Source organism: Methanogenium organophilum, from assembly GCF_026684035.1.
Classification (GTDB): Archaea; Halobacteriota; Methanomicrobia; order Methanomicrobiales; family Methanomicrobiaceae; genus Methanogenium; species Methanogenium organophilum.
Map to the genome: position 1 here is coordinate 1497189 of NZ_CP113361.1, position 922746 is coordinate 2419934.

Annotated in this window: 855 protein-coding genes, 12 tRNA genes, 1 other RNA gene and 6 pseudogenes (2 of these 874 running past the window's edge); 422 read left to right on the forward strand and 452 right to left on the reverse strand. The window is 48.7% G+C overall.

What is annotated here, in order from left to right:
- From OU421_RS07465 to dinB, 5 genes are all read right to left on the reverse strand, one after another.
- Positions 1–462, reverse strand: partial view of an ABC transporter permease gene (locus tag OU421_RS07465; protein ID WP_268185445.1) — the 5' portion only. 756 nt of this gene lie to the left of the window's left edge; only the first 462 of its 1218 coding nucleotides appear in the window; the start codon lies at positions 460–462; its stop codon lies beyond the left edge, outside the window.
- On the reverse strand, positions 462–1130 hold the full coding sequence (locus OU421_RS07470; RefSeq protein WP_268185446.1) for an ABC transporter ATP-binding protein: 669 nt from the start codon (positions 1128–1130) through the stop codon (positions 462–464). Before OU421_RS07470 ends, OU421_RS07465 begins: the two co-directional genes overlap by 1 nt.
- Positions 1130–2080 carry a DUF3344 domain-containing protein gene (locus OU421_RS07475; protein ID WP_268185447.1) on the reverse strand — a complete coding sequence of 317 codons (951 nt, stop codon included), beginning with the start codon at positions 2078–2080 and terminating at the stop codon, positions 1130–1132. The genes OU421_RS07470 and OU421_RS07475 overlap by 1 nt, the downstream gene beginning before the upstream one ends.
- Before the next feature lie 16 nt (positions 2081–2096).
- The gene (locus OU421_RS07480) at positions 2097–3896 is read right to left on the reverse strand and encodes a DUF3344 domain-containing protein (RefSeq protein ID WP_268185448.1); all 1800 of its coding nucleotides are present in this window, start codon (positions 3894–3896) and stop codon (positions 2097–2099) included.
- Between the two features lie 196 nt (positions 3897–4092).
- Positions 4093–5196 (reverse strand): DNA polymerase IV, encoded by a 1104-nt coding sequence (gene dinB / locus OU421_RS07485; protein ID WP_268185449.1) that lies wholly within the window; start codon positions 5194–5196, stop codon positions 4093–4095.
- A 201-nt stretch (positions 5197–5397) separates the two neighbouring features.
- Here dinB and OU421_RS07490 point away from each other — a divergent pair, with 201 nt between their 5' ends.
- Both OU421_RS07490 and OU421_RS07495 read left to right on the forward strand, forming a co-directional pair.
- The gene (locus OU421_RS07490) at positions 5398–7125 is read left to right on the forward strand and encodes an AAA family ATPase (RefSeq protein WP_268185450.1); all 1728 of its coding nucleotides are present in this window, start codon (positions 5398–5400) and stop codon (positions 7123–7125) included.
- Entirely contained in the window at positions 7115–8140 is a 1026-nt protein-coding gene (locus OU421_RS07495) for a DUF4435 domain-containing protein (protein WP_268185451.1), read from the forward strand. The genes OU421_RS07490 and OU421_RS07495 overlap by 11 nt, the downstream gene beginning before the upstream one ends.
- Before the next feature lie 11 nt (positions 8141–8151).
- Here OU421_RS07495 and hxlB (OU421_RS07500) read toward each other — a convergent pair whose 3' ends face one another.
- The 5 genes from hxlB (OU421_RS07500) to OU421_RS07520 all read right to left on the reverse strand — a co-directional run bounded on the left by hxlB (OU421_RS07500) (position 8152) and on the right by OU421_RS07520 (position 13438).
- Positions 8152–8772 (reverse strand): 6-phospho-3-hexuloisomerase, encoded by a 621-nt coding sequence (gene hxlB, locus OU421_RS07500; RefSeq protein ID WP_268185452.1) that lies wholly within the window; start codon positions 8770–8772, stop codon positions 8152–8154.
- A 79-nt stretch (positions 8773–8851) separates the two neighbouring features.
- Positions 8852–10030 (reverse strand): aminotransferase-like domain-containing protein, encoded by a 1179-nt coding sequence (locus OU421_RS07505; protein WP_268185453.1) that lies wholly within the window; start codon positions 10028–10030, stop codon positions 8852–8854.
- A 106-nt stretch (positions 10031–10136) separates the two neighbouring features.
- The gene (locus OU421_RS07510) at positions 10137–12332 is read right to left on the reverse strand and encodes an elongation factor EF-2 (protein ID WP_268185454.1); all 2196 of its coding nucleotides are present in this window, start codon (positions 12330–12332) and stop codon (positions 10137–10139) included.
- 27 nt (positions 12333–12359) lie between these two features.
- Positions 12360–13007 (reverse strand): 30S ribosomal protein S7, encoded by a 648-nt coding sequence (locus OU421_RS07515; protein ID WP_268187882.1) that lies wholly within the window; start codon positions 13005–13007, stop codon positions 12360–12362.
- 2 nt (positions 13008–13009) lie between these two features.
- Complete coding sequence (locus tag OU421_RS07520; RefSeq protein ID WP_268185455.1) at positions 13010–13438, reverse strand: 30S ribosomal protein S12; 429 nt, start codon at positions 13436–13438, stop codon at positions 13010–13012.
- A gap of 372 nt (positions 13439–13810) precedes the next feature.
- Between OU421_RS07520 and OU421_RS07525 the strand changes: the two genes are divergently transcribed.
- Genes OU421_RS07525 through sepS form a run of 9 tightly spaced genes read left to right on the forward strand, consistent with a single transcriptional unit; the run spans position 13811 to position 22351 of the window.
- The gene (locus OU421_RS07525) at positions 13811–14224 is read left to right on the forward strand and encodes a 6-pyruvoyl trahydropterin synthase family protein (protein ID WP_268185456.1); all 414 of its coding nucleotides are present in this window, start codon (positions 13811–13813) and stop codon (positions 14222–14224) included.
- Positions 14221–14829 carry a 7-carboxy-7-deazaguanine synthase QueE gene (locus OU421_RS07530; protein WP_268185457.1) on the forward strand — a complete coding sequence of 203 codons (609 nt, stop codon included), beginning with the start codon at positions 14221–14223 and terminating at the stop codon, positions 14827–14829. The genes OU421_RS07525 and OU421_RS07530 overlap by 4 nt, the downstream gene beginning before the upstream one ends.
- A gap of 1 nt (position 14830) precedes the next feature.
- Entirely contained in the window at positions 14831–15502 is a 672-nt protein-coding gene (gene queC / locus OU421_RS07535; RefSeq protein WP_268185458.1) for a 7-cyano-7-deazaguanine synthase QueC, read from the forward strand.
- Positions 15499–16017, forward strand: a complete 519-nt coding sequence (locus tag OU421_RS07540) for an NUDIX hydrolase (RefSeq protein WP_268185459.1) — start codon at positions 15499–15501, stop codon at positions 16015–16017. The genes queC and OU421_RS07540 overlap by 4 nt, the downstream gene beginning before the upstream one ends.
- Positions 16014–16892, forward strand: a complete 879-nt coding sequence (locus OU421_RS07545) for an alpha/beta hydrolase family protein (RefSeq protein WP_268185460.1) — start codon at positions 16014–16016, stop codon at positions 16890–16892. The genes OU421_RS07540 and OU421_RS07545 overlap by 4 nt, the downstream gene beginning before the upstream one ends.
- A gap of 54 nt (positions 16893–16946) precedes the next feature.
- A complete protein-coding gene (gene prf1, locus OU421_RS07550; protein WP_268185461.1) occupies positions 16947–18218 on the forward strand; it encodes a peptide chain release factor aRF-1 in 1272 nt (423 codons plus the stop codon).
- On the forward strand, positions 18219–19883 hold the full coding sequence (gene argS, locus OU421_RS07555) for an arginine--tRNA ligase (RefSeq protein WP_268185462.1): 1665 nt from the start codon (positions 18219–18221) through the stop codon (positions 19881–19883).
- Entirely contained in the window at positions 19864–20763 is a 900-nt protein-coding gene (twy1, locus tag OU421_RS07560) for a 4-demethylwyosine synthase TYW1 (RefSeq protein ID WP_268185463.1), read from the forward strand. The genes argS and twy1 overlap by 20 nt, the downstream gene beginning before the upstream one ends.
- A 1-nt stretch (position 20764) precedes the next feature.
- Entirely contained in the window at positions 20765–22351 is a 1587-nt protein-coding gene (sepS, locus tag OU421_RS07565; RefSeq protein ID WP_268185464.1) for an O-phosphoserine--tRNA ligase, read from the forward strand.
- Positions 22352–22383: 32 nt separating this feature from the next.
- On the opposite strand, the gene OU421_RS07570 is transcribed toward sepS, so the two are convergent.
- On the reverse strand, positions 22384–23274 hold the full coding sequence (locus OU421_RS07570) for a metal-dependent hydrolase (protein ID WP_268185465.1): 891 nt from the start codon (positions 23272–23274) through the stop codon (positions 22384–22386).
- A gap of 232 nt (positions 23275–23506) precedes the next feature.
- Between OU421_RS07570 and OU421_RS07575 the strand changes: the two genes are divergently transcribed.
- On the forward strand, positions 23507–24145 hold the full coding sequence (locus tag OU421_RS07575) for a TMEM175 family protein (RefSeq protein WP_268185466.1): 639 nt from the start codon (positions 23507–23509) through the stop codon (positions 24143–24145).
- Between the two features lie 213 nt (positions 24146–24358).
- Positions 24359–25663, forward strand: coding sequence for an MFS transporter (locus tag OU421_RS07580; RefSeq protein ID WP_268185467.1), 1305 nt, complete (start codon positions 24359–24361; stop codon positions 25661–25663).
- A gap of 136 nt (positions 25664–25799) precedes the next feature.
- On the opposite strand, the gene OU421_RS07585 is transcribed toward OU421_RS07580, so the two are convergent.
- Entirely contained in the window at positions 25800–25988 is a 189-nt protein-coding gene (locus OU421_RS07585; RefSeq protein ID WP_268185468.1) for a hypothetical protein, read from the reverse strand.
- A gap of 16 nt (positions 25989–26004) precedes the next feature.
- On the reverse strand, positions 26005–26190 hold the full coding sequence (locus tag OU421_RS07590) for a hypothetical protein (RefSeq protein WP_268185469.1): 186 nt from the start codon (positions 26188–26190) through the stop codon (positions 26005–26007).
- 117 nt (positions 26191–26307) lie between these two features.
- On the opposite strand from OU421_RS07590, the gene OU421_RS07595 reads away from it, so the two are divergent.
- Positions 26308–28062 carry a DUF2070 family protein gene (locus OU421_RS07595; protein WP_268185470.1) on the forward strand — a complete coding sequence of 585 codons (1755 nt, stop codon included), beginning with the start codon at positions 26308–26310 and terminating at the stop codon, positions 28060–28062.
- A 128-nt stretch (positions 28063–28190) separates the two neighbouring features.
- Here the strand turns inward: OU421_RS07595 and OU421_RS07600 are convergent, their stop codons facing one another.
- Positions 28191–28541, reverse strand: coding sequence for a hypothetical protein (locus OU421_RS07600; RefSeq protein ID WP_268185471.1), 351 nt, complete (start codon positions 28539–28541; stop codon positions 28191–28193).
- A gap of 206 nt (positions 28542–28747) precedes the next feature.
- Here OU421_RS07600 and OU421_RS07605 point away from each other — a divergent pair, with 206 nt between their 5' ends.
- Positions 28748–29731 (forward strand): phosphoribulokinase, encoded by a 984-nt coding sequence (locus tag OU421_RS07605; protein ID WP_268185472.1) that lies wholly within the window; start codon positions 28748–28750, stop codon positions 29729–29731.
- Positions 29732–29748: 17 nt separating this feature from the next.
- Here the strand turns inward: OU421_RS07605 and OU421_RS07610 are convergent, their stop codons facing one another.
- Together OU421_RS07610 and OU421_RS07615 are read right to left on the reverse strand one after the other, a co-directional pair.
- A complete protein-coding gene (locus OU421_RS07610) occupies positions 29749–32004 on the reverse strand; it encodes a DEAD/DEAH box helicase (protein WP_268185473.1) in 2256 nt (751 codons plus the stop codon).
- Positions 31995–33062, reverse strand: a complete 1068-nt coding sequence (locus OU421_RS07615) for a ribonuclease H-like domain-containing protein (protein ID WP_268185474.1) — start codon at positions 33060–33062, stop codon at positions 31995–31997. The genes OU421_RS07610 and OU421_RS07615 overlap by 10 nt, the downstream gene beginning before the upstream one ends.
- Before the next feature lie 139 nt (positions 33063–33201).
- Here OU421_RS07615 and OU421_RS07620 point away from each other — a divergent pair, with 139 nt between their 5' ends.
- The 9 genes from OU421_RS07620 (at position 33202) to glmS (ending at position 43192) form a co-directional block, all read left to right on the forward strand.
- A complete protein-coding gene (locus OU421_RS07620) occupies positions 33202–34332 on the forward strand; it encodes a hypothetical protein (protein ID WP_268185475.1) in 1131 nt (376 codons plus the stop codon).
- A 377-nt stretch (positions 34333–34709) separates the two neighbouring features.
- Entirely contained in the window at positions 34710–35441 is a 732-nt protein-coding gene (locus OU421_RS07625) for an ABC transporter ATP-binding protein (protein ID WP_268187883.1), read from the forward strand.
- Positions 35426–36535: a SufB/SufD family protein gene (locus OU421_RS07630; protein ID WP_268185476.1), complete on the forward strand. Its 1110-nt coding sequence runs from the start codon at positions 35426–35428 to the stop codon at positions 36533–36535. Before OU421_RS07625 ends, OU421_RS07630 begins: the two co-directional genes overlap by 16 nt.
- A gap of 5 nt (positions 36536–36540) precedes the next feature.
- Positions 36541–37146, forward strand: a complete 606-nt coding sequence (locus OU421_RS07635; RefSeq protein WP_268185477.1) for a cyclase family protein — start codon at positions 36541–36543, stop codon at positions 37144–37146.
- Positions 37143–37748: a hypothetical protein gene (locus OU421_RS07640; RefSeq protein ID WP_268185478.1), complete on the forward strand. Its 606-nt coding sequence runs from the start codon at positions 37143–37145 to the stop codon at positions 37746–37748. The genes OU421_RS07635 and OU421_RS07640 overlap by 4 nt, the downstream gene beginning before the upstream one ends.
- A 49-nt stretch (positions 37749–37797) precedes the next feature.
- Positions 37798–39051, forward strand: a complete 1254-nt coding sequence (locus OU421_RS07645; protein ID WP_268185479.1) for a phosphopentomutase/phosphoglucosamine mutase — start codon at positions 37798–37800, stop codon at positions 39049–39051.
- Between the two features lie 27 nt (positions 39052–39078).
- The gene (gene glmU, locus OU421_RS07650; RefSeq protein ID WP_268185480.1) at positions 39079–40284 is read left to right on the forward strand and encodes a bifunctional sugar-1-phosphate nucleotidylyltransferase/acetyltransferase; all 1206 of its coding nucleotides are present in this window, start codon (positions 39079–39081) and stop codon (positions 40282–40284) included.
- 4 nt (positions 40285–40288) lie between these two features.
- Positions 40289–41449 (forward strand): sugar phosphate nucleotidyltransferase, encoded by a 1161-nt coding sequence (locus OU421_RS07655; RefSeq protein WP_268185481.1) that lies wholly within the window; start codon positions 40289–40291, stop codon positions 41447–41449.
- A complete protein-coding gene (gene glmS, locus OU421_RS07660; protein ID WP_268185482.1) occupies positions 41450–43192 on the forward strand; it encodes a glutamine--fructose-6-phosphate transaminase (isomerizing) in 1743 nt (580 codons plus the stop codon).
- A gap of 38 nt (positions 43193–43230) precedes the next feature.
- Here the strand turns inward: glmS and OU421_RS07665 are convergent, their stop codons facing one another.
- Positions 43231–44577 carry a nucleotide sugar dehydrogenase gene (locus OU421_RS07665; RefSeq protein WP_268185483.1) on the reverse strand — a complete coding sequence of 449 codons (1347 nt, stop codon included), beginning with the start codon at positions 44575–44577 and terminating at the stop codon, positions 43231–43233.
- Positions 44578–44689: 112 nt separating this feature from the next.
- Between OU421_RS07665 and OU421_RS07670 the strand changes: the two genes are divergently transcribed.
- Both OU421_RS07670 and OU421_RS07675 read left to right on the forward strand, forming a co-directional pair.
- Positions 44690–45814 carry a glycosyltransferase gene (locus OU421_RS07670; protein WP_268185484.1) on the forward strand — a complete coding sequence of 375 codons (1125 nt, stop codon included), beginning with the start codon at positions 44690–44692 and terminating at the stop codon, positions 45812–45814.
- Between the two features lie 133 nt (positions 45815–45947).
- Entirely contained in the window at positions 45948–48416 is a 2469-nt protein-coding gene (locus OU421_RS07675) for an oligosaccharyl transferase, archaeosortase A system-associated (RefSeq protein WP_268185485.1), read from the forward strand.
- Positions 48417–48449: 33 nt separating this feature from the next.
- Here the strand turns inward: OU421_RS07675 and OU421_RS07680 are convergent, their stop codons facing one another.
- The gene (locus OU421_RS07680; RefSeq protein ID WP_268185486.1) at positions 48450–49631 is read right to left on the reverse strand and encodes a YcaO-like family protein; all 1182 of its coding nucleotides are present in this window, start codon (positions 49629–49631) and stop codon (positions 48450–48452) included.
- Between the two features lie 57 nt (positions 49632–49688).
- On the opposite strand from OU421_RS07680, the gene OU421_RS07685 reads away from it, so the two are divergent.
- Positions 49689–49979: a DUF2098 domain-containing protein gene (locus OU421_RS07685; protein ID WP_268185487.1), complete on the forward strand. Its 291-nt coding sequence runs from the start codon at positions 49689–49691 to the stop codon at positions 49977–49979.
- Positions 49980–50011: 32 nt separating this feature from the next.
- On the opposite strand, the gene nikR is transcribed toward OU421_RS07685, so the two are convergent.
- Positions 50012–50434 (reverse strand): nickel-responsive transcriptional regulator NikR, encoded by a 423-nt coding sequence (gene nikR, locus OU421_RS07690; protein ID WP_268185488.1) that lies wholly within the window; start codon positions 50432–50434, stop codon positions 50012–50014.
- A 227-nt stretch (positions 50435–50661) separates the two neighbouring features.
- Between nikR and OU421_RS07695 the strand changes: the two genes are divergently transcribed.
- The 10 genes from OU421_RS07695 (at position 50662) to OU421_RS07740 (ending at position 56453) form a co-directional block, all read left to right on the forward strand.
- Positions 50662–51891 (forward strand): translation initiation factor IF-2 subunit gamma, encoded by a 1230-nt coding sequence (locus tag OU421_RS07695; RefSeq protein WP_268185489.1) that lies wholly within the window; start codon positions 50662–50664, stop codon positions 51889–51891.
- Positions 51892–52272 (forward strand): type II toxin-antitoxin system VapC family toxin, encoded by a 381-nt coding sequence (locus OU421_RS07700; protein ID WP_268185490.1) that lies wholly within the window; start codon positions 51892–51894, stop codon positions 52270–52272.
- Positions 52273–52284: 12 nt separating this feature from the next.
- On the forward strand, positions 52285–52896 hold the full coding sequence (locus OU421_RS07705; protein WP_268185491.1) for a DNA-directed RNA polymerase: 612 nt from the start codon (positions 52285–52287) through the stop codon (positions 52894–52896).
- Complete coding sequence (gene spt4, locus OU421_RS07710; protein ID WP_268185492.1) at positions 52886–53083, forward strand: transcription elongation factor subunit Spt4; 198 nt, start codon at positions 52886–52888, stop codon at positions 53081–53083. Before OU421_RS07705 ends, spt4 begins: the two co-directional genes overlap by 11 nt.
- A complete protein-coding gene (locus OU421_RS07715; protein WP_268185493.1) occupies positions 53083–53571 on the forward strand; it encodes a GTP-dependent dephospho-CoA kinase family protein in 489 nt (162 codons plus the stop codon). The genes spt4 and OU421_RS07715 overlap by 1 nt, the downstream gene beginning before the upstream one ends.
- A gap of 63 nt (positions 53572–53634) precedes the next feature.
- Complete coding sequence (locus tag OU421_RS07720) at positions 53635–53940, forward strand: 30S ribosomal protein S24e (RefSeq protein WP_268185494.1); 306 nt, start codon at positions 53635–53637, stop codon at positions 53938–53940.
- Between the two features lies 1 nt (position 53941).
- A complete protein-coding gene (locus OU421_RS07725) occupies positions 53942–54097 on the forward strand; it encodes a 30S ribosomal protein S27ae (protein WP_268185495.1) in 156 nt (51 codons plus the stop codon).
- Between the two features lie 3 nt (positions 54098–54100).
- The gene (locus tag OU421_RS07730) at positions 54101–55681 is read left to right on the forward strand and encodes a bifunctional N(6)-L-threonylcarbamoyladenine synthase/serine/threonine protein kinase (protein ID WP_268185496.1); all 1581 of its coding nucleotides are present in this window, start codon (positions 54101–54103) and stop codon (positions 55679–55681) included.
- Entirely contained in the window at positions 55678–56253 is a 576-nt protein-coding gene (rdgB, locus tag OU421_RS07735) for an RdgB/HAM1 family non-canonical purine NTP pyrophosphatase (protein WP_268185497.1), read from the forward strand. The genes OU421_RS07730 and rdgB overlap by 4 nt, the downstream gene beginning before the upstream one ends.
- Positions 56254–56306: 53 nt before the next feature.
- Complete coding sequence (locus OU421_RS07740; RefSeq protein WP_268185498.1) at positions 56307–56453, forward strand: 50S ribosomal protein L40e; 147 nt, start codon at positions 56307–56309, stop codon at positions 56451–56453.
- 45 nt (positions 56454–56498) lie between these two features.
- On the opposite strand, the gene OU421_RS07745 is transcribed toward OU421_RS07740, so the two are convergent.
- Together OU421_RS07745 and OU421_RS07750 are read right to left on the reverse strand one after the other, a co-directional pair.
- A complete protein-coding gene (locus tag OU421_RS07745) occupies positions 56499–57146 on the reverse strand; it encodes a putative phosphothreonine lyase domain-containing protein (RefSeq protein WP_268185499.1) in 648 nt (215 codons plus the stop codon).
- A gap of 61 nt (positions 57147–57207) precedes the next feature.
- Positions 57208–57978, reverse strand: a complete 771-nt coding sequence (locus OU421_RS07750) for a sulfide-dependent adenosine diphosphate thiazole synthase (protein ID WP_268185500.1) — start codon at positions 57976–57978, stop codon at positions 57208–57210.
- 111 nt (positions 57979–58089) lie between these two features.
- On the opposite strand from OU421_RS07750, the gene htpX reads away from it, so the two are divergent.
- From htpX to OU421_RS07770, 4 genes are all read left to right on the forward strand, one after another.
- On the forward strand, positions 58090–58974 hold the full coding sequence (gene htpX, locus OU421_RS07755; RefSeq protein ID WP_268185501.1) for a zinc metalloprotease HtpX: 885 nt from the start codon (positions 58090–58092) through the stop codon (positions 58972–58974).
- 74 nt (positions 58975–59048) lie between these two features.
- Positions 59049–59119, forward strand: a tRNA-Gly gene (locus OU421_RS07760).
- Positions 59120–59239: 120 nt separating this feature from the next.
- Positions 59240–60205: a cache domain-containing protein gene (locus tag OU421_RS07765; RefSeq protein WP_268185502.1), complete on the forward strand. Its 966-nt coding sequence runs from the start codon at positions 59240–59242 to the stop codon at positions 60203–60205.
- Positions 60206–60318: 113 nt separating this feature from the next.
- Positions 60319–60392 (forward strand) — tRNA-Val (locus OU421_RS07770).
- 668 nt (positions 60393–61060) lie between these two features.
- Here the strand turns inward: OU421_RS07770 and OU421_RS07775 are convergent.
- Complete coding sequence (locus OU421_RS07775) at positions 61061–61903, reverse strand: class I SAM-dependent methyltransferase (protein ID WP_268185503.1); 843 nt, start codon at positions 61901–61903, stop codon at positions 61061–61063.
- Between the two features lie 359 nt (positions 61904–62262).
- Positions 62263–62736 (reverse strand): ester cyclase, encoded by a 474-nt coding sequence (locus tag OU421_RS07780; protein ID WP_268185504.1) that lies wholly within the window; start codon positions 62734–62736, stop codon positions 62263–62265.
- Positions 62737–62907: 171 nt separating this feature from the next.
- On the opposite strand from OU421_RS07780, the gene OU421_RS07785 reads away from it, so the two are divergent.
- From OU421_RS07785 to OU421_RS07815, 7 genes are all read left to right on the forward strand, one after another.
- Positions 62908–64317: an MDR family MFS transporter gene (locus tag OU421_RS07785; protein WP_268185505.1), complete on the forward strand. Its 1410-nt coding sequence runs from the start codon at positions 62908–62910 to the stop codon at positions 64315–64317.
- A gap of 143 nt (positions 64318–64460) precedes the next feature.
- Complete coding sequence (locus OU421_RS07790; RefSeq protein ID WP_268185506.1) at positions 64461–64733, forward strand: GYD domain-containing protein; 273 nt, start codon at positions 64461–64463, stop codon at positions 64731–64733.
- Positions 64734–64981: 248 nt separating this feature from the next.
- Positions 64982–65398, forward strand: a complete 417-nt coding sequence (locus OU421_RS07795) for a formylmethanofuran dehydrogenase subunit E family protein (RefSeq protein ID WP_268185507.1) — start codon at positions 64982–64984, stop codon at positions 65396–65398.
- A gap of 2 nt (positions 65399–65400) precedes the next feature.
- The gene (locus tag OU421_RS07800; RefSeq protein WP_268185508.1) at positions 65401–66147 is read left to right on the forward strand and encodes a metal ABC transporter ATP-binding protein; all 747 of its coding nucleotides are present in this window, start codon (positions 65401–65403) and stop codon (positions 66145–66147) included.
- Positions 66147–66977, forward strand: coding sequence for a metal ABC transporter permease (locus OU421_RS07805; protein ID WP_268185509.1), 831 nt, complete (start codon positions 66147–66149; stop codon positions 66975–66977). The genes OU421_RS07800 and OU421_RS07805 overlap by 1 nt, the downstream gene beginning before the upstream one ends.
- A gap of 25 nt (positions 66978–67002) precedes the next feature.
- Positions 67003–67983: a metal ABC transporter substrate-binding protein gene (locus OU421_RS07810; protein WP_268185510.1), complete on the forward strand. Its 981-nt coding sequence runs from the start codon at positions 67003–67005 to the stop codon at positions 67981–67983.
- A gap of 39 nt (positions 67984–68022) precedes the next feature.
- Entirely contained in the window at positions 68023–68727 is a 705-nt protein-coding gene (locus OU421_RS07815; protein WP_268185511.1) for a class I SAM-dependent methyltransferase, read from the forward strand.
- Positions 68728–69115: 388 nt separating this feature from the next.
- Here OU421_RS07815 and OU421_RS07820 read toward each other — a convergent pair whose 3' ends face one another.
- Positions 69116–70762, reverse strand: a complete 1647-nt coding sequence (locus tag OU421_RS07820) for an IPT/TIG domain-containing protein (RefSeq protein ID WP_268185512.1) — start codon at positions 70760–70762, stop codon at positions 69116–69118.
- A 596-nt stretch (positions 70763–71358) separates the two neighbouring features.
- Between OU421_RS07820 and OU421_RS07825 the strand changes: the two genes are divergently transcribed.
- Positions 71359–71643 (forward strand): hypothetical protein, encoded by a 285-nt coding sequence (locus tag OU421_RS07825; RefSeq protein WP_268185513.1) that lies wholly within the window; start codon positions 71359–71361, stop codon positions 71641–71643.
- Positions 71644–71675: 32 nt separating this feature from the next.
- On the opposite strand, the gene OU421_RS07830 is transcribed toward OU421_RS07825, so the two are convergent.
- Positions 71676–71885, reverse strand: a complete 210-nt coding sequence (locus OU421_RS07830; RefSeq protein WP_268185514.1) for a TOBE domain-containing protein — start codon at positions 71883–71885, stop codon at positions 71676–71678.
- A 242-nt stretch (positions 71886–72127) separates the two neighbouring features.
- Positions 72128–74176, reverse strand: coding sequence for a serine hydrolase domain-containing protein (locus OU421_RS07835; RefSeq protein ID WP_268185515.1), 2049 nt, complete (start codon positions 74174–74176; stop codon positions 72128–72130).
- A 153-nt stretch (positions 74177–74329) separates the two neighbouring features.
- Here OU421_RS07835 and OU421_RS07840 point away from each other — a divergent pair, with 153 nt between their 5' ends.
- The 4 genes from OU421_RS07840 to OU421_RS07855 all read left to right on the forward strand — a co-directional run bounded on the left by OU421_RS07840 (position 74330) and on the right by OU421_RS07855 (position 80868).
- On the forward strand, positions 74330–75880 hold the full coding sequence (locus tag OU421_RS07840; protein WP_268185516.1) for a transglutaminase-like domain-containing protein: 1551 nt from the start codon (positions 74330–74332) through the stop codon (positions 75878–75880).
- A gap of 264 nt (positions 75881–76144) precedes the next feature.
- Entirely contained in the window at positions 76145–77452 is a 1308-nt protein-coding gene (locus OU421_RS07845; protein WP_268185517.1) for an APC family permease, read from the forward strand.
- Positions 77453–77650: 198 nt separating this feature from the next.
- Positions 77651–80047 carry a Lon protease family protein gene (locus OU421_RS07850; protein ID WP_268185518.1) on the forward strand — a complete coding sequence of 799 codons (2397 nt, stop codon included), beginning with the start codon at positions 77651–77653 and terminating at the stop codon, positions 80045–80047.
- Positions 80048–80157: 110 nt separating this feature from the next.
- On the forward strand, positions 80158–80868 hold the full coding sequence (locus OU421_RS07855) for a DUF1003 domain-containing protein (RefSeq protein WP_268185519.1): 711 nt from the start codon (positions 80158–80160) through the stop codon (positions 80866–80868).
- A 56-nt stretch (positions 80869–80924) separates the two neighbouring features.
- Here the strand turns inward: OU421_RS07855 and OU421_RS07860 are convergent, their stop codons facing one another.
- Positions 80925–81566: a class I SAM-dependent methyltransferase gene (locus tag OU421_RS07860; RefSeq protein WP_268185521.1), complete on the reverse strand. Its 642-nt coding sequence runs from the start codon at positions 81564–81566 to the stop codon at positions 80925–80927.
- 197 nt (positions 81567–81763) lie between these two features.
- On the reverse strand, positions 81764–82426 hold the full coding sequence (locus tag OU421_RS07865) for a GNAT family N-acetyltransferase (protein WP_268185523.1): 663 nt from the start codon (positions 82424–82426) through the stop codon (positions 81764–81766).
- 340 nt (positions 82427–82766) lie between these two features.
- Between OU421_RS07865 and OU421_RS07870 the strand changes: the two genes are divergently transcribed.
- Positions 82767–89750 (forward strand): hypothetical protein, encoded by a 6984-nt coding sequence (locus OU421_RS07870; protein WP_268185524.1) that lies wholly within the window; start codon positions 82767–82769, stop codon positions 89748–89750.
- A gap of 175 nt (positions 89751–89925) precedes the next feature.
- Here the strand turns inward: OU421_RS07870 and OU421_RS07875 are convergent, their stop codons facing one another.
- Positions 89926–90603 carry a hypothetical protein gene (locus OU421_RS07875; RefSeq protein WP_268185526.1) on the reverse strand — a complete coding sequence of 226 codons (678 nt, stop codon included), beginning with the start codon at positions 90601–90603 and terminating at the stop codon, positions 89926–89928.
- A gap of 101 nt (positions 90604–90704) precedes the next feature.
- Between OU421_RS07875 and OU421_RS07880 the strand changes: the two genes are divergently transcribed.
- The 3 genes from OU421_RS07880 (at position 90705) to OU421_RS07890 (ending at position 93207) form a co-directional block, all read left to right on the forward strand.
- Complete coding sequence (locus tag OU421_RS07880) at positions 90705–91187, forward strand: cation:proton antiporter regulatory subunit (RefSeq protein ID WP_268185528.1); 483 nt, start codon at positions 90705–90707, stop codon at positions 91185–91187.
- A gap of 5 nt (positions 91188–91192) precedes the next feature.
- Entirely contained in the window at positions 91193–92305 is a 1113-nt protein-coding gene (locus OU421_RS07885) for a cation:proton antiporter (protein ID WP_268185529.1), read from the forward strand.
- A gap of 263 nt (positions 92306–92568) precedes the next feature.
- Positions 92569–93207, forward strand: a complete 639-nt coding sequence (locus OU421_RS07890; protein WP_268185531.1) for a helix-turn-helix domain-containing protein — start codon at positions 92569–92571, stop codon at positions 93205–93207.
- Between the two features lie 4 nt (positions 93208–93211).
- Here OU421_RS07890 and OU421_RS07895 read toward each other — a convergent pair whose 3' ends face one another.
- From OU421_RS07895 to OU421_RS07905, 3 genes are read right to left on the reverse strand one after another with little or no spacing between them, the layout of a single operon-like run.
- On the reverse strand, positions 93212–93736 hold the full coding sequence (locus OU421_RS07895) for a hypothetical protein (protein WP_268185532.1): 525 nt from the start codon (positions 93734–93736) through the stop codon (positions 93212–93214).
- A 14-nt stretch (positions 93737–93750) separates the two neighbouring features.
- Complete coding sequence (locus OU421_RS07900; RefSeq protein ID WP_268185534.1) at positions 93751–94347, reverse strand: nucleic acid-binding protein; 597 nt, start codon at positions 94345–94347, stop codon at positions 93751–93753.
- Positions 94344–96308 carry a hypothetical protein gene (locus OU421_RS07905; RefSeq protein WP_268185536.1) on the reverse strand — a complete coding sequence of 655 codons (1965 nt, stop codon included), beginning with the start codon at positions 96306–96308 and terminating at the stop codon, positions 94344–94346. Before OU421_RS07905 ends, OU421_RS07900 begins: the two co-directional genes overlap by 4 nt.
- Positions 96309–96489: 181 nt before the next feature.
- Here OU421_RS07905 and OU421_RS07910 point away from each other — a divergent pair, with 181 nt between their 5' ends.
- On the forward strand, positions 96490–96681 hold the full coding sequence (locus tag OU421_RS07910; RefSeq protein ID WP_268185537.1) for a DUF1858 domain-containing protein: 192 nt from the start codon (positions 96490–96492) through the stop codon (positions 96679–96681).
- Positions 96682–96687: 6 nt separating this feature from the next.
- Here the strand turns inward: OU421_RS07910 and OU421_RS07915 are convergent, their stop codons facing one another.
- The 4 genes from OU421_RS07915 to OU421_RS07930 form a co-directional block, all read right to left on the reverse strand.
- Entirely contained in the window at positions 96688–97497 is an 810-nt protein-coding gene (locus OU421_RS07915; protein ID WP_268185539.1) for a cysteine-rich small domain-containing protein, read from the reverse strand.
- 155 nt (positions 97498–97652) lie between these two features.
- A complete protein-coding gene (gene nrdD, locus OU421_RS07920) occupies positions 97653–98015 on the reverse strand; it encodes an anaerobic ribonucleoside-triphosphate reductase (protein WP_268185540.1) in 363 nt (120 codons plus the stop codon).
- Positions 98016–98276: 261 nt separating this feature from the next.
- The gene (gene pyrF, locus OU421_RS07925) at positions 98277–98912 is read right to left on the reverse strand and encodes an orotidine-5'-phosphate decarboxylase (protein WP_268185542.1); all 636 of its coding nucleotides are present in this window, start codon (positions 98910–98912) and stop codon (positions 98277–98279) included.
- Complete coding sequence (locus tag OU421_RS07930; protein ID WP_268185543.1) at positions 98905–99858, reverse strand: deoxyhypusine synthase; 954 nt, start codon at positions 99856–99858, stop codon at positions 98905–98907. The genes pyrF and OU421_RS07930 overlap by 8 nt, the downstream gene beginning before the upstream one ends.
- A gap of 629 nt (positions 99859–100487) precedes the next feature.
- Between OU421_RS07930 and nuoE the strand changes: the two genes are divergently transcribed.
- The 5 genes from nuoE (at position 100488) to OU421_RS07955 (ending at position 106039) form a co-directional block, all read left to right on the forward strand.
- On the forward strand, positions 100488–100928 hold the full coding sequence (nuoE, locus tag OU421_RS07935) for an NADH-quinone oxidoreductase subunit NuoE (protein WP_268187884.1): 441 nt from the start codon (positions 100488–100490) through the stop codon (positions 100926–100928).
- Complete coding sequence (locus tag OU421_RS07940; protein ID WP_268185545.1) at positions 100915–102786, forward strand: NADH-ubiquinone oxidoreductase-F iron-sulfur binding region domain-containing protein; 1872 nt, start codon at positions 100915–100917, stop codon at positions 102784–102786. Before nuoE ends, OU421_RS07940 begins: the two co-directional genes overlap by 14 nt.
- Complete coding sequence (locus OU421_RS07945; protein WP_268185546.1) at positions 102779–103522, forward strand: 2Fe-2S iron-sulfur cluster-binding protein; 744 nt, start codon at positions 102779–102781, stop codon at positions 103520–103522. The genes OU421_RS07940 and OU421_RS07945 overlap by 8 nt, the downstream gene beginning before the upstream one ends.
- A gap of 217 nt (positions 103523–103739) precedes the next feature.
- Positions 103740–104228 (forward strand): 4Fe-4S dicluster domain-containing protein, encoded by a 489-nt coding sequence (locus OU421_RS07950; RefSeq protein ID WP_268185547.1) that lies wholly within the window; start codon positions 103740–103742, stop codon positions 104226–104228.
- Positions 104228–106039, forward strand: a complete 1812-nt coding sequence (locus OU421_RS07955) for an aldehyde ferredoxin oxidoreductase family protein (RefSeq protein WP_268185549.1) — start codon at positions 104228–104230, stop codon at positions 106037–106039. Before OU421_RS07950 ends, OU421_RS07955 begins: the two co-directional genes overlap by 1 nt.
- Before the next feature lie 96 nt (positions 106040–106135).
- On the opposite strand, the gene OU421_RS07960 is transcribed toward OU421_RS07955, so the two are convergent.
- Complete coding sequence (locus tag OU421_RS07960) at positions 106136–107356, reverse strand: tRNA(Ile)(2)-agmatinylcytidine synthase (protein ID WP_268185551.1); 1221 nt, start codon at positions 107354–107356, stop codon at positions 106136–106138.
- A gap of 49 nt (positions 107357–107405) precedes the next feature.
- Here OU421_RS07960 and OU421_RS07965 point away from each other — a divergent pair, with 49 nt between their 5' ends.
- The 3 genes from OU421_RS07965 to OU421_RS07975 all read left to right on the forward strand — a co-directional run bounded on the left by OU421_RS07965 (position 107406) and on the right by OU421_RS07975 (position 110945).
- On the forward strand, positions 107406–108317 hold the full coding sequence (locus OU421_RS07965; protein WP_268185553.1) for a transcriptional regulator: 912 nt from the start codon (positions 107406–107408) through the stop codon (positions 108315–108317).
- A gap of 53 nt (positions 108318–108370) precedes the next feature.
- Positions 108371–110026, forward strand: a complete 1656-nt coding sequence (thsA, locus tag OU421_RS07970) for a thermosome subunit alpha (RefSeq protein ID WP_268185554.1) — start codon at positions 108371–108373, stop codon at positions 110024–110026.
- Positions 110027–110573: 547 nt separating this feature from the next.
- The gene (locus OU421_RS07975) at positions 110574–110945 is read left to right on the forward strand and encodes a hypothetical protein (RefSeq protein ID WP_268185556.1); all 372 of its coding nucleotides are present in this window, start codon (positions 110574–110576) and stop codon (positions 110943–110945) included.
- A 2-nt stretch (positions 110946–110947) separates the two neighbouring features.
- Here OU421_RS07975 and OU421_RS07980 read toward each other — a convergent pair whose 3' ends face one another.
- The 10 genes from OU421_RS07980 to OU421_RS08025 form a co-directional block, all read right to left on the reverse strand.
- Positions 110948–111934 carry a PEGA domain-containing protein gene (locus tag OU421_RS07980; RefSeq protein WP_268185558.1) on the reverse strand — a complete coding sequence of 329 codons (987 nt, stop codon included), beginning with the start codon at positions 111932–111934 and terminating at the stop codon, positions 110948–110950.
- Between the two features lie 332 nt (positions 111935–112266).
- Positions 112267–113640, reverse strand: a complete 1374-nt coding sequence (locus OU421_RS07985; RefSeq protein WP_268185560.1) for a PEGA domain-containing protein — start codon at positions 113638–113640, stop codon at positions 112267–112269.
- A gap of 108 nt (positions 113641–113748) precedes the next feature.
- The gene (locus OU421_RS07990; RefSeq protein WP_268185561.1) at positions 113749–113994 is read right to left on the reverse strand and encodes a 4Fe-4S binding protein; all 246 of its coding nucleotides are present in this window, start codon (positions 113992–113994) and stop codon (positions 113749–113751) included.
- Positions 113991–114518 (reverse strand): 2-oxoacid:acceptor oxidoreductase family protein, encoded by a 528-nt coding sequence (locus tag OU421_RS07995; RefSeq protein ID WP_268185563.1) that lies wholly within the window; start codon positions 114516–114518, stop codon positions 113991–113993. The genes OU421_RS07990 and OU421_RS07995 overlap by 4 nt, the downstream gene beginning before the upstream one ends.
- Entirely contained in the window at positions 114518–115624 is a 1107-nt protein-coding gene (locus OU421_RS08000; protein WP_268185565.1) for a transketolase C-terminal domain-containing protein, read from the reverse strand. Before OU421_RS08000 ends, OU421_RS07995 begins: the two co-directional genes overlap by 1 nt.
- Positions 115618–116496, reverse strand: a complete 879-nt coding sequence (locus OU421_RS08005; protein WP_268185567.1) for a thiamine pyrophosphate-dependent enzyme — start codon at positions 116494–116496, stop codon at positions 115618–115620. Before OU421_RS08005 ends, OU421_RS08000 begins: the two co-directional genes overlap by 7 nt.
- A gap of 88 nt (positions 116497–116584) precedes the next feature.
- The gene (locus OU421_RS08010; protein ID WP_268185569.1) at positions 116585–117148 is read right to left on the reverse strand and encodes a DUF7504 family protein; all 564 of its coding nucleotides are present in this window, start codon (positions 117146–117148) and stop codon (positions 116585–116587) included.
- Entirely contained in the window at positions 117145–117876 is a 732-nt protein-coding gene (locus OU421_RS08015; protein ID WP_268185571.1) for a PAS domain-containing protein, read from the reverse strand. Before OU421_RS08015 ends, OU421_RS08010 begins: the two co-directional genes overlap by 4 nt.
- Entirely contained in the window at positions 117873–118481 is a 609-nt protein-coding gene (locus OU421_RS08020) for a chemotaxis protein CheC (RefSeq protein WP_268185572.1), read from the reverse strand. The genes OU421_RS08015 and OU421_RS08020 overlap by 4 nt, the downstream gene beginning before the upstream one ends.
- Positions 118482–118487: 6 nt before the next feature.
- Positions 118488–118859 carry a response regulator gene (locus OU421_RS08025; protein ID WP_268185573.1) on the reverse strand — a complete coding sequence of 124 codons (372 nt, stop codon included), beginning with the start codon at positions 118857–118859 and terminating at the stop codon, positions 118488–118490.
- Between the two features lie 132 nt (positions 118860–118991).
- Here OU421_RS08025 and OU421_RS08030 point away from each other — a divergent pair, with 132 nt between their 5' ends.
- Both OU421_RS08030 and OU421_RS08035 read left to right on the forward strand, forming a co-directional pair.
- On the forward strand, positions 118992–119858 hold the full coding sequence (locus OU421_RS08030; RefSeq protein WP_268185574.1) for a hypothetical protein: 867 nt from the start codon (positions 118992–118994) through the stop codon (positions 119856–119858).
- Positions 119859–119953: 95 nt separating this feature from the next.
- A complete protein-coding gene (locus OU421_RS08035) occupies positions 119954–120646 on the forward strand; it encodes a hypothetical protein (protein WP_268185576.1) in 693 nt (230 codons plus the stop codon).
- Here the strand turns inward: OU421_RS08035 and truA are convergent.
- Both truA and OU421_RS08045 read right to left on the reverse strand, forming a co-directional pair.
- The gene (gene truA, locus OU421_RS08040; protein WP_268185577.1) at positions 120643–121431 is read right to left on the reverse strand and encodes a tRNA pseudouridine(38-40) synthase TruA; all 789 of its coding nucleotides are present in this window, start codon (positions 121429–121431) and stop codon (positions 120643–120645) included. The genes OU421_RS08035 and truA overlap by 4 nt on opposite strands.
- The gene (locus OU421_RS08045; RefSeq protein WP_407659718.1) at positions 121428–122114 is read right to left on the reverse strand and encodes a CehA/McbA family metallohydrolase; all 687 of its coding nucleotides are present in this window, start codon (positions 122112–122114) and stop codon (positions 121428–121430) included. The genes truA and OU421_RS08045 overlap by 4 nt, the downstream gene beginning before the upstream one ends.
- Positions 122115–122145: 31 nt before the next feature.
- On the opposite strand from OU421_RS08045, the gene OU421_RS08050 reads away from it, so the two are divergent.
- Positions 122146–123558: a DUF4346 domain-containing protein gene (locus OU421_RS08050; protein ID WP_268187886.1), complete on the forward strand. Its 1413-nt coding sequence runs from the start codon at positions 122146–122148 to the stop codon at positions 123556–123558.
- Between the two features lie 15 nt (positions 123559–123573).
- Here OU421_RS08050 and OU421_RS08055 read toward each other — a convergent pair whose 3' ends face one another.
- Positions 123574–124038 carry a universal stress protein gene (locus OU421_RS08055; protein WP_268185578.1) on the reverse strand — a complete coding sequence of 155 codons (465 nt, stop codon included), beginning with the start codon at positions 124036–124038 and terminating at the stop codon, positions 123574–123576.
- Positions 124039–124160: 122 nt separating this feature from the next.
- Here OU421_RS08055 and OU421_RS08060 point away from each other — a divergent pair, with 122 nt between their 5' ends.
- Genes OU421_RS08060 through OU421_RS08070 form a run of 3 tightly spaced genes read left to right on the forward strand, consistent with a single transcriptional unit; the run spans position 124161 to position 125218 of the window.
- Positions 124161–124532 (forward strand): Mov34/MPN/PAD-1 family protein, encoded by a 372-nt coding sequence (locus OU421_RS08060; protein WP_268185579.1) that lies wholly within the window; start codon positions 124161–124163, stop codon positions 124530–124532.
- Positions 124529–124981 carry an FAD synthase gene (locus tag OU421_RS08065; RefSeq protein WP_268185581.1) on the forward strand — a complete coding sequence of 151 codons (453 nt, stop codon included), beginning with the start codon at positions 124529–124531 and terminating at the stop codon, positions 124979–124981. The genes OU421_RS08060 and OU421_RS08065 overlap by 4 nt, the downstream gene beginning before the upstream one ends.
- Before the next feature lie 15 nt (positions 124982–124996).
- The gene (locus OU421_RS08070; RefSeq protein ID WP_268185582.1) at positions 124997–125218 is read left to right on the forward strand and encodes a hypothetical protein; all 222 of its coding nucleotides are present in this window, start codon (positions 124997–124999) and stop codon (positions 125216–125218) included.
- A gap of 182 nt (positions 125219–125400) precedes the next feature.
- Here the strand turns inward: OU421_RS08070 and OU421_RS08075 are convergent, their stop codons facing one another.
- The 3 genes from OU421_RS08075 to OU421_RS08085 all read right to left on the reverse strand — a co-directional run bounded on the left by OU421_RS08075 (position 125401) and on the right by OU421_RS08085 (position 127796).
- The gene (locus OU421_RS08075; protein ID WP_268185583.1) at positions 125401–126114 is read right to left on the reverse strand and encodes a small multi-drug export protein; all 714 of its coding nucleotides are present in this window, start codon (positions 126112–126114) and stop codon (positions 125401–125403) included.
- Positions 126115–126128: 14 nt separating this feature from the next.
- Positions 126129–126800: a M48 family metallopeptidase gene (locus OU421_RS08080; RefSeq protein ID WP_268185585.1), complete on the reverse strand. Its 672-nt coding sequence runs from the start codon at positions 126798–126800 to the stop codon at positions 126129–126131.
- Positions 126801–127292: 492 nt separating this feature from the next.
- Entirely contained in the window at positions 127293–127796 is a 504-nt protein-coding gene (locus OU421_RS08085) for a hypothetical protein (protein WP_268185587.1), read from the reverse strand.
- A gap of 381 nt (positions 127797–128177) precedes the next feature.
- On the opposite strand from OU421_RS08085, the gene OU421_RS08090 reads away from it, so the two are divergent.
- Positions 128178–128450 carry a hypothetical protein gene (locus OU421_RS08090; protein WP_268185589.1) on the forward strand — a complete coding sequence of 91 codons (273 nt, stop codon included), beginning with the start codon at positions 128178–128180 and terminating at the stop codon, positions 128448–128450.
- 65 nt (positions 128451–128515) lie between these two features.
- Here OU421_RS08090 and OU421_RS08095 read toward each other — a convergent pair whose 3' ends face one another.
- Positions 128516–129322 (reverse strand): transglutaminase domain-containing protein, encoded by an 807-nt coding sequence (locus tag OU421_RS08095; RefSeq protein ID WP_268185590.1) that lies wholly within the window; start codon positions 129320–129322, stop codon positions 128516–128518.
- Between the two features lie 81 nt (positions 129323–129403).
- Here OU421_RS08095 and OU421_RS08100 point away from each other — a divergent pair, with 81 nt between their 5' ends.
- Positions 129404–130621 carry an ORC1-type DNA replication protein gene (locus OU421_RS08100; protein WP_268185591.1) on the forward strand — a complete coding sequence of 406 codons (1218 nt, stop codon included), beginning with the start codon at positions 129404–129406 and terminating at the stop codon, positions 130619–130621.
- A gap of 37 nt (positions 130622–130658) precedes the next feature.
- Here the strand turns inward: OU421_RS08100 and OU421_RS08105 are convergent, their stop codons facing one another.
- The 3 genes from OU421_RS08105 to OU421_RS08115 form a co-directional block, all read right to left on the reverse strand.
- Positions 130659–131021, reverse strand: a complete 363-nt coding sequence (locus OU421_RS08105) for a HEPN domain-containing protein (RefSeq protein ID WP_268185592.1) — start codon at positions 131019–131021, stop codon at positions 130659–130661.
- A 2-nt stretch (positions 131022–131023) separates the two neighbouring features.
- The gene (locus tag OU421_RS08110) at positions 131024–131437 is read right to left on the reverse strand and encodes a hypothetical protein (RefSeq protein WP_268185593.1); all 414 of its coding nucleotides are present in this window, start codon (positions 131435–131437) and stop codon (positions 131024–131026) included.
- Between the two features lie 170 nt (positions 131438–131607).
- The gene (locus OU421_RS08115) at positions 131608–132348 is read right to left on the reverse strand and encodes a TIGR04255 family protein (RefSeq protein ID WP_268185594.1); all 741 of its coding nucleotides are present in this window, start codon (positions 132346–132348) and stop codon (positions 131608–131610) included.
- A 547-nt stretch (positions 132349–132895) separates the two neighbouring features.
- On the opposite strand from OU421_RS08115, the gene OU421_RS08120 reads away from it, so the two are divergent.
- Positions 132896–133423 carry a DUF3800 domain-containing protein gene (locus OU421_RS08120; RefSeq protein ID WP_407659799.1) on the forward strand — a complete coding sequence of 176 codons (528 nt, stop codon included), beginning with the start codon at positions 132896–132898 and terminating at the stop codon, positions 133421–133423.
- A 266-nt stretch (positions 133424–133689) separates the two neighbouring features.
- On the opposite strand, the gene OU421_RS08125 is transcribed toward OU421_RS08120, so the two are convergent.
- From OU421_RS08125 to OU421_RS08175, 11 genes are all read right to left on the reverse strand, one after another.
- On the reverse strand, positions 133690–136626 hold the full coding sequence (locus OU421_RS08125) for a hypothetical protein (RefSeq protein ID WP_268185595.1): 2937 nt from the start codon (positions 136624–136626) through the stop codon (positions 133690–133692).
- Entirely contained in the window at positions 136623–136979 is a 357-nt protein-coding gene (locus tag OU421_RS08130) for a hypothetical protein (RefSeq protein WP_268185596.1), read from the reverse strand. The genes OU421_RS08125 and OU421_RS08130 overlap by 4 nt, the downstream gene beginning before the upstream one ends.
- Entirely contained in the window at positions 136969–137394 is a 426-nt protein-coding gene (locus OU421_RS08135; RefSeq protein WP_268185597.1) for a hypothetical protein, read from the reverse strand. The genes OU421_RS08130 and OU421_RS08135 overlap by 11 nt, the downstream gene beginning before the upstream one ends.
- Complete coding sequence (locus tag OU421_RS08140; protein ID WP_268185598.1) at positions 137367–137624, reverse strand: hypothetical protein; 258 nt, start codon at positions 137622–137624, stop codon at positions 137367–137369. The genes OU421_RS08135 and OU421_RS08140 overlap by 28 nt, the downstream gene beginning before the upstream one ends.
- A gap of 424 nt (positions 137625–138048) precedes the next feature.
- Positions 138049–138759: a hypothetical protein gene (locus OU421_RS08145; RefSeq protein WP_268185599.1), complete on the reverse strand. Its 711-nt coding sequence runs from the start codon at positions 138757–138759 to the stop codon at positions 138049–138051.
- Positions 138746–139213 carry a hypothetical protein gene (locus tag OU421_RS08150; RefSeq protein ID WP_268185600.1) on the reverse strand — a complete coding sequence of 156 codons (468 nt, stop codon included), beginning with the start codon at positions 139211–139213 and terminating at the stop codon, positions 138746–138748. Before OU421_RS08150 ends, OU421_RS08145 begins: the two co-directional genes overlap by 14 nt.
- 236 nt (positions 139214–139449) lie before the next feature.
- Complete coding sequence (locus tag OU421_RS08155; protein ID WP_268185601.1) at positions 139450–140217, reverse strand: hypothetical protein; 768 nt, start codon at positions 140215–140217, stop codon at positions 139450–139452.
- Positions 140218–140318: 101 nt separating this feature from the next.
- Entirely contained in the window at positions 140319–140441 is a 123-nt protein-coding gene (locus OU421_RS08160) for a hypothetical protein (RefSeq protein WP_268185602.1), read from the reverse strand.
- A 58-nt stretch (positions 140442–140499) separates the two neighbouring features.
- A complete protein-coding gene (locus tag OU421_RS08165; protein WP_268185603.1) occupies positions 140500–141492 on the reverse strand; it encodes a hypothetical protein in 993 nt (330 codons plus the stop codon).
- 165 nt (positions 141493–141657) lie between these two features.
- Positions 141658–142332, reverse strand: a complete 675-nt coding sequence (gene ribB / locus OU421_RS08170) for a 3,4-dihydroxy-2-butanone-4-phosphate synthase (protein WP_268185604.1) — start codon at positions 142330–142332, stop codon at positions 141658–141660.
- On the reverse strand, positions 142332–142997 hold the full coding sequence (locus tag OU421_RS08175) for a DUF120 domain-containing protein (protein ID WP_268185605.1): 666 nt from the start codon (positions 142995–142997) through the stop codon (positions 142332–142334). The genes ribB and OU421_RS08175 overlap by 1 nt, the downstream gene beginning before the upstream one ends.
- A 506-nt stretch (positions 142998–143503) precedes the next feature.
- Between OU421_RS08175 and OU421_RS08180 the strand changes: the two genes are divergently transcribed.
- The 5 genes from OU421_RS08180 (at position 143504) to OU421_RS08200 (ending at position 148687) form a co-directional block, all read left to right on the forward strand.
- Positions 143504–144214: a transcriptional regulator gene (locus OU421_RS08180; protein WP_268185606.1), complete on the forward strand. Its 711-nt coding sequence runs from the start codon at positions 143504–143506 to the stop codon at positions 144212–144214.
- Positions 144208–145257, forward strand: a complete 1050-nt coding sequence (locus OU421_RS08185; RefSeq protein ID WP_268185607.1) for a hydroxymethylglutaryl-CoA synthase — start codon at positions 144208–144210, stop codon at positions 145255–145257. Before OU421_RS08180 ends, OU421_RS08185 begins: the two co-directional genes overlap by 7 nt.
- Positions 145257–146417: a thiolase domain-containing protein gene (locus OU421_RS08190; RefSeq protein ID WP_268185608.1), complete on the forward strand. Its 1161-nt coding sequence runs from the start codon at positions 145257–145259 to the stop codon at positions 146415–146417. Before OU421_RS08185 ends, OU421_RS08190 begins: the two co-directional genes overlap by 1 nt.
- Positions 146418–146419: 2 nt before the next feature.
- The gene (locus tag OU421_RS08195) at positions 146420–146809 is read left to right on the forward strand and encodes a Zn-ribbon domain-containing OB-fold protein (RefSeq protein ID WP_268185609.1); all 390 of its coding nucleotides are present in this window, start codon (positions 146420–146422) and stop codon (positions 146807–146809) included.
- Positions 146810–146890: 81 nt separating this feature from the next.
- Positions 146891–148687: a sensor histidine kinase gene (locus OU421_RS08200; RefSeq protein WP_268185610.1), complete on the forward strand. Its 1797-nt coding sequence runs from the start codon at positions 146891–146893 to the stop codon at positions 148685–148687.
- A gap of 56 nt (positions 148688–148743) precedes the next feature.
- On the opposite strand, the gene OU421_RS08205 is transcribed toward OU421_RS08200, so the two are convergent.
- The gene (locus OU421_RS08205; RefSeq protein ID WP_268185611.1) at positions 148744–149661 is read right to left on the reverse strand and encodes a class I SAM-dependent methyltransferase; all 918 of its coding nucleotides are present in this window, start codon (positions 149659–149661) and stop codon (positions 148744–148746) included.
- A gap of 43 nt (positions 149662–149704) precedes the next feature.
- Here OU421_RS08205 and hmgA point away from each other — a divergent pair, with 43 nt between their 5' ends.
- Positions 149705–150913 carry a hydroxymethylglutaryl-CoA reductase (NADPH) gene (gene hmgA / locus OU421_RS08210; protein WP_268185612.1) on the forward strand — a complete coding sequence of 403 codons (1209 nt, stop codon included), beginning with the start codon at positions 149705–149707 and terminating at the stop codon, positions 150911–150913.
- Positions 150914–151002: 89 nt separating this feature from the next.
- Here the strand turns inward: hmgA and rimI are convergent, their stop codons facing one another.
- Positions 151003–151464, reverse strand: coding sequence for a ribosomal protein S18-alanine N-acetyltransferase (rimI, locus tag OU421_RS08215; protein WP_268185613.1), 462 nt, complete (start codon positions 151462–151464; stop codon positions 151003–151005).
- An 88-nt stretch (positions 151465–151552) separates the two neighbouring features.
- Between rimI and OU421_RS08220 the strand changes: the two genes are divergently transcribed.
- The 7 genes from OU421_RS08220 to OU421_RS08250 all read left to right on the forward strand — a co-directional run bounded on the left by OU421_RS08220 (position 151553) and on the right by OU421_RS08250 (position 156848).
- On the forward strand, positions 151553–152812 hold the full coding sequence (locus tag OU421_RS08220) for a DUF1015 domain-containing protein (protein ID WP_268185614.1): 1260 nt from the start codon (positions 151553–151555) through the stop codon (positions 152810–152812).
- Between the two features lie 281 nt (positions 152813–153093).
- The gene (locus tag OU421_RS08225) at positions 153094–153519 is read left to right on the forward strand and encodes a hypothetical protein (protein WP_268185615.1); all 426 of its coding nucleotides are present in this window, start codon (positions 153094–153096) and stop codon (positions 153517–153519) included.
- Positions 153510–154607, forward strand: a complete 1098-nt coding sequence (locus OU421_RS08230) for a DUF7287 family protein (RefSeq protein WP_268185616.1) — start codon at positions 153510–153512, stop codon at positions 154605–154607. Before OU421_RS08225 ends, OU421_RS08230 begins: the two co-directional genes overlap by 10 nt.
- A complete protein-coding gene (locus OU421_RS08235) occupies positions 154601–155170 on the forward strand; it encodes a DUF7288 family protein (RefSeq protein WP_268185617.1) in 570 nt (189 codons plus the stop codon). Before OU421_RS08230 ends, OU421_RS08235 begins: the two co-directional genes overlap by 7 nt.
- Positions 155158–155592, forward strand: coding sequence for a hypothetical protein (locus OU421_RS08240; RefSeq protein WP_268185618.1), 435 nt, complete (start codon positions 155158–155160; stop codon positions 155590–155592). The genes OU421_RS08235 and OU421_RS08240 overlap by 13 nt, the downstream gene beginning before the upstream one ends.
- Positions 155593–155598: 6 nt before the next feature.
- Entirely contained in the window at positions 155599–156042 is a 444-nt protein-coding gene (locus tag OU421_RS08245; protein ID WP_268185619.1) for a hypothetical protein, read from the forward strand.
- A gap of 5 nt (positions 156043–156047) precedes the next feature.
- Positions 156048–156848 (forward strand): DUF7289 family protein, encoded by an 801-nt coding sequence (locus OU421_RS08250; RefSeq protein WP_268185620.1) that lies wholly within the window; start codon positions 156048–156050, stop codon positions 156846–156848.
- 166 nt (positions 156849–157014) lie between these two features.
- Here OU421_RS08250 and eif1A read toward each other — a convergent pair whose 3' ends face one another.
- From eif1A to OU421_RS08265, 4 genes and pseudogenes are all read right to left on the reverse strand, one after another.
- Entirely contained in the window at positions 157015–157386 is a 372-nt protein-coding gene (gene eif1A, locus OU421_RS08255) for a translation initiation factor eIF-1A (protein WP_268185621.1), read from the reverse strand.
- Positions 157387–157527: 141 nt separating this feature from the next.
- Positions 157528–158184, reverse strand: coding sequence for a protein-L-isoaspartate(D-aspartate) O-methyltransferase (locus OU421_RS08260; RefSeq protein ID WP_268185622.1), 657 nt, complete (start codon positions 158182–158184; stop codon positions 157528–157530).
- Positions 158185–158306: 122 nt separating this feature from the next.
- Positions 158307–158390 (reverse strand): annotated as a pseudogene (locus OU421_RS13075) (hypothetical protein); the annotation flags it as partial.
- A 180-nt stretch (positions 158391–158570) separates the two neighbouring features.
- Positions 158571–158984 (reverse strand): pyridoxamine 5'-phosphate oxidase family protein, encoded by a 414-nt coding sequence (locus tag OU421_RS08265; protein ID WP_268185623.1) that lies wholly within the window; start codon positions 158982–158984, stop codon positions 158571–158573.
- A gap of 399 nt (positions 158985–159383) precedes the next feature.
- Here OU421_RS08265 and OU421_RS08270 point away from each other — a divergent pair, with 399 nt between their 5' ends.
- Entirely contained in the window at positions 159384–161006 is a 1623-nt protein-coding gene (locus OU421_RS08270; RefSeq protein ID WP_268185624.1) for a DEAD/DEAH box helicase, read from the forward strand.
- Between the two features lie 162 nt (positions 161007–161168).
- Here OU421_RS08270 and OU421_RS08275 read toward each other — a convergent pair whose 3' ends face one another.
- On the reverse strand, positions 161169–162815 hold the full coding sequence (locus OU421_RS08275) for a hypothetical protein (protein ID WP_268185625.1): 1647 nt from the start codon (positions 162813–162815) through the stop codon (positions 161169–161171).
- A gap of 230 nt (positions 162816–163045) precedes the next feature.
- Here OU421_RS08275 and OU421_RS08280 point away from each other — a divergent pair, with 230 nt between their 5' ends.
- Complete coding sequence (locus tag OU421_RS08280; RefSeq protein ID WP_268185626.1) at positions 163046–163945, forward strand: 4Fe-4S binding protein; 900 nt, start codon at positions 163046–163048, stop codon at positions 163943–163945.
- 120 nt (positions 163946–164065) lie between these two features.
- On the opposite strand, the gene OU421_RS08285 is transcribed toward OU421_RS08280, so the two are convergent.
- From OU421_RS08285 to OU421_RS08295, 3 genes are all read right to left on the reverse strand, one after another.
- Positions 164066–165370: a BaiN/RdsA family NAD(P)/FAD-dependent oxidoreductase gene (locus tag OU421_RS08285; RefSeq protein WP_268185627.1), complete on the reverse strand. Its 1305-nt coding sequence runs from the start codon at positions 165368–165370 to the stop codon at positions 164066–164068.
- Positions 165371–165428: 58 nt separating this feature from the next.
- Positions 165429–166244, reverse strand: a complete 816-nt coding sequence (locus tag OU421_RS08290) for a pyrroline-5-carboxylate reductase family protein (protein WP_268185628.1) — start codon at positions 166242–166244, stop codon at positions 165429–165431.
- 834 nt (positions 166245–167078) lie between these two features.
- Positions 167079–167972 (reverse strand): hypothetical protein, encoded by an 894-nt coding sequence (locus OU421_RS08295; RefSeq protein ID WP_268185629.1) that lies wholly within the window; start codon positions 167970–167972, stop codon positions 167079–167081.
- A 106-nt stretch (positions 167973–168078) separates the two neighbouring features.
- On the opposite strand from OU421_RS08295, the gene OU421_RS08300 reads away from it, so the two are divergent.
- The gene (locus OU421_RS08300; protein ID WP_268185630.1) at positions 168079–168288 is read left to right on the forward strand and encodes a DUF5683 domain-containing protein; all 210 of its coding nucleotides are present in this window, start codon (positions 168079–168081) and stop codon (positions 168286–168288) included.
- Positions 168289–168376: 88 nt separating this feature from the next.
- On the opposite strand, the gene OU421_RS08305 is transcribed toward OU421_RS08300, so the two are convergent.
- Both OU421_RS08305 and OU421_RS08310 read right to left on the reverse strand, forming a co-directional pair.
- On the reverse strand, positions 168377–168907 hold the full coding sequence (locus OU421_RS08305; RefSeq protein WP_268185631.1) for a hypothetical protein: 531 nt from the start codon (positions 168905–168907) through the stop codon (positions 168377–168379).
- A gap of 224 nt (positions 168908–169131) precedes the next feature.
- A complete protein-coding gene (locus tag OU421_RS08310) occupies positions 169132–169614 on the reverse strand; it encodes a peroxiredoxin (RefSeq protein ID WP_268185632.1) in 483 nt (160 codons plus the stop codon).
- A 351-nt stretch (positions 169615–169965) separates the two neighbouring features.
- Here OU421_RS08310 and OU421_RS08315 point away from each other — a divergent pair, with 351 nt between their 5' ends.
- From OU421_RS08315 to OU421_RS08360, 10 genes are all read left to right on the forward strand, one after another.
- Positions 169966–171915, forward strand: a complete 1950-nt coding sequence (locus OU421_RS08315; protein WP_268185633.1) for an ATP-binding response regulator — start codon at positions 169966–169968, stop codon at positions 171913–171915.
- Positions 171884–172252, forward strand: a complete 369-nt coding sequence (locus tag OU421_RS08320) for a response regulator (protein WP_268185634.1) — start codon at positions 171884–171886, stop codon at positions 172250–172252. Before OU421_RS08315 ends, OU421_RS08320 begins: the two co-directional genes overlap by 32 nt.
- Before the next feature lie 10 nt (positions 172253–172262).
- A complete protein-coding gene (locus OU421_RS08325) occupies positions 172263–173417 on the forward strand; it encodes an ATP-binding response regulator (protein WP_268185635.1) in 1155 nt (384 codons plus the stop codon).
- 322 nt (positions 173418–173739) lie between these two features.
- The gene (locus OU421_RS08330; protein WP_268185636.1) at positions 173740–174879 is read left to right on the forward strand and encodes an iron ABC transporter substrate-binding protein; all 1140 of its coding nucleotides are present in this window, start codon (positions 173740–173742) and stop codon (positions 174877–174879) included.
- A gap of 87 nt (positions 174880–174966) precedes the next feature.
- Complete coding sequence (locus OU421_RS08335; protein WP_268185637.1) at positions 174967–176034, forward strand: FecCD family ABC transporter permease; 1068 nt, start codon at positions 174967–174969, stop codon at positions 176032–176034.
- Positions 176034–176840, forward strand: coding sequence for an ABC transporter ATP-binding protein (locus OU421_RS08340; RefSeq protein ID WP_268185638.1), 807 nt, complete (start codon positions 176034–176036; stop codon positions 176838–176840). The genes OU421_RS08335 and OU421_RS08340 overlap by 1 nt, the downstream gene beginning before the upstream one ends.
- 74 nt (positions 176841–176914) lie before the next feature.
- Complete coding sequence (locus OU421_RS08345; protein WP_268185639.1) at positions 176915–177631, forward strand: TIGR00266 family protein; 717 nt, start codon at positions 176915–176917, stop codon at positions 177629–177631.
- A gap of 7 nt (positions 177632–177638) precedes the next feature.
- Positions 177639–177926 carry a hypothetical protein gene (locus OU421_RS08350; RefSeq protein ID WP_268185640.1) on the forward strand — a complete coding sequence of 96 codons (288 nt, stop codon included), beginning with the start codon at positions 177639–177641 and terminating at the stop codon, positions 177924–177926.
- Positions 177927–177978: 52 nt separating this feature from the next.
- Entirely contained in the window at positions 177979–178767 is a 789-nt protein-coding gene (locus OU421_RS08355; RefSeq protein WP_268185641.1) for an esterase/lipase family protein, read from the forward strand.
- A 285-nt stretch (positions 178768–179052) separates the two neighbouring features.
- Positions 179053–179193 (forward strand): hypothetical protein, encoded by a 141-nt coding sequence (locus OU421_RS08360; protein ID WP_268185642.1) that lies wholly within the window; start codon positions 179053–179055, stop codon positions 179191–179193.
- Positions 179194–179269: 76 nt separating this feature from the next.
- Here the strand turns inward: OU421_RS08360 and OU421_RS08365 are convergent, their stop codons facing one another.
- Positions 179270–180130: a class I SAM-dependent methyltransferase gene (locus OU421_RS08365; protein WP_268185643.1), complete on the reverse strand. Its 861-nt coding sequence runs from the start codon at positions 180128–180130 to the stop codon at positions 179270–179272.
- Positions 180131–180388: 258 nt separating this feature from the next.
- Between OU421_RS08365 and OU421_RS08370 the strand changes: the two genes are divergently transcribed.
- Complete coding sequence (locus OU421_RS08370) at positions 180389–181558, forward strand: ATP-grasp domain-containing protein (protein WP_268185644.1); 1170 nt, start codon at positions 180389–180391, stop codon at positions 181556–181558.
- Here OU421_RS08370 and OU421_RS08375 read toward each other — a convergent pair.
- The 3 genes from OU421_RS08375 to OU421_RS08385 all read right to left on the reverse strand — a co-directional run bounded on the left by OU421_RS08375 (position 181542) and on the right by OU421_RS08385 (position 183165).
- Complete coding sequence (locus OU421_RS08375; protein WP_268185645.1) at positions 181542–182150, reverse strand: hypothetical protein; 609 nt, start codon at positions 182148–182150, stop codon at positions 181542–181544. The genes OU421_RS08370 and OU421_RS08375 overlap by 17 nt on opposite strands.
- Complete coding sequence (locus OU421_RS08380; protein ID WP_268185646.1) at positions 182150–182578, reverse strand: hypothetical protein; 429 nt, start codon at positions 182576–182578, stop codon at positions 182150–182152. The genes OU421_RS08375 and OU421_RS08380 overlap by 1 nt, the downstream gene beginning before the upstream one ends.
- 131 nt (positions 182579–182709) lie before the next feature.
- Positions 182710–183165 carry a ferritin-like domain-containing protein gene (locus OU421_RS08385; RefSeq protein WP_268185647.1) on the reverse strand — a complete coding sequence of 152 codons (456 nt, stop codon included), beginning with the start codon at positions 183163–183165 and terminating at the stop codon, positions 182710–182712.
- 111 nt (positions 183166–183276) lie between these two features.
- Here OU421_RS08385 and OU421_RS08390 point away from each other — a divergent pair, with 111 nt between their 5' ends.
- From OU421_RS08390 to OU421_RS08400, 3 genes are all read left to right on the forward strand, one after another.
- Complete coding sequence (locus OU421_RS08390; RefSeq protein ID WP_268185648.1) at positions 183277–183507, forward strand: hypothetical protein; 231 nt, start codon at positions 183277–183279, stop codon at positions 183505–183507.
- 129 nt (positions 183508–183636) lie between these two features.
- Positions 183637–184587, forward strand: a complete 951-nt coding sequence (locus tag OU421_RS08395; protein ID WP_268185649.1) for a magnesium transporter CorA family protein — start codon at positions 183637–183639, stop codon at positions 184585–184587.
- Between the two features lie 201 nt (positions 184588–184788).
- Entirely contained in the window at positions 184789–185139 is a 351-nt protein-coding gene (locus OU421_RS08400; protein WP_268185650.1) for an ATP-binding protein, read from the forward strand.
- Between the two features lie 301 nt (positions 185140–185440).
- Here OU421_RS08400 and OU421_RS08405 read toward each other — a convergent pair whose 3' ends face one another.
- From OU421_RS08405 to OU421_RS08440, 8 genes and pseudogenes are all read right to left on the reverse strand, one after another.
- Complete coding sequence (locus OU421_RS08405) at positions 185441–185947, reverse strand: hypothetical protein (RefSeq protein ID WP_268185651.1); 507 nt, start codon at positions 185945–185947, stop codon at positions 185441–185443.
- Between the two features lie 477 nt (positions 185948–186424).
- Positions 186425–187096: a potassium channel family protein gene (locus OU421_RS08410; protein ID WP_268185652.1), complete on the reverse strand. Its 672-nt coding sequence runs from the start codon at positions 187094–187096 to the stop codon at positions 186425–186427.
- Between the two features lie 89 nt (positions 187097–187185).
- Positions 187186–187536 carry a DUF1622 domain-containing protein gene (locus tag OU421_RS08415; RefSeq protein WP_268185653.1) on the reverse strand — a complete coding sequence of 117 codons (351 nt, stop codon included), beginning with the start codon at positions 187534–187536 and terminating at the stop codon, positions 187186–187188.
- A 46-nt stretch (positions 187537–187582) separates the two neighbouring features.
- Positions 187583–188140, reverse strand: coding sequence for a YeeE/YedE thiosulfate transporter family protein (locus OU421_RS08420; protein ID WP_268185654.1), 558 nt, complete (start codon positions 188138–188140; stop codon positions 187583–187585).
- 12 nt (positions 188141–188152) lie between these two features.
- Positions 188153–188662 (reverse strand): annotated as a pseudogene (locus OU421_RS08425) (YeeE/YedE thiosulfate transporter family protein); the annotation flags it as partial.
- A gap of 22 nt (positions 188663–188684) precedes the next feature.
- Complete coding sequence (locus OU421_RS08430) at positions 188685–189497, reverse strand: rhodanese-like domain-containing protein (RefSeq protein ID WP_268187887.1); 813 nt, start codon at positions 189495–189497, stop codon at positions 188685–188687.
- Between the two features lie 87 nt (positions 189498–189584).
- A pseudogene (locus OU421_RS08435) lies at positions 189585–190073 on the reverse strand (MBL fold metallo-hydrolase); the annotation flags it as partial.
- 19 nt (positions 190074–190092) lie between these two features.
- On the reverse strand, positions 190093–191829 hold the full coding sequence (locus OU421_RS08440) for an SLC13 family permease (RefSeq protein ID WP_268185655.1): 1737 nt from the start codon (positions 191827–191829) through the stop codon (positions 190093–190095).
- 319 nt (positions 191830–192148) lie between these two features.
- Here OU421_RS08440 and OU421_RS08445 point away from each other — a divergent pair.
- A pseudogene (locus OU421_RS08445) lies at positions 192149–193087 on the forward strand (IS5 family transposase).
- 471 nt (positions 193088–193558) lie between these two features.
- Here the strand turns inward: OU421_RS08445 and OU421_RS08450 are convergent.
- Positions 193559–194809: a hypothetical protein gene (locus tag OU421_RS08450; RefSeq protein ID WP_268185656.1), complete on the reverse strand. Its 1251-nt coding sequence runs from the start codon at positions 194807–194809 to the stop codon at positions 193559–193561.
- A 177-nt stretch (positions 194810–194986) separates the two neighbouring features.
- Between OU421_RS08450 and OU421_RS08455 the strand changes: the two genes are divergently transcribed.
- Positions 194987–195562, forward strand: a complete 576-nt coding sequence (locus OU421_RS08455; RefSeq protein ID WP_268185657.1) for a hypothetical protein — start codon at positions 194987–194989, stop codon at positions 195560–195562.
- Between the two features lie 127 nt (positions 195563–195689).
- Here OU421_RS08455 and OU421_RS08460 read toward each other — a convergent pair whose 3' ends face one another.
- On the reverse strand, positions 195690–196916 hold the full coding sequence (locus OU421_RS08460) for a TolB-like translocation protein (RefSeq protein WP_268185658.1): 1227 nt from the start codon (positions 196914–196916) through the stop codon (positions 195690–195692).
- A 351-nt stretch (positions 196917–197267) separates the two neighbouring features.
- Between OU421_RS08460 and OU421_RS08465 the strand changes: the two genes are divergently transcribed.
- Both OU421_RS08465 and OU421_RS08470 read left to right on the forward strand, forming a co-directional pair.
- Positions 197268–197723, forward strand: coding sequence for a hypothetical protein (locus OU421_RS08465; protein ID WP_268185659.1), 456 nt, complete (start codon positions 197268–197270; stop codon positions 197721–197723).
- Positions 197698–198441, forward strand: coding sequence for a winged helix-turn-helix transcriptional regulator (locus OU421_RS08470; RefSeq protein ID WP_268185660.1), 744 nt, complete (start codon positions 197698–197700; stop codon positions 198439–198441). The genes OU421_RS08465 and OU421_RS08470 overlap by 26 nt, the downstream gene beginning before the upstream one ends.
- Positions 198442–199102: 661 nt before the next feature.
- Here OU421_RS08470 and OU421_RS08475 read toward each other — a convergent pair.
- Complete coding sequence (locus OU421_RS08475) at positions 199103–200419, reverse strand: ATP-binding protein (RefSeq protein WP_268185661.1); 1317 nt, start codon at positions 200417–200419, stop codon at positions 199103–199105.
- A gap of 264 nt (positions 200420–200683) precedes the next feature.
- Between OU421_RS08475 and OU421_RS08480 the strand changes: the two genes are divergently transcribed.
- Both OU421_RS08480 and OU421_RS08485 read left to right on the forward strand, forming a co-directional pair.
- Entirely contained in the window at positions 200684–201007 is a 324-nt protein-coding gene (locus tag OU421_RS08480; RefSeq protein WP_268185662.1) for a hypothetical protein, read from the forward strand.
- 265 nt (positions 201008–201272) lie between these two features.
- Positions 201273–201662: a hypothetical protein gene (locus OU421_RS08485; RefSeq protein ID WP_268185663.1), complete on the forward strand. Its 390-nt coding sequence runs from the start codon at positions 201273–201275 to the stop codon at positions 201660–201662.
- Positions 201663–201968: 306 nt separating this feature from the next.
- Here the strand turns inward: OU421_RS08485 and OU421_RS08490 are convergent, their stop codons facing one another.
- Positions 201969–202511 (reverse strand): fasciclin domain-containing protein, encoded by a 543-nt coding sequence (locus OU421_RS08490; protein WP_268185664.1) that lies wholly within the window; start codon positions 202509–202511, stop codon positions 201969–201971.
- A gap of 230 nt (positions 202512–202741) precedes the next feature.
- Entirely contained in the window at positions 202742–204208 is a 1467-nt protein-coding gene (locus OU421_RS08495) for a TrkH family potassium uptake protein (RefSeq protein ID WP_268185665.1), read from the reverse strand.
- Between the two features lie 198 nt (positions 204209–204406).
- Between OU421_RS08495 and OU421_RS08500 the strand changes: the two genes are divergently transcribed.
- Positions 204407–204745, forward strand: a complete 339-nt coding sequence (locus OU421_RS08500) for a sodium:solute symporter family transporter (RefSeq protein WP_268185666.1) — start codon at positions 204407–204409, stop codon at positions 204743–204745.
- Positions 204746–204786: 41 nt separating this feature from the next.
- Positions 204787–205161, forward strand: coding sequence for a sodium:solute symporter family transporter (locus tag OU421_RS08505; protein WP_268185667.1), 375 nt, complete (start codon positions 204787–204789; stop codon positions 205159–205161).
- A 218-nt stretch (positions 205162–205379) separates the two neighbouring features.
- Here the strand turns inward: OU421_RS08505 and OU421_RS08510 are convergent, their stop codons facing one another.
- Together OU421_RS08510 and OU421_RS08515 are read right to left on the reverse strand one after the other, a co-directional pair.
- The gene (locus OU421_RS08510; protein WP_268185668.1) at positions 205380–206204 is read right to left on the reverse strand and encodes a nitroreductase family protein; all 825 of its coding nucleotides are present in this window, start codon (positions 206202–206204) and stop codon (positions 205380–205382) included.
- A gap of 166 nt (positions 206205–206370) precedes the next feature.
- Entirely contained in the window at positions 206371–208311 is a 1941-nt protein-coding gene (locus tag OU421_RS08515; RefSeq protein ID WP_268185669.1) for a hybrid sensor histidine kinase/response regulator, read from the reverse strand.
- 314 nt (positions 208312–208625) lie between these two features.
- Here OU421_RS08515 and OU421_RS08520 point away from each other — a divergent pair, with 314 nt between their 5' ends.
- Positions 208626–209819, forward strand: coding sequence for a cation:proton antiporter (locus OU421_RS08520; protein ID WP_268185670.1), 1194 nt, complete (start codon positions 208626–208628; stop codon positions 209817–209819).
- 294 nt (positions 209820–210113) lie between these two features.
- Here OU421_RS08520 and OU421_RS08525 read toward each other — a convergent pair whose 3' ends face one another.
- The gene (locus OU421_RS08525; RefSeq protein WP_268185671.1) at positions 210114–211388 is read right to left on the reverse strand and encodes a hypothetical protein; all 1275 of its coding nucleotides are present in this window, start codon (positions 211386–211388) and stop codon (positions 210114–210116) included.
- A gap of 225 nt (positions 211389–211613) precedes the next feature.
- On the opposite strand from OU421_RS08525, the gene OU421_RS08530 reads away from it, so the two are divergent.
- Together OU421_RS08530 and OU421_RS08535 are read left to right on the forward strand one after the other, a co-directional pair.
- Positions 211614–212408: an acetoacetate decarboxylase family protein gene (locus OU421_RS08530; protein WP_268185672.1), complete on the forward strand. Its 795-nt coding sequence runs from the start codon at positions 211614–211616 to the stop codon at positions 212406–212408.
- A 33-nt stretch (positions 212409–212441) separates the two neighbouring features.
- Positions 212442–213278, forward strand: coding sequence for an SDR family NAD(P)-dependent oxidoreductase (locus OU421_RS08535; protein ID WP_268185673.1), 837 nt, complete (start codon positions 212442–212444; stop codon positions 213276–213278).
- A 178-nt stretch (positions 213279–213456) separates the two neighbouring features.
- Here the strand turns inward: OU421_RS08535 and OU421_RS08540 are convergent, their stop codons facing one another.
- Entirely contained in the window at positions 213457–214914 is a 1458-nt protein-coding gene (locus OU421_RS08540) for a type I restriction-modification system subunit M (RefSeq protein WP_268185674.1), read from the reverse strand.
- Positions 214915–215065: 151 nt separating this feature from the next.
- Between OU421_RS08540 and OU421_RS08545 the strand changes: the two genes are divergently transcribed.
- The 3 genes from OU421_RS08545 to OU421_RS08555 all read left to right on the forward strand — a co-directional run bounded on the left by OU421_RS08545 (position 215066) and on the right by OU421_RS08555 (position 216652).
- Positions 215066–215617 carry a nucleotidyltransferase domain-containing protein gene (locus OU421_RS08545; protein ID WP_268185675.1) on the forward strand — a complete coding sequence of 184 codons (552 nt, stop codon included), beginning with the start codon at positions 215066–215068 and terminating at the stop codon, positions 215615–215617.
- 524 nt (positions 215618–216141) lie between these two features.
- Entirely contained in the window at positions 216142–216378 is a 237-nt protein-coding gene (locus OU421_RS08550) for a DUF7557 family protein (RefSeq protein ID WP_268185676.1), read from the forward strand.
- Position 216379: 1 nt separating this feature from the next.
- The gene (locus OU421_RS08555; RefSeq protein ID WP_268185677.1) at positions 216380–216652 is read left to right on the forward strand and encodes a type II toxin-antitoxin system RelE family toxin; all 273 of its coding nucleotides are present in this window, start codon (positions 216380–216382) and stop codon (positions 216650–216652) included.
- Positions 216653–216671: 19 nt separating this feature from the next.
- Here the strand turns inward: OU421_RS08555 and OU421_RS08560 are convergent, their stop codons facing one another.
- From OU421_RS08560 to OU421_RS08585, 6 genes are all read right to left on the reverse strand, one after another.
- On the reverse strand, positions 216672–218186 hold the full coding sequence (locus OU421_RS08560; RefSeq protein WP_268185678.1) for a restriction endonuclease subunit S: 1515 nt from the start codon (positions 218184–218186) through the stop codon (positions 216672–216674).
- A 31-nt stretch (positions 218187–218217) separates the two neighbouring features.
- On the reverse strand, positions 218218–219444 hold the full coding sequence (locus OU421_RS08565) for a hypothetical protein (protein WP_268185679.1): 1227 nt from the start codon (positions 219442–219444) through the stop codon (positions 218218–218220).
- On the reverse strand, positions 219437–219928 hold the full coding sequence (locus OU421_RS08570) for a hypothetical protein (RefSeq protein ID WP_268185680.1): 492 nt from the start codon (positions 219926–219928) through the stop codon (positions 219437–219439). Before OU421_RS08570 ends, OU421_RS08565 begins: the two co-directional genes overlap by 8 nt.
- A 61-nt stretch (positions 219929–219989) precedes the next feature.
- Positions 219990–220529, reverse strand: a complete 540-nt coding sequence (locus tag OU421_RS08575) for a hypothetical protein (protein ID WP_268185681.1) — start codon at positions 220527–220529, stop codon at positions 219990–219992.
- Positions 220530–220586: 57 nt separating this feature from the next.
- Complete coding sequence (locus tag OU421_RS08580; protein ID WP_268185682.1) at positions 220587–223337, reverse strand: type I restriction endonuclease subunit R; 2751 nt, start codon at positions 223335–223337, stop codon at positions 220587–220589.
- A gap of 174 nt (positions 223338–223511) precedes the next feature.
- Positions 223512–225320, reverse strand: a complete 1809-nt coding sequence (locus OU421_RS08585) for a bifunctional metallophosphatase/5'-nucleotidase (protein ID WP_268185683.1) — start codon at positions 225318–225320, stop codon at positions 223512–223514.
- Positions 225321–225596: 276 nt separating this feature from the next.
- Here OU421_RS08585 and OU421_RS08590 point away from each other — a divergent pair, with 276 nt between their 5' ends.
- Positions 225597–226925: an acetyl ornithine aminotransferase family protein gene (locus OU421_RS08590; RefSeq protein ID WP_268185684.1), complete on the forward strand. Its 1329-nt coding sequence runs from the start codon at positions 225597–225599 to the stop codon at positions 226923–226925.
- A gap of 151 nt (positions 226926–227076) precedes the next feature.
- Here the strand turns inward: OU421_RS08590 and OU421_RS08595 are convergent, their stop codons facing one another.
- From OU421_RS08595 to OU421_RS08620, 6 genes are all read right to left on the reverse strand, one after another.
- Positions 227077–227829, reverse strand: a complete 753-nt coding sequence (locus tag OU421_RS08595; RefSeq protein WP_268185685.1) for an ABC transporter permease — start codon at positions 227827–227829, stop codon at positions 227077–227079.
- Entirely contained in the window at positions 227829–228812 is a 984-nt protein-coding gene (locus tag OU421_RS08600) for an ATP-binding cassette domain-containing protein (RefSeq protein ID WP_268185686.1), read from the reverse strand. The genes OU421_RS08595 and OU421_RS08600 overlap by 1 nt, the downstream gene beginning before the upstream one ends.
- Positions 228809–229327 (reverse strand): PadR family transcriptional regulator, encoded by a 519-nt coding sequence (locus tag OU421_RS08605; protein WP_268185687.1) that lies wholly within the window; start codon positions 229325–229327, stop codon positions 228809–228811. The genes OU421_RS08600 and OU421_RS08605 overlap by 4 nt, the downstream gene beginning before the upstream one ends.
- A 304-nt stretch (positions 229328–229631) precedes the next feature.
- Positions 229632–230432: a glycosyltransferase gene (locus OU421_RS08610; protein WP_268185688.1), complete on the reverse strand. Its 801-nt coding sequence runs from the start codon at positions 230430–230432 to the stop codon at positions 229632–229634.
- Between the two features lie 5 nt (positions 230433–230437).
- Entirely contained in the window at positions 230438–231277 is an 840-nt protein-coding gene (locus OU421_RS08615) for a UbiA prenyltransferase family protein (RefSeq protein WP_268185689.1), read from the reverse strand.
- A gap of 162 nt (positions 231278–231439) precedes the next feature.
- Positions 231440–232024 (reverse strand): TetR/AcrR family transcriptional regulator, encoded by a 585-nt coding sequence (locus OU421_RS08620; protein ID WP_268185690.1) that lies wholly within the window; start codon positions 232022–232024, stop codon positions 231440–231442.
- A gap of 404 nt (positions 232025–232428) precedes the next feature.
- On the opposite strand from OU421_RS08620, the gene OU421_RS08625 reads away from it, so the two are divergent.
- The gene (locus OU421_RS08625; protein ID WP_268185691.1) at positions 232429–233577 is read left to right on the forward strand and encodes an iron-containing alcohol dehydrogenase; all 1149 of its coding nucleotides are present in this window, start codon (positions 232429–232431) and stop codon (positions 233575–233577) included.
- Positions 233578–233760: 183 nt separating this feature from the next.
- On the opposite strand, the gene OU421_RS08630 is transcribed toward OU421_RS08625, so the two are convergent.
- The gene (locus OU421_RS08630) at positions 233761–235251 is read right to left on the reverse strand and encodes an RNB domain-containing ribonuclease (protein ID WP_268185692.1); all 1491 of its coding nucleotides are present in this window, start codon (positions 235249–235251) and stop codon (positions 233761–233763) included.
- A 168-nt stretch (positions 235252–235419) separates the two neighbouring features.
- On the opposite strand from OU421_RS08630, the gene OU421_RS08635 reads away from it, so the two are divergent.
- A complete protein-coding gene (locus tag OU421_RS08635) occupies positions 235420–235929 on the forward strand; it encodes a hypothetical protein (RefSeq protein WP_268185693.1) in 510 nt (169 codons plus the stop codon).
- A 39-nt stretch (positions 235930–235968) separates the two neighbouring features.
- Here the strand turns inward: OU421_RS08635 and OU421_RS08640 are convergent, their stop codons facing one another.
- Both OU421_RS08640 and OU421_RS08645 read right to left on the reverse strand, forming a co-directional pair.
- A complete protein-coding gene (locus tag OU421_RS08640) occupies positions 235969–236799 on the reverse strand; it encodes a mechanosensitive ion channel family protein (protein WP_268185694.1) in 831 nt (276 codons plus the stop codon).
- A gap of 203 nt (positions 236800–237002) precedes the next feature.
- Positions 237003–237257 (reverse strand): RNA recognition motif domain-containing protein, encoded by a 255-nt coding sequence (locus OU421_RS08645; protein ID WP_268185695.1) that lies wholly within the window; start codon positions 237255–237257, stop codon positions 237003–237005.
- A 237-nt stretch (positions 237258–237494) separates the two neighbouring features.
- Here OU421_RS08645 and OU421_RS08650 point away from each other — a divergent pair, with 237 nt between their 5' ends.
- Entirely contained in the window at positions 237495–238355 is an 861-nt protein-coding gene (locus OU421_RS08650; protein WP_407659723.1) for an ABC transporter ATP-binding protein, read from the forward strand.
- 83 nt (positions 238356–238438) lie between these two features.
- Here OU421_RS08650 and OU421_RS08655 read toward each other — a convergent pair whose 3' ends face one another.
- On the reverse strand, positions 238439–238882 hold the full coding sequence (locus OU421_RS08655; protein WP_268185696.1) for a DUF504 domain-containing protein: 444 nt from the start codon (positions 238880–238882) through the stop codon (positions 238439–238441).
- On the opposite strand from OU421_RS08655, the gene OU421_RS08660 reads away from it, so the two are divergent.
- Complete coding sequence (locus OU421_RS08660) at positions 238873–239019, forward strand: hypothetical protein (protein ID WP_268185697.1); 147 nt, start codon at positions 238873–238875, stop codon at positions 239017–239019. The two genes, OU421_RS08655 and OU421_RS08660, sit on opposite strands and share 10 nt — an antisense overlap.
- 79 nt (positions 239020–239098) lie before the next feature.
- Positions 239099–240367 (forward strand): serpin family protein, encoded by a 1269-nt coding sequence (locus tag OU421_RS08665; protein ID WP_268185698.1) that lies wholly within the window; start codon positions 239099–239101, stop codon positions 240365–240367.
- A gap of 139 nt (positions 240368–240506) precedes the next feature.
- Here the strand turns inward: OU421_RS08665 and dnaJ (OU421_RS08670) are convergent, their stop codons facing one another.
- From dnaJ (OU421_RS08670) to OU421_RS08690, 5 genes are all read right to left on the reverse strand, one after another.
- Positions 240507–241577, reverse strand: a complete 1071-nt coding sequence (dnaJ, locus tag OU421_RS08670) for a molecular chaperone DnaJ (protein ID WP_268185699.1) — start codon at positions 241575–241577, stop codon at positions 240507–240509.
- A gap of 16 nt (positions 241578–241593) precedes the next feature.
- Positions 241594–243468, reverse strand: a complete 1875-nt coding sequence (gene dnaK / locus OU421_RS08675) for a molecular chaperone DnaK (RefSeq protein WP_268185700.1) — start codon at positions 243466–243468, stop codon at positions 241594–241596.
- Entirely contained in the window at positions 243440–243988 is a 549-nt protein-coding gene (locus tag OU421_RS08680; RefSeq protein WP_268185701.1) for a nucleotide exchange factor GrpE, read from the reverse strand. Before OU421_RS08680 ends, dnaK (OU421_RS08675) begins: the two co-directional genes overlap by 29 nt.
- A gap of 314 nt (positions 243989–244302) precedes the next feature.
- Positions 244303–245502 (reverse strand): DUF4367 domain-containing protein, encoded by a 1200-nt coding sequence (locus OU421_RS08685; RefSeq protein WP_268185702.1) that lies wholly within the window; start codon positions 245500–245502, stop codon positions 244303–244305.
- Between the two features lie 181 nt (positions 245503–245683).
- Positions 245684–245851 (reverse strand): hypothetical protein, encoded by a 168-nt coding sequence (locus tag OU421_RS08690; RefSeq protein WP_268185703.1) that lies wholly within the window; start codon positions 245849–245851, stop codon positions 245684–245686.
- Positions 245852–245908: 57 nt separating this feature from the next.
- Here OU421_RS08690 and OU421_RS08695 point away from each other — a divergent pair, with 57 nt between their 5' ends.
- Positions 245909–246799: a 4Fe-4S binding protein gene (locus OU421_RS08695; protein WP_268185704.1), complete on the forward strand. Its 891-nt coding sequence runs from the start codon at positions 245909–245911 to the stop codon at positions 246797–246799.
- An 89-nt stretch (positions 246800–246888) separates the two neighbouring features.
- Here OU421_RS08695 and OU421_RS08700 read toward each other — a convergent pair whose 3' ends face one another.
- Entirely contained in the window at positions 246889–247638 is a 750-nt protein-coding gene (locus OU421_RS08700) for a SagB/ThcOx family dehydrogenase (RefSeq protein ID WP_268185705.1), read from the reverse strand.
- A 460-nt stretch (positions 247639–248098) separates the two neighbouring features.
- On the opposite strand from OU421_RS08700, the gene OU421_RS08705 reads away from it, so the two are divergent.
- From OU421_RS08705 to OU421_RS08715, 3 genes are read left to right on the forward strand one after another with little or no spacing between them, the layout of a single operon-like run.
- The gene (locus OU421_RS08705) at positions 248099–250822 is read left to right on the forward strand and encodes a UPF0182 family membrane protein (RefSeq protein WP_268185706.1); all 2724 of its coding nucleotides are present in this window, start codon (positions 248099–248101) and stop codon (positions 250820–250822) included.
- A gap of 19 nt (positions 250823–250841) precedes the next feature.
- The gene (locus OU421_RS08710) at positions 250842–251498 is read left to right on the forward strand and encodes a uracil-DNA glycosylase (protein WP_268185707.1); all 657 of its coding nucleotides are present in this window, start codon (positions 250842–250844) and stop codon (positions 251496–251498) included.
- Positions 251495–252082 (forward strand): flavodoxin family protein, encoded by a 588-nt coding sequence (locus OU421_RS08715; RefSeq protein ID WP_268185708.1) that lies wholly within the window; start codon positions 251495–251497, stop codon positions 252080–252082. The genes OU421_RS08710 and OU421_RS08715 overlap by 4 nt, the downstream gene beginning before the upstream one ends.
- Before the next feature lie 109 nt (positions 252083–252191).
- On the opposite strand, the gene OU421_RS08720 is transcribed toward OU421_RS08715, so the two are convergent.
- From OU421_RS08720 to OU421_RS08735, 4 genes are read right to left on the reverse strand one after another with little or no spacing between them, the layout of a single operon-like run.
- On the reverse strand, positions 252192–253688 hold the full coding sequence (locus OU421_RS08720) for a hypothetical protein (protein ID WP_268185709.1): 1497 nt from the start codon (positions 253686–253688) through the stop codon (positions 252192–252194).
- Positions 253685–254662 carry a vWA domain-containing protein gene (locus tag OU421_RS08725; protein WP_268185710.1) on the reverse strand — a complete coding sequence of 326 codons (978 nt, stop codon included), beginning with the start codon at positions 254660–254662 and terminating at the stop codon, positions 253685–253687. Before OU421_RS08725 ends, OU421_RS08720 begins: the two co-directional genes overlap by 4 nt.
- A 3-nt stretch (positions 254663–254665) precedes the next feature.
- On the reverse strand, positions 254666–255580 hold the full coding sequence (locus OU421_RS08730; RefSeq protein ID WP_268185711.1) for a DUF58 domain-containing protein: 915 nt from the start codon (positions 255578–255580) through the stop codon (positions 254666–254668).
- On the reverse strand, positions 255577–256623 hold the full coding sequence (locus OU421_RS08735; protein ID WP_268185712.1) for an AAA family ATPase: 1047 nt from the start codon (positions 256621–256623) through the stop codon (positions 255577–255579). The genes OU421_RS08730 and OU421_RS08735 overlap by 4 nt, the downstream gene beginning before the upstream one ends.
- Positions 256624–257032: 409 nt before the next feature.
- Between OU421_RS08735 and OU421_RS08740 the strand changes: the two genes are divergently transcribed.
- The 10 genes from OU421_RS08740 to OU421_RS08785 all read left to right on the forward strand — a co-directional run bounded on the left by OU421_RS08740 (position 257033) and on the right by OU421_RS08785 (position 282377).
- Entirely contained in the window at positions 257033–257737 is a 705-nt protein-coding gene (locus OU421_RS08740) for an ABC transporter substrate-binding protein (protein WP_268185713.1), read from the forward strand.
- The gene (locus OU421_RS08745) at positions 257734–258543 is read left to right on the forward strand and encodes a hypothetical protein (protein ID WP_268185714.1); all 810 of its coding nucleotides are present in this window, start codon (positions 257734–257736) and stop codon (positions 258541–258543) included. Before OU421_RS08740 ends, OU421_RS08745 begins: the two co-directional genes overlap by 4 nt.
- Before the next feature lie 2 nt (positions 258544–258545).
- Positions 258546–259088: an ECF transporter S component gene (locus OU421_RS08750; protein ID WP_268185715.1), complete on the forward strand. Its 543-nt coding sequence runs from the start codon at positions 258546–258548 to the stop codon at positions 259086–259088.
- A complete protein-coding gene (locus tag OU421_RS08755) occupies positions 259081–260550 on the forward strand; it encodes an ABC transporter ATP-binding protein (protein WP_268185716.1) in 1470 nt (489 codons plus the stop codon). Before OU421_RS08750 ends, OU421_RS08755 begins: the two co-directional genes overlap by 8 nt.
- A gap of 412 nt (positions 260551–260962) precedes the next feature.
- Positions 260963–261535: a hypothetical protein gene (locus tag OU421_RS08760; RefSeq protein WP_268185717.1), complete on the forward strand. Its 573-nt coding sequence runs from the start codon at positions 260963–260965 to the stop codon at positions 261533–261535.
- A 483-nt stretch (positions 261536–262018) separates the two neighbouring features.
- Complete coding sequence (locus OU421_RS08765; protein WP_268185719.1) at positions 262019–269983, forward strand: NosD domain-containing protein; 7965 nt, start codon at positions 262019–262021, stop codon at positions 269981–269983.
- 555 nt (positions 269984–270538) lie between these two features.
- Positions 270539–278110 (forward strand): NosD domain-containing protein, encoded by a 7572-nt coding sequence (locus tag OU421_RS08770; protein ID WP_268185720.1) that lies wholly within the window; start codon positions 270539–270541, stop codon positions 278108–278110.
- A gap of 132 nt (positions 278111–278242) precedes the next feature.
- Complete coding sequence (locus tag OU421_RS08775; protein ID WP_268185722.1) at positions 278243–279109, forward strand: energy-coupling factor transporter transmembrane component T family protein; 867 nt, start codon at positions 278243–278245, stop codon at positions 279107–279109.
- 8 nt (positions 279110–279117) lie between these two features.
- Positions 279118–281727 (forward strand): PEGA domain-containing protein, encoded by a 2610-nt coding sequence (locus OU421_RS08780; protein WP_268185723.1) that lies wholly within the window; start codon positions 279118–279120, stop codon positions 281725–281727.
- 332 nt (positions 281728–282059) lie between these two features.
- On the forward strand, positions 282060–282377 hold the full coding sequence (locus OU421_RS08785) for a DUF2769 domain-containing protein (RefSeq protein ID WP_268185724.1): 318 nt from the start codon (positions 282060–282062) through the stop codon (positions 282375–282377).
- Between the two features lie 297 nt (positions 282378–282674).
- Here OU421_RS08785 and OU421_RS08790 read toward each other — a convergent pair whose 3' ends face one another.
- The gene (locus OU421_RS08790) at positions 282675–282854 is read right to left on the reverse strand and encodes a hypothetical protein (RefSeq protein ID WP_268185725.1); all 180 of its coding nucleotides are present in this window, start codon (positions 282852–282854) and stop codon (positions 282675–282677) included.
- Between the two features lie 255 nt (positions 282855–283109).
- Between OU421_RS08790 and OU421_RS08795 the strand changes: the two genes are divergently transcribed.
- The 3 genes from OU421_RS08795 to OU421_RS08805 all read left to right on the forward strand — a co-directional run bounded on the left by OU421_RS08795 (position 283110) and on the right by OU421_RS08805 (position 283943).
- Positions 283110–283331 (forward strand): hypothetical protein, encoded by a 222-nt coding sequence (locus OU421_RS08795; RefSeq protein ID WP_268185726.1) that lies wholly within the window; start codon positions 283110–283112, stop codon positions 283329–283331.
- A gap of 106 nt (positions 283332–283437) precedes the next feature.
- Complete coding sequence (locus OU421_RS08800) at positions 283438–283617, forward strand: hypothetical protein (RefSeq protein WP_268185727.1); 180 nt, start codon at positions 283438–283440, stop codon at positions 283615–283617.
- 11 nt (positions 283618–283628) lie between these two features.
- Positions 283629–283943 carry a heavy metal-binding domain-containing protein gene (locus tag OU421_RS08805; protein WP_268185728.1) on the forward strand — a complete coding sequence of 105 codons (315 nt, stop codon included), beginning with the start codon at positions 283629–283631 and terminating at the stop codon, positions 283941–283943.
- A 117-nt stretch (positions 283944–284060) separates the two neighbouring features.
- On the opposite strand, the gene OU421_RS08810 is transcribed toward OU421_RS08805, so the two are convergent.
- Positions 284061–284411: a hypothetical protein gene (locus tag OU421_RS08810; RefSeq protein WP_268185729.1), complete on the reverse strand. Its 351-nt coding sequence runs from the start codon at positions 284409–284411 to the stop codon at positions 284061–284063.
- A gap of 384 nt (positions 284412–284795) precedes the next feature.
- On the opposite strand from OU421_RS08810, the gene OU421_RS08815 reads away from it, so the two are divergent.
- The 5 genes from OU421_RS08815 (at position 284796) to OU421_RS08835 (ending at position 292515) form a co-directional block, all read left to right on the forward strand.
- A complete protein-coding gene (locus OU421_RS08815; protein WP_268185730.1) occupies positions 284796–285608 on the forward strand; it encodes a DUF3658 domain-containing protein in 813 nt (270 codons plus the stop codon).
- 166 nt (positions 285609–285774) lie between these two features.
- On the forward strand, positions 285775–286365 hold the full coding sequence (locus OU421_RS08820) for a class I SAM-dependent methyltransferase (protein WP_268185732.1): 591 nt from the start codon (positions 285775–285777) through the stop codon (positions 286363–286365).
- Positions 286366–286537: 172 nt separating this feature from the next.
- Positions 286538–287845 carry a metallophosphoesterase family protein gene (locus OU421_RS08825; RefSeq protein ID WP_268185733.1) on the forward strand — a complete coding sequence of 436 codons (1308 nt, stop codon included), beginning with the start codon at positions 286538–286540 and terminating at the stop codon, positions 287843–287845.
- Positions 287842–291003, forward strand: coding sequence for an AAA family ATPase (locus OU421_RS08830; protein ID WP_268185734.1), 3162 nt, complete (start codon positions 287842–287844; stop codon positions 291001–291003). The genes OU421_RS08825 and OU421_RS08830 overlap by 4 nt, the downstream gene beginning before the upstream one ends.
- A gap of 189 nt (positions 291004–291192) precedes the next feature.
- On the forward strand, positions 291193–292515 hold the full coding sequence (locus OU421_RS08835) for a Fic family protein (RefSeq protein WP_268185735.1): 1323 nt from the start codon (positions 291193–291195) through the stop codon (positions 292513–292515).
- 126 nt (positions 292516–292641) lie between these two features.
- On the opposite strand, the gene OU421_RS08840 is transcribed toward OU421_RS08835, so the two are convergent.
- Positions 292642–292875 carry a hypothetical protein gene (locus tag OU421_RS08840; RefSeq protein ID WP_268185736.1) on the reverse strand — a complete coding sequence of 78 codons (234 nt, stop codon included), beginning with the start codon at positions 292873–292875 and terminating at the stop codon, positions 292642–292644.
- 401 nt (positions 292876–293276) lie between these two features.
- Between OU421_RS08840 and OU421_RS08845 the strand changes: the two genes are divergently transcribed.
- The 3 genes from OU421_RS08845 to OU421_RS08855 all read left to right on the forward strand — a co-directional run bounded on the left by OU421_RS08845 (position 293277) and on the right by OU421_RS08855 (position 295132).
- Positions 293277–293972 (forward strand): aspartate/glutamate racemase family protein, encoded by a 696-nt coding sequence (locus OU421_RS08845; protein ID WP_268185737.1) that lies wholly within the window; start codon positions 293277–293279, stop codon positions 293970–293972.
- 66 nt (positions 293973–294038) lie between these two features.
- Positions 294039–294233: a hypothetical protein gene (locus OU421_RS08850; protein WP_268185738.1), complete on the forward strand. Its 195-nt coding sequence runs from the start codon at positions 294039–294041 to the stop codon at positions 294231–294233.
- 203 nt (positions 294234–294436) lie between these two features.
- Complete coding sequence (locus tag OU421_RS08855; protein WP_268185739.1) at positions 294437–295132, forward strand: aspartate/glutamate racemase family protein; 696 nt, start codon at positions 294437–294439, stop codon at positions 295130–295132.
- Positions 295133–295297: 165 nt separating this feature from the next.
- Here the strand turns inward: OU421_RS08855 and OU421_RS08860 are convergent, their stop codons facing one another.
- Complete coding sequence (locus tag OU421_RS08860) at positions 295298–296785, reverse strand: pyridoxal phosphate-dependent decarboxylase family protein (protein ID WP_268185740.1); 1488 nt, start codon at positions 296783–296785, stop codon at positions 295298–295300.
- 254 nt (positions 296786–297039) lie between these two features.
- Between OU421_RS08860 and OU421_RS08865 the strand changes: the two genes are divergently transcribed.
- Both OU421_RS08865 and OU421_RS08870 read left to right on the forward strand, forming a co-directional pair.
- Positions 297040–298971 carry a transporter substrate-binding domain-containing protein gene (locus OU421_RS08865; RefSeq protein ID WP_268185741.1) on the forward strand — a complete coding sequence of 644 codons (1932 nt, stop codon included), beginning with the start codon at positions 297040–297042 and terminating at the stop codon, positions 298969–298971.
- Between the two features lie 393 nt (positions 298972–299364).
- Positions 299365–300624 (forward strand): transporter substrate-binding domain-containing protein, encoded by a 1260-nt coding sequence (locus OU421_RS08870; protein ID WP_268185742.1) that lies wholly within the window; start codon positions 299365–299367, stop codon positions 300622–300624.
- Between the two features lie 73 nt (positions 300625–300697).
- Here the strand turns inward: OU421_RS08870 and OU421_RS08875 are convergent, their stop codons facing one another.
- From OU421_RS08875 to OU421_RS08900, 6 genes are all read right to left on the reverse strand, one after another.
- The gene (locus OU421_RS08875) at positions 300698–301096 is read right to left on the reverse strand and encodes a cupin domain-containing protein (RefSeq protein ID WP_268185743.1); all 399 of its coding nucleotides are present in this window, start codon (positions 301094–301096) and stop codon (positions 300698–300700) included.
- A gap of 292 nt (positions 301097–301388) precedes the next feature.
- Entirely contained in the window at positions 301389–301931 is a 543-nt protein-coding gene (locus OU421_RS08880) for a nucleoside deaminase (RefSeq protein WP_268185744.1), read from the reverse strand.
- A 20-nt stretch (positions 301932–301951) separates the two neighbouring features.
- Positions 301952–302584 (reverse strand): hemerythrin domain-containing protein, encoded by a 633-nt coding sequence (locus tag OU421_RS08885; protein ID WP_268185745.1) that lies wholly within the window; start codon positions 302582–302584, stop codon positions 301952–301954.
- A gap of 102 nt (positions 302585–302686) precedes the next feature.
- On the reverse strand, positions 302687–303745 hold the full coding sequence (locus OU421_RS08890; protein WP_268185746.1) for an NAD(P)/FAD-dependent oxidoreductase: 1059 nt from the start codon (positions 303743–303745) through the stop codon (positions 302687–302689).
- Positions 303742–304752 carry a prenyltransferase gene (locus OU421_RS08895; RefSeq protein WP_268185747.1) on the reverse strand — a complete coding sequence of 337 codons (1011 nt, stop codon included), beginning with the start codon at positions 304750–304752 and terminating at the stop codon, positions 303742–303744. Before OU421_RS08895 ends, OU421_RS08890 begins: the two co-directional genes overlap by 4 nt.
- Before the next feature lie 59 nt (positions 304753–304811).
- Positions 304812–305168, reverse strand: coding sequence for a Rieske (2Fe-2S) protein (locus OU421_RS08900; RefSeq protein ID WP_268185748.1), 357 nt, complete (start codon positions 305166–305168; stop codon positions 304812–304814).
- Positions 305169–305727: 559 nt separating this feature from the next.
- Here OU421_RS08900 and OU421_RS08905 point away from each other — a divergent pair.
- Positions 305728–305952 (forward strand): hypothetical protein, encoded by a 225-nt coding sequence (locus OU421_RS08905; protein WP_268185749.1) that lies wholly within the window; start codon positions 305728–305730, stop codon positions 305950–305952.
- Between the two features lie 114 nt (positions 305953–306066).
- Here the strand turns inward: OU421_RS08905 and OU421_RS08910 are convergent, their stop codons facing one another.
- The 3 genes from OU421_RS08910 to OU421_RS08920 form a co-directional block, all read right to left on the reverse strand.
- Positions 306067–307188, reverse strand: coding sequence for a hypothetical protein (locus OU421_RS08910; RefSeq protein WP_268185750.1), 1122 nt, complete (start codon positions 307186–307188; stop codon positions 306067–306069).
- Positions 307185–307487: a hypothetical protein gene (locus OU421_RS08915; RefSeq protein WP_268185751.1), complete on the reverse strand. Its 303-nt coding sequence runs from the start codon at positions 307485–307487 to the stop codon at positions 307185–307187. The genes OU421_RS08910 and OU421_RS08915 overlap by 4 nt, the downstream gene beginning before the upstream one ends.
- Positions 307488–307703: 216 nt before the next feature.
- The gene (locus tag OU421_RS08920) at positions 307704–308159 is read right to left on the reverse strand and encodes a Cdc6/Cdc18 family protein (RefSeq protein WP_268185752.1); all 456 of its coding nucleotides are present in this window, start codon (positions 308157–308159) and stop codon (positions 307704–307706) included.
- Between the two features lie 155 nt (positions 308160–308314).
- On the opposite strand from OU421_RS08920, the gene OU421_RS08925 reads away from it, so the two are divergent.
- Entirely contained in the window at positions 308315–308728 is a 414-nt protein-coding gene (locus tag OU421_RS08925) for a hypothetical protein (RefSeq protein ID WP_326493490.1), read from the forward strand.
- Between the two features lie 410 nt (positions 308729–309138).
- Here OU421_RS08925 and OU421_RS08930 read toward each other — a convergent pair whose 3' ends face one another.
- Positions 309139–309363 (reverse strand): hypothetical protein, encoded by a 225-nt coding sequence (locus OU421_RS08930; protein ID WP_268185753.1) that lies wholly within the window; start codon positions 309361–309363, stop codon positions 309139–309141.
- A 223-nt stretch (positions 309364–309586) separates the two neighbouring features.
- Here OU421_RS08930 and OU421_RS08935 point away from each other — a divergent pair, with 223 nt between their 5' ends.
- A complete protein-coding gene (locus OU421_RS08935) occupies positions 309587–310108 on the forward strand; it encodes a TBP family protein (protein ID WP_268185754.1) in 522 nt (173 codons plus the stop codon).
- Positions 310109–310232: 124 nt separating this feature from the next.
- Here the strand turns inward: OU421_RS08935 and OU421_RS08940 are convergent, their stop codons facing one another.
- From OU421_RS08940 to OU421_RS08950, 3 genes are all read right to left on the reverse strand, one after another.
- Entirely contained in the window at positions 310233–310964 is a 732-nt protein-coding gene (locus OU421_RS08940; RefSeq protein WP_268185755.1) for a DUF2290 domain-containing protein, read from the reverse strand.
- Complete coding sequence (locus OU421_RS08945) at positions 310961–313132, reverse strand: DEAD/DEAH box helicase (RefSeq protein ID WP_268185756.1); 2172 nt, start codon at positions 313130–313132, stop codon at positions 310961–310963. The genes OU421_RS08940 and OU421_RS08945 overlap by 4 nt, the downstream gene beginning before the upstream one ends.
- Positions 313133–313447: 315 nt before the next feature.
- The gene (locus OU421_RS08950; protein WP_268185757.1) at positions 313448–314425 is read right to left on the reverse strand and encodes a GIY-YIG nuclease family protein; all 978 of its coding nucleotides are present in this window, start codon (positions 314423–314425) and stop codon (positions 313448–313450) included.
- Between the two features lie 268 nt (positions 314426–314693).
- Between OU421_RS08950 and OU421_RS08955 the strand changes: the two genes are divergently transcribed.
- Entirely contained in the window at positions 314694–316100 is a 1407-nt protein-coding gene (locus OU421_RS08955) for a HEPN domain-containing protein (protein ID WP_268185758.1), read from the forward strand.
- Between the two features lie 33 nt (positions 316101–316133).
- Here the strand turns inward: OU421_RS08955 and OU421_RS08960 are convergent.
- A tRNA-Leu gene (locus OU421_RS08960) sits at positions 316134–316216 on the reverse strand.
- Between the two features lie 727 nt (positions 316217–316943).
- On the opposite strand from OU421_RS08960, the gene OU421_RS08965 reads away from it, so the two are divergent.
- The 4 genes from OU421_RS08965 to OU421_RS08980 all read left to right on the forward strand — a co-directional run bounded on the left by OU421_RS08965 (position 316944) and on the right by OU421_RS08980 (position 321034).
- The gene (locus tag OU421_RS08965; protein ID WP_268185759.1) at positions 316944–318038 is read left to right on the forward strand and encodes an inorganic phosphate transporter; all 1095 of its coding nucleotides are present in this window, start codon (positions 316944–316946) and stop codon (positions 318036–318038) included.
- Between the two features lie 13 nt (positions 318039–318051).
- Positions 318052–318708: a DUF47 domain-containing protein gene (locus OU421_RS08970; RefSeq protein WP_268185760.1), complete on the forward strand. Its 657-nt coding sequence runs from the start codon at positions 318052–318054 to the stop codon at positions 318706–318708.
- Positions 318709–318893: 185 nt separating this feature from the next.
- Positions 318894–319787: an apurinic/apyrimidinic endonuclease family protein gene (locus tag OU421_RS08975; RefSeq protein ID WP_268185761.1), complete on the forward strand. Its 894-nt coding sequence runs from the start codon at positions 318894–318896 to the stop codon at positions 319785–319787.
- 50 nt (positions 319788–319837) lie between these two features.
- Positions 319838–321034, forward strand: a complete 1197-nt coding sequence (locus OU421_RS08980; protein ID WP_268185762.1) for a hypothetical protein — start codon at positions 319838–319840, stop codon at positions 321032–321034.
- 112 nt (positions 321035–321146) lie between these two features.
- Here the strand turns inward: OU421_RS08980 and OU421_RS08985 are convergent, their stop codons facing one another.
- Positions 321147–322448 (reverse strand): APC family permease, encoded by a 1302-nt coding sequence (locus OU421_RS08985; RefSeq protein ID WP_268185763.1) that lies wholly within the window; start codon positions 322446–322448, stop codon positions 321147–321149.
- Positions 322449–322878: 430 nt separating this feature from the next.
- Between OU421_RS08985 and OU421_RS08990 the strand changes: the two genes are divergently transcribed.
- Together OU421_RS08990 and OU421_RS08995 are read left to right on the forward strand one after the other, a co-directional pair.
- Positions 322879–323055 carry a hypothetical protein gene (locus OU421_RS08990; RefSeq protein WP_268185764.1) on the forward strand — a complete coding sequence of 59 codons (177 nt, stop codon included), beginning with the start codon at positions 322879–322881 and terminating at the stop codon, positions 323053–323055.
- Between the two features lie 401 nt (positions 323056–323456).
- Positions 323457–323594, forward strand: coding sequence for a hypothetical protein (locus tag OU421_RS08995; RefSeq protein ID WP_268185765.1), 138 nt, complete (start codon positions 323457–323459; stop codon positions 323592–323594).
- A 113-nt stretch (positions 323595–323707) separates the two neighbouring features.
- On the opposite strand, the gene OU421_RS09000 is transcribed toward OU421_RS08995, so the two are convergent.
- A complete protein-coding gene (locus tag OU421_RS09000; protein WP_268185766.1) occupies positions 323708–327574 on the reverse strand; it encodes a DNA-directed DNA polymerase II large subunit in 3867 nt (1288 codons plus the stop codon).
- A gap of 158 nt (positions 327575–327732) precedes the next feature.
- On the opposite strand from OU421_RS09000, the gene OU421_RS09005 reads away from it, so the two are divergent.
- Positions 327733–328461, forward strand: a complete 729-nt coding sequence (locus OU421_RS09005) for a thymidylate synthase (protein WP_268185767.1) — start codon at positions 327733–327735, stop codon at positions 328459–328461.
- A gap of 2 nt (positions 328462–328463) precedes the next feature.
- Here OU421_RS09005 and OU421_RS09010 read toward each other — a convergent pair whose 3' ends face one another.
- A complete protein-coding gene (locus tag OU421_RS09010; protein WP_268185768.1) occupies positions 328464–328964 on the reverse strand; it encodes a HEAT repeat domain-containing protein in 501 nt (166 codons plus the stop codon).
- Positions 328965–329080: 116 nt separating this feature from the next.
- Between OU421_RS09010 and OU421_RS09015 the strand changes: the two genes are divergently transcribed.
- Positions 329081–329380, forward strand: a complete 300-nt coding sequence (locus OU421_RS09015) for an acylphosphatase (RefSeq protein WP_268185769.1) — start codon at positions 329081–329083, stop codon at positions 329378–329380.
- Positions 329381–329576: 196 nt separating this feature from the next.
- On the opposite strand, the gene cas1 is transcribed toward OU421_RS09015, so the two are convergent.
- The gene (gene cas1, locus OU421_RS09020; RefSeq protein WP_268185770.1) at positions 329577–330509 is read right to left on the reverse strand and encodes a CRISPR-associated endonuclease Cas1; all 933 of its coding nucleotides are present in this window, start codon (positions 330507–330509) and stop codon (positions 329577–329579) included.
- 214 nt (positions 330510–330723) lie between these two features.
- On the opposite strand from cas1, the gene OU421_RS09025 reads away from it, so the two are divergent.
- From OU421_RS09025 to OU421_RS09040, 4 genes are all read left to right on the forward strand, one after another.
- The gene (locus OU421_RS09025; RefSeq protein WP_268185771.1) at positions 330724–331317 is read left to right on the forward strand and encodes a DUF308 domain-containing protein; all 594 of its coding nucleotides are present in this window, start codon (positions 330724–330726) and stop codon (positions 331315–331317) included.
- A 190-nt stretch (positions 331318–331507) separates the two neighbouring features.
- On the forward strand, positions 331508–332803 hold the full coding sequence (locus OU421_RS09030) for a phenylacetate--CoA ligase family protein (protein ID WP_268187890.1): 1296 nt from the start codon (positions 331508–331510) through the stop codon (positions 332801–332803).
- On the forward strand, positions 332800–334101 hold the full coding sequence (locus OU421_RS09035) for a phenylacetate--CoA ligase family protein (RefSeq protein WP_268185772.1): 1302 nt from the start codon (positions 332800–332802) through the stop codon (positions 334099–334101). The genes OU421_RS09030 and OU421_RS09035 overlap by 4 nt, the downstream gene beginning before the upstream one ends.
- A complete protein-coding gene (locus tag OU421_RS09040; RefSeq protein ID WP_268185773.1) occupies positions 334101–334532 on the forward strand; it encodes an ACT domain-containing protein in 432 nt (143 codons plus the stop codon). Before OU421_RS09035 ends, OU421_RS09040 begins: the two co-directional genes overlap by 1 nt.
- 786 nt (positions 334533–335318) lie before the next feature.
- Here OU421_RS09040 and OU421_RS09045 read toward each other — a convergent pair.
- The 8 genes from OU421_RS09045 to cobT all read right to left on the reverse strand — a co-directional run bounded on the left by OU421_RS09045 (position 335319) and on the right by cobT (position 342256).
- Positions 335319–335861 (reverse strand): manganese efflux pump MntP, encoded by a 543-nt coding sequence (locus OU421_RS09045; RefSeq protein ID WP_268185775.1) that lies wholly within the window; start codon positions 335859–335861, stop codon positions 335319–335321.
- 140 nt (positions 335862–336001) lie between these two features.
- On the reverse strand, positions 336002–337288 hold the full coding sequence (locus tag OU421_RS09050) for an orotidine 5'-phosphate decarboxylase / HUMPS family protein (RefSeq protein WP_268185776.1): 1287 nt from the start codon (positions 337286–337288) through the stop codon (positions 336002–336004).
- A gap of 66 nt (positions 337289–337354) precedes the next feature.
- Positions 337355–337867: a nitroreductase family protein gene (locus OU421_RS09055; protein ID WP_268185777.1), complete on the reverse strand. Its 513-nt coding sequence runs from the start codon at positions 337865–337867 to the stop codon at positions 337355–337357.
- A 48-nt stretch (positions 337868–337915) separates the two neighbouring features.
- Positions 337916–339124, reverse strand: a complete 1209-nt coding sequence (locus OU421_RS09060; RefSeq protein ID WP_268185778.1) for a TraB/GumN family protein — start codon at positions 339122–339124, stop codon at positions 337916–337918.
- Positions 339112–339660: a YkgJ family cysteine cluster protein gene (locus tag OU421_RS09065; RefSeq protein ID WP_268185779.1), complete on the reverse strand. Its 549-nt coding sequence runs from the start codon at positions 339658–339660 to the stop codon at positions 339112–339114. Before OU421_RS09065 ends, OU421_RS09060 begins: the two co-directional genes overlap by 13 nt.
- A 5-nt stretch (positions 339661–339665) precedes the next feature.
- Positions 339666–340226, reverse strand: a complete 561-nt coding sequence (locus OU421_RS09070) for a GMP synthase subunit A (protein ID WP_268185780.1) — start codon at positions 340224–340226, stop codon at positions 339666–339668.
- A 60-nt stretch (positions 340227–340286) separates the two neighbouring features.
- Positions 340287–341234, reverse strand: coding sequence for a nicotinate-nucleotide--dimethylbenzimidazole phosphoribosyltransferase family protein (locus OU421_RS09075; protein ID WP_268185781.1), 948 nt, complete (start codon positions 341232–341234; stop codon positions 340287–340289).
- Between the two features lie 8 nt (positions 341235–341242).
- A complete protein-coding gene (cobT, locus tag OU421_RS09080; protein WP_326493491.1) occupies positions 341243–342256 on the reverse strand; it encodes a nicotinate mononucleotide-dependent phosphoribosyltransferase CobT in 1014 nt (337 codons plus the stop codon).
- Between the two features lie 145 nt (positions 342257–342401).
- On the opposite strand from cobT, the gene cobS reads away from it, so the two are divergent.
- Entirely contained in the window at positions 342402–343127 is a 726-nt protein-coding gene (gene cobS / locus OU421_RS09085; protein WP_268185782.1) for an adenosylcobinamide-GDP ribazoletransferase, read from the forward strand.
- 90 nt (positions 343128–343217) lie between these two features.
- Here cobS and OU421_RS09090 read toward each other — a convergent pair whose 3' ends face one another.
- On the reverse strand, positions 343218–343523 hold the full coding sequence (locus OU421_RS09090) for a hypothetical protein (RefSeq protein WP_268185783.1): 306 nt from the start codon (positions 343521–343523) through the stop codon (positions 343218–343220).
- Positions 343524–343713: 190 nt separating this feature from the next.
- Between OU421_RS09090 and tuf the strand changes: the two genes are divergently transcribed.
- Genes tuf through OU421_RS09105 form a run of 3 tightly spaced genes read left to right on the forward strand, consistent with a single transcriptional unit; the run spans position 343714 to position 347230 of the window.
- Positions 343714–344991, forward strand: a complete 1278-nt coding sequence (gene tuf, locus OU421_RS09095) for a translation elongation factor EF-1 subunit alpha (RefSeq protein ID WP_268185784.1) — start codon at positions 343714–343716, stop codon at positions 344989–344991.
- 31 nt (positions 344992–345022) lie between these two features.
- Entirely contained in the window at positions 345023–345331 is a 309-nt protein-coding gene (gene rpsJ / locus OU421_RS09100) for a 30S ribosomal protein S10 (RefSeq protein ID WP_268185785.1), read from the forward strand.
- A gap of 9 nt (positions 345332–345340) precedes the next feature.
- Entirely contained in the window at positions 345341–347230 is a 1890-nt protein-coding gene (locus OU421_RS09105; RefSeq protein ID WP_268185786.1) for a flippase activity-associated protein Agl23, read from the forward strand.
- A gap of 566 nt (positions 347231–347796) precedes the next feature.
- Here the strand turns inward: OU421_RS09105 and OU421_RS09110 are convergent.
- Together OU421_RS09110 and OU421_RS09115 are read right to left on the reverse strand one after the other, a co-directional pair.
- On the reverse strand, positions 347797–348912 hold the full coding sequence (locus OU421_RS09110; protein WP_268185787.1) for a hypothetical protein: 1116 nt from the start codon (positions 348910–348912) through the stop codon (positions 347797–347799).
- Positions 348913–348931: 19 nt separating this feature from the next.
- Entirely contained in the window at positions 348932–350110 is a 1179-nt protein-coding gene (locus OU421_RS09115) for a tubulin/FtsZ family protein (protein WP_268185788.1), read from the reverse strand.
- A 114-nt stretch (positions 350111–350224) separates the two neighbouring features.
- Between OU421_RS09115 and OU421_RS09120 the strand changes: the two genes are divergently transcribed.
- The 13 genes from OU421_RS09120 (at position 350225) to OU421_RS09180 (ending at position 361055) form a co-directional block, all read left to right on the forward strand.
- Positions 350225–351463 carry an NAD(P)/FAD-dependent oxidoreductase gene (locus tag OU421_RS09120; protein ID WP_268185789.1) on the forward strand — a complete coding sequence of 413 codons (1239 nt, stop codon included), beginning with the start codon at positions 350225–350227 and terminating at the stop codon, positions 351461–351463.
- Positions 351456–352163 carry a glycosyltransferase gene (locus OU421_RS09125; RefSeq protein WP_268185790.1) on the forward strand — a complete coding sequence of 236 codons (708 nt, stop codon included), beginning with the start codon at positions 351456–351458 and terminating at the stop codon, positions 352161–352163. The genes OU421_RS09120 and OU421_RS09125 overlap by 8 nt, the downstream gene beginning before the upstream one ends.
- Positions 352156–353121, forward strand: coding sequence for a lysylphosphatidylglycerol synthase transmembrane domain-containing protein (locus tag OU421_RS09130; protein ID WP_268185791.1), 966 nt, complete (start codon positions 352156–352158; stop codon positions 353119–353121). The genes OU421_RS09125 and OU421_RS09130 overlap by 8 nt, the downstream gene beginning before the upstream one ends.
- On the forward strand, positions 353118–355136 hold the full coding sequence (locus tag OU421_RS09135; RefSeq protein WP_268185792.1) for a DUF2298 domain-containing protein: 2019 nt from the start codon (positions 353118–353120) through the stop codon (positions 355134–355136). Before OU421_RS09130 ends, OU421_RS09135 begins: the two co-directional genes overlap by 4 nt.
- 175 nt (positions 355137–355311) lie before the next feature.
- Entirely contained in the window at positions 355312–355680 is a 369-nt protein-coding gene (gene rpl7ae / locus OU421_RS09140; RefSeq protein WP_268185793.1) for a 50S ribosomal protein L7Ae, read from the forward strand.
- An 8-nt stretch (positions 355681–355688) separates the two neighbouring features.
- On the forward strand, positions 355689–355895 hold the full coding sequence (locus OU421_RS09145) for a 30S ribosomal protein S28e (protein WP_268185794.1): 207 nt from the start codon (positions 355689–355691) through the stop codon (positions 355893–355895).
- Between the two features lie 5 nt (positions 355896–355900).
- The gene (locus tag OU421_RS09150) at positions 355901–356092 is read left to right on the forward strand and encodes a 50S ribosomal protein L24e (protein ID WP_268185795.1); all 192 of its coding nucleotides are present in this window, start codon (positions 355901–355903) and stop codon (positions 356090–356092) included.
- Positions 356093–356097: 5 nt separating this feature from the next.
- The gene (gene ndk, locus OU421_RS09155) at positions 356098–356547 is read left to right on the forward strand and encodes a nucleoside-diphosphate kinase (RefSeq protein ID WP_268185796.1); all 450 of its coding nucleotides are present in this window, start codon (positions 356098–356100) and stop codon (positions 356545–356547) included.
- Between the two features lie 216 nt (positions 356548–356763).
- A complete protein-coding gene (locus OU421_RS09160; protein WP_268185798.1) occupies positions 356764–356964 on the forward strand; it encodes a hypothetical protein in 201 nt (66 codons plus the stop codon).
- Positions 356961–357758 carry a nitrilase-related carbon-nitrogen hydrolase gene (locus OU421_RS09165; protein WP_268185799.1) on the forward strand — a complete coding sequence of 266 codons (798 nt, stop codon included), beginning with the start codon at positions 356961–356963 and terminating at the stop codon, positions 357756–357758. Before OU421_RS09160 ends, OU421_RS09165 begins: the two co-directional genes overlap by 4 nt.
- Positions 357759–357810: 52 nt before the next feature.
- Positions 357811–359013: a threonine synthase gene (thrC, locus tag OU421_RS09170; RefSeq protein WP_268185800.1), complete on the forward strand. Its 1203-nt coding sequence runs from the start codon at positions 357811–357813 to the stop codon at positions 359011–359013.
- On the forward strand, positions 358953–359564 hold the full coding sequence (locus OU421_RS09175; protein ID WP_268185801.1) for a DUF5803 family protein: 612 nt from the start codon (positions 358953–358955) through the stop codon (positions 359562–359564). Before thrC ends, OU421_RS09175 begins: the two co-directional genes overlap by 61 nt.
- A 69-nt stretch (positions 359565–359633) precedes the next feature.
- On the forward strand, positions 359634–361055 hold the full coding sequence (locus tag OU421_RS09180) for a DUF3821 domain-containing protein (protein ID WP_268185802.1): 1422 nt from the start codon (positions 359634–359636) through the stop codon (positions 361053–361055).
- Between the two features lie 59 nt (positions 361056–361114).
- On the opposite strand, the gene OU421_RS09185 is transcribed toward OU421_RS09180, so the two are convergent.
- Genes OU421_RS09185 through OU421_RS09200 form a run of 4 tightly spaced genes read right to left on the reverse strand, consistent with a single transcriptional unit; the run spans position 361115 to position 363971 of the window.
- Positions 361115–362008: a thiamine pyrophosphate-dependent enzyme gene (locus tag OU421_RS09185; RefSeq protein WP_268185803.1), complete on the reverse strand. Its 894-nt coding sequence runs from the start codon at positions 362006–362008 to the stop codon at positions 361115–361117.
- On the reverse strand, positions 362009–363169 hold the full coding sequence (locus OU421_RS09190) for a transketolase C-terminal domain-containing protein (protein WP_268185804.1): 1161 nt from the start codon (positions 363167–363169) through the stop codon (positions 362009–362011).
- Entirely contained in the window at positions 363170–363427 is a 258-nt protein-coding gene (locus OU421_RS09195) for a 4Fe-4S dicluster domain-containing protein (RefSeq protein ID WP_268185805.1), read from the reverse strand.
- Position 363428: 1 nt separating this feature from the next.
- Positions 363429–363971 (reverse strand): pyruvate ferredoxin oxidoreductase subunit gamma, encoded by a 543-nt coding sequence (locus OU421_RS09200; protein ID WP_268185806.1) that lies wholly within the window; start codon positions 363969–363971, stop codon positions 363429–363431.
- A gap of 134 nt (positions 363972–364105) precedes the next feature.
- On the opposite strand from OU421_RS09200, the gene OU421_RS09205 reads away from it, so the two are divergent.
- Positions 364106–364318: a hypothetical protein gene (locus tag OU421_RS09205; RefSeq protein ID WP_268185807.1), complete on the forward strand. Its 213-nt coding sequence runs from the start codon at positions 364106–364108 to the stop codon at positions 364316–364318.
- Positions 364319–364491: 173 nt separating this feature from the next.
- Here the strand turns inward: OU421_RS09205 and OU421_RS09210 are convergent, their stop codons facing one another.
- The 7 genes from OU421_RS09210 to OU421_RS09240 form a co-directional block, all read right to left on the reverse strand.
- Positions 364492–365367, reverse strand: a complete 876-nt coding sequence (locus OU421_RS09210) for a methanogenesis marker 12 protein (protein WP_268185808.1) — start codon at positions 365365–365367, stop codon at positions 364492–364494.
- A 143-nt stretch (positions 365368–365510) separates the two neighbouring features.
- Positions 365511–366059: a DUF7504 family protein gene (locus OU421_RS09215; RefSeq protein ID WP_268185809.1), complete on the reverse strand. Its 549-nt coding sequence runs from the start codon at positions 366057–366059 to the stop codon at positions 365511–365513.
- Positions 366060–366068: 9 nt separating this feature from the next.
- Positions 366069–367133, reverse strand: a complete 1065-nt coding sequence (locus OU421_RS09220; protein ID WP_268185810.1) for a PAS domain-containing protein — start codon at positions 367131–367133, stop codon at positions 366069–366071.
- A gap of 199 nt (positions 367134–367332) precedes the next feature.
- The gene (gene upp / locus OU421_RS09225) at positions 367333–367824 is read right to left on the reverse strand and encodes a uracil phosphoribosyltransferase (protein WP_268187892.1); all 492 of its coding nucleotides are present in this window, start codon (positions 367822–367824) and stop codon (positions 367333–367335) included.
- Positions 367825–367836: 12 nt separating this feature from the next.
- Positions 367837–367962, reverse strand: a complete 126-nt coding sequence (locus OU421_RS13105; protein ID WP_268185811.1) for a uracil phosphoribosyltransferase — start codon at positions 367960–367962, stop codon at positions 367837–367839.
- A gap of 1 nt (position 367963) precedes the next feature.
- On the reverse strand, positions 367964–368470 hold the full coding sequence (locus OU421_RS09235) for a solute carrier family 23 protein (protein WP_268187893.1): 507 nt from the start codon (positions 368468–368470) through the stop codon (positions 367964–367966).
- Positions 368471–368488: 18 nt separating this feature from the next.
- Positions 368489–369364: a DUF368 domain-containing protein gene (locus OU421_RS09240; protein ID WP_268185812.1), complete on the reverse strand. Its 876-nt coding sequence runs from the start codon at positions 369362–369364 to the stop codon at positions 368489–368491.
- A gap of 57 nt (positions 369365–369421) precedes the next feature.
- On the opposite strand from OU421_RS09240, the gene OU421_RS09245 reads away from it, so the two are divergent.
- From OU421_RS09245 to mch, 5 genes are all read left to right on the forward strand, one after another.
- Positions 369422–370360: an NAD-dependent epimerase/dehydratase family protein gene (locus OU421_RS09245; protein WP_268185813.1), complete on the forward strand. Its 939-nt coding sequence runs from the start codon at positions 369422–369424 to the stop codon at positions 370358–370360.
- A 112-nt stretch (positions 370361–370472) separates the two neighbouring features.
- Positions 370473–371633 (forward strand): cofactor-independent phosphoglycerate mutase, encoded by a 1161-nt coding sequence (locus OU421_RS09250; RefSeq protein WP_268185814.1) that lies wholly within the window; start codon positions 370473–370475, stop codon positions 371631–371633.
- 260 nt (positions 371634–371893) lie between these two features.
- Positions 371894–372406, forward strand: coding sequence for a hypothetical protein (locus OU421_RS09255; RefSeq protein ID WP_268185815.1), 513 nt, complete (start codon positions 371894–371896; stop codon positions 372404–372406).
- A gap of 63 nt (positions 372407–372469) precedes the next feature.
- A complete protein-coding gene (locus tag OU421_RS09260) occupies positions 372470–373603 on the forward strand; it encodes an ORC1-type DNA replication protein (RefSeq protein ID WP_268185816.1) in 1134 nt (377 codons plus the stop codon).
- A gap of 64 nt (positions 373604–373667) precedes the next feature.
- A complete protein-coding gene (gene mch, locus OU421_RS09265) occupies positions 373668–374615 on the forward strand; it encodes a methenyltetrahydromethanopterin cyclohydrolase (protein WP_268185817.1) in 948 nt (315 codons plus the stop codon).
- A gap of 660 nt (positions 374616–375275) precedes the next feature.
- Here mch and OU421_RS09270 read toward each other — a convergent pair.
- On the reverse strand, positions 375276–375554 hold the full coding sequence (locus OU421_RS09270) for a DUF1294 domain-containing protein (RefSeq protein ID WP_268185818.1): 279 nt from the start codon (positions 375552–375554) through the stop codon (positions 375276–375278).
- 265 nt (positions 375555–375819) lie between these two features.
- Here OU421_RS09270 and OU421_RS09275 point away from each other — a divergent pair.
- Positions 375820–375893: transfer RNA gene (locus tag OU421_RS09275), tRNA-Val, on the forward strand.
- Positions 375894–376040: 147 nt separating this feature from the next.
- Here the strand turns inward: OU421_RS09275 and OU421_RS09280 are convergent.
- From OU421_RS09280 to OU421_RS09320, 9 genes are all read right to left on the reverse strand, one after another.
- Positions 376041–376526, reverse strand: coding sequence for a GyrI-like domain-containing protein (locus OU421_RS09280; protein ID WP_268185819.1), 486 nt, complete (start codon positions 376524–376526; stop codon positions 376041–376043).
- 169 nt (positions 376527–376695) lie between these two features.
- Entirely contained in the window at positions 376696–377460 is a 765-nt protein-coding gene (locus tag OU421_RS09285) for a protease inhibitor I42 family protein (protein WP_268185820.1), read from the reverse strand.
- 114 nt (positions 377461–377574) lie between these two features.
- Entirely contained in the window at positions 377575–378807 is a 1233-nt protein-coding gene (locus OU421_RS09290; protein ID WP_268185821.1) for a right-handed parallel beta-helix repeat-containing protein, read from the reverse strand.
- A complete protein-coding gene (locus OU421_RS09295; protein ID WP_268185822.1) occupies positions 378804–380837 on the reverse strand; it encodes a hypothetical protein in 2034 nt (677 codons plus the stop codon). The genes OU421_RS09290 and OU421_RS09295 overlap by 4 nt, the downstream gene beginning before the upstream one ends.
- Positions 380834–385165: a NosD domain-containing protein gene (locus OU421_RS09300; protein WP_268185823.1), complete on the reverse strand. Its 4332-nt coding sequence runs from the start codon at positions 385163–385165 to the stop codon at positions 380834–380836. The genes OU421_RS09295 and OU421_RS09300 overlap by 4 nt, the downstream gene beginning before the upstream one ends.
- A gap of 133 nt (positions 385166–385298) precedes the next feature.
- On the reverse strand, positions 385299–385730 hold the full coding sequence (locus OU421_RS09305; RefSeq protein WP_268185824.1) for an HNH endonuclease: 432 nt from the start codon (positions 385728–385730) through the stop codon (positions 385299–385301).
- A 61-nt stretch (positions 385731–385791) separates the two neighbouring features.
- Positions 385792–386469, reverse strand: a complete 678-nt coding sequence (locus OU421_RS09310; RefSeq protein ID WP_268187894.1) for an ABC transporter ATP-binding protein — start codon at positions 386467–386469, stop codon at positions 385792–385794.
- Positions 386470–386506: 37 nt separating this feature from the next.
- On the reverse strand, positions 386507–387715 hold the full coding sequence (locus OU421_RS09315) for an ABC transporter permease (protein WP_268185825.1): 1209 nt from the start codon (positions 387713–387715) through the stop codon (positions 386507–386509).
- Between the two features lie 3 nt (positions 387716–387718).
- The gene (locus tag OU421_RS09320; protein ID WP_268185826.1) at positions 387719–388933 is read right to left on the reverse strand and encodes a COG1361 S-layer family protein; all 1215 of its coding nucleotides are present in this window, start codon (positions 388931–388933) and stop codon (positions 387719–387721) included.
- 398 nt (positions 388934–389331) lie between these two features.
- Between OU421_RS09320 and OU421_RS09325 the strand changes: the two genes are divergently transcribed.
- Positions 389332–390432 carry a hypothetical protein gene (locus OU421_RS09325; protein WP_268185827.1) on the forward strand — a complete coding sequence of 367 codons (1101 nt, stop codon included), beginning with the start codon at positions 389332–389334 and terminating at the stop codon, positions 390430–390432.
- A gap of 9 nt (positions 390433–390441) precedes the next feature.
- Here the strand turns inward: OU421_RS09325 and OU421_RS09330 are convergent, their stop codons facing one another.
- Entirely contained in the window at positions 390442–390975 is a 534-nt protein-coding gene (locus tag OU421_RS09330; RefSeq protein ID WP_268185828.1) for a hypothetical protein, read from the reverse strand.
- 104 nt (positions 390976–391079) lie between these two features.
- Between OU421_RS09330 and nifB the strand changes: the two genes are divergently transcribed.
- The 3 genes from nifB (at position 391080) to OU421_RS09345 (ending at position 393282) form a co-directional block, all read left to right on the forward strand.
- Entirely contained in the window at positions 391080–391985 is a 906-nt protein-coding gene (gene nifB, locus OU421_RS09335) for a nitrogenase cofactor biosynthesis protein NifB (protein WP_268187895.1), read from the forward strand.
- A 170-nt stretch (positions 391986–392155) separates the two neighbouring features.
- Positions 392156–392665, forward strand: coding sequence for a hypothetical protein (locus OU421_RS09340; protein ID WP_268185829.1), 510 nt, complete (start codon positions 392156–392158; stop codon positions 392663–392665).
- A gap of 140 nt (positions 392666–392805) precedes the next feature.
- Positions 392806–393282, forward strand: a complete 477-nt coding sequence (locus OU421_RS09345; protein WP_268185830.1) for a hypothetical protein — start codon at positions 392806–392808, stop codon at positions 393280–393282.
- Positions 393283–393305: 23 nt separating this feature from the next.
- Here the strand turns inward: OU421_RS09345 and OU421_RS09350 are convergent, their stop codons facing one another.
- The 13 genes from OU421_RS09350 to OU421_RS09410 form a co-directional block, all read right to left on the reverse strand.
- Positions 393306–394385 carry a threonine aldolase family protein gene (locus OU421_RS09350; protein WP_268185831.1) on the reverse strand — a complete coding sequence of 360 codons (1080 nt, stop codon included), beginning with the start codon at positions 394383–394385 and terminating at the stop codon, positions 393306–393308.
- Positions 394386–394575: 190 nt separating this feature from the next.
- The gene (locus OU421_RS09355) at positions 394576–396408 is read right to left on the reverse strand and encodes a threonine--tRNA ligase (RefSeq protein ID WP_268185832.1); all 1833 of its coding nucleotides are present in this window, start codon (positions 396406–396408) and stop codon (positions 394576–394578) included.
- 84 nt (positions 396409–396492) lie between these two features.
- Positions 396493–397044 (reverse strand): dCTP deaminase, encoded by a 552-nt coding sequence (dcd, locus tag OU421_RS09360; RefSeq protein WP_268185833.1) that lies wholly within the window; start codon positions 397042–397044, stop codon positions 396493–396495.
- 64 nt (positions 397045–397108) lie between these two features.
- Entirely contained in the window at positions 397109–397867 is a 759-nt protein-coding gene (locus tag OU421_RS09365; protein WP_268185834.1) for an RNA methyltransferase, read from the reverse strand.
- 15 nt (positions 397868–397882) lie between these two features.
- On the reverse strand, positions 397883–398569 hold the full coding sequence (locus OU421_RS09370; RefSeq protein WP_268185835.1) for a phosphoglycerol geranylgeranyltransferase: 687 nt from the start codon (positions 398567–398569) through the stop codon (positions 397883–397885).
- Between the two features lie 14 nt (positions 398570–398583).
- Positions 398584–401409 carry a DNA topoisomerase I gene (locus tag OU421_RS09375; RefSeq protein WP_268185836.1) on the reverse strand — a complete coding sequence of 942 codons (2826 nt, stop codon included), beginning with the start codon at positions 401407–401409 and terminating at the stop codon, positions 398584–398586.
- A 6-nt stretch (positions 401410–401415) separates the two neighbouring features.
- Positions 401416–402852, reverse strand: a complete 1437-nt coding sequence (gene gatB / locus OU421_RS09380) for an Asp-tRNA(Asn)/Glu-tRNA(Gln) amidotransferase subunit GatB (RefSeq protein WP_268185837.1) — start codon at positions 402850–402852, stop codon at positions 401416–401418.
- Positions 402853–404157, reverse strand: coding sequence for an Asp-tRNA(Asn)/Glu-tRNA(Gln) amidotransferase subunit GatA (gene gatA / locus OU421_RS09385; RefSeq protein ID WP_268185838.1), 1305 nt, complete (start codon positions 404155–404157; stop codon positions 402853–402855).
- Positions 404158–404159: 2 nt separating this feature from the next.
- A complete protein-coding gene (gatC, locus tag OU421_RS09390) occupies positions 404160–404429 on the reverse strand; it encodes an Asp-tRNA(Asn)/Glu-tRNA(Gln) amidotransferase subunit GatC (RefSeq protein WP_268185839.1) in 270 nt (89 codons plus the stop codon).
- Between the two features lie 14 nt (positions 404430–404443).
- Complete coding sequence (locus OU421_RS09395) at positions 404444–405430, reverse strand: asparagine synthase C-terminal domain-containing protein (protein WP_268185840.1); 987 nt, start codon at positions 405428–405430, stop codon at positions 404444–404446.
- A 205-nt stretch (positions 405431–405635) separates the two neighbouring features.
- Positions 405636–405806, reverse strand: coding sequence for a hypothetical protein (locus tag OU421_RS09400; protein ID WP_268185841.1), 171 nt, complete (start codon positions 405804–405806; stop codon positions 405636–405638).
- A 179-nt stretch (positions 405807–405985) separates the two neighbouring features.
- Positions 405986–407326 carry an adenylosuccinate lyase gene (gene purB, locus OU421_RS09405; RefSeq protein ID WP_268185842.1) on the reverse strand — a complete coding sequence of 447 codons (1341 nt, stop codon included), beginning with the start codon at positions 407324–407326 and terminating at the stop codon, positions 405986–405988.
- A 68-nt stretch (positions 407327–407394) separates the two neighbouring features.
- A complete protein-coding gene (locus OU421_RS09410; protein ID WP_268185844.1) occupies positions 407395–407631 on the reverse strand; it encodes a PspC domain-containing protein in 237 nt (78 codons plus the stop codon).
- A 105-nt stretch (positions 407632–407736) separates the two neighbouring features.
- Between OU421_RS09410 and OU421_RS09415 the strand changes: the two genes are divergently transcribed.
- The 5 genes from OU421_RS09415 to rlmH all read left to right on the forward strand — a co-directional run bounded on the left by OU421_RS09415 (position 407737) and on the right by rlmH (position 412451).
- Entirely contained in the window at positions 407737–409743 is a 2007-nt protein-coding gene (locus OU421_RS09415) for an ATP-dependent DNA helicase (RefSeq protein WP_326493492.1), read from the forward strand.
- Positions 409734–410165 carry a methylated-DNA--[protein]-cysteine S-methyltransferase gene (locus OU421_RS09420; RefSeq protein WP_268185845.1) on the forward strand — a complete coding sequence of 144 codons (432 nt, stop codon included), beginning with the start codon at positions 409734–409736 and terminating at the stop codon, positions 410163–410165. The genes OU421_RS09415 and OU421_RS09420 overlap by 10 nt, the downstream gene beginning before the upstream one ends.
- A 277-nt stretch (positions 410166–410442) precedes the next feature.
- Positions 410443–411357, forward strand: a complete 915-nt coding sequence (locus OU421_RS09425; protein ID WP_268185846.1) for a ketopantoate reductase family protein — start codon at positions 410443–410445, stop codon at positions 411355–411357.
- Complete coding sequence (gene mobA / locus OU421_RS09430; protein ID WP_268185847.1) at positions 411354–411965, forward strand: molybdenum cofactor guanylyltransferase; 612 nt, start codon at positions 411354–411356, stop codon at positions 411963–411965. The genes OU421_RS09425 and mobA overlap by 4 nt, the downstream gene beginning before the upstream one ends.
- Positions 411966–411968: 3 nt before the next feature.
- Positions 411969–412451, forward strand: coding sequence for a 23S rRNA (pseudouridine(1915)-N(3))-methyltransferase RlmH (gene rlmH, locus OU421_RS09435; protein ID WP_268185848.1), 483 nt, complete (start codon positions 411969–411971; stop codon positions 412449–412451).
- 12 nt (positions 412452–412463) lie between these two features.
- Here rlmH and OU421_RS09440 read toward each other — a convergent pair whose 3' ends face one another.
- The 3 genes from OU421_RS09440 to OU421_RS09450 form a co-directional block, all read right to left on the reverse strand.
- Entirely contained in the window at positions 412464–412736 is a 273-nt protein-coding gene (locus OU421_RS09440) for a 2TM domain-containing protein (RefSeq protein WP_268185849.1), read from the reverse strand.
- Between the two features lie 73 nt (positions 412737–412809).
- Positions 412810–413574 (reverse strand): dihydroorotate dehydrogenase electron transfer subunit, encoded by a 765-nt coding sequence (locus tag OU421_RS09445; protein WP_268185850.1) that lies wholly within the window; start codon positions 413572–413574, stop codon positions 412810–412812.
- Positions 413567–414457 carry a dihydroorotate dehydrogenase gene (locus OU421_RS09450; protein WP_268185851.1) on the reverse strand — a complete coding sequence of 297 codons (891 nt, stop codon included), beginning with the start codon at positions 414455–414457 and terminating at the stop codon, positions 413567–413569. Before OU421_RS09450 ends, OU421_RS09445 begins: the two co-directional genes overlap by 8 nt.
- A gap of 49 nt (positions 414458–414506) precedes the next feature.
- On the opposite strand from OU421_RS09450, the gene OU421_RS09455 reads away from it, so the two are divergent.
- Both OU421_RS09455 and OU421_RS09460 read left to right on the forward strand, forming a co-directional pair.
- The gene (locus OU421_RS09455; protein WP_268185852.1) at positions 414507–415373 is read left to right on the forward strand and encodes a malate dehydrogenase; all 867 of its coding nucleotides are present in this window, start codon (positions 414507–414509) and stop codon (positions 415371–415373) included.
- Positions 415374–415375: 2 nt separating this feature from the next.
- Positions 415376–417784: a DNA-directed DNA polymerase gene (locus tag OU421_RS09460; RefSeq protein WP_268185853.1), complete on the forward strand. Its 2409-nt coding sequence runs from the start codon at positions 415376–415378 to the stop codon at positions 417782–417784.
- Positions 417785–418425: 641 nt separating this feature from the next.
- Here the strand turns inward: OU421_RS09460 and OU421_RS09465 are convergent.
- On the reverse strand, positions 418426–418935 hold the full coding sequence (locus OU421_RS09465) for a flavodoxin domain-containing protein (RefSeq protein WP_268185854.1): 510 nt from the start codon (positions 418933–418935) through the stop codon (positions 418426–418428).
- A gap of 108 nt (positions 418936–419043) precedes the next feature.
- Entirely contained in the window at positions 419044–419565 is a 522-nt protein-coding gene (locus OU421_RS09470) for a flavodoxin domain-containing protein (protein ID WP_268185855.1), read from the reverse strand.
- Between the two features lie 102 nt (positions 419566–419667).
- On the opposite strand from OU421_RS09470, the gene OU421_RS09475 reads away from it, so the two are divergent.
- Complete coding sequence (locus OU421_RS09475; RefSeq protein WP_268185856.1) at positions 419668–420366, forward strand: hypothetical protein; 699 nt, start codon at positions 419668–419670, stop codon at positions 420364–420366.
- Between the two features lie 16 nt (positions 420367–420382).
- Here OU421_RS09475 and OU421_RS09480 read toward each other — a convergent pair whose 3' ends face one another.
- From OU421_RS09480 to OU421_RS09520, 9 genes are all read right to left on the reverse strand, one after another.
- On the reverse strand, positions 420383–420844 hold the full coding sequence (locus OU421_RS09480; protein ID WP_268185857.1) for a carboxymuconolactone decarboxylase family protein: 462 nt from the start codon (positions 420842–420844) through the stop codon (positions 420383–420385).
- A 49-nt stretch (positions 420845–420893) separates the two neighbouring features.
- A complete protein-coding gene (locus tag OU421_RS09485; protein ID WP_268185858.1) occupies positions 420894–421838 on the reverse strand; it encodes a methanogenesis marker 7 protein in 945 nt (314 codons plus the stop codon).
- The gene (locus tag OU421_RS09490; protein ID WP_268185859.1) at positions 421835–422419 is read right to left on the reverse strand and encodes a methanogenesis marker 17 protein; all 585 of its coding nucleotides are present in this window, start codon (positions 422417–422419) and stop codon (positions 421835–421837) included. Before OU421_RS09490 ends, OU421_RS09485 begins: the two co-directional genes overlap by 4 nt.
- 5 nt (positions 422420–422424) lie before the next feature.
- Positions 422425–423666, reverse strand: a complete 1242-nt coding sequence (locus OU421_RS09495; RefSeq protein ID WP_268185860.1) for a methanogenesis marker 15 protein — start codon at positions 423664–423666, stop codon at positions 422425–422427.
- Positions 423659–424114, reverse strand: coding sequence for a methanogenesis marker 5 protein (locus OU421_RS09500; RefSeq protein WP_268185861.1), 456 nt, complete (start codon positions 424112–424114; stop codon positions 423659–423661). The genes OU421_RS09495 and OU421_RS09500 overlap by 8 nt, the downstream gene beginning before the upstream one ends.
- Before the next feature lie 4 nt (positions 424115–424118).
- Positions 424119–424586 (reverse strand): methanogenesis marker 6 protein, encoded by a 468-nt coding sequence (locus OU421_RS09505; RefSeq protein ID WP_268185862.1) that lies wholly within the window; start codon positions 424584–424586, stop codon positions 424119–424121.
- Positions 424583–426136: a methyl-coenzyme M reductase-associated protein Mmp3 gene (gene mmp3 / locus OU421_RS09510; RefSeq protein ID WP_268185863.1), complete on the reverse strand. Its 1554-nt coding sequence runs from the start codon at positions 426134–426136 to the stop codon at positions 424583–424585. Before mmp3 ends, OU421_RS09505 begins: the two co-directional genes overlap by 4 nt.
- Positions 426137–426149: 13 nt before the next feature.
- Positions 426150–427754 carry a methyl coenzyme M reductase system, component A2 gene (atwA, locus tag OU421_RS09515; protein WP_268185864.1) on the reverse strand — a complete coding sequence of 535 codons (1605 nt, stop codon included), beginning with the start codon at positions 427752–427754 and terminating at the stop codon, positions 426150–426152.
- A 78-nt stretch (positions 427755–427832) separates the two neighbouring features.
- Positions 427833–428639 (reverse strand): HAD family hydrolase, encoded by an 807-nt coding sequence (locus tag OU421_RS09520; protein WP_268185865.1) that lies wholly within the window; start codon positions 428637–428639, stop codon positions 427833–427835.
- 53 nt (positions 428640–428692) lie between these two features.
- Here OU421_RS09520 and OU421_RS09525 point away from each other — a divergent pair, with 53 nt between their 5' ends.
- From OU421_RS09525 to dapF, 3 genes are all read left to right on the forward strand, one after another.
- Positions 428693–429661 (forward strand): ribose 1,5-bisphosphate isomerase, encoded by a 969-nt coding sequence (locus OU421_RS09525; protein WP_326493493.1) that lies wholly within the window; start codon positions 428693–428695, stop codon positions 429659–429661.
- 5 nt (positions 429662–429666) lie between these two features.
- Positions 429667–430866: a RuBisCO large subunit C-terminal-like domain-containing protein gene (locus OU421_RS09530; RefSeq protein ID WP_268185866.1), complete on the forward strand. Its 1200-nt coding sequence runs from the start codon at positions 429667–429669 to the stop codon at positions 430864–430866.
- Between the two features lie 152 nt (positions 430867–431018).
- Complete coding sequence (gene dapF / locus OU421_RS09535; RefSeq protein WP_268185867.1) at positions 431019–431840, forward strand: diaminopimelate epimerase; 822 nt, start codon at positions 431019–431021, stop codon at positions 431838–431840.
- Here the strand turns inward: dapF and radB are convergent.
- Both radB and larC read right to left on the reverse strand, forming a co-directional pair.
- A complete protein-coding gene (gene radB, locus OU421_RS09540; RefSeq protein ID WP_268185868.1) occupies positions 431827–432501 on the reverse strand; it encodes a DNA repair and recombination protein RadB in 675 nt (224 codons plus the stop codon). The genes dapF and radB overlap by 14 nt on opposite strands.
- A gap of 2 nt (positions 432502–432503) precedes the next feature.
- Positions 432504–433691, reverse strand: coding sequence for a nickel pincer cofactor biosynthesis protein LarC (gene larC / locus OU421_RS09545; RefSeq protein WP_268185869.1), 1188 nt, complete (start codon positions 433689–433691; stop codon positions 432504–432506).
- A gap of 47 nt (positions 433692–433738) precedes the next feature.
- Here larC and OU421_RS09550 point away from each other — a divergent pair, with 47 nt between their 5' ends.
- The 3 genes from OU421_RS09550 to OU421_RS09560 all read left to right on the forward strand — a co-directional run bounded on the left by OU421_RS09550 (position 433739) and on the right by OU421_RS09560 (position 438678).
- On the forward strand, positions 433739–436291 hold the full coding sequence (locus tag OU421_RS09550; RefSeq protein WP_407659729.1) for a CDC48 family AAA ATPase: 2553 nt from the start codon (positions 433739–433741) through the stop codon (positions 436289–436291).
- A gap of 154 nt (positions 436292–436445) precedes the next feature.
- Positions 436446–437969, forward strand: a complete 1524-nt coding sequence (locus tag OU421_RS09555) for a class I adenylate-forming enzyme family protein (RefSeq protein WP_268185871.1) — start codon at positions 436446–436448, stop codon at positions 437967–437969.
- Between the two features lie 82 nt (positions 437970–438051).
- On the forward strand, positions 438052–438678 hold the full coding sequence (locus OU421_RS09560; RefSeq protein WP_268185872.1) for an RAD55 family ATPase: 627 nt from the start codon (positions 438052–438054) through the stop codon (positions 438676–438678).
- A 9-nt stretch (positions 438679–438687) separates the two neighbouring features.
- Here OU421_RS09560 and OU421_RS09565 read toward each other — a convergent pair whose 3' ends face one another.
- Together OU421_RS09565 and aspS are read right to left on the reverse strand one after the other, a co-directional pair.
- On the reverse strand, positions 438688–439584 hold the full coding sequence (locus tag OU421_RS09565; protein ID WP_268185873.1) for a methionine synthase: 897 nt from the start codon (positions 439582–439584) through the stop codon (positions 438688–438690).
- Positions 439581–440870 (reverse strand): aspartate--tRNA(Asn) ligase, encoded by a 1290-nt coding sequence (gene aspS / locus OU421_RS09570; protein ID WP_268185874.1) that lies wholly within the window; start codon positions 440868–440870, stop codon positions 439581–439583. Before aspS ends, OU421_RS09565 begins: the two co-directional genes overlap by 4 nt.
- A 113-nt stretch (positions 440871–440983) precedes the next feature.
- Here aspS and OU421_RS09575 point away from each other — a divergent pair, with 113 nt between their 5' ends.
- The 3 genes from OU421_RS09575 to OU421_RS09585 are packed head-to-tail and all read left to right on the forward strand — an operon-like array spanning position 440984 to position 446815.
- A complete protein-coding gene (locus tag OU421_RS09575) occupies positions 440984–441448 on the forward strand; it encodes a universal stress protein (RefSeq protein WP_268185875.1) in 465 nt (154 codons plus the stop codon).
- 14 nt (positions 441449–441462) lie between these two features.
- A complete protein-coding gene (locus OU421_RS09580; RefSeq protein ID WP_268185876.1) occupies positions 441463–445563 on the forward strand; it encodes a HEAT repeat domain-containing protein in 4101 nt (1366 codons plus the stop codon).
- A 7-nt stretch (positions 445564–445570) separates the two neighbouring features.
- The gene (locus OU421_RS09585) at positions 445571–446815 is read left to right on the forward strand and encodes a hypothetical protein (protein ID WP_268185877.1); all 1245 of its coding nucleotides are present in this window, start codon (positions 445571–445573) and stop codon (positions 446813–446815) included.
- Here OU421_RS09585 and OU421_RS09590 read toward each other — a convergent pair.
- Genes OU421_RS09590 through cofD form a run of 3 tightly spaced genes read right to left on the reverse strand, consistent with a single transcriptional unit; the run spans position 446812 to position 449629 of the window.
- Complete coding sequence (locus OU421_RS09590) at positions 446812–447711, reverse strand: 2-phospho-L-lactate transferase CofD family protein (RefSeq protein WP_268185878.1); 900 nt, start codon at positions 447709–447711, stop codon at positions 446812–446814. The two genes, OU421_RS09585 and OU421_RS09590, sit on opposite strands and share 4 nt — an antisense overlap.
- Positions 447708–448712 carry a DUF7544 domain-containing protein gene (locus tag OU421_RS09595; RefSeq protein ID WP_268185879.1) on the reverse strand — a complete coding sequence of 335 codons (1005 nt, stop codon included), beginning with the start codon at positions 448710–448712 and terminating at the stop codon, positions 447708–447710. The genes OU421_RS09590 and OU421_RS09595 overlap by 4 nt, the downstream gene beginning before the upstream one ends.
- Positions 448709–449629 (reverse strand): 2-phospho-L-lactate transferase, encoded by a 921-nt coding sequence (cofD, locus tag OU421_RS09600; protein WP_268185880.1) that lies wholly within the window; start codon positions 449627–449629, stop codon positions 448709–448711. Before cofD ends, OU421_RS09595 begins: the two co-directional genes overlap by 4 nt.
- Before the next feature lie 54 nt (positions 449630–449683).
- Here cofD and OU421_RS09605 point away from each other — a divergent pair, with 54 nt between their 5' ends.
- Genes OU421_RS09605 through OU421_RS09620 form a run of 4 tightly spaced genes read left to right on the forward strand, consistent with a single transcriptional unit; the run spans position 449684 to position 453877 of the window.
- A complete protein-coding gene (locus OU421_RS09605) occupies positions 449684–450889 on the forward strand; it encodes an HD domain-containing protein (RefSeq protein ID WP_268185881.1) in 1206 nt (401 codons plus the stop codon).
- Between the two features lie 16 nt (positions 450890–450905).
- The gene (locus OU421_RS09610; RefSeq protein WP_268185882.1) at positions 450906–451457 is read left to right on the forward strand and encodes a UbiX family flavin prenyltransferase; all 552 of its coding nucleotides are present in this window, start codon (positions 450906–450908) and stop codon (positions 451455–451457) included.
- The gene (locus OU421_RS09615; protein ID WP_268185883.1) at positions 451457–452698 is read left to right on the forward strand and encodes a UbiD family decarboxylase; all 1242 of its coding nucleotides are present in this window, start codon (positions 451457–451459) and stop codon (positions 452696–452698) included. The genes OU421_RS09610 and OU421_RS09615 overlap by 1 nt, the downstream gene beginning before the upstream one ends.
- Before the next feature lie 6 nt (positions 452699–452704).
- Positions 452705–453877 (forward strand): aconitase X catalytic domain-containing protein, encoded by a 1173-nt coding sequence (locus OU421_RS09620; RefSeq protein ID WP_268185884.1) that lies wholly within the window; start codon positions 452705–452707, stop codon positions 453875–453877.
- Between the two features lie 719 nt (positions 453878–454596).
- Here the strand turns inward: OU421_RS09620 and OU421_RS09625 are convergent.
- Entirely contained in the window at positions 454597–456033 is a 1437-nt protein-coding gene (locus tag OU421_RS09625) for a SulP family inorganic anion transporter (protein ID WP_268185885.1), read from the reverse strand.
- 546 nt (positions 456034–456579) lie between these two features.
- On the opposite strand from OU421_RS09625, the gene OU421_RS09630 reads away from it, so the two are divergent.
- Positions 456580–457002, forward strand: coding sequence for a universal stress protein (locus tag OU421_RS09630; protein WP_268185886.1), 423 nt, complete (start codon positions 456580–456582; stop codon positions 457000–457002).
- Positions 457003–457194: 192 nt separating this feature from the next.
- Here the strand turns inward: OU421_RS09630 and OU421_RS09635 are convergent, their stop codons facing one another.
- Positions 457195–457818 (reverse strand): HEAT repeat domain-containing protein, encoded by a 624-nt coding sequence (locus OU421_RS09635; protein WP_268185887.1) that lies wholly within the window; start codon positions 457816–457818, stop codon positions 457195–457197.
- Positions 457819–458131: 313 nt separating this feature from the next.
- Here OU421_RS09635 and OU421_RS09640 point away from each other — a divergent pair, with 313 nt between their 5' ends.
- Positions 458132–458728: a phosphoribosylanthranilate isomerase gene (locus OU421_RS09640; protein ID WP_268185888.1), complete on the forward strand. Its 597-nt coding sequence runs from the start codon at positions 458132–458134 to the stop codon at positions 458726–458728.
- A gap of 19 nt (positions 458729–458747) precedes the next feature.
- Here the strand turns inward: OU421_RS09640 and glmM are convergent, their stop codons facing one another.
- From glmM to OU421_RS09660, 4 genes are all read right to left on the reverse strand, one after another.
- Positions 458748–460097: a phosphoglucosamine mutase gene (gene glmM / locus OU421_RS09645; protein WP_268185889.1), complete on the reverse strand. Its 1350-nt coding sequence runs from the start codon at positions 460095–460097 to the stop codon at positions 458748–458750.
- A complete protein-coding gene (gene mobB / locus OU421_RS09650; protein ID WP_268185890.1) occupies positions 460084–460875 on the reverse strand; it encodes a molybdopterin-guanine dinucleotide biosynthesis protein B in 792 nt (263 codons plus the stop codon). Before mobB ends, glmM begins: the two co-directional genes overlap by 14 nt.
- Positions 460872–461786, reverse strand: coding sequence for a DUF5806 family protein (locus tag OU421_RS09655; RefSeq protein ID WP_268185891.1), 915 nt, complete (start codon positions 461784–461786; stop codon positions 460872–460874). The genes mobB and OU421_RS09655 overlap by 4 nt, the downstream gene beginning before the upstream one ends.
- A gap of 132 nt (positions 461787–461918) precedes the next feature.
- Entirely contained in the window at positions 461919–462158 is a 240-nt protein-coding gene (locus OU421_RS09660; protein ID WP_268185892.1) for a hypothetical protein, read from the reverse strand.
- A 2039-nt stretch (positions 462159–464197) separates the two neighbouring features.
- Between OU421_RS09660 and xerA the strand changes: the two genes are divergently transcribed.
- Positions 464198–465115, forward strand: a complete 918-nt coding sequence (xerA, locus tag OU421_RS09665; RefSeq protein ID WP_268185893.1) for a site-specific tyrosine recombinase/integron integrase — start codon at positions 464198–464200, stop codon at positions 465113–465115.
- Between the two features lie 1103 nt (positions 465116–466218).
- On the opposite strand, the gene OU421_RS09670 is transcribed toward xerA, so the two are convergent.
- The gene (locus OU421_RS09670) at positions 466219–467466 is read right to left on the reverse strand and encodes a hypothetical protein (RefSeq protein ID WP_268185894.1); all 1248 of its coding nucleotides are present in this window, start codon (positions 467464–467466) and stop codon (positions 466219–466221) included.
- Positions 467467–468039: 573 nt separating this feature from the next.
- Here OU421_RS09670 and OU421_RS09675 point away from each other — a divergent pair.
- From OU421_RS09675 to OU421_RS09700, 6 genes are all read left to right on the forward strand, one after another.
- Positions 468040–473337: a S8 family serine peptidase gene (locus OU421_RS09675; RefSeq protein ID WP_268185895.1), complete on the forward strand. Its 5298-nt coding sequence runs from the start codon at positions 468040–468042 to the stop codon at positions 473335–473337.
- A 26-nt stretch (positions 473338–473363) separates the two neighbouring features.
- Positions 473364–477173, forward strand: coding sequence for a hypothetical protein (locus OU421_RS09680; RefSeq protein WP_268185896.1), 3810 nt, complete (start codon positions 473364–473366; stop codon positions 477171–477173).
- A gap of 6 nt (positions 477174–477179) precedes the next feature.
- A complete protein-coding gene (locus OU421_RS09685) occupies positions 477180–477896 on the forward strand; it encodes a hypothetical protein (RefSeq protein WP_268185897.1) in 717 nt (238 codons plus the stop codon).
- A gap of 87 nt (positions 477897–477983) precedes the next feature.
- A complete protein-coding gene (locus OU421_RS09690; protein WP_268185898.1) occupies positions 477984–481355 on the forward strand; it encodes a hypothetical protein in 3372 nt (1123 codons plus the stop codon).
- 185 nt (positions 481356–481540) lie between these two features.
- Positions 481541–481801 (forward strand): hypothetical protein, encoded by a 261-nt coding sequence (locus OU421_RS09695; protein ID WP_268185899.1) that lies wholly within the window; start codon positions 481541–481543, stop codon positions 481799–481801.
- Positions 481802–481844: 43 nt separating this feature from the next.
- Positions 481845–482831 carry a DUF1616 domain-containing protein gene (locus OU421_RS09700; protein WP_268185900.1) on the forward strand — a complete coding sequence of 329 codons (987 nt, stop codon included), beginning with the start codon at positions 481845–481847 and terminating at the stop codon, positions 482829–482831.
- Here the strand turns inward: OU421_RS09700 and OU421_RS09705 are convergent.
- The 7 genes from OU421_RS09705 to OU421_RS09735 are packed head-to-tail and all read right to left on the reverse strand — an operon-like array spanning position 482773 to position 489182.
- Positions 482773–483576 (reverse strand): hypothetical protein, encoded by an 804-nt coding sequence (locus OU421_RS09705; RefSeq protein ID WP_268185901.1) that lies wholly within the window; start codon positions 483574–483576, stop codon positions 482773–482775. The genes OU421_RS09700 and OU421_RS09705 overlap by 59 nt on opposite strands.
- Complete coding sequence (locus tag OU421_RS09710; RefSeq protein WP_268185902.1) at positions 483569–484015, reverse strand: hypothetical protein; 447 nt, start codon at positions 484013–484015, stop codon at positions 483569–483571. Before OU421_RS09710 ends, OU421_RS09705 begins: the two co-directional genes overlap by 8 nt.
- Positions 484012–485241, reverse strand: coding sequence for a DUF58 domain-containing protein (locus OU421_RS09715; protein WP_268185903.1), 1230 nt, complete (start codon positions 485239–485241; stop codon positions 484012–484014). Before OU421_RS09715 ends, OU421_RS09710 begins: the two co-directional genes overlap by 4 nt.
- A 54-nt stretch (positions 485242–485295) precedes the next feature.
- Positions 485296–486270 (reverse strand): AAA family ATPase, encoded by a 975-nt coding sequence (locus OU421_RS09720; RefSeq protein WP_268185904.1) that lies wholly within the window; start codon positions 486268–486270, stop codon positions 485296–485298.
- A 19-nt stretch (positions 486271–486289) separates the two neighbouring features.
- Positions 486290–487144: a DUF4350 domain-containing protein gene (locus OU421_RS09725; RefSeq protein ID WP_268185905.1), complete on the reverse strand. Its 855-nt coding sequence runs from the start codon at positions 487142–487144 to the stop codon at positions 486290–486292.
- 20 nt (positions 487145–487164) lie between these two features.
- A complete protein-coding gene (locus OU421_RS09730; RefSeq protein WP_268185906.1) occupies positions 487165–488919 on the reverse strand; it encodes a DUF4129 domain-containing protein in 1755 nt (584 codons plus the stop codon).
- Positions 488916–489182 (reverse strand): hypothetical protein, encoded by a 267-nt coding sequence (locus OU421_RS09735; protein WP_268185907.1) that lies wholly within the window; start codon positions 489180–489182, stop codon positions 488916–488918. Before OU421_RS09735 ends, OU421_RS09730 begins: the two co-directional genes overlap by 4 nt.
- Positions 489183–489287: 105 nt before the next feature.
- Here OU421_RS09735 and OU421_RS09740 point away from each other — a divergent pair, with 105 nt between their 5' ends.
- The 3 genes from OU421_RS09740 to mutL all read left to right on the forward strand — a co-directional run bounded on the left by OU421_RS09740 (position 489288) and on the right by mutL (position 494316).
- Entirely contained in the window at positions 489288–489791 is a 504-nt protein-coding gene (locus OU421_RS09740) for a hypothetical protein (RefSeq protein WP_268185908.1), read from the forward strand.
- Between the two features lie 74 nt (positions 489792–489865).
- A complete protein-coding gene (gene mutS / locus OU421_RS09745) occupies positions 489866–492487 on the forward strand; it encodes a DNA mismatch repair protein MutS (protein WP_268185909.1) in 2622 nt (873 codons plus the stop codon).
- Positions 492488–492501: 14 nt separating this feature from the next.
- A complete protein-coding gene (mutL, locus tag OU421_RS09750) occupies positions 492502–494316 on the forward strand; it encodes a DNA mismatch repair endonuclease MutL (protein ID WP_268185910.1) in 1815 nt (604 codons plus the stop codon).
- A 15-nt stretch (positions 494317–494331) separates the two neighbouring features.
- Here the strand turns inward: mutL and OU421_RS09755 are convergent, their stop codons facing one another.
- On the reverse strand, positions 494332–494961 hold the full coding sequence (locus OU421_RS09755; protein WP_268185911.1) for a HemK2/MTQ2 family protein methyltransferase: 630 nt from the start codon (positions 494959–494961) through the stop codon (positions 494332–494334).
- 68 nt (positions 494962–495029) lie between these two features.
- On the opposite strand from OU421_RS09755, the gene OU421_RS09760 reads away from it, so the two are divergent.
- On the forward strand, positions 495030–496835 hold the full coding sequence (locus OU421_RS09760; protein ID WP_268185912.1) for an ATP-binding protein: 1806 nt from the start codon (positions 495030–495032) through the stop codon (positions 496833–496835).
- A 547-nt stretch (positions 496836–497382) separates the two neighbouring features.
- On the opposite strand, the gene rsmA is transcribed toward OU421_RS09760, so the two are convergent.
- The 21 genes from rsmA to OU421_RS09860 all read right to left on the reverse strand — a co-directional run bounded on the left by rsmA (position 497383) and on the right by OU421_RS09860 (position 510317).
- Positions 497383–498153 (reverse strand): 16S rRNA (adenine(1518)-N(6)/adenine(1519)-N(6))-dimethyltransferase RsmA, encoded by a 771-nt coding sequence (rsmA, locus tag OU421_RS09765; RefSeq protein WP_268185913.1) that lies wholly within the window; start codon positions 498151–498153, stop codon positions 497383–497385.
- Positions 498150–498713 carry a DUF655 domain-containing protein gene (locus OU421_RS09770; RefSeq protein ID WP_268185914.1) on the reverse strand — a complete coding sequence of 188 codons (564 nt, stop codon included), beginning with the start codon at positions 498711–498713 and terminating at the stop codon, positions 498150–498152. The genes rsmA and OU421_RS09770 overlap by 4 nt, the downstream gene beginning before the upstream one ends.
- Positions 498714–498724: 11 nt before the next feature.
- On the reverse strand, positions 498725–499075 hold the full coding sequence (locus OU421_RS09775; protein WP_268185915.1) for an RNA polymerase Rpb4 family protein: 351 nt from the start codon (positions 499073–499075) through the stop codon (positions 498725–498727).
- A 22-nt stretch (positions 499076–499097) separates the two neighbouring features.
- On the reverse strand, positions 499098–499391 hold the full coding sequence (locus tag OU421_RS09780) for a 50S ribosomal protein L21e (protein ID WP_268185916.1): 294 nt from the start codon (positions 499389–499391) through the stop codon (positions 499098–499100).
- 4 nt (positions 499392–499395) lie between these two features.
- Positions 499396–500649, reverse strand: coding sequence for a tRNA pseudouridine(54/55) synthase Pus10 (locus tag OU421_RS09785; protein ID WP_268187898.1), 1254 nt, complete (start codon positions 500647–500649; stop codon positions 499396–499398).
- Positions 500640–501218 carry a tRNA (pseudouridine(54)-N(1))-methyltransferase TrmY gene (trmY, locus tag OU421_RS09790; RefSeq protein WP_268185917.1) on the reverse strand — a complete coding sequence of 193 codons (579 nt, stop codon included), beginning with the start codon at positions 501216–501218 and terminating at the stop codon, positions 500640–500642. The genes OU421_RS09785 and trmY overlap by 10 nt, the downstream gene beginning before the upstream one ends.
- 5 nt (positions 501219–501223) lie before the next feature.
- A complete protein-coding gene (locus OU421_RS09795) occupies positions 501224–502543 on the reverse strand; it encodes a signal recognition particle protein Srp54 (RefSeq protein ID WP_268185918.1) in 1320 nt (439 codons plus the stop codon).
- A gap of 2 nt (positions 502544–502545) precedes the next feature.
- Positions 502546–503655 (reverse strand): signal recognition particle-docking protein FtsY, encoded by a 1110-nt coding sequence (ftsY, locus tag OU421_RS09800; RefSeq protein WP_268185919.1) that lies wholly within the window; start codon positions 503653–503655, stop codon positions 502546–502548.
- 6 nt (positions 503656–503661) lie between these two features.
- The gene (gene pfdA, locus OU421_RS09805) at positions 503662–504108 is read right to left on the reverse strand and encodes a prefoldin subunit alpha (RefSeq protein ID WP_268185920.1); all 447 of its coding nucleotides are present in this window, start codon (positions 504106–504108) and stop codon (positions 503662–503664) included.
- Between the two features lies 1 nt (position 504109).
- Positions 504110–504301 (reverse strand): 50S ribosomal protein L18Ae, encoded by a 192-nt coding sequence (rpl18a, locus tag OU421_RS09810; protein ID WP_268185921.1) that lies wholly within the window; start codon positions 504299–504301, stop codon positions 504110–504112.
- 5 nt (positions 504302–504306) lie between these two features.
- Positions 504307–504969 (reverse strand): translation initiation factor IF-6, encoded by a 663-nt coding sequence (locus OU421_RS09815; RefSeq protein ID WP_268185922.1) that lies wholly within the window; start codon positions 504967–504969, stop codon positions 504307–504309.
- Between the two features lie 2 nt (positions 504970–504971).
- Positions 504972–505235: a 50S ribosomal protein L31e gene (locus OU421_RS09820; protein ID WP_268185923.1), complete on the reverse strand. Its 264-nt coding sequence runs from the start codon at positions 505233–505235 to the stop codon at positions 504972–504974.
- A 4-nt stretch (positions 505236–505239) separates the two neighbouring features.
- Positions 505240–505392 (reverse strand): 50S ribosomal protein L39e, encoded by a 153-nt coding sequence (locus OU421_RS09825; RefSeq protein ID WP_268185924.1) that lies wholly within the window; start codon positions 505390–505392, stop codon positions 505240–505242.
- Positions 505385–505999 carry a DUF7411 family protein gene (locus OU421_RS09830; RefSeq protein ID WP_268185925.1) on the reverse strand — a complete coding sequence of 205 codons (615 nt, stop codon included), beginning with the start codon at positions 505997–505999 and terminating at the stop codon, positions 505385–505387. The genes OU421_RS09825 and OU421_RS09830 overlap by 8 nt, the downstream gene beginning before the upstream one ends.
- On the reverse strand, positions 505996–506337 hold the full coding sequence (locus OU421_RS09835; protein ID WP_268185926.1) for a DNA-binding protein: 342 nt from the start codon (positions 506335–506337) through the stop codon (positions 505996–505998). Before OU421_RS09835 ends, OU421_RS09830 begins: the two co-directional genes overlap by 4 nt.
- Positions 506338–506350: 13 nt before the next feature.
- Complete coding sequence (locus tag OU421_RS09840; RefSeq protein WP_268185927.1) at positions 506351–506800, reverse strand: 30S ribosomal protein S19e; 450 nt, start codon at positions 506798–506800, stop codon at positions 506351–506353.
- Positions 506801–506894: 94 nt separating this feature from the next.
- On the reverse strand, positions 506895–507125 hold the full coding sequence (locus tag OU421_RS09845) for a YhbY family RNA-binding protein (RefSeq protein WP_326493535.1): 231 nt from the start codon (positions 507123–507125) through the stop codon (positions 506895–506897).
- Entirely contained in the window at positions 507115–507438 is a 324-nt protein-coding gene (locus tag OU421_RS13080; protein ID WP_407659732.1) for a ribonuclease P protein component 4, read from the reverse strand. Before OU421_RS13080 ends, OU421_RS09845 begins: the two co-directional genes overlap by 11 nt.
- A 36-nt stretch (positions 507439–507474) precedes the next feature.
- Positions 507475–508092 (reverse strand): phosphoribosylglycinamide formyltransferase, encoded by a 618-nt coding sequence (gene purN / locus OU421_RS09850; protein ID WP_268187901.1) that lies wholly within the window; start codon positions 508090–508092, stop codon positions 507475–507477.
- A gap of 25 nt (positions 508093–508117) precedes the next feature.
- The gene (locus OU421_RS09855) at positions 508118–509386 is read right to left on the reverse strand and encodes a hemolysin family protein (protein ID WP_268185928.1); all 1269 of its coding nucleotides are present in this window, start codon (positions 509384–509386) and stop codon (positions 508118–508120) included.
- Between the two features lie 94 nt (positions 509387–509480).
- The gene (locus OU421_RS09860; RefSeq protein WP_268185929.1) at positions 509481–510317 is read right to left on the reverse strand and encodes a sugar phosphate isomerase/epimerase family protein; all 837 of its coding nucleotides are present in this window, start codon (positions 510315–510317) and stop codon (positions 509481–509483) included.
- Between the two features lie 82 nt (positions 510318–510399).
- Here OU421_RS09860 and xseA point away from each other — a divergent pair, with 82 nt between their 5' ends.
- Both xseA and xseB read left to right on the forward strand, forming a co-directional pair.
- Positions 510400–511641, forward strand: a complete 1242-nt coding sequence (xseA, locus tag OU421_RS09865) for an exodeoxyribonuclease VII large subunit (RefSeq protein ID WP_268185930.1) — start codon at positions 510400–510402, stop codon at positions 511639–511641.
- Entirely contained in the window at positions 511625–511807 is a 183-nt protein-coding gene (xseB, locus tag OU421_RS09870; protein ID WP_268185931.1) for an exodeoxyribonuclease VII small subunit, read from the forward strand. The genes xseA and xseB overlap by 17 nt, the downstream gene beginning before the upstream one ends.
- Here xseB and OU421_RS09875 read toward each other — a convergent pair.
- On the reverse strand, positions 511740–512228 hold the full coding sequence (locus OU421_RS09875) for a DUF371 domain-containing protein (protein WP_268185932.1): 489 nt from the start codon (positions 512226–512228) through the stop codon (positions 511740–511742). The genes xseB and OU421_RS09875 overlap by 68 nt on opposite strands.
- Before the next feature lie 89 nt (positions 512229–512317).
- On the opposite strand from OU421_RS09875, the gene OU421_RS09880 reads away from it, so the two are divergent.
- On the forward strand, positions 512318–512893 hold the full coding sequence (locus OU421_RS09880; RefSeq protein ID WP_268185933.1) for an HVO_0476 family zinc finger protein: 576 nt from the start codon (positions 512318–512320) through the stop codon (positions 512891–512893).
- Here the strand turns inward: OU421_RS09880 and OU421_RS09885 are convergent.
- Together OU421_RS09885 and OU421_RS09890 are read right to left on the reverse strand one after the other, a co-directional pair.
- Positions 512888–513154 (reverse strand): thioredoxin domain-containing protein, encoded by a 267-nt coding sequence (locus OU421_RS09885; RefSeq protein WP_268185934.1) that lies wholly within the window; start codon positions 513152–513154, stop codon positions 512888–512890. The genes OU421_RS09880 and OU421_RS09885 overlap by 6 nt on opposite strands.
- Positions 513155–513194: 40 nt before the next feature.
- The gene (locus OU421_RS09890) at positions 513195–513872 is read right to left on the reverse strand and encodes a hypothetical protein (protein WP_268185935.1); all 678 of its coding nucleotides are present in this window, start codon (positions 513870–513872) and stop codon (positions 513195–513197) included.
- A 165-nt stretch (positions 513873–514037) separates the two neighbouring features.
- Between OU421_RS09890 and OU421_RS09895 the strand changes: the two genes are divergently transcribed.
- Both OU421_RS09895 and OU421_RS09900 read left to right on the forward strand, forming a co-directional pair.
- Positions 514038–514508: an Hsp20/alpha crystallin family protein gene (locus tag OU421_RS09895; RefSeq protein WP_268185936.1), complete on the forward strand. Its 471-nt coding sequence runs from the start codon at positions 514038–514040 to the stop codon at positions 514506–514508.
- Between the two features lie 67 nt (positions 514509–514575).
- On the forward strand, positions 514576–515361 hold the full coding sequence (locus OU421_RS09900; protein ID WP_268187902.1) for a CBS domain-containing ParB/RepB/Spo0J family partition protein: 786 nt from the start codon (positions 514576–514578) through the stop codon (positions 515359–515361).
- Here the strand turns inward: OU421_RS09900 and OU421_RS09905 are convergent.
- On the reverse strand, positions 515358–516539 hold the full coding sequence (locus tag OU421_RS09905) for an NDP-sugar synthase (protein ID WP_268185937.1): 1182 nt from the start codon (positions 516537–516539) through the stop codon (positions 515358–515360). The genes OU421_RS09900 and OU421_RS09905 overlap by 4 nt on opposite strands.
- Positions 516540–516640: 101 nt before the next feature.
- On the opposite strand from OU421_RS09905, the gene OU421_RS09910 reads away from it, so the two are divergent.
- Together OU421_RS09910 and OU421_RS09915 are read left to right on the forward strand one after the other, a co-directional pair.
- Positions 516641–517123, forward strand: coding sequence for a YkgJ family cysteine cluster protein (locus tag OU421_RS09910; protein ID WP_268185938.1), 483 nt, complete (start codon positions 516641–516643; stop codon positions 517121–517123).
- The gene (locus tag OU421_RS09915; RefSeq protein WP_268185939.1) at positions 517116–517382 is read left to right on the forward strand and encodes a hypothetical protein; all 267 of its coding nucleotides are present in this window, start codon (positions 517116–517118) and stop codon (positions 517380–517382) included. The genes OU421_RS09910 and OU421_RS09915 overlap by 8 nt, the downstream gene beginning before the upstream one ends.
- Here the strand turns inward: OU421_RS09915 and OU421_RS09920 are convergent.
- Positions 517365–518861: a cobyric acid synthase gene (locus tag OU421_RS09920; protein ID WP_268185940.1), complete on the reverse strand. Its 1497-nt coding sequence runs from the start codon at positions 518859–518861 to the stop codon at positions 517365–517367. The two genes, OU421_RS09915 and OU421_RS09920, sit on opposite strands and share 18 nt — an antisense overlap.
- A 155-nt stretch (positions 518862–519016) precedes the next feature.
- Between OU421_RS09920 and yciH the strand changes: the two genes are divergently transcribed.
- Positions 519017–519322: a stress response translation initiation inhibitor YciH gene (yciH, locus tag OU421_RS09925; RefSeq protein ID WP_268185941.1), complete on the forward strand. Its 306-nt coding sequence runs from the start codon at positions 519017–519019 to the stop codon at positions 519320–519322.
- Positions 519323–519473: 151 nt separating this feature from the next.
- Here the strand turns inward: yciH and OU421_RS09930 are convergent, their stop codons facing one another.
- Genes OU421_RS09930 through OU421_RS09975 form a run of 10 tightly spaced genes read right to left on the reverse strand, consistent with a single transcriptional unit; the run spans position 519474 to position 529198 of the window.
- The gene (locus OU421_RS09930; RefSeq protein ID WP_268185942.1) at positions 519474–520484 is read right to left on the reverse strand and encodes a type II secretion system F family protein; all 1011 of its coding nucleotides are present in this window, start codon (positions 520482–520484) and stop codon (positions 519474–519476) included.
- Position 520485: 1 nt separating this feature from the next.
- Positions 520486–521364 carry a type II secretion system F family protein gene (locus OU421_RS09935; RefSeq protein ID WP_326493494.1) on the reverse strand — a complete coding sequence of 293 codons (879 nt, stop codon included), beginning with the start codon at positions 521362–521364 and terminating at the stop codon, positions 520486–520488.
- Positions 521365–521401: 37 nt separating this feature from the next.
- On the reverse strand, positions 521402–524380 hold the full coding sequence (locus OU421_RS09940) for a type II/IV secretion system ATPase subunit (protein WP_326493495.1): 2979 nt from the start codon (positions 524378–524380) through the stop codon (positions 521402–521404).
- A gap of 10 nt (positions 524381–524390) precedes the next feature.
- Positions 524391–525002 carry a hypothetical protein gene (locus OU421_RS09945; protein WP_268185944.1) on the reverse strand — a complete coding sequence of 204 codons (612 nt, stop codon included), beginning with the start codon at positions 525000–525002 and terminating at the stop codon, positions 524391–524393.
- A 37-nt stretch (positions 525003–525039) separates the two neighbouring features.
- A complete protein-coding gene (locus OU421_RS09950) occupies positions 525040–525693 on the reverse strand; it encodes a roadblock/LC7 domain-containing protein (RefSeq protein ID WP_268185945.1) in 654 nt (217 codons plus the stop codon).
- A 5-nt stretch (positions 525694–525698) separates the two neighbouring features.
- Complete coding sequence (locus OU421_RS09955) at positions 525699–526046, reverse strand: roadblock/LC7 domain-containing protein (RefSeq protein ID WP_326493496.1); 348 nt, start codon at positions 526044–526046, stop codon at positions 525699–525701.
- A gap of 19 nt (positions 526047–526065) precedes the next feature.
- A complete protein-coding gene (locus OU421_RS09960) occupies positions 526066–527457 on the reverse strand; it encodes a Ni/Fe hydrogenase subunit alpha (protein ID WP_268185947.1) in 1392 nt (463 codons plus the stop codon).
- A complete protein-coding gene (locus OU421_RS09965) occupies positions 527454–528374 on the reverse strand; it encodes an NADH-quinone oxidoreductase subunit B family protein (protein ID WP_268185948.1) in 921 nt (306 codons plus the stop codon). Before OU421_RS09965 ends, OU421_RS09960 begins: the two co-directional genes overlap by 4 nt.
- A gap of 12 nt (positions 528375–528386) precedes the next feature.
- A complete protein-coding gene (locus OU421_RS09970; protein WP_268185949.1) occupies positions 528387–528950 on the reverse strand; it encodes a hydrocarbon binding protein (contains V4R domain) in 564 nt (187 codons plus the stop codon).
- A gap of 2 nt (positions 528951–528952) precedes the next feature.
- Entirely contained in the window at positions 528953–529198 is a 246-nt protein-coding gene (locus tag OU421_RS09975) for a 4Fe-4S dicluster domain-containing protein (RefSeq protein WP_268185950.1), read from the reverse strand.
- A gap of 296 nt (positions 529199–529494) precedes the next feature.
- On the opposite strand from OU421_RS09975, the gene OU421_RS09980 reads away from it, so the two are divergent.
- The 4 genes from OU421_RS09980 to leuS are packed head-to-tail and all read left to right on the forward strand — an operon-like array spanning position 529495 to position 535486.
- Positions 529495–530292: an A24 family peptidase C-terminal domain-containing protein gene (locus OU421_RS09980; protein WP_268185951.1), complete on the forward strand. Its 798-nt coding sequence runs from the start codon at positions 529495–529497 to the stop codon at positions 530290–530292.
- A gap of 3 nt (positions 530293–530295) precedes the next feature.
- Complete coding sequence (gene hisI / locus OU421_RS09985; RefSeq protein ID WP_268185952.1) at positions 530296–530664, forward strand: phosphoribosyl-AMP cyclohydrolase; 369 nt, start codon at positions 530296–530298, stop codon at positions 530662–530664.
- 26 nt (positions 530665–530690) lie between these two features.
- The gene (locus OU421_RS09990) at positions 530691–532649 is read left to right on the forward strand and encodes a PINc/VapC family ATPase (RefSeq protein WP_268185953.1); all 1959 of its coding nucleotides are present in this window, start codon (positions 530691–530693) and stop codon (positions 532647–532649) included.
- A 59-nt stretch (positions 532650–532708) separates the two neighbouring features.
- The gene (leuS, locus tag OU421_RS09995) at positions 532709–535486 is read left to right on the forward strand and encodes a leucine--tRNA ligase (protein ID WP_268185954.1); all 2778 of its coding nucleotides are present in this window, start codon (positions 532709–532711) and stop codon (positions 535484–535486) included.
- Positions 535487–535492: 6 nt separating this feature from the next.
- On the opposite strand, the gene OU421_RS10000 is transcribed toward leuS, so the two are convergent.
- On the reverse strand, positions 535493–535840 hold the full coding sequence (locus OU421_RS10000) for a DUF5611 family protein (RefSeq protein WP_268185955.1): 348 nt from the start codon (positions 535838–535840) through the stop codon (positions 535493–535495).
- A gap of 145 nt (positions 535841–535985) precedes the next feature.
- On the opposite strand from OU421_RS10000, the gene OU421_RS10005 reads away from it, so the two are divergent.
- From OU421_RS10005 to OU421_RS10015, 3 genes are all read left to right on the forward strand, one after another.
- On the forward strand, positions 535986–536702 hold the full coding sequence (locus OU421_RS10005; protein WP_268185956.1) for a proteasome assembly chaperone family protein: 717 nt from the start codon (positions 535986–535988) through the stop codon (positions 536700–536702).
- A 2-nt stretch (positions 536703–536704) separates the two neighbouring features.
- Positions 536705–537112, forward strand: coding sequence for a DUF473 domain-containing protein (locus OU421_RS10010; protein WP_268185957.1), 408 nt, complete (start codon positions 536705–536707; stop codon positions 537110–537112).
- Between the two features lie 57 nt (positions 537113–537169).
- Positions 537170–537244, forward strand: a tRNA-Arg gene (locus tag OU421_RS10015).
- Between the two features lie 612 nt (positions 537245–537856).
- On the opposite strand, the gene metG is transcribed toward OU421_RS10015, so the two are convergent.
- Positions 537857–539872, reverse strand: a complete 2016-nt coding sequence (gene metG, locus OU421_RS10020) for a methionine--tRNA ligase (protein WP_268185958.1) — start codon at positions 539870–539872, stop codon at positions 537857–537859.
- A gap of 42 nt (positions 539873–539914) precedes the next feature.
- Here metG and OU421_RS10025 point away from each other — a divergent pair, with 42 nt between their 5' ends.
- Complete coding sequence (locus OU421_RS10025) at positions 539915–540700, forward strand: hypothetical protein (protein WP_268185959.1); 786 nt, start codon at positions 539915–539917, stop codon at positions 540698–540700.
- A gap of 12 nt (positions 540701–540712) precedes the next feature.
- On the opposite strand, the gene OU421_RS10030 is transcribed toward OU421_RS10025, so the two are convergent.
- The 5 genes from OU421_RS10030 to OU421_RS10050 all read right to left on the reverse strand — a co-directional run bounded on the left by OU421_RS10030 (position 540713) and on the right by OU421_RS10050 (position 544829).
- Positions 540713–541405, reverse strand: a complete 693-nt coding sequence (locus OU421_RS10030) for an amino acid ABC transporter permease (RefSeq protein ID WP_268185960.1) — start codon at positions 541403–541405, stop codon at positions 540713–540715.
- Positions 541406–541409: 4 nt separating this feature from the next.
- Positions 541410–542165, reverse strand: coding sequence for an amino acid ABC transporter ATP-binding protein (locus tag OU421_RS10035; RefSeq protein WP_268185961.1), 756 nt, complete (start codon positions 542163–542165; stop codon positions 541410–541412).
- 1 nt (position 542166) lies between these two features.
- The gene (locus tag OU421_RS10040; RefSeq protein WP_268185962.1) at positions 542167–542841 is read right to left on the reverse strand and encodes an amino acid ABC transporter permease; all 675 of its coding nucleotides are present in this window, start codon (positions 542839–542841) and stop codon (positions 542167–542169) included.
- 139 nt (positions 542842–542980) lie between these two features.
- Positions 542981–543781, reverse strand: a complete 801-nt coding sequence (locus OU421_RS10045) for a basic amino acid ABC transporter substrate-binding protein (RefSeq protein ID WP_268185963.1) — start codon at positions 543779–543781, stop codon at positions 542981–542983.
- Between the two features lie 73 nt (positions 543782–543854).
- Complete coding sequence (locus OU421_RS10050; protein ID WP_268185964.1) at positions 543855–544829, reverse strand: phosphoesterase; 975 nt, start codon at positions 544827–544829, stop codon at positions 543855–543857.
- 105 nt (positions 544830–544934) lie between these two features.
- On the opposite strand from OU421_RS10050, the gene OU421_RS10055 reads away from it, so the two are divergent.
- The 3 genes from OU421_RS10055 to OU421_RS10065 all read left to right on the forward strand — a co-directional run bounded on the left by OU421_RS10055 (position 544935) and on the right by OU421_RS10065 (position 546333).
- Positions 544935–545008 (forward strand) — tRNA-Phe (locus OU421_RS10055).
- Positions 545009–545183: 175 nt separating this feature from the next.
- Positions 545184–545630, forward strand: a complete 447-nt coding sequence (gene msrB / locus OU421_RS10060; RefSeq protein WP_268187905.1) for a peptide-methionine (R)-S-oxide reductase MsrB — start codon at positions 545184–545186, stop codon at positions 545628–545630.
- Between the two features lie 10 nt (positions 545631–545640).
- Positions 545641–546333, forward strand: coding sequence for a 2,5-diamino-6-(ribosylamino)-4(3H)-pyrimidinone 5'-phosphate reductase (locus OU421_RS10065; RefSeq protein ID WP_268185965.1), 693 nt, complete (start codon positions 545641–545643; stop codon positions 546331–546333).
- Between the two features lie 7 nt (positions 546334–546340).
- Here OU421_RS10065 and OU421_RS10070 read toward each other — a convergent pair whose 3' ends face one another.
- The gene (locus OU421_RS10070) at positions 546341–546826 is read right to left on the reverse strand and encodes a hypothetical protein (RefSeq protein WP_268185966.1); all 486 of its coding nucleotides are present in this window, start codon (positions 546824–546826) and stop codon (positions 546341–546343) included.
- A 96-nt stretch (positions 546827–546922) separates the two neighbouring features.
- On the opposite strand from OU421_RS10070, the gene OU421_RS10075 reads away from it, so the two are divergent.
- The 5 genes from OU421_RS10075 (at position 546923) to OU421_RS10095 (ending at position 551484) form a co-directional block, all read left to right on the forward strand.
- Positions 546923–547666, forward strand: a complete 744-nt coding sequence (locus OU421_RS10075; protein WP_268185967.1) for a hypothetical protein — start codon at positions 546923–546925, stop codon at positions 547664–547666.
- Positions 547667–547732: 66 nt separating this feature from the next.
- Positions 547733–549400, forward strand: a complete 1668-nt coding sequence (locus OU421_RS10080) for a 2-oxoacid:acceptor oxidoreductase subunit alpha (RefSeq protein ID WP_268185968.1) — start codon at positions 547733–547735, stop codon at positions 549398–549400.
- Positions 549397–550245 (forward strand): thiamine pyrophosphate-dependent enzyme, encoded by an 849-nt coding sequence (locus OU421_RS10085; protein ID WP_268185969.1) that lies wholly within the window; start codon positions 549397–549399, stop codon positions 550243–550245. The genes OU421_RS10080 and OU421_RS10085 overlap by 4 nt, the downstream gene beginning before the upstream one ends.
- Before the next feature lie 44 nt (positions 550246–550289).
- Complete coding sequence (locus OU421_RS10090) at positions 550290–550844, forward strand: ferritin (RefSeq protein ID WP_268185970.1); 555 nt, start codon at positions 550290–550292, stop codon at positions 550842–550844.
- A 136-nt stretch (positions 550845–550980) separates the two neighbouring features.
- Positions 550981–551484, forward strand: a complete 504-nt coding sequence (locus OU421_RS10095; RefSeq protein WP_268185971.1) for a pyruvoyl-dependent arginine decarboxylase — start codon at positions 550981–550983, stop codon at positions 551482–551484.
- A 793-nt stretch (positions 551485–552277) separates the two neighbouring features.
- Here OU421_RS10095 and proS read toward each other — a convergent pair.
- The 3 genes from proS to OU421_RS10110 are packed head-to-tail and all read right to left on the reverse strand — an operon-like array spanning position 552278 to position 555127.
- Positions 552278–553711 (reverse strand): proline--tRNA ligase, encoded by a 1434-nt coding sequence (proS, locus tag OU421_RS10100; RefSeq protein ID WP_268185972.1) that lies wholly within the window; start codon positions 553709–553711, stop codon positions 552278–552280.
- 11 nt (positions 553712–553722) lie between these two features.
- The gene (locus OU421_RS10105; protein WP_268185973.1) at positions 553723–554289 is read right to left on the reverse strand and encodes a stage II sporulation protein M; all 567 of its coding nucleotides are present in this window, start codon (positions 554287–554289) and stop codon (positions 553723–553725) included.
- Positions 554282–555127, reverse strand: a complete 846-nt coding sequence (locus OU421_RS10110) for a DUF63 family protein (protein ID WP_268185974.1) — start codon at positions 555125–555127, stop codon at positions 554282–554284. Before OU421_RS10110 ends, OU421_RS10105 begins: the two co-directional genes overlap by 8 nt.
- A gap of 13 nt (positions 555128–555140) precedes the next feature.
- On the opposite strand from OU421_RS10110, the gene OU421_RS10115 reads away from it, so the two are divergent.
- Positions 555141–556220 (forward strand): NAD(P)-dependent glycerol-1-phosphate dehydrogenase, encoded by a 1080-nt coding sequence (locus tag OU421_RS10115; RefSeq protein WP_268185975.1) that lies wholly within the window; start codon positions 555141–555143, stop codon positions 556218–556220.
- Between the two features lie 2 nt (positions 556221–556222).
- Entirely contained in the window at positions 556223–556678 is a 456-nt protein-coding gene (locus tag OU421_RS10120; RefSeq protein ID WP_268185976.1) for a UPF0179 family protein, read from the forward strand.
- Here the strand turns inward: OU421_RS10120 and OU421_RS10125 are convergent, their stop codons facing one another.
- Positions 556679–557563 carry an ADP-ribosylglycohydrolase family protein gene (locus OU421_RS10125; RefSeq protein WP_268185977.1) on the reverse strand — a complete coding sequence of 295 codons (885 nt, stop codon included), beginning with the start codon at positions 557561–557563 and terminating at the stop codon, positions 556679–556681.
- Between the two features lie 53 nt (positions 557564–557616).
- Here OU421_RS10125 and OU421_RS10130 point away from each other — a divergent pair, with 53 nt between their 5' ends.
- The 11 genes from OU421_RS10130 to OU421_RS10180 all read left to right on the forward strand — a co-directional run bounded on the left by OU421_RS10130 (position 557617) and on the right by OU421_RS10180 (position 566168).
- Entirely contained in the window at positions 557617–557883 is a 267-nt protein-coding gene (locus OU421_RS10130; protein WP_268185978.1) for a UPF0058 family protein, read from the forward strand.
- A 5-nt stretch (positions 557884–557888) separates the two neighbouring features.
- Positions 557889–559466, forward strand: coding sequence for a tRNA uridine(34) 5-carboxymethylaminomethyl modification radical SAM/GNAT enzyme Elp3 (locus tag OU421_RS10135; RefSeq protein ID WP_268185979.1), 1578 nt, complete (start codon positions 557889–557891; stop codon positions 559464–559466).
- The gene (gene priS, locus OU421_RS10140) at positions 559466–560617 is read left to right on the forward strand and encodes a DNA primase catalytic subunit PriS (RefSeq protein ID WP_268185980.1); all 1152 of its coding nucleotides are present in this window, start codon (positions 559466–559468) and stop codon (positions 560615–560617) included. The genes OU421_RS10135 and priS overlap by 1 nt, the downstream gene beginning before the upstream one ends.
- 24 nt (positions 560618–560641) lie before the next feature.
- Entirely contained in the window at positions 560642–561301 is a 660-nt protein-coding gene (locus OU421_RS10145; RefSeq protein ID WP_268185981.1) for a hypothetical protein, read from the forward strand.
- A 37-nt stretch (positions 561302–561338) separates the two neighbouring features.
- Positions 561339–561617: a 50S ribosomal protein L44e gene (locus OU421_RS10150; protein WP_268185982.1), complete on the forward strand. Its 279-nt coding sequence runs from the start codon at positions 561339–561341 to the stop codon at positions 561615–561617.
- A gap of 5 nt (positions 561618–561622) precedes the next feature.
- Positions 561623–561814 carry a 30S ribosomal protein S27e gene (locus OU421_RS10155; protein WP_268185983.1) on the forward strand — a complete coding sequence of 64 codons (192 nt, stop codon included), beginning with the start codon at positions 561623–561625 and terminating at the stop codon, positions 561812–561814.
- A 4-nt stretch (positions 561815–561818) separates the two neighbouring features.
- Entirely contained in the window at positions 561819–562604 is a 786-nt protein-coding gene (locus OU421_RS10160; RefSeq protein ID WP_268185984.1) for a translation initiation factor IF-2 subunit alpha, read from the forward strand.
- Positions 562604–562759, forward strand: coding sequence for an RNA-protein complex protein Nop10 (locus OU421_RS10165; protein WP_268185985.1), 156 nt, complete (start codon positions 562604–562606; stop codon positions 562757–562759). Before OU421_RS10160 ends, OU421_RS10165 begins: the two co-directional genes overlap by 1 nt.
- Positions 562752–563498 carry a proteasome assembly chaperone family protein gene (locus OU421_RS10170; RefSeq protein WP_268185986.1) on the forward strand — a complete coding sequence of 249 codons (747 nt, stop codon included), beginning with the start codon at positions 562752–562754 and terminating at the stop codon, positions 563496–563498. Before OU421_RS10165 ends, OU421_RS10170 begins: the two co-directional genes overlap by 8 nt.
- A 1307-nt stretch (positions 563499–564805) precedes the next feature.
- Positions 564806–564985 carry a 4Fe-4S binding protein gene (locus OU421_RS10175; protein WP_268185987.1) on the forward strand — a complete coding sequence of 60 codons (180 nt, stop codon included), beginning with the start codon at positions 564806–564808 and terminating at the stop codon, positions 564983–564985.
- Complete coding sequence (locus OU421_RS10180; RefSeq protein ID WP_268185988.1) at positions 564975–566168, forward strand: NAD(P)/FAD-dependent oxidoreductase; 1194 nt, start codon at positions 564975–564977, stop codon at positions 566166–566168. The genes OU421_RS10175 and OU421_RS10180 overlap by 11 nt, the downstream gene beginning before the upstream one ends.
- On the opposite strand, the gene OU421_RS10185 is transcribed toward OU421_RS10180, so the two are convergent.
- The gene (locus tag OU421_RS10185) at positions 566160–566825 is read right to left on the reverse strand and encodes a potassium channel family protein (RefSeq protein ID WP_268185989.1); all 666 of its coding nucleotides are present in this window, start codon (positions 566823–566825) and stop codon (positions 566160–566162) included. The two genes, OU421_RS10180 and OU421_RS10185, sit on opposite strands and share 9 nt — an antisense overlap.
- Before the next feature lie 50 nt (positions 566826–566875).
- On the opposite strand from OU421_RS10185, the gene rnhB reads away from it, so the two are divergent.
- The 3 genes from rnhB to OU421_RS10200 all read left to right on the forward strand — a co-directional run bounded on the left by rnhB (position 566876) and on the right by OU421_RS10200 (position 570419).
- The gene (rnhB, locus tag OU421_RS10190) at positions 566876–567520 is read left to right on the forward strand and encodes a ribonuclease HII (protein WP_326493497.1); all 645 of its coding nucleotides are present in this window, start codon (positions 566876–566878) and stop codon (positions 567518–567520) included.
- A 733-nt stretch (positions 567521–568253) separates the two neighbouring features.
- On the forward strand, positions 568254–569552 hold the full coding sequence (locus tag OU421_RS10195; protein WP_268185990.1) for a site-2 protease family protein: 1299 nt from the start codon (positions 568254–568256) through the stop codon (positions 569550–569552).
- A gap of 135 nt (positions 569553–569687) precedes the next feature.
- Complete coding sequence (locus OU421_RS10200; protein ID WP_268185991.1) at positions 569688–570419, forward strand: tetratricopeptide repeat protein; 732 nt, start codon at positions 569688–569690, stop codon at positions 570417–570419.
- Between the two features lie 5 nt (positions 570420–570424).
- On the opposite strand, the gene OU421_RS10205 is transcribed toward OU421_RS10200, so the two are convergent.
- From OU421_RS10205 to OU421_RS10230, 6 genes are all read right to left on the reverse strand, one after another.
- Entirely contained in the window at positions 570425–571285 is an 861-nt protein-coding gene (locus OU421_RS10205) for a damage-control phosphatase ARMT1 family protein (RefSeq protein WP_268185992.1), read from the reverse strand.
- 18 nt (positions 571286–571303) lie between these two features.
- Positions 571304–571378, reverse strand: a tRNA-Pro gene (locus OU421_RS10210).
- 48 nt (positions 571379–571426) lie between these two features.
- Positions 571427–571633, reverse strand: coding sequence for a hypothetical protein (locus tag OU421_RS10215; RefSeq protein ID WP_268185993.1), 207 nt, complete (start codon positions 571631–571633; stop codon positions 571427–571429).
- Entirely contained in the window at positions 571630–572421 is a 792-nt protein-coding gene (minD, locus tag OU421_RS10220) for a cell division ATPase MinD (protein ID WP_268185994.1), read from the reverse strand. Before minD ends, OU421_RS10215 begins: the two co-directional genes overlap by 4 nt.
- 168 nt (positions 572422–572589) lie before the next feature.
- A complete protein-coding gene (locus tag OU421_RS10225; RefSeq protein ID WP_268185995.1) occupies positions 572590–573114 on the reverse strand; it encodes a hypothetical protein in 525 nt (174 codons plus the stop codon).
- Between the two features lie 4 nt (positions 573115–573118).
- Positions 573119–574300, reverse strand: a complete 1182-nt coding sequence (locus tag OU421_RS10230) for a hypothetical protein (RefSeq protein ID WP_268185996.1) — start codon at positions 574298–574300, stop codon at positions 573119–573121.
- 175 nt (positions 574301–574475) lie between these two features.
- On the opposite strand from OU421_RS10230, the gene OU421_RS10235 reads away from it, so the two are divergent.
- Both OU421_RS10235 and OU421_RS10240 read left to right on the forward strand, forming a co-directional pair.
- Positions 574476–574847: a roadblock/LC7 domain-containing protein gene (locus OU421_RS10235; protein ID WP_268185997.1), complete on the forward strand. Its 372-nt coding sequence runs from the start codon at positions 574476–574478 to the stop codon at positions 574845–574847.
- A gap of 2 nt (positions 574848–574849) precedes the next feature.
- Positions 574850–575479: a response regulator gene (locus OU421_RS10240; RefSeq protein WP_268185998.1), complete on the forward strand. Its 630-nt coding sequence runs from the start codon at positions 574850–574852 to the stop codon at positions 575477–575479.
- Positions 575480–575488: 9 nt separating this feature from the next.
- Here the strand turns inward: OU421_RS10240 and OU421_RS10245 are convergent, their stop codons facing one another.
- A complete protein-coding gene (locus OU421_RS10245; protein WP_268185999.1) occupies positions 575489–575917 on the reverse strand; it encodes a phosphate-starvation-inducible PsiE family protein in 429 nt (142 codons plus the stop codon).
- Positions 575918–576084: 167 nt separating this feature from the next.
- Here OU421_RS10245 and OU421_RS10250 point away from each other — a divergent pair.
- From OU421_RS10250 to OU421_RS10285, 8 genes are all read left to right on the forward strand, one after another.
- Positions 576085–576158: transfer RNA gene (locus tag OU421_RS10250), tRNA-Lys, on the forward strand.
- Positions 576159–576243: 85 nt separating this feature from the next.
- Complete coding sequence (locus OU421_RS10255) at positions 576244–576498, forward strand: DNA-directed RNA polymerase subunit H (RefSeq protein WP_268186000.1); 255 nt, start codon at positions 576244–576246, stop codon at positions 576496–576498.
- A 12-nt stretch (positions 576499–576510) separates the two neighbouring features.
- A complete protein-coding gene (locus tag OU421_RS10260) occupies positions 576511–578079 on the forward strand; it encodes a DNA-directed RNA polymerase subunit B'' (protein WP_407659737.1) in 1569 nt (522 codons plus the stop codon).
- Positions 578076–579902: a DNA-directed RNA polymerase subunit B gene (rpoB, locus tag OU421_RS10265; protein WP_268186001.1), complete on the forward strand. Its 1827-nt coding sequence runs from the start codon at positions 578076–578078 to the stop codon at positions 579900–579902. The genes OU421_RS10260 and rpoB overlap by 4 nt, the downstream gene beginning before the upstream one ends.
- A gap of 12 nt (positions 579903–579914) precedes the next feature.
- Positions 579915–582557 carry a DNA-directed RNA polymerase subunit A' gene (locus OU421_RS10270; RefSeq protein ID WP_268186002.1) on the forward strand — a complete coding sequence of 881 codons (2643 nt, stop codon included), beginning with the start codon at positions 579915–579917 and terminating at the stop codon, positions 582555–582557.
- Between the two features lie 11 nt (positions 582558–582568).
- Entirely contained in the window at positions 582569–583720 is a 1152-nt protein-coding gene (gene rpoA2, locus OU421_RS10275) for a DNA-directed RNA polymerase subunit A'' (protein WP_268187909.1), read from the forward strand.
- A 10-nt stretch (positions 583721–583730) separates the two neighbouring features.
- Positions 583731–584021 (forward strand): 50S ribosomal protein L30e, encoded by a 291-nt coding sequence (locus OU421_RS10280; protein ID WP_268186003.1) that lies wholly within the window; start codon positions 583731–583733, stop codon positions 584019–584021.
- A gap of 1 nt (position 584022) precedes the next feature.
- Positions 584023–584472, forward strand: a complete 450-nt coding sequence (locus OU421_RS10285; protein ID WP_268186004.1) for a NusA-like transcription termination signal-binding factor — start codon at positions 584023–584025, stop codon at positions 584470–584472.
- Positions 584473–585138: 666 nt separating this feature from the next.
- On the opposite strand, the gene OU421_RS10290 is transcribed toward OU421_RS10285, so the two are convergent.
- From OU421_RS10290 to OU421_RS10300, 3 genes are read right to left on the reverse strand one after another with little or no spacing between them, the layout of a single operon-like run.
- On the reverse strand, positions 585139–586170 hold the full coding sequence (locus OU421_RS10290; protein ID WP_268186005.1) for a DUF1786 domain-containing protein: 1032 nt from the start codon (positions 586168–586170) through the stop codon (positions 585139–585141).
- Between the two features lie 28 nt (positions 586171–586198).
- Positions 586199–588400, reverse strand: a complete 2202-nt coding sequence (gene nrdD / locus OU421_RS10295; RefSeq protein ID WP_268186006.1) for an anaerobic ribonucleoside-triphosphate reductase — start codon at positions 588398–588400, stop codon at positions 586199–586201.
- A 1-nt stretch (position 588401) separates the two neighbouring features.
- Positions 588402–588671 (reverse strand): glutaredoxin family protein, encoded by a 270-nt coding sequence (locus tag OU421_RS10300; protein WP_268186007.1) that lies wholly within the window; start codon positions 588669–588671, stop codon positions 588402–588404.
- A gap of 126 nt (positions 588672–588797) precedes the next feature.
- On the opposite strand from OU421_RS10300, the gene thpR reads away from it, so the two are divergent.
- From thpR to OU421_RS10315, 3 genes are all read left to right on the forward strand, one after another.
- Positions 588798–589337 carry an RNA 2',3'-cyclic phosphodiesterase gene (gene thpR / locus OU421_RS10305; RefSeq protein WP_268186008.1) on the forward strand — a complete coding sequence of 180 codons (540 nt, stop codon included), beginning with the start codon at positions 588798–588800 and terminating at the stop codon, positions 589335–589337.
- Positions 589334–590704: a CCA tRNA nucleotidyltransferase gene (gene cca / locus OU421_RS10310; RefSeq protein WP_268186009.1), complete on the forward strand. Its 1371-nt coding sequence runs from the start codon at positions 589334–589336 to the stop codon at positions 590702–590704. The genes thpR and cca overlap by 4 nt, the downstream gene beginning before the upstream one ends.
- Positions 590705–591082: 378 nt before the next feature.
- Positions 591083–592675 carry an FMN-binding glutamate synthase family protein gene (locus OU421_RS10315; protein WP_268186010.1) on the forward strand — a complete coding sequence of 531 codons (1593 nt, stop codon included), beginning with the start codon at positions 591083–591085 and terminating at the stop codon, positions 592673–592675.
- 241 nt (positions 592676–592916) lie between these two features.
- Here OU421_RS10315 and OU421_RS10320 read toward each other — a convergent pair whose 3' ends face one another.
- From OU421_RS10320 to OU421_RS10340, 5 genes are all read right to left on the reverse strand, one after another.
- Positions 592917–593699: a TIGR01458 family HAD-type hydrolase gene (locus tag OU421_RS10320; protein ID WP_268186011.1), complete on the reverse strand. Its 783-nt coding sequence runs from the start codon at positions 593697–593699 to the stop codon at positions 592917–592919.
- A 225-nt stretch (positions 593700–593924) separates the two neighbouring features.
- The gene (locus tag OU421_RS10325; protein WP_268186012.1) at positions 593925–594245 is read right to left on the reverse strand and encodes a P-II family nitrogen regulator; all 321 of its coding nucleotides are present in this window, start codon (positions 594243–594245) and stop codon (positions 593925–593927) included.
- Between the two features lie 12 nt (positions 594246–594257).
- Positions 594258–595454 (reverse strand): ammonium transporter, encoded by a 1197-nt coding sequence (locus OU421_RS10330; RefSeq protein ID WP_326493498.1) that lies wholly within the window; start codon positions 595452–595454, stop codon positions 594258–594260.
- A 117-nt stretch (positions 595455–595571) separates the two neighbouring features.
- Entirely contained in the window at positions 595572–596906 is a 1335-nt protein-coding gene (glnA, locus tag OU421_RS10335; protein ID WP_268186013.1) for a type I glutamate--ammonia ligase, read from the reverse strand.
- A 163-nt stretch (positions 596907–597069) separates the two neighbouring features.
- Positions 597070–598077 (reverse strand): phosphate uptake regulator PhoU, encoded by a 1008-nt coding sequence (locus OU421_RS10340; RefSeq protein WP_268186014.1) that lies wholly within the window; start codon positions 598075–598077, stop codon positions 597070–597072.
- 349 nt (positions 598078–598426) lie between these two features.
- Between OU421_RS10340 and OU421_RS10345 the strand changes: the two genes are divergently transcribed.
- Complete coding sequence (locus tag OU421_RS10345; RefSeq protein WP_268186015.1) at positions 598427–599386, forward strand: DUF128 domain-containing protein; 960 nt, start codon at positions 598427–598429, stop codon at positions 599384–599386.
- Between the two features lie 39 nt (positions 599387–599425).
- Here OU421_RS10345 and OU421_RS10350 read toward each other — a convergent pair whose 3' ends face one another.
- The 7 genes from OU421_RS10350 to OU421_RS10380 all read right to left on the reverse strand — a co-directional run bounded on the left by OU421_RS10350 (position 599426) and on the right by OU421_RS10380 (position 608371).
- Positions 599426–600172 (reverse strand): DUF128 domain-containing protein, encoded by a 747-nt coding sequence (locus tag OU421_RS10350; protein ID WP_268186016.1) that lies wholly within the window; start codon positions 600170–600172, stop codon positions 599426–599428.
- A gap of 109 nt (positions 600173–600281) precedes the next feature.
- On the reverse strand, positions 600282–601319 hold the full coding sequence (locus tag OU421_RS10355) for a Coenzyme F420 hydrogenase/dehydrogenase, beta subunit C-terminal domain (protein WP_268186017.1): 1038 nt from the start codon (positions 601317–601319) through the stop codon (positions 600282–600284).
- A gap of 5 nt (positions 601320–601324) precedes the next feature.
- Positions 601325–602074: a GltB/FmdC/FwdC-like GXGXG domain-containing protein gene (locus tag OU421_RS10360; protein WP_268187911.1), complete on the reverse strand. Its 750-nt coding sequence runs from the start codon at positions 602072–602074 to the stop codon at positions 601325–601327.
- Positions 602074–603591: a glutamate synthase-related protein gene (locus OU421_RS10365; protein ID WP_268186018.1), complete on the reverse strand. Its 1518-nt coding sequence runs from the start codon at positions 603589–603591 to the stop codon at positions 602074–602076. The genes OU421_RS10360 and OU421_RS10365 overlap by 1 nt, the downstream gene beginning before the upstream one ends.
- On the reverse strand, positions 603591–604637 hold the full coding sequence (locus tag OU421_RS10370) for a class II glutamine amidotransferase (protein WP_268186019.1): 1047 nt from the start codon (positions 604635–604637) through the stop codon (positions 603591–603593). The genes OU421_RS10365 and OU421_RS10370 overlap by 1 nt, the downstream gene beginning before the upstream one ends.
- Positions 604638–605043: 406 nt before the next feature.
- Positions 605044–606864, reverse strand: a complete 1821-nt coding sequence (locus OU421_RS10375) for a YgiQ family radical SAM protein (protein ID WP_268186020.1) — start codon at positions 606862–606864, stop codon at positions 605044–605046.
- Between the two features lie 229 nt (positions 606865–607093).
- Positions 607094–608371: a Glu/Leu/Phe/Val family dehydrogenase gene (locus tag OU421_RS10380; RefSeq protein WP_268186021.1), complete on the reverse strand. Its 1278-nt coding sequence runs from the start codon at positions 608369–608371 to the stop codon at positions 607094–607096.
- Between the two features lie 560 nt (positions 608372–608931).
- Between OU421_RS10380 and npdG the strand changes: the two genes are divergently transcribed.
- Entirely contained in the window at positions 608932–609579 is a 648-nt protein-coding gene (gene npdG, locus OU421_RS10385) for an NADPH-dependent F420 reductase (protein WP_268186022.1), read from the forward strand.
- 198 nt (positions 609580–609777) lie between these two features.
- Here npdG and OU421_RS10390 read toward each other — a convergent pair whose 3' ends face one another.
- The 7 genes from OU421_RS10390 to OU421_RS10425 all read right to left on the reverse strand — a co-directional run bounded on the left by OU421_RS10390 (position 609778) and on the right by OU421_RS10425 (position 616260).
- On the reverse strand, positions 609778–610887 hold the full coding sequence (locus tag OU421_RS10390) for a KamA family radical SAM protein (protein WP_268186023.1): 1110 nt from the start codon (positions 610885–610887) through the stop codon (positions 609778–609780).
- Positions 610888–611207: 320 nt separating this feature from the next.
- Positions 611208–612965 carry a thiamine pyrophosphate-dependent enzyme gene (locus OU421_RS10395; RefSeq protein ID WP_268186024.1) on the reverse strand — a complete coding sequence of 586 codons (1758 nt, stop codon included), beginning with the start codon at positions 612963–612965 and terminating at the stop codon, positions 611208–611210.
- An 88-nt stretch (positions 612966–613053) separates the two neighbouring features.
- Positions 613054–613362, reverse strand: a complete 309-nt coding sequence (locus OU421_RS10400) for a hypothetical protein (RefSeq protein WP_268186025.1) — start codon at positions 613360–613362, stop codon at positions 613054–613056.
- A 94-nt stretch (positions 613363–613456) separates the two neighbouring features.
- The gene (locus OU421_RS10405) at positions 613457–614353 is read right to left on the reverse strand and encodes an Mrp/NBP35 family ATP-binding protein (RefSeq protein ID WP_268186026.1); all 897 of its coding nucleotides are present in this window, start codon (positions 614351–614353) and stop codon (positions 613457–613459) included.
- Positions 614354–614552: 199 nt separating this feature from the next.
- Positions 614553–615431: a tRNA (N6-threonylcarbamoyladenosine(37)-N6)-methyltransferase TrmO gene (gene tsaA / locus OU421_RS13015; RefSeq protein ID WP_326493499.1), complete on the reverse strand. Its 879-nt coding sequence runs from the start codon at positions 615429–615431 to the stop codon at positions 614553–614555.
- Between the two features lie 251 nt (positions 615432–615682).
- Positions 615683–615997, reverse strand: a complete 315-nt coding sequence (locus OU421_RS10420; RefSeq protein WP_268186027.1) for a transcriptional regulator — start codon at positions 615995–615997, stop codon at positions 615683–615685.
- A complete protein-coding gene (locus tag OU421_RS10425) occupies positions 615994–616260 on the reverse strand; it encodes a winged helix-turn-helix domain-containing protein (RefSeq protein ID WP_268186028.1) in 267 nt (88 codons plus the stop codon). Before OU421_RS10425 ends, OU421_RS10420 begins: the two co-directional genes overlap by 4 nt.
- Before the next feature lie 397 nt (positions 616261–616657).
- Here OU421_RS10425 and OU421_RS10430 point away from each other — a divergent pair, with 397 nt between their 5' ends.
- The gene (locus OU421_RS10430; protein WP_268186029.1) at positions 616658–618010 is read left to right on the forward strand and encodes a mannose-1-phosphate guanylyltransferase/mannose-6-phosphate isomerase; all 1353 of its coding nucleotides are present in this window, start codon (positions 616658–616660) and stop codon (positions 618008–618010) included.
- A gap of 97 nt (positions 618011–618107) precedes the next feature.
- Here the strand turns inward: OU421_RS10430 and ruvB are convergent, their stop codons facing one another.
- From ruvB to OU421_RS10450, 4 genes are all read right to left on the reverse strand, one after another.
- The gene (ruvB, locus tag OU421_RS10435; RefSeq protein ID WP_268186030.1) at positions 618108–619130 is read right to left on the reverse strand and encodes a Holliday junction branch migration DNA helicase RuvB; all 1023 of its coding nucleotides are present in this window, start codon (positions 619128–619130) and stop codon (positions 618108–618110) included.
- A 20-nt stretch (positions 619131–619150) separates the two neighbouring features.
- The gene (ruvA, locus tag OU421_RS10440) at positions 619151–619735 is read right to left on the reverse strand and encodes a Holliday junction branch migration protein RuvA (RefSeq protein WP_268186031.1); all 585 of its coding nucleotides are present in this window, start codon (positions 619733–619735) and stop codon (positions 619151–619153) included.
- A gap of 1 nt (position 619736) precedes the next feature.
- Positions 619737–620207, reverse strand: coding sequence for a crossover junction endodeoxyribonuclease RuvC (gene ruvC, locus OU421_RS10445; protein WP_268186032.1), 471 nt, complete (start codon positions 620205–620207; stop codon positions 619737–619739).
- A 224-nt stretch (positions 620208–620431) separates the two neighbouring features.
- On the reverse strand, positions 620432–621907 hold the full coding sequence (locus tag OU421_RS10450) for a flippase (protein WP_268186033.1): 1476 nt from the start codon (positions 621905–621907) through the stop codon (positions 620432–620434).
- Between the two features lie 388 nt (positions 621908–622295).
- On the opposite strand from OU421_RS10450, the gene OU421_RS10455 reads away from it, so the two are divergent.
- The 14 genes from OU421_RS10455 (at position 622296) to OU421_RS10520 (ending at position 634383) form a co-directional block, all read left to right on the forward strand.
- A complete protein-coding gene (locus OU421_RS10455) occupies positions 622296–623201 on the forward strand; it encodes a glycosyltransferase (RefSeq protein WP_268186034.1) in 906 nt (301 codons plus the stop codon).
- 20 nt (positions 623202–623221) lie between these two features.
- Positions 623222–624238 (forward strand): glycosyltransferase family 2 protein, encoded by a 1017-nt coding sequence (locus OU421_RS10460; RefSeq protein WP_268186035.1) that lies wholly within the window; start codon positions 623222–623224, stop codon positions 624236–624238.
- Positions 624239–624449: 211 nt separating this feature from the next.
- A complete protein-coding gene (locus tag OU421_RS10465; RefSeq protein ID WP_268186036.1) occupies positions 624450–624662 on the forward strand; it encodes a hypothetical protein in 213 nt (70 codons plus the stop codon).
- On the forward strand, positions 624662–624898 hold the full coding sequence (locus OU421_RS10470; protein WP_268186037.1) for a hypothetical protein: 237 nt from the start codon (positions 624662–624664) through the stop codon (positions 624896–624898). The genes OU421_RS10465 and OU421_RS10470 overlap by 1 nt, the downstream gene beginning before the upstream one ends.
- A gap of 677 nt (positions 624899–625575) precedes the next feature.
- The gene (locus tag OU421_RS10475) at positions 625576–626289 is read left to right on the forward strand and encodes a glucose-6-phosphate isomerase family protein (protein WP_268186038.1); all 714 of its coding nucleotides are present in this window, start codon (positions 625576–625578) and stop codon (positions 626287–626289) included.
- A 109-nt stretch (positions 626290–626398) separates the two neighbouring features.
- Positions 626399–626875 carry a dTDP-4-dehydrorhamnose 3,5-epimerase family protein gene (locus tag OU421_RS10480; RefSeq protein WP_268186039.1) on the forward strand — a complete coding sequence of 159 codons (477 nt, stop codon included), beginning with the start codon at positions 626399–626401 and terminating at the stop codon, positions 626873–626875.
- 22 nt (positions 626876–626897) lie between these two features.
- Positions 626898–627869 (forward strand): dTDP-glucose 4,6-dehydratase, encoded by a 972-nt coding sequence (gene rfbB, locus OU421_RS10485; RefSeq protein WP_268186040.1) that lies wholly within the window; start codon positions 626898–626900, stop codon positions 627867–627869.
- On the forward strand, positions 627869–628687 hold the full coding sequence (gene rfbD / locus OU421_RS10490) for a dTDP-4-dehydrorhamnose reductase (protein WP_268186041.1): 819 nt from the start codon (positions 627869–627871) through the stop codon (positions 628685–628687). The genes rfbB and rfbD overlap by 1 nt, the downstream gene beginning before the upstream one ends.
- On the forward strand, positions 628684–629394 hold the full coding sequence (locus OU421_RS10495; RefSeq protein ID WP_268186042.1) for a sugar phosphate nucleotidyltransferase: 711 nt from the start codon (positions 628684–628686) through the stop codon (positions 629392–629394). The genes rfbD and OU421_RS10495 overlap by 4 nt, the downstream gene beginning before the upstream one ends.
- A gap of 177 nt (positions 629395–629571) precedes the next feature.
- The gene (locus OU421_RS10500) at positions 629572–630132 is read left to right on the forward strand and encodes a DUF2284 domain-containing protein (protein WP_268186043.1); all 561 of its coding nucleotides are present in this window, start codon (positions 629572–629574) and stop codon (positions 630130–630132) included.
- A gap of 6 nt (positions 630133–630138) precedes the next feature.
- Positions 630139–630768 (forward strand): SDR family oxidoreductase, encoded by a 630-nt coding sequence (locus OU421_RS10505; RefSeq protein ID WP_268186044.1) that lies wholly within the window; start codon positions 630139–630141, stop codon positions 630766–630768.
- Positions 630765–631466 carry a phosphocholine cytidylyltransferase family protein gene (locus OU421_RS10510; RefSeq protein ID WP_268186045.1) on the forward strand — a complete coding sequence of 234 codons (702 nt, stop codon included), beginning with the start codon at positions 630765–630767 and terminating at the stop codon, positions 631464–631466. Before OU421_RS10505 ends, OU421_RS10510 begins: the two co-directional genes overlap by 4 nt.
- Before the next feature lie 89 nt (positions 631467–631555).
- Entirely contained in the window at positions 631556–632836 is a 1281-nt protein-coding gene (locus OU421_RS10515; RefSeq protein ID WP_268186046.1) for a CDP-glycerol glycerophosphotransferase family protein, read from the forward strand.
- A 143-nt stretch (positions 632837–632979) separates the two neighbouring features.
- The gene (locus OU421_RS10520) at positions 632980–634383 is read left to right on the forward strand and encodes a lipopolysaccharide biosynthesis protein (RefSeq protein ID WP_268186047.1); all 1404 of its coding nucleotides are present in this window, start codon (positions 632980–632982) and stop codon (positions 634381–634383) included.
- 293 nt (positions 634384–634676) lie between these two features.
- Here OU421_RS10520 and OU421_RS10525 read toward each other — a convergent pair.
- The 11 genes and pseudogenes from OU421_RS10525 to OU421_RS10575 form a co-directional block, all read right to left on the reverse strand.
- A pseudogene (locus OU421_RS10525) lies at positions 634677–636101 on the reverse strand (IS1634 family transposase).
- 217 nt (positions 636102–636318) lie between these two features.
- Positions 636319–638160: a hypothetical protein gene (locus OU421_RS10530; RefSeq protein ID WP_268186048.1), complete on the reverse strand. Its 1842-nt coding sequence runs from the start codon at positions 638158–638160 to the stop codon at positions 636319–636321.
- A 108-nt stretch (positions 638161–638268) separates the two neighbouring features.
- Positions 638269–639282, reverse strand: coding sequence for a glycosyltransferase family 2 protein (locus tag OU421_RS10535; protein ID WP_268186049.1), 1014 nt, complete (start codon positions 639280–639282; stop codon positions 638269–638271).
- Entirely contained in the window at positions 639251–640714 is a 1464-nt protein-coding gene (locus OU421_RS10540) for an alkaline phosphatase family protein (RefSeq protein ID WP_268186050.1), read from the reverse strand. The genes OU421_RS10535 and OU421_RS10540 overlap by 32 nt, the downstream gene beginning before the upstream one ends.
- On the reverse strand, positions 640705–641373 hold the full coding sequence (locus OU421_RS10545; protein WP_268186051.1) for a nucleoside/nucleotide kinase family protein: 669 nt from the start codon (positions 641371–641373) through the stop codon (positions 640705–640707). Before OU421_RS10545 ends, OU421_RS10540 begins: the two co-directional genes overlap by 10 nt.
- Positions 641370–642389, reverse strand: coding sequence for a glycosyltransferase (locus tag OU421_RS10550; protein WP_268186052.1), 1020 nt, complete (start codon positions 642387–642389; stop codon positions 641370–641372). Before OU421_RS10550 ends, OU421_RS10545 begins: the two co-directional genes overlap by 4 nt.
- Positions 642386–643570: a glycosyltransferase family 4 protein gene (locus OU421_RS10555; protein ID WP_268186053.1), complete on the reverse strand. Its 1185-nt coding sequence runs from the start codon at positions 643568–643570 to the stop codon at positions 642386–642388. The genes OU421_RS10550 and OU421_RS10555 overlap by 4 nt, the downstream gene beginning before the upstream one ends.
- A 4-nt stretch (positions 643571–643574) precedes the next feature.
- On the reverse strand, positions 643575–645023 hold the full coding sequence (locus OU421_RS10560; protein ID WP_268186054.1) for a B12-binding domain-containing radical SAM protein: 1449 nt from the start codon (positions 645021–645023) through the stop codon (positions 643575–643577).
- Positions 645020–645955, reverse strand: coding sequence for a glycosyltransferase (locus tag OU421_RS10565; RefSeq protein ID WP_268186055.1), 936 nt, complete (start codon positions 645953–645955; stop codon positions 645020–645022). The genes OU421_RS10560 and OU421_RS10565 overlap by 4 nt, the downstream gene beginning before the upstream one ends.
- 25 nt (positions 645956–645980) lie before the next feature.
- The gene (locus OU421_RS10570; RefSeq protein ID WP_268186056.1) at positions 645981–646877 is read right to left on the reverse strand and encodes a glycosyltransferase family 2 protein; all 897 of its coding nucleotides are present in this window, start codon (positions 646875–646877) and stop codon (positions 645981–645983) included.
- 1020 nt (positions 646878–647897) lie between these two features.
- Positions 647898–649346 (reverse strand): lipopolysaccharide biosynthesis protein, encoded by a 1449-nt coding sequence (locus tag OU421_RS10575; protein WP_268186057.1) that lies wholly within the window; start codon positions 649344–649346, stop codon positions 647898–647900.
- A gap of 339 nt (positions 649347–649685) precedes the next feature.
- Here OU421_RS10575 and OU421_RS10580 point away from each other — a divergent pair, with 339 nt between their 5' ends.
- From OU421_RS10580 to OU421_RS10590, 3 genes are all read left to right on the forward strand, one after another.
- Complete coding sequence (locus tag OU421_RS10580; protein WP_268186058.1) at positions 649686–649922, forward strand: hypothetical protein; 237 nt, start codon at positions 649686–649688, stop codon at positions 649920–649922.
- A gap of 147 nt (positions 649923–650069) precedes the next feature.
- Positions 650070–651974: a glycosyltransferase family protein gene (locus OU421_RS10585; RefSeq protein ID WP_268186059.1), complete on the forward strand. Its 1905-nt coding sequence runs from the start codon at positions 650070–650072 to the stop codon at positions 651972–651974.
- Positions 651975–652595: 621 nt separating this feature from the next.
- The gene (locus OU421_RS10590) at positions 652596–653750 is read left to right on the forward strand and encodes a glycosyltransferase family 4 protein (RefSeq protein ID WP_268186060.1); all 1155 of its coding nucleotides are present in this window, start codon (positions 652596–652598) and stop codon (positions 653748–653750) included.
- A gap of 21 nt (positions 653751–653771) precedes the next feature.
- Here the strand turns inward: OU421_RS10590 and OU421_RS10595 are convergent, their stop codons facing one another.
- The 7 genes from OU421_RS10595 to OU421_RS10625 all read right to left on the reverse strand — a co-directional run bounded on the left by OU421_RS10595 (position 653772) and on the right by OU421_RS10625 (position 660798).
- A complete protein-coding gene (locus OU421_RS10595) occupies positions 653772–654950 on the reverse strand; it encodes a glycosyltransferase family 4 protein (RefSeq protein ID WP_268186061.1) in 1179 nt (392 codons plus the stop codon).
- Positions 654940–656244 (reverse strand): phenylacetate--CoA ligase family protein, encoded by a 1305-nt coding sequence (locus OU421_RS10600; RefSeq protein WP_268186062.1) that lies wholly within the window; start codon positions 656242–656244, stop codon positions 654940–654942. Before OU421_RS10600 ends, OU421_RS10595 begins: the two co-directional genes overlap by 11 nt.
- Before the next feature lie 25 nt (positions 656245–656269).
- Positions 656270–656806 carry a hypothetical protein gene (locus OU421_RS10605; RefSeq protein ID WP_268186063.1) on the reverse strand — a complete coding sequence of 179 codons (537 nt, stop codon included), beginning with the start codon at positions 656804–656806 and terminating at the stop codon, positions 656270–656272.
- Complete coding sequence (locus OU421_RS10610) at positions 656803–657888, reverse strand: DUF354 domain-containing protein (protein ID WP_268186064.1); 1086 nt, start codon at positions 657886–657888, stop codon at positions 656803–656805. The genes OU421_RS10605 and OU421_RS10610 overlap by 4 nt, the downstream gene beginning before the upstream one ends.
- A gap of 30 nt (positions 657889–657918) precedes the next feature.
- Positions 657919–658875, reverse strand: a complete 957-nt coding sequence (locus OU421_RS10615; protein ID WP_268186065.1) for a glycosyltransferase family 2 protein — start codon at positions 658873–658875, stop codon at positions 657919–657921.
- A gap of 707 nt (positions 658876–659582) precedes the next feature.
- Positions 659583–659654: transfer RNA gene (locus OU421_RS10620), tRNA-Arg, on the reverse strand.
- 490 nt (positions 659655–660144) lie between these two features.
- Positions 660145–660798: a hypothetical protein gene (locus tag OU421_RS10625; protein WP_268186066.1), complete on the reverse strand. Its 654-nt coding sequence runs from the start codon at positions 660796–660798 to the stop codon at positions 660145–660147.
- A gap of 698 nt (positions 660799–661496) precedes the next feature.
- On the opposite strand from OU421_RS10625, the gene OU421_RS10630 reads away from it, so the two are divergent.
- Together OU421_RS10630 and OU421_RS10635 are read left to right on the forward strand one after the other, a co-directional pair.
- A complete protein-coding gene (locus tag OU421_RS10630; RefSeq protein WP_268186067.1) occupies positions 661497–661682 on the forward strand; it encodes a hypothetical protein in 186 nt (61 codons plus the stop codon).
- The gene (locus OU421_RS10635) at positions 661679–661984 is read left to right on the forward strand and encodes a type II toxin-antitoxin system RelE family toxin (RefSeq protein ID WP_268186068.1); all 306 of its coding nucleotides are present in this window, start codon (positions 661679–661681) and stop codon (positions 661982–661984) included. Before OU421_RS10630 ends, OU421_RS10635 begins: the two co-directional genes overlap by 4 nt.
- 405 nt (positions 661985–662389) lie before the next feature.
- Here the strand turns inward: OU421_RS10635 and OU421_RS10640 are convergent, their stop codons facing one another.
- The 6 genes from OU421_RS10640 to OU421_RS10665 form a co-directional block, all read right to left on the reverse strand.
- Entirely contained in the window at positions 662390–663574 is a 1185-nt protein-coding gene (locus OU421_RS10640) for a M20/M25/M40 family metallo-hydrolase (RefSeq protein ID WP_268186069.1), read from the reverse strand.
- A 285-nt stretch (positions 663575–663859) separates the two neighbouring features.
- A complete protein-coding gene (locus tag OU421_RS10645; protein WP_268186070.1) occupies positions 663860–664081 on the reverse strand; it encodes a type II toxin-antitoxin system HicA family toxin in 222 nt (73 codons plus the stop codon).
- On the reverse strand, positions 664078–664299 hold the full coding sequence (locus OU421_RS10650) for a type II toxin-antitoxin system HicB family antitoxin (protein WP_268186071.1): 222 nt from the start codon (positions 664297–664299) through the stop codon (positions 664078–664080). The genes OU421_RS10645 and OU421_RS10650 overlap by 4 nt, the downstream gene beginning before the upstream one ends.
- 201 nt (positions 664300–664500) lie before the next feature.
- Positions 664501–665001, reverse strand: a complete 501-nt coding sequence (locus OU421_RS10655; protein ID WP_268186072.1) for a hypothetical protein — start codon at positions 664999–665001, stop codon at positions 664501–664503.
- A 75-nt stretch (positions 665002–665076) separates the two neighbouring features.
- On the reverse strand, positions 665077–665958 hold the full coding sequence (gene moaA, locus OU421_RS10660) for a GTP 3',8-cyclase MoaA (RefSeq protein ID WP_268186073.1): 882 nt from the start codon (positions 665956–665958) through the stop codon (positions 665077–665079).
- The gene (locus OU421_RS10665; protein WP_268186074.1) at positions 665942–666544 is read right to left on the reverse strand and encodes an RlmE family RNA methyltransferase; all 603 of its coding nucleotides are present in this window, start codon (positions 666542–666544) and stop codon (positions 665942–665944) included. Before OU421_RS10665 ends, moaA begins: the two co-directional genes overlap by 17 nt.
- A gap of 101 nt (positions 666545–666645) precedes the next feature.
- Between OU421_RS10665 and OU421_RS10670 the strand changes: the two genes are divergently transcribed.
- Both OU421_RS10670 and OU421_RS10675 read left to right on the forward strand, forming a co-directional pair.
- The gene (locus tag OU421_RS10670) at positions 666646–667389 is read left to right on the forward strand and encodes a DNA polymerase sliding clamp (RefSeq protein WP_268187914.1); all 744 of its coding nucleotides are present in this window, start codon (positions 666646–666648) and stop codon (positions 667387–667389) included.
- Positions 667389–668393, forward strand: coding sequence for a DNA primase large subunit PriL (locus OU421_RS10675; RefSeq protein WP_268186075.1), 1005 nt, complete (start codon positions 667389–667391; stop codon positions 668391–668393). Before OU421_RS10670 ends, OU421_RS10675 begins: the two co-directional genes overlap by 1 nt.
- Here OU421_RS10675 and OU421_RS10680 read toward each other — a convergent pair.
- On the reverse strand, positions 668390–668566 hold the full coding sequence (locus OU421_RS10680; RefSeq protein ID WP_268186076.1) for a hypothetical protein: 177 nt from the start codon (positions 668564–668566) through the stop codon (positions 668390–668392). The two genes, OU421_RS10675 and OU421_RS10680, sit on opposite strands and share 4 nt — an antisense overlap.
- 232 nt (positions 668567–668798) lie before the next feature.
- On the opposite strand from OU421_RS10680, the gene OU421_RS10685 reads away from it, so the two are divergent.
- The 8 genes from OU421_RS10685 (at position 668799) to OU421_RS10720 (ending at position 673250) form a co-directional block, all read left to right on the forward strand.
- Positions 668799–669314 carry a thiamine-phosphate synthase family protein gene (locus OU421_RS10685; RefSeq protein ID WP_268186077.1) on the forward strand — a complete coding sequence of 172 codons (516 nt, stop codon included), beginning with the start codon at positions 668799–668801 and terminating at the stop codon, positions 669312–669314.
- Positions 669315–669326: 12 nt separating this feature from the next.
- Entirely contained in the window at positions 669327–669518 is a 192-nt protein-coding gene (locus tag OU421_RS10690) for a 30S ribosomal protein S17e (RefSeq protein WP_268186078.1), read from the forward strand.
- A gap of 7 nt (positions 669519–669525) precedes the next feature.
- Positions 669526–670401, forward strand: coding sequence for a 4-hydroxy-tetrahydrodipicolinate synthase (gene dapA, locus OU421_RS10695; protein ID WP_268186079.1), 876 nt, complete (start codon positions 669526–669528; stop codon positions 670399–670401).
- Positions 670394–671152, forward strand: a complete 759-nt coding sequence (gene dapB / locus OU421_RS10700) for a 4-hydroxy-tetrahydrodipicolinate reductase (protein WP_268186080.1) — start codon at positions 670394–670396, stop codon at positions 671150–671152. Before dapA ends, dapB begins: the two co-directional genes overlap by 8 nt.
- 66 nt (positions 671153–671218) lie before the next feature.
- Positions 671219–671392 (forward strand): indolepyruvate ferredoxin oxidoreductase subunit alpha, encoded by a 174-nt coding sequence (locus tag OU421_RS10705; RefSeq protein ID WP_268186081.1) that lies wholly within the window; start codon positions 671219–671221, stop codon positions 671390–671392.
- Between the two features lie 43 nt (positions 671393–671435).
- Positions 671436–672452: an aspartate-semialdehyde dehydrogenase gene (gene asd, locus OU421_RS10710; protein ID WP_268186082.1), complete on the forward strand. Its 1017-nt coding sequence runs from the start codon at positions 671436–671438 to the stop codon at positions 672450–672452.
- Between the two features lie 12 nt (positions 672453–672464).
- Positions 672465–672737: a DNA-binding protein Alba gene (gene albA / locus OU421_RS10715; protein WP_268186083.1), complete on the forward strand. Its 273-nt coding sequence runs from the start codon at positions 672465–672467 to the stop codon at positions 672735–672737.
- A 63-nt stretch (positions 672738–672800) separates the two neighbouring features.
- On the forward strand, positions 672801–673250 hold the full coding sequence (locus tag OU421_RS10720; protein ID WP_268186084.1) for a hypothetical protein: 450 nt from the start codon (positions 672801–672803) through the stop codon (positions 673248–673250).
- A 404-nt stretch (positions 673251–673654) separates the two neighbouring features.
- On the opposite strand, the gene OU421_RS10725 is transcribed toward OU421_RS10720, so the two are convergent.
- From OU421_RS10725 to OU421_RS10740, 4 genes are all read right to left on the reverse strand, one after another.
- Positions 673655–674797: a DUF373 family protein gene (locus OU421_RS10725; RefSeq protein ID WP_268186085.1), complete on the reverse strand. Its 1143-nt coding sequence runs from the start codon at positions 674795–674797 to the stop codon at positions 673655–673657.
- A gap of 61 nt (positions 674798–674858) precedes the next feature.
- On the reverse strand, positions 674859–675722 hold the full coding sequence (locus OU421_RS10730) for a coiled-coil protein (protein ID WP_268186086.1): 864 nt from the start codon (positions 675720–675722) through the stop codon (positions 674859–674861).
- Between the two features lie 433 nt (positions 675723–676155).
- On the reverse strand, positions 676156–677319 hold the full coding sequence (gene ftsZ, locus OU421_RS10735; protein ID WP_268186087.1) for a cell division protein FtsZ: 1164 nt from the start codon (positions 677317–677319) through the stop codon (positions 676156–676158).
- A 170-nt stretch (positions 677320–677489) separates the two neighbouring features.
- Positions 677490–677669, reverse strand: coding sequence for a ribbon-helix-helix domain-containing protein (locus OU421_RS10740; RefSeq protein ID WP_268186088.1), 180 nt, complete (start codon positions 677667–677669; stop codon positions 677490–677492).
- Between the two features lie 196 nt (positions 677670–677865).
- Here OU421_RS10740 and OU421_RS10745 point away from each other — a divergent pair, with 196 nt between their 5' ends.
- The 3 genes from OU421_RS10745 (at position 677866) to OU421_RS10755 (ending at position 680734) form a co-directional block, all read left to right on the forward strand.
- On the forward strand, positions 677866–678864 hold the full coding sequence (locus OU421_RS10745) for a pyridoxal phosphate-dependent aminotransferase (protein WP_268186089.1): 999 nt from the start codon (positions 677866–677868) through the stop codon (positions 678862–678864).
- A complete protein-coding gene (locus OU421_RS10750; RefSeq protein ID WP_268186090.1) occupies positions 678852–679451 on the forward strand; it encodes an NTP transferase domain-containing protein in 600 nt (199 codons plus the stop codon). The genes OU421_RS10745 and OU421_RS10750 overlap by 13 nt, the downstream gene beginning before the upstream one ends.
- A gap of 65 nt (positions 679452–679516) precedes the next feature.
- A complete protein-coding gene (locus OU421_RS10755) occupies positions 679517–680734 on the forward strand; it encodes an ornithine cyclodeaminase, nickel-pincer nucleotide-dependent (RefSeq protein WP_268186091.1) in 1218 nt (405 codons plus the stop codon).
- A gap of 188 nt (positions 680735–680922) precedes the next feature.
- Here the strand turns inward: OU421_RS10755 and OU421_RS10760 are convergent, their stop codons facing one another.
- Positions 680923–681906, reverse strand: coding sequence for an archaeosine biosynthesis radical SAM protein RaSEA (locus OU421_RS10760; RefSeq protein ID WP_268186092.1), 984 nt, complete (start codon positions 681904–681906; stop codon positions 680923–680925).
- 27 nt (positions 681907–681933) lie between these two features.
- Between OU421_RS10760 and OU421_RS10765 the strand changes: the two genes are divergently transcribed.
- The 11 genes from OU421_RS10765 to OU421_RS10815 all read left to right on the forward strand — a co-directional run bounded on the left by OU421_RS10765 (position 681934) and on the right by OU421_RS10815 (position 690458).
- Entirely contained in the window at positions 681934–683055 is a 1122-nt protein-coding gene (locus OU421_RS10765; protein WP_268186093.1) for a hypothetical protein, read from the forward strand.
- A 38-nt stretch (positions 683056–683093) separates the two neighbouring features.
- A tRNA-Ser gene (locus tag OU421_RS10770) sits at positions 683094–683177 on the forward strand.
- 50 nt (positions 683178–683227) lie between these two features.
- Positions 683228–683452 carry a HypC/HybG/HupF family hydrogenase formation chaperone gene (locus OU421_RS10775; protein ID WP_268186094.1) on the forward strand — a complete coding sequence of 75 codons (225 nt, stop codon included), beginning with the start codon at positions 683228–683230 and terminating at the stop codon, positions 683450–683452.
- Positions 683452–683793 (forward strand): hydrogenase maturation nickel metallochaperone HypA/HybF, encoded by a 342-nt coding sequence (locus OU421_RS10780; protein WP_268186095.1) that lies wholly within the window; start codon positions 683452–683454, stop codon positions 683791–683793. Before OU421_RS10775 ends, OU421_RS10780 begins: the two co-directional genes overlap by 1 nt.
- Positions 683790–684788 (forward strand): hydrogenase expression/formation protein HypE, encoded by a 999-nt coding sequence (gene hypE / locus OU421_RS10785; protein WP_268186096.1) that lies wholly within the window; start codon positions 683790–683792, stop codon positions 684786–684788. The genes OU421_RS10780 and hypE overlap by 4 nt, the downstream gene beginning before the upstream one ends.
- Before the next feature lie 205 nt (positions 684789–684993).
- Positions 684994–685425 carry a GNAT family N-acetyltransferase gene (locus OU421_RS10790; protein WP_268186097.1) on the forward strand — a complete coding sequence of 144 codons (432 nt, stop codon included), beginning with the start codon at positions 684994–684996 and terminating at the stop codon, positions 685423–685425.
- Positions 685422–686348, forward strand: a complete 927-nt coding sequence (locus OU421_RS10795) for a DUF2156 domain-containing protein (RefSeq protein ID WP_268186098.1) — start codon at positions 685422–685424, stop codon at positions 686346–686348. The genes OU421_RS10790 and OU421_RS10795 overlap by 4 nt, the downstream gene beginning before the upstream one ends.
- Before the next feature lie 341 nt (positions 686349–686689).
- Positions 686690–687976 carry an amidohydrolase family protein gene (locus tag OU421_RS10800; protein WP_268186099.1) on the forward strand — a complete coding sequence of 429 codons (1287 nt, stop codon included), beginning with the start codon at positions 686690–686692 and terminating at the stop codon, positions 687974–687976.
- Between the two features lie 197 nt (positions 687977–688173).
- Positions 688174–688497, forward strand: coding sequence for a DUF167 domain-containing protein (locus tag OU421_RS10805; RefSeq protein ID WP_268186100.1), 324 nt, complete (start codon positions 688174–688176; stop codon positions 688495–688497).
- Between the two features lie 289 nt (positions 688498–688786).
- The gene (gene dnaG / locus OU421_RS10810; RefSeq protein ID WP_268186101.1) at positions 688787–689992 is read left to right on the forward strand and encodes a DNA primase DnaG; all 1206 of its coding nucleotides are present in this window, start codon (positions 688787–688789) and stop codon (positions 689990–689992) included.
- A gap of 169 nt (positions 689993–690161) precedes the next feature.
- Complete coding sequence (locus OU421_RS10815) at positions 690162–690458, forward strand: UPF0058 family protein (protein ID WP_326493500.1); 297 nt, start codon at positions 690162–690164, stop codon at positions 690456–690458.
- 4 nt (positions 690459–690462) lie between these two features.
- Here the strand turns inward: OU421_RS10815 and OU421_RS10820 are convergent, their stop codons facing one another.
- Both OU421_RS10820 and tes read right to left on the reverse strand, forming a co-directional pair.
- A complete protein-coding gene (locus tag OU421_RS10820; RefSeq protein WP_268186102.1) occupies positions 690463–691254 on the reverse strand; it encodes an ATP-grasp domain-containing protein in 792 nt (263 codons plus the stop codon).
- 57 nt (positions 691255–691311) lie between these two features.
- Positions 691312–692811 carry a tetraether lipid synthase Tes gene (gene tes, locus OU421_RS10825; RefSeq protein WP_268186103.1) on the reverse strand — a complete coding sequence of 500 codons (1500 nt, stop codon included), beginning with the start codon at positions 692809–692811 and terminating at the stop codon, positions 691312–691314.
- A 214-nt stretch (positions 692812–693025) separates the two neighbouring features.
- On the opposite strand from tes, the gene OU421_RS10830 reads away from it, so the two are divergent.
- From OU421_RS10830 to argF, 4 genes are read left to right on the forward strand one after another with little or no spacing between them, the layout of a single operon-like run.
- On the forward strand, positions 693026–693517 hold the full coding sequence (locus OU421_RS10830; RefSeq protein ID WP_268186104.1) for a CDP-2,3-bis-(O-geranylgeranyl)-sn-glycerol synthase: 492 nt from the start codon (positions 693026–693028) through the stop codon (positions 693515–693517).
- Positions 693511–694038 carry an orotate phosphoribosyltransferase gene (pyrE, locus tag OU421_RS10835; RefSeq protein ID WP_268186105.1) on the forward strand — a complete coding sequence of 176 codons (528 nt, stop codon included), beginning with the start codon at positions 693511–693513 and terminating at the stop codon, positions 694036–694038. Before OU421_RS10830 ends, pyrE begins: the two co-directional genes overlap by 7 nt.
- A 28-nt stretch (positions 694039–694066) precedes the next feature.
- Positions 694067–695359 (forward strand): phosphoribosylamine--glycine ligase, encoded by a 1293-nt coding sequence (gene purD / locus OU421_RS10840; RefSeq protein ID WP_268186106.1) that lies wholly within the window; start codon positions 694067–694069, stop codon positions 695357–695359.
- Complete coding sequence (argF, locus tag OU421_RS10845) at positions 695356–696264, forward strand: ornithine carbamoyltransferase (RefSeq protein WP_268186107.1); 909 nt, start codon at positions 695356–695358, stop codon at positions 696262–696264. The genes purD and argF overlap by 4 nt, the downstream gene beginning before the upstream one ends.
- Before the next feature lie 573 nt (positions 696265–696837).
- Here argF and OU421_RS10850 read toward each other — a convergent pair.
- The 5 genes from OU421_RS10850 to OU421_RS10870 all read right to left on the reverse strand — a co-directional run bounded on the left by OU421_RS10850 (position 696838) and on the right by OU421_RS10870 (position 701043).
- Positions 696838–697119 carry a hypothetical protein gene (locus tag OU421_RS10850; protein ID WP_268186108.1) on the reverse strand — a complete coding sequence of 94 codons (282 nt, stop codon included), beginning with the start codon at positions 697117–697119 and terminating at the stop codon, positions 696838–696840.
- Between the two features lie 62 nt (positions 697120–697181).
- Positions 697182–697415 carry a hypothetical protein gene (locus tag OU421_RS10855; protein WP_268186109.1) on the reverse strand — a complete coding sequence of 78 codons (234 nt, stop codon included), beginning with the start codon at positions 697413–697415 and terminating at the stop codon, positions 697182–697184.
- 10 nt (positions 697416–697425) lie between these two features.
- Positions 697426–698919, reverse strand: a complete 1494-nt coding sequence (locus OU421_RS10860; RefSeq protein WP_268186110.1) for a methanogenesis marker 14 protein — start codon at positions 698917–698919, stop codon at positions 697426–697428.
- An 87-nt stretch (positions 698920–699006) separates the two neighbouring features.
- The gene (locus tag OU421_RS10865) at positions 699007–700191 is read right to left on the reverse strand and encodes an argininosuccinate synthase (protein ID WP_268186111.1); all 1185 of its coding nucleotides are present in this window, start codon (positions 700189–700191) and stop codon (positions 699007–699009) included.
- A 264-nt stretch (positions 700192–700455) separates the two neighbouring features.
- Positions 700456–701043 carry a flavin reductase family protein gene (locus tag OU421_RS10870; RefSeq protein WP_268186112.1) on the reverse strand — a complete coding sequence of 196 codons (588 nt, stop codon included), beginning with the start codon at positions 701041–701043 and terminating at the stop codon, positions 700456–700458.
- A gap of 84 nt (positions 701044–701127) precedes the next feature.
- On the opposite strand from OU421_RS10870, the gene OU421_RS10875 reads away from it, so the two are divergent.
- The 3 genes from OU421_RS10875 (at position 701128) to OU421_RS10885 (ending at position 704104) form a co-directional block, all read left to right on the forward strand.
- A complete protein-coding gene (locus tag OU421_RS10875; RefSeq protein ID WP_268186113.1) occupies positions 701128–701676 on the forward strand; it encodes a HEAT repeat domain-containing protein in 549 nt (182 codons plus the stop codon).
- A gap of 75 nt (positions 701677–701751) precedes the next feature.
- Positions 701752–701937 carry a YegP family protein gene (locus OU421_RS10880; RefSeq protein WP_268186114.1) on the forward strand — a complete coding sequence of 62 codons (186 nt, stop codon included), beginning with the start codon at positions 701752–701754 and terminating at the stop codon, positions 701935–701937.
- A 178-nt stretch (positions 701938–702115) separates the two neighbouring features.
- Positions 702116–704104, forward strand: a complete 1989-nt coding sequence (locus tag OU421_RS10885) for a beta-propeller domain-containing protein (protein WP_268186115.1) — start codon at positions 702116–702118, stop codon at positions 704102–704104.
- A gap of 62 nt (positions 704105–704166) precedes the next feature.
- Here the strand turns inward: OU421_RS10885 and OU421_RS10890 are convergent, their stop codons facing one another.
- The 5 genes from OU421_RS10890 to hxlB (OU421_RS10910) all read right to left on the reverse strand — a co-directional run bounded on the left by OU421_RS10890 (position 704167) and on the right by hxlB (OU421_RS10910) (position 709931).
- Positions 704167–706152, reverse strand: a complete 1986-nt coding sequence (locus OU421_RS10890; protein ID WP_268186116.1) for a type B DNA-directed DNA polymerase — start codon at positions 706150–706152, stop codon at positions 704167–704169.
- Positions 706143–706718, reverse strand: a complete 576-nt coding sequence (locus OU421_RS10895; protein ID WP_268186117.1) for a hypothetical protein — start codon at positions 706716–706718, stop codon at positions 706143–706145. The genes OU421_RS10890 and OU421_RS10895 overlap by 10 nt, the downstream gene beginning before the upstream one ends.
- Before the next feature lie 428 nt (positions 706719–707146).
- Positions 707147–708187: a M42 family metallopeptidase gene (locus OU421_RS10900; protein WP_268186118.1), complete on the reverse strand. Its 1041-nt coding sequence runs from the start codon at positions 708185–708187 to the stop codon at positions 707147–707149.
- 6 nt (positions 708188–708193) lie between these two features.
- Entirely contained in the window at positions 708194–709309 is a 1116-nt protein-coding gene (locus tag OU421_RS10905) for a pyridoxal phosphate-dependent aminotransferase (protein WP_268186119.1), read from the reverse strand.
- A 13-nt stretch (positions 709310–709322) separates the two neighbouring features.
- Positions 709323–709931, reverse strand: a complete 609-nt coding sequence (gene hxlB, locus OU421_RS10910; RefSeq protein WP_268186120.1) for a 6-phospho-3-hexuloisomerase — start codon at positions 709929–709931, stop codon at positions 709323–709325.
- 143 nt (positions 709932–710074) lie between these two features.
- Here hxlB (OU421_RS10910) and OU421_RS10915 point away from each other — a divergent pair, with 143 nt between their 5' ends.
- On the forward strand, positions 710075–710884 hold the full coding sequence (locus tag OU421_RS10915; protein ID WP_268186121.1) for a DNA-methyltransferase: 810 nt from the start codon (positions 710075–710077) through the stop codon (positions 710882–710884).
- 11 nt (positions 710885–710895) lie between these two features.
- On the opposite strand, the gene OU421_RS10920 is transcribed toward OU421_RS10915, so the two are convergent.
- Positions 710896–711198, reverse strand: a complete 303-nt coding sequence (locus tag OU421_RS10920) for a ferritin family protein (RefSeq protein ID WP_165076538.1) — start codon at positions 711196–711198, stop codon at positions 710896–710898.
- Between the two features lie 125 nt (positions 711199–711323).
- Here OU421_RS10920 and OU421_RS10925 point away from each other — a divergent pair, with 125 nt between their 5' ends.
- From OU421_RS10925 to xth, 3 genes are all read left to right on the forward strand, one after another.
- Positions 711324–711758 (forward strand): hypothetical protein, encoded by a 435-nt coding sequence (locus OU421_RS10925; RefSeq protein ID WP_268186122.1) that lies wholly within the window; start codon positions 711324–711326, stop codon positions 711756–711758.
- Positions 711759–711828: 70 nt separating this feature from the next.
- A complete protein-coding gene (locus OU421_RS10930; protein WP_268186123.1) occupies positions 711829–713253 on the forward strand; it encodes an aldehyde dehydrogenase family protein in 1425 nt (474 codons plus the stop codon).
- Positions 713254–713326: 73 nt separating this feature from the next.
- A complete protein-coding gene (gene xth / locus OU421_RS10935) occupies positions 713327–714091 on the forward strand; it encodes an exodeoxyribonuclease III (RefSeq protein ID WP_268186124.1) in 765 nt (254 codons plus the stop codon).
- An 848-nt stretch (positions 714092–714939) separates the two neighbouring features.
- Here the strand turns inward: xth and OU421_RS10940 are convergent.
- Positions 714940–715863, reverse strand: coding sequence for a beta/alpha barrel domain-containing protein (locus tag OU421_RS10940; RefSeq protein ID WP_268186125.1), 924 nt, complete (start codon positions 715861–715863; stop codon positions 714940–714942).
- An 83-nt stretch (positions 715864–715946) separates the two neighbouring features.
- A complete protein-coding gene (locus OU421_RS10945) occupies positions 715947–718784 on the reverse strand; it encodes a M1 family metallopeptidase (RefSeq protein WP_268186126.1) in 2838 nt (945 codons plus the stop codon).
- Positions 718785–718895: 111 nt separating this feature from the next.
- On the opposite strand from OU421_RS10945, the gene OU421_RS10950 reads away from it, so the two are divergent.
- A complete protein-coding gene (locus tag OU421_RS10950) occupies positions 718896–719504 on the forward strand; it encodes a hypothetical protein (RefSeq protein WP_268186127.1) in 609 nt (202 codons plus the stop codon).
- A gap of 19 nt (positions 719505–719523) precedes the next feature.
- On the opposite strand, the gene ftsA is transcribed toward OU421_RS10950, so the two are convergent.
- A complete protein-coding gene (ftsA, locus tag OU421_RS10955) occupies positions 719524–720870 on the reverse strand; it encodes a coenzyme F390 synthetase (protein ID WP_268186128.1) in 1347 nt (448 codons plus the stop codon).
- Positions 720871–720972: 102 nt separating this feature from the next.
- Here ftsA and OU421_RS10960 point away from each other — a divergent pair, with 102 nt between their 5' ends.
- From OU421_RS10960 to OU421_RS10985, 6 genes are all read left to right on the forward strand, one after another.
- Complete coding sequence (locus tag OU421_RS10960; RefSeq protein WP_268186130.1) at positions 720973–721308, forward strand: HEAT repeat domain-containing protein; 336 nt, start codon at positions 720973–720975, stop codon at positions 721306–721308.
- A gap of 64 nt (positions 721309–721372) precedes the next feature.
- Complete coding sequence (locus OU421_RS10965; RefSeq protein WP_268186131.1) at positions 721373–721930, forward strand: LemA family protein; 558 nt, start codon at positions 721373–721375, stop codon at positions 721928–721930.
- Between the two features lie 16 nt (positions 721931–721946).
- On the forward strand, positions 721947–723734 hold the full coding sequence (locus OU421_RS10970; RefSeq protein WP_268186133.1) for a DUF2207 family protein: 1788 nt from the start codon (positions 721947–721949) through the stop codon (positions 723732–723734).
- 87 nt (positions 723735–723821) lie between these two features.
- On the forward strand, positions 723822–724112 hold the full coding sequence (locus OU421_RS10975) for a glutaredoxin family protein (protein ID WP_268186134.1): 291 nt from the start codon (positions 723822–723824) through the stop codon (positions 724110–724112).
- Positions 724109–724630 (forward strand): ferredoxin-thioredoxin reductase catalytic domain-containing protein, encoded by a 522-nt coding sequence (locus tag OU421_RS10980; protein WP_268186135.1) that lies wholly within the window; start codon positions 724109–724111, stop codon positions 724628–724630. The genes OU421_RS10975 and OU421_RS10980 overlap by 4 nt, the downstream gene beginning before the upstream one ends.
- A 10-nt stretch (positions 724631–724640) precedes the next feature.
- Positions 724641–725303: a hypothetical protein gene (locus OU421_RS10985; RefSeq protein ID WP_268186136.1), complete on the forward strand. Its 663-nt coding sequence runs from the start codon at positions 724641–724643 to the stop codon at positions 725301–725303.
- Here OU421_RS10985 and OU421_RS10990 read toward each other — a convergent pair.
- The 7 genes from OU421_RS10990 to hypD form a co-directional block, all read right to left on the reverse strand.
- Positions 725262–727346 carry a thioredoxin domain-containing protein gene (locus OU421_RS10990; RefSeq protein WP_268186137.1) on the reverse strand — a complete coding sequence of 695 codons (2085 nt, stop codon included), beginning with the start codon at positions 727344–727346 and terminating at the stop codon, positions 725262–725264. The two genes, OU421_RS10985 and OU421_RS10990, sit on opposite strands and share 42 nt — an antisense overlap.
- 744 nt (positions 727347–728090) lie before the next feature.
- Entirely contained in the window at positions 728091–738230 is a 10140-nt protein-coding gene (locus OU421_RS10995) for a Tc toxin subunit A-related protein (RefSeq protein WP_268186138.1), read from the reverse strand.
- Positions 738230–739018, reverse strand: coding sequence for a peptidoglycan-binding domain-containing protein (locus OU421_RS11000; RefSeq protein WP_268186139.1), 789 nt, complete (start codon positions 739016–739018; stop codon positions 738230–738232). The genes OU421_RS10995 and OU421_RS11000 overlap by 1 nt, the downstream gene beginning before the upstream one ends.
- Positions 739019–739062: 44 nt before the next feature.
- A complete protein-coding gene (locus OU421_RS11005; protein WP_268186140.1) occupies positions 739063–739767 on the reverse strand; it encodes a hypothetical protein in 705 nt (234 codons plus the stop codon).
- Positions 739768–740148: 381 nt separating this feature from the next.
- The gene (locus OU421_RS11010; protein WP_268186141.1) at positions 740149–748233 is read right to left on the reverse strand and encodes a SpvB/TcaC N-terminal domain-containing protein; all 8085 of its coding nucleotides are present in this window, start codon (positions 748231–748233) and stop codon (positions 740149–740151) included.
- Between the two features lie 578 nt (positions 748234–748811).
- Positions 748812–748883 (reverse strand) — tRNA-Arg (locus tag OU421_RS11015).
- 127 nt (positions 748884–749010) lie between these two features.
- The gene (hypD, locus tag OU421_RS11020) at positions 749011–750039 is read right to left on the reverse strand and encodes a hydrogenase formation protein HypD (RefSeq protein WP_268186142.1); all 1029 of its coding nucleotides are present in this window, start codon (positions 750037–750039) and stop codon (positions 749011–749013) included.
- A 44-nt stretch (positions 750040–750083) separates the two neighbouring features.
- On the opposite strand from hypD, the gene OU421_RS11025 reads away from it, so the two are divergent.
- Positions 750084–751109 (forward strand): mechanosensitive ion channel family protein, encoded by a 1026-nt coding sequence (locus OU421_RS11025; protein ID WP_268186143.1) that lies wholly within the window; start codon positions 750084–750086, stop codon positions 751107–751109.
- A 3-nt stretch (positions 751110–751112) separates the two neighbouring features.
- Here the strand turns inward: OU421_RS11025 and OU421_RS11030 are convergent, their stop codons facing one another.
- Entirely contained in the window at positions 751113–751529 is a 417-nt protein-coding gene (locus tag OU421_RS11030; protein ID WP_268186144.1) for a DUF7504 family protein, read from the reverse strand.
- Between the two features lie 138 nt (positions 751530–751667).
- The gene (locus OU421_RS11035) at positions 751668–752711 is read right to left on the reverse strand and encodes a PAS domain-containing protein (protein ID WP_268186145.1); all 1044 of its coding nucleotides are present in this window, start codon (positions 752709–752711) and stop codon (positions 751668–751670) included.
- Between the two features lie 193 nt (positions 752712–752904).
- On the opposite strand from OU421_RS11035, the gene OU421_RS11040 reads away from it, so the two are divergent.
- The 4 genes from OU421_RS11040 to OU421_RS11055 all read left to right on the forward strand — a co-directional run bounded on the left by OU421_RS11040 (position 752905) and on the right by OU421_RS11055 (position 756293).
- Positions 752905–753621 (forward strand): sugar phosphate isomerase/epimerase family protein, encoded by a 717-nt coding sequence (locus OU421_RS11040; RefSeq protein ID WP_268186146.1) that lies wholly within the window; start codon positions 752905–752907, stop codon positions 753619–753621.
- A 147-nt stretch (positions 753622–753768) separates the two neighbouring features.
- A tRNA-Thr gene (locus OU421_RS11045) sits at positions 753769–753840 on the forward strand.
- A 939-nt stretch (positions 753841–754779) separates the two neighbouring features.
- Positions 754780–755310, forward strand: a complete 531-nt coding sequence (locus OU421_RS11050; RefSeq protein ID WP_268186147.1) for an SLATT domain-containing protein — start codon at positions 754780–754782, stop codon at positions 755308–755310.
- Positions 755307–756293, forward strand: a complete 987-nt coding sequence (locus OU421_RS11055) for a hypothetical protein (RefSeq protein ID WP_268186148.1) — start codon at positions 755307–755309, stop codon at positions 756291–756293. The genes OU421_RS11050 and OU421_RS11055 overlap by 4 nt, the downstream gene beginning before the upstream one ends.
- Positions 756294–756411: 118 nt before the next feature.
- On the opposite strand, the gene OU421_RS11060 is transcribed toward OU421_RS11055, so the two are convergent.
- The 6 genes from OU421_RS11060 to OU421_RS11085 all read right to left on the reverse strand — a co-directional run bounded on the left by OU421_RS11060 (position 756412) and on the right by OU421_RS11085 (position 765750).
- Positions 756412–756987 (reverse strand): site-specific integrase, encoded by a 576-nt coding sequence (locus OU421_RS11060; RefSeq protein ID WP_268186149.1) that lies wholly within the window; start codon positions 756985–756987, stop codon positions 756412–756414.
- 300 nt (positions 756988–757287) lie between these two features.
- The gene (locus tag OU421_RS11065; protein ID WP_268186150.1) at positions 757288–757965 is read right to left on the reverse strand and encodes a RipA family octameric membrane protein; all 678 of its coding nucleotides are present in this window, start codon (positions 757963–757965) and stop codon (positions 757288–757290) included.
- Positions 757966–758004: 39 nt separating this feature from the next.
- Positions 758005–759069 (reverse strand): inositol-3-phosphate synthase, encoded by a 1065-nt coding sequence (locus OU421_RS11070; protein ID WP_268186151.1) that lies wholly within the window; start codon positions 759067–759069, stop codon positions 758005–758007.
- A gap of 228 nt (positions 759070–759297) precedes the next feature.
- Positions 759298–764667, reverse strand: a complete 5370-nt coding sequence (locus tag OU421_RS11075; RefSeq protein ID WP_268186152.1) for a DEAD/DEAH box helicase — start codon at positions 764665–764667, stop codon at positions 759298–759300.
- Positions 764668–764741: 74 nt separating this feature from the next.
- The gene (locus tag OU421_RS11080) at positions 764742–764891 is read right to left on the reverse strand and encodes a hypothetical protein (RefSeq protein ID WP_268186153.1); all 150 of its coding nucleotides are present in this window, start codon (positions 764889–764891) and stop codon (positions 764742–764744) included.
- Between the two features lie 61 nt (positions 764892–764952).
- A complete protein-coding gene (locus tag OU421_RS11085) occupies positions 764953–765750 on the reverse strand; it encodes a hypothetical protein (protein ID WP_268186154.1) in 798 nt (265 codons plus the stop codon).
- Between the two features lie 99 nt (positions 765751–765849).
- Between OU421_RS11085 and OU421_RS11090 the strand changes: the two genes are divergently transcribed.
- From OU421_RS11090 to OU421_RS11100, 3 genes are all read left to right on the forward strand, one after another.
- The gene (locus OU421_RS11090) at positions 765850–766683 is read left to right on the forward strand and encodes a viperin family antiviral radical SAM protein (protein WP_268186155.1); all 834 of its coding nucleotides are present in this window, start codon (positions 765850–765852) and stop codon (positions 766681–766683) included.
- A 102-nt stretch (positions 766684–766785) separates the two neighbouring features.
- On the forward strand, positions 766786–769740 hold the full coding sequence (locus OU421_RS11095; RefSeq protein WP_268186156.1) for a tetratricopeptide repeat protein: 2955 nt from the start codon (positions 766786–766788) through the stop codon (positions 769738–769740).
- A gap of 294 nt (positions 769741–770034) precedes the next feature.
- A complete protein-coding gene (locus OU421_RS11100; RefSeq protein WP_268186157.1) occupies positions 770035–773010 on the forward strand; it encodes a tetratricopeptide repeat protein in 2976 nt (991 codons plus the stop codon).
- A 160-nt stretch (positions 773011–773170) separates the two neighbouring features.
- Here the strand turns inward: OU421_RS11100 and OU421_RS11105 are convergent, their stop codons facing one another.
- From OU421_RS11105 to OU421_RS11135, 7 genes are all read right to left on the reverse strand, one after another.
- Positions 773171–774199, reverse strand: a complete 1029-nt coding sequence (locus OU421_RS11105) for a hypothetical protein (RefSeq protein ID WP_268186158.1) — start codon at positions 774197–774199, stop codon at positions 773171–773173.
- 19 nt (positions 774200–774218) lie between these two features.
- Positions 774219–778877 carry an AlbA family DNA-binding domain-containing protein gene (locus tag OU421_RS11110; RefSeq protein ID WP_268186159.1) on the reverse strand — a complete coding sequence of 1553 codons (4659 nt, stop codon included), beginning with the start codon at positions 778875–778877 and terminating at the stop codon, positions 774219–774221.
- Positions 778874–781780 (reverse strand): helicase-related protein, encoded by a 2907-nt coding sequence (locus OU421_RS11115; RefSeq protein ID WP_268186160.1) that lies wholly within the window; start codon positions 781778–781780, stop codon positions 778874–778876. The genes OU421_RS11110 and OU421_RS11115 overlap by 4 nt, the downstream gene beginning before the upstream one ends.
- A 351-nt stretch (positions 781781–782131) precedes the next feature.
- Positions 782132–782470, reverse strand: coding sequence for a hypothetical protein (locus tag OU421_RS11120; RefSeq protein ID WP_268186162.1), 339 nt, complete (start codon positions 782468–782470; stop codon positions 782132–782134).
- Between the two features lie 464 nt (positions 782471–782934).
- Positions 782935–783894 (reverse strand): helix-turn-helix transcriptional regulator, encoded by a 960-nt coding sequence (locus OU421_RS11125; protein WP_268186163.1) that lies wholly within the window; start codon positions 783892–783894, stop codon positions 782935–782937.
- A complete protein-coding gene (locus OU421_RS11130) occupies positions 783891–784175 on the reverse strand; it encodes a hypothetical protein (RefSeq protein WP_268186164.1) in 285 nt (94 codons plus the stop codon). Before OU421_RS11130 ends, OU421_RS11125 begins: the two co-directional genes overlap by 4 nt.
- Positions 784176–784318: 143 nt before the next feature.
- A complete protein-coding gene (locus OU421_RS11135) occupies positions 784319–784609 on the reverse strand; it encodes a helix-turn-helix domain-containing protein (protein WP_268186165.1) in 291 nt (96 codons plus the stop codon).
- Positions 784610–785164: 555 nt separating this feature from the next.
- Between OU421_RS11135 and OU421_RS11140 the strand changes: the two genes are divergently transcribed.
- Positions 785165–785731 (forward strand): hypothetical protein, encoded by a 567-nt coding sequence (locus OU421_RS11140; protein ID WP_268186166.1) that lies wholly within the window; start codon positions 785165–785167, stop codon positions 785729–785731.
- Between the two features lie 28 nt (positions 785732–785759).
- Here the strand turns inward: OU421_RS11140 and OU421_RS11145 are convergent, their stop codons facing one another.
- The 4 genes from OU421_RS11145 to OU421_RS11160 all read right to left on the reverse strand — a co-directional run bounded on the left by OU421_RS11145 (position 785760) and on the right by OU421_RS11160 (position 791163).
- Positions 785760–786983 (reverse strand): site-specific integrase, encoded by a 1224-nt coding sequence (locus tag OU421_RS11145; protein ID WP_268186167.1) that lies wholly within the window; start codon positions 786981–786983, stop codon positions 785760–785762.
- Complete coding sequence (locus OU421_RS11150) at positions 786943–787173, reverse strand: hypothetical protein (protein WP_268186168.1); 231 nt, start codon at positions 787171–787173, stop codon at positions 786943–786945. The genes OU421_RS11145 and OU421_RS11150 overlap by 41 nt, the downstream gene beginning before the upstream one ends.
- Positions 787174–787741: 568 nt before the next feature.
- Positions 787742–788587 (reverse strand): PAS domain-containing protein, encoded by an 846-nt coding sequence (locus tag OU421_RS11155; protein ID WP_268186169.1) that lies wholly within the window; start codon positions 788585–788587, stop codon positions 787742–787744.
- A gap of 827 nt (positions 788588–789414) precedes the next feature.
- Positions 789415–791163 carry a PAS domain-containing protein gene (locus OU421_RS11160; RefSeq protein WP_268186170.1) on the reverse strand — a complete coding sequence of 583 codons (1749 nt, stop codon included), beginning with the start codon at positions 791161–791163 and terminating at the stop codon, positions 789415–789417.
- A 639-nt stretch (positions 791164–791802) separates the two neighbouring features.
- Here OU421_RS11160 and OU421_RS11165 point away from each other — a divergent pair.
- The 3 genes from OU421_RS11165 to OU421_RS11175 are packed head-to-tail and all read left to right on the forward strand — an operon-like array spanning position 791803 to position 793515.
- Positions 791803–792483: a diphthine--ammonia ligase gene (locus OU421_RS11165; protein ID WP_268186171.1), complete on the forward strand. Its 681-nt coding sequence runs from the start codon at positions 791803–791805 to the stop codon at positions 792481–792483.
- The gene (locus tag OU421_RS11170) at positions 792480–793055 is read left to right on the forward strand and encodes a type 1 glutamine amidotransferase (protein ID WP_268186172.1); all 576 of its coding nucleotides are present in this window, start codon (positions 792480–792482) and stop codon (positions 793053–793055) included. The genes OU421_RS11165 and OU421_RS11170 overlap by 4 nt, the downstream gene beginning before the upstream one ends.
- Entirely contained in the window at positions 793039–793515 is a 477-nt protein-coding gene (locus OU421_RS11175) for a DUF134 domain-containing protein (protein ID WP_268186173.1), read from the forward strand. Before OU421_RS11170 ends, OU421_RS11175 begins: the two co-directional genes overlap by 17 nt.
- 16 nt (positions 793516–793531) lie before the next feature.
- Here the strand turns inward: OU421_RS11175 and OU421_RS11180 are convergent, their stop codons facing one another.
- The 6 genes from OU421_RS11180 to OU421_RS11205 all read right to left on the reverse strand — a co-directional run bounded on the left by OU421_RS11180 (position 793532) and on the right by OU421_RS11205 (position 801059).
- Positions 793532–794677 carry a hypothetical protein gene (locus OU421_RS11180; RefSeq protein WP_268186174.1) on the reverse strand — a complete coding sequence of 382 codons (1146 nt, stop codon included), beginning with the start codon at positions 794675–794677 and terminating at the stop codon, positions 793532–793534.
- Positions 794678–794907: 230 nt separating this feature from the next.
- A complete protein-coding gene (locus tag OU421_RS11185) occupies positions 794908–795861 on the reverse strand; it encodes a methyltransferase domain-containing protein (protein WP_268186175.1) in 954 nt (317 codons plus the stop codon).
- A 120-nt stretch (positions 795862–795981) separates the two neighbouring features.
- Positions 795982–797112 carry a molecular chaperone DnaJ gene (gene dnaJ / locus OU421_RS11190; RefSeq protein ID WP_268186176.1) on the reverse strand — a complete coding sequence of 377 codons (1131 nt, stop codon included), beginning with the start codon at positions 797110–797112 and terminating at the stop codon, positions 795982–795984.
- 5 nt (positions 797113–797117) lie between these two features.
- Positions 797118–798965, reverse strand: a complete 1848-nt coding sequence (gene dnaK / locus OU421_RS11195; protein WP_268186177.1) for a molecular chaperone DnaK — start codon at positions 798963–798965, stop codon at positions 797118–797120.
- A gap of 4 nt (positions 798966–798969) precedes the next feature.
- Positions 798970–799521: a nucleotide exchange factor GrpE gene (locus OU421_RS11200; RefSeq protein ID WP_268186178.1), complete on the reverse strand. Its 552-nt coding sequence runs from the start codon at positions 799519–799521 to the stop codon at positions 798970–798972.
- 131 nt (positions 799522–799652) lie between these two features.
- Positions 799653–801059, reverse strand: coding sequence for a phosphoadenosine phosphosulfate reductase domain-containing protein (locus OU421_RS11205; RefSeq protein ID WP_268186179.1), 1407 nt, complete (start codon positions 801057–801059; stop codon positions 799653–799655).
- Positions 801060–801157: 98 nt separating this feature from the next.
- Between OU421_RS11205 and purH the strand changes: the two genes are divergently transcribed.
- The 10 genes from purH to OU421_RS11255 all read left to right on the forward strand — a co-directional run bounded on the left by purH (position 801158) and on the right by OU421_RS11255 (position 812363).
- Positions 801158–802645, forward strand: coding sequence for a bifunctional phosphoribosylaminoimidazolecarboxamide formyltransferase/IMP cyclohydrolase (gene purH, locus OU421_RS11210; protein ID WP_268186180.1), 1488 nt, complete (start codon positions 801158–801160; stop codon positions 802643–802645).
- 73 nt (positions 802646–802718) lie between these two features.
- Positions 802719–804209, forward strand: coding sequence for a 2-isopropylmalate synthase (locus OU421_RS11215; protein ID WP_268186181.1), 1491 nt, complete (start codon positions 802719–802721; stop codon positions 804207–804209).
- Entirely contained in the window at positions 804206–805885 is a 1680-nt protein-coding gene (gene ilvB, locus OU421_RS11220) for a biosynthetic-type acetolactate synthase large subunit (protein ID WP_268186182.1), read from the forward strand. The genes OU421_RS11215 and ilvB overlap by 4 nt, the downstream gene beginning before the upstream one ends.
- The gene (ilvN, locus tag OU421_RS11225; protein WP_268186183.1) at positions 805882–806385 is read left to right on the forward strand and encodes an acetolactate synthase small subunit; all 504 of its coding nucleotides are present in this window, start codon (positions 805882–805884) and stop codon (positions 806383–806385) included. The genes ilvB and ilvN overlap by 4 nt, the downstream gene beginning before the upstream one ends.
- A gap of 197 nt (positions 806386–806582) precedes the next feature.
- Complete coding sequence (locus OU421_RS11230) at positions 806583–808100, forward strand: sodium:solute symporter family protein (protein WP_268186184.1); 1518 nt, start codon at positions 806583–806585, stop codon at positions 808098–808100.
- Between the two features lie 44 nt (positions 808101–808144).
- On the forward strand, positions 808145–809464 hold the full coding sequence (locus tag OU421_RS11235; protein ID WP_268186185.1) for a protoporphyrinogen/coproporphyrinogen oxidase: 1320 nt from the start codon (positions 808145–808147) through the stop codon (positions 809462–809464).
- 53 nt (positions 809465–809517) lie between these two features.
- Positions 809518–810441, forward strand: coding sequence for an ABC transporter ATP-binding protein (locus tag OU421_RS11240; RefSeq protein WP_268186186.1), 924 nt, complete (start codon positions 809518–809520; stop codon positions 810439–810441).
- Positions 810442–810444: 3 nt separating this feature from the next.
- Complete coding sequence (locus OU421_RS11245; protein ID WP_268186187.1) at positions 810445–811164, forward strand: ABC transporter permease; 720 nt, start codon at positions 810445–810447, stop codon at positions 811162–811164.
- A 105-nt stretch (positions 811165–811269) separates the two neighbouring features.
- On the forward strand, positions 811270–812139 hold the full coding sequence (locus tag OU421_RS11250; RefSeq protein WP_268186188.1) for an alpha/beta fold hydrolase: 870 nt from the start codon (positions 811270–811272) through the stop codon (positions 812137–812139).
- Positions 812140–812144: 5 nt separating this feature from the next.
- The gene (locus tag OU421_RS11255; protein WP_268186189.1) at positions 812145–812363 is read left to right on the forward strand and encodes a hypothetical protein; all 219 of its coding nucleotides are present in this window, start codon (positions 812145–812147) and stop codon (positions 812361–812363) included.
- 388 nt (positions 812364–812751) lie between these two features.
- On the opposite strand, the gene OU421_RS11260 is transcribed toward OU421_RS11255, so the two are convergent.
- The 3 genes from OU421_RS11260 to OU421_RS11270 all read right to left on the reverse strand — a co-directional run bounded on the left by OU421_RS11260 (position 812752) and on the right by OU421_RS11270 (position 814625).
- Entirely contained in the window at positions 812752–812883 is a 132-nt protein-coding gene (locus tag OU421_RS11260) for a hypothetical protein (RefSeq protein ID WP_268186190.1), read from the reverse strand.
- 315 nt (positions 812884–813198) lie between these two features.
- Positions 813199–813990: an ABC transporter permease gene (locus tag OU421_RS11265; RefSeq protein ID WP_268186191.1), complete on the reverse strand. Its 792-nt coding sequence runs from the start codon at positions 813988–813990 to the stop codon at positions 813199–813201.
- Between the two features lie 2 nt (positions 813991–813992).
- Positions 813993–814625: an ABC transporter ATP-binding protein gene (locus OU421_RS11270; protein WP_268186192.1), complete on the reverse strand. Its 633-nt coding sequence runs from the start codon at positions 814623–814625 to the stop codon at positions 813993–813995.
- Positions 814626–814851: 226 nt separating this feature from the next.
- Here OU421_RS11270 and OU421_RS11275 point away from each other — a divergent pair, with 226 nt between their 5' ends.
- Positions 814852–815037, forward strand: a complete 186-nt coding sequence (locus OU421_RS11275; RefSeq protein ID WP_268186193.1) for a hypothetical protein — start codon at positions 814852–814854, stop codon at positions 815035–815037.
- Between the two features lie 496 nt (positions 815038–815533).
- On the opposite strand, the gene OU421_RS11280 is transcribed toward OU421_RS11275, so the two are convergent.
- Both OU421_RS11280 and OU421_RS11285 read right to left on the reverse strand, forming a co-directional pair.
- Entirely contained in the window at positions 815534–816274 is a 741-nt protein-coding gene (locus OU421_RS11280; protein WP_268186194.1) for a winged helix-turn-helix transcriptional regulator, read from the reverse strand.
- A 40-nt stretch (positions 816275–816314) separates the two neighbouring features.
- Positions 816315–816752: a hypothetical protein gene (locus tag OU421_RS11285; RefSeq protein WP_268186195.1), complete on the reverse strand. Its 438-nt coding sequence runs from the start codon at positions 816750–816752 to the stop codon at positions 816315–816317.
- Positions 816753–816965: 213 nt separating this feature from the next.
- On the opposite strand from OU421_RS11285, the gene OU421_RS11290 reads away from it, so the two are divergent.
- The 4 genes and pseudogenes from OU421_RS11290 (at position 816966) to OU421_RS11305 (ending at position 819760) form a co-directional block, all read left to right on the forward strand.
- A complete protein-coding gene (locus OU421_RS11290; protein WP_268186196.1) occupies positions 816966–817664 on the forward strand; it encodes a hypothetical protein in 699 nt (232 codons plus the stop codon).
- A 109-nt stretch (positions 817665–817773) separates the two neighbouring features.
- A pseudogene (locus tag OU421_RS11295) lies at positions 817774–817881 on the forward strand (hypothetical protein); the annotation flags it as partial.
- 120 nt (positions 817882–818001) lie between these two features.
- Positions 818002–818406 carry a tetratricopeptide repeat protein gene (locus OU421_RS11300; RefSeq protein WP_268186197.1) on the forward strand — a complete coding sequence of 135 codons (405 nt, stop codon included), beginning with the start codon at positions 818002–818004 and terminating at the stop codon, positions 818404–818406.
- A 400-nt stretch (positions 818407–818806) separates the two neighbouring features.
- Entirely contained in the window at positions 818807–819760 is a 954-nt protein-coding gene (locus OU421_RS11305; RefSeq protein WP_268186199.1) for a hypothetical protein, read from the forward strand.
- Positions 819761–820096: 336 nt separating this feature from the next.
- On the opposite strand, the gene OU421_RS11310 is transcribed toward OU421_RS11305, so the two are convergent.
- Positions 820097–820306: a hypothetical protein gene (locus OU421_RS11310; RefSeq protein ID WP_268186200.1), complete on the reverse strand. Its 210-nt coding sequence runs from the start codon at positions 820304–820306 to the stop codon at positions 820097–820099.
- Between the two features lie 213 nt (positions 820307–820519).
- Here OU421_RS11310 and OU421_RS11315 point away from each other — a divergent pair, with 213 nt between their 5' ends.
- From OU421_RS11315 to OU421_RS11350, 8 genes are all read left to right on the forward strand, one after another.
- A complete protein-coding gene (locus OU421_RS11315) occupies positions 820520–821404 on the forward strand; it encodes a hypothetical protein (protein WP_268186201.1) in 885 nt (294 codons plus the stop codon).
- 781 nt (positions 821405–822185) lie between these two features.
- A complete protein-coding gene (locus OU421_RS11320; RefSeq protein ID WP_268186202.1) occupies positions 822186–823295 on the forward strand; it encodes a hypothetical protein in 1110 nt (369 codons plus the stop codon).
- Positions 823296–823335: 40 nt separating this feature from the next.
- Entirely contained in the window at positions 823336–823737 is a 402-nt protein-coding gene (locus OU421_RS11325) for a hypothetical protein (protein WP_268186203.1), read from the forward strand.
- Between the two features lie 417 nt (positions 823738–824154).
- Entirely contained in the window at positions 824155–825090 is a 936-nt protein-coding gene (locus OU421_RS11330) for a hypothetical protein (protein ID WP_268186204.1), read from the forward strand.
- Between the two features lie 366 nt (positions 825091–825456).
- Positions 825457–826017 carry a hypothetical protein gene (locus tag OU421_RS11335; RefSeq protein ID WP_268186205.1) on the forward strand — a complete coding sequence of 187 codons (561 nt, stop codon included), beginning with the start codon at positions 825457–825459 and terminating at the stop codon, positions 826015–826017.
- 221 nt (positions 826018–826238) lie between these two features.
- Positions 826239–827345, forward strand: coding sequence for a hypothetical protein (locus OU421_RS11340; protein WP_268186206.1), 1107 nt, complete (start codon positions 826239–826241; stop codon positions 827343–827345).
- A 1-nt stretch (position 827346) separates the two neighbouring features.
- A complete protein-coding gene (locus OU421_RS11345) occupies positions 827347–827808 on the forward strand; it encodes a hypothetical protein (protein ID WP_268186207.1) in 462 nt (153 codons plus the stop codon).
- Between the two features lie 77 nt (positions 827809–827885).
- Complete coding sequence (locus OU421_RS11350) at positions 827886–828698, forward strand: hypothetical protein (protein WP_268186208.1); 813 nt, start codon at positions 827886–827888, stop codon at positions 828696–828698.
- A gap of 176 nt (positions 828699–828874) precedes the next feature.
- Here OU421_RS11350 and OU421_RS11355 read toward each other — a convergent pair whose 3' ends face one another.
- Positions 828875–829612: a winged helix-turn-helix transcriptional regulator gene (locus OU421_RS11355; RefSeq protein ID WP_268186209.1), complete on the reverse strand. Its 738-nt coding sequence runs from the start codon at positions 829610–829612 to the stop codon at positions 828875–828877.
- Positions 829613–830105: 493 nt separating this feature from the next.
- Between OU421_RS11355 and OU421_RS11360 the strand changes: the two genes are divergently transcribed.
- From OU421_RS11360 to OU421_RS11395, 8 genes are all read left to right on the forward strand, one after another.
- A complete protein-coding gene (locus OU421_RS11360; protein WP_268186210.1) occupies positions 830106–830474 on the forward strand; it encodes a hypothetical protein in 369 nt (122 codons plus the stop codon).
- 212 nt (positions 830475–830686) lie between these two features.
- Positions 830687–831220 carry a tetratricopeptide repeat protein gene (locus OU421_RS11365; RefSeq protein WP_268186211.1) on the forward strand — a complete coding sequence of 178 codons (534 nt, stop codon included), beginning with the start codon at positions 830687–830689 and terminating at the stop codon, positions 831218–831220.
- Between the two features lie 124 nt (positions 831221–831344).
- A complete protein-coding gene (locus tag OU421_RS11370; protein WP_268186212.1) occupies positions 831345–832232 on the forward strand; it encodes a hypothetical protein in 888 nt (295 codons plus the stop codon).
- 462 nt (positions 832233–832694) lie between these two features.
- Entirely contained in the window at positions 832695–833228 is a 534-nt protein-coding gene (locus tag OU421_RS11375; RefSeq protein WP_268186213.1) for a hypothetical protein, read from the forward strand.
- Between the two features lie 320 nt (positions 833229–833548).
- A complete protein-coding gene (locus tag OU421_RS11380; RefSeq protein ID WP_268186214.1) occupies positions 833549–834253 on the forward strand; it encodes a glycosyltransferase in 705 nt (234 codons plus the stop codon).
- 241 nt (positions 834254–834494) lie between these two features.
- A complete protein-coding gene (locus OU421_RS11385; protein WP_268186215.1) occupies positions 834495–834629 on the forward strand; it encodes a hypothetical protein in 135 nt (44 codons plus the stop codon).
- Between the two features lie 324 nt (positions 834630–834953).
- Complete coding sequence (locus tag OU421_RS11390; protein ID WP_268186216.1) at positions 834954–835502, forward strand: ferredoxin domain-containing protein; 549 nt, start codon at positions 834954–834956, stop codon at positions 835500–835502.
- A 5-nt stretch (positions 835503–835507) separates the two neighbouring features.
- Positions 835508–836575 (forward strand): GHMP family kinase ATP-binding protein, encoded by a 1068-nt coding sequence (locus OU421_RS11395; RefSeq protein WP_268186217.1) that lies wholly within the window; start codon positions 835508–835510, stop codon positions 836573–836575.
- Between the two features lie 480 nt (positions 836576–837055).
- Here OU421_RS11395 and gltA read toward each other — a convergent pair whose 3' ends face one another.
- From gltA to OU421_RS11420, 5 genes are read right to left on the reverse strand one after another with little or no spacing between them, the layout of a single operon-like run.
- Positions 837056–838405: an NADPH-dependent glutamate synthase gene (gltA, locus tag OU421_RS11400; protein ID WP_268186218.1), complete on the reverse strand. Its 1350-nt coding sequence runs from the start codon at positions 838403–838405 to the stop codon at positions 837056–837058.
- Positions 838405–839241, reverse strand: coding sequence for a sulfide/dihydroorotate dehydrogenase-like FAD/NAD-binding protein (locus tag OU421_RS11405; RefSeq protein WP_268186219.1), 837 nt, complete (start codon positions 839239–839241; stop codon positions 838405–838407). Before OU421_RS11405 ends, gltA begins: the two co-directional genes overlap by 1 nt.
- A 44-nt stretch (positions 839242–839285) precedes the next feature.
- Positions 839286–840920 (reverse strand): archaeosine synthase subunit alpha, encoded by a 1635-nt coding sequence (arcS, locus tag OU421_RS11410; RefSeq protein ID WP_268186220.1) that lies wholly within the window; start codon positions 840918–840920, stop codon positions 839286–839288.
- Complete coding sequence (tgtA, locus tag OU421_RS11415; protein WP_268186221.1) at positions 840907–842355, reverse strand: tRNA guanosine(15) transglycosylase TgtA; 1449 nt, start codon at positions 842353–842355, stop codon at positions 840907–840909. The genes arcS and tgtA overlap by 14 nt, the downstream gene beginning before the upstream one ends.
- The gene (locus tag OU421_RS11420; protein WP_268186222.1) at positions 842352–842921 is read right to left on the reverse strand and encodes a TIGR00296 family protein; all 570 of its coding nucleotides are present in this window, start codon (positions 842919–842921) and stop codon (positions 842352–842354) included. The genes tgtA and OU421_RS11420 overlap by 4 nt, the downstream gene beginning before the upstream one ends.
- 33 nt (positions 842922–842954) lie before the next feature.
- Here OU421_RS11420 and rnpB point away from each other — a divergent pair.
- From rnpB to OU421_RS11435, 3 genes are all read left to right on the forward strand, one after another.
- Positions 842955–843306: RNase P RNA component (gene rnpB, locus OU421_RS11425), an RNA gene on the forward strand.
- A 65-nt stretch (positions 843307–843371) separates the two neighbouring features.
- Positions 843372–843908, forward strand: a complete 537-nt coding sequence (locus OU421_RS11430) for a hypothetical protein (RefSeq protein WP_268186223.1) — start codon at positions 843372–843374, stop codon at positions 843906–843908.
- 76 nt (positions 843909–843984) lie between these two features.
- Entirely contained in the window at positions 843985–844539 is a 555-nt protein-coding gene (locus tag OU421_RS11435; protein WP_268186224.1) for a CBS domain-containing protein, read from the forward strand.
- Here OU421_RS11435 and tpiA read toward each other — a convergent pair.
- The gene (gene tpiA / locus OU421_RS11440) at positions 844536–845204 is read right to left on the reverse strand and encodes a triose-phosphate isomerase (protein ID WP_268186225.1); all 669 of its coding nucleotides are present in this window, start codon (positions 845202–845204) and stop codon (positions 844536–844538) included. The genes OU421_RS11435 and tpiA overlap by 4 nt on opposite strands.
- 22 nt (positions 845205–845226) lie before the next feature.
- Positions 845227–845718 carry a multiprotein bridging factor aMBF1 gene (locus tag OU421_RS11445; protein WP_268186226.1) on the reverse strand — a complete coding sequence of 164 codons (492 nt, stop codon included), beginning with the start codon at positions 845716–845718 and terminating at the stop codon, positions 845227–845229.
- Positions 845719–845776: 58 nt separating this feature from the next.
- On the opposite strand from OU421_RS11445, the gene OU421_RS11450 reads away from it, so the two are divergent.
- Positions 845777–847015: a proteasome-activating nucleotidase gene (locus tag OU421_RS11450; protein ID WP_268186228.1), complete on the forward strand. Its 1239-nt coding sequence runs from the start codon at positions 845777–845779 to the stop codon at positions 847013–847015.
- Here OU421_RS11450 and OU421_RS11455 read toward each other — a convergent pair whose 3' ends face one another.
- A complete protein-coding gene (locus tag OU421_RS11455) occupies positions 847016–847462 on the reverse strand; it encodes a DUF5804 family protein (protein WP_268186229.1) in 447 nt (148 codons plus the stop codon).
- A 4-nt stretch (positions 847463–847466) separates the two neighbouring features.
- Positions 847467–848645 carry a proteasome-activating nucleotidase gene (locus OU421_RS11460; RefSeq protein WP_268186230.1) on the reverse strand — a complete coding sequence of 393 codons (1179 nt, stop codon included), beginning with the start codon at positions 848643–848645 and terminating at the stop codon, positions 847467–847469.
- A 37-nt stretch (positions 848646–848682) separates the two neighbouring features.
- Here OU421_RS11460 and OU421_RS11465 point away from each other — a divergent pair, with 37 nt between their 5' ends.
- From OU421_RS11465 to OU421_RS11480, 4 genes are read left to right on the forward strand one after another with little or no spacing between them, the layout of a single operon-like run.
- Complete coding sequence (locus OU421_RS11465; protein WP_268186231.1) at positions 848683–849090, forward strand: DUF126 domain-containing protein; 408 nt, start codon at positions 848683–848685, stop codon at positions 849088–849090.
- A 14-nt stretch (positions 849091–849104) separates the two neighbouring features.
- On the forward strand, positions 849105–850226 hold the full coding sequence (locus OU421_RS11470; RefSeq protein WP_268186232.1) for a TIGR04084 family radical SAM/SPASM domain-containing protein: 1122 nt from the start codon (positions 849105–849107) through the stop codon (positions 850224–850226).
- Between the two features lie 12 nt (positions 850227–850238).
- A complete protein-coding gene (locus OU421_RS11475; RefSeq protein WP_268186234.1) occupies positions 850239–851360 on the forward strand; it encodes a TIGR04013 family B12-binding domain/radical SAM domain-containing protein in 1122 nt (373 codons plus the stop codon).
- A complete protein-coding gene (locus tag OU421_RS11480) occupies positions 851357–852001 on the forward strand; it encodes a metallophosphoesterase family protein (RefSeq protein WP_268186235.1) in 645 nt (214 codons plus the stop codon). Before OU421_RS11475 ends, OU421_RS11480 begins: the two co-directional genes overlap by 4 nt.
- Here the strand turns inward: OU421_RS11480 and cyaB are convergent.
- Positions 851988–852524 carry a class IV adenylate cyclase gene (cyaB, locus tag OU421_RS11485; RefSeq protein ID WP_268186236.1) on the reverse strand — a complete coding sequence of 179 codons (537 nt, stop codon included), beginning with the start codon at positions 852522–852524 and terminating at the stop codon, positions 851988–851990. The genes OU421_RS11480 and cyaB overlap by 14 nt on opposite strands.
- 44 nt (positions 852525–852568) lie before the next feature.
- On the opposite strand from cyaB, the gene OU421_RS11490 reads away from it, so the two are divergent.
- The gene (locus OU421_RS11490) at positions 852569–853318 is read left to right on the forward strand and encodes an FKBP-type peptidyl-prolyl cis-trans isomerase (RefSeq protein WP_268186237.1); all 750 of its coding nucleotides are present in this window, start codon (positions 852569–852571) and stop codon (positions 853316–853318) included.
- Between the two features lie 5 nt (positions 853319–853323).
- On the opposite strand, the gene OU421_RS11495 is transcribed toward OU421_RS11490, so the two are convergent.
- Positions 853324–854349, reverse strand: a complete 1026-nt coding sequence (locus tag OU421_RS11495) for an mRNA surveillance protein pelota (RefSeq protein WP_268186239.1) — start codon at positions 854347–854349, stop codon at positions 853324–853326.
- Positions 854346–856211: a ribosome rescue protein RqcH gene (gene rqcH / locus OU421_RS11500; protein ID WP_268186240.1), complete on the reverse strand. Its 1866-nt coding sequence runs from the start codon at positions 856209–856211 to the stop codon at positions 854346–854348. Before rqcH ends, OU421_RS11495 begins: the two co-directional genes overlap by 4 nt.
- A 71-nt stretch (positions 856212–856282) precedes the next feature.
- Here rqcH and OU421_RS11505 point away from each other — a divergent pair, with 71 nt between their 5' ends.
- Genes OU421_RS11505 through OU421_RS11515 form a run of 3 tightly spaced genes read left to right on the forward strand, consistent with a single transcriptional unit; the run spans position 856283 to position 859647 of the window.
- A complete protein-coding gene (locus tag OU421_RS11505; protein ID WP_268186241.1) occupies positions 856283–856621 on the forward strand; it encodes an EMC6-like membrane protein in 339 nt (112 codons plus the stop codon).
- Positions 856622–856635: 14 nt separating this feature from the next.
- Positions 856636–858411, forward strand: a complete 1776-nt coding sequence (locus OU421_RS11510; RefSeq protein ID WP_268186242.1) for a ribosome biogenesis/translation initiation ATPase RLI — start codon at positions 856636–856638, stop codon at positions 858409–858411.
- Positions 858412–858456: 45 nt separating this feature from the next.
- A complete protein-coding gene (locus tag OU421_RS11515; protein ID WP_268186243.1) occupies positions 858457–859647 on the forward strand; it encodes a hypothetical protein in 1191 nt (396 codons plus the stop codon).
- Position 859648: 1 nt separating this feature from the next.
- Here OU421_RS11515 and OU421_RS11520 read toward each other — a convergent pair whose 3' ends face one another.
- The 16 genes from OU421_RS11520 to OU421_RS11595 form a co-directional block, all read right to left on the reverse strand.
- Complete coding sequence (locus OU421_RS11520) at positions 859649–860731, reverse strand: ligand-binding sensor domain-containing protein (RefSeq protein WP_268186244.1); 1083 nt, start codon at positions 860729–860731, stop codon at positions 859649–859651.
- A complete protein-coding gene (locus OU421_RS11525) occupies positions 860716–861207 on the reverse strand; it encodes a chemotaxis protein CheD (RefSeq protein WP_268186245.1) in 492 nt (163 codons plus the stop codon). Before OU421_RS11525 ends, OU421_RS11520 begins: the two co-directional genes overlap by 16 nt.
- Positions 861208–861222: 15 nt before the next feature.
- A complete protein-coding gene (locus tag OU421_RS11530) occupies positions 861223–861837 on the reverse strand; it encodes a chemotaxis protein CheC (protein WP_268186246.1) in 615 nt (204 codons plus the stop codon).
- An 11-nt stretch (positions 861838–861848) separates the two neighbouring features.
- Positions 861849–864116 (reverse strand): chemotaxis protein CheA, encoded by a 2268-nt coding sequence (locus OU421_RS11535; RefSeq protein ID WP_268186247.1) that lies wholly within the window; start codon positions 864114–864116, stop codon positions 861849–861851.
- A gap of 3 nt (positions 864117–864119) precedes the next feature.
- Positions 864120–865142 carry a chemotaxis-specific protein-glutamate methyltransferase CheB gene (gene cheB, locus OU421_RS11540; RefSeq protein WP_268186248.1) on the reverse strand — a complete coding sequence of 341 codons (1023 nt, stop codon included), beginning with the start codon at positions 865140–865142 and terminating at the stop codon, positions 864120–864122.
- A 9-nt stretch (positions 865143–865151) separates the two neighbouring features.
- On the reverse strand, positions 865152–865514 hold the full coding sequence (locus tag OU421_RS11545) for a response regulator (RefSeq protein ID WP_268186249.1): 363 nt from the start codon (positions 865512–865514) through the stop codon (positions 865152–865154).
- Positions 865515–865628: 114 nt separating this feature from the next.
- Entirely contained in the window at positions 865629–866426 is a 798-nt protein-coding gene (locus OU421_RS11550) for a CheF family chemotaxis protein (protein WP_268186250.1), read from the reverse strand.
- Positions 866423–867871 (reverse strand): hypothetical protein, encoded by a 1449-nt coding sequence (locus OU421_RS11555; RefSeq protein ID WP_268186251.1) that lies wholly within the window; start codon positions 867869–867871, stop codon positions 866423–866425. The genes OU421_RS11550 and OU421_RS11555 overlap by 4 nt, the downstream gene beginning before the upstream one ends.
- Complete coding sequence (gene flaJ, locus OU421_RS11560; RefSeq protein ID WP_268186253.1) at positions 867871–869469, reverse strand: archaellar assembly protein FlaJ; 1599 nt, start codon at positions 869467–869469, stop codon at positions 867871–867873. Before flaJ ends, OU421_RS11555 begins: the two co-directional genes overlap by 1 nt.
- A gap of 3 nt (positions 869470–869472) precedes the next feature.
- Positions 869473–871335, reverse strand: a complete 1863-nt coding sequence (locus tag OU421_RS11565) for a type II/IV secretion system ATPase subunit (RefSeq protein WP_268186254.1) — start codon at positions 871333–871335, stop codon at positions 869473–869475.
- Between the two features lie 3 nt (positions 871336–871338).
- Positions 871339–872079 carry an ATPase domain-containing protein gene (locus OU421_RS11570; protein WP_268186255.1) on the reverse strand — a complete coding sequence of 247 codons (741 nt, stop codon included), beginning with the start codon at positions 872077–872079 and terminating at the stop codon, positions 871339–871341.
- A gap of 19 nt (positions 872080–872098) precedes the next feature.
- Positions 872099–872590, reverse strand: coding sequence for a flagellar protein FlaF (locus OU421_RS11575; protein WP_268186256.1), 492 nt, complete (start codon positions 872588–872590; stop codon positions 872099–872101).
- A 9-nt stretch (positions 872591–872599) separates the two neighbouring features.
- Positions 872600–873106: a flagellin gene (locus OU421_RS11580; RefSeq protein WP_268186257.1), complete on the reverse strand. Its 507-nt coding sequence runs from the start codon at positions 873104–873106 to the stop codon at positions 872600–872602.
- 3 nt (positions 873107–873109) lie between these two features.
- Complete coding sequence (locus OU421_RS11585) at positions 873110–873973, reverse strand: FlaD/FlaE family flagellar protein (RefSeq protein WP_268186259.1); 864 nt, start codon at positions 873971–873973, stop codon at positions 873110–873112.
- 827 nt (positions 873974–874800) lie between these two features.
- Positions 874801–875373: an archaellin/type IV pilin N-terminal domain-containing protein gene (locus OU421_RS11590; RefSeq protein ID WP_268186260.1), complete on the reverse strand. Its 573-nt coding sequence runs from the start codon at positions 875371–875373 to the stop codon at positions 874801–874803.
- 82 nt (positions 875374–875455) lie between these two features.
- Complete coding sequence (locus OU421_RS11595) at positions 875456–876034, reverse strand: flagellin (protein ID WP_268186261.1); 579 nt, start codon at positions 876032–876034, stop codon at positions 875456–875458.
- A 271-nt stretch (positions 876035–876305) separates the two neighbouring features.
- Between OU421_RS11595 and OU421_RS11600 the strand changes: the two genes are divergently transcribed.
- Positions 876306–876968 (forward strand): hypothetical protein, encoded by a 663-nt coding sequence (locus OU421_RS11600; protein WP_268186263.1) that lies wholly within the window; start codon positions 876306–876308, stop codon positions 876966–876968.
- Between the two features lie 8 nt (positions 876969–876976).
- Here the strand turns inward: OU421_RS11600 and speB are convergent, their stop codons facing one another.
- Positions 876977–877831 carry an agmatinase gene (gene speB, locus OU421_RS11605; protein ID WP_268186264.1) on the reverse strand — a complete coding sequence of 285 codons (855 nt, stop codon included), beginning with the start codon at positions 877829–877831 and terminating at the stop codon, positions 876977–876979.
- A 2-nt stretch (positions 877832–877833) separates the two neighbouring features.
- Positions 877834–878217 carry a translation initiation factor IF-5A gene (locus OU421_RS11610; protein ID WP_268186265.1) on the reverse strand — a complete coding sequence of 128 codons (384 nt, stop codon included), beginning with the start codon at positions 878215–878217 and terminating at the stop codon, positions 877834–877836.
- A gap of 79 nt (positions 878218–878296) precedes the next feature.
- Between OU421_RS11610 and OU421_RS11615 the strand changes: the two genes are divergently transcribed.
- The 3 genes from OU421_RS11615 (at position 878297) to OU421_RS11625 (ending at position 880710) form a co-directional block, all read left to right on the forward strand.
- Positions 878297–879082, forward strand: coding sequence for a bifunctional fructose-bisphosphatase/inositol-phosphate phosphatase (locus OU421_RS11615; RefSeq protein WP_268186266.1), 786 nt, complete (start codon positions 878297–878299; stop codon positions 879080–879082).
- Positions 879079–879894, forward strand: a complete 816-nt coding sequence (locus OU421_RS11620) for an NAD(+)/NADH kinase (protein ID WP_268186267.1) — start codon at positions 879079–879081, stop codon at positions 879892–879894. Before OU421_RS11615 ends, OU421_RS11620 begins: the two co-directional genes overlap by 4 nt.
- Positions 879895–879981: 87 nt before the next feature.
- Positions 879982–880710, forward strand: coding sequence for a DUF169 domain-containing protein (locus OU421_RS11625; protein WP_268186268.1), 729 nt, complete (start codon positions 879982–879984; stop codon positions 880708–880710).
- On the opposite strand, the gene OU421_RS11630 is transcribed toward OU421_RS11625, so the two are convergent.
- Positions 880711–881163: a hydrogenase maturation protease gene (locus tag OU421_RS11630; protein WP_268186269.1), complete on the reverse strand. Its 453-nt coding sequence runs from the start codon at positions 881161–881163 to the stop codon at positions 880711–880713.
- Positions 881164–881308: 145 nt separating this feature from the next.
- On the opposite strand from OU421_RS11630, the gene OU421_RS11635 reads away from it, so the two are divergent.
- The 6 genes from OU421_RS11635 to OU421_RS11660 all read left to right on the forward strand — a co-directional run bounded on the left by OU421_RS11635 (position 881309) and on the right by OU421_RS11660 (position 886479).
- The gene (locus OU421_RS11635; protein ID WP_326493501.1) at positions 881309–881785 is read left to right on the forward strand and encodes an amino acid-binding protein; all 477 of its coding nucleotides are present in this window, start codon (positions 881309–881311) and stop codon (positions 881783–881785) included.
- A complete protein-coding gene (locus OU421_RS11640) occupies positions 881785–882771 on the forward strand; it encodes a homoserine dehydrogenase (protein WP_268186271.1) in 987 nt (328 codons plus the stop codon). The genes OU421_RS11635 and OU421_RS11640 overlap by 1 nt, the downstream gene beginning before the upstream one ends.
- Complete coding sequence (locus OU421_RS11645; protein ID WP_268186272.1) at positions 882755–883870, forward strand: sugar-specific transcriptional regulator TrmB; 1116 nt, start codon at positions 882755–882757, stop codon at positions 883868–883870. The genes OU421_RS11640 and OU421_RS11645 overlap by 17 nt, the downstream gene beginning before the upstream one ends.
- Before the next feature lie 63 nt (positions 883871–883933).
- Positions 883934–884467, forward strand: a complete 534-nt coding sequence (locus OU421_RS11650) for an FKBP-type peptidyl-prolyl cis-trans isomerase (RefSeq protein ID WP_268186273.1) — start codon at positions 883934–883936, stop codon at positions 884465–884467.
- Positions 884467–884937: an FKBP-type peptidyl-prolyl cis-trans isomerase gene (locus OU421_RS11655; RefSeq protein ID WP_268186274.1), complete on the forward strand. Its 471-nt coding sequence runs from the start codon at positions 884467–884469 to the stop codon at positions 884935–884937. Before OU421_RS11650 ends, OU421_RS11655 begins: the two co-directional genes overlap by 1 nt.
- 504 nt (positions 884938–885441) lie before the next feature.
- The gene (locus tag OU421_RS11660) at positions 885442–886479 is read left to right on the forward strand and encodes a DUF3089 domain-containing protein (RefSeq protein WP_268186275.1); all 1038 of its coding nucleotides are present in this window, start codon (positions 885442–885444) and stop codon (positions 886477–886479) included.
- Positions 886480–886699: 220 nt separating this feature from the next.
- Here the strand turns inward: OU421_RS11660 and feoB are convergent, their stop codons facing one another.
- A complete protein-coding gene (gene feoB, locus OU421_RS11665) occupies positions 886700–888556 on the reverse strand; it encodes a ferrous iron transport protein B (RefSeq protein ID WP_268186276.1) in 1857 nt (618 codons plus the stop codon).
- Positions 888553–889194, reverse strand: coding sequence for a metal-dependent transcriptional regulator (locus tag OU421_RS11670; protein ID WP_268186277.1), 642 nt, complete (start codon positions 889192–889194; stop codon positions 888553–888555). The genes feoB and OU421_RS11670 overlap by 4 nt, the downstream gene beginning before the upstream one ends.
- Positions 889195–889259: 65 nt before the next feature.
- On the opposite strand from OU421_RS11670, the gene OU421_RS11675 reads away from it, so the two are divergent.
- Positions 889260–889913, forward strand: a complete 654-nt coding sequence (locus tag OU421_RS11675) for a DUF5591 domain-containing protein (RefSeq protein ID WP_407659753.1) — start codon at positions 889260–889262, stop codon at positions 889911–889913.
- A gap of 6 nt (positions 889914–889919) precedes the next feature.
- Here OU421_RS11675 and uvrB read toward each other — a convergent pair whose 3' ends face one another.
- From uvrB to uvrA, 3 genes are read right to left on the reverse strand one after another with little or no spacing between them, the layout of a single operon-like run.
- The gene (gene uvrB / locus OU421_RS11680) at positions 889920–891854 is read right to left on the reverse strand and encodes an excinuclease ABC subunit UvrB (RefSeq protein ID WP_268186278.1); all 1935 of its coding nucleotides are present in this window, start codon (positions 891852–891854) and stop codon (positions 889920–889922) included.
- A complete protein-coding gene (uvrC, locus tag OU421_RS11685) occupies positions 891841–893400 on the reverse strand; it encodes an excinuclease ABC subunit UvrC (RefSeq protein ID WP_268186279.1) in 1560 nt (519 codons plus the stop codon). The genes uvrB and uvrC overlap by 14 nt, the downstream gene beginning before the upstream one ends.
- Positions 893397–896204, reverse strand: coding sequence for an excinuclease ABC subunit UvrA (gene uvrA, locus OU421_RS11690; protein WP_268186280.1), 2808 nt, complete (start codon positions 896202–896204; stop codon positions 893397–893399). Before uvrA ends, uvrC begins: the two co-directional genes overlap by 4 nt.
- A gap of 59 nt (positions 896205–896263) precedes the next feature.
- Here uvrA and OU421_RS11695 point away from each other — a divergent pair, with 59 nt between their 5' ends.
- The 3 genes from OU421_RS11695 to OU421_RS11705 all read left to right on the forward strand — a co-directional run bounded on the left by OU421_RS11695 (position 896264) and on the right by OU421_RS11705 (position 897369).
- Positions 896264–896467 (forward strand): hypothetical protein, encoded by a 204-nt coding sequence (locus OU421_RS11695; RefSeq protein WP_268186281.1) that lies wholly within the window; start codon positions 896264–896266, stop codon positions 896465–896467.
- A gap of 169 nt (positions 896468–896636) precedes the next feature.
- Positions 896637–896819: a hypothetical protein gene (locus OU421_RS11700; protein ID WP_268186282.1), complete on the forward strand. Its 183-nt coding sequence runs from the start codon at positions 896637–896639 to the stop codon at positions 896817–896819.
- Positions 896809–897369 (forward strand): DNA-deoxyinosine glycosylase, encoded by a 561-nt coding sequence (locus OU421_RS11705; protein ID WP_268186283.1) that lies wholly within the window; start codon positions 896809–896811, stop codon positions 897367–897369. The genes OU421_RS11700 and OU421_RS11705 overlap by 11 nt, the downstream gene beginning before the upstream one ends.
- Positions 897370–897809: 440 nt before the next feature.
- On the opposite strand, the gene OU421_RS11710 is transcribed toward OU421_RS11705, so the two are convergent.
- The 14 genes from OU421_RS11710 to OU421_RS11775 all read right to left on the reverse strand — a co-directional run bounded on the left by OU421_RS11710 (position 897810) and on the right by OU421_RS11775 (position 912588).
- Positions 897810–898391: a hypothetical protein gene (locus OU421_RS11710; protein ID WP_268186284.1), complete on the reverse strand. Its 582-nt coding sequence runs from the start codon at positions 898389–898391 to the stop codon at positions 897810–897812.
- A gap of 260 nt (positions 898392–898651) precedes the next feature.
- Positions 898652–900289, reverse strand: a complete 1638-nt coding sequence (locus OU421_RS11715; protein WP_268186285.1) for a hypothetical protein — start codon at positions 900287–900289, stop codon at positions 898652–898654.
- 566 nt (positions 900290–900855) lie between these two features.
- Positions 900856–901509: a hypothetical protein gene (locus OU421_RS11720; protein ID WP_268186286.1), complete on the reverse strand. Its 654-nt coding sequence runs from the start codon at positions 901507–901509 to the stop codon at positions 900856–900858.
- Between the two features lie 972 nt (positions 901510–902481).
- On the reverse strand, positions 902482–902763 hold the full coding sequence (locus OU421_RS11725) for a UbiA prenyltransferase family protein (RefSeq protein ID WP_268186287.1): 282 nt from the start codon (positions 902761–902763) through the stop codon (positions 902482–902484).
- 6 nt (positions 902764–902769) lie between these two features.
- Positions 902770–903774 (reverse strand): urease accessory protein UreH domain-containing protein, encoded by a 1005-nt coding sequence (locus OU421_RS11730; RefSeq protein WP_268186288.1) that lies wholly within the window; start codon positions 903772–903774, stop codon positions 902770–902772.
- Between the two features lie 77 nt (positions 903775–903851).
- Positions 903852–904475, reverse strand: a complete 624-nt coding sequence (locus OU421_RS11735; protein ID WP_268186289.1) for a hypothetical protein — start codon at positions 904473–904475, stop codon at positions 903852–903854.
- On the reverse strand, positions 904472–905071 hold the full coding sequence (locus OU421_RS11740; RefSeq protein WP_268186290.1) for a LolA family protein: 600 nt from the start codon (positions 905069–905071) through the stop codon (positions 904472–904474). Before OU421_RS11740 ends, OU421_RS11735 begins: the two co-directional genes overlap by 4 nt.
- A 104-nt stretch (positions 905072–905175) precedes the next feature.
- The gene (locus OU421_RS11745; RefSeq protein WP_268186291.1) at positions 905176–905937 is read right to left on the reverse strand and encodes a hypothetical protein; all 762 of its coding nucleotides are present in this window, start codon (positions 905935–905937) and stop codon (positions 905176–905178) included.
- A gap of 299 nt (positions 905938–906236) precedes the next feature.
- The gene (locus tag OU421_RS11750; RefSeq protein ID WP_268186292.1) at positions 906237–907136 is read right to left on the reverse strand and encodes a UbiA family prenyltransferase; all 900 of its coding nucleotides are present in this window, start codon (positions 907134–907136) and stop codon (positions 906237–906239) included.
- 455 nt (positions 907137–907591) lie between these two features.
- Positions 907592–908728, reverse strand: coding sequence for a hypothetical protein (locus OU421_RS11755; RefSeq protein ID WP_268186293.1), 1137 nt, complete (start codon positions 908726–908728; stop codon positions 907592–907594).
- Between the two features lie 630 nt (positions 908729–909358).
- Positions 909359–909682 carry a hypothetical protein gene (locus tag OU421_RS11760; RefSeq protein ID WP_268186294.1) on the reverse strand — a complete coding sequence of 108 codons (324 nt, stop codon included), beginning with the start codon at positions 909680–909682 and terminating at the stop codon, positions 909359–909361.
- A 50-nt stretch (positions 909683–909732) separates the two neighbouring features.
- Positions 909733–910668, reverse strand: coding sequence for a hypothetical protein (locus OU421_RS11765; RefSeq protein ID WP_268186295.1), 936 nt, complete (start codon positions 910666–910668; stop codon positions 909733–909735).
- 273 nt (positions 910669–910941) lie between these two features.
- Positions 910942–911757 (reverse strand): helix-turn-helix transcriptional regulator, encoded by an 816-nt coding sequence (locus OU421_RS11770; RefSeq protein WP_268186296.1) that lies wholly within the window; start codon positions 911755–911757, stop codon positions 910942–910944.
- 288 nt (positions 911758–912045) lie between these two features.
- On the reverse strand, positions 912046–912588 hold the full coding sequence (locus OU421_RS11775; RefSeq protein ID WP_268186297.1) for a hypothetical protein: 543 nt from the start codon (positions 912586–912588) through the stop codon (positions 912046–912048).
- Positions 912589–912724: 136 nt separating this feature from the next.
- On the opposite strand from OU421_RS11775, the gene OU421_RS11780 reads away from it, so the two are divergent.
- On the forward strand, positions 912725–913186 hold the full coding sequence (locus OU421_RS11780) for a tetratricopeptide repeat protein (protein ID WP_268186298.1): 462 nt from the start codon (positions 912725–912727) through the stop codon (positions 913184–913186).
- Between the two features lie 22 nt (positions 913187–913208).
- On the opposite strand, the gene OU421_RS11785 is transcribed toward OU421_RS11780, so the two are convergent.
- Positions 913209–913646 carry a YkgJ family cysteine cluster protein gene (locus OU421_RS11785; protein WP_268186299.1) on the reverse strand — a complete coding sequence of 146 codons (438 nt, stop codon included), beginning with the start codon at positions 913644–913646 and terminating at the stop codon, positions 913209–913211.
- 377 nt (positions 913647–914023) lie between these two features.
- On the opposite strand from OU421_RS11785, the gene OU421_RS11790 reads away from it, so the two are divergent.
- A complete protein-coding gene (locus tag OU421_RS11790) occupies positions 914024–914662 on the forward strand; it encodes a hypothetical protein (RefSeq protein ID WP_268186300.1) in 639 nt (212 codons plus the stop codon).
- A gap of 69 nt (positions 914663–914731) precedes the next feature.
- Here OU421_RS11790 and OU421_RS11795 read toward each other — a convergent pair whose 3' ends face one another.
- Together OU421_RS11795 and OU421_RS11800 are read right to left on the reverse strand one after the other, a co-directional pair.
- The gene (locus tag OU421_RS11795) at positions 914732–915421 is read right to left on the reverse strand and encodes a class I SAM-dependent methyltransferase (RefSeq protein WP_268186301.1); all 690 of its coding nucleotides are present in this window, start codon (positions 915419–915421) and stop codon (positions 914732–914734) included.
- A 566-nt stretch (positions 915422–915987) separates the two neighbouring features.
- Positions 915988–916560, reverse strand: a complete 573-nt coding sequence (locus OU421_RS11800) for a pentapeptide repeat-containing protein (protein WP_268186302.1) — start codon at positions 916558–916560, stop codon at positions 915988–915990.
- A gap of 150 nt (positions 916561–916710) precedes the next feature.
- Here OU421_RS11800 and OU421_RS11805 point away from each other — a divergent pair, with 150 nt between their 5' ends.
- Positions 916711–917457: a class I SAM-dependent methyltransferase gene (locus OU421_RS11805; RefSeq protein ID WP_268186303.1), complete on the forward strand. Its 747-nt coding sequence runs from the start codon at positions 916711–916713 to the stop codon at positions 917455–917457.
- 349 nt (positions 917458–917806) lie between these two features.
- Positions 917807–919192, forward strand: coding sequence for an alpha/beta hydrolase (locus tag OU421_RS11810; protein WP_268186304.1), 1386 nt, complete (start codon positions 917807–917809; stop codon positions 919190–919192).
- 155 nt (positions 919193–919347) lie between these two features.
- Here OU421_RS11810 and OU421_RS11815 read toward each other — a convergent pair whose 3' ends face one another.
- Positions 919348–920100 (reverse strand): TrmB family transcriptional regulator, encoded by a 753-nt coding sequence (locus OU421_RS11815; protein WP_268186305.1) that lies wholly within the window; start codon positions 920098–920100, stop codon positions 919348–919350.
- Positions 920101–920694: 594 nt separating this feature from the next.
- Between OU421_RS11815 and OU421_RS11820 the strand changes: the two genes are divergently transcribed.
- Together OU421_RS11820 and OU421_RS11825 are read left to right on the forward strand one after the other, a co-directional pair.
- Complete coding sequence (locus OU421_RS11820) at positions 920695–921126, forward strand: hypothetical protein (protein WP_268186306.1); 432 nt, start codon at positions 920695–920697, stop codon at positions 921124–921126.
- 38 nt (positions 921127–921164) lie between these two features.
- Positions 921165–922746, forward strand: the 5' portion of a protein-coding gene (locus OU421_RS11825) for an efflux RND transporter permease subunit (RefSeq protein WP_268186307.1). 758 nt of this gene lie beyond the right edge of the window; the window shows 1582 of its 2340 coding nt (coding positions 1–1582); the start codon lies at positions 921165–921167; its stop codon lies beyond the right edge, outside the window.

The following is a 922746-nucleotide window of genomic DNA, read 5'->3' on the forward strand; positions in this document are numbered from 1 at the left end:
GTATTTCCGCAATGATTCTGCAATTTCGCTTCCCAGGATTGCGCTGTCGGTCGTCTCATCGTAGCCCGTGCCTTTGCTGAATTCCGGCCCGAACACCGCGGAAAAATCCTCCCACGCAATCCCCGCGGCCCCCACATAAGTCTGATGGGGCGTTGCAAGGTCCGCTGTTATCACCGGTGCCGTCCCGTTCACATGCGCAATGTTCCTGAGGGCGGACGCCTTTGCGGCCGTTAGCGGGATGATCGCTCCGTCGCGCACGTCACCCGTTACGGTAATGAGAGTAAGATCCGACTGTTCGCTGATCATTTCGATGGAATGCGCACGGATTCCCTCCCCCAGGGAGACGATGGCCACGACGGCCGCGACACCCACGGCGATGCCGAGGATCGTGAGGATGAGGCGGGTGCGTCTCCGGAGGATCTGACGGCCGGAGATGCGGGCGAAATCGATGCCCTGCCCCATCAGTCCACCACCCTGCCGTCGTGAATGGTGATCATCCGGTCGGCCCGCTTCCCAAGATCCGCGTCATGCGTGACGATCAGAAAGGTTGTTCCCTCCGTCCGGTTGATCTCGTAGATTAGATCGAGGATGTCGTCGCTCGTACGTGAGTCGAGGTTGCCGGTGGGTTCGTCTGCAAGGACCACCGCGGGCCCGTTGATGAGTGACCGGGCGATGGCAACCCGTTGCTGCTCTCCTCCCGAGAGTTCGCCGGGATAGTGGCTGCCCCGGTGCTCAAGCCCGACACGGGCAAGGAGTGCAGCAGCACTTTCCTGCCGCTCCTTCTCCGGGCGGTAGGAGAAGAGCAGAGGATACTCGACATTCTCCTGTGCGCTCAGGTGGGGAATGAGGTTGAACTGCTGGAATACGAACCCGATTTCGTTGCGCCGCAGGTCGATGAGCCGGGCGGTATCCGTGTAATCCACCGGGATGCCGCGGATGCGAACTTCCCCGGATGTCGGGGCGTCAAGGCAGCCGATAATATTCATAAGTGTACTTTTACCGCTCCCGCTCTTTCCGACGATGGCGGTGCATTCGCCTTTCGGTACCCGGATGGAGACGCCATTCAGTGCCTGCACCCCGCCTCCATAGGTCCGGACAAGCCGGATTGTTTCCAGTATCGTTTCTCCCATCAGTCTGCCGTCCTTTCAATCCATAGAATGCCGTTCGTGAGCAGCAGGTAATCTCCGTTGTCCAGTACGGCGACGGTGTTGTCTTCCGCCTGCAGGTACGGGGTGATATCCCGGACATCTTCTCCTACCTGGTGTACCTCGTCGGAGGAGAATCCGTCCGACCACTCCCATCCGTTATATCCGGGGAAGAGCATGGAGAGAATTCTATCAAAGAATTCGGGCATGGTGCTTTTCGCCGGGCGGTTCACCATGATGGCATTTTTGTCCGGGGTGTTGGCGCTGGTGTACCCCGCTGACGGTGCGACGAGATGCAGGGTGGCGGATGCCGTCGTCCCCTTCTCCACCTCACCGGGGAAGATGATGGTGGCGGTGGCCATCTCCGGCGTAACGCCATAGCTGCTATAGAGCATATCGCACCCTTCGTTCACCCATATTGTACCGCTCGTACCGCTCCCCGCCTCATAGACGCAGAGGATGCCCGCCCCCTGCAGCACCACGGTGGCATTCGCCGGGTGGGTGTTCGTGACGGTGAGTGTCAGGGGATTATCCCCTCCTGTGAGGCCGGTGACGGTGTATGCGTCCATGCCGGAGAAGAAGTCGTTTCTGCTGACAAATCCCTTGGTATCGGTGTAGCGGGTGAGAGAATCGCCCAGGATGTCCGCTCCCGTCAGTGCGGGAGTAAGGTTCGGGTACGTGGCAACCTGCCCGTCTTTGCTCCATGCCCAGTACAGGAAGAGCCGGGTATATACCGGGGCGGCGTCTTTGGGGAGGGTGACGTCCATCTCCGCTGGCCATCTCTCTCCCGGGGCGAGTGTGCCGCTGTACGTGCTGTTTCCGGTAGTATAGATGTAGCCGCCGGTTATGTCCTCATGAAAGACATTCTCCAGCGGGCGGTCACCCGCATAGGTAGCCGTGGCCGGTGCAGTGAGGAGCACGGCCATGAGAATCATTATTGTCAGGTTCCGCCTATGGGAAGGCAAACGAATCCTCCTTGCGGTTGTTTGTATAGGAAGACTCTTTAATAGTCTGGTCTTCGTTGACCATGACAGTCACCTGGTGGGTGCCCGGTGTGGTGAAGAGCGGAATCCAGGTGGTGCGGCTTCCGTGTGCAGGAACGCCTTCATCCAGCAGGCGCACTGCCGCCTTCTCCCCGTCCAGGTATACGGTTATCATGCACTCCTGGACATCGCTCCCCCCGCCGTTGGTGACGGTCACCGGCAGGGTGTATTCGGCAAATGCAGCGGCAGATGCAGGGGTGGCAAGAATCTCTCCTGCAGGGATCATGAGGAGACAGGCAATACAGAGGACGACGGCAATCGTGTTTTTGGTCCTGCCCCTGAGAAGGGCGGCCCCTGCACATCCGATTCCCAGGAGGGCAGACAGCAGAGGGGCGGGGGACGTGGTCGCTTCCGGCGCCGTCCCGGAAGCATCTGCCCGCACCGGTTGTGCTGCCTGCACCGAGAGGTCGGGGAGGGTGCCGATGGTGAGCGTCTTCACCGGGGATGTGACAACAGATCCGCCTCCCTCCACGGTGGCCGAGAGGGCATAGGTTCCGGAGGACGCAGTCCAGGAGACCGATGCCTCGCCGATCCCGTCCGGCCCGATTGCTATCTCTTCTTCTCCGACGGGCGTACCGTCAAGGAGCACGGTGACCTGCACCGGGTCTGCAGAGAAGAACCCATAGTTTCTGACGGTTACCCGTGCCATGGCCTCTTCCCCGTCATAGGCATTCTCTGCAACCGGCTCTTCTGCGACAAAGACCGGCCCCCCGGCCGTACCGTCCCGCTCCGCCGTGAGGATGGCACAGACCGGATGAATGTAGTCCTCCGCCTCGATTACGTCACCGGTGGTATCCATGGCACCGTCTCCGGTGAGGTCCCGTCCCCGCTCGAAGGTCACGGTGTTTGTTGTACCGAATGCGCCTGTGACATCGAATACCTCGCAGTCTACATAGCGTGATGGTGTGCCGTCGCCGCCGGTCGCGTCGAAGGAGATCTCGTTGCTGACGTCATACGGGGACGGACCGTCACCGCCGGATGACAGCGGGCTGCCCAGGTCTGCTCCGTTGAAGGAGATATAGTCCGGCTGCCCCTCGTTGGATGCGAGCATCAGGGTGGTCAGGGATGCCTCCGTTACGCCGCCGGTGCGGGCGTCGGTGAACGAACAGGAGGCACTGTCCTTCCGGGTCGGGTTCGTTCCGGCCCACCCTTCGCCGTGCAGGTTCTCATTCCCCTCGGCAACCCAGTACTGCGTGACATGGCCGTCCACCGTCGGAACCGCGGCCACCACCATGACGGCATATACCCGTCCGTCGAGGGAATTCCCTTCTTCTCCCCTGCTGGTCGTCACCCGGACGGTATTCTTCCCGGAATGGAGGAGATCGCTCGCGTCGGTGGCGATGAAATAGGTGCCGTGACTGGAGGAATAGACATTCTCCTGGATATCATCTTCGCCGTACAGGGTGAATTTGGTCTGTTTGATATTGTTTATCGTGATCGCTGTCCACCCGGAGTACTGCTCCGTTCCGCCCCAGACGGCGGTGTACACCCGGGCCCACGTGGGGTCCGCGGGGAGGGTGAAGGTCACATCGACGGGTGGTTCGGAGAGCCCGTAGGTGCCGAAGGTCAGAATGTCGCCTTCCACTTCTCCCTGTGCGGTCACGGTGAGCGGAATTCCTTCAAACGTATAGAGTGCGGATACCGCTGGTATGGTGCAGGCAAGGCATCCGATGATGAGAAGAACGAACATTGTCCGGGAAGGCTGCATACGTATAGTTGAATTTTTCATCAATATTAGGATTTTTATCATCGGTTATTGTACTAACCCCCAAAGATGGACATACCATATTCATACTGGCATATTTGTATGAATTATTGTCCGGAATTGGATTGAATGGGGCGTTGTCGTTAGAATGGAGATATTGTCGTAATTTTCCACTGATATGTGGGATTGTCCCTGGCATTCAGATCCGGTTGGAACCACCGGAGAACATATCCAGTGTCATCTGCCCGGAACACGTGCGCTCAAGTCCGGAGACCGACACCCCGATTAGGCGGACCGGTGTCTTGGTGAGAAACGGAAGAAGAAGTGATTCTGCTGTATGGAGAATGGCATCCTCGCAATTGGTTGCATGAGCAAATGAGAACGCCTTCGTCCGGGTGGTAAAACCCCGGTAGCGGATTTTCACCGTGACGGTGCGGCACCGTCCTCCCTCCTTACGAAGGCGTCTGCAGACCTCTGCAGAGAGTATGGCAAGATTCCTGCAGAGTAGTTCCCTGTCTGTCACATCCTCAGGAAAGGTGTATTCCTTCCCGATGGATTTGCGCTCTCCCCTGCCGGAGACAGGAGTATTGTCGATACCATTTGCTTTCGCATGCATGACACCCCCCCATTTCCCGAGAACGTCTTTGAGGCGGAGGGGGTCTGCTTTTGCAAGTTCTCCTGCTGTGGCGATGCCCAGGGATGCAAGTCGTTCTTCCGCTTTTTTTCCTATACCGGGGATCTTTCTCACCGGAAGAGGTGCAAGGAATGCTGCGGCATCATCCGGGTGGACGATGGTCATCCCGTCCGGTTTGTTGAAATCGGATGCAATCTTTGCGATGGTCTTATTCGGGCCGATGCCAACCGAACAGGTGATCCCCTGTCGCTCTTTGACAAGATGGCGGATCTCTGTTCCGATCTCTTCGGCAGCGGCATATGTGCCGCATGATGAGATGTCACAGTAGGCCTCATCGACACTCACCTGAGCAAAGGCATCCGCAAAAGGTCTGATGGCATCCATGATGTCCCCGGAGACTTCCCGGTAGAGGTCATGGCTGACCGGCAGGTAGACCGCCTCCGGGCACCGGACGTATGCCTCACTGATGGGCATCGCACTCCGGATGCCGTAGCGACGCGCTTCATATGAACAGGTGCAGACCACGCCACGCCCCGTCCCCCCTTTTGGGTCGGCACCGACGACGACCGGCAGACCTTTGAGAGCAGGATTTTCCCGGACTTCCACGGACGCAAAGAAACTGTCCATGTCCACATGGAGGATAATTCGTCGGGTCTCTGTTCTGCGCATATCTGTTTTCCTCTCCCCGGGTGCTGGTATAGGTGTTTTCATAACGGGGTATTTGAACTATTGCGGTGCGGTGTGAAAATAAAACACGTGGGAGAAAGGAGGTGGTGCCGGTTGATGGGAAAAACGGTTTTGAGTTTGGTCTGTTTTTCTCCACTCTCAGGCACAGCATAATATCTCCTCAGGTCAAATATCGGGGTACCTATGTCACTCAAGACCCTCCTCGTAACACCTGCAGGAAAGGAGAAAGTCTGGGATGTACCCGGCAGAAATCCCCCTGATGCCGTACGGGCGCGTGATGCCTTTACCGGTCGGTTTGCCCGCCGGTGTGCACAGTACGCCCGTACCCACTATCCAAAGGACTGGGCGATTCTCTCACCGAACTTTGGCTATCTCATGCCGGATGATGAAGTTCGCAATTATCATAATGATGAATTTGGGGAATACAGCCTTGAATTTGATACCATCAGGGAAAACGCCGAGTATGATGGTCTTCTGGGATATGATTCCGTAATATTCCTTGGTAACCGTGAGGATTATGGTGGATATATCGATGCGGTCAGGCAGACATTTACCGGCAGCTGGGTAGAGGTGCCTCTGGAACATACGCCGTCAGGCGGTGAGATGCTGGGCCATATTGTCGATTCTCTCACACGGGGGACACCCTTACGCAGCAATATTATTCATCTCTCACGAATACGTGTCGAAGGCCTCTTTGGTGAACTGACCCACGATATCTCTTTATTCCCAAAAGATTCTCTCTCGATAATCACAGCGCCGAATGGGTATGGGAAGACGACTATCCTTCGGATACTCCGTGCTATCTTCATGGGCAATGTCGATGAACTCAGGATTCTGCCCTTTGGGTCAGTCGAACTTGAATTTATCCGGGATGACTGCACGATTCCTGATATCCATGACACCCTTCATGTTGAAAAACAACAACGTTCACAGTTTCCGTTGAGAATAGACATATCGTTCACCTATACACAGGGTGTGGACGGAAAAGGACGGCACTTTGTGCTCAGGGATGGTGACTACGACAGCGAGACGGTATCTGCAGAACTTGCAGGAATAATCCCCCCTGTGCCGGTGAAATATATCTCTGCTCAGCGTCTCTGGCATGATCCAAACCATAGGAAAGGTATATGTGGTGATTTACTGGCCAGTTATGATCGCAACCACGAGGGTGCATATGAACTTACCATTCTTGCGTATACGGATGATATCATACGGCGTATTCAGGCACTTCTCGCAGATTATGCCTCAATTGCGCAGGAACTTGATGCCACCTACCCCGCCCGATATCTGCAGGCACTGGGGGACGGCGAGTTAATTCCTTCGGCAGCAGAGATTGAGACCGATCTTCTCTCTCTACAGAAAGAGCGGGAATCATTTGAGACACTCGGGTTTCTGCCATATACCCGGCTTGATGACGGGGATGTGATGATCACGCCCGGAAGAATTCCGGATGATCCTGGTATAAAAACAGCAATATATTTGTATATCGCAGATTCCCGCGAAAAATACCAGATATTCGGAGGGTTAAAACAAAAGATTGACCTGTTAGAGGAGATCATCAACACGCTCTTTTTAAATATCGACTTCACGGTTGACATCGAGAGTGGGTTCCTCCTGAAGTTCATGGGGCGCGACCCGGTCCCTCCGGAAGCGCTCTCTTCCGGTGAACAAAATCAGCTGGTCATGTATTACGACCTTATATTCAAGACTGACCCCGGCACGCTGGTGCTTATTGATGAACCGGAGATCTCTCTGCATGTGGTATGGCAGCGGCAGTTTCTGGACACCATCCTGGGTATCATAGGCATCACTGGTTCGGATTTCATCCTTGCCACTCATTCGCCGCAGCTGATTCATACGCACTGGGACAATACCGTAGACCTATCAGGGAACTATCCGGATGAAGGGTAAAAACCGCCGGTTCGCCGGTTATCGTCTTGAAGATATCTGGGCTGACCCCGAAGAGATCCGGGGCTCGATTGAGACGATGGAGATGACGTATCCCGGAATGGGAGGGAAGGTATTTGTGATAACCGAAGGGCCCTATGATCTGGAGGTGTATGACCGGTGCTTTAACAGTGATGCCTGTATTCTGCGGATTGCAAACTCAAAGGAGAATGTCTGCGAGGTTGTAAAAGGGGTCTGTATGGGTGATACACAGCCCGTTGCAGACGAAACGGGAGATGATGGAGGCGGGGGAGAACGACGTATCATTGGTATCATAGACAGCGATTATTCTCTCTTCGACCGTTCATCGGAGGTGAGAGAGAACATCTTTCGGACGGACACCCATGATCTGGAAACGATGCTCGTTGCATCCGGTGCGCTTGAGAACGTTATTGAACACATTGAGACAGTCGCATTGCCGCAGACCTTTGCCCAAAAGGCCTATGGATCACTGCGCCAGGGAGACCTCCGGGCGGCACTGACACGGGCAGCCCGCTATCTGGGACTTGCGGTCTTTGTGAATAACGAGGCCGGTCTCAATATCACGTTTAAGCATATCAACTGCAAGAAACGCGATACCTTTTCCCGGTTTGTCAATGCTGAAACGCTTGAATGTGATATTGAAGCGATGAAACAGGTGATTCTTGAGAAAAATGCAGACCGGGGAGAAGAATTCATAGACATTTTTGAGGGTCTGGTACGTAATTCCGGAGGGTATTACTTTGAGTATCCGTGGCATATCTGCCGCGGTCATGACCTGATCTGTGTCCTTCTGCGCGATATCAACATGCGCTATTCGCTGCGCGATGGTGAGCAGATCAAAGGCCGTGATCTGGAACGCCTTCTGAGGCGACATTATCAGGCGGTGTACTTTGCAGATACAGACCTCTGCCGGCAGATCCGTCACTGGGAAGAAGAGATCTTTGGCAACGAGGTGTCCCGTATTTTTTCCCCTCAGATTTATCGTGCGTTGCTGTGAAAAAATGGATATTACTGGATATTTGAGTAGTTTTCCTCAACCTCATTCTTCGCGGTGTGACGCAGATCCATAAGTTCCAGTATGACAGCATCTGAGAAGATCATCGCCGCAGTCTCGAAGAGTGAACCTGTGGGAGCCTTTGGGTTGTATGCTGCACCGGACCGGTGTTCGCCGGTTATCTGCCGGATGGCGAAGTCAGAGGAGAGTCCTTTGTCATCATACTGTCGGCTGTCAAGAACCACGGTCAGGTCTGCTGTCTTTGCCATGGACGACTCCCCGCGTGATGTGACAAGGGCCAGAGTGCCGCCAACTGCCTTGGCGGTTTTACAGATGTCAGTGATGGAATGGGTCTCGCCCGACCCGGAGAAGGTTACAAGCAGGTCACCCTTCTCCATTGCAGGAGTTATTGTCTCACCAACCACATAGCTCTCCATCCCAAGATGCATCAGCCGCATGGCAAATGCCTTGGCAATAAGTCCTGAGCGTCCGGCTCCCGCAACATAGATTCGGTCGGAGGTCAGAAGTGCCTGCATAAACCGCTGTCCTTCCCTGTCAGACACTGTGTCTGCGATTGAACCCGCAGCAGTGGCGATCATTCGCATCAATTCCTGAATACTGTAGCACGTGGCCATGTTCCTATAAAAATATGAGGCAGAGTAGATGAAATATTCTTTGTATGATAACTCCTGTTGTAAAAATTAATGCAGGGTTTTATCTGTTGCTGTTACGGTATGCACGTGCCAGACGGGTCATTCCCACTCTGATTTCTTCTTCCGTAGCAGTGGAGAAATTCAGGCGGAATGTAGTGTGACCGCCGCCTTCCGCATAAAACGGCACACCCGGGAGCACTGCCACCTTCTCAGCAAGACAGGCATGGAAAAGGGCCATCGAGTCCTTTCCTTCCGGCATGGTGGCAAGCATGAACATACCGCCCTCCGGTGTTGTGTGGGTGATGTCCGTCAGGAGGTCATCTAAGAGATCGCACATCTGCCGGCAGTTTGTTTCATAGACCCGCCGCACCTGTCTGAGATGGCCATCATAGTCATGGGTGGTGAGGTAGCGATGCATTACTGCCTGTGAAAGTGCATTCGGGTGGAGGTCCGCTGCCTGTCGGACGGCATCGAATCTTTCAATGACGGGGCCCGGCGCATAGACCCAGCCGATACGCATCCCCGGTGAGACAGTCTTGGAAAATGATCCGCTCATCACCCCACATTCCGGGGCGTACTTCTTTACCGGCATCCGGGGGCGCCCGTCAAACGCAAGTTCACCGAAGGCATCGTCTTCGTAGAAGATGGTCTCTGTTTCCTGGCATATTTCCGCGCATGTTCTCCGGGCGGCATCGCTGTATGCGGTCCCGGACGGGTTCTGGAAGTTTGGTATGCCATAGAAGAAAACGGGTTTTTCTTCCCTGCAGAGGGTGGAAAAAGCCTTCATATCAGGACTCTCTTCGGTGACCTGCACTGTCTTTATGCGGGGCTGGTAGTAACTAAAGGCCTCAATTGCCCCAAGATAGCCGGGTTGTTCCATCCCGACCACGGTGGAGGGGTCAACAAATATCTTTGCAATCAGATCCAGACACTGCTGGGAGCCGTTTGTGATACGTATCTCACCTGCGGTGGCGGGAAGCCCCAGGCGTGAACGGTAACGTCCGGCGATATATTCCCGCAGGGGGAGGTAGCCGTCGGTGGTCGTATACTGGAGGGCCGCCTCCCCTTCATCTGCAAAGACGGCCGCTGCGGCATCGCGGATGCCTGCCACATCTATGAGGGAGGTCATCGGGAGGCCTCCTGCAAAGGAGATGATTTCCGGGTCCCGTGATACCGCAAAGAGCCGGTCAAGGAATGACTCCGGTGCAGCGTCAAGCCTGCGTGCAAACTGATAGTTCATAGATATCTCTCTATACATTCTTGGCGGGAGATATCAAAATCAATACGATCCTCGCCGATGGAAACAGATCCATTCCGATGTTACGGGGTACTATCAGAAAAAAAGATTATGCGAGGTAGTCTGCAGGTTCAGGAATCTGCTCTTTAAGGCCTTTGCGCTTCCTGATCTCCTTTACTACTTCCTTGAGCATGCCAGCGGGCACAGTCTCGAATCCGGCGAATTCTGTAGACCACATAGCACGTCCTTCTGTTGCGGATCGTACGTCGCCTGCGAACCCGAAGAGTTCGGCGACCGGTGCCTTTCCGACAACAGTGATCGTGTCACCCTCGGACTTCATGTCAAAGACCTGACCACGACGTCCCTGGATCTGTGCGGTTGCTGCGCCCATGTGGTCCTGTGGGACGGTGATCTGGATGATCTGCATGGGCTCGAGGAGTGAATCGCCGGCCATCAGAAGACCGCCTTTCACTGCACCACGAACAGCAGGGATGACCTGTGCCGGGCCACGGTGGATGGCGTCCTCGTGGAGCTTGACATCCACAAGGCGGATCTTCACGTTCTGGACCTGCTCATCTGCAAGAGGGCCGCCTGCAAGAGCTTCGCGCCATCCTTCGAGGACGAGTTCCATGGTCTCGTTCAGGTACTGGATACCCTTGGTCATGTCGAAGAACATGTTGGTTGCTTCAATTGCGACAAGGCTCTTTGCCTCGTCCTTGTCAAAGCCTGCCTCAAGCAGTGCGTCACGGCGTTCCAGTGCCGGGAGATTCATGGAGATATCTCCGTCTTTGATCTTCTGTACGACATCGTCGGGCAGAGGTTCAAATTCAAGATAGAACCGGTTGTGGCGGTTTGGTGACTTTCCTTCGACAGGACCTGCGGTGCTGGTGATCGTCTCACGGTATACCACAATTGGCGGGGTTGTCACAATCTCAACACCCTTGTCACGGTGGATACGGTGGGTGATGATCTCAAGGTGCAGTTCTCCCATACCGGAAATCAGGTGTTCTCCGGTCTCCTCGTTGATGTTCACGAGAACGGTCGGGTCTTCCTTTCCGACCTGGCGAAGCACGGTCACAAGCTTTGGGAGGTCCTTCATGTTCTTTGCTTCAACAGCAACGGTCATGACAGGCTCTGAGTAGTGCTTGAGATCCTCAAAGGTCTGCATCTCCATCATGGTTGAGACGGTGGAACCGACAATTGCGTCTTTGAGGCCGGTGACAGCGGCGATATTTCCGGCATTGAGTGATTCGACCTCAATTCGCTCTGCACCCATGAAGATACCTACCTGGGTGAGGCGGTTGACACGCTTTGCGGTACCCATGACATACAACTCGGATCCGCGTCTCAGGGTGCCGGAGAAGAGACGTCCGGTTGCGACTTCACCTGCGTGCGGGTCAAAGGAGATGTCTGTTACCATCAGGCAGGCAGGACCCTCAGGGTCACAGTTGAGCATTGACTGACCTTCTGTGGTTGACTGGTCTCCGTGCTGCCAGATGATCGGCACACGACGCTTCTGGGCATCGAGTGGGTCAGGCAGATGGTTTACCACCATATCAAGAACGACCTGACACAGTGGGCTTGACTTCGCGAGTGTCTTCATATCTCCTGCCTTACAGCAGTCGTATACGTCTTTGAATGAGACACCGCTTTTCTTCATGTACGGGATGGAGATTGCCCAGTTGTAGAGAGCGGAACCAAATGCGACAGTACCCTCTGCTGCATCGAGTTTCCAGCCATTCTTGTAGGCCTCTTCGTTCATGCCCTTGATGAGCTTGTTGACTTTGTCGATGACTTTTCCGAGACGGATCTGCATCTCCATTTCGTCAACCTGCAATTCGTTTATAAGGCGGTCTACTTTGTTGACAAAGAGAACAGGTCTGACACCTTCTTTCAGGGCCTGGCGCAGGACAGTCTCTGTCTGGGGCATCGTGCCCTCAACAGCGTCCACAAGCACTACGGCGCCGTCAACCGCACGCATTGCACGGGTGACGTCACCGCCGAAGTCAACGTGGCCTGGGGTATCAATCATGTTGATGAGGAATTCCTCTCCACCATACTCGTGGACCATCGAGACGTTTGAGGAATCGATGGTGATACCGCGTGCCTGCTCCTCCTCATCGGAGTCCATCCAGCATGCTTTTCCGGCAATCTCTTCGCTGATCATTCCTGCCCCGGCAAGGAGATTGTCGGAGAGAGTTGTTTTACCGTGGTCAATGTGTGCGACAATACCGATGTTGCGGATATGCTCCGGCTGGCTCATCAGTGTTGTGACCCGCTCGACCATTTTTCGCCTTCGCGTCATAATGATTCTCTAAAATAGTATTGGGTTTTAGCGTGCAGACTTTGCCACACGTTCGCGTTCTTCTTTCTTTCCGACAGAGAAGCATCGGACATCGCCACCTGCTGCTGCAATGAGTTCGTCTGCAAGGACATTTGCGACCGGCTTCTTCTTCTTATGAGATGCCTGGCGCACACCACGTGCAATGAACATCAGTGCGGTGTCAACACGGCGCTGGGGAGCGGTATCGACCGACTTCGGGACGTTGATACCACCGTACTTCAGACGGACGGTCTCTTCACGGGGACCGGCATTTGCAATGGCATCAATGAGAACTTCCACAGGGTTCTTCTTTGTCTTCTGGTTGATGATGTCAAATGCATCCTTAACAATGCGGGTGGTGAGTTCCTTCTTGCCGGTGTTGTTCTCTGTCTGCATGAGCTTGTTAATCAGGCGTTCGACAATGAGCATGTGGCTCTTTGCAAACTGGGTGCCTGCAAGCTTTCCGCAGGAGTGCGGTACAATCATGGACTGGGTGCTGATATAGCGGACCAGGCCGGGGTCGTTGATCTGGACTTCTGAGAGGTCCCACTTGTTGAAGAGGAGGTGTCCGGGAATGACCGGTTTCTCTTCAGCCGGTGTGTCAACGACCGGTTCTTCGACAGCGACATCTGCCTGAATTTCTTCCTCTGCCATCATGATCACCTGCGTGGCTTCTCCTTCTTGCCAATGACCATTTCACGGAGACAGACATTGTTTACTTCAATGACCTGGTAGCGGACACCGGGGATATCTCCCTTTGAACGGCCGAGACGTCCACCAATGCCCTCAATGGTGACTTCATCGTGTTCATCGATGAAGTTGATGGCACCATCGCCGACTGCAAATGCAGTAACCTGACGACCGTTTTTGATCAGCTGAACACGGACACATTTCCGGATAGCTGAGTTTGGCTGTTTTGCTTCCACTCCGACCTTCTCAAGAACGATGCCCCTGCCCTGGGGTGCACCTTCAAGAGGGTCTGACTTAATGTCGAGACCGAGCTGGCGGCGTGCATAGTTAGTGTCGCGCCACCTGTTCTCCTTGGCAGTGCGCTTACATTTCCGCGCTGCAAATTTTCCATTTCCCATTAGGTTTCCTCGCATTTCAGCATGAACGACAGGCTCACCTGAGGATTCATGCCCGGTTTCGAAATTGATATTCTATTGTGACTGAGACGAATAGGATAAATCAATGGCAAAATTCCACCGAATTGTTGATTCACGTGTGTATTTGATTGATTCCCTATCCGTCTCCGCCGCTGTCACCTGACATACCAGATTTCTGCCTATATATTTACACAGGGTGAGTAATAAATACTGTCGTGCGTAGGCATATCATTTTGACCCCCGTGATGCGCGCCATATGGTGCGGGCGCATTCTGGTGTTGGACACTCTGCCATGTGGGGAGTCCCTCTAAGACAGCCATAAAATAGTATCCTCCCCCATTATGTTTCATAGTTATGAGTATGACAATATACAAAGAAACCTATTTTGAGGCAAGTCACCGCCTTCTTAATTATACCGGCAAGTGCTACCGCCTGCATGGGCACCAGTGGCGTGTTGAGGTATGGATAACGGGGGATGTTGAACCTGAGTCGCAGATCCTTGTGGATTACAACTGTATCAAACAGGTGGTGAATCGGTTTGATCATCAGGTCATCCTCAATCTCAAAGATCCGATGGTTGAGTGTCTCTCCACATTTCAGGAAGTTATCACAACCGAGGGTGACCCGACGTCGGAGAACCTTGCCCGTATCATTGCAGGTATGATCGATGAATCCTGCACCGCTGATGGAATACCTGCCTCGGTCACAAAGATTCGTGTATGGGAATCTACATCCTGCTATGCCCAGCTTACCTTTGATGTTATATGAAAATAATCGAGATTTTCTCTTCCATATCCGGTGAGGGCCTCAGACAGGGTCTTCCGGCTACCTTTATCCGGTGTGCCGGTTGTAATCTTAACTGTGTCTGGTGTGATACCCCGGAGTCACACGGGGAGGGAACAGATATGACGATACGGGAGATTGTCTCAGCAGTTTCTACAGGGATGCCCCGCTATGTCATTATAACCGGCGGGGAACCCCTGCTCCAGGAAGAGGAATTAAAAGAACTGCTGGTGGCACTCCGGGATGCCGGGTATCGCATAGAAATAGAGACAAACGGGACACTCAGTTTTACGGAAGTGCAGGAATATGCCACCATAAGCATGGACATCAAGTGTCCGTCATCAGGAGAGGTGTCAGACCCAACATTACTCGCTGACATCCGGGAGGAGGATGCCGTGAAGTTTGTTGTCATGGACCGCACCGACTGCCTGTATGCACAGGGAGTAATTGAGTCCCATGATATTGCGGGCACGGTATTTATTTCGCCGGTATGGGGGGGTAATTACCGGGAGATTGCAGATTTTATTCTGGATGAGGGAATTGCAGCACGCTTTCAGCTGCAGCTGCACAAATCAATTGGGATGAAGTGATATGAAAGCAGTATGCCTTCTTTCCGGTGGGATGGATTCATCTACGCTTGCCTATGTGGCGAGAGACATGGGCTATCGCATCATCGCCCTGCACCTCCGCTATGGCCAGCCGACCGAAGATACCGAATACGATTGTGCCCGGAAAATTGCCACATCCCTGGATGCTGAGGAATTCTTTACGGTGAATATGGACTATCTCCGTCGTATCGGGGGGTCCAGCCTGACCGATGATTCACTGACCATAGGAGACCATACCGGGGGCGAGGATGGTATCCCGAATACCTATGTGCCATTCCGGAATGCGAATCTCATTGCAATTGCGACCTCACTTGCGGAGGCCCGTGGGGCTGAGGCAATCTTCATCGGTGTACAGGCTTCGGATTATGCCGGGTATCCGGACTGCCGCCCGGAGTTCATCGAGGCATTTCAGCGGGTGATCGATACGGGAACTGCCGACTCCACGCACATCAGGTTGATGACACCGTTTGTGAATATGTCCAAGACAGAGATCCTGAAACAGGGATTTGCCCTCGGGGTGCCGTATGAGGACACCTGGTCGTGTTATCGTTCTGGCGCACCGGCCTGTGGCACCTGTGATTCCTGTTATTATCGCCTCGCAGCCTTCCGTGAGGTGGGCAGGGAAGATCCGATTCCCTATGAGGTGCGGAAATGACCGGGAAACCGGTTCCCGGAAAAAAGAAGATCACGCTGGATACTATCACCGTAACTCTGCCGTCAGGCGTAGTGAAGGAGCGGCGTGTCGTCCGTCCCGGTCATGCGGTCGCAATGCTCCCCATTGAAGGAGACTGCTGTTATTTGGAACGGCAGTACCGCTTCGCCGTCGGTGAATGGATCTATGAGGCTCCCGCAGGTACGATTGACCCCGGTGAAACACCGGAAGAGACTGCCTTCCGGGAACTGATAGAAGAGACCGGGATGGCAGCAGACACGCTCATCTCCCGGGGGAAGATATACCCCGCACCGGGATACACCGATGAGGTTATTTATCTTTTTGAGGCCCGCGGCCTCTCTCCATCTGGTGCGTACGGGATGGACGAGGACGAGCAGATTGAAGTGGTCAAGGTCCCCCTCCGTGAGATGGAGGAGATGATTCTGGATGGCCGTATTATCGATGCGAAGACCATCTGTCTTGCCTATCATTACTTCAGGGGGCAGACCGGCCAATGAAGCGGATGGCGCTTGTTCTTTTTTTCTGCATGACTGCAGCGGTCATGGGGGCGGGATGCACCACCTCTGACACTGTGGCGGCAGCACCTGCCTACTCCCTTGATGAGGAAGGAGCCCTCGTGATCATCGGCATCACGCCGGTATATACTGAGGCTGCCACCGTGGTCTCCGGGATCAATGATAGTATCGGGCTCTCGGACCTGACATTCTCCGGAAACAATGGTGATGTCCATGCACTCCTCGTCGCTCCCCCGGACCCGGTGGCGGCAGCGGTGCTGGTACCCGGTGCCGGTGTCGCAGCAGCAGCACATGAGGAGCGTGCGGTCTCCTATGCAGAGGAAGGAATTGCAACTCTCGTCCTTGATGTGCGAGGGAATGGCGGAGAAACGGCCGGGCATACCGGTGGCCTTGCAGAGGATCTTCGCTGGTTCGTCTCCGGTAAAACCCCGCAGTGGTATCTGACAATAGGAGACATCGTGGCCGCGAGAATGATGCTCACAGAACGGTTTGATGTGCCCGTGTACATCATCGGATCATCGAACGGTGGCATGACCGGTGCAGTTGCAGCAGCCATCGACTCCGGTGTTGCCGGATACTTCGGTGTATCAACTTCAGAGATCTCTGTTGGGGATGATACCGACTCAGATGTTCGCGCATTCGTTCGCTCCGTTGACCCCGGTGCATATGTGGCGGAGATATCGCCTGCACCTGTGTGGCTGTTTCACTCGCCCACGGATGCGGTGATTCCGTTCGAAAACGGGCTTTCTCTCTTCAACGCAGCGAAAGAACCAAAGAATTTTGAGGCGTTCAATGGCACTCACGGGATCAACCCTGAGGTTGATTCCATGATCACCGGTGCTATACTCACCTTTTAATGTTCCTGAGAGAGAATTATAATACCAATTTGCCACCCGGAGGCAAAATCAAGCATGGCAGACGAAGTGGAGATGGACAGCGCCCGAAAGCGCTATGAGTTTAAAAAGACCCTCGAACGGCTGAAGCAGAAAGAGGGCAGCGGCACCGAACTGATAACAATATACATACCGCCCGACAAGCAGATACATGATGTCACCGCCCAGCTGCGTGACGAATTCGGGCAGTGTTCCAATATTAAGAGCAAACAGACACGCACGAATGTTCAGAGTGCCATCTCCTCGATTCTTTCGCGTCTGAAATACTACAACAAGCCGCCAGAACATGGTCTTGCCATCTTCTGCGGGGCGATCAAGATCGGCGGCGACCGCACGAATATGGACTGCACCATCATCGAACCTCCTGATGTTGTGCCGCTCTATATGTACCGGTGCTCCTCGCGCTTTGAACTCGAACCGATGGAGCAGATGCTCGTTGAAAAGGAGGTGTACGGGCTTCTGGTCATCGACCGTCGTGAGTCATTCCTTGGATTCCTGCGCGGAAACCGCATTGAGCCAGCCTCCGGTGTGACATCTACGGTTCCCGGAAAACAGCGAAAAGGTGGTCAGTCAGCCATGCGTTTCCAGCGTCTCCGCCTGATTGCTATTAATGAATATTACAAAAAGGTCGCAGACCGCGCAACTGATGTCTTCATGGCAGAACCGGATTTCTACAATCGCTTCAAGGGTGTGTTGATCGGTGGCCCCACGCCCACAAAGGAAGAATTTGCAGACGGTGGATACCTCCACCACGAACTCCAGAAACGCCTCATTGGTCTTTTTGACGTATCATACACCAATGAATCCGGTCTTGCAGAATTGGTCGACAATGCACAGGATGCCCTTCGTGGTGTTGAGGTGATGAAGGAGAAGACTGTCATGGACCGGTTCTTAAAAGAACTGATCAAAGATGACAGCGCCTCTGCATATGGAGAGGAATCGGTGCGTAAGAACCTCGAAATAGGTGCAGTGGATACGCTGCTCCTCTCTGCGACTCTGCGCAAAGAACGACTCCATGTCAGGTGCCAGAGTTGTGATTATGCAAAGGATGAAACTGTGCAGGTAGAGCCGGGCAAGTCTGCAAATGATATCGACCTTGGAAACTGCCCGAAGTGCACGGCACCGCTCTATATTGAAGAAGAGACAGACATCATCGATGAACTGACAGAACTCGCGGACGCAAGCGCAACGCGTGTGATGATCATATCTGACGATTTTGAAGAAGGAGCAATCCTTTACAATGCATTTGGCGGAATTGCTGCTATACTGCGATACAGGACAGGATACTAAATGTACCAGGATACATACCAGGCTGTGGAGACAGCCCTGAAAGATGCGACAGGAGCAGACGATGTGCTTCTTGGCGATGGCGGGGATCATGCGGACCTTGCATCGACTATAGCTTTTGCGCTCGCAAAAAAAGAGAAGAAGAATCCTGCAGTGATTGCAGGAGAGATTACTGCAGCTATCGAGGAGACGCTCGCAGAAGCGGGCATTACGGTTGCAACCATCGGGCCGTACATCAACTTTGTCTTCGGCCCTTCATATGTCGCAGGTGTGGTTAAAGAGGCTATTCAGCCGGGCTATGGGCGTCTGCCCGATGTGCCGGGGCGGGTATGTCTTGAACACACATCGGCAAATCCCAACGGCCCCCTGCATGTGGGGCATATCAGAAATTCGGTCATCGGTGACACCCTTGCACGGGTATTCCGGAAGGCCGGGTATGACATCGATGTTCAGTACTACCTGAACGATATGGGCCGTCAGATTGCAATCGTATCATGGGGATTTGATTATCTTGATATTCCGCAGAATGAAGGCGAAAAAGACGATCATTACATTGCTCGTGTCTATGTGGCGGCAAACCGTGCGATTGAGTCAGATCCTGCAATAAAAGAAGAGATCGACCGGCGCATGGGTCTCATTGAACAGGGAGATCCTGAGATGGTGGAGAAGTTCCGCCGGGCGGTATCTCTCTGTGCAGAAGGGATTAAGGCCACCTTACATCTGCTCCATGCTACCCATGACCGGTTTGTCTGGGAGTCCGGATTTGTACAGGATGGTTCGATGGTTCGGATCCTCGATCGGGTGGAGGCCCTGCCCGAAGCATCCCATGATGACATCCTTGCAGTAGATCTTACTGAAGCCGGGTTCGAGAAGGAGTATGTACTGCGCCGTTCAGACGGGACGAGTGTGTATGCCGCCCGTGATCTTGCCTACCACGCGTGGAAGGGCGAGAACTTTGACCGCCTGATTGATGTGCTGGGAGCAGATCACAAGCTTATCGGTGCACAACTGCAGGCGACGATGAAACTTCTGGGGGAGACGGCACCGGAGATCGTCTTCTTTGAGTTTGTGAGCCTTCCGGAAGGGTCCATGAGCACCCGTGCCGGGAAGTTTATCTCCGCTGATGAACTCATCGATGAGGTGACAAAGAAGGCATTTGATGAAGTAACTGTTCGCCGTCCCGAGCTGCCTGAGGAGGAACGCCGGGCCATTGCTGCATCGGTAGCCATCGGTGCAGTCCGCTATGATATTGTCCGTGTTTCGCAGGAGAAGAGCACGGTCTTTGACTGGCGGCAGGCGCTGGACTTTGAACGCCAGAGTGCCCCATATATCCAGTATTCGCATGCACGTGCCTGTTCCATCCTTGCAAAGGCAGGGGAGTTCACCCCGGCATATGAGTTCACAACCGATGCCGAGATTGCACTCGCAAAGCACATCGGGCTCTTCCCGGTGGTGCTGCAGACGGTGGTGGATGAACTCCGCCCGCATCATCTTGCAATCTATGCCCGTGACCTTGCGGATCTCTTCAATGCGTTTTACCACACCGACCCGGTCCTCAAGGCTGAGGCGGAGGTGCGGGATGCCCGGCTGACCCTCGTCCGAGCGGCACAGAATACCCTGAGCGAAGTGCTCGAAACCCTTGGTATCGATGCAGTCAGAAGCATGTAAGGCCCTCTTGAAACAGGGCTATCAGTTTTTTTCTCCCCGATCGTCTGCGGCCCTTAAGCCATGTATGTGGAATAAACGCACCCTCCGCGGCGGGGATATGTGTTATAAGGCACAGTTCTATGGCATTGAGAGCCACCGCTGTGTCCAGATGACCCCGACTTTGAAGTGCAACCAGCGTTGCCTCTTCTGCTGGCGGTCAATGGAGTATGAGGTGGTGGAAGAGGAGGAGTGCCCGCCGGAGGTCATCATGGAGCGTCTGCATCCTCTCCAGAAGAAGGCGCTTGCCGGTTACAATCCGGTTGCAAACAGTGTGGTCGACCGGAAACTCTGGGAAGAGGCACTTGCGCCGAATATGGCCGCCGTCTCCCTCTCCGGAGAGCCCACCCTCTACTCACAACTGCCTCGTCTTTTTGATCTCCTGAACGACGCCGGATTTACGACATTCCTTGTCACCAACGGCACCCGGCCGGATATGGTCCGGAAATGCAGTCCGTACCAGACCTATGTCTCTCTGGATGGCCCTGACGAGGAGACCTACCAGCGTGTCTGCCGCCCGATGGAGGACTCGTGGGAGCAGGTAACAGAGAGTCTCTCCCTTCTGGGAAGCAGGCGTTCAGCGATACGCATTACGGTTGTCAAGGGGCTCAATGATATCAGTCCGGAGGGGTACGCCCGCCTCATTCAGGATGCGGGCCCCCTTTATGTCGAGGTGAAGGGATACATGTATCTTGGCTACTCGCGTAACAGGCTTACCCGTGCGCATATGCCGACCCATGAGTATGTAGCGGCATTTGCAAACGAAATTACGAAATACTGTGATTACGAAGTCTACGATGAAAGCCCGGTGTCCCGGGTGGTCTGTCTCACACGCGGTGAATAATATGAAATTTAGTCCAGATGAATACCGGGAATTAGCACGCAGTGACTTTGAACATGCCTGGAATAAAGGGCCGGAGATTATTGATCCGGTTGGGGCGGGTGAAAAATACCCCCGATTCCAGTATAAATCCGCCCGCCGGCATCCAATCGCAGAGACCACTGCACGGCTGCGGGAAGTCTATCTGTCTATCGGGTTTGACGAGGCACGGGTGCCGCTCTTTATCGATGAAAGTGATGTATACCGCCAGTTTGGGCCCGAGGCATCCGCGGTCCTTGATCGTGTCTTCTATCTTGGCGGCCTGCCGCGCCCGAACGTGGGAATCGGCAAGGAGCGAATTCTCCGCATTGAGGAGATTCTCGGGAAAAGTCTCGGTGAAGAGGGAGAAGCACATCTCCGTGAAACCCTCCATGCATACAAGAAGGCAGAGGTGGACGGTGATGAGCTCACCTATGAACTCTCAAAGGTGCTGGTATGTGACGATGCTCTTGTCGTACGCATCATGGATGAGGTATTTCCGGAATTTCGTGCACTGACACCGGAGTCATCCCGTACGACCCTGCGCTCCCATATGACCTCCGGGTGGTTCCTTTCCCTTGGTGCGATGTGGGACCGTCTGCCCCTTCCCATCCGGCAGTTCTCCATCGACCGGTGTTTCCGCCGCGAACAGGAAGAGGGCCCGACCCGCCTGATGACTTATCACTCCGCCTCCTGTATCGTTGCAGGGGAGCATGTGACGGTGGAAGACGGCAAGGCGGTTGCAGCTGCCCTCCTGAAGGCATTCGGATTCGAGGACTTTGAGTTCCGACCGGATGAGAAGCGCTCGAAATATTATATTCCTGACACCCAGACCGAAGTGTACGCCCGCCACCCGGTGCATGGCTGGGTGGAGGTCGCGACCTTTGGCATGTACTCGCCCTCTGCTCTGGCAGAATACGGGGTAGGTGTCCCGGTGATGAATCTGGGCCTCGGCGTGGAGCGCCTCGCTATGATCGAGTATCAGGCTGAAGATGTTCGCCAGCTCACCCATCCACAGTTCTTCCCACCGGTCTTTACGGATGCAGAGCTTGCCGGAGGCATCGATCTGCGGGAAGCCCCGCAGACACGGGAAGGCATCCTCATGGCAGAAGCAATTCAGAAGGTTGCAACCGCTCATGCCTCAGAAGAAAGTCCCTGTTCGTTTGAGGCATGGGACGGGGAGTGCTGTGGAACGCGTCTTCGTGTCTTTGTCGAGGAAGAAGAGGAAAATTCCCGTCTCTGTGGCCCGGCGGTCTTCAATGATGTCTATGTCGAAAACGGGAAGATTCTTGGGGTGCCGGACACGAAAAAGTTCGCAAAGGTGAGGGCCAACGGTGCGTCCGCGGGGATCTCATATCTGGAAGCAGTGGCGAACCTCGCCGCCGCACGCATAGAGGAGGCCGCCTGTGCCGGTGAAGGCACCCGTGTGCAGGTCAAGATGGCAAAAATTCCCTCCGATGTGAATCTGAAAATTGAGAACTATGTGATGCGCACCATCACGGACAACAATAAAAAAATTGATCTACGCGGCCCGGTCTTTGTCACGGTCCGTAGTGTGCTGGACGAAGAATAACACATCTTTTTTGGGGCATGTGCCTCCCTTCTTCAGGAGCGGATTTCCGGCACTGGTATCAGAAGGGATGAATGATCCAGTGGATAGCGGAATATTTTCTCCTCCCTAAGGGGATCGTGGAGCAGAATCTGATCGCCCCGTCGTTCAGCTGTGACGATGTATGAGTGGTAGTAAAGCCGTTTCACCTCTGGCAGCATCGCAATTCCTGCCAGTTCGTCGGGAGTGATATTCAGGTATTTTTGGTACACGGTTTCCCTGCCTGTTCCGTCCGGAATGGAGTATGGCCGGACAATAAAGGACTCGTCTGTTTCAACAATTGTGATCCAGCGTGTGGGATGTATGGTGGGAATGGCCTCCCCGTTGGTCTCTATATTGGCATATGCAGCAATTCCTCCATATACGAGTATGATTGCCAAAAATATCGCCAGGTATGCTGTGTAGTGCCGTTCTCCCGCTCGTCCGGTCAGGACGAGAACGAAAAGGGTCAGACTCAGAAACAGAATGGGAAGGGACGGACCCGGGAAAATACCCACTGTGAATTTCTCTGTTGAAAATGGCCAGAGAAGGGGGATGCCGGGATAGGCGAGGTAGTCGAGGAATATGTGCAACATAGCACCTGCAAATATTGCAGCACCAGCCATTAGGGTGACTTCTTGAGGAAAGAATTGCCCGAACCAGGAAATGCCGGAGAGGAAGTATAGAGCGCAGAATATCACCAGGGAGAGGAGTGTCGCACCAACAATGCTGTGGGTAACACCGCCATGGGTGAAGATATACTGCGAGGGTTCGTCATCCGGGATGATAAAGAATGTTGCGTCAATATCCGGGATTACCGCACCAATAATGGCAAAGGGGACGAGGGCTGCGTTACCTGCAAGAAGCAGTGGGATTGCTATTGCAAATGCATGCGTGAATGAATCCACAATGCGCTGTTTTGCTATTATGATACTAAATGGTATCCGATGCAGCAGATAAGCAGGAATCGCACTTTTGGCTGAGTATCCGGAATATGTCCCGGCCCGGTGTATTTCTCTCTCTTCAGGATACATTATGGATGAGGGGCAGGCGTCCTGATACTAAATCGTCACGTTTCTTATTCTGGAGAATGAAATAAACAAATAACATATGGGGACTGGAAGCGTCCGGGGTATCAATATGCAAAATATCAGCAAATTCACCAATATTCTTGAGAAAAATCGGATTGAAGCTCTGACGGATGGTATATACGCAATTGTACTCACTCTTTCAGTTCTGATGATTGGAACAGGCCTCTATTCGGGTTCGGTTGACAGCAGCACATTTTATTCATCCCTGCATGAAGCTGTCCCCCAAATATTCAATTACGCTCTCTCATTTGTCCTGTTGTCCATATTCTGGGTTGTCCACCACCGGCAGATGAACAGCATTGTCCATGTTGATAGTCTCTATATCTGGCTCAATATGGGGAGCCTTTTTTTCATCACCCTTATCCCGTTCACCACAAACCTGAACTCTGACTTTTCAGAATATCCTCTGGCAGTCGCGATTTATGCGGCAAATATTATGGTGATCAGCCTGTCCTATACCCTCAGCTGGTTTTATGCAGCGAGAGGCAGGCGTCTGGTTGCGGATGACCTGTCGGATTCAACCATACAAAACGGGATTTGGCGGGGACTGCTGACAGCGGGAGTGTCAGTGATTGTAATCGTCGCCGCTTATTTCATTCATTCGGAATGGGCAACAATATTCTTTCTGCTGATCTTTGTCGGAGGGTTCTTTATCAAAAATCCGAAACCAACAAACGATCCCACATGATTCCTTTATCCGGGTATCGGACGACTGTCACATGTACCGGTGGGGCATGCAACAGACCCTTCATCCGTTTTATCTGTCGTTCCACCTGCGGAAGATGCAGATTCAGGTAAATCCCTGTATGTATGGTTCTGCTCTGATGGAATGCATTGGAGAATACGGCTATCATGCGTGACAACGATAGATTGAATCACATTTCGTACCTGAGAGATTTCCGTGAATAACCCTGCTCAACCCACGCCGTGTCCGGTAACCCCGCACACCAAAACCCGTATCCTTGTGGTGATATCGCTTTCCGTCTTTATTTCTCTCGTGGGTATTGGTATGGTTGTACCAATCCTCTCGGTCTATGCCGATACCCTCGGTGCATCATCGTTCTGGATTGGTGTAGTATTTGCGGCATTCTCATTCTCACGCACTGTATGTATGCCCATCTTTGGCCGGTTGTCTGATCGGTATGAAAAAAAGCACCTGATGGCGGGCGGACTCTTTTTTTATGCGATAATCTCTCTCGGGTATATCATCGCCCCCACGGTTCTTCTGCTCACTATTGTCAGATTTATCCACGGGATAGCCTCAGCGATGGTTGCACCGGTTGCAATGGCGTATCTGGCCGGGATTGCGGGCAAAGGGGAGGAAGCCCGCATCATGTCGCGGTTTCAGGCCTCGATGCTCTTCGGATTTGGGGCCGGACCCCTGATGGGTGGCGTCATCTATGACCTCTTTGGATTCTCCGCGGCCTTCTATGCATTGATGGCATTCTCCGCCCTTTCCTGTCTGATCGTTGTCCTCTTTCTCCCTGAAGAACGGATATTTTTGTCCGCCGTGGGAAGCGTCAGAGATGCAGAGAATTGGGGCGGTGATGGTGAAGATCATGGGAACTGTAGACCTGAACCGAAACGTCGGGGGGGTCGGGAAACCCTTCGCGGGCTTCTCCTCCATCCGCTCTATGGCGGCACCATGATGCTGTCGTTTGCGAGTGAATTCGGCATGATAGGTATCCTTGTCTTCATCCCGTTATTTGTACCATTTTTTGGAATCACGCCCGCAGGCGCAGGAATTATCATATCACTGAATGTGTTTGTGGCGGGTATTCTTCAGATGGTATTCGGTCGTATTGGCGACCGTGCCAACCGGTGTGTGCTCATCATTCCGGGAGCCCTGATCTTTGCCGCGACCGTTGCAGTATTTCCGTTCTGCACCACACTCACCAGTTTCCTACTGGTGTCATTTGTGAATGCTGTGGGGGCTCTCTTCTTCTTCCCTGCGGTGAGTGCCACGATGGTGGAGGCCGGCCGGGAATTTGGCATGGGATCAACCATGGGTATCTACAACTCCGTTCGTGGTGCAAGCGGTATAATTGCCCCTCTTGCAGGAGGCCTTGTTGCCGATGCCTTTGGACTGGAGGCAGTCTTCTTCCTCATCGGAGTGTTCATTGCCGCCTGTGTCGGTATATTCTTCCTGCTTGCAGCCTCGTCTGTCTACGGATATCGACAATCCGGAAAAAAAGAGAATATGTGAAAATGTGCTGAATTTTAACGTTTCAGGTATTGACGAATGGATAAATACCGGAGTGGACGCTCTGTCCGTATTTTCATCCGGAATCTTTGACCGGGCATGCGGTTGTATGCCTCTTTTGGGGGTGGTGAGTGGCAGCTTACTTTTTTTCAGCACGTTCCTCTTCTGCTGCCACAAGTACTGGTGCAATCGTCTTTGAATAGATACTTCTTTTTGCGAGTGTTGTAAGCCGCCGGGAGTAATGTATATGCGCAATCTGAATGCCTGCAAGGAGGCCGAAACAGAGCGATACGATTCCGAGGAGCCCCGCACTTAATAGTTCAACCATTTATCCCTCCTTTCATTCAACTCTGCCGTTCCAGTTCATCGATGAGCGGTTCAATAGAATCAACATCCCTGCATTCATCCGCCACGGCGAGAAACCGTTTTTTAAAGTGAAGTGAGAAACCATAGTATCCTCCTGCACAGCCGATTGCAATGCATACGACCGCTATTCCCAAATATATCCAGAGATCCTCCATTGAGATCATGCAAATCTTACGGTTGACGACGCTTAATGGTATCCATGCATTCTTTAACCCTTGTTCCTTTGGTAAACTCTGGTTCGAAAGCTATTTGGTGATGTATGTGCCACGTTCGCATACTTTATGGTTGCTGACTCGTCGTCTCAGCTGGAAGGCCTCTCTGCATTGATCATGCAGGCCCCTTCCTGGCGCCGTTCTGTCCTTCTCATCCTTCTTCTTGGCGGGGCTATTGAGCTGATGCTGGTCCTCGCCGGTACCAGACACTCGGAGATCGTTGCCTATGCGGGCATTCTGCTCTTTACGGTACCAGCCCTTGTGGCCACATGTGTGACACCCCCTCTTGTGCGAAGGGGTGGAAATGACATCACGCCTGACTGGTCGGCCCTCATTGCGCTGGGCAGCTGTATTGTGACAATTCTCATCACTCTCTCTCCGGTGCTGCTTCTTGCAACAGACTTTGTCATTCTCTTCTTTGCCGCATCACAGGGGATTGTCTTTTTCCTTAGAATCCTTATTCTCGCAGCAATTGTTGATCATCATTTCCGACAGATCCTGATCCCTGCGCTGACACAAACAGCCGTTGCCTCTTTCTTTGGATGGCTTCTGTTGGGAGATTTATTTGCTCTCTTTGTCATTCCGCTGCACATCTTCTTCTGCCTCGCGACATGGGCTTTCATCTGGATCCTGGAACGGCCGATGAAACAGGCGCTTGGCCTCTCCCCCCTTGGGTTTGCCAATGCATTTATGGCCCATATGATTGAGGGTTCAACCGCATTGGAGGATTTCTTCAGGCAGATGGGAGACTCTGTGACAGTCGTCTTCGGAACGCTTCTCTTCCGTCGAAATGGGCGTGAAGCGATGACAGTGACCGCCCCTAATCTGCATCCGGGGCCGCTCGGGGAAATTGGTGGTTCTGCACTGCCCCGCATCCTGACAGAAAGTATGAACGGTCGGGCGCTGGTATTCCATGGGATGGCCACCCATGACTTTAACCCGGTCTCTGCATCTGAAGTGGAGACGATTGCGGAATCCATCCGGGATGCACAGAAGGAGCCGCTGGACTGGTGTGCAACTGCTACCCATGCACAGCGGTATGAAGCCGGTTCTGTCTCTGTCCTTGCTCAGGCGTTTGGCGACACGATCTTCATTGCTGCTACACGGTCACCCAATATCACCGATGATGTGGAGTATGCAGTCGGTCTTGCGATTATCGAGGAGGGTAAACGCTGGTTCCGGCATGTCGTCCTTGCAGATGCCCATAACAGCTTCATCGACCTCCCCCCACCTGTACTCCTGGGAAGCCGTATCGCAGAAGATTACCGGGAGGCGGCGGCGACGGCCTGTAAGGCGCTTGTGGGGGAGCCCCAGTACCCCTATTCCATCGGATTTTCGCAATTGGATGTGCCGTTTACTCATGAGGAGGGATTTGGTGACCTGGGAGTGATGGCAATGGTGACAGTGGTTGAGGGAAAAGAGACTATCTGGCTTGTCTTTGACGGAAACAATCTTCATTTCGGTATCCGTGAGGAACTTCGGGATCTGTTCATTCAGGAATCTGATGAATGCGAAATAAGCACCAGTGACACCCATGTGGTTAATATGGCGTCCGGAAAAAATCCGGTCGGGTGGAAAGTCCCGCTTGCGCTTTTTCTGCCGTTTGTGCGTGAAGCGGTGGACTGTGCCCGGGAGGATTTGGCCCCTGCAGAGAGTGCCGGCGGGACTGCCTGCTGTGCGGATATCGTGGTCTTTGGATCCCAACGTATTACGCAGCTTGCAGGGATTGTCACCGGGAGTGTTGGCATTGTATGGCCGGTGGCCCTTATTATCACAATTATGGCGTTTGTCTCAACCGGTGTGGTCTATTTTCTTTTAACGTGAACAGCGGGGGGATGTCATACCAAACATCAGGATCTGTTCTTTTTAGATATAGGGGGCCTTATAGGTCCCTTGGGTGCCGGTGGTCAAAGACCCTGTCGACGGTTGAATAACATGGAAGGTTTGGTGCGTTATTCATAACTGCGATCGTGATCCCCTTCTGATTCTTTTACCAATGCCTCAGTGTCTGCAAAGTCTATCTTCAGTCCACCGAATATTCCTGCCGCAAGGTTGTAGATGACGGCGACAATGGCACCTGTGATAAACCCGATAATGGCATAGACGACTGTCAGGACAAGGATCGCAACAATCGCCCAGACAAGGGTCGCCTCTCCTACGGGCAATGGATAGAACGGAGCAGCAGCAACACCAAATATTGCGACCAGCACTGCCAGCACAGCCGCAATAAACCCAAGCACAAGGGATACTGCGGCAAAGATCTTTGCACATGAAAAAACGTTGATACTTCTGATTTCAGCCATAATTCCTCTCAATATTGTTTTGCTTGTCTTTGATACGTAAAAAGATGATGGTTTCCTACGATGCGACCGGTGAATACTATCATTCTCACATGAATACTATTGTCGTTTGCCTGCCCGGATCGAATTATGGATGATGTGTTTTTCTCAGTTGCCGCTCATAATCTGTACCAGAGCCCTTTTTATCATCGGATGAAAAGGTAACATGGATGGAAACCGGGAATTTCAGGGAGGGAATACGCACGTCTGCGTGTATCTACACCATCGGTGTTGCAGGGGATTCAGGGTCGGGAAAAACCACCTTTACCCAGGCCTTTCGTGCAATCTTCGGGCCTGATCTGGTCTGTTCGTTTTCGATGGATGATTACCATCTGCTCGACAGGGATGGCCGTGCAGAATGTGGCATCACACCACTCCACCCGGATGCAAATAATCTGTCTCTTTTTGAGGAGCATCTCGGCCTCCTGAAGGGGGGGCAGACGATAATGAAGCCTTCGTACAACCATACGACCGGCACCTTTGATCCACCTGCCCCGTTTACTCCCAAAAAAATTGTCATTGTGGAAGGTCTCCATCCGTTTTCTACCGAAAATATGCGGAGATATTTTGATTTTACCTGTTATGTTGACCCGGATGATGCAGTGAAGTATGCGTGGAAGATTGCCCGCGATGTAGGGGACCGTGGCTATTCCCCGGAACAGGTGTCAGCGGAGATTAACGCACGTAAACCAGATTATGAGGCATATGTGGCGCCGCAGAAACAGTATGCCGATGCAATCCTAAGGATCACGCCGTCGGTCTTTGACCCGTCCGGGGAACGGGGGATATATGCGGTCAGTCTCCTGCAGGAACGGTTTGAAAAGACGGTTAAAAACATTGTCATTCCTCTGGATCTCTTTGCGATGACATCACTTGCAGAGCGGGATTTCCTCATCGCGTTTCAGTCTGAAGAGCTGTATGGAAGAGAGATGGGCGCTGTCCACTTTGATGGTGATTTCCGCATTGAGGTGATCCGGCGTCTGGAGGAGGCGGTGGAGGAAGAGACAGGTGTGGGTCAGGTCTCTCTTTATGCCGGACGGGAGTATGTGAGTGCCACAGAAGCAATGGAGCTGATTCTTGCATGGCGCATCATCAACCGGCGTATCTTTATGGAGTACCGGATGCAGGATGGTGTCTGCATGCCGGTGCAGTGATGGGAGGGCATCCCGTCTCATCGTGAGAGGGTGTTTTGCCCATCTCTATTGCACATATTCTGGAGGAGCATTGCAGCACCGGCCTTGTCAAGCGGTTGGTTCATTGACCCGCATTTGGGTGAAAAGATGCATGAAGGGCATCCATCCTCACAGGGACACTCAGATATCAGGTCCCGTGTCATCCGGATCATCTCTGCAAACCGGGTGTACCCGGTGGCGGTCAGGCCTGCTCCGCCTTCATATCCGTCATAGACCATGATAGTGGGTAACCCTGTCTTCGGGGCGCAGAGAGTGGAAAACCCTCCCAAATCCTGTCGGTCGCAGAGGACTGCGGCAGGCATCATTGCGATGAGTGCATGTTCGATAGCATGCAGTGCACCCGCGGGGTCATGACCTGCGGTTTCAAGGGTTGTCATATCTTCCGGGGTGAAGGTGAACCAGAAAGCCTCGGTTGCAAATGTAAGAGAGGGCAAAGAGAGTGGTTCAGTAGATACCGGTCTGCCATACCGGGTCACCCGGTAAAAGGGATGGCTTTCGGTGATCATTACATGCCCAAATGAGAGCTTGCATCCCATCGTACGGGTAACGGTTTCTTCCTGTGCAGATTCAGGATATCCCGATGTGTGGACATTTGTCCGGTAATCAATATCTGCACGTTTTGCCTGTATGACACCTGCATCCGTGTCAAGAGAGGTGATAAGGTAGGTCTCTCCTGCATGCAAAAAGACCGCACCCGGGTGTGCCTCCCGAAAGGCCTGTCCGGTTTCAATCGTTTCAAGCAGTTTTCCGTTTGAAACGATCTTTAGTTGATTTCCACCGGTTCCTGAGAGATGCACGATCTCTGTGGGACGTGCTGATCCACTGTATACCGCACCAAGGGGGGTGCGAGTGAGCACCCCTTCCCGGGTGAGTTCATCAGTAATTTCTGATGCAGATAGGCCGAACCATACAGCGCACTCATCTGGGGTAAGTGGTAGTTCTGCTGCTGCGCAGAGTAGGTGACCAGCAAGGATGTAGGGATTTTCCGGACAGATTGCAACGTTCTCCGCCGCCTTGTCAAAGAATGCGTCCGGGTTGTGCATATAATACTGGTCAAGAGGATTTTCCGATGCGACAAGGATTGAGAGTGCGTGCCGGGTTGTTCGTCCTGCTCTCCCGGAACGTTGCCAGGCAGCATTCCGGGTGCCGGGAAATCCTGCCATGATGACTGCATCGAGACTGCCGATGTCAATGCCGACTTCAAGGGCATCGGTTGAGACAATTCCCCGGAAATTTCCCTCCTTCAGGCCTTGTTCCAGTTTACGACGGTCATGAGGGAGATATCCCGCACGATATGTGGGTATTCTCTCCCTTTGATGCCGCTCTGTCATAGTGGCGAGTGTCTCGGCCCCTTTCCGGGAATTGGTAAATGTGAGCGTCTGCATGCCGTGTCCGACACAATATTTCATCAAAGACGCAGCAGCCTGATAGGTGGTATCCTTTCTCTCCGATATGAAATGGGGGTTGTAAAATAGGAAACTCCGGGGCCCTTCCGGTGCACCTGAGGCGTGTATCACAGAGACATCCCTTCCCGTGAGAGTGCGTGCAAAAGGGCCCGGGTTTCCGATAGTGGCACTGGCAAGGATGACTCGTGGGTGGCTTCCGTAATTGGCGGCCACCCTGAGCATTCGCCGGAAGAGGAGAGCAGCGTGTGACCCGGCCACACCACGATACCGATGTGCTTCATCGATGACAATATAGTGAAGATTTCCCCAGAATCGTTGCCAGAGAGAATGCCAGGAGAGGATATGGTGCAGCTCATGCAGATTTGAGAGGATGATCCGGGACGAATTGCGGATATCTTTTCTTCTGCTTTTTGGGGTGTCCCCATCATATACTGCAGGTCCTGCCGTCGGAACGATTTCCTCAGCGATGGTGGAGGCCGTTTTGAGCTGATCACGGGTCAGTGCCTTTGTCGGAAAGAGCAGAAGGGCACAAGCATTGGGGTCTCTGCTCAACCCTTCGAGGATTGGTATCAGGTAGCTGAGTGTTTTTCCGGATGCTGTTGGGGTCGTGAGCATCACATCTCTGCCTTCGTGAAGAGCACTGCGTGCAGCAACCTGGTGTGCGTAGAGGCGCAGGTTTCTCTGTTTTATATAATGTTGGACAGTATCTGCAAGGGGGGGGTTGGGTTCAGCATATTGTGCTGCCGCACCGGAAGATTCCTGCCGGTGCGTAATATGATCTCGATATTTTGGATCAGTGCAGATGGTGTCGGTCAGTGTTACGGGCACAGGCATCCCTCCAGAAGACGTTCGTATATTCGGGGAAGATTCGCGATATCAATACGGTTATGTTCAGTAATCGGAACCAGTGGTCCGGGATTTCCTAAACGCTTGTACGTCTGGTAATACCATGGCACCATACTTCCGGGCAGATCATCTTCCCGATACCGGCCCAGTATTTCCCCTTCCACCGTTCCGAGTCTGCAGTCGGGGAGTCGCCATTTCCACTGCCGGCGTACGTGATGGAGAAGATCGGTATGTGTTGGTTCGGCAGGTGCACGAATTCCATAATATCCTGCACGATCTCTGAGAAACGGGTAATCAAAGGCCCTTCCGTTATAGGTGACAAGACGCGTGGTTTCGGTGATTTCTCCCAGAATCGCAGAGATGGCGCTGGGTTCTTCCCCGATATCCCGAAGCAGGTACTGGGTGATTATCATCTCTTTTCCATGTATTCTACCGGTTCCGAGGAGTATCGCAGGCCGGGAAAAGAGTCCCAAAGTTTCGATATCAAAGAAGAGGAGTTCATGGATTGGGGTGGTGAGAGAGAAAAGCAGAAAGAGATTATCTGAGGATGATCGTCGTCTGCAGCAGTATGATTCAAGATATGCCCAGTCCTCTGCTGCCACCGCATCTGAAATGATATGTGCGTCAGCACTAAACCTGCTATGAGATTTAAGCTCTGAGATGCTCCTGATACCTTTTCTGCGCAGTTTATCTGCTGTAATCTCACCGATGCCTGGAATGAGACAGAGATCCTGCATGATGGTGTCTGCAAGGGTGGTTATCTCAGGCCGGCTAATACTAATTTCCTCAGAACTTTCGATAGCATAGCAGGTTCCCTGTAAGGTATGGACTTCATGCCCGCCAAAGAGATCCTCTACCGTGCACCCTTCATATTCTGCCAGAAGACTACGTTGCATCAGGTGGGGGTTTATTGATGATGAGATGCCTGGAAACCATCCGGTCTGTTCTGGTAGGGGTGTGCATGATGCTACGTCATATGTAGCAGCTGTTTCACCAGCCCATCTCTCTGCAACACCGGTTATCAGTCTCCCGTCATACATCGTCTGTATGGGTTTTCAGAGTGTACATAGTAAAATGCATGCCGGGGAGGGCGAAAGTGAACCGGAGCGATAGATGATTCTGAACCGGCGGTAAACAGGATGGTGAACCTTTTCTGTATCCCTGACAGAATCGATACTAATGAAACAGGTCCATTGGCGATATCTTCTTGTGGCGGGAATCCTTGTCGTCTGTGCTGCTACATGTGGGTGTACCACATCGTTTTTCAATCCCGGGCCGGCGGCAGAGTATCCGGTGATTGGTCCCTATGAGGATGATGGAAGAATTGCTACCTCATCGATGGAATTTCCCTTTCAGGAGAGGACCGTATCCATATCCGTGAATGTGTCAAAGAGTCTGTATGATGCGGCATCAGGAGCTGACAAAAATGCGGTTCTTCTGGGTGAATGGAAAGAAGATGATGACTGGACAACCGGATACTATCTTTCTTTTACGAATTCTCCAGAGATGGAGCAAGTCTATTCTGTGACTGCAAAAACCCTGAAGGAGGAAGCATCAACCGTTGCTGAAGACAGTGATCAATATCTGGAATACCTGACGGTCTATGTGCAGTCACTGGCATATGATGTGAGTCCGGATGCTGCCGGGCCAAAATTTCCAGTTGAGACGGTAATCGATACGGCGGGTGACTGCGATGACAAAAGCATTCTTCTGGCCGGTCTTCTTGCAAGAGAAGGGTTTAACGTTTCGCTCTTTTATTTCCCCGGTGATTCGCATATGGCAGTGGGGGTGGCTGCAGATGAACCTGGATACCGTGATAGTGGATATCTCTTTATTGAAACTACTAATCTGAGTCTGATTGGCATACCCACCAAGAACTTTGAGAACGGTGCCACACTCACAGCAGACCTCTTTGTGATCCCTGTCGGAAATGGCACAAAAGAATACGGAAGTGCAGATGAAACACGGAGGATTGACCGTGCAGCGGGCGTTGCACGGGCTCGTGCAGAAGAAGAGGAAGCAGCCCTGATCTTGATGGAAGAGGATCTTGATGCGATGAAACGTGCACTGGACAAAGAGAATTCCGCCCTTTTACAACTGAAGGATTCCGGTGATATCAGCGGATATAATGCTGCGGTTGCAGATTACAACCTGCATGCGACCGAATACAATCGCGCTCTGGATGATTACCGTACCTGTTATGATGACTATCTCTCAGATGTGGAGTTTTTCAATTATGTCGCCACTCATCTCTACGATCGTCCCGGACTCTCGGAGAAAGTAGCTGACTGGGAACGTGGACGAGCCTGACACTATCTGTTGTAATCTCCCTTCTCTTTTTTCCGGTGTTCCTCAGGCGAAGATAATGGGGTAGGATGTCCGGGGGGTTAGTGCGTAGGTGTATGTATTCCTCCTTTCACCTGTTGTCCTGCTGGAGAAAAACGCCTGTTTGGACATCTGACTTTTTCGGGTGATCTGCGGATATTCTTTTGCCCGGGTTGCAATGAACTGAAATGTTTCTGACATACTGGAGAATTTCGTCATTACCTATAAGAGAGTGAGCTGTGCGGGGGGTGAAAGTGAATTTGCATTTCTGGTGTGGATGACCCATGTCCCCTATCATTTTTTGAGAGTAATGACGACACCCCTATATCCAATCCGGTCAGATATAGATGATAGATGGTGCTATGTTAAAGATTGAAAATCTCCACGTTGAAGTGGGCGGAAAAGAGGTGATTCATGGGATTGATCTGCAGATTCCTGAGGGAGAAACCCACGTCCTGATGGGACCAAACGGATCCGGAAAGACAACCCTTCTGCGTTCAATCATGGGTTTTAGTAATTATACTGTAACGGAAGGACGCATCCTCTTTCGTGGGCATGATGTCACCGAACTCCCATTGCATGAGCGGGCACGCTATGGCATGGGCATGATGTTTCAGCGTCCGCCTACGATAGCGGGACTTAAACTTGGCAAATTGCTCGATGTCATGTCAGGCGGCACCCCTGCAAAGGCATACGAATATGCAGAGACAATGAACATGAGCACATTTCTCGAACGTGACCTCAATGCCAATTTTTCAGGCGGGGAAATCAAACGCAGTGAAGTGCTTCAGCTGCTCGTGCAGCAGCCCGATTTTGTCATGCTGGATGAACCGGAGAGCGGTGTGGACCTTGAAAATATTGCTCTCATCGGGAAGGCCATCGCCCGGCTTGTCGATAAGGACCGCCATATTGTAAACCGCCAGAAATCCGGTCTGATTATTACCCACACCGGATTTATTATGGATTATCTGGAGGCAGATGCCGGGCATATGCTCTGTGACGGTATGATCCGGTGCCATGGCAATCCGCGTGAGATACTGAAGGTAATTCAGGAAAGAGGATATCAGGAGTGTATTGAATGCGCAAAGGTGTAAATGGGTTTGCCGACCTCTCCCCTGAGGACCGGGAGCGGGTGGAACAGTCAGGAATTATGCTGACCTCAGAAAATCGGTGTGGAAGTTTCTTCCTGGAAGATCAGGAGGTCCGTCAGACGTCCTGTACCTATGAAGGGATTGAGATGCTTCCGACAGCAGAGGCATTAAAAAAATATGACTGGCTCAAGGATTATTACTGGAATCTTGTTGATAAGGACAAGGATGAATATACGCAGTATGTTGCAGGCCAGGAACCCCGTGGGTACACTATCATAGCCAAAAAAGGAAGCAAGAATATCTTTCCCCTTCAGACCTGCCTGTTTATGGCAACGGATGATATCCAGACCGTACACAATATTATCATTGCTGAGGAAGGGGCTGAGCTGCACCTCATCACCGGGTGTGTTTCAAGCCACTCTGTGGGTCACGGTTCGCACTATGGAATCACTGAATTTTATGTTGGCAAAGATGCCCTCATCAGTACAACGATGATCCATACCTGGGGTGAAGATGTAACGGTTATCCCGCGGAGTGCCGCAAAACTGGAGGAAAACAGCACATTCCTCTCAAATTATATCAGTATGAAACCGGTGAAGCGTGTCCAGATGTATCCTGAGGCCCGGTTAACCGGGAAAAATTCAGTGGCCCGGTTCAGTTCAGTAATCCTCGCACCGGAGGGTTCGGATCTTGACCTTGGTCAGCGTGCCATTCTGGAAGCGAAGGGCACAAGTGCTGAACTCCTCTCCCGTGTGATCACCCGTGGGGGAAATGTGATGGCAAGAGCTCACATCATTGGCGGAGCAGAAGAGACTCGTGGCCATATCGAATGCAAAGGTCTCATTCTGGAAGATGGGATCATTCATGCGATTCCGGAAATTGAAGGAAGGCTGACAAATACTGAACTCTCGCATGAAGCGGCCGTGGGAAAGATCGCCCGTGATGAGATTGAATACCTGATGGCCCGTGGTCTTGACGAGGATGAGGCAACGGCGACGATCATCCGTGGGTTCCTTGATGTGAAGATACAGGGTCTCCCGGATTCACTCCAGCGGCAGATTGATGCTGCGATTGACGCCGCTGAAGACGGGTTCTGAGGCCCATGGCCTATATAGACCTCACCCGTTCCTTTCCGGAGCCCGCCTGCACGTATACCGGGGATTGTGTCCCGGAATGCCGCAGGACAGAGCGGGATGGGTATCGGGTATCTGTTCTCGTTGCAAGCAGCCACAGTGGGACCCATATTGACCCGCCTGCTCATTATATCGAAGACGGGCTGACAATTGACAGAATCTCCCCGGAGACCTTTATCGGCCCGGTGACAATCATTGACCTGGGTCAGCGGTGTTCTGCTATCCGTCCGGAGGATATCCGGCCCTGGATGAAATCAGAGCGGCTCATCATCAAAACCGGATATTCAGAAAAAAGTGAATTTGACCCGGATTATGCATATCTCAGTCAGGATGCAGCAGCGCTTGTTGCCGCGTCAGGTATCCGTGTCATCGGCATTGACACACCGTCTATTGAGGAGTATATGGGAACGGGCGACGTGCACCGAAAAATTCTCGGGGCAGGTATCCCGGTGATTGAATATCTGGATCTCAGTGCGGTTAGTGCGGGAGACTATTATATGATTGCCCTGCCACTGAAGATTAGAGACGGTGACGGGGCGCCGGCCCGTGTCATTGTGCGAACGGAGGACATATGAGTATTGTAACCGAGGCAGTTGCCCAAATGGAGAAGGTAACCCATGGTACCGGGTGCCAGGACTGTAATGTAAAGATTGAACGCCAGCCGGATGCACCCTCATGCCAATATGTGCGCGGCGTTAATCTGAGAATTGGATTTGGTGGTACGGCATCAGATGTGGTCACACGGTATCCGGTAGAGACAGTCACCCGGATTCCCTTTATGTTCGGCGCATCACTTGAATCGCCGGAACAGCGAACCGCTGCGTGCGGAATCATGAGTGTTGTGGCACGGTTCCTCTGTCTCTGCCGGAAAGCACAGGCATGTGCCCACGAAGACCATGCACGGTGCTTTGAAAATTTCCATTCGGTCTATGAGGGTGAAAAAATATTTGTGAACGGGGATATGCCTGATCTTGTTCGTCTTCTGGGGAAGAGTGTGGTCTCCTCTCCCGAAGAGGCGGATGTAATTGTGGTCGGGGGTGACGGTCTCTTCTCGGCCGACTCTCTTGCAGTAACCGACGAGTACCGGGGGAAAAAACAGATGGTATTTATCGGGCCTTCCACCGCCGGGGTTGCTGCTTTCCTGAATGAAGAACACTGGTGCCCCTTTGCCCGATAACCCGCAGCAAACAGATAGATTCAATACTCCTCTTTTTCATGGTACCTGTATGCTCTTTGGTTCTTCAGGAATACGCCGTCCCTTCGGCCCTGAACTGATAAAAACAGCGCTTCAGGTCGGCGCCTGTGTCGGCGCCTCCTGCGGCTCGATCGTCACCGGTCGTGACGCACGCACAACAGGCCCTCTGCTGGAAGCAGCGTTTACTGCAGGTGCTGCCGGGGCAGGATGTCGCGTGGTATCCGGCGGCGTTGCACCCACCCCTACCGTTGCATATGCTGCACAGCAGTACGATGCCGGCTGTATGATCACCGCTTCCCATAACCCGGAAGAATATAACGGGCTGAAACTGGTGAACCCTGGTGGGTCTGCCTTCTCTCTGGCACATCAGCAGGAAATTGAGGACACGTATACATTGCCCCATATCGCTGACTGGAAAAATCAGGGAGAGACGGGTGAAGCTGATATCATCCGTCCGTACCTGGATGCAATACTCGATGCTGTTGCCCTTCCTGAGGGTCTGCATATGGTGCTTGATTGCGGAAACGGGGCGGCATCACGGGTAACGCCCGCTCTTCTCCGCCGTGCCGGAATACGATATACGGGCATAAACTGCACGGTGCAGGGGTTCTTTGCACGCCCCTCTGAACCCCTCAATGAGCACCTCCCATACATTCCTGCGATGGTGAGACAGACTGGTGCCGCAGGCGCTCTGATTCATGACGGAGACGCTGACCGGTTCATGGCATTTGATAATCAGGGGAATTATATCAGTGGTGACCATCTTCTCATGCTTTTTGCGGAATGGACGGGTGCAAAGAGCGTGGTAACAACAGTAGATGCATCAATGGCCATTGAAGAAGTGGCGTCTGTTGCGAGAACACCGGTTGGAGATTCGTTTGTCTCTGAAGCGCTGGTATCCGGTGGTGATTTTGGCGGAGAACCGTCCGGAAGCTGGATCTTCCCTGCACACTCCCTCTGCCCGGACGGGCCGTATGCTGCGACCCTCTATTGTGCAATGGCAGCAGAGTGGGATGTCGCAGAGAAAGTTGCCGCCTATCCCCAGTATCCCATCATCCGCCGTTCTTTCCTGCGTGAAGACGCTCATACGCTGGTTCGTGCTCTGGGTGTAGATAATCCAACCGATGGCATTCGTATCGAAGAGGAGGATGGCTGGTGTCTGATCCGGGCAAGCGGCACGGAACCAAAGGTTCGCATCACTGCAGAAGGACGCGATGCGGATAGTGCGGAAAGGATGGCAGTGAAGGGCGAAAAAATCCTCTTTTCAGGACAACCTATACATTAATTAAGATCAAATATGCTTTGATTGACTATGCTCTGTGTCCTGCTTGCAGCGGGAGAGGGGAAACGGATGGCTCCCCTCACCGCAACCCGCCCAAAAGTGATGCTTCCTGTCGCAAATCGTCCGATGATCGAACACCTGATCTGTGCGGTACGCGATGCGGGTATCGATACGTTTATATTGGTTGTCGGATATCGTGAGAAGAAGATCCGCGACTATTTTGGCAATGGAGAGAAGTGGGGTGTATCGATACGCTATACTGTCCAGCGGTCCCAGGCCGGTACCGGTGACGCTCTCCGGGCAGCAAAGGGACTGGTAAAGGGACAGTTCCTGCTCATGAACGGTGATATGATCGTGACAGCTGATGATATCAGACGTATCTGTGCCTCCCCTGCACCGGCAGTTGGTGTCTTTGAGAGTAAGACCCCAGAACAGTATGGTGTGATCACAGAGACTGACGGAAAGGTTACCGGCATCTATGAGAAATCACAAAATCCCCCGGGAAATATGATAAATGCGGGAATTTACCTCTTTGATGATGATATCTTTGCAGAAGCAGACCGTCTTGTTCCCTCACCCCGGGGGGAGTATGAACTGACTGATGCACTGGTGCCTGCCATATCCCGTGGTAATCTGCATGCGGTGCCGCTTCTCTCATGGTGTGATATCGGTGCGCCGTGGAATCTCCTAGAGGCAAATGAAAACGCTCTCGCTGATCTTACGTCAGATATTCGTGGGGATGTGGAAGAGGGTGTCATCCTGAAAGGTGCAGTGGTTCTGGCAGAAGGCAGTGTCCTCCGGTCAGGGACCTATATTGAAGGTCCCTGTGTGATCGGAAGCGGGTGTACTATCGGCCCGCATGTCTATATCAGGGGGCACACGGTCATTGGAAACGACTGCCACATCGGGCATGCAAGTGAGCTGAAGAATTCCGTGATTTTTCCCCGGACAAAGATACCACACTTCACGTATATTGGTGACAGTGTAGTGGGGTCAGACTGTAATTTTGGGGCAGGCACAAAGGTGGCAAACCTTCGCCATGACAAAAAGCATGTGAAAGTTGGTGGCGTCTCCACCGGCCGGAAAAAGTTTGGGGCTGTCATCGGTGACAACGTCCTTTTTGGCATCAACTGCTCAGTGAATGTGGGGGCGTCTGTCGGGAGAGATGTCCGTGTCGGCCCGCATACCGTGGTCAGCGGGACGATTGCCGATGAATCTGTAATCGGGAGGAACTGATACCATGCAGGCAGTAGTTCTTGCAGGCGGAGAAGGGTCACGGCTCCGGCCGTTGACGCGTAACCGTCCGAAGGCACTGATACCGGTGGCAAACCGGCCAACTATAGAGTACGTTATCGAAGCACTGACTGAGGCAGGAGTGTGGGATATTACTGTTGTTGTTGGCTACCGCAAAGAACAGGTTATTCATTACCTTGCAAATCTTCCCGTGCAGGTGAATGTTGTAGTTCAGGAAAAACAACTTGGGGTGGCAGATGCCCTCAAAACGGCAGAAGAACATGTATCCGATAGGTTCCTTCTTCTCCCGGGTGATAATATCATCACGGCGTCAGCTCTCCGGCCGCTCTGTGAAGACGGGCCGGGTCTTATTACCACAACCCATTCATGGCCGACGGACTTCGGTGTTGTGGATGTTCAGGAGGGTTTGGTCAAAGAAATAATTGAAAAACCTGATGTTTCAGAATCGTTTATGGTTTCAACCGGGGTATTCTCACTGGACTCTTCGGTGTTTGACTATTATAAGGGCGGACTTGAACTTCCTGGCATTATTAACCGGATGATTGATGCAGGCACGAAGGTTCGGGCACACCATATTTCCGGAGGTTGGTCTGATGCGGTCTTTGCGTGGGACCTTCTCGGCCTGAACCGGTCACTTCTGAAGAAGACTGTATCCTCCTCTGCAGGAATGATTTCGCGCCATGCGACAATTGAAGGGCGTGTCTCCATTGGCAGGGGGACAGAGATTCTCCCCGGCACGGTAATTACCGGACCTGCAGTAATCGGTACAAACTGTACCATTGGTCCGAATGCCTGTATTTCTGCCGGAACGTCAATAGGAAACTGTGTGACGGTAGGTCCCTTCTCACATGTTTCACGGAGTATTCTGATGGATGATGTGACCGTTGGATCACATGTTAGTATCCGGGATAGTGTGTTTGGGGAGGGGTGCAGACTTGCAGACCACACCGCAGCTGTCTGCGGAGAGTTTACCACAAATGTAAGGGGGCGGCATGTCTCGGGAATATTTGGGACAATTATGGGAGACCGGGTGGATACAGCACCCTTTACCGTTCTGAAAGGTGCTGTTGTCGGTAATAATGCGGTTATTGAAACAAGCGGACGGACAATTGGCGGTACAATTCCCGATCACACGGTGGTGATGTAGGTGTGCGGCATTGTCGGGTACATCGGCTGGCGTGACGCAGCACCGGTGATTGTCGAGGGTCTGAAAAATCTGGAGTACCGGGGATATGATTCATTCGGGGTTGCGACCGGCACGGATTCCATCACTGTGGCCAAAAGAAAGGGACGAATCTCGGAACAGGCGGAATGTGTGGCCGGGTGTTCCGGGACCCGCGGTATTGGACATACCCGCTGGGCGACGCATGGACTTCCCGATGATATCAATGCGCATCCGCACACAGACTGCACCGGCCAGTTTGCCATAGTTCATAATGGGATTATTGAAAATTATGCCGAACTCAGACGTGAACTTGAAGGCCGTGGACATCGCTTTTCCTCTCAGACCGACAGTGAAGTGATTGCCCATCTCATTGAGGAGTCATGGCAGGGTGATTTTTCTGCGGCTGTTCGTTCTATACTCCCTCAACTAGAGGGCTCCTACGCGATTCTTGCACTCTGTGCCGGTTCTGATGAAATCATTGCCGCACGGGAGCGAAGCCCCCTTGTGATTGGTCTTGGTGATGATGAATTCTTTGCATCGTCTGATGCCACACCCATTGTGTCGTATACCCGGGATATTCTGATCCTTGAAGATGGGGATATGGCCGTGATACGGCGGGGATCTCTTGAAGTGGAGAATGGGGGAGTGGCAACAGTCCGCCAGACCACATATGTCGATTATGATATTGAAGCGGCCAGAAAAGGCGGGTTTGAGCACTTTATGCTCAAGGAGATCTTTGAACAGCCCGACGTCTTCCAGCAGTCATTCCGATTGGCAAACGGCCATAACAGCACCAGCATGCTTCTCAGGCGTGCACGCGGTATTTCAGTGATCGCCTGCGGTACATCATATAATGCTTCTCTCCTCTTTCGCTATTTTGCCGAAAAGGAATGTGGTGTACCCGTCCGGGTGGATCTGGCCTCTGAGTACCGGTATCTTTCCACGCCGGAAGATGAGGTTGTGATTGCAGTCTCCCAGTCGGGAGAGACTGCCGATACTCTTTCAGCACTGAAAAAGGCAAAGGATTCAAACTGTCAGACCATTGCTATTACGAACGTTCAGGGGAGTTCTATCACCCGTATCGCGGATCACACGATATACACCGGTGCCGGGCCTGAAATGAGCGTAGCCGCAACAAAATCTTACATTGCACAGGTTGCGGCATTTTCCGGTCTGCTTGCAGGAATGAGCTGTTCAGATACGTCTTCTGTGGAGTGCTCCGTCCGGCAGGCTATTGAGGAGTCCCTCTTGACAGATGTGAGTGAGGCTGTTAGTCTCTGTTCAAAGGTATCAACGCTCTTCTACGTCGGCAGAGGTATTTTTTATCCGGTTGCCCTGGAAGGGGCTCTCAAGATGAAGGAAATATCATATATTCACGCAGAGGGGTATGCAGCAGGTGAGATTAAGCACGGCCCATTTGCACTTCTGTCAAAAGAAACACCGGCTGTTGCGGTCTGCCTGCCCGGTGATGGATATCAGTCGATGTTGGCCAATCTCCGGGAGATGAAGGCACGGGGCACCCCACTCATCGGTATTGGGTATGGGGATGACATTGACCTTAAGGAAGTGGCCGATGTCTGCATCCCCGTTCCTAAAGGAGATGCATATGCACAGGTAGCTGCAGTAACGGTTGTCATGCAGCGGATTGCATATTATACTGCACTTGCCCTTGGCAGGGATATTGATAAACCAAGAAATCTCGCGAAAAGTGTGACGGTTGAATGAATAAATATTTATTTTGAATTTTTCGCATAATCTGCTGTTTATTCCACACGGTGGGGTTTGCCGATTCCCAGATACACCTTGCCGGATGGTACTTTTGGGAATATGTTTCTGCAATCGACGATTACCTGAACTGATGAGGATTCGAGATCTCTGAAGGTCTCGGGTGTTTTGAACTCTTCATGATCTGTCAGAAAAACGGCGCATTCAGAACTATTTAAAGCAGTAGCAATGTCTATCTCTGAATTGATTTTTTGTCCATCTGCATATATTGCGGGTACGTGTGGATCATAGAGTTTTAATACCGCCCCTCTCCGAAGGAGCTCTTCAATTATTGGAATTGCAGGAGATTCACGTGTGTCATCAATATTTTTTTTGTACGCGAGGCCAAAAACGCAAATCGAGGCGTCGCTCATAGTGATTCCTGCTTTTTTCAACCCTTCATCAATGAGATTGACGACATGCATCAGCATAAAAGTGTTAATTTCTCCTGATGTTTCAATGAAACGGGGAATAAACCCATATCTCTTTGCCTGATATGAAAGATAGTATGGATCAAGGGGTATACAATGACCTCCAATTCCTGGTCCCGGGTAAAATGGCATGAACCCGTATGGCTTGGTCGCTGCAGCATCGATTGCCTGCCATGCATCAACCCCCATGTGTTCAAAGATAAGGGCAAGTTCGTTTGCAAGTGCAATGTTGACATTCCGGTAGATATTTTCGATCATCTTTACTGCCTCTGCGGTGCGTGTATCGATAACCGAAACTGTATCTTCAATAATGATATTGTATAGTGAAACAGCAGCCTTTGTATTTTCCGGTGTAAGACCTCCTATTACTTTTGGGATATCTGAAACTGTGTACTGTTTATTTCCGGGATCTATCCTTTCCGGAGAATAGGCAACCCCAAAATCAATACCTGCAGATAATCCGGACTTTTCAAGAATCGGGACGACTATTTCTTCGGTTGTACCCGGGTATGTAGTGCTTTCAAGAATTACCAGTTGCCCCTTTTTGAGGTTGGAACTGACATTCACACAGGCATCCTTCACATATGAAAGGTCTGGTATTTTGTTCGCAGTAAGGGGGGTAGGTACACAGATGATAATTACGTCACATCTTTCCATGTTGTGTGAATCACTGGTTACTGTAAACATTCCGGATGATATTCGTTCATGAATTGCCGCGTCAGAGACATCAAGAATATGTGAATGCCCGCTGTTTAGCGTATGAATTGTGTCATCATTTGTGTCAAACCCAATCACGTGTACTCTGTTGGCAAAGGCAATCGCAAGAGGAAGACCTACATATCCTAAACCAATAATTCCAACTGTTATAGTTCCTGATTGAATTTTTTGCAGGAGTACTTCTGTTTTATTTTTCATGTCTGATATTAGATATAACATCAGTAAACTCCAAATTCTTTTCTAATGAAATTTCAGGCAGGACATGATTAAAAGGAGTATATATTATGATATTTAGATCAATATCTGAGCAATGTTACTATTTGTGGGGTGTATTTTCCTTGCTGTTTCAGCATTTCCATATCTTGTATATGGATTTGGTATAATTTTTGGTAAAAAAACAGGGGTCCCTCCAACACTGAATAGACTTCCATTCGTCTCAATTATCATTTCTGCGTACAATGAAGCAAATGTAATCCAACGACGAGTGGATAATATCGCTTTGTCATCCTATCCGAAAGAGAAGTATGAGGTAATTTTCATTGATGACTGTTCCGATGATGATTCCTTTTCCATCGCGGAAAAGGCCTTTTCTGACGCACATATGTCCTTTAAATTACTAAGAAATGAAAGACGGTGCGGCACAAACCGTTCATATAATCGTGGACTAAAGAGCGCGTCATATGATATTATTGTCACGACTGATGCTGATGTATTCTTTGAAAAGAATGCCTTAAAGTATCTTGTTTCCCGTCTTGTTTCTGACGATGCCATTGCTGCTGTCTGTTCCGACATGTTTCCTCTTCCTTCATCAGAGATTCACCGTACCGGGAAATATGAACAGAAGTATCGTTCAGTATATGGGGGGATGTGCGGATGGGAAAGTGCCCATGATTCTACGTACAACTTCAACGGTGGTCTTGTTGCGTTCAAGAAAGATATATTTTCAGAGATTCGTGAAGGAAAAGGTGCTGATGATGCGAATACTGCTTTTGAAGCGATTCGAAGGGGTTTTCGGGCATATTATGAAACATCTGCGGTTGTTTTTGAAGAGATCCCTGAAAATCTTAAAGGCCAGTCACGGCAAAAAATACGACGTGCAACACGTTTGATTGAAGCAACACTGGGGAATCTTGACGTTCTTAGGATTTCCCGCCCCTTTTCCCGGATATTTTTTCCTTTGCGAATACTGATGTTCACTGTCTCGCCTCTCCTGTTCTTCCTGGGGATAGGAATATCGGTTGTTGGACTTCTCATCTCCTCTGTTTCTATCATCTATGTTGGGATTGGCATTGGTCTTATCCTTGGTATTCTTGGTCTCAGCAGGTTTGCCCAGAGCTTTGTTGTAAATCAATATTATCTTCTTCGGGGACTTTTGCGCCTTGGTTCTGATGTAAGTGTGTGGGAGAGTACATCAAAAAAAGGAGACAACATCTGAATAATCTTCCCCGCGACCAGAATTTAAATAATAAAGTATTTTCTTTTAACGAATTAAGTTCCATTTGTTGGAATGACAGGACTTTTCTGAAAGGTATTTAATGACAAGTGTAACATTGTTTTATTGAGGTACTATGGATACTGTGACTATTTCAAAATATAAACCATATGTTATTATTGGTATTCTTCTTCTCCTCGCAATCCTTGCTCTCTGGCTCCGTATGCTGCCTGCTGCAGGACTTGTGACGGACGAGGGAGTGGATCTCCTGGGAAATGATCCCTGGTATAACCTGCGTCAGGTAGAGTCGATGGTGGAAAATTTCCCGTCCTATCTCTGGTTTGACACGATGACAGAATACCCGACAGGTAATGTGAACCATTGGGGGCCACTTTTCATTCAGGTTATTTCGGGACTCTGTATCCTGCTGGGGGCTGCAACCCGTCCTGAGATCATGTATGTCGCTTCATGGGTGCCGCCACTGATGGGGATGTTGACAGTTCCGGTTCTTTATCTCACAGGAGAGAGAATAGGTGACTGGAAATGCGGTCTTTTTGCCGCTATTTTTGGTGCGGTTGTGTCAGGACAGTTCTTTTACCGGTCGCTCTTTGGGTTTGTGGACCATCATATCGCAGAAAGTCTTTTTGGGCTGCTCTTTTGTCTCTGCTATATCATCACGTTAATGGAAATCCGAAAGAATCCTGTTCATTTCTCTGATATTGAAACCGTTAAGCGTCCGGCGTTATTTGCCCTTGGGACAGGAATCACTTTCATACTGGGTTTAGGGGTGATGCCGACAATGATTCTCTTTGGAATGATTGTAGCAGTGTACACTCTCTTCCAGTATCTCTATGATTTTTGGAGAGAGTATGAGAATGACGGACTGCTGCTGGTAAATGGCATCGTCTTTTTCTCTGCGATAGCAGGCATCCTTATAATCGGGTTTAATACAGCGTCCCTTTCACTGGCACGGTATTCACCGGCGCAGGTGATTGCCTACCTTGCCCTGATCATTGCAACGGCTGCCCTCTGGTATATCTCCCGTGCGCTGAAGGGGAAACCCTGGTATTACTATCCGGGAGTTCTTGCAGGGATTGGTGTCGCGATATCCGCTCTCCTGTATATCATTGCACCTGATTTTTATCAGATGCTGATTGGCAATTTCTTTGCCTTCTTTGGGCAGTCAGCAACAGTAATGACTGTCCTGGAAGCCCGGCCGTGGGAGGCCGCAAATGCATGGAGGTCATTTGGCTTTGGCCTCATTCTGATGTTTGGTGGGTTTGTGGCACTTATCTGGAATTTTATCCGGCAAGGACGTGCCGAACACCTTTTCGTGGTGGTCTGGTCTGCTGTGATTCTCTTATCAACCATTCAGCACGTGCGCTATGAATACTATATTGCAGTAAATATTGCGCTTCTCGCAGGATACTTCCTGTACTGGACATTTACAGCGGTAGAGGGCCGTTTTTTACAGATGGCCGGCATCCGCAGTGACGAAGCAGTAGTGGAAGAAGTTTCGTCTCCGTCTGAAAAGGCGAAGAAAGGAAAACAGCACGGTACAAAGAAAGCATCAAAAGAGGTAAAACATACAAATCATGATGGATCGTCATCGGCTGCTACTATCCCGTTTGCAGTTGGTGTGATCTTCTCCCTCCTCTTTATCGCTTCCTCTCTTGCGGTCGATATGGATATCGGAAACGGAATGGCATATGGGGGCATGCAGCCGGACTGGTATTCGTCTCTTGAATGGTTTGGCGAGAACTCTCCTGACCCGGGGGTTGACTATTATGAAATCTATGACCAGGAGACCTTCACCTACCCTCCTGAGTCATATGGCGTAATGTCGTGGTGGGACTATGGTCACTACATCACATTTGTCTCCAAACGGATTCCCAATGCAAATCCATTCCAACATGGTGTCGCAGGACCGGACGGTGCGGCTGCGTTCTTTTTGCAGGACACAGAAGAGAATGCAAATACAATACTGGATAATGTTGGGACACAGTATGTCATTACGGATATTGAGATGGATACCGGTAAATTCCCGGCAATGTCTACATGGTATAACCCTGATGTAGGAAGTACTCCGTATATGGGTGGATACAGCGACCAGAACGGAAATCAGGGGTACATTTACAGTGAAAAATATTTCCAGACCATGGTTTCGCGTCTGCATAATTTCGACGGGTCAATGGCTGAGCCGGATGAGAATTATCTTCTGGTGAATAATGGGGAGACTTATAGTTATCTCGTTACTTCCCCGGTGAAACCGGTACCGGCCCTGCAGCATTATCGACTGGTCCATGAATCAGATACTAATGTCTTCAGCAATGCAGCGGTGGGTGACCTGAAGTATGTCAAGATATTTGAGTATGTCCCCGGTGCCGTAATCAAAGGGAACGGCGTCATTGAGCTGCCACTGAAGACCAATACCGGCCGTGAGTTTACCTACCGGCAGGAAAGTGTAAATGGCTCATTTGTGGTGCCGTATCCAACGGATGGTTCTGTGCCTGGTATTACAACCCTTGGGCCATATACCATCGCAGGGACCGGGCAGACCTTCACGGTCACCGAATCTGACATACAGTCCGGAAATCAACTATAGAAACCCGATACAAAAATGATGGCGTCCTGTTCTTCAGGACAGTCTTCTCTTTTTTACCCGTGACGGGTCAATATACGATACCTCAAATCCGGGAATAACAACCCGCCAGACAGGCAGGGCCGTCCGTGTGAGGTCTGCAATACAGATACGGTCGGTGTGCGGGGCAACGGCCGCAATCGCTGCGGTTAATTCTTCATCAGTCGCCTCGTGGTTAGTTGTCGGAATTTCTTCGCATGAGATTTCTGGTGCATCTGCAAACCAGAGACGGTTTATCCGTTTGTATCGCTCATAGCCTGCCTTTTCGACCATCGCTGAGCGTCCGGCATGGATGCCAATCTCTTTTGTGAAGATCTGCAATGCACGGTTTCGCGCCAGTTTTAGCAGTGTGCATGCGGCTGCCACGTCAGGATTGGGATGGGTAGATGCGGCCATCATGATCATGAAGGGATCCCGTGTTATGGTGTCATCTGCAACAGCTGCGACAGTAGGAATGCCATAGAGATCATCCAGAATCCACATGGTGACGTCGATGTTTTCTGCTGCAAAGGTTTCCATGAGCTTATCTGCAGGAGTTCCCGATTCAGGGACAAGGCGTCTTCCCAGAGACTGGTTTTTTTCCGCTCGGCTGAGTGCGTCCCGTTCAATTACTTCGTAGATGCCATGGATGATAGCTTCTTCCGGGGTGCTGCCTGCCCCCAGACCATTTGGATCACTTCGGAAGAGCTGATTTGCCATTCCCAGTGGATCATAGGGGTGATATATCGCATTTGCCGGGATGTACACCCGTTCGTCGTGCAGAATATCCTGTCCCGGAACCCAGTGAAGTTTCTCACCAATCTCCGGTTTTCGGGGAAGTATCAGTTCTTCAGGATCAACTGCCCGTGTCAGTCCCACTTCTTCATACGATGCAATATCCATGGAACCCCCGCAGTATGTTGCACTGAAGCGTTCTACGGTTCCCATCATGGCGGCGCACCGGGCGTCTAATGCTGTTGTTCCTGCACCGGCAGTTACTTTTCCCAGTTTCTCTCGTGGTCGGATGGTACACCAGACAGGAATACCGAGACGATCTTTTCCGGTAATTTCCAAAAAATCTGCAATCGCCATTTCTCCTGCAAGTGCCCCCGCAGTTTCGTATGTCTCTTCAGCGGTACGGGTGCGTGGGACACCGGATGTGGTGCTATATTCGTGGCGACTGAGTTTGAACTGGTTCATTATACCTATCATTTACGATCCAGTTTTTTTATATCTTGGCTCATCCTTTCTTTCTGTATGGAAGATGTGGCCATACGTCCTGGGATGCGTGTCCGCTATCCGCGTACCGGGACCGCAGGCACGGTTGTGCGGATTGAGGAGATAGATGGCAACGAATTTGCTGAAGTTGATACAACGGAGCTCCTCTACCGGACTGATCAGCTGGTTCCCATTGAGGGCGAAATAGAAGAGCCGAAAAAAGTGCGGAAATCTTCCGATATATCAGATTATGAGCGTCTCAAAGAGATTGAATCATCAGAGGATATGCAGGAAAAATATGATCAGGTATCGGGTGTTGGTGCCGGATAACCTGAATGTATACGAACCGAAACTGCCTGATACTACTCTTCAATCGGGATGGTTGTCAGTTTCACTGATTCAACCCCTTTCTGTGACATCAGCCGTTCGGCGATATTCTTAAGTTTTTCCCCATCTCCACGGAGAAGAATCACCTCTACACATTTATCATGGCTGACATGGGAATGGAGCGATGACTGAATGACGTCCAGATATTCGTGCTGGATTTCAGTAAGGACCTGCAGCAGACCGCGATGTTCATGATCATAGACCATGGTAATCACTCCCTGCCGTTCGCCAGTAACATCTGACATCCATTTGTAATAGGTGATATAATTGCGAATAGCATCGCGTATTCCTTCTGAGCGTGATGAATACCCGCGGTATTCAAGTATTTCATCAAATCTGTCCAGAAGATTTTTTGGAAGGGAGATTCCGATTCGTGAAAGGTCTGATTCGTGTGACATATCTGCTCCTCAAAAATTGTCAAGTGTCCTATGTTGTACTTATTAGTGACATTGCTTATGTTTTTTCTTACTCTGTGTTAATTATTACTGTTATTTTTTGGAACCGCTTCTGATGTCTGAGACTTAACCCGTTCTATCCTCCTGTTGGGGTGTCAGCAATGATGAATCGGCACACCGAGTAGGTATAAGTAGAGCGGTTGTATATTAATAAGGAGGTTTGAAGTTCATTGAGTGATCCATTGATTCCCAGTGTCAACATCGGCGTAGTCGGGCATGTTGACCATGGCAAGACTACGCTTGTGTCTGCACTTACCGGCTTATGGACGGACCGGCATAGTGAGGAGATCAAACGAGGGATCTCCATCAGGCTTGGATATGCGGACGTTACCTTTTACCAGTGTCCGTCGTGCGAAGGTCCGGAGGCATTTTCCACGTCTAATAAATGCGAATGTGGAGAAAACGGGGAGCCTGTGCGTACCATATCCTTTGTGGACGCGCCTGGCCACGAGACGCTGATGGCAACCATGCTCTCAGGGTCTGCACTGATGGACGGCGCCATGCTCGTTATTGCAGCAAATGAGCGCTGTCCACAGCCGCAGACGAAAGAACATCTGATGGCACTGGAGCTTGTGGGTATTAAAAACATCGTGATTGTCCAGAACAAGATTGATGTCGTCTCTCAGGCTGATGCAATGGAGAATTACCAGCAGATCCGTGAGTTTGTGAAGGGAACAATTGCAGAAAACGCGCCGGTGATCCCGGTATCTGCACAGAAAAAGATCAATTTCGGGGCACTTGTCCAGGCACTCAATGAGTATATACCTGAACCGGATCGTGACCCGGATGACGAACCCCTTCTTCTGATTGCCCGTTCCTTTGATATCAATAAACCCGGATGCAGCTGGCGTGAGGTAAAGGGAGGCGTGATCGGAGGATCCCTGACGCAGGGGCTTCTTCATGATGGCGATGAACTTGAGATTCGCCCCGGGCTGAAGGTCCAGGTGGAAAATCAAACCATTTGGGAACCCATTCAGACAAAAGTGACGACAATCAACGCTGGTTCCAAACGGGTGCCCGAGGCAACGCCTGGAGGTCTTTTAGGGGTTGGCACAAAACTTGATCCGGCACTGACGAAAAGTGACGCACTCTCCGGTCAGGTGGCAGGGCACATAGGGCACCTGCCTCCGGTGTGGAACAAACTTGCATTCAACGTTAAGCTGATGGAACGGGTTGTCGGTTCTGACGATGAGTTCACCATTGATCCGCTCCGCCACAAAGAACCTCTGATGCTTTCGGTTGGTACTGCAGTGACGGTCGGGGTAGTCGTAAATACCAAAAAAGACGTCGTTGAAGTCGTTCTGAAACGACCAGTATGTGCAGCTGTTGGATCACAGATTGCGATATCGCGGCAGGTCGGCGGACGCTGGCGTCTGATCGGTATGGGGACACTGGTCTGAGTGCAGGTCCTCTTCGATGCAAATGCACTGATGATTCCGGTCCAGTTCGGTGTGGATGTCTTCACCGGGGTGGAGGAGCTCGTCGGTGCGTTTGAACCGGTGACGCTCGTGGGCGTGAATGATGAACTTGTTGGGCTTTCTCATGGGCAGGGCCGCAATGCGGCTGCAGCCCGGGTGGGGGCCACACTTGCTTCACGGTGTAGTGTGGTGAGAAGTCCGTATCAGACACTGCCGGTGGATGACCGGATTGTACGGTATGCAGAAGAAAATGGCTGCATAGTGGTGACAAACGACAGACACCTTCGTGAAGAACTGCTTCGCCGGCATATAGATGTGATATATCTGCGTGAGAAAAAGAGGCTCGATATTATTCGGGGATAGACGGGTGATGACATGTATTATAAGATGACACTTAAAGACAAGGTGCGGGTACCTCCCAGCCGTCTTTGGGATAAAGAGATAACAAACGAACAGGACAATGAAGATTATCTTGAACATATCAGGGTCGTTGTTCTGGACGTGCTGCAGGAGCAGCTTGAGGGGAGCATCGACAAGGCGATTGGTATTTTCATCGCCGTAACGAAGATCTGTGAAATTGGTGAGGGCGATATTATCCCCAGTGATGGTGGTGTATATTACTCCGTAACATTCGAAGCGCTTGTCCTGCGCCTGGCCCATCAGGAGGTCATTGAGGGTGTTGTGGTGGAGACCACCAGTTTCGGTGCGTTTGTCTCCCTGGGGCCAATAGATGCCATGTTGCATGTGAGTCAGATATCTGATGATTACATCAATTATGATGAGAAGAACAGCATGCTCATCTGCCAGGAGACAAAGCGCCAGATCCGCACTGGCGATGGACTGCGGGGACGTATTGTAGCACTTTCCCTCTCCGAGCGTGAACCACGCGAGTCAAAGATTGGCCTTACCATGCGCCAGTCGGGCCTGGGAACAACAACCTGGCTTGATGAAGAATTTGAAGCGGAGCAGGCTGAAAATGGCGCCTAAAAAGCAACCCTATGTTTGTCGCGGCTGCCACCGGGTGGTGGACGGGGAGTCATGTGTGATGTGTGGCTCTTCGAATCTTACACAGGACTGGGCTGGATATTTGGTTATTATTGATCCAAAGCATTCCGATATTGCAAAAAAGATGAATGTGGACACTCCCGGACGGGTAGCACTGAAGGTCCGGTAATGGATTATACCCTTCCCGATGAATACCGGAAGTATTTCCGGGAACCATTTGGGCCTCTTTTTCAGGATATAATTGCCGCAAAGGACGAATTTGCGGACTGTATGATTATTGCAGTCGGTGATGTCGTTACACATAATCTTGTAGAGGCGGGTATTCTACCTGATTTGGCGGTGATAGATGGCAGCACGATGCGTGAACCCTGCAACCGGGAGGTGGATCTTTCTATTCCGGAGGTAGGAGTATCAAATCCGGCGGGAATGATCACTGGGGCACTCATCAGGGCGATAGGGGATGCAATGCACGCAGGGCCGCGTCTTGTTCGTGTTGACGGTGAGGAAGACCTCGCAGTGATTCCGGCTATACGCGCCGCACCTGATGGCGCCTGTGTGCTTTACGGGCAGCCGGGAGAGGGTGTGGTTGTGATAACGGTGGATGCCGATGCCCGGGATAAGGCTGATAAGCTCTTTCGCCTCTTTGTGGCGGTCTGAACCGGTTATCGTTTTTGATCACGACTTTTAAGTAAGTATATTTACAATATTGTAGGGATATCGATGGATTTTGAATTTGCACGTGATGAATACAACGGGCTGTTAAAGAGGAGAGAACTTGAATTCCTCCTCACATTTGAGGGGGCAACTCCCTCAAGACGGCAGATTCTCGGAAAACTTTGCGCTCTGCAAAATGTTCCTGAGGACCGTGTGGTGCTTGACTCAATTAAGACAAGCTTTGGAAAGCAGGAACTGAACGGATACGCACGTATTTACGAAGATGTTGAGACTCTGAAGGCAACCGAGCCCGGGTATCTCGTTGAGCGCAGCAGCGCTCCTGAGACTGGTGAAGGTGCAGAGGAGGCATAATATGGCTGTAAAACGCAGTGAATACTATACCATTGAAGGGAGCACCGCTGTTCCTCAGCGTAAGGCATGTCCGCGCTGTGGTCCGGGTGTCTTTATGGCAGAGCACAAGGACCGTGTTTCGTGCGGCAAGTGCGGATATACAGAATTCAAGCAATAGACAATGCCTGAAACGGGGCATATTCTTGGTATTGAGGGGACTGCATGGAACCTCAGTGCCGCTGTTTTTGGCGGTGATCGCATCATCGCACTTCATTCATCTCCATACAGGCCACCCTCCGGTGGAATTCATCCACGCGAAGCGGCGCAGCATCATGCAGGTGAGATGAAGGCTGTCATTTCAGAGGTGCTGAAAGATCCATCGTCGATTGAAGCTGTTGCATTTTCGCAGGGTCCGGGTCTGGGCCCCTGTCTCCGAACGGTGGCAACTGCAGCGCGTGCAATTGCGTTCTCTCTGGGGGTGCCCCTGATCGGTGTGAACCATTGTGTGGCGCATGTGGAGATTGGCCGCTGGGCATGTGGGTGTGATGACCCGATTGTGCTCTATGCAAGCGGTGCCAATACGCAGGTGCTTGGGTACCTGGGTTCCCGTTACCGTATTTTTGGCGAGACGCTGGATATCGGTCTGGGTAACGGGCTTGACAAGTTTGCCCGGTCAAAGGGGATGACCCATCCCGGCGGGCCTCATATTGAGGCACTTGCACAGAAGGGTGAACCCATCCATCTGCCCTATACGGTCAAAGGTATGGATCTTGCCTTCTCCGGGCTTGTGAGTGCCGCTCAGGAGTCGCAGGCACCTCTTGAGGATGTCTGCGCGGGATTACAGGAAACGGCATTTTCGATGTGTGTGGAGGTGACTGAGCGTGCTCTCGCCCACTCCGGCAAGGATGAGGTACTCCTTGTGGGTGGTGTCGGTGCAAACGGTCGCCTGCAGGAGATGCTTACAACGATGTGTGGGGAACGCGGTGCTTCGTTTTATGTCCCTGAGCGACGGGTTATCGGCGACAATGGTGCCATGATCGCGTACACCGGGTCATTGATGCTTGCAGCGGGCCAGACGCTCACCCCTGAAGAATCGGCGGTTAATCCCGGATACCGGTCTGACGAAGTGGTGGTGGGTTGGCGGGATGCCGGAGCTGATGCTGCCTATGCCCGTGCGGATGTGATGGGCGGCGGGGGTGCACGCGGTGCCGAGGCAGCAGTGACACCGGCGGGTGATGATGTCATAAAGCGGCGCCTCCCGAAGGGCTACCGAACCCCGCCGCTGGACCATCGTCTGATCTCTGAGCGTACCCGTGCCGAAGCCCGAATGATTGCTGCTGCCCGTGCGGCAGGAGTCCGGACGCCTGTAATCCGTGATGTGACACCGGATGCCATCCGAATGGAGCGCATTGAAGGGACGCTTCTGAAGCATCTGCTCACACCGGAGCATGTTTATGATGCAGGAGCCTGTGTGGGGCGTCTGCATGGGGCAGGAATTGTCCACGGGGACCTTACCACCAGCAATATTATCATCTCGGAAGGGGTGCCGGTATTCATCGACTTTGGGCTTTCCTACCGGTCTGATGAGACTGAATCACAGGGTGTTGATATCCATGTCCTCTTTCAGACACTGGAGAGCACGTCACGCAATGCAGAGTGCCTGAAAGAGGAATTTGTACGGGGATATGCCACAACCTTCTCCGGAGCGACGGATGTCATTCTCCGGGTGGATGAAATCCGCCAGCGTGGGAGATATTTATGAAATTCACTGTTGTAACAAGCAATGAAAATAAGGCACGAGAAGTGGCGGCCTTCTTTACAGGTGTGGCTGAAGTTGCTCACACATTTCTTGAGATTCCCGAATTCCGGGATAACGATGTGGGAGTAATTGCAGAGGAGAAGGCAAGATATGCATGGGATGCTCTTCACTGCCCCCTGATCGTTGATGATACTGGTTTTTTTGTGACGGCACTGAATGGATTTCCCGGTCCCTATGCTGCGTATGTACTGGATACTATCGGCATGGAGGGAATTCTTCGCCTTTTGGAAGGGGCAGACGATCGGTCTGCCTACTTTGAGACGGCGATTGCTTATGCAGATGATAGTGGCATCATTCGTGTCTTCCGCGGTGTGGTGGAGGGTACAATCGTTTCACCTCGCGGAGAGGGGGGATTTGGATATGATCCCATTTTCTCGGTGGATGGCAGGACGTTTGCCGAACGGACGCTTGCAGAGAAGGCTTCAATGTCCCACCGCGGGCGTGCACTCGCGGCGCTCCGGCAGTTTATGGCATCGGATGGGTCCTCTGATGGTGCGAAAGAACCAAACTGTTAATAGTCTACAATGCAACGTATAAAGAACTGAACAGTACGAGGGTTAGAGCAATTATGGCACGTTTTCCTGAAGCAGAGGCACGCCTCCTTGATAAAAAAATTTGTATGCACTGCAACGCACGCAATGCACCGCGGGCAACAATTTGCCGCAAGTGTGGATATAAGAATCTCCGTCCGAAATCAAAGGAACGGAAAGGATAATATTTTTCGGGGAATTTTGCCTGCAAAACCCCGTTTATGGTCTGGTCACGCCGTATAATAAGTGACCTTTTTTCCTTTTTCGCTGTATTCTCCCTGGAATGTTTCGATGTTACGTTTGTAGCCTATTCTGTCTGTGACGCCGAGGTTCCTGAGCATCTCACGAATACGCATGACGTCCTCTTCGTCTTCCCAGTCACTGGTGAATACATAGATAACCATCCGTTCGTCCCTGGAATCCGGATTCTGTTTTGCTGTAGAAACTTTCGCTGATATGCCGAGTTCTCCTGCTGCGGTGGCATCACGGATCTTTTTCCATAACTCATCTGTCTGATCGGGTTCCAGAAATATGAGCCATTTGCCTGCTTTCTCTGCATCTGCACATCCGGGATCATAGCCCGGTGCATCGAGAAGAATCCAGAATATCTTTGTTGTCTTTGTGGGAATGACGCCTTCTCCTTCGGAAAAGAGGTTGTATATTGCATTTTCTGATCCATATTCATCAATCAGTGCATCACCCAGAAAGGGATAGTCAATAGAAAAAGATGCAAAGATGTCGGTAAATTCTGCAAAAAATTCAGTATTGGTTTCAACAAGTTCGAAAAGTGAGTGTCCCTGTTTGCGAAGTTCCTTGTTCAGGAAAACCTCAAAGAGTCCGTAGGCAACGTCAGCCAGTGCCTCCCCCTCGCTATCCATGATATTCGGTTTTAACGCGGTATCATTTATACCACTCGATTTAATTGTGGGAAAAATAAGGTCATTGAAGGTTATTTTTTACAATTTCTGCCGCACGCCTTCCGGATAGGAGCATGCCACCAAAGATTGGTCCCATGCGTGTCTCTCCTGCAACAGCATTTGCTGCCATTCCGGCGACGATAAGGCCTGGGAAGACTTCTTTTGTGTGTCCGAAAATATTTGCCTCGGCACGGTCTGCCCACATGAACCCTTCTCCTGCGATGGGGAGGTCTCCTCCTTTGTTTTTTACCTGGTGGGCAACGGTTGCATCGTGGCCGGTGGCATCAATGGTGTATTTTGTCCTGAGGGTCAGCGGGTCGATATGGAGATGTGCCATCTCGACTGCAGTCCAGTTGATGACAAGGCCGGATACCCGTCCGTCGCTTTTGATGACAACATCTTCTACCATGGTTACATTGAAAAATTCCGCTCCTGCATCACATGCTGCTGCGGTCAGGTGGGATACTGCCTCAACAGACGATGCGACATAGTAGTTCTCCTGGTACTCTTTGTAAGTGATGTCGAATTTATCGAGTATGGGGCGTGCCTCTTCCTGGACAACAATGCGCGGGAACATCATCCCACCGCCCCACATGCCGCCACCAATGGAGAGTTTCTTCTCAATAACTCCGGTTTTAATGCCTGCTTCCGCAAGATATGCGGCTGCGGTCAGCCCGGCGGGACCGGCCCCGACGACTGCGCATTCGAGGTCAAGGTAGTCCATCATAACTGAATTCTGTTCTGCGAGAATTGCGCGGCTGATTACCACTTCGTCAAGTTCCTTTTGGCTCATGTGTGGGATGAATGTTTGACGTTTGGATATATTAAGAGAGAGATCGTGTGAGTTTGTCGGAGATGTCACACTAAATATCTATATCTGATCGGCGATGAAACATTAGAGGTTATGAAATGGAAGAGAGACTGGGGACTGACCGGTCGTGTCTTTATGACCTGGGCATTGCTCCTGCTGTTGTACCTGTTCTTCCTTGGGTTCCTGAATTTGGTTCTTCCCAATGCATTCGGGATGCTGCTGGCGTTTGTTGTTGTATTTGGATTGATCCAGTATTTCTTCTCAGCAAAGCTGGTCTTAATGAGCACCCATGCTCGGGTGGTGGGAGAAGATGAATATCCTGAACTTCATCAGATGATAGGAAAGCTCTGTCAGGAGGCGGACCTTCCGATGCCAAAGATAGCAGTGATGCCGTCGCCGGTACCGAACGCCTTTGCAACGGGACGAAACCCTAAAAATGCAGTAGTTGCGGTTACTGACTCCATTATGCGGACACTGAACAGAGAGGAACTTGAGGCAGTGCTTGCCCATGAACTCTCGCATGTGAAGAATCGCGATATACTCACTATGACAGTAGCGTCCTTCGTTGCAATGCTTGCGTCGCTCATCATGCAGAATGCGATATTCTATTCAATATTTGACAACCGGGAAGGTGGGGGTGCATGGATTATTGCATGGATTGTCTCCATTGTTGTCTGGCTGGTTGCGACGATTCTTATGATGAGCCTCTCGCGCTACCGTGAGTATGCTGCTGACCGTGGCAGTGCATATATCACCGGAAATCCGGCGGCACTCCGGTCTGCCCTCACGAAGATCAGCGGCAGGATGGACCAGGTGCCTGCGAAGAAGAAGCAGGAAATGTCCGGGGCTAATATGTTCTATATTCTGCCTGCATTATCCGGGAAGAGTTTTATGGAACTTTTTTCCACTCACCCGCCGTTTGAAAAGCGACTCGCGGCATTGGAGGAGATTGAACGGGAGATGAAGGGTTACTCCTGAATTTTTCCTCTTTAGATAATATATCTTTAATACGAATCAGATACAACGTTATCGGGCACAAGGGTTGCCTGTGCGCACCGATGGTCTAGTGGCATGACTTTGGCCTTCCAAGCCAATAGCCCGGGTTCAATTCCCGGTCGGTGCATCGTTTTTTCTATCGCCATTCTTTGATACTTCTTTGTGTCCCGTTGCATTCCTCTCTATTCCATATTATCATCCGGTGATTTCGGTGTCTTTTTCTTTTTAGAGATGAAATTCAGATTTCATGCAGAAGCAGGTGTGTATTGGTATTGTCTGCCTGTGTGTGCTCGGTGCAGTCGCGTTTGCCGGGTGCACGTCACAGCAGGGAACAGAGGTATATGATCAGTCGTCGATGACGGATCTCTCAGAATATGTGCAGGATGCGGCGGGATATGTCCAGACGGCCGGAAAAGAAACCGCTCTTGCGACGTTTGACGCACCGGACAGCCGGTTCATCCTGGGTGACTGGTACATCTACGCCTATGATAACGAAGGGATTTTGCAGGCCCATCCCTATGAACGGGATGCCGTCGGGACCTATCGCGGGAACTGGACGGACGTCCGTGGACTGCCGATGATTGCAATCGCCCAGGAGACGGCGGCAAACGGCGGCGGATACATCGCATATCTCTATCCGGCTCCGAAGGACGGTGTCATCAATGAGTCGGCCACAGAGACCTATGAACCGAAGGTCGGCTACGTCTACCCGGCCGGCGATGACCTCTGGCTGGGGTCGGGGATGTACTTTGGTGATACCGCAGTAGCGGGCGAAGGCCAGTATCCGCCTGCCATAGCCGAGATGATCGCCCTTGTCGAGTCTGGTGCTCTGTATGCAGAGACCGAAGGAACAGAGGCAGCGCTTGCCGCAATTGGCAATGTCTCCGGGCCGTTCGTGGATGCAGAGGGGCATTACCTGTACGCCTATGACTACAACGGCACCCTGGTGGCCCATCCGTACCTCGGTGACCGCGTGGGCGAGAACCTGATGGAGAAGGAAGGTCCCTTCGGGATGAAGATGATCCGTGCCCTTTCGGAGACTGCGGCCGACGGCGGCGGATTTGTTGTCTTTGTCTGGCCCAACCCCGATAATGGCAACCTCGAGGAGCTCAAGATTGGGTATGTGCTGCCGGTGAATGACGAATGGTGGGTGGGTTCAGGGACCTACCTGAGCGAGATCACGGGCGCCCATTCCGCCCTCGATGTCCGGTGATGCACCGGACACCAATTCTTTTTCGCGGGTGCGCATGCCCACAGCAGCATCCGGGACGCATTCACTGTTTCAAAACCCTTATCCATCTGAACGAACAACCTATACTGGCTAGAGGGCTCGTGGTCTAGCTGGTTATGACATCGCCTTCACACGGCGGGGATCCTGAGTTCGAATCTCAGCGGGCCCACTTTAACTCTGTATTTTTGCAAATTAAGATCAATTCTGCCGTTGTTTTTCTTTAGGGTTCATAAATTGTGTTATCGAGCAATTTACCGCGGCCTGATAGTTTTCCGGGGATACGAGGCGTTCACCGTATTGATGGCGGCGTCGAAGGTTCCGGACGAATCGGGAGAGAATGAATCGTTTCGCGTGCTATCCGGTTCTCAAGGGTTTCGTACGTGGATCGGGAAATGGATTGTCTTCTCTCCCTTTCAGGACAATGGTGTTGGCATACTCCACAGAGGTCCTCTCTCCGGGCGCAGGTCACACCGTGACGGGATGCCCGACGCTGGTGATACCTACCCCCTCGGTGATGTAGTGGATGGACGCGCTCATTTCGTGTCGGAACTCCTCCGCATGGCCCGATTCTGTCTCTTGGTACACGACCCCGGCCGCGGGCCCCTCCGCCACCGCGACGCCCGGACCACAATTTCGCCCTTTCGCCCGAGCCGGCAGATCTGCACCGTCTGGCAACCCGCCAAAAATCGCGATATTCTCTGGGCAGACGCGGGTTTTGCTGCTTCATGGAAGATCGCGTTATCCCGGCAGGCTATTTCCGGGCGGCGGGGGGCGGTACCGCCCCCTATCCGAGCGCCGTTTTGTACAAGAAATGAGAGGGCCTTCCGATCCCGGCCCTCACCCTCTTCTCGCTAAAACGAACGTGATCATCTCGTTCGCTCCGTCGCCATCGTCCGGCAACGGACTTTCGTAAAAAGCGACCTCTGAAAAGCCCTGTTCCTCAAGGATGGATGTAAGCGTTTCCGGATCGTAGTAATGTGTCCAGAACCGGTAAACGGCCTTTGTGTCCGGTTCCGAGCAGACGACATGCTGCTGAAGAATCACGTTCGCCTCTGCGTAATGGAACGTCTCCGAGAGGGCCAGGTACGGTTCGTCCTTCCAGAACCCGCATTCGGCGGTCTCCCAGGACCTGCTAGGGACCTCCATCGTCTCCGGTGCTTTCGTGTTGAGGGTGTCGAAGATAAACAGCCCTCCCGGCTTGAGAGAACGGTAGACGTTCTGCAAGAGTCGGTTCCGATCCTCGGGGATCAGCACGTCGAAGTCGCAGTAGATCATCATCGCGAGATCGAACCGGTCTTTGAAGGGAAGGTGCAGATAATTCTCGTGGAGGTACTCGATATCGAGATCCTTCAGGGCGGCCTCCTGCCGTGCATAGGCAATCGTTCGCTGCGAAAAATCCACTCCGGTCACCCGGTGGCCGGCTTTTGCCAGCATTTCGCAGTACAGCCCCGGACCGCACCCGAGGTCGAGAATGTGCGTCTGTCCCTCGTGTAGGTGCGAAGTAATCCATTGTACGGTCTTCCGGATTGCAGATATCTTTCTGCTTGCGGCATCGATCTCCGGGTTGAGGTGCATCTCCAGGAGATGCCCGGATATGTGGTCGTCCTCCCACATACTTGCCGTGCCTTTTTCATAGAGCCGGGGAGCTTTCGTCATCTCCGGCAGTTTTGCTATTTGCATGCAATGCTCCTTTTAGTATGGTTGTTTTCGAAAATCGATCTGTTTTAGGGTCCCGAATGTCATGGTGTATGACCTTTTTTCGGGTATTGGTATGTCAGGCGGCTGTGATATTTTCAGAAAAAGCCTTTCCGGTTTATTTTGCGTTCAATGGCTACACATTGTCTTACAGAAATGATAAATCCTTCGTGTCTCCGGGTCCGGAACCGTGATACGAATGTTTTCCGGGTTGCTGGCGGTCTCGAGTGTCAACCTCCGGGGCCGGAACTACCTGCACGTCGGCTTGCAATCCCACAACTTGCGGGAAGACTTCGATCTTCTTGTCCGGGAGGTGATATGAATCGCCAATGCACGCCTGCCGTTCACCCCTCCGGAAAGATCTTCTCCCCTTTCTCTGTATATTCAAGAACACCAATGGTTTTCAGGAAATCCACTTCGCTGTCGACTTCCCACCCCTCGACAAGTTTTCCGTTTGCTATGCGCCAGATGAAGACCATCATCATCGCCACCTTCTTCCCGGTGGGCGGGAGCGATACGCCAAAGAGATTCCATTCGCCGGTATGGGTCCCCGTGGCCTTCACGCATACCCACACCTTATCCCCCTCGGCAATCATGTCCGTGATATCTTCATGCCAGTCGGGGAAGCCCTCGAATGCGAGTTCAAAGAGCGTTTTGAAGGATTCTCGACCTTCCTGTTGATGGGTGTGGTCAAGATAGCCGGGTGCCACCAGTTCATCGAATAGCTCCAGATTTCGTGTATTGTAGGCATCAATAAACCGACGGACAAGGGCTTTGTTATCTTCAGTGACATTCAGCATCACTCTTCGATGCATCATGGTACTATTTAGGCGTTATTGGCGCTGGTATGGAAGGGTATTCCGGATCGCAGTACAGGCATGATTCCTGTCAGGGGTCAGTTTTTTACCATTTTAATTCGAATACCAAGAGGAATTTTGTCTTTGCCCGTCTCTCATTGATTCGCATCCACAAAACCAGGATTTTACACTATGTCGCTATTCAGGGATGCACAACTGACCCGCAAACAGACCATAATGACAATTGTGCTGGTAGCAGGGGCCTTCATCTCAGTATTAAACCAGACAATTGTTTCCCCGGCACTGCCGGGCATCATGTCCGAGCTTGGTGTTGACGTGTCAACGGCCCAGTGGCTTATAACCATATTCACGCTCGTTATGGCAATCATGATCCCGGTAACCGCATATCTGCTTGACCGGTTTTCCATACGAACGCTCTATATATTCGCGATGGCGCTGTTTGCGATAGGCAGTCTTCTTCTGGCCTGGGGCCCGGTATTCTCGGTTCTCATTTTGGGAAGAGTTCTGCAGGCAATAAGTTCAGGCATGCTTTCGCCGATGATCATGTCAATTCTCATGTGGATCTTCCCCCTGGGGTTCCGTGGTCGTGCGATGGGTCTGTATTCTCTCGTGGTGGCATTTGCGCCCGCTATCGGACCGACCTATTCCGGAGTAATGGTCGATCTGGTTTCATGGCATTTCGTGTTCCTCTCCATTGCCCCCCTTGCTGTCATTGCGGCAGTCATAGCATTCTTTACGATTGAAGACTTTGGAGAACGAAGGTCTGTTACCCTCGACAAGCTGTCCCTCATCCTCTCGACATTCGGACTGGCCTCTCTCCTGTACGGATGCAGTATCATAGGCTCTGCAGGAGGGCTCTCCACCGAATCAGTCGGTGCAATTGCAGCAGGACTTCTTATCCTTGTGTTGTTTGGATTACGCCAGCTCAGTCTCGAAAAACCGATGCTTGAGCTAAGAGTCCTGAAGAACCGGAAATTTCTCTCTGCAGCATCCATCATTATGCTGTTTCAGGCAGCCATCCTGGTGTTGAGTGTCATACTCCCGATTTATATCCAGACGGTTCTGGGATATTCCGCGACAATGACCGGTCTTGTCTTCCTCCCGGGAGCAGTATTTATGGCAGGTATGAGCATGGTCTCAGGAAGACTGTTCGACCGGCACGGTCCAAGGAAGCCTGTCCTTATGGGGGCGGCCGCATTGGTGATTTCGTTTCTGGGACTTGTCATTCTCGACGCAGGCAGTTCAGTCTGGCTCGTGTTCATCTGTTATGCCATAAGTGGTGGTGGGATTGCGCTACTGAACACCCCCCTCTCCACGTGGGCACTTAACTCACTTGATGACAAAGAGGTGCATCACGGGAGTGCTGTGCTAAACACCCTCCGCCAGGCGGCAGGTGCCATAGGAACGGCACTACTGGTGACGGTCATGTCGATTGCAATGTCTGCGTATCCCGATCCTGACTCGATAGCCGCAAACATGGCCGGATTCAATGCCACATCAGTCTGCATGGCAGCAATAATGATAGTATTATTTATGCTGGCTTTCTTCCTGGTCCATGATACGAAATTGGCAGGAAACTGATCATTCCCTACGAAAGTTCCCCGGAGAAATCGGCTCCCGGAAAATATCTCACTTTTTTCCCTCCTGAATAGTCCCTGTCGCATATATCGCATTTATATGGTTCTCATTCATATGGTGAAATATCCTGAAAAGGAAAGGAATGTATGATGCTTTTTATTGCAATGGCAAAATTCAAACAGAACCTGAGCGAGGAAATTGTCGCTCAGAATATGAAAGATATCGAGACAGACACAGAAGGAGGGGTTCAGTACCGCGAAATCTACTGGACGCTCGGCAAGTACGATACCGTCGTGATCTTTGAAGCCCCGAACGAAAAAGTGGCGATGGAAATGATCTTGTGCCGGGCAGACCGGATGGATATCGAGACGCTTGTTGCGCTTCCGGCCGATCCCGAGCATCCGTTTGGACCGGCCTGATTCGGCTGTGAAACCAATCCGCTGGGAAGCAGACAGCCGGAGATAACAACCGGAAGAAGCAGGGAACCGGTTTAACTCCTTGCTGATTTTCGGTTCCTGATTCTCCGTCACCCACAGGAATCCATGCAGGAGGCTGGGTGTGTGAAAGTATTCTTTTTGTTATAAGCATCACACTTTCACAAAAAATCCTTGTTAAATATCATAAGAATTCAAATAATTGTATGAAATGGCATCCGCACTGCAAATATATGGAACTCTCAAAAGAGTACTCTCTTGAGGAGCTTGCTAAATTTCACGGGCATCTCGGCCCGAATATTGTGCTCGGATATATGATGGGGAAATATGCCTGCGAGAACCTGACAAATGATCCGTTCAGCCTGAAGGCAACCGTCTACTGCCCGAAAAAGACCCCTGAGAGCTGTATCGTCGATGGCGTACAGCTGGGGTCCGGCTGCACGCTCGGCAAGGGGAATATCGAGATCATCGAGGATTCGAACATACACTGCGAGTTCCGGACCGAATCCGCCTCCCTCACCCTCACACCCATTGCAATGCCGCCGCTTCCCGAACGCGACGACGACTATGAGCTTACAATCGAGCGATATGCCGAAGATCTCTATATGATGGACCCGGCATCTCTCTTTGCAATTACGCGGTCAGAATAAGAATGGTGGCAGACATTCCGCATCCACAGATTGAGCTCTCTGGTATCTATACGGCATATATGGGCGCTGAACTGCCGGTGATACGGGATCTCTCCCTTAATATCGGGAAGGGGGAGTTCGTCATGGTCGGTGGGCCGAACGGTGCCGGGAAGACGACGCTTCTTGAGACCATCAATGGCATGCTGTATATCACGCACGGGTCCGCACGGGTCTGTGGACTGGATGTCACGAAGCAGGGCGTCGAGGTAAGAAAGCGCACCGGCTACGTCATCCAGAGTTTTGCCTTCGACCCCCTGACTCCCTTCACCGTCGAACATGTGGTGATGATGGGCCGGTACGGGATTCTCGGCTGTTTCCGCAACCCGTCCGAGCCGGATTATCGTGCGGCAGAAGAGGCGATGCGGATGCTGGACCTCGAAGACCTCGCGGAGAAGCCCATTGGCACCCTGAGCGGCGGACAGCAGCAGAAGGTGCTTATTGCCCAGAATCTTGCCAAAAAACCTGATATCATGCTCCTCGACGAACCGTTCAGCAACCTGGACCTCTGCACCCGTGAATTTGTATCCGGGGTGCTGGAGGATATCTCGTCCCAGGGGTGCACGGTATGCATGGTATCGCATGCATTCGACGCCCTCCCTGATAAGGATCTACGCATTGTGGTGATGGATGAGGGGTGCATCCGCCTCAACACCATCTGCCATTCATCGGAGGTCGAGGATACCATCAGACGGATGACGGTGGTTTCCTGATGCTGGAATGTATCATCTCCAATAATATCGTCTGCCACGCGGTCGAGGCAATGTTCTTTGCGTCCGTTGCCTGTGCGGTTCTGGGCGTCATCATCACCCAGCTCAAGATCTCGTCCATCGGCTTTACGATGGCGCATGCCGCCTTTGCAGGGGCCGCCTGTGGAATGTTTTTTGGGTTTGATCCCATCATCTCGGCAATTGCGGTCAGCATCATGATCGCACTCCTGATTGGTCCCCTTGCGGAACGGGCCAAAATGCCGGAAGATACCATTCTGGGCGTTTTATTCGGCATCCTGATGGCCATTGCAATCTTCTTCATCGCGTACATGCAGTATGTCGGAAAGGGATTCAACGCAACCTCACTCCTCTTCGGGGATGTGATCTCGCTCTATCGTGGAGAGGTGTATGCCCTTGCCCTTATCTCCCTCGTGGCGGTCATCTTTGTTATTGCCTTCTACAAGGAGATATCCGCGATCATCTTCGATAAAAAAATCGCTGAGGCGGCCGGAATAAAAGTAAAGCCGATATACTATGCCCTGTTGTTCATGATCGCGTTCACGGTGGCACTCAGCCTGAACATCGTCGGAGGACTCCTCTTATATGTCTGGCTCATCACACCTGCTGCCATCGCATACCAGTTCATGTTCGATGTAAAAGGACTCTTTGTCATGGCACCGGTCATTGCCGCAGTCATCAGTGTGTCGGGTGCGCTCACCGGGCTGGAATACTGTCTCCCGGTCGGTCCGCTCACAGCGGTCATCTTCAGTGTAATATTTGTAATTTCCGTGTTATTTTCTCGAAAAAGAAAAATATCTCATCGTAAAATTTAATACTTTTTTAAATGAAGTTCATAATATGGAAGCAAAGGTATGGTTCTTTTCCGTGTTTGCAGCACTGCTGGTTGTTGCAGCGCCGTCCGCCGCACTGGATGTTGTGTCGACGACGAGTGTGTTGTGGGACCCGGTGCAGAGCATCGGCGGCGAGTATGTGGAAGCGATTTATATTGCAGACCCTGCGGTCTGTCCACACATGCAGGGAGACATTATCCCGAACAGAATTCAGATCGAGCAGGAATTTATCCGCTCCGCGGATCTCTTTGTCGCTCACAACGGGTCTGTTGATAAACAGTACGTGATGCCCTATGTTGATGATTTCATGGAGGCAAATGATTACGGGACCGTTGAATGGGTGACCCTGAAGAACCCGGCGATGACCTGGAACACTCCTGAGAAAGCAACCGCGCTCGCAGAAGAAGTCCGGGACTGGCTCATCGCAGCAGATCCCGAACATTCGGTATACTACACCCAGAAGTGTGGCGAATATATTGAAGAGATCAACGCCGCCGGTCAGCTGTCCGCAGAAGAAGAGGCGATCATCCCCGGCCAGCAGGTGGTCGTGATGGTATGGCAGCAGGAGGCCGCAGAGAACTGGCTTGGTCTGGACGTAGCGGACATATACGCCCCGGACTTCTATATGAATGGCGGATATACGGCAGTAAAACTCGTCGACCGGATCAACGAGAACCCTGACACGTATGCGGATGTGGTCTATGTGATTGAGAATATGCAGTCCGGGGAACTTGGAAAGGGCGTGGAAGAGGCCCTGAATGACAAGGGATATGGCGTCAAACGCGTCATCTTCACCAACTTCCCGAAGTCCGTCGACGGCGTGGACTCAATCCCTGATGTCCTTGCGTATAACAAGGGTCTTGTCACGCCGGTCGCTGACGATTCTACAGACGGGCAGCCTGAACCGACCCCATCTCCCGGGTTTGGCGTACTGGCGGGCATTTTAGGTGTCGGCCTTGTCTTCTGTGCACGGAAGGGTGTGGCATAACCTCCCCCCTGATGTTCCTATTTTTCCAGGAGAGTGTGAATGGACCCTAATGAAAACGGATGTTCCTGTGCTGAAAAGGACAAAGGAAGGGAGCACTTTGACGGAATCGAAAATGAATACGAGAGAATGATCGTTCAGATTGTCCCCTCCCCCCGGGACTTCTTCGGTTCGGTACTCTCGCTCATCCCCGACGGTCCCGTCCGGGTACTGGAACTGGGAAGCGGCACGGGTTTTGTCACCGCGATGCTCTGTGCACGGAACCCTGAAGCGGAGATCACGGGAATCGATCTCTCGCCCGGCATGCTGGAGGTGGCGAAGGCCAAACCGGAGCTCTCAGATGTAACATTCATCACCGGAGACTTCCGGGAGGTCTGGGGAACGGGGACATTCGATGTCATCTTTACGACCCTCTGCCTCCACCATCTGCCGGACGCGGACCGGGCCGCCCTGCTGAAGACGATCCACGATTCTCTCAGGGAAGGGGGCGTCTTTGTGAACGGCGATGTCTTTGCGGCGGAATGTGACCGGGAAGAGGCATTGAATATGGCGTGGTGGCGCGATGCGATGCAGAAAAATGGCCTCTCTGCGGGTGAGGCAGAGGAAATGATTCAAAAGCGAAGAGATAACACGGCATATCTCGACACCATCAGCGGGTACCGGCAAAAGATGGAAGCCGCGGGATTCGGGACCACCGTTCATCTGTATAAAAACCGGATCTACAGTACATTCGCCGGATTCCGGTGAATCCTTCTATTTTTCCTGAATCGGGGGATGCACATAAGGTGAGGGCTCCGTTTTTGTGGCAGCGGTTGCAGAAGGGAAAATTATCCGTCGCTTTTATTCAGGCACGTGCCGGGAATGCTCTCTCAGGTTCTCCCCTGTGGAATATGTCTCTCCGATCATCTGAAGATGGGGATCCATTCCGGAAATTGCTGATACCATAAATGTACTACCGGACGATTTCTGCGTCGGCCGGGCGGGACAAATGCCATTTCAGGGCTTTTAGTTTTGTCTGTTCGTCAGTTTCTACAATTTCAAAATACGAAACTTGCGGGATGGGAGTCGGCCCTATCCCGCCGGTCATCGCAGGAAAAAAGGGAGATCCCTTTTATCCGTAATCTCCCTCTCCCTCTCAGGGACCAAGGTCGGCCACTTTAAACTTCCACCAGGGACCGTCATTCGTATCATCACTATACCAGGCAGTCAGTTCGAACCCGTAGAAGAGGTAGAAGTTATCGTTATACATTGCCCCATTGGGCTGCCATTGGAATGTATATGTCCCCTGAGCGGTTCCGAGATCGGGTAAAGCATAGAGCTGGTACCCGTCGCTCCAAACGCCTGTCGTTTTATTGAACTTCTTGATGTATGGAAGGAACCAATCGCCGTTTATAACAGCATTCGGTGAGTGGTTCTCTCCGTACACCAGCGCGATGGTGCCATCGCCAATGTCCGTCAGGAACGGCCGCCCCATATTTTCCACATTTCCGGTATCCAGGATTTCCGAACTGAACACTGAACTCATCGCAATGTGACAGAGCCGTATCTGCTGAGATGTGTCCTGTACCGCCAGGAGTACATCTGTTGACGGGATATCAGGAGGAACGTAGAAGACGGCGCCGGGCGACGACGTCACTACAGGAGAATCGTACACTTTTCCACCATAATGCCAGTCGTATCCAAAATTATCGCTGTAAACAAAGTAGAGGTAATCTTTGTAATCCTTGGCGTAGTAGACATATATCCGGTTGGTTATCGGGTTGAATACCGGAGCAACCTCCCATCCTTCTGCTTTTGTTGTTGGAGTTACGCCTGTGAAAGTGTCCTGTATCTTCAGCCAGTCGCCGTCCTCCCAGACATTACCATTCAATCTCGTGAAGTAGAGATTTCCATTGCGTCCTGTAACAAACACAAACAACTTCTCCGGGCCACCTGGGTATTGAACTACCAACGGTGCGGGTTCGGCATAGGATGTGCCATCCCACAACTGGGAGGCGCCGGAGAGCACACCATCCTTGAACGTCCTGACCTCGATGCGATAGAAATTATCTGAGAATACATTTGTACTCGAGTACCAGAGGGAGAAGACGTAGAGTTGGTCGTTGTAATAGACCCCTCTGGCGTTATCTGTGGATTCGTATTGTCCCCACCCGTCCGGCCAGACCATGCCCACCAGCGGTGCACTGCCGTCAAGATCCAAGAGGGCATAATCCGTTCCAATAACGGTATCGACTGCCAGAATAAACCGTCCGATCAGCCCTTCAGGTACCCTGAAGGTGATGGAGTCCATGCTCCAGTCCACGATCTTTCCCTTCTCTATTTCAATTTCCATCCCTTCTGCGACATCAACATACGCGAGGCGGATTACTCCCTGCTTATCGCCGAAGAAGTCTCCTTCAACTGTGACAATCTCACCGTCCAGTGTCAGTCTATCTACTGAGATCTCCGGCTTTTTGATGGTGAATGAGGAATAGGTCATCGGATCGGCGGCTTTTTTGTCCCCCTGCACCAGGACCGTGATGGTGTACTCCCCGGCGGGATGAACTTTAAACACCTTACAGGTGATCTCTGTGTCGCTCCAGTCCAGCACCTGGAGTTTATCATCACCCAGCAGGACCTCCCCTCTCTTATCGCCGAAGCCGGAGCCGGTGATTGTCAGCTCGGATCCCACGGTCCCCTCTGAGCGACTCACGTCGGATATCCCGGCTGCAGCCACACCCGCGACACCCGTCAGGGTGAGCAGAATAACGGCAAGAGCCAGAATTAAAAATTTCTTTGTCATTGTTCCATCTCCTGGCCGCGTTTTCTCTTTTGGAGCCGGGCCGGCGGCCACGTTCATCGCCCGGAACACAAGGCTGTGGCAGAGCGATATCGCTCCTGCTCAGCTCACCCCCCCGGTTCTGCGGTAGAAAAGCACCTCTGGCGTTGAACGTGGGCATCGGGCCGCAGACATGAGGTACGCAACGATGGACATTCTTATTGATAAATATTTCTCACGGATCTATACTGAAAAACGAATATACGGTGCCTATTTCAAGATATACTTGGAATAAAGGATTTTTATGGTTTGGTGTCACATTAATTCGCAAAAGGTAATTATATTCATTATACAGGAAAATTTCGGTTCAATCTGTTCTGTATTCCTGAAGCTGCGGGGCAGCAGAACCACCGCTCGCTGTTACCGTATCTCCCCCTGTTGCGCATCCTCCCTTTCCGAAAATGACGCCAGCTGCATCCCGATCGTACATTATCCGTAGGGGCCCTGGTGTTGTGGGCGTTCGCGGTGGCGATAACAGGTAATTCATATGACTGGCATGAATCGCCCCGTGCCTTCCTTTTTGGGATATATTATCAGCCCCTGCCGGAAAACCTATAATAATGGCATCGGTTTTTCAGGATCCTGTTCCGCCCTTCCCCGGCTGGGAGCGTCGCATCTTTCATGTATTTCGCCCGGTAACTGACAGCGATATTCAGGAGTTGTTGGGGGATGAGGATCTCTATGTGCGTGATACAGCGGCTGGTCGGGTGAATATCATCCATAAATACGGTCTTGCAGAACTCCACTGCATCGTTGGTGAGGCAGATATTGAAGTATGGTATGATCCTGAGAACGGAGCCTATATTATGGAATATCTTGATGCAATACTCTCGGTCCGGTTTTAACAAATGACACAGATGAAAAGAAAAGAGATTAATTAATCCGTCCCTACCATCACGCCGGTCGCCTTCATGATGGCATAGACTTTTGATCCTTCCTTCAGGTTCATCTGTTCAGCCGAATAGGTGGTGATGGATGAGACAATTTCAATGCCATCTCCAACACTAATGGTCACTTCTGTCGTCACAGGTCCTTTCCGGATCATTTTGATGGTGCCTGGAATCTGATTTCGTGCGCTGACTTTCATAGTATTCACCAGGATCCCGTATTTCTGTAATATTTTTTAAGGTATTGCCGGGATATTCTATATTCTCAATATTTCTATTGTCCCTGAGCTTCTTCTTTCGTATTGTTCCTGATACTATCATGAAAGCTGTATATCAGCAGAAAAAGGGAAGATTTTCGGAAATGGCTGCAAAAGGAGGATGCTGTTCATTCATGCCGGAACATTCAGGTTATGGACGAAAATGAATAATATTGTCTGTTTTCTTACATCCTGAAGATAAACAGATTCCAGTAGTTCACCCACCATACCAGCATGAAGAGCCCGATGGTAATAAGCGTGTAATGCACCCGGTGCCACAGGGTCCAGTATGCCTTTCTCCAGACAAAAACCGCACTGGCGGCAGTTGCTATCGACAGGATAGTTGCAATGACAGGAACACTCAGGACCACCCCAAGGTCGAGGGGAGCGGTTCTTTCGAGCATATATGCCTGAATAAGCGCCGTATCACCCGTTACCGCCGGAAGCAGAAAGAGTACAAATAATATGAAGAGCACGGAAGCCGTCCCTGCAAGTAGTCGTGCATAGAACGGGAACGGTATGTCTGAATTATCCTGTTCGTCATTCCTCTTCTCACTTTCCTCCTTCTGAGGTCCGTAGACATATTTTCCAATTGCCATAAGCGGCCACAGGAACACCGAGAGAAGAATTATAATACCAAGATTTCTCACTGAAGCCATGGCTGCATTCGTCCCGTACCACGGCACCCGTTCGAAGGCCATGATCGGGACGTTTTCAAGGCAGAGGAACGTCACGTCACCGTCTGTATCCTCCCGGAAGACCACGTTCCCCGCATAGGTCTCGGTCCCGTCCGCCTGTACAAAGACGCCCGGTTCGACCTCTGTGTACGCAACGGGGGGCCTTCCGCCACGGCTCATCAGGATTGTTCCCTCTCCCTCTCCTGCTTCTACCTGCATCTGCTGTGGGGGCGTAAGCCAGAATTCAAACGTCCGGTAGTTGTGGCGGGTCGACTGGTAGGTGCCGGCATATGTATCGGCAGATGTAGTGGTTTCAGCCGTAACTTCCGGTTCTGTTGTTTCAGGGACAGGATAGAAATGGTCCACAAACGCCATCAGGAGATCATTTCTCGCTGAGTTCCCGCCGGCGCTGTTGTAGGAGACGAAATATCCTGCCTTTCTCTCCGGGATGATGACCAAGAGGGAATGGAAGGTATCGGTGTCGCCGCCATGGGTGATGATTCGCTCATCACTGATGTGGTTCTCGTAGAACCCGAGGCACATGCTGCTCACACGTGGGTCGTTTGCAAACGCCGGTGCGTGCATCAGGAGGGCGGTGTCCGCTGCGAGGATCTGAGCGCCGTTTACGGTGCCATTCTCCATATGCATCGCGACGAATTTCGCCATGTCGGTTGCGGGAGCGCTGATCGTACCTGCGGGACCGATCACAAAGACCGTGTCGGGTACCGCGACGTTCGTTCCACCGACAGAGTGATACCCGGAAGCGGTAATTGCATCGGCTTCCGGGGCCTCGGGATAGGAGACGATGGTGTCCGTCATACCGATGGGGGTGAGGATGTTCTCCTGCACATACTCGTCGTACGGGACGCCGGTCACGTCCTCGAGAATCACCGCTGCAAGGGTGGTGCCGTAGTTGGAGTAGGAGGAGACGGTCCCTGGCGGATACACGATGGCAGGAATGTTCTCCTCGCAGTAGATCCGGTATGAGTAGAGGTCGGCCGGTTCAGCAACCGCGAAGTGGATCTCCTCCTCCTCGAATCCCGCGGAGTGTGTCATCAGGTGACGCATGGTCACCGGCTGGCCTGGATAGGTCTCCGGGATAGAGAAGTCCTTCAGGTAGGTGTTGACATCGGCATCAAGGTCTATTGTCCCCTTCTCCACCTGCTTCATCACGCAGGTCCAGGTGAAGAGTTTGGTGATGGAGCCCACGTGAAAGAGCGTTGCCTCCGGGTCGACCGGCGCCTGTGTTTCAATATCTGCATATCCATATCCATTCGCATAGACGAGTTCCCCGTCAGCGACGACGGCGACCACCGCACCGGGGATGTTGTATTGTGCCATTCCCGCCGGAACCGCCGCGTCAAAGAATGCCTGCACGTCAGCAGGGTTTGAGATCTCCGGCAGATCACCCGTTCCGTCGGCGGGCAAAATGGTGGCAGAGGCGGCCAGGACCGCAGGGCATGTGAGGAGAATGAAGATGATGACGGTACAAAGGAGAGAAGCAGAGGGCATCCTGCATGGTATCGATTCCAGTGGTCGGGGGCGGAAGGGTGACATTACTAAATGAATCCTTGCTTTGGTGACTATTTAACGGGTTGGATTGGCTGGGATGAGATAATTCAGAATATATATGAATTGATGGAGAATATGGGAGGAAAACGAGATGTACGCAACGAAGTGCTATAAACCAGATGGGAGATACTATCACACATGAGCCCTGTTATTCCCGGACGGTTCGCTGGTTTTGTCCTTCTCGTCATTCTGTTTGTCGCTGCTGCCGGATGCCTGTCGACCTCCGATGATGAGATGACGGAGAGCAGCATTCCGGCCACCAATACGGCAGATGATATTGCCCTTCAGGCAGATGCGGCAATGGCGAACACCGAATACCAGACGGCGGCAGCACTCTATGAAGAGGCATATGAGTTGTTCACGGTCTCCGGCGACACCGCAAATGCCCTCCTCGCCCGAAACGGCATGTTCCGTGCAAAGCGGGCGGTTATTGAATACCCGTACAACCGAACAGCCGCTGAGGCAGCGATGCAGGAGAGGATTCCCATGCTCACGGAGGCCGACATGAATGCCTGGCTCGATGAGCGTGCCCAGACGATTGAATCGGACGGGGAAGTGTTCTACTTCGAAAATGTTGCGGCCGATTTCCTCTATGCACACTTCGACTACATCCGACCGATGACAGGCAAGATGATGAACTTCGGATATGTAAGCCGGTATGCGGTTCCCGGGGAGTCGTCATCTGCCGCTGCGGATGGGGCGCTCCCGTACGTGAATCCTGTCCGGTATGGCGGCACCGAAGAGCTTGTGCTCCCCGCAGATACCCTGCCGGAGACGGGGACGCTCTCCATATGGTATCCCCTCCCGCTGGAGACCGAGTCGCAACAGGACGTTGTTGTCACAAACCTCTCCTATGCAGAGTATATTGTCAAAGGGCCGGTGACCGATGGGCAGATCGCCTATGTATACTACGAGATACCTGCGGATGCCATCGAGGGTGATCTCGTCATCACGGCCGATATCGCCTTCACGTCCTATGAACAGCTCTTCGCGGTCGACCCTGCGCTGGTCGAACCGTACGATCCGACGGACCCCGAGTATCTCCTCTACACCTCTTCGTCCCGGAACATTGATATCTCGGACGACGTCCGTGCTCTCGCGAAGGAGATCGTTGGTGGCGAGACAAACCCGTACCTTCAGGCACAGGCAATCTATCGGTACATCATTGATACCTACCCGTACAGCACTGTTCCCCATGTGTCTATTGATACTGTCGAGCCAAAAGTCGCAGAATCGGATTACATGCTCTCCACCGGTCATGGCGACTGCGGGACCCAGAGCATGCTCTTTACGGCGTTGTGCCGGTCGCTGGGGATTCCCGCACGGGCAACGGGCGGCTACCAGATGCTCCTGACCGGGAATGCGGGCAGCCACTTCTGGGCGGAGTATTATATCGAAGGGTACGGATGGATTCCCTGTGACAAGACCGTGGCAGAGATTGCCGACTGGGTGGAGATTGGAGAAGATGAGCGGGAAGCCTTCAAGACGTACTATGCCAATAACCTTGACCCGGCACGGTTCGTAATCCAGAAAGACGTCGATGTCATAATGGACCCTGCCTTCCCTAAGGATGCAGTCGTCTTCCGGCTGGTCCGGCAGGCCCCGGCCGTCGTATGCGATTCGGCGGACGTGGATTTTGGTACGTACATAGGGACGAATTTTAGCATCCATATTGAGGCAGAGGAATAATCTTCAGATCTCCTATTTTTTGAGCCATTCAGCTCTCATTTGCGGGAATATGTCGGAAATTGAGATATGTTTAGGATCACATCAGGGATGCCATTTTATCTGAATATCATACGGTGTGTGCTGCCTCCGGAAAGATTGCCGTGGTTGGTATGGACGATGATCGGGATGAAGGTACCGGGGAATTGAATGGTGACCCGTGTCATCCGTTCTTGTTTGCGGTAGGGCAAAGGCTCATATTACAGCAGGGATATTAAACCCCTGTCCATGACCGAACTGAAGCGCACCCTCGGGATATGGCCTGCCGCAGCGGTCAGTATCGGAGCCATCATCGGGGCGGGAATATTTGTACTGGTGGGTGTTGCATCTGGTATTGCCGGGCCATCGGTCATTCTTTCCTTTATCATTGCCGGTTTTGTCGCCCTCTTCACGGCGCTGAGCGCTGCAGAACTCTCGTCCTTTATCACCGAATCCGGAGGATCCTTCATCTTCACCCATCGTGCCTTCGGGAAGTTCTGGGGATTCGTGGTGGGCTGGATGCAGTCGGCGGATTATATCATCGGTGCGAGTGCCGTCTCCATAGGGTTTGCCGGGTACTTCCTGTACTTCATCGGGTTTTCGTCCACCCAGGTTGCTCTCATCGTCGTCGGGTGCCTCCTTCCGATTATCCTCGCCCTCCTGAACCTCTACGGCATGCAGGAGGCGGCCGGAGCAAACAGCATCCTCGTCCTTTTAAAGATCATCGCGCTGGTTCTCTTCGTCGTCATCGGGGGCACCTTCATCCTCTCGAACGGCCCGACCGGGACCTACCAGCCTTTCTTCCCATATGGAATGTCGGGAACCATTCACGGCGCGGCGGTTATATTCTTCGCATTCGTCGGGTTCAATACCGTCACCGTCATCGCAGAGGAGGTGAAGGATCCGGAAAGAACCGTCCCGAGGGCGCTCCTGATCGCGTTTCTGGTCAGTACGGCCATATACATCAGCGTTTCCGTCGTCGCCATCGGCCTTCTTGACTGGAATATCCTTGCGACCTCCACCGCACCGCTTGAAACGGCCCTGATGCAGGCGACGTCGAATATCGTCATCCTGAAGTATGTCTCGATTGCCGCACTCTTTGCCACCGCCTCCGTCGTCATATCCAGCATCTTCGGGGGCTCGCGGGCGATATTTGCGATGTCCCGCCAGGGGATTCTTCCAAAGAGACTTTCGGTCATCTCCAAGAAGGGAGTGCCGCTTTATTCCGTCCTTCTGGTTGGATTCGTTGCAGCGGCGATCATTCTGGCGGCACGAGGGAATCTCGACGCCCTTGCGCAGATATTCAATTTTGGCACTCTGACCACGTTCTTCTTCATCAACCTGAGCCTCATTAAGCTCCGGTGGGATGAGCCGAACCTCCAGAGAGGGTTTACGGTCCCGCTCTATCCCCTGACTCCGCTTCTGGGGATTGTCTCGTGCAGTCTGCTTCTCATCTTCCTTAGCAAGTATGCGATGCTCTTCGGCATCGTCTGGCTTGCCATTGGGGTTTTTGCCTTCGAGCTGCATACAAAGACGCTTCCGGAACAGACGGGATGAACGGTTGAGGTTCACTGCATTCTCTCCTTTTCTCCGTGGCCCATCATATCGGTGGTGATGCCGGCGCAGGCCGATGCAAAACGTTCTCACCGGGAGGGTCACTTGTTTTCGGGGCACTTCACCGGGCACTTCTCCCGAACCACCCGCATAAGACTGATATGGTATTGAAACCATTGCACGCATACGGAGCTGACCAAAATGATCACACCACTGCCGCCGGATCAGTACCGGCACCGGTTCGACACGACGCTCGTAGACTGCATGAGCACCCGCGACCTCAAACCGCTCGAGGAGATCGTCGGGCAGAAGCGTGCCCTTGGAGCGCTCACCCTGGGCTTAAACATCGGGGAGAAGGGATTCAACATCTATGTCTCCGGCCTCCACGGGACGGGGCGAAAGACCGCGGTTAAAAAGTTCCTTGCCGAGTTTGCAAAGACCCGGCCGCAGGGTCATGACTGGATCTACGTAAACAACTTCACGAATCCCTACGAGCCAAACGCCATTCTCCTTCCGCCGGGGATGGGAAAGGAGTTCAGGGACGACATGGCGGCCTTCATCGAGGAGGCAAAACGCTTCATCCCGAAGGTATTTGAGAGCGAGGACTATTTCAATCGCCGTGATGCCGCCATTCGGGAGATCGAGGAGGAGAAGGCCCGGCTGCTCTCCCATATCGACGAAGTGGCAAAAGAAAAGGGATTCGTCATCCAGTCCGGTCCTCAGGGTCTGCTTACCACCCCCCTGAAAGAGAACGGCGAGCCATACCTGCAGGAAGAGTTTGTGGTACTCCCGCCCGAGGTCCGGGCAGAGTACGAGAAACGCAAGGATGAGCTCATGGCCGAGCTCAGGAACACTTTCCGTCAGGTGCGCGACCAGGACCAGAAAGGCGGTGAGGTCATCGGGCAGCTGAATCAGGAGGTCGTCCTCGCCGCGATCGGGCACCGAGTGGCAGCGCTCAAGGACAAGTATGAGGGGATCGACGAGATCCACACGTATATCGACGCTGTCCAGAAGGATATCGTCGAGAACCTGATCCAGTTCATGCCCGAGGCGGCCCAGCAGCAGCTCCCGCCCCAATTCCAGAACCCCTTGTTCCGCGAACTTGCCCTGCGTAAGTACGAGGTGAACGTCATCGTGGACAACACGGCAAACGGCGGTGCCCCGGTCGTCTTCGAGCAGAACCCGTCCTACCAGAATCTCTTCGGTAAGATTGAAAAGGAGGTACAGTACGGGGTTGTCGCGACCGACTTCACGATGATCCGTCCGGGTTCGATTCACAAGGCGAACGGCGGTTTTCTGGTGATGCTCGTCGAGGATCTCTTCAGGAACCAGTTCTCCTGGGATGGACTGAAGACTGCGCTGAAAACCGGTGAGGTCGTCGTCGAAGAGCCTGGAGAGCGAATGGGTTTCATCTCCACGAAGGGGATCAAGCCGGAGCCGATTCCCCTCTCTCTGAAGGTGGTCCTCATCGGCACGCCGGAAATTTACCAGATCCTCACCACCGGAGACCCGGACTTCTCAGGATTCTTCAAGGTCCGGGCAGACTTCGACACCGTGATGGATCGCACGGAGGAGAATGTCCGCAACTACGCCTCCTTCATCTGCGGTCTCTGCGAGGAGTACGACCTCCGGCACCTCGACCCGTCGGGAGTGGCCCGTGTGATCGAGTACGGCTCGCGTCTCGCGGACGACCAGAACAAGCTGACGACCCGCTTCTCCCGGGTGGCCGACATCATCCGTGAGGCAAGCTACTATGCCGGAGTGGACGGGGAAGAATACACCAGCGACCGGCACATCATGAAGGCGATTGAAGAGAAGATCTACCGTTCGAACCTCATACAGGAGAAGGTGCAGGAGTACATCACAAAGGGGATCTTTCTTATAGACACCGAAGGGGAGACGGTCGGGCAGGTGAACGGCCTCTCCGTGATGGGATTCGGCGACATCGCCTTTGGCCGCCCGTCACGGGTTACGGCCTCCATCGGGATCGGCCGGGGCGGGATCATCGACATCGAACGGGAGGCGGCCATGGGCGGGCCGACGCACACGAAGGGCGTCCTCATCCTCTCGGGATATCTGAATGCGACGTATGCGCAGGATAAGCCCCTTTCCCTCTCGGCCCGGCTCGTATTCGAGCAAAGCTACGGGGGCGTCGACGGCGACAGCGCCTCGAGCACCGAGCTCTACTCAATTATCTCGGCTCTCTCGGGGCTCCCCATTAACCAGGCGATCGCGGTCACCGGGTCGGTTAACCAAAAGGGGGAGGTGCAGGCCATAGGAGGCGTGAACGAGAAGCTCGAGGGCTACTACGAGGTCTGCAAGGCGAAGGGGTTCACGGGAAAGCAGGGGGCGATGATTCCTGCGAGCAATGTCCAGAACCTGATGCTGAAAGATGAGATCATCGAGGCCGCAAAGGAGGGGATGTTCACCCTCTATCCGGTCGCGACGATCAACGAGGGCATCGAGGTCCTCACGGGCGTGAAGGCAGGAGAGCGGCGGCCCGACGGTACGTTCGAGGAGGGGACGGTGAATTATCTGGTGGACAGGCGGCTCCGGGAGATGGCGGAGACAATGAAGGAGTACCGGGTGGCCGATTGATGCACCGGGATTGTGTCCCGGCAGAATGCTCTTTGCCACCTGCCGTTCCTCAGGCGGTATCATAATAGATGGAACCGGGTGGCACCCGCGAAAGGGAAACATGATGAGAGATGGATGAGATGGAGGGACGTCCCACCGTCCCCTGCCAGATTTGCGGCAGGGAGATGACCCACGGCGAGGTTGTTCCGGCAGGTTCGGTTGGCAGTGCCGTGGCGGACATCATCCGGAGAGACCATCCCGACTGGTCGGATGAAGGGTATATCTGCCGCCCGGATCTCAATCATTACCGGGCGCGATATGTCGAGGAGCTTCTGGAGAAGGAGAAGGGGGAGGTAAGCAGTCTTGAGGAGAAGGTTATCTTTGCCATGAAGGAGCGTTCCGTCCTCTCCGAGGATACCAGCGCGGCATTCGATCGGCAACTGACCCTCGGGGAGCGGGCTGCCGACCGGTTTGCGAATTTCGCGGGCAGCTGGACGTTTATCATCCTCTTTTTTGCCGTCCTGATCGTCTGGATTGCCGTCAATTCGGTGCTTCTCCTTTTCCGGCCGTTCGATCCCTATCCCTTCATCCTGCTTAATCTCGTCCTCTCCTGTCTTGCGGCAGTCCAGGCTCCCGTCATCATCATGAGCCAGAACCGCCAGGAAGACCGGGACCGGCTCCAGGCCCGGCACGATTACCAGGTGGACCTGAAGGCGGAACTGGAGATCCGGAACCTGAATGAAAAGATCGATTACCTCCTGGTAACACAAGGGGAACGACTCCTCGAGATTCAGAAAATTCAGGTCGAGCTGATGGAGGAGATCGCCCGCCAGAAGTCATGAAGAGTGCCTTCGGTGTCTGCATGAATGGATCTCTCTCGTGAGGGTGACGGACGGCGTTACGGCCGCCGGAACCGCACGGTATAATTCCAGAGGCCGCCCGCCGTCTCCTCCGCAACGAACCCCGCGGCCTCTCCCAGCAGGCGTGTGGTGGATGAGAGCGGGTAGTCCGGGTCGATGAAGAGTTCGGTGACACCGAGGACGCCGCCGGGCCGGAGCACCCGGAAGACTTCTGCGAGCGCCCGGTGGTTTTCCGGGATCTCCTGGAGGACGGTGACCATGCAGACGGCATCGAAGGTCCCGTCGCAGAAGGGAAGTGCCGTCGCATCACCCCGGATTATCGTGATCGGCGGGATGTCTGCGTGTTTTTGACGGGCGAGTTTTCTCTGCAGCTGCCGGAGCATATTTTCCTGGATGTCGAAGGCGACGACCCTCCCTTCCGGCCCCACCATCCGGGCGATGTCCGTCGTGAAAGCACCACTCCCGCAGCCGAGGTCGAGAACCTGCATGGAGGGGCGGATACCGCTTCGTTCGATGACGAAGGAGGGGGGCTGGATATGTCTGCGGTAGTCACTGTCGAGGAGTCCGCCGATCCACGCCGGGGCGGGGAAATGCCAGAACCTGCGGATGATTCGTGCGACGACGAGTACCCAGAGGAGAAGGGTCAGGACGATGATGAAGAGGATGGTGAGGAATGACATGGGCGGACGGTTCCTGATGCAATGTGTGTCGCTGGAACGATAGGTTTTCCTGTGGGATGCGGGTATCCGGCCCCTTCATTGAATGGTGGCGGAAGAAAACCGCCGGAAGGAAAGCGGTGCGGGTGATAACGCCGGATGAGCCCGAGTGTATGGATTGACCCCCATCCTCAGGCGAATGACGGGAAGACGGTATCTGCCTACTCGTCCACCGGTTCATCTTCGAATATCCGCTCTTCTTCGACCACCGGCTTTCGGATCATCCCGGTGTGCACGATTCCGGACCCCGGCAGGGTGACCTGCTCAACTACCCGGAACCCGAAGTGCTCGTAGAGCCCGATATTCTCCTCGTTCTGGGTATTCAGGTAGCAGGCCATCCTATTATTGTCCAGCCATTCGAGCATCGGCCGTATCAGCCTCCCTCCGTACCCCTGCCCCTGATGACGGGGGTCGACACCGATGAAAAAGAGGTAGCAGTGGGGGCCGGGAAGGTGCTTCTTATGATAGATATCGACCTTTTCGGAAAATGTCATGAGCCGATCCATCGTTTCCTTCCCAAGTCCTCTTTGCAGCGCCATGCCCCCACAGAAAATCGCCCGCCAGAAGGTGATCGCCGCCTTTTCGGAGGGGATCCAGGTGGCAACGCCTTCGAGGTTGGGCGAGGTGGCATATACCTGGCCGTACCGCAGGCCATAGCGGAGTTCGAACGCGAAGAGGTGCCTTCCTTTCTCGGTCCGGGAGTCCCCGTCGGGGAGGATGTACGTCAGCTTTGGATCATCGAAGAATGAGCGGACGAGCATCTCGCTTGCCGCTACGATCCGGTCCTTCGGGAGACGGATGAGATCTGAATCGGTGGTTTCCATATCACCTTCACTGAAGGATGATACCCTGCGGCAATATATATTGGTCTTTCGGTCCCGGAGGGGCAGAGAATAATCGGACTGTCTCTGGTGGTATAGGTTTCTCGTGAAACGGTTTTTGGAGTTCTGATGGTATATCCTGCATCTGTAAGGATTTTCCCTGAATGATGTCATCAGGAATGTAAAACCACATTTTTGCAATTGGTCTGATAATGATGCAATATCGGTGTTAACTAAAACACATTGTCAAAATAAGTATTGACAATCTATTTATTAGTCCGGTGCGGAGACTATTGCACCTGATAATGTGTGGTATACTTCAGGGGAAATGATTTATATGAGTATGGTTGACTTGGTTAACAAAAAGGGTCTGCCCTTCCTTTTTGCACTTCTTCTTGTGTTAGTAGTATGTGCCGTACCGGTAACTGCTGCTGCCTCAACCGAGGTGACGGTGCAGAAAATAGCGGCAGACGGCACGACCGTCCTTGATGAGAGGACGATCAGTGCCACAGAGATGGAAGCGACTCTCCCCATCATGGGAGACGGAACAACGCACTACTATGGGCATGGCCCTACTTTTAATCCTGACAATCTCTGGGATGAAGCTGAGGAGATTAACTGGGAAGATAAGGACTCCGGTGCTGTCAGGGGTACTGACATTAAAGACCTCTGCGATCTGGTTGGTGGTGCCAATGCCGGTGAGACCATTCAGATTGGAGAATGGATGGGCACGTACATGGGATATTCAAAGACGTTTCCATACGAAAATGTGTATTCACCTGATGCCCGTCAGGGTCAGATTGTGCTTACCTGGGAGACGAACGGCGATTCTGTGAATGACGGGTCATATAGTGATGGGATGCGTACGGTATTCTTCGCCGACACTTCATCAAATCCGCAGGGAAAACATGTCTATGGTACATGGGATATGCATGAGACACTATCTGAGGAGTATTGGCACTTTTTCAGTTCCGATGGAGTAGATTATCCCGCGACAACAGGACTGTACGTAAAGTGGGTCAATATGATCCGGATTTATTCAGATGATCCTGCTCCTGTTAATGTTTACGATGGCAGTGTCACGCTTCCGGATGGGACCTTCTCCTGGACGGATTCCAAGGGAGACTCCTATGACATCAGCTGTCAGACACCTCTTGGCGCCCTTGATGCTGCTGCAGAGAGTGGTGAATTTACCTATGAAGGGACGTGGAAAACGAACATTAATGGCGCTGTTTTGGATAATGTTCTTTCAAACGGTGACTGGTATAACTATACCGAGACGCACGGATGGAATTATCAGCTGAATGGTGAGTACATCAATTACTGGTCCGCCACTGATGGCATCTCTGCAAAAGCGCTTTCAGATGGCGATACACTGGTATTCTACTATGGTCCGCAGGACGACACCACGACCGAGAATGCAACGGCTCTCATCACGATTGATGTAAATATTGGTGGTGCAGGTCCGGTACAGGTCTATGACGGTAGTGTCACGCTTCCGGATGGGACCTTCTCCTGGACGGATTCCAAGGGAGACTCCTATGACATCAGCTGTCAGACACCTCTTGGCGCCCTTGATGCTGCTGCAGAGAGTGGTGAATTTACCTATGAAGGGACGTGGAAAACGAATATTAATGGCGCTGTTTTGGATAATGTTCTTTCAAACGGTGACTGGTATAACTATACCGAGACGCACGGATGGAATTATCAGCTGAATGGTGAGTACATCAATTACTGGTCCTCCACTGATGGCATCTCTGCAAAAGCGCTTTCAGATGGTGATACACTGGTATTCTACTATGGCCCGCAGGATGACACCACAATCGTCAATGCAACAGCTCTCATCACGATTGATGTAAATATTGGTGGTGTAGGGCCGGTACAAGTCTATGACGGTAGTGTCACGCTTGCAGATGGTAGCTTCTCCTGGACGGATTCCAATGGAGACTCATATGATATCACCTGTCAGACACCTCTTGGCGCCCTTGATGCTGCTGCAGAGAGTGGTGAATTTACCTATGAAGGGACGTGGAAAACGAACATTAATGGCGCTGTTTTGGATAATGTTCTTTCAGATAGCACCTGGTTCAACTATAGCGATGACGATGTTGGATGGAATTATCAGCTGAATGGTGAGTACATCAATTACTGGTCCCCCACTGATGGCATCTCTGCAAAAGCGCTTTCAGATGGCGATACACTGGTATTCTACTATGGTCCGCAGGACGACACCACGACCGAGAATGCAACCGCTCTCATCACAATTGATGTTTCGATTCCGGGCAACACGCCTACCGGCGCGGTAGACGTCCTTTATGAGGGTTCAGTCGAGCTCTCAGATGGTACGTTCACCTGGGATGGCCATGATATCGCAGAGATGACCCCGCATGGTGCGCTTGAAGGAGCATCAGACATTGCCGGGTTTGAGTATGTCGGCTTCTGGAGTGGTGATAAGAATACTGCAGCAGTTGATAACATCGGAAGTGGAGATACCTGGTATAATTATACAGAAATTGATGGAGTTCAGTATGCCTGGAACTACCAGATCAACGGTGTCTACCAGTACTACTGGTCTGACACAACCGGCATCTCAAACAATGTGATTGAAGACGGTGACTACGTAGAATTCTACTATGGACCAAAGGAAAGCGAGACACTTGAGGATGCTGAAGCAGTTATCCGCATCTGGGTGAACCCGGAAGAACCAATTGGTCCTGTTGATGTCATATACGAAGGTTCCGTCCAACTTGGCGATGGCACGTTCACCTGGGACGGCCATGATATCTCAGAGATGACCCCACATGGTGCGCTTGAAGCAGCATCAGACATTGCCGGGTTTGAGTATGTCGGCTTCTGGAGTGGTGATAAGAATACTGCAGCAGTTGATAACATCGGAAGTGGAGATACCTGGTATAACTATACAGAAATCGATGGAGTTCAGTATGCATGGAACTACCAGCTCAACGGTGTCTACCAGTACTACTGGTCTGACACAACCGGTATCTCCAACAACGTCATTGAGAACGGGGACTATGTAGAGTTCTACTATGGCCCAAAGTCAGATGAAACAACGGATAATGCAACTGCTGTCATCCGGATGCGTGTGTCTGATGGTAGCGGCCCCACACCGGGTGAGGACTGGGAGATCACCGTCATCAACGGTGATTGCACGTTCACCGTAGACAAGGCGTACTTTGAATCAGGCGTGGCATGTGGTCACGTAGCATCGTACACGGACGACGATGGCACATGGGCCGGTATGCCGCTCTACTTCCTCGTGGGTCTTGTAGATGACGATGTTGAACATGGGCCCGGGGCCTTCAACCGCGAACTGGCGGCGGCGGGCTATTCGGTTGAGGTGACTGCATCCGACGGCTACTCCATCAACTTCGAATCCACGGATATCGCGGACAATGACAACATCTTTGCCGCAAACACGCTCAATGGTGCTGAACTCCCTGCGACCATCGGCGATAACAAAACCTGCTGGCCGCTCCGGATGTCCGGGTCAGAAGTGGTTGCAGGAAAACTCGTCGGCGGTATCGCCACCATTGAACTCATTGGCGTCCCCGAGCCGTCCGCCGGCTGGGAGCTTGGCGTCAACGGTATCATATCTGACAAGGTGACCGAAGCAGAGTTCAATGACTTCTGCATGCACGCCGTCACCTGGACCGACGGCAACGGCGATGTCTGGGAAGGTGTCCCGCTCTGGGTCATTGCCGCTGTTTCAGACAACTATGAATCGACCACGCACTGGACCTTCGATGACGCGGCGGCAGCTGAAGGCTACACTGTCCGCATCACTGCAGGCGATGGATTCAATAAAACATTTGCCAGTGCCGACATGGCACGATCAGACGACTACATCCTTGCAAGCGTCTGCAACGACGAACCTCTCTCCCGTGAGGGCAACCCCTCTCCGTATCCCCTGCGGCTCGTGGGACCAGCGGTCTGGAACAATGACAGTGGGTCATTCACCGGCTCAGCTATCTCGAACATTACCACCATCGACCTCGTCGAACTGATCCCCCCCGAACCGGCAGAGGGTTCCTGGAACCTCCTGACGAAAGGTATCATAACGAGTGTCATCACCGAGGAATTCTTCGAACAGGCACTTGTCTGCCACCACACGCAGACCTGGATGAATGAAGAGACCGGTGAACTATGGAGTGGTATTCCGCTCTGGATCCTTGCCGGATGGGTCGACGACCGCACTCCGCATGGCTCAGACGGGTTCAACGACGCCGTCGCCCTTGCAGGCTACACGGTCATCGTCACCGCAGAGGACGGATACTCCAAGAGTCTCCCGAGTTCCCTTATAGCACGGAATAATAATCTCATCGTTGCAAACACCCTGAACGGATCGCCGCTCGAAGACAGCTTCCCGCTGCGTCTTGTCGGCCCTGACCTGCCGGAGGCAAGCTTCGGCGTCGGCAACATTGCAAAGATCGAGCTGACCGACTTCTGCGAACCGGAAGGATCAATTCCGCTAACCATCGTCAAGTACGCAGATGACGGTGTCACCGAACTTGCGAACGTTACCGTCACCTGGGACTGGATGGCGGATAACATGCCGGTATATGGCGACGGAGTTACCGAATACAAATTCGAGGGTCTCTGCTTCCCGCCGAATGATCCGTGGGACATGAACGAGACCTATCCGGGTGGCTTCAAGATCAGCGAGAAGATAAAAGGCACCTCTATCCGTGAGCTCTGTGAGCTTGCAGGTGGGATGGACTCCGGTACGGAGATCAAGTTCGTTGCAACAGACGGGTGGACCAGCAAACTCTCGTACGATGTCATCTATGAACCGGCCGATTGTGTCGGCGAACCTGTCCTTGCATGGTATAGCACCGACTGGGGCGGCCCGATGCCCGCCTACAGTGACGGGTTCCGTATCTTCTTTATAACAGACGATGCCATCTTCGGCCAGCGGGATATGTATGAGGGCATTCCCTTCCAGTACTGGCACTACAACTCCGGTCTTCCGTCCTGTGCGGGCCTCTCCGCAAAACTGGTGACCCGCATCGAGCTGACGACCTATGCAGATCCGATGTGGAACCTTACGGCACTTGGTGCTATCCCTGCGGAACTCTCGAAGGGATTCTTCGAGGGTGCAATGGGCTGTACGATGTCCGGCAACCACAAGGCGACTTACACCGACACCTCCGGCAATACCTGGGAAGGTATGCCGCTCTGGTTGATCTGCGGATATGTTGATGACGACAATCCGCATGTCGGTAAGTCATACAACGAGACACTCGCTGAAGAGGGCTATGATATCCATATCATCGCCGAAGATGGTTTCGAGACGGTCATTGACAGCCGGAATACCATCAAAAACAACAACTACATCATTGCAAACACCCTGAACGGCCAACTGATGCGGCCGGATGACGGAAACGGCTGGCCGCTGCGCCTGGTCGGTCCGAATGTCACCGCCCATTATGACGGAGTGAAGGGTGTCAGGAACATCGTAAAGATCATCCTGGATCTCCCCTATGCGCCGGATATGTACTCCGGCACAGTAACGGCAGAATGGGGCGACATCGCGGCAGGTGCCCCGGTGCAGGCATTCATCGGCAGCATTGCAGCCGGAACCGGTGTGATGGCTGACACCAATGTGTATGCAACCGAAGGTGTCCCCTTTGCGGTCACCGGTACTCAGTACCTGGTAGGTGAACCGATCACCTTCATCGTGGACGGTGTGGAGGCGCTTGAGCACCCGACATTTATGGGCGCTCAGACAGTCGCCCTCGACCTGACCTTCCCAATCGGCAGCCTGCCTGTTGGCGAAGAGGACTGTGACGGTGTGCCACCCTGTGTGGAGGTCGTCGATGAGAATGTCACTGTTGACCTTACCGGTGGCAATGTAGATGTCGATGGATCCAACATCGCAATATTCCCCGCCGGCAATGGCTGGGAGAGCATGCTCATTGAGACAAGCGGTGTAACAGAAAATGCGACCGCTGCAACCGGTGGCGTTACCGGTGTTGTTGCAACAGGTATTCCGGTATCAGGCATAATTCCTGAAGTTGGAAATGTAACTGCTGGATTTATGGTCAACCTGACTGGAATGCCAGGAAATAACGCATCTATCACCTCAATGATATCAAAGGAGCCCTCATCTGAGATGCTTTCGTACTTCCAGATTGCTGCATCAGAAGAGGGTGTAGGTATCACAGATGTGGCCTACACGCTTAACATCCAGAAATCCGGAATTACCAATGGTGGCGACATCACCAGTGCGGTCATCCGGATGGCAGTGACGCCTGAGTGGGTCAATGCCCACGGTGGAATGAATGCAATCCGGATCATCCGCCATGGTGAGGAAGGACTCACTGAAGTGCTCGAGACGGTCTTTGCCGGCTATGATGTAGACGGTCTGATGATATTTGCTGCTGATTCACCCAATGGCCTCTCGCTCTTTGGTATGGCAGCAGTCGCAACAGCATCCTATGGTGACAGTGATGACTCCGGATGGGTGCCGACTACCACCCCGACACCTGAAATCACCAAACCGGGAACGGTTCCTGAGTATGCGATCATCTCCTCAGCGGTGACCTTCAGCACGGCTGATGGAACAAAGACGTTCTCCATCGACCGCCGCGTTGCAGAAGCAAACGATGCATCTGTTGTCATCGTCGGTAAGGATGTGCAGATCCGCATGCCGAACGGAACGCTTCACATTGAGGCCACCGGTATTTCCGAAGATGGCAATCTCATCTCCGGTGACGTCACCCGTGTATTCTATGAGGCGAATCCTGTGACTGCCACACTGAATGGCATTGGTGGTATCACAGGTGGCATCACGCTTGACCTCCTTGTTGTGCCCACCGCAGATGACGAGATGCGCATCTATCTTTCCGGAGACGTGCCTGCATCGGTCAAAAACGGTCTGAAACAGGCAGCAATATCTACCGGAAAGATTGCGGGTGACGTGGCGTTTATCATGCCGCTCTCCTTCTCAACTCCTATAGCAGGCAGTGCAACCGTGACCCTCACGGCCCCCTCACTCTGGGTTGAGAGCAGCGGCGGGGCTGGTAATGTGATGGTTGCCGGCTACCGGTCCGACGGTACAGCAGTCCTGCTTCCGACGACAGGCACAAGTGAAGGTGTATTCACTGCAGAATCTCCTGTACTCTATGATGGCTACGGTCTTGTTGCAGTCAGTGCGGCAGAGACCGAAGACGTGGTGACGACACCTGCACCAACTGCTACCCCGGATGAAGCAACGCCGACTGCATCAGGCAGCATCTTCACCACCCTTGCACTCATTTGTGCAGTCTTCGGCATTGCCGGATATGCGGCAATGAAGAAGAGATAATCTTCTTTTTTCCGTCCGTTTTTTGTTCAGCGGGTTTACCGCTGCACACTGCTCAGGAACGGATGATTTTCCCGAATCGATATCGAATTTTGGGTGTGAAAAAAGGGGTATGCCGCCAAAAAGAAAATATAGTATCCCGATAGCCGGTTTATCGTGATATTTCCGGAGAGAAGAATTATTTCTGCTGTCTTCGTTTCCACCAGGACAGTCTGAGCCACGCAAGTTCATCCCTGACATATTCTGTCCAGGTGTGGGTCTCTTCTGCGAGCCGGGTGATCCGTGTGTCATTTTGGTCCAGCTGGCTGTCAACATGTGTGATCCAGGTGTCCACTGCTTCCATCTGTTCCTGGATGGCGGCGACCTGTCGTTCAAGCCGGTCGATACGTTCTCCGAATTCTTCCCGGTCTCTGACCATTTTCTCTTCCAGGGAGGTGATACGGTCGGCAAACCGGGAAAACTGCTGCCCCTGCATTGCAACCGTCTGAATGAGATGATTGGGAACACTACCGTGACCTGCCGTTATTTTTTGTTTCTGCACGGTATTCTCATCTTCACGTGTTTTGGAAATGGAACTGAGACGGGACGCAGGCGCGGGTTTCCCTTTGTGTTTTCTGAGCTCTTCTGAATGTCTTGTTTGCGCGGTTTTTTGTCCTGCCTGCTTCTTTTGTTCTTCATCAGCGATTGCCGTAAATACATCTGCTGCCCGTTCGTCGTATACCTGAATTCTTCCTACCTGCCGGGAAGATATCCGGTTGCCATGGCGGTGTGCGATATCATGTACCTGTTCTTCAGAGAGCCCTGTCATCTCTGCAATATCTGCTGCCTTCAGCTTTTTTCCGGGTATCTGTTTCATTGATTGTCTCCTCGGGTGCATTGCACACAAAACGGCCCTGCTAACACGTTGAGTACTTCTGTACCGGTATACATTAATGCTCTCGTCCCGTATTCTGAGGTATGGGGTTCTTTCACCAGGTGCTTCCCGGCATCGGGACGAAATATGAACTGGAGACAGATAGCGGAGACATTATTTCTGTCATCTTCATGGCAAACGGCAGGGTTCAGCTGTACACCCAGCCGGCACGATGTCCGGAATGTTATGCCGCAGATCTAAATCCAATGGAGACACGCCGATTGGGGAATGTCCTTACCGGCGCCATTATGGAGGCGGAGGAGGAAGGGGTGGAGATTGCATTCTCCGCTCTGGCAGATCTCAGGATTGTGGTACACACCTATATCATCGGTGCGAAACTCGCCGGAAAGGCAATCAGTGATCTCGATATCCGTTCCCGCACCGGAGTGACCGTCCTCGCGGTTTCACGTGATGGGAAAAATACGGTGAATCCGCGTCCGGATTTCAGATTTATTTCGGGAGATGCTGTTGTCGTTATCGGAGAATCCGACCAGATCCGTGCATTTGAGCAGGAGTTTATGGAGTAAACCGGATGGAAGGAATTGCCGTTGCACTGGCAGTATGTGTAGGAGTGGCACTCATTTGCCGCCGATATGCTATTCCGCCCATTCCCTTTTATATCATCACTGGTCTGCTCTTAGGGACTGCGGGCCTTGGTGTTGTGCATTCGTCTGAGGTTTCTGAATGGATCGCCCACATGGGTCTCTTGTTCCTGCTCTTCACGATGGGTCTTCATCTTCACCCGGGTGAGGTTGCGAAGCGGCGCAGCTCGTTTCTGAAGGCAGGAATTATTGATCTCTGCATTAATTTTTCTGCTGGGTTTGCGGTCGCATTTATCATTGGGTTGCCACTCTATGATGCGGTGGTGCTCGCAGGTGCATTTTATATTTCAAGTTCCGCAATCGCGCTCTCATCGCTTATTGATAACCGTAAACTTGGGTTTCGGGAATCTGATACGGTTATCTGGCTGATGGTCTTTGAGGATATTATACTCGTTGCACTGCTGATTATGTTAGCCTCACAGGACGTGTCCCCCCTTCGCACAATAGGAATTATCCTCTGTGTGGCAGTGGCTGCCTTTACCTTTGCATGGAAATTCAGGGGTCATCTCCACCAGTTCTTTGCACGGGAAGATGAACTTCCAATACTGGTAGTTTTTCTCAGTGTTGTGCTCGCCGTCGCCATCGCTGGTGTGACCGGTGTACCTGACAGCCTGCTTGTCATCATTCTTGGTTCAGCCATATCACTTGTCGCATCAGAACGTGCAGAAGCGGTCGCCCGCCCGTTCAGAGAGGTGTTCCTGGTTGTATTTTTTGTCTTTTTTGGGATATCTGTCAGTTTTTCCGGTGCACCATCGCTGATTCTCCTCGCATCTGTGATTATTCTTGCAATTGTCACCAAGTTCTGTTCAGGGGTTTTAATCGGGAAAGTTATTCATGGAAGAGCTCTCTCCGGAATTGATATATGGGCAGATACGACATCACGGGGAGAATTTTCTATTCTTCTGGCACTGTTATACGGGTCATCTGCTGTCGTCCCTGTCGTTGCTGCCCTCGTGGTTGTAACATCATGTGTTGGTTCATTCACCGGAAAATATAGCATACGTATCCGGCGGTGGTTTGGGGGTATCACTGCCGGAAAATAATCCCGGTTACCTGCAATTTTTATTTTTATTGCAGTAGGTATCCCAGGATTAATGGGGTTTCTTTCCTGTTCGTTGTGAATAGCATGATGAGAGGGTATCAAAATATGGGGAATATCTTGCTGAATGTCTTCTTTGGGAGTGAATCTGTTACTGTTGTATGCATTTGCCTGAAATAGCGATGGCTTGTTTTGCCATTTAAATCCTACAAAATTTATTTATATGGTTATTGAAGAATATACCATATCCTCCTATGATGTGATAATATGAAACAACAGTCAGTGGTGTATCTGAACAGTCGTAAACCCGCTGATTTTGAGAAACAAAAAGTTGATATTGAAAATTTTTGCAAATATCGGTTTGAGATTGAGCGGATATTTCATGATAATCAGTCTCCTTTCATTCCTGCGTCAAATCGTTCCGAATTCATTGAAATGGTTAATTACTGTGCGGAAAAAGGCATTTCGAATATCATTTTTTATGATCTGGATACAACGCTGAAGATCCCTGATGTTTTCATTAGTGAGCTTTCCATCGTTTTAGAAAGGGGGTATATCCCATACTGGGCCCGCGGCGATTTTATTTCAGGAAGGTATGATTCTGATGAACGGAGGGAAGCTGTAAATGCATTTTCCCGGTATCTTGAACAGTTTGCCGCCCAGAATGGTCTTGAAAATCGGATAAAAAAACGATCCGGTGTTTCCACCCGCAGGCCCGGTCGTCCGGCAGCCCTGGATGAGAAGGGGATATCTGATCTTCTGGCAGCACGGCGGTCAGGAAAGACAATTGGTGAAGTGTGCCGTATCTTTGGTGTTTCCCGTAGCACGGTGAGCAAGATCCTTCGTGATTATCCGGAACTGAAAGGAGAATGGAAGGGCCCTGTTTCTCCGGGAAAACGGAACTGATTAATTAAAACAGACGATATATGCAGAAATTCTTATAGCGGTGTTCACGCTGGTCATAATCTGCGAGAATGTTTGGCCGGTTTCCCAGTTCAAGCATTCGTGAAGTAAGTGTCTCCATTCCGCAGGTACGATTAATAATTGCACGCAGCTCATCATTGACATGAAAGAGCGGCTCTTTCCCGATAGCTTCTATTGCATCTGATGGATATGCATCAATACCAAAATATTCAAAGATTGATTCCAGCGCGATAACCCATACACGTTCGGAGATTGCTTTTTGTGCTGCCTGTTCCGCTTCCTCTTCGCTGAGGACCAGGTATGCCTGTATTCCATCGCAGTAATATGCGTGGTAGCCATAGAGTCTGCCCGTCGATTGTGTGATGCGACCCGCTGATACACCAAGGAAACTCGCCAGTATCTCCGTTTGTGATTGGGGCTCTTTTGGGTTCAGTAAATCATCACCTGGGGGGGTTGGATTGAATGCTACAGATCTGCCTGGATGTGGTCTTATAGTATCAATATGACACACAGGAAAAAAAGGTTTTAGAATGTAATCCGCTGGAGTGCATGGAGTGCCATCTGGCGGTAGGTTTCCGGGTCGTTTGCATAGAATTCCCGTGCTTTTTTGCTGTCTTCGGTCTCCCCAAAGGCATCCGCACGGTCAAGTGTCTGGGCTGCCGTTTCATCCACCCATTTCCGGTAGGTGTCCTCGTCAATCTCTGCAACCGTTTCTGCCCGAATAGAGACAAAGGTTGCACCGTCAGGAGTATTGCGTGCCTGTGCCTTTCCAACGACCGCCACCCAGGCACTCTCATCAATTCGTGAGATCTGTTGTTTTGCCTCAGGCTGGTAACTGCCGGCGTTCACAAAGAATATCCCGGTCGGGTCCTGCACACGCACCGAGTAAAATGCATTTTCGTCTCCTTTCAGCTCTTTACGTATCATCTGTCCGCAGAAAAAGAGACGGTTGGAGCGGATTCCGCTGGGAAGCATCACATAGACCGGACTTTTCTCATCTTCCCCGTCTTTAAAGGTGAGGCGGATTTCCCGGACTTCCGCTGCAAATGCTCTGCGTGCGGGTTCACGGATATAGCGGCGTTGTGTGTTTGCAGGTGTTGTTGTTTGTGTTGGTGTACTCATGAGTGATCCCCTCCTGTCTGACCTTCGGCCCGGTTGATGAGCATCGCATGTTCTCCCTGGTCGTAGGTTACCAGGGCGACAGTATCGGAGTCACGGACAAGGACGGTTCCGTCAATATTCGGACCATTGCAAGAGATGTATCGTCCCATCAGACGTTCCTGGAACTGCATGAAGACATCATCCGGCCCAAGTGGTGAATTTTCTGCAATTTCAATTGCTTTTTCAAGGGTTAGGCCTGTTACCTTTTCGACAGCTTCTCGTTGCATGATGATATTTGTTGCAGTGATACCGTCATCAACAACACCGGTAATCCTGAGGTCATAGCGGAAATCCTGCTGCATTTCATGAACCGGGCAGAAATTCTGACGCGAAAGTGCACGGTTGCATCCTTCAACCCTGCAGCGTTTGATCAGGCCTGACCCCGTACTCATGTGAACAACCGCACCGACAATTGTTTCATTGCGTCCGTCACTTCCGATTTCAATGTCCGCTCCTTCTTCCTCAAGAATGGTTGCCCCGGAAAGATTGAGAGAATATCGTTCGTTGTATTCCTCAACACCTGCATAATAGATGCTGTAGACGCGGTCTTCCTCAAGTGTGATCTCCTCTGCACTCTCGTCCCTGTTCTTCCAGATGATAAATTTCATCCGGTCGGTTTCATCACCGACAAGACCGGTCTGGAGCATCCGGTCCGTTCGCACTTCCCAGTTGGTGAGCATTTTTACGCGGACGCAGGCGACCCCTGGAGTGAGGTCTGCGAGGGGGGTGACAACTGGCATCAGAGCACGGTCCTCTGCAATTGGGGTGATGGTTGTGCCGGAGTGAATCTTCATATTGGGGGCACCCCGGAATTCGTCGATGGTTGCGTTCTCCAGTCTGTACCACTTGTGTTCTTCAAGCGGTTCTGCACCTGCTTTTTCCCAGATGACAAATTCCATTGCACCGCTTGGGTCTGCGATAATACCCTTCTGTGCAATGGCAGGGCTGGGGGATGGCTGAAGGGCTACAATTTTTCCTTCGACAGTCACCCAGTCGTTTGGCTTTGCGGATCCAATCTCGCCGACGGTATCCGGACTGCCTGATGTGGTATTCAGTGATTCCGCCATTTCATCCGCTGCTGATGCCACCGTATTCCCGGTATCAGTGATTGGAGTTACTTTAGTACCTGAATGGAGCTTGAGATTCATCTTTTCTTTAAAGCTATCAGCAACAGCCGACTCAATTCTGTACCATTTTTCTTCTTCCAGTGGTGGAAGTTCTGATTTACTCCAGATGACAAATTCAATCGCATCAGTTGCATCTGCAATAATTCCCCGTTGTGAAATCGCAGGATTTCCCCCTTCTGATGTTTTCGTCACCTTTCCTTCAATAGTGACCCACTCATCAGGATTGAGTGATGCGATGGTTCTCAGTTCAGACGAATCTGCAGACGTACCGGTCATCCTTTCGGCAATTTTGTGCCAGTCCTGGCTGACAATCCTGCTCATCCCAGGCACCGGGACAACATTTGTACCGGAGTGTAGTTTGACATTGAGATTATCCCTGAATTCATCTGTAACACAGGATTCAATTCTATACCATGCATTTTCTTCAAGAGCTGGTATCTGTGCCTTCTCCCAGATAACAAATTCAATGGCACCGCTTTCGTCTGCAATAATTCCCCGCTGAGCGATTGCAGGATTTCCTCCGGCAGTGACCATCACAACTTTTCCTTCAATGGTGGCCCAGTCGTTTGCCTGAAGTTCTGCGATCTGCTTTTTATCTTCTGCTTCACGTTTCGGGGTGATCTGCTGTTCACGCATCACTTCATTTGTGACCTGGCGTTCGGCGTCTTCTGCCGGGATAAGAAACTCATTGATAAGAAGGCGAAGTTTTGCCGCAATCTTTTCTGTTTCCGGCGTGCCCCCCCGTTCTTCAATTGTTCTGGAGATTCTTTCTGCTGTTTGGGTAATTTGATCCATTTTCCATCTCCGTGGTTTTTTTAATTATCTAAGTGTTCATCATGCGATACATAATACCTGATTGGTTTGAACATTTTGTATCCATACCTAATGATTAATACCTCGCCGTGGAGGGTGAAAGTGAATTTGCGAAAGCAATATGATATAATAATAAATACTCCGGATGTCAAAGAGAAATGCCATGACTGTTACCGCAGACAGTACAATTGCAGATGTATTAAGAGAGAAACCAGAAGCAGCAGATATCCTATTCAGATTTGGTATGGGATGTATCGGTTGCGCTCTTGCAAATGGAGAATCTTTACGACAGGCAGCCCTTGGTCACGGGATCCCTCTTGATGAGCTCCTTGAAGCTTTGGGTATGGAAGAATAAGAAATATTATTGGTAATTATTCTCTTTTTTGTGTATATTTTTCAGTTCTTCGGCTGATGCCTCTGGATGTAGTGTAAGGTATTCTGCTACAACGGGTTCATGTACAAGAGTGCATCCTTCGCAGGACCATATTCTCCCGCCGTTCTCGCGCTCAAGCCATTTTCCCAGTGTTTTGTCGCCGCAAGGGTATAGCGGGCAGTAACAAAAGTCACATATTTGCTCTTTGCTGGACGGATGGCAGGGGTAATAGGGACATCCTTCTGGATTCCATCGCGTCCACCGCTCGCCGCCAATAGAACTGTGAATATAGAATGGCGGCCTTCTCATGGATTCTGTCTCATGGGGCGCCCAGGTTTCGGGAATACCGTATGTGATTGTTTCATATACCAATGCCTGTGCCCGTTTTATCCGTTCTTGTTCATTCTTTGATTCTTCCATTTCCTCACAGCAGATCAGTATGGTATTCGCTTCTGCTTCAGTTTCAGAAAACCCCGCGGAGATAAATGCCTGATCTCGTGCATCCTTTGCAGTACGCAGAAGTGCCCGGAGTCCCTCTTCAGGGAGCGGTTCGCGTGAATTAACAATGACTGTTACCGGGCCGGGCTGGTTATTTGACCCAACCGGTTGTGAATGGATGAAGACCATAATGCCGTCGTAGGCAAAGACGCGAAAATTGTCTACGGATGTTGTGACGTGCAGACCGACTATGTCAGTACCATATCCGTTTTTCCTGAGAATCCTCTGAAAAAAAGATTGAGAATCTTCCTTTGTACTGGTATGATGCAGATGAGCTGCGATGACGGTCGATAGGCGCATACCTCCCTCTCCTCTATGCTGTGCACCAGACATAATCGCAGTGAATGGACCCCGTATAACGAATGCTCCGTCCCGGAGAAAATATCGCATATAACTATACTTCGTATCAAAAATAAAAAACACTGTGGATATAAAACAATTAAATGTAAATGAAATCAGGCTACGTTGTAGCGGGCCCGGTCTTTAAGTTCCTGCTGCTTGCCCTGGTTCCATCCGGCCACATCTGCAAGATAGCCGGTCACCCGGGATACCTGAGACACGTCATGGCTACCGCATTCAGGACAAACGGCCTGACCACAGAGTGGGCAGTATTCAATCGTTTCAGTGATATTGTGGGTGCAGTGGCAGTGGTCGAGCGGGCACATTATCTCCAGTTGTGTTTCGCCGCAGCAGGGGCATGGAGTTTCATCGACAACGTGGTGACAGGTGTGGCATTTGTACCTGCGTTCTTCAACAGGAATATCTTCAAGAGTAGAGTACTTTTTCTTCAGAGCAAGTTGTTCGGATGTCCAGTTCATAGAAATATTCTCAGCAACCGGGACGATAAAAGTATGGGTGTCACTCATGGTAATGCCCCTGAATTATGCGGCATTATCCTGAACTCCTCTTTTCCCGCAGTTTGCGTAATTAATTTCTCTTTGCATGCCGGATAAAAATCATCCGCAGATTTCTTCGGGAGGAATACTGCTAAATTACCATCCAAAAAGGGTTTGCCTCAGGTGACTCATAGGGTTCATCACCTGCCGGCCGTTATGGCCCGCATCAGAATCGGTCACTCATCATCGGCGGAATCGGGCATAAGTACGTGCTGCCTCTGCCGGATCCTCTGCAGTGTAAATACTCCTGCCGACGATCATGCCATCGATCAGCGGGGCAATGGTTTCGGGATCTCCACCCTGTGCACCGACACCGGGAGACAGGATCTTCTTATCGCCGATGATCGCACGTAGGGTCTGCACACGTTCCGGGCGTGTAGCCGGTGCAATGATGCCGTGCGCCCCGGCGTCTACCGCCATCTGTGCCAGCAGTTCAGCATTCTTTCCGCTCAGGAATTCAAGGGCTCCGGGATGACTCATCTCCGCCACAACATAACATTCTCCCCCGGCGTCATCTGCGGCCTCCACGCAGGCAGCAACAGAGTCACTCCCGCAGAATCCCTGGCAGATGATCGCAAAAAATCCGGCGGCAAAGACCTGCTGTGCAATCAGACTGTTGGTGTTCGGGATATCGGCCACCTTAAAGTCGGCGATAAGAGGGATCCCGAATTCACTCAGGGGTGCTGCAATATCAAGCCCTGCCGCGAGCACCAGCGGGTAGCCTATCTTTATCGCATCGAGATGAGGTGCTGCAGCTTCTGCCACGCTGAGCGCCTCCTCGCGGGAGAGCACGTCCAGGGCAAGGATCAGATCAGGCATGGGACATCCGCTCCCGCACGGCCGCAATTATTAGCGGCAGGGTGATGGTCGCATCACCATAGACGGTCTGTGCATGTGCTTCACCGGTCACCTTTCCCCATGACTTTGCTTCGTCCAGTGTTGCACCGGAAAGCCCGCCAAGATCAGGTCGGTCACCGGTTAACTGGACTGCGTAGTCAAAGCCATTTGGCGTCATGAGCATACTCTGGAATATATAGTTTTTCGGTACACCACCGCCGATCAGGAATGCGCCTGCCCGCTTTGCGTTGAAACAGGTGTCCATCAGTCCGTTCATATCACCAAATGCGTCAATTGTCACTTTATGCATCTGGTTGAAGAGCCAGTACTGCAGACCGATCATTGAGTCCTGAATGGCGGGGCAGTAGACCGGAATGTCTGCCTCTGCCGCTGCGGCAAGAATGCCGGTGTCAAGGTGTTCGCCGATGTGGCGCAGGAGGCCGGATATTGAAAGGGTTGTTCCGTCCTCAAGCTCTCCGAGTGTCTCCTGCATGAACTCCTCAAAGGTTACAAAGGCGTCTGATGGCAGGAAGATGTCGTAGATACGATTTATTTCCTCTTCAAAGAGTTCATCATCATCACAGATCTCGGTGCCGTGGTAATGGTGGCATCCGATGGCCTCGATAGTGTCATGCGTCAGGTTGGCACCGGTTGATACCAGTACATCAATGTACCCGTCACGGATGAGGTCCTCCACAATTCCCCCCATGCCACCGGGAACCATTGCCCCTGCAAGACCCAGAAACCGTGTTGTATCTGCATCGGAAAACATTTCTGTGCAGATGTCGGTTGCCCGTGCAAGATATCCTGCATTATACGCTCCGGCATTCCCCAGTTCTTCCACAAGTTCAGCCACTGTCATGCCTGCCCTGACCCGCGCCTGTATGACCGGGCTGGTGCAGGCGGTCTTCCCGTTCTCACCGTGCATATAAACTGATTATGTTATTGGCTGGATACTGCATTAAACGAATGGGCACCGGAAAATATGAATGGTATGGGGGGCTGGATTATCAGGCACAGGCAATCCCACCTAACTGAAGGGGACCTGTGCCAGCGGGTATCGTTTTTCCTGTCAGCACTCTTCTTCGACAGCCACCCTGTATCAGGAATCAGCCATACTGAATATAATTTCCTTCGAGGCGGTGTACCGGATTGAATCCTACATCCACAACTGTCTCTGCGCCGGATATACCCGGCAGCGTCTGTGTGGCAGTAAATAAGATACGAACCGGTGTTTTTATCCGTAGTCTTCAGTTCTCTCTTAAGAGGTGCAAGCAGCATGTTCACCCTACCGGCAATGTGTCCTTCTGGCAATACCGGTGATACATCAACCGCCAGCGTAGAGGCTTTTTGTGCAATAATGACACGGTCTCAGCAGCCATATCCGTGTAACAGGAAACGGAATTGCCCCATGTCCTGGTTCCCGGTATGCAACAATAGGCATGGGACTTGTTTGGGTTCAGTACCGGGTGACAGGAAGCAAGGATTAATGTGTGTTTATCATGCAACTGACAGTGTATGAGGTGGTGAAAGACGGAATCTCTTACTAAGTCAATAATAGCATCATATCCCGCACAACCACGCTATCTGCTTGCAATTCTCCAGGATGTTCAGGAGAAAGAGCATTACATCTCTGTTGATGTGATGCGGTCAGTTGCCGCGTACCTGAATGTACCTGAAAGCCGGGTTTACAGCGTTGCCACGTTCTACAAGGCACTCAGCCTTGTTCCTCTCGGAAAGAACGTCATAAAAATGTGTGACGGCACGGCATGCCATATCCGTGGATCGCCTGAGGTGCTGAAAGCATTTGAGAAGGAACTGGGAATCAAAAACGGGGAGACAACTGAAGATGGCATGTTCACATTGCAGACAGTAAACTGTCTGGGTGCCTGTGCACTTGCACCGGTAGTGACTATAAATGATCGCGTCTTTGGGAAGGTCAGGGTAAAAGATGTGCCTGGTATCATCCAGGAGGTTCTTGAAGATGAAACTGAATAGTCCGAAAGCACTTGATGAATATCGTAATTCTCTCCCCCCGAGAGGAGGGGGTGCTCCCATACGTATACGTGTCTGTGCCGGTACCGGCTGTCTCGCAAGTGGAAGTCAGGCGGTCTATGATGCATTTGTATCAGAGGCGGAGAACCATGGCATGGAAGTTGGTGTTGATTTCGCTGCTGATACCACCGGATGCCATGGCTTCTGTGAGAACGGACCGATTGTGCAGATCGATCCGGTCAATATTTTCTACCAGCATGTAACCCCGGATGATGTCCCGGAGATATTTGAGAAGACGATTGTGGGAGGTGAACCTGTTCAGCGCCTGCTCTACCGGGATGCGGCAACCAAAACGCGGTGCAAAAGCGAAGAGGAAATACCCTTCTATGCCCATCAGCAGAGAATTGTCCTCCAGCGGACCGGGCATGTCGACCCGACCGATATCAATGACTACATACGTGAGGGTGGCTATGCAGGCCTTGCAAAAGCGCTCTCAATGTCGCCAAAAGATGTTGTGGATGAGGTCATTGCCTCCGGCCTCCGGGGACGTGGCGGCGGTGGATTCCCGACCGGAGTGAAATGGGAGTCCGCCCGGATTGTGGAAGCCGAACAAAAATATGTGGTCGCAAACGGAGACGAGGGTGACCCCGGCGCCTTCATGAACCGGAGTCTCATGGAAGGAGACCCCCACAGTGTCATTGAAGGCATGATCATCGGTGCCTTTGCAGTCGGGGCAGGCAGCGGGCATATCTATGTCCGTGAAGAGTACCCCCTCGCCGTATCCAATCTCAGGCGGGCAATCGAGGAAGCGCAGCGTCTTGGCCTCTTAGGCACCGACATTCTCGGAAGCGGGTTTGCCTTCGATATCGAGATCACCCGTGGCGGTGGTGCCTTTGTCTGCGGGGAATCAACCGCACTGATGGCATCCATTGAAGGCATGCCGGGCGTCCCGCGGGTGAAATACATCCGTTCCACAGAAAAAGGGCTCTGGGATGCCCCTGCGTTGCTCAATAATGTGGAGACATGGTCCGATATTCCCACGATTATCCTCAACGGTGCGGCATGGTATGCGGGAATCGGGATTGAGAATAACAGCGGAACCAAGGTCTTCTCGCTTGTCGGCAAGGTAAAAAACAGCGGTCTTGTTGAAGTGCCGCTGGGAATTCCCCTGCGCAGCATTATCTTTGACATCGGCGGCGGGGTGATGAACAACCGTGCATTCAAGGCGGTGCAGTCCGGCGGTCCCTCAGGCGGGTGTCTGCCGGAGTCCAAACTGGACACTCTGGTCGACTTTGATCATCTGAAAGAGGCAGGGGCCATGATGGGGTCCGGCGGCCTCATCGTCATGGATGACCACACCTGCATGGTCAATGTAGCCAGTTACTTTATCGATTTCCTTGTGGGAGAGTGTTGCGGAAAATGTACTCCCTGCCGGGAAGGTCTGCGTGCCATGCAGGTGCTTCTTCACGGCCTGACATCGGGAACGGCCAAACCCGGTGACGTGGCTCTTCTGAAAGAGATCGCAGAATCCGTACGCGACACTGCTCTCTGTGGTCTGGGCCAGACATCAGCGAATCCGGTGCTCTCGACGATGAAGTTCTTCATGGAGGAATATGAGGAGCATGAGAAGGAAGGGTTCTGCCGGGCAGGAGTTTGTTCCGGTCTCTATGCGGTTGCAGTCGATCCGGAAACCTGCACCGGATGTGGGATGTGTGCACGGGTTTGCCCGGCGAATGCCATAACCGGTGAAAAAAAGCAGGTGCACCTGGTGGACCAGGAAGCCTGTATTACCTGCGGGTCCTGTGTGGATGCCTGCCGGTTTAATGCTATTCTCATTGAACGGAGGAAGGCCGATGACTGAGATGATTGAGATTACCATTGACGGGAAGAAGGTAACCGTTGAAAAAGGAACAAAGATTCTTGCAGCGGCTAAAGAGCTGGGTATTGAAATTCCCACCCTCTGCCATCATGAGGCCCTCCCTCCCGATGGCAACTGCCGCCTCTGTCAGGTAGAAGTGGAAGAACGGGGAAAGCGAAAGCTGGCAGTCGCCTGCATGTATCCGGTCCGTGGACCGATGGAGATATTTACCGATACTGACCGGGTAATGGATGCACGGCGGTCGGTGATCCGGCTTCACCTGAACCGGTGTCCGCAGGCAACTATCCTGCAGGACCTTGCCCGTGAATATGACGTGGAACCGCTGGATGAACGATTTGTTGTGGAGCATGACGATCTCTGTATCCGGTGTGGACGTTGTGTAAGGGCCTGTACGGCACTTGGCAACAACTGCCTCAGTTTTGCAGGGAGGGGGTGGGATCGAACCATCGTGCCGCCATTCAATGAACCCCCGGTAGGATGTGTTGGCTGTGCCGCCTGTGCAGAGGTCTGCCCGACGGGTGCGATAAAGGTCCGTGAAGAGGGGAATATCCGTGAGATCTGGGGCCGGGAATTCAGGCTTGTCCGCTGTCCGGACTGTGGGGAATACTTTGCGACCGAAGAACAGCTTGAGAAAGCAGACACCTTTGGAGCGGGGATTCCTGAACTCTGCCCCCGGTGCCGGAAACGGGATGAGGCAGAGCGCATAATAAACCCGTAATGGAGGGAACTCAGAAATTCCTTTTTTTTGTTCATTCCATTAACCTGAGGTTCCTGTAAATTATTGATAATTTACACATTTCTGGTTTTTTTTAAATTTGGGCCATAATCGTCCGTTTTTTTTTGGATGCAGACATGAATACATTAATCTATGTTGTCGGGATATGTGACGTTTGTAATGATCTGATTATAGAATCCGTTACAGGAGTTGAAATCCAATGGAAAATGCCAGAAAACTGCTGATGATCGCACCCGAGAAGTGTATCAGCTGCGGAACATGCGAACTGGCCTGTTCCCTTGCCCATGAAGGGGAATTCAGACCTTCCAAATCACGAATAACAGTATACCGGTTTGAGATGGGAGTCACCATCCCGATGACCTGCTTCCAGTGTGACAGTCCTGCCTGTGTTGCAGCGTGCAGAACCAATGCACTGGTAAAGGATACCGAAAGCGGAATTGTCAATATCAACAGAGAAAAATGCATCGGATGCAGGATGTGTGAGATGGCCTGTCCGTTTGGCAATATTGCATACAATGCGGTCACAAAGACACCAATGAAGTGTGATCTCTGTGGCGGAGACCCGGAATGTGCGAAATACTGCCCGACACATGCCATTGAGTATGTACCTGCAGATGCAGCAGTTTCCAAAAAGAAGTTTAATTTTTCAGCAAAAATTGCTGCAGCAATTGGGGAGGGGAATATATAATGTACGGCTGGACAGGCACAGTGCTGCGTGTGAATCTCACGGAAGGCACAGTAATCAAGGAACCCCTGAGAACAGGTGATGCAAACGAGTATATCGGAGGTCGTGGCCTCGGCTCAAAGTACTTTATGGACGAAGTTGATCCGACAATCGATGCACTGGGACCGGAAAACAAGCTCATTTATGCGACCGGACCCCTGACCGGGACGATGGGTATCTCCACAGGACGCCATGACATCATTGCAAAGGGTCCTCTGAATGACACCCTTGCAGCATCCAACTCCGGCGGGTATTTTGGCCCGGAAATCAAGTATGCCGGATACGATATGGTCATATTCGAAGGGAAGGCAGAAAAACCGGTCTATGTCTATGTCTACAATGGCAGTGTTGAGATCCGCGATGCAGCACATCTCTGGGGTAAAAATGTCCCGGATACAACGGATCTTCTGCTTGCAGAGACAGACCCTGACGCAAAGGTCAGTTGTATCGGACCTGCAGGGGAGAATCTGGTCCTTTTTGCGGCCATCATCAATGACAAACACCGTGCCGCAGGAAGGACCGGTATCGGTGCGGTGATGGGGTCAAAGAACCTTAAAGGATTTGTCGTCCGTGGAACCGGCGGAGTAAAGATAGCTGACAAGGCCGGTTTTATCAAAGCCATCCAGGACGGGCGTACAAAGATAACCGAAAACCCGGTCACATCCGGTGGTCTCCCGGCATTTGGCACAAATGTGCTCGTCAATATTATCAATGAAGTGGGAGCACTCCCCACCCGCAACTGGCAGGAGTCGTACGATACAGAAGCGGATAAGATCAGTGGTGAAACCCAGGCAAAAGAGAATCTCGCCAGTGCCAAGGGGTGCGCCGGCTGTGTTGTTGGCTGTGGGCGTGTTGAAAAGGCCCACGGAAAATTCGCCTCATCCGGTGAGGGCCCTGAGTACGAGACGACATGGGCTTTTGGATCTGACTGCGGTGTATCTGATGTCAATGCAGTCCTGAAGGCAAATTTCCTCTGCAATGACCTGGGTCTTGATACGATCTCGATGGGCAGCACCATCGCCTGTGCGATGGAGCTCTATGAGAAGGGAATCATCGACCGTTCGACGACACTCACTGACCTCCGGTTTGGAAACGCGGATGCCATGGTTGAGATGGTCGAAGCGACAGCGTACCGGAAAGGGTTTGGCAATGACCTTGCCGAAGGTTCATACCGGCTGGCGGATACCTACGGTCACTCCGAACTCTCGATGACCGTGAAAAAGCAGGAGATGCCTGCCTACGACCCGCGTGCCATTCAGGGCATCGGGCTTGAATATGCCACATCAAACCGCGGTGGTTGCCATGTCAGGGGATACACGATCTCTCCCGAAGTGCTCGGCCTTCCGATGAAGATGGACCCTGCGACAACAGAGGGGAAACCTGATATCCTGAAGATATTCCAGGACCTGACTGCAGCACTCTCTGCCTCAGGCACCTGTCTCTTCACCTCCTTTGCGATTGGCGGTGACGATATTGCTGCCGAACTCACGGCAGCAACCGGTGTCACCTACACCGCAGACGACATCATGAAGATCGGTGAACGGATCTACAATCTGGAACGCCTTTTCATCATGAAGGCGGGATACACCGGGGCAGATGACACGCTTCCGCCCCGTCTGCTCAATGACCCCATCCCTGCAGGACCTTCCAAAGGCACGGTGAGCCATATCGGTGAGATGATGCCGGTCTACTATGACGAACGCGGCTGGGATGAAAACGGTGTGCCAACAAATGAAAAACTTGAAGAGCTGGGCCTCACCGCCTATGCTCTCTGAAATTTCCTCTTTTTTATTCCGGGACTGTCCTGACTGACATACTCCGGTACCATTGGGAAATCGGGGAATCAGATCCTCGAAAAAATGGATGAATGGTTATTCTGTAGGTGTCCCGCGGCAGAGCGGTTTTACCAGATGACGGCGTGCAGATGGCGGGACTTCATACCATCCGGGTGATACCGTCCGCGATTCATGGATTATCTCCGGTTCTTCTGCCCGTGTTTTGCAGCGACGACATTTCCATCCTTTATTTACCCCGTCGCTCTTCATTCTCTTCCCACAGGAAGGGCAGAGGGGTGGGCGCTGCCGGACAATCTCCGGACAGGTGATAATCCGGATCTTCTCCAGGTTGATGCTCCCGTTTTTATAACTGCCGCAGATGGTGATCCCGTCACCCGGCGCAAGGCCGCGGATGACATCCCGGAATCCTTTGGTGGGTTCATACGCCATGCACCGGACTTCCTCTGACATGTCCCGGAGATGAAACGAGACATGCCCGCCGCGTCCTGTCTCCGGTATATCTGCAACGACTCCCCTGAGGCGGTATGAACATCCTTCAGCAAGAGAGCCAATTTCCCCCTCCAGCAGGTGAGCATCTGTTCCCTGGTTGGTGTGGTAGATGACTTCCATCACCGGTTTCTGGGACCGTACATATTCCCGTGCTTTTATCACCCATTCCGGAGATTCTCCCCGTATACCGAAGATGACCGGATCGGGTGTATGGGGGAAACAGACAATGCAGTCGTTTTCGATGTCCACGGTGTCCCAGGTATGGGGGAAGGTCTCCTTTTCTGCGCGAAAGAGGCTCTCTCTCTCAACCATGCGTTCCCCCTTGTCCTCAGGATTACGGTATGCCAGGAGTTCCCAGGTCATATCTTCCTGTTTGGCTGCAACTGCGGCAGTCGCCCCGATGATGCCCCTCCCGTTCTTCCATTTTCTGGTGCGTGCCCCTGCCGCATGACAGACAGCTTCGGCCTCGTTTATGGTGCAGAACCCGGTGACCGCCTGTCGGTAAAACGAAACGGGGAATGGATTTTCAGCCACTACAAGGCCGGGATTTGTTTTTTCCTCGTCAAATTCAGCCAGCTCTTCGATGCAGGCCGATGCAATCCTGAATGCCTGTTCTGCGTCCCCCTCTGCATCAATACAGATGGCTGCATTTCCTCGTGTTTTATATATCACATTTGGGTTCAGGCGGATGAGGCTCTGGCCGGTTACCTGTATTCCTGCCTTTGTGAGCCGGTGAATGAGCACAGCTCCAAGATAGGTAGTGCACATTCCTGCCGGTGAATCTGTATCGTCAATACCAATGCGCATAAATGCCACTCTTTATATGGAGTTCGCTGCTATAACAGTTTATAGCCAGATGTCATCCGAACGGTTGCTCCAGACAGTCACCAGTATTCTGATTATGGCAGGATATGCCGTATCTGAACGATGCGGAATGCGTCCACGGAGTTTTGACCTGATTGCCCGGCGGGCTGATGAACTTCTTGTCATCAAGGGAGTGGTGCACATTGACAGTATGAGCGAGGAGATTGCTCATGAACTAGCTGCAATAGCACATTTTCTTAAGGGAAAGCCGCTGGTTGTCGGTGAGAAGGCACGTGATGCCGAACTCGAGCGCGGTGCCGTATATATACGGTACGGTATTGTATCTACCAGTGCCATGACGCTCTATGACTTCTTTGTCGAAGAAGTGCCCCCGCTTGTCTATGCACAGCCGGGCGGGCTGTATGTGAATATCAATGGAGGTCTTCTCCGGACATTGCGGGAAGAGCAGGGAATGTCACTGGGTGATCTTGCATCTGCTCTCGGTGTTTCCCGGCGAACTATATCAAAGTACGAGAGCGGGATGGGTACGACCCTTGATATTGCATTCCGGATGGAAGAGATATTTGATATGGCACTCGTTGAGGCGATTGATCCGCTCTCACACCCGAATCCGTTTGCAGAAGGTATACCGGATCACTCTGAGGAACTCCCTCCTGACTTCAGCCGGATTGGGGTGGAGTATTTTAGTACCCGCAATGCGCCCTTTGAGGGGCTTGCGTTCTATGGCGATGAGACCATTCTCACCGGATATGGTCCTGCGCAGAAAGTGATGAGGCGGGCGGCCCTTATCGCCAATCTCTCAAATATTACAAATTCACGTGCGGTTTGCGTGATAAAAGGCTACAATAAACAAAAGAGGATTGGTATTGCTCTGATTATTGGAGAGGCCGAACTTGAGTCTCTTGAATCCGGATCTGACCTCATAGATCTGATTGATGATTAGAAATATTTATATAGAACCACAAACCTATTTTTGTATCGCATTTGGTGATAACTATGGCAGCAAATCTTGGAGGCCAGCCGATTTTCATTCTGAAAGAAGGCAGCCAGAGAACCCGTGGCCGCGATGCACAGAGCTCTAACATCGCAGCCGCAAAGGCCGTTGCAGGCGCAGTCCGCACCACACTCGGTCCGAAAGGCATGGACAAAATGCTCGTTGATACTATCGGTGATGTCGTCATCACAAACGATGGTGTGACCATCCTCAAAGAGATGGACATTGAGCACCCGGCAGCAAAGATGATGGTCGAAGTCGCAAAGACCCAGGACGATGAGGTCGGCGACGGAACGACAACCGCTGTTGTCGTCGCAGGTGAACTCCTGAAGCGCTCAGAGGATCTCCTCGAGCAGGATGTCCACCCAACCGTCATTGCACACGGATACCGCCTCGCAGCAGACAAGGCACAGGAACTGATCAAAGACATTGCAATCGAAGTGAAGGCTGACGATATTGAGATGCTCACCAAGATTGCTGACACCGCAATGACCGGCAAGGGTGCAGAAGCCGCAAAGGAAAAACTCTGTGACCTCGTCGTCCGTGCAGTTACCATGGTCGCTGACGAAGACAATTCGGTTGACACCGACTTCATCAAGATCGAGAAGAAGGTCGGCGGCACTATCGATGACTCCGAGATCATCGAAGGTGTTGTGATCGACAAAGAGCGTGTCCACCCCGGCATGCCAAAGGTTGTCGAGAACGCAAAGATTCTGCTCCTCAACGCTCCGGTCGAGTACAAGAAGACCGAAGTTGACGCAGAGATCTCCATCACCAGCCCTGACCAGCTCCAGATGTTCCTTGACGAAGAAGAGAAGATGATCAAGGCAATCGTCGACAAGGTCATCAATTCCGGTGCAAACGTCCTCGTCTGCCAGAAGGGTATTGACGACATCGCACAGCACTACCTTGCAAAGGCAGGTATCCTTGCAATTCGCCGTGTCAAGAAGTCTGACCTGACCAAGCTCTCCCGTGCAACCGGCGCATCCGTCGTCTCTTCCATCGATGCAATCGAAGAGTCTGAACTCGGTAATGCAGGTCGTGTTGAAGAGAAGAAGGTCTCCGGCGAAGAGATGATCTTCGTGACCGAGTGCGTTAACCCGAAGGCAGTAACCCTCATTGTCCGCGGTGGCACAGAACACGTTGTCGATGAACTTGACCGTGCACTCGAAGACGCACTCCGTGTGGTCTCTGTTGCCGTGGAAGACAAGAAGTTCGTCGCTGGCGGCGGTGCACCTGAAGTTGAACTCTCCCTGCGTCTCCGTGAGTACGCAGCAACCGTCGGCGGCCGTGCACAGCTTGCAATTGAAGCATTTGCAGCAGCACTTGAGATCATCCCCCGCACCCTCGCAGAGAATGCAGGTCTTGACCCCATCGACATGCTTGTTGAGCTCCGCTCAGAGCACGAGGCAGGACGGAAGACCGCAGGTCTTGATGTCTTTGAGGCAAAGCCTACTGACATGCTGGTTGCAGGTGTCATTGAGCCGATGCGGGTAAAGACCCAGGCAATTGCATCCGCAGCCGAGGCTGCTGTGATGATCCTGCGTATCGACGATGTCATTGCATCATCCGGCGCTGGCGCCGGCCCTTCACCTGAAGAGATGGCTGCCATGGGTGGCATGGGCGGAATGGGCGGAATGCCGCCTGGCATGATGTAATCACCACCCATCTAAATTCATATTTTTATTATTTTTCCTGACAGGGGAATGTGGCGGGAGACTGTGCAGGTTTTTATTCACAGCCTATCTGTCGGAATTGGCAGAATGATCTGATCCAATATTGGTGCAATGCAAATTACTAGATCCGGATGGGATTTGAATCTGCAGTCAGGTACCGCCGGTTTGATTATCTCAAACAGAGCAATGAATAGTGCATGTTTTACTTCCTGTCAGCGATGGTGACCCGGGAAATTTGGGTATTCTCATCTCTCGTTCTTCCTGCAAAGAAGCTGTAGTGTCCCGCCTCCCTTCCGGTGAATATATCATCCTGACCATTTGAAAATCCGTTGACTTTCCCCTATGGAAGCCTGCAGTCATTGTGCTGTTTATGGCCGCTGTCAATGGTCTAGCTATGTTGCGGGTATTGCAGATATGCGATATGAGGGTCTGCGAATCTTTTAGCTGATAAAATATAAACCCAAATTATTTTGCGGGTGGTTTCTTCTCACCAAAAAGCTATTTATACCGTGCCTGTGTAGTTTTCCGCATGACAGAAGATTTCATCGGTATGCGGTACCCGACTACCTGCTACAACTGCGGCAAAATGGCCGATCAGGAGATCGCCGCCTCTTCTTCACGGGCAGAGGTTGTCTGTTCAAACTGTGGAGCAACACGGATATTCGTGCCACGATTTGAAGACCCGGCAGAACCCGGTGAATTCACTCCTGTTGAGTGTTATGATGTCTGGGATTTGCTGACCGACGCTACCTGTAAAAACTGTCATGTCACTGGTCCGCACCGTTTGATCATTGGGTGCCGAAACTTCTCAACCCACTGTGAGAACTGTGAGTATACCCATTTTTTCCGGTTTGATGTGGAGTATATTCCGGAACGCGACGGCCCGTCAGATATCAGATAATTCTATTCTTTCTTTCTGCGGCACCTGCGGGTAACGAAAAGCATGACCGCAACGAGTGAAATACTTACAGGTACGAGGGATCCGGATGCGAATTCGGGTTCGGGTAACGGTTCCATTGTTATATTGAATTTTTGCGGATTATCCGGTAAGAGCACAAATGATTTCATATAGTCATGGTATCCCGCCTGTGTCATTTTTACCTGATGTATGCTCGGGGTCAGGCCGGTTATGGTAATGGGGGTGACACCCTTACTCACCGAATCAATGTATACCATTGCACCTGCAGGCGATGACGTTATAGAGAGTGAACATGGCCCTTTTGGTGGCTCTGTTATGGATATGAGTGGGTATGTTTCCGATATTTTGGTATTTTCCGTGACATTGACTGTTGTGGTGAAGTCTCTGAACCCGTCCATAGTTATTTCAACAGTATGCGAACCTGTTGTAATGCCGCCCACCATTATCGGGGTTGTGCCATAATCCAATCCGTCCAGGAATATTTTTGCACCCTCCGGGTCTGAATTCAGGGAGATTGATCCGAATGCATGAGTCTTCTCCATCCGGACATATACTTCACTGGTTTCACCGGCGGTGACAATTGTCGTCCCTTCCCATGTTTCATAACTGGGACGTACAAGTTTTATTATATACAAACCGGGTGCCAAATCAGGAATTGTATGTGGGGTTATTCCGGATTCTTCCTCGTCAATATAGATATCTGCTCCCCGGGGGTTTGATTCAATAAAAATACTTCCATTTATGGCCTCCCAGGGTACCATGGTAATAAAGACGGATTCATGACCCAGATCGTCTTCTGATTCAGGGAGGAATGCTATTGCAGAGCTGTATCCGTCCTTGTGAAGAATAACACGTTTGTATGTCGGGTCATCATCATCGTCATCGTCATCATCATCATTGTCATCGTCATCGTCATTGTCATCGATATTGATCACACGCACGGTCAATTTTCCCTGTGCAAGGTCCCCCATGTAATCACCATCAAAATATACTGCAGCTGTGTCTACATTTGAATAGATACTGTAGAAGCATACGGTATCTGCTTCTACGATTTCTACAGGGATTATGCAACACTGGCATATCAGCATGAAAATGAACAACAGACCGGCGCGGGATGATGGCATATGAGATCAATGCACGTAATATTACGCTATCTATTTAGATGTTTGCCATCCCGTACGGTCAGAATGGTATTATTTTTTGAAAATGTTGTTTTTTGGGTGTATGGTATATTGGTTTCTGGTGTGGTAAAAAGGAAAACTGTTATGGTTCCCACATGAACCCCGTCCGGTATGTGGGGGAATTATCTGGATTTATCCCGTCTGAATATGCAGGAAAGAACAATGCTGCAGATAGCAAAGGAGATAATGATTGCAGGAATACCTGTGGGTGACTGTTCGGGTGCAGGATCAAGGTTCACGTCAATGGATGCCGTTTCCCCGGCGGACAAGTCGACAGATGATCGATGTTCAAGGTATCCTGTGAGGGTGACTCTCACTTCATGCACACCGGGGGGGATGTTCGGTACAGTGACTGGTGTGGCACCTGCCAGAACATTATCCAGATATACCTGTGCACCGGAAGGTGCAGATGTCACTCTCAGTGAGGCTACAGCAACATCCGGGCTCAGCGGGGTGAGGGAGAATGATACCGGTGTTGCCGCGCCTGCATTAACAACGACGGACGTTACTGCATCATTATAACCGGTCAACGTGGCCTTCACAGAATAGCTTCCGGGTGCAAGACCACTGACGATGAGAGGTGTTTCAGGTTTCGTATCCCCATAATAAACCCCGTTCACAAAGACTGAGGCATAGGCGGGGTTTGATGTCACCTGAACAGAACCTGTGGAAGGATATGAGATCTTCTTTAAACTCTTTGATACGGTTGTCACCTGATCCGTGTAAATTCTTACACGCATCACAGAATCCTCATATCCCGCCTTTGTCAGTTCAAGGTCATGCAGACCCGGCACGAGTCCGCTGATGGTTTTCGGGGTGATACCATAATAGATACTATCCAGGTAGATGGCAGCTCCGGAGGGATTTGATCTCACCGTGAGCGTTCCCTGATCCTGCTTTGGGGTGAGCACCGCCATTACTGTAATAATCTGGCCCGCAGTGACTCCCACTGTTTGCGACCATGGTTCATATCCGGAATGGGTTATCTGAACCAGATGGTTTCCGGGGGTGAGACCGGGGACTGTCTGTGGGGTAATGCCATAGTAGACATTGTTTACATATACTGCTGCACCGGAGGGTGAAGAAGAGACGGAGAGCGTTCCGGATACAGGTTTTAATGGGTTTAGGGTAAGGTATACTGAGGTGTGCTCCCCTTCCGGCGGGACTGGGGGCAGGGTTCGCTGTGTAGGATTATAGCCTGTCTTCACGGCGGATACAACAGAATATGGTGTTCCTGTGGTATGGACGGGAACACTCAGGATCCCCCCTGTAGTTACTCCCTGGTATTCTCCGTCAAAGGAGATGGCAGCACCATCGACATTGGTATAGATATCATAATATGAGGTGCCCTCTCCCGGCAGATGGGTCGGTACCGGGAGGATGGTTGCCTCCGGTTCACCCGGAAGCACAACAGCTTCATCTGCGAGGGCCGGCCCTGTCATCCAGACGGTGGCACAGGCAATACAGAGGAGGAGAAGAATGAGACGACATTTCATGGTGATCAACCGCTAATGCCGCACTACACTATAAAAAATATTCGTCGTATCCGGGCAACCGATTGCAATGGAAAAGATTGAAAAGATAAAAATGAAGAAAAGGATGATTTACTTTTCTTCCCGTTCCATTGATATCGCTTTTTTAGGGCATTCTTCAGCACAGATGCCACAGCCTTTGCAATAGTCCAAATCAATTATGAGGTCTACACTTATCGCTGCATCCGGGCAGTAGAGGCGGCAGAGACCACATTCATTGCATTTTTCCCGGTCCACAACAGGTCGGAAAGTCCGCCATGAACCGCTTTTTCCCGCTGCACCTTCGCGAGGCCGGGAGATCGCCAGTTTTGCACTCATATCTTCAGCTCCTCATAGGCACGCAGTGCCGCTTCAACATTTCGAACGTCTTTGAATGTCTCTGCAATGACTTTTTTTGCAGATTCCTTTGATACCAGACCAAGTTTTGCGATAGCGCCAATAAGTGGCGTATTGAGGATGGGGTTTCCGGCAAGTACCAGATCCAGTGAGAGGGAAATACCGGTGAGGTCAACCGGGTATGTCCGGTGCCCTTCCACGTCCGGCTCCGTCTGGCTGTTTATCAACACTTCGCCGTCCGCCTTTAATCCATTCAGGACATCCACCAGTTGCATGATCGATTCATCAAGAACAATGACAAGATCCGGGTTTCTGATCTGGGAATAGACCCGGATGGGTTCGTCATCAATGCGGATGAAAGAGACCACAGGAGCACCCCGACGCTCGGCACCGTAAAGCGGTGTCGCAGTCGCATGTTTTCCATCCAGGAATGCTGCGTACGCAATCAGTTTTGCTGCAGTTACGCCGCCCTGTCCACCGCGTGAGTGAAGACGTATCTCATACATCAGTCATCCACCCCGAACCAGTGTTCTTTCCCGGGACATCGTATCCGGACAAATTCGGCAATATCATCATAGGTTACTTCCTGTCCACCAAGACCTGCGATCACGCTGAACGGTTTGCAGCCGCACTTTGCCTGCAGTTCGTTTGCAACCACACCGCCAAATCCAAACGAGTAGTCACGGTCTATGACGACCACCTCTTTTCCATCAAGGTCGGGGACAATGAACGGACGGAACCACCGCATGCGGATTGCGCCTGCGGCAACTCCTTCGTCGCGGAGAATGTCGACTGCGACTTCCATCTCTTTACCGAGTGTGCCCATTGCGATGATGACCACATCTGCATCCTCACAGCGGTATTCCTCGTAGAGGTGGTATTCGCGCCCGAAGCGGCGTGCAAAATCCGCCTCCGTCTCAACAATTACCGGAACGGATGCCTGCATTCCACGCTCGATATCGTGGCGGAACTTGAAGTGGGTATTTCCGGGTGTCAGTGTGCCGTATCCGCCGGGGTTATTGATGTCAATTGCATGAGGGGTTGCAGTTGGCGGTATGAAGTCCCCCGGTTCAACAGTTTCAAAGGTCTGGGTGATATGTGTCAGGAGGAACCCGTCAAGGTTGATCATAACCGGAAGGAGGACATCTGTGTGCTCTGCAATCCGGAATGCCATCACGGTGGCATCATATGCTTCCTGTACGGTTGAAACGTAGACCTGCAGCCAGCCGGTATCGCGCATCGATATTGAGTCTGAATGCTCTGCACCGATGTTCCAGCCTGGGCCGAGTGCACGGTTTGCATTTGCCATCACGATCGGGAGCCTCGCACCTGCGGACATATGCAGCATCTCGCACATGTAGACAAGCCCATGTGAACTGGTGGCGGTAAATGTCCGCACACCGGTAGCTGCAGCACCAATACAGGCTGCCATGGATGAGTGTTCGGATTCTACCGGGATGTAGCGGGCGTCAAGTGATCCGTCCGTTACAAAGTTTGCGATTTCTTCTACGATCTCCGTCTGCGGAGTAATGGGATAGGCTGCAACAACGACAGGTTTTGCATCCCTGACCGCCATTGCCACCGCTTTGTTGCCTGTTCCGAATGTCAGCATATGCCATCCACCTCCCGCTGGAGACGGGCAATAGTATCTTCAACGGTCTTTTGGACCTCTGCTGTTTCCGCAGCAGTTATCTTCCTGAAACGGCCCTGCACCGAAAGATAATCCTCTACCGGAATACGCTTCTTCATCGCCGCCTTTGAAGCACCGGTGATAGAGAGTTTTCCGTTCTCGCGTTCATAGAGCACCCAGAGGCCTGACTTCACCGCAAGCTTTCCCATCTCAATGGTCTTCTCCGATGGGAAGCGCCATCCGGGAGGACAGGGTGCGAGAACATGCATGAACTTCGGTCCCGGAATAGAGAGTGCCTTTTCCACCTTATTGTAGAGATCCTGCGGATAGGCGGCGCAGGCAGTTGCCTGGTACACCGGATTGTGCGCCGCAACAATCGCATCCAGATCCTTTTTTTGATCTTTCTTACCGCCGGGAGTGGTCGTTGTCATCGCACCCAGCGGGGTGGCACCCGACCGCTGCATGCCGGTATTTGAGTATGCCTCATTGTCGTAGCAGATATAGAGGAAGTCTGTCCCGCGTTCAAGTGCACCGGAAAGTGCCTGAATGCCGATGTCAATCGTTCCGCCGTCACCGGCGTAGCAGATCACATTTGTCTTGCGTCCCTCTGCACGGAATGCCTCACTCATTCCTGATGCAACAGCGGCAGCAGAAGCAAATGCGACATTATAGACAGGTATATTCATTGCGGTTGTAGGGTAGACTCCCTGTATCACGCTGGTACAGCATGCCGGGATTACAAGCACCGTATCCGCTCCTGCAGCTTTTGTCACATAGCGCAGAATGAGGGATGACGGGCACCCAGCACACGCAGATGTGGTTTTGAGTAAAAACTCTTCATCAGGTATGGCCATGGTATCCAGTCTCTCTTAAAATATTTCTCATGAATAATAATGAAGTATTGGTTTGACACTGGCAATAAGCAGGATGCCCTCCTTGTATTCAGTCAGTGGCAGGAGATGTAAAATCGATCACTTCATCTGTGAAGGTGGAGAGATGTGACATTAAAACCGGGTTGAGCCCATTTTCTACGGCAACAAAGAATACTGGCATACCAAGAATTGCCAGTTTGCTTGTCATGAAATGAACAAACTTTGAGATGTCTTCTGATGACAGGTAGATAAGCATCGTACTGATACTGTCCAGAATAACACAGGTATCAGTGCCTGCAAATTCTTTCAGCATCTCGCTGATTGCAACGCTGAGATTTGTGAGGTTGCGGGGATTGCTGATGAATACTGCACGGTCTATGTCCTCTGGCAGTGTGCCAAGGGCATATTTTGAAACTGCATCGATGAATATTATTGTATTGAGATCAATTTCATTTTTTATATACGTCCGTTTCAGGATTGGTGACGGCTGATTGAAGGTGATCATGATTGTCTGATATCCCAGACGCTGAATCTCTTTCACAAGACGGATATTATTCTCTTTCAGCGAGGATGCCGATGACAGGACCAGAAACGAGTCCCCTTCTCCCAGTTTGTCTGCCGTAATCCTGTTCATTCGTGAATCATATTCCTGTATGCCGTGGGGATTTCTTTTTTCCCGGCAATGATTGCCTCGCTGAGTTCCCGGAGGTTTTCAACGACAGTACTTGCCACCTGTATCTGCAGTTTCAGGATTGTCTTCATCTCCTCTGTATCGCAGTTACCCCCGTTCGTTTGATTCAGGATTTCCCTGAGGTTCTCTTCAATCAGGGATACTGGCGTCTTTAACCGTACTGTGGCCTCCGATACATATGCGAGAAGGTCTTCGTTTGCCACACGAAGATTATACTCTGCTTTTTCTCTCTTCTCCAGTTCACATAGTGCAGTATTCTTCATCTCACGGCATGCCTGAATTTCATCTGTCAGGCTGGTCACATCCTCACAAACAAACATTGCATAATGCCCTGATGGCTGTTCAATCGGCAGAACCGTTGTATGTTGTCTGCGCATTGCACCTCCGGGCAGCGGCGCATCGAAGATGTAGGTATGAATCTGTGATGAGAGGATGACGGGGGTGTTGCTGCCGGTGAAGATGTTCTCAAGACGGTGCTTCAACCTGTCCTGTTTTAGTGCGGAAAAATAGTTTCTGAGGTCATTCCCGGTGAGTTCATTCTTTCTTCTTCCCGTCCACTGTTCCATGCAGGAATTCCAGAAATGGACGGTGTAGTCACTGTCGATAATACATACACCAACCGGGAGATATTCCAGCATGGTAAAGACAATGTCACCGGAACTTTTCATCATAATGAACCGTCCCATGTTTCTGCGATTTTTGAGAGAATCTTTTCGAGAGATGAGAACTCTAAAAGCATCATGATGTAACCGTTCACATCGATTTCACTAACTAAAAAACGGGTTTTCACGATAATGATCATTTGTTTGCTGATTGAAGTGTGTCTGAAAAGATCCGGGACGGTATCTTCCTCATATCGGGGTGGTGTATAGCTGATATGTTCATGAAGAATATTACCGATGGAACCCATCACGCCGTTGATGCAGATATTGCCCACCTCTTTCAGTGTCTCCCTCATCATCACGTCCAGTTCTGGTTTTTCGAACTCTTCTCCTGTGATGGCATATATGAGGGCGGCAGCCCCCGGTGTGTCAAAGACAAGTGCGGTTGACCCTGCGATGTATCCGTTAAAATCGATCATCACCGCAGATGCGGTTGCCCCACCAAATGATCCTGCATGGTGGCCGAGGTTCTCTCTGTTGATCAGTTCGACCACCGGCACTTCCAGGATCACCCGTGCCAGGGTCAGTTCATTTAGTATACCTGCTGCTCTGCCGATGCCGATGTTGATAAGCTCTCTAAGGGTATCCATATCGGATTCAGAAATCTCTTCCATCAGATGTCAACCCTTTTTGCCCAGAATTTCCTGAATGACCGCCTTTGCCTTGTCGTGGTCAACCGGCTTGTTCAGGAATGCCCGCGCACCCAGTTCCATACATTCATTGCGTGTTATGTCCTGGATATCTGCCGTGATAACAACGATAGGAATGTCAGATAACTGGTCTTTTGCATCAGAGAGGACCGCAAAACCATCATATTCCGGCATCAGGAGATCGAGGAAGATCAAATCCGGGTTATATTTTTTGGCCATTTCGAGACATTCATGGCCATTTTCAGCTTCTAATGGATTATGTCCGTTTTTTTTCACAATCGATGTCAGAATACGCCTCTGAAAAAGAGAATCATCACATACAAGAATTGTACCCATCTTCATCCTGTCCCTAACTATCTGTCAGATAGGTTTATAATTGAATTAAATAAGCGTGCGGATCTGTCCCTTACGATACCAAGAGACTCAATATTAAATATCTTTAATTCCTCGATATTGATTAGGTGTTTTGCGACAATGAGCGTTGAATCTGACGAAAAAACGATGTCTGTTCCCTCTGGGAAAGATGTTCCCGGAAAAGCCGATGCTTCAGTCGTGCTAAACCAGTTGCGGGGAAATATAATCCCCGATAATACAAACTCAGAATCTCCTGCAATGGGAAAAAACACTGAAGATATTCTGCCACCCGCCGATATGAACGTCCGTGATGAAATCCCTCCTGATACAGATGAAATTCGACGTAAACTGGAGGATGAAGCGGCAGATATAAAAATACGCGAACAGCTTGCAAACGCAAAGGTATGGGAAGAGAAGCAGAAAGCCATTGAACAGGAGCGTGTTCGTCAGAGAAAGGAAATTGAACGGGAAATTGAGGCTGAATCGCGGAAACAGTCTGCCAGCAGATGGAAACGAAACGCAGGAATTGGTGCTGCAATTATCATTGTCATCATTGCCGCAGCTCTGCTCACGTTTTCCGTGCAGCCAGATCTCCCGGCGACCGGGGACTCTTTTCCGTATGTAAGCTCTTATAATATGCGGATTCCGCAGGCTGAATCAGTCGATTTTGCCGGCATTCCGGTGACGGTGTCAGGAACAGGCGATAAGGTCATAGTTAGTATCAGTGGTGGTCTGGGAACCGAGATCGGTGTGGGAGAAAAGATCACACTCTCGTCACCCAAACGGATGGTAATCCGAATATTTGGTATTACCCTCTTTGAAAGTGATTACCAAATTGTTGCCACATTCCGTGGGTATGTCCCGCAGACCAATCAGAATGATTTTGCTGTTGCTGTGATGACTACCCGACCGGTTCCGGAATGGGCGGTAAACGTAATTATGCCTGATGGGGTTGATGTTACGCCGATCAGTGTTGATACGTTTTAATATCCGGAATTTCCATTCTGGCTTTTTCAGGAATGAATAAATACTGTGTGGGTGCAGTGTTTCATATACCAGACATAATGGGGTGAAATTCGAATATGGATGAAGAAAAGAAGGACAATACGTCATCGCCGGCTGATACCCCGCGGGAAAACGTATCCCCGGAAGAAGTGGTGCAGAAAGAGCCCACTCCCTCAGCCCCCGAAACACCAATGATCACTGAAGAAGAGAAGCAGAAGATCATCGAGGAAGAACGCAGGCGGGTAGAGAATGAAGAGAAGATGAAGAAGGAGGCGGTAAAAGCCTATAAAAAAGAGCACAAAAAAGGATTTGGTCTGTTTAAGGGCCTGATTCTCCTCGTAGTTATCATAGGTGTGGTAGTTGTCGCAGGATATCTGACATTTGATGCCTTTGGAAACCAGAATGCGTGGGGGAACAGTTACCCGTATGTAGCCACCTATGATGTGCTCCTGCCGGACAGTTCTGAAGTATTTTTTGGAAATGTGCCGGTTCTTGCCGTCAGTTCAGGCAACGACGTGACACTGAAAATTGGTAACGAACGCCAGATCCTCTCCATTGGTACTCCTGTAGAGTTTCAGCCTGCACACATGACCGTGAAAATGTATGGTCTCACTCTGCGCGAGAGTGATTATCACCTGACAATCACCTATCGTGGTCTGGTGGATAACCGTCTGGATTTCCTGGTCTCTGCACGCACCTCTGATTCCCCGATGTCCTCATGGATGCGGGAACTCGTTGTGCCTTCTCAGGCAACGGTGCGTCCGGTCTAATCCAGAAGCATATCCACTTTTTTCATTGTTTCAAAATAACGTCTGCGTTCTCTTACCGCGTCTTTTCTTCTCCCGCTGACCGCAAGTGGGGTGAATGTTATGCCGCAGTCGATATCCCAGAGGATCAGTCCTTCCGCCGGTGCCGGTGTAAGGTGGCGCATACGGGGTGTTGCGTTGAGCAGTGCTGTCAGATAGTCTGTGTCTATTTCATTTCTGCCTATGGCAACGAGGGCGGTAACAATACAACGCACCATATTCCAGAGAAATCCGGGTGCCGTTATTTCATATACGTAAAAGCCGTTTTCAATGTGGATCTGTGAGGACAGAATGGTCTTTTCAGGATTTTTCCCTTTTAGGCGGGAGAAATGGGTGAAATTATGGGTGCCTAAAAGGAGGGATGCTGCCTCCTGCATGCAGGCAAGGTCGGTGGTACCGTCATCATAGAGATAATACCGGTACGTACGTGTTTTTGCATGATACCGCGGGTGGAATGTTTCATCCGTTTCTGCCCACCCGGTACACCAGCAATCCTCCGGCAGAATCCGGTTCAGGCGTCCTATTGCACGCTCTGGGAGGGAGGTTGTGAAGGCACAGATTTGTCTGCGTGCATGGACGCCGCGATCGGTTCTGCCGGAGAACGCGAACCCGGCTTTGCGCCAGTCGTCAAAGAGGCCAAGGTCCTGGCAGTCACGAATGAAGGTCCCTTCAACGGTTCGGCTGCTGGCCTGCATCTGCGAACCATGAAAATCGGTTCCGATATATGCAACCTGAAATGCCAGTCTCATCGATGAATCCGCCGGGAAATTCTGCGTTTTGCACCCCGCATGGACTGACGGGTGTAGGTGCGAAGGGGTGTCATCCGTCCATGAATACTGCACCGTCCGTCACGAATGGCCTCAAGGATGGCAGGGACCTCCGGCGGCGCATCAATGAGGGTAACTCCATAGCCGACGTACCGTGCATTGTGTGCGTCGCTCCCGGCCACACAGGGTTTTCCGGATTGTGCAGCCTTTCGGGCGGCTTTCCTGTTTGCTGCACCGGTGATATAGCGGCTGTTGAACGACTCGACTGCGTCCACCATCGCGATGGCCGTCTTTACTTTGAGGGCGGCACCGTGACGCCATTTATGATATGGATGGGGGATGATGCAGAGTGCACCTGCTGCATGTGCCCGTTTTACGCTCTCGGCAAAATCGAGGTCTGCCGGTATCTTCTCTGTGATACCCAGAGCAATGAGATGGCCATCTGCGGTGGATATCTCTATTCCCGGGATGACGAGCACGGGCGTTTCGCATTTAATGGCATATAATGCGCCCTCTGTGGTGTCATGATCGGTGATGGCGATGGCGTCAAGCCCCCGTTCTTCCGCCCGTTTCAGGCATGCCTCCACACTGCTTTCCCCGTCACGGGAGTAATTGGTATGTACATGCAGGTCACACTTCAGCATCAGATCAGTACCTTTATTCATTCATGGATAATTAAAGTGAAGCGTGAAACGTATGCGGATACTGCTTCCGACAGGGACAATTGCTGAGAAGATTGTGCGAAGAGCAGCTGCCGGGTTTGACGCTGATGTTGTTGTCACCGGTAAAATCGCCTCTTTTTTAACACCGGACCAGCTGTGCGCGATAGCAAAGGACGGTTTCTACGATGTTGTTATAACTTCAGGGATGTGCACCGCATCCTTTGCCTCAGCAGAAGAGGAGTTGGGGATTCCGGTCTATCGTGGTCCCCGGCACGCAGCAGATATCGGGATGATGCTGCGCCTCTTAGGGGAAGTGGAGTTCTCCCGCACGGTGCCCGCCGATGAGTTTCTTGCCGGTATCCGTGAAGAAGAGGCGCGAAACCGCCTGATCCAGATGGAGGAGGGTGCGTCCTGTGCCTTTACACTACGGGGGTGCCGTATTGGCGGGGATTCGCGTATGAAGGTTCTTGCAGAGATCATGGACGCCCATCGTCAGCCTGACATCCGTGGCACAGCAGAGCGGTATCTCGCAGCCGGTGCGGATATTATTGACATTGGCTTTGGATTTGATGCGGTCCCCGATGATGTGCGGCGGGTCTTTGCCGTATTGCGGGATCTTCCTGTCCCGCTTGCCGTCGATACGCAGGACCCGGCACTCATAGAGGCTTCCCTCCCGTATGTTGATCTAATCCTCTCGCTGCAGGAGGAAAATATTCCGTATATCGGCGCTGCGGCGGCAGCAGCCGGCGCGGCAGCGGTGATAGTTCCCGGTGATGCCTCTCTTGGTGAGAATCTCCGAGCGGCAGAGGCGGCTGGCATCACCCGTATTATCGCAGATCCTCTTCTGCAACCGGCAGGGAGCGGGCTTGTCTCCTCCCTTGGAGGCTTTGAGGACAGGGGGTATCCGCGTTTTTTTGGCGCGGGAAATGTTACCGAACTCATCGATACCGACTCTGTGGGAGTAAATGCCCTCTTAGCTGCAATGGCACATGAGTGTCATGCTGCCATACTCTTTACGAGCGAACACTCGGATAAGACACAGGGGAGCGTGCGGGAGATGCGGCGTGCTGCGGAGATGATGGCACTCATGGGAGACCGGCCGTATGCGAAGGATCTTGGCCTCTCGCTCTTCTGCATCAAGGAGAAACGTCGCCGGCATGAACCGTCAATACCACGGGAAATAACCCGTGACGTGTCGCCTGTACCTGATGAACTGGTCTTTGATCCCCGTGGGAACCTGAGAATTGGTATTGAGGACGGGTGGATTATCGCAGAACACAAAGGCATTGCCTTCCGGGGGAAAAAGTGGGATGAGATATTCCATGCCCTCCTCGCAGATGACAGGGTCTCCCTTTTGGACCATGCTGCCTACCTGGGAAAAGAGCTCTATAAGGCGGAACTGGCCCTCCGTTTCGGACGAAGTTTTGAACAGGATGGGGATTTTTAATCCTCTTTCCTGTTTTTACTTCTCATCATGCGTATGGACTACAAGAGTTGCGATGGGACTTTGCGTAACGACTGAAGTGCTCACGCTGCCCAGAAGGAACCGCTTTGTCATGCCCTTCCCTGCCGATCCCAGGATGATGAGATCTGCCCCTATCTCTTTTGCGGTCTCCAGGATTTCGTCCCGCGGGTCTCCGATAACCATGTGGGGGATAATTTCTATTTCAGCAGCGGCGGCAATTTCTTTTGCCTCCTCAAGCATCTCTTCTGCCTCCCGTTCAAGCATCTGGAGCCAGTGTTCTGAACGGGGTTCGACGACACCTATCTGGGGGTCAACGATGGTGGATGCATAATAGCGGGGATTTACCACATAGATGGTATGCACTTTCGCATCCCAGAGGGGTGCATTGGCGACCGCTGTCCTGAGCGCTTCGCGGCTGAATTCTGAACCGTCATATGCGACGAGCAATGTTTTAAAAACCATTTTTCCTTCTCCACTCTCTTTGATTATCACTATTCTTTCTTTATATTGAAGGTATCTGTCCACTCAACCGCCGTCTCTAGTGATACCATTATCTGAAGGCTATACCTACATATATGAGATAAATGGAGATTCGCGGCATCAGAAGAGAGTGTCTGGATACCCTTCGGGCAGTTGGAAACAGCCAGCATCCCCGGGAATTCGTGGCAGTTCTGCGGGAAACAAACGGGGTCATTGAAGAATTTGATCTGGCACCAGGAACCGTTGTCACCGAACGGAGTGCCGGATTTTCTCCTGAGATGATGCCTTTGGATGTCCATACGGCAGGGAGTGCCCATTCCCATCCGAGTGGTGCGCTGAGGCCGTCTGATGCGGATATGCGGTTCTTCGGAAGAATGGGTCAGTATCATCTTATTTTCGGGCCGCCATACGGGGAAGAGGACTGGCGGGCATTTCGCCGTGACGGGACACCGGTATTCCTTGAGGTGATCGAGTGAAACGGGTGGTTGCAACCGGTACCTTTGATCTACTTCACCCGGGACATATCTACTATCTGGAGAAGTCGCGTGCACTGGGTGATGAACTGTATGTCATTGTCGCCCGTGATGTAAATGTGGTGCACAAACCGGCACCGGTTGTGCCCGAAGGGCAGCGGCTTTGCATGATCCGGTCCCTTGCAGTCGTAGATGAGGCACGACTGGGGGATACGGAGGATATGTTCCGGCCGATTGAGGAGATTAACCCGGACGTCATCACTCTTGGGTTTAACCAGCACTTTTCAGAGGATTCTCTTAGGACAGCCCTCCGGGAACGGGGTATTGATGCGGAGGTTGTCCGTGTCGGTGCCTGTAAAGGTCCCGGGTTTACCGGTTCACGCCAGATAATGAAACGCATTCTTGAGACCCGATGTCCCGGCTGGAGTGGAGAAACAGATAATACGGACTGAGGAGGAGATGAATATATGGCTGATACGGAAAAGAGCGAAAAAGCAGAAAACACCGAAAAGATTGAATACGAAACAGTGACCTGCCACGCTTGTGATGGCCTCGGTTGCACCTACTGCAATAAGACCGGATCTGTTGAAGTGAGAAAACCGGCGAAACTCTGTCCAAAATGTGGGGGGGATTGCTGTATCTATTGTGGGTATACCGGGTGGGAGCATCCCCGCGGTAAGTATGAGTGATTGTTGAGAACGTTTCACCTTCGTCTCAGCGGCTATAACCTCTCGGATGAGAAGATTTGTCCTGCTGCGTTTGACAGATGGTTATGCAGGAGGGAAATGACGAAGGGAGAATGTTCATCTCCGTTTTTTTTGGATTTCTGATGACACACGGTTCATCTGATATCTGCGTATGCGGGCCTCCTCTATTGTGAATTTTTTTCTTCGGGTACCGCTCTTCCGTTCCTCAGTCTGCGTTTTCCCCAGATATATACCGCGACAATTGCGACAATAAGAATCCCTGCCCCCGCAATTCCGGAGATGATACCGGACTCGACGAGGGAGATGATGAAGTCAGCAGAGAGCGCAATTGCTGATGCCGAAAGGAGTGATCCCACGCCGACACTCACGAGGATCTTCAGGTAATCCATCCCGAGCATGCGCCCGATGAGGGACGCGGCAACTCCTCCCGACCCTTCAAAGGGGATCATCACAAAGAATGCAAGACCAACCGTTGAGATGTGTTCGATCACCGGGTAGCGGTCAAACTGCTCACGACCGGTTGACATAAACCGTTCCGCCCAGCTTCCGAACCAGGGTATTCTGAGGGCAAGGGGGAAGTTCCAGATGATGAAGAGTGCCCCCATCAGGTCAAAGAGCATGATGGAGATGGCTGCAAGCCACCACGGCAGACCGCCAATCACCATCAGGGGGATGACAGTCTCTTTTCCGGCGGGGGGGAACAGATATGCAAGTCCCAACGCCCCGAATGTCCAGAATTGCGCTTTGGGGAGGGCAAGGTAGAGGATTGCGAGATACACGGCGAGCACTGCAAAGGGAAAAATAGCATAAAAGATGTGCCACCGGTGAAGGGTTGGATTCCGGCGCATCTCGCCGCACCACTGTAAAGCCCGCTTCATCTTTATCCTCCTGATTATTTCTGTATGGTGTTCCACCAGTGATTGCGTTCTATTGCGACCCAGTACCGGCGCAGGTCTGTCTCTGCGTTTTTATATTCCGGATACTGTGTGGCAACCAGAGACCAGAATGCAGGGGAGTGGTTCAGAACGTTCAGATGTGCAAGTTCATGCACCACTACGTAATCCATTAGATGTGCTGGCAGGGCATATAATTTGAGGTTAAAATTGAGGTTTCCTGCAGAGGAACAGCTCCCCCAGCGGGTCTTCTGCATCCGGATGGCACAGCGGCCGGGCGAGACTCCCATCTCATCTGCACGGATGGCAACGGTTTCGGTGATTAATGACCGGAAATCATTCGTCAGATGCTGCCTGAGGGCAGGAGGGTTTGGGGCCGTGATCACGGTATCGCAATGGTCGGTCTCGCAGTGACTCCCTTCACGGACTGAATATCCGGTGCCGAGGAGAAGCATCCGGTCTGATGCCACTGTAATGCACCCTGCCGCCAACTGGTCCATTTCCGCCTGGCGTGCGCGAATCCAGTCTCTCTTTTCTTCAATGAAGCGTGCCGTGTTAAACCCCTTTGGTGCGGTTATCCGGACGGTCCCGTCGGGCATCACCCGCATCCGGGCGTTGCGAACAGGTTTTCGGGTAATGATCACCCGGTATTCATCGGTAGCATCATTCACGAGAGTAGATAGTTCGCCCGCAGTGTAATCAAAGGTAATGGTTTACGAATGAGGATAATAAATGATATTTGGCCTTGTAGAAATCCTTTGCCTGCAGTATTGGCATTTTGCTTTTTTTTGCTGTTTTATTGGTTATTCTCGTCTCTCACTTTGCAAAAATGGAATGATTTCGCGCTTTTAGGGAAAATACCGCCTTCTGGTTACGCATCGTATACATAGCCCCCTAAACGGGCCCGCACCTCGGAAAAACGCATCCCCACAGATGGTCGGAGGGAGCCGTTCTCACTATGAACCAGGCCATGTATCCTTCCAAAAATGCAGACAACAGCACCCGCATAATACTCTGCAATAATTCGGTAATATTTAAAATAACGTACAAAATTGCCGTATTTTGGATGCCACTGATACTGATTGAAATGGCGTCCGTTTCACCCGTATTTTCGCAAAAACAGGGAGGTTAGTATCCCTGTTTCGGGCATCAATCAGCTCAGTTCAGCTCAGTTCAGGCTTCCCGTCGGCCCAGGCCTCAACCGCTGCACGGATGGCATCATCCGTATAGGATGAGATCCGTACTTTGTCGCGGGAGAGGGTGACGTAGTATGTCTCGCTGTTCGCGTCATGGCACTTCAGCTTGCAGGAGAACGTGTCCTTTGCGGTGTTGCGGGACTGCGTTCCGCCGATTGCATTCGCAAGGTCGTTGTCGGCCATCACATGACCGGCAGCGGCTCCGAATGCTGTGACGGACTCCACCTGGACGGAGACGTCGCCGACGGTATCGGCCTCGAGGTTTTCGTAGATGATTTTTGCGTCATACCGTTCCTGGGAACGGACGACGGGGTCGATTGGTACACCCTTCTCGGTGTATGAAGTACAGCCGAAGGGGTTGGTGTCGATGATGTCCTGCACGAGGGCATCGAAGGTGGTGATATCAGCGATGGGGACAGTAAGGTCCCGCACCGCACTCTTGGTGTTGGTGGTCTGGATAAAGTCAGCCATTGTTGGCACTTCCTGCCAGCCGGTTCCCGGGGTTCGACTGACATATTAAACTATTACTTTGAGTAATATTAACATGACTTAACATTGGATGTTCTGTTACAAATTTTCGGCAGTATGACAGAAAAATGAGACACATCCGGGTGGGAAATGGGCGGAGGCGCACCGGCAAAACCGTCTGTTTCTCGTACGGCATCTGGCGCCGCAAAATGGACGAATATTTATTAATCGGATGGTTGCATCCATTCACGGACATGGAGGCGATGAGCATCTGAAAAAATATGGTGGGGGCATACACAGTTGCCTCACCCTGCTCCGGATGGTACCTGTAATCTGGCCATATATTACTATAGGTAATATTTATCCTCGTTGGCGGTAGAGTATATGCAGAGAAAAATATGGAGAAGGGATGAGAAAGTGATGGATGACCTGAACGCCAAAATCATCGAGACGCACCGTGATGTAAAGTGGATCTGCCGGACACTGAAAGAGATGAAGGAGACAGATGCAGACTTCGAGGCCCGCATCCGGGACCTGGAAGGGTGGCGGGCTGAGAAGGCCGGGGCAGAGATGCGGACCGGGGGTATTGTCGCGGGGTTGAGTGGGGTGGCAGGAGCCTTTGTGGCGTGGGTGGTGCAGTGGTTAGGGGTGGGGTGACCTCGCAGTCTTGCCAGCATACTCAAAATGGATGCCGTCGCCACTGCCATATTACCTGCAGATCATTACAGGATTGATTTCAAATGCTGAATTCGCATCATCCGCACTTCCATTGATTTTTCAATAGATGGATAATGACATGTTATCTCTTCATGTGTACCTGCTATGTAGACATAGGTCACATCCTTCTCCCAAGGAATATTCCAACGTTCAACGCTCGTGAACCAAGCACCATACGGCACAGTCTGACCCTGCATATACTCACCGTACATAGTTGGATCAAAAACCCATAAATCTCCGTTTTCGCGGGTAATTTCAACCCAAGCATGGTTATTTCCACCATAAAAATTTGCTGCAACCACGTGAGAAGGTGTGCCGGTTCTGTTTGCAATCTCTGAAAAGAGTGTTGCAAGCTCACCACATGCCCCAGTCTTATAATATGCAATCCATTGGGGGTTGTTTGCATAGGAACTCGGTGGATATACACGTAATCTACCAGAAGGATCGTAGACATATCTGTTCATACCCGGCCCAAAGTTTGAATAGTCATACTCGGAATTCCCCCGGATATTCGTTTCCCAATTGATATTTGTAAAATTTGATGTGACCCAGAGAGCAATGCGCTCTAATCGTTCCTGTTCACTCTCATTGGAAGGGAGAGATGAGATGAAATTTCCGATTTCTTCCTCCCCATGGGAGTAAATTTCTGTCTCATACAGTATATCGAAATATTCGTTGATATGTTCTGAAGAAATCTGGGATTGAGTGATCATTCCATATAGGGAACCAATGAAAAATACTGCCAAAATCATTACCACTGCTCCCCAATAGGAGAGAATTGAATCTTTACTGTAATCCTTGTTTCCAGACATAAATCCTCAAAATAGTCACCAAATATTACGGATATTCAATTACCCCTTTATTGACAAGATATTGGTATCGTGCATGGCCACATGAGTGTTTCGCCTGAGACAATCACCATTTTCACCCCCCGCCCGCTCAACCAATATCACCCCGCACCCCGACCCCTCACCATGTCGCAGCACTATCTCATGTACAACCAGACACTCATCCGCGACCCCGAGGTCTTTGAGTTCAATTATACACCTGACGCCATCCACTATCGTGACATCCAGCTCCGGCAACTCGCCGGAGCCCTCAGCCCTGCCCTGCAGGGGGCAAGCCCCATCAACGCAAACCTTCGCGGGCCGCCGGGGACCGGGAAGACTACCTGTGTCCGGAGAATCTTCAGCGAACTGGAGGAGACCTCCTCCTGTGTAGTGCCCGTCTTCGTCAACTGCGAGAGCGTGGGTACCGCCTTCCGTGTCTTTGCAGCCGTCTTTGAGCGGCTCTTCGGGCAGCAGCCCCCGCTCTCCGGCATTCCCCTCCAGCGGCTCACCGATCCTATCGCAGCGGAACTCATCCGGCGGGAGGCAGTCCTCATCGTCTGCCTGGACGACGCCAACTATCTCAGCCAGACGGGGCAGTTCGACGTGGTGATCCGTTCCCTTGTCCGGATGTATGAGAACTATCCGGGGGTGAAGACCGGCGTCGTCACCACCATCAGCGACCATTCCTTCTGCCCCCTCACCGTCCTCGACCCGGCGGTGATCTCCGTCTGGCAGCCCGATGAGATCCTTTTCTCCCCCTACGGAGAAGATGAGGTTCGGAGCATCCTGCAGGATCGTATCCGGATGGGTCTCTATCAGGGAGTAATCCCGCCCGGCATCCTGGACCACATCACTGCCCTCACGATGGAGGCAGGGGACCTCCGGGTCGGCATCGACCTCCTGAAACATTCCGTTCTCACTGCCGAACGGGATGCCCATATCTCGGTCGTGGAAGACAACGTCAACACCGCCTATGAAACCGCACGCGGTGCCCACCTCACTCTTCTCATAGAGGGGCTGAAACCGGGTCCGGAACGGCTGCTCTCCCATATTATTCAGATGAAACAGGAGGAACAGACGGCATCACTCACCTCCCGCATCCTCTATGAGTCATTCAAAGAGACACGGGACATCTCCTATACCGCTTTTCGTAGCTGGCTTCGGAGGCTCTCTGATCTCCGGCTCATCGATATACGCCAGCGGGCCGCGAAAGGGAATGCACACGAGATTGAACTCCGGTTTGATCCCGGGTTGATGGAAAATTGTGCAGACATAAATTGAAACACTACTATTCAATTGCCTTGCGTGAGAAATGAATTCAATTTAATTTATTTATCACTGTTTCTGCCTGGCGTATTGCCTGCCGGGCAATTTGTTCATTTGCTTTGTATGAGGGGTCATTATAGTCACTACTATTCCGCCATTCCCGAAGTCGTTGAAGGCTCCTCACAATATCGGATTTTCCCGATGTTCGGAAATGTTCTCTCAGAATTAAATGATCATCTGCAGTGTTTTCCGGTATAAATCCAGAATTATCCTTTGCATAATATTTTGCATGGCAAAACGCGGCGTAATAAGCACGACTGATAGCACTGCGGTAAGCGGCCTCTTCGTTAATATCATCAATATTTCTTAAAAGAAAACGTGCAATTCCAATATAATGAGACCATTGAAAAGACATGATTAGAATGATTTTGGTTTAAAATCCGTTGTTACCAATAACCAGCCTGAAGTATTTGTTAACGCCTCTTCATATTCGTCGCAGACAGTTTCAATCTGATCTAAAATATTATCGTCATACGAATCCTGCCGGACATATATGGAAACATATTCATCATTAAATTCCGGATCATGATATAGTTCAACAGAAATCTCTGATCCCTCCCCGAATTTTTCTTTCGTCAGAATAGAAGCATAGAGCAACACATCATAGAATCCAGGATTTCTCACGCTGTAATCAACCACTTCATCTACATTTGGAAATTCAATTCCCAGATACGTGTTCAATCCAAATAATGAATTTTCAATTGAAGAGTAGGAACTAATTGTGTCAGAACACATTTCGTAAAAGAATAATTTTGCAAACTCCTGAAACATTTCCTGCCCTGAATCAGAATAGGCATTGCCAAAGAGACGGATGAAAAGTTTCCATAGCTTTGTTAGCCAGGGATCAGAATCCTCAATTTCATTAAAGCATTCTTCCGGGAATCTGAATTTCTATTCCTGTTGACCAAATGGCAATAAGACTGAAGACTGATTCAAATACATTATTTTATCTCGTTGAATGATTCTTTCATTTTTTCAGTAATGCATCCATTAAAGAGCTTTTTTAACTCCATATGTGCATTCTCGATCCATTCAATTGCATCTTCCGGCCGGACAGAGTAGTTCGGTGCTGTATAATATTCCTCTCTGAGCAGAAATGCATTGCTCTCTTTTTTTGAGGGGAATGTCCTTCCCAAATCCAGTTTTGACAACTCAGCTCCGTTTTTGTGGACAAATTCACATCCAACAATGAAATTTGCGACGTCCTGAGGGAATTGGGGGGATACGTGAGGATAGAAATTAAAATAGTCTCTTAATTCGAATTTTTTGTCCTCAATTTCTATCTTATTAATGTATAACAATCCAATTCGATCAATTTCTTTTATTTCAACAATTTCCTGTAGTGTACTATAGACCTGATCAATTTTCTGGCTGAAGATTTCCCAGGATGGATACGGTTTAAGACAGTTAACTGAAATCATCCGGGGATATATCTGAATAAGGATTTTACCGTCTTCGCTGAGAAATATATCATTGGAGACAGGTTCGGCTTTTTGACTTTCTATCCCTTTTACATTGGCTTTTAATTCTAATTTATGGCTGATTTTTTGTTTCTTTTCAGGAAAATCATCCTTTAATTTATCGTATAAAATTGAAGCAAGATCTCCCTTCCATTCGGTATCTTTTGAGAATCTGAATTCACAAACTACCTCTTGTATTGGGGAGTACTGGAGATCTGCCATTATAGATCACACAAATAATGTGGTGTTGCTTTACGTTAAATGCGACTTTATATTTTATTGTTCTTACATGATCATTCACATTCCATCAATTTATGAATGTGGTGTTTATTGTTCTTCGCCGGGTTTGATAAACCCATTATTTTGTTCTCACACCACCCCCTCTCTCCGGTTCCACTCCCTAACCAGCCGGGCATAGCACGCCTCGCAGATACTTGTCCGCTGTTTTTCGGAGTGATGCCGCCCTCTCACCACAGACATCACAGCTCCCGAGCGAGACCGGCAACCGGCGAAAGGACGTATGATCCAGGATGCCGTGGGAGGGACAGAAGTGAGGGGAATCCCGTTTCTTCCCCCTTTTAGCACCATTTTAGCCGAGATCTAAATTTACCCCTGTAGCAAAATAATCCAAACGGTGAAATGTTTCAAATATTCTCAAATTTTAATTATTTTCTCCATTGGATGAGAAATATTACCAATATATCTCAATGATAATAACAGATAAGCTCAATACTATTTTTGTGGATATTTTCATCGATGTTTTAAGAAAATACGGCAAAATGATCTCAAGAAAGAGATTAAACAAATGTCTGAATTTAAATTCAGCAATTCGAATGACCTCATAAAACGTCGGGTATTTAAATGCCTTAACACCTGCAATATTTCTATTGCCTATTCTTATTTTAGAAAAGAAGAGATAGATCCACATTTAAATGGGAATTATCAGAATCTCTATGTTGATCTTAGCGCTTCTTTGATATCCCAAATTTCAGCGCATTCATCCAGTGTTAAACCCATTAATCTTGTAATAGACAGGTCACTCTATGGTAGGAAAAAATCAGATTTTGACTATAATGTGACATCCAGAATACTGGATTATCCGGGGAATGGAATTGATGATGCCAATTTCATTTCAATTAAACATGTAGACTCAAAACGAGAATACTGTATTCAGGCAGTGGATTTCATTGCGGGTGCTATCAACAGGAAATATCTGTTAAATGAAACTGAATATTACGATATAATTAAAGATAAAATGATAATGGAGCTGAATTTCTTTGACGAATTCAAGAATTAGAAGATGTGAACCCTCCCTTACTTTGTCCCATCCACCTCAAGGTAGCATCATTCGTTTCAGGGAGGACTTACTCACTTACTAAGTAGAACTACCACATTCTATTAAAATATTTTGGATTTATCCGGATATTTATCGATTATACCAAAATTTCCTTATCATCAAAATTTTATGATATTATTTTGGGAAATAAGGCCAATCTGGAATTTAATCTGCAATACCTTTTGATCATTCTATAGTGAACCAATGATCAAATAAACTTAATCTTCTCACACCACCCCCTCTCCCCGGTTCCACTCCCTAACCAGCCGGGCATAGCACGCCTCGCAGATACTCGTCCGCTGCTCTTTGGACTGATACACCGCTGCCCCTTCACCACAGACCGAACAGCTCCCAAGCGGGACCGACGACCGGTGAAAGGACGTATGATCCAGGATGCCAGGCAGGGGCAGGGTAGCGCCGGACGGCCTCCCTTTGTGCACCTTCGTGCTCCCTGTGGGAGTGTTGCAATCTGGTTTCCACCTCATATTTCCCGTCTGCGGCCCGGAATTCTGCAACGGCCGATTCACCACTGAATTCACCGCTTCTTTTGCACTCCCGTCGTGATCACAGACACCATCACTCCCCCATACTGAGGCAGGTGATACCGCGGTGTCGGGTGTTACCGGTAATCCGTGCAACCTCTCCTTACTCTCTGTACGCCTCTCTTCTCTCTCTTCCCCTGTACAAAAAACAGAGACAGAATGGGCTTCCGGTTTGTTTGCGCAATCCCTGGAATTCCGGTGCAAAGAGGGTGGAAGGATACGATTCTCCCCTGCACCACCTGCAGCATCACCGCCATCGTCATCATCGTCTCCATCAGAATCGCTGCCATTCACTTCTTCATCAAGCCAGACGTCCGCCTGGGCTGACCATCCCCGATAATGCAGAAGGTCAAAGGAGAAGTAGTGTTCACGCCTGCGACACTCCACGCCGCAGATCTCTTCTGCCACGGTTGCGTCAATGAGACTTACTGCAGGGCACTTATCAAGAATACCCAGATAGGTGGACCGGCTGTTCGTGTAGCCATGCAGGAGCCGATAGGTCTGGTGATACGAGAGACCGAGGGCATCCTGAAGCTGACGGATGGTGAATACCTGCAGGTCCAGCCGGGTGATCGTTGCAAGGGCAGCCGACTCGTTTCGGGTCAGCTTCGTCTCCTGCCCGCCGACATTGCCGTTGATCGCAAGAAAGAGCTGCCGGGCATAGACGAAGTCATCATACGTAGAAATGACAGTCCCGTCCTCATCCTTCTCCCGCTGAAGGAAGTTCAGCACTGCGTGACACTTGATCAGGTCGAAGAGCATCGCCGGGTTGCGTCGGTTATGGGCCGCTGAAAAGTTTATCCGACCGGCAAACGGGATACGCACCTGCCGGACGGCCCCTTTCAGGATCTCCCACATCGCCCGGCAGACAAGAACGTCCGGGTCATTGGTTGCCGAAGGCACCATTCCCATCTCAACCTGTTTCAGATGGGCAAGAACTGCCCGGTCCTGACCGGTTGAGTCGTCTATCCAGACCGTGAGCATCCGATTCATCACCTGATCGTCTCCGATGGCCTCCACCTTGGCAAGCCACCAGACGCACCGCTCAGGGATGCTGCATAACTTGAGATGCCGATCGCGGGTGAGCGTCCGGTGCTCAACCGGTTCCTGGAAATTGGCTGTTGCAGACTTCAGGAGTTCCTGCATGTCGTCTGAAAGTGCGACGTCATCAAAGAGAATTACCGTCCCCGGCAGGAGGTCTTCGTAGTAAAAGAGCGCCTTGTTCGAGACCGTGCCCTTCAGCCGGTACGCCTCGGGCAGAAGGCGGAGCATCGCATTGCAGGCATGGGTCTTGCCCTTGCCGGAGTTGCCGGATATGGCAACGTGCAGACCGGAGGTGTTCTCCACTGATTGTGAGGCAACGGACATCGCCAGGCACTCGGCGACCGTCTGGTCGCCGACATGGTTGCGGTGGAAGACGTCAAGGAGGAACTGGACCGGGTCGCCGTTTGTAAGAATCTCCAATGCCTGTTTGCGTTGTTCCTGCATTTCCGCTGAGGTGTCCGGCAGAAGAGGAGGAGATGGGAGATTCTCCGGCGGTTCTTCAGAACGGTGTGACGACTCCTTTTTGGGTGGTCTCGTCCCACCGTTTTCTTTCCCTGCGGCCCGCTCCGGTTCATACATGGCCCGGAGTTCCTGCCAGCGCTGGCTGCCGCCGCCGCAGGAGTTGTGATGGCATCCGGCAAAGAGGGCACCGTTTCCAAACTGGATGGCAAACGCCCCGTCGGTGTGGGCGCTGGAGAACGGGCAGGTGTCGAGGGTGAATAACGTGCCGCCCTGCCAGGGTTTTTCGGTTTTGACGCTGATGCCGTGGGTCGTGAGCCAGTGTCCCAGGTCAAACGAACCCCGGCGTTTGCCGGTCGCGGGGACGGAGCGGGGAATCGCATCGGCCAGTTCCCGGAGGAGTGCTTCGGAAACGATCTGCGGCTCATCGGGGGCGGAGCAGATGCGGGCTCTCCGGTGGGGCCTCTCAGGAGTGCTGTCCCCCTTTCTGGCTGTTGTCCCGTAGAGTTTCCAGATGCGTCCGGCGTTGAAGTTCGCGGTGTCGCAGTGGACGGTTGCGTCTGAGAAGAGGGCATCGAGGACGGTGAGACACCCCTTCACGAGCCGGGTGGCCTCGCCATCGTTCGGGAGGTCGATTGCGTACAGGAGGTGGGCACCGTTGCCGGAGTCGGCGAGGATTGGTTCCGGAAATCCTCTCTTTGTGAGCCAGGCCGCAACGTCTTCGGCCCGCTCAAGGGCGGCGGCATGTTCCGCGTCGGTCGCGGAGACACCGCTTGGCCGGACGGGGTCAAAGTCAATCGGGAGCCACCGGCGGCGGCAGATGTCTGCGTCAGCAGTGGTGGCGTCACTCCGGGAAAGATGTTGTTTGACACGATTCGCCCGCCGGGAGAGGAGGGCCGGGTTCACCTCGTTCAGGGTGACATAGATGCCGTGTACATCGGTGAAACGGTTCATCGCTGCCGCCCGCTCTGCCATCGCATCGAAGTCGGTGAAGTAGCCGCTGTGCACGCCGCCGTCGCCGAGGGCCCGGAGTTCGACGACGGCTCCGTCGGAAAAGAGCAGGGAGAGGGTGTCCCGGATCTCCCGGAAGCGTTCGTCTTTTGGCTGGTTGGCACTCATACGAAACACCCCATGATGTCGGGCATCACCGGGAAGAGCGGGGCGGAGACGGCCTCACCACGGACCACCTGCCGGAAACTTGCCAGGGGGACGGAAAAGAGGCCCGTCCGGGTGACCACCAGCACCGCCCGGCCGGAGGTATGGACGGTGATGTGTCCGTCGATGACGGTCGTTCCGAAGATGGCTTTGTCGGGGCGGACGTCTCTGTCCCCGATCCGGGCGAGAGGCACGCTCTGCCCGTAGGTGAGCAGGGTGTGGGTGTCGTCTCTCGTGAGGGGATAGGTCTCCTCTGCGATGGTGATGGAGAGGGTTCCCCCTCTCCCGCGGGCGATCGTGCCGGGTTCAGTCTGCATCTGCACCACCCGGATTCCTGTTCTGTTCCCTGCCCTGATTCCGGGCCTGTTTGTGAGCCTGTTTGTTGCTATGTTCCCTATCCTGTTCGTGGTCCTGTTTATTACCCTGTTTGTGACCTTGTTTGTGGCCCTTTTTTGGCGTTTTGGTCAGGGTAATCGCATAGACGTGCTGTCCGGTCCGTTTGACTGCAATCTCTGAGATATCCCCGCCGTGTGCGTGAATCTCTGTGGAAAGTGTATGCGGGACGAGGAAGAGCGGGACCGGCCCGGCCCTGATGCGCTTCCCTGCATCATTCGTGGTGTTTATCTTTTTAGCCGCCGATTGTTCATCGGCAGTTCCTGACATTTCACTGTTGGCGCAGGGTTTTGTGGTGGGGCTGCCTTCTTCTATCGGTTTTCGGTCTGCGGGTTGCATGTCCGCACCTCCCTCTCTGGCATGATCTGCCGGTTCTGTTCTTCTGCGATTTTTTCTTCTGCAATCTGTTCTTCTGTAATCTGTTCTTCTGTGATTCGTTCTGTGGTGATTCGTGTTTCTTCTGCGATTCGGTTCTCACGGACGACGGGCAACGCGATGGGCAACGCGATGGGCGTAGAGTGCGGGTCCGGGATGTGGTTGCGATTTATCTTCGGTTCTGTTTTTCTCATGGAGTTTTACTCCTGTGCGACAGCGTTTCCTGTGCACAGAAGATAATTGGGCGAATGGGAGTATAAAGAAAAAGTGTGCGATGTGTATGTAATAATTTGAATAAAAATATGCTTGAGCGGAATTTAGAATTTTAGATAGTTCCGTGTAAAATCTGGAAAAACTGAAAGCACGAATTGACGGTTTATTTTGATGATTTAATGGCAAACTGGCAAACTGCCAGTCTTAGGATTCTGGGGGTTCGAGTCTCTTCCCTCTCTTTTCTCATCATGGGTGGGGGTTATCGTTGTCCTGTTATTATTGAACCTCTGAAGACAAGGTTCGGATTATACTCCTCGAACATGAGGTTGGGGTTATAGTTAGTTTTGAAAAATGTCACTATTGGACTAACGGCGTTCTTGCTGGGAAAAAAGACCGATTAAATTATCAATCAAGAAAATCGTCTATTCTAAATGATATCAGAATTGGAACATTACTTACTGTAAGGCCTTTACCATCTGAATCCTCTTTTGCATCAAAAGGCCACATTCTACAACGTTTATCTTTTGGATTCTGTGTCATAACTACGCCACCAAAACCGGGTTTAATTTTTGTTGGGACGATTCGGCATATCTTTCCATTATATACGTGGTTTTCAATATGTGAGCACGTTCGAGGATCTTGATTACATATACTACAAATGCATTCTTCGATAACAACCTCTGGGCTGACATACATTCCCTTCCCATATGCCGTTTCAATTTGGGTACTTACATCTCGAAGAGTTATCTCTATAAAAAATCGCACATCCTTTGGAAAATTCAAAGCTGGTAAAACACTTTCAAATCGTTCAATACAATTCTGAAGTAGAAACCAAACGCGTTGAACATCTTTCGGGCGTGTTATCCAATCCATTGATGAAACAATTGAAGAAATTTCTGATAATTCTTCAATTCCCCTAAAATAAATACCAAAAATTAGTGCTACATATTTCGCTTCAGAACTTGCATTTTCATCAGACGTGATAATCATTTTACATTGTTTAATTTTTACATTGGCCTTTTTTGATGCAGACGAGTAATCCATATCTTGGATATTCTGCAAACATCGAGATGCCGTTTTATAAAATAGTTTAACTATTTTTTTAAAGCTCTTCATTTTCAGAATGATTTATCGAATTTAAAATTTGATTAAGTGTCTCCCCATCCCCAAGATAATCTATACTAACAATTTTTTCGGGCTTTTGTATTTTTAATTTTAAATGGATTTTGGGATTAAACAATTTACTAGTAATCCAGGTACTTAAGATGGTTACGATGATTGGGAGCGCAATTTCTTTAACAAGTATTGTTCCAAAATACAAGTCATCACACCGCCTTTCATACAGCGGTGTTTTAATGCCAAAATCGTGTAAAGCAAGAACATTGACACCCTTGCTTTTAAGGATTTTATAAAGACGCAGTGACTCCGCGGTCTCAATATAATTTTCGGCATTAGTGGTTGTTTCGATATTTTCAGGCAAACATAAAACATCAAATGATTCCTCATCAAATTGGGGATTTAGAGTTTTGATATTGTCGAATCCCTTCCAATGGGGTAAAGTCGGGCTCATTATTGACTTATTCATACAGAGGGAATTATAGGTAACGATATTGTTAAAAATGGTCATAAAAAATATAGGAGAATTTTGATTAACCTCTGATTAAGGCACTACCGTGTATTAACCATTTATATGTTGATGGCATTACTATGGGGATTATGGAAATTCTCTTCAAGATATTGATATAATTCTTCAATAGAATCCGTTAGTATTCATTTCATTTTCAAGGTGTATGAATCACATACTCTTCATGTGCTCATTTTTTTCATGCATCTTTCAATTCTCTTATCCCAATCCCCAGTCCAACCCTGCATTTTTGCCTCATTTGCAAGACGGATCGCCTCATCATAATTCTTTTGCTTTTCCATAATTATGCAGAGCTGTTTATATCCCGCATGAGAAGGAAGTTGACCACATTCTTTCAGAAATGCTTGTTTTGCCTTTTTGGAAAGTGCAATTTGTTGTTTGCATGCTTCAATTGCAGTAGGTAGAGCAAAGTCATCCATATCACGATTGCGATAGTAAATCTCCTTTTTTGCCTGGTATAAGAAATGCCGATCCATAATTGGCGTTCGATTTGAGATACTACTTTCTGCTTTCTCAATCAGTTTATACCCAATTCTTCGATATTCAGGTTGTTTAACCCAACCTGATAGATTTGATAAAAATGCAACCTCGGATTGACTCGAAGATGTGATTTTCCCGTGTACAAGTGAATCGGGACTTAAACCTAGAGGCCTGTAAATAGAGAGTAGTATATTTTGTTCGTCAGAAGTTAATGTATTCAGCCACCATTCTTGGAGTTTGTAATACTCAATTTCCCCTCCGACAGAGCCACTAATTATTTTGTTAATTTTCACTTGTTGTTGAATCGGTGGTATATAATCAGGTGATTTTATTTTTACTGTATTGTTTACCATTTGGGATTTCTTCTCGCAATCCTCACAGCGTTCAACACCAGATAATTTTGAAAAAAAACCTAAACGTTTCCCACAATCTCTACAGAACTTACTCATTTCTACCAACGATGCAAAATATCAATTAAGTTACGAAGAAGTTTCCCATTTTATTTTACCTAAATATATCGTAGACTATTATCCACTGTCGAAAATTAATATCAACCCTTATCAACCTGACACTCCGGTTTCATGAAACTCTCCGACTGCTTCTTCCCAGTCAGATAGTACGCCAGCTCCATGAGGCGCTGCTTCCACGTCACTGTTTCACAGTCACGTTCCATCGGCGGGATAGCACCCACTCACCCACCTCTTAAAACAAATAGCCCAAAAAAACAGTAATTAAATGAATAAAATTTCGTCTGAGGTTAAATTATAACCTTGACGGTATTCTAATATTATTTTGCCTAGAATTATGCATATTTTTGAATCCACATCTTTAAGTTCAGAAAATGATTGATTGACTTTTAAAATTGTTTCTTCAAATTGATCTTTTTCTAGGATTTCCATAAATTTTGAACGAATATTTAATGTTTCTTCAACTAAACCATCATCAAAGAAGTGTTTTTTGGAGGGTTCACTCACATTAAAAAATTCACATATCACAAGATTAACAATCGCTTCAATAAGGTTTTCAATGGAGAAATAATCTGAAGCTAACGGAACATGATATTTCTTCCCTTCATGAAAGTAAGTTTCGTATTCATATATTACAAACAGTTCCTCATAGATACCTTCTTCCTCATCAAGCGTAATTTGTTCAAAATTAGAGTCCTTTCGGATAAGAGTTTCAAGTTCGCTTTTATAAGAATCAGTAGTTAACCCATTTTTTAAAATTTCAATTTTGGATGCAATAGAAGTATAAATTCCCCAACGTTGTTGTAGCAGTTCGATTAAATTAGGATGATCTCCTGATATTTCTAATACCATTTGGTTTTTTAACTCATTTTCTAGTGCTTTATGCTCTAAACCTGTTTCAGGTGCATAGAAATATTTATTTTTAGGAATTGGAAATATCAAACAGTTAAATTTCGGTTCTTTTCCTCCAAAACAATATACTCCATTTTTAACTAGTCCTATTTCGTGTCCTATTTCTTCATTTAAAGGCATAATTATTTGTTTCAAACGTTCTAACGCATGTTTTTGGTCTGAATTTTTTTGATCAAGATTGAATTGATTTCTTAAAATTTCTAGCTGTTCTTTTGAAGAAGTAACTGAAGATTTTGTGTATCTTGCCAAAAGAAAAGTAGCAATTGCCAAAATCGCTGTTCCAATTCCTACACATAGATTTGCAATTGTATCAATAGAAAGCCCCCAAAAAAAGAGTTCTGGCATGTCATTTAATATATAATTTAATTATTATCAACATTCCTATTTTGATCAAATCACAATATGAAATCGGGGGATAATTTTGATCCCTATTCCACTGTGGGTGGTGGGATCGTGGGATGAACGAATAAATAAACAAACAAACGAAAAAAAAAGATATTTAAAAAATCTTCACGCAGACTTTCGGGCGTTCCAGACGTCCATGACTTCACTGCCCTCAATGAAGACAAGGCCATGCTCGTCTGCATACCTGCGTGCATCCTCTTTCGTCAGAGCCTTCCCGGTTGTCTCGTCGAGCATCTCGCAGATGGTGACAGCCGGAGTGACTCCGGCCATCTCTGCAAGGGCAATCGAGAGTTCGGTCTGTCCTCTGCGCTGATCGAGGAGATCGTCTGCGGCCCGCAGGAGTGCCATGTGTCCCGGTGTCCGGAATTCCGCTGCAAAGTTGTCTCCGCCGCCGTTCAGCGTCTTCTTCACCTGGTCTGCAAGGCGGGTTACCGTGAGTGCACGGTCGTTGTCGGTGATGCCGGTGAAGGTGTCACGGTGATTGACCCAGAGAGAGAAGGAGGAGTGGTTGCTCCGGTCGTATGGAATATCCCCTTCTTTTTCTGCCAGATTTGTCGGCTGGAGGATCTCGCTTGCAAACGGCAGACCAAAGTTCTTTGCCGCCTGTGAATGCAGAGCAGTGCAGATGAGGCCACCTGCATCCTTGCGCATCTGGACGATATGCTGTGGTGTCACTGCATCTGATCTGATTGCAAAGTCCGTTTCTCCTTCCCGGTCATCAAAGTCAAAGAGGAGAACAAATTCTCCTCTTTTGAATGCCTCAAGTGCTTTTTCTATCATTATCGTGTCACCTCAATAGTCACTGCCGCCCCGTCTTCAATTCCAAGAACATCACGCAGCCGTACTTCTGATATCAGTTCAATAATATCCTCCGGGTAGTGGCTTCTCCCCGGGATGAGTATTGCACATGCATGCCCGTTGATGGAACATTTCAGGGCTTTTGCTCCGCCAAATGTGCGATCATGGTCGGTAAAACCAACAATTTCTATCCATTCCATTGCATCGAGTTTGCGGCGCGTTTCGATGCTTGCCGGACTAAGTTTTACATTGAATGTCCCGGGATACGGGGTGATTCCCAGCTTGTCTGAAAACTGGCTGACATATCCTTCAATGCTTACATAATACCGGCCTTCTCCGAGACCACTGATGAGTTCCCCCTCCAGTACGTATTGCCTGTCATGTGTCTCGAATATGCGGCGGTATGCTGCATATTCAGCTCTTAGGCTCTCCTCCCCTGCTCCGGTTATGGTCACATACTGTCCGTCACCCCGCATCGTCCGGGAGATCAGGTGGGCATTCTCGAGGGAGATCAGTCTCCGGGAGGCGGTCTGGGGACTAATCCCAAGTTCCTGTGCGAGACTCTGGGACGAGACGGACACAGCACTGGAAAGCCCCCCTAAAAGGGCGATCGCTTTCAGGCAGATCAGGTCATCGGGTGCGATCATCTAACATCATTTTTGGTATGCATGCCATATATGGGTTGCCCTTTCGCCATATCGTTCATGGCAGCTGACAGTCTACAGGGTGCATTTCACGAATTCTACCGGAATTTCAGCAATGGTGATCCACAGATTCCTGATCGACGGATTCATCTGTGGCGAATCTCCGTGCATCTCCCTTTCGGGTCCTGTCTGCACGTTGGCCCGCCCTAAACAAACAAACCATGCGCTCCGGTGCCCTTCCGGCCTGTCGATATTCTCACCAATGGTCTCTATGCCCGGGTACCTCTTCGCACCTGTGAAAGGTGATTGTACCATATATCCAAAACAATGGAGTATTCGTCATTTTACGTGTCCTGTCTGCACGAATATCAGGCATGTGAGCAGTTCTTTTCACGGACTGTTGCCCGCCCTCATGTTCGTGCAGACGCCACATCCTGTCCGGGCGCTATCGACATATGCCGAATCGCTCTTCGCTAATTATATAATAGAGGCGTGCAAAGAGTATATACATGAAATCCGCATTGCGGACCCGTCTTGCTGAAAAAATGGCCGGAGAAATCACACTCTCTGCATCTCCCGGTGAAGCCCTGAAGAAGTGGCGTCTGGCATTTAACATTGCCCCGGGTGTTCTTGCAGATGAGATGCATGTCTCCCCATCTGTTATCTCCGATTATGAAGGTGGCAGACGCAAGAGTCCGGGTACCGCGGTTGTCGGAAAGATTGTTGACAGCATCCTGAGTATTGATGAAGCGAATGGTGGCAGAAACATCAATAAATTCGCTAAAATACTCTACAATGATTTTGACCCTGATGTCATTTATGACATGCATGATTACAACATGCCCATCCCGCTCACCCAGTTCTGCAATGCAATTGCCTGTAGTCATCTGGGGGGATCGATGGATCAGCAGATCTATGGATATACTGTTGTCAACTCCGAAAATGCTATTCTGAAGCTTTCAGCCAATGAATTCAACCGGATTTATGGATGGAGCACAGAACGGGCGCTCATCTTCACCAATGTATCAACTGGTAAATCGCCGATGATCGCAATCAGAGTAACTCCATTCAAACCACGCTGTGTAATTCTCCAGGGAATCTCTCCGGAGGAAGTGCATCCGCTCGTTCCCCGCCTTGCAGAGAGCGACCGGATTACCCTGCTGTGCACTGAAATGGATGTCAACGAGATTGTCGATATTCTGAGGGAAGAATTATGGTAGGAATTATTACGTACGGTGCGTACATCCCGCGGTACCGTATCAAAACCGAGGACATTGCACGGGTCTGGGGCGCAAACGGCCCTGAGATTGCTGCAGGTCTCGGTGTCAAAGAAAAGTCCGTCCCTGACCTGGACGAAGACACAATCAGCATGTCCGTTGAAGCGGCACGCTATGCACTTGCCCGCAGAGATGTCCCGCGTGATGCAATCGGGGCCATCTACGTTGGTTCCGAGTCTCATCCATATGCGGTGAAACCCAGTGCGGCAACCGTGGGTGAGGCCATCGGTGCCACACCGGTGATGACCGCAGCAGACTATGAGTTTGCGTGTAAGGCAGGCACGGCAGCTATCCAGACCTGTATGGGACTTGTCAAGTCCGGCATGATCAAATACGGATGTGCCATTGGTGCAGACACCGCACAGGGTGCACCCGGAGATGCACTGGAGTACACTGCTTCAGCAGGCGGTGCTGCCATCTTCATCGGTGAGGACAACCCCATTGCAGAGATCAACCACACCTGTTCCTTCACCACGGACACTCCGGATTTCTGGAGACGTGAAGGACAGGAATACCCCCGGCATGGCGGTCGTTTCTCTGGTGATCCGGCATACTTCAAGCATATCCAGGGTGCAGCACACCTGATGCTCGAGCAGATGGGAACAGAACCGTCTGATTATGACTATGCCATCTTCCACCAGCCAAATGCGAAGTTCCCGACACGGGTTTCCAAGATGCTTGGATTCACCGGGGAGCAGATAAAGCCCGGGCTTGCGGTCCCCCGCCTCGGAAACACCTATTCCGGTGCTGTTCCGGTCGGCATCTCCGCAACCCTCGATGTGGCAAAACCCGGTGACCGTATCTTCGTCACCTCATACGGGTCCGGCGCCGGCAGTGATGCCTTTGACATCACCGTAACCGATGCCATCGAGTCAGATGTATTTGACCGGTCTGCCGCACCAACCGTTGAGGAACTTCTTGCAAACGGGAAGTATCTTGACTATGCACTGTATGCCAAACACAAAGGAAAGATCGTGATGCAGTAATGAGAGAAGTAGCAGTTGTTGGAATCGGCCTCACCGAATTCGGCGAAAAGTGGGACACATCGTTCCGGAATCTCTTCGTTGAAGCAGGTGCAAATGCCCTGGAAGACGCAGGAATGAGCGGCGACCAGATTGATGAAATATTTGTCGGAAATATGAGCGGCGGACGGTTTGTCCTGCAGGAACACATCGGTGCACTCATTGCAGACCATGCCGGCCTCACGAAAAATCACATCCCTGCGACCCGTGTTGAGGCTGCATGTGCATCCGGCGGGCTTGCCTTCCGGCAGGCATACACAACGGTCGCATCAGGCATGCAGGACATTGTCATCGCAGGCGGTGTAGAGAAGATGACCGATGTCGGCGGTAGCGAGACCACCGACGCCCTTGCAGGCGCAGCGGACCGTGAATGGGAGGGCCTTGTCGGTGCCACCTTCCCCGGTCTCTATGCGATGATTGCAAATGACTATATCAACAAATATGGTCTCACGCGGGAACAGCTCGCGATGGTCTCGGTCAAGAACCACCGCAACGGTGCTAAGAATCCAATAGCACAGTTCAGAAAGGAGATCTCCGTTGAGGCCGTTATGAAGTCCACGCTTGTTGCAGATCCCCTGCGGCTTCTGGACTGTTCCCCGGTGACAGACGGTGCTGCCGCAGTTATTCTCTGTCCGATGGAGATGGCACGGGAGTTCACCGATACGCCGGTGAAGGTGCTTGCATCGGCACAGGCAACAGACACCATCTCTCTGCATGACCGCCGTGACATATCAACCCTGGATGCAACCGTCGCCGCAGGCAGACGGGCGTTCCAGCAGGCAGCTCTCACGCCGAAGGACATCGGTATGGTCGAGGTGCATGACTGTTTCACCATCGCAGAGCTCTGTGCGATTGAGGACCTTGGGTTCTGTGCAAAGGGAGAAGCAGGAAAACTGACCGAGGACGGCCAGACTGCACTGGACGGTTCCATCCCGGTGAACCCCTCCGGCGGCCTGAAGTCATGCGGCCATCCGGTCGGTGCCACCGGTATCAAGCAGGTCGCTGAGATCGTTGAGCAGCTCCGCGGAGAGGCAACCGGACGGCAGGTCGATGCAGAGATTGGCATGACGCACAACGTCGGCGGAACGGGTGCGACGGTTGTCTGTAATATTCTGGGGGTCTGAAGATGTCGGTACCACGTTACTGGAGAAAGCAGCAGAACCGGTACAACCTGAAGGGCAACAAATGTGAGACATGCGGGCGGTATTTCTTCCCCCCGCGTGCCTTCTGCCCCGAGTGCCGGAGAGACGGAAAGATTGTTGACTATGAATTTTCCGGGAATGGTACGGTGCGTACGTTCTCGGTCATCCGAACGGCAAGCGACGACTATGATATCCAGACACCCTATGTGATTGCTATCATAGAACTCGAAGAAGGGACCTGCATGACAGCGCAGGTGATCTGTGAACCTGATGAGATTTCAATCGGCATGCCGGTAAAGAGCGTGTTCCGAAAGATTATCGCTGATGGTGACAGTGGTGTTATTGTCTACGGCACAAAGTTTGTGCCTGCATAAATTATACCGAATAAATAACTCTATTTTTCAGCACTCATCTGTGCCAAAGAATTTTCATCATTCCTGTCAATGGTATATTTAATGCTCCTCCACCGTCATCTGTTCTCCCGCATGGGAAAAGGGATTCTGGTGATTCTGGCGCTCTGTGTTTTCAGTGCTGCAGCTGCGGCCATAGACTGTGATGCATACGGGAGTAACCATATTCTTATCATTCATTCATACGGGCCTGATATGGACTGGGTCGATGCGGTCACAGAAGGTCTTCACCGTGTTTTTCCGGCAGATGATCCGGCCAACATCTTTTATTCTGAATATATGGACGGGAAGATTGTCTCGGATGACGAACACTATGAAAATCTCGCCGATGTGTACCGACATAAATATTCGTCTGTCCCAATTGACCTGATATTTGTCTCCGATGATGATGCGTATACCTTTATCCGAGCATATGGTGACGAGCTCTTCCCCGGTGTCCCGATTGTATTCTTCGGGGTGGGTGGATATGACCCCGTACACCGTGAAGAGATGCCAAATCTGACAGGGGTTGTCGAGATGACCCGTGTCAGCCTGACGGTTGATCTGATCACAACCCTGCAGCCCGGTGTGCAGGAAATCTATGTGGTGAATGATCCGGGAACAACCACCGGAAAAATCTTCGCCGAAGAATTGCTCGGGAGGACGGCAGTACGCGCCGATACCCCGGTATTCAATGCGCCCGGTGAGGTACGGATGTCAGCACTCTGTCGTGACCTGCAGAATCTCACCCCTGGCACGGCCGTTCTTCTGATGGATTTCAACCGCGACAGTGAAGGCCGGATTTATAGTGACCGTGAGATTGCCGGTATCGTTTCGGCCTGGTCGCCGGTGCCGGTATACGGAATCTCTGATACCTTCGTTGGGTATGGCATTGTCGGGGGGTATGTCACCCCCACTGCCATTCAGGCAGAACATGCAGCACGGATTGGTGCAGATATCCTGAACGGTACTCCGGTCGGTGATATTCCCGTTTTCGAATCGCCTGAGGGACAGATTGTTGTTGACTATCCCGAGATGCAGAGGCATAATCTTCCGTTTTTTCTCCTGCCGGAGGGTAGTATAATCGTAAATGAACCGGATACAGCGATTGTTCTACCCAGCTGGGTGGTCGCTGTTATGGTAGTGATAGCAGGTTCTCTTACGGTTGTGGTGGTTGTTCTGGGTATCACGAACAGGCGTGTCACAATGGCAAGACGTGAGGTGGATGCATTAAATAGGAAATTAAAGACGCTCTTCTCTATAACGCGGCATGATGTCAATAATCAGGTGATGGCCGCCTCAGGATTCCTTGAACTCCTGGGTGAAGATGTCACGGATTCGCGTCTTCATTTATTCATTGATAATATCCAGAAGTCTTTGCATGCTATTGAACACCAGATTGAATTTGCCCGCGAGTATGAGAAGGCGGGTGCATCTGAACCCGTATGGCAGAACCTTCAGGCAGTCGCAGAACAGGAGGCGGCAAATCAGCATGCCGTCTCCATTGACGTGGATGCTGGTGGGATTGAGATCTATGCTGACCCGATGTTGGAGAAAGTCTTTACCAATCTCTTTGAGAATACCGTCCGTCACGGAGACCATGCAACCCATGTGCGGGTGACAGCCGATGTTCGCGGTGATGCCCGGGTCATTGTGGTGGAAGATAACGGGGTTGGTGTCCCTGATGAAAAGAAGGATCATATCTTTGGACGGGGATATGGTTCACATACGGGATACGGCCTTTTCCTTGCATCTGATATCCTTGCGATTACCGGCCTTGCCATTGCTGAAACGGGGACATACGGGACTGGCGCCCGCTTTGAGATAACCGTACCAAAGGGGCGCTGGCGCACGGTCCGATAAGACAAAAAGATGATATTAACGCAGTTATAGGGGGGAGAATTGTTTGCCCCCCTCATTCACCCGGTCCGTGTTATGTCATAGACTGCATGGTGCTGAGTGGGTGAGTATGACCGGACCTGACGTTCTTCTGCGATGGTGCAGGGATATTTTTCAATCATCTCCCGGTACTCCCCCTCTCTTTCCTGCATCGCATAGAGATGGATGGTGCCACCGGGACGCACAAGACGGACAGCCGTTGCAAAGAAGGGCACCGGGCTCATCGGGAGGTTCATGATGATACGGTCAAACGAATCCCCAGCGAGAATATCTCCCAGATGCAGGGCATCCGCGAGCATGGGGATGACGTTATGGCGGTGATTTATTCTGACGTTTTCCTCCATCAGCAGGACTGCGCCGGGGTTGATGTCGCCTGCGATGACGATCGCTGCCTTCTCTGCAAGAGCGACGGCAAACGGCCCGACACCGGCAAACATGTCGCAGACCCGTTCGCCTTCTTCCATCAGGGAGACAATCCGCTGCCGCTCGTTTGCGAGGCGTGCGGAGAAGTAGGCGGCTTCGAGGTCCACTTTCAGGCGCATGCCGTATTCTGTGCATTCGGTGACGGTTACCTGCTCTCCTGCAAGTACCCGGAATTTCCGTGTCCGGTATTCGCCTGATACCGGTGTCTCTGCATACAGCACCGTGTGAATGGACGGACGGGACGCTAAAAGAATCTCTGCTTCCTTCGGGTCATCGTCCTGCATGATAGCAATACCGCCCACCAGGTCATGCCGGGGCAGGGGGACTGCTTTCGGGAGTGCAACACACTCCCATCGTTCAGTTGCACGGGCAGGATCTGTCACCGGAAAGAGCAGATCTGTCCCGTCACGGGCGGGTCTGAGTGAGATATCGAGGATTCCGTCACTGATCAGTTGCCGCCGTGTGGGTTCCCCCTCTGTTACCGGCACGCGGACGCACCATTGTTCCTGTTTCACCTGACCACCTCCATTTATTGTCTTTCTCTTCTATGATATGTACATGGATGATTATATGCAGCGGATACGGGACGGTTCACTGAAACTGTACGCCCTTGAAGCAGAACTTCCTCCTGATGAGGCAATATCCGTCCGCCGTTCGTTCATCGAAGAAGAAACCGGAGTTTCTCTGGATATCCTTGGTGAGTATGCAATCACAACAGAGCGCGTCACAAAGCGCAACTGTGAAAATATGATTGGAGCAGTGCAGGTTCCGGTCGGTGTGGCAGGCCCCCTGCGGGTGATGGGTGAGTACGCGGACGGAACATATTATCTGCCGCTCGCGACCACCGAGGGGGCACTTATTGCGTCGGTGAACCGCGGGTGCAGTGCCATCACAAAGGCGGGCGGTGCCGAGGTACGCATCCAGCGCGACGGGATGACGCGGGCACCGGTATTTGCCTGTGACAGTGTGCCGCACGCGATTGAAGCGGCACGCTGGGTGGAGGAGCATTTCTCTCTCCTTGCTGATGCGGCGGCGGCTACCACATCACATGGCCGTATGGAGCGTATCACCACCCATATCGCCGGCACCAGCCTGTATGTGCGCTTTGAGTTCTTCACCGGGGATGCGATGGGCATGAACATGGTCACCATCGGCAGCGAGAAGGCCGCTGAAATCATTCAGAGAGAGACCGGTGCCCGCCTGATTGCGCTCTCCGGCAACCTCTGCACCGACAAGAAGCCCTCCGCAGCAAATGTGGTGATGGGCCGGGGGAAGACGGTCGCAGCAGGTATCTTCCTCTCCGATGCGATGGTGAAGGATATATTAAAGACCGATGCGGCTTCACTTGCCGAGGTCAACACACGGAAGAATCTGGTGGGCTCAGCCCGTGCGGTTTCCCTGGGGTTCAACGCCCACGCAGCAAATGTCATTGCCGCAGTCTTCCTCGCCTGCGGACAGGACCCGGCGCATGTGGTTGAGGGTAGCAACGCAATTACCACCGTTGACCCGGTGGAAGGCGGCGTCTATGTCGCAGTGACACTTCCCTCACTTCAGGTGGGAACGGTAGGTGGCGGTTCGGCAATTGAGACCCAGCAGACATGCCTGCAGATGCTTGGTGTCGCAGGCGGGGGAGAGCCGGCAGGGTCCAATGCCAAAGCCTTTGCAGAGATTATCGCGGCAGGCGTGCTTGCAGGGGAACTATCGCTTCTGGGCGCCCTTGCGGCGGGCCACCTGGCACGGGCGCACAAAAAGCTTGGCCGGGGATAAACCCGCAATTTCCATTATTTGGTATGGGAATCACGGTGTAATTTTTTTAAAAAATCGTGTACAAAATATCTGTTTTTGCGCATGCTCCTTTACGTAAACCAGCGCATCATCAGGACGCCATCTTCGCCGTTGCTGTAGTAGCTGTCGACCATGAAGACCTGTGCATATCCGTATCTCTGATAAAAGCGCTGTGCATCGTGGTTTGAAACACGCACTTCAAGCTGCATTGCCTCTGCGCCAAGGATCATGCATTCAAATTCGATGCGCTGCAGGAGTTTGCCGCCGGCCCCCTGTCTCTGGGAGGATGGTTTAATCGCAATATTCATGATGTGGCCATAAACAGCATCTCCGGTATCTTCCATTCCGGCGCATACAAAGCCAATGACTTCGTTACCTCTCTCAGCGACGAAAAAGAGACCGGGGAATAGGTATAGTGCATCCTGGAATGCAGATTCATCCCATGGATCCGGAAACAGTTCGTGTTCGATTGCACAGATGTCCTGCAGGTCAGCCTGCCGGGCCCGGCGAATATGGATGTCAGTATTCTGCATTCAGTCAATACTCCGCTCTTGGATACTGATATTATATCTGAAGTCCAATAAATGACGCACCCGAAACCTTCAGGCAGGTATTTTCGTTATGGTCCAGATATTTAGTTTCCGGGCGTTTCGCCCTCCGGCAGAAGAGGCACAGCAGATTGCCTCTGTTCCGTATGATGTGGTAACCACCGATGAATCACGCGCAGCCCTTGCAGAGAATCCGCAGAGCTTTCTCCAGGTCATCCGTTCGGAAGCCACGCTTCCCGCAGACATTGACCCTGCGGCGCCGGTTGTTTATGAAACTGCCGCTGCAAATCTCCAAAAAATGATTGATGAAGGTCTTCTCATGCAGGATGCGGAACCGGGTATTTACCTCTACCGTGTCAAGCAGGGCGGCAGTATCTACACCGGGTTCGTGGCGAACGTCAGTGTGGACGATTATCGGGACAATAAGATAAAACGTCATGAGCATACCCGCTACGACAAAGAAGAGGACCGGACACGTCATATTGACGCAACCAATATGCACACCGGTCTTGTGGTGCTTCTCTACCGTGACCCCGGCGAGATATTCCCGTATGTCGCTTCTCTTATTCCGGAGGGTGCACCTGATGGTGTCGCAAAGAGTGGTGGTGCGGTTCATGAAGTATTCCGCATCGCTGATCCCGAGGCGATCACTACCATGCAGGAGATGTTTGCAGGCGTTGATGCCTTCTACATCGCAGATGGACACCACCGCGCGAAATCGTCGGTCAATGTAGCAGACAAACGCAGTGAGGAAGGGCGGCTTACTCCCGAATCCGAACGGTTTATGGCGGTCATCTTTGCAGAGAACCGGGTGAAGATTCACGGCTACAGCAGACTGGTGCGGGATCTGGGGGATTATACCCCTGAGAGCTTCATGGCAGAGCTTACAAAGTCCTTTACGGTGAAGCCATACGGTGATATTGACGATACCGTCTTCTGTATCCCGCCGCTTGTCGAGCCGGCGTCGCCGGTGCATGTGGTGCACATGTACATGGGTGGTGTCTGGTATGAGCTCTCCCGCCCGGTGGATGCCGGAGCAGATCGCATTGCCTCACTGGATGTTTCCGTCATCCAGAAGACCGTCCTCGAAGGGATGCTGGGCATAACTGACCCCCGTGGTGACCCGCGCCTGCAGTATCTGGGCGGTGCCCGGCCGCTCTCGGACCTGCAGAATCGTGTGGACTCGGGTGAATTTACCCTTGCATTCTCTATGCAGCCTGTTCGTGTGGATGATGTGCTGGGAATTGCAGACGATGGAGGGGTGATGCCGCCGAAGTCGACATGGTTTGAACCAAAACTTCTCAGCGGTCTCGTGCTTCATTCACTCGAATAATCCTTTATTTTAAATATTTTCTGCGAATGGTTAGGATACCTTAAATACCGGTCTAATACGAAAAGATATTCAAATACCGGGCGTTATATCAATCTTTATTATCCGGTATTGCAAAACAATCAGTAAGGAAGGCTTTCTGTATGACTAAATACGGGGGGGGGCTTCTCCTGCTACCTGGGGTTCCGGCATTTTGCTATGGTTGTATAGCAGGGGAATTGATATTTTCAGGGGGGCATTCCCAGACATTTGGTTCGGAAATACCCACGGAGCGAAGCAAAGGGATGGCTCTTGATGAAGTGCCGGCTGAAGATGCTCTCATCCGGTATGAGGAGATAATCTCAGGGAAGAATCAGCTTGTTTTTGCCGTTCGGGAAATGCCGATGACCGCAGGCGGGCGTGCATCGTCTTATACCTTCTTTGCACGGCCGGAAAATGAAGTCCGGAGAGTGTTCCTTAATCAGAGCGGGCGGGCCCGGAGTGAGTATGAATGGGAAACGGGTGTTGGTTTCATCCACGGCCATGCGGCGGATGTTCACTCTTCCGATGATATCTTCGGCCTCCATGAAGAGAAACTCTCAGGGTATTTCATAACAGAGGGGGCAGAGGCAGACACCTTCCTCAGCACCGACATCTGTGGGGCTTCGATCCATAGGCCGGATCTCTTTGCGTCATTTTGGTTTAATGAATATACAGGGGAGTGGATGTAATAAGACGAATAGCAGATGAGGATGCGATCCTCTCGATTGATTTTCTGGCAGGGTTTACGATCTTTATTCTAGCACTTATTATGGTCATATCGCTTGTTCCGGGGGTTCTTGCAGGGATTCAGAGTGAGAATATCGACTATGATGCAGTTGCCTACCGGACATCAGTGATCCTGGTGGAAGATCCGGGAGCACCGGATAATCCGTCATGGGGTCTGATGTCTCCCTATGATATGCAACACAAAGATGAGATCCAGCGCCTTGGTCTTGCGGTGTCCAAGGAAACTCCCAATATTCTCTCCCGGGAAAAAGTAGACAAATTCTTTAATCTCGATCCTGATTCGGATTTTGTCTTTTATGCAGAGGATTATCGTGATAAGGTCATCTTTGGTGACTTCACGTATCTCTATAATATCTCCCTTGCGACCGGGGGTGATGTATACTACGCAGGTGGCGGAGATCCGGTGCCTACCTTCCAGTACGGGTACATGCGGCGTCTTGTCAAGGTGAAGGAACCTTCTGCAGCGGATATTTGTTTCAATAACTATTCCCAGTATACGGGGGACCTCGCGGCGAGCGAAAACAGCACTTCTGAGGAATTTGTGGTGCATATCCCGTACGGTACCCTTATCAACCGAACGGTGAATCCTGCATACCGCATTGACCCTCAGTCTGAGCAGCTCTCAGTCACTCTGGAAAATATGTGGTCTCACCTGAATGAAACAGACATAGAATGGATGAATTTTGAGGATATGGGACTTTATATTGGTGGAAGCAGTGATCCCATTCCGGGTTTATATCCATGGGCAAATAGCACCTATTCGCTAACGTTAAATGGGAATCCACGTCGTGCAACAGGAGTATCATCTGCAGTCGACAACAGTTCGGTGATTACACTGGAGCTCTATCCGCCACTCCCGTTCTCGAAAGATATCACCACAGATCTAAATGTAAACTTCAATTTCTCCTATAAGTTCAAAGACAGCAACGTGACGCACCAGTATCTGAGCGGCATGCACCAGTATGACTATACTGCAAATGTGACACAACCTGATCTTGTTGACGGTGTGATGGAGGTTGCGATATGGTGATGAATGACGAGGGGCAGCTCTACACGATTGAAGGCATCACCGCAGGGGTGATCATGCTTGTGACAGCGTTTACCATATTCAATACCGGGATTGTCTACACACCGGGGGATGCACATATCACGGATATGCAGATCCAGCAGCTGGGATATGACGCCCTGCAGATGATGGATACGCCGGCGGATTCATCTCCGCTTTCAGTAAGTCCGCTTGCATCGATGGTTTTGAATAAACATAAAGGGATGTCCGATACCGAATTTAACAGTGCATTTTCTGAATATCTGAAAGCAGAAACGGGCACAACCGATATTGTTAACAGTCTTGAATTTAATGCAACGGTCTACAACAGGGTGAAAGGAAATACCGTGAATCCTGAGGATGATTATATCCATTCCTATCACTTCAGCAACTCTGCTCAGTATGAAGAAAGCCAGTTGACCCGCGAACCTGCCATCAGTGTCACCAGATATGTATGGTTACCTTCCAGTCCGGGTGGATATGGGGCGGATGAATACGACGGCGGTGAACAATTGGTTCTTCTGGAGGTGCTCATATGGAGACGCTGAACGATGAAGGACAGTGGATCGTGATGATGGGTTTTCTCGTTGCAATCGGCATGTTTGTGCTGGCAATAATTGTCAGTCAGGCACCGCTTGTCGGCCAGACAACCGCTGAGTCGGTGATGGAGTTCCCGAAAAATGAAATACAGGATATCCGGGGAAAACTGGTTTCAATGGGGAGTACACTGCCGGGAGATCCAAATCCGAATATCCTTCAGAATCGCTTCCGTGGTGATATTGCACTGCTGTCAATGTCACGCAACAATGCGATTACAAACTATTCTATTGACGGATCATACTGGGTGGAAAATGGAACGTACAGTGATATCTTCTACAATTATCATCAGATTGATATCCATTACAACAATGGTGTCACTGAATACAGTGAATCCCTGCTGCTGCCGCAGTGGGATCCGAAGGGGGTGTGAGAATATATGAGGGGAATATGCAGAAATCTGGACGATGACGGCGTCTCAATGATGACAGAATATCTGTCAATCACCTTGCTTCTGGTGTTCATGTTTGTCGTCATGATGTTTGTGGTGAACGCCGGTCTGATTGAAGGACCGTCTGACACGCTGAAATATCACTCGTACGTTGATATTGGAAACGGAGTGAGTGTTCGTATGGTTGACCTGTATGCCATCGCACCAAACGACGGAACCATCCGGACACAGTTTGACCTGCCCGATAATGTAGCGGGAGAGGAATATGAGGTTTTCCTGAAGGGTAGCGAGGAGAGCCAGTTTATCAGAGTTACCGACGGGTCTGTTTTGGCTGAGATAGCCATATCGGGTATCGGTGCCACCAGAGGGGTCACCGGACAAACCACCGGCGGGGGGTATAATATAATCTCCTATGACTCTGCAGGGGTGTGATTTCAATGAAGATAAAAATAATAGAAGATGAATCAGGGGTATCTGAAGCCATTGGGTTTATTCTGGTATTTACGATTGTCATTCTCGGAATTTCAATTGTGACGCTGTATGGATACCCGGCGCTTGCGGATGCAAGAATCAGTTCGGATGAAAAGATTATGGAGCAGAATATGATCGTCCTGCAAAATGACATCAAGATTCTGACCAGAAGCAATGTGCCGTACCGTGATACAACCATCGGGGTCTCGGGTGGCAGTATATTTGTAACCAACTCGAGTCAGGCAAATGCTGAGGGTGGTGAGCATTTTAACATCACATACTATGTGGATGACACGTTTACCAATATCACGACGTACTACCCCGGATCGATGGAATTTGTCTCTGATGAAGGGACTGCGGTAATCTCAGTTGCCAATGGGGCGGTCGTCAAACGCCAGCAGGACCTGGGTGGTTCTGTCATGGTATCCGATCCCCGCTGGTTTTATGATGAGACTGAGGGGACGCTTGTCATCTTTATGACATCCCTGAACTCGACACAACCGATGGCTCTGGGCGGCATCGGGACTATCCAGATGGCGATGCTCACGCCTCCTGTGATCCATGACTATAGCTACAGTATACAACGCCCGGTAATTATTGAGTATTTCCCTGATCCCGATGATGATTATTCCCGTGCCTGGGAGACATATTTCACTGGCCCATACATTGTTGCGAGTGGTTTCACACCGGTTCCGCCAAATGCCTACAGGCTTGATGTTGACCGTTTAGTCATAAAAGAATATACCGTTGATATCCTGGGAATCTAATCCGATTTCTTCTTTTTTGCAAAATTATTATTAACAATCTTCCAGCCGTGGCTGAACGCCTGTCAACAGGACCTGATGACCGGACCTTCACAATTATGATGGAAATCCCGGAGATAAAAGAATATGCGATTGAAATCCTGCGGGATTCAATCCTGAATTATTATGTTCAGAGATATTTGTTGCGCTGCAGCCACTCACGCTGTGGCCGGGTGTAGCGATAGATGATGTCGCACTTTTCGTCCTGGAATGACCACGGTACAACGATTAACACATCCCCCTCGCGAATCCAGACACGCTTTTTGATCTTCCCTTTAATACGGCCTGTACGTGTCACCCCGTCAAAGCAGCGTACCCTGATATGGTTTGCACCGAGCATGAGATCTGCTTCTGCAAACATCTCCCGGTTTCTTTTATTGGGCAGTTTCACCCGTACGATTGCAGGTGGTTCGGCCTGCCCGCTTTTTTTTCTGTTTTGGTTTGCCAGAAGACTCACTCCTTTTATATTTATATGCTCTCTTCTGATAAAAAGGTCATCCATACCTGTGATTTAAAAATAATATCTGATATCTGGCTTTTTTTCCGAAATTGGTGGTCATATTTCATTCAGTCTCATATACTTATTTTTTCGGGGATGGTTGGAATATTCTTCTCCTGATTGATTATTTCGGTCCGTCTTCGGTCAGGAATGGCTCCACCCCTCATTACCTATCAGGGGGACAAACCGGACAGCACCATGGTGAGAGACCGTCAGCGAATCCCCCTTTTTGTGGATACAGGTCAGTACCTGCACATCCATGTCTCCGACAGGAATTGCCATTCTTCCGCCATCAGCCAAAAGAGCTGTCAGTGAGGGGGGAACATCCGGTGCTGCAGCAGTGATGATTATCCCATCAAATGGTCCTTCCACTTCCGGCAGTGCGGTACCGTTCCCGGTGATGATGGTGACATTCTTCACATCTGCTTTTTTCAGATTTTCTTCTGCGAGATCTGAAAGTTCGGGAATTCGTTCCACTGCGGTGACTTTGCACCCGATCTCTGCGAGTATTGCTGCCTGGTACCCGGATCCTGCCCCCACTTCAAGAACTCTGTCTCCGGGTTTTGGTTCAATCAGCGCTGTCATAAGTCCCACGATATATGGCTGGGAAATCGTTGCCCCATGTCCTATGGGAAGTGGACAGTCGTCATACGCGTCGTCCTGAAGGTTTTCAGGGACAAAAAGGTGACGGGGTACCCGACGCATGGCGTCAAGCACAAGGGGATCTGAAACACCCCGCATCCCTATCTGTCTTTCAACCATCTGTTTGCGCTGGGCCGTATACCATATGTTTTCTCCCATCTGCATGTCTCCTCCTCTATATGCCGATTCGGCATCTCAGTGTCCTCTGCGGATATGGCGTGTTCTTCTCCATCGGGTTCTCTTTTGCAGACTCCACCCTGATATGCCCTAACATTCTGCACCTACTCTTCTTTTGACGGATGCAGGCAGAACCGGCCCCCTGAAAGACCATACTTCTTTGCAACGTCATAATTTGGGCAGTTGCAACCCTTACTCCCCTGTCATCATATTTAAATGTTGAATGCCACAGGTTCTCGTATTTCTGGTCCATCATATGGGCTATCTGCCATCCTCACGAGACGCGGCACACGGGTAAAAATGCCCTTACCCGAATTCTCATTGCGTGCATTCGCCGGATGGACAAGGGAAATGGGATGGAGGGGTAATCATCTGTTCCAGATTTCCGGTTCCATCACAGGGGGAGTATAATACTCAATAGTCTTTGCAACAAAGACCAGAAGAATGAAATCCGGATTGTCGATGGAACCGAAATATTCCTCAAACACCGGGTTCCAGTAGCGCTCTTTTGTCTCCCGGTCTTCATGCACTTCTGCTGTTGCAGATATTCCGACATATGGGTCGGAAAATTCCACTCCAGACCATATGGAGATGGCCGCGTCCGGGTGGGCCTTTAGCTCCCCGACCTTGCGGGTGCTCTTCATGGTTCCGGCAACAAGGCTCATGTCATCATATCCGCGAAGTGCCATGAACCGCACCGCAGGCTTGTTCCCGGCGATGGTAGCAACGGCGCCGACATGCATGCCCCCCATCACCTGCAGTATCTTCTCCTCAAGATTCATGCTGTCCATTGTGGCAGAATGTGGATATATAGATGTGGGCTGCGCGTGAGGATACAGACGTTTTTTTCAGCCATCTCACTGTGCCCGGAAATCAGCAGATTATCCGGGGTGAGCATTTGAAATCCAGATGGGCACATTTTCGACGTTTTAAGGGATATCAGCTGGTATTATCCGTTATTTGTGTCCGTTGAAATCCCGTCGGGTTTCCTGTGATCCGTAAAAAACGGTATTAATACACATGCTATTTAATAATCATTCTGGTTTTAACGCGGATATCGGGCGATAATAACAGACTTTTGCGATGGACCTCCAATTTTTCTTTCCGATGGGCGATATGGGACTCTGGATACCTCTCCTCAACACAGTACCTAATGAGGTATGGGCGCGCATTATTATTGAATGGAAAACTTTTTTCGCTTCTCGACATTTCCCATATCACCGGAAATAATCAAAGCAATAGAAGATATGGGATTTGAAGAGCCAACACCGATACAGGTGCAGGCAATCCCCCCCATACTTGAAGGTAAAGATGTGACCGGCCAGGCACAGACCGGTACCGGAAAGACCGCAGCATTCGGTATTCCGGCCCTTGAATGTGTTGACCTGTCCTCGAAACAGACACAGGTAATTGTGCTCTCCCCGACCCGTGAACTTGCAATCCAGACGGCTGAAGAGTTTAACCGGCTTTCAAGATACCTGAAGAAGATTCATGTCCTTCCGGTTTATGGTGGCCAGCCTATTGAACGGCAGTTCCGGGCGCTGAAGGCCGGTGTGCAGATCGTGGTCGGCACTCCCGGACGTGTGCTGGATCATATCGACCGTGGAACGCTCTCTCTTGACACGATTAAGATGGTGGTTCTGGATGAGGCTGACCAGATGCTGGATATGGGATTCAGGGAGGATATTGAAAAAATTCTTGCCGAGACTCCCGATGAACGCCAGACAGTGCTTTTCTCAGCAACTATGCCGAAGCCAATCAAGGAGATTTCACGTCGGTTCCAGAATAAACCGGAGTTTGTACGTGTACAGCACCGTGAACTGACCGTCCCCCAGATTGAGCAGTTGTACCTTGAAGTCCGCAACCGGGAGAAAATTGAGGTTCTTTCCCGTATCCTTGAGATGTATGATCCAGAACTCTCACTGGTATTCTGCAACACCAAGCGTGCGGTTGATGAACTGACAACCCAGCTGCAGACACGCGGGTACTTCTCTGAAGGGCTCCACGGCGATATGAAACAGTCACAGCGTGACCGCGTGATGGCAAAGTTCCGCAAGGGGGCAATTGATGTCCTTATTGCAACCGATGTTGCAGCACGTGGTATTGATGTGGACGATGTGGATCTTGTTATCAACTTTGATGTTCCGCAGGATGTGGAATATTATGTGCACCGTATCGGACGCACGGCACGGGCAGGACGACAGGGGCGTTCCATTACCTTTGTCGGTCCAAAGGAGATCTACAAACTCCGGACGATCCAGAAGTATGCCCACATCAAGATTTCCGCCATCCCGCTCCCAACCGCCAGAGATGTTGAACGGACGCGTATGCGAAACCTCGTGGAGAAGATCAAGGAGATGGCAGACGATGGTGACAACGACAAGTATGTTGAGATCGTTGAGCAGATCATGGTCGACGGCTACACTTCGCTTGATATTGCCGCAGCCCTCTTAAAGATGAAACTGGATACCGGTAACGACACTGATGATGAAGTGGTCATTTCAGCAGACGGGTCGGGTCACTCCGGCATTGTTCAGCTCTGCATCAATCTAGGCAGGGAAGACCGCATCCGGCCGAAAGACATTGTCGGGGCCATCACCGGGGAAACCGGCATTACCGGTAAAGAAATCGGTGCTATCAGCATCTATGACACCTACTCCCATGTGGAGGTTCCGCAGGAGAAGGCAAAGCAGGTTGTTGAGGGTATGGCAGGGAAGTCCATCGGCGGTGTAAAGCTTGTCAATGGGAAAGCCATTGGCTATGACTGTCCGAAGGGTGGAAAATCCCGGAAAACCCGATATTAATCATTTTTTATGCCCACTGGAATCCCCGGCAGGCCTGGAATTCGTTCTTTTGATCGTTTGATCGTGTCATCCGGATACTGATGTTTTTTGTAATGGTATTTGTGTAGTGATAGCCGCTCTGTGTTGGTTATTTTTTCTGTGTAGCGATGCCCCCACAGGAACCTACATTGCCTCCACCTGACGGAAGCGGAATATTATGCGCCAGTCCTGTTGTTCACGCAGGGTAACCTCGTTCATCTCCTCGAGAAATTCACAAAGGTCTTTCATATCTTTTGCATGCTGAACCTGATTCCTGATGGCGGTGAGATGACGAACGGTGTGTGCATAGCGTTCGGCATTGCGCTGGTATTCCCGCTGCAGTCGGAGTGCGGCAATGGCTGAACCGGCGGCGGGGAGCGTGATGGTAAAGAAGGCCAGAAGCATCGGCACCCGGAACGGGTATTCTGTTTCCCAGTGCCCAATGCCGGTTGCATGTATCACTGCGAGAATAAGGGTGATGAAAAAGATCGCGACGCCGGCACGGGTCAGGAGTGCATACGTACGCCGTGCAGACGCACCCGCCTGTTCATAGAACGCGAGACGGTTTGTGATCCATGCCGATCGGAAGAACTTCTTAATAGGTACATAGGGGATGTCCAGGCGGCAGTAATGGATGGGCCGCGATTCCATAATATCTTCAAATGCCATCACCATCCAGTCATTTGGGCGGTGTGCGAGGCTCATGTGGGGGGGAGCGTCCGGTTTTTCACACTGGATGCAGATGATGCAGAGGAAGAATGCCGCACGCAGGCGTTCTGCGAGGAAGTTGTAATCAATCCACCGCCGGTGAAAATCCCCGTGGCGTGTTGCGTACATGAGGAGAATGATAAGGGAGATCTCAAACACCTCCACCCACACCAGCCACGGCATCTCCGGCAGAAAGAGGGTCTGGAATGTGATTGTGGCAACTGCAAGGGCGGCGAGAAGGGTCACCGCTGTGCCCGTCCATTTATGGAGACGCTGGTATTTTTTTACCAGAAGACGTGTCCGGGTAAAATACGGGAGCAACGATCCGTAGATCGGTTCCAGTATGTTGTCATCGAGTTGTGCCTTCTCCGCCTCATCACGCAGTGTTGTGAGATAGCGCCGGTAGGTGGCGGTATAGTGTGAATTTTTCACGTCCTCTTTATTATACTGATTAAGCTGGGAATAGGAATCAAATATCATATCGTCATGGGCCCTTTCATATTGTCTCCCATTCACCGGATTGACTGCAATGATGGTCCGCCCCTTGTTTCGGGCAAGATCAAAGACGCTCCCCGGCCGATAGAGTGCCACTCCGGGTTCCCATTCCCCAATGAGGAGCACCAGCGTGCAGTCTTCAACAATTGCATCGTGAACCGGGTTGTATCCGGGTGTTGCATCTTCTTCATGAACGGTTTGGATGACATGGTCTATGTCCCCCTCGAACGGACAATGGCCCTCATCCGGTTTTCCCTCCCCACAACGGATGAGCACAATATCAGGGTGCGGGATGGATTCCCAGATGCTGTCTGCGAGCAGGGCCTCAAGGATGATGTGCTCCGGTCCCGCCTGGTGGGGAAGAATAAACTGGTAGGTGTGTGGTGTCACGGAGAGGGTGGTTTCGAGACGCAGGAGGATTTTATTAATTGCCTCCAGCAAAGGGCCTGCCGTGAAGTGGTGCTCTGTTACAATGAGGCCTATCTGCACGATGGCTGTGAGGGGGCCCGGCGGATACATGGAGTACTCTGATGTCGCTGTGTCTGCAGGCACCTCACTGAAGGTTCTTCTCTCGGTTTCTGCTGTCATCTCTGTTTCTATCCTTCCTGTGAGCGGCAATAAAGGTTTCATGAAATATGGTGCAGGGTATTGAGGTGGACATACGGTTTGCGGTTGCATATCCATGAGATTCTGTCACTCCGGATAGGTAATCGCGTAGCCGTTTGGAGGACATCGTGGTTGATTCCGGGTAAAAGTATATCATCTGTGTCGGGAATCGGTTTATACCGTAAAGCGGCATGGTCCGGAGGAGATAATATATGAGCGGCAAAGGTGGAGGAGCAGGTGCAGGTACCGGTGGTCTGGGAGGGAATCTTATTCCCCGGACAATAGGGTTTGCGTATGCAATTATAGGGGTGATCGCACTTGCGATACTCTGGTATACCAGAAAGATAAACCGCAGGAAAGCATTTGTATTTTTACTCATTTCAACAGCACTGGGTTTCTTAATATTCGCCCCGGTTGCGCCCCATAATTTCCAGCAACTGCTCCTGCGCGATGTTTCGGCACTGGGCGCCTCCCTGGAGGTGGCGGCGGCAGGGATGACTTTGCTTCTTGCCCTTTCCCTCGTATTTGGACGGATATTCTGCGGACATATCTGCCCGGCAGGTGCTGTACAGGAACTTGCCTCCCTTGTACCCCTGCCAAAATTCGGGAAGAACTGGAAGCAGGCAACTCTTGGTATCCGGGCGGTAGTCTTTGTTATTATCCTTGCAGCTGCATTCGGCTGGTCTGTCGGCATTATTGATTATTTTGGCCTGAAAGAGTTCTTCTCACTGGATGTGGTATCTGTTCTCTTTTATGTCTTTCTCGGGGTGCTGCTCCTTTCAATGGTGGTTTACCGGCCGTTCTGCCGGTTCATCTGCCCGTATGGGCTGCTTCTCTCCTTAACTGCGGCAGTGAGCGCCTTTAAGTTCAGGCGGACGGAGAAATGCATTGAATGCGGATGCTGCGAACGGGTATGTCCTACGAATGAGGCAAAAGTGGGTGACCGGAAATCAGAATGTTATATGTGCGGCAGGTGTGTTGAGGTCTGTCCGGTGGAAGGCGCCCTTGTCTACCGGCGTGCAACGGGCCGGTGGTCTGCTGTAGGCGTCTCTGATGAAAAGGGGGCCGATACGATTTCCCCACCCGGATGTGCCACTGAATCCGAAGGGTGAATTCCTCTTTTTATCTTATTTTAGGCCCGGTTCTGAGGTTTAGAATCCGGATGAATGGAAATGATGCAGATTTGTCCTGCAGCAGATCTGTTTTAGGCAGGTTATCTGGGGTCACGCACATTATGCGCTCTTCAATATTATGGCATCTGCAGCGAGTGCAGCGGTTGAAAAGGCTGCCTGCAGGTTATATCCGCCGGTGTCGCCGTCAATATCCAGCACCTCCCCGATACAGTAGAGGCCGGGCACGTCCTTTGCTTCCATGGTCTTCTGCCGGATGGCATCCCGTGCCACCCCGCCCCGTGTCGCCATCGCGGTTGCATACCCTTCTGTCCCTGCAACCGTGAGCGGACAGTCTGTCAGGTAGCTGATCAGCATATTTCGTTTAGGTTTGGTGAGGTGGGCGCAGGTGGCATCATGTGCAATGCCCGCGAGATTAAGGAGGCGAAGAATAAACCGTGCGGGGATCTCTGTTTTGGCAAGAACCGTCTTCACCTGCCGGTTTTTTCCTTCTGCTATGATTTCAGTGATATGTTTCCTGGCTTCGGTTTCATCCGTACCTGCCGCAAATCCCGCATGCAGACAGTCTCCGTCCCGCACATACCGGGAGATGTGCAGAGCACCGGGCCCGGAGATGCCATTCGTCGTGAGAATGATGTCGCCTCTCACCTCCCGGATCTTCCTATCGTCCCGGTAGAGCGAGAGCAGGACGTCGTCAAATGATATGCCGGTTAACCCACGGAAGGGATAGTCCCGGATAATCACAGCAGCGAGTGCCGGGCCCGTCTCGGTGATGGGGAGTCCCAGCCTGCCGGCGAGTGTATACCCGTCACCCGCTGACCCGGTCGTGGGGTATGAGGCTCCCCCGGTTGCAATCACGATGTTTTCTGTGGTGTAACAGCCATCAGCGGTTCTGACAGAGAAGTAGCCGTCTGTATGTTCAACTGACTGCACCGCCTCTACGCATCTGATTTCAACGCCGGTCCGAAAACATTCTGCAAGAAGGACCGAGAGGACATCCTTTGCAGTTCCTGTTTCCGGAAAATATTTGCCGTTTTCATCGGCGGTGAAGATGATTCCCCGTTCCCGGAAAAATTCCAGCAGGTCAGTGTTTTTGAAGTTCATCAGGGCGGGCCGCAAAAATTTCCCTCCGTCCCCGTAATGCGAAAGGAATTCAGCCATTCTCCCGGTGTGGGTGAGGTTGCATTTGCCGGCGCCGGTGATACAGAGTTTTCTCCCGCAGGAGGGCATCTTTTCGAGAACCAGTATGCGCCGGTTGTCTCCGGCAGAACGGCAGGCGCAGAAGAGTCCTGCAGGGCCTCCGCCGATGATTATCGCGGTATACCGGGTATCTGTGTTTGCCAGATCTCTGCCGGAAAGTATTGTTTTGTCTGACATGTCCTGTGTGAGAGTATCATTTGTGTTCATGCGGTATCACCCTTGGGAATCCTTACCGTATGACGAAAGCCGGACTGTTTTGGTTTCCTTACTCCTCAGAGGGTCCATTCCTGAAGGATGCATGTTTCCTCGCTGTTGCAGTAAACAGTTCATCACAGACTGCCGGGAAGTCCCGGGAGATTACATGCACCCCAACTTCTGTGATCCCTCCCGGTGTCGCCACCCGGCTGATGAGATCTGCAGAAGATGTATGAGGAACTTCCAGAAGGGCGCCTGTTCCGATAAACGTCTCGCGGGCAAGATGTTCTGCCTCATTTGAGGGGATGCCGGTCATCCGGGTGGCGGCAGCGGCAAATTCACGAACCATTGCTGCAAAAAATGCCGGAGCACAACTGGTGAGGGTGGTATACGCTTCCATTTCCGATTCTGTGATCACAACCGGTGTTCCGATAGCCCCGAAGAGGGAAAGTACCTTTTCGCGATCAGCCGGTGCAGTGTCCTCTGAAAATACGATGAGTGAGACACCTTTGAGCTGTTCAGAAGTGACAGAGGGTATCACCCGGACAACACGGGCCGGGGTATGTGCTTCGAGTTCGCTGACAGGTACATCTGATGCGACCGAGATGAGGAGTTTGTTACTTGTCAGTTGTTCCGTTATTTCCTGCATGACCGGCACGACATCCGGTTGCCTGACACAGAGAATAATGATGTCAGCATTCGCGGCAAGGGCACGGTTGTTTGCTGCCTCCTGAATTCCTGTTTCAGCTGCAATTGCGATGCGTGCCTCCGGTGTCCGGTTTGCGGCAGATATCTGCCGGGGAACCGCTGCTCCGCCCCTGATAAATGATCGGATAAGCATACTCCCCATGCTTCCCGTTCCGATGATCCCGATGCGTCTGTCCATGCGATATTTCACACCCTAGTATTCTCTCTTTTTTGGTTTAATGGTGGTCTGCTATTGAATGGGCGGGCATCCCGTGTGAATCTGTCAGCCATTCAAACAGCTATTTCTTCAGCCAGCGGCTGTCGGGCGTTACATGGTTGATACTGATGGCAGAATTCCGGATATCGCGTGGCCCGTCAGACAAGGGATCTGATGAAGAACAGAGGATGCCGGTCTCCGTTATTGAGGGGGAATTTGCTCCTCGTCCGCCTGACGGACTATTTCCGTTCGTAGTGATACGCCCCTCCCGATAAAAAAAGGGTTCTGGCGCACACGGAAAGACGCTTTTTCGCAGATGCGCTTGCAACCTTTATGGGTACACACCCTTTGGGACAAAACCCGGGGTCCCTGATATATCCGGGATGATGTCTGCATGTATCCGGATCAGGAATAGAGGCAGGCGTATCATCCTGGGAGCCGTTGTGGTACTACCTCTGTAATCTCTGCCCTGTTTATACCGCGACGAATCAAAAGGGATGCATCACACTTCTGATCTGTTGGAGACACCGGTCATTTGCTGGTGGCACAGGATAATTGTTTTTCTCTGGTTCTGTCTGGTGAGAAAAACAAAAAAAATTGGATGAAAATTGATAGCCATTTTCTTTCCAGGAAGAACATTTTGTCGATCAGAAACACCTGCACCATATTGTTAATACATTCTTAGTGGGTAATGGTGTCAGTAAAGTCTCTGACCATAATAATAATGATTAATCGTGATATATAGTGCTATGCATGGCAACATTGCAGTACATTTTTCATCGCAATAAAATATTCATAAACTCCTCTGTTACTGTTTTACCGACCGGCGGCTCCAATTTCGTGGATGATAATCAAACGCCACTGGGTGCCATGTATTCCTATTGTCGTCCAGTAGGCCTCTTTCTGCACGATTCCGCCAAAGCCGGTTTCATAGAATGTATAGGTGTCATATCCTGACCAGTTGCCGGCATAGTGATGGGCAAAGTCCTGAATTTCCGGGAAATCTTCATAGAGGGATTCGTTGAAGGTTTCTTTGCCGATCTCCGCCGTGTCTGCGTCATAGAGGATGCGCCCGTCCGTCTGGGCTGCCATGATGGAATACGGGGTGCCTTCCACCGCAGGGACAGCATATCTGCCGATGATTTCATCTGGTGCAAATGAGAGACTCACCAGTCCCGTGAGGCATTCTTCTTCTGTGAAGACAGGATATTCAATGACAGATGCATGTCCCCCCTGTTCAAGAGGAAACAGATCGCTCATCAGGGCCTGTTTCGTTGCAAAGAGCGTCTCAACCACGCTCTGGTTTCCGAGATTCTTTCCGATGAGTATATCGGTTTGTGTTGCGGGAACGCCGGAGAGGACCGTCCCGTCTCTGTCCACAGTGATCACGGTTTTACCGGCAGGGTCAGCATAGAGGAGTGTTGTCAGGGGCTCGTGGTAGTATGCATGCCCGGAATCAAGGCCTGTTTCAGAGAGTGCGGCTGCTGTTTCTGCTGTTGTTTTATCCAGTGCCAGAAGCTGTGTGTTGATATCACCCTGCAGTGTGCCGAGTATCCGGAGCATTTCGGTGTGTGCTACTGTCTCATCGGGAACCAGGTCTGCTGACGTATCCGTCGCAACGCATCCTGCAGAAAGGATGACTGCACAGACAAACGCTATTGCGATGAGTGCAGGAACATATCTCCGAATATCGGGTGTAATTGATCCCATATCTTCTGTCACACAGAACTGTTACGGGAAAAAGTGATTTATTCCTTTGCCATAATTTCACTACCCGAACCAGCAAATTCATCTCTCTTGAACGAGATGGCTATATATGGCATCTCCCCTGTTAGCGTTGATATTATCATTCTTTATTCCTGGTCTGGGACAGTTTTATACCGGACAGTTTCTCAAAGCAGTCCTGCTCTTTGTTGCAGCAGGTGTCCTGGCATTCTTTTGGTTCACCCTTATTGCCATCCCGCTGTATCTCGTTGTCTGGATATACAGTATGTATGACGCGTATACACAAGCGGCAAATGAGTGAGGAAATGATTACAATTCCCTAATAATTACCGTTTTTTCCACTCATATATGCCTCCGTGATATCCGGAATTGATGAACCGGATATATGATTACGGGAGGGGAACAGAGGGCTCCTCTCGTATTTCCCCTTCTTCTTTTCTGATTTTATCCTCGCTGAGGCACGTGTGTATCATCTCCCGCAGACGATAGAGGGTCTGCGTCTCTGCATATCCGCTCCCCTGCCATCGAATGACACCACCCGCGTCAATGAGGTACACGTATGCGAGTGAATGGTCCTGTATTTCAAGGGGTCCTGTCAGTTCAGATGCGCTGCTATAGATGGTCATCACATAGTCGTGGTTTGCAGCCGGGATGCCTGAACGCATGCCGCTGTCAATCATTTTTCGCATCGGCCTCCAGATAGCTGATGTGATCACGGGAATTTCATAGATGGCGATGTTTTCTGCGTCATGAAATTCCTCCTTTATGGGGTTCACCCAGGAATCAATCATATCCTGTGCTTCCCGAACAAATGCCACGACAATGAGTGCTGGTGCACCTCTTGCTGCATCAGGGAGTGTTTTTTTCTTTCCGGACAGTGTTTCTGCGGTAATTTCCGGAAACCGGAATCCTGTCACCATGGGGGGTGAATAGTTTTTCTGTATGATGAATCTGTCGGGTATCCCGTGTATCGGCGGGTATGGTGGATATTGTGCTGCATAATCTGTTGGACTTGCAGGGGGCCGTGCCCTCTTCTCCGAAATAGGCAAAAATTGTGGGTATCGGGGGTGTGGCTGTCTCTGCCGGAATTGCTGTAGCGTCCGGGTTGATGTTTTGAAAAGGAAATAACAGAAAAAAATACTATTCAGCCGGATATCTCCTGTAGTTCCTCCAGCCTCTCCTTCACGGCTTTCACATGGCCGGTCACCCGTACCCGTGGCCAGACTTCACGGATGGTGGCATCCGGTCCGATGATATAGGTCGTTCGCACTATCCCCGGTATCTCCCGTCCAAGTATTCGTTTGGGCTGCCATGCATGGTACTCTTCAATGACTCTGTGGGATTCATCGGAGAGAAGTATGATCTTCAGACCATGGGTGCCGGCGAACTTTGCATGACTTGTGCACGAATCTGCACTGATTCCGATTATTTCTGCGTTGAGGTGGGAAAATGCAGTAAGTTCCTCATTGAACCCCTTTGCCTCTGTCGTGCATCCGGGTGTATTGTCCCTTGGGTAAAAATAGAGGATGACCCATTTCCCGGCGAAGGCGTTCAGACAGATTTCAGTATTGTCCTTGTCCGGAAGGCAGAATGCCGGAGCCGGACTCCCGATGGATAGTACCTCCATAATTCATCCCTGGTGGAGTAGCAGGCGCGATACTATTTATAGTATTTCTCCTGGTTCGGGTATTTCGATGGCATTGTATCCTGTTGTTTGGGGATTTTCATGGCTTGAATGGCGCAGCAGTCTTCGGAGAGAAGCGTCACTTCGGATACGCATCTCCCCGGGTGACGTTCCAAAGAAATATCTCCGGTATTCTTCAATTGATCCTGAATACAGAACGATGCCCGTATGGTTCGTTAATTTTTGATATCTCAGTTAAATTGACAATGTTGCCAATTATTTGGCCAAAATGGAGGGATATCGGGTCTAATGTCGTTAACGTCTATATAATATTAATGAAAAATACAACATGGTATGAAACTTCAGACAAGAGTTCTTGTCGTTTACCTCTGCATTGCAGTCATGGTGATTGCTCTTGTCGGAATTTTTCTCCCTGTTACTCTTAATCAGCAGAGCCTTGATACTGTCACCGGAAATACGAATCAGCAGCTTGCTCTTGTGGATTACTCTCTTTCCGGTTTTATCAGCAGCATGAAGGGCCATGTTCTTGAAATATCTCTCTATCCGGTCGTACGAAACCCGGATGATGAATCCTTCACTAATTTCCTGAATGCCGATGAAGACACCTTCGCGTATGCCGTAACGGAAGAAGAGCAGGAGATAATCACGATATTTAACAGCTTTCGTACAACGAATCAGTACGTCAATTCCGTCTATATGGGAAGGGAAAACGGAGCATTCGTCCGTTCGCACGAGCGTGCACAGCCCACGGCATATGATCCGCGGGAACGCCCGTGGTATATCCTTGCAGCACAACATCCGGATTCCGTTATCGTGACAGAACCATATTCTTCCCTTACCACGCAGGATGTGAATATCGGTGTGGTAAAAGCGCTTCTTGATGAAAACGGCACGGTATACGGGGTCGTCGGTGCTGATATCACCCTTACCAACATGACAGATTATGTCACCGGGTTTGATCCGGGATGGGGCGGCGAAATCATCATTGTCGATACTACCGGGGTCATCCTCTCCGGGCAGGACCCGTCCTATCTCTTTATGGATATCGGCGAAGTTCTTCATGAGAAGAGATCCGAATTTATGGACACCGATTCCGGCACGATCCTGCTGAACGGTAATTATCTGATCTATTATACCTCCCCTGAACTCGGGTGGAAACTGGGGATGTTCATCCCTGCCTCGGAAATTCAAAAAGAAACGAATGAAGCAATATTTACGGTCCTGACGTATCTGTTCGCAGCGCTCATTCTCCTGAGCGCATTTTCCCTGTATTATCTTCGCCGGGAGATCATCAGGCCCCTGTCGGATCTCACGGATGTCAGCAGAACGATTGCCGAAACGGGTGATCTCGATCAGGAGATTCCTCTCACGGGCACCGATGAGATCGGCGTTCTTGCCCGTTCCCTGAAAGATATGGTGGAAAGACTCCATTCGGATGAAGTAAAGCTCAATGAAGCCCTGAAGTGTGAGAGGGAGGCGCAATCGGCACTAAAAGTGGCGCATGACGAGCTTGAAGAGAAAGTCAGTGAACGGACACGCGAGCTTGCCGAAGTGAACGAACACCTGAAAGAGCTTGACCGGTTAAAATCGATGTTTATTGCCACCATGAGTCATGAACTAAGAACACCCCTGAATTCTATAATTGGGTTCTCCGGTATTCTTCTGAAAGGCTGGAGCGGCGACATCAATGAAGAACAGATAAAACAGCTGACAATTATCGATAGCAGCGCACGTCACCTGCTGGGGCTTATAAACGATGTTATCGATATCAGTAAAATAGAGGCGGGTACGATTGAATTATCTCTCTCTTCGTATGATCTGGTCCCGGTCATATCCGACGTCCTCTTATCATTCAGGGAGAGTGCAAATGAACAAAAGATTGCGTTGTATACGGACATCCCCGAAACGCTGGAGATCTTCGGAGACGAACGGAGGACAAAACAGATCCTCATCAACCTCATCGGAAATGCCTTTAAATTTACCGATGGGGGCTCTGTTACGGTTACGGCCGGAACGGATGGCGATACCGTACATATTTCAGTAACGGATACCGGCATAGGCATTCCCGAGGGGAGTGTACAGAGACTGTTCAAGCCGTTCATCCGCGTGCGCACAGAAGGAAGAATGACCGAAGGTACCGGCCTGGGGCTCTATCTTTCCCGGAAGCTTGCACGGGCTCTGGGAGGGGAGATAACCGTTGCAAGCAGTCCCGGCGAGGGAAGTGAATTCACCGTAATTCTTCCGCTGGAGAGTGAGAACATTGACAAAGATCCTGATTATTGAAGACAATCCGAATAACCTGTACCTGATTCGTTTTATCCTGAACCAGTATGATTATGAGGTAATTGAGGCAGAATCAGGAGAAGAGGGTGTCCGGAAGGCTGAAGCTGAAGTACCCGATCTCATCGTAATGGATATCCGGTTGCCGGGTATAGATGGATTCGAAGCGACACGCCTTATTCGGGAATCGGAGACAACGGCTGAAATCCCCGTAATCGCCCTGACGTCGTATGCTATGGCAGGAGACCGGGAGAGAATTCTTTCTCTCGGATGCACCGGATATATTGAAAAACCCATTGAACCCGATACCATTATTGCACAGCTCACTCACTATCTGTAATGGAGCATAGATGAAAATTCTTATCGCTGATGATAAAACGGAAAACCGGTATCTCCTGGAGTCGGCTCTCCATGCAGGCGGATATGAGGTAATTTCAGCGATAAACGGATATGAAGCACTTGAAGTCCTGCATACGACTCCGGTGGATATGATCATCACCGATATCCTGATGCCCAGAATGGATGGTTTTCAGCTGTGCCGGCTGGTAAAAGGCGATGAGAACCTGAAGAAGATCCCATTAATCTTCTACACCGCATCGTATTCGACAGCCGATGATGTGAAATTCGGCCTCGAACTGGGGGCGGAAAGGTATATCCTCAAACCTATCGACCCGGAGGAATTCCTGGATATTATCGGGGATATACTGCATGATGCCGATACGACTGTCCCTGTCAAACCGGTGATGGAGGGATATTCCGATAATCTCTATCTGCAGCAGTATTCACGAAGGGTCTTCCGTCAGCTCGAGACGAAGATTTCTGAGCTCGAAGGAATGAATGATGAGCTGACTGAATCCCAAACAGCACTCAAAGAAAGCGAAGAAAAGTTCTATACCCTCTTCAACAGTATCAGCGAATCCGTTTTTTTCCATGAGAACCGCCTGGAAAATGGAGGGAGTCGTATTATGGAGGTAAATGCTGCCTCCTGCAGGATGCTTGGGTATTCCCGTGACGAACTGGTGGATCTGGCGATTGAGGATCTATGCGGTTCGTTCATCGGCAAAGATGATCCCGGGGAAATGGCCTCCCTGCGCAGCGACGGAAATGTATCCTTTGAATGCGATATGAAACGGAAAAACGGTTCCCTTATTCCGGTATCCGTCAAAGGCAGCCGTGTCGAAATGAACGGAGAGACGTACGGTCTATCCCTTGTCCGCGACCTGACCGCCGAGAAGGAGAGCAGGAAACGTGAAGAAGAGGCATTGAGAAATATCGAATGCAATCTGACGCAACTCGCAATCCTGAACGATGAGATACGAAACCCTCTTGCGATAATCTCCGGCCTGATTACCTTTGAAGAGGATAAAATCTCTGAGGAGATACGAAATCAGGTTACGATAATCAATGATATCGTCACGAAACTGGATCAGAGATGGCTCGAATCTGAAAAAATTCGTGATTTTTTACTGAAACATTACAATTTTATGCCTGAATACCGGGAATGAGAGTCTCCCCGATTCGTGGTTAAGACCATGCGGCAACGGCTCCCGATCATCGTCGGGAAGTGTGTCGGGACGCACCCGGAACGGCCGACGCCGCGTTCGCGCTTTTACCGGTTTCGCCCCGCATGGTGCAGGAAAGAGCGTGGTGTCACGCAGGATTGGGATGAACGATTATCTTTCGGTCTTTCACGGCACGGTCATACGCTTCCCATGTCATATTCGAATAATTCAGAATATATCTATTTCGATATGTAATTTGTGTGACTAAATTAACAAATCTTTTTTACTACTGCTACTAATCTTAAAAAACGTGTGAAGTGATACCATGAAACGAAGTGGTTTGTTTATTGCCGCCGTGTGCGGCCTGATTCTCGCCGTCGCCCTCTGTGCGGGCTGTACGGATACCTCATCTTCTGCTGCGGCACCTTCCGGTGACGCCGGTGCATCCGATGCCACAATGACCATCACGGACGGGATGGGCCGTACGGTCACCGTCCCGGTGTCCCCGGACCGTGTCGTCTGTTCCGGGCCCGGGTGTCTGCGCTATCTGACCTATTTACAGGCAGAAGACCATGTTGTCGGTGTGGATGATATTGAGATTAAAGAGAACATCTTTGATGCACGGCCCTACGCCATCGCAAACCCGCAGTTCTCCTCGATGCCGATGATCGGTGAATTCCGCGGCAATGATGACCCGGAGAAGGTTGTCGCCTGCAACCCCGATGTGATCTTCAAGACATACTGCACTGAAGCGTCAGAGGCTGACGAACTGCAGGAGAAGACCGGCATTCCGGTGGTTGCCCTCCAGTATGGTGACCTTGGGAACAACCGTGCACTGATGGATGAGTCGCTGCGCCTGATGGGTACAGTCATGGGCAACGACGATCGTGCCGAAGCGGTAATCGCCTATTTCGACACCCTCACTGCAGATCTGAAATCCCGGACGGAAGGCATTGCAGAAGAAGACCAGCCGACGGTATTCATCGGCGGTGTTGCCCATGCCGGACCGCATGGTTTCCAGTCTACACAGCCTACTTATCCGCCATTCATCTTTGTGAATGCCCGTATGCTCTCTGATGGACCTCAGACGTCGTACGCCGATATTGCACAGGAGAAGATCATCGCCTTTGATCCGGACGTCATCTTCGTGGACCTCTCTACGCTGCAGACAACGCCCTCGGCCATCGATGAACTGAAAGACGACCCGTCATATGCCGCAATGACTGCCGTACAGGCAGATGAGGTGTATGGTGTGCTGCCGTATAACTGGTATACCGCAAACCAGGGCTCAGTGATGGCAGATGCCTACTTTATCGGAACAGTGCTCTACCCGGAGGAATTCTCAGACGTTGACCCGGCAGAGAAAGCAGATGAGATCTACACCTTCCTTGTGGGAGAACCGGTCTTTGATGAGATGGACAGTCTCTTTGACAATCAGGCATTCAAACGGATCAGCCTGGAATGACCAACACACCTTTTTTTCAGAAACTGGTAGCAGAAATGACTGGCTTTTTCGTGCAGCTATTCCTGCCTGCTATCAGGAGGTGCCCTGATGCATTTTGCTGACGGGAAGATCCCGGAGGGATATCTCAAATACACCGGCAGAAAGGTGACCGTCATCGCCATTGGCATCGTAGTGCTCCTCATTATGCTTGTGGTCTCCATTGCCGTCGGTGCGGTCGAGATCCCGGTGAAATCGGTGATCGGCACCCTTTCCGGAATGGCCACTGATCCGCTCTATGACCGGATCATCTGGAATATCCGGCTGCCGCAGGTGCTTGCCGCCGTCGTGGCGGGAGCGGGCCTTGCGATTTCAGGCTTGGCGATGCAGTCGGTACTGCGCAATCCGCTGGCGTCACCCCAAACCCTCGGCATCTCCCATGCCGCCGCCTTCGGTGCCGCCTTCTCCGTTATCATACTGGGTACCGGTACGATGCGCAGCAGCGGGGCGGATGCGATTGTGCTTGACAATCCCTACATTACCACGATGTTTGCCTTCCTCTTCTGCCTTATCGCAACCGGCATCATCATCGGGATATCCCGTATCAGGGCCTCATCGCCCGAGGTGATGGTGCTTGCCGGTGTCGCTATCAGTTCGCTCGCTTTTGCGGGGACGATGTTTCTGCAGTACTTTGCCGATGACGTCCAGCTCGCAGCAGTCGTCTTCTGGACGTTCGGCGACGTGGGCCGTGCCGGGTGGAATGAGCTGTTCATCATGACGATCGTCGTCGTGCTGGCACTACTCTATTTCTTCCTGAAACGCTGGGACTTTAATGCGATCGACGCCGGAGACGAGACCGCAAAAGGTCTTGGCGTCAACGTCGGCCGCGAGCGGATCGTGGGAATGGTCGTTGCCTCGTTTGTCACCGCGGTTATCGTGGCGTTTTTGGGTGTCATCGGGTTCGTGGGGCTCGTCTGCCCCCATATGGTCCGTCCAATAATAGGCGACGACCACCGCTACCTTCTGCCCGGTACCTGTGTCTGTGGAGCACTCCTGCTTCTCGCATCTGACACGGCGGCCCGGCTCATCCTGGCGCCGCATATCCTGCCGGTTGCGATTCTCACCGCATTTATGGGAGCTCCGGTATTCCTCTACCTGATTGTCAGGGGGCGTTCATAGTGATTCTTGACATTAACGGTGTATCCTTTACCTATCGCAGCTCTGATGTGCTGCACGACGTATCGTTTGCCGTACAGCCGGGAGAGGTGGTCTCCATTCTCGGCCCGAACGGGGTGGGAAAGACCACCCTTCTCCGGTGCATCAACACGATCCTCGCGCCGAAAACGGGCGAAATCCTCGTCGGGGAAGATAACATCCTCTCCCTCTCCCGGATGGAGGTGGCACGCCGTATCGGCTACGTGGCACAACAATGCGAGAAGGCCCGCCTTACGGTCTTCGACGCCATTTTGCTGGGACGTCGGCCGCATATGGGCTGGAGCGTCTCCGAGACCGATCTGAAGACGGTGGAGTCCGCTATCCGGATGCTGGAGCTCGAAGACCTCACCCTGCGCTACATCGATGAGATGAGCGGGGGGGAACTCCAGAAGGTGAGCATCGCCCGTGCCCTGGTACAGGAACCCCGGCTTCTCCTTCTCGATGAACCAACAAGCAGTCTTGACCTGAAAAACCAGATCGAGATCCTCTCCACCGTGCAGGCGGTAGTGAAGAGTCATCAGGTTTCAGCCGTCATGACGATGCATGACCTGAACCTTGCGATACGGTTTTCAGACCGGTTCATCCTCCTCAAAGGCGGGACAATATTTGAAGCAGGGGGCCGCGATGTCATCCGTCCGGAGACGATTGAAGCGGTCTATGGCCTGCCTGTGCATGTGGAGACCGTTGCCGGCCATCCGGTGGTTATCCCGGACGGGATTGAGAAGAATGTTGTTCATGCTGCCGCACATGAGCAGCAGCACCAGACCTGATACCCCTCTTTTTCCTGTTCTGGTTTTGCTCCGCAAGGAGAACCCTTATAACCGATTTTTACGCATATCAACATATGAAATACAATCTGACCGGGGATAACCTGCAGTTTGTCACGATGGAGATTCAGCCGGGAGAGATGGTCTGGGCTGAAGCGGGCGCTCTTGTGTACATGAGCGGTAATATCAACATGGAGGCAAAACTCCAGGGCGGTCTCCTGAAGGGTCTGAAACGCACCCTTGCAGGCGAATCCTTTATGGTAACGCATTTCTCCAGTGCAGGCGGTCCGGGACTGGTCTCGTTCGGCGGTAACTGTCCGGGAAAGATTGCGGCCATTGATATTACCGGAAAGGAGTTTATTGCCCAGAAGGATGCGTTCCTCTGTGCAGAAGAGAGCGTTAAATGGGAGATGGCGTTCCAGAAACGTCTGGGTTCTACGTTTTTTGGCGGGGAAGGATTAATTCTTCAGCACCTCTCCGGTGAAGGCATGGTCTTTTTGCATGCGGCAGGAGACCTCGTGGAAATCGACCTGGAAGCCGACCAGACCTACAAGGTGTCAACCGCCCATGTGGTTGGCTGGGAACCAACGGTCACCTACGACATCGAGGCGGCAGGCGGCATCAAGACCGCGATGTTCGGCGGGGAAGGGCTCTTCATGACGACACTGACCGGGCCCGGCAAGATCATCATCCAGTCCATGACCCTGCCACAGCTTGCAGATGCGGTGAAGCCCTTCCTTCCGACGCAGTCCTCTGGTGGGAACAGCAGCGGCGGATTTGAACTGAAGTTCTGATGTGTGTATGGCAGAAACAACCACGGAACCAAACAGCCGCAGCAGGCGGGCGGGGGGGATTATCCTCCTTGCCTGCATTGTGATTGGTATCATCCTCTTTGCGCTTGCAAACCTCGGTATCATCGCAGCAGGACTTTTCATCCTGCTCCTCGTGGCGCTCGTCGTTCTGGCCGTGATAGGCATCGGCATCGCGGTCTTTGCGATTCCGGTCTATATCATGAAGGACACGAAGGTCGAGCCCGGCACCTATGAGCTCGACGACGTCGCGGCAGTGAACGATACCAAAGACCACTAACCCTTTTTTCATTCACCGATGAGCACAAGGCTGAATAGCGCCAATACTGTTCATGCAGGAACCCTGCCCGGTTGTACTGGTTCATGGGTGGAAGAGCCACCCCGATGTCTGGAAATCCCTCGTCCGGAGACTGGAGGAAGAGTCTCTTGAATGCTGGAATTTCAGCCATGCGGAGTTTCGCAATGCCGGGGCCGAAGAGATCGGCCGGTCTCTGCGGGATTTTATCCTCCGGATGCAGAAGGAGCGGGAATACAGCGGGCCGGTAGACATGGTCTGTCATTCTATGGGAGCGCCGGTTGCCCGGTACCTGCTTGAGGTGATGGACGGCGAGGCCCGCCGCATCCGGGTGCGGACCCTTGTAGGCATCGGCCCGCCGAATAACGGTTCTGCTATGGCTGAACTCTTCAACGACCCCGTTCACGGCCCTCCGGTTCTCCAGAAACTGGCGGGGTCTTTTGTGCCGCGGACCTACAACCCGGCGGAGGATCGGCTGGTTCAGGAGTTCCGGCGGACGGGACCGTACGTAAAAAAACTGCAGAATGCGGGCCTGCGCAGTGATGTCCGGTACCGGGTTATCGTCGGCGGGAACCGTACGGAAACACCGGACTTCTTCCCCCTCTTCGACGGCAGGACGTGGGAGTATGCCGCAGGCGTATGGTCTCTGACCACCCTCGGAGACGGCATTGTCTCCCACAGCGACTCGTGCATGGCGGGTGCCGAGGTGACCGTTCTCCCGAAAGACCCGGCGGCGCTTGCGGCAGAACCAGCGGAGTACTGTCATCTCTGCCTGCCGGGGAACCCGGAGGTCATCGAGGAAGTGATCCGGTTTTTAAGGGAGTAGGCGATTGTACGGGTTTTGATTTTTTTAACCTCCCTACAACAGGAGCATGGGAAGGCTTGCCCCTCTCCCTTGCCGTTTGAGGAATATCCTATCGTTTCTCACTTGAATTGAAAACCCTTGGTAATTCATCGAAAAACCTATCCTGCGCAGCTGTTACACAAGAGAGGAGTTTGAAGAACAACTCGGGAAGAAGAATCCATTTGTCCTCTCGGTCTGTGAAGAGGGGATATCGGTCTGAAATCAGAAATGGCCCCGTGTTCGGGTTATTTCATTCTGAAGTAGTGAATGGGCGGATTTTCACCGGTTAAAATTGGCTGTCATTGTAGGATGAAGGGCAAGGGAGGGGTTGCCCCCCTGCCTGCCGGACCCACCCCCGCAGGGAGACAGGTCGCAGGGGGAGGGACGAGCCTCCCCCTGCTCCTGTAGTATTGCTGAATGTGGTAGTATTTCCCGAACATGTTCGGGGAGCGTTTTTCAAAAAGTTAGAAATAAGTGGGGGAGATTATTTCTCCACCGGAAACTCCGTCACGTCCCACCAGATCTTCATGCGGTGGGAGTGGCCGGGGACGATCACGGTATCGCCGTCGTGCTGAAGAGAACGCATGATGTATTCCCGGAGGATTTCTTCCTGTTCTTCTGTTTCCACGAAGTAACGGGGCTTGAAGTATTCGACCGCTTCGTCCTCGGTGTTGAACCGGTGGATATGCTCATAGACGAAGTGCTCGACATGCGGGTAGATGTCCATTGCGTAGAGGATGTTGAAGATGATGTCGGACTTCGGCGAGGAGACATATTCGGAACTTCCATGGAGGGCGGGCCAGAGGTCCCGTGCCATCGTCTCCCAGGAAGCCTCGCCCGCGAACCAGTAGATATAGACATACCGGGATGATGCTTCGATCATCTTCTCGATTGCCTCCTGCATGTCAGGGACGTCGAGGGAGAAGGACGCAAAGACGACGTCGTATGGGGCGGAGAGGTCGGTTGCAACATTCACGTCCTCCCAACGTTTCTGGACACAGTCGACGTTCTTTACATCCTCTTCTGCGAGCATCTCTTCCAGGACGGTGAACATCCCTGCGGAGGGCTCGACCGCCGTTACATGTGCGACCTGTCGGGCGACGGGGATGGCGATGGCGCCGGGACCCGCACCCACGTCGAGCACCCGTGATTCGGGCGTGAGGGCGAGGCCTGCGATCGTCCGGTTGACCCGTTCGCCGTTCTTCTCGTATGACATCCGGTAAAATTTGCGGGCGGCGTCCTGTTCGTCCCATATTGAGGCGGTGTCGGTCCGACGGTTGACGTCATGGTTCTTCTGCCACTGCTCTCTCCAGCATGTGGCCCAGTCGATAGTCTCTGGTGTCATCAGTTGTCTCCGGTGGATGATTGATCGGGATTCGCAGTGGCAGGTGCTCTCGCCGGACTCTGTCCGGCAAATGTCCTACGGATGTGCGAATTCTTATGAAGATGTGTGATGCGTTCTGTAATAAATGCCACCAGTTCGCAGCCCGTTTCTGCTCCCTTCCGGTTTCTTTGACTCCCCTTTTTTCTCTTTACAGTCCGCAAACACTACCATTTTGCTGGTATGGAGGCAATATATATCACATATACGGAGCACTGACCTGTGATTATACTCGAAGAACCCTATGTCTCCCCCTATCTCCGGGAGACGATCATCGCCACCGGCCTGCCGGTCCTCAGGACGCCCATAGCAGAAGCGCAGGACTTCCCCCCGGAGACCGTTATGCTGGACGATGCGGCGATGGTCGCCCGGATGACGAAGACTCCTGACCAGAAACTCTACAGCACCTCCGAACACGCAATTCAGTGGATCGCAGAAAACCTCCAGGATACCGGGCTGCCGGAGACGATCGCGCTCTTCAAGGACAAGGCCGCCTTCCGGCGCCTCATCCGCCCCCTCTACCCGGACTTCTTCTTCCGGGAGGTCGCGGCAGACGACCTGAAGATCCTCGATGTCAGCCGTATACCGAAGCCCTTCATTATCAAGCCGTCCGTCGGCTTTTTCAGTGCGGGCGTGCATATGGTCGCTTCAGACGCCGAATGGAAAACGGTGCTTGCCACCGTGCAGGACGAAATGAACGAACTATCCTCCCTCTTCCCGCCGCAGGTATGCCGGGCTGCGACATGGATAATCGAGGAGTATGTCTCCGGCACCGAAATCGCCGTGGATGCATTCTATACCGCCGCCGGAGAGCCGGTCGTCCTCGACATCCTTTCCCATCTCTTCGCATCCGACGCCGATGTGGACGACAAGGTCTACCTGACCTCAAAGGCAATCGTCCGTGAATATCTCGCCCCGGTGACCGAACTCCTGCACAACATTCAGGAACAGGCAGGCATCCGGAACTTCCCCCTGCATATCGAACTGCGGGTCACAGATGACGGCACCGCCGTTCCCATCGAGCTCAACCCGATGCGGTTTGCCGGATGGTGCACGACCGACATCGCCGCATACGCCCATGGCATCAATGTCTACCGGGCATATTTCGAAGAGGATGTGCCGGACTGGGACGCTCTCTCGTGCGCAGACGACGGGGATATTTATGCCCTTCTGATTGCCAAACCTCCCGCGGATATTCCTCCCGAAACAATTCGCGGTTTCGACTATGACGGGTTTTTCGCCTCGTTCTCGCATCCCCTGGAGATGCGCCCGATTGACTTCACCCGCTACCCGGTCTTCGGGTTCTGTTACGTGCGGCTCGCGGGGGGCGACCTCACGGAGGTTGAGCGGTTCATGAAAGACGACCTCCGCCGGTTCATACACCTTCAGTGAGGAGGTTTGGTTCGGGGGCGGCAGGCGGTCCCTGCGGTGCCTCCGGACCGTCTACGGCCTCGATGAGGAGGCCCATTATAACCGAGAAGAGGATCAGGTAGGCGGTGAGCACCGTCGTATAGAGGCCGCCGAAGTAGTAGATCATCACCGGGATGAACGGAAGCTTGACCGAGCGGGCATAGAGGAAAACTCCTGCAAGTGCGGTACGCATTCCTTTCTCCCGGAAGTCCGCGAGCATCGAAAACCAGACATAGATGGGGCCTGTCGCAATGATCCCTGCAGCGATGGCGAGCAGCCATCCCTTGACGCCGGATTCCGTCCCCAGGTGCCGGGCAATCGCCTGGGGCCGGATGAAGAGGTCGATGAGAAACATCAGGATGAAGACGAGGACAAGGACAGGGATAATCTGCCGGAGGAGGCCGCCGAAGGCCTGCAGTGACCGGACAGCGGCATCCGCATCGAACACGGCGACGACGGCATAGATGAGGAGGACCGCACCGAGAAAAAGAAGGGGGAACCGCGAGTTATTCTGTTGTTTCCCGGCGCCGTTCTTCTGGCTCTTTGGGTTCTTATTTCGCTCCTCCGGCGGCATCAGATGCCACCCCCGAGAACGGTGAGCGTTGCATCGGTGAGAACCGCGATGATGATTGCACAGACGAACCCGAAGACGTTGCGGGCGATTGCGAACCGGCGTCCGAGCACTTCCATCTCCACCGGGAGCTGGATTATGCCGATGGTCACCCAGGTGACGATGAATGCGGTGACCGCGGTGAGGCTGATGCCGGTAGAGAGGAGTTCACCGGCGATCACATAACTCGTGACCGGGTTGCCTGCGGCAATACTCCCGACGAGTGCTCCTGCAACAGGGTCTGCCACCGGATTCCCGGAGAATACCACAGCATACGCCTCCGGCGGGATAATCGTCAGAAGAAGGCTTACCAGGAGCAAAATGCCCGCGATTTGGGGCAACACCTGCAGCATCGACCGGTAGGTTTTCCCTGCGCTGGCCCGGATGTCCATGAAGATACATACACGAAAAAGAGGTTAAGTGTTGGGTTTCCTGCACCTGTTCAGGTGTGTCGCGTGCGGGAACGCCCGGAAGGAGGCTGCCCGTTGCGGTCCTCCGGACGAAGCGCTTCTCCGGCAGGTGCCTACCAGACTTCGGGAAATGCCATATTGGTGTAGAGGTCTTCGAGCTGTGCCTTGTGACCCGACTCCATGTTGGCAAGGTTGGTGAAGATCTTCTTCTGGTCGTCGTCCGTACTCAGCTCGGCCAGTGCCCGGTACATGTCGCGTGCGTCTTCTTCCTTTTTTATCGCAAGTGCGATGGCATCGGTCGGTTTCAGATCGATGGAGAGGTTTTCCGTATCCAGGGTCTCCGAGATCTTGTAGTCCCGTGCCTCGTCGAAGTGGAATGACTTGACGGGCCGGGTCAGGAACTCCTCCAGCGTCTCGCGATGGGTCTGCTCCTCATCGGCGAGTTCGGAGAAGATCTTTTTAATTGTCTTATCCGTCGTGCACTGCTCTATCCCCCGGTAGAAGACGTAGGATTCAACCTCGTTTGCAATGGCTCCTGAGAGAATGCTTCGATATTCTTCTTTTTTCATGACGCGTATCCCCCCTTGAGGGTGGAGGGTAATGTGTGGTCGTGATATTTATCGTACTGCCGGGCGCGGGGTCGAATCCTTTATTATCTCTCCTCTGCCATAGGGCACTCTATGGATCCGATTATCCGTGCCGCGAAGAGCTTCAACGGAATTCAGGTGACCTACCTCTCGGGAGGCGACACCAAAGAAGAACTCTTCAGTTACGAGAACCTGATTGATATGAAAATTAACGTTGCTGACCTTGTTGATCATCCGGACCGCTATGCTGTGAACCCGGACGGACCGGTTGTTGTCAGGACCGATTTCTGCAAACCCGAGCTGCATGAAGAGTGCACGCATTAATTGCGCCACTTTTTTCTTTGAAGGCTTGCAGTGACGATCCGGTACGCTGGCGGTTCATTCCGACTGCACAATCCGAACCGCACAAAGTATATCCGATACGCGGACGAAGCATTTTCGTGGTGCGCCCGAATGATTGAGATATTTCTATCCCGTTCAAATGATGCAGGGGATTCAGGCCCGCCTCCCGAAATCTCCTCCTTTGCGAATAACTGCTGGGTGAACCTGACCGCCCCCGACGATGCCCTCCTCCGCCGGGTCGCAGCCGGGCTTGCGGTGCCGGAGGAGTTTCTCCGTGCCGCCCTCGACGAAGAGGAGCAACCCCGGATTGAGTCGGAGGACGGGGTATCGCTTGTCATCATCGACATTCCGGAGGTCACCTCCGGGGAGAAGCCCTACCTTTACAGCACCTTTCCTTTGGGGATCATCATTACGGAGGGGGCCATCATCACCGTCGCGTTGCGCAGGAACCGGATCATCGATCCCTTCCTGTCAGGCGAGGTGAAGTCGTTTTCAACCCACAAACGGACCCGGTTTCTCTTTTTGATCCTCTTTGCCACCGCACGGCTCTATCTCCGGGACCTGCGGCTCATCGATAAAAAAAGCGAGGAGTACGAGCAGATGCTTCACCGTTCGATGAAAAATGAAGCACTCCTTGCCCTGATGAATCTGGAGAAGAGTCTCGTCTTCTTCTCAACCTCCCTCAAGGCAAATGAAGCTGTCCTCGAGAAGATCATGAAGTTTGGACCCATACGATTCTATGAGGAGGACCGGGAATTGCTGGACGATGTAATCATTGAAAACCGGCAGGCGATTGAGATGGCGGGTATCTATTCCAATATTCTCTCCGGTATGATGAATGCATTCGCATCAGTAATTAATAACAATATGAACCGGGTGATGAAGATTCTCGCATCAATCACGATTATCTTCTCTGTTCCAACGATTATATCGAGTTTTTATGGCATGAATGTCAGACTGCCGATGCAGAACAACCCTTCTGCATATCTCATCATCATTCTTCTCTCCGCTGCAGTCTGCTTTGCACTGGGATATATTCTAAAATCAAAGGAATTCTTATAAATTCACCATCTTCTCCTGTTTTTGGATTGTAGTATCATCCTGATCAGGCACCTTTGCACGGCAAAGACGTATAAAGTTGTACTGTGAGAGATTTTTTGGGAACACCACGGAGGGGGTATCTCATGTATCTCATTGGTGTTCCTGTCAGGGGGGGAGAAATTGAGCAGGTCACATGGACATTGTTTTGATGTGAGTTTGAAAATGGCGTCAACGAAGGGGGTGTCTCATCTCATGGATGCTGCGGGGCGTCAGATGAATGCATGTGGTGTCTGTAACACTACTACTGATTCAGTCCGGCAGCTTCTGGGAGAGGTGGTGCGTGACATCCTTATGAACGGCTATCCGGACCAGCAGGGGTATCTTGCACTATGGTGCGGGAATAAAAACGGCACAATATCTGTCAGGGTCACCGATCATGGAATGCCACGCAATATCTTTGAAGAACCGGAGAATCCGGTGGCAGGGCGAATCCGTGCAGAGATGGATGAATCTTCCTACGTATCTGTTGCCGGCGAAAATATTCTGCAGATGAAGCGAGCGGATACACGCTGACTGTGTTCAGTCATCGGTGTATTATATCAACACAATTTTTGTTCTGAGTATCGGTTTAGAGGATAGTGTATGCCGAATGCATCTATCATTCGAATAGACCAGTTGAACATGGAGGGTGGTTGCTACAGAATCCGGGATTTTGGCACGAACTCACGTCCAATGTCTGCAATGGGTAAACAAGCCTGATACGGATTTTTTAACAGGGTTATCCACCGTGGGGGTCCCTGATAAAAGGGAATAGCAGCGACTTTCACGGAAAGATGAAAAGAAGGATTGGGGTTACCATTCTGAAAATAGTGGTTTATGTCTTCTTAATGGTCATTTGGCAGGAGGAGTCGCCCATGCACATGTGCCGCTCTGAACTGATATGGTATTTGGGGTTCAGGCTCTCTATAGACGCCTTGCCATATGCATTGCAGAGTTCGCAGGTGTGGCGGGCTTCCGCCCCGAATCGTTCAGTGTTTGTTGCCATCGGGCACTGCTCAGTGATGATGGTCACCGAATCACCTTTTTCCTGTGTGATCCGGCACTGTAGCTGCGGACCCAGGATTGTCCTTGAGATTTCATTGAACGTTTTTGCAACTTCCGTAGCGGAACTGACCGGATATCCGATACTTTTTGCAATGTCTCCCTGCCGTTTTCCGAATTCCCGCCAGATCTCTGTTTCCGCCTTGTTTATCTCCTCTTGTCGCTCCGGTGCAATCTTCCTGAATGCCTGACTATAGACAAAAGGCATCATGTCAGAGCAACGGGTTGCAATATCCCAGCGTTTTTCGGCCGGGATCTCTCTTTGTAATTGTTGTACCATATCTTCTCCACCTCCCCGGGTGCAGCACAGCAGGTGGTATATTCTCTGCCGGACGGTTTTCAATCCGGAGGTTCTGTCCACGAATTAAGGTCTATCCTGACCCTGCTCCTGCCCGTATCTGATTGCCCCGAAGATCAACCATTCACCGGATTATCCTCCATTAAAGGTTGTGGTCTCCATTTGTCTGGTGCTGGAAAATAACCGTTTTATGGAGATTTAATCCGGTAAATGTGCTGATTTTTATGAAATGAGGTATGTGATCCGTTCTAATTCCGGAGGGACAGCGTTCACCTTTAATATGGGGGGCAGGATGGTTCGTAGAGATTAAATAGCGATTGATTCCCGTATCTCGGCTGAAATGGGGTTGTAATTCAAAACCAGTCTTTCTGCTTCTGATATCATTGTCATCATATTTTCTGCGACCTCTTTCGTTGGGGTTATTGTTGTCCGGTTGGAGGAAAATGCGCAATATGGTTTCTATGGCATATCTGTTTCTTCCTCATCACCTTTGAACCCCCTATAGATTTTATCGATGAATTCGACACGGGTGGTGATCAGGATCTCATCTCCTTCCTCAATGGTGGGATTGTCGGTATACAGAAGAAAATCACTGTTTCTGTAGATCCCGATATAAATGCTCTTTTTGGGAAGTCTCACCTCTGTAAGGGGGGTACCAGCGAATTTCTTTCCTGCAATGACGCTGATGAACCGGACATCTCCTCGCATCATGGTCGACAATTCGATGGTATCAATGCCGCGAAGGGTGTGGAAAATACTGTTTGATGTTGTCTGGGGGGAGTTGACAACATGATGAAATCCAAGCCGTTTTGCGACGGTCATAAACTGGATGTCATCGGTGGTGATGATGATCTCCGGGACATTGAACTGTTTGGCAATCAGCCCGATGATGATGTTGTCCTGGTCATGACTGGTGCATGCGACGATGGCATCGGCATTCTCAATCTCTGCTTTTTCCAGAATGTCGGGACGGGTACCTTCCGCATTGATTATGGTGCAGTCAAGGGTTTCTGACAGCTCTTTTGCCCGGTTTGGATTACGTTCGATGAGAATGACCTCTGACCCTGTCTGGATTAGTGTCCGTGCAAGGTTGATACCCAGTGCACTTCCTTCCACAATGATGACCCGCATAATGGCTCCTCGGTTCCCTTTCTTTTCACGAATGGGTATATACATGCCGCCTGCGTCTGGTGTCACCGATAAGCAGGGAGGGTTACTCGTTACGTGATCTCGAACTCGATCGCCTCTTTTTCGAGGAAGTAGCCCAAGACGGTTCGGATGACGACGACCACCGCGAGCATGATCAGCTCCTCCTGTGACGGATTGAGGACTGTTGCGAGGATGTCTGCTGCGATGAGAAACTCCAGGCCGAAGACGATCCTGCTCGTGAGGTGCATCCGTATCTGGTTATAGGGGGTCCGGATTCGCTTCGTTTCGAGAAGGGCCACCTGCACGGCCGCCCGGATGCCGCCGTAGATGATGAGCGCCGCCCCCACCATCTCGAAGAAGAAGGTGAGTACCTGGAGCACGGTAAAGAAGGTGGCGTAGAGATCGACGGACGCGAGGTTCATGGGCAGATGATGGGATGCAGCATATATATACTTCGTCGTCGCCGTCCTACAGGCCGAAATACTCCATTCCCGCGAGGAGACAGATGATCAGGACGGTCACCGGGATGATGACATACCACGGGTTGACCCGGAGGGCGTCCGGGATGGTCATTGACCGAAAGACCCCCTTCGAGAGGACCGTTTCATCCAGTGCGGGGTATGCCGCCGCAAAGATCCCGGCACCGACGAGAATGCCCGTGACCCCGCCCGCAAGGGCGTCGAGGGCACCCCGGCCCACGGCCCCTGCGACAGTGCCGGGACAGTAGCCGAGGACGGCAAATCCCATCCCGAAGATGATACCGCCTACCACGGTCGAGCCGACGGAGCCGGGTTTGGGATGGAGTTCTACCATCCCGCGGGACTTCATCGCATAGACGCCCACCATCCCGACGACGACCGCAGTGAGCATCACCTTCACCACGGTGAAGTCGGTCAGGAGGAGCTGACCGAGGATGACGTCATACTCGGTGACGCCGCCCGCGTATAAGCAGACGCCGAACCCGAGGCCGAGGACAAACCCGAGAATCCGCTGGCGCCCTTTGTCTTCGTGCAGGTCTTTAAACATCCGTTTCCCTCCTCACCAGAGCACCCCGTATAGTAGGAATGCACTCACAATCCCTGAGAGGAAGAAGACAATTACTGCGATCCAGCTCGATATCGCAAGCTGCAGGGTACCGCTGATACCGTGGCCGCTCGTGCAGCCGCCCGCCCAGCGGGACCCGAGGCCCATCAGGATGCCGCCAGCAAAAGCGACGGCAAGCCGGAGGCCGGAGTCGTAGCCGAAGGTCTCGCCGAAGAGCGTCGGCACCCATACGAGTGCAAACCCTCCGGTCGCGACCGCCGCGACGAACGCTCCCACGAAGATGCCTGCGACGAGCATCCATTCCCAGTCCACTTCCGGGGCGAACTTCTGGTAATAGGGCTTTTCTTCGGTCTTTTTGCCCCGGAAGAGGCGTTCAATCATGCCGCTTGTACGGGCATACGCGGTCGAGCAGCCGAGCGGCCGGTTCGAGAGGAGAAACGCTGCCCAGGAGAGGCAGCCGATGCCCGCTCCCGCAAGATACGGTGTCCAGTCCATCTGTATTTCCTCCTCAGTACCGCTCCCCCTCTCACGCCGGGAAAAATCCGGCGGCGATGTACCCCCGCATTCCTCCGGCGGCGTTGGAGACGTCGGTGAATCCCTGCTGTTTCAGGAGACTGGAGGCGAGACTGGACCGGATGCCCGAACCACACATCACAATCGTCGGGCGGGCGGGGTCAAGCTCGGCGGCCCGCGTCCGCAGATCCATCGTGAGAATGTTCACCGCTTCCGGGATGTGCTGTATGTTATACTCGTCTGCAGCCCGGACGTCGACGAGCACGGTCCCTTCTTCCTGCAGTTTTGCATGCACCTTCTCCGGCGAGAGCTGTGGGACGGTGTCCGTTTCATACCCGGCGCTCACCCAGGCGTGGGTACCGCCTTCGAGATAACCGATGGCACGGTCGAGGCCGACGCGGCGAAGGTACGTCACGGCTTCACGTGCCTCACGTGCCTCGACGGGAATCTCGGTGACGAGCAGGATGTCTTTCTCCGGGGGGAGCACCCAGCCCGCATTGGTCGGGAAGTTTCCGGATATGTCGATGTGGTAGCTGCCGGGGATGTGCTGCCCCCCGAAGGCCGTATAGCTCCGGATATCCACCACGATCGTGTCGTCGCGCTGCATCTCGGCATGGAACTGTGCCGGGGTCAGCACTTTCAGGACGGGGAGGGTCCGCACAAGTGCGGGCCCCTGCCGGTTGATGTCGCTGCACCGGGCGAAGTGGTCGGGTGCGGGCGGCATGCCGACTGTGAGCGACTGGATGAAGGCGTCGGTCCCGGCGATGTTGAGCGCCGGGTTGTAGCGGTTCTCGTAGCCGATGGTCGAAAACCGCATCGCCCCCATCGCCTTTCCGCAGAGGGAACCCTGCCCGTGCGCCGGGAATACGAGGCATTCGGGAGGAAGGGTCATCACCTTGGTGTGCAGGTTCGTGTAGAGTTTCTCCGCAAGCTCTTCGGCACGCCCCGGAAAGAGGTCCGGGCGCCCGACATCCCCCACAAAGAGCGTGTCGCCGGTGAATGCGGCGACGGGTGTCTCCCCCCGTGCGGTGTCGGCAACGCAGTAGACGAGGCAGTCGGGGGTGTGGCCGGGCGTCTCGAGAACCGAGAACGCCAGGTGATCGATGGCGAAGGTGTCGCCCCCGGAGAGCGGCACGTGGTCGAAGGCGCAGTTGCCCGCGGCCGGTGCGTAGATGGGGGCCCCGGTCACGTCGGCAAGATCCATATGGCCCGAGACGAAGTCCGCGTGCAGGTGCGTCTCGAGGATATGCGTGATCTTCAGCCCCTCTGTCTCGGCCGCCCCGAGATACCAGTCGATGTCGCGGCTCGGGTCCACGATGGCGCAGTGGTGCTCCCCGCCGATGAGATACGAACTGTGAGCGATCTTCTCGATAAAGAACTGTTTCAAGAGCATGGCAATCATTCCGGTGTCGATGCTGCCTCTATGGGACGAAGAATATATAAATCAATCCTGCGGCAAGGACGAGGAAGAGCACGGTCATGCCCCCGCCTGCCCGGAGGTAATCGGCGTTCGTGTAGCCTCCCGGCGTCATCAGGAAGGCGTTGACCTGGTGCGTCGGCAACACGAACGAGTTTGAGGCGCAGATGGCGACGAGGAGGGCGAGGCCGCGGGGATCGAGGCCGGTGTCGATGCCGATGATGATGACGAGCGGCACGAGGAGGACGGTTGCCGCCACATTCGACATAAAGAGGCTGAAGAATGTGGCGAGAACGGCGATGCCTATAAGGATAAGGAAGGGGTGGGCCGCGGCAAGGAGGCCCATCATTGCATCGGCGATGAATGCGGCGGTCCCCGTCTGGTCCATCGCAAGACCGAGGGGGATGAGTCCTGCGAGAAGAAAGACGGTCCGCCAGTCGATGGCCCGGTAGGCCTCGCTGATGGTGATGACACCCCCGAGGATCATCCCGAGGGCGCCCGTCAGGAGGCCGAGGCCGATGGACATCCCGGTGAAGGTGAGGCCGATGCCGCCTGCAAGACAGAGAAGGGCCACCGGCGCCTTTGCGGTCTCAACCCCGGTCTCCTCGGGAACCGAGCTCAGAACGAACTCCGGCCCTTCACCTATTCGTGCGATCCGCTCCCAGGGGCCGAAGACAACGAAGGTGTCGCCCGGCTGCATGGGGATGTCGGCCGTGTCGCGGCGGTGCTCACCCTCTTTGGTCAGGGAGAGGATCACCTCGAGGCCGTGTTCTTTCCGGAATGAAACCTCGCGGATGGTCTTGCCGATGTACGGGGAACGGGGTCGGACGATGATCTCGGCGAGGCCACCGTGCTCCTCGTCTATCTCTTCGGTGTGGCGCTCGGGGTCACCGACGGGGACAAGCATGTAGTCTTCAACAAACTGTTCGGTATCCTCCTCGATCCCGAGAAGGGAGAGAACCTGCCCTTCGGCGAAGACGGAGTAGCGCCAGGGTGCGTAGAGGATATCCCGCCCGGTCTTCACGGCAACGAGGTGGAGGCCGTACCGGCGTTTGAGGGCGACATCCTCCCGTGTCATGCCGACGATGGGGCTCTCCTTCGGTACGATGAAGTGGTGCATTTTTCGCGGGAGCTGCCATGTCTCGATGATCTCCTGCTGGCCCGCCGTTTTTCTCCCGTCCCGGTCTTCTGTCGGGAGAATATATCGGCCAAAGAGGAGGAAGTAGAGGATGCCCGCCCCGAGAAGGGCGAGACCGACGGGGGTGACGGCAAAGATGCCGAACGGTGACTGCCCCGCCTGCACGAGGAGGTCGTTTAAGAGGATGAGCGGGGACGACCCGACCATGGTGATGGTCCCCCCGAGGATGGCCATGAACCCCATCGGCATGACGAGCCGGGTGCGGGGGATGCCGGTCTTTTTGGAGATGCGCAGGATGGCGGGGAGAAAGAGCGCCGCAGATCCGATGTTCTGCATGAACCCCGATATCACGGCCGTTACGGCGGAGATGATGACCATCAGTTTCTGCTCGCCAGCCCCCGCGACCCGCACGATTCGTCGTGCGAGCCGGATCATGAGCCCGGTCCGGTCAACGCCATACCCGAGGATCATCACGGCCATAATGGAGACGACGGCGTTGCTCGCAAACCCAGAGAAGGTCTGGGCGGGACTGACGAGCCCGAGCCACCCGAGGGTAAGCATGATGATGATGGCGATGACGTCGACGCGAATCCTGTCCGTCACGAAGAGGACGATGGTTGCGGCGAGGACGATGAGGACAAGGATGATCTCGGGCGTCACGGGTGTGGCCTCTGAGGGGTTTTGGTATGGGTGAGATGAGGGTGGGGAGGGATATAATGGTTGGGTGGGGTTTTTGGAGGATATGGTGGTTGAAGAGAGGAAGAAGAACAGGTGGAAATGGTCGGTTTTAGGTTGAACATTGCCTTATTATGGTCAGAAAATGGAATGGGGAGTGAATTGGTGTGTTATATGAATAAAAGAGAATTTCTATCAACTTCCCTTATCCACAAGTACTTTATTGCACCCGATCAATCACTGATTCATGAGCACTTTTACTAATTTTGCAATAAAATCTGAATATGAGCGTATTGCTGAATTAGGGGATTAGTTAGGTGAAGTTGAGAAACTGATCGACTGGGAACAATTTCGTCCAATTGTGGGAGAATTCTATTCAAATAAAACTGACAAAGGAGGTCGTCCCAATCTTGACGAAATCCTCATGATCAAAATGCTTGTTCTGCAGCAATGGCGCGGTCTCTCTGATCCCGAACTTGAGCGCCAGGCGAATGTTCGCATATCATTTAGAAAGTTCCTTGGATTTCCTGATATAATCCCGGACCGATCCACAATCTGGCTCTTCCGTGAAAGACTCTTTACAGCAGGAAAAGATACTGCGATCTGGACTGAGCTTCAGCGTCAGCTGGATGAAAAAGGCCTCACGATCAAGGAAGGCATGATTCAGGATGTGACATCCATCCATTCCGATCCCGGTCATTCTACTTCTGATACTCTCCGAGGAGATGAGGCAAAGACAAGAAGAAGCAAAGACGGCATGGACAAAGAAGGGAGGGACATCGCACTTTGGATACAAACTCCATGCCTTTGTTGACAGGGACTGTGATCTGATTCGAAGAATTTCGACAACAACTTTTTCTGATCATGACAGCCAAGTCGAACTGTCTGAGAAAGGAGAAGTTGTTTATCGCGACAGAGGATAGCAAGGGGCGAGATGCAAGGGATTTAACGCAACGATGAAACGTGGGGCAGAAATCACCCGATTGGCATCAATGATATGCTTCGTAACGAAAGAATCACCCGAAAAAGATCCAAAGGAGAAAGACCGGTTGCTGCTATCAAAACGGTATTTAAAGCAGGAGCAGTGAAAGTCACCAAACTGGCCAGAGTAAGAGTCAAGAATACGTTCTCTGCATTTTGCTATAATCTCTATCAGTTGAGGACCATTGAAAAACAAAGAGCATAGAGCGATAACTATCTGATAAAGATGAAATCCAGCTGGGTGAAACGGATTAAATGAAGTAAGATTCTGTAGCTATTGGTGGGATTTTAAAAAATGGGATAATAGTAATCCTCTGTAAATAATTCATAACCTAAGTTTGCCACTTCACTCAATTTCCTCAAATTGTGGCGAAATAGAATTTGACAGTTCTAGGTATTCATAAAAATATTCCAAAAATCTCCTCATTTTGAGCTCAAATTTCATGCGGCACTGACATTCAGACAATAAAACTTGCATTTTTCTCACAAATTTGACTCTACTGTCAAATTCAATAGCGATTATTTTGGAGATTTTTGGGCATGAAGTTCCTCTAGAGGTCAAATGGCAAACTTAGGTCATAACTCGAAACTGCATTTAAAGTGGATTTTCAACAGTGGAAAAAGAAGCGAGAGGGCTTGGTCTCGATTTATTAAAAGAATTCATTCAGAAAAATGATCATTTTTTCTTTAGGGTAATTAGACACAACCCTAAAATGACTGCAAGTACCGGAATTCCAGAAAAAAGATCTGCAGCCTGTGTTGTGTTCTCTTGATCAATGGTTTCAGCCGCATCTCTTTCAATTGTCCGCTGTGTTTCTGTTAGAGTTACGGAAGTATTTGGCAGATCCAGCTTTATCATTTTCAGGACATCCCGTCCATCAACTATGTCAGTCCAGATAACGGTATCTCCAGAGATGTCAGCTGCACCTCCATACTCTTCATCTGTAACGGAGATCAAAATCTCACTTCCTTCTTTGAGATTGTAGAGCCATACCGAATACTTGCCGCTTCTCTTATCGGTCCAGACAATATTGTCTCCGTCGATCTTCGGACTGCTCCTGATTCTCACACCGGGTGAGGCAATAACAGTTGTTTCGTTTGTGGAAATATCTGTCATAAGAAGCTGCTGGGGAGCACTGTCTTTTAAAAATGACCCAAAATCCTCATCGAACCTGTAGACAATTTTGTCGCCGGAGATATCGGGAGAAGAATATAACCCCTTCCTTTCATCGCCGAGTTGTTGGATTTCACCGGTTTCAAGGTTCATTAAATATACCATGGCTGTCATCTGTCCATATCTGTTATCGCGAAAAACAAGATATTTTCCAGAAATAGCAACTGTTGACTGAAAGCCCGGCAATTCATGTTTGGTAAGACTTCCGTCTTCCAGGTTATATACAAATATCTCTCCGTGGTCATAGTCGGAAGTCTCTGCGACTGAATTCCTTCCTGTAATAATGATCTTGTTTTGACCTATTGTCAGTCCATCGATCGAATTGAATTTCTCCGCGATTCTTTCAGGGGATTTTCTCTCATCCAGATTATATGCATATATATCAAACTGCCCTTCAAACCAATTTCTTTCCTCAGATTTTGTCTTCCAAACGGCAATATTTCCGTAAATATCCTGGTGGCTGAAATCAGGAGGATTGTCAACGGATAGTTCTTCGAGTCCTGATCCGCTGGTTTTGTACAGGAATAATTTAGACCATCCCGGTATATCATCCGTCTCCGGATATACTTCACAGATTAAAACGTTCCCTGAATCGATCGCGGCATAGATGTAAGTGCCCTCTTCTGCCGTAAAGATCGTCGTCTCTTCGCTGAAGATCCCGACAGCAGAAGCAGCCGGGGCAAGGATGCAGAGGAATAATACTAGTATCAGGAATTGCGGGGGCTTTTTTTTGAAGACAGATGGATAATTCATCGGATAACAGCTATCTGCCTGCATAGATATATTATGTACCTGACTTTCGTCCAACAATCTGTCAAAGCTTATTTTTTATCCCATAATTGTTGGACGGTAATCAGAGAAATTGTATTTATTCTGATGAACAAATCCCATAAATTGTGTCAGATTATAATACGGCACAGGATGAAAACAATGAAAGGATACAAAAAATATGCACTGATCGGAATTTTTCTGATCTTTGCATTTGTGGTCTGCTCGCCGGCGAGCGCACTCGAAGCAAAAGCGACCGACGAGCAGCTGAAAATAATGAACGAACTTGAAGGAAAGGATATCACCATCGGGGAGTATCTCCAGAAGGTGTGGCCGCAGTTCTATGACGAACTGAAAGACGAACAGAAGAAAAAAGTTGATAACTGGAAAAAGAGCTGGCCGGAATCTCCGGGATCTGTGGATAAAGATTCAAAAGCCTCAATGACAACAAATGCTGATATAAGCAGTGGAGAAAACAGGATAATTTATAGTGGTGATTCGACTGTTCATGACGGAGTACCGTACTATCATTATATTGAAGTAAAACTGAAAAACAGTGCAGATCAAATTGTAAGTTCAACAGCTTTTAGCGAATTTGATGGAGATGGATATGTCAATGCAGAAAACACGAAATTCTGGCTCCCGTCAGGCTACTACACCTCAAATGCATGGAGTTACTCATTAGATCCTGATACCGAAGATTCAGATGCCGCAGGCCCCATGTATTATTCAGCCTGATCAAAACAAAGTTACATACTTTTTTATGTGGATTTCAAAGTGATGCTATACGATCCGGCTTCTTAAATACCGGATGCTTAATTACCAAATTGATTCTGAAAAGTGGGTTTTAAGAGACTGCCTTTTCTCAGTTTTCAATAACAATGTTTCTTCGGGAAATAAAACACAAACCAAAAATCACTCCTGCGAATGAAAAACCCCAAAATAGTCCTGCGGTTTGTGTTGAATTTTCCCCGTTATCAGTTTCAGCAACCCCTTTTTCAATTGTCTGCTGTATTTCGGTTAGAGTTGCAGAAGTTTTTGGCAAATCTAGCTTTATCAATTTTAGGACATTTCGTCCGTTTACCAAATCTTTCCAGATAACAGAATCTCCGGATATTTCGACCGAACCCCCGGAGGTACCATTTGTATCTGAAATCAGAATCTCGTATTCTTCATTGATATTATAAAGCCTCACCGAGTAGTAAACCCTGTTTCTCTTATCGGCCCACACTATGTTGTTCCCGTCAATCTTCGGGCTTGCAACTTGTGCATCAGGTGATGCAATAATAGTCATTTCGTTTGTGAATATATCAGTCATTAAGACCTTTTGAGGTGGATTATCTTTCAAAAATGATCCAAAATTTTCATCGAACTTATAGACTATTTTTTCACCGGATATATCGGGATTAGAATAAACTCCTTTATTTTCATCACCGATTTGTCGGGTTTTGCCTGTATCGAAGTTCATTAGATGAACTGTGTTTTTTAACTGACCATATCTGGTATCCTGAAATATAAGGTTTTTACCGGAGACCGCCACCCATGACTGACAACCTGGCAATTCATACTTAGTAAGGCTTCCTTCTACCAGATTATATACAAATATCTCCCCGTGATCATAGTCTCGAGTTTCTGTAGCTGAATTCCTTCCTGTAATAATGATCTTATCATTACATTTTGCAATGCCATTGACAGAATAGAATTTCTCCGCGATTCTTTCAGGAGATTTTCTCTCATCCAAATTATACGCATATACATCAAACTGCCCTTCAACCCAGTCCCTTTCGGATTTTGCCACCCATACTACAATGTTTTCATTGATGTCAAGATGATGATATAAAGAAAGAGACGGAGATGGATGAATTAACAATTCTTCAGGAGTTCCTTCGCTGATATTATACAGGTATAACCTTGACCAGCTGGAGGCATCATCCTTATCAGGATCAGGATATACTTCACATATTAAAATGTTCCCTGAATCTATCGCAGAAGAGATGTATGCTCCCTCTTCAGCCGTAAAGATCGTTTTCTTTTCGCCGGAGATCCCGACAGCAGAAGCAGCCGGGCCAAGTATACAGAGAGATAACAGCAATATAAAAACATTGAAATTATCTTATTGCCAGGAGAAGGATTCATCGGATTTAACTGTCGCCATTAACGAATATATATTAAATCTCATTTCTGTCCAACTAACAATCAGAATCCGGTATTCACCTGAGAATTGTTGGACAGTTCTCAGAGAAATACTATATGTCCTCACTTTCTAAAGTAGATTAAAACTATCTCTGATTCAATGCCAGGAGATTTTCATAAAATTAATTATCGTTGAGGCAGGGGGCACATGAATATAAATGAAAAAGAAAAGAATACAGCCATTTTCAGATTTATAGCAGCATTACTGCTTTTTCTTTTAATTATAATTCCCATTACACCGGCACAGGCCGTGTCAGCAGAAGCGACCGAGGAGCAGCTGAAGGTAATGAACGAACTTGAGGGATCTGATATCACTATTGGAGAATACCTGAAGAAGGCATGGCCCCAGTTCTATGATGAACTTACGGACGAACAAAAAGAGAGGGTAAGCCGCTGGAAGAAAGGGTGGCCTAAAGATCCCGTACATATAGAAGAAAACCAAATCAACTGGCACAGCCAGAATATTACATCGTACACGACCGCACTCAATATCAACCTCAAATGGAAGAACCCGTTGTCTAATCTAAGCCTGAATGTCTATTCACCTGAAGGCAGATCTTTTGGGCCTTTTTATGACAATTTTGACGGACATACAAACGGGCAGATCTATTTTTTCATCAGGAAGGAAGGTGGACTTCAGATGGGTGAATGGTGGTATGCAGTAGAAGGAGAGGAGATCAATGAAACACAGAAATATTTTTTCTGAACTAAATGATCCAAAGAACCTCTTATTCAGCCTAATCGTCATAATTATATTGGCGAAGGCGGTTTCAGCGACCCCTTTTCCCAGTGAAGACGACGAATATATTATAACCGGATCGACTGTTCCGGGGGATTATATAGACTCTTCAGGAACTGACGGACCCGAAAGCTTTGATGACGTGCCTTTGTGGATTAAGGCATCCGTTCTTGCAGGCGCGGCCGCCTCATCCTTATGCCTTCTAAAATACATCCCGCTTATATCGGGGAAAATAAAGGAGAAAAATTCCAACGGAAACAGGAGAAAAATCCTTGAGATTATACGTGAATATCCGGGAAGTACAGCAACCGAAATTAATACTCTTACATGGATTAATACCGGAACTATCAGGTATCATCTCTCTATCCTTGAGAAAAACCGTGATGTGGTCTCTGTGAAAACCGGCCACACGTACTGTTATTTTTTAAATGGGTCTCGGTACACTCACGAGCAGATGGTTATTACGGCTCTCTCAAAAAACGAGACCACAAAACGGATAATTCACGTGATAAACGAAAGACCAGGTATCTCGAATAAATCTGTATCGGGTATTATCGGCATTGACAAGAGTTCAGTACACTGGCACATAAAAAGACTTGCCGAAGCGGAGGTTATAATGATCAAAAGTGAGGGACGGACATCTCAGTTTTTCATGAGGGAAGGATTTGAGAAATATTCCGTATAAACGAAGAGAATGTATTTTTGTGTGATTGAGATAAACAAATGGATAATAAAATTTCAAGATTCAGTTCAACAATTTAAAATATTCTAATCAAGAAAATAGCTTACAGAACCAGCTGAATATATAGGCAATCCTTATCTGAGCGAACTTACACATTCAACTATAATCAGGTCTCATAATCGGAATCAATATCCTTAAAAATGGTAAACAATTCAATTAGAAATAATTCCATAAATTATAGAGAATTTCTATTAACCTCCCTTTTCCGCAAGTACTTTATTGCACCCGATCGATCGCTATTTCATCCTACTATCCGCAGAAAGAATAGTCCACAATACAATTGACCTACCAAAGAATCGATGTAAGTTTTTAGTAAATCGGCCTTGTAGAAATCCTATAAGAAAATAGCGGATAAAAGATCGATCGTATGGGAGCTCCAGTTTTATTCATCACAAACAAATAAAGGAGCTCTCAAACAAATGTCTGAGAACCAGTACTTCTCGTCGAATAGGGGCGCAGGAGCAATCTTGCAGCCCTATTCGACATTTAGCAAAGACCACAACCGGTATTCCATGTGGTCATTTCTGTGCTCATAATCCGTTACCAAAGGCGGAATGCCACTGACATGAATCCATCGCCAGCTACCACCTCCCTCACACCCCCCTCACACCTCCTCCGCCAGCCCGAGCAGAAACACCGTTATGGGAACAATCCGTATCTCCACCCCGTCTTCAACGGTGGTTTTGATGGTGCTCTCAGTGATGATTGATCCCCTGGTGAGACCGAATGTTTTGCAGGCCATGACCAGACCGGAGGTCTCCCGTTGCAGATTCTGTTCGTTCAGGTCATAGCAGACCTGGTATGCCCCGGTGATGGCATTCCCCTCCTGCACAATAAAATCACACTCGGAACCGCCCTCATTCAGGAAAAAGGTCGTTTTGCCTCTGCGCATCAGTTCGTTGAAGACGACATTTTCATAGAGCCTCCCGATGTTTTGGGAAAATGAGAATGAGACGGCATTCACAAACCCGGTGTCGATGGCGTAATATTTGGTATCCGAGATGAGCTGCTTTTTGAGAGAATAGCTGAAGTTTCTCAGTTCAAAGACCATATAAACCTGCCTGAGGTAATCGATGTAATCCTCAACAGTCTGGTAGTTGTACTTCAGCGCTCTCGTGATACTGTTGATGCTGTTTTGTTTTGTATCATTCGTGAGAAGATAGCGGGCCAGTTTTTTGAGCTTTTCAAAGTTTCTGAGCCTGAACCGTGAGAGTATATCCTTCAGGAGTATCGTATTATAGTACGACACCAATTCCTCTTTTTTCAGGTCTTCATCTATCGATGCAACACGGGGAAATCCTCCGTATCGTAGATATTCTGCAAATAAGCGGTGTATCTCAATCTTTTTCGCGGAATAATCCATGATATTTTTGCATTCCACATTCTGAAATGCCAAAAATTCACTGAATGTGAGAGGGTACACAGCCAGCTGGAGATATCTGCCGGAAATCGAAGTAGCAATCTCACCCGATAACAGCCGTGATGACGAACCCGTTACATAGACCTTCGCTTTCTGCAACTCATACGCAGTCCGAACCCATTTTTCCCAGCCATTGACATTTTGCACCTCATCAAGGAAGATAAATACATCACCATCGGGATTGATGGTCTCGCGGTACGTCTCGAAGATCATATCGAGGGTCCGGGTATCGATGGTATCTCCGAACCGCGGGTCCTCAAAATTTATGTACAGGAGCGCTTCTTTTCCCACATGTTGTGCGAGGTCCTGCATCTCAAGCTTTAAGAGCGTTGATTTTCCACTCCTCCTGATGCCGGTAAGGACGATGATCTCGCCGGATTTCCTGAAACGACGAATTGTATTGAGATATTCAGTCCTCGGGACATATGCTTCAAAGTCCCGTTTCCAGTAGTTCCAGTCGTTGAGGATCTCAGTTATCCCGAGCTTCGTGAGCTCCTGCATGATACTCAATTCGGTGAACAAATAGAATAAACTTATGGTATACTGTAAGTTTAATTAGGAATTTGTTACAGTATACTGTAAGTTTCATGGAGAATTTGTCCTGGTATACCTGAAGTTTGAGGGGGGTGGGGAGTTCTATCGGTAGAGCGGGCGGGGGTTGAAAGTGGTGAGGATAAATTCCCGGAATTTAAACACGATAATAGAATCTGGATTAGAAATAAATAGTATCTAAGGGTATGACTATTTGTATCTCAGGTAGCCATTATGAGTTCCACACCATCACCCAAAAAGAAGTACTCTGGGCGAGATGATTACCAAAAAACGGATAAATCTACCTCTGTTGGTGTTCAGGATGCCGGTGTCAAATACATACCGGTTGGGGAACACACAGAAATATTCAAATTGGCTTGCATGGCGATTAAGGATTCAGAAAAATCTCAGATTATGGGACGACTTTCCCCGGAGAGTAGAAAAATTTTCGCCAAAACAAAGTGGAGCGAGAGCGGTTTTATTCCCTCATTTACCGAAACGGACAAAATTTTAAGGAAAGTATCCCGTCGGACATACGGTAAAACGCACGGTCGATAATTCCGATGAAAGATTTCTATCTTTTTGCCGGGCCAAACGGATCCGGTAAATCCACAATAATGGCCCCGTTTCTCTTAGATGACTCTATTATTATTTAAGTCCGGATTATTGCGAACGTGAAGATCCTATTATAAAATATCTGCCAGATGGGATTGAAAAGTCAATCCGGGCACGGGAACCGACCGAAAGACAACTGAAAGAATTGATATTAGCAGGAGAAAACGTTGCATGGGAGACGGTGTTCTCTCATGAAAGCCGTCTGGATATGATGAAATTCGCGAAGGAAGAAGGGTACAGGATTCATCTGGCATATATTACAACAAAAGATCCCGATATCAATGTTGCCCACGTCAAATCCCGACATAGAGATGGGGGACATGATGTACCGGAAGAGAAAATCCGGGATAGGTATGAACGTTCAGTCTCTTTTTTGCCGGAAATGATTCTGATGGCCGATGAAGTTTCAATATATGACAATTCCTCAGAATATACCGATCCAAAACTTGTGTTCCAAAAAACTATGCGAAATGAAGAAAACGCCGAATCTGAAATGATCGTCTGGCTGGTTGACGATGAGGGTGTGGTGGAGTGGGTTGGGAAGTATGTGGCTTATCCCCTCCATGAAATGGGCATGCATGTTCAATGTTATATATGAGTTCAGGAATTACTCAGAGAATTCTGTATTGAATTGGATTTTGAGGGATTCACCCCCCCATACCACTGCACTGCTCACACCACTACTGCCCCCCACAATCCCACCCACCTCGCGAGTGTGGATGCGGGCCTCAAAGCGGGCGTCGGTCTTCTTCTATCTCCGCGAGCGTCCGGCAGATCCACGTGACGTCGCGGTGCGGGAATTGGGGATTTTTGCCGTTATTTTTTGGATGGTCTGGTAGGGGTGGGAAAGCCCTCTAATCCCGGATGAAGAACACTCACAGAAAAAATTGAGATGATTAGGTTATCATGCTTCCGGTGGAATCATTACCGCGTCAATGACATGAATGACACCGTTGCTGCATTCGACATCGGTGATGATGACATTTGCACTATCCACCATCACTCCGTCCGAGGTGTCAATGGTCAATACACTGCCCTGCAGGGTATCGATGGTGTCCATCGTTATGACATCCGCAGCCATGTATTTCCCGTCTGCCACATGATAGAGCAGGATGTCTGTGAGTTGTCCTTCCGGATCTTCCAGCAGTGTATCAACCGTCCCCTCAGGTAGCGCTGCAAAAGCATCGTCTGTGGGAGCAAACACGGTGTATGGTCCCTCCCCTGAGAGCGTATCCGTAAGCCCTGCAGCATCGACTGCTGTAAGAAGGGTCGTAAAAGACCCTGCATCCTCTGCAGTCTCTACTATCGTTTTCATTGCCGGTGTTGGCGTAGTGGCAGGAGTTGGAGTTGGAGTTGGAGTTGCTGCCGGAGGCTCGGAAGTGGTACATCCGGCGACCAGCACTGCCGCGACCACTAGCATGAGACCCAGCATTTTTTGTAATTTCATTCAATACACCCCCCATCGTGTGATGGGATAGGCGTTAATGGGTCTTCATTGATTTAATTGTTATCCGAAATTGCGAATGAGTGGCAAATAATCCTCCGTTGCATTGGCCCCCAAAATTAAACCATAAATAATCCCTTGCGTTTTCTCTGGAATTCGTTGTAATACCTGTCCGCGCTATCCTTGTTGGTGAGGTGTTCTTCCTCTGCCCCTGGTATTTTACTGTCTGTCTGCTACTTTTTTACCCACGTCCTCGGAAACGCCAGGATAAGTAGCGGTACGATCTCAATTCTTCCCAGAAGCATATCAATGATCAATACGCCCTTCAGAATGTCTGGCATCGCAGCACTGGTGATGCCGCAGGAAAGGCCGACCGTCCCGAGGGCACTGGATACCTCAAAGAGTGCATTGTCAAGGGAGAATCCATAGAGCATAAAAAGGAAACTGGAGCAAACCAGTACAAGGGAATAGAGAAAGACAAAGGTGAGGATATTGTAGACCATCTCGGTTTCAATCACATCTTTTCCCAGTTTGAGCGGGGTGAGTGCCTCACGGGGAAGGAAGTAGCGGATAAAGACCAGATGAACCACTTTTAAGAGGATAACCAGTCTGAGAATTTTGATGCCTCCTGCAGTTGATCCCACTGATCCACCCACCCACATAAGAACAGTGAGGACCGCCTTTGTTCCGTCAGGAAGGGTGCCGATATCAACGGTGGAAAATCCTGCTGTGCTCAGTGCGGAGATGACCTGAAATGAGGCGACGGATAATCCTTCGGCAGGATTCATGGTTTCCGTCAGCGTGAAAAATACGAGGAGAATTCCAATTGCGGCGAAGAGCAGAAAATACCGGAATTGAATGTCTGACAAAAGGGCATTTTTATCCTTGATTATCCGGGGATAAAGGCTGAAATTAAAAGCACCCATCAGGCAGCTGATGGTGATCAGAAACGGGATGGTGAGTCCGGCAAATCCGGCTGCAGAATCCGCCCTTGTGGAGAATCCCCCGGTGGAAACGGCCGAGAGGGCGTGGCAGACAGCATCGAAGGCGGGCATCCCGCCCGCAACAAGGATGAGAAACGACACGACCGTGAGAAGGCAGTAGATCTGCACCAGCAGCTTCGCCGTTGCGGTGACACCGGGGCGCAGCGGTGTCTCCGGGCTGTTGATGGCATACAGGCGGTGGGCGCTCGTGCCCGGCGGGATGAATACCATGAGGATAATGATGATGATCCCGATGCCGCCTACCCATTGGAGCCATGACCGTGCAAAGAGAAACGCAGGCCCCACCGTGGCGGGAGCAACGGAGAGCCCGGTCGTTGTCACACCGGATACCGCTTCAAAATACGCATCCAGAAAGGGCATGCCGGCCGAGAAGGTGAAGGGAATGGCACTCAGCAGTGCGGCAAACGGGAATATGACTGCTGCAATGATGAGTGCCTCTTTCCACTCCAGTTCTCCTTCCGGCAGCAGGCGGTGAAAGAGAGATCCCAGGAGAATAATGACGGACCCGATTAGTATGTAAGTGCCTGCAATTGTATATTCACTGAAATAGAGGGCAACAATTAGAGGCACGAGGAGCATTGCCCCCGCTCCAATCACCAGGATGGAGAGATATTTCAGGACGACAAGTGGCTTCACCGGGGAGACCAGTTCATACATATGGGTAATTCTTTCTATGGGAGGGATGGTTTTTAACATTCACCTGAATAATCACCACGTGTGTTGTCTATCTCAGCGTGATGGTCACGACCGGGTTTTTGTATTATAAACGAACGACAACCGTGAGCGACTATATTCTCGGCGGACGCGGTCTGAACCGCTATGTGGCCGCGCTCAGTGGCGAGGCCTCGGATATGAGCGGATGGCAATCCCCTGACAATCATTGCGATTGCTTCGATGCTCGCCTGGGGACTCGGGTATTTTGGCCAGCCCCATATTTTGGTGAGGTTCATGGCAATCGAGAAAGCAGAGCAGGTGAGTGAGGCACGGAAGGTAGCAATGGTCTGGGTTATCATCTCCCTGTGTGCTGCTGTTGCCATCGGTATCATCGGTCGGGTATTTTTGAGCCAGCCTTTGGTGGGTGCTGATTCTGAGACGGTTTTCATGCTGATGACCGGTGAAGTATTGTTCCCGTTCCTTGCAGGCATTGTCTTCTGTGGAATTCTTGCGGCAATCATGAGTACCGCTTCATCCCAGCTTCTTGTGAGTGCGTCCGCTGTTTCACAGGACTTCTAGACCTCCTTTTTCAAGCAGGAGGCAAGTGACCGTGAACTGATTTGGATCAGCCGGATCTCTGTTCTTGTAGTGGCCATCCTTGCGGTTCTTCTGGGACTGGACCCGGAAAGTTTTGTCTTTACATTGTCTCCTATGCATGGGCCGGGTTTGGGGCAACGTTTGGCCCGCTCCTCTTAATGGCTCTCTTCTGGAAGAGAACGACACGGCAGGGGGCGCTTGCGGGCATTGTTGTCGGTGGCCTGACCGTTCTCATCTGGAAACAGGTGGGGCTCTTTGGCATCTACGAGATCATTCCGGGGTTCATTCTTTCCCTCATTGCAATCTACGTGGTCAGTAAGATGACACCGCCACCGGCTGAGTCAATCACGAAGGTGTTTAATGAGACAGAACGGATCATGAACGAAACCCGTAATTAAATAATTTTTTTGAGAATCACAGAACCAAAGTTCCTGATATGTGGGATTGCAGAGAATGCATTCCCTTCCCAGGACGCAGATAACAGACTGCAATGACTGTTTCTCCCATGGCACTGCAATGGGCACCCGTATCGAAATACTCAGGATGCGTATGGGATTTCAGCAGTTACCAAAAAAATAGGTTTTATTGATATTATTTCCGGATCACAGGATGGATTTTAGATCCATTTGATGCTCAGCGGGTTTCTTTTAGGTGCGGCACCGGTGCTCCGCTGTTTCGGGTAGCCGAAGGTGAGGGCATATGAGGGCATGTAGCCCTCCGGAATTTCCAGCTCTTCCCGCATCGGGGGGTACTCCTCCATTGCAATCTTTAAAAATCCATTCCAGCAGGACGCAATTCCATACCCTTTTGCGACCAGTTCAAAGTAGGACAGTGCAATGATGGGGTCTGCCTTTGTCCAGGTACTCCCTTTCGGTATCATAGCGATAAGGAGGTGGGGTGCGTTATGGCAGACGGCATCCTCTCCCAGCCCTGCCCGCCGGATGATACCGTTATACTGGAGGGAGTAGGGATGGTTTGGCCTCTTCTCCACCTCAGTCTTCATCCACTCGACGGTGTGGGCTGCAATCTTTTGCACCTTCTCCGGGTCATGGACAACAATCCATTTCACCCGCTGGCTGTTTGCAGCGGTCGGGCTGTAGCGGATGACGTCCAGCATCTGCTCAATAAGTGCACGTTTGAGCGGTTTTTTCCGGTAATGACGGATAGACCTGCGTGTCTGAACGAATTTTGCAAGCTGATCCGGTTTAATGTCCGGAGCCCGTTGATTCATGGATAACGGATATTCACCTTCAAAATTTGTTTCCAGAGCATTAAACAGGCAGAATACCTCGCAGTGTCCGCATCTGACACACTTGTCTTCGAGGTCTTTTGCAATCATCGGCAGTTTATTCTCTTTCATCGAGATGATTGACACCGGGCATACTTTGACGCACACTCCGCATTTTGTGCAGTCCTCCTGGCTGACAGTGATGTTACTCATGCGTTACTAAGTAGACAGGACAGGATTTAATCCTTTACTCCGCAATTAATTTAATCCGGTTAATTGGGGGTGATGTGCGGTTATTTATTGGAATGGGGTCTATATGTGGCATATTCTCCCGGTATTCAGGATATCGTCGAAATATGTCGGGAGGCAGGCCGGTGGATCAGGTATTTCCTGATTGCAGGTCAGGAACAGATTCTGTGTCACGTCTCCACTTCCCTTCGGGTATCAATATCTCGAACGAGGATCCTTCCCCGAACACTCCGTTTTCCCGTATCGTGATCTCTGTGATGGCAAGGATCTCCGAAACCAGGAAGAGTCCAAGTCCGGTATTGGAACCGGTATAGCGATCAAATATTTTCTGTTTCTTATTGGTGGGAACGCCAATACCGTCATCCGCGACGGTAATAATACCGGTGGCGCCATCGTTTCGGAAGGAAATCCGGATATGAGTGGCTGTTTCCCCATGGCGGATGGCATTGTCATAGAGGTTCTGGAAGACCTTCTCAAGCATAAGGTCGGCGTATACAAATACTCCATTCACATCAATATCTGTCCTGATATTACACGACAGCGACTGCCTGCCTGCCTGATCGGCAACTATCCGGAGATCCTGCCATGCAGGCTTAATATGTCCCAGATCCTGATAGTCGCGGGTAAACTGTATCTGTTCCTCGATCTTATTGGTGACGTCAATAATTGCATCGACATAGCTGGACGGCTGCTCTTCAGTGATGTCCTCTTTCAGGAATTCCTCCAGCAACAGAAGAGCAGTCAGCTGATTGAGGATGTCATGACGGGTGATGGAAGAGAGCAGATTGAGCTTGTTGTTTGCCGCTAATATGGCATTCTCGGCATTTTTTATCTCTGTGATGTCCCTCCCCACCGACTGATATTCCATTACGCTGCCGTTCTTATCAAAGATGGCCCGGTCACTCCACTGCTGCCACCGGATGGTGCCATCCGGCATCACAATCCTGTTTTCGATGGTTTCAACGGGATGGGCCGGAGTAAGCGTCTGCAGCATTTTCGTGATACGCATGAGATCTTCTTTCGGAATGTCCGGCCTGAATTTAGCTCTCATGAGTTTCTGGCGTGTCTTTCCGAAATAACGGCAGTAGGCATCATTTATAAACACGTGTGTGCCGTCCGGCAAAAACCTGCAGACAAATTCCGTCTGGTCTTCCACGACAGTCCGGTAGAGGGTTTCACTGGTCCGGATTTCATCCTCCATCTGTTTGCGCTGTGTGATGTCAGTTGCGTGTATCGTTACACTCTTAACCGTGCCGTCTGTGTCAAACACCGGATCAATGGAGTAATCCCAGATGCCGTCCCATGAAACTTCATTTTTGAATGGTTTGCCCGTCAAAAATACCTGTTTGAGCCATGCACTTCGCTGTTTTCTGATTGCATCAGGGAAGAGATCCCATACCTTTGTTCCGATAATGTCTACCCGTTTCTTTCCGAAGCGGGCAGGGTAGCCGTCATTTGCATCCAGCACGATGCCATTCCTGTCTAGAAGAACAATGGTTGAGATAGATGAGTCGAGAAGCGAGCGTGCACGCTGTTCACTCTCCTGCAGCTGGTTTCTGCTTTTTTCAAGCTCATCAAGATTGCGGCGCAGTTCATCGGTTTTTTTGGTGAGTTCCCGGTTTTTTTCCTCTATCTCAGCGTTTTTTTCCCGGATTTCATCTTTTACCTTTCTGTTCTCAATTGCCTTCTGGATGGAATTGGATAGTTCAGCAAACTGCGCCTTAGGATGACCCCCCTTCTGGAGATAATAATCCGCTCCGGCATTGAATGCATCAATGACGACTTCTTCACGGCCCTTTCCGGTGAAGATGATAAATGGTGTGTTGTTTCCGCCGGAACGCAGGGCTGAAAGAAATTCAATGCCATTCATATCAGGCATTTCAAAGTCAGAGACGATAGCATCGTACCGGATTGCCCCGATTTTCCGGAATCCTTCATCTGCAGAACCGGCAGTATCTATGCTAAGGCCACCTTCTTGCTGAAAATAGCGTTGCGTGGCATATAAGAGTGCATTTTCGTCATCTACATATAAAATGCGGTGATTTGGGGATTTTGTATCGATATTTTCCATATTCCGGTGATTATGAATAATCTCATTCCCTTTGTGATAAAGCTTTGGGATATTTTATTCTAATATTTATGTTTTATCTCTTGTTTCTGCAATTTCATATTTAATGGTTGTTCAAATATTGGTATGGGCTTTAAATTAAGGGTCTATTATTCATTCCTGGTGGACAGGAAGTCCGGGGGATGAACCGGGCGAACTGTTGATTTGGCAGTCTCCCTTCCGTCAAAGAGCTCCAAATATTCAACGGGGACCGTTTCCTGATTCCTCCGGTATTTGTTACCGATACGCTGATATGGCAGACTGACCCATGGTGTGGGATGAGTGTCGGAATTGTGCCACCTGTCGAACTTCAGATGACGCTCCTGCTTTTCTTTGCGCTTGGCGGGTATCTGCTCGCCTCAAGGATCAACCAGTCGGCGGTCGTCGGCGAGATATTGCTCGGTCTCGTTGTCGGCCCCTCGGTTCTCGGCCTGATCACCTATACCGAATTCGTGCAGGCCATCGCCGGCCTCGGTGCGGTCATCCTCATGTTTGTCATCGGATTTGAGTTCAAACTCTCGGACCTGACGAATATCAGGTACGGTATCATGGGGCTCATCGGCATCATCGTCCCGTGGATCGGCGGGTACCTGACTGCGGTAGCCTTCGGATTTGGCACGGGGAGTGCACTTTTTATCGGAACGGCGCTCACTGCGACGTCCATTGCTATTACGGCCAACGTCCTGAAAGAGATGTGCATTCTGGATACGGAGTTTGCGAAGGCCATCATCGGCACCGCAGTTATTGACGACATTCTCAGTCTGCTTGCCCTCTCGGTTACGGCCGACGTCGCGGCAGGCAGCGTTTCTCTCGTGGATATCGCCCTTGTCATCGGAAAACAGATCGGCTTCCTGGTGCTTCTCGCCCTCGCGGGTATCTATGTGGTTTCACGGCTCATCGAGCGGATGGACGGGAGCACGATCGCAAAACGCTATCCCGAGTTTGTCTTCATTTTTGCGGTGATGGTAGCCTTTCTCTTTGCGGCGCTCTCAGAGTATGTTGGGGTTTCTGCGATCATCGGTGCCTTTATCGCGGGGGTATCCATTAACGGGCTGAATCTCACGCACAGCCATGACATCGCGGAGGGTGCTGAATATCTCTATATCATCTTTGCATCCGTCTTCTTTGTCTCGCTCGGGGTACTGGTTGATTTGACCGTACTGACGATGCCGGTGCTGCTCTTCATCGGCGCTATCACGGTCGTGGCCATTCTCACGAAGGTGATCGGCTGTGGGATTCCTGCCCGGCTCCTCGGCTATTCAACGCGGGACTCGCTTGCTATCGGATTCGGGATGTCCCCGCGGGGCGAGGTCGCGATGATCGTCGCCCTCCTCGGCCTGAATCTCTCTTTGATCGGGCAGGACATCTATGCGTCAATTGTGGTGATGAGCATCCTGACGACGGTTGCAACACCTATTGCCTTTCGCAACTGGCTCTTCAGGGACGAGGTCGCTGCGTGCCGGCCGGAGTAACGTTCACTCCTGCTTTTTGTGTACGAGTGCGGAAGATTGGATGTCATCACTGCCGGACGATTTCTGTTATGTGTGGATGTTTCAGGGGATTGGAATTGGATGGATCAGAAGTTTGTCTAATTATGATTGGAATGCGGAATTATCGGAGGCCGGACGGGAGGAACATTCACTGAAAGGCACTATCGAGCCATGAGAGTGTGACCTGACGACATTCATCGTCGATAAAGATGGTGTGGGGGTAAATAGTAATCTCTTCTCTGTCTGGAAACCTGATCCCGCTTGAAATGTGGATTCTCAGGCCTGTCCTGTCATCCCTTCCCTCTGCATTTTGTCAATCGTAAGGACGGCCGACGCCAGTACGATGATTAATACACCGTTTACAACAAGAATCCCGGCAATGACCATGCCCGGAATGATTCCCGGCAGAAACATCGATGCTCCAAAACCAATCGAGACGAAATTCAGGATCGTCTGGGTAATGTACAGATTTTTCAGCACGGGAGGCAGGGGGGCCTGCTTTGCCGCCGTCTTTTCATGGCTGAGAAGCGTCGGCCCGAAACGCTTCAGGAGCAGAATCACACCGCCTGCTATGTTCAAAAATCCGATGAGCCCGGTCAGAACTCCGGTAAAAATTCCCGGAACCACACATGAGATGATGCCCAATCCGGCAAAAACTACTCCGATTCCCATAAGCAGCCATGAACGCCTGTATCCTCCGGCAGGCGTCTCTCCTAGCGCCAGCATCTGGACTGCCATTACCACCATCAAAAGACCCAGCTGGCCGTCGGGAGAGAAGGGGATCATTCCCAGGTTTACCGGGATGAGGAGAATTCCAAGGAGGATGAGCAGGAATCCGACAGGAATTATTATTGCTACCTGAAGGGGGATTGCCGCCTCGGAAAAAACCGGTGACCGTTTCTTCGATGATTCGGGCAGGTATTTTTCCTCTTCCTGTGGATAGGTAGTATTTGTTACATGGATGCAGTAGGCAAGATAGAAGATGCACACGCCGTAGACAAGAAGAATTACTGCTGTGAGTGTATCTCCGGTGATTCCGGGAAGAAGTGTGACGAGCCCAAGCACTGCCGATATGATGTATACGAGTGCGCATGCAAGAGTCAGGTGCCGGAGGATTCCTGAAACACTCAGCCATTGCTTTGCTTTCTCTTCAGCAAGACAGAGCTGAATGAAAAGTGCAATTCCTCCGGCAAATAAGATTGACCCTACCAGAATCCTTACGAAATCCGAAAGGCAACCGGGAATGAAGCATGCCGTCATTCCGACTGCGGTGGTGCAGACTCCTATGATGATCACGATCCATGACCGGCGGAGGTCACCGAACGGAGTTCTTCCCAGTACAATGATCTGCAGGGAGACAATGACCAGAAAGAGACCGTATGTGCTGTCCGGCGTGTATGGCAGTTCGCCGGTATGGATTTTAAACAAAAGAGTTCCAAAAATCAGCATAAAAATACCGAAGATGGAGAGAATTATGACCTCAAAAGAGAGATCTCCGAAATAATCCCTGTCTATTCCTGTAGTATTCCCGGTATCATTGTTCTGTCCCACCCCTGTTGCCTCCTGTGCACCCGGCCGGTTATCCGAATCCTGCCCTTTGATGCATAATTTATCTGTAATTTTACTGATGAGTTATAATTTGTGATTTTATCCGGACGATTTTTAGTATTCGGGCATATGTTGGCGAATTTGTCCGGATATGACCGTTTATTCAACAGAAGATCATTCCGCAAACCAGGGGATTGGTTTTTGTATTTATAAAAAAACAGTGACATTATGTTTCAAGTGCAAGATGATTTCACATACTTAATGCCGGTTCATTTCGGGGGCGGCAGGTTCGATCCTGACAAAGTTGTCAGCCAGAAAACGACAACACTTGCAATGAGTTTTGAGACTGACAGAAAACTTCTGGAACAGTATATTCCCGCAGAATTTGAGTTGCTCTCTCCCGAAGTGCAGGTAATATTCAGTAAATTCACGGAGATTGACTGGATGCAGGGAGGGCAGTACAATCTTGTCAATATCGCATCACCTGTTCGTTTCAGCGGCAGGAAGGACGAACTCGAAGGGTCATACACGCTGGTTGTCTGGGAGAACAAGACTGCACCGATTCTCGGCGGGCGTGAACAGACAGGGATTCCCAAGATCTATGCCGATATTGAGGACCTGCACATCCTAAAGCCGCATTATATGACTAATGTCAGCTATGAAGGGAGCACATTTCTTAATCTGGATTTTGAAGCCGAAGAGGAGATAACCGGCGCCGGACTGGATGCAATACGTTCAGGGTTTTCATCGGTGAATACTATCGGATGGAGATATATCCCGAAGGTCGGGGCGCCGGGTGCCGAACTAAGCCAGTTCGTTCTCTATCCGCAGGGGATGAAGGTCGAGCGTGCGGTGGCCGGAACGGGAAGCCTGAAATGGACGACTCTGACTCCCATGCAGAATCCCGTCCAGTATTATATTGTCAACAGTCTTGCGGCACTGCCGGTTAAAAAGATTTCACAGTCGGTGTTGTTTGAGGGTGAGACCTTTCTTCATGCCATGGGAGCACGGGTCATTGAATAAATACGATGAATAAATCGAAAAGGAGGAAAAATCATGGTAGATTCAGATTATTACACGGGCAGGATTTGCATCGTTACCGGTGCGAATTCAGGTATCGGATATGCGATTTCGAATGAGCTTTTGAAGAGGGGGGCGGTTGTTTACCTGGCCGGGAGAAGTCCGGATAAAATTGCAAAGGCTGCAGAGGAGTTTTCTTCGTATGGCGATTCTGTGCGAAAGCTCATTATGGACGTTACGAAGCAGGAAGATGTTCAGCAAGGAATGGAGCATGTTGGGGCTGAGGCGGGAAGGATCGATCTTCTGTTTAATAACGCCGGGGTCGGGGGGACGATTCCGTTCGAACAGGCAACGATCGATGACTGGAAGAACATTATCGATACGAACATATGGAGTGTCATATACGGGGTTTCCGCTGCCGTTCCCCTGATGCTGAAGCAGGGCGAAGGTCATATCGTCAACACATCCTCCATTGCCGGAATCGTTCCGCCTCCTTTCCAGGCGTTGTATTCCCTCACAAAATATGGTGTTACGGGCATGACCGAATGCCTGAAGTACGAGTATGCAGACAAAGGTCTCAGGTTCTCAACCATCTGTCCGGCAAACATTGCAACGCCCATCTTCAACAAAGGCATCGACGGCAAGGCCTACGGGGAACTCAGGATACCGGATGATGCATATCCTGCCGATAAGGCGGCATCGCTGATCCTGGACCGTGTTTCGGAGAACAAGGGAATTATTGTCGTTCCTGAAGAGCCCTACACCGGTATGTGGCAGGGGTATGTTCTTGGAGAACCCCTTGTTGAAGATGAACTCTATGCGATGGCCCGACAGAGAAGAGATGCCTTTGAGAGGGGCGGATCATACTTTTAACCTGAAAATCACATTTTTTGCAGGCCCTGATGCCAAACAGCCGGTTTTGTTGACGTTCGTGCATCCTCACAGAAGACAGAATCAGATAATGTTCTGATATATCTGATTATCCGGGTATCTGCATCGGATGTGCCATATTTCTACGATACGATTCCGGAATCAGAGTTTTGATATGGGTTTATCCTTTACTTAGACTCTCATATATCTCTGCAAACTGTTCGATTGCGGTCTGTAGATTTTCTGCAATTTCGCCTGCGATGATATCCGGTTCGGGGAGGTTTTCGGTGTCTTCAAGGCTCTCGTCTTTAATCCAGAATATATCAAGGCTGACTTTGTCGCGTTTTATCAGGTCCTCGTATTTATATGGCTTAAAACGCTCCTTTTCTTTTCTTTCGTACCGGTTTTTGGGGTTATAGCATTCAATGAAATCCTTCAGGTCATCGAGCGAGAGAGGACTTTCCTTGAGGGTGAAGTGTTTGTTCGTCCTGAGGTCATAGATCCAGAGGGTGTCGGTCCAGGGCTCTTCTCTCCCCGGCTTTCTCTCAAAAAAGATGACGTTTGCCTTCACACCCTGTGCGTAAAAGATGCCGGTGGGAAGCCGCAGAAGGGTGTGCACATCGCATTCCGAGAGAAGTTTTCGTCTGATTGTCTCGCCTGCCCCTCCTTCAAACAAAACGTTGTCGGGCACAACGACGGCTGCCTTCCCGTTTATCTTTAACATGCTCCGTACATGCTGAAGGAAGTTGAGCTGTTTATTTGATGTGGTCGCCCAGAAATCATCCCGTTCGTAGGTCTGTTTATCCTTTTCCACCTTTCCGTCGCCGTTTATGACGGTGTAACTGCTTTTCTTGCCGAAGGGAGGATTGGTCAGCACGAGGTCATAGTGCTTTTTTGGTTCTGACAAGAGGGAGTCTGCGACATCGACCGGACTTTTGTCGCTTCCGATGCCGTGCAGATAGAGGTTCATGGCACAGAGGCGGGCGGCACTGTCGACAATTTCAGTTCCGTGGAATGTCTCTTCTTTTAAAAATACGGACTGTTCCCGGTCGAGCTGGTAGGTTTTGACGAGGTAATCGCGTTCTGCAAGGAAGAACCCGCCCGTTCCGCATGCGGGGTCTGCGATGGTCTGACAGGGTTGTGGCACGGTCACTTCAACCATCGCCTGAATCAGCGCCCGTGGCGTGAAGTACTGGCCCGCACCGCTCTTGGTATCCTCGGCGTTCTTCTGGAGGAGTCCTTCGTAGATCTCGCCTTTGACATCCATGTCGAGGCCGACCCAGGTCTCTTTTCCTATCAGTTCGACGAGTCTTCTGAGCTTTGCCGGGTCCTGTATCTTGTTCTGCGATTTTCTGAATATAACACCGAGGAGTCCTGAAGCCTTGCCGAGGGTTTCGAGGGTGTGGCGATAATGGATTTCAAGTGCATCTCCCTCTTTGGATGCGAGTGCTTCCCAGCTGTATTCATCCGGTATGGTTGAGGGTTTGTTAAACGGCGGCTTCCTGTGTTCGTCTGCCATCTTCAGGAAGAGAAGGTAGGTGAGCTGTTCGACGTAATCCCCATAGCTTACGCCGTCGTCTCTGAGTACGTTGCAGTAGTTCCATAGTTTTTGTACAAGTGCCGCAGATTCGGATGCCATAGTTGCCTGACTATTTCTGTATTTTGTGAGTGCTTTAGGGTGTTGGAATGGGATGCAACCGATGGTGCATCATTTTGCTTTCTATGCAGGAATCCGGAGGGCAGGATAGATTCTTATATCTATTGTTCGTATATACGAACGAATGTTCTCTATGGCGAACATATGTTCGGAAAAATCGTTCATCATCATCCGGCATCTGGGAAGACACTATAACGATTCCTCCTATGTCAGAGAGATTGCAAAAGTGCTGAATCTTTCTCTTGGCCCGGTCAGCGAGACCCTAAAGGGACTTGAACAATCAGGTCTTCTTATCAGAAAAGTCCGGGGCAGAATTGTTACCTACCGGGCAAACATGGAGAGTCCTCTTCTGCGAGAGATGAAGATTATCATCACTCTTCTGGAGTGTCGCGAACTATTGCAGGAGCTCGAAAAATCAGCTGTTCGGGTGATTCTCTTCGGCAGCTGTGCACGGGGGGATGACACCGCTGAAAGCGATATTGATCTCGTTATCGAGACGGATAAGAAGGAAGCGGCATCACAGGTTGTCAACTCGTTTGAATATATCGGAGGGAGAAAACTTTCTGCAATTATCCTCTCTCCGGATGAATTCAGGGAGCTGAGAAGAGGCGACCGGCCATTTTATGAGAGAGTGATGCAGGGGAAGATTCTTTTCAGGAGAGATGGAGATGAGATCGCGGTTTGAACGATGAAAGCAACCGGCTGAATACCAGAGACATGGGTACTGCCTCTCTCCTGTTTTCGTCCGCTTCTCGCTTTTCTCTGGTTTTCTCATGTTCTCCCGTTCCTCCTTTCCTTTCCCTTTCCGGTCACTCCTGCCCCCTTCTGCCCAACTCCTGGAACACCCTTTTTTGCCCCTGTTTTTTGGTAAATCGGGGGTCAAAATGGGCGTATTTTCTGTTCTGGTTTATTCCAAAAAATTGCAGGACTTATTGCCTTTTATTTGTGAAAAAACCGACAGATCAGGAACTATAGAGGGCTCTCTAATTGACGGCTATTCCAGGAGGACGTGCAGGCCCTCTCACAAGAGTTCGTCTCTCTCCGGGCGTCTGTGTGGATACATCTTTTTCCGGGGTGCAAGGCTTCCTGATTCCGTATTTGATGATTATTTAGCCATATCATGCCTTTTCCTTAGAAAAATCACTGATATCAGCATCGGGATGGAAACAATCATCAGGTATATGTATGTATATGTGCATATGTCTCAGTATGTCTTTGATTACATCAATCAGGATAAGCACAGATATGAGGGATAAACTCTCGGAGCTAAAGGTGCATCCGAAGGAGTCGTATGAAGATGTAATAAAGCGCCTAGTTGAAGATTGCGTCGATGATGAACCATTAAGCGATGCAACGATACAGGCAATAGAAGAATCACTGGCTGATATCAAAGCAGGAAGAGTATATTCCTTAGAAGACGTTGCAGAAGAACTGGGTCTTAACTGATATGGGCTATACTGTTCTTTTGACGAGGCGTGCGAAAAAGAGTCTTTGCGAGCTTCCGAAAAATATTGCCAGAGAGATTTATCTTGAATTAAAGACTCTTTCGTCTGAAGACAATCCTAAAAAATATGTCAAAAAATTAAAAGGCAACAAGAATCCTCCATTTTATTCTCTCCGCGTTGGCAGTTATCGGGTGATTCTCAATATTGAGGATAATGTGATGGTGATTCATGTGATTGAGGTCGGTCACCGGAAGAATATCTACCGGAATTATTAATTCGCAGATTTTTGAAAATTCATTTCGTTTTTGCTTTTTTCTTTGTTTTCTGCTTCTTTAGATCCCTTTTCCAGGACTTCTCTTCCGCTGCCCGCTGCTCTTTTTCGGCCTTTATCCTCTCCAGAAGAACGGATGCCGGTTCATCATCAGGATTCTGGGGTACAAGCCTCCCCTCAAATGCCTTTTTGAGAATACTCTGCCGGAGTCGCTCTGCCTTCACAAGCGAGTCATCCACCGCCTTTTCCATCTCGTCGATGACTGAGAACCTCCGCTCTATTTCGCAGACGATCTCGTGTTGTTCGGGGAGTGGGGGGATGGGGAATGATAAACTGTTCAGTTTTTTAAGATTGATATTATACTGACCTGCCGTAGTTGCAGCCATCTTTTCAATTTTATTTCTAATGTAATTACTATTCCAAATTAATCCTAACCAATGCCAGATTATTTCTCTCTCAATTAATCGATATCTGATCAAATATGATGCAAAATAATGAGGTGAATCAAAATTTGACATCACAATAGCAGATCTACCTATAAGATCCTTGCTTCCATTTGTGCGTATGATCAGTAAATCGCCTTTCTCTAATTTTTTAGATTCATCCAAATCTTCAGATGCAGGTGCATATTTTAATTTATCAAGGGAAATCTTATTGTTTGATATATTTGGTATCCTTAAAATTGGATGGCCTTCCCAACTGCTATCACATTTTATGGAAGTACCATAACCTGAATCCCAAGCTAAATTGGCCAAATCTATCCATGTCCAGCTTTCTGGAAGAGAATAATCCGGTAAATTATTTGTGTGTACATTTGTTTTCTGATACTGTGTTTCAATTCTCTCCACCAAAGCATCAGCACTCTCAACATCCGGATGCTCCGCCCGCCACTCCTCGGTCAGATCGCCGCACATCGCCGCCTTCAGGACTGACTGCCGGTATTTGGGTATCAGTGCCTTTGCCTTCTTCAGGGCCGATACGCCTGCATCAAGCCGGGTGAATTCCTCTTCGATCTTTTCCACGATGCGGTGTTGTTCGGGGAGAGGGGGGAGAAAAAAAGGTAATTCTTTTAGCTGTTTGGTGGTTACACCTGAAATTGTAGTTCCACGATTATGGTATTTAAATAATTGAACTTTTTGTGCCAAATAATACAAACCATATTTTGGATAGATCAAATTTTGATTGCATATCAGTGCATGACAGTCCTGACTGAAGCACAATTCATTTTCTGTTAATGCAATTTTTCCTAAACCAACCCTTGTGACTACGATAATGCTGTTTTTTGGCACTAAATTTGTCGCAGAGTTTTGAATTCCCAGTATTGAAACTGTCTTTCTGGGAACAATTACATGGGATTCATCAATATCTGCGCTTGTTATCCAAGGAATGTCCCCGTCCCAATATTCATCGTTTTTTGTTGAAGGGGTACCTCCTCCTTTAATCGAATAGATATTATTGACCTGTGTAATAATCCATCCATCAGGAAGCTCACACAATCCGGACTGTGATTCTTCAGTATTCTCTAAAATGGTATTCATAGTTGTGATGTGTCCGTCCTCTACTATTGTGTCACATAAAATCATTAAGGGTGACTTTTGGCGTCTCTCTTCGCGGTGAAACTTTCTCGAAATTCTTGAGGATTTTATCGGTTATGGATCTCTTTTCGCCGAGATACTTGATCAGGGAATTGTCATACTGCATAGCATATTTCTGCCGTTCAAATTCCATATTCAGTTCAAATGAATTGGCAAAGGTGGAATAAAACTTTGGCCTTCTGTTTAAGTCTGTAACGTTGATTCCGTACCTGTTTAGCACATCTCTTGAATCCGGATAATCAGCATATCTGACATACTCATAGTTATGATAGTCAAATAATCTACCCTTGTGCTGAATGGTGACTTCTCTTGGAGGTGGAGTATAGCCGGTATTCCCCCCTATCCACGGTGATTGGGTATCTCTGTTTACCCCGACAATATCAAAACCCAGAGGGGTTGCCAGCACATCTGATGCCGCAGATGCTGAATCAGATCTGTGGGGATTTCTCTCTCGCTTAATGTTTGACCCGTACAGAATGACCTTGTCATCGAGACCCTGACGATCAACCACGCGGTGAAATTTTCGTAGTTGGGCAGTGACAGAGACTGATGCTCTACCCTCAAGATCAAACCAGAAATTCCGGTACCCGGCGTCAAGCATTTCTGTTACCAGTTTTTCAGTAGGTTTCGTACCGTACCGTGTTGAAACAGGGACAAATATTGGTTTTGAATTGCGGAATTTAAGGGAATCATATCCACAGTGAACATAATTCAGGTAATCCTCTGTCTTTATTGCTACCTCTGATTTACTGGTATCTGGATTATATTCCTTGACTTTGATATTCGGAACAAACAAAATGTCGCTTCTTCCGTGATATATGTCGAGGAAATTGCCCAAATTGTCCTCATAATCAGGAATGCGGCATGGATTGAATGAAAGTGTCAGGGTGTTGAGAATTAATTTATTGGAAAGAACGGGAATTCTCTTGTAAGAATCATAACTCTCCGAAAGAAATGGAGCGTCCGGGCGGTCAATTTCTTTTTCAAAGGTATCCAACTTTACATTCCGGCTTTTTTCTATGACACGATTTTTGTCAAGCCATCTTCTTTCAAGTGAAGCAATATCCCGTAATGAGCCTAAATCATTAAAATCAAGTGTTTTGAAGGGAGTTTCCAAAGTATTGTGATTGAACCTGACATCTTTGGTGGTAAACTGTGTTGAATCATCCGCTTCAAAATTGCGAATCTCAATACTACTCATATCTCCTTCCTTCAATCTCCTGTATCGCAGAATTCAGAATTTTTTGGCTGATTCTGAATTTGCTCTCCCCAATGCAGTTGAGTATGTTAATAGTAAATTCAGATGTTAGATAATTTTTTGCCTCCAAATGAGCCATGAACCCAATGGTTCCGATTAAATGCTCTGACAAATATGGCAGATAAAGTAGGACCTTTTTTCTGGCAGTCTCGTCATCCAGAATGAACATAAAATCATCCGTCTGTGTTGTCTTATGCACATAGGAAAGGGTAATGACCTCAAATTCTCCTTGATCAACTACCATTCTGAGCGGTTCGAAAGGGAGTCCCCCGGATGCGAAATCATCAATGGAAACGACGGAAATTGAATCCGAAAAATCATATTTTCTGTTCAGTAAATCTGCTTCATACTGCACATGTTCGGGGATTTCAACGAAATATTTCGTTGCAACAAGAGACAATACACTAATACGCTCCGTCTCCTCCATCAGACCTTCAAGGTCATCAAAGAAGCAGATGAAAAAAGATGAATCAGGGATCAGTTTTGTTCTAATCCTCAATCAGCTCCCGGTAGCGCTTTTCCGTGATGACTCCTTTTTTGAGGAGCCGTCCTGCAAGATACTCCTTCTTTTCAAGGAGACTGTCAATTTTATCTGATTTTTCCGTGTAATCGTAGGTCTTGTACACCAGAAACATCAGTTCGTCACTCGTAAGAGAATCGTAGAGTGACCGGACAATATTCATACTGATGATGATCTTTTCCCGGTTTTCCGTCGAGAACTCATTTAATAATGACTCTTCTGCGATATTTTTTCCCTCTGCGGTCAGATAGATGCCCTTCGTGTCACTCACGAAATAATCATCATGATTTTCAATACTGTCTGCTGCACTTTGGGAGTATGGGCCGTAATAATGGGGGATGAATTCAAACAACGCGAAAAATTTTGGAAATGATTTTGCGAAGAGGAACAGTTCCTTCTGGAAATTTATTTTATTTTTTATCGGTCTGTCTGCTCCGCTCAGAAGGATTGCAATGAACTTACTGCGTATTGCTTCCTCCTCCTCGAAGGAAAGACCTGATTCCGGCATAATTTACCAACTGTTTGTATGATTTTACTTATTATAATTAGCCGGGCGGACTGAAAGTTATACCCCCAAAACCACATTCAACTCCGCCATAATCCCATTCAGCCCGTCACCGAACGCCTGATACGCAGAAAACAGACCACCCTTCTGCATCAGCCGCTGGTTGTACTCAAAGTCATCCGGGCCGATGGAGACGCTTGCACCGATGTGGTCTTTCATGATCGTGAGCCATTCCATCTGCTCTGGTGAGAAGGTGATGCCGTCCTCCGCCTGTTCGGCTATCCATCGCTCAAACCGGTGCTCCACGGTCTCTTTGTATGGCTCCAGGTAATCGTCGCATCCGAGCGTGAACCGGACGAGTGAGATGATGTCTGTCAGCATCCGGTGCGGTGATGCACCCCGGACGCGGTTTCTCTCCACCTGCTCGTATGCCTGCCATACCCTGTCCGGCGTAAACCCGTACGGGGGCCTGGAAAGAATGTCCGAGAGCTCCCGGATCTGTTCATACGTCAGGTGTCGCTCCCGTGTCGGGCGGCTGTAGATGATCTGGAGCGCTGTTATCGAGTCCCTGTTCTCCTCGATAAACTGCTTAAAGTTTGCAACCGTAAGAATGGCCCGCTCCTTTGCGTCCGTTGAAAAACCGGCTTCAATCACCCGGTCCTCGCTCACCTTGTCTAAGACCTGCTCTGACTTGGTCTTCAGATCAATCAGAAGCGTTCTGAAGGTGGGGCTGTCAAACGGTCGGCATGCATCGGAGACAAGGGATTCTTTTGCCTTCTGTATCTGGGATGCATCCGGTGTTTCTGTCGCAAACATCTCCTCTGCATGCTCTTTTGCCTCATCGGGATCAACGGATGCGTACAGGGACTGGATAATCGCACCAAACGGTGCTCCTGCGGTAGTACTGATCTCTTCGCGCTCCCGGTCACCGATATGCCGGTCAAGCCTCGCAAGGCGGGTTGCAAGCGTTGTTATCGTCGCATTATCATGGTTTCCGACCGCAACCGACTCAAGGAGCTTCTTCAGTGAAACCGTTGGCTTCTTGTCGATGACCACCTGCGGATTCTTCGACGACTCACAGACACCCACCGCATCGATCACAATAAACCGGTCCTTCGCCGGTGCGTCCGTTGTCACCTGGTGCAGGTCGGTGATGTCAACCGTCCGGGTGCCCCGGCCAAGCATCTGTTCAAAATAGACCTGCGATTTCACATCCCGCATAAATATCAGGCACTCAAGCGGTTTGATGTCAACCCCGGTCGATACCATGTCCACCGTCACTGCAATCCGGGGGTTATAGGAAGAGCGGAACTCCCGGATCATATCCTCCGGTTTTCTGCCGGTCCGGTAGGTGATCTTCTTGCAGAAATCGTTCCCCCGTCCGAACTCCTCCCTGACAATCTCGACAATATCTTCAGCGTGTGAATCGCTCTTGGCAAAGATCAGCGTCTTTGGAACCTCGCTTCTTCCGGGAAAAAGCGATGTAAAGAGATGCTCCTTAAACGTCCGCATGACCGTTCGAATCTGATCATAGGAGACGACATCCCGGTCAAGCTGTTTCTGGGTATATGTGAACTCTTCATCCAGAAGCTCCCATCTTCTGTCCCGTGATAGCTTCTCTCTCTTCTCAACCCAGAAGTCGGCATCAACGGTGCTTCCGCCCTGGGTGATCTCGGTAACAATCCGGAATACATCAAACCCGACATTAACGCCGTCTGCAACCGCTCTTTCAGAACCATACTCCATCACCAGATTTTTGTTGAAAAACCCGAGCGTCTGCTTCGAGGGAGTCGCCGTAAGACCGATTAAATGCGCATCAAAATATTCCAGTACCTGACTCCAGAGATTGTAGATTGAACGGTGGCACTCGTCGGTCACAATGAAATCAAAGGTCTCGATGGGAATGTCAGGGTTGTAGACGACATCCTTTGGTTTGGCATCCTCCATCCCCTGCTCGAACGATGAAATCTCATCAGATTCCGGATCATACTCTTCATCGCCCTTTAAAATTGAATACAATCGCTGAATCGTACTGATGCAGACCTTTCCCACCGGATCTATTTTCTGACCCGAAAGATGCTGGACATTATACAGTTCGGTGAATTTGCGTCCGTCATCGGGTGTGACATACATCTGGAACTCCTTGTATGTCTGCACCCCGAGACTCGTCCTGTCCACCAGAAACAGGATCCGCTTTGCGTTGCAGTGCTTAATCAGCCGGTAAATAAACGATACGGCAGTGAAGGTCTTCCCTGAACCGGTTGCCATCTGGATAAGAGAACGGGGGTGATCCTCTGCAAACGAACGTTCAAGATTGGTGACCGCTTCAATCTGGCAGTCGCGAAGACCGGTTGTGACCAGAGGGGGGTACTCAGTCATCCGTGTGCGAAGCGTCTTCTCCTGCTTCATTTGTTCAGAAAAGGTCTCTGGTCTGAGAAACGAAAAGACCCTTCGTGAACGCGGCTCCGGGTCACGTAAATCCCTGAAAAGTGTCTCTTTACCGGTACTCTCGTATCCAAAGGGGAGAAATCCCAGTTCATTCGGGATATTTGTAAGTTTCCCGGTGAGATACCCGTCTGACTGTTCACAGACACCACTCAGGGTCGTTCCCTCTTTTTTCGCCTCGATTACTCCGACAGCCTTTCTGTCGACAAAAAGAAGGTAATCTGCATAGCCTTCCGTAAGCGGGTATTCCCGGACTGCAACGCCCGCTCCGGCACCGAGGTTCAGCTCATCCCTGTCCTGGATTGTCCACCCCGCAGCAAGGAGCATCTCATCAATGGTTTTTCTCGCTTTTCCCTCTGGTGTCACAATTGCATTCGCTCTTAAATCTCATTTTATTTTTAAAAGCTTAACAATATTCCCCAAAAATAGCAATAAAATCAGGCTGATTCTTCAGAATGGGAATTATAATAAACACAATGCAGGCTCAGCCTAAGAAAATCAGATATTCCGAAAACCGGGGAAAAAAGGAGAATATCCCCATCACCCCACCACTGCAATCCTTCCGTCCGTCCCCGGCGAAACAGGGGAATTCTTCTCAATATCACCCGCAACGAGATCCATCAGGTTAACCTCGGTATTAAATTTCCTCGCATCCGGAATTGCTCCCAGATTTGTATATCCGTCCCCTCCGCCGGCCATATAATCATTCACTGCGACTGTATAGGTCTTCTTCATCTCTATCGGCACCACGCTGCCGGACTCCGTCACAACTGAGAGGTTCTCGATCCTCTCTCCCTCAGATTTCACCGTGTCTGTGTCATAGTCAATGCAGAAGGTCTCCGCCCCGGTATTGATGGTAAACCGTACGCCTGACACCTGCAAAAATCCTCCCGAAGGCGCCCGTTCATCTCCGGGGCATCCGTCGCCGGTGACGATAAGTGCGGATGCGGACCGCTCAAGCGTCTCTTTTATCTCACTCCCGGTCATCTGCACCGTTACGATCAGATTTTCGTACGGGAACATCTCATTCAGGGTAAGATACGATATCTCCCCGGCCGGAATAATACAGTCGCCCCGTATCGACCCTGAATTGAGGAGGGCAATGTCAACACCGGGGACGTTTCCACGGACGGCATCCATGATGAAGTCTCCGGCATTCGTCTCCCCTGTTCGCAGTGTCTGTTTCTGAACGTCAAGGGGGACCGTCGTATATCCGATGCCTTTGGACAGGCTTTCGGTATATCTATCGTAATACGGTGTCACAAACGAGGTGATGGACGCATCATCCGGCAGTGACTCCGTGATCTCGTATCGCTGAAGTGTTGTTCCGGTAACGACGCCGTTTTCAAGGGTGATATCAACGGTATCAATCTCCTCGCCATATTTTCCGGCATGGACGATGAGAGTCTTGCTGCCGTCACCGGAGGATACCGTCTCGTTCCAGACGAGATGGTCGTGGCCCCCGATGATCAGGTCAATGCCCGGAACGGATTGGGCAAGGAGGGTATCCTCATCCCTGTCCTGGTGGGTGAGGGCGATGATAATATCCGCTCCCTCATCTTTTAAGGATTTCACCGCTGCATTTCCGATTTCAACCGTGTTTTCATGCAGTATGACATCATCATCAAGGATGACGATTTTTTCAAGCTGGGGGGTAATAATGCCGAATATTCCCACCTGTACCCCATCGGCGTCAAGGATGGTGTAATCCTTCACCGTATCGTTGAACGTGGCGTCCGTGAAATCAAGATTGGCACAGATGATTGGGTAGGACGCATTCGTGGCCCATTCCTCAAAAAGTCCGGTTGAAAAGTCGAATGCATGGTTGCCAGGCACAGCTGCATCAAATCCTGCCATTGAATAGGCAGTCACCTCGGGGATTCCGGAGTACATATGGTAGAAGCTCCCCTCGCCGAGATCGCCTGCAAAGAGATACAGGGTGGTATCGTTTTCCTCACCCAGCCGGTCTGCCAGCGCACTGATTCTTCCGATGCGTGTGCCGGTATCGGTGTCATTCATTGCACCGATATGGCTGTGAATATCGGGTGTTGTTAGTATTCTGATCGTCCCCGAAAAGGGTGAATCGGGTGAATTGTTCTTTTGCCCCGCATCCGTGCCGTCCCCTGTACTCATTCCTCCCAAACCTCCGCCAATACCGGTAGAAAGAATGGCTAAGAGGATGATTGCAATCATAACCGCGACGAGGATGATGACCTGAATTAACCGTATGACCGATGATCTCTGCATTGTTATCTCACCAAAACGGTACAGTTTCTGCTGTTCGGCCCGGTAATACCCGAGTCCCGGCAACCTGATGCCGGATGACACGGTGATCCGGGTCAAAACCATGCTGTACGTATTATATGAGTATTTGGAGTGAAGGGTTAAAATAATCAGTCAAATATGTGCTGCTGTTTTGGGTAAGCATTTTTTGCTCAGGTGTGCTTTTCCCCGGCCTGTTTATTCAGTATAGCCATGATGGTTGCCAATTATCGGGAAAATCGTGTATGTCCCGGCCAAATCTGAAAATCAGAATTCCGGGCAGGCGGTGTCACTCCCTGCGTCAATGAAAGTCTCTCTCCGTTATGACGACGGGTATTATATACAGGAATAGTATCTTACACCATGGATCCTCTCATACGAATCAGGCCGCCAGGCCCGCAGGCACAGGCCATTCTCCGCCGGGATGCAGGGGTCATCTCGCAGTCGATGGTGCGGGAATATCCGCTGGTGGTCGACCGGGCGGAGGGCATGAATCTCTGGGATGTGGATGGGAACCGCTACCTGGACTTCTCTGCAGGTATTGCGGTGATGAATATCGGGTGGAACCACCCTGACGTCGTGCAGGCGGTCACCGAACAGGTGCAGAAGCTCTCCCACGGGGCATTTCTGGATTACTGCTCGGAAACACCTGTCCGGTTTGCAGAAAAACTGGTCTCCATGCTCCCGGATAACCTGAACCGTGTCTATCTCTCAAATTCCGGGGCCGAAACTATCGAGGCAGCCCTGAAGCTGGCCCGCCACCATACCAAACGGAAATACTTTATCGCGTTTTACGGGGGATTTCACGGGAGAACCTTCGGTGCGCTGAGTCTGACTGCATCACGGGTCATCCAGCGCAAATATTTTGGCCCGTTTCTGCCGGTCATCCACGTACCGTATCCGAATCCCTACCGTCCGTTCGGGTTTAAAACAGAGGCCTGTGATGTGGATGTCATCCAGTACATCGAAGAGGAGGTATTCCCGATGGAGGTGTCGCCCGAGGAAGTGGCGGCGATTATCGTTGAACCCATTCAGGGGGAAGGGGGATATGTGGTTCCGCCCCTGACATTTTTAAAACGCCTGCGTGAGGTATGTGACAAACACGGTATTCTCCTCATCGTCGATGAGGTGCAGTCGGGATGCTTCCGGACCGGCACCTTCCTTGCTTCAGAACAGTTTGGGATTAATCCTGACATTGTCTGCCTCTCAAAAGCCCTTGGTGGCGGGTTCCCGCTGGGTGTGACGGTGGCTTCAGAGGATGTGATGACCTGGCCACCCGGATCGCATGCAAGCACCTTTGGCGGGAATAATGCCGCCTGTGCGGCAGCCCTTGCCACCCTCACCGTCATGGACCAGCCCGGATTTGGCGAGCATGTTATGGAGATGGGGGAATACCTGACCGGGAAGCTGCGTGCCCTGCAGAAACGGCATCCGGTAATTGGCGATGTGCGGGGAATCGGACTGATGATCGGTGCAGAACTGGTCCGTGACCAGGTGACAAAAGAGCCCGCGAAACAGGAGCGCAGTTATGTACTGACAGAGTCTTTTAAACGGGGACTCACGATGCTGCCCGCAGGTGAATCCGTGATCCGGTTCTGTCCGCCGCTTGTGATTGAAAAACGCCATATCGATACCGGTATGAATATTCTGGACCATTCGCTGGAGTTGCTGCAGCCGGTGATCGCCATCTGACCGGAGGTGTCCGGCATTCCGACGGGATGCGGCCGGCAGGACGGGTGGGCTGGTACCGGGGTCCTGCCGCCTGCCCTTGCAGCCCCTTGCAGCCGGAGGGCTCCCCATGGCGGATCGGTTTTTTCCGTTACTCCTGCTGTTTCACTCTTTTTCAGATGGATGCCTTCCGGAAGAGCAGGGCACCTATGACGATCATCGCGAGCGTGCAGACACCGAGAACCGCGGCACTCACGAGGGGGTGAATGGGGGAGGTGCCCATGAGACCGTAGCGAATTCCCTCCACGCCGTAGGTGAGGGGGTCAACGAGTGTCAGCGGCACCACCCATTCCGGCAGGCTCTCGATGGGGAAGAGAGCGCCGGAGAGACCGAATATCGGGAAGACGACAAAGTTCATGATGAGCTGGAACCCGTGCATATCCTCCATTTTTGAGGCGATGGCAATGCCGAACGCCGCAAAGCAGATGCCGATGAGCGCCATGAAGAAGAACGCGATGGCAAACCCGGCGACTCCCGGGATGCTGAGACCTATGAAGAGGGATATCACGAGGATGATTGCGCCCTGAATGACCGCGGTCGTCGCCCCGCCGACCGTCTGACCGAGCATGATCTCAAGCCGGGAGACCGGGGCGACGAGGGTCTCCTTGAGAAACCCGAACTGCTTGTCCCAGATGATCTGGATGCCGGAGAAGACCGACGTGAAGAGTACGCTCATCGCCACGATGCCGGGCACGATGAACTGGATATAGTCCTCCCCGGCGCCGCCCGGAATCCGTACGACCGCATTGAGTCCGAACCCGAGAGCGAGGAGGAAGAAGACGGGCATCCCGAGGCTCCCTACAATCCGGCTCTTCGAGCGGATATAACGCTTGATGCTGCGCAGCCAGAGGGTGTAGACGATATCCATCAGTGGCGCCTCCCCATCATCTTCATCCGGAGAATGTTCGGGCCCGTCGCCTCTTCTTCGCGGATTGTCTTGCCGGTGAAGCGGAGGAAGACGTCCTCGAGGGTGGGTTTGCGGACGGATACCGCGGTGATCGTATAACCGTTCTCACCGAACTGCTGGATGAGCTCGGTGATGTGGGTGTCTGCCTCCTTGAGGCGAAGTGTCACCTGACCGTCATGGTGGTCTGCCCCTGCAATCCATGGGGCCGTGACCTCTCTGGCGATGCGGGACGCATCCGGCGAGGTGACGGTGACGACATCGTCCCCCACCCGGCTTTTGAGGGCATCGGGCGTGTCCAGGGCAATGATCTTACCGTGGTCGATGATCGCGATGCGGTCGCAGAGGCGGTCGGCCTCGTCCATGTAGTGGGTGGTGAGGATGATGGTGATCCCCCTGGTTTCGTTCAGGTTATGGATGTAGTCCCAGAGATGGTTGCGGGTCTGGGGGTCGAGACCGAGGGTGGGTTCGTCAAGGAAGAGGACCGCCGGTTCGTGCAGGAGGCCCCGTGCGATCTCGAGACGCCGTCGCATGCCGCCGGAGAAAGTCTTCACGAGACTGTCTTTGCGCTCCTCGAGCTCGACGAGGCACAGGAGGTCGGTGATCCGTTTCTCCCGAATGTCCTTCGGAATGCGGTAGAGGCGGCCGTGGAAGTCCATATTCTCCCATGCGGTCAGCTCCTCGTCGAGGCTCTGGTCCTGAAAGACGATGCCAATGGCCCGGCGCACGCCGTCCTGGTCGGCCGTCACATCCGTGCCGTTGATGAGCGCCCTGCCTGTCGTCGGTTCAAGGAGGGTGGAGAGCATCGATATGGTCGTCGTCTTGCCGGCGCCGTTCGGGCCCAGAAGGCCGAAGATCTCCCCGCGTTCGATGGTAAAGGAGATGCCGTCGACCGCCGTGAAGTCGTCGAAGCGTTTGGTGAGGTTTTCCACGTGAATCGCGGTCATATCTCACCCTCTCCCTCATCTTCTTCGGTTTCTTCTTCCAGTCCCCGGAGAGCACTGAGACAGGTGTCGAGAATCTCTGATGCCGCCTTGTGTTTATCCTCCGGGAGGTCACGTACACTCTCCCGTATCTCCCACATCTTCTCTGCGAGGGATGCGAATTCTTTCCCGAAGATATCGGAATGGATGGTTCTCAGGAGCCGGAAGTTTTCATGCGACTGGTGCCGGTATTTTTTGAGCTCTGCAAGGGTTTTCTCTCCGTCCGGTGTCAGGGCGTAGATGGTCTTTGCCCGTGCGCCGGTCTCATGGGGGGTAATCAGCCCTTCATCTGCGAGGTGGCGGAGCATTGGGTAGAGTGTCCCTTTGCTGGGCACCCACTCTCCTTTGGTCACGTCATCGATCTCCCTGAGGATGTCATACCCGGTTTTCGGTTCCCGATGCAGGGAATGCATGACATACAGGGTGATAAGCGACCGTGTGTGGCCGTCTTGTGTGGGAAATTTCAGAACGCCTTTCATGGTGTGATCACGGTGTCTCCTGATTTTCATTCATGTTTGTTCATTTCCGAACGGTTCGGTAACGTACTATTGGTTGATTGACACATAAGGATGTGGGTATCGACAGTTTTTCCAAAAGACCGGCACCTGATCGGTTGCAATGACGAAAAACGGGCGAAATCGCAGAACATGTGATAGAGAAGAGAATTGCTGAAAAATGCATCGGAATAATTTGCCGGTATGGTTCGATACCAGAATGCAGCGCGATTTCAATCACAATGCCCCTGAAAAATCTGATTGTCAGGGGTTTTATCCCCCCCTTTTTTCAGTCGAATCGTGGACCGTTCAGAATTAATTTGCACCAGGCAGAGACAATCTTCTGGCGTGCCTCTTTCAGGTCAGTGGGTTTGGTAAATCGCTGAAAGGTAATTGTTCTCGGTTGCGGATATTTCAGGAGTCCCTCCTCACTTCCGGTGATGTGGTAGTGATAAAATCCGGTGATATAGATGCAGGTATACGGCAAAATTCCTTTCAGCCGCCGTGCAGAGGTCTGGACTGCTGTACGGCGATCGTAGGTGCACCGGACGCCTGCTTCAGCGAGTCGCAGCGAGAGGTCATAATCCTCGAGGATGGATATGTTCCGGTGGCCGCCGGCCCGCATATACGCATCCTTTTTCACGGCAAAATTTGACCCAATCAGCCAGTAAAACCCGAAATGATGAAGCAGGAGATAATTCTTCCGCCATCCCTGTATGACGCACGAACGGATGGTTTGGTCATAAAACCGGACGGGTCCTGTGCAGACATCATACCCGTCGGTGGTGAGTTCTTCCTGAATTGTCTCCAGCCAGGTGTTCGGATGGCGGGTGTCGGCGTCGGTGAAGACAAGGATGTCACCCGCTGCTGCCATAGCCCCTTCTCCGCGGGCCCCGCCGATACCGGCCCGATTCTGGAACATGACCCTGTCTGCGAGACCTGCGGCAAGATCACAGGTGTGATCCGTGGAACCGCCGTCGACAACAATGATCTCGTAGGAGTCCCGCGGGATTGTCTGGTCTGTTAGCGACTGGAGACAGGCAAGGATGGTATCTTCTTCATTGAGTGCGGGAATGATTACTGATATCATAGGGTTCACCGGGTGCGGAATATGCGATTGTTCATGAACAGGCAGTACCCTCGTTCTGCCTCTGGTAGCAGAATCTGCCGGCAACTGTAGAGAGGATAGGCGATAAGGAACATCAATATCACGGCGTTCGCCACAATGTCGACCGTAAACCACCATGCCATCAGTTCCAGTGTGATGATGGAGAGCATCGCAGAGACACCCAATATTAACGCTCCGTTTTTCAAACCGATACCAACAACGGTCGTATACGTGGTGCCAAGGTCTTCGTGATAATCCATGATTTCATGTGCAATCAGTGCTTCACAGCAGATGAAGGTGCAGACCAGCGCCGCAGCTGCAGGAAGAGATACCAGTTCCGGAATCCCGCCACCGGCAAGGGCATATCCGGTAAGAAACGGCAATCCCCCAAACATCACACCGTGACAGATAATATCTGCTGCAAACCGGTCCTTGAGCCGTGCCGGTGTTGCTGAATAGAGCGTCAGTGCGATCAGACAGAGGAGGGTGAAGACAAATCCTATGCCGGATATTGCGAGTGATAGAAGGAGTGGTATTCCTGCGAGCACTCCACACATCGCGATGGTCTCCTTCTTTGAGACAACCCGGTCAGCAAGGGGGTTTTTCCCCGTTTCTGCCTTACCTGAATGTTTACTGTCAATCTCTGCGTCATACAGATTGTTGATGACAAATCCATATGCGGTGATGCAGAAGAATAGCGCAAAGACGGTAATTAATTCTGATGTGATCCCTGCGGCGAGGCATGCCCCTGCGAGTGGAAAGAGCGGATAAAATTTAACCCAGTCCCCTGTGCGGAGCATTTTTCGGTATCCCTGTATTTTGTCCATTGTATACTGTTCCTGTTTTTTTGTGTCCGAAAGATTACTGTATGGTAAATCGCCTGATATTCTCTGGATTATCTTCAAATGATGGCATATTCCGGCGGATGCCTGAAATAACAGCCCTCGAGGTATGTGATGCCATTTTCCCAAACTCTGGTTCTTCCTGTTTCACTGTTTCTGCTCCAGTCCGCACCACATAGACGCAACCGACTGTTCGATGGTCTCTTCAACATCGCTCTGTAATTTTCCGATGGTATGAAGATGGATCAGCATGAAGTTCGGGTACCAGAAATTTGCGAGAAACACCTCTCTGTTAACTCCTTTCAGTATCCCCCGTGATACTGCTTTCCGGTACAGATCATCAAGGGCAGAGAACCGGATGACAACCTCTTCTTTTGCTTTTTCCGTGATATTCGGTGAGGAAGAGAACTGTTCAAAGAACAGGGTTTTTTTCGGATTTTCAAACATCCAGTGGAGCACCTGCCGTTTAACATTTTTTATCTGATCTTCCACCGGGATTTCCGGACGGATGGCCTCATCCACTGCATCAGCGAGTGCCCGGTGAATAGAGCTGTAAAGGGAATCTATCAAATCCTCTTTTGTTCGAAAGTAGCGGAAGAGTGTTCCTGCTGACACACCGGCACGCTCCGATATCTGCTGTGTCGGTGTCGCATGAAATCCCTGGGTTGAAAAGAGATCAACTGCAGCCTCCATCAGCGCCCTGCGTTTTTCTTCAGATAAATGTCTGCTCACGTGATGCCTCCCGAATCTTCGGATCGTTTGCAAATCCGTAATAGTATTTTCATCTCCCTGTTTAAATGAGTAATCGCTCACTCATTACAATTTGTCACTTTTTGGGATACATTTGTATAAATTTACGAATTAGACGGCGATTTTGTTTCGGAAATCCGATTTTTAAATGCTTTCCCTGGGCTGGTGTTGCCCCTGTTCTCCCCGTGCCGGTATCTACGGAGCATCTGTATTCTGTTTCTGTCCACGGAGGGAAGAGGGGGTGAACCTGAAGAGTCCTTTATTGTTGATTCACTGGGAGGATATTGGGAGATCTGTTGGGATATGCGGGATAACCGATTTATACTATCCTGATTCTATGAATGAAACGGGCATATGCTGGATATGCCAGAAGGAGGAGTCAAAAAATGGTCTACACGTTTTATAACCCAAAGGTCGCTCTGATGGGGGCAGGATGCGTTAGAGAGATTGGAAATCAGGCGACACAGCTTGGGGGAACGAAGGCACTTATTGTCTGCGGCGTTTCAAAACACGGGAAGGAACTGGCTGAAAATATTGCGGCACTTCTGAAGGGTTCCGATGTCGCATCCGCTGTCTTTGCGGGAGCAGAACCCAATCCCACAGATACCAGTGTGCAGGCAGGTGCAGAGATGTATGCACGTGAATCCTGTGATCTGATTGTTGCAGTTGGCGGCGGCAGTCCGATGGACTGTGCGAAAGGCATTGGGATTCTCGCCACAAACGGCGGTGAAATCCGCGATTATGAAGGCACTGGTCATACCCTGAAGCCTCTTCCGCCGCTTATTACGGTGAATACCACCGCTGGTACGGCAAGTGAGATGACAAGTTTCTCCATCATCACGGACACAAAACGACACATAAAAATGGCACTGGTTGACTGGAGACTGACCCCTGATGTGGCCATCAATGATCCTGAACTGATGGTGAGTATGCCGTCGTCTCTTACCGCGGCGACCGGTATGGATGCCCTGACGCATGCGGTCGAGGCATTTGTCTCAACGATTGCAACACCCGTGACCGATGCGGCAGCACTGAAGTCCATTGAACTGGTTGCCACATACCTTCCCCGCGCAGTGAGTGAAGGAACCGATATGGAAGCACGTGAAATGATGGCGTATGCCGAGTACCTTGCAGGCATCGCCTTTAATAACGCAAGTCTCGGGTATGTGCATGCGATGGCGCACCAGCTCGGCGGCTTCTACAATCTCCCGCATGGCGTCTGCAATGCGATTCTCCTGCCGCATGTCGGGTCATTCAACAAAGAGGCTGTACCGCAACGGTTCGCCATCATTGGGCGGGCCATGGGGGTAGATGTTACTGGAATGAGCACCGAAGAAGCTGCTGAGGCGTCTATCGGTGCAATCAAAGAACTCGCCGCTGCAATCGGTATCCCGTCAGGCCTTGCTGAAATTGGAGCGAAGGAAGAGGACCTTCCGGTTCTTGCAGAGAATGCCATGAAGGATGTCTGTGGCCTGACCAATCCAAGAGAGGCAGACCTGGACGAGATTATTGCCATCTACCGGAGTGCGATGTGAGAAGGTAGTGCAGAGGCCTTTCCCCTCTTTTTTCGCTGGTATTCAGGGTAGTTATTTGGACTGCACCGCGTAAATCGCAATCCTTTCAGAAACAGAATACTAATGGGAAACCGGACCGGACTGTGGGAGGTGCCGGTACGGTATCACTGTGGTTCCCGGTCTCTTTGCGAATTGAAAAAACGATTATGAAAACCGTCTGATGCCCGGTCTCTTACCCGTACACTCAAAGTCAACATAGCCCCTCTCGGGATCGGTGTGAATCAGGCGGACGATGACTTTGTGACCCACTTTCAGACACCCTTCTCCCCGCATAACTCTCCCTTCTACCGGTGGTTCGATAAGCCTGACATAGGTGCCTCTCTCGGAAGCACCGGTGACAAACCCTTCAAATTTCTCGCCGATTCTGTCCTCCAGGAGGACTGCCGCTGCCGCTTTGCGCATGAATCGTTCCACTTTCTTGGACCTTTTCTCCCGGTCAGAAAGCCAGGCGGACTCCTCCTCCAGGTCTTCATAGGTATATGGACAGTGGTCGCCTTCAATGGCTGATTTCACCAGACGCTGGATGATGAGATCCGCGTAGCGCCTGTTCGGTGCGGTTGAGTGGGTATAGTCGGTGACTGCAAGAGCAAAATGGCCGACCGGTTCCCGTTTCGGGTCGCGGGCAATATATTCTCCGGGCCCCATCAGTTTGACGATGGTGAGGGAGAGGTCGGGAAAGGTGTCGGGATCCCGCTCCCGTTCATAATCGAGGAACCGGGAGAGGGATTTTGCATCCGGTCGTGACGGGAGCTTCCAGCCGTATTCCGCTGCGGTGTCAACGATTTCATCCCAGTATTTCGGGGTGACAACAACCCGCTCGATCATGGGCAATCCGGCATCTTCCAGGTATGCAACCGTCGTCCCGTTAGCGGCGACCATAAACTCCTCGATCACCTGCCTTGCTAAATCCTGACGCTGGACGACAAGATCTTTCACCCGTCCCTCTTCCATCACGGGCTCTGCCTCGATGGTCTGGAGGTCAAGGGCGCCATGCTTCATGCGGTAGCGTCTCAGCCGCTGTGCAGCCTCATGCTGCATCAGGATCTGTTCTTCGAGCGCCGGCACATCACTAACCGTCACCGGAATGTCGCGTGTTCCTTCCAGCCACTCTCCGACCTCCTCATAGATGAGCTTCGCCTTGTTTGCGACGGTGGCCCGGTACAGACTCCCATGGCGGGTATTCCCGTCCGGGAGAACGGTGTACTCGATGACCACTGCTTCGCAGTCCTGCCCCGGCAGAAGAGAGGTAATTCCTTTGGAGAGATGGTCAGGGAGCATGGGGAATGTAACGATCCCCGTATAGACCGATGTGCCGTTATGGGCTGCATACCGGTCTGCCTGTGAGCGTTTTGGTACGTATGAATCGACATCAGCAATGGCGACTTTCACATGGATCTCACCTGCTGCCCCTTTTTCGCAGTATTCAATCTGGTCAAGGTCCATGGAGTCCCAGTTATCGATGGACGACCAGAGGAGAGACGTGAGGTCATGGGAATCTATTTCCCCGTCATGGATTTTTGGTTTGATGACCTCTACTTCGCGGAGGACAGAACGGGGAAATTCAGGATAAAATCCGAATCTTTCCATCGTGTCCCATGCGATGGCAGTGAGGTCAATTTCCTGTCGTCTGTTCATGCTACTGAGATAGCATCTGTTTCAACACTTAAATACCTCTGGGAACGAATGGCGACAGCATATGTCATGTCGTGTTTTGTATGTTCACATCTGCATTCCGGGATGGTATGAAACGGATGAATGACGTCTTATACCATGGGCCCAGAGTATTTTTCCGTGGACACATGTATGGTTACAGATCAGGGCACGGACTCTGGGTCCGGCGGTGGTGACGGGTCAGATAGTATTCAGCGATTATTTGGCCGGCCGTTCTTCCTGAGTCTCACCATCGGGGTTCCGTTCTGTATCTTCAAATTGCTCTTTGGTGTCACTGCAGTCCGCATCGGGCTGGATGCCGCACAGACGCCACTCGTGATATTTGGCTGGGTAGTGGTCATCTGGGCAGGACTGGATCTCCTCATGAACGGTGCAAGAAGCGGGTTTGATCTCATGGAGAGACCGTCCCCCCTGGAATACTGTACCATTGCACAGGTGGGACGTATTGCCCGGATGCCGATGGTATTTCTCGGGATTGATACCCTGCTGTCGTTTTCCATCATCTGTGGTATGCTATGGTCGGGATGGATCACGACACTGACACAGACGGAGGCATATCTCTGGTATGCGGCAACAACCCTGAACCTGATCAGCCTCTCGGTGGTCTCCATCTATACGGAGTACCGGCGTCTGGGGCGGTAGGGCCCCGCCGGGCGGGAAAAAAGAGGGGTTGTTAGTGTCTCAGTTCCCGTTGAAATTGATGTCCATCTGCGGGTATGGGATCTCGATTCCGGCTTCAATGAGTTCGGCATATAACGTCCGTTTCAGCTCGGACTCGGCATGGTAGTAGGCATCGGTATCGACCCATGCCCGGAGCTGCAGCGTGATGGCATAGTCTGCCATCTCACGGAACCGGACGTATGGGGCGGGATCCGTATGAATGCCGGGCGTCTTTGCTGCGGCAGAGAGAGCCGCTTCGATGGCTTCACTGATCGGGGTGGCATATGCAACCTGGTACAATGTGACAATCATGCGTGTCGGCATTTTTGATACATTGGTGATGGGCTGGTTCCAGGCGCTCCCGTTCGGAACGATGATCCGGGTATTGTCAACCATTTTGAGTTCGGTTGACATCATATTCATGTCGGTCACGTAACCGTGGTTGCCGGCGATGGTGACCTCATCGTTGATATCATAGGCGCGGGAAGAGGCGATCCAGACACCGGATGCGAGGTTGTTGATGGTGTCCTTCATCCCGAACCCGAGGACAAAGGTGACGAGAGCAGACACACTGATGATCACCGCCTCGATGTCCTCGTCGAGGAAGGCGAGGGCGATGAGGACGACGACGAGATAGAGAAAAAACTTGATCGCGTTCGTGATGTGGATCATCATGAGCCTGGGTATCCGGACGTCCTTCTCGCCATACGACTCGATCTTTGCGGCGAGAATGCGGACGATGATATAGCCAAGAATTAGGGTGATAATGGCAAAGGCGATGTTTTCAACCGGGTTTTCAATGACCCGGTAGACGTTGATGGGTGGGAGAGAGATATCTGATGTTGTTTGCATGGCAAAACCCCGGGGGAACAGGTCCTATGTAATGAAAAGTATTCTTTCGGATTGATTTATACACATTGATTTGTTTGGGTGGAGTGCTGAGAATGGGCCATCAGGGTGCTTAACGCTCGCGCTATACCAGATATGCTGTGTTTCCCGACGGGTTTGTTCCTCTTTTGACGGATGCACCTGTCGTTTCTGTACGTCTGGAATTATTATGGCCGTCTCTCGTTCTGGTAGATGGGACGGGCGTCTTCCACCCGTAGGGTCCGTCCTTCAAATTCCTTTCCTGCCATAGCTTCCCTTGCCCGTTCTGCCCCTTCGAGTGTCGCAAACGTGACAAACCCGAATCCCCTGCCACGGATCATTTTCACTTCCTTGAGTTCACCGAACCCGGAAAAAACGTCCGTGAGTTCATCTTCTGTCATGGAGTGCTTTAGATTTCCAATGTAGAGTTTGTGGCTTTCCATGGTTATCCTCTGAACAGGAGGTGTAATCAGCCCCATCCGGTAAGAATGTTTTGGTAATGCGGGTATGGCCTACTGGTGTATCTGCCGTCAGATACTCTTTTTTACGCCCATATTGTATTCGTTTATGTCTTGGCATGGGAAGAGCCGTGTGTGTCGCAAAACCGTAGATGATGGTGTGAGAAACGGGTATTCTGACTCGGAAGTGCGATTTCGGGTAAATTGGGGATTTGGTGGGAAATGTTGATATGCACTCTTCCCGATAGTTTTCAGGCTGTGTTATCCATGGATGCCAATACTACTCTTTCCGGGCAAAGCTCTCTGCCCCCGCTTTTAGAGTTTCGGGATGTGACGGTCGTGAAGGACGAGAAGAAACTGCTCGACTCGCTTACGGTTACCATTTATGAAGGGGAGCATGTTGCGATTCTGGGACCGAACGGTGCCGGAAAATCGACGTTCATCAAAGCTGTCATGCGGGAGTATTATCCGCTGAGAGGGGAGGATGTCATATTCCGGGTTGGTGGAAAAGATGTCTGGCATGTAACAGATCTCAGATCCAACTTTGGGATTGTTTCCAATGAACTGCAGTACACCTTTACCCGTGAGATCACCGGACGCGATGTTGTTCTCTCCGGGTTTTTCTCCAGCATCGGTCTCTGGTGGAATGAGGCGACGCCTGAAATGGAGCAGAAAACAGATGAAGTTCTCAGATTCCTTGAGATTTCACATCTTGCTGACCGGCTGATCACCACGATGTCCTCCGGTGAGGCCCGACGGTTTCTGATTGGTCGGGCGCTGGTCCATGACCCAAAGGCGCTGATCCTCGATGAACCGACAACGAGCCTCGACCTCCATGCCCTGCACACCTTCCGTGCCACCCTGAGAAAGATTGCGCAGGCAGGCACCGGCATCATCATGGTGACGCACATGCTCTCTGATATCATCCCGGAGACGTCCCGCATCATCCTGATGAAGGACGGGAAGTTCTGTGGTGACGGCCCGAAGGCAAAGATGCTGACAGACGAGCATATTGGCGGGCATTTCGGAGTGCCTTTACATATCCGGGAAGAAGACGGCTGGTATTACGTGACAGGATACTGATGTGGTCTGGGACGGCAGGGACTATTGAGAGGGTGTGGTTCAGGGTGGCTGCGGGGGGATACGGGTTGACGGCGTAACCCGGATTATTCCTGTTTTTCCCAGATGGGGATGCCTGCATAGGTTATTTTCAGGATGCGGTGATAGGGAATCGGGGTGGTCCCAGCGGTTGAAATCACTTCAAAATAGTCCCGGTCAAGATTGGTGATATATTCCCCTTCGGCAGTAGAACGGTCATTCGGTGCCCCCCGGTCGGTATATTCAACGGTGGCTTTTTTCATGTCAAACTCCGGGTCATGCCAGAGGCGGAGGAGGAGGGCATGGGTGGTGCGCATGATGGGAGATAGGGGCGGTAATGGTATTTCAGAGTTATCGCCGGGTTCGCGGGCGACCTCCTGGGAGGATACATCGCAACGCTCATTCCGGTTGACTATCTGACAACCCTCTTTGGGCTTGTGATCCTTCTCAGTTCCATCCGGATGCTCACGGCAAAACCCCCAACGCCATTCCCGTCGATGACGTGCTGACATTCCTTCTCTGGGGCATTCCCCTCGGGATCGTCTCCGGTATCATCGGCATCGGCGGTGGTGTGATCCTGATTCCGGCGATGGTCTATATGGGGCTGAAGATGACGGGCGTCTTCACCTTTCTGGGTCTCCCTCTCTAATACCCATCCTTTTTTGATAGGTGCGGATGGATTCGTAATTATCACCATCAATATATAAAATCAGGGCTGAATACCCTGCATGAAGAAACAGGCATTCCTTATCGGGGCTGCGGCCTGTATCATCCTTCTCTGCATCTTTTTTGCCGGGTGCACTGATACGGATGGCGGTCCTGACGATACCCCACCTGCCACGGAAGGTGCGGATACTGTTGTGGAGGCAAACACCCTCTTTGCAAATGACTTGTACCACACGCTCAGCAGCGATGAAGAGTATGCGAATCAGAACCTCTTCTTCTCACCCTACAGTATTTCAACCGCCCTTGCACTGACCTATGAAGGGGCGAAGGGGACGACCGCAGAGGAGATACGTTCGGTCTTTTATTTCCCTCTGGATGACGCCGTCCGGCAGGAAGGCTATGCGTCCCTCATCGCCGGGCTGAACCGTCAGGACGCTGCGTACACCCTGAAAACGGCAAATGCACTCTGGGCAGAAGAGAGCTACCCCTTCCTCCCCGCATATATCGAAACAGCACAGCAGTACTACGCAGCGGAAGTCAGGAATATGGACTTTATCTCTGCCCCCGATGAGTCGCGGCTGACAATTAACCGGTGGGTGGAAGACAAGACCGAAGACCGGATAACAGACCTCATCCCCGAAGGGGGCATTACTCCCCTCACACGCCTGGTGATAACAAATGCCGTCTATTTCAAGGGGACCTGGGTGCTGCAGTTTGATGAAAACAAGACTCATTCAGCAACGTTTCTTACCGATGGGGGAGAATCGGTCACGGTGGATATGATGCAGAGGACTGATGATGACGCCATCTACCCCTACACCGAGACAGACGATCTGCAGATTCTCAGGATGCCGTATGAACATGAAAGCGGGAAGGCCCTCTCCATGCTGGTTCTTCTCCCGAAAGATGGCGATATCACCACGGCAGAAACCGCTCTCGGCACCACAGAACTTGCAGATGCCATTGCATCGATGGAACCAGGGCAGGTGGAGGTATTCTTCCCGAAGTTCACCATGGAGACGACATACTTCCTGCCTGACACTCTTGCAGGTATGGGGATGCCGACCGCATTCGGGGATGAAGCAGATTTCTCCGGCATGGACAACACCCGTTTCCTCTTCATCACTGATGTCATTCACAAGGCCTTTGTGGAGGTCAATGAAGAAGGAACCGAGGCCGCCGCCGCGACTGCGGTTATTGTCGGACGGGGGGTATCGGTAGAGCAACCGGTCCCGGTATTCCGGGCGGATCATCCGTTCATCTTCCTGATAGAAGATGACGAAACCGGCAGTCTCCTCTTTATGGGCAAGGTGGCAGACCCGACCGCCTGATACCTTACCTGACGGCCCCCCTCTGTTTTCCCTCTTTTTCAGGACTCCCTTTTCCGGGTGAAAATCCTTAACCGAAATAAATCGGTAAAAGCAAAAAGGGAAAATCACACTGTTCATTGCGTCCGGAAACGTTTTTTATTCAGGTAAGGCCGGAAAAGGTCGCACTCACCTGCTCTCTCTGTTTCTGAGACAGGTTCTTTGGAATATTCACGACGACCTTTACCAGCAGGTCACCCCGCCTGTCCGATCCCAAAAATGGCATCCCCTGCCCCCGGAGCCGGAAGGTGGTATGGCTCTGGGTGCCCGGCGGAATCGTGAGGCGAGCCGTTCCCGTGAGGGTCTGTACGGTAATCTCCCCCCCCAGCAGTGCGGTGCGCAGGCCGATGGCGGTTGTACTCTGGAGATCTGCACCGTGCCGTTCAAATGAAGGGTGAGGTCTGATATGCACAACGGCATACAGGTCACCGGGGGGCCCCTGCCGCATGCCGGGCTCCCCCTCGCCTGCAATTCGCAGGAACTGGCCGTCTCTCACTCCGCGGGGAATGGATACTTCTATCCGTCTGGTTTTTCGTATCGTCCCGCTTCCATGGCAGGTTTCGCAGGCTTTTCCGATGATCTTTCCCCGGCCCCCGCAGTCCGGGCACGGGGCGATGGTCACGACCTGCTGCTGACCGCTCTGCTGCACCCGACGGATCTCACCGGTACCCCTGCAGGTGGGGCAGTCCCGCATAAATCCGGGCTGACCACCGGTGCCATGGCAGGTCGTGCACTCGTAATCATGCGGGACTTCAACCGTGTTTTTTATCCCGTAGAATGCATCAGTCAAAGAGATCTCGATATCATACCGGAGATCCGCCCCTGCCCTGCTCTGCGGTCTTCCGGCTCGTCCCGTTCTCCCGGAGAAGACATCAAAGATATCACCCAGACCAAAGTCGCGGAAGAGATCATCATAACTCGGCGTCTGATACCCCGCAAAGTCACCGGGAGTAAACGCTGCATCCCCCACCTGATCATACTCGGTCTTCTTTTTGGGGTCGCTCAAAACCTGGTAGGCTTCGTTGATCTCCTTGAACTTCGCTTCTGCCTCTTTGCTGCCTTTATTGAGATCCGGGTGATATTTCCGTGCAAGCTGGCGGAATGATTTCTTTATCTCATCCTCTGATGCATCCCGTGAAACACCCAGAGTTTCGTAATAATCTTTTTTGGCCATCCGTTAGTAAAAAAGATTATTTCTCGTCATGGACCTCGAAATCAGCATCCACGACATCTTCGCCGCTTTTCCCTTCTGCCGTCTGTTCCTCACTGCCTGCATACCCCGTCTGTGTTCCTCCTGTCTCTGCCTGCTGCTGTGCCGTCTGCTGGTATACCGCAGAACCAGCCTCACTCAGGGCGTTGCGGAGATTTTCTGTCTCGGATTTGATTTTGTCCGTATCCTTCTCTTCCAACGCTGCCTTCAGGGCGGTTATCGCGGCATTCACTTTGTCGGTCTGTTCGCTGCTTAATTTGTCCGAGATCTCTGAGAGCGTCTTTTCTGCCGTATATACCAGGGAATCAGCTATGTTGCGGACCTCGACTTCTTCTTTTCGCCTGCGGTCCTCCGCTTCATACTCTTCTGCCTGATGCACCATCTTTTCGACATCTTTTTCTGAGAGTTTTGTCGATGCGGTGATTGTCATCTTCTGCTCCTTGCCGGTACCAAGGTCTTTCGCTGAGACATTGAGGATGCCCGAGGAGTCAATATCAAAAGTGACCTCGATCTGGGGGACACCCCGCGGTGCCGGCGCGATGCCGACGAGGTTAAACTGCCCGAGGCTCACATTGTCGGCCGCCATAGGCCGTTCGCCCTGGAGCACATGTACGGTCACCGAGGTCTGGAGGTCTGCTGCGGTTGTGAATATCTGGCTCTTTTTGGTCGGGATGGTGGTGTTTCTCTCGATCAGTTCGGTGCGGACGCCGCCCAGTGTTTCGATGCCAAGCGTCAGGGGGGTGACGTCGAGGAGCACCATGTCCGTTATCTCACCTCCGAGGATGCCCCCCTGTATCGCCGCCCCCATTGCGACACATTCCATCGGGTCAATACCCCGTTCGGGTTTCCTCCCGATATGGTCTTCAATAAATTTCTCCACAATCGGCATCCGTGTCGGCCCGCCGACGAGGATCACCTTCTGGATGTCGTCTTTTGTCAGTTTGGCATCCTTTAATGCCTGTTCAAACGGGTGGATACAGCGTTTGATGGTTGGTTCGACGAGCTGGTCGAGTTTTGAGCGGGAGAGTTTCATCGAGAGGTGTTTGGGCCCTTCCGGCGTTGCCGAGACATACGGGAGGTTTATTTCGGTCTCAAGGACGGTTGAGAGTTCAATTTTTGCCTTCTCCGCCGCCTCTTTCACCCGGTTGACGGCCATCGTGTCCTTACTGATGTCCACCCCCTCGAGGCGTTTGTACTCGGAGACGATCCAGTCATAGACCGCATTATCCATGTCTGTGCCACCGAGATGGGTGTCGCCGGAGGTGGCAAGCACGGTGAAGGTGCCCCCTCCGAATTCCATGATCGTCACATCCAGTGTCCCGCCGCCGAGATCAAAGACGAGGATCTTATATTCACCCCCCCGGTCAAGTCCATAGGCCATCGATGCCGCAGTCGGTTCGTTCACCAGCCGGACGACATCCAGACCGGCGATTTTTCCCGCATCCTTTGTTGCCGTCCGCTGGTTGTCATTAAAATAAGCGGGGACGGTGATCACTGCCTTTGTAACGGTTTCTCCCAGGAATGCTTCTGCATCCCGTTTAATCTTCTTTAAGAGAAATCCTGATATCTGTTGGGGTGTGTAGTCCTTCCCGCCGATATGATAGGTATGGCTGGTGCCGATCTTTCGCTTTGCTGCGGTGACCGTCCCCGCAGGGTTGCTCACCATCTGCCGACGTGCAGGTTCTCCAACGAGCAGCTGGCCGTCTGCCGTGAACGCAACATATGAAGGAAACATCTTCCCCGCAACCGTGGCCCCTTCCGCCGAAGGAATGATGGTTGGTTTCCCGCCCATCATCACCGCCGCTTCGCTGTTGGATGTTCCCAGGTCAATCCCGATTATCTTCTCTTTCCCCATTTTTCTCACCTTTTTCTTCTGAAATGGTCTCAGCAACCATGACCTTCGATGGGCGGATCACCTTCGATTTCAGGCAATATCCTTTACCGATCTCTTCGACAATGGTGCCGGGCTCGTCAGTGCATTGTTTCCTGCAGACGACCTCGTGGAAATGCGGATCAGATTTTTTCCCAATGCATTCTATGGGTTCCAATCCGTAATCTGCCAGAATTTTAACCATCTTCTGGTATACCATCCTGACCCCCTTCTGGTTTTTTTCATCCTCAAGTGATGGCAGCGACTGTTCAAAATCGTCAAGGATGACCAGAAGGTCTTTTATCAGGTTTTCGTTTGCATGGGTAATGACCGACCCTTTCTCTTTCTCAGACCATTTCCGGAAATTGTCAAACTCGGCCTGGAGATATTTCAGCTGTTCTAATCGTTCTTCTGCAAGATTTGTCTGCTCTGCAAGTTCTTTTTCCAGCCGCTCAATCTCTGTGTTCAGTTTGAGTATTCCCGGTTCCCCATGATCTGCCGCCATTAATGAGGTGCTTTCACTCTCTGTGGATATTTAAGGTTTGCCTTGCAAGGGGTGTTTTGCCTGACATATATGGGGAATTTTATACAACTCCCAGGCGTCCTGTATCTTGCATGAGACCGTTTTTTGTCTCCGGGAGGCATGTCGAAATATTTCTGAATCAATGGGCGAAATAACCCCAATCAATGGAGATTATGAAAGATTCTGAGGAAAGATCTTTTTGACAGATACAATAAACAGATGGGATCCGTGGGATGTGGTGGATATTCGTCCGAAAATAGGTTATGAGAGAATTCTGTATCCAAAACCGTTCTCACCTACCCGGTAACGATCACCTCAACATGCCCTTCAGAATAATACATCCCTTCCCACTCCTCCTGATGCAAAATGATATACTCGCCGGGTGGGGTGGCAGCTGTGGTGGAGACCGTTATCTCCGGGTAGTAGGTCTCATTCGGATAGGCCATGAAGGCCGCCGGAGCTACGGTAATGTTCATCCCTTTCGGCATGGGCAACGTCTCAGCGGGGATGGAATGGGTGGCCACACGGGAGACGATATACAGGTGCACCATCCCGTATCCTTTCTCCCGTGATTCTGCCACAATCTCTCCGGTGTTTTCCGTCCCTGCCTTCACGGTGATGGTATCCGGCCAGAATATAACAGGGGTGCCGAAGTGGGATACGCCGGGTGTAATGAGATCCCCGGGAGCAGCAGAGGGAGTCGGTGTTGGCGTTGCAGACCCGCCGAAGGGTGCAACCGACTGCGCAACCCGGCGCAGTTCTTCGGTGTCGAGGTTCCCCCACAGCCAGTATGAGGTGTTGTCCGCTGTGGTCCATGAGATCTGCGTCTCGCTGATTCCCTCTACAACCTTCGCCTCTGCACCGTTCACTGTTACAGTTGAGTATTTCGGCATCGAGATGGCAAAGGCCCAGGGCGGATCACCGGCGGCGGTCTGCACCAGACGTATTTGTTCGTCTTGGCTGGTATAGTATATCTGCCGCCGGGGGCAGGGTTCTCCAAAGACCTGTACCTCGGAAAATCCATAGCCCTCTGGCACGTAGTATGGGGCGGCAAGCCTGCAGTCCGGGCCGGGTGCTTCCGCCGCCTCCTCCAGCGAGGCATATGTTACGGGAGGGCCGGTCTGCATGCAGGGCATCGGTTCCTTGACATACTGCCAGTATTCACGAACAACCGTGCGATTCGGCACGTCCACAAAGACATGGTAGACAGACGACAGGTTGGTGACACGCAATGCCACTTCCATCCCCCTCCATGAGACGGTCCCCTCAGGCCCGGCCGACTCAAACCCGCCGGGGCCGACACTCACGACCTCGTATGCGCCGGTATCAACCGGGATGTTCTCCTGCACCTCCGGGTCGGCAAGGGCGATTTCGATTGCCGCCTCGGTTTTGTTCACATCTGGCGTTTCTGCACTGTTATCAAGACATCCGGCTGCGAGCACCAAAGTGAGGCAGGCGATGCATATCCCGGTCTGCCATCCGTTCATCCCTCTCATTACCAGAGTATGTCACGGTTCTTTCGAAAAGAGTTACCCCACCCAGATGACGGAAGGTGACAACGGTCTCTGCAGGGTGGTGGAGAACGCGTGCCTGTCGTGTGGGATACCGATTCATACGTGACAAAACAGGGACGAGCGGCTGCGCTATCGAGACTGCCGGGATAATCGCGGAACGTTTTCACTCACCCATCAGGGGTATATCGCACGTGGGGCACTTCAGGCTCCGGCAGGGCACGCCGGGCGTCTTCTCAACGGTGTACCCGCACTGGGGACAAACGCATTTCGTCGGCGGGTTGCCACCCCGCTGCCTCCCACCGCGGAAGGTGGTGTCGGTTGGTTCGGTCATTGGGGGTATTCGGTCCCATCTCCCCATAACTCTTTTGCGTGCAGGGGGTGCAGGAGGGTGAGGATTGATACGCTGTCGCGCCCACCTCTTCTGCAGGTCATGACAGATACAAAGAAGAACGGGCAGGCCGGTGTCCTGCGTCTCCGTGAGGCCGGAATTGTTTCACTGAGAGTGAAGGCGGTGGCGGGTATGCTCTCTGCAGAGCAGCTTGAAGCACTGGCTGTAGTGGCACGGAAGTACGGGGAGGGCGATGTCTGCACGACTGCCCGGCTGAATATTGAGATGCCCGGCATACAAAGAGCGGATGTGTCGGATGCTTCATCAGCGCTTTCCGAAGCGGGTCTCGTCTTGGGCAGCACAGGTCCGTCTGTGCGATCGGTTGTTGCCTGCAAAGGCAGCATCTGTCGGCATGGGTGCTGTGACACCTTCGGGCTGGCCCGCGAGCTTGAAGAGACCGAGGGGGGCCGGCCCCTCCCACGGAAACTGAAGATTGCCATCGCAGGCTGCCCGAACAACTGCGCACGGGTGCAGTTCAATGACATCGGATTCATGGGACATCGCTACCCCCGCTTCGACGAGGATGCCTGCACACAGTGCAGTGCCTGTGAGACGGTCTGCAAAGAAAATGCCATAACAGTGACGGATGGTGGAATTCTCCTGTCCGCTGACCGCTGCATCGGGTGTGGTGACTGTATCACCACCTGTCCGCAGGATGCACTCAGTATAGCAGATGACAGGCTGACCCTCTTTCTCGGAGGCCGGGCCGGGCGCGAGATTCGTTTCGGAACAACGGTGCCGGGCCGTGTTGCAGAAGGGGATGTGGCAGCCCTCACCGAGCGTATCATTACCTATTTTGCAGAGAATGCCCATGATGGCGAACGGTTCGGGCAGATGATGGACCGGATGGGTGAGGAGACTGTCTTCAGGGATCTCGGATTTGATTCCTGAGAGGATAGGGACGGGCCCGTCATGACAGGGACTGTTTCGGTGCTGTGTATCTGTGAGGGGGTACAGACACCGGCAGGCATACCCTGAGATTATGTTATTCTGGTCGTAATTTTGCCCACGGCTGCAATATAAATGACAAACTGGGTTTCTCCGTCAAGGCCGAGGATCTGGTTCATCGCTTCATCATCAAATGCCCCGATGGCACAGACGCCGCATCCGACGGCCTCGGCACCGAGATAGAGATTCTGGCAGGCATGGCCCGCGTCAAGAAAGAGATACCGGTATCCCCGTTCACTGTAGCGCCATGTCATCCGGTCGGGCACCGCTGTCCAGATGATGGTAACCGCGTTCTTCTTTGCAAACTGCTGGTAGAGGCATGCATGGAATATTTTGTTGGTGATGCCCGGTTCAGCGCTGACCTCTGCAAGCAGGTGCTCAATGGCAAGGTAACGGTACAGTCCCGGCGCCACCCCCTCGACATTATTGACGAGCACATACGTCTCGAATGCATGGCGGGCACCGGCAGACGGCACCGTCCGAAAGGTATACTCACCAGTGACCTCCCGTTTTACACCCTGTGTGCACCAGAGCAAAAACGAGAGCTCGTCAAGCGTGATCGGCTCCTTCCGGTATGACCGTCTGCTTTCCCGGTGGAGGATGGCATCCCGGAGATCGATATGTGGCACCGTGACTGAGGCGGGAGCGGGTAGACGGATTGCCTCTCCGTTTCCGGGGCAGGGGAGCTCCACCGGCGGCTGGGGAATCCCCATCATCTGGCCTGACGGCTCCAGATACGGGTATTGTGTCTTCTTCAGAAATTCCTGACCTGTTTTCTTCATATTGTCACCACCTGAGTATATTCTCCTGAAACGCCGGGGATTTCAGGGGCAGATAGGTAGTGCAATCCTAAGGTCTTTTCCCCTGTTCCGGGTGTATGGAAGCATCTCGCTGCGGTATTCATCTGTTATTGCTGTCCCATCTCTGCATCCCCCGTATCAAAGATCAGGTCCTGGTACCGGAACGGGCGGTAAACAGAAAGCGGGTGATCCTGAAAAACCGGAGGGGAACTGATATGATATCCCCTGTGACACAATCCCCTCGCATGAATAAGAACTGTTCTGGAGAAGGCACTGAAGATAACGAGGGCTGTATCACCGGTGGCAGAGATTTTATTCGGTACGCGTGCGTGAACAACGTACTGCTATTCCGGGTATTTTTGAGGAATACCCCGGAGCATCTTCCATACCTTTATTCCCAACCTTTTTTTAGTATAACCACATCTCTTCCCAGAGTGATCCAATGAACCGTCAAAGGCTAATTATTGCCGGCATCGCCATCCTTGTCTTTATACTGGTTCTGTTCGGCCTTCTCGGAGACTGGTACTGGTTTGTTTCCATCGGGTATGAGGACGTATTCCTCTCCATTCTTTTTATCCGGGTAGTGCTTTTTGTCATCGTAACTGCCGTATTCTTTGGATTTGCGTATCTGAATATCCGGCATGCGGCCGGAAAGGCTTCCCGCATGCAGGGGTACTCACCTGACGGGTTTTCGCTTTCAGTCTTTTTTGCCGGATTGCTGGCGTTATTTGCCGGGCTCAGCATCTCAGGTGCCTGGGAAACCGTATATAAATATCTCAATCAGGCGCCATTTGGCATGACGGAACCGATATTCGGGCTTGATGTCGGATTTTATGTGTTCTCGCTCCCGTTCTACAATCTCGCTCTAAACCTCTGTATTGCCCTCTTCATCCTGACCATTCTTCTCTCCGGCCTCCCGTATCTTGCCGGTCTTCCCGTAAATATCCTTAGAAACCGTGTTTTTTACCGGTCCGGGGGCGAAGGTGAAGGTGAGGGCGGGATCGGGTACGAGAGCAGCCCATCCCTGAAACAGACAATACAGGCATTTTTGCCTCAGTTAAACGCCCTGCTCTTTCTCACCTTTGCCGCACTTGCTCTCCGCCTCTGGCTTGCCCGGTTTGATCTGCTCTTCTCTGAAACCGGAGCGGTGGTTGGGGCCGGGTATACCGCGGTTCATATCACCCTGCCGGTGCTCACCATTCTTGCCGGAGTGGCGTTTGTCATTGGCATCGGGTTTCTGATCAATGAGAAGTTCGAACGCATTGAGGTCATTACCTATGGCATCGCCGCCTTTGTGGCAATCGCATTCATTGGCATTATTGCCGGTGCGGTTGTCCAGGGACTTATTGTTGAACCCAATGAGCTGAATCTGGAGGAGCAGTATCTGGACTATAACATCCGCTTCACGCTGGCAAGCTATGACCTGGATACGGCCGATGAGGTGCTCTTCCCTGTCGCGTATAATCTTTCGGCGGCAGATATACAGGAGAACAATGCAACCATCAAAAATATCCGTCTCTGGGACTGGCGGCCGCTGAAGACCACCTATGAACAGCTTCAGCTCTTTCGGACATACTATGATTTCAATGATGTTGATGTCGACCGCTACCACTTTGACGGCACCTACAAGGAGGTCCTCGTCTCGGCACGGGAGATGAACATACGGGGTCTCCAGCCGCAGGCACAGACGTGGGTGAATACGCATCTTATATACACCCACGGGTATGGCGCCGTGATGAACCCGGTCGATGAAGTGACGGCTGACGGTCTCCCGGTATTTTATCTGAAGGATATTCCGCCATCTTCACCCTATTTCACGCTCGAAGAGCCGCGAATTTATTACGGCGAGGAGACCGGCAATTATGTCGTGACGGGTACCACCACGGAGGAGTTTGACTATCCGGCAGGAGACCAGAATGCCTATCATGTCTATGACGGGCAGGGCGGCGTCGGCATGGATAATTTTGTTAAACGGCTCATATATGGGCTGAAATTTGGCTCTGTTGAACTGCTGGTGTCAGGATCGCTTACGGATCAGAGCAAAATTCTGTTCCACCGCAATATTGCTGACCGTGCACAGACCATCGCTCCGTTCCTCTCCTATGACTCTGATCCCTATGTCGTCGTGGCCGACGACCGCCTCTACTGGATCATTGACGCCTATACCACTGCAGACCGGTTCCCCTACGCTGAGCCGTTTGTGGTTTCAACAGTCGGTGGTCAGCGACTCAACTACATCCGAAACAGTGTGAAAGTGGTCGTCGATGCCTATAACGGGGATATTACCTACTATGTCGTCGACCCGGAAGACCCGCTTATAAAGACATATGAGAATATCTTCCCCGGCTTTTTCAAAGAGTTCGCAGAGATGCCGGACTCGCTCAAGAGCCATGTCCGTTATCCGCAGGGGCTCTTTCAGGTGCAGGCAGATCTCTATGCCACCTATCATATGAAGGACCCCCGCGTCTTCTACAATAAAGAGGACGCATGGGTCATCCCCGATGAGATCTATCGCGGTTCCCGTCAGCAGATGCAGCCGTATTATGTTATTATGGACCTTCCTGGTGAGCAGTCGGAGGAGTTCATCCTGATGCTGCCCTTTACCCCGCGAAACAAAGAGAATATGATCGGGTGGATGGCCGCCCGTTCTGACGGGGCCGCCTACGGGTCCCTTGTGGTCTACCAGTTCTCCAAACAGGAGCTCACCTATGGGCCGATGCAGATCGAGGCCCGGATTGATCAGGATACCGAGATTTCGCAGGACATCACGCTCTGGTCGCAGTCCGGCTCGTCGGTTCTCCGGGGCAATACGCTCGTGATTCCCATTGAGGATTCCATCATTTATGTCGAACCACTCTATCTGGAGGCAACGGAGAAAGGGACACTTCCACAGCTCAAACGGGTCATTGTCGCCTATGGTGACCGGCTAACAATGCAGGATACGCTCGGGGAGGCGCTTTCTGTCATCTTCGGCGGTGAGGCGGGGGTGCCTGAAGATATCGGGGATGGCACACCGGGTGAGCTGCCTCCGATCAGTGAGGATGACCGGGAAAAGCTCGCACGGATCGCTGAACTCTATGACCTCGCTGCACAGGCTCTCAGTGACGGCGATCTCGGACTGTACCAGGATTATTTCGATGAAATCGGGCGGATTGTTGCACCCTGACCTCCGGTGCACAAACCATATGCTCTATCCGTCCGGCTGTCCCACCTTTTTTACCGGAGCAAACAGGATGAACACCGAACAGGAACGTAATGCAATAGAAGACGACGTCCGTACATGTACCCGATGTCCGCTTGCAGAGACGCGGACCAACGCTGTGCCGGGTGACGGCCCGGTGCCTGCCCGCATTTTGTTTATTGGAGAGGCGCCGGGGCGAAACGAGGACCGTCAGGGGCGTCCCTTCGTTGGTCGGGCGGGGAGTATCCTTGATGGTCTTCTCGAAGGAATCGGCGTCGCCCGTGATGAAGTGTTCATCACCAACATCGTCAAGTGCCGGCCGCCAAAAAACCGGGATCCGACGACAGAGGAAATAGAGGCATGTCGTCCCTACCTTGAGCGACAGCTTGCCCTGCTCTGTCCGGAGGTTATTGTCCCCCTCGGGCGGTTTGCGATGCGGTGGGTGCTTGAGTCGTATGGGATTACGCCCGGTCCTATATCTGAGGTGCACGGCACTGTTTTTCGTCTCCGGAATACCGGATGCGAGCAGGTTGTCATACCTGTGTATCACCCGGCGGCTACCATCTACCGGCCCGCATTCCGTGAGGTGCTTGCGGCTGACTTCTGGACAATTCAGGCGGTGCTTGAGGGACGCCCGCCCGGTGAAACGGAGGAGCAATGAAGATAATTGGTATCTCCGGCAGTCCGCGTGCGGGCGGGAATACTGATACGCTGCTCGGAATGCTTCTGGAGGGTGCGGTTTCGGCGGGGGGTGAAACAGAGGCAGTGTATCTCCGTGATTATGCCATTCACCCCTGCACGGGCTGTGAACGCTGTCGCAAAGACCTCACCTGCACCCGTTTTATGGACGGCATGCACCTGCTTTACCCCAAAATTGAGGCGGCAGACGGACTGATCCTTGGATCACCGACCTACAACTACAACATCACCCCGGAGATGAAGGCCTTCATCGACCGTCTTTATCCGTATTATCGGTTCTCAGCCGAACGGCCCGGCCCATATTCGAGCTTTTTTGAAGGTCGTGGCAGACAGGCGCTCGTCTTTTCTGTCGCTGAACAGACGAAACCGGAAGAACGGGGATTTGCCATTGAGGCGATGCAGCGGCCCCTTGCGGCGCTGGGATTTGCGGTGACAGACACGCTGCCGGCTGAAGGATACTTTGAGAAAAGAGCGGTGGCCGGAGATGCCGCTGTGCAGGAGCAGGCACGGGAGGCTGGCAGACGGTTTGTCCGCGGACTTTTATGAACCTATCCAGTGCTCGTCCGGCGATTTTCAGGAAGGTTTTAGTTGCCGGGTGGCGGGGGTGATCCCCGTACTTTCCCTTGGCTGTGGGGAGGTTCCACAGTGTTAAACCTTATATGAGTCTTTTAATGACGTCGATCAGGGCTCTGAACTGTTCTTCTGTGACATTCTCTTCTGCAAACCGCTGCATCTCTGTCATCTGCAGGATGGTGAGTGCCTGTTCTCTCTTCTCCGAATCCTGATTCGCAAGAAGATATTCCCTGCATTCCCGATCGGAAATTTCATTCCCGGCACCCTGATCTGACGAGATGTGCATCCTGAGTGCCCGTACTGCGAGACTGACTGCTTCTTTTTTCTTTCCGTTTGCAAAGAGCAGTTCCGCTGAACGCAGTAGATCCATTTCGTCTTCCGGGGAGCGTATCTGTCCGGTTGTGTCCGGTTCTGCTGTTTCCGTATCTCCCGGCTTCATCATGTAATAGGCATATACAATCAGAGCGTTGAGAGAGGCAAACACCAGAATGAGAAGAGGCAGGATATAGAACGGCAGGATGTCATCTTTTTTTAGATCGACTGCTGTCACGTTTCCGTCAATAGATTCTGCCCGGATTTCTGCATGATATATGCCCTTATCATACCGGACTTTTACATCTGAATAATGGGTTGACGTATTCATCTCTGTCCCTGTGCGTACAAACCCTTCGGATACGATAGCAGAAACTGCACGTCTGAATGTCTCGTTATCCGTAAACATACCTGGCAGAGCGATTGCTGCAGTGGTATTCTCAAAAATATTTATTATCCTGCCTTCATTCACGGTTCCTGAGAGGGAAACCGTTTCGTCACTGGTGTCACGGTAGATGGAGGAAAATGCACCGGAGGTATTTCCCTGTGCCGTTACCGCAAGAGAGAGCCGTGAAAAATTCTGATCGTATAACGAGGAATTGACACCCTGGAAGAGTATGTCGTCCTTAATTGCTGATCTCAGGGCGTTTTTCAGGATTTCTCTTTCTATCTGCTCTTCGAGGAGTGTTCGTCTGAGTGCGTCGGCATCGGCATGTTCCTCGACGGCATGGACTTCACCATCTGCGGCATACGGCTGATAGGATGAGGTATCCATACTGGTATCTTCTGATTTTATTCCTGACGTGCTTGTGATGGGTGTAGTATCCGGCCGTTCCTCTTTGCTCTCTTCTTCCGGCAGCTGTTCATCGGTGAAACTGAGTCCGATCCCTTTGAGTTCTGAGCGGTAAACCGGTCCGGTGCCGTATTCAAATGAAATATCGACGATAATGTTCTGTTCTTCGCCGAAATTACCGGCAGACAGATAATACTGCTCCTCTCCGGAGAAAGCGGTGATCTGCTTACTCTGCGAATAGACGTATTCTCCGGTGACGGGATCACGAATACTCACATGGATGATGCCGGGAAGGTCCTGTCCCATATTGTTTGTGATACTGACCGGAATCCGTGATTCCTCATGTACGGCAAACCGGTATTCCGCAGAACCGGTTGAGAGAAATACGGCGTCATCCCCTGCCTGAACCATACCGGTGGCTGCCATACAGAGAATCACCATGACTGCCATGCAGGAGATGAATTTTTTCTTCACGGAATTGCCTGCCTCCGTCCAAATGCCATGAACATCGCAATCAGAAGGAACATCGCACCGAGGAAAAAGAACACCCGGCTGACATCCGTCTCCTCTGCCTCACGCACAATCACCTGGTTGATTCCTGCATATATTTCTCCCAGCGTCGCTTCGTCAACCGATCTGTAGTATTCTCCTCCTGTCTCTTCTGCAATGTATTTCAGGTTCTCCTCATCCAGATTTGCATAGAGCGGATTTCCGAACGAGTCGTAGTCATACAGTACCGGCTCGTCCGATCCAAGGCCAATCGTGTATACCTGAATATTTCTTGACTTTGCAAAAGAGACGGCCTCGGCAGGGGTGATCCCTCCCGCATTATTCTCCCCGTCTGAGAGGAGGATCACCACTTTTCTCCGGTCGGGGATGGAGTCTGCCATGTCGGTTGCAAGTGCCAGCCCGTCTCCGATGGCCGTGTTCCCCTCTCTCGCACTGACAGCCAACAGTTTTCGTCCTACCTTCTCCTTGTCAGGACTCAGGTACGCAGCGGATGACGCCCCTGAATCGAAGAGAACAATCCCTGCAAAGTCCTTTTCACCGAGACTCTCAACCAGAAGAAGGGCGGATTTCTTTGCCACCTCAAGCCGGTTCGGTTTATAATCGGTTGCCTGCATACTGCCGGATACGTCCATCGCAAGGACTACGTTGACCCCTTCTTTTTCGGTCTCAAGGGGGATGTGCGGCCCCGCAAGGCCGACGATAAGGAATGTCAGTGCCAGAAGAAAGAGGATGAATACGGTCCTTTTCGGGGTGAAAAATCCCGATGCCGGACGTGTTTTGGCTGATGCCTGTGCTGCCTGTGCCGCCTTTGCAAAGGATACTTTTGAAAATTCAAGAGCACGGCGCCGACTGTGTTTTTCATGGTGCCGGTAGTAGTAAACCAGAACCGGAATCAGGAGCAGACCCAACAGTAATTCAGGGTGATAAAATCCTGTCATCGGTTATGCAGGCCCCCGGTAAAACGTGTTCAGTTTTACAAAAACATCCCGGTATGCGTCGGATGTGGGAACATCGAGTGCCGGAATACGGTTTTTGCGGAAATAGTTCGTGAGCTTTCTCTCGTGTGCTTCTGCAATCAGTTGGTATTGTTTCCTGAATTCCGTGTCCGAGGTGTCTATCAGCATATGTTCGCCGGTTTCCGGGTCCACAATTTCGATGAGTCCCACATCGGGTATTTCTGATTCACGGTTGTCCTGTAGCCGAATTGCCTGCACATCATGTGTTCTGCTGAGAAGTGCAATCGCATCCTCAAAATTCGCTGAATCAAAATCGGAGATTATTACAATCTGGCTTTTCCGTTTTAGTCTTCCCAGGAGATATTCTGCGGCATGTCCGAGATCCGTCTGATTTGAGACGGGAGCGTGCGAGATGATGGTATTGATTGCCGCCGCTGCGTGTTTCATTCCCTTGCGTGCAGGGATATACTTCTCGACTCTGTCCGTGAAGAGGAGGACGCCTGCCGCATCCCCCTCTTTCAATACCGAATAGAGAATTGTGGCGGAAATTTCAAGGGCTTTCAGCTCTTTTGAGACGTCCGTTCCAAATGTGGATGATGCTGAACGGTCTATTACCAGATACAGCGTCCGTTCCCGGTCAGTATTATGGATTCTGATATGGGGTTTATGGTAGCGTGCGGTGACGTTCCAGTCCATCGACCTGATATCGTCCCCGAATGCATACTCCCGTATGTCTGCAAGATCTGTCCCCCGACCCCGGAACCGGGATTTATGGATGCCGGCCTCGTTCCTCTGTGCATATTCGCCGGAGATCATTCTGATCTTCCGGACGGTATTCAGGCATTCTTCCACCGAATATCCTGATAGTGACGATATTCTTTCTTCTTGGGGAACCGTCACGGAATCTTCACCCGGGAGAGGATGTCATCGATAATGTCTTCTGTGACAATTCCGTCTGCCTCCGCTTCATAGTTCAGGAGTATTCGGTGCCTGAGCACCGGATGTGCCATCTCCCTGATGTCGTCAGGGATAACATAATTCCTCTTCTCAAAGAGTGCCTTTGCCTTGGCGCACATTATCAGACTGATGGATGCCCGTGGCGAGGCGCCGAATGCGATGTAATCGGTATACCTGAGTCCGTATTCATCCGGGTGCCGTGTTGAATCAACAATTTCTGCGGCATACTTCTCCACGAGGGGAGCACAGTGTATTGCCCGTATGGCAGACTGGATGGTCTGAATATCATGACATTCAAGGATTTTTCGGGCGGCAGGCTTTCTCTCGCCGGTGACGTTACGAATAATCCGGATTTCCTCATCTTTGGATGGGTAATCCATCAGAATTTTTACCATGAAGCGGTCTGTTTGTGCTTCGGGCAGGGGATATGTACCCTCTGATTCTAAGGGGTTTTGGGTTGCAAGCACAAAGAACGGCAACGAGAGGGGATGACTGTCTCCCTGAATGGTGACCTGCTGTTCCTGCATCGCTTCCAGCAGTGCAGACTGCACCTTCGGGGGTGCACGGTTTATCTCATCAGCGAGGACAATGTTTGCAAAGACCGGGCCCTGTACGGTTTTGAAGGATGCAGACTCAAACTGGTAGATTTTTGTCCCGGTGATGTCTGCCGGGAGAAGGTCAGGAGTGAACTGAATCCTGTTATACGAACATCCGGTACACTGAGAGAGGGTCTTCACAAGGAGGGTCTTTGCAATACCGGGCACGCCTTCCAGGAGTGCATGGCCTCCTGCTGCAAAGGCGATGATCAACTGTTTTATTGCCTCTTCCTGTCCGATGACTACCTTTTTTATTTCTGATTCAAGAAGGACCAGTTTGTCTGAATATGCCTGAAGGTCAGCATCCTTACCGGGATCAGGACTGAGGGGGTGGTGGATATTCTCAATAATATCCGGTGCATGAATGGTTCTCTCGTATTCATCGGGCATGATACTCAAAGATCTAATATGATGTTAAACACTTATGAATTTGTCATTTTCCTGTACTCGTATGTGAATGTCTGGTAGTTTTGATGTTAATTTAGTAAAATTAACTTATTTGTTGCATTTGTCGAAAATGTGAAGAGATTTATACATTGCCTGAAAAACATTAGATCACCGATCCAGAAATTCTCAAAAATAATGATTAACTATTTTTGATTACTCTGGCTGGTTGCTATGGACAGATGTACTGAAATATCAGGTTTTTAAAATCAGGTTTTTTCGGGTTTCAATCGGTGTCGATGAAACGTGTGATTTTCATGGTTTTCATTGCCGGTATGCCTCTGTCTGGAAGTACTATTCGACCATAACGCTGCTCATTTGCCCTTTGATAATTTACGAACCGGAGATGATGAAAATGAAAATCTATCTTGCAATGGACGACACAGACAGCCTGAACTCACGCGGCACAGGAAGACTGGCACGGGCGACAGGGGCAGAGATCGCAAAGGAATTCCACGTTGACGGCATCTCCCGTCATCAGCTCTTTGTGCATGAGGATATACCCTTCACCTCACACAACAGCTGTGCGGTGATTCATATCGAGGCACGGGAGCGGGATGACAAGGACTGGATCTTTGAGACCGCAAAGGAGTGCATGCTCAATGATTTTATTGACGGGAGTGATCCCGGGATCGCCGTGGCCTGTGCAGATGAGATCCTGCCTCCTCTTATTGCGTATGGAAGGGACGCTCAGAAAATCGTTTTGAACCAGGAAAAAGCCCGGACGCTTGCAGCTAATCTCGGAATCCGGCTGGAAGGTCTTGGCGGAACAGAAGACGGTGTGATTGGCACGATGGCGGGCCTTGGTCTTGCAAAAGGCGGCAACGACGGCAGGTTCCTGATGTGCGGCAAAATCCGGGAGATGACGGGTCCTGCTGATGTTGAGAGTCTCCTTGATGCGGGCATTGATGCCGTCTATACGGTTGACGGGCATGTTGTCCGGGATGGCAGAATTATTATTCAGGAAGGAAAGTCTGCGAAGCCCTGTCCGGTTGATGGCAGAAAAATCCTGTTTGTTGAGAATATTGACGGCCAGTTCCATGCTGTGAAACGCGGATGACACCCTCAGACCCTGTCACAAAGAGGATTGGCATTGCCTTTGCTTTTCTGGTCCTTTTTGCCGGCGGTATGTATGCACTGCAGATTGGCGGTGAGGAATGGGTGAAAGGACTGAATCCTGACACTATCCTTCCTCTCTCAGATGCCGGTATTCAGGAGACCTTCTACTGGAACGACTTTAATTACGGTCCGCAGGAGTGGCGGCCGTTTAAGGAACCGCTGAATATTTCAAACACTGCATATGGCGATAACGAATGGTATCTGATGTTTGTCAAAGCGAATGCAACACCGTACGGGGGAAATCCTGCGTTGCACCGGAGAGGGAATGTGCAGGTGAATTATTCATTTACGAATCTTGCTGGGACTGCGGCATTTCATGTGATCGGGTTTGACGCAACGGCGAAGTGCCGGACAAACAAACAGGACGGATATGGTGCATCATCGTATTTTGTCACAGGGGATGCTGAAGCAGGCACCGGGTATTTGCTCTCCACCCCAATGACATCATGGAACAATGTACCCGTTCTGCCGCCGGGTGAATATGACACCGATGAAGGGGCCGAATCGTTTTACTATTTCATCCATTTTGATCCCCTTTCCGGCGGGGATGGCGCCGTTCATATCACGGACAGTTCGGATCTGCTGAAAGGCGAGGTCATTGAAACCGATGCGCAGTCAGGAGAGTTTTACGTCACTCATACGGGGGGCAGTCTGCTTGATGATATACTGCTTGTCGTCTGTGTGAGTGAAGTGCAGCCGGATGATTTCAGTCTTGATATTGAGACGTCGTTTGTGAGGAGAGAGTAGATATGCATCCTGAGAAGTATTTTTCGCTGAATGAGATTGCCCTGATGTCCATCTGCGGTGCACTGATCTTCGTCATGAAAGTAGTATTCAAGGTTCCCGTGCATATTCCTGGGCATTCCGGCATATTCTGGGTCATTCCGATGATTGTCGGCATTTCAATTGTACGAAAGCCCGGCACCGGGACATATATTGGGCTTATATCCGGGCTTTTGGGCTCGTTTTTTGGTCTGGGCGCCCTTCATGTCTTTGATATCTTCAGCTACCTGACGATTGGCGTTGTAGCGGATATCTGTGGGGTAGTATTTGCATACCGGTTTGATTCTCTTGCCGTGGGTGTCATCACCGGGGCTCTCTCAAATGTCGTGAAGATGGTGGTCCACTACGGGGTGCAGATATTACTGGGTGTTCCGCAGTATTTCATCATCCTCGGCATTGGTCTGAGTTCAGTTACCTACATCGTCTTCGGTGGGCTGGGAGGACTGATATCGGTGTATATCGTCCGGCGGCTGACCCGGGCGGGTGTCATTGGTGAGAAGAATGGGTGAACCGCTCCTCAGCGTGGAATCCCTTTCATATTCATATCCCTATTTTGAGACCGAAGGAAAACGGCAGGCTCTTTTCGATATCAACCTGGAGATACGCACCGGTGAACGGGTTGTTCTTATGGGCCCGAGCGGGTCGGGGAAGTCCACTCTGATTCAAACATTTATCGGGTTAATTCCAAATTTGCGGGCCGGAAGGATGGAGGGGAAGGTGACCGTTGACGGCTTGGATACATCGGAAACATCCGTTCCCGGTCTCTCGAAAATTGTCGGCTATGTCTTTCAGGACCCTGACCACCAGATGGTCACAGGTGACGTTGATTCAGAACTTGCGTTTGGCCCTGAGCAGTCGGGTATTGATTCCGGGAGTATTGAGGAGAGAATTACCAGTGTCACAGAAATGCTCTCAATGGAGCATCTGAGGGGGAGGGAGCTTGCCGATCTCTCCTGGGGTGAACGCCAGAAGGTTGCTATTGCGTCGGTGCTCGTCATGCGGCCGAAGATAATTGTGCTGGACGAGCCTCTCTCCGGTCTTGACAGGGACTCTGCTGCCTCTCTCCTTGAACATCTCGGAACAATCGGCAAAACGTGGAATATTGCGGTTGTCATCGTTGAGCACCGGCTGGACCTTCTGGAAGGGTTTATCGACCGCGTGGTGGTGATGGATGCCGGCAGGATTGTGTATGACGGGCCTGCTGCGGATTATTCTGCAGGAGGTATGGCGCTGCTTCCGGGTGAGACCGGCGGCGTAGTGCATGCGGGCGGGACATGTCTGCCTGAACCGTTTGTTCCCCCGGAAGGTGTTATCCCAGCAATTGAGGTGCTTGATGTCAGCTACACCTATCCGCACCGGAAAACGCCTGTGTTAAACGGAGTTTCTGCTGCTTTTTATCCGGGTGAGGTGGTGTTTATCTGCGGCCCGAACGGTTCGGGAAAGAGTACGTTCATCAAACATCTCAATGGTATTCTGCGGCCGGATAGCGGGCGTGTGCTTGTGTCAGGTACCGATATTGCAGGCAAGACGGTGGCACAGACGGCATCCCTCGTTTCTCTCGTTGGCCAGCATGCAGATTATCAGCTCTTCGAGGAGACCATCGAACGCGAACTTGCGTTCGGCCCCCGGAATCTCGGGATGGATGAAGGTGACATCGACCATTCCATCGATGAGATCATGAAGCTGATGGACATGACACATCTGGGCCGGAAAGGCCGGCCGCTGAAACTTTCTGTCGGGGAGAAGCAGAGGGTGGCGATTGCAAGTCATCTGGTGATGCAGACTCCTGTTGTTGTGCTGGATGAGCCCACTCTTGGCCTTGACAAAATCCTAAAAGATAAACTGGCGTCCCTGATTCGTGACCTGAAGACGCGGGGCAAGACGATAATTGTCGTCACCCATGATCAGGAATTCGCACGGCTGTGTGCAGACCGGTTTTTGTATTTTCAGGACGGGTGTCTGGTGCCCTGAGGATTATTATATCCTAAGTTTGATATTTCACCATAGTCTATCAGATCGTGGTGGAATGTAATTTGACTGTTCCGGGTATCTGGAACATGATATCTCCTGATCTCTTCAATTTGGGTTTCAATTTTAGACAACACCGGGATTGGGACAATATCGTATTTTTCCCTCACTGCAAGGAATCAGGCTGTTGATCTTACATCATGAGTACCATAGAGAAATATCACCTGAATGAAAAGAGTTGCGTTCATCTAACTGCTGCTGATGATGATATAAATTGTTGAATAATTTGCCGATAATTATATATATTGTCTCACGATCAATATACCATCGTTGATTTATTGGCCCCATAAATCAACACCGGTTAACTCGAGGTGACCCTTGGCGGGTTTCCGGCAGGGGCTAGAAGGTGAAATGAATGAAAAAGCAAAAATCTTTCAATTATGGTAGAACACACAGAATGATCGCCATAACGCTCGTCATGGTGATGGTAATCGGAGTAATGCCAGCGGCGGCAGCAGACTGGCCGGTTAATCTTAACCGCTTAAATGCTGATGATTCATGGACTAACAGTACGATTTCCAACAGTACTTTCATTAATCTGACTGAAAACGAATTTGGCAGTTTCACCGACCCGAAAGCCCGAGTCTGGAATGGCACGACTCTTAGAAAACTGCTTGGACACTTTGATGACAATGACGATACAACATTCAATTCCACTCTTGCCGCAAGTAACTATACAGTGAAAGTTATTGGAAAGAATAAAAATGCAGATCGAACATCTATATTCTACAGTTCCGAGATCACTACCAATACCAGCAAATTCGTGGTTGCTGATAAGCTGAATGGTACCTATATTAGTACTGCTGGCTATCCAGATCCCAAAATTGGAACAAGGTACTATTATCCTCTGAAGCTTCATGGATGGGGTTGCACAGACACCGAACGATCCGTGGAAGAGATCACGACGTTCATCATTGATCTGTCATAAACAGTCTTTGTTTACATGCCCTGCAGTGTCACTGTTAAGGATGTAGTGCCATAACGGTGAACATTCTACCCATTTTTGGTCACTAATTGAAATGACCCATATCTCCGGTATGCTATACTCTTAGGTATTCTAGGAGACAATAGAGTTAATCAAATATTGCTTATGATGTATTTTATTTAATATATTGTTGGAGGTGCAGAATCTGTCTGTCTATATGTTGGGCGTCTTAAAATAATTATTATTGTATATTTATTATATTTTGTAAAATTCTCCGTACAATTGTAATCTATTTTATATTATAATGTGAATTATCCGTTTTAATCATTAGATCAGCGATTTTGATTTTTTTTCAAGGAACTGATATTTCTGAACTTTATTTCGTAATACTTAAATCGGATGTTTGTGACATGATCATTTGTTAATTATAAATTAATTATGATTAAATTAATTAAATTAAATTAATTGACCTGTGGTGCTGAAAAAATGAACAATCGAATTCCTGATTTAACAAAAGCAGGCGTACTGGCAATATTATTCCTCTGTATTGCCGCGTCTCCTGTTTTCGGAGCGGAAGTTTCCGAAAATGGCAGTTTTTCTGACGAGCAACCGATGTTGCCTGAGATTATTTCCATTGGTGTTACCCCGGCAACTGCTGATATTTTGATCGGTGGGACACAGCAGTTCACGGCGGTTGCATGCGATGCCTCCGGTCAGACAATTCCGGATATGGAATTTATCTGGGAGAGCAGCGATGGAACCGTTGGCATGGTGGACGAGAGCGGTCTATTTACCGCCCTCTCAAAGGGGACGGTGATTGTCAGCGCCATTAATGGTAGCATGTCAGCAAGTTCTGATGTAACGGTATCTGATGAGATTCCGAAGCCCATGGCAGAACCTACGGGTAAGGCCACATTAACTGGCATAAACAAAAGCGTTGAAGGGGAAGGCCTGGTCCCAGTAATCGCGGAGTCCACAGGTACAAAGCCCCTGTCCGACTACAACCACATCTTCGTCAAAGTCGCCAACGATGGCGGTGTGAAGTACAACGCCTTTGAAAACAATACCTATAACATCCGGTTCGAGGGCTACGACCGTGGTCTCAACGCCCTGCACATCTCTACGTCCTCGGCGCCGGCGGATAAATTTGGTCAGGTGACGGTCACAGAGAACCAGAGCGGCACCTTCTATGCGACCGATTCCGGCGGCAAAGGGTATGAGGATGAGATCCTCCTGATGGTCGCGGTCAACGGCACCATCCCTGATGACTTCAGCGTTCGTGTGCAGGCCGACGGCTACACGTGGACGCCGAATCCCGTGAGCAACCAGGCACCGCCTCTTGACAACGTGACCTACCAGCCTGTCGCTCTCGACGAGATCTTCACCAAAGAAGACTTCATGTACGGCCCGCAGATCTGGAAGCCGACCGGCAACGGCTTCGACTACCCGATCTACTACGGCCAGAACATGACGGACACGGAGAACACCTTCCAGCTGATGTTCATCGACCTGAACGCAGGTGTTCTCCGGCCGAATGAGGCTCTTGAGAACAATGGTGCGGTGCGGATAAACTATACCCTCGAGAATCTCGAGAGCTTTGCCGCCTTTGGTGTCTATGGCTATTGCCAGAACTCCAACAACGGTGACGATATGGTCGCCTGGGCCAATGCCGTGATCGAACCCAAGATCGTGAGCGGCTACTCGGTCATCGGGTCCGGCAGCGGTCCCGTTCCCGACAGAATTGAAGTCGAACCGACAATGGCACAGGTCGTCGTCGGTGATGTGTATCATTTTGCTGCAACCGCCTTTGACGCCCTGAACAATGTCATCAGCGGCCTTGCCTTCTCGTGGGCAAGTTCAGACGAGATTGTAGGGACAATTGACGAAAGCGGCAACTTCACTGCCCTCGCACCAGGAACGACAAATGTGACCGCAAGCCGCCTCAGTATTACGGGCACGTCTGCAGTCACGGTTGTATCACCCGAACCGGTAACATGGTATGTAGGCGATGACGAAATCGCTGATTTCACCACCATTCAGGCGGCCATCAACGCAGCAAAGACCGGGGACACGATCCTTGTCAGAAACGGCACTTATGCAGAGAACCTCAATATTGCAAAGACTCTCATCATCCAATCAGAGAATGGCAGCGGGCAAACTACCATCCAGGCCGCAAGTTCCGGGAGCCCGGCCATCACCATCACTGCAGATAATGTCACCCTTGACGGTTTCACGATAACCGGAGCAACCGGCAGGAAGAAGGCGGGGATCAGTCTGAATGGTGGAGATCATTGTATCTTCGCTAACAACATTGTGACCGGCAACTACGTTGGCATTCACATCACATCAGGTACATCCGCCACGGTTACTGGCAATTACATTCATCACAACAGCGACCGTGGACTCTACCTCTCGGTTGCCCCATTCACTACTGTAACCCACAACGACATCTCAGAAAATGCCGCAAACGTTGAGCTGGAATATCGGTCAACCAATGCCACCTTTGCCCAGAATAGTATCAACCACACCACGAAGACAACGAAAAACGCCGTCACCGTCTATGCCAACAATCTCACCTTCACCGGCAATCGTTGCGAAGATAGTGCACAGGGATTTTTCATCACGAACGGGAATGATGCCCGGATCACCAACAACACTTTCCACAACAGCAAATATGATCTCAAGCTCTCTCGCTCCGCGGGGGATATTGTGGCTCGCAACACCTTTGTCGAACCGAAGATCTCATTGGATACCTGTGGTGAAATCGCCTTTAATACCTCCGAACCTGTTTCATACCAATATAGCGGCACGAAATTCACCAGCTACCTGGGCAACTACTATGGTGACTATGTCGGAACCGACGCTGATGGCAACGGGATTGGCGAAGAAAACCGGACAATCAATGGGGACTATATTGACTTCCATCCGTTGATGAAACCAGGAGATGACTACTGCCCCATTGAATCGCCGGTGCTCACCTCAATCACTGTCGTTCCGGGTTCAGCAGAGGTAATTCTGCATGAAACTTTCACTTTCACAGCAACGGTTTGTGATCAGTATGGTAGTGATATGGGCGAAATTGACCTCAATTGGTCTCTTAAATGCCCCGATCTGGGAGAAATCGACGAAAATGGATTTTTTACCGCTCGACAGATCGGCACAACCACCGTCATCGCAACGGCGGACGGCATATCCGGCACGGCAAATATTACTGTCATCCCAATCCCTGAACCGGTAACACACTATGTTGGAGATGGGGGTGAATATGATACCATTCAGGCAGCGGTGGATGCTGCTAGGAATGGCGACACGATCCTTGTCAGAAACGGCACTTATGCAGAGAACCTCAATATTGCAAAGACTCTCATCATCCAATCAGAGAATGGCAGCGGGCAAACTACCATCCAGGCCGCAAGTTCCGGGAGCCCGGCCATCACCATCACTGCAGATAATGTCACCCTTGACGGTTTCACGATAACCGGAGCAACCGGCAGGAAGAAGGCGGGGATCAGTCTGAATGGTGGAGATCATTGTATCTTCGCTAACAACATTGTGACCGGCAACTACGTTGGCATTCACATCACATCAGGTACATCCGCCACGGTTACTGGCAATTACATTCATCACAACAGCGACCGTGGACTCTACCTCTCGGTTGCCCCATTCACTACTGTAACCCACAACGACATCTCAGAAAATGCCGCAAACGTTGAGCTGGAATATCGGTCAACCAATGCCACCTTTGCCCAGAATAGTATCAACCACACCACGAAGACAACGAAAAACGCCGTCACCGTCTATGCCAACAATCTCACCTTCACCGGCAATCGTTGCGAAGATAGTGCACAGGGATTTTTCATCACGAACGGGAATGATGCCCGGATCACCAACAACACTTTCCACAACAGCAAATATGATCTCAAGCTCTCTCGCTCCGCGGGGGATATTGTGGCTCGCAACACCTTTGTCGAACCGAAGATCTCATTGGATACCTGTGGTGAAATCGCCTTTAATACCTCCGAACCTGTTTCATACCAATATAGCGGCACGAAATTCACCAGCTACCTGGGCAACTACTATGGTGACTATGTCGGAACCGACGCTGATGGCAACGGGATTGGCGAAGAAAACCGGACAATCAATGGGGACTATATTGACTTCCATCCGTTGATGAAAGTGGGCAGCGATTACAGGATTGTTGCGTCCACTCCGTTAGAGCCGGTGCCCCTTCCAAATGATGGGATTTTCTATTTCAAAGTCGCCAATGACGATGAGACCAGATTTAACTATTATGGCAACAACACATACAAACACTGCTTCACCGGCGGCGGTCTCAACTCTTTTCACCTCACAAAGGATCCACTCGGAACCGGCGAAATGCATTCCCTCACGGGCGATCAACGTGGCAGCTTCTTCCTCACTGACACCGGCGGGAAGGGGTATTTCCACGATGCCATCCTGTTGGTGGCAGTGAACGGGACGATTCCTGACGATTTCAGTCTTCACATAAGATCAAACGGGTTTATCTGGACACCAGCCGTGAGCCAGGATATGTCAGCCGCCACCGACATCCAGTACATTGAAGGAGCAGTTGATGAGATCTTCACAAAAGACGACTTCATCTACGGACCGCAGAATTGGAAACCATACAAAACAGATGATCATCTGCCCCTGTATTATGGGCAAAATATGAGTGATGAAGCAAACACATTCCGGCTCATGTACATTGACCTGAAGGTTGGTGGTATTGGTTACCGGAGCGGAGTATCCGGGCTTGAGAACGATGGTGCGGCCGTGATCGAATATACATTTGAAAATCTCACATCCTTCGCGGCGGTCAATGGTTACGGATGGAGAAAAACGGGGGACAACGATGGTGAGGCCGGTTGGACAAATGCTGACAGCAGCCTTGCAGTGCGGGGTGTCCCCAGCAGTGAGGAATCAGTGCTGACCAAGATTGTCATCGCTCCCGGCTCTGACGTGGAGGTGACCGATGGGGAGACAATTCAGTTCTCTACGACCTGCTATGATCAGTACACCCGCGAAATGGATGGGATTCCAATTAATTGGTCATTTTCTCATCCCAAAATAGGGACCGTTAATGATAATGGATTATTCACCGCAAATGGTGTAGGAACCGGCTACTTGACGGCATCGCATGGGGATATCACGGCCTCAAAGACAGTAACCGTGCTCTCCTCCTTCCATGAACCACATACCTGGTATGTTGATGACTCTGGAGGGAAGGATTTCACAACTATCAGTGACGCAATTAACTCGTCCCGGAACGGCGACACAATCATTGTCAGGAATGGGACTTATTCCGAACACGTGAAGATCACAAAGGATCTGACCATATGCTCAGAGCATGGGCCAGCGGGAACCAATATTATTCCGGTGGAGCCGTGGCAGTATACTGTCCATGTTACCACAGAGAACGCAACTTTCAGAGGTTTCACTGTTGGTGGTCCATTGTCAGAGGGGGAGGTTGGCGTAGGGTTTGGTGTTAGTGCCATCCGACTGGACGGAGCAGATAACTGTACCATATCGGAGAATGTTATTGAACCATGTGACTATTCCATATATCTCCGTGGTTCTTCCAAAAATGTCCTTGAAAACAACCACCTGCCAAGCGGAGGTCAACAACTCTCCCTTGATAACTCACAGGATAATATCGTGACTGGTAGTGAATTCTCAAACGTCTATATCTGGTGTGCATCAGGAAATGTCCTGACCGAAAACATCTTCAGAACATGTTATGCTGTTATCACCGGTTCGGGTAATGTCTTCTTTGCCAACACATTCAGGGGCAGCGTTGATAATTTTGCAATGTCATCAAACTGCGCCTGGAATTCAACTGAATCTGTTGCATATACCTATAATGAAAAGGCATATGTTGGCTTTGTTGGCAATTATTGGGAATATTGCAACGGCACTGATACCGATGGCGATGGGATCATTGATACACCTTACAAGCTTGATGAACATCCGTTGAACGGGATGTGGGTTGATGGTGCTATCATATCCCCTGAGGTGGATCACATTATTGTTTCCCCAGGCACTACAGTCGTGGCGATGGGGGATAGCAAGCAGTTTACTGCATTTACTTATGATACCTCAGGAAATATTATCGACGATTCCCCCTGCGGCTGGACGATAGACAACACAACTGTGGGAATGGTTAATTATTACACTGGGCTCTTCATTCCGCAAGCGGTGGGTGAGGCGATTATCACTGCAACATATCCTAAAACCGGGGTCATAGGAACAGCAAAGGTTTCGGTCGTGCTTGATCCAAAAACATGGTATGTGGACGATTCGGGTGGAGCAGATTATACTACTATTCAGAGTGCTGTGGATGCAAGTCGTGCTTGGGACCGAATCGTTGTTCGTGAAGGAGAGTATGTCGAGAATGTAGAGGTGGGAAAGCCTCTGACGATCATTTCAGCCGATGGACCGGAAAAGACCATTGTCAGATCGGACAGTCTTGGTCATGTATTTACGATTAATGCAGATTATGTCACTATCAGTGGGTTCACTACCACCGGTGCCAGAAGCGTTGACGCCTGTGGGATCTACGGAGGTGATTTCGATAGATATTTCCATCACTGCAACTTCACCAACAATATTCTCTCCGGTAACCGCGATGCCGGAATCAGACTGAATTATTTTTCCGACTGCATAATTGAGAATAATAGAATTTCGAAGAACAAGTATGGTATTTATATGTGGGGAGGCGTGAATAATGCCTTCATTAATGACACAATTAAAGAGAATGAGCGAGGACTTCGTCTGTTAGCCAATAATGGTGGAGGAGGGAACATCATATTCCAGAACACCTTTGTCAATAACACATATTCGCCTATTATCGAATCAGTTAATATCTGGAACTCTACTGAACCAGTAATCTATGTATATAAGGGCACGACCTGCACTGAGTATATTGGTAATTACTGGGACGATTACAATGGTATTGACAGAGACGGCGACGGAATCGGTGACACATCGTATGCCCTTTCCGGTGGCAACATCGATTCTCATCCTCTTGTCATGCCTGGTGCATATTACCTCCCATCGGATACTGATACAAAACAGAATATAGCACTGAGTATTCCGGGAATGATTATAACCGAAACAGGTTATGGACAGGAAATTAGTGTCAACACCTCCCTTGCTGACATCACCATCTCTGATGACGGTAACATAATCACCATTGATCGGGGGTCATATTATATGAATATCCTAACACAGGGTGTGCATGGGGACATGAACGGCACGGTGAATGGCACGGTCGCCGGTATCATTCTTGACACCGCACCAGTCACGACTCAATTTGACGCTCTCGGCAATGTCACCGCCTCACTGATGGCCAATTTAACCGGCATCACATTGGGGGCTGCGCTGGAGACCACCATCTCAGAGAATGTCTCCACCGCTGCCCAGTCCGCTTTCCAGCTTGCAGCAATCGCAGATGGCCTGGACCTTGACGCAGTCGCCTACACGATGAACATCGTCAAGACGAACCTCACGAACGGACAGGACATCGCCGATGCCACGATTCGTATGGCCGTCAGCCCGGCATGGGTCGCCGCAAACGGCGGATACGACGGCGTGAAGATCATCCGCTTCGCCGAAGACGGCACGCGGGAAGTCCTTGATACGGTCTACCTCGGATTCGACGGCGAACTGGATCAGTTCGAGGCGTATTCACCAAACGGATTGTCCGTCTTCGGTCTTTCCGCCACCAGTGCTGCAGCGGGTCCGGCCGGCACGGGATTCTCCACATCCGGCGGCGGGGTCAGTTCGACAAGCAGTGCACGCTGTGACGGCATCAGCGCCGGGGACACTGCGGTCTTTGTGATGGACAGGACGGCCGTCAGCGAAGTCGACGTCAAGGCTGCTACTGCCATCCCGTCGATGATGCTGACCGCCGAGACGGTCGCAAAGCCGTCTTCTGTTTCGGATGCACCGGGCGAGCTCTACCAGTACATCGAGATCACGTCGTACTACGCGCCGGAGGACTGCATGCAGATGGCAACACTGAAGTTCAGTGTCGACCCCGCCTGGCTCTCCTCCATCGGTTCGTCCGCGACAGGTGTTGAGATGTACCGGTACAACGAAGCGTCCGACACCTGGGACCTGCTCTCGACCGTTGCGGACGGCGAAGCCGACTCCGGATACCGGTTCTTTGCAGACACTCCCTCGTTCAGTCTCTTTGCCATCACGGCTGAGAAGGGAGCCTCCGCACCGGCAGAAGTCGTGCCGACGGATGCTCCAAAACAGCCTTCCGGAGACAGTACCACTCCGTCACAGGCAGAGCCGACGACATCAGCGGCTACCCAGACGCCTGCGGCAACGGGAAGCATACCCACCATGGTCATTATTGCATTCATTGCGATTATCGGTGTGTGCGGTGTTGGTTACCGGCGAAAGAACGCCGGGAACAAATAAACTCCTTTTTTATTTCAGAATATTTGTGCAAACTCTCCTGGTATCCTATAAGAACAGCGGTGGCTCCCGGATGGTACCGGTAACTCGTCTGATAAAATATGATTCACTGTTCCGATTTGAGATTCCAAAACTGAAGCATACGTCGACACAATTCATGAAAAAGGCGCTATCGAATTTGACAGTTACCATGGATTCGTGGAAGAGGATGACAAAAATGCATTCACTTGAATTTTGATGCCGATTGAAATCAAAGTGGCAAACTTAGCTTCTCTTTTTGATATATGACGGGTCCAGTCATTCCGGAACGAATTTCACAAATAATATATGGGGATGGTTGCAAACGGATGCTGTAAATTAACTGACGACATTTGTTAATTAAACATGGTTGATTCGCTGCTGCATCCGCTGACCTGTGGCGCGCGTTTGGATATGCAGAGCCTAACCATATCCGACTGTCCGGTATCGGGTTGGACTTGTACGTGTCATTATGTGGTGGGTCGGGTAATTGGAGTTTGGTGGCAGAATCAGACCGGTTTAGCATAAGAGGTTTGGAAAATGAAACATGGAAATGAATCCGGAAAAGGCTCCCGGAAACTGGCATTGGTACTTTTCTCACTGGCCCTTGTCTTAATGCTCAGTTCTTCGGCAGGAGCGCAACCACTCCCGGCAGCAAGTCATATCTGGGTCAATATGGCAAATGACGACGGAGCGAAATTTGAAGATAACGGGTCGTATTACATCAAGTTTGATGGCGGCGGCCTGAATGCCCTGCATTTGTCACCCGATCCCGCGAACCTTCGCTTTGGCGAAGTTACCGTAACGGAAGAGCAGTCGGGGACATTCTATGTCACCGATACCGGCGGGCGCGGGTACTCTGATGATACTGTTTTGATGCTTGCCGTAAACGGCACTCTTCCCTCCGACTTCCGTGTCCATATCCATGCGAGCGGATATAACTGGACACCGGTTGCGGTAGTGAACACGCTTCCGGCAGTATCGGATCTGGAATATATCGATGGGTCGCTTGACGAGTGGTTCACGGCAGAGGATTTCGTGTATAGTCCCCAGACCTGGAAGCCTGCCGGAAATAATCTTCCGTTAGCCTATCCTCTCTTCTATGAGCAGGATACGACGGATACCACGAACAATTTCTCATTGATGTTTATCGACCTGAATGCAGGTCCCATCAGTAAAGCGAACGGTCTTGCCGATCTGTCCACCCTGGAGAACAGCGGGGGCGTCAAGGTGGAGTACACCTTCGAGAATCTCGAAACATTTGCGTCCGTCAATGCCTATGCATGGTGCAACCAGTCCAACCAGGGCCGGGGCATCTCCTGGACCAATCGTGTCTCCGGCAGTGGATCGAGCGTGTATGAAGTGATCGGGATTCCACCGGTGCTGACATCCATTTCCGTCTCCCCCGAGACCGCAGAGGTCACCGAGGGTGAGGGACAGCAGTTCACGGCAACCGCCCTTGACCAGGATGATCACACCATGGACGGTGTTGTATTTACCTGGACCAGTTCGGATGAGACCGTCGGCACCGTGAATGAGACGGGATACTTCACTGCTCTTTCGGCAGGAACGACCACTCTTACGGCTGCAAACGAAACCGTTGAAGGAGAAGCGACCGTCACGGTCATTGCTGAGCCTTCCGGCCCGCAGCCCCTGCCCGACTACAACTATGTCTTCTTCAAAGTGGCGAACGACGCCGGCGTGAAGTACAACGCCTTCGGGAACAACACGTATAATGTGCGGTTCGAGGGCTACGACCGTGGTCTCAATGCCCTGCACATCTCCACTGATCCAAGCGTAAACTTCGGTCAGGTGACGGTAACAGAAAACCAGAGCGGCACCTTCTATGCGACCGATTCCGGCGGCAAAGGGTATGAGGATGAGATCCTCCTGATGGTCGCGGTCAACGGTACGATCCCGGACGATTTCATTCTTCGCGTGCAGGCCGATGGCTACACATGGACGCCGAATCCCGTGAGCAACCGGGCACCGTCTCTTGACAACGTGACCTACCAGTCTGTCTCCCTCAACGAGACCTTCACGAAGGAGGACTTCAGGTACGGCCCGCAGATCTGGAAGCCGACCGGCAACGGCTTCGACTATCCGATCTACTACGGCCAGAACATGACGGACACGGAGAACACCTTCCAGCTGATGTTCATCGACCTGAACGCAGGTGTTCTCCGACCGAATGGGGCTCTTGAGAACAATGGTGCGGTGCGGATAAACTATACCCTCGAGAATCTCGAGAGCTTTGCCGCCTTCGGTGTCTATGGCTATTGCCAGAACTCCAACAACGGTGACGATATGGTCGCCTGGGCCAATGCCGTGATCGAACCCAAGATCGTGAGCGGCTACTCGGTCATCGGGTCCGGCAGCGGTCCCGTTCCCGACAGAATTGAAGTCGAACCGACAACGGCACAGGTCGTCGTCGGTGATGTATATCATTTTGCTGCAACCGCCTTTGACGCCCTGAACAATGTCATCAGCGGCCTTACCTTCTCATGGGCAAGCACAAACGAGAACGTGGGAACAATCGACGAAAGCGGCAACTTCACCGCCCTCGCACCGGGCACGACAAATGTGACGGCGAGCGGCCTTGGTATCATCGGGACCTCCGCGGTTACCGTTGTATCAGCCGAATCGACAACCTGGTACGTGGACGGCGACGGCAGCGCTGATTTCGTAACGATTCAGGCTGCGGTTGACGGAGCAAATGCCGGCGATACCATCATCGTCCGCGATGGCACCTACGTAGAAAATGTGGATGTTACCAAGAGTCTCGTTATCAAATCAGAGAATGGCTCAGCCGTGACCACCCTGTACTCGGCTGCAAGAGACAGCGGTTTTGATGTTATCGCAGGTGATGTCACCATTGACGGCTTCACCATCACCGCGGTCAACGGACGGGGCAATTATGGTATCTACGTGCATGGCGCAGACAATGCTCTCATTGTCAATAATACTGTAGCAAACTGCCGCGAGTGCCTGAAGCTTGAATCTTCATCCGGCAATACCGTATCCCGGAATACCCTTTCTGTCAGCAATAATATTGCAAACAATGTGTTCTGGCTTGCGGATGCGAGCAACAATGTCATTTATCTCAACAGCTTTGAGAAGGGAGCAGTGACAGTTGCGGGCACTTCAACCGGCAATATCTTCCAGTCACCGACTGAGATGCAGTATGCATTCAACGGGGCTGATTATCAGTCATACACCGGCAACTACTGGAACGGGTATACCGGGTCTGATGTAGACGGAAACGGCATCGGTGATGATGCTTATGCAATCAGCGCCAGCGTAATTGATGAATACCCTCTTATCCAGAAACTTGATGGCTACTCCATCTATGGTCCGGCCCCCGAGGGCACGACTTACTATGTCAGTGCTGACGGCAGCGCAGATTTCACCACCATCCAGGCAGCAATTGACGCTTCAGCAAATGGCGACACAATCATTGTCCGTGACGGTACCTACGTTGAGAGCGTCAATGTCACAAAGAAAGTTTCCGTTATTTCCGAGAACGGCGCTGCAACAACGATACTCGCACCGGGTTATTTCAGCGGGTTTGTGGTAACGGCCGACGGGGCGAGAGTAGAAGGATTCACTATTGAAAGGGTCAATGGAAATGGCAATTTCGGAGTTCTGATCACCCGGGCAAAGGGTGTCTCAATCATAAACAACACCTTCAACGTCTGCCGCGAGGGCATCAAACTTGACACGGCAGATCGTGCCGTCATCACCGGAAATGATGTACTCATCAACAACAAAGCCACAAACAATGTCCTCTGGCTCATCAATTCGAGTAATAACCAGATATATTTCAACACGTTCACAAAGGGAACGGTGACTGTCGAGGGCACATCCTCAGAGAACATCTGGAGTACCCCCGTTTCGACGGATTATATCTACAGCGGCACGGCATGGACGTCCTATCTTGGCAACACCTGGCCGGGATACGCGGGCACGGATGCTGATGGGAATGGTATCGGCGATACTCCGTATGCCATTGGAACAGAGGCAGACAATTACCCCCTTGTCTCATCGATTGGCGACTATACCTTTGGAGACGATGTCCAGGTAATTACCACTGTTACCATCTCACCTGAATCAGCAATTCTCTCCGCAGGAACAACACAGGCATTTACTGCGACTGCATATGACCAGTACGGCGTCTCTATCAATGACACGACATTTGCCTGGTCGGTTGAGAATGTAACCGTTGGAACCATTGATGCTGATGGTACCTTTACCTGTCTGTCTGCCGGAAATACCACAGTAACTGCCGAAGCGGGTGGAGTTTCATCTTCCGCTTCGATAACTGCCCTGCCTCCTGCTCAGACCTGGTATGTTGATGCTTCAGGTGCAGGCGATTTTGTTACCATAACCGATGCTGTTCTGAATGCGTCTGCCGGTGATATCATCATCGTGCGTGACGGTGAATACCGGGAGTATGTAACGATAAACAAGATGATGACCATCCGTTCTGAGAACGGCCCGGAAACCACACAAATCATAAGCGACGGGCCGACGGCCGTCACGATTACCGCACCGGAAGTTACCTTTGATGGATTCACGGTCACCGGTGCTTTGGACAAATTCAAATACGGTATTGGCGTTCTTTCAGGCGGAGACGGTGCAACGCTATGCAACAATAACTGTTCGCTGAATACAGCAGGTATCTGTTTCAAATCAGTTTCCGGAATTGTTGCTGAGAACAATACCTGTTCTGAGAATTATAGGGGAATATTTGTTTATTCCGATTGTGATGGTGTAATATTAATCAATAATAGATTTACTGATAACGATGATGCCGGTTTATCTCTGGCAGGTAGTAATGTCATCGTCTCGGATAACCTTTTTGAGTCCAATGGTGTTTTTGGTCTATACCGCCAGATTGGAAACAATGCCCTGATTTCTAACAACACATTCAGTAATAACGGATTTGCCGAAAACGGCCGTGGCTGGGCAATGACTTTCTCGAGAAATACAGAGGATGTAATCTTCGGAAACAATTTTGTTGGGAATAAGGCGCTTGTCGGTTCTGCGGGGAACAACCAGTGGTACTCAGGTGAAGATGTGGATTATGTCTATGACGGTAAGACATACACCGGGAAAATCGGCAATTACTGGGGCGGCTCTTTCCCAACTCCCGACAGCGACGGGAACGGCATTGGTGATCTTCCTGCTGTAATAACCGGCATGATTGAGGATAATTATCCGCTGCTCCTGCCTTCCGAAACCTATTTCGGAAAAGAGAGCTCTCTGCCCGTGCCTTCTTCAGTTACGCTTCTTCCGCAGAACAGAACTATGAAGATGGGCTATCCGCTCCAGTATGTCGGAAAAGTTTTTGACCAGAACGGGGCTGAGATGGAATATGGTGTCCGGTTCTTCTGGTCGGTCAGTGATACCGGCGTTGCAACGATTGATGATTCTGGTGTGGTCACCGGTGTCTCAGCAGGCGAAACAGAGGTAACTGTCCGGTGTGCTTCCTTAACGGAGACTACCGGACTTACCGTTGAGAATGGTGAATCCGGCCCGAAGACCATTGTTGTGGATCAGGATGGCAACGGCGATGTCATAGAGATTGGAGCGGCGCTCAATGCAGCCGTGAACGGCGATACCATTCTTGTACGCAATGGAACCTATCTGGAAGAGCTGGTCATCAATACTTCGGTCACGCTTCGTTCGGAATATGGATCTGAGAATACAGCTATCTTCTCACCAAACGAGAATTACCCGGTTCTCAGGATTACTGTCCCCAATGTCACTATCGACGGGTTTGCAGTAGACTGGGGATTCGGAGCAAACTGGGGCGAATCGGTAATCGAGGGCAGCTCCAATACCCTGACGGTCACAAACTGTTCGATTGATATTTCAGATAATGAGCATGAGTACGGAATGGTTCTCAATGGAGCTGACAACCGGGTGATTGGGAATGTCGTAACCGGAGGCGATAAAGGTATCTGGCTTGTGAACGTATCCGATTCTGTTGTATCCGGAAATACGGTAAAAGACAGTGTTATAAATTCAATTTATCTCAGCAGTAGTTCGGGCAATAACCTGATCACAGGCAACCTGCTGGAATCAGCGGCTATACTTTTAATCGGAAAGGGTTCTTCAGGAAATATTGTCACGGAAAATATCGCCAGAAGCCCTGACCTGTGCCAGTACTGGGTAAAGATATCTTCTGCTGAAGGCAATGCCTTCTATGAGAACAACCTTTACAATTTCACCACACTGGCGTCAACCGGCGCGAACCTGAATGCGTGGAATGCGACCGAACCTGTTAGCTACACCTATCGTGGCGAAACCTTCACCGGCCTGCCGGGCAATTTCCTTGACAGTTATACTGGCGTTGACCTGAATGGTGACGGTCTCGGTGACACACCGGTTAACCTGTCGTCCGGTAATTATGACTACCACCCCCTTATGGGCGCATGGTCCGATGGGGTTATCAGTGATGGTACGGTCGTCTCACTTATTGAGCTCACACCCGGTGAGGCTGAGCTGAAGGTTGGCTGCAGACAGAAATTTTTGGCAACAGCTCTGGGTGAGAATGGCCTTGCTATAACAGGTGTCGATTTTGTATGGACCTGCGAAAACGAGACGGTCGGAACCATTGATGGTGCAGGCATGTTCACTGCCCTTTCCGACGGCGAGGCGATGATAACCGTTTCAGCTGGAACTGTCCAGAGCACCGCAAATGTCTCTGTCAGTGTGGCTCATGGCGAACAGAATCAGAAGTCAGATATCGCCGTTCCGGCATGCAACGTGACAGACGGCCCGGACGGAAAGAAACAGATCTCCCTCAACTGCACCGGAAGTGACGTCACTGTGGGAGGCAATGAGATTGTCATCAGTGAAGAGACATTTAACATGACAATCGTAACGGTGGGCAGTCCTGAAGTAAATGGCAGTGTCGTGAATGGCACCGTGGCCGGAATCAGGCTCAATACCGTCCCGGTTGTCACCGATTTGGGAGAGGGCGGCAGGGTTTCGGCTGCAATTGAGGCAAATCTCACGGGCATACCTTCCGGCGCCGGACTTGATGTGACGGTATCAGACAACATCTCCGCCGGGACCATGTCCGCCTTCCAGATCGCAGCCACGAATGACGGCCTGGACCTTGACGCAGTCGCCTACACGATGAACATCGTCAAGACGAACCTCACGAACGGACAGGACATCGCCGATGCCACGATTCGTATGGCCGTCAGCCCGGCATGGGTCGCCGCAAACGGCGGATACGACGGCGTGAAGATCATCCGCTTCGCCGAAGACGGCACGCGGGAAGTCCTTGATACGGTCTACCTTGGATTCGACGGCGAACTGGATCAGTTCGAGGCGTATTCACCCAATGGATTGTCCGTCTTCGGTCTTTCCGCCACCAGTACAGCAACGAGTCCGACTGGTTCTTCCTCATCCGGTGGAACATCCAGCTCAATTGCTAACGCACGCTGTGACGGAATCAATGCCGGGGAGACCGGGGTCTTTGTCATGGACAAGACTGCTATCACCGAAATTGATGTCAAAGCGGGTATAAACATTCCAAAGATGATGCTTACGGCTGAACAGGTTTCAAAGCCGTCCGCCATTGACGCTGCACCCAATGAGGTCTACCAGTATGTTGATGTCACCTCCTACTTTGCACCTGAAGACAGTATGGAGATGGCAACGCTGAAGTTCAGTGTTGACAAGGAGTGGCTCGACTCCATTGGCGCTGCTGCATCTGATGTGAAGATGTACCACTATGATGAAGCGAGCGACAGCTGGCAACTGCTCTCAACGGTCAGCTGCGGTGTGGACGGCTCGTGCTACACCTTCTTTGCAGACACTCCCTCGTTCAGCCTCTTTGCCATCTCGGCTGAGAAAGGCATTGTATCCGCAGTGCCGGATGCATCTGAGGATGGAACACAGCCTGCTCCTGAAAGTGGAAACACACCCGCAGCAGGAGAACAGACACCGGCAGACGCACAGGGACAGGCAGATGCACAGACACCGGCGACAACAACCGGTGGCGATACGACTCTGATTGTCATCATTGTCGTGGTTGTCATTCTTGCAATCTGTGGCGGCGTGTACTGGAAGAAGACAAACGGGAAGAAATAATCTCTCCCTTCAATTTTTCCGAATGGATTGTATGCGGGATATCTGGATGACTTGCTCTCTTTTGGAATAATGAATCACCCACAAAAGTGTATGCCGTATTTTGTTAACCTAGTTTGATTTACTTAGTGGTGTGTGACAATCATTTTTAGCCTTAAGAGCGAACTATTCACTGAATCGGTTATGGCGGTCAGGAAGGGGCAGAAGAAAAAAAAGAGGGGTATACTGTATGTCCCCGGAGACTCTCCTGTTCATTCCCTTGATCCACGTACAAAGCTCTTAATGCTTTTTATATTCAGTATCATCTCATTTCTGACAACGAATGTGATTGTGACATCTCTGATACTGGCCTGTATCGTGGCTCTTGCTCTCAATTCCGGATTATTCAACAAATGGCTGTATTCACTCAGGTTACTTCTCCCGCTCATTCTCTTTGTCTTTGTGATGGACCTGTTTTTTTCCCACGAAAGTGCGGGTGCTGAATTTTTCTCCGCACAGATCTGGTTTATCCACGCGTATGCAACGGAAGGAAGCCTGTATTTCTCATTTTCCATGGTGATTCGCCTGCTTATTATCGCCGGCTTCTCATTTCTCTTTATCATGACAACGAAATACAGTGATTTTGTGAAGAGTCTCCAGGGTATGAAAGTTCCGCACATCATCTCGTTTTCCCTTGGGTATGCCCTTTCATCAACAGCAACGCTGTCGCGGGACGCAAACAATGTGATTGATGCACAAAAATCCCGTGGGTTGGAATTTGACCGTGGATCACCCATGAAAAAAATTGATAAACTACTCTCGTTATTCATCCCGATGACCGTGATCATGCTGAACCGGTCCGGTCAGGTATCGGATGCCATGCAGTGCAGAGGGTATGGGACGGCTGAAAAACCAAGCCTGTATAACGCGCCTAAACTCGGAAAAGATGATTTTACGGCAATTATATTCCTTTCCTTCATGGTAATGCTGGCGTTTATTCTGATTCATTTTGTACTCATCTGAGGTGTTGTATGAACAACAATGACAAAAACAAAAATAATTACTGCAGAATCCTTGTCGCCCTGCTTATTGTAGTGGCAGCATTCCAGTGTGTTTCTGCCGCAGACCTGCCCGCAAACCCAATCGCCGGGGCAATGCATGTAAACATTAATACCGCCAATTCTGGTGGATATTACATAAAATTTGATGGAGGGGGGCTAAATGCCCTTCATATAACAACGAGCACAACGGATAGGTATGGTCAGCTTACCACTACCTCCATGAAGAGCGGGACATTTTATCTCTCTGACACCGGAGGCCGGGGCTTTTTCAATAATGTATTGCTGATGGTTGCCATTCGGAAGCCTGCGGAAGATGAGGACCCGATTCCTGATGATTTCCGTCTTAAAATCCGTTCCAGTGGATATAACTGGATTCCGACAGGTGTTCTCAATCAGCCTCCGGTAGCAGAAGATCTGGAATATGTGTCCGGAGCAGTGGATCAGACATTTACCATTTCGTCCCTGAGCTATGGGCCACAGAAATGGAAACCCGCCGGCAACAATGACCCGATGAACTATCCCATCTACGGCGATCAGGATATAACATCGGACGAGGAGTTCTATCTCTATTTCATTGATCTCAAGGTAGGAAATCTGGGTGAAAACTCGTTCCTTCCGGGGCTTATCGACAACGGAATGGTGAAGGTAGAATATACCATAGAGAATTTTGACTCCGGACTTGTGGCATTCAACACCTATGGCTGGTGTGCGGAGAATCAGGCGAACCAAGGTGAAGGCGTCTCCTGGACGAACAGAATCGTGGGCGAAGGCGCAAGCGGATATGTGGTGGATATCGTCGGCTCCGGTGGAGGTGAAGGTGGCTCATCCGGAAAAATATCATATGATTCTGACGATTCATCGGTATTTCCGGGGAGCTGGAGACCACAGGTTGGAAACCTGAATATCTCCTCAACCCCTGCCGGGGCGAAAATTTATTTCGACGGGGTATACTCCGGAGAGGAGACGAACGCTTCATTTGTTGACGTTCCCGCAGGAGATCACTCTGTCTATCTTGAATATGACGGGTATGAACCAACGGAACCAAAGACCATTCGGGTAAAGAGCGGGTATATCACCGAAGAGAAATTCATCCTGGAGAAAGGCTCGGGCTCCTGTTTTGTATCATCCGTTCCTGCAGGTGCGGATATCTTTGTCGATGGCAATGACACGCTCTGGCATACTGACTCTGTTATAACGGACATTGAATCCGGGAATCACACCATCACGGTTTACCATGACGGGTATTCCCCGCAATCTGCGGATGTCACAATCAGAATGGACGAACAGTCCGATATTTCATTTGTATTTGGCGGGGAAGGGGAATCGGTATCCACACCGGGTACAGCCACCCCTGATGTGCGTGAAACACCGGATGACACACCGGTGTCCGGGAATGATGCAGCTGTTGGAGACGCGGGGACAGGTATGGATACGGCACCATCCGCCCCTGGTGAAACTGTGATAAATGACGATGGGGGTATCATCGGGTATATCTTCAGTTTCTTTGGAGCTATCTTCTCAGGTGCTCCTGAAGAATCAGAATCCGTTCCGGATACGGCATCCGGGACTTCGGTTTCATCATCACAGGGTATTTCACCTGTAAATACCCCTTCGAAGTCGGATAAGCCTGTTTATGATGCAGTCACAGATGTTCAGCCTGAAAATTCTGCCGTTACGGATGTGGAAAAGGGAACCGGTGGGCTCTATGTGACATCGTATCCGGATACCCTCCCGATAACCCTTGACGGGGTAAAGACCGACAGGTCAACCCCGGAATATTTTTACGGCCTCAAAGAGGGTTCCCATACCGTTATGGTACGGTACAGTTCGGATACCGTACAAACAGCAATGAAAACCGTGTATATCACTGGTGGTGACGATTCTTATGTGAAACTCGAACCCGGTGTTTTTTCCCAGAAAGTTCCGGTTTCCATTCAGTCAAAGGATTTCAAAGACTGTATATTTATGATTGAAGGCGAATATCCCGAATATTCATTCCCTTCAAAGGTGTATGTTGAGAAGAGCGGGACATATGTCACGGTCGAAAAAGACGGAGTTTTCTATTCATTTAATACCGGACACCAAGAGGAGAATTCAGTACTTAAGATTGTGTCCCCTAAGTCCATTGATACCATCGGGAAAATCACCATCACCAGTACCCCCGAGGGTGCGGATGTCTGTATCGACGGCTGCAAAACCGGTTTGCGGACCCCATGCACGGTGGAAAAAATCGCTGAAGGACAGCATGTGATTGAAGTCTCAAAAGGTGGGTATTATCCGGAAAGAAAAGTGATTCAATTTGTAAATACCGGTGAATCTGATAACTCTGAATTCAGCTTTATCATGAAGGAATATCCATATGGAAGTCTCCAGGTAGAGAGCACCCCCTCTGGTGCTATGGTCTATCTCAGGGGACAGTACACCGGTGTCACCACCCCGCATGAATTTGAATATATGCCGATAGGGAGTTATGATGTTGCCGTTGTGCATAATCGCACTACCTTTACGGAAGGTTCGGCAACGGTACTGCCTCTTGATAAATCCGGTGTGACGGTGTATAATCTGACACTGGATATGTAATTGAACATGAGTGAATCATCTTCATTTCCACTTCCAGAAATCTTTTTTGGGAGCTCATGGTCATTACAAATCAATTTTTATAGCAGTATATTGGTATTTGTCCATTATGATTAAATACAAAAGGATCGGGAATTCCCGGAGTTGCCCGTGAGAGTTATTCAAATGAATTTCATTGGTGTACTGTCAGATGTGCTGACATGATTTGCAATTTTCCAATGCCTTTTCATTTGATTGGTTCGATGAGGGTTTGGTGTTTATGCCATACGGGGTGATTCACGGGATGGCGTACATTTTTATACCACAAATGCCATTCTGCTTCCTGTTGATGAGGTATGCCGAGCGATTATTTTGAGATGATGTTGCGTTCCCTGAATCTGACCACAGAAGAACGCGAAATGGTGGTTGAGAAAAGAAAAGAACAGTGTATCTGTGATATCTGCCCGACGTTTCGGGAATGTGGGGGTGAGAAGGAAGGAAATGAAGGATTTGCTTTCTGTACACTGGGGACGAGTAACTGCATTTTAAAAGAGGTTGAATGTCTCTGTTCGACCTGTCCCCTGTCACGTGAGATGGGACTTGCGTACTCATATTACTGCACAAGGGGTTCGGAGACACAGCAGAAGATCCGGGATGTTATTGGCGTAAAGTAATCCCGGTGATATGCAGAACACATAGTGCCGCCGGTTATGGGGAGGGGATGCGGTGCAAACCGGTGATTCTTCCCCGAAACGGGTTTATGGGGGCGGGGTTATGGCTTCGCCACGACCAGAAGCAGAAGGTATGGGTGTGCTGCTTCTGTTCTCTATTCTTCTGTCCGATTATCCGATATGGGCGTCATATGAATTTATTTTGCAGGGCTGTATACATTATCAGAATCTGAGATGCCCGCCACGATGATATTCATAACCCTGCCGCAGGAGGGAATGTACAAAATATTAGATTGTCTGTTATCTACCCTTCACTTCCTCGATTGCTGACACTGAAATCGAGAAATCTTTAATGCTGCCGCGTTCTGCAAGTTTTGACCTGACATCACTGAGGATGTTTTCCATCAGAATTTCTGCATCACACTGCAGGTCGGTGTCCACGTCAATATATCCGGTAAGTGTTGCGCTGAATCGTTTCATGATTATTCTGCCTTACCGGGATATTGTCGCTCCTCAGGCATCAAACGAACGAATGAACCAAAATATGGGTAATGTTTTCTTTTTCCCTTCTCTCCTGGATGTGTTCCTCACCGAAACGATCTTTACGGTTTCCGGAATGGGTCTTCCCAGCGGTCTCCATCAACCCATAAATCCGGAATGAAACCGGCAGTCCATGCTATATCATAAATGAAGGTAATAGGATTTTTCAAAGGAGAGGTATTTTTGATATGATGAATGCGTTTCATCTTTGGTCTCATCCGGGTAGAACGGTTTTATCCCCTTCATTTCTACCGGGACGGGAAACCGGATGCCAGGAACCTGAAACGGTGGGATGCTGACGATTATAATCTTGGGAGGTTGATGACGCTGCAGGAAGCCTTCCGGGGTTCATACCAACGATGGATAGTGAGTGGCACACGGTCGCAGGATGTATTCAACCCGGCTGGATCAGAGTAAAATTCCATGACCGTACCGGTGAGGAATGCAATACGAAAAATGCTCACATCTTTGGGTTTTCTCTTCATAAGCAAGTTTTTTCATCCATCAGACCTACCTCTAATAAATGCAGAGCCAGATCATATGGGGAATCCTGTTACTTGCGGCGGGCCTTGTGCTCACCGTCCTGTCGGTAACGGTCATCCCGGTCTTTTTCCTTTTCTATGGAATACCGCTGCTTCTCATTGGTGCAGCACTCATTATCTTCCGGAGGAGGGAGGAGATCATCGAAGAGGCTGCAGACTGAGGGTATAAGGAATGATCATTACCACAACTGAACAGATTCCCGGACAGGAATACGAAATAATCGGCGTTGTTTCAGGAAACACCGTTCGTGCAAAGCATCTCGGTAAGGATATCATGTCGGGCCTCAAGAGTGTCGTTGGCGGGGAACTTCAGGAGTACACCGATATGCTCTCCGATGCCCGGAGGGAATCAATTAACCGGATGATAAATGATGCAAACCAAATGGAGGCAGATGCCGTCGTCAACGTCCGGTTTACGACATCCCAGACGACAGCCGGCGCCGCGGAACTCCTCGCCTACGGCACTGCGGTGAAGCTGATACGGTGACGGCTTCCTGTTCGTTTCCATTTTTTCTAAATAGTACGGAATCCGAATTGGATGGTGCTGACCGTTCTCCATTTTGTGTGATAGATCCTTTCACGGATCGGGGAGGCGAGGGGAGCACTATTGATTTTCACTTTCGGAAAGCGTGTCCAGCCGTTTCAGAAGCTCTTGCATATCCCTGCGGGTTTCGGTACTTGTCACGATGACCATGGCAACCGCAAAGAGAGTGAAGGTCACACCAAGCTGCATAATGATGTCATACATCATGGGCGGACCAAAATACATAATTGCCTGGGGAATGGTAATCAGTGCGTTCCCTGCACTCATTCCGAAGATGAACCCGGCAAGGGTATACTGAACTATGCCTGCCGTATCATGTCTTCGCCGGTATTTTGCAAACAAAAAAAAGCCAATAGCAGAGATTGTGATGATTACCGCAGCCAACGGCAGGAAATTTCTAACAATATACATGAGAACCTCCATTTCTGCATCTCCTGTTGAATGATTATGTCCTGATTGTTTTTGCCTATATATATGGGTGTTGACTGTCACCGCATGTTCATATTTTTCCATTGACAGGGACGAATGAATTTCATCTGAATAACAGAGATGGCCCGGTATAGGGGATGTGGTGTGGAAAAGAGGGTTGGATCTGGGGGGTGGACCTTAAAATATCGATATTTTCTCTGCCATTGTGGTTGTTTGAACAACAATCGGGGTGAATTTGTGAATGGGGATATTTCCTTTTGATTTGCAACATGCAATGTCGCCAACCTTTATCGTCTGATTTGATGCATCACTTCAGGTAATAATATTGCAAATTCTTTTATTTTGAAAATATTTGGCGATGATACAATGCATACAGGAACACAACATATTACGTTTTCAGAATCCGGCAGAGGCACCGTCAGGCATGCCCTGAAGGATACCGACTGCACCGTCATTTCGCTTCCGGATGACCTGGGTATCGGCCCCATATTCCCATATGACAGTGATACGAGAATTGATTTTTTCAGAGGACTGTGCCCGGAAGATGAATTTGTCAAATATGCAGGTGAGATGAAGACGTTATCTGAAACGTTCTGGCAATCCGTATCAGAAGCATACGAGAAGAGAGTGGTATGGTTTTCACGGCGGTCTGTTATGGAATATGCAGGATTTCTGGAATTTTTGTCCCGTCAGGATGATCTGTCCCGGATTGAAATTGTCGACCTGACAGATGGCATTTCGGTTGACGATGTCGATATCTATGGCGGAAAGCCGTACCGGATTGTGACTGATGCAATCGGGGCGATGAGACCGGAATGGATTGTCGCAGCAGTCAGCACTGCACGACTACTCCGGGAAGACGAAGTGGCGTACTATCGTGCCGTGTGGGAGAGGCTTCAGGAGGAAAATGCCTGTCTCAGAACCTTATGGAGGGGCCAGCTATACTCGGCTGAAGAGGATATCTATGATGCATTCATCTGCAATCATGTTACGGATGTCTGGGCGCCTGCCGCACGGGTTGTCGGTGAAGTGCTCGGACAACTCAGTGATGAATACCACCAGACCGGAGATATCTACATCTACAGCAGACTGTTGCATCTGGCGGATATGGGAAAAGTCACCTGCAGAGGTGATCACAAGGCAATGCGTCTCCTCGAAGTGAAACGGAACTGTCCCTAATACACTGTTTACCGCATTCCAAGACAGCATCAGAAGAATAATCATTTACCCCATTTTTATGCACCACTCGTGATGTACGGAGTATGAATCCGTGTCAAAAGAGACATGGCGCAACCATAATACCGACGGGCGGATATTATGCGCATACGGGGCCGGGTGACGAGAATTGCCGCAGGAAGTCTTTGAACGCCATGCGTGGGCTTATGATCAATGGTTTGTTCTGCACCGAACAGTATACCGTGCCGAATGCGAACGTATCCGGGCGGTCCTTCCCGCCCCGGACGCCCGCACTGTTGAGGTGGGTGTCGGGTCCGGACGGTTTGCCGCACCCCTGGGCATCCCCGTTGGGATTGAACCGTCCGTTGCCCTTGGACAGATGGCACGCCAGCGGGGAATTGAGGTGATCCGGGGGGTAGGAGAGATGCTCCCCCTCAAAGACCGGTCGTGTTCATCTGTTTTGATGGTGACGGTCATCTGTTTCTTTGACGATCCGGCCCGTGCCATTGCTGAGGCATACCGGGTGCTTGTCCCCGGCGGTGTACTTGTTGCCGGATTTCTGGAACGCGGGGCGCCGTTGATACAGGCACACCTGCGCGGAGAGACCGGCCATCGCTTTCTTTCGCAGGGCAGATTTTTCACATCCGTTGAAGTGCAGGCGCTTCTCAGGGACGCGGGTTTTTCCATCCGTTCAGCAGAGTCTGAGCATGATTTCTGCGTGATTGTTGCGGAAAAGTGTCAGGAGACGGAGAGGGTGTGACCCCCCTCATCCATCGTGATTCACGTACTACCGGTGGAACCGTCTGAACACACCATTCCTGAACGGTAGGGTATCGAGAACTGTTTTAATCATATGAATCGTTCCAAAAGCCTTATTTTTCCTCAATATGAAGCGATACTCCTGTAGTATTTATCGCTCCACAGGGTGACCAATGCAGGAAAAAATCGATATGACACAACCGGACTCCAACAAATGCCTCAAATTTATCCATACTGCTGACCTCCATCTTGGCAGCCCGTTTTCAGGCATTGCACGGATGGACAAAGATATCGCAGAATTACTCTCACATGCCGGGTATGGTGCATATGAGCGAATCATTGAGACAGCAATAGACAATGCAGTTGATTTCATTCTTATAGCGGGGGACATCTATGAGAGCCAAAATCAGCGGATCATTGAACAGCTGAAATTTCATAAAGGGCTTGAACGGCTCGATGCGGCGGGAATTTCTGTTTACATCATCTGTGGGAATCACGATCCTGCCAGAGGATGGTCAAAGGAGATTGTCTGGCCAAAATCGGTGCATTTCCTCCGCTCAGACAGACCCGAACTGATATGGTATGAAAAAAATGGTGTCCCGAAGGCCATGATCATCGGAATGAGCTACCCGAGGGAGACTGTTGCAGAAAATCTCGCCCGCCGCTATCCTGACCGTGAAGACGACTGGCCGTTTACCATCGGACTGCTCCACTGCACTATCGGCACCAATACCGGCCATGATCCCTACTCGCCGTGTTCCCTTCAGGACCTTGCCGGGAAGGGATATGATTACTGGGCACTCGGTCATATCCATAAACCGTCTGTTTTGCAGAAAGATAGCCCGGCCATTGTCTATGCCGGTATTCCCCAGGGAAGGGATATCGGGGAATCCGGTCCCCGCGGGTGTTATCTGGTTACCACCCATTCTGATGCAGATATCCGGACGGAGTTCATCGAAACCGCATCTGTGGTGTGGCAGGAGGCACCTGTTTCTATCGATGATATCAGTTCCCTTGATGAACTCCGGCGGGAGATTGAAACCCGCATTGAGGAGATTCGTAGTGAAAACACAGCCTGCGCCGTGATATGCCGCATCACCCTTACGGGCCGTGGCGATGTGCACCGTGACCTGGTGCAGGAGGGGGCACTGCAGGAACTCTCTGAGTTCTTCCGTGAACAGGAGGCCGGGATGGATAACGCGGTCTATGTTGAGCGCTTCATCGATGCCACCGCTTTCCCTGTTGACCGGGAGATGATTATGCAGCGGGGTGACCTCATCGCCGACGTGCTCGCTATCTCGGAACAGATGCAGAAGACGGGGGAGATAGACGAAGAACTTACGGAAGAACTTGGCGGTCTGTTTGAGAAATACCACGGAAAAGGTGTCCTCAAAGAGATCGATGAGGAAGAACTCTCTGCACTTATCTGTGAGGCGGAGACCTATCTTCTTGACCACCTGATACCGGGGGACCGTTCATGAAGATCCGGGAGATGCATATCGAGGGGTTCGGCCATTTCCATGATTACACTATGCGTGACCTTCCACCCTGTCTGACGATCATCAAAGGGCCAAATGAAGCCGGTAAATCAACGCTGCTTGCCTTCATCCGCCGCATGCTCTTCGGAAAACCGCCCGGCCGGAGTTTCAATCCCTATGAACCGCTCAATGGCGGGGAGTATGGGGGACGACTCACCGTGGAGACGGGGGGAGGGGAAGTATATGATATCGTTCGGCAGGGAAAACCCGACCAGTATACCATACGCGACGAAAACGGAACTCCTGTTATGAGGCCACTTGAATCCATCACGGGGTCTGCAGACCAGTATTTTTATGACAATGTCTTTGCGTTTGGCCTTGAAGAGCTCTACCGGTTTGAGACCCTCTCTGAAGATTCGGTGCAAAATCATGTAACCGGTGCCGGTGTGGGGATGAAGACATGCTCCGTTCCGGTGCTGCAGAAGACAATCATAGATGAGATCCATGCATTCTATAAACCCGGTAGGAGCAGCAAACCCCGTATCACGAAGTGCATGAAGGAGATCACTGATACAAAGAAAGCGATTCGTGCCCTCTCCAAAAGCCAGATGAAGTATGATGAATACCAGCAGAACAGGCGCACCGTGGAGGCGGAGTTGTCGCGGCTAAAGGCCCTGAGATCTGATATTCTGAAGGAAAAAGAGAACTGGAAGAGGATAGCAGGGATCTGGGAAGACTGGACGGTATATCAGGAAATATCCGGCCGCCTCACCGCACTCCCTGTTATTGACACATTTCCTGAGGACGGCAAACACCTGCTTGACCGCATCAATGAGAGAATGCAGGAACGTGAAGATGCGAGGACGGGGAAAGAACGGGAACGCCAAAATATCCTGATTGACTGTTCAGCGATCACCGTGAACACCGCGGTCCTTGAACTTGGTTCCGGTATCCGAAGCCTTGAGCGGGGTCTCGGGAAATATCTATCTGACGTATCATCTCGTGATGCACTCGCAGAAGAACTCGCGAGTGGAGAGGATGGCTACCGAAGGGGTCTCTCTCTCCTCAATCCGGACTGGGACGATGCAGCCCTTCTCTCCTTCGATTCATCACCGGAAGCACAGAGCCGTGTCAGTGGATTTCGAAAGGAATTCAGCCGGTATGAAGAAGACCTTCGCATTCTTGCAAAGGAAGTGGAACAGATACGAAACGACCGGGATGCAGTTGTGCCGAAGTGTACCGTATTACAGGAAACGCTTAGGGCGTCTGATGGCCTGCCCGCTGAAGAGAAGGTGTTGCGGGAGAAGAAAGCTGTTGACGAACTGTATGCTGAAATTCCTGTACTGGATCGGCTGAAAACTGACCTTGAGAGGGCCGAAAAAGAAGAGGCGGCGGCAGGCGAGCGGTGGAAAGAGACGAACGCGGCGCTCACAGGAAAGATGCCCCTCTGGCCCGCCGGGCTGATGGTGGCGGCAGGGGTACTCTCCGTCGGACTGGGTGTGATTGGGGACTCCATCTTCATTGGTGGTGGTCTGATGGTACTCTTTTTTATCGCAGCAGGGGTGTACTGGTCAGCAGTGCAGAAGCACGAGTCACGCCGGAATGATGTGTATGGCGGCGATTCTGTGAATGTGTCGGAGACGGCGGTGCTTGAATGGGCTGATCTCCGCCGGAAGAAGCAGGATGAGGTGCAGGCTTTTTCGTCCCGTCTGACGGGACTGGCACAGGTGGCAGGGTTTGAGCGGGTTCCCTCCGCCGCCTCCATCGCAGGCAGGCGGGATGAACTGGAGCGTCTGTTAAAGGCTATTGCCGAACGTGCGAATCATGTTTCAGCCCTGTCGCAACTGGAGGGAGAGCTTGCCGGGAAGAACTTGCAGCTCGAAGAAAAAACAGCGGAAAATAACCTCACAGAAAATTCCCTTTCAAAGCTGAATGCTGAATGGAAGACGTGGCTTCGTTCGGTGTCCCTGCCGGAGGAGATGCTTCCGGATATTGTGCAGGAGTTAATCCCGAAGGCACAACAGCTGGTTGCCCTGCTCCATTCAAACCGGACGAAATCAGACCGCCTTCTGGCACTTACCACCTCGGCTGCGGAATATGAGTCAGAGGTGAATTCCCTGATGGAGGAGTGCGGCGTTCCCTCCGGTGGGTCTGTTGAAGAAGATATCGAACGTTTGGTATCCACTCTGGGTGAGAATGAGGCAAACCGGAAGAAAAAGGAGGATACTGCACTCTCGTGCCGGAAACTTGAGAATGAAATTCTCCTTCTCACGGAAGAAATTGACACGCTTCTGGCGGAGAAGACCACACTCCTTACGAAAGGGTCATCCACCGATGAAGATCAGTTCCGTGAATACGGGAGGGTGTGGAGTGAACAAAGAGAACTCAACCGTGATCTTGAATCACATAAATCCGCAATTGTCCGGGCCGCAGGGATTGATAATTCGTTTGATGCATATACCGCAGAGCTCGAAACACTGGAGTATGGAGAGGTTGCCGGAGCTGTTGTAGATCTGGAAGAGCGGCTCATGGAGACCGAAGAGAGTATTGAAGAACAAAGCACCAGTCTCGGGCAGATCAGAGAGTCCATTGCACAGCTTGAGGCAGAGGATGAATCCGCACGTCTCGAATCTGAATACCGGTGTCTCTGTGATGAGGTCAATATCCATTCCCGCGAGTGGGCGAAACGGGTGATTGCCGGGTATATTCTTGGCAAGGCGGTTGAACGCTATGAAAAAGAGCGCCAGCCGGCGGTAATCCGGGAGGCGACAGATATCTTCTCGGATATCTCGGACGGACGCTACCGGAGGATCATCAAACCGCTGGATGCGAACGGGGTGCTCGTTGAAGAGGCCAGCGGCGGGCGAAAAGAGGTCAGCCAGCTGAGTCGGGGCACGGCAGAACAGCTTTATCTTGCCTTGCGGTTTGGATATATCACGGAGTTCGGGAAGCATGATGTGGCACTCCCGGTGGTATTCGATGATATCCTGGTGAACTTTGACCCGGTGCGAAAGGAGAACAGCTGCCGGGCGATTGCCCGACTCGCGGAGACGAATCAGGTACTCTACTTCACCTGCCATCCGGATACGGCTGAGATGCTCAGAGAGTGCTGTGGGGATGCCCGGGTGATTGATCTTGGGCGGGAGTCATTGGAGGGATAATCGCCTTTCTATTGCGTTTTTTGAGTAACACATGAATACAGCTGTGGTAGATTTTTCATTGGTCTTGATCTGAATATATCTGTAAATTTTTGAAAAATTTTCAGATAGTTATTTCAGTATGTAGGATATACTATCTGATGACAACTGTAAATTTTAGAAAAATTTACAGTTTCTTGCAGGTGTGTAATTATGCGAATTCCTGAAAAGTCCCCGGATATGTATATTCTGTCTGAAAAATACGGGCAGGAGTTCTCAAATTTTTTCATTGCATACATCAGGGGGGACGAAGAAATTGCGAAGTATGTGTCGGAGTACAATAAATTCCGGTACATCCACTGGGATGATCTGCGGCGGAGGGATCTTCCGTTTCAGAGAGAACTTTTCTGGATGCTCCTGAAAACAATTCGCAATCCAGCTTCTGTAAAGATCAATATCGGGGACGAATTATTCACATTCGTTGCGCTGGAAAAATTCCAGTGGAAACTCCATCAGATTGACAAGGAGTCACCGGCACCAATTGATTCATTGATTGGGCAGACACCGAGCGAAAGCAGCAAACGGCAATATCTCGCAAATTCCATTATGGAGGAGGCCATTGCATCCAGTCAGCTTGAAGGTGCTGCAACAACCCGGCAGGTTGCAAAGAAGTTTCTTCGGGAAGGGAAAGCGCCAGCGGATAAATCAGAGCGGATGATTCTGAATAATTACGTAACCATTGAAGGATTAAAAGAGTTAAGGGACTTTCCCCTCTCCATTGAGTTGATTGTCAGAATTCATCAGATGATCACATGGGGAACGATGGAGAAGAGTGAGGATGAAATTCACTTTCGGTCGTCCAATGATGTTGTCGTACAGGATAAAGTGGATCCTGAAAAGATCTATCACGTTCCGCCTGATTTCAATAAAATTCCTGAGATGCTTGAATCTCTCTGTCAATTTGCAAATGACGGTGATACATTTGTCCACCCCATTTTAAAAGCGATCATCCTCCACTTTCTCATAGGGTACATTCACCCCTTCAATGATGGCAACGGAAGGACGGCACGGGCATTGTTTTACTGGTATCTCTTGAAGCATGGCTATGTGCTCTTTGAATATCTCTCCATCTCGCAAATATTTGTGAATGCTCCGGCCAAATATATCAAAGCCTATCTCTATACTGAAACGGATGAAAACGACATGACGTATTTCATCGACTATAACATTGGTATCATCAATCGGGCAATGGATGAGCTCAAACGGTACATTGAGAGTGCCAAAGCCGAAGAAAGAGAGGCCCTTGTCCTTGTTGAGAAAATCCCCGGTATATCCTTCAGGCAGGCGGAAATTCTTAAGGATTTTATCAAACATCCAGACCGGTTTTATTCGATTAGTGAGATCGCAGGGAAATACCGTGTTTCACTGCCGACAGCACGTAGCGATTTGTTTGGGCTTGAGGAGGCCGGAAAGATACTAAAGATTAGGGACGGGAAGAAATGGATATTTTACTATGATAAATCAGAGATTGATTAAATCAATCTGAATGGTAAAATGTAGATGCCTGAGTGTTCATGCCGATGCATGGGTATTGTTGGTGAGAGCAATCATCATCACAATATCTTGTAATTGTTCATCATATCGTTTGCTAACCTATCTCCCTCATTTCTTCAGTGCCGACCCCTTCACGGTAACCGACCCGCCGTGCATATTGATCCACTGCGTTTCCACAACTCCGATGTGCTGCCTGCACTTCGGGCAGAATATATCATCCCCGGTACGGACTGTGTGATCGGATGAGATGCGGGTATTCCAGCAGTGCAGCAGGCGGCCTTTTCCTATTTTTTGGTAGCGGAAGAGTTTTGCCCCGCAGGTTGAGCAAGAGACGGTGATCATGGGCAGGGAGGGGTTGTGGTTCCCGAATAATAGTCTTCCCTGTTTGTTCTATGGCAGGAATGCGGAATGAGGTGAATGAGATAAAGACCTGACGAGATGGTGGTTTGATGTTCGGTGATATGGCATCGCCCGTAGATATTATCAGCTTCGGGTGAGATACACGGGAATGTGAACGATATGCCCGGTGCACCTCAGAGAAACGATGGTTTGGTCCCGCCTTCTGCACAGAGAAGATGTGTTTGTCCCCGCTGCGGATATACGACAGAACGGAGTCCTGCGGTACCCTGCTGGAGTATGCGGTGCCCGAACTGTGAGACGCCTCTCGTGGGCGTTCCCTGAATGACTCTAATTCCGTATTGAACAGAACACTGAAGCATTCTTATTCCATACAGGGGGACATTATGCCAAAACATATTGGAATCGTTGCCTGCAGTGCGGAAGGGGCGGCCCTCTGCTATCGCACTATCTGCCGTGAGGCTCCCGCACGAATGGGGGAGCACATGCACCCTGAAGTCTCGATGCACACCCACCCGTTGGGGGAGTATGTACCCTTATTCCGTTCAGGTGACTGGGACGGGGTTGCTGAACGTATGCTGGATTCAGCAGAGAAACTGGTCTCCATCGGGGCACAGATCCTTATATGTCCGGATAATACTGTCCACGGAGCTTTTTCCTCGGTGGAGAAGAAGTCTGCGGTGCCATGGATACACATTGCGGATGCAGTCGGAGTAGAGGCGAAACGACAGGGATATGCCAGAATCGGGGTTACTGGCACGAAATGCCTGATGGCAGGTTCTGTCTACCCTGAGAGACTCGCGAAGTTTGACATTGTATGTGAGTTGCCGGATGAGTTGGACCGTGAACGCATTGACATGATTATCTTCAGGCAGCTCGTGAACGGCATCTATACAAATGAATCCCGGCGATTTTTTTGTGACGTGTTTGAGAAACTAAAAGAGCGGGGATGCGACGCAGTCGCCCTTGGCGGGACTGAGATTCCGATTCTCGTTGACATGAGTGACTGCCCCATGCCGGTACTGGATTCCGCGCGGCTTCTCGCACGGGCGGCACTGGAGCGGGCACTGGAAGATGGGTAAGAGTGCTGCAATCCATCCAGTGGCATTGCCCTATTTTTCCCTGTGCAGACATAGAGATGACCGGGAATGAAGGTTTATTCCTGTCTGTTACCCACACCAGCCCGCCGCCATTCGTGCCGGTCTGTTATGGGTGAAAGTGTGCGCTTCTCATCATTTGTGAATGGTGCCCGTTGTTCCGGACCGAATCTCCGGGGGTCGCAGGATGCGTGCATGGCATGGTATGCTTCCGGAGCGGGATCCCGCTGGATATCGGTGACGTAGAATCATACGCCCGGTTTTTGGACCTGGGGGTATTGAATTCTCTCTTCCGATAGTCCAAGCAGCATGAACCGGTATCCGTCAACGTTCTCCCGTGAAACTGGGCATCGTAGCGGACCAGCTGGCACAGGAAAATTTCCTATGGAGATATCTCCTGTCTGCACCAGCACAACACTAAAAGCATCTTCCGCCAATATGAGGACACTATGCCAAAACATATCGGAATCGTTGCCTGCAGCGCGGAGGGGGCGGCGCTCTGCTACCGCACCCTCTGTGGTGAGGCACCGGCACGGATGGGGGAACACATGCACCCCGAGGTATCGATGCATACCTATCCCCTGGGTGAGTATATGCCCTTCATCCGCTCCGGTGACTGGAAGGGAGTCGCAGACCTGATGGCGGGAACCGCAGAGAAGCTCGTCTCCATCGGGGCGGAACTTCTGATATGCCCGGACAATACCATCCACGAGGCCTTTTCCCTGGTCGAGAAGACGTCGCCGGTCCCGTGGATCCATATCGCGGATGCGGTCGGCGCCGAAGCGCAGGCGCGGGGCTACAAAACCCTCGGCATCACCGGGACGAAGTACCTGATGACGGGCCCCGTCTATCCTGAGCGGCTCGCGGACTTCGGCATCACCTGTGAGATTCCGGATACGCCGGATCGGGACCGCATCGACACCATCATCTTCAAGCAGCTCGTGAACGGCATATTCACCGAAGAGTCGCGGCTGTACTTCAACACGGTGATCGAAGAGTTGAAGAGCCGGGGATGCGATGCGGTCGTCCTCGGGTGCACGGAGATCCCGCTTCTCGTCAATCCCGATGACTGCCCCCTGCCGGTGCTTGATTCCACACGGCTTCTCGCACGGGCAGCGCTGGAGCGGGCGCTCGCAGACGAATAATGGTGCCGCCTTTCTTCCGGTACCGCTGTTTGTTTCTGCATGGGCGGAACTGGGACCGGGAATCAGGTTTATCCCTGTCCGCCCCCCAGACTCTTTGAATGCAGGACATCATGACAGAGCGACGAAATGGCCATCGTTCATGACAGTTCCACACCACATTTGGGTTTATGCCCCTGATCCGGCCAGTTCATTGCCGATCCGGATTACTTCCCGTACGAGAAGATCGAAGTCCTCCCACCGGCTGCGGTGATTGGCAATGCCGACATGCAGGAACTTCCTGTCCCTGAGGGTGACGGTTGAGGTGACCGCGATCCCCCTCTCCTGGAGTTCGGTCTCGATCTGCTTGTTCAGGCCGTCGAGCATGGCATCGTCCAGATCAGGCCGGGTGTAGCGGAAGTTGACAATATTCAGCGATACCGGCAACGCCAACTCAAGTTCAGGGGCGGCTTCAATCAGCCGGGCCAGATAATGCGCCTGATCGATATTCTGCTGGATAAGTCGCCCGTACCTGGCGGTGCCGTGCTCTTTTATCGTCATCCATGCCTTGAGTGCACAAAATCCCCGCGAGAGCTCAAACCCATAATCTGAGAGCCAGGGCACGTCAATACCGGTCAACCCCCGGTCTCCTTCCCCGTGGGCAAGATACGTCGTGGAGAGCGAGAAGGCACGGCGTTGTTCTTCGGCGTTCCTAATGAGGACACAGCCGATGGGGTACTGCAAATACATCCACTTATGCAGGTCAAATGCCAGAGAATCAGCGCGCTCCATTCCCGCGACGAGATGCCGATACCTGGGAGCGATGGCTGTCCAGGCACCACACGCACCGTCGACATGGAACCAGCACTTTTCCTCGGCACAGATATCTGCGAGTGCATTGAGATCGTCTATCGCCGCTGTATTGGTCGTCCCGGCGCACCCGACAATGCAGATCGGGAGAAGCCCGTTCGCACGGTCGTTTTCAATGGCCGCTTTCAGAGCCGCGAGATCGATCTGCAGGGACTCGTTCACGGGGATACGGCGTAACGCGTCGTTCCCGAAACCGAGCAGTTCCACCGCCTTCTGGATAGAGGAATGCGCTTCTTCCGAACAGTAGAGAGTCATCTGCTGCGGGGCATTATACATTCCCCTGCTCCGCACATCGAACCCGGCCATGGCATTCCGTGCAACGGACAGGCCGATCAGGTTTGAAGCCGAGCAACCGCTGGTAATAAGACCGCCGGCATCCGGAGGATATCCGAGAAGATCCTTGCACCAGTCGAGAACCTGCAGCTCGACGTAGTTATTGCTGAGGTAGGAAAACGATCCGCTGATGGCATCCGTTGAGGCCGCCAGCAGCTCTGCAAACATTCCCATTACGGTTCCGGGGCCCGCGACCCATCCCCAGAACCTCGGATGGCTGTTGCCAAATTGGTACGGGAGAATGTACCGGAGATACTCGTGGTATACCTCTTCGGCAGGCTCGGGTTCTGGCGGCGGTGGGCCTTCAAAGTGCGCTTTCACCTGCGGTGGCGCATGCTGCCAGACAGGACGATCCCGCAGCGTCTCGAGATAGTCCATTGCGTCATCCAGAATTCGGTGGCCAAGGACACGCATGGACTCCCACTCTTCCGGGTCCAGTGTTTCTTCATACTGTGCTTCGATCTGTGCATTCATGATTTTCCCCCTGAAATGCTATTGACTGGATAGCTCTGCCTGAAAGCAACCCTGTCAAATATATTAATGGGATATAGAATCCCCTTTGGATATCGGGGTTTATATATAGGAATGCCAAGGAGACGTTCTTACCGGATACCGACCTGAATGGAGAGGGGGGGTGCATCCATCCCTGACGGAGACATCTCAGTTCACATCAGATCAAGTCCCTTGGGACCAGTGAATTAATAACAGATGCTGGCTATTCCCCATGCATGCTATCATCACGTAATCATGCGGCCCTTTATCTCATTTTGCTCGTAGGAGCGATACTCTTTGTTTGTGGGTGTGTGAATGAAGAATCGGCGACCTTGTCTATGAGCGAGCTTTCGTTCTACACTGAACAATTGCCGCCCTACAACTACGAAGAGAGCGGTCTCCTGAAGGGAATCTCTATTGATCTCCTGGATGAAATCACCGCAAGGATGGGTGAGCCCGTATCGCATGACCGGATCCAGCTGGTATACTGGACAGAGGGGTATGAGGCGGCCCTCACCGGAGAGAAGACCGTGGTTTTCACCACTGCAAGGCTTCCCGAGCGTGAGCAGTCCTTCAAGTGGGCAGGACCCATCTATCCCTTTACAACTGCCCTCTTTGCCAGGCCAGACCACTCTGCCACCATCGAGTTTCCGGATGACCTCGAGGGAGTCCGTATCGGGGTGATCAAGGATGATGTCGCCATGCTCCAACTCCTGGATGCAGGAGTCGAACCGGACCAGCTGGTGCAGGAAACCGAAGCAACAGTATTGGTTCAGAAGCTCCTGGACGGCGAGATCGACTTCTGGGCCTATCCGGAAGTTGCAGGAAAATACTTCACCTACCAGGTAACCGGAAACCCATATGCCCTGAGGGTCGTCTCTACCCTGCCGGAACTGGAGGGATACTATGCCTTCAGCAAGGACGTCCCCGATTCGCTCGTCCAGTCCTTCCAGCAGACCCTGGATGCCATCAAGGCAGAGAAAGACGCCGAGGGGATCAGCACCTATGAGAAGATTTTGGGCCGCCAAATTCCCGCGGTGGGGCTTGCACAGCTTACCTACCTGACCGAGGAGTGGGCGCCGTATAATTATGAAGAAGACGGGGAGGTCACCGGTATCTCTATCGATATCCTGAATGCGGTCTTTGGACACATGGTCGCGAACCAGCCCCCGGAGGTCAGTATCGTCCCGCTGCCCGAAGGGTTCGATGCAGTGCAGGATGGCAGCACGGTCCTCTTCCCAATCGTCCGGACAGCGGAGCGAGAGCCTCTTTACAAGTGGGCAGGGCCGTTTACCAAGGCCAGTTTTGTCATCTTCGCACCGATCGCGAAGAACATCATCATCTCCTCGCCTGAGGATCTGAACCAGTATAGGATAGGGGTGGTAGAGGATTCTGTCGAGAACAACATGCTCATATCTCGCGGAGTGGACCCTTCACAGATTATCAATAGAGGGACTTCCGAGGAACTCGTTCAGATGCTGGAGGCAGGGGAGATCGACCTCTGGGCAATGGGCGATCTTGCCGGTCGGCACCAGATACTCAAGACAGCAACGGATCCGAATGCCTACGAGGCAGTATATACGTTAAGCGAGGATGATCTTTACTTCATCTTCAGCATGGACGTCCCGGATCTGCTGGTCGAGGCCTTCCAGCAGGGGCTGAATACCGTGCGTGACCAGAGGGATGCCACAGGGGTAAGTGAATATGAGCAGATCCTGTACCACTACCTTGGGGTTGGCTGCGCACGGCAGGTCATCAGCGACGCCGAGGTGATGGCGCTCGTAAACATGACCGCCGCAGATATTGCAAAGGACGCCGAAGGCACATTCCAGGCGATCAATGCACAGAAAGCCCCGTACTGGGACCCGGAGAACCCGGCGCTCTATGTCTTCGTGTACGATAGCAATGTGACCATGGTCGCCCATGGAGACAATATAAGGATGGTTGGTGTAAATTACAGGTATAAGACCGACGTCGCCGGGAAACCATTCCGGTTCGAGATACTTCAGGGAGCCCGCGAGAACGGAACCGGCTGGATAGACTATGTGTACGCCAACCCGGTTGAGCAGAACCTGTACTACAAGACCACCTATTACCGCATGGTGGAGGGAAGCGACGGGAACGAATACGTCGTGTGCAGCGGGAATTTCAAGGCCTGCGGGACCTGAATCCCTTTTCACAACCCTTTGTTGGCTTAGGTTTCGCGAGATATAATTAATTATATGTATAATATCGTCATGTTCTTCTTCGTGGTTGCTGCACCGTGTAGGCATAGGTGTGGATATTATGCGCAGGATCATAGTACGAATTCATCACCGTCCCGACCCCGGTAACCGTATGGAAATGCGGATTCGCGGCCAGGGCAGGTACTGTCAGGATCACAATCAGTACAATTAGCGATAACAGTACAGCAAATACTCTTCCCCTCCTCTGGTTAATTTACTGATATTCCGCGTTGTCCGTGATCGGGGGTGCATCCATCCCTGGCGGAGACATCTCAATTCACATCAGAGTCCCTTGGGACCAGTGAATTAATAACAGATGCTGGCTATTCCCCATGCATGCTATCACCACGTAATCATGCGTCCCTTTATCTCATTCTGCTCTTGGGAGCGATACTCTTTGTTTGTGGGTGTGTGAATGAACAGCCTGGCGAAAGTGTACCCGCCACAACTGTGCCTGTAACCGGAACCATCGAGAGCCTGTCGTTCTACACCACAGAAATGCCACCCTACAACTACGAAGAGAACGGATCCCTGAAGGGGATCTCGGTCGAACTCTTAGAATTGGCCACAGAGGAGATGGGGACGAACGTATCCAGGGAAGAATTGCAGCTGTTATCATGGTCAGAGGGGTACCAGGCAGTCCTCGACCAGAAAAACAGTATGATCTTTACCATCGCCCGCCTACCCTCACGCGAAACCTCCTTCAAGTGGGCCGGGCCCATTATGACGGCCCATACCGTCATCTTTGCCCGGCAGGGAAGTGGGATCGAGATCGATGATCCCGGTGACCTGCAGAACTACCGCATCGGAGTTGAAACAGACGACGCGGCCATCCCGCAGCTGCTGGATATCGGGGTGGACGAGAGCCAGATCGTGCAGGTCCTCAATGCCACTCTCCTGGTTTCCATGCTCCGGGATGGTGATATTGACCTGTGGGCATATGGGGAGGTTTCAGGACGGTATTTTGCAGAGCAGGTAACGGGCGATGCATCGGGCATCGAAGTCGTCTACAGTTTCCCCTATGTACCGCTCTATTATGCCTTCAGTCTCGACGTGCCGGATGCAACCGTGCAGTCCTTCCAGCAGGCGCTGGATGCAGTCAAAACAGCGAGGGAACCCGGCTATAGTGAATTCGAGCGGATCCTGTACCGTTACCTCGGGGTCGGCTGCTACCGGAATGTCACGAGCGACGCCGAGGTGATGGCACTCGCCAACCTGACGGCGGAGGCGATCGAGCAGGATGCTCAGGGCACCTTCCGGAAGATCAATGAGGGAGAGGCTCCCTACCTCGATCCCGAAAACCCGGCCCGCTATGTCTTCGTCTATGATACGGACCTGGTCTTGGTTGCCAACGCAGACAATCCCGCTTCCGTGGGCAACAACTTCCAGGGACTGGTGGATGTAACCGGTACACCGTTCCGTGACGAGATTCGGTCAGGAGCGCTTCAGAACGGCACCGGTTGGGTGGAGTATGTGTTCCTGGATCCGGAAGAGTCCGGGCTGTATAATAAGATGACCTTCTACCGCCTGACGCAGGGGAGCGACGGGCAGCAATACATCGTGTGCAGCGGCAAGTACAAAGACTGCGGGTCCTGATCAAATCACCCATTCTTTTTCGTAGTGAGAAGACACGGCAAATGACAGGTGAAGAGAATCTTCCAGACAATCCTTAAGGTATCGGGACGGGTACCACGAAGAACGTGGCGTAGCCGTCTCCAATGTTCCTTGTCACGTGTCCCTTCCCTGAGGTATCCTCCAGAAGCACCAGATCCCCTGGGCCGAACTGATGGACCGTCCCGTCGGTCGTCTTTACTTCCACCCCGCCCGACATGAGGGCGAGGAACTGCCGGGTGGGAGCCGGATGGAGTTCGCCAATCCAGCCCGGCTCAAAGGTATAAAAGCGATATTTCGACGCGGCTCTATCCTCAGAGATATAGAACGGGGCGGCGGGTGGCGCTCCCTGCGCGAGTCTCTGTTCGACCGTGACGACATCAAGATGAGATTCGCCCTGCGAGTCCGCATATATTCTGTAATATGTCACCTGAGTGAGATTGGAGGAGGCTGTCATAGTCATATCTATATCCCTCGGTCAATGTACGTGTTGGGATACATCCCATCACAATTACTACCTGACGGGTGTTGGATAAATACATTACGACCGACCCGGATGATTAAGGAGGAGTGCTCCGAAGCATTACACATCAGGGTGTCTTGTGTACTGGATAGGAACTTCCATACCGGGAAATACGCAGAGGAAAAATGGATGAGATTATTCATAAAACAGAGCCCCTGATTCCTTTTTTGCACATGCTCAATTGGCTCAGCAATGAAGGAATACCTTGAAACAACGGATCATCCTTTTACTCTTCTCCGATATCTTCGTCCCACAATTCCGGATGGGTGGCGATAAATTCACGCATCATCCGCACGCACTCCTCATCGTCCATAATGACCAGTTCGACACCCCTCGAACGCAGATACTCCTCCGGCCCCTGAAACGTTTGGTTTTCCCCGATGACGACCTTGGGAATGTTATAGAGGAGGACTGCGCCGCTACACATATCGCATGGCGAGAGGGTTGAATACAGCACCGCACGGCGATAATCCTGTGCCCTCAGGCGGCCCGCATTCTCCAGGCAGTCCATCTCGGCATGGAGGACTGCACTCCCGTTCTGCACCCGGCGATTGTGTCCCCGCCCGACGATGGTGTCGTCGATCACCAGCACCGCGCCGATGGGGATTCCGCCTTCCTTCAACCCCGTTCTCGCTTCCTCGATGGCGGTCTTCATGAATTCATCTGTTGCCGTGGTTCCCATGGTGAGAAGATGGAGTGGAGAATGTTGAATCTTGTGGTCCTGCCAGAGATCATCCATTCCCGAAGAAGAGGATGCCCTGGGCGTCATCCGGTACATTCCATATGATTCTATAGACCCGGTATCCTCCGAGTAAGTTCAACCCACTCGTCGCCCGTGACGGTGTGGACGACTTCACGAACCTTTTCGAAAACAGGGATGGGCAACACCATCTGCCAGATACGGACAATATTTTCCCGGTCTTCCAGACCAACCAGGGGCATCCACCATGCCACCACGTCAAGAAATCGATCCTGCGGGACATGGCTGGACATGACCCCCATTGCCTCCATCTGCTCAGGCATGGGAACTCGTTCTGCAAAAATCCGATACAGATGTGCATCTTCCTTTGCCAGGTGGATTTTAAGGTGGAAACGGAGGGCGGCACTTGCCCGGGCCGTTTCCAGATAATCACCAGCTGAACTCGATCGAATCAGTTTCCCGCTTGCTTCGTCGAGTCCACGGTGGTCCCGCTCGTATGCCCAGGCAACGTCGGGTGCGACCTTCTCAAGTGCAGGAAAAATCCCTGCTTCTTCCCCTTTTGCATGCCAATCCAGCACTTCCATATAGAACTCGAGCCGTTTGAAGGTGTCCATTGCACTCCCCTTGCCTCTGGCCAGATCCAGGGCCGCAGTATCGATATTGGCCATGTCCTTTCTGAATGCATTATGGATTGATCGTATCCCATCGACAGGTATTACCATATGCCCCTTCCTGCATGAGATGGTAAATAAAGGTATGTGAGGTAAATCAGGAGGGGTAATCTTTCCTACCTGCCCGTGAGTGTGAACAGGAAGTATCGAGATCTAACAATCCGTATTTTCCACCCACAGCGACAGACTGCCCATCTGTTTGAACGCTTCAATCATGGGGAGTTCGATCTCAGAACGACGAGCGCTACGGAAAAACCTCCAACGGTCTCGCATCCTCGGGCCACCCTTTCCTTCGGTAGAGAGAAGATAATCGAGCGTTTCCCGCTCCCGTTTCATCCAGGCGAACCGGGCAAGCACCGACCTGGTATACCGCTCGGGATTTGGCCAGGTATCCGCCAATATTTTTGCACATTCCAGGGAATGCACAATCCCTTCTCCGGTGAATGGCGAAACCGTCCCGATCGATTCGCCAACCCCGATGATCAACTGGGATGTACCATCACTCCGTTCCCTTCTCTCGTAAAACGGGGTCGAATGGTACGGAGAAGCGACCCGGATGGAATCCTGACAGCTGCATTTAATGGCGAATGAGAACCTTTCGGACGACTCCCGGTAAAAGCGTTCCAATATATTCTCGTGTTTGATTGGGCCGATCCCGCCGATGCCGATATGATACTGATCGTGACCAACGGGAAAGATCCACAGGTACCCGAGGCCAGGTATCCGGTTCCCGTACACCCCCGCTTCAAGGCGTGTAGTTCCCTCGCATTCCACGCTGACCCTGTGCTGCAACGTCGGCAACGCCAGATCAGACCGGCAGGGAGGAAGGAGTGCTCGATGAATACCGGTTGCATCCACCACGATATCGTAATCATCCAGCTCATCCATCCCTACATTCTGTCGCTTCATCGTGGCTTTTTTTCTGAAATCCTGAAGAAGCCGGGGTTTATGTATGGTGCAGAGAGGGGTACCGGCCACAAGGTCGTCAAAATGCATGGGGGACATGGGTTCGATGAGATAGTCGTTCAGATCGAGACCGACATCAGTGAGGTACGTTTGGATACCCATCGGTACACCCCATCCACATGAGCGGCACTTGCAGGTGGTTGTATGAAGCGCACCATCATAGACATCCGGCACAATGCCTCTCTTTTCGAGAAGCCCCGCCAGATACCCCCCGGCAATTCCCGCACCAGCAATCGCAACGTTCATAATATCTCACCAAATGTCAGTAAAATCATAATAATCGCCGCCGCATGTATCATCGATGCTCCCACCTGCTGCACCATCAGTTCGTTGGCTTTCAACTCAAAATCCGGAAAAGCCGTGTACAGGGCACGGGTACAGAGCTGATCAATTCTTGCCCCATACACCGTGTTTATCCCTGCGATAATGACCGTGGTAAGAATGAGAGCATACGCGAGTGCCATTCGTCCCAGAATAGCATAGAGCGGATAGAGCATCAGTACGGACACGATCAGGGTAACGATCCCATAACTCGTCGAGTGCGGTAATTCCGGATGCCGGACCGAAGATGTGTTCTTCCTTCCCACCCGATCGGAATTTACGTCACGGCGCATCATTGATACCACGAAGCAGGTCACCGTCAGGCCGTGCAGGAGTGACAGAATAAAGGCCAGAAGGGAGAATATTCCGGTCGCAGCGTACACAACTGTCACCGTTACCCCGACCACCAGCCATGGGAAAATGTACCATTCCGTATAGGGATGGTAACTCAATGCGATGCGGGGATGATTATACCCGTAATCGAAAAAGAAGCCCATAATAAATAGTAATGGGATGTAAATTCGCTGCATCGTAAGAAATGCTGCAAGAACGATTATCAGGATCGTGATGAGCAAAGACAGATTTTTATAATCGCACACAGTGGCCCACCCAGACACGAGAGGCCGGTCACGTCCGGTTTCCCTGCTCTTCTCATGCCGGTCAACTTCCAGGTCCGTGATGTCATTCCAGATATGGGCATCGAGATGGATGAAGAGCGTTGCGACGACCGTCATGACAAACAACCCCCAGTCAATACCTGAAAGGCCGACTTCCCAGAGCGCCACCACCAACCCAATTACAATTGCACAGCCGGTGAAAGGAATAAGCCCCTCAATCCGAAGGATACGCCAGAAGGTACGAAGCGTAACACCATCTCCGATTGCGGGAGAATTTGCCCCATTGTTGTCATACCAATGAATATCTGACTTCATATCCGGATCGGGTCGTAAGATGCAATTCTTCCATCATTCAAACGAATTTCTGTCTTCTCTCATTCTCTCAGTTTCACAAGGATACTCTCCCCCTCAACTTTCACTTCGTGCGTTTTCAGCGTCCGGGGAGACTTCACAAATTTTGCAACTGATAATTTAATGCCTGACCAGTCGGTCCACCGAATCGCCGTCCCGCTTCTCAGATCAAATTGCGAGTGATGGCGGGGGCAGGTCACGACAGTCTCCGTGAGTGTACCGGAAGAGAGATCTCCACCCATATGGGGGCAGCGATTATCAGCAGCATAATAGCGATCCCCCACCCTCGCGATGAGAATCTCACGGTCACCAATGATGCCTTTTTTCATGGCACCGTCCTGGATGTCGGTGGTGGTGAATACCTCAATAAATTCGCTCATAGAGACTCCAATTATGATAGATCATGATATAGCTTGTCCCTCGTACAGAGGAATTATGTAATAATGGTGAATTCGGCCCGTAATTCATGGGAGCATGCAGGGTTGTATTCTCAGACCTGACTTCAAAGGGTTCCTCGGCGGGGATTACAAAAATGCTTTCTAAAAAACGTATCCATGACTCGTGATCTGTATTGTTTATTGCCCTGATGGGCATTTAAGCGGCGATCAGTTTCATTGACGCCACGGTGGCAGAAGATATCTGCGGGATGGAGTCTCTCCCCCTTCCACCCTCTTTGCACCAGAATTCCGGGGAAAACGCAAACCAAGCGGACGCTCATTCTGTCCCTATTTTTTGTACAGGGGAAGAGAGAGAAGAGAGGCGTACAGAGAGTATAGGAAGGTTGCATGGATTACCGGGAACACCCGGCCCCCCGGTATCACCTGCCTCAGTAGGGGTGAGTGATGGTGTCTGTGATCACAACGGGAGTGCAAAAGAATCGATGAATTCAATGATGCGGCGGGCGTTGCAGAATTCCGGACCGCAGGCGGAAAAGACGCGGTGCAAATCCGGTTACAACGCCATCGCAGGGGGTATAACGGTGCACAAGGCGAAGGGGTCCGGCGCCACGCTGCCCTTACCCGGCATCCTGGATCATACGTCCTTTCGCCGGTCGTCGGTGAAGGGGCGGCGGTCTACTATTCACGAGAGCAGAGGGCAAGTCTCTGTGAAGCATGCTATGCCCGGCTGGTCCGGGAATGGAATATGAGCGAGGGAGTGGTATGATAGCGAATAATTTCTGTAAAGGAGGAGATATTCTTAGTTTGTCCTTAGATATTGATTATTAATTTCCCCCCCTTTTTTCCCATTCATGGAGTAATCACGAGGGTGGAAAATGGGTCATTTGAGAGAGGAAGAGGAGAGAGTAGAAAAAGATCCTTCAAAGCCTTCAATTTGTGCTGAAGAATCATTAGGAAAATATCTTTTACAACAATGGTTGTGGTATTCAGCGAGCCATTGATATTTACGGTAAGTTCCCGCATCGTCCTTGAATTTGTCTAGATTCGCTGAAATGTGATCGCGGTGTTGATGAAGTAGGGTTATTGCCTCTGGATAATATGAGTTCTGTGAAGCAGGAGACCCCCCATCTATACGTATTTGCATCTGCACCATGTCTTCATTAAAATAGTAAAGAATGTACAGGTAGTTAATAAACCATTGACCATCCTGGTCTACCAGCAAAATGTCATAAAATGGGCTATGTTCAGGTCCTCCATACCATGGGAAATAATGACTAACTCTTGCTATTGCAGATTCATTAAGAATCACGCGTGGATATACTGCCTTTTTTTCATACTCTTCAGCATGAAGCAAAACAGGGCTAAATACCAGAATTTCATCGGCATAAGACCTTTCGACAAAAATAACACCGCGTGTGAAATATCCCTCCAACGCTAGACTAAATTGGTATTGTGCGATTTCTCCAAGAGTTTCACCAAAATCGGATTCTCCATATCCATGTGTTTCCAATTCATTGACAAACAGCAGATTGTCTGTATATACTCTTACATGAGAGATCTTTATCAGGTTCAAACTGTGATTTCGTTTAGTTGTTGATTGCACCTGATTGAATGCATTTTTCAAAGCACGATTGTATTGATTGAGAATTTCATCAAACTTTGCAGAATCCTTCTGAGCTTCTTGAATTAAGGACTTAAATCCAAGAATATCGACATGAGCAACGATTGATTCTTCACTGGAAATCGTTGCAATTCCTTTTATTTTTTCAATAAAACTATGTCTAGAAATATTTCCCTGTTTTAATGCGGATTCAATGATTGGACCCGGAATTATTTCGCAATTTGGCAGAGTAATTGTCTGGCATATATAATCTAATAGATACCATTCTGATTTTAGGGTGATATATCGTTCATTTTTTGATTCAATGGAATATCCAAACTCTCTCAGGAGAATCAATAGATCCTCACACTCCAAATCACAGATTCCCTTAGAGAATGTCACTTCGCAACCATCTCTCTAAATTTTTGTGAGAATTCATCTTTCTGGGACTTGATTTTTTTAATTGAAGTGAGATGTTCCATGATAATACTCATTAAATTATCAATCGCTTCGGATTCTGTTGATCCTTGTTCTGCAAGGTGAAGCAGTAAATCTTCAGAAATGTAATAATCATCGTGTTTCGATACTCGTATGAAATTACGAAAAAGGGTATTAATTGCATCCCGTTCTTCCGTAGAAAGAGTCACTGAAGCTTTTGTTTCACAAGCAGTAGAACCAGCTGATTTGGTGTTTGAATCCATTTTGTAATTGGCAATTTATGTTTGACTGAATTATATTTTTGGAAATGTCCCCGTGTCGATTTTAAATTCACTAAACAATTTACTTCATTCCAAAAGCAGCGGACGAGTATCTACGAAGCGTGCTATGCCCGGCTGGTCCGGGAATAGAATATGAGCGAGGGAGTGGTGTGAAAAAAGGTGAATTATTCTTTTGAAGAAATACCTCTACCTTTCATTTTATGTCCTGCACCCCTCTTCCATCATACTCGGATCAAACCGAAGTTCAATCTCGTGTGCATTCCCTATTGCGGCCCGCTGGTGTATATCGATAAGCCGGAGGTCGGAGAGTCTCCGAAGCCAGTTACGAAAAGCGGTATAGGAAATGTCCCGTTTCTCTTTGAATGACTCATAAAGGATGTGGGAAGTAAGGGATGCCGTTGGGCTACCCTGTTTCATTTGAATAATATGGGAGAGCAGCCGTTCCGGACCCGGTTTCAGCCCTTCTATGAGAAGGGTGAGGTGAGCGCCGCGTACGGTCTCAAACGCGGTGGTGACGTCCTTTTCTATGACTTCTGTCCGGGCACCCCGTTCGGCATTGAGATCTGAATTTTTCAGGATGTCGATGCCGACCCGGAGGTCCCCCCCTTCCAGATCCCGGATGCGGTCCTTGAAGTCTTCATCAGTTTCTTTCATCTCCCCGAGCGTCCGTCAGATCCATTTCACATCGCGGTGCGTCTCGATGATTTTTGCGGTTAAATCATCATTTCTTTTGTTCAGATTCTCCGTATTTTCTTTGCATAGTCTCTGCGGTTAAGGGAGACTGATATTACTTTTGATAATATTGTTGAGTGTCAGTCATAACCCGGGAAGCGGCTGGCAGGAGTGTGTGTATCATCGCAGACTTTATCCAGACTACCAACACCAAGAGTGCGGTGCGGGACCTGACCGTCCCCATCGCCAATATCACTACCTTCGATGCCCTCGTGCAGGACATCATCGACACTAACCCCTTCGGCTGCACTGCGTATGTCGAGAGTGGGGTGACCATTGACCCGATTGTCCGTTCCCAGGAGCGGTATGATGCCAAGATCGTATACGAGAACCTCGAAGCCGACACGGTAGGCGACGTCTCAGTGCAGGTCAATTCAGTGGCTGCCTTCGGCACCGCTGCCACCCATGTGATGGCCGACGACGACCTTGCCACCGCTATCGGCGGGACCCAGTCCGCGACACCGCAAAGGACACCTTCTCCTGCAAGCTGAAGTGTCATGACGCAAATGGCGAGACGTACTATGTGACGCTCTCCCGCACCAAGGTCCGCATTTCATCTTATGCAGATGATGCCATTCGGACTACGATTGAGACCTGGGCTGATGGAAAGCCTGAACTTTCCTGAACCTCCAAACGAACACCAGAAACAGGGGCACTGCCACCCCTGTTTTTGACTGAATTCCGGGCAGAATGAGCTTTTTTTCCGTCCTCTTTTGACCTCGAAAAAGGGCCGTATTTTTGCGCTTTATTTCAGAAAAGAACGAATATTTGTGAATTTCTGAGCAGGTGCTATTGACGGATATTTCAGGAGGGTGTGCAGCCTGTCTCCGGCTGAGAACGGCCCACTCCGGCCGTCTGTGTGGACGTTTTTTCCGGGGTGCGGGCCTGTTGGGGGGCCTATTTAAGCGTTACTTAACCCCGGCGTGGGGATTTTTCCTAATAGTGCGAGAATTGTAATCCGCAGCTGCAGGAGGAAGCAAATTGCCATTCCTATCCACAGTGCATAGTAGAGGAGTGCATAATCGATGCTTGAAAGGGAATTGATGATAGCAACCAGGAGAGCTGTGATGGCGAAACGAAATCCCCATTCTGCGGGGTAGAGGAGTTCACGCCAGGTGTTAGTCATAATCTTCTCTTTCACGGTGCTTTATTTAATATATGGGGATGAGGAGGGTGAATGTATGGTACAGAGAGAATGTATTGCTTATAACGATCTATTGGATTGTAGCCTTGTTCGATAAAGATCATGCATTGATGATTTCCCTAACTTATTATTGCAAAGGGGACGATATTCACAGAGCATTTTCTTTCATGATGAATCTGCAAAATCAGTTAAATCCAGGTATTATATGAGAAAATTAGAGATTGTCAATGTGGTAGCAACGGGAACATTAACCGAGTCTCTTGATTTAGAAAAATTGCATCAAAATTTGCCCGGAACTGTGAAATCAACATCGCATTGGTTAAAATATCGATTGCCTGAAAATAATAAATATATCGCATTCTATAAGTCAGGAAAGTTTCTCCTTACAGGAAAAGATGTTTTGGACAAACAGGATGAACTTTGTGCCAGAATTCTCGATATTCTTCGCAAAGCTGATGTCGCATATACACTTGACCACCTCACGATAAACAATATAGTATGCAAAACGAGTGTTAAATTGAACAAATCCCTTGATGTGATAATTGAGCAGGCTGATCCTAAGAAAGGGAGCTACGAACCCGAACAATTTCCAGGATTGATCTATAAGGATTGGGGTGTTAGTTTTCTTTTGTTTTCCAGTGGTAGCGTGATTATTACAGGAGCCAAAAAAATCGAAGAGTCACAAAATGGATTCAATAATTTTGTTCAATTCCTATCTAAAATCTAATGCACCAAACGCTCACGGCCGCTGCGGCGTCCGTCAGCTCCTTGTGGCACCGCCTCCGCGTCACTGCTGCGCAGGCACGCTTCGGCGGTGAAAATCCACATTATTCGTTCAAAATTAATCAAATTTATTGAGTTGGGATATTTAAATGAGGCAAAAATTCATAATTATCGCTTATGATTTTTTGAAAGCTGGGATTATTGATTTTTCGTAATTGTCCCTTATTTTTTGGTTTTCCATCTTGATCAAGTCTCATTGAGTGATATTCTCTTGGATAAAAATGAGCGATTATAAATTCAATAAATTGACGCGGAGATGGGACCACCGTCAATGGAATTCGTGCATCACCAAATAATCCAATATGCATGTGGCATGAGTGATGGAGGGGGCTTTCTGTTTCTTCATTTGAAAAATCAATTCTAAGCCAAGGAACAATGAAGTCCTCGTAATAAAAGGAGTTTTGAGAAAAACTATCCGAATCTATTAAGCTATCCATTATGGTGTCATGAGTGAACGTGAGTTCCGGATCTTCTCCCTCTTGGTCCCATTTTTCTCCACTTCTTGGGATTGGGGTATTTCCATAATATGCAAGTCTGGCTTCTATGAGTGTCGAATTATCTTTTTCAAACTTATAGAATATCTGTATGAATGAACCGTCTTCAATTATTTGAAAAGTATATTGCTTTTTCATTTCTAATAAATCTAAATCATTTTTGTGCATAATATGAGGCAATATTAATGGAGTGTGATTAAGCCATGTTATACTATTATTCTCGCGTATATATTGAGTATTTACGAGAATATCTGACCATTCACTGTATGTGGCAACTAAGGAACTCATTACATCACTGACATTCATTCCTTCTTAGCCTCTGAAATCTGTGATATTAGCTTTTCAACTAATTCTGGCTGTTTTTTAACTAGTTCTGCAAATACTTTTGGGTTAACGTTTGTTAGATCTGATAGTGATCCAGTTACTTTTTGGATTTCTCGACGTCTTCTCGTTGTTTCAGCGTCCAAATTTCGAATTGAATTCAAATCAGGAAATGTAAATTTGAATCTTGGCTGATCTTTTAGGATTTTATTAATTTCATTTTCAGCATCTAACATGCCTGGGCCGACGCCGGTTATTCTGACCCAAGCTTTAGAACGTGAAATCGCGGTAAAAGCACGATTGCGGTTTTGTAACTCCTCAACATAATCATAGAGGGCCTCGAAACTGAATATATATACGATGTATGATTCGTTTCCTTTCGCGCGAAAAACAGTTGATAATGTTACATTGCCAACTTCTCCAAAAGCACTTACGTCAGATCCCAAACCAGGAATGTTCGAACGAATATTCAGGTCAATTAATTTCTTCTGAAGAGGAGGCAAATATTGCTTCATCTTGAGGGCATCCAAACAAATGACCACTATATGTTCTGGCAATACATTTTCAACCTCTATATCACGTTTTATAGAATCAGCGATCCAATCCAATTCTTCATTTTTATCTTTAAAGGTTTTTGTCACGATTTCTGGATTTGATCCATTGTATATTCTGGAAATTGGAGTTGGACTATTCTCGGGAGGTCGATAAATGGTAATTTCATTACCTTCGACCAACTCTCCCTCTTCAACAACATACCCAAATGAATCCCAAGAGTCTTTTGTGCTTAGGATTTGAATCGGTCTATCCGGACTGTACAATCCAAGTCCAATGGCATGGGCCAGCATTAATATTTTATGAGGACATCGGTAGGAACGATGGAGTACAAAATCTTTTTCGATACCCCCTGGATACGGTTCTCCTTCAAGTGATACTAGATCATTCCCATTTTTATCTGCACCGAATAGTTTTTTTGGAGATGGAATTTGCTCTCCAAATAGACTTTGAAGTTCATCATAAACCCAATATATGCAATGGTTGGGTTTTGATAGTTTGTAGAGAAGTTTAAAGTATTCGGAATGAAAATCCTGTGCTTCGTCTACCATGATATAATCATAGTATGGTTCAATATCCTTATTCAAAAGTTGTGTACAGCAGGCTGTGAATGGATGGTCTCTGTCTAATATACGAGCTTCTTTGAGCTGAAGTGGTGCTATCCCATGTCGCATACAAGCATCAAAATACACTCCTGGACGCGAATAGCCACCCCATGCGTGGCGGATATGCAGATTATCCCAATCTGGATCAATTTCGCTGTGGAACCTGTAAAATTTTATAATAAGCGCACGGACTTGGTTGTAAAGGCTTTGAGTATTGAATGTAAATAAGATTTTTTTCTCAGGATATCTTAGATGAATATTGGCTGCCTTCATTGCCAGTAATACGGTTTTCCCAGTTCCGGCTAGACCACGTATTCTTTGAGGACCTGGTGCTATTTGCAGGGCAGCCTTGGCCTGTTCTTCATCGAGCAAAGCAATATATCTATCAATATATTTAATGGCATCACCAAGTTTATCCGCATCTTTATGGATTAGACCTAAACCTTTCGTTAATGGATTTATGCCCTGTGCTATGGATTTTAAGGTTCGCCATTCTTCTTCTTTCAATTCTGATTCTAATGGGTTTATTATGGGATTTAGATCTTTATCTTTCCAGATAATTATTTCATCATTTAATTGATCTGGAAACTTCTCTTCAAATTGAGCTTTATAAATGAGTGGCAATGCTATTGCATTGACTGTCCTAAGTCTATGTCTTAAAACACGGTGCTTATCAAATTTTGATTGAAGAGTAACCGCATAGTCTTCTGCCTCATATAATGGCGAATCAATCTCTTTTCCATTTATTTTCCAAAAATTTTCATCAATTGATTCAATATCTTCCAGTTGCCAAGGGAGGCAGCAAATTATTATTGGATTGTATTTTTTTGCAATGAGTGTAAAATCTGGTGATATTATGGACTCTGTCATAAATACAGGGTGTTTGTAGTAACAGATGCCCTCTGTGTCGGGGAATTCCCCCTCAATCCAAGACCAGATCCTTTTTGCTGGTTCATCTGTAGCATACTCTGGGAGAGTGACATTAAGTTCTATCATATATCTTAACCCATTTTTCCTTCAATCAAGATGATAATAATCGAAGAGATTTTATCTTTTGAATTAATTGAATATTAGTTACTACCATACATAACAAATATCCTTTATTATATGCATTTTCCCGAAAGGTCATTTCAATTCTTAAGAGAAGATATAGAGACACCATTCGGTCGAGAAAATAGTACAACTAGATTAATGAAATCAAGATTGGAATGATTCTGCATAATGGGACTTCTGAAATGGGGAAGAAGGTTTTCTACTGAATCAATAGTTCTCTTACTCAGAACTGCCGTTTCGGTGGCCCGCCCGCACGCTCTACCCAGGCACCAATAAGTCATTCTCCCATTCAAGACGCTGGTAGTGTTCCGTCATATCCGAACAGAGCACATGCGATACCCGGACCTCTTCGTCCCGGAATGTCTTTACATGAGAGGCCATGCGTGAACGGAGACGCTTCGTCTCGCCGATATAGATCACTTCTCCAGACGGATTTATCATCATATAAAGGGCCGGCCATTCGGAAAATTTTGTCAGTGATGCTTTCTGCAAGGGCAGCGGCGGCTCCCAATGCAGGCCCATCCAGTCTCCTTCATTAGGGCTGCCGATATCGTGGAGAGGAACGGATGAAGGCCCGGCAGCGGGATTGATCTGTCCTTCCGGCAGCCGTCCGCCACGTATGCCCGCTGAACGGTTTGTTGACCGGGAATAGTGCGAGTGAAACCGTCCATGATTGCAGAGGGTGGATGAGCCATGTTCACACCGGTATTTCCATAGAAGGTATGCCTCCTGCCCCAACCGGTGCCGTCTTCCTTCGTCCCCTCCGTGGAATGGAAGCGGAGCCACCGAGACTTCGAAGTCGCATCCTTCTGCATCCCGCCATGTCCAGAGGGACTGGGCGGCGGTGTGGGGATCGTTCCACGGCATTTCATCGGATGAATTGTAGAAGACCCGGAGTTCCCGCATCCTCTGTCGGAGTGATCGGCCCGTCTGGCCGATGTATGCAAGGATCTGTCCGTCTACGGGTCGGACCCGGTAGATACCAGGTTGTGTTGGGATATGTGATAATTCACGGTGTTTGTTATTCAGGGGAACCCATCTGGTCCAGGAGAGGTTTCCCCAGGACGATGCAAGGTAGGAAGGAGTGTTCGGTTTCATGGCTGGTTTCGATGATGAGTAGTTTATTGTGATAGGGGAAAAATGGCCCGCCGCAGGAGCGTGCCTGCGAAGCAGTGACGCGGAGGCGGCGCCACAGGAGTTGACGGACGCGAACGCGGCCGTGAGCGTTTGGTGCATCCGTACACTGATGCATGAACAGGGGAGGCCGTTGCCCCGAAGGGTGAACGGCCGTTTGGATGAAAAAGGAAAGGATGGGGTTGTATTTGTAATCCTAATGGAAGAAAACGATATTTATGTGTTCTTTTAAGTTTCATTCGGATGCCGTTTAAATTATTATATTTGATAAATTGGGAATATTCATAAATGGACAAAATATCCATGAAAGAGACTCAATCAAATTGGATTATTCGATATCGATATTTCCTCTCAAATAATATTTACCCCAATGGAAGATTACTTAGATATATTTCAAAATCTGCTCTTGGAAATTTCTCAATTGGTAGGTGATTCTATTGAGATTGCTCAACGAGGAGGTGAGATTGAACCAGAATATCACAATTACATATACACCATAGTGGACGAATTTAATTATGATAGTAGTGGATTTTCTTCTTATTCACAGCATAAGGAAGAACGAACAGAAGAAGAGTGGCATACAGCCCAAAATAAGATCTATCAGAATATTTTAGATTCAGAGAAGTTTTCATCACTAAAATTTCAACTTGATTCTCTTACTGACGAAACGTTTGATGTGTCAGGTAATTTCGGCACCTTTCTTTTAAAATTAATTTCTGCATATTTTGAAAATCAAGAAGACTACAAAAAACTAGCTCAAAATATTATCTCTGCATTTATCCGTGAATATTCCGGCAATCCGATCAAATATTGCTCTAAAGTCAAACTATATGGCATTGTTGTCGAACTTAATTCATTACCCTTAAGTGATCAAATTATTTTACGAAAACCACAAAAGAAAGACTTTGAATCATGCATTCCAGAAGGGCATTCAGAATCTCCAAAAATGAATTGGCAGGATCCATCTGCATTTTTAGAGATAGTTATAGAGGGAACAAATCAACGTCAATTACAAGATGAGATTAGGAAATCGATAATTCTAATACAGCTTTACAAAGTTGGGAGTGCAGAAATTCTCGAATACCAGTTAAACTCAGAATCATTCGGTTTTCCAGTGTCTGGAACTATTGGTAGTATTAGCCAGGGCGGACATCTTATAAACAGTCACATATCAGAACAGGACATTATCCCTATGCAGAATTTTTGGAATGCAGCCTCTCCATTAATACCAATCCATATGGTTTTGCTCGATAAAAATATCTCAGATCACATATCAATTGCCTACCAACATTACAATAACGCCTTATTGCAAAGGGGAATCATCGAACAAAGAGTTGCAAGCGCCATTATGGGATTGGAAGCTTTGTTTTTAAAAGGAAATGATCGAAGCGAACTCTCCTATCGGCTTGCAGTTAGAATAAGCAAAATATCAACAATATTCAATAGAGACCCAATAGATATTCGACAGTTGGTGAAAGAGTCCTACAATATTAGAAGCACCTATCTTCACGGAGACCAACTCAGTTCGAAAGAAAAGTCGAAATTAGAGAAAAAAGTAGGGAAAAATATGCAAAATATCCTCCTTTCAGTATTAGATTGCTTAAGAATGTCAATCATTCTCAACATGGAATTAAAGAAGGATGAAATAGGGAAAGAGGATTTCATTGATCTAATCGATGATTCTCTTGTTGATGATGATGCTAACAAAAAAGTTATTGACATTCTAAGAAATGAAAATTTCATCGCTATTATGGATGGCACAAATAATTGTCAATAGTATGAATTGAACTAAAATTTTCTATTTTAAAAATGCGAGCGGCAGGATTTGAACCTGCGAACTCCTACGAGATCGGATCTTGAGTCCGGCTCCTTTGGCCTCTCGGAAACGCTCGCACAGAAATGTGCACAATCTATTGGTCGCTCTTCTCTTATAGATTTACAGGTAGTATAACGCCAACATGGTTACGTAAATCAGGAACCTTGCATCCGTGCTGCTGCAAACCCGGAGCTAATCCGGCTTCCCTCGCACAACCCGGCACAGAGATGTGCGCAATCTAATTGGTGCTCTTAGATATTGATATTACGGGTACGAACGCCTGTAAGGTATTGGCCATGTAAGGTATTGGCCATGTAAGGGTATTGTCCATCACAATATGTCATGCCGATCTGGTATATTGACGGAACAATTTTGGAGTGAAAACGGATATGCACAATCGTATTCGTACAAATCAACACGAATTGAAGAAAAGAACCGCTCGGAAATCAACAGATCGAAACGGAACAAACCGGCCCGATACAGCCCATTTGTAAACAAAAGTAATTGAGGACCCTGACCTGCAAAGGGTTTGTGTTAGTGTGAACCAGTGAGGACAGGGTGGTAATTATTTTCATCTTAGGGATTATAAAGCGTTGCATCTTATTTTCGGATATCAGCATTTTTTGGCGAGTGGGGGATTGTGGTAGGATTTAGCCAATACGATCCGGCTCCGAGACTTCCAATATATGTACGAAGGCTTAATATGGCCATTGACGGAAATCCCATATATCTGTCTGCCTCTATATCCTCAATGAATCAGACCGGGATTTCCAGTACGCGGCCTGTCTCTCTACCGAAGATAAAATGACCAAATCACGGCAGAAATCCTGCACGCGGGCACATAAACTGACGGTCTGCATTTCACCATGGACACAAACCATGCTTCTCATCGCCGCTGTCACCATCATCCTCGCCTTTGCCTTCACGTTTACCAACGGGTTTCAGGATGCAGCCACGGTGGCTGCGACATTCATCGCCTCCCGGTCAGCTACCCCCCGGCAGGGCATCCTGATGATTGCAGGTATGAACTTTCTGGGGGCGATTCTCGGCGGGAGCGCGGTGGCATTCACCCTCTCCGGCCTTCTCACCATCACGTCCGGGCCGCTTGCCCTGCAGGTCCTCCTTGCAGCCCTTCTCTCGGCAACGGTATGGAATCTCGGGGCGTGGTATTTTAGCCTCCCCTCGTCCTCCACCCATGCCCTCATCGGCGGACTCGTTGGGGCGGGGGTCACTGCAGCGGGCCTCGGCAGTGTCTACTGGGGAGCTGCAGAACTGCTCACCCCTCCGCATGAGATCACCGGCATGGTCAAGGTCATGCTCTTTCTCATCCTATCTATTGTGTTGGGGCTGGCAGGAGGATATGCAATGCGACGGTGCACCCATGTAATCTTCCGGAATGCAAATCGCAGCATAAACCGGAGCATCATCCGCGTCAACTGGGTGGCTGCAGCAGGGATGGCCTTCTTCAACGGGTCGAATGATGCACAGAAACAGCTGGGTATCATCGCCCTCGTCCTTTTTGCCGCAGGGGAGTTTTCCGTTCTCACCGTCCCTGTCTGGGCACGGTTTATCTGTGCCATTCTCCTCTCTTTGGGAACGCTGGGCGGCGGATGGCGAATTATGAAGACCATCGGGAACAGGATATTTACCATTGGACCCGTTCATTCCATGGATTCCCAGATATCATCCGGGATGACACTGGGCCTCTCCACACTGTCGGGGGCACCCGTCTCATCAACGCATATCATCACCATGTCTGTGATCGGCGTCGGGGCTGCAGAAAATCCCCGGAATGTCCGATGGGACGTCGGAAAGGACGTGCTTCTCTCCATCATCCTGACCTTCCCCGCGACCATGCTCCTCTCCGCAGGATTTTTTACCCTTGTACAGCAGATCTGAACCGGTGAACCATATGGACGAAAATACAAACGAACAGGGACTGAAACGGAAAAAATATGGTATATTCGGCTCTTTTTTCCCGCCGAAATACGACTTTGAAGCAATGCTTGTCGAACAGGCAGAGCGCACTCTCGCTGGGATGGAGGCATTCACCCGGTGGATGAACGAGGACACCCTGACATCCCCCGACGCTCTCATCCAAATCGGACGTGAGGTTGACCTCCACCGGTATAATCTGGAGGCCAGACTTCTGGAGGCATTTTCCACCCCGTTTAACCGGCAGGACATCTACACCTTCTCCCGGAATATGGATTATATCCTCAATCATGCGGTTGAAACCGCCCGCGAGATGCATGCCTTCGGTGTCATCCCGGACGAACCCATCAGGGAGATGTCCCAGTCTCTTCTCCATGGTACCCGGCACGTGCTGGAGGGAACACGGTATCTGGGTACAGACAAGGGAAGGGTCGAGGATTCCATCCGGAAAGGGCGCAAACATGTCCACGCAATAGAAGACATCTACATCACCTGTATGGCAGATCTCTTTCAGACAAACGATGCGATGGAGGCGATGAAGAAACGGGAGATATATTATCATCTCCGGGGTGGCGGAAAAGCCCTCAGAATGACGCTTTATATCATGCACAAGGCGGTCGTCGGGCTGGCATAATGGTGCACCGCCTGATCTGTCAACGTTCACATGGGTATCCGCGGAGTATGCGAGCTGCATCCTGTTCTACAACCGTGTTCTTCCCCGTTATATCAGTCCCGGCACACGGCCGTTTCATCTGTTCCTCTCGGCAGATGTAAATCCACATCTTTTTTTCTGTTGCTCACCAGACACTCTCTTCAGATATGCCGCAGGTATCGTATGTCTGCCCCTCCCTGAGGCAGAAGACTGACGCCTTCCGCGGGGGGCTTGCCAGCAGGTGGGAAGAGGCCATCCGGCATGGGTGTGACTATTGTGAAATAACCGCAGGGTTCATCTGCAGTCCGGCAGAAGAGGAGGCAACCGGCCTTCCGATGCATGCGATGCTGACCCCTGCGGCGATTGCCTCGCTCTATGACGAAGGTCACCATCTCCCGGATGGAATACGGTATCTCCTGAACACAGAGTATTCATTCCCTCACACAGACCGCTTTGGCAAACGGCACCCGGCAGCGGTTCTCCGGTGGGACGACCGTGTCTGGCTCACAGAGTTCGTTGAGATGCTTGTCCTCATCTCTGATCAGCTCGGCAGGCCGGCGGATGCCATTGTTGTCCATCCCGGAAAGGCGCACGGGGTCACATTTTCTGCGATTGCACGGGCCATGCGGTTTATCCGGAATACCTGTGCGGATGCCTGTGGTACGGCCCCCGTGGTGCTGATGCAAAACGCCTATCCCTCCCTCATCCGGACGGGGGATGATATCAGGGAGTTCTGGCTCGCGATGCAGGCGCAGGTGCCGGAATGCTGTAGCGAATGTGGTATTCTTCTGGATACATCTGCCCTGAGCGCTGCCGCCCATTATGCAAAAACCCCTGTTTCGTCCTTTCTTGCACCGCTCCCCGCAGATGCCCTGAAGGGTTTCTTCCTGCGGCCAGATATTGGGGACGGGAATTCCGTGATTCCGTGGGAGAGTATCTTCCGGGCAATACAGATGCTGCCCCATGACGCTCTTATCATCCCTGACGTCCGCCACCCGGACGAGATCGATGAGATGCTGGCACGCTGCCGGCAGCTGTATGTCCGGGCAGAGGGCCGTTGAACAGTTGGGCCGTCACAATCATTATCCCGGCGGAACACCCCATTCCTGTAATGACATCCGTTACTACCCCCCGTGCGACCGTTTTGGTCACCGTATTTTTGCTCTGTCTTTTTTTTCCGGCATCCGGTGCTGCCGTATGGGAGACCGAGACCATCGCCCCGTCCGTCCCCGAACCGATCGCTGCAGACATTGCGGGCTCTCATGTGGTCTACTCCGTTGCATACGGCGAAGCGATAAACGTCTCCACTCCCCGCGGCCTTCTCCTCTATGAGGCTGCCACCGGCACCACCACATCGCTTGCGAACGCCTCTTCACCCTTCACCCTCACCGGCGGAGATACGGCAGGGGATGTGATCGTCTGGTTTGAGGAGCCACAGGCGTTTCTCAACGAATCTGTTGCAGAACGTCTCACAAACCGTATCATGCTCCACTCCCTCTCCACCAATATAACCACACCAATCCGATCATCTCAGTCGGCTGAATGGCCGAAGACCGATGGTCACCGGGTCGTCTGGTCAGAGACACCGAACGACTCATATATCTCCACCCTCTCGCTCTATGACATTGCGAATAAGACGACTGAGACCCTGCCGGTGCACACGCTGGACGGGTCGTCTGTTGTGCTTGAGGGAGATACGATTGCCTTCCAGGATGGAAATACATCCACCCTTACCCTGTATGACATCCCCTCACACAGGAGCACCGCAGTCATGGTTCCCGTCCATACCAATGTGACGTCCGCAATTGTCGAATCCTTTGCGATGGGTGGGGATGTGCTGCTCTATTCTACAGAGATCGTTGAGTTCTCACCGAAACGCAGCATCTCAAATACCCTGACATGGTATTCCATCACGGAACAGACAAATGTCACCCTCAGCCCCATTACCGGGCTCCCGGTGGGAAACCTCACAACAGACGAGCGAAAGGCGGCCTTTGACTCCCTCTTCACCGATGGAGAGACCGTCGGCTGGGTGCTTGAGACAGGAATATCGGAATCCGATGTTATTACCGTGAATGCAAAAACAGGGGCTGTTTCCCATCTCAAAATCGACGGGGATGTGGCATTTCCGTCCGTCGACAGCGACCAGGCGGTATGGGTGCAGTCAAAACTAATGGCGGACTCTCATGTTGTTCTCGCGACACAGGATGTCACCAATCCCGTATCGACGCAGGCTTCTGCTCCTGTCTTTGGCATGTTATGTGCCGCAGGTGCGTTTGCTGCCATTTGGGCCGGCAAAAGAGAATAACCCCGGACCTCCCTCCCCTCAATATCTGCTCCGGTGGATGCGGACACTGGGGGGTTTCCTTTCCACACACTTTTTCCGCTTCCCTGTTGTTATACGACGGAGCCGGAGCTGTTCACGCTTTATCATCCTCAGCCATCTTTCTACGCTCCAGTATCCAACCGAAGAAGGCAGCTCCCCCGAGAAGCACGATGCCGATAAGGAGGATCTGCCAGTCGAGCTGAAACAGGAAGAAAAGGCAGGTCACAATCCCCAGCACCGCGGGAACAGGCACGCGTCCTACTGTCCCCGGAACGCGGTACGGCCGGGGAACGTCCGGCATCGTCCGACGGAGGGTGATCACTGCGGCGTTGATGACGATGAACGTAATGAATAGGGTAAAGTTTGCAATCAGGGCTACATCACGGATATTCCCCGGTAAGAGGAAGAACATGGAGACGATGGCAGCTCCCACGATTGCCACCATCGGTGTCCGCCTTCCGGGATGGACATATGCGATCACCTCAGGCAGTGTCTTCGTTTTGGCCATGCCGTAGAGAATCCGTGAGGAGGCAAGCATCATCAGGAGGGCGGTGTTTGCCGTTGCAAAGAGGGCAATGACCGTGAAGAGTGTATAGCCGCCGGAGAACGCCTGACCCGCAATCTCTGCAAAGGGATTTGGTGAGCCGGCAATGGCCTCATATCCTCCGATACTCACCACCGAGAGGGAGACTGCAATGTAGAGGATAATTGTGATCGCGATTGCCACGAGAAGGGCTGCAGGGATGGTCTTTTCCGGTCGGACAGTCTCATCCGAGAGTTTGACAATCTCCTCAAAGCCCTGGTAGGCAAAGAAGATGAGGGCTGCCGCCGCAAAGATGCCGGGGAAACCGTCTGGTGCCGCAAAATAATCAACCGTTCCGAGATATGGCAGGCCGATAATGATGATGCCAATGAGTCCCCCGGCTTCAATCAGGGTGAAGATGATGGCAAAGACAGCAGACTGCCGGATGCCGCTTAAAAGGATGATACAGAGCGCCACGAGGAGGACCACTGCCACAGGGAGGGCAGGGGCTCCTGTCCATCCGGAGAAGTATCCGGCAAACCCGAGGGAGACAGTCGCAGCCCCTACAATGCCAGAGAGTATCACCATAATCCCGATGATAAATGCAACCAGATTCCCGAAGGGATGGCGGGAATATTCGTACTCTGCACTCGCACCGGGAAACATGGACGAGAGCTCCATGTAGGAGAGGCCGGTGAAGGATGCGATGAGTGCCGCGAGAACGAAGGATATCCAGATGGCATTGCCTGCCACCGCTGCCGCTTCACCGATGAGTGCATAGATGCCTGCTCCCAAAATAACCCCGACACCGGAGATGACAACTTCCGGGAAGGTCAGGGTGCGCCGAAGGGACGGATTCGTGTCGGGTGCCATATGTCTGTTGAATCTGCATCGACGCCGGGGGTAATATGTCCGTCGGTGTGTTGTTTTATACTGCCGCACATCCGATGTGCTATCTGCCGCCAGCGCACCCTCCACAGACTCGTTCCAGCAGAAATGCCCTGTCTTTTCGGATTGAAACAGATAATCTTGCAGAAATCAGAGGCTGGATAGCCTGTGCCGTCCAATGGGATCGATAATGGATACCCAGGAGAAGCCTTTGATGCATGGATGCGTGTATTTATATTCCCGGTATCAGGGTATTTTATAACGGTTGTGGCATTTTTATTTAATCGCATATTTCTGTTGGATTCTTAATTTAAATTATTTTTGCCGGTTTTTGTGTTTGCACTGGTGTATACTTTTATCCTTTTTCCGGGGGCACCATAGGCTACGGTTTTTTTCAAAACCGGGGGTTGAAGAGATGAATATATTCAGATGTGAACTGTGTCCAAAACCGTGTACCATAACTACGCTGGATGAGAAATCACCTGATTTTTGTCCGGTCACGGGTGGGGCGGCAGAGTGGAGAAAGGTCAACGGCCGGGCTTCACAGAAGATGCCGCTTACTGCCGAAGCCGGCGAAGAAGCACTATCTTAAACCATTTTTATTTCTTCTACCCCATGAGGTGAGTATGCCCGTCCCCGCATGAATGCCGGAATATGTGAAGTTTCATCTATTCGGCAGGCAGGTATCTCCCTCACATAAATTCCACATGTTCAGGTGATTCTCCCTGTCCTCATCAACGGGTGAGACCGGATACCTGTCTTTCATCCCGATACGCCGTCGTATACATAGGGGATGCAGCAATTCGTGCCTTTCTTCCGTGATATCCGGATGCACCTTCAGATATGCCCGTTATGCACGGTTCGGATACTTTTCCTGGCACCGATTATGCAGTACATTATATATGATAGTGCATACTGTTCCCCATTGTTTTTCAAACCGGGGGTTGAAAAATGAATATATTCAGATGCGAAATGTGCCGGAAACCATGCACAATGACAACACTTGAGAACAAATGCGTTTTATTCTGTCCGGTTACGGGGGAACCGGCAGAATGGCGACAGGTTAACGGCAGTACATCACGAAAAATGCCGCAGGTGACCGGAGCCGGAGAAGAGGGAGTACAATCCTGAAATTCACTTTAGGTTTTTTGCTGACCGCTGCGATGCGGACGTCAGTTCCTCTGCATGCATGCCGGTATCCGGGCGTCATCATGCCCATGGGCAGGGCAGAGGACTTTGCCCTCTCACATAAAATCAGCAAGACCAAGCTGAATCTCCTTTTCCTCGCCAAATGTTGATATTAGATACATATCCAGCATCTCAATTCGCTGGCGGGTGTACTCTGAGATATTATAGTCTGTGCATATCTTCCGTGACATATCGATGTACTTCTTCACCGATCCCTCGTGGACGGTCTGGATGATTTTCCCGCCGCACCGGCATTTCCCTGCCATCGGCATCCTCCGGTATTTGGCATTGCACGTCGGGCACCGGAGTTTCTGGCGTGAGAACGCGTTGAGGTTGCCCTGCATGTCCGGGATGAAATGCGTTTTGAGCACCCGTTCAGCGACATCGTCCTCGTCCACTGCCCGGATGATTCTTCCGAGTTCAAACTCTGCCTCCAGTTTGTCCGTCATCGTGGTAAGCGTGGTATAGGTGGAGAGAAGCGGCCCTGCAGAGATGTCACTGGTATCGTGGGTAAACCTGACCCCTTCATACTGTCCGGGAGTGCCCAGACGGTTTTCGAGATGGTCAATAATTTTTGAGAGTTCTTTCGGGTGGCGGTATTCCAGTGCCGCGTTGTAGAGGTCAATCGGATATGATGAACAGGCATCGACATTGTGGGATTCACCATCCACTTCCGCCGGGTCCAGTTTGGTGGTCAAAACCAGAGGTGCGTCCATGGACCCACCACGTGTCTCCGGCAGAAACGACCGCGAGAAATTGATCAGTCCGTCCATCAGAAGCATCACACAGTCCTCATCTCCGTCGCACTGGCCGGTAAAGATCCCGTTCGCCGCAAGCGTGTGGTCAACTGCTACTGTCAGGCAGTAGACATACTCTCCAAGGTTCGGAATGTATTCCTTTGCCGTAATCTGGTCGGTGACCATCATCTGCCCTTCTGAAACCGGGACATGGTCTCCCTCCTTCAGCTCCATCGCACGGACTTTGCGCTGGTATGCGAAATCAGATACGAGCATCGCATGGTCAGGAGTGACCGTCACATGTTTTCCCCGGGAGGTGGTGAACCGGATCAGATGGTCCGGTGCCCGGTGGATGGAGACCGAGGTCACCTGCCGGAGGTGAATGGCCCCATTTGTGTCAAGGGCATGCACCCAGAAGGGTTCCTTTGGGTCCGAGTAGTAGGTGCCCACCTGATCGAGGCCGGGACGGTCGAGATCAAAGTTTTCGACCACAAAGTGGCCGATGGGAAGACTGCGCCACTCTGCACCATCAAAGACCTCGATCATCGTATCAGCTGCAAAACAGTTGCGCCTCTTTGCCGCATGGAAATACGGGTGGGCATATCCCACCGGGGCCTTTGAAACACCGATCACACGGGCAAGCACGCCTGCACTGGTATGTGGTGCAAGACCCATAACCAGCTGGCCGACGATATCCTCCCGACTCTTTGCATTGTAATAGGGTGGCAGGCCGTAGAGTTTTACGAGCATCTCATCGATGAATTTCGCCACACGCAAAAGCCATCCGGCGCAGTCCTCAGAGACAAGGATGTCCTGTGCCCGGAGTTCCAACACCTGGTCCGGCCGGGTAAGGGGTTCCCCGTCAATGTCTTTCGGGTAGCCCAGTTCAACGAGTCGTTCGACGCTGACCCCGATTTCATTTGGCCGGATGTGGGTGAGCGGCAGGTCTATCATATCATAGCGAAGGGTGCCGTCCTTGAAGACATAAAGGTTGTTTTTTTGCCGGAGAAGTCCTTTTTCAATGGGTTCTACGGGCCGTTCCTTTGAAATAAGCCCACGGACACCTTTCAGGAGTTCGACCTCGCCCGGGCGCATGCCAAGTGCAGTAAGGGCGTTTGTATACTCTGTTTTGATATTGATCTCTGCCTTTTGCTGACAGACACCTTCTGCACCGCAGACCGGGCAGGTATCCTCGTCTTTGAGTTCACGACTGCAGCGGGGGCAGGTGAAGACTGGTTCTGTGTGTGTGTCGCATTCACTGCAGATACTCTTATAGGTCTCCTGTCCACAGGAGGGGCAGCGCCTTCGGCCGACATCAGCCTGGATGGTGTCCGCATGGTTGTCTTTCCCTTTTATGACTCCCTGGAATGAACGGCGTGATCCTCCTTCGTCCCCGACCGGAAAGATGACATGGGGCGGAGGACGCATCTCACGGGCCTTTGATTTGCCGGGCCGTCCCATCCTGCCGCCGATACGGATGCCCGCACGGGACCGCATCTTCAGGCCTGAGAGGTGCATGGCACAGGTGAGCCCGTCACCATCCGGTGCAGTCTCCCATTCCGGTTTCTGTTTCAGATCTTTGGTAAGGCCGAGGCAGGCACAGAGTGCCTTCGGGGTGTCGATGAGAATTGTCCCGTCTGTTACGGTATGGGGAACGAGGAGAATTTCCAGGTGCCGTTTCTCCGGGGCATCTGCAGGCAGGGTCAGCCCCTCAGCAGTGATGTTTCCAGTGGCTGCCACCCATTCAGAGAGGGCACGGACATCTGCGGTGGTGATGTCGTCCCAGACATAGGTGTATGCGGGATGGAGGTAGCCTCCCGCTGCCGCCATCGCAAGGGCTTCGGTCTCATCAGCAGGAGTATGGGTGCCTCCGTCCAGCCGCCACCACTCCTCGCAATAGGTGGGTGGAATGAGTGGGTGGTTGTTTTCCAGAAATTCACCGTATGAAACAAGCATCTCGCCGACGTCGAGAATTTCTTCGACACTGCTCATCAGCCGGAGTGCCGTCTCAGCGTTGTCGATGCGCAGGACACTGCCGTTGGTGAGTTTTACGGTTGGACCTTCGATACTATCCACCGGGACCACACCCGCCGCCTTCCCCGGCCGTTCCACCTTCATCTGGGTACCAACGGCGAGGAAGTTGCCGAGGAGATGCAGGGTTGCCGGGTTAAATCCGGCCGCTGCAAACCCGGTATTGCGTGACCGGCCGTAGCGGAGCCGAAAACCGCCTGCCCGCATGGGGTATGAGAAGACCGGTCGGCCTGCAATCAGATCACGGATGTATTTGTCCTTTGGTTTGACACCGGGTTTTTTCTCGCCTTCATCTTCGTCTTCGTCTTTGCTCTTTGATGCCCCTGAAATGATAATGTCCAGAAAGTCCCAGCCCTCCATGTGCACCTTATCGACCGTCTTTTTGATCTTCGGCGCCTTGAGGGCGAGACCCTCTGCCACGACGAGTGCCATACCGCCGCGGACAGTGTTCGTCTCTATCCGCTCCAGGTTGCGGTACCCGGAAACTTCCACGCGTTCGGTCGGTTCTCCTTCCACACAGACCGGACAGTTCTTTATTATTACCCTGAGTTCATCGTCCGTCGGAAGATACTGCAGGGAGGCCTGGCTGTTATATTTCTTGACCTCTTCCACATAGCGTTCGACCTCCTCTTTCCGGGGGATATACGCCGCCATCCCGAGACCACGCCGGACATAATCTCCTACCAGAACAGAGAGTGCCTGTGCGGTTCCGCCCGCACTCCGGATTGGCCCTGCATAATAGATCTTCAGGTAATCGGTCCCGTCATCGTTCTTGCCGATTCCCACCTTGGCAATACCTTCGGTGGGTGCTGCCACCACACCTTCCGTGAGAAGGGCCATTGATGTCCGGATAGCATGGTCCAGTGTCTCCTCACGTGTGGTCTCGCCGAACATATGCGCGATGAAGTCGTCACCAATCTTCAGTGCCACTTCTTCACGCGGCATGGTCTCTGCCAGTTCACGCAGCCGGGCTGCGACTCCCGTATACCCAAGCAGAGCCTCCACCCTGTCAGCAAGGTCGTTTGCCACCGGAATTTCCACTGCTGTCCGCGGGTCAATTCCCTTTGCCCGCGCCTCATTGGCGACCCCGATCGCCTCTTTGAGCTTTGCCTCAAGCCCGGCAAAGTAAGCTTCCATCTCCGGTGACGCATGCATGCAGATGTGGTCTCTCCCGGAGACTCATTATCATTTGTGTTGGTGCCTCTGTGATGCAGGCGGACTTCGTTATCTTGATGTGTAAGGGTGGCATAGAGTCTGTATATACAGGCAGGCACCGTTTCCGCTGTCCCGGTGCCTCCGGAGTGATATCTGTTATGTTTAATGTCCGTGCATTCTGCCTCGGAAAGGCGCATGAAGAAGTGATTAAAACCATTGTGCGGTATGGGAATTTTCTGGTCACCGAAGATGGTGAGAAGACACTGGAACTGCCGGAACCCTTCAATATTCATGTAGGAGAACCATTTGCGGATTACCTTGTGAGCCCCTATAACATGTTCGGCGAACGGGCGATGCAGCAGTATGTGCATGACCTCATCGAAGGCACAGACAATGAGTTTGTCTATACCTACCATGACCGGCTCTTTGATTATCCCCGGAGGGATGTGGACGGAAATCCGCGCGGGGACGGGGACAAAGGTGGTATCGATCAGGTGGCCTACATCATTGAAAAACTCAGGGCAGACCCGGCATCCCGGCGGGCAGAAGGCATCACCTGGTACCCGGAGTATGACGATGCATCAAAGAACCCTCCCTGCCTTCAGCGTATTCAGTGTCTGGTGCGGGGCGGGGCACTCAATATGCATGTCGAATTCCGCTCCAATGATATGCTCTCAGCTCTTGGGGCGAACATGTATGCCCTCGTCCATCTGCAGAAGCATATTGCAGATGCCCTCGGTCTTCCGGTTGGCTGGTATTCGCATACCTCTGTCTCAGCACACATCTACTATGAACGCGACCATGAGGAACTGATGAAGTATGTGAATGGTCTTGGGCTTGCAGATCTGATAAAAAAACTGGATAATAAAGCCTATATAAAAATATAGACTTATTCTTCCATTACTGAGCGGGCGAGGGCTTCTGTCCCCTCGCCGCCCATCCTGTACAAAACCATCTTTGCGCAGCGTTGGCGGAGCCCCTCGGACTCTTCTATGACTTCGACCAGACGTTTTATTGCCGGTTCACCCATCCGCCCGAGGGCAAGGGCGGCAAATCCTCTGACCTGTGCGTCGTCATCATCCAGAAGTTCGATGAGCGGTTCAAGGGCTGCATCTCCCATCTCCCCGAGTGCTGCTGCTGCATACCGTGCGGTGTCCGGGTCATCCGGAATGGTGATGAGATAGATGAGTGAATCAATGGCAGGAGCGCCTATCATTGCGATCGCTCGTGTCAGGTACCACCGAACATCATTGTCTTCTGCGTTGATGAGTGCACCTACAAGCGGGTCCACCGCTTCACCACCAAAGGCAACCACAGCACTGACCGCCTCACGGCGTGCCGTAAGATCTCCTGTCCGGATCGTTTTAATTAATCCGTCAATCTCTTCCATGTCTCCCATATTACAGAACTGTTTCACAGGATCAGGTATCTATTGTTCGGTCTGGTGAACAGGAAATCCAATATATTATCTGTAAAGTGACCCTAACTCACCTGCAGAGGAAAATAATGGAGAGAGATGCGACCGGGGTTCTGCAGCGCACAGTTGGGATCATCGTCACCGGGCGGGTCCAACACGTTGGATTCCGTGCATGTGTAAAGAAGACAGCCCAAAATCTCGCAGTCACAGGCGTCGTGATGAACCTCCCGGACGGGACGGTTTCCATCCGTGCCACAGCAGAACCGGTTATTCTTGAAAAATTTGTGTCTCTTCTCTATTCATGTCCCCGTGCTCTTGTCCGTGATGTCCGGATCGCGGATGAAACGGACTGTGTTTTTGATGGTTTTTCCATTGTTTTCGCGGAATGAACTCAAATAATTCTCTCTGTTCCTGCAACCTTTCACACAGTCAATACCATTGGTATTTTCCTGCTGGAATCTTCTCAGGTTTAACAGGCATCCGGCGAACCGCCAGAACTCAGATTGAATATAACCGGGTTTTTTGGGCTATTTCCGAGACAAAATGGCGGCAAAACGGGTCTGTCGCTCACCTCAGATAATCCATTTAATATCCAAGGAAAAATGGTCCGTCTCCCATCAGGCTCTGGGAAAGTGAGAGCACATTACTATCGATTAATTCCTGTTTTATCGATTCTCTGAGGGGGGCGATCAGGGCGTCTATTACCTCTTCATTGAGATGGCAGCGTTTGGTGCTCACCTCATATCTGCGGTCAATTAATCCTGCACGGGCGATGGAAAAGACCACTTCATCCACCATAGTGGTCTTTATGGGATCAATGAGGTCTGCCACAAGCGAACGTTCTCCTTCCCGCAGAAATCCATAGTCCGGATCGAGGTATGCACCGATAACAGAGACGATGGTGTTGCCGAAAAGCATGGCATACCCGAGAGAGAGCATGGCATTGACAGGGTCCTGGTGGGGGCGCTTTGTACGGCGGCGGAACCCGAGTTCCGGTGACAGGCTGCGTGCCATGATCTCATAATACATATCACCGGCCAGTTTATGCACACGGCGGAGTTCGTCCATTGTGATGAGATATTCAAGGTCTTTTAGGAGATTGTGCAGGATCTCCTGTTCTCCTTCGTAAAACAGGTTCTCACCCAGCTGGTCTCCTGTACGTTCTATAGCAAGCAGGCGTGATTTCAGCGTCGCCCTGGCAATCTCCTGTGCAAAAGTGTGGGGCATTCGGGCCCGCTGGGCTTTTCTTACGTCAGCTCCCACATCACTGCCAAAGGGGTTGAGCATACCCACCGGTGTTCCATCCGCATCGAAGAATGATATGGAGGACCCCTGCCTCAGCAGACGTGTCACGGCAGAGGTGTGGATATTGTGGCCTCCCACAAGGAGCAGATGATGTACCGATGGGAGCGGAAACTCCTTTTGTTCGCCTTTGTAGAGAATACTGAGTGTTGTTCCGGTTGACTTAATGTGGGCGCCGAAACCCGCCACAACATGCCAGGAGTGTTCGCTCGTCATATGTACACACGATAAATGCTGTTATACAAGTACTCCTTTTTCTCAGTACATTAAGTCATCGTTTGCGTTTTTAGGACCAATTTATCCTCCACATGGCAAAATAAGATCTAATTTCTAATGATTTTGCCTATAAATGGTCGGATTTCCTTTCATATGTTAAATTACCCTTTATTGCCGGGTAAAATATAAATTGTTTATATGCATTCAATGTTACATGGAATTTCAAGAAACAGAAATGATGATTTCCGGGGATGAACTCATCTCTGCTGCCTGGTGGGTTTTTATCCTCCAGGGCCTTGTCGGAATTATATTAGGCGGTCTTGCGATGCTCTTTCCTGAAATTGTCGTTGAGTTGCTTGCAATACTGCTGGGTATTATCATCGTGCTCTACAGTCTGTCTGCTATCGTACAGTCAATTGTAAGCAAGGATTCTGGTGGACGGAAGATTCTCATGGTTATTCTGGGGATTATCGGCATCATCATCGGTATCCTGGCGCTGATGAATATGACGGTGCTGGGTCTGACGATTGCCTTTATGCTGGGACTCTGGGCGTTTATTTCCGGGTTTTCAGCGCTTTACACGGCATTCACTGCAACAGAATTCCACTGGTACAGGATTATCTTCTTCATCATTGGGATTCTCTTCCTGGTGTTCGGTATCTATGTCATCATTTATCCGCTTGCACTGACTGCAGCGTTCATATGGGTGCTGGGACTCTTTGCCTTCATCATCGGAATTGCAACTATCGTTCTCGGTTTTATCATGCAGGCTGAGATGAAGAAGGCCATGCACGAATCCGGGATGTAACCAGGGAAATAGAAAATACCATAGATCTGGTGTGCTATGCTACGGCATAGCAATCTTTTTTCAGTTAATCACTGCATAGTTTATACTACGGTTATCGCGGGTACTGCATAAGCCCCCGGGGTACGATATGTGGCCGGATGATACAGGCATTCACATATGCCTGTCCCGGCATAATCAGTTGGTTATCAGGATGAAATACTGGAACAGGGAGATGGAGACTCTGAAGGGTGATGCATTGCATGCTCTTCAGGCAAAACGGCTCAGAAAAACCGTGGAACAGGCAGAGAAGGTGCCGTTCTACCAGAAGATGCTGAAGGACGTGGGTGTGGGATCTGCAGATATCAGTACTGTCGAGGATGTACAGAAACTGCCCTTCACAAAAAAGACTGATCTGCAGGGTGGCTACCCGTTCGGGTTCTTTGCGGTGCCGATGAAGGAGGTCGTGCGTATCCACACCACGTCCGGGACGACCGGGAAACCGACGGTGGTAGGATATACCCGGCAGGATCTTGACCACTGGTCTGAACTCATTGCACGCAACCTGACGATGATCGGTCTTACGGATGAGGATGTCTTCCAGAATGCGGTAAACTACGGTCTCTTTACCGGGGGACTCGGGTTCCATTACGGTGCGGAGAAGGTCGGGATGACGGTCATCCCGAGCGCTACGGGCAACACCCGGCGGCAGATTGAGATGATCGATGACTTTGGCGTGACTGCCATCCACTGCACACCGAGTTATGCGATGCACATCGGAGAAGTTGCGGAGCAGATGGGGACGACGCTTCCCACCCTGAAGACCGGGATCTTCGGGGCAGAACCCTGGTCTGACAATATGCGCAATATGCTGGAGGGAAAACTCGGGGTTACCGCGTATGATTCATACGGGATGTCCGAGATGTACGGGCCGGGTGCGGCATTTGAGTGCCCGGAGCGAAACGGGCTGCACATCTGGCATGACATGTACCTCGCAGAAATTATCGACCCGCAGACAGGAGAGGTTCTCGGGCCCGGTGAACGTGGGGAACTGGTGGTCACCCCGCTTGTGAAGGAGGCGATGCCTCTTCTCCGCTACCGGACCGGGGATATCACGATGTTTCTGGAAGAGGAATGCCCCTGTGGACGCGGGATGAAGATCGCCCGCCTCCACGGCAGGAGTGATGATATGCTCGTTATCCGGGGGATTAATGTCTTCCCGTCCCAAATAGAGCATGTACTTCGTTCCGTGCCCGAAGTAGGCGATGAATTCCTCGTCTATGTGGACCGGGTGAACCATCTGGACGAGATGACGATTGAAGTGGAGATGAACCGCAGCGCCTTTAAGGGCGAACTTGAAGACCTGACCCGTGCGCAGAACCGCATTGTGGGGGCATTAAAAGAGGCACTCAACCTCCGTACACGTGTGCAACTGGTTGAACCGGATTCCCTGCCCCGCTATGAGGGGAAGGCCAAGCGGGTTGTTGACCGTAGAGGTAATGAACTATGATTGCATGGGACCCGAATATGGAACTGATGCCGGAAGCTGAACTGAAGAAAATGCAGTTTAAGCTCCTGAAAACACTGGTGTATCGATTGTACTCGTTTTCGAACTTTTATCACGAACGGATGGTGGCCCACGGGGTTCACCCCGACGACATCACCCGACTGGAGGATGTGGCGAAGCTCCCGTATATGGTGAAGTCCGACCTGCGGGACAACTATCCTGATAAGATATTCACGGCAGACCCGGAGGAACTGGTGCGCTACCATGTCTCATCCGGAACAACCGGAAAACCGACGGTGGTGGGATACACCAAAAATGACCTGGAGAACTGGACCGAGTCTCTCGCACGTGCCCTCACTTCATGCGGTGTCGGTCGCGGCGACGTAGTGCAGGTGGCGTATGGTTACGGCCTTTTCACGGGCGGCCTCGGCCTTCACTATGGGGCAGAACGCATCGGTGCCTCTGTGGTGCCGGCATCAGTGGGCAATACCGAACGCCAGCTTGAACTGATGCAGGATTTACGGGTGACGGCCATCTGCTGCACCCCTTCGTACCTGGTGCATATCGGTGAGACGGCAAAGAAAATGGGCATCTCCATCAAAGATGACACCCGCCTGAAGAGAGCGATTCTCGGGGCAGAACCCTGGTCCGACCAGATGCGGGAGCGTATTGAAGAAGAGATGGGCATAAAGGCTTACAACATCTACGGCACCTCTGAGCTGTCCGGCCCGATGTTTACGGATTGTGCCGAGCAGAACGGGATTCACATGTGGAGTGATATCGCTCTGGTCGAAATCATCGACCCGGAGACCGGCCGTCCCGTGCCGGACGGAGAACAGGGTGAGATGGTGGTGACCATTCTCCAGAAAGAGGCGCTTCCCATCATCCGCTACCGGACAGGCGATATCACATCAATTGATCACACGCCCTGCCAGTGTGGCCGCACGCACCCGCGTATCGCCCGCCTCTCCGGGAGGGTCGATGACATGCTCATTATCCGCGGCATCAATGTATTCCCATCGCAGGTGGAGCATGCACTCCTCGGCATCCCCGAGGTCTCCGGCAATTTCATGATTGAAGTGGACCGGGTGGGTGCCCTTGACCATATGCTTGTCAAAGTGGAGCTCAATCCGGAGGCGTTCTCTGACAAAATCAACGATATTCTGGATATACGCCGCAAGGTAGGACACACGCTTAAGAATATGCTCAACGTAAGTGTTGATGTAGAGATCAGTGAACCGGGGTCACTGCCGCGGTTCGAGGGAAAAGCACAACGTGTCATTGACAGGAGGGTTCTGTAATGGATGTTACACAATACACTATCAAACAGATCTCGGTCTTCTCCGAGAACAAACCGGGGCGGCTTGCCGCAATTGCAGGCGCCCTGCAGGATGAGGGGATAAACATCCTCGCATTTTCCATCGCTGAAGCAAACGGGTTTGGTGTCGTGCGGGCACTGGTGAATAAGCCGGAGGCCGCCTATACGAAACTCAATGCGATGGGGTTCATGGTCTCTTTCACCGATGTCATCGCGGTGAAGATGCGGGATGTGCCCGGGGGTCTCTTTGAGATGGCCGCCATCCTATCGGAGGCAGGGATCAATATCGAGTATTCGTATGCCTACTCAGGTCGTGAGGCAGCAGTGCTCATTCTCCGGGTGGACCAAGTGGACGCTGCTGTGGAGAAGATTCTTGCACGCGGGGGGACGCTCCTGGGTGCGGATGAATTTTAATACACTCTGCTTTTTTTCGCTTATCTGTATTTCTGATCCCGGCATATTATCCGGGTTTTCACGTTCTAAACTGGTACTGGGGCAGGTGGATACCTCTCTTCTTCCTCTCCTACAGATAATGCGGGGTATTCACCCTAAGTTTGCCAATCCACTCAGATTTCTCAGATTGAGACGGAACAGAATTTGACCGTTCCGGGTATTTGGAAAAATCTCCCGAAATATCCTCATTTTGGACCTGAATTTCAGGCAACACTGTTATTCTGATAATAAACTTGCATTATATCAACAAATTTAACCCAACGGTCAAATTCAATTCCGACCATTTTGGAAATTTTTGGCCATGAAAGACCTCCAGAAGCCAAATGGCATTGGGATCCACTGAAATTTCATATTACATTTGCAGGTAAAGAAACGCATAAATAACCTAAAAAACCGTGAAAAATCCCCAAAATAATGCATCCACACAGATGGTCGGAGTGGCCCGTTCTTACCATGGTCTGTCCCATGCGTTCTCTCAAAAACGGCGATAATTGGGGCCCGTGATATTTCGAAATAATCATCCACTATTGAAAACAGCGCACAAAATAGCCATATTTTGGACGCATCCGTTTGTGTTGGTTACGGGGGTCAATTTAGTCTCAGATTCTGCAAAAACAGGATTGGGTTACAATTTTTTGGCCATTCATCAGGCCGGTTGTCCTGTCTTCTATCTTCTGTCCGGTCACCCCGTCACGGTGTTTTAGATGGCATCGTTCGGGCGATGCCGCGGCATTGTGACAAAACCCTTCACAAAAATAAAATCTTCAGCCCAATCGCCACGAGGATCAATCCGCCTGCGATCTCGGCATATTCGCCAATCAGGTGGCCGATCCTTCTCCCCGCAAAGACGCCCGCAAACGAGAGGACAGCAGCAACGGCCCCGATGACAACCGCTGGAATCAGCACCGGCTCACCTAGAAGGGCGATGCCCATCCCGGCGAAGAGGGCGTCTATTGATGTTGCAATCGCCATTATCGTGAGGGCGGGGAGGGTCTCAATTGGGCTTTCGCCCGTCCCTTCTTCCCGGCTCTCATAGATCATCTTGATGCCGATGCCGCCGAGGATCAGGAATGCGATGAGGGGTCCGAATCCTGTGAGAAACGAGGAGACGGCACTGCCTGCATACCATCCGAGTATGGCCATGCCTCCCTGGAATCCACCAAATGCCGCCGCAGCCATGACGCCGGTCTTTGCAAGCCTTTGTCTGGTGGTGATGCCTGCAGAAACCGAAACGGCGAATGCGTCCATCGCAAGGCCGATGGCGATGATTAAGAGTTCCGGTGCCTGCAAACCTATGCCTCTCCTGCTGAATGATGTGTCTGGCCCATTTGTCTGCTCAGTATTGGGGCATCACGGTATATTGGATTGTTTATTCTGCCCTATCCTTAGGCTGCCAAAAAGAATATGGCCGGTATTTCGGCCGGAAATATCTATTTCTTCTCCCATTTCAGGAGTTCTGTCACCGCAGCAAGGGTGGCACCCCGGCGGATCTCCTCTCTGATGCGCCGTTCTGTCTTGTTGACCTCAAGCGCCCGGCGTGCCACCTCATAGGCACGCTCACGCGGCACGACCACAACGCCTGATTCATCCCCCACAATCCAGTCGCCGGGCCGGACCGTCTGGCTGCAGCAGGTGATGCCTGCACCAATCTCGCCGAACCCTTTTGGCTCCCCGGCATTGGGCACCACACCTGTTGCAAAGACGGGAAAGCCATATTCCCGGATATCGTCCACGTCACGCACCGGCCCATCGATGACAATGCCCGCCACCTTCCGGTTCATCGCCGAGAGGGTCGCAAGTTCGCCCCACGGCGATACCGAGGAGTCCCCGGAGTTGTTTATAACAATGACCTCCCCTTCCTTTGCCACATCGATTGACTCCACCGGTTTTGCCCAGTCACCGCCGAAGGTCTGCACAGTAACCGCAGGGCCTGCCATCCGCACCCTTCCACAGATAGAGATCACACGTTGCATTGCCCCAGTGCGGTGCATCGCATCGGTCACATTTGGTGCCGAGACCTGTAAAAAGATCTCCCGGATCTCCTCGTCTTTTGACTGCTTTTTTGGCGGCACAACGGACGGGTCGTTAATTGCGGCCCGTATCTGTGCCGCGGAGCCGGTCACGTCATTAGACCGAACGATATTTCCACCGACAATGACGATTGCAGCCCCTGCCGCCACCGCCTGTGCCGCCGATCGCGCGTCAAGACCGCCTGCCACAGCCACCGGTATCGTTACTTCATCAATGATGGCAGAGAGTGTGTCCAGCGAGCTTTTGCCGATCATCTGCTGGTCAATCCCCACGTGGGCGTTGATGATATCAATCCCCAGCGTCTCCAGTTCACGGGACCGTTCTGCCGGGTTTCCGGTATTGATGAGGTCTGCCATCAGGCGCACCCCGTAGAGGCGTGCCGCCCGCACCGCATCCTGAATGACCGCATCGTCCGCATCTGCGAGCACACAGACAATGCTTGCACCGGCCTTTGCCGCCATCTCGACTTCGATGGTGCCGGTGTCGGCAATCTTCATGTCGGCAATAATTTCATTATCCGGGAACGCCTCTCTGAGGCGGCGGACTGCGTCCATGCCGGCACTTTTAATGAGCGGGGTGCCGGCCTCAATCCAGTCGGCACCGCCTGCAACCGCCTCCTGAGCGATTGGCACTGCACGGCCGGCCTCCTGAATATCAAGAGCGACCTGCAGATGGGGAGAATTCATATCAGATTCTTGGGAATGCAAAAAAATTAAAGATTTGGTATTTTTTTGGTGGGGAGAGGTGAGACCTTAGTCCTGGAAGGTCTCTTTGAACGTGACATCGTCAAACGACTTCTTCTGCGGCGGCACCATACGCTCTCCGATGGCCGGATATCCGGCAGGAATGAGCGATACAAGGGTGTACTCCGGCGGTACGTTCATCAGCTTGCGCACTTCTTCGTTGTAGTCCATCTTGTCTCCTGCAACCCAGCAGGAGGACACACCATATGCCCAGAGACCAAGGATTAGGTTCTGTGTGGCCGCGCTGCAATCTTCCACATAAAATTTCTCATCCCGGAGGCCGAAGATGGCGAAACAGATGGGGGCGCCTGCAATAAATTTGCCGTGGCTTGCCAGTTCACCCAGTTTCTCCAGGGTCTCTTTGGTTTCGGTGAAACCGAAGAGCCATGGCTGACCGTTTCTGGCGGTCGGTGCCAGACGTGCACATTCCATTGCCTGCTCGATTACTTCCAGAGGGACGGGCTCATCCTTGTAGTTCCGGATACTGCGCCGGCCCTTGATGATGGTTGTTCCAAGATTCATATCCTAGTTTCAGTCATAACCAATATATGCTTCGCGAAAATGTCCGCATCAGAAGGGCAGAATGCCCCCCAGAAATGCCATCAGGTTGGTCAGTCCCGCACTGAGAATCTCCCTCGGGTCGATACCGAGGATGGGCATGATAAAGATGATGTAGACAAACGTCCCGATGATGCTCCCGATGTTTGCAAGTGCGGCGACAAGGACCACTTTGAAAAGCGGGTTCTTCCGCATAACCTCCAGATCGTCTGCTTCAGCTATACGGCTGAAGTCCGAGGCCGACGGGCGACGGATCTTTGCTTCTGTGATCGCGGCAAACCACCCGGCTGCCATGAAGGGGTTGAGTGACGTCATCCATGCGACCGCAAAAGCGGTCAGTGCCGAGAAGGGATGTCCTCCGGCGGCAAAGACCCCGATTGCCGCAAGAATACCGTTTATCAGCACCCACCAGATCATCGCAGAGAGGAGCACATCAAGCCCCGCACCGGAGAATGCGATGAGAATAAGGAAAAAGACAAAGATGACAAGGATAAAGAACCCGATAAACTTCGCCCACGGGAAGGTCTTCGGTGTTTCGGTAAGGCTTGCCTTGGTGGGCAGTGTCTCCGGATGCTCCAGATACCGGGCGATACCTTCCTGGTGACCTGCGCCGACCACGGCAAGAACACGGTCGTATCCCCTGCCAAGGTCGTGGATGGCATGGGCGAGATAGGCATCGCGCTCATCAATGAGTGCAGCGGCTCCTTTTGGCGCAAACCGGCGGAATTCGTCCATCGCAGCCGATATCATGTCCTGATCGGTCATTGAGTCGATGTCTATCTCTTCGCCTGCCTTCCCTGCGCCTGCCACCGAACCCACGAGGGTGTATACCATCTTTAGTTTCTCGAAAAGAGGCATCAGGTTCCAGAACCTGCTGAAGGTGATATGGATGTCGCGATCTGCAAGCGCTATGGGGATGCCGCGTTCTTCTGCCAGTTCAACGGCTGCCATCATCTCTGCACCGGGTGAAACGCCGGTCTCTTTACCGATACGGCGCTGGACATAGGCAAGCAGCCACTGGGCAAGGATGGCGGAGAAGTTCCCGCCCTTCAGGACAGCATCTACAGATGGGGGCTCTGCTTCCCCTTTCAGCACCATCAGGCGGCCCCGATCCAGTTCGACTGCCACAATCTGCGGTTCAAAGGAGTCGACGGCTTCTGTTACTTCATCGACGCTCTTCTGCGAGACGTGTGCCGTCCCGATTATTTTTATTTCACCCAAATTCGTTTCACTCCTTCACTGTCCACGACGGCGTGTTCGTTTGGACCAAGCTCCATTGTCATAAATATCTCTCTTGTGCGTTCGGCGTCTTTCGTCTCTGCGCTGTCACGTCGGATACATTCCTCTGCAAGGGTTTCCGCCTCACTGCATGAAGGTGTATGTCCTGTCCCCGGACATGCATATACGGACAGGCTTCCTTCTTCCAGTGCAAACGGGTATGTCCGGCAGATAAGGGGGCGTGCCGGATATATCGTACATCTCTTCTGTTCGTCCAGAAAGATGCAGGCCTTCTCTGTCCGGCGAAGACACCAGGCGAGGGTAAATTCTCCACCGCCTTCCGCGGGAATCCATTCGGGATATGGCTCTGCAATTTCGTCCCATGCGAGACCCGTGTGATCCATAATCGCCCGTATCTCGGGTGCACTTACGAGGACGAGCATGCCGTCATCCTCCCCTCTCGCGCAGCATCCGCCGCACATCAGGCATTGAAATCCGGTTTTGCGGATTTCTTCGGCGAGATCGTGGACCTTCTCCATTGGATTCAGGCCCGGTCAAGGGTCAGTGCATTGAAGTTTTCATACACACGGCTGCCGTCAACAGAATGACTGACTTCCGGGTGCCACTGGATGCCGAAGATGGATTCGCTCTCGTGGGCCATTGCCTCCACACCGCAGATGGGTGATGTGGCAAGCACCCGGAAGCCTTCCGGCACCTCTGCAACCTCATCACCGTGGGATGCCCAGACAGAGATTGTGTCCGGATATCCGGCGAGGATGGTGTCATGGTCTGTGATGGTGACTTCGATGCCGCCAAATCCGCCGGATGCACCAGGACGGATGGATCCGCCACGGGCGGTGGATATAATATGTAGGCCGAGGCAGATGCCCAGAACCGGAAGACCGGTGTCAACGTATGCCGGTGCATTGCCCGCACGGTTGATGTCCGGCCCTCCACCCAGGATGATGCCGCGGCAGGACTCTGCAACCTCTGCGACAGGCACATCGTTCTTGATCATCTTTGCGTCAATATCGAGGTCCCTGAGCATCCTGAGGATGAGGTGGTTGAACTGGCCAAAGTTATTGACCACATATATGGGATGCATTTTATACTGATTTGTTTCACAACGGTATATCTTTTTCAGACGTACGCCGGGCAAAGGTGTTCACTCCTGCCGGATTGATGCTGCCAGTGCTGTTTCAATCATGGCCTCAGAAAATCCACACCGGCGTGCCAGGGCGAGGGCACCACCTGCCCCGAACCCTTCTTTTACCCGATCGATGCAGGCACGCGATGGTGACTGTCCCTGAACAAACCGGACAGGGACAGGAGCGATAGTCACAGGAATTCCCACATCCTCTGCAATCTGTGCCACATCTGCAGCAGGGTCCTGCCAGACACGGTCGGTCATTGCACAGGATACCTGGCCCCCTATATCACCTGCGAGGGCGGCAACCGCGAGCATCTGGGTGGCGCCACAGAGGACAGTCTCTCCGGGAAACCCCCGGAGGAGTCCATACGCTGCGGCCATAACGGGATCTCCCGTCTCCCGGATGAGGGCCGTGCCAGAGAGTGAGGAGATATCCGGACAGCGTTCCTGAACCCCTTTCCATACTGCTTCTTTGGCGATGACTGTCTCCCCTGCCGCAGACGAACTGACTCTGCCTCTGATCCCGAGGGCCCGGAGGATACAAAGTGCGTGTGTCGTCCCGCCGGGAATGCATTCCCCCAGCCAGAGTGTGTGGCAGTCTTCTCCAAGGGTGGCACCGGTTTCCGCGGCGTCCCTGACAATTTCCTCAGCATCCGGCACCGACGGGCCTTCACGGGGATCGCCTGCAGGTGTCCGGGAGAGCATGGGGGCAGAAACAGAGAGTTTCTCTGCATATCCGGCACGGAAAAAAAAGGGGGAGATGCCGGTGAGTGTGCACATCGCCCGTGTCACCCCGGCCACCGTCAGGCAGGGGGGCAGAGGGCCTGAGCCTGTTACAAAGGCTGCATCCCGCCCCGGTGTGTGCCAGGTGTCCTCCGGTGTCCTGCCCGCTCCGGAGAGTCCGGGAATGAGGCTCAGGCGGGACGAGCCGAGGAGCACAACAACAGCATGCGGAGCGGGCATACTCCTAATCAGGAGTAATCCTTCATAAATTCGCGTATCTTTTCCCAGATGGCTGCCTTCGGGTGGCCCATCATGGACGCAAGCCAGAGGGCACCTCCGGCACCTGCGCCCTCCTTCACTTCACCGGCACAATAGCGGGCAAGGCCGGGGTGGCCGATATTGCCGAAGTCCGGGTCAACGAACCAGGCCGTGGTGCCGATTTCTGCAGCGGTCTTTTCAAATGTGGCATTTTCATCATCCCGGACATAGACCGTGGTGGCAAGTTTCGGGGGGATATGGCCCAGTGCTTTCACCACTGCTGCAACAGCAAGCATCTGGGTGCCGCCCGCATAGACGAGTGTGCCCGGATATGTTGCAGCGATACCGGCGCAGACTGCCATCATCGGGTCACCCGCCGCCCGGACAACGGCAATCGGTTCTGTGATATTTTCGGTTTCAATTCGGCTGGTCACTGCGGCACAGATCTCCTCTTTTACCGATGTCGGGTGCGCCACATGGCTGGAGCTGACATTTGCAGTATATCCGAGTGCCCGTAGGACGCAGAGGGCGGTGGTGGTGCCGCCGGGCACACTCTCCCCTAACAGCAGGAAGTCCGAGTGTTCGCCAAGGAAGGTGCCGAGGGTCTTTCCCCTGAGATAGAGTGCCTCAGCGTCAGGAACGGCATCGCCCTCGCGTGGATCTCCGCCACATGCGCCATACACATCAATAGCGGGATAGGTAGGTGGAAAGGCGAGGCCCGCGTTCACCACGAAGGGTTGGAGGCCGCAGAGTTCGGCCATGGCACGGGTCAGGGTGGCGGGCGTGGCGCATCCGGTTGGGCTGACCGGCACTACCGGGGCACTGGTAATTTTTCCGTTGACAATAATTTCCCCATCAAGCGCTGATGTGGCAAGGGTAAGTTCCGGTGTCGGCCCGGCAGCAGAAATGCCCGGCACGGTTGATATTTTTGTGTTTCCGAGTACTATCCCCATCATTGGCCGGGAAAATGCGAGGTCAGGTTTCTCTGAAATGATGCTCATCATGTGAGTATAGGAGGATTGACGATATAATTGTTACAAATTATCCTATTTAAATCAAATAAATTTGTTTTCAGGACAAGCCTGCTTTGCTCACCAAAAAAAGATACAAAGGCAATTATAGCCTGATCGTACATTGTTGGAGTAGACGATGATAATCACCGAAGCACTCCGTGCGATGCTGCAGTTTACCACGATTCTTCCGATGGGCAGGCATGCCGACTACGATGCATTTGCCCGGCACGCCTATCTCATGCCTCTGTCCGGGTATCTTGTGGGGGGCATTGCAGGACTTTTTGCCATGCTCTTTGCAGAACCCCGGATTGCGGGTGCCGTTGCGCTTGCTGTCGCCCTGGTCCTGACGGGGCTCAATCATTTTGACGGTCTCTGTGATCTGGGGGACGGGATGATGGCGCACGGGAGCCGGGAGAAACGGGTGACGGCACTCACGGATCGCACTCTCGGTGCGGGCGCCGTCGGCGCGGCGTTGGTCGTTACGCTTCTTGCCTACGCAGGTATCACCTCTGTTGCCTGGATTGCGGGTGCGATCCTAATTGCAGAAGTAATGGGGAAATTTGCTCAGGTGCTCTTAATCGTTATCGGGCATTCCTTCCATGACGGGATGTTCTCCTATATTCACGGGTTTGCGTGCTGGTGGTTCATTCCGCTATCGGGCCTCTTTCTATGCCCCCTCCTGCTCCTGCCGGTCGGTCTCTTCTCAGTAGGGGGTGCGATGGCATCCACACTCCTGACAGTCGGGATTCTCCTGGTGGTGACCCGCCAACTCTTCGGCGGAGTAAACGGGGATATCGTTGGCGCCTCCCATGAACTGACCCGTTGCATGGTTCTTCTCTCCCTTGCGGTAACCGGTTTTTAAATGGGTATGCCCGAATTGTACTATCCGTGTGACGGTACGGGTGCGGGCGTGGTGCATATATTACAGGGAAAAATGGGGATTTTGATTTATTTAGTAGGAATAGAGTGATTCAAACCCTTTGTTTTTGTCATCACTGCAAAGGAGGGCACTGCCATCCCTGATGAGGGTGTTGAACATCATTTGGGCGCCCTGAAGGTCTTCATCTCCTCCTGCACCAATTTTCATGTCCTCAATCACTTTCTTCATCGGGTTGGGCATCTCGCGGCGCCCGACGGCAACTCCTTCACAGTGGATGCAGAATGCGCACCTGCTGTATACGGACACTTCTCTCTCTTCGGCGCACGTGACCTTCACCATATCGTTCGGGCCTGTTCGGTTAAACGGCAACGTCTTCATCCAAAGATTTAGGTGGAATCCTATGTAATATGAGAGTGTCGATTGGCGAGGTTTTTCCACCGTTATTTCGGTGCTATAATCGCTGAAGAAATCTTTTATATACCTATCCTTCCTATTAATAATACTCGTATCAAAGCGACCGGGCACAAATTCACCGAGCCCATCCTTACGATTTGGAGGTTATAGAAATATGGCAGCTGATAAGCCACACATGAACCTTGCCGTGGTCGGGCACATTGACCACGGGAAGTCAACAACAGTCGGACGACTTCTCTTTGAGACAGGAGCAGTCCCTGCGCACATCATTGAGAACTACCGAAAGGAAGCAGAGTCAAAGGGTAAGGGCTCATTCGAGTTCGCATGGGTTATGGACAACCTCAAGGAAGAGCGTGAGCGTGGTATTACCATCGATATCGCACACAAGAGGTTCGACACCGACAAATTCTACTTTACTATTGTAGACTGCCCAGGTCACCGTGACTTTGTTAAGAACATGATCACCGGTGCATCCCAGGCTGACGCAGCACTCCTCGTTGTTGCAGCACCTGACGGCCCAATGGAGCAGACAAAGGAGCACGTCTTCCTCTCTCGTACCCTTGGTATTAACCAGCTCATCATCGGCATCAACAAGATGGATGCAGCAAAATACAGCGAAGAGCGCTACAATGAAGTTAAAAAACAGCTCTCTGACCTGATCAAGATGGTTGGATACAAGCCTGACGACATTCAGTTCATCCCGATGTCCGCATTCGCTGGTGACAATATCTCTTCCCACTCAGAAAACACTCCGTGGTACAAGGGAATGACACTGCTCGAGACACTCGACACCCTTGTCGCACCTGAGCTTCCAACATCGCTTCCATTCCGTCTTCCAATCCAGGATGTCTACTCCATTTCCGGTATTGGAACCGTCCCTGTCGGACGTGTTGAGACCGGTATCATGAAGAAGGGAATGAAGGTCTCTTTCATGCCCGCAAACAAGGAAGGAGAAGTCAAGTCCATTGAGATGCACCACGAAGAGCACGATCAGGCACTGCCTGGTGACAACGTCGGGTTCAACGTCCGTGGTATCGGCAAGAACGATATCCGTCGTGGTGATGTCTGTGGTCCTGCAGATAAGCCCCCGTCAGTTGCAGAGGAATTCGTCGCACAGATTGTGGTTCTCCACCACCCAAGTGCAATCACCGTCGGATACACACCGGTCTTCCACTGCCACACCACCCAGACTGCATGCACATTCATGGAACTCCAGAAGAAGCTCGACCCGCGCACCGGACAGGTCAAGGAAGAGAACCCAACCTTCCTCAAGACCGGCGATGCAGCAATTGTCAAGTTCCGTCCTGTTCAGCCCATGGTCATTGAGAAGATCAAAGAGATTCCTCAGCTTGGTCGTTTCGCAATCCGTGATATGGGATCAACCATTGCAGCAGGCATGTGCATTGAAGTCATTGCCAAAGATATGAGATAATCTCCTTCTCATACATTTTTGGTGATACATTATGCAAAAAGCACGAATTCGTCTTTCAGGAACAGACTTTCAGAAAGTTGAGATGGTCTGTGATCGCATTAGAGAAATTGCAGAACGTACCGGCGTAAACCTCGCAGGTCCAATCCCTCTGCCTACAAAGCGCATGATCGTCCCGATTCGCAAGAGTCCGGACGGTGAGGGAACCGCAACCTGGGATCGCTGGCAGATGCGTGTGCACAAACGCCTCATCGACCTTGATGCAGATGAGCGTGCACTTCGCCAGCTGATGCGCATTCAGGTGCCAAAAGACATTGGCATTGAAATCGTTCTGGAGAACTAAGGGTGCGGCGTGAAAGCCGCAGATTCCTCTCCAACATTTCTCAGTAGGTTACGGTTTGAACATATATTTCTGGTAATTTTTATTGTCGCGCTCATATTGCGCTTTTTTATCCTCGATCTAAAGCTCTTTCATCATGACGAGGCAGTTCATGCCTGGTTTTCGTTTAAACTGCTGACCGAAGGATCCTATGTATATGATCCGGTCTATCACGGTCCGCTTCTGTATTATACGACAGCGAGCATGTTTGCCCTCTTCGGGGATTCGGATCTCGTCGGACGGATTGTGCCCGCCCTTTTGGGGTCCCTCATGGTCCTTCTGGTCTGGCCGATATACCGTCTGGGATATCTTGAGAAATATGGTGCTCTTATTGCCGCATTGTTCCTTGCGATATCCCCGGATATGGTATACTTCTCCCGGTTCCTGCGCAATGATATTTTCATCGCGTTTTTTACCCTGCTCCTTCTCGTGGCACTTCTGTATTATCTTGAGTATGGACAGCGCCGCTATGTGGTAGTGGCAGCTCTTGCCGCAGGGCTGGGGTGCTGTTCAAAGGAGAATATGCCTATCATTCTTCTGATCTTCGGTGTCTTCCTTCTCGCGGCAGTAATGCTGAAGTGGGTGCATCTGAAGAAGGGGTGGTGGATGGACTTCATCTTAGGTATTGCAGTGATGCTTGCCGTGGGATCGCTTTTCTATTCATCCTTCGGAGCCCATCCTGAGGTGCTCTGGACGGGAGCATTCCAGGCCATTGAGCACTGGACGGCGATGTCATCCCAGCAGCGTCTGGGCGGACCGCCGTACTTCTATATTCTGCTCTTCCTGCTCTATGAGGTGCCCATAATTTATCTGGCATTGGTGGGAATGATGCAGGCAGCTCTCTGTGCGCTCTTCCTCTGGAAGCGAAGGCGGCAGGTGGATGTGGTAGATATGTCCGCCCCTGTTGTGGCAGGGGTGGACGAGGGTGCCATGCTCTATGATGGGGCAGATCCCGAAATGTATTCAGAAGATGCAGCAGAGGGGTGCAGAATGCCCGAACCTCCTGAAATGGTGGAACCCGCAAACGGTGGATGTGCTGAAAGTTCTGAAGCAGGGTTCGAAGCCACGGAATTTGTAGGGTGTCAGGAAGACAGAGCAGGTGTTGATCCAGCTGAAGAACCGGCAGGTCATTCATCCCGGCCAAAGAGCCTGTTATCTGGTCTTATTGCACGCACCAGTGACTGTTGCGGTGATGCGGGCCGACCGGGATTTGACCGTCGCCTTGGTTTTTCACTCTTCTGTATCTGGTGGATGTGTGCGTCACTTGGCGTATATGCGATCATCGGAGAGAAGGTGCCGTGGCTCATTCTGCATCAGCTTCTTCCGATGATCTTTGTCGCAGCGTATCTGATGACACGCAAAAAGGCGACTCTCGCGCTGATCCTGTCAGTATTTTTGGTGGTGATGATGGCGCATGTTGCCTTCACCCCGGCGGATATCAATGAGCCCATCGTGCAGGTTCAGAATTCCGAAGAACTACGTGAGCTCTTCTCCCTCATTGACGCAGGGAATAAAACTGCAGTCACAACAGAGAGTGTATGGCCACTTCCCTGGTACTATCGGGGTGATGGTTCTGAGAAGATTACCTATCTTTCGACTGCCGCTGACAATCCCGAATATTTCAGGGACAGTGAATATGACGTCATTGTGTCTCATAACCCGGACGGATTCTCTGCCGTGCCTGGATACGTGAAGACCGATGTAATCCGGCAGAGCTACTGGTTCTCAATCTATGACAATGGGGACCGCCTCGCCGAGTATTATTTTCTGCGCAACGGGAAGCTTGGGAGTGTTAACTGGAATATCTTTGTTCTTCCGGAAACAACCGGTGGCGTGGAGATTCCGGTCAACGTTACCGTCTGAAGTTTCTCCCGTTCCCCTTTTTTTCCCCTGATGTATTGTGATTCTTTTTCAGTTTATTCTGTTTCTGTTATGGTAATTCCCGAAATGATGAATCTATATGGGGCGCTGTTTACGGGAGTATTTTTCAATATATTGGGAAATGACTGGTGCATATTTTATGCGGTAGGCGGATTCTTCGGTTCTGAGGGATATGAAATGATGAACTGATGCCTGAGTAGGAAATAGATGGTTGTGTGAGCTGTATGGTTGGGCTTTGTAACTGTGAATTGTGTACTGCTGTGGTCTAATTGGGGATGGGGATGCTACATGGATATGCATCCTTTTTTGCATGGAACAGAAGCGGCACGGGAACAATTCTATGGATTTTCTGCGTATGATTTTTGAATTTTCAGGGATGCATTCTCATAATATTACTAAAAACAACAGATCTTCTGGTTGTTGTATCATAATTTTTGTCAGGCATCATGTGGATACCTATGCCTGCTGTTCTTTGTATTGCGATGAATTTGAAAAGAAACAGCTAAAATAAGGTGAATCAGCAGAATTAAAAAATATGAGTGGGTTGGTTATCCAAGTTCATCCCACTTGTTAAACCGTCGGTATATCACAAATCCGATGCCTGCGATAATGACAACAGCCACAATGATGATGACATACGTCCCGAGTCCGCTGAAGTCAGGAAGGAGTCCTCCTTCGCCGATCTCCTCTCTGAGTTCGGTAGACATTGTCAATGCCTCATTTGCGGTCAATTGTGCCTCGTTTGCATTCAGGCGTGACTGGTAGTAGTCTTTATTGTCACGGAAATCCTTTGCCTGCGACATCTGTGTCTCGGCGAGGGACACCTTGTTCTGGATTGAAGTAACCCGGGTGTCACCGGTCATGCTCCGGTTATTGATGAAGTAATTGACATCGCTATTAACCGCATCGATGGTTACTTGGGCATCGTCAATGAGTTTCGCAGAGTATGCATCCTCCAGACTTCCTTCTGCCTCTTCAATGAGGGCTCCTGCCTCTGTGAGCAGCACATTTGCCTGTGAGTAGCTCGCGGTCTTTGACTGGTCAATCTTTTCATCTGCCTGGGTGTAGAGCTCTCCGGCCTGTACAACATTTACCCCGAGTGCGGTATACTCATCAATTGATGTACTGAGTTCTTCCAGTTGCTCTTCCCGGAGATCCCGAATCTTGTCAACATCCTCGGGGTTGATTACCGTACGTTCAATGAGCAGTTCTCCGCCGGACGGAATATTGCCATTTGCATCCATCTGGCGCAGACGATAGAGTGTCAGATCAGAGGTCTGTGTGACATCGGGCACCTTCCCAACAAGGGCATAATCGATTGTTACTTCGTTGCTGTCCGGGTATGAAAGGTCCCATCCGAGAAGGCGCAAATATCTGCTGGTGCTTTCTTTGGGTATGCCCTGACTATTCACAAGGATCGTATAATCCCATTCCGGGTCCTCAAGTTCGGTGTATGCTTCGAGTTCGTCATCAGTGTCGAACGTGGTGTCTCCGCTGCCGGTCAGTTTGACAATAACATGGACAATGACCTGATCTCCTGGTGCAAGATCGCCAGATGCCGGATCAACATCTGCAACGCTTTCAACAAAATCTGCAGCCGCTACACCCTGCACAAGGCAGAGTGCAAGCATTAATGATATTAGTAGTGTTACTCCCCGTTTCATGGTGTATTTCACCTGATTATCATTCAAAGAGTGGATCAATCTCGTCCCCGTCGAACATGGATGAACGACGTTCTTTGGATTTGACTACATCCTCTTTTGTTTCTTTTGCAATTTCCATCAGTTCACGGATACGTGGGGCGTCACCTATGGTCGCAAGCACAACCACGGCAGCCACCTTTGAACTCTCGGTCGGGTAGTCTCCACCACGGACTTCTACGCCCGCGATATTCTCCTCTACCCATGATTTGGATTTTTCAACTCCTTTGCGGTCCATCTCACCGGAAGGGCCTGCAATTAATACAAGTGCACGCTCGGCAGTGGTATAATCACAGGGCATGGTGAGACGACCAAGCATTGCACGGCGGACGAGGCCAATGATCTTTGCAGATTTGTCCTCACCGGTCAGTACTTCCTCTGATGCTTCGCGTTTCTTCAGACCCCTGAACAGGCCCCCTGTAAGGCCCTGTTTCTGTTTGGTGCTCTTACTGACGGTTTCAGAGATTGCATACCCGATACTGCTTACGCCACCCCCGCGAAGGGTGTTGATTATTTCACTGGAATCAACGACCATCTCTCCGACGCCGGACTTGCTGACTTCGCCTGCACGGAAAAGCACGCCAAATCTGCGGACGATTTCGTCATTGAGACGCTGGTAAGCGCCGCGGACACTCTCACCCTCATTCTTCCAGGCACTGTTATCGAATATGAACGTGTTATCAGCTTCATTGACCAGTGTTGAGAGACTACGGGCTGCATTATATGAGTAAAGTCTTCCTTCCTCTGGTGCGGGAAGGATGCCCACTGCATAAACCGGTTCACGGTAAATACGTTTCAGGTGGCGTGCCAGCACGGGGGTCCCACCGGACCCCGTACCTCCGCCCAGACCGGCACAGATTACAAATGCATCTATGTCGTGGGTGCCGCGGTTGTCGATGGTATTGATGATACTATCGATCTCATCCGCGGTGATTTTGGCTCCGGTTACATTGTCAGTGCCTACTCCATGCCCTTTTACAACTGTCTGACCAATGAGGATGCGGTCTTTGAGCTCGATATTGTCGAGACCCATAAGATCCGTCCGTGCAGTGTTCACTGCAATACCCCGGAAGCTCCGTGTCGGTGCTTTCTTGTCCTGTTCGATGAACATGTCGACAATTTTTCCGCCTGCTTGGCCGAATCCTATGAAAAAAACTCTCATATGTGAACACCATTTGATTGAATGAAGATACTCGCTTCTTCAGATTATAAGACATGTTTCTTTCATAACTTCAAAAACTTTCTTATGGCAATTCTTGTTAATAATTAAGATGTAATGAGAATCTGCATCATAGGCGGAGGATTGACCGGTCTTTCTGCTGCATATTACCTGTCGGGCACACACTCTGTTGATGTGCTGGAAGCCTCATCAGAGGCTGGTGGTCTTCTCTCTTCCGTTCCTGTCCATGATACCTCTATTGAGCGGTATTATCACCATTGTTTCTCCGGTGATGCGCATCTTCTGGCGCTCATAAATGAACTTGGTCTGGCTGCAGATCTCACCTGGCTGAATGGAAGCACGGGGTATTTCAGCGAAGGGCGCATCTATCCGTTGACCTCGCCTGTTGAGATACTGCGGTATCCGCTCCTCACCCTACGCGATAAATTCAGACTTGGTATGCTGACCCTTCGGGCTGGAAAATATCAGGCGGCCTCCTATGATGACATGACAGCAGACGAGTTTATTCTTGACACCTGTGGTCAGCATACCTATGACTCATTCTTTGCACCCCTATTACGCAGCAAATTCGGCGACATGCGCCACGACGTCTCCGCTGCCTGGCTGATATCACGCATTGCTATCCGTTCTGATCGCGGCCCGCAGGGAGAGCGGCTGGGTTATCTGCGGCATGGATACCAGAGCCTTATTTCCGGGTTGTCTGATGCGATTCGCGCCAACGACGGGGCAATTCACACTGGTATCCCTGTCCGGTCGCTGGAAAAAAAAGAAGGGGGTATATGGACTGTCAATGGTGCGCCCTATGATGCAGTCATTTCAACAGTGCGGCCGTCCGTTCTCACATCCCTGGGAGGGCCCTCCTTCCCTGATATTCCCTATCAGGGGGCAGCATGCGTGACACTGGGGCTTCCCCGTGATGTGCTCCAGGGCATATACTGGGTTAATATGAAAGATAATGCTCCATATGGGGCTGCGATAGGACATACCAACTTTGCACCTTTTGAGTGGTATGGTGAACACATCGTCTACCTTGCGTCATACTTCCGTGACGCGCTGCCCGAGGATCATGAAGAAAACATGATAACAGACTTTTGTGAACGTTTCGGTGTGTCGCGTGATGAGATCCGCTGGCATTATATGACAACAGATACGGCCGCAGGACCGGTATACACCACCGGGTACAGGAGTCTTATTCCTCCATATGAAGTGGATGGCATATACTGTGCCGGTATGTTCTCCCCGCCGAATTATCCGGAACGGAGTATGGAGGGTTCAGTCGTTGCCGCACAGACGGTGGCAGAGATGATCAGATCCAGTGAGGCGAAGCATGTCTAAGTATGAGGTCTGTGCCATTCTTCCGGTGTATAATGATCGTGAGTCACTTGAGACTGCAATCCCGCGTTCCATTGAGGTGCTGGAAAAAATCACGGATTCCTTCCTTGTGGTGGTGGCAGAAGACGGAAGCACCGATGGTAGTGCGGAGTTTGTGCGTGAATGGGAGGAAAAAGACAGCCGTGTCCTGCTCTTCCATGCTGATGAGCGTCTGGGCCGGGGGACAGCCCTGACCCGGGTTATCCGTGCCGTGGACGCAGAGATTGTCTGTTACTATGATGTGGACCTTGCAACCGATATGGCGCATCTGCCGGCACTGATTCAGGCCATCCGGGACGGCAATGATATTGCGACAGGGTCGCGCCTGATGCCGGAGAGTGATATCGTGCGCACACAGGGACGGGAAGTGGCAAGCAGAGGGTATAATTTTCTGGTGCGCACGGTGCTGAATAGCAGGCTGTATGATCATCAGTGCGGCTTCAAGGCATTTCGGCGTGATCGCATTCTCTCTCTGCTGGATACCATTGAGGCTCCCCACTGGTTCTGGGATACTGAACTTCTTGTCCGGGCACAAAAGAAGGGATTTCATATCGCGGAATTCCCGGTGCGCTGGCGGACCAGTGACAAGACAACGGTCAGGTTCAGTGATGTGACCGGAATGGGGATGGCAATATTTCACCTGAGGCGGCATCTGAATGATTAAGAGGGCCGCGGCCATTGTGCTTCCCACGATTCTTGCGGTTGGTATCGTCGCATACATGCTCTATCGGGTGTGGGATGATCTTCTCGTGGCTGTTCAGAATGCGGTGTGGTCATACCTGATTCTTGCCGTTGTCATCTGTGTCGGTGCCTGGTTTCTTCGTGGGTTCCGGTATCGTTCAATTCTTGCAAGCCTCACGGTGACGATCTCCATCTGGCTCTCTACCGCCTGTATCTATCTCTCGCAGACGGCAAATCTCATCGTCCCGGCACGGCTGGGCGACTTAATCCGGCTCTTTATTCTGAAACACGAAGCGGACGCGACATACACAAATGGCCTTTCGTCTGTAGTGGTGGAACGGTTCTTTGACATTGTCACCATTGCGCTTCTGGGTGCGGTGACCCTCCCCTTCGTTCTGAATGTACCGGAGTGGTTCATCACCGTAATCTACGTGGCACTTGCCCTCTGTGGCATCTTTGTGGTGGTGCTATTCTCGGTAGGGAAGCTGCAGTCTGAGAACAAGTATCTTAAAATGGGTATTGACCTTCTTGGTCAGGTGAAAGAAGCATCCCTCTCGCCACAGGGCATTGTGGGCCTCTCGGCCCTTTCCATCGTGATCTGGTTGACTGATGTGGTGATCTGTTATGTCATTGCCTTGATGTTTGGCGCGGCAATTCCGTTTGTGGTGGTCACGCTTGCCATTGTCATCGGAAATCTGGTCAAGGCAGTGCCGGTTACTCCTGGTGGTGTGGGTACCTATGAGATCGCAGTCGCCCTTACCCTCTCGCTTGCGGGGGTTGATCCTGCAGTTGCAACCCTCATTGCGGTCGTCGATCATCTCGTCAAAAATGGTGTCACGCTTGCAGGGGGTGTGGTGTCGCTCTATGTCTTTGGAGACTGGGCGGTCTCCCTCCTGCGCCGTGCTTTCTCCCATTCCCTGGATGTGGCGGAGGTCAGATGATCGGGGCATGTGCTCAGGCCGCGGGGCTTATCCTCTGGCTGCTCGTCCTGAAGGTGCTGCAGGTTGCTCTCTGGCCTGTCCTTTCGAAGGCGTTCGGACGGTTTGCCTATCCTATCTCCTACCCTCTGTCGTTCCTGCTCTTTGGGGGCATCAGCTGGTATCTGGGCCTTCTCCATCTCCCGGTGCAGGCGGCGGTGATTCCGTTTCTGTTCATCATCGGGTATTACGCCGCCACCGGCTGGTACACTCGCGAGAAATGTTCCGGTGTCTGGAAGTGGGACGCAGCCTTTCTGCTCTGTTTCGCCTTCATGACCGAGATCCGGTTCTTCAACCCGATGATTTCATATGCGGAGAAGTTCATGGACCATGCGTTCCTTGCCTCGGTGATGCGTTCGCCGGTGGTTGCTCCCGCAGACCCGTGGTTTGCTGGTGGGACACTTGCGACCTACTATTATCTCGGACACTGGATGATGGGGGTGACCGGGATTCTCTCCGGGACGCCGTCATCGGTTGCCTTTAATCTCATCCTCCCGACAGTCTTTGCCAATGCGGCGGTCTCGTTATATGCAGTCGGGCATCTGCTTTTGACCCGCTTCCGTGCGCTCCCCGTCATGGCCCTCTTCCTGATCAATCCCTCGTTTATTGTCCAGGTGATCTCCGGTGCCGATGCACATGGTGTGCTCTGGAATTCTACCCGTACCATCGCTGATACAATCAATGAATATCCGCTCTTTTCCTTTCTCTGGGGGGACCCGCATGCCCATGTAATCTCGCTCTTCTGTCAGGCGCTCTTCATCTTCCTCATGCTTTACATTCTGAAGGAATGGGGTGGCCTGACAGAGAGGAGCCGGTGGATATGCCTCGGTGCAGCAGCACTCTCGCTTGGTGTGATGCCGGGAATCAACTCCTGGGATGTCCTCGTCTATGCGCCCCTCCTGCTTGCAGTCGGGGCAATCGTCTGGTACCGGGCAAAAAGTGCTGAGGTACATGATCCATATCCGTGGCGCCTCTTTCTTGTCTGCCCGGTAGTATCGGTGCTCCTTTTTGCACCGTATTACCTGATGCTCACGACACAGGGTGTTGCAGGCATCGGCATTGTGCCGGTCCCCTCGTCAGTGCCGGAGTTCATGCTGGTCTACGGATTTTTTATTGTCATGTTCTGGTGTGCCACGCTCCGCGACATTTGGGAAAACACCCGGCTGCTCATTGTGCTCGTGCCCTTTGTCCTCACCGGGTATGTGGCCGCAGGACTTGCTGCAGTGCCGCTTGCTGCCCTTATTTTGCGGCGGAGGTTCCTTCCTGCAGAGGTGATCTCGATATTCGGGCTTGCGGTGCTGATATTTTCTGAACTCTTCTATCTTATCGATGGGATGGGCGATGTCTATTACCGGATGAATACGGTATTCAAGTTTGGGCTTGCGGCCTGGATGATGATGAGTGCCGGTGCATTTATATGGCTGGGTGAGTGGCTGACAGAGCGGTTCAGGGATCGCTCCTTACCGGTGTGGGCAGTCCGCGCCGGTGCCGGTGCTATTGTTCTTCTCCTCATCTGTGCGCCGCTGGCTATCCCTGACCTGACATATGGGTATGGCGGCAAGACACTGGACGGCCTTGCCTGGGTGGATACATCTCATCCCGGTGATGCTGCCGCAGTGGCATATCTGTCAATCCTGCCGGAGAACGTCACTATTCTGGAGGCCGAGGGAGGGGATTACAAATATTACTCCCGTATGTCTTCGTTTACGGGCATCCCGACAGTTATTGGGATGCCATTTCATGAGACAATGTGGCGGGGGAATGATGCGGGCATCTCACAGCGCGCTGCTGATGTACAGATGATCTATGAAGACCCGTCCCGTTCACCATCGCTGCTCTCTCTCTATGGAGTGGATTACCTTGTGTTGGGGGACACAGAAAATGAGCGATATTCTGTCCGGCTTCCAGAAGATATGTTAGAAGAGGTATTTTCCCAAAACGGAACAATAATCTTCCGTGTAATGGCGCCCTCTGCCTGATTTCGGGAGGAATCTTCGGTGATTTGGTCTGCCGTTCAATAACCTTTATCCCTCGGACTGTCGATATAATATGGCTACATCAATCACGAACTGATGAGTGATGAGGGAGCAACACGCTACCACATATGCCCTGACGAAGGACAGGGTGTATTTCAGCTCCTGAATGAGGTGAGTTATGTCAAAAGTATACGCAACATTTGAAGCTCCTGACGAGATCCAGAACAAGGCACTTGAAGTACTTGAGATCTCCCGGGACACCGGCAAAATTAAGAAAGGATCAAACGAAGCAACAAAAGCTGTCGAGCGCGGCAATGCTGAACTCGTGCTCATCGGCGGCGACGTTGAACCGGAAGAAATTGTGATGCATCTTCCTGCACTCTGCGATGAGAAGCAGATCCCGTACATGATCATCAACAAGCAGAATGATGTCGGTGCAGCAAGCGGACTGGATGTCGGCTCAGCAGCAGCAGCAATCGTCAAAGCCGGGAAGGCGAAGGATCTCCTTGTTGAGGTCGTCGGGCAGATCTCAGAACTGAGAGGGTGAACTGACCTATGGCAGACGCAACGCCGGCAGAAGTCCTTGAGGTTATCGGCAGTACCGGTATGCATGGGGAAGCCATGCAGGTGAAGTGCCGTATCCTGGAAGGAAACAACAAAGGCCGTATCATCACCCGCAACACGGTAGGACCAATCCGTGAGGGTGATGTCCTGATGCTCATTGAGACTGAGCGTGAGGCAAAGAAACTCTCTAGAAGGTGAAGTAAATGGTTGAGCATCATATCTGTACATTCTGTGGTGAGCCGCTGGAACCCGGTACCGGAAAGATGTATGTCCGCAAAGACGGATCCATCTATTACTTCTGTGGTCCCAAATGCCAGAACAACTACCGCCTCGGGCGTGTTCCCCGCCGTGTTGTCTGGACCAAAGCTGGCCGCAAGGCGCTCGGAAAGGACTGATCCCTATGGATCGCACTTTTTTAATGATCAAACCCGACGGTGTCCAGCGTGGGCTTGTCGGTGAAATTATCGCACGGTTCGAACAAAAAGGCCTGAAGATGGTCGCCGGAAAGTTTGAAACGCTTCCGGAAGACCGTGTGATGGAGCACTATGCAGAGCACACGGAAAAACCGTTCTTTGCAGGTCTCAAAGCATATATCACAAGTGGACCCTGTTTCCTCATGGTCTGGGAAGGAAAGGATATCGTTTCCATCACCCGCCAGATGATCGGGGCAACAAATCCCGCAGAGGCAGCACCTGGCACCATTCGTGGTGACTATGCGATGGAGATCGGCATGAATGTCATCCATGGCTCTGACTCTGATGAGACAGCAGCACGCGAGATCGGCATCCATTTCGCTCCTGAAGAAATCACCTCCTATACCCGAATTGACGAAGCATTCCTGTACGAATGATCGTGCAGGCAATCATTCTTTTTTAAAAATATCCTGTTCCTGGATTGTGCGGGTTCAATCTCCCTTCCTGTCATTATTGTGAGTTTCGGGATTCTTAATTCAATTTTGTCCGCTGTTTCCATCGGGCAGGACATTCCATCAGAAGAGACACGAAACAAAAAGATAAATGAAGACAGAAGAGATACATTGCTGATAACTGGAGGGTGTGTTACAGTTATGTCTGAATTGGTATTACAAGGGGCGACTATTCTTGTTGGCGGGTGTATTGTTCTTGCCGGTATCGTAATTGCAGCGCAAATTATGGGGTATACTGTTCCCTATGGCGGGCTGCTTCTCCTAATCTGTGCTGCACTCATCATTGTTGGTGTGTATATGATGAACAGTAGTGCTGCTGGCATAAATGCAGGTCATGAATGAGTGGGGATGTAGTCCGCATCTGCTGTGTGCAGGCAGAGAGCATCCCTCACGCTCCCGATATAAATCTGGCGCGTGCGCAAGAGTATGCACGGGAAGCCAGGAAGCAGGGTGCCTCCCTTGTCATGTTCCCTGAGCAGTATCCAACCGGATGGAATCCACATGATACGGGATTCACTGATGACGGCACTGGTGTGATTTTTCAGGGATGGGCTGCAGTTGCAAAGGAGGCGGGCGTTCATGTGCTCGGGTCATACCGGAAAGAGACAGCAACGATGCCACAGAATGTCGCTGCAGTCTTTACACCGGAAGGTGACTGCATTGCGGAATACGCGAAGATCCATCTTTTTTCACCGGGTGGGGAAGATCTGTCGTTTTTGCCGGGGGGAGAACTGGCAACATTTACGCTTGGCGGAATCCGGTTTGGTATTGCTATCTGCTATGATCTGCGTTTCCCTGACCTCTTCTGTGCATATGCCCGTACGGGCTGTTCGGCAGTGATTGTGCCTGCCGCCTGGCCCTGTGCCCGCCTGAAACACTGGAACCTCTTTTTGCATGCCCGTGCGCTGGAAAATCAGATGTACGTGGCAGGAATAAATCCGGCGGAAGGTCGGGCAGGTGGTGAATATTGTGGCGGCACAGCGGTGATCAACCCGCAGGGAGAGGCTGTTGCACGAGTGGAGGGTGGCGGGCCTGCCCTCCTTCTCGCGGATATTAACCCTGCGGAGGTTTTGGCAGCGCGTGCCGCATTTCCGGTGTGTGCTGATCGCCGTGACGACCTGTACCCCTCCCTCTGAGAGGGTGTTACGGGGATTATCTATACTTACCCCGGGAACCAATCATTATAGCATGTATCGTCTTGTCTGTATAGGCTGTGGTGCTGAATATGCACCGGACGAAGTGATCTACCGCTGTCGGACGTGTGGTCACCTGCTTGCAGTGAAGTACGACCTTGACAGCCTGAATATTTCCCGTGCCGAGTGGGACCGCCGCCCGCTGAAACTCTGGCGCTATCGTGAAATCTTACCGGTGACGGGTGATCCGGTTTCCCTGCAGGAGGGAGGGACTCCGCTCTACCACATGAAGAGACTTGGTGAGGAACTGGGCCTGAAAAACCTGTATGCAAAACACGAAGGGATGAACCCCTCCGGTTCATTCAAAGACCGCGGGATGACCGTTGGTGTCTCCATGGCTATGCAGCTGGGGATGAAACAGGTCGCCTGTGCATCAACCGGCAATACCTCCGCCTCTCTTGCTGCCTATGCGGCAAAGGCAGGCATGCCTGCTGTTGTGCTGCTCCCTGCGGGCAAGGTGGCTCTTGGCAAAGTGGCACAGGCACTGATGCACGGCGCGAAGGTCATTGCCATCCGGGACAACTTTGACCGTGCTCTCGAGATGGTGCATGACCTCTGTATCTCAGAAGGTATCTATCTCTTAAACTCAGTCAATCCCTACCGGCTTGAAGGGCAGAAGACTATTGGGCTTGAAGTGGTGGACCAGCTTGGTGACGTACCGGACCGCATAGTCCTTCCGGTGGGGAATGCAGGAAATATCTCCGCTGTGCACAAGGGACTTGGGGAACTCATTGAACTTGGGTTCATTGACCGGATGCCGATGATGACCGGTATTCAGGCGGCCGGGTCACAGCCGGTTGTTGAGGCAATTGCAGGCAATCTGCCCGAAGTTATCCCCTTTAAAGAACCTGAGACCATTGCGACTGCCATCCGTATCGGGGCACCGGTTAATGCAGAGAAGGCATTGCGTGCCATCCGTGAGACCGGGGGAACAGCTGATTCCGTTACTGATGAGGAAATCCTCGCGATGCAGCGCGATCTCGCACGCAAAGAGGGTATTGGTGTTGAACCTGCCTCTGCGGCGTCAGTTGCAGGCATCAAAAAGATGGTGGAAGACGGGCGCATTGACCCGGACGAACGGATTGTGTGTGTGGTGACCGGGCACCTCCTGAAAGACCCGGAAACGGTGATCCGCCAATGCGAACCGCCAATAGAAATCGACGCAGATATTCAGTCGCTCTTATCTGTCTTGCGCTGATTCTTCTCTGTGTCGGCAGTGTGTCCGCTCTCTCGGCCAATTATACGGTCGCAGAGAACGGCACTGCCTATTTCGCAGAAGTTGAGGTGTTGCAGGCAGAGGAGTATTCCTTCACTGAGCCCGGGCTCCTTGGGGAACCGGTGCCGGTTGAGGCAACAGGGATTATGCTCCTGAATGCGACCGGCCCCGTGAACTATACCGAAGAGCGGTCCGCCATCCGGTTTCCGGAGGGCAACTATACCATCCGCTACACCGCACCGCTGAGTACAAACGAACTGACGGTGATGCTGGATGACGCCTCGAATATTACTGTCTCCCTGCCGGAGCAATATGCAGTGACGAATCCGCTCCTCGGGTATGTGAGCACCGGAGGTACGGTTAATACGACCGGCAATGGTACAACAATTCTCTGGGATGGAGCCCGGAGCGCACAGGTCCGGTATTATGATACCTTTCAGGAACAGGCGCTCATCATCTTTGGTACATTTTGGATTGGTCTTGTGGTGATCTTTCTTGTTCCCTATATGATTGTCCGCCGGAAACGGGAGTGACCCGCGGCTGGCATGGCGGCATCCTCTTATATCTGGCAGATAATATGTGCCAGTATGGGAGAGAAAAAAATGCGAATACAATTCATTCTTTTTGTCTGTCTCATTGGACTAGCCGGTATCTGTGTGATGCCGGTCAGCGCATCGGTCGCTGATATTGCGCAGGGCTCGACCGTGTTTGTCGGCGAAGAGGGTCTGGTCCTGCAGCCCGGTGTTTTGGCACCCAATGATTCTCAGGTGGCATGGTATCCAAGTGGGACGACTGTTTCAGGTACGAGTGTGCCTGATATTACCCTGACGATTATCCCTTCATCATTTGATGTGACGCCAGTGCAGTTTGGAGGTCGAACCGGCGCCTGGTATTCCTATCCAAATGGGGTGGCGCAGGCAACACCCCATCTGGCATTTCTGGTGGACCAGCCCGAGGCGCGGGTGAAACTCTGGGTCTATCCCCCGGGGGGTGGCATCGGCGAGGATGGTACTGGCTATAAGACCATCCGTGGTGTGAAACTCGGGTTCCGGATGGAGACGAATCTGTACCCGATCTTCAACCGGCCGGGCGTTACCGCCGGAGAACCGGGTATTGATATCTATGTAGATGCTCCCGGCGGATTCACCTATTCATCCCTCTATGATGATGCTTCAACACCCCATTCTGTCCCGATAACCGGGCAGCACCCGCAGACTGCCTATGCCTATGTGCCGATAGAATCCGGAGCCACATGTGTCTGGGATACCGGTAATGCAGAGTATAATGCTGGTGACTATACCTTCTATGCCTATGCCGATGTGAACGGACTCAAAAATGTGGTGGGGAGGGTAGAGGGCGACACCTTCACCCTGCTTGCAACGGCAACGGAATCACCGGGAGTGACCCCCACACCGGAATCGCCTGACCTGATCACGGGTACGGGAACGGTCACGCTTGACACCACCTCCGGAGGCATCGTACAGACGGACACCCTTCTGAATGACCCCGAAGGCATGGCATATATCTCTATGGAGAAAGGAACGCGGGCTTTAGACGATAAGGCGCAGAGACTGGGGACTCTCTCCATGATCATGGTAGGCGACCCGCAGAATATCGGTCCGTCTCCGGAGGGGCAGAATCCGCTTTCCACATGGCATATCAGCCCGGAGGGGTCATCGTTCTTTCCGTCTGCTGAACTGGGTATCTTAATCAGCGACAACTCCCTCTCTCACAATCTCTACTGGTGGAGTGAGTCTGCAGGCAAATGGTACGTTGTTCACGCGGAGACGGACGATAACGATGGTTACCTGAAGGCGGAGATCACAAAAACCGGGTATTACATGATGACCTATCCGTCAGGCATGCCGACGGCTACTCCAACCGCAGAACCGACTATTCTGCCTGAGCCTACGGCAACCGCAGAGCCGACGGCATCGCCAACGTCAATACCCACCCAGACCCCTCTCGGGTTCCTGAGCGTTCTGGCAGGGTTTGGAGCATGCACTCTTCTGAAGAAGAGATAATTAATTTTCTTTTTTCCCCGAATTTTTAAAAAAGTGGCGAATGTCCACCGTGTGGTGGTTTATTCGTTCAGCTGTATGTCGATGCCGTATTTTACGGCGTTTGCATCGGCAATTGCCTGTATTTTTGCAATCTCTTCGGTGACAGGCTGTGGTTTGAAGAGGTGGCGGAACCGCTTCTGTGCCTTCAGGTACCCTTCAACAGGGACGCGGCGGACTTTCTTTGCCTTTGTCAGTTCACCGTTCTCCATCTCGTAATTGACCCAGAGACCGCATTCGATTGCCTGTTTGCCGATCTCAATAGTCTTTGAACCATCAAAGCCCCATCCGGTGCTGCACGGCGCGTGAACCTGGAGATAGCATGCGCCGGGGGTGTTGACCGCCTTTTCGACCTTTTTCATGACGTCCATCGGATATGCAACCGATGCCGTTGCGACATAGGATGCTCCGTGGGCGTTGAGGATCTGGGGGAGATCTTTTTTGGGCCGTGAGTTGCCCATTGACAACCTGCCTGCAGGCGATGTCGTCGTGCTTGCGTCATATGGGGTGGCACCGGATCGCTGAATACCGGTGTTCATGTAGGCCTCGTTGTCGTAGCATATGTAGGTGATATCGTGGCCACGTTCAAAGGCGCCGGAGATGCAGAGCATACCGATGTCAAAGGTAGCGCCGTCACCACAGATACAGATAACCTTCTCTGTTCGGTTGTTGTGCTTCAGAGAAGCCTCAACACCGGATGCGACGGCTGCTGCATTCTCGAAGAGTGAGTGGATCCAGGGAACCTTCCATGCGGTTTCGGGGTATGGTGTGGAGAATACCTCCATACATCCCGTGGATGCGACAATAATCGTGTCTTCACCGGCGCCTTTCAGGATGAGTCGTGCAAGCAATGCAGGACCGCATCCACCGCAGGCACGGTGGCCGCAGTCAAAGAGTTCGAGTGATTTATCGACCATTTAGAGCACCTCCGTCCTCAGGCCATAGAACATATTCCCTTTGCCCTTCTCTGCGAGTGCTGCAATGCCGCGGATATCTTTTTTGCGGATATCCCTGCCGCCGAGACCGACGATATAGCTGTATACGTCAATACCGGTGCCGGTGACTGCGTCTTTTACTTCAGGACCAACAGCACCTTTCATAGCAGAGCCGAGAGAGATGTTCTTTTCCAGTACTGCGACTGTTGGAACGCCGGCAAGTGCCTTTGCAATCTCTTCTGCCGGGAACGGTCTGAGGGTCCGTATTTTTACAAGCCCTGCTTTGATGCCGTCTGCACGCATTTCATCGATGGCATCTTTTACCGTGCCGCAGATTGAGCCGAGCGCAACGAATGCGACATCAGCGTCGTCCATGCGATAACTCTCGGTATGGGTTGAGTAGTCGCGGCCGAACATCTCGCCGAATTCTTTGCCTGCTGCACTAATGGCGTCACCGGCACGCTGCAAAGCTGCATCCGTCTCGTACCTGAACTCCATGTAGTAGTCAGGTGTTGCATACATGCCCATGGAAAGCGGTGCTTTTGCATCGAGTTTGTTATATGGGACATAGGGCGGGAGGAACGCGTCGATCTCTTCCTGTGTCGGGATGTCCACCGGTTCATAGGTGTGCGAGAGGATGAATCCGTCAAAGCAGACAAATCCCGGAAGCAGGACATCGTGCTGTTCTGCTGCCTTGTATGCAATGAAGTGCTGATCCGTCATCTCCTGAACATCTTCGCCGTAGAGGTGGAACCATCCGGCATCTCTGAGGGAAATAGAGTCCTGCTGGTCATTCCAGATTGAGAGCGGTGCACCGAGTGCACGGTTTGCAATCGACATCACGATTGGCTGGCGCATGCCTGCCACATTGAAGACCACTTCTGCCATCAGCATGAGACCCTGGGATGAGGTGGCCGAATAGACACGCGAGCCTGTGGCGGATGATCCGAGACAGACGGAGAGTGCGGAGAGTTCTGATTCCACACAGATATATTCCGCGTCCAGTTCGCCGTCTGCGACAAAATCTGCAAGACGTTCGACGATATGAGTCTGGGGGGTGATTGGGTATGCGGAGACGACCTCCGGGCGGCAGAGCTTTGCTGCCTCTGCAACGGCGTGAGAGCCTTCCATTATCTGCAACATCTATTTTTCCTCCTGAATCATGCTAATCGCTTCTGCAGGGCATTCTCTGGCGCATACGCCGCAGCCCTTGCAGAAGTCAAGGTCAAAGAGGATCTGGCCATCATTTTCACTGACTGCCGTTTCCGGGCAGAGCAATATACAGTTACCACAAAGAATACATTTCTCCAGATCTACAACCGGCATGAAGACCCGCCATGATCCGGTTTTATTGTCGCGTGCCCTGCCGGGTTCCGCAGCGCATCCGATACGAAGTGCCATATTACTGCCCCTCCTTTACGAGTTCATATGCGCGGCGTGCTGCTGCGATATTCTTTTCTGCAAGGGGGCCGGAGAAGCGCTCTGAGAGTGCTTCTTCCAGTGATTTCAGTTCGATTTCACCGGTTGCGGCGGCAAATGCACCCATGAGGGTGGTATTGGTAATCGGGAGTCCGAGGATCTCCAGTGCGAGGGATGTTGCGTCGATGGTGATGAGTTTCACACCGTCGGGCACACCCTCAACAGTACCGTTCTCGGTATTGACAAGTGCAATGCCACCTTCTTTGACTCCGCTAAACACATCGACATCGGCGATAAGCGAACTGTCCTGCACGATAATGTAGTCTGGTTCGTAGATCTGGCTGCGAAGGCGGACTTTCTCGTCACTGAAACGGACGAACGCCTGCACCGGTGCCCCTCGCCGTTCGACACCGAATGCGGGGAACGCCTGTGAATAGACGCCGCTTTTGAAGGCAGCGGTTGCAATGAGCTCTGCTGCGGTCACAGACCCCTGCCCTCCTCTTCCATGAATTCGTAGTTCTCTCAAAAAAATCCCCATATAATCTTACATGATTAATAGATATGAATTTTTGGCACGCTGTACACCTGATCTCTTTCTCCGTGCAAAATTGCCGGTCTGTTCTTCATTGGTTGTCGAAATTTGAAAAATGTGGGAAGGGGATGCGCGATGTATTTCCTGCCGTGAGGGTATCTGTCTTATCAAAGGACTCAGTATTTTTTCACCGGATCGGCTATCAATCCAGCCACTGTTTTGAGCACACATCAGGTGTCTGCCTGATTCATCTGATTGTCATTATTGGCATCGCAAAAGAGAATTGGAGTGATCCTGATGTATTTGGGTTTTGTACAGCAGTCCTCACACCCTTCTACTGAGAGGAAGACTGTGCAGGTTCCTGCTGATATGTACTGGTGAACCGGATTTTGATCAGATGATGTGGGCCTGTCGCCGAAGGTCTTGTTTCAGTCGGCAAGTGTGCCTGTGGAGAGATCTGTGGTTATAATCGCCTGGGATGCAGCACAGGATTTGATATTTTCCCGGAGATCCATCATCTTTTAACTTTTAATCCCAGTACTGACCTTGCCCCTCCTGCAAATACATCCCGTGCAATCCGTGCGCACCCGCGTGCCGCCGCCCACTCGTCGAAGACCGTGACCGGAATTGTAATCAGACGCGAGACTTCCGCAGCAATGGCGGGTGCCTGTGACCCGGCGATTGCGACAGGTGCCTCGGGGGCAAGCAGGCGCAGGGATGCAATCTCCATTGCCACCCAGAGGGCGAGGGTTGCCTCCTGCAGGTCTTCCGGGACAGTATGCCGGACACCGGCGTGGAGGAATGCCTCGTTTGCTGTCTCCTCTCCCCGGTCAATCCGTCGTATTGCATCCACATCGAGAGCGCCGTGGGTTGTGCCCGGTGCAAATACGCAGGCATCGAAGGCACCGGTGATAGCCCTGTCGGTGACAAGCAGGCTCACGGTGTTGGAACCCGCATCTGCAACAATGAAGGTTTCACCCAGCGCCTGCATGGCTTCATAGGCAATGCCCAGTTTTTCCGGGCTGGTCTGGTGTGAGTATGCCTTAAAACGGGGGTCGGTGGGTGAGTCGCGGTGGATTCCGGGCATGACCACGGCGGGGATGCCAGATGCTTTTATCTCATCATACACCCGTGTTCCTCCGCCGGTGTGTTTTCCTGCACCTTCCCGTGTGACAATTCCCCGGTTTTTTACCTTCCGGATATCGGTGATGTCGGTGATGGCATCTCCCATTGAGTAACAGACCGCAATGCCCTCTATCTCTTCTGTCGGGCAGATCCGTTCGAGGTCTGCAATCGTGAATCCGGTTGCCTTTTCGCGGGATATCCGGAATTCCTTTGTTTCTGATGCAAACCGCAGTGCCGTTGTGCCGTGGTCGATGCCAATAAACATGTAAAATCTGTATTAGTATCGGCAGGGGGTATTATACGGTTTATTACTTGGTGCGGCAATTGCATGGAATATGATAGGTGGACTCTTTCCCATTTATCTGGAAAAAGAAGATGGTAAGGGGATACAATCCTGATTTCTGAATGTTATTTCCCGTCTTCAACCACATCGTCAACAAAGCTCTGGAGCTGGGAGAGGACGGACGGTTCGATCCCTTTTTCTACAGCGAGAAATACGCCCGATATGTCAAGTATCTTTAGTTTACTGGCAATAAAATGGATGAATTTTGTAAGATTTGCAGATGAGATATGGATGAGCATGCTGTTGACCGAATTGATCAGAACCCATACTTTATTCCCCTCAATTGTTTTCAGCAGCTCTGTAACGGCGATTCCCATATCTGTCAGGTTTGAGGGATTGTTGATAAATGTACAGTTTATTGCGCCATCTGGCTCTCTGCCGATTGCATATTTTGTTATGGCGTCGATGAAATGGACTTTATTGAGGTTTATGCCACTCTTTTCGTAGTCTTTTCGAAGTACGTTATAGGGTTCGTTTGTTGTGATGACGATGGTTGTAAACCCTTTTTCGGAAATCTCCTTAATTATCTCAATATTCCGTTTCCTGAGATTCTGAGGTTCGGAGAGAACAAGATATATATATGCCTCGCCGGTATCACTAACGGATAACTGCATATTATTCTCCTACTCAGATAAAAATTTCTTTAGTTCAGACGGCATATCTTCAAATGCCATACCTATAGCCTTGTTCAGTTCAAAGAGATTTTCAATGATCTGTTCTGCATTTTTCGTCTGGATCCTTATTTGTAGAATTACATCCTCTGTCGAACACTCGCCGTTCTCCAGGCGGAGTATGAGATCATCCATATTGGATTTTATCACTTCAACCGGGTTTTTGAGCCTCATCGCAGATTCGCCGAGGTATTCAATGAAATCGGCCTGCAGTTTCCTCTCTCTGGTGATATCATTTCCAATCATAATGTAACCAAGAGTATTTCCTGTGCCGTTTTCAAGGGCGCGTGTGTTCCAGGTGATGATCTTTTCCGTTCCGTCCCTGGCAGAGATTTTACTCTCGAAATTCTTGATATCCCTTTTGTTGGATATGATGTCGAGTATCTTCTCTGTTACTTCTTTGCGATATGTCGGGTCTGGATAGAGTTTCTTCCATATTTCATTGCTGCCCCTGACTTCCTCTGCACGATATCCACTGATCACTTCAGCAGCCCGGTTCCATACCTCAATGCGCGTCTGCGAATCAAGAAATGCAACCCAGACATTTGCGTTCATCAGAAGAGTTCTGAATTTTTTCTCCAGTGATACTATCTTGGAGATGTCCCGTGCCAGGGCGATATAGCCAATAATTTCTCCGTTATTATCACGGATATCTCTGGTATTCCACGAAATCTGTTTCCTGTTCCCTCCCTTGGTAAGAATTACTGTCTCAAAGTTTTCAAGTTTATTTCTGTTTTTAATGGCATCATCGATTTTTTCCGTCACTATTTTACGGTATTCCGGTTCTGGATAGAGCTTTTTCCATATTTCATTGCTACCCCTGACCTCCTCTTCAGTGTATCCGGTGATCTCTTCTCCTGCTGTATTCCAGACCCCGATGCGCCCCTTTTTGTCAAGAAAAGTTATCCATACGTTGGCGTTCATCAACAGTGTTTCGAAAAATCCTGCGGTAACAGAAGTATCCTGAATTGAAAAATGTTCTGGATGTTGGTCTGAATAGCGATTGTTTTTATCCATCGTTCTCTCCTTATGGAAAAAATGCGGGGTCTCAATATATATTTATCCTGTCGCCGGAAAAACCGTTTTTAGGAACAGAAATTCCAATATATGGACTTAAGATGTGTTTCTGAATGCTGTGTGAAGGGTGTCGGGCAACGAATAGTCAGAATTGTGCCGGGTATACGTATTTAAGATAGCCAAAAAAAGTGGATTGTTACTATTTTGTACCAAAGAGACGGTCGCCTGCGTCACCGAGACCGGGAACGATATAACCCAGTTCGTTTAGGTGATTATCAATCACCGCAGGGATGATATCAACATCAGGGTGTTCCTCTGCTACCCTGCGGATACCCTCTGGGGTTGCGAGAATACAGAGCACTTTGATATCCTTTACTCCTGCTTCCTTAAGGAGAGTACAGACAGCAGATGTCGTACCTCCTGTCGCAAGCATCGGGTCAAGGATGTAATTGCGCCGCTCCTGCACGTCTTCTGCCAGTTTTGCATAATATTTCTTCGGCCGAAGAGTGGTTTCGTCCCGATAATATCCGATATAACTGATACGCGCCGTTGGTATTACTGTCAGGAAACCCTCCTGCATGCCGATTCCCGCACGGAAGACGGGGACGATGGAGGGGACTTTCTCTTCAACCATCTGGACCTCAATCGGAGTGCCCTGCCAGCCGGTTATAGTGGCGTTTGTCAGTGGCAGATCCTTTGTGGCCTAATATGCGAGAAATGTGGAGAGTTCTGTTACAATCTCCCGGAAATCCTTGGAGTTCGTTGTCGGGTTCCGGAGCATTGTCACCTTGTGACGGATGAGGGGATGAGTAACCGGATAGACTGCCATATCAGAAGTCCACCTCGACAACCGGTTCATCTCCCTTCTTTGGTTCAGGGATGATGAGGTTTAAGACTACACCGATGATTGCGGCAAGACCGATACCTGCAAGCTGGAAGTCGCCGATGGGAATGAAGAGTCCGCCGATTCCGGAGACCGGCACCACTGCAAGAATGGCGAGGTTCTTCGGGAGCATGAAGTCTACCTGGTTTTTCACCATCTGTTCAATTCCCAGGCGTACAATCAGGCCGAAGAGGAGAATCAGCACACCACCCATCACCGGGCCGGGTATGGTGCTGAGGAATGCGCCGATCTTGCCGATGAAGGCAAAGCATATTGCAAAGATTGCACCGAAGGTCATCAGGAGTGGGTTGAAGTGGCCGGTCAGTTTGACTGCTCCGGTGACTTCAGAATATGTCGTGTTGGGGGGGCCTCCTGCAAGTGCTGCTACAAAGGTTGCGACACCGTCTCCCAGAAGAGTGCGGTGAACACCTGGATCTTGGGGATGGGGGGGTATTTTAGGCGATACGCATCTCTATGAATTGACAGAAACGATCATCCGTCGTTTTGCATACTCCATGAGTCCGATAAGGACGATTCCTGCTATAGTGAAGAGGACGGCAGATATTCCGAATCCCCCTTCTTTTGTGATGATGCCTGCAAGCATGCGTGTGGATCCGAGCATGAGCCCGGTGAGAAATGCAAGCATCACCGCGTGATGGGTGCGGAGGAGATACTGCAGTGTCCGGGAGAAGGCTAAGAGCCCGATAACCCCGCCAGTCATATAGGTGATCAATTCGGGGAGCGCAAGGGTGTGGACCGCATTTAGGAGATACTCATACTGGTTAAAGAGAAGCGTGATATATGCCCCTGAAATGCCGGGGAGGATCATGGCGCAGAGGGCAATCGCACCGGTAAAAAAAAGCACTGGAAGGGAGTGGCCAAGAGATGCGGGGTTCAGTCCTGCAATGATATATCCGGTTACAAATCCGCCGATGAGAAATGCGATGATGTCTGCTCCCCGGTGGGTGATCTCTGCAAATATGAGCACAGAGGATGCGAGGATGATGCCAAAGAAGAGCGCATAGGTCTCAACGGCATATTCGTTCAGGAGAAAGAGGATGAGCTGGGACATGATGAGGGCTGCAACCCCGATTCCTGCGATGAGAGTGCCCATAAAAAGCGGGTCTACTGCACGCACGCCGTCCCAAAATGCCTTTTTATCTCCCCGGATGAGGTGCTGCAGGGTATGTATGTGGATGTTGCCAATGGCATTGATGAGCCGTTCGTAGATGCCGGTGATGAGCGCCATGGTTCCGCCGGAGACGCCGGGGATGATGTCTGAGGCACCCATGACCATTCCTTTGAGAAAGATGAGGATACATTCACGGCTGATTCGGTCAGGAGTCACACTATTCTATGTGAAAAGAGAGTTTTTAATGGTATAGCAGACGATATCTCGTCAGCTATGAAATCGATCATCACCGGCGGTGCCGGGTTTATTGGGTCCCATCTGGCAGATGCACTGGTCGCGCGCGGGGACGAGGTCATTGTCATCGACAACCTTTCAACCGGAACAGCTGACCACCTTGCTGCACATATCGAATCCGATTCTCTGCTGCTTTTGACGGACGACCTGCTGGAGGATGGCTGGCAGGATGCGTTTGCCGGTGCACAGCGGGTGTACCATGTCGCAGCAGACCCCGATGTGCGGGCAAGTGCGGGAGCGGCATATGAGGTATTCCGTCAGAACACCGATGCCACAATGCGGGTCCTCGAAGCGATGCGGGTGTATGAGGTGCCTGAACTCGTCTTTACCTCCACATCGACTGTCTATGGTGAAGCGGCAGTCATCCCAACCCCGGAGGATTACTCGCCAATGATTCCCATCTCCATCTACGCCGCTACTAAGCTGGCTGATGAGGCGATGATCTCTGCCTACGCTGCCACCTATGGAATGAAGGCCTGGGTCTTCCGGTTTGCAAACATCATCGGTGAACGGAGCAATCATGGGGTCATCTGGGATTTTATGCACAAACTGAAGGATAATCCCTGTGAGCTTGAGATCCTTGGGGACGGAAAACAGACCAAATCATACCTGGAGGTCACTGCCTGTGTTGAGGGTATCCTGTATGCCGTTGACCACTCGGATGAGACATTCAATTTTTATAATGTTGGTTCAGAGGACTGGATCAGCGTGACCGATATTGCAGATATCATCGTTGAAGAACTGGGCCTTGATGATGTCTCCTACCGGTTTACCGGCGGCGACCGTGGCTGGGTTGGCGATGTTCCGAAGATGCAGCTCGGGGTAGAGAAAGTAAAGGCGCTTGGCTGGGTACCTCCGGTGACGTCTGCGGAGTCGGTGCGCACCGCGGTACGTGCTCTCTTAAAGGAGATGTCATAATCCCCTTCTTCTTATCTCTGCAGTGAGAAAAATTCCGGAAAACAGACAAACCGATATCATTTGAATATCCGAAAAATACCCGTAAATACAGGAATACGAGAGGAATGATACAATGAAATATCTGATTATCCTTGGCGACGGAATGGCTGACTGGCCCAACGAAGCACTTGACAATAAGACACCGCTTGCATACGCCAACATTCCGAATATGGATAGGATTGCCCGCGTTGGACGCTCCGGAATGCTGAAGACAGTAAAAGACGGGTTTGAACCCGGCAGTGACATAGCAAATCTCTCTGTTCTGGGGTATGATCCGGCCCTCTACTATACCGGAAGGGGTGCCCTTGAGGCCGTCTCGATGGGTATTGATCTTGACGAAGACGATATTGCCTACCGTTGCAATCTGGTGACAGTGACAGACGGGGTGATGCGTGACTTCTCGGCAGGCCACATCACATCAGAGGAGGGAGCGGCCCTTCTCTCCGCCCTTGATGCCGCACTGCCGGATGTGTCGCTTTATCCCGGTGTCTCATATCGCAATCTCTTGGTTGTGCCCGCCGGGGCGGGTGCAGAAACAACCCCGCCGCATGACATAGTGGACGAGGAGATTGCAGAACATCTGCCGGAAGGCGGAGACGCATCTCTGCTTGCTGAGTGTGTTCGGGTAAGCAGGGAGGTCTTTGCAGATCACCCGGTAAACCAAAAGCGCATTGCAGAGGGCAAGGTGCCTGCGACCCAGATCTGGCCGTGGTCCGGAGGAAAAAAGCCACAACTGCCGTCCTTTGAAGAGCGGTATGGCGTCCGTGGCGCGATGATATCTGCCGTTGACCTGCTGAACGGTATCGCCCGGTGTGCAGGTATGGATGTTGTCACAGTCCCCGGTGCAACAGGCTACCTGGACACGGATTACATGGCAAAAGCACGGTATGCGGTTCGCGCACTGGAGACGGCTGACTTCGTGTACATGCATGTGGAAGCGCCTGATGAGGCGGGCCACCTCGGGAGCGCGGAAGAGAAGGTGCTGGCCATTGAACGGCTTGACGAGGCGGTCAGCTACATTCTGGACCATGTGGAAGGAGTAATTGCGCTTCTGCCCGATCATCCGACACCGCTTGCCCTGAAGACACACACGAGCGACCCGGTGCCGTTTGCCGTGATGGGGCTGGGGACAGACGACGTGGACTCGTATTCAGAAGATGCGGCGGAGAAGGGGTCATTCGGGCTGATGGATGCCCTGGACTTCATTCCGATGCTGACTGCAAAACGGGAATAATACGACGGAAACCTATCTGAAATTCACCAGGGTATTTCGAAAAAAACTGCTGTAGAATGCGGCGGGTGCCATTAGATTTGGGCATCAGACCCCAGCATCATCATCCGGTTGTCAGTGGGGGTAACTGTCATCATCTGCCCAGGTCAGGCACCGTATGCCGTTTGCATTACTACTTCTTTTCATCAGGCGATAAATATTCGCGCCCTCCGCGGGGAAGAGATAACTACCGAAGGCAGACATATCTTATATCTGACAGCAGTATGACACCGGGAAAACGACTGACAATTGGCGTGACTGTAAACCTTGAACGGTACGAAAATCTCCGTGTGGCAGTAGAAGGGGATGTCGAGACCATTGAGGACGCAGAGAATCTCGCCCGGTATCTTGACAATGTCCTCGCAGGGTTTGGGAAAAATGATCCGGAGACCGAGAAGCAGATTTCAAACTATCGGTTTCGTGTCCTGCCCGGAAGGGGAGATGCGGCGAATGCGACAGAGGCTGGGGTACTGCAGGAAGAGGTTCCGAGGTTTGATGCGGATCTCGTGTCAGATGCAGTGACTGCTGTGACGCCTGCCTCTGATATACAAAAGGCCGAAGAGGCCGATACTGGTGCTTGCACGCCTTCCGCGCTGGCAAAGGAGATGTCCGGGCCTGTTTGTGCGGACTGTGGTACTCCAATAACAAAACAGGAAGACAAGCTGGGCCGCCTCTTTGTGGACCGTCCGCTCTGCAAGTCCTGTCTGGAGGCTCTCCAGAAGGCGCAACAGCACTGAACATGTGCAGGGTGAAAGCAACAAACACCTATTCTTATATATCCCGGCGCGAGATTCTCTGGTATGAAGAAGAACCTGCTGATGTGGGATGAGTCGCTCTTTCAGGACATGGAGGTCTTTGAGTTTGACTTCCTCCCCGGGCAGTTCGATTTTCGCGAGACACAGGAGCAGGAGCTTGCCTTCCAGATACAACCTGCCCTTCGAGGCGGGCGCCCCTTAAATACCATCTGCCGCGGTTTACCAGGCACCGGAAAGACGACGAGTGTTCGTAAACTCTTTTCCGAGATTGAGGAGCATACCAAAAAAATTGTGCCGGTGCACATCAACTGTCAGATCGACAATACTAAATTTGCAATATTTTCGCAGATATTCCGGCGTATCTCCGGTCACAAAACCCCTGCATCAGGAACGTCCTTTAAGCAGGTATTTGATGCGGTCTGTAACTATCTGATTACAGAGAATGTTGTCCTCCTTGTCTGTCTTGACGATGCGAACTACCTGATGTATGAAAACGAAATTAACAAGGTCCTCTATACTCTTCTGCGTGCACATGAGTCCTATCCCGGCGCGAAAATCGGGGTGATCACCGTGATATCGGATATGTCCGTTGACCTGATGAAGACGGTTGATGCACGGGTGGCATCTGTCTTTCAGCCGACTGACATCTACTTCCCGCCGTATGACGAGGATGAGATTAAAGAGATACTTCGTCAGCGCATCAAGCAGGGATTCTATCCGGGGGTTATCAGTGAGGGAATGCTCACCCTCATCACTGAACAGACAATGAAGGGGGGGGATCTCCGGGTGGGAATTGACCTTCTGAAACGGGCGGGACTCAATGCAGAGAAGGACGCCCGCCGGAGTGTGGAGCGCGATGACGTGTGCCGTGCATATGAAGTATCTAAATATCTGCATCTGACAGCGACCATCCGTGCTCTCCAATCAGAGGAACGTGCACTTCTGCGCCTGATCGCTGTCCGTTCACGTGATGAAAAGGATATGGCCGCGGGAAAGGTGCATGAGGCAGTGAAGGAATCTTCAATGAAACTAGGGTATACCCGGTTCTATGAAATGGTGAAAAAATTTGATTCCATGCGTCTGATAAATCTGCACTACCGGGAAGGGCGGGGGAGGACACGGCTGATCACAATTCGGTATGATCCGGACCGTGTCATAGAAGCGATTGATAGCTGCTGACTTCACCAATTAACAATCCTTATCTATTTTGCTCAAGCAATGTATGCGTTAGGAGATTTCTCTCATGATCAGCATTAATGAACTTGCACTTGAGCTCTTTGAGGAGCTTGCAGAGTATCCGGAAGACTTCAATGCAGTCTTCCATCAGCTTGACAACGGAGCACGCATCGTTGACTGTGGTGTTCAGGCAAAAGGCGGCTATGCCGCAGGAAAGCGCTTCACTGAGATCTGTATGGGTGGCCTTGCTGAAGTATCATTCCGGATGGGCCAGATAAACCATGTCCCGATGCCCTTCATCGATGTCAACACTGATTTCCCGTCACTTGCGTGCCTTGGTGCACAGGAAGCAGGGTGGAGGATCACCCACGAGAAGTATTTCGCGATGGGCAGCGGCCCGGCCCGCGCTCTTTCCCGCAACCCGAAGGAGTGCTATGAGCTCATAGAGTACGAAGACGACTGTGACTATGCAGTCATCTGCCTTGAGTCTGATACACTCCCGAACGAGGCAGTGATGCAGAAGATTGCAGACGGATGCAACGTCGATGTCGCAAATGTCTGTGCAGTTGTTGCACCGACTGCATCCGTTGTCGGTTCCATCCAGGTGGCAGGCCGTTGTGTTGAGACAGCAATCTACCGCCTTGAACAGCTCCACTACGACCCGAAGAAGGTCATCTGTGCATGCGGTTCAGCTCCTGTACCTCCGGTGAAGTCGGACTCCACCAAGGCAATGGGCTGCACCAATGATGCCACTATCTACTTCGGTCAGATTAACCTGACCATCGACGGTGCTGATATCGCAGACTATGTCGATAAGATCCCGTCCAATACCTCCTCTTCCTACGGCAAACCGTTCTACGACACATTCAAGGAGGCAAACTTCGACTTCTTCAAGATTGACCAGGGTCTCTTTGCACCCGCAGAGGTTACAATCAATGAAGTCTCAGAGGGGAAGGTATACCGCTGTGGTGCAGTAAACCCCGAAGTGACTCTTCAGTCCTTCGGCTACCTCTGAATAATCCTTTTTTCTTTGGTTCCGCATTATCTGTCCGTTTCTTATCAGGGTTAGCCGTGCCTGTTGGTATCTGGTCCGCATTCATATGGATGGCTGGTGCAGAAACGTCTATATTGTATCCCAATTGTGCTGAATGATTGATTTTTTCGGAAAAACTGTTTCGTTATCTTTTTTGCTTCCCATTCAGATTCAGAAAGATGACACATACACACTGCAAAAAGCACCCGGAAATTCTTGCAACCTCTTCATGTAAGACCTGTAAAAATGGTTGCTGTGATGACTGCATGGGTCCCATGGGGGTTTGCAGATCCTGCTGGTTTAAGATCGTGGCAGTGGTTTTTATTGTTATGATGGTGAGTGCCTCGGTTGTCTGGTCCTTCTGGGGATTTTAATCCCGACTGCTTCAATCATTTTTTTTGAATGTGCGTCACAATGGATTTGGATAACGAACGGTTGTTAGCACGTTCATGCATCTCTGATATTTTGTATGTGGATGATGTGATCTGGAACGGGAAACCCGGCAATATGAAAATATGTGGAAGCGCGGGAACCAATGTGATGGGTGGGGTGAATGAGTGTGATGGTAAGAGCATGCACAACATTCATTAAGACCTGTTTCTGTCTTTGTCCTGCAGGATTCTGTGCATGAATGCCCTTTTCTCACACCATGAGAAAGAGGGATACAAACCAGATGATTGCACCACAGTGGAGTATGAGAAAGAACGGGACTACCTTAAACTTCAGTTTTTGTGTCTTATGGCGGAACTTCCGCATGCCTGCGTACGCACCGAAAGGCCCGAGGAATGCTGCGATGATGAGTGTCTTCTCCGGGGTGCGCCATGCACCGTTTTCTGCCTTGCGTTTGTCCCGTCCGTAGACAAGAAATGCGATGATATTTACCACGACGTAGAGGGCCGCGAAGATGATGAAGGTATCCATAGGGTGTAATTCCTTTCGTTTTTCCGGGAGAGGGGTGATGAGAGATAGTCCAATGGCCCAATGGCACAATAGGGAAACCAAACCCGGCGAATGTCGTTTTATAGATCTGTGGCGGCGTATGTTATATAGGCAGCAGAAATGAACGGGAGGGGCTGTCAAAATGAGATCTCCGGGATGTATTCTGTCTGTTAGCAATTCCGTCCAGAGGAATACACAAGGCTTAATATCTTTGAAAAAAATGAATTTAAGGCACAACGTGCATACAGGGCTTGTGGTCTAGTTGGTTATGACATCGCCTTTACACGGCGAAGATCCCCGGTTCGAATCCGGGCAGGCCCACTCGTTATCATTTTTTGTGTTGATTTACCTTTTTTACCGGAGCTAATTACGATTTATCTAAATCATCCCATGAGTGTTGGAATATACTTATGGAATGAAATCGGCTAATGTCCGATATACTCTTTAACTGAAGTATTAATCTGACTTTCAGGCCACCGGCACATAAATCTCTGTCAGAATATCCTCCTCTGCCACCTCCATCGGGTCATTTACATATATTTCCCGAATCGGGCCGGTGACCTCCTTGCCGTGTTCAGCCATCCATGCGAAGATCTTATTGTAGGTTGTCTCTGATGCTGCATACGGGCCTTTATGGACGGCTTTCACCATTTTTCCGCCAGGAAGTTCGTAACATTTTGCTCCTTTCGGACTGTTTTCTGTAATTTCAATGGACGCCGCCACTGGGAGTGCTACTTCAATGTCGGCGTTTCCCTCTTCTGCTGCCCGCATCGCCTCTTCCGGGGATGTTTCATGGCAGACAAAGACTGGCATGCCGATAATCTCAATTCCTTCCTGCTCCACGTAGAGAAAGAGCTCCATAATCATCTCAGGGATCTGTTCCTGATAAAATCCGCGGCGTCGCATGCCAAGGACGGTCTGCGCAGCCACGTCGGTTATGGTAATATCTGTCATAGTTGTTCGTTTTGTGAATCGCAGGGCGTGCTATTTATGCATTGGCCCGGCGGAGTGAAAGTGAAAACTAGTTTCAGGCTGCCCATGTGCAGGAGCATTGGGATATCTCACTGTTGTTGTTTATCTCTGATTGTGAGAAGTAATTAAAAAATAAGAGAATCCGGAAAAATTAAACTCCCGCAAAGATTACGGAAAATGTTTCTGCATCTTCCGCCGTCTCTTCCCATGGGCGTCCATACCCTGCGTCAAAATTGCCGGACGGCTCGCCGTCAAAAGTCACGAGCCACTTGTGAATACCGCCTGCACCGGAAATAGGTATTTCTGAGTAAGGTGGGACGAATGAGTCTGTGACAATTTCTGCACTGCCGGAGACGGACGCATTCCACTGGTATCCGGTCGTCGGGTTCTCATCCAGTGTGACAAGCACAGCATCGCCCTTTGACACAGAGATAGTCGTGCCGTTATTCGCGCTGATAACATCCACCACCGTCGTCCCTTCCGGAGCCACGTAGAAGGTGATCGTGTAGGTCTCATCATCCGGATGGGCGTCCTCCCACGGACGGACGTATACGGCGCTGAATGTCACGATTCCCGTCACCTTCGGCTCCAGTGCCCAGACATGGGTCCCTCCGGCACCAGGCCGCTCCTCTTCGGGCGGGACGTATGCATCACTCGTGATAGCAAGGCCGTCAGCATTAGTCACATTCCAGGAGTACCCGGTGGTAGGGTTCTCCGGAAGTGTTATCCGGATCTCGGTTTGCATGTCAACGGGAATGATGTCATCGTTGTTGTTTTGCCCAACAAGGACGATTTTGTCCTGCACCGCAACGGGTGTCGGTGTTTCTCCTCCTGCTGTCTCAGTCGTAGTGCACCCTGCCGCACAGAGAATGCCTGCAAGGGCGACTGCCATCAGAATTCCATATACTGGTTTCATAGGCGCTCAGTGGAATATGGATGGGAAGATTGATAAATCAAGCGATAATTACGAAATATTTGGCACTCATGGCTCGCTTATGCAAAAAAAGAGGAATTATGTGTTTTTCTACTGTTACCGCTTTCGCCACAGCACAAGAAGGAGCAGCACGCCGAGGGCGACAACCGCCCAGAGGAATATGTAGTAGTATGGTGTTTCATCAGCTTCTGTGCGGGCCATCAGAGCAATGTGGGCGGGTTCTGTCACAGTCATCTGCAGTATCTGTGAACCCTCTTCTGATACGTCCGGAACTGCCATCAACACCGGCTCCGTGCCATCCGTCCGGTAGATTCCATAGGTATTCCCCGCAATTCCGGGCAGCTCTGCCGGAATGTCTGCCTCGATGGTGACCGATGGCGCTTCGGCAGACTCTGCCGCGGAGATGAAGGTGATGTTCATTGCGTCGCCGAAGAGCTGGTATCCCTCGGGCGGGGTATATGTGTCAGCAAGGAGACCGAAGTCCCGGCCGCTCACGGTATATGGGTCACAGCAGTATGTGGTGTTTGAGAAGATGTCTGCTGCGAAGTACGTCGGTCCCTCAAGAGACGGAGTCTCTACCGAGCAGCCGGACGCCGCATAGAACTGGATGTACTGGATGACATCCGAAAATGCCGACCCGGTGATGGAGCAGTCAGTGATGCCTACGCCCAGAATCCCTGCACCGTTCCCTGTAAAGGTGGTATTGGTTATCTCACAGCGCTCAGCATTCTCTGCGAGAATCCCCAGTTCTGCACCCATGAGGTGGACGCCCTCCAGTGCCGTATCCTCCGTGTCCCGGAGGGTGATTCCGATGCCGTCCGCGGTGACCTGGCACCCGGATATCTTCGTCCCCATGCAGAACATGGTTTCAATACCGGTCTGCGCAGCCATTACCTGTGTGGTGGCAAGGGTGCTCTCATTACACCTGCTGCAGAGGATCCCCACACCATCGCTGATCACCCTGCAGTCCCGGACCACAAGCCCATCCGTCTGGTTTGCGATGATACCTACGCCCGCCGCAGTGCACGCCAGATTCCGGATGATCACATCATCTGCGGTCACAGAGAGGGCCGTGGTGTCCCCGGCAGTGCCAATCGTTGCCCCTTCCTCCCCGGAGACTGTGACCGGGACGCCAATCACCACTCCGCCGGGATAGGTGCCGGCTCGTACCACGATCTCATCCCCGGGCGCCGCTGCATCCAGTGCCTGATGCAGGTCTGTATATGCACCTCCATCCGGTGCAACCGTGAGGGTCGCCCCCTGGACCCCGCCCATCGCGATAAGGATACAGAGAAGGACGGCGAGTACACGTGCTGCCTTTTCGGTCATAGCTTCACCACCCTAAGGGATACGTCCCTCGTAAACGACTGTTCCAGGTCCATCCGTGCATCCGAACCGAGGAAGGTGAAGAGCGAGTCGTGGTATGATCCAGCGTCCCGCGACGACCATGATCGCTCATAGACATTCTTTCCTGTCTGCACCAGAAGCCCCGCGATTTTGGCATCACGGAGTACCGTCATCTTGTCGTCAATGCCCGCACCCTGCAGCATCAGCGTCCTTGTCGGCCATGCATCCGGACTGTCGGGGGACACTGCCGGGAGACTATCCGTCTGGATATCGGTCATTGGTTGTCTCCCTCCAAGGGTGACGGTGCCTGATGCGGGAATTGTGCCGCTCGCCGAGCCGGTGTGTTCGGTGCCGTGCACAATATAGGTCACCGTGACATCATATTCATGGGAACCGGTGGCGGGCATCGATACCGGATAGGCAATGACGGGGATCTCCCACGACGAGAACTTCTCATTCATCATCCGGTTGACCGTCTGGTAGTCGTCCACCTGACCCAGGACGGTTGAGTCCACCCGCCATGTCTCTTCGAAGGGCACAATCTCGGTATGCTCGCTCGTAGGGGATACCTCATATGGGGTATAGCCTGAGGTAAAGAGGTCATAGGAGTTCGTGAAGGTGTAGCTTGCGTCAGTCTGCTCCTTTCCGGAAAATTTCTCTTTGGTGGTCTGCCCGGTCAGGCTGAACGCATACTCGTAATCAATCAGGTCGTGCATATGCTGGAACGAGAATTCATACGCCATCGTTCCCGACTCCTTCCAGTTTACCGTGCCGGTGTATTCTTCTTTTTTCACGCGAATCTCCGCCAATCCAACCAATGCATCCATATGTCCCCTGCCGACATCCTGGAAGAGGATGCGCACCACTTCCGTCCCCTCCTTTGTACCGGCGATGAAGGTCAACCGTACCTCACCGTTTGCATCGGTGATGGGGTTGCCTTTGCTGTCTGTTTTTCCTGCAACAATGACCCGGACGCCGTCTGAGAGCAGCACCTCCTCTACCAGGAGGGCCCGGTCAGCAAGCGGCCGCCTGCTGGCGTCCGGTGCGAGTTCAAAGAGCGAGACCGTGATATCTGTCTTCCCCTCCGGCGGGATCTCCGGGTCCGCCACGCGTACCTCCATCATTACCCCGGTGATGGGAATGGTCACGCGGGTTCTTACATCCTTTCCGCCCCTGCCGTCCGTTCCGATGGTGACGGTGTCCTTCCCTGCACCCATGCCCTTCGAGGCAACCAGTTGATAGGTGGCCAGTGCCTTCCCGTTCTGGTCGGTGACGGCATACTGCCATCCGTACCATCCGGGGTCTTTGGATTCCCCTTCGCCTATTACCTGTCCTCTTGAGGTTATGGCCTCAAAATAGACCCTGGTTCCCGGAACCGGCTCCCCGGCGCAGTTTGTGACGGTGACGGTTATTGTTGTGGTCTCGCGGATGTCTTCCGGCGTGACCGATGTGGGATTGATGGTAGCGGAGAGCGACGGGCCCCGTGGTGGTACGGGGTGCCTCTTTTCATGGGCCTGGATGAGGGCTGCGAGGTCGCCGTAGCCTGCTACATGTTCTGTAATGGCATTCGTGAGCTCCTCTTCTGCGTCAACGGTGGTGTACCCACGGGCTACTACCATGATGAGGTCTTCATCAACAAGGGAAGAACTGATGACATACCGGGATCCCACTGACCCGATGGAGAGACGGGTTACGTATTCCGCTGAGATCTTCTCTCCTATGGCGATCTGTTCTGCCCCTGCATCTCTTCCGGCCAGGAGTTCATCCCGTTCGGCCTGGAGCAGTTCGCCAATCTCTGCTGCCGAACTGACGCGGACACCAGGGTTTGCCTCCTGGAGTTCCTGTGCATACCGGAGATTCAGGAGGGTGGCGGTCTCAGTGGAGATTCCATCTCCTGCCGTGATTTGCACCACATAGATAGTCGGCGCAGAGCAGGTGTCCGTCTCCGCGAGAACCGGTGCTGTGAATGCTGCGAGGATGAGAAGCGTGCAGATGCCGATGCGCAGAGTCATGCCGTCACCTCCGTTCCGCTGCCCGTGTCCGGCATCAGCCTGAGTTCCAGCACCGTCGTCTCTCCCGGCTGCACGATGGCACGCCCTGTCATCTGTGCGGATACCGGCCGGATGCCCCCGCCTGAGGTGATGACAGCTCCGGAGATGAGATAGGTGCCTGCACTCACCGGAATCGATATCTCGCGATCCGTTCCGAGACTATGTTCCACCACAACTTCCCTAGTGGCCGTATCCGTCACCCGGACTATGCCGCCGGTGATGTCCCTGTCACCGGCACTCCCGGGAATGATCAGCCGGATGTCCCCCTCCTCCCGGGAGATGGTATAGGTGATCTGATCTTCAGCAAGGGGAGTGCTGTTTTCTGCAGTGAGCCGGGCCCGGATGGTGTAGGTCCCCTCCTGCCAGGCATCGTCAACCGGTTCGTCCAGGAGGACGAGGTATTGCGACCCAAGTGGCTCCATCCGAACCGCTGAAAAGCTCTCGGTTCCCGCTGGCAGATACCGGATGCCCCCGTCTGGAGACTCAAGCACGACGGAGAGCGAGGCGTTCTCCGGTTCTTCTCCTGCCGTCACCGCTGCTGTGATTATAAGTGGCGTTCCGTCGGTCAGGTCTGCACGGTTCCGGTAGAGCTGCACGGACGGCACCGGGCTGTAGTATACCGGGACCGAGGAGAGTGCGGTAAGTACATCTGAACCCTCGGGCATGAGAGTGGCAATGAGATGGTAGGTGCCGGGGAGATCACCGGACCGGAAGGTAACAGAACCCGGCAGACGTCCCTGGTGGTTCAGGGTGACATATTGTGGGTCGAGGTCTGAAGGTTCTCCCTGACCGTCAGGGAAGGCACGTTCAGTACCGTCCGGTGCGATAAGGGAGATCCGGGCCCGGTAGGCGTCATCCAGTCCGATGCCTGCGATCTTCACCCATACCATCATCTCTTCTCCCGGTCCGCATGCCTGGTCCGGGGTGAACACCGCAATCGATGGGGCCGATGCCTGCGTGGTCTGCGCGAGGGTTATGTTGCGGATCTGCCACGAGGAGAGATCCGTCGTGCGCGATGGGTTTTCTCCATGGATAAAAGAGACGACGTTCTCCGCATCCGGCACGACCCATGCTGCCGGGATGGTGGCCTGATACCACACCCATCCCGTCTGTGGGTCGTTCACGGCTGCTATTTCACCATGACGGGATGCAGACGGCATGATGACCGCTCCTGCGCCGGGAACACCTGTCAGCTGGCGATTTGCATAGACGTGCACGGTTTCATCCATGGTGGTCTCCGCCTCAAAGGAGAGGGTGTAGTTCACCCCCTGCCCGATGAAGCTGAAGGCCGCGTCGTCGGGAAATGCATCTGTCCCCACGGTCTCCTCTTCTCTCAGGGCGAGCGGGATCACCGTGAACGCCACCGTTCCCTCGCCGTATCGGCCGGCATAATCCACACCGGTAACGGTGATGGTATGGTCACCCAGCGTCAGGCGTTCAAGGGGGATCGCCTGCCCCGGTGTGACCTGCAGCACCGCCCCGTCGTCCAGCTGGTAGTATGCACGTGCCAGGGGCCGGGGTGCGGTGTAGGTGAGCTCGGTGAACCGTTCGGTCATCCGGCCCGATGTAGGGGTGAGAATCTGGATTGCAAATGCGGGCTCCTCCACAACCGGGAAGGGATAGGCGTCCGCGGGCGGTGCGTCATCATCACCGTCATCCGGCGGAGCGGGTGTGGGAGTGGGTGGCGTGGTGGGCACCGGCGTGGGAGTTATCGGTGGGGTTGGTGTGGGAGATATGGTGGGCGTCGGTGTCGGCGTGGGTTCTGTAACCTGCACGGTGAAGTTCACAAATGTGGAATTCGCATTGCCGATAATGTCGTCGACAAAGACCCGGAGCAGATGGTCGCCGTTCGGGAGGGAGGTGAGTGTCGTATTGGGGATGAATGCTACAGTCCCCCCGCCGTCAAGCGTATACCACCAGGAGAATACATCGGTATCCGGTGAATGCACGGTAAGAGGAATGTCACGGCTGGTATAGGTCAGGTTTTCTCCCGGCGAAATCACTTTCATCCGGGGAGGGGTGGTATCCACCTCTGCGATGAAGGCCAAAACCGAGCTGTTTTCATTTCCGGCGTCGTCCCGTGCTCCCACGAGGAGGGAATGGTTTCCGCCCGTAAGCGGCGGGAGGATGATGTCGGGCACAAACGAGACATTTGCCCCGCCATCAAGTGCATACCACCATGCGACTACGTCACTGTCCGGGCTGGAGACAGAGAGAGGGACGCTCGCTGTGGGGTAGCTCTCCCCCGCGACAGGCGCATGGATGGTAATCACCGGCGGGGTGGTATCCGGCGTGAAGGTGGTGACAAGCGGGTGATAGTCATCTGCCGGTCTTCCGCCGCCGGTGGTGTACGGAACAGCGGTGTCACCCAGTCCGTCGCCGGTGGTATCGACCCCGGTGTAGTCTTCCCAGTAATTACCTGCCGTCCACGGGCCGCCGAGGATATTTGTGGAGGCAACTGGCGTCACGTTCCAATGTGTGTCTGTTCCCCAGTTCCGGGCATGCTCCACTGTATTGTTGATGAACCGGTTGTCATAGATGAGTGCTTCCATGCCGTAATTTGCGATGCCGATACCCTGCCGGGCGGCAAAGTCATTTCCGATGGCGCATCCGGTGACCGTCAGACGGAGGTTATCGGAACCGGAGTTCCTGATACCGTATGAATTGTCTGCTTCCGTGGAGTGACCATTGTTCGTGATGCTGCAGTCTTCGATGAGGACATCCGGGCAGGTGTACTCGAGATAGATGCCGACCGGATTGTTGGCGGTCACGTACGTGCGAAGAATCTGCATGCGCTCGGTTTCTGTCGCAAATATTCCGGCATTTCCATCACTGTCCTGACCGTTCGAATCGACATGGGAATCGGCGATGATGATATCGTCGGAATCCCCGATGAGGATACCCTCGTATCCGTTCCCGTGGGCGGTTATGGTATCAAGGGTGATGTTGTCCGACCGGTAGACGAGCACCGACTGGAGATTATTCTCCAGATAAAAGTCCTCTGCCGTGCAGTTGCTGCACCCGATGAGACCCAGATATCCGGGTGCGGGAGTAAGCGTGGTGTAATTATATCGCTTCCCTGTCTCTTCCACAATCCAGTATATGGGGGCCCCGTCCACGGTGTTGGTGGTATCGATTGTATAACGCTTCGGCTTATTGGTGGCATAGTTCAGGTCGCCCGCATATCCAAAGCCGTAGGTGCAGTCCTCAATGACATTATCTGTCATGTGGAGGTTGTCCGCATCACCCTGAATCTTGATGCCGTATTTATGGTTTTTGACGGTGTTGTTTGTGATGATATTTCCATCCTCGTTGATCAGGATACCGGCACGCCAGTCTTCGCTGGGGCCAAGGATGGTGTTCTCAGAGATTGTGTTCCCGTCCCCTGCAATGGAGAGATATGTCATGTTTTTGAGGACATTTCGGGTGAAGAGATTGCCACTGGTATCACTGATGAGAATCTTCCGTCCATAGGTGCTATCCGAACCCCAGGGCGTCCAGTCGGCGGTATCGAAGAGGTTGTCACGGAACTCGTTGTTGGTCGCATAACTCTCGGTCTTATCGGAAATGTAGGTGTTTTTGAGTGAATCGTATGCAGTGTTTGTCACCGTGTTGTTCGTAAATTCGTTGTTCCGTGCATAATTGAACCAGACACCGTAGCGGGTGGCATTGAAGGTGTTATTGTATATCCGGTTGTCGTTTGACCCGGACGTTGCAACCATGGCGTACCAGCAGTCCTCGATGTGGTTGTTGCGGATGATTGTGCTATCGGCATCTCCGAATCCAAAGGCGGATGTGGTTCCTATTGCATATCCGATTCTGATGCCGGCAGAATCCTGGGTAGAAAAGTAGGTGTCGTTCTGCCAGTAACCCTCTTTAATCACAAATCCGTCAAGGATACATCCGTCTGCACAGAACGCAAATACATCGCCTATTTGTTCTCTTGTGTCCAGCTCACGGCCGTATACCACCGGTCTCCCGATGCCGGTCAGGTTGACACGGGTGGTGACCTCGTGGTACCCGGTATAGGTGCCCGGATAGACAAGGATGGTGTCCCCGTCCACGGATGCGGCGAGTGCGTCTGTGATTGTCTGGTAGTCTGCGGGCGGCACTGGGATATCCCCGTCGTCGTCATCGACCGTGAGTACTCCCGCCATCCGTTCCTCTGCGAAAACCGGTGCGGTCATCATACACTCCCCTGTATCTGCCGAAACAACTCCTGCTATGCCCGCAAAAAGAATGAGTGCTACTGCTATGGCCTTCCACGTTCCTCTCTCTGGATAATTCATACAAAATTCCCCCCTTATCCTGATAATTCGGTATGGGGCAGGTACCGGCCTGACATTCCGGTGCCTGCTTATAGGGGGACATTGGTGTATTGAATATTAGCTTTTTGGTCTGCGCGGATACGCGGGACCGGTATTACGGTGCACTGTCATCGTCCTGGCCAGCCGGTATCTCCGGAATATGAGCCAGATGGGTATGCACTCGGCGATGACAGCTCTCACAGAGAGTGACGAGATTCTCTTGTGCATCATTGGTACGGTCACCGTCCCGGTGGTGGATGTGCAGGTACTTCCCTGCACCGCAGAGGCGGCAGCGGCGCTTGTCCCGGTCAAGTATCTGTTCCCTAAGCGCTTTCCATTCCTTTAGTCCGTATTTGTCACGGACGCTTATCACCATCACATGGCGCCGGCAGAAGAGGATATTGCCATCCCGCTCTGCGTATGCGCAGGTGTAGCAGAGGCGCCGATAGCCATTCAGACCGGGCCGGTCATGACAGGGAGGAATATCTCCGGTTGAAAACGAGAAGAGACTGCGCTGAAGTTCGATTGCCTGTTTGGACCGGGCCATATCTGGTAGTAATACGATACAGAGTAATTCTTTTAAACACAGATCCGTGCGGGGTGAAAGTTTAGGAGTGGTATTGCGGGTCTCTCATTTCCGAATGTTCTGGCCGGAAATCTTTCTGAATTTTTCCGTCATGGAGACGAATGATCCGGTCAAAGTATTCCTTGTGCCAGCTCTCATGGGAGACCATGATAACGGTCAGGTCCATTGTATGATTGATCTCACGGAATAGATCAAGGACAGCTCGTGAGTTTGTTGAGTCCAGGTTGGCACAGGGTTCGTCCGCAAAGAGGATCTCAGGAGCATTGATCAGTGCACGCGCAATCGCCACCCGCTGCTGTTCACCTCCGGAGAGTTCAGACGGGAGATGCATCGTCCGGTCACCCAGGCCGACCTGACCGAGGAGCTCTTTCGCACGGTGAGCATACGAATCTGCGTTGTCCCCGCGTGCCATTGCAACAAGAGATACATTCTCCTCTGCGGTCAGCTCGGGCACCAGTGCATAGTCCTGGAAGATAAAACCGAATCGGGAGAGGCGAAACATCCCTTTCTCTGCCTCTGAAAGGGAGATGACGTCTCTCCCGTCGATAGAGATGGTCCCCTCCGTCGGCGGGTCGAGAAGCCCGAGCATGTGGAGCAGTGTGGACTTTCCCGACCCGGATGAGCCGGTAATTCCCAGAAATTCGCCCTTTTTGACGGTAAATGAGACTCCGTCGATTGCCCGGACATCAACCACACCCATCGTGTAGAATTTTCTGAGTTCTTCTGCCCTGATGTAATCATCCACCGCGAATCGCCTCCAGAATCCCTTCGTTCACCACACGCCAGGCGGGAATGAATCCGGCGACGGCGGAGGAGACAAAGAGCAGAGCCGTGTTCTCGATGATCATAGAGATGGTCACGATGGGCGTCACGTTGCCGTCCGGGAATTCAATTGGATAGGTGGTGAAGTAAAGGACCATCATCCCGAGGAGGAGAGACCCCAGTGCAGTGCCAAGAAGACAGATGAAGACCACCTGCATCACATAGGAGTTGATGATAATGCTTTTTTTCAGGCCGATCGCCTTGAGGATGCCGATCTGCTTGCGGTTGTTGAAGGTTTTTATCGTGGTCATGATGAAGATGAGGACGACTGCGATGACGAGTCCCCCAAAGACACTGATCATGTTGATGATGGCAAAGGATTCAATTGACTCACTCACCACATCGGGCAGTGCCTCCTCCCATGTCTTCACATCTTCCCCCACACCAAACTGGAGAATCCGCTTTTTTACAAGCGGGGCCTCCTCGTTTGTCACAGTCTTCACGAGCACCTCGGTTGCCTGTGCCCCTCCTGCACCACTGACGGCATCCATCTCATCCTTTGTTACAAATACCATGTAGTCCGCCTGGTATGACTTCGTGGTGAAGATGCCCTTGATGCGGTATTCCCGTACGACTCCGTTTGCATACCGGACGGTGATCGTGTCCCCCACCGTGGCCCCTCCCAGGGATGCATAGAACTCTCCTGTATCATCCGGTTCGCCTGCAACGAGGCTACCGACGAGGATCTGGTCACGGTCTCCGCTGCCGAGGAAATCTCCATCTTTTACATACTGATGAAATTTGGTGACTTCTGTCTCGTCCCGCGGATCGAAGGCATTGATTTCCATTGCCACCGTCTTGTCTTCGAAGTCGATGGACCCGGCCATCGGATAGCGGGCGGACGCACGCACCACACCGGGCACCCGGTTGACTGTTGCAAGCAGGGTTTCCACATCATCAATATACCGGACATCTTCGGGCGGCTTGATAATGACATCGGATGAGATGTAGTCGATGGTCTGCTCGTAGTAGACATCCATAGCCCCCATGATCACCGACGGCAGGAAGATCATATTGGTGAGTACGAGGGCGATGATGACGATATACATGGCGTTTCTGCCTTTTCCGCCCCGCTGGAGGGATCGTGCCGCGAGAAACGCAGAAACTTTCTGATCGTTCAGCATCGCCTATGCCTGCCCGCTCTTCTTCCGGTATACGAGGAGGTAATAGGCACCTCCTGCTGCAAGGATCAGGATGATCAGTAATCCGGCGAACGTTGTGAGCGCATTCTCCGTCTTCACGGCGAGCGTGAGATCAAATGATTCGGTATGCTGTCCCCAGTCATCCTCCCAGGTGACGGTGAGAGTATAGGGGTAGTCCCCGCCAGTGCCGCCGTCAAGAGAGAATACGGCAGGACCATCGTTGTTCGGTTTAATTTTTCCGATAAATGCCTCTTTTGTCCCCGTAAACGGCAGGTCAATCACTGCCATCGTTGCGATAGCCTCATCCGTTCCGGTATTTTCCAGGCGGATGGTCATATCAAAGGGTTCCCCCCCTGAAATTCGTGCGGGTTCGGTGCGTACCGAGGCGATGGAGAGTTCGGCATGCCCGTGTACATCAAGGGTGAGGGAGTCTGTCTGTGTCACAGGCACACCATCCACGACTGCGTAGGATATTTCAAGGGGGATCTCTTGCACGCTGTTCTCCAGTGACCGGCTGGTTATGAGACTGACTGTTATTACCTCTGACTCCTCCGGTGCAAGGGTATTAAGGTAGAAGGAACCCGTCTCAAGAGGGCCGAGATAGGGATTGTCATCTACAATCCGGATGCGGATATCATCAGCGGCACTCCTCCCCCTGTTTGTAACGGTAACATTCCGCTGGATGGTCTCCCCCGGCACTACGTAGCCATTTTCCTCCTGTGTTATGACAAGCATTGCCGTGCTGAGGGTGGCAATCGGCATATTTACATTCACCGGGACGGGGTATGTGAGACCTTCCGCACCCCTGACCCGAACACGAAGGACAGGAAAGTAGATGCCAGCTTCTTCCGGTGCCCGAATCAGAAAGGAGAGGGTGATTTCCTGCCCCGGTCCCAGGTCGCCGGTGAACTGTGAATTGCCGCCGAGAACCTCGATGTCCCCCCTGCCGTCCAAAAAGACGCTCGTAATCGTTGGGTTTAGATCTGTCTGGGTGGTGATCTGCGAATCAGACGTTGTCGCTGTCGATGTCTGTGCTGTATTTTTTAGGGTTACGGTGATAATTCCCGTATCCCCCGGCATAAGTACCGTAGGTGTCACACTACTCTCTGTTGCCGTGACTGTGGGTTCATAAAGCCCTGCGGCCGCAATACCTGCCAGTGCTGCTGTGCAGATGCAGACCACACACAAATATCGTATCATCCTGTGAATCTCCCATTTGGTAAGCATAGCCTCAATCCGTCTGGTATAATGTGTAATGTGATGTCAGGTAACTAAAATGACTTCCGGTCACGGTGCTGAAATCCGATTCATGTAGTGCGTCGCATGTACCTATCTGAGCATATAATCAAGTCCGGATGCGGTAGTCCGTACATGAGGCCAAGAAGATCTGGAATGACTTTTGGGTATATGCATTGTACATGAATGATGGATGAATGAAAGGAAATTATAACTGTGGGCCGATTTCCGGGTGGACACTATGGATTATCATCCTGATATATTCCGTATGTTGCATTCGCGAAGTAATTTCAATACCGGGGGAGAACATATCTGAATGGGAATAGCTGCAGGAGTGCGGCCAGATTAGGGAGTTACACAAAATGAGTGACAATTATACAGCAGAACGTCAGCGTCTTATTACGGAGATGCAGACAGAGATTATCGAAACTGATCGGAAAATCTCTGAATTCAGCAAAATACACGGGGCGGGAAAATATGCACTGGTTCTGATTTTTGTCGCATTTATTATGAATGTCATCTTCTTTGCAGAACTTCCCAATTATAGCCTGTTCTGGGTGGTGGCATCATTCCTCCTGCTGATGTTCAACCCCATTATTCTGATGCTTCCTACGCAAAAAGCAGATATTGCCTTTCCGTCAGGCAAAGGGAGCGGGGGTTTCACCGATCTCGTGCGGGATGCGGCAGTAAGTGCCGGCACGGCAGTTACGCGTGAACGCAAACTCTATGCAGAGACGCTCTGGAACCTCTTCTTCATTAACTGTCAGCCAATAGCTCCCGGTTTTATTCTGCTTTTTTCCGTAAGCATCATTCTTGCTCTTATTGGCCTAATCACCGGATTCTTTGAACTCCGATCAGGAATCATACTGATTGTGCAGTCCCTTGCAATTATTGCATTTTATTCCGGGATACTGAAGATCAAACCATATTCTCCGGGCTTCTTCTCAGGGATTATGGGAATACGCACTGACATCTCACGCCGCCTGAACCAGGGAATCGCAAATGGCATGAAATTTATTCTTGTCCTGGCCTTCCTTGCGGCCATCTCGGGAGTGCTGATACTGGGTGTCCTGCTCCTTCCGGGCCAGTCATTATCCAGTGTAATGAGAATTGAAGGATTTGTCGCCCTCGGACCGAATGCCATTCCTCTCCTCCTTGTATTTCTCTCCCAGCTGCTCGTGGTGCGCTATTTCCAGGGGATATACAGCAGGAGGCTGGTCCTTGACCTCTCTGAATATAATCACGGGCTTCTGCAGGGTACCCTGCTCCGTGATGTTCAGGCACTGCCGGAGACGCCTGGTGAGGAGGCTGAGAAAGAACTGGAGATCATTGGGAAGGCATATCAGCGGTTGCATATGTTCAAGGTGGATGATCAGGCGTTTGCCGGATATTTCCCGGTGTGGATGATCGTCCCCAATCTTGATGTGATGATTCAGCGGGCACCGAAAAAAGAAAATGGCTGAGGATAGGTTTTACACGTCATCCCTGAGCATGATGATGACGCCGTAGTTATAGGGTTCAGCGGGATTAATCTGCATCCCGTCTTTCAGTCCTACAACGGCGAAATTTTCTGTTTTCACATTCATTGGGAAGATACGGTCCGTCATGGATTTATACGGAATGCCTGATGCAATGATGTCTTCATAGGATGTTATGGTAAAGTCCTTAGGGACGTCTGCATAATTGTAGGCAAATCCGACCATAAAGAGATTGTCTCCCTCGCTTGCCATATTGCTCCCCGTTGCTGTGGCATCAATATCAAGGCTGACATAGACCCCAAAGACATTTTTTATCGGATCCGCCCTGATGGATGTTTTGTAGTCAGGCACACCGGGTGATTTGATAAAGATGGGGTCGGTAACTGTCCAGGTTTCTTCCTCAGTCGGCACAGGAGTGACTTCGGGGGTTGCAGGTTCTGCGGGTTCGTCTGTTGTGGCACATCCACATGCCAGTACAGCAAGGAAAAGTGCAACAATGATGACAGATATTGTTCCTCTTAGTTTCATGGTAGAAGATCCCATGCGAATATATAAAGTATATCTGTTGTCCCTGGATTCCTTGTGCTGTTTCCATATGTTTATTAGTGGTCTTTAACAAAATTGGCTATCATATGACATCCGGCGAATATCCCACTGCAAAGGTTAACGGGGAGGAGATCCCGTACGACCCTGACGTACTAAGGAAGATCCAGGAACACCCATGCTACAGCGAAAAGGCATGCCATACGTTCGGGAGAATGCACCTCGCAGTGGCACCAAAATGCAATATTCAGTGTAATTATTGTATCCGTGACTTTGACTGTGTCAACGAAAGCCGCCCTGGTGTCTGCAGTAAGGTGCTCACTCCTGAAGAGGCTCTGGTGCTGGTACGGGAAGTGATGGGGAAGTTCTCCTATATCAAGGTGATAGGCATTGCAGGACCGGGGGACCCCCTTGCAAATGAGGAGACCTTTGAGACCCTCCGTCTTCTCAAAGAAGAATTCCCGGTGCCGATCAAGTGCCTCTCCACAAACGGGCTGATGCTTCCGGAGAATATTGACCGTCTTGAAGAATATGATGTGGGGAACATCACTGTCACCTGCAATGCAATAGACCCTGCCATCGGTGAACAGATCTACTCCTTTGTGGAATGGGAAGGAGAGAAACTGCATGGACGTGAAGCAGCAGAACGGCTCCTTGCACAGCAGTTGAAAGGTATTGAGATGGCTGTGGAACGCAAGATGCTCGTCAAGGTGAACACGGTCCTGATCCCTGGTGTCAATGACCATCATATCGTTGATATTGCAAAGAAGATGGGTGAGATGGGTGTCTATACCTTCAATATCATTCCGGTCATCCCGCAGTATAAGTTTGCTCACATTACTCCGCCAACCCCTGCCGACAAGAAGGCGATGCATGATGCATGTGCCCCATATATCCGCCAGATGAAGCACTGTGCACGCTGTCGCTCTGATGCGATAGGAAAACTGGGAAAAGACGTACAGGATGAGATCTACCGGAACTGCGGTTCACTCTAAATACCCCTTTAATATTTTCTGATTCTGGTCTGCATTTTGTTTCCGGTTATTTCTGATACAATACGAATTGATGATCTCGTGTTTTGGATGAAGGCTGCATTTGGCCAGACACACACTTTCACCCTACCTCCAGTACATGTTAATATGCGGTCTGTGCCGGATATGTGTACATGCAGCAAAATGATATACAACCGGCAGGGTACTGCGAACGTGGGATTTTCACTATGGTCACAGCACCACGACCGATTCTTGAAGGAACTCTTGCCACCCTGCTTCTGCGTGAATCCGGTGGTGCAGTGGTTGTTACCAGCGGCCGGGTCTGTGACGGAACCTTTGTGAAGGCGGCAGGTGTATCTCCCGGCACGTTGGTCCTCCGCGCCGGCAGTCCCTCACAGCTTACGAGTATTGTCCGGACCCGCAATTCACCGCTTATCGTGGTCGTGCATGACCCGGAATTGTATGTAAATGATGAAGATGTTGCAGCCCGTGTTGCAGCGGTGCTGCGGGAGTATGCATGGTCGTGCGCAAATCGGATTGTACTCCTGGCCCGTCCAGGAGATGCATACCTGGATGTGATGTTGCCGTATGCAGGTCGATATCTCTACATTGAACGTGACTGTGAGTGGAAGAACGGGCAGATTATTTGTGACCGCCAGATAACACTTGATGCAGTTGGGTGAGATAAATAAAAACACTACGCAAAAATAGCAGAATGTCTAACCTCTGTTTGGTATGGTCAGAGGATTTCTTTACACCGGCATCCGGAATGTCAATTTTCTTGTTCGTGGGATGAAACAGGCAGAAACGGGGGTGGTATAGGATGGCGACCGGAAATGTCCGCTGTCTTCTTCTCTCTGCCGCATGTATATGTGCGGCGATCTTTGGGGCGGGCTGTCTTGGTGCACCTGGATCACAGGACTTTCTCCCTCCTACTCCCGGCGAAATAGATGTTGTGCCTGGATTTCAGGTGGCAGAGGCAGACGCTTCACTCACCCTGACGCGGTTAATCGAAGAATGGATTGCGGAAAATCCTGACCTTGCAGGGTATTCGGTGGATATGTTCTATAACGGCACTCCCCTTGAGGTGGTTGAGAGTAGTAGTTGCCATCGTGACGACGGCACCCCGACAGTCTATGTCCATACCTTCCGTTATACAATGCCGTCACTGAAGGATCCGGAGCATATGCAGGATGATGTTACCCTGCAGATCACGGTTGTGGACGGTGCTGTCACAGAACGGCTGGTATCGATGGGCAGCATATCGATGGGCAGCAGTGTGACGGTTACGGGTGTCTGAACTCCCTCTCTTTCTTCCGAATATTACTCTGTTTTGCCTGCATGACGCACAGCCGCAGTCAACGCTGTGGCAAACACGTGCACATCCTCTTCTGTCGTCTTCCATGACGTCATCCAGCGTGCCACTGGTGCCCGTGTGTCACTGCCGGTCAGGTAGAAATAGGAATGTTCCATAATGGAAGATATCGCGGTTTTCGGAACAGCAGCAAAGACCGCGTTGCTTTCCACCGGTTGCACAATCTCAACACCGGGGATCTCTCGGACGGATTCTGCAAGGAGAGCAGCCATCCGGTTTGCGTGCAGTGCATTCTCCAGCCAGAGGTTTCCTTCCAGCAGTGCAGTGAACTGTACTGCGATAAATCGCATCTTCGATGCAAGCTGGGTTGCCTGTTTTCGGTAATACCGGTAATCTGCTGCAAGGTCAGAATTAAAAAAGATCACTGCCTCGCCGAGCATCAGACCATTTTTTGTGCCGCCAAAGGAGAGGACGTCCACGCCTGCGTCATGGGTAATCTCCCGCAGGGATGTCCCAAGGGCCGCTCCTGCGTTACAGATGCGTGCCCCGTCCATGTGTACGAGCATCCCGTGTGCATGGGCGGTATCTGCAATGGCCCGCACTTCTTCAGGAGTGTAGACAGTTCCTGTTTCTGTTGCCTGGGTGAGAGAGACCACCCGCGGCTGTGCATTGTGTTCGTCCCCCCGTCCAAAGAGATGTGATTCGATGTCTGCCGGTTTTAGTTTCCCGTCCGGTGCACTGACCGGGAGGAGCTTACAGCCGGCCACCCGTTCCGGTGCCCCGCACTCATCGACATTGATATGCGCACAATCCGTGCATACGACCGCCTCAAATGGGCGTGTGATGGCTGCAAGGGCGGTCACATTTGCCCCGGTGCCATTCATGACAAAGAACGGTTCAACATCTTTTCCGAAGTGCTGCCGGAAGACATCCACTGCCCTTTCCGTATAGGGATCATCACCGTATGCAATGGTGTCCCCAACATTCGCGGCCACGATAGCCTCTATTATGGCAGGGTGAACGCCGGTATTGTTGTCACTCGCAAAACTCGTTGGATATATTCGGTATTTTGAATCTGACTGCGTCATCAATTGCTCCGTTTTTGCTCCTTTGTGTAAGGGTTGGACTGGCACTGTAGTGTAATCTTTCGGTTGTCTGCGGGTTTGGGGGTACGTCCGCATCTTTTGGGTGGATTGCACGGAGGGTCGTTTCCCGGCGGGTGAGATGAACACATCAAAACAAGACTGAGAAAAAAAGTGGAAAAAAGAAGAGTTGATCTCAGATGAACCGTGGTTTCACAGAGAGGTTCTTTGGGGTGTATAGTTTGCGTACCGGCATGCCCGCAGTCACAGCTGAGATTGCCTCTGCCAGTGCTTCTGTTGTCATCTCTTCCTTGTACGGTTTCTTTGGCTGTGACTCCTTGCGGATGGTCACGGTGAGTGTGCCTGATTCAGCCTCTGAGTCCCCGACGACTGCCACATACGGCACCCAGTCCATGCCTGCTTCCCTTACCTTTTTGCCAACAGATTCCTCTCGGTCGTCAACGTCACAGCGGATGCCTGCCTTTGTCAGATTCTCGCAGACCTCTTTTGCGTATGAGATATGACGCTCTGCGACCGGTACAATCCGTGCCTGTGTCGGAGAGAGCCATACCGGGAGCATCGGGACATCCTGTGTCGCGGTCTTCTCCAGAAGGGCGCAGATAACCCGCTCTATGGACCCTGTTGGTGAACAGTGGATGATGGGTGGATGGACTTCTCCTTCATCGGTGAAATATTTGATATCAAATCGTGTTGAGGACTCCACATCAATCTGGACAGTTGGGTTTTCAATGGGACGTCCCTGCCCGTCAATTGCTGCAAGGTCCACCTTTGCCACCCAGTAGTGCACACGGTCCGAGAGCAGTTCAATGAGCATCGGTACACCGGATGCCTTTACGATGCCCTTCACCCATTCCTCGTGCTCTTCATAGAACTCCTCTGTACAGCGGAATATGCCCGCAAGCGGGGTCTCAAGGTCGCGACCGCTCTGCCAGCCCATCATCATCTGCTCTTCAAAGCATTCGAGTGTCTGGTCCATGTCAAGGCAGAGGGAGTGCATGTCAGGCATCGTAAATGCACGCAGACGCTTCAGACCAATGCACTCTCCCTTCTGCTCATGGCGGAAGGAGTATGTGGAGAGTTCATACATCTTCATCGGGAGCGTGTTTGGTGAGATGTGCATGTCATGCATGATGGAGAACATTCCAAAGCATGCAGCAAACCGGAGCATCATGTTGCGGTTGCCTGACTTGAATCGGTACTGGCGCTCACCAAATTTGCCGGCGTGCTCGTTGATGGCCGGGTTGTCGAGGTCATACATGACCGGCGTCTCAACCGGCATACCTCCATAGTCGAGTACGAGCCCGAGGACATAGTCTGAAAGCAGATCGCGGATGATCTTTCCACGGGGCATCCACCGATGGTTCCCGACATCAGAGAGGGGTTCGTAATCAACGAATTCTTTTGCCCGCATCAGTTCGCAGTGCACAGAGTCGCCGGTTCCTTCTGCAGCGATTCCGGTCTCTTTCTTGACCAGTTTCCCGAATGGAGTGTCATCTGCGTATTTCGCCGGTTCTTCGCGTGCACCCTCCGGGGTGAGGACAAAGAACGTGTGGGTGACTTCCTTCTTCGCTGTCTTCTCTTCGGTGTCTTCCGGGGTTATTGTCCGGGAGAGTTCAGAGAGAGGGTGGCCCTTGCAGGAGATGGTGAAGGCCTTGTACCACCCAAACGGTGCACGTTTGACAGTCATTCCCTTCTTTTCGGAGCAGATTCTCTCGATTGCAGTCAGTGCTTCAATCGCCGCCTTCGGGGATGATAGGTCACTGGAGAGGTGGGCATACGGGTAGACCATAATATTTGTCGTCCCGAGCTTCTCTGCTGCTTCCAGGATCTCTCTTGCGGTCTTTGCCGCAACTCCCGCGATATTCTCTTCGTCCGGCGCTTCCACAGCACAGAATGCTGTCAGTGCCTCTTCAAGTCCGTCGGCCGGTACAATGTTCTCTTCTGCTACCGGTGTCTTCTTCTGGGCCTCATATGTAATCTGGTCGGAATGAATCAGCAAAATTCGCATGATGAATACTCCTCGGTATATATAACGCGAGTACAGTTTAGATCTGTTCCATAATTAGGGTATGGATTCCCGGTACCTACCGGTTCACTTGATATTTTTGTGATAGCGTGAGAGGGTTGCCTGGCGCTGGTTGAGATATTTTGCATCTCCCTTTGAACCGTATGGCTTCTCTGCACGCTCTGTAGTATAAAATACAAGTTGGCCGATTGGCATTCCTGCATAGAGGCGAACCGGGCGGCGGTTTGCATTTGATATTTCAAGTGTTATGGTCCCGCAAAATCCTGCGTCAATCCATCCACCTGTCTGGTGCAGGGCAATGCCCAGACGCGCAATGCTGGATTTCCCTTCGATGGTTGCAACAATGTCATCCGGCAGAGTGATGCACTCGTGTGTTTCTGCAAGAAGAAACATGCCGGGCGGAATATCAATATATTCTGCATGCTTCTCGTCAACATGGGATACAATTGAATCCTGTTCGTACGGGTCGATAACGTCATCAGACTCTTCATACCACACAAAATGGTCACCCAGTCGGATGTCGATTGAATTGGGCTGAATTAACTTTGGGTCAAACGGGTCGATTTTTATAAAACCCCGCTCAATACGGTTTTCTATCTGCCAGTCAACGAGAATCATAATACCTGATAGAAAATTGGTTGTGAGCGGTATTTATTTTATCTTGCCAAATCGGTGGTCAGCGTTACACCTGGCCTGAACTGGCATCGCTTTCATCTGTCACGGAATCATACATTTCGCCATTTTTTCCTTCATTGATGTGCCATTCGGCACGCCGGATGAGCCCATGGAGGGTGGTTACTTCCCGGCCGGTAAGACGGGTGCGTCCGAAGATCCGCCGCATCATGGTCATGGTATTGGCCCGTTTGTATTCACGGTGATCGACGAGATCCAGAAATTTATCGATATGGTCATAGAGCGCATCCATCTCGCGCCGTGAAGCGGTGATATACTCTCCCCGCGGCAGGTGTGCAAGCTCATAGCAGACAATACCAACTGCATGGGAAATATTCACAATCGGATACTCCCGTGATGTCGGGATAGTGCATACCAGATCGCACTGCCGCACTTCTTCATTGGACAGTCCCCAGTTTTCTCTGCCGAAGAGGATGGAGATTTTGCCTTCGACAGGGGCAACAATATCCCGGAGTTCGCCCGGTGTATAGTAGGGCATGCGCATTGCGTGGGATATTGTCTTTGAGATCTCCCCGGTTGTTGCAACGAGCATATTGGACTCTGCAATCACATCGTCCAGAGATTCTGCGATCACCGCTGATTCCAGCACATCTTTTGCATGGGATGCCCGTACTGATGCCTCGATTCCCATCTCCGGGGGGTTGATGAGGACAAGACGGGTAAACCCAAAATTCTTCATCACCCGTGCTGCAAATCCGATATTCCCTTCATACAGGGGTTCAACAAGGACGATTTCAACCTCTGCCATGTGAACGTATTCTCTTTAGTGGACTGCCTTCACGGTTGCCTTCAGTGCAGAGACACCGTCGTCATAGACAGCGTTGCCGACGACGATAGTATCAGCAAGCCTGCCCATCTCAGCTGCCTTCTCTGCATTATTGATACCACCGCCATAGAAAAGACGGGCGTCAGAGATGACCTCTGCTGCCGCAGCAACCACGGTGGGGTCGCCATATGTTCCGGAATATTCAATGTATACTACCGGGAAAGAGAAGTACTGGTCTGCAACCTCAGCATAGGCTGCAACATCTTCCGCAGATATGTCACAGATAGCGCCTGTCACCTTGCCCACCGATGACGCCGGATTCAGTACAATATATGCCTCAGGAACCACCTTTGTCCAGTCTATGCTATTATGTTTCACCCAGTATTGGTGTTTTCCGACCATCCAGCGCATATCCGGGGTGTTGAGAACACTGGGCACAAAGAGACCGTCCACTTCCTCAAGAACCACTGCCTCCGGCCCTGCAGGTTCGACAACAACAGGGAGATCATATTCCTTCACCTGAGTGATTAACTCCCGCATATTCTCCTGGGTTACATTGAGTGTCCCTGAGAGCATCAGGGCGTCTGTTCCACTTGTCGCAATCTCTGCGACGGCATCATTGTCTATTACTTTGTCCGGGTCCAGTTTGGTGATATGGACCCATTCTTTCCAGCTGTCATCCATCTGTATCTACCTATTTATTTGCAGGCATCCTGAAATGCACGGATCTTTTCTGCCGGTATACCGGTTACTTTTGCGAGGTGACTGGCATCTGCAGCCTTTAGTCCTGGCATATCAATAACCCCTGCACGGTACAGCCGTTCAAGCATTGCCTCGCCCAGTCCGGGGATTTCGAGAAGGTCTTTGCGCCCCGCTTCCACCATCTTTGCCGTCACCTTCTGCGGTGGCGCAATGCCCATCCCGTTGCAGACCGATGTGGCATGTTTCCAGGCCGTGTCTGGTTTAATTCCGGTAATAATGCTGAGGTATGCAGGGTGCAGGGCACAGAAGTCAGCCGGCGTGGTGATGCCCGCCTCAAAGTATTTCTTCAGGCTCACCGCGGGCACCCCGTATTCTCGGAGTATAGCACGGTTGTATACTGCCCGTGCCTCTCCAAGAAGGGTCTCCGCCTCTGCTTCGGAGAGGTGCGTATGTGTGAGTGCTTCCGTTGTCATCGAAGCAAGCCCTCCCAGATCATTGACACCTGCCTCTACAAGGGCAGCAGCCACCTTGGCAGGTGAACGGCCCCGGCGGGGCACTACATGTTTGCGGACAAATTTTTTCAGTTCAGAACGCTTCCTGAGAAGTTCCAGAACGCCCTCTGCCTCTTCACGCAGGCAGGCCACAGTTGCCAGGTCTGTACCAAGTGCCTCTGTCAGCCGTTCTGGTTCGATATTTGCCACCTCGTACACACTGTAGATATGCGACGCGTGCAGACGGGAAATCATCTCTTCATCAGCAGAAGGCATCATCATGAGCGCCTCGCGGTTGGAACTGATATGGTTGCAGAGCGGGCAGCCGATCTCCCACGGCCGGGCCCCTTTTCGGATAAGGCGGACATAGTTGAGGCCGTGCACCTCGCATACCTTATCTTCCCGGATAGCGGTACCCCATGCAGCACTAGGCAGGCCGATATTGAACGTACAGTCCGGGTATCCCGTGCACCCGATAAACTGTGACATCCCTTTCGTCTGGCGTATCATCAGGTCGTTGCCGCAGACCGGACATTTCCCGATGATTCTCTCCTCATCGGTCCGGCCCATAATCTCACGACCAATCTGTTCCTCATTTGCCTCGAGCGCATCAAAGACATGGTGCAGCATCGTCTGTGACTCAGAGATGACCTCATCACGGGAGAGTTTTGCCTCTTTGATCTCTTCCATATGCTGTTCGATGGTGCTTGTCATCTCCGGGTTTGTGATGGGTACACCATGGTTCTCCATTGCCTCCACAACACCCTTCCCAACGAGAGTCGGACGAACAGGGGTGCCCTCCACATACCGGCGTGAGACCAGTTTGCCAATCACTTCGTGCCGGGTGGATTTTGTGCCAAGGCCAAGTTCCTCCATCCGTTGAATCAGTTTTGACTGGGAATACCGTGGGGGCGGTGTGGTATATTTCTCCTCATTGTTGATGCCAAGGACCGGAAGGCGGTCACCTACCTTCATCACCGGAAGGATGGTCTCCTTTGCCTCACTGTAGGTATATACTTCCCGGTATCCTGCCTCTGCCAGACGTGACCCGGTGGCAGTATAGGTCTCGTTTCCTGCGTCAAAGAGATATTTCAGGGTCGTCCAGCGTGCGTCCGGTGAGAGTGTCGCAAGAAACCGCCTGACGATGAGCTCATATATCTTCCACTGGTCGTCGGTGAGGGCCTCTTTTTTTGCAGCCCCTGCCGGATGAATTGGCGGATGATCCGTGCTTGATTTTTTTCCGCGGGTTGGTTCTTTCCTGCGGTGTGCCTGTGTCCATTCAACCGCACGGGAGAGACTGGACTTCTTCAGTTCTTTCAGGACTTCATCAATATCCAGTGACTTTGGATAAACAGTATTATCCGTACGGGGGTAGGAAATGTATCCGTTCATATAGAGGTCTTCTGCAATACGCATCGCATTTGCAGCGGAGAATCGCAGGCGGCCTGCTGCAACGATGAACGATGTCGTATCAAAAGGTGCCGGTGCCCGGTCAGTCCGTGTTCCTTCTTTGGCGCTGGTGACAACAAGCGGTGCAGACGTATTTTGTTCTGCCATCACTGCTTCATTTTTGTCATGGAACCTGTCGGTGGTGTGGCGTGCGGTGACCGGCGTTCCATCTTTTTCGGTATCCACTGAGAGCATCCAGTACGGCTCCGGTACAAACGCCTCAATCTCTCTCTCCCGGTCAACGATCATTGCGAGTGTCGGGCTCTGTACCCTGCCAACGGAAAGAATACTCTTTCCTCCTCGTTTTGCGGCAATAGAGATGAACCGGGTGAGGGATGCACCCCATAAGAGGTCGATTATCTGGCGGGCCTCACCCGCTGCAGCGAGGTCAAAATCGATTTCATCAGGTTCTGCAAAGGCAGTGGTTATTTCCTGGGCGGTAATTGCAGAGAACCGTGCCCGTTGCACAGGCACGTCCTTGTTTGCGGAACGCACAATCTCATAGGCCTCCTTGCCGATCAGTTCTCCCTCACGGTCAAAATCAGTGGCAATGGTGACGAGTGTGGCCTTTTTTGAGAGCTTTTTTATCAGGGCAACAATATTTTTTGCGGTTGGCTTTTTGATGGTCCCTGCGTCAATGAGTGTCCGTGGCGTATTCACCTCTGAGCGCCAGTTACTGTATCCCGGTTCAAAATCAATTTCCACCACGTGGCCCCGCAGCCCGAGGGTTACAGCATCATCAAACCGGTAGGTACTGACACCGTTCTCCTTTCCTGTGCGGACCTTCGCTCCTTTCTGCACTTGAGACGAATCCGACGACGCGGCAAGGATGTCGGCGATACGTCGGGCTGCAATATTCTTCTCTGCAATGATAAGATGCATCCGGATTCAATCCTCCGCTTCTTTCAGAGCGGCTGCCATCGCGAGATTAAGTTCTTTGGGGTCGGCCCGTCCGCGGGTTGCCTTCATGACCTGACCTACAAGGAAGTTTATCGCTCCTTTCTTTCCTGCCCGGTAATCTGCCACAGCATCGGGGTTTGTGGTAATGACCTCCTGTATGACCGCAGTGAAGTCATCTCCCGCGGCCTTGGTGAGGCCCATGCGGGTCACGATGTCAGCAGGCATCTCGCATGCTTCGGTGTCTTCTCCCATGCACTGATCAAGCATCGTCCTGAGCACTTCCACACCGGATTTGTCGGTGATGGTGTCATCACGGATGAGGGTGATGAGGTCTGCGATGTTCATTACGGGCACATCATCAATGCGCATTGAGCGGTAGTTCAGTTCTCCCAGAAGAATGTCTGCCACCCATGTGGCGGCAATGCAGGGGTCAGCGTCTGCAACTGACTCATAGAAGTTTGCGACCTTCAGGTCACCGGTGAGGGTACGGGCATGGTTATCTGAGATGCCATACTGCGTCATAAACCGCTCGCGGCGTGCATCCGGAAGTTCGGGGAGGACAATGTCATCCACCCATCCGGAGACTCTCAGCGGACGAAGGTCGGGTTCAGGAAAATACCGGTAATCGTTTTCATCCTCTTTGCTGCGGGAAGAGGTGGTGATGCCACGGCCTTCCTGGAAATGGCGTGTTTCCTGTTCAATCCTCTGTCCTCTCCGGATGAGATTGCGCTGGCGGGTGATCTCAAAGTTGAGTGCCTTCTCTACCCCTTTGTATGAGGAAATGTTCTTGCACTCCACCCGGTTGTGGCCCTTGATGGAGATGTTTGCATCCACACGGATGGAACCTTCACGTTCACCGTCGAAGACCTCGAGATATTCGAGGGTGGAACGGAGTTTGTTCAGGAATCTGCGTGCCTCTTTTGGAGAGCGGAGATCGGGTTCGGTGACGATTTCAATTAAGGGGATGGAACTCCGGTTGTAGTCCACAAGAGAGTATCCCGCCCGGTCCCGTGACGTCTTGTGCACCAGTCTCCCCGGGTCCTCTTCGAGGTGAATCCGGGTGATGCGGATATTCTTTGGGTGCCCTTCATCATCATCAATCTCCATGATACCCTTCTCTGCGATGGGTTTGTCATACTGGGAGATCTGGTAACCCTTGGGAAGATCGGGATAGAAATAGTTCTTACGGGAGAACTCAGAGACTTCCGGTACCGTCAGGTTCAGGGCCTTTGCAACTTTGAGGGCATAGAGCACTGCCTGTTTGTTCAGGCGGGGCATTGCACCCGGAAGACCAAGGCATATCGGGCAGACGTGCGTGTTTGGCTCGTCTCCCTGGAAATCCGTGGAACATCCACAGAAGAGTTTTGTCTTTGTATTGAGCTGGCAGTGAATCTCCAGTCCGATAATGACGGTCTTGTCAGTCATTTATGCCATCTCCGTCTCGTATGCAAATGCCGCATCCATGATCCGTTCATCCTCAAAGTGGCGGCCGATTAACTGCAGGCCGACCGGCATCTTCTCAACCGTTCCGCAGGGGACGGATATTGCAGGCACCCCTGCGAGGTTTGCAGGCACCGTCAGGATATCTGCGAGATACATTGAAAGGGGGTCGCTCTTTTCGGCGAGTTTGAAGGCAATTTGTGGCATGGTCGGGCCTGCGATGATATCCGCCTCTTTGAATATCCTCAGGAAGTCCTTGCGTACATTCTCCCGTGCCACCTGTGCCTTTGCATAATATTTCCCGTAGTATCCGGCAGAAAGGGCAAATGTTCCCAGCATGATCCGACGCTGCACCTCTTTTCCAAAGAGTGCCCCGCGATGGTCACGGAATTCGTCGTGCCAGGAGCGTTTTGTCTCAACGGACGGGCCAAAGCGCACCCCGTCAAACCGGGAGAGGTTTGAGGATGCCTCACTTGTGCAGGTTACATAATATGCTGCAAGGGCGTATGCCATCGAGGGAATGGAGCAGGGCATCGTTTCAGCGCCTGCGTCTTCCAGTTTTCCGATGGCAGTGCGCACACACTGTGCCACTGCGGGTTCAACACCTTCTCCGAAATATTCGTCAGGAACTGCAATTTTCATGCCTGCAATATCTCCTGACAGTGTATGGGTGTAGGGGCGGTCATAGGCTGTTGAGTCACGGGGGTCAGGACCTGCTATGGCAGACATCAGGGTATTAACGTCTGTCACAGTCCTTCCCAGGGGACCAATCTGCTCCAGTGAGTTGGAGTATGCAATAAGACCATAGCGTGAGACACGGCCAAAGGTTGGTTTCAGTCCGACAATGCCGCAGAATGCTGCAGGACAGCGGATTGATCCACCGGTATCGCTCCCCAGTGCAAAGTCGACCATGCCGGAACCGACTGCTGCAGCACTTCCTCCGGATGACCCTCCGGGGACCCGCGATGCGTCATGCGGGTTTGTTGTGGGGCCGAATGCACTGTTCTCCGTGGTCGTTCCCATCCCGAATTCGTCCATATTAGTCTTGCCCACGACAGCAGCGCCTGCTTCCCTGAGGCGTGTTACTACATGCGCATCATAGGGGGGGACATACCCGGCGAGGATACGGGAGGCACAGGTGGTGGGAATGCCTGCTGTTGAGATATTGTCTTTGACAGCAATTCCCTTCCCTTCAAGCACACCACCTGTCTCTTCGTACATAGCGACATCCAGACGGGTGATGAATGCATTTGTCCGGTCTGCTCCTTCAAAGAAGTACTCTCTTGTCATTCTCACATCACCCGTGGTGCCCTGATAAACCCGTCTTCCGTCTCATGGGCGTTGGCACATGCTGCTTCCTGTGTCAGTGAAGGAGTTACCTCATCTTCACGCAGAACATTTACCAGATCAGCTTCGCCTTCCTCACCTTCATTGACGGTATCCAGGATATCAAAATATTCAAGTATATGATTGAACTGGGAGGTAAATTCTGCCAGTTCTTCTTTTTGTATATGGATATCTGCAAGTTTTGCAATTCCTTCAACATCGTTTTCCAAAACCATACGTCTCGTGCCCTTCAGAGTTGATTCATGTACCCTTGTACTGAGTTTTTATAACCGTTTTTACGTGCGGTTCGTTGGATGACCTTCCAGATGCCACTGCCGTACTGCATCGCCTTCTTCTCGTAACAGGCGATTTCCCGTGGCATATAGCCGCATGCGACCTCTCTGAGAGGACGTTTCCGTACTCCCCCGTAGACTTTTCTCTCTGCGGGAATGGCCTCTGCAGCGCGCACAACACGTGCATCAAGAAATGGACAGGAGAAGAAGCAGCCAAAAAGACCTGCCACTGCCTGGTCGCGGGCACTCTGCACGGCAAGGCCTGCAAAGTCCTCTTTAAAGAGACGGGCGATATCATCGGTATCGAGATATCGTGCGTATCCCCCGAAGAGTTCATCTGCCCCCTGACCGGCAAGAATGTGGGAATATCCGTTTTCTCCTGCCCATTGCGCAACGAAGTAGAGTGTTACGGCAATTGACGCATCGACAGGAGTGGCACGGGGGATGACCTTTATCACTGTCCGAAGGACATCTTCGATGTCATCCGGGGAGACGGTCACACAGGTATGATCCAGCCCGATTTCATTTGCCACCTCTGTTGCATGGGAGAGGTCGTGTGAGCCGGCAATTCCCAGGGTTACACACGGTTGTTTCGCAATGGCAGCAACCAGAGCTGAATCAACACCGCCCGAGAATGCGACAACCCCGCCTGATTTTCTGAGCAGCACGGCAGTTTCGATTGCATCTGCGAGTGGCAGGAGGGGGGGGTCAGGCATTATCCGGCCTGTCACAACGCCATTCTCCATTACAGTACCTGCATCGCAGCTGCCGGGCACAATTCCCATATGATCACGTGCACAGCCGTTTCCCCAGGTAAGGAAGAACTCTCCTCCGCATGCGGTGAGCCATTCAGCCCCTCCCGTGAGACGGGAGGCAATCTCTTCGGTGGTGAGCACAGTGCCGTCAGTTTCTATCCAGCCTTTCAGGTTAATCTCTGGTACCATCTTTTGTCCGTTCCTGTTCAATCCGGTTATCCAGGTACAATCTCTTCACTGACTAGAAAAAGAATGTGAATTTGGCCAGTACTGAAGGCCGGCAGGTACTGTCCTCCTTCTCATCGCAGGTGTTCCCTCGCCTGCTCCTGCTGTCAACTCTGGAATATACCTGTGGAAAAAAGATGGAAATTGGTGGAATTGTCTGTTATTCTATCTAAATGTCGTATGCTACAGGGCCCTTTTCGAGCATCTTCTTGTACCACACAAACCATGGCGTGTCAAGGAACCCGATACTATTTTTGGCAAGAATCTGGGATGCAGCAAAGTAGACTGCATATACGGTGACGAGTGTGGCATACCTGTATTCCCGTTTATTGTTGAGCATCCACGCAGACACATACGTAACGATGGTAAGGCTTACCGCCCAGTAGATCCAGACAACAGGAAATGTGATGTTTGATCCCCCCTCTCAATGACGGCCGTTCCATGGCCATCCGTTGTTTAGCCGGTTCCGAATTTTGAGAGACATTATCAAAAAAGTTGGTATGGGATGGGTTGTTTTGCTTATACGGTACGTGGGCTCAGTTTTTCTGCAAGTGCCTCCACCTGTGCCACAGCGGTTCCGATGTAGTTGTCCGGATTCAGGAGCGCCACGATCTCTTCATAGGAAAGATGAGCGGCAACTGCCTCGTCCTCTGAAAATACCTCTGCTACGGGGCGCTTCTCTTCAAGGGCAATCATGCATGCAACACGCACCCGCTCGTGGGCGTCCTGCCGGTCCATTCCGCGCTTCGTCAGTTCAATCATCACGGATTCTGCCATATTCACGCCATGAAGCAGATCCAGATTCTTTCGGATATTATCTTCACGGATACGCAGCCCGGTGAGTACCTTTGTCATAACGGTGAGAATGTGGTCACAGAGAATGCTTGCCTCAGGGAAAGTGACGCGTTCGCACGAAGAGTTGGTGAGGTCCCGCTCATCCCAGAGGACATTGTTTGCAAGGGCCGGCTCAATCATGGCCCGGACAATACGTGACAGACCGGAGACCTGTTCGGATTTGATTGGGTTGCGCTTGTGCGGCATCGTGGAAGAACCTACCTGATTTTTGCCAAATGCTTCTTCGAGCTCACCGATCTCTGAGCGCTGCATCAGACGCACTTCAAGGGCAATCTTGTCGAGGGTGGTGGCAACATTTGCAAGGAACATTATGTACTCGGCAAACCGGTCACGCTGGATGACCTGGCTGGATACGTCAACGGGTGTCAGGCCGAGATATTCCATCATATTGGCCATGACTGCAGTGCCGGCACTCCCTAGCGATGCCTGTGTTCCGACAGCGCCGGTCATCTGCCCCACCGCTGCACGCGGGCGGAGCTGTTCCAGCCGCTCAATATGGCGTGCTACCTCAGACGCCCAGATGGCAAAGCGCAGACCGTAGGTAGTGGGTACCCCAATCTGTCCGTGGGTGCGTCCGGCGCAGACCAGATTCTTTGTTTCAATGCTGCGCTCCAGAAGTACACCGAGAAGGATTCTGAGTTTCTGCTCAATGATCCCCAGGCTCTCTTTTACCTGCAGTCCGGTTGCCGTATCGAGAATGTCATTGGATGTCGCCCCATAGTGAACCCACCGTGCTGATTCTCCGCTGACTTCAGAGAGGGCCTTCACAATGGCCATCATGTCGTGGTTGATCTCTTCTTCAATCTCTTTTGCGCGTGCAAGGGATGCGTCCGGCGCATGGGCCTCGATTTCATCAGCAGCTGCCTGCGGGATAACTCCTGCCTTTGCCTCTGCGACTGCAAGACCAACTTCTGCTGAGACTACACAGCGAAACCGGTTCTCTTCGTCCCAGACAGCTCGCATCTCCGGTGTGCCATACCGGAAGTCGATGGGGTGGATTGCCATAGTACTCTATACATGCGGCCGGAAGCGCAAAAATGGTTTGCAGAAAAGAAGAGAGAATTGGGCGGATATTATTCTCTGATGTGGTAATCCGCATCGATAACCATCGGGTCGCTCTCCTCGGGTAAAAGGCCCCAGAGTATGATGTATAGCAGGATCATGGGCAGCATGTATGTGAATAGAGTGAGCACCACCCAGATGATCCTGATCAGCGTGGGATTCACGTGCAGGTAACCGCCAATACCTCCACATACACCCCCCAGCATCCGGTTGTCAGCAGACCGGCCGAAACGGCGTGACGATTGCATACATGTATAGTCACTGTCTTTTGGATAAATTTCTTTGTGTACTGACGACCTGGCGGAATACGTTCAGACCCAAGAGTAGATGATACTCCACACACAAATATGGGGATGATGGGCATCAGAGGTGACTATTTTCCATATGGGTCATACCGTCCCCACCAGCAGGATATGCTGGATATGGCAGCCGCCTGTGCACGGGAAGGCGGCATCGGGATGATAGATGCCCCGACAGGCAGTGGGAAGTCAAGTGTTGTGTCAGCCTTCCTTGAAGAGGCAAACGGCAGAAAGGTCATTGTTGCAGTACGGACGGTCAGTCAGCTCAATACGTTTGTCCGTGAACTGGAGCTTGTCCGAAAGAAACATCCGAATCTGCGCTATTCTTATCTTGTTGGGAAACGTCAGATGTGCCCGATGGCAGGGGAAGGCGATACCTATCGTGTCTGTGAGGGTCTGAAGGCGTTCTCCTCATCACTGATGCGTGAACGTGCGCGCAAAGGTGCGCATGTGCCGGCCAAGGACAAGGTAATTGAGGATCAAATACGGAGACAGGATGCAGAACACCCGCTCCTCTGCCCGTATTTTATCCGAAGCCGGGTATTCATCGAGGGGGCAGACGGTCTGCGGATGGTGCCCTCGGGCACGCTAAAATCGCGTGCGGAACAGGTCGCACGAACCAAGGTTACACCTGACCGTCTGCATGAATTTTCCAAGGGTCTCTGCCCATATGAAGTGATGCTGCAGGCCGCACGGGATGCAGACGTTATTCTTCTCAATTTCTATCATCTCTTTGATACTGATATCCGTGACCAGCTATATCAGTCACTGGGCATCGAAGCAGAGAATGCACTCCTGATCGTTGATGAGGCGCATAACTGTGGCAGTACTGTAGAAAGCATACAGTCTGTGACCCTTTTCCGTGCTTCTCTTGACCAGGGTATGATCGAATTAGGTCGGATGCGGGGGCGTGTTGCGGGGGCCGATGCCCTGCTGAACATGCTGCCCCGTGTCGGTCAGTTCATGGACTCACTGCAGCGGTCATTCAAGGAAGAGGACTGGTTTGATCCTGCGAATTTTGTGCGTTTTGTCCTGACCGGCAGTCTCTACCAGCGTATCGATGATATCGTTGACGACCTTCTCAAGGCAGAAGAGACCTACCATGAGGCACAGAAACAGTCCGGCGATTTCAAAGAGAGTGCGGTGGAACGGCTGACGGCATTCTTTTACCGGATCATGCGGTCGCTTGATGATCCTGCGTTTCTCACCCTGTACCGGAAGAAGGGAGAGGAGATATCTCTTCAGGTGCGCAATATCGACCCATCATCGACCCTGAAGGATATCGCCTCGTATCATGCCTGTGCGATATTTATTAGTGGCACCCTCTCTCCTGTGGAGAGCTACCGGCGTCTCTACTTTGAAGATCTTCCAGTACAGACACTCAGCCTTCCCAATGCGTTTCCAAAGGAGAACCGGGCGCTCTTCTGTGCAAAGGATGTCACATCCACCTACCGTATGCGGCGGGATGCCGGAAACATGGAACGTATTGAAGGATACATTCGCAGTTTTGCAACGCTCCATGGCAGCCTCGCGGTATATTTCCCGTCGTATGAACTGCTTGAGCGCTTCACAGCAAATCTCCCGTCACGTCTGAACCGCAAGCGCGTCTTTATCGAGTCTTCCTCCTCTTCTGATGCCGCAGAAGATCTCCGGGAGTTCATGTCACTTCCATCCCGTGGAGAATATGGGATTATCTTTGGAGTCTGTGGAGGGAAATGGAGTGAAGGACTGGATTACCGGGGAGAACTCCTCTCCGGTGCATTGGTGTTAGGGCTTCCCCTTGCGCCGTTCACGGAAGTAAGGCGGATGACAAACCAATATTTCAAAAACAAGTTTGGAAAGGAGGGAGAGTTCATCTCCTACACCATGCCGGCGATTAATCGTGTCCTCCAGGCGCTGGGCCGTGTGCTGCGCACGCCGGAAGACCGAGGTGTTCTTATGATCGGAGAGAGCCGGTTTCTTGAAACAGAAGTTCATGGTGGCCTCCCCCCGTGGATGCAGGAAGAAATGATCCCGTGCACGCTATCCTCGTTTTCCGAGGAGGCAAAACAGTGGCGCTGACAACCGGTGCCTGCCGGTTTGGTCTTTGGTGGGTTCATGTAGACTGGTCCAAAGACTGTGTACACCATGTCTCATTTGCAAAGACGGGTGCGGAGGGTCCGGTGCCGCCTGCCATCCGGGCATACTGTGCTGGCAGGCTACGTGACCAAATCTCTCTCCGGTCTGTTGCAACAGAAGACGGTGCCCCGTATGCTGCTGTGTACCGTGCAGTATGCGGGATTCCGTACGGATCGACTGCCACATACGGGAAAATTGCATGGGAGTGTGGCACGTCCCCACGGGTGGTTGGAATAGCAATGCGGCGAAATCCGACGCCCCTTGTAATTCCATGCCACAGGGTTGTGGCACAGGGCGGACTGGGCGGTTTCACTCCTGACGTTTCAATAAAACAGGCCCTTCTTGCAATGGAACAGCAGGACTGATGTGAGGGCTGTTTTCAGTCGAGAGGAGAACGGAACCCTTTGCAGATCTTCGTCCTTTTCATTCACAATGTATTATCAGATGTCATATTTTGAAGAAAATTTCCCTTATAATTGATGTCCGGAGCAGTGAATGTCCGCCTGGGATGATTATTCATTGCTGATACCTTTCTATTCGATGCGATCAGGTAAAGAGCATCGTGGGTAATCTTCTCTGCAAGGTCTGGATAATGACCATTTAAATGTACTGAAGGCGAATCTATCATCTATTGATGTGACCATGAAGATAGCAGTACTCGGAGCGGGGGCGGTTGGTCTTTCCATTGCTGCCCGCCTTTCATCACTGGCAGACGTCCATGCGGTAGCACGACCGCGGCATGCAGATGCTGTTACACGCCTTGGGCTACGCCTTACCGGCCTCTGGGGGGATGGCACCTATACCTTTCCCTGCACCACTGACCTCCCGGATGATGAATATGACTACATCCTCATCACGTCCAAGGCAACGCAGACACGGGATATCTGTGAAGAGTTCGGGGACCGGTTTGGGGATGCTTCTGTAGTTTCTATTCAGAACGGCATTGGTAATGAGGAGATTATCAGTGAATATACCGGAAATGTAATCGGCGGCATGATCATCACGGGTTTTGAGTGGCGGGGGGATGCTGACATCCATATATCGGTGATCGGAGGCGACGCACAGTTTGGCCTCTTCCCGGATGGATGTGATGAGCGGGTAGATACGCTTGTCGGAATGTTCGAAACGGCGGGAATCGTTGCTGTTGCAACCGAATCAATACGCTCTGCAGTTTGGGGGAAGACCATCTACAATGCAGCACTGAATCCGCTTGGTGCCGTGATGGGGGTTCCGTATGGCGCTCTTTTAAATCCGTATGCATGGGAGGTAATCACAGACATTGTTGAGGAAGCCTATGCGGTTGCGGATGCAGAGGGCATCACTCTGGAATATCCAACCACAGAAGTATATCTGCAATATCTGCACGATGTACAGATCCCGTCAACGTTCGCCCACCATTCCTCCATGTATCAGGCGCTTTCCGCTGGAAAACGTACCGAAATTGATTTTATGAACGGGGCACTGGTGACAAAGGGGGCTGGACATGGCATATCGACCCCTGTTAATCTGCTCATCACCCGGCTGATCCGATTCCGGGAAACAGTGGGAGATTCGTGAAAATACTCATGCGTTCCGGTATTATTCTTGCAGGTGGAGAGGCTCGCAGGGCGGGAGGGAGGGAAAAATATTTCTTCAGCCACTGTGGCGCTACCTTCATCTCACTTCTTGTATCAACCCTGAACGAAATTGTTGATGAAGTGATCATTGTCGTGCGTGATACTGATCAGTGTCACCGGTTTTCGGAAATTGCCGGTGTCAGGGTTGTCCCGGATCGGCATAAGGGCCGCGGTCCGGTCGGCGGCATTCATGCCGGTGTATGTGAGGCAGAAGGGGACTTCCTATTTGCTGTTGCCTGTGATATGCCCTGTGTCAGTGGAGATGTGATTGATTATCTTTTCCATGCTGCAGAGGGTTTCGACGCTGCGATTCCCCGCTGGGAAAACGGAATGACAGAACCCCTTCATGCGGTGTACCGGCGGCAGGCACTGGTTCGCCGGTTTGCAGGTACAGAGGCACGGTCTATGCGTGATCTCATGTCCGGCCTTTCAGTAAACTATGTGGACTGCGATCTCCTCCGCCGGTTTGACCCTGAACTCCTGACCTTCACCAATATCAATAATGAAGAAGATTATATCCGTCTTCGTGCGGTCTATCCGGAAGAGTAAAAAATGGTCCGGTATCATGTCATTGCTGTTGGGAAGGCAAAGGAGCCCTTCTACCGGGACGGGGTTGCAGAATATTCGCGGCGTCTCACCGGGATGGCGGAATTTATGGTAACAGAGGTAGCAGATGAGCGCCTGCCTGACAATGGTGGTCCGGCAGAATATGCACGCATTCTCGCAAAGGAGGGATCCCGCATATTGTCTCATGTTCGTCCACAGGACCTGTGTATTGTGCTTGATGTCAAAGGTCATACGATGACTTCTGAAGCGTTTGCTCGTTACCTGAATGATGCCATACTTGAGGGTAAAAACAGAATCACTTTTGCCATAGGAGGGAGTCTCGGTATTGCGCCGGATGTGCGGGCACGTGCGGATTTGCTCCTCTCATTCGGGCCGATGACATTTCCACACCAGATGGCGCGGTTGATTCTGGCTGAACAGGTATATCGTGGTGTAATGATTAATGCCGGACGGCAGTATCACCGGTAAAAAAATGATTGTTCACTTATTCTCTTTTTCAAGAATCTTCTGAATTCTCTTTTCCTCCCATTCTTTTCCAAGGAAATATTTACCGCCCCAAACCGATGCAGCATGCATTACAACACCTATTCCCCAGAATATTGTTACCCAGTAAAACCACCAGGATCCCCATGCGGTGACTGCATTGATGGTGAAGAGGAGGAGATTGATGAATATATACATCCCCAGGTGATAATAAAAATCCCTGATTTCTTTTACATGTGCTTTTGCCCTTTCGTAGGCTTCATCTTCCATTATTTTTCATAGTGGTGGCGGAAAATAAAAGATTTTTTGAAGTATGGTTCACCAGCGTAAAAAAATTAGATGTTCAGAATGACTTTCGGCGTCCGGACGCATCCCGTGCATATGCCCCCAGTTCGCTGTTTTCAAGGATATCGCCGGTAAATACCGGGCCGTCACGGCATACCCTGAGTCCTGTGGGATCAATACAGCATGAGCCGCAGATTCCTACTCCGCATTTCATGTAGCGATGAAGACTAAACTGCCCTTTCTCCGGGCATCCGGCGTCAATGAGGATGGCAAGCACCGCCTTCATCATGACTTCCGGACCGCAGACACAGATAGTGTCGTACATTGCCGGGTCAGCAGTGCGCAACAGATCTGTCACAAATCCGTGATGCCCGTATGTGCCGTCATCTGTTGCACACTGGAGATTGGTGCATCGGGAGAGTTCTTCGCGGTAGAGCAGATCTGCTGCTGTGCGTGCTCCGAGGATGAAGTCATCTGCCGCACCGGATGTGGCAAGCAGGCGCAGAGGTACTGCCCCGACACCACCTCCAACAGCAAGTGTTTTTCCGGTGGGAGAAAATCCGTTTCCGAGTGGCCCTTTGATACCGATCTCGTCTCCCCGGCTGAGTGTAAAGAGGGTTTCTGTGGCGTCCCCCACCTTCTGCACGGTAATAGCATTCTGTGCGCAAAATCCCATGGGTATCTCATCGGTGCCGGGCACCCAGACCATGCAGAAATGGCCGGGTTCTGCCGGGAACCGTCTGGAGAAGACAAATGTCCTGATGGATGGTGACTCTTCGATAATGTCCGTGATTGTCACCGGGACAGAGGGAATTTCATGCATGGGCGCACCCCACAATATTTTCCGGACATTCGCCGCCGTCCTGCCGATAGAGATTCTCAGAAATCTGTCGGAATATCGCCACATCGTCCACGACTGCACTGCCGATCTCCACTGCCGATGCACCGGCCATCATCATCTCCACTACATTGTCGGCACTTGATACGCCGCCGCACCCGATGATGGGTATCTCACAGGATTCATACAGTTCCCAGACACACCGGACAGCCACCGGGAAGATGGCAGGGCCGGAGAGTCCGCCCATGCCGTTCCCCAGCATCGGACGTCGGAAATGTGTTGATATCCGCATCGCCTTCACTGTGTTCACTGCCACAATGGCGTCTGCTCCGCCGCGCTCTGCTGCAAGACCTATCTCGGTGATGTCGGTTACATTCGGGGTAAGTTTTACCCATACCGGGAGGCCAGTATGTTTGGCCATCCGCGTGCACTGTTCAACCATGTCCGGGTCCGCCCCGACTGCCGCACCATATCCTTCTGCATGCGGGCAGGAGAGGTTTAGCTCAAGAGCCTGCACGCGGCCTGCAAACCAGTCTGCCACTTCCCCGAACTCCTCCGGCGTGCCGCCGAAAATGGATGCGATGACCGGTTTCCCGCGAAGCCCGTCAAGTTCCCCGGTAAACTCTTTGGACGGGTTGGGAAGACCCATTGCGTTCATCACAGCGCCGTCCAGAACTGCCACACAGGGGCCGTGATGTCCTTCTTTTGGTTCGGGGCCGATTGATTTCGTAACCACACCGCCCGCTCCTGATTGAAGCATCCGTGCAAGGGATGCTCCGGTTGTTCCCAGCACGCCTGCTGCAAGAATGCAGTGGTTCTGCAGCCTGACGCCGCCCACTGTTACATCGCCCGGAATTAGTGTCACCATCTGGTTAAAAATTGTAGTTATTTATTATTAGCATACCCATAACTGATCCATGACCAGCCTCTCGGTGATGGGTGTCGGAAAGATTGGTGGTGAGGTGGCGTATCTCGCTTCAGTGCTGGGGATCGCAGATGAGATATGTCTCTATGATATCGATACTGCACTCTCCCGTGCACAGATGCTTGACATTCTCCACACCGGTATTGACCTCTCCATCTCAACGGATCCGGAAGATATCAGCGGGGCTGATATTGCGGTATTTTCAGCAGGTATGGGACGGACACCTGATGTCAGGACACGTGCTGACCTGCTTATGGTAAACCTTCCCGCAGTAAATGAATGTGCAGCATTTCTGGAAGATTATTCCGGTGTCCTTATCACAATTACAAATCCGATGGATGCGAATAATTATTACTTTCATCATCACTGTGGAATTCCCCGCGAACGATGTATTGGATTTGGGGGTCAGCTTGATACAGCCCGATTTGGGGGTTACCTGACAGAATATGGGATTTTGGGTGATGCCTGGGTGCTCGGCGAGCATGGTGAGCATCAGGTGCCGCTCTTCTCGTGTCTGTCGGAGGATGTGCCGGAAGGGACACGTAATGAAATTCTGGGAAAGATGCGCCGCTCAAGTATGGAAGTGATCCGGGGCAAGGGAGGAACCGTATTCGGGCCTGCCTGGCATATCGCAAATCTTGTCCGTATCGTGGCCGAGGATGCCCATGCTGTCGTGCCGGTGTCCTGCATTCTGAATGGTGAATATGGGGTTTCCGGGTGTTCTCTTGGTATACCCGCACGTATCGGGCGCAGGGGTATCGAAGAGATCATTGAATGGAAACTGGATGAATGGGAACAGGCACACTTTATGGAGGCAGCGGCTGCATCCTGTGCACTCTGTAGACGGGCTGATGAATAACAATGGATAACAAAGAAGAACTCAGCCTTGCGATAAACCAGGTTGAGTATGCAAACACCCCGGACGGGCCGGTTGTCTATATCTTTGGGCGGGATCCCTCCGGTACTGCCCACCAGATCGAGGTGACCGGGTTTCGCCCCTATTTCTACGCTTCTCAGGAAAAGGCCGATTCCCTCCCCCCGCATCCTAAAACAGAGGTTGATACCACCGTTTCCTATACCTCTATACGTGGAGAGGCGCTCCGGAAGATTTACACCCGGTCACCGGGTGACGTGCGCGATGTTCGTGATTATTATGAACCGCATTATGAAGCAGATATCCCCTTTGCAACACGGTACCTGATTGACCGGGGGCTGACCGGGGGAGCCATCGTCTCCGGCATACCCGCAGATTACCGGGATGTGATATCTGCGGATTACCGGGATATCATATCTGCAGAGGTGGATGCACCGGCACGGGTATGTATGATGGATATTGAGTGTGAGGATGAACGCGGATTCCCGGAACCAGGTAGGGATGCCATTGTCTGCATCACCTGTCATGACTCATTCGATGATGCTTATGTAACGCTCTACCTGCAGCCCCCGGGAAAGGCAGAACATCCGGAACCGATTCCGGTCTGCCCAAACCATCAGGTAATCACCTATTCATCAGAACGTGCCCTTCTGAGGGGGCTTGGGGCATATATCCGTGAGACCGATCCGGATATCCTGTCCGGCTGGAACTTCGTTGATTTTGATATCAGTTATATCACAAAACGCATGGAGGCCCTTGGCCTTGAGCCCGATTCTCTGTCGCGGATACCCGGCGCCGGTGCCCGAAACCCGCTTCGCGGAAGGGCCCTCTTCGACCTTTTGACAGGATACCGAAAGATGCAGAGTTCACGCAAGGAGTCATACCGGCTGGACGCTATCGGGGAAGAAGAGCTTGGGGAAGGCAAGGTGCGCTACACTGGCACCCTGAGTGATCTCTGGCGGGATAACCCGCAGGATCTGGTGGCATATAATGTGCGTGATGTGGAACTCTGTGTGGGAATTGATGCAAAAAGTACAATCATTGGGTTCTACCGTGAAATTGCCCGCTATGTGGGCTGTCCTCTGGACCGGACACTGAACTCTTCGAATGTGATCGATATCTTTGTTCTCCGCAAGGCATCCGGCAGATATGTACTTCCCTCCAAGGGATTTGCATCAGGTGATGAATTTGAGGGTGCGACGGTCTTTGACCCGTCACGGGGGGTGAAGGAGAATGTTGTAGTGCTTGACCTGAAGTCCCTGTACCCTATGTGCATGATGACCATCAATGCCTCTATGGAGACAAAGGATCCGGAAGGAGAGCTCCGTGCACCAAATGGAATCCGGTTCAAAAAATCGCCGGACGGGCTGACACGCAGTATCATTGCAGACCTTCTGGGCGAGCGGGATGAAAAGAAGGCACTGCGCAATACCTTTGATTATGGATCTCCCGAGTATCAGCTCTATGATATCCAGCAAAACGTTCTCAAAGTAATTATGAACACCTATTATGGTGTCTCGGGGTATGCACGGTTCCGCCTGTATGACCGGGAGATTGGGTCTGCTGTAACTTCGGTCGGGCGGGCTATAATTGCACACACCCGTGATGTGATAACAGGCATGGGATATAGTGTGCTCTATGGGGATACGGATTCCTGCATGATAGAGCTCCCGGTGGCGGACGCCGAAGAAACCATTGGAATGGCACGGGCGATTGAAGCGCGTCTCAACGAGAGCTATGGTGATTTTGCATGTGAGGTGCTCGGGGCTGAAACGCATTATTTCTCCATCAAATTTGAGAAGATATACCGGCGGTTCTTCCAGGCAGGAAAGAAAAAGCGGTATGCAGGGCATCTGGTCTGGAAAGAGGGGAAAGAGGTCGACAAGATTGATATCGTCGGCTTTGAGATGAAGCGCTCGGACTCGTCCCAGGTGACAAAAGAGGTCCAGCAGCATGTGATGGAACTCATTCTCCGTGGCTCGGGCAGGGCTGCAGTGAAATCATATCTTGGTGATGTGATCAAAAAATACCGGAAAGGAAATTATTCTCTTGAGGAGATTGGCATTCCCGGAGGCATCAACAAATCCCTTGACAGTTACAAGAACAAGGATGCACATGTCAGGGGGGCTGAATATTCCAACAAATATCTGGGAACCGGGTTTGTATCCGGGAGTAAGCCCAAACGGGTATACATCAGGAATGTGACGGGAAAATACCCTAAGACCGATGTGGTGTGCTTTGAGTATGCGGATCAGATCCCCCCGGAATTTGAGATCGACCTCGAAAAGATGCTTGATCGGTCGGTTGAACAGCCGATATCACGTATCATTGAAGCTGTCGGGTGGACGTGGCAGGAGATGGATCCGTCACATACAACTCTCGCGGACTTCTTCTGATACCCGGAGTTTGTGGTTAAAATCCACTGTCCATACATTGATCTGGTTTCAATCGTGGAAATCTCCGTTCGGGGAATGTATTGGGGGGTACCTCTGGTGGCCATTTTATCTATTCCTGTTTTTTGGAGAAATATACAGCATCCACAGGATGATTAGGTAGATGAGTTCATCTGTAGCGACTGCACCGGGGAATATGTATCTTCTGTTTTCTCATGCAAGGGTAATTGCAGCGAAGAATACTGAAATATCTTTTAAGGAGGTTTAACACTCGGTGCCTTAGCATACCCGTGTGTCCGGGAGGATTTTACCATCACCGATGGCATGAGATGTTCAAAAAAGAATATTTATAGATTTGTATGAATGTTTTGGTGGTATCTTTTCTATATCAGGCAATGTTTCGAGGTGCCACGTCTATGGCATAGTATTGTGCATTGACATGGTGAAAGAGAAGATATTCTAACCTGATGGAGTCCCTGGATTGTGCTTTTTCTGCTGTAATAATTTAGCTCTCACCTCCTGCGACAGATTACAGTCATGCAGAACTACTATAATCGTTCAGGTGAGTGCATATGTATTCTCAATAGTTTATTGAGCTACCGTTACCTTTAATATGGGTGGTCTATTCAGCCCCCGCAATAGTGTTATAGCTGAAGCAGGCAGAGATCAATAAGGCCCTGGGCCCAGATCACAGCCGCTTCCCTGTTACGGTAATCCCCTGGTTTTGCACCAATGATCTTCATTACTGCCTTATCTTTGAAGGAAAGGTGCTCCTCTGATATTTTGCCCGCAAAGTATCCAATGTCTCTAAGTTCGATATGTTCCAGTATCTGGTCAAAAGCAGCAGACGCAGCCTGTTTTTTTTCCGGAGAAATATCCAGCAGAGAGTACCCTGAGAGAAAGCCGATCACCGGAATTTCATGTAGCATATTCTTGTGAAGGCTGACGAATGCAACCAGTTCCGGTAGTACTTTGCCATAATATATCGGGCTCCCGATGATCACAGCACTATAGCCTGTTATATCGAATACGTCCTTCACGTTTCGTACATCTACTTCACGACCCTGCTTGCGCAGACCTTCTGCGATTGCCGTGGCAATTCCTTCTGTTGCACCGTATTTGGTGGCGTATATGACAAGTATCCGATTGTTCATGGTAGTTTATCTCTTTCGGTGGCTGTATCAACTGGTCTCTGGTGTGTTAACTGAAAGACGTCTGAAGATATGAATTGTATATCGTTTCTCTTTAAGAAACCTCCTTTTTTATATGGAATTATTATTTTCAAGAATAGCTGATGCAATTTCCCGGGCCCAGGTCCTGATTGCCTCATGATCCCTGAAATCTCCGACCGGAGGGTGCACCATATCGGCAATCTGTGCATCAGCCTCTATGAGGACGGACGGGTCGAGAGATCCCGCAAATACTTTTTTTACCGCAGGCTTTACATAATCTTTCATTTCATCAATAGCGGCAATGAGTGTCCGTTCTGCTTCTTCTCCGGGTGGACAGCATGAGACGCCATCGACAAATATTGCGACCCATTTTTCTGCTAAAAACTGCATATATTTCTGGCAGAAATCCCGTGCTTCAATGAGCATTTTTCCCATATATACCGGACTTCCGATAATGACTGCATCGTAGGTATCGATAGATCCGGTCTCCATTACATTGATGAGATCACTTTCAATGCCATTTTCTGTTAGAATGTCCTGTATTTCTTCTGCGATCTCCTTCGTAGTCCCATATTTTGTCGCATATGCAATGAGTGTACGAGTTCCTGTCATAATTATCCATGTATGGATTCTCCTGCATTAATCACTATTGATAGAATCCGGAGAGGGATTTATGTAAAATTGATGGTAATGGACATTATGGTGAGATACTCAATGAATAAAATCAATCTGATGTCAATAATTCTCATCTCTATTGGTATTATTTGCTGGTGTGTGATACCGGTATCCGCTCTGTCATCTGCAGTAATAGGAGAGACCGTTCATCTCTCCGGAAAGGGAGGGGGATATGATGATATGTATCTCTTCCTGACAGGCCCCAATCTTGAACCCGGTGGCGTCAGGCTGGACAGTGTCACAAGTCCGGTGGTATCAGGCACTGCTGCGTCTTTCACCCATGCACCTGTCAGAAGCGGGGTGTGGGAGTATGTTTGGGACACCGGCAGGACAGGGGGTACGCTGGATCCCGGTACCTATCTGGTATGGGCAGTGCCGGAGCCCCTTGACCGTTATGACCTCCAGGGCACATCTTATGCGACCATAAACATCCGTCTGACAAATCCTGGACTGACAGCAGAGATATCCGGGGATTTTGGCAATGGGTCGCCTGAAGAGACCGTTAAAGTGACTGCAGAAGAGACCGGAGAGGAGATTACTTCGGTTAGCAGTACGGAACCTTCCGGAGACGAAGAAATATCTGGTACTATGGATCGTGAAGCAAATGGGGTAGAGGACATCTCCGAGGATGCACTGCCTCAACCCACTACTGCAGGGTCTTTCCCGTATCCGTTTGTCTGTGCCGCAGGTATTGGAATTTTTTTCCTGCAGATAATGGGAATCAGAATAAAATTGTAGATTATATATGGGGATTTCAGTCCCCGTTCTTTTTTAGCTTGATACCATTTACTTCACAGGAAGCACCGCACCCGTTTGTTGTCCCGTTATCAATGATACGATAGGCATCTGCGAGAACTGCCGCCTGTGCAAGTGATCCGGCAATGAGGACAACTTCCAGGATTTCATCTTTGGTTGCCCCTTTTTTAAGGGCGGAACTCATGTGGTATTCAACACAATGGTTGCAGTTCAGTGCAGCACCAACTGCAATACTAATCAGTTCAATCATCTTTGGATCGATAGATGATGTCTCAAAAATTGTATCCTTATACATCAGGTGCGAAAGAAGGACTTCGGGTTTTTTAGCCATCTTCTGATAGATGAGAGGGACACTTCCGTATTCATCTTTTATGCCCTCCAGCCAGTCTTTTGATGCTGTCTCTGTTCCACGTTTCAGAATTTCCTGAAGTGTGCCCTCAAAATCCACAATATGCGCCATTAATGTATCTTCCAAATGTTTGTCAGAAAAAAGGGAAATAATTTCTTATTTAGACCATTATTTTCGTCTCTGAAAATGGCCGTATACGGATAAGGATATAATCACGCATACGGGAAGGGAGAATGTGGGTAATGTCACCAATTTTAACACCGTTTTCAATTTCAATTGCAGCAATTGAATCTGCATAGGCATCATACGGCAGTTTAACGCGGAGTGCACGTATCTGGACCGTGATGGGTGTAGGATGGGTTGACCGGTCGGTTATATCCATTGCATCATCAAGGACTGCCATCAGACGTGCCGGATTCACAGAAAGAGGATCTTTTGCAACGTCTTCACGCTTTTGAGAAAGAACTGACGATACCTCATCAACGAGTGCATCGAGACGGTCGATTTCGCCCTCCTGCCGTTTCATCCGGTGGCCGATTCTTCCGATTCCGCCAACGTATCCGTCAACAGGGGGATCAATAATGCGCTGCAGTGCCTCTGTGGAAGGCCGTCCGGTGAGAATGATGGGCACATTTATTCCCCTGCGCAGAGCAGGCATTTTATACTCTATGCAGGATTCAAAGTTGCCGAGCATCATCACTGCACAGTCATGCTCATTGATGATGTCACGTTCTTCGATATTCAGGTTTGCAATCCGTTTACCAAAACCACGGGCAAGGCCAATCATATTGGTCTTCGCCCCGGCGCTTCTGAGATATTCTGCTACATCACATGAGGTATGGGGCAGGTGATGGATCTCAAGACTGGGGCTGATGACAGCAATTTCGGTCCCTACAAGGGGAGCCTCAAACACCTCGCCTGCCAGAGGACGACTGATTTTCCGTATCAGTTCAATATCGTCTTTTGGCACGAGGGACTGTAGCACCACTTCCTGGGCAAGCATGTGTTTCTGAACGATATATCCTCCAAGGTCATCAATAAGGTCAATGACAATGTCGTGGCGGTATACTCCTCCTTTGTAGGTGATAGGAACAAGGACGGTCATGCTGTCACCCCCACCAGAGCAAATTTCTCCTTTAGAAGTGTTTCAATGACCTCTTCATCCAGCGTGTTCTCGCTTGCCACATAGCTGAAGAGCCCTTCTCCGACAGTCTGGCGTCGGACCTTGAATCCTTCGGGAGCAATCCACTGGAGTGCATAGATGATGTCATGGAACATCCCCTCGCTCGGGTCAACAATAACTATCTCCTCAATCGCACGGGGGTCCAGATTCGGCACGCGGATCTTTACTGTGAACCGGTCGGGCTGGGTGATTAGATCACGTCCATAGGTGTCCCAGAGGATGGACAGCATCGGTGAGAGATAGGTCTCGGAGCCGATGTCCAGCACAATTCCTTCATCAGTTTTCAGGGCACTTGCAACGTCATGGATATGCACAAGTCCAGGCATCTTTTTGATAATTCCTACTGCAAGAAAGAGCGGTGTTTCCAGGTCTATGTAGATGTGAAGTCTGCCAATGGACTGGTTCAGGTTGAGATCCGAGAGAATGTCATCTGCAATCTGGCGGTATGTTTCAGCACCCACTGATTCCGTGCATTCCACAACAAAGTACTCAAGCCCTTTCATGGCAGTCACTTCTCCTCAATAAATCCTGATGCAAGGAGGGCCGACCCGACCGAACCGATATACTGCGAATGGTGTGGCACCAGAATATCTGTCTGGAGCAGATCACCCATCTCATGGACCAGGCCCTCGATAAGTGAGGTGCCGCCGACCATGATCACCGGCTCTTTAATGTCAACTTCCTGGAGCTGCTGCTCAAAGACTTGTTCTGCGACACTGCGGCATGCAGCTGCGGCTACATCTTCTTTGGAGTTCCCTTCTGCCAGTGCATTGACGAGACTTTGTGTCCCGAATACGATACAGTAACTGTTCATGGGGACGGTCTTTGATATGCCTTTCATAGCAATCGGGCCAAGTTCGGTGATGTCCACGCCTATTCGTTTGGCGGTCATCTCAAGGAACCGTCCGGACGCGCCGGCACAGATGCCACCCATGGTGAACGTGCCGGGGATACCGTCCTGGACAGAAATTGCCTTGTTGTCCATACCCCCGATATCAATCACTGTCGCTTCGCCATGCTGCCGGTCAGCCAGATATACCGCACCCTTGGAATTAACGGTCAGTTCTTCCTGAATAAGGTCGGCTCCGATCTTGTCTCCGATCAGGTGCCTGCCATATCCGGTGGTGCCAATGGCCTCAATGTCTCCCATTTCAAGACCTGCCTCCTTCAGAGCCGCCTCAATAACACCATTTGCGCTGTTTATCACTTCGGTGGTGGGCATCCAGCCGGTACCAATTATCTCATTGTTCCGCATGATGACCGCTTTTGTTGTCGCAGACCCTGAGTCAATACCCATCGTCGTCCCTTTCTGCTTTTCACGGGCAAGAAGTGCCCGTCTGCGGGCGATGGTGGTGAGCGCTTCCATCCGGGTGAGGAGTGTCCCTGATGTGGTGCGTTCGGTAAAGGAATAACTCACGACCGGGAGGTCTGAGTGTTCATGGATGTAGCGCCGCAGTTCATTGCGGACAATTGCTGCTTCCGCACAGCGGAAACAGGTGGCAATAAAGACTGCATCAGCCTCTACATTTCCCTCAACGAGTGCCATGGCACGGGCAATGGCAAGTTTCAAATCTCCTGACCGTGCTTCAAGACCGAATGCATCATACGACCGGCGGATATCGGCAAGGGTCACATCCGGAAAGAACATCTCGGCATTGACCGCCTCTGCTGCATCATAGATCTCCTTTTGCACACCACTGTGTTCTGGTCCACAGGAGAGTTGCGCTACGCGGACTGGTTGTTCACTCATTGTTCTCACCACCAAGTCCCGTAAGGAATTCCTTTATCTGTGTGACAAATGCGGTGCCTTCCTCTTCGCTATACGGGTATTTGATATCCAGGACGGGCAGTCCTTCCTGCTGGCGCACCATGTACATCACCAGTTCATTCGTGCGGGCACACCCCATGCACCCAAAGGAGAGGTCTGCATCATTGATGATGATTGCGGCATCGGCTTCTTCAATAAGAGGGCCGTAGATAGACATCCTTCCGCGGACTCCGCAGGGGACCTCTACTGCGGCATATTTGAGTCCTTTTTTCGGGTCTTCCGGTGTCATCTGGAGAGGTGGCGAGTCAAGACTGGGAGTTTGGATCCGTTCCCGTATACTGGTCGCTGCCCCCAGTGCTTCATGGCCCCATCTCTCTACCATATCTGAGAGCACAAGGCTTGTTGCAGGGTAAATAAACACTTTTGCCATTCTGTTATGCCTCCTCGTTTCTGATAATCTCAACTAATTTTTCCAGGGGTAACTTTCCTTCATCCAGTTTCTTCTTCCCGAACCGTGGGAATTCTGGTGTGGTGTTCTTTTCGAGTTCTTCAAGGCCGTGAGAGACATACCGGAAGAGTCCGCTCTCAAATTCATGACCATAGTATCCCGGTCGTGCACCGCCAAGATTTGCACGGCACCGGCGTGTATCGCCGGGTGGGAATCCACGGTCTTTTACGAATATATGGGCCGGGTCAACCTTTCTCAGTTCAGTGATGAGTTTTTTCACGTTCTCCGGAGCGCCTGTTACCTGCAGTCCGAAACAGGTTTCTTTGATCATCAGACCGTCAGAGATTTCATACGCACGTATCGCAAGGGTCTGGGGTGTTACGTCCGGTGAATCTATGAATACATACTTTGTTACGGTACCAACGTATGTGGGGACATACTGGTCTCTGCTCATCGGGACACCTCCCGAATATAGACGGTGCTGCCTTCTTTCAGGGCAGCAAGTTTCTCCGGTTCACAGACGCGCCCAATTATATTTGTGCCTTCAAATGGTTCCGATGTTGGGCCAAACTCACTGTTTTCTGTGGTTCTGCATCCAACAAGGCCGGTAATTTTCCGAGAGTCATTGGTAATGGCAAGCATATTGGCAGGGACACTGTTTTCCGGCGTATTTTCCTTATTAATGTTTGTGCCTTTTTTTATCTGTGGCTGGAACAGCAGGACGTCATCAAATTTCATAAGAAGCGGCATTTCACCAATCTCATGCCATCTGAGACCGGTCACGGATCGGAATATGTAGCAGCTTCGGGGGGCCTCGGCATCAAAAAGTTCAACAGAGATGACCTGAGATGCCGGAATGGTGGTGACATATACTGTTTTTTTGGCAAGCACTTCCAGCGTGGTCTTCGGGGACTGTGAGATCACCACCCGTTCCCCTGTGGATTCATCTGTTTCAAGGGTAACTCCCCGTTTATCTGCAGTTTCCTGTGCGAGAGATAGTGCCATCCCGCAGAGATCAAACTGTGGTGGTTCCACATCAAAGAGGAATGTCTCGCCGTCACCTGCGATGCGTGCCAGTTCAATGCCATGCTCAACACTGGCAACGACCGTATGGTTCGGACTTCCGGCAATATCATCTGTGTATATGAATACCGAGCCCCGGTTTCTTCCTTTCACGCGGACAGTTACCGTGCCTTCAAACCGGGAGTGCGGAACACCTTCGTAGAATACTTCACTCTCACGCATGCGATCATCGCGGATATGGGTGCCTGAGGTCAGTGAGACTGTGTATCTACCCGTCCTGTAGGTGAGAAGGAGGTGCTCAACACTCTGTGCATGGGTAGTATCAATCTCTTCCTCCCGATACCCCGCCGCACGGGCCCGTGCATGGGTGATGATACTCATGCCGTCTTCCAGGATGAGATCCTGTTTGGTGGTTGTGAAGGCATTTGATGCATCCGCACTTCGGATAATCCGTTCCATCGAGATGATTGCATCCTTGGGCTTCCACTCTTCGAGGACTGACATCCCTGAAATGACTTTTCCAACAATACCTCCTTCTTTTGCAGCGCCATGGTCTGCAATATGGGGTGATTTGGAAAATATGAGGTACGATCTTTCTGCGTCATATCCCCCACACCCAAGGATAACGTCACCGCGTGCATAGCGGTGTGGGGATCGTTTTGGGATGATATCTGTCGGAAAAGGTCCAAATGCTGCCGCCTGTCGGTCGGCCCATTTCAAAATAAGTTTCTCTGGATGAGTACCGGTTTGAGAACCACCAGTGATAAATTTCTGAAAAACAGGAGGTGCTTCACCGAATATTTCGATGATTACCTCTCCCGCGGTGGTTGTTACGCGGATATTGCGCGTGGTTGCGGACTCTGTTTCCACAGGTCGTATAATCGCAACACTGCATTCCGGGGGATGGGTAGGGATAATATCCCCAAGTACCGCTCCATCCGGTACTTCCAGCCTCTCGTCATCGAGGCGGATCTCTGTCATTGTATTACTCCACTTAGACGTTTGCCATAATTTGTCGCTCTTTATCTGAAAGTTCCTGGAGCACCTCTGCAGTCGGTCCAATCTTCACGATTTTTCCGCCTCTCATGAGAATACACCTGTCGCAGATATCGCGTACAAATTCCATGTCGTGGGAGACTACAATAAATGTTTCATCTATTTCTTCACGTGCTGTCACAATAGAGTGCTTTACGTCAATCTTGGTGATGGGGTCCATGGTTCCGGTTGGTTCATCGAGAATGACAATTCTGGGCTCTTTGATAAGCACCTGAGCAAGGGCAACCCGATGTTTTTCACCTTCTGAGAGTTGATCCGGACGACGGTTGAGAATGCCTTTTGCCTTCTCTTCGGTGAATCCGGCCATCTTCAGAGTGATGATTGCCTTGCGCATGGCAAGTTCCTTAGGGAATTCAAGACCGATGGAGTCGGTAAGGTTGTCAAGAATACTCCGGTGAGGATAGAGATCATACTCCTGGTGGAGAAGGCCAATGTATTTTTTGGCCCGGCCCCGCTGTTCTATACCAGGCTTTGTCATGTCCACGCATTCATCACCGATACGGATATTCATATCACCGGCAGTCGGTTCGATAATCCCTGCAATCATCTTGGAAAGGGTAGTTTTCCCTGCACCCGATGTTCCGATAATTCCGAAAATTTCACGTTCTGCGACAGAAAACGAAACTCCGTCGACTGCCTTGATCATACCCCTGTCAACTGAGAGGTATCGTTTGGCAATATCACGTGAAGTGAGAATCCGCTCTCCCAGCTCTGTTGCTTTGTATCCACTGTCTTCATGGGCATTTTCCATAAAGGTGTCAATGATACGGGAGGGTTCACCTATGGCCTTAATTTCACCTTCTTCCAGAAGCATTGCACGGTTGCAGGTGTCAACAATAACTTCGGGGAAATGTGATGATACAACCATTGCCATGTTGTTATTAACTGCAGAATTGTGCAGCATCTCATGGACAATGGATGCAATACGGGGGTCAAGGGTTCCTGTCGGTTCATCAGCACAGAGGAGGAATGGATCCTTGGCAAGTTGTCGGGCAAGCACAACACGCTGTTTCTCTCCGCCGGAAAGATCACGTGCGATATGCATCATCCGGTGAGAGAGGCGAACTTCATCAAGAAGATCTGCAGCGCGGTTGACTGCCTTTTCACTCGGATATTTGATATCGGATAGTGCATGGAGAACATTTTCGATAACGCGGTCATCACCATACAGAGCAAACGTCCGCTGGAACATGATGGCAGTCCGGACCATGACACTGCGTTTCTTCTGTTCATTCTCATCTGCCCACAAATCGATATCTTCGGCGACCATCTCTCCGCCGCATTTCGCACATGCACTGCCCTCTTTACTTCTGAGGTCAACATATCCGCATTTGCTGCAGGTCGAGATATGGTAGATAATTTTGCCCGTTGTTGGCGGCGTATCCACACCACGGATGAGATGCATCAGCACCGTCTTCCCAGCCCCGCTTCGTCCGATGATACCGAGGATCTCACCCTCTGCTAATTGAAAATTGATATTGTTGAGGACGGTATTTCCATCAAATTCCATGGAGAGGTCTTCAACTGTTAGTAGAGGCACCATAATTTCCGTTCACAGTATCATTTTTTGGTGGTTTAAAAGTTATTATTCTATCATAATATTGCGCATACGTGTAATTAATTATTGAAGACGGTCAATGATATCCACAACCTGATGCACGGAAGTGATGGTGAAATCAGCCGCTTTCATCAGTGGTTCCGGTTTATCTGCGTTTTGCTGCAGTGAAAGAATTGCAAAATCCGCTTTTTTCATGGCCCGCAGATCATTAATTCCGTCTCCTACCATCACAACCGTGTCATATTCACGCTTCAGATCTTCAACAACCTGTTCTTTGATGGCAGGGGTTGCAACTCCATGCGTGTTGTCCTGCGGCACACCGAGATAATCGGCCATCCGCATGAGTTTTTTTGTTCTGTCTCCGGACGCGATGTATGTGCCGATACCACGCGTCTGAAGATCCTGTATTGTCTCACGCGCACGGGAAAAGGGTCGTCCTCCTGCAGTAATCACGTATTCAATACCGCCGAGATTGCCATTGAGCATTACTCCGGAGTTGAGGGCAACCACGGTCTCTTTCTTGCATGTCTCCCAGACAGTCCTGATGCATCCCTGCAGGTCACCGATGGTAGCGTGGGTATCGTTGTAGAGGAGGTTACGGATATAATCGGCTGTGACTGCCTTGCAGGTACACGAAATCCCAAAATTTATGTTTTTCTCTCTCAGATATTCGGAAAGAAGGCGCGTAGGTTCTTCATCGATAATATCACGTGAATGGACATAGAGGAGAACAAGGGCACGTTCTTTACAGGAGGCAGTAAGGGTGATAGTCTCTACATTCTCATGGACGGTGCCGTCTGTAACATCCTTCAGTACACGGTATGTACGCAGAAGGGTGCCTGCACTGTCAAAGACAACCGCTGTTGTCAATTATGTTCACCTGCAAACAGTCGCATTAATACTGGTTGGTGTAATTGAAGTAAATGAATACGATGGTTCTCACAAAGACTGCAGATGACATCTCCTCCATGCGGGTACGCGGAGCAGGGCGCATTGCCCGCACCGCTGCCCTAGCCCTTCAGGAATATGGGGCATCCCTTGAATGCAAAACGCTTGCAGCATTTGTTGATGAAATGCAAAATGCAGCAGAGATTCTTTGCAAAACACGTCCGACTGCTGTTTCTCTTCCCAATGCAGTTCGGTATGTGATGCAGGGCGTGCGTGGTGCAGGAACCCTTGAAGAGGCACAGCAGGCGCTGAATGACCGTGCTACAACATTTATCCATGACTCTCAGGAAGCTGTACAAAAGATTGCCGACATTGCCGCCCGGCAGTTCCCTGATGATGCTGTCATTATGACGCACTGTAACTCTCAGGTGGCAATAGCCTGTATTGTTCGTGCTCATGAACAAGGCCGGGTCCGTGAGGTATATGCAACAGAGGTGCGCCCGCGCAATCAGGGATATATCACAATTCAGATGCTCTCGGATGCAGGTGTTCCCGTCAACTTTATTGTTGATTCTGCCGCGCGGTCATTTATGCCGAAGGTTGATCTGGTTATTACGGGGACGGATGCCGTCACGGCAAATGGTGCGGTGGTGAATAAAATCGGGACTTCACAGATTGCACTCTGTGCCCATGAAGCAAGAAAACCGTTTATCGTTGCTGCTGAGACCTACAAATTTGCACCCCGTACTATTCTGGGTGAACGGATACCAATTGAAGAGCGTCCGGCTGAAGAGGTGACAGGAAGCGGGCGGCAGCTTCCTCCCGGTGTTACGGTGAAAAATCCTGCATTTGATGTGACACCGCCTGCTTATGTAGATCTTATCATTACAGAGATTGGTGCATTTGCCCCGTCATATGCTCCGGTTGTAATTCGTGACCACCTTGGGTGGGATATCAGTGAATTCCAAAAGGAATATGCCTTTACTCACCAGTATGGAGAATGAGAGATATGGAAGACGTCATTGCGCATTACTATTTCCGTCCTGATGAAAGGACCACCCCTGAAGAGGCTGCACAGGCAATTGCAGAAGAAGAGACAACCGGTACCTGGACTGCCCTTACTACCCGTCAGGATTACGTGAGAAGACTGGATGGCATTGTGGAGAGTGTGGAGAAATCCGGTCGCGGGTATCTTACTCTTATCCGGTATCCAGCTGAGATTTTTGAACCCGGCAATATACCCCAGTATCTCTCGGTTGTCGCAGGCAATCTTTTTGGGTTGGGAAGACTTGAGGCAGTACGACTGACGGATGTTGAGTTTCCTGAATCTCTTGCCCGCTTTAATGGGCCAAATTTTGGCACTGAGGGTGTCAGGCACCTCTTGGGGACCCGTAACCGGCCGCATGTGGGGACCATCATTAAACCCAAGGTGGGTCTGACTCCGGCTGACACCGCACATGTTGCGTATGAGGCTGCATCCGGTGGTGTTGATTTCATTAAGGACGATGAGACACTCACCAATCAGTCATTCTGCCCGATGAATGAACGCGTGGAGGCGGTGATGGCCCGTCTTGATGAGGCGAAGGATGAAACAGGACGGCAGGTCCTGTATGCCGTCAATGTGTCGGACCGTGCAGACCGGATTGTTGAACGTGCAGAAGAGGCGCTTGAAAGGGGGGCAAACACCCTCATGGTCGATGTTTTAACCTGTGGGTACGCAGCACTGCAGGCCCTTGCCGAGGAGCCGGGTATATCTGTCCCCATTCATGTACACCGGACGATGCATGCGGCAATGACACGGAACCCTGAACATGGTATTGCCATGCGCCCGATTGCACGCCTCGTGCGGATGGCAGGCGGAGACCAGCTGCATACGGGTACTGTGAGCGGAAAGATGGGACATAATGCTGAAGAACTGCTTCTGGACAATCGGGCACTGACCGATCCCTGGTATGGCTTCCGGCCTGTTTTCCCGGTTGCAAGTGGCGGGCTGCATCCCGGAAAGGTGCATGCAGAGCTTGCAACCCTTGGAACGGAAATTGTTCTTCAGGCAGGGGGGGGAATTCATGGACACCCGGACGGCACCGCCGCAGGTGCCCGTGCAATGCGCCAGGCGGTGGATGCCTTCCTCGAAGGAATTTCGGCATCTGAATACGCAAAAGATCATGTTGAACTCTACCGTGCCCTTGAACTCTGGGGCACTTCATAATTATTTTTCCTTCGCTGCTGACCGATGGGAATTTTATTCCTGCCGACAAACAGGATGGCATGTACTTCTCTTCCTGCGCATGTTGCAGCTTTTCCAATCCGTCAACGGGTTTTGCAGCATTGCGATGGGATGAGAGTCTCTGGAGAGATATTATGGAAATTCCGTTTGTCAAATTACAGGGTAATGGAAACGATTTTGTGCTTATTGACGAGATGGGCGGGACGGTCATCCCCGAAGAAATGAAAGGGGAGTTCGCCCGTTTCTATTGCGACAGGCGCTTTGGTATTGGTGCGGACGGAGTTCTTTTCGTGTTACCATCTGAATCATGTGACGTGCGAATGCGGCTTTTCCAACCGGATGAGAGCGAGGCGGAGATGTGCGGGAATGGCATTCGCTGTCTTGCCAAATATATCTACGATTACGATTATACCGGGGAAGAGTGCACCGTTGAAACCATGGCAGGGGTTATGGCAGTCAGTATGGCCTACAATGACGAGGGTGATTTTACTGCTACGATTGATATGGGCCCTGCAGATTTTACTTCAGAGGGGATTCCTGCCGAAGGTGAAGGAGAATTTAGTATGGAATACAATGGGTTCACTGTCTATGCAGCAAACACTGGTGTTCCCCACGCAGTAGTATTTGTTGATGATGTCAACGCAGTTGATATCCGTAGGGTGGCACCCGGCATTCGATCAAATCCGGTATTTCCTGAGGGAGCAAATGTGAATTTTGTCCAGTGTGATGGGGAGGACTCGATTACAATACGCACGTTTGAACGTGGGGTCGAAGATGAGACGTATTCCTGCGGCACCGGTTCAACCGCATCTGCAGCTGTTGCCCACCACCTCGGAAAGATGCCTGCCACTGTTCGTGTACAGACACAGGGGGGGCCGCTCGTAATCAGAATGAATGATACAATAACGATGGAAGGGCCGGCAGTTACCGTATTCCAGGGGATTATTCCTCTCTGAACCCTTTCTCTACAATTGAGAATGTTATTTTTGCTCCTTCGGGGCGTGATCGGTGTTTTTCCAGTATTGCACAGCGTTTTGTCTCGTTGCGTTCAAAACGGACAATGACTTTGGACATGTGATGCATATTGGTGCCTCCAAGGCCACGGAGTCTGTCAGTGTTGATGTCGGTGAATACCTGATTTGTGACGATCACAGGGATGTCGTACCTGCGTGCATATCCGAGGAGCATAATAAGTTCTCGTCCCAGACGTTTTTGTGCGTCTCCGCCGCCTCCGTCTTCGGTCCGGTACAGTGCGGTTGCGGAATCAAGAATGATGAGGCCAATTGTTCCTCTGTCTGCAAGCAGGCGTGCACATTCTGCGACTGCATGGTCCTGTCCGGTAAAGTCAGCCGGTTCATACAAGATGAGGCGTTCTGCAAGTGACTCCGCCTCATCCCCCGCAAGCTGGCAGAATCGATCAACAGAGAATCCTTCGGTATCGATGTATATTACATCTTCTCCATTGCGCAGGGTGGCAATGGCAGCGGCCATCGCTGCTGTGCTCTTTCCTGCAGCGGGTTCTCCATAAAACTGGACGATAATGCTTGTCTCAAGTCCGCCGCCAATCAGGTCGTCCAGACAGGGGATGCCTGTGCTCTTCTTTTTCAGTTTTACCATGCTCAGATTTCACCCCGGAGTTCTCTCCAGCGTTTCTCTTCTGCCTGGCGTGTTACGTTCCGCAACGGTACATGTGCTGCTGTTGCCGCCCTTCGTGCCACTTCGTATTCTGCCTTGCATGAAACAGGCTCTGTTCCAATCCAGCCGGTTTTAACAGGTATTGATACACTTTTTCCGTCCAGTGAAATGTCAACCGGTTCCACTGTCCGGGTGACGATACTCCGATGGACTGAGGGAATACACCTGACACCGAGAGTGCCCAGTTCCTCTGAAAGTATTCGGGTGAGATTCCCTGCTTGTGAATGTGTGCAGATGACCCTGATCAGGATGCCAGGGCGACCTTTTTTCATGATCATTGGTATTGCAGATGCATCCCGTGCACCGGCATCCATCAGGCGCCCGATGGTGTAGGCGATGACCTCTCCCGTTGTGTCGTCAACGTTTGTTTCCAGAATATCAATGGTGTCTGTTTCTTCCCCTGTTTCTGATTCACATATCGATGCCCGGAACACGTTTGGCATGTGTGGTGGGTTTCGTGTACCTGCCCCGTATCCGATGACTGTGACCCGCCCTGCATCTCTTGGTATTTCCTCTGTGCACGTTGTCATGAATTCTGCAAGAAGTGCAGCTCCTGTTGGTGTGCAGAGTTCTCGTTCTTCATGCGTGTACCGAATGGGGACGTTTCCTGTTTTGAGGATTGAAAGAGTGGCGGGGGCCGGGAGCGGGTAAATGCCATGTGCACTTTGTATGGTTCCTGTACCGACAGCGACAGGTGTAATCCTGACAGCGTCCGGTGCAAGAGAAAGGAATGCGGTGCATGCACCAATGACATCTGCTATTGCATCATCAGCACCCACTTCGTGAAAGTGTGCATGTGCTCCGTGTATCTCTTCTTCCGCATCCCTGATACGGGTGAATACCCTCACGGCCATGTCCTTCACTGTGTCAGACACATCGGCGCCTGAAACAATATCACATACTTCGTGGAATGACCGTGATGCGGGTCCTGCATGTGTCTCAATCTTCAGTGCCCGGATGCCGCATCTGTCGACAGATGTACATGTAGGAGGGGAGACGACAGATGCCATTGCGTGGGTGACTGCATCCCTGTCTGCGCCGCATTCAAGCAGCGCCCCCGTCACCATATCGCCTGCTGCACCGGAAAATGGGTCAAAACAGAGCACTTTCATAGATACAGTACTTATACCCCGAGAGGGTATATGAAGGTAGGTGACCATTGCCCATGATACTGAATGTTGAGAGTGCATATCCTGAGGACCGGGGCCTTGGGCGATGCAGACTGGACCCTGCAACGATGAATTCCCTGAGACTTGTACCAGGCGACCTGGTATGGCTCAACGGGTCGCGCAGGACTGTTGCAAAAGTCTGGCGAATGCTTGCTGATGACTGGGATCAGGGAAAGGTAAAAATTGATAATTTCACCCGTTCCAATGCTGGAGTGAGCAGTGGGGAGAAGATTGAGGTAACGAAAGTGGAGAGTGAAACTGAGGCGTCCCGTGTCATTCTTGCACCACCGGAAGACCTCTCAAATCAGCCTCCGATTAATTTCAATCAGGCAATGTTGCGTCTCTTAGGATATCCGGTAGCAAAAGGGGACACCGTCCCGGTGCTTGCCGGTCTTCCTTTTATGCAGCAGCAGCTCATTCCCTTCAGGCTTGTAACTGTTGAGCCGGAAGATGCGGTTATCATCACCAAGGATACTGTCATTGAGTTCTCAGATAAACCGGTATCGGGTTTTGACGGGTCCCGTCAGATCAGCTATGAGGATGTCGGTGGACTGAAAAACGAGCTGAAGAATGTGCGGGAAACCATCGAACTGCCCATGCGCCACCCGGAACTGTTCCGGAAACTGGGTATCGAACCGCCAAAAGGAGTGCTTCTGTACGGGCCTCCCGGCACGGGAAAGACCCTCATTGCACGAGCCGTTGCAAATGAGAGCGGGGCGCATTTCATCTCAATTGCAGGCCCTGAAGTCCTTTCAAAATATTATGGTGAGACAGAGCAGCGGCTCCGGGAGATCTTTGAAGAGGCGGAGTCCAATGCACCATCTGTAATTTTTATTGACGAACTTGATTCCATCGCTCCACACCGTGAGGAAGTGACGGGCGAGGTTGAACGTAGGATGGTGGCACAGCTTCTCACTATGATGGATGGACTTGAGGAGCGTGGACAGGTCCTTGTTATCGGAGCCACAAACCGGGTTGACGGCATCGACCCGGCGCTTCGGCGGCCCGGAAGGTTTGACCGTGAGATTGAGATTGGTGTTCCCGATGAAACTGGTCGTCTTGAGATCCTGAAGATTCACACCTATGGCATGCCACTGGAAGGGGAGGTGCACAGGATCTATCTTGAGGAAACGCTTGATGAAATTCCTGAAGAATACCGGGAGGAGGCAGAAAAGCGGTATGAACTTACCGTTGAAGAGATCGAAAGTCAGCGGGAACGACTGATGCAGGACCTTGCGTCGCGCACAAACGGGTTCGTCGGTGCTGATCTGCAGTCGCTTGCACGGGAGGCGGCAATGCGTGCACTCCGTCGTTATCTGCCTGAAATCGATCTGGAGAAGGATGAAGTTCCTCCCGAGCTCCTGAAGAAGATGGAGGTGACATCCCGTGACTTTTCTGATGCACTCAGAGAGGTAAATCCCAGCGCAATGCGAGAGGTGCTCATAGAGGTGCCACATGTGACCTGGCATGACATCGGGGGGGCAGAACGTGAGATTGAGGAAGTCCGCGAGGCAGTTGAGTATCCACTCACGAAACCGGAACGGTTTCTGAATTTAGGTATAGATCCACCGAACGGTGTACTTCTGTACGGTCCGCCCGGCACCGGAAAGACGCTTATTGCAAAGGCAGTGGCACATGAAAGCGGAGCGAATTTTATACCCGTACGTGGGCCGCAACTGCTTTCAAAGTGGGTTGGTGAGAGCGAACGGGCGGTGCGTGAAATTTTCCGCAAGGCACGCCAGGTCGCCCCATCCATCATCTTTTTTGATGAACTGGATGCCATTGCTCCTGCCCGGTCCGGTCTGGACAGTCATGTGATCGAGAGTGTCGTCAACCAGATATTGACGGAATTTGACGGGCTGGAGGATATGACAGGGGTGGTGGTGATGGGGGCGACCAACCGACCGGATATCATTGATCCCGCCCTGATGCGTGCCGGAAGGTTTGATCGCCTTGTGGCAGTGCATGAGCCGGATGCAGACGGCCGCCTCCAGATTCTTTCGATTCATTCCAGGGGTATTCCTATTGAAAACTCAGCAGTAGAAATCCTGGTAAATGGGACTGCAGCCTATGATGAAGGGGGAATTGAGGCACTCTTCAGTGCTGCGGCCGATGCGCACCGGAAAGAGGGTAATAGAAAGGTGAAACTGACTGCAGATGATATATTGTCTACAGAAATCGCAGACACCAATGTAAGTGGTGAGGTCCTTTCCCCCGGACGGCGGCGACGCGCTGTTGCCCGTCTGATAGAAGAGCAGAGAATGGATGTTGAAGACCCCGAACGTGATGCTCTGCTCCGTGAAATCGCTGTGAAAGCAATAAATTACGTGGGCTCGGACCTGGATCTGCTTTGTCGTGAAGCGGCGATGTTTGCAATGCGGGACGGTGCTGCGGCAGTGGGAATATCGCACTTTGAGAAGGCGTTTCTGAAGGTTCGTCCTATGATGAATGAGCGTGTTCGTGAACAGTATGACCGTATTCAGCAATACTTCAAAGGCGGACTCCCCCAGCAGATGCAGGTACACCTACCTGAATACCAATAGTTTTCCTTTTCTTGGGGCATGGCATATTTTTGATGCCATGTCTGATTGTAGAAAAACGGCTGGAACAATCTGTGCCACGTTTGTTTTTAAGACCAGAATAATTATCCTTTAATGTATACAACAATACACTGTAGTTCATCTGAGGTTTTTGTGAATGCCAAACTGTACCACCTTTCTTGATGTCAATGCCCGTTTTGGAGACAAACCTGCCCTTATTCACCCTGCATCGGGGTCTGAATACAGTTACCGTCAGCTTCTGGAACGGGTATGTAGACAATCATCCTGCCTAATTGCCCATGGAATTGTTGCCGGTGACCGTGTAGGAATTTACCTCCCTGCATCACCTGAATATCTCTTCTGGTACTTTGCAATCTGGCGAATGGGTGGTGTGGCTGTCCCGCTCAATAATGTGCTCAGGGCTGATGAGGTGGCATCGCTGATGGAAGATTCTGGCTCCGTGTGTATGATTACTGATTCTGGCGGGTCTATAGAGGTTGAGTCTCTGGTTAGAGATGGCAGGATCACAGCTGAAGTTATTGTAACCGACACTCGCTCATTTGAAGAAGAATGCCGCTCTGTTCCGTTAATCTCACGTGCCTGTAATTGCAGACCGGATGATCTCTGTCAGCTTCAGTACACATCCGGTACCACCGGAAAACAGAAGGGGGCAATGCTCACGCATGCAAACTGGATGGCAGCGATGGACAATGAACGTGAAGTACTTCGGTACCGCGAAGATGACGTATATCTTGGCATCTATCCGATGGCCCATGTCGGGGTGTCCTGGGGGATTTCAGCTCTGCGTGCCGGTGCAACCTGGGTTGTTATGGATCGTTTCTCCCTGGATGAGTATGTTCGCCTTACAGAGACATATCATGCCACTGTTGTTGCAGGGATGCCGCCTGTCATTCATTCCCTTCTTCGGACTCCTCCGGGGACAGAGGAACGAATGTGTTCAGCACGGGAAATGATAAGCGGTGGCGGGCCCCTCCATCCAAGCATATGGAAGGAGTTTTTTTCACGGTTTGAGATTCCGGTAGTTAATGCCTACGGTCTTTCCGAGACCATTGTGGTGGGTACCGGGACTGCTATCCGTCCGGAAGATTATGAGTCTGCAGATGAATTTAGGAGTGTGGGCATGCCGGTAGGATATACCGAAGTGAAGATCGTTAATACTGAGGACCCGGATACTGAATGTGATGTGGGAGAGGTTGGCGAGATTGCACTGAGAGGGCCTGCGATTGCCTCCGGATATTGGGGGATGGAAGAGGAGACGCAGGCAGTCTTCCTTCCGGATGGATGGTTTTTAACAGGAGATATTGGATATCTTTCTGAATCAGGTATGCTTGCTATAACGGACCGGAAGAAGGACATGATTGTGATGTCGGGCTGGAAGATTTATCCCACCGAGGTTGAGAAGGCACTCATCAACCATCCTTTGGTTGATGATGTTGCAGTCTTTGGGGTGCCGGACGTTCATCGAGGAGAGATTCCGTATGCAGCAGTGGTACTCGTACCTGGTGCCACTCTCACGCTCGCTGAACTACAGGAATATGCCCGTGAATATCTGGCAGGCTACAAAGTGCCAAGAGAGATGGTTATCGTAGAGGAACTCCCTCGTGTTGGGGGATGGAAACTGCTGCGTCGGGAACTCCGGGAAAAATATGGTCCCGATTGAATGAATATTTCCTTTTGGAACTGAGAGATGGTCGTGCTCTTATAGCATAATTTAATATTTTTGAATCTCCATTGTTTTGAAAATGCCTGTAGATATTGAAGAGGTTGAAATCACTGATCATAAAAAGGTATCAACAGGTATCATTGGTCTTGATTATCAATTGGGGGGTGGATTTCCTGAGGGTTGTGTTGTTGTCATTCAGGGGTCCCCGATTTCAGGAATTGAAAAGATTGCGGAACAGTTCTGGAAAGCAGATGTTGAGACGACTGGTAGCGATGATAGTTGGTACCTGATATCAGACGGTAGTCCATCTGATGGTATGACACCGGTAAAGCCGGAAGAGATGGCTGATACCATAGCAAAGTCTCAGGGGAAACGGTATGTGATTGATTCCCTTTCGAGTTTGATTCGCAAAGAGGGTGTTGATGCGGCAATTTCAATTATTAAAAACATCGGGTGGCCGATAACACAGGAGGGAGGGAATATCCTGCTTCTGCTCTATGACGGTGTTCATATACCGGAGGATGAGATTGCTGTTATCCGGTATGCGGATGTTTATATTCACCTTGTCGAAGAACGTCATGGGAATGAAATTGAACGAAAAATGGAGATTGGAAAGCTTAAAGGTGCAAATGTTCCAAACCGACTTTTTCCTTATAACATTACGGAAGAAGGAATTGATTTATCAACAACGGCACGCGTTGTCTGAATAAATAAATCACAGTTCCTGCCTGCATTGATCTGCAGCAAGGACCATATTCTCCAGTTTTTTGAATGCGCCTTCCCGGGAATGCATACGCAGGCCACAGTCGGGGTCAATAAGCATTGATTCAGCACCGAAGATGTCAATACCTTTTGTAATACGTTCTGCGATGACTTCCACACTCTCGACTTCCTTGTCTGCTGAGTCTACACACCCGAAACCAATTTTCCTTCCTTTAAGATCTGAACGGGACAGAACTTCCAGGTTGTCAGGGTTGTTTGCGAATTCAAAGTCAAGGATATCAACCGGAAACCGGAGAATTTCATCGATGCATCCTCTGACATTTCCACAGACATGCATGCAGGACGGAATGGTCACTTTATCGACGATAATACTCACCGCTTCGTGTGCAACGCTCAAATCCGCGGTCCCGGTGGAAAGAATGGGTTCATCCATCTGAAGTATGGTGACTCCTGCATCGGCGAGATACCGTGCTTCCTGTGCAAGCGCCTGTGCCAAGTCAGGAATCAATTCATTTCTGTCCCGGTATACCGGTGTTTTCAGTGCCAGTCCATGGGCGAGGGTAGACGGGCCCGTGAGAATGCCTTTCACCGACGGATGACGTGATAAAGCATATTTTACCCCCGGCAGGGTGATTGGTTTGCCTGCCGGATGAATCTGTCCGGTGACATCCTGGCCCTTCACCCCTGGCAGGAAGTCTGCAATCAGTGCAATCATATCCCTGCCGACCTGCCCGTCTGAGATGATATCAATTCCTGCGGAGATCTGGTCGGACACCGCAATCTCACGAGCCGGTTTAAGCGGGTCCAGAAGTGCCCGGAGGCCCCCCGACCCGACTACTGCAGGATAACTCCCGACAACCGTGGTCGGGAGCGTTTTTTCAGATATCATGGAGTTACGCGGTGGCGGTCACGTGGGAAGAGGACCGCTTCCCTGATATTTGGCAGGTCCAGCATTGTCATGATGAGGCGCTCCATCCCAAGGCCCCAGCCTGCATGGGGAGGCATACCATATCTGAATGGCTGGAGATAAAATGAGAAACTCTCCGGAGAGAGGCCTTTGGCTGCAATCTGGGTAGTAAGAAGGTCATGTTCGTGGATACGCTGTGCTCCGCTTGAGAGTTCCATTCTCGGGTGCATCAGGTCAAAGGCCTTGCATATTGACGGTTCGTCCTCGTAGGGCATGGCGTAGTAGGGTTTTATCTCCGTCGGCCAGTCGGTGATGAAGTAGTGCTCTCCCATCTCTTCTCCGATTGCCCGCTCAGCGGCGGTTGAGAGATCATCTCCATAACCAATCTCCTCTTCAATGGAGAGTGCTGCAATATCAATGGCCTCAGCATAGGTTATGCGTGGGAATGGAGTATTTGGGATTTCAAATTCCGCCCCGAGAGCTTCCAGTGCCGGTCCGCACGATTCTGCAACAGAGGTATATGCACGCACAATTACCCGTTCCAGAAGGTCCATCACATCGTTGTGGTCTGCAAATGAGATCTCCACGTCAATGGATGTGGCTTCATTCAGGTGGCGGGTGGTATTATGTTCCTCTGCCCGGAATATCGGGGCAATCTCATAGACTTTTTCAAACCCTGCAGCCATCATCATCTGCTTGTAGAGCTGAGGACTCTGGTTCAAAAATGCCTCTTTTTCAAAATATGCAAGTGGGAAGAGTTCTGTTCCGCCCTCTGTTGCCGCTGCAACAATCTTGGACGTGGTGATGTTCGTGAATCCTTCTTCATAGAAAAGGTTGCTGATTGCGTGGGTAACAGCGCTTCTAATCTGGAAAATTGCTGCAACACGGGGGCGGCGGGCATCCAGGTAGCGGTTGTCAAGGCGTGTGTCAATTTCAGCCGGGACTTTCTCGGATACATCAAGCGGCAGCGGACTCTCTGCGCGTGATATGATCTCAAATGTCTCAGGAATCAGTTCGCGGCCGCCCGGCGCTTTTTCTGTTGCTTTCACAGTGCCTGTGACACGGACGACAGACTCACGTGATGCCTCTTTGGCTGCAGCAATAACCGCTTCCGGAGCCTTCTTTTTTACAATCGTCACCTGAAGAAACCCAGTTCTGTCACGAAGGATATAAAATGCCAGACCTCCGAGGTCACGGACTTCATTGATCCATCCGATAACAACTGCTCGTTCACTTTCCGGTGTTACATCTGTTATAGGTATTCTCATGGACAAATCTGGTATACTATCTGTCCTTAAAGAGTAAGTTATTTTTCTCCTGCCCGTGCCGCTGTGTCATTCAGCAATACAAAGATTAATCTCTCCTCTATGAAAGAAATCCATTGATAGAAGAGATGTTTTCCACAATTCTTGTTGCAACGGATGGTTCTTCCGAGTCTTTGAATGCAGTGCATGCTGCAGCAGAGGAAGCACTGAGACATGATGCTCGTCTGCATGTGATTTGTGTCACAAATCCGGGTGCATTGGAGTCGATGGTTGTCAGTCCACAACCGGATGCTATTGATGTAAATTATGAACTGATCACTGAATATCTGGCTGAAGAGGCAAAAAAAGCGCTTGGTGATGCAGAGAAAGAAGCAGAGAATGTTGGTGTCTCTGTGACATTGCACCCGGTATGGGGAGACCCCCGGCAAGAGATACTCCGGTGCGCTGAGGAAGTCGGTGCAGACTGTATTGTGCTGGGTTCCACCGGAAAGACGGGTCTTGAGGCACTTCTGCTGGGTAGCGTAAGTTCTGCAGTTGTGACGCATGCCCGGACAAATACCTTGGTTGTGCGGTTAAAATGAAGGAATAACATAATATGGGTTTTTTCAGGCGGTCCGAACCCACACTGGAGCAGTGTATTGAGAGTCGTGAGTATCAATGCATTGTCCGATATTTTCTAAAAGGAATTGGGGGCGATGCTGCAACGGCCCTTCGTGCTCTTTTGATACTGTCTGAGAGGGACCCGCAATCGGTTGCAGATGTGCTTGACAGTCTGAGTGCTGGTGATATGAAGAATGCTGCACTGGGAATTGTGCAATCCGGGGGGCCAGACCATCCGGCTGTTTTTGCGTTGGCGAGACATGTCGGCCCCGAGATGGGGCGCGCTCTTGGTCGGGCCGCTATCAGATGCGGTGATGATGCATTTGACGCAATCGTGACCGGTACAGGCAGTCAAGATCGAAACACAAGGCTTGGGGCAATTTTTCTGCTTGGATATATTGGGAAAGCGGGAATTCCGGTGTTAAAAGAGAAATTGTATCACACAGATGGGGAAGAACAGCGTACAGCAGCAACCTGTCTTCGAAGTCTTGACTGGGCACCGGAAAAACCTGAAGAAAAACCTGTTTTCTTCTATTTATGTGAGGATTGGAATGAGCTTCTACTGCTAAAAGAACATTCTCTGCCTCTTCTCTTCTCCCTTGTGAAAGAGAATGATCCGGATCTCAAAAGGCATGCTATACAGACTTTAGGAGAAATAGGAGACAGACGTGCAATATCTGTCATTCTGCCGTGTGTGGATGACCGTGATCCCGAAGTTCGTATTGCCGCAGTATCTGCAATTGCCCGGTTTGACTCTCCGGATACTGAACGGCTTCTGGTCAACGCCCTGAACCACAATGATTCACAAATTCGTATTGAGGCTGCACATGCATTAAAACGGAAAGGCTGGATCCCGAAGACACGCAATGAACAAATCCGCTCTACTATCGCTGGTGGAAACTGGGATGCCGTTAAGGGGTTCGGTGGAATGGTCGTTCCCGATCTCATCCGGGTTGTGCGTACCGGAGATAATGAATGGCAGGGCGCAGTACATGCCCTAACAGAACTGGGTCCTGCTGCAGTACAGGAGCTTAAAGGCATTCTCCCTTCCCTCCCGGAGTCACAGCAAAAAACGATTATTAGTATCTTTAGGAAATCTGAAGAAAAACATCGTTTACGGCGTGAAAATATCCATATATTATATCATGCAGACGGTGAAGAGCAGCGTAATGCGGCCAGATTCCTGCACCATCTTGGCTGGACTCCGAAAAACCCTGATGAAAAACCGATGTTTTTCTTTTTGTGTGGCGACTGGGATGAGCTTATTGGGCTAAAAGAAAAGGGGCTCTCCCTTCTATTATCTCTGTTGAAAAAGGATGACCCTGCACAGAGAAAGCATGCCCTACAGGCGCTGGGTGAAATAGGTGATAGTCGGGCAGTGCCTGCTATTCTGTCTCATGTGGATGACCGTGACCCGGAAGTCCGTATTGCCGCTGTCTCTGCACTTGCGTGCTATGATACTTTTGAAACAGAGCAGCTTCTGGTGCGTGCTCTGCAACATGATGATTCTCAAGTCCGTATTGATGTGGCACATGCACTTAGACGAAAAGGATGGGCTCCCCGGACACAGGGAGACCAAATGCGTTATACCATTGCCCGCGGAAATTGGGATGCAGTCATAAAGCTCGGTGTTCCGGTCATTCCGGATCTCATTCGTATTGTGAGTACTGAGGATAATGAATGGCCGGGTGCAGTATATGCCCTGGCAGAACTGGGTCCTGATGCAGCACATGAACTGCAGATGATTCTTCCGTCACTCCCTAAATCGCAGCAAAAAGCTATTGTCAGTGTCTTTAGGAAATCTGAGGAAAAACATCGTTTACGGCGTGAAAACATTCAGAAATTATATCATGCAGACGGTGAAGAGCAGCGCAATGCAGCCAGATTTCTGCACAATCTTGGCTGGACTCCGGAAAACCCTGATGAAAAACCGATGTTTTTCTTCTTATCTGATGACTGGGACGAACTTATCGGACTGAAAGAACGTGCGCTCCCCTTTTTGCTCTCTCTGGTAAAGAGGGATGACCCTGCTCAGAGAAGGCGCGCCCTACTTGCGCTGGGCGAAATAGGTGATAGTCGGGCAGTGCCTGCTATTCTGCCGTGTGTGGATGACCGTGACCCGGAAGTCCGTATTGCCGCTGTCTCTGCACTTATGCACTTTGATACCGCGGATTCACTACAGCGTCTGGAAAAAGCACTGGGGCATGCGGATTCACAGGTTCGTATTGATGCGGCGCATGCACTGAAACGACATGGATGGACTCCCCGTACACGGGGGGATCAAATACGGTATACCATTGCCCGCGGAAACTGGGATGCAGTCATAAAGCTCGGTGTTCCGGTCATTCCGGATCTCATCAGGATTGTGCGTACCGGGGATAATGAGTGGCCGGGCGCAGTATATGCTCTTGCGGGACTGGGTTCTGATGCATCACAGGAACTGGAGAATATTCTCCCCCCCCTCCCTGAATCTCGGCAAAAGGAGATTGTTAGTCTCTTTAGGAAATCTGAAGAAAAACACCGTTTAAGACGTGAACAGAATCAAAAAATGCAGGAGGCTGAGAAGGAGATGATTCCGGCGACAGAAGAGGTCAAAGGTCCCTCCGAATCTGAAATGCGGGAAACCCAGAAACGGGTGCTTGAAGGGTTTAAATGGCTCAGACTGCAGAAGATTGCAACGGAGCAGATCTATGCAATTATCAAAGAGGGAGTGGAAGTCCACAATATCTCCTTTGAGATGGCGGTTGCTGCTTTGTCTTCGAGGGATGAAGCTATCCGCGCTGCTGCAATTGACGTGCTTTCCATGAAAGGTGAACGTGCCTATTCGTATATCATGAAGGCTGCCTATGACAGAAGTCAGATTGTGCGGACCGCAGTTGCAGATGCCCTCGGGTCTATCGGACAACCATCGATGATAAAGATGCTTTCTCTGCTTTCGAAGGATCCTTCGGTTGAAGTACGTCTTGCTACCGTTAGGTCTCTTGAGATAATGAACAACGACCGGGCGTTCCCGTACATCCTGAACCTGTTTTCTGATGAAGATGCGGTGGTTCGTGGTGCTGCAGCGCATGCGGCTGCAACATATGGGCAGTTTGGTCTTCCTCTTCTTATCCAGTCACTTCAGAGGCAGGGCCCCGATATCCGCATTGCTGCGGCGACGGCACTGGGAGAAATATGTGATGTCCGGTCACTGGAATTCCTTATTCCCCACCTCGAAGATTCTGATAGCCGTGTGAGGGAAGCAATACGGGCAGCAATAGTCATGCATGATTATCGTGCCATTGAACCGTTGAAGATTTTTATTGCAGGAGCAGAAGGGGAAGTGAAAAATGCCGCTCTTCTGGCACTGTATGAGATTGATCCCAGCCTTGCAGGCGAGGATGGTGCAGATATCCATCTGTTTGAAGAAGCCTTTGCTGCAGCTGAGAATGCTGATGCAATCATTGGTTTTCATCCTGAAAGAAGAGCGGAATCTTCAGATGGCACTCCTCCCTTCAATGCACCGCCATCCGGAGATATGGTTGATGAGGTCTATGATTCACGGAATGTCTGTATGGATTCCCACATATGTGAAGAACTGGTGATTCGTATTGAGGGAGGGGATGAATCTCTGTCCTCTGCTCTTCTGGTTGATCTGTATGACGAAGACAGCAGTCTGAAACGGGACCTAATCTCTGCAATGAAGGGGAGTGACAGAGCGTTTGCGATGCATGCCGCAACCCTTTTATCTAAGATTGGCTGGTCTCCGGAAGACGCTGAGGAAGAATCGCTCTTCCTTCTTGCAACCGGGAAAACAACTCTTCTGAAAGAGGGAGGGGCCAAAACCGCACACATTCTTCTGGAACTGGTGCCCACAATGCCGTCTTCTGTGCAAAATACGATTGTGGAAATTTTCCTATCAATCGGTGGACGAGATGGTATTTTCGGTCTTGCTCATATTGTAACGGGTGGTTATGGTGCAATTTCTGATAAGGCTGCAGAGTCACTTGCAGAGATGGATGCAGGTGCAATACCGTTCATACGTGAAGCTGCTTCCTCAAAGGATGATGATGGAAAGCGGTGTCTGGAGAAGATCATTCAAAAAATTGAAAGATGATGATACTATGATTATGAACAAAGGCGCCATTTTTGGACTACCACGGCGCGGATTTATGCGTGCAGTTCTGGTTTTGCTTGCTATCTGGTGGTTTATTCTCCCTGTTGCCGCTTTCACCATTACTACCGGTCCTTCTCTCACACCTGGAGAGCAGGTGGTACTGGGTGAAGCGGTCACCGCCGATATTGAGATAATCTACGACGTTTCGTCGATGAATGAGTTCATAACCGTCTATACGGACCTGGGGTCTGCATCGTGGGATGCGGTTATCATTGCTGATGACCGTGAAATGCCGATTGGTACACGCAGTGGCAGATATCTCACGGTAACAGGCTTTGAATTATATAATCCCGGTTCGTCTGTTACCAAACTGCGTGTTCATCTCGAAGGGATTGTCCCTGAATATCTGACGGGTACCAGTCAGGTAGACGTGATCACCATCGAACATATCGCAGGAGACGGGTCAACAGTACTTGATTCCGTATCGGAGACGATTCCCATCATTGACCTCGCAGCAGTGGATGCAATGCGGACAGAGACCGAAAATGACCTGGCACGTTTTGAAGAAGAGATCAATGTTGCCTATGTCGCAGGGATGGATACTTCTGCAGCCGAGGGGGTGGCGGCAGATGTACGGGATCTCATTGATGGTTCCCGACAAATGGATATTCGAAATGCCTATGCTGCACTCTCTGAGGCTGATTCTGTTCTGGATGCTGAATTCTCAGCGCTTACGAACTCTGTAACCCAAAACCATTTTCAGAATGCCCGTAGAATGATCGCTGCAATTGAGCCCGCAATAGCAGAGTACCGCGATGCCGGAGGTGTCGATGAACAGGGAATTCTTGTTGTCCTCTCATATCGCGATAATGCTGAGATGCTTCTTGTTCTGGCAGATGAGAAGAATATCTCTGGTGATGAGGAAGGGGCACAGCAGTATGCGGTGAATGCCTATAATAAAGCGGACAATGCAATGACATACCTTGCGGGCATGTGTTCAGATGCAGGACTGACAATCGGAGGATATACAGCTGGTGCCGTTGTTACCCCTTCTTCATCTCCGACATCTTCTCCCACGCCCGTTCAGACGGTATTAGGTTTTGATTTTCCTGACTCACAGCAAATTGAAGGGATTCAGGAGATTGATATCGAAGGAATCTTCGGATTTTTCCAGGTCATTATTGATGGGTGTATGGGTTTTGTCGATTTCATTCAAAACGTTGCAGAAGCATTCTCGGATATTGGAAATTAGCGGGCATACTCTTTTTTCAGGCCTTCGGTGAGTGCCATTATGTCCCACGCGAGGGAATCCCTCCGGCTGCGTGAACCCATCCGTGTATCTACGGGGAGGGCACCGTCAACGTGGAGTGGGTCATGTATATCGATCAGGTAGAGATCCGTGAATGAAGTATAGGCAGGGCATTCGCCCACAGTATCCTGAGTATATACCCGTGTGTCCTGGGCCATGCTCCGTTCGCTGGTAAACGGGACGAATGAGATGACGGGGACGTCCCTGAGAACTTCTGGTATTCCTGAACACATCAGCGCGGGCATGATGCCGGTGACAGGCCTGCCGGGACCAACTATCACAACGTCACTGTTTTTGATTGCTTCAATTGATTCTGCGCTTGCATGAGGGACATTGCCTGGCGGGGCATGAACAGCGCACGCATGGGTGTCATCACTATATGACGTCCTGTATTGGGCGAGTGAAGTCTGTCCGGACGGGGTGGTGACTGACCATTCCCCGATATCATCGGTGGCGGGTAGGATTTGTGCCATAATGCCATAGGTGCGGTTGATGGTGTTTGTCACATTCGTGAGGCGTTCATCTTTCAATCTTTCTGCCCGTGAGATGTGCAGGGCACGTTCCTGGTCCCCCACTCGTTGTGGTTCATCTGTTCCGAGGCGTTGGAGGGCGCGGTGCGTCGTGCAGGTATCTCCCTGAATACCCTGCCATGTTTTCGTGTTGAGGATACCTGCGAAGAGAAATGTCAGTGTGTCGATATCCGGAGCAGCGCAACCGCATGGCGACTCCCTGGTATATGCTGAAGGAGTGATGACGGTAATTGACGGGTCATCCATGAAAGAACGAAATCCCGCAATGAGACGCGCTGATTTCCTGCCGGCTGAGATGAAGGTGATCATGCTTCTTTCATGACCTCCCCCTTGTCTGGTGATGATGTGTCCTGAAGGAGAGAATATCTGTGGTCGAAATCTCCAATGACATAGAGCGAATAGGTGCGCAGGAATGTCACAAACGGAACACTTGCCATCAGGCCGCAGAAGGTTACCACGGCAAAATATATGGCAAAAAGAAGAGCCAGTGACGTCAGGGAGATGTTTTGTGGCCCTCCTGCTGCCATTAGTATTCCCATCAGGGGGATGCCCGCTCCGATTCCTACAATGACCAGAACCAGAGAGAGGATAATACTCACACAGACGGAAAGCACGAGTTTCATGACGGTGTAGAGCACTGCTTCGGTTTTTTCTCTGCTGAACAGATACAGGCATTGTTTCCATCCTGAGAGTATACCGCATTGGTCGACGTTCATAATGGGGACAACGAAATCTGTTGTCAGCATGAGGATGATAAGGTATGGGATCAGGAGAATGAGCATCAGCATGGCAAAGGTCAGAACTCTTCGCGCAAATACTGCTCCCAGGGCTGTAGTGCCTGCAAGGGGAGCCAACAGAAGATATGCAAGACCCAGACTGAGTCCAAAAAAGAAGGTTGATGATATAAAGAGGAAGGCGAAATACCGGATCCCAGGCCCGGTACTCTCGCGGAAGTATGTTCGTATCCGGATATTGTCCGCTCCCAGTGCCTTTATAAAGATGAACTGGAATATTCCATTCAGGAAGAGGTATATGAGGCCGACGCCGAGCAGAATGCCCCCGATGATCAGCAGAGCTGAAATGAGGGCATCTGTGTTCTGAGGAATTAGGGAGCTGAGATACGTTCCGTCACCCAAATCTTCAGGAGAAAGCGTTCCGGTAGAAAACTGCACACCACCTGCTGCTCCTCCGGCAAAGAGGGCAATGAGCGCAAGACGGAGCCAGATCCCTGCGTCAAAGGGAATAAGGATGGATCTTGTCTTTGCTATTGCACGGTCAATCTCACGAAATGCGTAATGGTCCTGTGTCATGAATTCCTACGGTCTTTTTCTGTGTCAATAATCTGCTGAATGTTTTCTGCAAGTGTTTCAGCTGCCTCAATGTCTGTCATGAGTGTGTCCAGACGGATGGCCCCGTCTATGGGGACAGGATCACGGATGTCCTGAATAAAAATGTCTGTGAAATCCCGGTAGAGATCGTAGGTGGCTTGCCCGTTTGGTGCCATATCCCATGCCATCATCAGTTCTGCGGCAGGGCCGCTTACGGGGGCATCCCCGATAAACGGACTTATGACTATTACAAACTGGTCTTTGAGTGCGTCTTTTACCCCTTCGCATTCAAGGATGGGGGATATGCTTGTGACCGGATTTGACGGGCCGATGATCACGGCATCAGCATCACGGATTGCCTGCAGTACCTGTTCGGTTGCACTCGGCTGTGCACTGCATCTTCGGATAACCGCATCGATAGGTACTGCTCCCCGGTGTCCGACCCAGTATTCCTGAAAGTGCATCTCAGTCCCGTCACTCTGAATACAGGTAGTCACTTCTGTGTCGCACATTGGTAGAATGGTTGCGTCGCACTGGAGGCGGGTTGAGAGATGTTTCGTTGCCTCAGTCAGAGTCATCCCTGCGCGGAGCATCTCTGCGCGTGCGATATTGACTGCACGGTCCCGGTCACCGAGGGTTACCGGTTCGGGATATCCGATTTTTTCCAGGAATGCACTGGTGGCTGTGGTATCATCTTCAATTCCCCACCACCTCTTTGTATCAAGAAGGTCTGCAAAGAGGTACATTACCGTATCAAGGTCTGGTGAGAGGTGACTACCGGAGAACCACATGTCCTCTGCTGTGTTTACTATTATTGTCATCTCATGGTCTTCCATGAGTGTCCGGTATCCCCGCATGAGTTTCGGGGTACCGGTCCCGCCGGAGAGGAATGTTATCATGTCACACAATAGTTTTATCACCAAATATATGTTGATTCTTAACTGAAGGCAGAGATGAAGACAATAAAAGACCCTGTACACGGGCATGTCCGTGTATCTGACGACCTCCTCCCCCTTCTTGATGCCCCCCACGTCCAACGCCTCCGGTATGTCCGGCAGCTTGGTTTTTCTCATCTGGTGTATCCCGGTGCGAATCACTCACGATTTGAGCATTCTGTGGGGACGATGTATCTTGCAGGTACTATGGCCCGCGAACTTGGTTTTGATGATGCGGAATGCCGTCTTGCAGAGGCAGCCGGCCTCTTGCATGATATCGGCCACGGGCCGTTTTCGCACGCAACAGAGCCTCTCCTGAATGAATTTTGTGGGAGAGGGCATGATGACATTGCACACCTTTTAATTGAGGATCTGGGTCCTTCTCTCTCGAAGGCGGGTGTTGACCCGGACGAGATTGCTGCGATGGTAGATGGGAGTCACCGGTATGCAGGGATCATTCACGGTGATCTTGATGTTGATCGGATGGATTACCTGATGCGCGATGCGCATTATACCGGTGTGCCATACGGCACGGTGGACCCTGACCGGCTGATTCACAGTAGTGCAATAAATGAAGAATATGGTCTCTATCTCCGTGAGAACGGGATTCATTCTGCAGAATCTCTGCTCCTGGCACGGACACTCATGCGCCCCTCGGTATATTATCATCATGTGTCGCGGATTGCAGAATCAATGATAGTGATGGCGAGTTTTGCACATGCCACTGCAATGGGGGAAGAGGCGTACCACGAGCTGGTGCGGATGGACGATTTTGCTTTTATCGCCGCCCTTCTCTCTTCGCCTTCAAAGGAGGCTGTCAGTCTGACCCGGGGAATCCTTGGCCGCCGCCTGTATAAACGTGCCGTATATGTGGGCCAGGATCAGGTCAATGCTGAAGGGTATCGGGAAGGTGTCTCTGTAATCCGGTCACGGGAAATTGCGGGCGCTATTGCTGCAGAGGCTGGAATCGATGAGATAACGGTTCTTGTGGATATCCCGGCGTTCCCCTCTGAGATGCGGATGGGAGTCAGGGTCGAAAACCATTATGACCTGAAATCACTGGAAGAGCTGTCTCCCCTCCTGACCGCCCTTAACAAGGCCCGGAAGGGGCAGTGGCGACTGGGAATTTATACCGTGCCCGGTCAGCAGGAGGTAGTTGCGGATGCGGCAGGCAGGGTATTATCGATCAAAAAGCCAACTAAGCAGGACAAACTAATCCTATAGGCAGGCAGTTGTTGTTATGAAGAAACGATTTGTTGTGGCAGTTACCGGTGCAAGCGGGATGGTGTATGCACGGCGCCTTCTGGAGGTTCTCCAGGACAGGGCAGAGGTGCATCTCATTATCTCAGATATTGCACACAAAATTGCAGAATACGAAGGGGTGGATTTCTCAGGGTTTGACGTGGTCTATGCAGATAATGCCAATATGTTTGCGGACCTTGCAAGCGGTTCATTCCGGTATGACGGGATGGTTGTCATTCCATGCAGTATGAAGACACTTGCTGCCATTGCATCGGGATTTTCAGATAATCTCATCACGCGAACTGCAGATGTCTGCCTGAAAGAGAGGCGAACATGCATTCTGATGCCGCGGGAGATGCCTCTTTCCCGGATTCATCTGAAGAATATGCTATCTCTGGATGAAGCAGGGGCAACAATCATGGTTATCAGCCCGGCGTTTTATACACGACCCCGGTCTATTGAGGACCTTATCGACATGGTTGTCGCCCGTGTCCTTGACCACCTGAACATTGAACATACTCTCAGTACACGATGGAGTGGTGAATACTAATGCGAAATTTTATTGAAAAAATGCGGGAGGAAGGGAGAGTCATTGATATTGAAGACCCCTGTTCAACCATATTTGAAGCCCCGAAATTGGCGAGTGAGACCGATGATCTGCTCTTCTTCCACAAACTGGACGGTGACAGAAAGGGCGTGATGAATGTGACTGCATCGCGAGCGTCCCTCTCCTGTGCACTGGGTGTCCCTGAACATGATATTGTGCCGCGTCTGGCAGCAACCGGGCAGAATGGGACAATTATGGAGGGGGAACGGCTGAATATGGGTCAGCCGGATCTGAGCTCTCTTCCGGTGATGAAGCATTTCCCTCTTGATGCAGGGAGATATCTGACATCAGCGGTTGTCTTTTCGCAATATGGTGGTGTGGAGAATGCGTCCATTCATCGTATGCAGGTGCTGGATGAAAAGCGCCTGGCGGCTCGTCTTGTAGAGGGGAGGCATACTCATTCACTCCTCCAGGATGCCCTTGCAGATGGTGAACGCCTGCCTGTTGCAATAACCATCGGCACTCACCCGGCAGTGACCTTTGCCTCTTGCACTCGTGTTCCGCAGGGAAAGGAGATGCAGTATGCTGCTGAACTCCTGGGTGGGGATATTTCACTGAATACCTGTTCAAACGGTGTACGTGTGCCGGATGCAGAGATTGTGCTGGAAGGGTATATCGGCAGTGAGACCACAGAAGAAGGTCCGTTCGTGGATATCACCGGCACGTATGATCCTATCCGGCAGGGACCGGTGATTGAACTGACCGGGATGTACATGAAGCCGGATGCCATCTATCACGGTATTCTTCCGGCAGGCAATGAACATAAAATCCTGATGGGGATGCCCTATGAACCAAAGATCTTCCAGGCGGTTGCAGGTGTAACCCGCGTTAAAAACGTGGTCTTGACAACCGGAGGATGTGGGTATCTGCATGGTATTGTCCAAATAAAAAAGAGCACGCAGGGTGATGCGAAAAATGCGATTATGGCGGCCTTTGCTGCCCATACATCCCTGAAACATGTGGTGGTGGTTGATGAGGATATCAACCCGTTCCGTATGGAGGATGTGGAGTATGCCATTGCAACCCGTGTGCGTGCCGATCGTGATGTGATGGTTATTGTTGGTGTCCGTGGTTCATCTCTTGACCCCTGTCGTATTGGTGACGGCACCAATGTGAAGATGGGGATCGATGCCACCATGGTCATGGGCGAAGAAGAGAAGTTTATCCGGGCAGAATGGGACTGATATATAATGTACCTTGATTCAGAAGATGAAAAGATTCTTGCAGGAGAATATGGCGAAACCCGCAGGAAAATGATGGAGATCCTCGTCGCTCTGGGGAAGGTCTTCGGGGCAGAGAAGTTTGTACCAATCACCAGTGCACAGGTGGCAGGTGCATCGTATAAGACAATAGGGAAATGGGGACTTGAATGGCTGAGAAGTCTTGACGCACGGGTGGCAGTGCCTGCTGTTTTAAACCCCATCGGGATGCCGCGTGAACGATGGCAGGAGATGGGTATCCCGTCTGATTTTGCAGATAAGCAGAATGCTGTCCTGCAGGCATACCGTCGGCTTGGCGTCAAACTGGAGTGTACCTGCACTCCATACTATATCAACCGGACATCCTATGGGGATCATGTTGCATGGTCAGAGTCATCCGCAGTGAGTTATGCAAACTCTGTGATCGGTGCCCGGACAAACCGTGAAGGTGGCCCGTCTGCGCTTGCTGCGGCAATTATCGGGAAGACACCATACTATGGGTTGCATCTCTGGGAAAACAGGATGCCACAGGTGGCGTTTCGAATAGAAGCGGAGGAAACAGTTCATGCCAGTCATTACGGTGCCATCGGGTATCTGGCGGGGAAGGAGGCAGGAAATCGTGTGCCTATCTTCACCGGAATTCGGCCAAACCGTGATCAGCTGAAGGCGCTGGGTGCTGCAATGGCTGCGAGTGGTGCGGTGGCGCTGTATCATGTTGACGGAATCACTCCCGATTCCCGTGTTCTGAGGGAACGTGGGATGGATATCTCTGTTCTTGAAACGATCACCATTACCGGTGAAGAGATTGAGGCCATATTTAAGGAACAGACTGTTGATGCAGTGGCAATTGGATGTCCGCATTGCTCAGAGGACGAACTTGAGGAGATTGCGGGCCTTCTGAAGGGAAAAACGGTAAAAATACCACTCTACATATTTGCTGCACGGGGAGTTGCACAGGCGAATCCAAATCTTGTGGGAACTATTGAGATGTCGGGTGCAAAGGTATGGGAGGACACCTGCATCGTTGTCTCTCCCGGAATGGATCATTTTGGCACAATTATGGTCAATTCCGGAAAGGCTTTCGCGTATGTGCCGAATATGTGCGGTGCTGCAGCAGTTCTTGGTTCAACTGAGGAATGCATTGCTGCTGCACTGGGTGAATAATCAAATATCACATTTTTGGCCGAATTATTCCTGTTCGCCTGCTTATGTATGTGGTATGAACGGGTGCGAAATTTAATCAATTTCCGATTTTTATTATTCGTAAACACACCCATTGAAAATGTTGCATAAGAGGGGAATTCCATTTTTGTGGGGTAATTCAGCTTGATGAATAAGGGAACCGGTTTATTGCCCTACTCCTTATTTTCTGACCGTTTTGTCCCTCTCTGTAGGGGAATTCGGCGGCAAAATGGACGTAATTTGGACGAGTATTTCCTGCCTGAAAATATGGGCTGTAATGCCCTTTATTTGCTAAATACGCGATTTATTGTGAAGTACTGAGCGCCCTATATTCGCATGATTTTTGGGGGGACGTATGGGTAATCTCCGGTCATGAACGGTCCACTCCGTGCTTCTGTGTGGGCATTTTTTCTCATGGTACAGCCCCCATATTCAAGGCTATTTATCATTGCTTAACCGGGTGGGGGTGATTTGTAATTCCTCGAAACATGGATTGATCCGCTGGTACAGGATAGGAGCAAACAGCAATCCGGATGTCTGTCACCCCGAGGGATCCCCCTTATTCTGAGGTTGACAATATAAGGATGAGAGCCATCAATAAATCATCAAAGAAGGAGTGAAAGTCCCTGTGCGACAGGGAACTGATTATATACCACATGGTTCAGTAGATCCGTTGATTTCGCAAATCGGATTAACCGGTTTTAGGAAAATCCCTTGTCGAGTGTCTTCTGGCTTTCTATATCCAGGCCTGTTACATAAACCGATGCACCTTCCTGCTGATATTTGTCGATTACCCGTGCAATTGCCTCGACGGCGGACTGATCCCAGATATGGGAATTGCGGAAGTCAATCTCGATCTTTTTTGGATCACCGGCATAATCGAAAAGGTCGATGAATGCTCTCATTGTTCCGAAGAACAACTGTCCTCTTACAGTATAGACTTTCACTCCGTCTTCCCGTGCAGTGTCTGAAACGGAGATGACTGACATTTTCCATGCCATTGCAAGGGCAGCAAGCACAACGCCCGTTAACACACCTTTTGCAAGGTCATGTGTGTAAACAACAATCGCGATCGTTGCAAGCATAACGAATGCATCGCTCTTCGGTATTTTGGCGATGTCCTGAACAGACTGCCATTCAAATGTCCCGATTGCGACCATGATCATAACACCGACAAGTGCCGCCATGGGGATTTGTTCCACAAGATCACCGAGAACAATGATTAAAAAAATCAGGAACAGTCCCGCAGTCATTGATGAAAGGCGCCCCCGTCCTCCCGATGTCACGTTGATGACAGACTGACCGATCATCGCACATCCAGCCATACCTCCAAAGAAACCGGTAATGAAGTTCGCAATTCCCTGTCCCTTCACTTCGCGGTTTTTATTGCTTCGTGTATCAGTCATTTCATCAATAATTGATGCAGTAAGAAGCGATTCAAGAAGGCCTACAATAACAAGGGTTGCTGAATACGGAAGAATAATAAGCAGTGTTTCAAGGGTTAGCGGCACTATTGGAAGATGAAATGTCGGGAGTGTCTGTGTAATTGAGCCTAAATCTCCTACGGTCAGGACATGTAGCCCTGTCCCGATTGCAATAGTAGTCATCACAACAATAGCAACAAGGGGTGCCGGCACTGCCCGTGTAAACCGGGGAAGAATATAGATGATTCCGATTGTTGCTGCGGTCATTGCATATACGAGAAGCGTTGCGCCAATCAAAAACGGGATTTGGGCAAGAAATATCAATATTGCAAGGGAATTGACAAAGCCCAGCACTACAGAATATGGAATGAAAGAAATAAATCGGCCCACTTTGAAAAGACCAAGAACAAACTGCAGAATACCGGTGAGAATGGTTGCGGCAAGGAGGTATTCAACTCCGAAATCCCGTACAAGGACAACCATGACTAGTGCCATTGAACCGGTGGCAGCAGAGATCATGCCCGGTCTCCCTCCGGCAATGGATATGACGACGGCAATACAGAATGAGGCATACAGCCCAACCATGGGGTCGACACCAGCGATAATGGAAAAAGCAATGGCTTCAGGAATCAGTGCAAGTGCAACGGTGATTCCTGCCAGTACATCACCCCGTATGTTTGACAGCCATTCGTCCTTAATTTTTTGCGCGTTCAAGAATTATGTCTCCATGAAATTAGAATACTGATTATATGTGCGATATTTTGGATTTAATGCGGAATTATATTTAATTTGTGTGGATATATATATTTGTTATTCTCCATTTTTCATTCAAATTAACGGAAGAATTATTGAAAAATCCTCATATGCGATATTTTGTTAAGTGAATACAATTCGCGACTCAGGGTGTTAATAATTACGCAGGACAGAATAATCAGACTGCGATAAACGTGGTTTGGAAATCCTGTATGTGTATGAATATATTCTACGGGTTTTTTTGGCTGAAATCATATAATGATAGTTCAATTCATATTTATTATTGCAGCTGTATAGCAGATCTATTCGTGTGGTGGATCGCTATTTCTTTATAGGGAGTAAATCAGATTCTATCGCGAATTTATAGGGTGGTAAGACCCGGTGACGGCGTGGTTTTTGGGATGCTATATTTCATCATTGCGTCTGATATTCCGGATAAATTGCTACCCGGATGCCGGATTTGGTGTAAGGAATTTTCGAACGGGATTTACCCGGAGTAAAAATATCATGTATACAAAAATTCTTCTCGCAACTGATGGTTCTGAAAATGCACGGCGTGCAGCTGATGAAGCGGCAGGACTTGCAAGGGAACTCTCATCTCATGTGATTCTGGTGTATATTATCAACACGCCTCCTTCACAATCGAGGATGGCAAAGGCAAATTTTGATGTCCATTCCCTTCTGGAAGAGGATGCCAGATCTGAAATTAAGGATACAATCCAGATTTTTGAAAAGGAAGATCTTCCATATACGTTAAAGGTGGCAATCGGAGATCCTGCGGCTGAAATTATTGAAATTGCTGAAAAAGAAAAAACTGATATGATTGTCATCGGTAGCCGCGGTCTGGGAACAATTAAAGGAGTATTTATGGGAAGTGTCAGTCAGAGAGTTGCTCACCATGCATCATGTCCGGTTATGATTGTAAAATAATGTTGTTGTTCCCGATTTTAGGAAAGAACGATTGGATACTGTTATTGGACATCTGGTATGAATTGCCGGCACAATAAACCGAATTTTGAAAAAGTTCATATTCAATTAATGAAGAAGGGAATCTGAGAGAAATGGAGAGTTCTTGTGTTATTTGATGGTTTTTAAGAATGGGTTTACATTCATCTCTTCTATTCACGTTTTTTTGATTTTTCGGATCGCCTGTTCAACTGCGTCTTTGATATCCGGGTCATTGAGAGATTCGTTGAGGATTTTTATGGCTTCATCTCCTCTAAACGCCACGATTGCCTCCACTGCCTCTTTTTTCACTTTTTTATTTCTGTCCTTTATACAGCGTGAGAGAGGTTCTGTTGCCCGCTTGTCACCAATCAGTACCAATGCTTTAATTGCTGCAATTCTCACTTTCGGTTTTTTATCTTCCAGTAGTCTGATGAGATGAACAACTGCCCGTTTATCTTTTAGCAGGCCAAGTCCGGTTGCGGCACCCTTTCTCAGCCACTGTTCCTTACTGTCCAGACAATCAATGAGGGGAATGGTGGCCCGCTTGTCACCAATTTTGCCCAGTGATTTGGCGGCGATCCAGCTGACGTCAACGTATTCGTCTCTCAGAGATTCGATGAGTGGTCCGACAGCTTCCGCCGCATGCATATTTCCCAGTATTTCAGCCGCTTTCCATCGAAAGGTAAGATTGTCACTTTTAAGGAGGGCGATATATTTCTCTATCGCCTCAGTTCGTTTTTTTTGGAGTTCCTCTTCTGTAAGAGAAACACCTTTAGTGGCTTTGGCAGGATGAAGCATGATGAACCACAATGGCAATGAGATAAAAGGATATTTAAATATGATCCTGATGAGGCAAAGGATTGTGCGAAAGTGAATTTTAATATGAATTCTCTGCCAATCACTCATATGATTTAATAACCTGGATATATCCGTTGATCTGAAAAATATGATTTCTGGAAATGATATTTCGTGAGATACTATGCCATTATTCCTGATGTCAAACAGAAATCCCATATCCGGATATTGTTCCGGGTTGGCATACACATGTTTTTCCACTGACAATGGTGGTTATCCGTCTGTAGACACAAAAATACTACAGAGGTAACATATTATGCGGATTAAAATCTGTGGTATTACTACAAAAGAAGATGCATTGGCTGCAGTCTCGGCAGGCGGAGATGCTATTGGGGTAATTTGCCATTCGCCGGAATCGCCCCGTAATCTACCGGATGCCAACGTGCGGAAAATATTTTCAGCGTTACCTCCCGGGGTAATCTGTGTCTGTGTCACCCATACCAGAGATCCGGATGAGCTCCAGGCTGTTTGCCGTCTTTCTCCTGATGAAATTCAGATTAATCATCCATTTCCCCGGTCTATGGTGCCAGCTTCGATTCGTGTAGTCCGGGTCATCGCCCCCGGGATGACGGTGCCGGATGACTACGATGCGGTGATCGTCGATGCGAGTATGGGGAGGGGAAAAAAGTATGATCCTGCGTATTCTGTTTTTGTGAGGAATACAGCAACAATCCCGTTCTATCTGGCAGGTGGGCTGACGCCAGAGAATGTCAGTGAGGCAGTGAGTATTGTCCGTCCGGATGGTGTGGATGTAGCAACCGGAGTTGAACTGTCTCCAGGGATGAAAGATCATGCAAAAATTCGTGCGTTTATCCGGGCAGTAAGGGATGCAGAAGTATCGGTGGAAAAATGAATGAATGTGTGTGCAGAATTCAGAGTGAGATGGTTTTTGTTATCTCATCTCTGAATGCCTGCGCTTCATCCTCTGTTTCTGCCTCCACATAAAGGCGCATAAATGGTTCTGTTCCGGAAGGACGGAGAAGTGCCCACATCCCTTTTCGGTTAATTCTTACCCCATCTGTTAGATCAAGGGTATCGCCGGAAAAGGCATTCTTTGCAGTTTCCAGAAGTTCATTTGGGGAATCCGTGTATATCTTATCCTTCAGCATTGCATGTGGTGGCAGCGTGGATCTGAGTTCACTGAGCGTTTTTCCGCTCGATTTCAGGAGTGCCACCATCGTTGCCGCAGTCATCGCTCCGTCACGGCAGTGCTGGTGACCCGGAAGAATGAGGCCGCCATTTCCTTCTCCTCCATAAACAACTGTCTCTCCCTCTGCTGCAAGAGCCATCATCCTGCGTGCGACAGAGATACTTCCAACGCGTGTATATTCAACAGTAGATCCGGTTTCTTCAGCAATTTTTTCCGCCAGGAATGAGGTACTGACTGGTGTGACGACCATGCCGGGCGTCTCAGAACAGATGAACCGTTCGACAAGGGCAAACTGTTCATTCTCCTCCAGATAGTGTCCGGTTTCATCGACAAACACTGCCCGGTCTGCATCGCCGTCATGTGCGACTCCAAAGGCAGCACCTGTTTCGCGGACAAGTTCTGCCAGAGGCTGAAGCCCTTCCGGTGATGGTTCCGGCATTCTTCCTGGGAATGTCCCGTCCATCATGCCGTTGATAGTGAAGACGTGGCACCCCATCTGTGTGAGGACCTTCGGTGTGCTTTCACAGGCAGGGCCGGATCCCGGGTCTGCAACGACAGTCATTCCGTCTGCATCGCAATTGTTCCAGTACCCTGCAACGGCATTGATATACTCGTATATCATTTCCGGTGCCGCGGAGAGGATGCCCATCTCTTCCCATTCTGCAAGCGTAAATTCTTCTGCAAAGAGACGTTGTTCAAGGCGAATGGTCTCTGCATCGTCCATCTCTGTTCCGTCTCCTTCGATTATTTTCACGCCGTTATATTCAGGGGGGTTGTGAGATGCGGTGATGACCGCCCCGGCATCGAAGTGTTCACGGACCAGATACTGGACGGCAGGGGTGGGGAGGACGCCAAGGTCAACGACATCACATCCGGTTGCAAGCAGTCCTGCTATTACTGCACGGGAGAGTGCCGGGCCGGATGTGCGGGTATCGCGTCCAATCCCAATACGTCCTTTTCGCATGCTCCCGAGTGCCATCCCAATTTTCATTACCAGTTCCGGGTTCATCTGTTCGCCGATGACACCCCGCACTCCGTTTGTGCCAAACAATTGTTTTTTAGGCATTTCCATGGTATTCTCCCTCCAGTGTTTTTCCTACATCATGTAATTCATGTTTCATTCGGTCTATTCCCTGCATCAGTGCGGCAAAGGCTTCCTGCCGGTGTTTGGCAATAACTGCAATGTATGTGAGGTTATCACCTGCGGGAATAACACCTGTCCTGTGGTGGAAGCGCACCCCAAGAACACCGGGAATCTGTTCCATATCCTTTTGTATATCTTCTGAGAGTGCATTGATTGTTGTTGTGTCTGAAAAATCCATTGATTCGGTGATCTCTGAGCCGGTAACCTTACGGACAATGCCATTGAATGCAGCGATACATCCGGTTTCATCTGACATGCAGTCCCGTTTTAGTTCCTGCACCAGTCCCTGAAGGGTAAAAACTTCAGCAAACTCAGAGATCTGTGTCAGAACATCTTCCGGCTTTGGATTCCTTAGAATGCACTGCTCAATTTCCAGGTCACCAATGACTACCTTGGGAAATGATTCTGCTTTGTGTCCTTCAATAATGGTGTATTCCACTCCCTGATCTGCGAGAAGGTCGAGCATATCATAGAGTGAACCGTTTCGTATAGCAGCCATTGCTTTTTCAGGGTCGGTGCCGATGACAATGTCTGCCCCGTGTTCATAGTGGGTCGTGGTGTCTTTCCCGGGGCTCAGTTCAAAATGATGTGAATGGAGGTGCTTTATCACCGCTGTCTTCCCGTGATTTTTGAGCAGGGGAATGAGGGAATGAATAAAAGTGGTCTTCCCGCTGTTAGACCTGCCGACTACATGGATAATTCTCATTTTTTCTCTCCGTCTGTGGGAATCTTGTCTTCCTCTTCTGTTTCTTCATCTATGTTTGCAGGTTCACGGTTTCTAATCATGGACGCTGCTTCGGCCACTTCACGCATGACTTCTGTGATACGGTCTTCAACATCTATCTCATCATCAATGTCAATTGATGTGCCCTCGACTTCTAAAAGAAAACGGGCTACTTCTGAGGATTCAAAGAGAATGTCGTCCAGTTCGTCTGCGGTAAAAAACCCACAGAGGGCCCCGTAAAAAAATGTGGCACCTGATTTTCTGACTTTCCGTTTGAATGAACTGCGTGCCTGATTGACTGCCTGCGGTGAGTAGGTGTCTGTCATAAAAGGGACCAGATCGGGCAGATTCTCACCGATAAATGTCATCTCTGCACCGCCACGGGTGGTAAAGTCAGCACAGAGGCGGGCTATGGCCCACTCACGTGCTGTAACATAGGTGTGTTTTCGGAGAAACTGATTTACCCGCCGGTATGCTGCTCCATCCACCTTCTGGAATTTACGGTATTTGTTAATCCGTTCCTCATCTTCGGCTGAGAGGGGTGGGCGACCTGGTAGCAGGACCGGCATATCAGCGTTTATTCCGAGGAGGGCCTGCACTTCCTTTTGTATCTGCGCATACGATTTATCGATTAATTCGGCAGTGGAATCATCAGCTCTTTCTGAAGAGACCGGGGTGTCATCAGGGGAGGTATGTTCAGTTAATTCTTCTTGGTCTTCCCCTTCAGTTGCGCCTCCCGTATCCGGGACATCTGATTTTTCAGAGGATTCTCCTGAGATAGGGTTCATTTCTGTGGCTGGTTCGTGCTGTTCTTCCCGGGGCAGTTCTTCCTCTGGCACAGGAGATGTATTCTGCCCGTTTTCGTATTCCGGGAAATTCCCTTCAACAACCATCAATTAATATGGGGGTGTCCCATTCATCAACCTTATGGGATATCTCCGGTTTTTTGTATGAACATATAGCAACATATGGTTCGGCAGGAATTTGGGGGTGGTTTTGTATTGTGGTATTCGTCTTCCGGAATTTTATGTTCTGTGTCTCTGTTTGTCAATTTGTGTCATATTTCCCTGAGATATAGGTGGTGGATGGTGTTTGTCGATAATTGCTGTTAGTATGGGATTCGTCTCTTCCAAAGATGCGTCTGGTGTGAATAGTTCTGATTTGGAGAGGGATGCGGTCACCATAATTCTGCACAGAATGTTCATTTTTCCTTTTCTTCTTTGGTGTTCTTGGTAATTTTTGCCGTAAAATACCCTTGGTGTCATAATTCTGGATTTTTCAGAGTTGTTGGTATTGTCATTGAAAGCTCTCGGGATATTATCGGTGAAAGGTTGATGACGGTATCTGATGGTCCGGAAAAGAGTTTTCGATATATCTCTCTGGAGTTCTGGGAAAATCTGGCAGAAGTTCAAAAAACGGGCATGGCATACATATAGCATCATATGGTTTATCAGAATCTGTTCCGGAGATCAACAGGCCAATAATCAATACATATTTTCCATTTTTTGAACATTTTCTCTGACTTTTATAGGAATCGGTCGTGTATCTGCCTTTTTTCTCCCTAATGTTTTAGGATATCAAAAATTTTTATTCGTAGTTGGATGCAGGCAGGTACGGCATTCAAATCTATTTGGCATGAAAATAGAGCTAATCACTTATATTGCTCCAATTAAGACAAAAATCACAGCATTTACTTATTCACAATAACACCTCGAGGGAACAATTTACTTCCCGTGAGGGAACTTAAGGATAGGACGATTTTGGTGGTGTGTGTATTGTGGGTGGATTTGTTCTCCACGAAATACTCTCACCATTGATGTATTGGTGTATTTGGCTGGTTTGCGTCCCATTTTCCTTTTGTTTTCTGGGTAATATTGGTGCATTTTTTGGTGAAAATCCAATATATTTGGTGGATGTGAGGATGTTGTGTCTCTTTCAGTTTTTTGTGATACAAACGTACACTGCACACATCAGGAAAAGTTCACCGGCATTGGCCAATCTACGTATTAATCTTTGTTTAAGAGCGATTTTTCACGAGTTAAGAACTCATATCTTGTTTTCAGCCATGGGGTAAATTCTCTGTTTTTCTCTCTAAGAAACAGGATCTCTAATGGTATTTCTGAAATCTGGCTGAGATAAATGGCTCCAATTGATATCTTGGTATATTTTGTGATGGCATTTTGTACTGTTTCCTAGATGTATCGGGGAGATATTTATATCCGGAAATTATGATGAATCTGGTGGATTCTTCTTTTAACGTATAATTGAGTCATTTTTGATAATTTATGTCCAAATATTTCCTTCTTTTCATTGATGGTGCGTGGCCTGTTCTTTGACGGTTGTGTCTGTAGCCCGGGGATTTGCCACTTGATTAAATATCGTATATTGTTGAGATTGTGAAATTTTTTGGGTGAAAACGGCAGGTTATTTTCTCTTGTGATGTATCAAATTATTCCAATTTTGCACGGAATATTGAATTTTCTGAGTTATTATCGGCTATTGGGAATTTGTGGGATCTGGTTTTATCGCATAATTCCTATGTGTTTTCTTTGTTTTCAATATTTATGGGATATTGGGGTGCAATTCATTCGGGCAGGTGTGGTATAATCATCGAGTGATTGATTTTCATAAAATGGCTCTGAATTGCATATTTTTGAGAGGTATAATTCATCCTCGGCAAGATAATGTGGCAATATATGGGCCATTATGTGGCTGTTTCCTGCCTTGTGAGTGGGAGTGGATGGTGCTGGTATTTGTTGTTGTCCTCTCTTTTTTTCCCGATATCTTCTGTTGATTGGTAAATACGTAATTATTTTTTGTTTCTTTTATTGGGATTGCTTTTACAGTTTTTCAGGTCATTTTTGGCAGTCTTCATTCCATAATTATTGGGGATACATCCGGGGGACTGTATGGGTTTTATCCGAGATTGGACTGTTGAAATGGGTGACAAATATGGATATTCGGATATGTTACTATTTGTAACAAGGCGGATGTGGGTGCTTGCGATCTTCTTTTGAATGTTCTGATAATGGGGAAATTTGGTCAAAATATGGCTATATAATGAAATTTAGGGCTGAATTAGATATGTTACAATTTGTAACTCGTGTCCTGCTGGATTTTTTTTTTCTGATCTGACCCTCCTGGAGTTGGTTCAGTCAGTTTGCATCAGCATCTAGGGGTTGGCGCTTATTATCTATCTCCCAAATCTGTAATCTTTCTGCTCTGTGTCTTGTGGTGTTAGTTTTTGCGCGAAATGAAGATTCTGCGCAAAAAGCATATAAATGGTTAAATCAAAGAAATACCAATGCAGGGAGATTATTTTTCAGAGTGGCTTCCCCGGTTCCTGCACCACCTGAGAATGAGGAATTATTCGCCAGGGACGATTGAAAGTTATGGGCGTGTGATCCGAAAATTTGGATATTATCTTTGGATTAGTCGTACAAAGGGTGCGGGGAAATTAGTGGTCTACTGGCAGGATCTGGCACATGCCCGGCTTGATACGGAGGTTGATACCACTCCAATAATTATTGATGATTTTCTGGCCTTTTTGGCGTCATTGCGTGATTACAAGGCCACAACCCTGCAGAGAATTATATCATCACTGTCGTCATTTTACCGGTATCTGTATGCGCAGGGCGCTATCGAAACCAATCCTCTTCTGGCAGTGGACCGGCCCAGAATAAAGGAGAAGGAGATCAAATATCTCAAGCATAATCAGGTGATGCGCCTTTTGGGGTCTATTCCTGATGAGGATGTCCGGGACAGGCTGATTATTCGGCTGATATATGCTACCGGGGTTCGGGTTTCTGAGCTGTGTGGTATCACGCTGTCTGATATCGATTTTGATGATCATACTATTCGGGTTTTGGGAAAAGGGGGAAAAATACGGACTGTATTTGTTGATGAAGAGACGCTTGATGAGATTGATCGGTTTACCGGTGGGCGGATTGATGGCCCTCTCTTTGTTGGGCAGATGGGGCATGCACTGTCGCCCCGTACTGTGCAGCATATCTTCAAACAATGGGCTCCTGAGGGGATTACGCCACATAAAATTCGCCATTCGTATGCTTCTGAATTATATCGGAGATCAAAGAATCTCCGGGTTGTTCAGGAGAATCTTGGTCATTCATCGATTCAGACTACGGAAATTTATCTGCATACTGATGTTGATGAGCGGAGGACCGTATATCAGCAATATTTCCCTCTTTCGCGGAAAGATTAGGTATTTTCAATTCTTTTTTTGTTTCACATTTGATTGTTGTGTCCACCCATACTCATCAATAAACCAAATGATGCTATATCTATGGGTGTGTCAATTGGATTTCAATACGTGTCGAATTTGCGGGCGCATTTTTGGCCATTCCTAAATAAGAATAGCATAATACGGTTTATTGTGATAATTGGCCAGAATGGCAGATATTCGCCATCCGGTGGCGACAAAAATCCTTATTCAGTATAATAGTGGGGGCTGGACGTGCTGTTGGGAGATTTTGTGGGTGGGGTATGTGCTTATTTATCCTGAGGCAACATGCAGATCCGGTTTGTCCCGTTTTTTGGAGATTGATATGAATGAGTTTTGGGAGTATCTTTGTTCTGAGTAAGGTGATTTCCGTTTCATTTGGATATTATCAACACGTTGGACCGCAATCTTTAGATTTTGCCTCTCCTTGGTCTGAGGAAAGGTTGCAAGAATAAAACGAAGGGGTGGTGAACCGACAGCTATGGTTTTCGATCTTCTCCTATTCATTAAAATACCTCGCAGCTGGCGTATCCCCTCCGTTAAACACGAAAAATCAGTCTATAGCGTCCTGTTTGCATGTTTCCAGCACATGGCATGGGGGAAGTTATTCTCTCCTGCATCCTTATGCTTCCAGCACCTCACTCGTCCCTTTTTGATACCCAAGATTAATGAGGATCGGGGGTTAAAATGGACGTTTTTGTTCTTTATTTTTATAGGAAATTTCCCCGAAATTTTGCCTATTATAAGCTAAACCGATTTATTGTAAAATATGATTGAGGTTGTTATTTTAGATTTTTGGGAGGATGTGTGAGTTGTCTCTGTTTGAGAACGACCCGTCCTGTGATTTTGTATGGAAGTATTTTTCCAGAGTGGAGTGCCGGAAGATGTGTAGTTTTGACCTTCTTTTGATTGCTCATTTTGCATTTTGCTAAAAATTAGGATAATTGTGATCTGTCTCCACATATCGGTTTGAATAATCCAACAACAGATAATTGTGTATTGTTTCGTCTAAGAAAAAGCAGCTTAGATATGGTAATAGAGAATGGCGAAATGAATTCTCTGAAAAAGAGTGGGAATTGGATGAATTACTTATTCAACCTCAAACCAACCAGAAGTGCACCAAGAGCAGTAACTATCCCTGCAAAAACAGGGAGTCCCGATGTTGTGGGGATAGGGGCGGATGGTTCCGGAGATGTGGGTGTTACTGTGGTTGCATCCGTCGTATCCGGTGTTTGTTGAGATGCGGTTGGTTCAGGTGTGGATTCGGTATCTCCAAAGGTCATGAGTGCATATGAACCGGATTCTGATATTTCTGCAACAAGTGCGTCTCCTTTCAGTTCTGTGGGGAGAATTGTCCATTCTTCACCATCGTATTCAGCAATGAACCGTGCATTTGTCTTCATTCCTTCATCGCCGGTAATTGCAAATTCTGCCGGTTCACTGAATATGAGTGATGCCGGAGATATGATGTATGCCCCGTAAATAAGATCCCATTCGTCAGGTATGTCCTTTGGATGAGAGTTTTTCATGATAAATACATCTTCAACTTCTGCTCCGGAAATCGTCTCTCTCGGCGCATTGAGTGTTGCATGCCCATCACTTGAAGCAGTGGAGAGGTCGGTATCCGGGGTTGCGGTGGGATTTGCCGAATAATCATCATCGTCGCCGCTGCTACCTGATGGGGATTCTGTTGGAACTGCTGTCGGGAGTGCATCGCCTACCTGGATCTTTTTATTAAGTGCTTCAGTTCCATCAACAGATACGACAATGCTGACGGTTCCCTGTTCCATATCATTAATCGTGTATGAAATTGATGAATCGTCATCTCCTGATTTCACACCGTCCAGCTCAAACGAAACGGAAACCTGATCGGCATCTTCAATCGCTTTTCCAGTGATTTCAAGCATGGATATCTCAGAGCCCTCGTTTATCTTTCCTAAACTTTCCTGATCACTAATTATCCCGCCGGGTGCCGGGTGGTCATCGCTCCAGAATCCGAGACTTTTTGTTGGGCTTTCAGGGTCTTGCTGGTATCTGAAGTTTGCCCATACAACTGATTCCGCCTGAAGTGTGACGGTAGTATCAGAGAGAGTAAATGGCATATTGAGATTATTGGATGAGAATGCAAACTCCTGGTCGGCATCAGGTGCAATTTCCGCACCGATATGCATAGAAAAAGAGCTGCTGTCTTCGAGTCCCTGTATTGTTACGGTTATTTCTCCCCCTTCCTGAATCTGGTCTGGCCCTGCAGTTATCGAGAGTGCCTGGACGCCTCCTGCAAGAAATCCCAGACACAGAATGCACAGGAATGGCATCAAGATTTTATGTGTCATGTTATTACCTATTAAATATATTCAGTTATATGATATGAAATTGCTGTCATGCGTTTCTTTCGGCTCTAATGTTCCTTTTGCCGATAGTAATTTATTGTCCGGATATTTCTACATTTTATGGGTAAATTACATTAAAATGGATATATTTCATATGATTTTTCCTAAACCGAGTATCTTTTGAGTTTCCTTGGATTGCATTTAATTGTATATCACTACTGCAATGCAGGAATTAGATCCTGCAATTTAGGTATCTTATTTTTATTCGTCATGCAATGGTCTAATTGGAAATTTAAAGAGATATGTGAGTATTTTTCATAACCGATTGCTTTGGTCCGGGATCTCTAATGTTGGGATCCTTTTATGCAGTGCATGTTTCTCTTCAAACTATGAGGAAATGGCAAAAAAAATCCTTTGTTTTGGCAAAAACCCATTTAGATGGATAATATGGATTGTTTAAAACTCCTATCGTATAAATGAACATTACTGGTATGCAATATAAAAAAATCGTGCAGAGATGGCAAATTTATTATATTTTCCTATCATTGAGAATGGTATTTACTGAGAGGTAGATTTATGGAATCGTTGGTTAAAAAAAGCATTTTTCTGTCTATTACATTATTTGTTCTCATTGCGGGTGCATCAGCAGCCCAATTTGACGATGATGGAGTTGACAAATTTGCGATTGTAAACCCCCCCGAGGAGGGTGGTGGGGAACGTATCCCGGTATTTCTGGTCATGAGTGATCAGCCAACCGCGACGACGTCTGTACAGACCATGAAAGCGACTGCTGCGTCAGAGCAGTATGCAGCAATGAGTGCACTTGCCGGAATAGATTCCTATGCGGCAGAGGCCGCACAGTCCTATTGGCTGGTAAATGCCATTCGTGTGGAGGCATATCCGGCAGATTTGGACAGGCTTGCTTCGCTGCCCGGCGTGGATCATATCGAACGTGATTTCACGGTGACGGTCGCAGACCCAACAGTCGAGACAATGAATGAAGTATCTCCTGATTACATTGTGGCCTCAAAAGATGAAGGTGGCGTGGTCTGGAGTGCAGATTTCATTGATGCTCCAACAGTATGGGATACTGGAAACATTGGAGCCGGAGTCAATATCTCAATTATCGACACAGGAATCGATGGAGGCCATCCCGCCTTTGGTGATCGGATTGTTGCCTGGGCGGATTTCGTCGGTGACGGGTTGACACCATATGATGACAATGGTCACGGCACCCACTGTGCGGGCACGTCTGCCGGAGGTGTTGTGGAAACAACATATGGCGGTGACACAATTGATGTGACGCTGGGAGTCGCACCCGGTGCAAACCTGATGGGGGCGAAAGTTCTCAATGCAGCAGGCAGCGGAGATTTTTCAGTTATCCTGGAAGGTGCACAGTGGTCGGTTGTCAATGGGGCAGATGTCATCTCCATGAGTCTCGGAGGTTTTTTGGGGCCGTGGCAGGACGATTTCAGTTCTGAGAAGATTGTCGGTACTCTTAATGCCAGTTCTTCTGCTGAAGTATTCATCGAAGCGGCTCCATCTTATAACACAAACTGGGAGCCACAGTTTATTGTTGGTGCAGTGTATGCAGAAAGCTCTGCCATTGATGAGATTGTTAGTGGTGGAAACCTGACCTTTGTGGTAACTGATGCAACCGATGGCACTGCAACAGGCAGTGTGATTGACTGGCTTGGATTTGACACCCCCTCGAATATTTACTACTTCAAGGCACCGTATGCAGACAATGCAGGTGCATGGACAGGTAATTGGAAAGCGACACTGACAAACAATGGAAATGAGAGTATTGATATTGATAAGATCCGGATGGCGGTCTGTTATCAGTCCAATGGGCAGGATATTGCTTCCGATACGCTGAACAACCTGATGGAACAGGGTGTCACTGTTGTTGTCTCTGCCGGAAACAGTGGTGAATATGGTCTCGGTACTATTGGAACACCGGGTACGGCAGAGGATGTCATCACGGTTGGTGCTACAGACTATATGATGGACTACCGTGCATCATTCAGCAGTATGGGTCCGGTTGGTTCTTTAAGTCCATATATCAAACCGGATGTCGTTGCTCCGGGTGTTGGCATTATCTCTTCATATAAGGATGGAGGATATGCAATCATGGACGGCACATCCATGTCGACGCCTGCGGTGGCAGGGGCGGCAGCACTGATGCTTGCAGGAAACAGCAGTCTTTCCTCAGCGGATGTCAAGGACGCTTTAATGTCTTCTGCTGTCCACCTTGACGAGAATGGTCTTGTCCTTGACACAATGGTGATGAACAGTGCATATGGTGCCGGACGGGTGGACGCCTATGAAGCTGTCAACATAACAGATGGTCTTGGGGGCACTCCGGCTGGTGACGGCGTCATCTACGAGTTCTTTGGCGGAATATTGTCAGAAAGCAGTGTTTACGGGGATGTACTCCCTGTTACTGCAGTCGCATGGAATGTCACAGGCGGCGTGCCGATGGCAGGAGAAGAGATAGAGTTCTCCGTCAGAAACTATGATCTGCCTTATGTATTTGTGAATTCGACTGAAGTCACTGATTCGTCTGGCAATGTCCTGACTTCTCTGGACATATCCGGATATGACGCGGACAGTTATGTGGAACTAAGCATTGCATGGAATGAACATGTGATTAAACAGGGTTTCTACAAACAGGTATTGCCTGAAGAATCTGTGGTAGGAGACTTTATTTTCAGTTCGCAGTGGTACACAGCCACACCTGATGATACTGTACAAATCAAGTATCCGCTTTTGGATCCGGATGGTGCGCCGTACACCGATAATGTAACTCTGATAATTGGAAACTACAGTACAGACATTTACTCAGAAACTATTTCCCCGGTGGCAGGAGTGGTGTCGACTGACGTGAACCTTGGTGCATTAACAGGTGTTGCAGAAGATACGTATGATATTACTATTGACACAGTTGATGTAGGGTCTCTGGAGGTCGCTTCTGAGGAGTACATATGGTACGAATTGTCATTCTATCCGGATACAGCAATATGCAGTCCTGGTTCATCGCTTGATATAAGTACAGTCATTACATCAGGACATCATGGTAATTCTGCCAGTACGACTGCTACTGCCACGGTGGTAACATTTAGCGAAGCCGAGATCAATTCCCTTACAACAGAGACACGTAATTCCATCCTTGGAGGTGAAGTTACATCTCTGGATGAACTAAGATCTGATATTCAGGGGATGGGTGTCAACGAATTTTCAGAAACGTTCCCCATGGCAAATGGCATAGGTGTCTATTCTCTTGACATGCCTGCAGATGCGTATCTTGCAATGGTGTATGTAACAACACCGCTTACTGGGGTTGAACCTACGAATGCAGCTCTGGTGTATGGTGAAATTACACCTTGGATACGTCACAGCACCACTGAGAGTTCTTTTGAGATTCCGTTCGGTGAAATGACCAGTATCCGAAAAACATCCTCAGATTGGTCGGCAACATGGGATCAGGAAACGTATAGCAGTATCCCGGCATCAGAGGCATCACTTGGCTTTACGGTTTATTCTTACACCTTTGATGAATCTGCGAATGAGTATGTGGTAACACCAGCAGCAGATCGTCTGGTCTATCTCTATACTCCTGATGGAGTGATGAATGCCACAACCGCTGCGGACGGTACATGCGGGTTTACCCTGACCCCCGGTGAAACAGGTGACCTCGGGTATGAATATCTCGCGGTGACTGATGGGCTGTATGTATCTGATGATACCTATGAAGGGGCTTACCCGTTCGACTACCCTACTCTGTATTCAAGGATCTCTGCAGACCTCATTACTCTTGAACCGTCTGCTCCGTCTTATAGGTCCTATATCATACCGGATACGGCAAGCCGCGAAATCTCGGTTGATGCAGAGGGCGATACCCGTACGATAACCATTACAAGCACTGGCCCTGATGATGAATCCATTCAGGAAAAAGGGATGTTCACCTTCGATAAGCTGGGAGAATATTTCTCATCAGAGGGCACATTCGATGCTTCAACCGTGCAGTTTGACGGAACGGTTAGTAAATCTGTGGTAGTTCCTGAAAATGGGTCTTATGATGCAGAATTTATTCTGCTGAACCCCGTAGAAGGAAGCATTCATTATACGGGCACAACATTCGCTGACACATCATATGACCTGACATATCAGATCATGGATGATGTGCTCCAGGGTACATCCGTACCGGTAACGTTCACGCTTACAGATCACGATGGTAACCCGGTAACAGGAGCGAAGGTTCTTTTGGGGCTGGGCGCTGCCGGGGGATCATTATATCCATATGGCATCTATCGGGATGCACGATATGAGAATGTCAACACCTACCTGGGAGATTACCCTGACCCATACAGTCAGGTCGACACAGGATATACTGATGCCAGTGGTCAGGTGACTCTGACATTTACTGCACCAACGTCTGCTGAACAGGCAAACCGGCTTGACCTTGGCATTCACAGTTCAGTGAACTACCAGATTATCTGTATTCACAATGACAGGCTCATTGCCACAGAGTATGATTGTTTCATGCCGGTTGCGGGAGAACTGCCTGATTTCGTACCGAGTGTGGATGCACCGCATGTGGTGAAGATCAACCGGGATGACACAGTCAAGGTTAATGATCTTAGCGTGTTAGTTACCAATGTGGGGACGGCTGATTTCGTGTACAGTAGTTCACCTGTGAAATTAACTGCAGTAGTAGGCAGCTATTCAAGCCCAACAGAATACCCTTATGACATCCTCAAAGGGGAAACAGAGGAGGTACTCTACCTGAATGTTGATGAGTCTGCAGAAACCTATGGTATTGACCCGGGGACTACCAGTCTTCCACAGGATAAAATTGTGGAAGTAACTGTCAATCCTGAACGCACAATTGATGAACTCCGCTACGACAACAATGTCTATAACCATAATCTGAGGATCACGGCGCCCGATCTTGTAACAGAGATCATCGCACCAACAACAACGACTCAGTTCGGAGAAACACCAATTGGTGTGAAGGTCACAAACGCCGGTGAAGTCCCAAGTGTCGCAACAACCCTGAATTATATCATCACTGGGTCACCTGCCGAATCCGGCATTGCAATCGCTGCTCTTGGACCGGGTAATTCCACCACAATCTGGAAAAATGAAACTCTTACTGTGGGAGAATATACCATCACTGCAGAAGTCAACCCCGGTCATGTGACCGACTATGAGACGTCATACGCGAACAATGGGGATACAAGAGAACTCACATCCTATGCCCACGCACCAGCATCAATTGTGCTGCCTCCGGCTGAAGTGTTGATTCCAGGTTCACAGATTGAACTCCCAATCGTTGTGGAAAATGTCACTGGCCTTGCAGCTTTCCAGATGAATTTCAGCTACAACGCATCGGTAATTGAAGTTACTGACGTGCTTTCCGGAGATGTCGGCGGGTTTATTGGAAACCTGGACCATGCTCAGGAAGGCTATGTAATCTTTAATGGTGCACAAATGAGCAGTGAAAGCGGAGATGTAACCGTTGCAACACTCGTAATAGATGTCAGTGGAAGCAGTGGTGATGAGACACCTCTTGAACTGTCGGCAGAACTCTGGGATATAAACGAATTTACGATTCCTGTCACTGTCACCGATGGCAGTGCAACACTCCTCCTCTATGGAGATGCAAATGATGACGGGTTCGTGAATCAGGCAGACACCCTCAAAGTGCTCAAATGGGTGGTTGGTATTGATGCCGATAAACCAACATTTGGTACACGCCTCTTACAGACAGATGTCACAGAGAACAGCCTTGTAGATGTGGGTGATGCAATGTTTATCGCCCAGAAAAATGCGGAATTGAGGGATGATTACTTCAATATCATACCTTAATTTCAGGAGTGGTTAAGATGAAAAACATGGAATTATGTATTACAGCCCTCCTCTGCTTTGCAGTATTATGTAGTGCCGCTTCAGCGGCTACGCTCTCTATTGATCCTTCAGATATAATACTGGGCAAAGGAGAGAGCGCACCACTTGCGGTGCGGGTAGATGATGTCCAGCAGCTGGGAAGCTATGATATCACCATCAGTTGGTCTCCTTCGCTGGTATCTTTGACAGATGTTACTGCAAGCGAGTCATTTCCAACGATGAATTACACATTTCAGACTGGTAGTGCACATATCGCAGGTCTGAATCCAACGCTGGAAGGAGTATCAGAGAGTGCAGATTTGTGCTATCTCGAATTCACCGGAATCGGAGATAATGGCGAAGTATCACCCGTTACGATATCGGTAAATGATTATGGATTCTTGAACTCAACATCAGGTGAGGAGATCCCGGTTGATACGATTGTAAATGGAAATATTACCACAATTGTCTCAAGCACCATAGATGCACGCATCGGTCTTCCTAACAGGCAGGTATCTGTGGGTCAGGAAATGGTAATCCTCGCCAGTGTGGCAAACCAGCGAAATTACGATACCTCTCCTTTGAATGTCAATGTGACAGTTGTGAAAGGCGGGAGTATTGTACAGAATGTGACCTACACTGATGTTATCATCCTTCCGGGGGCCACTTTTTCAGAAGAAATTTCCTGGACTCCTGCAGAAGAGGGAACATATCAGATATCAATTGCGGTAACCTCGGATGATGCAGTTATGGGCAGTCCAACCGATGAAAAAACCGTTTCATCGATTGATTACCAGCTGAGCTTCTCCGATGCGCAGGCCAGCAACCCTGGTCGTGTGCAGATGAACAACTGGTTCTCTGCGTATGCGTGGGTGAGTGCAAATAAGGCAGGTCAGGTAAACGTCAATATTGATGCGCCGGATTCGTTTGAAATATGGGGTGATGAAAACCAGACCCGGTATTTCTATAACAGCGAATGGAATTATTTCTCAGTCTGGATGAAGGCAACTGAGCCAGGCACTTTCAGTGGAAATGAATTTACGTTCACCATATCAGCAAACGGGAAAAGCGATTCAGTAAATGGCCGCGACATTACAATCTTTGTCCCTTCAATACAGGTAACTTCAGTCAATTCAGCAAGAGTTACATCTGAGAACACACCGGTAACGATGGAGTTTAACACCCTCCATACGAACAACACCAACAGCAATGTCACCACACTGGTTGCCCAGTCGGGTGCACAGGGACGGACCCTTTCCGGGCTTGGATATCTGGTTGGGTACCCATATGGCTGTGTGGAACAGACGACATCAAAGATGCTCGCCTCACTCAATGTGAAAAACTACTATCTTGAACGTGGAGATCGGCCTAGTGATTTTGATACAATCCGTGAACGGGCAAATGAGTCTGTCAGCGCCGGAATTGACGTGCTGGTAAATGGTGGACTTCGTGGTCAGCATGCTGATGGCGGATGGAGTCTCTGGGGATATGGCGACTCTGAATCATCGTCCAGTTCTTATGCAAGCTACACACTTGCCAAGATCAACAAAACGGGTGAAGACCTAAATAGTCTGCTTGATGGAAAGGTCTCTACCGGTAATACTGTTACTACTGGGACTGTGAATTTCGAGAAACTCATTGAATGGTTCCACGAGAATCCTGACAATCCGGCATCCGGTACCTGGTCCTGGAGTGCACCTGTCTGCCATGCCTGGACAAAGGAGTCCAACACGGCGTTTATCATGCTCATCCATGACATGATCAATCAGACCAGTGACGTGCAGCAGCCATACCGGGGTTACATGGAAGAGAACATGCAGAACGCGACCAGCTATGTCATTGGAAACCAGGTTAGTGGCGGATTTGATGACGGTTCGTTCTCATCCGGCAGTGACAAAGCCATGGCAACCGCACTTGGTCTCTGGGGTCTGGAATCCTTTGGTCTGCCATCCGGTACAGTTACCGAACCGGTAATCACTGATGCAAAAGAGAGAGCTGCGGCATATCTTATACGGAGTCAGAATGATGATGGTTCATGGCCTGCAGCTCCCTATTATGGATGGTATAATAAAGGCCGCGTAACTGAGAGCACAGCATATGCAATTCTTGCCCTGAATGCAACAGGCGTTGCAAATGATAACGAAACTATCAGAAATGGTGTCACATGGCTCGTTGATACGTATGAGAACAGTGGAAGCTGGGGATACACCTGGGCCAGTCAGGCAGCAATTGATGCACTCATAGTATGCCAGGAAGAAGAAAGCTCTTCAGGTACCGTGAATGTATTTGTTGACGGAGACCTGGTGTACACGTTCACCATGGATGCAACCAACCCGCGTGAGGAGTACACACTTACTTCGGACCAGATGACAGCAATGATGAGCAGTGGCACTGAGTTCAGGGATATCTTCGGTGATGGCTACAGCATCGTGAAATCACATGAAGTAGAAGCACAGCTCACATCAGGAGATGGACCTATTGTTCTCTCAGTTGAGAACAGCCAGTGGGCACCGCTCAATGAAATCGACAACACTATCAGCGGTTCAGGCACCATCCAGATGGAGGGTGACGATGGCAGTGTCGGAATTTCCCGGATTAACACAAATATCGACATCCTTGCAGAAGCCGAGTATGATGTTGGAGATTTCTCTCTGACGGTTGACTCTGTTCCCTCCCCGATGGAGGTAGATGAACCTGCAACCGTCAGCGTTGGTGTTATCTCTGACTATGATCTGTACTCCCCGATGCTTGAAGTGCCGATTTCAGACTTCACCTTCGATAACACATCTGATATTACTGACAGTACCGGCGCTGATGTTTCCTATGAAATACTCAACAGTACAGCAACCATTGGACAGGACTCCATCTTCATCCAACCCGAAAGCTGGGAACAGGACACTGCCTACTCCTACAACTTTGAAATTGTTCCGGAAAATTATGGAACGCTCAATATGTCGGTTAGGATCATTCCGTTATATGACGACAGTGATGTCTCATATATCAGGCATGACTTTAATGTAACAGGAACAGGCAATGTGACCATCCATGTTCAGGATGAGAATTATGCACCGGTTGTTGCAGACACGATTACGGTTGATGGTGTCACGGTCAATGTTCAGTCATCGCATGATTTCACCGGTCTTTTGGAGGACACCTACCAGTTCAGTGTCACAAAGACAGGATACCCGGATGTGCACGGCACAGTTGAGGTTAATTATGGTGAGACAACGGTGTACAATGTAACCCTGCCATCGTCGATGGACGAACCTGTTCTGATTCTTGCAGAGGGCGGTTCCGGCTGTATTGCAGGTGTGGCAAAGGTTCCGGGTGAGCTTAATGCAAATGTTGCTGAATCCACAATCTACAATGTTTCAGTGATGGGAGATGGTGGTGAACTTGGTGTTGCACTTCAGTTCCCCCAGCGGTATCTCTTTACGGCCCCGGTTGTAACGCTGAATGGTGTTGCGCTTGGAGCGGATGAGTATGAGATAACTCCGGGTACGTTTGTGTATGGACCTGGTGGAACCTACACCACAACAAATGCAACACTTGTTGTGTATAACACAACTTCGGGAACCAACTATATTGGAATGGAGTTTGATGGCGATGTATGGGGAGATGCATATAATGATGGACTTGTGGATTCAACTGATGCATTATATATCCTTCATTTCGTGGTAGGCAACCTGGATGGATTTGAAACATATGGGTATCCGGATGTTTATGACAGAGACTCCCATACAATTGACTCGACTGATGCACTTTACATTCTCCATAGAGTTGTGGGTAATCTTGATGAATACTACTCAGTGAGATGATCACCAATGGATAATTTTTTTTTATGGATGTTTTCAGTGTTCACGATTCTATTTTGTCTTGTAACAACAGTTGGAGCAGCAGATGTAGTACTTGATAATGATTCACTTCTCGTAAACGGAGTAAATGACAGCATTGGTCTTGGGGCTTTTAGTGTGGTTCTGACCTATAGTGAGAATGTAAGCATACAGTCTGTGGAGGGCGAATCAGGGTTTATGGTCGCATCAAATATCCAAAATAATAAATATGAGACTTTTATTGCAGGGATCTCTAGTGAAGGTCTGACTGGTGATATTCCGGTTGCTTCTGTAAGCATAACAGGTTCCGGAGATATTGAAGTATTCGTAAGGGAACTTGTTAATGTGAAAGGAGACCCGATTTCTTTCACAAATGCAGAATTTGTTGGGGTTGTGCCCGCTCCGGCATCCGGTGGTGAAGAGACTATTCATGACATTTCTGTTTCTGATTACGAAGAAACTCCTTTAGAACAACAAGTTACAACAACAGCAAAAACACCGGAAGCTACCGTGAAAGAAACCGAAACTCCTGTTGATACTATTATCAATACTCCGGCATCTCCGACACAGGCAACCTCTGGAGATAATGATATTTCGGTAGTTCCGGATGCGAATGAGAATACAGTTCCACCAACACAATCACCGTTTAATATCATTGTTGTTCTAATTGCAATTGGAAGCGTATATATATTAAAAAACAAAAAATGATTCATGTTAGATAATTCTATTAGAATTGGCTTGACAAAGAAGGTATGAGAGATGATGAACCAGCAAAAAAGGTTAATAGCTGTTTTAATGATCCTGTTATTATGTGTAACAGGGGCGACTGCAGCTGGAGCGGGTACGCTATCCGCATCTGATGTCACCGATGTGGCATTGGGTGAGAGTGGCGTAGTGACGTATACGTTAACAAATGATTTCGACCCAAAAGTCGGGACATTAACCTATACAGTATATTATGATGAGACAATCGCGACGGCAGTCAGTGCTAAAAAGATTGCTATCGGTGTTGGGCCTATACCTGATGTACTGGAAAATGGGATGGCCTTTACCATTACGGATACCGATGGTTTAGCCAATGGAGAAACTGATCTTTTCAATGTGACTTTCACCTCTAATAAAAACGATGGAAGTAGCATGGATCTGGGGATTGTGGTTACCAATGCCAAAGATGTTTCCCTCCCTCCAACTGATCTGAAAAATTCGATTATCATTGCAAACGGCACCTTCACCACAAGGGATGTTGTCGCCCCGGTAATTGGACCCATTACAACACCAGTCAGTGTTGGTGAAAATTTCCAGATTACTGGTCCTATTACCGAAGTCGGTGGGATGGGTACAGCAACTGCAACAATCGCGAATGCGACGTATACAAGTCCCTCTATTCCGCTAATTCTGACAGACCTTGGCAACGGTGCATACACGTACACAGCTGATGTATCATGGCCCGTCTTTGAGAATGGGGTTGTAATTGCTGTTAATGCAGTGGATGCAGCAGGAAATGTCGCAACAGCACAGACCAAAACGATTAATGTTGTAGACGTTGGTTTCTCAAACCCTTCACCTGCAGATGGAAGTTACATCAACATCGCCCCAACTGAAGCCTCAGTTTTCATGTCACAGATTGACACCAGCACGGTGGCAATGACTCTCGGCGATGGCAGCACAACAACTAATCTTGTTGTTGCCATTGATGGCGATTATGCACGTGGTGCCATTCCGGTTCTTGGCGATGGTATATACTGGGTTAATGTCACCGGTACTGACACAATTGCATCAGAAGAGCGCTACCTCAACTGGACATATACCCTTGACACATCCGCTCCGACACTTGACGTAACGATCACCGATTCTGATGGGGATGGATATATCGAAGCAAATGAGGTTCTGACCTTTGACTGGGCAGTAAGCTCTCCGGGTATCAGCGGATTCAAGAATGTCGAGATCGTTGACACTGTAACATCCGAGGTTCTGTGGTCGGATACCAATGCGGACAGCAGTGCTACACAGAATTTCCCCGCAGGAAACCGTGATCTCTCATTCCGTGCATATGACAATGCAGGAAACTATGCAGCCCATGATTTCCATCTGTATAACAACTATGTTGTATGGGTGAACTCAACAAAGATTGGTACAATTGGTGGACTCAACACAGAGTTTACATCCGCAGTTGACCTTGACCTGACAGCAACCAGTATGATTGAACTCTACAATGGACGCAGTGTTTTTGCACCTGAGATTGGTACAATCACACGGCAGGTAAGGGATGTCGGTCAGGTAACGAGTGACACCTTTGTAACCGTTGACAACCGTGCGAATGCAACATATGCAGGCACAGACACATACCAGGAACTTTGGGTATATAACCCTACAGAGATCATCGATTTCGAGATAACCGCGCCTTCAATCACACGTGCAAGTGTCGTGATGGTTGAGGCAAACGAGTCATACCTCAATGAACTCATTGATAGTGAATCAACAAGCAATATCGACTATACGCAATTAGTAAAGCAAACTGCCTATATCTTCATTGATGATGGATGGACACAGATTACCGTTAACGAAGACGGTTCATTTACTCAGGATAATATTGTTGGGGCACCACTGACAGTATCCGGTGATATCACAGCGACGCTGAAGAACTCTGCAAATCAGGTTGATCTTTCCTCCGGGTTCCGGATGAGTGTTGATTCTGTTGGATTTGATGCCAGCACGAACCCGCCTGTCGGGGATTACGCAGTTGCAGCAATTGCCTTCGACGGCGACCGTATCGGTGGAATTGCGGTAATGCCGGTTGTTATCCTTGAGACAGCAGACGAGGGTACGCTCTCTACCAACACTGTTGCTTTGGATGGAACCTTTGATGCCAGCTTCGGTTCCGACTGTAAATACTTCGGCGTCGCTCTCTATCGTGACACTGTGTATAATGCAACAGCAACCGTTGATTTCGCAAACCTAAACCTGGATATGGTCACCGTAGACCTTTCCGTGGGCGGAGCAGCCACAGAACAGCTCTGGCATAACATCTACATCACCCCTGGTGCAGGAAAGTATGCAGCTGTTAAGAATGGTAACTCCCTGACCTTTGATGTGACCGGTCTTGAAGCAGGAAATTACAAGGTAGTGCTTGCAGGTCTCAGTAACAGTGGTACCGCACAAGCATTTGGTGTACACGACGTGACTATCGGCTCTGCACTCAATATAAGCGAGATTGTTGCGACACCGTACATTTACAATGCAGGTATTCAGTGGACGACTAATCTTGCAGCAAACAGTACTGTGGAGTACGGTACTACCGTTGCGTACGGAAATAATGTATCTGATGCAAGCTATGTGCTTACACACAATCTGTTGATCAGTGGTCTGTCTCCTGTCACCCAATACCATTACCGCATAATCTCGGTTGATGAATTCGGCAACACAGCAGTTACTCCTGACGCTACTTTTGTTACCCTCTACCCCGGCGGCGGTGGCGGCGGTGGCGGTGGATCCGGTGGTTCCATTGTAACTACGACACCAGTTCAGGAATTCAACACAACCGGATATCTCCAGACAGATTCAAGTGGAATTGTTCGGGGCCCGGTATTAATCAATGCAGCTGACGGTCTCTCATTCCTCTACATTGCTCAGGGAGTGCAGGCTCTCAAGGCCAACGGTCAGCCTGTTGTGGATATTACCATTCAGCCTACAGATGACGTTCCACCATCCGGCTCATCAGTATTCTCATTTGCAGGCCACGCAGTAACTCTTGGACCATCAGGTGCAACCTTTAGCCCGGCAATTGAACTGACCTTCCAGCTCACCGAAGAAGAGTGGAACGCACTGAAAGATGGCGAAACATTCACAATCAAGTGGTTTAACGATGGTACTGGTGAATGGGAGAATATTCAGACCAGTGTCAATCAGGCCACTCATACGGTTACCGGCAAGATTAGCCACTTCAGTACATTTGCAGTCTTCACGCAGAGTATTGAATCCTTAACCCCTGCCGGAACAGAACAGACACCGACCCCGACCGATGTGCCGGGTGAAACCCCTGTGCCTACTGAAACCGGCGGCGAAGGTACTGAGACCGGCGGATTCCCATGGGTATGGGTAGTTGTTGTGATTGTTCTTATTGCTGTCATCGGTGGTGGATACTACTTCACACAGCAGAAGAAAGAGTAAATCTAAATCTCCTTTTTTTTTTGAAATACACTGTATTAGATAACCAGGATGCATCTACCTGAATGCAATCATTTCATGGTAGTCATAAAAATCAGAAGCGTAATGAACTAATTGTTGCCGGTGGACGGTTTAAAAAAATTTATAAAACTATATATTTTTATGTTTTTATTGAGTAATTATTTTAGATGATTCAAACACATGCCGGGTCAGATGTGAATTGTGGCATTCAAACACTGGTACTTACACCAATACATATAGGGGTATCTGATATTTCTCCAGTATGTCCCTTCACAGAAAATATGCCTTTTTTCCAATCTGTGATGAAAACAGCAATCCTGATGCTTCTCCCAACCATATTGTCATCTGTTCCGGGAGCTCCTGAAATCGGTGAATCACAGATGCAAATACCCATAGATCTGCATGCCGCAGATTCTGAAATAGCATGAATATACATGGTGTGCCTCTGAAATTTGATTTCTTTACGATATTATGACAAAATCACCGACAACAGAAGACCTTTACAGGGCCTTTGGAACAGGAATCTGGTTTCGCGATCTTGTGGGAATATTGGTATGGCTGGGAATAGCTGTTCTGACAGTATATGTCCCCTATCTGAATGAAAGTCCCCTGAGAATTGTATTTGCACTTCCGGTTGTGCTTTTTATTCCGGGATATGCACTCATTGCAGCACTCTTTCCCGGAAATGAGGAGATCGACACCCTTGAACGAATTGCGCTCTCATTTGGATTATCAATAGCTCTAGTGCCGCTGATTGGACTTGCACTAAATTATACTCCCTGGGGAATACGGCTGGACCCGATTGTCATTTCACTTGTCATCTTCACTGTCCTGATGGTGCTCGCTGCTCACTACCGGCGTGCACTGCTAGCCCCGGAAGAGCGGTTTTCGATGCCCATATGGGATTGGTATACAGAAGCAAAATCAGAACTCTTCTCTGAAGATCAGAGTTCACTTGACCGTGCACTCTCATATATTCTCATTATCGCCATTGTGGCGGCAGTTGTTACTACCATCTATGTAATCGTTGTGCCCAAGGAGGGTGAGCATTTCACTGAATTCTATATTCTGGGAGAAGAGGGGATGGCAGCGGATTATCCGGACCGGTTTTCTGTGGGCACCGCACAGCCGGTGATCATTGGTGTGGGAAACCATGAATACAAACCTGTGGATTATATGATCGAGGTCTGGGAAATGAATCAGGAATGGATTGCCGAAGAAAACCGTTCTGAAATATATTCAATGGATCTTTTAGACAGGTTCCCTGTCTCAGTGGCTCACAATGAGACTACTGAGATTCCCTACAACTTTACGGTAACCGATGGCGGGACAAACAGAATCCAGTTCCTTCTCTTCATGGATGCGGTGCCTGATGATTCTGTGTCAGGTGCGGAACGGATCAATGCCTCATACCAGGATCTTCATCTCTGGGTCGATGTTCGTCCTTCATACGGGTGAAGGTAATCAGCATCTCATTTTTTTCCGGTGAGGGGGCGATTCCCTCAATGTTCCACACTGCCCCTGTCCCCGAAGCAAGAATGCACCCGGCAAGACTGCAGGGGGTGCAGGGAGCAATCTCACAGATTCTCTGGGATTCGGACCGTATCTCTTCACACGCAGGTATGAATCTGAATTCTCTGAATCTGACGACAATGCTCTCCCCTTCCCCTGTCACTTCTACATCCTCTGCAGCGTGTATTAAATCACGTTCTGCTTCTGAAATCGCAGTGCAGATATCCGGCATATCATGAGGTATCCGGAGTTTTCCTGAACTGCGTAGCTGTTCCATTACCGGCATACCGGCAGGTACTGAAAAGATTCCTCCGCTTTCCGGTTCAGGGACTATTGCGGTGAGATCCCGTTTTGGGATTCTCCGGAAATTTCCCGCAGGATTGAACTGGCGTACCTGGTTTCCATCGGGAATGAAGTGTGCAGGGCCTGACGCTCCCAGTTCGGCTGCAACCTGGGCATAGCTAATCATCATACCCGTTGAAAAGAATGATGCTACATCTGCCGGAATTCCCTCCTCAGGGCGGGTTACCATTAGAAATACTGCACCAAAAAAGCAGGCACATGATGTAACAACGAGGGTTGCTGCCGGTAGATCTGTTCTTCCGGTAAAATATACCGGAAAGATAAGAAATATTGCAATTACAATCAGGAGTATTGGTGCCTGATATTCTTTGGAAATAATGTTATTCATCTGAAATTCCCCTCAATGACCGTGATAATGCCTCTTTTCTCGTATATCCAGAGATGAAAAGAATGGTGCAGAGAGTTACCAGCCCTGCAATCCACCATCCGGTATGATACATCACCTCGGCAACAATACCAAGGATAGTGAAAGTAATGAATGTTCCAATGAGCAATTTAATGTGGGTATTCCCGGCAATTGCTGCAAAGAGGCTGACCTCGCATATAACTGCTGCAAAAAATGATCCGTAGGACGCTCCATAAACCAGCACCTGGCCGACTGCGAGAATGTACAGGTCACTACCCTCGTGTTTCCAAACAGTTGCTATTGCAGCCAACACCGCGCTGGTGGGAATGACGATCTGCCAGATCCCTCCAAATGCAAGAGAACCAATGGCAATAAGGATTGCAGCACTGATACATCCTGTTTCCCATCGACCGGATATCATTGAATCACCTCAAAAGAACGTACATTGAAGAATTCTGCTTCTTTTCTAATATCTTCTCTGAATGTCTCTTCAGGAAGAAAAATTCTCACCGGGCGGTGCAATGCATATGCAGAAGTTGCCATAGACCATATATGACTCATATCGCCAATTCCTGTTGTATAACAATGAATTTCTGTATCATGGGATGATGAGAGTACACGATAAAATGTTTCTTCGAATTTGAGACGCTCTGCTGACTTGGCAAATGTCTCGGTTGCTCTCAGTGCCGCTGGGGAGAGTGGCATTTCCCCCCCCGCCTTTCGCATTCTTGCCGCAAGCATTATCGGGGAATATGCCCGAAATAGTGAGAATTGGCGTTTTTTTGGGGTGAGTGTATCGGATAGTTCATGAAGTACATCCGCACCCGGAACGATATCCCTGACTGCCACAATCTGATATCCTGAGAGGACGATCATCATAGATGAATCCCGGCGGTCTAAAATATCCGCAACTCTTTGGATGACCGCTTTTCGCATGCCGGAAAACATCTGCTCTGTAACAGCTCCTGTGTCAATGGGGAGATCAATAACGAGTGCTGCGGTTCCACCTTCACTTCCGGTATGTTCGCGCACATATCTCGTTCCGTACCTCGCTGTCATTTTCCAGTCTATGTCTCTCATATTGTCCCCCTGCCGGAATTCACGAAATGAGCGGACGCCAGCGCTTTTTATGGGTGTTCTGCGCATTGTCTCCCGGTCGCCGTATCCCCCTGAACTCTCATATTGTTGTCCTTTTTCCGGAAAAACAAAAAGTGCAGGGTCCTGCAGGGAAGGTTTCTGGACGGGTACTTCGATAGTAAAGAAGCTGTTTGAACAGCGGAGAGTGACACCACCGGGATGGATTGTGCCATGTGCGAGAAGCCGGAAGGAATACTGCAGGGTGCATGTTCCACCACCATTCGGAATGGTACCGGTTGTTTTCCCGATGATGTCTGTTGCTGAATCCGGGAGGATATCTTCGACTTCAAGTAAATAACCAGGCTGAATATGGCTGGTGAGCGTTGTAGTCATATTGATACGCGTACCGGAACGGGAAAACCGCTCTTTGGTATCTCTCTCTCCTGTCATGCTTAGTGCAGCCTTTCGGGCAGCAGAAATGCTGGTATGCAGAGACAGGAGGGGAAAGAGCCATAGAGCACCTCCTGTAAAGAAAAATGACGGGTCATCAAAGATCCATGCAGATACCATACATGCTCCACCAATGAGCAGTATCGCCCTGCAGAGACGGGTTGGCTGCACGTCTCAGGGCACCTCGACAGAATCAAGGATTTGCCGGATGACAGCAATGCTGTTTGTTCCACTGATCTCGGCCTCGCGTCTGAGAATAATCCTGTGCTGAAGTGCTTTTTCGGCTACCTTTTTTACATCATCAGGAATCACATAATTCCGACTTTCCAGCGCTGCCTTTGCCCGGCTTCCCCGGAGAAGTGCAATTGTTCCACGAGTGCTTGAACCCAGAGCAATATCGCCATGTTCACGTGTTGCCATGACAATGTCACGGATATATGCAAGAATCTCTTCTCCGACATGGATCGTTTTGACATATTGAATATCATTCAGTATGCCTTCCTGGGAAAAGAGGGGTGAAAGAGTTTCTGCAAACTTTTTCCAATTAAGTGTACCGTCCTGCTCGCGCCGGACAACTTCAAGTTCCTCCTCTCCGGAGAGGTGTGTTGCATAGACTGAGAACATAAACCGGTCTTTCTGTGCTTCTATCAGGGGAAATGTTCCTTCAAATTCCATGGGGTTTTGTGTTGCAATAGCACAGAATGGATTGGGGAGTTCATATCCGGTTCCATCGATTGTCGCCTGTTTTTCAGAGAGTGCCTCGATGAATGCGCTCTGTGTTTTCGGAGACATACGGTTTATTTCATCAATCAAAAAGATATTGGTAAATACCGGTCCTTTTCTCAGTTCAAATTTCCTGTCGTCAGGGTTCCAGAACTGTATGCCGATGACATCCGCCGGCTGACTATCTACAGAGCACTGAAACCGGTTAAAATCGCATCCGGAAAGAATTGCGCAGGTCTTTGCAAGTGTTGTCTTAGCTGTGCCTGGTACCCCTTCAATCAGTATATGTCCCTCTGAGAGAATGGCAATGATCATCATTTCAATGAGATCGTCATTTCCGACAACCATCTTTCGAATTTCTTCCCGCATGCGGGTATAGTTCTGTGATATTTGTGTAATTGACCGAGTATTTTTGAATTCTGTCATTCGTCACCCTGGTATGCTATTAGAGTATTTTTCGTGCATATGCGGCGCAGATAATGCCTGTGATTAGCAGTATGGCTAATATTTTAATAACCGTTGTGCTTTTTGCTCCGGTAACTGCCTGAAGAGCACCTTCTGTCACGAATGGTTGCGATGTAATTGTGTCATAGGATAGTTGTTTAGAGGTAACAAGGTTTGTCCGAAATTGTGCATTATCTCGTTCTGAGACCGTGAAATCCATACTGTTGATCAGTATCCCACTGTCTGCAAGAACAATGATTTCTCCATTGTCTATGATCTCACGGGCCATCACGGTTTCTTTTCCTAATTTTTCCGCGCCATCTGCTATCCCGTTGTTATTGGTGTCAATCCATGAGATGGATGAAGTCTCAAGAAGTGCTTCGCCGCCGGTTACGGTTGACGGCTGATTCAGGGCAATGCTCTTCACATCTTCAAGCAGATTGTGCTCCTGTGCCTGATAGGCGATTACCATGCGGGGATCATCATATTCCATATCCATGCTTGACAATTTCGATTCATGAATTCTGACCGAGCTTCCTGCCGCCTCCAGAATGGTGTTAGCTGATTCTTTTTTCGCAATTACAATAAGCGTTCCGCCGTTTGTAACAAAATGCCGGATACTGTTTTTATCCTCTTCTTTGGGTGCAGAGTGTGGTTCAACCATGATGAACGTATTTGGAGGTGTCGAAAGGAGAGCCGGATAGGAGGTAATGGGATTGCTGCCGGATCTTTCAAGCTGATCATAGAAAGATGAGGTTCCGTTCCATCCGGTGTTATAGCGGGATAGTTCAGCATCTGTCGAGGAGAGATAACTAAGTATCACAACGCCTGCGAGCACCAGGGCTGCGATTACCATTATGTTTCCTGTAGTTTGTCTCATTCATCACCCATGCACTGGATGGCTTCATCCCATGCTGAAAGGAGTTCATCCTCATCCTGTGGGTCTGTACCGTACACTATTGCCTCATACAGTATTACGAATTCAATTGCCTGTTTCCTGCACGTATCATCCAGTTTTGCAGCATATTCGCGCATCGTTTCAGACGGGCTGCACTCTTGTGCAGAATATTTCTGAATGGCAGCGGTAAATCCGTCTCCCAGTATCTGTGCTGCTTTCGCAGGTGTGAGCGCAGTCCTCTCTGATAAATACCTGCTGCGGTATTCCTGAACTGCAGTCACTTCTACCGGAGTGATTCCTTTATCCTCTTCTGATATGTCGGTCAGTGGTTCTGACGGGATGTATTCTTCTGTTTGATCAAATATAGTTGTCTCTTTGGGAGATGGATCTTCTGATATTTCCCTACTGTTCCTGCGGCGAACAATCAGGTAACCGGCACCTGTGGCAGTGATCACGAACAGTATGATATAGAGATACAGATTGCTCTGGGCAAAAGATACTATTGAATCGCTGCTTCTGCAATCATTCACCGGATAAACAGGATCTGAGAAAACAGATCTTATTGTATATTCCCCGGCTTCGACCTCTGTTTCATAGGAATATTCACCAACGCTGTCTGTATATACGGTTGCGTTGTTTTCGTTATCCGAACTTTTAATGTAGATCGTCACCGGTGCACCGATAACAGACCTTGCTTCAGTTGTCAACCTGCCTGAAGATGACAATGTGTTCCCGGACATGGATACATTCAGTGTCAGTACACCATCAGTCCCGGTAACAGAGAAGGGGATAATCGGTGAAAATACATCATCAATTCGTGTATAGGCCAGATGTGTGCCGGCATACATTTTTTTGATGGTAATCGGGATTTTATATTCCCCGGTGAGATTGCAGGATGATACTGTATATTCACTGCTGTCAATGTATAGGGTAACAGGTTTTCCGGAAGAAATCTCTCCTGTTCGTGAATAGATTCCCGTTGCGTTAATCGTATCACCATATATACCGGAGGAAGGATCAATTTCAAGGGTCAGTTCTTCCTGAAATTCGATATGAATTTCTGATACCCGCTGAAGACGTTCTTCCTGAATCTGTTCAATTTCGTCCATATACTCAGCAAAGGCCTCAACCGAAAATTCGGATTGTTCAGAGTCGATGTCTACTGCTTCACCTGACGCTGCCAATGCCGCAGTGGTATTCTGGTAGTCCGCAAATTCCCGAGCGATTTTCTTGCGAAGTGCTTCGCCTTCATAGGCAATTGAATACATTTTTCCAGGATTATTTTCATCCTGATACTGTATTTCGAGGTGGTTTAATTCCTCAAATGCGGCAGAATCATTGACCAGCTCTTCAAGATTTTTAAGGTTTTCTGCATTTTTTCTCCTGAATTCATCAATCTCAGACTCGCTCATATCAAGATTGATGACCATATTGTCAAACTGCTTTGCCGCCCTGCGGTATTCTTCAAGATCTTCCTGTGCATCTTCGACATTGTTTAACCGGACATTCAGAACAATCGTTCCGGAAGAGCCGATGAACTCCTGCATCAGCGGCATGAGGTCAGCGGTTTTCTCCTGTGATATCTGTTTGAGGGCGATTGGATTTTTAAAGTGACCGGCCCCTTCGATATTATCTATGGAATATATTTCGGGTTCCGCGGCGAATGGTATAAGAAGGACTGCAAAAAGGATGGCAAGCCCGACAAAAAGTGTTGGGGCGATGTACCTTTTCATGAGCTGATAATCTCCATAATTTTTTGAAGAACAATTATTCCAAAGAGGATTACGCCCCCTGCTGCAAGATATTTTGCGGACCTGATCATTCTTGGTTCAATGAACGGAGGGTCAGTCAGTTCAATGATTACAAGCACTCCTATCAGCCACAATACAAAGAATATTTCGATATTTACCACTTGGGCGAGGGCCATAAACGCAAGGATGATGATCATCCAAAGGAAGATAGCACATACAGAATACGCCCTTGTGGTAATATGCATATATATAGTTCTTATTTGGATATTTATATGAATATCGGCTTTTCTCTCTTTCGTACGACAAAGAGATAAATACTCCGCAAGCTAAACTCAAATTCAGGTGATTATATGAATTCAACCCTAAGGTTTCTTGCTGTTTTGTGCCTGATATCTGTCATTGCAGCCCCCGCATCGGCGTTTACTGCTGATTCTCTTTCAATTAATGTGCTGGAGAATGGGGATGCGACAGTCACGTTTTCCTATAGTCTTGGCTGGGCAGAAAAGTTTGCGGTTTTTTTCCGTATTGCAGATCCTGCGAATGAACTGAAGAATGCTTTGGAGAGTAATTTTGGCAAAGAGGTTTCCGTGCAGGAAGTGACGGATAATTCTGCCGCATTCATGGTCAGTGAATATGCACATCTGAGTGATGGTGAGCATGGAGTCACATACACCACCCCGGCAATCTCGTTTGCCAGTGCTGAAAAAATTCTTTCCGGCTACTGGTTTGCCCCCCTCATCGCAGTTGATTTGTCTCCTGCAGAGACAACAGTCGCTTTCCCCGATGGATATGCTGAAAATTTCTATGATGCAATAGATATTCCAAAAATCAGTCATACCATATCCATAGCATAATCTTCTTTTTTTCTTTCATATGTTCACGTGATAAGACTCATATTACCAGACGTAGACTCCTATACAGAGTCGAGATGAGCAAAGGACCCACGCCTGCAATGAAGCAGTTTTATGAGATGAAATCCCGGTATCCCGGCTGTGTTCTATTTTTTCAGATGGGGGACTTCTATGAGACGTTTGGGGAGGATGCCGAACTTATCTCACGGGAACTTGATATTACCCTGACCTCACGGGGCAAGGATAAAAATGGAGAACGTATGCCTCTTGCTGGTGTCCCGATTCATGCAGGAGAGGCATATGTTGCCCGTATGGTGAAGAAAGGCTATCGTGTAGCTGTCTGCGAACAGGTTGAAGATCCAAAGAAAGCGAAAGGTGTTGTAAAGCGTGACGTTGTCCGTGTCATTACGCCGGGCACTGTCATCGATTCTTCCATGGTGCCTTCAGAGGGGCAGGCATATCTGATGGCACTCGTTCCGGATGGAAAACACACCCGATTTGGGCTTGCGTTTCTGGATATCACCACCGGTGAATTCTTCGTGACCACCTGCAGGGCAGATGACGGGGGCAATGGTCTTCTCTCCGCTGTGGACAGGGCCGGGCCGCGGGAATGCCTTCTGCCGCATTCTCTCTCTCCCCGGCTGCAGCCCCTTCTGGAAGGCCGGGGTATTGCACTTACCCCCTGTGGTGCCGAATACTTTGATCACGTCGGAGCAGTTTCTCTCCTTACCCATCAGTTTAGTGTATCAACTCTCCAGGGATTTGGTTGTGATGATATGGATGAAGCGGTGGCTGCAGCCGGTGCCTGTCTGCGGTATGCCACAGAGACACAGAAATGTGACCTGAGCCACATCAGTTCGATGCAGACACGGATGCCTGAGCAGGGTATGCTGCTTGATGCAATCACAATGCGCAATCTTGAACTGACGCGCAATATCCGGGATGGCAGGGCGGACCATACTCTTCTTTCTGTTCTTGACAGGACAAAGACACCCATGGGCGGCCGTCTTCTCCGCACGTTTATTACCAGTCCCCTCACAGATGCTGCGGAGATCGGCAACCGTCTGGATGTTGTTGAGTATTGTCTGAATGAGCCGCTCCGGCGTGAGATGATACGGGATCTTTTGCACCGGTTTGCGGATACGGAACGTATCGCTGGCAGAATTGCATATGGGAATGCAGGTCCACGGGATCTCCTCACCCTCCGTGATTCATTGGAACGGTTACCTGAAGTCCGGGAGGTGTTATCATCTCATGAAACTGCCCTCCCGTCCCTGCTCACTGAGATCCGAACGCAAATCAGGGATCACAGTGAGCAGGTCTCTCTCATCAGCACTGCAATTGTCGATGACCCCCCTGTGCTTGCACGGACGGGGGGGGTGATCCGGCAGGGGTTCAGTAGTGAACTGGATGAGATCCGGAATATTGGCCGCACCGGGAAAGAATGGATTGCTGCCTTCCAACAGCAGGAGAGGGAACGCACCGGTATAAAATCGTTGAAGATTGGATTTAACAAAGTATTTGGGTATTATATCGAAGTGACAAAGGCCAATCTCTCGCTTGTTCCCCCGGAATATCTCAGAAAGCAGACCATGTCAAACGGTGAACGCTTTACCCTGCCGGAACTTCAGGAGATGGAGCAGAAGATTGCGCATGCCGAAGAGCGCCAGAGTGCCCTTGAAGAAGAACTCTACACAGATGTTATCATCCGTCTGCGTGAGGCTGTCACCTCTCTCCAGGCAACCTCTCAGACAATCGCTCTGCTTGATCTGTTCTCTGCTCTTGCAGATGCTGCAGCAGAGAACGGATATACCCGTCCGGTAATTGAAGAGTCCGGGCGCCTTTTGATCACAGACGGTCGTCATCCGGTTGTCGAAGAAACTCTTTCTTCTGTTGGATTCGTCCCGAATGATGCAGAACTGGATACCGGCGGCGATCAAATAATCATCATCACCGGAGCCAATATGGCCGGAAAGTCCACCTACATGCGTGAGGTGGCTCTTATCTGTATTATGGCGCAGATGGGAAGTTTTGTGCCGGCACAACGGGCTGTCGTTGGAATTGTTGACCGGGTGTTTACCCGTGTAGGTGCATTTGATGACCTTGCAAGCGGGCAGTCGACATTTATGGTTGAGATGGTGGAACTCGCGAATATTTTGAATAATGTAACCGAAAAGAGCCTTGTCATTCTGGATGAAATCGGGCGGGGCACATCAACCCTGGATGGCTATTCAATTGCGCGGGCGGTTCTTGAATTCCTGCACGGGACTGGAAAACGTGGGCCACGTACTCTTTTTGCAACCCATTTCCACGAAATAGTAGAGGTTGAAACAGATCTGAAACGAGTGAAAAATTGCCATTTTGCGGTGAAAGAGACAGGGAGTGATGTGGTATTCCTACGAAAGCTTATACCGGGCGCAACTGACCGAAGTTATGGCATTCATGTGGCGCGTCTTGCAGGCATTCCGGGAAAAGTGTTACAAAGAGCAGGGGAAGTGCTTGAAAAAGAACGGAACCGTGCACCGGCATCTGAAGGGAAACGTGCTCCGCGATACACCCAGATGCTGCTATTGGATGCCCCGGAAAGTGGTTGTGTTACTGAGAGTCCTGCTCTTATTGAACTGAAAAACCTGGATCCGGATTCCATGACGCCGCGTGATGCGCTTGCAAAGATCTATGAACTCCAGAAGAAGGTGTAATGGGATGTGTGCTGATGCCTGAAGAGAATGATGCAGGAGTGATCCGCCTCCTTGATGATGAAACCGTCAACACTATCGCTGCCGGAGAAGTAATTGAAAGACCTGCATCGGTAGTAAAAGAACTTCTGGAAAATGCGGTGGATGCCGGGGCGGATATGATAAAGGTGGATATTTCCACAGGCACCCAACATATCAGTTCCATCCAGGTCACGGATACCGGGTGTGGGATGCATCCGTCCGATGCGCAGATGTCGTTTGTGCGCCATGCGACCAGCAAGATTCGTGGCCCGGATGACCTCTCCCGGATTCATACCATGGGGTTCCGTGGTGAGGCACTGGCAAGTATTGCTGCGGTATCACGTGTTACGCTGATAACAAGAACGCAGGAGCGTGATGCAGGTACTGAAATTGTCATTGAGGGGGGAGAGATTCTCTCAGTCTCAGAGGTTTCCTCACCACAGGGCACCACGGTACGGGTTGATAATATTTTCTTCAACACGCCTGCCCGCCGCAAGTTTCTGAAGTCCCGCCAGACAGAGCTGCTCCATATATACCGTGCTGTTGAAGGAGAAGCCTTTGCGCATCCTGAGTCTGCGTTCCGCCTGAGGGTGAACGGAAAAGAGAAACTCAGGACCCAGAAAACAACTGCCATAACGCAGACTATTGCACAGGTGTATGGAGCAGATGTGGCCCGGGAGGTAATCCCTCTTAGTGCAGGAACACCCGTGATGCGGGTGGATGGCGGGATTGTGCGCCCTGAGGCGTGCCGCCCGAATGCCGGGGAAATCCATCTCTGTGTGAACGGCCGTCCGGTTACGTCACCACAGATTGTGAGAGGTATTCGTGCAGGATATGGGACCCTCATTCCCAAAGGGAGGTATCCGGCGGCATATCTGAACATCAGGATTGATACGTCGCTTGTTGATGTGAATGTGCATCCTGCGAAACGGGAAATTCGACTGAGCCGGGAAAAAGATATTATCGGTGGTATTACCGGAGCTATCCGGGACACGCTTCAGACAACAGATCTGATTCATAATGATACTTCTGCCCACCCGGTAACCAGTCCGTCATCGGTATATCAGCACATTCCGGAAAACAGTCCGGTAGTCTCTGAAGCAGCATCCGTTTTTGTTGATACATCTTCAGAGAATACTCATCCTCAGGAGAGGCTGCACATAAAATATGCAACCACAGATAAACAGTTGCGCCTCACCGGAAATCTTGATGAAGATACCGGAGTGAATCTCCTTCCATCAATGCGGATAATCGGTCAGGTGGCTGATGGATATATTCTGGCTGCCCCCGGCGACAATGACGAGTTGCTGATAATAGATCAGCATGCTGCTCATGAACGTATCCTTTATGATCAGTTGTGCGCCAGGAAAGATGCCAGTATCCGGCGGCAGGAGCTCCTTGTACCGCTCGTTGTCGAACTAAATTCCGCAGAAAAACTTGCCCTGTCTGCAAATATTGATATATTGCTGGATATGGGATTTATTGTTGATGAATTTGGGTCTGATGCATTTGCAGTGCGGGCAGTCCCGATGGTTCTTGGCAAACGTCTGGGAATAGAGATGATCCGGGATATTGTATCTGATTTGGTCATAGAGAGCCGAAAAACAGCTGACGAACGATCTGATCGCATCACTGCAACGATTGCCTGCCGGGGAGCAATTAAGGCAGGTACTCCCCTGACACAGGAACAGATGGAACGGCTGGTTATCCAACTGTCCCACACCAGTGAACCATACACCTGTCCGCATGGCCGTCCGGTCATTCTCTCATATTCACAGAAAGAACTTGATCGTATGTTCCACCGGACCTGACAGATTATTTTTATCTCATCCCCCGAATTCACCTGTATCCTCAGGATTCTGTTTTGAACTGGACTGGTCTCTGAGACTACAGAGGTCGTGTGTTATCCGGAATACAACCAGACGTTCCCCTTCTGTTGTCTCTTCTGCAACAATGAATGAAAGAAATCCTTCTTCTGCAAAGAGTTTGCGTGTTTCCTCTATACCTGTCAGGGATGAAACTAACAGTAGCGCCCGCCCGTATGGGTGCAGGATACGATGCAGCCCGGATGCAAAACGATGGATGACCGCTCTCCCGTCACGGCCCCCGTCCAGTGCATATTCCAGCCAGTCGTTTATCCGTTCATTCTCCTGGGTCGGAAGATAGGGGGGGTTGAATATTATCAGATCAAACGGCCCTTTTAGTCCGGTATAGAGGTCAGTACGGACTACCTCCACACCCATATAATGAGCCATTTTGCAGGCATGGGGATTCACATCGGTTGCCACACATCGGGCATGTTCGCTGCATGATTGTGCAATGATGCCGCTTCCGGTTCCTACTTCAAGAACCAAATCAGTATCCCGGATTTCATGTTGTACGGATGAAAGCAGCAGATAGGTGTCAGCCTCCGGCTGATACACCTGTTCATGGTATTCAGGTGTTTGTTGGTTCATTCTTCTCTATCTCTTCATGTTATACATTGCATCTTCCCGAATAAGGATTCTGTGCCCCTGGATATTCCATGAAAGTTATACATGAGAAGATGCCACATTACATTAGCGTTATGGATATCATCGTTGGGAAGGCAAACGGACGGGATTTTGGTATTAATGCCCAGGAACTGGTCACTGGAAGAACCTGTATTATTGCACAGTCCGGTGCGGGGAAGAGCTGGACTATTGCGGTTCTCTGTGAACAGTTATGCCGCTATCATATCGGATTCTGTCTTATTGACACGGAAGGGGAGTATTTTTCATTAAAGGACCGGTTTGACCTGACGTGGATCGGTGCGGATGATGAATGTGATTATGATATTGAGCGGGTTGAAGGGCTCAAGGAAATTATTCGTGATTCAATCAATACAGGAATTCCGGTGATTTATGACGTATCAGAAGTCGAGATGACAGAAAAAGTATCCCGTCTCGCAGATATTCTCTATGATTTGGCGACCGAAGAGCGCAAACCATATCTGATGATCGTTGAGGAAGCGGATAAGTTCATTCCGCAGAGCCGAGACTCCATTAAGAAAATCGAGGAAATATCGCGTAGGGGGCGAAAACGAGGCCTTGGTCTGATGGTGGCGACCCAAAGACCTGCGATTGTTACGAAAAATGTGCTCTCCCAGTGCAACAATCAGATCATAGGAAAACTCTCGATTGAAAATGACCTGAAGGCTGTGGATCTTTTTTTTGGTTCAAAACGTGAAGTTGAGGAGCTATCGTCCCTGAATCCCGGAGATTTCTATATCATGGGAGGTCTGACCCGGGAAAAGACACGGATGCGGTTCGGGAAGCGGGAGACAAAGCACCGGGGACTCACTCCTATTCTTGCGCCGAGAAGTCCTGATCCGGTGCAAAATTATGTGGATGAAGCGCCCGAAGCGCCTGAACCGGCAGAACTGCAGGATACACCAGAATCACCTGTTGAAACCGCCCAGGATGCACCAAATAATCAGGAAACCCAACCCGGGAAAGGTGGGGCAGCAAAGAAAAAACCTGTAGTGACTCCTGTTTCTTCTGAACGAAAAGAAAAGAAAGAGGAAAAAGAGAAGAAACCGAAACCGCATACCCGTGTTCGCAGGAAAAAAACGCCGTCTCCCCTTGAAGAGCGTGCCCTTCCCCTGCGAATTGAAAGAGATGAGGCCCTCAACATTGCAGGAGGGAGGAAGAAGAAAGTTCTGATCTTTGGAAAGAATGAACGACTGGTCTCGGCAGCACTGGTCTACTGGCCGCTGTGCCTGTTTCATGTGCGCTATATCAGCGGAAAAATTCGAAAAATCACACAGGATACATCGTTTATCATTGATGCAACCCAGGGGAGATGCGCGGATATATCTGACGGACTGCGGTTCCGTGCCTGTTTCAGCGACTATATCGGACTCTCGGAAGATGCAATACGTGTTTTGAATTCCTTTTCAATTTCAGGCGAGACAGCCGCAGAAATTGAGGCACAGACCCGTCTGTCTCCCGAGGTGGTTGAAGATGCCATATCTGAGTTGTCCACAAAAAAACTGATCACTGCAAGCCAGATGGCAGGAGAGCGGGAAGTATGGGTGCCACTTGTTCGCCATGGGATGCCTCGCCTTGGCACCGGTATGGTCAGGCTTCCCGCTGCACTTGAATCGCTTGATGGTGGTACTGTTCTAGAGCGAATGGTGCATGAACAGGATATCCGCACCATCCTGAAAGTGACGCAGCCAACAGCTGAGATCATTGCATGCCAATTATTTTCCTGCCCGGTGTATGAAGTGAAGATTGCGTCACCTGCCGGGGAGAGAACGGTTTATATAGATGGTTTTATGGGAAAAAATGTGCTTGTTGCACGGTAATAATTGTGAGAAGAACACTGAATCAGTTACTGAATCAGCATGGTTAAGGGTCAGATGCCGGATACCCTGAGTTAATTCATTTTCTCATATCAACCATTTTCTTTTTATCCCATGATTCACAGCTTTACACTTTCATTGTCTCCTTTTTTACTGAACATAATTTGCCACTAAAATTTCCAAAAAACAGTCATTCTAAACGCCCCTCTCACCCGCCCGGCATACGCCGGGCTCCTCCTCTCCCCAAGGAGGGGAGAGGCAGTTCATGCGATGCAACGGTTTGATTACATCACAAAAAAATGGAAACAAAAAACGACTACAATATCAGACTCATAACGCACTACCCCGAACAGCACTCATCCGACCTTATGGGGGCTGCCCTCTGTAGGAACTCACCCTGACTCATGAAATAAAAAAATTGGAAGATATCACATCATCCATTGAAACCATCAGCCATCAGACAACCCACAACACGAATAACAACCATATCCCACCACACAATTCAGCGGTGGACAAGAGCGGTATCTGTATATGTATCCGTCTCTGTTTTTCAAAGAGACCCTGCATTTGATATTTTTGCAAAATCGCTCAGTTGGAGTTCTTCCGGTCTTTTTCTGAGAATTTCTTCCGGGATGTTCTCTATGATTGCTATCACCTGTTCTTTCCCAATGATACCCTGAGATATCCGCAGGGCCTTTCGTATGGTCTTTCTTCGGTGAGAGAATAGTTCACGTACGACAAGGGCGTAAAACTGATGGTCATGAATAGGATGTGGCGGGTCTCTCGGGATGATACGCATGACCCAGGACTGCACAGCGGGCGGTGGAGTAAATGCACGTTGTGAAAGCTGCATAATTGGTTTTGCCTTCGCATATGTCTGTACCATAATTGAAAGCCTGCCAACACCCGGAGTGCCGGGGGGTGCAATCATCCGCTGTCCGAATTCCTTCTGGTACATGAGCACTGCTTCCTCAAATCCTGCGTCCAGAAGTCGGAAGGTGATTTTTGAGGATGCTGAATACGGAAGGTTTGAGACTGCGATATCAAATGGTGGATATTCGCATTTTACTGCATTTCCCTGTATCAGGGTAAGGGCGCCAGACTTTATTTCCCGGTGAAAACGATCTTTCAGATATTCAACCAAATCACGATCAAGCTCGATGGCAGTGACTATTGCACCATGATCCAGAAGTGCACGGGTCAGGGGGCCTTCTCCCGGCCCAATCTCCAGTACCCGTTTCCCTGAAATATCGGCTGCAGAGGCAATTCGTTCAATTGCCTTTTTATCCGTTAAAAAGTGTTGATCGTGAGGTGCTTTCATCGTGATGTAAAGATACGGTATTTTATATCCGGGTCTTCGATCTCTTCCAGCACTCTCTTCACAATCATCTGCTCCGGGTGGGGGATAGTTTTAATTCGTTCACTGATGTCTGAAAAACTTGTAAACGGGCGTTTTTGCCGCTCTGCAAGGATTTCCTGCATCAATTTTTTTCCAATGCCTGGCAGGAGGTGAAGCATGTGGAGTTTAATTGAGATGGGTACAGCATCATTGTAGAAGGCAACATACCGCTTTTCATCATCTTTGACAATGCCCTCGATGGCAAACGGTAGTTCTACTTTCGCAGTCTGGGTAAGATCTGCATAGCCGATACGACGCTTTACCCGCTCAATTTTATCACGTTCTTTGTCGCCGATGTACACCTCATCATTTATTGAAATGCTATCGACTTTCGGAACGAGTTCAAGAAGCTTGAACTGGTCTTTCCCAACAGCCTGAACAATCGGTTCATGCTTATATTGTTGCCTCCCGCCTGCATCTCCCCTTCCTCGTGGGAGATACTCAATAACAACTGCATAGATTTCTTTTTTGTCAGATCGCATGGGTTTCCCCCTCAATAATGGGTGATGACCAGTTCAATTATCTCATCAAGTTCTTCACCGGAAAGCGTAAACCGTTCTTTTGCATAGATTGCCCGGAGTTCATCGCGGGTCCGTGGCATAAGATTTGCAATGCGGTATGCAATGTCTGGTTTAATCTTTTCAAGTGTCAGCAGTTTCTCCACAAGTGAACGTGCGTTCTCTGCACTTGTTTTCGTTAACTGGTTGGCATGTTCGATACTCCTGCGGAGTTCGTACGGAAGTTCACTGCCGGATTCAAGTCTGGATGACTCTACCGCGAGGAGTGTTTCCCTGACTTCGGATAATGTAATTCTCTCTTCATCGACAATTCCTTTAACATTCATGCCAGTACCATCCCTGTGAAAATTATTGTTTTTGTGGTTTTAGATGTTGTGGTTTTGAGATGACAGTTTTTGTTTTATTACCGTCACTAATCTCAAGAACCCATGCACGTCCACGCTTTCCGACAACCGTTCCGGTCTTTCCATGGAAACGTCTGTGAGGCATCCCTTTCTGAATACTGGAATCGATAACGATATGTACTTTCTGCCCCTCATCAAACGACTGAATGATGGTGGTTACCGGTGCAATTCCGCGACGTCTGAGTGCTTTTTTGAACTTACCGCGAGTCTTTTTACGTGGACCATTGTGATGTGCCATTTATTTAATCCTCCTGGAATTTATTTTCTGCTTCAGGAACAACGCCTTCGACCATGATAACGTCGAGGGCTGTTACCTTTGCGGGTGCCCCAATGCATTCAGTGAGGCTTGGATGTGTTCTCCCTTCATCGCCTGAAATGAGCTCTTTGATATAAAGGCCCGCGTCTCCAAGGACTTCAATTCTGTATTGATCGTCTTCAGTGCCTTTCAGGCAGATGTCGATGACATTCCGCTTTCTCTCCCGGTCTGCCCTTCGGTGAGCTACCCTTTGGGGGGTGCGCTGCGAAATTGCTGCCCCTTTCAGGACAGATAGGGATGATCTGACGTCATCTTCTGAGAAATCGCCGTCAACTTCTACCAGAATGCTGTATTTCTTATGCGCTTTTCCCGATTTAATTGTTTCCACCTCGCGGCGGTCGCTGATGTGATCGAGGACAACAGATATCCGGCCATCCGCGGTGGAATTAATTGTTTCTTCAAGCACAGAAAGGGGGATACTGCGTTTAACCGGATGGACGATTTCCATGATAAATGGTCGTCCGGTACCGATCATCCGTGCATCAATGTCCTCCCTGCCGGCGCCATGAAGAATTACATCTTCAGAGCTGAATAATTCGGCGACAGGCCGTCCGATGAGTTCTTCAACAGAATCAGCATACATCTTGCCGGTAAAGTTGCACCGCTCACACCCTGCCCCACGGCATTCGCGACAGTGCCACCTGGTCTGCGGAATACCTCGTTCGTATTTCCGATACCTTCCATAGATGTAGATGGGATTTATTTCGATATCAACAGTGTTTTCGGCAGGATTACAGACTGCAACAACATCCGGGCGTTTGAAATCAACTTCTGATCCGCTTCTGGCGGAGAAGGCCTTACCGACTTCTCGGTTGAACTGTGCTTTCAGCGTTTCCGGAGATGTGAGGCCGAGATCGCTCCAGACCATCTCTTCACTCTCTGCCATAATGGGAGGTACCCGGCAGCCAACCAACAGTGTTGAAAATTCAATGCCCTGTACACTCTCTTCGATTCTCTCGGCCCATGTATCCGTTTCATCAAACATGTTTCCACAGATCCAGCAGGGTTTTATCTCTTCTGTGTACGGCTCATTATCTTCAAGTGCAAGTACTGTTCGCAGGGATCTGCCCCGTTCTTCATTGGTGAGTCCGAATGACTGTTTACCAAAGAACCTTCCAAGGCAGTGGTTGCATATTGTTCCATATGCAAGGATTTCCCGTGTTTCTTCGATTACTCCGATGTTTTTCCCCTCCTGTCCATTTCATTGAGCACCACAGTGATAGTGTGGTCGGCATGCAGTACTGCAGGGCCGACTGAAACCTGTTGCAGATGCTCAGTCATTGCACTCTCACTCTCCGAAAAATTCTGGTGGTCGGAGAGGAGATAGGCCGACGGAAGCTCCTCAATATCCCTTATGTCAGTGCCCCCCTCATCGAGAATGGCAGGGTTGCATTCGGAAAGGATTTGTTCCAATCCTCCCCTGCGGACAAAGACTCCGGGTGTTGATTCGCGGAATTCTTCGTCACATGGTAGTGCAAGTGCTTTTTTGATGAGCGATCCTGCACTCCGTTCGTCCGGGCTGAGATACCTGAGCGTATCTCCTCTGAAAAGAATGGTCTTTGGAGGATCCGGTTCTCCCAGCAGGACAAGATAGCACTCCGCATCACGTCTAAGGTCATGGGAAAGAAAAAACGATGAATTCACACACCTGCAGAGGACATCCATTCGACCTGCCCCCCCTGGCATGTCATTGAGGGAAAAGTCTCCGTCTGTCCGGGCGCGGTGCCCGATGACGATAAACTGTTTCATAACTCTTACATCCCACCAAATTTCTTCATCATGCGCTGCATGTTGAACTTACCCTGTCCACCACGCATTGTCTTCAGGGTGCGCTGCATTGTCTTGTAATATTTGATTAACTCGCGCACTTCATCCGGTGAGGTTCCGGACCCCATGGATATACGCTGAATCCGTGAACCGCTGATAACACCCGGATTGTCAAGTTCTTCACTTGTCATTGAATCCATGATATATTTGAAGCGGTCCATTTTTACAGACGTCACATCAAAGGCATCCTGGGGGAGATCAACATTTCCCAGCGGCAGCATTCCCATTACCTGCTTTAAGGGCCCCATTTTTTTAAGGGCCTCAAGTTGTTTGTACATGTCGCGAAGGGTAAATTTCCCTTTGAGCATTGCATTGACATCGACATCCTCGGGAGAAATTGCCTCCTCGGCACGTTCAATGAGCGCCCGAAGGTCCCCCATTCCAAGCAGGCGGGATATGAACCCGTCCGGGTCAAAGCGTTCAAGATCCTCAATGGTCTCACCGCTTCCGACAAAAACAATCCCGGAACCAGTCTCTGCTACAGCAGAAAGAGCACCGCCTCCCTTTGCAGTACCATCCATCTTTGTTATGATGACACCGTCAATATCGATTGCTTCATGGAATCTGCGCGCCTGTTCGCGTGCCTGCTGACCGAGTGCAGCATCGATAACAAGCCAGCGGTGTGTCGCGGACGACAGTTCGTTGAGCGCAATGATCTCTTCGATGAGTTCGTCCTCAAGTGCATGTCGGCCCTGTGTATCGATGATCAGGACTTCAGTGCCTGCCAGTTCCTCCATCCCGCGTGTGACAATACCAACGGCATCTGTCTCACCCGGCTCCCCATAACAGGGAACATTAACCTTCTGACAGAGCGTGGTAAGCTGATCATATGCACCGGGGCGGAATACATCAGCACAGATAACACCAACGCGGAGCCCCTTTCTCTGGAAATAGCGTGCAAGTTTGCCGGTTGTAGTTGTTTTCCCACTTCCCTGCAGGCCTGCCATGAGAATTGTCTGGGATTCAAGTCTGACATCGACCTCCTCTCCCATCAGGTGAACAAGTTCCTCGTACACAATTCTGAGGACATGCTCACGTGCACCCATTCCCTTTGGTGGTTCTTCCTCCAGAGATCGTTTTTTGATGGTTGTTGTGAGCTCCATAACGAGCTTCACATTTACATCCGACTGAATGAGCACTCTTTGCAGATCACGAACCAGTTCATCGACCGCTGCTTTGTCGATGACAGATTTCCCTGCAAGTTTTTTTACAGCGTCTTTAAGACCAGTACCGAACCTGTCCAGCATTGTTATTCATCTCCGAGAAGGTCACTGACTAAGGTTTCAGGCTCGAATGGAATAATATTCGTATATTCCTGCCCTGTTCCAAGGAACATGATTGGTCTTCCAATTGTGTGCGCGATTGAAATTGCTGCACCACCCTTTGTGTCCATATCAGCTTTTGTCAGTACAACAACATCTGTCCCTACAGCATTGTTAAATTCTTCTGCACGGATGACCGCATCATTCCCGGCAACGGCCTCGTCTACATACGCAACGATGTCCGGCTTGAAGACACGTTTTATCTTTGCCAGCTGATTCATCAGGTTTGCCCGGTTGTGGAATCTTCCTGCGGTATCTGCGAGGACAACATCGATGTCATGGGCCTTTGCGTATTCAACCGCGTCATAGAGGACCGCAGATGGATCAGCACCTTCCTGGTGGCGAATGACTTTAACACCGACACGGTCGGCATGTGTCTTCATCTGTTCATTTGCACCAGCCCGGAATGTATCTCCGGAACCGATTACGACAGAATACCCTTCTGCTTTCAGATAGGCTGCAACCTTTGCAATGGTTGTTGTTTTTCCTGCGCCATTTACCCCGGTAAAGAGAACCTTTACCGGATGGTCATGTGTGCTAATGTATGAGGTGAGTGAGAACCCTTCGCCAAGAACGTCCAAAAGTGCATCTCTCAGGGCATCCATTACCATATTGTCAATGGATGAACCGATTTTTTTGGTACTTCCGGTCAGTTCGCTACGCATCTGGGTTGATATTGCATCAACTGTCTGTAGCGCAACATCGTTTTCGAGCAGAATAATTTCAAGTTCCTGAAGGGGTCCTTCAATCTTCTTTTCAGAGATGTGTACTTCCCGATCTTTTAAGAGGGTTCGAACTTTTGCAGAAAAGGCGACTTTGTCCTTCTTTATTTCCGAAGGAACTTTAGGTTCTGGTGTTTCAGATGCCTCAGGTATGTCCGAAGACTCTGTCTCGGCTGAAACCTCTTTGGAGGCAGTTAGGGGTGTGGGTGAAGAAATCTCTTCATCAAGAGAGACCTCTTCAATAAAAGATTCCTCAATTTCACGGGAAAATCTGCTACGTACCCCTTTCAGTTTTGATTTCAGAGAATCAAACATGCCCTATCAGCCCTGAATCCCATGTGTCATCCGGCTCTGGGCCTGTGAATATGCCGATTCCAATTTTGCGGCAACATCATGGGCCTGTTTCTGGATCTGTTCGATGGATTCAGCTATTTTTTTGGCAAGCGCTTCCATTTCTGTCATGCGCTCTTCAAGATATTTCACTGTTTCAGCGTTTGTCCGTTCAACAACCACATCGGAACCAATGTTTAAGAGAACAGTGTCTGTATCAGGCACATGTACTCTTAGGCTTGCACCGCCACCGATCTGGAGAAGTACTGTGGGTTCTTCCTGGTCAGCAAGAGTTTTCAGCGTTTCAACTGCAGTAGCAGTTTCCATTCGCCGGTTATCCAGCATTTCAAGCTGACGGGAGTATGCTTCAACCTGCTGTGTGAACTGTTCAAGATACTGTTGCAGCATCTGGAGTTCGCGGGCGTCAACATTCTCCATATTATTCACCATCAGTCAGTGTAATTGCGTTGATTTTTATATAGTTTCTCTTCAGGCGGTGTTTACTGCCGATGACTGTGAATGCCCGCTCTTCAGCGACTTTCTCATTCGGTGCTGCAATTACTTTGGTAAAAGGTTTCCATTCATCGCGTTCCCGGTAATCACCGGTGATTTCAAAATTTTTGTCTTCCATCACCATCACTCCACAAATCCAAATACTTCTTCAATTCTGCCAAGCTCATATCCGCTTGTCGCACTTCCGGCAATATAGCCGGATTTGTTTGCAACGAGGCCGGTTCCAATGAGATTGGTACCCATGTTTACTGTTCCGGTACCGACTGGTAAGTCAGTATGCTCTTCAATTGCCTCTATCTCCTGCCGGGATGCCCGGGTGGGGAGAAGAATGCCGCGGCTGGTCGCAACAGCAGTCATTCCGACTGTTGGTACGCCACCAATTGGCATCATGAGGACCGGAACTTCAAGAAATTCTGCGATCTCCTCCGCAAAGCGATCAGGCATATCCGGATGAACTACTGCAATGTCATCATTAGCAAGAATGATATTTCCGGCAGCGTTCATGCCCCGTTCCAGCAGTAATACGTCACGGTATTCCTGAAGTACTGCTATCTCATCAGGCGTTGCCATGCCGCTTACAATGAATCCACGGTTGTTTCCCACAAGAAGTGAGCCGATAATTGAACATCCCTGTATTGTTGTACGTACAACCGGTACTGAGAGTTCTTCTCCAACCACCTCAATAAACCGGTCGGGAGCATCAGATGCGGCAAAGACCACATCATCAAATGCCCTGCAGTATACACCGATATGTTCGTTGCCTGCGATATCGATCGTTTCAGTCATTGTTACTCTTCCGCAAGTTCAGCCTGTACCTGTCCGTCCTCGAATTTCATGGCTCGGATACGAATCTTGCGGGGTGGTTTCTCGGATCCCCGTTCCCAGACTTTTTCATTGATTGTCTGGTCAAGTTTCACGTCTTCGCTCTTCATGTGTTTCATGAGGTACGAACGGATCTCTTTCATTGCACGCTGGCTCCTTCTCCACCGGGGAACCTTCTTGACATCCCTGAGGGGGATGATGTAAATCTGTTCATTGAGAATGTCAGCCATTATCTTACACCTTCAGAGTGCTGCGTCTCCAGTTACGACGGCGTGGATGGCTGACCACGCTGCGCTTGGTCTTTACCATCACCCATGCCGGAACACGGCGGTTCTGTTCACATGCTTTCGCAAGCCGAATCTTTCGGCCTTTTGTTGGTTTACTCATGGTTTATCACCAGTTTTGTCTGATCTTTCCATCCGGTCACCAGGGACTGCTGGTGGCGGTTTGGGAATATCGTATACGGATCGATACCCCGTGCGTTGAATGCTGCCCGGATTTCGTGTTCATAGTCTCCGTTGTGGATTGAGCCGGTTTCACCATAGGATATGGTGAAATGCCTGTTCGCCAGGCGCTCGACTTCTGCTTTTCCGAATCCGAGCAGAGGGCGCACGTAGGAACACTCATGCCTTGCCTCAAGGCTCTGAACCTCTGGTAAGCTGAGCATTGGAACACGGTCATTCAGCCGTGTCCCATCCCCTATTACGTCATAATACCCTGCAAGGGTTGTGACGGCGTTCCTGTGCACGAGGTTAATAGCATCATTGGGATATCCCGCCGACACCATCATTTCGACAACCGTGCCCAGAAATTCCGGTTCAAATACTCTCTTCCTGAAAGAAAATCCAAGGGCATCTGCCGTATTCTCAAGCTCTGGAACGTTCCTCGATTCGTCAAAGACGAACGTATTTAGTTCCACCTCATAATCTCTGGAGAGCATGAGGGCCGCAAGAGAGCTGTCTTTTCCTCCGGAGAAGAGTATTCCTGCCTTCATTTCCGGGTAATCTTGTAATCTTTCTTCTGTGGCATAAGCTGTGTGAGAAGGTTTTTAAGCATCTCGTCAGAGATCTTGCCGCGAAGGCGTCCGCTCTGTGCGAGGATGACCAGTTGCTGCTCAACAGCTTTTGCAAAATCAGGACGGGTCAGTTTGATGGTGTTCAACCGCTCCCGTGCCTCCGGCTCCAGGATCTGCATGAGGATCATGTGGATCTGCGCTTCCTGCTGCTGCTGTTGGCGTGCCATTTCCTCTTCCATGGCACCCTGCTGCTGCTGTTGGCGCTGGAGGTCCTCCATTCTTCTCCGGCGGAGTTCGTTCAGCTCGTCGTCTCCCATCTTCCTTCTCTCCTCAGTATTTTGCAAGTGCCGGGTTCTGCTCTACGACATCTGCTTTGAGGCCGTGTGCAACACCATCAAGGAATGATTTTCCTTTTGCGGTAATGTGGCGACCTTTTTCACCGTTTTCAACAAGTCCTTCCCCTTCAAGCTGCTGAACAACTTTCCGGATGACGGATCCGGATCCTTTCCGGAACTTGTCTGGGTTTGAACCACGGTTCTGCTTTCCGCCGTAGAATGATCTCAGTCTCTCTACACCAATCGGGCCATCCACATAGATACGGCGCAGAACTGCTGCCGCACGGGTGTACCACCAGTCTTCATCGTATGGTGGTGCCTGTTTGTGGACACCTGTCTTGGCAAATGCTGCCCAGTCCGGTGCTTCCACTGCTTCCATTGCCCTGAGTTCTTCAGCCGCTTTACGGATCAGAATATCTGCGGGCAAATCATATACGGTTGTCATTTGTTTACCACTCTCTAGTATGCCTATTAGCAGTCTTTACATATTAGTCAGGTATTGATTTAAATATTCCGAGAATAGGTGGGTGGCGGGATGGTTATCTTCGCCGGGCAAGTACCATGGTTCGGCCCCGAGTCTGGACAAGTTCCACACCACAGGCAGCAGCAATTCCTGTCGGATCCACTTCTACACTTCTGAGCCACTTTATTTTTACCATGCCACGATCTTTGATCTGACGCCTGATCTCTTCGTATGTCTGCTCTGTAACTCCGTTTTTTCCAATCCATATGGTCGCTTTTAATTGCGATGCTGCTTTTTTATCGATGATATCGCCTCCCGACGGGGCAACGCCACTGTCTGCCGCAAATCTGGCATGTGATTATGACCCTGTTCTGGTGAATTCGTATACGTGCATTTATTCCGGGAATGAGAAATGATGAACAGTTCCGGCAGAATTTTCGTTTCCATACCGGAGGTATTGCAACTTTTTCTCTCATTGCGATACGGCGCGCCCGTCGTATATATTCTCGTGCCCGGTCCGGATCATCGCGCGCAGCAATTTCTGCCTCTGTAAAGAGGATTTCAATACGTTCCTTCGCAATCGGACGCCTTGATCTTTGCTGCCGTCTTTTTCCGCCCATTTGTTCCTGTAATGTTGTCTTCAGTGATTATGAACTTCACTCACTCGGGGTATCATGAACGATAACCCTTCTGCCGTCGATCTCCAGCCGGTCCTCACAGAAGAGTTTCACCGCATGAGGAAGCGCCTGATGCTCAAATTCCATGATTCTCTCTGCAAGTGAGTCTTCGGTATCATTGTTTAGCACAACGACCGGGGACTGGAGAATAATCGGTCCCGTGTCCATACCTTCATCGACAAAATGAACGGTGCACCCGGCAATCTTCACGCCATAATCCAGTGCCTGCTTCTGTGCATGGAGGCCGGAAAAACTTGGCAGAAGGGCGGGATGAATGTTGATCATCTTTCCGGAAAAGGTCCGTACTGTTTCTGGTTTTAAGAGGCGCATGTACCCCGCAAGAACAAAGAGGTCGGCCCCGCATTTTATCATTGTTTTTTCAAGTGCCTGATTGTACTGTTCACGGTCCGGATAGTCTGAAAAACTGATGACCGATACCGGAATATTATGGTTTCCGGCCCGTTCAATTGCATATGCAGATGGATTATCGGTGATGAGGCAGACAATCTCTGCCGGGATAGTCCCGTCTGAGACCTTGTCAATTATAGCCTGAAAATTGGAACCTCTTCCTGACGCCAGCACCGCAATGCGTTTCATACTCATATGTTGGCATAATTTCATCTTAACGATTCGTGTGTATGCCCTTATCCATTGGTACTATGAGTTTGATATTTTCGATACGGCGGTCGTTCATCTTCATCACCATAAGACGGATTCCTGATTCTGAAATTGTCACCACTTCACCTTTGTTCGGGATATGGCCCAGTTGATCGATAATCAGGCCGCCGATTGTTTCATAGGATTCGCTTGTGGGAAGTGATGTTTTCAGCTCTTCATTGACACGATCAACCCATGCGCGTGCATCTATAAGATACACCCAGTCATTGATTTTCTGGATGTCGGGTTCTTCTTCATCGAATTCATCCATAATCTCTCCGACAAGTTCCTCCAGAATGTCCTCCACCGTGACAATCCCTGCGAACGTCCCGTATTCGTCCACAACGATTGCCTGGTGAATCTTGCGTTTCTGCATTTCGCGCAGGAGATCGTCAATCTCCTTTGATTCGGGAACAAAGTAGGCTTCGTATACCAGATCTGTTATGTCAGCATTTGGTCCTGGTGAATATATCACCCCAAAGACGTCCTTTACGTTTAGTATGCCAATGATGTTGTCTATCTGTTCTTCGTAAACAGGAAGGCGAGTGAATCCGGTCTCGTTGAATATATTGATGGAGTCTTCGAGAGAGCTTTTCCGGCTGATCATTACCACGTCCGCCCGTGGGGTCATAACTTCTTTTGCTCTGGTATCCGAGAATGCAAATACCCGGTAGAGCATCTCATATTCTTCCTCTTCGATGGTGCCTTCTTCTTCACCCACATCAATCCACTGTTTTATTTCATCTTCTGTGACTGTTGGTTTCACTTCACGGTTGCGTGAAAAAATTCTTTTTCCGGCATCAATGACCCAGAATAATGGATAAAGAGTATATGACAACCATAATATCGGGCGGGATACCATGAGAGCAACCCGTTCTGTCGATCGGGTTGCATATGTCTTGGGAAGGATTTCACCGAATGTCAGCATCAGAATCGTGGTTGCAAATGTTGCAATACCTATTCCAATCTCTCCCCAGATGGCAATGGCAACAGCTGTTGCAATTGATGCTGCGGCAATATTTACCAGATTATTACCTATAAGGATGGTGATGAGCAGGCGGTCAGGATCTGCTTTAAGGTGTTCAAGTGCCTTAGACCCGGTCATTTTCTGTTCAACAAGGGTACGTACCTTTGCAGGGTTTATTGAGATCAGCGCAACTTCTGACCCCGAAAAAAATCCGGAGAAGAGAAGGCACACCATAAAAATAATCAGTGCAAAACTGTATTCTATCATTGCACTATGCCGCCTCCGGCGGTCACTAATATCATTTGATTCATATATGGGTTACTCTCTGATTTATGCACTTTTTCCCAGATAAAGGCAGCGCTCATTCAAAAAAAGTTCGGATCCAGGCTGTTTCATCTGCAATGATTTCTATTTTTTTACTGAGGGGCAGATCCGGCTGAAATGTGAGGTCCTCAATTTCAAGAATGAGCGGTCCTGTATACCCGCATTCTGCAAGAAGGGTGAGTACCTGTGCCACATCGGAATTATCCTTCGCCCTGCAGTGCATTCTATCATTCACACAGGCACTGACATGAACCACTGCAATGCGGTTATAGAGATGCTCAATATACTCTGCTGCCTCATCGGTGTTTCCGGCGAAGGTATGAGCAATATCAAGTGTAAAAGAGAGCCATGGTTCTTTCTCCAAGAGAACAATGAGATCCTGTGGGGTCGGGAGAAGAGAATTTATTTTTGTTTCCATATTTTCAAGTGCAACGAGGACACCGGAAGATGTTGAACAGGTGTACACTTCTGAGAGATAATGTGCCAGACGCCTTTTATCTGCGAGGGATACCGGGCGTTTTGCGGTTCTTCTTCCCGGATGAATGGTGACAGCGCGGGCATTGATCTGTTCTGCGATAGCGATTGCCCGGCAGGCCCATGTAAGAGAGATCTCTGCCACATCGGGGTTGACAGAACAGGGATTCAGGTCAAGGACAGGGGCATGCACACTGACGGATCGAATGGTGGGGTGAGTATGGATGGCCTCATGAAGAGTTGGTATCGGCAGACCTTTAAGCCAGAATGAGGGTGTTTCCAGCCAGAATTCCACAGCATCACACCCTGCGTCCCTAAGAGCATCGAAGATGATGTCAACCGTGTACTCATGGAAAAACATGGTTGATGCACCAACCGCTGCCATGTTTTCCTCTTTCACTCATTCCCTATTAGCCTTTTACCTCTACAAATGGTTGGTAATGATACAAGGTATTCATATGGGAATGCACTAAATGGTGTTCATGCGACCAATGGGAGATGTCGGGCCTGATGGTTCCGGTGTGTTTTCAGTCTCTACCCTGACAGCACTCATTTCCTCTCTCCTGGATGACCACCGTATCAAAAACATCTGGGTTGAAGGAGAGATCACAAACTATACTCATCATCGTTCAGGGCACCGGTATTTTTCTCTTTCTGAGGATCCGGGCACCACACGTCCCTCGGTGATCCGCTGCGCGATGTGGAAAAGTTATGCGCGCGAACTGACATTTTCCCCGGAGAACGGGATGCGTGTTCGGGTGTATGGGTCTGTGGATCTCTATGAACCCAGTGGTGAGTACAAATTCATCACAATGGAGATGGAGGAAGCGGGGCGGGGTGAGCTGTACCGGCGGGTGAACCAGTGGAAACGTATGCTTGAAGAAGAAGGCATCTTCTCGCTTGCTAAAAAAAAGGCATTGCCCCGGTATCCACAGATAGTGGGGGTCGTGACTGCAGAGACTGGCGCTGCGCGCCGGGATATTGAACATGTGATCGCGCGCCGGTTTCCTGTGACTCTTTTACTCTCGCCATGCAGAGTGCAGGGATCGGGGTCAGAGCATGAAATCGCTGATGCAATACGGGCCATTGACGGAAAAGCTGATGTAATCATTGTCGGGCGGGGTGGAGGTTCATTTGAAGATCTCTTCTCTTTTAACCATCCTGAGGTGGTCCGGGCGGTGGGTGCCTGCCGGACACCGGTTGTCAGTGCTGTTGGACATGAAGTGGATACTACGCTCATCGATTATGCAGCGGACATGCGGGCGCCAACTCCGTCCGCCGCTGCAGAAATTGTTGTTCCGGATCGGGAGGAGCTGAAACAGGAGATCGTTACCCTCTCCATGCGTATGTCAGACAGTACTTGGCGATCCATTGTTCGTTTCCAGTCGGAGATTGAGGATTTACGGCTGCGTCTTCGTCCGGAAAGACTTCTCGCAAATGTGTCACGTGAACAGGAGTATATGAATGAAATGTGTGAGCGTATACTGTTACTGGCAAACCGCGAATGCGAAAAAAAACGTATGATTCTTACGACTGATAAGACACAACTGGCTGCTCTAGATCCCTATGCACCCGTACGGCGGGGGTATGTGCTTGTTGAAAAAGACGGCGTGCTCGTAAAATCCGTGTGCTCTCTTCGTCCTGGTGATGAAGTTTCCCTCAGTTTCAGGGATGGTTCTGCACGGGCTGATATCCATGAGGTGACGTATGACACAGACATATGAAGATAATCTGAATGAACTCAAAGAAATTATCCGGAGACTTGAATCCGGGTCGATCCCGCTTGAAGAAACGCTTACTCTGTATGAACGGGGTATGGAACTTATACGAAATTGTGAAAAAATGCTTGAATCTGCGGAACTGAAGATCGCTCTTCTTCAGGAATCGTGAAAATTTTCATATCAACTGTCATTTTTTCTTCTTTGACAAGTGCAGCAACAAGATTTCGTGGAAGTGTTTCTGCCGTATTATCAGCATGGATCGCAATTGTCCTACTGTCAATATAGGAGCTTCTTCTCCATACCAGATCAGTCGGATGATTCAATATCAGCCTGCTGCTTCCCCGTGCCTTGATCGTGCAGGACTCGGTTCCCGCGGTGAGAGTCGTCACCAGAAGCGCAGAATCTGATGCGAGTGCAGTTCTGAATTTTGAATCAAGTTCACATATGCCTTTATCTGCCTGAATGGCAATAATGCATGTTCCACTTGATGTAAGACTTTCTTCTTTTGTAATTTCGAATGTGGACCTGTGCAGTGCCCGGACATTTGAGTGGCCATAGCAGATCAGCCTCTCGCACGGAAGATTCTTCATTGACTTAAACAGTATTTAACCGGAATGTTCAAATTATTACCTGCGTTCAGGCTCAGGTTAATCTCATTATACTACCAATTACATAGCCAATGACATATGAAGTACACTGCCCCATCTGTGGGGAAGAGACCACTCACAATATCCTGAAGGAGTCATCTGACCTTCTGGTCCAGTGTGTTGTATGCAGCCATGTACATCGTGTACCCTGCCCCCCCCGTCCCGAACCGGTTGTTGTCCGTGCAATTGTCAGTGATGAGGATAGCTCAACAGTCGGGACCATTGAATTAAAGGATTCTGATGTCTGTTATATCGGGGATTTTTTTGTCGCTGAGATTGAAGATGAGATTGCTACTGTTGAGGTCTGTGGGATTGAGGTGGGAGATCGCCGTCCGTCCCGTGCGCGGGCCACAGATATCTCTACTCTGTGGACACGGGTTATAGACAACGTAGTTGTAAAAATATCTGCTCATGATGACAGACGCACGATTCCCTGTTATGTCCGCTGTGATGGTGAACGCGATTTTCAGATTGGGAGCGTGGAGAATATTGATGGTATGAACGTTCGCATAACTCACATTAAACTGCGGAACGGGTCGATGATGAGAAAAGAAGGATGGAAAGCATATGCACGAAAAATCCGCCGTGTATATGGTACCCGCCTATAACCAGACATACTTTTTTAGTGTTTCTTCAAGGGTGTTACCTGGTGTGATTCCTTCAAATCGTTCTTTTTCTGTATCATCGACAAGAATCAGAATGGTGGGTGTAACCTTCAGTGTATATTTCTGAATGGCTCCTTCGGTTCGTACCGCATCAATATCTTTTATTGAAATTCCCAGTTTTTCTTCAATTTCCTGATTGATTGCTTTTTGTTCATCGCACCCAGAACACCCGTCCTGATGGAAACAAAGTATCTCTACTGACATATTGATAAAATGGAAAAAAGAGTATTTGAAAGTGTTCGTTTCAGACTATCTGCTCGATAGCAATGTCTGCAGATGCATATCCATACTGCACAGTCAAAGTGTCGTTCTCCATTTCAACGATCTTTGCCATCCTGGTAGCAACAGTCTCAGGCGCTGTTTCATTGTCGAGGACAATTTCCGGTTGTGGTGCAAATCCGAGCGGAATCCACATTCCTATTTCTGCTTCTGAATAGTTGCCACCGATGAGCGTATACTGTTCTGCTGTCATATCCCGAACCATTGCCTCTCCGAATGGGAAGGGAACCGTCTTTGTATCCCCTTCATGCATACCTTTTGCTCCATCGGCAATGGCAGTCAGTTCCGGTTCAAAGAGGGCATAGGATGTAACACCGGCAGGGTACATATACACCTCAATTGGAACAATAAAGTCAGAATAATTCTGACCTATGACCATCTGCATGGGTTGTGAGACGCCTGCTATTACGCCTTCATTTTCAATTATTGTTTCTTCTGATGAAAGGACAGGCACGCCGCTATCGTCACGGATTGTGTAACTGACAACGATACCTGATCCATCTGCTGCTGTTTTAAATATCGAGAAAAAACCCATTGTAAGGGTAAACCCGAGCACACATGATATCAGAATGAAGACAACAAATACCCGAGTAAGGGTTTTTGTCCAGTCATCATTTTTCTTTGCGCTCTTCTGTTTTGCCATTAGTATTATTTCAACCCTTTACCGTATTAAACATGTATATTGTCGTATGTCTGTTCGGCCAATCATGGGATTTAAGTCAGGAAACATTTATCCCGTTTACTGTCGGTATCAGTATCTGTCGATCTGTGGTTATGGCGGAGGATCGTCGGTAATGGAGAAGGTAGTATGATTCGAAGAAGGAGATATCCGTTTGCTCTTCTCTGGAATGAAATTGATGAACTGATGGCAGAATGGGAGTCGCGTGTGCAGAACACGGTGGCTACCGGAGCATCGCTTCCTTCAATGGTCGGACCAGCGCTTAAACGGGAATTCAGGGTTGATGTGAGAGAGGAAATGGACGAAGTAATTGTCACTGCAGACCTCCCCGGGGTTGATAAAAACAATGTTGTTATTCGACTGGTAACGCCTCTCAATATCGAAATATCTGTTGCGAAAAAGACAGAACCTACGGAGGAGGGGGCTGATGTATATGACTATTATACCCGCGAACGTCTTTCAGGCAACCTGCATCGCATTGTTTCTCTTCCGGCAGAAGTAATAGATGAGAACGCCAGTGCATCTTTCCGTAACGGGGTGCTGGAAATACGTCTCAGAAAAGCAATTCCAGAGTCCGGGAGTGTCATTCCCATTGATTAATATTTTTGGTTAATTGAAGGGCCTTTTCCCGAATAATTATGTCTGGTTGGAGTAAATAGTGTGAATGATGGACAAAAAGAAGGTCCGCGATTATATGACATACGATGTTGTCTCTATTGATGCGCAGGGGACGGCAAAAGATATCATAAATGCAATTCGTGATACGCATCATGATGGATTTCCTGTGATTGATAACCGGAAGGTGGTTGGTTATGTTTCTGCCCGTGATATTCTCTTTGTTTATCCTCATACTCCGGTTGAGAGGATCATGTCCCGTCACCTGATTGTGGCAGCCCCGGATATGGATATTAATGACGCTGCCCGTGTTATATTCAGGTCTGGTATCCAGAAACTCCCTGTGGTTGATGATGAGAACAATCTCATCGGGATTATTTCAAATGCTGATGTAATCCGTTCTCAGATTGAACATGTGTCACCGGATAAGGTGTTCAAGTTCATCGATACGCTTCGACAGCTGCATGATGTAGATCCTGCACTGGTTCGGGAACGAGTACCGATAAATGACCTTCTCCCCACGCAGTCAAAGATTTACCAGGATGAACTCGAAGGGAGAATGTATGAAATAAAAAAAGGCCTTGCCGAACCTCTTATTGTTGTCCGACGTCCCGGAAGGCTTGTTCTTGTAGATGGGCACCACCGGGCTGTTGCAGCCCACCGCCTCGGGATACAGGAATTGGATGCCTATATTATCGAAATTGATGAGGATATTGAACTCGGTCTTGAACGAACGGCCCGGGAAATGAAACTCTCAACTCTTGATGACATTAAAATCCTCGACTATGCACGTCATCCCCTTGTTGCGGTGACCCACCGGCTGGTCAGGCACAGTTAAGAGCCTGAAGAGTGTGTTTCATAGTCAGGATTTAGATAGTCCTCGGTAACGACACTCTGTTCCGGAATAACTGCTTCCGGCCATATCCGCGTTTTTGAGTGTACGATGCTGCCCCGTTTTATGACAGAACGGGGCCCGATAACCGTATCATTTTCAATATTACACTGTTCGCGTATCGCTGCCTCGTTATCAATAATGCTCCCGCTGATTGTAGTGTCTGTCCCGATGTGGACATTATCATAAATTGATGACGAGAATATTTTTACACCTTCACGAATAACGCAGTCATTTCCAAGAGATGTATAAGGGCCGATTATGACACTGTTACCAATAACAGTGCCGGATCCAATGGATACAGGGCCGATGATCTTTGAACTTTCCCCAATTACAACGCCTTCGCCGAAATGAACCGGTCCATGAACAGTTGCCCCCTTAATGGTGATATCACCGGATATATTGGTGTATGACATCTCCTGAAGTTTCCAGTGCTCTGCTTCGCGCAGGGAACGGGGACTTCCCACATCAGACCAGTTGCCCCGTGCAAGCCACCCAGAAATATGGGTTTGCGGTTGTTCCATCAGAATGGGGAAGAGATTTTTGGCAAAGTCGAACTTCGTATTTTCCGGGATATAGTCGAAGATCTCCGGATTACATACATAGATACCCGTACTCGCAAGATTTGAAAAGATCTGGCCCGGAGATGGTTTCTCCGCAAAACGCTTGATTTCATAATTGACATCAATCTCTGCAATACCGTATTCAGACGGCTCGTCAATCGAGATAAGACCGATTGAAACAGTTGCATCCCCACGGAGATGTTCCCGGTAGAACTGGAGGAGATCGATGTCTGTGATATGGTCTCCCCCCACCACCAGAAATGGTGAATCGTTTAAGTATTCCTCCGCATTTTTTACACTCCCTGCCGTTCCCAGTTTGACAGGGTCGCGCACATAGGTAATGTCGGCGCCAAAGAGTGAGCCGTCACCAAGAGTATTTTGTATGTCGTCCCCCTTGTAGCCCAGTGTGACCACAATATCGGTAAACCCGAGATTCGCCAGATGGTCAACGAGGTGGATTATTGAAGGGGTATTAACAATTGGGATGCAGGGTTTTGGCCGTTCAAAGGTCAGCGGCCGCAGGCGGGTCCCCTCCCCGCCGCACATGATGCATACCTTCATACAACACATGTTGTCGTACCTCGGGTTAAATCCTGTCGGTATGGGTGTGCGATGTGGGCAAAACCGATAGAATAACATAGGATTCCTCCCATTCTCCAGATATGGAGCATGAGGATTTCACCTGCACGATGTGTGGCAGGTGCTGCTTTGGTATGGGTAAATATGTGAAGGCGATTGGACAGATGGGGGCCGGCCAGGTTGCCGTGAAACATGAAATATCGGGAGAAACCTGTTATGCAACGATACCCCGGAAATATCGCGATGATTTTGATTTTGCAGAGGCACGTTCGGTAACCGAAGGGTGGTGCCCGTTTCTTATTGAGGAGGACGGCGAGTATCCCTGTATCATCTTTGATACTGCTCCAAAGTTCTGCAGGGATTTTCAGTGCTGCAGAATGAGGGTATTTGATGCGGATGGAACACCTGTTGCACGGGTAAAAGGGAAAGGTTCCGTTCTCACAGATGATAATGTGTTCTCTGAATGGTGGAAGACAACAATTGCTACGCTGCCTGATGATAGCTGGGAAGAAGGGGCTTCATCGCTTTTGAAACAAAAGGGATACCGTGCGGTCTGGTATGAATGAGAAAGAATACCGGTTACTGAAAACAGTCGATGGTACGGTTCAGTGCCTGCCGGGAAAAAAGGAAGAAATTGTCCGGTGCAGGTTCTGTATCCATTCAAAACAGTTCCTCCAGGGGAGAAGGTGGGTTCCCTCCCCTGCAAGAGCGTTCTGTCTTGCATCACGCACAACGACGAATGTCGATCTCAGTTGTGTGACTGCAGTATGCTGCAACGATATGCGTGGTGAGGGTTTCTCCAGTGTGTTAAATGTCATCAGCTGAAGGTCTGCTTTCCGGATCCGGAACGCCTGTCTGTGCAATTGCAATGAGTGTTTCTATATCCAGGGAAATTTCATACCGGTGTGCCACGGCATCATATATGGTGTCATCATATATTGGATTGGCCGCTTCGGCAGGGATGTATTCTCTGCCTTTTTTCTCAGAAATACAGGAAAGAAGCGCATGCACAGCATTTTGGTTCAGAAAGAGGCCATGCATGTATGTCCCAAATACCTGTCCGTCATGAGAAACCGCCCCCTCATCTTCAAACGCTCTTCTGCATTCTCCTACTGAGGTCTCTCCGGAGTGTATTTCATACCCGCTGACACTGCCCATTCTCCGGAGAATCGGGGAATGTTCGAGGGGCGTGCGGGTAACCTGAACGGTTGTTTTTGTATATTCAGAAAATGTTGTTGTGATATCCAGTAGTCCGAGACCCTGGTATGTCCCAACGTGTGATTCGTGGCCGGAATCGATGATTGTTTTGCCCAGTATCTGGTATCCGCCGCAGATGCCGATGATAGGGATGCCGGATGTATGAGCGTCAGATATCTGGTCTGCACATCCCGAATCATACAGATGTTGCAGGTCTGCAATGGTGTTTTTTGTGCCGGGGATAATGATGCAGTCAAAGGATGAGAGTACTGCACCCGGCTGTACGTATTCAACAGATGCCTGCTGTTCCAAAAGTTCAAAATCGGTGAAATTAGATATCTGTGGGAGACGAAGTATCGCAATTCTGATGCCTGTTTTATCTGTCTTTTTGTCTTTGAGAGAAAGAGAATCCTCACTTGGCAAAGCGATGTCAAAGAAGGGAATGACTCCCAGAACAGGGATCCCGGATTGTTCTTCAATGAATTGTTTCCCTTTTTCAAAAAGCCGGAAATCCCCGCAGAATTTGTTGATGATGATACCACGTACATTCTGGCGGACATCATCCGGCAACAGCATCAGGGTTCCCAACACCTGTGCGAACACCCCACCGCGTTCAATGTCAGCAACAAGAATGATGGGAAGGCGGAGATTTTGTGCAAGGAGGATATTTGCAATGTCGCGGTCATACAGATTGCATTCTGCAGCCCCGCCTGCGCCTTCAATCACAACCATGTCATGTGCGTCCTGGAGTTCCCAGAATGCCTGGAGGGCAATATTCAAAAGAGTCTCTGTTTCTTGATAATATTCTCCAATGCGTACATCACGGAACGGCTTGCCAAGAAGAACAATCTGTGATTCTCCATCTCCTTTTGGTTTCAGAAGTATAGGGTTCATTCTGGCAGAGGGTATTATCCGTGACGCGAATGCCTGGACTGCCTGGGCAATGCCAATTTCATCACCAGATGGTGTCACATATGAATTCAGGCTCATATTCTGTGATTTGAACGGTGCAACATGATATCCGTGATTTGTGAGAATCCGGCATATGGCAGTGGCAGTGATACTTTTCCCAACGTGGGATGCAGTTCCAAGAATCATCAGGGACATGTCGATTAAACAATTCAATTTTATATGTGGTAAATATTTTTGATTTGTTTCCGGTCCGTAACATTGTAGAATAGTATTCCGGATCTGGATTGATGAACGAATATTCAGCTACCCATGCCAACAAATATATAACCAAAGCATGAAGGTACATGGTAATGACTGGAGGTATATGTCCAAAGTGCGGACTGCCAAAAGAGCTCTGTATCTGTGAAGAAGTAGCTAAAGAACAGCAGCAGATTAGTGTTAAGATAAACCGGCGCCGGTACGGCAAAGAGGTTACTGTGGTTGATGGTCTTGATCCATATGACATTGACCTTGATGAACTGCAGAAGTACCTCAAGGGAAAACTTGCCTGTGGCGGTACCGTAAAAGGAAATTCAATTGAGCTTCAGGGGAATCATCGCGAACGAGTGAAGAAACTTCTCCTTGATAAAGGATATAAGCTCGATAATATCAACTGATTAAATGGAGACCGTGTGATAATTTTCCTCTAATCGTTAAGGGAAATTATCACCTGCCTGCCACCATGAAATGAACAGTCTATTATGGCTGAACAGGGCCTGAAACATTTGTTTAGGGTTCCTTTTTTTAAAAAAAGATTAACGGGTATTTTCAGATGAAGAGTCTGAATGCAACCCATCCTATGATTACCATGACAACAGAGTATTTCAGCCCGGCAACTGCCCGTCCCTCACCCATCTGTCCCGCTACAAGACCTGAAAAAAAGCCCTGAATGACGGATGCATGGAGGAAAAGACGTCGGTAAAATTCCATGTCAATTGCCGCTCCAAACCCGGTTCCACTGCCTCCGGACTGTGTTACTGCCTCGCCTGCCTCTGCCATTGTATCCAGAAATGTTCCGGTCATGACAGCAATCACGAAGAGGAAGACAAGATAGGAAACAAGTACGATAATCACATAAATGAGCATATTATTGCGTCGCTCTGTTTCAAGGTTGACAAACTCATAACTGTCATTTGCGGCAGCACGCAGGACTTCACTCACATCCCCACCTGCCCTGCTCGCTTTTGCGATGAGATCAACACTCCTCTGCGCAAGTGGTGTGCCTATCCGCTCACCAAACTGGTAGATTGCATCGACGAAGGGAATATTCCATGACATCTCTGCGTCCAGTTTTTTGATATACTGGGTGAGGGTTCCATATTCACCATCTGCAACAACATGAATCGCATTGGGGAGTGTCATTCCGCTTTCATTCATACCTGCCACATCACGGAAAAAATTCGGCAGCGTAATATTGAGATTTCTCATTCTTGTTGAGTCTTTTAGATCCAGTATGGCAAGGGGAATTGTTGCAATCAGCACTGCCAGAAGGAAGTAATCATCAATACCAGTTGTCGTTAGTGCAAGGAAAACTCCTAATTTACTCACCTGGATTATCAACCCGATCATGAATACAATGATTGCGATTGGGATTGTGAGAATCAGAATATTTATTGGTTTTTCGGTAAGCATCTGAACCGGATGATGCAGGAATTTTCCCATGCCCTCCGTTGAACGGTGCCGCTCTTCCACCCGTGCAATTATATCTTCATCCTTTTGGATTTCTTGTGTATTTTCGCGTGTATTGTCTTCCGGTTTTTTTGTATCAAATATTTTCATTCTACACCTCCGGAGTCATTGAGCTGATAAGAATCACAAACATGATGCTGCCCAGTGGAATTATTGCATAAATCACCGCATACAGAAACAGGGGGTCTGTTTCACCGCTGATTGTTGACATGATTGACTGAAGAATGATAAGAAACAGTGTTCCCGCAACCAGTGCTGTTACATACGACTCCGAGATTAATCCAAGAGTTTCAAGGAATGTCTTCTGTTCCAGCCGGTTTTCCCGGGTATATTGTTCTGACTTGGTACGGAAATATTCTGTCAGATTACTTCCTGATGAAATACTTGCCGTTGCCCCCTGGAGAAAGTCACGCATTCTGCCACTGGGAGTATACTGACCGGCAATTCTCAGGGCATCCAGAAGGTCTTTTCCAAAAATATCAATTTCACGGGATATATATCGCGCTTCGACAGCACTTTCTCCATAGATCTTACTCTGTCCGAGCAGTCGGAATACTTCTGCCGGGGTGATTCCTGCTGTTGACATCGCAGTAATGTAGTTAATTGCATACGGAAGCGTTGCATCGATGTTTCTCTTTCTCTCTCCTGCCATGATTCCAGGGTATATGAGAAATACCGCATATGTAATTCCTCCGAATACAAGGAGGCAGACAGCCATAACGATTGCCGCACCGATTACAATTTTAAACGGGTTGAGGGCCATGATGAAATCGGGCAGACTTCCATAATAGACGATTAAGTCCGGAAGGCGGAATATGTATGTCACAAAACCAATCAGAAGTCCGAATATCAGTCCGACAATTGCTGACGTGATATAAGCCGTTGACATATATGCTTCAAACGGCACGGTCATCCGTGCGCGCATCATGTCATTACGTAAAAAGAGAAAGTCATCTCTTTTTGCTTTCATACGCTCTCCAAGAAGGTTGAAACACACTCTCTCGTAACTATTCATAGAGGTCACTCCTGACAAGTTCCATTACCGTCTCCGGATCACGATAGTATGAGAGCAATACTTTTCCAACTTCCTGGAAGTGACGAATCTTCTTGATACGCATCCATTCAAGTATTTCCTGGCGGCGTTTGAGCTCTTCGCGCATACGGGAATCGCTCCACCCTTTCAGTTCCATGATATCTTCAAGGATGTAGGATTTTCCGGAGAACCGGATCTCATCAGACGCTGCATTCCATTTGAATACTTCGTTAGTGATCAGTTCATTTGTCCGGGGGTCAATATCAAGGATCTCGATGAGTGTTTTATTTCGCCGGATTCTCTGACCACCAAATCGTGCCTGCACCTGCACACTGACCAGATCAAGCGCACTGAGCATATTGCGGGGTACATCCATGGGCGGATTTTCGAACCGGTGAACCACACTCGCAACTGAATCTGCGTGTGTTGTCGCATACGTTACGTGGCCTGTGCTCATGGCCTGGAAGAGGGTTTGTGCCTCTTTTCCACGGACTTCACCGACAAGGATATATTCCGGCCGCTGACGAAGTGCTGCACGCAGCAGTTCATACATATCTATTGAGCCTTTTCCACCGGAATCAAATGATTCTCTGGTAATGGAGGGAATCCAGTTCTTATGCGGCAGTTTCAGTTCACGAGTATCTTCAAGTGTGACAATCTTTGCAAGAGGTGGAATGAACAGGGATATTGCATTCAGGGATGTGGTTTTTCCTGATGCTGTACCTCCTGCAAATATACACGATTTGCCATTTTCCACAGCAAGCCACAAAAATGCAATTGAAAGCGGGGAATATGTGCCCCATTCAATGAGATCTGTTGGGGTGATCGGTTCATCCTTGAATTTACGGATGGTAAATGTGGAACCATGGGCGGTAACTTCGTGACCCAGAGTCATCTGAATACGCGATCCATCTGCCATCGTTGCGTCCAGCATCGGTTCAGCGATTGAGATATACTTGCCGGCACGCTGGGCAAGTTTGGTTACAAATGAATCGAGATCGTCAGGACGGGTATACGATAGGTTTGTCTGGATTGATTCATAATTCGAATGGAATACAAATATCGGGGCATTTACTCCATCACAGGAGATATCCTCAATATATTTGTCATGCATGATGGCGTCAATAAGACCGTCCCCAATGAAATTTTTGTGAATATGATACAGGATTTTTTCCCGCGATACCGGATCCAGTTTTATGGCGTAATCAAAGATAATATTGTCAACTGCCTCTGTGAGGGCAGAACGTGCCCGTTCTTTTGTGAGGTCTTTGGTGTTGATGTCGAGAGTCTCAAACAATCGCTGTGTCAGTTCCTGTACAAGTATTTTTTCTCCTTCTGAGAGTTCAGGTTCAATTACCGTGTAAAGATATTCATGAGAATTATGATCAAAGATGATGCGTATGTAGGCATAGGGTTCATTCACCGGATATAATTCGATCTCTTCGATTCCATCAGCACTGTCATGTGCGAGATTGATAAGGGAACCGTGGATTGCCGGGTCATATTGGACAACTTTGCCCCTAATCTTCCCAAAAATTCCCTGACCAAATTTTTTCTTCTGATCTACCTGTTCGGGACCTTCTTCGGAAAGAGATTCTGCCGGTCTCATTTTAGAAAGATCGAGACTTTCAAGATCACCCTCAACGATTTCATCCAGTGCTGATATGATATCTGTTCTGTTGCTCATCTCAAAAATTCGGGAACTATCCGAGATATGAAAATCTTCAAGATCAAGCTCCGCACCGCCTGATAAAATCAGATCCGAAAAATTTGCAGCTTCTTCAGCACTAATAATTCCATCGTTTCTTCTTCTTTTCCTTTCGACTTTTTCTTGATGTGAGTTGACGGTGTCAGGGGTTATTTCAATCTTCTCTTTGCGAATATTTTTGACTCCCTCACTCGATATTTCTTCGATAATTCTGGTAATTCTTGTTGAAGAATTTTGTGAGTTTGATATATCCGGAACCTGTTCTGCATCGTCATATCTTTGAACCAGTTCATTTATGAGATCATCCGGATTCTCCTGAGAGGTATTTTCGGTTTCTTCATCTTCTGAATTCTGTATCTCATGAATCATTGAACTGAGAGTCGCCGTTTGTGTGCTTCCTGTATCTTCATTAAAGAAGTTTTCTTTTGGAGTTTCCCGATTATTACTGAGCAATTCACGAATGATGCCATCAATTTTTTCCCCATGTTCACTGTCCGGTTCTTCGTATGGTTCCTGTACGGGTGAGGGCATGGTATTTTGCTGCACGTCAGCAATCAGTGAATCGAGATGGGAAGGGGTTTTTGCTGAGGTTTCGTCATCCCTGGTAACTGAGTGTTCGGAGATTTCTCCAATAGATTCTGTTTTTTGTGGCTCATCAGCAGTTTTTTCAGCAGTAAATTCCTCTACAATCTGACCGATTGTTGCGTTTGCGTTGTCCTCCTCTGTGGCTTTTGGAATCTCCTCCCCATTTGTAATCCCGGAAGAAATTTCGTTCTCTTCTTTCAGGAAAGAACTGTCACTGTTGATTTTATCCTCAGGTTCCGGTTCATGGGAGACAGATATATTTTCAGAATTAGTCTTCCGAATCCCTGCAATAATGTCCTTGAGAGTGACGTCCCCGTCTCCTGACTCATTGCCTGGCGATATTACATCATTATCCTGTGGAGTTGCTGTTGCAACATTTTCATCTGTTTCTGCTACCCCATGCTCGGTTTTGCGTATATCAGACAGGAGATTTGCAAAAGTCTCATTCGGCCGTGTATGTTCTGAGATAATTTTTTCATCAGATTCATCAGACGATTTTTCTGTTTCGGGAATGGTTATTTTATCAGCAATTATCTGGCTCGTTTCCTGCTCAGCATATACGTTTTCTTCTGTTTTTTCTTCTATAGAGACAGCATCACCAGTTTCTTTCTGCTTATTTCCACGACGCAATCCCCCAAAAAATGATTTTTTCTCTTTCATCTCTTCAACCTCAAATTTCAATTACTGTATCAATCAGTTCATCATTAAACTCAATACGGTATTTGTGAACATCCCCGGTTCTGTCTACAATTATGCAGTCATACACTCCATGAACGAGTTTAAATCCCACAATCCCATCCGGTCCGCTGACTTCGCTCAGAAGAAGCTGTCTGCCTTTTCTCATGGAGACTCTTGCTCCGGCAAGCGGCTCACCTCCGGAAGTGATCCGGAGTCTGATGGACCCCCTTCCTTTTTTCTGTTCACCAATTTCCGGGATTTCTTCCAGATGGCTGCTTTGAATATGCCCCTTGTCATATATTCTGCAACCGGCAGCCACAGATTCTGCAATGGATTTACCGGTAAGATAGATTTTGAATTTTAAATTGTTGTCACAGAGATAGATTGCTTTATCTCCATAGAGATTTCCCTCTTTTCCCAAAAGGGCGGCTCCTTCAACAGTGCCATCAATAAATATTAATAAAAATTGTTCATCTCCCCCAATAGAAACTGCAAGCCCGGATCGTCCGGATGGCTGCATTTTTCGAATAAGATCTTCAGATTCAAACTCGCCGGCATACTGAGCATCCTCAACCACTTTGAATATGTCGTTTTCTATATTCATCTCCTCTCACATCCCCTATACTATGATTATAACACAGTTACTGCACCCCTTTTATTGCAAGACGGATCAGTCCCAGATTAGCTCCTGTTGACGTAAGTACAACAAGGAAGAGATCTCCAAATGGTGCAAGAATGCATTTTCCCTCTGGCGTTTCAAGAATTATCTGTTCAAGCAGTCCAATTTCAAGATCATCTGATATCTTCGCACCTGCACGGAGGAGATCTTCAGCGATTGCTGCAACATGTTCGAAATCCCCATTTCCCCGTGAATTAACAGGAAAACCTTCATAAAATGATGAGACTGCAATCACTCCGGGCTGCCGGAGTATTCGGTCAAGCTTCTCATCTTCTGAAAGTGCAGTCTCATCTTCATCCGGAAGAGATGCATAATCAACAAGCCATTTGTTCCGTATTGAATGAGTTATCACTGTTCTCAGTTCAGATTCGGTATAGGATGATACTGTATATTCTAAATGTGGCTGTTCCCTAAAGAAAATGATTGCATCATTTCCTCTGAGATCTGTCCCATTTTCATTGTATTGGGCAACCGCAGGAGTCCCTTTCTCGATGAGAAGATACCCTTCTCCATTTGGTCCGCGTGCTGAAACTCCGGCAATAATCTCTCCGGTGAACTCAATCAGTTCTTTATATGGACCTTTGAGATTTGCAACCCCCCTGCCTTCCGGAAGCATATCTATCACAGTGCTGCAGTAATGCGTTCACGGTTTTTCTTTAGTTCATACCGAATTCTTCCAATGTTTACATCTTTTTCAGCAACTATTGCAATGAGTTCATCATCAGAGAGCGGTGAAAGGAGGATTGGTCCGTTTTCACATTCCACAAGCATCTGGATCATCTCTCCCTGACCAAGTTCGGCGCCCATGGCTTCAGATGTTCCCATTCCGGTAGAAGCCATTGCACCGAGCGCCTCCGTATCGATATTCCCTTTTTCTGCACTTTCTATGACAAATCCGTCCCTTCCGATTACCACTGACGCTGTAATCCCATCAAGTCTGAGAAATTCCATCAATATTGATTTAAGCATCTCCAACACCTAATCCTGTTTACGGTTTTGTTGAATTAAAACCCTTTCTTTTTGGCACGATGTTCCATTTGAGTGGCATTCTGCCGATTGCATGGGTGGCACATGATATACAGGGATCATACGCGCGAATTACCATCTCAATCTGATTTTTGCCGCTCTCTGAGATGTTTCCGTTGGAAACAATTTTTCGTGCAACATTTTCAACGCCCCTGTCCATCGCCCAGTTATTCTGGCAGGTTGCAACAATGAGATTACAGTTTTCCAAAAATCCCTCTTCATTTACTGTGTAATCGTGTATCAGCGTTCCACGCGGGGCCTCAATGATTCCAACACCTCGGGTATTTACCACACTCCCGACTTCTGCACGTACATCATTTGATGTAATTGATGGTTCGCTGAGAATTTGTACCGCACGTTCGCATGATGCCAGGAATTCAATATATCGTGCAGGATTGTATGCGAGAGTTGTCTGTACATACCGGCCGAATTTATCCCTGTACTCATCAAGGGCGGCATCTGCTGCAGGCGTCCCCATAGAATCAACAATATTAAGACGGGCGAGAGGACCAACACGATAATACTGTCCATCTTTCAGACGGGAAAATTTGAGGTACGACCAGTCTTCAGAATATTCTTCGATATTGTTTAGATATTCCTCTCCGGAGAATGAGGTTATCGGAGATCCGCCCGCGTCAATTACCTTTGTTCTTCCACCAGACACAGAGTATCTGCCATTTTCTGTTGAACCCATGAATGCTGTGTCAACAGCTCCAAATGATAGATCTGTTTTATCCAGAATATCACGTGCAAGAATCCAGCATTCCTCTGCTATCTTCCTTGCCTCTTCTGCCATTTCAAGCAGTTCCTTTCTCTGGTTTTCTGTAATGGGATGTGACATGCCACCCGGAATGGCTGATGACGGATGAATGGGTTTTCCCCCAATGGCCTCTGTCAGCCGCTGACCAAACTTTCGAACCCGAATGGCATTTTTTGCAATTTCCGGTTCTTTTTTAACCAGGCCAAGAATATTTCTTTCTTCCGGGGGTACATCATGTCCAATGAGAAAGTCCGGTGCGGCGAGCATAAAAAAGTGCAGGGAATGTGAGTGTACATATTGACCATGCATCAGAAGTTCACGAAGATATTTTGCTGTGTCCGGGATTTGTGCACCATAGATCTGATCGCATGCCATTGCGGAAGCCACATGATGGGAAGTCGGGCAGATTCCACAGATTCGTGGAGTAATTCTTGGTGCTTCCTCAACTGCTGCACCAATCATGAATTTCTCAAATCCTCGAAGTTCAACAACATTGAAATGTGCGGTTTCAACACCTCCACTCTCATCAAGATCGATGCGCACTTCTGCATGACCTTCAATACGGGTGACCGGACTAATATTTATCCTGGTCATCTGTTCCCCTCCTGGGAGATTACTTCACGGATTTTTGATATCTCTTTATCTTCCATTACTTCGCTTCCCATCGTAAACGCATACATGATGTGTCCAACATCATAGAGCTCTTTTTCAATCTCTTTTGATGGAATATCTGTTAGATCAGCGATTCTCCTGACCATTAGATTATATATGTCCCGGCAGGGTTCCCTGAGTATATCCAGAGATGGTCCGTTGCACCCGTGACAGGGAACATTATTCTTGGGACATGCTGCATTACATCCACAGAATGTCACCGGACCAAGACAGAGATATCCTTGTCCAAGAAGGCATGTGTTTCTGTCTGGAATTCCTACATGGCGGCGTTTTAGTGACCAGTCCTTTACTTCACCCATTTTGCGGTCGCATTCCGAGCAGACAGACTTGCGTGACAGACGTATGGTATCCCCCTTAATCAAAGGAAGGATAATTTCTCTCAGTCGTGCCTCTTTTGGAGGACATCCGGGAATATAATAATCAATTTTTACCATGTCTCCTACAGCAAAGACACGGTACAGGAATTCCGGCACATCGTGGGGAATTTTGCCGTCTTCTTTGACGGTATCAACTCCGGTATATATCATTTTGAAGAGATCTTCTCTTCCGCTCATCATGGACAGCCCTGATATTCCTCCATAACACGCGCAGGTACCGAGAGCTACCAGAACCCGGGAATTTTTCCGGATTTTTTTCAGCCGCTCCTGGTTTTCCTCGTTACGCACTGCCCCTGTCACAAATGCAATGTCAATATCTTCAGGAGGTTCTTTCACATCCATTATTACCGGGGAATATACGATGTCTGCTTCTTCAACCAGATCCAGAATTGTTTCATGGAGGTCAAGAACAGCAATTGTACAGCCGGAACATCCGGCCAGTTCTTCTATTGCAATTTTCATCAGTGTCCTCCATTATTTCAGAATAAGTTTTTTGAGACACGCGTTGGGACCGGTATGAATAATCTCCAGTTTTCCTCGCTTTCCGGTGATTTCTTCGACAGCGCCAACAACATAGCCACACAGTGTCTGGCAGAACGGGCCTCCCTGCTCTTCACCGATTCGTCTCAGTGTCTGACGGACAATGCAATCATGAAATACCAGATAAATGAATGTCCCACTCTCATCTTTGACAATGTAGTCGTCTTTATCGCCTGGTTTCCATGGTTCGAAGGAGTATTGTCCATGCAGAATGTACGAGAGTTCACGAAGTGCTTCCTCAACATCCTCCTTTTTCTCGAAATACTTCGCAACTTCGTGGCCAAATTTTTTCCCTGCCCGGTAGGTTACAGCATTTGCTCCCCTTCCTGCAATCTCTTCCAGGGATTTTATGATATAGCCATTCATCTGCATGAGGCCATGGAGTGTGACCTCAAACTCTGCAGCAGGAGGATCGCACCGGAGCGGTACATCTTCCGTTTTAAAAACAAGATCCGTTCGGAACTGCTTCTTTGCTTCATCAATATAACTAGCAGGCACTCTTAGATCACCTTTCGAAGCATGTTGCATACTTTCATGCTGATGTACATTCTTCTGGACGGCACTGCCCCCTTATGTTCAAGGGCCTGGGCCGGGCAGATCTCATGGCATGATAGGCATCCCATACAATTTTCCGGATGTGCCGGATAACAAACACCATTTTGTAATTGAAGTACTTCCATTGGGCAGTCTTTTACGCATAGGCCACACCCGACGCAGGCATCTTCATCAACCCTGATTTCTATCATGTATCAACCCTCCACACACAAAGAAGAATAAAAGCCTCTTCATTCCTGATTTGACAGTAATGATTAAATGGTGTGGTTTATCACTAAAAGTCCTTCCGATGGATGACTGGGGTATTATTTATATGTCTAATTGTTTGATTTGACGTTTAATTGGTCTATTTTTTAAAACAGGGGCCATTATAAATAACAACTCGATTTCTCACATATATGCATATTGATATTCAATAGTATCTGTCAAATCAGCATCATCTCTATCATGATCATTAAGTGGAGGGATGGAGAAACAACATATAGTTATGATATATCCGGCACTTGTTCTTTCTTCAGTGGCCATAGGTCTGACCCTTCTGTATGCATCGGTCCTGGACCTGCGTGAGCGAAGGGTTCCATTCAGAACATGGTATCCGATGCTTTTCGTTGCAGTTCCCATGGCAATACTTACCTATACAGGATTATTCAGTGATGCTTTTCGGTTTGCAGCCGGTCTTTTCCTCTTATCGGCAATGCTCTGTTTTTTCTATTATTTTGCCTCTGCATATCTGCATCTTTTTGGAGGCGCGGATGCATGGGCCATGATCTTCATTACCGCATGCATACCCCTTTTCCCCTTTGAGCCGTATGTCGGTTATCCGTTCATTGCATATTTTCCCTTGTCGGTCATTATGAATGCTGTTCTTCTCAATCTCGTGACTCCTTTGGGAATCTTTGCAACGAACTGCTTTCGGAGAAACCGCGGCCCCCTCAGGTATATGTTTATAGGATTCCCCGTTGACGGAAAAACTATTCAGGATGAATTTGGATTTGTCATGGAGGAGTTTACTGAAGATGAGGATGGTAGAGTCACACGCCGGTACCTTTCGTTTGCCGAGGCGATTCGCAGAATGATCCGTGGGGAGCGGAGGTTGTATACGCGGGATTTCAAACGAAACCCAGAGGAATATGCGGAAGAAATGAGATTATATCGGAAAGCTGGTGTAGTATGGATCTCGTATGGTGTTCCGTTTATCATACCTATCTGTGCGGGTTTTCTCTCTGCAATATTTATTGGTGATATTATGACAATACTAATACAGACACTATCCGGAGTTGTCTGATGAATGGAGATTAAATATAATAGATCCGGGCTTGTTCCTGTGATTGCACAGGATATGGAGACGGGGCGTGTTCTGATGCTTGCATATGCAAATGCTGAAGCTCTTTCTCTGTCTCAGTCCACAGGGTATGCGCATTATTTTTCGCGGAGCAGAGATCGTATCTGGAAAAAGGGTGAAGAATCCGGACACCTTCAGAAGATTGAACATATACGGGTTGACTGTGATGGAGACACGCTGTTATATCTCGTGCACCAGACCGGTGCGCCCTGTCATACCGGATATGAAACATGCTTTTTCCGTGAATTGGACGGTACAGTCATTGCGCGGAGGCTTGTGGATCCGGATGAGGTATATGATAAAAAGGATGAGTGACATCATACTAGATTGGTGATATTTTTATGAAATTAGTACCCGATACAAGCGTCGTTATAGATGGGCGCATAACCTCCATGATACGGGAGGGAGAATATAATGGATCTACAATAATAATACCGGAAGCCGTTGTGGCTGAACTTGAATCGCAGGCAAACCAGGGACGTGAAATAGGATTCAGCGGATTAATAGAACTTCAGCAACTTTCAGATATGGCTGGTGAAGGAATTATTGAATTAGAGTACACCGGAAAACGCCCCAGTCTTGAACAGGTGAAGCTGGCTAGTGGTGGAGAAATAGATGCATTGATACGCGATGTGGCACTGGAATATGAGGATGTACGGTTTATTACCAGCGATATTGTTCAGGCAGAGGTGGCAAAGGCGAAAGGGTTGGATGTTCTCTATCTGAAACCACAGGTAGGTGAATTTTCACCCCTGGGTATAGACCAGTTTTTTGATGAGACAACCATTTCTGTCCATCTGAAGGAACGGGTTGAACCTTTTGCACGAAAAGGAACAATAGAACATTCAGAGATGGTCCATCTTCGCGAAACACCACTTTCGGAATATGAACTCCGTCAGATGGCACAGGAGATCCTTGAACGCGCCAAACGCGACCCGGATGGATTTGTTGAGGTTGAACGCAAGGGAGTAACCATTGTCCAGATCGGTTCGATGAGAATATCAATTGTCCGCAGGCCATTTTCTGATGGTATGGAAATTACTGCGTTCAGGCCTGTTCTCAGAGGGCAGTATGATATGTCCTCTCTGTCTTCGGAAATAAAAGAACGTCTTGCCCGAAAATCATCCGGTATTCTTATTGCAGGTCCCCCTGGCTCTGGAAAAACCACACTGGCTGAGGCAATTGCTTCATATTTCCTAACGTCAGGGCAGCAGGTCTGTACTGTTGAAAATCCACGGGATCTTCAGGTTCCTGATTCAGTCACACAGTTTTCTGCGCTTGACGGAAGTATGAAGAAAACCGCAGAGGTGCTTGTTCTTATCCGTCCGGATCATGTGATATTTGATGGAATTCGTGTGGATGAAGATTTTCAGGTATACATGGACATGCGTCTTGCAGGGGTTGGAACAATTGGCGTTGTCCATTCCCGTACTCCCTGGGATGCAATACAGCGGTTCATTAACCGGGTTGATTTCAGCACCGTAGCAAATGCTGTGGATACGCTGATATTTGTTGATGATTCGAATATATCCGTTTATGATATTAGCCTGGTAATTGGAATTCCAACGGGGATGGAGGATGTGTCAAAGAGTTGCCCGATAATCAGGCTATCAAATGGTACTGATGGGACTGTTGTATGCGATGTCTTCTGTCATGAAGGGCAGGTCATTGTTCTCCCTGCCGGAGTGCATGAAGTAACGCCGGTTTCCCCTCCCAAAAAGGAAGTGCCAGCTCCAGTAAAAGAAATGCCAAAAGAAATTCCTGAGGAGAAGGAAGAAGTAATTCCAGATGAGGAAAACCTCGCGTGGAAGTTGGCAGAGCGTGAAATAAAACAGGAAATTGGTCGTTTTACAGATGGGCCTGTAGAAGTGAAGATGCTTTCTGATAATAAGGCAGTTGTGTATATTGACGACAGGGATGTGCCTGCAGCGATAGGCAAAGGAGGTAAAAATGTTGCAGGTATTGTCAATAAACTAAGTATTGGTATTGATATTAAACCACTTTCTGAGTTTGAAACGGCAAAAGAAGAAACTTCTTTTAACGGAACACCCTCGAGTGAAGGTGCTGGGGCAAACGGGCAGTCCATCGAACTTAATGTCGACAAAAAGAACCTCGTGGTGATGTCGCCGCAAAACAGTGGTAAGATCGTCGATGTGTTCGGTGGAAAAGAATATCTTTTTACCGCTACTGTGAATGATAATGGTGAAATTAGCATCGCAAAAAGCAGTGGAATTGCTCAGGATATGCTCCGCCGGTATCAGGATGGTGAATCAATCCGCCTGAAACCGGTAGGAAACTAAAATTATTTTGGGAACACAATATTTTTTGGGATTACATTTCTTTAGAGTGGGGCGATATAGTGCAAACATTTGATCTGAAAAACTTTGAACAAGAATATAAAGAAATCTGGCGGTCACAGTTTGAATCTGACCCGTGTACGAATGAAAAATTCTATCTGAATGTTGCATACCCGTATCCATCAGGGGCAATGCATGTCGGACATGGGAGAACGTACATTGTGCCGGATGTTATCGGCCGTTACTGGAGAATGAAAGGGCGCCAGGTGCTCTATCCGATGGCGTTTCATGTTACCGGCACTCCGGTAATTGGTATTTCACGCAGGATTGCAGCAGATGATGAGAAGACCATCAAACTCTATAAAGACCTGTATCGGGTACCGCAGGAGACAATAGAAACCTTCACTGAACCGATGGCAATTGTTCGTCATTTCAGTAAGGAATATGAACGGGTAATGAGCCGTTGTGGTCTTTCCATCGACTGGAGACGCCGGTTTACAACGGTGGACCCGACGTATTCTAAATTTATCGAATGGCAGTATCTTCATCTGTATGATGAAAACAAGGTTGTGAGAGGTGCCCATCCGGTAAAATACTGTATGGGGTGCGATAATCCGGTTGGAGATCATGACCTCCTGGAAGGGGAAAAAGCGGAAATTGTCAAATATGTTCTGGTAATGTTCAGCTGGAATGATTACACAATTCCCTGTGCCACGCTGAGGCCGGAGACAACGTATGGCGTGACAAATCTCTGGGTGAATCCCGATGTCATGTACCAGAAAGTCCGGGTGGACGGTCAGAACTGGATTCTGTCTCCTGAAGCAACAGAAAAGATACGCCTGCAGGATCATGATGTCATTGTTGAAGGGGAAATATCAGGTTCTGAGCTGGTTGATCAGACCGTCACGAATCCACTAAGCGGAGACGTGCCGATCCTGCCAGCTACCTTTGTTGACTCGGATATGGCAACAGGTATTGTGATGAGTGTGCCTGCTCATGCACCATTTGACTATATTGCTCTTCGTGACCTTCAGAAACAGGGGAAATATTCAGATATCACTCCTGTGCCCCTCATTGCTGTTGAAGGATATGGTACATGCCCTGCCCAGGATGCTGTCGAACGGTCTGGTATTGCTGATCAGAATGATCCTGCGATGGAAGTCCTTACTCAGGAAGTATATAATGCAGAACATTCAAAAGGTCGGATGCTTCCGAAATATGGTGGAAAGCCGGTAAAAGAAGCACGAGAAGAGATTGCTGATCTTATGCTCGAGCGGTATGGCTCTGCGGTAATGTTTGAATTTGACAACAGGGATGTCGTCTGCCGTTGTGGGACCCGGGTGTACGTGAGGATTTTACATGACCAGTGGTTCCTGAAATATAGTGATCCGGAATGGAAAGAGCACGTGCACAACGACCTGGAGTCCATTACTCTGGTACCTCCTGAGGTCAGGGCGGAATTTTCCCGCACAATTGACTGGCTCAATGACTGGGCGTGCACACGAAGAATCGGCCTTGGTACCAAACTGCCGTGGGATAAAGACTGGCTGGTTGAACCCCTGTCCGATTCGACAATGTATATGTCATACTATACGATTTCCCACAAAATCCGGGAAATCGAGCCCGAACTGCTCACGCCGGATGTGTTTGATTATATTTTCCTGGGTATAGGAGATCCACAGGGTATTCCCCGTGAGACCCTGGATGACCTGAGGAATGAGTTCCTCTACTGGTATCCCTATGATTTCCGGTTCTCTGCCAAAGATCTCATATCTAACCATCTGACGTTCCAGATGTTCCATCATGATGCGCTTTTCCCACCCGAACTGCGTCCGCAGGGTATGGTTATCTTTGGGATGGGTCTTTTGGAAGGGGCCAAGATGTCTTCTTCAAAAGGAAATGTGATTCTTCTTGAAGATGCTCTTGATGAATTTGGTGCTGATACCGTTCGGATGTTTTTGGTCGGCAGCGCAGAACCGTGGCAGGACTTTGACTGGAGGAACGAACTGGTTTCTTCTGTTCGAAAACAGATCGAGCGATTCTGGAACACAATCACCGAAGGCCTTGAATCAAAGGAGGCCTATGATATCGATGCGTGGGTCCTTTCACGTATGCAGAAGCATATTGAGATGACAACTAAGGCCCTTGAAGCGTTCCAGACCCGTCAGGCACTGCAGGAGGCGTACTTCAGTATAGAATCGGATCTGAAGTGGTACCGCCGCCGTCTTCCGGAGGGTGTCCGCACTTCAACGGTTATAAACACCATTGCACCGGTTTGGGTACGGTTGCTTGCACCGTTTATTCCATATACCTGCGAGGCACTCTGGACAACGGTGGGGACGGATGAACCCGTTGGATTTGCATCATGGCCACAGCCAGATCCCTCACTTATTGACACCAATCTTGAACTCTCAGAGGAACTTCTTTCAAGAACGGTGGAAGATATTGAATCCATTATGCGTCTGATTCAGATTGAGACAGAATCTATTACTCTCTACGTGGCACCGGAATGGAAATGGGATCTATTCCAAATTATTGCCTCTGCCTCTGACAGGAAGAAGGTGATGGGTGAGATCATGAAGAACGAGGATATGAGGAGCCGTGGGAAAGAGGCTACTGACGCTGCAAAACAGATCACCAATCAGATACACCGGTTCCCGCCTGAACTGGTATCTTCCATTGCTGAGACACAGATGGATGAGGTTGCGGTATTTAGTGAAGTACGGGACTTCCTGCAGCGTGAATTTGGTGTACCAGTCTCCGTTATCAATGCTGAGGAAAGTTCTCATCCCAAGGCACGGGCTGCACTTCCATTCAAACCCGCGATTGTAGTAAAATAGAAATAATTATTTTGTTTTTTTGGCAGCTTGTTCTGCCTTCTTTTTTCGCTCTTTTGTGTTATATCCGGTAACAAATTCCAGGTACTGGCGGAAGCGTCTGTTTGTATCAAGTACCATCTCATTTGCCTCCTCTTCACTGAGACGATCAAATATGGACATGTCCGAGTCAGAGTCGACAATCAGTGTTTTTCCTTTTTCACCGGTGTATACTTCAAGACGTGCAAAAGATCCATAGGCGATGCGGTAGTGCCCATCAATTTCTTCTGCTGTCTCTTCAAAGAATTCAGTCAGACCGTCTACCATCCGAGTGGCAAATTCTTTGGTATATCCTCTCTTTATTGGATATTCCTGCATACCCAGATGTATAGACGTCAGATGTTATGAGTGTTGGTTCCTGTACATGTCGGGATCATCCTGTGATATTCGTTTCTACGGAAATCCTTTTTACCATTCATGTCTACCCATAATCATTGCATACTTTTCAAGGACGGTGATAATAATGGAGGAGATACGAATAAAATCCAGCGACCCTGAAGGGGAGAATCTTGTTGTATTACTGGGATTCCCCGGCAGCGGTCTTGTTGGAAGTATTGCACTTGCTCATATGATCGATGAACTGGAGTTCACACATATTGGAAACATTACCAGCAAATATTTCCCGCCGCTTGCGATGATGGTTGATGGAATTGTCAATGCGCCGATGCGGATTTTCCAGAAAGGGGAGTATGTCCTGGTAATTTCAGATGTGCCCATTCATCCGATGATCTGTTATGAAGTTGGCAATGGCATTCTGGAATGGCTGTCTGCGTTTCCAGTGCGTGAAGTCGTGGTTGTGGCGGGGATAGTGACAAATGATGTCGAAAAACGTGTGTTTGGGGTTGCAACCGATCAGACAGGTCTTGAAATGATTAACGATAAAACAGAAATTCTGCCGATGGGGAGTATCACAGGAATTGCGGGGACGATTCTTACAGAATGTAAAGTAAATGGTGTGACGGCTATCGGGCTGATGGGAGAATCGGTGAATGCACCGGACCCGCGGGCTGCTGCATCGGTAATGACTGTTCTCAATGATCTGTATGGATTTGGTGTAAGTATTGATCCCCTGATTGAACAGGCAACGGAAATTGAAGCCTCTCTGCAGCAGATGGCTGAACAGGTTGAACAGGCAGAACAGCAACCGGTGAAAAAGGAACACCTTCCGATGTACGGGTGATAATGATGAACTGTACGCTTAAGTGTATTGCACTCACTGGTATCGGACCACATGTTATTGAAGAGCTGAAGAAGGGGAAGCCACGGACACTGGAACTTCAGAGTGCACATAATCTGATTTCTCTTACGGTAGTATCACCTGGTGACGTTATGTTGCTCACACCGGTTGATCTGGATGATTTTACTGGCGGAGATCGTGGAATCATTGTGCAGGTGATCTCACTTACGATAAATATGAAGAGGCTGGTTGAATATGCGGCTCCTTATCACTATGAGGAACGGGAGAGGATGTCTGCGCGGATTCAGGTGCGATATATGGATGGAGCTATAGCAAAGTCAGTAGAGGGCACCAGATGGGGAGAACCTACGTTTGCAGAAGTACTCCGGCCATCGCATTACCGTGCCGGATGATCTCCTATCCATTCATTTTATTATCCCTGAAAGCGACCTAATAACGCAGAATGTGTTGGATCTGTGGCTTAGCCAGGATATAGCGCCGGGCTTCTAACCCGGACGTCGGGGGTTCGAATCCCTCCAGGTCCGTATTCTTTGTTTTTATGTGATGTATATTATTGAATCGTGATGTATTTTCGGATAATCTTTGTTGTCCTGAGATACGGTTCTGTGTCAGAGATTGGGGGGTTCCTTCCCTCCATTCCGTGACTCATTTTAAGGAAATCGGGGTATAAATTGGGCGTATTTTTGCTGGAAATGTTCAGTTGAAAAAATACGGGTATAATGCTCGTTATTTGCCAAAAATATGATTAATTGCGAATTGCCATGGGGTCGCTATTGTTAGGGATTTTGAGAGGATGTGTTGGTCGGGTAAGGGTGAGATCAGCTCACTCCGTGCTTCTGTGTATGTCTGGATTTGTGATGTAAATATGTGTTTATTGCTAAATTAAGGCGATTTTTAAAATTATTTGGCGTGTCTGTTGAAAAATGGAATATATCAACATAATCATCCATATTTCCGACCCCCCTCACCCGGCCGGCATGAACCGGGCCCTCCTTTCCCCAAGAGGAGAGGTAGTTCAAGTGATGGAACGGTTTACTAAACATCACAAAATGTGAACAAAACAATACCTGCAATATCAGATGTCTCGCACAATCACATGGTATCTGTGTGAATAGAGATTTTTCAGGGAAAAAATATTAAAGAATTTCTGTTCCGGGGAGAACATCTTCATTCGGAATCAGGAGCGATGCATTATCTCCCGCTGCAAGAATCATGCCATCGCTCTCCACGCCAAAGAGTTTTGCTTTCTTCAGGTTAGTCACTACGACAACGGACTTCCCCGCCAGTTCTTCAGGAGTGTAATACTGTGCAATACCACTGACAATCTGTCGTTCCTCATCTCCAAGAGTCACCTGGATTTTGAGCAGCTTCTTTGACCCCTCAATTTTTTCTGCTGAGAGTATCTTTGCAACCTTCATTTCAACCCGTGCAAATTCATCAATGGTGATCCGTTCGTCTGTCTGAACTTCCGTAATCTGATTATCTGTATTTTCGCTCATTTCTGCTTCCTCAATTCGTTTTTTCATGATATCGTCAAGGGTATTTCGTGTATCGTCTTCGATTTTTGCAAATAGAATGGAAGGTTTGGGAAGATTATTGTGTGCAAATCCTTCTGTCGCTTCTGCAATACTGTGTTTTGTGATACTGTCGGTGTATCCCAGCATTTCCCAACCTTTCTGGGATTCTTCCGGAAGAAGTGCGTCAAAGAGCAGGGTACACGCCTTTGCAATCTGCAGACAGTTCAGGATCACCTTTTCTGCAGCTTCGCGGTCCTCTTTGATAAGTTTCCATGGCGCATTGTTCTGGATATAGGAGTTGCCATATGAGGCGAGTGCCATCATCTCATCGATTGCATTCTTGAACTCATACCTTTCCATCTCATCTCCGACAGCATCCAGTGTCTGCTGAATTCTCTTGCAGATTTCAGTGTCTGCCTCGCCATCCGGAATGCCTCCCAGTTTATTTGCGGCAAAATGCATCGTGCGATACAGGAAATTCCCGAGTGTGTCCACCAGTTCGTTATTGATTCGTTCCTGAAATATTTCCCAAGAGAAGTTGAGTTCCTTGGTATGTGACGTATAGGCAAGCAGATAATACCGGAGATAATCAGCGGGAAGTCCCTGATCCAGATAATCATCATTTGTCCAGATTACATATCCTCTGGACTTGGAGAAGGTCTTGTCATTAATTTTGACCATGCCGCTTGCGACTACAGCGTCAGGAGTTGCATATCCTGCACCCTTCAGAATTGCCGGCCAGAATACGCAGTGGTGATAGATGATGTCCTGTCCAATAAAATGGACAATCGGCTGGTCGCCGCGCCAGAATTGTTCCCAGTTGCCATTGTTCTCTTTGGCCCACTCTTCAGTGAATGCCATGTACCCGATAGGAGCGTCAACCCAGACATAGACAACTAGATTATCATGTCCTGGGAATTTTACTCCCCAGTCAAGTGTTCGTGTGATACACCAGTCATGAAGTCCTTCTTTAAGCCACCCCATGGCGTAATTTCGTGCATTTGTTGTGCCTTTCAAAGTGGGCAGATATTCCTGCAGGAATTCGCTGAAATCACCCAGCTTAAAGAAATAATGGTCTTGTTCTCTCAGTTCGGCTTTCCCTCTGCATACCTTACATACGGGTTCGGTGATTTCACCGGGCTCCAGGTGTTTCCCGCATCCCTGGTCACATTCATCTCCACGCGCATGGGCACCACAGTATGGGCAGATGCCCTCCACATATCTGTCCGGGAGAAACATCTTACAATTCGGGCAATAGCTCTGGCTGATCGTTTTCTGGTAGACATGCCCGTTATCGATGAGTGACTGTACAATTATTTTAGTTCGCTGGTGGTTTGCAGGATCATCGGTCATACCAAACCGGTCAAAAAAGACATTCATTCGTTTAAATGTCTGATCAAAGTGGTTGTGGTAGATTTCAGATATTTCACGGGGGGTCTTGCCGCTCTGGTCTGCAGAGATGACAATGGGTGTCCCGTGATTGTCCGAACCACAAATAAAGACAACCTCTTTTCCGATATGACGGAGATACCGGACGTAGAAGTCCGCAGGGACATAGGTCCGCAGGTGTCCGATATGGCATTGTCCATTGGTGTACGGAAGTCCGCAGGTTACCAACAGGGGTGAATCACTCATGCCTAATTTTTTTGCATTTGATGGTATAAATACATAATATCAATGAAAAAACGCAGAAATCTTCCGGTCTGGTCGTTTGGCGGGGAAGAGCCTGACCCAAATCTGTCTGTCCTTGCCGCCTGGGCGGGTAGACAGAAGGGTGCATCATGCGATCTGCTCTCATTTAAGGTGGAGCATTCACTCCAGGATCAGATCGGGCTTGACCGTCTTGCCTATGGAGGTATGTTCTATGCAGACCGGATGCGCGAATCAATTGGAGGAATACGTTCAGGGTTTCTGCGCGAAGAGCCTTGGACATCTCCTGATTCTCTTCGGGATGATGCTGCACGTGCGTCTGCAATCTCCCGGAATGTCTGGGCCGTCCTGCCGTCTCCTCTGCATCTGAAAATTGACGATGGGATATACTCTGACAGGGAGGAATATGAGAGTGCTCTCTGCCGTATGTATGGCCTTCTGATGCGTGAGATTCGTGACGCCGGAGTATATGGGACCATCATCATCGGTGAACAGTTCTCTGCTCTTGAACGGGAAATGCTTCCCGGAAGACGTGTCCGTCTCCATTCACTTTCAGGTACTTCGCGCGCACTCTCTGGAATTCTTGAAGTCCAGAACTCCCTTTCACTGTCTGCAAAACGCCTCATTATTCTCCCCGATCTTCTGGATGAATATGAAATTCGGTCGGTGAGTGTGATTGATGGGACGGAAAAGGATTTTGCCGGTTTGCTCTCGTACTTTGACCCTGGTGACATAACTGCAGGGGGCTTCTCTCTGGCCGGAGGAAAAAAATATTGGGACGGAGTGCATGAGCACGCCTTTGTTTTTGTTTGATCGGTTGGATTTTCAGAGAATATCAAGCATGTTTCTGCCTGACTGTGTCATTCCCGGAACTGCTACTTTTCTTTCAATGAGCATAACCGCAATTGTTGTAATGGTGACCAGAAGCAGGTAGATTGCTCCTACAATCACGAATACTTCGGTGTATTCAAAGTATTTTGTTGCAACCATTTTTCCTGCACCTGTCAGTTCAATGACGGTGAGCATGTAGGCAAGGGACGAATATTTGATGAGATAAATAAATTCATTTGAAAGTCCCGGTATAGCCCGTATGAGTGCCTGGGGGAGAATGATGTGGCGGACTGCCTGCATCCTTGTCATGCCAAGGGCCTGTGCTGCAATTATTTGTCCTTCTTTTATTGAACTGATTGCACCCCTGATATATTCAGAATTGTAAGCACCATTACACATGACAAAACCGACCAGTGACGCCATAAATGCTGACAGTGTAATTCCAACAGAGGGAAGGCCAAAATACAGGATGAAGAGCATCAACAGAAGTGGTGTACCCTTGATAAATGCGACAGCACCTTTACAGATAAGTGAGATGTTTTTTGACCCGTATACTCGTCCGACAGCGACAAGAATGCCAAGAACAAGGCCAAAAGGGGCAGTGAGCACGATCAGTTTCAGGGTAACTGCCAATCCGTCCATAAGGACAGGGAGGAGTATCTGGAATAAGAATTCTGCCTGGTCCATTGCTTTAGTCACCACTGATGTCGTTGAACTGACCTATGAAATTCTTGCAGCGCTCAAACTTCGTTTCGCTCATAAGTTCGTCAGGTGAACCCTGTTCTTTGATCTCTCCGTGTTCCATGAACATGATACGGTTTGCAACATTACAGGCAAATCCCATTTCATGGGTTACAACAAGCATTGTCATCCCGGCATGTGCCAGTTTCTTCATGACTTCCAGAACTTCGCGTGTCAGTTCCGGGTCAAGGGCAGACGTCGGCTCATCAAAGAGGATGACATCGGGGTCCATTGCAAGGGCACGTGCGATTGAGACACGTTGTGCCTGACCGCCCGATAGTTCTGCAGGGTAGTGCTCTGCCCACTCTTCCATACCCACCTGTCTGAGTTCATAGAGTGCTTTTTCCCTGGCCTCTTTTGGATTCATTCCTTTGACTTTGATGAGTGCTACTTCCACATTGCGGACTGCTGTCAGGTGATCAAAGAGGAAAAAATTCTGGAAGACCATTCCGATTTTCTGCCTGAAATGATTGATATTCTTTCCGGAGTTGGTGACTTCTTTGTCGCCAAGCCATACCGTACCCTGATCCGGCTGGGTCAGCAGGTTAATGCAGCGCAGAAGGGTGCTCTTCCCGGTACCGGAAGGGCCAATGAAACAAATGGTTTCTCCCTTTGTTACCTCAAATGATACTCCTTTCAGTACCTCAAGATCTCCAAAAGATTTGTGAATATTTTCAACTCTGAGTATTGTTTCTGTATTGTCCATATTATGCAGCTCCTGTTCCGAATCCTGGGATCTCTATCTTCTTCTCAATCTGGTGAAGTACTCTCATACCTGCATAGTTCAGGAGAATGAATATGCCTGCGCAGAGAAGATAAATCGGCATCGTTATGTAGGTCTGTGAGACGATCTGTGATGTCCGTGTCATAAGTTCCATTACCCCGATTGCGTAACAGATTGAAGAATCAGTAAGGATGTTGGGGTACTCATTTGACCATCCCGGAAGGGCTACTCGTACCGCCTGGGGAAGTATGACATTTTGTATGCTCTGAAGTTTTGTCATTCCTACAGAACGTGCTGCAATCATCTGTCCCTCGCTGACGGATTGGATTGCACCGCGGAATATCTGTGACTGGTAGGCGGCCCCTCTCAGCCCGAGCACGGTAGCACCTACAAAGAATGCCGGAACGTCCATTCCCAGTCCCGGAAAGATGCCGAAGTAGAAGAGGAATAACAGGACAAGAACCGGGAGACCACGAAAGAACCAAACAAAAATGCCGACCAGAAAACGGATTGGACGTTTGCCATATACCTGTGCGACTGCCATTGGCAGGCCAAAGAGCACACCCAGAAGCAGTGCAGATCCGACAAGTCCGAGGGTGGCAAAGATTCCCCCTATAAGATATGGGAACCATTCTGTAATTACTGCTGAGAAATCCATTATTACAACACTTGAAATCCCGTTTTTCCTAAACGCATGTAATGCTGTGTATATACATAGCACATCATGCCTTTACAAAATAGTGTGCGGTCGTATGCAATAGAAGTTGTGGAGTTTATTTCTCCACAATTTCTGTCTTTTACTCGGCCATTTCGTACTTTATCTTCAGTTCTTCCCAGTATGGGTCTGCCATGAGTGTGGTGATGCCCTCATTCATGGAGTTTAAGAGGTCGACATCACCCTTCCGGATGGCCACACCATACTCTTCACCAGTGTTAATTTCCCCTACGATAACAATGGGTTTCCCTGCAATTGCATCCAGCATGGGAGGTTTGTCGTAGATTGCTGCATCTAAACGTCCGTTTTTCAGATCCTCTGCAACCAGTGGGAAATTGTCATAGGTTTTCAGGTTATCCTTTGACATGAGGCCGGTTTCAATGAGATTTTTTTCAACCCACATCTGACCGGTGGTGCCGCGCTGTGCACCAATAACGAGCGTTCCGTTCTTGAAGTCATCAAGGGTGTATCCGGAGTCTTCCTGGACTGCAACCGACTGGTTTACCACCCAGTACGGGATAGAAAAGTTCACTTTTTCCTTCCGTTCGTCAGTGATTGTCAATCCGGAATAGACCATGTCGATCTTGCCGTTCACGAGTGCCGGAATGATGCCGTCCCAAGCCATTGGCTGGATTTTAACCTCAAATCCCTGATTTTCTGCGATCCACCTGACTGATTCGACGTCAAATCCCTGAGGATTTCCTTCCGAGTCAATGTAACTGTATGGAGGATACTCTCCATCAATTCCAACAATAAATATGGTTGTTTCCGGTACATCTCCCTGCGCTGGCGCAGGAGTCTCTTCAGATGATGTACAGCCAGCAAATGCGACTGCCACTGCAATGATGAGAACAAGAACCAATCCCAATCCTTTGTGATTCATCAGACTTTTTTTTGCAGAGATATTTATTATATGTTATGAATTGTGTTTTTGGAAAAATATTCAATGTTGGTATTTATTCTGCTGTTGCAGTATCTGCCACCTGGACCAGTTCATTGAAGCATCTCGATTTTTTCAGGAATAACAGGGACATTTTATCTTTTAGGGTAAATGTGAATGTGCCGCCTGCGGCAGGAGGATGACCTCCACCGGAGAATTTTCGTGCAATAAGATGACTGATGGGAGGTACAGAACGGATGGAAAATCTCCCGTTCTTTCCATATATTACTTCAATGTCGGTATTGAACTCGTCCCGTATCTCATGAGCCGTTTCGCTGGGATATCCATGAAGGGGAGCAAATGCAACCCGGTACCGGGATTCAATAATTTTCATTCCTCTGATGCTCTTTTTAATTGCATCCTTCCGCTCAGTTTCAATATTCCGGTATTCTTCATTAATCCAGTCATCTGTGATGATGCCTTTGGTAAGTCTGTCGCGGACCGGATTGAGGTTAACACGTTTTGTACAAATCTGGCCCAGCATCTTTGCGCGTGGGTCATTATGTTTCCAAAGGTCATAGTCGCAGACAACACGGGCGACTTCTTCTGCTATTGTATCACCGGGCATAAGGTCCCCTGCACATATCGCGGTGGCACACCGGGTGGTGTCTACAATACAGATTGCACCGGTATTCTCTATACTGCATAGTTCCTTGTCTGTCCACCGGTGGTGATCACGCCAGCAGATCCTCCATCCGTTTTTTACGGCTTTCTCCACCAGTTTATCTGCGTCTTTGCAGTATCCCAGGTCAGATATGCTGAGGAGGTGCCCTTTTCCCGGCAGTGCACTGATGTCGCGCAGCATTGACGGGAACGAACCGACTGATGACCATATCGTGAATATTTCACTGTATTTCATGCGATGAACTGCATCACATCCTGCTGCGTCAAGGTCATTGTGCGAAAGGTGAACAATCTCTGATTTGCGTTCAGAAACGGCTTTCAGAAGATTATCTCTCTTTGAGTTAGAATTTCCCTTTTTCTCCCCCATAGTATCTGATAATGTTTTGGGGTGGGGAGATAAATAGACTGAGTAAGTCTCTCTGAAATCAAATAGGAGGATTTATTGCCATGTGCGTGCAATGTTAATACCCAAGCCTTAGTAGCTCAGACTGGGAGAGCGCCAGACTGAAGATCTGGTTGTCGCCGGTTCAAATCCGGCCTGAGGCACTCGTTTTTCACGGGATTGTTTTGTAAGGTTACTGTTCTTTCTAATATTCTTTCATCACTGCAGTTCCCTTGGGCATGTTTCTCCTGTCGTGCAATGGTTTTTATTCTGGTATGGGCAGGAGTATGCATGATCCGGAATAATGCCCTTTTGCTGTTTGATGCGTGTGCAGGTGCGATGTACAGGACAACACATATATGGCGGTCCGATAAGGAATGGAGTGAGATTCTTTCTCCGGATGTGTTTCTTGTAGCACGGAAGGAAGGTACAGAGCCTCCCTTCAGTGGAAAATACACCGAATGCCATACAAAAGGGATATATGCGTGCGTCTGCTGTGGGACCCATCTCTTCTTTTCCGGTGACAAATTTGATTCGGGTACGGGATGGCCGAGTTTTTCACAACCTGTCTGCCGGGATAACATCGAATTGTCTGAAGACAGGTCACTTGGGATGAGGCGTACAGAAGTTCTATGCCGTCGATGTGGGGCCCACCTTGGACATGTTTTTGACGATGGTCCGCCACCGACCGGAAAGCGGTATTGTATTAACTCCCTCTCTCTTGTCCTTATTGAATGCGAAACGTCGGGGTTTGATACCAATATGGCTAAATCCGGGCATGAATAAACTCTAGTATATGCGCCCTCATGTGTTTGTCAATCTGGCAATGAGTGCTGATGGGAAACTTTCAACAATAGAACGCAGACAGGTCCGAATTTCCGGAGATGCGGATTTCAGGCGTGTCGACCTGATAAAATCGCAGTCAGATGCGATTATGGTGGGAATAGGGACCGTACTCGCAGATGACCCTTCTCTTACGGTGAAGGATGCCACGCTCAGAAAGGAGCGGGCAGATGATGGGCGGGATGAAAATCCTGTACGTATTGTCATTGACAGCAGGGCAAGAACACCTGTAGATGCGGATATCCTCCACAAAGGCCCCGGAAGAAGGATTATTGTTGTTTCCAATTCTGCAGACCCTGCAAAGACTGCTCTTCTCTCTGAATATGCGGATATTCAGGTGTTTGGCGATGAACGGGTGGATATGTCTGCTTTTTTGGAATACCTGGGAACTCTTGGAATCCGGAGTCTTATGGTGGAGGGGGGCGGCACGCTGATCTGGTCTCTTTTTGCAGAGGGTCTTGTTGATGAATTGTATACCTGTGTTGGAAATGTCATCATTGGCGGCGCAGATGCTCCCACTCCTGCAGATGGGGATGGGTTCATAAATGAAGCTGATTTTCCCTCTCTTGTTCTCAAGGATGCAAAACGAATTGATGATGGGATTCTTCTGTGTTGGAGTGTCAAAAAAAAGGATGGGGGGGAGTAACCGGTTTTTAGTTTGTGGTCCTGCTTCGGGAAAGGGTGTCATCGTAGATTTTGTAACTCGTTCCGTCGTAGAAGGAAACAGTGACCATAATCCTGTCCTCTCCTTTTGTTGCCTCGCCATCGTCCACAGTGAATACTGCTTCCGCATTGACATTTGGCTCGATGTATTTGGTGGTTGTGGCGCCACTGGCTGAAATTACTGTCGCTTTGATGTCATTGACCTGATCCTGACCTTTTCCGCCCCTGAATGTGACGGTAATATCGCCTGTTATCGGGTCTTTTGAAGCGGCTACTTCCACAAACTGTGTTGTTGGCACAACATCGGTTGGCTGGGGCATCAAATCCGGTGCCGGGGCGCTCGTTGTAGATGCGGTCGTTTCAACAGGCAGGACCGTGGGTGTGGGCGTAGTCTCCCCAGAGTCGGAAGTACATCCGGCAATACATATCATTCCAATGAAAAGAACAATTAGAATAATTGATACCTTTTTAATCATATCATTTCATTCGGAAATGCTGTATATATTCTTATCGGACACCTTCGGTGAGTGGTGTTGGTATGGAATGCCAGTATCCGGGAGTAGTATAACAATATGGCAAAATTATTCAGCTGGGAAATGAAACTTGCACTTTTTCTGGTGGCGGCATCGGTCGCTATTTATTCAACAAAGATGCTCGTGCTACATAATCCTGAAAATACGATAGATTACCTCTTTAATTCCATAGGTTTTCTTCCTATCAGTGTCCTTCTGGTAACTGTCGTCCTAAACCGCCTGCTGACAATCCGCTCAACGCAGGAAAAAATGCAGAAACTCAATGTGGTCATCGGGACATTTTTTGCCGAGGTGGGTAATCACCTTCTGGTAGTATTTTCTGATTTTGATGAAGATGTTTCTGTTCTGCGAAACAAGCTCATCATTAGCGATGAATGGGGTGATGACCGGTTTCGCGCGGTGTTAAAATCAATTGAAGATTATCCGTTCTCTGTGAACTGGGATGAAGTAGATTTTGCAGAGTTGGACCTGTTTTTGATGCAGAAACGTGATTTTCTTCTTCGTATGCTTGAAAACCCTGTCCTCCTCGAGAATCAGACGTTTACAGAGCTTTTACGTGCTGTATTTCATCTGAATGAAGAGTTACAGCGCCGTCCCGGGTTTGAATGCCTTCCTGAAAGTGACTGCCAGCATATCGGGGGGGATATCAACCGTGTGTATAAAGAACTTGTCTCAGAATGGATTCGGTACATGGAGTATCTCAAAAATAACTATCCCTATATGTATTCGCTTGCCCTTAGGACCAATCCATTTGATGAAGAGGCGGTGGCTATTGTGCAGTGAGGGAGGGCTCCCGGACAGAACTATTATCTCTTTTCATAGGCATGCAGAACGTGGGAGTTGTTATCGATGGATGGGTGTTCGGTACTAATTGGGGGAAAGGCAGGGTCAGGAATTAACCGTGCAGGTCAGACAATTGCCCGCATGTTTACCCAACTGGGGTATTATGCATATATGCATTATGACTATCCGTCACTGATTCGTGGCGGCCACAATTTTTCTCTCATTCGTGCCAGCACGTATCCGGTGGGAACACACCGTTCAGGAATTGATATTCTTCTTGCAATGGACTCTCCCACGCTCAGCCTTCATCGGCACCACTGCAAACGCGACGCCCTGGTCATCTATAACTCCGATACGGTGCGATCCGATACCGGTTCTGCGATCCCTCTGAAGAGTATTGTTGCAAGGAATGACGGGATGCATGTCATGGAAAATACAGCGATGATCGGTGCTCTGGCGTCTGCCATTGGTATGGACTGGGATGACTGTGGATATGTAATCTCACAAGAAATGCGCAAATTCACACAAAAAAACCTGGCGATTGCGAGGGATGCATTCCGGATGCAGAGTGAGAAAAAAGAACTGAAGCGCCTGTCACAATCTCCGGGTATTCTTCTCTCCGGAAATGATGCAGTCTCTCTTGGATTGCTCTCTGCCGGGCTGGACGGATATATTGCCTATCCGATGAGTCCGTCAACGGGTATTCTTCATTTCATGGCGGATGCTTCCGGTGAGACTGGTATACAGGTTTTTCAGCCGGAGAGCGAAATTGCGGCGATTACGATGGCAGAGGGAATGGCATATGCCGGGGCAAAGGCTGCTGTTGGCACATCAGGTGGTGGTTTCTGCCTGATGACTGAAGCACTCTCTATGGCAGGAATGGCAGAAATTCCGATAACCATTGTGCTTGCACAGAGGAGCGGTCCCTCTACCGGCACTCCCACATATACCGCTCAGTCAGACCTTCATTTTGCAATTCATGCAGGTCATGGTGAATTTCCCCGGTTTGTAATTGCTCCCGGGGATGCTGAACAGGCATATGTCTGGGCGGGGCATGCATTGTCGCTGTCCTGGCAGTTTCAGGTACCCTCCATTCTGCTGACAGATAATACCCTTTCAGAAGGGGTGTACACCGTTCCTCCGGATATGCTGCAGAAACGGATACCGGCCAGCCGGCCTGTTTCAGTTCATTTGTGGGAAGGGACGGAAGAGTATCAGAGATATCGTGATACTGAAGATGGCATATCTCCCTATGCATCTCCCCCTCTTTTTGGGGCTGTCATTAAAGGGAACAGCAAGTCACATGACGAGTGGGGAATATCAGTTGACGATGGGATGCAGCTTGCATCGATGACACGCAAGCAGATGAAAAAGATTCCCTCCATGAAAGATAGTGTTTCACAGCTGAAACCGGTCCTGATTGGAGGCAATCCGGATTCTGATATCTGTCTTATATCCTGGGGTTCAAATGCACCACTCTGCCGTGAGGCAGCACAGGTTATGGGAATAAAATCGGTTCAGCCAATTGTTGTGCATCCGTTTCCAGCATCTGAGATGACTGCAGCGACCTGTTGTTCTGTGATGACATTTCTTCTTGAGGATAACTATTCCGGTCAACTCGCGGATATCTGTGAGGCGCATGGTATTCCGGTCGATATTCGTCTCCCGCGTTTTGATGGAAGGCCATCTGCAATCGATCAACTGATCGAAGACCTGTGGGGGCTGGTTGGATGACGAAAGGGCTTATTACCGATGCCCAAAATACCTGGTGCCCGGGATGCGGCAATTTTGCCATACAGCATGCATTAAAAGACGTTATTCTGCGTCTGGAATCAGAGGGAGTTCCTCGCGAAAATATTGTTCTTGTTGTGGGTATCGGATGCCACGCAAAGATGGCAGATTACCTGAATGTAAATTCATTATATGCTCTTCACGGGAGGGCGGTTTCATTTGCGACAGGGATTTGCATTGCCCGTCCTGACCTGTTTGTGATCTGCTGTGTGGGGGACGGCGATGCATATGCGGAAGGTATTGCTCATCTGCTGTTTGCAGCAAAACGGAATGTGAATATGACTGTTCTTGTGCACAATAATCGTGTATATGGGCTGACGAAGGGGCAGGTAACACCAACCTCGCCTCTGGAGTATCACGGAAAGTCGAATCCTGATTCCAGAGAGGGAATCGCGCTGAATCCTCCTGAACTACTGTTATCGGTCGGTTGTAGTTATATTGCGCGGGGATACAGCCGGCGACAGGAGGAGCTGAAAGGACTGATTTATGATGGCATCGTGCATCCAGGTTTTTCCTGTATTGACATCCTTCAGATTTGTGCAAGTTTTCTGGATAAAACAAAGGAGTATGATCGCCAGGTGTATGTTCCTCTTGATCATAATCCTGAAGATTTTGATGCAGCCTGTCGTCTGGTGCGGGAATATTCCTATGAAGATTCCGGAAATATCCCTCTGGGGGTGGTATTTCATGAGGAACGGGATATCTTCCATGTAGGTACTCCTTTCTCTCGTCAGAGATATACTGATAAAAAGGGGTTCATTCTGCGTTTCATTGAAGAACGTAAATAAATTCTGCCTTTTCAATGCATAGGTATTTATGTTACGCATTGTTAATGAGCAGTGTTGACGTCATTCGAGGTGATGAGATGATGAATCAGAGAATTCTTGAGACAATCAATGAGCAGATAAAATGGGAGCTGTATTCCTCCTATCTGTATCTTTCCATGTCGGCATGGTATGATTCAATTGGACTGCGGGGGTTTGCAAACTGGGAACGGATTCAGGCGATGGAAGAACGTGACCATGCACTGAAATTTTATGATTATGTACTTGCCCGTGGCGGAGTTATTGAGCTTCAGAGTATTGATGCCCCCCCTTCTTCCTGGGAATCTCCGGAAAAGGCATTTGAGTTTCAGTATGCGCATGAACAGTCCGTTACTGCAAAGATCAACAATCTTGTTGAGATTGCACTTGAAGAGCGTGATCATGCAACATATAACATGCTGCAGTACTTTGTGGATGAACAGGTTGAAGAGGAGGACAATGCACATACTGTTCTCGAACAGTTGAGGATGGTCAGCGATGAAGCGGGGAAGAGCATTCTCTTCATGATTGATAAGGACCTTGCCGCAAGGGTATATAATCCGCCAGTGACTCAGGCTGAGTGAACCGGGACTTACTCTTTTTTTGTTATTATGAATTCTATCGATATTTATCTCTGCGAATATAATGGTGTTCGGCTGCGTGTTCAATTTATTTTATCTGAACTCGCCACCAAACGTGTATACTTATTTGGTGGTGAATATGAGCGATAGATTTGTACCAAAACGTGTATTTTTTACCTGTGGTGCTGGCCGTAGTCCGGATGAACTGACGTCATTTGAGATGGCATTGCGGGATGCATCGATTGAATGCTATAATCTTGTTACGGTAAGTTCTATACTGCCCCCGAAATGCAAAATTATCTCGAAGGGGGAGGCACTTCCCGATCTGCACCCGGGAAGTATTGTCTTTACGGTATTTTCGCGCCTCTCGTCCAATGAACCTCACCGAAGGATATCCGCATCTATTGGGGTTGCAATCCCGGAAGATATGGAATCCCACTGGGGCTACTTTACCGAGCATCACTCATTTGGTCAGGGTCCGGAACAATCCGGAAGATATGCGGAGAAACTTGCAGAGGATATGTTTGCCAGCCTCTCGGATAGCGCACTTAAGCGCACCATGAATATGACAAAGAGTGCAGTTGTGGGAGATGAGGGGCACTGGACAACTGTCATTGCAGCGGCAGTATTTCTGATGGACTAATTTGTCAGTTGTATGTGGTGGGAACTATTATATATTGGATTGTGGTTGGGTTCGACTTATGATGGGTGTTTGGCCAAATTATAAAAAAATATAAATACTGGTATGTCAAATATCGATCTGTCCTCTTTGGTGGCGGAGATACCGGGTCACTACAGTTTTCATTTTTTGGATCGTGCGCTCAATTGGATGAAATAACGGTTTAGACACTTTTCCTCCAATCTGAATTTTCATTCTCAGTGCACTCATAATCCCTGTCGGTGAAGTACCTTTGATATTGTTCCGGTCAGTAAACCGGAATGTGGATGTCTGTGTGGTGTCGTTTAGAAAACTGCTCGTCTCTTCTTTGAGTCTATGGGTGAGAAGACATTTTCAGGGGATGATATGCTCTGGCACCTTATCTGAATCACAAAATCGGGAGCGGGATTATTTGGTTTTCGTTGGCAATAATTTCGCGCAGATATTTTCCTTTGATTTGGGGGTGTGATATTCATCGGGGGGTAGTATCCTCAATATCTGCTCCGGGAAGATCAGAGTATCTATCTGTGTTCATCGTGATAATTCCGGGAGGGGTGGGCGAAGAAATGATTGAGGCCTTTATCGTCATACAATGTGGTGTTTCTGGTGCTGTTCGGGGGAATGGAGGTTTCAACAATTGATATCGTTGTGTGTCGGGGAAATAAGTCCGGTTATGCCGGGATAATATATTTTCCTGAATTTGGATCTTCTCTCTTTGTGAGAAAGCTCTCTCAACGGATTAATCTGCGTTGCAGCAATTTTTCCTTGGAAAAAAGAATTAATAGGTCCGTGCAATAATTGCCGGGCGTGCTGGTTTCCCGCAGATGATGCATGTGCCTTCAGTATCATCGATATATGCGCTTTGGACATCGGTACCCAGAACACTGACGTCAATCTCTGTTTCAATGGAGGTGGCACATTCCTTACATCCACACCACTGGATGACAGCCACGCCCTTGCCTGCCGCCTCACGCGCTTCTTCCAGAGAAGACACGGACATTATCTGTTCCTGCACCTTCTGTTCTGCCCGTTCTTTCAGGTGTCCTGTAAACTGTTCCATTATGGCTTTTACTTCAGGTATCAGTGCATCTCTCGTGACGGTGTTCTTTTCTCCCAGCCGCGTCACAGCCATGACTACACCATTATCAATATCACGCGGACCAATCTCTATCCTGAGTGGCACACCGCGCATCTCCCAGTGATAATATTTTGCACCGGGCCGAAGGCTCCGGAAATCTGTTTTTACCCTGAAACCGGCCTCTGTTAGTTCCATCTCAAGTTTTTCTGCTGCTAACCGGATCTCTTCTTCACGCTTTTTTATGATGATAGGAACAATCGCAATCTGCACGGGCGCGACAGCCGGTGGAAGAACCAGTCCCTTGTCGTCACCATGCATACTGATGAGTGCCGCAATGCAGCGTTCTGATATACCATAGCAGGTCTGGTATGCGAGCTGCTGTTCTCCCTGTGCGTCCTCGTAGGTGATATCAAATGTACGGGAGAAATGGTCACCCAGATGATGGGCTGTTCCAACCTGAAGGGTTTTTCCATCGGGCATAATGGCATCGGTTGCAAGGGTATAATCCGCACCGGGGAACTTATCCCATTCCGGACGGCGTGAGACGATGACCGGGACACAAAGCCGGTCATAGAATGTACGATATAGGTCCACTGCATCATTGACCTGTGCCTGAGCCTCTTCCCAGGTAGCATGGACGGTATGCGCTTCCTTGAATGAAGTTATCTCTCTCAGGCGAATGAGTGGACGGGTATGTTTTGTCTCATAGCGGAATGTATTCACGATCTGGTAGAGTTTTATCGGAAGATCTGCATGAGATCTGACCCACAGGGCATACATGGGGTATATAGCCGTCTCGGATGTGGGACGGAGTGCAAGTGGAACGTCAAGTTCACTCGTTCCGCCGTGGGTGACCCAGTATACCTCCTCTTCGAATCCTTTGATATGCTCTGCTTCCTTCATGAATTCATTTTCCGGGATCAAGAGCGGAAATAGAGTCTCATCATGGTCTTTATCCAGTAATTCCCTGAGGATTGCATAGGTTGCCTTTCGCATGGCAAATCCATGTGGGTACCAGACATAAACGCCCTTCACCGGATACCTGACATCCATTATTTCTGCCTGCCAGAGAATGTCATTGTACCATTCACTGAATGTTTCTTTCGCCGGGAGTGCGCCTTTATCTTCCTGCATATCTCATTCACCTAGATAAATAACTGTATGATTTCTGGCGTAATAAACCCCTCTATAATCGCTGCAATTCCAAGAAGGGGGAGAACATAGGCGAGGAATCGTTTGCCGTTTTCCTGTGCCGCAGAGATGGCATCCCCGGTGCCATGCAATTCTTTCCAGAGTTCTTCTCCAAGTAGCAGACCAAACATGCCTGCGAGTACAAGTGCGGGGATCTCAAATATTCCATGCGGGAGTACTCCTGCAAGAATTACATAGAGTCCCTGTTCCTGCCGAACGTATTCGACAACAAGGCCGATCACAAATCCGTTTACGGAGAGAATCAGGGTTGTGATCAGACCAAAGGATGCTCCGCCGATGAAAAGAATGACAGATGTTTCGGTATTGTTTGCAAAGATATTTGCCGCAACAACGGCCGGGTTTTCGGATTCAATATCTTCGAACACCTCTTCGTTCATCAGGGAAATCAGTTCTTCTCCGATGGACTCGTCCGTATGGACGGCAAAACCGCCGAGAATTCCGGTGAGAATGAGGATCGCTGCGGTAATGAGTGCAGCCCTTAGGTATCTCCGATCAAACATAGAGTATCATCCGTACCATATCCCTGATGCCCGGTGCCATGCCGACAACAATCATTGCAAGAATGATCAGGTGCCATAACTGGCTGTTTCCTTCTTTTCTGTACATTTCAAGCACATAAATGGCAGGGATTATTACCGCAAGTTTCAGCGCGAACATCGAAAATGCTGTGCCTGTGGCTTCTATCAGGTGGGACCCCACAACATGGACTTCAACATACGTCAGTTCGTGGAGGTCAATACCAAAACTGGTAGCACTTGCATCAAGCATGTGGCCAAAAATAAGCAGTTTATAGAGAATATCGTCGGCAAAAGACCATTTTAGACCATACCGGAGCAGACTCCAGACCGCTGCTGATGAAACCGCTGCCATTGCAAGAATTGTTACGAGCACTCCAAGCGCGATGCGTGTCTCTGTGATGCCAAAATATACCAGAACTGCTGCTGTTATGATACAGGCGCATATTCCCCCCGCTGCGTAACCTCTGGTGTATGATGCAATCAGACCGTTTTTCTCAAGTGTTCTTGCAATGACGAGCAAGGTAACGGTGATGAAGAAGACGACAAAGAAGATGACTGGCGTTACCAAAATGACATTCCATGGCCGGGGGATAATTCCCGTATCTTCAACAACCCGCAGTAATCCTCCGAGAACGACGAATGGGATGGTTGATACAATAAACTCCTGATCAATATCAATACCCGTCTTTTTCAGCCACCGGTATACCAGATAAACGGCAAGAATGAGGATGAGTGCATAGGTGAGTGTATCGACGATAGTATAGGGTTCACCATTTAATGTTGGACCAACGTAATATTTGTATATAAAATCCCAGATCATTTAATGATAGTACATGAGTCCTGACGGTATAAAATTACTCAAAACACCTGTTTTGGATAAATCAAAATGGATGCAGCTGCCACGTGATGTTATTATAGGTCATGATGTGCTCGCGCAGCTGCCAAAGGTTTGCGAGGACCTTCAGGTATCCGGCTCTGCGCTTGTATTCAGTGGGAAGGGGACTATGGATGTTGCAGGCAGCCAGGTTCTTTCACTGGTTCGGGAGGTGATGGATGCTGAGCTCTTTATTGTCGATACTATAACGCCGGAGATCATTTCTGAGGCGGAAGAGGCAGGGAGCGGTGTTGATGTCTTTATCGGTGTGGGGGGCGGCAAGGTCATTGATACTGCAAAAATTGTTTCATACAACTGCTGTCGGCCGTTCATCAGTATCCCTACAGCGGCATCTCATGATGGTATTGCATCATCGCGTGCGTCCGTACCGGTGAAAGGAGGGAGTGTATCACTGGAGGCAAACCCTCCTATCGCACTCATTGCTGATACGGGCATTATCGCTGCAGCACCCCACCGTCTCCTTGCGGCAGGGTGTGCAGATGTGATATCTAACTATACTGCCATTCTTGACTGGGAACTTTCCCACCGCCTGCGGGGAGAGCCCGTTTCTGAGTATGCAATAGCACTTGCACGAATGACTGCAGAGATCATCAGTAAAAATGCTGATCTCATTAAACCACATTCTGAGGAGAGCGCATGGACCGTCGTTAAAGCACTGCTCTCATCGGGTGTAGCAATGAGTATCGCAGGTTCATCCCGCCCCGCATCGGGTGGAGAACACAAATTCAGTCATGCCCTTGATCAGATTGCTCCGGGAAAAGGACTGCATGGTGAGCAGTGCGGTATTGGGTCAATTATCACCATGTATCTTCATGGTGGTGACTGGAGAGGTATCCGAACCTCTCTGAAAAAGATTGGGGCGCCGACAACGCCGAAGGAGATGGGGATTGATGACTATTCTGCTGCGCAGGCTCTTGTCCTTGCCCATACTATCCGTCCGGAACGGTTTACCATTCTTGATATGGGTGTGACGGAAGAGGTCGCTCGGGAACTGATTGCTATGCTGTATGAGGAATAAAAATGACTGAAAAAGGCGAACGCACAAAGATTACGCTGGTGGGGAAGACCCTCGCACGGGAGGGGGTTGAATTTGTGTATCGGGGAGAGGTCCGCGAATGTGAGGGCTGCAGGCTCAGGAAAGTCTGCCACAATCTTCGGCCCCATCGGCGGTACCGGATTGTGGGAATACGGACAACAACACTCCATACCTGCCATGTCCATATGGACGGAGCGTATACAGTGGAGGTGGTTGAATCTGAGATACCTACAGCAGTGCCGGCAGAACGTGCAATCCTGAATTCTACTGTAACCTATGAGGCAGGCTGCACACAAAGCGACTGTGCCAATTTTGATCTCTGTAATCCCGAAGGCATTGTTTCCGGTGATGGATACCGAATTGCTTCGATTGATGACGAGGCTGTTATTGCCTGTGAGCTTGGAAAACGGATGAAACAGGTTCTTCTGAGCCCGTATTAATCAATCTTTTTTCATTATCCAGAGTGACTTCCCACAGGCGATTACCTCATTCATTCCTTCCGTCTTCTGGAGCCATTCGCGAGGCAATGCTTCTAAACCATATTCGGCGCCCTTCAGCGCGCCGGCGAGGGCGGCAATGGTGTCTGTATCTCCTCCCAGCATTACTGCCTGGGTGACGGCATCGGTAAACGATTGTGCATGAAGAGCGATAGATAATGTCGCGTGAAGGGTATCAAGTGCATCCATGGATGGGTTCAGCGGGAAGTGTTCCGGGGAAATAATCCGCTCACGCACGTCATGGTTTTCACAGGTATTGTATGCCCTCTCTGCTGCGTGGGGAAGATTGTCTCCCCGGATCAGACATGAGATCAGAGTGTTGAATGCTGCTGATGCTTCACATGCAACGGGGTGAAAATGAGTGATCCTTGATGCGGCAATGCTGTATGCCCTGACATTTTCCGGAGGGTAGACAATTCCAATGGGTACGCCCCGCATTACACTGCCGTTTGTCCGGCCACCTCCCGTCTCTTCAAAGAGCGTCTGTGCAGCTTCCAGTGGAGCGCATCCGTTTTTGATCCGACCAAAGACCTCTCGTGAGGTTGGACCGTAGAATTGTGAATCCCGATCAAATTCATGAATTAGAGCCATTATTGCATCATATTCATCAAAATATCTGCATTTGATGATTGATTTTGATATTGAGAGTGTTTGCATTGTGTCATCCGTAAACTGGCCATACATTATCGGATTTAATCCGAAATATCCTGTTTCACGGATGCTATGTTCCGGTGGCGGACCTCCTTCATACGGCGCACCAAATGCATCTCCGAGAGCCAGTCCGGCGAGTGCCGCAATTGCACGTGAAATCTGCGATATAAAGATCACCAATAAACTATATGTTCTCGTGATTAGTAGTAATTCTAAGGATTGGTGATCTGGTGCAGAAAGAGGAACTACTACATCTTCACATGCTCTTTGTCCATGTGAAAAAGTACTATGAAGCGACGTACGGGGACGAGGTTTGCACAGCCGGATATGATGGTCTTTCCATCTCACCGGTGCACATTCATAAAAATAAATCCTGCCATAAGGAGGCAATTCTCATGCTGGGCGATGAACTTGTTTCATATCTGAAGTCCAAGGGTCTTGCTTCACTTGATTATCAGGAGTATTCGACTCCTGATGAGGTTATTGCCGGTCAGTAAACGGTATGCAGGACAATGATGTTCTCCGGGAAATCATTTCCCGGCTCTCTTTTCCAGGAATTTCTTCTGCAGATGTTCAGAAGATAAAGATAGAGGTTGCAAAAAAATACCACTTGTCTGAGATTCCGAAAAATTCATCGATACTTGCAGCCGCGGCTGATGATGAATATGAAGCGATGCGTACCATCCTTCAGGTTAAACCCACGCGGACGCTCTCTGGTGTGGCACCTGTTGCAGTGATGACTTCTCCACATCCGTGTCCGCATGGTATATGCCTGCCCTGTCCGGGTGGGCCTGATCATCCGTTTGGATCGCCCCAGAGCTATACCGGCGAAGAACCTGCGGCACTCCGCGGTCGTCAGTATGCGTTCGATCCATATGTGCAGGTGCGCCAGCGAATTTTACAGTTCGAAGAACTGGGCCATCATATTGACAAGGTTGAGCTGATTGTTATGGGGGGGACGATGACAGCCCGGGATCCTGTTTATCAGCAGTCATTTATGGGTTCGTGCATCCGTGCTATGAATGAGTATGGGGGTGATGTCCTTCCCGATGACGGCGCCACGTATGAAGAACTGTGTCACAGGAATGAGACTGCAAAAGCGCGGTGTATTGCTGCAACATTTGAGACGCGTCCGGACTGGTGCAAAAAAGAGCATATCGATCGTATGCTTTCCCTTGGGGTAACGAAGGTTGAACTGGGTGTTCAGCAGCTAAAAGACGATATCCTTGAGTATAATCGTCGTGGGCATGGGGTTGCGGAGAGTATCTCTGCAAATACTCTGCTCAGGGATGCCGGAATTAAGGTTGGTTTTCATGTCATGCCGAATCTCCCTTCAGCAACGATGGAGGATGACCGGTGGATGTTTGAAGAACTCTACCGTAATCCCTCATACCGACCGGATTTCCTCAAGATTTATCCGACACTTGTCACTCCGGGTTCAGAGATTGAAGCCTTGTGGGAGGCAGGAGGGTATGTAACATATCCGGAGGACGACCTGATTGACCTCATTGCCTTTGGCAAATCATGTATTCCGGAATATACCCGCCTCCAGCGTGTCCAGCGTGACATCCCGGCACGGCTGATTGTATCCGGTTCGCATCACAGCAATTTCCGTCAGCTTACCATGAAACGGCTTCAGGAGGGGGGTGAAAACTGCCGGTGTATCCGCTGCAGAGAAGCAGGACGCGCCCCGGTAAGCGGTGATGCAGTAATTGAGACGATGACGTATGAGTGTTGTGGGGGAACGGAGCATTTTATCTCCGCTGTGGCCGCTGATTCTCTCATTGGATTTATTCGTCTGCGGTATCCGGGTAATCCCTGGCGTGCTGAATTGTCCGGATGTGCTCTTATCCGTGAACTGCATGTATACGGCTCTCTTGTCCCCCTGAAAAAAAGTGGAACAAAAACACGTGAGTGGCAGCACCGGCAGTATGGGGCATGCCTCCTGCAGCAGGCAGAAGAGATGGCGGCATCAGCGGGATATCGCTCGGTTGCCGTCATGAGTGGTATCGGTGTCCGGCCATATTATGCCAGGCACGGATATGAACGTTCAGGGCCATATATGGTAAAGAGGGTCTGATGAATCCTGCTACCCGTGAATATATCCGTCAAAAATTCGCTGCGTATTATGCACACGCTCAGGTGTTTGTGCCCCCATCTCTTCGGGAGCGTGAATGGGGATTTATTCCGTTTGACGAAACGTCAAAGTTCTCAATGCGTCGTCATATGGCATTTCAGTCACGTGAGGAATTGGCATCCTATGTCCGGGCGACTGTGCCCCGTCATATGTATTTTTCCACGGCGTACTATGAATTGCCGTCAGCTCCGACGATGAATGACAAAAACTGGGTGGGTGCGGATCTGATCTTTGATCTTGATGCAGATCACATTGTCCAGAAAGTATCTTATGATGTCATGCTTACCCGGGTGAAAGAAGAAACCCTGAAACTTATTGACATGCTCACAGATGAACTTGGATTTTCCAAAAGGAGTCTGGCACTGGTCTTTTCAGGCGGCCGAGGGTATCATATCCATATTCGGGATATAGAATGTCGGGAATGGGGCAGTTCACAGCGGCGTGAACTGGTAGACTATGTCTGTGCTATTGGTATTGATTCCGGGTTCATGCTCACCTCTCATCAGGGGGGGGTAGGGGGGTGGCCCGCACGGTATCGTTCCTCCCTGCGGGAAGAACTGCAGCGTATCCGCGATATGGGAGCACATGACGGGGTGAAATATCTCTCATCCCTGCGCGGCGTGGGTGAGGGTTCGGCACGTTCGCTCTTTGATGAAATAGATGCGGTCATCGCATCGGTCAACGATCTCTCTTCGCAGGTGGTTCTAATGAAGAATAATGCGCTTCGGGCTCTCACCGGCGAGGATTATGAACCTATGAAACAGCTGCTCCGGTCGCAGGCTGCTCTGACCGATGAACCGGTTACAACCGATATTAAACGACTGATACGGGCGCCTGGTTCTCTGCATGGTGGTTCCGGGTTCCGGGTAACAGAACTTGCGTCCGTTGCGGACCTTGAGCGGTTTGATCCTCTTGTTGATGCCGTTGTTGATTTTGGTGGGAATATGGTATCTGTGGAATGTCCGTTCCCTCTCACAATGCCTATGATGGGTCAGGAATATACTATTGAGAAAGGGGTAAACCGGGTGCCTGAAGAATTGGCAGTATTTCTGTGCTGCAGGGGCATAGGGGAGATAACTGCCCCGGATTTTTGATGAGCAGAAATGGAGAGCAGATGAATGGAGCTTGAAGATCTGCGGATTGTTATTCTTGATGAACGCGAAAGCGGAAAACTCACAACGATATCTCCGGATATCTTTGAAAAAGCGCAGGAGCGGTTGCGAGAACTGTACTCCCAGGCACAGTCCATCGATAATTTTCTGACTGACCGTGGCTCAGATCTCATGAATGAGATTGATAGTCTTAAGGTTACGTTGAATGACATTTCCCGTGAAAGGTTCAAAAAAATCCTGAAGATGGCCATAAATCAGATGGATACGCATTATGTGGACCCTCTGGAACTTCGGAAGATGATCTCCGAAGAGCGGGAGATGTACGATGATATCCGTGCAGCAATTTCAACCTGCCGACACTCTCTGATCGACGGCGCGATAGCTGAGAGGATGAAATCCGTCCCGGAAACTCCTCTGTCGGTGTCGGAAGACGGAGGGGCAGATCTCCCTGATGAGGGGGAGGTGTGTTCCGGTGAATCGGAAATCCCCGTTCCGATCGGTGGGGGGTATGACCTGGTTCATGTCCTTGATGATATCGAACCTTTTATGGGGACTGACGGAAGAATATATAGTCTTATTAAAGATGACCTGGTCTCGCTTCCTCTCAGGAATGCGCAGGTACTTTATGAACGCAACATAGCCTTAAATATTAAGGTAAGTAAATAATATTGGGATTCAATATCCACATAAAGGGGCTTATTCCATGAAAATGCCAACGAAATTTAAAACCTACTGTCCTTATTGCAGGAAACATGAGACCCATGAGGTCGAAAGGGTGAAGCGCGGGAAAGATATGCATCTTCATTGGATCGACAGGCAGAAAGACCGCCGGGGTAAAGTCGGGAACAGAGGAAAGTTCTCAAAGGTGCCTGGTGGCGACAAGCCTACAAAGAGAATCAATGTGAGATACCGCTGCACCGTATGCGGCAAGGCTCATCTGCGTCGTGGCGTAAAAGCTGGTAAATTTGAACTGGTGGAGTGATTGAAATGGTACGTATCAACAGAGAAAACCGGAGCGCTTTCTACAAAGTAAAGTGTCAGGACTGCGAAAATGAACAGATTATCTTCCAGCGGGCAAGCACAGCTGTTGACTGTGTTGTCTGTGGAAGTGTCCTTGCAGAACCATCTGGCGGGAACGCTAAGATTCATGCAGAGATTATCGAAGAGTTGAGTGAGTAATCCTATGCTAGAGAGAGAGTGGCCTGACGAAGGTGAACTTGTTGTCTGCACGGTTACAAATGTGAAGGATTTTGTTGCATTTGTGACCTTGGATGAATATGGTGAACGTGAGGGCCTGATACCTATTGCTGAGGTTGCCCGGGGCTGGATTAAGCACATCAGGGATTATGTCCGTGAAGGTCAGAAGGTTGTATGCAAGGTTCTCCATGTTGAAAGATCCAAAGGCCATATCGATCTCTCGCTGAAGGATGTAAATGACCATCAGCGTAAAGAGAAGATCCATGAATGGAAAAATGAGCAGAAAGCCCGGAAATGGATCTCGTTTGTCTCAAAGGCATCCGGAACTGATGAGGAATCAATACAGAGTGTATTTTATCGCGAGTATGGGGCATTATTCCCGGTATTTGAAGATGTCCTCACGGATGAGTCCGGGACGATCGCTCGCCTAAACCTTGATAAAAAGGTTTCAGATGCGCTGATCTCGGTCGCGAACGAAAATGTAAAACTATCCAAGGTTACCATTACCGGAAATCTGATTCTTACATCTACCAAACCGGACGGAGTGAATGTAATTCGTCGTGCGTTACGCAGCGCTCAGCCAACGATTGAGGGGGTTGAGATTGAACTGGTGTATGTTGGTGCCCCAAAATACCGTGTGAAAGTGACTGCACATGACTACAAGACCGCTGAAAAGGCGATTAACAAAGTTGCGAAAGCCGCAGTTGGTGTTGTGGAACGTGCGGGCGGCACCGGAGAATTTGTCCGGAAAGCACGTTCTGGTAAAAATTAATGGTTGGAAGAATTCGACGATGTCCGTCTGACGGATCATATACACTCAATTTTTTTTGTCCGCACTGTGGCAATCAGACCCGGACTGCACATCCGGCACGATATTCCCCGCAGGACAGATATGGTAAATATCGACGGAGAATTCGTTATGGATGATATTCGTATAAAAAAGCTCACGGATAAGGACTATCATGCTGATATTCTTATTGAAGGTCTTCCCGGTGTTGGGCAGGTTGGAAAACTTGTTGCTGAGCATATGATTGAAGAACTGGGCGCTGAAAAGATTGCAGAGATCACATCAATATTCTTTCCTCCACAGGTGCTGATCGATGAAACCGGTGTTGCGCGCCTTTCCTGTAATGAAATTTATGTGGTTAGTAAAGATGATCTCTCGATCGCGTTTCTTGTAGGCGACGTTCAGAGTGGGTCTCCTGAAGGGCATTACCTGCTTGCAGATGCGTATCTTGATGTCGCAGAAGAACTGGGAGTAAAACGAATTTATACTCTTGGTGGGTATGGGACCGGCCATCTGCAGGACGAGATTCAGGTACTGGGAGCGGTGAATAATTCTGACCTGCGGGAGACTGCTGAAACTGCAGGGGTAATTTTCTCACATGATGAGCCGGGTGGCGGTATCATTGGCGCCTCGGGGCTTCTCCTGAGTCTTGGTGCTGAGCGTGGAATCGAAGGGATGTGCCTGATGGGGGAAACCTCCGGGTACATTGTTGACCCCAAGAGTGCACATGCGGTTCTTGGTATCCTGAATGTTCTGACAGGCCTTGATATTGACGACACGAAGCTGGAAGAACGTGCTGTTGAGATGGAAGGGATTGTTGAAAAGATTCGAGAACTTGAGAATGCAAAGGCCGATGAAGAACTCAGCTATATCGGCTGATCTGGCAATCAGCGCAGATATTCATAATCATTCTCCTTTTTTTGTGGTCGTTTCAATAGTGATGTTTTCTGTCTGCCTTTCTGGGGCAGGCCTAAAACAAAGGTCATAGGTATTCTGTGAGCAGGCGACCCTGTTCATTCCGGGTAGCGTTCTTTGTGGGAAACATGGACAATGATGGGGCATCCTCATTGTTCCGACGATTGAGGTGGAGGCGGAGAGATGGATCATCATCTCACCATGGTAGATATCTTATAGCGTTGCAGCGGCAATTGTGGAGATCTTTCTACCGGTTAGTAGGATAATATCTGAACATACGGGAAGTAGTATCTCTCTTTTCCACCGGGAGAAGGTGTCCTGGAATCTGTTATGCACTGCGGGGGTTTTCGGGCTGGTCTTGACTCCATGGGCGGGGATGTCAGGAATATGCCAGCCACGTGAATAGGGAAAAATTCGATATTTCCCATTTCTGGGATTAGGTACCTTATGCAGACAGCTTGTATGGGCAGGTATTACTGAACCGGATGGGTTGGTGTTCTCCTCTCACATTATGATGCGCATGTTCCTCTTTCCTCTGCATGGAGGGAGACAAGTATGGCACTTGTATTTTTCTCTCTCAGTATAAATTCCGGGGTATAACAAGCATAATTTTTCCGGGGTAGGAAGTGCAAAATGGGCACATATCCCGCCCGGAAGTTGATCCGCCTGTAGAAATTTCTCTCTCCTGCGTGTTTTCAGAAAATAATTACTCTGGATATATCCGGAGACATTTTCTGCATAAATATGAATTCCGGAAAGCCAATTATATGACGCCGGTCTCAGACATTCTGTGGTCTCGAGACGTTCATTCTAATTTTCTCTCCTTCTCTCCATTATTGGGGTTTTCAGGACGTGCCGATGTATATCAGAAATCATTTCCGATCATTTCCGATGAATGTCTCAGAGGGACAATGTCTGGATAGGATTGTAACCAATAGCGGGGAAGAGAGACAGTGTCGGCTAATATAAACAGGATGGTTATACGCGCGTTGATATTTATGTTCACCCCTCTAATTATTCTCTGAGCGATTTCTCAGGAAATGTGCGAATCTATAGGGAAATATGTACGGGATGCCGGATAATTTCTGCATATTGAAAATTATCCGGAAAATTGGTTTTATGGATAGATGCTGGGATGCGGTTGATCTTTGGTACTGCAGAGGGTTTTGTGCGTCCTTCCCCCTGGCACATGTAAGAATTAATGGATCTGTTTTAATTTTCAGGCAGTCTGAAAGGAAGGGTTATACTTCCGAATGACCAAATTATTCAAAATGCTTGTCATCAAAAGGGAAGTTTGCGGCTACTGCGGTGCCTGTGTTTCGGTCTGTCCGAAAGGTGCACTCGAACTGGTAGATGCGTATCTTACCGTTGATCCTGACACCTGTACAGAATGTGGGATATGTTCCGGAATATGTCCTCTTGGCGCTCTGGAGGTGAAGAATGCAGAGTAAGTACGATGTTCTGGTAATCGGAGGAGGTCCTGGTGGTGCTATGGCCGGAAAGGCTGTTGCAGAGGCGGGACTTTCCTGCTGCATTGTAGAAAAGCGCCCGGCAATCGGTGCGCCTGTGCGGTGTGCAGAGGGTGTGGGTAACGAAATATCAGAACTGGTTGATCTGGATCCCAAATGGATATCATCAAAGATTGAAGGTGCTCAGCTTATTGCTCCTGATGGACAGGTTCTTGAACTGAACCCTGAGATGGCTGGCAATGAAGTTGGCTATGTCCTTGACAGAAAAATCTTTGATCGTGATTTGGTCTGGAAGGCTGCAAATGCAGGCTGTGATGTTTTTGTTAAGTCGCGTGCAAGCGGTGCTATCATCAAAGACGGTAAGGTATGTGGTGCAACAATAGAGCATGGAGGAGAGACATTTGATGTATATGCTGATGTGGTCATTGCAGCAGATGGTGTTGAATCCAAGTTTGCACGCTGGTGCGGTATTAACACAACTGTTCCCATGGCGGAGATTGAAACCTGTGTGCAGTACCTGATGACCAATATTGACATTGACCCCGGCCTGAATGCGTTTTATCTTGGGCGTGAGGTTGCCCCGGAAGGATATATCTGGATATTCTCTAAAGGTGACCGCACGGCAAATGTCGGCATTGGGATCTCCGGAAAGATGTGTAAAGACGGCAAGCGGCCAAAAGATTATCTGGATGCCTTCATTGCAGAACATCTTCCCAATGGGAAAATAATCGAGTTAATTGTCGGCGGTGTTTCTGCCTGCAAACCACTGGAATGTACGGTGGCAGACGGGCTCATTATTGTCGGTGACGCAGCGAGACTGAGTGATCCGATAACCGGCGGCGGCATAATCAATGCAATGTATACCGGAAAACTGGCCGGTGAGGTAGCAGCAGAGAGTATTGCAGCCGGAGACTGCAGTAAAAAAACCCTGATCAAATATGATACGGAGTGGCGGAATTCTAAAATGGGGAAGGCCCTGAAACGTAATTATCAGGTCAAAGAGATCTTCATTAAATTAAAGGACGAAAAACTGAATTCCATCGTAAGTTCGGTGAATAAACTAGATATGGAAATATTTGATACCAAATATCTTATCCGTGAACTGGTCAAATACAACCCGTGGCTGTTAAAAGATATTGGAACCCTCAAACGGCTGTTAGACTGAATTTTTCAGCTGCCGGTTGAGAATATTCAGACACTCTTTTTCTGCATCCTTCTTCGTAAAGACAATGATTTTATCTCCTTTGCGTATGCGCACTTTGCCACTTGGAATGATGATGTCTCCTTTCTGGCGTTTAATTGCAATGAACACAAAGTCTGTCACATCAAGTTCCTTGATTTCATGATCAATCATCGGAGCATTGTTGTCGACATCGATTTCAAAGATGGATCCTCCGGGTATTGATGCCAGTTGGTGAAGTTCGGTATTTTCTGACCAGAAATACAGGCGTTCAGCCACCAGTTCATCAGGGTTTTCACTGATGTGGACGCCAACCTCCTTGAACATCTCGGAATGTTCATTCTGGTTTACGATGGAGACTACATTTGGGACATTGAATTTTTTTGCCAGCCAGCAGGCCATCAGGTTAACTGCGTCGTCACTTGTTGTTGCAATGAGTGCCTGTGCACGATCGATTCCTGCATCCAGAAGGATTGATTTGTCGGTTGCATTTCCGGCAATAGCAAGGACATCATAATGGTCGATAATCTCATTGCAGCGTTCCTCGTCCTGATCAATAACTGCAACTGAATTTCCATTTGCAACAGACATTGCTGCGAGGGCCCTGCCGATACCTCCGAGACCAATGATGATGATATACATCAAGATGCGTATCGAACACACCTATTGATATAGGTTGTGGATTGAACCGTATGTACGTGATATGTGGTGTTGATGAAGCCGGAAAGGGATCTGTTCTGGGTCCGATGGTAATTGCAGGCGTTTCTGCCCCGGATATGGATATTGTCGCATCAACGGGCGTTGCAGATTCAAAAACCCTTTCACGAAACCGTCGTGAAATTATCTACCGTGAGATTACGGAAAATTTTCTATTCGCCTGCAGAATTATTTCTGCTGAAGAAATCGACCGTCTCCGCGCAGAAATTTTAATGAATGAGATCGTTGCGCAGGCACATGCGGAGGTGATCCGGAAACTTCCTTCCTGTACGGCATTTGTGGATGCCTGTGATGTTAATGCCGAACGATACGGGAGAACGGTAGGGGGGTATGCAGGTGATGGATATTCTGTAATATCCGAACATAAGGCAGATGTCCGGTATGCGGTGGTTAGTGCCGCGTCAGTTGTTGCAAAAGTGACGCGTGACAGATGCATCGATCTGCTTCATGAGGAATTTGGAAATTTCGGGAGTGGATATCCGTCAGATCCTCTGACGATACAGTTTCTTGAAGACTATATTAAAGAATTCATGCAACCTCCGTCCTGTGCCCGAACGTCATGGGAAACGACACGAAGGATCATGGATCGGTTGTCACAGGCCACTCTCTTTGATTTCTGATGAGGGACAAATGTCGTCAATTACATAATGAAGAAACCAGATGTCTGTATCTCGCACCCTCCCGTACAGGGTGCATCCTCTGAGGGGGCTGTCGGGAGGGAAACCAATGACTGTGAGGCATCCTGATAACTTTGCCTGAGTCGTAAACAGAAATCCCCCCTCTCCCGCACGACCGTGGTCGTGCTCCTCCTCCCCCCTCCGGGGTGAGGCAGTTCATGGGATAGACGATGTGTAGGGTTTGCACAATCAATTTCCTGCGAGAACAGATCTCCCCAATGCACATAATGAAGAAACCAGATGTCTGTATCTCGCACCCTCCCGTATAGGGCACATCTCTTGAGGGGGCTGTCGGGAGGGAAACCAATGACTGTGAGGCATCCTGATAACTTTGCCTGAGTCGTAAACAGAAATCCTCCTCTCCCGCAGTTCATGGGAAAGAGGGTGTATGGGTTGCCCTACTAGTTTCCTACCCGAACAAATGTCCCCAATTCACATAATGAAGAAACCGGATGTCTGTATCATGCACACACCCGTACAGGGCGCATCCCTGAGGGGTCTGTCGTGTGTAACCCCCAGACAGTAAAGCATCAGGATAACTCAGCCTCAAAACTAAACCCCCTCTCATCCATCCGGCATATGGACTAATTTGAATGAATTCATATCACAAAATATCAACATAATGGACAAACCGTCATACAATCGTTTATCATCACTGAAGCCAACGATATAATGAATGGAATGGCTATTCATCGGCATTATTGCAGTAATTGTGTATGCCCTTGTTGCTGGTTATATTAAATATTCTCACATATGGGAAGATCATATCACCTTTTATGGACCAATTCTTGCACTGAAGACTGAAAAGGTCGGATTCTTTGATTATTTCAGGAGACAGGCCGGATTCTGGCGTGGATATGGGACATTGGGCGCAATCCTTGTGGTAGTTATCTCGGTTCTCATGTCTGCCCTCCTTGTTCTTGGAGTGTACAGCTCCCTGATGAACCCTCCTGCACCGGAAGGAATTTATGAACCGCAGAATATTCTTGCTATTCCCGGAGTGAATGATTTCATTCCGATTACCTATGCTGTCATTATCGCGTTTTTTATTACCCTTCTTGTCCACGAATTTGGACATGCTATTCTTTGCAGGGTTGAAGATATCCGGGTAAAAAGCACTGGCATACTCTTTGCAGTCATTCCCATCGGTGCCTTTGTTGAGCCGGATGAAGAGGAGGTTGAAAATGCACCCCGTCCGTCAAAAATTCGGATGTATGGCGCGGGTATTACTAACAATCTTGTTGTAGCACTGGTTTGTTTTGTGGCCATTGTCGGTTTAATGGGCATGGCAACTCCCTTGTCCACACCAATAGTTAAGGGTGTCTACGTGGGCTATCCTGCGGACCTCTCGGGAATATCTCCCGATTCGGTGATTTCTGCTGTTGATGGGGTTCCGGTGGAATCAGTACATGATGTGTCTGACATTCTGCAGACAACTGCTCCGGGGGATACACTCTCTGTTACAACGCTAAAGGATGGTATGTATTCCGACTATTCCCTTGTTCTGGAAGAATGGCCAAAAGATCTCAGCAATAAGACCAGTGGATTTATGGGTGTTGTGTATTATTCTCCGGAATCGGCTCAATTGGCATTTAATACCTTTGTCAAAAGCCCCATTGGTCCACTCCTGCTCCTTTATGTGCCCATTAATACTGTCATTGATGATGATAGCCTGAATCTGGGAATCCTTGCTTTCGATGTTGCATATGCTGAGATGTGGGATGTGCCATTCTCTGGATTCTGGGGTGTGGTTCAGGTATTGTTCTGGACATTCTGGTTCAATCTGGCAGTGGGGACATTCAACGCTCTCCCGTTCATTCCACTTGACGGCGGGTATATTATGCAGGAAGGAGTGACAGGAATTCTGGAAAAGCGTGGGCGAAAAGACCTTGTTCCGTTTGTGGTATCTCTTATCAGTTCATTTATGGTGGCAGTGATGCTTCTTTTACTGGTTATTCCATACATATTTGGATGAAGGTCTCTTGAATACCTGTTTCAGCCATATTTTTTGATTATTCTGCACCATGATCGGGGCTGGCATGAAAAACGATACTTATGTATAAGGATTGTGTAATAGAATTATACTATCAAAGAATGGGTATTTCCATATATGTCGAGAATTCCGGCGAATAAACTATACGCCCTTGGCTGGTATAATGAAGGCATTGCTCATCTGAAGATCAATCAGTTTGAAGAAGCGATGCAGTTTATCAATACCGCTCTTGATGCGTTGCCGGAAAATCCGGATTTTTTAATCGGCAAAGGCGATGTGTATCTTTCTCTCGGTAACTATGAGGAAGCCTATTATTACTTCCGGAGGGCCGCCGATAATGAGCCTGACAATTTTCGTGCATGGCTGAATATGGGGACGGCGCTCATGCGCCTCGGAAATTATACCGATGCCCTCGCGTGCTATCGCCAGGCAAATATTGTCAGGGATCATAATGGGGAAGTCTGGCTTGGGATTGGCATCTGTCTTCTTAATCTGGGGGAGACGGATGAGGCTTCAAATGCACTGAAGACTGCAATTCGATTGAAGCCGAATCAGCCCGCCCTCTGGTATCATCTTGGACGTATTGAACGTGATACCAGGAAGGCCCTCAACCTTCTTATGCGTGGGTATAGGATGGATCCTGACAATATTGATATTCTGCTTGAGATGACCCGGATCTATATCCAGTTGGGAAACCAGGAAGAGGCAGGGAGAGTCCTTGAACGGGCATATGAAATATCTCCCAAAAATCAGCGTGTTGTTGAGATGATGGAATACTATGTTCTTGAAACGACGTGGAATGAGGTATTTGATAAACCCTATGACTATAGTTCAGAAAATGGGGAATAATCTAATTATTCATGTCTCAGCATTGCAATTCGTGACCCTTTTGGCACCCCAATAGAATCTGCTATGGGTGCGCATTTTACCGTCATGCAGTATGCAACGGGTGGCAGCCCTTCAACTTCAGTCAGGGATTCGTAATTTGCCATGCCTTTTGCAATGATAACTGTGGCATTTTCGATTGCATTTCGTAGATTTTCCGGTGCCAGAGCGGGGTTGTATCCGAGTTCAGCTATTCCATTGGTGTTGGTCATCAGTTCATCGCAGATAGAATCAATTTCAGCAGTATGGGCATCTTCCAGGGTTGCATCATTGATGATCGGCCCTCCACGAACGACCACGGAGATGTGGGCCCCCTGACGTTTCAGATGTCGTATCAGGTATGAATCAAAGATGATCTCTCCACAGTTGTCACAGAGGAAGACCACTCTTTGTGACAGTTTCAGTATTTCATCTGTGTCGTCAATGGTCAGGCCCTTTTTGAATTCATTTCTGAAGTGCGCAGTAAGGTTGTCTGTAACGGTATGTTCGTTTGAGCCGTAATCAAGTGTGTTTCCGATAATTGCTGCAAGACAGAGATCGGAAAAACTCATCTCATCGGTAAGTACCTGTTCGCATACCTTCCGCGCATCTTCATTATCTTTGACCTTGAGGTGGTAGTATGGATCGGATGAACCCATTTCACGATACGCAAGACGATGAATCTTGCTTGAGATTTGGGGTCCTGCATCAGGTATTTTGTAGAGTTCAATAAGAAGATCCCTACATTTTCGGGTTATTTCTCCTGTCTTTTCGGGTGCTGTACCGATAAGATTACATTCGTATTCAATGCGGGATAAAAGACATTCAAAACACGTTTCCGTAATTTTCATATAAACTTCCAAAAATAATGGGGCCACTGCGATTCGAACGCAGGTCAGAAGACCCCCAGTCTCCTAGGATGGTCCAGGCTACCCTATGGCCCCGCCTTATAGTGTTTGTTTGCTTTCTTTATCTAACTTCCTTTTTGAAAATTAGATTTTAATATTTTTAAATTCTTCAACATTCTTTGTCAGTTGTTCGATCTCATTTGATGTCAGGTTAACCTTCCCATTCAGGGAATTCATTTCTGAAAGTAGCTGGTTAATTCTGGTATGCATCAGTTTTACTACAAAAAGGAGAAAAACGATTACTATTCCGAATAATATCAGCATTCCTCCTTCTGCTGTTGTGCCTATCATTTCTTTCCCTTGAATATTGAACGTGCCAGTCTGTCAATAAAACCCTCCCGAGCTTTTTCACTATCCAGGGTTTCTGGATATGGTGTGCCAGCAAGGTTTGCTGCAATTTTTCTGTAGGCTTTTGCTGCGTCTGAATCTGGATATTTGATCACCAGTGGTGATTTATATGCCGCTGACCGCCTGGTATTGGGATCCTCGGGGATTATCCCGATTACTTTTACTCCTAAGACTTCCTCCATTTTTTGTTTAGAAACTTCTGTATTTTCCATTGTAGCCCGTGTGAGGATTGCACCTTTTACACTTCCCCCTACAAGCTCAGTAAGTATCTTCGTCTTCAATGCATCCACCATCGATGATAATTCCGGATTAACTATCAGAATAACTTCATCTGCGATGGCGAGCGGAATAACTCCGTCACGACTGATTCCTGCCGGTGCGTCTATGATGAGAAACTCGCATTCCCCTATCAACTCACGCATAACATCCCGTAATCGGTCAGGATCAGCATTCTGGAATCCTTTCAGTGATATACCGCTCGGAACAACTTTGACACCACAGGGGCCTTCATAGACTGCTTCAGATACCTTTGCGTTACCGGCAAGAACTTCGTGAAGTGTTATCGGGACATCTTCCATTCCCATAATGATGCCGAGGTTTGCCATCCCCATATCAGCATCCATCACGTAGGTTTCTTTTCCCAGTTCAGCAAGGCATGTGCTCAGATTGGCCGATGTTGTGGTCTTACCCGTTCCCCCTTTTCCCGACGCAATAGTGTAAACTTTAACCATGAATACCTCTCAAATTCGTGGATTATACACAGTAGTTCTGTGGTTTTGTAATATTTAATATGTATGGGTTATTGCAAATCAAAAGTGATGGGTGAAATGTCTTTTTTGATGAAGTTATACATAATGTTTATAAAAAAATCGTGAGATATCTGAACAAGCTATAAATACTCATAGCCATTTTGAGAGGATGACGCCACCATCGCGTCTCATCATATCTGCCTGTTCAGGATTTATTTTATTGGTGGTTCTGAATAATATCAATAATTCCTCACCCCGGTAATTGAGGGGTATAATGTGAGTATCTCCAATTTCTGTCATCCCATTTTCCTGATATCTTGCGGTAAGATTTGCCGCTTCTCTTTCACTGTCGGCGTGTGATGAGGCGAGAGAAAATCCATCCTTTGATGCAAGTGTTGCCGAGTCAAGAGTGTATTTCCGTGCATATCTTTTCATACTTTCATTTATGTCAGATGCCCCCTCTGTGAGGTTGATGTCGGGCATTATGGTGCGCTTAGGTTCGGGACTTTTTTGTTCTGGGGGTAATTTTTTTGTTGACTGTGTCTGCTTTTTTTCCTGAATATCGGTCTTTTTGGTGTCTGATATCTTATTCTGAAGATCGAAGATCTTATAGGTCAGAATAATCAGGGCCATAAACAGGATAACAATAATCGCGCTCAGAATTATCAAATACATATCATCATTCATTTATATTTCCTGCCCGTTTTTTTTCATTTTTAGCATCACTAATCAGGTAATCAAGATCAAGCTCTCTAATGACATCCCTGAAATTCTCTCGTACCCTGGATTCCATAAGTTCCATGTCCATATTTTCAAGTCTGTTTACTTCCTGTGCGAAGTCGTCAAGTTCTTCATCATCTTCATCCTTCTCTGAGATCTGGCTTTCTGGTGTTGGTTCTTCGGAAAGTACCGGCGGCAGTTCCGGTGGCTTCTCTTCAGGAATTGTCTGTTTGGATTCTGGTATTTTGCTTTCTTCTGCGCTTTTCTCCTCGCTGAATATATCTTTGACTTCAATGATTTCCCGTGATATGGATGTGATTGAAACTCCTGTTCCTTTGGTCCAGTTATTGGCCCAGTATCCTTCATTGAATTCCAGGGCAAGATCCATCTGGTGCTGGGACAGATCATACGTTTCAGCATTCACGTTTTTTTCAAAATTCTTTTGAATTTCCTGTATGGCTTCTTCCCCGTATTTTGGGGGATAATCAATCATAATACACAGGCCATTGCGGTAAATGATTGATGCCTTACGAATCCCCATTTCGATGATCATATATCCTGAAAAATTATTTTCTTCAGCAGTGCGGACCGCATCAAGAAGGGTGATGGATGTTTGGCTGGTAATGAATTTTCCCCGGGGGAGCTGAAATTCACGTTTCGGTTTCCGGATTTTTGGATTTACTGCAGGTCTGAATTCAAAAATGGTGTTTATACTGTCTGTTGAATCTGGTCGAATTGATTCTTCTGAGATCTGTTGTCTTTTCACCTCGGCCATAATTTTTGATTCATTTATTGGGCTGTTTTCCGTTTTGATTTTTTGCAATGGTTCTTTTTTTGGAAAAACAACAGTACAGCCGGGATTAAACTCGTTGCTCAGGCTGAGTTGCGTTTCAGTGAAGGTATATAGCTCGGCTGAAACCGTTGACGGGTCCATTTCAATCCTTTTATATGCATCGAATCCGCAGAATTTTCCTGTTTTTGCCAGTATGCATCTCCCTTCCCTAAAAACGGTGGAAGCAATATCAGAATTTATGTACAGGTTGCAATGCCCGGTGAATTTTTTTTCAGAAAATTCTTTAAAGAGTTGAGATGGCACAATATCTTTTTTTATTGAATGCAGCGTCCCCCGAGGCAATTGCATATTATTTAAAAGTTAAAATTATATGGTAATAAACCTGTTGTCCCTTTCATGGACGGTAATGATTTCTCTTTGTGGTTAATGGTTCAATATTCATTGTGCACCAATAAATAGAATACATATATGTGATATGGAATCTAATTTGAATTTATCCTCAGGATTTATGTGAGGCATTGCTGTGAGTGACAGGATTTCAATCAAAAAGCAGATTGCAACATATCTGGAAGAATGTGTGGCTCTTGACGGGGTTTCGGGATGTATGATTGTTTCCCGTACGGGTGCGCTTATGGGTGAAAAGATTGATCAGGGAGTATCTGCTCTGTCTTTTGCAGCAATGAGTGCGACGATTCTTGGTTCTGCTGAAGCAGCAGCAGGCCTGATGCATTTTTCTCGCCCCGCTTCAGTTTTTGTTGAGCTGGATGATGGCGGAATTATAATTTTGGGAGCTGGGAAGGCTGCGTTAATAGCGGTAATTATTAATAAATCGGCCGATATACAATCCTTAAAAAGGGACCTGGCGGTTATTACGAATAAAATTGGGGAGAAATAGAGATGTATACGATTCTAATCGTTGATGACAGCCCGATGATCGTTGACGTATTTGTTGCAATGCTTGAACGTGGCGGATATCGGCCTATTGCAGCCTATAGTGGCAATGAATGTCTGGAAGTCCTGGAAGACGTCAGGCCTGATCTTATCCTTCTGGACATCATGATGGAGCCGATGGACGGGTGGGAGACGCTTGAAAATATTAAGATGAATTCTTCGACTGCTGATGTCCCGGTGATGATGCTCACAGCAAAGCAGCTGACTCCTGATGAAGCGCAGGAATATGGTGCGTATATTGAAGATTATATTATGAAGCCGACGACGCACCGTCAGCTGTATGATGCCATTGAATATGTGCTGAAACGGCAGGAAAAGATCAATCTGGATATTGAAGAGGCAAAGAGCAAAGGCACCGATTCAAATATTATTGAAGAGTATGAGCGACTGAGTAAAAGTGCAGATGTGTCTCGTCGTCTTCTGAAGATTTTGGAATCTACCTATAATCTCAACGATTCCAATGTCAAGGTCGGTGAGAATATCCAGCAGGCAATAGAGAGTATGGAGATGAGCATAAAATACCAGGAAGAGCGGCTTGAACAGATCTCCAAAGAATATTTCAATCTAAAAAAGTGATGAAATCAACTATTTCTCTTCTTTTCCCAGGTAAATTATTGCTATTGTCAGAACCAGTATGGCAACGATAGCGAGGACGACTTCTCCAAGGAGGAGTGCTGTCAATGGTTCGGTATCAAAAAAGAGTAGTCTTCTGACCATAGCGGTAATTCCTGCAACCAGTATGGGTCGGATCTGAATGGTGTGTGTGCGCAGGTAGCCGGTCACCGTCTCCATGATTTCAATTATTACAATGGTGAGGAGCACTGCATGCAATGCTTCCATCATGCCTGGTTCTTTTGCTCCGGCTATAATCATCTGAAATCCGGTAATAGCATCAAAAAGTGACAGGATGGCAAGTATCAGCAGAATAACTGCAACAAACACATAGATCAGGTATGTGCCGGACCCCAGTATCCCAATGATCTTTTCTTCGATGTGTTCGTATTCTTTTTTCATTGTTTCTACACTATGGCTGATTCTTTATTTGTCTTTGTATTGGTGGTGATGCTTTCTGCGCGGGAATTGGTGTTGTATGGGTGATTATCTCAGATCTCCTTTTTATGTGTGGGATAGTATTATATGTGTGTTCGTCCAACTTGTTATGCTGATTCGATCAGTGTTTAGGGCCCATAGCTTAGCTAGGAAGAGCGCCTGGCTTTTAACCAGGTGGTCGGGGGTTCAAATCCCTCTAGGCCCGTTGCCACAATGGCATGTGGCGCAAAGTGTGATTTTTTGCGGTGATGCATCTGAAAAAAATATCAGGTACTGATTAGGGGCGCTAGATGGACACCAAAGTTTTTTCTGTAACTGAACATGTGATGGTCCCAGAACATTACATAATGACCCGGGAGGAAGTAGAGAATCTTCTGCAGAAGTATGATATCTCCTACGACCAGTTACCCAAAATCTATCATGATGATCCAGCTGTAAAGACGGTTGGCGGAAATGTCAATGATGTTATTCGAATTGTACGTAACAGCCAGACGGCAGGCCTTGCGGAATCTTTCCGGATGGTTGTCAAGAGGCCGAAAAAATAAATCTTATTGAGGGTGATCTCTCTGCTTGACACAAATGTATTATCTTCAGCCTATTTTTCGCGGGAACATGTCGCACGCCATCAGCTGGATTCCTATAACAATTTTCTGGATTTTAATCTTCAGAAAGTTGTGGATGAGCAGCGGATTATTGAGACCGATATCGGTCAGCGTGGTAAAGATAATGATCCCGTGTGGGTTGAACTCGGTAAAATAGAAGTATTAAAACCAGTTGTACGGGAAGCGGACGGGTCTCAGTCCAGTCTTTTTCCCAGTGAAGCACGGCTTAGAAATTTGACTTATGCAGCACCTATTCAACTCGATATGGTGCTTGTACAGGGTGATGAGCGTCAGGAGGCCATTGTAACAACAATTGGTCAGCTGCCTGTTATGATCGGCTCTCAAAGCTGCAATCTGTGCGGAATGTCTGATGAAGAGCGGATATCCTTTGGAGAAGATTCTCATGACCCTGGTGGTTATTTCATCGTTAATGGATCGGAACGTGTGTTGATGACTCTCGAGGATCTTGCCTCCAACAAGATCATGACAGAATATACGGAGCGGTATAATGAGAGAATTTACGTTGCGAAAGTATTCTCTCAGTTCCGTGGATATCGTGCGCTTGTCATCGTTGAACGGAACCGGAAGAACCTGCTCGAAGTATCCTTCCCGTCTGTCGCCGGTCATCTCAGATATGTTGATCTGATGCGTGGACTTGGGCTGGGTAACGATCTCGATATTGTGCATGCAGTATCTGATGATGAACAGATTCTTACCTTCATGATGCAGAACCTCGAAGAGAGTGAGTGTGATGACACGGAAGAGGGGATTATGTATGTCGGCAAGAAACTTGCTCCGAATCAGACGAGAGATTACCAGCGGAAACGTGCGGAATTTGTTCTTGATAACTATCTCCTTCCTCATCTGAATTATCTGATGCCTGAAGGACTCAAAGAAGAGGATCCCGGATATCAACAGGCAACCGAGAGTGTCAGGCTTGCAAAGGCGTATTTCCTTGGCAGAATGGCAGAGGCATGTTTTGATCTTGTCCTCGAGAATCGGCGGATTGACGATAAGGATCATTACTCAAACAAGCGGCTCAAACTTGCCGGAGATCTTATGGAAGATCTCTTCCGGATATCCTTAAACCGGCTGACCCGTGATGTTAAGTATCAGCTTGAGCGTGCAAGCATGCGTCACCGTGATCTCTCTATCGGGACTGCAGTCCGTGCGGATGTACTGACCGAGCGGCTGCTCCATCCTCTTGCGACAGGAAACTGGGTTGGTGGACGTACCGGTGTGTCGCAGCTTCTTGACAGGATTGATCATATGGCTGTAGTATCTCACCTGCGTCGTGTAATCTCTCCGTTGTCTCGTTCACAGCCGCATTTCGAAGCCCGTGATCTTCATCCAACTCAGTGGGGGCGGATTTGTCCTTCAGAGACTCCGGAGGGTCCAAATTGTGGTCTGGTAAAGAACTTCGCCCAGATGGTAGAAATATCAAAAGGTGTGCCTGATGAACAGGTTGTCAACCGGATGCTCTACAATCTGGGTGTTGAAGAGCTTAAACGGGAGGTATTATGAGCAATAGTCAGAAAAAGTCCCGTGTTTTTGTTGATGGTGCGTTGATTGGTCTTTCTGACTCGCCCAAAGAGCTTGTGACACGGGTCAGAAAAATGAGGCGCCGCGGTGAGCTGTCAGCCGAGGTTAATATCTCCTTTAAGGAATACAATGGGGATATTATCATTCATACTGACCGGGGCCGTGCCCGCCGTCCTTTGATTGTGGTTGAGGAAGGAAAGCCTCTTGTTACGGACGAGGATATAGAGTGGCTGAAATCCGGTGAAATTGATTTCATGGACCTGATCTCACGTGGTATTGTGGAGTTTATCGATGCAGAGGAAGAAGAGGACCTTTTCATTGCCATGAGTGAATCAGAAGTAACGCCTGAACACACCCATCTTGAGATTGACCCGGCACTGATCCTTGGTATCGGAGCAGCACATGTTCCGTTCCCTGAGCATAATGCATCCCCTCGTGTTACGATGGGTGCTGGTATGATCAAACAGGCACTCGGGTTTGGCTGTTCGAATATGAAACTTCGTCCGGATACCCGTGGCCATTTTCTTCATTATGCGCAGAAGCCGCTTGTTCATACCCAGACATCGAAGATCATCGGCTCTGATGACCGGCCGGCCGGGCAGAATCTTGTTGTTGCTATTCTTTCATATGAAGGATTCAATATTGAGGATTCTCTCATTTTTAATCAGGGGTCACTTAACCGCGGTGTTGGACGTTCACACTTTTTACGAACATATGATGGCGAAGAACGTCGATACCCTGGTGGACAGGTCGATAAAATCGAGGTCCCGGATGAGGAAGTGTCGGGAGCACATGGTGCCGAATATTATCAGAATCTGGACACCGATGGTATCATCAACCCGGAAACCGTTGTTCATGAAAAGGATATTCTTATCGGCAAAACCTCTCCGCCCCGGTTCCTTGAAGAACCATCTGGTGAGCTTATTACCGTTGAGAAGCGCAGGGACACCTCAGTCACCATGCGAAGCAATGAACGGGGTATTGTTGATACGGTCATCCTTACCGAAGGAGAAAACAGTTCCCGTCTGGTCAAAGTGCGCACACGTGACCTCCGTGTTCCTGAAGTTGGTGACAAATTTGCATCCCGTCACGGACAGAAGGGTGTTGTGGGTCTGATTGTCCCCCAGGAAAATATGCCCTTTACGGAAGCAGGAATCGCACCCGATCTGGTTATCAATCCACATGCAATTCCGTCACGTATGACCATCGGACATATGCTGGAGATGCTTGGAGGAAAGGTTGGTTCGATGGAAGGACGGCGCATCAATGCCACCGCGTTCTCCGGAGAGCCGGAAACGGTTCTCAGGGAATCACTTGCCAAACTCGGGTTTTCTCATAATGGCCGGGAAGTAATGCGCGATGGTATCACCGGAAGACAGTTCCACGCTGATATTTATGTTGGTGTTATCTACTACCAGAAGCTCTACCACATGGTATCTTCGAAGATGCACGCCCGTTCCCGTGGGCCTGTGCAGGTGTTAACCCGTCAGCCAACAGAAGGACGTGCCCGTGAGGGAGGTCTCAGATTTGGTGAGATGGAGCGTGATGTCATGATCGGACATGGTGCGGCAATGGCGCTGAAAGAGAGGCTTCTGGACGAATCTGACAAGGTTGAACAGTATGTCTGCGCCAAGTGCGGAATGATTGCGTTCCTCGATCGTAACCGGAATGTTACCCGCTGTCTTGCATGCGGGAATGAGACCGACATCTATCCGGTTGAGATGAGTTATGCATTCAAACTTCTCCTTGATGAGATGAAGAGTATGGGTATTGCACCCAGAATGCACCTGGAGGACCAGGTATAGGGGGATCGAAATATGCCAAGTCCAAAACGAGTGGGGAAGATTGAATTTGGTCTTCTCTCACCTAAAGAAATCCGTAAAATGAGTGTACGGAAGATCATCTGGGCTGATACCTATGATGATGATGGTTTTCCCTATCCCCAGGGTCTGATGGACCTGCACCTTGGTGTTATTGACCCGGGTTTACGGTGTAAAACATGTGGGAACAAGGCATCAGAATGTCCGGGGCATTTTGGCCATATTGAGCTTGCCAAACCCGTTATTCATGTCGGATATACTCGTCTTATCCGGAAATTACTCCGTGTTTCATGCAGGGAATGCAGCAGACTTCTTCTGAGTCAGGACGAAATATACAAGATCCTGGGTCCTGTAGAAGAACGTAATGCGGATGTTATTTCTGAGAAGGATATCAAAAAAGAGCGGATTTGTCCCCATTGCGGCGCTCAGCAGAACAAGATTAACTTTGAGAAGCCAACAACGTTTTCTGAGGTCTGGACCGATGAAAACGGCCGCAAAATTGATCACAAACTGACGCCTGCTGATATTCGTGGCCGTCTGGAGAAGATCCCTGATGAGGATCTCCGTCTCCTTGGGATAAACCCCGAGGTTGCCCGTCCGGAATGGACACTTCTCACGGTGCTGCCTGTGCCTCCTGTTACAATGAGGCCATCGATTATTCTTGAAAACGGACAGCGGTCTGAGGATGATCTGACACACAAGCTTGTTGATATCATACGAATTAATCAGCGGTTTAAGGAAAACCAGGATGCAGGGGCGCCGCAGCTGATCATTGAGGATCTCTGGGAACTGTTACAATACCACGTGACTACCTATATGGACAATGAAGTGGCAGGGTGTCCGCCTGCACGGCATCGTTCCGGGAGACCTCTCAAGACAATATCTCAGCGCCTTAAAGGTAAGGATGGCCGTTTCAGGGGATCACTGTCCGGAAAGCGTGTCAATTTTTCGGCACGTACCGTGATCTCACCGGACCCCAATATGAGTATTGGTCAGGTGGGAATCCCTCTTGCTGTTGCAAATGAGATGAGTGTCCCGATTCGTGTGACTCCGTTCAATATTGAAGAAGTCCGGGCAATGGTGCTGAAAGGCCCGGTCCGGAATTCACTGACTGAACCATGCGGTGCGAATTATGCGATTCGACCTGATAACAGGCGTGTCCGCCTGAATGAACTAACCTGTGAGACCGTTGCAGACCAGCTGGAACCGGGGTGGACTGTTGACCGTCAGATTAGAAACAATGATATTGTTCTCTTTAACCGTCAGCCGTCACTGCACAGAATGTCCATTATGGCGCACCGGGTAATTCTGATGAACGGAAGAACATTCCGTCTGAACCCTGCTGTATGTCCACCATACAATGCTGATTTTGATGGTGATGAGATGAACCTTCATATTCCACAGACAGAAGAGGCACGGGCAGAAGCCCATATGCTTGCGTCTGTCTATGAGAACATTCTCTCACCACGTTTCGGTGGACCAATTATTGGTGGTATCCACGATCACATCTCAGGGATTTTCCTTTTGACGCACACCCTTCGGTGGTTCACGAAGGAGGAAGTTATCTCACTCGTGAAGTTCAATCCTCCCGAGCACCTTCCGGTACCTGGCAAAGTGGAAGACGGGATTGAATTCTGGTCCAATAAGCAGGTATTCTCCATGATTCTGCCCGATGACCTGAATCTTGTCTACCGTGCCAGTTCCTGTAAAGACTGTGCAGAATGTAAGAAGGGCGAGTGTGAGCAGGACTCATATGTTCAGGTCATCAATGGTGAACTTCTGACAGGAACGATAGACAAGAAGTCCATTGGTGCATTTAAGGGAAATATCCTTCAGCGGATCATCCGGCAGCACGGTCAGCGTCGTGGTGCACAGTTTATTGATGATGTGACCCGGCTCTCCATTCGTGCGATTATGTTTGACGGGTTTTCATTCGGAATTGATGATGAAGATCTGACAAAGACCGAGTATAAGCAGATTGATGAGGGACTTGATGAGGCAATGCGTGATGTTGCACGCCGGATTCAGATATATGAAGAAGGACAGCTTGAACCGATGCCCGGTCGTACCCTTGAAGAGACTCTTGAGATGCAGATTATGCAGGTTCTTGGAAAAGCCCGTGATAAGACTGGTGAAATCGCAGGACGTCACCTTGGTCTCTCCAACAGTGCTGTGGTAATGGCTGTCAGTGGTGCCCGTGGTTCAATGCTGAACCTTACCCAGATGGCTGGTTGTATCGGTCAGCAGGCAGTACGTGGTGAGCGTATTACACGAGGTTACGAAGACCGGACTCTCCCTCATTTCAAACGGGGAGATCGTGGGGCTCCTGCTCATGGGTTCGTTCGCAACAGCTACAAGAGCGGACTGACACCGACAGAATTCTTCTTCCATGCCATTGGTGGACGTGAAGGTCTTGTCGATACTGCGGTTCGTACGTCACAGAGTGGATACCTGCAACGCAGAATGATCAATGCACTTCAGGATCTGAAGGTGGCATATGATCAGACCGTCCGGACAACCGGCGGCAGAATTATTCAGTTCAAGTATGGTGAAGATAATACTGATCCGGCAAAGAGCTGTTTTGGAGACCCGGTCGATGTGCAGGGAATTCTTGAAAATGTGCTGAAGGAGGAAGTCTGATGGATTCCAGAATGATTGAGGAGATCAATGCAGCTGATATCCCGGAGAAGACGAAAAATGACCTGAAAAGATTAATGGAAGGTCATGCTATCTCCTCAGAGCAGTTTGAAGAGATTATGCGCCAGGTTTATTATGAGTATGAGAAGACCCGTATCGAGCCCTGTGAAGCGGTAGGAATTATCGCGGCACAGTCCATCGGTGAACCGGGCACTCAGATGACCATGCGAACTTTCCACTATGCTGGTGTGGCTGAAATTAACGTTACCCTCGGTCTGCCGCGTCTCATTGAGATCATGGATGCACGAAAGAGCCCGTCAACCCCTACTATGACTATCTATCTGGAAGGGGAATGCGCGAGTAACCGTGACCGTGCCCGTGATGTGAGCTGGCAGATTGAGGCTACGCGCCTCAATGAATTTGGGGATGTTTCAACCGACCTTGTTCAGATGATGGTGACGGTAAAAATTAACCGTGAAGTCTGTGACAAACGAAAAATCACGGTAGAAGAGATTATTGAGCGGGCGCCGGATAAGATTAGGCATCGGCATCATTATCGTGATTTTGAATCTGAATCCGATCTTGATAATGAACTTCTCATATTCTATCCAAAGGATCGTGAGAGTTACCAGAATCTGTTCCAGCTGGCAAACCATGTGCGCGATGTCATTGTCCAGGGTATCGACGATATAGAACGTGTTGTTGTCAGAAAGGAAGGAGGAGAGTATATTCTATATACAGAAGGCTCAAATCTTAAGGATGTATTCAACGTAGACGGTGTTGATAAAAACCGTACACGGACAAATAACATTGCAGAGATCTCGGAGGTTCTGGGAATCGAAGCTGGCAGAAACGCAATCATCGATGAGGCACTGAGCACACTGCGTGAACAGGGTATCGATGTTGATGTTCGTCATATCATGCTTGTCGCTGATATGATGTGCATGGACGGGGAAGTCAAACAGATCGGACGTCATGGTATTGCAGGAGAGAAAGAAAGTGTTCTTTCCCGTGCAGCATTTGAGGTTACCGTTAATCACCTGCTTGATGCAGCCGTTGCAAATGAAGAAGATATTCTTCAGGGTGTCACAGAAAATGTCATCGTCGGCCAGCCAATTCAGCTGGGAACCGGAGATGTAAAATTAATTGCAAAACCATTTAACTAGGAGCAAAATTATGGATTTCGAAAGCTCATTGCGCCGCGCAATAAAAACAGGAACAGTAAAAAGCGGCCAAAAATCAACAAAAGAATGCATTGAAAACAAGACAGCCCAGCTCGTTGTTGTTGCTGAGAACTGCCCGGAAGAATTTGTCGCATCAATTTCCGAAACATCAGATGTCTTTGTCTATACGTATGACGGATCCAGTGTCCTTCTCGGAAAGACATGTGGCCGGCCTCATATGGTAAGTGCGCTCGCAGTTGTTGATGCAGGTGAGTCTGATATTCTTTCACTCAAGAGGGCATAATATGGGAGAAATTGTACTGAATGAACAGAGCCTTCAGCTGATGGCTCAGTTTGAGCAGCTGACCGGTGCGGGAAGCAGAGACTGCATCATCGATGAGAGAAACGAACGTCTGATCTTCGTTATAAACCCGGGTGAGATGGGTCGCGCAATCGGAAAACAGGGCTCAAGTATCAAGAAGGCCTCTGATGACCTCGGTAAGCGTATTGAGGTCGTTGAATTCTCCGATGACGCAGAACAGTTCTTACGGAATTGTTTCCTTCCCGCACGCGTTACCTCTGTCCAGTTTGAAGAAAATGAGGAAGGTGACCTCGTCGCATTTATCGATGTGGTTGAGGAAGATCGCGGCATTGCTATCGGCAAAGCAGGAAAGAATATTTTTAAGGCAAAATGTCTTGCAGAACGTCAGCACGACGTTGCGAATGTTCAGCTTGTTCAGGATGACGCTGAATAATTCCTGTCTTTTTTTCCCTGATATTTATTGAACTGACATAATCATCGAGACGTGTCGATAGTCATTGATATTCATCTACACTCATCTTGACTGTATTTCCATGCGGGGGATCCCCTGACTGTAAGTTATCTGGGACAACGTTATAGCCATAGGACCGGGCCAGGAATTCCCCTCGCTCCTTAGGGGGGAGGTAGTTCATGGCATATGCACTGTACGGGTTGCACCACAATTTTTCTGCCAGAAGAAATGTTTTCAATTCACACAATGAAGAAACCAGAAATCCAATATTCTGTCCCCTTTCGTACAAGGCGCATCGCTTGAGGGGGCTGTCGGGGGCGAAGCCCCCTGACTGTTATGCCTCCGTCCAACTCATCCAAAATCCGAAAAGAGAACCCCCTACTCCCGCACGGCCACGGCCGTGCTCCTCCTCCCCCCTCTGGGGGGAGGCAGTTCATGGGATACGCATTGTACGGGTTGCACCATGATTTTTCTGCCAGAAGAAATGTTTTAATTCACATAATGAAAAAACCAGAAATCCAACCTTCTGTCCCCTTACGTACAGGGTGTATCGACATGTGGGGGCTGTCGGGGGCGAAGCCCCCTGATTGTGAGGCATCAGTACAACTCAGCCAAACATCTTACCCCTAAAAAAAGATATTCGAAAATTTATACCCGTTTTTTCATCCAGGTAGAGAGTAGTCCGAAACAGCCGGTGAGCATCATGTCACCATACGGCGATGCCTGATACGCATCCGGGAGAATCTTTCTGCGGTTCGGACCGGTAACGGCGATGAGTGACGGGCTGCATGTACGGTTTACCGCAGCACCGTGCCCATGGTCGTTATACACCTCTTCATTTGTCAGAGTACCGTTATGCAGTTTTGTGAGATACTGCCTGCATGTTCCGTCATTCATGAGCACCCGCGAGTGATGTTCAAAGATACCGCAGATCTCATCTCCTTCTATTGTTACTGCCAGGGTGTGCCCATTTCCGGCGTTTACAATGGTGACGCCACGGTCCTTTGCCTCATTCACTATCGGATCCTGAAGAGCCCCGAAGATCGCGGCAGCGCCAGTGTCCATCACGAGCGCATGCGGCCTGATATCACGAATTGCCTGCATCCGTGTCATAGATGTGTGCGGGGGATCCTGTATGAGTGAGCGGATATTCCAGTCTCCCCTTTCAAGCATTTCTTTCAGATGGAGGAATCTGAATTTACGGTTACTCATATTCGGGCTGTAACCATGATCCTGTACTGCAACAGCCAGATGATTTGGATAGGGAATACCAAACCGTGAAAACGTCTCCCGGAGCTCAGTTTCCATATAATCTCCGGTCCGGATGATTACCGCATCCTCAGGGGGAGTATCGGTGATAGCCACCCCGAGGCTCTGTACATATTCCAGGTTGTCACGGATGGTGAGCGCGGCTGTCGGGGATGCGGAGAGTTTCAGCCCTTTTGGCAACCAGTGCTTGATTACCTGGGTATTTTTTCCCCCTCCCATCACCGGTCCTGCAAGATGGACTGGCTGCCCCTTCTCTGCTGCCTTCTCAATTGCCATCCCGGTGATTACATTTGGTGACGGCAGAACCATTTTCACCGAATTTTCAATCGGCTGGTCGGGTGTATAGAGTAAAATATCCTGCGTCCCCCTCCCGATATCCAGGAGGAGAACAGGAACGTCTGGTCCTCTCATATTAATGCAATATGGGAGGTGAAAATAGTTAAACTTCTACCCGTCTGTCCGCAACAGAAAAGGAGGATTCCGGATTCTTTTCTGACCGGTACTCCTTGAACTGTCTGAGGGATACGGTGAGGTCACGGGTAAAGGCAAAGTAGCCAATCTGGGTATTTCTGCAGAGATTCATTGCCATATCCATCAGGCCACGAGGGTCGGGTCGTGCCTCCCCGAGCCAGATATGGAAGATATTGCCCCCATCAACGATGGGGAAGAATACATGTTCAATCTCCATGCGTTTTGTCAATGGAACGTCTGCACCCGGTGTCACATGTGTCCCATTAGTATAATACACCGGCAGATCAAATTTCTGGCCCAGTTCAGGAATGGTTGCCTCCAGATCACCCTTGACGATTCTTTCGGCATGTGCCTTGAATCTTTGGTCTATCAGGTCTGCGATGGCAAAGCGCTGTCCGGTTGTTTCGGCCGGTGTTCGTGCGAGAGCGATGGTCATGCCTGATTTCTGTGAGAGTTCATGTGAATAGAGTTCCATCTCTGTCAGGGCTCGGATTGCAAAATTGAATGCCTCACGGCTTTCGTGTAACTGGTATCCGGTATGATGCTGCACCATTTCATTGATACCGACAATACCAATGGTATAGACCAGTCCCTCAAAATCAACGCCAACAGGACCCCGCTCTTCCATATCAGGATCATTGGGGTCTTTTGGACGCTGCATGGCAAAGGGCATTCTCCCGGTTGCCCGGATATGATTCATCCAGCGCCGTTTTATATGGAATATTTCAACAGAGACATCCATCAGTTTTTTGAGTTCTGCAAAGAGCCGTTCATCGCTGCCCTCTGCTTTGAAAGCTGCACGGGGACAGTTTACCGATAATACCTGCCATGAACCCATTGAGAAGTGCTTTCCGTCTTTGAAAAGCATCTTCTCGTCAAATTCATCATCATCTTCTGCGAGGGATGAGAACTGATACGCACAGCACTGGTAACAGGATATTCCTTCTCCGGCGCCGCGGTATGCCGGTATCTGGTTGTCATAATAGGGTGTGCCGTATTTGGATGCGAGCTCAAAGGTCATCAGGTAGAGATCATGATATGTTGGAAGATCTGGGTTTGTGGCATTATATTCCTCGTCCTCTGTCATGAATTCGGGTTCAATACTGATCTCTGGTTTCGGGAAATTGAATGGTTTTCCCCAGTAATCCCCTTCCAGCATCACTTCCATCAGGGCTTTAAAGAGAAGTCGTACTTCCCGTTCAAATTCACCATATATACGTTCCGGTGCCTGTACGCCGTTCCAGACCTTCCCTTTATATACACAGGGTTTTTCTTTCCAGAGACCGGGAACTCCCGGTGAGAGCTGGACTGATGAGAAGACGACCTGGCCGCCACGGGCGACCATCATCTGTGTCATCTCATACACAAACATCTGCATGAGTTGTTTGATGTCAAGATACGAAAACCCTTCAAAGTACGGGGCAAGAAATGTCAGGAAATTGTAGTATCCCTGTCCGCCGGCAAAGTTTGTCTGGGCGCTCCCGAGTGCCTTCACTGCGTGGAGGACGGCGACTTCGGCACGTTTTGCAGGGCCCGCGACAGATGCCTTTGTACCACTGCCGTCGGGCATAAGACCATAATAGAAGAAGTAGCGCAGGTCCCAGTCCTGGCAGAACGGTCGTGTGCCAAAGTATTCAAGGTCATGGATATGAAGGTCTCCTGCCAGATGATAGTCAGCGAGTTCCGGAGGGAGCTGAAGCAGGTACTGCTCTTTACTGATCTTGTCCGCCTTCTTTTTGTGGGATGTCTCCGCATTTTCCTGCAGGTTTGCGTTATCGTGTGCCTCAAATCCCCTGCCAACATCGATTAAATGTGCATCATAAACAGGGGTTCCGACGCGTGTGCAGACATTTCTGTAACTGGTTAAATCGCGTTCAAGAAGTGTGATATTGAGAATTTCCCGGATCAAAGGGCCGGAAAGAGATTTTAACTTCAGTTTTTTAATTTTGTTTTCCACTTCAAGCGCAATCTCGCGTGCAAGCTCAACGTCAGCACCAACACTACCATAAAATGTTTCAACCAGTTGTGTCTCTTTGAGAATCTGCGTTACGATTTTTTCCCTGTCCCATTCAACAATATGGCCCCTCGATGTCCTGACTTTTGGAAGTGTGGGTACATAGAAGCCATCAAGTGTCTGCTGAGTCTCTGCATGACGGGGATTTTTTGGCATATTACTCTCTCCGAAGCAATGGATTAACGACTTCCTCACGAACACCTTCTACACCAAAGAGATCCTTTGATATCAGGAAAGTTGTTCCAACCTGTAAAACCGGCGCCTCACGTACAAATACACCATTTATTCTGAGTTCTGTCAGTGCCTCTGCGTCCATCATATTGCGGATGGCATATTCGATACCTGCCGCATCCAGATATTCTTTTAAAAGTTCGCAGTTCGGGCAGTTTTCAAGTGTATATACATTGATCTTGGCTGCATCTGTCACAGAAAAAAATCCCCCATGGATTCGTATACCAATGTTATGTCTGAACTAAAAATAATACTTCTTTCCTGTTCGCGTATTCGGAGGCATGGGTAACCCTATCTGATAAAAAGTTCAATATATCTGTATATGGTCCGGGCGTTTTTTGCTGTTGATCTCTCTTGCGATATTAGGAACCAATTCTATACTGTGCAGGATATTCTCAGGAACAGTGATGCAAAACTGACCTGCGTTGATCCGTCTCTTGCGCATATCACCATGAAGTTTCTGGGGGAGATTTCCGATGATGTACTGCATGGGATACGGGATATAATGTCTGAATTCTCATTTGAACCGACAGATATTGCTGTTTCTGGAGTTCAGCTTCATCCAAAAAAACGCCCCCGTATTGTCTGGGCAGATGTATCAGATAACGGATGGGGTGGGGTGACTGTTGCAGAGATGGACAGGCTTCTTACCCCTCTGGGCATCCCATCTGAAACCCGGATTTTTACTCCTCATGTAACTCTTGCGCGTATCAAACGCTACGATCGTTCCCTGCGCGCAGCCGTGGAAGCGGTTTCTGAACATTCATTTGGGAGGATGACTGTTGATACCATCACTCTGAAAACAAGTACGCTCACGCCACGCGGACCGGTGTATGAGGATGTCATGGAGATTTCAGCATGACCCCGAGAAATGCAACGGAAAAGGAAGTGTTGTCTGTTATCCGTCCTGAAAAAGAAGAGCGGGATGACATCTGCACTGTTGCAGAGATGCTTGTGAAGGCGGTAAACGAGAGTGGCACTGCAAAGGGGATGGTCGTTGGTTCTGTCGCACGCAATACCTGGATCAGTGGTGACCGCGACATTGATGTGTTTATGCTGTTTCCCCCGGAATTGCCCCGTGAATCACTTGAAGAAGAGGGGATTGTTCTGGGGCGGTCCATTGCATCCCGTTTCGGCGGGAAGTTTGTTGAGAAGTATGCGGAGCACCCGTATATCAACACGACCATTTCCGGGTTTGATGTGGATCTTGTTCCCTGTTATGCGGTGACAGATGCTGCACGCATTCAGAGTGCTGTTGACAGAACGCCGTTTCACACCCGGTATATCCAGTCTCACATCAGTGGTCTTGAGGATGATGTCCTCCTCATGAAACAGTTTTCAAAGGCAGGAGGGGTGTATGGCTCTGATCTGATGACAGAAGGGTTTGCGGGGTATCTGTGCGAACTGCTTGTTCTTACCTATGGGGGATTCAGTGAACTGATTGAGGCCTGCAAGTCCTGGCAGACCGGAAAGACGATTGATATTGCCGGTCATCAGGGGAAACACTTTGATGATCCCCTTGTAGTGATTGATCCGGTCGATCCGAACAGGAATGTAGCTGCATCAGTCTCACTGGCGAAGATGGGGGAGTTCATCGAACTCTGCCGGGGCTATTTCGAATTGCCCGGCAAGGAATATTTTTTCCCCCCGGTAAGAAATGCCATTACCAGAGACGAATTTGAACTGATTCTCGCGGAGCGCGGGACGGGGCTCTATAGTATTAGTTTTGCAACGCCACACCAGATTCCTGATATTGTGGTCCCGCAGCTGCGGAGAAGTACTGCAGGTATTGCAGCCCTCCTGGAACGGCATGGGTTTGTCGTCAACCGGTATGATGCTGCAATGGGTGATGACCGCTGTTATTTGCTCTTTGAGCTCTTGGTGGACCATCTTCCTCCTCTGTATGTTCATACCGGACCACCGGTTGAGAATGCGGAAAATGCAGGTAAATTCAGGGAAAAGTATCTCCGTTATAATGTATTGTCCGGCCCGTTCATCAATGGTGATGGGAGATATGCGGTTGAGATATTACGGAAATGGGTGGATGCCTATGCACTCCTCGCGTCAGATGATCTCTTTTCTGCAAGGTTGGGAAAGCATGTGGTGAAGTCGATGAAAAAAGATTGTGATGTGAGGTGTGGTGCTGCCTGCTGGGATGAAAATATCTGTGATTTCCTAAGTGCATTTTTTAATAAAATTTCATCTGTCAGTGCACTGAAAAAGCTGTAGGAAAGAGCAAGCAGGGGGGGCGGTGACACCTCCTCCCGACTTAACTGATATTTTTTGAATATTGTAAAATTTCAATACGAAGGGTTCGGGTATCAGATTAAACCGAAATCTTCCCGAATATTTTTCATTCATTTTCTCCCACAATAATGGTATTTGGGGAACTGATCATTTCTATAATCTATATAGAAATATTTATTAATGCAGGAAAGAAGATTCTTGTAGACATTCATAGGAATGTGAATGATGAAAGGTATATCTCCTGATATGCCGCTTATCAGGAAAATGATAAATTTCCTGTAATTCAAAAGTCAGACGTATCGCAGGACATATGTGAATGAAACTGAGATTCCTGCAATACCAGAAATTTGGAGGATTATTATGGCAAATCTTAAAACACCCAATTCGGATGAGGCAATTCACACGTTCAACCGTTCAAAAAGTATTGTACCGATGTCAGGCATGTGTTCACGATGTGTTGACGGATGTAAAGGAAATTGTGATATCTGGCTTTCATCTTTCAGAGGCCGTGAAGTACTGTACCCCGGTCCTTTTGGAGAAGTAACAGCAGGTGCAGACAAAGACTATCCAATCGACTATTCTCATCTCAACATTCATGGATACGCAGTGGGTGCCCGTGGACTTCCAAAAGGGATAAAGGCAGACTCTGATACGGCAGTATTCGATGATGTTGACACTGAAGTGGAGTATGGGTGGGACATCAAGGTCCCGATGAAAGTCCCGATCTTCACCGGAGCACTTGGTTCAACTGACATTGCACGTAAAAATTGGGAACATTTTGCAATTGGTGCAGCCATTGCAGGAATCACTCTTGTGTGCGGTGAAAATGTCTGTGGTGTCGACCCCGATCTTCGGCTCGACAGCAATGGTAAGGTGGCAAGTTCACCTGAGATGGATAGAAGAATTGAGACATACAAGAAATTCCATGAGGGATACGGAGAGCTTCTTGTTCAGCTCAATGTTGAAGATACGCGTCTTGGCACCGCAGAATATGTATCCAGCAAACACAATCTCGAAACCATTGAACTGAAGTGGGGGCAGGGTGCAAAGTGTATCGGCGGTGAAATCAAAGTGGGTTCACTTTCACGTGCAACAGAACTGAAAGAACGTGGATACATTGTTCTTCCGGACCCAACACGCCACGATGTTCAGAAAGCATTCGAAGATGGTGCAATTAAAGAATTTGAACGTCATTCACGCCTCGGGTTTGTTTCGAAAGAAGGATTCCTCGAAGAAGTGGATCGTCTTCGTGACATTGGTTTCAAGCGTGTCACACTCAAGACCGGCGCCTACTCAATGAAGGAACTTGCGATGGCAATACGCTACTCTGCAGAGGCAAACATCGATCTTCTGACAATTGACGGTGCTCCGGGCGGAACCGGGATGAGTCCATGGCCAATGATGAACGAATGGGGTATCCCGACATTCTATCTCCAGTCTCTTGCATACGACTTTGCAACACAGCTTGAGAAGAAGGGCTACCGTGTTCCTGATCTTGCAATTGCCGGTGGATTTGCTGACGAAGCAAATGCATTCAAGGCGCTCTGTATGGGTGCACCTTATTTCAAGGCGGTCTGCATGGGCAGGGCACTTATGATCCCGGGCATGGTTGGAAAGAACATTGCCAAATGGCTTGAGAATGATGAACTGCCTAAGAGCGTTTCAAAGTATGGTTCTTCAGTTGAAGAGATCTTTGTATCCTACCAGGAGCTCAAAGAGAAGTTCGATGGAAGAATCGACGAGATCCCGCTCGGCGCAGTTGGAATCTACACCTATGCTCAGCGGTTCAGAACAGGAATGCAGCAGATCATGGCAGGAAGTCGCAACTTCAGCTTCAGTTCAGTTTCACGAAACGATCTGATGGCACTCACCCCTGAAGCAGCAGAAGTATCGGGCATCCCCTACGTCATGGAATCATACCGGGACGAAGCACTCGATATTCTTCTCGAATAATCTCCTCTTTTTTCCAACGATTTTCTTTACAATCAAACCGGAGATCTCTCTCTCTGATGCATTCGCCTGGTTTTGTATCTGAAAAAAGCGGTCAGTGTGCCATGGCGAATTCCTTCTGATTCAACAGGATGATCGCCTCATGTTCACTGGGGTTCGTATTGGGGTTCCCGGCTGATGGTGATTATCCGGGGGATCATTTTTGGGTGTCGGTGTTCATCATCTGATGGATGGAGATATGCGATCACATGCTGTTACCGATAATTTCCGGCAGTTCCTGAACCGAATTGATAATCCGGTTGGGAACAATCCCACTTTTCTTTAATCTTTCGTTGCTGAATTTTCCGGTTTTAACAAGAACTCCTCTCATGCCTGCTTTCTGGGAGCCTTCAATATCGCTAAAGATATCGTCCCCCACCATTAGTGCCTGTGACGGATTAATATTCATTGAATCAAGTGCTGTTTTAAAAAATGCAGGGGATGGTTTTCCGACAAGGTGGGCCTGAGTTTCACTTGCATATTCAAGCCCGCACACAAACGGCCCTGCAGAAAGGGAAAGTCCTCCATTGTCCATCCAGTATCGGTCTTTTTCCAGAGCATAGAGCGATGCACCGTCAATAAGCAATCTGAACGCTGTATTCATTGAGGAATAATCAAAATTATCCCCTGCATCGCCCACAATAACCGCTTCGGCACCGGAGTCACACTGGGTAATTCCGTCAACAAGAAGATCCTTCTCTACGTCCCCCTCGGTCAGGAAAAAACACTTTTGAATGTTGTTTTCTTTCAGGAGCGATACCAGGGCTATTGCAGGGGTGAAGATCAAATGCTCCGGAATGTCGAGTCCATTTATACTCAGTTTTTGCGCGATTGACGTCCGCGATTTTCTGGTGGTATTTGAAAGACACCTGAACGGGATATGGTTCTCCCTCAAAAAATGTATGGATTCTATGGCCCCGGGAATGGGAGAATCGCCAGTATACAGGACGCCATCGATATCCAGAAGAACTCCTTTTATGCATTCCATGTACATCACGTTTTTGGATAATTGGTATGAATTTATGTTTTTCAACAATAAAATTGCGGTGCATTCCTGAAATTTTCTCTAATATTTTGATATATGGGTATTTTCATTTCTGAAGGGATGTGGGGAGAATAGGGTGCGGAATTATGTTCGGGATAAAAAATGAATTGGTGAAAATATTCTAAGAGAAATGAGGGTTTGGAAAATTATGTGTTTTATCTAATCTTCCTAAGCCTTGTCCCTGACAGGTATTGACATCTCTATGGGGATGATAAAGATCTTTCCATCGCCTGCTTCACCCGTTACTGCTACTCTCCGGATGATTTGTGTGATTTCTGCAACCTCATCATCTTCGACAACCATCTCAACTTTTACCTTTGGGATGAGGTCGACATTGACCTTTCTGCCCCGGAACTGAAGGGAAATTCCACGCTGTGCACCCCTGCCGTGAACATTTGTGACTGTCATTGCAAAGTGGCCGCCTTCATCAAGGGCAGCCTTGACATCCTCAAGCTTTTCGGGCCGTATGATTGCTTCAATCTTCTTCATTTTAAATCCTCCTTATGCCTCTACTGTCTCGCCGTGCTGGGAAATGTCCAGACCGACGTATTCTTCCTTCTCATCCACACGAAGGCCCATCACCTTGTCAACAACCTTTGCAAGAATGTATGTCACCACAAAGGCGTAGACCATGGCAGCCACTGCATCCAGCAGCTGTATGAGGAACTGATTCACATTGCCGTATATCAGACCATCAACACCGCCGATGACAGCTGTTGCAAAGATACCGGTCGCAAGAGCACCAAACAGGCCGCCAACACCGTGAACTGCCCATGCATCCAGCGATTCATCAATGCCCTTCTTCTGTCTCCACAGGAGTGCAGAATAACAGACCAGTCCGGCAAGTGCACCAATGACAATGGAGGCCTTCACGTCAACAAATCCTGCGGCAGGCGTGATTGCAACCAGCCCTGCTATTGCGCCGGATACAATACCCAGTGTTGCGGGTTTCCCCCGTATCCATGACGCGATCATCCAGGCAAGTGCACCGGCGGCAGCGGCAGTGTTTGTCACAACAAATGCGTTTGCTGCGATACCATCCGCGGCAAGTTCGCTACCTGCATTGAATCCGAACCATCCGAACCACAGCAGTGCTGCACCCAGAAGGGTGATCGGAACATTGTAGGGTTCCATCCCATACTTCCCGAAGCCCTTACGGACACCAAGAACCAGGCAGAGCGCAAGAGCTCCGAACCCTGAACTGATGTGGACGACGGTGCCACCTGCGAAATCAAGTGCACCAAGCTGCGATGCCCATCCGCCTCCCCATGCCCAGTGTGCAAGGGGATCATAGACAAGTGTTGTCCATAACAGCCCAAATACAATGAATGAACTCAGTTTTACCCGTTCAGCAACACCTGAGGTGATGATCGCAAGTGTCAGGGCCGCAAATACGAGCTGGAACACCATGAACAGGATGTCGGGGATGCCGTCGCCATCCAGTCCGACACCGGCGAGCATGAAATGGTCAAGACCACCGATGAACCCGCCAATGTCCGGACCAAATGCCAGACTGTATCCGAATACAACCCACTGGATACTTACCACGGCAAATGCCACAAAGGCAAGGCCCACCATTGAGATGATATTTTTTCGTCTGACCATTCCGCCATAGAACAGGCCAACAGCAGGGGTCATGAGCATGACCATTGCCGTACATATGATGATAAAGGCGGTATCACCGCTACTAATTGCCATGTTTCAAACCTTTTTTATCTTATTACTCCGAATATTCTTTCGGATTTCTCGTTTTCTTCATTACGGGACAATTCAAACAATAAGGGGAGAGGGACAGTCTCCCCTTATATTTCTGTTTTAGAACCTTGTCAGGTAATGTTCAACTTCCCAGGGGTGAACCGACGTCCGGAATGAATCCCATTCAATCTGTGCGATGGTGTTAAGACCATCAATGACGTGGCTTCCGAGTACATCGCAGATGAGGGTGTCTTCCATGAGGTGCCTGTTTGCGGTAATCAGGTCTGATGGAAGGGTGTCAATATGTGCCTTGCTCCGCTCATCATCGGTCATCTCGAAGATGTTCTGATTCACGCCTGCAGGGGGATCGAGCTGCTTTTTAATTCCGTCCAGACCTGCAGCAAGGATTGCGGCAAAGGTCAGGTATGGATTGCAGGTTGGATCAGGACTCCTGAGTTCCATCCGTGTACTGCTGCCACGAGGGGCGGGAACGCGGATGAGGGCTGTACGGTTCGATGCACTCCAGCTCACATAGACGGGTGCTTCATATCCGGGCACCAGCCGCTTGTACGAGTTGACCGTTGGATTGGCGATACGGGTGATGGCCTTCACGTGTTCAAGCACACCGGCAATGAACTGCTGGGACATTTCTGAGAGCTGAAGGGGTGCTTCAGGATCATAAAATGCATTCTTTCCGTCTTTGAAGAGGGATGCATTCACATGCATTCCGCTTCCGTTGATGCCAAATCTCGGCTTTGCCATGAATGTAGCATTCAATCCGTTCTTGAGCGCAATGGATTTGGTTGCATACTTGAAGGTGATGACGTTATCGGCGGTCTTCAGGGCGTCACCATACTTAAAGTCAATTTCGTGCTGGCTTTCAGCGACCTCGTGGTGGGATGCCTCAATCTCAAAACCCATGTCCGTTAATGCGAGAACAATCTCAGCGCGGACATCCTCTGCCAGATCTGCCGGTGCAAGGTCGAAGTACCCGCCCTTGTCCTGTGAAACTGTGGTGGGCATGCCATCCTGATCAAGCCTGAAGAGGAAGAACTCAAGTTCGGGGCCTGTGTTAAAGGTGAATCCCATCTCCTTTGCTTCAGCAAGTGTCTTCTTCAGAATGTACCGGGGGTCGCCTTCAAATGGGGTTCCGTCAGGAAGATATACGTCACAGATAAATCGTGCAACCGGGGAGTCACTGCCTCTCCAGGGGAGGAGGGAGTATGTTGACATATCCGGCTTCAGGACCATGTCGGATTCTTCAATACGAGCGAATCCTTCAATAGAAGAACCATCAAATGAGATTCCGTCCGTGAGAGCTTTTTCCGTCTGCCAAGCTGGAATTGCCACATTCTTTGGCAATCCCTGGATGTCAGAAAACTGCAGGCGCACAAATTTGACCTTGTCTGCCTCAATTCTCTCTAATATTTTTGCAACATCAGTAGACGATGTCATGGGTTATCATAGCTACAAAGGAGTATTTATAGATATCACCCCATTTGGTGATCTGGAATCATAATCTATATAGTAATATATTGTTATTGTGGGCCGTGGGGTGGGTGTTTGTGAGGAATGTAATTTTTCAATACTGGTTCGCGGGAATAAAAAATGGGGGGAGTCAGGAATTTTCTGTAATCAGGTAGTTGATGGCATTCTCTGAAATTACTCCCGCATATTCTCCGACCCTGCGGAAATTTTCAACACAATACCCAATTGAGACAACGCCTGGTGCACCCAGATCAAAAAGCCACGCTGAGATGTCGTTGCATTTTTCTGAAAATCCTCTTACCTCGGTGATTATTTCATTTGCTTTCAGAATGTCTTTTTCAAAAAGCGATTCCATACTGTCCTCAAAAATCTGAAGGGATTCCCGACTTTTAACCTCAATTATTTCAATAATTTTCTTTTCAATGGAGGTGTACATGAGGCTTCGGATACTTTCAGCAATCTTGACAACGTGGTCGCCCACACGTTCGATGACACGCGAAATCTGCAGATAGATGAGGGCCAGCTCAATGTGGATGCCCATGTCGCGGGATAATGAAACATTCCGTAGCAGAAGATTGAACTGGCGTGCAACAAGCCAGTAGAGTCGGTTTACATCACGATCGCGAAGAATTACGTCCTCGACGAGTTCCTCATCACGGGTTTTCAGCGCAAACACTGCATCCCGCTGCATACCGGCAACAATTACGCCCATTCTCCGAAGGGTGCTGGAAAACGGCATTTCTCCTGGATTTAGCAGGTCGCGGATCACGATCTTTTTGTCTGTCTGATCAGAAACCTCCTGCCCTACTGTTCGTTGGGTAAATTTCCGTACCGATTTGTGCACCCAGGATGGGATCCTCCCTGGTGAGATTATTTCAATAACATTATAGCCCGCCACATAGGCGCCAATAAGAGAGCGAAATAGTATGTCAGCACTGTCGTATCGGGTCAGATCAATTTTTTTCACCCGCTCTGACGCCTTGCCTGATATTTTTGGTGTGATGGTGAGCGACCCGTCGGGCTGAATAATCAGGCCCACAGGATCATTTTTATGTATTTCTGAGGTCCGTATCCATTCTTTCGGGAGCGAAACAATAAAAGACGACCCGCCCGTTACCTGAACTTTCCGGATTTCCATAGATTAATTCTCCCGTCCTGAACACTACATTGATCTCCGGATATAATAATAGATTGTCTATAAATATATATATACTATATATTGGCGCGGGGCCTGCCAATTATCCAAAACAGGTCAAATGGGTGTGTAAAAATGTACGGGGGATTTCTGTAAACGCCTGTAAAATCGGGAAAAAGGAAGCAGGGCGGATGTCTGCCACGTCTGTTGGGATGTTACAGGAATCGATGTCACAAAAAATGCCTGTTTCATCATATTTTCAAAACATAGATATGAATGAATCTTCAAATTATCATATGGATGAATTCTTCTCTCTTCTGCGGTGCTTCAATCGTAATGGGGTGGTTGTAAGGTGATCTTTGAACGTTCAGAGAGAAAATCCGTTGAAATATTGCGCATTCTTTCAGAACAGCAGGGGCCTCTCGGAGCGAAGCGTCTCAGCGAACTTTTGGCTGAACGGGGTTTTGCAATGTCAGATCGGGCAGTACAGTATTATCTGCAGTACCTCGATGAGAAGGGATTTACCCGTAAAGTTGGAAATAAAGGGCGGGTTCTTACAGCAGAGGGTTCTTCTGAGGCAGAGGATGCCCTTGTTGATGACCGCATGGGGTTTGTTATATCCCGGCTTGAACAACTTTCTTTTAATGTAACATTTAATCCGGAGACGTTGAAGGGGGATATTGCCTACAACCTGACGTTTGTACCGTATGATGAGATCAAAAATGTTACAAAGGCATTTGATGATGTTGTTGCCCGTGGATATAACTTTTTTCGGGGCTACTCGATAACCGACAACGATCCACGTCTCCCTCCCGATAATGTCGGCTTTATTTCTGCCTGTTCAATAACAATGGACGGGGTTCTCCAGAATAATGGGATTGGCGTTGATATTGTGTATGGGGGCAGATTCCGTATTACTGATAACACTCCCGTGTGTTTTGATGACCTGATCGGGTATCGGGGAACAACAATTGACCCTCTGTATCTTTTTATTAATGCAGGCCTGACGTCTGTTCGGAGTCTGGTTGATACCGGGAGTGGGGTCGCACTTGCAAATGTCAGGGAAGTGACTGTTCAGGCGAAAGAAAGGGTGGAGAAGATTATTGATGATATGGCTGATTGCGGTTTTATCCGCCCGGTTGGTATAGGCACAAGTCCTTTCAACCTGCGCCCAAACCCATACCGTCTTTCAATAGTATTTTACAGTGGAATGAATCTGGTGGCGAATGCGGTTGAGTGCGGATGCAATATAAATACAGAAATTGGGGCCGGCCTCATTCCATTTTCAAGAATTGCTGACAATAAGAGATGAATTGCCCTCATCCACCCTTTTTGTTCACGCCCGGATTACCTATTCAATTTCATCAATATGGACCAGCCTCGATGCGGAAATCAGCCCTTTCATTGCTGTCGTATCTGCCCACCGTCCTGATTCTATAAATGCACCTATTGGGTTTGCTCCGCCAATCATCACAATACCCTGATAATTTGTTGTGATGGGGACGCCAAACATGGATCTGTTTGGATTTCCGACATCCAGAATGCCGGTAAAACCAACTGCCCCAAACTGGTCGAGAAGTTCAAAGAGGAGCGGCTCTGCTTCCATATGGGATTCACGTATATTTGCAAGGATACTGCCCTTCCCTGAATGGATTACTTCCCGGATGGCAGTTGATCCCTGGTCGATCATCACCTGCGTCGGATCAATCGTTGTTGCATCATATCGTATCAGGGACGTAAACCTGCGTGGGCTGTGATCCCTGATCTCCAAGAGGCCGCCCCCGATTGGATTTATCGGGATTCCATTTCTCAGTAGTATCGCGTCAAGCGTGATGCTGCACATTGTTACAATACCATAGTGACCTTTTGGTATTGTTCTCCCCCCAATCTGTTCACCCGGTTCGGCAATGAGCATTCTGTCACTTACGCAGATGCCTGCAGTATACGATTGATGAATAATTTCAACGGCATAATCCCGATCTTCTTCTTTAATCAGGGTGAGATTGAAGATCACCTTGCCCATCTCGGTTGATGGATCGTATGTTACCTGAAGTGCATACTCATCGATGCGATGATTGACAAATTTAAGTTGTTTCATAGTATTTCCCTCTGGTTGATACCGGGAGATTCAAATATTGTGGTACGGTATCGCATAGTCCAGAAATCATATGCAGTTCCTAATTAGGATTTGTATATATAAAAAGAGGTTATTTGTGGATTCGTTCTGATTTTTTCTGGGAGAGTTTCTCTATGATATTGAGATCCGTAATGTCATTTTCGATAATGAGTCTGCCGGTTTCTGCTGCATGGTTGACAAATCCCGCTCCTACGGGTGTCCTGATAATGACGGTGGTTTCGCCGTTGGGGCTTCCGATGGAACCGGCCGAAATATCTGAATCAACTGCTGTCAAATCACCACATGCATGGCATCCCTTTCGGACGCAGTCTTCAAGGGCATCCAGTGGCATTTCTCTGGTCACATTATCTGTGCAGTCAATGATCAGTTTTCCCCGTACGTCAAGTTTTTCGATCTCCCATGGCTCAATTGATAATTCATGAACGATTTTGTCTTTTATGAGCATTTCATAATCGAATGTTTCCGTACAAAAGAGGCCGATGATCAGGCGGATTGCTCTGCCGAAAGGCCTGAGCAGGTCATGGTCTGAATCCTTCATCATCCGTGCCGCTGATGCTGCACAGGGGACGCCGACTACTGCAATTCTCTCGATTTTCTGTGTGACGACCGCAGACTTCAGTGCTGCAAGGGTGGGGACCCACCAGGCATATCTGCTGCCTGCCGTTGCTATCAGGGTTTCTGTCTTTGTGATAACAACGGACTGTGGTTTTTGTGTCCACGGATCGGCGGTTACGGTAACGATGGCATCCACAAGTCCCTCTTCCAGGGCGTTAGCAAGGATGGCTGTTACCGCCCCTCCGCTCTGGCGTTTTTTCACGTCAAATCCGGAGTGGGCAGCAATTATTCTCGTATATTCGCCAATGCCTGTTTTTTTCATTCTGGATTCATACTGATCTCCGGTTCGTGGGCAGACAGCGTAACATGCGCCGCATGGGACATTATCTGTTACTTCCTTACAATATCCGGTCTGGATAGGTGAGTTGCTATTTTTATCATGAGCAAATACGATGGCATCTGCAGGACAGACTGCAACACATGCGCCGCACCCCGAACAGATATCTCTGTCCCATACCTCTTCTTTCAGGTTCTGATAATTTTTACCTGGCATTCTGTTCACTCCCAACAATATTTTCCTGCAAATGGCCGTGCACTGGAGGGCCCGATATGGACGTACTCATCACTGAATAATTCCGGTTCATCCACATTAAACTCCCTGCAGTATTTTTCGATATATGGGCGGATTTTTTCCCGGTCAGCTTCCGTAAAGGGTTTTTTTGCGGCCCCTATTCCGAGGAGGTGATCCGGCACCTCTCCGCGTATAAAGAGTTCCCCTCCGTGGATTCCTGTACCTATTCCCCGTTCATCAACAGGGCACTGGTCTGTGCCCCGCCCGAGGACCAGGAGAATGCCTCCGGCCATATATTCTCCCAGAAATGCCCGTGTACCTCCGCCAACAACAAGTGCCGGATATTTATCTTTGTATGCTTTCATGTGGATACCGCCACGATATCCAATGCTGTCACGCACATATACTTCCCCGCCCCGCATAGAATGGGCAACCGCATCGCCTGCGGTTCCATGGATGAAAATTGTTCCACTGTCCATGGTGTTTCCGGGAGCATGTTCAGCGTTGGCATGGACAATACAGGTGGGGCCCGACATAAACATGCCGAGGTCTCCGCCGGGAACACCATTGACAATAATTGTTACATTATCACCACGAAGTCCGTTTCCGATAAAGCGCTGGCCATTGACATTTTCAAGAATGATCTCTGTTATGCCCTCTTTTATTGCTGCGCGTATCTCTTTGTTCAGTGGTGTGTAATGCATGCCTTTAGCATCAATTATCCGCGTATTTTTCATCATGCGCCAGCTCCTACGGTTTTCACATCAAGGATAGAGAGGATGTTTTCATCAAGCATATAGCCCCTGAGGCGGTCACGGTTCCCCCGCATACTTTCGATGGAATTAATCCCTGCAGCACCCATCAGTTCGGCGATTTCAAGGGTCCATCCATGAATCAGGTTTGACACATTTTTATACATAATATCCGGATCAATCCGGGAAGTGAGATCCTCGCGTTGTGTTGCAATTCCCCATGGGCACATGTTCCGGTAACAGCTTCCGCACACTCTGCATCCAAGGGACACCAGTGCAGCTGTGCCGATGTAGACAGAATCGGCACCGAGGGCGATGGCTTTCGTTACATCAGCACTGTCACGGATGCCGCCTGATGCAATAATGGAGATCTCATTTCTGATGCCCTGTTTGTTGAGTTTTTCATCAACTGCAGCAATAGCTGCTTCAATGGGTATTCCGACATGGTCACGGAACACCCGGGGTGCTGAGCCTGTTCCGCCACGGAATCCGTCAATGACAACCGCATCAGCAGATGATCGTGCAATGCCTGCAGCGATGGCAGCTACATTGTGGACTGCTGCAATCTTTACAAAGACGGGTTTTTTCCATTCGGTGGCCTCTTTCAGGCTTCGAACAAGCTGAGAGAGATCTTCAATTGAATAGATGTCGTGGTGGGGGGCAGGGCTGATTGCGTCGCTCGATTCCGGGATCATTCGTGTTTTTGATACATTTTCGTCGACTTTTTCGCCAGGAAGGTGGCCGCCAATTCCCGGTTTTGCCCCCTGCCCGATTTTTATTTCAATCGCTGCGCCACGTTCAAGATAATCGATGTCAACGCCAAAACGGCCGGATGCTATCTGAACGATCATATTGTTCTGATAGGGGTAGAGGGATTTGTGCAGTCCACCTTCTCCTGTTCCCATAAATGTTCCCACGTCAGATGCACCACGTGCCAGGGATAGTTGGGCGTTGAGGGATATGGCACCATAACTCATGTGTCCTATCATAATGGGTGTTTCACATTTCAGATTGGGCGCCAGTTTGGTAGTGAGGTCAATATCTCCCGCAGCGTTCTTTTTGACCTCAATTTGCCGGGGTTTTTTCCCGATATATGTCCTGAGCTCTATTGGTTCGCGGAGCGGGTCAATCGATGGATTTGTTACCTGACATGCATCGAGGAGGAGCCTGTCAAAGATCGGGGGCACCTCAAGAGTATTTCCCATTCCGGTCAGGATAATCTTTCCAGATTCTGCCTGTTTATAGATTGCTTCACGGGCTTCCCGTGACCATACCGGGTGTGAGCGATAATCTATTGGCTTTTCTTCGATGTTGATTGCATCGCGTGGGCACATAGCGACACAGCGGTGGCAGCCGGTGCATGCACGTGAAAAGGTTATGATCTTGTTCCCTTCACGGCGGAACGTTCCATATGGGCAGTTTTCTATGCACCGTTCACAGAGCATGCAGAGACTGTCATCTATCGTCACTTTATATTTTGGCGGAAGACTTCCGATTGGCATTATTCTGTCCTCCCGATAACGGGTTCTCCGGCGCGTGGCATCCATACCCGGTCCGGGGATGGTTCCATAACACGGATCGCTGCCTCCTCACTTGAGAGATACAGGCGGTCCCCTGCAACTGCCGCAACAAGCGGGCGGAGTTTGATCCTGTCGGTAATTCCTGCAATTCCTTTCGAATTTGCTACAACAATTGCAAACGGTCCGTTCATCATGGCAGGGCTGTATGTCATTCTCAGGGCAGTATTGAACCCCCGTTCCTTTTCAGGCATTCTGTCAATATCGTCCCAAAATGGGGGTGCAAGCGCTTTGAATGCTATTTCTGCCGGAAGTTTGTGCTGTCTCTGGAGAAGGTCCGTTAAGTATGCGACCACTTCTGTATCGGTATGCATGGTGCAGACATAGCCAAATCCCTCAAGATATCGCTTGTTTGTCCCGTATGATGTGATCTCACCATTATGGACGACTGTCCAGTCAAGGAGATTAAAGGGATGGGCGCCCCCCCACCACCCTGCGGTATTGGTTGGATATCTGTTGTGGGCAAGCCAGATATATCCTTGATAATCCTGAATGCGGTAGAAATCAGCTACCTCTTCCGGCCATCCGGCTGCCTTGAATACGGCAATATTTTTTCCGGTAGAGTATATGAGGGCACCGGGTATTGTCGTATTGACCTTTTGCATCAGGTACACGAGAATATCTTCTTCAGATGCTGTTGTGCCAAGGGCCATCACATTTGGTTTAAAGAAATATCTCCACGGGATGTGCCGCTTTTTAAGGTTGGGCTGTTCAAACGTAGGTATCTGTTCATCATGTTTTACAATCCCCAGTTTTTCCAGTTCTTCTTCGACTGCTGTCTTTGGCTCGATAAGATTGTCGTAAAAAACGTGGACTGCGTAGTACTCTGCAAATTCGGGGAATGCCCCGTAGACCGCATACCCCGATCCTTCGCCATTACCCCGTTCATTCATCAAGGATAGCGCCTCTTTGATTGCCGAACCATCCATTGGGTTTTTCTTTCTGTCGATGACGCTGATTATTCCGCACATAATGATCACAAATTGTTTAGAGATATGTGGTATTCCATTTGAAGTTATTCTCTTTCGTAGGTGAAGTGGTCAGTAATCTATGTTTTTTATCATAAATAATTACATACCTTTATACATGTGGGGAGGAAGTTTCCTTCAGATTGTGGATTTGCCCTCCAGACGGTGTTTATGACTTGCATAATCAGATCGTATTTTTCATGTTCAAAAACGGGAAATAACAAAATAATTCCTGGATTTTCCTGTGGATGCTTACACCTGAGTTGAATTAATTATACCCCGGGCCATTCCCTGCATGACCCGCCACAAGCCGTACCTGTTCTTCTTTACGACAAAGGAAAGGGTTATGTCCCCTTTTCTGCAGTCATTCTCCTGATATATGGCCGGTTATATACGGATGTGTACGCATTCATCCCTCGTGCTTCCGCGTTTTTCGTGGATATTTTTTGAGGTTTGTTGATTTTTTGTTGCGCACCGTGGGATTATTCCGTTGAATTGATTTTTCATTTCGTTTCTTAGCTGTTATGTTCCCGGTGACGATTTTGAATTTTCTCTCCTCCAGATTTTTAATATTGCGTTCAACAGGTGTGGGTTCCCCGGTAAGAGGGTCATATCCCAAATAATACATCGCAGTTGAGCGAGTCAGGGGGGTTGGAGTGAATATCTGAGTCTGGTTTCCGGACAATCTGTTTTTTGTGAGAAATTCGATGGTCTCTTCTGTCTCTGCAGTTTCTTCTCCGGGATGTCCTGCAATTATATAGGGTGTTATTTTCAGTGGGTTCCCTTCTTCAGAGGAGATCGTTCGGGCCCGCTTCAGAAATTCCGTAAATACGTTGGGAGATGGTTTGTTCATCAGATGTGTTACTCTTGTGCTCCCTGATTCCGGTGCGATCTTGATTCTTCCCGGCGTGTAGGACTGTATACATCTGCGAATAAGTTCGTCATCCATTATTGCCGGGTCAAACCGAAGACCTGAACTAATGAACACATGGTTTACCCTCCGGATATCTGCTGCATCACTCAGTAATTCGAGATAATCCCTCGTTCCCGGAATAAGATTTTTGCATCCTGCCCCATCTTTCAGGCAGTCATGCTCGCGGCATCCTCCAATGCGGCAGGATGATGCATACATATTGGCTGACGGGCCACCGATATCAGTAATCGTCCCGCTAAATCCTTTTTTAGATGCAATTTTGGATACTTCCTGCAGGATTGATTGTTTGCTGCGGGATACGATCTCCGGCCCCTGGTGAGCGGCAATGGAACAGAATGAACACCTGCCATAACAACCCCGGTGTGAGGTGACTGAATGTTCTATCATCCGGAATGCAGGGATGTCTCTGTATCGTGGATGAGGCTCCCGCCTGAATGGAAGGGCGTATATTGCATCAAGTTCCTCCGATGTCAGGAGGCGCCGGGGAAACTGAACAAGGGACCGCGTGTCATGCATCTGTACCAATGGTTCGACATCCCTGTTCTGGTAGAAAAGGGTGAAAGCCTTCTGAAATGCTTCTTTATTCTCTTTGACGTCTGCAAAGGAGGGTAACACAACTGCCCCGGGAATGACTTCACTGGCTCTTCTGATGACAGCTGTTCCAAGAACCTCCATTGTGTCCGGGCTGTTTCCCTCAGATAATTCCCTGATACAGTCAACCATCGGGTATTCGCCCATTCCATAGACCAGAATGTCAGCTTTTGAATCGAAGAGTATGCTTCTCCTCACAGAATCTGACCACCAGTCATAGTGCGTTATCCTCCTCATTGATGCTTCAATGCCGCCGATGATAATCGGCACTTCACGGCAGACGCTTCTGATTTGGCTTGTGTAGACATTGATTGTTCTGTCGGGACGAATCCGGTATTTTTTTGCGTCTCCTTTTTTTGAGAAATATGGTTCTCCGTTTTCACAGTACGCATCATCCTTGCGGGGGATTTTCGATGCGGTGTAATTCATTACCATTGAATCCATTGCTCCGCCGGAGACTGCAAACGCAATCTTTGGTATCCCCAGTGCAAGGAATGATTGAGGATCTTTCCATTTTGGCTGGGATAGTATGCCGACACGATAGCCTTTTGATTCAAGCATTCTTCCGAGTACGGCCATGGCAAATGAGGGGTGGTCGATGTAGGCGTCCGGGGTAACGATTACTACATCGCACTGGTCCCACTTGCGCTGTTTCATCTCTTTTTGTGTGGTTGGGAGGAACATAGATTTTTCACGTTTTGCCATTCTTTTAGTGTTTTATACCAGATTTGTTGCCTATACGTTGATTTTTCAGGTAACAATCCAGGAGTTTTCCGGGAGTACTGCATTTCGGGGAAAAATACCGGACAGTTCTTTGTCGACGAATGTAAAAAATGTCTGGTAAATAGCATTTATCGGATTTATTCTATTTTGGATTGGAATGAATTCCGTGTCATAGAGATAACACAGAATACCTTTGTTTTTGATCTCCGGTTTAAACCCAGCCACGGAGCTTCATGGCATCAACAATGCGGGATAATGCAACCGCATATGCTCCCATTCGCATGTCCAGGTTGCATTCTTTTGATGTCGAGAGCACTTCATGGTATGCATGGGTCATTTTTTTATCAAGACGTTTACGAACTTCCTTAGCGGTCCAATACCACATGCACCTGTTCTGGACGATCTCAAAGTATGATACTGTTACTCCGCCTGCATTGCAGAGGATATCAGGTATGACATGAATTCCGTTCTGATTGAGTATATTATCCGCCTCAGGTGTGGTTGGACCATTGGCAAGTTCTGCAAGAATTTTTGCTTTTATGTTTTTTGCATTATCCCGGGTAATAACATTTTCAAGAGCAGCCGGAATTAATATGTCCACGTCGAGTTCAAGGACTTCGGTATTGGTAATTGTTTTGGTATTTGGTGCGTATATAACGGATTTTGTTTTCGCCTTATGTTGTATCACGTCTTTAATATTCAGGCCGTCCGGGTTGTATATACCGCCTCTGGAGTCACTGACTGCCACAACTTTCGCATCAAAGAGTTTCTCTGCCAGTCTTGCGGCAGATGAACCTACCTGTCCAAATCCCTGGATTGCGATGGTTGTCTGGGAAAGATCAATCTCCAGTTCTTTTGCTGCCTCACGAATGGTGTACATGCCGCCCATTGCCGTTGCGTTATTTCTGCCGACTGAACCACCTACGAGGACGGGTTTGCCTGTCACGGCGCCAAACTGGTTTTTTCCGGATACCTTTGAATATTCATCCATCATCCAGGTCATGATCTGTGGGGTGGTGTATACATCAGGTGCCAGAACATCAACATCCGGCCCAATGAATTTCCAGATCCGGTCAATATATGAGCGGCTCAGGCGTTCAAGTTCTCCTTCAGAGAGTTCTTTGGTATTGCAGATGATACCGCCTTTACTGCCTCCGAGTGGCAGATCAAGCAGTGCACATTTCCATGTCATCCATGCAGCAAGAGCTTTTACGGTATCGACTGTTTCTTCAGGGTGGAACCGGATACCGCCTTTTGCCGGACCAAGCACATTGTTGTGTATTACCCTGAACCCGGGAAATACTCTGGTAGTTCCATCATCCATCTTTACCGGAACAGATACCTGAACCTGCTGCATAGGGTTTTCAAGCATCCTCATTACCTCGTCTTCCAGTTCAAGAATCTTAGCACACTTATATACACACTCATGGAGTTGGTGCTGTGCCATTTCAAAAGTGGTGATATTTTTTAGTGTGACAGGTCCCGGCATATCAACTAACTGATCATTTTGATACTTAAATGATTATGCATTTTCAGGATTAACAGATCGTGTGACGGGGTTCATGAGAACCAGATTTTTGCATTGTATATCGGGTGTTTTTCGTCTCAAACGATATTTTCGTTTGTAATATCCATATCATAGATGACTGCGGGAATGCTTTCCTGCCGTACCGTTTTTGTTCGTTTCCAGGTGTCATTGTTGTTATGGGGAACCGGATATTCTGTGAACTCTGTTTCCCCCTGAACTGATGTTCTGTCAATATCTTCGGACGATACTGTGCTTCGGTTCTTATGAACAGCATGGTTGGGTGTTCTCCTTTATGCAGAGTCCCGCCAGGCTGTCAGGGGTCATACCCGGGGGATGGCGAAATGTCCCTCTGTTTTTGCCTGTTTAGGGTGTGTGCTGTAACGGTGTTTCCACAGACATAATGGAGAATTCATGTGACCTTCACTCTCACTGTTCGGCGTAGAGCCAGCACAATTGAACAGACTTCTGATGAGAGTCCTGTTCCCAAAAAAGGTATATCTGAATATGGTATATGAAAGTGTATGAAAGTTGGAATAATCGGCGGTACAGGGGGTATCGGAAAAGGGATGGCACTACGGCTGTCACAAAATCATGAAGTTATTATCGGTTCCCGAAAAGAAGAAAAAGCATCTTCATCATGTGACGACTGCTGTGATTTTCTGAAAGAACTTGGTCTTCCCTTTAATCTTATGCCATCCACGAACCAGGGGGTCGTTGACAATGCTGATATCGTGGTATTTGCGATCCCTCCGGAAACGCTGCAGGTTACGATTGATTCATTAACCGGACTGGAAGGCAAGATTGTTGTGAGCCTGATGAACCCGATGGAAAAAGGGGATTACTTCAAATACGTCCCTCCCGAAGAAGGATCTGCGGCTCTGGAACTCCAGAGGATGCTCCCGCAGTCAAAGGTCATTGCCGCATTCAACAATATCCCTGCCAAAAAATGGAACCAGATCTCAGAAGTCCTTGATTATTCTGTCTGTGTCTGCGGTGACCATGACGAGGAGAAACAGATAATAATGGAACTGGTAAATTCCATATCTGAACTGGAGGCCCTGAACGCGGGACCACTTGCCGTTTCTGCAACGGTAGAAGCAATAACTCCGCTGGTAATTAACATTGCTAAGTTCAACAAGATGCGTGACGTAGGCGTATACTTCAGATAAAAACCGATAGATCGGTATCTGGTCTGACGTCCCGGACAGTGCAAGGGTATCTCATCATATGCCTGTGAATTGTGTGTCAACACAGAGCTGATGAAGGGATCTTCTGTACTATCTGCTGGGGTATATCCTATTTTTTTGGGTAATATTCATGACTGAAATGTATGGAGAAACGGTATGAAACAGGAAAAAATGCCGGTATTATTCGTAATTCAGTGTGGATTCTGAGAGGGGGGCTCCATAATCTTCAAGCCATTTTGCATCCGGATTTTTGGCAAAGATCATGAATTTTCCGATATTATTATGGTCTGCCGCCTGATGGTATTTCATATAGGTATATTTGTCGTCTGTAGCAAGAATTTCAATCTTACCACTTTTATGGGACATGACAAATTTCACTCTCTTCGCAAGTCCCGAGCAGGTTCTTTTCGCCTTCTCAAGTAAGTGGTATGTCTCCTCAATGGGAACCGAGAAATGGTAGTTGCCGATTGTCGGTCTGCACTGAAAGATATAATAGGGCGCAATGCCTGCTGCTGCAAGTCTGCCTAAGAGTTCGCTGAGAACCTTGGGGTCATCATTTACCCCACGCAGTACTGGTGTCTGATTTGTCGGTTTCGCACCGGCTTTCGTCAGGAGATTAACAGCCTCCAATGCCTCGTTTGTCAGTTCTTTAGGATGGTTGAACTGCGTCATTATGTAGATGCGCTTCTCTTTCGTACTGTATTTTTCAATCATTTTCAGAAGTGAAGGGTCACCTGTAATGCGGCATGGATCGTACGCCGGCATCTTGCTGCCAATTCTGATGATCTTCACGTGGTCAATCTCCCGTACCTGTTGCACGATGGGTTCCAGCCTGGATGTTGCAAGTGTGAGGGGGTCTCCCCCGGTGATTAACACATTTGAGATCTCGGTATGGCTCCTGATATAGGCAAGATCTTCTGAGAGGTCATTGATCGTCTCAGATTCTGCGTCCATGAAGATACGTTTTCTGAAGCAGAATCTGCATATTCCTCCACATACATCGCTCACAAGCATCAGGGCAGTCGGGCCGTATTTGTGCTGGATGCCGGGAAGAACCGTATTGTCACTCTCTGTTGAAGGGTCCAGGTCTCCCCAGTTGTCCAGTTCATCTATATCCGGCAGGATGATGCGCCGAATCGGGTCATTTTTATTGTTCCAGTCAATAAGAGAGAGGTAATATTCACTTGCACGAAAGGGAAATCTTTTTTCAACTTTTCTGAGTTTGGCGGCATCATCTTCCGGGATTTCTTTTATATCATCAATTTTTGTAATATATCTGGGGTGTGTCATATGTTCACCTCATTTTGCGGGACAAGTGTCGACGTGGAATGGGAAGAGAAGATAGGCGTAGGAGATCCGGGAACCTGGCTTTCGAGTCGATGAACGTCGCTTCGCTATAATATATATTTCAATGAATGAGCTATTAAATCTATAGTACTTCGGTCCTGAATACATAATTGCGGGATTTTTTGTCATCTGATAAGGGAACATCTCTAAAAAATATGCCTGAATGCACGCCATCCGGGACTGTTCCTATTTCCCGCTTATAGTGCCAAATAATAGTTATGCATTTTGCATGTATGGGCTGATTTCGATAAGCCCTTTGGCTGTTAGCGGTAAAAGCGTACCGGATCGGTTTCAATATCGATGATCGTCGGGCGAGTGGAGTTAATTGCCCCGGAAACTGCTGTTCTAAGCATTTCGGGTTCTTCCACATGAATACCAATGCCACCGCATGCTTCTGCGTATGCAGCAAAATCCGGATTGTGGAGGTCTGTTGCATAATTTGGATACTGCTCCATCATCTGTTCAACCTGTATCATCCCCAGTTCATGGTTATTCAGAATAATAACCACTATGGGGAGATGGTATTTCACTGCGGTGACAAAATCGCCCATTGCCATTGAAAATCCTCCGTCACCGGTGATGCAAAAGACCGCCTTGTCGGGATAGGCGAGTTTTGCTGCAATCGCACCCGGAAGACCAAATCCCATGGTCGCAAGGTATCCTGACATGGCAAAGCGCTGCCGTTTCATCCGGAAATTTCTGCCAAACCACCATTGGTTCTCCCCGACATCAAGGGATATGACGGCATCTTCCGGGATGACCTCAGAGAGTACTTTCATAATAAACGGCGGTCGGATGGGTTTTTTAGTGGCATCCGCCTCGGTATCCCGGATCGCGTACCACTCCCGTTTCCGGGATGCGATTTTTTCTTTTGTGTGGTCTGTGCTGCGTTTCTTCAGGAGAGGGAGGAGTGCAGCGAGAACCTGATGTATGTCTCCCCAGAGTGGTGTGGTTTCCGGGGATACGCCCAGTTTCACGGGGTCAATATCCACCTGGATGATGGGTTTTGTCAATGGTACGTTAGTATATTTGGAAAATCCGACACCAAGGGTGATGATGAGATCCGCTTCATTCACCCATTCACGGGCGGCGGGCGACCCCACATTGCCAAGTATGCCCAGATTCCAGGGGTGGGTGTCTGGTAAGAGCCCTTTTGCACGGAAGGTAGTGATTATGGGTGCACTGCACGTCTCTGCGAATACGGCAACATCATCCGCATATTCATATGCCCCCCATCCTGCAATGACGACCGGATTTTCTGCACCTTCAATGATCGCTGCAGCCTTTGTGATGATCTCTCTCTCCGGAAGTATTGATGCTTCACTGCACCGCTCTTTTTTGATATTTTTCGCTTCAAGCGGTAATTTCTGGATGTTGTTTGGTACTGAGAGCTGGGCAACACCATGCCGGAGTTTTGCGTATTTCAGGGCGCGGGTGAGGAGGAGGATGGTCTTATCCCGGTCATAGATTGTGTTGTTGTATACAGAGACGGGCCGGAAGAATGCGTCCTGATCGATCTCCTGAATACCACCCGGACCGGAATACTGAGCTTCAACCTGACCATTAATGCAAATGAGAGATGCATGGTCTTCCTTTGCATCATAGAGTCCTGTGGCGCAGTTTGTTGCACCCGGTCCCGCGATAGTGAGGCAGGCGGCAATATTGCCTGTCAGTTTGTTATAGGCAGATGCGGCCATGGCCGCGTTCTCCTCATGGCGGACAACGATATAGCGTACATCGTCATTTTTTCTGACTGCATCAACAAGGCCAAGAGATGAGGTGCCCGGAAGACCAAAGATCAGATTCACCCCCCATGCAGCGAGTTCTGCGATGATTACATCTGAGACGGTTTCACTGGCAGATGCATGGATGTCAGTCTCGCGAATCTCTTTAAACGCATCTTTCCCTGCGTTGCATACGGGGCATCTCCATGTATCGGGAAGCTCCTGAAACGGTGTTGCGGTTGACGGCTCTGATTCAGTATAGATATATCCACAGATCGTACATTTCCATGATGCCATTTGCGTTTTCCCCCGGCGGTATGCCAACGTACTGTTTCCGGAGGAATAAAAAGGAAACGGTCCGGATGAAAATGACAGTCCCGGACGACTAATCGGTAATATATGACTCTGTTTCCAGCATGAGATTTCCAAATATGATTTTTTCCAGCGTCTGGGATACGTATTTTATCCTCTGCATTTCATCGCTGTCTTCATACCGGTGAATATCCGCATACACCTGCAGACGCACGAGAGCGAACCGGAAATGGTCCAGATCTTGTCCTTCCAGTCCAATGGCTTTGAGGTATATGGGTTCAATGGACTGGGGGAGCAGTTCAATCGTTTCAAGCGAGGGGATGAGCAGCTGGTATATATCAAGTATATCTCCTCCCCCGGAAAGGATCCTGAGATAATCCATGGACTACTATACCTCTGTTCACGGTGTTATTGATTCTGGTTGTGTTATGAGGAGGTATCCACAATGGATGTCCGGGAAGATGGAAAAATAGGTGTTATTGTTTAATTTGTTTGAGGATATTGTCCATCACTGCATCAACCTTTTCCCATGTTGCCTGATGCTGGTCATCCCCTGATTTTCTGACGACAAACGGTCTGCCTTCATCGCCTGCTTTGCGCATCTCCGGGTCAAGAGGGATTGAACCGAGGTATGGGACGTTGAGATCCTCTGCGGCTTTCTTTCCGCCTCCCTTTCCGAAGAGATCGATTTCGTCCCCACAGTGTGGACAGATCATCCCGCTCATATTTTCAATGATGCCGATAACGGGCAGGTCGAGCTGTTCAACGAATTTGACTGCCTTTGTTGAGTCGAGCACAGCGACATCCTGAGGGGTAGTGACAATTACCGCGCCGTCAATGTTGGGTGCGAGCTGACAGATCGCAAGTGCTTCGTCCCCGGTGCCGGGCGGGAGGTCAACAATGAGATATTCCATATCTCCCCAGTTTACATCTTCGAGGAACTGCTTGATTGCGGTGAATTTCATGGGTCCGCGCCAGACAACCGGGCTGGATGTATCCGGAAGGAGGAAGGCCATGGAAACGACACCCAGCTTTCCGGTGAGACGGACCGGTTCGATAGTCTTTCCGTCACGTGATTCAAGGCGCCTGTCTTCAACACCCAGCATCTTGGGGATGTTCGGTCCATGAATATCAAGATCAACGATTCCCGTGTCGTATCCCTTGTTGGCAAGGGACATTGCGAGATTTGTTGCGACCGTACTCTTCCCGACGCCTCCCTTTCCGGAGAGAACGAGGATGATGTGCTTTACGCTGATGTCTACCTTCTCAATTCCGCTGGATTTCTTATTTGGGTCTGTACAGCTGGATGAGCTCGCACATGATGAACAGTTTCCATCACATGCCTGTTGTGAATTTTCAGTATTTTCTGCCATTATGTTCTCCTACTGTATCTCTTTTAAGGAACTATGATGAATTTCTCTCATTCGTCCTGCATAAATCTATATATGTTTTCAACATGCTGGCGGATATATTTGCCCATTTCAGCGGGAACAGATGAGAATGAAATGAACGGTTCCAATTCTGTATGATGAACCGGTGCTGTGATTTTCATGGTGCGTGATGGTTCCGGTGTCATTCGGTGTCATCGGGGGATGGATTTTTGATGGTATCAAAGCTGATAAGGGGTTTAATATCGAGGACCGGTGTATTGTTGATTGCGTCCAGCCCACGGACGGTTAACACCGGGCCACGGGTGCTCACCAGATCAACTGTTTCAAGGGCGATCGGGTTGGGTCGTCCCGGTGACCGGATGGCAAAGACTCCCCGTTCTTCTTTTTGTCCGGGTGGCGTTGCCCTAAGGAGTGTACGCTCCGCCTTGTTAAACCAGCAGAGCACCACGAGGTGGGTGCAGTCCTCAATTTTGTAGAGTGCATCTTCGTATTCCGGGAAAATGTGAATCTCTGCAATCTGGTCAGACAGCCGTCCCTGCCGGGGTGCTTCGCCGGGTGTGCGGTAGGATGATTTGACAACCCCTATGGGTCTGAGGGTGATCTCTTCTGCGGTGACTTGTTCTTCGGGTATGTCTTTTTTGCCCCCTTTTTTTACCCTGTCAAGTGTCTCGTTGCACATGCGGTCTGCGATACTGATGTTTCTGTCTGAACGCGGTACATTCTGAAAAGAAACGGAATCAAATTTCCTGACGATTGTGTTTGCTTTTGTGTACAGGTGTCTCAAACAGCGGTCTCTGACCTTGTATTCCCCTCTCAGCTGGCGGATAATGAGCTGACTGTCAGAGTAAAGGGTGATGTCCCTGAATCCCTTGTCTGCTGCATCGGCCAGTGCGTGGATTACTGCGGCGTATTCTGCCTGATTATTTGTTGCAAATTCGCAGTATCCGGAATGTTTTCTTACAATAACGCTGTTTTGCAGGATGATGTAGGCCCACGCAGCATTTCCCGGGTTTCCCCGTGAGGCGCCGTCCGTATAGATTATTGCAGAGGTTTCCTTCATATCCAGAGGTATGGGTAACCAAGATATTTAATTCGATTATTGGAGCGGCGGGTTATCTGTTTTATCGTGTCAGATTTCTATGCATATGAATTGAAAATAGTCTGCATTCCCTCTTCTCTCTCGAAAGGGGTCAGTATTCAATACTGTCTGATACATCATCCATCATGAATTCCGCATGTTCCCCTTCAGGCAAGGATTGTACCTGTGCAGAGAAATTCACATTCCTACGCCGTGAGGTGCACAAAAATTGGTTATTTTCTGAATTCTTTCTGTACACACCGGCAGATGTCACAAATTGTAACACTTCTGTCACCATTCACCAGTGACTGTGTCCATTGCTCGATGACTTCATCGAGTTCCTGGGATATCTCGATCGCTTTGCATCCCCGTTTTCTACTGACATACTGTGATACGGCAGCCGGGGTCAGACCCATATATATTGCTACCCGTTTCTGGGTAATTCCTTTTTGCATGATCATTCTGGAGACCACTTCTGCCCGTATCTGAGGGAGATACTGACGTACCATCTCATCGCAGATCATGATGTCGCAGAACGGGTGCTTCATGCTGTTGCCTTCGGGGCTTCATCGGAACTGAGGACGTCCTTTGTCTGATACAGGACCTGACGGGCGTCACGGAAGTTGAATTTCTCTATGATGAGTCCATTCTCCTTGAGTTTCTTTATTGCATAGCGGACCGTACGCGGTGAAATCTCAATTTCCTGGGTTACCTGCTTGAATGTCCTTGGCTCTCCATCCTTTAGGAGGGTTAACACCCGCTGGGATGAGGGGGGTAGCCGTACTTTGTTAACGCTGTTAACGGCTGGCATACTCTTTAATTAACGCTGTTAACATATATACTTGTCGTGTTACGATGTGACACGGACGGTGCTATCCTATTGACGGCTGAGGCAATGGTGACGGAAAACCTGAACGTTCACAGGCAATTATAGGATTGTGTGGGATCTCTGGCCCGACAGAGGTATACAGGAAAAAGGGTTTCAGCCATCCGCTGTTCTCTCTCCACTGGTTGATCGTAATCCGGTTTTAGAATTTCAATTAAATGCGAATCAGATATTTAATACTTGTTGAGTTTTACCGGAGTCATCTCTCAGGAAATTCCTTTCCTGAGTATCAATAGATTTTTTTGGTGATTGCCATGGTGCCTACCCGAAGATCCATCAATCATTTAAAATGGAATTTCTCTCAATAAGGGTTCGATGCGGAATGAAAACTCTCATCCTTGCAGGTGGTTCCGGCACCAGGCTCTTCCCTCTAAGCCGGATCTGCTACCCAAAACAGTTTATCCCCCTCATTGACGCTGAATCCCTCTTTCAGAAATCAGTGAGGCGGGCCCTTCTCTTTTCTGAACCTGATGAAATAACAATCGTAACGAATGAGCTACATAGATTCCTTGTGGCGGATCAGCTCGAGGAGATGCATGTTCACTGTCCGATCCTCTCTGAACCGCAGGGGAAAAACACGCTCCCTGCCATTACCTATGGGATTTCTGCCATTCTGAAAGAAGATCCGGACGCACGGGTGGCAGTCATCTCATCGGACCAGTTGATCACACCTGACGAAACATACAAATCTGCATTTATGGCAGCAGAACAACTCGCAGAGAAGTATCTGGTCGCCTTTGGCATTACACCGGATTCACCCCACACGGGGTATGGCTATATCCGGCCTGGTGCACCTCTCGACGGAGGATATACTGTGGAAGCTTTTGTTGAAAAGCCGGACCAACAAACAGCGGAGTCCTATCTGCGTGACGGTTACCTGTGGAATGCCGGGATGTTTCTCTTTTCTGCCACCCTCTTCATGGACGAGTGCAGAAAACATGCCCCGGAGGTGGCAGAGGCGTTCACCCTTTCCAGAGACGAGGCGTTTCAAAAGACACCGAAAATCTCCGTTGATTACGGGATTATGGAAAAGACGGATAAGGCTGCGGTGGTCCCGCTTTCTGTTCCCTGGAGTGATGTCGGCAGTTTTGAAGCACTTTATTCTGTCCATTCCAAGGGTGAGAACGGAAATGCCGTTCGTGGTGAATACTTGGGTATGGAGAGCCAGAACAACCTTGTGATCTCAGACCGGCTTGTCGCAACCATTGGGATCCGGGATTGTGCAATCATCGACTCCCCGGATGCCCTTCTTGTCTGTCCCCGTTCTGAGTCGCAGAGAGTCGGGGAAATAACGGGGCTCCTCACGGAGAGAGGGGATGAACGCTGTGAAGTCCATACAACCGTACACCGGCCCTGGGGGACATATACCGTTCTCCAGCGGGGGGATACGTTCCAGATCAAACGCATAACGGTCATGCCGGGACGCCGCATCAGTCTCCAGCTGCATCACCACCGGAGTGAACACTGGGTCGTTGTCAAGGGAACGGCCCTCGTGGCAAACAACGGCAATGAATTCTTTGTCCGGCCGGGGGAGAGCACCTTTGTCCCCGCAGGCATCAAACATCGCTTAAAGAATCCGGGCCTTATCCCGCTAGACGTGATTGAGGTGCAGAACGGAGAGTATGTGGGTGAGGACGATATCGTGCGGTTTGATGATGATTTTGAGCGGGAATAAATCCCCTGTTTTCATATTTTTTATGACAGCCGGTCTGAACAAAAAATAGTTATAGTAGGGATCGCATCCGTTGGGCTTCAGCAGCAGTCCTATCATGTCAGAGTGTGGATTGTCCGGGGTCATTGCCCGCACCCCTGCTTACCCCAATATGCCTTCGGCCCGCATCTGTAATCTCCCTTCCCTGCGGTGTCCGTTTGATAAAACCAATCTGGATCAGGTACGGTTCATAGACCTCTTCGATTGTCCGCACCTCTTCACCAATCGCGATCGCAATTGTCTTGACCCCTACCGGGCCGCCGCCAAAGTCATGCGCAACGACCGAGAGAATCCTCCGGTCGACGTTGTCAAGGCCCAGGGAGTCGATGCCGAGCATGGAAAGCGCGAGGTCTGCCGTTTGTTCGTCGATGGTGCCGTCCTTTCGGACCAGAGCGAAATCGCGGACCCGCCGGAGCAGACGGTTTGCGATGCGTGGTGTCCCGCGGCTTCGCGCTGCAATCTCCTGTGCGCCGTCTATGGTGATCTCTGTCTGCATGATTGCAGCGCTGCGCAGTACAATTTTTACGAGATCGGCAACGTCGTAGAGGGTGAGGCGGAATATAAAGCCAAAGCGGTCTCGCAGGGGGGATCCTAAGAGCCCGACCTTTGTTGTCGCACCGACGAGGGTAAACTCCTCCAAAGGAAGCTGCACCGAGCGTGCTCCGGGCCCTTCGCCGATCATCACGTCAATACAGGCGTCTTCCATTGCCGGGTAGAGGATCTCCTCGACCACCGGGTTTAACCGGTGAATTTCATCGATGAAGAGGACGTCACCCTGGGTGAGTGCGGTTAACTGGGCGGCAAGATCCCCGGGCTTGTCTAAGACCGGGCCGGTGGTGCTCCGGATGGAGACTCCCATCTCCCGGGCGACAATCTGGGCAAGTGTTGTCTTCCCAAGGCCGGGGGGCCCGGAAAAGAGGATGTGGTCGAGGGTCTCCCCCCGGGTCTTTGCGGCCGCGATGGCTATCGCAAGGGTCTCTTTGATCTGCGCCTGACCGACAAACTCGTCGAAGTGTGCGGGTCGGATGGTGGCGTCGTCCGGTTCTTCTGCCAGACGTTCGGGTGAGGGAAGTCTCTCCTGCATGGAATTCTCTTTCAATGATATCAGTGCTCCCGGAGGCGGGCAAGGGCCGCACGGATCAGGTTCTGCACGGTCGGTTCGGGAAGTGGCTGGACCGCATCAACTGCTTCCTGTGCCTCCCGTGGGGAGAACCCGAGCGAGATGAGGGCACTCACCGCGTCGCCTGCCTCTGCTGTTCGTCTGGTGGCGGGGACGGTCGCGGTATGGTTCTTCATCTTGTCCTTGAGCTCGAGGATCAACCGTTTGGCACTCTTCTGCCCGATTCCTGATATTTTTGTGAGGACCTTTTCATCGTCATTCACGATTGCGATGGCAAAATCCGCCAGAGAGATCTGGGAGAGGATGTTCATCGCTATCTGCGGGCCAATTCCGGAGACGCTGATGAGTATACGGAAGAGGTCCAGTTCACTCTGGTGAAGAAACCCGTAGAGCTGAATGTCATCGTCCCGGACGGCCATATGGGTGTGCACTTTGATGAGACCTTCAGTCTCCCTGATACTCTGCAGTGCGGGCCCGGTGACCTGCACGCGGTAGCCGATACCGCCGACGTCAATTACCACCCACCGGTCACCGGTGGATGCCAGAACTCCTGAGAGATGTGCTATCATATTATCGCATCGTGTGTATGTGGCAGAGGGCGACTGCAAGACCGTCTGCGGCATCGTCCGGGCGGGGAATTTCCTGCAGCCGGAGGAGCCGCCGCATCATCTCCTGCACCTGCTGTTTGTCGGCCCGGCCCGAACCGGTGACTGCCTGTTTGATCTGGTTGGGCGTGTACTCTGCAATCGGAATGTCGCGTTCTTCTGCTGCGAGCAGGAGGACGCCGCGTGCTTCACTCACCTGCATTGCAGAGGTGGTGTTCTTTGAGAAGAAGAGTTTCTCCACTGCGACGCATGCGGGGCTGTACTCGTCAAGGACCTGTGAGATTCCTTCATAGCACTCCCGCAGACGCAGGGATTGTCTCTGGCCGCTTTTTGTCTCAATACAGCCATAGGTCAGCGGAGTCGGATTTCGGTTGGTTCTTTCCAGAACGCCGTAGCCGACCCGTGCCACCCCTGGATCAATCCCCACAACAATCATGTAATTCTGTTATTCTCCTGTACCGAAAAAAGGGCCCTGACCTTCGCTGCTGCCATTCTGATTGAATGTTCCGTTCTTATGATAGATACCTATTGTGATGGGTCCCGGCCGTGGCAGTGCTGTTCGGCTATCACGGGGCCGGAGTCCTGGTGCGTAGGTGTCTGCCATATTGAACGTGTTTTTCTTACCGGGTCTATGTTGTGTCTCTCGTGGTGGACGTGGCATTACAGCCACCGTGGCCAGGGTATTCCGAGCTGCACCACGAGGTCGTGTATTTCATCGTGAAGGCCCGCATCGGTCTTCAGGAGGATGGTTCCATAGACGAGCGCTCCCAGAATGACTGCTCCCAGTACAAGGAGGACATTCGAGAGAGGGATCAGGAGTCGGTAGAGGAGGACAACAAGGGCCATACTGCCTGCGGCGAGGAGGATGTGGAAGGTGGGGCCACGCTCAATATGTACTGGTATCTGCCGGGAGAGGTAGTGGTGGGCGATAACGGCGTTGACGAGCATTGTGACAAGGGTGGCGATTGCTGCTCCCTCAATTCCGAGGATTGGGATAAGGGCGAGGTTCAGAAGGATGTTTATGACCGCTGCAGTCCCGGTGGCATAGAAGGATTCCCGTGGGCGGCCCGTGGCACTGAGGGCCATTGTCTGGAGGAACATGAAGGCGTTTGCCACCTGCACGAGGAGGAGGATGCGGAGGACGTCTGCTCCCTCGGCAAATCCTGCACCGTAGAGGAAGTAGAGGAGGCGTTCGCCCAGAATCCATCCGCCGACCGCGACCGGGACGGCGAGGAGGAGCGAGTAGGTGAAGGCGCGGGAAAGGGAGCGTTCGATGAACCCGGAGCAGCCTTCTGCGTGCCACTGGCTGATCTTCGGGTACAGGGTGGTCCGGAGGGCTACGGTGGTGAAGACGGCAATTGCAGTGAACTGGGCGGCAATCTGGTAGAGGCCGACGTCGGCTGTTGAGAGGAAGTAGCCGACCAGAATCGTATCGGCGTATGAGAAGATGACGGCACCGCTTCCGGAGAGAAAAATCCAGAAGGAGAAGGTGAAGAGGTTTTTGAGGTGCTCCGGCGTGAAGCGGGTGAGATGGAGTTTCACAAATGGCAGACAGATCACACCGCCAACGATAATTCCTGCGATAAAGCCGCCGGCAAGTCCTGCGGCGCCATAGCCCAGGAAGACGGCGAGAATCTGAATGAGCACTTTTCCGATGGAGTTTATGAGGGCCGCTGTCTGGTGCACCCCGACCATGCCGGTGCCGTATACACCGGTGGTGATGATGCCCGGAACCACACTGACAACAAGGGCAACGAGCAGCCAGAAAACCATTCCGGATGCTTCAAGGTCAATTAAAAATGGACGGACTGCAAGAAGAGCGGTGACGGATACCGCGAGGAGTGCGATTCTCAGGGCGCAGAATGCGGAGTAGTATGCATCCTGCTCACACCCCTCGGAGATCCGTTTAACGGCAGCCCCGCCGAACCCTCCGTCACCGATGAGACTGAATATGCCATAATACGCAAGGAAGAGGGCATACGCTCCATATGCAGCTTTGCCGAGCACATGGGCAAAGTACATTGTCGCGATGAACCCGACGAAGGTGAGCCCCAGTGTGGAGACGAGGCTGATCGCGCTCTGGCGGCGGAGCGGGTCGATGTTCATTAAGCGGGTGAGGGCGGGTTGTGGGAGCACGGTATGTCATATGTGGTATTGGGGATTGTTAAAGCCGATCATGATCCTGAAAATTTACTTTGATTCAAATATGTAATTCACAAATTAACTGAGTTCTGCAGCACATTTGAGAGGGCATATAGCATTAAATTGTGATAAAATAGGATGACTTTAGCGGGCAGTCTTCGTAGTTTATTCAACTCAAACTGGCCAACTTTGGATCTAAGTATAACGATGTCCCGGATATTGGAAATGATTCTTTTAATTTGAACCAATGAATTGGGAGAATAATTAATGGCAGATGCTATCCCATTAATTTTTATTGAGAAATCAACTAGTATATTGATACAGCTGAATAATTTGTTCTGAAAATATTTGGAATATCTGAAATAAAAATTGTGAAAAAAAAATGTCTGGTTTTTATAGCAAAAGTGATGTTGAATCCAGGATTGGATTAATTGTTTTAAATTATCAGACTGTTGAAGATACCATCGAATGTCTGAATTCAATACGAAAATATTATGAAAATCTGACGATTGTCGTTGTAGATAATCATTCATTAAAGGAGAAGATGGATGTTTTATCAGCATATCTGGAAAAATCTGAAAATATTTACCTGTTACAGCTTGATCAGAATTACGGGTTTGCGAAAGGTTTTAACAAAGGCATTTCCTTTCTTCGGAAAAAGGGATTTTCATACATAGCGTGTTCTAATAACGATATTTTATTTCAGAGTGAAGGAATTCTGGAATCATTGCTGGATACGCAACGTATGTATCATGCAGCAATCCTGGGTCCATCGATTTACAATTTAAATGGGATCAGTCAAAATCCGTGCTATACAAGTCGTCTAACGAAAAGGGATGCAACATTTTTACTTTTTCAGACGTCATTGCCGGTGATCTTCCTTAAATTAGTGCTACCTTCTTCGGTGTTGTCATATTTGGATAAATTAGTGCAAAAACGTCAGAATCCTGGTATCTGTGCATTACCCAAAAATGCTCCTTGTGAGGTTTATTCTCTGCATGGTGCATTTATACTGTTTGCTCCTCCGTTTTTCGAAAAAAATGTTGGATTCGATGACTACACGTTTTTGTATGGTGAAGAACTGATCCTGTCAGAAATGATGGTCAGGCAGGGGTTGTCTGAGTACTACGATCCAAGAGTGCGTATTCTGCACAAAGAAGACCGAACAAGTGATTTTGTGTGGGGTGGACAGAAAAAATTAGAGCCGTATCTGATTGCCCGAAGATCGATGAAATACTGGTATTCCCATTATTTCAAAAAGAATCTAACGAAAATTCGGAATGAGTGAATATTTTGCAGATGGTGTAAATGGATTCTGGTGATTCTGATCTTAGAGTTTCGGTGGCAATGTGTACGTACAATGGGGAACGGTATTTAGAAGAGCAACTGGTAAGTATTGCGAATCAAACCCGTTTGCCTGATGAACTTGTCATTTGTGATGATGGATCTACTGACGATACGATAAAAATTGCAAATGAAATTTCAAAGCAACTTCCGTTTTTCGTAAGAATTTATGAAAATCCTGATAATCTGGGCGTAACGAAAAATTTTGAAAAAGCGATCAAATTATGCAAAGGGGATATTATTTTCCTGAGTGATCAGGATGATATCCTGATGCCGGAAAAGATTGAGAAAATCCTGAATGTATTCAGGAATGAGCCAGATATTGGGTATGTTTTTTCCGATGCTCAGGTTGTCGATGAAGAGCTTCATCCCCTTGGCTATACCATGTGGAAAACTGTTTATTTTAAAAATCGTGAAAGAAAATTATTCTCTGAAGGGAACCAAATGGATGTCCTAATAAAACATCGAGTTGTTACTGGCGCAACAATGGCCATCAATGCAAAGATGATTGATAGCTTTATTCCTATACCTGATATTTTCTGGCACGACGAGTGGATCTCATTTTATTTGAGTACTACAGAAAATAAAGGCAAATTCATTGAGGAGCCTCTTATACGATATCGCCAGCATAGCGATCAGGTTATCGGTGGAAAAAATCTTGGTTTTCTTGACCTAATTGATATACTCAAAAATAAAAAGTCAAAAGAGAATTGTATTTTGCTATCAAAGCAGCAACAAAAATATACCGTCGCTAAAGAATTTTTACTTTTTAAAGGGAAACTAACGGGAAATATTGAAAAATTATTAGATGGAAAAATTACACATTTGCAAAAACGGCAGTTATTTTATGGTTTTTCGAGATGGAAACGTGTTTGGCCAATTATCGGAGAAGTCTTGTCAGGTCGGTATATTAAATATTCTCATGGATATAAGTCAGTGATAGTGGATTTGTTCCTACCCCAAATTTTGGCTGATTATTAGAGGTCAGTTCGTTATTTTGCGAATCATACAATTGTATTTGTATAAATAAAAATAGCTATTGTTTAAGAATTTTGTCCATAGAACAGTAATTATCTAACTGCAGGGTACTTATTTTTGAAAATTTTATCGAAGGGATTAATTGAAGGATCTATCAAATTAATCTTTTAGCTGACTGGCTGACTTTATCCAGACCACCAATACCAAGAGTGCGGTGCGGGATCTCTCTGTTCCCATGACGGTTATCACCACCTTCGATGCCCTCGTGCAGGAGATCATCGACACGAACCCATTCGACTGCACTGCGTATGTCGAGAAGGGGGGGTCACAATTGACCCTGTCGTCCGTTCCCAGGAGCGGTATGACGCGAAAGTCATCTATGAGAATCTCGAGGCCGACACCATCGACACCGCTGCCGCTCATGTGATGGCGGACGACGACCTCGCGACCGCAATCGGTGGAACGCAGTCCCGCAACACTGCAAAGGACATGTTCTCATGCAAAATGAAGTGCCACGACCCCGCAGGAGAAGTCTGCTACGTGACGCTCTCCCGCTCGAAGGTCCGCATCCCATCCTATGCGGATGACGCCATCCGGACAACGGTTGAGGCATGGGTCGACGGGAAGCCTGAGCTTGGGCGAAGTGAACTGCCCGACGAATGATGGAAATAGGGGGTATTTTCCCTGTTTTTGAGTTTTCTCTATTTTTATCAACTGCCTGGTAGTTTTTGCCGCCAGCTGACTTTCACCATGTCTTTCATTTAGACCCCTTACTTAGGGTAATCGGGGTCTGTTTTTCCCCGGAATTGTGGTGGGCCAAATGCGGCAAATATATGCGTTTTTTGTGGAATTTACGGATAATTGTGCGTTTGTGGGGTGGACGCTATTGATGGGTATTTTGGAAGGATGTATGGGGTGTCTTGTGGTGAGATAAGGTCGCTCAGGACGTCTGTGCTGGTTGGTTTTTTGGGTGACATATGGGTTTTATTTGGATGTTGTGTGGATATTTGGCGGATATTTTTGAGTGTTTGAGTGAATGTAAGCCAAATTTATCTGTTTTGAACAAATTATGATGTGCTGTTATGAAATGACGGATACAATGACTTCAAATCACTTGGTTACTGGGAATCGAGAAAAAATATCTTTTGATTGTTTCTCATTGATTTTTATGATCCACTATTTCCATGGAATAACCTTGCAGAGATATCAGACGAACTCTAACTAACCAATGAATAAATAGTATGATAAGGTGTTTTCTCACTTTGATGTCAATGAAATATCATTAAATACAAATTCAAAATGAGCAGTATAAATATTCCTCCCTTCCATACGTTGTGAGCATGGACCGTTACTGGAAGGGCCCTCTTCCCGAACCCTCTGTACGCACTGTCCGCGATATGGCATGTGTGCTGGCAGACCCGGATGCTGTTGCAATAGATCCAGACACCCCTCTCTACTATATGTACCGCGATCTCGCGATGAATGAAGAGGATCGTGAGATTCTTTCACGCCAGAACTTACGGTATGATATTACAGTAATTCCTCCGGCAATGCTTGGCAGAGAATATGTTAAGACAAAGGGTCATTATCACCCTGATTCTCTATCTGGAATAGGTTATCCTGAACTTTATCAAGTGCTTGCAGGAAGGGCATACTTTCTCCTACAGAAAAAAGATTTGACTGATATTATTGCAGTAAGTGCTGATACGGGAGATTGTGTATTTATTCCATCCGATTACGGTCATATCACGATAAATTGTTCAGATATGACTCTTGTTATGGCAAATGTTGTTTCCAATTTATTTTCGAGTGAATATGAATTGTATGAACAACTGTGTGGAGGTTCATATTACTGCCTAAAAGGAAATTTATGGAGTCTTAATAAGAAATGGGAAGAGTATTTTAAAAAATCAATTCCTAGCTATAGTATTGTTAATGCAAATGAATATAAGAAACTTTTTTTTGATAATTCAAGCTTCATTTATAATCTTGCTACTGAAGGAGAATGTCTTCTTTGCTTGAGTGAACCTGAACGATTGCCCTCCCAATGCTGATGTGGGTAAATAATATTAAATATGGCACAAATTCAATTCACTTTATACTTATTGATGCATCAAATCTAATTCCTGCTGATTTATTTACCTCAAATACATATTTTTGATAATGAATGCTGGAATTGACGGAGTACACATCAAACAGCTCAAAGTCATACCCGATGAACGCGGGTGGTTGATGGAAATCCTTCGTTCTGATGATGAAATTTACACACAGTTTGGGCAGGTGTACTGTACAACAGCATATCCCGGTGTTGTCAAGGCATGGCACTATCACAAGAAGCAGACAGACAACTTCACCTGTGTCCACGGCATGATGAAGGTTGCGCTCTATGATGACAGGAAGGATTCCCCAACCTACAAAAACCTCATGGAACTCTTTATCGGGGAGAAAAATCCGGCTCTTATTACCGTACCACCAGGTGTCTACCATGGCTTCAAGGCAATCGGAGATGAAACCGCCTTTTTCGTAAGTGTCCCCACGCTCCCCTATAACTATGCTGATCCGGATGAATTCAGATTGCCACCCGATACCGAAGAAATACCCTACGACTGGGGCCTTGTCCCCGGCGTAAAACACGGCTAATCCATTTTGGGAGTGAGAGAAGATGCATCTGCTCGTCACCGGTGGCTGTGGTTTCATTGGCAGCAATTTTATCCGCCACATGCTCGAGAGTCATCCCGATATTTCGATCACAAATCTGGATGTCCTTACCTATGCTGGCAACCCGGCGAATCTCAGGGATGTTGAGGACGATCCCCGCTACACGTTTGTGCAGGGTGACATCTGTGATCGGTCAGCAGTGGATGGCGTTCTGGATCAATACCATATCAATACCATTGTCCACTTCGCGGCGGAGAGTCACGTGGACCGGTCCATTGCCGATGGCTCGGTCTTCGTGAAGACCAATGTGCTTGGGACCTTTACGATGCTGGACGCAGCGCTTGCCCATGGGATCGACCGGTTTGTCCATGTGTCAACCGATGAGGTCTACGGGAGTACACCCGATGGATCCTTTGTCGAGACCGATAACCTGAATCCCTCGAGTCCGTATTCATCGAGCAAGGCGGGGTCTGACCTTCTTGCGCTTTCGTACTGGCATACCCACCAGCTTCCGGTGATTGTGACCCGGTGCACGAATAATTATGGTCCATATCAATACCCGGAGAAGCTCATTCCTCTCTTTGTGACAAATCTCATGGAGGGGAAGAAAGTCCCCATTTACGGCACCGGCCAGAATGTCCGGGACTGGCTCTATGTGCTTGATCACTGCAGGGCAATCGATTTCCTGCTTGAGAACGGGCAACCTGGTGAGGCCTACAATATCGGCGGCGGCGAAGAGAAGACGAACCTTGAGATTACGGATACAATCCTCCGGCTGCTCGACAAAGACGAGTCGGCGATTGAGTATGTCGAGGACCGGAAAGGTCACGACTTCCGCTATTCCCTTGACTTCTCGAAACTCCGGAAGATGGGCTGGGAACCTGCCTTCTCCTTCGATGAGGCAATGACGGCGACCGTGCAGTGGTACATCGATAACGAGTGGTGGTGGCGGCCCCTGAAGGAGGGGAGCCAGTAATGGCCCAAAAGGTGCTCATCCTCGGGGCGTCCGGCATGCTTGGCCACGACCTGCAGAAGGTGTATCCGGATGCGGTCTGCCGGGGTCATGAACTCGATATTACGGATGAGGCAGCGGTTTTTTCATTCATTTCAGATCTGAAACCATCGCTTGTTATCAATGCAGCGGCCTTCACAAATGTCGATGGGTGTGAGGATCACGAGGATCTGGCGTTTGCGGTGAACGGTGAAGGTCCGGGATATATTGCCGCTGCCTGTCATGAAGTGGGGGCTACCCTTGTCCACTACAGTACTGATTATGTCTTTGATGGTTCTCATAGTTCATATGTTGAGGATGATAGACCGAAATCGATCAATGTCTATGGCGCCTCAAAGCTACAAGGTGAGCAGGCGATAATAGCTGCAATGGAGGATTATCGTATCGTTCGGACCTCATGGCTCTTTGGTCTGAATGGTCTGAACTTTGTTGAGACAATGCTCCGGCTCTCCGCGGAGATGGAGAAGGTCCGGGTTGTCGATGATCAGTTTGGGAAACCTACCTATACCGTCGACCTTGCTGAAAAAACACCGGAGATTGCTAAAGCAGAGCCTGGAATTTATCACATCACAAATGAAGGCGTCTGCTCATGGTACAATTTTGCCTCTGGAATCATCCCGAATGTAGAGTCCTGCTCATCCAGGGAATTCCTGAGGCCTGCAAAGCGACCGAAGTTTTCGGTACTTGAGAATACAAAGACCTCGCCGATGCGTCCCTGGCGGGACGCCCTGAAAGACTATCTAAAAATCAGAACCCAAGGATCTAAGGAGACATCATTATGAAAGGAATTATCCTCGCCGGCGGAACGGGATCCCGCCTCCACCCCCTCACCAAGGTGACGAACAAGCACCTGCTGCCCGTCTATGACAAACCGATGATCTACTATCCGCTCCAGACACTTATCGATGCAGGAATTACAGAGATCATGATAGTATCCGGTAAAGGCCATGCTGGCGACTTCCTTGAACTCCTAGGGTCGGGATCAGAGTTCGGTATTCGGATCACCTACGAGATTCAGGATGAGGCCGGTGGAATTGCACAGGCGCTCGGGCTTGCGGAACGATGGGCCAGGAAGGAGGACGTGGCAGTTATTCTTGGGGATAACATCTTTCAGGATAATGTCAGGAAAGATGTCGAGGCATTCGAGGGAGGAGCAAAAATCTTCCTGAAGGAAGTATCTGATCCTCATCGGTTCGGCGTTGCCGAGGTTGATGGCGATAAGGTTATTGGAATTGAGGAGAAGCCGAAAGAACCCAAGTCGAATTATGCTGTGACTGGTCTCTATCTCTATGATGGACGAGTCTTCGATACCATCAAAACTCTCGCACCTTCTGGACGTGGCGAGCTTGAGATTACGGATGTCAACAACTCCTACATCAGGCGTGGTGCGATGCAGTTTGCAATGCTGGAAGGGTTCTGGAGCGATGCAGGGACGTTTGATAGTTTGTTAAGAGCGGGCCTTTTAATATCTAGTCATAATGAGAAGTGATTTAATATCACTAATCGTGTGAAACAAATGTATCTGCATTGTCTTTGCCATTCAAATTTTTTCGGAGGACAGGGGTGACATTACGTTCTAGTCAATTTGTATTGCTGTACTTGGGTGTGTTATCCAGTATTAATTTATATTTAGGAGTAAATTGTACTAATAATTAGGGGAATTATTGTGGCATATGAAGATTTAGCAATTTTTCGAGATATGGCGAAAGAGCAGGGTGCCGAAATTATTGAACAAGTTTACACCGATGAGATTGCCATGGATTTTAGAACAACATACAAATGTATGACCTGTCTAAAATATGGGAAAAAGCCTACTTGCCCTCCAAATATCCCTGATTTTGATTATTTTAAACGTTTAATTAATGCATATAAATATGGTTTATTAGTTGGAAAGTCATATTGCTATTCAAACGAAGAAGAATTTAAAATAATTCGGGAAGAATCGGGTCCCAGAGTTCAAGAAATTCTGTTAACTCTGGAAAAGCAAGCATTTAAAAGAAATTATTATTGGGCAATTAGTTTCATTGGTGGATCATGCAGGGGATGTAATGCATGTCCCTCTGACAGCAGTATTTGTGTTAATCCTTCAAGAGGAAGAATTCCACTGGAAGCTACCGGAGTTGATGTAATGAAAACATGTGAAGGGAAAGGTATTAACATAAGCCCATTTCCCCATCCTGTGGAGAATGGTCAGTTGTATAGAATAGGTCTATTTTTATTGGAGTGAGTATTTATGAAGGTAGCAATAGTAACCGGAGCAACCGGAGGAATTGGCAAAGCTGTTGTAGAAGAATTGAAGAATAAAGGATATTTTGTACATGAAGTAAGCAGAAAAAATTGTGATGTTACAAATCTCGACTCAATTAAAACGTTCATGTCAAATATAACAAATGTAGATGTTCTGGTAAATTGTGCTGGCAGGAGTCATTTAGGGTATATTGAAGATATAAGTGAAGATGATATTTGTTCCTGTTTTGATACTAATGCTCTGGGAACAATGAGATTTTGTAAGGCAGTATTGCCAATAATGAAAAAACAGAAAAATGGATATATAGTTAATATTGGATCTTTAAGGGGAATTGAATGCTGTAAAGGGAAAGCTTCGTATTCAATGAGTAAATTTGCAGTGAGGGCTTTCTCAAATACTTTAGGTTTAGAAGTAAAGAAGTATGGAATTAATGTAACTTGTATAAATCCAGGTTTTGTCTTTACGGATTTGATAAAATATCGCATAGCTGAAGAAAACCTGAAGCCAGAAGATATTATTCAACCTTCTGATATTGCTAAAACAGTAATGTACTTGTTAAGTCTTTCAGATGGTGCAACAATATCTGAATTGAATATGGGAGATGTGTGGGAATGAATGTAATTATTTTGGCTGCTGGAATAGGATCTCGATTGTATCCATTAACAAAAAATACTCCAAAGTGTTTATTGAAAATTAATAATGATGAAACTATATTAGGAAGAACTCTGTCTATTCTGAAAAAAGATGCATCCGAATTCCACATTAGAATTATTGCAGGTTTCGAAGCAAATCAAATTATTGAAAAATTTGATGATATTGATATCATAGTAAATCCATTTTTTAGAATAACGAATAGCATTGCGTCATTATGGTTTTCAAAGGATTTATTATCAGATGAAGTAACTATCATAAATGCTGATGTTTGTTTCAACAGCAATATTTTTGAAATGATAAATAATTGTAGTAATGAGAATTTTGTTGTACTGGATAGTTCAAAGAATTGTACAGATGCAGACTATAAAATTGTAGTTGAAGAGAATTTAGTTACTGATATGGGGAAATCAATTCCTTTTGACAATTTTTCAGGTGAATATGCTGGAATTACTCACCTTAATAAAGAAGGTGCTTCACATTTGAGGAATAAACTTGAAGAAAAGCTATTACGTGAGGAATATGACACTTGGTATGAGACTGCAATTTGTGAATTAATAAAGGAAGGATCTATGAAGGTATCAATTCTGGATATTGCTGGACAAAATTGGATTGAAGTGGATAGTGAAAAAGAATTAATGTATGCCAAAAATAATCTTTAACTGTGAATAATGTATAATCTGTTTGACGTGTTGAATGAATGTGCGTCATTGTGGGAGATATAATATTCTCATTTTATTTTGAACTATGAATGAATAAAAAGGATTTGAATGCTATGCAAATTACACCAGCAATAAATTATGCCCTTAAATTATTTACTTATCCTCTATCTCTCATTATTCCAAAAAATTCAAAAATATTAGTTATTGGTGGATGGTTTGGAGAGCGTTTCGCAGATAATTCCAGATATTTATATGAATTTTTGTCAATAAATAAAGAAAAGTATGATTTCGAGAAAGTAATCTGGGTTACCCGGAACAAAAAAATAATTCAGGAACTCGAGAATAAAAACTTTGAAGTATATCATATCTGGTCATTAAAATCAATCTGGTATCATCTCCGTTCTCCAATATTTATTTATGATCAATCAATTAATGACCTAAATAGCTTTTTTTTGCATAAAGGTGTTCTTTTATATCTCTGGCACGGTTTTCCACTAAAGAAAATTGGCACATTCGCGATGTCTGATGAATATAAAAAAAAATCACGCTGTAATATTAAAATATTCCAAACGCTTGAATGTATACTTCCTGGAGTAAAAATTAGATACGGTGGAAAAGGATCATATTTGCTTGCACAGTCGGAATTTGCTTCAAATGTTTTAAGTGAAGCGTTTAGTATTCCTAAAGATAGGGTTATTCTGGCTGGATATCCTCGTAACGATATATTTGACCAAAAAGAACCCGAGGTTTACTATATTGGAAATGATTTTGAGTTAATAAAAAAAATTCAAGATCTGAAAAATTTAGGATATAAAATTATTTTTTATGCTCCTACATTTAGAGATAAAGCACCAACTAATTTTTTTGGTACAGAAGATTTATCCGAGATCCAAAAACTGAAAACATTTCTCTTAAATAAAAATTATGCACTGATTACAAAATTTCATTTTGCAACAAACACTATGGGTCAGATACTAGAAAATGATTCACACTTTTTTAATTTGGATTCAGATACAGATGTATATTCTGTCTTACCTTTTATTGATATATTAATTACTGATTATTCATCAATTGCATTTGATTTTTTATTCCTGAATCGACCAATTATTTATTTTCCATATGACTTAGAATATTATCGTGATGAAGATCGTGGATTTATGTTTGATTTTGAAGAATTTACACCAGGTCCTAAAGTATATAATATTGATGAATTGACCAAAATTTTGGAAGAAATTTACCAAGGTGTTTTTATCGATCATTTTTCAGATGAGAGAAAAAAGCTTTCTGAAAAAATATATGATCCAAAATATTATCCTGGATCTCATATATTGGCAACAGAAATAAATAAAATATTGCGAACATATTCATGATTATGAACAAATGTTTTTGGTTGAATACATTTTTCAGGAATTGTAAATGCATTTTTTCCAACTTTTTGCAGTTACTATCTTTGGTGGAATGGAATACGATATATATTGTATGTGATTATGGATATTGTCATTAAAGAGGAACCATGATAAAGCAGTCCTTCACGAGTTTTTTTTGGTTTGTCATCAGTGCACTTATTGGGTTTGGCTTTCAAATTTTTGCAGCAAGCTATCTTGGTGCTACAGATTTTGGGAAGGCAAATTATTACTATGGTTTTTCATCAACAATTATGGTTTTTGCCTGTTTTGGAGTGCAGTTTTTTTTACCAAAATATATGCATACTCTGAACAAAGATGGAAATTTATTCTCTGAAACCTTTTGGACAATTAGTGCACTCTATTGTATCATAGCCCCTATTTCGGCTTTTTTATTGAAAGAAACCATATCCCTTCCTTTGATTATTATTATCATTCTGATTTCATATTTAATGGTTATTTTTGAGGTAATTAGATCTTACTATGTAGGTCTTTCCAAGACTGATCGGGGTTTCTTCTTAGTATTACTTTTTAGGATTCTGAATGTAGTATTGTTTATTATTGCTGTCAATTTTTTTATACAGGGATATTTGAGTTATCTTGTTGCGCTGCTGTTTGCGTATTGTTTGCTTGTACTCCCCTACACTCTTTCAAAAATTGCTTTGCCTAGGGTGAATTTTGCAATTATTCGTTACTGCATCCCATTTTACATGGTTCAAATATCATATGGATTATTTGGATCCTTATCCCGGGTATTACAGGGATATTTTGGAACATTTGAAAGTGTTGCTGTATTATCTATTGCGCTTGTCCTTGGTACTGCCACAGGTATGCTTGGTGATGTTTTTGCAAAAGTTGTCATGCCTGATTTTGCAAAAGCCTGGGATAAAAAGAACTATGAAAACATAAAATATGCTTTCCATAAAGTTACGAGACTGAATGCTTATTTGGTATTGCCAATAGCTGTTTTTACGATAATGAATGGCGATTTTATATTAGCAATTTTAGGGAAAGGATATGAGGGTGGGTATATAATTTTTTCACTAATTTTAATATCCAGTTTTTTTAGTTCGTTTGTTGGTCCTAATGGGACTCTTCTCAATATGACCGGGAATCAAAGGTTTGAGATCATTAATGGAATCATTGGGCTTATTGCAGCCCTTATTATCGGTTTTTGGCTGGGTCCGATTTATATGTGGGGTATTGCTTTTGCAATTATGTTTGCGGAAATTGTGAGAAACAGCGCAAAATTGGTTGAAGTGGGAACACTATTTAATATATGGCCATTTCATAAGAATACATTCATTTTCATCATTTTCCTGCTTTTTGTTGATGTTATTATAATGTTCATATTGAAAATGTATACATCTGGATTAATTCTTTTACTTACAAGTGGAATTGCTATTTTACTGTCCTATGTTTTAACATTCTACGCTGCTCCTGATGAAGAAGATCGGAGATATGTGGGTATGATTAAAAAAGAATTGTTAAAGATTTTTTATAGTTTACGTTAGGCCGACTTTCCGCATGTCTCCTTTCAACAATAGTATTTTTCGTACTCCTCCCCCAAGTCGGGATATATTCTTCAACTAATCATTCAGATTCGTAATCTGTTTTATTCTCCGCTCGCATCAAAAATGAGAATTCCCTCACCCGACTGAATAGGAAAAAAGTCCACTTCATTGTTACCTAAGTTTGCCACTTTGATTTCAGTCGGTCAAGAAGACTATCCGCTACATCGATCAAATTTTTCAGAATTTTCGTCGGGATAATGAATTTGACAGTTTGTGTTTTTCACCCAACCAAATCACGAAATTGCCCAATTATGATGCAAGATCATCGCATTTATGGCATCAAAATTCGATTGAATGCATTTTTTGTCTTTCTCTTCCACGAATCTATGGTAACTGTCAAATTCGATAACGCCTTTTTGATGAATTTTGTCGACGTTTACTTCTGTTTTGGAATCTCAAATCGGATCAGTGAGACAAATCGCTGAGCAATAAACCCAATAATCAACGCACCGTAAATGCTGTTATCTGTCCATACACACAACGGTTTGATCTCGATTTCATTCTTGAGAGAGTTGTATATCTTCTCAATAGAGTCCTTTTTTCGGTACGTCAGAAGGGCTTCGGTAAGTGTCAAATTTTTGCTCGATTTCAGGCGGAAGAATTCTTCTCTACCGGTGATGAACTTCTCTTCAAGAAGCTTGATGGCATCCTCCTCCGAGAGTCCAATCAGCTTGGTCTGGATTGAGTAGTCCAGATCCACAAGGATATTGTTTATCCGGAATCGCTTTTGAAGACTCTTATTTTTGTCAATGCTTTCCTGAATGGCCCTTGCTTCTCTGATCTCCCTGACTATTTTTCTGGCTCTGGATTCAAGCTGCTCTTTCTGCAGCTTTTTCGAGAAGTAAAGATAATTCGTGCTGCTCGGCTTCTCAATTATAATCCCGCGGATCCCTGATTCCTCATCAATAACTTGAGGACCATACGTTTCAAATTCAGCGATTATCTTGTCATCACTCTTGTTGAGCTTCTTTCCGGTTATTTATTGCAAATTATCTGCCCGAATCATCTGGCTATTAGCGACAATGCTCGCTCCTTTGTCGAAGATCACGAGAGGCCCCCCTCTGAGCCTGCCGCTTGACTGCAGATACGTCTTCTTGAAGTGCGTCTGATCATTGAGATTGCCGGGTTCGATTGTCATCCCTATCGGGATATTGATTGGGTCGGCAAGTTCTGTGACTCCTATCGTGATCTGTTTTTTATTCGGCCGGTGATCCTGACTGTACCCATATTTTCCAAGCTTGGCCTCAGTGCCATGAAGCACAATACTGGTCCAGTCTATGTTGATGTTGGTATGCTAAAAATTATACCTATCAAAAAGAACATCCTGCATATCAGAGATGATTTCATCACGGTTGGCGCCAAGGGCTTCAAGGACGCGATACAGGGTCCGTTCATTGAATGAAGGGAGAGTGAATTCAGCAAGAACTTCAGGACAGTTGATCCATTAGTGAGATCGTTTTGTGCTGAAGTTATCTGTCAGTTTGTAGCTGACAAGAGCATTGATTAGTTTGTTGCTCTCTCCTGTTATTCTTGTGTTTCCCAAATATCTCGGTGAAATTGAGGATTTCATACAGTCTTCCGACTAGGAAAATGGTACCGATAGGAAAGGATATATTTTCGTTCAGCTCAATGTGAATAGTTCTTAGTTCTGTTTGCATTTGACCGATTCAAACATTGCTAAGAACACTCTTATTTCTTGTCAACTGGCAACGTTGGGTTATACGTGCTAAATCTTGCGATGGATAATTGTTCAAGGGTGGATTTTAGTACGAATGATCGGGGGCACAACTGTATGACAGGTGCTTATATTCGGCCAAAAATAGTTCACCTGTGGAAAGGGTGTGTGATATGAATTATTCAAAATTAAATGATTGATTAAGCACTAGTTTTCCAGACATAATATGATTCTCCACCAGAATATATTTTATTAATTGTATGATCATTTAATAATTTATTCAAATCCTCATATTCATATATTCTGTTTAGTTTATTCCAAACAGATTTTGGGAGTTTATACTTAAAAAGAAAATCCCTTTTCCCAAAAACAATAAATAATTCTTCATTGTTTAGAGCATCTGATATGTACTGGTATTTATCATAACCAAAATGAGATGGTATATAATTATCTCTATAAAATTTAGCTTTTTGATCCCATTCTGAAAGTAATATATTTCTTTTTTGCAAGTTATATAATGGAATATAAGTATATTTTGTACAGAAATTATTTCCAATATGTTCCATAGACCAATTTACTCCTTGTAATTCAGCATTAGTAATTTGGATATTTTGCTTTGCATTCGTTGGAGATGGGTAATAATTGTATGTAGTCAGAATTACTAACAACAATATGATTATCGATAGTAGAATATTAAAAAAATGTTGAGCTTTTTTTCTATTTCTTAATCTTTCAAATACCATTGAGATAAAAATGCTATCTAAAATAATTGTAAATATAAGCGGAATACTTAATATTCGAAGCACATTGGCTGCAACTGATTGAATGAAAAATAGTATTATGCTCATTAATGTTGTAATTAAACATAATTGAAAAAAATATTTAATTCCGTTATTCTGCAAAACTTCTTTTCTTATTTTCATATCATATAAGATAACAATAAAAAAAATGAACAATATAAATGCTAGTATGCTGATTGGGCCATATATGTTTACATAATAATAAAGTGATTGTTGCAGGGTAAGTTCAGACCTAGAAAGTAATTCAGTTTGCACTTCATAAAATGATGTACCAATGTCATTAAAGACATATTGATATATAATTTTTATTGTTTGTCTTATGTAGTTGAAATTTAATATAAATGTGGCAAATATTGTTAATGCAATGATTGGAATTATTGGTTTAAACGAATTAAAATTTACTAAATGATTGTTTTTTCCTTTTTTTCTCAGATTATAATTTACTTGAATAAATCTAAAACATGTCAGTGACATTATTATTAGTATTATATATATTAGTGTAACTGGATGATAAAATATCTCAGAAAATATTAAAACCATTAAAACTAATGAATATTGATTCGTGTTCCTTTTAGACCATATAATATTGAAATAAACAAATAATATTGTGGGTATTAATAGGATCGAATCGATGCTGGGATGAAAATAATATCCATATCCAAATATTGGGATAGATGCTAAAACGAGGCACAATGAGGATACGCTTTGAGAGTTAGTTACTTTTTCAGAGAGAATAGAGATTCCACTAATAAATACAAAAATAAAAAGAATGGTGATTATTGTACCTGCCATATATTGATTTAAATTTGTAAATAATTCTATGACTTCAAAAAGTATATGTATTCCAGGATATATATTTAAATTACCAATATTCCCATTAATTACTAATTCATTTAGATGCGCAAGATGCACATTCAAATCTTGAGGATCAGCAAATGGGTAACCTCTAAACATTGGAATACATATAATGATAAAATAGTATGATAAAATTAAAAGTAGCCCTAAAAATTTAAAATATTTATTGATATTAATGTGATTACCAAATATAAATAATGATGAACTAAAAAAGAATAATGATATCAAATTTATCCAAAATATATTTGGGAATGCATTGTATATTGATATTTCATAACTTTGTGCCTCAGGTGTGCAGACTATAAAAGTTAGATCAATAATCAAAAAAATCAAACAGGATATAATTAATACTTTTGGAATTAATTTTGGATTGATTTTTATTGTCAATCTATCTCACCTCAAAATGTGTAAATAATGTTTGCAAAAGAAACAAAATCAATTGTAATTTGAATCATAAATTTGTCCAAGTATGCATCATTATTAATTGTCTATATTTTATGAATCTAATTTTTCAACAATTTTTAATCTGCAAACTACCTTCATGATGTAATAATAAATTAATATCCCAACAGTCATGATAAAGATTTTCAAATTCCTGTATTGAACAGAATTAATTTTATCTTTAGCTTTAACCCAATCATGTTCACTTATGTAAAAAATAGCAGAATAGATTTTCGATTTTTCTAAACGGTTTAAATAATTCTGCTCAATATCTTCCCTTGAAATTGATAGTTTTTCTTTAAAATCGATAGGAAGATTGTCATAATATGAAATCGATATTATAGTCCCTTTTGTTAATTCAACCTTTAAATTTTTTGTTGCTTGAGCAGAATGCCATCTCCATATGCCAAGAATTTCACTAGAAGAAGCAAATTTTCCTTTTAGAGATAATTTTAGCCAGGTAGGATAATCCACGTATGGAGTATTATGATACTGAATAAAACCACCTATTGAATTTAATGCATCTGTTTTTATCATCACAGTACAGGCAGGAATGTAATTAAATAGTAGTAATTCTCTTATTTTTTGATAATCCGAATCTAATTTGAAATATTTTTCTTTTGGATGGTATCGCATATGATTTCCGGAAGCGTCTACAATTTCGGTTTTACCCCAACAAAGAACTACTTCTTTATCATTAAATAACTGTAATTGTTTCTCTAACTTAGTCGACGGCCAATAATCATCACCCTCAAGAACCGCAATGTATTTACCTTTGGATAATTTAAGGGCCAAATTATACACTTCATTTAATTTCCAGATACCTCCATTTGTTTTTTTTATGTATCGTAATCTTTTATCCTTGATATTGAATATTTTTTCTTCTGTCCTGTCTGTAGAACCGTCATTTACAATTATCATCTCCCAATTAGTATATGTTTGAGAAAGAACACTCTCAATGCACTTCTCAATGTATTTTTCATGATTATACGTTGGTGTAATGATTGTTACCAGTGGTTCGCCATTTATTGGACAATTAGATATTTTTGCTACCAAATTTTCCATCATTAGATACTTCCAAGAGGTTTAAAATAATTGGTGCAATATCTAAAGAAGTAATTGTTCTTTCATTGATACCTACCAACTTTTCATGATCTTTACCACCAACAATAAATGTGGCATTTTGTTTATGGCCACCAGAAATCAATCTATGGGCATAACAATTTGTTACTAATTCAGTGTATATATCCCAATTCACTCCATAACCATCATTAAGCTCAAATAAGATATCTGGGAGATCACTTAGATGTGGACCACAATATACATCATCTCTCTTACAAATCCATTTCAGATATTTTCTCTCTCTAGAATTCAGCTCATTTTTTATGCAAGCAATAATATTTTCTCTTAATGGTTCATAATCAGCATCATTTATTTGTTCAATATTCAAATTTATTCCACCACAGGGATTCATTCCCACAAGATCTGATGTGTAAGCCTTACTTTTGATATAATTAATTGAATAATCTGATTTTTGAATTTTTTTGCTAACACAAGGAAAATGTCTTGAAATTTTTAATGCTAAAGAATCTAAGGAAGTGGCGTAAATTATGTCTAGTACCTTTGACTTTAATTTTCCCTGGATATAAATATTTGAAAAATCTGAATTATTATTGTTGGTAATTAAAAATCCATTTTTCCTTAAAATTTCATTAATATTGACTAGTTGCGTGGACCTCATTTGATGGCCATGATCACTAAATACCATAATAAAATTAGATTCGATTTTTACGAATTCACTTATTATATGATCAAATAGCTTATAATAATCTAGTATTACATTTTCATATTTGTTATTACCTGGGTAAGTTGGATCTTTTTCATCATAAAATCTCCAAAAAAAATGCTTAATGCTATCTAAAGTTGTAAAGCATACAAAACCAAGGTCCCAATCTTGAGATCTTAACTGATTTATTGCATATTTAAATTGATTTTGAGTAATGGAATATATTTCTCTATAAAATTCATCTAATTCATTTTCTAATGGATATTTTGTATGTACTCCCCCCAACTTTGGTAAATTTTGATTTAACCCTAAGTGTTCAGGAAATGTCTTTGCATCTCCATCAAAACCAACAGGTCCGCTAACCATAATCCCATTTACTTCCCAAGGTGGATAAGCAACAAATGGATTAATTATACAAACCTTTTTTCCATTTTGACTCGCTATATCCCAAAATGTTTTTCCCTCAATGGATTGAACATTAATAATACTTTTTTCAAAAGACTTAGATGTCTTTAAAACTCCGTGATTTGCTGGGTCAAGTCCAGTATAAATGCTAGTCCATAAAGGAACTGAATCATAGGGAAATATTGCTTTGTATTCAGGGAATGCACCATTATCAATTAATTTTTTAAAGTTTGGGAGTTCTGGTAAAAATTTTTTAAGCAGAATTGGATCCAATGCATCAATACCGATTGCAAGTACTTTTACCGACATAATATTTTCTCATCAATTACTTTTTTGACATCTTTAATTTCTGTATTTAATTCTTGATTACCATTGATGATAATCATATCATTTTCTTTTGAAACCATTAAATATTGATTTTTTCTATCAATCAAATAATCAATACTAGGTGTGTCATTTTTTCTTTTAAAGGCAATATCTTCAGGAATATCAATAAAAAAACACAGACTCGGTTTTGGAAAAAAATTAAAGGATCTAGATAAGATTGACCTATTCTTCTCATCTGAATTGTTAAAATCTACTGCCAGGTCAGTTAGTACAGTATCATAAATATATCGATCTGAGATTACAATGTCATATTTTATCAAAGAATAGATTAAGCTAGGGTATGTCTGCAAAAAATAATCAATAATTAGCAGATTTTGGTAAATATTGGATAAAAGACTATTCTTAAATATCTCCTTTTTCGCATTGGAATGATTTATATAATTTTTATAATAATCACTTTTGCTAAGAAACAATTTTTTCCCAATTAGATTAGGGATATACAGTAATACTGGGTTATATCTATTATGGAGGTATCTTGTACTGAAACCCCTAGAGGCATATTCGGTTTGTAATTTTTTAGATACCGTTGTTTTACCTGACCCATCAATTCCAGTGAAGCATATGTAGAGTGCTTTTTTCATTTGATTTCCTCATTTAACAAATTATTATAATTTATTTCCAATTCATTTACTATTTGAGACCATGAAAATTTATTTATCAGTTCTCTAGAGGATTTGTAATCATTCTTTTTTATTTGGTTAATAGCTTCTAAAATTTCTGATGAGTCATCGATAAAGAATAAATTGGAAGGTTTTTCTGTAAATATTTGCTCTAATCCACCATATTTTGTAGATATTGTGGGAATGTCACATGCTAAGGCTTCAAGGACAGTGAGGGGTATTTCAATTCCCGAGGATTCTTTTATTCCAGAAGAACTCCTTTTGTATTTTGCTGCAAAAAAATAGCAATCAGAAAGGGCATAAATCTCTTCAATGTTTGGTAAATACTTGTCAATAACTATGCACCCTGAATCTTTTAAGTTATTAAATAATCTTGGATCAATCCCTGCAGATTTAGAACCAACAATTATTACAGTATTGTTTTTTTCTTTTATTGATATAAATTCTTGAATATTTCGATTTTCTTTGATAGGTCCTATGTGTAGTATTACAAATGAATCTTGATCTATTCCATACTTAGTTCTGAGTTTCCGTTTTTCATCTCTATTATTTGGTTTATATTTTTCAATATCAACTCCACCAGGAATAAATACGGTTTTTAGCCCTAAATCTAAAAACATTTTTTGTGTATTATTAGATTGAACAAGAACAATATCAGGCCTACAAAAATTAATAAACCATCTAAATGAGTTGCTAAATGAGGGATTCATAGCTGACATTACTGTTTTTGGATTAGAACAGATTTTTGAGATTAATTTCAATAAAATAAAACTTTTTTCGGTAGGTCCATGTAAATAGTGGATAATATCAGGTTTGTATGCATATATGTTTCTCCAAAATTCTAGATGATTAATTTCTTTAATATTAATTTTTAAGACATCGTTTCTTTTTATTAACTCTTTATAATAATGTGTGGAAGTATTTTTCATGCCTTCGTCTAATCGATCATCAAATTCGCCAATTAAACAAATTTTCAATGTAATACCTCCTCATATAATGACTCTGTTTGTTCTGCAATTTTTTCCCATGAATAATCAGAGATTTTTGATAAACAATAGCTTGTCATATTTTCCTGAATTTTTTTGTCAGTAAGTAATTGGATTATTTTTTGTGCTAGATCATTTTCGTCATTGGGCTTGCATAAGAATCCATTTTTATAATTTTCAACACTATCGGGGATACCGCCTATTTCAGATGCAACAATCGGAGTACCGCATGCCATAGATTCTAAAATCGTTAATGGATAGCATTCTGTAGCCATTATTGAAGGAAGAACAAAAACATCTGCTGAAGCATAAAAGAAAGGTTTTAGTTCATCTTCAATATATCCTTTAAACAAGATATTATTTTCAACCCCTAAATCTCGTGAAATTTTTTCAAGTTCATGACGCATTACCCCTTTTCCAGCAAAAATTAATTTGGTATTAGGCACCGCAGCAAGGATCGTTGGCAAGGATTTCACCAATATATCTGGTCCTTTATATGGTGCAAGAAAGCCAAAGAAAAGGACTATTTTTCCATCCGTTGGTAGTCCAGCTTTTATTCTGCATTCATTTTTGGGATCATGAACAGAAATGTCATTTATATTCACTCCGTTAGGAATGGCGATAGTCTTGTTTTTGTATGGAATTAAATAGCGTGATCTGTCGATATACGTTTTTGAAGGAGAAATAATGCATGTTGCATAATTCAAGATCTTATCGACTAAATATCTATTATTTATTGCAACGCCTAATCGACGGATAATCCCGCCATAGTCATCGACCCAATCGCCGTGGTATGTGATTATCAAAGGTAGATTCGCTCTTTTTGCGTATCTTAAACCTGCGAGTGGACATGGTGCAAGATCAAAGTGAGTATGGATTAAATCAAAATTTCGGTCAATAGATGCATTGAGTTGTTTCCAAGAAATGTTTGATGTTCCAATTTTTAAATTTGTACCATATCTCAATATTTTTATGTTTTTATTTTCTTCAACAATAAACTTTGAAGTTGGGGAGGTAGTAAAAACAGTTACATCATGGCCTCTTTTGGCCATTTCTAACGATAAATAATATGCTGCATTTTCTGCTCCCCCACAATGATAATGTTGAAGATCATCAGTGGATGCGTCAGTTTCTAAATAGGGGAAATGGTTTATAAAATATCCAATTTTCATGATATTAGCTCCTTGCAGTGTAATTTAGAAACATTTTTGCAGAAAACCAAAGTCTCTTTATTTCGGCTATGGCATCCTTCTTGAATATTTGCTTAACTGCAAGTGGTATATATCCCAGCGAAAGGTAGTAACCTCGCAAAATACCATTTACCTCATGCACCATTGCATCATTGCTCAGGCATGGGTATGAAATAATTGCTTTCTGGTGTCCATCATGATCTAGATAATCATTGGGATCCTCAGTGAGAAGAAAGCCATTTTTCTTGCACCAAAAATAAAATTCTGTGCCCGGGAATGGCGAAGCGACTGCAACCTGAAGTATCTCAGGTTTTATTTCCCTGATTAATCGTTTTGTCATTTCGATAGTCTCTTTTGTTTCACCGGGAAGGCCGATGATAAAATCTCCATGAACTAATAATCCTGCTTTTTTTGCATTTTGAGAGAAAATACGGATCTGATCAACAGTAATTCCTTTTTTTATCGCTTTTAATATTTCTTCACTTCCTGATTCAAATCCAGATATCAGCAATCGGCAATTCGCCTTTTTCATTGCTTTCATGGTTTCGAGATCAAGAGTGTCGGCCCGGGCGTTACATGACCAGATGATGTTTAGGTTTCGTTTATGGTAACCATCGCAAAATTTCATCACCCGATTTTTACTGATGGTGAAGGTGTCATCCTCAAAGAAGATTTCTTTTATAGTGAGGTTATTCTGAATCCACTCGACTTCATCCAGAACACTCTCAATGTTCCGTGTCCGGTATTTTCTCCCCATAAGTGTCTGGGGCCAGGCACAGAATGTGCACTGGTTCGGGCAGCCCCTTCCAGTGAAAATCTGAATTTCCGGGTACAGTGACTGGCCAAGGAAATAATCATCAATATTAAGGTATTTTTGATAAATTTTTGAAACGAATGGGATCTTGTCAAGATCTTCTGATTTGGAAAATTCACGGTTAGGATTGTGAATTACTTTTCCCTCTGCTTTGTATGAGATTCCACTGATTGTGTGGAGGGATGCATTTTGTTCCAGTGCATCTGCGATTTCCTGCAGAGTGAAATCATATTCCCAGCGAGCAATGATATCGACGCCCGGACTTTCAAGAATTTTGTCTGGATATTGTGATGTTGGCGGACCGACCAGCACGACTAATGAATCAGGATTCTTTGTTTTAATGGATTCTGCAACTCCGATATCATTGTTCATACTTGGAAAACTACTATCGATCACTATCAGATCTGGTTTAAATCCATTGATATCTGAAAGTACGGAATCAACATTCCAGTCCCATGCAGGAGCATCGACAAGCTTAACATCGTGATTCTGATCAAGTACAGCAGTCGCGTAGGCTAACCATATTGGATAGTAGAGTGTCCCTCCTCTTCCTGTGTCTTGCCACCGTGCCCCTCTCCCGAAATGTGGGAAATATGGGGGATTTAACAAATATATTTTCATATTTTACCACCTGAATATCCTTTAATGATTCCTCTCCAGAAACCGAATGAATAAGAAACATGTTCTAATATGAAGATTATTGGAATCGTGAACAGATAGACAATGCTTTTTGCTTTAGACAAAATCAGAAAATCAAAAAATACCAATACTGCAAAATAGAGCAGTAATAATAACAGGAATATCTGTGGGGATATGAATAGGCAGATTACCGTAAATAACGCTGCGACTGGGGGGATGGTCTGTAAATCAAATAGTTTATTCTTCCCTCTTCCAAAACCAAATGAATACATTCTTTTTACAAATTGGGTTAGATTCCTGTCTTGGTTATGAAGAACAATAGCATCAGGTGTATAGAGTATCTTGCCAAATTTCAGTAATCTTTTATTGAGATCCGTATCCTCATTCATGGAGTAACTTGTATTATAACCACCAATTTTGAGGACATCATCTCTCCGATACATGCTGTTGCAGCCACTGATACTCTTGACAAACTGCTTATTTTTTAATACCCTGTCCTGAACTGAATTTGCACTTCCTAAAAATGAATCTAATGCGTATGCAATTGATTTTTCCCAGATCCCCTTGCCAATATTTTGTATGCCTCCTCCGACACCAACAATATCATCTGAAAATTCTTTTACTAGGTTTTCAAGCCAGTCTGGATTTGGAATACAATCAGCATCTGTAAATGCCACAAATTTATTTTCGGCTTTTTGAACGCCCAGTTGCCTTGCTCCGCCAACTGTCCCATAATCTTCAAATATGATTTTCGTAGGATATTTTTGAGCTATTTCTATTGTTTTATCTGTAGAATGACCGTCAACGATAATTACTTCATTTGGCTTTAGGGTTTGATTAAAAACTGCATTTAAACATGAATCTAAATTGGCTTCTCCGTTTTTCACCGGAATAATCACTGATATTGTATTCATTTTTATCAAACAGAGTGTAATCGTTCTATTTATTCATCTGAATCAGCTTAACAATCGAATTCAGAATCAGTCCGGACGTGAACAAGAGCATCCCAAAAATCATGGCGAGAACGCAAAGAATTGCCATAACATAATGGAATATGCCGTAGTTGTGCAGTTCGCTGAGGACATATATTCCAACAGCAAATCCTCCAATGGTCAGAATGGTTCCGGGAAGGCCAAAGAACCAGAGGGGGCGCTTTAAACTGATGTATCCAATGATGTTGTAGAGAACCATCATGCCATGCTTGACAGGGTTTTCTGATGATGTCTCCTCAAGATCATAGCGGACATGAATGGGCACCTCACAGATCTGCAGGGTTGCTTCACTTGCGTGGAGGAGGATCTCTGACCCTGCTGACATACCATTTCCTGAGAGGGTGGGACTAATTGTTTTGATTGCTTTTTTGTTGTAAGCCCGAAATCCGCTTTGAGAATCAGATACATTTGGCAATGTGCTTGATGCAGCGAAATTTGTCGCTGTGTCAAGTACTTTCATTCCGACTTTCCGGTAACCGGGGATTGAATCCTTTGCCTCATTCAGGAATCGTGAACCAATGATGAGGTCGCACTCTCTGCTTTTAAATGCATTCAGGAATTTTGGGATGTCATCAGGATTGTGCTGGCCGTCTGCATCCAGAATTATAAGGATGTCTGCATTCAGCTCTTCTGCTGTCCTGAATATTGTCTGAAGGGCCCCGCCATATCCCTTGTTGGTCTTATGCTGGATAACCATTGCACCGAGGGCTTTAGCAATCTCAACGGTTGCATCAGATGAACCGTCATCCACAATGAGAACCGTGTCAACATATTTTTTTGCACCAAGGATGGTTTGTGCAATACACTGTTCTTCATTATATGCAGGCATGGCAGCAATGATCATGCAGCACTCACTCCTGAGGAATTGGACTGGAACCTCTTTCCGATTTTCACAAACAGTTGAATGATTCCGTGGGTCATATCAGAGAAATATTTTAAACTCCCCAGTATCATACTCCCAATAGTGAGCCCTTCGTTATATGCCGGAATGACAGTGACTATTGTTTTTGGTTTCATTCGTTTCCTGTTCTTTTAAAAAGGTATCGCAACGTTTTAGTAAACGTCATATTCTGCCCACCTAACTTGTAAAATGCTAGATAAAGTTTCTCTAAAATTTACTTTAATGCTTTGATCTGATTGCAAAAATACCGGGATATTCAATCCTTTTTTTGATATTTTTTCGAATTTTGTTATAGTTCTTTTCTTTCGCGCAAAAATATTTTTGGATTAGCCAGACGTTTACCGGATACCTCAGGAAGGCCTTGTTGAATCAATAAATGGACGAATAAAATGATTGAATGAATAAATGGATGAATAACTAACTGTTGACAATATTTCGGAAGGAATTATTTTTCTTTCCCGTCAGAATATTTGAATTTTGATGCTGAAAATATGGGGTGCTAAAATAATCTTTCCAGATCATCTGAGAAAGCCTCCGTTCAATATTATCGAAAAATGCCTCTCTAAATATACAGGGATTCTTTTTTGGGTTCCTTGGTTTTTAATTCACGTTCTCTCTTGCATTTGGTATTACCATTCGATATTTGGATTGCATAATTGATTGCCGGATTTGACGGTATAATTTGAATTTCCCAATTGATTGTTGAATTAGACACCGGATGGATTTCCCGATAAAATCGTCGAATTAGACTGGCGAATTGAATCCCTATTCAATTTATGAATTTGGCTGCTGATTGGATTAGATTGGATTACCAGATTGAATTGTCGAATTAGACTGCTCATTTGAATCCCCCCAATTGATTGCTGAATTCGACTGTCCGACTGGATTGCACAATATTCTGTAATGTGACCCATATTTGTGTGGATATTTGACAAATAAAATGGGGATGACAATTCGATTACATCAAAACGGAAGAAATGCACCAATGCCTGGATCTTTCTTAATCATATATAGGTAATAACCAATCATCAATCCGCAGGATAATATAAAGATAAAAAACGAATCGAGGGCAGCTATTTTTGCAGATATGAGGATTATGATTGCCGGAATGGTGATGACACATGATCTGGCAATGACTCTGATGATATTTGTTCGCGGCACGCCTGCCATACGAATGAGGATGAAACAAAATGTACCATAAACCAGAATTCCTGATAGTGAAAACAGACCAAGAGCGATAACAACGCTTCCTGCAATGCCGCCGAGGACCAGCGATAAAAATCGTGTGATGATGTTCATCCCATTAAATATCAGTCCATACCGTTGTTTTTCCAATACAATGTAGATCTTACTTAATGGTGAATATAAAAACCAGATAATGGTCCAAAAGCTTAATATTTGTGCATATAATCCCGCTTCACTCCATTCATCTCCAAATACCACTGAAAAAATATCCGGTCCGGCAATTGCCAGTATCAGTATTGGGAGTAACCCTATTTTCAGGAGAACCTCGGATATTTTTTCGACCAACATGGCAAGATCTCCGGTTCTGTGTTCAACTGATGCCTGTTGGAAGAAAACCTGTCCGATAGCGCCGCCGATCAGATTCATCGGAAGCTGAAGCACCATAAATCCCAGGGAATAGAATCCCACGGTAACCGGGGAGAAAAACGCTGCCAGAAGAAATGCCGGCAGCTGCCACGAAACTGTGTTCAGCAGCGCCGACCAGCTATCCACAAGGGGAAACTCTTTGTAGCGTTTCAGCCCTGTCATCATCCCTTTCCATGATGTCCCCTTTCGCAACAGGGAATGATCATCCCGCCAGATTTGCCCCCCCAGCACTGCCGTGGAGACAGATGACCCAACCAGACTTGCACCAATGAGGCTTCCTCCTGTTGCAAACCCGGCAAATCCTGCCCCCAGCTGGGTGCCCGTTGAGGTAATTGATTTGGTGACCCGGGCAACCGAGAGGCGTCCGAAATGTTTTGTTCTCGAGTTCCAGTAGTTCAGCGCGAGAAAGACGCCGTTGATTAAGACAAAGGGGGGAATGAGGATGAGGTACGGTGCAAGATTGGGTGCATTAAGGAGGGAGAGGATGGCATCTCCCCCGAAATAGAGAAGTGGCACGGTAAGTCCGCTGACCATTGCGACACAGAGGATGCAGAGGCCCAGCATACTTACCGCTTCATGGTCATCCTCCGGGAGCATGATTGCGAGTTCGTAGCGCAGGCAGGCAATGACTCCGATGATGCTGGTAATAGAAATGAAGATTGCAAGGAATCCAAATGCCTCGGGCCCATAGAGGCGAGTAAGGAATGGTGAGGCTAACACCGTGATTATCTGGGCAAAGGTGGTGCCGGTGACGAGCTTTAGAACATCTTTTGCAAAAGAATGGTTCTCGGATGCGGGCATCAATTGTCTACCTATTAGTACACGTGGATAACAAACTATCTGTCACGAGGAGAATCGGAAATGATGCGGCAGACTATATGGTATTGGTATCATTGCAGAGTCCGCCTGCCGGAGATGTTCTGAACCAATCGGGTTGCTCGTCCCGGTGGAGAATGTTTCCAATGAAAAAACGGTTCTTCGCTGTTTCCTGTGGAGAAGTATTAACACAAAATAGAAAGGCAAGGGAGGGGTTTCCCCCTCTCTGCCGGACTCTCCCCCGTCATATGACAGGCCGCAATGGGGGTGGACTGGCACCCCCATTGCTCCGGTATTGTTCTTAATACGTAAATATGAAATATTATGGGTTTTCATGGAAGAACTCAGAAAAGCGTGTTATCTCCACTTTTCGATGTTCCCGGAGATGTTTTGTTCACTCCAATTGTATTTTTCACCATTCTGAATAGTGAAGACCCGTTTTTTGGATTCACCGCACCAATGAGCGGAAGAACCGATGTTCACCACCAATGTAATCATGAAGCTGATGAATACATTCCAACGAAGCTGGGTTTAGAGATATGTCTGCCGGGAGATGTCTAAAGAAACGGTGAATTTACCTGCATGATTGGATTCTCCTATTTTTGGTGAATTAATCTGCACGGCTGGATTGCCGATTTTAGTGGTGGTTTTTCGCCTCCCTCAGGTCTCCAATGGTATTATTACGATAGCTCTCTATCATCCATGCAAATGGATAGTTCACACATTAAGAAATTCGCAGGCCATTTGCCACTGATATTGGTAGCTATCAGTATTGCGGGTCTTCTTCTGGGTGGATTGGTTTTTTCCCGGTGGGATTATTCCATACGGGGACTCGCAGTGGCAATCCCTTTCGGTATTGCTGCAGTATTCCTGCATCAACTATTCACAAAAAATGGTGATTGCATACATGCAGCAGATATATCGAAGATCAGTCAATCCGTGCTATTCAAAATCTACGCTCTGCTGTTCATCGTGTCATTAATGATATTAGTCCTGGGAATTGAGCGGCATATTTACCTGGTTTCCATACTTGGGCTGTATACGATAATTTTGGTACAGATTGTTTCACAAAAATGCCGTGTTGGTATCGTCCTGGGTGAAACGATCTTCACGATGCTAAATGTCATATACGGGGTTACATTCAGTTATCCGCTTTATTTTAGTACTACCGATGTTATGAGCCATATATTCATGGCAAAAGTTACTCTGTTGTCCGGACACACAATTCCTTTGGACTTACAGGCAACATACTCCCCATTTCCACTGTATCATATTTTTATTGCCGCATGCTCGAATCTCCTGAATCTACCCATCCAGGAAACGCTTTTTTTAGTGACTTCGCTACTATTTGCCCTGACGATTCTATTCATATTCTGCATCTTCAGATTCCTGACCTCTGATGATCGGTTACCACTTTTGACATGTTTGTTCTACTCCATGACGAGTGTTGTAGTATTGGAAGGAATTCAGACGATAACACGGAGTTTTGCGTACATTGGCTTCGTCATTCTGCTTTACCTGATATTTAAACAGGGGGGGACAGAGAAGGATAAACGGGTATTTCAGGGCCTGGCAATACTCATGGTTCTGTTCATTATCTTTGTTCATCAGGTTTCAATTGCACAGATCGTTATACTTTTGCTCATTTTTATGGTGGTTGAATATTTTTTTACAGAAAGAACATTTTTTTCAACGCACTTTATGCAGTTTATTATCGTCCTGTTTTTGGGCTATTGGTTATTTGCTGCCACGAATTTTCTGAATTGGCTGACAAATGCCCGTATGAATCTTAATTTCTTCGATATTGGAACCAAACACACGGTATTGACAGACCCTGCGATGAGTCAGGAAAATGCAGCTCTGATATTCCTCAATAATAATCTCGATATCAGCATATTCACGGTGTTCGCAATAATCGGAATCGGATATATGCTCTGGAGGCAAAAACCAAAGTATCTCACGGTAATTGGATTATTTTCATTGATTACCATAGTATTGTACCTGCCCAATCCCATTTTCACGTCAGAAACCATCGTGCATTTATTCCGACTCGATAGATTTTGGATACTAATCAGCCCGTTTATGGCTTTTTCAATGGCCTGTGGACTTATGGTTCTGATGACATATTCACAGGGCAGCAGATCTCATCGAAAAATTGCCTACTCACTGATATTTTTTGCAGTTTTCCTGTTTATGGTGGCATCTCTGTATGGGGTTGTTATACCCGATTCATCCGATCAAAGACGGTATTTTTATTCTGAAGAACTGGATGGGTTTAATTTTATTCTGGATAAGGTACCGTATGGATCGAACCTTGGATCGGATTACCAGACGTCACGGTTCTTTATTCAGGATTATTGTAGTCTGTCAGATACATTCGAACTTCCCTATTACGATAGTACTATGCTCAATAGATTTTATAGCAGAAACAACAGCCACGATTATAGTATTATCAGAGAGAGAGCATTCCTTGAAAGCGGCATAATAATTACCGATATCAATTATAGATACATTTACCATCCGACTGCAGAAAATGCTCTGGAATTAACCCGCTATGTTAATCGGAATGACCTGATTTATTCGAATGGGAACATCAGTGTTGTTGGCTGGTGAGAAATTATCACAATAAAAAATGGCCTTCCCTATTTCGTACGGGAAACTATAAAGAACTGAAAGGCAAGGGAGGGGGTGGCCCTCTTCCCTGCCTGCCCCTCCCCCATCAGGTGATGGTCACAATGGGGGTGGGCTGGCACCCCCATTGCTCCAGTATGGTTCTGAAATCGACAAAATATGAAGATCTATGGCTTTTGCGCTGAATTCATCAGAGCATGTGATCGCTGCTTTTCAAATTTTCGGGAGATGTCGCATTCACTACAATTGTGTTTTATAATCACCCACACAAAATACGAAGAGCCAAAAAATGTATTATCCGCCGTTTTGCGGTAGTATTTTGAAAATGGAGTCAAATATGGGGATTATTGAACGGTATCCATACACTGCAAACCCCTTGGGGATATGATTTGATACTGTGACTTCTCGCTGTTTCTGGTCGGTATGTAATCTAATCGAATCGTTGGGCAGGGGAATGGACTGCCTCCATCCGGGGTTCTGTCTCAGAGGGGCGGAGGACAGCAGACTCTCTTTGGTAGTCCAAACCATTACATGCCATGTGACCAATACATACCGTTCATTCCACAAACTGAATTGAGAAAATCTGCAATTAATTGTGATAATATGGACCGAACAACGAATCCCCGAATTCTGTTCGTATTAATGGGGTATTCTCCTGACGACAACGGTGCTCAGGCAACAAGAGCAGTCAGCCTGTTTCATGAAATAAAAACCTATTTTTCTGACACCTCACTGATCATGAAAGAAGGGGAGAACCCATCTGTTGAAGACGGCTACAACCTCATAAAGCCAAGGTTTTCATTGGAAGGAAATGGGATATTATTGAAAGGCATTCTTTTCAGGGTTCAGATGACACTCGCTATAATCAGATTTGTTCATAAAAGACATATTACCTCCATAATTCTTCGTGGATATGATACCATACTTCTGTTTCCGTTTTTAAAGGTTCAAAAGGTGAAAATATTCTATGATTTTCATGGCAGATACAATCTGGAATTAACCCAGCAAAACAGGCATCTACGGGCTGCATTCACCAGAATGTGTGACAAATTTATTCTGAAACATACAGACAAAATACTCACCGTAAGTGAGGGAATACAATCACAGATCCCGGAGTATCGCTATAAATGTCTCCCCCTTCAAAATGGCGTTGACGTTCAGGCAATAGAAGACGCCAAAAACCGGCAACCAGTCATGGACATTCCTGAGAATGAATATATTGTAGGGTTTATCGGCAACTGGGAACCGGTGATGAGAATCGATGATATTTGTAATGCTGTGGAAATAATCGACAATACAACTGCACTGATCATTGGAAAGGGGTATAATGCAAATGAGATTTTTTCACAATACCGCAGTAAAAAAACTATATTTACGGGCCGGATAAACCAAAAAGATGCATTATTTTTATTGCATAAGATGGATGTCTGTATCATTCCCTATGATAAAAACCACTATATGTCTAAAATCAATAACTTTTTTTCGAATCGGAAAGTCTATGAATATCTGTCTGCCGGAAAACCTATCATCGTATCAAATATTGAGGCAAGACCTGCATTCTTAATTGACAATGTAAATTGTCTGACATATGAATCCGGAGACGCTCGTGATCTGGCAGGAAAAATATCTGAGCTCATACACAATCCGATACGTGCAGAAGAAATGAGCAAAAATAACACAGAACTCGCAAAAAAATTCACCTGGAAAAATTTAGTTGAAGAATCGGGGATTGTATCCGAACTGAAATTACATTATTAGCATCCGAAGACCTTCTTTTTATCACACATTTTCTCTCATAATGTGCTCGTACACGCCCATAATCTCCTTTGCAACATGTTCCCATGTGAACAGCTGTGCATACGTAAGGATTGCGTCCGTGTTCCACTCCCGGTCCAGCGCTACCAAAATTTTGCCGGCCAGATCCATAGCGTCACCGGGACTGACAAGCAGACCATATTCATCAGAAGTGATGACTTCCTCGCTGCCGCCATTCCTCGTTGCAACAACAGGCTTGCCACAAGCCAAAGCTTCGAGTTGAACAATGCCAAAACTCTCTTTTAAACTTGGGAGGACAAAGAGATCGCAGGCGTTCATCCAGAGTGGGATCTCGCCGTGGAGTTTCCTCCCGGCAAGCGTAATGTACTCTTCCAGTCCTAAGCTGTGTATTTGAGTTTCAATGGTATTTTTAAGACTTCCTGATCCGATAATAATAATCAGGATGTCCTGTCGCTGTTTCACGATCTCAGCGACTGCATCAACGAGATATTTATGCCCCTTTATTTCGGTATACAAATTTCCCACATACAGAATGATTTTTTTATTGTGTGGAAGCCCCACCTTTTGTTTACACATTTCACTATCCATCGGGTAGAATTTTTGAGCATCAAAGCCATTTGGAATAAAACGGATCTTTTGAGGATCAATTCCAACCGTGTACATATCCGAAATGTCTCCTTCCTTTACCCGGATGATTGAATCTGCGAATTCCCACGTAGTTAAAAAAGCGTGGTCCCGTGTAGCAATCGCTCTTTCAAACGTAGTTGAAGCATGTTCGGTAATGACTACCGGTACATCATACTTTTTTTTACATTCAATTGCCAATGCCCCGGCAGGCCAGGTAAAGTGAGCATGAATTACGTCGATAGATATCTGTTCTTTTTGAATAAGATCAAAAATTGCTTTTTTTGCCAGATGTAACCACCCTGCTTTTCCATAATAGAAAAAAATGGGGATATTGAGATATTTTGGGAAAAATACCCTGACGTTATCATATGTGTAATTTACATACGTGGTTTTTCGAAATTTTTCGATACCGAATGCAACGGGTGAGATAACATATACCGCATGAAAATTTGCTTTCAAATACTTCAGTTGCTCTTTTACAAAGATTTGGCCGGTATAGCTGTCATCTCTGTTTGGGAAATTATTGGCTATCACGAGTAAATTTTTATCTGGCATTGCCCACCTCGTTGACAATAAATTTGTACTTCCCTGCACCTGTTCGTTCAATTGAATCAACAAATTTGAATTCAATTACCCAGCCTTTGCTTCTTTTTTTGGTAATTTCGCGAATCGCATCCAATTGTTTTTCATCAAAGGTTTCCTCTGGAATTATTTTGATTACGATTCTTTCAACGGTTTCCTGGATTACCTGATATTCACGAATTCCCTCTCCATACTCCCATAACAGATACAGGAAAAACCACCCATGCACATTTTTTCCTTCGGGAGTAACGAGTATATCAGTGGTTCTTCCACGAATCTCTTTTAATAACGGGTACTCACGTCCGCATGCGCAGTTATCATCAATTGTGTGGCCATCATCACCGGTGGTGTACCGTATGAATGGCATTGCGTAATTGTGCAGGCTCGTTGAGAGAATCTGTCCCTTTCCACTCTCTATTTGGAGTCCATTCCCATCGACAACCTCCATAACACTTCTTTCCGTGTCAATATGCAGACCCATGTGCTCAGGGCATTCAAAAGCACTTACTCCGCCATCGTTCAGGCCATATCCGTCATAGATCTCGCACCCAAGTATATCTGATATCTTCGTTCGCATGTTGGAAAAGAGAGTATCAGATGTTGTAAATACTGCGATTGGGGAGTGCACAGTAAGATTGTTTTCCTCAATCCACGTTGCAAAGAAATAGAGTGAGGAAGCATATCCCCTGATGAATTTGGGCTGGAATGAATTTATTGTCCGGACATATTCACGCATTTCCGCTTCACCCATATCAAAGGAGGAGAGTTTCCTTAGGTTTCGGGCAGTTTCATGGATGAGGGTGGTGAACCTGGATTTTGTATCGAAGCCAAGAGACGATCCTGCAAGGAAGACCATTCGGTCACCAAGTTCATAGCCGCCATACCCCCACCCCCGGTAAAGGAGAGCACTGCTAAGGAATCTGTCGTGCCGGGATATTCTGTAGGTGAAGGGGGTTCCGGTTGATCCACCTGTTGCATTGGTATAATATTTTATTTTAGAGAGATTTATGGGTTTAAACTCTTCCCAGTGCTGTTTAATTATGTCTTTGGTAAGAATGGGGATTTTCTCCAGGTCACGGGTAGCCCTGATATCTTTCGGCTGCAGTTTCAGGGACTTGAATAGATTATGATAATAGGGCACATTTTCATAGCAGAAGGTGATCATGTGCCTCAGCTGCTTCTCCTGCTCTTCTTTTAACTCTTTGTACGGCCGCCATTGATTGTTAACCGATCTTTGATAATCTGAGGAAAATTGTGAACACTGCATATTGTGGGCCAAAGAAAAGATCTGCTTATTGAACATGTGAATGGCCTCTCTCAGTTGCCGGATGGACAATCCCCCTCCCATCATAAAAATGGTTTTTCCCATGGATAGCAATGGGAGAATCCATCATGCCTGTTGGATTAACAACTGAACGTTCACAAAATGCATCATTATCGGTGAAGAATACTGCACAATCCGTGCAGCCAGAGGCCTCATCAGTACCTGTACCAGATGCAAATTCATCTGCATAGACCCGGAAGAGAGACTTTTGGCGATAAATCCACAGATTCGCACAATCATACAATCTTATCGGTGATCCCGATGATTGGTGATTCCTGTGTTTATTGATGTTCTTCATGCAGAGATGGCACATCATAGTGATCCTAGTCCTGGAGTTCCTGTTTTCAACCTCTCTGAAACCAGTCTCCCGCGTTTTGCCTATACAAATCAAAGAACTCATTAATCTCATAGAAGTCTCAAAAAACCGGGAAATGAAGCGATGTGGATCAATGGCAGTATGACTGTTCATACCGCAAAAAAAGGTGCCTGTAGGAATGGCAGTCATTGGGCATCACCAGAATCAGATGTGCAGAAATATTGTATTCCCGGATGTTTTTTCATCTCGGCAATACTCAGCGGATAATTTTCAGTGAACCACACCATAAACGCAGTTATATCAATCTTATCGTTCAGCAGACGTTCCAGTTTCATTCTCCATGCCTCCTTGCATGAAGAGTTACGGAGAATTTCCGCCGCCCGGACAAATGCCGCGTCGCTGTCGGTGAAACTATAGAGGAGATCATAGGTATCTTCAAGCTCGATGAAATTTCCCATCGTCCCTGCAAGGGATGACACAAAAATAGATGGTGTCCCAAGCACCGCCGCTTCCGCTGCCATTGTGCCTCCTTCGCCCACATAAAGCGCGGCGTAGTACAGCAGGTCATGCAGCTTCTCCGGTGAAACCTGAATGCGGTGGTGCTCCAGTTCCCTGGGCAAAGTATTTTCGGATGTGATGAACACACGCCCATACTGTTTCAGATCAGAAACGAACTTAATTTTCTCTTTAATGCCGGATTGTCCTTTGTCGTGGCTTGCATTCCAGGAAACAAATCTGAGGATCATGAAGGTATCTTCTCTCTTCAGATCAAGCTCATTGAGTACAGCAGGGTTGGGAGTGAAATAGTCCGGGTGGAGGTATGCAAGTTCGTGGTAACTGTTATATCTGATCTGCTTTTTACCAATGTTCTTCAAAAAACAGGATGGAGTTAATGCAACAGTGGTAAATGGCAATGTTGTAATCGTTCCAATCTTTGCATGCTCAGTATCATTCAGAGTAATTGATGGTTTTCTCAATACTTTGGCAGAGTGTGCAGTAACGGGGTTCAGCACACCCAAAAAAATATCCGGATTTGATTTTCTGGCAAATTTTGCCATTTGTATATCCCGGGAAATCCACTCCTGAATGAGACTGTGTTTTTTTCCTTCAATTAATGTATAAGGAATATTATATGCTTTTAACAAGTTTTGTGTTACTTCCTTATCCCTGGCTGTCACCCTGACTTCGTGGCCTCGCGTCTCCATCTCCCAAATAAAATTCTTAAACAGGTGGACATGGGCCGGATGTCCCATATCAATGAGTATTTTCATGTATCCGGCCCCTGGTTTGAGGTATGCACATCAATACCATCCATTTGCATTTCGCTCCTGCTCCATGTCATAGAGCATGGCAAACAAGAGGAACATCATTCCCATCATGAATGCCAGGAACGACAGAACGCCGTGTACGAAAAGGACATTGTTTCCGGTTATGAACTTCTCCCAGAGGGTGATGATTCCTGCTATAATTCCTACCGTTGAGAGTATTGTTCCCAGGATATAGAAGAATACCAGCGGGTGAAAGCTGAGGATGACATACTTCATCTTCAGGCGCCAGAGGAACTTGCGCAGGAGGAGCCAGGAGAGCTTGCAGATGTAGGATGAGTACTTTATCCCGGATGTCTCCATCCCATAGCGGGCAGGGTGAGGGATGTTTTTCATCTTAAATCCCCACACATTCAGCTGGATTAAGAGGTCGTTACAATATCCATAGCGGGGATAGATTTGTGAGAAGTTAAGGCGTCCCAGGGCCCGCGCAGAAATGGCGGTGTAGCCGTTCTGGGGGTCCATCATCTGCCAGTATCCGGATGCAATCTTTGTGAGGAGGGTGAGTATTGAGTTGCCAAAGAAGCGCCACATGCTCATCTGATGGCGGTAGTCCGCGCTCAGGAGACGGTTACCAACAGTGTAGTCAGCTTTTTCGTCAACGATGGGGTCCAGAAGTTTTGGGAGAAATATCGGATCCATCTGGTTGTCACCGGCCATGACAGCAGCGATGTCCATGCCGCCTTTAAGGGCTTCCTGGTACCCGGTGACTATCGCTGCACCGACCCCTTTGTTTACTTCATGTGACAGGGGGACTACTCTGTTGTCATTCTCAGCATATTCCTTGACTATTTCTCCGGTGCGGTCCGGAGAACAATCATTTACCACATAGACATGGTCCACATAATCGGGTATTGAATTCAGGGTCTTTTTGATGAGGAGCTCTTCGTTATATGCGGGTATGACTACACCTATTTTTTTTTCACGATACAAACCGAGAATACCTCCTTGTTGATTTATAGTAGACGTTTCTCAGGAAATTGGGTGAATTCTATTACCTATTTCATGTAATATTCTGGAGAATGATCGGCATGTTCTATGATATATGTTTTTCTTTTTTTGAATCCTTGAACTGAAATTGCGACTTCAATGTAATGAATTATAATTAATATCGTGGGTTAATATTGGAATTGTGTGAATATGTGTGGATATTTGATTTAACCATTCAAATTAATTATGAATATATAACTACCGATTGACGTTATGTGTCTTATGTGGTACTGACTCCCGTTTGGATTATCTATTTATTCATGATTCGCTGCATGTCTGCCTATCACAGGAGATACCGTTTTTGCTTGGGTAAAAACGCCCCGTGGGTTTCTGACTTTTTTGGTTTCGCAATTTTTTCCTGTTGTGTCTGAATATTTTCTGATGTGCTTCTGGTACTGCCCGTATGCTTTGGATATGTATTTGTGTGATTTCTTGCCTTGGGCTTTTAATCAGGCAAATGCGATGGCATTGTTCTGATCCCTGTCAATTGGTGTGAATCTACAGAATTACCTGGATTAAATTGTGGATGAGGCGGCTCAAGGAAAAAAATCACATAAATCGCATATTTAAGTCAGGCGGTAAAGATACGCTATCTAACAATACACAAAAACTTTAAAAAACAAAACGGGGAAAAAACCCCTGAGAATCGACGCCCCGGCCGGGACTTGAACCCGGGTCAAAAGCTCCGCAGGCTTCTAGGATATCCACTACCCTACCGGGACCGGTGTCGCACTTCTTACCTAGCGAGGTGCTTACATAGATTGGTGGTTCTTGGTATAAAGGCTTTGCATCTGTTCGTGCAAATGTGGGGAGCTGCGTGGAATTGGGTGCGTTTTGGTAACGTTTTTTGTGAGAATATAGGGGAATTTGGGGAGGTGTTACGGTTTTTGCGGGGTGAATTATGGTACGGCGCAAGATGTGCACTGTGGGGGCGCAGGATGGCGCACAGGATGATTGCGGTTTGTCTGGAGAATGTCGGGTGAGTGTGTTGTATTCTGTAATGATTGCAGCAAAAAGAATGGTCCGGATGATAATTATCCGGGCTGGAGGGTTTTCGTCTTCTCTCCAAGACCCTGTTCTTATTACGCGAGACTCTGTCCTCATCTATATGAGTTCGATCACAGCGTATGTCTCAACTCAGGAATTGCACCCTCTGGGAACTCCGGTATCGTGAAATTATTGTATCATGAAATCAGGGAATCACGACCCGTCTCAACTCAGCAGGAACGATTCCTCATCATCCACGAGATTTGCCTCCGGGACAGATATGGAAATGCCGACGTCCACGTTGTTTCCGGTGATTTCAACCTGGTAGGGGCCGGGGTATCGAATGGTGATGGTGTCCTTTTTGCACTCTGTGGTGAACTGCTGATAGTCATACTCTTCGACGACGTCACCCGTCTCGCGGTCGATGATGGTTACTGCAAGGTCGGCGCGTGGGTCCGGGTATAATTCCCTGATGGTGATCAGATCTTTGTCGCCGTAATCGCTGTATATCCTCTTTGTATTGGTGTACATTTCCGGCTCAATCTTAAGTTCGATGATCATCGCAGGTATCTTCAGGTCGAAATTCAGTGCGATCACATCATAGAGCAGATAGACATCGTTGGTATAGATCTCCGTATATACGGGCAATCCGGATGTTGGTTCTGGTTCGACTGGTGACGCAGTCACCACCGGTTCTGACGTTCTGATGGGGGTAGCCTCCTCCACCCAGGCTGGTGTTGCTGTCGGTGTTTGCGCTGCTGCGTCCCCCCCTTCGGAATGTATATCGCGCCCATCCACCGGCAGTTCTGAACATCCTGCGCATGCGAGTACGAGGATGATGGAAAGAATGGCTGCAATAAATAGCACATGCCTCTTCATTGTTAGCGATATTAGTATCCTGAATATTTAATTTATGGGTATATTCATTCTGATTTTGTTGGATTTTGTCCGGAATTTGATTTGAATTCGGATGAAATTGACACGGGATTCATTGGCATTTGTTTGAATGTGTAAGGGGCGCGGGGCGCATGAGGACTGATTTTTGTCGTAAAATTGATGTATTATTGTTCTTTTCTGAGGGTCTGGCATGGAGGGGTGATCCCTCCCTGCCGGGTATGCCTCGCGGTGTGAGAGGTCTCAGGGGGTTGAGCAAGCGTTCCTCGAGCTCCCCTCATGACGGTGAAAGCGAGCTATGATGGAAAATGCAGGAGTGCATGGCACAACATGGTGTAATTATTGCCCTCCTCTCGTCCTCATTCACAAATAGTACCGGAGAGGTACTAAGATGAAGTCATACGTCCCATTCTCTTTGTCAGAACGTTAGCTTTCATTCTTTCTGGTATATACAGCAAATATCTCCGGGAATTTTGGTAATACATGCAGAAGAACTTCGATAACCGGGTTTTGTTCTCTCTGTTGGCGTACCTGTCCCCGTCGGTTGTCATATCTGTATTACCGGTCACCATCTGGGTGACCAATAATGCAGGTGCTATTTCCCATCCGTGCAATCGTGCACGTGATTGCAATAGTGCACATCCGTGCAATTCTATAAATGTCTGCCCAACGAATATAGTACCATGACCGCCACCAAACGCATCCCCGTCTCCGAACCGGTCTGGACCTCTCTTTCGGATATGAAAAAACCGGGGCAGACCTATGATGGGCTCCTCTCCGAGATCATTGAGCACGAGAAGGAAAGGCGCTTTCTGGCAGAGATGGCCACAATCGAGGCAGAGGGTGACTTCGTGGAGTTTGCTCCGTGACCTATCGGCTCCTTCTCGACAAAAAACGGGCTCAGGACTTCTATGACCATCTCCCCGACAAGAGCCGGATAATCGTCAGGGATCACCTTCTGCGCCTCACCGATGACCCATACCCGGGCAGCGGTGCCGACAAAGAACAGCTGACTATCCGGGGGGATGACCGGTATTTCCGCCTCCATATCGGGAGATCCTTCACTGCTTTTCATACCATCTATGACAGAGAGGGTGAGGTCCGCGTCCTTGAAATTATGACAATCGAACAGGCGCACAAGAAGTATGGCCGACTCGGCATCCGGCGGTAACAATCTTCGGCGTTTTCTTGCGGTTATTCAGATATTTTGGCAAGGGAGGGGTGCCCTCTCCCTGCCAGACCCTCCACGGATGCGATGAGGTCGCTGTATCGTTTACAAGAAACAAAATATTGTGAAATTAAGGACATAATATTCGGAGAAGGGTCACTATTATGGATGTAGCAGAACCATGTGCTGGCCCCCTTCTTTCCATTTTATTTTGGCCATGACTGAATCCGGGTTTTCATATCCCCATTGGAGATTACTCTTCCGCCAATGAATCATTCATGCCACCTTTCGATCGTATTCACAAAGAGCAACTCATGCATAATCTCTTCAAATGTTGAATCATCAGGGTGTGAATGAATGATTTCCATCATCTTTTTCTTACCTGATGATATAGGACATCCCTCTTCATTACAGATACGCCCCGATCAACCTCGCATACACCTGCACAGCTTCTTCCAGCTGCCCGATTCTAACCCGTTCGTCCTGAGCATGGAGCAGATGAATCTCGCCCGGGCCATACTCCGCCGCCCGGAACCCGGCCTCCCGCAGGAACCGGGCGTCACTTGCGGCCCACTGCAGAATCGGGCGGGCCGGCTGGCCGTAGACGCCCTCAATTGCAGCAGAAAGCCGTCTCACCAGCACTGAATCCGGGGATGTGCAGGTCGGCGGGGCGCAACTCTCGGTAGCGATGACCGGGGATGACCGGTCCCCTTCGGCCACCGCGAGGACAGCATCAGGGTTGCATCCCCATGGCAGCCGCATATCGAGTCCCACCGTGCACTCCTCAGCGACAATATTGACTCCCTCGCCGCCGGTTATGACCCCCGGGTTGCAGGTGATCCGGGTCAGGAGACGGGCCACATCTGCGTTTGGGAAAATCTTTGATATTGCCTCTTCTGAATTTCCGACAAGAGCGGATACACCTTCCTCTGTGGTATACTCCTTATCGGTGAGAGTCATCATCCGGTCGATAAACCCGGATGCCTTCACAATCGCGTTCTCACCTGCGAACGGATAGAGCGACCCATGGCCCGGCTGCCCCCGGAAGGATGCCCGAAACCGGCAGAGCCCCTTCTGACCAACAGCTGGGTTCAGGTATGGCGTCGGTTCTGCGACGAGGCAGTCACAGGGGTGGATCTCCTGCATTCGCAGCAGGTGCTGCACTCCGTCTACCCGGCCGGTCTCCTCATCACAGACGAAGGCGACTCCGATTGGGAGTTCGTCATTCCTGTCCTGGTCATCACATGCCTCAGGTACCTTTTCCAGTGCCGCTAAGATAGCCGCACACCCGCCCTTCATATCGGTGGAACCACGGCCCCAGACAAATTCCTCATCAATCGTTCCGGAGAAGGGGTCATGCGTCCATCCCTCCTCTCCTGCAGGCACCACATCGAGATGGCCGCAGAAGAGCAGGTCACAGTTGCGCGGGCCGGCGCAGACATTCCAGTGGCCTCCCGGATTTTTGGAAATGCGGGGGCGATATCCCAGACTTTCAAGAATGCCTGCGACATACTCCACTGCCTCATCGGTCCGCCCGGGGGGGTTCTCCGTATTAATCCGGACAAGGTCTGCACAGACCCGTGCGACATCCATCTTCTCTTCTCCTCGATACATTACTCTCGTCTACTCCGGGATAAATTCCTCCTCTGTACGCATGGATGGATTGGGGTGGGGGAAACACTATTGCCGGACGAATGTTGGAGATCATAGCCGGAAGGGGTGTTCTCAAAGGATACAATGGTGAGGAATGGCTGCAATTGGATCAAGAGGGGATGCCTGTCTGTCCCCTCTATGAACTATCGCTTGAAGGGGTGGGCTGCAGGGAGGGGTATATTCCTTCCTTGCCTTTTCGGTTTATTATATTGGAGATTGCCGGAATTACAGCAATTCAATAAATTCATCAGTACTCAATCCGGACTCCCGGAGTATTGCCCGTAGTGTTCCTTGTGATATTTCATGATGATTTGGAACGGTAAGCGGTCTTTTTTTCGGATGGCGAAGATGGATGTGACTTCCCTTTTGGTCATGTATGAAGTATCCATCTTTTGAAAATGCCTTAATCAATTGTTGTCCGGATACGACCGGAAGCTTTGCGCTCATACATTCACTGCAACAAAGGTTTCTGTCATTCCGTTTTCAGGCCTTAATGGAATTCCTTCTTCTGCGAGAGACTTTAGGTGCAGTTCGATTGCTTCTGCGATGTTTTCCTTTGCCTCATCTTCTGTTCTCCCCTGAGAGATACATCCCGGAAGGGAAGGGACAGTTGCGGTAAACCATCCATCCTCATCCTTTTCAAGCAATATTCTAAACTGAATCATGGTGTATCCGGTCCTTTGTCTCTTGATTGAATACTACAATCTTGCGATTTATTGTATTTAAATGAATGGAGGGTATGTTCCGGGAAAAAATGATGTGAAATTGTTTGTATGGGGATTGTTGCGGCATCCGACCCGACAATTCCCTTATGGATCAACCCTCGTGATGAGATCATTTCACAACGAAGATCCGGAAGGTCCCTTTCACTCCCCAATAAATTCCTGATACAGCTGGCCAAGAGAGGCCTCTTTGTAGAGGCTCTTCAAAAAATTCTTGTCAAAGAGTTCATTGATCATATCCATAAAGAACCGTGCGGGGAGGGGCTTCATCGCTGCCGGGTCCATTGCAATCCGGAACGAACGGTAGGACGCCTGGTTCTCCTCATCATAAATATCCCGCCAGAGGGTGGGCAGTTTATCGAAATTCTCCCGGTGATTTGCCTTCAGCCAGTTGATGAATGCGGGGAACTGGTCTCGTTCTTCTTTCTTCTCTTCACCGATGCGCCACTTCATGTACTCCATGTTCATGATATTTCTCATCGACTGGATGTTGTAGCCCAGAATACAGAGCGTAAAGTCCAGGTGGGCAACGGCATCCTTGAAGTGGAACCAGAACACCGGTTCAAACTCGTTTGGGGATTCCAGGATCAGTGATTTGTTATAGAGTTTCTGAAGAACAGGAATGTATTCGTTTGTTTCTAACATATATTCAGGTAGTGTCACACCCGAAATAAGTATTTGGAAGAAGCCAAAGCCTCCGGACAGTACACAATCCGGATTTCAGCAGTAATACGGTTCCCGGATGGAGACTGCCTCTCTGAACTTCTCTTCAAGTTCCGCGCCCCGCAGCCCACGGATATCAACGTGGTTGTCGTTTCGCATCAGACATGGCTTCAGGCACCCGTCTGAGGTCACCCGCAGCCGGTTGCAGAAGGCACAGAACTCTGTGTTGTGCATCGGGCGGACAATCTCAATCTCTGCACCCTCCAGACAGTACTTCTTCCGGTGGTGCATCCGTCGGGTGACAATCGTCTTTGCAGTTTTCTGCAGCTCGTCTTCGAGCCCGGTCAGCTCCATATGATAGGGGCATTCACGGAATTCGTCCATGAGTTCGATGAACTGCAGGATCAGGTGCTTGTGGTTTGCCGCATACCGAATAAAGTCCGGAATCTCATCGTCATTGACGCCCTCCATCAGGACCACATTCAGCTTCACCGGTGTCAGTCCCGCGTCAATCGCCGCGTCAATCCCCGCGAGCACATCAGAGAGCATGTCTCTTCCCGCAATTGATTTATACCGGTCAGGTTTCAAAGAATCCAGACTGATATTCACCCGGGAGAGCCCTGCGTCCTTTAGGTCCTGCGCAATTGGCTCCAAAATTGTCCCGTTCGTCGTCAGGGATGCCTCCATCCCTTCCGGCACCATCGATACAATATCGACCAGATCATCGCGCATCAGCGGCTCCCCGCCGGTGAACTTGATGCTGCGCATCTCAAAGAGTTTTGCAACGCGCATAATTTCCCCGATATCTTCCGCAGACATCAGGGTTTTTGGATCTACCTCGCCTTCGGCGTGGCAGTACATACAGTTCAGATTGCACTTCGGCGTCAGTGATATCCGCAGGTTTGTCACCCTGCGTCCGTATTTATCCTTCAGAATCATTCTGGCGTCCCTTGAATTTCTTTCCGATTATATATACTTCAGCACTTCCTTTTCGTGCTGCCTTCGAGCGGTAGACCTTCACGCCATAGAAATTGTCGCGCATCTTTTTGAGAATCAGGTGAAACATATCACCCTGGAAGGTCTTTACCACAAAATTTCCACCTGGTTTCAGGAAATCAAGCGCAAAATCAAGCGCCATTTCAGAGAGGTCGACCGCCCGGGCCTGGTCATAACTCTTATGTCCTGAGAGTTTCGGCGCCGCATCACAGACGATGACATTCGCTTCAGGTATGAGTGCCCGGACCTTCTCGTGCATGTGCTCTGTCGTAAAGTCACCTTTCAGTGCGGTAACATTCTCGATTGGAACAATTGGATTTAGGTCAATGCCAATTACCTGTCCCTCCGTTAACTCGCGCAGCACCTGCAGCCAGCTTCCCGGGGCGCACCCGAGATCAATCACATTGTCATCGTCACGGATGACCTGGAAGCGTTTCTGTATGTCTAATAACTTGTATGCCGCACGGGATCTGTACCCTTCCGTACGCGCCTTTCGGTAAAATCTGTCTCGTCCCCACTGTGATCCCATAATCTCAAAACCTCTGCATGATGTTTTTATCACGCAAAAACCTACATATTAATAAAAATTATACCGGTATAACTTATAATAGACTTTGTAAAGGGGTAATGATGTTAAAAGCAGCCATTGATACAGATACATTCCGGGAGACAATAGATATTATTGCAGCCCTTGTGACCGAGTGCCGGATGCACGTCGGGGAAGACGGACTGAAGATCCGTGCAGTAGATACCGCAAATGTTGCCATGATCTCACTTGACCTGAGCGGGGAGGCATTTTCGTCTTTCGTTGCAACCGAAAGTGAACTGGGCATTGATATCACAAAGATGAAGAGCATCACCGGGATGATGGGAAAAGGGGATGAATTGTCCCTCGAACTTCCGGAAGACGGACACAAGATGGAGATGGTCTTCTCCGGGTACCAGTACTCTGTGACCCTTCTTGACGTCAATACCATCCGAAAGGACCCCCAGCCACCGACCGTTGAACTGCCGGCAAAGGTTAGGATCTCGGGCTCTGCGATAAACGATGGTATCAAAGCGGCCTCGGTCATCTCTGATAAGATTGCGCTGGGTGTTGATGCAACAACAGGTACCTTCTACATGGAAGCCGACGGTGACTCTGACCATATCCGCCTTGAGCGCGGTTCAGATATTCTCATCTCACTCGAACCCTCGGACGTCCGGTCACTCTTCTCCCTTGACTATCTCCGTGACATGGGCAAAGTGATGGCCCGTGCCGAAGAGGTGGAAGTGCAGATTGGAAATGACCACCCCGTCAGGGTGTCCTTTGACTTCGCAGACGGTCATGGGCATGTTGATTTCCTCCTTGCCCCCCGCATTGAGGCAGACTGATGCGAAGGCTCGAAAAACGAGACCTTGCAAAATATCCATTTTTAAAAGGAGCAAAGGCATACGTCCAGGGCTCCGGCATATCGATTGATTCCCTTATCCGCGCACAGTCCGGAAAAGGAGAAGATTTAATGAAACTCGCAGCTGCCCGTGTGAAGGCAGCCCTGCGTCCGCCATCTTTTGATGAGACCAATACCGATATCAAAAATGCAGATGACGAGATCTATGCCTATGCAATCGCACGGCTGCTCGCCTCCTGCATGGACGACCCGTCTGTGCTGGACAAGCTCGCCCGGTACGAAGCGGAGCGCTCCGCCTATTATCTGAAGGGAGAAGGCCCGGAGTTAACCGCTTATATCGCCCGCTCCGTGGGTATCGACATGACTACGCCTGACATGGGTGTGAAACAGTATGTGGAACTTGCCTCGCGCATGCGTGACCCCCGGTGGCGCCTGGTCAATCGGGATGTTATCCATGGCCGCGTACTCTGCACGCCGGACGACTATACGGTCATCCTCCGGGAACGTATCCGGCAGGTGATCCGTTCGCAACTGCCGCTCACCGTTCCCGGTCCCGTCGCCGTCCGTCTCCGCACACATGCAGATGATGTCTCTCATGCCTATCAGGAACAAATCCTTGAGCAGTACGGGGAGGTGGATGAGGGCTGCTTCCCTCCCTGCATTCGCGCGATCATTGCTGCAGTCACCGACGGGACCAACATCCCACACACGGCGCGCTTTGCTCTGGTCGCATTTCTGCACACCATCGGGCTCGATGAGACCGCAATCGTCGAGGTCTTTGCGCGGGCACCTGATTTTGACATCTCACGCACGATGTACCAGGTGGAACACATCTCCGGGTCCGGCGGGACAGAATATACGCCGCCCGGGTGTGCGACGATGAAGACCTATGGTCTCTGTGTCAACAAGGACAAATTCTGTGAAAAAACGGTGCATCCGCTGAGCTATTACAAATATCGTAAAAAAATATCGGGAAAAAAACCTTAAATGGTCTTTTGTCCGAGGTAATACCCGCCTGCGCTCATGCAGGCGATGAAGAGGATGATTGCTGCGATGTATGCATATGATGTCGGAAGCACAGCCGGCAGCACGATGACTGCTACAATCAGCACAATGATGCTTGCAATAGCCGTTGTACTGTCAAGGACGACGGAATTCATAGCAGTATATTTTGCGTTGTGACGTAAATGTGTATCCATCTCCTGCAGAGGGGGACGTCATTTTGGAGAGACGTTTTGCTCTTCTCAATTCCATATGGGCAATTATGATAACGAATGGAAAGGCAAGGGAGGGGCGCCCTCCCTTGCCTTTCGTTCCAGTACATTAAAATTCCAATACGGGAATCGCGATGACCCGACTATTTTTACCCTGTGTACAGCAGACATATATTCCATGGAGACCTGTTCAGAGGTGGCCTCCGCTCTCACAGAGGCAGCATCCCGCATCGCAACAGAGGTGGATTTGCGGCTCATCACGAACCACGGTATCAGGATGGGCTGTACCCTCCCCCGGGCGACAACCGGGTCTGATGTCTGCGTGGTGGACTGTGTCACTCGGCCTGCTGTCCGCTGGGGAGAAGATCCTGATGTTGCACGAGTCATTCTTACCGTAATCCGGCATGAGTCCTCTCTGCGGTCAGTAGTGTCGGTGCGGTGCACGGAAGCGGTTCTCCGGTATGCAGAAGACGATTGTGCGTTCGAAGCCGTCCCATACGCGCCCTCCCAACCCGGATCGGGCACTATAGACTGGGGGGTTGAGTCCTGCTGCCGTGATGGCGTGCCGGATATAATCTATGGGCAGAAGTCGGATACCGACGATATCATGCTCTGGATAATCGCGGAAACTCCCGCAGAAGGGGCACGCAATATTATTATGCTCTCGGGTTGCATTAGTTATACCAGTTTATAGTGGAGTTTATGAATGGGAGTCAAACCATCTTACATTAAAAACCTGAGCCAGGAACTGCTTGTGAAACACGGCAACCGGTTCACCGGAGATTTTGAGGAGAACAAGCTTGCCGTTTCTGAAGTGGCAATTATCGACAGCAAACGCATCAGAAACCGTGTGGCGGGCAATATCACGAGAAAGGTAAATAGAAGGAAAGAAATATAATTCTTTTATGTTTGAGGGTGTTTATCCTGCACTTATCACTCCGTTCGAAGATACCGCGGATGCGGGCCTGAATCTGTCCGGTCTCCGTGAAAACATTGAGTATCTGATCGAAAACGGAGTTCACGGGGTTGTGCCCTGTGGTTCAACCGGTGAGTCAGCAACCCTGACATTCGAAGAGCATGAGATTGTCATCGGAGAGACAATTGATGCTGTCAATGGCAGGGTGCCGGTCGTTGCCGGTACTGGTTCAAATAACACCGCCGAAGCCCTGCGGTTTACCAAATCTGCATATGATCAGGGTGCGGACGCGGTTCTTGTTCTTTCGCCTTATTACAACAAACCGAACCGTTCCGGTCTTCTAAAGCACTATTCAAAGCTTGCAGACGTGGGCGTCCCTGTCATTGTCTACAATGTCCCATCACGCACCGGGCAGAACCTTCCTGCGGATATCGTCTCTGAGCTTGCCGCGCATCCGAACATCGTCGGTGTCAAGGAGGCAAGTGGGAACATCACACAAGTCTCAGAGATCATCGAGCGGACCCGGGACGAGGACTTCTCGGTATTCTCAGGCGATGATGCGATGACGCTCCCTGTCCTCGCACTGGGCGGTGCCGGTGTAATCACCGTTACCGGAAATGTGGAACCCGCGCGGATGGTTGCGCTCTACGAACGCTTCCGTGCGGGCGACTATGCCGGTGCACAGGAGATGCATTACGAACTCTCCCCTCTGATGCGTGCTCTGTTCATCGACACAAACCCGATTCCCGTCAAGCAGGCCGCCGGGATGCGGGGAATGGCTGCAGGACCGCTGCGCCTCCCGCTGGACTGCCTGACGAATGTTGCAGAGGCACACCTGAGGGAGGTGCTTTCCCGCTATGACTAAGATAGCTATCTGCGGTGCCCTCGGGCGCATGGGAACCACTATTGCAAACCTCGTGAATGAGGCAGACGACCTCATGTTTGTCGGCGGTGTGGACGTCAACGCAGGAACTCTCCTCGGGGCGCCTGTTGTCCCGTCTTCGGAGATTCGGACCTTCCTGCAGGAAGAAAAGCCTGATGTGCTCATCGATTTCACGATTGCACACGCGGCCGTTGAGAATATCATCGCTGCCTCTGAAGCGGGCGTAGCACTTGTCGTTGGCACAACCGGTTTCTCTCCGGAACAGCGTTCGAAAATAGATGCGGCCATTAACGGCAGTGTGCCTGCTGTCATCTCCAGCAACTACAGTGTTGGCATGAACATCTTCTGGCGGCTCGTTCGTGAGGCGGCATCGCGCCTCGGAGACTATGACATTGAGGTCATAGAGGCTCATCACCGGTACAAAAAAGATGCGCCTTCGGGGACCGCGCGGACGATCCTTGAGATTATTGGTGAGGAGACTGGCAAGACGGAGTGTATGTATGGTCGGGAGGGCATGACCGAGCGAAAGGACGAAGTTGGTGTGCACGTTGTCCGGGGCGGAGATATAGTCGGTGACCATACCGTCCTTTTTGCAGCCAATAATGAAACGATTGAACTGTCCCACCGCGCCTATGATCGTGCGGTATTTGCCCACGGTGTCATCCGTGCGGCGCGGTATGTCCCTGGAAAAGCTCCCGGCATCTATTCGATGGACGAGGTTCTCGATCTCTAGTGCATCCGCATCCAATCGAACTCTTTTTATTTCTTTTCTGATAAATTAGGAAGGAGAGGATAATTTATGGTAGCAGTAGTTGACAAAGACAAATGTACTGGCTGTGAATCATGTGTTGATATCTGTCCCGCCGCAGCGATTGAGATGCAGGACGGTATTGCAGTGGTTGACGCTGATCTCTGTATTGACTGTGAATCCTGTGTGGATGAGTGCCCGGCTGAAGCCATCCGCATGGAGTAAACCAAATCTTTTATACCGCTTTCACTCATATTACAAAATATCTATGATTAATGTAGGTGTGCTCGGAGCGACGGGTGCCGTTGGCCAGAGGTTTGTACAGCTTCTTGCCAACCACCCGTGGTTCAGGCTCACAACCCTGACTGCGTCTGAACGCAGTGCGGGAAAACGGTATCAGGATGTTGTTAACTGGCGTCTTGATGTTCCGTTCCCCGAAGAGGTTGGGAGCCTTGTTGTGGAACCGACGAATGTGTCGGCGGTATCCGACCTTGATATTGTATTCTCTGCACTTCCTGCAGATATTGCAACTACTCTTGAGACCGATATTGCCGCTGCGGGTGTTGGTGTCTGCAGTAATGCATCTTCTCACCGGATGGACAGTGATGTACCTCTTGTCGTACCTGAAGTAAATCCTGACCATCTGGGCCTTATTGACGTGCAGCGTGATCGCGGTACAGACGGGTTCATTGTTGCCAATCCAAATTGTTCAACAATTGTGCTCTGTCTCTCTCTTGCGCCGCTTATGCCATTTGGGTTCTCGCACCTCACGGTAGCAACCATGCAGGCGATCTCCGGTGCCGGATTTCAGGGGATTCCCGCTATGGAGATCTATGACAATGTTGTCCCGTACATCGGGTCAGAAGAGGAGAAGATGGAACGTGAGCCACTGAAGATCATGGGGTCATTCGATGGGTCGGAAATTCGGGATGCACCATTTAAGGTATCTGCAAGCTGCCACCGTGTGCCGGTCATAGACGGGCATACGATGGCAGTATGGGCAGATACTCCGGCGCCGGTGGCAGAGGTCATTGAGGCCTATCGCACATACGCGCCGCCCATTTCAGGGCTTCCTCACCTTCCCGCAGAGTCCGTTCATTATACTGATGAGTCCACCCGGCCGCAACCGCGGCTGGACCGAAATCGCGGTGGGGGGATGACAGTCTCTGTCGGAAGGATGCGTGAGGGTCTCCGGTATGTGGCTATGGGCCACAACACCATCCGGGGTGCAGCTGGTGCCTCTGTGCTGAATGCGGAACTCATCGTTTCAAAGAAGTACGTCTGAGGTGAACAGCACATGATTAAGGATAACACAGTATTCGTTGGAAACAAACCAGTGATGAACTATGTACTGGCAGTCGTTACCCAGTTTAACAATGGCGCAGATGAGGTCTCGATAAAGGCACGGGGGAAGGCCATATCGCGGGCTGTTGATACTGCGGAAATTGCATTGAACAGGTTTCTCGAGGATGTCGCCAAAAAAGAGATTGTCACATCTACAGAGATCATCGACACGGAAAGCGGGCAGACCAATGTATCCAGTATTGAGATCCTTCTCGCGCAGAGATAGGCTCCTCTCACCTTTTTTCCGCGACCATAAAGGCTATAATCATATCTGACAGAACCTGTACGCATGAAACTGCTCCCGGGAATGCTCTGTCTTCTTGTGCTTCTCGCAATGGTTATGCCGGCAGCAGCTGCGTCTCCGAACCAATATAGCTATATTACGGTCGAAGGCTGCACGATACACCTCAATGACGAAGATGCGGTAATTGATCTCGACTATTCCATAGATGAGGGCATTGTCTTTCTGGTCCATCTTCTCGGAAAATCGGATCTGAAACGCAAACTGGGTGTGATTACCGGCTATCCGGATGCACGGTACCAGACGATTGATATGGATCATGCAACGATTCTTGTGAATGATGTCTCCCAGAATTATGGGGAGGGGTCATACTGGTTCCCTGCCCACACATTCGGGGTTGAAATTCCTGAACTGATACTAGTCTCTCCTCAGGTAAACCGCACCTTCAATATGTCCCAATCAGTTGAGGGTATGGGCTACTTCGGCACGAAAGGGTGAGGGGCTGGTAGGAGGGGGGGCAATATCTGCTTCTGTTGCTCTCCTCCGTTCATCATTATTTCCCTCTCCTGTTTCCCCCACGCAGTTCCCGGTTTCACTTTTTTATCTCCCTTCTTCATTACCGGCTATCCTCTTTATACCCCAAATCAGATCAAAATCATAGATCAGCCATTCAATACGTATGGGATCGGATAAACAAGGTGAAATGTTGGGAAATGGTGAAATTGGCAGGGTACCTGAGATACAGATGGGGTAATGGTGGGGGCAGAGTAATGGGGGACAGAGGGAACATTGGGGTCAGGGAGGAAAGGAGAAATAAATGGGCAGAAGGGGGGGAAGACTGTGAGTACAATGGGTTCTGTTCGTACTTGTCTCAATCTCTGTGCAAAAAGTAAAAACCTAATTTAATCCCGTGCGGATCGTCTTCCTTTCTTTTCTTTCACTTCCGGGGCATACTTCTCGGTCTTCTGCAGGGCCTTCTGAATATAGAATCCGATGAATGCCAGTATCAGACCTCCGATTGTCGTGAACATCATGATACGTATGCCGTCCACCCCGTCAATCGGGAAGTTCACGGTGGCGGAGAGGGAGATAATATAGACCGACGCCCCATAGGCGATGAGCCCGAGCCCCATTACAAAGAACGGCAGGGTGATTGCACGCGGCAGCATCTTTGGGTCGTTTTGCACGACGTCAATAATTTTACCGAGGAGGGCAATCAAAATGGAAGCAACAATGTATCCAACGGCACCGTAGACGAATGTCAACAGGTAAAAGAGCACTCCTGCATCTGCGGTATACCACGTAAGAAAACTTGAAAGACCCATGATGATTCCCAGGAGGCCGATGAATATTGAGGCAATATAACACACAAATGACATCCTGCCGCCAATAAACGATTCCTGCAGTCCGCGCAGGGCGATATTGAAGTATTCATCAATACCCAGGCCCTTGAAGAGCAGGAAGATGCCTAAGACACCAACCACGATAAATATCGCTATCTCTGTACTTCCCAACAGACTGCCGACGGCAAAGATCAGCATCACAAGCCCCACCGGAAGGAGGATGGACTGGGCATGCTTCGGGTCGTCCAGAATTTTTTTTATGATATAGTAGGTGCCCTCCAGATTTGGCATCTGGTTTACGATCACCCGCTGCACACTTGCAACTGACACGCGGGACTGGATAACCGGGAGAATAAATTCATCTTCAGCGCCGTCGGTCACGAGAATACATTCTGTCACCTCCAGGTCCCAGACAACCTTCCTCAGGTCTTCAGAGATCTTCCGATCACCATCTATCGTGTTGTAGTGATCTCCTGCAACCACCGCAATGCGGACATCGTCCCCCTTCTCGCGGCGCTCGTCGTAGATCTTTATTCCCTGAAAAATTGCATTGACATCAGAATCTTCGGGATCTTCGAGTCCCAGACGCGTAGCGGCCTCAAGACAGCTGTCTCTCCCTGTAACCGGGCTCTGGATCCCAGCCTTAAAGCCGATATCATTATCTCTGTCAACACAGAGAATGAGCGTCCGGTCACCTGACATATCTGCATAGATGTCTATTTCACTTCTATAAATATCTGATGAAAGAACGGGGAAAAAAGAATTATATGAGTTTTGCACGCTGCAGGAGCAGAATGTCGTCTGTGGTAAGTTTTTCTCCGGCCCTGAACTGCTGGAATACCTGTTCTGCTTCCTGGCGAACTGCTTTCTGTTCTTTGTTGACCTTTGTCTTCTTGCCTTTCTTGCGGATTCCGCCGATCACCTTGTCGTAGTCACGGAGTTCTTTCTGGCATGCAATAAACTGGTTGTGCTCAGCATCTGCAGCCTCCTGTGCCTCAACAAATTTCCGGTGTTCCTCGTCTGCTGCCTCGCGTGACTTGTCTGCCTTCCGGTAGCATTCGACCATCAGGTCGTGGTGCTGCTGGGCAAGTTCTGCCTTCTCGGTGACGGTTGCGTGAAGCTCTGATGCTGCGCGACGGAATTCCCGTGCCTCCTGGAGTTTGGTGTGGATCTCTTTGTTCTGCTCGAGCTCCTCCTCCTGCTCCTTGATCTGGTGCTTAAGCTGCTTGATCTGGTCAATGAGCTCGCGCTCCTTGTCCGTGTTCATGACACGGGTCTGCTGGTCCATCTCAAGCTTGTCGATCCGCTTCTGGATCTCTTTGATGCCCCGGGAGTTACTGATGGCACCGTGCTCTTTTTTGTATGAGTCGATCTCCTCGAAGAGCACATTTGCTTTCTCATTCAGCTGGTTGCGCTCTACTTTGATCTGTTGCACTGCTTTGTTGTTCTCGTCACGAAGCTCCTTGTGCTTCTGTGCCTCGTCAACACATTCACGTGTCTGGCCATTCAGCTGGTTTCGTTCGCGTGCGTGAGTGCTTGCAAGAGCATTCAGTTCATTTCTTTTTTCTTTGTGCTGCTCAGAATCTGTCAGCATAGTCTTTCTTTTGTCAATAAGTTCGGTCAACATGCTCTACCTTACCTTATGTATTTGTGCACAACAATTCATCTTCAGATGGATTTTCCGCTAAATTGCGTACAGGATGATCTCCTGATGATAACCATTTCAAAAGAGTTCTTTCGGATACCGGAGAACCGACTTTGTTCATATGGCTGTTCATAATGTTCAACTCCCGTACGGTCTGTCCGTATGGACAGAAATTCACGAAATCCAGTGAAGGATTCACTGTAGTTCTTTAATATTGCATGGTTTCTTCATATTAATGTTTCGTAACCGCGTTTCCGGTTTAGGGCATGTAATGAATAACAGAAACAAAAAGTGTGCCCTCCCTGTGTGGGTGGAGGGCAGATTTTTCCGCTATTGTATCGTGCGGGGACGGGGGATGATTTTGTGATTGATTTGGCGAATGAGGGGTAATGACGAGTTGGAATCGTGTAACCGTTCAGCGGATGAAGTCAATCAGTCCGCCACTGGTCTGTTCGTGGGCTGCCTGGCGTCCGGAGGATCGCATAAGTCCGCTCACATTGCCGCGCCCGACTGATCTGGTCATCGGTGCTGCTGCAGAGTTTGCAATGTCGTAGCTCTGGCCAAGGATCTGTGCGCTCTTGACGCCGGTCATGATGGCCATGACGCGTACTCTGCCCTCGAATTCTTTCTTGACACGTGCGCCCCAGATGACGTCTGCATGTGCGTCCAGCTCGTAGGTGAGTGAACTTGCGATCTCTTCTGCGTCCAGAAGTGTCAGGTCGCTGCCGCCGGTGATGTGGATGAGGCTGCCGGTTGCGCCCCGGTAGTCGATATCCAGGAGGGGGTGGTTCAGGCACTCGTGGACAACGCTCTCGGCCTTGTTCTGCTGTTTGCTCTCTCCGACGAGCATGACGGCGACGCCGCCCTTGCTCATGATGGCACGGACATCTGCGTAATCAATGTTGATGAGGGATGGTTCGGTGATGGTCTCCGAGATACCTTTGACGGTCTCTGCGATGAGCTGGTCCATGACGGAAAATGCCTGTCCAAGGGGCAGGTTGGGCACAAAGTTCATGAGGCGATTGTTATCGAGGACAATTACGGAGTCTGCTGCGTTTGCCAATGCCTCCAGTCCTTCCTCTGCTCTGAGGAGGCGGGCCTTCTCAACCTGGAAGGGGTAGCTTACCATTCCGACAACGATGGCGCCCTGCTCTTTTGCAATCTGTGCGACGACTGGTGCGACGCCGGTACCGGTTCCGCCTCCCATGCCTGCCGTGACAAAGCAGAGATCTGCATCTGCGAGAAGACCTTCCAGGGTGGTGCGGGCCATCTCTGCTGCACGCTTACCTACATCGGGGAATCCGCCTGCTCCCAGTCCCTTGGTGAGTGACTTTCCGACAAGGACGCGCTTGTCGGCCTGGATCATCTCAAGGTGCTGTTTGTCTGTGTTGACTGCAATGGTCTCTGCGCCACTGACTTTCATATGGTAGAGACGGTTGATGGTGTTGTTTCCTGCACCACCACATCCGACAATGACAATGCGTGGCTGACCGATTAGATCATCGTCACCGATGACACTGCGTGTCATTTGCTTTTCCTGTTCAGCATGCTTTAAAGCTTCATTAATAATAGTCTGCATCCAAAACCTCCTTGGTCTGATAGATTTTCTCGTATGTGCGAGGGACAGAGTAAGAATGGTTATCAATGGACTGCATCAGACTCTCAACATTCCTAAGGCCACTTTCGATAACACCCAGTGGGTAGTAATCGTTGTACCGTTCATACAGTTTTCTTTCCATTGTTTTCCCCCTAAACCTCAAACGAGATCTGCTCGCTGTCTCTTAGAACACGATTCGCCTTCTTTTCGATGAGTTCCCGTACTGCATATCTCACCGCTTCAGATACGGTCGGAAATTCCCCTGCCTCAACAAGTTTCTCGAGCATAGCAACCTGCTGCGGGGGTAAACGAATCGTGATGCGCTCCATCATGGTAATCTCCAATGTCTGACAATTGACTGCTTTATGTCAGTTAATTGTCTGACATAAAGGTGCTTTATGACAGACTTGCTTCAGACAATCTAAACATATACTACTACGATATATATACTTTGTGCATTGTTTCAGTCTCCGGAATTTACGGGACATATGCCCAAATATTCAATTGTTTGTAAATAGACGACTATATGTGAGATTTCGGCGGATTCGAAAAACAGAGCATGGTGGGAAGACCCATCTGGTATCGGGCAGCGACGATGAGATATTACTTGATTTCAGTGAGAATTTAAACCCGTTTCCGCCGGTTATTTCCTGGAATCCGGATGATATATCCATATCCTCCTATCCTGACAACCGGTATGTCACCCTGAAGGAGCATATTGCGCGGATTGAAGGGCGCAGGCCGGATGAGATCTGTGTCGGGAATGGGTCGGTAGAACTGATGCGCTCATTCTGCCAGGCGGCCCTGCGACCGGGTGACCGGGTATCTGTTCCTTCTCATACCTTTGGGGAATATGCTGTCTCTGTGGAATGTGCGGGTGGAGTTCCTGTTCATCCACAGGACGGCACGGTAGCAGAATTCTTCTGCAACCCCAATAATCCGACCGGGACTCTCATCCCCAAACCAGACGTTCTGACCAGGATCCGTGCTCATGAGGATGCAGGGTCGCTTCTTTTCATCGATGAGGCGTTCATCGATTTGGCAGACCCTGCAGAAAGTGTGGCTGGTGTATGCTCCGAGCATGCCTTTGTCCTCCGTTCCCTGACCAAGGCCTTTTCGGTTCCCGGCATTCGTTTTGGCTGGGGGGTAGGGTGCCCGGACCTTGTCGCGGCAATCGAGGCAATCCGTCCCCCGTGGAGTGTGAATGCTTATGCAGAGGACTATGCCCATGCGGCACTGAACAATACATGCCAGCTGGTATCATCACGGGAACGAATCGCAGAAGAACGTTCGTTCCTCACGGATTCACTTACTGCCCGTGGTATCTCCGTCTGTCCGTCTGCGGTGAACTTCATCCTGTTTCGGTCTCCTGTCAGTGGATCTGACCTGAAAGACCGTCTTTTGTCTCAAGGCATCCTCATTCGTGACTGCGCCTCATTCGGCCTTCCGGAGTATGTGCGTATCGCGGTGCGCACGCGTGATGAGAACCGTATGCTTCTGGAGGCGCTGGACATATGCTTGCCCTGATCGTTGCCGGCGGAAGGGGTACACGGCTGAACCGGGGGGAGAAGCCCTTATTGCGGGTATGCGACCGTCCCATGATTGCTTACATCACAGATGCGTTTTGCGCGGCAGGAATTGAGCCGTTAGCTGTTCTCTCACCCTCGGTGCCGCAGACGGCAAACTGGTGCCGCGCAAACGGGATCACTACTTTCCGGGCAACGGGGGCGGGGTATGTGGAGGATATCATGGAGTGCATTCAAACACTGGAATTAACAGAACCGGTCGTCACATCGGTGAGTGACATCCCCTGTATTACACCAGAGATCATTACGGCCGTTCTGGATGCCTACCGGAAGGCAGGAACAGATGCATGTTCTGTCTGGGTGCCTGCCGCTCTCGCTCTGGGACGCGGTATAATCCCTGCCTATCTTCAGCAGATAGAAGGGGCGGATGCTGTGCCGTGCGGGCTGAATATCCTGAACGGAGCAAAAATCGGAAGCGAGCAGAAGGAGGTGGCAATACTCATGGACTCCTCCCGTCTTGCGGTGAATGTCAACACTCCGGAAGATATCGCCGCAGCCGAAGCGATCCTTCGTTCACACCAACAGTAAGCTGCTTCGCTGGGTGCGGTGCTGCATCAAGCCATTTTTAACATGGAGATAACAATAGATACTATATGGATTATTCACGGGAGATCGAACTTAAGGGCCACATCATTGACTCCGGCATTATGACCAAGGTCTTTGATGCCATCATGGACATGGGGGGCAGTTTTGAGATCACGGTCTTTGATATCGGGAAGAAGAAGCAGGACGAGAGTTATGCACGCATTCTGGTCAGTGCTGATGAAGAAACTCAGCTCACAGAGATCCTGAGTGTTCTTCATCGCCTCGGTGCCCGCCCGCCGGTGATTGAGGATGTCACGCTTGCTGCAGCAGAAGCGGACCGTGTTGTGCCACAGGGATTCTATTCCACGACAAACCACCCGACCATGGTTAAATACGGGGGTGAATGGATTCGTGTGGAGGCAATTGAGATGGACTGCCTCATTGTTGTTGTTCCGGGAGATATGCGGGCAATATGCACACCGATGTCCAAACTGAAGGTCGGTGATTGTGTGGTAATGGGCGATGCCGGTGTCCGTGTTGAGCCCCCTCAGCGTCCACGGAAGGTCAGTACGTTTGAGTTTATGCATGGTACCGTCTCCTCTGAACGGCCCAGTGAGACGGTCATTCGGCAGATTGCTGAAGAGATGCGGTGCCTGAAAGACCGGGGCGGAAAGATTGGCATCGTCGGCGGGCCTGCGATAATCCATACTCGTGCAGCCCCTGCACTCGCACAGATCATTCGTGAGGGGTATGTGGATGTACTCTTTGCCGGCAACGCTCTTGCCACCCATGATATTGAATATAACCTTTTTGGGACTTCGCTCGGGATGAACCTTGATTCAGGTACACTCGCTGCAGGCGGCCATAAAAACCATATTTATGCCATCAGCGAGGTAATCCGTGCGGGCTCCATTCGTAATGCCGTGGACAAGGGTGTGATTAAAAAGGGCATTATGTATGAATGCATCAAAAACGATGTGCCCTTTGTCCTCGCAGGCTCCATCCGCGATGATGGCCCCCTTCCGGATGTCATCACTGATGTGATGGAGGCACAGGATCGTATGCGAGAATATCTGCAGGACCTGGATATGGTCATCATGATTGGCACACTCCTTCATTCGGTCGCCGTCGGCAACTGCCTCCCGTCTTATGTAAAGACGATCTGTGTTGATATTAACCCCGCATCGGTCACGAAACTGATGGACCGCGGTACGATGCAGGCAATCGGTGTTGTCAGTGATGCAGGGACATTCCTCCCGATGCTCGCGAAATATCTTGGGGAATAATATACAAGATCCTTTTGGCAGGGAAGACTACCTGCTTTTGGGGACTATCCCCCTCTTTCCCGTGTTTGTTATTCGTTCCGTGAACTTTTATCTCATCCACAGGGGCTGGGAATCTGCCGTACAATTCCTGGGTGTCAGGGTCAAAAAAATAGGGGATATATATTTCCCGCCTTGGTAATCGTTACGTGCTATTTTGTCAGTGGCATGCACCAGGGCTCTTCATTCTCCAGCACATATCTCCATTCATCAACACAGGAGCATCCGGCATCAACACAGCGCTTCAGGTGAATCTTGTTCCCGGTGGCGACATATTCATTGATAGCATTCACAATTTCCCTGTCACATTCCCCGCAGTTATGAGGACCCCGCCGTTTGCCCCCGCCGACCGGATCGCACTGCACATACGCATCTGTTGAGAGCAGGGCGTCGATTGCACTCCAGAGATAGGGCGGCCGGTATGAACCCTGTTTCCAGTACTGCTCCACTTCTGTTTTTGATTGGATCGTGCAGAGGTTCATGGAGATGATATCAGAGTACGGAATGACATCACGGATGGACTGTTTCATGTCGTTTAATGCTTCACGTTCGGTGAGATACGGCGGTTTCATCATCAGATAAGTCTTTATTCCGGTACCGGCCCGCCGGGCTGTCGCGACTGCATCACGGAAATCGTCAAAAGTGAGCCCTTTGTGAATGCATTTCTCCCGGATGTAGTCATTGGTGGTCTCAAGACCCATTGCCACATAGAGTGCCGAGTCTCCCCCGGATTCAAGTGCCTCGCGGAAGGATATGAGTGATTCTTCTGCTACATATTCTGTCCGTGTCTCTGCAATGACAACCTTGCCTGCAAAGAGTGCCGCCACATCATCCCGGAACGCCGGTGGCACTTCCCGCGGGTCAAAAAAGGAACCGGACGTGAAGATCTTCACCATCTGGTAGGAATCAGACGGGTGGTTCTCCGCGACCCAGCGCAGCTGGCCACGTAGTTCTGCAAGGATTTCGTCCGGGTTCTGTGTCCGGGAACGTTCAAACCGGTATCCGCACATCAGGCACTGATTCCAACTGCACCCGCCGCTCCGGAATATGACGGTAAGGCAGGAGATCTCCTTCTCGTTATACCGGTCAGTCCCTGTCCAGCATGCGAGAGGTTTTAGTATTGCGTCTGATATCATTAGTGTACAATGATTTGGCATCTGGATATGAAAAAGGTGGCATGCCTGCTTGGGGTCATTCTCCTCTGTTCGGGGATGGCATCGGCGTATGAGATTAAATGTGCATGCCCAAAAGAGGTTTACCGAGGCGACATTGTCACGATTGAAGGGACAAGCACCCTTCCTCCCGGATACAGCACCTGGATTCAGCTGTATGAAGTCCAGCCTGTGGCACGGGAACTGACATCACAGTCTCTTGTTATACAGCAGGACGGCACCTGGTCCATTCAGCTGCAGACGGCTGGTCTCGAGGAGGGGACCTACAAATTTGAGATCGAGGAGGATATCATGGACTATCCTCTCAGTTCAGGATCGGATCGGACATCAATATTTAAGGTGATCGATCGCTCCGATGAGATTACCCTTATCTCTCCCTCCACCCAGAAATCGGGAGACACACTGGAGCTTAAAGGGCGTGCCCCCGAGATTGGATCGGCCGGTCTGCAGATTGAAGTGACTGACAGCGGTGGCAAAACGGTCTATGGGCCCATCTACATCCGGACGGATACGGATGGATACTTCTCAGAGGAAATATCGGTGCCCGGTCCGGGCCGGTATTATGCGGAATTCTCTGACTTCCGAAATAATGAGGCCCGGTTTATTACCCGCATGAATTTTATTCTTGAAGAACCCGGGACGAGTGAACCGACGGTTGCTGAAGCTACGGTCTCACCAGGAGTCTCTGCGACCGCACCAACGGTGTCCGCGTCTGCGGCAGCCTCACGAAACATCCCTGCCTATTTTACGGCGGACACGCTGCCGGATATGGTTGGGGTCAGCACCTCAACCGGTATGGACTGGCGGGTCTATTACACGGATGGCGCCATGTCACCCGTGCGGGTTGATGACGCCGGCAGCACCGCACCGGAAGAATTCACGGTGACTACGTCGGGAGGGCCACTCTATCTCAAAGTCGAGCCTGTGCGTGCCGGGGATGCAGGAACGGTCACACTCACCGTAAATAATGTGGAATCACTGACAAATGATCCCTCCGCAGCAACCCACTTCGGGGACGCAATTCCTGAATCTGAGCCCACAGAATCCCCTTTTCCATTGCTGGTGTTGATTTTTGCACTGTGTGGCGTTGGATGGGCATCAATTCGTAAATAACACCACTTTTTTAACCCGGAGCGCAGACTACTATATGGGCCGGGATAGTCTAGCCCGGAAAGGCGGTGGCCTTGAAAGCCACTGGTGTTCGCACCTCAGGAGTTCAAATCTCCTTCCCGGCGTCCATGAATTATTTTTCATACCACTTCCGGTATGTGCAGGAGGAAAAGATATGTGCATAGCAGTACCGGCTGAAGTGCTCGAAATCAAAGATGGCAACATCGGGGTAGTTGACTATGGCGACCTGAAACAGGAAGTGCGCCTGGACCTTGTTGATGTTGAAGTCGGTGAATACGTCCTTGTTCATGTTGGATTTGCTATCCAGAAACTGAGCAGGGAAGAGGCACTGAAGACGCTCAAAGTTTTTGAAGAAGTATATGCGGCAATGGAGGAATAATGCACGAGTACACGGTTGCATATGACATTTATGCAACAGCACGACGTGCCGCCCTTGAGAATGCTGCAACGGGAGTCCGTAAAATCTCAGCTGATTTCGGCGAGATGAGTATGATCAACCCGGAACAGGTTGAATTTCTGTTTTCTGCCCTCTGTGAGGAGGATGAACTGTTTACGGGTGCTGTCCTTGAATATCGGAATGTCCCGGTGAAGACGGTCTGTTCATGTGGCTATGAAGGCGATGAGCGGTATGTCTGTCCGCAGTGCGGGAAACTCCCGGAAATTGTTGCAGGACGCGAAATATGCGTGACAAATATTGAGATAGAAGTTGATGATGAATGAAAGTCAATCTGATGCATGGCGCCGGCGGCGCAGTCTTTTCTGAACTGTTGGGTGAGACGCTCACCCGGTATACCAATAACAATGCAGGCGGTATCGGGCTTGAGGCACTCGACGATGGTGCGGTGATTCCCCTGGGGGATACAAACCTGGTATTTACGACAGACAGCCACGTGGTGAAACCACTCTTCTTCCCTGGCGGTGATATCGGGAGAATTGCCGTATCGGGAACGGTAAATGATCTTGCGATGATGGGTGCACGCCCGATAGCCCTCTCCTGTGCGATGATCATCGAAGAGGGATTTGATATTCCAACGCTTGAGCGCATCGTCGCCTCAATGGATGCCGCCCTTGGTGAATGCGGTGCGGCGATTGTCACCGGCGACACCAAGGTGCTTGAAAAAGGTGCGATTGACGGTATTGCCATCAACACGGCAGGCGTTGGTGTCACAGAGAAACCGGTGCGCGACTGCGGTCTTCAGCCCGGTGATGTCATCATTGTGAGCGGCACTATTGGTGACCACGGGATGGCCATTATGACGCACCGCGAGGGCTTTGACCTCGGTGAGCAGATCGCCTCAGACGTAGCCCCCCTCTGGCCGCTTGTAAAAGCCGCCCTTGCCGCTGGTGACATTCACGCAATGAAGGACCCGACACGCGGTGGATTCTCCAATGCCATCAACGAGATGGCAGAGAAGTCAGGCGTTCAGGTGCGCATTACGGAAGAAGATCTTCCCATTCGCCGTAGTGTGAGAAGCGCCTCAGAACTGTTGGGAATTAACCCCCTGGATGTGGCCAATGAGGGGAAGGTCGTGATGGGTGTTGCACCGGAGGATGCACAGGCTGTTCTCGCCGCTATCCGCTCACATCCACAGGGCAGGGATGCCGCAATCATAGGCGTTGTGAAAGAGGGCAAATCTGTTATTCTTGAGACACCTATCGGGGGAGAACGTTTTATTGAACCCCCCATCGGCGACCCCGTTCCCCGGGTCTGCTGAGACCGATATTTTTTATTTTTTAGGTGGGTTTCCGGATCACCCCTTCGGTATCATGGGTTTCTGGTTTTTTTGTGATTGTTGTGCGACTACGGAAACAGTTGTAGATAACCATCGTTCGGAATGGTTGCGGAAGGTCCTATTCCATATGCCACCTTTTTATCTGCTCTCCTGCTGAGAGACTACCGCAAATATCTGAGGGGCTGCCATGAATAACGAAGAAATCACGGTTGCAGTTGTGCCGTCATGGGATGCGGAAGAGATTGTGGCATTGTACCGTGTTGCAGGATGGTGGGACGAGGTCTCTCGCGCCGACCACATGATTCCTGCCATATTTTCAGGAAGTTTTGCCGTTGCTGTTGCATATAATATCGATAAAAGAGCGGTCGGCATGGGGCGCGTTCTCTCAGATGGCATCTCCGATGCGTATATTCAGGATGTCGTAGTGGACCCTCGCTTCCGGGGACAGGGCATTGGGAAACGCATTGTCCAGGAACTCGTTGATACCTGCCGGCAGGCGGGTATTGGCTGGATTGCGCTTGTTGCAGAACCCGGCACCCATACCTTTTATGAACCTCTCGGGTTTACGGTGATGGAGGACTATCTGCCCATGAAATATGAAGGAGACACAAACCAATGATCACACTCGATGATTTTTGTCCGGTCGAACTGAAAGACGGGGCGTTTTTCCGTGAAATATTCACAAAATTTCCTCAGATTCACAGTGAAAACAATTTTACCACAATGATCGCATGGCAGGATTACTCGGATTATTCCTATGCCTATCTGGATGGTACGTTACTGATATCGGCCACAATACAGGATAAACGCCTTTTTCACGCGCCGATTGGACCCCGGAATCCTGCTCTCCTGCGTGACCTCCTGCGTCTCTCGGCAGAGACCGGGGGTGACCGGCCGTTCTATATCTTTGACCGCCCGACACGTGACTGGATACTCCATGAGTTCCCCGGACTGCATCTGCACACAGACCGGGACTTCTTTGATTATATCTATCTGACCGGTGACCTCGCCCACCTTCCTGGTAAGAGATACGTAGGGATTCGAAAGCATATCAACAGATTCAATCGGAACTGTGCGTTTACGGTGGAGACAGTCAGCAGTGAGAATATGTCTGACATAAAAGATTTTCTCGAAAAGTGGTGTGAATGGAAACACTGTGATGATACTGTTATCCTCGCCCATGAGAAGGCTGCTGTCCTCTTCTGTATCTCACATTTTGCTGAACTGGGTCTGGAAGGTCTCATTGTCCGTGTGGACGGGAAGATTTCTGCCCTATCCATTTATGAGGGAATGAGTGATGATATGGCACTCATACATTTTGAGAAAGGGCTTCCGGACTGTGAGGGGAACTACAAGGTAATTAATCAGGAGACTGCACGATACCTTGAGGAGCACACAGGGTATGCCTTCATCAACCGTGAATCAGACCTTGGAGTTCCGGGCCTCAGAGAGGCAAAACTCCGGTATTATCCCAATCATTTTGCGGAAGTCTGGTATGCGGAAAAACAGGATATCCGGCGGGTCCTTGGTGAGGAAGACTGAACGATGATAATCTCAGCTATTTTCTTGAATATCTCTTGATTTTTATGATTCCTGTATGGTTGTGTGCAAGGGAGATGGGCACGCCCTCTCCCTGCAAGACCCTCCCCCTCAGGGGATGAGTCGCAGGAGGGATGGACAATCATCCCTCCTGTTTCGTGTTGTTTTCCGGGATTTTTTTGTTTATGGGTTATTTTAGGTTGTTGTGCAGGTTTTTGGGATTTTTAGTATTGGGAATATTGATGGTAAGGCTGTTATTCACCGGGACTGTCAATGGGGGTGCTCCTGTAAAAAATCAAGAAGAATCATTATGCAATACACTGAATGGTATAGCAGGTATAGCGATGTCAACTGACGCTGAATGTGTGCTGAAAGGAGCTCTTCTTCCGGACGGGAGGGTTGCAGATATCTCCATTGCGGGTGGGAAAATTATTCATGTCGGGGCTGGCCGCCGGGCTGACAGAACGATTGACTGTACCGGCCTTCTCTGTCTCCCTGGTGCTGTTGATATGCATGTGCATATGCGGGGCGGAAAAGATCAGGGATACAAGGAGGACTGGACATCCGGGACACAGAGTGCACTTGCGGGGGGAGTGACGATGGTCGTCGACCAGCCGAATACTCTTCCGCCCCTGACCGACAAAGCAGCATTTGCGGGACGGGTGGCAGAAGCCACACGGGATGCATACTGCCGGTTCGGGGTCAACGGATATGTCTCCGGTGCATCCAATATCGCAGCCCTCTGGGAGGCAGGCGCCCTTGCCTTTGGGGAGACCTTCGCTGCTGCCTCCAGTTATGGCAGTGCCGTTTCTCCGGAAGAACTAGGGGTGATATTTGCAGAAATTGCAGATCTGGATGCACTTGTCACCCTGCACTGTGAGGATGTTCTCCCCGGCGATGACACCTCTCTTGAGGCACATGCAGCCCTGCGTCCGGAAGCGGGTGAAAAGAAGTGCATGGAGATGCTCACAGCCCGTTTTCCGCCGGGGCTTTCTGCTCATTTCTGTCACCTCTCTTCGCCGATCAGTGCAGAGGCTGCGATGGCAGCAATGCCTGCCACTTATGAGGTGATGCCTCATCATCTCTTCCTCTCCATCGAAGAACACGGCAGTGTACCGGATGGGCACTGCAAGGTAAATCCGCCTGTCCGCCACGAGAAGGTTCGAAAAGCGCTCTGGGAGATGTGGGACGCCATTCCTGTCATCGCCTCTGATCATGCGCCCCATACTATTGCAGAAAAGTCGCAGGCATTCTCTGCAGTGCCGTCTGGTATTCCAGGCGTGGAGACGATGGTGCCGCTTCTGTTAGCACAGGTATACCGGGGCAGAATTGCGCTCTCCTCGCTCCTTGAAAAAGTGGTCTATACTCCTGCACACCTTCTGGGCATCCCTGCATCAACACTCATGGCAGGAACGCCTGCTGACCTTGCACTCTATCCCCGGAAAGAGACAGAGACCATCACCGCGGAATTACTCCATTCCCGCGCAGGGTGGACCCCGTATGAAGGAATGCAGGGAGTCTTTCCCCACATCACCTGTGTTAGTGGTCACCTGTCGTATCTGCGCAATGAGTTCAGCCGGGCAGAGGAGTTGTGGGTACCTGGCAGAGGATATAAGACCTCTGGGTCATAAACAGTACATGCCGACAAAGCACATCAATAGGTCCCCGGGTGATCGATTGGCGAAGACCTGGATATGATCCATGGGACAACCCGGATGTGCAACAGGCGGCCTGGCAATGGGTTTAGAACAGGTGATGAACGGCACCTTGCCACAGATGATCCATGTTTGTTAATGCCGGGCCACATTATACCTGATATTTGATTTTTATGACATCATCAGCAGCATGTGCCGTAGAGAATGGGGATGGCTGTGTATACTGTACACTGGATGTGCATGCCGGTGCCAAACGCGAATCATTTCCTGCGGGAGTGAATGTCTGGCGGGCTGCGGTTGGATGTAGTATTCGTGCACCTCCTGTAGAAGGAAAAGCGAATAAAGCGATTATTGCGCTGGTATCTGCTGTTTTGGGTGTTCCGAAGTCATCAGTGACTATTGTAAGCGGTCAGACGTCATCTGTCAAACGCGTCTGTATCAGCGGACTTGATAAAGATACGCTCCTCAAAATTCTCGACACCCGTTTGGAAGGATGAATAACGGGTGTGGGGGGAATGAGGATTCTGTTCTTCCTGTTATGATAGAGGTAATTAACCGAAAAAATCTGTTTTTCCGGATGATGAGGGGAGCATGTCTTTTTTAACTATGGATTCAGCAGTAGTTGGATGCTCTGTTTTCCGTCCGTCTGAAATAATATGGTTTTCGCATGGGGTTTCAATTCATTTATATATCCGTGGGCAGCAATTAGAAACATGCTGACGTTATCCGTATCGCAGAAATATAGGGACACGGCATTTTCATTATTATTATTTGGAGGATTATTATATGCATTCGCAGGATACCACAAAGTATCTCATTCACCTGAAAATAGAAGCAGAGGGGGTGGTGAGGAAGTCTGATGTTGTCGGCGCGATATTTGGCCAGACAGAAGGTCTGTTGGGAGAGGAACTGGATCTTCGTGAGCTCCAGCGCACCGGCAGGATGGGACGGATTGACGTCCAGATTGAGAGTGTTAAAGGGGAGACCAGGGGTGATGTGCATATGGCTTCGTCACTGGACAAGGCAGAGACTGCCATTATTGCAGCATCCCTTGAGACCATCGACCGTGTCGGGCCGTGTATTGCGCGGGTAACAGTTGACCGTATTGAAGATATCCGTGTTAGCAAACGCCAGCAGATCATCGACCGTGCGAGGGAACTGTTAATTGAATCATTTGATGAGGGGACGATTGACACCAATGTGATCATGGACTCTGTGCGTGAATCGTCGCGGATTGAGAAAATCATCGAAGTGGGCGAGGAAAAACTTCCTGCAGGCCCCAATGCGTTGGATTCCGAAGCCATCATTGTGGTGGAAGGGCGTGCTGATGTTATCAATCTCCTGAGATATGGGATAAAGAATGCCATTGCCGTGGAAGGAACCAATATCCCGGAGACTATTGTCAACCTCTGTAACCGGAAGACTGCGACCGCTTTTGTCGATGGAGACAGGGGGGGCGATCTGATTCTCAGTGAACTGGTCCAGGTGGCAGAAATTGATTTTGTTGCCATCAGTCCGCGGGGCAGGTCTGTGGAGGATATGTCCAGAAAGGAGATCATCAAACCGCTCAGGAACAAGATACCGGTTGAGTATATCATCAATAAAGAGGGAGAAGTGGACATCCCCGAACTCCACCATCGGATGGAGATGATCGATTCAAGCACACGGGAACGGGCTCGCAGGCATCAGGAAGAAGTGCGCATTCAGAAACAGCCCGGGTCACTGGAGTGGCACATGGCAGAAGTTAAAGAGAAACATACTGCAAGAATTCTCTCGAAAAAACGGGATATTCTCGGCGAATCTGATGCTGATCTGGTTGATGACCTGCTCTCTCATATCCCCCCTGAAAGCCATGGTCTGATAATTGATCGAATGGTGGATCAAAAAGTGGTGGATTATGCGTTCGATGCTGATTTGGCATATGTCGCAGCACCTGATTTTTCGGGGATCGTTAAAAAACCTGTGTCCCTGAAATTGATAAAAATTTCATGATATGGCTTCCGTTTTGATATAAATGGCATATTATGCCGTTTAATCCATTTTTTGCCCTGCTCCAATATCTTAATTGTATCAGAGGAAGATACACTATACCATATGATGGTGGTGGAAGCTATCCCTTCATTGATGGTCTCTTTGTGATTTATGGTAGAAAAGTGAACTGGTGAGTGATATAGTGCACAAGGAAGAGTTAATCCGGCTCCACAAGATTATGGCAGAAATAAAAGACAGTTTTGAGGAAGAAAACTCCGAAAATGATTTTTCGGATTATTACGCCCTGAAAATTGATCCGACCCAGGTTCATAAGAGCAAGATGGAGCATAAACACGCAATCTTTATTCTTGGACAGGAGATTGCAGAGATTATGAAAGAAAATGAACATTCCGCTCCGAACCGTGTCGCCGCACGCATGCGTGAGATGGCACGCCGTACGGAAAAAGAGATTGATTATCTCTCCTAAACGGTTATTTTTTTAGATCTTCTTTGATGAGATATTCTGCAAGAAGATCAGGGATGGGCGCTTCCATGCAGTGCCAGTTGGGTGTGCCATTGACTTCAAGAACGGTATAGCTACTGCCCCTTTCCAAAAGGTCAACACCACAGTAGTCAATACCGATTGCCCGTGCGGCAGCCCCTGCAACTGTTTTCATCTCTTCGGGAAGGTCCATTATGGCCATGCCGGTCCCGCCCTGGTGAATATTGTGTGCAAACGTGTCTGAAATACGGACGATGGCACCAACGGCAACGCCACCAATTACAAAGACCCGGTAATCACGGTCATTTTTCACATATTCCTGGAGATAATACGGACCTTCGGGCAGTTCACTTGTGTCGGTGAACGGGAATATCCCGTTTCCGTCATATCCATAGAGGGGTTTGTAGACCGCCTGTTGATGGCGGGCGAGAAACCGTTTTGCTTCCGTGAGGGAACCGGTGAATATGGTGTCCGGTGTCGGGACACCTGCTGCCATCAGACGGGCGGTTGTCTGGGCCTTGCTCGCACACACAGCAATTGCATGCGGGTCATTGACCATGCGGTTTGCAAGGGAAAGGGCGCTGATAACTTCAAACTGGACACCGTCCTGTTTGATGCCGCAGACCCAGATCGTCTCTCCTGAGATATCCGGTGAAAAGGGGTCTATCGCGTCCAGGTCAAGCAGTTCATATGGGCAGTCCCGCTCTTTTAATGCGCGAATGACCATGCCGGTGGAGTTGTCATCTGGTGTGTCAGTTGGTTTGGGAACAATGTGGATCATCTCTGTACTCCGTGTGATTTAAAAAAGAGGGATTTTTTCCTGTGTAGTGTCTGTCTCTTAGCTAATGGCGTCAGGATCAACAATTTCGTCCTTTGTAATGATGGGTTGTGCATATTTCTGCCAGATCTCTTCCCTGTACACCGGGCCGCTGTTATAGGTGCAGAAGGGAATCAGGGTGCCGTCAGGGGTGGCATAATGAATACAGCAGCGTTGCACGCGGTCTGTGTCGTAGTTAAAACTGTCCATGAAATGCATAGTGCCGATAAATATTGCATTCCAGTGGAAATCCCGCAGAGCTGCAAAGTCGTGTTTTACAAGAGTCTGTGCAATTATTTTCCAGAATACGGTGTTGCTGCTGATTTTGTTGTTCCTGAGTGATACCCTCATGTCATTGATGCCTTCGACGAGGGTCTTATACTTGTTCAGCGAACCTTCGCCTTGGTTCAGTTTTTCAACCATATTTTTGACGGCTTCGAAGAATTCGTCCACATCAACCATTTCATTGATGGGGATGAGTCCGTCTTCGGTGACAAACCCATAGGTTGCCGCCCCGCAGTGTTGGTGCGTGGTGAACCGTACCTGTGGTTCACCGGTATAGGTCTCTACAAGGTCAGAGAACGGGAGCACACATGGTACCGGGTAGAAGTAATTCTTTTTGATGACCCCTCCGGTCTGTTCCTCGATTCTCTCAGCAAGGTCAGGAATGGTTACCCGTTCGCGTGCCACATTATCTGCAGAGGCGGCACCAGTGAATGCCACCGGCTGATAGTTAACCCCACGAATCACATCGACATTGTCTGCTGCAAACCGGATGATATCCCCCACTTCATGGTCATTTCTGCCATTAATGATCGTTGGAACCAATACAACCCCCAGATTTGCTCCTCTGCAGTGTTCGATGACTTTTTTACTGATCTTGATGAGTGGATTTGTTTGCCGGGTGACGCCGTCAAAATGCAGATAGAGGGTGCTTGTTCCGGCTTCAACAAGGTCTTTTGCATACTGCGGGTCCTGCGCCACCTTGATACCGTTTGTTGCTATCTGTATCTGGCTGAATCCCATGTCTTTTGCTTTTTTCACAATTGCAAAGAGATCATCACGCATTGTGGGCTCCCCGCCGGAGAATTGCACGGCAGGGGCGGGTACCGGTTTCTGGTCCCGCAGCATCTGCATCATGGCAACAATGTCATCAAATGACGGTTCATAGATGTAACCGCATGCGTGGGCGTTCGCAAAACAGAAGTCACAGGCAAGGTTGCAGCGGTTTGTTAAGTCGATATTAGCAAGCAGGGTTCCTGATTTATGGTTGCTGCACAGACCGCAGTCCAGCGGACACCCCTTTGCCGCTTCTTTCTGCGGATTGTCGATACCTGGTCCGATTCCCTCGAATATATCAAATTTCTTGTACATCTCTGCATCGGACCAGTAGAGATGTTTACTGACACCATGATCTGGGCATTCCCGTATGATGTAGATCTGTCCATCCTCTTCGACTACATCTGCCGGCAGAATTGACCCGCATACCGGGCACAGACTTTTTGTTTGTTTTAATACCATTGAACATCACGGAGTTATCAATTATTTAAAATCAACTAATGTTTCCTATTATACATCCCGTCCGTATTAAGGATTGTTTTTCCGACAATTTCTATGTTAAATAGAAATCCGATACCTTAATGGTTTCTTTCGGTCTTATAATCTGTACTTCCGGGGAGGAATTGGTATCAATATTTATGACATTCTGTTTTCTCTGCTCCTCGCGTTCTGGATTATGATCCCTGCCTATGTCCCCAATTCCGCGGCGGCTGTGTTTGGCGGCGGAAGGCCGGTGGATGGCGGGAGAAACTGGCGTGACGGGAGACGGATGCTGGGTGACGGAAAGACCTGGCGGGGCTTTTTTGGTGGTGTTCTCTCAGGAATTGTCATAGGGATCGCTCAGGTGGCGGCAGAACCATACCTTGGTCTCTCGCTTCTGACCCCTTCTGTAGTGGTCTGCCTCGCAGCAGGCGCGCTTCTGGGAGATATGGTGAAAAGCTTTGCGAAAAGGCGTCTTAATAAGACGCGTGGCGAGGAATGGTTGATCGCAGACCAGTATGATCTGGTGGTGGGGGCATTTGTTCTGCTCCTCATCTTCAATTATTCCTGGGTCGCGACCACAATCACCCCACTCATACTGGTCTGGATTCTCATCCTGACCCCGCTTCTCCACCGTGGGGTAAACATTATCGGCTATCTCATAGGAGTGAAAGATGTACCATGGTAGAAATTATTGTGAATGAATCTGTGAAAGAGTCCCTGATTGCCTTCGGGGCAATACAGTTTGGTGAATTTACCCTCGCATCGGGGGCAAAGAGCACGTACTATATCAATATCAAAGATGCAGCAACCCAACCTGGCCTGCTCACGGCAATCGGCAGTGCCATCGCCGACCTGGGGCCATATGATTGCATCGCTGGTGTTGCGGTGGGTGCGGTGCCTATTGCAGTTGCCGCCTCACTTGCGTCCGGGATACCCTATGCAATCATCCGCAAGGGGGAGAAGGGATATGGCGTGGGAGGCACCATCATCGGGGATGTAAAAGGGAAACATGTGCTCTTAGTGGAGGACGTCACGACATCCGGAGGCAGTGTCATGTACGGCATTACTGCTCTGCGGGAGGCAGGAGCAGTTGTGGATACCGTTGTGACCGTCGTGGATCGCGAGCAGGGGGCATCCGAGCGCCTGACTGAAGCCGGCATTACTTTGGTTCCGCTCGTGCGTGTCTCTGACCTTCTCCCTCAATAATAACCTTTTAGCAGTCTGCACTGCAATAATGAATATGAAAATTCTTGTTGTGGGTGGAGGTGGCAGAGAGCATGCACTTGCTGATGCCCTCTCACGCAGCAGCAATGTTGAAATCTATTCTGTAATGGGGAAAGAAAACCCCGGTATCGCTGCACTTTCTGCAGATGTGTACATCTGTAAGGAGACGGAAATAGACCTGGTTGCTGAATACGCAGAGGCGCATGGGATTCTTTATGCAGTCGTTGGCCCCGAGGCACCTCTGGAGGCAGGCCTCGCTGATGCTCTCGCTGCCCGGGGTATCGCCTGTATTGGCCCCCGGAAGGAAGCCGCACGGCTGGAGACCGACAAGGAGTTCTGTCGGAACCTGATGCGTGATCATGGGATCGAGGGGTGCCCCGGATATGCGGCATTCCATGATCCGGAAGAGGCATGCCGGTATATCGATGCCCATGACGCTGACCTTGCCATCAAGCCGATCGGCCTGACCGGCGGCAAAGGGGTCAAGATAATGGGGGAACACCTTGACCGCGAGGGTGCGAAGGCATATATTCGTGAGATTGGTGGGGAAGTTGTCCTCGAAGAGCGGCTGATCGGTGAAGAGTTCACCCTGATGGCATTCGTTGACGGTACCCATCTCGTGCCGATGCCTCTGGTCCAGGATCACAAACGAGCATATGAGGGGGATATCGGCCCGAATACCGGCGGAATGGGTTCTTACTCTATGGAAGATCATTCCTTCCCGTTTGTCACAGATGAAGACAAAAACCAGGCGTTTGCTATTATGGAGCAGGTCATCGCTGCACTGAATGCAGAAGGTCTCCCCTATGTCGGTTTCCTCTATGGCCAGTTCATGAATACTGCAGGTGGTCCCAAGGTGATCGAGTTCAATGCCCGGTTTGGTGATCCGGAGGCGATGAATCTTCTTACGCTTCTGACCTCTGACTTTGGAGCGATCCTCGGTAAGATGGCGTCAGGCACGCTTACCCCGGCCGATGTGACCTTCGCACCGAAGGCATCGGTCTGCAAATATCTGGTGCCGGAAGGCTATCCCGACGCTCCGCAGAACGGTGAGCGTCTCACCATCGGAGACTATGGGGGCGCGAAACTATTCTTTGCAAATATTACCTGTGAGGATGGTGTGTACTATACCCAGACGTCCCGCACCCTTGCATTTGTGGGGGTCGGTGACACCCTTGCCGAGGCTGAAGCACAGGCACAGGCGGGAGCAGATGCGGTCTCCGGCAGTGTTCGCTACCGCCGTGATATCGGAACGCAGGCGGTACTTGAACGAAGGATCGCCCATATGAGGGAGATCCGATGAAACGCGACCTCCTCTCCATACAGGACCTCTCCGGCGGCGAGCTGCAGAATATTGTGGATTCTGCAATTCATCTCAAGGCCCTGCGCGAAGCAGGCACCGACCATGCGCTCCCCCGGAAGTGCACACTCGGGATGATCTTTGAGAAGGCATCCACCCGGACGCGGACATCTTTTGAAGTGGGGATGTTTGAGCTGGGTGGGCATGCCCTCTTTATGAACCCGAATGATATGCAGCTGGGACGCGGAGAGGAGGTGCGTGATACTGCCCGTGTTCTCTCACGGTACCTCTCTCTGATTATGATCCGTTCGTATCTCCATGAAACAGCAGTTGAGCTGGCCGGGTACGCGGAAATTCCCGTTATAAACGGTCTTTCTGATCGGGAACACCCCTGCCAGATCCTTGCAGATATCATGACGATGAAAGAGGAGTTTGGAACAACGGAGGGTCTCCGGGTGGCATATATCGGTGATAGCAACAATGTCTGTAATTCCCTTCTTCTTGCAGCACCCCTCGCCGGCTATGAGATGGCAGTCGCATCTCCGGAAGGATTTCTGCCGGATGACGATATTGTAACTCAGGCAGAGCGTACCGGAGCCCGGTTTGATATTACCACATCTCCGAAAGAGGCGGTTTCAGGTGCAGATGTCATCTACACGGATACCTGGGTTTCAATGGGGAGTGAGACAGAACATGACGCCCGCATTCGCGCCTTTGCGGGGTTCACAGTGGATGAGGCACTGGTGCAGCACGCACAAGACGGCGCAAAAGTGCTGCACTGCCTTCCTGCGCACCGGGGGGAGGAGATAACAGGCCCCGTCATGGACGGCCCCTCATCTCTAATATGGAACCAGGCGGAAAATCGCCTGCATGCCCAGAAAGCACTCATGATGATGCTTCTGGAATAAATTTTTATTTTCTACAACATATTTATGTATGTAATTCAATTTTTTCCAAAATTATTTGATGATGTATTGGTGGGCCATGGTGACGGACCATATGCTGTTTGTTCCGCCCAAACTTTTGCATGTGAGACGAGTGATGTATGGTTGATGTGTGAGAGGGAGTCAGACACCTCCATCGCATGAACTGCTTCTCCCCTTTTGGGGAGAGGAGGAGCCCGGCGCATGCCGGGCGGGCGAGAGGGGTTTTGATATTTGGTTCAATTATTTTTGCTTTATGTTTCTGATGAAATGTATCCGCAAAATGAGAAATTTTGAAAGATTTCTTTTCTGAAATTATGTGGGTTATTCGTTTCATCAAATCAAAAGGCAAGGGAGGGGGTGCCCCCCTCCCTGCCTGACCCTCCCCCTTAGGTGATAGAGGTCGCAAGGGGGACGGGCGAGCGTCCCCCTTGCTCCTGTTTTCACTTCGGGCAGAATTCACAGAATTTCCAAGTGTGGTATATGGCCGACAAAAAAATATGGGAATTTCTCAGATATTCATCCCCCCCGGATTGGCGGGGTGACCTGCATATCAAATCAATAATTCAGCAATTTCATAAAATCGAGAATCGGCATCGTGCGATTATTTTTTGCATCTTCAATCATCAGGATAATTTCTTCCAGGATCTCGTCATCGTTCTTCGTCGGTGCCCCCCGCAGAAAGGTTTCCAGTGCTTTATGCTGGTATATCGTATGCTGAAGCCGGATGTCGCGATGGCCGACGACTGCGACAAAGCCATTGCATTTGCTGTCGAAGGTGATCGAGATGATGCTGTCGACATTGACATAGTTATTTTCGATGGACTTGATCCAGACCATTATACTTAGAATATTCGGGATGCAAAATAATAGAGTTTTGGAATTTTTTTTCAAAAAAAGAATTATACTTCTGAAATGTAGGCTTCCAACCGGTTATAGAGGTCTTCCTGCACCTTCTCCAGAACCTCTTTTGTCCCACGGAAGGCAATCAGTTCGCGGCTATCCCCTTCCATGTTTGCGAAGTAGAGCTGCCGTTTTCGCATCACAACTTCAACGTCATACTGTTCACTGATCTCGTAGATCATTTTCCGGGGCACACCCGGAGGAACGATCAGGTCGAATTTATCTTCTGTCATATATTTTCACCTACTTTCCGATTTTCATGCGCCTGTTCATGATACACGGCCCGCCGCGTACGCCCCCGATTGGTTCTTTTGGTTTCCCAAGGGAGAGCATGCAGCGTCCCATGAGTGCCGCACCACGTGCCAGACCGTCATCCACAAAGATGACATGGTCATTGGGATTCTCAAAAAGACCGCGTTCTGTGATCCCTTCCATGATTATCTCAGGTTTTCTTCCGGATATCGCCGCCCTGCCGGTAAATCCGATAGAGGCATTGGGGGGGATAAGGCCTTCATCTGCTGCGACATACACCAGACGCAGGGCCATCTTTGCACAGACATGGTCGATAACCTGTGTCAGGACATCTTTCCCATGATTCCTATATATATCTGCCCCAATTTCTTTAAGAATCTCTTCTCCGCTGTAATCTTTACCTGCGTCACAGCCGATCATGGCAATGCCGGATTCCATTGCAATATCGGCACAGACAGGGACTTTACCGAAATGTTTGCGGTCCGGCGGGACGATTCTGATATCAATTGTTTCATGGATCTGTTCTTCATACTCCCTGACTTTGGCAGTCTTTTTTCTGGAAAGGCCGCCGATTATGCTTTTTTCACCAAAGAGGTCGAGAGCTGTCCCTTTTCCTTCCTGCACAAGTCCGGTACCACGGACGATTGCATCTGGTATGGCTCCCGCAAGGCCGCAAAAATTACCAATGGTTCGTGCAAAGGGATACTCGGCCTTTGGGTCAACGTCACTGGTAATCCTGCCGTCCAGTGTAGTTCCGAAATCAATGGAGATGCAGGGGTTTCTGAAGTCAACCGTAGTCCATTTGGCGCCCTCTTTGATTCCTGCCATCGCAAGTTCCCCCTCCATCTCGTTTGCGACCATTTCAACTCCTGATGAACCGATAGGAGGAGTGACTCCTGCTACTGTGCCGCAGAAGGTCACTTTATCTGCAAAACTGAAGTCCTGCAGTTTTTTGGGAAGATTGTCTTTTGACATGGGGGGTGTCATCTTCTTTGGCGGCACCCCGGCCATCAGGCATCCGTTTGCAAGTGACTTGACAAAGTCGCCGATCTGGTCCGGAGAATCCATTGCGGCAACCACACCCGTTGAACGCACTACAAAATCCAGATCATCCGTTATAGAGAGTCCTGCATCCTTATGGCATTTTATCAGGGTATCCCGTACAAGTTCTGAGACTGACTCCTTTGTGATCGGTGTTCCGACAAGGGTTGCACCAAAGATTTCCTCGCCCTCTTTTGGCAACCGCACATCACGGCTCATTGATACCGTTTTATTGATTATGTAGGAACGCCCTGTCTCCAGGTTTGTGCCGGTCAGGATGCATTTGGTGGTGGTATTCCCCATTTCAACAGACGCAACGATGAAATATGGCTTCACACGGTATTCCGGTTTCTGAAGCCCCGCTCCCTGTCCCGATGTTGGCGGAGGTGGACTCTCAACAATATTTGGGGTCGGTTTTTTAAACCGGTCGAAAAAGGCACACATAATAGACCGTTTTCCGATTATCTGATGTTATATTTTTCGATACCACAAAATCGCAGATGTGTCAATGCGAAAAAAGGAATATTTTGCTTATTTTCTGAGCTGTGCGAGTAATCTTGCCTGGAACCCATAGTAGGCGGAGAAGCCGACTGCATCATTCTGGTCGATTGTCGTACTCTCAAAGGACACGAGATCGTCAGAATAGACAGCTTCCTTTGCGCTTCTTCCGGCTACGGTTACACTACCCTTATAGAGCACGACATCAACGGTGCCTGTCACCCGTTCCTGTGTTTTGTCAACAAAGGCGGAGAGTGCTGCAAAGAGAGGTTCGTCCACAAGACCCATGTATCCCAGTTCTGACCATTTGTCATCGACGATTGCCTTGAACGCGAGTTCCTGTCTGGTTAGCACGAGGCGTTCCAGGTCGGCATGTGCCTTCAGGAGCACGGTTGCTGCCGGGTGTTCATAGACCTCACGGGCCTTGAGGCCTAAAATCCGGTCTTCAATCATGTCATTTCTGCCGACGCCGTTTGCACCGGCAATTTCATTGAGTTTACGGATGAGCGCATATCCGTCAAGGCGTTCTCCGTCAAGAGAGACCGGAACACCGTTTTCAAAGCCGATTGCAAGTTCACGTGGTTCGTCAGGCGCTGCAGTGGCAGATACTGTCCATGCATAGATGTCTTCAGGAGGGTGGAATGCCGGGTCTTCCAGTTGCCCGCCCTCAATAGACCTGCTCCAGCAGTTCTCATCGACGGAATATGGCTTCTCCTTTACAACAGGCACGGGAATACCGTGTTTTTCAGCATATTCCATCTCCCATTCACGTGTCAGGTTCATCTCACGCATCGGTGCGATGATATCAAGCCCTTCTTTGCGGAAGATGAAGTCAAACCGCAGCTGGTCATTTCCTTTTCCCGTGCAGCCGTGGGATACGGCGGTTGCCCCTTCTGCCTTGGCGATTTTTGCGATCTCTTCAGCGATAAGCGGGCGGGCAAGGGCTGTTCCCATTGGATACCCTTCATATGAACCGTTTGCCTTGATTGACGGGAAGAGTTGTTCGGTGACAAACCGCTCCTTGATGTCAATGGTGTAGTGTTTATCTCCAATTAGTTCCCCTTTTTCGGTTGCTACCCTGATGTCCTCATCCGGCTGTCCCACATCGACTGCAACAGTAACAACGGTGTCAAACCCATACTGCTCTTTCAGGAGGGGTACACAGATTGATGTGTCAAGACCTCCGGAAAAAGCAAGAATAACAGTACCCTTTCCCATTTTTGTTCTCCTGTATATCTCGTACGAAATATTCTGCTCTATACTATGCGCGAGAATAGCTATAAAGTCATATCATTACGGAAATTATTTTCATTCTGTTATCTTTCAGATTTTACCCCGGAGGCACACGACAAAGTCAGGCCCCGGACGGAATACGGGAAACTGAACCTGTGTTATTTCCTTTTGTTCCGTGTGATCAATAATTCCCTGCGCTGTTGTATCACGGATACCGGCAACGGATCCGGTATCATCTGAGGTGTTGGATCAGGGCTCATATACATTCTGTCTGAACTTCAGTCCTGATGAGAAGGCTTTTCCTGCGTTTTCTCCCACCGAATAATACATCTTCGTGTGTGCATCATAGAGAAGCGGGCGGACTTTATCGATAGAGGGCATTCCGTCTTCCCCGCAGACCTCTTCATCGGCTTGGATCGAGAGTATTTCACCAATAATGAGTGTGTGCGAACCAATGTGCATACGGTCGCGTGCCCTGCAGGCGAGTGCCATCGGACATTCTTCAATGTAAGGCGCATCAATCACATCGCTTGCTACCGGTGTCAGGCCGGTCTCTGCGAATTTGTCCAGATGTCTTCCGGAAGCAATACCAAAGAAATCGGTTTCACTGACGAGTGTTTCAGATGGAATGCAGACCATAAATTCCCCACGTTCCGTAATATTATCCCAGGTATGGCGGCTCTTTTGGATCCCCAGTGAGAGGCAGGGAGGTTCTGAACAGCATATTCCACCCCATGCCGCAGTCATTGCATTTGGACGGCCGTCACTTCCGTATGTGCAGATGAGAAGCACCGGGCTGGGGTAGAGTAGTGGTGCCGGGCTGATGATTTTTTTCATGCATGATAATTGACGGAGTCAAAATAAGATTTATGGTGTCCTGAGGATACAGAGTTCTGCATATATGATGACGGAGGGCGGATAATGACTAACAGGAATGACGCTCTCTCCCGGCTATATACGGAGCGGGAACGGCGACGGGATGAAAATACCCTTATTTTAATCTGCCAGCTGAGGGAAGACGGGATATCTTATCGTGTACGGGCAGCGGAAGCTCTGGGCATCTGCGGCGGAGGTGAGGTTGTGCCCCATCTTATCCGGGCAGCAGAAGATGATCCTGAACCTGATGTCCGGTTCATGGCCATACGGTCTCTGGGAAAAAGGAAGGACCCTCTCGCCGTTGACCCTCTCATTGGACTGCTTGCATGCTCTGACAAATGGATCCGCATGGAAGCGGTGAAGGCGCTGGGAGCTATTGGCCATCCATCTGCCTCCAGTCCGGTCGGTAATCTCTGTTGTGATCCGGCTGAGCCGGTGAGAAGAGCGGTGGCGGAGGCACTGGGAAAGATCGGTAGTGATGCGTGCAGATCTACTCTTGAAATGATGCTCGATGATGAAGATCCCGTGGTGCGAACAGCGGCACGGCAGTCACTGTCACTGTGCGGATCTGGTGGCACTGCCCCGGAAAAGTGATCCGTTCTCTGCTCTTATGCATATTTTCCTGCGAACCTTTTTATATTGGTATTCCGTATTTGGGGTAGTGATTACATGCCTCATGGGAAGTTTGAAATTTATAAGGACCGCTCCGGGGAGTACCGGTTCCGTCTGAAGGCGGCAAATGGCCAGACCATTGCAATCGGCCAAGGGTATTCCTCCAAGGCGTCCTGTATGAAAGGTATAGCAAGTATTCGAAAAAACGCTCCTGATGCTGAAATTATTGAAATTGAATTCTGATACCTGACCACTTCGGCACCGAAACGGTAGGTCTGTTTTCTTTGTATACCCCCCCATGAGTCCCGGACACTGATGTCCAAAATTATATGTTCGAAATTATTCGAAGTTAAAGATACTTAATTATCCTCTATTCTCCAATAGAACCGCAGTGAACCATTGGTTGTATATGGTGAATGAAATGAAGCGGAATATAATTTTGGGACTCTTAAGCGCAGGTATCGTGGTTATCTGCGTGATAATCGGTGCAGGAATTCTTGCAGAATTGCCCCCTGAAATGGAGAATGGAACCGGGATGCAGGTATTTACTTCAGCATCTGCACTGGCTGCGTACCTTGACAGCATGCCACAGGCAGAGAACGGGTATTCAACCACGAGTATGGATGGCAATATTCGTGTTGTTTCAGAGGAGGCGGCACTGGATGGTGCAATGCCGCCGGCGCCGGTACCGGCTCAGCTCCCACAGGCTTTGAAAAGTGCGTCGTCCGGTTCAGGGGGAACAGAGGCATATTCGTCTACGAATGTCCAGGTGGGAGGAGTCGATGAAGCCGATTTCATCAAAAATGACGGGAAATACATCTATCTTGTGAGCGACGGCAGACTGGTTATTGTGGATGCCTACCCGCCTCTTGGTGCGGGCATTGTCTCTGAGACGCCGCTTACCGGCACTCCCTCAGCACTGTTTCTCTCGGGCAACCGGCTTGTGGTCTTTTCATCGGTCCGCGAAACGGAATTTATTCACCCCGAAGAGAGTGCGGCACCTGTTCCGTATGCCCGGGATGTGACGCATGTGTATGTGTATGATGTCAGTGACCACAAAGAACCGAAAATCATCCGGGATCTGACAGTGGACGGCACGTATTATGACGGCCGGATGAATGGGAACGATGTCTTTCTCTTTACCCATGAATCCCTCTCACGCCACGGGGATCTTCTGCTGCTGCCTGAGGTGCGCGAAGGTGACGCACTCATTGCACAGCCGCCTGTATCTGTGCCGGATATCCCGGGGTATTCCTGGCAGTTTACCACGATAACCTCCTTTGACATCCGTGACGGGTCGGTCACCGATGCGGAGTCATTCCTGCTGGGATATGGGTCCACGCTCTATGTTTCTGTTGACAATATCTACATCGCATACGTCTGGCAGCAGCCGTATTCTGCAGGGGCATGGGACGGATTTGGACAGGCACCTGTGGAACCCCGTGGACAATCCGTGGTACACCGGTTCTCTGTAGAGAAGGGTGAAATAGCATATGCAGCCACCGGCACCTTCCCCGGCAGACTACTGAACCAGTTCTCCCTGGATGAATACAAAGGGAACCTTAGGGTTGCCACGACGGTGAACGAGTGGGCGCGTGATTCATGGGTGCAGTACAACAATGTCTATATCCTTGATTCTGACCTGACGATGAAGGGAAAACTGGAGTATCTTGCCCCGGATGAGAGGATATATGCTGCCCGGTTCATCGGAGACCGTCTCTATCTGGTCACCTTCAAGCAGATGGACCCGTTCTTTGTCATCGACCTTACCGATCCAACGACGCCTGCGGTTCTGGGCGAACTGAAGATCCCCGGTTACTCAGACTACCTGCATCCCTATGATGCCACGCATATCATTGGTATCGGAAAAGAGACCGTTGCAAATGAGTGGGGCGGGTTTACGACCGGCGGGCTGAAAATGGCGCTCTTTGATGTCGCAGATGTGAACCACCCATCGGAGGTCGACCGGGTGGAGATAGGCCTTCCGGGTACGGATTCAGAGGCACTGCACGATCACAAGGCATTCCTCTTTGATGCATCCCGGGGCATCCTTGTTCTTCCGGTGCATGAAATCGTGAAAGTCCCGGTAACCGGCAGCCCGTATGATGCGTATTCGACAAAATACTGGCAGGGGGCCTATGTCTATCGCCTGACACCGGAGACCGGATTTGTCCTGAAGGGAACGGTGACGCACAACGCAGATCCGGATTCCGGGTATTATTGGGGGTCTCCTGACTCTGTCCTGCGGTCCCTGTATATGGATGATGTGCTCTACACGGTCTCACGCACGAAGCTGGTGATCAGCGGTCTGGAGCATCCGGAGATGGTGTATGGCACGCTTTCCCTTCCCTACAATGGCGAGCGGTATAGTGGCAGCTACGGGGTGGCTGCGGAACCACTGTTTGACTAACATCTCCCTTTTTGTGAGAGATCACTGTTTTTCTTATTAAAGCAGAGCCTGAATCCTTGCTCTCATGCGTGTTTATTTATCCACTGAAACGGAAAATACACCTCTCTCCATGCCTTCTCCAGCAGGGCGGCATAGTAGGAGTAATCCGGATTTTTCGCTCTCCACCCCGGCACAACTGTCTTCGTGCGGGCATCCTGCACCAGATATTCCACGTCCATCCCTGGCTCAGGCGGCACTCCTTCGGCGCGATACATCCGGACAACCGCAGCAGATATGGAGTTGTTCTGGTATGCCGTCTTACTCAGCCGGCGGTGTATCACAAATGAGGAGGCAGGAGCATCTGTCATGCTGTCTCGGTATGAGCGGTAGAGTGCTGTCACCGGTTCTTCGTACCCTGCAAGTTCATCCGGTGAGGCGGCCTCTGCCATCAGGGAGAAGCAGGCCTCCTGCATCGCACAGACATAGGGTGGCGTGTCGCGCCTTTGTGCTGCAACACCCCGGAGTTTCATGGTGCCGTCTGCAAGGCGGCCGAAGTAATTCGTGTATGAACCACTGCCGTCCTTTTGCGGGAGAAAGACCAGCCAGTCATAGTCTTCCTGTTCGGTGGGAATGGCAGTCACCTCTTCGATGCGTTTTTTCAGGTCTGTGCCATCCCCGCCCTGCACCCACAGGCAGTCGACGATACCGTGGAGGACCGTGTATCCCATCTCCTCTGCCATCCGTTTCACCGACCCGAGAATGTCTGCTGAGATGGCAGTGATCTTTTCATGCATCTCAATGCGTCCGAACCTCGCATTTTTGTATCCGGTATATCCAAAGCAGGTAACGAGCATCCATTTGAGGACGGCGTCCATACCTGCGTAGTGGGGATCTTCGCGTTTTTTTGCTTTCATCTTAATTCTGAACTTCAGCAGGGGGTCAATTACTGCCGGGAGAAATCCGTCCTTTTCCGGGTCTGCCAGCGTCTCGGGGGATATGTTGTAGTTCACGATGATGGAGGGATAAAATGACGTGAAGTCGATTTGGGAGGCTGCTCCGTAGAGACCCGGTACCGGCTGAAGAATAAGGCCGCCGCGGTCGTCCAGCCGCACATCGCGGCAGTTGCGGGTGGCCTCTGCGTCATTTTTGCGGAATGGGATAGCAATGCCCCGTTTGAGGGCCTCAGAACATTCGTAGGATGAGATGATGGTGCCCGGCGTAAACCGGCTGGTCAGGTTGGGCGGAATGCCGGTCAGGCGGGATGCCAGAAACACTCCTGCAAGCCCGCCGGTGCGATACATAAAGCTCGCATCGGTATCAATGAGCACCCTTCCCTCCGGGATGAGTGCAGGCGGGCGGTGCCGCATCTGGCCGTAACTGGTATAGGACATTTCCCGCAGCCTCCGGTAGCGGCCGGTCCTGCTCAGGGCGCAGGGAATGCCGGCTTTTTCTGATGCCGCAAGAATCCGATCTGCCCACCGGTCAATGCTATGGAAAAGCATCAGGTCAGGGTCTTCATCCGTGATGACCGTGAAGAGGTCGTGGACGACAGATGGTTCACTGCCGCGGAGCAGGTGACTGCGGCGGCCCGTTACCTGCACATCGGTGAGGGTGCGTGTGGTTTCTGGCCGGCCGGCAGGCCGTATGGTGATGGTGGTGAGGGGATGGGTGGTTTCTGCGGAGAATGGGCTCTGTGTTCCCGTACTGCAGGGCAGACATCCTTTCGCTGCGCAATAGAGCTGACTTTTTTGGAGATCGACATTATAGAGTGAGGCAGAAAATTGTGTTTGGCGTTCAATTTCTTCTGCGACATCCCGCGAGGCATGGATGCAGTATCCCCGCTCTTCTCCGTAGATGGTCTGGAATGTGCATGGATATGCACCGTACTTTTCAGTGAGGGCGTCCACCATCTCCCAATGGGCCGTCTCATCAGTGAGAGTACAGTAGAACGGCGGGCGGAATTCGCGGGTGATGGCATCCACATGCCCGCCAGCCTTTGTCCAGAGGGTGATTCCCCGTGGAGTTGAGGTGATGTCAAAGATCCACGAAGATATGGGATTCACTGCCATTCTTTGTCCCATAGCTGCCGTTGTGCATTGCTCCCACCAGTATCCTGGTTCTTCGTGCCGGTACGGGCGTGGGCATGGTTGGTTGTTTTTTCGCGCACCGCAACGGGCCACTTCGCGTTTCTCCTCTTCTTCCCTGTATCCTGTATCTGTATGATTGTATGAGCGGCGGGCTCCATCGCTTCAAGGAATGTGTCCCACCTTCGGGCGATGAGGAGCACTGCGGCGTCTTCTGCTCTCTCCCTGCAGAGTCTGCCAACCGCTTCGGCTGTTTCCGGTGCATCGTCATATACGGAGCGGTCATGTTCGACGATGATACATGATTCATATGCGTCTGAGAGTATGGTGAGATACTGGTAGGCGGTGAGTGCGCGGCGGATACTGAAGTGTCCGGTTTTCCGGTCGACTGCGGTCAAAACCGGCGGGTAGTTTCCGCTCACATACAGGATTTTGCGCCGCTCTTCCTGTAACGTCTGCATGACTGCCGGGACGAGGCTGGCATATGGTGCAACGGTGATACAAAAACAGCCTTCCTGCAGTGCGCATGCATGTGCAAGGTCATTGTTCATTGTCGTGCTGATCAGTGTGCCTCAGAAGGTATAACTCATCGGCGTGTGCGGGGTGAAAATGAATGGGGTGGTGTTTTGAGAGCAAGGGAGGGGGCACGCCCCCTCCCTGCAGCCCACCCCCAAGGTGTGAATGGTCGCATGAGGGATGGACAGGCATCCCTCATGCTCCTATGTTGTACTGATTCGCGATATTGGAGAATTACTGTCTTTTTTTCTCCGTATGTGATACGTTGAATTTGACATTTCTTGCCGGATTTTTCTGGCAATCCGGAGCAAGGGGGGAGGCTTGCCCCTCCCCCCTGCGACTGCTCCTCTTTGGAAGGGTCAGGCAGGGAGGGGACCCCTCCCTTGCCTTTCAATCTGATTATATCTCTTATCCACAGGAAACAGTGATGAGCAAAAATAAAAAAAAGATTTTTCAGGTAACTTCAGGCAAACGGGCTGTCCCGTTTCAGGGCTGCAAGAAGGAGGCTGACGCCTGCCTCGACATCACCGATGTCCACGACTTCCACCGGGGAGTGGATGTAGCGTGCGGGGATGGAGAGGGGAATACTTGGGATGCCGCCTTTCACAAGGTGGATGATGGTCGCGTCTGTATTGCCGCCGGTGCCGACCTCCAGCTGGTAGGGAATCTCTGCCTCGTCTGCTGCCTCGCGCAGCCAGTCTGCGAGTTTCCAGTCGGCCATCAGGCCGCGGCCCTGTGCACTGACCAGAACTAAGACCGGCCCTTTGCCCATCTCAGGGCTTGCTTCCTTCTTGGTGACACCGGGATGGTCGCCGGGGATGGTCACATCAGTTGCAATTGCACAGTCCGGGTCAAGAGTGAATGCACTGACCTTTGCCCCTTTCAGGCCGAGTTCTTCCTGTACGGTGAATACGCCGTAGATGGTGTGGGAACTTGTGGTCTCTTTAAGCGCCTTGATGAGGAGGGCGACACCGACACGGTTGTCCAGCGCCTTGCCGGTGACCCGGTTGTTTGCAAGTTCGGTGAATTCACGGTCGGTCGTGACCGGTGTGCCTATTTCAATACCCAGGTTTGCGACGTCTTCAGCGGATGTTGCACCGATGTCGATGAAGAAGTCATCAATTTTAATTTCCTTCTTGCGTTCCTCAGGGGAGAGGAGGTGCGGTGGCTTTGCACCGATGACGCCTGCCACCGGCCCCTTCTTTCCATGGAGGATGACCCGCTGGGTATAGAGTACCGGGGCAAACCATCCGCCGATGGGGACGAACCGGATGAATCCGTCATCATCGATGTACTGGACCATCAGGCCAATTTCGTCCATGTGGGACGCGACCATGACCTTAAAGTCACCGCCGCGCCGGATAGCAACGAGATTGCCCATTGCGTCTTCCGCGAATTCATCCACATGGCCTTCGAGTTCGGTCTTGATGATCTCACGGACGGAGCCTTCATAACTGGAAAGTCCATGTGCATCTGAGAGTTTTCTGAGGAGTTCTTTTACCATAATATTTCACTGTCCTTCGATTGTCTGAATGCGTTCGAGTGCTGATTTGATATCGTTTCGTGAGGCCGCATAACTAAACCTCGCGTATCCGGCAGACCTTTCGCCGAATGCGTCACCGGGGATGATCACAACGCCTGCATCGATGATGGCACGGAATGTCTTCTGTTCCATTGGGACAAACATATAGAATGCGCCGTCCGGTTTCGGGAATTCAAACCCGCAGTCCAGAAGACCGTCGTAGAGCATATCCCGGCGGATGCGGTATTCCTCCCGCATCTCTGCAACGCAGGTATTGTCGCCGGTGTATGCCGCGAGTGCTGCATACTGGGATATGGAGGTGGCGCAGGTCTGGCAGTTCTGGTGCACCTTAATTGCCTCTTCTATCACCTCGCCCGGACCTGCCATAAATCCGAGACGCCATCCGGTCATGGAATAGGTCTTGCTCGTTGCATTGATGGTGATAACATCATCTCCGTATCGGGCCGCGCTGTAATGTGTTTTATCGTAGATGAAGTGTTCGTAGACTTCATCGGAGATGATGGTGACACCGTGGTCGTTTCCATACTCAACGATAGCACGGATGGTCTCTTCATCTTCGACGGTCCCGGTCGGATTGCCCGGCGAGTTGAGCACAAAGACACGGGCCCCATCCATCTGCTCCTTGCATGCCTCCACATCAAGGCGCAGATCCGGAGTCAGGGGGACGCCTTCCGGCCGGCCGCCGGCAAGAACAGTGCATGCCTCATAAGAGACAAATCCCGGGTCCTGGAAGAGCACGCGCTCCCCTTCCCGTACCAATGTTGTGATTGCCACATAGAGGGCCTCTCCTGCGCCGGCAGTGACGATGATATTCTCCGGTGCATGTGATATACTATTTTCCTGTGCGAGTTTGGTGCATATTGCCTCACGCAGTTCGGGAAGACCGTAGTTGAATGTATAGCCGGTGTAGTTGTTTCGTATTGCCGCAATACCTGCCTCTTTGATATGCTCCGGTGTTGGAAAATCGGGCTGCCCGATACCGAGATTGATTGCATCCGGTGCTGCGGCCTGGAAGAATTTCCGTATGCCTGACATCTCGACATCGAGTACGCGCTGTGATATCCGCCCTGTGTATGTGGCCATCCTGTATCTTCTCCTACTCAATATTCGCGTGCCTGCCTTTGAGGTCCTTCTCCTCGCACTGGGTAATTTCCATAATGGACGAGACGATCGCATCGGAAAATACCATGGCTGTTGTCTCAAAGATGGTGCCCAGAGGAGCAAATGAGCGGTGTTCACCACGCATCTGCCGTACCTCATACTCGGCTGATTCATCCTTCACTTCATCGCGGTGGCTTTCTATCACCGCCACGCAGTCTGCAATCCGGCCGATGCGTGAGTCTTTCTTTGATGTAACGAGACAGAGCCGTCCACCGATGGATTTGGCTGTTTCACAGAGTTCAGCAATGGACTTTGTCTCCCCGGACCCGGAGTAGGCCACAATAGTGTCGCCCTCTTTCATTGCGGGGGTAATCGTTTCTCCAACGACATAGGAATGCATCCCGAGGTGCATCAGTCGCATAGCAAATGCCTTTGCAACAAGACCTGATCTGCCGGCACCCATCACATATATCCGCTTGGCATTGAGCAGTTCATCAATGAACTCTCCGACTCCTTCATTTGAGAGAGAGTCAGCAGTTGATGAGATGGTGGTTGCCATCAGTTTCATCATGTCCTGCACATTGCCTGCATAGCACTCATTCATAGCACCGTAAGTATCCCCGATAAACTACATCAGTATTGCGAAACCGGTAGGGGGTAAGGTTAGATAAAGCGGTCTTTATTGGTGATGCACTCCGGCAGTTACCTTTCGTTTGTGCACGCTTTTATAGCAGTGTATGCAGAAACATGACTATAGATATGGAGATAACTCCGCTCTCCCCGTACTACGAGCGGGAGGGGGCTGTATTGTACTGCGCTGACTGCAGGGACCTTCTGCGGAGTATGCCTGCATCATCGGTGGATATGATCTTTGCCGACCCCCCATACAACCTCTCCAACGGGGGATTTACCTGTCAGGGGGGCAGGCGTGTTTCAGTTGACAAGGGTGATTGGGATGCCTCCAGTGGGTTTGAAGATGATTTATCCTTCTATAAAGAGTGGATTTCTGCGTGCCGGTATGTGCTGAAAGATGAAGGGACCCTGTGGGTGTCAGGGACCTATCATTCCATCTATGCATGTGGGTACGCCCTGCAGAGGGCGGGATTTCATATCTTAAATGATATCTGCTGGTTCAAACCGAATGCGCCGCCGAACCTGTCGGGGCGGTATTTCACGGCAAGCCATGAGACGATCATCTGGGCACGGAAATCCCCTGATGCCCGGCATACCTTCAACTACGAGGATATGAAGGGGGGGCGGTGGCATGAAGTAGACGCGCTCAAAAATGACGGAAAACAGATGCGTTCTGTCTGGTCAGTGGCGGCACCGCGTAAGGTCGAGAAGGTACACGGGAAGCATCCGACACAGAAGCCGCTTTCCCTTTTGACCCGCATTATCCTTGCCGCAACAGCACCCGGTGATCTGGTGGTGGATCCCTTTACCGGCAGTTCTACAACAGGCATTGCCGCCGTCTCACACGGACGGCGGTTTATCGGGTCCGACGTCAGCCAAGACTATCTTGATATCTCTGTCCGGCGGTTTGAAGAGCTTCCGTGACGAAAAAAGGATTATTTTTGTTTTTCAATCTCTTCTTCCACTTCTTCGTATCCCTCTTTGTAGAAGGACTCCTCATCGGGTGCCAGGTGGTGGAGCAGGCGAAGGAACTCACCGGCATGCACTTTCTCTTCGTCTGCAATGTCGCGGAGGACTTCCTGTGCGAGTTTGTTGTCAGTTGACTCTGCAAGCTGGACATAGAGCTGAATGGCCTCATACTCCGCAGAAACCATGAAGCGGATTGCACGGATGAGTTCTTCGTCAGTCAGTTTCCTGTCAGCTTTCATTCCTGAGAATGGTGATCCAAATTCCGGCATTTTTTCTCACGTCCTTGTATAGTTTCCAATACGTGTGCAGGCATTTAGTCTTTTTGAATGGAATGCCCGTAAGAGGTATATTCATGTATATATCCCGTTTAACCTGTGTATACGGAGTTTATGCGATGAAGAAGCAGTCATGGAATGATATAGCAGGAGAGAGTGTTGCTGAAAAGATGCAGGCCCTTGGGGTAACTGTCGGCCAAAAGTCGGATATCCGGAAACTGGGGGAAATCGCAGATGCCTGCGGGATCGAAGCGGTTGTATACTTTGAAAAGGATCTCGCAGAAACCTCAACGTATGAAGATGACCTGAAGAATTTTGCCGGCGCAGATGAGTTTTGCCGCCCGTTTGTTCTTGCAAATTCCTTTATTGCATTCGCGTCTGAAAATGATCCATCGTTTCCCTCCCGCCTGAAGGAATTTCCCATGATGATTCAGGTCATAGAGGTGGGCGAACGAACGGAAGGGTCCCACGTCATTCCATATATTAAGGGTTTAATGCCGTTTCTGGATGATTTTGACGTTGATGCCGAACCGGAAGGGACATTTATTGAATAACTGTTCCCTTCCAATGGTTTTGGGAATTTTTTTATTGGGGAGCATGCAGTAATAATGAATCGGGATTTCGATGAAAGAGGACGCGATGTGTGCAGATGACGTTTCAGATCATACAATCCGGGTAGTTAATCCGGCAACAGGAAGCCTTGTCGGGGAGGTGCCTGCGGGCGGAAAGGCAGCAGTGGCTGCTGCCGTTGACAGAGCTGAGGCGGCACAGGCCGACTGGGCGAAGCGTGACCCGCGTGAGCGGGGAAAGGTTCTCGGTGTCGGGGCCCGTGCCATCCGTGCGCAGACTGACACACTTGCCGCCCTTTTGACCGCTGAACAGGGTAAACCGTTGCATGAGGCACGTAACGAGATACAGGGGTGTGCAAATGTCCTTGAGTATTACCATTCAGTATCCGGATCGCTCAGGGGTGAGTGTCTGCCGCTCTCGTCGTATGGTCTTGCCTGTGTCCTTAAAGAACCGGTTGGTGTCTGCGGCGCGATCATCCCCTGGAATATGCCGGTCTTAATCTTTGCATGGAAGATTGGGCCTGCACTAGTCGCGGGGAACGCCATTGTTGTGAAACCGGCGAGTTCAACCCCGCTCACCACCCTCAGAATTGCAGATATTCTGGAGACCGCAGGTCTCCCTGCCGGTGTGCTGCAGGTTGTGACCGGCACCGGAGACACAGCTGGGGTAGCTCTTGCGGCCACTCCTGCCCTGGGCCACCTCTCGTTTACCGGCGACACGAAGACCGGGGCCGGGGTGTCGCGTGCTGCAGGCAGAAACGGTGTGCCGGTCACGCTGGAGTTGGGTGGCAGTGACGCGATGATCGTCTGCCGGGATGCTGATATACCGGCGGCAGCCGCTGGTGCTGTTTCCGGCCGGTTTTATAACTGTGGCCAGACCTGCACCGCAGTCAAACGGGTGGTCGTTGATACGTCCATCAAAGAGGCATTTATTCGTGCACTCTGTGAAAAGGTAGGAGGTATTGTGGTGGGTGATGGCAGCAGGAACGGTGTAGGCATGGGCCCGATGAACAATGCAGCGGCACGTGATACAATATGCAGAATGATGGATGACGGCGTTTCATGTGGTGAGGGTACCCTCCTCTGCGGCGGTGGTATCCCGGACGGGGAGGAGTACAAAAACGGTCTCTTCTACGAACCGACTATCGTAGCAGATCTCCCAAATGACTCAGCGTTACTAAATACTGAAGTATTTGGGCCGGTACTACCGGTCATTGCAGCAGATGGTCTTGATGCTGCGATAGAGATCGCAAACAGCATTCGCTATGGTCTGGGTGCATCGGTCTGGACCAGGGATATCAAAACTGCGATGACCGCCTCATCACAGCTGGATGCAGGCATTGTCTGGGTGAACCAGCACCTGAGAATCCCTCCGGATGTGCCGTTCGGGGGCATGAAGGCGAGCGGAATTGGCAGGGAGAACGGTTCCGGCGCTTTTGAACCGTATCTGCGGTCAAAGACGGTGTTGGTCAAGCCATAGGATGCACAGCAGGCAATTTTTGGTGAGATGGAGTGAATCAGATGTACGGATGCAAACCGGAGGTAACAGGGGAATGAAGATTATTTCGTGGAATGTAAACGGTATTCGGGCGGTAGCGAGGAAAGGCAATCTGCAGGAAATATTTGAAAATGAACGGCCTGATGTGCTCTGTCTGCAGGAAACAAAGGCACATCCCGATCAGCTGACCGCCGGAATGCGTCATCCGGAGGGATATTTTTCGTATTTCTCCTGGGCAGAGAAGAGGGGATACAGCGGTGTCGCAACCTTCTCCCTGCATGAGGTGACATCTTTCAGGACAGACTTTTCTGAATCCCGCTTTGGGAATGAGGGACGGATTCTTATTACCGAACATCCGGATTTTCTGCTCTACAATATCTATTTCCCGAACGGTAAAGCATCCAAAGAGCGCCTGCAATACAAGATGGATTTCTATCAGATCTGTCTGGCGGATGCCGTGGCACAGGTAGAGAACGGTAGAAATGTCATCATCTGTGGGGATGTGAATACAGCCCATACTGAGCTTGACCTTGCGCGCCCAAAGGAGAATGCAAAGGTATCGGGTTTCCTCCCTGAGGAACGAGCATGGATTGACCGTCTTGTAGACGCCGGGTTCACAGACGCCTTCCGCCTGTTTGAATCGGATGGCGGGCATTATTCATGGTGGGATCTGAAATCACGTGCACGGGAGCGCAATGTCGGATGGCGGATTGACTATTTTTTTGTCAACGAGGCACTGGTGGACCGGATTGAATCGGCAACGCTTCTCACAGATGTCTATGGTTCTGACCATTGTCCTGTCTGTCTGGAATTGTTGTGAATTTGGCTGTCAAGTTTTTCTTAATTCTGTAAATGTACCTGTTTTAGCGCTCGCAGAAAAATCGTTGTGTAACCCGTACACCAGCTATCCCCTGAACTGCCTCCCCCCGGAGGGGGAGGAGGAGCACGGCCGTGACCGTACGGGTATGAGGGGGTTCCTGTTCCTTGGGATGATTTGTCCGGTTTTCCCAGAGTCAGGGGGTTTCACCCACTGATAGTCCCCTAAGGGATGCCGCATTGTACGGGAAGTGACGTGGAATTTTGCCGTCATTTCTCTTAATACTGTGAATGTACCTGTTTTTAATGCTCCACTGAAAAATCATTGTGCAATCCGTACACCGCTTATCCCCTGAACTGCCTCCCCCTGAGGGGGGAGGAGGAGCACGGCCGCGGCCGTGCGGGCGAGGAGGTTTTCTGTTCTTTAGGATGATTTGTCCGGTTTCTCCTGAGTCAGGGGGTTTCACCCCCGACAGCCCCCACATAGGGATGTGAGTTGTACGGGAAGTGAATAGGAATTGAAATTGTAACTGGATATCAGGTTTATTATATTGAGAATGACTTCGTTTTGTTCTCATAGGAATCTCATGTTCAACCCATACACTCTTTATCCCCTGGACTGCCTCCCCCTGAGGGGGGGAGGGAAAAGTCCCCTCCCCTGACCCATCCCCTGCTATGTGATGGGTCGCAGGGGAATGGGCAAGCATTCCCCCTTGCTCCATTTGTAGTATTGAAAACGAAAAAATACTGTGGAATTTAGCGTTCAGAAATTTGGAGAAGGGTCCTCTGGATATTTACAAATATGGTGCATGAAAATATCCCATTCCGGGAAAAATAGGTAAAAATATTTGATTATTCCTGTGTTCCGGTATAGATTACCATTGCGTCCTCCACAGAGGCGCCGTCAATGGTGAGTGCGGAGATTGCATTGCACATCCGGACAGCCTCATCGAGGGGTTTCTGATGGATATTGCGTCCGGTTGCATTGCCCGAACATCCGCCGACGGTGAGCTGCTCTGAGAGCTGTTTGAGGAACGCTTCTGCTGAGACACTGGAGCCCCCTGCACAGACGACCTTTGTCCTGCCGGCAGCCATTGTTGCCTCCTTGAGCATCGCAGCTGTAGATTCCCCATCCTTTTTCGGTGCATTGACCTTCACAAAGTCACTGCCAAGTGTTGCGGCAACACCGGTTGCTCCTGCAATGAGGTGCGGGTCTTTTTCGTCACCGACAGCAGCGCCCCGCGGATAGATCCAGAGAACGGTTAAGAGGCCGTGTGCGTGTGCTTCCCCAATGAGCAGGGCTGCCTCACGCAGCATCTGTGCCTCATTCTCACTGCCCAGGTAGATCGTGTAGCCAATACCGGTGATATCAAGGCCGGTGCGGTCACGCAGATCGACGACTTGCTGCATGGCGAAGAGCTGCGGACTCAGGGGATCCTTCTGGGCTGTTTTGACAAGATGCGTCTTCGAGTTCATCTTGACAAGATACGGTATGTCCGGATAATCCATCCCGTATTGGGTAATCAGACCCAGTTGGGTTGCAAAGACACCGATTCTGCCTTCATCTGCAATCCTGAAGAGGTGCTCCGGGTCAGCGTCATCGGTAGCAATACCTTCGCCATAAAAATCATCGTTCAGGTGCTCCATCTTCTGGTCACCGGCAAAGAGCATCAGATTGCCCGAATACTGGGTGACCAGAAGGTAGTTGTCAATATAGGTGGCTTTTGCCGACTCCGGCACATCAAGCGGAACCCGTACAGAAATCTCGTCCGTCATACCTCATCCTATCATTTGGGAGATACTTATTATTTGCCAGATGTACCGGGGATCTGATGCCCGGAAGTGGTGTTCTACAGGGATTATGTACGGGTTTTTGGGATCGGTTTTCCGCTTTTTGTTTTCCACACGGCTGTTGCCGCAGGTGATGCCGCACGTATTCTGCGGGCGGTGTTATAGACACTGGGTGTTTTTTGTGGATCTGTTGCATCCAGCAGACGCAGCAGGATATTAATCAGTGGTGCCTGATGCTCCTCTTTCATGCGGTCAAGATTGCCAAAGACGGAGAGCATATTGACAGTGCTGTATTCATTCACCGGTGCAAGGGTGAGAAGAATCTCTTCGGTAAGCGCTCTCCCCTCCGGCGTCTCCAGTGAGATCTTTTTGTTTTGGGCAAATCTGCCAAAAAGTGCCCGCTGGTCATTGGCCATCTCCAGGCTGAAAGCGTCAGATGCTGCTGCCTCACGAATGAGCCCGATATCTGCTGCAGATGCGATGCCTGCAAGGGAACTCAGGTATGTCTCCCAGGCGACCGGATTGTTCCGTGATTTTTCGTAGAAATCATGAATGACAGATATACGCTCAGGACTGCTGCAGTTCACAATGTGCGCAAATGCACTCACCCTGTCCGTTGCGGTTGCCCCATTCCGGTACTGGCGAATGAGTATGTCATGTACGTCTGGTGTGTCCAATGCCGCGAGGAAGGAGAGCGCGGTGTTTTTTACCTGGCGCCGCTTTAGACGGGCCACATCACCTGCAATATCTTCGGGAGAGGGAACATCCGTTGCATATGTGGCGTAGACATGGGAGATGAGGGAAAAATGGCGTTCTGCCGTGGCCTGTATCAGTCGTCTGCGGGCGTGGTACAGGTCAGTGTAGTGGTGCGCATAGTGTTCGTCTCCTACCGAGTCGAAGATGGTTAAAAAGAGCCCGCCTGCCTCTAAAAGGAGTGCTTCATCAGAGAAGATATCTGCAATAAGATCGGTGAGAGTGCTCTTGACCGCCGCTTCGGGTTCCTGCATCAGGCGGATGATCTCTGTTTCACAGAGTCGCGTGAATGCCAGAAACCGGCTGGTGATGTCGTCATCCATTTTAGCCTGGAGAGAGAGTGCTTTCATTCCGGGGTCGTACTCCAGCCTGCCGTAGAAGGATGCCCCGCGGTTTAGAGAAATAAAGGCCGGGCTCCTGGTTTGTGGAATGACTAATGTGTAATCCGGTGTATCCATCCGGAAACATCCGGAAGCGGTCTTCTCTCCGGAATGGTTGAATACTGCATACGTGATAGGCATTTCCCATTCCTTTTTGTCGGGGCGCTGTTTTTGGCTGAATGTGAGTGCCAGTTCCTGTCTCTCTGCATCATACCGATCGGTTGCTGTGACGACCGGGAAGCCGGTCTGGGTCAGCCATTGCTCCGAAAATCTGGTGAAATTCTGGCCGGTTGTCTCCTCGATTGCATGTATCCAGTCGTCGCGGGATGCATTTGCATGTTGATAGCGCTTATGATAGCAGTCGAGTGCTTTGGCAAATGCCTCTCTTCCGGTCAGTGTTTCAATCATGCGCACAAATTCCGGGGCCTTAACATAGGTGACACCGGTAATCAGTTCATTCGGGTCATTGAACCCCTCTGGTTCAATGGGCATCGAACCTGCCCCGCTATCATAGAAGAGTGTGCCGCCTGAAGGTGTTAGAAGGGTAAGGACGGTTTCGAGGCGGGTATAATCCTCACCGAAATGGAAGATGTGGTATGCATTTTCGATATGAACTGTCACCGCCTCATTCAGCCAGATCTCAAAGGGGCTCTTCCCGGTCACCTCAGATCCGTTCAGGTTATGATAGAATTCATGCACTTTCACCCGCATGAGGTATTCAAATGCGGCATCTGTTGCATCCGGAAACGGAAGAAGCCGGTTCGTGGTGATAGTAGTATTGCCCACATTCTCCATGCCGCCAAAATCAGAGTTCTGCATCCCGATTTCACGGTAGACAGTACCGGTATACCGGTATCCCGGTGAAATTGTTTCGTTCAGCTCTGAGATGAGTGATCGGATGACCCGGACTTCCTCTTCCGGTGATCCCGCCTGTATGAGGCGGTTTCGTTCTCCTGACAAACGGTAGATCTCCTTACGTGTTTCGGGGGATGTATAGCATTCCGAACCGGTGAAGAGATAGATCCAGAGAATACTGTCTGCAAGAATGTCAAGTGATTTCTCTGCGAGTGCGGGGTCTGTTCCGGGCGGCCCCAGGAGTTCGAGGGTGAAGGTAGTGCTGTCCGGGTACTCAAACGGCCGTGTGAATGTCGCATAGGTGCCAACACCAAGGAAGAAGAGATACGGTGCCATTGGTGTGACGCTGTTATCATAGGTGATGCTGTCACGGTCGTCTGTAACCGGATGTCGGGGGGTGATGATGTCACCATTGGTGATGAGGTTTGTATAGCGGTTGTCAGCGATGATTGTTGTGGTGTATGTACATTTCGCTGTCATGTCATCGATGCAGGGAACGAGGCGCTGGAATCCCCATTGCTGGCACTGCGTTATCTGCTGGGGCGGGGCACCGTCCGGGGTGACATCATAATACAGGCCCTCCAGCACGTTCGATGTCGGGCGGCAGATCGTATCGGTGTGGATCTCAAATTCCTCGTTTGGCAGGATGGGCTCTGCGAAGTGTATATTGAGCAGGCTGTTTTTTGTATCATAGGTGTATGTCGTTTCATGCACCGGACAGGAGACATTCTGTATCTCCAGATTCTTTGCATTGAGGAAAAGCGTTTCAATCGGGGTGTCATAAGCCCTGAGTAACATCTCTGAATGCACCACGGTGTGGGTATCATAGATATCAAATATCAGGTCCATATGACAGACCCTGGCAGGAATTGTACCGAAATCTGAGGGATAATAGGTGAAGAGGCGCTCTTCGGTCATGGGTTCAGATATGCAGAGATACTACAAAAAAGATGCGAGTTTCCGGGTGTCAGATACTATAAATAATAAGGATAACGTATTTTTGTTTGTTCCGTAAGGAGGTGTGGATATTTGAAAGATATTCGGATTGGATGGAAACTGGCAGTGTGTGTTATGGTGCTCCTGTCAGTATGTTTGGTGTGTGGATGTACGGATGATTCTTCCGCAGGTGATGGTACTGCTACGCCTGCACAGACAGCAGCGCCGACGGCGCAGTCTCCCCAGGCATCAGCGCCGGGTGAAGTGGTGCATTACAGTGCCCTGATGGAATTTCTTCCGACAATGACCAGCAACTGGGTCACCGGGGAGAAAGATGGGGCGACCATGACGTACGAAGGAGAGTCGTGGAGTCAGGTGTATGGTGATTACACGCTGAAGTCGGACGACAGTGTAGTGGGCTATGTGGCAATTCAGGACACCCGTGGCATCGAAGGTGCCGGGTATTACCAGATGTGGCAGAGCAAGATGACCTTTGAGACACCTGAGATGAAGATGTATACCGGCACTGCCGGGGGGTATCCTGCCTATTTTGTTGAAAATCTCGAGGATAATGAATATTCCGAGATTGTATGGGTTGATGACCGGTTCTTTGTGTATGTCATGATAGAAAACGGCAAACCTGAATACCTCACGGTCTTCAACAACCAGATTGACTTCGATGGTATTGCAGCTCTGGCCTGATACTGATTTTTTCCATTTTTTATCTTCTGTCGATAAGACGTTTGGGACGCCCTTTCAGGCGATACAGCTCCAGTCCGCCGTTTGGGGGGTAATTGAAGAGAATCTCCAGCGTTCCGTCACTGTAGATATGGCTGAGCGACGGTTTTTGCCTGAATAGTGCGGAGAGAAAGTTCTCTTCCACCTCGTTTTTGTCGCAGGTATCGGGGTCGTGGCATTCCAGACTTACCCGCATCGCAACGGTTCCGCTGTCCTCATCGCTGTAGACAAATACCTCATATTCACCGGAGAGATACTCCATATTTTCACGCTGAAATACCCCTTCTTCGATATCCACACGGTTAACCGGTACATCTTTGATCTGGACGGTTTCTGCTTCCCGGATGGGATTTTTGACACGCATATGGGTGCGTCCGCAGGGACAGGGGTCACGTGTGATAACTTCGGTGACATCCTCGGTATCATAATTGATGAGCAGATTCCCGCTTCTTGCCCCTTCCGGAAGAAGGGTTGTCAAAACAATTCTCCCGCTCTGTCCATCAGGTACAAATGAGCTGAGGTTTGGATCATAGAGGTCCATATGGACGAGATCTTCAGGGACATGAAGGCCGTTTCTGATCAAACACTCCCCGCACATCGTCCCCTCGGTGCTTCCGTAGGTATTGTAGGCAGGAATTCCCCACACCTCCTCCAGATAGTTCCGTGATCCTTCTGCAAAACTCTCCCCGCCCACGATGAGTTTCTGTATTCCGGAATCCTTCGGGTCCATCCCCTCTGCTTCCATGCGATGTGCCAGACGAAGCAGTTTGAAGACACTTCCGATAATTGCGGTTGGGTGGTAACTCTGTATGACCCTGACGGGGAACGTGCATTTTCCTTCCGGAATAACGGTGAACCCTATTTTGTGGGCGGCAAGTGTCATTGTATTCGCACCAACGTTCATCCCGTAACTGGCACAGACAGCGACCCGGTCACCGGGACCGAACCCCTGCGATACAAATGCCCGTGCATATTTTTCCGCATACCGCTGCCAGTCGTCCCACATCAGAAAAAATGCCTTAGGCGTTCCGGACGTCCCACTGGTTTCATGAACGGTATATATGTCATCCCAGGGTGCACTCTTAAAACAGAAATCAGTTGTCGCCGGTGGTTGATTTTCCCGGATTGTGGCACCGTTTATCACAGGAAGTTCGAGCAGGTCTTCATGTTCACGGATGGATTTTGAATCAATCTGGTTGTTTCTGAACCATTTTCGGTAAAATGGTGAATTATCCACTGCATATTGAATAGTATACCTGATCCGTTCATCTATGAGTGTGTCCAGTGCGTCTCTTGGCATTGTCTCGGTCTCAGGATTAAAATATACCATAGAAATTCCCTTGTCCTCCATATCGGATGAACCTGAATATACGTTTTGGTCAGCATATATTCACCGGAGTCTTGAATATAGGGAAGTGCATTCAGGGAGAGTATGGGAGAAAAGCAGGAGAGAGATGCAAAGAGAGAAGAGATGTTTGCCTATTTTCTCAGAAATCTGACCTCCGATAACCCGTCACTTCGATTTGGTGCTGCTCATTCTCTGGGGCGGATGAATGATCCCCGTGCAATTGAACCGCTGATTGCACTCCTGAATGATGAGGACTGGCGGGTCCGCTTCAAGACAGTCTGGGCCCTTGGGAGACTGGGGGATCTGCGTGTGCTTGCGTTCCTGAGTCCTCTCTCACGTGATGAATCAGAGACTGTCAGGGACAGTGTAGTACAGGCAAAGGAAGAGATACTCCGTAGGGAATCAATGAAACACCGATAATATCTTTCTGGAGAGGCAGAATTTAAATTGTCCGCCCGCCCATCTCTCCATACTACGTGATCATATGATTGGATGGATTATTGGCGGTATTCTTGTAGTTGTTCTTATTGCACTGCTCCTCTGGTTTGTGGGTATCTATAACCGTTTCCAGAGCCTGAAGAACTCATCAGAGGCAACGCTGGGACAAATTCGTGTTGCAATGAAGAAACGGCTGGATATGATAAATCAGCTCCTCGGCGCTGTGCAGAGTTATGCATCGTTTGAGAAAGAAACTCTTGAAAAAGTGACACAGATGCGTTCTGGTGTGGGAGATGCAGGTCCCGGCGACCTCAATGAAATTGAGGCACAGTCCCGTTCAATACTTGGGCGCCTCTTTGCTGTCGTGGAAAATTATCCTGATCTGAAGACTGCCTCGGTGGTTTCTGAACTGACGGCCTCTATCCGCACTATCGAAGATGAGATCGGCAGGCAGCGCTATACCTACAATAACATATCAGAACAGTACAACACGATGTGTGATACGATTCCATCGAATTTTATTGCGTCTGCAGCTCATTTCTCAAAACTTGAGTATCTTGAGTTTGAAGAAGAGATTGCCGAAGCACCGAAGATCGCATTCTAGAAAGGACTGAGGTTTTGTGAAAGAGACAAATCAGCTCGCGATCATTGTCGGCGCCTGCCTGCTTCTTGCAGGGGTCTCCATTTTTTTTTCGTTTGGCACTGGTCTCACGTTTGAGCCTGACCTCGTGGCAGATTCCTATACCGCAGTGCTGGAGAATGACGGCACCCTGACGGAGACCTATGTCTATGATGTAGCGTCTGCAGGTACGTACCGGATGCTCTTTCGGACATGGGATGATACCCTTGCGTTTGATACAATGCAGTCTCCGTACGTTGAACTCATTGATGTGAAGGCTCCTGCAGATATGGTAGGCTATGGTATTGACTGGAGGGGTAACTCTGTTGTCACGGGAGAGGGGGCAGAAGAGCAGCGTGCTCTGATTGAAAGTCTGGGTGAATACAATGAGATGGGAATTTTCCGGGAAACACGCCTTGGAGCAGGGCAGTATGCAGCTCAGTACACAGTCCGTCTCCATCCCCCTCTTCAGTATGATGATGAGGATGCCCATTTCAACCTGAAACTGGCAGCAACGCATATCCCCTATCGCTCGGTGGACATTACCATACCCGGAGCATATGTAAAAGATATCTGGGTCCGCCCAACCTCATTTGAGACAGTGATGGAAGACGGGAATTATCATATTACAGGAACCGCCGGCGAGAATGCACTGATAGAAATCGAGATGCTTCTTGACCCTGCGTATCTTGAGGTAATAGACGGATTCCCGGAGAAGACTGACGGGGTTCGAGAGCAGACTGAGACTGCCGCTCTGCTCTACACGGTTCCTGCACTTCTTTCATCTTTGATGCTCCTTCTGGGTCGCATCGGTGTCGTTGCAGCTCCACTTTATCTTATTGCCATCTTTCTGCGGCACGGGCGCGAGAAGCAGGCAGTTGTTCCCGAACATATCAGTTTTGTTCCTGACACTTCCCTCCTTCCCTGGCAGGTAAACCTGATTTTTAACGGAGATGCAGTAGATTTTGATGAGAATGGCTTCTATGCGACGATTCTTGACCTTCACAGGCGCGAAATTCTCCATGTAACGGAGCATTCCGATGGGGAAGGTGTGGAAATAGAGGTTTTAAAAACGGTGTCGGATGATGCCTATGAACAGCGGGTGATAAACTTCGTTTCAAACGCGGGAAAGGGAGGGGTGCTTGACACCCGTTCCTTCGCTTTGGCAGCATCGGCAGGAGGAGAAAAAATTGCTGCTCTGAATACTTCACTGTCTGCACTCACGTCAGAGGTGAACCGTGCAATTAGCAGTAGATATATTGTAGAGGGACGCGGGCGGGTTCTGCCACTGGTTGGTGTGGGACTTGGAATTACCCTCTTCTCATTTTTCCTCTTCTTTATTTCTCCTATAACAGCGCCAGTCTCTGTTCCTGCAGGATTACTGGGAATTGTGATGATTATTCAGGGTGGTATCGCAGCCGTATTCCCGACCACCCTCTTTGGTGCGTGGAAAGAGGATTATTATGCTGAAAAACTGAAGTGGGACGGGTTTCGTGCATTTCTTTCAGACTCTGCTATGATACAGCGCTATTCCCCCTCGGATCTCTCCATGTGGGGTGAGTGGCTCGTCTATGGCACTGCATTAGGGGTTGGTGAGAAGGTTGAGAAAGCGATGGCAAATCTCTCCGTTGATATCCATGAAACCGGCATGCCGCATGTTCACATGATGTATGCCGGGTTTATTCCGGTTGCCCGCTATACCCCTCCGTCGTCCTCGGGTGGATTCGGCGGTGGCGGCGGATTCGGCGGCGGTGGAGGATTTGGCGGCGGCGGTGCCGGCGGCAGATAATTCCTGCTCACCAAACTATCTCTCCCTATTTTTCTCTTGGGTATCTTTTTATAGCATCAGTTGTAAGTGAGGATTTGGTGCCTTTTCATGGAATTTACGCATATAGAAGGAGATGGTCATATTGCTGTCACACTCTTTTCTCTCAGTACGTGCGGACACTGCAAGAGAACAAAGGCTTTTCTTGAGGAGAATGGTGTTGCGTACGATTATATTGATGTGGACCTTCTCGATGGTGATACGTTGACTGAGGTGTATGACCTCGTGAAGACCTACAATCCGCGGGGCTCGTTTCCGACATTGGTTATCGGTGAAAGAAAAACGGTGATCGTTGGAGATCGACTGGATGAGATTGCCTCCGCACTGGAGCTTGCCGTATGATCAACCGGTTTGATATTGAGCGGCGATATCTTGCGATAAAAAAGCAGGCTGAACAGTCAGGATATCATCTGCACCCTGATGAAGACTATGCAAAGGATCTGGTGCATGGGATCGTAACCAATGAGGAACGATATGGGTTTGCAGCCTGTCCCTGCCGTCTCAGTATTGGTACGCGTGAAGATAACCTCGATATCATCTGTCCGTGTGATTATCGTGATCAGGATCTCACCGAGTATGGCGTCTGTTACTGTGCCCTGTATGTATCAAAGGAAGTGGCCGCGGGAAAAATTCCTGTCCCATCTATTCCCGACAGGAGACCGTCTCCTGATAAACGTGAGATTACGGCGGGTAAAGAGGCAGGGGGACAGAAAGTATCCATTCTGACAGGAGATCATTCCCTTCCGTATCCGATATTCCGCTGCCGGGTATGTGGATATCTCTGTGCACGAACCAGCCCTCCGGAGAATTGTCCAATATGTGGGGCGTCATCAGATCGCTTTGAGAAATATATTGAATAATCCCGTACATATGACTGTCATGGATGCAGGCGGACTTTTCCGAAATTATGCGATTGATATTGTTCTTCTCCCCCCTCCCGAGGTGACGGAGGCTGCAATACAGATCAACAGAATGCTCATTGAAAAGACGGGGGATGACGCGATACGGCTGGATATGACAGATCGTATTCCTCATGTGTCCCTTGCAATGGGGTGCATACCCGGGAGTGCGCTCTCTGAACTGAACGTTCCTCTTGAGCGGCTGGCAAACAGGCTCTTACCGATGGAAATAGGTATTGAGGGGGCAGCAACGGTCGTCACCGATTCCGATGACCGTGTATCAGGTATTAATCTTGCAAAAGATGATTCGCTGTTTGTCCTGCACCGGAGTGTGGTGGCACAGCTTGCGGGCATTAAAAAGGAAAAGTGCACGCCGGCATCATTTATTCGTGATGATGACGAAGTCCTCACTCCTTTTACGCTGGGTTATGTCCCTGAGTATGCAAAAAATGCAGCATATGAGCGGTATTCACCACATATCACTCTGGGTAATGGTGATGTGACAACACTGGAAAACCTGCCTGTGCTGCCGGAAAACGCCACTTTCTCTACCCTTGCGGTATGCCATCTGGGGAATCACTGCACATGCCGATCAGTGCTCTGGAGTACAGATGCGGGGGGAAAACGCGTCTGAGGACCCACACTCATCAATATTCTCTAATTTTGTAAACGGCACAGAACAGGTGCCTCCCCTGCAGATGTAGAGTGTTGTTTTGCCGTCTATCTGTTTCATGGTTCGGGTGAAGGGTGCAGCGGTTGTGACAGCAGTGCTTCCATCTGCCACGATTATTGTCCTGAACGGATCATATTCTCGTTCGAGCGCTGTTAAAATGGATTCTATCCCGTTTTCTCCCGGGACTATGGCATATTCTTCGCCGGATGCTATGTGCATATATGCAGAGAGAAGGTGACAGTATGCTGATGGCGCACGCAGGATTTCAGGTGTGAAAGCGTCCAGAATACTGACTGCATCCTCCTCATAGGTTGTTTTGGCGGTGATCCGGGAAAGCATAACGAGAGATACGGCCGCCACTGAATTCCCTGATGGCAGTGCACCGTCATATGCGGTCTTCTGCCTGGTGAGAGGGATTTCTGCATCCTCAGCTGTCAGGTAGAATGCTCCCTCCTGTGCGCGGAATGTGTCATTCAGAATGGTAGTCAGTTCATATGCATGTTCAAGCCAGTCTGCATCAAAGGTTGTCTCATAGAGCATGAGATATCCCCAGATTACAAAGGCGTAATCGTCCAGCGCTCCCGCACCAGAGGTGAATTGTTTAAATCGGCTGTGGAGGAGTTTTTTTGAGTTACTGTCAGTCACATATGGAATTTTCGTAGCTGCCTGCTCCGCTGCACTGATATATTCAGGATGATCCAGTGCTCTCCCGGCGTATGCAAGCGCACCAACGCAGAGGCCATTCCAGTCTGTGAGTATCTTTTCGTCGCGAAATGGTTGTGGGCGAAGGTTTCTTGCTTCCATGAGTTTTGTTCTGATTTTTGTGCGGGCGTCTGAGGTATACCACCGGTATGCTGCATCCCGGGACGGAAAGGCCAGTGTCTGTTTTCCCGGCGGGGCGCAGGGGAGTTCCTGTATACAGTATTCTCCTGTTCTGAGATCAAATATGGCACGCACGTCTGCTGCATATTCTCCTGCCGCCTCCCGGATTTCATCGTCTGTCCAGAGGTATGAACCTCCCTCTGTGTTGTCACTGTCTGCATCTTCTGCGGAAAAAAATCCCCCTTCCTTTGCCTGCATTCCGGTGATGATATACTCTGCTGTGTCTTCTGCCACCCGTTTGTAGACTTCATTTTTCGTAGCACGAAAACCTTCAGTATAGGCCCAGAGCATCATAGCCTGGTCATAGAGCATCTTCTCAAAGTGAGGAATGCGCCAGTCGCGGGTGACTGAATAGCGGTGAAATCCTCCACCGATGTGATCGCATATGCCGCCTGTGATGATCGCATCCAGCGTCCTCTCTGCCATCCGGCGTGCATCCGGATTTCCGGTGAATTTCCAGTATTTCAGAAGGAATACAATCATATGGGGTGACGGGAATTTAGGTGCAATTCCAAACCCGGCATATTCTTCATCAAATGTGGCGGAAAGTTCCTTGAAAGCGGTATGCACGGTCATCCCGTCGAATGTTCCTTTTGGTGTATCTTCCGTCTGTTTACCCAATACCGTTTTGAGTTTCCCGGCTGAATCACGCACCCCTGCATGATTGTTCTGCCACAGAGTTTCGATCTCCTGAAGTATGTCAATGAGGCCCTTTCGTCCGAATTTTTTGTTTTTCGGGATATATGTTGCTGCAAAAAACGGTTCCTTGTCAGGTGTCATGACAATGGTGAGAGGCCATCCTCCTGTCCCTGTCAGTGCCTGTGAACATGCCATGTATGCTGCGTCGATATCCGGGCGTTCTTCCCGGTCAACCTTGATGCTGATAAATGAACGGTTCAGCATTTTTGCTACCTCTCTGTCTTCAAAGGATTCGTGGGCCATGACATGACACCAGTGGCAGGACGAATAGCCGATAGATAAGAATATGGGTTTGTTCTCGGTTTTGGCACGGGAAAACGCCTCTTCACACCAGGGATACCATTCAACCGGGTTTGTGGCGTGCTGGAGGAGATAGGGGCTGTGGGTACCGGTAAGGTGATTTGATTTCGGCGGTGGTGACATGGGTACTCACGGACGATAATTGGTAGGGGTGGATATAGCTCTTGCTGTGAATTGTGGCTATGCTGTTGAAGTAAAATATTTGGTAAATATCTTCATTGACGCCTTTACAAAGGTATGTAAATGGCCAGTGTTCAATGCACTTCATGGAATGAAGGTTATCGTTATTTGGATGCTCAAGGGACTTATCAAGGGTGATGAGTAGAAAATGAAAGAGAATCCGGCATTAACTGTTTATCAACTTCATTAAATTGGGCTGATTTGGGTTCTGAAGAAGATATGATACTCTGGAAGAATTCGACATGGAAATTGAAGAATTCAGAAATGAATGTGTAATAAGAGGTATCCGCGGTAATACCGCGAAGACCTAAACATATCAGAAGTCGTTCTCCGCTGTCGCCTTTCCTTTCGGAGTGTTCTCCATGCAATACAACAACCTTACGTGCTCCCGATATCCGGGATTATTGTATCTATGGTATATAAAAGTAACGGGTCACGAAATTTTCATCAGATATTTCGAATTACTGAGAGAATAAATTAAAACTATTAAATAAGTAGAATTGGATCTTTCCAAGAGAATTCTTTTAATCCCTTCGAATCGACACATCGCTACATTTCAACAAAATAAAAAAATTTAATCTTCACATCCTGCAAAAAATGAATACTTCACCATGTTTTTTAAAAGGAAATAATGCTTATTTGGTAAGATCTGTTTAATTTTTAGTATGATATTTGTAATTCTTCACCTCATTCAATGCTATAATTGATGATCATATAGGCATTTTTAATATCATCACTCTTCAATTTTCGGACTGGATGTTCATATTCTTCCTTTAATTGTATTTTCCAATCAAAAAATTTCCATTTACCTAAAACCGGCGTCCCTTGTGGAATATCACTCTTTTCAAAATGATGCACTCCCTTATCGATTTGATCCACAACCATTTGTTCAAGAGTCGAGGTGATCGTACCTGGAAGCTGCAGTTTAAACGAGTAAATATCTTCATGGGTGCTCTCAACAATTAGGTCCACCTTATTAAGCTTTGAAATTTTATTTCGTGCATAGAACGGAAGATGCTTGTTCTCTAGCGTAAATACCAGTTCTTGATCCGGTTCCTCAGAAGGATGAATAAATCGATACCACTCATTGCCAAATTCATGGTTCAGAATAATAAAAAGGAACCCAGCGTTGGGTAATACTAATTCTATGTTGGCTTTTGCAGCATTAACAAGATTATTATCTCCGGCCTCTGCTGTGTAGCGAATGTGCAGAATCACATCCGAAATCGTGGAAAAGTCAAACTGATTATTTTCTTTAGGTAGATTGATCTGCCATTCACTGACTACTCCGGCGCCTTCAAAAGGCAGATATCGATCATCGCTGAAGTTCAATTCAAAGACTCCAGCATCATTTTGGCCATGACTGGTAGCAATGGATTGAACGGGTACATTACCTCGAATAAATCGGGGGGTATCTGGATCCAGAGGATCTCCGTATCCACTCGTAGTGTCGTTTGTTATACGAACACCATTATTAGTGAGTGAAAGTGTGCAATTTATGCTGGTATATGGCCCTACCACACAGGGTATGGTAATTGAAACTGATTTTATCCTGCGTTGGTAGTGTCCGGGATAATCCATATCAAATAACCATTCCGGCAATGTTACCGAACAGTGCCCTTTCTCCTTCAACATCAACAAGCTAACCGGTTGAACCTGAGCTAGTGAGATATGCTTAATAATCTCCAATTGTCGTTTATGCTCATCGAGGTATGAGGTCTCCATACGATGTATGTCATTGGCTAACTTCTCTCCTGCAAGGAGACCTTTTTTCATACTATCCCAATAACCAAACTGAATAAATGAGGTGTCAAATATTCCAAGCTCGAACTGATAACATTTTTCAGCCTTCTTTGCCATATCATAAGCAAGCTGGTAGCTCTGGAAATAGACGGTAGCAAGGTTATTTAGCATCCAATTGAACAATTGCTGATTAGTGTACTTACTTCGCATGTATTCGTCAACTGATTTTGCGTGTTCGATTTGCAACTCTTCGTTTTCGAATTCTTTTTCAGTTATCAGATAACGAATTCGTGCAGCCTCAACCTGTTTTGCCAATTGTACTTTCTCTTTTTCAGCAAGTGTTTTTTGGAATTGGTTCTCATCATGACGTCTTGTATATCCCCCTTGAGTTTGTACCATTTCAGCAGAAGCATGTAAACAGCTTCCAAGACCATGGAAAAATGCCGCAAAAGCAGCAGATGCGTTGGCCATACTTTCACCACCATATTCGACAGTCAGAGTTGGCGTGCCACCAAATCCCGTTGCTCCTGCCTTAAATTTAGGAGCCAGATGAGAACTGGCAGCAACCGTCGAAGAAATTGTCGCTGCGATCTCTGAACCTATTCCTATGCCGTGTAACCAAACACCTGATACCTCAAAATCGTTCATTCGTGGTAATGATTCATAGTAAGTAATCTTTTTATCGAGCACTTCAATTCCTTTTTCAAAACCGGCCCATGCTTCTTTTGCCTCTGAAATCTGCTGTTTTCGGACTTCTCTTATAGCTTCGAGCGTATGTATCTCATGAGAAGAACGAAGGAGTGCCAAACTCTCTGCATCTTTTTTCTCTAAAGCCGAGAGTATTTTGTCACCAAGGGATTTTACTACATTACAAAACTCTAATGCCCTATGTGATAAAACTCGGAAACGGTAATATCCTTGGGAAACGGCAGTATCACTCAGTACACTGCTGAGATCAATTCCTGCTGCTGCTGCTTTTACTAGCAATGCTGGATCAATCGGTGGTTCGAATAATGGCAACTCACGGACAATTCCTTCAATATTCATGCAATGCCGTATATTGAACAACCGGCCTTCCACAGTATTCCAATACTCTAATAAATCATCGTTGTTTGGGATGCTAAAATAAAATATGTCAAGAGTTGGCAGGGGTTCAGTTTCTTTTCGGGGACGGAAGGGAGTCACAGGAGTGTCCGTAAAATTCTCCATTAATACTTCTACCCTTTTATTACCGAAGGGATCTAAATTACCGTCAGCAACCATTTCGTTGTACGACAGATCTTTGTGTTGAACGTTTGGAATCTTTGTTGGACGTGTGCCGAGTAGTTCGTAAGCCAGGATATAGAGTGTGGTGGCTTCGTTGAGGGATTCTATTGTATCCCTCCTGAATAATTGATCGCCCCAGGCAACGAGGTTGTCAATATACTTCATTACAACCATTTTTTGATATGCAATCGGTCGATAACGAGCAATTGAATGAGGTTTGAATGGATTGTTCTTCCATGCCCTTATTTGATCAAGGTTTGTATTGATGTTCTTAAGGAGATTTTCAATGCGCTGTTTCCGATAATCTTCACTGTTTTGCTCGAAGAAAGGTTTGGTAATCCAGTAGCGCTGTGGTACATTGAGAGCTTCTGTATTTGTGGGATCGAAGATATAGTGGAACCAACGCATTGCTTCCTCGAACCGCTGATTCTGGCTGAGCTTACAGGCAATCAATAGGGGAGCATGGAAAAATATTTCCCAGTTATATATTGCATATGCACCGTACTGGCTGAAATCAATAATATCACGCTCTGTTGTCGTATCCGGGAGGCATTTTAAGTTGGGGCGATAACTAGAGTCGAATCTAAATGTATTTGTTGGATAGAATGATTGCGGGAATAGCTGAATTCGACGGTTTAATAATCCATCTATGCCACTACGGTATAATTCACGGATGAAAAGGGCAGCATACGGGTGGTAAAAAGGATAGACGAAATATTTGAAATACTGGAATGTGTTGTTAGCACCAAGGATGGGCTCTTGCCATTCAGGTCTGATGAAGAAAATCCTCTCCCTATCTTGGTAGAAAAATGGAGTCTGCCCCCATCGTGTATCCGGAATTTCGCCCACCATCTTTCTGAGTAGCTGCACTTGATCTTTGGTTAACGAAAATTCACCGGCAAGCTCAGAAATAATTAATTCTCTGTTCTGATCTGTAAGTATTGAGAGTCGGTATTCTAAGAGCCGTTCTTCATCCTTGTTCAATGCTAAAGAATTCCCAATCTCAGAAATGTAGTTATTCCATGCCGAAAGTTCGAATCGAAAATTCTGAGGTGCAATAATTACTTCGAACGGCGATATGGCACCTTCTAGCACTGTCGTTGTTGAGTTGTTTTCTAGAATGTTCAACAGGCTCGTATTGCTCCTTAAACGATTATTTGTTAGACGAGAATTTGAATAATGCATTCCCTCGGGAAGCACAAGGCGAGGAGCGATCTGATATCTTCCCTCCATACGTGTGATGGTTTCACCTGCATCCCCAAAGTTATCATGAACGTATCGATAGGAATCGGTTGAAACTAGGTCTTCAGAAGCAATACCTTCGCTATTCATAATCCGATAAAAACCTGCCAATGGTTTCAGCTTGACATCTACTACTTCCCCATCAAATACAAAAGAAGAAGAATGCCAAGGAAGTGCCGTCTCATCGTACCTAAAAGCAGTAGCGTATTCTTTTACAATCTTACCTTTAACAATCTTGTAGGGATCATAGAATCTTGTGTTGTTGAAATATCGAGAAGAAGAAATGTAAATATCCAGCCATAATTGGTTCTTCAGGCTCTTATACCGTGGTTTTAAAGTGTACGAGAAGAGTGGGCGCTCCCAAGGATGAATGAGCTTCTGCTGGGAAACTTTCTTCGACGCCCATCCTCTCTCCTTCTTGACACTCCATGCGAGTTGAATCTCCAGCATTTTCGGTGGTTCTGGGGAATCAGCCGGTGCATCTTCATCTGTTAATGTTGCTGGAGGTTGCTTCTTTATTTTCTGGGGTTTTTCCGTGAAAATCAACCAGAATAAATAGACCTTACGATTGAAAACCACCGGAATAACGTGATCGCCGATGATATCCAACTCGATTTTCTCCCAGGCTGTCCAGATACCATAACTTAAATCAAACTGACGATAGTAATAAACGGCAGGCTGAGATCTTGTTCTGCCGATGACGTGAATCACATTGACATTTGGTGGTAGATCATCATTGGGATTCTCGTCATCCAATTCATGGTAGATGCCGATTATTTCAAGTCGGGATACTTCATGAACTTTTTCTAAATAATGTATATAGGCAGTTTCAACATTTTCATGCGTAATCTCATTCTGTAAAATTTCATTTTCCAATTCCTCAAAGAATGGCGACTTATCATCTCTTAGTTCTGGCTCGATCCAATTCTCTGGGTAGAGGAACACCTTTCGGTTTGCCTCCCATATTCTGTAATTCTTCATCCATTTCCATTGTTTCCAACTGTCCAGCGATACTGTGTCTTCCGACTCTTCCTTGGAAATTTGAACATAGGGTTTTTCAAGATTGAGGAAACAGCGCTGTACAAACATCTGTATCGAGCCGATCGCCTGTTTAATTCGAGAAGTTAACTGGCAGGCGCTCATATCGACATCTATCAGGAAATAACGCAATAAATCATTAGAATTCTGCCAATATTTCGGATTCGCATAATTTTCATTGTTAAAATATATTTCCTCTTCTTCTGTTCTCAGAGAACGTTCAATCAAAAAATTTACTAGTGCATATTGTTTACTCTCGCGTAATTCGTCTTGAAATGGGGTCAGTATTGATAGCCAGGTACTATAATCGTGTTTTGATTTTGCAACCTGTTTTATCTGTTGAGCTGAATGGAATTGTATGTCTTCATCACATTTCGCCCAGTTTAGAATCGTACATACTTCCACCCCAAGCCGTTTAACCTGGTTGAAACACCTTTGTAGACGGATATATATGTCTGGATTGGCATAATCAGAAATTTCGCCAGGTTGTATTAGTTCTCCATGTTGAAGCTGCCACTCTAAGTGTAATGCTTTCAGGTCGTCCTCTTTCCAAGTAGTCAGTTTGCTTATGGCTCCAAGTACATCCTCGATACTCGGAGTATTATCTGCAGCCAACGAGAAGATATGTCTTAACGAAACCTCTTCTGGTTCGGGATATTGAGACCTGAAATGTAACCATTTGTAAAGGGCCAACCACGGTTGGAAGGGGGGCTGTACTTGCGTATCCGCAATTGGCAGAGTGTTAAGATCAAGCAACTTAAATTGTTCAGATCTTGTCAATAGCCATTCCAGATCGTATTTATCCTTTATTGCGTGCCTCTTTACAATCAGCGAGGCTTTATGCAATAGATAATAGCTATTGTAGATATCCGGGTAGTTTATTGAAGTAATCTCAGTGAGGTACTCATTATTACTGTCCCTCTCTGTTATTTTATCACCTGACAGGTGATAGATTACTTTCCTTTGAAGGGTTAGATTCTGCACGAGCAAGCGCGCTTGGTTGTCGGTCAATGAGAATGACGTGGCTATTTGGGATATTATTTGACCCTGTTTTTGAAGGCGATCCTGCAGGTTAATAGCTTCGAATAATAAACTGGTCTCTTGTGTTCTATCGCCCCCCTCTGTAGGAGCAAGTGTTGATACGAAATCAGCAATCGCCGATATAATTTGCTCAAGATCCTGAAGACGCCCATGGGAGCTGACTTGTTGCCAACATAATAAATCAAGCTGTTCGAGAACTGACTGTGCCTGGTCGTCCTCTAAAGAACACTGCGCGGAAATTTGAGAGATAATTTCTTCCTCTTTATGAACGGATATACTTTGCAAACTATCTCTCAAAGACCTGATAAACTGGGTTATTACCTCTTCCCGCAGACCAAACGGGGAGTCTGGCTGATAATTTAAAATGTAATCTATTTCTTGGATCAAAAATCCTGACTTTTGTACCCATTCGTACAACTCGATAAAATTAAGAGTCTGTTTTGGTGAGGCAAATACATCCGCCACTCCTGACAGATCTAGGAGAATCAGCAGGTCTTTTACTGGTACATTCAGCCCTCTCGCGAGATTGACATGATTGTAAATAAACGAGAGATTCGCAAGATCAAGACTATCATTAATCCTCCCCATAAGTGAACTTAATTCTGTCTCGGTAATGGAGAGCGCAGCAAGAATAGTTGATTTATGTTCTGTAAGTTTACCTTGTCCTGAAAGTGTTAATTGATAGGTGGGATCGATTGGATTAATGATAGCAGGATTTTGGAATAAATTGATATAAAGGGGCTGAATAATCTTCTCTGGGTCTCCTGGTTTCGCCCGTTCTTCGGTATTGATCTGGTTAAAGAAACTCAAGACGGTTTCGAATGGAAGCCGTAACTTTTCCTGTAATTGCTTGAATTGTTTCAATCGTATCAATGTATCCTTGTCAACTTTACCATTACCTACTCTGTCGGAGCGAATTAGGAGGTCTAACTCCCACATCTCCCAGCCTGTCTTTCGCCACAAGCGAAGAAAACGGTGTATCTTGTCGAATTGTGTGGCAGAAAAATTTTTAATATAATGTTTATCCGGATCGCAACTTTCAATGGGTCTTCTTTCGATATTCAGTTTTTCAGCAAAGACAGCAGTAAAGATAGCAGGATTGAACCATTTAACGTCTATGAGTTGCAATAATTCCTGATAATTTATTTTGGCGTGATTAAGGAACTTGGAAACCTTAACTTCGGAAACCGATGTGTCGAACCCCCAGAACAAATCCAGTTTTTGCGTATTTTCAAAAGGTGTTACAATTATACTCGTTTCATGCGGGGATATCCCCCAAAAATCGCCTGCAATGTTTAGATCTAAGGGAAATGTATTGCTACCCTTTGGGGCTTGGAATGCTTCCATCAATTCATACCGGCTGATTCCCAGGTGCTGAAGAAATATGCGCGATTCTTCCTGCCAGAGGTCAAATGAGATATTCATAGGGTAATCGGCAGTTCGTAGGATATCATATGCCTCTTTACAGATATTTTCAGGAAAAGCCCGCAATTCCTGCTTTGTTCGTGTGGTCTGGGGGTTGAATGTTACTTGCCCATTATTATTCGGCTCAATGACAGCATTTTCCAAAATTTCACACACAAGATCGATATAGGGTAATGGAGTGTCCGTATTCTCACAATTCAGTTTTATTTCTCCTATATCTGGACGACGCTCGAAGAGTTTATTCTTGACTGATTTTCCATCCTCTTCGGAATCCTGATTTCCGAGGAATCGTAATAAGTCGGTGAGATATGCGGGAGCGCCGTATACGGATTGGCAATGCTTACATTCACAAAAATCCAGTGAACCAAAGAGTGTTTCAAGGTTTGGGATATCTTCCAAGTACTCAGAAAATTCTTCCTTAGTGAAGGTATGATGTGCAACAGCCTGTGGATTTGTCCGATGTAATTCAAACCGATATTCGGCTATTCTAGCTAAAACCTGGGCATATTGAAACTCAGCAAAACCATATATAGTCAAAGCAGTACGCTGGTTAATGCCATTCCTTTCTAATATCCCAACAAATCTCTCTTTGCCAAGTGATACGATCTGAGCAGAACTATGAATTTTTTCATCCAATAACACGCGGCCTACGGCTGCACTAGGTGCAATACGATGTACTCTTTGCATGACCCTGGCTTCAGTACGCACGTATTCTGGAATATCAGGACGTTTTTCCCTGAAAAACGTATCAAGGTTGGTAGTGCGAAGATCAAAATCCGGGTGCGTATCGAGAAAATCAATTATCGTGTCGATATTGGATAAACCATGTTTATTGCTTGTTTTTATTGCAGCGGTAAAGGCAAGAGCAGGGAATAGTTTTTCGCTCTGACTGACCAATATGGCTGCATAATTATTTTTCTTCTTCTCAAGGGTACTACCATCAATCCACTCTGGGAGATCAGTATCATTCTCCTCAATCAACTCTGTCCATTGCTTATGTGTCAGTTTCACCAGTTGCCTTGGGATTATATTTTTTGATTTCAGAAAGGAGAGCGTAGGTTCATGGTTTTTGGTAATGTAGCCGAGATTCACGGTTTTCTCGAAGTCCTCCACCGCCATTGTTCCGCCAAATTCATTGGCACGATCTTTAAGATCAATCCAGAAATTATCATTAAAATTTTTATGCTTTACAAAGGTATCAGCAATTTTACTATAATTGATCCGATCCACGAGAGATATCTCAAGGAGGGATTTGATACTTCCATTTCCAATGAGGATGGGCTTTTCTAGAGTATAACTTTGTTTGAGAGAGGAAAGGGCTGCCAGAATTTGCTCTTTCTTCTGGCTTATTACAACAGGGATGAAATTTTCTTTTATTGCAGTATTTAAGGCCCGCGTTTGAAGTTCGGTTTCCATGAAGACCAAACCATTAACGGTCTGATCAACCAATTCCTCAATTTTGGTCCATTCTTCTGTACTTCCTAGTAAATCGCTTGGAAGAGTGGAGGGCAGACTTTGTCGAATGAAAGCATAAATCGCTTCAGGAGATATTATTGGACTATCCAGCTTTCTATAGATGTGATGCGAGAGCAACAAACGCATCACATCTTCTTGGGATTGTCCTGCATTTAACGCTAGGTGGGTAATATCCTGTTCATTTTCGGTTTCCTGAATATCTTCAATGGATGTATCATTGAGGAATCTATTAACCAATTTCATCCGCACCTCGTATTCAGAAGTGCCACGGTAAGGTTCATTCCCTTCAGTAAAGTTGATCCAATCAATGGCTGTGGGATTGAAAAGGACTTTACTCTGGAGAATCTCGTTATTGTTCTCATCAATTAATTTTATCAATAAGTGGAAGGGCACCTTGATTTGACCAGTTACAGGATTACGCGGTGGATCATACATTACGTTGAAAAAACCATTATGTAAAGTAGTTCTCTCTGCGAGAAGCGTACCCTCTCCACGTAATGGTTTTTCCCAAACTTGTACTGATAGTCCGGATCTTCCTTGCCAGAGATCATCTCGGACACACCCTTTAATCAGGAAAGGATATTCACCTACAAAGGCTTGTGGATTTACCTGCTTTATCTGCTGGTTGAGTGAACGTTGTGTCATCCGGTCTGCGTGGCCATTTACTGGCAGACCATTATCACGTTGGTAATTCAATACCGCTTGTCGCGTCGTTTTACCAAAAGTGTTGGTCTTGAACTCTTTTTCATCAATCTTATGACCTAGATAAGCCAGAATCATCTGGAGATTGCCAACATGCTTATTGGTCATGTTCAGACGCAGAATCCGTTTGATTGGGCTAAGGTTATTCGCCGATTTGACCTTCAATGTCTTCATCGGGATTGGGCGACTGGCCGCTACAGATATCAGTCGTTCGTATGTGGCTACGTTCAGTTCACCAGTCGGTTCCAGTTCATATTTTTTCTGGAAAGCAGTGATGACTGCTCGGGTGCTATGGCCAAGATCTTTTCGTTTTAATTCATCTGGATCAATCTTGGAATCAAGTTTAGCAATGTGGTTTACACGCAAAAGTGTTTGTTGCAGGTGGCCGACTTGGTTTTTCGTGGTGAAATGGGCCTTGAGTGCCTCTTCCGTGAGCCTGTTGACTACATCCTCATTTAACTGGCCATCATCGGGTAGCCCCACTGTCCTCTGGAACTGTCTGACAGCTTCTTCAGTGCTTTTCCCAAATATGCGGCTTTTTACTTCACTTGGATCAATAATCTGGCCCGCTTGTTCGAGAAGAGTATGAATTTTCTTCGTACGGGTTTTATTTCCCGCAAAATAGTTATGCTCCAGTTTTTCCTTTAACTTTTCAACAGTGTTTGGTGATAGTTTACCATCCACCCTTAAACCGGCTTCTTCCTGGAATTTTCTAATGGCAGCTTTAGTAGTATCCCCCATTTCATTTTTATTCAGCTCTTCAGGAGCAACTTCCAACTTCAGCTTTTTCAACGCTGCTTGCAGACTTGCAACATCATTTTTACTCGGATTTTCCCATTGTATGCTCAATATTTTTATTGAGCTTAAGGTTAAAGCATGATTTGGTATGGGCATTAGCGGCACTCCCCTTCTATTAACATCAATCTTCCATCATCTGTGTTCAACTGAATATCCAACATCCTAGCCTGATTCAATGGAGTACTATCCTGACGATCGGCAGTTTCACGGGCAGCGGCAGTTTTCTTCTCACCAAGAAACGGTCCCAGATAGTCTGTAAGGCATTTGTATTTAGTCCCTTGAGGCTGAAGAGAATCGGGAGCAACGAGGTTCATGACTTCATTTTTATCTATATTGAAAACTGGTTTGGAAAGATTGACACCTTCTCCCTTTAAGGTGACCGTAACTATTTCGATTTTGGCCGCTCTTATAAGTGTAGACACTGTCGCTTTATCGAAGTCCCTCGATTGCGGGATTTTTCGTTCCACCTGGAACTGCTTCACCGCATTTTGCGTATTAGGCCCATAAAATTGCTCTTCCTGCTCGTTTTCCGATATGGAATTACCTAGGTTTAAAAGCATTTCATGCAGTGCCCGAACCTCATTGCCTCTGGCATTCGGAGAAAGTAAGCGTGGTGACTGTAGGTTTTGCGGTGTTGCTATGCCGGTACCGGATTCTATCTCACGATTGATGAGAGTCGCTGTCCTTTCGGCCACTTCACCGGTCGGTTCGAGCCTATGATTCTCCTGAAAGGTAATTACTGCCGTTCTGGTCGATAACCCGAACCTCTGGGTTGCACTTTCTTCCTTATCTATAACTAATTCAAGTGATGATAGAGCCTGCTGCTGATCACCCGCAGCAGGGCCCTTCATCCTCAGTTTTAATGGGAATATAAATTTGTTCATGATAATCCCCTTCAAATCATTTTCATCTGTTCATTACACTGCAATCACTGCCTTTTGCTGAATAACCTCGTGCTTTTCAGCATTGTTGCGCCGACGGTCGTGGTTTCGCTCAGAAGGGTCGTCTTGTCGCCGAAATCACGCCGGTACAGGCGGAGCTTGAGCTTCTCCGCCAGCAGACCATGCTCGAGCAGAATGGCCCCCTGGATCGTATGGTGATCCACGGCAGGCGCTGCGATGGGCACGATGATGTCGATGGTCTCAATCGGCTTTGCATTCGGAATCACCTGGGATGACCCGATCGTCCGGCCCTCTGCGTCGGCGCTGTCGTCCCCCAGACGGATTGCCCTGCGATCGGTCACATGTGCGGCTTGCATCCGCGTGCCTCGCAAAGGCACTCCGTCCTCACGGTGAACGACGCCTGTCACCAGCAGGAAGGCGGGTGGGCGCTCCGGGTCCAGCAGCCCCAACTCGCGCAACAGTTTGTTCAGTGCATCCGCTGTCGGACGGTCCACGTCACCGCTGGGCTGCAAACGCCACTCCCGCTGGAAGACGCTCACCAGCTTTCCCGTGGCTCTGTTGAAGGACTGGCGGTCACGATCCCGACGCAGTGCTGCCGCCAACTCACGACGGGCGGCCTCGTCGTTCGCAAGAATCAAGGATCGCTCGAGCAGCACCTGCATCGCGTTGTGCAGGTCCGCTACCGGCGGTCCCTGCATTCCCTGATTCAAGGGATAAGCGATCTTGTTCATAGTCGCACCCGTAATGGTTTTGATCTATAAATGATTTTGCGAACTTCAGGCCCACATTTTTTGCTGTTCGGCAGCTGATTCAAGTGTCCGGTCGCGAGGGCAGTCGTTGATTCCGTCCAGCCAGGGGCCTGTCAGGAATATCTGGTGGCCGATGAGATAGCTCGCGAACTGGAAGGCGGCCTAGGCTTGTGCACCAGCGAGGATGGCATAGCGATCACCGGCACGACTGGGCCTACCTCACCCGTCTAGCAGATCGGTTAGCAGCGCGACCGGTAGCAGGATGAGAAGAAATCCATCAGGCCAATGAATAATTTCGGGGGGTTGAAGTTCATAAATCTCTCACGATTGGCACCGCTTAGAATTGCGAGCGTTGCAGCTATTTCATCTTTTCTTGAATATCCACTCGTAGATGGTTTCGGTCACTTCACCGGCGGCCCACCCGCTGATCACCGCACCAGCGATCCCACCGATGATCCCGCCTATCAGACCACCGGCGGGAACGGTGACAACTTCTTCAGGTGTGGCCACTTGAGGGCCTGCCTGACCCGCACCTAATGCGATGGCCCCACCGATCTTGGCTCCTGCTTTAGCGCCTGTCCAAGCGCCTGCCCAGAAACCGACCTTCTTTGTAATGGTCTTTGCTTTGTTCTCTGCGTAATAAACATCGACGGCATCGAGGCTGATGCTGACGACCAGCAGAAGACGTCCTCCCCACTTCACAAACTGGTATGGCCTTCCACCAGCCCTTATTTTGGCTGAAGCTTCGGCTTGCGGCGGCACTTCGACCGCCTTCATTACATAACCACGACCTTTAATGTTTTCGAAGCCGAGTTTCTCGAGTGCTGCCCTTACTTTCGCCGCAGATTCACTCTTTCCGGTTTTTATGATCTCCCAGACATTTTTGTTGATTCGATTCTTGAGCTCGGTTGGTGATAGCCTGTTAGGGTCCTTTATCTTCGCAAGCGCCTCGTCGAAGATTTCCTGCATCTCCGTGATCTCGCTGAATCTACGGTTCAGAAGAGCGTTCGGGTTCTGTGTCACCGAAACTGGCGCCTGCGGCTTGGGGGGTGCACCACCTGGTTCGACGCCAAGGTGCTTGGTCTGACGATTAGTCAAAGGATCGAGAAACTGTCGGTTATTCGGATCTAATGCCCTTGCGCGCGCTTCTGCGGGCGAGATGATTTTCTGGCCAACGGGATTCGGTTCGTCGATATCCATCGTTAATGCCACCTGTCTCAAACCTACTTTTCCTTGCTGCTCAAAGGGCTGTTCGAGCTGTTCCAGTCTTTCTATGGCTTCGTCAGCGATTTCGCTGACATCCTGAGTGCCCGTTGGATCAACCTTCCGCACAGGATTCCCGCTAACATACGCATAGATATTCTTCCCATCCCTTAAACCGACGGGGTCAGTTGAGATCCACACCCCCAGCCACGGCGCGTAATACCTCGCCCCGTGATAATATAACCCACTATCTTCATCCCGCTCCTTCCCCGTATATCGATACCTCTTCGGTGTCTCGGTCTGGCTGCGCACGGCTTGGTAGGTCGAGCTGCCGTACGGTGCATACTCCTCGTAGGAGATGACCTTGGCCTGTTCATCCAGCTCCAGGCTGGCCGAGCCGAGGTGGTTGCCGAACTGGTAGCGGATCAGTTGCCGTGGCGCTCGGTCGTTGTCCGCCGTGTCGAGCGTGCGGGTCTCCACCAGGGCGATGCGCTGCTTGTCGTCCATCACATGCAGCGTCTCCCGCTCCAGCGTGGCGGTGTTAGCACCGATCGGGCCATCGTGCCTGCGGAAGATCTCGAAGTCGCCGAGGTAGACACGCTCTACAGTGAGTCCCGGCGCCTTCTCCCACACCTTGCGCACGCGTTGGCCCGATGTGTCGTAGGCGTAAAAGGCCGTGCCGCCGCCACCCAAGTCGGTCTGCCGCAACTGGTCCTTGTAGTCCCAGTGCATGTTCGCCCCGGGGAGCCCACCACCCAGGTGTGGCATGCGCACCATGTTACCGTGAGCATCGTGCTGGTATGACTCAACCTGTGGGTTGGCACTGTTGGGATGGAGCGTGGTGCGGGTGAGGCGATTACTGGCCTTTATTGATGCGCCACCGCTGCCATCTTCAATCAGACTGGGCTCTACATAGTCGTAAACGCGTTTCCAGCCGGCATGAGCCGGGTCGCTGCCCCGGTGCTGCATCTGCAGGAAGTTGCCGACGGCATCGTAGACATAGCGCTCTATGTAGCGCCCCATGGCCTTGCCATCGTTGGGATGCTGGCGGGCGGTATGATCTGCGTCGTTGTGGCTGTGTGGTACTGGTTCACCGTTCTGTCCGAGGTGCTCGCGTCCGGCGGCCTGGATCAGCCGGTAGAGCGCGTCGTAGAAGTAGTCGTTGCTCGGCTCGACGCGCTTGTTCCTGAAGTAGATGGTCTGCTGTGCGTCGTCTAGGATGTACGTGATGTTGCCGGCGGGATCGTAGGTGTAGTGCAGGTTCTGCAGGCCACAGGCCTTGCCCTGAGGCGGGATCTCCGGCGCTGCGATGGTGGGTGGGGGCGGAGTCGGGTTGTCGCAGTCTTCGGCGAAAGCCGCTCCGCGCCGCGTATAGAGATGGACCAACCGAAAGGTCTCGGGTTCGTAACGGTAACGGGTGGTCGAGCCGTTCTTGTAGTCGATGCACAGGCGCTGGCCCTTAGCGTCGTAATCGATGTTGGCGACGCCGACTGGTGACGGCGTCTCGGCGACGGGGTCGAGCAGCTTGCTGGGTTCTGCAGCGTGTTCCAGCCACACGTCCAGCCGCTCCAACAGGTTCGCCTCGTTGAAGACTGGCTGGATGACATTGATTCTGTTCGGGCATTGGGTGCGGGTTAAGCTACTGTGCGGCGCCACGGACTGGATCGGGCGGTTGAGCGCGTCGTAGCGGGTGCTGCCCTCAAAGAATTCGGCTTCCAGTTGTGGCTCCGCTGGCAGCAACCAGTCCGGGACGGCCGTGTAGTTGCGGGCGAGCCGCCGCGTGCTGCACAGCAAGTTGCCCTTGAAATCATAGGCCTCGCTCAGGCTGCTGTTGGCGTCGAGCCGGGCATTGGTGGCGACGCCCGCGGAATCGAAGTGGCGGTAGATGCGGGTGCGCAGGTTGAGCATTTCAGCGTTGGCGACGCCTTCACCGTACTCGATCTTGTCGACCAGGACATCGCGGTTGAGCGTACGCGGATCGGACTCCGCAGTGGTACCGCGGACGGTTTGCTCGACGGGGCGACGCAGCGCATCGTAGGTGGTGGTGAAGGTGTGGCCGCGGCTGTCCCAGGCGCGGATGGGCTTGCCGGCCACGTCGTTGAGCATCCAGCGGGCGCCCGCTTCCATACTGAGCTGGTGGATGCGGTTGCCGAGCATGTCGTAGGTGTAGCGCATGACGATGCGCTGCTCGGTTGCACCGTTCGGCTGGTGGTTAACGGGCAGTTTGCGCTCGTCGCTCACGATGCGCTGGTTGCCTTCGATGTCGAGCTCCACGCGGGTGGCGAAGCTGTCTTCGGTGCCGTCGAGGTCGTGACCGGGACAGACGACGCGATTGCGCACCACGGTCAGGAACGGTCGACCAAGGGCATCAAAATGCGCCGTGGTCGGCGTGTCGGCGTGAGCGGCAGCTCGCTGGGCTGCGTCGCGCTCGTGAGTTCCCATGGCGCCGCCGATGCGTTGCGTGTGCCAGGTCTGCCAGGTTGCGGGCTGCGTCTTGAAGTATTCGGCCACGTAGCCCTGGATGTCGGGATCAGTGCGCGGGTCGCCGGTCTGCTGATTCCGCGGCGCACAGGTGTCATTGACGTCGTAGGTGGTCTGCTGCCAGGGATCGAACACTATTTTCTCGTAGGTGTGATTCGGGTGCAGGGTGGCGATGACGCGCTCGGCCGGGTCATAGAACAGTACCGGGCTGACGCCGACCGTTACGCCGAATTCGTAATCATGCGTGGCGCTGAAGAAGGGCTCGAACTGGCGGACAGGCTTGCCCTTGTTGTTGAAGATGGTCCAGCCGCTGCCCACCCAGCGGGGACTGACGGTGGGCGATTGCGGGTCGTTGACGTCCAGCGGCCCCGGCTCGGCCTGGATCTTCTTCTGGATCTCGCGGCCAAAGCCATCGGAGTAGCTGAAGCTGAGCTGGAACTTCAACCCCTGTGGGGGCAATGGGGCGGTCGCGTGGGTTTCACGGGCGATTGTTGCGGCGCACGCCGGTTGCCACCGGGTCGGGTCGTCGGGATGGGCCTGCCGGGTGCGGCGGAAGCGGTCGAGGTCGTAGACGATACGCGTCGTGGCGTCTCGCAGTAGGCCTGGAGCAATGGTGTGCGGACCGGCGGCGTTGAAGAAGTTGTCGAGCTGGGCCTGTGTGATGTCGGCAACGAAACCGGTCAGGGAGTCACCTTCCACAGGGGCTGGCAATGGCTTCCCCATGACGGCGGTGCCCACCACCATGCCGAGCGTATCGAAGGCCACATCGGTCCGGTTGTGGTTCGGGTCACTGACGAGGCGCGGCTGCATGACACGGTAGTCGTTTGCGTCCACCGTCACCCGGTTGCCGCGAGCATCACGTGTTTCCGTCATCAGCAGGTCGTCCGCGTCGAAGTCGACGAAAGCGTCCTGACCGAAGGGGTCGCGGTAGCGTCGCGGCAAGAAGAAATGCTGCCGCGCCTGTGCCAGTTCAGTGGATGCAGCATCGAGCGGGTTGGTGGTGAAGAACGACTGACCCGATGGGATCCACCAATGATCATCGGCATCGGTTTCGGGGAAGCGTCCGTCGGCCTTGAGCGCCTGGCTTTGCAGGTAGCCGCCCCGGTTCCCACCCTGGCCGCCGAGCACAGCTGCCGGGTCGGGCAGCAGGGGCTCGGCTGGTTGACCCGAACGGGGTCGCTGGAAGACCTGGGTCAGCAATCCGGGTGTAAAGGCGAGCTTGTAGCTTTCACCGGACAGGGCGAGTGAGTGCAACTCACCGAGCGGCAGCAGTCCGCTCAGATCGTCGCGCCGGTAAAGCGTCCGCAGCCACTCGATAGGGCGGCGACAGGGGTTGTCTGTGGCCGCGGCCTCGTAAGGTACCTGGTCTGTGAACTTGTGGCGCAGCCGGCCTGCAGCCATGGGATCCGGCTCGGCCAGATCTGAGGCCTGAAACCGGCCAGCGGCTCCTGTGGGCATGTAGCCCGTCAACTCGAAGGTCAACGCCTCGCAGGGCAGCGGGGTGCGGTAGGTGTCCGATGTCTCAATAGTGTTGGTGACGCGGTTTTCGGTATAGGTGAGCAGTGGGGTTGTTTGCTTCGCTTGATCGGTGGCATCGAGCCCGGTCAGACCTGGGTTCGGCACCTGCTGCACGTTTCCCTGTTCGTCGACAACATGGATCTGCTCGCGCCGCCCATAACCAACGGCCGCCTGCTTGAGCACGTTGCCAAAAGCATCGACCTCCAGCGTCAGCGCGTGCTGAATGCGCGGGTCCTCGGGGTTCCGCTCGTAGTGGTAGCTGATCGCCTCACGTGCATGGGTGAAGAAGACGGCGTGGCGGTTGTCAGATCGGGGCTGGAGGGTCCGGATCGTGAAATTCTGTTCGGTGACAGTGTAGGGTGTCCCGGCACGCTGGATCTGCCCGGGCGTTGAGCCGAAACCAGTGTCATCGGCATAGACCTCCTGGCGCAGCATCGAGCCCCTGAGGGCACGGCAGGCTTCGTGCTCTTCTTTCACGGTCAGGCCGTTGGGGAGAACCGTGTCCGGTAGCAGCAAATCTCGGGCTTCCGCATCGGTGAGGCCGGGCTCGCGGAAGTACTCGCCTTTGTCCGCGACGTTCAGCAGGCCTGCGAAGTAGTCGGAGACGTGGTTGCGGCCGAGGTATAAGCCCGTGTGGAACCAGGTTTTGGTATGCACCGGCGGTACGTGCGACTCTGGGGCGATGTTGTCTGCCGGTACATTGCCGCCGGCAAGCGTCGCAAACTCCTCGGTATCCCACTGCTCGACCATCCCGAAGCCGCGGAACTCGCGCTCTTCGCCATCAAAGTACCCGTGGTGATAGGCGTAGCGGGTGACAAAGCGGTTCCGGCTGATGTGATCAGAGGTCGTGACCTTCTCCACCACGTGCACCGGAAAAGGCAGCCGCGTGATCCAGGGTTTGCCGTCGCGCTTGTCGAGCAGATAGAACTTTGTCGATGGGGCGTAGTCGACGCGGGTTTCGGCGCCGAGGTTGTTGATGGTCTTTACTAAGAGGTGCGGCTTCTGGCCGCCTATTAAGTTGACGTAGCGCATCTGCTGACGTGCATCGCCCGGCAAAGGTGACGACCAGACCAGGCAGGCCGTGCCGTTGCCGAGCAGGTCGATCGGCACGATGCTCAACACTTCGTCGATACGCGGGAACACCTTCAACTGCTGGGGCTTGCTCCAGCTGTTCCCTGACTGGTTGAAGAATAGGCGCACGCCGTCACGGTGCAGATAGATGATATCGGTGGTGCCGCTGCCGTCGATGTCGGCCAAGCGGATGCGTTTTTGGTCGAACTGGTCCGGATTGTCGAACCAGGGTGTGCGGTCCATCGTGACCTTGGCGCCGAAGCGGGCGTAGCCGAGATTGGGCCAGTAGCAGACTTCGCCGTTGCGGATGCGGGCGATGTCGGTCAGACCATCGCCGGAGAGGTCGGCCAAGTAGACGGATTGCGTGCCGTCGGTGAAGACAACACGCGGGCCTTTCTCTTCGTCGATGGCTTGCGCGACGCGTTGCGACGGACCAAACCCCTCTTCGGCGAGCGAGGCGTGCCAGACGAGGACGTCATCTTCGGTGATCAGCACATCAGCGTGGCCGTTGCCGTCCAGATCGACGAACTTTACGTTCGGATCACGCGTGTCGAGGTTCAGGCGCGAGGTGAAGGGGCGGAAGGACTGCCAGCCTTCGGCCTCGTCATGTTCATATAATCCGGGCGTCGGCCCCTCCATGACGACGACGTCGGGTTGACCGTCGCCGGCCAGATCCATGAACTCTCCGCCGCCACTCAGGGCAATATTGGGCTTGAGGGTGACCATTTCGAGAGAGGCGAACTTTACCTTCACTAATTCCCGCTCCTCGGGCATCTTGTCCGGGATGGGGCTGAGGTTGCGCTTGTAGAACCAGGCGCCTGCCTGCTCGGTGAGGATGCCGGGAATGCCCTCGCCGTGCAGGTCGGCCCAGCGGTAGGAGCTGCCATCCAGACCGATGGGGAGGTTCTCCAGGCTCGACGGATCAACCTGCTCCACCGTGTTCTGCACAGTGGGCTCAGTGTACTCGAATTCGACGGGCGGGAGACTGCGCGAGTCGTAGCCGCCGTTGTTACGACGATAGCCGGTCTGTGTGACAGAACGTAGAAAGGTGTAGACCGGGTTGCGGACGTCGGTGGGGTCCACTTCATCCGAGTACTTGAAATCCGTGGAACGCACGAGACAATCCCGCCCCACGCCCATCTCCCCAGGGAAGTGATGAAACATCAGAACGCGCTGGCAGGTCCGATACGTGCGGACCTCAAAGCCGGCACGGTAGAAGGAAAACGGATCGCTGCGTGCCGGCCATTTGCCAGTCTCGCTAGGCGCCGGTGCGTTGGCGTCGTGCTCGCCATAGTCGAAAACGACCTCGAAAAGCCAGAAGTTGCTTCCGTCTGGCGCAGTGGTATCCTGAGGCTCTGGCCAAGGGGCATCGTCTTTGAGCACCGGGAAGTAGGGTGCACGGTGGCCATAGCGGATGTGTTTGAGGTAGCGCTGCGCCGAACGCGAGCTCGTCGTCCTGTTGTGTTCGTGAGCTTTGACAAGAGCATTGCCGAGGGTGTCCTCGAAGATTCGAGCGGAGTCTTCGCGTTTGTAGCCATAGACGATGACGTTTCCCTTGTCATCGTGGCTCTGGCAGATCAGCCAACTGAAGATGTGGCCAGGGTAGTCAGGATCAGATATACGGCTCTCGGGCGTCTTGCCATACCAGCTGGTGATGTTGTCTTTGGAAATGGAGCGCCAAAAGACGTCGGTCGCATCAAGGGTGTTCGTCCAGCGCTCGATGCGTGCAAAGAGCCCCTCGATCCGTGGGCGATAGCGACGAACCTGATATGTGAGGCCATTCACGGTTCGTACGGGCAGGCTCTCTCGCTCCCATTCCCCCTGTGCGTTCTGAACGAGAAGCGGCACCAAGTCCTCGGCGCCAGAGAGAATGAAGACGTCAGAGTCCTCCGCGTCCTGGTATTGGGGCAGGCCCTTGTCCGTCTTGCGAGTGATGGACGGCAGCGAGAGGCTCCAGCCAAATCCAAACGCCCCATTGCCTGAGCCTGAGTCATAGGAAAGAGAGAGTTGCGGGCCGAAGCCAGAGCGCCCGGAGCTTGTAGCGATCGGCACCGACATCGATCCAGTGCCGGTTACGGGGTTGGCGGCGAACTTCTCACCAATCCCTCGAATAGCGCCTCCACCTTTGGGGAGAGAAATCGAGGGGATGACGGACTTATGCTCCGCAGGAGCCACTCTCTCCTTACCTCCCTGTGTCTGTCCTTGGGAGTCTCCCGGCGGTGTGTGACCTTTACCTATGAGCGGGGCTTTCTGCATTGGTCCATCTCGCAAAGTGCTGACAAAGCTCCATTCCCAGGAGAAAATGAGGGTATAAATTAGCAATTTGGTGGGATGTAAAAATCAAGTACGCTGTTATTGGGTACTCCCTATTGATGGATGATGCTTTGCGAAGACTAGGTGCTGTTTCGGTATTTACTCTTTTCGGTGAGACATACGTGCGGTACATCGGTGCGGTGCACTAGTGGCAATGGTGGCAATGGGTTGCATCCGGCATGGAATATCGTTTTATACCATTTTTGGAGAAAACCCATCTCAAAAATAATTCCCTAAAATCGGCCATTTCAAAATTGGAACACTAACCGACCGTTATGTTGCTGCTATAGGGATTTGAACTCGACGCGCACACAACAATGTAATCAGAAAAGAATACTCCTCTCGTTTTTAGAATGAAACCATTAATGTCTTCAATTTAGAAATACAGCGCAAAATAACATAATAATAAAGGAAGGAGGGAACATAACCCTCCGTTTCGACGCCCCGACCGGGACTTGAACCCGGGTCGAAAGCTCCGGAGGCTTCCAGGATATCCACTACCCTATCGGGACCTGCTCTATACTATTCATCTCTATGATATTAAGGGATTTCCCTATGGTGAGGGAAATCCGGTGGAATTGTTGTTTTAATTGCTGTTTTTAATGGTTTTACTGTTGTTTGTGGTGGTTTTTTCCCGGTTTAGTATTTTTTCTGGTTATAGAGCGCCCAGATTTTACAGGCTCCTTCATGGCTGACCATACATGGCCCGACGGGTTTTCTTGGAGTACAGACCTTTCCAAAGAGTTTGCAGTCGGTGGGGTCTGCCACACCGCGAAGCACCTTGTCGCAGATACAGGAAGAATGCTTCTCAACATGTTTGATCTCGATGCCGAATTTTTTCTGCGCGTCATATGCGGCGTACTTCTCCTTCAGCCTGAGACCGGAATTTGGAATAATCGGAAATCCACGCCATTCCACATCGCAGGGCTCAAAGACCTCATACATCATATGCATTGCTTTTGGGTTGCCTTCCCGTGAGACTGCACGTGGATATGCGTTTTCAACTTCTGCGCGGCCTTCTTTGACCTGTTTTACCAGCATCAGGAGGCCGAGCAGGATATCTTCCGGTTCAAACCCGCCGACAACCTGGGGCACCGGAAACTGTTCATATTCCTGGTATCCGGCAACCACACAGACATGGCCGGGCAGAAGAAATCCGTCCAGTTTTGCTTCACCCTGTTCTAAGAGGTACTTCATCGCGGGCGGAACAAACCGGTGACAGCTGAGGATACTGAAATTTTCCGGCGGCTCCTGCAGAATGGTGGCAGCAACGGTGGGGGCTGTTGTCTCAAATCCGACAGAGATGAAGACGACCTCCTGGTCGGTCTTCTCTGCTATTTCAACTGCCTTGTGCACACCCTGTACGACTCTGACGTCCTTACCAATTGAATCAAGTGCACCTTTTGTACCGGGTACCCGCATCAAATCCCCGTACGTTGCGATGATGCAGTCTTTTTCTGCGAGGTCAATTGCAGCATCGATTTCTCCCTGGGGAGTGATGCACACCGGACAACCAGGTCCCATGACAATTTTGAGATTGTCCGGCAAAATACTCCGCAGGCCTGAATGAGCAATTGCTGCCTCATGCGTTCCGCAGATGTGCATGAATGTATATGGTTTGTCCATCTCTTTTTTGAGCGCGTTGAGAATATCTGTTCCACCTGGCATACTAGTCATTATTTTTATATTGTCTACAAAAAAGATTACCTAATATGTCTGATATCTGGATTGCAGCAGGGATTATCCTCATCGGGATTGTTGCAGCCTATATTACCGCACAGGTGTTTAAATGGTTGCAGCAGAGGGCTGATATTACCGAATCCCAATTTGATGATATTCTTGTGCTCTCGATTGGAAAACCCATTATTGCAGGAATATTGGTATTTTCTTTCTTCCTCGCGTTGGGGTATGTTCCGATCCCTGAGGAACATGCATGGATTATCGAGGGCAAATATCTGAATTCGGTGTACATTCTTCTGGGTGCATGGGTTGTCTCAATATTTGTTGAAAATTTCATTAAACTGTATGGACAGTGGCTCTCTGCCAAAACCGAGAGTGAACTTGATGACAAAATAATCCGAATTCTTGAGATTGCAGCGAGGTATATCATCTGGTTTATTGCGGTTCTCATTGTTCTGTCATACCTGGAAATTGATATTACCCCACTCATTGCCGCAGGAGGAGTTTTTGGGTTGGCGGTTGCCCTTGCAGCACAAGACCTGATCTCAAATTTCTTTGGCGGTGCCCTCATTGTGGTCGACAAACCTTTTGTCATCGGTGACCGTGTGAAAATAGATGGTTATCTCGGTGATGTGGAGAGTGTCGGGCCGCGAAGTACGAGGATAAAAACCCTTGACTATCAGCTCCTGACGATTCCGAATTCAAAGATTGCAAACAGTGTCGTCACCAATTATGCAATGCCGGATGTCAAACTGAAGGTGAAGATTCCTGTTTCTGTTGCGTATGGGAGCGATATTCACCGCGTAAAAGAAATTCTTCTGGAGATTTCCCGGGACGCAGCAATAAATACTCCCTATATTCTGACCGATCCTGCACCCAGCGTTTATTTCCTGGAATTCGGTGCATCAAGCCTTGATTATATGATGGTCATCTGGGCAAAACGGTTCAATATGTCGTGGGAGATAAAAGATCACATCAATTTTGAGATTGAGCGTCGGTTTGGTGAGGAAGGAATTGAGATCCCGTTCCCGCAGATGGATGTGCATATGCGGGAGTAATCTCTATTCTTCAATTATTTCATCCACAAATGTGGTGAGCTGAATCATAAATCCGGGGTCCAGTCCGTTTTTTGCTGCAAAGAGCACACCATGGATATCGGATAAACGGATTTTATTCGTGAGGTAATGAAGAAATTTTGAAATTTTCGATGAAGATACGTAGATGAGCAAGGTACTGATTGAATCCAGCACAATACACACATCTTCATTTTCGCATTTTTCCAGGGCCTTTGTGAGCGAAATTCCAATTTCAGTCAGGTCTCCCGGATTGCTGATAAACAGTGTATTATCGCTGTCTTCTTCATCTTTCCCCAGTGCATAGTTTGTTATGGCATCGATAAAATAGACCATTTTCGGGTCTATGCCGGCACGGGAATACATCTTTGAGAGAATAAGTGAGGGCTGGTTAGCGGTGATCATTATTACGTGGAATCCTGCAGTTGTAATATTCTGCACAACCTCTGTATTCAATTTTTTAAGTGAATGCGCCTCAGACAGGAGTAATATGATCTGTTCCTCTGTCAGATCGCCCGGATGTATCACCAAATGTCTGCCCCTTTATTGAATGGTATCTGGTACGATCTCCCCTTCACTTTCTTTGAAATGACCAATTACCGCCTGTGAGAGTTCTCTGAGATTATAAACAATTTGTGACAATGCTTTGTTTTGCACCTGTAGTTCAATAAGTATCTCTTCATTATCTATCTCCCCATTTCTGATTCGTTCAATCAGGGATGTGAGATTTCCCTCCACCAGTGCTGCAGGGTGATTCAGGCGCATCGTTGCTTCGGTGATATATTCCTCCATTGTCTGTTGAAGAGAGAGTTCACGTGTCATATCACGCATAATTGCTGATATGCCCTCTATTGTTCCGTCTTCACCCGATATCGGTGAAAATGTGACATTGAGGGTAATTATATCCCTGGTTTTCGTAAGGCATTCAATATTGCCTTTGAAATCCTGTCCTGTTATAACATCGCTGAGGATGGATGCCATGTAATCTCTATTTTCTTCCGGGATATGGCGGGCGAATGGCTTGCCGATACTGTCCATCTCTCCGTAACCGAAAATATTCTCTGCTGCATTATTCCAGGTAAGGATGATACCATCCGTGCTGATACTACCGATTGCATCATGTGATGAGGTGACAATTTCGCCCAGGAGTAGTGCGTCACGTTCATTTTGCCGGGCATGTGTTATATCTGCACCTAAGGTTATGAACAGTTGTTGTGTGGGTTTGTTTTTTACAGATATTTGTTGTGTATTCAGGGAAATGTACCGAATTTGCCCATTTTTTGTTTTGATCTTCGTCTCGGAATAAACAGATTTATTCTTATTTTTTTTGAATGAATCTCTGACAGTTGTTATTATTGCACGATAGGTGCCATCCGGATATATATACCGGAACGCTGTTTCCAGATCCGGGATTTCCTCCTGAGAATAACCAGTAGTAATCTCTGCTGCATGGTTCCACGTGAGTATTTTTCCCGTATCATCTGTGCAGAAAACAATCAGGTGATCACTCTCAAGGATAATCTGGTGGAGCATGGCATGTAGATCTGTGATATGGCTGGTATGGGGTGTTTCATCCTTGCCCGGCATTGTACATCTTTCCAAATCTGTAATACGCATATATTAATAGTTCATGCTTAAAGGTATTCTCTCTGAAATGGAAATGGAAATGAAATTCGATTGAACACTGCAGACGGGATGAATTTCAGAAATGAGTGATGTATGAATTTGCAGTTCCTGCCGGGGGAATTAGTTTAGTAGATGTCCTACATATTACTCCGGTATGACCGGTATCTCAACGTCATGTCTGCACGAAAGATCTCTCGAAGAGGCGCTTGAGATTCTTTCAGGTATGACTGACTTTGTGGAGATAATAGATGACGGTCCCCATTACTGTCAGTCTCCAGAGGTTCCCGAACGGTATTCTTTCCGGTATTCTCTTCATGCACCATCACGAGGGGTGAATGTCGCGAGTACTCTTGAACCGATTCGTCGTGCAAGTGTTGAGGTCGTTTCCGAAGCTCTGACGATCGCAGGTGAACTGAATGCAAATGTTGTCATCCATCCGGGATATTGCGCATGGGCTGGTGGAAAGGTTTCCTCCCTGCGGGCGCTGCGGCATTCACTCGATGAGATCGCGGCCGTGGCTGATGATACGGGGGTCACATTTTTCGTGGAAAATATGCCTAAATGGCCGTATTTTTTCTTTAGCACTCCGGAAGATTACCAGTATTTCGATAACTGTAATATCTGTCTTGACACTGGCCATGCGTTTATGACCGGGACGCTTGATTCCTTCCTGTCCCTGCCGTTTGAACACTGCCATATCCATGACAATGATGGAACAGAGGACAGTCATTCTCCGGTGGGAAGCGGTGGGATTGACTGGGATACCGTCTTGGGTACCCTTGCGGAGAGGAAGGTTGAACCGGTTCTGGAAGTCCGGTCTGTGGAGGCTGTCAGGGAAAGCCTTGCCACACTTAAACGTTTTGGATTTTGACACTCATTTCGTGAATATACGGGCATATTTCTGCGCACGGGGGCATTTCAGAGTCCAAAACAGGGGTGTGAATAGTGGATTCTGAGAACAATTTCAATATCATTTTATATGTCTGAAATCAACTCTGTAGTGCACTTCTAAGGTGGTGCCTCAGTGGCTTAGTGGCATAGCGCGTCCTTGGTAAGGACGAGGTCGCGAGTTCAACTCTCGCCTGAGGCTTCGGGAATCGGGGTTCTGACCCCAATTTACCTTCCGTTTTGAATCGTCAACCCTTAACAGTACAAGTATCTTTAATAATATTTGAAATTATTGCAGGATCTTGAATTGTTATTTGTGGACACACTTCTTGCAGAAATATGGTCTTTGTTTATATAGTGAAACATTTTTTTGTTGATCCGAATGGCGGCCGATATGGGGTCTGTAGCAATTTGACATAGAGTTGTGTGATTTCTTTGTATTGTTGATCGGGTGAGTGTCCTCAGATCAACATGGGGGTAGTGGTTTTGACGTCATCAATATTGATCGACACGAAAATTGCAGGCCGGAAAAAGTTCAGGAAAAACTCTCTCGTGCACATTTAACCGAGGGTTTGGTGGTGATGTCATTTTCATGTTGGTAGTGTGGGATGCTAGGCACTTGATCTAGTAGAAATAATTCGGTGGAAAATATTGGATAGATTGGTGTACAAAAATGTACATTACACTGGGGTATGTGAGATTCTGGTGGGTATTTTTGGGAAGTGTAGATGGGGATGGGTGGTCTTACACGATAAGCATCGGACAAATGTAGATCATGTATAATGGTTTATTGTTCGAAATAATTTTGAATCCCGTGGAATTCGCAAATTAAAGGATGTCGTTGACTATACCGATGGACATTTCTGTAGGAACCGTCAAGTTCAAAATAGACATTAACTGTTATCAGCATTATCCCCAAGAAAGGCAGTGATTGTAAATTTAATATATGGGCTTTGTTCATTCTGGATGCTTATTATTGATTGTAAATTTTATCGATATTGCAAAAAATTTTGATTTTTCTCATGGATGTCAATTATTGAAATAATGGAAGTAATTTATGAAAATGATTATGCAAGAATTATTTTTTTATGATTGTATAGAAGCGAAATAAATATGTCAAATGGTGTTTGTTTAATATTATATGAGTGAAGAAATGTTTGTCACGGCTTTAGAACAAATAAGATCTGATGCTATATTAGGTAAAAAGAAACATTTCAATGCAGCTGACCGAAAAGAACAATATAATACAGTTATTGGGATATTACTTATAATTTTGAATGTAGTTATTGCATCAAATCTATTCTATACAATTACATCTGATATTCGTGTTTCAGGAATAATTGTTAGTTTACTTGGCATAACAGCTACAATATTTGTAACTGTTCAGGCATTTTTTAACTATTCGTGCATAGCGCAAAAACACAAGATGGTTGCTATTAATTATTTACATTTGGCCAACAAATGCTCAAGAATGAAAAAATATTATATTGATGGAAACATGTCAAAAGATGATCTCACTAAGCAAATCGAAACTTTTGCAGAGGAGTATGACCAGATTACCACGGATGCTGTGTCTCTTTCTACATCTAGGAAGGATTATGAAAATGCTCGCAATGGCATAAATGAAGGTGAGGAGATTTACTCTGAAAAAGATTTACAGGAGGTACAATGATGACGCTGGTTTCACAGGCTATAGATTGCTATATTAAAGAGGAAATTAGGCTTTCTCAGAGTGACATATCATCTGCTGTTAAAAGTCGTGAATGGTTTCTTGAGCTTGTAAAAAAAGAAATTCGGCAACGTACAGAACAACCGGTGCTATTTTCTGAGCGGAATTTACTATATTTTGGTAGCTATTTTAAAGGCACTAAAGTGAGGTCGGTGGATGAATTTGATGTATTGGTCATTATTGATTCCAATACCGGTCAATTTAAACAGAATGATGTTTTGATCGGCAATGGGTTGGGAAATTCAAATCCAAACCATAAATATGATTCATCTTATTTGAAATCGGATGGTTCTGGGGTAAGTCCCATAAAGACACTGAACTGGCTCAAGGAGATCGTTGAGTCTGCAACGGGGAAATTTGGGGTTGAAACACCCATTCGGAATGGACAAGCGATTACGGCAACCATAAAATCAAAAAATCTGAAAATTGACTTAATTCCCGCTGGAATATTCAAAAATACTAATAATGGAGATATATTTTATAATATCCCAAAAGGGGATAAAGGTAATGGATGGATACTAACTGCCCCTCATAATGATATTGAACGCCTAAAAAAAGTAGCAAAGGGGAAGAACAATTTTACAAATATCATTAGAATATGTAAACATATCAGAGACAATTATCATTTTGTTATTTCCTCATTTGCTATTGAAACAGCAATAGTCGAATATGGTGAGAGGAATTATTGGAACAATGATCTCTACAATGATTTAAGGGCTGTATTACAGATGCTTGCTTATACCTTTAGAAGTGGTAGAATAGTGGACACTTTTGATAGTAAAAATAATCTTATATCAGGAATTGATAGTTTGTCATGGTATGCCGAACGATTGGAGAAAATCGTCAAAGAAATGGATGAATGTGATCAATTATCAGATCTTGATGAAGTAAAGAATAAAATATATTCACTATTTGAAAATGGATAGATCATTAAAATGTAGATAATTCCACAATATTGGTGTTTATATGTATAAATACTACAATAATATTTTATATTCATTCATTTTGTTTGTTGCTGCTATATGTTTGTAAAAATTGTTTATATCATATTGAAATGCCCCCAAATCCATTCACAAACTTTTTCATATCTTCTTTTTCAGACGCACTGAATGAAATATTCAGATAATGGTTCATAGCAGTTATGTTTGTATGACCCTGTGACAGTGCTATCTGCATCGTCAGAGCCGGGTAGCAGCACACCAGCCATGACTCCCAAGTCTTTCGTGTCATTTTAGGTGTTATACCATCTGTCAACATCTCAGCCCTCTCAGCGGCCTTCAGGAGGGCCTTTCTCCAGCCCTGTCGGCTCAACTTCGGGAGTTCCTGATCAAAGAGTCGTTCAATGACTGGGAGTGCATAGTTTGACAATTGAATATAACGTTCTGGCTGTGTCCGTTTCTTTTTCAATGATGCCTCTCGTGGGAGATGGATAGCTGAACGTTCAGGGTCAAACCACTGCGGCTTATCTAAAAAGCGTAAAAATTCTTCATATCGCATTCCTGTAAACATCAGGCCATCAAAATAGATCTTGTGCTGTCTGCTCAATTCATTCCGAATTTTGAGGTATTCTCCAGGTGTCAGTATTCTGGTGTCTGCTTTTAATAAAAACATGGTTACCATTTTGTTATAACGGTAAATAAGTAAGAAGGTGAACCTCATGGGCGCATGGAAAAATTGGATGGTGGGCTTAAAATGTAGGGGGTAGTTACCGTTTTACCATAAAAGGGTAACATATTTGTATTTTGACATATCTTTGAAATAACATGACAAACGCAAGTATATCAATCGATTAATTCGCAAATTTATAATTTAGTCGAAATTTACCTATATTTGATCCAGACTCGTTATGTTTTTACGAGAAATAAGCCATTATCAGAATGCAAATAACTAAAATTGATCTATAAATAATAACTAATTGTATTAAATAAATATATTGTATGTATTGTTTAATACTGATAGAATAAGCTTAATTGATGAATAATTAAATATGGAGTAAAATAGCAGAATAGCCAAAAAGAGTAAAAATCCCCAGATAATGATAAAAAAGTAACTCAATTGCATCATTGTTTTTCTTCCTGAAATATATTCAATGTCAATATTTTCCATTTCAGGCACTTCTGATTTATCTTTAACATAAGAAGGATGTTTTCTAAAAATATTCTGGTTTCCATTATCTTTAGTATATATATTTTCTTCGATATTTTGTAATTTTGTTTCCCAAAAAGTTGTCCAAAAATATCCTGATTGTAAAATTCTTAAAAAAAAATAAGATATAATTAGTCCAAATAATGAAAATACAAATATAATAATTATTTGTTTTAATGAAAATGTAAACTCTCTCATTAAAGAAAAATTAATTCCTAACAATGCACTATTTAAAAATATAAACACTGAAGTCCTTGACATTAACAATTTATGTTCCACATTCCGAAGATGAACGTAATAGTCATACGATAATCTATAATCATTATAATTTTTTTGTGAAATATCCACAATTTTTGAGTTATTTTTTATTAAATCATTTTGAAAATAATCATTATTCATTAAATTTTCATCTAATTGAATTGTACTTTTTTCTTGCTTTGATTCATTATCCATAATTAAACATTTTTTCCTTAAACTCTCCGTTTAATAAAATTAACTATTTATAAATTTTTCAAAATTGTCATGCGCTTCAAAATCAGCTATTTGTATTTCTGGATGTTTGAAAAATAATGATGAAATTTCATTTATAGAACCCGACCTATTATTATCTCTTGCCAATTGTACACCTCTAATAACATCAACCATTATTCCTGCTGAATTTGGCGAGTCCTGAACTTCCAAATCTAAATTTATTTTTATTGGCAAATCTCCAAAATTGCGACCAAATATTTTTATATTGCACTTCTTAGTGTCATGTAATTCAGAAGAATATTCTGGATCATTAAATACAACATTACTGTCATACGGAACAAGGCTCTCTATTGCATCAATTTTCGAAATTCTCTTGCATTTCAATCTTTTTGTTTCTGTCAGATTGATAAAATCAGCATTACCTCCAATATTGGATTGGTAACTTTTATTTATAAAAACTCCACGTCTTACTAGAATTTCAATAATTGTTCGATGTAAAATTGTAGCACCAATCTGGGATTTAACATCATCACCAACTAATGGTAAATTTTTTTCCTTAAACTTATCACTCCATTCCTGATTTGATGCAATAAATACTGGTATTGCATTAATAAAACAACAATTTGCATCTAATGCTTGTTTTGCATAAAATTCTGTTGCTTTTACACTTCCTGTTGGTAAAAAATTAATTAAAATATCCGCTTTCGATTTAACTAATTCATCTTTAATATCAACATTGTTTGATTCATAATCAATATCGATGATTCTTTTTAGTTCTTCACCAACTCCATCAAATTGTGGCCCTTTTTTAACATTTACATTCATTTTCGGGACATCTGCAAATTTTACTGCATTATTGGGACATGAAAATATGGCTTCGGAAACATCTTTTCCAATTTTATTTCTATTTATATCGAAAGCTGCCACACATTCAATATCTGATATCTTATAGCCACCGATCTCGTTATGAAGAATACCTGGAATTAAACCACTGCGTTCATTTACGTGCCTATAATAATATATACCTTGAATTAAAGAGGACGCACAATTTCCTATACCAACAATTGCAATTTTAATCTTTCCCATAATATGGAACCTCGATAATATATTCTGTCATAAGGGTTGTCAGTATCCTATTTCAATGTAATCGCTATACTTAATTGAGTCAGTGGTCATCATATATTTGTTGGACATTTAATATGATTAAAAAAATAATTAAAAGAACAATTGTACAGTGACTAATTGTAAACATTAAAATGCACCTTGATAATCCATAAATTATGTTAAGGGGATATGTTGAATTTCCCAGTGTAATTATTCAAGAATTGATCCCAAATCCCGAATCCTTTGTTTGAGATCCTCACGGTGTGTTATGGTAAATACCGAATATCCTAAGAGATCCAAATGGTCTCTTTTCCTTTGATCATCTTGGGCAATCGAGGGATTATCATGATCCGGGCCGTCTATGAAGATTAACAGAGACCGGCCACTCTTGAGGTATGCAAAGTCTGCAGTTGAGACAGGGGCTCCATTATCAAATATGATGTACTGGGCGTGTGAGGGGAGGGGCAACCCTGCGGTTGATACCTCACTTAAAAATGATTTCTCAAACTCTGACTGGCACTCATCGATAAGTTCAGTCAGTCCATCTTTGTGTGCGCCTTCATCTGACTGAACCGCTTCAATATTTGATGAATGCAGTTTTTTCAGGAGGGGTAGGACAAGGTTCCGATTTAGCTTATCGTGATAATATTGGTTGTAATAATTACAGAGACACTCATAGCATGCACGATCACATTTTTTCTCATCGAATTCATGAAGTATTGTACGGGCCTGAAGGATTACGTCATTGAATGCCCCCCGTTTGATAAATGATTCAAGCATTCCTGCACCTCCTTCTGCTGTTTCATAAAGAACAATGCTCTTTTTGTCGCTGTCATCGGGGTCAGGCATGAGGAAATATTTCACTTCATCGATATCCACATTCATACTGATCTGAAGACCTTCAACAATTGCCTGTGCCAATGTGATGTAGAAGGATTCGTATTGAATCCGATCTAGTGGCTCCCCATTTTTATCAATAGGTTCAGGGATATCGATCTTGATCACATCATGCGTTGAATCGGTAAACAAGATGATATTTCGAATAATATCATCTTCAGTCCCATTTCTCCAGCACCGTTTCTTTTCATTGTGCTGATCAAGATGCTCCCTTACCCCGTTTTTCCCGGTAATCCATCTGTTGCAGGCGGTACAAAGGGTAAATCCAACCTGTGGTTCGTCATCTTCAAGGCTACGTGGGCCATGGTTGATACTTACAATTCTGCCATAGTGGTCATAGGCCACTTTGGCCAGTGTTGTTTCATCTTCTTTTATTTCCCAGAAACGACGGTTGGTGCTTGGTGTATAGTGGTGCGTGATTTCATACCCCAGCCTCTGACGCTCCTCTTCATCACTGGTAATGCCAGACCGTGTCTCAGCCCGTTGGTCAGGCATCTCAATGGCATGTGGGTATGCAAATGTATTCTCGAGTGTCCCCCCACAGATACGGCATGCCCCCCCGGTAAAATCGATCTCACTGTCTTCCATATAGACTGCCTCACAGAAGGGGCATGTCATCACCCGGGTCATGGCAGGTTGGTTATTTTCAGTCCGCAGCCGGGGGGTGCGAATAGAGTACCGTCCACCACTGAAGTACACACTGTTGCCAGGAGCATATTCACTCAGGGCGATACTCCGATCACGCTTGAGTTCCGCCTCTTCTGCACCATAAAGACCACGATAGCTGATTTCAAGAGATGTGACCTGTGTTGGGAACCCATAGTTTGGTAAAAATCCCTGACTTCCGAGATATCGGTAGGTCATAAAATCTCCACCACCGGATTTCATTATTGAGATTTTGTGTTCAATTGAGGCCCGGCGATTTGCAAATCCCCTTCTCTGTTTTTCATTAATTTTGCCTTTCCGAATGAGTATGTCAACTTCGGTCAGTTCACGAAGGAGCGATTTGTATTCATCACGGAACAGATTGAATGCATGGTCCAATTCATCAACAAACGATTCTACTGCCTCCTCAATATACCCAGTGTTTAACCAGTCATACTCCGAAATTTCCTGTGCAATTGCCTGTTGAATGGCAGTAATGATATCAATTCTGTGGGTTGAAACTGTGTCACGCAGGGTCTCTTTCCCAAGAAGTTCGTCATCCATCCCCCCACCTACGTCCTTATAAAAGGGGAGGGTGTCCTCCTCATCAAAATTGATGATTCCATCAATACGCTGTGGTATTTTCACAGTTATTGTCTCCAGAATCAGCGCATGTATGTGTGAACGAATTAGATTCCGATTATCCATGAGGAAACGTGGTGCAGATATTTTTCCAGCAATGATTTGCTCCGGATACCGGTAGAAATACTGATCATGTGGCCCCCTTCGTGAACCGACACCACAGAATGTGATGATCATGGAAGACTGTGACTTACGTCCGGCACGTCCGGCCCGTTGTGCATAGTTCGAAGGTGAGGGAGGCACATTTCGCATATATACAGCTGAAAGTGTGCCGATATCAATTCCCAATTCCATTGTGGGTGTGCAGACAATAACATTGACCGGTTCCTCGGGAGTTCTGAATCGTATCTCCAGGTCTTTTCTGATTGTACCGTCAATTTGCCCGCTGTGTTCCTCAGCATAGAGGGGGACAACCTGCGTGAAGGGTTTTTTGTATTCAATCCTGAAATAATTCGCACCCAGATCCTGCTCAATCAGTCCTTTACAATTTGCACCCGTACAAAGGTCTAAAGTATGAAAATGATGGACCTGTCCACATTTTTTACAGACTTTCTGACGGGACGAATCGGTAAGAGACAGATATATTGCCTCAGGATCGATCATCAAAATCCTGCCGGTTCGGGGAATATTTTCTTCAATAAGAGCACCTTCTTCCAGAAGGCAGGTAGTGGTGTACTGAATGATATTTTGAGCAGCCTCAGTGTCTATGTCCCCAAATACTTTTTTGGTCCATTTTACAAGTGTTCCATTGGGATGTGTCAACCGATAGACAGTGGCTTCATATCGGTTGGTTGAGGCAGTATCGCTGTATCCCGTGGGTCTGCTACTCAGGAGTTCATTGTGAAATAGCACCTGTTCATCCAGTGAACGCTGCAGTTCTTCTGCAAATTTTAGGGGGTCAAGGAAATACTCGGAGTGGATTGCAGTATTATACCGCATAATGTCAAGAACCCCCTTGAGATAATCCTCACGCACAATAGCAGTTGTTTCCGAAAGAACCGGTTCATCTTTCCAGATTGATGGCTCTGATGCCACATCATCCAGATTGTTGTATCCGACTTTGAGAAGGCCGACATCTTCTAGGTTCGGCTGATTTTTCTGCCGTGTTGATGCCAGCTCAAGAATGGCATTCAAGAGTAGATATCTCCGATACGTCCGCTCGGCATTTTTTGTTGCCTTCATCCGTCCGCCTCCGGAATTTTTTGCAAACGGCGGTAATGCTCCTTCATTTTTATGTTCTTTCAGTATCTGGTAAATCTCCTCACCCATATCCATAAGCTGCAGTGGTTCATCTGATTCCAATAGGGTCTGATACATTGACCGCCGGAAGTGAATCCGCTTTTGAATATTATTCATATGGGCTGCCTGAAGGGCAGTGTCCTGACGATTGTCGGAGAATGCAATGACCTTTCTCTCATCATAGGGAAGGGTGTTAAGCATCTGGGATACCAGAACGTCTGTGGCGGTCGATCGGCCCACGGTGCCAAAGGAGAATAATTTGCTAAATTCCTTTCTGGTCCTTCGGTCATAGGTAACACCACACCCATCCGAAGGACAAAACAGAAACGGTGCGGGGAGGATGGTCACTGGTATTTTATCTGCACAGATACATGGCTCCTTATCGTCATCACTGGTATAGATTTTGTTGCAATCCGGGCAATACAGAGCTGTATTTGGCTCAATGTACTGTTCAAATTTCTTTTTCACTGCCCCTTTTGGTGTATACCATGTATCCGGTGGGGATGATTCCCCATTCTCAAATGTTCCTTTGTATAGGTAGCATGCCCGTCCTTCTTTTCCCGGATTGTCCAGTTCCCGGGGTTTTAACTCCCCATTGGGCATAATTTCAACACTGTAATATTCCTGACCACATGACCGGCAGAATACCATGGGAAATGTCTGTCGTGTCTTCCCTTTTTTTGCACATATTGGGCAGGTGACCTCTCCTGCATCATGAAGGTGGGGATCACCTGCAGACAGGCAACTCTTGATCTCCCTCCCCTGTGAGAAGACCATGTGAATTTTTGGAATAAGCCGTCGCTGCCTGACCCCGGCAACATCAATCTCAGCATGCATTCCTGCATAAAATGCAGCACGGATTTCATTTTCTGCATCTTCTCTTGATACCTTCTTGTCCCGGACATCGGCCCAATATGTGTTAACGAGTTCATCAACACTCAAAATCTGATCTTTTAATGATGTTTCAATAAACTGGACCGTTTTTTGCTTTCCCAGCACCTCTCCAAGATACCGGGGAGTGGGATTTTCGACTTCGAGTGGTCTTCCAAGCAGGTTTTCGGTGATCTCTTTGAGATAGTCAGGTGTTGGTTCTGAGAAATAATCCGGAATGGCATCGATTTTGACACTGTCTGGGAGAATTCCATCTCCTTCATGGGGAGGATGAATATATGATTCACCTATCACCGATTCTTTGCAAAATGGCTCACCAAAGAGTTTTGATGCAAATGCAGCAATTGCTGATTCTGCATCTTCATCCTCCTTTGCCTGGACCGTTGCACTGGTCCCGATACACCGGAGTGCCCCTATCGTCCCGGTATGTTGCTTGAGTCTTCGTATCAGATATGCTGCATCCGCCCCCTTTTTCCCGGTGTATGTGTGGATTTCATCCAGCACCAGATATCGCAAAACACCGAGGCTTTCTGCCGGAAATAACTTTTTATCCTCAAAACGTGTGAGAATATATTCGAGCATGACATAGTTTGTGATCAAAATATCGGGGGGTGTTTTGTGAATCTCTTCGCGGGAGAGGAGCTCACTGTCATATGGTTCAGTTCGTCCGGTACGCTGGATATACTGTGTAAGTGCATCCACTTTTGAATGGGGCGTATCCCCGGTATAAATGGCAATCTTCAGACCGGAGTTATGCAAACGCTTTGCAAAATCATCGTACTGGGAATTTGCAAGAGCATTCATGGGATAGACAAAGATCGCTTTAATTCCTGCAATTCCCTTGTCCTGCATTGAAAGGCACTCTGATACAACGGGTATGCCAAAACAGAATGATTTTCCCGATCCTGTTCCTGTGGCGATGATAGTATTGTTTCCCGATGTTATGGATGAGATTGCATCACTTTGATGCTTGTAGAGCGATATCAGGTCTGCATCACGATTTCCGGGCGTTACCGTGAAACAGAATGGAGTAAATGCATGAATTGCGTTCTGCTGAACAAGTGAAGAAAATGGAACACCTTGCTCAAACCGGCGGTTTAGTTCAATATACGGACCCTTATACAGCAGAGTACCTTCATCAATACTCTGTTCAATCCACTCTTTGATAACGGGATTTTTAAATTTTTGAAATGAATTTACAAAACTTCTGTACGAGGACCGAATAAAGCCGAGTGCTTCAATGGGATCAAACGGGGATTCTGCCATAAATATCGCTAAATCAATAATTATCGCTATATGGCATTAATGATTTGATATACTTTGAAAAATGGGGTTTGATATTACTTTTTGGTGTTTTTTGCAGCTGCCTTCATGGCACGGGATTTCATACCCTGATTTGTACCTGACCGGTCAGCTGCAGACTGAATCCGCCGTGCAGCAGCAGGGGTCATTGGCGCCTTCTTGCTGGTAATATTGTCACCTCCTTTCATGTGATACATCTGAGTTGACCCGGAATGATTTGGAGGTTGTTTGAAACTGTTTCTCTTATTGTTAACTATCTGTCTGATTACCAGCATTCGATTCGGCCCGAAGAATGGCAAGAGCGAATGATCCATCACTGGTAATCTGGTATTCCTTCTCACGTTTGTTTCCGGGCCGAACACGTTCTTCGATGAGTCCCCACTGAATGGGTTTATCAAGAATTTTGGTTACCATCCCCCTGTTCGGTTCACGTTTTACTTTTGTTTCGTCTGAGAACCTGACCGGTTGATATCGTTGCATCATCAGTCGTGAGAAGTCTTTACCTGCCATCCATGATATGGGAGATACGGCAGGTGTTGCATCCTTTGCATGTTCACCAAGAATACGGAGTGCTTCGATATAGTTGGGATTTTTACGTATATCATCAATGTGCATCTTTGGTATTGCAATCGGAGTCACTGTGTCCGCATCCGGAGTAAGGCAGACTTCACCGTCAAGCCAGATGGCCATGGCGAAGAGGGAGAGGGATAGCATCTTTGTCCCTCCACTTAGGTTAAAGGTGACACGTGCATCAGACGCCATCCTGGCAGCGGAGAGAATTGCATCCCTGACCGAGATGAGAGAGATGTCCGGGATGCGGATTTCATGGAAATCCACAGCAACCAGCTCACAGGTCTGTTGTACCTGTTTAATCGCATTTCGAATCTCGGGTTTCGTCTGTTTCTGGTATTCTTTATCACCGGGAAGGTCCAGAAAGACACTTTCCTCGACGACAACACCGACGTGGGTGATCCCGTTTAGCTGTTTGAGGGTGGCGGGAAATGTTTCATGGATATGGGCTCCGGCGCTGATGATAAGCAGATGCATGGTATCAGCAATGGATTGTTTCTCAGGCCCAATATAGTTTCTGCACAAATGAAACTGTTTCGAACATGTATGATGTCCTTTCCCATGTCACAATACTGTATGACATCTCCGTCAACCATCCGGTCCGTGAACTGGCATCTGATCTCCTCCTGCAACTATGCCTGCCGGTTCTGTTTTGCACAAAACCTTGGTGAGGCCCCTGTCCCTTATGCAGAGGGGGTGGAAATTCTGACCCGTCTGGCTGAATCAGGTATGGATAAAATCAATTTTGCCGGTGGTGAGCCACTGCTTCATCCGCAACTCTTTGACTACTGTCGTGAGGCACATGGCCTTGGCATGACAGTCTCTATAACCACAAATGGATCGCTTCTCTCTGATGATCTGGTGCATGCCCATAGTAACTATATTGACTGGATTGCACTCTCTGTCGACTCAGCATTCGAGCATATAGAGGAACGTCTTGGACGGGGACGTGGAGGGCATGTCAGGCACGCTATACAGACTGCAGATGCAATACGTGATGCTGGTATACGTCTGAAGGTAAATACAACTGTGACGTCATTGAGCTGGACGGAGGACATGACGGGTTTCATCAACAGGACCTCACCCGACCGCTGGAAGGTGCTTCAGATGCTTCATATCAGAGGAGAAAACGATGATGCAGTGGATGACCTCTCGGTTACCCACGGCCAGTTTCAGGCCTTTATCAATCGCCACAGCGATCTTGTTCTCCGGAACGGGGTGAAGCCGGTGTTTGAATCTGCAGATATGATCGAGAGTTCATATTTCATGGTGACACCCGGTGGTATGGTCAAGACTGATACGGACCGGATTATCAGGAAATATCCACTGGATGATGTGCTTCAATATGGAGTGTCAGAATATGTCAGTGAAGGGCAGTATATTGGGAGGGGAGGGGTGTATGAATGGTGACATTTCAGAAGAGTTAAATAAATCATTTTAAAATTTTCTTTCTGTAATGGTTGTTTCTGATGCTGCTCTGCATTTGATATTTGCTATTTATGGGAAGATGATATGGATTTCAATACTGCACCAATTCGTGATTTTCTCTGGGAATCGTATGGTATTTATACAACAACAGAATTTCTAAAATCTGTTCAGGATTGTTCACAGAATGAAAAAAAAGAACGATTCATCAACCATTCCCTTGACAATCTATTACTGTACCGGGTAAAACATGATCCCGGATTCCACCTCTTTGTGAGGGACAAGGTACATTCCGATTTTCTCCTTCAGGAGCGTGTATGCCATATTGTACTCTACCTCTTCGGTGAAACATCGAAATTGTTTTCATTTAAAGGGGAAGTGTTAGCTCCGAAGGGTTTGACTGAAATCATGATGAGAGCTGAAAAAGAGGGGAAAAATCCCCTTGAGGAGGCACTCGTATTTTCACAGGAATCGTCTGAAATTCAGCATTATATGGCAGAACGGGCGATTCAGGAGAGGGATGCCAAGGTAAAGTATCTCCAGGCACGATTGGAAGAGGCTGTAGAACATATGGACAATGAACTTGAGATGATTGCTATACGCCAGCAGATGCTTGACCATGGGACAGGAAAATATTTTGGTCATGTGCTTGCAGCTGACGATCTCCTCTTTCCCGCTGCAGGGCTTACTGAAAATATCCAACATGCAGCAAACAGTTTTGTTTTCAGCAATCTCAAATTCAGAGGACTTTACCTCCCTGACTCAAAAAATAAGGCACAGGATGCGTTTCTACACACCTGTATTCCGTGGATTATGCCATATGAGAGTCTTCTGGAAAATGTAATATTCGGAAAAAGCACATCCACTGCAGGAGATGAGTGGAAAAATGTCTTAGATCTCTGGAAATTTGAGGCAGACGTCTCGACCATAGCGACTTATGAATGGTTTTTAACACTCTCTAGTCAGGAAAAAATTTCATTTCTAAACGGAGACTATCACTTTCAATTACGCGATGATCTGCTCCAAATGATGGCTAAATCTGATACCGAATCATTTGATGTGATGACGTTCAGAATGAATCACCTATTTCGTGCCAACTATTTTGAGCATGCGGCAAAAATGGGGGAATTTTTGTTCAAGGCTCAAAAGAAAGGAAATAATAAATATTTCATTGCAAGCAGCATCGCTACGTATTATCGCGAATACGAAGACTATCACAATGCAATGAAATGGTATGGAATCGCGAAGAAGCTGACAAAAAAACTGGATCCTGCAAGCAAGATACATAAGGAATTTATCGAATGGAAAAATTGTGCTGAAATGGGATACTATATCCATGGCAGTGAACACTTCAGAAAAGAGATCGATCATATAATCCGCGATTCACAGAAGCTGCCGGTATTACTCCGCAGTGTGGTTGTATATAATATCGCTGAGGCTTGCCGTAGGACAGGTCATTACAATATGGAATATGATCATCTGACTGATTTTATTGATCTTGCAGATCCTAACGAACCACAATTTGCCGAGTCATTTGAAGCTGCTTTACAAAGGATTGGCATGTATAATCAGCTCCCCTCGGCTGACTATACAAAAATCAGGGAGTATGATAATTCACAAATTGAAAAGGTGTATCATAGACGGTGTAGGGCCTCATCACTGTCGTTTCAGTATGAAGATGGGATGCATTGGATTGATTGCCTCATAAAATTAAATCCCCAAGCATATCAATATCAGGAAAAAGCAGTATTATATCGACATATTGGTGAGAACGATAAAGCAATTTCTTTCTATCGCATTGCTGCCGAAAAAGCAACTGATAATCGAAATAAATCCTTTTGTCTCATCTCCATCGCATTACTTGAAGCAAAGAAAAGTGGGAGTGTTAATGCAAATATTCAGGACATGATCACCTCTGCTCTCTCATCCCTTCCCAATATGGGAAAAATGGATGCAGAGCCAGATGTGTATGCCATTCTTAACCCCATAATTTATGAAATTGTTGGATGGTCAGATACTTCGTTAAAATACCAATTTCTCGATGCCTTAGTTAGATCATATCAGAAAGGCGGTTTAACAGACAATATTTGTCTCTCTATTGGAACAGTGTTTTTCTCACATAGCCTTTGTTCTGATGCACGGGAATGGTTTGAGCGTGCTCTTTCGTCTGCAGATTTGGAATCTGAAGAGGCACGGATCATGTCACTTATTGCAGATACATTCTTTGCTGAGGGGAATTCAGAAACAGCCGGTAAATGGTTCAAACAGGCACACCAGAAAAATTCTGAATCAGCAGAATGCCTTGCCGGAGTTGCACGGTGTCATACTGCACTCATGGAATACGATTTGGCAGAAGGTGCAATACGGCAGGCTCGGTTGATCGATCCTAATAATACTGACTATCGTAAAATGGAAGAGGAGATCAAGACCCTTGCCTCCCATGTAATCAGCCTGAAACGTATAGAATCAGTTGAGGTCAAGAAGATATTTAGAACCGGGGACTGGCTTCTCTTCAGTGTATTCAATGCACAGGAAAGGGATGAGTATGATATTGGGCCGGTTGTCATCCAGTATGGCAAAGGTGTGGAAAAAATGCTCTATGATGTTATTCTCAGGCCGATCCGCGAGACAATGCGAAGGAATACATCATATATAATGCCAGATGGTGGTGTGAAGAAAGAGTTGTGGAATGGGTCAAAATCCATTGCACGACTTCCCCCGTCATTGAAAAGCGTTTTTGGTAAAAGGGAAAAATCACTTGCACTCGGCCAATGGGAACACCTCATGAAAGACATTGGCAAAGCAAAAACGAATCCTGTGGCGTCTTGCTTTGGAAAGATGCTTGCCGAAAATGGATTTGACGAAAGTAAACTCAATAAAATTGGAAGGCTGTGCAGCGATCTATCATATGAGCGGAACGGTGCTGCACATATTTCATTTTATACTCGTGAGGAAGTGCAGGAAAAGAGGGGCGAAATGGTTACAATTATCAATGCTATCATAGGATTAGTCCCGCAAAGAGTGGGAAATGACTCCTCATAATATTTTATTCAGCAAATATGATCTCACGTATCCGGGATTTAGCTGGTGCTATACAATCTGTGGTATAATTTTTAATAACCTCATATTGTTTCACTAATTGTGTTTTATGCAGTGATTTAGGGTATATCAGAGAAGGGACAGAACATTGTGATAAGAGTATTAGTGTGTATATCTGACAATTTACGGAAGAATAAAATACAAACAATTAAATACATATTTTTGAAATTTTCTTTCTGTAAATAGTTGATTCTGATGTTTAATTGCATCTGAAATCTCTATTTATGGAAATAATACATGGAATTCAATATTGCACCAATGAGAGACTTTCTCTGGGAATCATATGGAATTTATACAACAACAGAATTTCTAAAATCTGTCCAAGACTGTTCAGAACAGGAAAAAAATGAGCGATTTATCGACCATGCGTTGGACAACATGTTTTTATTCCGTGTAAAACGCGATCCTGGATTTAAACTATTTATCAGGGACAAAGTAGATGCAAATCCAGTCCTTCAGGAACGGATTCGTCATATCGTAATGTACCTTTTTGGGAAAACATCAGGATTGGATTATATTGATGAGGACGCACCGGGACCCAAAGGTGAAATGGAAATTTTGATTCAGGCAATAAATGCAGGAAAAAATCCATTTGAGGAGGTAATCCGCCATTCGAAGAATCCATCCCTGATGCACCAGTATAATGAAGACCGTTTAGAGCGGGAGCGGGTGAGCAAGACAAAATATCTAGAGGCGTGTCTCGATGAGGCTGCAGGCCATATGGACAATGAACTTGAGATGATTGCAATACGACAGCAAATGCTTGAATATGGAACTGGGAAATACCATGGTCATGTCTTAGCAGCTGATGATCCACTCTTCCCTTTTGCAGGATTTACTGCTGACACACAGCGTCTCGCAAGTAACTACATATTTAAAAATATCAAATACCGGGAACGTTTTTACGGATATTCAAACCAAATGGTTGAAGATCCATCACTTCATGAATGCACGATTTGGCAAATCCCATATGAAATTATTCTTCAAGAGGCGATCTTTGGAAAAAGTGTTCGTGAGTTTGTGGATAATATTGAATGTATACAAAATTGCCAGGATTTGGCAAAATTTGAATTAGATCTGGCCACAATCGCATATCAGGAATGGTTTCTGACGCTCTCCCGGAAGGATAAAATATCAGTTCTCAATGATGATTACCCCTTTGAGATCCGGGATGATTTATTGGAAGAAATTATTGGCTTCGTGAACAATTCACTTGATATACTGCAATTCAGAATGGAGCAGTTATATAATGCTAAATACTACGAGCATGCAGCCAAAATTGGGGAATTCGTTTTCAACAGACTGGAGGATGGAAAAGAGAAGTATTTTACTGCAAGCAACATTGCGACATATTATCGCGAATTTGAAGATTATCAAAATGCTCTGAAATGGTATCAGAATGCGAAAAAACTAACAAAACATCTAACCAAAAATCCTACTGATCCAAATAACGGTGAATATAAAGAATTCATTGAATGGAAAAACTGTGCTGAGATGGAGTTTTATATCCATGGCAGTGATCACTTCAGGAATGAAATTGATAAAATCCAACAGAATGCACAGAATCTTCCTGATTATGCCCGCAATTCTATAGAATTAAATTTGGCAGAAGCATGCCGAAGAACTGGCCATCACGATCTTGAATATGAACATTTAACTGAGGCCATTACAATCAATGAATTAGAGGATAAATATTTCATCCATATTTCAGGCCGCTTGGACTATTTTAACAGGACGCTTTATGACAGTAACTTTGAAACAATCAGAGAAAGCGAAAGGCTGATGAAAACTGAGGTTTATGAGCGTCGGTATACGTCAGCTACACAGTCATACCAGTATATCGATGCGAGGCGCTGGATCGATCGTCTCATTCGTCTGAAGCCTAAACCATATCTGTATCAGGAAAAGGCAGCTCTGTGTCGACATGCCGGGAAGGATGATGAAGCAATTGATATGCTCCGCAAAGCAACAGAGGCAACTGATAATCCCAGAGAGAAGGCATCATGTCTAATATCCACTGCATTAATAAAATGCCAGAAAACAGGTAGTATTGATGCAGAAATTGAAGATTTAGTCTCTTCTTCACTCCTCTCTCTGGGCAAAGAATCGGAAAATACTGTACAATTGATTCTCTCAAAAATTGTTAATCCAATCGTATTTGATGTTGTGACATGGTCTGATGACGATCTCAGAAACCAATTCCTCGAGACATTAGCAACTGAATATGAAAAATGTGGATTCTCCGGAAATCCTGATCTCATTATCGGTGCTGGGTTCCATTCATTCCATTTTTGTCAGGAAGCACGGGAAAGGTATGAACGTGCACTCCCCAATGCAGATTCAGCTCCTGAGAGGGTTCATATCATGTCACAAATCGGATCAACCCTCTTTTTGGAAGGGAACTACCGGTCCGCAGGTAAATGGTGTAAAAAAGCGATGCAGGAAGATCCAGACAATGATGATATTATCCTTGGAATGACACAGTGCCATATCGCATTAATGGAATATGACTTGGCTGCAAAAACGATTCAAAAGGCTAGGACTATCAATCCAGACAATATAACATATAAGCAAGTTCAAAAAGGAATCAATTCCCTTGCATCACATGTTATTAGTCTCCAGCGCATTGAATCAGAAGAAATCAGGCAAACTTTCAGAACCGGTGACTGGCTCCTTTTCAGTGTATTCAATGCACAGGAAAGGGATGAATATGATATCGGGCCGGTTGTCATAGAATATGGGAAAGGTGTTGAAAAACTGCTCTATGAATCGCTCCTCAAACCAATCCGACAAACAATTCATTCAGATACTACCTATTTTTCATCAAAGTTCGGGATAAAGAAAACTTTCTGGGAAGGGTCGAGTAATAAACACGCACCATTGCCAAGGACTATAAAAACAGTTCTGGGAAAAGAAGAAAAATCGCTTTCCTTGGGTCAATGGGCACATCTGGTAAATGATCTAAAAGATGCGGATACGAACCCACTCGTCCAAGAATTCAGAAATCTTCTCCGCAAACGCGGTTGCAATACAAAACGTCTGAGACAAATCGGCAATTTATGCGGGAGATTATCCAATGAACGCAATGGTGCAGCACATATCTCATTTTATAGCCGTGATGAAGTCCAGAAGAAGTGGGGTGAGATGGTAACAATCATCAATGATATCATTGCCCGGGTTCCAAGCTCAGGCCCTGATTCTCTCTCCAAATAATATTTTATTGATTTCTGGCTGGCTATTGAAATGATTCATGGATATTGCAATTTTTATACAAATGGTTCAAACATTACAGCGCCAATTTCCGATAAAGGAGAGAATTAACGCCAAATTTGTGCTTTAAAATTGAAATAATGCCATTTTTTACAAAAAATGGTTAAAAATCGAACAGATTTTTTTGTTCAGGGTCAGTTCCATAAACCGGACGGTTGCTAAAGAACATATTCTCCCTTTCATGCTTGTTATTTGAATTGCCATCCAGTGAGTTGGCTGCTTCGAATTTATTTACACATTTTTTTGGAAAAAACGAGATATGATATCTTCTATAATACGGAGATGACTTTGAATAATATGGTCCTACCCATCTTCCCGATTCTAACTGCTTATTATTCAGAAGATTTTCCATAACGGGCTTAAATTCATAGCCAATTTTTCGTTTTTCATATTTCTCTGCATCATTATGGAGACACATCTTTGTGGCACCGAGAATAATGTCTATAAGCTGAATAAAGTGCGATTCAACCTGTTTGCTCTTCTTGTGATCTGAATCAATAAATTCAATCCAGTCATTACATATCTCAATTTTGTCATTATTCACATTTATCGAATGTATTGGATGCCATGGGAAATATTCATGCTTTTCCTGGCTTCCTTTGTCATGGTATATATGTTCAATGACAACTTTTTCATAATCTTTGAAAAAATAATTCATACCCCCCGAAAGAACAGTTCGATAAAATCGGTTGTATATGTTTAATTCGGGCTTATCTGAAATATCACTTCGAAATACATCAAATTCCAGATTTGATAAATTCAGTCCAATAATTTTAAAATAGACATTTAAATATGATTTTCGAGGAGCAATATCTCGAATAAATTCGATCCATTCGAGACCTATCTCAAATTTTCTGTTTCTTTTTCGTGCCTCTTTATAGTGCACTTCTGTATCATTTTTTGAATGATACCCACATGGATGTGTACAATCCTCTTCGAAATCTGTCCAATCCCGATGTTTTTTACACCTTGCAGCATTTAAATGTGAGAGAATATTTTGCTTATTTTCTACAGGAATAAATAGAGCCGCCAAATACATCCATTCTGATTTTTCAACTGGATCTTTGATAGTAAATACTTCATCTGAATACACTTCCAGCCTAATTTCATTGAATCTCGTATCTGGCTTCATTTTGGCATCAATTAATTGATTATTGTGTGTTATTTAGACAGGAGTCCAATTTATTCCCAACAAAATGCTTCCCACAATACCCCATAATCTCACTATACTTGGAAATCTCCTTTGTCATCCCGTTGAGCCGCACATAGAATGCCTCCTTCCCCTTAGCCTCAATAAACACAGGTTCATCATATGGCCGGACAACGACCACACAGAGATGTGCACCATCTTTCTCAACAATACGGTAGGTTAGAAACTCCGTCGACCGTAACAGCACACTGTTCGGGAAGTACTTCTTCAGGATCTTCTCCTGCAGGGCCCGTATAAACCCATCCGGATTTTTATCCGGACACTTCGGATAATCCCCTTCAATGCCACAGTATTCGTGTGATATGCCATCCTTTGCCTCCCGTAGGCCAATGACCAGATACCCGCCTTTGGTGTTCATGAACCCGGCAATCGCCTTTGCGATGATATAATGGGAGGCCCTCGTGTTGTGTTGCTTCACTTCGGGCGTGTTGTTCTTCTGGAGTTGCTCTTTGGGGATAATCTCCGACCAGAACGCACTCGTCTTCCATTCGACACATTCACTCTCCCCTTTAAAGACAAACGCAGGGACTCCCTGTACCACATCCGTCTCTGCCTCCGGGCCTAAAGTCGCATCCATATCCGCGTTCATCCGGACAACAAACCGGCCCTCCTCTTTATCATAGTACCGCACCATCTCCTTTTCAAGCTCGTCAAACCGCTCAAGAATCACGTCCTTCGTCCGGTATGTCCCGTATGCCGCGTCATCCTTGCGCTTCACAATCGGGAAGGTCTCCATGATGTAGTCCACATCCTCCCGTGGGATGCCGTACAGGTGGAAATACAGGGCATCGAGGTCACAGCGAAGCGAAAAACGTCGCTCCTCATCCCAGACAAACGGCTGAGGCACGCCGTCCGGGCCGATGAGATTGTCCGGGAACCAGTTGTTCCACTGTTCAACTCCGATCTCTGCGAGGACGTCTTCAGCGAAGGGTTTGAGGTCCCACGCGGTGTAGGTGAGTTCGATGACGCTTGGAGCAATGATAGTGGTGAGATAAGTTGTGTATGTTGTAGGAGGCAATACAGGGAGTTGTTTGAGAATGAAATACCCCAGATTTATCGCCCCAAGTTTATTCCTGCAATTGAAATCAAAAGCAAATGAGTTAATGTTTGAATATAATTGAAGAATTTCAATTTTTTTATCAAGTAGCATAAGATATGCTGTATGCCCAACTCCTACTTTGGGGAGGTGGCAAAATAGGCCCGATCTAATATCAGTTGCCCGGGCAACACTTCGAAATGCTATGATCCATTTAGTTTTGCTATCAAATCGCCTGTCAACTTCTAGGGCTGGGACCCAATACCAAGATAAAGCAAGGGATTTGGTATTTTGATAATTATTTTCATCCAGTGAATGGATTTGTGTCATTGGACGAGATGAAAATCCATCAAACGTCCCAAACCGATGATCATACTGGTGGAACATCTTCGCCTCATACAACGGCAACCACACTTCATCCCTTTTCACAAACCGGTTGCCCTCGAGCACAAACCCGGCATCCTCCATCTCCTTCCGCGTCCGGAAAAGATGGGAATCGCTGGTCATATTGAACAATCCCTGTTTGAATGAAACACCCCATGGATTGCCCGTATCCCCCTTCGTCTCATCGATGAGTACCGGCACCCGTTCATAGATGGCCTTCGTGATCTCCGCATCCCGCTTTGACCGGAAGATTGGGCAATTCTTTGTGTTCGGATTGATGAGCGCAATCTCTTCCGGTGTTAAGGTGAATTTTCGCTCCTTATTTTCAAGGTCATCAAACGTATGAAGGAAAAACGCCAGGTCAAAGGAAGCGGGTTGCACATCGGAGCCCGCCATTGTGATAAGGCAGAACTTCATCCTGCTATCAATGGGGAAGATCTTCTTTCTGTTCTCAAAGTCATAGAGACTGACAAGCCCCCGGGTATCAACGAGATCCCCAAAGAACTTCGCTGTGGTCGCGTCCGTTGCAATGCCGGTGGGGACAATGATGCCTGCCATACCAAGAGGCGCAATCCGGCAGCGGGCAAGCTCGGTGAAGATACTGTAGGTATTGGTTTTCCCTCTGGCTGTTAAGGGGAACCTCCCGGAATTTCTAATAAACTTGGTTGAGAGCTGATCATGGCGCAGTGCATGAATATACTCTTCATGAAGCTTGGGGTTTGTTTTAACCAGTTCTGCAATGAGTTTTTTGCGTTTTGCACCTGGAGATTCTGCAATAACAGGGTCACGATATGCAAAAAATTCCTTTTCATTAAGATTGACAACCTCCCATGGCGGATTGCCCAGTATACAGTCAAACCCGCCATTATTTTCCGAAAATACATCAGGGAACTCCAGATGCCAGTGGAAAAACCGGTGTTCCTTTCGCAGGCGGTGAATCTGTGCCTGCACATCTGCCGGCATTGAATCCTTGCCCTGCTGCCTGACCAGTGAAAGATCACCGGTTGTTGGCACTGTGTGGGCTGTATCGGGTGTCAGGGGCCAGAAAAATGCTGCGGTCCAGAGATCAGCCACAAACAGTTCATGCAGATACGTGTCAGAAAGGACCAGATCGCAGTATGCCGTCTTCTTTTTCCCCACAGCCTCAGGGTCATCCTCCCCATATTCAGAAAGGTGAGCAAACTCCTGTGCGGGAACACCTCCGCCGGATGCAGGATATGTCCATTGAGCAAGTGTCTGATTTTTGCGCTGCTCCTTATTTGCCTTCTTCAGCTCGGTCGCCACCGTTTTGACATCGCCGGAGATGGGTGTGAAGGCCACATCCGGGATCCCCTCCGCCATCAGCTCCGGTGTGGCACCGATGAGGGAATTTCCACATCGTACATGGTGGTCAAGGAAGTTCAGCGGTTTGTCCCGCACCAGCGCATTGATCCAGAGTGAGACCTTTGCAAGCTCCACGGCCATTGGGTTGAGATCAACACCATAGATACAGTGAGTAAGCACATCACGCCGTGCCTCCTGCATCGTATCCAATTCGGGGAGGGACGAACCCGTCCGTACCTTTGCCAGCTCAAAACCAAGTTTGTTTGAAGCAGCAATCAGAAATGCCCCGCTTCCGCAGGCAGGGTCACAGACCTTTATCGACAGGAGGGCGCGTTCCTTCTCACCTGATGTTGGACCGGCCTCACGCAGTTTTCTGGCAATGACGGGCACTAGTGCACTTTTGATCAGCTCCTGAACAAGGGAGGGGTTGGTATAGTAGGATCCGGTGGACTTCCGGTCAGACCCGCGTGGGTCGAGGAAGAATGAATTTGCTGCATAGGTGCGGCCTTCAATAATATCCGGTTCTGTGATGATGCGGGGGGTGTAATCAAGAAGACTTTCATAGATAGCACCGATCTCCTCAACCGAGAGGTCAGCATAACTGATACGCTGCGGGCCGGCCTTTGCATGGTTATGGTGCCCCCGTCCGGTCTCCGGTTCCGTCCATGTCAGGTACCGGATGGCCTGCAGGAGTGCGGCATTTGTACACTGATGCTCAGGCAGGATGCGGTCCTTGGTCAGGTCAAACAGCATCCCGTTAAACGGGTATATCCCCATCTCAGGAACACCTTTCTCGATCATCCTGAAGGTAATCTTCAGCCCCTCCCAGAAGTCCGTGTGACGGTCGTCAGGGGCTGCTCCCAGCACACAGCGTTCCCGCAGTGCAGTGATACTATATTCATCAAGGAAGAGGCCCTTTGCCTCTCCCATGCCACCCAGCATACCTCTCTGCTCGGCATAGAGCAGGAAGATGATCCGGTATATCACCCGGAGAATATCTTCATAATAATCCTGCACTTTCTGGTCATCATCTTTGAGAATGTGCAGCAGTTTATGGTCCAGAAATCCGTTTCCAAAGGTCTCAATCGCATGCACAACATTCTCACGGAGCCGGTCACCAACCTTCTCGCCGGCCTGTCGTGAATGCTCATAATATTCCTCAAGATACAGGGTGTCGGTCCCGTCTTTTGGTGCAAACCGGCTGGCATGGCAAAAACGGTACAGGGCCAGAAAATCAGGATAACTCCGGGTGAGGAAAATTCCCTCAAGGTCAAATTCAATATACCCTTTTACCGTGGTATGATGGAAATCACGTAATATCCGGATGGTCTGTCCATTGGTAACCATTGCCCAGAGATCATCATGCAGGTTCAGGTAATCCTGCAGAGCATCATGGGGGCCGGGATGACGGGGCTCAGGCCGCACATCCAGATCGGTTCCATAGGGCACGATGTGCACCACCGGTGCCTTGGGAAGGCCTGGCTTATCATACCAGCCACGATGCGAGAAGGAAAACCGAATCTTGTCGCTGATCTCAATCTTTTTTGAAGTGTGGGTCAGTTCAAACCCGAGATTCCGGAAAAGCGGCCGGATCCATTTCGTCATCAGCGCTTTCTCGTCCAGCGTGGCAAATTCAGAGAAGAGTTCATCATAACGGTCCCGCAGGTCCTTCCATGCCTTCTCGACCCGGCGGTCAAATTCCTTTGAGTCAACAGGATCTTCCTCCCGCCATGGTTCGGAAAATGTCTCGGGCCGGGCATAGTCAAAGCCTGTTGTTTCCCCCTTTAAAAGCTCAAGGAAATGCGAGGTGATGAGGCCACCGGACGTGGTGCAATAGGAATAATGATCATCCTTCATCTGCTCACCCCCGCACCGCGTGCCGGTTCCAGCAGTCGTAGTGAAATGAGGTCATGGGAGGCGCAGGATACCGAGTCAATACCCGTAAGCCATTCACCTGCAACACCGGAGGCAGTAAGTTCCTCTTTGAGTGCCGCCCGCTCCGTACGGATAGTAGCAATTCTCGCAGCAACGGTATCTTCAAATGCCTGCCGGTAGAGCTCATCAGACAGTGCCATGGAGAGGTGGCGTATGAGTTCCTGTGGTTTTCGTTGCGTGCCAACGGGTTTCACGTACATTAACTCCTTGACCTGATCTTCCGGGAAGAATGACCGATCAATAAGGTCACAGGCCACCGGTACAATCTCCTCAATCACTTCCGGCCGTTGGGTCCCGACTGTAAAGCGCACCAGAAAATGATACAGCGCAGTTACCCGGGATATGTCAGGGGTAGTAATGATACAGCTTCTCCCGTAGCTCTCACTCGTTGGATCAAATACTGAATCCTTTACCTGTTCAATAAGACGCCGGACAACCGGGTGTCCGACATTCAGCTGTTCAATCCCTGTCTCCTGAAGCGCAATTTGTTCATCAAACGTCGCTTTCGCAATAATATCCTCAACGCCGGGAACTTTGAGCATATCTGAGAGGGCGATGTGAATGGTTTCCTGGCGGTCATGATTCTGACCGATTTCACATCTAAACCGTGATAATCCATTCCGGACAAATTCTTCAAAATCATTCTTTGTCCCGATAGCAGCCTCCGTTTCAATCAGTCTGGCCCGTACCTGGGACAGATCGATCTCGGTCTGCCCGTAGAAACTTTCCTGACGTATACGTTCGATAGTTTCCGCGTCAAACGGATTGTGTTCGGGCAATTCCGGAGTTGTCATCTCCTCTTCAAATGAATCAAAGAGTGTTTTCTGTGCAGCGGGAAGGTCAACCCGAATGCCCATCTCCTGAATCAGACTGACCACATTGGCATCGTCGCCGAAGAAGGGTGGGGCAAACCCATAGTCGGTACGGATTTTTTCCGCCTTTTCCACAAGTACCCGCAGTATTGTTCCGTCCAGGGTGTCGGCCATGACAAGGGTTCTGATATGGACTACCGGGGCCTTTTGCCCATACCGGTCAATACGGCCATTTCTCTGTTCCAGACGGTTGGGGTTCCATGGCAGTTCGTAATGGATGACCTGATTTGCCATGTGCTGCAGGTTGATACCCTCACTGATACAATCGGTTGCAATCAGGACACCTGCTTTGAGCTCCGCAAATCGTTCAAGCTGATCTTTGCGCTGCCCTTCGTTCATATCCCCATAAATTACAACGATCTGTTCAGACGTGAGACGGCCCTTCATACGTTTGGGGATCTCCTTTTCCAGGTAGTCGAGTGTGTCTTTGTACCGGGTAAATATGATGACCTTCTTTGGACCATTATGTCCTTTCATTGCACTATCAAGGGGGCCACCTGCACGTGTCAGTTCCCGGAGTTTGCTGTCCTTTGCAGGGGTCACCTTCTTTGCAAGGGTATAGAGGTCCTCTACCGTTACCCGTTCATTCTCGAGTGCAGAGAGAGACCCATAGACGACCGTATCTGTCCGTTCGGATGCCTCTTCATCAGATATCTCACCCCGTGTCTCCTCATCAAGTGCTGTGGCTTTTGCCTGATCCGGAGTGAGTCCCTGAGATACGCTCTCATCCTTATCTGATAATTTTTCCTCAATGCGTTTTAACCGGTTTTGTAGCGATTTCCTCAAAGCAGCAGGTGAAGATAAGGCCCGCTTATGCAGGTGCATCACGACCCACTGTGCCATCGTCCGGACATTGGAACGGTCATCCTCCCGGGCAAGATCGATCAGGCTTGACCCATATTCCTCCAGGTGATGGATCGTTTCCCGCTCTTCAATATAAGCAAGATCAACGAGCACCTCTTTTTGTACCCGCTGGGGGAATGGATTTGCCTCATCACTCTGTGCGAACCAGTCATCCACATCCTTTCGCCTCCGCTGGCATACATGATGAAGTGCAATTTCCCGGTTGATGACCGGGTCACTCACAGGACCTGACACAATGCCGCAGTCCAGCATGTCAAGAAGGCTGGCGTATGTGTCGGTATACCCGTTATGGGGGGTCGCAGTCAGGAACAGAAGATGGTTGGCATTTTTTGCTACCTCACGAACCAGGTTGTACCGTTCCATTGACACACTCTGTTTCTCAGATGACTGGTGTGGTTTTGCACCGAGATGTGCCTCATCAACAATCACGAGGTCCCATGGCACACTGAGGGCCAGACGGCTGACACGCTCGGATTTAATATAATCAATGGACGTGATCAGGCACTTATAATGCTCCCAGGGATTGGCACCGGGTGGGAGGCGTCTTTCCAGGGACCGGAGGTGAACTGAGGAGATAATATCGGCATGTATCTGGAAGAAATATTGGAGTGCTTCCTGCCATTGTTCACGAAGGTTCCGGGGACAGATGATGAGGATCCGGGAGGCCAGATTGCGTGACATCAACTCAGAGGCAAGGAGCCCTGCCTCAATGGTCTTCCCCAAACCAACATCATCAGCAATGAGCATGCGCACCCGTGTGCTCATATTCAGGCCCATGACCACCGGAACCAGCTGATAATTGGTAGGAATCACACAGCTTTTCTGCAGGCTCATCAGGGGGGCTGAACCATGAACCATGGAGTACCGGAACGCCTGTATAAGGAGCCTGTTTGTGGCAGCATCGCCAAATCTGGTATTTGAGGGGGGGTCTATATGTGCGGCTGTGACAGTCTCAAACGGGAGGTAAAACCGATGGGTTTCATTTTCTCCCGAGTCTATCCGGGTAGCCTCAAGGATATTTTCCTCACTCGAATTGACGCGCCATAGACGGTTTCGTATCGATACAATATCTCCTGCAGAAAAATTCATTAATTATCATGTGAATTTCAGGACTTGTCATTGATAAATATAGTGAAATGGAAATGCCTCTTTTCATTTCAGGAATTGGGAAATTATGCATAAATTTTGAGATTTTTCAGGGCTGTCAATCAATTTGGATGAATCCTGATATTGGCGATCTATTTTTTAGAAATATAAAAGTGGCATTGTCTGAAAATCCTGTGGCAGATAAAAATTAATGACATACATTAGATTAAAATTATAAATTGAGTATTCTGCATGAATATACTGCATGCCAGCTGTCAGATACAGCGAACTGTTTTACACCAATAGTATCTGTGGCATATCAAAGTAAAAACAGGGTGTAAAACCTTCAATCATTCAACCATCATCTTTTAAAGCAAGATATTTTGTTACCCACCCTGCACACTTCAGATAATCCAATGCTCCAAGGAATAGCTTGGGTTCATCCTGGCAATTTTGAGCAAATTCTTTTAATGGGAGGTAAACATCCCGCCGTGGATTCATATATACATGGAATGTGAATCCTTTAAATTCAAAATCACGGCGCAATGCTCGCTTTTTGCAGGTTCCAAGATGGATTCGCAGAGCATTTTGTTTCTGAAAAACTTTACCACAGTAAATGCATTGAAATTCTCCCTGAATTTGAGACGGTTTTAACATTGAAAGACAATTTGGCAAATCAGCCTTTGTACTCATATCAGAGATCATATTGTACATATTATATATGTCTGACTTTGAATTTGTGCTAAGAAAAACTTACGGTGTGTAGTACCACCCACCCCTGTAGTCCCACTCTATGTTTTCTTGGTATTGAGCTCCAATATAGAAACAATTTAATTTTGCAATATATGCATGTATCAATGAATCATCGGTATTAGCGAATGTGAGACTCAATTTGGAAGATCACCCTGATGTGTTCCTTGAAATAAAGGCCCAATATAATCCAATAAAAATCATTTTCGAGTGTGAATCTTTGATGAATATACATATAAAGAATGATGCGCGCGTTGCAGGCGTCTAAAATGAACAACAATAGTTCGACTCTTTCCAGGTATGACAGTGGAATTGTTCCGCAGAATTTGACGTCCGGTTTCAGGAATTAAGGAATAGGATGTGGTTTCAGCATTTGCCGAGTATTTTTCACAATTCTTCTAGATCAGTTACCCGTGAACCACTTGATTGAGTTTCTTTATTTCCTTTTCTAACTGCTGTATCCGATCGATAATTTCCGGCATTCTCAAAGCGCATTTAATTCCACGATCGATCTGGTCAGCCACTTCAGAATTTTCAGTCTCAATTTCAGACAAGTCCGGGTTTCTTTCCGAAGGGGAATTGTCAATGTATATGTCATCGGTTATGGTTTTTTTGGGCAAACCAACAGTCATTTTCCCATATTTTGTGAAAAAGGCATAATGTGGTTCACCACGATCTTCGGGCGTTCCAACAGATATTTTTTTACCGTGTATCTTCTGATATTGGATGAAAATGCGGACACCCGCTTCTACATCCTTCTTCCAGATCTTCATAAGTTCTGTTTGATTTGAAGCGCGAATCAACCGCGAACCTCGCAATCGGCTTGCTGAGATGGATGAACCACGATAGATAATGCTGATCATAACTCCTGTGATAACAGTCACCTGAAATCGATAAAATGTACAACCGTTCGGATGCCATTTTTTTATGAATTCAACCTGGGGGTCCGGTGGAATTTCTTTGAGGTACAAACAATCCGGTTGTTTCGTTACAGGATAATAGAGGTTGATATGGTGCACGTCATAGAGTAGTGTATCTGTCTTATTTTTAGACGAAAGGGAGGCAATATACTCTTGCAAATAGGGGGACAGATTATAGTATTTGATTTTGTTCGTCAATGTGGGCCGTCTCGAACAGGTATATGTTTTTCCTTTGTGTTCATATACAGTTACGTCCTCTTCAACCAGACCCAGTCTTTTCAAATCACGTATAAACCGTGATACCTGTGCTTTATCGATATGAAGTTTTTCAGCAATCTCAGCCTGATACCGCCCCTCATTTAACATCAGGAGGATTTGATGTTCCTTTTCCTTCAAATTGGAAAGGAATAATTGAGCCTCCTGTGTGAATGTTCCAAACGGCATCATTCAACCTTTATTTCTTTTAAAAAGAGACCTTCATGCTCAGGAGAGTATTCACTTACAATTTCCAATCTTTTTTCAGAAATTACATCACCTCCCTGAATAATTTGCACCACTCCCTCTGCAGATATAAATTCAAACTCACAATTGGGCCTTTCTTCCCCAACATCTATAGTACCAGTACACATACCGAGATCCTTTTCAGCACATCGCTGTTTATCAGATGATTTAGTATATTTGGTAAAATTTAGATTGTATACAAAAGTCCTCGTTTTCTCGTTATTCATCAAAACCACCCCGATGGTCCTCGGATAACAGAATATCACCCGTAACAATGAGTGCCTGGCACACGAGTTGATCCATTGGTCCCAATGCCTCAAGGGTCTGTTTGGAGATGGTAATACTGTGAGACAGGTATTTTTGAGGATGGTCATTCATCGCCGCCACCACCCATGATCTCGTGCTTAAGTTTTTCTGAATATTCGATCTCTTGGCGCGTAAAGGTCAACTCAGTGGGTGCGGCAATCTCCGAACCAAAAACAAATGATTCTAAAGATGATGTTGGAATCTTCCACCGTCCGTTAATCTTTATGGCTTTTATTCGTTCATCTGCAATTAACCGGAGCAATGTCCAGTAACTCACCCCGAGCCAGGCTGCAGCCTGCGTTGTGCTCAAAAGGGATGCATTTCGGAAATGTTGAAGACGTCTTATGTTCTCCATAGTATAGAGTGGGGGGGCTCTGAGATAAGGGACACAACGAACCTGGTAGGTGGGGTGAAGATAATGGGAGAGATAAATCAGAAAGATTATGAAGCGCATTGCCTGGAACAAGCGAAAAAGACTGCTGAATTTTTTACAAAATTTAAACAGTGCCCCGCTGAGAACAGTAAAGAAATGTTTCGCCGGGTGCGAAAACCGGTCAATGAACCAGTCGTAGAAAATGACCCGGAGGTACGGGCCTATTTGGATGCATCCGAAGAATTTGATTTTTATTTTTTTTCACATATTTTTGATCCAGATGATCCGGCGGTACAGGCCGGTTTGGGTGCATTCGATGAATTTGAATATTATAGACTGTTTTCCGATTCATATGAATGGCGATGGCTGATATTACAGGCCTATGAATACCATCTTAACAAGAATAGAGTGACACGGGACCGGGACCATTTGGATGCATGCGATGAATGGGATTTTAAAATATTTTCACAATTTTTTGATGCAGATGATCAGCAGTGTCTGATAAAAGGGGACTTAGAAAAACTGTATCACAAGAAGATGGAGGAATATGATTCCTATTGGTTAGGTGATTTCTTTGACGATGCTGAAGGACCCTTTGTATTTGTTGACCTGGATTATTACAACGGGGGGGATGCCTGGTTCTGTGACGGGAATTCCTGGGAAAAAATCTCTCTCAAGAAATACAAGACACATAGAGACGCAAATGGCCAGCAGAGGACGCAGGATGAGATACCGGTCATCTGGGACGTGGATATTGGCTATTGCATTATCCGGAAGGAATTTTTTATCATTCCCAATCACCCGAATCGCAAGATAGGTGAACCAACCCCGATGTATAGCCCTAAATGCCGGGAAAAAGAGCCTGGAAAGATGAGGTATTTGCAGAGGAAACTTCGAAATGACTGCCTCAAAGCGAAAATTGATCCCAATGTCTTTTGGGAGTTTGTGGAAGATGAAGAAAACCGCGTAACCGTTGTGGACAAGCAAAAACATCGGACGGTCTATACCGAATCAGAATTTATTGAATCGGAGTATTATAAGAACTCCAAGATGTGGGGGGACGGAGGGGATGAGGACGATCAATCCGGTGTCCCCGACACGTAAAAAAATGGTGAGATACCGGCACTGCCATCTATGTGCCGGAAGGATTGCCCTGCATCAGTGATTTTGATAACAGTTCCACAACTTTATCTTTCGGAATGGCCTTCAGTAATACCTGAAGCTCTTCAACGTCATACTCTGCATCGCCTGACAGTGGCATGCCACAGTTGGTGCAATACGATGCTGTGGGTGAATTTAATGCACCACACCGTGCGCATTGCTGTGGTGCGATCGTGGGCTTGGTCTTTTTTGACGGTGTTTTGATCTCATAGATCGCCTCCAGTGCGGTTTCTAAATGGGTGTCGCTCAGGTGCATGTAGGTGCTCAGCATGTCAGTGTTGAGATTGCCCCACATCATCAGCTTTATCTCCGATTCATTCAGGCCGCGTTCCTTCAGATGGGTAATCCGTGAATGCCGAAAGAGGTGGAAGGTAACCTTCTTGGTGATTCCCGCCCTTTCAATCAGGACATCGAGTTGTTTTTTCAGTGCCCGGTACCTGATTGGTCGGTTGGAATTCAGTGCAAGAAATACAAATGCGTCCTCTTCAACTTTTCCCGGATAGTTATTCTTCCATTCTGCAAGATACGGGCGGGAAATGATGAGGGGGACTGCGCGCGGCCTGCCGGTCTTCCCGTCTACGTTGACGAGCACATGGTGTTCCTTGAATTTGACGGCCTTCCATTTCAGGTTTGCAAGCTCACCAATTCTAAATCCGCCTTCATACAGCGAGGAGAATAATGCCCGATCCCGTGAGTTCTGGCAGACCTCCAGAATCTGCATGGCCTCATCTTCGGTCAGCATTGCTTCTGCAGTCTTTGTCATCGTGTTAATGGGTGGGTTCTTAATCTTCTCGATATCCTTTGGGTCGATACAGGAGAACCCCTCTGCAGACATCCATTTGTAAAACCGTTTCAGGACCCGTACGAAATCAGCGATGGTATTGGCAGAATACGGTTTGCCATTCTCCTGGCGGGCGGATTTCAGATTCTTAATGGCCCGGTAGAGATCGAATTTTGTATTGTCCCGGTACGGGCCAATAAACCTGCGCCATGTAGCCAGGGTGCCGGCAATCTTAAATGCACGTGAAGATGTGATGTGTCGTGTGGACTCTATCTCTTCCACATGACTTTTGATAAGGTCTGCATCATCCTGGATGATGGTCCCATTTTCTAATGCTTTACTGATACTATTTTCCAAGTATCGTTCATACGACTCATTTGTCGCATGGAACCGGAAGTTTTTCATTTCTCCCATATCCATACCATCTCCTATCCTCTGGGATAATGGGCACAACGAACCATACTCTGAACCTCAGGTGCATACTCCCGCCTGAGGCTTCTGTATTCATATTTTTAGTACATTTTTTTATTGAACCGGTTTTCTTCAGAGGGGTATGGTTATTTTTGGTCTGAATTTTTTCAGGAGTCCCTGTAATGTATTTCACCTGCCTGATGTGCCGGTAAATCACATCTTTCTTTCACATCGAACGGTGTTTTTGTTCACTATCTCTCAAAGGTGTTCATATGATTAAGCAGTATGAGGTATCCCGTCCCAGTACACGTGAAGAATGCAACGAATTTGTTGGTGTTTGGGCGGCAGCGCCGCGGATGGTTCGGTGTGTAAGGCCTGCGGGGAGATTTACTGAGAGTCTTTGATGGGTCAATTCCTCTGTTTGTAGTTATGGGGGGGATTTTGGGCGTTACAATTTTTAAAGTGTTATAATCCTGCTGGAATAGAGAGTTTCTTCTCTCAATAATTTTGAGATAACGACTGCTATAGATCACATTCGCCACCAGAAGAGTACATTCCTTCAAAACGTACCAAAAAGAAATGGATGGAATTATTCTGGTTCCTATGTGCAAATTCCTGAAAATCGGTTACAATAAAGATCTGTTGGCAGTGTTTCATACCTGTTTACTGCCTGTTTTATCCAGAATTCCCACAATACCTTCCCCGTCTTCCAGACATGGATCAAATCGGACGGGATTTTTTCCGGTTATTGTGACTGCTCTTTACTGATTTTCATCTTCCTCTGCTGTTTCTGCATATTTCTTGAAGAAATTCCGGATATTTTCTGCCTCAATATTTCCGATATTGAGTTGTCGGATGATTGCGTCGATCTCCTGAGCTTGTTCTTTTATCTGATTTGCGATCTCAACATCTTCGAGATCAGCAATACCAATAATTACCTGCAACGGGTTTCTAATCTGGTCATTTAGTTCAGCAATATGTTCAATTTTTACCAGTAATTCACTGATGTTTTTGAGCAGTTCCCTGAATTTTTGCTCACTCTCACTGAGAGCCTGAATTGACTTCCGGTATTCTGTAATATCTTCCAGAATAATGGTAATTCCCGGGGCACCATTTGTGAATACTGTTGGAATTATTTTCATTTTAAAGAAGAGTTCTTCGCTATCTTTCAGAATCCTAATCTCTTCAGCCACCTCTTCTCCATCCAGAGCCTGATCGATTTTTTGTTGTAAATCGATCTCGGTATTCAGGAAATCAAGGATATCGTGAATATTTTTATTGATAATGTCCTCTTTTCTGTGTTGAAGAAGTGAGATGGCGTTGTTGTTTATCTGTATAATATTCAGGTCATTGCTCAGGACAATTACATAATCGGAAGAGAGATTCATCAATGCAGATATTGGCATTCTCTGTGAGATGAAGTAAACTTTGGATTGCCCGTAGGTTTCCATGTCGACTTCCCCTGATGTTCGGAGTATCTCAAGGTAATGTCCGACAGTAATCCTGTTCATCCCAATTTTTTCTGTAATCTGCGTGACTGACATTCCCCGTGGATTCTGTTTCAAAATTTCAAGAATCTTTGCCAGTCCTTCATGATTCTCTTTCATAGGCATCTGATATAATGATATGATCATATTTAATCAATTCTGTTGACGTCTATCAGATTGATGAATCAGACCTGTATATCTTCATTGAAGTGCAATACCTTCCGCAAATATTCATTCCGATGTTCATCTACGAGATGAAAATATATTGGCTAAATTCCAGGATATTCGTATTTTAAGTCGTTTTTTATTATTTCAATGCGCTTCTTTTAGCAAAAGTATTTTTTATCCGTGATCATTTTACAAAATTATGGGTATTTTTTCAAATTTTATCATTAAGAATGAATTTGAGTTTTTGACAGAATTTAACCACTAATTGGGTGAATTTGGGAAATAATTGTGGTATAAATAATTTATTCACCATTTGTGAGTATTTATTGTCGGTAAATCGGTAAAATCAGTGACTGCATTAATCTGTTTGCATTATTCATTCTTTCGATTTGGCTGCTGCCTTTTTCCCTCTTTAATGGATGATGCAGGGACAGGGGGGTAATAATCTGACATCTGGATTCTTGAAGCGCGGATTTTTTCATTTTTGACAGCACTCAATGCATGCATCAATCAGGGAAGCGCGGATACCGGTCGCAGGAAGATTTTGTGACAGAGGGGTGGGGAAGATAACAGATACAGGAGCTCCAAAAGATGGTCAATTCCCGATTCGGTGAAGGGGATACGATTTTACAAACGATCTATCATATAGCCAAAAGGACAGCCCATCTATACTTGTTTTCGCCGTGGTTACATCAGGAATTGTGATCGCGAATTCTGAGGATCCCTTGGGTTAATAATTGGTCTCTCAAAATCTGATGGTATAGGGCGATTGAAAAAATTCAGGCTATGTTGTTTTGTATGGTGGTGCTCGTTTGAGAGTGATTGAAACCCGATATCTCATCTGAAATGTCCCTTTTAACAACAATAATTTTTTCGACTTCTCCGTCAGAATTTATCATAGGTGAAAGTGAAAAGTCAAATGTTCTGCTCTGAATTTCATCTACAAATATGTCCGGTTCTTTTGAAAAGATGATTTCGGATGCAATACTACTGATGGTTTGACCGGTATCTTTTGGGAAAAACTCATAGATGCTTCTCCCGGCAATCGACGTACCGTTCAGCGATTTATCCGAACAAAATTTTTGTATATATTCGCAGGAAGATTGGTTTATTGACAATATGCGGCCGTTCAAATCAATGAGGAATGAGTTATCATTTATTGAATTCAGTAAAAACCGGGTATTTTCTTCGTTGCGTCTCATGGCTTCTTTCGCTCGTTTTGTTTCGGTAATGTCTTTTCCGATGAACTGGAATTCATGAATTGTCCGGTCGGTGTCATATAGTGGAGATATTCTGCTTTCTATCCATGTGGGTTTCCTGTCTTGTTGCTGGATACGAAATTCTATTTTTATTGATTCGTTTTCCGTATCCGCAAGACTCATGGACGTCTGGATCAGTTTCCTGTCATCCGGAAGGATATTCAGGGATTCAAGAGTATTTTTCCCCGGGGTTTTATTCTGAAGATTGAAATATCTCCGGAATGCTTCATTACCATACTGTATGGACTGGTCGGGCGATATCCGGAAGATAAGTTCCTCCTGTCCCTCTACAATGTCCTGATATCGGTTTTCACTCAATTTCAATGATTTTTCCGCGATTTTCCTCTCAGAGATATCTCTCATGATGTAAAGAACAACCCGTTTGTCCTGCAGGAAAAATACATGGGCACTGGCTTCTGCCGGGAATGTGGTTCCGTTTTTTCGTACCTGCATTCCTTCATATATTGCATGGCAATTCTCTCTCAGGTCATTTCTGATTGCGCCCGTTTCATCGTGGAATTTGGCGTTAAATATGTCATCAAATTCTGTCCGAAAAAGTTCATCTCTGGTATAGCAGAGTTGTTTGCAGGCTGTATCATTGACGTCAATTAATGAACCTATTCTGAGGGCATCGGTGATTTCGTAGAGAAATATCGAATCATTTGCGTTGTGCAACAGATTTTGAAATTTGGTTTCATTTTTTATGAGTTCATCCTGTATCCTTTTTTCTTCGGTTATGTCTTTTATGATAATAATCAGGCCGTAATCTCCTCCTTCAAGGGCCGAGGGGATGTATTTGATAAAAAAATCGTATTTTTTATTGTCATGGGTAAGGTTCATTTTTATACTGTCAATATCTCCCTTTTCAAAGGAATTGTCAATGAATGGTATGAGACTCTTGTCACTTATGATGGGGAATGTTTTCTCATAAATTTCCTGGTTAAGTACATCATTTGCGTTGTAATGGAAGAATTTCAGGTATGAATCATTTGCCTGAACGATTTTTCTCTCCTGATTCAGGAGAACGATTAGATCCGGAGAACAATTGAGTAATGAACTGACAGGTATCCGGTGAGAGAGTGTGTAGACTTTTGCATTACCAATGACCCGCAGATCAACTTTGCCCAATGCCAGTAGAATCTGTAGATATTTTGCGATAGAATTTCGGTGCGTGCTTGTGACGTGAGATATTTCTGTTATTGTCATTCCCCTCGATTTGAACTTCAGCACGTTCTGTATTCTATCGAGCATTTCCTGCTCGCCAGGCATAGGTGATGGATGGATAATCAAATATTTTAATGTATGTTTCAATCAGTAGTAATATTCTTTGATAATTTTTCAGTTTTTTATAATTTGCAGCTCTATTCTGTAGTATATTTTTAATACACTCCGTATATGTGATCTAGTGTGAGTTTCTTTAATATCCTCCGTCCCTGTGATATGATATAAATAGTTTGTTAATTTCGGTTTTTTTGTAAGACTGGACATATAAGAGGTTTATAATAATCCGGATGATGCATATTTTCAGTTAATTTCATCAGCTTTATTGGTCTCATACGCATTCATCCGGGCAGACCAGAAATATTGCATATTTGCCTATTTTATAATTTAAACGGGTAATAGCGAAATATTCGTTCGGTGACCGATTCAATGAAGGTTCTCTCAGCGTATCCGGATGAATGTTTGTACAGTTCTTTGGACAGATGTGAAATAATACGTTGCAGGGCCATGCAGGATAATTGGTTAATGGGAGAGATCAATTCAATTCATAGGTAAGGATTTATTTGAACTACCGCGATGACTCATATGCCGTATTGTCTCTTATCTTTATATCCATTCACTGTGAGATTATACCACCATTATCAGGTATGACTGATAACTGAGAAAACAGGATGTTGAAACATAAACATGAAACTTGGTGTGCTTTTTTCCGGTGGTAAAGACTCCGTATATGCCACATACCGGGCGATGCAGAAAGAGGAAGTCTCCTGCCTCATATCAATTGTATCTGAAAATTGTGAGAGTTACATGTTCCATACTCCGAATATTCACCTGACATCACTCCAGGCGGAGGCGATGGATATTCCTATTCTGGAGTATACCACACAGGGGATTGAAGAAGCGGAACTCGTTGACCTGAAACATGCGATATCGTGTGCCGTGGAGCAGTACGGCATTGAAGGTATTGTAACAGGGGCGGTGCTCTCGGTATACCAGGCAACCCGGATTCAGAAGATCTGTGATTCCCTTGATCTCTGGTGCTATAATCCTCTCTGGCACATCGACCAGGACCAGTATATGCAATGCCTGATCGATGAAGGGTTTGAAGTCCTTGTTTCCGGTGTTTTTTCAGCGCCTTTTGATGAAACCTGGCTGGGAAGGCGTATTGACGATGAAGCTCTCCGACTGTTGCGAATATATGCAGCAAAGTATGGTATCACACTCACCGGAGAAGGCGGAGAACTTGAAACTCTTGTGACGGATGCTCCGTTTTTTGTGAAAAAAATTGTTGTGCTTGAATCGGAATCCGTATATGCCAATTACAATGGCCGGTATATTGTTCTGCGTGCGGAGGTGGTAGAGAAATGATCGTTCTTCTTGATCTCTGTTATCGCCCCGGTTCCCTTGGTGAGGATGAATTTGTCCGCCCGATTGCAGATATTGTCAGGAACGGCAGATACCCGTATAAGATCTGCCATTTTACAGAATGGGACTCAGCCGCTGAGGATGATGTTGATGCAGTGATTCTCTGCGGGACACCCCTGAAAGACAACCTGTTTGCAGAAATGCCGGAATATTTTGCCTGGATCCCTGGATTTACCAAGCCTGTTCTTGGAATCTGTGCAGGTATGCAGGCATTGGTTCTTGCATATGGCGGTAGCATTATCGAAAAGTCTGAAATTGGCATGACTACCGTTCGAACTCTTGTATCCGGTGATCCGATATTTTGTGAGAATGAGTGGGCGGCATATGAATTACACCGGTTTTGTGGAGTTTTAGGCCGTGAATTTATGGTTCTTGCAGAATCAGATGCCTGTGTCCAGGCAGTGCGTCACCGGACAGACAGGGTATATGGGGTTATCTTTCATCCTGAAGTACGTAATCCATGGGTGGTTGAACGGTTCCTGAATCTCTTCGTCAGCGATGGCAGAACCTGTTGACAGAATATCAAATACCGTATGCATAAATAATTTTCAAATAGAAGATTCTGTACAGATGAGATGCTGCAGTAGCGGAGGACCAAAACCAGTCCGGCGTGGGAGGCCCCGTAAACGAAGGGCCCTCAACGAAAATTCTCAATATCGCTGTTATAAGCCGTGTTGCCATCCTGATGCTGATGGAAGGGTGAATGTGCTTGAACCCGAAGAACTTGAGGCGCTGAGACTAGTAGATTTACTGAATTATGACCAGGAATCTGCGGCCGCACAGATGGGAATATCCAGAAAGACTCTGTGGCGTGATCTCCATGCGGGCCGAACAAAGGTTGTTGAAGCCCTCGTTGAAGGTAAAAGGCTTGAGATGGGGGGGTGCACTGATTCTGAGAAAGAAAAATGCTGCTACAGAAATGGGGAGTGCAGATATACAGAACCCGTATCTGAAAGTGATTCTGGACGGGATTAGGTCCCGTTTTCCCTGTTCAGGCCCGTGTCAGGAACAAATCTGCGTATTTTCGGGCGACGTTCCCGCTGACTGTTGGCTTTAGTGATTCAAGCCAGAGGAAAAATCCTGTCATCTGGGGTGTGCGTTTGCTTTCCACACGGAAACCACCGGATTTCCGTACAACGACTTTCAGATATTCCTTTTTATTCCGTGACCGAAGGTATATGACCGGTTCAAATTCCGGAAGGTCCAGTGCAATAATTATTTTTGAAAAATCCTTGCTGATTCTATCCTGTGTATACTTTGTACCCTTTATTGTCAGTGTTTTTCCTTTCCAGATCTCCTGGGAACCGGATTCATGGAGAGCACCAAGAAGCAGTTTTTTTGCAAGAGGCGGGAGCTCATCCCTCTCCTGAAATTCTTCTTTTGGTTTTCCGGCACGTATTTCAGAAAGAATTCTGTCCCTTCGGTAATCATGAATTTGTTTGTAGTCGAAAGGCCGCTTTGGCTGAAGATCTTTCACATCAATTAATTTTGCGTGTTTGAGTGGTTTTCGTGGGATGCCTCTCGTGGAGGTGTTTGTCAGGAGATGTTTCAGTGTCTCACATGACTTTGTTACAATGAGTACACTCTCTGTTTCCCGCATCAGTCGTTTAACAATTGAGGAGCGAGATATATCAACCGAAGAAAAAAGGACAAATGGGACGGTAATCTGTCCATAGAGATAACCAAGCAGTTTCTTTTTATAATGTACTTCTTCTCTGAGCTCTTTGAGTTCGGTTCCGGATGTCACAACTTCTGCAAATCCGACTTTTCCGTCTCCTCCGACAAAGAGCATGTCCACTTCAGCGATGTCCTGACCATTTCCGCGGATGTTGATGTCCCCCCTGTTTGAAAAATACAGGCCATTTTGCCCAAATTTTGCAGGGATTGAGGGGAACGGGGCATCTGCTCCTTTGCGGACGATATACTGAATGTTGCCTGATCTGCGTGAGAATTCAAGCAGCATTTCATACATCAAAGATTCATACCATCGTCCTTCTGCTGCACGCATGGTTGAAATGTCATCTGAGAAGAGTTGTTTTTTCTCAATTTTTTTCAGATGTCTTATTGCCCGCTTTGAGATTGCTTTATTTGGATTACAGGATCTAAATGATTCCTTTATCCACCTGAGAGTATTCATGTGTGTACCTTTTTCGCCCAGGCAATGCGGAATTTTGTTGAATGATATTGATATTATTATCCGTGTTGCCTGCAGATATTTTCAACCGGATACTATATTAGTGTGGCGAACGTTATGAAAAAAATCGAAAAAATTCATAATGATAATATATCTATTTTTCCACGATGGGAACTGGACTTCATATTACGAATTAGCCTGGAGAGGGCTACCAGAATGTGATTTTCCCCTGATCATTCAAGGATCAGGATCTGTCTTGTCAGGCTTTTGTGAATCCGCTGGTAAAACTTTCTGACAACGGTGAAATTCTCTTCTGCCACTGACTGAATATCCACGTGGGTTACAATGACGCATCTCCCGCCGGGTTTAAGAATTCTGCGGATTTCCTGCAATGAATCGGAGTACAGCTGGTTCATTGACTCTGCCATGATGCAAACGGAGTGTCCGTAGGGAAGGTCCGTTACCACTGCATCAACAGAGTCATCTACAAGAGGGAGTTTTGTTGCATCTGCACGGAATAGATCCGCATCCGGCAGGTTTTTGCGGCACCCATCAATCATCATCTGGTCCATATCACTTCCAATGATCTTCATTCCACAGAGTTTTGCCTCCAGAAGTACTCCCCCTGTTCCACAAAACGGGTCACAGATGATTTCATCCGTCTTTGTCCGTGCGAGGTTCACCAGTGTGCGGGCAGTAATTGGCATCATCACACCCGGATGAAAGAACGGCCTGCGCATCGGATTTCTGTATTGATAACTCCCTCTGTCGATGTGCAGAATGACACGCCCAAAATAACATTTATCGCCCGCGATAATTGCCCGGTATTCCTGTTGTGGCGAATCAAGGGAAACCGGACCGTTGATATTAGCGCCAATCAGTCTTTCCAGGGATAGCTGAGACAGTGCTGTGGTGGCGTCCTCCATCTTCCGGACACGTGCGGCAAAGGTCTGCTCGGTTGTAATAGAGAGATCCTGAAGCATGGCAGTTATGCTTCTTTCATCAGCGTCACATGTGCCCAGATATTCCATGACCGTATGTGTCATGGCCAGCCGTTCGCAGGCGTCAGGGTCATCGCATTCGGCAACCGCAACCTGTGTTGCCCGTTCTTCTATGCATGCGAGTGTTTCCGCTTCTGCAAACGGCAGATCAGGATGCTCTCCGGAAAGTTCAAAGATACATTTCATATTCGGGTATAGTTCTACTCCATCCGGAGGGATAACTTCTTTGGAATAGGAATGGCAACATCGGTTCTACAGAATTTCAGTGAACGCAGGAAAGAAAAAAGAGAAATGATATGTTCCGGGTTATTTCATTTTGTCTTTCAGATCCTGGAAAAATCCCTTTGAACCATGCCCTGGTTCCTTGTTTCCTTCTAGTTCTAGGATTTGTTCGTAGAGTTCTTTTTCCTGTGATCCGGGATGTTTTGGAATGACAATCTTCATTCTGACAAGCAGATCCCCAGGTCTGCCGCGCCGGCGCACACCCTCTCCGGGGATCTTGAGGGCGGTATTATACTGAACCCCTGCAGGTACTTTCAGATCAATCTTTCTGCCGTCAATCGAGGTAATTGTGATGGATGTTCCCATAACTGCCTGAGCGGGGGATATCTCTGTTGTGGTTTCCAGATTGTCTCCGATACGGGTAAATTTGGGATTTGGCGTTACATGCACCTCGATAAAGAGGTCGCCATTCGGTGCACCCGGATCCCCTGCTTCTCCGTATCCCTCCATTCTCAGGCGCATGCCACTGTCGATCCCTGCAGGGATATTTACAGTAATTGTTCGCTTTACCCGTGAATGACCGCTGCCATTGCATTTTTTGCAGCGTTCTTCAGGGATTCGTCCTGACCCGCCACACTGTGAACAGGTTGCCATACTGACGAACTGACCGAACGGAGTATTGTTTGCACGACGTTCCTGTCCACTTCCCCCACAACGAGGGCAGACATTTGTCTTTTTGGTTTCACTCCCCGTTCCGTCACATGCCGGACAGGGTTCATTGTGCATCACATCGATGTCCCTGTCAACACCAAAGACTGCCTCCTGCAGGGTGATCTGGATACGCATTAAGAGGTCTGATCCGCGCTGTGGGCCCCGTTGTCCCCGGGAACCACCGCCAAAGAATGAATCAAAGATATCTCCAAACCCTCCGAAATCTGCGTTAAATCCTCCCGATCCATACCCGCCGCCCTGATATGAGCCTTTTGACGCGCTTGTGAAGGCATCATGGCCCAGCTGATCATACTGGGCCCGTTTCTGGGAGTCGGAAAGAACGCTGTATGCCTCGTTGATGTCTTTGAATTTTTCCTCTGCGCCCTCTTCCTTGTTGATGTCCGGGTGATATTTCTTTGTCAGACTCCGGTATGCTCGTTTAATCTCCTTTTCATCGGCATTACGCGGAATATTAAGGATGTCGTAGTAATTTTTCCCGGACATCCTGCTCACTCTTTCTTTTCATCCTGTACTTCATAGTCCGCATCGACAACGGTATCGTCGTCCTGTGCCGATGCCTGTGGTTCGCCGGTTTCGCCTGCAGCCTGTGCTTCAGCAGCAGCTTCCTGATACAGCCGGACAGTAACTGCATATACCGCTTCCGTGAGTGCCTCTGTTTCTGTCTTGATAGTCTCGGAGTCATCACCTTCAAGCGCCGCTTTTACCTTCTCTGCAGCTTCTTCAATGGATTTCTTCTCATCCTCGGTGATCTTGTCTGCAGAATCCTTCAGCAGTTTCTCGGAGGAGAAGACAGCAGTATCTGCATTATTGCGAATCTCAATTTCTTCGCGTTTCTTCCTGTCCTCTTCTTCAAACTCTTTGGATTTGTTGACCATTTCCTCTATTTCTTCGTCCGAGAGATGCTTGTCACCGGATATGGTGATGGCCTGTTCGTTTCCGCTTCCCAGGTCTTTTGCGGACACATTGATGATACCATTTGCATCGATATCGAATGAGACCTCAATTTGCGGGATGCCACGGGGTGCGGGTGGAATGCCGGTCAGCTGGAATTTCCCAAGGGTAAAGTTGTCTTTCGCAAGTGCACGTTCACCCTGCACAACATGAATTTCGACACTGGTCTGATTGTCTGCTGCAGTGGTAAAGATCTGGCTCTTTCGTGTCGGGATGGTGGTGTTTCGTTCGATGAGTTTTGTGGCGATTCCGCCCATGGTCTCAATGGAAAGGGTAAGCGGTGTGACATCAAGCAGCACAACATCCTTTGCTTCACCGGTCAGGACACCACCCTGAATTGCAGCACCGAGTGCAACACATTCATCCGGATTGATTCCCTTGTCTGCATCCTTTTTCAGGATCTCTTTGATCTTTTCCTGTACCATTGGCACACGGGTGGATCCGCCTACGAGGAGGACGTGATCGATTTCGCTTGCCTTAATACCGGAATCGTCAAGTGCCTGTCTGACTGGGCCAAGAGTCTTCTCTACAAGAGAGCCGATCAACTGTTCGAACTTTGCACGGGTGAGGTCGATGTCAAGGAATTTTGGTCCGGATGCATCTGTCGTGATGTATGGCAGATTGATATTGGTCTTCTGGACTGTCGAAAGCTCTTTTTTGGCGTTTTCTGCTGCATCGCGGAGACGCTGCATAGCCATCGGGTCCTTTGTCAGGTCAATACCTTCCTGTTTCTTAAATTCATCGACAAGGTAGTTGATGACACACTGATCAAAGTCGTCACCACCAAGATGGTTATCTCCTGCGGTAGCCTGTACTTCAAAGACACCGTCACCAAGAGTCATCACAGAAACATCGAATGTACCGCCGCCAAGGTCATAGACAAGGACAGTTGCTTCTTCTTCTTTGTCAACGCCATATGCAAGAGCACTTGCGGTTGGTTCATTGATGATACGCATCACTTCAAGACCCGCAATTTTTCCTGCGTCTTTGGTGGCCTGACGCTGTGCATCATTGAAGTATGCAGGGACAGTGATGACTGCTTTGGTAATTTTCTCTCCCAGGTATCCTTCAGCATCAGCCTTCAGTTTCTGAAGGATCATTGCTGAAATTTCCTGTGGCGTGTACTCTTTATCGTCGATCTTCACTTTGCGGGTGGAGCCCATGTCCCGCTTGATTGATATGATGGTGCGTTCCGGGTTGGTGATTGCCTGTCTTTTTGCGACACTTCCAACAAGGCGTTCTCCGTCTTTGGAGAATGCCACAACTGACGGTGTTGTCCGTCCACCTTCTGCATTTGGAATGACTGTAGATTTACCGCCTTCCATGATTGACATACACGAGTTTGTAGTACCAAGGTCTATTCCAAGAATTTTTTCTGAAGCCATATTTTTATTCCTCTGTTGTTTTTCCCTGTGACACTGCGACTCTGGCGCAGCGAATTACTTTTCCTTTTCTGCAATATCCCGGTTCAATTTCATCAATGACTGTTCCTTCACTACAGTCTGAGGGAACGTATGCCACTGCTTCCTGTGTTTCGGGGTTAAATGGAAGGTTCAGACAATCGATCTTAGTGATTTCATGATGATTCAGGACTGATTCAAGCAGTTTATGAATGTGTTCGACACCTTCGCGAAGGGTACTTTCATCTGCCGTTAGTGCCCGTTCAATGTTGTCTGCGACAACCAGCACTTCACGTGCAAAGTGTTCAACAGCGCGGTTTGAGCGCTCTTCTGATTCGCGTGAGACACGTTTTTTGTAGTTCTCAAAATCAGCAGCAAGCCGAAGATACCGGTTGTTTTGTTCATCACATTCCCGGTACAGTTCAACAAGGCGTTCAGCATCAGTGAGCTCTGTCTGGTCATTTTCTGCCATATCAGAGGACTCGGTGCCTTCCAAAGGTGCAGATGTTTCATCATTTTTCAGGTCCGGATTATCTGTCATGATTTCCCCTGCCATTGTGGCATTGTATGATCGATATACCTAATTTATGGTTAGTGGTTCTATATATATTTTGTGCTTAAAACAACAATGAATCGGTGTATATTTGGTTGGATTTAAAAAAAAACGTGTATTTAGTGCCTTTTTTTATTTTTTATTGATTTTTGCACTTTTATTTGAATTCCTCTCTCTTTCATCAGAGTAACCATTTTAGGGGGCGGGCTCTTCCACCGCCACCATCCACATTGCATTGCAGCATCAGAAATATGCTCTTTTTTCGCATGCCTGCCGATAATTTTCTCCCATTCAGCAATTTTTTCCGGGTGAAGTTCTTTCGTAATTTCATATTCTGATTCAAGCATCGCAGGGCACATCCAACAGCCAACGCGCTCAAAACCCCGTTCGTATAATGGATTTACCGCAAGCTCACGCCACCAGATATACAAAAATACTTCTAATGCTCTCCATCCCCGGATGGGGGAAATGTTCAGCTGGCCGGAGTAATAGGGATTAACCGCAACTCCGGGGAGTCCTGCCCGTGCAAATGATTCATACCAGCGGTTCCCCTGGACGGTGACACAATCACCTTTTGTTTCTCTCCACATGCGTACGGGTTCCAGTTTCAGGTATTCGCAGCACCAGCGGTGATCTTTTGCAGGGATCCCGTTTTTCCTGAGTCCTTCCTGGAAATCCTGACCGTGGAGAATCAATGGGATTCCAAGTGAATCAACAAATGCTGTTGTTTCCGGAAATTCCAGTCCGGTATCGACATAGTAGCAGTCAGTGACACCTGCCTTTCGGGCAAGTTCGCGAACAACGACACTATCTTTGCCCCCGGAAAATGCAACATTGCATTCAGGCCGGACATCTTTTTGAGATTTGATAAATCGTATGGCATGCCGTTCCAGATTTTTAAGGTGCGGTTTGTTGCAGCGAATTACCTGCTCTCTGTCCGGGTCTGGCAGTTCTATGTGGCGGGGTCTTCCCAGACTTTTTACTTTCACCACATTGTTTCGCAGCCATCCGGTACCGTATCGTCCGTTTGCATGAACAATAACCGGTCCGTCGGTAAGGTCTGATTTGCAGTGAATATTTTTCCCGCCCATGTGGCGGTTCCCTTTTTCTGCAATCTCATCGGTGATGTCAACAATTCCTTTTGAAATTTCATCAATGACAAAGGGAAGTGCATCGGGGGTGAGTTCCACGGTATATTCCCGCAGAAGGGGATCAAACGTAAGCCGGCTGAACACAACGCCATTTGCGATGATAGTGTCAGTGCGATCGATGCCGCCAGATTTATTTAAGAGAAGAAATTTAGGAATGGTTTCAATACCAAATCGGTTTTTCAGGTATTCCTTGATGATATTTCTGTCATGCTCCAGTGCAGGACGTACATCATACGGTTTTGTAAGGGGTATTTCATACCCTGGTGTTTTGCACCCGCAGGTCGATGCAACAAGGGGGACATTGCACTCCGGGCACCAGAACAGGCTTTCCCGAAATGGTGGTTCTCTGACTGTTTCTCTGGCAGGTTTTCTCATATATTGGTATAGTATGTGTTGTTCTAACGCAAAAATACGTGTTACCACTGCATAGTCTGTTCATTAGATTCATAATATCTCACGCTGATAGTATGCGCATGAAGACTGCACTTCTCTCTGTGTGGGACAAGACCGGAATTGTTGAACTGGCTCGTTTCCTGTCTGAATCCAATATTGCAATTCTGAGTTCGGGAGGGACTGGAAAGGTCCTTGCAGAAGCAGGAATTCCTTTTACGGAAGTATCAGAATATACCGGATCCCCTGAAATGATGGATGGACGTGTGAAGACTCTTCATCCAAAGATTCATGGGGGCCTTCTCGGCCGGAGAGGAAAGGATGATCAGGTGATGGAAGAACAGGGAATCGGACCGATTGATCTCCTTGTCGTGAACCTCTATCCCTTTGAAGAGATGGCAAAAAAAGACCTTTCTCTCCCTGAACTGATCGAATTCATCGATATTGGCGGCCCTGCGATGATCCGTTCTGCAGCCAAGAATTTCCACGATGTTGCGGTTGTCATTGATCCATCTGATTATCAGGCGGTGATGGATGATATAAAGGAGGGCGGACTTTCAGAAGAAGACCGTCTGCATCTTGCCCGCAAAGTCTTTGCACGCACCGCATCGTACGATGCGGCTATCTCAAATTATCTGTACAGTATCGACCGTGAATTCCCGGAGATATATTCATTCCAGCTCACAAACGGCCGTGAACTCCGCTATGGTGAGAATCCCCACCAGAAGGCAGCAGTATATGGCAAGAGTGGTATTGCCGTGCAGATACCGCTTCAGGGCAAACAGATGTCCTATAACAATTATCTTGACGCTGATGCCGCAACAGCCCTTCTGCATGAGTTTGATGAACCGGCAGCAGTCATTGTGAAGCATAACAACCCCTGTGGAGTTGCAACAGGTGACGCGCTTCTTCCTGCATACCTAGGTGCCCGTGACGTTGACCCTGTTTCCGCATACGGCTCGGTTGTTGCCTTAAACCGTGTGGTGGAGGATGATGTCGCAGAAGAGCTTGCATCCACCTTTGTTGAGGTTGTCATTGCGCCCGGATATACAGATTCCGCACGCGAAATCATGAAGAGAAAGGAGAATATGCGTATTCTGATCCTACCGGAAAAGGAAAATGAACCTGCTGTGCGGTCAATAAACGGAGGTGCCCTCATTCAGGTATCACCTGATTCAATCACCGATAACTGGCGTGTGGTAAGCGAGCGTGAACCCACCGCAACTGAATATGCGTCAATGAAGATGGCACTGAAGGTATGTCAGCACACAAAGAGCAATACCATCATTTTCGCCAACCCAACAGCCACCGTTGGTATTGGTGCAGGCCAGATGAGCCGTGTCGATGCGGCAAAGATTGCTGTTGAAAAGGCTCTCTCTTCTCTTGAAGGCACATCTGTTGCATCTGATGCATTCCTCCCGTTCCCTGATGCACTGGAAGAAGCTGCAAAGGCCGGTGCGACAGCACTCATTCAGCCGGGTGGTTCCATCCGTGACCAGGAAGTGATTGATGCGGCGAACCGACTGAATATTGCGATGGTTTTCACAGGAATCCGTCATTTCAGACATTAATTCTCTTTTTTCCTTCAGGCAAACGGTTATATCATTTTCCAGCCATTGATAATTTATGGTGAGAAGCCTATGAGTGAGTGCTTTATTTGTCGATAAGCCACATTTTTTAGACACCACCCTGAGGGATGGTGAACAGACACCGGGTGTAACGCTGACTCCTGATCAAAAGTTGGAGATTGCCTGTGCCCTGTCTGATATTGGAATAGATGTTATCGAAGCTGGTTCTGCCGCTGCGTCAGTTGGAGAGCTTACGGCAATCGGATTAATCTCTGATGCCGGGCTTGGTACTGAATGCTGCACGTATGTGCGGGCACTGCCCTATGATATTGATCTTGCAGCGGACGCTGGTGCTGATTCTGTACACCTCGTTGTGCCGGTGAGTGATCTGCACATTGTTGAGAAGATGGGCAAAACCCGCGATGAGGTATATGCAATGGCAATGTCTGCCGTAACGTACGCAAAGGAACGGGGACTTATTGTTGAACTTTCCGGCGAGGATGCATCCCGTGCAGACCAGGCGTTTCTGGCCCACCTCTTTACTGACGGTGTTGCCCATGGTGCCGATCGGCTCTGTTTCTGTGATACAGTGGGAATTCTGACACCGGAACGAACCGCTGAATTTATACCTCCGCTCACGGAGATTGCGCCTGTTAGTATCCACTGCCATAATGATCTCGGATTTGCACTTCCGAATACTATCGCCGCATTGAAGTCAGGTGCCTCATGTGCACATGTTACGGTGAACGGACTGGGCGAACGTGCAGGCAATACCCCCTTTGAGGAGGTGGTAATGTCCCTTGAAGTCCTCTATGGGAGAGATACCGGCATTCAGACGGAGAAGATATATCCGCTTTCAACACTGGTGGCACGCCTGACAGGCATTGATCTGCCGGCGAACAAGGCCATTGTCGGATCCATGGCATTTACCCATGAAAGTGGGATTCATGCACATGGTGTGCTCAGAAATGCACGGACATATGAACCGGTACCGCCTGAGATGGTTGGAAGAACCCGAAGAATTGTTCTTGGTAAACATTCCGGGAAAGCATCTGTTGAGGCGTCCCTGAATGAACTGGGGTATACCGTAACTTCAGAACAGCTCACCGCCATTCTTTCGCGGATAAAACAACTGGGAGATGAAGGAAAACGGGTCACCGATGCGGACCTGATGGCAATCGCAGATACGGTTCTGCAGCTCGTCTGCACACCGGCGATACGCCTGCAACAGTATACGGTGGTCTCCGGGAACCGGTCTACCCCGACCGCGTCGGTGACGATGGCGGTGAACGGGAATGAAATAACCAGTGCGGCCACCGGGAACGGACCCGTTGATGCCGCGATCAAGGCATTACAGGGTTCTGTTTCCGATATTGCGGATATCAGTCTGGAAGATTATCATGTGGATGCCATAACTGGTGGTGCGGATGCACTGGTAGATGTAACAGTTAAATTGAGGAAAGACGGAAAAGTAATAACATCCCGTGGCGCCCGGACTGATATAATCACCGCGAGTGTCGAAGCAGTAATCGCCGGGATGAATCGACTATTGAGGGATGATAAATGAAAACCGGGGCTAAAATACTAGTTGAGAGCCTGCTGCATGAAGGGGTGAATACCATTTTTGGATACCCCGGCGGCACTGTTTTGCCGATATATGATGAACTATATGATTCTCCACTCCGGCACATCCTTGTTCGCCACGAACAGGCAGCAATTCACGCTGCAGACGGATATGCACGGGCAAGCGGCAGAGTTGGTGTTTGCCTTGCAACGTCCGGGCCTGGTGCCTGCAACCTTGTGACAGGTATTGCCACTGCCTACATGGATTCGGTACCGGTTGTGGCGATCACCGGACAGGTCCCGACCACACTGCTGGGAAATGATGCATTTCAGGAATCTGACATCACCGGAATTACCCTTCCTATAACGAAGCACAGCTATCTGTTGAATAATGTGCGTGATGTTGGGAAGACTGTTCATGAAGCCTTCTATATCGCAGGCACCGGTCGAATGGGGCCGGTTTTAATTGATGTCCCGAAGGATGTTCAGACCGATGTTGTAAATGAACCTGAGGCAGTGCCGGAGAAGGTTTCGATACGCGGGTATCAGCCGACAGTGCGGGGACACCCGAAACAGATTGAAAAGGCTGTCGGTATGATATCAGGTGCTGAGCGTCCGCTAATCTATGCCGGTGGGGGAGTGATTGCATCCGGTGGTGATGCAGAGCTTATCCGTCTCGCAGAGGCCCTGATGATACCAGTCACGACCACCCTGATGGGGCTTGGTGCCATTCCGTCTCATCATCCGTTGAACCTGGGGATGCTTGGCATGCACGGGACACAGAGTGCCAATTATGCGGTCACGGAATGTGACCTCCTCATTGCCATTGGCGCACGATTTGATGACCGTGTGACCGGAAAACTTGAGTCGTTTGCTCCGAATGCACAGATAATTCATATTGATATTGATCCCGCTGAGATCGGAAAAAATAAGGCTGTGGATCTTCCGATTGTAGGAGATGTCGGTCATGTGCTCAGAGAGATAAATAAAAAGCTGACGAAAAAAACGGTTCAGGGTCTATGGAACGGACGAATCGCCGAATGGAAACAGCAATCCGGAGAAAAGAAGGTTTTGGATACCAGCATCCTGACTCCTCAGTATGTCGTCAGGACCCTTTCCGATATCCTTGATGGTGCCGGTATCATTGTGACAGAGGTAGGCCAGAATCAGATGTGGGCCGCACAGCATTTCTCATTTACCCGTCCACGCCAGTGGATCTCATCCGGTGGCCTTGGTACAATGGGGTATGGATTTCCTGCTGCGATTGGTGCCAGTATTGCCTGTCCTGATGAAGCGGTGATCGATATTGCAGGAGATGGCAGTTTCCAGATGAATATTCAGGAACTTGCTACGGTTGTTCAGTATAACATTCCGGTAAAGGTCATGATCTTAAACAACCAGTATCTTGGCATGGTCCGCCAGTGGCAGGAGTTGTTTTATGACAGGCGGTATTCCTATACTGAAATGCCGTCCGTTGATTTTGTCGGTATTGCAAAGGCGTATGGGGTGCCGGGAATGTGTGTGACTGATCCGGCCGATGTAGGGGATGCAATACAGACATCTCTTGCACATGATGGGCCGTATATTCTTGACTTCAGAATAGAGCGTGAGGAGAATGTCATGCCGATGGTTCCCGCCGGTGCTGCAATCAATGAAATGATACTGGGGGAGAATAGATGAGGCCACATACCATATCCGTGCTCGTGGAAAATCGTCCGGGTGTCCTTTCGCGTGTGGCCGGTCTATTTACCCGCCGTGGGTTTAATATTGAAAGTCTTGCCGTTGGCACCTGCGAAGAGCCGGGCATGAGCAGAATTACTGCCGTTGTTATTGCAGATGACGAAATTATCGAGCAGGTGAAAAAACAGCTCAATAAACTCATCAATGTCATTAAAGTGAGCGACATTACCTACACGGAACATGTGGCACGGGAAATTGCACTGATTAAAGTCGCTGCTGAACCGGGGAGTTCACGTGCTGAAGTGATGCAACTGGCAGATAATTTCCGCGCCCGGATTATCGATGTCGGGACACGCACCGTCATTCTGGAAGTGACGGGGGACACCGGGAAGATTGATGCGCTGGAGAAACTTCTCCACCAGTATGGCATCAAAGAACTGGTGCGAACCGGAAAGATCGCTATGCCGCGCGGTTCAAAGACCATATCATCCAAAAAATAATATTTTGCTATTTTTCTCTGAAATTTTCAACCTGATCCGGAAAAATGGCAATTATGTTATATGCTAGCATGCTACATACTAGCATAGTTACATGTTTGGATTACCGGTAATAACGTTAGTGTCTGTGGCCTGTGCGCTTGCAGTCTGTTTTGGTCTCCTTATCTGGTGGGGGCTGCATTTCAGGGGTGACGAGTCAGATGTCTGATATTCTGACCATTGGCATCATCGCCCTGTATGGGATCATGCTCATCGGTATCGGAAGCTGGGCTTCAAAGAAGATTCATAACACGGAAGATTATATTCTCGCAGGCCGTTCGCTTGGATTCTGGGTGTTCACGATCCTGATGGTGGCATCGGTATGTTCGGGGATGACACTCGTTGGTGTCAGCGGATTTGGGTATGCATCGGGATGGCCGGGTATCTGGGAACAGATCTTTGTTCCACTCGCAGCATCCTTTGCCATCATCGTCTTCGGCGCGAAACTCCATGCCGTCTCCAAAAAAACCGGGTATATGACGGTCGAGGATTATCTCGCACACCGGTATGAAAGCCCGCGAACGGTGCGGGGGCTCGCTGCGGTCGCAGGGATTGTGGTCTCCCTGATTTACCTTGTTGGACAATATACGGCAATCAGTCTTGTGCTGGTCTGGCTCTTTGAGATTCCCCACACGACAGCGCTCATAATATCAGCTGTGATTATCACCGTCTATACGGTTATCGGCGGAATGTATGCCGTCTCGTGGACCACGCTCATTCAGGGGATAATCCTCATTGTCGGTGTCCTCATCATGGCGCCACTCGTCATCATCTCGGCAGGTGGTCTGACCCACATCAACGAGGTGTTGTCATCAATTGATCCGAATATGGTGCAGCCGTTCTATCCCTCCCCTGCCTATGCGGCATACGCTTACTGCACACCGGAATTTCTGTTCTCGTTTGGCATTCTTCTGATGGTAGGCCTTGCCTGTGCTCCGCATGTCATAAATAACATCCTCGCTGCAAAAGAGACCAAATTCTTCAAATGGTCTCCGCTTGTGGCATTTGGGATTTATGCCGTTGTAATGTTTCTGGTGAAGTTCACCGGGTTTGGCGTGCGGGCACTGGTTGAGGAAGGCAAACTCCTGCTCCCCGCAACCGTGAACACACAGGACTTTGCGTTCATGTACGGGATAGAATATGCTATGCCAAGCATGCTTATATGGGCGTTCTTTGCGGTGATTGTGCTTGCGGCGGTCATGTCAACAACGGATCGGCTGATGCTCACCATCGGCACCCTCTTTTCCTGGGATGTCTACCGGAATCTGCTGAAACCCACAGCTCCGGACAGAGAAGTGTTGAAGGTAAGTCAGGTGTGTGTCGTCATTGCAGCCGCAGTGTCACTGTTCCTTGCAATCAATCCGCCTGAGATGCTTGCATGGCTGATCTGGATGGGAATCGGTGTAATGCTCGCAACCTTTGCTGTGCCACTTCTCGCCGCACTCTACTGGCGGCGGGCGAATGGGGCCGGTGCTATTGCAAGTATGCTTGCCGGACTCATTGGCTCCGGTATCTTTGGATATTATCACAAGTTTATTTCACCGCTGCCGGTGCATTTCAGTCTCTTCGCACTGGTACTCTCTCTTGCTGCAATGGTTGTATTCAGCCTTATGACACCGAAAAACAGTGAAGAAGTACTGGATGCCACACTGACCGGACCATACATCCAGCCGAAATAATTTTCCCTTCCTTTTTTATTCCTCTACGGCATAATATTGAGACTGTGACGACAGCAATAATCGGTGGCGGACTGACGGGTGTCACACTTGGCAGGCTCCTTGCCGCACAGGGTGAGGACGTAATCATTCTTGAGCGTGACCGCGTATACGGGGGGTTGTGCCGTTCCCATACCGCGAATGGATTTACCTTTGATGACGGTGGGTCGCATATCATATTCTCGCGTGATGCAGAGGTGCAGTCGTTTATGCGTGATGTGCTGCAGGAGAACAAGGCTGAGCGCAACCGCAATACCAAGATCTTCTTTAAGGGAGCCTATGTCAAGTATCCGTTTGAAAACGGCCTTGCCGAACTCCCTCCCGAAGACCGGTTCTACTGTATCAATGAATATGTCAAAACGCTCATCGCGCTTGAAAAAGGAGAGTTGCAGCCTCCGGAAAATTTCCGGGAATGGATTCTCTATACCTTCGGCGCCGGGATTGCAGACCTCTATATGATCCCGTATAACGAGAAGATCTGGAATTACCCGGCAGAGAAGATGTCCCTGCACTGGGTGGATGGCCGAATCCCCCGCCCACCGGTGGAGGATATCATCAAATCCGCTGTGGGCATTGAAACCGAGGGTTATACGCACCAGTCGGTATTCACCTATCCGGTGACAGGCGGGATTGAAGCATTAGTCCGTGCGATTGCAGCACCCGTTGAAGATAAAATCCGGTGTGGCTTTTCTGTCTCGTCCATTCAGAAGACTGAGGATGGATTTGTCATCTCAAACGGTACCGAGACGATTACGGCTGATCGCTGTATCTCGACAATTCCTCCTCAGGAGCTCCTGCCGTGCCTTTCGGATGTGCCGCAGTCAGTTGCGGAGGCAACGGCAGCACTGCGGTATAATTCCCTCGCATCTGTCTGCATCGGGGTATCGCATCCGGTCAATGATTATTCGTGGCTCTATGTGCCCCAGAAGGAACTGGGCATGTTCAACCGTATTTCATTCCCGTCCAACTACTCTGAAGAAGTAGCGCCTGACGGGCAGTCGTCAGTCCTCGCGGAAATCACCTTCAACGAGGGCGATGACGTCTCACGGATGACGGATGAGGAATTAATTGCACACACCGTGAAGGGGCTCACTGAGATGGAGATTCTTGATTCGCCTGATGATGTTGTCTATTCCGCTGTCCGGCGGCAGAAATACGCATATGTCGTCTATGACCTTGCATATCAGGAGAATGTTAAAACAGTGCTTTCTTATCTCAGGACGGAGGGGATTGAACCTGTCGGGCGGTTTGGTGAGTTTGAATACCTGAATATGGATGGGTGCATTCGTCGTGTGCTCGAGTTTTTGGATTTGAAAAATCCGGCATGAGAAACAGAATGCCAGCGATTTTTTCGGATATACCAATTGAACTGGAGTGAACTATGGAGAACGTTGTTTCAGTAACCAGTCTGAAAAAAACCTTTGATAATAATACGGTTATATCCGGCATCACATTTGATGTATTCAGAGGGGAGATTTTTGGCTTTCTGGGTCCCAACGGTGCCGGAAAAACCACCACAATGAGGATCCTTTTGGGACTGTTGCGGCCGGACTCAGGGAGTGCCCTGGTATTTAGCCAATCCCTTGAAACCAGTGATAATACCCGTGCACGTGTCGGTGTATTACTGGAGAATAACGGCCTGTTTGATAAACTCACCGCATATGAGAACCTGAAATATTATGCAGACCTGTATGGCATTTTGGATGTTGAAGAGCGAATTACAGAACTTTTGGAGTTTACCGACTTAACCGCAAGAAAGGACACACTGGTCGGGACATTTTCCACCGGAATGAAGAGGAAGCTGGGTATTGCACGGGCCATTCTGCACCGCCCGGAGGTGCTGTTTCTGGACGAACCCACCTCAGCGCTTGATCCGGAAGCACAGAAGATGGTCCGCGACCTGATCGTTCATCTGTCGGGAGATGAATCGATGACGGTATTTTTGAGTTCCCATAATCTTGATGAAGTGCAGAAGATATGCAGTCGTGTGGCCATTCTTCACGGAGGCAGGATAAAGGCTCTGGACTCTGTGGAAAATCTCCGGAAAAACCGTGGTGTTACGAATGTGAAATTCACGCTTTCGGATTCTGCGCAGGTATGTGAGGCATCTTCCATTGTTTCCGCAATACCTGATGTCTCTGATTTTTCCGAGACCGAAACCGGATTTTCCATAACCCTCTCCGGGTCATCCGCATCGCCGGTCATATCCCTCCTCTGCAGTGCCGGGATTAATATCGAAGAGGTGGTAAAGAACAGACGCTCGCTTGAAGATATTTATATTGAAATTATGAGAGAGGAGGTGTAACAGATGAATCCAATCCTTGTGGTCGCAAAAAAAGAGATGAAACAGATCGCAAAGAACCGGTCTCTGATAATAGGCATCGTTATTTTCATGGGCATCTTTGGTGGGATGACCTCCCTTGGTGCGATCATGTCGGTTATCGAGGGTGATGCGGGGAGTATTGTATCAACACTTGATTCCCTTATGATGTATCTTGTGCTGGTGCTGGGTGTCTTTAGCGGATATTTTTTCTCTTCACAGGCGTTCCTGGGTGAAAAGACCGAAGGGACAATCGAAACGCTGCTCTGCTCCCCTCTGCCGTTGCGAGACATCTGGCTGGGTAAAGTTCTTGGCGTGATGGTGCCCTCCTATGCGGTTGCACTCCTCATTGCGGCAGTATTGGTGGCTCTTTCAAACATGGCAGCAGACGTTCTGGTATTGCCTTCTGTTGTCATGATGCTGTTTGTGCTCATGGTTGTCCCGGTCTATATCGCATGTGCCATCGGCATGTTAGGGTTCGTCCAGTTGCTTTTGGGTATGAGAGAGAACCAGATAATAAATATCGTGGTGATTATCGGATTTATTGTAGCAATCTCCGTTTTCGACAGTCTTGTGACGGAAGGACTGATTGTGATGTCCGCTCCGGTTGTGGGGGTGATGTTTCTTCTGGGCATTCTTCTGATAGCCGCTATCGGGTACATGACCCGGATATTAAGCCGGGAGAAGATTGTAACGACCCTTCCCTGAGGACGGGGATTCTGTTTTTATTTTTTACCTCTGGAGAAATAGTCTCTGAAGCCAAAATTATATATCCTGCCAAATGACATCTTCAAGAAATCCGAAAGGTTTCTGATGTCCAGCCAATTATCCTCATTCAAAAGCCCAAAGGGTGAAGCCGAGTATCAATTAACTTATGATGCTGTTCTGAAACTGTGGCCGGTACCTTTTGAAGAAATTGATATAATAACCTCCTTCGGAACTACCCATGTCATCGCGAGTGGTTCGAAAGGGTCGCCATCACTGCTTGTACTGCATGCCTGTGGCGTAAGTTCAACGATGTGGTTCCCAAACATCAGCGCCTTAAGTAGCGCCTATCGTGTTTATGCTGTCGATATCATTGGTGAACCGGGAAAAAGCCACCAGTCCCGGTTACTCAGAGATAGGGAGGATTGCGCGAACTGGCTGGGCGAGGTAATGAAGGGTTTGGGTTTAAAGAGAACGAATATTGCCGGATTATCGTATGGGGGGTGGCATACGCTCAATTTTTCTTTATTTTTCCCGGATAAAGTTAACAAAATTGTCGCTCTTGCACCTGGAGCTTCCATTCTGCCGTTCAGCTGGCTGGTGCTCTTAATGCTCCGCCTGCTCCCTTACGTGCCCTTCAAACCGAACCCGTTTAAGAGTTTTTTTAACAAGGGTTTTCACCCTAACGAATTGTTTTCCAGGCAATTTGCGAGTGGGATAAAACATTTTCGCTATGCTGACCCTCAGGAAAGTATTTTTACCAACGTCTTCAGTGAGGCTGAGCTCAGCAGAATCAATGTTCCAACACTTTTTATTGTCGGCGAAAATGAGATTATTTATGATCCCATCGCTGCAACTGAAAAGGTCAATCGACTAATACCGAACGCCGAAACAAAACTGGTCCCGAATGCAAGCCATTTGGTCTCAATGGAACAGCCCGCACTGGTAAACAACCATATTTTAACATTTCTGGAATAACTATCGTGCTGATTATTGGGTTTATTGCGGTGATCTCCGTTTTTGACGGCCTGGTGACGGAAGGAGTGATTTGTGATGTCCGCTCCGGTCGTGGGAGCGATGTTTATTCTGGGTATTCTTCTGTTGGGAGGGATAGGGTTCATGACCCGGATATTAAACCGGGAGAAAATTTTAACGACCCTTCCCTGAGGACAGGGATACTATTTTTTATTTTTTACGGCTGAAAAACGATCTCTGATGTCAGAGGATCATATGAACCTGTCTTGGGTTGTACGTTGCATATCCTGCAATATCTTGCAATCCCGGATTGCAAAGTTATATTCGAATATACAGGTCTGAATGTACAATTTATGGCCGTATCGTTGAATAATGTGTTATCTTTGCAATGTTTTGCGGATCACAGGCATTACCATGCCTGAGAGCGGTGTCTTCCGGGGTGCTGTATGTTCCCTGCAAAGTACGCAAAATGCCTGTATACTCTGTACACCTCATTCTATTCTCTTCTTCTTTTGTACAATACAAGGCATTTTGACCAGCAATCTTCTTTGCAAGATTTCCGGTTTTTTTATGCAAAGATGTTGTAATATTGCAAACATGGAGTTCATTTTTTCGTTATGCCACGGCGTTTCTGTTGATACCGTCGATTATTTTCCTTATGGTTATAATGTCCGTCATATCAAAGATTTCAGAGATACTTCCGGCATCGGTGAATGGCGATTCCATGAGTATCCGGGTATCCTTCATGAGTCCGTTTATGGCGATGTAATCAATGATTTTTTGACGAAATCCATCTGGCGGAAGTCAGGGTTTGCACTGTGATGTATTCCTGTCAGCATTTCATCCCGGAATCTAAAATATATGCGTTCTTTTGCTGAGGAATGCCCAGACAATAATTTCGTGCAGCAGATTGCTGCGCAAAAACCCAGGTTACGCAATGGCGTTATTCTTGACAATGTAAGAGATGTACAAGAGATTATCCGTCAGATTACAAGTATCTATTACGAGCGTTCCAATCTGTCAGGAAACAGAGAGGAGAGTGGTCCCTCCCGAGACCGTTTCTTATTTCCTCAGAAATATCTCTTTATTTAGCATGCCAAACTCATCGAAGCTTGCGTACGACGTGAGAACGATGGAAAGCGTGACGCAGACGGTTCTCGACGCATATATGGTAAACATCAGTGCTATCTGATAGGTGATAGCGGTCATCGGGGAGAGACCGGCAATCAGCTGTCCGGTCATCATCCCGGGGAAAAAGACAATGCCCATAACAGCGACATTCCCGAGAGAGGGCATGAGTGCGGACCTGAGTGCTGTCCTGAAATACGGGAGGAGTGCCTCTGTTCTTTGTGCACCGAATGAGAGCCAGGAAATATACCGGTTTTCGTTTCTGAGCAGGTCATTGTAGAAGAGAGACACCCCGATGATCGAGCCGCCAAGGGAGTTGCCCAGGAGCATTCCACCGATAGGGAGTAAAAACCTCGCGTCAGACAACCCGCCATCCTGGAGAATCAGCGTCTCGAAATAGACGAGAAAGAGGGTGGTCGTAATGACAAAGGCAGCAACAGTTGGCAGGTAGAGTTTTCTGATGTTTAAATCCTGTTTGCGTACGGACTCATATGCTGCAACGGCGATCATGATACATAACCAGACCACATTGAGAAGAGGGTTGTTATATTCAAAGAGTACTGTCAGATAAATGCCTGCAAGGCCCAGTTGAACAGACATCCGAAGGAAGGACCAGACGGTGTCCCGCACCATAGGGAGGTGGGTTTTGTGCATCACAAAAACGGGAATTATAATCAGGATGATTGCAAAGAAGAGGCCTGTCACAGGAATTGCAGCTGTCTCCATGGTTAGTTTCCTCCTACAGGAATGATACGGACATTGTCACGGTACCAGGCATCGTCGTGTGATATGGCAATGACGGTCCAGTCATCATGGGAAAGAAAATACTCTGCCACTCGGCTCTTCATCAGGCCGTCAAGGGCCGCTGTGATCTCATCAAGGAAAAAGATCGTCCGTCCTAAGAGAAGTGAGATGATAATCGCTATTCTCTGTTTTTCCCCGCCGGAAAGCGAGCGGAAATCTTTATCCAGAATGGTCTCATCCAGAGAAAACAGGGTGAGGTATTCGTTCAGGGAGGTTTCGTATGGAACCTTCTTGTTTGCCGCGTATGCAAAGACGCCTGCAATTAATTCCCTGACATTTCCTTCCCCAATATCGGTATCCTGTGAAATGTACGCGGTCTCCTGCCGTATCTTCCATGCAGTATCCGCATCAATCTCATGCGTCCGGTAGAAAACCATGCCGGCATGTGGTCTTGCATACCCCTGTGCCATCTTCAGAAGAGTTGATTTCCCGGAGCCGGAGGGCCCCCTGAGAATGACCTTCTCACCTTTGCATACGGTGAGGGAAAAATGATCGATTATTGTTTTTTCATCAAACACGATGGATACATTTTCATATCTGATGATCTCTTCGTCCATGATGTCTGTTTCTCCGTTTTTCAGGTAAGGTAATTGACGGGTAAGGGGTTATGTGTTTCACTCCCTTTCACCAACTGATAACTGTACACTTCGAATACGTTACCTCAATACGGTTAATTTGGTGAAAAAAACCTCAGCACCATTCAATAAATATTAATTTATTGATGAAAATTGTGGGACGGTAGTGTATGAGTATGCATAAATAAATTCCGTGTGAACCCTGATTATGACCTATACTCCAAGAGAACTTGTTATTTTTGCGGGAAGTCTTGTTGCAATCATTGCAAGTATCTATAATATCATCGAAGGTGCCACCGGAACCGGATTGTATGTTTCTTGTTTTGTTATCCTGATGTTTATCATCGTTATTGTCATGACGCTGAAGAATGAATCAAAACCGGCGGAGATGTAACGGGGTCATCCCTCCCGCTCCATTTTTGCCACTTTGTTTATCCTCTATACTCTCTTTTTAAACCCCAGTAGTGGGGAATCGGAGGTCAGAATGGAAGTATTTAGTGTTCTGGATATATGTCTGGAATAATGAGGCAGTATTGTCTTTTATTTGCTAAAATAACGGGAAATTAAGGATTAATGTTGGGTCGCAATTGGCAGATATTTTCGTAGGATCTATGGGTTGTCTCCGGTCGAGATCGCCCGTCTCCGGGCTTCTGTGTGGACATGTTTTGTTGGGGAAGGTGTCATTTCAGGAACTATTTATGCGTTACTTAACCGTATGGCGGGCGTTTACCCCGATGACAGGAATCATGCACCTCAGTTACCAGAGATAACGAACTGCACATCTACTGTCCGTCATGCAGAATACTACTTGGTGGATTTTTCATATGATCTGTGTATCTGTTTTCAGACCTCAACTGAGTCACAGAATGAGAATATGTTCATACCTTCGCTTATCCGCTGGAGTAATTATTTATAAAATATTCAGCCGTCTCCCCGGGAAAATAATGATGGAAATTCTTCTCCTTCTCTATTGTTACCAGATTGCCGGAACGGAGTTTATCAATGTGCCATGAGATTGTGGGTCCGGATACCTTTGCATATGCCGAGAGATCTTTTTGCGTGCAGCCGGGATGTGCGGTTATATAGCTGAAAATATCACGGGTAGTCTCACCGTTCAGAAGAGATCTGGCGAGCTGGTATTCCGGGCTGTATGTATGGTGATTTTCAAAGTAATGGCGTTGCTTTGTGATTTTTTGGGAAATTACTAACCCTTCCCGTTCCAGGATTTCCAGATGGTGCCGCAGGGAACTGCGTTTAATTCCGGTTACCGTCTCCATTTCGGTTGCTATTATGCCAGGATTCTTCTGTATTTCCTGATATATTTTCGTTCTCCGTTCATTCTCCAGAATATTTTTCTTTTCAATCTGACGAACACCGAGAAAAGCACCCGATAGTATTGCGAGGAGATTTGCGAACGGTATCAGAATCGGGATATTTATACCAATAAATGAGACGATATGAGATTTTAACGGAAGCTCCCACCATTCGACAACATACACCACATCTTCTCTGGTAAGATCAGGGGGGTCTGCACTTGGTGTGACAATAATATTCGAATTTACTGAAGCCTGATGGGCATAGGCAATGATTACAATAGCTACGATTGTAATGATTGTCCCTTTAAGACTCATAATATATCATATAAAAAACGAGGTAATTAGTTTGTCGGTATTACAGCAATGTGTAACTGACCGATGATCCAAAAACCTCTCTCCCATATACCCTGAGTTCCCAGTCACCCATGGGAAGAAAGCCTGAGGATGTTTTTATGTCAACGTCAATCACGCCGTCCTTTACCGAACTATCGTAGAGGTCGGTGTAGTGTCCGACAAAGTCTCCATCCGGTGAAATAACAGACAATTCAAGATCCCCAAAGTGTTCATCCCAGGTCAATGTGACGTCAATTTTTGACGTGAAGGGCCATACATATCTCAAATGTCTGATTGTTTCTCCCTGGGTGATCTGATTTATTACTCTTGAACCTGAAAGATCGGGATTGTACTTGTCAACCGAAGGTATGACGATAATCTCACCTGTCTCAACTCTTTCCATTACATCGCCCGCCGCCGCAGGCGCAATGGCCAGTGCCGCAAGGAGAAGGGCTGTCATTAAAAATGAACGATTTCATGGCATAATTATGCAATTATATATTTTCTGTTATATCCCTGTTCTGGCCATATCATCTAAATAGGTATTTCTATTTAGACGATTTGGTCTGAAGAGGTATATATGAAGGAGTGAAATGGATCTTCTGAAGATCTGATGCTACCTGAAAATGGGGGTGGACCGGTCTGCCTGCGGTAAAAAATAAAGAGGTAAAAAATGAAATTAAGGAAAGACGTGCGGGCCTTGAGCCTGCTGATGGTAATTGCCCTTGTTGGGGCGATTTTCGTTCCGGCGGTTAGTGCTGATAATGTCGAAATCTCTAATTCAGTTCAATTGGATGAAAATTTACAAGCTGGAGACTTTATTATTAGTAATTCAAATAGTTGCGTAAAAGCATCAGAAATACTCAAAAATATTGATCCTGAATTTTACCAAAATTTATCCGAGGATCAGAAAAAAGAATTTGATAATATGGATGTAAATATTCCTGATCTGAACGACCCAGAAGGGACATCAGAATTTAATATCAAAGCTATAAAGGAAGAATCTGATTCAAAAACGACATTTGAAATAACTGCCTATATTAGTGGCTATGTAGATATCAATTATGATTCTTGGCTTGGGTTAAATGGAGCGTTTTATGAAGCAAAACAAACGTCAACTGTACTTATGCCGGAGATGGAAACAAAAGCATATCTGAATTATCGTCCCAACTCAAATTCGAATTGGGTTGTGAAAGGATCCGCCGAAGAAGCAGCAACATATTGCTATACGGTTGAAGCTGGTGACGTAGAATGGAGTCCAGATGATGGAGATTATCAGACTGTGGGAACTATTTATGGTGTATTCCCACCAGGATTTGTTCCACTAACTTATTTTGAGGTAGCAAACTCTCGAATAATGACTCTATCCTAAATGGGGGATATTTAGAAATCCTTCCTATTTTTAAAGATTCATACTTATTGGATAAAATCAGAACAACAAACGAGGTGGAGATAATAAATAAGGAACTCAAAAACGAACCAGTGTTGTTGGTGCATTTCCGAATGATGAGTCTTTACTGAGATCAGTGGTCTCTGTTGTGATAGATATGAATAGAGAGTGGATTGCCAGCAGAATATATATTAATTGAGAATGGATGATCCAGTATGAATATAGGTCGATCAATTTTACAGAAAAATAGGTACACTATCCAGCGGAAAGTGGGAAAATGAACAAAATATACAAGCATTTCGTCATCATTGGAATTATTATGGCAGTGATTATCCTGTCAGCCGGATGTATGGACTACATACCTGCGCTAGTAAATAACCATATAATAACGGACGATAACGTAACCCATCAGAAATGGCAGTCAGAATTTCTGGAAGATCGGGAGAAATTCAAGACAAATCCTGAAAATCCCCTCGAATGGACATTAAAAGGAATGGATATTGCTGCTACGCATGGGCATGAAGAAGCACTGGAATATTATGATATCGCAATTGAGCTTGATCCAGAATATGCATTTCCGTATTATGAAAAGGCATTTTCGTTATTTATTCTGCAAAGAACTGATGAGGCCGAAGAGTGCCTTGATAAGGCCGTTGAAATCAACCCTCAGTATAAACCGCTTGCCAAAAAATTACGGTCTGACTTTATACGGGAAGAATCGTGAAAATTTTCTTCAGACATCAATTATTCTTTTCCTGTGATTATTCTGCGATTATACCTGTATGACCTCATGCTCTTCCGGCTGAATCATCCAAATCGGTCAATCTATTTAGACGATTTGGTCTGAAGAGGTATATATGAAGGAGTGAAATGGATCTTCTTAAGATCTGATGCTACCTGAGAATGGGGGGGACTGGTCTGCCTGCGGTAAAAAGTAAAGAGGTAATAAAATGAAATTAAGGAAAGACATGCGGGCCTCGAGCCTGCTACCGGCAATTGCATGTGTCGGGGCGATTTTTTCGTTCCGGTTGTGAGTGCGGTTGAAGATTTGAGTCAATTAAAAAGCACAAAAACTCAACCAACGAGCGCTCCCATTCCAACAACGACTTAACCCGGTGATTATTATGCAGTTTGATGGTTTTATTTCAAAAGCAAAAGGAATGAGCCTGGGTAAGGTTTTATTATTATCAATAATAGTATTCAATAGTTTTATTTTAGCACTTTTTTTGGCATCAGGGCCAGTATATTTGCTATTTGAACATTTTGAAATGCTTTCATTCGGAAATTTATATGCCGCAGCTTTAATCGTATCTATTTTGCTAGCAGCATCTGCAATCACACTATTATCCTTAAAATTACTAGATCACAACCGGGGGATCACTATTGGAATTCACATGGTGCTTTTCGCATTATTTGGTTCGCTATTTATTGGCATGTTATATCATGATATTAAAGGTTCAACTGCCCCGGGAGAGGCAATTTATTTTATCTCAATTTCAGGGCTTGAAGATAAGAGTGGATCATTAATTAACGAATTTGTCGTTCCTCTGCCCATGTTAAACAATGGGCCTCTTCTCCCCCTGGATGAATTAAATAATAAAAAATTTGGAGAATGGAATACGGTTGTAATAGGTTTTCAAAACAGTACTCAAAAAATGCTTGCAATTCAGCATATAGGACCCAATCTGACAGAGATCGAAGATGAGATTAGCTTCTACTATAGATTTGATGACCCAATAAAAATCGATGCACAAAATACCGTATACCTGTCTTCCCTGACAACCAATCTGGATGATATAATGGTTGTTATAGGGGATAAAGAAGAATCCGGGCGATATTATTATCAATCTGAGATATTTGTGCCGGATAATCTTAAATCTGTAAACGATACTGACAGCATGATTAATATTAAAGTACTCTTAAAAGTGGACACCGGAGAATCATGGTTTGACAGGGGTTCATCAGAGTACATCTACTCAATAAATGAGAGCGTGAATATCAATAATTCCGGAAGAATCCCGGTGACAGTAGATGTAGGAGTAAATGAGCTGTATGAATTATATTATGACTTCTATTGAACTGACATCCGACAGTAAATCCACAAACCCCACATTATTTTGACCAAAATATCGTTACGCGGGCGAGTGAATTATATTTTAAATGGCTTTAAATTCAAATTTGTTTTCTCAATTATAAAAAAATGCTGATAAAGAATCAATAATGGAGATAAAACTCACAAAAGAAACTCCAATTGAAAATTCTGTTACAAATCTGGCCCACCATGGTATTGTGGTCACTGCTTATGACGAACTGAACTATCGTACAGGTCGGTGTAGTGTCCGACATAGTTTCCATCCGGTTTGTAAACATACAATTCAAGATCTCCAAAGTGTTCATTCCAGGTCAATGTGACGTCAATTTTTGATGTAAAGGGCCATACATATCTCGAATAGACGATCATCTCTCCCTATGGTGATCTGATTTAGTACTCTTGAACCCGGAAGATCGGGATTGTACTTGTCAACGGAAGGTATGACGATAATCTCACCCGTCTCAACTCTTTCCATTACATCGCCCGCCGCCGCAGGCGCAATGACCAGTGCCGCAAGGAGAAGGGCTGTCATTAATAATGAACGATTTCGTGTCATCATTATGCGATTATATATTTTCTGTTATATCCCTGTTCTGGCCATATCATCTAAATAGGTATTTCTATTTAGACGATTTGGTCTGAAGAGGTATTTATGAAGGAGTGAAATGGATCTTCTGAAGATCTGATGCTACCTGAAAATGGGGGTGGACCGGTCTGCCTGCGGTAAAAGTAAAGAGATGATGAAATGAAAATGAAAAGAGGTATGCGGGCTTTGAACCTGCTGATGGTTATAGCGCTTGTCGTGGCAATTTTTGTTCCGTCGGTTAGTGCTGATGAGAGATCTGTAGATTTAACTTCAAAAGTTACTATTGTTGACTCTCCAAAAATTAAATTGATTGAAAACAGTCGTACATCTGCTATTGCACAAGTAGGTGATATACTTGTCAGTTTAAAGTCAAACCCAGAACATTCTAAATCAACAATGGTTATTGAAGATCTCGAGACAAAAGAAAAACAAATTTTTGATTTTAAAACTGTTTACGATCCGGGAAAATACACTACAGAAGTTTATATTGATGGAAAGGAGACAAAAACATTCGTTACTGAATATGATCCTTTTGAACCAGGTATAACAGGACAATGCATTTCTGATAAAGGTATCAGTGAGAAAGAAGGCAGCGATGCTTTTACACGAGCCTCATATTATTACTGGGACGATGTATATTTTGCGACAGGATATGGAATCAAGTATCCTCATCCCGATTATCAGGCTTATGGAGCACAGGCATGGGACAGTTTTTATATTAGTGGTGATCAACTCAATCACCGTCACATGTCAGATTCTGAATCTGCAACAACAGCGGCTACGGCGCCCGTGGTAGCAGGAGCTATAGTCGCTGCACATATTGGAGGTTTTGCTGGAGCCATTGCAGGAGCAGCATTAGGACTCGTTCTCACTGGATCAAGCAGTGCGCTCCTGTTGGATGAAGAAGGATGTATTTGGTTTTGGGAATCGGAAGAATGGGGTCTGACAGTTATTCCAGTTCCTCCATATATTCAAAATGTTCCGAAATATTTTAGAATTGCTTCATATACTCTATGGGATGGTATAAACCTTGGAAATCCTTAAATTAATCAATTAATTTTTTTAGTGTGTGTGACAGTTATGGAAAAACATTCAAGAACCTTTGGAATATTAATTGGTGTTCTTTTTTATTTCTTCTTTATTTCGATAATTTTCCTGATTGAATTGTTGTTGTCGGTTAGTATTTTAAATCTCAAAAATCCAGTAATGCATTGGCTGTTTCTCGGAACGGTTCCTGTATTCATTGGTTTTGGATTATATGTATTTAAGGATTGCAAATTATGGGAGCTCAAAAGCTCCATTTTTGGATTTATTGTATGGTTTTTGATAATTCTCATTTTACAATCCATAGAGGTCCAGATCAGCAATTATAGTTATTATACAACTCTGGCAGGATTCCTGTTCATGATCGTTCTTTATTTTCTTTTTAAATTTCACCACTCCTCAAATACCTAAATACCCTTTTTTGTCAATTCCAAAATGAATGTGTAAACGGTCACGAAAAACTGATCCAGTGCGCTTGCTGGAGGAGTATTATAATCGCAAAATATTTTGTAAAAGAGAGATGCCGCAGAATGTCGATGCAGATATAATACCAAATAATATCTCAGATCAATCTGGATTTGTCCTCTCACTCTTCAATTATTTTTACGGCATGGACAGCCGGTACATATATGATCTCATGCTGTTTCCGGCAGAATAATCGAAAGAAATTGAGCTATTTAGACGGTTTGGTCTGAAGAGGTATTTAAGAAGAGGTAAAATGGTTATTCAAATGAGGAACATGATGTCTAAAAATCGCCAAAAAATAAGGAGTATAGTCCCCGTGCTCATCATCTTTCTTTTCGTGCCAATCCTGATATTCACCGCCGGATGCTCCGATGTGGGGTTTAAACAGCCAACCTTTGACATCTGGGCCCTCAAGATCGATGCAGACGGGAACGAGCAGTGGAACACCATCATTCACGGAGACCCGGACAGCGTCGGGACAGAGATGATCCAGACTCTGGATGGCGGGTACGCAATTGCAGGCACAGGTACAAGAAATGGCTCAATCGTCCGCATATTTACGCTTGACGCGAAGGGAGATCCCGGATTGGATTTGACCATCGATACATCCCCGGACTCCGGCCGTTCACTTGTAGAGGCTCCGGGCGGAGGATATGCAGTCACCACACGGGGGGAATGTCTGAAACGTATAGATGAAAGCGGAACCGTCCTCTGGAGTACGAAACTCGGCGAAGAAAGTGACCCGTTGGTGTGGGAAGTGGACAAGGGGTGGCGTGTGATCGGGGCACCGGAAGGCGGGTATGCAGCAGCGGGGAACAATCGGACTGTCAGGCTTGACGAGGATGGAACAATCCTATGGGAGACAGCATTTGATCCGGACCAGAGCGCCAGAACGATAATCGCAGCACCCACGGGAGGTTTTGTCACCGGAGGTACCTGCGATGTTGGTGTATGGGTCACCATGCTTGATGCCGAAGGGGACAGCATATGGACCAGGACGTTTCCAACCGAATCACCCCCTCGCCTCTATATCGTCCGTCTCTCTCCCGACGGCACATATGATCTCATCTATGGTGCCAGGCAACGTGTTGCCGTAAATGACACGGAGCACAGGCGGTTCACAGAGACAACTGAAGTATCTCTTTCTGCAGACGGCGAACATATTGGGGAAAAGCCGGTGCAGGTCTCCCAAGTCATCGTTGCGACAGAGGACGGTGGATATGCATATTGCGGGTATTCCCAACCACAATTTAACGATCTCATTTCATCAGACTATCCCGGCTCTCCACTTCGGGTTGTCAGACTTGACAATGTCGGGGAGGTTGTTTGGGATACATCATTTGATATTGGGGAAGATGGAGTTACATCGATCATTCAGACTTCAGACGGTGGATTTGCTCTCTTCGGAAGGTACCTTGATTTCTGAGCGCTTAGTTCATACGTGCGGATAGTTCAGTTATGTAATTATGGGAAAAGTCATGGAAAAAAAGAACATTACAATCATCTGCGGAGTAATAGTAATTACAGCCATAATATTCCTTTTTTTAATTACAGCGAATAGCACACCAATAATCAGTTCATCTGAGGATAAAGTGGCATCACATTTTGTGAGTCTCTTCAACATAAGTGCAGGTGAAGAAAAATTCATTTTCAATGCTAATGTTACGAGAGAAGAACTGGTAAATAATGGGTATGAAGTAATAACCATAAATGATACGTATATCGGGGAAAATCCTGCTCTTAGTCGTGCATTTGAAGATGGCTATTCTATGATATATCATGAAGATCGTGAAAGCATATTCCCTTTACAGGGAGTAATATTGGAATATGGGGGTAATTTCTATCACGTTTTAATAGGTTCTACCTAAATAATCCATAGGATCTGCATATTATTGGAGTTAGTCTCCCCCATTCATTCATTATTACGGCATGGATATGCCGGTACATTTATGCCACCATGTTATTTCCGACAGGATCATCGAAACATGTCGATCTATTTAGACGATTTGGTCTGAAGAGGTATTTATGAGGGAGTTAAATGGATCTCTGGTGGATCTGATTCTTCCAGAAAATGGGGGTGGACCGGTCTGCCTGCGGTAAAAGTAAAGAGATGATAAAATGAAATATAGGAAAGATGTGCGGGCCTTGAGCCTGGTAATGGTGCTTTCAGTGATGATGATAATCGCGATGGTAAGTGCGGTAGATCACTCATTTTTTTGTTATTAACCCGATGATTATATTTCAGGATTGTAGAAGAAATATTTAAATTTGTTGAGGGGAAGCTCATGAAATCTAGTATAAGAATGATATCCATATGGATTTTATTTAGCCTGCTTATTGGAGCAGGTGTTTTTTTCTCCGGATGTTTTCAGGATAAAAATTCAGAAATATCCGGTACCTCCGATACCATGCAGACACCAGCACCTGCAATTGCTCAGCCACCTTCTTTATTTGTGAATGCCACTCCGATAAAGCCTTCATACCCACCAGGTGAGACAGTTGAAGTTGGTATTACCTTCAGAAATACTGGTAAAGATATGGTAGTGATTGATTCATTTCCACCTAAGATAATCCTTAATAACCCTACTTTGGGAGTTGTGCGTAGTTATCCTCACGGCAGTGATACAATAACACTGGAATCAGGCGAGAGCACTTATTACACCATGAAGTGGGATCAATGTGACGATGATGGTGATCGGACAGATCCGGGTATCTATTTTGTGGAAATATCAGATATTTCCTATGAGGAAAATGGTGAGATGAACATGATTTTCCCCGAAGGAGCTGATGTTGCACAGGTAATCATACACTACCCGCAGGGGACAATTGAAAGGGAATTACTTATTAGTCAGTCAAAAAAACTTAATGGATATATTGTTACTCTCGAAAAAATTGCGTTTAATTTCACTGCCTCACAGGCATATATTATCGTTCATCCAAGTGGTAATTCATTCTTCGAAAAAACGGATCAATCAGATATCCCCACTCCTATCCCCACACCTCCACCTGGACTTGATCCATCAGGATACTACCGGATAGATGACGGTCCGGAAAAAGACTTCATTAGTACCGGGTATAATGTCGTTGATGACAGCATCGTGCTAGTATGGGACTTTGATCCAGTACCTGTTAATGCCAGTGACTTATATTTCGTGATTACAGGACTGGGTGAATGGGAAGGTTACTGTGAGATTCATGTAGATTTAACAAAAGGGGTCTAACCCTGAGAGAATTCATGTTTTCTTTATTCTCTTCAACCTGGGTTCATTTTGATTATGAGGAGTATGTCTATGATAACTGGGCACAGGGATATAACTACATGTCAGTTTTTGAGAATAATGGCTACTATTATACAATAACTTCTCCGTCAAGTTCGACAAAGTCACTTGCAGGGTATGCAAAAAACTATGACGAAACATTGTATTACTTGGTGTACAATCACCGATATACCTTCAGAACAGATTCTGATGTCAAATCAATTACAGAGAATTGCCTCCTAGATACAGCGAAGTATATGCTTGGTCTTGTGAAATATGTGAGGGATTGATTTCATCCCTTCTGTTTTTTTTGGTTAAAGGAGTCTTATAATGCTATCTGATTTTTACCTCGCTGCCGGCTTTGTGGTGTTTTTCATTCTTCTTATTCTTTTACCCGCCGTATGCATCGGGGTTTTTTCTCTTCTGATCTATTGTGCTCTGGCAAAATTGCAACCTCCGAAAAACAGATTTGCTCCGGTTGTGCCGGTTGTGGGTGGATTATTTTTCTGTGTTCTGGCACCATTCGCCGGTCATTTTTCCCTCCTGACAGGTGCTGTAATCATGGCAATGGGTGTGCTGACATCGTTTATGGCTGCCAGAAGATTATTCATCGACCGTTTTCTCTCCAAAATTCTCCTTGCCGGTTCCATTGTTGCCGTCTCCGGACGCCTCATATATGGATTTGGAACGGCATTCGGGAGTGGGGATGTGGGATCACCTATTTTTCAGCTGCTAACTCCCCTTTCCTCATCAGATGAAGGCTTTCTGATCATGAACTCGCTCGCCGGTTATCTGGAGATGGTGCTCATTTCGGCAGGTATATTCGGGGTAATATTCGTGGCCATGACAATCGTCCGAATAATTGCGGACAGATATTGCCGGGGGGCGTAGACACGATGGCATCCATAGATACAACCAAATTCCTTTTTGTGGTGGCGGTGGCTACCGCGGCATTTTGTGATACTGTCACCCCTGTCCAGGAAGCTGCACCGATTGTCTCATGCTTATGGGGGAATGAACATGCGATTATATATTTTCTGTTTTATCCCTGTTCTGGCCATATCATCTAAATAGGTATTTCTATTTAGACGATTTGGTCTGAAGAGGTATTTATGAGGGAGTTAAATGGATCTCTGGTGGATCTGATTCTTCCAGAAATTGGGGTGGACTGGTCTGCCTGCAGTAAAAAGGAAAGAGATGATAAAATGAAAATGAAAAAAGGAACGTGGGCACTTTCCGTACTCCTGGCAGTGATGCTGGTGAGCGTGGTGATGGTGCCGGTGAGTGCGGCATCTCCGATGCCTGAAGAGGTAAAGAGCTTTGAAACAGTCGATCCGGGAGTTCTTCAGGAACAGCTACCCACCAAAGAAGAAATTATAAAACTCAATGAATTTGAAAGTCCTGCAAAGGTACTGATAGATGAATTGAAGTCTAAAAGTTATTCAAATGACGACATAACGAGAGAACTAGCAAAACATGGCTATGGCTGGTATCCTGAAACCGGAGCCTGTTGGAGTGGAACACTCCCTTCGAAAGAAGAATTAAAAATTATTCAGAAAATCCGCGGTCCAGAATATACACCATTTAGTGTGGAAGCTGGCACAAAGGCTCTTAGACAAGCAAATCAGATGATGTATGTCCTTAACAACGATGTCTACAGAGGAATCAATACATACATGAAGCCAAGTGAGATGAACGTTGAACAGGGTGGAACTTATCAGCATGTGATCACGACACATGTTGGAAAAAAGCCGAACCCCTCAACAGAGTGCTGGACGGAGGTCGGTGTCGCGAGGTCAGTTCCCGACAATACCAGGCAACGCTTCACATTTGATAATGACGAAGGAGGCTGGGTATTCCACGGTGTAACCGATGCATCGACGTACAGGAATTACATCATCTATGTCACTGATACTTACGAGATTGGTGGATACCTCTATCATATCTGGATCGATGGTGAATGGAAGCGGAGCGGACATCTGGCGTTCAAGGAAAATGACATTAATCATGCTAATGAAATCTGGTCCGATGAAAGCGATCCCTGGACCGATGACTCGGGTACTGCAGTCTTTAAAGACGGTTTCCTCTATCAGGGATCAGGTGCAGTGTGGTGGAATTCCGACGTTCCTAAGGATTGGTCCCATTCTCCTGATCCCTGTCCAATACAGGAATACACCACAATAGTAGGAAGTGCATGGAAATACGATACCTGGATTTGACATGAATGGAAAATTGATACCGGCGGTAATTTCCCTTCTCCTCATCCTTCTATTCATGTTTGCTCTTTTGTCCGGCTGTGAGGGAAATGAGGTCAAACCTGATGAAAGATCAGAACTATCGGAAGATGAGAAGAAGATAGCTGTCCGTATCGCTTCTGAAAACGCCACCGTGAAAACATATCTCTCTGGAGAGTACGAGATACTGGATGTGGAATACTCCACGCTGAAAAGGGCTTCTGGAGGGGAGGAATGGTCAGAACAGTTACCGGTAGTCACGATAAAGAAAAAAGATGCTGTTGTTATGGCATATGTGGATCCAGAGGAGGAAAGAGTGGTATCAATTGCAAAGCAGTATACGAGGGATCCCGTAATTATGCCTCCCCATGCACAGTCTACAGCGACACCCCCGGGAGGCGAAGCCCCCACAATACCTATCCCCACACCTAAGACTTCCCTACCGTGAAAAATGAAAAACTGAGGTGAAATATGAAACTGAAATAAGAATTGAGCGTGTTTTTTGTGCTTCTGGCGTTTCTCCTGGTGAGTGTAATTACGGCGTTGGTGGCAGGTCTTGTTGTCTTTGAACCCGACACGGGAGTCAGTGATACCGGGATCGCACCGGATGAGATGGCCATGGTTCACATCGATCTGCTGACGGAGAAGAGGGATGTCCCGGCTGAAGGTGTGGACGACCTCGGAATCCCGTCGTCAGTCCGGAAATATGATCTCATGGTTTTTGACACCCCGGCAATCCTGGACCAGCTGCTTCGCGGGGAGTCGCTGACCGTGTATCTTGCAGGACAACCCTACGCGGCGGATCTGCAGGAATCGCTGCTCGACACCGAAGCCCGCAGTGCGGGAATCTACTCCTTCACCGGCACCCTTGCCGGGGGTGGTGATGCGGTTCTGACCCTCAACGATGATGTCCTTGTCGGCCGGTTCGTAACCGGTGTCACCGAGTACTCGGTGGAGAGTACAAGATTAAATGATACCATATATCCGGAGAAGGTCCTCCATTACGCCTATTCTTCTGCTGATGTTGTAGCGGAGGGTCCGCCTGCGATGTTGAGCGGCTCCTTTCTCACGTTGATAAATATTAGTTGTGGAGACGGGGAATCTTCCGGGATCCCAGCGAACAGCACCGTGGCCGACCTCCGGAGTGCCGGATATGAAGTCTTCAATCTCACTGATGCCGATCTTAACAACCTTCCTGTCGTGAACAAGACAATCCGGAGCGGCATGCGTGAGGTGCCGTTATCCAAAGATGAAACGACGCGCATTTTTGAGAGTTACCGGGGGAAGATCGCGGAGTATCATGGGAGTTATTACCTGATTGATTTCATGGTCAGTTAGGGCGTGGCGGAACAACGCATCGCTTCTCTAAAATAGAGGCATTTTCTGTGTTGGGTGGGGGGATTGATGTGATGGGAACACACCGGTGTGAGACGGTCAATTCCCCAATGCTACACATTCTGTGACGGGTGGTTTACGCGGAGCCTTTCATGCAGATGGTGATATCACCCCTCCTCTCAGACTGAACTCGCATGTACAAAAGAACCAGCCGTCTTACTGGGAAAATAATGATGGTAATTCTTCTCTTTTTCTATTGTTACCAGATTGCCGGAACGGAGTTTATCAATATGCCATGAGATTGTGGGACCGGATACCTTTGCATATGCCGAGAGATCTTTTTGCGTGCAGCCGGGATGTGCGGTTATATAGCTGAAAATATCACGGGTGGTCTCACCGTCCAGAAGAGATCTGGCGAGCTGGTATTCCGGGCTGTATGTATGGTGATTTTCAAAGTAATGGCGTTGCTTTGTGATTTTTTTGGAAATGATTAACCCTTCCCGTTCCAGGATTTCCAGGTGGTGCCGCAGGGAACTGCGTTTAATTCCGGTTACCGCCTCCATTTCGGTTGGTATTATGCCTGGATTCTTCTGTATTTCCTGATATATTTTCGTTCTCCGTTCATTCTCAAGAATATTTTTCTTTTCAATATGCCGGACACCGAGAAAAGCACCTGATAGTATTGCAAGGAGACTGCCGAACGGTATCAGAATTGGGATATGTATGGCTATAAATGAGGTGAGATGACTTTTTAGCGGAAGTTCCCACCATTCGAGAACATGCACCACATCTTCTCTCGTGAGATCCGGGGGGTCTACACTCGGAGTGACAATAATATTCGAGTTTACTGCGGCCTGATTGGCATAGGCAATGATCACAATACATACAATTGCAATGATTGCCCCCTTCAGATCCATGATAGAAAATATAAAAAACGAGGTGTTTAATTTGTCGGTATCACACCAGTGAGTAACTGACAGATGATCCAAAAACCTCTCTCCCGTATACTCTGAGTTCCCAGTCAACAGATTGGTATGATTATTGCTACTGGGGTACGGGTCATGGGCGTAGGTGTGTAAGCATCCATGAAATTGGTCATAACTTTAATGCACACCATGAAGGCACTTCTGGCTATAATCAGGCGTATGCATTTAATATCGGCGGTCTGACCCATACGGTGATGTGGAGCTATTTCTTTGAACATCTCAATTGCTATGAGTTTTCATCTGATAATTATCATGGAGATGCCACACATGATAATGCAAGAGCTATACGTGAAGCAAAGGCGTGGGTTGCAGGTTATGCTTAATATTGTTTCCCTCCCTTCCATTTTATAGAGGATTGAGGATGATGCAATCATTTTCTGCGATAGTGCAGCATCACAAAAAATTCATTTTGTTACTCGTTGTAATGATAATTCTCCCTTTGATTGGTATTGCTGCTTTTCCTTATTTCATGTATCTGACCGTTCCCCCGGATTGGCTTCTCGTGTATGAGGTCACTGAACAGAAGGCCGGGGATGGTACGATTGTCCATCTTGATGATCAGAACCTTAAGGACTACCCAGTTCTTGAAGAAGTACTATTGGGAAGTGAACAGTACGAACCTGGACCACCATACAGTAAAGGAGATCTGCGCCAAGTGGGTGAGGTGGAATACCCCGAAAAGATAACACAGTGGACCATCGATAGATATGTCTTTGACAATACTACCGGTGAGCGAAAATATTTCGAATATAACGGGAGTTACTACAGGATTGGAACCTTATATGCAGATTAAATTGTTTCGGAACCGTGAGTCGTCGGGGGAAAACGTAATGCAGTTCGGCCGGGAATACTGGGTACAACATGGCGTCTATTTTTTCTCTTTCTGGAGAAATGAGAACATTTGACTGACGATATGATTATCAATATCTGCTGTCATGCTCTTCCGGCAGCACCATCGAAACGGGTCAATCCATTTAGACGATTCGGTCTGAAGACATATGTAAGATGAAACGAAATGGATCTTCAGGGAATCTTATTCGTCCTGAACAGGGGGACGGGTCTGCCTGCGGAAAAAAGGAGAGAGGGAAAAATATGAAGGCAATATGGTATTTGTTCACCATTGGTGTGATACTTGCAGCCATTGCCCTGTCAGCCGGATGTACTGACTACATGCCTTCGCCGGTAGGAGGCTATATGATAACGGACAATAACGTCACCCATCAGAAATGGATGTCAGAATACCTGGAAGATCCGGAGAAATTCAAGACGAATCCTGAAAATCCCCTCGAATGGACATTAAAAGGAATGAGCAGTGTTGCAGCGGGTGGTAGGCATGAAGAAGCGTTGGAATATTATGATATCGCAATCGGGCTTGATCCAGAATATGCATTTCCGTATTATGAAAAGGCATTTTCGTTATTAATTCTGCAGAGATATGATGAGGGTGAAGAGTGCCTTGAAAAGGCTGTTGAAATCAACCCTCAGTATGAACCGCTTGCCAAAAGAATACGGTCTGACTTTATCCGGAAAGAATCATGAAAACGATTTGCATGTATCATTATTCTTTTCCTGCGATGATTCTGCGGTATACCTGCATGGGGCATGGTCTGCCTGCTGATGGTTATAGTGTTTACCTGGGCAATTTTCATTCATGTGGCGAGTAATGAGAATCAAAAAAGTATGGGATAATAGTATGAAGGTAACTCAAAAAGATATCGTGTTCTGGATATCAATAATTTCGATCGTTATAGTTATCCTGTTCCTCCTTTATGCATCACCATCCTCTCATTTCGTTCCTGTTGGACTTATTTTTCCGATAATAATTGTATTATTTATCGTAGCAATAATCGCAATAGCCGTAAAGAAGTCCATCGCGGTTGGAATCATATCAATATTCATTATCTTCTTGGTTGTCTTTGGCCCGATACTCATATTCGAGGCATTCATTCACAATCAGGGACAGGGCAATATTGAATATACGGTATCGGTAACAGGACTTGAAGGGAAGAATGGGAATTATGTCAGTGATGTGATCGTCCCCTTGCCAATGCTAAATGGTGAACCCCTGATACCGATTGACGAAATTGATGGTCAGACCTTTGGAGAATGGCGTGCAGTACTGATAGGATTTCCCGATAGTAATGAAGAGATGCTCGCATTTCAGCATGCCGGAACAAATTTAACAGACATTAATGCTGAATTTTATCACTACCTTCCTGATGGGTTAATTGTCGATGATGAAAAAAAAGTGTACCTGTCTCCGTCATTAGATGGTCTGGAACCACTAAAGATGGCTGGAAGATATGCCTGGTCATCAGAAACATCCCTAGATCCCTTTGATTATACTTACCGTTCGATGGTTTCACTGCCGGATAACCTTGAGGATCAGTCAGTGTCAGATGAGATATGTTTCAATATTCTGCTAAGGGTTAATACAGGAGGGACGGGATTTATGACGGTTCCGGCAGATTATCGATTCACAACCCATGAAGTTTTAAAATTGGATAATTCCGGTTTTATTCCGGTAAATGTGAGTGTTCATGTTTCATAAGTCCTGTTTTGACCGTTCACACGAAACGGAAACGTTTGAGTGGTTGATGGGTGAACGATTACTCCTTTCTTTTTAAAATTCATCACTCCTAATTCCTGTATTTGGTCAATTCAAAAATGGATGGACGCCTTTCGGTGAAGTGGTATCGTCGGGAAATGTTTTGCAATAGAGGGAGATACAGCAGAATGTCGATGCAGACATTGTACCAAAATAATCGTAGGCTAATCCTGAGTTAGTGTCCACCCTTCATTCATTTTTACGGCATGGATATGCCGGTACATATATGCCACCATGTTGTTTCCGGAAGGATCATCGAAACATGTCGATCTATTTAGACGATGTGGTCTGAAGAAGTATGTATGATGAAGTGAAAACGGATTATCCGGTGAACTAATTATTCATTTGTAGAGGTGAAAAATGAACATGGAAAGAGGCATGCGGGTTTTGGTTTTTCTTATGGTAATGGTACTTGTCGGGGGTATTTTATTACTGGTGGTAAGTGCGAATGAGAAGATGCTGGGTGCGGATACCCAAATAAATTCAGGAGCAATTTTTGAAATAACCGGGTTTACGCATGTGTTGAAAACCGACGTATCACCATCAGATAGTACGCTGGAATCATTGTCAGATGAGTATGGAGAATTAAACATCCCGTCATCGGTGGAAAGATATGATATCGTGCAGTTCAGCGAAATTGATCTGAATCCGGATCAAATCAATTCGCTGAAGGTGTTACTATATGGTCAGGAATATGACATGCATCTTGAAAGGATGAATTTTGAAGCTATCGATGATGGTATTGATTCTTATTCAGGAAGTATTGACGGACTTGATGATTCGGTAGCATTATTCACCTTTGACAAAAATCTTGTTCAGGGATCCGTTCAGCTCCGGGATGAGTTCTTATTCATATCACCCATCCAAAACAGAGAAAATTCCCTGAAGACTCCGATGCCGCTGCACATCGTCTATTCATCAAAAGACATGAAACAGTAAAAATAACCGTTTACCATTGATTCGGACGGATTATCACAGTAATCCCGTCAAAAATACAATTTTCAGGCCTGAAACCCTATCGCAGAGAACAATCATGCCCAAAAGGGATGTACATTAAATGTGCTTCTCCTTTTTGTAAGTGACCAAACAAAGCATAAGTAGCAGAAATTCTGTGGTAAGAATCCCATCCGTCGAAATAACTCCCGCTCTTTTTAGCATAATACTCCCACATCACAATCCCTTCCACACGTTCAAGTATCTGCACCGGCAATATATAAGAACGGTATTCTGCATTTCTGCAATATCACCGGTGACTGGCCATGAAAGTTTCAGTAGTTATTCCGACATACAACGAAGAGAAAAATATCGGCAGGTGCCTTGAATCGCTCTGCAACCAGACGATGAACCGAACAGAGTACGAACTCATCGTCGTGGACGGCAATTCAAAGGATGCGACGCGTGATATTGCCCGGAAGTATGCAGACCAGGTCATCATTCAGACCCGTGCAAAGGTGGGGGGTGCGAGAAACGACGGGGCCGACCTTGCGACAGCTGATATTATTGCGACGACAGACGGCGACTGCGTCCTGCCTCCGGAATGGATCGAGACCGTCTATCAGGAATTTGCAGCCCATCCGGAAGCAGCGGCCATTTACGGGACGGTCTATCCCCTCGAATACACCATCAAAAACCGCATCAATCTGGGCCTTGCAAATACCTTCTCCCGGTTGGGATACTATACAAAACTGCTCTATTACACCCTTGGGTGCAATACCGCGTTTCGCAGAGACGCCTTCATGAAAATTGGCGGATACAAGGTATGTGACGCCGGAGACGACCTCGAGATTGCCCGGCGGGTCGTCCACGAGGGTACTGTCCGCTTCTGCCCGAAGATGCGGGTTGCCTTCTCCATGCGCCGGTATGACCAGTTTGGAACCCTGAAATCACTCTATGAATGGGTGCATATCGTGCGGAAAGGCGGTGACTCGGATGAGTGCCAGTATTCAAAGCGTGAATACCAGTAAATATCCTGTTATTTCCTCATACTAAAATATTTTATGAGATAATTCTGGCATCAGATTATCTGACACAAACTACAATTTTCTTTTTTGCGATTTTAATGGCATTCAATTAATCCGTTCCATCCCATGAACTGCCTCTCCCCTTGGGGGGAGGCTGGCGTATGCCGGGCTGGTGAGAGGGGGGTAATTTGTGACTTTTTTGAATCATGGTTGTATATTTGGCCACTGGAGGCGCTTCGTGCGTATGAAACCGAAAATACCTGGAATTGAATTTGATTGTCTGGGCGTTGTTAAAAAAGGTACGGCAAAGGGAGATGATTTTGGGAGACATCCTCAATTGATTTCAGAGAATGTCAGATTCTATTCTACACCAATTTGAAAAAAATTGAGCAGAGTAACAAACTTAGGTAAAGAGCAAGGGAGGGGGGTTCCCCCTCCCTGCAGCCCTCCCCCAATATGTGACACATCACAGGAGGGATGGACGAGCATCCCTCCTGTTCAGTAATTTATTTTCTGTGTTCTGCAACCGTCTCCTCATACAATATTGCGAAGAGTGGAAAATATGAATTTATATTGTATTTCTGTCATTTTCATTAGATGTAATTGGGAATTATAGATGCGATCCTCCCTTCTTTTCAGTCTATTTCTATGCGAAAAATATCGGATAGAAGGTTTTTTATCCCGTCTTCTGCCCATAACTGTTATGAATCCAGAAACCCGTGCGGCAGGAATGGTCGCAGACCTGATGGTCCTCTCTGCACGGACCGCCCCGAAAGGGAAGGGAACTGATTCCATCTCAGCCGTTGTAAAGACCGGCGATGAACTGAAATCCCTCGCTGAGGAGATGAAACGGATTGGAGAACGCGATGAAATTGGATTTTTCATCCGTGATGCAGGAAATATTGAATCCAGTGATGCGTGTGTGATCATCGGATGCGAGGGTGGCACAATACTCGGTCTTAACTGTGGCGGATGCGGGTTTGCCACCTGCAAAGAGATGGCTGATGCGTGGTCTGAGCGGGACCGGAACCAACCATTCTCCGGGCCAAACTGTGTCATTAAGATGGCAGATCTGGGCATTGCCCTCGGGTCTGCGGTGAAGACCGCATCCATCCATAACCTTGATAACCGGATCATGTACTCCGCAGGTGTGGCAGCACTGAGCCTTGGCTGGCTTCCGGGGTGCTCGGTTGCATACGCGATACCGGTCCGGGCGGCGGGAAAGAATATCTACTTCGACCGGAAGGCGTGATGTAGATGCCAATTATGAAGATTCGTGGGGGAGACCTTGATCTTGTTGAGTATGAGTTCACGGCGTTTCCACCAGGTGAGGATATCAAGACCTTGGGATATGAGAAGGACTACTCCCTTACCATTTCAGAAGAACCTGTCACCGTTCGTGTACCGGCGCGTATCCATCTTACTGTCCTTGATATGAATCGGTTTGCACCAAACCGACCCGGAGGCGGTGGATTTGGGTTTGCACTTCAGATATATTCCACAGCAACGGTGGAATGCATTCCATCCGGTATTGAAATCAACTATACCCGTGTGCCGATGCTCCGTCATCTGGTGGCTGTCCTCCAGAAGGTCACCGGCTATACCGGTGGATTCAGAATTTCCGTCGTTGACCATGAACGAAAACATGTTGGTCTCGGGTCTACAGGGACAGTACTGACAGCGGTGGCACATGCCATTAATGTCGCCATTGGCTCTCCCCTCACAACTAAAGAGCTTCGTCTTCTGGTAGGACATAACTATGTTGAAGAGACTGAAACCGGAGAAGTCGTAGAGGGATTTGAGACCGGGGTCGGGCCTGCTGCGGTTGCGTATGGCGGGATGGCTGTCATGGGAGATGAACTGACTCTCGTCTCCTGCCATCCCTTTGCGAAAGATAAAAATGTGTTCATCATTATTCCTCCGGTGGAGGCAGATGCCGCAGGGGAGAGTGAATTCAATGTCCTGATGAACCGGGCACGTGTGCTGGATTATCGTGACCGTGAACTCAAGGCATATCTGGTTTTAATGGATCTCATCCCTGCCCTGATTCATGACGACCTGCGCCGTGCCGGAGATGTGGTCTGGGAGATAGAATTCCGTGGGTCAAAGCGTGCGGAAGTGGAGCACAACAGTTTCATCATCTACCAGTATATGAGCCGTCTCAGGGATGCAGGGTTTGAATTTGTAGCGATGAGTTCGGTTGGCCCCACCATTGCGGTAGTCACAGAGTCATCCCGTGAGGATGTAGAAGCCGTCCTGAAACCTCTGGGAATAGAGATTGCTATTGAAACAAAAGTGGATAATGACGGCATCAAAGTAATCTGAGGAACTGTTATTCCTCAATCCTGTTTTACAGGATGATTTGCCGGATTTTGTGGAGCAGAAATCACCCTTCATCTTAATTATCCTGAAAGAATAACAAGGGAGGGGGGTGCCCCCCCTCCCTGTAAGACCCACCCCCCCAAAGTGCGATAAGACCGGGAAGGGGAGATTGGCGAATGGATCACTGATTCTGTTGTATATTTTGGTATTTGACACCCTGCTTTTCTGGTCGTTTAGTGACATTGAATCAAGGTTTCATCATATGAACTGCCTCTCCCCCTCTGGGGGAGAGGAGGAGCCCGGCACATGCCGGGCGGGTGAGAGGGGAATGATTTCAACCTCTAAGTATTTTGGAAATTGAATTTTACGCTGGTCATCCACATTGGAGAACCCGGAGACATTAATCCACAATATTCAGCAAAGGGTCCTGCGGTTAGAACAAGGGACAATCAAACCCCCGCCAAAAAAAGAATAATTCTAAAATCAGTTTTCTGAAAGCATCTTGTTGATGGATGCTGCTGCCTTCTTTGCAGACCCCATTGCCCAGATAACCGTTGCAGCACCGGTTGCGATATCCCCACCGGCAAAGACATGTGGAATGGACGTGCGCCCGTCCTCATCAACCTCAATATTGCCGCGGCGGCCCCGTTTCAGATCAGGAATCAGGCCGGCAAGAAGCGGGTTCGGGCCCTGTCCAATGGCTTCGATAACAACATCCACATCCAGAGTGAATGTACTGTCAACACCCGTGCATGGGCGGGGGATGGGCCGCCCGCTCTCATCCAGTTCGCACATATCCATCCGGTTGCACTCAATTCCCTGCACTTCCGGGCCGCCCAGTATTTTGGTCGGGTTGGCACAGCAGACAAATTCCACTCCTTCCTGGACGGCGTTCTCGATTTCTTCTGCACGGGCAGGCAGGTCATCTTCACGGCGGCGGTAGATCAGGTATACCTTTGCCCCCAGCCTGCGGGCGACACGGGCCGAATCCATTGCGACATTGCCGCCGCCAACGACTGCCACCCTGCTCCCCCGGATGATAGGGGTGTCATATTCAGGAAATTTGTCGGCATGCATCAGGTTCACACGGGTAAGGAACTCATTTGCGGAATATACCCCGCCGTAGTTTTCCCCCTCAATTCCCATGAAATAGGGAAGTCCTGCACCGGTACCGATGAATACTGCGTCATAGGCGAGCAGTTCATCAACAGCGACACTTCTTCCGACAATATGGTTCAGCTTCAGTTCGGCACCAAGGGCAAGCACCTGGTCGATCTCGAATTTGACAATGCCTTTTGGCATACGGAATGCGGGAATTCCGTATGTCAGAACACCACCTGCTTCATGCAGGGATTCAAAGATAGTGACCTCATGGCCGGCACGAAGACACTCAGATGCGGCAGTGATGCCTGCAGGGCCTGAACCGACGATTGCAACATGCTTTCCGGTTGTGGGTGCGGTTTCCGGTGCTTCAACACCATTCTCACGTTCCCAGTCAGCAACAAACCGTTCCAGATCGCCGATACGTACCGGCTTTCCTTTTTTCCCGAGGATGCAGGTGCCCTGACACTGTGCCTCCTGGGGACAGACACGTCCGCATATGGCAGGAAGCATATTGTCTGCCTTAACAATTCTTGAGGCTTTTCTGAAATCCTCTTCTGCAATTGCATTGATGAAACCCGGAATGTCAATTGAGACCGGGCATCCGTCTACACAAAGGGGCTTTGGACATCCCATGCACCGCTTCGCTTCAAGGACCGCGGACTCTTTGGAAAGTCCTGTTGCAACCTCGTTAAAGTCCCGAAGGCGTTCTTCGACAGGTCTGCGGTTCATTAATGATCACCACACCGGCATTTGTGTTCATGGTAGTGTTCAAGTGATTCCTTCTCCTGTCCGGTGTAGGTGCGCTGGCGGTTCATCAGCTCATCCCAGTCAACCTGGTGTGCATCAAATTCCGGTCCGTCAACACAGGCAAATTTTGTTTCACCGCCGATCGTCACCCGGCATGAACCACACATGCCGGTACCGTCCACCATGATGGGATTCAGGCTGACAAATGTCTTGATGCCGGTATTGAGTGTTGCCATTGAGGTAATCTTCATCATAATGGCAGGCCCGATGATCCAGACTGCATCCAGTTCCTTTGCGGCAACCTTCTCTTTGAGGATGTCCGCAGGGAATCCGTGGTGACCCTTTGAGCCGTCGTCCGTACAGATGACCAGTTCGTCACATGCGTTGCGGAGTTCATCCTCCAGCAGGAGGAGCCCTTCATTCCGGGCACCGATAATACCGGTGACTTCATTTCCGGCTTCCCTGAGTTCACGTGCGAGAATCGGGAGACAGGCAATCCCTACGCCGCCTCCAATTACGGCACATCGGCCCCATTTCTTCACTTCAGATGGTGTCCCCAGTGGGCCTGCGATATCCTGAATACTCTCTCCTTCCTGCAGTGCCGCGAGCTGCTGGGTTGTTTTTCCGACTGCCATGAAGACAATCCTGACATCATCCCCGCGAATGCCAGAAATGGTCAGGGGGATTCTCTCCCCGTGTTCATCGATACGAATGACAACAAACTGTCCGGCACACCCGTTTTTTGTGACGTGAGGTGCATTGATCCAGTATTCAAAGATATTGTCAGCAATCTGGTCCCGTTTAACTATTTTATACACATCGCCATCTCCGGAAGAACAAATAATGTGAATATTATTGGGTGTTATCCCTTCTTTACTTTACGCAACTTTACCGCGACACCACGGGATGAATGCATCATCTCTTTGGCACCCATGACTGCCTTACCGGTGGCCTCGGCACGTGGTCCGGTCACAAATACTTCATCCCCTTCCCGGATGGCGGGGTCCGCGTCCAGAATGCCCGGCGCAAGGACATCACCCTGGGGGATGAAGTCATCAATGACAATGTGGTATCTGCCACCGACCAGACCCCAGCCCTCCATTGTCGGGCGTAGAAGTCCGGTTGATTCGTCAATGCTGAACATCTGGTTGCGCCCTTTCATCACTTTACGGCGTCCCCGGCGTCCCTTAAGAATCAGACCGCTTGTGTTCACATCGGTGTCAAACTGCCACGAAAGTGTACCCCTGATAGCATCCGGCCATATTTTGCGCACCCCTGCGAGGCTTTCTTCCAGATACCTGAGGGATTCCGGAGATGTAGGCCTGCCGTTTGCACAGGTGGATTCAATCTCCACACCCGCCCGTGCTGCCGCATCTTCTGCGATGAGGCGGGTCTTTTCATCAAGATGGGCGATGATGCGTCCGAACTGGTGTTTTTCGAGGTAACGGGCAAGAGAGGATGCGATAAATTCCCGTTCCTCCCGGTCCCAGTATCCGGTCACCGGAATGTCATAATGGCCCGCAGGGTATATGGCTTCCAGTTCCCGTGGTACAATTCCCATGGGGGAGGTAAGGATCAGTTCATGAGCCCTGTTCTGAATCGCGTACGAAAATTTACGGTGGCTCTGTGAGAGTGAGTACGGTTTGCGTGCCGAGCAGGGGAGGAGAACCAGGGTGTCGGTGCGGGTAGGGATAAACCTCTCAATCACCCGGTCAACAAACCGATGAACTTCTACCCGTTTCAGGGAATCAGCGGTATTTGCTGAGAATGGTGTGCTCCGAACAATCGGAACAACAGGTTCTGAGAACGCTGGTGTTGCATCGAGATGCCGCATGACAGCCACCTGCCACGCAGCGTTTCGCGTTCGCTTTTCAATAAATTCACGGAACACATGCGAGCGTATGAACCAGCGTGCTGTCGCAATCTCGGTTTCGAGTGCGATTCTGTTATGGAGCCCCAGATCATTCTGTCTGCACCCTTCACAAGTACAGAGCCCGGCCTCCCGAACCTTATCATACGAAAATTCGCCGTCTGGTGTGCAGAACATCCCGCGTACCGTCATCAGGTCGACAGCCCGGTAATCAAAGAGATCAAATCCGCAGTATATCAGAATCGCCGCATTTGACGGGAGCGCACTTGCCGGAGCATACCAGGCAGTGTCCATGGAATATTTCTCTTTGAGTGCAATCAGGAGCTCAGTAAACCGCCGGGGATTGTCAAACAGGGTGTGGCACCCCGGAAAGATGACTGCGGAATCCTCTGACCCATCCGGTTTCTCTCCCACAAGGGCATTAAGAATTCCGGTATACTGGATGGGTTTTGGCCACCGGACCTTTTCCGGAAACTCAGGAGGGGTGTTTGCAAATGGATGGGTGAATAAATCCGGAAACATCTCTTTTGGGTCGATGATTCCAGGTGTGGCTACCACCGTGTCTCCGGACGTATATTTTCCGGTCCGTCCCATGCCATCACGCACAGTACGTTCAAATAAACTCATATCTTTCCTCCACATTCTGCAGCGCATCTGCGATAACCTGGTTCCATCTTTCACCTGCACGTATGGTGACAGGGATGTCCGGATTTGCCTCAATAAGCTGTATGATGGCAACGCATCCGCTTCTGATCATATCCTCATCCCATTGAGGAATTTCACTCTGGCCGATAGGGAAAGTCTCTTTGAGTGCAGAGGGATACGGGCCGAATGGTGGCTTAAAGAGAAACGTGGTTGCCCCTTCCGGCCCCTTATCATCTGAGAGACTGATATGGATGGCATCTCCGACAGAAAATCTGGGGATCATTTCGTGATACCTGATGACCTCGGTCCTCTCGCATGATTCACTTCCCCGGTAGAAGAACCGGCGTTTTGATACCGAATCGCGGGTCACGAGGACGTCTTTATATTTCAGCAATTCCCGGTAGCCGTCAAGCAGGCGGGGATGATTTCTGCAGCGCTCATCGACCAGTTCCCAGAGGGTGCCATCCTGAATGCTTTGCCTGATGCGTGCAATCTCAGCAAGACTGACGAGGAGGTTATGTTTTGCGAGCAGTTTTTCTTTATCCGGCGATGCCTGTAGTTCACGTGCAGTATGGGAACGGCAGACTTCACAGGCACAGGGGAGTTCACTGAGTTCAGCAAGTTTAAAGCTTCCCGATGGTGTCATGTACCTCCCTTCACGGGCATAGAGTGCATAGGCGGCAGAATCAAATACGTCGCATCCCATTGCTGCAGCAAGGGCAAACATCGACGGATGACCTGCCCCGAAGAGATGGATACATGAACCCGGAGAAATTGTCTGTTTTGCTGCCATTACGACAGTTACCAGATCCTTATAGCGATATGACTCCATCAGGGGCACCACAGCCCCTATGGGGCAGAATACTGCGCCTGTTTCACGAACCTCTTCTCCTGCCTGTTTCCGGAGATCCGGATGGATTCCTCCCTGCACCGGTGCTGCCAGATGGCCGTCATCGATGATTGTCATTGCCTCACGAATCCGCTCCATCGTGACAGCGAGTTCCTCTGCCGCCCCCTCGTGATCCCTGTCCGGCGGTGTGGCGATATCCATCGGGACGATGATTTCACTCCCGATCTGACGCTGGAATCGGACAGTATCGGTATTTGAAAATTGTACATCCCCGTACACCGACTGCTGGAATGCTCCGGAATCGGTCATGATGATACCGTTGAACCCAAGGACTGAGTGCAGTCCTTCATTCATAGCCTGTTCACGGAAATCCTCACTTTTACTGAAGATATATGCATTGGTGATGAGCGCTTCAATACCCATTTTTTGCATTTCTTCAGGAGGAATCAGCTGGATGTGGGGGTTTATTACCGGAAGGAGCAGGGGTGTCTTTGCAGTTTTGTCTCCGACTCTGAGCTTCCCTGTTCTCGCCCAGATGTCTTTATGCTGGCTCTCAAAGGTAATCACGTGTGTTCCTCCTCATAAAATATCTGTCCTTCAAATGTGTATAGTTCGGTATCATCTTTTCTCCATGTTCCGGGAGGAAGGCCTGCTTTTATACAGACCTGATCTAAAAATGTTCGGGCATCCCAGTGGTATTCAACCGCCACCTGTGGAAGAAGAAGGCCACGTCTTCCGTACCCCGCAATAATCAATCCGTGTTTGCCTACCATGACCGCTTCCGGACGTTCTGACGGTGGGGATGAAACAAGGATGGGAGGGGTAAGTACAGTTACTTCGATGGAAATATCCGGTAGCTCATCAGCAGTGACTGGTGGAAAGCGCGGGTCATCCAATGCAGCAGAGAGTGCGGCCTCTTCAATTCCTTCTGAAAGCGGGAGCATTGGTGTTGGATAGCCAATGCATCCCCTCAGTTCCCCGTTACGGGTGAGAGTAACAAATACCCCGCGTTTTTCACTAAATGATGGCGGCATGGAGAGTTCCGGCATTGTTTCGCCGGCGATGTTCTCCTGAAGAACGTTTCGTGCACGTTTCACTGCTGTCGCACCATCTTCATTGCTGATCCCGTCCATGCCCATAAATATAGCGAGATACGATATTAATAGGAGAGGGAGTGTGCGGCTGACGGTGGCATGAAATGCTGCTGAGGAAAGTCCCCACACCAACCGGACGCGTAGCCGCATGCAAGTGCGGGTGGCGAGAGTCACGGCTCTGACACAGAAACGACACGCCCTGCCGTTAGCGATGATGCGACTGAGCCATCAGTATATGCTGGTGGCAAGAAGGCACTCGCGTGCTGAGTTAACTCGCTGATGCTCTGATCGGCAGGATTCGATGGAACGGTGAAACCCTATGGGTGCAAGCCAGAACAGGGCATACGGGCTGTCCGGGCCTGCCCAGGTATGGCGCGTAGCTGAATGCCGCATAGAAACAGAATGGGGCTTACTACTCCCACTCAATATTCCTTTTGAAAAGATATATCCCTGTTAACTCTAAGGTATCATATTACAGGAGAGGTATCAATGGATGATACGGATTACTTTTCAGATTATATTCAGAAATTAAAAAATGCCTGCCCCCTTCCCGATGAATCTGCGGGACATGCAATTGCCTCAATGCTTATCGGGCACAGGATGGGGCTATTTGACCGGGCAGTTGCACAGGGAGATAAAGCACTGAAACTCTTGGGGGAAACAGAACATGTTCCCGGCGTGGTCTCCCGTGCTGTTATGATCGTACGGAGTGATGCATTGCATAAGGTGCCCGCACAGGTGACGATAAAATCAAGCTTTGACTGGGAAGGAAAGGATCCCTCACACGATGACAAACGAAACATCACGGGTGATGACCGTGAATATACCTTTGATGAAGAGAGTCTTCAGTGGCTTGTGGTATCCCTTCCGGAAGAAAAAGAGGATATCCGCGATGTATACATGCTGGATACTGCCCTCGCCCTGCTATACGGTGTAGCTGTCTGTTCGTCACCAATGGACGAACAGGCTATGGAAGAACACCTCTATGACTATCTCATTCAGCGTATCGGACTCTATCGTGAATAAGGGATGTCCGGGATGCCGGGCGTCAATATCCTCCCTGAACATATTATTTTAAATTATTATCACCATTGATAATACCATGAATGTTCCGACATCTGCTGAGATTCGGGAAAAACGTATCAAAGCGGGCCTGACACAATCAGATGTTGCGGCGCGGGCGGGTTTTTCACAGTCAATGATTGCACGGATAGAAGCCGGGACTGTCGACCCGCGGGCAAGCACGCTCCGCCGGATCGTTACTATTCTAAATGAATCTGAAACACAGCGTACATCTGCAGGTGACATTATGACCGCCCCTGTCATCAGTATCTCTCCTGAGGAAACCATTGAAAACACGGTGGATGTGATGGAAAAGTATGGTATATCGCAGGTTCCTGTGGTGAAAAACGGCGTCCCTATCGGGTGTGTATCAGAATCTGCAATTATTGGTGCGATGGAGAACGGGACGATTCAGCGTTCAATGAAAAATTCTGTAACAGATATCATGGAAGAAGGGTTTCCAACCGTTCCTCCTTCAGAGCATATCGATACGATTGTCCACAGTCTTCGCAGTCATCATGCTGTCCTGGTAATGAATAAAGGAAAAGTGGTTGGTGTCATCACCAAGCATGATTGTATCAGACGACTGTCTTAAATTTTTGAGACAAGATCGCGAAGAACAGCTTCCGGATCTTTTGCTTTTACCACACCTGATGCGAGGAGAACACCATCAGTGCCCAGGTCCAGGGCAGTCTTCACACATTCACCGGTACTGATTCCGGCACCTGTCAGTACCTTTACCGTTTCACGTACGGAACGCACAGCTTCAACCGATCTTTCAATAATTTCAGGATCTGCTTTTGAGACAGATACCCCGCTTCCGATCAGTTCCGGAGGTTCGATAGCAATATAATCCGGACTGAAAAATGCTGCTGCACCGCTTGTGGCCACATTGTTTGTACATATGACGGTCTCAAGTCCTGCAGCACGGGCCATTGTATGTGCTGATTCAACATCTGCCAAAGTCAGCCTGCGTTCTGAATGGTTTATCAGAGTTCCTGTAGCACCCGCCGCTTTCACCGCCTCTGCGACAATATGTCCGGTATGTGCCCCTGGAGACACGGCGTCTACGTGCTGGGCAAAGACTGGCAGAGAATAATGGACATTTAATGGATGGATGTCCATATATCCCGGCGCAAGGCCAATTCTGACATCATTCTCATGCGCTATTCGTTCTGCACTCTGTGCAATTTTCTGTGCGTTATGTCCAAATCCCTCGGTGTAGGTTTTCAGATTTATGAGAATGAATGGAGTGGCCATTTTTTTACCCTTATAAATTTGTTTATTTCCCCTGCTTTTTTATCCGGATCACATCTCCCAGTGTGGTTGTCACTGCGGAGGCGCCGGATGATTTCAGGTTATCATTAATCGATTCAATCAGTTTGATCTCCAGGACTTTCTCAATCTTCTTTAGCACCTGGTCTTCAGGAATGAACCCTGTCTCGATCTTTTTGATAAGGTTTTCTTTCTCCTTAATTTCATGTGCGAGATCTTTTTGTGTCCATCCTTTTGCCATTCTGGCTTCCCGGATTTCAACATTAAAATCATCCACAATGTCACCTTCCATTAAATCAAGAACATCACGAGGTCTGCTCTTCTGTGGTTTTCTTGATTTAACTGTTGGTTTTGCTCCCGGCACTCGTGCACCAGGCGGTTTTTTAATCTCTGTACCAAGTTTTGCACATTTCGGGCACACCCACATCTTAGCACCGCCAATCTGAACGAGAATTGGCTCGCCACGGATTGATGCACCACAAACTTCACATTCGGACATTTCAAATCGTAAACAAATTTATAGTCATATGAACAGATATACCTAATTGAGGTTTCAAATGGGGGAGAACTCTGCACATAATCCGGAAATTGAGGATGAAGACCTGAAACAGTACCTCCTAAACCGGATTGCAGCACTTGAATCAAAGAATATGCAATACAAAGAGCAGGTACGGCAGCTCGATATCGAAAAAAAGAATATTGAAAATCAAAAAATCCGCTACGAACGTGAAATCAGAAAGCTGAAGAGTGAAGTGGAAAAACTCAGAAGCCCCCCCCTTGTTATCGGCACTGTTTCTGATATTATCGATGAACAGCGCGTTATCGTTCAGAGCAGTGCGGGTCCGCGATTTATGGTGCGGGTCTCGAATTTTGTCAGGCCGGAAGATATCAAGCCCGGTCTCAGATGCACTATGAATCAGCAGTCTCTTACTGTTGTTGAGGTATTACAGGAAGCCTTTGACAGTCAGATTTATGGGATGGAAGTCGTTGATTCGCCCGAAGAGACGTATGATGATATTGGTGGTCTGGAAGAGCAGATCCGTGAGATAAAAGAGGCCGTCGAATTGCCCCTGATACGGCCGGAATTGTTTCGTTCTGTCGGGATTCTCCCTCCGAAAGGGGTTCTTCTGTATGGGCCTCCCGGGACCGGAAAGACCCTTCTCGCCCGTGCGGTGGCGCATGAAACCCAGGCCCATTTCCTCCGTGTGGTTGGGTCTGAACTGGTTCAGAAGTATATTGGTGAGGGATCGCGTCTCGTCCGTGAACTCTTTGAGATGGCAAAAAAGAATGTCCCGTCTATTATTTTCATTGATGAAATTGATGCAATCGGTGCGATGCGCAGTGAAAGCACCACCTCCGGTGACCGTGAGGTGCAGCGGACCCTGATGCAGCTTCTTGCCGATATGGACGGATTTGAAAACCGTGGCGATGTAAAAATCGTTGCGGCCACGAACAGAATTGATATTCTTGATCAGGCGCTCCTGCGACCGGGGCGCTTTGACCGGATTATTGAAATTCCCCTTCCCAATGTTGAAGGACGGCGGTCGATTCTTGAGATCCATTCTGCAAACATGGCTCTTGATGCCGGAGTTGATCTTCATGAAGTTGCTGAACTGACAGATAGCAAGAATGGTTCTGAGCTCCGGGCAATATGCACCGAAGCCGGGATGTTTGCAATCCGTGCGGAGCGGACAAAAGTGTATCAGTCTGATTTCATCAAGGCAATTGACAAAGTGACTCTCGACCTGGCACATCACCCGAAGTGCAGTCCGTACGACAGTGCAATGTTTGCCTGATTATTTCATTTTTTCCAGATCGTCTATCAAACAGCGCGCCCGAAACGTTCTGTCCATATCTGATGAAAATTCACTGATATCGTTTATTGCTGAATCAGGGGTTACAACAATTCTGTCCATCACAGTATGATATTTTATGCCATAGAGGATCTCCAGGTCCCAGCTGTCATGGACTGACCCCTCGCGTTCATAGATAATTCCTGCGTATGCAGGCGTACAGATAATGCCGTTTGAAAGAAGACAGAGCGGCTGGGAAACATACCGCTGGATATACCATTTTAGTTCTGACACAACTGACAATGCACTTCCCAGAGTCGATGCTTCAATACATACTCCCCAGTCTGTTTTTTTCGGGTGATAAAAACGAAGCACTTCTCTGCTGGTCTCGGATGCGAGAAGAGTGGAATGAAGGTCCACTCCTTCTTTTTGTATAAGGAGTACTTTCATGAGACTAGAGGAACATGATGTCCTGGCTCTGAGTCTTGTCTTTGACCTTCCGCATGGCCTGTTCGAAATCAGACCATGTGATTGCATCTGAATCACGCCTGACCGCCATCATTCCTGCTTCCCGGCAAATTGCTTCAAGTTCAGCACCCGTGGTGTTCTCTGTTTCTGCCGCCAGTTTGTCAAGGGGAACTCCCCTGAGCTGCATCTTTGCGGAATGGATCTTCAGAATTTCATGGCGGGCAGCAGTGTCCGGAAGCGGAACCATCAGTACTCGGTCAAACCGGCCAGGACGGAGAAGTGCCGGGTCAAGCATATCAACACGGTTTGTCGCTCCCATAATTCTCACGTCCCCACGGTTATCGAATCCGTCCATCTCCGCGAGGAGCTGCATCAGGGTCCGCTGCACTTCTGCGCTCCCTGACGTTCCGTCATGCAGACGCATGGTCCCGATTGCATCAATTTCATCGATGAAAACAATGGATGGTGCCCGTTCTCGGGCCATGGTAAAGAGATCGCGGACCATCTGGGCACCTTCTCCAATGAATTTGTGAACCAGCTCACTGCCCGACATCCGGATGAAGGTGGCATTTGCCTGGTGGGCAACAGCCTTTGCGATCAACGTTTTTCCGGTACCTGGCGGTCCATAGAGGAGAATTCCTTTCGGCGGTTCCACACCGATTCTCCGGAATACTTCAGGCTTTGTCAGAGGATATTCAACGGCCTCTCTGACTTCTTCTATTTCTTCCCTGAGTCCGCCGATTTTTTCGAATGTAATATCCGGAGACTCGATCAGTTCCATTACCCGAACACGTGAATCAACGGAATTCCCGACGATGCGCACAATGGAGAGAGCATTATTTACCGCAACTTTCATGCCGGGTTTCAGTTGCGACTTCAGCTCGTCTGTGCTTCCGGTAATATATTCCTGATTATTCCCCTGCTGGCGAAGATAGACCTCTCCGGAATCAAGAATATCAATAATAGATGCTACGAAGAGTGGTGTCCGTTTCAGCTGGTTATTTTCCTTTTTCAGCTGTTCAGTCTCTTTTTTAAGACTGAAGATTTCTTTCCCCTGAATGTCAATTTTTTCCTGCAGACTGTCGATTACCTCCTCATATTCCTGATCGGTCATGCTGGCCAGATTACTCTCGGTATTGGTATTGTTGATGATGCTCTCATCCATGTCATATTTATCTTTGTTCTCACCACATTTATGTGGTATGTCCATTACAATTCAGGCACGCGGCATTTCAGCGGGCATTGGGTCCGGTGCCCTTCTTGTCAGCAGTGAACCGATATCATTTTTGTCCGGGGTAGACCCGGATTCTGGTATAGTGATTGAATCCGGTCACCCTCTGGAAGGGCAGTCAATAGCGGGAACGGTTCTTGCCTTCCCATTTGGGAAAGGCTCTACGGTTGGTTCGTATGTCATTTATGCGCTCAGACGAAACAATGTGGCACCTTCTGCAATAATCAATACCGAAGCAGAACCGATCATCGCTGTCGGGGCAATACTCGCAGAAATACCAATGGTAGATCGTCCCGACACCCCGATAGAAGATATGAAAGACGGGATGTCCGCATCCATTGATGGCAGTTCAGGTACGATAACAATCAATGATGAGTGATCCTGGGTATCAGCGTGTATTACCATATCTTGTTAAACGATCTCTGTAATCTGAATTGCAGATACTGTAAAGGACGGATATTTCCTGAGATGGATACTGACTGCTGGGATTCAAATCCCCGGCAGGTTCAGTCAGATATTACCTATAGTCATGGGGAACTGTGCAGGTTCATCCGTCTTGATTCCGATCCATGCCTCATATTTTATGGCGGTGAACCGCTTCTCTCCATAGAGACCATTCAGTCAATAATGGGGGTGTTATCAGGAGAATGCCGGTTTATGATGCACACAAACGGTACCCTGCTGGACCGGGTGCCTGAAGATGTTCTGATGCAATTCGAAACAATGATTGTTTCAATAGACGGCTGCGAGGCAACCCATGACAGAAACCGGGGACGGGGCACATATCAGACAATTATAAACAATTGTGAGCGTATCCGTCAAATGAATATTCCTGCTGATTTTATTGGCAGAATGACGGTGACAGAGGACACTGATATTTACCGTGATGTCACCCATCTGGCATTTGAAACCGATGGCCTGTTCCCATCTGTTCACTGGCAGCTCGATGCAAATTTCTCGGAAAACTACTGTCATGATTCCTACAGTGAATGGGTAGATAATTCGTATATTCCCGGACTCTTCAGGCTGATGGACCGATGGGTAACGCATATGGAAGAGACAGGCGAGGTGTTGAGATGGTATCCGTTCATCGACACTATGCAGGACACACTCAACGGGATTCAGCCGTCTGTTCTCCGGTGTGGTTCAGGATTTGCCAACTATTCCATTACACCGGATGGTCGGTTTGCTCCCTGTCCGTGTATGGTTGGTATGACCGAGTATTATTGTGGTGACATCAGGAAAGACAGTCCGGAAACATTGCGAAAAGTGGTATTTGATGGCAAATGCATGGATTGCGACCTCTTTGATTTTTGCGGAGGAAGATGCCTGTATTCTCAGGTTATGGATCTGTGGCCGGATGAAGGCTGTACTGACATTTACCGTACCGTTCATGCACTTTATCAGGCTGTTTTGGAGGCTTTCCCGCGCGTAAAGGCGTGTGTCTGTGATAATATTATTTCTCCTGAACAATTCGTTCATCCGAAGTTTAACGGATGTGAGATCATTCCCTGAGGAAGATACCCGATGAATGTTAACTGGCGGTCCATATCCTGGGCAAAAAATTCATTTGCAGCACTCAGCGCAGCGTGTGAACGTTTTGGCATTACTCTGAATGAGGTGGATTCACCGGAATGTGACATCACCTGTTATAGTCTGAATTCTGTAAATGAACCGCATTTCAGAGAAGAAATCTCTAATGCAGAATGTATTACAATTGTTGGCGGACCGCATCCATCTGCCTGCTGGAAAGAAGTGAGCAGATATGCAGATTATGTGGTGATTGGTGAAGGAGAATATACCCTTCCTGCTCTCATCAGGATGATTGAGGAAGGGAGCAGTAGCCTTCCGGCAGGTGTGGCGACAAAGGATCATGCCCTGATGCCGGATACCTGTGTGTTTCTCCCTGCATATCCTCCGTTTACAACAGTCCGGGGCTATATAGAGATCACCCGCGGGTGTCCGTTTGGGTGTGGCTACTGCCAGACGCCGCGACTTTTTGGCAGGCATATGCGTCACCGCAGGATTGATGACATTGAGCGTGCTTCCCGTGTATATCGTGATGTCCGGTTTGTCACGCCGAATGCCCTTGCATACGGATCTGATGGAATCCATCTGCGGCTTGATAAGGTTGAAGCACTGTTGCGAGCGCTTACCGGAAGACGGATTTATTTTGGAACCTTTCCCAGTGAAGTGCGGCCGGAATGTGTCTCTCATGAATCGCTGGATTTGATTGAACGCTATTGTGCAAACCGGAAAGTGCATTTTGGAGCGCAATCCGGCAGCAATCGTGTGTTACAGATGCTCCGGCGTGGACACAGTGCCGAGGATGTAATGCGGGCATATGACCTCTGCCGTGAGCATGGGATTATCCCAATCGTGGATTATATTGTGGGACTTCCCGGCGAATCGGATGAAGAGCAGCGACAATCGGTGAAACAGATGAAAGAGATCATCCGGTATGGCATCGTGCATGTCCATCATTTCACTCCGCTTCCGGGGACGCCCCTCGCCGGCATGTCGGCACGCTCTGTCCTCGCGGATGTACAGCGGGACCTCGGAAGGATGGCGAAAAGTGGCAAAGCAACCGGTTCATGGATTGATGCTGAGGTAAGGTTTTTTAGGGATGATGAAGACCAGTTACCATGATGAAAATCCTTCTTCTGACAGATATCCATGGGCGGTATGACATTATTGCCGATTTCATGGAACTTGCTCCGGATGTGGTGGTCATTGCCGGAGACATTACGGACTGTGGGGATCCGCAGGAAGCAAATGAGGTGTTTCGGCAGATCGATGTTCCGTGTCTTGCGATTCCCGGAAATTGTGATGCCCGGCAGATCCTGGACGTAATTGAGCATTCAGATGCGGTAAACCTGCATGGGACTTCTCTTGAAATCGGGCCGGTTACATTCACCGGTATCGGTGGTTCGAATCCAACGCCGTTTGATACCCCGTTTGAACTCTCTGAGGAAGAACTGGATGAATTGCTTGTGAAAGCAATGGAGAGGGCACGACCAAATGTGCATAACATTCTCGTGAGTCATGCACCTCCCTACTGTACCCTGGATGATATCGGAAATGCCAATGTCGGGTGCAAATGTTTCCGCGAACAGCTAAAAAATTTTGATCTGGTATGTTGCGGGCACATACACGATCATACCGGCGTTGTCGCCGTCGATGATACGAAGGTTGTGAACCCCGGCCCTGCATCAGAGGGAAAGTGTGCGCTTATCACACTGGGCGATGACCCAAAAGAGATTGACGTGGAATTTGTCACTCTTTCATAAGCAATAGTTCGAGGTAGGACTCCGGGATGTGGTCCCCGGAAATATTCAGTTCTTTTTTCACGGATTCAATTGTTGTATTTGCTGCTGAGACATCTTTCTCGGTCAACACTTCGATTTCGACATAGGTACCCAATCCCTCAACATGATCAAGAGCAATGGTTGTGCCGCCATATGTGTATTCCTCACGTTCTTTTTTCACGATTGCACTGGCATTGAACCCGGTTGCGGTCAGGAGACGAATGGCATCCTCCGCAGATGCGACAGAGACCGTAATCTCTGTTCGTGCCTTTGCCCCGCTCTTCTGCTGTTTCGGACCTTTGTAGGTGATCTCGACACCTGCATTTGTTTCACGAACACGGAGCGCCTCGTCAGTCTCGGCATAATCACAATGAGGGGCATTCAGATACGTGTCGCGCTGGAATGAACCGCCCAGATACGATGCACCCAGGGAGCGCAGGCGTTCTGCTATTTCCGGGATATTTGGTACCGCAATTTTGGTCTCTACTTCGATTACAGAGCTCATTATTTTAAGTAGGCACGCCGTATAAATATAGACAGGTGAAAGGAATGGCAGTTAATGAAGGAAGTTTTATTAAACTGAGATTTACCGGCTTATCAGATGGTGAAGTATTTGACACCACTGAAGAGGACAAAGCTAAAGATGCAGGTATTTTCAATGAACAGAAAGCATATGAGCCAATTGTTGTACGCCTTGGCGGAATGCACATCATTCCCGGACTCGATGAGGCATTAATCGGCAAAGAGGTTGGCGAGAAGGGAACCGTTGAAATTCCTCCCGAAAAAGCATACGGACCTCATGATGAATCATTAGTGAAGTCTGCTCCGGTGAAAAACTTTGCTGAAAAACCTCAGGTAGGTATGAGAATATCGTCTGAGGGTCAGGAAGGTGTCATTGTAAATGTCGTCGGGAAACGGGCTGTTGTTGATTTCAACCACGTACTTGCAGGCAAGACTCTTACCTACGAATACGAGATTGAAGCTGTTGTTGAGGACCCTGCAGAGCAGGTGAAGGGGCTTATCAATCTCTATAGCGGGAAAGATATGGATCTCGAAATTACCGACGGCGTGCTCACCATTCTTCTTCCTCCCGGCATCAATTATGACAAGCGGTGGGGAATGGCACGCGGCATTCTTATCCACCAGGTCTTTGAGTTCATCAGTGGTATCGATGAAGTTATCCTGAAAGAATCATACAAGCGTCCTGCTATGCCTGAAGACGTTGAAGAAATTGAAGAACCTGAAGAAATTGAAGAAGCAGATGAACCTTCAGCAGCTGAAGAGTCATCTGAAGAATAATTTTTTTATTGTATGGGGAAACGCAGAATTGCGGCAATTCCCCCAATCGCTGCAAGTTGTTTTCCCGGTTCAAATTCTGAGGAGAATACGGTTATTTTTGCACGCATCGTATCAGCCGATTCAAGAAGGCTGTTTATATTTTCTTCACATACTATGGTGTCGATGACAAGAATATCTGACACAGCACCATACTGAACTGCTGCTGCCACTTCATCGTATCCATATGCCGCAGGGCCGGAACCTCCCATTCTCCTGAGCAGTTCTTCAATAAGCGTGACCTCCCGTCCCAACTGGAGGTCCTGAGTTATCCGTTCCAGAATGCCCTGCCCGATTACTTCCTGCACAGCGCCGCGTCCCGTCCTGCGTGTTTCAGCTGCGAGCATGCGATCTGCCATGTCTGAGTCTGTTCTGCGTACATAAAGCAGAAAATCGTCTTTTACAAAACCGGGCCCTGCGACGACAACAGATCCGGTGACCGCAGAGAGTGAATGATAGATTTCTTCAAAAAAATAGTGTTTGGTATCCACACCTTCACGCTTTCCGCCTCCTGACGTGATTGTCAAAACATGCTCCGGTCCATACTGGCGGATACGGTATATCTGGGCTTCACCTTCTTCAATGGCAATAATATGCGCAATCCCTGTTGCCGAGACCGTGACTGCCCGTTCTATTCTCTCGAGTTCAACAGATGTCCATCGTTTTATTACAGAAATTTCCCGGGCTGTTTCGAGATTGATGGTATGATAAAACCCGGTATCCGGCCCGTGTTCGATAACACCGGATATTCTCAGTCTGGCGGTGTCCGGGTGGAATTCAGTCTTCTCCACACGAATTCCCAGTCTCACTGGCTTTTTCTCGGCCTTTTCCGGCCGGGTTTTATCTGTCTGGGAATCCATGCTCCTGAAGGTATCGGCAAAGATGAGATCGCCCGTTCTGATGAGGTGGTTTATGTGCCAGAGATCATCAACTGTTTCCGGAAACAGCCGTATTTCACCCTCTGAATGTTTCAGGGTATCATATTCTGCTTTCATAACTCTTCTGTAATGTCAGATCCGCCTGGTGGAACAAATGCGGCAACACTTTCTGAATTCAGGATGTTTTTCACTGATTTCCATCCCTCTCCGTATTTTTCCCGGAGGATTCTGAGTATTTTTTTGGCCGCATCGTTTGGCTCATACTGTCCCGGGCGAAGGATAACATAATGTTCTGCCCTGCTTTTCACCGCGTCAATCGGACCTCCGATCACGCCCATCTCCGGAGTTGTCTGCAGACCGATTGCAACCCCCAGGGGTACGTTGTGGAAATATGTCCGTTCTCCTCTTATCACAAAAGAACCCCGTGCGACATATTCTCCGGTTTCCGGGGTCTTGCTTACCTGATTTGGGGCTGCGGCATAGACGTCTGCCGTCATATGGCCGCTCTTCCAGGCATTGGAATAGGATGCGGCAAACTGGGCAACTTCATCTGTTTTCTTCGTTGCTCCCTTTACAATGATGACACTGCCGCCGTGCACATCTGCATGGACAAAAGTGTCACCTCCCTGAAGATATTTCTTCACAATCTCTTCATTGGTACCGGCGTCCTTTCCGCCAACCATCAGAACGCCGTCAGAGGTGTAGCACCAGCGGAAGCGGTGATACCATTTCTTCTTTCTTGCCGGGATGGTGATCTTCTGCTTTTTTGGAACAATCTGCATGCGCTCCATTGCGGCAAATGCGCCTTTTCGTTTCTTTTTGAATTTTTTTGCCATTTCGTAATAGCGATTCGCGTTGACTTCAATGCTGTCTTCTACAAAAAGTTTGACTACCTTTCCCTCAATATCAAGGTCAATGGCACTCTCCGCAGGGTAAATCGCCTTTATTGCAGCAGCTGACGGGCTGTCACTTGTTCTGAGTATTTTTTCTATCTCCTGCCAGGATGAAGTGCTACGTGCCTTTCTGAGCGCTGCAAGGACATCATCAATGAACGTATAATGCGTGTAGAGCGTCTCGACAATTGCTTCATACCTCTCGATTTTCTTTTCGAAGGATGCAATAGCGTCCAGTTGTCGTTTTCGGATGTTCTCTTCCCGGGTAAGTTTGGGTTTCGGTGGGGTGGTCAGCTCCTTACCGCGGGGATAATACTGGTCAAGGGCCTCATGAAATGACGTGAATGTCTGATCCGCGGTTTCATTTCCAAGGAGGAAAGGCCAGCACCCTGATGAGGTAATACAGGGACTGCGTTCTTCTTCTGTTTTTTTCAGCACCTGTGAATACGCCGCAAACAGTTGGGCGGCGGGAGCGGTAACAGCCGGTTCGGATTTGCTGACACCAGCCATACTGCACACTTCCTCTGCAAATTTGCCACCGAGGAGCATCCGCGTAGCAAGCGTTCTGACCGTGTCAGCGTCTGATTCATGAAGTATTGACGCAACTTCTTCAACAGACGAGGGTGCGGAATGTGATGCAAGCGTGTACACAGCACCGGCAGTAACTTCCCGATCTTTAAACCGGTGTTTCCGGAGAGGCTGAATGATCGTATATTCCCCGTCTGTGAGGATGATATTGCCTTCGTCAAAGAGTTCAACAATCAGGTGAAACCGGTTATCGCTTTTTCCGATCTCAATATCAATAACCCGTTCAATGCCTGGCTGTGATATTCCCAGAATCCTTCCGCCGATGCAATATTTCCGGAGGAACATAGAATATCCTGATGGATTTGGCGTCGCTGCAGGGAGAGAAAATGTAAAATGCATCCGTTTTCCAATTTCAATTATCAGCGAAAACTTCTGCTTCTCTTTGCCATTAAGACGAATTCCAAACAGCCCTGTATCATATTGGTAGGTTTTCCCTATCCACAAAGGAAGGGACCCCCGGGCTTCAGATACCATTGCATGAATATCAAGCCCACTCATTCCCTTTAAATTCGCCATTTATACCAAATTACATATTGTTCTACGACAAAATTATAATGACTGGTGTCAGGATGACTGAAGAAAACGTATCCAACGGAACTGAGGCAATAATTGTCAAGTCCGGAGATCAAAAGAGAAAAGAGCATAATGAACGGATTTACCGTACCGGTATTGCGAGCATTATGGGAATTGTTGCAGGTGTTCTCTCATATCTCTTAATCCAGAATGAGACTCAGGGTGTAATCGGGTTTCTTCTTCTCCTTGGTGCAATGGTATTCCAGAAACATATATTCATGCTCATGAAGATTGATGTATCCGGGCTGGGAGGAAAAGACTGGTTCTACCAGAGCTTTATGGCCTTTGCTTTCTGGTTCATTTCCTGGACTATTCTCCTGACAATCCCCTTCTAAATTTGTGATATACTATGCGTATTGCTGTTGTTCATCGTGATCGGTGCCACCCGATAAAATGTGGCACTGAATGTATTTTGTATTGTCCGCGAGTCCGAACCGGTGATGAAACGATTGTTATCGGAGAGGACGGAAAAGCGGTTATATCTGAAGAACTCTGTGTGGGGTGTGGTATCTGTGTCAAGAAGTGCCCGTTTGAGGCGCTTGATATTGTCACCCTGCCGGAAGAACTTGACAATCCCACCCATCGATATGGGACAAATGGGTTTGCGTTATATGGACTGCCTATTCCTGTCGAAGGAAAAGTAACGGGAATTCTTGGAGCCAATGGTATCGGAAAAAGTACAGCTGTGAAGATTCTCTGCGGACAGCTCGTGCCGAATGTGGGTAACCCGTCGGGTGAATCAGACTGGGATGAAATATTAAAGCAGTACACAGGAACCGAATTATATGACTATCTCCAGCAGGTCTCGAAATCATCGGTTAAACCGGCACTGAAACCCCAATACATTGATTACATACCAAAAGTGTTCAAAGGGACGGTGTCTGAACTTCTGACGTCAACGGATGAACGGGGGATGCTTGATCATTATATCCGTGAACTTCGCCTGGAATCCATTCTGGACCGTCCGATTGGAAACCTGAGTGGCGGCGAACTGCAGCGGATTGCTATTGCTGCCTGCCTGTCACGCGAAGCAGATTTTTATTTCCTTGACGAAATCACGCCATTCCTCGATATTTATCAGCGAATGACCGCCGCAAAACTGATCCGGGAACTTGCAGAGACTCATCCTGTGGTAATTGTTGAGCACGACCTTGCTATTCTTGATATGCTCGCAGATACCGTGCACGTTGCCTACGGAAAACCCAGTGTCTTTGGTATCATCACACGTCCAAAGGGAGTGAGAATTGGTATCAATCAGTATCTGGAGGGATTTTTACCGGAGGAAAATGTCCGGTTCAGGGATTATGCCGTCACCTTTGAGACACGGGCGCATATGCGGGATGTCGTGCGTCAAACGCTCATTGCATTCCCTGAGATGGAGAAGAAGTATGGCGATATTTTTTCCCTTACCATAGCCGCCGGAGAAATCCGTGCAGGTGAGGTGCTGGGACTTGTCGGTGCAAACGGTATTGGAAAAAGTACATTTGCAAAACTTCTTGCCGGTGTTGAAAAACCTGATCACGGTGAGATGGACAAAGAGGTCAAAATTGCATACAAACCGCAGTATGTGAAAGGAGACTCCTCAATGTCAGTAGAATTTCTCCTGAGACAGGCATGCCGCACCTTTGATTCATCATATTATCAGCACGAAATCATCGAACCACTCTCTCTCAATCCAATTCTCCAGTCATCTGTTGACCAACTCAGTGGCGGTGAACTGCAGCGTGTTGCAATTGCCCTGTGCCTTTCTCAGGATGCTGACCTCTATATTCTGGATGAGCCAAGTGCACATCTGGATGTTGAACAAAGAGTGAAACTGGCACGTGTCCTGCGTCGGCATGCAGAAGGAAAAGAGGCGGGTATCATTGTTATTGACCATGATATTTATCTGATTGATATGATCAGTGAACGCATGCTGGTATTTGACGGGACACCTGGTGTTACGGGTTCGGCATATGGTCCCTATGATATGAAAGATGGAATGAATCATTTCCTGAAAGAACTGGAAATTACATTCAGACGTGATAAATCGGGACGTCCCCGCATAAACAAACCGGAATCCTATCTTGACAGAGAACAAAGGGCAAAGGGTGAATACTATTATGCAGATGTCTCCAAATCGTAATGATTTATCCCTTTAAAAATAATATACTGTACCAATTGGTGAGATATGGCACGGGGTGAAAAACTCGGGGATGCAATCCGGTATGAAAAAATAGATAACCTGCGGCAGGATCTCTATTCGTATATTGGGAATAATTCCGAAAAAATAGATGCTAATCTCCCTGTTTTTTTTGCTCATATCGTATCTGCACTGGATAACGGATTTCCTGATATTGACAATGCAACATACGATGAATTTATCGATAGTATTGCATACCGGTTGATGACGAATAGCAAACAGGGAAATTCGACGCAGTATATTGAACGGATTATTAAAACTGCTATTCGTTCCAAACGCTCTTCGGGAAAGGCATCTCTCAGAATTCTTGGCGGGTTGCAGCTTCTTTCGTCTGGACATTTCCAGGATGCGATTACCTATTTTGCTGATTATTGGAAACATGATGCCAGAATCGGTTTTTATATCGCATATTGCTATTATTCTGCTTCAAAATCCCGGATAGGGGCCGAGAATTCAGAATCATCACGAAATAAACAGGAAACAGAACTTGCAGCCCGTGAACAGTTACTTGAGATGATACGGGTTCGTCCCCCTCTCTACCGTCTGAAACCACTTGACCTGTCTCGCGATGAAACCGTGGACAACGCATTTTGGTTTATGATAAAGATGTCGCTCTGGTGGTTCCCAAATGAAAAATGGTTCATTCAGATTGGTTTGGAAAAGGCAAAACGCGATAATTTTGAGGCAAAACGTGTTGAACTTCTCAATATTGCAACAGTAAAATTTTTCAACGATCTTGATTTTCTCCGCGAATCATTTGATTTCCGACTGGAACAGGGTGATGGCGTAGGAGCAAATGGCATCGTAAAACAGATGATACAGCAATATCCCGAAAGTCTTGAGCCAATTTATTATGGGTTGAAACTTTCTCTCATTGCAACAGGAAAATCATCATACACCCATTATCGTTCTATAGCATCGGAAAAAGGAATGCCTGTTTACCTGATCCAGATTCTGGACTGGGCTTTTTATGTGTTAAAGGATCAGGAAAAGGAATCAAATATGCAGTTTAAGGAATTATCACGCCGGTTCAAGTCGTTATCCTACTATCTTATTCCGTTAGAGTATCTCGTACAGATAATATTTTCCGGAAATACGGAAGAGTCGAAACGGGCGCGTTTGATTTTCATTGATTCACTCGACATGTATGCAAAAAAAGTCCTGAAGGTTCACACGTAGATTATTCGGAGTAATAAACCGGAATCCGAAGTGGGACGGATGAACCTGATATTTTTGGTGTATCTGGTGTGACATCATCTGCTATTGTCACCGGTATTTTTTCTGGTGTTTGTTCCGGGAAGTAATATCCTGTCTCCCCTTTGGTAATAAACCACCACCGTCCTTTTGAGTCGGGAAATACCTTTACCACTTCGTCACTGGTAATGCCATGTATATTTCGGGCGATGTGGATAGTAATTTCATCATTGGAAAGTCCATACAGTCCGTTATTTGTACCAATAACATATGTCCCGTTCTCGGTAAGTGCAACATCATTGATGCGGGTAACGCCATACCCGAGTTCTTTTGTATCAGCTTTCAAACAAATACCGGATGATTCTGAATAGTACAGGATATGGTTTTTATTAAAAAGAATCACACCTCCAAACGGATGATCAATGGCCGCTTCTATTGTTCCGAATTCTTCATCATTGTAGGGAATCGGCGAAAATGTGATCCCCTCCTGATCAGATACCCCTTTCCATACGCCATGAAACCGGGTTGTGAGGATGATATTTCCTGTTGCATGATCTTTTGCCATTGAAGTAATGTAGTAGGCACCGGGTCCATTTTCGGTAAACGGACGCATCCATATCCATCTTCCCCCGGTAAAATGACTTAAACCGGAGTTTCCATTCGCAATCCAGATGGTATCCTCATCGCGGAGGATATCATGGATGTCCATCGTGTTAAAAAATTCATTTGTGCCGATCCGGGAAAAAATTGTTCCATTGGATATTTGCAGCCCGGCCGCAAAACCAAGCCAGATATTATTATTATTATCAAATTCCAGGGCCTGAATATAATCATCCTGCAATCCGGTATCATATTCCCATGGTTTTGCCTGAATTGTTGCCCAGTCTGAGTCAAACAGGGATAGGCCGTTTGCGGTTGCAAAGGCAATCATGCCATCATGGCTTTCAGCGATATCTTTCACATCAAGCGATGATATGGAATCGCTTCCCGGTATAAATGTTATAATTGCACCGGATGCCGGAATAATAATCAGGAGAAGGACGATACAGAGAGCTACAGATCGTAACATTTTCCATCTGCTCTTCTGATGCATATTTTTCCTCCGTCTTCAGGATAGAATAGCACAGATCTTCCCGATGTTCCTCCGATATCTTCAGATTCCAGATAAATATGGTGTTCATCAAGACAGTGTTTCAGTGCAATTACGTTTCGCTTTCCAATATCGAGATTCCCTTTAAACTGCTGGAACATACTTGCTCCGCCCACCAGATATGCTGACAGGTTTTGTCGTGACGATCCACTTTTCTCCATTTCATGAATCAGATGGGGCACTGCTGTATCAGCAAATTTTGCCGGTCGTTCACTTCTGCCGTTGCTCTCCGGTAGCATCACATGTGCCAGTCCACCGGTCTTTTGCTTTCTGTCATACAAAATGAATGCAACACATGATCCAAGCCCGATCGATGATATTTGTGTATTTCCCGTTTTAAAATCCCCAATTCCGACATTTGACCCTTGTGAACCAGATGTATTTTTTTTATCCATTTAGCAGTGCCGCCTCTAGATCTCAGGGGTAATTAAATTGTTGAGGAGTCGAAGAATCTCCTGAAGAGTTGCTTCTTCAGGAAGCATGATAATTGTACTGGATATGTCATTATCGTTTGATTTCAGTTCAGTTTTGAAGAGGATGATTTCATTTATATCAACTGCCACCTGTGCCAGAATATTTTCAAAGGCGGCAAGAGCCATATTGATAGTCATCATTGGAGGTGACGGGAGCATGACAACTCCCAGAAGTTCTGCTGTTGCATCAAGGAAATGGGATATCATGATGTTGCCGATTTCGATGATTGCACTTTCATCAAGTTCGTTTAACTCACGGTCTTCATCCGTTGAACCAAGCATTGTATTGGTAAGTCTTATGGCTGATAATTTAGGTACATGATAGACAATATAACCCGCAGGCTGAATTTCTCCCTGAATTTCAAAGACAACCATAGCTGCAATTTCTTCACTAAAAACGTCATTAACATCTGAAATATCGATGACAACAGCTTCCGGTACTGTCATTTCAATTTCACTCATTAACATCTGGGAAAGAGAAGTTGCTGCGTGTGATGCACCGATATTTCCCATTTCTCTTAGCATATCAAGTTGCTGATCATTTATATCCATTATATTCACCTTTAAATCATTGAATTTACATCAAGAATGGGCACCACATCACCATCACCGGGAATCGTGACCCCACTTACACCCTTGCAGGTTCCAATTATATTGCTTAACGGTTTGACAACAACTTCCTGCTGTCCTTCCACCACATCCACCGGGATGCAGCATTTTGTCTCCTGATATTGTATAACAACAACAATATCGCCGTTACTTTCTCCTTTAAACATTTCATTCAGATGGTGGATCTGAAGAACTTCCCCTCTGAATGGAATGGCTTCACTCTTTCCTATCCGGCTGATTGAATTCCGATCAATTCGTGCAACTTCTACAACTGAAGCAATAGGGATTGCACAGCGTTTTCCGTTTATCCGGACCATCATCACTTCAATAATCGCCATTGTAGGTGGAAGGACAAGAGTAAAGGTTGTCCCCTTTCCCTCAGCACTTTCAACACTGATTGTTCCTTTCAGTGATTCTATGGCACTTTTCACCACATCAAGTCCGACACCTCTACCGCTTATATCGGTAATTTCATTTGCGGTGGAAAAACCAGGCTGAAAGAGGAAATTAATGATTTCATCCTTGGTTAGATCTTTTGATTGTTCGGGTGAAACAAACCCTTTTTCGATGGCCTTTGAAAGAATGGCATCTGCATAAATTCCTGCACCATCATCTTTCAGTCTGATAAGAACATTTCCCTTTTCTCTCCATGCTGAGAGAACAACAGTTCCTTTTGGTTCTTTTCCTGCCATTATCCGGTTTTCAGGCTTTTCGATTCCATGGTTTACAGCATTTCGGATTAGATGGAGCAGGGGATCGCCAAGACCGTCTATAACACTTCTGTCCAGTTCTGTTTCCCCCCCGCTCATGATGAATTCAACCTCTTTTCCGTCGTGTACTGCAACATCTCTCACAACACGGGGGAACCGGTTAAATATCTGGTTGAGCGGGATCATCCGGATATTCATCATGAGATTCTGTAAATCAGAAACCGAGCGGCTTACCATATTGAGCGCTTCATCCATCTCTTTGCTATTATATTGGTGCGCAATCTGGCGGAGCCTTCCCCCGGTAATAACCAAATCCTCTACTAAATTCATCATCTGATCAAGGCGGTGGATATCCACCCTGAGATTCTGCACCTCTTTCTTTTTTGATTTTTTAGTGGTTTTTTCCGGATTATCCTGTGGAGAATTCCCGGAACCGGCTTGTGAATTCTGGGATTGCGTTCCTGAATGTATTTTAATATTTGAATCCTCTTCCTGTACAAAATCTTCAACCAGTACATTTTGAATATCAACACCGGATGCAGCATCATGTAATGCCTTATATCCCGCATCAGAATGGAGGATGACAACAAGACTCCCTGAAAATGCACCGCTATCCAGATCTTCAAGGGATGGTTCTGATGAGATGATGTTTCCGATATCAGCCAGATTCTGATATGCGATAAGGGCTCTCACATCTCCCAGATCACTGCTTTCCGATACCGTGATTATGACCTTAAATAAATTATTATCAGGGTTTGGTGTCAGATCTGCAGGTATCTGCCCATTTGTTTCCGGTTCTGATGAGAACGGAACCACGATAATATCTGATATTTCAGGAACCGTTGCTGCATTTTGAATCTCCTCTTCATTTGAATCTGTCTGAATGTAGATATTCAAAATGCCATCAAATTCTGAATCCGATGATTCCAGTTTATCAGCTGATGGACTGCAGCACACTATCTCTCCGATTTCTTTCAGATTTTCAAGAGAAAGAAGTGCACGGATGTCTTTCATTTGACTGGTTTCATCAATTGTCAGGGTAATCTGATGTGAGTATTTTTGCGGCTGTAGAAGGCATTCAGTATTGGTTTGAGAGTTTTGGTTCGTTTTATCATCCGATACATCTGTTTGATCCGAAGAGAGGGATTTCAGCTGTTTTACCAGTTCACTTGATGTTATGGAAGAGCAGTCTCCACCGGACTCTACATCATCAAGCATCTCTTCAATTTTATCGGTGCATGCGAGGAGGATATCGATGAGGCCATTATTAACACTCCGTTCACCACTTCGAATAAGGTGGAAAACATCTTCCATGGAATGGCAGAGTGTTTCCATCTCGTCAAATCCCATTGATGCCGACATTCCTTTTAGTGTGTGGGCTGCACGGAATATTTCGTCAATTGCTGCCATATCCGAGCCATTTTCAAGAACGAGCAGATTATTAACAATATTCTCGTGGTTCTCTATTGATTCAGCAACAAAGAGTTTCCGGTACGTGTCATCTTCAGCCATAAATTATTCCTTCTTTGCGATGTATTGCATAATCTCACGGTGTATTCTGTTGAGCGGGATGACTTTGTCTATACAATCTCTCTTCAATGCAGATCTGACCATGCCATACACCAGACAATCTTCTTCCCGGACAGCAAAGGTACTGCCTCCGGCTTTTTTAATGGCAAGAGCTCCTTCTCCTGCATCATTTCCCATCCCGCTAAGAATAACGGACAGACAGTTTTTTCCAAATACTTTGGCAGCTGATGAAAAGGTAATGTCGACTGCCGGACGGACAGCGTGAACCGGAGCAGATTTTGTAAGCGTGATTTGTCCACCTTGGTGGCCGTATTCATCGATATGGCGGGAGATTACCGTATGGTAGCCCCCTTTTGAAAGATAGACATTACCATTGTTAAGAATGTCACCGCTTTCAGTTTCTTTCACCGGCATCGGACATATTCTGTTGAGCCGCTCTGCAAGTGCTGCAGTGAAACCTTCCGGCATATGTTGTGTAATAATAAATGCAGCATTTTGGTCTCCCTTCAGATTAGACAAAATCTGGTCCAGCATTGAAGGTCCTCCTGCTGATGAACCAATGACAATAAGATTTTCTGCGGGAATATCGGATTTTGGTGTGCATTTCTGTGGTTCTGAAATACTGATGATCTGTTTCAGCTTTGTTGTCAATTCGTTTTCAATGCCCCGCACTTTTGAAATATTGCGTGGTTTCAGCATGAAATCATCAGCGCCCAGGCGTAAAGCAGTGTATGTCAGATCAGCATCCCGTGAAGTGAGGGTGCTTAATACCAGGATTTTTGGTCTGTATGACTGATGACTGATCTGCTTCAGCGTTTCGATCCCGTCCATCTGGGGCATCTGCATGTCCAGTGTTAATATGTCCGGCTTAAGCTCTTCGATCATTGGAAGTGCCTCGACACCATTGCATGCCGTCCCAATCACTTCTATTTCCGGATCACGGTTGAGTAAGTCTGATAAAACAGTCCGGATAAACACTGAATCATCGACAATAAGAACCCTGAGCATATTGACGTTTTATGATTTGAGTACGTTGTTTATCTCTTCCAACACTTTTGGTGCCTGGAATGGTTTTACAATATATCCTTTGGCACCCGTTTTAATAGCAAGTTTTACCATCTGTTCCTGTCCGACAGCAGTACACATAATCACTTTTGCCCCAGGGTTTATCGACATTATTTCTTTTAATGCTTCAATTCCGTTTTTCTTTGGCATTACAATATCCATTGTAATGAGATCGGGCTGGAGTGATTTAAATTTTTGAACTGCATCCTCTCCGTCTTCCGCTTCACCTACAATATCGTGGTTACCGGAGAACAGGATATTTTTCAGAAGCGTTCTCATAAAGAGGGTATCATCAACGACCAGAATCCTTCCCATATGTAATCAATAATCCTTGTGCCACATATGTAATAAATATTCGTAAATGGATATTTTGGAAGAATATCTGTAATATAAATTTATGCCATGTGTAATATTATATTTTAAATATGGTTATGGGGATGGTGGTTTCACCGCCTCAGTTACGAACCGAACACCCTTTGTGGTCAGTTTTACTTCGCGACGTGTCTGGACAACTTCAATCAATCCAAGTTCCAGCATCTTGTCATAGATCCCATCAATATCTTTCTGAGTTTTTTCCAGCATTCCCTCGATTGAATGGGTATCCATTCCGCTATATACCAGCATCGCTACCTGGCCCGAAAGCGGATCGAGTTCCCCCTCCAGCGAACTGTCTTTGGTGGCATCAGTAAGATAATTGTAGAGAATCTGCAGAGTTGTCGGAGGACAGAGAACAAAACTTGTCGAGACTTCACCGGTTTCCACATGATCAATCTTTACAACCTCTTTATCCATTCCCTGTACATCTCTTTTTGTCTGTTCAATTGCTGAAACATCTTCTATGGGAACACATATCTGATTATTTTGGCTAACGAACCATATTCCGGTTTTGAGTACATTTATCGCTCCCTTTTCCCATTGCGAATTTTTCACCATCACCCCGCCCCTGATGGCAGGAGACCTAAAATATGCCATGAGTCGATATCCTGAGCACCCCATAAGTATTACCCGTTTTAACACCGTGAGTGCCTTGGGTACTGTAGCTAATCTATATGTGGTTTCTCCAACAGAAATGATGAGAACATTCTTTTTTTGCTGGACGTCATCAATTGATTTGATCGGAATCTGTGCGTCTATTGGTTCGGGTATATGGATGGAGGTTTCGTCGATTCCGATTTTTGATGGGATCCATTTGCCTTCTGCTTCGAATTTGACTGGTATTGTTTTCATTTTCCTCTCCTGGTATTTTTCCCATTTTGTTGGCGAATTTTTCCTCCCATTACACTAAGAACGGTTTCAAGCTCATCAGCCAGATCTTTTGCTTCAACATGTACGTCCTTCATTTCGCGGATAAGACTTGGATCAGGCCCTTTCTTTGTCTTTTTAATATCTGATTTAAGAACACTCAGGATATCGTCATATTCATTTTTTCCCGAAAAGGATATGGTTTCATTTATTTGAGACGATTCGGATCCGGAATTTCCAAGCAGGGAATTATTGTTTTCCGCTGTAAGAAAATCTTCATTCTGGTTGCTCATTCCACCAGATGATGTGATGAAATCGTCCGGAAGAACCTCTGCCTCACCAATTTCTTCCTCTTCTTCAATGATAATATCATCCGTTTCGATGGATAAATCATCAGTGTCAAGTTCTTCAAGATTAATTGAATGAAAATCTGAAAATTCGTCATCGCTTATATCGATTTTTTCAAATTCCGGAATATTGGTGAGTTCTTCGAGTGTTTCATTCAGGGTAACAGTATTTTGATTTTCCGGGGAAGTTTCGCGAATATGAATAAATGGTTCCTCATCAAGTCCATCTTCTATACCCTGCACAAAAAATATATCCGAGTCAAATTCCTCTTCTTCTGTAGATATATCCTCAATTTCTGTATTTTTCAGAAGGGACTCTGACAATAAATCTTCTTCAGCATCAAGTGCATTTTCAGCTAACAGAATTGAATGAATTTCGTCATCGATGTTAAGTGTGTCAGAATCAGAATCTTGCGATATTTTGGATTCATCGGGAATATCAGCATTTAAATCGAGGGATATGTCTTCTCCGTCTATTTCAAGAGAATCCAGGCTTTCAAAGTCTTCGTCATCAAAGAAATCAAATTCATCTGATAAATCTGAAGGATCATCTGATGATGGTGCGTCAGGATCACTGTCAGACAGATTATCGGAAGAGACAACCGGTTCTTTGATTGCTGAATTAAGAAGGGTGTCTATTTTTTCGGCATGCTTATTATCACGTGCCTTGTGTATTGTTGACTGGAAAGAAGCAAGGGTTGCACTTAGACCGGCTGATAATCTGTTTCCCCCTTCTTTTTTATGTAGCGTTGGCTGAGCTTCTTTCTTATCGGAGTCCTTTTTCGACCGTGAGAAGACCTTTTTGAACCCGAGAGATTTCTTTTCTTTTTGATCCGGATCTTTTTGGGATGGATTGATTTTTATTTCCTTTGTGTTATCCGGTTTATTGGGGTTTTTTCCCCGTAATCCCGGAATTTGTTTAAGGTCTTCTGATTTTAACAGTCCCAATCCAATTGCCATGATGACGCCAAAGCCGAGTGTTGCAACTAATGTAATGGGAATTGATGCATTCAGGAAGATCAAAATTGTTCCTACCGCAACAATTCCAATCATCATTACAATACGACGTGCAATTTCGTTCATTATCCTCCTCCAAATACCGGAATCTGGAACAGCATATCAACAATAAACGGAGTTACGATATAAATTACACCGGTAAGACTGAATAATATACTTCCAAATGCGTAATAAAGGTAATTTGAGCCGCCTTTAACAATTTTTCCGGCAATGATATTAGCGATAGTTATTATTAACACAACAATTGCTATATATGTCCCCATTTTATCTTCCGGAAAATTGACAAAGATATTAACCATACCTGACATTGATCCTCCGACGGAAGTAACTGAATCGCTCATTGCAGCGCTTGTCTGATCAAATGAAGCCATAACAGCAGTTACTGCATGTGACATTGAGACTAATATTTGATAGAGGAACATAAATATCGCAATCATTGCCACATGCATGGGAATAAGAAGAACAATAAATCCTGTAGAGAGCATATCCCGTTTTTCACGCAATAATGTCTGTTCGAGCATGGAAGAGCTGACAATTCGTGCAACTTCTGATGGGTTCCCACCAAGTTTTATTGAGTCGCGAAAAATATTCAGATATTTTGATATGAGATTACTTCCTGATTCTTCAATGAACCGTTCCCATACCATATTTTCGTCCAAACCCAGATTCATCTTTGAATAAACGGACTGAATAAATTCAGAGAGAACCTTCAAAGTTTTTGCATCGATTTCAGCCAGAGCATAGGTAACCGTAAGACCTTTTCCACCCATTATCGTCCCAAGACTTCTGATAAATACAGAAAAGTCTGCATCCCGATGGATAATATTTGTATCATCAATGATTCCAAATATTCCGAGAGGGGCAAGGAGAATTCCAATTAACAGATAAATAAGGCCTGCATTAAATCCCCCGATTAAGAGAATGATCGTCGTAATGATTACAATAGGAATAATGAAACGTTCCATTTTACGTATCATTTTCTGTTCATAACTTCCTTTGCCCGGAAGTTCGTGGCATTTCTGATCACCGGGAATTGCACGGTACATTGTTCCTATGCCAAATACGGAAATGCCAATTGTCAGGAGATATGAGGTATTCAGTGTTGTTTCCAGATCATCAGGTGCATAAATGGCAACAGAGACCATGATGATGATGCTGACAATTGTTGCAGAAAGCATCAGGGCGATGTATGCATCTCCCCACTTTTTCACCATCTCTATACCCTGTTCGAAATGGTTTCGGTAAACACTTCTTATCGTGGATAATTCCAGTAAGATGAATTCATTATCAGGCACTCCTGACGCAATTGAATTTCCATATCGTGTGAACATACTGGAAAGCATGGGATTTTTAGTTCTATCAGCTACCATTTCGAGGGCTTTTGCATAATTATAATTCCACCGTTTAACGAATGTCTCAACTTTTAAGATGTATTTCGTTGTGATGTATTCTTTTCGTGACGCGGTGTATGCAAAAATTTCAGGCCGGGATATATCAGCACTGAGAATTGAAGCCATGTATGTAACCATAAAAAGGAGGTCTGAACCCATTCGTTTATTTTCTGAGATCTGGGAAAAAAACGCCTGGATTTTTTTTCCGGAATCTTCAAAGGGCATCTTCCCTCCTGATTTTTCACGGATATTTTCAGTGAATGATTCAAACATGTCTCAGATCTCAATTTTAAGAAGGCCCTGTTTTTTGATCTTTGTAATCATATGATACAGATCCCAGAATCCTGTATATCCTGCTTTGTGCAGCCGTTCCAGGATTCGGGCCCGTTTCTCAACTTCCTGATAAATATCCGCTCTCTTGTCATCGGGCATTCCAAGAAGCGTTGCGATTTTATTTTCCAGAAGAAAACTGCTTCCTTTTCCGGGAAAATCAAATGTATCCGTTACCGGATTCCAGACAAACATTGCAACAAAAGAAAAACCGCCGGTTTCAGGGTCGTAGCCTACCAGTTCATTCACAGAAAGCATTCTACGCACCATGTCACCATTTGGTCTGCGTACCGCACTCTGAATGATCACGATATTCAGGTTATCTACATGACTGATAGGGATATTTATCGGGTCACTACAGAGACGCTGGATGAGTTTTTCAACAGACGCTGCGTGGAATGTACTCATGACCGGGTGACCTGTCTGCATAGCACCAAATGCAACTGATCCCTCTGAACCTCTGATCTCACCAACAAGAATCTGGTTTGGCCGTTGTCGCAGTGCTGCCCGCAGGAGATCAAACATGGTAACCGAACCACTCTCTCCTTCCCCGCTTCCTTTTCCTTTTGAGACCTGCCGTGTCCAGTTTTTGTGAGGTACGGTCAGTTCTGGTGTATCTTCTATGGTTACAATCTTATTTTCCGGTGCCAGAAAGGTAGTTATTGCATTCAGGCTCGTTGTTTTTCCCGATGCAGTTTCACCGCTGACAAAGAGGGACATGCCATATTCCAAACAGATCCATAAATAGGCAGCAACCATGTAGTCTGTTGTATTCCATTCGATCAACTGGAGGATACTTGCCGGTTCTTCACTGAATTTACGTATCGTAAAGTTTGAACCATGTTTACTGATCTCAGTTCCGTAAACGATGTTGATCCTTGACCCATCGGGAAGGGTTGCATCAACAATTGGATCACGATAGGTAAGCGGCCGTTTGATACGTTCTGCCATGCGGATAACAAAATCATCAATTTCATTGGATTGCCTGAATTCTACTGCAGATTTCAGACCTTTAAATATTTTATGTTCAATAAATATTGGGCCCACACCGTCACAGGTAATATCCTCAATATATGGATCATTTAAGAATGGTTCCAGAATTCCCATGTGAATTTTATCACGAATCAGAAGATATTCAACGGAATTGTATTCCATTTGTGTGAGAATCAGTTTTCCTTCCGGGGTTGTTGGAATTTCTGGAAGTTTGGATTTTTTCTGCTCTTTCTTTTCAGTAAAATCAGTATTCAGAAATTCAATGATTCTCCCTTTTAATCCCGTTTGTTGTTTATCTCCTGTAGTGAGTGCAGAAATATCCTCATCGGGGGTTAGGGTGTGTGTAATTTCCCGCATCACACGGCGAAGAACCTCTGTTCGTTCATCATCAGTAACCGGGTCTTCTTCAAAACTGTCGATGAAGTCTACCAGTTTTTTTTCAACGTGAGGCAATATTTCCGTTACACTGTGAAGAAATGAAGGTTCAATGGGAATGTAGTAGTTTCTGACATCATTTTCATCCGGAAAAATGTGGATGAATGTCATATCACTCACAGGGTAAATGATATTCGGGTTTTCCATTCCTTTGACATCACGAGTCAGTTCTGAGAAAAAGAGTGGAATTCCAAAGGTATTTACCGGAAATATATTGAGATATTCAAGGAGATGCGGTGCCTGTTTTACGTATTCCTTTGCATTCGCGGGGAGCATTCGGTATAATGCGCTGGATTCGATTGATTTCTCATCATATAATATTGATTCATCAACTTCCTCCGGTGTGAACGGAAGATTGATCGAAGCGCTTAATGCCCCCATAACTCACACCCGTGCCATTGAAATTGGTATGATCTTCATACCAAAACCCGGGTGCACTTCAAATGAAACAATATTTCCGGTAGTTTTTCGCGCCCCACGGATTTTGACAACTTCCATTATCATAACATATTTTTGACCGACAAGTGCCCGTTTCATCATGAGATGTGCATCACAGATTGAACGAATTCGTACGAGGGTGTCCTCTTCGAAGGCATATGTATGAAGAGTGATGAGTATTGTTTTTTCGGTATCAACCAGTGTTTTGCAGTTAGTAAGAAATGCAAGCAAATCTGCAGAATTTGTTGATTCTGTCAACAGCGTCAGAGAATCAATGATGATAACATCAGCTTTGGATTCACGCATGTGAGTGATGATCCTTCGCAATATTCCGTGCATCTCATCTTCACCCCATTCAAATCCAATGGTGTGCATGGGAAAAATCCGGAGATGTCCCCATGCAAAGTAATCAGAGATATCAAGACTCATCGAATCCATCTGACTGAGAAAACTCTTTGCAGTATTTTCCGATGTATAGATATCCACATCCATACCTGCTTTCAGGCCACCCCAGATGATCTGTTGGGTGATGACACTTTTACCGGTATCATTTTCTCCTTCAATGAGGGTGAGAGACTCCAGCGGAAGACCGTCCGCAAGTTTCTTGTCAATATCAGGATATCCTGTTGAAAGAATTCTCCTGTCATCTCCTCCCAACAAATCTCCCAATCCATTGCTATTACTCATCGATAATCCCCTGTTTCGGTCAGCTGTTTATATATGCTGAATCATATACTCCGTTTGGAGTGGCAATTTTTATCCATAACGGAATGATTCCTGTGGTGTATGTTACGGTTATTGTCGCCGATTCTCCGGGATCAAGCTCATTTGGATGGACAATATCAGGCGAAATACTGGATACAGACCAGGTGTTTTCTGTACTGGGTGTCTCCGTGTACGGTGCAAGTATTGGTTCTGCCCCTGGATAGATCATATATATATCCATGTACTTAAACTGCGAGATCTTCTCATTCCCACTATTATTAACAATCATCGTGAGGGTATGCGTTTCATTTAAGACGGTGATGTCAAAAATATCAATAGAGGTATGGAGTCTGGATTCCTGAAGACTGAACCTCTCAGACTGTGACATGGTTACGATATCTGAGGTAGCAAGTATTCCTCCAACTACAACATATGCAGTTACTATCAAAAGCACCAGAGCGATCGCAGTTGCAATAAGGCTTGCACTTCCCATATCTCCTTCCTATGATACTGTGTACTGGGTTGAGACAGACACTCCGTTGGGTAGTACAAACTGGAAATAGGTATACTCCCCGGTTGATAATGCAGAAGAGTTTCCGGTCAGTGTTATTTCAACAGTTTCACCGGAATCCCAATATTCATTTGGTGTGCCGGCATCTTCTCGTATGGAAAATGTCCATTGACCGCTTGAAGGGGTTGTTCCTGTGGTATAAACCATATAATCAAAGCCTCCAGGAATTCCGAAATATACATCAGAAGAAGATATGTCGGAATCTGCAATTCGCAATGATCCGATATTTTTGATCCAGATTTTTGCATCACCATCGGATTCTGCATATGCATTTACAATTTTCACATCTGTTCGCAATCGTTCATCTGTGCTTTGTGATGATTCGGTAAATGTACTGGTTGCCGAGTAGATTACAGGAAAAAATGCATTCACCAATATCGCAGCGGCTACAATTGCCGTAATGAGAAATATTGCTGTTGTGAATGTTTCACTTGACATTTATTATATCCTGTCAAGCATGTCAATCCATTCATCTTTTGCCATTTTATTTTTTGTTTTTCCGGGTGTTTCTTCCGGTGATACCTGTCCTGCTCTCATATCCATCAGAACTTCAATCATATCACGGTCAAGTGAAGAATCCCTTGGAGAAAGAATTCTGTTGAGGACGTATAGTTCGGACACAAATTCATCTGAACTAATTTCATGGGACTCTCCCAGACTTTCCGGCATAAGACGGGCAATGTCGTTTACCTGCTGATATGAATCTTCAGAGATGTATCCCATGGTACGATACGATTCAATCATTATTTCAAGTCTGTCATGTCCATATTTTTTGACCATCTTATTGGTCCATTCAAACAGGCGATGGAGTTTCTGGAGGCGGACCTTCTCTGGCGCAGCATTTTTTTCTGCCGGAGATAATTCTTCCATTTTCTGATGCAGGGAAAGAAGGAGGGATTCGTCCTTTGATAATTGTGAAAACTCCGGAGATGGTGATCTTTCTGAAACCAGACTGGCTGGCTGCTGCAATGATCCGGTATTCAGGGGTTCATGAACAGACTGGGTTCCCGATTCTTCGGCAGGAGATGGCTGCATTGTGGTTTGTTCAGGGATCTGAACCTCTTCCTGCAAATCATCTGTTGGTACTTCAGGAGAAGAAACGCTTCTAGGCAGTTCCTGCTGCATGGACGCAACAATGAATGGATTTTCCAGTTCGTTCATCCGTTCCCTGATATCAATGAGCAGTTTTTTTATGGATTTTTTAAGAAGATCAACCTCGTCCTGAAGGTTCTGCAGTTTTACCTCCGGATCGTCAGCAGAGGCCGAATTGATTATGTGGTCCACCTGCGATTGATTTATTGCCATAACACTAGTTATTTTAAAAAGGATAGTATAAATACTTTTATAATATACACTCGGGAGGATAAATCCGATGCCGTGGTATTGTGGTATCTTTCTCGTGAATATTCCCCGGTTACGGCAGTTTCTGTTTTCATTTATTGGATATAATATTGTCCTGAAATTTCTGAAAACATGGGAAATATTTATATGGGAGTGGGTTGGTGGTTCATTTTTGGTGGTGTGGGTTTTTTCGGCTGACTGATGCACCCGTTGACGCGTGAATTTTCTGGTTCTATTTTGTCGCTTTTCAACAACTGGTTTGGTGTTTGCGGGAATGGTGCATTTCATCTGCTTTTAGAAGGCTGGCACCTGATGTCTCATCTGTGGTATTTCATCCTGCTGAGGGGGTTCATGCTGTTGTTGTCTTGGCTTTTCTCTCATTATATACTTCCACCGGTGATGCGCCCGTTCATCTCATCTATGTGATATTGGAATCAGCGGGTGAATCATCTGTGGAGAGATTCCGTGGAATGTATCGTTTTTCATGACATTTCCATCATCTGAAATCAGGCCTATAGCTATCCCTGTTGACTTTTATGCCGGATGGGTCATTTCAAAATCGGTTTAAATATCCCGTGTGGCGATTTTTGTGTGAGATGCCCCTGTTACCTGTTTCCAGGACAATTGCTCCGGAAACATGGGCCGGACAGAAATTGTCATATTCGGTGGATTAGTACTTCCCTTTTACAATGGGAAACAAATGCATCTATCTCGTTTTAAGAGTTGTTTCCAGGAACCACAGGAGAACTGCTGCGTTTTGATTCCCTTTCGATTATCTGAGAAAAAAATGTTTAATAGAGTAGATTTACCGAATTTACCTTTGCGGGAATGGTTCTTTTCAGACCGAACGATGCACCTACAGACGGACGGATCTCAAGATTGAATTCCTCGTTTGCACTGAGTGTACTGTCTGGCATGGCAAGAATGGTAAATTTGTCCTGACCTTCTAGTAAGTAATCACTGGTTGTAGCACCATTAGAAATATTCCAGTTTCCTGTTGCTACAGCTGCTGTCAAATCGGTTTCGTTATCCAGAATTTTAACAGTATCGCTGGTTGCAAATACTATCTGGACGGTTGAGAAATCAACGGGTGATCCACCAGCAGACAGGCCGACAGTAAAGCGGATGGTGTCAACACCACTTGCGGGAGTTGCAGCGAGACCATACACATCGCCAATGACTTCCAGGTTGGATGATGCCATCTCAACACTGGTATAGACAACTTCCTGGGATTTCTGTGTGGTATAAAACCCGGCGCCCAGCACCACGTATGAGAATGCTGCAGCAACCACAACAAATGCGATTAAGACAATTGCCGCCTCAAGGCCGGTAAATCCTTCTTCTTTAACGATAACTTGCTTCAAGCATACTCCCCATGTATGTTTGTCTTTGCATAAATGTTACAGAATTTTTGAGTACGAAATTTTACAAAACAAGAAAAAAAGATTAGTAGAGAAGATTTACTGAGTTAATCTTTGCAGGGATGGTCCTCTTCAGACCAAACGCTGCACCTACAGACGGACGAATCTCAAGGTTGAATTCCTCGTTTTCAGTCAGTTCATCGGTTGGGTGTGCAAGAATTGTGAACTTATCCTGGTCTTCAAGCAGTAAATCTGTCCCAGTAACGCCATCGGTAATGTTCCATTCCTTATCAGTACCAGAAAGTGCATCCGTGTGTCCTGAAGTTGCATTCAGAATCTCAACAGTATCTTCGGTTGCAAATACCATCTGTACGGTTGAGAAATCAACGGGTGATCCACCAGCAGACAGGCCGACAGTAAAGCGGATGGTGTCCACACCAGTTGCTGTATCTGCAGCCAGACCATACACATCACCAATCACTTCCAGGTTGGATGATGCCATCTCAACACTGGTATAAACAACTTCCTGAGATTTCTGTGTGGTGAAGAAACCTGCACCCAAGACCACGTATGAGAACACAGCGGCAACGACCACAAATGCAATGAGCACAATTGCAGCCTCAAGACCGGTGAACCCTTCATCACGGTTCATAATTTTCAGCATTTTTTGCCTCCTTTCAAAGTTCATCAGTTTGATGAATTACAATGAATATCTTGCAGGTCATACATATATATCTTTTGTATGTTTCCTCTTTTTTGTCCCATAATTTGGGTTTAAATTTATCTCATGTTGATATTTGCAACACCCATATGCCTATCAGTCATGGTATGCCCCTCTGTATTCCTATAGTGAATGAGAGGTTGATACGCAGACTCACCGGAATGAGATTCATAATACCATATCCTTTTAGTGCACCGATGTCCATAATTTCTGTATGGACAGGAAGGATCTGGCAGTTTTTGGCGTGGGGATTGCCATAGTCATCATCGTTGCCCTTATTGGAAAACCACTCCTGACGGGGGAATCGATTCCGTTTCTTTCATCATCCGAGCCGTCGGTAAACCACAGTGGGCCTCTTCCTATCCCTGAGGATCTTTCCGAAATAAATCCTGCGATTACAAAAACAACCACGCCAACGCCTACGCCGGTGTGGGACGGTGAAGTCAAAACAGTGGGGTATGTTGATCCGTCAACATACAATATTGAAACACCCGAACAGCCTGTTATCGGTCCGCAACCTACAGCATACCAGCAGAACCGGGAAATGACTTCATATGCGGTCATTCAGGGTGAAGCGAGCGGAGTTACAGAAATGGTAAATGTCCCGTATGGATATTGGGAAGTTCATATCACTTTTAACCCCTGGACAGACAATCCTATCAATTCATATCTTGAAGTTCAAATTCGGAATGCAGAGGATAGATCCGATTATCAGGCATTCAGTTCGGTAGATGAGGCGCCACGTCCTATCAGGGATTCTGATGCCAAAGTCTGGGTCATTGAGCAATATGGTGCAGGTAACTATTATTTCGTCATCAATGAACAACTGCTGAAATCATATACCATTAAGATAATGGTTCCAAAAAGCGAATCCTGATATTAGGATTATTTTTCGTTTTTTATCTGGTGGGCTGCAATAAATTCCCGGATCAGTTTTGCTGCCACTGCTGCTGTCTGTCCGGCATCAATGGGGCAGACTTCCATATAATCAAAGGCCTCTGCAAGGGGTCCGATTCTTCTTATGACATCCCGCACATCAAAATGCGTAATGCCAAACGGTTCCGGTGTACCCAGGCCGGGGGTTAGGCAACAGTCAATTGCATCTGCATCAATGGACAGATACACACTTCTTCCTGCAATCTTTCTGGAAATTTCGTCAAGAATGTCAGTAATCCCCCGTTCTCTGACGCAATCCGCGGAATAGAGGTTCAGGTTCTTTGCAAACTCATATTCTTCTTCCGTACCGCTTCGCGCGCCGATAATAAATGTCTCTTTTGCCCCTGCTTCATTCACTCTGCGCGTGATGCAGGCATGGTTATATGGCGTGTTTCCGAATTCTTCTCTCAGGTCAAGGTGGGCATCACAGACGACAAAGCATTCTGAAGAAAATGCCCTGTACGAACCAAGAGTAATGCTGTGTTCCCCTCCCAGAACAATGGGGATTTTCCCATCCTTTCGAATCTGGCAGGTAATCTCTTCAACTGCGGAAATTACGTCTTCGGGAACTGACGCCACCTCCAGGTTGCCGAGATCATGAATTCCCGCTTCACTCAGCGTGTACCCGAATTCCGGAAGAAACTGTTCGAAATTATAGCTGACTTTTCGGATTGCGTCAGGTCCATCGCGTGTACCGGCCATGAATGATGTTGTTCCATCGAACGGTACTCCAAAGATGACATAGCGGGCATCCTGATAGGGCGTATCAGCATCCGCAAAAAGATTGTTGTTGAAATATTGCATTCTTAGATGTCAAGTTTGCGCTTTCCGAGTGATGCGATGTATGGAATCTCAGCTCCGGCTTCAATACTTCCAAGTTGAGCATCCGTAACATCAAGGTCAAACATTTCATAATCCTTGACATCCATAAACTGGACTGTATTGCCTGCAATAGAGATTACCTGTGCACTTTTGCGTTCGACAATGGGTACATAGGTCTTTGCGGAAACCGGCTGCACAATTGAACGCTTCATACCGTCGAAGATGCCGACAACATCAATTCTTGACTTTGCAGCGCCGTGTTTTCCGGGCTTTGATGTCGAAATTGACAGAATTTTACAAGGTTCATCATCAACAACCACGTACCTGCCTTCTTTCAGTTTTCCAATTTCTGTCTGCTGTTTACTCATGATGATCAATCTCGCAATACATATCTCGGTAAAGTTAAATAAATACACTGGTAATGTGCACGTAACAGCAGGTCCAGATATGAGTTTTTTTTCCCTATTCGATGAGATTACGTCTGCAGTATCAGATGCAACGAAAGATCTGGTTGATACACCGGATGCTGGAATTACGGTTGGAATGGGGGCAGACAATACTCCCACAAAAGCAATTGACAAGATTGCAGAAGACATTATTTTTTCGTATCTAAAAAGTGCGGAAGCATGTGGTGAAGTAATCAGCGAAGAGGCTGGCAGATGCAGAATTTCTGATGCAGATGGTGTAATTATTCTTGATCCGATTGATGGGACATACAATGCCATTCATGGAATACCGTATTTCGCAATCTCTGCAGCGTATATGGAGGATGGGAATGTAATGTCCGCATATATCAGTAATCTGGGCCATCACGAAGTATTTACCGCTACAAAAGGAGGTGGTGCCCTCCTGAACAAAAAACCCATACAGGTGTCCGATATTCGGTCGCTGGATGCAGCAACGGTAAGCCTGTATGGTAAACGATATCATTTTGAACAAATCGCAGAGATTGCCGGTACGGCAAGACGGTGGCGCCATCTGGGTGCATCAGCCCTTGAGATCGCCTATATCGGATGCGGAAGAATAGATGCCTTTGTCGACATGCGTGAAACACTCAGATATACCGATGCGGCAGCAGGCATCCTGATCTGTGAAGAAGCAGGCGGAACGGTCACGTCTGCTTTTGGAGATCAGGTTCTATTTTCAGAAGATGTTCGGGAAGGGTGCGCCCTGATTGCGACAAACGGATTATTACAGAATGAAATTATTAATAATCTGGAGGTCTCGGGATGAAGATAAAGATTATTCCCCGTCCTGATGATATGCGTGCAGTTGAGTACGCCCGCGAGCTGGGGATGAAACTTCTTGATGACGGACATGCCGTCTGGTTTGAAGAGGGGAGCACCCTGAATGAACCGGCTTGCATATTTCCTCTGACGGATGCAGAGGCGGATATTGCCGTTGTTATTGGTGGAGATGGTTCTGTTCTGCATGCCGTGCAGTCCATGAAACCGCAGATACCTCTCGTTGGAATTAATTTCGGAAGAGTGGGTTTTCTTGCGGATCTGGAATCCGATGAGGCGTATTCATTTATCTCTCAACTGAAACCGGATACTATTGAGACAGAATCCCGAATGCGGATTCAGATTGTTGTCGACCAACAAGTATACAATTGCGCATTGAATGAAGCTGTCATCGTCACTGAACGTCCGGCAAAGATGCTTCAGTTCTCAGTGATTGTTGATGGTATCCATGTTGAGACGTTTCGTTCGGATGGACTGATACTCAGCACACCCACCGGATCAACTGCTTATGCAATGAGCGCCGGAGGTCCAATCGTAGATCCGAAGGTGAAAGGATTTTTACTTGTTCCTTTGGCACCGTTTATGCTTTCGTCCCGCCCGCATCTCATTTCAAGTGAACGAAATCTTTCAGTCCAGCTTGATAGCTATAAACCGGCCAATCTTGTTATTGACGGCAAGTTTGTGGGACAATTGCATAATAAATCTCTGATTACGGTAAAAGAATCACCGGAACCGGCGCTCTTCATTAATGCCAATGAAAATTTTTTCCGAAAGGTGGACCGGAAGCTTCGGACACTATAACCATTTGTTTTTCCTTTTTTTGTCAATGGCATAATGTTTATGTATGTCCCGACTGATGTGAGAACATATCAGAAAGATGGTGATACAATGATAGATGAAAATAAATTAGATCTAGATTATCAGAAGATTGCTGAAGCATTCAAAGACGCAGGTATCTCTGGTTCCCCTGTTGCGGTAAAATTTGCAAAAACAGAAGCAGGAATACCGGCTGGAGTGGAAGAAATATCCGAGCCTGCCCGTCACTGTAAGATGGTCTCGATGGCACGCACGGAGGGAGATATTCTCTTTGCCCGGCCCGATAAGCACCAGTGCATGGGTGGTGCATGGGCCCTTGGTCTGATTGAACTGACGCCTTCTCTGAAATCCGGTGAATTCTATTTCAAGCTGGGCAAATTTTCATCGTGGGCCGGGTGTATGCGGACAATTGATTCCGTCCCTCATGTGCACCCCCCCGGCAGCGAAGAAGTCAGCACCTATGCAACAGTCTATGCACCTCTGGAAAAAACACCGTTTGATCCCCACGTGGTAATCATCATGGCACAGCCCCTTGTCATGCTGAAGATTGCACAGGCAGTTCTCTACAAAATGGGAGGCCGTATCCATACACAGATGTCCGGAATCCAATCGGTATGTGCCGATACCTGTGCCTATCCGTACATGTCCGGTGAAGTCAACTTTTCACTGGGGTGTGATGGTTCGAGAAAGTTTTCCGGTATTGACGATGACCTGATGGTCATGGGTATCCCTGCTGAAATGCTGCAGGATGTAGCAGATGCGTTGCCGGTGATTCTGGGAGCCGCAGGGTCTAAAAAATAATTATTCTTTTTTTATTTCGTTCAGGATTATCACGCACGCATCTTCTACTGCAGTTTCCATCTCAGGACTCATACATGCAGAAAATTCCTCGATTTTACCGGCTTCGATACCAATGATTGTGATTTCCGGACAGATTCCCAACTCTTCAGCAACATTTACTGCATCAAGTACTCCGATATCGGATAACGAGAGAGGAAAGAATTCATTGGACGGAGGCTTTGAAAATATGAGTATTTCCCCAATATGGCTGCCATATCCTGTTGTAGCATCAACGAGGAAGATGTGGTCATAACCTTCCATCATGGGAAGCATCCCGAGTCCTCCCACACCCCCTTCGATAACATCTATCTCAGGATGCGTTTTCTGCAGGTTTTCAATAACACGGACACCCACGGCGTCATTTCCCATTAATGGATTGCCACATCCGATTACCCGTACACGCTTATTTGTCATTTTGATCTTTCCCGATAATTCCGGATAATTCCTGCATAGAAAAACCTGAACACAGGTCTCCACTCAATAGTATAATGCTTATCCCTTTTGCGGTACAACAAAAGAGCAGGAGGGAATATAATTGCAGGTTTCGATGAAACTGGAAATGAAAGATTCACCTGGTCAGCTGGTCGCTGCTCTAAAGCCGATATCTGACATGGGTGGCAATATACTTTCAGTAATTCATGAACGCGACCCGGAGGCAGACGGGGGTCTTCTTGACGTTCAGATAATGTGTGAGATTTCGGAAGGAACACTCGATACATTACTTTCCCAATATCGATCACAGGGAATCAGTGTTCTGCGAGTTGGTGAGGAACGGTTTCTTGTCCGCCGATCAATCATTCTTATTGGGCATCTGATTCACACGGATATTAGCGATACCATCGATAAAATTGATTCAACCGGGTACGCTGAGGTGCATGAACTGTCGATGGTGATGCCTGCAATAAATGAACCGTCATCCGCGAAAATGACGATAAAATCAGATTGCATCACAGATGTAAATCGTGCTCTCGCGATCCTTCGTGATGTGGCACGAGAGAAAGAATTGTTAATTATCGAATCTCTGGAGGGGAACTGATGCGCATTGCAATCATCGGGTTTGGATCGGTAGGGAGAGGTGTTGCAGAGGCGATCGCAGACAATCAGAACGGACTTACTGTGACCGCGGTAGCAGACTCCAAAAGTGCTGCCATTGATGAATCGGGCCTGAACATCGCAGAAATTCTCAGAAATAAGGCGGAGACCGGTATATGCGGTTCTCCTGACATTACTGTCTCTGATATCATTTCGTCAGATGCATATGATATTCTGGTTGAAGTATCTCCCACAAATGCGGAAACCGCTGAACCCGCACTGGGGTATATCAGGGGGGCACTTGCAGGCGGCAAATATGTTGTCACCTCAAATAAAGGCCCTATCGCTCTTAAGTTTGAGGAACTGCATGCACTTGCCGAAGCTCACGGCGTCACTCTTCGATATGAGGCAACCGTATGCGGTGCAATACCTCTCATACACACCATTGAGCATGGTATTGCCGGAAATGAGATCTCCCGTCTGTATGGGATATTTAACGGAACCTGCAATTATATCCTGACCCGGATGGCAGAAGAGGGTCTTACCTATCAGCAGGCACTTCTTGAGGCGCGTGAACTTGGGTATGCTGAAGCGGATCCTACCTATGATGTTCAGGGAATTGATGCCGCAATAAAACTGGTCATTCTTGCAAATGCAGTATGGGGCATGAAGAAATGCCTCGATGATGTGGATATTATCGGTATTGACCGGGTTACCTCGGCAGCGATTGCCCTTGCAGAAAAAGAGGACCAGACGATCCGGTTGATCGGTGAAATTGATCCGGCTGATGACATACTCCGTGTATCTCCCCGTATTATCCCGAAATCCCATCCCCTTGTTGTCCGGGATACACTCAATGCGGTAACGATTGAGACCGATCTTGCAGGAGAGATCACCCTCATCGGAAAGGGTGCGGGTTCATCTGAAACAGCCAGCGCAATATTATCAGATCTGCTCTTCATTTGTGATTGTTATGGCAGGCGTGATTGAGAAACGTCGTGAGCTTCTGGGCATAATGAGGGAATTTACCCTCGAATATGGTTTTTTTACAATTAATGATATCGCGGACGCAACAGATATTCCACGAAGTACCATTCAGGACTGGATCAATCGTCTGGTAACAGAACAGTGCGTTGCCGTCAAAGAAGAAAAGAAAGGACGTGCACCTGCACGATATATGACAACCAATGTGATGATGGCCGGTTCGTGCAGACGGATATTTACCACCACTGACGGGGACTTGGTGGCTATCTATCACCAGTGCATGAGCACCGGGTGTGCTGCGTTCTGTGAGTATCATCACCGTCTTGCAGGAGGGGTTATCCATGATGTCAAACGCGACGGGAGAATACTGGTTGAATACGCACGTCTCGGAACCGCCGATTCTGACATCGGTCTCTACCCAAAACCGGCGGTTGGCGTTACCGCAGTGAGAAGGGAAGGAGACTATATCATTCAGACCATCCGGTGTGTGGGAGGTCCTGCCTATTCTCTTACCGATATGATGGCGATGGCGGTCGGTGTCTGTGAAGTGCGCCTGAAGGATAATGGCGGGATTACCGAAGGGGAAGTGGTATCCCGTGCCCTTACCCATCTTGTCATCGGCATTGATGATACCGATTCAAAAGAGGGAGGTGCAACCTTTGCCCTTGCCCTTGGTCTTCTTCAGTATCTGGGAAAGATGCATGAAGTTATTCCGATTAATCATTCCGTTGCAATGCTTTTCCCCGGTCTCAACCGATGCACGGCTGGAAATTCCTGCAGTTTTATCGAAATTGCAGTGAACCCTGATGCCGTCGAACATGTTATCGGGCGTGCGGTGCGGTTTATTGCGTCAGAATCCCTCTCCAAAGAGTGGGGTATTGCGGTGAAAAAAGGATTTTGTATTTCTGATGCCCTCCGCGGGTTTGGTCTTGCAGCGCGTGACCATGAAGTGACAACAGAGATGGCAATTACTTTGGCAGATTCAGAGAACATCATTCTTCATGGCGGGAACGGAAGAATTGGAGCAATAGCGGCAATCGGTCTTTTGCGGGAAAATAATACTGTCCTTCTGAACCCTGGGTGTTCATCTGATCTACATCACTGATCTTTTAATACACTCTTTTGCAGCAAAAAATTGAACTATTATCCCCGTGATTTCTATAACTGTATGAAGAAACTGTTACTGAATAAGATGACAGGAGTGCTCTGTCTTCTGTTAATATGTGTCTGCGCAGCAGGATGTGCAGACCAGTCGCAGGCAACTGACGTTGCGTCTGCGGGTGATACGGTACAGGTGGACTATAAAGGATATTATGATGATGGAGAAGTCTTTGATTCATCCTATGAACGGGGCGAACCACTTGAATTTGTTGTTGCAGCGGGTCAGATGATCCCCGGGTTTGACGCCGCGGTTGAAGGTATGGCTGTTGGTGAGAAGAAGACCGTCCGGTTGTCTCCTGATGAGGCATATGGAGAATGGGATGAAAGTTTGGTTATGACGGTAGACAATAGTACATTTGCTGAAAATTCAACTCCGGTAATTGGTGAGACCTATTACACGTTAACGGATCAGGGATATGTACAGTTTACGGTGGTTGCAATCAATGGCACGGAAATATCTATTGATACGAATCATCCAATGGCCGGAAAAACGCTGAATTTTGACATTGAACTTGTGGCAATCAATCCTGCAGATGTCTGATGTCTGAAAAAATGGTGCCTCAAATATCTGTGGGTGATACAGTCACCCTGCATTTTTCCTCAACTGACGCAGAGACCGGTGAATTGCTGGAGTACACATATGAGGAAGAACCGAAGGCGTACACCATTGGTAAAGGAGAGATCAATCCCAGGTTTGAGGAAGCACTTATCGGATGCAGAGCTGATGATGAAATCACAGTGGATTTGACGGCAAAAGAGGCCTATGGGACCTACAACAAAGAACTGGTTCTGACGATCAAGCGAAAGAGGTTGCCAAAGAATGCTGTTCCGGAAGAGGGCACAATCATTCCCCTGAAACTGCCCCGTGGGGGCGAGGCACACGTAAAAATTTTGTCTGTCTCCAAATCGACGGTTGTTGTCGATGCAAATCATCCGTTTGCAGGAAGGGATATTCAGTACAAAATCTGGGTGTGTTCCGTCACTCCTTCTGCATCGAATATTCACGACTAACGGTGCGGTTCGGATTTGGGATCTGCCTTCCCATTTACGTTTTTAATTTTTGGATTATATGATCCTGACGAAAGGACCGGAGAATGGGGACTGGTTGCGTTCATCCCCTGTGAATATTTTTCCTGTAATTATATCGGGTGTTTTCAAACATTTATCATTCCGGCCGGATACGTTCTCACGTGATGTTTTGGTTCCTTTGCTAAAGAGTCTCTTCTGATTATTCTGACGAATAATCTGTATCCCGGTGAATGAAATAATCGGAATAAATGAATGGCTGTCTTCCATTCGTGTCGGTTATTGGGTCGGTTATTGCCAATAAGGATACATTTTTTGCAACATTTCACTGTTGAATTTCATACCGGCGGATATGAACCAAATATGATAAATGTCTTCGAACGGATAGAAAAATGAAGATGGCAAATCATTGTGGAGTGTTATCCGATTCTTCCGTTGACTTGCCTGAATCTGTTATTTACAGCGATTATATTTTCCGGAGATACAACAATGACATCCACCCAAAAAGACAAAGATATACCGACACTGGAAGAGTTACGAGGACAGGAATTAGGCATCCCGGTAATGCTACCGCCCTTTAATCCGGATACCGATGTCCCGGATGCTCCGGATTATGCGGACCCCGACAGCTGGCTTACCATGCCCGCATATTTTAGTACGGATGAGCAGCCGGTCGATGTGTTCTGGGTGTATCCCACCATTCTCTCTGACAATTCGACCTATCTGATGGACATCCATGATCCGGTATTACGGGAGAAGGCACACTGGACACTCGTCGAGCAGGCCAGCATATTTGACGGACAGGCAAATATCTACGCACCGTTTTACCGGCAGAATAACGTAAAAATCAATCCCCTGATGCTGACCCGCGCAAACCCCATCTTTCGTCTGGGGCAGGAGGATCTCATCCGTGCGTTTGCCTATTTCCTGGAGCATTTCAACAAAGGAGAACGGCCCATTATCCTCGCTGCCCACAGTCAGGGATCGGTACGGGTCGTTGAACTCTCCAAGACGGGCGAACTCCTGACCGGTGATGCTGAATCACTGAAGAGACTGGTGGCGGCGTATGCTATTGGGTATTCGATTACACCCTCAGATCTCGAACAGAATCCTCTGATGAAGATCAGTGAAAATGCGACGGATACGGGGTGTTTCATTACCTATAATACGATATCCGATGAAGAAGGCAAAGAGAAAGAGGGGCCGACGATCATTCCCGGTACATTTGTGGTCAATCCCTTAACCTGGAAGACTAATACCACGTTTGCACCTGCAACTGCGAATATTGAGGCGGCATTTTTCAAACACGAGCATCCCGAACGTCCGGACAGGCACCCGAATTTTGCAGCGGCACAGGTAGTAAATAATGCCCTTGTGATCACAGACATATCCAATCCTGAAGAGCTTCCGGCGACCAGTGTGACGTTTCCCGCAGGTGTATATCATATGTATGACTATGCCATATTCTACGAAAACCTTCGGCAGAATGTCGGAGAGCGCATTCAGGCATATCTAAACCGGCAGTAAGGCCTGCATAATCCTTTAGATGTCCCTTTTTTTGTTTTATCAAATTTATTAGATAAATTCCTTAGAAATTCAATAAATCCGTTTCATTCCATGAACTGCCTCTCCCCCCTGGGGAGAGGAGGAGCCCGGCGTATGCCGGGCGGGTGAGAGGGGCTGTTGATATATACCTGTTTATTGGACAATTGAACCCAAATGCAAAAAAGATCTATGAAGATATTTTTCAGAGAAACGAGACTGCGAGCAGGTTGATGACGGTCCCGATTCCCATGCCGAGGGTCAGGGTATATGCCGAGACGAGGAGAGCGGTTTTCCATCCCATTTCCCGGTAGAGAACGGCAATTGTTGAGACACACGGCACAAAGAGCACACTCACAATCGCAAAAACATATAACTGCAGACCGCTCATCACCGAGCCGAGATCTGCGGTGCCTGCGAGGATGGCAAGGGTTTCAAAGGCCATCTCCTTTCTGAGAATACCAAATATGAGTGCGGTGGATGCATAGGGTGGAAGGCCAAGGACGGCTTCCATGAATGGCGCGAAGATGTTCTGAAATGCCTGGATGATTCCTGCATACTGGAGAACGCCGAGAAATATACTGCTGACGAGAAGAAGGGGCATCGCAATGAAGAGGAATTCCTTCATATGCAGCCATGCCCGTCTCAGGGTCTGGGCCGGCTGCGGGACTCTCAGGGGTGCCATCTCAAGAATCATCCCGAACTGTTCACCGGGTGCCACTTTTGTCAGCACAAATCCGGTGAGGACGATGAGGATAAAGACGATCAGGTAGATGGAGAAAGCCCAGGCAACACCGACAAATACCGCAACAATACCTGCAATAATGACCGTTCGTGCCGAACAGGGTACCATGGTAATTAAAAATGATGCGATGATACGCTCCCGTTTGGATAACTGCCGGATGCTCATAATGGCAGGCACATTACAGCCGAGCCCCAAAACCATCGGTATCAGCGCCTGTCCGTGCATACCGACATGGTGCATTGCCCGGTCTGCAAGAAATGCCGCCCGCGTCATGTATCCGGAATCCTCAAGGATGGAGATGAGGATATAGAAGACGAATACAAAGGGAAAGGCAATGCCCAGTCCTGCCTGCACCGCAAGAATGAGAGAGAAGAGGATCTGTTCCCAGAATGGTGACAGTCCGGCAGCCATGAGAGGCACAATCAGATAGACATTGAACAGTTCAACAATAATTTCTTCGAGAAAAGAACCAACAAAAAAGACGGTCATAAGCGTTGCAAAGAGCAGGGTAAGGAGGATGGGAATGCCTGGGAAAGCCCGTGTTAAAAGGCTGTCCAAATCCGGTTTTTTCCTCTGTTCTTTCTGCACCGTAATTATATCTGCTATTTTTGCGGCTGCATTGTGGCGGTTTGTCGCGATGATCTGGTGCACTGACATCTGGTGTTCTTCTTCAATTTCTTCTGCCAGTGTTGACGCTGATTCCAGAAGGTCGGCGTCTGTTCCCAAACCCTGCAATGCATCGAGAGCCCCCCGGCGGGAACATCCGTGAATTTTTTCGAGGCTCCGGATGGCGGCTTCGATGTGCTGCCCATACGGGACATGGTAGTTCATTTTCCGTGCATCGGAGAGGGCAGAGGGGATGATGTCACCGATATTTCTTCCTTCGGACGCGGCAGCAGCAATGACCGTGCATCCGAGCATGTCAGAGAGATGGGCAAAATCAATTTCGATACCGGCTTTTTCGGATTCATCTACCATGTTGATGACGACAACACCCGGCAGTCCGTACTCGGCGACCTGAAGAAGCAGGTAGAGGTTGCGTTCAAGATGGGATGCGTTCAGGACCGGAACGATAACATCGATATTCTCTTCATGCAGGTACTGGCGGACACTGGTCTCCTCTTCAGAGGTCCCGTCAAGGGAATAGATGCCGGGGAAATCAACCAGTTCTACAATTTCGCGCTGGTAACATACGCCGCCGGATAATATATCTATGGTCGTGCCGGGGAAATTGCTTATTTCCACACCAATGCCTGTTAACTGGGTAAAGATAAGTGATTTGCCGACATTGGGATTTCCGATGAGTCCGACTTTCATTCAACGGGCTCCACAAGCACAGATGCCGCAATCTCGGGGCTGATTGCAACATCACTTCCCTTAATGGTGACAACGAGAGATCCGTTTGCAAGTTTCCTCTGGATAGTAATCTCTTCACCGGGTATCACACCGATATCATTGAGACGTCCCAGGCGGCGGGGTCCCCGGATTAATGCGACTCGGACGGTCTCTTTTTCCTGGTAGGAAGAGATGGGCTTGAGATCTTCGCATATCTGTGCACAGGGACGGTGGCGTTCCTGTCTGCACCGCCGGGGGCGGGAGAGATACTGATTGAGTCTGCTGATGGTGTCATCTGTTGCTTCGTGTTCCATGCGGCACGCCTGCTGTGAGGCAGTGTCCGGGTCCATCCCCAGCATTTCGGTGAAGAAACATTCCAGTGTTTTATGCTTTTTGAGGACACATTCTGCCGTTCTCTGTCCCTGTTCTGTCAGCCTGACAGCAGTGCCGGGTCCCAGAATAATATCCCCGGATTCTTCAAGGAGTCTGAAGTCAGCCAGAACGACATCGATATTTTTTTCACATTTTTGGGAGATTAGCTGAAGCGTATCTTCTTCAAGAGATTCTATCCGGTTTTCGAGGATCAATTCCAGATAATCCTCATGATCTGAAGGCTGCATATATCAAAATACATTATGCCATCCGCGGCTAATGATAATGTCGGCGTTACCAACGGCGTACCAGGGTGATCGTAATTTCAGATACACAGAGAATAATTCATGAACCAAACTCCCGACGGCTTCTCGAACCCCCGTTTTACCTCAGGCAGTTTGAGGATGCATTCCGTTTTATTATCGATGAATATCATATCCCCCCGCACGACATCGGTGTATTCATTCCCTGTGCGGTAAGAAAGCCCTACAGCACATCACCAAGTCATCGCCTGTTCCATAAAATACTGAATTCTGTCTATGCGGACACCTCATATCATGTGGTCATCTTCGGCACATGCGGGACAGTTCCTGCTGAACTTGAATGCATGTACCCGTATGCCCAGTATCACTATATGCTGGGCAAATGCACAGACCAGCGGGTGAAAGACGATTTCCTGAAGATCGAAACCTATCGCCTGACAGAATTTCTGGAGAAAACAAAAGACACCTATCAGGTGCGGATTGCCTACTGCATCGGGGTGTTTCGCGAGGCGATGGTCCGTGCCGCCGCAAGGACCGGCACAGACCTTCTGCTCTATCCGACCGATCCGATGATTGAACGGATGTACAATGACGACTGCCCGTTTCCGGAAGGGAGTCTCTCGATGCAGGAATATATCGATGAGTTCACGGCCGGGCTTTTGGAGGCGAAGGGAAAACCGGGGGTTGATGACGTTCAGAGGTGACGATATTCATTTTTCTCTCACCTCCGCATTTAGCTTCTTCAGCTTCTCCCGCAGCACAATCGCCCGTTCAAAGTCCAGCCGTTCCGCTGCCTCCAGCATCTCGGTTTCGACCTGAATGATCATATTCGGCAGTTCTGAGCGGGGGATGTGTTTCGTGTCCTGAATCTCGACTTCCTTTTCCCGGATGGGTTTCCGGATGGTAACAGGGCTGATGTCGTGCTCCCGGTTATACGCCTGCTGCATCTCGCGGCGGCGGTTTGTTTCCTCCACCGCCGTCTTGATGGAATCCGTGATTTTGTCTGCGTAGAGGACAACATGAGAGTGGTCGTTTCGTGCCGCCCGCCCGATGGTCTGAATCAGGCTTCGTGCGTCCCGGAGGAACCCTTCCTTGTCCGCGTCCAGTATGCCGATGAAACTCACCTCCGGAATGTCAAGCCCTTCTCTCAGGAGGTTGATGCCGACGAGCACATCAAACACGCCCAGCCGGAGTTCACGCAGGATCTCGGTCCGTTCGATGGTGTTGATCTCCGAGTGGAGGTAGCGGGTCTTGATTCCCTTTTCTGCGAGGAATTCTGTCAGTTCTTCGGCGAGTTTCTTCGTAAGGGTTGTGATGAGTACCCGGTCACCTGCATCAATGGTCTTTTGGATTTCCTCACACACATCAGGGATCTGTGTTTTCACCGGACGTATTGTGACCTCCGGGTCCAGAAGCCCAGTCGGCCGGATAATCTGCTCTACGACATCTCCTGAATGCTCCTTTTCATACTGGCCGGGTGTTGCGGAGACGAATATCACCGACTTCAGGTATTCTTCGAACTCATTGAATTTCAGGGGGCGGTTGTCAAACGCGGACGGGAGCCGGAACCCATAGTCCACCAGTGATTTCTTCCGTGAATAGTCCCCGTTGTACATCCCCCTGACCTGCGGGAGCGTCTGGTGGCTCTCATCGACGACCATCAGGAAGTCGTCCGGGAAATAGTCCAGAAGGCAGAACGGTTTCTCGCCAACCTTTCGGTGATCAAAGAACCGGGAATAGTTCTCAATTCCCTTGCAGTACCCTGTCTCTTCGATCATCTCGATATCATAAAGTGTCCGCTGACGCAGACGGTGTGCCTCGATGAGACCAAGGGTGGGAAGGGTCTCTTCGAGTTCCTTTTTGATCTCGACAATCGCCTCTGCCTTCTCCTCTTCCGGGATGACATAGTGCCGGGCGGGATACACGAAATAATACGGCAGCGTCCGGATTGGCTCGCGGGTGATCCGGTCCATCTCCGTTATTCTCTCAACCTCACTCCCGAAGAATTCAATCCGGATGATATCAATCCCGGAACCGGGGATCAGGTCAATCGTGTCCCCCTTTACCCGGAATCGTCCGGGCTGAAGCTCAATATCATTACGTTCATACTGGATGTCAATCAGGCGTGAAATTATCTCGTTCCGGTTTATGCGTCCCCCCTGTGTTACTTCAAATCCCAGTCCTTCAAAATTTTCCGGGTTTCCCAGACCATATATTGCGGAGACTGACGCAACGACAATCACATCATCATGGGACAGCAGGGACGCCGTTGCAGCCAGGCGCAACTGCTCGATCTTTGGGTTTATCTGCGCATCCTTTTCGATATACTGGTCTTTCTGGGGGATGTAGGATTCCGGCTGATAGAAATCATAATAGGAAACAAAATATTCAACCCGGTTGTCAGGAAAAAAGTCTTTGAACTCGTTGTACAACTGCGCCGCAAGCGTCTTGTTGTGGGCAAGTACCAGCGTCGGTTTCTGTGCCTGTGCAATGACATTTGCCACCGTGAAGGTCTTTCCTGACCCCGTCACGCCCATCAGCGTCTGGAACCGCTTTCCCTCGCTGATGCCTGCCGCGAGGGACGCGATCGCTTTCGGCTGTGAACCCGCCGGGGAAAAGTCAGCTTTCAGATTAAACCCGGTCATCTCTGATCCTCTTTTTCATGAGTGTACGGTTATAGGTTATGGCAAACCGGTGTGCCTCATCCCTGATTTCCTGTACAAAGAGGGACGCTTTCTCATTTTTCTTAATGGGAAGCGGGTGGGGGAACTGCGGGATGAAGATCTCCTCCTCACGCTTTGCAACCGAGATGAGGGGTATCCTAAGACCCAGATTGTTCAGGGCATCCTCCGCTGCATGGAGTTGACCTTTCCCGCCGTCGATGATGACCAGATCCGGGAACTCTCCGTTTTCTTTCAGTATCCTGGAATATCTCCGGTGCACCACTTCGTGGATTGCGGCGAAATCATCAATCCCCTCCACTGTCTTGATCTTAAACCGACGGTAATTGCTCTTGTCCGGGATGCCGTAGCGGAACTGCACCATTGACCCCACCATCGCACTTCCGGCATGGTGCGAGATATCAAAACACTCGATAACCGTGGGGGGTTCCGGCAGACGGAGGCGTTTTCCGAGGGCGTTCACCTTCTCTTCTCCACCGAAGAAGGTCGTCTCGATATTGCGGTCCACGATATCCAGGAGGTCCTTTTTTGTTCCTTTTTGTGGGACAGTCACCTTGACCTTGCGGCCCTTCTGGAGAGAGAGATAGTCTATCACCGCGTCATCCGGCATCTCCGGGAGGACCAGTTCGGTAGGTGGTTCGTTTTCTCCGTAATACTGGACCAAAAATTCTTCAATCGCATTTGACTGAAAATGAAACCTGAATTCCTGCTTCTCGCCCAGTGTTCCCTTGTATACGGAAAAGAGCACCAGGTACACCACATCCTCACGAATCCGGTAGTGGATAATATCTTCATCCGCCTCCTTCGTGCGTTCAACCGCCTGCCGCTCGGAGAGTTTTCTGACCGCGTCTATCTGGTCACGCAGTTCGATTGCCCGTTCAAACTCCTGCGCCTGTGCGGCATCGTTCATATCGGATTCGAGTGTCCGTACAAGGGACGTCGCATTCCCCCTGAGTACCTCACGGGCGCGGGACACCTGTTCTGCATATACCTCCTCTGTCACCGCACCGGCACAGGGTGCGAGGCATGTCCCGAGATGATACCGGAGGCAGGGCCGTTTGGGGATTTTTTTGCACGACCGGAGACGAAACGCCCGCTTAATGACATGAAGAACATGATTACGGTCTTTTCCAGAGACAAACGGGCCGAAATATTCCCCTGCATCTGTTTTCTCCCGTGCATAGTGAATACGGGGATACGGGCCGTCTGAGATGTGGATGTAGGCGTATCGTTTGGAGTCCTTGAGGTCGATATTGTATTTTGGCTGGAGGCGTTTTATGAGAGAATTTTCCAGAATGAGTGCCTCGACCTCATTTTTTGTGACGATATAATCGAGGTCTGCTGCTGTGGAGACCATCGCCTCCGTCTTCGGATCTTTAATCGTGCGGGAGAAATAGCTCCCCACCCGCTTCTTCAGGTTTTTTGCCTTCCCGACATAGATGACGGTGTCTGTGTCATCACGGAAGAGGTAACAGCCGGGATCAGAGGGGAGGGAGTGATAGTCTATCATGCCTGCAGGAGGGGACGGAGATACATGCCGGTATAACTGGTCTCTTCTGCAGCCACTTCTTCCGGTGTGCCGGAAATCAGAATTTCTCCGCCGAATTCACCACCATCAGGTCCGAGGTCAATCAGATAATCGGCTGATTTGATCACATCCAGATTGTGTTCAATCACAATGACTGAATTGCCCTTCTCCACCAGTTCATCCAGTACGCCGATGAGTTTTTTGACGTCATGGAAGTGCAGCCCGGTGGTGGGTTCATCCAATAGATAGATGGTATTCCCCGTCCCTTTCTTTGAGAGTTCACGGGTGAGTTTGATCCGCTGGGCCTCACCGCCGGAGAGCGTCGTTGAACTCTGGCCGAGTTTGATGTAGCCAAGGCCTACCTGCTGGAGGGTTTTGAGTTTCTGCAGAATTTTCGGATGGTTTTCAAATATTTCCACGGCCTCGTCTACGGTCATCGCAAGAACATCTGCAATCGTTTTGTCTCTGAACCTGACCTCCAGCGTTTCGGCGTTGTAGCGCTTCCCTTTGCATTCCTCGCATTCCACATAGACATCCGGAAGGAAGTTCATCTCAATTTTTATGAGACCATCTCCGCTGCACGCCTCGCAGCGGCCCCCCTTGACATTGAACGAGAAACGGCCGGGCTTGTAGCCCCGCATCTTCGCCTCTTTTGTCCCGGCAAATACCTTCCGGATCTCATCGAACACCTTCGTGTAGGTGGCCGGGTTTGACCGCGGCGTCCTCCCGATGGGACTCTGGTCAATGACGATGACCTTGTCCGGTTCCTCATCAAATGAGAGCGACTCATATTTTCCGGGGGTGACGTTTGATTTGTGAATTTTCTTCATCAGTGCCCGGTAGAGGGTGTCATATATAAGGGTGGATTTTCCGCTTCCTGACATCCCGGTAACAACGGTAAAGACGCCCTGGGGAATGTGGGCATTCACATTTTTCAGGTTGTTCTCCCGGCACCCGAGCAGATGAATATAATTTCCGGCACTCCGGCGTGTTTCGGGCACGGGAATCGTCTCCGCCCCGGAGAGATATCGGCCGGTAAGGGATTCCGGATTCCGTTCGATCTCCTGCGGGGTGCCTGCCGCAACGACCCTGCCGCCATCAATACCCGCACCGGGGCCCATATCAACAACATGGTCTGCCTGCCGGATGGTGTCCTCGTCATGCTCGACCACGATGAGGGTGTTCCCCAGATCCCGCAGGTGCTGGAGCGTCTCAATGAGACGGTGATTGTCTCTCTGGTGCAGCCCGATGGATGGCTCGTCAAGGACATACAATACACCCATCAGATTGGAACCGATCTGGGTGGCAAGCCGGATGCGTTGTGCTTCTCCGCCGGAGAGCGTGCCCGCCGCACGGGAGAGGGTAAGGTAGCCAAGGCCCACCTCCTCCAAAAATCCCAGACGGGAATGTATTTCCTTGAGTACCTGATGTGCGATCTCTTTTTCTTTTTCCGTGAGGACGAGCTCTTTAAAAAATTCTCGACAGCTGGAAATGGAGAGGTCGGTGACATCGATAATGGATTTACCGTCGATGCGGATGGCCAGCACCTTCTCTTTGAGCCGCTGTCCATGACAGGACGGGCACCCGGAGACCCGCATGAACTTTTCCAGTTCCCTGCGGCGGTAATCAGACTTTGTCTGGCCATAGAGCCGTTGTGCCTGCGGCAGGAGCCCTTCCCATTTCCCATTGTGGGCCCAGTGTCCCTCGCCGCTTTTCATATTCATCCGGAATTCAATGGTCTCATCAGATCCATACATCAGGGCCGTGTATTGCTGTTCGGTGAGATCTCTGATCGGGGTGAATATATCAAACCCGTAGTGTTTGGCCACCGCTGCCAGGTACTGGATACGGTATCCGTCCAGGAAATTCCGGTACAGGGCAACGGCACCGTCGGATATAGATTTTTCTTTATCCGGGATGATGAGTTCGGGGTCCAGTTCCATGCGGATACCCAGTCCATTGCACACTTCGCAGGCTCCGAACGGGCTGTTGAATGAGAACATCCGCGGCTGGAGCTCTTCAAATGAGATGCCACAGACGGGACAGGCCATACGAGAGGAATAGACACGTTCTTTTTCTCCTTCGGTTCCTGCGACAATTACGAGGCCATCGGATTTCTGCACCGCATTTTCCACCGCTTCGACCAGCCGGGAACGTTCATCATTCATGCACCGGTCAAGGACGATCTCGATGTCATGCTTTACATACCGTTCCAGCTGGATTTCCTCATCCGTCCGGATAATATCTCCGTCCACTCTCGCACGGACATATCCTTCCTCATTCAGGTCACGAAGGAGCTGCTGATAGGTGCCCTTCTTCTGGCGGATGATGGGGGAGAGGATGGTGACTTCGCCTTCAAAGTCAGACTCGATTGCGTCTGCAATCCGCTCCGGGGACTGTGATTCGATTTTTATTCCATGCTCAGGGCAGTATGGTGTTCCGATCCGCGCAAAGAGCAGCCGGAGGTAGTCATAAATTTCGGTAACGGTGCCCACCGTACTGCGTGGATTTTTTGAGGTGGTCTTCTGTTCTATCGATATCGCCGGTGAGAGACCCTCGATGGAGTCCACGTCCGGTTTATTCATCAGGCCGAGGAACTGACGGGCGTATGCGGAGAGTGATTCCACGTATCTCCGCTGCCCTTCGGCATATATGGTATCAAAGGCAAGTGTTGATTTACCGGAACCGGACACACCGGTGATGACGATAAACTGGTCCCGCGGAAGGTCCAGTGTTACGTTCTGCAGGTTGTGTTCCCGTGCTCCGCGTATGGTAATATGATCCATAACTCAGTCCAGATATATATGTGCGCCCCTTAAATAGACCTACAGGTAGGGGTATAAGTATGGAGATTTTGAATGACAATCCGCGATGTGATTTTTGCGAGAAGAAAGCGATCGGCATGCAGATACTCGGATGCTGTAAACAGGAAGTCTGTGAAGACCATGCGGAAGAGATGCTGCTTGAAATGAAACCCGGTGAGCGGAAGGACTGGGGGGCGTGTTATTATGTGCGGTACGATGATTTGAACGATTCCGGTGGGGAATGATTGGGATAAATAAGAGGTCATGTCTATCCCCTTACGGAGGGATGAACCGGTATTCCTGCCGGGGATTCTCACACTCGACCTATGGGCTGTATTTTCCATGATTATGACCGCAATCAGGGAGAAAAATAGAGGTATGTACATTAAATATTGAGAAAGTAAATTGATGTACATGAACAGCACCGCTACGAATTTAAGGTGTGATTTTTGCGAGAAGAAGGCAATTGGCATGCAGATCCTGGGTTGCGTTACCCAAAATGTCTGTGAAGACCATGCGGAAGATATGCTGGTTGCAATGAAACCCGGTGAGCGGAAGGACTGGGGAGAATGCTATTTTATACGATATGCTGAGTAACCAATCCCTGGTGATTGATTATTCCGCGTCAGGGCTTGCACCGGTTTCTGGTTCAGGTCCTTCTGTTTTGATTCTGGGCAGTTATCCGAGCGAGCAGTCGTTGCAGCGGCAGGAATACTACGGTAATCCCCGGAATCAGTTCTGGAAGATTATGGGAATGGTGTTCTCATTTCCATTTGAGTACCCGGAGTTGCCCTATCATGAGCGGCTGAATTATCTGACCAGAGAGGGCATTGCCATCTGGGATGTGGTTGAATCCTGTTCACGAAAACGTAGCAGTGACAGTTCGATATGTGACGTGACACCCAATGATATTCGCGGGTTTTTGAGAGAGCATCCCACCATCCGGTGCATTGCCTTAAACGGGAAAACGGGTGCCGGACACTGGTTTAAGCGGTATTTTTCTGATGTTGGGGAACCGGAAAACAAAGACACTGATTTTGTTATTTTACAGCTCCCCTCCACCTCTCCGGCGTATGCGGGGATGAGTCTTGATGATAAGGCAGAATTGTGGCGGGGGATATTGCCGTTTTGTGTGAGTTCAAAATGAATGAAGAAAAATCGGACGTCAAATGAACGTATATTTTAGCCTGCTTCATTCTGTTTTCCATGCAACCCGTTACTGTCAATACGAATGACTGCCACCGGCTGATATCCGGATCATCAATCACTCTTCTTCGGCGTGATGGTGGTCAATGTGATACTGGATCCTACTCTTTTACCCGGTTCATTTTCAGGTATTGCAGCTGTTTTGAATTCAGCGATGCTTTGACATACCACATTGCATGAACAGAGGTGTGCTCCGAGGCGTTGTATGAAGAGAATCTACTTCATAACAGGCATTCCTGCCCGCTTCTGAGAATATCCATTTTTCCATTTTTTTCGAACTGTGAGAAACAGGCAGGCATTTTATCAGACTTCAGATGAATCTCAAAGATTTGATATATGAAAAATTCACTGGAAAAAAAGGTGTTCGTCATTATATTTATTCTAAAACAGCTCCATGAGCGAGAATATGAAGGCTATCGTGAGAGGCAGAATGATAATCACTGCAATAAATATCACAATGACCAGCAGCGTCCCGATGATTATCTTGTCCTCTTCTGTTTCCTGTGTCATGATTTTGGTGCAAATCGAATGAATTGCCGATTCAATCATCGTCGGACGGTCATCATCGGCACAGAATCTGGATATAAGGGCATGGAATATCAAAAAACCAAACGAGATGATGAATACCATCAACAGGACCGGAGAGTAGAGCTTGTCGGTCAGGGTCTGGATTGTTACGGCCGAATCAAGAAACAGGTACCCGAAATAGAGAACGGCGAGAGCGAAAACTGCCGTTGTGTATTGGCGATATTTTATCAACAGAAATGCAAGTGAACCCGCACCGATTGCTTCGAGGAATAAGTATAGTCCTGCCGGGGGTCCGGCGAGTCTTATTCCGAAAATAAAGGCTTCCCAGTTTATAATAAAGACAAAAATATGGATCAGAAAGGACAGGAGAAGGATTGCTATAAGGCCATACTTCAGTAAAACATCAATATTTTTTAAGACTCGTTTTATTTCCATCGTTTTTCCCCGTCCTGGTTTTTACCGGATACAGAATGTTCGTCTCTTCGGGTATACATTAGTACGTTCGTCGAATATTCAGCAATCGGATAATATTCCCGCGTTTGGTGGAGATAAATTGGGAAATGGTGATATGAGTGAGATATGAATATCTGCATGTCTCTTTGATTTGGATTAGAGGGCCCGCCCCATCATCCCGGTAAAAATATTCAGAACCATTCCATCGAAATGAAAAGGGAGAGGATACTCATTGCACCTTACTATTCTGCAGTACTGGCAACAAGGTATCCGCCGTCTGATGTCGGATTCACCGAAGTAATTTTGAACAAATTCTCCAGATCCATCGGGTGACGAATAACAAGAACGGTCTCAGTTCCATCCCGGGAGTGTACATATAACTCTGTCTTGCCTACTGCACATTTTTTTGTGTCGAACGTCAGATCAGGTGCGGTTTCATGACTGAATGAGTCCGGGCCGGGGGGGAGCACCTCCTCACTAATGATATTTCCCTCATGATCGAGCGTATACCTTCTCTCACCTTCTCCGCGGAGATACACATCTGTTGTTCCGTCATACCGGGGCTGTATTGAATAGACCACTCCGTCGTCCTTCTCGACGAATTTCTGCTTCCAGAGATAATTTCCCTGAAGATCAAGAGCCGCGATCACGTTTCCGCTCTCATTGGGATCATCGCATTCTGCATAACAGTTCACCAGCAGGTTTCCCTCCGGTGATACTACTGCTCTCCCGCAATGTGTGAAGTCATTCTCTTTCTTCTCCCATGCGGTATTCCCTTCCCCGTCTGCACAGAGTATCCATCCGTCAGACCCCTCTTCATTTATTTCTCCGGTCAATACGTATCCACCGTCGGGTAAGGCCAGGCCGTTATTTATCTGTGTATGAGGATAATAGCGGTGCCACCACACATTTCCCTGTCCATCCAGCCGGAGAACAATTCCATCAAGCATGACCACCGTATACTCTCCTGCTGTTGGAAGGAGATCCCTGATCACACTGAGATCTGTTTCAGGATAATCGGAAGTGTCCCGGCGTATATCCCAGACGGGACGACCGTAACGATCGAGTTTCATTACCCGGAGACTCGGTTCTGTCTGCCCGGCATACTCGAACATGCCGGCTATAACGCCGCACCCGCCATCTTCTGACGGACATGCATAGAGGTTCATCACACTGCGTCCATTCACAAGGGCCTGCCATTCTGTGGCTCCTCCTTCGTTGATTTTTGTTAACAATGTATCCCCGGTGTAATCTGGAACTGATGGAGATGCAACGGCGTGCGTACCGGAGAAAAACATCGAAAACAGGGGCATTACCAGTAAAAATAAAAATACAATGGCAAATGCCGCCACCATCAGAATCACTATTTGTTTGACTGTATGATCATCTGATTTTTTTGTCTCGGTTGTGAATGAAGTCGTTTCGATTTTCGATTCATTCATCGATTCACGTGTAGATTCACTTATCAGTGTATCATGACCACCATTCCCGAATCTGGCTGAGAGGATATGAATAATCAAAAAGAGAAGGGAGATGATGAATAACACCAACAGGAGGGGAGAGTAGAGATTGTCGGTCAGTGTCTGTATTGTTACGGCCGAATCAACAAAGGTGTAACCGAAGTAGATAACGGCGAGAACGGCAACAGCAAGAGTGTAACGGCGATATTTTATAAGGAGAAACGCAAGCGAACCGGCAATCATTCCTTGGAGGAGCAAGTACATCCCGGCCGGCGCGCCATTGAGTTTCACCCCGAAAAAATAGGCTTCCCAGTTGATCGTAAAGACAAAAATAAAGATCAGAAAGGACAGGAGAAGGATCGCGACGAGGACATATCTGAATACTGTATCTAAGTTTTTTAGGATTTGTTTCGTTTCCATCGTGTTTTCTCCATCCTGCTTATTAACGGATACAGAATGTTCGTCCCTTCTGGTATACATTAGTACGTTCGCCGAATATTCAGTGATCGGATGAACAGATAATTACATGAAGAGGAGCACTTTTGTCGCTCACATCATTTTGTAACAGAAAACTGTATCGTGAAAAAAAGGTGGGGATAAAACTCAATCTCTTATGCAATACATATGGAGAAGGGGGACATCACTCCTCCAGACAACAGGTACTGCCCGTCGGCAATGAGGTCATACAACACTCTGCTGAGTTCGGCTCCGTTGTAAAAAATATTAGATCTCTGTATATCAATCGAGATACCGACGATGATTGCCGTTTCGACTGATTCTAGCTAACCACTTGCAAAGGACGAGAATAATCCCGATATCCATGGCATTCAGAATCTGAGATTTGTAAAGGTCATAACAGCTGGTTTATCCATATTTATTAGCTTATTGAATTCCATTTGGGACCTTTCATTTTGATACCAAGACTAATTGATTTGAGAAAAATTGCGTTGCGAACCCTATTTTTACTGAGATTGATGGCGATAGTATCAATCGCAACGTTCACAATCCAATTTCCCTACCGAACCCTCACGAGTCGCATACAGACTGGCATCGTTAATGAGAGAATGTACCCGTTCTTCAGAATACCGAAGGGAGGCATCATCCAGATAGCCATAATACAGGATAAAATAATCCTCTGAGGAAGAGATGAATGGACGTTCTGCAACAATAAAATATCCCTGGAAAGTATCCGTTGAGTATGCGGTAGCAGAGAGGGTATACTCATAACCATCAGGTGTTTTCATGTGAAGGAGCACAGGTATGATACTACCGTGAGAGGAAAGATAATTACATAACTCACATTGAGCCTGCAGGAAATTATCAAAATCCTCAAAATAACAGGATTCTGTCATTAGCCTGGCCCTGGTTGCAGTATCACGGTATTCAGTATGTGAACATAGGCCATTTTGGTCAGATATAAATGGAAAATCGGTAGATTCCTCAACACCGAGGAGATAAATTGAGCTATTTTCAATTGATTTGATGTCTGAGCCCGGGATAAACCAGTCTTTTCTGATATCGGGAGGAGGGAGGCCGGGACCAACTGGCAATACTACAAAAATCAGGAATAAACAAACGATAACAATACCGGATACCGCTGCAATTATCGCGAAATGCTTTTTTTGAAGATGCCGATCCATATCAAACACCAGACAGGGAGATATTATGGGTTGACCCATGTGGCCGTGGTTCCCCACAAGTTTTTATAGTCAGTAGTGGGCTGAATAACTAATAGATATTCCTCCCCACGTATCACATGTATTACATACTGTATTGAAAACTCACTATATCCAGCACAGGTGATACTATTTTCCATGAAGCTGGAAATTCCCTCTGCCTGTGCCTACATGAAGCATACTATTAACGAATGGCTTTTGCGAATTTACTGTATTCTTGATTTTTCCCAATTCAGGCATCCTGTAGTATAATAATCAGGTGTTTTTGCGTTTTTTCACTGCTGAATCGAATACTAATACTCAGGAATAAACTGGGAAAAATACCCCTTGCATGGGAGTATCAAAACGGCCATTGTGTGTATATTCATAATAGGTAACAACGAGGAGAACTACTGCAAGAGCAAATAATAGTTACCTATTAACGGCAGATAATTACGAATCATATTCATCAGAAAAATAAATTATTCAAATATAATTATACTGGTGTGGTAATCGTGTATCGATGCAATTTTCCTTAATACCGGCATTCTATAGCAGTTCGTCTTCAAAACGCGTTTCATCTGTGTGCTTACTGCGGGCATAAATGCAACACTCTCCAGCAGCACGGAGAGTGTCTGCATTCCAGTTCTTTTTCCATATGTTTACCTCCGTTTTATCAGGAGGTAAACCATGAAATCAGCTCCAAATACTATCGAAGGCAATGAGTTTTGCCTCCGTGCAGTGCGGGGTTCATATGACTGTGTGAAATGAGGTGAACTCCCGACTACAATTTATCGTTGTATCTTCAGGTATACATTAGTTCGTTCGCCGAATATTCAGTGATCGGATGAATGTATACCAACACGGAAAAAACGCATTTTTGCTGCTTAAACGAGTTGCAGAACAGACAATGGGATCCGGGAAAAATAATTGGAGAGTGGGTAGAACCCTGTTTTCTTATGCAATACATACAGTAGAGATGTACATCACTCCTCCAAGGAGCAGATACTGCCCGTCTGCTATGAGGTCATACAACACTCTGCTGAGTTCGGCTCCGTTGAACAAAATAATATAACTCTGTACATAAATCGCGATACCGGCAATGATTGCCGTTTCGACAATTGAGAGATATCCGTTGCAAAGAACGAGAATAATCCCGATACCCATGGCGTTCATTACTGACAGAAGGATTCTGGTCTTCTGTATCCCAAGGATCACAGGGATGGTCTTTACGCCCAACCGGATTTACATCCAAAATAGCAACCAGAACCCAAACCCAATCAGGATAATCCCACTAACAGCTTTAATTACATTCCTGTGTTCTCTAATTTTGTTCGACGAGCTATATCCCCCGATGATCCCGACTCCAATAAATGGCGTGAGCACTCCGGCCCCAAAGACCAGTAAGAGTGACAAATCCTGTACCGTGCCATCAATTAGGATTTTGCTCAGCAATATGAGTATCATTGGTGCCGCACATGGAGCCTTGACGATTGAAAACAACATACCCAGAAAGAATAAACCAGCCAGAGTGGCAGAATACTTCCGAACAGAGGATTGAATAAAGGTGTTTGTGTCAATAGGAATTCTTAACAACCCAATAAGGTTTACCCCAACAAGTATCGTGATTACCCCTGCCACGATAGTGAGGCATGGACCGAAACCACCGAGCGACATTCCCGCGAGCAGGACGCAACTCCCCATAAAGATATACGCGGCAACCAGCCCCAGGCCGAATGTCAGTGAATTTAGTATACTATTTCTCAATCCCTTGCCCGAACCTGTGACATATGCCAGTATAAATCCCAATATTGCCATCAAGCAGGGCGAGAAACCGGAAAAAAGCCCGAATGAATACGCAAGCGGGATGTCCCAGTCTATATCAGAAGGAATTTCCCCCCTATCAGTTTCTGAAAGAGCACGCTCAATTGCTGCCCTGATGTTTTCTTCGGTGATTTCCTCTTTGGGAATTTTTATGGTGCCGTTCACAACCACGGCCGGGACTTCGAGAAATCCATGTGGTTTCCATCTTTCCCATCCTTCCAGAGTACCGGTGTCGATCCATTCGATAGTCAGGGTACCGTCATAGGCATTTTCCAGATCTGCAATCAGTGGATCGGTAATCTTGCAGTCCGAGCATCGATCCATATGATAGTATTCAAGGAAAATCGTTGAGGCACCAACTGTGGAAATGCACAGTATGCAAATGATGAATAGAATGGCAATTATATGTGGTACTTTTACGGTCATGATTTTACCGACCTCCAGAGAGCCGTGCAGATCGTATCATTCACCCTCAGCACAATCCACAAACCATCCATCGGCCATCAGTCCATTTCATTCCGTGCAAACCGTTTTTCCCACATTAATAGGACAACAATGGAAACAATCCCGACGAGTATGAGTCCTCCAAGGATGGGGATAACGGGATACTCTAGTATCAGATAGCGCAGAAGAATTATTGCGGATACTATGAAGTAGAAGACAACCCATCGCACGAGATTAACACGATATTTACCACGTTCGATAAAGATAATACGCGTCAATAGTATGCCGATGATAACAAGGGCGAGGAACCAGAAGATCTGGTTGACGGAAGATACGAGGGATGCATAGAGATATATCAAAAAAACCGCGACGACAAGAACGGCATCGACCACCTTCTCAATGACGGCTCTTCTCTGCTTTGTATCTTTTTCTCCGTGTCCCTCCAGTTGAAGGGCGTGACGGAGGATATTCGTGATGGTGGGGTCAGCCAGATGTTCCTTTCGTCTATACCACACCATGAGAAGAAAGTGCGTTGCAGTGGGAACCAATGCCAGGAGGAATATGGAAGATAGTGGTAACGGCAGGTACCCCTTCACGACGAGGATGCCGATAACAAGAAATGATACAAAATACACTGCAACTGAACGCCACATTTCCTCTTTGATGATATAATCTATTTTCATATGTACACCTCAGACGCACCATAGGGGACGGTAAAAGAAAACTCGTCATCGTTTGTTATGGAATTTATAGAGTAATTTCGATATTCGAGGGATAATACCAAATTGCCCTCATAGTAACTCTGCAGTTTCAACGGGATCAAATTATTTGAATCGATCCATACAAGGTACTCCCTTGCACTCCCGTTGTCCAGCTCATGAGGAATCAGTTTCACTCTATAGACCTGAGTTGAGTTGATCGATTCCATTTCTGGATCTTCTATGGTGTATTTTTCAGTAATGTTAGTCATAAATGTATAGATCGCAGGCTCCGGTATCTTCTCTGATGGAGTCTGATTCCTTATCAGCACAACATTTTTGATAGGATCATAGATTCGGATTTCTTCTCCATTTGAAACGATCTCCGAGTGTGTGAAGGAGCCGCTCCTCTCAATCCTTCGGAACTTATCCGGCTTCTTCAAACGTACATCATACTCAACAGTTCTCGTTTCATTCCCGATGTACATAGTAAGTGTTTCGATGTACGCTAAGCTCTCGATGTTTTGCTGACTCTCTGTAACTTTTTCCAGAAGCGTATTTGCATCAATATCTGAATCCATACAACCAGAACAAATAAACGCAAATACTACGATAATCAACATGAATTGGGTGTGCCATTGTAACTTCATCTAATCCACCGTAAAAAAGAAGGTATTTGCCTCATTTATAGGCAAGTTCCCATACACCACGCTATCTCTACCCCCATACAAACCGCAGCAGGTGCACAGGTATACGGGCTTGGCATATAATAGCAGGGTGTCAACAACGCTACACATATGTCGCAGATTGGAATTCCTGGTGGGCAGGGGATTCCCAGAATCGCACAGAGACAATCCCCAATGATGCAACTGGAAACACAGTCCCAGTAACCATCTTCTTCTGTTGCGAAGAACTGTTCTGGCATTCCTTCAGCCAAGGCACCGCCATCGATTATAATTTCTTCAATTACGTCTCCATTGCTGTCGATTCTGCTAAACGTAAGTTTATTCAGGGATTTGTCCTGATACGTACTTGTGTACTTGAGTACCCGAGCCCCATCATTGTCCCATACTGCAATAACATTCGACGTCTGAATGGAGTCGCCATTGTCGATAATAGATTCAACGGGCAATACGACAGCAGTTATCTGTTTAACTGATCCATCGTCATACTTCTTCTCGAGAGAAAATGCCTTGGCGTTGTCGACGATCATACTCAGATCTTCGGAACGCGGGATTCCCGAAAGTTTTCGCACATCGTTCAGATTCAAAGCAGAAGCAACAGCCTCGTACTTTTCCAAGCCCGATAGATCGGTTTGCCCCATCTTTTGTTTGACATCGCCACAAGATGTACCAGGTACACAAGCCATTGCCGGCACCATCACCATGCTGACCAGCAGTAACGCCAGCAGCACAGACAGTAACCGGGTTCTGAATTTCATTTTCATACTTTTTCCTCCGTTTTTCGAACCGGAGGTAAACCATGACAACAGCCTCAAATAGTATTGAAACCAATGAAGTTTTGCCTCCGGGCAGTGCGGGGTTCATCTGACTGTGTGAAAGGAGGTGAACTCCCGACTACAATTAACTCTCATCTTTTTTAGTATACATTAGTTCGTTCGCCGAATATTCAGTAATCTGATGTATGTATACTGACACGGAAAGCAACGCTCTTTTGCGGCTCATACGATTTTCAGAACAAATAATAGAATCCTGTGAAATAAGAAACGGGTTTTAGCCCCGCCCCTTATGCAATACATACGGTGGAGATGTACATCACTCCTCCAAGGAGCAGATACTGCCCGTCGGCAATGAGGTCATACAGCACTCTGCTGAGTTCGGCTCCGTTGAACAAAATAATATAACTCTGTACATAAATCGCGATACCGGCAATGATTGCCGTTTCGACAATTGAGAGATATCCGTTGCAAAGAACGAGAATTATCCCGATACCCATGGCGTTCATTACTGACAGAAGGATTCTGGTCCACGGAATTCCAAGGATCACAGGGATAGTCTGCACGCCTGTCTCGGCGTCGCCCCGTACATCCCGTATGTCAAATACCGTTGAATCGATAAATGACAGGAGAAAGAAGAAGAGCCCCATTGCAATTGTCATCTCCCCAAGGGGAATTCCTGCGCATGCAACCGGCAGAAGTGCGACCGGAAGCGCCCAGGCAAGTCCCACAATGAAGTTTTTCACAAAGGGGATGTCCTTCAGGCGACGGTACCTGAACCTGTCGGGCAGAAACGGTATGCTGTATAAAATTCCGTTTACGAGGGGTATGGCGGTGATTACCGCTGCCATAATCCCGTACATCCCTGCTATCAGAAATGCAACAACGTATGCGGCAAGGGATAAATACATAAGACTGTTTATATGTTTTTTCGTGAACGCATAACGTTTGGAATGGTTGATTGCATCTTCATCCTCGTCTGTTTTCCTGTTCAGGTTGTATACCGAAAAGGTGACAAGGAACATGATAACGCATGACGCCGGAGATACCGGTATGTCCTGTAGCACAGAAGACAGGTAAACCATTGAAACGGCGGCAATGCAGAGATACAAAGAGCTGTACAAAATTGTATCAAACAATGACTGAAGATTCAGCTCACTGTTTCCGGGGGTATGCTCGAATTTGAACATACATTACCATGGTTACAGGTAATTGACATTAGTTCGTTCGCCGAATGTTAAGTTATCTGACTAATATAAAGAATGCCCTCGTGAGAGTCAGAAAAAATCCCTTTTGAGTATTTGCAGGGGTATATGAGGCTGAATACTTTTGATATGTCCTGATGATATGAAAAGAGGTACTCACCGATGTAATGGCTGGACTGTTTCAGGGCTGATAAGGTCATTTGTAATAGTATATCCGTGATTTGTCAAAATCATCCAATGACATTCTCATCTGAATCTTCTTTGACCAAATCTTTGTTATTTAGATAATTCTGTGAAAAGAACAGCAGGCAAATTCCGGCTGAAAGAAGAGGAGGGAGTTTACAACCTTGCTGCGATAGGCATTGTGCATATCAACGTGCAAATCGAAATACCGGACCCTTCAGAATCCATATCGACCATCCCTGCACGATACGAAGCGTTCAGAAATAAATCGAATTTCCGAAGATAGCAAATCCGCCGTCTGCCGTCTGAATGATTGATGTAACGTATCGATCATTCCCGATATTAAACGATTTATCCCATGTGACCGCCCCGTCATTGTCAAGCTTGACGACCTGGAGGGGAGTGCCGCGATGGCCGGACTCATGCAGTTGGTTATATTTTGGGTTAGAATATCCGGCATATGCATATCCGCCGTCTTCAGTCGCGACGATGAATGGGGAGGCCTGCACGGGCCGTTCCGCGATCAGTTCGCCTTTTGCAGAGAGGGATACTTCGGTTGTCTCCGTGAAAAAACTATATTCCGGGCCCCTGGTAATAACCTGTTCGGTAGCATAGATGAGGTCATATGTGCCTGCGGGGGAGAGACGGACGATATAGAGGCGGGTAAGTAATTCGTTCGAAAACGTCCTGTTCCATACGCGGTCTCCTTCGGCATTGAGTTGGGCGACCCACGCACCGGCGTCGCAGGTTCCTCCGGTGACAAAGCCTCCCGCGGGTGCTGTGATTATCGTTCGGGCACTCTTGTCCGGAGCAAATGCGGTCTCCCAGAGGGTCATTCCATTCTCGTCAAGTCTGACGGACTGATTGTTCCCCACTACAGCATATCCGCCGTTCGGTGCCCTGACCAGCACCAACCGTTCCCCCCGTTCGCTTTCGTCATCGATTGATGTGTTCCAGAGGGTATTTCCCCTTACATCCATCCGTGTCAGAACTCCCGAATGTCCGGCGACGACATACCCGCCGCCCGGAGCCTCGACAAGTGATTCACCCCATTCCAGTGTTGTATCAATGGCGATATCTGATACCGCCTCACCCCCTGCATCAAAGGTAAAAATGCGGGGGATGAGACCCTCTGTGCCTGCGACTGCGTACCCGCCGTCAGAAGTCTGGATAATCGCTGCACCGGTTATTTTTGGGTCGCCATCAATGATCGTGGTCCACTGCTTGTTCCCGTCTGCATCGACTTTGAGGATCCAGATACCCGTTATTATATCTCCTGTGCCGTACTGTCTTTTATTGAGACATCCGGCGGTGAATAGTGTGGTTAGTATGAAAAGAACGACGATGATCACGGTGGCCGTATTCCGTATTCTTTGGTGATCCTGGCTCAGCATACTCTAAATTCTTGTTCTTTTGGTATACATTAGTACGTTTGATGAATATTCGGTGATCTGAGGAATATGTGGGCGTTCGGATTGAGATGACGTGAGGTGATGAACAGTATCTGGGAGGGGCATGTGATAATCCTCTTTGCCCTTGTGGTTCTGATGACGGTTTGAAAATCTTTCTATGGCCTTTGTGATTAATGGATCTCTTCAAAAAAAAGGCTGGCCGGGTTTTAATATGATAATATCTCCCGGGTGAAGTTACATTGTAAAAATACCTGTCAGGATCGTATGTCCTGGTTTGAATTATTGGACAATTTCGTGAACTTTTGATGGGATATTGTTTAACTGTCAAATTCATTTTCCCGACGAAATTATGGAAAATTTGGATCACGTTAGTGAATAGTATTCTAAGGTGGTTCAGCACAAAGTGGCAATGTATTGTCAGTACATCTGTGTTGATGTACGACTGTCGATTTTTCGGGGATTTCCACCATACCAGCCGAACACCGGCTCTTTGCGGCTGTACTGCTCACAGATGAAGAGAATGGGTTTTCTGCCCGGACCGGATGGGACTGTTCTCCGGATTTATAAAAATCGAATGTCCGATGAGGGTATTTTTGAACAGTTATTTGTTCATTAAGATAATTGTCTCCCTATTTTTCGGGCAATGATATTATATATCTCTGCAAGAAGGAACCCAACAATACTACTAATGACGATGACTGCACCAAGGCACCCGATAATGGTATAGATGTTGAAGAACTGAAAAAACCCTGCATATTCTTTCGGAAGGAATATCATATTCCCTCTGATGATGAAATAATACAATAAAAAACCGCAAACAGACAAAATAATAGCAATACCGGAGACAATTCCGGTGAACATTTTTACAAATGAAAACGTATCGATTTGAGAGATTTCAACAGAATCTGTGTTGGTTACCTGTTCCTGTTTTTCCATGAATTTTACCTACATTAAATAATTATTATAATTTTGAAGAATTAAAATATTTATGAAATATATGTCCATCCTGTATCGGTGAAATATGTCTGTACAGGAGGGAAATATAACGGCCCAACTTCTGCGATGTGGCCACCTGTTGTCTTATAATTACCCGACGAAAGAACTGTGTATGCGAAACCGGCCTTCATTTCATATACATTGCAGCCATCCTTATAATCAAGGGCATATGTTATTCCATTGTCTTTTTCCAAATCAGATGCAACGGACATGTAAGGAATTGTATACCAGGGATTTGGAAGCCAAACTCTGCTATATGATTCAAAATCCACAGTCATTGAAAATAATCTCTGGTTAAGAGACGATTCGGGATGCACAACAATAAAAGGCAGACCGTCCAATAATTGTTGTTCTTCCGTTTGGTCGTTCGTGGATAAACCAGTATTCTGATCCTCTGAGCATATGAATGGCTGTTGGTAAATAAACTGTTTTGTGCTTTCAGACATACCATTTAATGCATCTGGAAAAACGTTTTCAAGAAATTCTCCGGTTGTAATATGTTCACCCTTAAGTTCATTGTATACCTTCAGTTGCTCTTCACTTGCAGTAAATGAATGTCCTTGCTTCACATCGTCTCTGGATATTTCTTTAATTTCATATTTTACCGTCGTTGGAATATACTCATTATTTTGTCCTTTCATCATTTGAGATGTCGAAGATAAATCCGCAGTATATCCAATTTTAGATAATTTCAACAGTGTTGAATCAATTTTCTCTACAGATTGCATTATTTTTTGATGGTCTTGCACGGATACGGCCTGATTGTAGTCAATAACTTGTTCATCAAGAAGTTCAGTCAATGACGTTTTTATGATTTCTGTGTCATTACTCTCTTGCTGCGCACTCCCCGCCGACACCATCACCACGCTCACCAGCAGCAACGCCAGGAGCACGGAGAGTGCCCGCATTTCAATTCTTTTTTTCATACTTTTTCCTCCGTTTTTCGAACCGGAGGTAAACTATGACAGCAGCTACAAATACTATCGAAGCCAATGAAGTTTTGCCTCCGGGCAGTGCGGGTTCATCTGACTGTGTGAAATGAGGTGAACTCCCGACTACAATTTACTCTCGTCTCTTCTGGTATACATTAGTACGTTTGCCAAATATTCAGTAGATTGAAGAATATTCAGTGATCTGCTGAATATAATGGTACCCCTTATGGGGTTTGAAAAAAAGTGAGTCTGGAAGAGGAGGTGTAATCAGATGATGGTAAATTCTTCTGATATTTCCCGGTAATACGAAAAGAGACGATCACCCCATGCAAGGGCCGGACTGTCAGTGGCGATGAGGTCGCTTGAGATATCGTACTTGAAATCATCATTCCTGCACAGCCCGAATGAGAGGGTTGCATTGGTCACCGTCAACCCGATATAAAGAGGCATGGGCGCCACATATACCCTGAAGTGATTATAGCCTTCAATCTCTTTGATCTTACTCAGAAACGGTTCTTTCCTGAGTTCTTCAGCGATCTCTGAGTTCACCACCATCTCCACATGTACTCCTTCCTTCACCTTCGTAATGAGGGCATCTGCATGGTTGTGGCTCATGAAAGAGGAGACGACAGATATCCGTTCGGCATCTGCAATCATCTCGAAAAAACACTCAAGGACGGAAAAAATATCGGTATTGCTGGTTTCGACAATCGTGGAATTATAGAGGTCGCCGATGTCACGCAGGAACGGGGCAGGAAGTACTTCAAGATAATGTGTGGACCAGAATTTTGGATTTTTACTGAAAAGGTATCCTGCTCTGATATGATCCTGTACCTGTGATGAAATGACCTTTCCCTGAGGGGTCAGATAATAGGCGTCGTCACGGTAGTGAATATAGTGTACTCCCTCCAGAAACCGAATCTTTGGAAGGAGTGTCTGTGAAGTAGTGTCGGTCACATCACGAAGTTTTGCGAGAGTTTTGCCTCCCTCACTCAATGAGATCATGATCTGCAAAAGCAGCCGTGACCTGAACAGCTTCTGGATGCCATCCTGGTATGTATTGAAAATCTCAAGCGTGTCCATGGTATGCCTTATTAATAATCATTATTTTTACATATATACTGATATACTTTAATTTTGAAGCCAAAAGCTCTGTATTTGTTGCCATAATTGGAAAAAATTGGCAAATTGGTCTGAAAATATTTGCCGGTTCTCGCCGGTTGTTCTCTTGCATGAGGATGCCCTTTGACCATTCCCATGCCATATTTATATGAGAATTCTCTTCCGCACAAGAGGGGCTTTCGGTACCATCGGTTCAGCAGGAGAAATGGGGTGGCGGGGAGGGTTCGAAGATACTATTTACTGTTCGATTTATTCCCTCCCGCCGTAATCAGGAAGAACTCTTACCCCCTCCCCGTCCCGCTGTATGTGGGCGTTCAGGTCAGAGAGATTTTGGTAAATGCGGCAGAAGGATGTTTCCGGAAGCGACACGGTAGCATTTTTGGACATTGCGATGTGGCGTTCATACACCGTCTGCGGCATCCGTATCAGGACAACAGATTTCCCGGTATCAAGGTCTGTTTCCAAGTACCAGTTCTCATACTCATCGGATTTCATGAACCGGGAGCTCAGGTTCAGCCGTGAGAGGGGGATTTCAACAATACCCGTCGGGGTATCCTGACCCGGTGCACTTAGTGTTGATTCTGCGAGGATGATGGTGATCATTTCGGATTCCGGGATAGGAGTTGCAGGAGATGCATTTGCCCAGTACTCCGGTGGTATGTGATGTTCGGACGGGTCCGGTGATTCCGGCTCCCCCAGAGGAAATCCCGTCATCACCGCCAGCGCGAGGAGCACTATGATGAGGACTGCAATCAGGACAATACAATATTTCAACAGAGCCATTGTATTCATTTTCAGCATTTTTCATCTACCATTTTCATCTGCTTTTCCCCGGTCCCGTGCACAGGGATCTCTCCTTTGTGGGGATGATCGGTATTCCGGTGCTGATCATATGGAATTATATAATGTGTGGCATATATGTCATTATATGAGTGATGGAATGCTGTATCGGGGGGGCTTTGTTGTACTGGCAATCATCTGCTGTGTCATGGCGGTCGGTTGCGTTGATGATGGTACTATTTCTCCGGATGGAATGCCGTCGGAGAAATTTCTGGAACCGGTGAATGAAAGTCAGGAATATTATGACACTTTAGTCCTGTCAGACCCGGATAACGCCGAAGCGTGGTTTTACCGGGGTCTGTATTACAATGATAATTGCGATCAATATTATTCCAATCAATATGAGGAAGCGCTTATTAGCTGCAATAAAGCAATCGAGCTTGAGCCGGAATATGGTCCGGCCTGGTATCTCAAGGGAATTATCCTGATGAATATGAACAGGCACTGCGAGTCGCTCCCGTGTTTCGAAAATGCCACAATATATGACCCCGAACTGGCACTCGATGCGCACAACTGGTATGTCTACAATGAGAAAATCTGCTCACAATAATTGGATATCTTCTTTTTAACAGCTACTCCCGCACCCGGTAACCGGCTGCCGTGAGATGACGGATGACGGCCCGATCCCATTCACTGTCACTCAGTCCTTTCAGTGTTGGTTTCATCTGTTCCCAGAGATCTTTGAGTTCGTCGTTGTCCGCAAGGAAAGTTCGCTGATACAGCACGCGACCGGCCCGTTTGCCATTCGAATCAGAAATGAGCAGGCGCCAGCAGCAGTAATCGCGGCAGATGTCCGGGCGGGTGAGGTGCACCGTGCACCACGCCTTCCCTTCGGTGTCAAACCGGAGAAACGGGCATGCGTCCGGCAGTCCCGCAAGACTGCTCCGGTCTTCATAGAGGGCATATTTGTCCACATCAACCCGGACTTCCTTCACGTCCCCGGAATAGTAGTTATAGACAACAAAGGTGTAGTCGCCACGGTCCTCTGTGATTACATGAACGAGTCGCATGTTACTGCAGCAGTTGCCGCACTGACAACACTCACAGGCGATGGCGACATTCCCCCTGAAGAGCGGGCGGTTCGTGCACGGTCATAATCATTATCTGAATGGTTTCTCACCCGTCATGATAAGATACGTGCTTCTGTTTCCTGCGTTTTGGATATTTCCCCGTATTTGGCATCGCTAGTGATCATCGGGCCGGGAGATGGAGGTATTTCCCATTCCTTTGCACAAAACCTTAATATCAATCTGCACCTGTATGGAATTCTCGTTGACTGGTTGGTATTCTCTGAACACGTTCGGGAGATCGTAAATCTTCTATCGGGAACGCTATCATGCACGTAATAACCAAATCGGAAAAAACATTCTTGGTTCTCGTTTTATTGATGTTTATTGGAAAAGCTGTCTGGACATATATGGGGGTGGACCATCCTATTGTGCAAAACTGGACCGGAACATGGTCTGCTCTCACCTTTGCAGCTGTTTTTGGATTCATTGCGATAAAACTTACGGAAAAAACCGGTTTTCCCGGAATCTGGGACGAAAAAATCTCTAATAATGAGCGGTTTTTGTATCCGGTCCTGCTGGGTCTTGGGTTTGCTCTGGTAGAGATTCTAGTCGGTCTGGCAATGAACCTGCCCAATATCCATGTGGCCTTTCCGCTTTCCATTCCCGTGTATCTCAGCGGTGGGATCTTCCTTGAAATACTGTATCATCTTATCCCGGTGGTTTTTCTGATCTGGTTAGTCTCAGATATCCTCCTGAAAGGAAAATACCAGACTGAGGTTTTTGTCGTGGTTGCCATTCTCGCAAGTCTGTGGGAACCGGTTATGCAGATTACCGGCATGTATCAGATGGGAATGCTTCCGGGCATGGGGTTTGCAGCCGGTCTCTTCATCTTCATATTTGCAGGAAACCTGATTCCCATTACTCTTTTCCGGAAATACGGATTTCTGGCCCCGGTGATCTGGAGACTTACGGATTATAGTCTGTGGCACGTAATCTGGCCGATGATCTATTACTGACCCTTTCATTTTATGGGATGAAAATGGGCACAAAGGAATTTTTCTGAAGGGAGAGCTATGCGCTGAGGCCTACCGTACCCCGACAAAGATGGCATACAATCCACGGTGGTACGGGCACTGGATTTGGGTGAAGCCCGCTTCCTCAATCATTTCCCTGAATCCCTCCGCCGTGGGGATTCTGGCCCGTGTATCGTCCCAAGACAGACGTTGCCGCTGGATCTCGTCCGGGCCGAGACCGGCATCCTGCATGAACGTCACCCAGCGGGCCAGCTCTCGCTGTTCCTCTTCTGCGTTTGGGGGTCTCACCACGCATCCCGTGATGCAGACACCGCCGGGGCGAAGCACATCGTATGCCCGCCTGAGCAATACCCGCCGCTCATCGGATTCAAGGGCAATGAGGCAGAAGGTGCTCATTATAGCGTCATACGGGCCGTCGGGCCACGGATCCCTGATATCCCCCTGCGTCAGGGTGACGTCACAGAGCTCCGGTTTCTGCCGGGCGGCTGCGAGCATTGCTTCCGAATTGTCGACGCAGGTGACGGCTGTATCCGGGTGTGTTCGTCGTATCCGTGCGGTGAGAAGGCCGGTGCCGCAGCCGAGTTCGAGCACCCTCGCACTGTGCTCCGGGAGAGCGTCTGTTACGGCTCTATAGAAGTGTTCCATGTCGGGGATGGTTTTGGTGGCGATATCGTCGTACTCCGCTGCCAGCTTTTTAAGGTCCCACTTCGTGTATGCCCCTTCTCCATTGTTCCTCTTCATGCTTTTGTTCCCTTCTGTATCCCTTCGTAGTAATCTTTGCGATATGGAGATATTTCTGTTGTGTTACAAATGGTTACTCTGTCAGAATTCTCAAGTATGCAGGCCCGTTGGGATCTTCAACAGTTGTATGTGCCCGTTTAATCTGTATGACTGGGTGGATTATTTGATTTGTTTATGTGCGGGAACGACTGGTTTAGTAATTGCGTCTGTATACGAATATGGGTGCCCCGCCAACAGATGATCCATCAATCCCGTTGACGGCGATGGGTGTCTGATGAGGCATCGGGGGGCAAAATGGACGTATTTTCTCTTCATCATTGCGACCGAAAAAATATGGTTATACTGGCCTTTATTTGCTTAAATTACGGATTTTTGCAGATTATTATGGGGGTCCTATTCGCAGATATTTTGAGAGGATGTATGGGTTATCCCGGGGTGAGATCGCCCCTCTCCGGCCGTCTGTGTGGACGTGTTTTCCGGGGTGCGGGTCTGTTTAAGGCGGTATTTATGCGTTACCTTACCCGAAGACCGGTATTTCGACTCAAATGTAGGGGGGCAGGCACTGGTCATTCCACGATAATGTCAGAATTTTCCAGTAATCCCAGTACACCGGGATAGGAAAACTTTGCCTTCTGCAATCTGTTTGTCGCAGGGTCAATAGCATAATTCGCTGATGTTGTGAAATCCGCACCTCTCAGGTTGTTCTGGCTAAAAACGGTATGGAGAAGATCACAGTTCTGAAACACTGCTCCCTGCAAATCGGAATCTGTTATATTGGCTTCGTGAAGATAACAATCTTCAAAGGTAGTGTTCTGTAAGGCATTTTTATAAAATACGGCATAGTCCATACGGCAGTTTTTGAAGTTCACGGCAAAAAGGAATGCATTGCAGTAGCCAAAATCAACGCCTGTCAGTTTGCAGGTGATGAAATCGACATTTTTCAGACTGGTATTTTTGAGATTTGCGGAGCTCATGTTGCAGGAATGAAACCGGCAGTCCATGAAATCATTCTGTGACAGATTGCTGTTTGAGAAATTACCGTCATTGAATGTACATGACTCAAATTCCATGCCGCAGAATTCAATATCTGAATAATCCAGTTTTTCAAAAATTTGGTCATAGTATGATTGTTCATTCATGAAATCGTCTCATCGCATCCAGAGGATAACACGTAATTTCATTGGATTATTTCTCTATTTGAATCCTTTCCATTCATGGCAATGGACTGTCGTTCAGGAACCCGGCTTATAACCAGCCACTATATAGGATCAGACGACGCATAGGCGGTAATGGACATTTCATTTATTTTTACCATGCATGAAGGACTTCCCCGCCAGGGGCCGGGAAACAACGAATGCACGAGGAAAGCGTTTTCTATGCTGAACAATCTTCCGGACCAGCCGAAGATTTTGGATATTGGGTGTGGGGCAGGGATGCAGACGATTGAGCTGGCACGTATATGCCCGGACGGGCACGTTACGGCAGTCGACATCCACCAGCCGTACCTGGACGATCTTGCCCGGAAAGCGGCAGCGGCCGGGGTCGGAGACCGGATTACAATGCTACAGGCGTCCATGGACGACCTGCCGTTTGAGGATGCGTCATTCGACATCATCTGGGCGGAGAGCTCTATCTTCATCGTCGGGTTCGGGGAAGGGTTGAAGTCGTGGAAGCGCCTTCTCCGGCCGGGTGGCTACCTCTGCGTCACTGAAGCGGTTTGGTTCACCGATCTGCCCTCGCCGGAGGCGGTGGCGTTCTGGGACGATTGCTACCCGGCGATAACATCGGTTTCGGAGAATGGTGCGATCGCTGAGGGCGCCGGCTATGACGTCATCACAACCTTCCCGCTCCCCGGGTCCGTGTGGTGGGACAACTACTATACGCCGCTCCTCGAACGACTGCCCGACCTGAAGGCGTCGGCTGCCGGCGATCCTGATAAGGAAGCGCTGGTCGCGTTCTCGGAGCGGGAGATCGCGATGCACCGGGAGCACGGAGACGAGTATGGCTACCATTTTTTCATTCTGCGGAGGAGGTGATCGGTCAGGGGGATTCCGCTTGCTCTTGGGTGGGAACGTCGGGTAAAGATGCTGGAGAATGCATTTTTTCCACCTCCGTCTGCACACTCGGGAAAATGCCGTGTGTACAAAAATGTATGATTTTTGTAACCCCGGTCCTGTTCAAACAGAAGAGTGAGAGGTGAGGAGATCCCTGGTCTATCGTTCGCGAGAGACTGGATTCTCCGAATCGCTCAGGGAAGAAGTAGAAAGAGGACCCATACCTACCGGCCAACGGGATCGGCTGAGCATGGTATTGGTATTCCATTTTCTCCTACGGAATTTTCGTAACTGTTATCATTCCTGGTACGGTATCTTTCAGTGGTCCACTATGAAACCCGGGAACGCCTTCACAATAACGATCACTCTCCTGATCACAATTCTTTTTGTCATTTCTGCAGGATGCACTGCGCCTGTTCAGCAATCTCCGGCTTCACCTGCCGTCACTGCGGCTGATACACCTGCACCTGCAGCTGACTGCCCTTCGCTCATATTTACCGATCAGGAATTTGCGTTCCAATTTCTGAGGACAATTGGCGCCTCGTATGCGGGAGAGGCCGATATCGGTGAGTGCCTCGCTACTGCGTCCCGAATCGAGGAGGGAAACTTTGAGAGTTGGTACAGCGAATGGAACAGGACCGCGGACACCTTCAGGACGGCGGGTGATGAGAGCCTCGCAGCCGGGCACCGGGTTTCCGCAATGGAGGCATACTACCGGGCCGCAACGTATTACCGCACGGCTGAGTTCTTCCTGCATGGCAATCCCGCCGATCCCCGCATCGTTGAGACATGGGGAAAGGGTCGTGAAACGTTCCGGGATGCACTCGCACTCGATGTCGTCCCGTATGAGATTGTAGATATCCCGTACGGGAATACCACATTGCCTGGGTATTTCTATATGGTCGATAATTCCGGCACACCGCGGTCGCTCCTTATCGTCCAGACCGGCTTTGACGGGTGCCAGGAAGAACTCCATCCATATGCAATGGAAGGAGTAAAACGCGGATACAACGTCCTGACATTCGAGGGGCCGGGTCAGGGCGAAGTGATACGGGTCCAGCATCTGCCGTTCCGTCCTGATTGGGAGAACGTGATCGAACCGGTTGTGGACTATGCGGTGAGCCGGCCCGACGTCGACGAAGACCGGATTGCACTTTGGGGAATCTCCCTCGGGGGCTACCTCGCCCCCCGCGGTGCTGCATATGATCCCCGGATTGCGGCACTCGTCGCGGACCCGGGTACCTACGACGTTGGACAGAATCTTCTTCGGAACCTGCAGGAAGGCGGGGGAGTGCCCGCGAACATGACGGAAGAAGACCTGCATGAATGGCTGCTGACGGATCCGGTTGAGTTCAACGATGCCCTCAGAGAAGCTATGGCGGAGAATACCGGCACCCGCTGGATGAACGAGAACGGGATGTTCGTCTTCAATGCCAGCTCGCCGGCGCTGTTCTGGGCAAAATGGATGGAATTTTCCCTCGACGGCATTGCCGAAAAGATACAATGCCCCACACTGGTCTGCGACGGTGCGACAGATCACCTTGACCCGGACGGGATGCAGGCAAAGGGACTCTACGACCACCTCACCTGTGAGCGGGAATTCATGGAATTCTCCGACGAGTACGGTGCCGGGTCGCACTGCCAGTTTGGGGCGTTCGGGCAGTCGTTTGCTGAGAAGTTTGACTGGCTTGATGATGCGATGGGGATGAAGGGATAAGGAAACTGGGACGGGGCCGTCTGGCCCACGCTCCCTGAAATTCCTGTTATGCGGTTGCCTGCTTAGAGACCGGAGGAAAGTGTAGTGGATTATGAATATTCTTACGAAGGTGAATCATAGGAATACCTGCGCATGTCATTTAAAAAAATCCCGTCTCATTCTTCTTCACCCAGCATTTTCATAAAAGTCCGTATTGTGTACACAAGCTGCGGCACCTGCATCACCACTCCGGTAATCTGGTTCTGATTTTTTCCGACAAAAAACCCTGTAGATTCATCTATTATCAATGTAATCTTTGATTCATGGGTATCAGAGACATTTTTTTCCATGGAGGCTACTTTCTCCATCATAGAGCACATCTTTTCTGAAAATTCCGTCACCCGCAAATTTGTTCCTGCAAAATCAGCCTTGTTTTTTGCATATATTTCAATGTGTACCCGTTTTTTGAGTTTCGTTAACTCAGGCATTATCCATCCGAAAAGGGAATAATCCTCGACAAAAATAATAATCTCTTTGTCTGCTCCCTGAATGAGTGTCTTAATTCTGTTTTTAATGCCCCATTCGGAGTGTATTGCCCATATGGGCGAAGGCGGTCTTGAATTGAGATGAAGATTTGAAAGGTATTCTATTGACTCGTTTATTGAGTTGTTCATCTCTGTCTTTAGTTTGTTGAGTAGTGCACCGGGATTTTCGGCATAGAAGTATGAAGGGTTTCCGTTCTGAACCTCTATGAAATTTTTGTCTGAAAGACTTCTTAACACCGAATAAATTCTTCCCTGCGGAACACCGCTGTGTTCGTGGATTTCACGTGCGGTCGCCATTCCGAAACCAACAAGTGAAATATATACTTTTGCCTCGTATTCGGTAAATCCAAGTTTTTTCAGGGTCTCTAATACTGTTTCAAACATTTACAACTCCAAGAGTTTCAATGAAATTATTCGGTCTACTTTCAATATATAATGTGGGCATCAGGAAGGAATTCAGAGATTATTATCCTGTATTGTCTCACAGTGGTAATCCGCCATGATGATCTCATTCCTGTTTGCTGTGAGGTGAATGCCGTGAGAAATTTCGTAATGATATGTGAGTATTGCTGAGTAAATTATCAGGCTAAAAGGAATTAAAATAAAATTATGTTCCTCCCTTAGGGAAGAGAAGGAAATACGCTGTGATATATCGTAAAATACCCGTATCTCTTTTTTAGACTGTTAAATACAATACAGCATACAATAATTCGCGGCAATACCTGTTTTATCACTAAAACACTCTAATTCTCAATTTTTTCTGATAAAAACTCCGGGAGTTGTACATTCATTATTATCTGCCATATTGATACTCTAATGAAGTCCAAAGAAAGAAATCTGCTGTTTCAGACACGGAATTTATTTGAGAGATGAATTATGTCGTTGAATAGGTATCCTGCTGCATGTCGGGTTCGAAAAAATCAGATCCTTTCTGCGGATGATAAAGAGCACACGCTTTGATGTAATGGAGGCTTGGCAATGAAAACAGAAATGAACGCCTCTGGCATTCATCTTCACAAAGATGAAAACAATCCGGAGACCGGAGGTATATGGGAGGATGCAGGGTTTTGCCCTCCACAGTGTTACCTTCAGCTTACTGAATTTCTTCATATCACGTTCTTGCATGAAGGGTGTATTCCTGAATACTATTTGCATGAGATAATTGAGATGATACGTTCACCATGCAATAACGGCGGATTTGTTGTTCATGACCGAAAGCGGATGTTGTGTTTTGCAGAAAGTCTGGGAATTGATGTTTTATCAGGCGATGAAGACCGTATTGCCGCAGGAATTACGGCAAGCATAATCTCGGATTATCTGCCGCCTGATGGGATTTCATCTGCCACAGAAAAAATGATATTTTTCAATAAAAACGGATTGGCACGAGAACAGTCCACTTTAAAGGTCTGAAGATAAGAAGCCGGAACAGATTCGGTTCAGACCGGAGGATGATTATTTTGAAATCAATATTTGAATTTATAGCAGAATCGATAAATAAGCGACCTTATGTTGTTGCAGGCCTGATAATCACCGTTTTGCTGCTGGGAATATACGGCGCCACAATGACCGTCATGGAGACGGGAACGAAAACGTATCTTAATACCGACAAGCCGGTGGGTTCCCTTCTGATTCATTACACTGATGTATTCGGATCAGATACTGTTGTGTTGATAGTAGAAGGAGAGGATGTTACCAGTCCTGATGTATTGCATTATCTTGATAATCTTGAAAAGGATCTCAGCGATGAACGATATGTCACCGGTGCAACAGGTCTTGTAGACCTGATAAAATTATCCAACAACGGAGTTATACCACGAAGCAGGGCAGAAATCGATGCCGTTCTGGATACGCTGTCCCCTGATTATCTGGAGGCTCTTCTTCCATCAAAGATGATGACCCTTATAAGCATTCCTCTTGAAGCGGGATTATCTGATGCGTCAAAAGAGGGTATTGTTTCAAATGTAGACAGTCTCATTGCATTCTCGTCTCCTCCGGCAGGGATTACGGTGACTCCGACAGGAAGCCCTGCGTTTTCTGTTGAGATGCAGGAGGATATGCAGAGCAGTATGGGAACCCTCATCGCCCTTGCACTGATTTTTATGGTTATTGCGATGTGTCTCCTGTTTGGTCATGTGAGATACCGGCTTCTCCCTGTTTTTATCGTATTCTGTGGAATTATCTCCACATTCGGGGTAATGGGATTTGCAGGAATACCGATCACCTCCATTGTCATTGCAGCGTTTCCGGTTTTAATTGGTATCGGGGTGGATTATGCAATTCAGTTCCAGTCAAGATTTGATGAAGAGATAAACAAATCTCCAATGAAGGAGGCTGTTTTTGCGACTATTACCAGTTCAGGTCCTGCAATCTTTTTTGCAATGCTTGCAACTGCCCTTGGATTTGTTGCATTAACTTTTATTGCACCGTCACCAATGATTTCAGGTTTCGGAACAACATGCATTATCGGTATAGTATGTTGTTACATCTCGGCCATGATTGTTATCCCGACCTTTGCAACAATTGTAAAATACAAACCCAAAAAAGGCGGGTCAAATCCTCTTGATCAGGCAGAGTCCTGCCAGCTTGACTGGAAGGGATGCGATCATGATCCTGAGGTAAAACCCGGCACAAAAGGCTCTTTTATGGAGAAATATGATGTTGCAATAGGAAATCTTGCAGGAAGAATTGCACGGAACCCGGTCCCTGTCCTCGTGATTCTTCTGATGGTCGCTGTTGTCGGAATTCAGCTTGATGAAACGATTATCATCGATACCGATGAGGATGCGATGGTGCCGCAGAATATGCCTGCGATGATATCGATGAATAAGCTGAGCAGTGTCATCGGTTCAACAAACACCATTACCGCGTTCATCCGGTCAGATTCAATACTGGACCCTGATACGTTGCGCTGGGTGGATGATTTTGGCGAATATGAGCTTTCCAAACAGGATGATCTTACCGGCGTCACAAGTATTGCAACATATCTGAGACTTTACAACAACGGAATTCTCCCGACAGAGGCAGCTGAGA

What these genes read in the sequence shown, in the direction of transcription:
- OU421_RS07470 (WP_268185446.1), bottom strand. Translation starts at nt 1,130, where the DNA reads ATGGGAGAAACGATACTGGAAACAATCCGGCTTGTCCGGACCTATGGA.
- OU421_RS07475 (WP_268185447.1), bottom strand. Translation starts at nt 2,080, where the DNA reads ATGATTCTCATGGCCGTGCTCCTCACTGCACCGGCCACGGCTACCTAT.
- OU421_RS07480 (WP_268185448.1), bottom strand. Translation starts at nt 3,896, where the DNA reads ATGCAGCCTTCCCGGACAATGTTCGTTCTTCTCATCATCGGATGCCTT.
- dinB (WP_268185449.1), bottom strand. Translation starts at nt 5,196, where the DNA reads ATGCGCAGAACAGAGACCCGACGAATTATCCTCCATGTGGACATGGAC.
- OU421_RS07490 (WP_268185450.1), top strand. Translation starts at nt 5,398, where the DNA reads ATGTCACTCAAGACCCTCCTCGTAACACCTGCAGGAAAGGAGAAAGTC.
- OU421_RS07495 (WP_268185451.1), top strand. Translation starts at nt 7,115, where the DNA reads ATGAAGGGTAAAAACCGCCGGTTCGCCGGTTATCGTCTTGAAGATATC.
- hxlB (WP_268185452.1), bottom strand. Translation starts at nt 8,772, where the DNA reads ATGGCCACGTGCTACAGTATTCAGGAATTGATGCGAATGATCGCCACT.
- OU421_RS07505 (WP_268185453.1), bottom strand. Translation starts at nt 10,030, where the DNA reads ATGAACTATCAGTTTGCACGCAGGCTTGACGCTGCACCGGAGTCATTC.
- OU421_RS07510 (WP_268185454.1), bottom strand. Translation starts at nt 12,332, where the DNA reads ATGACGCGAAGGCGAAAAATGGTCGAGCGGGTCACAACACTGATGAGC.
- OU421_RS07515 (WP_268187882.1), bottom strand. Translation starts at nt 13,007, where the DNA reads ATGATGGCAGAGGAAGAAATTCAGGCAGATGTCGCTGTCGAAGAACCG.
- OU421_RS07520 (WP_268185455.1), bottom strand. Translation starts at nt 13,438, where the DNA reads ATGGGAAATGGAAAATTTGCAGCGCGGAAATGTAAGCGCACTGCCAAG.
- OU421_RS07525 (WP_268185456.1), top strand. Translation starts at nt 13,811, where the DNA reads ATGAGTATGACAATATACAAAGAAACCTATTTTGAGGCAAGTCACCGC.
- OU421_RS07530 (WP_268185457.1), top strand. Translation starts at nt 14,221, where the DNA reads ATGAAAATAATCGAGATTTTCTCTTCCATATCCGGTGAGGGCCTCAGA.
- queC (WP_268185458.1), top strand. Translation starts at nt 14,831, where the DNA reads ATGAAAGCAGTATGCCTTCTTTCCGGTGGGATGGATTCATCTACGCTT.
- OU421_RS07540 (WP_268185459.1), top strand. Translation starts at nt 15,499, where the DNA reads ATGACCGGGAAACCGGTTCCCGGAAAAAAGAAGATCACGCTGGATACT.
- OU421_RS07545 (WP_268185460.1), top strand. Translation starts at nt 16,014, where the DNA reads ATGAAGCGGATGGCGCTTGTTCTTTTTTTCTGCATGACTGCAGCGGTC.
- prf1 (WP_268185461.1), top strand. Translation starts at nt 16,947, where the DNA reads ATGGCAGACGAAGTGGAGATGGACAGCGCCCGAAAGCGCTATGAGTTT.
- argS (WP_268185462.1), top strand. Translation starts at nt 18,219, where the DNA reads ATGTACCAGGATACATACCAGGCTGTGGAGACAGCCCTGAAAGATGCG.
- twy1 (WP_268185463.1), top strand. Translation starts at nt 19,864, where the DNA reads ATGCAGTCAGAAGCATGTAAGGCCCTCTTGAAACAGGGCTATCAGTTT.
- sepS (WP_268185464.1), top strand. Translation starts at nt 20,765, where the DNA reads ATGAAATTTAGTCCAGATGAATACCGGGAATTAGCACGCAGTGACTTT.
- OU421_RS07575 (WP_268185466.1), top strand. Translation starts at nt 23,507, where the DNA reads ATGCAAAATATCAGCAAATTCACCAATATTCTTGAGAAAAATCGGATT.
- OU421_RS07585 (WP_268185468.1), bottom strand. Translation starts at nt 25,988, where the DNA reads ATGGTTGAACTATTAAGTGCGGGGCTCCTCGGAATCGTATCGCTCTGT.
- OU421_RS07590 (WP_268185469.1), bottom strand. Translation starts at nt 26,190, where the DNA reads ATGATCTCAATGGAGGATCTCTGGATATATTTGGGAATAGCGGTCGTA.
- OU421_RS07595 (WP_268185470.1), top strand. Translation starts at nt 26,308, where the DNA reads ATGGTTGCTGACTCGTCGTCTCAGCTGGAAGGCCTCTCTGCATTGATC.
- OU421_RS07600 (WP_268185471.1), bottom strand. Translation starts at nt 28,541, where the DNA reads ATGGCTGAAATCAGAAGTATCAACGTTTTTTCATGTGCAAAGATCTTT.
- OU421_RS07605 (WP_268185472.1), top strand. Translation starts at nt 28,748, where the DNA reads ATGGAAACCGGGAATTTCAGGGAGGGAATACGCACGTCTGCGTGTATC.
- OU421_RS07615 (WP_268185474.1), bottom strand. Translation starts at nt 33,062, where the DNA reads ATGTATGACGGGAGACTGATAACCGGTGTTGCAGAGAGATGGGCTGGT.
- OU421_RS07620 (WP_268185475.1), top strand. Translation starts at nt 33,202, where the DNA reads ATGAAACAGGTCCATTGGCGATATCTTCTTGTGGCGGGAATCCTTGTC.
- OU421_RS07625 (WP_268187883.1), top strand. Translation starts at nt 34,710, where the DNA reads ATGTTAAAGATTGAAAATCTCCACGTTGAAGTGGGCGGAAAAGAGGTG.
- OU421_RS07630 (WP_268185476.1), top strand. Translation starts at nt 35,426, where the DNA reads ATGCGCAAAGGTGTAAATGGGTTTGCCGACCTCTCCCCTGAGGACCGG.
- OU421_RS07635 (WP_268185477.1), top strand. Translation starts at nt 36,541, where the DNA reads ATGGCCTATATAGACCTCACCCGTTCCTTTCCGGAGCCCGCCTGCACG.
- OU421_RS07640 (WP_268185478.1), top strand. Translation starts at nt 37,143, where the DNA reads ATGAGTATTGTAACCGAGGCAGTTGCCCAAATGGAGAAGGTAACCCAT.
- OU421_RS07645 (WP_268185479.1), top strand. Translation starts at nt 37,798, where the DNA reads ATGCTCTTTGGTTCTTCAGGAATACGCCGTCCCTTCGGCCCTGAACTG.
- glmU (WP_268185480.1), top strand. Translation starts at nt 39,079, where the DNA reads ATGCTCTGTGTCCTGCTTGCAGCGGGAGAGGGGAAACGGATGGCTCCC.
- OU421_RS07655 (WP_268185481.1), top strand. Translation starts at nt 40,289, where the DNA reads ATGCAGGCAGTAGTTCTTGCAGGCGGAGAAGGGTCACGGCTCCGGCCG.
- OU421_RS07665 (WP_268185483.1), bottom strand. Translation starts at nt 44,577, where the DNA reads ATGAAAAATAAAACAGAAGTACTCCTGCAAAAAATTCAATCAGGAACT.
- OU421_RS07670 (WP_268185484.1), top strand. Translation starts at nt 44,690, where the DNA reads ATGTTACTATTTGTGGGGTGTATTTTCCTTGCTGTTTCAGCATTTCCA.
- OU421_RS07675 (WP_268185485.1), top strand. Translation starts at nt 45,948, where the DNA reads ATGGATACTGTGACTATTTCAAAATATAAACCATATGTTATTATTGGT.
- OU421_RS07680 (WP_268185486.1), bottom strand. Translation starts at nt 49,631, where the DNA reads ATGAACCAGTTCAAACTCAGTCGCCACGAATATAGCACCACATCCGGT.
- OU421_RS07685 (WP_268185487.1), top strand. Translation starts at nt 49,689, where the DNA reads ATGGAAGATGTGGCCATACGTCCTGGGATGCGTGTCCGCTATCCGCGT.
- nikR (WP_268185488.1), bottom strand. Translation starts at nt 50,434, where the DNA reads ATGTCACACGAATCAGACCTTTCACGAATCGGAATCTCCCTTCCAAAA.
- OU421_RS07705 (WP_268185491.1), top strand. Translation starts at nt 52,285, where the DNA reads ATGTATTATAAGATGACACTTAAAGACAAGGTGCGGGTACCTCCCAGC.
- spt4 (WP_268185492.1), top strand. Translation starts at nt 52,886, where the DNA reads ATGGCGCCTAAAAAGCAACCCTATGTTTGTCGCGGCTGCCACCGGGTG.
- OU421_RS07715 (WP_268185493.1), top strand. Translation starts at nt 53,083, where the DNA reads ATGGATTATACCCTTCCCGATGAATACCGGAAGTATTTCCGGGAACCA.
- OU421_RS07720 (WP_268185494.1), top strand. Translation starts at nt 53,635, where the DNA reads ATGGATTTTGAATTTGCACGTGATGAATACAACGGGCTGTTAAAGAGG.
- OU421_RS07725 (WP_268185495.1), top strand. Translation starts at nt 53,942, where the DNA reads ATGGCTGTAAAACGCAGTGAATACTATACCATTGAAGGGAGCACCGCT.
- OU421_RS07730 (WP_268185496.1), top strand. Translation starts at nt 54,101, where the DNA reads ATGCCTGAAACGGGGCATATTCTTGGTATTGAGGGGACTGCATGGAAC.
- rdgB (WP_268185497.1), top strand. Translation starts at nt 55,678, where the DNA reads ATGAAATTCACTGTTGTAACAAGCAATGAAAATAAGGCACGAGAAGTG.
- OU421_RS07740 (WP_268185498.1), top strand. Translation starts at nt 56,307, where the DNA reads ATGGCACGTTTTCCTGAAGCAGAGGCACGCCTCCTTGATAAAAAAATT.
- OU421_RS07745 (WP_268185499.1), bottom strand. Translation starts at nt 57,146, where the DNA reads ATGGATAGCGAGGGGGAGGCACTGGCTGACGTTGCCTACGGACTCTTT.
- OU421_RS07750 (WP_268185500.1), bottom strand. Translation starts at nt 57,978, where the DNA reads ATGAGCCAAAAGGAACTTGACGAAGTGGTAATCAGCCGCGCAATTCTC.
- htpX (WP_268185501.1), top strand. Translation starts at nt 58,090, where the DNA reads ATGAAATGGAAGAGAGACTGGGGACTGACCGGTCGTGTCTTTATGACC.
- OU421_RS07765 (WP_268185502.1), top strand. Translation starts at nt 59,240, where the DNA reads ATGCAGAAGCAGGTGTGTATTGGTATTGTCTGCCTGTGTGTGCTCGGT.
- OU421_RS07775 (WP_268185503.1), bottom strand. Translation starts at nt 61,903, where the DNA reads ATGCAAATAGCAAAACTGCCGGAGATGACGAAAGCTCCCCGGCTCTAT.
- OU421_RS07780 (WP_268185504.1), bottom strand. Translation starts at nt 62,736, where the DNA reads ATGATGCATCGAAGAGTGATGCTGAATGTCACTGAAGATAACAAAGCC.
- OU421_RS07785 (WP_268185505.1), top strand. Translation starts at nt 62,908, where the DNA reads ATGTCGCTATTCAGGGATGCACAACTGACCCGCAAACAGACCATAATG.
- OU421_RS07790 (WP_268185506.1), top strand. Translation starts at nt 64,461, where the DNA reads ATGATGCTTTTTATTGCAATGGCAAAATTCAAACAGAACCTGAGCGAG.
- OU421_RS07795 (WP_268185507.1), top strand. Translation starts at nt 64,982, where the DNA reads ATGGAACTCTCAAAAGAGTACTCTCTTGAGGAGCTTGCTAAATTTCAC.
- OU421_RS07800 (WP_268185508.1), top strand. Translation starts at nt 65,401, where the DNA reads ATGGTGGCAGACATTCCGCATCCACAGATTGAGCTCTCTGGTATCTAT.
- OU421_RS07805 (WP_268185509.1), top strand. Translation starts at nt 66,147, where the DNA reads ATGCTGGAATGTATCATCTCCAATAATATCGTCTGCCACGCGGTCGAG.
- OU421_RS07810 (WP_268185510.1), top strand. Translation starts at nt 67,003, where the DNA reads ATGGAAGCAAAGGTATGGTTCTTTTCCGTGTTTGCAGCACTGCTGGTT.
- OU421_RS07815 (WP_268185511.1), top strand. Translation starts at nt 68,023, where the DNA reads ATGGACCCTAATGAAAACGGATGTTCCTGTGCTGAAAAGGACAAAGGA.
- OU421_RS07820 (WP_268185512.1), bottom strand. Translation starts at nt 70,762, where the DNA reads ATGACAAAGAAATTTTTAATTCTGGCTCTTGCCGTTATTCTGCTCACC.
- OU421_RS07825 (WP_268185513.1), top strand. Translation starts at nt 71,359, where the DNA reads ATGGCATCGGTTTTTCAGGATCCTGTTCCGCCCTTCCCCGGCTGGGAG.
- OU421_RS07830 (WP_268185514.1), bottom strand. Translation starts at nt 71,885, where the DNA reads ATGAAAGTCAGCGCACGAAATCAGATTCCAGGCACCATCAAAATGATC.
- OU421_RS07835 (WP_268185515.1), bottom strand. Translation starts at nt 74,176, where the DNA reads ATGTCACCCTTCCGCCCCCGACCACTGGAATCGATACCATGCAGGATG.
- OU421_RS07840 (WP_268185516.1), top strand. Translation starts at nt 74,330, where the DNA reads ATGAGCCCTGTTATTCCCGGACGGTTCGCTGGTTTTGTCCTTCTCGTC.
- OU421_RS07845 (WP_268185517.1), top strand. Translation starts at nt 76,145, where the DNA reads ATGACCGAACTGAAGCGCACCCTCGGGATATGGCCTGCCGCAGCGGTC.
- OU421_RS07850 (WP_268185518.1), top strand. Translation starts at nt 77,651, where the DNA reads ATGATCACACCACTGCCGCCGGATCAGTACCGGCACCGGTTCGACACG.
- OU421_RS07855 (WP_268185519.1), top strand. Translation starts at nt 80,158, where the DNA reads ATGGATGAGATGGAGGGACGTCCCACCGTCCCCTGCCAGATTTGCGGC.
- OU421_RS07860 (WP_268185521.1), bottom strand. Translation starts at nt 81,566, where the DNA reads ATGTCATTCCTCACCATCCTCTTCATCATCGTCCTGACCCTTCTCCTC.
- OU421_RS07865 (WP_268185523.1), bottom strand. Translation starts at nt 82,426, where the DNA reads ATGGAAACCACCGATTCAGATCTCATCCGTCTCCCGAAGGACCGGATC.
- OU421_RS07870 (WP_268185524.1), top strand. Translation starts at nt 82,767, where the DNA reads ATGGTTGACTTGGTTAACAAAAAGGGTCTGCCCTTCCTTTTTGCACTT.
- OU421_RS07875 (WP_268185526.1), bottom strand. Translation starts at nt 90,603, where the DNA reads ATGAAACAGATACCCGGAAAAAAGCTGAAGGCAGCAGATATTGCAGAG.
- OU421_RS07880 (WP_268185528.1), top strand. Translation starts at nt 90,705, where the DNA reads ATGGGGTTCTTTCACCAGGTGCTTCCCGGCATCGGGACGAAATATGAA.
- OU421_RS07885 (WP_268185529.1), top strand. Translation starts at nt 91,193, where the DNA reads ATGGAAGGAATTGCCGTTGCACTGGCAGTATGTGTAGGAGTGGCACTC.
- OU421_RS07890 (WP_268185531.1), top strand. Translation starts at nt 92,569, where the DNA reads ATGAAACAACAGTCAGTGGTGTATCTGAACAGTCGTAAACCCGCTGAT.
- OU421_RS07900 (WP_268185534.1), bottom strand. Translation starts at nt 94,347, where the DNA reads ATGAGTACACCAACACAAACAACAACACCTGCAAACACACAACGCCGC.
- OU421_RS07905 (WP_268185536.1), bottom strand. Translation starts at nt 96,308, where the DNA reads ATGGATCAAATTACCCAAACAGCAGAAAGAATCTCCAGAACAATTGAA.
- OU421_RS07910 (WP_268185537.1), top strand. Translation starts at nt 96,490, where the DNA reads ATGACTGTTACCGCAGACAGTACAATTGCAGATGTATTAAGAGAGAAA.
- OU421_RS07915 (WP_268185539.1), bottom strand. Translation starts at nt 97,497, where the DNA reads ATGCGCCTATCGACCGTCATCGCAGCTCATCTGCATCATACCAGTACA.
- nrdD (WP_268185540.1), bottom strand. Translation starts at nt 98,015, where the DNA reads ATGAACTGGACATCCGAACAACTTGCTCTGAAGAAAAAGTACTCTACT.
- pyrF (WP_268185542.1), bottom strand. Translation starts at nt 98,912, where the DNA reads ATGCCTGATCTGATCCTTGCCCTGGACGTGCTCTCCCGCGAGGAGGCG.
- OU421_RS07930 (WP_268185543.1), bottom strand. Translation starts at nt 99,858, where the DNA reads ATGCACGGTGAGAACGGGAAGACCGCCTGCACCAGCCCGGTCATACAG.
- OU421_RS07940 (WP_268185545.1), top strand. Translation starts at nt 100,915, where the DNA reads ATGAAACTGAATAGTCCGAAAGCACTTGATGAATATCGTAATTCTCTC.
- OU421_RS07945 (WP_268185546.1), top strand. Translation starts at nt 102,779, where the DNA reads ATGACTGAGATGATTGAGATTACCATTGACGGGAAGAAGGTAACCGTT.
- OU421_RS07950 (WP_268185547.1), top strand. Translation starts at nt 103,740, where the DNA reads ATGGAAAATGCCAGAAAACTGCTGATGATCGCACCCGAGAAGTGTATC.
- OU421_RS07955 (WP_268185549.1), top strand. Translation starts at nt 104,228, where the DNA reads ATGTACGGCTGGACAGGCACAGTGCTGCGTGTGAATCTCACGGAAGGC.
- OU421_RS07960 (WP_268185551.1), bottom strand. Translation starts at nt 107,356, where the DNA reads ATGCGCATTGGTATTGACGATACAGATTCACCGGCAGGAATGTGCACT.
- OU421_RS07965 (WP_268185553.1), top strand. Translation starts at nt 107,406, where the DNA reads ATGTCATCCGAACGGTTGCTCCAGACAGTCACCAGTATTCTGATTATG.
- thsA (WP_268185554.1), top strand. Translation starts at nt 108,371, where the DNA reads ATGGCAGCAAATCTTGGAGGCCAGCCGATTTTCATTCTGAAAGAAGGC.
- OU421_RS07975 (WP_268185556.1), top strand. Translation starts at nt 110,574, where the DNA reads ATGACAGAAGATTTCATCGGTATGCGGTACCCGACTACCTGCTACAAC.
- OU421_RS07980 (WP_268185558.1), bottom strand. Translation starts at nt 111,934, where the DNA reads ATGGGGGACCTTGCACAGGGAAAATTGACCGTGCGTGTGATCAATATC.
- OU421_RS07985 (WP_268185560.1), bottom strand. Translation starts at nt 113,640, where the DNA reads ATGAAATGTCGTCTCATTCTTCTCCTCCTCTGTATTGCCTGTGCCACC.
- OU421_RS07990 (WP_268185561.1), bottom strand. Translation starts at nt 113,994, where the DNA reads ATGAGTGCAAAACTGGCGATCTCCCGGCCTCGCGAAGGTGCAGCGGGA.
- OU421_RS07995 (WP_268185563.1), bottom strand. Translation starts at nt 114,518, where the DNA reads ATGTATGAGATACGTCTTCACTCACGCGGTGGACAGGGCGGCGTAACT.
- OU421_RS08000 (WP_268185565.1), bottom strand. Translation starts at nt 115,624, where the DNA reads ATGCTGACATTCGGAACAGGCAACAAAGCGGTGGCAATGGCGGTCAGG.
- OU421_RS08005 (WP_268185567.1), bottom strand. Translation starts at nt 116,496, where the DNA reads ATGGCCATACCTGATGAAGAGTTTTTACTCAAAACCACATCTGCGTGT.
- OU421_RS08010 (WP_268185569.1), bottom strand. Translation starts at nt 117,148, where the DNA reads ATGAACAGGATTACGGCAGACAAACTGGGAGAAGGGGACTCGTTTCTG.
- OU421_RS08015 (WP_268185571.1), bottom strand. Translation starts at nt 117,876, where the DNA reads ATGATGAAAAGTTCCGGTGACATTGTCTTTACCATGCTGGAATATCTC.
- OU421_RS08020 (WP_268185572.1), bottom strand. Translation starts at nt 118,481, where the DNA reads ATGGAAGAGATTTCTGAATCCGATATGGATACCCTTAGAGAGCTTATC.
- OU421_RS08025 (WP_268185573.1), bottom strand. Translation starts at nt 118,859, where the DNA reads ATGAAGATGGGTACAATTCTTGTATGTGATGATTCTCTTTTTCAGAGG.
- OU421_RS08030 (WP_268185574.1), top strand. Translation starts at nt 118,992, where the DNA reads ATGAGCGTTGAATCTGACGAAAAAACGATGTCTGTTCCCTCTGGGAAA.
- OU421_RS08035 (WP_268185576.1), top strand. Translation starts at nt 119,954, where the DNA reads ATGGATGAAGAAAAGAAGGACAATACGTCATCGCCGGCTGATACCCCG.
- truA (WP_268185577.1), bottom strand. Translation starts at nt 121,431, where the DNA reads ATGAGACTGGCATTTCAGGTTGCATATATCGGAACCGATTTTCATGGT.
- OU421_RS08045 (WP_407659718.1), bottom strand. Translation starts at nt 122,114, where the DNA reads ATGAATAAAGGTACTGATCTGATGCTGAAGTGTGACCTGCATGTACAT.
- OU421_RS08050 (WP_268187886.1), top strand. Translation starts at nt 122,146, where the DNA reads ATGCGGATACTGCTTCCGACAGGGACAATTGCTGAGAAGATTGTGCGA.
- OU421_RS08055 (WP_268185578.1), bottom strand. Translation starts at nt 124,038, where the DNA reads ATGGTTTTTAAAACATTGCTCGTCGCATATGACGGTTCAGAATTCAGC.
- OU421_RS08060 (WP_268185579.1), top strand. Translation starts at nt 124,161, where the DNA reads ATGGAGATTCGCGGCATCAGAAGAGAGTGTCTGGATACCCTTCGGGCA.
- OU421_RS08070 (WP_268185582.1), top strand. Translation starts at nt 124,997, where the DNA reads ATGGCTGATACGGAAAAGAGCGAAAAAGCAGAAAACACCGAAAAGATT.
- OU421_RS08075 (WP_268185583.1), bottom strand. Translation starts at nt 126,114, where the DNA reads ATGAAGCGGGCTTTACAGTGGTGCGGCGAGATGCGCCGGAATCCAACC.
- OU421_RS08085 (WP_268185587.1), bottom strand. Translation starts at nt 127,796, where the DNA reads ATGGCTGACTTTATCCAGACCACCAACACCAAGAGTGCGGTGCGGGAC.
- OU421_RS08090 (WP_268185589.1), top strand. Translation starts at nt 128,178, where the DNA reads ATGCAGAGAAAAATATGGAGAAGGGATGAGAAAGTGATGGATGACCTG.
- OU421_RS08095 (WP_268185590.1), bottom strand. Translation starts at nt 129,322, where the DNA reads ATGTCTGGAAACAAGGATTACAGTAAAGATTCAATTCTCTCCTATTGG.
- OU421_RS08100 (WP_268185591.1), top strand. Translation starts at nt 129,404, where the DNA reads ATGAGTGTTTCGCCTGAGACAATCACCATTTTCACCCCCCGCCCGCTC.
- OU421_RS08105 (WP_268185592.1), bottom strand. Translation starts at nt 131,021, where the DNA reads ATGTCTTTTCAATGGTCTCATTATATTGGAATTGCACGTTTTCTTTTA.
- OU421_RS08110 (WP_268185593.1), bottom strand. Translation starts at nt 131,437, where the DNA reads ATGTTTCAGGAGTTTGCAAAATTATTCTTTTACGAAATGTGTTCTGAC.
- OU421_RS08115 (WP_268185594.1), bottom strand. Translation starts at nt 132,348, where the DNA reads ATGGCAGATCTCCAGTACTCCCCAATACAAGAGGTAGTTTGTGAATTC.
- OU421_RS08125 (WP_268185595.1), bottom strand. Translation starts at nt 136,626, where the DNA reads ATGAGTGCCAACCAGCCAAAAGACGAACGCTTCCGGGAGATCCGGGAC.
- OU421_RS08130 (WP_268185596.1), bottom strand. Translation starts at nt 136,979, where the DNA reads ATGCAGACTGAACCCGGCACGATCGCCCGCGGGAGAGGGGGAACCCTC.
- OU421_RS08135 (WP_268185597.1), bottom strand. Translation starts at nt 137,394, where the DNA reads ATGCAACCCGCAGACCGAAAACCGATAGAAGAAGGCAGCCCCACCACA.
- OU421_RS08140 (WP_268185598.1), bottom strand. Translation starts at nt 137,624, where the DNA reads ATGAGAAAAACAGAACCGAAGATAAATCGCAACCACATCCCGGACCCG.
- OU421_RS08145 (WP_268185599.1), bottom strand. Translation starts at nt 138,759, where the DNA reads ATGAAGAGCTTTAAAAAAATAGTTAAACTATTTTATAAAACGGCATCT.
- OU421_RS08150 (WP_268185600.1), bottom strand. Translation starts at nt 139,213, where the DNA reads ATGAGCCCGACTTTACCCCATTGGAAGGGATTCGACAATATCAAAACT.
- OU421_RS08155 (WP_268185601.1), bottom strand. Translation starts at nt 140,217, where the DNA reads ATGAGTAAGTTCTGTAGAGATTGTGGGAAACGTTTAGGTTTTTTTTCA.
- OU421_RS08160 (WP_268185602.1), bottom strand. Translation starts at nt 140,441, where the DNA reads ATGGAACGTGACTGTGAAACAGTGACGTGGAAGCAGCGCCTCATGGAG.
- OU421_RS08165 (WP_268185603.1), bottom strand. Translation starts at nt 141,492, where the DNA reads ATGCCAGAACTCTTTTTTTGGGGGCTTTCTATTGATACAATTGCAAAT.
- ribB (WP_268185604.1), bottom strand. Translation starts at nt 142,332, where the DNA reads ATGATAGAAAAAGCACTTGAGGCATTCAAAAGAGGAGAATTTGTTCTC.
- OU421_RS08175 (WP_268185605.1), bottom strand. Translation starts at nt 142,997, where the DNA reads ATGATCGCACCCGATGACCTGATCTGCCTGAAAGCGATCGCCCTTTTA.
- OU421_RS08180 (WP_268185606.1), top strand. Translation starts at nt 143,504, where the DNA reads ATGAAATCCGCATTGCGGACCCGTCTTGCTGAAAAAATGGCCGGAGAA.
- OU421_RS08185 (WP_268185607.1), top strand. Translation starts at nt 144,208, where the DNA reads ATGGTAGGAATTATTACGTACGGTGCGTACATCCCGCGGTACCGTATC.
- OU421_RS08190 (WP_268185608.1), top strand. Translation starts at nt 145,257, where the DNA reads ATGAGAGAAGTAGCAGTTGTTGGAATCGGCCTCACCGAATTCGGCGAA.
- OU421_RS08195 (WP_268185609.1), top strand. Translation starts at nt 146,420, where the DNA reads ATGTCGGTACCACGTTACTGGAGAAAGCAGCAGAACCGGTACAACCTG.
- OU421_RS08200 (WP_268185610.1), top strand. Translation starts at nt 146,891, where the DNA reads ATGCTCCTCCACCGTCATCTGTTCTCCCGCATGGGAAAAGGGATTCTG.
- hmgA (WP_268185612.1), top strand. Translation starts at nt 149,705, where the DNA reads ATGGATGATTATATGCAGCGGATACGGGACGGTTCACTGAAACTGTAC.
- rimI (WP_268185613.1), bottom strand. Translation starts at nt 151,464, where the DNA reads ATGCAGAATACTGACATCCATATTCGCCGGGCCCGGCAGGCTGACCTG.
- OU421_RS08220 (WP_268185614.1), top strand. Translation starts at nt 151,553, where the DNA reads ATGGTCCAGATATTTAGTTTCCGGGCGTTTCGCCCTCCGGCAGAAGAG.
- OU421_RS08225 (WP_268185615.1), top strand. Translation starts at nt 153,094, where the DNA reads ATGGCTCTTGATGAAGTGCCGGCTGAAGATGCTCTCATCCGGTATGAG.
- OU421_RS08235 (WP_268185617.1), top strand. Translation starts at nt 154,601, where the DNA reads ATGGTGATGAATGACGAGGGGCAGCTCTACACGATTGAAGGCATCACC.
- OU421_RS08240 (WP_268185618.1), top strand. Translation starts at nt 155,158, where the DNA reads ATGGAGACGCTGAACGATGAAGGACAGTGGATCGTGATGATGGGTTTT.
- OU421_RS08245 (WP_268185619.1), top strand. Translation starts at nt 155,599, where the DNA reads ATGAGGGGAATATGCAGAAATCTGGACGATGACGGCGTCTCAATGATG.
- OU421_RS08250 (WP_268185620.1), top strand. Translation starts at nt 156,048, where the DNA reads ATGAAGATAAAAATAATAGAAGATGAATCAGGGGTATCTGAAGCCATT.
- eif1A (WP_268185621.1), bottom strand. Translation starts at nt 157,386, where the DNA reads ATGGATGACCTTTTTATCAGAAGAGAGCATATAAATATAAAAGGAGTG.
- OU421_RS08260 (WP_268185622.1), bottom strand. Translation starts at nt 158,184, where the DNA reads ATGGGAGAAAACATATGGTATACGGCCCAGCGCAAACAGATGGTTGAA.
- OU421_RS08265 (WP_268185623.1), bottom strand. Translation starts at nt 158,984, where the DNA reads ATGAATCTTGAGGAGAAGATACTGCAGGTGATGGGGGGCATGCATGTC.
- OU421_RS08270 (WP_268185624.1), top strand. Translation starts at nt 159,384, where the DNA reads ATGGAAAACTTTTTTCGCTTCTCGACATTTCCCATATCACCGGAAATA.
- OU421_RS08275 (WP_268185625.1), bottom strand. Translation starts at nt 162,815, where the DNA reads ATGACAGCAGAAACCGAGAGAAGAACCTTCAGTGAGGTGCCTGCAGAC.
- OU421_RS08280 (WP_268185626.1), top strand. Translation starts at nt 163,046, where the DNA reads ATGAGCGGCAAAGGTGGAGGAGCAGGTGCAGGTACCGGTGGTCTGGGA.
- OU421_RS08285 (WP_268185627.1), bottom strand. Translation starts at nt 165,370, where the DNA reads ATGAACACAAATGATACTCTCACACAGGACATGTCAGACAAAACAATA.
- OU421_RS08290 (WP_268185628.1), bottom strand. Translation starts at nt 166,244, where the DNA reads ATGGACAGACGCATCGGGATCATCGGAACGGGAAGCATGGGGAGTATG.
- OU421_RS08295 (WP_268185629.1), bottom strand. Translation starts at nt 167,972, where the DNA reads ATGGGATCAATTACACCCGATATTCGGAGATATGTTCCTGCACTCATC.
- OU421_RS08300 (WP_268185630.1), top strand. Translation starts at nt 168,079, where the DNA reads ATGGCATCTCCCCTGTTAGCGTTGATATTATCATTCTTTATTCCTGGT.
- OU421_RS08305 (WP_268185631.1), bottom strand. Translation starts at nt 168,907, where the DNA reads ATGGTGACAGGATTCCGGTTTCCGGAAATTACCGCAGAAACACTGTCC.
- OU421_RS08310 (WP_268185632.1), bottom strand. Translation starts at nt 169,614, where the DNA reads ATGGAGGTACTATCCATCGGGAGTCCGGCTCCGGCATTCTGCCTTCCG.
- OU421_RS08315 (WP_268185633.1), top strand. Translation starts at nt 169,966, where the DNA reads ATGAAACTTCAGACAAGAGTTCTTGTCGTTTACCTCTGCATTGCAGTC.
- OU421_RS08325 (WP_268185635.1), top strand. Translation starts at nt 172,263, where the DNA reads ATGAAAATTCTTATCGCTGATGATAAAACGGAAAACCGGTATCTCCTG.
- OU421_RS08330 (WP_268185636.1), top strand. Translation starts at nt 173,740, where the DNA reads ATGAAACGAAGTGGTTTGTTTATTGCCGCCGTGTGCGGCCTGATTCTC.
- OU421_RS08335 (WP_268185637.1), top strand. Translation starts at nt 174,967, where the DNA reads ATGCATTTTGCTGACGGGAAGATCCCGGAGGGATATCTCAAATACACC.
- OU421_RS08345 (WP_268185639.1), top strand. Translation starts at nt 176,915, where the DNA reads ATGAAATACAATCTGACCGGGGATAACCTGCAGTTTGTCACGATGGAG.
- OU421_RS08350 (WP_268185640.1), top strand. Translation starts at nt 177,639, where the DNA reads ATGGCAGAAACAACCACGGAACCAAACAGCCGCAGCAGGCGGGCGGGG.
- OU421_RS08355 (WP_268185641.1), top strand. Translation starts at nt 177,979, where the DNA reads ATGCAGGAACCCTGCCCGGTTGTACTGGTTCATGGGTGGAAGAGCCAC.
- OU421_RS08360 (WP_268185642.1), top strand. Translation starts at nt 179,053, where the DNA reads ATGGGCGGATTTTCACCGGTTAAAATTGGCTGTCATTGTAGGATGAAG.
- OU421_RS08365 (WP_268185643.1), bottom strand. Translation starts at nt 180,130, where the DNA reads ATGACACCAGAGACTATCGACTGGGCCACATGCTGGAGAGAGCAGTGG.
- OU421_RS08375 (WP_268185645.1), bottom strand. Translation starts at nt 182,150, where the DNA reads ATGCCGCCGGAGGAGCGAAATAAGAACCCAAAGAGCCAGAAGAACGGC.
- OU421_RS08380 (WP_268185646.1), bottom strand. Translation starts at nt 182,578, where the DNA reads ATGGACATCCGGGCCAGCGCAGGGAAAACCTACCGGTCGATGCTGCAG.
- OU421_RS08385 (WP_268185647.1), bottom strand. Translation starts at nt 183,165, where the DNA reads ATGAAAAAAGAAGAATATCGAAGCATTCTCTCAGGAGCCATTGCAAAC.
- OU421_RS08390 (WP_268185648.1), top strand. Translation starts at nt 183,277, where the DNA reads ATGGATCCGATTATCCGTGCCGCGAAGAGCTTCAACGGAATTCAGGTG.
- OU421_RS08395 (WP_268185649.1), top strand. Translation starts at nt 183,637, where the DNA reads ATGATTGAGATATTTCTATCCCGTTCAAATGATGCAGGGGATTCAGGC.
- OU421_RS08400 (WP_268185650.1), top strand. Translation starts at nt 184,789, where the DNA reads ATGGCGTCAACGAAGGGGGTGTCTCATCTCATGGATGCTGCGGGGCGT.
- OU421_RS08405 (WP_268185651.1), bottom strand. Translation starts at nt 185,947, where the DNA reads ATGGTACAACAATTACAAAGAGAGATCCCGGCCGAAAAACGCTGGGAT.
- OU421_RS08410 (WP_268185652.1), bottom strand. Translation starts at nt 187,096, where the DNA reads ATGCGGGTCATCATTGTGGAAGGAAGTGCACTGGGTATCAACCTTGCA.
- OU421_RS08415 (WP_268185653.1), bottom strand. Translation starts at nt 187,536, where the DNA reads ATGAACCTCGCGTCCGTCGATCTCTACGCCACCTTCTTTACCGTGCTC.
- OU421_RS08420 (WP_268185654.1), bottom strand. Translation starts at nt 188,140, where the DNA reads ATGTTTAAAGACCTGCACGAAGACAAAGGGCGCCAGCGGATTCTCGGG.
- OU421_RS08430 (WP_268187887.1), bottom strand. Translation starts at nt 189,497, where the DNA reads ATGGGGGCGATGCGGTTTTCGACCATCGGCTACGAGAACCGCTACAAC.
- OU421_RS08450 (WP_268185656.1), bottom strand. Translation starts at nt 194,809, where the DNA reads ATGAATTATCCATCTGTCTTCAAAAAAAAGCCCCCGCAATTCCTGATA.
- OU421_RS08455 (WP_268185657.1), top strand. Translation starts at nt 194,987, where the DNA reads ATGAAAGGATACAAAAAATATGCACTGATCGGAATTTTTCTGATCTTT.
- OU421_RS08470 (WP_268185660.1), top strand. Translation starts at nt 197,698, where the DNA reads ATGAAACACAGAAATATTTTTTCTGAACTAAATGATCCAAAGAACCTC.
- OU421_RS08475 (WP_268185661.1), bottom strand. Translation starts at nt 200,419, where the DNA reads ATGCAGGAGCTCACGAAGCTCGGGATAACTGAGATCCTCAACGACTGG.
- OU421_RS08480 (WP_268185662.1), top strand. Translation starts at nt 200,684, where the DNA reads ATGAGTTCCACACCATCACCCAAAAAGAAGTACTCTGGGCGAGATGAT.
- OU421_RS08485 (WP_268185663.1), top strand. Translation starts at nt 201,273, where the DNA reads ATGATGAAATTCGCGAAGGAAGAAGGGTACAGGATTCATCTGGCATAT.
- OU421_RS08490 (WP_268185664.1), bottom strand. Translation starts at nt 202,511, where the DNA reads ATGAAATTACAAAAAATGCTGGGTCTCATGCTAGTGGTCGCGGCAGTG.
- OU421_RS08495 (WP_268185665.1), bottom strand. Translation starts at nt 204,208, where the DNA reads ATGTTAAAAACCATCCCTCCCATAGAAAGAATTACCCATATGTATGAA.
- OU421_RS08500 (WP_268185666.1), top strand. Translation starts at nt 204,407, where the DNA reads ATGCTCGCCTGGGGACTCGGGTATTTTGGCCAGCCCCATATTTTGGTG.
- OU421_RS08510 (WP_268185668.1), bottom strand. Translation starts at nt 206,204, where the DNA reads ATGAGTAACATCACTGTCAGCCAGGAGGACTGCACAAAATGCGGAGTG.
- OU421_RS08515 (WP_268185669.1), bottom strand. Translation starts at nt 208,311, where the DNA reads ATGGAAAATATCGATACAAAATCCCCAAATCACCGCATTTTATATGTA.
- OU421_RS08520 (WP_268185670.1), top strand. Translation starts at nt 208,626, where the DNA reads ATGAGTGTCGGAATTGTGCCACCTGTCGAACTTCAGATGACGCTCCTG.
- OU421_RS08530 (WP_268185672.1), top strand. Translation starts at nt 211,614, where the DNA reads ATGTTTCAAGTGCAAGATGATTTCACATACTTAATGCCGGTTCATTTC.
- OU421_RS08535 (WP_268185673.1), top strand. Translation starts at nt 212,442, where the DNA reads ATGGTAGATTCAGATTATTACACGGGCAGGATTTGCATCGTTACCGGT.
- OU421_RS08540 (WP_268185674.1), bottom strand. Translation starts at nt 214,914, where the DNA reads ATGGCATCCGAATCTGCGGCACTTGTACAAAAACTATGGAACTACTGC.
- OU421_RS08545 (WP_268185675.1), top strand. Translation starts at nt 215,066, where the DNA reads ATGGCGAACATATGTTCGGAAAAATCGTTCATCATCATCCGGCATCTG.
- OU421_RS08550 (WP_268185676.1), top strand. Translation starts at nt 216,142, where the DNA reads ATGTCTTTGATTACATCAATCAGGATAAGCACAGATATGAGGGATAAA.
- OU421_RS08555 (WP_268185677.1), top strand. Translation starts at nt 216,380, where the DNA reads ATGGGCTATACTGTTCTTTTGACGAGGCGTGCGAAAAAGAGTCTTTGC.
- OU421_RS08560 (WP_268185678.1), bottom strand. Translation starts at nt 218,186, where the DNA reads ATGAATACCATTTTAGAGAATACTGAAGAATCACAGTCCGGATTGTGT.
- OU421_RS08565 (WP_268185679.1), bottom strand. Translation starts at nt 219,444, where the DNA reads ATGAGTAGTATTGAGATTCGCAATTTTGAAGCGGATGATTCAACACAG.
- OU421_RS08570 (WP_268185680.1), bottom strand. Translation starts at nt 219,928, where the DNA reads ATGGAGGAGACGGAGCGTATTAGTGTATTGTCTCTTGTTGCAACGAAA.
- OU421_RS08575 (WP_268185681.1), bottom strand. Translation starts at nt 220,529, where the DNA reads ATGCCGGAATCAGGTCTTTCCTTCGAGGAGGAGGAAGCAATACGCAGT.
- OU421_RS08585 (WP_268185683.1), bottom strand. Translation starts at nt 225,320, where the DNA reads ATGGTTTTGACCCGGATCACCGTGTCATCCGGCATCAGGTTGCCGGGA.
- OU421_RS08590 (WP_268185684.1), top strand. Translation starts at nt 225,597, where the DNA reads ATGGATCCTCTCATACGAATCAGGCCGCCAGGCCCGCAGGCACAGGCC.
- OU421_RS08595 (WP_268185685.1), bottom strand. Translation starts at nt 227,829, where the DNA reads ATGGATATCGTCTACACCCTCTGGCTGCGCAGCATCAAGCGTTATATC.
- OU421_RS08600 (WP_268185686.1), bottom strand. Translation starts at nt 228,812, where the DNA reads ATGACCGCGATTCACGTGGAAAACCTCACCAAACGCTTCGACGACTTC.
- OU421_RS08605 (WP_268185687.1), bottom strand. Translation starts at nt 229,327, where the DNA reads ATGAAAGGCGTTCTGAAATTTCCCACACAAGACGGCCACACACGGTCG.
- OU421_RS08610 (WP_268185688.1), bottom strand. Translation starts at nt 230,432, where the DNA reads ATGATATCAGTAATCATTCCCGCACTCAATGAAGAAGATACCATCCTT.
- OU421_RS08615 (WP_268185689.1), bottom strand. Translation starts at nt 231,277, where the DNA reads ATGGACAAAATACAGGGATACCGAAAAATGCTCCGCACAGGGGACTGG.
- OU421_RS08625 (WP_268185691.1), top strand. Translation starts at nt 232,429, where the DNA reads ATGGTCTACACGTTTTATAACCCAAAGGTCGCTCTGATGGGGGCAGGA.
- OU421_RS08630 (WP_268185692.1), bottom strand. Translation starts at nt 235,251, where the DNA reads ATGAACAGACGACAGGAAATTGACCTCACTGCCATCGCATGGGACACG.
- OU421_RS08635 (WP_268185693.1), top strand. Translation starts at nt 235,420, where the DNA reads ATGGTTACAGATCAGGGCACGGACTCTGGGTCCGGCGGTGGTGACGGG.
- OU421_RS08640 (WP_268185694.1), bottom strand. Translation starts at nt 236,799, where the DNA reads ATGCAAACAACATCAGATATCTCTCTCCCACCCATCAACGTCTACCGG.
- OU421_RS08645 (WP_268185695.1), bottom strand. Translation starts at nt 237,257, where the DNA reads ATGGAAAGCCACAAACTCTACATTGGAAATCTAAAGCACTCCATGACA.
- OU421_RS08650 (WP_407659723.1), top strand. Translation starts at nt 237,495, where the DNA reads ATGTTGATATGCACTCTTCCCGATAGTTTTCAGGCTGTGTTATCCATG.
- OU421_RS08655 (WP_268185696.1), bottom strand. Translation starts at nt 238,882, where the DNA reads ATGTCAGCACGTCATCGACGGGAATGGCGTTGGGGGTTTTGCCGTGAG.
- OU421_RS08665 (WP_268185698.1), top strand. Translation starts at nt 239,099, where the DNA reads ATGAAGAAACAGGCATTCCTTATCGGGGCTGCGGCCTGTATCATCCTT.
- dnaJ (WP_268185699.1), bottom strand. Translation starts at nt 241,577, where the DNA reads ATGGCCAAAAAAGATTATTACGAAACTCTGGGTGTTTCACGGGATGCA.
- dnaK (WP_268185700.1), bottom strand. Translation starts at nt 243,468, where the DNA reads ATGGGGAAAGAGAAGATAATCGGGATTGACCTGGGAACATCCAACAGC.
- OU421_RS08680 (WP_268185701.1), bottom strand. Translation starts at nt 243,988, where the DNA reads ATGGCGGCAGATCATGGGGAACCGGGAATACTCAAACTGAACACAGAG.
- OU421_RS08685 (WP_268185702.1), bottom strand. Translation starts at nt 245,502, where the DNA reads ATGAGAGGGATGAACGGATGGCAGACCGGGATATGCATCGCCTGCCTC.
- OU421_RS08690 (WP_268185703.1), bottom strand. Translation starts at nt 245,851, where the DNA reads ATGACCGAACCAACCGACACCACCTTCCGCGGTGGGAGGCAGCGGGGT.
- OU421_RS08700 (WP_268185705.1), bottom strand. Translation starts at nt 247,638, where the DNA reads ATGAAGAAAACAGGTCAGGAATTTCTGAAGAAGACACAATACCCGTAT.
- OU421_RS08705 (WP_268185706.1), top strand. Translation starts at nt 248,099, where the DNA reads ATGAACCGTCAAAGGCTAATTATTGCCGGCATCGCCATCCTTGTCTTT.
- OU421_RS08710 (WP_268185707.1), top strand. Translation starts at nt 250,842, where the DNA reads ATGCTCTATCCGTCCGGCTGTCCCACCTTTTTTACCGGAGCAAACAGG.
- OU421_RS08715 (WP_268185708.1), top strand. Translation starts at nt 251,495, where the DNA reads ATGAAGATAATTGGTATCTCCGGCAGTCCGCGTGCGGGCGGGAATACT.
- OU421_RS08725 (WP_268185710.1), bottom strand. Translation starts at nt 254,662, where the DNA reads ATGACAGGATTTTATCACCCTGAATTACTGTTGGGTCTGCTCCTGATT.
- OU421_RS08735 (WP_268185712.1), bottom strand. Translation starts at nt 256,623, where the DNA reads ATGCCCGATGAATACGAGAGAACCATTCATGCACCGGATATTATTGAG.
- OU421_RS08740 (WP_268185713.1), top strand. Translation starts at nt 257,033, where the DNA reads ATGAAAATCTATCTTGCAATGGACGACACAGACAGCCTGAACTCACGC.
- OU421_RS08745 (WP_268185714.1), top strand. Translation starts at nt 257,734, where the DNA reads ATGACACCCTCAGACCCTGTCACAAAGAGGATTGGCATTGCCTTTGCT.
- OU421_RS08750 (WP_268185715.1), top strand. Translation starts at nt 258,546, where the DNA reads ATGCATCCTGAGAAGTATTTTTCGCTGAATGAGATTGCCCTGATGTCC.
- OU421_RS08755 (WP_268185716.1), top strand. Translation starts at nt 259,081, where the DNA reads ATGGGTGAACCGCTCCTCAGCGTGGAATCCCTTTCATATTCATATCCC.
- OU421_RS08760 (WP_268185717.1), top strand. Translation starts at nt 260,963, where the DNA reads ATGAAAAAGCAAAAATCTTTCAATTATGGTAGAACACACAGAATGATC.
- OU421_RS08765 (WP_268185719.1), top strand. Translation starts at nt 262,019, where the DNA reads ATGAACAATCGAATTCCTGATTTAACAAAAGCAGGCGTACTGGCAATA.
- OU421_RS08770 (WP_268185720.1), top strand. Translation starts at nt 270,539, where the DNA reads ATGAAACATGGAAATGAATCCGGAAAAGGCTCCCGGAAACTGGCATTG.
- OU421_RS08780 (WP_268185723.1), top strand. Translation starts at nt 279,118, where the DNA reads ATGAACAACAATGACAAAAACAAAAATAATTACTGCAGAATCCTTGTC.
- OU421_RS08785 (WP_268185724.1), top strand. Translation starts at nt 282,060, where the DNA reads ATGCCGAGCGATTATTTTGAGATGATGTTGCGTTCCCTGAATCTGACC.
- OU421_RS08790 (WP_268185725.1), bottom strand. Translation starts at nt 282,854, where the DNA reads ATGAAACGATTCAGCGCAACACTTACCGGATATATTGACGTGGACACC.
- OU421_RS08795 (WP_268185726.1), top strand. Translation starts at nt 283,110, where the DNA reads ATGCGTTTCATCTTTGGTCTCATCCGGGTAGAACGGTTTTATCCCCTT.
- OU421_RS08800 (WP_268185727.1), top strand. Translation starts at nt 283,438, where the DNA reads ATGCAGAGCCAGATCATATGGGGAATCCTGTTACTTGCGGCGGGCCTT.
- OU421_RS08805 (WP_268185728.1), top strand. Translation starts at nt 283,629, where the DNA reads ATGATCATTACCACAACTGAACAGATTCCCGGACAGGAATACGAAATA.
- OU421_RS08810 (WP_268185729.1), bottom strand. Translation starts at nt 284,411, where the DNA reads ATGTATATTGTTAGAAATTTCCTGCCGTTGGCTGCGGTAATCATCACA.
- OU421_RS08815 (WP_268185730.1), top strand. Translation starts at nt 284,796, where the DNA reads ATGCATACAGGAACACAACATATTACGTTTTCAGAATCCGGCAGAGGC.
- OU421_RS08825 (WP_268185733.1), top strand. Translation starts at nt 286,538, where the DNA reads ATGCAGGAAAAAATCGATATGACACAACCGGACTCCAACAAATGCCTC.
- OU421_RS08830 (WP_268185734.1), top strand. Translation starts at nt 287,842, where the DNA reads ATGAAGATCCGGGAGATGCATATCGAGGGGTTCGGCCATTTCCATGAT.
- OU421_RS08835 (WP_268185735.1), top strand. Translation starts at nt 291,193, where the DNA reads ATGCGAATTCCTGAAAAGTCCCCGGATATGTATATTCTGTCTGAAAAA.
- OU421_RS08840 (WP_268185736.1), bottom strand. Translation starts at nt 292,875, where the DNA reads ATGATCACCGTCTCTTGCTCAACCTGCGGGGCAAAACTCTTCCGCTAC.
- OU421_RS08845 (WP_268185737.1), top strand. Translation starts at nt 293,277, where the DNA reads ATGCCAAAACATATTGGAATCGTTGCCTGCAGTGCGGAAGGGGCGGCC.
- OU421_RS08850 (WP_268185738.1), top strand. Translation starts at nt 294,039, where the DNA reads ATGAAGGTTTATTCCTGTCTGTTACCCACACCAGCCCGCCGCCATTCG.
- OU421_RS08855 (WP_268185739.1), top strand. Translation starts at nt 294,437, where the DNA reads ATGCCAAAACATATCGGAATCGTTGCCTGCAGCGCGGAGGGGGCGGCG.
- OU421_RS08860 (WP_268185740.1), bottom strand. Translation starts at nt 296,785, where the DNA reads ATGAATGCACAGATCGAAGCACAGTATGAAGAAACACTGGACCCGGAA.
- OU421_RS08865 (WP_268185741.1), top strand. Translation starts at nt 297,040, where the DNA reads ATGCTATCATCACGTAATCATGCGGCCCTTTATCTCATTTTGCTCGTA.
- OU421_RS08870 (WP_268185742.1), top strand. Translation starts at nt 299,365, where the DNA reads ATGCTATCACCACGTAATCATGCGTCCCTTTATCTCATTCTGCTCTTG.
- OU421_RS08875 (WP_268185743.1), bottom strand. Translation starts at nt 301,096, where the DNA reads ATGACAGCCTCCTCCAATCTCACTCAGGTGACATATTACAGAATATAT.
- OU421_RS08880 (WP_268185744.1), bottom strand. Translation starts at nt 301,931, where the DNA reads ATGACGCCCAGGGCATCCTCTTCTTCGGGAATGGATGATCTCTGGCAG.
- OU421_RS08885 (WP_268185745.1), bottom strand. Translation starts at nt 302,584, where the DNA reads ATGGTAATACCTGTCGATGGGATACGATCAATCCATAATGCATTCAGA.
- OU421_RS08890 (WP_268185746.1), bottom strand. Translation starts at nt 303,745, where the DNA reads ATGAACGTTGCGATTGCTGGTGCGGGAATTGCCGGGGGGTATCTGGCG.
- OU421_RS08895 (WP_268185747.1), bottom strand. Translation starts at nt 304,752, where the DNA reads ATGAAGTCAGATATTCATTGGTATGACAACAATGGGGCAAATTCTCCC.
- OU421_RS08900 (WP_268185748.1), bottom strand. Translation starts at nt 305,168, where the DNA reads ATGAGCGAATTTATTGAGGTATTCACCACCACCGACATCCAGGACGGT.
- OU421_RS08915 (WP_268185751.1), bottom strand. Translation starts at nt 307,487, where the DNA reads ATGGATTCAAACACCAAATCAGCTGGTTCTACTGCTTGTGAAACAAAA.
- OU421_RS08920 (WP_268185752.1), bottom strand. Translation starts at nt 308,159, where the DNA reads ATGAAAGAAACTGATGAAGACTTCAAGGACCGCATCCGGGATCTGGAA.
- OU421_RS08930 (WP_268185753.1), bottom strand. Translation starts at nt 309,363, where the DNA reads ATGACTAACACCTGGCGTGAACTCCTCTACCCCGCAGAATGGGGATTT.
- OU421_RS08935 (WP_268185754.1), top strand. Translation starts at nt 309,587, where the DNA reads ATGAGAAAATTAGAGATTGTCAATGTGGTAGCAACGGGAACATTAACC.
- OU421_RS08940 (WP_268185755.1), bottom strand. Translation starts at nt 310,964, where the DNA reads ATGAATGTCAGTGATGTAATGAGTTCCTTAGTTGCCACATACAGTGAA.
- OU421_RS08945 (WP_268185756.1), bottom strand. Translation starts at nt 313,132, where the DNA reads ATGATAGAACTTAATGTCACTCTCCCAGAGTATGCTACAGATGAACCA.
- OU421_RS08950 (WP_268185757.1), bottom strand. Translation starts at nt 314,425, where the DNA reads ATGCACCAAACGCTCACGGCCGCGTTCGCGTCCGTCAACTCCTGTGGC.
- OU421_RS08955 (WP_268185758.1), top strand. Translation starts at nt 314,694, where the DNA reads ATGGAAGATTACTTAGATATATTTCAAAATCTGCTCTTGGAAATTTCT.
- OU421_RS08965 (WP_268185759.1), top strand. Translation starts at nt 316,944, where the DNA reads ATGACCAAATCACGGCAGAAATCCTGCACGCGGGCACATAAACTGACG.
- OU421_RS08970 (WP_268185760.1), top strand. Translation starts at nt 318,052, where the DNA reads ATGGACGAAAATACAAACGAACAGGGACTGAAACGGAAAAAATATGGT.
- OU421_RS08975 (WP_268185761.1), top strand. Translation starts at nt 318,894, where the DNA reads ATGCCGCAGGTATCGTATGTCTGCCCCTCCCTGAGGCAGAAGACTGAC.
- OU421_RS08980 (WP_268185762.1), top strand. Translation starts at nt 319,838, where the DNA reads ATGACATCCGTTACTACCCCCCGTGCGACCGTTTTGGTCACCGTATTT.
- OU421_RS08985 (WP_268185763.1), bottom strand. Translation starts at nt 322,448, where the DNA reads ATGGCACCCGACACGAATCCGTCCCTTCGGCGCACCCTGACCTTCCCG.
- OU421_RS08990 (WP_268185764.1), top strand. Translation starts at nt 322,879, where the DNA reads ATGAATATATTCAGATGTGAACTGTGTCCAAAACCGTGTACCATAACT.
- OU421_RS08995 (WP_268185765.1), top strand. Translation starts at nt 323,457, where the DNA reads ATGACAACACTTGAGAACAAATGCGTTTTATTCTGTCCGGTTACGGGG.
- OU421_RS09000 (WP_268185766.1), bottom strand. Translation starts at nt 327,574, where the DNA reads ATGCATGCGTCACCGGAGATGGAAGCTTACTTTGCCGGGCTTGAGGCA.
- OU421_RS09005 (WP_268185767.1), top strand. Translation starts at nt 327,733, where the DNA reads ATGTTTAATGTCCGTGCATTCTGCCTCGGAAAGGCGCATGAAGAAGTG.
- OU421_RS09010 (WP_268185768.1), bottom strand. Translation starts at nt 328,964, where the DNA reads ATGGAAGAGATTGACGGATTAATTAAAACGATCCGGACAGGAGATCTT.
- OU421_RS09015 (WP_268185769.1), top strand. Translation starts at nt 329,081, where the DNA reads ATGGAGAGAGATGCGACCGGGGTTCTGCAGCGCACAGTTGGGATCATC.
- cas1 (WP_268185770.1), bottom strand. Translation starts at nt 330,509, where the DNA reads ATGACGAGCGAACACTCCTGGCATGTTGTGGCGGGTTTCGGCGCCCAC.
- OU421_RS09025 (WP_268185771.1), top strand. Translation starts at nt 330,724, where the DNA reads ATGGAATTTCAAGAAACAGAAATGATGATTTCCGGGGATGAACTCATC.
- OU421_RS09030 (WP_268187890.1), top strand. Translation starts at nt 331,508, where the DNA reads ATGAAATACTGGAACAGGGAGATGGAGACTCTGAAGGGTGATGCATTG.
- OU421_RS09035 (WP_268185772.1), top strand. Translation starts at nt 332,800, where the DNA reads ATGATTGCATGGGACCCGAATATGGAACTGATGCCGGAAGCTGAACTG.
- OU421_RS09040 (WP_268185773.1), top strand. Translation starts at nt 334,101, where the DNA reads ATGGATGTTACACAATACACTATCAAACAGATCTCGGTCTTCTCCGAG.
- OU421_RS09050 (WP_268185776.1), bottom strand. Translation starts at nt 337,288, where the DNA reads ATGAATTCTCCCCATCTGCAGGTCGCTCTTGATATTCAGGAGGCCGGC.
- OU421_RS09055 (WP_268185777.1), bottom strand. Translation starts at nt 337,867, where the DNA reads ATGAATCTTGGAACAACCATCATCAAGGGCCGGCGCAGTATCCGGAAC.
- OU421_RS09065 (WP_268185779.1), bottom strand. Translation starts at nt 339,660, where the DNA reads ATGGAGAAGGTCCACGATCTCGCCGAAGAAATCCGCAAAACCGGATTT.
- OU421_RS09070 (WP_268185780.1), bottom strand. Translation starts at nt 340,226, where the DNA reads ATGCATCCCATATATGTGGTCAATAACTTTGGCCAGTTCAACCACCTC.
- OU421_RS09075 (WP_268185781.1), bottom strand. Translation starts at nt 341,234, where the DNA reads ATGCCCGCTCCGCATGCTGTTGTTGTGCTCCTCGGCTCGTCCCGCCTG.
- cobT (WP_326493491.1), bottom strand. Translation starts at nt 342,256, where the DNA reads ATGATGAGCATCATTTCAGAGAAACCTGACCTCGCATTTTCCCGGCCA.
- cobS (WP_268185782.1), top strand. Translation starts at nt 342,402, where the DNA reads ATGATAATCACCGAAGCACTCCGTGCGATGCTGCAGTTTACCACGATT.
- OU421_RS09090 (WP_268185783.1), bottom strand. Translation starts at nt 343,523, where the DNA reads ATGAAGACGTTGCCGTTTAACCGAACAGGCCCGAACGATATGGTGAAG.
- tuf (WP_268185784.1), top strand. Translation starts at nt 343,714, where the DNA reads ATGGCAGCTGATAAGCCACACATGAACCTTGCCGTGGTCGGGCACATT.
- rpsJ (WP_268185785.1), top strand. Translation starts at nt 345,023, where the DNA reads ATGCAAAAAGCACGAATTCGTCTTTCAGGAACAGACTTTCAGAAAGTT.
- OU421_RS09110 (WP_268185787.1), bottom strand. Translation starts at nt 348,912, where the DNA reads ATGAAACGGGGAGTAACACTACTAATATCATTAATGCTTGCACTCTGC.
- OU421_RS09115 (WP_268185788.1), bottom strand. Translation starts at nt 350,110, where the DNA reads ATGAGAGTTTTTTTCATAGGATTCGGCCAAGCAGGCGGAAAAATTGTC.
- OU421_RS09120 (WP_268185789.1), top strand. Translation starts at nt 350,225, where the DNA reads ATGAGAATCTGCATCATAGGCGGAGGATTGACCGGTCTTTCTGCTGCA.
- OU421_RS09125 (WP_268185790.1), top strand. Translation starts at nt 351,456, where the DNA reads ATGTCTAAGTATGAGGTCTGTGCCATTCTTCCGGTGTATAATGATCGT.
- OU421_RS09130 (WP_268185791.1), top strand. Translation starts at nt 352,156, where the DNA reads ATGATTAAGAGGGCCGCGGCCATTGTGCTTCCCACGATTCTTGCGGTT.
- OU421_RS09135 (WP_268185792.1), top strand. Translation starts at nt 353,118, where the DNA reads ATGATCGGGGCATGTGCTCAGGCCGCGGGGCTTATCCTCTGGCTGCTC.
- rpl7ae (WP_268185793.1), top strand. Translation starts at nt 355,312, where the DNA reads ATGTCAAAAGTATACGCAACATTTGAAGCTCCTGACGAGATCCAGAAC.
- OU421_RS09145 (WP_268185794.1), top strand. Translation starts at nt 355,689, where the DNA reads ATGGCAGACGCAACGCCGGCAGAAGTCCTTGAGGTTATCGGCAGTACC.
- OU421_RS09150 (WP_268185795.1), top strand. Translation starts at nt 355,901, where the DNA reads ATGGTTGAGCATCATATCTGTACATTCTGTGGTGAGCCGCTGGAACCC.
- ndk (WP_268185796.1), top strand. Translation starts at nt 356,098, where the DNA reads ATGGATCGCACTTTTTTAATGATCAAACCCGACGGTGTCCAGCGTGGG.
- OU421_RS09160 (WP_268185798.1), top strand. Translation starts at nt 356,764, where the DNA reads ATGTCTGAATTGGTATTACAAGGGGCGACTATTCTTGTTGGCGGGTGT.
- OU421_RS09165 (WP_268185799.1), top strand. Translation starts at nt 356,961, where the DNA reads ATGAGTGGGGATGTAGTCCGCATCTGCTGTGTGCAGGCAGAGAGCATC.
- thrC (WP_268185800.1), top strand. Translation starts at nt 357,811, where the DNA reads ATGTATCGTCTTGTCTGTATAGGCTGTGGTGCTGAATATGCACCGGAC.
- OU421_RS09175 (WP_268185801.1), top strand. Translation starts at nt 358,953, where the DNA reads ATGCGAACCGCCAATAGAAATCGACGCAGATATTCAGTCGCTCTTATC.
- OU421_RS09180 (WP_268185802.1), top strand. Translation starts at nt 359,634, where the DNA reads ATGCGAATACAATTCATTCTTTTTGTCTGTCTCATTGGACTAGCCGGT.
- OU421_RS09185 (WP_268185803.1), bottom strand. Translation starts at nt 362,008, where the DNA reads ATGGTCGATAAATCACTCGAACTCTTTGACTGCGGCCACCGTGCCTGC.
- OU421_RS09190 (WP_268185804.1), bottom strand. Translation starts at nt 363,169, where the DNA reads ATGTTGCAGATAATGGAAGGCTCTCACGCCGTTGCAGAGGCAGCAAAG.
- OU421_RS09195 (WP_268185805.1), bottom strand. Translation starts at nt 363,427, where the DNA reads ATGGCACTTCGTATCGGATGCGCTGCGGAACCCGGCAGGGCACGCGAC.
- OU421_RS09205 (WP_268185807.1), top strand. Translation starts at nt 364,106, where the DNA reads ATGCGCGATGTATTTCCTGCCGTGAGGGTATCTGTCTTATCAAAGGAC.
- OU421_RS09210 (WP_268185808.1), bottom strand. Translation starts at nt 365,367, where the DNA reads ATGTTTATTGGCATCGACCACGGCACAACGGCACTGCGGTTTGCATCA.
- OU421_RS09215 (WP_268185809.1), bottom strand. Translation starts at nt 366,059, where the DNA reads ATGCAGTTATCCGTTAGTGATACCGGCGAGGCATATATATATCTTGTT.
- OU421_RS09220 (WP_268185810.1), bottom strand. Translation starts at nt 367,133, where the DNA reads ATGGATAAAAACAATCGCTATTCAGACCAACATCCAGAACATTTTTCA.
- OU421_RS13105 (WP_268185811.1), bottom strand. Translation starts at nt 367,962, where the DNA reads ATGGCAGTCTATCCGGTTACTCATCCCCTCATCCGTCACAAGGTGACA.
- OU421_RS09245 (WP_268185813.1), top strand. Translation starts at nt 369,422, where the DNA reads ATGAAATCGATCATCACCGGCGGTGCCGGGTTTATTGGGTCCCATCTG.
- OU421_RS09250 (WP_268185814.1), top strand. Translation starts at nt 370,473, where the DNA reads ATGAAATATCTGATTATCCTTGGCGACGGAATGGCTGACTGGCCCAAC.
- OU421_RS09255 (WP_268185815.1), top strand. Translation starts at nt 371,894, where the DNA reads ATGACACCGGGAAAACGACTGACAATTGGCGTGACTGTAAACCTTGAA.
- OU421_RS09260 (WP_268185816.1), top strand. Translation starts at nt 372,470, where the DNA reads ATGAAGAAGAACCTGCTGATGTGGGATGAGTCGCTCTTTCAGGACATG.
- mch (WP_268185817.1), top strand. Translation starts at nt 373,668, where the DNA reads ATGATCAGCATTAATGAACTTGCACTTGAGCTCTTTGAGGAGCTTGCA.
- OU421_RS09270 (WP_268185818.1), bottom strand. Translation starts at nt 375,554, where the DNA reads ATGGATACCTTCATCATCTTCGCGGCCCTCTACGTCGTGGTAAATATC.
- OU421_RS09280 (WP_268185819.1), bottom strand. Translation starts at nt 376,526, where the DNA reads ATGACAGATATTACCATAACCGACGTGGCTGCGCAGACCGTCCTTGGC.
- OU421_RS09285 (WP_268185820.1), bottom strand. Translation starts at nt 377,460, where the DNA reads ATGAAACCAGTATATGGAATTCTGATGGCAGTCGCCCTTGCAGGCATT.
- OU421_RS09290 (WP_268185821.1), bottom strand. Translation starts at nt 378,807, where the DNA reads ATGACCGAAAAGGCAGCACGTGTACTCGCCGTCCTTCTCTGTATCCTT.
- OU421_RS09295 (WP_268185822.1), bottom strand. Translation starts at nt 380,837, where the DNA reads ATGACTCTGCGCATCGGCATCTGCACGCTTCTCATCCTCGCAGCATTC.
- OU421_RS09300 (WP_268185823.1), bottom strand. Translation starts at nt 385,165, where the DNA reads ATGAATTATCCAGAGAGAGGAACGTGGAAGGCCATAGCAGTAGCACTC.
- OU421_RS09305 (WP_268185824.1), bottom strand. Translation starts at nt 385,730, where the DNA reads ATGGCCCGGTCCAAACAGGCAATCGAACTTCAGCGCAGTCTCTTCTCG.
- OU421_RS09310 (WP_268187894.1), bottom strand. Translation starts at nt 386,469, where the DNA reads ATGGGTGTGGTTGATGTCCGGGCAATCGACGGAGTCTCATTTACCGTC.
- OU421_RS09315 (WP_268185825.1), bottom strand. Translation starts at nt 387,715, where the DNA reads ATGCTGAACGATCAGAAAGTTTCTGCGTTTCTCGCGGCACGATCCCTC.
- OU421_RS09320 (WP_268185826.1), bottom strand. Translation starts at nt 388,933, where the DNA reads ATGATACGATATTTGTGTGTGGTCTGCATCTGCACAGCAGCACTGGCA.
- OU421_RS09325 (WP_268185827.1), top strand. Translation starts at nt 389,332, where the DNA reads ATGAGTGACAATTATACAGCAGAACGTCAGCGTCTTATTACGGAGATG.
- OU421_RS09330 (WP_268185828.1), bottom strand. Translation starts at nt 390,975, where the DNA reads ATGAAACTAAGAGGAACAATATCTGTCATCATTGTTGCACTTTTCCTT.
- nifB (WP_268187895.1), top strand. Translation starts at nt 391,080, where the DNA reads ATGACATCCGGCGAATATCCCACTGCAAAGGTTAACGGGGAGGAGATC.
- OU421_RS09340 (WP_268185829.1), top strand. Translation starts at nt 392,156, where the DNA reads ATGCAGCAAAATGATATACAACCGGCAGGGTACTGCGAACGTGGGATT.
- OU421_RS09345 (WP_268185830.1), top strand. Translation starts at nt 392,806, where the DNA reads ATGGCGACCGGAAATGTCCGCTGTCTTCTTCTCTCTGCCGCATGTATA.
- OU421_RS09350 (WP_268185831.1), bottom strand. Translation starts at nt 394,385, where the DNA reads ATGACGCAGTCAGATTCAAAATACCGAATATATCCAACGAGTTTTGCG.
- OU421_RS09355 (WP_268185832.1), bottom strand. Translation starts at nt 396,408, where the DNA reads ATGCGAATTTTGCTGATTCATTCCGACCAGATTACATATGAGGCCCAG.
- dcd (WP_268185833.1), bottom strand. Translation starts at nt 397,044, where the DNA reads ATGATTCTCGTTGACTGGCAGATAGAAAACCGTATTGAGCGGGGTTTT.
- OU421_RS09365 (WP_268185834.1), bottom strand. Translation starts at nt 397,867, where the DNA reads ATGGCAGAGGTTGAAATCGTCCTTGTTGAACCCCTGTATGAAGGGAAT.
- OU421_RS09370 (WP_268185835.1), bottom strand. Translation starts at nt 398,569, where the DNA reads ATGGATGACAGCTGGAAAGAATGGGTCCATATCACCAAACTGGACCCG.
- OU421_RS09375 (WP_268185836.1), bottom strand. Translation starts at nt 401,409, where the DNA reads ATGCATCTTATCATTGCAGAGAAGAATATTGCAGCCCGACGTATCGCC.
- gatB (WP_268185837.1), bottom strand. Translation starts at nt 402,852, where the DNA reads ATGACTGACAAGACCGTCATTATCGGACTGGAGATTCACTGCCAGCTC.
- gatA (WP_268185838.1), bottom strand. Translation starts at nt 404,157, where the DNA reads ATGACAAGAGAGTACTTCTTTGAAGGAGCAGACCGGACAAATGCATTC.
- gatC (WP_268185839.1), bottom strand. Translation starts at nt 404,429, where the DNA reads ATGGTTTTGGAAAACGATGTTGAAGGAATTGCAAAACTTGCAGATATC.
- OU421_RS09395 (WP_268185840.1), bottom strand. Translation starts at nt 405,430, where the DNA reads ATGGTACCAGAGATTAACCTGAAAGGCTGGATAGAAACTGACGGCACT.
- OU421_RS09400 (WP_268185841.1), bottom strand. Translation starts at nt 405,806, where the DNA reads ATGCTCAACAATAAACGGGAATACAGGTATGCCACACTCGTCACCGTA.
- purB (WP_268185842.1), bottom strand. Translation starts at nt 407,326, where the DNA reads ATGGCAATCCACCCCATCGACTTCCGGTATGGCACACCGGAGATGCGA.
- OU421_RS09410 (WP_268185844.1), bottom strand. Translation starts at nt 407,631, where the DNA reads ATGCAATCGTCACGCCGTTTCGGCCGGTCTGCTGACAACCGGATGCTG.
- OU421_RS09415 (WP_326493492.1), top strand. Translation starts at nt 407,737, where the DNA reads ATGATGGGCATCAGAGGTGACTATTTTCCATATGGGTCATACCGTCCC.
- OU421_RS09425 (WP_268185846.1), top strand. Translation starts at nt 410,443, where the DNA reads ATGAAGATAGCAGTACTCGGAGCGGGGGCGGTTGGTCTTTCCATTGCT.
- rlmH (WP_268185848.1), top strand. Translation starts at nt 411,969, where the DNA reads ATGGTCCGGTATCATGTCATTGCTGTTGGGAAGGCAAAGGAGCCCTTC.
- OU421_RS09440 (WP_268185849.1), bottom strand. Translation starts at nt 412,736, where the DNA reads ATGGAAGATGAAGCCTACGAAAGGGCAAAAGCACATGTAAAAGAAATC.
- OU421_RS09445 (WP_268185850.1), bottom strand. Translation starts at nt 413,574, where the DNA reads ATGCATGAAATTCCCTCTGTCCCGGTGACAATCACGGACATTATCGAA.
- OU421_RS09450 (WP_268185851.1), bottom strand. Translation starts at nt 414,457, where the DNA reads ATGGTGACACTAATTCCGGGCGATGTAACAGTGGGCGGCGTCAGGCTG.
- OU421_RS09455 (WP_268185852.1), top strand. Translation starts at nt 414,507, where the DNA reads ATGACCAGCCTCTCGGTGATGGGTGTCGGAAAGATTGGTGGTGAGGTG.
- OU421_RS09460 (WP_268185853.1), top strand. Translation starts at nt 415,376, where the DNA reads ATGGATAACAAAGAAGAACTCAGCCTTGCGATAAACCAGGTTGAGTAT.
- OU421_RS09465 (WP_268185854.1), bottom strand. Translation starts at nt 418,935, where the DNA reads ATGAACAATCGGATACTTGTCATATACGCCACCAAATACGGTGCAACA.
- OU421_RS09470 (WP_268185855.1), bottom strand. Translation starts at nt 419,565, where the DNA reads ATGACAGGAACTCGTACACTCATTGCATATGCGACAAAATATGGGACT.
- OU421_RS09475 (WP_268185856.1), top strand. Translation starts at nt 419,668, where the DNA reads ATGAATAAAATCAATCTGATGTCAATAATTCTCATCTCTATTGGTATT.
- OU421_RS09480 (WP_268185857.1), bottom strand. Translation starts at nt 420,844, where the DNA reads ATGGCGCATATTGTGGATTTTGAGGGCACACTTCAGGAAATTCTGAAA.
- OU421_RS09485 (WP_268185858.1), bottom strand. Translation starts at nt 421,838, where the DNA reads ATGACCGTCCTTGTTCCTATCACCTACAAAGGAGGAGTATACCGCCAC.
- OU421_RS09490 (WP_268185859.1), bottom strand. Translation starts at nt 422,419, where the DNA reads ATGAAAGGGCTTGAGTACTTTGTTGTGGAATGCACGGAATCAGTGGGT.
- OU421_RS09495 (WP_268185860.1), bottom strand. Translation starts at nt 423,666, where the DNA reads ATGAGTGAACAACCAGTCCGCGTAGCGCAACTCTCCTGTGGACCAGAA.
- OU421_RS09500 (WP_268185861.1), bottom strand. Translation starts at nt 424,114, where the DNA reads ATGGCAAAAGTGTTTATTTACCCTGCAACAAGCCTTGTGCTCTCAGAT.
- OU421_RS09505 (WP_268185862.1), bottom strand. Translation starts at nt 424,586, where the DNA reads ATGAGCAGAGACCAGTATGTCCCCACATACGTTGGTACCGTAACAAAG.
- mmp3 (WP_268185863.1), bottom strand. Translation starts at nt 426,136, where the DNA reads ATGACAGAGATCCGCCTCGATGACGAGAGGCTGGAAGTACCGGATGGA.
- atwA (WP_268185864.1), bottom strand. Translation starts at nt 427,754, where the DNA reads ATGGTGCCTCTACTAACAGTTGAAGACCTCTCCATGGAATTTGATGGA.
- OU421_RS09525 (WP_326493493.1), top strand. Translation starts at nt 428,693, where the DNA reads ATGAATACGATGGTTCTCACAAAGACTGCAGATGACATCTCCTCCATG.
- OU421_RS09530 (WP_268185866.1), top strand. Translation starts at nt 429,667, where the DNA reads ATGGAAGACGTCATTGCGCATTACTATTTCCGTCCTGATGAAAGGACC.
- dapF (WP_268185867.1), top strand. Translation starts at nt 431,019, where the DNA reads ATGGAAATTCCGTTTGTCAAATTACAGGGTAATGGAAACGATTTTGTG.
- radB (WP_268185868.1), bottom strand. Translation starts at nt 432,501, where the DNA reads ATGGTAAAACTGAAAAAGAAGAGCACAGGCATCCCCTGTCTGGACGAC.
- larC (WP_268185869.1), bottom strand. Translation starts at nt 433,691, where the DNA reads ATGAAAGTGCTCTGTTTTGACCCATTTTCCGGTGCAGCAGGCGATATG.
- OU421_RS09555 (WP_268185871.1), top strand. Translation starts at nt 436,446, where the DNA reads ATGCCAAACTGTACCACCTTTCTTGATGTCAATGCCCGTTTTGGAGAC.
- OU421_RS09560 (WP_268185872.1), top strand. Translation starts at nt 438,052, where the DNA reads ATGCCTGTAGATATTGAAGAGGTTGAAATCACTGATCATAAAAAGGTA.
- OU421_RS09565 (WP_268185873.1), bottom strand. Translation starts at nt 439,584, where the DNA reads ATGATATCTGAAAAAACGCTCCCGACCACGGTTGTCGGGAGTTATCCT.
- aspS (WP_268185874.1), bottom strand. Translation starts at nt 440,870, where the DNA reads ATGAGAATACCTATAACAGATGTAACACCGGAAAGTGAACGAGCAGTT.
- OU421_RS09580 (WP_268185876.1), top strand. Translation starts at nt 441,463, where the DNA reads ATGGGTTTTTTCAGGCGGTCCGAACCCACACTGGAGCAGTGTATTGAG.
- OU421_RS09585 (WP_268185877.1), top strand. Translation starts at nt 445,571, where the DNA reads ATGATTATGAACAAAGGCGCCATTTTTGGACTACCACGGCGCGGATTT.
- OU421_RS09590 (WP_268185878.1), bottom strand. Translation starts at nt 447,711, where the DNA reads ATGATCACCTTCATCTCAGCCGGCAGGAAATCAGCGCGTCTCATTGCG.
- OU421_RS09595 (WP_268185879.1), bottom strand. Translation starts at nt 448,712, where the DNA reads ATGACACAGGACCATTACGCATTTCGTGAGATTGACCGTGCAATAGCA.
- cofD (WP_268185880.1), bottom strand. Translation starts at nt 449,629, where the DNA reads ATGATAACATTCCTCTCCGGCGGGACCGGTACCCCGAAACTCATGCGG.
- OU421_RS09605 (WP_268185881.1), top strand. Translation starts at nt 449,684, where the DNA reads ATGAAGACAATAAAAGACCCTGTACACGGGCATGTCCGTGTATCTGAC.
- OU421_RS09610 (WP_268185882.1), top strand. Translation starts at nt 450,906, where the DNA reads ATGAAGAAACGATTTGTTGTGGCAGTTACCGGTGCAAGCGGGATGGTG.
- OU421_RS09615 (WP_268185883.1), top strand. Translation starts at nt 451,457, where the DNA reads ATGCGAAATTTTATTGAAAAAATGCGGGAGGAAGGGAGAGTCATTGAT.
- OU421_RS09620 (WP_268185884.1), top strand. Translation starts at nt 452,705, where the DNA reads ATGTACCTTGATTCAGAAGATGAAAAGATTCTTGCAGGAGAATATGGC.
- OU421_RS09630 (WP_268185886.1), top strand. Translation starts at nt 456,580, where the DNA reads ATGTATACAAAAATTCTTCTCGCAACTGATGGTTCTGAAAATGCACGG.
- OU421_RS09635 (WP_268185887.1), bottom strand. Translation starts at nt 457,818, where the DNA reads ATGCTTCATCCTGCCAAAGCCACTAAAGGTGTTTCTCTTACAGAAGAG.
- OU421_RS09640 (WP_268185888.1), top strand. Translation starts at nt 458,132, where the DNA reads ATGCGGATTAAAATCTGTGGTATTACTACAAAAGAAGATGCATTGGCT.
- glmM (WP_268185889.1), bottom strand. Translation starts at nt 460,097, where the DNA reads ATGGAAATGCCTAAAAAACAATTGTTTGGCACAAACGGAGTGCGGGGT.
- mobB (WP_268185890.1), bottom strand. Translation starts at nt 460,875, where the DNA reads ATGAGAATTATCCATGTAGTCGGCAGGTCTAACAGCGGGAAGACCACT.
- OU421_RS09655 (WP_268185891.1), bottom strand. Translation starts at nt 461,786, where the DNA reads ATGGTTGTTGAAGGGAATTTCCCGGAATACGAAAACGGGCAGAATACA.
- OU421_RS09660 (WP_268185892.1), bottom strand. Translation starts at nt 462,158, where the DNA reads ATGACACCAAGGGTATTTTACGGCAAAAATTACCAAGAACACCAAAGA.
- xerA (WP_268185893.1), top strand. Translation starts at nt 464,198, where the DNA reads ATGCAGGGAGATTATTTTTCAGAGTGGCTTCCCCGGTTCCTGCACCAC.
- OU421_RS09670 (WP_268185894.1), bottom strand. Translation starts at nt 467,466, where the DNA reads ATGACACATAAAATCTTGATGCCATTCCTGTGCATTCTGTGTCTGGGA.
- OU421_RS09675 (WP_268185895.1), top strand. Translation starts at nt 468,040, where the DNA reads ATGGAATCGTTGGTTAAAAAAAGCATTTTTCTGTCTATTACATTATTT.
- OU421_RS09680 (WP_268185896.1), top strand. Translation starts at nt 473,364, where the DNA reads ATGGAATTATGTATTACAGCCCTCCTCTGCTTTGCAGTATTATGTAGT.
- OU421_RS09685 (WP_268185897.1), top strand. Translation starts at nt 477,180, where the DNA reads ATGGATAATTTTTTTTTATGGATGTTTTCAGTGTTCACGATTCTATTT.
- OU421_RS09690 (WP_268185898.1), top strand. Translation starts at nt 477,984, where the DNA reads ATGATCCTGTTATTATGTGTAACAGGGGCGACTGCAGCTGGAGCGGGT.
- OU421_RS09695 (WP_268185899.1), top strand. Translation starts at nt 481,541, where the DNA reads ATGATTCAAACACATGCCGGGTCAGATGTGAATTGTGGCATTCAAACA.
- OU421_RS09700 (WP_268185900.1), top strand. Translation starts at nt 481,845, where the DNA reads ATGACAAAATCACCGACAACAGAAGACCTTTACAGGGCCTTTGGAACA.
- OU421_RS09705 (WP_268185901.1), bottom strand. Translation starts at nt 483,576, where the DNA reads ATGAATAACATTATTTCCAAAGAATATCAGGCACCAATACTCCTGATT.
- OU421_RS09710 (WP_268185902.1), bottom strand. Translation starts at nt 484,015, where the DNA reads ATGATATCCGGTCGATGGGAAACAGGATGTATCAGTGCTGCAATCCTT.
- OU421_RS09715 (WP_268185903.1), bottom strand. Translation starts at nt 485,241, where the DNA reads ATGGTATCTGCATGGATCTTTGATGACCCGTCATTTTTCTTTACAGGA.
- OU421_RS09720 (WP_268185904.1), bottom strand. Translation starts at nt 486,270, where the DNA reads ATGACAGAATTCAAAAATACTCGGTCAATTACACAAATATCACAGAAC.
- OU421_RS09725 (WP_268185905.1), bottom strand. Translation starts at nt 487,144, where the DNA reads ATGGTAATCGCAGCCCTGGTGCTCGCAGGCGTTGTGATACTTAGTTAT.
- OU421_RS09730 (WP_268185906.1), bottom strand. Translation starts at nt 488,919, where the DNA reads ATGAAAAGGTACATCGCCCCAACACTTTTTGTCGGGCTTGCCATCCTT.
- OU421_RS09735 (WP_268185907.1), bottom strand. Translation starts at nt 489,182, where the DNA reads ATGCATATTACCACAAGGGCGTATTCTGTATGTGCTATCTTCCTTTGG.
- OU421_RS09740 (WP_268185908.1), top strand. Translation starts at nt 489,288, where the DNA reads ATGAATTCAACCCTAAGGTTTCTTGCTGTTTTGTGCCTGATATCTGTC.
- mutS (WP_268185909.1), top strand. Translation starts at nt 489,866, where the DNA reads ATGAGCAAAGGACCCACGCCTGCAATGAAGCAGTTTTATGAGATGAAA.
- mutL (WP_268185910.1), top strand. Translation starts at nt 492,502, where the DNA reads ATGCCTGAAGAGAATGATGCAGGAGTGATCCGCCTCCTTGATGATGAA.
- OU421_RS09755 (WP_268185911.1), bottom strand. Translation starts at nt 494,961, where the DNA reads ATGAACCAACAAACACCTGAATACCATGAACAGGTGTATCAGCCGGAG.
- OU421_RS09760 (WP_268185912.1), top strand. Translation starts at nt 495,030, where the DNA reads ATGAAAGTTATACATGAGAAGATGCCACATTACATTAGCGTTATGGAT.
- rsmA (WP_268185913.1), bottom strand. Translation starts at nt 498,153, where the DNA reads ATGAAAGCACCTCACGATCAACACTTTTTAACGGATAAAAAGGCAATT.
- OU421_RS09770 (WP_268185914.1), bottom strand. Translation starts at nt 498,713, where the DNA reads ATGCGATCTGACAAAAAAGAAATCTATGCAGTTGTTATTGAGTATCTC.
- OU421_RS09775 (WP_268185915.1), bottom strand. Translation starts at nt 499,075, where the DNA reads ATGAATGTTAAAGGAATTGTCGATGAAGAGAGAATTACATTATCCGAA.
- OU421_RS09780 (WP_268185916.1), bottom strand. Translation starts at nt 499,391, where the DNA reads ATGGCACATCACAATGGTCCACGTAAAAAGACTCGCGGTAAGTTCAAA.
- trmY (WP_268185917.1), bottom strand. Translation starts at nt 501,218, where the DNA reads ATGAAACAGTTTATCGTCATCGGGCACCGCGCCCGGACAGACGGAGAC.
- OU421_RS09795 (WP_268185918.1), bottom strand. Translation starts at nt 502,543, where the DNA reads ATGCTGGACAGGTTCGGTACTGGTCTTAAAGACGCTGTAAAAAAACTT.
- ftsY (WP_268185919.1), bottom strand. Translation starts at nt 503,655, where the DNA reads ATGTTTGATTCTCTGAAATCAAAACTGAAAGGGGTACGTAGCAGATTT.
- pfdA (WP_268185920.1), bottom strand. Translation starts at nt 504,108, where the DNA reads ATGGAGAATGTTGACGCCCGCGAACTCCAGATGCTGCAACAGTATCTT.
- rpl18a (WP_268185921.1), bottom strand. Translation starts at nt 504,301, where the DNA reads ATGGAAGACAAAAATTTTGAAATCACCGGTGATTACCGGGAACGCGAT.
- OU421_RS09815 (WP_268185922.1), bottom strand. Translation starts at nt 504,969, where the DNA reads ATGACTGAAACGATCGATATCGCAGGCAACGAACATATCGGTGTATAC.
- OU421_RS09820 (WP_268185923.1), bottom strand. Translation starts at nt 505,235, where the DNA reads ATGGCTGACATTCTCAATGAACAGATTTACATCATCCCCCTCAGGGAT.
- OU421_RS09825 (WP_268185924.1), bottom strand. Translation starts at nt 505,392, where the DNA reads ATGAGTAAACCAACAAAAGGCCGAAAGATTCGGCTTGCGAAAGCATGT.
- OU421_RS09830 (WP_268185925.1), bottom strand. Translation starts at nt 505,999, where the DNA reads ATGAAGGCAGGAATACTCTTCTCCGGAGGAAAAGACAGCTCTCTTGCG.
- OU421_RS09835 (WP_268185926.1), bottom strand. Translation starts at nt 506,337, where the DNA reads ATGGGAGACGACGAGCTGAACGAACTCCGCCGGAGAAGAATGGAGGAC.
- OU421_RS09840 (WP_268185927.1), bottom strand. Translation starts at nt 506,800, where the DNA reads ATGACAACCGTATATGATTTGCCCGCAGATATTCTGATCCGTAAAGCG.
- OU421_RS13080 (WP_407659732.1), bottom strand. Translation starts at nt 507,438, where the DNA reads ATGGGCGGAAAAAGACGGCAGCAAAGATCAAGGCGTCCGATTGCGAAG.
- purN (WP_268187901.1), bottom strand. Translation starts at nt 508,092, where the DNA reads ATGAAACGCATTGCGGTGCTGGCGTCAGGAAGAGGTTCCAATTTTCAG.
- OU421_RS09855 (WP_268185928.1), bottom strand. Translation starts at nt 509,386, where the DNA reads ATGATAGAATACAGTTTTGCACTGATTATTTTTATGGTGTGCCTTCTC.
- xseA (WP_268185930.1), top strand. Translation starts at nt 510,400, where the DNA reads ATGCGACCAATGGGAGATGTCGGGCCTGATGGTTCCGGTGTGTTTTCA.
- xseB (WP_268185931.1), top strand. Translation starts at nt 511,625, where the DNA reads ATGACACAGACATATGAAGATAATCTGAATGAACTCAAAGAAATTATC.
- OU421_RS09875 (WP_268185932.1), bottom strand. Translation starts at nt 512,228, where the DNA reads ATGAAGAATCTTCCGTGCGAGAGGCTGATCTGCTATGGCCACTCAAAT.
- OU421_RS09880 (WP_268185933.1), top strand. Translation starts at nt 512,318, where the DNA reads ATGACATATGAAGTACACTGCCCCATCTGTGGGGAAGAGACCACTCAC.
- OU421_RS09885 (WP_268185934.1), bottom strand. Translation starts at nt 513,154, where the DNA reads ATGTCAGTAGAGATACTTTGTTTCCATCAGGACGGGTGTTCTGGGTGC.
- OU421_RS09890 (WP_268185935.1), bottom strand. Translation starts at nt 513,872, where the DNA reads ATGGCAAAACAGAAGAGCGCAAAGAAAAATGATGACTGGACAAAAACC.
- OU421_RS09895 (WP_268185936.1), top strand. Translation starts at nt 514,038, where the DNA reads ATGATTCGAAGAAGGAGATATCCGTTTGCTCTTCTCTGGAATGAAATT.
- OU421_RS09900 (WP_268187902.1), top strand. Translation starts at nt 514,576, where the DNA reads ATGGACAAAAAGAAGGTCCGCGATTATATGACATACGATGTTGTCTCT.
- OU421_RS09905 (WP_268185937.1), bottom strand. Translation starts at nt 516,539, where the DNA reads ATGAAGGTATGCATCATGTGCGGCGGGGAGGGGACCCGCCTGCGGCCG.
- OU421_RS09910 (WP_268185938.1), top strand. Translation starts at nt 516,641, where the DNA reads ATGGAGCATGAGGATTTCACCTGCACGATGTGTGGCAGGTGCTGCTTT.
- OU421_RS09915 (WP_268185939.1), top strand. Translation starts at nt 517,116, where the DNA reads ATGAATGAGAAAGAATACCGGTTACTGAAAACAGTCGATGGTACGGTT.
- OU421_RS09920 (WP_268185940.1), bottom strand. Translation starts at nt 518,861, where the DNA reads ATGTCCCTGATGATTCTTGGAACTGCATCCCACGTTGGGAAAAGTATC.
- yciH (WP_268185941.1), top strand. Translation starts at nt 519,017, where the DNA reads ATGACTGGAGGTATATGTCCAAAGTGCGGACTGCCAAAAGAGCTCTGT.
- OU421_RS09930 (WP_268185942.1), bottom strand. Translation starts at nt 520,484, where the DNA reads ATGAAAATATTTGATACAAAAAAACCGGAAGACAATACACGCGAAAAT.
- OU421_RS09935 (WP_326493494.1), bottom strand. Translation starts at nt 521,364, where the DNA reads ATGAAAGCAAAAAGAGATGACTTTCTCTTTTTACGTAATGACATGATG.
- OU421_RS09940 (WP_326493495.1), bottom strand. Translation starts at nt 524,380, where the DNA reads ATGAAAGAGAAAAAATCATTTTTTGGGGGATTGCGTCGTGGAAATAAG.
- OU421_RS09945 (WP_268185944.1), bottom strand. Translation starts at nt 525,002, where the DNA reads ATGAATATAGAAAACGACATATTCAAAGTGGTTGAGGATGCTCAGTAT.
- OU421_RS09950 (WP_268185945.1), bottom strand. Translation starts at nt 525,693, where the DNA reads ATGCTTCCGGAAGGCAGGGGGGTTGCAAATCTCAAAGGTCCATATAAA.
- OU421_RS09955 (WP_326493496.1), bottom strand. Translation starts at nt 526,046, where the DNA reads ATGCTTAAATCAATATTGATGGAATTTCTCAGACTTGATGGGATTACA.
- OU421_RS09960 (WP_268185947.1), bottom strand. Translation starts at nt 527,457, where the DNA reads ATGACCAGGATAAATATTAGTCCGGTCACCCGTATTGAAGGTCATGCA.
- OU421_RS09965 (WP_268185948.1), bottom strand. Translation starts at nt 528,374, where the DNA reads ATGAAAATTGCAATAGAAGAACTGGCCGGATGTTCCGGCTGTACAATT.
- OU421_RS09975 (WP_268185950.1), bottom strand. Translation starts at nt 529,198, where the DNA reads ATGATAGAAATCAGGGTTGATGAAGATGCCTGCGTCGGGTGTGGCCTA.
- OU421_RS09980 (WP_268185951.1), top strand. Translation starts at nt 529,495, where the DNA reads ATGATATATCCGGCACTTGTTCTTTCTTCAGTGGCCATAGGTCTGACC.
- hisI (WP_268185952.1), top strand. Translation starts at nt 530,296, where the DNA reads ATGGAGATTAAATATAATAGATCCGGGCTTGTTCCTGTGATTGCACAG.
- OU421_RS09990 (WP_268185953.1), top strand. Translation starts at nt 530,691, where the DNA reads ATGAAATTAGTACCCGATACAAGCGTCGTTATAGATGGGCGCATAACC.
- OU421_RS10000 (WP_268185955.1), bottom strand. Translation starts at nt 535,840, where the DNA reads ATGCAGGAATATCCAATAAAGAGAGGATATACCAAAGAATTTGCCACT.
- OU421_RS10005 (WP_268185956.1), top strand. Translation starts at nt 535,986, where the DNA reads ATGGAGGAGATACGAATAAAATCCAGCGACCCTGAAGGGGAGAATCTT.
- OU421_RS10010 (WP_268185957.1), top strand. Translation starts at nt 536,705, where the DNA reads ATGATGAACTGTACGCTTAAGTGTATTGCACTCACTGGTATCGGACCA.
- metG (WP_268185958.1), bottom strand. Translation starts at nt 539,872, where the DNA reads ATGAGTGATTCACCCCTGTTGGTAACCTGCGGACTTCCGTACACCAAT.
- OU421_RS10025 (WP_268185959.1), top strand. Translation starts at nt 539,915, where the DNA reads ATGAAAAAACGCAGAAATCTTCCGGTCTGGTCGTTTGGCGGGGAAGAG.
- OU421_RS10030 (WP_268185960.1), bottom strand. Translation starts at nt 541,405, where the DNA reads ATGGACCAGGCAGAATTCTTATTCCAGATACTCCTCCCTGTCCTTATG.
- OU421_RS10035 (WP_268185961.1), bottom strand. Translation starts at nt 542,165, where the DNA reads ATGGACAATACAGAAACAATACTCAGAGTTGAAAATATTCACAAATCT.
- OU421_RS10040 (WP_268185962.1), bottom strand. Translation starts at nt 542,841, where the DNA reads ATGGATTTCTCAGCAGTAATTACAGAATGGTTCCCATATCTTATAGGG.
- OU421_RS10045 (WP_268185963.1), bottom strand. Translation starts at nt 543,781, where the DNA reads ATGAATCACAAAGGATTGGGATTGGTTCTTGTTCTCATCATTGCAGTG.
- OU421_RS10050 (WP_268185964.1), bottom strand. Translation starts at nt 544,829, where the DNA reads ATGGGGGAGAAAAAGGGAAATTCTAACTCAAAGAGAGATAATCTTCTG.
- msrB (WP_268187905.1), top strand. Translation starts at nt 545,184, where the DNA reads ATGTACAGGACAACACATATATGGCGGTCCGATAAGGAATGGAGTGAG.
- OU421_RS10065 (WP_268185965.1), top strand. Translation starts at nt 545,641, where the DNA reads ATGCGCCCTCATGTGTTTGTCAATCTGGCAATGAGTGCTGATGGGAAA.
- OU421_RS10070 (WP_268185966.1), bottom strand. Translation starts at nt 546,826, where the DNA reads ATGATTAAAAAGGTATCAATTATTCTAATTGTTCTTTTCATTGGAATG.
- OU421_RS10075 (WP_268185967.1), top strand. Translation starts at nt 546,923, where the DNA reads ATGGCAAAATTATTCAGCTGGGAAATGAAACTTGCACTTTTTCTGGTG.
- OU421_RS10080 (WP_268185968.1), top strand. Translation starts at nt 547,733, where the DNA reads ATGGATGGGTGTTCGGTACTAATTGGGGGAAAGGCAGGGTCAGGAATT.
- OU421_RS10085 (WP_268185969.1), top strand. Translation starts at nt 549,397, where the DNA reads ATGACGAAAGGGCTTATTACCGATGCCCAAAATACCTGGTGCCCGGGA.
- OU421_RS10090 (WP_268185970.1), top strand. Translation starts at nt 550,290, where the DNA reads ATGAGCAGTGTTGACGTCATTCGAGGTGATGAGATGATGAATCAGAGA.
- OU421_RS10095 (WP_268185971.1), top strand. Translation starts at nt 550,981, where the DNA reads ATGAGCGATAGATTTGTACCAAAACGTGTATTTTTTACCTGTGGTGCT.
- proS (WP_268185972.1), bottom strand. Translation starts at nt 553,711, where the DNA reads ATGCAGGAAGATAAAGGCGCACTCCCGGCGAAAGAAACATTCAGTGAA.
- OU421_RS10105 (WP_268185973.1), bottom strand. Translation starts at nt 554,289, where the DNA reads ATGTTTGATCGGAGATACCTAAGGGCTGCACTCATTACCGCAGCGATC.
- OU421_RS10110 (WP_268185974.1), bottom strand. Translation starts at nt 555,127, where the DNA reads ATGATCTGGGATTTTATATACAAATATTACGTTGGTCCAACATTAAAT.
- OU421_RS10115 (WP_268185975.1), top strand. Translation starts at nt 555,141, where the DNA reads ATGAGTCCTGACGGTATAAAATTACTCAAAACACCTGTTTTGGATAAA.
- OU421_RS10120 (WP_268185976.1), top strand. Translation starts at nt 556,223, where the DNA reads ATGACTGAAAAAGGCGAACGCACAAAGATTACGCTGGTGGGGAAGACC.
- OU421_RS10135 (WP_268185979.1), top strand. Translation starts at nt 557,889, where the DNA reads ATGCAGGACAATGATGTTCTCCGGGAAATCATTTCCCGGCTCTCTTTT.
- priS (WP_268185980.1), top strand. Translation starts at nt 559,466, where the DNA reads ATGAATCCTGCTACCCGTGAATATATCCGTCAAAAATTCGCTGCGTAT.
- OU421_RS10145 (WP_268185981.1), top strand. Translation starts at nt 560,642, where the DNA reads ATGGAGCTTGAAGATCTGCGGATTGTTATTCTTGATGAACGCGAAAGC.
- OU421_RS10150 (WP_268185982.1), top strand. Translation starts at nt 561,339, where the DNA reads ATGAAAATGCCAACGAAATTTAAAACCTACTGTCCTTATTGCAGGAAA.
- OU421_RS10155 (WP_268185983.1), top strand. Translation starts at nt 561,623, where the DNA reads ATGGTACGTATCAACAGAGAAAACCGGAGCGCTTTCTACAAAGTAAAG.
- OU421_RS10160 (WP_268185984.1), top strand. Translation starts at nt 561,819, where the DNA reads ATGCTAGAGAGAGAGTGGCCTGACGAAGGTGAACTTGTTGTCTGCACG.
- OU421_RS10165 (WP_268185985.1), top strand. Translation starts at nt 562,604, where the DNA reads ATGGTTGGAAGAATTCGACGATGTCCGTCTGACGGATCATATACACTC.
- OU421_RS10170 (WP_268185986.1), top strand. Translation starts at nt 562,752, where the DNA reads ATGGATGATATTCGTATAAAAAAGCTCACGGATAAGGACTATCATGCT.
- OU421_RS10175 (WP_268185987.1), top strand. Translation starts at nt 564,806, where the DNA reads ATGCTTGTCATCAAAAGGGAAGTTTGCGGCTACTGCGGTGCCTGTGTT.
- OU421_RS10180 (WP_268185988.1), top strand. Translation starts at nt 564,975, where the DNA reads ATGCAGAGTAAGTACGATGTTCTGGTAATCGGAGGAGGTCCTGGTGGT.
- OU421_RS10185 (WP_268185989.1), bottom strand. Translation starts at nt 566,825, where the DNA reads ATGTATATCATCATCATTGGTCTCGGAGGTATCGGCAGGGCCCTCGCA.
- rnhB (WP_326493497.1), top strand. Translation starts at nt 566,876, where the DNA reads ATGTACGTGATATGTGGTGTTGATGAAGCCGGAAAGGGATCTGTTCTG.
- OU421_RS10195 (WP_268185990.1), top strand. Translation starts at nt 568,254, where the DNA reads ATGGAATGGCTATTCATCGGCATTATTGCAGTAATTGTGTATGCCCTT.
- OU421_RS10200 (WP_268185991.1), top strand. Translation starts at nt 569,688, where the DNA reads ATGTCGAGAATTCCGGCGAATAAACTATACGCCCTTGGCTGGTATAAT.
- OU421_RS10205 (WP_268185992.1), bottom strand. Translation starts at nt 571,285, where the DNA reads ATGAAAATTACGGAAACGTGTTTTGAATGTCTTTTATCCCGCATTGAA.
- OU421_RS10215 (WP_268185993.1), bottom strand. Translation starts at nt 571,633, where the DNA reads ATGATAGGCACAACAGCAGAAGGAGGAATGCTGATATTATTCGGAATA.
- minD (WP_268185994.1), bottom strand. Translation starts at nt 572,421, where the DNA reads ATGGTTAAAGTTTACACTATTGCGTCGGGAAAAGGGGGAACGGGTAAG.
- OU421_RS10225 (WP_268185995.1), bottom strand. Translation starts at nt 573,114, where the DNA reads ATGTATTTGATAATTCTGAGCGCGATTATTGTTATCCTGTTTATGGCC.
- OU421_RS10230 (WP_268185996.1), bottom strand. Translation starts at nt 574,300, where the DNA reads ATGCAATTGCCTCGGGGGACGCTGCATTCAATAAAAAAAGATATTGTG.
- OU421_RS10240 (WP_268185998.1), top strand. Translation starts at nt 574,850, where the DNA reads ATGTATACGATTCTAATCGTTGATGACAGCCCGATGATCGTTGACGTA.
- OU421_RS10245 (WP_268185999.1), bottom strand. Translation starts at nt 575,917, where the DNA reads ATGAAAAAAGAATACGAACACATCGAAGAAAAGATCATTGGGATACTG.
- OU421_RS10255 (WP_268186000.1), top strand. Translation starts at nt 576,244, where the DNA reads ATGGACACCAAAGTTTTTTCTGTAACTGAACATGTGATGGTCCCAGAA.
- rpoB (WP_268186001.1), top strand. Translation starts at nt 578,076, where the DNA reads ATGAGCAATAGTCAGAAAAAGTCCCGTGTTTTTGTTGATGGTGCGTTG.
- OU421_RS10270 (WP_268186002.1), top strand. Translation starts at nt 579,915, where the DNA reads ATGCCAAGTCCAAAACGAGTGGGGAAGATTGAATTTGGTCTTCTCTCA.
- rpoA2 (WP_268187909.1), top strand. Translation starts at nt 582,569, where the DNA reads ATGATTGAGGAGATCAATGCAGCTGATATCCCGGAGAAGACGAAAAAT.
- OU421_RS10280 (WP_268186003.1), top strand. Translation starts at nt 583,731, where the DNA reads ATGGATTTCGAAAGCTCATTGCGCCGCGCAATAAAAACAGGAACAGTA.
- OU421_RS10285 (WP_268186004.1), top strand. Translation starts at nt 584,023, where the DNA reads ATGGGAGAAATTGTACTGAATGAACAGAGCCTTCAGCTGATGGCTCAG.
- OU421_RS10290 (WP_268186005.1), bottom strand. Translation starts at nt 586,170, where the DNA reads ATGAGAGGACCAGACGTTCCTGTTCTCCTCCTGGATATCGGGAGGGGG.
- nrdD (WP_268186006.1), bottom strand. Translation starts at nt 588,400, where the DNA reads ATGCCAAAAAATCCCCGTCATGCAGAGACTCAGCAGACACTTGATGGC.
- thpR (WP_268186008.1), top strand. Translation starts at nt 588,798, where the DNA reads ATGGTCCGGGCGTTTTTTGCTGTTGATCTCTCTTGCGATATTAGGAAC.
- cca (WP_268186009.1), top strand. Translation starts at nt 589,334, where the DNA reads ATGACCCCGAGAAATGCAACGGAAAAGGAAGTGTTGTCTGTTATCCGT.
- OU421_RS10315 (WP_268186010.1), top strand. Translation starts at nt 591,083, where the DNA reads ATGGCAAATCTTAAAACACCCAATTCGGATGAGGCAATTCACACGTTC.
- OU421_RS10320 (WP_268186011.1), bottom strand. Translation starts at nt 593,699, where the DNA reads ATGGAATGCATAAAAGGAGTTCTTCTGGATATCGATGGCGTCCTGTAT.
- OU421_RS10325 (WP_268186012.1), bottom strand. Translation starts at nt 594,245, where the DNA reads ATGAAGAAGATTGAAGCAATCATACGGCCCGAAAAGCTTGAGGATGTC.
- OU421_RS10330 (WP_326493498.1), bottom strand. Translation starts at nt 595,454, where the DNA reads ATGGCAATTAGTAGCGGTGATACCGCCTTTATCATCATATGTACGGCA.
- glnA (WP_268186013.1), bottom strand. Translation starts at nt 596,906, where the DNA reads ATGACATCGTCTACTGATGTTGCAAAAATATTAGAGAGAATTGAGGCA.
- OU421_RS10340 (WP_268186014.1), bottom strand. Translation starts at nt 598,077, where the DNA reads ATGGAAATCCGGAAAGTTCAGGTAACGGGCGGGTCGTCTTTTATTGTT.
- OU421_RS10350 (WP_268186016.1), bottom strand. Translation starts at nt 600,172, where the DNA reads ATGAAACAACTTAAATTTGTCAATCATCGCATCGATGAGTATGCACTT.
- OU421_RS10355 (WP_268186017.1), bottom strand. Translation starts at nt 601,319, where the DNA reads ATGCCAGGTAAAAATTATCAGAACCTGAAAGAAGAGGTATGGGACAGA.
- OU421_RS10360 (WP_268187911.1), bottom strand. Translation starts at nt 602,074, where the DNA reads ATGAAAAATACGCGGATAATTGATGCTAAAGGCATGCATTACACACCA.
- OU421_RS10365 (WP_268186018.1), bottom strand. Translation starts at nt 603,591, where the DNA reads ATGCCAATCGGAAGTCTTCCGCCAAAATATAAAGTGACGATAGATGAC.
- OU421_RS10370 (WP_268186019.1), bottom strand. Translation starts at nt 604,637, where the DNA reads ATGTGCGGAATAATCAGCGTCATCGACAGAAAGAAAAACCCAATGGAT.
- OU421_RS10375 (WP_268186020.1), bottom strand. Translation starts at nt 606,864, where the DNA reads ATGGCAAAACGTGAAAAATCTATGTTCCTCCCAACCACACAAAAAGAG.
- OU421_RS10380 (WP_268186021.1), bottom strand. Translation starts at nt 608,371, where the DNA reads ATGCCGGGACCTGTCACACTAAAAAATATCACCACTTTTGAAATGGCA.
- npdG (WP_268186022.1), top strand. Translation starts at nt 608,932, where the DNA reads ATGAAAGTTGGAATAATCGGCGGTACAGGGGGTATCGGAAAAGGGATG.
- OU421_RS10390 (WP_268186023.1), bottom strand. Translation starts at nt 610,887, where the DNA reads ATGACACACCCCAGATATATTACAAAAATTGATGATATAAAAGAAATC.
- OU421_RS10395 (WP_268186024.1), bottom strand. Translation starts at nt 612,965, where the DNA reads ATGGCATCATGGAAATGTACGATCTGTGGATATATCTATACTGAATCA.
- OU421_RS10400 (WP_268186025.1), bottom strand. Translation starts at nt 613,362, where the DNA reads ATGGATTATCTCAGGATCCTTTCCGGGGGAGGAGATATACTTGATATA.
- OU421_RS10405 (WP_268186026.1), bottom strand. Translation starts at nt 614,353, where the DNA reads ATGGCAGAAAATACTGAAAATTCACAACAGGCATGTGATGGAAACTGT.
- tsaA (WP_326493499.1), bottom strand. Translation starts at nt 615,431, where the DNA reads ATGAAGGAAACCTCTGCAATAATCTATACGGACGGCGCCTCACGGGGA.
- OU421_RS10420 (WP_268186027.1), bottom strand. Translation starts at nt 615,997, where the DNA reads ATGAAGCACCCGTTCTGCGACATCATGATCTGCGATGAGATGGTACGT.
- OU421_RS10425 (WP_268186028.1), bottom strand. Translation starts at nt 616,260, where the DNA reads ATGCCAGCCGTTAACAGCGTTAACAAAGTACGGCTACCCCCCTCATCC.
- OU421_RS10430 (WP_268186029.1), top strand. Translation starts at nt 616,658, where the DNA reads ATGAAAACTCTCATCCTTGCAGGTGGTTCCGGCACCAGGCTCTTCCCT.
- ruvB (WP_268186030.1), bottom strand. Translation starts at nt 619,130, where the DNA reads ATGCAGGAGAGACTTCCCTCACCCGAACGTCTGGCAGAAGAACCGGAC.
- ruvA (WP_268186031.1), bottom strand. Translation starts at nt 619,735, where the DNA reads ATGATAGCACATCTCTCAGGAGTTCTGGCATCCACCGGTGACCGGTGG.
- ruvC (WP_268186032.1), bottom strand. Translation starts at nt 620,207, where the DNA reads ATGATTGTTGTGGGGATTGATCCAGGGGTGGCACGGGTCGGCTACGGC.
- OU421_RS10455 (WP_268186034.1), top strand. Translation starts at nt 622,296, where the DNA reads ATGTCTGGTTTTTATAGCAAAAGTGATGTTGAATCCAGGATTGGATTA.
- OU421_RS10460 (WP_268186035.1), top strand. Translation starts at nt 623,222, where the DNA reads ATGGATTCTGGTGATTCTGATCTTAGAGTTTCGGTGGCAATGTGTACG.
- OU421_RS10470 (WP_268186037.1), top strand. Translation starts at nt 624,662, where the DNA reads ATGGCGGACGACGACCTCGCGACCGCAATCGGTGGAACGCAGTCCCGC.
- OU421_RS10475 (WP_268186038.1), top strand. Translation starts at nt 625,576, where the DNA reads ATGGACCGTTACTGGAAGGGCCCTCTTCCCGAACCCTCTGTACGCACT.
- OU421_RS10480 (WP_268186039.1), top strand. Translation starts at nt 626,399, where the DNA reads ATGAATGCTGGAATTGACGGAGTACACATCAAACAGCTCAAAGTCATA.
- rfbB (WP_268186040.1), top strand. Translation starts at nt 626,898, where the DNA reads ATGCATCTGCTCGTCACCGGTGGCTGTGGTTTCATTGGCAGCAATTTT.
- rfbD (WP_268186041.1), top strand. Translation starts at nt 627,869, where the DNA reads ATGGCCCAAAAGGTGCTCATCCTCGGGGCGTCCGGCATGCTTGGCCAC.
- OU421_RS10495 (WP_268186042.1), top strand. Translation starts at nt 628,684, where the DNA reads ATGAAAGGAATTATCCTCGCCGGCGGAACGGGATCCCGCCTCCACCCC.
- OU421_RS10505 (WP_268186044.1), top strand. Translation starts at nt 630,139, where the DNA reads ATGAAGGTAGCAATAGTAACCGGAGCAACCGGAGGAATTGGCAAAGCT.
- OU421_RS10510 (WP_268186045.1), top strand. Translation starts at nt 630,765, where the DNA reads ATGAATGTAATTATTTTGGCTGCTGGAATAGGATCTCGATTGTATCCA.
- OU421_RS10515 (WP_268186046.1), top strand. Translation starts at nt 631,556, where the DNA reads ATGAATAAAAAGGATTTGAATGCTATGCAAATTACACCAGCAATAAAT.
- OU421_RS10520 (WP_268186047.1), top strand. Translation starts at nt 632,980, where the DNA reads ATGATAAAGCAGTCCTTCACGAGTTTTTTTTGGTTTGTCATCAGTGCA.
- OU421_RS10535 (WP_268186049.1), bottom strand. Translation starts at nt 639,282, where the DNA reads ATGATGGAAAATTTGGTAGCAAAAATATCTAATTGTCCAATAAATGGC.
- OU421_RS10540 (WP_268186050.1), bottom strand. Translation starts at nt 640,714, where the DNA reads ATGTCGGTAAAAGTACTTGCAATCGGTATTGATGCATTGGATCCAATT.
- OU421_RS10545 (WP_268186051.1), bottom strand. Translation starts at nt 641,373, where the DNA reads ATGAAAAAAGCACTCTACATATGCTTCACTGGAATTGATGGGTCAGGT.
- OU421_RS10555 (WP_268186053.1), bottom strand. Translation starts at nt 643,570, where the DNA reads ATGAAAATTGGATATTTTATAAACCATTTCCCCTATTTAGAAACTGAC.
- OU421_RS10560 (WP_268186054.1), bottom strand. Translation starts at nt 645,023, where the DNA reads ATGAAAATATATTTGTTAAATCCCCCATATTTCCCACATTTCGGGAGA.
- OU421_RS10565 (WP_268186055.1), bottom strand. Translation starts at nt 645,955, where the DNA reads ATGAATACAATATCAGTGATTATTCCGGTGAAAAACGGAGAAGCCAAT.
- OU421_RS10570 (WP_268186056.1), bottom strand. Translation starts at nt 646,877, where the DNA reads ATGATCATTGCTGCCATGCCTGCATATAATGAAGAACAGTGTATTGCA.
- OU421_RS10575 (WP_268186057.1), bottom strand. Translation starts at nt 649,346, where the DNA reads ATGCCCGCATCCGAGAACCATTCTTTTGCAAAAGATGTTCTAAAGCTC.
- OU421_RS10580 (WP_268186058.1), top strand. Translation starts at nt 649,686, where the DNA reads ATGGGTTTTCATGGAAGAACTCAGAAAAGCGTGTTATCTCCACTTTTC.
- OU421_RS10585 (WP_268186059.1), top strand. Translation starts at nt 650,070, where the DNA reads ATGGATAGTTCACACATTAAGAAATTCGCAGGCCATTTGCCACTGATA.
- OU421_RS10590 (WP_268186060.1), top strand. Translation starts at nt 652,596, where the DNA reads ATGGACCGAACAACGAATCCCCGAATTCTGTTCGTATTAATGGGGTAT.
- OU421_RS10595 (WP_268186061.1), bottom strand. Translation starts at nt 654,950, where the DNA reads ATGCCAGATAAAAATTTACTCGTGATAGCCAATAATTTCCCAAACAGA.
- OU421_RS10600 (WP_268186062.1), bottom strand. Translation starts at nt 656,244, where the DNA reads ATGCAGTGTTCACAATTTTCCTCAGATTATCAAAGATCGGTTAACAAT.
- OU421_RS10605 (WP_268186063.1), bottom strand. Translation starts at nt 656,806, where the DNA reads ATGACTGCCATTCCTACAGGCACCTTTTTTTGCGGTATGAACAGTCAT.
- OU421_RS10610 (WP_268186064.1), bottom strand. Translation starts at nt 657,888, where the DNA reads ATGAAAATACTCATTGATATGGGACATCCGGCCCATGTCCACCTGTTT.
- OU421_RS10625 (WP_268186066.1), bottom strand. Translation starts at nt 660,798, where the DNA reads ATGAAGAGGCATGTGCTATTTATTGCAGCCATTCTTTCCATCATCCTC.
- OU421_RS10630 (WP_268186067.1), top strand. Translation starts at nt 661,497, where the DNA reads ATGACCGCCACCAAACGCATCCCCGTCTCCGAACCGGTCTGGACCTCT.
- OU421_RS10640 (WP_268186069.1), bottom strand. Translation starts at nt 663,574, where the DNA reads ATGGATGTCGCACGGGTCTGTGCAGACCTTGTCCGGATTAATACGGAG.
- OU421_RS10645 (WP_268186070.1), bottom strand. Translation starts at nt 664,081, where the DNA reads ATGAGCGCAAAGCTTCCGGTCGTATCCGGACAACAATTGATTAAGGCA.
- OU421_RS10650 (WP_268186071.1), bottom strand. Translation starts at nt 664,299, where the DNA reads ATGATTCAGTTTAGAATATTGCTTGAAAAGGATGAGGATGGATGGTTT.
- OU421_RS10655 (WP_268186072.1), bottom strand. Translation starts at nt 665,001, where the DNA reads ATGTTAGAAACAAACGAATACATTCCTGTTCTTCAGAAACTCTATAAC.
- moaA (WP_268186073.1), bottom strand. Translation starts at nt 665,958, where the DNA reads ATGATTCTGAAGGATAAATACGGACGCAGGGTGACAAACCTGCGGATA.
- OU421_RS10665 (WP_268186074.1), bottom strand. Translation starts at nt 666,544, where the DNA reads ATGGGATCACAGTGGGGACGAGACAGATTTTACCGAAAGGCGCGTACG.
- OU421_RS10670 (WP_268187914.1), top strand. Translation starts at nt 666,646, where the DNA reads ATGTTAAAAGCAGCCATTGATACAGATACATTCCGGGAGACAATAGAT.
- OU421_RS10675 (WP_268186075.1), top strand. Translation starts at nt 667,389, where the DNA reads ATGCGAAGGCTCGAAAAACGAGACCTTGCAAAATATCCATTTTTAAAA.
- OU421_RS10680 (WP_268186076.1), bottom strand. Translation starts at nt 668,566, where the DNA reads ATGAATTCCGTCGTCCTTGACAGTACAACGGCTATTGCAAGCATCATT.
- OU421_RS10685 (WP_268186077.1), top strand. Translation starts at nt 668,799, where the DNA reads ATGGAGACCTGTTCAGAGGTGGCCTCCGCTCTCACAGAGGCAGCATCC.
- OU421_RS10690 (WP_268186078.1), top strand. Translation starts at nt 669,327, where the DNA reads ATGGGAGTCAAACCATCTTACATTAAAAACCTGAGCCAGGAACTGCTT.
- dapA (WP_268186079.1), top strand. Translation starts at nt 669,526, where the DNA reads ATGTTTGAGGGTGTTTATCCTGCACTTATCACTCCGTTCGAAGATACC.
- dapB (WP_268186080.1), top strand. Translation starts at nt 670,394, where the DNA reads ATGACTAAGATAGCTATCTGCGGTGCCCTCGGGCGCATGGGAACCACT.
- OU421_RS10705 (WP_268186081.1), top strand. Translation starts at nt 671,219, where the DNA reads ATGGTAGCAGTAGTTGACAAAGACAAATGTACTGGCTGTGAATCATGT.
- asd (WP_268186082.1), top strand. Translation starts at nt 671,436, where the DNA reads ATGATTAATGTAGGTGTGCTCGGAGCGACGGGTGCCGTTGGCCAGAGG.
- albA (WP_268186083.1), top strand. Translation starts at nt 672,465, where the DNA reads ATGATTAAGGATAACACAGTATTCGTTGGAAACAAACCAGTGATGAAC.
- OU421_RS10720 (WP_268186084.1), top strand. Translation starts at nt 672,801, where the DNA reads ATGAAACTGCTCCCGGGAATGCTCTGTCTTCTTGTGCTTCTCGCAATG.
- OU421_RS10725 (WP_268186085.1), bottom strand. Translation starts at nt 674,797, where the DNA reads ATGTCAGGTGACCGGACGCTCATTCTCTGTGTTGACAGAGATAATGAT.
- OU421_RS10730 (WP_268186086.1), bottom strand. Translation starts at nt 675,722, where the DNA reads ATGTTGACCGAACTTATTGACAAAAGAAAGACTATGCTGACAGATTCT.
- ftsZ (WP_268186087.1), bottom strand. Translation starts at nt 677,319, where the DNA reads ATGCAGACTATTATTAATGAAGCTTTAAAGCATGCTGAACAGGAAAAG.
- OU421_RS10740 (WP_268186088.1), bottom strand. Translation starts at nt 677,669, where the DNA reads ATGATGGAGCGCATCACGATTCGTTTACCCCCGCAGCAGGTTGCTATG.
- OU421_RS10750 (WP_268186090.1), top strand. Translation starts at nt 678,852, where the DNA reads ATGCTTGCCCTGATCGTTGCCGGCGGAAGGGGTACACGGCTGAACCGG.
- OU421_RS10755 (WP_268186091.1), top strand. Translation starts at nt 679,517, where the DNA reads ATGGATTATTCACGGGAGATCGAACTTAAGGGCCACATCATTGACTCC.
- OU421_RS10760 (WP_268186092.1), bottom strand. Translation starts at nt 681,906, where the DNA reads ATGATATCAGACGCAATACTAAAACCTCTCGCATGCTGGACAGGGACT.
- OU421_RS10765 (WP_268186093.1), top strand. Translation starts at nt 681,934, where the DNA reads ATGAAAAAGGTGGCATGCCTGCTTGGGGTCATTCTCCTCTGTTCGGGG.
- OU421_RS10775 (WP_268186094.1), top strand. Translation starts at nt 683,228, where the DNA reads ATGTGCATAGCAGTACCGGCTGAAGTGCTCGAAATCAAAGATGGCAAC.
- OU421_RS10780 (WP_268186095.1), top strand. Translation starts at nt 683,452, where the DNA reads ATGCACGAGTACACGGTTGCATATGACATTTATGCAACAGCACGACGT.
- hypE (WP_268186096.1), top strand. Translation starts at nt 683,790, where the DNA reads ATGAAAGTCAATCTGATGCATGGCGCCGGCGGCGCAGTCTTTTCTGAA.
- OU421_RS10790 (WP_268186097.1), top strand. Translation starts at nt 684,994, where the DNA reads ATGAATAACGAAGAAATCACGGTTGCAGTTGTGCCGTCATGGGATGCG.
- OU421_RS10795 (WP_268186098.1), top strand. Translation starts at nt 685,422, where the DNA reads ATGATCACACTCGATGATTTTTGTCCGGTCGAACTGAAAGACGGGGCG.
- OU421_RS10800 (WP_268186099.1), top strand. Translation starts at nt 686,690, where the DNA reads ATGTCAACTGACGCTGAATGTGTGCTGAAAGGAGCTCTTCTTCCGGAC.
- OU421_RS10805 (WP_268186100.1), top strand. Translation starts at nt 688,174, where the DNA reads ATGACATCATCAGCAGCATGTGCCGTAGAGAATGGGGATGGCTGTGTA.
- dnaG (WP_268186101.1), top strand. Translation starts at nt 688,787, where the DNA reads ATGCATTCGCAGGATACCACAAAGTATCTCATTCACCTGAAAATAGAA.
- OU421_RS10820 (WP_268186102.1), bottom strand. Translation starts at nt 691,254, where the DNA reads ATGATCCACATTGTTCCCAAACCAACTGACACACCAGATGACAACTCC.
- tes (WP_268186103.1), bottom strand. Translation starts at nt 692,811, where the DNA reads ATGGTATTAAAACAAACAAAAAGTCTGTGCCCGGTATGCGGGTCAATT.
- OU421_RS10830 (WP_268186104.1), top strand. Translation starts at nt 693,026, where the DNA reads ATGATCCCTGCCTATGTCCCCAATTCCGCGGCGGCTGTGTTTGGCGGC.
- pyrE (WP_268186105.1), top strand. Translation starts at nt 693,511, where the DNA reads ATGGTAGAAATTATTGTGAATGAATCTGTGAAAGAGTCCCTGATTGCC.
- purD (WP_268186106.1), top strand. Translation starts at nt 694,067, where the DNA reads ATGAATATGAAAATTCTTGTTGTGGGTGGAGGTGGCAGAGAGCATGCA.
- argF (WP_268186107.1), top strand. Translation starts at nt 695,356, where the DNA reads ATGAAACGCGACCTCCTCTCCATACAGGACCTCTCCGGCGGCGAGCTG.
- OU421_RS10850 (WP_268186108.1), bottom strand. Translation starts at nt 697,119, where the DNA reads ATGGTCTGGATCAAGTCCATCGAAAATAACTATGTCAATGTCGACAGC.
- OU421_RS10855 (WP_268186109.1), bottom strand. Translation starts at nt 697,415, where the DNA reads ATGACAGAAGATAAATTCGACCTGATCGTTCCTCCGGGTGTGCCCCGG.
- OU421_RS10860 (WP_268186110.1), bottom strand. Translation starts at nt 698,919, where the DNA reads ATGTGTGCCTTTTTCGACCGGTTTAAAAAACCGACCCCAAATATTGTT.
- OU421_RS10865 (WP_268186111.1), bottom strand. Translation starts at nt 700,191, where the DNA reads ATGGGAAAGGGTACTGTTATTCTTGCTTTTTCCGGAGGTCTTGACACA.
- OU421_RS10870 (WP_268186112.1), bottom strand. Translation starts at nt 701,043, where the DNA reads ATGAAAAAAATCATCAGCCCGGCACCACTACTCTACCCCAGCCCGGTG.
- OU421_RS10875 (WP_268186113.1), top strand. Translation starts at nt 701,128, where the DNA reads ATGACTAACAGGAATGACGCTCTCTCCCGGCTATATACGGAGCGGGAA.
- OU421_RS10880 (WP_268186114.1), top strand. Translation starts at nt 701,752, where the DNA reads ATGCCTCATGGGAAGTTTGAAATTTATAAGGACCGCTCCGGGGAGTAC.
- OU421_RS10885 (WP_268186115.1), top strand. Translation starts at nt 702,116, where the DNA reads ATGAAGCGGAATATAATTTTGGGACTCTTAAGCGCAGGTATCGTGGTT.
- OU421_RS10890 (WP_268186116.1), bottom strand. Translation starts at nt 706,152, where the DNA reads ATGGCAGTGAATCCCATATCTTCGTGGATCTTTGACATCACCTCAACT.
- OU421_RS10895 (WP_268186117.1), bottom strand. Translation starts at nt 706,718, where the DNA reads ATGAACAATGACCTTGCACATGCATGCGCACTGCAGGAAGGCTGTTTT.
- OU421_RS10900 (WP_268186118.1), bottom strand. Translation starts at nt 708,187, where the DNA reads ATGGTAAAAGAACTCCTCAGAAAACTCTCAGATGCACATGGACTTTCC.
- OU421_RS10905 (WP_268186119.1), bottom strand. Translation starts at nt 709,309, where the DNA reads ATGGCCACATACACAGGGCGGATATCACAGCGCGTACTCGATGTCGAG.
- hxlB (WP_268186120.1), bottom strand. Translation starts at nt 709,931, where the DNA reads ATGAATGAGTGCTATGCAGGCAATGTGCAGGACATGATGAAACTGATG.
- OU421_RS10915 (WP_268186121.1), top strand. Translation starts at nt 710,075, where the DNA reads ATGACTATAGATATGGAGATAACTCCGCTCTCCCCGTACTACGAGCGG.
- OU421_RS10920 (WP_165076538.1), bottom strand. Translation starts at nt 711,198, where the DNA reads ATGCCGGAATTTGGATCACCATTCTCAGGAATGAAAGCTGACAGGAAA.
- OU421_RS10925 (WP_268186122.1), top strand. Translation starts at nt 711,324, where the DNA reads ATGAAGAAGCAGTCATGGAATGATATAGCAGGAGAGAGTGTTGCTGAA.
- OU421_RS10930 (WP_268186123.1), top strand. Translation starts at nt 711,829, where the DNA reads ATGAAAGAGGACGCGATGTGTGCAGATGACGTTTCAGATCATACAATC.
- xth (WP_268186124.1), top strand. Translation starts at nt 713,327, where the DNA reads ATGAAGATTATTTCGTGGAATGTAAACGGTATTCGGGCGGTAGCGAGG.
- OU421_RS10940 (WP_268186125.1), bottom strand. Translation starts at nt 715,863, where the DNA reads ATGACGGACGAGATTTCTGTACGGGTTCCGCTTGATGTGCCGGAGTCG.
- OU421_RS10945 (WP_268186126.1), bottom strand. Translation starts at nt 718,784, where the DNA reads ATGACCGAAGAGCGCCTCTTCACCTATTATCCCTCAGATTTCGGTACA.
- ftsA (WP_268186128.1), bottom strand. Translation starts at nt 720,870, where the DNA reads ATGGTATATTTTAATCCTGAGACCGAGACAATGCCAAGAGACGCACTG.
- OU421_RS10960 (WP_268186130.1), top strand. Translation starts at nt 720,973, where the DNA reads ATGGGAGAAAAGCAGGAGAGAGATGCAAAGAGAGAAGAGATGTTTGCC.
- OU421_RS10965 (WP_268186131.1), top strand. Translation starts at nt 721,373, where the DNA reads ATGATTGGATGGATTATTGGCGGTATTCTTGTAGTTGTTCTTATTGCA.
- OU421_RS10975 (WP_268186134.1), top strand. Translation starts at nt 723,822, where the DNA reads ATGGAATTTACGCATATAGAAGGAGATGGTCATATTGCTGTCACACTC.
- OU421_RS10980 (WP_268186135.1), top strand. Translation starts at nt 724,109, where the DNA reads ATGATCAACCGGTTTGATATTGAGCGGCGATATCTTGCGATAAAAAAG.
- OU421_RS10985 (WP_268186136.1), top strand. Translation starts at nt 724,641, where the DNA reads ATGACTGTCATGGATGCAGGCGGACTTTTCCGAAATTATGCGATTGAT.
- OU421_RS10990 (WP_268186137.1), bottom strand. Translation starts at nt 727,346, where the DNA reads ATGTCACCACCGCCGAAATCAAATCACCTTACCGGTACCCACAGCCCC.
- OU421_RS10995 (WP_268186138.1), bottom strand. Translation starts at nt 738,230, where the DNA reads ATGCCCATACCAAATCATGCTTTAACCTTAAGCTCAATAAAAATATTG.
- OU421_RS11000 (WP_268186139.1), bottom strand. Translation starts at nt 739,018, where the DNA reads ATGAACAAATTTATATTCCCATTAAAACTGAGGATGAAGGGCCCTGCT.
- OU421_RS11005 (WP_268186140.1), bottom strand. Translation starts at nt 739,767, where the DNA reads ATGAACAAGATCGCTTATCCCTTGAATCAGGGAATGCAGGGACCGCCG.
- hypD (WP_268186142.1), bottom strand. Translation starts at nt 750,039, where the DNA reads ATGCCAGGTGGAACAGATATTCTCAACGCGCTCAAAAAAGAGATGGAC.
- OU421_RS11025 (WP_268186143.1), top strand. Translation starts at nt 750,084, where the DNA reads ATGTCTGATATCTGGATTGCAGCAGGGATTATCCTCATCGGGATTGTT.
- OU421_RS11030 (WP_268186144.1), bottom strand. Translation starts at nt 751,529, where the DNA reads ATGATCACCGCTAACCAGCCCTCACTTATTCTCTCAAAGATGTATTCC.
- OU421_RS11035 (WP_268186145.1), bottom strand. Translation starts at nt 752,711, where the DNA reads ATGCCGGGCAAGGATGAAACACCCCATACCAGCCATATCACAGATCTA.
- OU421_RS11040 (WP_268186146.1), top strand. Translation starts at nt 752,905, where the DNA reads ATGACCGGTATCTCAACGTCATGTCTGCACGAAAGATCTCTCGAAGAG.
- OU421_RS11050 (WP_268186147.1), top strand. Translation starts at nt 754,780, where the DNA reads ATGAGTGAAGAAATGTTTGTCACGGCTTTAGAACAAATAAGATCTGAT.
- OU421_RS11055 (WP_268186148.1), top strand. Translation starts at nt 755,307, where the DNA reads ATGATGACGCTGGTTTCACAGGCTATAGATTGCTATATTAAAGAGGAA.
- OU421_RS11060 (WP_268186149.1), bottom strand. Translation starts at nt 756,987, where the DNA reads ATGGTAACCATGTTTTTATTAAAAGCAGACACCAGAATACTGACACCT.
- OU421_RS11065 (WP_268186150.1), bottom strand. Translation starts at nt 757,965, where the DNA reads ATGGATAATGAATCAAAGCAAGAAAAAAGTACAATTCAATTAGATGAA.
- OU421_RS11070 (WP_268186151.1), bottom strand. Translation starts at nt 759,069, where the DNA reads ATGGGAAAGATTAAAATTGCAATTGTTGGTATAGGAAATTGTGCGTCC.
- OU421_RS11075 (WP_268186152.1), bottom strand. Translation starts at nt 764,667, where the DNA reads ATGGCAGAATCCCCGTTTGATCCCATTGAAGCACTCGGCTTTATTCGG.
- OU421_RS11080 (WP_268186153.1), bottom strand. Translation starts at nt 764,891, where the DNA reads ATGAAAGGAGGTGACAATATTACCAGCAAGAAGGCGCCAATGACCCCT.
- OU421_RS11085 (WP_268186154.1), bottom strand. Translation starts at nt 765,750, where the DNA reads ATGCATCTGCTTATCATCAGCGCCGGAGCCCATATCCATGAAACATTT.
- OU421_RS11090 (WP_268186155.1), top strand. Translation starts at nt 765,850, where the DNA reads ATGACATCTCCGTCAACCATCCGGTCCGTGAACTGGCATCTGATCTCC.
- OU421_RS11095 (WP_268186156.1), top strand. Translation starts at nt 766,786, where the DNA reads ATGGATTTCAATACTGCACCAATTCGTGATTTTCTCTGGGAATCGTAT.
- OU421_RS11100 (WP_268186157.1), top strand. Translation starts at nt 770,035, where the DNA reads ATGGAATTCAATATTGCACCAATGAGAGACTTTCTCTGGGAATCATAT.
- OU421_RS11105 (WP_268186158.1), bottom strand. Translation starts at nt 774,199, where the DNA reads ATGAAGCCAGATACGAGATTCAATGAAATTAGGCTGGAAGTGTATTCA.
- OU421_RS11110 (WP_268186159.1), bottom strand. Translation starts at nt 778,877, where the DNA reads ATGAAGGATGATCATTATTCCTATTGCACCACGTCCGGTGGCCTCATC.
- OU421_RS11115 (WP_268186160.1), bottom strand. Translation starts at nt 781,780, where the DNA reads ATGAATTTTTCTGCAGGAGATATTGTATCGATACGAAACCGTCTATGG.
- OU421_RS11120 (WP_268186162.1), bottom strand. Translation starts at nt 782,470, where the DNA reads ATGAGTACAAAGGCTGATTTGCCAAATTGTCTTTCAATGTTAAAACCG.
- OU421_RS11125 (WP_268186163.1), bottom strand. Translation starts at nt 783,894, where the DNA reads ATGATGCCGTTTGGAACATTCACACAGGAGGCTCAATTATTCCTTTCC.
- OU421_RS11130 (WP_268186164.1), bottom strand. Translation starts at nt 784,175, where the DNA reads ATGAATAACGAGAAAACGAGGACTTTTGTATACAATCTAAATTTTACC.
- OU421_RS11135 (WP_268186165.1), bottom strand. Translation starts at nt 784,609, where the DNA reads ATGGAGAACATAAGACGTCTTCAACATTTCCGAAATGCATCCCTTTTG.
- OU421_RS11140 (WP_268186166.1), top strand. Translation starts at nt 785,165, where the DNA reads ATGGAGGAATATGATTCCTATTGGTTAGGTGATTTCTTTGACGATGCT.
- OU421_RS11145 (WP_268186167.1), bottom strand. Translation starts at nt 786,983, where the DNA reads ATGGGAGAAATGAAAAACTTCCGGTTCCATGCGACAAATGAGTCGTAT.
- OU421_RS11155 (WP_268186169.1), bottom strand. Translation starts at nt 788,587, where the DNA reads ATGAAAGAGAATCATGAAGGACTGGCAAAGATTCTTGAAATTTTGAAA.
- OU421_RS11160 (WP_268186170.1), bottom strand. Translation starts at nt 791,163, where the DNA reads ATGCCTGGCGAGCAGGAAATGCTCGATAGAATACAGAACGTGCTGAAG.
- OU421_RS11165 (WP_268186171.1), top strand. Translation starts at nt 791,803, where the DNA reads ATGAAACTTGGTGTGCTTTTTTCCGGTGGTAAAGACTCCGTATATGCC.
- OU421_RS11170 (WP_268186172.1), top strand. Translation starts at nt 792,480, where the DNA reads ATGATCGTTCTTCTTGATCTCTGTTATCGCCCCGGTTCCCTTGGTGAG.
- OU421_RS11175 (WP_268186173.1), top strand. Translation starts at nt 793,039, where the DNA reads ATGGCAGAACCTGTTGACAGAATATCAAATACCGTATGCATAAATAAT.
- OU421_RS11180 (WP_268186174.1), bottom strand. Translation starts at nt 794,677, where the DNA reads ATGAATACTCTCAGGTGGATAAAGGAATCATTTAGATCCTGTAATCCA.
- OU421_RS11185 (WP_268186175.1), bottom strand. Translation starts at nt 795,861, where the DNA reads ATGAAATGTATCTTTGAACTTTCCGGAGAGCATCCTGATCTGCCGTTT.
- dnaJ (WP_268186176.1), bottom strand. Translation starts at nt 797,112, where the DNA reads ATGTCCGGGAAAAATTACTACGACATCCTTAATATTCCGCGTAATGCC.
- dnaK (WP_268186177.1), bottom strand. Translation starts at nt 798,965, where the DNA reads ATGGCTTCAGAAAAAATTCTTGGAATAGACCTTGGTACTACAAACTCG.
- OU421_RS11200 (WP_268186178.1), bottom strand. Translation starts at nt 799,521, where the DNA reads ATGACAGATAATCCGGACCTGAAAAATGATGAAACATCTGCACCTTTG.
- OU421_RS11205 (WP_268186179.1), bottom strand. Translation starts at nt 801,059, where the DNA reads ATGAGAAAACCTGCCAGAGAAACAGTCAGAGAACCACCATTTCGGGAA.
- purH (WP_268186180.1), top strand. Translation starts at nt 801,158, where the DNA reads ATGAAGACTGCACTTCTCTCTGTGTGGGACAAGACCGGAATTGTTGAA.
- ilvB (WP_268186182.1), top strand. Translation starts at nt 804,206, where the DNA reads ATGAAAACCGGGGCTAAAATACTAGTTGAGAGCCTGCTGCATGAAGGG.
- ilvN (WP_268186183.1), top strand. Translation starts at nt 805,882, where the DNA reads ATGAGGCCACATACCATATCCGTGCTCGTGGAAAATCGTCCGGGTGTC.
- OU421_RS11230 (WP_268186184.1), top strand. Translation starts at nt 806,583, where the DNA reads ATGTCTGATATTCTGACCATTGGCATCATCGCCCTGTATGGGATCATG.
- OU421_RS11240 (WP_268186186.1), top strand. Translation starts at nt 809,518, where the DNA reads ATGGAGAACGTTGTTTCAGTAACCAGTCTGAAAAAAACCTTTGATAAT.
- OU421_RS11245 (WP_268186187.1), top strand. Translation starts at nt 810,445, where the DNA reads ATGAATCCAATCCTTGTGGTCGCAAAAAAAGAGATGAAACAGATCGCA.
- OU421_RS11250 (WP_268186188.1), top strand. Translation starts at nt 811,270, where the DNA reads ATGTCCAGCCAATTATCCTCATTCAAAAGCCCAAAGGGTGAAGCCGAG.
- OU421_RS11260 (WP_268186190.1), bottom strand. Translation starts at nt 812,883, where the DNA reads ATGAAGGATACCCGGATACTCATGGAATCGCCATTCACCGATGCCGGA.
- OU421_RS11265 (WP_268186191.1), bottom strand. Translation starts at nt 813,990, where the DNA reads ATGGAGACAGCTGCAATTCCTGTGACAGGCCTCTTCTTTGCAATCATC.
- OU421_RS11270 (WP_268186192.1), bottom strand. Translation starts at nt 814,625, where the DNA reads ATGGACGAAGAGATCATCAGATATGAAAATGTATCCATCGTGTTTGAT.
- OU421_RS11275 (WP_268186193.1), top strand. Translation starts at nt 814,852, where the DNA reads ATGACCTATACTCCAAGAGAACTTGTTATTTTTGCGGGAAGTCTTGTT.
- OU421_RS11280 (WP_268186194.1), bottom strand. Translation starts at nt 816,274, where the DNA reads ATGAGTCTTAAAGGGACAATCATTACAATCGTAGCTATTGTAATCATT.
- OU421_RS11285 (WP_268186195.1), bottom strand. Translation starts at nt 816,752, where the DNA reads ATGACAGCCCTTCTCCTTGCGGCACTGGCCATTGCGCCTGCGGCGGCG.
- OU421_RS11290 (WP_268186196.1), top strand. Translation starts at nt 816,966, where the DNA reads ATGAAATTAAGGAAAGACGTGCGGGCCTTGAGCCTGCTGATGGTAATT.
- OU421_RS11300 (WP_268186197.1), top strand. Translation starts at nt 818,002, where the DNA reads ATGGCAGTGATTATCCTGTCAGCCGGATGTATGGACTACATACCTGCG.
- OU421_RS11305 (WP_268186199.1), top strand. Translation starts at nt 818,807, where the DNA reads ATGCAGTTTGATGGTTTTATTTCAAAAGCAAAAGGAATGAGCCTGGGT.
- OU421_RS11310 (WP_268186200.1), bottom strand. Translation starts at nt 820,306, where the DNA reads ATGACAGCCCTTCTCCTTGCGGCACTGGTCATTGCGCCTGCGGCGGCG.
- OU421_RS11315 (WP_268186201.1), top strand. Translation starts at nt 820,520, where the DNA reads ATGAAAATGAAAAGAGGTATGCGGGCTTTGAACCTGCTGATGGTTATA.
- OU421_RS11325 (WP_268186203.1), top strand. Translation starts at nt 823,336, where the DNA reads ATGGGAAAAGTCATGGAAAAAAAGAACATTACAATCATCTGCGGAGTA.
- OU421_RS11330 (WP_268186204.1), top strand. Translation starts at nt 824,155, where the DNA reads ATGAAATCTAGTATAAGAATGATATCCATATGGATTTTATTTAGCCTG.
- OU421_RS11335 (WP_268186205.1), top strand. Translation starts at nt 825,457, where the DNA reads ATGCTATCTGATTTTTACCTCGCTGCCGGCTTTGTGGTGTTTTTCATT.
- OU421_RS11340 (WP_268186206.1), top strand. Translation starts at nt 826,239, where the DNA reads ATGAGGGAGTTAAATGGATCTCTGGTGGATCTGATTCTTCCAGAAATT.
- OU421_RS11345 (WP_268186207.1), top strand. Translation starts at nt 827,347, where the DNA reads ATGAATGGAAAATTGATACCGGCGGTAATTTCCCTTCTCCTCATCCTT.
- OU421_RS11355 (WP_268186209.1), bottom strand. Translation starts at nt 829,612, where the DNA reads ATGGATCTGAAGGGGGCAATCATTGCAATTGTATGTATTGTGATCATT.
- OU421_RS11360 (WP_268186210.1), top strand. Translation starts at nt 830,106, where the DNA reads ATGATAATTCTCCCTTTGATTGGTATTGCTGCTTTTCCTTATTTCATG.
- OU421_RS11365 (WP_268186211.1), top strand. Translation starts at nt 830,687, where the DNA reads ATGAAACGAAATGGATCTTCAGGGAATCTTATTCGTCCTGAACAGGGG.
- OU421_RS11370 (WP_268186212.1), top strand. Translation starts at nt 831,345, where the DNA reads ATGAGAATCAAAAAAGTATGGGATAATAGTATGAAGGTAACTCAAAAA.
- OU421_RS11375 (WP_268186213.1), top strand. Translation starts at nt 832,695, where the DNA reads ATGGTACTTGTCGGGGGTATTTTATTACTGGTGGTAAGTGCGAATGAG.
- OU421_RS11380 (WP_268186214.1), top strand. Translation starts at nt 833,549, where the DNA reads ATGAAAGTTTCAGTAGTTATTCCGACATACAACGAAGAGAAAAATATC.
- OU421_RS11385 (WP_268186215.1), top strand. Translation starts at nt 834,495, where the DNA reads ATGAAACCGAAAATACCTGGAATTGAATTTGATTGTCTGGGCGTTGTT.
- OU421_RS11390 (WP_268186216.1), top strand. Translation starts at nt 834,954, where the DNA reads ATGAATCCAGAAACCCGTGCGGCAGGAATGGTCGCAGACCTGATGGTC.
- OU421_RS11395 (WP_268186217.1), top strand. Translation starts at nt 835,508, where the DNA reads ATGCCAATTATGAAGATTCGTGGGGGAGACCTTGATCTTGTTGAGTAT.
- gltA (WP_268186218.1), bottom strand. Translation starts at nt 838,405, where the DNA reads ATGAACCGCAGACCTGTCGAAGAACGCCTTCGGGACTTTAACGAGGTT.
- arcS (WP_268186220.1), bottom strand. Translation starts at nt 840,920, where the DNA reads ATGAGTTTATTTGAACGTACTGTGCGTGATGGCATGGGACGGACCGGA.
- OU421_RS11420 (WP_268186222.1), bottom strand. Translation starts at nt 842,921, where the DNA reads ATGGACGGGATCAGCAATGAAGATGGTGCGACAGCAGTGAAACGTGCA.
- OU421_RS11430 (WP_268186223.1), top strand. Translation starts at nt 843,372, where the DNA reads ATGGATGATACGGATTACTTTTCAGATTATATTCAGAAATTAAAAAAT.
- OU421_RS11435 (WP_268186224.1), top strand. Translation starts at nt 843,985, where the DNA reads ATGAATGTTCCGACATCTGCTGAGATTCGGGAAAAACGTATCAAAGCG.
- tpiA (WP_268186225.1), bottom strand. Translation starts at nt 845,204, where the DNA reads ATGGCCACTCCATTCATTCTCATAAATCTGAAAACCTACACCGAGGGA.
- OU421_RS11445 (WP_268186226.1), bottom strand. Translation starts at nt 845,718, where the DNA reads ATGTCCGAATGTGAAGTTTGTGGTGCATCAATCCGTGGCGAGCCAATT.
- OU421_RS11450 (WP_268186228.1), top strand. Translation starts at nt 845,777, where the DNA reads ATGGGGGAGAACTCTGCACATAATCCGGAAATTGAGGATGAAGACCTG.
- OU421_RS11455 (WP_268186229.1), bottom strand. Translation starts at nt 847,462, where the DNA reads ATGAAAGTACTCCTTATACAAAAAGAAGGAGTGGACCTTCATTCCACT.
- OU421_RS11460 (WP_268186230.1), bottom strand. Translation starts at nt 848,645, where the DNA reads ATGGATGAGAGCATCATCAACAATACCAATACCGAGAGTAATCTGGCC.
- OU421_RS11465 (WP_268186231.1), top strand. Translation starts at nt 848,683, where the DNA reads ATGTCCATTACAATTCAGGCACGCGGCATTTCAGCGGGCATTGGGTCC.
- OU421_RS11475 (WP_268186234.1), top strand. Translation starts at nt 850,239, where the DNA reads ATGAATGTTAACTGGCGGTCCATATCCTGGGCAAAAAATTCATTTGCA.
- OU421_RS11480 (WP_268186235.1), top strand. Translation starts at nt 851,357, where the DNA reads ATGATGAAAATCCTTCTTCTGACAGATATCCATGGGCGGTATGACATT.
- cyaB (WP_268186236.1), bottom strand. Translation starts at nt 852,524, where the DNA reads ATGAGCTCTGTAATCGAAGTAGAGACCAAAATTGCGGTACCAAATATC.
- OU421_RS11490 (WP_268186237.1), top strand. Translation starts at nt 852,569, where the DNA reads ATGGCAGTTAATGAAGGAAGTTTTATTAAACTGAGATTTACCGGCTTA.
- OU421_RS11495 (WP_268186239.1), bottom strand. Translation starts at nt 854,349, where the DNA reads ATGAAAGCAGAATATGATACCCTGAAACATTCAGAGGGTGAAATACGG.
- rqcH (WP_268186240.1), bottom strand. Translation starts at nt 856,211, where the DNA reads ATGAGTGGGCTTGATATTCATGCAATGGTATCTGAAGCCCGGGGGTCC.
- OU421_RS11505 (WP_268186241.1), top strand. Translation starts at nt 856,283, where the DNA reads ATGACTGAAGAAAACGTATCCAACGGAACTGAGGCAATAATTGTCAAG.
- OU421_RS11510 (WP_268186242.1), top strand. Translation starts at nt 856,636, where the DNA reads ATGCGTATTGCTGTTGTTCATCGTGATCGGTGCCACCCGATAAAATGT.
- OU421_RS11515 (WP_268186243.1), top strand. Translation starts at nt 858,457, where the DNA reads ATGGCACGGGGTGAAAAACTCGGGGATGCAATCCGGTATGAAAAAATA.
- OU421_RS11520 (WP_268186244.1), bottom strand. Translation starts at nt 860,731, where the DNA reads ATGTTACGATCTGTAGCTCTCTGTATCGTCCTTCTCCTGATTATTATT.
- OU421_RS11525 (WP_268186245.1), bottom strand. Translation starts at nt 861,207, where the DNA reads ATGGATAAAAAAAATACATCTGGTTCACAAGGGTCAAATGTCGGAATT.
- OU421_RS11530 (WP_268186246.1), bottom strand. Translation starts at nt 861,837, where the DNA reads ATGGATATAAATGATCAGCAACTTGATATGCTAAGAGAAATGGGAAAT.
- OU421_RS11535 (WP_268186247.1), bottom strand. Translation starts at nt 864,116, where the DNA reads ATGGCTGAAGATGACACGTACCGGAAACTCTTTGTTGCTGAATCAATA.
- cheB (WP_268186248.1), bottom strand. Translation starts at nt 865,142, where the DNA reads ATGCTCAGGGTTCTTATTGTCGATGATTCAGTGTTTATCCGGACTGTT.
- OU421_RS11545 (WP_268186249.1), bottom strand. Translation starts at nt 865,514, where the DNA reads ATGGGAAGGATTCTGGTCGTTGATGATACCCTCTTTATGAGAACGCTT.
- OU421_RS11550 (WP_268186250.1), bottom strand. Translation starts at nt 866,426, where the DNA reads ATGAAAACAATACCAGTCAAATTCGAAGCAGAAGGCAAATGGATCCCA.
- OU421_RS11555 (WP_268186251.1), bottom strand. Translation starts at nt 867,871, where the DNA reads ATGAACGAAATTGCACGTCGTATTGTAATGATGATTGGAATTGTTGCG.
- flaJ (WP_268186253.1), bottom strand. Translation starts at nt 869,469, where the DNA reads ATGTTTGAATCATTCACTGAAAATATCCGTGAAAAATCAGGAGGGAAG.
- OU421_RS11565 (WP_268186254.1), bottom strand. Translation starts at nt 871,335, where the DNA reads ATGGGGGCATTAAGCGCTTCGATCAATCTTCCGTTCACACCGGAGGAA.
- OU421_RS11570 (WP_268186255.1), bottom strand. Translation starts at nt 872,079, where the DNA reads ATGAGTAATAGCAATGGATTGGGAGATTTGTTGGGAGGAGATGACAGG.
- OU421_RS11575 (WP_268186256.1), bottom strand. Translation starts at nt 872,590, where the DNA reads ATGGGAAGTGCAAGCCTTATTGCAACTGCGATCGCTCTGGTGCTTTTG.
- OU421_RS11580 (WP_268186257.1), bottom strand. Translation starts at nt 873,106, where the DNA reads ATGTCAAGTGAAACATTCACAACAGCAATATTTCTCATTACGGCAATT.
- OU421_RS11585 (WP_268186259.1), bottom strand. Translation starts at nt 873,973, where the DNA reads ATGGCAATAAATCAATCGCAGGTGGACCACATAATCAATTCGGCCTCT.
- OU421_RS11595 (WP_268186261.1), bottom strand. Translation starts at nt 876,034, where the DNA reads ATGCTGAAAATTATGAACCGTGATGAAGGGTTCACCGGTCTTGAGGCT.
- OU421_RS11600 (WP_268186263.1), top strand. Translation starts at nt 876,306, where the DNA reads ATGGACAGGAAGGATCTGGCAGTTTTTGGCGTGGGGATTGCCATAGTC.
- speB (WP_268186264.1), bottom strand. Translation starts at nt 877,831, where the DNA reads ATGCAATATTTCAACAACAATCTTTTTGCGGATGCTGATACGCCCTAT.
- OU421_RS11610 (WP_268186265.1), bottom strand. Translation starts at nt 878,217, where the DNA reads ATGAGTAAACAGCAGACAGAAATTGGAAAACTGAAAGAAGGCAGGTAC.
- OU421_RS11615 (WP_268186266.1), top strand. Translation starts at nt 878,297, where the DNA reads ATGAGTTTTTTTTCCCTATTCGATGAGATTACGTCTGCAGTATCAGAT.
- OU421_RS11620 (WP_268186267.1), top strand. Translation starts at nt 879,079, where the DNA reads ATGAAGATAAAGATTATTCCCCGTCCTGATGATATGCGTGCAGTTGAG.
- OU421_RS11625 (WP_268186268.1), top strand. Translation starts at nt 879,982, where the DNA reads ATGATAGATGAAAATAAATTAGATCTAGATTATCAGAAGATTGCTGAA.
- OU421_RS11630 (WP_268186269.1), bottom strand. Translation starts at nt 881,163, where the DNA reads ATGACAAATAAGCGTGTACGGGTAATCGGATGTGGCAATCCATTAATG.
- OU421_RS11635 (WP_326493501.1), top strand. Translation starts at nt 881,309, where the DNA reads ATGAAAGATTCACCTGGTCAGCTGGTCGCTGCTCTAAAGCCGATATCT.
- OU421_RS11640 (WP_268186271.1), top strand. Translation starts at nt 881,785, where the DNA reads ATGCGCATTGCAATCATCGGGTTTGGATCGGTAGGGAGAGGTGTTGCA.
- OU421_RS11645 (WP_268186272.1), top strand. Translation starts at nt 882,755, where the DNA reads ATGGCAGGCGTGATTGAGAAACGTCGTGAGCTTCTGGGCATAATGAGG.
- OU421_RS11650 (WP_268186273.1), top strand. Translation starts at nt 883,934, where the DNA reads ATGAAGAAACTGTTACTGAATAAGATGACAGGAGTGCTCTGTCTTCTG.
- OU421_RS11655 (WP_268186274.1), top strand. Translation starts at nt 884,467, where the DNA reads ATGTCTGAAAAAATGGTGCCTCAAATATCTGTGGGTGATACAGTCACC.
- OU421_RS11660 (WP_268186275.1), top strand. Translation starts at nt 885,442, where the DNA reads ATGACATCCACCCAAAAAGACAAAGATATACCGACACTGGAAGAGTTA.
- feoB (WP_268186276.1), bottom strand. Translation starts at nt 888,556, where the DNA reads ATGAAAGTCGGACTCATCGGAAATCCCAATGTCGGCAAATCACTTATC.
- OU421_RS11670 (WP_268186277.1), bottom strand. Translation starts at nt 889,194, where the DNA reads ATGCAGCCTTCAGATCATGAGGATTATCTGGAATTGATCCTCGAAAAC.
- uvrB (WP_268186278.1), bottom strand. Translation starts at nt 891,854, where the DNA reads ATGACCGGGTTTAATCTGAAAGCTGACTTTTCCCCGGCGGGTTCACAG.
- uvrC (WP_268186279.1), bottom strand. Translation starts at nt 893,400, where the DNA reads ATGATAGACTATCACTCCCTCCCCTCTGATCCCGGCTGTTACCTCTTC.
- uvrA (WP_268186280.1), bottom strand. Translation starts at nt 896,204, where the DNA reads ATGGATCATATTACCATACGCGGAGCACGGGAACACAACCTGCAGAAC.
- OU421_RS11695 (WP_268186281.1), top strand. Translation starts at nt 896,264, where the DNA reads ATGGAGATTTTGAATGACAATCCGCGATGTGATTTTTGCGAGAAGAAA.
- OU421_RS11700 (WP_268186282.1), top strand. Translation starts at nt 896,637, where the DNA reads ATGAACAGCACCGCTACGAATTTAAGGTGTGATTTTTGCGAGAAGAAG.
- OU421_RS11705 (WP_268186283.1), top strand. Translation starts at nt 896,809, where the DNA reads ATGCTGAGTAACCAATCCCTGGTGATTGATTATTCCGCGTCAGGGCTT.
- OU421_RS11710 (WP_268186284.1), bottom strand. Translation starts at nt 898,391, where the DNA reads ATGGAAATAAAACGAGTCTTAAAAAATATTGATGTTTTACTGAAGTAT.
- OU421_RS11715 (WP_268186285.1), bottom strand. Translation starts at nt 900,289, where the DNA reads ATGGAAACGAAACAAATCCTAAAAAACTTAGATACAGTATTCAGATAT.
- OU421_RS11720 (WP_268186286.1), bottom strand. Translation starts at nt 901,509, where the DNA reads ATGGATCGGCATCTTCAAAAAAAGCATTTCGCGATAATTGCAGCGGTA.
- OU421_RS11730 (WP_268186288.1), bottom strand. Translation starts at nt 903,774, where the DNA reads ATGACCGTAAAAGTACCACATATAATTGCCATTCTATTCATCATTTGC.
- OU421_RS11735 (WP_268186289.1), bottom strand. Translation starts at nt 904,475, where the DNA reads ATGAAAATAGATTATATCATCAAAGAGGAAATGTGGCGTTCAGTTGCA.
- OU421_RS11740 (WP_268186290.1), bottom strand. Translation starts at nt 905,071, where the DNA reads ATGGATTCAGATATTGATGCAAATACGCTTCTGGAAAAAGTTACAGAG.
- OU421_RS11745 (WP_268186291.1), bottom strand. Translation starts at nt 905,937, where the DNA reads ATGAAAATGAAATTCAGAACCCGGTTACTGTCTGTGCTGCTGGCGTTA.
- OU421_RS11750 (WP_268186292.1), bottom strand. Translation starts at nt 907,136, where the DNA reads ATGTTCAAATTCGAGCATACCCCCGGAAACAGTGAGCTGAATCTTCAG.
- OU421_RS11755 (WP_268186293.1), bottom strand. Translation starts at nt 908,728, where the DNA reads ATGCTGAGCCAGGATCACCAAAGAATACGGAATACGGCCACCGTGATC.
- OU421_RS11760 (WP_268186294.1), bottom strand. Translation starts at nt 909,682, where the DNA reads ATGGAAAAACAGGAACAGGTAACCAACACAGATTCTGTTGAAATCTCT.
- OU421_RS11765 (WP_268186295.1), bottom strand. Translation starts at nt 910,668, where the DNA reads ATGAAAAAAAGAATTGAAATGCGGGCACTCTCCGTGCTCCTGGCGTTG.
- OU421_RS11770 (WP_268186296.1), bottom strand. Translation starts at nt 911,757, where the DNA reads ATGGACACGCTTGAGATTTTCAATACATACCAGGATGGCATCCAGAAG.
- OU421_RS11775 (WP_268186297.1), bottom strand. Translation starts at nt 912,588, where the DNA reads ATGAATACAATGGCTCTGTTGAAATATTGTATTGTCCTGATTGCAGTC.
- OU421_RS11780 (WP_268186298.1), top strand. Translation starts at nt 912,725, where the DNA reads ATGAGTGATGGAATGCTGTATCGGGGGGGCTTTGTTGTACTGGCAATC.
- OU421_RS11785 (WP_268186299.1), bottom strand. Translation starts at nt 913,646, where the DNA reads ATGCGACTCGTTCATGTAATCACAGAGGACCGTGGCGACTACACCTTT.
- OU421_RS11790 (WP_268186300.1), top strand. Translation starts at nt 914,024, where the DNA reads ATGTTTATTGGAAAAGCTGTCTGGACATATATGGGGGTGGACCATCCT.
- OU421_RS11795 (WP_268186301.1), bottom strand. Translation starts at nt 915,421, where the DNA reads ATGAAGAGGAACAATGGAGAAGGGGCATACACGAAGTGGGACCTTAAA.
- OU421_RS11800 (WP_268186302.1), bottom strand. Translation starts at nt 916,560, where the DNA reads ATGAATGAACAATCATACTATGACCAAATTTTTGAAAAACTGGATTAT.
- OU421_RS11805 (WP_268186303.1), top strand. Translation starts at nt 916,711, where the DNA reads ATGGACATTTCATTTATTTTTACCATGCATGAAGGACTTCCCCGCCAG.
- OU421_RS11810 (WP_268186304.1), top strand. Translation starts at nt 917,807, where the DNA reads ATGAAACCCGGGAACGCCTTCACAATAACGATCACTCTCCTGATCACA.
- OU421_RS11815 (WP_268186305.1), bottom strand. Translation starts at nt 920,100, where the DNA reads ATGTTTGAAACAGTATTAGAGACCCTGAAAAAACTTGGATTTACCGAA.
- OU421_RS11820 (WP_268186306.1), top strand. Translation starts at nt 920,695, where the DNA reads ATGAAAACAGAAATGAACGCCTCTGGCATTCATCTTCACAAAGATGAA.